Annotated in this window: 808 protein-coding genes, 17 tRNA genes, 3 rRNA genes, 1 other RNA gene, 2 pseudogenes and 1 riboswitch (1 of these 832 only partly in view); of the genes and pseudogenes, 374 read left to right on the forward strand and 457 right to left on the reverse strand. The window is 33.4% G+C overall.

All coding sequences use genetic code 11. The features are described from left to right. Positions 1 to 88: 88 nt before the first annotated feature. The 13 genes from ACNFIH_RS15995 to ACNFIH_RS16055 all read left to right on the forward strand — a co-directional run bounded on the left by ACNFIH_RS15995 (position 89) and on the right by ACNFIH_RS16055 (position 15,072). Positions 89 to 1,486, forward strand: a complete 1,398-nt coding sequence (locus ACNFIH_RS15995; protein ID WP_426483881.1) for a CDP-glycerol glycerophosphotransferase family protein — start codon at positions 89 to 91, stop codon at positions 1,484 to 1,486. Then, the gene (locus ACNFIH_RS16000; protein ID WP_426483882.1) at positions 1,479 to 2,552 is read left to right on the forward strand and encodes a glycosyltransferase family 4 protein; all 1,074 of its coding nucleotides are present in this window, start codon (positions 1,479 to 1,481) and stop codon (positions 2,550 to 2,552) included. The genes ACNFIH_RS15995 and ACNFIH_RS16000 overlap by 8 nt, the downstream gene beginning before the upstream one ends. A gap of 25 nt (positions 2,553 to 2,577) precedes the next feature. After that, positions 2,578 to 4,011 (forward strand): MBOAT family O-acyltransferase, encoded by a 1,434-nt coding sequence (locus tag ACNFIH_RS16005; RefSeq protein WP_426483883.1) that lies wholly within the window; start codon positions 2,578 to 2,580, stop codon positions 4,009 to 4,011. Then, entirely contained in the window at positions 4,011 to 4,889 is an 879-nt protein-coding gene (locus ACNFIH_RS16010) for a hypothetical protein (RefSeq protein ID WP_426483884.1), read from the forward strand. Before ACNFIH_RS16005 ends, ACNFIH_RS16010 begins: the two co-directional genes overlap by 1 nt. A gap of 165 nt (positions 4,890 to 5,054) precedes the next feature. Then, positions 5,055 to 5,789 carry a hypothetical protein gene (locus tag ACNFIH_RS16015; protein WP_426483885.1) on the forward strand — a complete coding sequence of 245 codons (735 nt, stop codon included), beginning with the start codon at positions 5,055 to 5,057 and terminating at the stop codon, positions 5,787 to 5,789. Between the two features lie 3 nt (positions 5,790 to 5,792). Continuing rightward, positions 5,793 to 6,944 carry a glycosyltransferase family 4 protein gene (locus ACNFIH_RS16020; RefSeq protein ID WP_426483886.1) on the forward strand — a complete coding sequence of 384 codons (1,152 nt, stop codon included), beginning with the start codon at positions 5,793 to 5,795 and terminating at the stop codon, positions 6,942 to 6,944. Then, positions 6,941 to 8,479, forward strand: coding sequence for a glycosyltransferase family 2 protein (locus ACNFIH_RS16025; RefSeq protein WP_426483887.1), 1,539 nt, complete (start codon positions 6,941 to 6,943; stop codon positions 8,477 to 8,479). Before ACNFIH_RS16020 ends, ACNFIH_RS16025 begins: the two co-directional genes overlap by 4 nt. After that, positions 8,479 to 9,480, forward strand: coding sequence for a glycosyltransferase family 2 protein (locus tag ACNFIH_RS16030; protein ID WP_426486730.1), 1,002 nt, complete (start codon positions 8,479 to 8,481; stop codon positions 9,478 to 9,480). The genes ACNFIH_RS16025 and ACNFIH_RS16030 overlap by 1 nt, the downstream gene beginning before the upstream one ends. 18 nt (positions 9,481 to 9,498) lie before the next feature. Next, the gene (locus tag ACNFIH_RS16035; RefSeq protein WP_426483888.1) at positions 9,499 to 10,053 is read left to right on the forward strand and encodes a serine O-acetyltransferase; all 555 of its coding nucleotides are present in this window, start codon (positions 9,499 to 9,501) and stop codon (positions 10,051 to 10,053) included. Then, the gene (locus tag ACNFIH_RS16040; RefSeq protein ID WP_426483889.1) at positions 10,053 to 11,162 is read left to right on the forward strand and encodes a glycosyltransferase; all 1,110 of its coding nucleotides are present in this window, start codon (positions 10,053 to 10,055) and stop codon (positions 11,160 to 11,162) included. The genes ACNFIH_RS16035 and ACNFIH_RS16040 overlap by 1 nt, the downstream gene beginning before the upstream one ends. Beyond that, on the forward strand, positions 11,162 to 12,262 hold the full coding sequence (locus tag ACNFIH_RS16045) for a glycosyltransferase (protein ID WP_426483890.1): 1,101 nt from the start codon (positions 11,162 to 11,164) through the stop codon (positions 12,260 to 12,262). The genes ACNFIH_RS16040 and ACNFIH_RS16045 overlap by 1 nt, the downstream gene beginning before the upstream one ends. Before the next feature lie 8 nt (positions 12,263 to 12,270). Further along, complete coding sequence (locus ACNFIH_RS16050; protein WP_426483891.1) at positions 12,271 to 13,617, forward strand: O-antigen ligase family protein; 1,347 nt, start codon at positions 12,271 to 12,273, stop codon at positions 13,615 to 13,617. Positions 13,618 to 13,683: 66 nt separating this feature from the next. After that, complete coding sequence (locus ACNFIH_RS16055) at positions 13,684 to 15,072, forward strand: exopolysaccharide biosynthesis polyprenyl glycosylphosphotransferase (RefSeq protein WP_426483892.1); 1,389 nt, start codon at positions 13,684 to 13,686, stop codon at positions 15,070 to 15,072. 3 nt (positions 15,073 to 15,075) lie between these two features. On the opposite strand, the gene ACNFIH_RS16060 is transcribed toward ACNFIH_RS16055, so the two are convergent. Then, complete coding sequence (locus tag ACNFIH_RS16060; RefSeq protein WP_426483893.1) at positions 15,076 to 16,212, reverse strand: DUF4105 domain-containing protein; 1,137 nt, start codon at positions 16,210 to 16,212, stop codon at positions 15,076 to 15,078. A gap of 39 nt (positions 16,213 to 16,251) precedes the next feature. After that, on the reverse strand, positions 16,252 to 17,319 hold the full coding sequence (locus tag ACNFIH_RS16065; RefSeq protein ID WP_426483894.1) for a PorV/PorQ family protein: 1,068 nt from the start codon (positions 17,317 to 17,319) through the stop codon (positions 16,252 to 16,254). Positions 17,320 to 17,567: 248 nt separating this feature from the next. Between ACNFIH_RS16065 and ACNFIH_RS16070 the strand changes: the two genes are divergently transcribed. Both ACNFIH_RS16070 and ACNFIH_RS16075 read left to right on the forward strand, forming a co-directional pair. Further along, positions 17,568 to 18,284, forward strand: coding sequence for a CDP-alcohol phosphatidyltransferase family protein (locus tag ACNFIH_RS16070; RefSeq protein WP_142451932.1), 717 nt, complete (start codon positions 17,568 to 17,570; stop codon positions 18,282 to 18,284). A gap of 10 nt (positions 18,285 to 18,294) precedes the next feature. Further along, a complete protein-coding gene (locus ACNFIH_RS16075; RefSeq protein WP_426483895.1) occupies positions 18,295 to 19,149 on the forward strand; it encodes a glycoside hydrolase family 25 protein in 855 nt (284 codons plus the stop codon). A gap of 18 nt (positions 19,150 to 19,167) precedes the next feature. On the opposite strand, the gene ACNFIH_RS16080 is transcribed toward ACNFIH_RS16075, so the two are convergent. From ACNFIH_RS16080 to ACNFIH_RS16100, 5 genes are all read right to left on the reverse strand, one after another. Continuing rightward, positions 19,168 to 19,386 carry a DUF5808 domain-containing protein gene (locus tag ACNFIH_RS16080; protein WP_426483896.1) on the reverse strand — a complete coding sequence of 73 codons (219 nt, stop codon included), beginning with the start codon at positions 19,384 to 19,386 and terminating at the stop codon, positions 19,168 to 19,170. Positions 19,387 to 19,458: 72 nt separating this feature from the next. Beyond that, a complete protein-coding gene (lptB, locus tag ACNFIH_RS16085; protein ID WP_426483897.1) occupies positions 19,459 to 20,199 on the reverse strand; it encodes an LPS export ABC transporter ATP-binding protein in 741 nt (246 codons plus the stop codon). A gap of 90 nt (positions 20,200 to 20,289) precedes the next feature. After that, positions 20,290 to 20,640 carry a carboxymuconolactone decarboxylase family protein gene (locus tag ACNFIH_RS16090; protein WP_035650271.1) on the reverse strand — a complete coding sequence of 117 codons (351 nt, stop codon included), beginning with the start codon at positions 20,638 to 20,640 and terminating at the stop codon, positions 20,290 to 20,292. Beyond that, positions 20,633 to 21,448: a twin-arginine translocase subunit TatC gene (gene tatC, locus ACNFIH_RS16095; protein ID WP_035650268.1), complete on the reverse strand. Its 816-nt coding sequence runs from the start codon at positions 21,446 to 21,448 to the stop codon at positions 20,633 to 20,635. Before tatC ends, ACNFIH_RS16090 begins: the two co-directional genes overlap by 8 nt. Then, positions 21,448 to 22,413: a KpsF/GutQ family sugar-phosphate isomerase gene (locus ACNFIH_RS16100; protein WP_035650266.1), complete on the reverse strand. Its 966-nt coding sequence runs from the start codon at positions 22,411 to 22,413 to the stop codon at positions 21,448 to 21,450. Before ACNFIH_RS16100 ends, tatC begins: the two co-directional genes overlap by 1 nt. 88 nt (positions 22,414 to 22,501) lie before the next feature. Between ACNFIH_RS16100 and recQ the strand changes: the two genes are divergently transcribed. Then, positions 22,502 to 24,697 (forward strand): DNA helicase RecQ, encoded by a 2,196-nt coding sequence (gene recQ / locus ACNFIH_RS16105; RefSeq protein ID WP_426483898.1) that lies wholly within the window; start codon positions 22,502 to 22,504, stop codon positions 24,695 to 24,697. Between the two features lie 62 nt (positions 24,698 to 24,759). Here recQ and ACNFIH_RS16110 read toward each other — a convergent pair whose 3' ends face one another. Then, the gene (locus ACNFIH_RS16110; protein ID WP_426483899.1) at positions 24,760 to 25,002 is read right to left on the reverse strand and encodes a hypothetical protein; all 243 of its coding nucleotides are present in this window, start codon (positions 25,000 to 25,002) and stop codon (positions 24,760 to 24,762) included. A 325-nt stretch (positions 25,003 to 25,327) separates the two neighbouring features. On the opposite strand from ACNFIH_RS16110, the gene ACNFIH_RS16115 reads away from it, so the two are divergent. After that, complete coding sequence (locus ACNFIH_RS16115; RefSeq protein WP_426483900.1) at positions 25,328 to 26,887, forward strand: NAD(P)/FAD-dependent oxidoreductase; 1,560 nt, start codon at positions 25,328 to 25,330, stop codon at positions 26,885 to 26,887. Positions 26,888 to 26,968: 81 nt separating this feature from the next. Here the strand turns inward: ACNFIH_RS16115 and ACNFIH_RS16120 are convergent, their stop codons facing one another. From ACNFIH_RS16120 to ACNFIH_RS16135, 4 genes are all read right to left on the reverse strand, one after another. Then, a complete protein-coding gene (locus ACNFIH_RS16120; protein ID WP_426483901.1) occupies positions 26,969 to 27,928 on the reverse strand; it encodes a quinone oxidoreductase family protein in 960 nt (319 codons plus the stop codon). Between the two features lie 96 nt (positions 27,929 to 28,024). After that, positions 28,025 to 28,705, reverse strand: coding sequence for a hypothetical protein (locus ACNFIH_RS16125; protein WP_426483902.1), 681 nt, complete (start codon positions 28,703 to 28,705; stop codon positions 28,025 to 28,027). Positions 28,706 to 28,835: 130 nt separating this feature from the next. Beyond that, positions 28,836 to 29,390 carry a hypothetical protein gene (locus tag ACNFIH_RS16130; RefSeq protein WP_426483903.1) on the reverse strand — a complete coding sequence of 185 codons (555 nt, stop codon included), beginning with the start codon at positions 29,388 to 29,390 and terminating at the stop codon, positions 28,836 to 28,838. 59 nt (positions 29,391 to 29,449) lie between these two features. Continuing rightward, positions 29,450 to 30,853: an aminopeptidase P N-terminal domain-containing protein gene (locus tag ACNFIH_RS16135; protein WP_426483904.1), complete on the reverse strand. Its 1,404-nt coding sequence runs from the start codon at positions 30,851 to 30,853 to the stop codon at positions 29,450 to 29,452. 262 nt (positions 30,854 to 31,115) lie between these two features. On the opposite strand from ACNFIH_RS16135, the gene ACNFIH_RS16140 reads away from it, so the two are divergent. Further along, a complete protein-coding gene (locus ACNFIH_RS16140) occupies positions 31,116 to 31,550 on the forward strand; it encodes an META domain-containing protein (protein WP_426483905.1) in 435 nt (144 codons plus the stop codon). 56 nt (positions 31,551 to 31,606) lie between these two features. Here the strand turns inward: ACNFIH_RS16140 and msrA are convergent, their stop codons facing one another. Beyond that, positions 31,607 to 32,218 carry a peptide-methionine (S)-S-oxide reductase MsrA gene (gene msrA, locus ACNFIH_RS16145; protein WP_426483906.1) on the reverse strand — a complete coding sequence of 204 codons (612 nt, stop codon included), beginning with the start codon at positions 32,216 to 32,218 and terminating at the stop codon, positions 31,607 to 31,609. A 7-nt stretch (positions 32,219 to 32,225) separates the two neighbouring features. After that, on the reverse strand, positions 32,226 to 32,780 hold the full coding sequence (gene msrB, locus ACNFIH_RS16150) for a peptide-methionine (R)-S-oxide reductase MsrB (RefSeq protein WP_426483907.1): 555 nt from the start codon (positions 32,778 to 32,780) through the stop codon (positions 32,226 to 32,228). Positions 32,781 to 33,075: 295 nt separating this feature from the next. Between msrB and idi the strand changes: the two genes are divergently transcribed. The 8 genes from idi to ACNFIH_RS16190 all read left to right on the forward strand — a co-directional run bounded on the left by idi (position 33,076) and on the right by ACNFIH_RS16190 (position 36,756). Continuing rightward, complete coding sequence (gene idi / locus ACNFIH_RS16155; RefSeq protein WP_426483908.1) at positions 33,076 to 33,603, forward strand: isopentenyl-diphosphate Delta-isomerase; 528 nt, start codon at positions 33,076 to 33,078, stop codon at positions 33,601 to 33,603. Positions 33,604 to 33,625: 22 nt separating this feature from the next. Next, on the forward strand, positions 33,626 to 34,036 hold the full coding sequence (locus tag ACNFIH_RS16160; RefSeq protein WP_035650236.1) for a 6-carboxytetrahydropterin synthase: 411 nt from the start codon (positions 33,626 to 33,628) through the stop codon (positions 34,034 to 34,036). A 3-nt stretch (positions 34,037 to 34,039) separates the two neighbouring features. After that, a complete protein-coding gene (locus tag ACNFIH_RS16165; protein WP_426483909.1) occupies positions 34,040 to 34,498 on the forward strand; it encodes a peroxiredoxin in 459 nt (152 codons plus the stop codon). A 48-nt stretch (positions 34,499 to 34,546) separates the two neighbouring features. Beyond that, a complete protein-coding gene (locus ACNFIH_RS16170; protein WP_426483910.1) occupies positions 34,547 to 35,515 on the forward strand; it encodes a type I phosphomannose isomerase catalytic subunit in 969 nt (322 codons plus the stop codon). Between the two features lie 57 nt (positions 35,516 to 35,572). Next, positions 35,573 to 35,839 (forward strand): hypothetical protein, encoded by a 267-nt coding sequence (locus tag ACNFIH_RS16175; protein ID WP_035650232.1) that lies wholly within the window; start codon positions 35,573 to 35,575, stop codon positions 35,837 to 35,839. A gap of 76 nt (positions 35,840 to 35,915) precedes the next feature. Continuing rightward, positions 35,916 to 35,989, forward strand: a tRNA-Thr gene (locus ACNFIH_RS16180). 109 nt (positions 35,990 to 36,098) lie between these two features. Continuing rightward, positions 36,099 to 36,172 (forward strand) — tRNA-Thr (locus ACNFIH_RS16185). A 125-nt stretch (positions 36,173 to 36,297) separates the two neighbouring features. Beyond that, the gene (locus ACNFIH_RS16190) at positions 36,298 to 36,756 is read left to right on the forward strand and encodes a hypothetical protein (RefSeq protein WP_426483911.1); all 459 of its coding nucleotides are present in this window, start codon (positions 36,298 to 36,300) and stop codon (positions 36,754 to 36,756) included. A gap of 82 nt (positions 36,757 to 36,838) precedes the next feature. Here the strand turns inward: ACNFIH_RS16190 and ACNFIH_RS16195 are convergent, their stop codons facing one another. The 3 genes from ACNFIH_RS16195 to htpG form a co-directional block, all read right to left on the reverse strand. Next, entirely contained in the window at positions 36,839 to 37,576 is a 738-nt protein-coding gene (locus ACNFIH_RS16195) for a DUF4369 domain-containing protein (RefSeq protein WP_426483912.1), read from the reverse strand. A 132-nt stretch (positions 37,577 to 37,708) separates the two neighbouring features. Then, complete coding sequence (locus ACNFIH_RS16200; protein WP_426483913.1) at positions 37,709 to 38,515, reverse strand: hypothetical protein; 807 nt, start codon at positions 38,513 to 38,515, stop codon at positions 37,709 to 37,711. Between the two features lie 125 nt (positions 38,516 to 38,640). Then, complete coding sequence (gene htpG, locus ACNFIH_RS16205) at positions 38,641 to 40,524, reverse strand: molecular chaperone HtpG (RefSeq protein ID WP_426483914.1); 1,884 nt, start codon at positions 40,522 to 40,524, stop codon at positions 38,641 to 38,643. Positions 40,525 to 40,726: 202 nt separating this feature from the next. Between htpG and ACNFIH_RS16210 the strand changes: the two genes are divergently transcribed. The 3 genes from ACNFIH_RS16210 to ACNFIH_RS16220 all read left to right on the forward strand — a co-directional run bounded on the left by ACNFIH_RS16210 (position 40,727) and on the right by ACNFIH_RS16220 (position 43,013). Continuing rightward, positions 40,727 to 41,230 (forward strand): lipocalin family protein, encoded by a 504-nt coding sequence (locus tag ACNFIH_RS16210; protein ID WP_426483915.1) that lies wholly within the window; start codon positions 40,727 to 40,729, stop codon positions 41,228 to 41,230. A gap of 30 nt (positions 41,231 to 41,260) precedes the next feature. Then, positions 41,261 to 41,956, forward strand: a complete 696-nt coding sequence (locus tag ACNFIH_RS16215; RefSeq protein ID WP_142451908.1) for an OmpA family protein — start codon at positions 41,261 to 41,263, stop codon at positions 41,954 to 41,956. A gap of 106 nt (positions 41,957 to 42,062) precedes the next feature. Next, on the forward strand, positions 42,063 to 43,013 hold the full coding sequence (locus ACNFIH_RS16220; RefSeq protein ID WP_426483916.1) for an ABC transporter ATP-binding protein: 951 nt from the start codon (positions 42,063 to 42,065) through the stop codon (positions 43,011 to 43,013). Positions 43,014 to 43,121: 108 nt separating this feature from the next. Here the strand turns inward: ACNFIH_RS16220 and ACNFIH_RS16225 are convergent, their stop codons facing one another. Further along, positions 43,122 to 45,533: a prolyl oligopeptidase family serine peptidase gene (locus ACNFIH_RS16225; protein ID WP_426483917.1), complete on the reverse strand. Its 2,412-nt coding sequence runs from the start codon at positions 45,531 to 45,533 to the stop codon at positions 43,122 to 43,124. 264 nt (positions 45,534 to 45,797) lie between these two features. Here ACNFIH_RS16225 and ACNFIH_RS16230 point away from each other — a divergent pair, with 264 nt between their 5' ends. After that, entirely contained in the window at positions 45,798 to 46,805 is a 1,008-nt protein-coding gene (locus ACNFIH_RS16230) for a 3-oxoacyl-ACP synthase III family protein (protein ID WP_426483918.1), read from the forward strand. Between the two features lie 114 nt (positions 46,806 to 46,919). Then, positions 46,920 to 47,591: a copper homeostasis protein CutC gene (locus ACNFIH_RS16235; protein ID WP_035650214.1), complete on the forward strand. Its 672-nt coding sequence runs from the start codon at positions 46,920 to 46,922 to the stop codon at positions 47,589 to 47,591. A gap of 84 nt (positions 47,592 to 47,675) precedes the next feature. Here ACNFIH_RS16235 and ACNFIH_RS16240 read toward each other — a convergent pair whose 3' ends face one another. Next, positions 47,676 to 50,093 (reverse strand): TonB-dependent receptor domain-containing protein, encoded by a 2,418-nt coding sequence (locus ACNFIH_RS16240; protein WP_426483919.1) that lies wholly within the window; start codon positions 50,091 to 50,093, stop codon positions 47,676 to 47,678. 321 nt (positions 50,094 to 50,414) lie between these two features. Here ACNFIH_RS16240 and argS point away from each other — a divergent pair, with 321 nt between their 5' ends. Further along, complete coding sequence (argS, locus tag ACNFIH_RS16245) at positions 50,415 to 52,193, forward strand: arginine--tRNA ligase (protein ID WP_426483920.1); 1,779 nt, start codon at positions 50,415 to 50,417, stop codon at positions 52,191 to 52,193. Between the two features lie 119 nt (positions 52,194 to 52,312). Here the strand turns inward: argS and ACNFIH_RS16250 are convergent, their stop codons facing one another. Then, entirely contained in the window at positions 52,313 to 53,218 is a 906-nt protein-coding gene (locus ACNFIH_RS16250) for a DUF6607 family protein (RefSeq protein ID WP_426483921.1), read from the reverse strand. 103 nt (positions 53,219 to 53,321) lie between these two features. On the opposite strand from ACNFIH_RS16250, the gene ACNFIH_RS16255 reads away from it, so the two are divergent. From ACNFIH_RS16255 to ACNFIH_RS16305, 11 genes are all read left to right on the forward strand, one after another. Continuing rightward, on the forward strand, positions 53,322 to 55,436 hold the full coding sequence (locus ACNFIH_RS16255; protein WP_426483922.1) for a TonB-dependent receptor plug domain-containing protein: 2,115 nt from the start codon (positions 53,322 to 53,324) through the stop codon (positions 55,434 to 55,436). Between the two features lie 17 nt (positions 55,437 to 55,453). After that, entirely contained in the window at positions 55,454 to 56,548 is a 1,095-nt protein-coding gene (locus ACNFIH_RS16260; protein ID WP_426483923.1) for an HmuY family protein, read from the forward strand. A gap of 277 nt (positions 56,549 to 56,825) precedes the next feature. Beyond that, entirely contained in the window at positions 56,826 to 58,307 is a 1,482-nt protein-coding gene (locus tag ACNFIH_RS16265; protein ID WP_035650196.1) for an SGNH/GDSL hydrolase family protein, read from the forward strand. 82 nt (positions 58,308 to 58,389) lie between these two features. Then, on the forward strand, positions 58,390 to 59,718 hold the full coding sequence (locus tag ACNFIH_RS16270; RefSeq protein ID WP_238567999.1) for a GDSL-type esterase/lipase family protein: 1,329 nt from the start codon (positions 58,390 to 58,392) through the stop codon (positions 59,716 to 59,718). Position 59,719: 1 nt separating this feature from the next. Then, positions 59,720 to 61,402 carry an MBOAT family O-acyltransferase gene (locus tag ACNFIH_RS16275; protein WP_426483924.1) on the forward strand — a complete coding sequence of 561 codons (1,683 nt, stop codon included), beginning with the start codon at positions 59,720 to 59,722 and terminating at the stop codon, positions 61,400 to 61,402. Between the two features lie 255 nt (positions 61,403 to 61,657). Then, positions 61,658 to 63,010 (forward strand): signal recognition particle protein, encoded by a 1,353-nt coding sequence (gene ffh, locus ACNFIH_RS16280; protein WP_035650191.1) that lies wholly within the window; start codon positions 61,658 to 61,660, stop codon positions 63,008 to 63,010. A 130-nt stretch (positions 63,011 to 63,140) separates the two neighbouring features. After that, a complete protein-coding gene (locus ACNFIH_RS16285; protein ID WP_426483925.1) occupies positions 63,141 to 64,028 on the forward strand; it encodes a bifunctional 5,10-methylenetetrahydrofolate dehydrogenase/5,10-methenyltetrahydrofolate cyclohydrolase in 888 nt (295 codons plus the stop codon). A 218-nt stretch (positions 64,029 to 64,246) separates the two neighbouring features. Continuing rightward, a complete protein-coding gene (locus tag ACNFIH_RS16290; RefSeq protein WP_035650188.1) occupies positions 64,247 to 65,173 on the forward strand; it encodes a magnesium transporter CorA family protein in 927 nt (308 codons plus the stop codon). A gap of 324 nt (positions 65,174 to 65,497) precedes the next feature. Continuing rightward, on the forward strand, positions 65,498 to 66,112 hold the full coding sequence (locus ACNFIH_RS16295) for a hypothetical protein (RefSeq protein ID WP_426483926.1): 615 nt from the start codon (positions 65,498 to 65,500) through the stop codon (positions 66,110 to 66,112). 4 nt (positions 66,113 to 66,116) lie between these two features. After that, positions 66,117 to 66,407: a winged helix-turn-helix domain-containing protein gene (locus ACNFIH_RS16300; RefSeq protein WP_026727744.1), complete on the forward strand. Its 291-nt coding sequence runs from the start codon at positions 66,117 to 66,119 to the stop codon at positions 66,405 to 66,407. 58 nt (positions 66,408 to 66,465) lie between these two features. Beyond that, the gene (locus ACNFIH_RS16305) at positions 66,466 to 67,860 is read left to right on the forward strand and encodes a DUF4173 domain-containing protein (RefSeq protein ID WP_426483927.1); all 1,395 of its coding nucleotides are present in this window, start codon (positions 66,466 to 66,468) and stop codon (positions 67,858 to 67,860) included. Between the two features lie 51 nt (positions 67,861 to 67,911). Here the strand turns inward: ACNFIH_RS16305 and rluF are convergent, their stop codons facing one another. The 3 genes from rluF to ACNFIH_RS16320 form a co-directional block, all read right to left on the reverse strand. Further along, on the reverse strand, positions 67,912 to 68,736 hold the full coding sequence (gene rluF, locus ACNFIH_RS16310; protein ID WP_142451891.1) for a 23S rRNA pseudouridine(2604) synthase RluF: 825 nt from the start codon (positions 68,734 to 68,736) through the stop codon (positions 67,912 to 67,914). Positions 68,737 to 68,824: 88 nt separating this feature from the next. Beyond that, positions 68,825 to 69,172, reverse strand: coding sequence for an antibiotic biosynthesis monooxygenase family protein (locus ACNFIH_RS16315; RefSeq protein WP_426483928.1), 348 nt, complete (start codon positions 69,170 to 69,172; stop codon positions 68,825 to 68,827). An 8-nt stretch (positions 69,173 to 69,180) separates the two neighbouring features. Further along, entirely contained in the window at positions 69,181 to 70,332 is a 1,152-nt protein-coding gene (locus ACNFIH_RS16320) for a cytochrome P450 (protein ID WP_426483929.1), read from the reverse strand. A 74-nt stretch (positions 70,333 to 70,406) separates the two neighbouring features. Between ACNFIH_RS16320 and ACNFIH_RS16325 the strand changes: the two genes are divergently transcribed. After that, positions 70,407 to 71,087 (forward strand): ArsR/SmtB family transcription factor, encoded by a 681-nt coding sequence (locus tag ACNFIH_RS16325; protein WP_426483930.1) that lies wholly within the window; start codon positions 70,407 to 70,409, stop codon positions 71,085 to 71,087. A 204-nt stretch (positions 71,088 to 71,291) separates the two neighbouring features. Here the strand turns inward: ACNFIH_RS16325 and ACNFIH_RS16330 are convergent, their stop codons facing one another. The 3 genes from ACNFIH_RS16330 to ACNFIH_RS16340 all read right to left on the reverse strand — a co-directional run bounded on the left by ACNFIH_RS16330 (position 71,292) and on the right by ACNFIH_RS16340 (position 74,225). Continuing rightward, positions 71,292 to 72,149: an alpha/beta fold hydrolase gene (locus ACNFIH_RS16330; RefSeq protein WP_426483931.1), complete on the reverse strand. Its 858-nt coding sequence runs from the start codon at positions 72,147 to 72,149 to the stop codon at positions 71,292 to 71,294. A 188-nt stretch (positions 72,150 to 72,337) separates the two neighbouring features. Beyond that, positions 72,338 to 73,117: a zinc ribbon domain-containing protein gene (locus tag ACNFIH_RS16335; RefSeq protein ID WP_035650170.1), complete on the reverse strand. Its 780-nt coding sequence runs from the start codon at positions 73,115 to 73,117 to the stop codon at positions 72,338 to 72,340. 13 nt (positions 73,118 to 73,130) lie between these two features. Further along, the gene (locus ACNFIH_RS16340) at positions 73,131 to 74,225 is read right to left on the reverse strand and encodes a Nif3-like dinuclear metal center hexameric protein (protein ID WP_426483932.1); all 1,095 of its coding nucleotides are present in this window, start codon (positions 74,223 to 74,225) and stop codon (positions 73,131 to 73,133) included. Between the two features lie 106 nt (positions 74,226 to 74,331). On the opposite strand from ACNFIH_RS16340, the gene ACNFIH_RS16345 reads away from it, so the two are divergent. From ACNFIH_RS16345 to lpxK, 3 genes are read left to right on the forward strand one after another with little or no spacing between them, the layout of a single operon-like run. Next, a complete protein-coding gene (locus ACNFIH_RS16345) occupies positions 74,332 to 74,583 on the forward strand; it encodes a DUF2683 family protein (protein ID WP_426483933.1) in 252 nt (83 codons plus the stop codon). After that, positions 74,559 to 74,840 (forward strand): Txe/YoeB family addiction module toxin, encoded by a 282-nt coding sequence (locus ACNFIH_RS16350; protein ID WP_426483934.1) that lies wholly within the window; start codon positions 74,559 to 74,561, stop codon positions 74,838 to 74,840. Before ACNFIH_RS16345 ends, ACNFIH_RS16350 begins: the two co-directional genes overlap by 25 nt. A 4-nt stretch (positions 74,841 to 74,844) precedes the next feature. Further along, on the forward strand, positions 74,845 to 75,867 hold the full coding sequence (gene lpxK, locus ACNFIH_RS16355; protein ID WP_426483935.1) for a tetraacyldisaccharide 4'-kinase: 1,023 nt from the start codon (positions 74,845 to 74,847) through the stop codon (positions 75,865 to 75,867). On the opposite strand, the gene ACNFIH_RS16360 is transcribed toward lpxK, so the two are convergent. The 3 genes from ACNFIH_RS16360 to lipA form a co-directional block, all read right to left on the reverse strand. After that, the gene (locus ACNFIH_RS16360) at positions 75,868 to 78,042 is read right to left on the reverse strand and encodes an ATP-binding protein (RefSeq protein ID WP_426483936.1); all 2,175 of its coding nucleotides are present in this window, start codon (positions 78,040 to 78,042) and stop codon (positions 75,868 to 75,870) included. Between the two features lie 25 nt (positions 78,043 to 78,067). After that, positions 78,068 to 79,066 carry a type I glyceraldehyde-3-phosphate dehydrogenase gene (gap, locus tag ACNFIH_RS16365; RefSeq protein WP_035650142.1) on the reverse strand — a complete coding sequence of 333 codons (999 nt, stop codon included), beginning with the start codon at positions 79,064 to 79,066 and terminating at the stop codon, positions 78,068 to 78,070. Between the two features lie 73 nt (positions 79,067 to 79,139). Beyond that, complete coding sequence (gene lipA, locus ACNFIH_RS16370) at positions 79,140 to 80,006, reverse strand: lipoyl synthase (protein WP_035650139.1); 867 nt, start codon at positions 80,004 to 80,006, stop codon at positions 79,140 to 79,142. 328 nt (positions 80,007 to 80,334) lie between these two features. Here lipA and ACNFIH_RS16375 point away from each other — a divergent pair, with 328 nt between their 5' ends. From ACNFIH_RS16375 to ACNFIH_RS16390, 4 genes are all read left to right on the forward strand, one after another. Continuing rightward, the gene (locus ACNFIH_RS16375) at positions 80,335 to 81,216 is read left to right on the forward strand and encodes a M48 family metalloprotease (RefSeq protein WP_426483937.1); all 882 of its coding nucleotides are present in this window, start codon (positions 80,335 to 80,337) and stop codon (positions 81,214 to 81,216) included. 236 nt (positions 81,217 to 81,452) lie between these two features. Beyond that, the gene (locus tag ACNFIH_RS16380) at positions 81,453 to 82,439 is read left to right on the forward strand and encodes a hypothetical protein (RefSeq protein WP_426483938.1); all 987 of its coding nucleotides are present in this window, start codon (positions 81,453 to 81,455) and stop codon (positions 82,437 to 82,439) included. Positions 82,440 to 82,698: 259 nt separating this feature from the next. Then, positions 82,699 to 83,634, forward strand: a complete 936-nt coding sequence (locus ACNFIH_RS16385) for a hypothetical protein (RefSeq protein ID WP_426483939.1) — start codon at positions 82,699 to 82,701, stop codon at positions 83,632 to 83,634. A gap of 265 nt (positions 83,635 to 83,899) precedes the next feature. Continuing rightward, a complete protein-coding gene (locus tag ACNFIH_RS16390; protein WP_426483940.1) occupies positions 83,900 to 84,835 on the forward strand; it encodes a hypothetical protein in 936 nt (311 codons plus the stop codon). A 71-nt stretch (positions 84,836 to 84,906) separates the two neighbouring features. On the opposite strand, the gene ACNFIH_RS16395 is transcribed toward ACNFIH_RS16390, so the two are convergent. From ACNFIH_RS16395 to murB, 7 genes are all read right to left on the reverse strand, one after another. Then, positions 84,907 to 85,287, reverse strand: a complete 381-nt coding sequence (locus tag ACNFIH_RS16395; protein WP_035650134.1) for a PH domain-containing protein — start codon at positions 85,285 to 85,287, stop codon at positions 84,907 to 84,909. 64 nt (positions 85,288 to 85,351) lie between these two features. After that, complete coding sequence (locus tag ACNFIH_RS16400; RefSeq protein ID WP_426483941.1) at positions 85,352 to 86,089, reverse strand: DUF4184 family protein; 738 nt, start codon at positions 86,087 to 86,089, stop codon at positions 85,352 to 85,354. A gap of 110 nt (positions 86,090 to 86,199) precedes the next feature. After that, on the reverse strand, positions 86,200 to 87,024 hold the full coding sequence (locus ACNFIH_RS16405; protein ID WP_426483942.1) for an energy transducer TonB: 825 nt from the start codon (positions 87,022 to 87,024) through the stop codon (positions 86,200 to 86,202). A 156-nt stretch (positions 87,025 to 87,180) separates the two neighbouring features. Further along, a complete protein-coding gene (locus tag ACNFIH_RS16410) occupies positions 87,181 to 87,732 on the reverse strand; it encodes an RNA polymerase sigma factor (RefSeq protein ID WP_426483943.1) in 552 nt (183 codons plus the stop codon). Further along, complete coding sequence (locus ACNFIH_RS16415) at positions 87,723 to 88,829, reverse strand: glycosyltransferase (protein ID WP_426483944.1); 1,107 nt, start codon at positions 88,827 to 88,829, stop codon at positions 87,723 to 87,725. Before ACNFIH_RS16415 ends, ACNFIH_RS16410 begins: the two co-directional genes overlap by 10 nt. Positions 88,830 to 88,912: 83 nt before the next feature. Next, positions 88,913 to 89,527, reverse strand: coding sequence for an FMN-binding negative transcriptional regulator (locus ACNFIH_RS16420; RefSeq protein ID WP_035650127.1), 615 nt, complete (start codon positions 89,525 to 89,527; stop codon positions 88,913 to 88,915). A 65-nt stretch (positions 89,528 to 89,592) separates the two neighbouring features. Beyond that, entirely contained in the window at positions 89,593 to 90,606 is a 1,014-nt protein-coding gene (murB, locus tag ACNFIH_RS16425) for a UDP-N-acetylmuramate dehydrogenase (protein WP_426483945.1), read from the reverse strand. Positions 90,607 to 90,739: 133 nt separating this feature from the next. Between murB and ACNFIH_RS16430 the strand changes: the two genes are divergently transcribed. Next, positions 90,740 to 91,477, forward strand: a complete 738-nt coding sequence (locus ACNFIH_RS16430) for a hypothetical protein (RefSeq protein ID WP_426483946.1) — start codon at positions 90,740 to 90,742, stop codon at positions 91,475 to 91,477. 2 nt (positions 91,478 to 91,479) lie between these two features. Here ACNFIH_RS16430 and ACNFIH_RS16435 read toward each other — a convergent pair whose 3' ends face one another. The 3 genes from ACNFIH_RS16435 to recF form a co-directional block, all read right to left on the reverse strand. Next, positions 91,480 to 92,532 carry a glycosyltransferase gene (locus ACNFIH_RS16435; protein ID WP_426483947.1) on the reverse strand — a complete coding sequence of 351 codons (1,053 nt, stop codon included), beginning with the start codon at positions 92,530 to 92,532 and terminating at the stop codon, positions 91,480 to 91,482. Between the two features lie 102 nt (positions 92,533 to 92,634). After that, the gene (locus tag ACNFIH_RS16440) at positions 92,635 to 93,312 is read right to left on the reverse strand and encodes a DUF2461 domain-containing protein (protein ID WP_426483948.1); all 678 of its coding nucleotides are present in this window, start codon (positions 93,310 to 93,312) and stop codon (positions 92,635 to 92,637) included. Between the two features lie 122 nt (positions 93,313 to 93,434). After that, complete coding sequence (gene recF / locus ACNFIH_RS16445; protein WP_426483949.1) at positions 93,435 to 94,514, reverse strand: DNA replication/repair protein RecF; 1,080 nt, start codon at positions 94,512 to 94,514, stop codon at positions 93,435 to 93,437. Positions 94,515 to 94,755: 241 nt separating this feature from the next. On the opposite strand from recF, the gene ACNFIH_RS16450 reads away from it, so the two are divergent. The 8 genes from ACNFIH_RS16450 to ACNFIH_RS16485 all read left to right on the forward strand — a co-directional run bounded on the left by ACNFIH_RS16450 (position 94,756) and on the right by ACNFIH_RS16485 (position 102,159). Beyond that, positions 94,756 to 95,535 carry a tetratricopeptide repeat protein gene (locus ACNFIH_RS16450; RefSeq protein WP_035650114.1) on the forward strand — a complete coding sequence of 260 codons (780 nt, stop codon included), beginning with the start codon at positions 94,756 to 94,758 and terminating at the stop codon, positions 95,533 to 95,535. A gap of 96 nt (positions 95,536 to 95,631) precedes the next feature. After that, positions 95,632 to 96,204, forward strand: a complete 573-nt coding sequence (gene ribH, locus ACNFIH_RS16455; RefSeq protein WP_426483950.1) for a 6,7-dimethyl-8-ribityllumazine synthase — start codon at positions 95,632 to 95,634, stop codon at positions 96,202 to 96,204. Beyond that, entirely contained in the window at positions 96,205 to 96,582 is a 378-nt protein-coding gene (locus ACNFIH_RS16460) for a hypothetical protein (RefSeq protein ID WP_426483951.1), read from the forward strand. A gap of 210 nt (positions 96,583 to 96,792) precedes the next feature. Beyond that, entirely contained in the window at positions 96,793 to 98,724 is a 1,932-nt protein-coding gene (gene mutL / locus ACNFIH_RS16465; RefSeq protein ID WP_426483952.1) for a DNA mismatch repair endonuclease MutL, read from the forward strand. After that, entirely contained in the window at positions 98,721 to 99,470 is a 750-nt protein-coding gene (locus ACNFIH_RS16470) for a rhomboid family intramembrane serine protease (protein ID WP_426483953.1), read from the forward strand. The genes mutL and ACNFIH_RS16470 overlap by 4 nt, the downstream gene beginning before the upstream one ends. A 46-nt stretch (positions 99,471 to 99,516) precedes the next feature. Next, the gene (locus tag ACNFIH_RS16475; protein WP_426483954.1) at positions 99,517 to 100,380 is read left to right on the forward strand and encodes a rhomboid family intramembrane serine protease; all 864 of its coding nucleotides are present in this window, start codon (positions 99,517 to 99,519) and stop codon (positions 100,378 to 100,380) included. Between the two features lie 17 nt (positions 100,381 to 100,397). Beyond that, entirely contained in the window at positions 100,398 to 101,450 is a 1,053-nt protein-coding gene (locus tag ACNFIH_RS16480; RefSeq protein ID WP_035650103.1) for an endonuclease/exonuclease/phosphatase family protein, read from the forward strand. A gap of 94 nt (positions 101,451 to 101,544) precedes the next feature. After that, a complete protein-coding gene (locus ACNFIH_RS16485) occupies positions 101,545 to 102,159 on the forward strand; it encodes a tetratricopeptide repeat protein (RefSeq protein WP_152561040.1) in 615 nt (204 codons plus the stop codon). Between the two features lie 178 nt (positions 102,160 to 102,337). On the opposite strand, the gene ACNFIH_RS16490 is transcribed toward ACNFIH_RS16485, so the two are convergent. The 6 genes from ACNFIH_RS16490 to ACNFIH_RS16515 all read right to left on the reverse strand — a co-directional run bounded on the left by ACNFIH_RS16490 (position 102,338) and on the right by ACNFIH_RS16515 (position 107,652). Further along, entirely contained in the window at positions 102,338 to 102,952 is a 615-nt protein-coding gene (locus ACNFIH_RS16490; protein ID WP_426483955.1) for a WbqC family protein, read from the reverse strand. A 91-nt stretch (positions 102,953 to 103,043) separates the two neighbouring features. Beyond that, positions 103,044 to 104,600, reverse strand: a complete 1,557-nt coding sequence (gene lepB, locus ACNFIH_RS16495) for a signal peptidase I (protein ID WP_426483956.1) — start codon at positions 104,598 to 104,600, stop codon at positions 103,044 to 103,046. 66 nt (positions 104,601 to 104,666) lie between these two features. Next, positions 104,667 to 105,368, reverse strand: a complete 702-nt coding sequence (dapB, locus tag ACNFIH_RS16500) for a 4-hydroxy-tetrahydrodipicolinate reductase (RefSeq protein WP_426483957.1) — start codon at positions 105,366 to 105,368, stop codon at positions 104,667 to 104,669. Between the two features lie 36 nt (positions 105,369 to 105,404). Next, positions 105,405 to 105,977: a DUF5683 domain-containing protein gene (locus ACNFIH_RS16505; RefSeq protein WP_051951575.1), complete on the reverse strand. Its 573-nt coding sequence runs from the start codon at positions 105,975 to 105,977 to the stop codon at positions 105,405 to 105,407. Further along, complete coding sequence (locus ACNFIH_RS16510; protein ID WP_426483958.1) at positions 105,977 to 106,879, reverse strand: ParB/RepB/Spo0J family partition protein; 903 nt, start codon at positions 106,877 to 106,879, stop codon at positions 105,977 to 105,979. The genes ACNFIH_RS16505 and ACNFIH_RS16510 overlap by 1 nt, the downstream gene beginning before the upstream one ends. 5 nt (positions 106,880 to 106,884) lie before the next feature. Then, a complete protein-coding gene (locus tag ACNFIH_RS16515; protein ID WP_142451862.1) occupies positions 106,885 to 107,652 on the reverse strand; it encodes a ParA family protein in 768 nt (255 codons plus the stop codon). A gap of 456 nt (positions 107,653 to 108,108) precedes the next feature. Here ACNFIH_RS16515 and ACNFIH_RS16520 point away from each other — a divergent pair, with 456 nt between their 5' ends. After that, positions 108,109 to 110,274 (forward strand): hypothetical protein, encoded by a 2,166-nt coding sequence (locus ACNFIH_RS16520; protein WP_426483959.1) that lies wholly within the window; start codon positions 108,109 to 108,111, stop codon positions 110,272 to 110,274. A gap of 491 nt (positions 110,275 to 110,765) precedes the next feature. Here ACNFIH_RS16520 and ACNFIH_RS16525 read toward each other — a convergent pair whose 3' ends face one another. From ACNFIH_RS16525 to ACNFIH_RS16555, 7 genes and pseudogenes are all read right to left on the reverse strand, one after another. Further along, on the reverse strand, positions 110,766 to 111,059 hold the full coding sequence (locus ACNFIH_RS16525) for a hypothetical protein (protein ID WP_426483960.1): 294 nt from the start codon (positions 111,057 to 111,059) through the stop codon (positions 110,766 to 110,768). Between the two features lie 418 nt (positions 111,060 to 111,477). Further along, positions 111,478 to 114,585, reverse strand: a complete 3,108-nt coding sequence (locus ACNFIH_RS16530) for a type I restriction endonuclease subunit R (protein WP_426483961.1) — start codon at positions 114,583 to 114,585, stop codon at positions 111,478 to 111,480. Then, on the reverse strand, positions 114,572 to 115,750 hold the full coding sequence (locus ACNFIH_RS16535) for an AAA family ATPase (protein ID WP_426483962.1): 1,179 nt from the start codon (positions 115,748 to 115,750) through the stop codon (positions 114,572 to 114,574). The genes ACNFIH_RS16530 and ACNFIH_RS16535 overlap by 14 nt, the downstream gene beginning before the upstream one ends. 1 nt (position 115,751) lies before the next feature. Next, entirely contained in the window at positions 115,752 to 116,924 is a 1,173-nt protein-coding gene (locus tag ACNFIH_RS16540; protein WP_426483963.1) for a restriction endonuclease subunit S, read from the reverse strand. Beyond that, a pseudogene (locus tag ACNFIH_RS16545) lies at positions 116,921 to 118,468 on the reverse strand (type I restriction-modification system subunit M). The gene ACNFIH_RS16540 and the pseudogene ACNFIH_RS16545 overlap by 4 nt, the downstream one beginning before the upstream one ends. A 126-nt stretch (positions 118,469 to 118,594) precedes the next feature. Continuing rightward, positions 118,595 to 119,398: a nucleotidyl transferase AbiEii/AbiGii toxin family protein gene (locus ACNFIH_RS16550; protein ID WP_426483964.1), complete on the reverse strand. Its 804-nt coding sequence runs from the start codon at positions 119,396 to 119,398 to the stop codon at positions 118,595 to 118,597. After that, entirely contained in the window at positions 119,395 to 120,216 is an 822-nt protein-coding gene (locus tag ACNFIH_RS16555) for a type IV toxin-antitoxin system AbiEi family antitoxin domain-containing protein (protein WP_426483965.1), read from the reverse strand. Before ACNFIH_RS16555 ends, ACNFIH_RS16550 begins: the two co-directional genes overlap by 4 nt. 227 nt (positions 120,217 to 120,443) lie before the next feature. Between ACNFIH_RS16555 and ACNFIH_RS16560 the strand changes: the two are divergent. Then, positions 120,444 to 120,701 (forward strand): annotated as a pseudogene (locus ACNFIH_RS16560) (helix-turn-helix domain-containing protein). Positions 120,702 to 121,170: 469 nt separating this feature from the next. Here ACNFIH_RS16560 and ACNFIH_RS16565 read toward each other — a convergent pair. Beyond that, complete coding sequence (locus tag ACNFIH_RS16565) at positions 121,171 to 122,406, reverse strand: site-specific integrase (RefSeq protein ID WP_426483966.1); 1,236 nt, start codon at positions 122,404 to 122,406, stop codon at positions 121,171 to 121,173. A gap of 299 nt (positions 122,407 to 122,705) precedes the next feature. Then, positions 122,706 to 122,780 (reverse strand) — tRNA-Pro (locus tag ACNFIH_RS16570). Positions 122,781 to 122,957: 177 nt separating this feature from the next. On the opposite strand from ACNFIH_RS16570, the gene trxB reads away from it, so the two are divergent. Then, positions 122,958 to 123,905 carry a thioredoxin-disulfide reductase gene (gene trxB, locus ACNFIH_RS16575; RefSeq protein ID WP_035649832.1) on the forward strand — a complete coding sequence of 316 codons (948 nt, stop codon included), beginning with the start codon at positions 122,958 to 122,960 and terminating at the stop codon, positions 123,903 to 123,905. A gap of 157 nt (positions 123,906 to 124,062) precedes the next feature. On the opposite strand, the gene ACNFIH_RS16580 is transcribed toward trxB, so the two are convergent. The 5 genes from ACNFIH_RS16580 to ACNFIH_RS16600 form a co-directional block, all read right to left on the reverse strand. Next, positions 124,063 to 124,896, reverse strand: coding sequence for a GIN domain-containing protein (locus tag ACNFIH_RS16580; protein WP_426483967.1), 834 nt, complete (start codon positions 124,894 to 124,896; stop codon positions 124,063 to 124,065). A gap of 87 nt (positions 124,897 to 124,983) precedes the next feature. Continuing rightward, positions 124,984 to 125,718, reverse strand: a complete 735-nt coding sequence (locus ACNFIH_RS16585) for a head GIN domain-containing protein (protein WP_035649827.1) — start codon at positions 125,716 to 125,718, stop codon at positions 124,984 to 124,986. An 11-nt stretch (positions 125,719 to 125,729) separates the two neighbouring features. Further along, positions 125,730 to 127,460: a PspC domain-containing protein gene (locus ACNFIH_RS16590; RefSeq protein WP_426483968.1), complete on the reverse strand. Its 1,731-nt coding sequence runs from the start codon at positions 127,458 to 127,460 to the stop codon at positions 125,730 to 125,732. Positions 127,461 to 127,463: 3 nt separating this feature from the next. Beyond that, the gene (locus tag ACNFIH_RS16595) at positions 127,464 to 127,796 is read right to left on the reverse strand and encodes a PadR family transcriptional regulator (RefSeq protein ID WP_017498072.1); all 333 of its coding nucleotides are present in this window, start codon (positions 127,794 to 127,796) and stop codon (positions 127,464 to 127,466) included. Between the two features lie 98 nt (positions 127,797 to 127,894). Then, the gene (locus tag ACNFIH_RS16600) at positions 127,895 to 128,374 is read right to left on the reverse strand and encodes a DUF4870 domain-containing protein (protein ID WP_081909359.1); all 480 of its coding nucleotides are present in this window, start codon (positions 128,372 to 128,374) and stop codon (positions 127,895 to 127,897) included. A gap of 230 nt (positions 128,375 to 128,604) precedes the next feature. Between ACNFIH_RS16600 and ACNFIH_RS16605 the strand changes: the two genes are divergently transcribed. Beyond that, complete coding sequence (locus tag ACNFIH_RS16605) at positions 128,605 to 129,057, forward strand: DUF4442 domain-containing protein (protein WP_026727702.1); 453 nt, start codon at positions 128,605 to 128,607, stop codon at positions 129,055 to 129,057. Positions 129,058 to 129,183: 126 nt separating this feature from the next. Here the strand turns inward: ACNFIH_RS16605 and ACNFIH_RS16610 are convergent, their stop codons facing one another. From ACNFIH_RS16610 to ACNFIH_RS16655, 10 genes are all read right to left on the reverse strand, one after another. Further along, a complete protein-coding gene (locus ACNFIH_RS16610) occupies positions 129,184 to 129,345 on the reverse strand; it encodes a hypothetical protein (RefSeq protein WP_154275325.1) in 162 nt (53 codons plus the stop codon). A gap of 128 nt (positions 129,346 to 129,473) precedes the next feature. Further along, a complete protein-coding gene (locus tag ACNFIH_RS16615; RefSeq protein ID WP_426483969.1) occupies positions 129,474 to 130,157 on the reverse strand; it encodes a hypothetical protein in 684 nt (227 codons plus the stop codon). 365 nt (positions 130,158 to 130,522) lie between these two features. After that, complete coding sequence (locus ACNFIH_RS16620; protein ID WP_426483970.1) at positions 130,523 to 131,203, reverse strand: hypothetical protein; 681 nt, start codon at positions 131,201 to 131,203, stop codon at positions 130,523 to 130,525. After that, positions 131,200 to 131,532 (reverse strand): hypothetical protein, encoded by a 333-nt coding sequence (locus ACNFIH_RS16625; protein ID WP_426483971.1) that lies wholly within the window; start codon positions 131,530 to 131,532, stop codon positions 131,200 to 131,202. The genes ACNFIH_RS16620 and ACNFIH_RS16625 overlap by 4 nt, the downstream gene beginning before the upstream one ends. A 34-nt stretch (positions 131,533 to 131,566) precedes the next feature. Next, entirely contained in the window at positions 131,567 to 133,807 is a 2,241-nt protein-coding gene (locus ACNFIH_RS16630; RefSeq protein WP_426483972.1) for a multicopper oxidase family protein, read from the reverse strand. Positions 133,808 to 133,813: 6 nt separating this feature from the next. Continuing rightward, positions 133,814 to 136,348 carry a heavy metal translocating P-type ATPase gene (locus ACNFIH_RS16635; RefSeq protein WP_426483973.1) on the reverse strand — a complete coding sequence of 845 codons (2,535 nt, stop codon included), beginning with the start codon at positions 136,346 to 136,348 and terminating at the stop codon, positions 133,814 to 133,816. Between the two features lie 293 nt (positions 136,349 to 136,641). Further along, a complete protein-coding gene (locus ACNFIH_RS16640; RefSeq protein ID WP_035649818.1) occupies positions 136,642 to 137,202 on the reverse strand; it encodes an AraC family transcriptional regulator in 561 nt (186 codons plus the stop codon). Positions 137,203 to 137,204: 2 nt separating this feature from the next. Continuing rightward, entirely contained in the window at positions 137,205 to 137,735 is a 531-nt protein-coding gene (locus ACNFIH_RS16645) for a DUF3347 domain-containing protein (protein WP_035649816.1), read from the reverse strand. 109 nt (positions 137,736 to 137,844) lie between these two features. Further along, on the reverse strand, positions 137,845 to 138,222 hold the full coding sequence (locus tag ACNFIH_RS16650; protein ID WP_426483974.1) for a hypothetical protein: 378 nt from the start codon (positions 138,220 to 138,222) through the stop codon (positions 137,845 to 137,847). Positions 138,223 to 138,291: 69 nt separating this feature from the next. Continuing rightward, positions 138,292 to 139,125, reverse strand: a complete 834-nt coding sequence (locus ACNFIH_RS16655; RefSeq protein WP_035649811.1) for an AraC family transcriptional regulator — start codon at positions 139,123 to 139,125, stop codon at positions 138,292 to 138,294. A gap of 103 nt (positions 139,126 to 139,228) precedes the next feature. On the opposite strand from ACNFIH_RS16655, the gene ACNFIH_RS16660 reads away from it, so the two are divergent. From ACNFIH_RS16660 to ACNFIH_RS16675, 4 genes are all read left to right on the forward strand, one after another. Next, positions 139,229 to 140,395, forward strand: a complete 1,167-nt coding sequence (locus ACNFIH_RS16660; protein ID WP_426483975.1) for an MFS transporter — start codon at positions 139,229 to 139,231, stop codon at positions 140,393 to 140,395. Between the two features lie 562 nt (positions 140,396 to 140,957). Then, positions 140,958 to 144,185 carry a SusC/RagA family TonB-linked outer membrane protein gene (locus ACNFIH_RS16665; protein WP_426483976.1) on the forward strand — a complete coding sequence of 1,076 codons (3,228 nt, stop codon included), beginning with the start codon at positions 140,958 to 140,960 and terminating at the stop codon, positions 144,183 to 144,185. Between the two features lie 20 nt (positions 144,186 to 144,205). Continuing rightward, complete coding sequence (locus tag ACNFIH_RS16670) at positions 144,206 to 145,996, forward strand: RagB/SusD family nutrient uptake outer membrane protein (protein ID WP_426483977.1); 1,791 nt, start codon at positions 144,206 to 144,208, stop codon at positions 145,994 to 145,996. Positions 145,997 to 146,026: 30 nt separating this feature from the next. After that, positions 146,027 to 147,604, forward strand: a complete 1,578-nt coding sequence (locus ACNFIH_RS16675; protein WP_426483978.1) for a DUF5123 domain-containing protein — start codon at positions 146,027 to 146,029, stop codon at positions 147,602 to 147,604. Positions 147,605 to 147,694: 90 nt separating this feature from the next. Here ACNFIH_RS16675 and ACNFIH_RS16680 read toward each other — a convergent pair whose 3' ends face one another. The 4 genes from ACNFIH_RS16680 to ACNFIH_RS16695 form a co-directional block, all read right to left on the reverse strand. Further along, the gene (locus ACNFIH_RS16680; protein ID WP_426483979.1) at positions 147,695 to 147,895 is read right to left on the reverse strand and encodes a hypothetical protein; all 201 of its coding nucleotides are present in this window, start codon (positions 147,893 to 147,895) and stop codon (positions 147,695 to 147,697) included. 71 nt (positions 147,896 to 147,966) lie between these two features. Beyond that, positions 147,967 to 148,887: a helix-turn-helix domain-containing protein gene (locus tag ACNFIH_RS16685; RefSeq protein WP_426483980.1), complete on the reverse strand. Its 921-nt coding sequence runs from the start codon at positions 148,885 to 148,887 to the stop codon at positions 147,967 to 147,969. A gap of 2 nt (positions 148,888 to 148,889) precedes the next feature. Beyond that, complete coding sequence (locus tag ACNFIH_RS16690) at positions 148,890 to 149,453, reverse strand: DUF6642 family protein (RefSeq protein WP_426483981.1); 564 nt, start codon at positions 149,451 to 149,453, stop codon at positions 148,890 to 148,892. A 144-nt stretch (positions 149,454 to 149,597) separates the two neighbouring features. Further along, the gene (locus tag ACNFIH_RS16695; protein ID WP_426483982.1) at positions 149,598 to 151,064 is read right to left on the reverse strand and encodes a glycoside hydrolase family 130 protein; all 1,467 of its coding nucleotides are present in this window, start codon (positions 151,062 to 151,064) and stop codon (positions 149,598 to 149,600) included. A 472-nt stretch (positions 151,065 to 151,536) separates the two neighbouring features. Between ACNFIH_RS16695 and ACNFIH_RS16700 the strand changes: the two genes are divergently transcribed. The 3 genes from ACNFIH_RS16700 (at position 151,537) to ACNFIH_RS16710 (ending at position 154,746) form a co-directional block, all read left to right on the forward strand. After that, positions 151,537 to 153,345, forward strand: a complete 1,809-nt coding sequence (locus tag ACNFIH_RS16700) for a glycoside hydrolase family 2 protein (protein WP_426483983.1) — start codon at positions 151,537 to 151,539, stop codon at positions 153,343 to 153,345. 95 nt (positions 153,346 to 153,440) lie between these two features. Continuing rightward, positions 153,441 to 154,070 carry an MgtC/SapB family protein gene (locus ACNFIH_RS16705; RefSeq protein WP_426483984.1) on the forward strand — a complete coding sequence of 210 codons (630 nt, stop codon included), beginning with the start codon at positions 153,441 to 153,443 and terminating at the stop codon, positions 154,068 to 154,070. Between the two features lie 91 nt (positions 154,071 to 154,161). Continuing rightward, complete coding sequence (locus ACNFIH_RS16710; protein ID WP_426483985.1) at positions 154,162 to 154,746, forward strand: nucleosidase; 585 nt, start codon at positions 154,162 to 154,164, stop codon at positions 154,744 to 154,746. A 53-nt stretch (positions 154,747 to 154,799) separates the two neighbouring features. Here the strand turns inward: ACNFIH_RS16710 and ACNFIH_RS16715 are convergent, their stop codons facing one another. The 8 genes from ACNFIH_RS16715 to ACNFIH_RS16750 all read right to left on the reverse strand — a co-directional run bounded on the left by ACNFIH_RS16715 (position 154,800) and on the right by ACNFIH_RS16750 (position 162,021). After that, the gene (locus tag ACNFIH_RS16715) at positions 154,800 to 155,639 is read right to left on the reverse strand and encodes a DUF4249 family protein (RefSeq protein ID WP_426483986.1); all 840 of its coding nucleotides are present in this window, start codon (positions 155,637 to 155,639) and stop codon (positions 154,800 to 154,802) included. Positions 155,640 to 155,643: 4 nt separating this feature from the next. After that, positions 155,644 to 158,262: a TonB-dependent receptor gene (locus ACNFIH_RS16720; protein ID WP_426483987.1), complete on the reverse strand. Its 2,619-nt coding sequence runs from the start codon at positions 158,260 to 158,262 to the stop codon at positions 155,644 to 155,646. A gap of 101 nt (positions 158,263 to 158,363) precedes the next feature. Continuing rightward, the gene (locus tag ACNFIH_RS16725; RefSeq protein ID WP_426483988.1) at positions 158,364 to 159,206 is read right to left on the reverse strand and encodes a FecR family protein; all 843 of its coding nucleotides are present in this window, start codon (positions 159,204 to 159,206) and stop codon (positions 158,364 to 158,366) included. Positions 159,207 to 159,218: 12 nt separating this feature from the next. Continuing rightward, a complete protein-coding gene (locus ACNFIH_RS16730) occupies positions 159,219 to 159,428 on the reverse strand; it encodes a hypothetical protein (protein ID WP_142451834.1) in 210 nt (69 codons plus the stop codon). 47 nt (positions 159,429 to 159,475) lie between these two features. Next, positions 159,476 to 159,994 carry an RNA polymerase sigma factor gene (locus tag ACNFIH_RS16735; RefSeq protein ID WP_142451833.1) on the reverse strand — a complete coding sequence of 173 codons (519 nt, stop codon included), beginning with the start codon at positions 159,992 to 159,994 and terminating at the stop codon, positions 159,476 to 159,478. Between the two features lie 260 nt (positions 159,995 to 160,254). Beyond that, positions 160,255 to 161,352: a DUF1214 domain-containing protein gene (locus tag ACNFIH_RS16740; RefSeq protein ID WP_426483989.1), complete on the reverse strand. Its 1,098-nt coding sequence runs from the start codon at positions 161,350 to 161,352 to the stop codon at positions 160,255 to 160,257. Between the two features lie 223 nt (positions 161,353 to 161,575). Further along, positions 161,576 to 161,833 carry a hypothetical protein gene (locus ACNFIH_RS16745; RefSeq protein ID WP_035649773.1) on the reverse strand — a complete coding sequence of 86 codons (258 nt, stop codon included), beginning with the start codon at positions 161,831 to 161,833 and terminating at the stop codon, positions 161,576 to 161,578. A gap of 114 nt (positions 161,834 to 161,947) precedes the next feature. Then, positions 161,948 to 162,021: transfer RNA gene (locus ACNFIH_RS16750), tRNA-Met, on the reverse strand. Between the two features lie 153 nt (positions 162,022 to 162,174). On the opposite strand from ACNFIH_RS16750, the gene ACNFIH_RS16755 reads away from it, so the two are divergent. Continuing rightward, a complete protein-coding gene (locus ACNFIH_RS16755; RefSeq protein ID WP_026727620.1) occupies positions 162,175 to 162,567 on the forward strand; it encodes an START-like domain-containing protein in 393 nt (130 codons plus the stop codon). 54 nt (positions 162,568 to 162,621) lie between these two features. Next, positions 162,622 to 163,458 (forward strand): aminotransferase class IV, encoded by an 837-nt coding sequence (locus ACNFIH_RS16760; protein WP_426483990.1) that lies wholly within the window; start codon positions 162,622 to 162,624, stop codon positions 163,456 to 163,458. On the opposite strand, the gene ACNFIH_RS16765 is transcribed toward ACNFIH_RS16760, so the two are convergent. The 6 genes from ACNFIH_RS16765 to ACNFIH_RS16790 all read right to left on the reverse strand — a co-directional run bounded on the left by ACNFIH_RS16765 (position 163,455) and on the right by ACNFIH_RS16790 (position 169,190). Then, positions 163,455 to 164,015, reverse strand: a complete 561-nt coding sequence (locus ACNFIH_RS16765; RefSeq protein ID WP_026727618.1) for a YqgE/AlgH family protein — start codon at positions 164,013 to 164,015, stop codon at positions 163,455 to 163,457. The genes ACNFIH_RS16760 and ACNFIH_RS16765 overlap by 4 nt on opposite strands. 128 nt (positions 164,016 to 164,143) lie before the next feature. Next, positions 164,144 to 164,416 carry an HU family DNA-binding protein gene (locus ACNFIH_RS16770; RefSeq protein ID WP_012022249.1) on the reverse strand — a complete coding sequence of 91 codons (273 nt, stop codon included), beginning with the start codon at positions 164,414 to 164,416 and terminating at the stop codon, positions 164,144 to 164,146. A gap of 180 nt (positions 164,417 to 164,596) precedes the next feature. Beyond that, entirely contained in the window at positions 164,597 to 165,544 is a 948-nt protein-coding gene (gene fmt, locus ACNFIH_RS16775) for a methionyl-tRNA formyltransferase (protein WP_426483991.1), read from the reverse strand. Continuing rightward, positions 165,544 to 167,439: a RecQ family ATP-dependent DNA helicase gene (locus ACNFIH_RS16780; protein WP_426483992.1), complete on the reverse strand. Its 1,896-nt coding sequence runs from the start codon at positions 167,437 to 167,439 to the stop codon at positions 165,544 to 165,546. The genes fmt and ACNFIH_RS16780 overlap by 1 nt, the downstream gene beginning before the upstream one ends. 65 nt (positions 167,440 to 167,504) lie before the next feature. Then, positions 167,505 to 168,038 (reverse strand): AAA family ATPase, encoded by a 534-nt coding sequence (locus tag ACNFIH_RS16785; RefSeq protein ID WP_035649762.1) that lies wholly within the window; start codon positions 168,036 to 168,038, stop codon positions 167,505 to 167,507. A 237-nt stretch (positions 168,039 to 168,275) separates the two neighbouring features. Further along, positions 168,276 to 169,190 carry an alpha/beta hydrolase family protein gene (locus ACNFIH_RS16790; protein ID WP_426483993.1) on the reverse strand — a complete coding sequence of 305 codons (915 nt, stop codon included), beginning with the start codon at positions 169,188 to 169,190 and terminating at the stop codon, positions 168,276 to 168,278. 375 nt (positions 169,191 to 169,565) lie between these two features. Here ACNFIH_RS16790 and ACNFIH_RS16795 point away from each other — a divergent pair, with 375 nt between their 5' ends. The 4 genes from ACNFIH_RS16795 to ACNFIH_RS16810 all read left to right on the forward strand — a co-directional run bounded on the left by ACNFIH_RS16795 (position 169,566) and on the right by ACNFIH_RS16810 (position 172,994). Continuing rightward, positions 169,566 to 169,862, forward strand: coding sequence for a DUF493 family protein (locus tag ACNFIH_RS16795; RefSeq protein ID WP_035649758.1), 297 nt, complete (start codon positions 169,566 to 169,568; stop codon positions 169,860 to 169,862). A 3-nt stretch (positions 169,863 to 169,865) separates the two neighbouring features. Beyond that, the gene (locus ACNFIH_RS16800; protein WP_142451827.1) at positions 169,866 to 170,585 is read left to right on the forward strand and encodes a DUF4290 domain-containing protein; all 720 of its coding nucleotides are present in this window, start codon (positions 169,866 to 169,868) and stop codon (positions 170,583 to 170,585) included. Between the two features lie 102 nt (positions 170,586 to 170,687). Then, positions 170,688 to 172,001 (forward strand): UDP-N-acetylglucosamine 1-carboxyvinyltransferase, encoded by a 1,314-nt coding sequence (gene murA / locus ACNFIH_RS16805; RefSeq protein WP_035649754.1) that lies wholly within the window; start codon positions 170,688 to 170,690, stop codon positions 171,999 to 172,001. Positions 172,002 to 172,115: 114 nt separating this feature from the next. Continuing rightward, entirely contained in the window at positions 172,116 to 172,994 is an 879-nt protein-coding gene (locus ACNFIH_RS16810; RefSeq protein ID WP_426483994.1) for a cation diffusion facilitator family transporter, read from the forward strand. Between the two features lie 180 nt (positions 172,995 to 173,174). On the opposite strand, the gene ACNFIH_RS16815 is transcribed toward ACNFIH_RS16810, so the two are convergent. The 3 genes from ACNFIH_RS16815 to ACNFIH_RS16825 form a co-directional block, all read right to left on the reverse strand. After that, positions 173,175 to 175,664, reverse strand: a complete 2,490-nt coding sequence (locus ACNFIH_RS16815) for a DUF5686 and carboxypeptidase regulatory-like domain-containing protein (RefSeq protein WP_426483995.1) — start codon at positions 175,662 to 175,664, stop codon at positions 173,175 to 173,177. Between the two features lie 69 nt (positions 175,665 to 175,733). Further along, entirely contained in the window at positions 175,734 to 176,147 is a 414-nt protein-coding gene (aroQ, locus tag ACNFIH_RS16820) for a type II 3-dehydroquinate dehydratase (RefSeq protein WP_426483996.1), read from the reverse strand. Positions 176,148 to 176,260: 113 nt separating this feature from the next. Beyond that, a complete protein-coding gene (locus ACNFIH_RS16825) occupies positions 176,261 to 176,821 on the reverse strand; it encodes a porin family protein (RefSeq protein ID WP_426483997.1) in 561 nt (186 codons plus the stop codon). Between the two features lie 241 nt (positions 176,822 to 177,062). On the opposite strand from ACNFIH_RS16825, the gene ACNFIH_RS16830 reads away from it, so the two are divergent. From ACNFIH_RS16830 to ACNFIH_RS16850, 5 genes are all read left to right on the forward strand, one after another. Further along, positions 177,063 to 177,641, forward strand: coding sequence for a porin family protein (locus ACNFIH_RS16830; RefSeq protein ID WP_426483998.1), 579 nt, complete (start codon positions 177,063 to 177,065; stop codon positions 177,639 to 177,641). Between the two features lie 314 nt (positions 177,642 to 177,955). Further along, positions 177,956 to 178,513 carry a porin family protein gene (locus ACNFIH_RS16835; protein ID WP_035649739.1) on the forward strand — a complete coding sequence of 186 codons (558 nt, stop codon included), beginning with the start codon at positions 177,956 to 177,958 and terminating at the stop codon, positions 178,511 to 178,513. Between the two features lie 90 nt (positions 178,514 to 178,603). Next, a complete protein-coding gene (locus ACNFIH_RS16840) occupies positions 178,604 to 179,227 on the forward strand; it encodes a porin family protein (protein WP_426483999.1) in 624 nt (207 codons plus the stop codon). Positions 179,228 to 179,311: 84 nt separating this feature from the next. Next, positions 179,312 to 180,208 carry a site-specific tyrosine recombinase XerD gene (xerD, locus tag ACNFIH_RS16845; protein WP_142451820.1) on the forward strand — a complete coding sequence of 299 codons (897 nt, stop codon included), beginning with the start codon at positions 179,312 to 179,314 and terminating at the stop codon, positions 180,206 to 180,208. Positions 180,209 to 180,351: 143 nt separating this feature from the next. Further along, positions 180,352 to 181,872: a PAS domain-containing sensor histidine kinase gene (locus ACNFIH_RS16850; protein ID WP_426484000.1), complete on the forward strand. Its 1,521-nt coding sequence runs from the start codon at positions 180,352 to 180,354 to the stop codon at positions 181,870 to 181,872. A 78-nt stretch (positions 181,873 to 181,950) separates the two neighbouring features. On the opposite strand, the gene rny is transcribed toward ACNFIH_RS16850, so the two are convergent. The 3 genes from rny to ACNFIH_RS16865 form a co-directional block, all read right to left on the reverse strand. Next, entirely contained in the window at positions 181,951 to 183,510 is a 1,560-nt protein-coding gene (gene rny / locus ACNFIH_RS16855; RefSeq protein WP_426484001.1) for a ribonuclease Y, read from the reverse strand. A gap of 209 nt (positions 183,511 to 183,719) precedes the next feature. Then, a complete protein-coding gene (locus ACNFIH_RS16860) occupies positions 183,720 to 184,013 on the reverse strand; it encodes a cell division protein ZapA (RefSeq protein WP_142451817.1) in 294 nt (97 codons plus the stop codon). 6 nt (positions 184,014 to 184,019) lie between these two features. After that, entirely contained in the window at positions 184,020 to 184,310 is a 291-nt protein-coding gene (locus ACNFIH_RS16865) for a hypothetical protein (RefSeq protein ID WP_035649727.1), read from the reverse strand. Positions 184,311 to 184,489: 179 nt separating this feature from the next. Here ACNFIH_RS16865 and ACNFIH_RS16870 point away from each other — a divergent pair, with 179 nt between their 5' ends. The 5 genes from ACNFIH_RS16870 to ACNFIH_RS16890 are packed head-to-tail and all read left to right on the forward strand — an operon-like array spanning position 184,490 to position 190,066. Continuing rightward, positions 184,490 to 186,172 carry a M23 family metallopeptidase gene (locus ACNFIH_RS16870; RefSeq protein WP_426484002.1) on the forward strand — a complete coding sequence of 561 codons (1,683 nt, stop codon included), beginning with the start codon at positions 184,490 to 184,492 and terminating at the stop codon, positions 186,170 to 186,172. Positions 186,173 to 186,183: 11 nt separating this feature from the next. Further along, positions 186,184 to 188,646 (forward strand): TonB-dependent receptor, encoded by a 2,463-nt coding sequence (locus tag ACNFIH_RS16875; RefSeq protein WP_426484003.1) that lies wholly within the window; start codon positions 186,184 to 186,186, stop codon positions 188,644 to 188,646. Then, the gene (locus ACNFIH_RS16880) at positions 188,643 to 188,975 is read left to right on the forward strand and encodes a hypothetical protein (protein WP_426484004.1); all 333 of its coding nucleotides are present in this window, start codon (positions 188,643 to 188,645) and stop codon (positions 188,973 to 188,975) included. The genes ACNFIH_RS16875 and ACNFIH_RS16880 overlap by 4 nt, the downstream gene beginning before the upstream one ends. Further along, the gene (locus tag ACNFIH_RS16885) at positions 188,941 to 189,312 is read left to right on the forward strand and encodes a hypothetical protein (protein ID WP_426484005.1); all 372 of its coding nucleotides are present in this window, start codon (positions 188,941 to 188,943) and stop codon (positions 189,310 to 189,312) included. The genes ACNFIH_RS16880 and ACNFIH_RS16885 overlap by 35 nt, the downstream gene beginning before the upstream one ends. 31 nt (positions 189,313 to 189,343) lie before the next feature. Further along, positions 189,344 to 190,066, forward strand: a complete 723-nt coding sequence (locus tag ACNFIH_RS16890; protein WP_142451812.1) for a hypothetical protein — start codon at positions 189,344 to 189,346, stop codon at positions 190,064 to 190,066. Positions 190,067 to 190,231: 165 nt separating this feature from the next. On the opposite strand, the gene ACNFIH_RS16895 is transcribed toward ACNFIH_RS16890, so the two are convergent. From ACNFIH_RS16895 to ACNFIH_RS16915, 5 genes are all read right to left on the reverse strand, one after another. After that, positions 190,232 to 190,933, reverse strand: coding sequence for a DUF2971 domain-containing protein (locus ACNFIH_RS16895; protein ID WP_426484006.1), 702 nt, complete (start codon positions 190,931 to 190,933; stop codon positions 190,232 to 190,234). Positions 190,934 to 191,053: 120 nt separating this feature from the next. Next, positions 191,054 to 192,883 (reverse strand): ABC transporter ATP-binding protein, encoded by a 1,830-nt coding sequence (locus ACNFIH_RS16900; protein WP_426484007.1) that lies wholly within the window; start codon positions 192,881 to 192,883, stop codon positions 191,054 to 191,056. 74 nt (positions 192,884 to 192,957) lie between these two features. Continuing rightward, complete coding sequence (locus ACNFIH_RS16905) at positions 192,958 to 194,685, reverse strand: phospho-sugar mutase (protein ID WP_426484008.1); 1,728 nt, start codon at positions 194,683 to 194,685, stop codon at positions 192,958 to 192,960. 144 nt (positions 194,686 to 194,829) lie between these two features. Continuing rightward, the gene (locus ACNFIH_RS16910; RefSeq protein ID WP_035649713.1) at positions 194,830 to 195,786 is read right to left on the reverse strand and encodes a glycosyltransferase family 2 protein; all 957 of its coding nucleotides are present in this window, start codon (positions 195,784 to 195,786) and stop codon (positions 194,830 to 194,832) included. Between the two features lie 9 nt (positions 195,787 to 195,795). Next, complete coding sequence (locus ACNFIH_RS16915; protein WP_035649711.1) at positions 195,796 to 196,326, reverse strand: DUF4199 domain-containing protein; 531 nt, start codon at positions 196,324 to 196,326, stop codon at positions 195,796 to 195,798. Between the two features lie 250 nt (positions 196,327 to 196,576). Between ACNFIH_RS16915 and ACNFIH_RS16920 the strand changes: the two genes are divergently transcribed. Further along, on the forward strand, positions 196,577 to 196,831 hold the full coding sequence (locus ACNFIH_RS16920; RefSeq protein ID WP_011921626.1) for a type B 50S ribosomal protein L31: 255 nt from the start codon (positions 196,577 to 196,579) through the stop codon (positions 196,829 to 196,831). Between the two features lie 163 nt (positions 196,832 to 196,994). Beyond that, entirely contained in the window at positions 196,995 to 198,170 is a 1,176-nt protein-coding gene (locus tag ACNFIH_RS16925) for a GlmU family protein (protein ID WP_426484009.1), read from the forward strand. Positions 198,171 to 198,466: 296 nt separating this feature from the next. Here the strand turns inward: ACNFIH_RS16925 and ACNFIH_RS16930 are convergent, their stop codons facing one another. Continuing rightward, positions 198,467 to 198,910 carry a PepSY-like domain-containing protein gene (locus ACNFIH_RS16930; RefSeq protein ID WP_426484010.1) on the reverse strand — a complete coding sequence of 148 codons (444 nt, stop codon included), beginning with the start codon at positions 198,908 to 198,910 and terminating at the stop codon, positions 198,467 to 198,469. Positions 198,911 to 199,153: 243 nt separating this feature from the next. On the opposite strand from ACNFIH_RS16930, the gene ACNFIH_RS16935 reads away from it, so the two are divergent. The 3 genes from ACNFIH_RS16935 to ACNFIH_RS16945 all read left to right on the forward strand — a co-directional run bounded on the left by ACNFIH_RS16935 (position 199,154) and on the right by ACNFIH_RS16945 (position 203,615). Continuing rightward, positions 199,154 to 200,788 (forward strand): ABC-F family ATP-binding cassette domain-containing protein, encoded by a 1,635-nt coding sequence (locus ACNFIH_RS16935; RefSeq protein WP_426484011.1) that lies wholly within the window; start codon positions 199,154 to 199,156, stop codon positions 200,786 to 200,788. 224 nt (positions 200,789 to 201,012) lie between these two features. After that, positions 201,013 to 202,164 carry a porin gene (locus ACNFIH_RS16940; protein ID WP_426484012.1) on the forward strand — a complete coding sequence of 384 codons (1,152 nt, stop codon included), beginning with the start codon at positions 201,013 to 201,015 and terminating at the stop codon, positions 202,162 to 202,164. Positions 202,165 to 202,184: 20 nt separating this feature from the next. Then, positions 202,185 to 203,615, forward strand: a complete 1,431-nt coding sequence (locus ACNFIH_RS16945) for an anion permease (RefSeq protein WP_426484013.1) — start codon at positions 202,185 to 202,187, stop codon at positions 203,613 to 203,615. Here the strand turns inward: ACNFIH_RS16945 and ACNFIH_RS16950 are convergent. Further along, on the reverse strand, positions 203,612 to 203,917 hold the full coding sequence (locus ACNFIH_RS16950) for an N-acetyltransferase (RefSeq protein WP_193745228.1): 306 nt from the start codon (positions 203,915 to 203,917) through the stop codon (positions 203,612 to 203,614). The two genes, ACNFIH_RS16945 and ACNFIH_RS16950, sit on opposite strands and share 4 nt — an antisense overlap. 282 nt (positions 203,918 to 204,199) lie before the next feature. On the opposite strand from ACNFIH_RS16950, the gene ACNFIH_RS16955 reads away from it, so the two are divergent. After that, complete coding sequence (locus tag ACNFIH_RS16955) at positions 204,200 to 204,859, forward strand: YqiA/YcfP family alpha/beta fold hydrolase (protein WP_035649700.1); 660 nt, start codon at positions 204,200 to 204,202, stop codon at positions 204,857 to 204,859. A 255-nt stretch (positions 204,860 to 205,114) separates the two neighbouring features. Here ACNFIH_RS16955 and ACNFIH_RS16960 read toward each other — a convergent pair whose 3' ends face one another. After that, positions 205,115 to 205,630 carry a hypothetical protein gene (locus tag ACNFIH_RS16960; RefSeq protein ID WP_035649699.1) on the reverse strand — a complete coding sequence of 172 codons (516 nt, stop codon included), beginning with the start codon at positions 205,628 to 205,630 and terminating at the stop codon, positions 205,115 to 205,117. A gap of 168 nt (positions 205,631 to 205,798) precedes the next feature. Between ACNFIH_RS16960 and rpmH the strand changes: the two genes are divergently transcribed. Both rpmH and carB read left to right on the forward strand, forming a co-directional pair. Next, on the forward strand, positions 205,799 to 205,960 hold the full coding sequence (gene rpmH, locus ACNFIH_RS16965) for a 50S ribosomal protein L34 (protein ID WP_008464848.1): 162 nt from the start codon (positions 205,799 to 205,801) through the stop codon (positions 205,958 to 205,960). Positions 205,961 to 206,106: 146 nt separating this feature from the next. Further along, positions 206,107 to 208,962 carry a carbamoyl-phosphate synthase large subunit gene (gene carB / locus ACNFIH_RS16970; RefSeq protein ID WP_426484014.1) on the forward strand — a complete coding sequence of 952 codons (2,856 nt, stop codon included), beginning with the start codon at positions 206,107 to 206,109 and terminating at the stop codon, positions 208,960 to 208,962. A 338-nt stretch (positions 208,963 to 209,300) separates the two neighbouring features. On the opposite strand, the gene ACNFIH_RS16975 is transcribed toward carB, so the two are convergent. From ACNFIH_RS16975 to ACNFIH_RS16995, 5 genes are all read right to left on the reverse strand, one after another. Continuing rightward, positions 209,301 to 209,834 (reverse strand): DUF6252 family protein, encoded by a 534-nt coding sequence (locus ACNFIH_RS16975; protein WP_426484015.1) that lies wholly within the window; start codon positions 209,832 to 209,834, stop codon positions 209,301 to 209,303. Between the two features lie 149 nt (positions 209,835 to 209,983). Then, the gene (locus ACNFIH_RS16980; RefSeq protein WP_035649693.1) at positions 209,984 to 210,520 is read right to left on the reverse strand and encodes a DUF4252 domain-containing protein; all 537 of its coding nucleotides are present in this window, start codon (positions 210,518 to 210,520) and stop codon (positions 209,984 to 209,986) included. Positions 210,521 to 210,522: 2 nt separating this feature from the next. Further along, positions 210,523 to 211,050, reverse strand: coding sequence for a DUF4252 domain-containing protein (locus ACNFIH_RS16985; protein WP_035649692.1), 528 nt, complete (start codon positions 211,048 to 211,050; stop codon positions 210,523 to 210,525). Between the two features lie 16 nt (positions 211,051 to 211,066). After that, positions 211,067 to 211,525 (reverse strand): hypothetical protein, encoded by a 459-nt coding sequence (locus ACNFIH_RS16990; protein ID WP_426484016.1) that lies wholly within the window; start codon positions 211,523 to 211,525, stop codon positions 211,067 to 211,069. Further along, positions 211,512 to 212,021, reverse strand: coding sequence for an RNA polymerase sigma factor (locus tag ACNFIH_RS16995; RefSeq protein ID WP_426484017.1), 510 nt, complete (start codon positions 212,019 to 212,021; stop codon positions 211,512 to 211,514). The genes ACNFIH_RS16990 and ACNFIH_RS16995 overlap by 14 nt, the downstream gene beginning before the upstream one ends. A gap of 164 nt (positions 212,022 to 212,185) precedes the next feature. Here ACNFIH_RS16995 and ACNFIH_RS17000 point away from each other — a divergent pair, with 164 nt between their 5' ends. Further along, positions 212,186 to 213,658, forward strand: coding sequence for a S41 family peptidase (locus ACNFIH_RS17000; RefSeq protein ID WP_426484018.1), 1,473 nt, complete (start codon positions 212,186 to 212,188; stop codon positions 213,656 to 213,658). A gap of 73 nt (positions 213,659 to 213,731) precedes the next feature. Here the strand turns inward: ACNFIH_RS17000 and ACNFIH_RS17005 are convergent, their stop codons facing one another. From ACNFIH_RS17005 to ACNFIH_RS17035, 7 genes are all read right to left on the reverse strand, one after another. After that, positions 213,732 to 214,763, reverse strand: coding sequence for a YncE family protein (locus ACNFIH_RS17005; RefSeq protein WP_426484019.1), 1,032 nt, complete (start codon positions 214,761 to 214,763; stop codon positions 213,732 to 213,734). A gap of 4 nt (positions 214,764 to 214,767) precedes the next feature. Continuing rightward, positions 214,768 to 216,621 (reverse strand): TonB-dependent receptor plug domain-containing protein, encoded by a 1,854-nt coding sequence (locus tag ACNFIH_RS17010; RefSeq protein WP_426484020.1) that lies wholly within the window; start codon positions 216,619 to 216,621, stop codon positions 214,768 to 214,770. A 27-nt stretch (positions 216,622 to 216,648) separates the two neighbouring features. Continuing rightward, positions 216,649 to 216,852, reverse strand: a riboswitch (cobalamin riboswitch). 67 nt (positions 216,853 to 216,919) lie between these two features. Next, entirely contained in the window at positions 216,920 to 217,456 is a 537-nt protein-coding gene (gene cobC, locus ACNFIH_RS17015; RefSeq protein WP_426484021.1) for an alpha-ribazole phosphatase, read from the reverse strand. After that, the gene (locus ACNFIH_RS17020; protein WP_426484022.1) at positions 217,441 to 218,238 is read right to left on the reverse strand and encodes an adenosylcobinamide-GDP ribazoletransferase; all 798 of its coding nucleotides are present in this window, start codon (positions 218,236 to 218,238) and stop codon (positions 217,441 to 217,443) included. The genes cobC and ACNFIH_RS17020 overlap by 16 nt, the downstream gene beginning before the upstream one ends. 181 nt (positions 218,239 to 218,419) lie before the next feature. Further along, entirely contained in the window at positions 218,420 to 220,099 is a 1,680-nt protein-coding gene (cobT, locus tag ACNFIH_RS17025; RefSeq protein ID WP_426484023.1) for a nicotinate-nucleotide--dimethylbenzimidazole phosphoribosyltransferase, read from the reverse strand. Between the two features lie 95 nt (positions 220,100 to 220,194). Then, positions 220,195 to 220,719, reverse strand: coding sequence for a bifunctional adenosylcobinamide kinase/adenosylcobinamide-phosphate guanylyltransferase (gene cobU / locus ACNFIH_RS17030; RefSeq protein WP_426484024.1), 525 nt, complete (start codon positions 220,717 to 220,719; stop codon positions 220,195 to 220,197). A gap of 101 nt (positions 220,720 to 220,820) precedes the next feature. Then, complete coding sequence (locus ACNFIH_RS17035; protein ID WP_426484025.1) at positions 220,821 to 221,183, reverse strand: DUF5522 domain-containing protein; 363 nt, start codon at positions 221,181 to 221,183, stop codon at positions 220,821 to 220,823. 95 nt (positions 221,184 to 221,278) lie between these two features. Between ACNFIH_RS17035 and ACNFIH_RS17040 the strand changes: the two genes are divergently transcribed. The 3 genes from ACNFIH_RS17040 (at position 221,279) to ACNFIH_RS17050 (ending at position 224,312) form a co-directional block, all read left to right on the forward strand. After that, a complete protein-coding gene (locus ACNFIH_RS17040) occupies positions 221,279 to 222,421 on the forward strand; it encodes an ABC transporter substrate-binding protein (protein ID WP_426484026.1) in 1,143 nt (380 codons plus the stop codon). A 1-nt stretch (position 222,422) separates the two neighbouring features. Then, complete coding sequence (locus tag ACNFIH_RS17045) at positions 222,423 to 223,451, forward strand: FecCD family ABC transporter permease (RefSeq protein WP_426484027.1); 1,029 nt, start codon at positions 222,423 to 222,425, stop codon at positions 223,449 to 223,451. Positions 223,452 to 223,535: 84 nt separating this feature from the next. Beyond that, positions 223,536 to 224,312: an ABC transporter ATP-binding protein gene (locus tag ACNFIH_RS17050; protein WP_426484028.1), complete on the forward strand. Its 777-nt coding sequence runs from the start codon at positions 223,536 to 223,538 to the stop codon at positions 224,310 to 224,312. Here the strand turns inward: ACNFIH_RS17050 and ACNFIH_RS17055 are convergent. From ACNFIH_RS17055 to ACNFIH_RS17070, 4 genes are all read right to left on the reverse strand, one after another. Next, positions 224,309 to 225,115 carry a hypothetical protein gene (locus ACNFIH_RS17055; RefSeq protein WP_426484029.1) on the reverse strand — a complete coding sequence of 269 codons (807 nt, stop codon included), beginning with the start codon at positions 225,113 to 225,115 and terminating at the stop codon, positions 224,309 to 224,311. The two genes, ACNFIH_RS17050 and ACNFIH_RS17055, sit on opposite strands and share 4 nt — an antisense overlap. A 34-nt stretch (positions 225,116 to 225,149) precedes the next feature. Continuing rightward, positions 225,150 to 225,632 (reverse strand): hypothetical protein, encoded by a 483-nt coding sequence (locus ACNFIH_RS17060; RefSeq protein ID WP_426484030.1) that lies wholly within the window; start codon positions 225,630 to 225,632, stop codon positions 225,150 to 225,152. A 1-nt stretch (position 225,633) separates the two neighbouring features. Further along, positions 225,634 to 226,089, reverse strand: coding sequence for a tRNA (cytidine(34)-2'-O)-methyltransferase (locus ACNFIH_RS17065; protein ID WP_035649659.1), 456 nt, complete (start codon positions 226,087 to 226,089; stop codon positions 225,634 to 225,636). An 80-nt stretch (positions 226,090 to 226,169) separates the two neighbouring features. Beyond that, the gene (locus ACNFIH_RS17070; RefSeq protein ID WP_426484031.1) at positions 226,170 to 226,742 is read right to left on the reverse strand and encodes a pseudouridine synthase; all 573 of its coding nucleotides are present in this window, start codon (positions 226,740 to 226,742) and stop codon (positions 226,170 to 226,172) included. Positions 226,743 to 227,136: 394 nt separating this feature from the next. On the opposite strand from ACNFIH_RS17070, the gene ACNFIH_RS17075 reads away from it, so the two are divergent. Next, positions 227,137 to 227,511, forward strand: coding sequence for a hypothetical protein (locus ACNFIH_RS17075; protein ID WP_426484032.1), 375 nt, complete (start codon positions 227,137 to 227,139; stop codon positions 227,509 to 227,511). Positions 227,512 to 227,664: 153 nt separating this feature from the next. Next, positions 227,665 to 228,417: an SDR family NAD(P)-dependent oxidoreductase gene (locus ACNFIH_RS17080; RefSeq protein WP_426484033.1), complete on the forward strand. Its 753-nt coding sequence runs from the start codon at positions 227,665 to 227,667 to the stop codon at positions 228,415 to 228,417. A gap of 57 nt (positions 228,418 to 228,474) precedes the next feature. On the opposite strand, the gene ACNFIH_RS17085 is transcribed toward ACNFIH_RS17080, so the two are convergent. Genes ACNFIH_RS17085 through ACNFIH_RS17105 form a run of 5 tightly spaced genes read right to left on the reverse strand, consistent with a single transcriptional unit; the run spans position 228,475 to position 232,984 of the window. After that, entirely contained in the window at positions 228,475 to 229,035 is a 561-nt protein-coding gene (locus ACNFIH_RS17085; protein WP_426484034.1) for a MepB family protein, read from the reverse strand. 58 nt (positions 229,036 to 229,093) lie between these two features. After that, on the reverse strand, positions 229,094 to 231,103 hold the full coding sequence (locus ACNFIH_RS17090; RefSeq protein WP_426484035.1) for a hypothetical protein: 2,010 nt from the start codon (positions 231,101 to 231,103) through the stop codon (positions 229,094 to 229,096). Continuing rightward, positions 231,100 to 231,651, reverse strand: a complete 552-nt coding sequence (locus tag ACNFIH_RS17095; protein ID WP_426484036.1) for an RNA polymerase sigma factor — start codon at positions 231,649 to 231,651, stop codon at positions 231,100 to 231,102. Before ACNFIH_RS17095 ends, ACNFIH_RS17090 begins: the two co-directional genes overlap by 4 nt. A 51-nt stretch (positions 231,652 to 231,702) precedes the next feature. Next, positions 231,703 to 232,101 (reverse strand): hypothetical protein, encoded by a 399-nt coding sequence (locus tag ACNFIH_RS17100; protein ID WP_035649640.1) that lies wholly within the window; start codon positions 232,099 to 232,101, stop codon positions 231,703 to 231,705. Between the two features lie 7 nt (positions 232,102 to 232,108). Then, a complete protein-coding gene (locus tag ACNFIH_RS17105) occupies positions 232,109 to 232,984 on the reverse strand; it encodes a protease complex subunit PrcB family protein (RefSeq protein ID WP_426484037.1) in 876 nt (291 codons plus the stop codon). Between the two features lie 190 nt (positions 232,985 to 233,174). Between ACNFIH_RS17105 and ACNFIH_RS17110 the strand changes: the two genes are divergently transcribed. From ACNFIH_RS17110 to ACNFIH_RS17125, 4 genes are all read left to right on the forward strand, one after another. Further along, on the forward strand, positions 233,175 to 234,548 hold the full coding sequence (locus ACNFIH_RS17110; RefSeq protein ID WP_426484038.1) for a DNA recombination protein RmuC: 1,374 nt from the start codon (positions 233,175 to 233,177) through the stop codon (positions 234,546 to 234,548). 52 nt (positions 234,549 to 234,600) lie between these two features. After that, a complete protein-coding gene (locus tag ACNFIH_RS17115) occupies positions 234,601 to 235,149 on the forward strand; it encodes an acyl-CoA thioesterase (protein WP_426484039.1) in 549 nt (182 codons plus the stop codon). Positions 235,150 to 235,189: 40 nt separating this feature from the next. Beyond that, on the forward strand, positions 235,190 to 235,582 hold the full coding sequence (locus ACNFIH_RS17120; RefSeq protein WP_426484040.1) for a VOC family protein: 393 nt from the start codon (positions 235,190 to 235,192) through the stop codon (positions 235,580 to 235,582). A 377-nt stretch (positions 235,583 to 235,959) separates the two neighbouring features. Then, complete coding sequence (locus ACNFIH_RS17125; RefSeq protein WP_426484041.1) at positions 235,960 to 236,499, forward strand: YceI family protein; 540 nt, start codon at positions 235,960 to 235,962, stop codon at positions 236,497 to 236,499. Between the two features lie 94 nt (positions 236,500 to 236,593). Here the strand turns inward: ACNFIH_RS17125 and ACNFIH_RS17130 are convergent, their stop codons facing one another. After that, positions 236,594 to 237,505, reverse strand: a complete 912-nt coding sequence (locus tag ACNFIH_RS17130) for a TIGR01777 family oxidoreductase (RefSeq protein WP_035649627.1) — start codon at positions 237,503 to 237,505, stop codon at positions 236,594 to 236,596. Between the two features lie 98 nt (positions 237,506 to 237,603). On the opposite strand from ACNFIH_RS17130, the gene ACNFIH_RS17135 reads away from it, so the two are divergent. Further along, positions 237,604 to 238,266 carry a TetR family transcriptional regulator C-terminal domain-containing protein gene (locus ACNFIH_RS17135; protein WP_426484042.1) on the forward strand — a complete coding sequence of 221 codons (663 nt, stop codon included), beginning with the start codon at positions 237,604 to 237,606 and terminating at the stop codon, positions 238,264 to 238,266. Continuing rightward, positions 238,263 to 239,567, forward strand: a complete 1,305-nt coding sequence (locus tag ACNFIH_RS17140; RefSeq protein ID WP_426484043.1) for an ABC1 kinase family protein — start codon at positions 238,263 to 238,265, stop codon at positions 239,565 to 239,567. The genes ACNFIH_RS17135 and ACNFIH_RS17140 overlap by 4 nt, the downstream gene beginning before the upstream one ends. 277 nt (positions 239,568 to 239,844) lie before the next feature. On the opposite strand, the gene ACNFIH_RS17145 is transcribed toward ACNFIH_RS17140, so the two are convergent. The 14 genes from ACNFIH_RS17145 to ACNFIH_RS17210 form a co-directional block, all read right to left on the reverse strand. Continuing rightward, positions 239,845 to 241,140: a cryptochrome/photolyase family protein gene (locus tag ACNFIH_RS17145; RefSeq protein ID WP_426484044.1), complete on the reverse strand. Its 1,296-nt coding sequence runs from the start codon at positions 241,138 to 241,140 to the stop codon at positions 239,845 to 239,847. A gap of 160 nt (positions 241,141 to 241,300) precedes the next feature. Next, positions 241,301 to 241,810 (reverse strand): SRPBCC family protein, encoded by a 510-nt coding sequence (locus tag ACNFIH_RS17150; RefSeq protein ID WP_426484045.1) that lies wholly within the window; start codon positions 241,808 to 241,810, stop codon positions 241,301 to 241,303. A gap of 138 nt (positions 241,811 to 241,948) precedes the next feature. After that, entirely contained in the window at positions 241,949 to 242,389 is a 441-nt protein-coding gene (locus ACNFIH_RS17155; RefSeq protein WP_426484046.1) for a sterol desaturase family protein, read from the reverse strand. A gap of 221 nt (positions 242,390 to 242,610) precedes the next feature. Beyond that, a complete protein-coding gene (locus tag ACNFIH_RS17160; protein WP_426484047.1) occupies positions 242,611 to 243,450 on the reverse strand; it encodes a phytoene/squalene synthase family protein in 840 nt (279 codons plus the stop codon). A 3-nt stretch (positions 243,451 to 243,453) separates the two neighbouring features. Then, on the reverse strand, positions 243,454 to 244,920 hold the full coding sequence (locus ACNFIH_RS17165; protein ID WP_426484048.1) for a phytoene desaturase family protein: 1,467 nt from the start codon (positions 244,918 to 244,920) through the stop codon (positions 243,454 to 243,456). A gap of 34 nt (positions 244,921 to 244,954) precedes the next feature. Further along, on the reverse strand, positions 244,955 to 245,857 hold the full coding sequence (locus tag ACNFIH_RS17170; protein ID WP_035649612.1) for a MerR family transcriptional regulator: 903 nt from the start codon (positions 245,855 to 245,857) through the stop codon (positions 244,955 to 244,957). Between the two features lie 71 nt (positions 245,858 to 245,928). After that, positions 245,929 to 246,891: an ion channel gene (locus ACNFIH_RS17175; RefSeq protein WP_426484049.1), complete on the reverse strand. Its 963-nt coding sequence runs from the start codon at positions 246,889 to 246,891 to the stop codon at positions 245,929 to 245,931. Positions 246,892 to 247,015: 124 nt separating this feature from the next. Continuing rightward, on the reverse strand, positions 247,016 to 247,516 hold the full coding sequence (locus tag ACNFIH_RS17180) for a tetratricopeptide repeat protein (RefSeq protein ID WP_426484050.1): 501 nt from the start codon (positions 247,514 to 247,516) through the stop codon (positions 247,016 to 247,018). 97 nt (positions 247,517 to 247,613) lie between these two features. Continuing rightward, entirely contained in the window at positions 247,614 to 248,171 is a 558-nt protein-coding gene (locus tag ACNFIH_RS17185) for a DUF4256 domain-containing protein (RefSeq protein WP_426484051.1), read from the reverse strand. Positions 248,172 to 248,189: 18 nt separating this feature from the next. Beyond that, positions 248,190 to 248,855 carry a DNA alkylation repair protein gene (locus tag ACNFIH_RS17190; protein WP_426484052.1) on the reverse strand — a complete coding sequence of 222 codons (666 nt, stop codon included), beginning with the start codon at positions 248,853 to 248,855 and terminating at the stop codon, positions 248,190 to 248,192. 29 nt (positions 248,856 to 248,884) lie between these two features. After that, complete coding sequence (locus ACNFIH_RS17195) at positions 248,885 to 249,463, reverse strand: YdeI/OmpD-associated family protein (protein ID WP_426484053.1); 579 nt, start codon at positions 249,461 to 249,463, stop codon at positions 248,885 to 248,887. 10 nt (positions 249,464 to 249,473) lie between these two features. Further along, entirely contained in the window at positions 249,474 to 249,851 is a 378-nt protein-coding gene (locus ACNFIH_RS17200; RefSeq protein WP_426484054.1) for a DoxX family protein, read from the reverse strand. 7 nt (positions 249,852 to 249,858) lie between these two features. After that, the gene (locus ACNFIH_RS17205; RefSeq protein WP_426484055.1) at positions 249,859 to 250,326 is read right to left on the reverse strand and encodes an SRPBCC family protein; all 468 of its coding nucleotides are present in this window, start codon (positions 250,324 to 250,326) and stop codon (positions 249,859 to 249,861) included. A 5-nt stretch (positions 250,327 to 250,331) separates the two neighbouring features. Further along, positions 250,332 to 250,655, reverse strand: a complete 324-nt coding sequence (locus tag ACNFIH_RS17210) for an ArsR/SmtB family transcription factor (RefSeq protein ID WP_035649603.1) — start codon at positions 250,653 to 250,655, stop codon at positions 250,332 to 250,334. A 250-nt stretch (positions 250,656 to 250,905) separates the two neighbouring features. Between ACNFIH_RS17210 and ACNFIH_RS17215 the strand changes: the two genes are divergently transcribed. After that, the gene (locus tag ACNFIH_RS17215; RefSeq protein ID WP_426484056.1) at positions 250,906 to 251,388 is read left to right on the forward strand and encodes a nuclear transport factor 2 family protein; all 483 of its coding nucleotides are present in this window, start codon (positions 250,906 to 250,908) and stop codon (positions 251,386 to 251,388) included. Positions 251,389 to 251,526: 138 nt separating this feature from the next. On the opposite strand, the gene ACNFIH_RS17220 is transcribed toward ACNFIH_RS17215, so the two are convergent. The 4 genes from ACNFIH_RS17220 to ACNFIH_RS17235 all read right to left on the reverse strand — a co-directional run bounded on the left by ACNFIH_RS17220 (position 251,527) and on the right by ACNFIH_RS17235 (position 252,037). After that, positions 251,527 to 251,599, reverse strand: a tRNA-Lys gene (locus ACNFIH_RS17220). A 126-nt stretch (positions 251,600 to 251,725) separates the two neighbouring features. Beyond that, positions 251,726 to 251,808, reverse strand: a tRNA-Leu gene (locus ACNFIH_RS17225). 43 nt (positions 251,809 to 251,851) lie between these two features. Then, positions 251,852 to 251,924, reverse strand: a tRNA-Lys gene (locus ACNFIH_RS17230). Positions 251,925 to 251,964: 40 nt separating this feature from the next. Further along, positions 251,965 to 252,037: transfer RNA gene (locus tag ACNFIH_RS17235), tRNA-Lys, on the reverse strand. A 127-nt stretch (positions 252,038 to 252,164) separates the two neighbouring features. On the opposite strand from ACNFIH_RS17235, the gene ACNFIH_RS17240 reads away from it, so the two are divergent. Further along, positions 252,165 to 252,683 (forward strand): shikimate kinase, encoded by a 519-nt coding sequence (locus ACNFIH_RS17240; protein ID WP_426484057.1) that lies wholly within the window; start codon positions 252,165 to 252,167, stop codon positions 252,681 to 252,683. On the opposite strand, the gene ACNFIH_RS17245 is transcribed toward ACNFIH_RS17240, so the two are convergent. Beyond that, positions 252,675 to 253,175, reverse strand: a complete 501-nt coding sequence (locus ACNFIH_RS17245) for a phosphoribosyltransferase family protein (RefSeq protein WP_426484058.1) — start codon at positions 253,173 to 253,175, stop codon at positions 252,675 to 252,677. The two genes, ACNFIH_RS17240 and ACNFIH_RS17245, sit on opposite strands and share 9 nt — an antisense overlap. Positions 253,176 to 253,291: 116 nt before the next feature. Continuing rightward, positions 253,292 to 253,687: an RNA-binding S4 domain-containing protein gene (locus ACNFIH_RS17250; RefSeq protein WP_426484059.1), complete on the reverse strand. Its 396-nt coding sequence runs from the start codon at positions 253,685 to 253,687 to the stop codon at positions 253,292 to 253,294. A 79-nt stretch (positions 253,688 to 253,766) separates the two neighbouring features. Here ACNFIH_RS17250 and ACNFIH_RS17255 point away from each other — a divergent pair, with 79 nt between their 5' ends. Further along, entirely contained in the window at positions 253,767 to 254,870 is a 1,104-nt protein-coding gene (locus ACNFIH_RS17255; RefSeq protein WP_426484060.1) for an FKBP-type peptidyl-prolyl cis-trans isomerase, read from the forward strand. 333 nt (positions 254,871 to 255,203) lie between these two features. Here the strand turns inward: ACNFIH_RS17255 and ACNFIH_RS17260 are convergent, their stop codons facing one another. The 4 genes from ACNFIH_RS17260 to ACNFIH_RS17275 form a co-directional block, all read right to left on the reverse strand. Continuing rightward, positions 255,204 to 256,157 (reverse strand): transketolase family protein, encoded by a 954-nt coding sequence (locus ACNFIH_RS17260; RefSeq protein ID WP_426484061.1) that lies wholly within the window; start codon positions 256,155 to 256,157, stop codon positions 255,204 to 255,206. 78 nt (positions 256,158 to 256,235) lie between these two features. After that, complete coding sequence (locus ACNFIH_RS17265; protein WP_426484062.1) at positions 256,236 to 257,084, reverse strand: transketolase; 849 nt, start codon at positions 257,082 to 257,084, stop codon at positions 256,236 to 256,238. A 252-nt stretch (positions 257,085 to 257,336) separates the two neighbouring features. Then, positions 257,337 to 257,636, reverse strand: a complete 300-nt coding sequence (locus ACNFIH_RS17270; RefSeq protein ID WP_035649588.1) for a hypothetical protein — start codon at positions 257,634 to 257,636, stop codon at positions 257,337 to 257,339. Between the two features lie 128 nt (positions 257,637 to 257,764). After that, on the reverse strand, positions 257,765 to 258,625 hold the full coding sequence (locus ACNFIH_RS17275; protein ID WP_426484063.1) for a polysaccharide deacetylase family protein: 861 nt from the start codon (positions 258,623 to 258,625) through the stop codon (positions 257,765 to 257,767). Positions 258,626 to 258,774: 149 nt separating this feature from the next. Between ACNFIH_RS17275 and tgt the strand changes: the two genes are divergently transcribed. From tgt to ACNFIH_RS17340, 13 genes are all read left to right on the forward strand, one after another. Further along, positions 258,775 to 259,905, forward strand: a complete 1,131-nt coding sequence (gene tgt / locus ACNFIH_RS17280; protein WP_035649585.1) for a tRNA guanosine(34) transglycosylase Tgt — start codon at positions 258,775 to 258,777, stop codon at positions 259,903 to 259,905. Positions 259,906 to 259,970: 65 nt separating this feature from the next. Beyond that, positions 259,971 to 261,059, forward strand: coding sequence for an LptF/LptG family permease (locus ACNFIH_RS17285; protein ID WP_142451748.1), 1,089 nt, complete (start codon positions 259,971 to 259,973; stop codon positions 261,057 to 261,059). Next, positions 261,046 to 261,933, forward strand: a complete 888-nt coding sequence (locus ACNFIH_RS17290; RefSeq protein ID WP_426484064.1) for a DMT family transporter — start codon at positions 261,046 to 261,048, stop codon at positions 261,931 to 261,933. The genes ACNFIH_RS17285 and ACNFIH_RS17290 overlap by 14 nt, the downstream gene beginning before the upstream one ends. Positions 261,934 to 262,045: 112 nt before the next feature. Next, positions 262,046 to 262,999 carry an acetyl-CoA carboxylase carboxyltransferase subunit alpha gene (locus ACNFIH_RS17295; RefSeq protein WP_426484065.1) on the forward strand — a complete coding sequence of 318 codons (954 nt, stop codon included), beginning with the start codon at positions 262,046 to 262,048 and terminating at the stop codon, positions 262,997 to 262,999. Positions 263,000 to 263,139: 140 nt separating this feature from the next. Continuing rightward, positions 263,140 to 264,684: a replicative DNA helicase gene (gene dnaB, locus ACNFIH_RS17300; protein WP_035649575.1), complete on the forward strand. Its 1,545-nt coding sequence runs from the start codon at positions 263,140 to 263,142 to the stop codon at positions 264,682 to 264,684. 135 nt (positions 264,685 to 264,819) lie between these two features. Continuing rightward, positions 264,820 to 265,197: a hypothetical protein gene (locus tag ACNFIH_RS17305; RefSeq protein WP_426484066.1), complete on the forward strand. Its 378-nt coding sequence runs from the start codon at positions 264,820 to 264,822 to the stop codon at positions 265,195 to 265,197. Positions 265,198 to 265,354: 157 nt separating this feature from the next. Further along, positions 265,355 to 265,840 (forward strand): hypothetical protein, encoded by a 486-nt coding sequence (locus ACNFIH_RS17310; RefSeq protein ID WP_426484067.1) that lies wholly within the window; start codon positions 265,355 to 265,357, stop codon positions 265,838 to 265,840. Between the two features lie 12 nt (positions 265,841 to 265,852). Further along, the gene (locus ACNFIH_RS17315) at positions 265,853 to 266,605 is read left to right on the forward strand and encodes a hypothetical protein (protein WP_426484068.1); all 753 of its coding nucleotides are present in this window, start codon (positions 265,853 to 265,855) and stop codon (positions 266,603 to 266,605) included. 131 nt (positions 266,606 to 266,736) lie between these two features. Beyond that, positions 266,737 to 267,486, forward strand: coding sequence for a hypothetical protein (locus tag ACNFIH_RS17320; protein ID WP_426484069.1), 750 nt, complete (start codon positions 266,737 to 266,739; stop codon positions 267,484 to 267,486). Positions 267,487 to 267,573: 87 nt separating this feature from the next. Next, on the forward strand, positions 267,574 to 268,323 hold the full coding sequence (locus ACNFIH_RS17325) for a hypothetical protein (protein ID WP_426484070.1): 750 nt from the start codon (positions 267,574 to 267,576) through the stop codon (positions 268,321 to 268,323). Between the two features lie 122 nt (positions 268,324 to 268,445). Next, complete coding sequence (locus ACNFIH_RS17330; protein WP_426484071.1) at positions 268,446 to 269,237, forward strand: sensor histidine kinase; 792 nt, start codon at positions 268,446 to 268,448, stop codon at positions 269,235 to 269,237. Between the two features lie 114 nt (positions 269,238 to 269,351). Then, the gene (locus ACNFIH_RS17335) at positions 269,352 to 270,017 is read left to right on the forward strand and encodes a response regulator (protein ID WP_426484072.1); all 666 of its coding nucleotides are present in this window, start codon (positions 269,352 to 269,354) and stop codon (positions 270,015 to 270,017) included. A gap of 334 nt (positions 270,018 to 270,351) precedes the next feature. Beyond that, on the forward strand, positions 270,352 to 271,611 hold the full coding sequence (locus ACNFIH_RS17340; RefSeq protein WP_035649564.1) for a hypothetical protein: 1,260 nt from the start codon (positions 270,352 to 270,354) through the stop codon (positions 271,609 to 271,611). Between the two features lies 1 nt (position 271,612). Here ACNFIH_RS17340 and ACNFIH_RS17345 read toward each other — a convergent pair whose 3' ends face one another. The 13 genes from ACNFIH_RS17345 to ACNFIH_RS17405 form a co-directional block, all read right to left on the reverse strand. Beyond that, positions 271,613 to 272,416 (reverse strand): endonuclease/exonuclease/phosphatase family protein, encoded by an 804-nt coding sequence (locus ACNFIH_RS17345; protein WP_426484073.1) that lies wholly within the window; start codon positions 272,414 to 272,416, stop codon positions 271,613 to 271,615. Between the two features lie 51 nt (positions 272,417 to 272,467). Further along, a complete protein-coding gene (locus ACNFIH_RS17350) occupies positions 272,468 to 272,635 on the reverse strand; it encodes a hypothetical protein (RefSeq protein ID WP_154275323.1) in 168 nt (55 codons plus the stop codon). A 143-nt stretch (positions 272,636 to 272,778) separates the two neighbouring features. After that, on the reverse strand, positions 272,779 to 273,447 hold the full coding sequence (locus tag ACNFIH_RS17355) for a response regulator (protein WP_426484074.1): 669 nt from the start codon (positions 273,445 to 273,447) through the stop codon (positions 272,779 to 272,781). An 11-nt stretch (positions 273,448 to 273,458) separates the two neighbouring features. Next, the gene (locus tag ACNFIH_RS17360; RefSeq protein ID WP_426484075.1) at positions 273,459 to 275,249 is read right to left on the reverse strand and encodes a tetratricopeptide repeat-containing sensor histidine kinase; all 1,791 of its coding nucleotides are present in this window, start codon (positions 275,247 to 275,249) and stop codon (positions 273,459 to 273,461) included. Next, on the reverse strand, positions 275,246 to 276,967 hold the full coding sequence (locus ACNFIH_RS17365) for a tetratricopeptide repeat-containing sensor histidine kinase (protein ID WP_426484076.1): 1,722 nt from the start codon (positions 276,965 to 276,967) through the stop codon (positions 275,246 to 275,248). Before ACNFIH_RS17365 ends, ACNFIH_RS17360 begins: the two co-directional genes overlap by 4 nt. Before the next feature lie 168 nt (positions 276,968 to 277,135). Further along, positions 277,136 to 277,570, reverse strand: a complete 435-nt coding sequence (locus tag ACNFIH_RS17370) for a carboxymuconolactone decarboxylase family protein (RefSeq protein ID WP_142451738.1) — start codon at positions 277,568 to 277,570, stop codon at positions 277,136 to 277,138. 79 nt (positions 277,571 to 277,649) lie between these two features. Then, positions 277,650 to 278,222 (reverse strand): Crp/Fnr family transcriptional regulator, encoded by a 573-nt coding sequence (locus ACNFIH_RS17375; protein ID WP_426484077.1) that lies wholly within the window; start codon positions 278,220 to 278,222, stop codon positions 277,650 to 277,652. Positions 278,223 to 278,297: 75 nt separating this feature from the next. Beyond that, positions 278,298 to 279,113, reverse strand: coding sequence for a hypothetical protein (locus ACNFIH_RS17380; protein WP_426484078.1), 816 nt, complete (start codon positions 279,111 to 279,113; stop codon positions 278,298 to 278,300). Positions 279,114 to 279,220: 107 nt separating this feature from the next. Next, entirely contained in the window at positions 279,221 to 279,565 is a 345-nt protein-coding gene (gene rplT, locus ACNFIH_RS17385; RefSeq protein WP_035649542.1) for a 50S ribosomal protein L20, read from the reverse strand. A gap of 101 nt (positions 279,566 to 279,666) precedes the next feature. Further along, positions 279,667 to 279,864: a 50S ribosomal protein L35 gene (rpmI, locus tag ACNFIH_RS17390; RefSeq protein WP_007810722.1), complete on the reverse strand. Its 198-nt coding sequence runs from the start codon at positions 279,862 to 279,864 to the stop codon at positions 279,667 to 279,669. Between the two features lie 116 nt (positions 279,865 to 279,980). Then, positions 279,981 to 280,532, reverse strand: coding sequence for a translation initiation factor IF-3 (gene infC / locus ACNFIH_RS17395; protein ID WP_081909355.1), 552 nt, complete (start codon positions 280,530 to 280,532; stop codon positions 279,981 to 279,983). Positions 280,533 to 280,554: 22 nt separating this feature from the next. Beyond that, positions 280,555 to 282,501, reverse strand: coding sequence for a threonine--tRNA ligase (gene thrS / locus ACNFIH_RS17400; protein ID WP_035649539.1), 1,947 nt, complete (start codon positions 282,499 to 282,501; stop codon positions 280,555 to 280,557). 200 nt (positions 282,502 to 282,701) lie between these two features. Then, a complete protein-coding gene (locus ACNFIH_RS17405; RefSeq protein ID WP_426484079.1) occupies positions 282,702 to 282,962 on the reverse strand; it encodes a hypothetical protein in 261 nt (86 codons plus the stop codon). Between the two features lie 624 nt (positions 282,963 to 283,586). On the opposite strand from ACNFIH_RS17405, the gene ACNFIH_RS17410 reads away from it, so the two are divergent. The 6 genes from ACNFIH_RS17410 to pafA all read left to right on the forward strand — a co-directional run bounded on the left by ACNFIH_RS17410 (position 283,587) and on the right by pafA (position 290,770). Continuing rightward, a 16S ribosomal RNA gene (locus ACNFIH_RS17410) occupies positions 283,587 to 285,100 on the forward strand. Positions 285,101 to 285,227: 127 nt separating this feature from the next. Next, positions 285,228 to 285,301 (forward strand) — tRNA-Ile (locus ACNFIH_RS17415). A gap of 89 nt (positions 285,302 to 285,390) precedes the next feature. Further along, positions 285,391 to 285,464: transfer RNA gene (locus ACNFIH_RS17420), tRNA-Ala, on the forward strand. 136 nt (positions 285,465 to 285,600) lie between these two features. Continuing rightward, positions 285,601 to 288,482 (forward strand): 23S ribosomal RNA (locus ACNFIH_RS17425). Between the two features lie 164 nt (positions 288,483 to 288,646). Beyond that, positions 288,647 to 288,756: ribosomal RNA gene (rrf, locus tag ACNFIH_RS17430) — 5S ribosomal RNA — on the forward strand. Together the 16S, 23S and 5S rRNA genes with 2 tRNA genes alongside form the textbook arrangement of a ribosomal RNA operon. Positions 288,757 to 289,129: 373 nt before the next feature. Continuing rightward, the gene (gene pafA, locus ACNFIH_RS17435; RefSeq protein ID WP_426484080.1) at positions 289,130 to 290,770 is read left to right on the forward strand and encodes an alkaline phosphatase PafA; all 1,641 of its coding nucleotides are present in this window, start codon (positions 289,130 to 289,132) and stop codon (positions 290,768 to 290,770) included. Between the two features lie 125 nt (positions 290,771 to 290,895). On the opposite strand, the gene ald is transcribed toward pafA, so the two are convergent. Then, the gene (ald, locus tag ACNFIH_RS17440) at positions 290,896 to 292,014 is read right to left on the reverse strand and encodes an alanine dehydrogenase (protein ID WP_035648040.1); all 1,119 of its coding nucleotides are present in this window, start codon (positions 292,012 to 292,014) and stop codon (positions 290,896 to 290,898) included. Between the two features lie 201 nt (positions 292,015 to 292,215). Between ald and ACNFIH_RS17445 the strand changes: the two genes are divergently transcribed. After that, complete coding sequence (locus tag ACNFIH_RS17445; protein WP_035648038.1) at positions 292,216 to 292,674, forward strand: Lrp/AsnC family transcriptional regulator; 459 nt, start codon at positions 292,216 to 292,218, stop codon at positions 292,672 to 292,674. A 62-nt stretch (positions 292,675 to 292,736) separates the two neighbouring features. Here ACNFIH_RS17445 and ACNFIH_RS17450 read toward each other — a convergent pair whose 3' ends face one another. Next, a complete protein-coding gene (locus tag ACNFIH_RS17450) occupies positions 292,737 to 294,185 on the reverse strand; it encodes a glyceraldehyde-3-phosphate dehydrogenase (RefSeq protein WP_426484081.1) in 1,449 nt (482 codons plus the stop codon). A gap of 202 nt (positions 294,186 to 294,387) precedes the next feature. Further along, positions 294,388 to 295,788, reverse strand: a complete 1,401-nt coding sequence (locus ACNFIH_RS17455; protein ID WP_426484082.1) for a trypsin-like peptidase domain-containing protein — start codon at positions 295,786 to 295,788, stop codon at positions 294,388 to 294,390. Between the two features lie 174 nt (positions 295,789 to 295,962). Here ACNFIH_RS17455 and dapF point away from each other — a divergent pair, with 174 nt between their 5' ends. The 4 genes from dapF to ACNFIH_RS17475 all read left to right on the forward strand — a co-directional run bounded on the left by dapF (position 295,963) and on the right by ACNFIH_RS17475 (position 299,522). After that, entirely contained in the window at positions 295,963 to 296,745 is a 783-nt protein-coding gene (dapF, locus tag ACNFIH_RS17460; RefSeq protein WP_426484083.1) for a diaminopimelate epimerase, read from the forward strand. A 15-nt stretch (positions 296,746 to 296,760) separates the two neighbouring features. Then, positions 296,761 to 297,294: a GNAT family N-acetyltransferase gene (locus tag ACNFIH_RS17465; RefSeq protein ID WP_426484084.1), complete on the forward strand. Its 534-nt coding sequence runs from the start codon at positions 296,761 to 296,763 to the stop codon at positions 297,292 to 297,294. 10 nt (positions 297,295 to 297,304) lie between these two features. Beyond that, complete coding sequence (mltG, locus tag ACNFIH_RS17470) at positions 297,305 to 298,345, forward strand: endolytic transglycosylase MltG (RefSeq protein ID WP_426484085.1); 1,041 nt, start codon at positions 297,305 to 297,307, stop codon at positions 298,343 to 298,345. A gap of 535 nt (positions 298,346 to 298,880) precedes the next feature. Next, positions 298,881 to 299,522, forward strand: coding sequence for a peptidoglycan-binding protein LysM (locus tag ACNFIH_RS17475; protein ID WP_426484086.1), 642 nt, complete (start codon positions 298,881 to 298,883; stop codon positions 299,520 to 299,522). A 51-nt stretch (positions 299,523 to 299,573) separates the two neighbouring features. On the opposite strand, the gene scpA is transcribed toward ACNFIH_RS17475, so the two are convergent. From scpA to dnaA, 10 genes are all read right to left on the reverse strand, one after another. After that, positions 299,574 to 301,709 (reverse strand): methylmalonyl-CoA mutase, encoded by a 2,136-nt coding sequence (gene scpA / locus ACNFIH_RS17480; RefSeq protein ID WP_426484087.1) that lies wholly within the window; start codon positions 301,707 to 301,709, stop codon positions 299,574 to 299,576. 45 nt (positions 301,710 to 301,754) lie between these two features. Further along, positions 301,755 to 303,116: a methylmalonyl-CoA mutase subunit beta gene (locus tag ACNFIH_RS17485; protein ID WP_426484088.1), complete on the reverse strand. Its 1,362-nt coding sequence runs from the start codon at positions 303,114 to 303,116 to the stop codon at positions 301,755 to 301,757. 12 nt (positions 303,117 to 303,128) lie between these two features. Then, positions 303,129 to 303,461 (reverse strand): FtsB family cell division protein, encoded by a 333-nt coding sequence (locus tag ACNFIH_RS17490; protein ID WP_035648023.1) that lies wholly within the window; start codon positions 303,459 to 303,461, stop codon positions 303,129 to 303,131. Between the two features lie 157 nt (positions 303,462 to 303,618). Further along, on the reverse strand, positions 303,619 to 304,227 hold the full coding sequence (udk, locus tag ACNFIH_RS17495; RefSeq protein WP_008467967.1) for a uridine kinase: 609 nt from the start codon (positions 304,225 to 304,227) through the stop codon (positions 303,619 to 303,621). A 274-nt stretch (positions 304,228 to 304,501) separates the two neighbouring features. Beyond that, the gene (locus ACNFIH_RS17500; protein ID WP_426484089.1) at positions 304,502 to 305,383 is read right to left on the reverse strand and encodes an SDR family oxidoreductase; all 882 of its coding nucleotides are present in this window, start codon (positions 305,381 to 305,383) and stop codon (positions 304,502 to 304,504) included. A gap of 74 nt (positions 305,384 to 305,457) precedes the next feature. After that, on the reverse strand, positions 305,458 to 306,585 hold the full coding sequence (locus tag ACNFIH_RS17505; RefSeq protein ID WP_426484090.1) for a methionine aminotransferase: 1,128 nt from the start codon (positions 306,583 to 306,585) through the stop codon (positions 305,458 to 305,460). Between the two features lie 58 nt (positions 306,586 to 306,643). Continuing rightward, positions 306,644 to 307,165 (reverse strand): energy transducer TonB, encoded by a 522-nt coding sequence (locus ACNFIH_RS17510; RefSeq protein ID WP_426484091.1) that lies wholly within the window; start codon positions 307,163 to 307,165, stop codon positions 306,644 to 306,646. 21 nt (positions 307,166 to 307,186) lie between these two features. Next, entirely contained in the window at positions 307,187 to 307,900 is a 714-nt protein-coding gene (locus ACNFIH_RS17515; protein ID WP_426484092.1) for an SAM-dependent methyltransferase, read from the reverse strand. Between the two features lie 65 nt (positions 307,901 to 307,965). Continuing rightward, positions 307,966 to 308,433: a low molecular weight protein-tyrosine-phosphatase gene (locus tag ACNFIH_RS17520; protein WP_426484093.1), complete on the reverse strand. Its 468-nt coding sequence runs from the start codon at positions 308,431 to 308,433 to the stop codon at positions 307,966 to 307,968. A gap of 9 nt (positions 308,434 to 308,442) precedes the next feature. Further along, positions 308,443 to 309,870: a chromosomal replication initiator protein DnaA gene (gene dnaA / locus ACNFIH_RS17525; protein ID WP_026727948.1), complete on the reverse strand. Its 1,428-nt coding sequence runs from the start codon at positions 309,868 to 309,870 to the stop codon at positions 308,443 to 308,445. A 187-nt stretch (positions 309,871 to 310,057) separates the two neighbouring features. Between dnaA and ACNFIH_RS17530 the strand changes: the two genes are divergently transcribed. Next, positions 310,058 to 310,462 carry an acyl-CoA thioesterase gene (locus ACNFIH_RS17530; protein WP_142451280.1) on the forward strand — a complete coding sequence of 135 codons (405 nt, stop codon included), beginning with the start codon at positions 310,058 to 310,060 and terminating at the stop codon, positions 310,460 to 310,462. Between the two features lie 31 nt (positions 310,463 to 310,493). Here the strand turns inward: ACNFIH_RS17530 and ACNFIH_RS17535 are convergent, their stop codons facing one another. From ACNFIH_RS17535 to ribD, 3 genes are read right to left on the reverse strand one after another with little or no spacing between them, the layout of a single operon-like run. Beyond that, positions 310,494 to 311,126 (reverse strand): IMPACT family protein, encoded by a 633-nt coding sequence (locus tag ACNFIH_RS17535; protein ID WP_426484094.1) that lies wholly within the window; start codon positions 311,124 to 311,126, stop codon positions 310,494 to 310,496. Between the two features lie 11 nt (positions 311,127 to 311,137). After that, complete coding sequence (locus ACNFIH_RS17540) at positions 311,138 to 311,740, reverse strand: HAD-IA family hydrolase (RefSeq protein ID WP_426484095.1); 603 nt, start codon at positions 311,738 to 311,740, stop codon at positions 311,138 to 311,140. Continuing rightward, on the reverse strand, positions 311,733 to 312,782 hold the full coding sequence (gene ribD / locus ACNFIH_RS17545; protein ID WP_426484096.1) for a bifunctional diaminohydroxyphosphoribosylaminopyrimidine deaminase/5-amino-6-(5-phosphoribosylamino)uracil reductase RibD: 1,050 nt from the start codon (positions 312,780 to 312,782) through the stop codon (positions 311,733 to 311,735). The genes ACNFIH_RS17540 and ribD overlap by 8 nt, the downstream gene beginning before the upstream one ends. Positions 312,783 to 312,891: 109 nt before the next feature. On the opposite strand from ribD, the gene ACNFIH_RS17550 reads away from it, so the two are divergent. Together ACNFIH_RS17550 and prmC are read left to right on the forward strand one after the other, a co-directional pair. Beyond that, complete coding sequence (locus ACNFIH_RS17550; RefSeq protein ID WP_426484097.1) at positions 312,892 to 313,377, forward strand: GNAT family N-acetyltransferase; 486 nt, start codon at positions 312,892 to 312,894, stop codon at positions 313,375 to 313,377. Between the two features lie 84 nt (positions 313,378 to 313,461). Then, the gene (gene prmC / locus ACNFIH_RS17555) at positions 313,462 to 314,310 is read left to right on the forward strand and encodes a peptide chain release factor N(5)-glutamine methyltransferase (RefSeq protein WP_035648002.1); all 849 of its coding nucleotides are present in this window, start codon (positions 313,462 to 313,464) and stop codon (positions 314,308 to 314,310) included. A gap of 46 nt (positions 314,311 to 314,356) precedes the next feature. On the opposite strand, the gene ACNFIH_RS17560 is transcribed toward prmC, so the two are convergent. Next, positions 314,357 to 315,601 (reverse strand): ABC transporter permease, encoded by a 1,245-nt coding sequence (locus ACNFIH_RS17560; protein ID WP_426484098.1) that lies wholly within the window; start codon positions 315,599 to 315,601, stop codon positions 314,357 to 314,359. Positions 315,602 to 315,844: 243 nt separating this feature from the next. On the opposite strand from ACNFIH_RS17560, the gene hisS reads away from it, so the two are divergent. The 12 genes from hisS to ACNFIH_RS17620 all read left to right on the forward strand — a co-directional run bounded on the left by hisS (position 315,845) and on the right by ACNFIH_RS17620 (position 326,441). Then, positions 315,845 to 317,272, forward strand: coding sequence for a histidine--tRNA ligase (hisS, locus tag ACNFIH_RS17565; protein WP_426484099.1), 1,428 nt, complete (start codon positions 315,845 to 315,847; stop codon positions 317,270 to 317,272). A 120-nt stretch (positions 317,273 to 317,392) separates the two neighbouring features. Then, a tRNA-Trp gene (locus tag ACNFIH_RS17570) sits at positions 317,393 to 317,463 on the forward strand. A 309-nt stretch (positions 317,464 to 317,772) separates the two neighbouring features. Next, complete coding sequence (locus ACNFIH_RS17575; protein ID WP_035647996.1) at positions 317,773 to 318,351, forward strand: nucleotide exchange factor GrpE; 579 nt, start codon at positions 317,773 to 317,775, stop codon at positions 318,349 to 318,351. Positions 318,352 to 318,425: 74 nt separating this feature from the next. Next, positions 318,426 to 319,535 carry a molecular chaperone DnaJ gene (dnaJ, locus tag ACNFIH_RS17580; RefSeq protein ID WP_426484100.1) on the forward strand — a complete coding sequence of 370 codons (1,110 nt, stop codon included), beginning with the start codon at positions 318,426 to 318,428 and terminating at the stop codon, positions 319,533 to 319,535. A 162-nt stretch (positions 319,536 to 319,697) separates the two neighbouring features. After that, positions 319,698 to 320,627 (forward strand): ABC transporter ATP-binding protein, encoded by a 930-nt coding sequence (locus tag ACNFIH_RS17585; protein ID WP_142451272.1) that lies wholly within the window; start codon positions 319,698 to 319,700, stop codon positions 320,625 to 320,627. A gap of 79 nt (positions 320,628 to 320,706) precedes the next feature. Further along, entirely contained in the window at positions 320,707 to 322,023 is a 1,317-nt protein-coding gene (locus ACNFIH_RS17590) for an ABC transporter permease (RefSeq protein ID WP_426484101.1), read from the forward strand. 110 nt (positions 322,024 to 322,133) lie between these two features. Beyond that, positions 322,134 to 323,297: a sigma-54-dependent transcriptional regulator gene (locus ACNFIH_RS17595; RefSeq protein ID WP_426484102.1), complete on the forward strand. Its 1,164-nt coding sequence runs from the start codon at positions 322,134 to 322,136 to the stop codon at positions 323,295 to 323,297. Positions 323,298 to 323,347: 50 nt separating this feature from the next. Beyond that, positions 323,348 to 324,013 (forward strand): DEAD/DEAH box helicase, encoded by a 666-nt coding sequence (locus tag ACNFIH_RS17600; protein WP_426484103.1) that lies wholly within the window; start codon positions 323,348 to 323,350, stop codon positions 324,011 to 324,013. A 22-nt stretch (positions 324,014 to 324,035) separates the two neighbouring features. Continuing rightward, positions 324,036 to 324,845 carry an alpha/beta hydrolase gene (locus ACNFIH_RS17605; RefSeq protein WP_426484104.1) on the forward strand — a complete coding sequence of 270 codons (810 nt, stop codon included), beginning with the start codon at positions 324,036 to 324,038 and terminating at the stop codon, positions 324,843 to 324,845. Positions 324,846 to 324,858: 13 nt separating this feature from the next. Continuing rightward, complete coding sequence (locus ACNFIH_RS17610; protein WP_026727963.1) at positions 324,859 to 325,077, forward strand: putative signal transducing protein; 219 nt, start codon at positions 324,859 to 324,861, stop codon at positions 325,075 to 325,077. 26 nt (positions 325,078 to 325,103) lie between these two features. Next, positions 325,104 to 325,907 (forward strand): Cof-type HAD-IIB family hydrolase, encoded by an 804-nt coding sequence (locus ACNFIH_RS17615; RefSeq protein WP_426484105.1) that lies wholly within the window; start codon positions 325,104 to 325,106, stop codon positions 325,905 to 325,907. Between the two features lie 6 nt (positions 325,908 to 325,913). After that, positions 325,914 to 326,441: a GNAT family N-acetyltransferase gene (locus ACNFIH_RS17620; protein WP_426484106.1), complete on the forward strand. Its 528-nt coding sequence runs from the start codon at positions 325,914 to 325,916 to the stop codon at positions 326,439 to 326,441. A 76-nt stretch (positions 326,442 to 326,517) separates the two neighbouring features. Here the strand turns inward: ACNFIH_RS17620 and ACNFIH_RS17625 are convergent, their stop codons facing one another. After that, entirely contained in the window at positions 326,518 to 327,042 is a 525-nt protein-coding gene (locus ACNFIH_RS17625) for a hypothetical protein (protein WP_035648200.1), read from the reverse strand. 485 nt (positions 327,043 to 327,527) lie between these two features. Between ACNFIH_RS17625 and mtaB the strand changes: the two genes are divergently transcribed. After that, positions 327,528 to 328,862 (forward strand): tRNA (N(6)-L-threonylcarbamoyladenosine(37)-C(2))-methylthiotransferase MtaB, encoded by a 1,335-nt coding sequence (gene mtaB, locus ACNFIH_RS17630; protein WP_426484107.1) that lies wholly within the window; start codon positions 327,528 to 327,530, stop codon positions 328,860 to 328,862. Between the two features lie 94 nt (positions 328,863 to 328,956). Here mtaB and ACNFIH_RS17635 read toward each other — a convergent pair whose 3' ends face one another. From ACNFIH_RS17635 to ACNFIH_RS17670, 8 genes are all read right to left on the reverse strand, one after another. Next, positions 328,957 to 329,466: a hypothetical protein gene (locus ACNFIH_RS17635; RefSeq protein ID WP_426486731.1), complete on the reverse strand. Its 510-nt coding sequence runs from the start codon at positions 329,464 to 329,466 to the stop codon at positions 328,957 to 328,959. A gap of 107 nt (positions 329,467 to 329,573) precedes the next feature. Then, positions 329,574 to 330,290 (reverse strand): 3-ketoacyl-ACP reductase, encoded by a 717-nt coding sequence (locus ACNFIH_RS17640; RefSeq protein ID WP_426484108.1) that lies wholly within the window; start codon positions 330,288 to 330,290, stop codon positions 329,574 to 329,576. A 111-nt stretch (positions 330,291 to 330,401) separates the two neighbouring features. Beyond that, positions 330,402 to 330,989, reverse strand: coding sequence for an LURP-one-related/scramblase family protein (locus ACNFIH_RS17645; protein ID WP_142451260.1), 588 nt, complete (start codon positions 330,987 to 330,989; stop codon positions 330,402 to 330,404). Positions 330,990 to 331,040: 51 nt separating this feature from the next. After that, positions 331,041 to 333,212 carry a YfbK domain-containing protein gene (locus tag ACNFIH_RS17650; RefSeq protein WP_426484109.1) on the reverse strand — a complete coding sequence of 724 codons (2,172 nt, stop codon included), beginning with the start codon at positions 333,210 to 333,212 and terminating at the stop codon, positions 331,041 to 331,043. 71 nt (positions 333,213 to 333,283) lie between these two features. Then, entirely contained in the window at positions 333,284 to 334,246 is a 963-nt protein-coding gene (locus tag ACNFIH_RS17655; RefSeq protein WP_426484110.1) for a hypothetical protein, read from the reverse strand. A gap of 2 nt (positions 334,247 to 334,248) precedes the next feature. Then, on the reverse strand, positions 334,249 to 334,749 hold the full coding sequence (locus tag ACNFIH_RS17660) for an RNA polymerase sigma factor (RefSeq protein WP_426484111.1): 501 nt from the start codon (positions 334,747 to 334,749) through the stop codon (positions 334,249 to 334,251). Positions 334,750 to 334,916: 167 nt separating this feature from the next. After that, on the reverse strand, positions 334,917 to 335,594 hold the full coding sequence (locus ACNFIH_RS17665; protein WP_426484112.1) for a CPBP family intramembrane glutamic endopeptidase: 678 nt from the start codon (positions 335,592 to 335,594) through the stop codon (positions 334,917 to 334,919). Positions 335,595 to 335,776: 182 nt separating this feature from the next. Continuing rightward, complete coding sequence (locus tag ACNFIH_RS17670) at positions 335,777 to 336,613, reverse strand: DUF6929 family protein (RefSeq protein WP_426484113.1); 837 nt, start codon at positions 336,611 to 336,613, stop codon at positions 335,777 to 335,779. 216 nt (positions 336,614 to 336,829) lie between these two features. Between ACNFIH_RS17670 and ACNFIH_RS17675 the strand changes: the two genes are divergently transcribed. From ACNFIH_RS17675 to ACNFIH_RS17685, 3 genes are all read left to right on the forward strand, one after another. Further along, the gene (locus tag ACNFIH_RS17675; protein ID WP_142451253.1) at positions 336,830 to 337,711 is read left to right on the forward strand and encodes a PPK2 family polyphosphate kinase; all 882 of its coding nucleotides are present in this window, start codon (positions 336,830 to 336,832) and stop codon (positions 337,709 to 337,711) included. A 191-nt stretch (positions 337,712 to 337,902) separates the two neighbouring features. Continuing rightward, the gene (locus ACNFIH_RS17680) at positions 337,903 to 339,354 is read left to right on the forward strand and encodes a hypothetical protein (protein WP_426484114.1); all 1,452 of its coding nucleotides are present in this window, start codon (positions 337,903 to 337,905) and stop codon (positions 339,352 to 339,354) included. Positions 339,355 to 339,450: 96 nt separating this feature from the next. Then, positions 339,451 to 341,229 carry a cytochrome-c peroxidase gene (locus ACNFIH_RS17685; RefSeq protein ID WP_426484115.1) on the forward strand — a complete coding sequence of 593 codons (1,779 nt, stop codon included), beginning with the start codon at positions 339,451 to 339,453 and terminating at the stop codon, positions 341,227 to 341,229. Positions 341,230 to 341,374: 145 nt separating this feature from the next. Here the strand turns inward: ACNFIH_RS17685 and ACNFIH_RS17690 are convergent, their stop codons facing one another. Next, positions 341,375 to 341,893: a hypothetical protein gene (locus ACNFIH_RS17690; RefSeq protein WP_142451250.1), complete on the reverse strand. Its 519-nt coding sequence runs from the start codon at positions 341,891 to 341,893 to the stop codon at positions 341,375 to 341,377. 189 nt (positions 341,894 to 342,082) lie between these two features. Here ACNFIH_RS17690 and ACNFIH_RS17695 point away from each other — a divergent pair, with 189 nt between their 5' ends. The 3 genes from ACNFIH_RS17695 (at position 342,083) to ACNFIH_RS17705 (ending at position 345,772) form a co-directional block, all read left to right on the forward strand. Then, positions 342,083 to 343,468 (forward strand): MATE family efflux transporter, encoded by a 1,386-nt coding sequence (locus ACNFIH_RS17695; protein ID WP_426486732.1) that lies wholly within the window; start codon positions 342,083 to 342,085, stop codon positions 343,466 to 343,468. Positions 343,469 to 343,549: 81 nt separating this feature from the next. Next, complete coding sequence (locus ACNFIH_RS17700) at positions 343,550 to 343,777, forward strand: hypothetical protein (protein WP_026984926.1); 228 nt, start codon at positions 343,550 to 343,552, stop codon at positions 343,775 to 343,777. Between the two features lie 63 nt (positions 343,778 to 343,840). Then, on the forward strand, positions 343,841 to 345,772 hold the full coding sequence (locus ACNFIH_RS17705) for an LTA synthase family protein (protein WP_426484116.1): 1,932 nt from the start codon (positions 343,841 to 343,843) through the stop codon (positions 345,770 to 345,772). A gap of 140 nt (positions 345,773 to 345,912) precedes the next feature. Here the strand turns inward: ACNFIH_RS17705 and meaB are convergent, their stop codons facing one another. The 3 genes from meaB to ACNFIH_RS17720 all read right to left on the reverse strand — a co-directional run bounded on the left by meaB (position 345,913) and on the right by ACNFIH_RS17720 (position 348,359). Beyond that, positions 345,913 to 347,007 (reverse strand): methylmalonyl Co-A mutase-associated GTPase MeaB, encoded by a 1,095-nt coding sequence (gene meaB, locus ACNFIH_RS17710; RefSeq protein ID WP_426484117.1) that lies wholly within the window; start codon positions 347,005 to 347,007, stop codon positions 345,913 to 345,915. Positions 347,008 to 347,252: 245 nt separating this feature from the next. Then, entirely contained in the window at positions 347,253 to 347,894 is a 642-nt protein-coding gene (locus ACNFIH_RS17715) for an NAD(P)-dependent oxidoreductase (RefSeq protein ID WP_426484118.1), read from the reverse strand. Between the two features lie 57 nt (positions 347,895 to 347,951). Further along, the gene (locus ACNFIH_RS17720) at positions 347,952 to 348,359 is read right to left on the reverse strand and encodes an RrF2 family transcriptional regulator (protein ID WP_035647943.1); all 408 of its coding nucleotides are present in this window, start codon (positions 348,357 to 348,359) and stop codon (positions 347,952 to 347,954) included. A gap of 241 nt (positions 348,360 to 348,600) precedes the next feature. On the opposite strand from ACNFIH_RS17720, the gene ACNFIH_RS17725 reads away from it, so the two are divergent. Both ACNFIH_RS17725 and ACNFIH_RS17730 read left to right on the forward strand, forming a co-directional pair. Further along, positions 348,601 to 349,512: an AEC family transporter gene (locus ACNFIH_RS17725; RefSeq protein WP_426484119.1), complete on the forward strand. Its 912-nt coding sequence runs from the start codon at positions 348,601 to 348,603 to the stop codon at positions 349,510 to 349,512. 112 nt (positions 349,513 to 349,624) lie between these two features. Then, positions 349,625 to 350,263: a peroxiredoxin gene (locus ACNFIH_RS17730; protein WP_426484120.1), complete on the forward strand. Its 639-nt coding sequence runs from the start codon at positions 349,625 to 349,627 to the stop codon at positions 350,261 to 350,263. A gap of 96 nt (positions 350,264 to 350,359) precedes the next feature. On the opposite strand, the gene ACNFIH_RS17735 is transcribed toward ACNFIH_RS17730, so the two are convergent. From ACNFIH_RS17735 to ACNFIH_RS17750, 4 genes are all read right to left on the reverse strand, one after another. Then, entirely contained in the window at positions 350,360 to 352,612 is a 2,253-nt protein-coding gene (locus tag ACNFIH_RS17735; protein ID WP_426484121.1) for a cation:proton antiporter, read from the reverse strand. A gap of 185 nt (positions 352,613 to 352,797) precedes the next feature. Next, positions 352,798 to 354,144, reverse strand: a complete 1,347-nt coding sequence (gene purB / locus ACNFIH_RS17740) for an adenylosuccinate lyase (protein WP_426484122.1) — start codon at positions 354,142 to 354,144, stop codon at positions 352,798 to 352,800. 79 nt (positions 354,145 to 354,223) lie between these two features. Further along, positions 354,224 to 354,913, reverse strand: a complete 690-nt coding sequence (locus ACNFIH_RS17745) for an SIR2 family NAD-dependent protein deacylase (RefSeq protein WP_426484123.1) — start codon at positions 354,911 to 354,913, stop codon at positions 354,224 to 354,226. 14 nt (positions 354,914 to 354,927) lie between these two features. Further along, positions 354,928 to 356,235 (reverse strand): BNR repeat-containing protein, encoded by a 1,308-nt coding sequence (locus ACNFIH_RS17750; protein ID WP_426484124.1) that lies wholly within the window; start codon positions 356,233 to 356,235, stop codon positions 354,928 to 354,930. 196 nt (positions 356,236 to 356,431) lie between these two features. On the opposite strand from ACNFIH_RS17750, the gene ACNFIH_RS17755 reads away from it, so the two are divergent. Further along, positions 356,432 to 357,094 (forward strand): TrmH family RNA methyltransferase, encoded by a 663-nt coding sequence (locus tag ACNFIH_RS17755; RefSeq protein WP_426484125.1) that lies wholly within the window; start codon positions 356,432 to 356,434, stop codon positions 357,092 to 357,094. Positions 357,095 to 357,276: 182 nt separating this feature from the next. Here the strand turns inward: ACNFIH_RS17755 and ACNFIH_RS17760 are convergent, their stop codons facing one another. From ACNFIH_RS17760 to ACNFIH_RS17810, 11 genes are all read right to left on the reverse strand, one after another. Next, the gene (locus ACNFIH_RS17760; protein ID WP_426484126.1) at positions 357,277 to 357,795 is read right to left on the reverse strand and encodes a YARHG domain-containing protein; all 519 of its coding nucleotides are present in this window, start codon (positions 357,793 to 357,795) and stop codon (positions 357,277 to 357,279) included. Next, complete coding sequence (locus ACNFIH_RS17765; protein WP_426484127.1) at positions 357,792 to 358,178, reverse strand: hypothetical protein; 387 nt, start codon at positions 358,176 to 358,178, stop codon at positions 357,792 to 357,794. Before ACNFIH_RS17765 ends, ACNFIH_RS17760 begins: the two co-directional genes overlap by 4 nt. Further along, entirely contained in the window at positions 358,175 to 358,810 is a 636-nt protein-coding gene (locus ACNFIH_RS17770; protein ID WP_426484128.1) for a DUF2306 domain-containing protein, read from the reverse strand. The genes ACNFIH_RS17765 and ACNFIH_RS17770 overlap by 4 nt, the downstream gene beginning before the upstream one ends. A 99-nt stretch (positions 358,811 to 358,909) precedes the next feature. Then, complete coding sequence (locus ACNFIH_RS17775) at positions 358,910 to 360,523, reverse strand: PepSY domain-containing protein (RefSeq protein WP_426484129.1); 1,614 nt, start codon at positions 360,521 to 360,523, stop codon at positions 358,910 to 358,912. Positions 360,524 to 360,628: 105 nt separating this feature from the next. Beyond that, on the reverse strand, positions 360,629 to 362,788 hold the full coding sequence (locus ACNFIH_RS17780) for a TonB-dependent receptor (RefSeq protein WP_426484130.1): 2,160 nt from the start codon (positions 362,786 to 362,788) through the stop codon (positions 360,629 to 360,631). A gap of 93 nt (positions 362,789 to 362,881) precedes the next feature. Further along, the gene (locus ACNFIH_RS17785) at positions 362,882 to 363,328 is read right to left on the reverse strand and encodes a hypothetical protein (protein WP_426484131.1); all 447 of its coding nucleotides are present in this window, start codon (positions 363,326 to 363,328) and stop codon (positions 362,882 to 362,884) included. A 92-nt stretch (positions 363,329 to 363,420) separates the two neighbouring features. Beyond that, positions 363,421 to 366,765 carry a preprotein translocase subunit SecA gene (secA, locus tag ACNFIH_RS17790; protein WP_426484132.1) on the reverse strand — a complete coding sequence of 1,115 codons (3,345 nt, stop codon included), beginning with the start codon at positions 366,763 to 366,765 and terminating at the stop codon, positions 363,421 to 363,423. 86 nt (positions 366,766 to 366,851) lie between these two features. Continuing rightward, positions 366,852 to 367,073, reverse strand: coding sequence for a DUF2795 domain-containing protein (locus tag ACNFIH_RS17795; protein ID WP_007138072.1), 222 nt, complete (start codon positions 367,071 to 367,073; stop codon positions 366,852 to 366,854). Positions 367,074 to 367,223: 150 nt separating this feature from the next. Further along, the gene (locus ACNFIH_RS17800) at positions 367,224 to 367,793 is read right to left on the reverse strand and encodes a cob(I)yrinic acid a,c-diamide adenosyltransferase (protein ID WP_035647914.1); all 570 of its coding nucleotides are present in this window, start codon (positions 367,791 to 367,793) and stop codon (positions 367,224 to 367,226) included. A 52-nt stretch (positions 367,794 to 367,845) separates the two neighbouring features. Next, complete coding sequence (locus ACNFIH_RS17805) at positions 367,846 to 368,370, reverse strand: hypothetical protein (RefSeq protein WP_426484133.1); 525 nt, start codon at positions 368,368 to 368,370, stop codon at positions 367,846 to 367,848. Between the two features lie 128 nt (positions 368,371 to 368,498). Then, on the reverse strand, positions 368,499 to 369,185 hold the full coding sequence (locus ACNFIH_RS17810) for an ABC transporter ATP-binding protein (RefSeq protein WP_426484134.1): 687 nt from the start codon (positions 369,183 to 369,185) through the stop codon (positions 368,499 to 368,501). Positions 369,186 to 369,491: 306 nt separating this feature from the next. On the opposite strand from ACNFIH_RS17810, the gene ACNFIH_RS17815 reads away from it, so the two are divergent. After that, positions 369,492 to 370,154: a DUF6565 domain-containing protein gene (locus ACNFIH_RS17815; RefSeq protein ID WP_426484135.1), complete on the forward strand. Its 663-nt coding sequence runs from the start codon at positions 369,492 to 369,494 to the stop codon at positions 370,152 to 370,154. Between the two features lie 67 nt (positions 370,155 to 370,221). Here the strand turns inward: ACNFIH_RS17815 and ACNFIH_RS17820 are convergent, their stop codons facing one another. The 5 genes from ACNFIH_RS17820 to ACNFIH_RS17840 all read right to left on the reverse strand — a co-directional run bounded on the left by ACNFIH_RS17820 (position 370,222) and on the right by ACNFIH_RS17840 (position 375,544). Next, on the reverse strand, positions 370,222 to 371,073 hold the full coding sequence (locus tag ACNFIH_RS17820; protein WP_426484136.1) for an alpha/beta fold hydrolase: 852 nt from the start codon (positions 371,071 to 371,073) through the stop codon (positions 370,222 to 370,224). A 48-nt stretch (positions 371,074 to 371,121) separates the two neighbouring features. After that, on the reverse strand, positions 371,122 to 371,904 hold the full coding sequence (locus tag ACNFIH_RS17825; protein ID WP_426484137.1) for an O-methyltransferase: 783 nt from the start codon (positions 371,902 to 371,904) through the stop codon (positions 371,122 to 371,124). A gap of 163 nt (positions 371,905 to 372,067) precedes the next feature. After that, positions 372,068 to 372,535: an FKBP-type peptidyl-prolyl cis-trans isomerase gene (locus ACNFIH_RS17830; protein WP_426484138.1), complete on the reverse strand. Its 468-nt coding sequence runs from the start codon at positions 372,533 to 372,535 to the stop codon at positions 372,068 to 372,070. Between the two features lie 89 nt (positions 372,536 to 372,624). Then, positions 372,625 to 374,487: an ABC-F family ATP-binding cassette domain-containing protein gene (locus ACNFIH_RS17835; protein ID WP_426484139.1), complete on the reverse strand. Its 1,863-nt coding sequence runs from the start codon at positions 374,485 to 374,487 to the stop codon at positions 372,625 to 372,627. Between the two features lie 91 nt (positions 374,488 to 374,578). Beyond that, a complete protein-coding gene (locus tag ACNFIH_RS17840; protein ID WP_426484140.1) occupies positions 374,579 to 375,544 on the reverse strand; it encodes a T9SS C-terminal target domain-containing protein in 966 nt (321 codons plus the stop codon). A 446-nt stretch (positions 375,545 to 375,990) separates the two neighbouring features. Between ACNFIH_RS17840 and ACNFIH_RS17845 the strand changes: the two genes are divergently transcribed. The 14 genes from ACNFIH_RS17845 to ACNFIH_RS17910 all read left to right on the forward strand — a co-directional run bounded on the left by ACNFIH_RS17845 (position 375,991) and on the right by ACNFIH_RS17910 (position 393,842). Next, positions 375,991 to 376,416, forward strand: coding sequence for an adenylyltransferase/cytidyltransferase family protein (locus tag ACNFIH_RS17845; protein ID WP_426484141.1), 426 nt, complete (start codon positions 375,991 to 375,993; stop codon positions 376,414 to 376,416). Positions 376,417 to 376,484: 68 nt separating this feature from the next. Then, a complete protein-coding gene (locus tag ACNFIH_RS17850) occupies positions 376,485 to 378,038 on the forward strand; it encodes an oligosaccharide flippase family protein (protein ID WP_426484142.1) in 1,554 nt (517 codons plus the stop codon). 89 nt (positions 378,039 to 378,127) lie between these two features. Then, positions 378,128 to 379,024 carry a polysaccharide pyruvyl transferase family protein gene (locus tag ACNFIH_RS17855; RefSeq protein WP_426484143.1) on the forward strand — a complete coding sequence of 299 codons (897 nt, stop codon included), beginning with the start codon at positions 378,128 to 378,130 and terminating at the stop codon, positions 379,022 to 379,024. 27 nt (positions 379,025 to 379,051) lie between these two features. Further along, positions 379,052 to 380,398, forward strand: coding sequence for an O-antigen ligase family protein (locus ACNFIH_RS17860; protein WP_426484144.1), 1,347 nt, complete (start codon positions 379,052 to 379,054; stop codon positions 380,396 to 380,398). Between the two features lie 57 nt (positions 380,399 to 380,455). Next, positions 380,456 to 381,694: a glycosyltransferase gene (locus tag ACNFIH_RS17865; RefSeq protein WP_426484145.1), complete on the forward strand. Its 1,239-nt coding sequence runs from the start codon at positions 380,456 to 380,458 to the stop codon at positions 381,692 to 381,694. Between the two features lie 48 nt (positions 381,695 to 381,742). Next, on the forward strand, positions 381,743 to 382,690 hold the full coding sequence (locus tag ACNFIH_RS17870) for a glycosyltransferase family 2 protein (protein ID WP_426484146.1): 948 nt from the start codon (positions 381,743 to 381,745) through the stop codon (positions 382,688 to 382,690). A gap of 136 nt (positions 382,691 to 382,826) precedes the next feature. After that, on the forward strand, positions 382,827 to 384,044 hold the full coding sequence (locus ACNFIH_RS17875) for a glycosyltransferase (protein ID WP_426484147.1): 1,218 nt from the start codon (positions 382,827 to 382,829) through the stop codon (positions 384,042 to 384,044). Continuing rightward, entirely contained in the window at positions 384,041 to 384,964 is a 924-nt protein-coding gene (locus ACNFIH_RS17880) for an NAD-dependent epimerase/dehydratase family protein (protein ID WP_426484148.1), read from the forward strand. Before ACNFIH_RS17875 ends, ACNFIH_RS17880 begins: the two co-directional genes overlap by 4 nt. Before the next feature lie 42 nt (positions 384,965 to 385,006). Beyond that, complete coding sequence (locus ACNFIH_RS17885) at positions 385,007 to 386,230, forward strand: hypothetical protein (protein ID WP_426484149.1); 1,224 nt, start codon at positions 385,007 to 385,009, stop codon at positions 386,228 to 386,230. A gap of 24 nt (positions 386,231 to 386,254) precedes the next feature. After that, entirely contained in the window at positions 386,255 to 387,358 is a 1,104-nt protein-coding gene (locus tag ACNFIH_RS17890; protein ID WP_426484150.1) for a DUF1972 domain-containing protein, read from the forward strand. A 53-nt stretch (positions 387,359 to 387,411) separates the two neighbouring features. Beyond that, a complete protein-coding gene (locus ACNFIH_RS17895) occupies positions 387,412 to 388,995 on the forward strand; it encodes an FAD-dependent oxidoreductase (protein ID WP_426484151.1) in 1,584 nt (527 codons plus the stop codon). A gap of 127 nt (positions 388,996 to 389,122) precedes the next feature. Further along, the gene (locus tag ACNFIH_RS17900; RefSeq protein WP_426484152.1) at positions 389,123 to 390,541 is read left to right on the forward strand and encodes an undecaprenyl-phosphate glucose phosphotransferase; all 1,419 of its coding nucleotides are present in this window, start codon (positions 389,123 to 389,125) and stop codon (positions 390,539 to 390,541) included. A gap of 110 nt (positions 390,542 to 390,651) precedes the next feature. Then, positions 390,652 to 391,443, forward strand: coding sequence for a polysaccharide biosynthesis/export family protein (locus ACNFIH_RS17905; protein WP_426484153.1), 792 nt, complete (start codon positions 390,652 to 390,654; stop codon positions 391,441 to 391,443). 14 nt (positions 391,444 to 391,457) lie between these two features. Continuing rightward, positions 391,458 to 393,842 (forward strand): GumC family protein, encoded by a 2,385-nt coding sequence (locus ACNFIH_RS17910; protein ID WP_426484154.1) that lies wholly within the window; start codon positions 391,458 to 391,460, stop codon positions 393,840 to 393,842. A gap of 80 nt (positions 393,843 to 393,922) precedes the next feature. Here the strand turns inward: ACNFIH_RS17910 and ACNFIH_RS17915 are convergent, their stop codons facing one another. Continuing rightward, a complete protein-coding gene (locus ACNFIH_RS17915) occupies positions 393,923 to 394,666 on the reverse strand; it encodes a tyrosine-protein phosphatase (protein ID WP_426484155.1) in 744 nt (247 codons plus the stop codon). A gap of 140 nt (positions 394,667 to 394,806) precedes the next feature. Between ACNFIH_RS17915 and ACNFIH_RS17920 the strand changes: the two genes are divergently transcribed. Then, complete coding sequence (locus ACNFIH_RS17920; RefSeq protein WP_426484156.1) at positions 394,807 to 395,997, forward strand: DUF5009 domain-containing protein; 1,191 nt, start codon at positions 394,807 to 394,809, stop codon at positions 395,995 to 395,997. Between the two features lie 69 nt (positions 395,998 to 396,066). Here ACNFIH_RS17920 and ACNFIH_RS17925 read toward each other — a convergent pair whose 3' ends face one another. Together ACNFIH_RS17925 and ACNFIH_RS17930 are read right to left on the reverse strand one after the other, a co-directional pair. Continuing rightward, entirely contained in the window at positions 396,067 to 396,462 is a 396-nt protein-coding gene (locus ACNFIH_RS17925) for a hypothetical protein (protein ID WP_426484157.1), read from the reverse strand. 5 nt (positions 396,463 to 396,467) lie between these two features. Beyond that, positions 396,468 to 397,037: a hypothetical protein gene (locus tag ACNFIH_RS17930; RefSeq protein ID WP_426484158.1), complete on the reverse strand. Its 570-nt coding sequence runs from the start codon at positions 397,035 to 397,037 to the stop codon at positions 396,468 to 396,470. A gap of 149 nt (positions 397,038 to 397,186) precedes the next feature. Between ACNFIH_RS17930 and ACNFIH_RS17935 the strand changes: the two genes are divergently transcribed. From ACNFIH_RS17935 to ftsY, 11 genes are all read left to right on the forward strand, one after another. Beyond that, the gene (locus ACNFIH_RS17935; RefSeq protein WP_426484159.1) at positions 397,187 to 398,371 is read left to right on the forward strand and encodes a hypothetical protein; all 1,185 of its coding nucleotides are present in this window, start codon (positions 397,187 to 397,189) and stop codon (positions 398,369 to 398,371) included. A gap of 31 nt (positions 398,372 to 398,402) precedes the next feature. Then, a complete protein-coding gene (locus tag ACNFIH_RS17940; protein ID WP_426484160.1) occupies positions 398,403 to 399,566 on the forward strand; it encodes a glycosyltransferase family 2 protein in 1,164 nt (387 codons plus the stop codon). Positions 399,567 to 399,650: 84 nt separating this feature from the next. Next, complete coding sequence (locus ACNFIH_RS17945) at positions 399,651 to 400,994, forward strand: dihydrolipoamide acetyltransferase family protein (protein ID WP_426484161.1); 1,344 nt, start codon at positions 399,651 to 399,653, stop codon at positions 400,992 to 400,994. 214 nt (positions 400,995 to 401,208) lie between these two features. Continuing rightward, positions 401,209 to 401,979 (forward strand): exonuclease domain-containing protein, encoded by a 771-nt coding sequence (locus ACNFIH_RS17950; RefSeq protein WP_426484162.1) that lies wholly within the window; start codon positions 401,209 to 401,211, stop codon positions 401,977 to 401,979. Between the two features lie 78 nt (positions 401,980 to 402,057). Continuing rightward, positions 402,058 to 402,669, forward strand: coding sequence for a fumarylacetoacetate hydrolase family protein (locus ACNFIH_RS17955; protein ID WP_035647849.1), 612 nt, complete (start codon positions 402,058 to 402,060; stop codon positions 402,667 to 402,669). Next, a complete protein-coding gene (locus ACNFIH_RS17960; protein ID WP_426484163.1) occupies positions 402,669 to 403,013 on the forward strand; it encodes an Hpt domain-containing protein in 345 nt (114 codons plus the stop codon). The genes ACNFIH_RS17955 and ACNFIH_RS17960 overlap by 1 nt, the downstream gene beginning before the upstream one ends. Positions 403,014 to 403,204: 191 nt before the next feature. Further along, a complete protein-coding gene (locus ACNFIH_RS17965) occupies positions 403,205 to 404,458 on the forward strand; it encodes a competence/damage-inducible protein A (RefSeq protein WP_426484164.1) in 1,254 nt (417 codons plus the stop codon). A gap of 71 nt (positions 404,459 to 404,529) precedes the next feature. After that, entirely contained in the window at positions 404,530 to 404,766 is a 237-nt protein-coding gene (gene rpmB, locus ACNFIH_RS17970) for a 50S ribosomal protein L28 (RefSeq protein WP_008468080.1), read from the forward strand. A 27-nt stretch (positions 404,767 to 404,793) separates the two neighbouring features. Beyond that, a complete protein-coding gene (gene rpmG, locus ACNFIH_RS17975) occupies positions 404,794 to 404,976 on the forward strand; it encodes a 50S ribosomal protein L33 (RefSeq protein WP_008253902.1) in 183 nt (60 codons plus the stop codon). Between the two features lie 71 nt (positions 404,977 to 405,047). Then, positions 405,048 to 405,200 (forward strand): DUF4295 domain-containing protein, encoded by a 153-nt coding sequence (locus ACNFIH_RS17980; protein WP_008468081.1) that lies wholly within the window; start codon positions 405,048 to 405,050, stop codon positions 405,198 to 405,200. 188 nt (positions 405,201 to 405,388) lie between these two features. Then, positions 405,389 to 406,342 carry a signal recognition particle-docking protein FtsY gene (gene ftsY, locus ACNFIH_RS17985; protein WP_035647842.1) on the forward strand — a complete coding sequence of 318 codons (954 nt, stop codon included), beginning with the start codon at positions 405,389 to 405,391 and terminating at the stop codon, positions 406,340 to 406,342. A gap of 272 nt (positions 406,343 to 406,614) precedes the next feature. Here ftsY and ACNFIH_RS17990 read toward each other — a convergent pair whose 3' ends face one another. After that, positions 406,615 to 407,679 carry a serine hydrolase domain-containing protein gene (locus ACNFIH_RS17990; protein ID WP_426484165.1) on the reverse strand — a complete coding sequence of 355 codons (1,065 nt, stop codon included), beginning with the start codon at positions 407,677 to 407,679 and terminating at the stop codon, positions 406,615 to 406,617. A 234-nt stretch (positions 407,680 to 407,913) separates the two neighbouring features. Here ACNFIH_RS17990 and ACNFIH_RS17995 point away from each other — a divergent pair, with 234 nt between their 5' ends. Further along, entirely contained in the window at positions 407,914 to 408,354 is a 441-nt protein-coding gene (locus tag ACNFIH_RS17995) for a hypothetical protein (protein WP_426484166.1), read from the forward strand. Next, entirely contained in the window at positions 408,335 to 408,631 is a 297-nt protein-coding gene (locus tag ACNFIH_RS18000; protein ID WP_142451307.1) for a DUF721 domain-containing protein, read from the forward strand. Before ACNFIH_RS17995 ends, ACNFIH_RS18000 begins: the two co-directional genes overlap by 20 nt. A gap of 163 nt (positions 408,632 to 408,794) precedes the next feature. Here ACNFIH_RS18000 and ACNFIH_RS18005 read toward each other — a convergent pair whose 3' ends face one another. From ACNFIH_RS18005 to bshC, 3 genes are all read right to left on the reverse strand, one after another. Beyond that, on the reverse strand, positions 408,795 to 409,214 hold the full coding sequence (locus ACNFIH_RS18005) for a nucleoside-diphosphate kinase (protein WP_031456090.1): 420 nt from the start codon (positions 409,212 to 409,214) through the stop codon (positions 408,795 to 408,797). A gap of 178 nt (positions 409,215 to 409,392) precedes the next feature. Further along, a complete protein-coding gene (locus ACNFIH_RS18010) occupies positions 409,393 to 410,664 on the reverse strand; it encodes an acyltransferase family protein (RefSeq protein WP_426484167.1) in 1,272 nt (423 codons plus the stop codon). Between the two features lie 117 nt (positions 410,665 to 410,781). Next, on the reverse strand, positions 410,782 to 412,371 hold the full coding sequence (gene bshC / locus ACNFIH_RS18015; protein ID WP_426484168.1) for a bacillithiol biosynthesis cysteine-adding enzyme BshC: 1,590 nt from the start codon (positions 412,369 to 412,371) through the stop codon (positions 410,782 to 410,784). Between the two features lie 274 nt (positions 412,372 to 412,645). Between bshC and ACNFIH_RS18020 the strand changes: the two genes are divergently transcribed. The 4 genes from ACNFIH_RS18020 to ACNFIH_RS18035 all read left to right on the forward strand — a co-directional run bounded on the left by ACNFIH_RS18020 (position 412,646) and on the right by ACNFIH_RS18035 (position 416,347). After that, entirely contained in the window at positions 412,646 to 413,923 is a 1,278-nt protein-coding gene (locus ACNFIH_RS18020; protein ID WP_426484169.1) for an MFS transporter, read from the forward strand. Positions 413,924 to 414,023: 100 nt separating this feature from the next. Beyond that, complete coding sequence (locus ACNFIH_RS18025) at positions 414,024 to 414,278, forward strand: autorepressor SdpR family transcription factor (protein WP_035648174.1); 255 nt, start codon at positions 414,024 to 414,026, stop codon at positions 414,276 to 414,278. A 3-nt stretch (positions 414,279 to 414,281) separates the two neighbouring features. Further along, complete coding sequence (locus ACNFIH_RS18030; RefSeq protein WP_426484170.1) at positions 414,282 to 414,950, forward strand: SdpI family protein; 669 nt, start codon at positions 414,282 to 414,284, stop codon at positions 414,948 to 414,950. A gap of 32 nt (positions 414,951 to 414,982) precedes the next feature. Continuing rightward, positions 414,983 to 416,347: an alpha/beta hydrolase family protein gene (locus ACNFIH_RS18035; protein WP_426484171.1), complete on the forward strand. Its 1,365-nt coding sequence runs from the start codon at positions 414,983 to 414,985 to the stop codon at positions 416,345 to 416,347. A 79-nt stretch (positions 416,348 to 416,426) separates the two neighbouring features. Here the strand turns inward: ACNFIH_RS18035 and ACNFIH_RS18040 are convergent, their stop codons facing one another. Continuing rightward, complete coding sequence (locus tag ACNFIH_RS18040) at positions 416,427 to 420,515, reverse strand: T9SS type B sorting domain-containing protein (RefSeq protein WP_426484172.1); 4,089 nt, start codon at positions 420,513 to 420,515, stop codon at positions 416,427 to 416,429. An 8-nt stretch (positions 420,516 to 420,523) separates the two neighbouring features. Continuing rightward, the gene (locus tag ACNFIH_RS18045) at positions 420,524 to 423,895 is read right to left on the reverse strand and encodes a T9SS type B sorting domain-containing protein (protein WP_426484173.1); all 3,372 of its coding nucleotides are present in this window, start codon (positions 423,893 to 423,895) and stop codon (positions 420,524 to 420,526) included. A gap of 135 nt (positions 423,896 to 424,030) precedes the next feature. Here ACNFIH_RS18045 and ACNFIH_RS18050 point away from each other — a divergent pair, with 135 nt between their 5' ends. Then, a complete protein-coding gene (locus ACNFIH_RS18050; RefSeq protein WP_426484174.1) occupies positions 424,031 to 426,232 on the forward strand; it encodes a B12-binding domain-containing radical SAM protein in 2,202 nt (733 codons plus the stop codon). 9 nt (positions 426,233 to 426,241) lie between these two features. Here the strand turns inward: ACNFIH_RS18050 and ACNFIH_RS18055 are convergent, their stop codons facing one another. The 4 genes from ACNFIH_RS18055 to ACNFIH_RS18070 form a co-directional block, all read right to left on the reverse strand. Then, complete coding sequence (locus tag ACNFIH_RS18055; RefSeq protein ID WP_426484175.1) at positions 426,242 to 426,778, reverse strand: hypothetical protein; 537 nt, start codon at positions 426,776 to 426,778, stop codon at positions 426,242 to 426,244. An 89-nt stretch (positions 426,779 to 426,867) separates the two neighbouring features. Continuing rightward, positions 426,868 to 427,632 (reverse strand): MBL fold metallo-hydrolase, encoded by a 765-nt coding sequence (locus tag ACNFIH_RS18060; protein ID WP_426484176.1) that lies wholly within the window; start codon positions 427,630 to 427,632, stop codon positions 426,868 to 426,870. A 105-nt stretch (positions 427,633 to 427,737) separates the two neighbouring features. Next, complete coding sequence (locus ACNFIH_RS18065) at positions 427,738 to 428,424, reverse strand: response regulator transcription factor (RefSeq protein WP_426484177.1); 687 nt, start codon at positions 428,422 to 428,424, stop codon at positions 427,738 to 427,740. Then, on the reverse strand, positions 428,421 to 429,683 hold the full coding sequence (locus tag ACNFIH_RS18070; RefSeq protein WP_426484178.1) for a sensor histidine kinase: 1,263 nt from the start codon (positions 429,681 to 429,683) through the stop codon (positions 428,421 to 428,423). Before ACNFIH_RS18070 ends, ACNFIH_RS18065 begins: the two co-directional genes overlap by 4 nt. A 164-nt stretch (positions 429,684 to 429,847) precedes the next feature. Between ACNFIH_RS18070 and ACNFIH_RS18075 the strand changes: the two genes are divergently transcribed. Both ACNFIH_RS18075 and ACNFIH_RS18080 read left to right on the forward strand, forming a co-directional pair. Beyond that, positions 429,848 to 430,261, forward strand: coding sequence for a DUF1573 domain-containing protein (locus tag ACNFIH_RS18075; RefSeq protein WP_035647800.1), 414 nt, complete (start codon positions 429,848 to 429,850; stop codon positions 430,259 to 430,261). A gap of 156 nt (positions 430,262 to 430,417) precedes the next feature. Continuing rightward, the gene (locus ACNFIH_RS18080; protein ID WP_426484179.1) at positions 430,418 to 431,995 is read left to right on the forward strand and encodes a L,D-transpeptidase family protein; all 1,578 of its coding nucleotides are present in this window, start codon (positions 430,418 to 430,420) and stop codon (positions 431,993 to 431,995) included. A 37-nt stretch (positions 431,996 to 432,032) separates the two neighbouring features. On the opposite strand, the gene ACNFIH_RS18085 is transcribed toward ACNFIH_RS18080, so the two are convergent. Continuing rightward, a complete protein-coding gene (locus ACNFIH_RS18085) occupies positions 432,033 to 432,542 on the reverse strand; it encodes a C40 family peptidase (RefSeq protein ID WP_426484180.1) in 510 nt (169 codons plus the stop codon). A gap of 186 nt (positions 432,543 to 432,728) precedes the next feature. Between ACNFIH_RS18085 and ACNFIH_RS18090 the strand changes: the two genes are divergently transcribed. The 4 genes from ACNFIH_RS18090 to ACNFIH_RS18105 all read left to right on the forward strand — a co-directional run bounded on the left by ACNFIH_RS18090 (position 432,729) and on the right by ACNFIH_RS18105 (position 439,032). Beyond that, a complete protein-coding gene (locus ACNFIH_RS18090) occupies positions 432,729 to 433,823 on the forward strand; it encodes a GDSL-type esterase/lipase family protein (protein ID WP_426484181.1) in 1,095 nt (364 codons plus the stop codon). After that, positions 433,813 to 435,195 carry a sialate O-acetylesterase gene (locus tag ACNFIH_RS18095; RefSeq protein ID WP_426484182.1) on the forward strand — a complete coding sequence of 461 codons (1,383 nt, stop codon included), beginning with the start codon at positions 433,813 to 433,815 and terminating at the stop codon, positions 435,193 to 435,195. Before ACNFIH_RS18090 ends, ACNFIH_RS18095 begins: the two co-directional genes overlap by 11 nt. A gap of 257 nt (positions 435,196 to 435,452) precedes the next feature. Next, a complete protein-coding gene (bglX, locus tag ACNFIH_RS18100) occupies positions 435,453 to 437,768 on the forward strand; it encodes a beta-glucosidase BglX (RefSeq protein WP_426484183.1) in 2,316 nt (771 codons plus the stop codon). 307 nt (positions 437,769 to 438,075) lie between these two features. Then, positions 438,076 to 439,032: an aldo/keto reductase gene (locus ACNFIH_RS18105; protein WP_426484184.1), complete on the forward strand. Its 957-nt coding sequence runs from the start codon at positions 438,076 to 438,078 to the stop codon at positions 439,030 to 439,032. Positions 439,033 to 439,120: 88 nt separating this feature from the next. On the opposite strand, the gene ACNFIH_RS18110 is transcribed toward ACNFIH_RS18105, so the two are convergent. The 7 genes from ACNFIH_RS18110 to ACNFIH_RS18140 form a co-directional block, all read right to left on the reverse strand. Beyond that, positions 439,121 to 440,446 (reverse strand): glycoside hydrolase 5 family protein, encoded by a 1,326-nt coding sequence (locus tag ACNFIH_RS18110; RefSeq protein ID WP_426484185.1) that lies wholly within the window; start codon positions 440,444 to 440,446, stop codon positions 439,121 to 439,123. Positions 440,447 to 440,680: 234 nt separating this feature from the next. Continuing rightward, on the reverse strand, positions 440,681 to 441,916 hold the full coding sequence (locus tag ACNFIH_RS18115) for a glycoside hydrolase family 26 protein (protein ID WP_426484186.1): 1,236 nt from the start codon (positions 441,914 to 441,916) through the stop codon (positions 440,681 to 440,683). 2 nt (positions 441,917 to 441,918) lie between these two features. Further along, positions 441,919 to 442,476: a carbohydrate binding domain-containing protein gene (locus ACNFIH_RS18120; protein ID WP_426484187.1), complete on the reverse strand. Its 558-nt coding sequence runs from the start codon at positions 442,474 to 442,476 to the stop codon at positions 441,919 to 441,921. Between the two features lie 41 nt (positions 442,477 to 442,517). Continuing rightward, positions 442,518 to 443,708 carry an AGE family epimerase/isomerase gene (locus ACNFIH_RS18125; protein ID WP_426484188.1) on the reverse strand — a complete coding sequence of 397 codons (1,191 nt, stop codon included), beginning with the start codon at positions 443,706 to 443,708 and terminating at the stop codon, positions 442,518 to 442,520. Positions 443,709 to 443,714: 6 nt separating this feature from the next. Beyond that, positions 443,715 to 444,905, reverse strand: coding sequence for a glycoside hydrolase family 130 protein (locus ACNFIH_RS18130; protein WP_426484189.1), 1,191 nt, complete (start codon positions 444,903 to 444,905; stop codon positions 443,715 to 443,717). Between the two features lie 29 nt (positions 444,906 to 444,934). Beyond that, the gene (locus ACNFIH_RS18135) at positions 444,935 to 446,326 is read right to left on the reverse strand and encodes an MFS transporter (RefSeq protein WP_426484190.1); all 1,392 of its coding nucleotides are present in this window, start codon (positions 446,324 to 446,326) and stop codon (positions 444,935 to 444,937) included. 37 nt (positions 446,327 to 446,363) lie between these two features. Continuing rightward, the gene (locus tag ACNFIH_RS18140; RefSeq protein WP_426484191.1) at positions 446,364 to 447,500 is read right to left on the reverse strand and encodes a glycoside hydrolase family 26 protein; all 1,137 of its coding nucleotides are present in this window, start codon (positions 447,498 to 447,500) and stop codon (positions 446,364 to 446,366) included. A gap of 307 nt (positions 447,501 to 447,807) precedes the next feature. Between ACNFIH_RS18140 and ACNFIH_RS18145 the strand changes: the two genes are divergently transcribed. The 6 genes from ACNFIH_RS18145 to ACNFIH_RS18170 all read left to right on the forward strand — a co-directional run bounded on the left by ACNFIH_RS18145 (position 447,808) and on the right by ACNFIH_RS18170 (position 457,163). Continuing rightward, positions 447,808 to 448,686 carry an AraC family transcriptional regulator gene (locus ACNFIH_RS18145; RefSeq protein WP_035647779.1) on the forward strand — a complete coding sequence of 293 codons (879 nt, stop codon included), beginning with the start codon at positions 447,808 to 447,810 and terminating at the stop codon, positions 448,684 to 448,686. A 312-nt stretch (positions 448,687 to 448,998) separates the two neighbouring features. Continuing rightward, the gene (locus ACNFIH_RS18150; RefSeq protein WP_426484192.1) at positions 448,999 to 452,187 is read left to right on the forward strand and encodes a SusC/RagA family TonB-linked outer membrane protein; all 3,189 of its coding nucleotides are present in this window, start codon (positions 448,999 to 449,001) and stop codon (positions 452,185 to 452,187) included. Positions 452,188 to 452,200: 13 nt separating this feature from the next. Continuing rightward, the gene (locus tag ACNFIH_RS18155) at positions 452,201 to 453,799 is read left to right on the forward strand and encodes a RagB/SusD family nutrient uptake outer membrane protein (protein WP_426484193.1); all 1,599 of its coding nucleotides are present in this window, start codon (positions 452,201 to 452,203) and stop codon (positions 453,797 to 453,799) included. A gap of 19 nt (positions 453,800 to 453,818) precedes the next feature. Continuing rightward, positions 453,819 to 454,859 carry an IPT/TIG domain-containing protein gene (locus ACNFIH_RS18160; protein ID WP_426484194.1) on the forward strand — a complete coding sequence of 347 codons (1,041 nt, stop codon included), beginning with the start codon at positions 453,819 to 453,821 and terminating at the stop codon, positions 454,857 to 454,859. Between the two features lie 95 nt (positions 454,860 to 454,954). Beyond that, positions 454,955 to 456,187, forward strand: coding sequence for a glycoside hydrolase family 27 protein (locus ACNFIH_RS18165; RefSeq protein ID WP_426484195.1), 1,233 nt, complete (start codon positions 454,955 to 454,957; stop codon positions 456,185 to 456,187). Positions 456,188 to 456,197: 10 nt separating this feature from the next. Continuing rightward, complete coding sequence (locus ACNFIH_RS18170; RefSeq protein WP_426484196.1) at positions 456,198 to 457,163, forward strand: glycoside hydrolase family 5 protein; 966 nt, start codon at positions 456,198 to 456,200, stop codon at positions 457,161 to 457,163. Positions 457,164 to 457,181: 18 nt separating this feature from the next. Here the strand turns inward: ACNFIH_RS18170 and ACNFIH_RS18175 are convergent, their stop codons facing one another. Then, a complete protein-coding gene (locus ACNFIH_RS18175; RefSeq protein ID WP_426484197.1) occupies positions 457,182 to 457,505 on the reverse strand; it encodes a hypothetical protein in 324 nt (107 codons plus the stop codon). Positions 457,506 to 457,759: 254 nt separating this feature from the next. Here ACNFIH_RS18175 and ACNFIH_RS18180 point away from each other — a divergent pair, with 254 nt between their 5' ends. Further along, on the forward strand, positions 457,760 to 458,833 hold the full coding sequence (locus ACNFIH_RS18180) for an outer membrane beta-barrel protein (RefSeq protein WP_035647767.1): 1,074 nt from the start codon (positions 457,760 to 457,762) through the stop codon (positions 458,831 to 458,833). A gap of 379 nt (positions 458,834 to 459,212) precedes the next feature. On the opposite strand, the gene ACNFIH_RS18185 is transcribed toward ACNFIH_RS18180, so the two are convergent. The 3 genes from ACNFIH_RS18185 to rimO are packed head-to-tail and all read right to left on the reverse strand — an operon-like array spanning position 459,213 to position 462,049. Next, positions 459,213 to 460,118 carry an N-acetylmuramoyl-L-alanine amidase gene (locus ACNFIH_RS18185; protein WP_035648160.1) on the reverse strand — a complete coding sequence of 302 codons (906 nt, stop codon included), beginning with the start codon at positions 460,116 to 460,118 and terminating at the stop codon, positions 459,213 to 459,215. Positions 460,119 to 460,152: 34 nt separating this feature from the next. After that, entirely contained in the window at positions 460,153 to 460,698 is a 546-nt protein-coding gene (locus ACNFIH_RS18190) for a hypothetical protein (protein ID WP_426484198.1), read from the reverse strand. A 37-nt stretch (positions 460,699 to 460,735) separates the two neighbouring features. After that, positions 460,736 to 462,049 carry a 30S ribosomal protein S12 methylthiotransferase RimO gene (gene rimO / locus ACNFIH_RS18195; RefSeq protein ID WP_426484199.1) on the reverse strand — a complete coding sequence of 438 codons (1,314 nt, stop codon included), beginning with the start codon at positions 462,047 to 462,049 and terminating at the stop codon, positions 460,736 to 460,738. Positions 462,050 to 462,065: 16 nt separating this feature from the next. Between rimO and ACNFIH_RS18200 the strand changes: the two genes are divergently transcribed. Then, on the forward strand, positions 462,066 to 462,200 hold the full coding sequence (locus tag ACNFIH_RS18200) for a hypothetical protein (protein WP_426484200.1): 135 nt from the start codon (positions 462,066 to 462,068) through the stop codon (positions 462,198 to 462,200). Positions 462,201 to 462,217: 17 nt separating this feature from the next. Here ACNFIH_RS18200 and ACNFIH_RS18205 read toward each other — a convergent pair whose 3' ends face one another. Together ACNFIH_RS18205 and ACNFIH_RS18210 are read right to left on the reverse strand one after the other, a co-directional pair. After that, positions 462,218 to 463,723 (reverse strand): OmpP1/FadL family transporter, encoded by a 1,506-nt coding sequence (locus ACNFIH_RS18205; protein WP_426484201.1) that lies wholly within the window; start codon positions 463,721 to 463,723, stop codon positions 462,218 to 462,220. A gap of 45 nt (positions 463,724 to 463,768) precedes the next feature. After that, positions 463,769 to 464,794, reverse strand: coding sequence for a hypothetical protein (locus tag ACNFIH_RS18210; RefSeq protein WP_426484202.1), 1,026 nt, complete (start codon positions 464,792 to 464,794; stop codon positions 463,769 to 463,771). Positions 464,795 to 464,895: 101 nt separating this feature from the next. Between ACNFIH_RS18210 and proS the strand changes: the two genes are divergently transcribed. The 4 genes from proS to rpsT all read left to right on the forward strand — a co-directional run bounded on the left by proS (position 464,896) and on the right by rpsT (position 467,046). Then, positions 464,896 to 466,374, forward strand: a complete 1,479-nt coding sequence (proS, locus tag ACNFIH_RS18215; RefSeq protein ID WP_426484203.1) for a proline--tRNA ligase — start codon at positions 464,896 to 464,898, stop codon at positions 466,372 to 466,374. Positions 466,375 to 466,452: 78 nt separating this feature from the next. Next, positions 466,453 to 466,524 (forward strand) — tRNA-Glu (locus ACNFIH_RS18220). Positions 466,525 to 466,570: 46 nt separating this feature from the next. Beyond that, positions 466,571 to 466,642 (forward strand) — tRNA-Glu (locus ACNFIH_RS18225). Between the two features lie 152 nt (positions 466,643 to 466,794). Continuing rightward, positions 466,795 to 467,046: a 30S ribosomal protein S20 gene (gene rpsT, locus ACNFIH_RS18230; RefSeq protein ID WP_012026903.1), complete on the forward strand. Its 252-nt coding sequence runs from the start codon at positions 466,795 to 466,797 to the stop codon at positions 467,044 to 467,046. 98 nt (positions 467,047 to 467,144) lie between these two features. On the opposite strand, the gene ACNFIH_RS18235 is transcribed toward rpsT, so the two are convergent. After that, positions 467,145 to 467,558: a response regulator gene (locus ACNFIH_RS18235; RefSeq protein WP_035647749.1), complete on the reverse strand. Its 414-nt coding sequence runs from the start codon at positions 467,556 to 467,558 to the stop codon at positions 467,145 to 467,147. A gap of 4 nt (positions 467,559 to 467,562) precedes the next feature. Continuing rightward, on the reverse strand, positions 467,563 to 469,116 hold the full coding sequence (locus ACNFIH_RS18240; protein WP_426484204.1) for a PAS domain-containing sensor histidine kinase: 1,554 nt from the start codon (positions 469,114 to 469,116) through the stop codon (positions 467,563 to 467,565). A 325-nt stretch (positions 469,117 to 469,441) separates the two neighbouring features. On the opposite strand from ACNFIH_RS18240, the gene typA reads away from it, so the two are divergent. Next, positions 469,442 to 471,238: a translational GTPase TypA gene (gene typA / locus ACNFIH_RS18245; RefSeq protein ID WP_035647745.1), complete on the forward strand. Its 1,797-nt coding sequence runs from the start codon at positions 469,442 to 469,444 to the stop codon at positions 471,236 to 471,238. A gap of 103 nt (positions 471,239 to 471,341) precedes the next feature. Here typA and ACNFIH_RS18250 read toward each other — a convergent pair whose 3' ends face one another. The 4 genes from ACNFIH_RS18250 to ACNFIH_RS18265 all read right to left on the reverse strand — a co-directional run bounded on the left by ACNFIH_RS18250 (position 471,342) and on the right by ACNFIH_RS18265 (position 480,127). Continuing rightward, the gene (locus tag ACNFIH_RS18250) at positions 471,342 to 475,838 is read right to left on the reverse strand and encodes a T9SS type B sorting domain-containing protein (RefSeq protein WP_426484205.1); all 4,497 of its coding nucleotides are present in this window, start codon (positions 475,836 to 475,838) and stop codon (positions 471,342 to 471,344) included. A gap of 185 nt (positions 475,839 to 476,023) precedes the next feature. Next, on the reverse strand, positions 476,024 to 478,303 hold the full coding sequence (locus ACNFIH_RS18255) for a choice-of-anchor L domain-containing protein (RefSeq protein ID WP_426484206.1): 2,280 nt from the start codon (positions 478,301 to 478,303) through the stop codon (positions 476,024 to 476,026). Positions 478,304 to 478,375: 72 nt separating this feature from the next. Next, complete coding sequence (locus ACNFIH_RS18260; protein WP_426484207.1) at positions 478,376 to 479,212, reverse strand: ABC transporter permease; 837 nt, start codon at positions 479,210 to 479,212, stop codon at positions 478,376 to 478,378. Between the two features lie 3 nt (positions 479,213 to 479,215). Further along, positions 479,216 to 480,127, reverse strand: coding sequence for an ABC transporter ATP-binding protein (locus ACNFIH_RS18265; protein WP_426484208.1), 912 nt, complete (start codon positions 480,125 to 480,127; stop codon positions 479,216 to 479,218). A gap of 94 nt (positions 480,128 to 480,221) precedes the next feature. Between ACNFIH_RS18265 and ACNFIH_RS18270 the strand changes: the two genes are divergently transcribed. Both ACNFIH_RS18270 and ACNFIH_RS18275 read left to right on the forward strand, forming a co-directional pair. Beyond that, on the forward strand, positions 480,222 to 481,274 hold the full coding sequence (locus tag ACNFIH_RS18270) for a hypothetical protein (RefSeq protein ID WP_426484209.1): 1,053 nt from the start codon (positions 480,222 to 480,224) through the stop codon (positions 481,272 to 481,274). 100 nt (positions 481,275 to 481,374) lie between these two features. After that, positions 481,375 to 482,232, forward strand: a complete 858-nt coding sequence (locus ACNFIH_RS18275) for a hypothetical protein (RefSeq protein WP_426484210.1) — start codon at positions 481,375 to 481,377, stop codon at positions 482,230 to 482,232. Between the two features lie 175 nt (positions 482,233 to 482,407). Here ACNFIH_RS18275 and ACNFIH_RS18280 read toward each other — a convergent pair whose 3' ends face one another. Beyond that, positions 482,408 to 486,142: a metallophosphoesterase gene (locus ACNFIH_RS18280; RefSeq protein ID WP_426484211.1), complete on the reverse strand. Its 3,735-nt coding sequence runs from the start codon at positions 486,140 to 486,142 to the stop codon at positions 482,408 to 482,410. Between the two features lie 27 nt (positions 486,143 to 486,169). Here ACNFIH_RS18280 and ACNFIH_RS18285 point away from each other — a divergent pair, with 27 nt between their 5' ends. Then, positions 486,170 to 487,363, forward strand: coding sequence for a Pycsar system effector family protein (locus ACNFIH_RS18285; protein WP_426484212.1), 1,194 nt, complete (start codon positions 486,170 to 486,172; stop codon positions 487,361 to 487,363). A 17-nt stretch (positions 487,364 to 487,380) separates the two neighbouring features. Here the strand turns inward: ACNFIH_RS18285 and ACNFIH_RS18290 are convergent, their stop codons facing one another. Further along, positions 487,381 to 489,750, reverse strand: a complete 2,370-nt coding sequence (locus tag ACNFIH_RS18290; RefSeq protein WP_426484213.1) for a GAF domain-containing protein — start codon at positions 489,748 to 489,750, stop codon at positions 487,381 to 487,383. A gap of 230 nt (positions 489,751 to 489,980) precedes the next feature. On the opposite strand from ACNFIH_RS18290, the gene ACNFIH_RS18295 reads away from it, so the two are divergent. After that, a complete protein-coding gene (locus ACNFIH_RS18295; RefSeq protein ID WP_426484214.1) occupies positions 489,981 to 490,733 on the forward strand; it encodes an SDR family oxidoreductase in 753 nt (250 codons plus the stop codon). Positions 490,734 to 490,805: 72 nt separating this feature from the next. Continuing rightward, a complete protein-coding gene (locus tag ACNFIH_RS18300) occupies positions 490,806 to 491,387 on the forward strand; it encodes a TetR/AcrR family transcriptional regulator (RefSeq protein WP_426484215.1) in 582 nt (193 codons plus the stop codon). 86 nt (positions 491,388 to 491,473) lie between these two features. Here ACNFIH_RS18300 and ACNFIH_RS18305 read toward each other — a convergent pair whose 3' ends face one another. The 9 genes from ACNFIH_RS18305 to ACNFIH_RS18345 all read right to left on the reverse strand — a co-directional run bounded on the left by ACNFIH_RS18305 (position 491,474) and on the right by ACNFIH_RS18345 (position 497,941). Beyond that, positions 491,474 to 492,532: a nucleoid-associated protein gene (locus tag ACNFIH_RS18305; protein ID WP_035647713.1), complete on the reverse strand. Its 1,059-nt coding sequence runs from the start codon at positions 492,530 to 492,532 to the stop codon at positions 491,474 to 491,476. Between the two features lie 45 nt (positions 492,533 to 492,577). Then, entirely contained in the window at positions 492,578 to 492,937 is a 360-nt protein-coding gene (locus ACNFIH_RS18310) for a four helix bundle protein (RefSeq protein WP_426484216.1), read from the reverse strand. Positions 492,938 to 493,032: 95 nt separating this feature from the next. Continuing rightward, positions 493,033 to 493,575: an IS1096 element passenger TnpR family protein gene (locus tag ACNFIH_RS18315; RefSeq protein WP_035647709.1), complete on the reverse strand. Its 543-nt coding sequence runs from the start codon at positions 493,573 to 493,575 to the stop codon at positions 493,033 to 493,035. 227 nt (positions 493,576 to 493,802) lie between these two features. Further along, positions 493,803 to 494,402: an HPP family protein gene (locus ACNFIH_RS18320; protein WP_142451142.1), complete on the reverse strand. Its 600-nt coding sequence runs from the start codon at positions 494,400 to 494,402 to the stop codon at positions 493,803 to 493,805. 78 nt (positions 494,403 to 494,480) lie between these two features. Beyond that, on the reverse strand, positions 494,481 to 495,761 hold the full coding sequence (locus ACNFIH_RS18325) for a chloride channel protein (RefSeq protein ID WP_426484217.1): 1,281 nt from the start codon (positions 495,759 to 495,761) through the stop codon (positions 494,481 to 494,483). 283 nt (positions 495,762 to 496,044) lie between these two features. Next, positions 496,045 to 496,434, reverse strand: coding sequence for an SMU1112c/YaeR family gloxylase I-like metalloprotein (gene gloA2 / locus ACNFIH_RS18330; protein WP_035647704.1), 390 nt, complete (start codon positions 496,432 to 496,434; stop codon positions 496,045 to 496,047). Then, on the reverse strand, positions 496,434 to 497,009 hold the full coding sequence (locus ACNFIH_RS18335) for a sugar O-acetyltransferase (protein WP_426484218.1): 576 nt from the start codon (positions 497,007 to 497,009) through the stop codon (positions 496,434 to 496,436). Before ACNFIH_RS18335 ends, gloA2 begins: the two co-directional genes overlap by 1 nt. Before the next feature lie 3 nt (positions 497,010 to 497,012). After that, on the reverse strand, positions 497,013 to 497,471 hold the full coding sequence (locus ACNFIH_RS18340; RefSeq protein ID WP_142451139.1) for a YciI family protein: 459 nt from the start codon (positions 497,469 to 497,471) through the stop codon (positions 497,013 to 497,015). Positions 497,472 to 497,482: 11 nt separating this feature from the next. Continuing rightward, positions 497,483 to 497,941 (reverse strand): DinB family protein, encoded by a 459-nt coding sequence (locus tag ACNFIH_RS18345; RefSeq protein ID WP_035647698.1) that lies wholly within the window; start codon positions 497,939 to 497,941, stop codon positions 497,483 to 497,485. Between the two features lie 139 nt (positions 497,942 to 498,080). Here ACNFIH_RS18345 and ACNFIH_RS18350 point away from each other — a divergent pair, with 139 nt between their 5' ends. The 11 genes from ACNFIH_RS18350 (at position 498,081) to ACNFIH_RS18400 (ending at position 505,823) form a co-directional block, all read left to right on the forward strand. Next, positions 498,081 to 500,240: a TonB-dependent receptor gene (locus tag ACNFIH_RS18350; protein WP_426484219.1), complete on the forward strand. Its 2,160-nt coding sequence runs from the start codon at positions 498,081 to 498,083 to the stop codon at positions 500,238 to 500,240. Positions 500,241 to 500,490: 250 nt separating this feature from the next. Continuing rightward, positions 500,491 to 500,898 carry a DUF2141 domain-containing protein gene (locus ACNFIH_RS18355; RefSeq protein ID WP_208743580.1) on the forward strand — a complete coding sequence of 136 codons (408 nt, stop codon included), beginning with the start codon at positions 500,491 to 500,493 and terminating at the stop codon, positions 500,896 to 500,898. A 46-nt stretch (positions 500,899 to 500,944) separates the two neighbouring features. After that, a complete protein-coding gene (locus tag ACNFIH_RS18360) occupies positions 500,945 to 501,568 on the forward strand; it encodes a hypothetical protein (protein ID WP_426484220.1) in 624 nt (207 codons plus the stop codon). A 23-nt stretch (positions 501,569 to 501,591) separates the two neighbouring features. Further along, the gene (locus ACNFIH_RS18365) at positions 501,592 to 502,950 is read left to right on the forward strand and encodes a 2TM domain-containing protein (protein WP_426484221.1); all 1,359 of its coding nucleotides are present in this window, start codon (positions 501,592 to 501,594) and stop codon (positions 502,948 to 502,950) included. Next, on the forward strand, positions 502,950 to 503,279 hold the full coding sequence (locus tag ACNFIH_RS18370) for a 2TM domain-containing protein (protein ID WP_426484222.1): 330 nt from the start codon (positions 502,950 to 502,952) through the stop codon (positions 503,277 to 503,279). Before ACNFIH_RS18365 ends, ACNFIH_RS18370 begins: the two co-directional genes overlap by 1 nt. Positions 503,280 to 503,281: 2 nt before the next feature. Then, positions 503,282 to 503,584 carry a 2TM domain-containing protein gene (locus tag ACNFIH_RS18375; RefSeq protein ID WP_426484223.1) on the forward strand — a complete coding sequence of 101 codons (303 nt, stop codon included), beginning with the start codon at positions 503,282 to 503,284 and terminating at the stop codon, positions 503,582 to 503,584. Between the two features lie 2 nt (positions 503,585 to 503,586). Continuing rightward, positions 503,587 to 503,919: a 2TM domain-containing protein gene (locus ACNFIH_RS18380; RefSeq protein ID WP_426484224.1), complete on the forward strand. Its 333-nt coding sequence runs from the start codon at positions 503,587 to 503,589 to the stop codon at positions 503,917 to 503,919. A 2-nt stretch (positions 503,920 to 503,921) separates the two neighbouring features. After that, entirely contained in the window at positions 503,922 to 504,227 is a 306-nt protein-coding gene (locus tag ACNFIH_RS18385) for a 2TM domain-containing protein (RefSeq protein ID WP_238567963.1), read from the forward strand. An 18-nt stretch (positions 504,228 to 504,245) separates the two neighbouring features. Further along, positions 504,246 to 504,614 (forward strand): 2TM domain-containing protein, encoded by a 369-nt coding sequence (locus ACNFIH_RS18390; protein WP_426484225.1) that lies wholly within the window; start codon positions 504,246 to 504,248, stop codon positions 504,612 to 504,614. Beyond that, a complete protein-coding gene (locus ACNFIH_RS18395; RefSeq protein WP_426484226.1) occupies positions 504,605 to 505,003 on the forward strand; it encodes a 2TM domain-containing protein in 399 nt (132 codons plus the stop codon). Before ACNFIH_RS18390 ends, ACNFIH_RS18395 begins: the two co-directional genes overlap by 10 nt. A 52-nt stretch (positions 505,004 to 505,055) precedes the next feature. Further along, complete coding sequence (locus ACNFIH_RS18400; protein ID WP_035647681.1) at positions 505,056 to 505,823, forward strand: LytR/AlgR family response regulator transcription factor; 768 nt, start codon at positions 505,056 to 505,058, stop codon at positions 505,821 to 505,823. Positions 505,824 to 506,008: 185 nt separating this feature from the next. On the opposite strand, the gene ACNFIH_RS18405 is transcribed toward ACNFIH_RS18400, so the two are convergent. The 3 genes from ACNFIH_RS18405 to ACNFIH_RS18415 are packed head-to-tail and all read right to left on the reverse strand — an operon-like array spanning position 506,009 to position 508,817. Continuing rightward, positions 506,009 to 507,034 carry a COX15/CtaA family protein gene (locus ACNFIH_RS18405; protein WP_426484227.1) on the reverse strand — a complete coding sequence of 342 codons (1,026 nt, stop codon included), beginning with the start codon at positions 507,032 to 507,034 and terminating at the stop codon, positions 506,009 to 506,011. Further along, positions 507,031 to 507,387, reverse strand: coding sequence for a hypothetical protein (locus tag ACNFIH_RS18410; RefSeq protein ID WP_426484228.1), 357 nt, complete (start codon positions 507,385 to 507,387; stop codon positions 507,031 to 507,033). Before ACNFIH_RS18410 ends, ACNFIH_RS18405 begins: the two co-directional genes overlap by 4 nt. Then, positions 507,387 to 508,817, reverse strand: a complete 1,431-nt coding sequence (locus ACNFIH_RS18415) for a CCA tRNA nucleotidyltransferase (protein WP_426484229.1) — start codon at positions 508,815 to 508,817, stop codon at positions 507,387 to 507,389. The genes ACNFIH_RS18410 and ACNFIH_RS18415 overlap by 1 nt, the downstream gene beginning before the upstream one ends. A gap of 422 nt (positions 508,818 to 509,239) precedes the next feature. Between ACNFIH_RS18415 and yaaA the strand changes: the two genes are divergently transcribed. Beyond that, positions 509,240 to 509,998 carry a peroxide stress protein YaaA gene (yaaA, locus tag ACNFIH_RS18420; protein ID WP_035647669.1) on the forward strand — a complete coding sequence of 253 codons (759 nt, stop codon included), beginning with the start codon at positions 509,240 to 509,242 and terminating at the stop codon, positions 509,996 to 509,998. Positions 509,999 to 510,179: 181 nt separating this feature from the next. Here yaaA and ACNFIH_RS18425 read toward each other — a convergent pair whose 3' ends face one another. The 22 genes from ACNFIH_RS18425 to ACNFIH_RS18530 form a co-directional block, all read right to left on the reverse strand. Beyond that, the gene (locus tag ACNFIH_RS18425) at positions 510,180 to 511,769 is read right to left on the reverse strand and encodes a DHA2 family efflux MFS transporter permease subunit (protein ID WP_035647667.1); all 1,590 of its coding nucleotides are present in this window, start codon (positions 511,767 to 511,769) and stop codon (positions 510,180 to 510,182) included. 5 nt (positions 511,770 to 511,774) lie between these two features. Next, positions 511,775 to 512,854 carry an HlyD family secretion protein gene (locus ACNFIH_RS18430; protein ID WP_426484230.1) on the reverse strand — a complete coding sequence of 360 codons (1,080 nt, stop codon included), beginning with the start codon at positions 512,852 to 512,854 and terminating at the stop codon, positions 511,775 to 511,777. Between the two features lie 12 nt (positions 512,855 to 512,866). Continuing rightward, positions 512,867 to 514,186, reverse strand: coding sequence for a TolC family protein (locus tag ACNFIH_RS18435; protein ID WP_426484231.1), 1,320 nt, complete (start codon positions 514,184 to 514,186; stop codon positions 512,867 to 512,869). Further along, positions 514,176 to 514,805, reverse strand: coding sequence for a TetR family transcriptional regulator (locus tag ACNFIH_RS18440; protein WP_426484232.1), 630 nt, complete (start codon positions 514,803 to 514,805; stop codon positions 514,176 to 514,178). Before ACNFIH_RS18440 ends, ACNFIH_RS18435 begins: the two co-directional genes overlap by 11 nt. A gap of 280 nt (positions 514,806 to 515,085) precedes the next feature. Further along, the gene (trpA, locus tag ACNFIH_RS18445) at positions 515,086 to 515,847 is read right to left on the reverse strand and encodes a tryptophan synthase subunit alpha (RefSeq protein WP_426484233.1); all 762 of its coding nucleotides are present in this window, start codon (positions 515,845 to 515,847) and stop codon (positions 515,086 to 515,088) included. Positions 515,848 to 515,904: 57 nt separating this feature from the next. Further along, complete coding sequence (locus ACNFIH_RS18450) at positions 515,905 to 516,642, reverse strand: carbon-nitrogen hydrolase family protein (RefSeq protein WP_426484234.1); 738 nt, start codon at positions 516,640 to 516,642, stop codon at positions 515,905 to 515,907. A 10-nt stretch (positions 516,643 to 516,652) separates the two neighbouring features. Beyond that, entirely contained in the window at positions 516,653 to 516,970 is a 318-nt protein-coding gene (locus ACNFIH_RS18455; RefSeq protein ID WP_426484235.1) for a gamma-glutamylcyclotransferase family protein, read from the reverse strand. Between the two features lie 127 nt (positions 516,971 to 517,097). Continuing rightward, a complete protein-coding gene (trpB, locus tag ACNFIH_RS18460) occupies positions 517,098 to 518,279 on the reverse strand; it encodes a tryptophan synthase subunit beta (RefSeq protein ID WP_132989783.1) in 1,182 nt (393 codons plus the stop codon). 12 nt (positions 518,280 to 518,291) lie between these two features. Beyond that, positions 518,292 to 518,924 carry a phosphoribosylanthranilate isomerase gene (locus ACNFIH_RS18465; RefSeq protein ID WP_426484236.1) on the reverse strand — a complete coding sequence of 211 codons (633 nt, stop codon included), beginning with the start codon at positions 518,922 to 518,924 and terminating at the stop codon, positions 518,292 to 518,294. 50 nt (positions 518,925 to 518,974) lie between these two features. Then, positions 518,975 to 519,754 carry an indole-3-glycerol phosphate synthase TrpC gene (trpC, locus tag ACNFIH_RS18470; RefSeq protein ID WP_426484237.1) on the reverse strand — a complete coding sequence of 260 codons (780 nt, stop codon included), beginning with the start codon at positions 519,752 to 519,754 and terminating at the stop codon, positions 518,975 to 518,977. An 84-nt stretch (positions 519,755 to 519,838) separates the two neighbouring features. Then, positions 519,839 to 520,831, reverse strand: coding sequence for an anthranilate phosphoribosyltransferase (gene trpD, locus ACNFIH_RS18475; protein ID WP_426484238.1), 993 nt, complete (start codon positions 520,829 to 520,831; stop codon positions 519,839 to 519,841). Positions 520,832 to 520,946: 115 nt separating this feature from the next. After that, entirely contained in the window at positions 520,947 to 521,351 is a 405-nt protein-coding gene (locus tag ACNFIH_RS18480) for a GNAT family N-acetyltransferase (RefSeq protein ID WP_426484239.1), read from the reverse strand. Between the two features lie 105 nt (positions 521,352 to 521,456). Continuing rightward, positions 521,457 to 522,023 (reverse strand): anthranilate synthase component II, encoded by a 567-nt coding sequence (locus tag ACNFIH_RS18485; protein ID WP_426484240.1) that lies wholly within the window; start codon positions 522,021 to 522,023, stop codon positions 521,457 to 521,459. Between the two features lie 89 nt (positions 522,024 to 522,112). Further along, complete coding sequence (locus tag ACNFIH_RS18490; protein ID WP_426484241.1) at positions 522,113 to 522,556, reverse strand: hypothetical protein; 444 nt, start codon at positions 522,554 to 522,556, stop codon at positions 522,113 to 522,115. A 90-nt stretch (positions 522,557 to 522,646) separates the two neighbouring features. Next, positions 522,647 to 524,047, reverse strand: coding sequence for an anthranilate synthase component I family protein (locus tag ACNFIH_RS18495; protein WP_426484242.1), 1,401 nt, complete (start codon positions 524,045 to 524,047; stop codon positions 522,647 to 522,649). Between the two features lie 300 nt (positions 524,048 to 524,347). After that, complete coding sequence (locus ACNFIH_RS18500; protein ID WP_426484243.1) at positions 524,348 to 525,631, reverse strand: hypothetical protein; 1,284 nt, start codon at positions 525,629 to 525,631, stop codon at positions 524,348 to 524,350. Positions 525,632 to 525,835: 204 nt separating this feature from the next. Further along, positions 525,836 to 526,402: a YceI family protein gene (locus tag ACNFIH_RS18505; protein WP_035647640.1), complete on the reverse strand. Its 567-nt coding sequence runs from the start codon at positions 526,400 to 526,402 to the stop codon at positions 525,836 to 525,838. 30 nt (positions 526,403 to 526,432) lie between these two features. Next, positions 526,433 to 527,065, reverse strand: coding sequence for an NAD(P)H-dependent oxidoreductase (locus ACNFIH_RS18510; protein ID WP_426484244.1), 633 nt, complete (start codon positions 527,063 to 527,065; stop codon positions 526,433 to 526,435). A 4-nt stretch (positions 527,066 to 527,069) separates the two neighbouring features. Continuing rightward, positions 527,070 to 527,531 carry a MarR family winged helix-turn-helix transcriptional regulator gene (locus ACNFIH_RS18515; protein WP_035647635.1) on the reverse strand — a complete coding sequence of 154 codons (462 nt, stop codon included), beginning with the start codon at positions 527,529 to 527,531 and terminating at the stop codon, positions 527,070 to 527,072. Between the two features lie 454 nt (positions 527,532 to 527,985). Continuing rightward, a complete protein-coding gene (locus ACNFIH_RS18520) occupies positions 527,986 to 528,465 on the reverse strand; it encodes a DUF6691 family protein (RefSeq protein ID WP_426484245.1) in 480 nt (159 codons plus the stop codon). A gap of 10 nt (positions 528,466 to 528,475) precedes the next feature. After that, complete coding sequence (locus tag ACNFIH_RS18525) at positions 528,476 to 529,039, reverse strand: YeeE/YedE family protein (RefSeq protein WP_426486733.1); 564 nt, start codon at positions 529,037 to 529,039, stop codon at positions 528,476 to 528,478. Positions 529,040 to 529,186: 147 nt separating this feature from the next. Then, entirely contained in the window at positions 529,187 to 530,605 is a 1,419-nt protein-coding gene (locus ACNFIH_RS18530) for an MBL fold metallo-hydrolase (protein WP_426484246.1), read from the reverse strand. Between the two features lie 201 nt (positions 530,606 to 530,806). Between ACNFIH_RS18530 and ACNFIH_RS18535 the strand changes: the two genes are divergently transcribed. The 5 genes from ACNFIH_RS18535 to ACNFIH_RS18555 all read left to right on the forward strand — a co-directional run bounded on the left by ACNFIH_RS18535 (position 530,807) and on the right by ACNFIH_RS18555 (position 535,743). Next, positions 530,807 to 531,400 carry an HD domain-containing protein gene (locus ACNFIH_RS18535; protein WP_426484247.1) on the forward strand — a complete coding sequence of 198 codons (594 nt, stop codon included), beginning with the start codon at positions 530,807 to 530,809 and terminating at the stop codon, positions 531,398 to 531,400. 255 nt (positions 531,401 to 531,655) lie between these two features. Then, positions 531,656 to 533,002: a cytochrome ubiquinol oxidase subunit I gene (locus ACNFIH_RS18540; protein WP_426484248.1), complete on the forward strand. Its 1,347-nt coding sequence runs from the start codon at positions 531,656 to 531,658 to the stop codon at positions 533,000 to 533,002. 2 nt (positions 533,003 to 533,004) lie between these two features. After that, the gene (gene cydB / locus ACNFIH_RS18545) at positions 533,005 to 534,081 is read left to right on the forward strand and encodes a cytochrome d ubiquinol oxidase subunit II (protein WP_426484249.1); all 1,077 of its coding nucleotides are present in this window, start codon (positions 533,005 to 533,007) and stop codon (positions 534,079 to 534,081) included. Positions 534,082 to 534,258: 177 nt separating this feature from the next. Then, positions 534,259 to 534,741, forward strand: coding sequence for a hypothetical protein (locus ACNFIH_RS18550; RefSeq protein ID WP_426484250.1), 483 nt, complete (start codon positions 534,259 to 534,261; stop codon positions 534,739 to 534,741). Positions 534,742 to 534,891: 150 nt separating this feature from the next. Continuing rightward, positions 534,892 to 535,743: a hypothetical protein gene (locus ACNFIH_RS18555; RefSeq protein WP_426484251.1), complete on the forward strand. Its 852-nt coding sequence runs from the start codon at positions 534,892 to 534,894 to the stop codon at positions 535,741 to 535,743. Between the two features lie 150 nt (positions 535,744 to 535,893). On the opposite strand, the gene ACNFIH_RS18560 is transcribed toward ACNFIH_RS18555, so the two are convergent. Then, on the reverse strand, positions 535,894 to 536,679 hold the full coding sequence (locus ACNFIH_RS18560; protein ID WP_426484252.1) for a sulfite exporter TauE/SafE family protein: 786 nt from the start codon (positions 536,677 to 536,679) through the stop codon (positions 535,894 to 535,896). A gap of 199 nt (positions 536,680 to 536,878) precedes the next feature. Beyond that, positions 536,879 to 537,511: a Crp/Fnr family transcriptional regulator gene (locus tag ACNFIH_RS18565; RefSeq protein ID WP_426484253.1), complete on the reverse strand. Its 633-nt coding sequence runs from the start codon at positions 537,509 to 537,511 to the stop codon at positions 536,879 to 536,881. 360 nt (positions 537,512 to 537,871) lie between these two features. Here ACNFIH_RS18565 and ACNFIH_RS18570 point away from each other — a divergent pair, with 360 nt between their 5' ends. The 5 genes from ACNFIH_RS18570 to ACNFIH_RS18590 all read left to right on the forward strand — a co-directional run bounded on the left by ACNFIH_RS18570 (position 537,872) and on the right by ACNFIH_RS18590 (position 543,126). Then, positions 537,872 to 538,183, forward strand: a complete 312-nt coding sequence (locus tag ACNFIH_RS18570) for a rhodanese-like domain-containing protein (RefSeq protein WP_142451101.1) — start codon at positions 537,872 to 537,874, stop codon at positions 538,181 to 538,183. Between the two features lie 76 nt (positions 538,184 to 538,259). Further along, positions 538,260 to 539,840 carry an NADP-dependent glyceraldehyde-3-phosphate dehydrogenase gene (locus ACNFIH_RS18575; protein WP_426484254.1) on the forward strand — a complete coding sequence of 527 codons (1,581 nt, stop codon included), beginning with the start codon at positions 538,260 to 538,262 and terminating at the stop codon, positions 539,838 to 539,840. Positions 539,841 to 540,082: 242 nt separating this feature from the next. Further along, on the forward strand, positions 540,083 to 541,957 hold the full coding sequence (locus ACNFIH_RS18580; protein WP_426484255.1) for a M1 family metallopeptidase: 1,875 nt from the start codon (positions 540,083 to 540,085) through the stop codon (positions 541,955 to 541,957). 11 nt (positions 541,958 to 541,968) lie between these two features. After that, positions 541,969 to 542,367 carry an ACT domain-containing protein gene (locus ACNFIH_RS18585; protein ID WP_426484256.1) on the forward strand — a complete coding sequence of 133 codons (399 nt, stop codon included), beginning with the start codon at positions 541,969 to 541,971 and terminating at the stop codon, positions 542,365 to 542,367. Between the two features lie 147 nt (positions 542,368 to 542,514). After that, complete coding sequence (locus ACNFIH_RS18590; RefSeq protein WP_426484257.1) at positions 542,515 to 543,126, forward strand: hypothetical protein; 612 nt, start codon at positions 542,515 to 542,517, stop codon at positions 543,124 to 543,126. A 51-nt stretch (positions 543,127 to 543,177) separates the two neighbouring features. Here the strand turns inward: ACNFIH_RS18590 and ACNFIH_RS18595 are convergent, their stop codons facing one another. Next, positions 543,178 to 543,741 (reverse strand): hypothetical protein, encoded by a 564-nt coding sequence (locus tag ACNFIH_RS18595; protein ID WP_426484258.1) that lies wholly within the window; start codon positions 543,739 to 543,741, stop codon positions 543,178 to 543,180. 179 nt (positions 543,742 to 543,920) lie between these two features. On the opposite strand from ACNFIH_RS18595, the gene ACNFIH_RS18600 reads away from it, so the two are divergent. The 8 genes from ACNFIH_RS18600 to ACNFIH_RS18635 all read left to right on the forward strand — a co-directional run bounded on the left by ACNFIH_RS18600 (position 543,921) and on the right by ACNFIH_RS18635 (position 552,898). Further along, the gene (locus ACNFIH_RS18600) at positions 543,921 to 544,325 is read left to right on the forward strand and encodes a GNAT family N-acetyltransferase (protein ID WP_426484259.1); all 405 of its coding nucleotides are present in this window, start codon (positions 543,921 to 543,923) and stop codon (positions 544,323 to 544,325) included. Positions 544,326 to 544,584: 259 nt separating this feature from the next. Further along, complete coding sequence (locus ACNFIH_RS18605; protein WP_426484260.1) at positions 544,585 to 544,971, forward strand: hypothetical protein; 387 nt, start codon at positions 544,585 to 544,587, stop codon at positions 544,969 to 544,971. Between the two features lie 177 nt (positions 544,972 to 545,148). Beyond that, the gene (locus ACNFIH_RS18610) at positions 545,149 to 546,231 is read left to right on the forward strand and encodes an efflux RND transporter periplasmic adaptor subunit (protein WP_426484261.1); all 1,083 of its coding nucleotides are present in this window, start codon (positions 545,149 to 545,151) and stop codon (positions 546,229 to 546,231) included. Positions 546,232 to 546,263: 32 nt separating this feature from the next. After that, the gene (locus ACNFIH_RS18615) at positions 546,264 to 549,431 is read left to right on the forward strand and encodes an efflux RND transporter permease subunit (RefSeq protein WP_426484262.1); all 3,168 of its coding nucleotides are present in this window, start codon (positions 546,264 to 546,266) and stop codon (positions 549,429 to 549,431) included. Next, positions 549,424 to 550,866: a TolC family protein gene (locus ACNFIH_RS18620; protein ID WP_426484263.1), complete on the forward strand. Its 1,443-nt coding sequence runs from the start codon at positions 549,424 to 549,426 to the stop codon at positions 550,864 to 550,866. Before ACNFIH_RS18615 ends, ACNFIH_RS18620 begins: the two co-directional genes overlap by 8 nt. Positions 550,867 to 551,079: 213 nt before the next feature. Next, a complete protein-coding gene (locus ACNFIH_RS18625) occupies positions 551,080 to 551,487 on the forward strand; it encodes a hypothetical protein (RefSeq protein ID WP_426484264.1) in 408 nt (135 codons plus the stop codon). 508 nt (positions 551,488 to 551,995) lie between these two features. Further along, positions 551,996 to 552,445 carry a hypothetical protein gene (locus tag ACNFIH_RS18630; protein WP_426484265.1) on the forward strand — a complete coding sequence of 150 codons (450 nt, stop codon included), beginning with the start codon at positions 551,996 to 551,998 and terminating at the stop codon, positions 552,443 to 552,445. Further along, complete coding sequence (locus ACNFIH_RS18635; RefSeq protein WP_426484266.1) at positions 552,446 to 552,898, forward strand: hypothetical protein; 453 nt, start codon at positions 552,446 to 552,448, stop codon at positions 552,896 to 552,898. 329 nt (positions 552,899 to 553,227) lie between these two features. Here the strand turns inward: ACNFIH_RS18635 and ACNFIH_RS18640 are convergent, their stop codons facing one another. Next, positions 553,228 to 554,937: a tetratricopeptide repeat-containing sensor histidine kinase gene (locus ACNFIH_RS18640; RefSeq protein WP_426484267.1), complete on the reverse strand. Its 1,710-nt coding sequence runs from the start codon at positions 554,935 to 554,937 to the stop codon at positions 553,228 to 553,230. A gap of 50 nt (positions 554,938 to 554,987) precedes the next feature. Next, positions 554,988 to 555,203, reverse strand: a complete 216-nt coding sequence (locus tag ACNFIH_RS18645; protein ID WP_426484268.1) for a hypothetical protein — start codon at positions 555,201 to 555,203, stop codon at positions 554,988 to 554,990. A 562-nt stretch (positions 555,204 to 555,765) separates the two neighbouring features. On the opposite strand from ACNFIH_RS18645, the gene ACNFIH_RS18650 reads away from it, so the two are divergent. Next, on the forward strand, positions 555,766 to 556,398 hold the full coding sequence (locus tag ACNFIH_RS18650) for a hypothetical protein (protein WP_426484269.1): 633 nt from the start codon (positions 555,766 to 555,768) through the stop codon (positions 556,396 to 556,398). 347 nt (positions 556,399 to 556,745) lie between these two features. Continuing rightward, positions 556,746 to 557,108 (forward strand): hypothetical protein, encoded by a 363-nt coding sequence (locus ACNFIH_RS18655; RefSeq protein ID WP_426484270.1) that lies wholly within the window; start codon positions 556,746 to 556,748, stop codon positions 557,106 to 557,108. 82 nt (positions 557,109 to 557,190) lie between these two features. On the opposite strand, the gene ACNFIH_RS18660 is transcribed toward ACNFIH_RS18655, so the two are convergent. Both ACNFIH_RS18660 and ACNFIH_RS18665 read right to left on the reverse strand, forming a co-directional pair. Continuing rightward, the gene (locus tag ACNFIH_RS18660) at positions 557,191 to 558,543 is read right to left on the reverse strand and encodes a GH1 family beta-glucosidase (protein WP_426484271.1); all 1,353 of its coding nucleotides are present in this window, start codon (positions 558,541 to 558,543) and stop codon (positions 557,191 to 557,193) included. Positions 558,544 to 558,807: 264 nt separating this feature from the next. Continuing rightward, a complete protein-coding gene (locus ACNFIH_RS18665; RefSeq protein WP_426484272.1) occupies positions 558,808 to 559,476 on the reverse strand; it encodes a response regulator in 669 nt (222 codons plus the stop codon). 744 nt (positions 559,477 to 560,220) lie between these two features. Between ACNFIH_RS18665 and ACNFIH_RS18670 the strand changes: the two genes are divergently transcribed. Then, positions 560,221 to 561,138 (forward strand): hypothetical protein, encoded by a 918-nt coding sequence (locus tag ACNFIH_RS18670; protein ID WP_426484273.1) that lies wholly within the window; start codon positions 560,221 to 560,223, stop codon positions 561,136 to 561,138. Between the two features lie 110 nt (positions 561,139 to 561,248). On the opposite strand, the gene ACNFIH_RS18675 is transcribed toward ACNFIH_RS18670, so the two are convergent. The 10 genes from ACNFIH_RS18675 to ACNFIH_RS18720 all read right to left on the reverse strand — a co-directional run bounded on the left by ACNFIH_RS18675 (position 561,249) and on the right by ACNFIH_RS18720 (position 568,709). After that, positions 561,249 to 561,458, reverse strand: a complete 210-nt coding sequence (locus tag ACNFIH_RS18675) for a hypothetical protein (protein WP_426484274.1) — start codon at positions 561,456 to 561,458, stop codon at positions 561,249 to 561,251. 11 nt (positions 561,459 to 561,469) lie between these two features. Further along, positions 561,470 to 561,880 (reverse strand): hypothetical protein, encoded by a 411-nt coding sequence (locus tag ACNFIH_RS18680; protein ID WP_426484275.1) that lies wholly within the window; start codon positions 561,878 to 561,880, stop codon positions 561,470 to 561,472. Between the two features lie 96 nt (positions 561,881 to 561,976). After that, the gene (locus ACNFIH_RS18685; protein WP_426484276.1) at positions 561,977 to 563,032 is read right to left on the reverse strand and encodes a type I restriction endonuclease; all 1,056 of its coding nucleotides are present in this window, start codon (positions 563,030 to 563,032) and stop codon (positions 561,977 to 561,979) included. A 183-nt stretch (positions 563,033 to 563,215) separates the two neighbouring features. Further along, a complete protein-coding gene (locus ACNFIH_RS18690) occupies positions 563,216 to 563,554 on the reverse strand; it encodes a hypothetical protein (RefSeq protein ID WP_426484277.1) in 339 nt (112 codons plus the stop codon). Between the two features lie 36 nt (positions 563,555 to 563,590). Beyond that, positions 563,591 to 564,148 carry a hypothetical protein gene (locus ACNFIH_RS18695; protein WP_426484278.1) on the reverse strand — a complete coding sequence of 186 codons (558 nt, stop codon included), beginning with the start codon at positions 564,146 to 564,148 and terminating at the stop codon, positions 563,591 to 563,593. A 145-nt stretch (positions 564,149 to 564,293) separates the two neighbouring features. After that, a complete protein-coding gene (locus ACNFIH_RS18700; protein ID WP_426484279.1) occupies positions 564,294 to 565,259 on the reverse strand; it encodes a PIN domain-containing protein in 966 nt (321 codons plus the stop codon). Between the two features lie 76 nt (positions 565,260 to 565,335). Then, positions 565,336 to 565,962: a hypothetical protein gene (locus ACNFIH_RS18705; protein ID WP_426484280.1), complete on the reverse strand. Its 627-nt coding sequence runs from the start codon at positions 565,960 to 565,962 to the stop codon at positions 565,336 to 565,338. A gap of 144 nt (positions 565,963 to 566,106) precedes the next feature. Further along, complete coding sequence (locus ACNFIH_RS18710; RefSeq protein WP_426484281.1) at positions 566,107 to 566,775, reverse strand: response regulator; 669 nt, start codon at positions 566,773 to 566,775, stop codon at positions 566,107 to 566,109. 6 nt (positions 566,776 to 566,781) lie between these two features. Next, complete coding sequence (locus ACNFIH_RS18715; RefSeq protein WP_371199628.1) at positions 566,782 to 568,299, reverse strand: ATP-binding protein; 1,518 nt, start codon at positions 568,297 to 568,299, stop codon at positions 566,782 to 566,784. Positions 568,300 to 568,538: 239 nt separating this feature from the next. Continuing rightward, entirely contained in the window at positions 568,539 to 568,709 is a 171-nt protein-coding gene (locus tag ACNFIH_RS18720) for a hypothetical protein (RefSeq protein ID WP_193745221.1), read from the reverse strand. A 366-nt stretch (positions 568,710 to 569,075) separates the two neighbouring features. Here ACNFIH_RS18720 and ACNFIH_RS18725 point away from each other — a divergent pair, with 366 nt between their 5' ends. Further along, complete coding sequence (locus ACNFIH_RS18725) at positions 569,076 to 570,032, forward strand: hypothetical protein (RefSeq protein ID WP_426484282.1); 957 nt, start codon at positions 569,076 to 569,078, stop codon at positions 570,030 to 570,032. A gap of 58 nt (positions 570,033 to 570,090) precedes the next feature. On the opposite strand, the gene ACNFIH_RS18730 is transcribed toward ACNFIH_RS18725, so the two are convergent. After that, entirely contained in the window at positions 570,091 to 571,707 is a 1,617-nt protein-coding gene (locus ACNFIH_RS18730) for a L,D-transpeptidase family protein (protein WP_426484283.1), read from the reverse strand. Between the two features lie 447 nt (positions 571,708 to 572,154). Here ACNFIH_RS18730 and ACNFIH_RS18735 point away from each other — a divergent pair, with 447 nt between their 5' ends. From ACNFIH_RS18735 to ACNFIH_RS18805, 15 genes are all read left to right on the forward strand, one after another. Continuing rightward, on the forward strand, positions 572,155 to 574,308 hold the full coding sequence (locus tag ACNFIH_RS18735) for an alpha-glucuronidase family glycosyl hydrolase (RefSeq protein WP_426484284.1): 2,154 nt from the start codon (positions 572,155 to 572,157) through the stop codon (positions 574,306 to 574,308). A gap of 152 nt (positions 574,309 to 574,460) precedes the next feature. Next, the gene (locus tag ACNFIH_RS18740; RefSeq protein WP_426484285.1) at positions 574,461 to 575,198 is read left to right on the forward strand and encodes an SDR family NAD(P)-dependent oxidoreductase; all 738 of its coding nucleotides are present in this window, start codon (positions 574,461 to 574,463) and stop codon (positions 575,196 to 575,198) included. A 135-nt stretch (positions 575,199 to 575,333) separates the two neighbouring features. After that, positions 575,334 to 576,497 carry a mannonate dehydratase gene (uxuA, locus tag ACNFIH_RS18745; protein WP_426486734.1) on the forward strand — a complete coding sequence of 388 codons (1,164 nt, stop codon included), beginning with the start codon at positions 575,334 to 575,336 and terminating at the stop codon, positions 576,495 to 576,497. A 160-nt stretch (positions 576,498 to 576,657) separates the two neighbouring features. Then, positions 576,658 to 579,249, forward strand: a complete 2,592-nt coding sequence (locus ACNFIH_RS18750; RefSeq protein WP_426484286.1) for a glycosyl hydrolase 115 family protein — start codon at positions 576,658 to 576,660, stop codon at positions 579,247 to 579,249. Positions 579,250 to 579,419: 170 nt separating this feature from the next. Then, complete coding sequence (locus ACNFIH_RS18755) at positions 579,420 to 580,529, forward strand: endo-1,4-beta-xylanase (RefSeq protein WP_426484287.1); 1,110 nt, start codon at positions 579,420 to 579,422, stop codon at positions 580,527 to 580,529. Positions 580,530 to 580,751: 222 nt separating this feature from the next. Continuing rightward, a complete protein-coding gene (locus ACNFIH_RS18760) occupies positions 580,752 to 582,185 on the forward strand; it encodes an MFS transporter (protein WP_426484288.1) in 1,434 nt (477 codons plus the stop codon). Between the two features lie 30 nt (positions 582,186 to 582,215). Next, positions 582,216 to 583,241 carry a glycoside hydrolase family 43 protein gene (locus ACNFIH_RS18765; RefSeq protein ID WP_426484289.1) on the forward strand — a complete coding sequence of 342 codons (1,026 nt, stop codon included), beginning with the start codon at positions 582,216 to 582,218 and terminating at the stop codon, positions 583,239 to 583,241. Between the two features lie 521 nt (positions 583,242 to 583,762). After that, a complete protein-coding gene (locus ACNFIH_RS18770) occupies positions 583,763 to 584,770 on the forward strand; it encodes a GntR family transcriptional regulator (protein WP_426484290.1) in 1,008 nt (335 codons plus the stop codon). Positions 584,771 to 584,772: 2 nt separating this feature from the next. Then, the gene (locus ACNFIH_RS18775; protein WP_426484291.1) at positions 584,773 to 586,254 is read left to right on the forward strand and encodes a xylulokinase; all 1,482 of its coding nucleotides are present in this window, start codon (positions 584,773 to 584,775) and stop codon (positions 586,252 to 586,254) included. 8 nt (positions 586,255 to 586,262) lie between these two features. Then, positions 586,263 to 587,588, forward strand: a complete 1,326-nt coding sequence (xylA, locus tag ACNFIH_RS18780) for a xylose isomerase (RefSeq protein ID WP_426484292.1) — start codon at positions 586,263 to 586,265, stop codon at positions 587,586 to 587,588. A 370-nt stretch (positions 587,589 to 587,958) separates the two neighbouring features. Continuing rightward, positions 587,959 to 588,615: a fructose-6-phosphate aldolase gene (gene fsa, locus ACNFIH_RS18785; RefSeq protein WP_426484293.1), complete on the forward strand. Its 657-nt coding sequence runs from the start codon at positions 587,959 to 587,961 to the stop codon at positions 588,613 to 588,615. A gap of 26 nt (positions 588,616 to 588,641) precedes the next feature. Next, the gene (locus ACNFIH_RS18790) at positions 588,642 to 589,616 is read left to right on the forward strand and encodes an aldose epimerase family protein (RefSeq protein ID WP_426484294.1); all 975 of its coding nucleotides are present in this window, start codon (positions 588,642 to 588,644) and stop codon (positions 589,614 to 589,616) included. A 625-nt stretch (positions 589,617 to 590,241) separates the two neighbouring features. After that, positions 590,242 to 593,253: a SusC/RagA family TonB-linked outer membrane protein gene (locus ACNFIH_RS18795; protein ID WP_426484295.1), complete on the forward strand. Its 3,012-nt coding sequence runs from the start codon at positions 590,242 to 590,244 to the stop codon at positions 593,251 to 593,253. An 11-nt stretch (positions 593,254 to 593,264) separates the two neighbouring features. Beyond that, positions 593,265 to 595,196 carry a RagB/SusD family nutrient uptake outer membrane protein gene (locus ACNFIH_RS18800; RefSeq protein ID WP_426484296.1) on the forward strand — a complete coding sequence of 644 codons (1,932 nt, stop codon included), beginning with the start codon at positions 593,265 to 593,267 and terminating at the stop codon, positions 595,194 to 595,196. Positions 595,197 to 595,434: 238 nt separating this feature from the next. Next, on the forward strand, positions 595,435 to 597,354 hold the full coding sequence (locus ACNFIH_RS18805) for a sialate O-acetylesterase (protein WP_426484297.1): 1,920 nt from the start codon (positions 595,435 to 595,437) through the stop codon (positions 597,352 to 597,354). Positions 597,355 to 597,465: 111 nt separating this feature from the next. Here ACNFIH_RS18805 and ACNFIH_RS18810 read toward each other — a convergent pair whose 3' ends face one another. Genes ACNFIH_RS18810 through ACNFIH_RS18820 form a run of 3 tightly spaced genes read right to left on the reverse strand, consistent with a single transcriptional unit; the run spans position 597,466 to position 601,603 of the window. Next, a complete protein-coding gene (locus ACNFIH_RS18810) occupies positions 597,466 to 597,858 on the reverse strand; it encodes a hypothetical protein (RefSeq protein WP_426484298.1) in 393 nt (130 codons plus the stop codon). A 43-nt stretch (positions 597,859 to 597,901) separates the two neighbouring features. Beyond that, a complete protein-coding gene (locus tag ACNFIH_RS18815) occupies positions 597,902 to 601,141 on the reverse strand; it encodes a PAS domain S-box protein (protein ID WP_426484299.1) in 3,240 nt (1,079 codons plus the stop codon). 12 nt (positions 601,142 to 601,153) lie between these two features. Further along, positions 601,154 to 601,603, reverse strand: a complete 450-nt coding sequence (locus ACNFIH_RS18820; protein ID WP_035647519.1) for a response regulator — start codon at positions 601,601 to 601,603, stop codon at positions 601,154 to 601,156. Positions 601,604 to 602,007: 404 nt separating this feature from the next. On the opposite strand from ACNFIH_RS18820, the gene ACNFIH_RS18825 reads away from it, so the two are divergent. Beyond that, positions 602,008 to 602,487, forward strand: coding sequence for a YybH family protein (locus ACNFIH_RS18825; protein WP_426484300.1), 480 nt, complete (start codon positions 602,008 to 602,010; stop codon positions 602,485 to 602,487). A 75-nt stretch (positions 602,488 to 602,562) separates the two neighbouring features. Here the strand turns inward: ACNFIH_RS18825 and ACNFIH_RS18830 are convergent, their stop codons facing one another. Then, positions 602,563 to 603,660 carry a hypothetical protein gene (locus ACNFIH_RS18830; RefSeq protein WP_426484301.1) on the reverse strand — a complete coding sequence of 366 codons (1,098 nt, stop codon included), beginning with the start codon at positions 603,658 to 603,660 and terminating at the stop codon, positions 602,563 to 602,565. A 347-nt stretch (positions 603,661 to 604,007) separates the two neighbouring features. Here ACNFIH_RS18830 and ACNFIH_RS18835 point away from each other — a divergent pair, with 347 nt between their 5' ends. The 5 genes from ACNFIH_RS18835 (at position 604,008) to ACNFIH_RS18855 (ending at position 608,616) form a co-directional block, all read left to right on the forward strand. Further along, on the forward strand, positions 604,008 to 604,607 hold the full coding sequence (locus ACNFIH_RS18835; RefSeq protein WP_426484302.1) for a murein L,D-transpeptidase catalytic domain-containing protein: 600 nt from the start codon (positions 604,008 to 604,010) through the stop codon (positions 604,605 to 604,607). 72 nt (positions 604,608 to 604,679) lie between these two features. Continuing rightward, positions 604,680 to 606,281 carry a family 43 glycosylhydrolase gene (locus tag ACNFIH_RS18840; RefSeq protein ID WP_426484303.1) on the forward strand — a complete coding sequence of 534 codons (1,602 nt, stop codon included), beginning with the start codon at positions 604,680 to 604,682 and terminating at the stop codon, positions 606,279 to 606,281. A gap of 239 nt (positions 606,282 to 606,520) precedes the next feature. Next, positions 606,521 to 607,117, forward strand: coding sequence for a TetR/AcrR family transcriptional regulator (locus ACNFIH_RS18845; protein ID WP_426484304.1), 597 nt, complete (start codon positions 606,521 to 606,523; stop codon positions 607,115 to 607,117). Positions 607,118 to 607,123: 6 nt separating this feature from the next. Beyond that, complete coding sequence (locus ACNFIH_RS18850; protein WP_426484305.1) at positions 607,124 to 607,351, forward strand: hypothetical protein; 228 nt, start codon at positions 607,124 to 607,126, stop codon at positions 607,349 to 607,351. A gap of 17 nt (positions 607,352 to 607,368) precedes the next feature. Further along, entirely contained in the window at positions 607,369 to 608,616 is a 1,248-nt protein-coding gene (locus ACNFIH_RS18855) for an MFS transporter (protein ID WP_426484306.1), read from the forward strand. A gap of 61 nt (positions 608,617 to 608,677) precedes the next feature. Here the strand turns inward: ACNFIH_RS18855 and ACNFIH_RS18860 are convergent, their stop codons facing one another. The 3 genes from ACNFIH_RS18860 to ACNFIH_RS18870 form a co-directional block, all read right to left on the reverse strand. Next, positions 608,678 to 609,058: a DUF5367 family protein gene (locus ACNFIH_RS18860; protein ID WP_426484307.1), complete on the reverse strand. Its 381-nt coding sequence runs from the start codon at positions 609,056 to 609,058 to the stop codon at positions 608,678 to 608,680. Positions 609,059 to 609,068: 10 nt separating this feature from the next. Further along, on the reverse strand, positions 609,069 to 609,896 hold the full coding sequence (locus tag ACNFIH_RS18865; protein ID WP_426484308.1) for an NmrA family transcriptional regulator: 828 nt from the start codon (positions 609,894 to 609,896) through the stop codon (positions 609,069 to 609,071). Between the two features lie 71 nt (positions 609,897 to 609,967). Then, a complete protein-coding gene (locus ACNFIH_RS18870) occupies positions 609,968 to 610,846 on the reverse strand; it encodes a helix-turn-helix domain-containing protein (protein WP_426484309.1) in 879 nt (292 codons plus the stop codon). Between the two features lie 549 nt (positions 610,847 to 611,395). Between ACNFIH_RS18870 and ACNFIH_RS18875 the strand changes: the two genes are divergently transcribed. The 14 genes from ACNFIH_RS18875 (at position 611,396) to nagA (ending at position 633,870) form a co-directional block, all read left to right on the forward strand. Further along, entirely contained in the window at positions 611,396 to 612,370 is a 975-nt protein-coding gene (locus tag ACNFIH_RS18875) for a ribonucleotide-diphosphate reductase subunit beta (protein WP_426484310.1), read from the forward strand. A gap of 12 nt (positions 612,371 to 612,382) precedes the next feature. Further along, positions 612,383 to 614,077, forward strand: a complete 1,695-nt coding sequence (locus tag ACNFIH_RS18880) for a ribonucleoside-diphosphate reductase subunit alpha (RefSeq protein ID WP_426484311.1) — start codon at positions 612,383 to 612,385, stop codon at positions 614,075 to 614,077. 406 nt (positions 614,078 to 614,483) lie between these two features. Then, positions 614,484 to 615,074 carry an RNA polymerase sigma factor gene (locus ACNFIH_RS18885; protein ID WP_426484312.1) on the forward strand — a complete coding sequence of 197 codons (591 nt, stop codon included), beginning with the start codon at positions 614,484 to 614,486 and terminating at the stop codon, positions 615,072 to 615,074. Between the two features lie 172 nt (positions 615,075 to 615,246). Further along, positions 615,247 to 616,392: a FecR family protein gene (locus ACNFIH_RS18890; RefSeq protein WP_426484313.1), complete on the forward strand. Its 1,146-nt coding sequence runs from the start codon at positions 615,247 to 615,249 to the stop codon at positions 616,390 to 616,392. A 171-nt stretch (positions 616,393 to 616,563) separates the two neighbouring features. Further along, on the forward strand, positions 616,564 to 619,887 hold the full coding sequence (locus tag ACNFIH_RS18895; RefSeq protein ID WP_426484314.1) for a SusC/RagA family TonB-linked outer membrane protein: 3,324 nt from the start codon (positions 616,564 to 616,566) through the stop codon (positions 619,885 to 619,887). 10 nt (positions 619,888 to 619,897) lie between these two features. Further along, positions 619,898 to 621,346 carry a RagB/SusD family nutrient uptake outer membrane protein gene (locus ACNFIH_RS18900; RefSeq protein ID WP_426484315.1) on the forward strand — a complete coding sequence of 483 codons (1,449 nt, stop codon included), beginning with the start codon at positions 619,898 to 619,900 and terminating at the stop codon, positions 621,344 to 621,346. Positions 621,347 to 621,358: 12 nt separating this feature from the next. Next, entirely contained in the window at positions 621,359 to 622,135 is a 777-nt protein-coding gene (locus tag ACNFIH_RS18905) for a DUF4843 domain-containing protein (RefSeq protein WP_426484316.1), read from the forward strand. Between the two features lie 34 nt (positions 622,136 to 622,169). After that, on the forward strand, positions 622,170 to 623,672 hold the full coding sequence (locus ACNFIH_RS18910) for a PKD-like family lipoprotein (protein ID WP_426484317.1): 1,503 nt from the start codon (positions 622,170 to 622,172) through the stop codon (positions 623,670 to 623,672). A gap of 85 nt (positions 623,673 to 623,757) precedes the next feature. Then, positions 623,758 to 624,627: a thioredoxin family protein gene (locus ACNFIH_RS18915; protein WP_426484318.1), complete on the forward strand. Its 870-nt coding sequence runs from the start codon at positions 623,758 to 623,760 to the stop codon at positions 624,625 to 624,627. A 6-nt stretch (positions 624,628 to 624,633) separates the two neighbouring features. Further along, complete coding sequence (locus tag ACNFIH_RS18920) at positions 624,634 to 626,106, forward strand: aspartyl protease family protein (protein ID WP_426484319.1); 1,473 nt, start codon at positions 624,634 to 624,636, stop codon at positions 626,104 to 626,106. Between the two features lie 28 nt (positions 626,107 to 626,134). Continuing rightward, a complete protein-coding gene (locus ACNFIH_RS18925; protein ID WP_426484320.1) occupies positions 626,135 to 627,517 on the forward strand; it encodes a TlpA family protein disulfide reductase in 1,383 nt (460 codons plus the stop codon). An 11-nt stretch (positions 627,518 to 627,528) separates the two neighbouring features. Continuing rightward, entirely contained in the window at positions 627,529 to 630,345 is a 2,817-nt protein-coding gene (locus ACNFIH_RS18930; RefSeq protein ID WP_426484321.1) for a M16 family metallopeptidase, read from the forward strand. 142 nt (positions 630,346 to 630,487) lie between these two features. Further along, positions 630,488 to 632,533 carry a cytochrome c biogenesis protein CcdA gene (locus ACNFIH_RS18935; RefSeq protein ID WP_426484322.1) on the forward strand — a complete coding sequence of 682 codons (2,046 nt, stop codon included), beginning with the start codon at positions 630,488 to 630,490 and terminating at the stop codon, positions 632,531 to 632,533. Between the two features lie 215 nt (positions 632,534 to 632,748). Further along, complete coding sequence (gene nagA, locus ACNFIH_RS18940) at positions 632,749 to 633,870, forward strand: N-acetylglucosamine-6-phosphate deacetylase (RefSeq protein WP_426484323.1); 1,122 nt, start codon at positions 632,749 to 632,751, stop codon at positions 633,868 to 633,870. A gap of 85 nt (positions 633,871 to 633,955) precedes the next feature. On the opposite strand, the gene ACNFIH_RS18945 is transcribed toward nagA, so the two are convergent. From ACNFIH_RS18945 to ACNFIH_RS18975, 7 genes are all read right to left on the reverse strand, one after another. Continuing rightward, a complete protein-coding gene (locus ACNFIH_RS18945) occupies positions 633,956 to 635,227 on the reverse strand; it encodes an acyltransferase family protein (RefSeq protein WP_426484324.1) in 1,272 nt (423 codons plus the stop codon). Between the two features lie 73 nt (positions 635,228 to 635,300). After that, positions 635,301 to 638,297, reverse strand: coding sequence for a glycoside hydrolase family 3 N-terminal domain-containing protein (locus tag ACNFIH_RS18950; RefSeq protein WP_426484325.1), 2,997 nt, complete (start codon positions 638,295 to 638,297; stop codon positions 635,301 to 635,303). 71 nt (positions 638,298 to 638,368) lie between these two features. Then, positions 638,369 to 639,877: a sodium:solute symporter gene (locus tag ACNFIH_RS18955; RefSeq protein WP_426484326.1), complete on the reverse strand. Its 1,509-nt coding sequence runs from the start codon at positions 639,875 to 639,877 to the stop codon at positions 638,369 to 638,371. 68 nt (positions 639,878 to 639,945) lie between these two features. Beyond that, positions 639,946 to 640,758 carry an N-acetylmuramic acid 6-phosphate etherase gene (murQ, locus tag ACNFIH_RS18960; protein ID WP_035647460.1) on the reverse strand — a complete coding sequence of 271 codons (813 nt, stop codon included), beginning with the start codon at positions 640,756 to 640,758 and terminating at the stop codon, positions 639,946 to 639,948. Positions 640,759 to 641,057: 299 nt separating this feature from the next. Continuing rightward, complete coding sequence (locus ACNFIH_RS18965; RefSeq protein WP_426484327.1) at positions 641,058 to 642,251, reverse strand: exo-beta-N-acetylmuramidase NamZ family protein; 1,194 nt, start codon at positions 642,249 to 642,251, stop codon at positions 641,058 to 641,060. Positions 642,252 to 642,523: 272 nt separating this feature from the next. Next, the gene (locus ACNFIH_RS18970) at positions 642,524 to 644,257 is read right to left on the reverse strand and encodes a RagB/SusD family nutrient uptake outer membrane protein (protein WP_426484328.1); all 1,734 of its coding nucleotides are present in this window, start codon (positions 644,255 to 644,257) and stop codon (positions 642,524 to 642,526) included. Positions 644,258 to 644,281: 24 nt separating this feature from the next. Beyond that, complete coding sequence (locus ACNFIH_RS18975; protein ID WP_426484329.1) at positions 644,282 to 647,548, reverse strand: SusC/RagA family TonB-linked outer membrane protein; 3,267 nt, start codon at positions 647,546 to 647,548, stop codon at positions 644,282 to 644,284. A gap of 247 nt (positions 647,549 to 647,795) precedes the next feature. Here ACNFIH_RS18975 and ACNFIH_RS18980 point away from each other — a divergent pair, with 247 nt between their 5' ends. The 10 genes from ACNFIH_RS18980 to ACNFIH_RS19025 all read left to right on the forward strand — a co-directional run bounded on the left by ACNFIH_RS18980 (position 647,796) and on the right by ACNFIH_RS19025 (position 664,245). Beyond that, on the forward strand, positions 647,796 to 648,545 hold the full coding sequence (locus tag ACNFIH_RS18980; protein WP_426484330.1) for a DeoR/GlpR family DNA-binding transcription regulator: 750 nt from the start codon (positions 647,796 to 647,798) through the stop codon (positions 648,543 to 648,545). Positions 648,546 to 648,684: 139 nt separating this feature from the next. Then, positions 648,685 to 650,613: a glucosamine-6-phosphate deaminase gene (gene nagB / locus ACNFIH_RS18985; protein ID WP_426484331.1), complete on the forward strand. Its 1,929-nt coding sequence runs from the start codon at positions 648,685 to 648,687 to the stop codon at positions 650,611 to 650,613. A 111-nt stretch (positions 650,614 to 650,724) separates the two neighbouring features. Further along, on the forward strand, positions 650,725 to 653,640 hold the full coding sequence (locus tag ACNFIH_RS18990) for an FAD-binding and (Fe-S)-binding domain-containing protein (protein WP_426484332.1): 2,916 nt from the start codon (positions 650,725 to 650,727) through the stop codon (positions 653,638 to 653,640). Between the two features lie 56 nt (positions 653,641 to 653,696). Then, positions 653,697 to 654,524 (forward strand): alpha/beta hydrolase, encoded by an 828-nt coding sequence (locus ACNFIH_RS18995; protein WP_426484333.1) that lies wholly within the window; start codon positions 653,697 to 653,699, stop codon positions 654,522 to 654,524. A gap of 301 nt (positions 654,525 to 654,825) precedes the next feature. Next, the gene (locus ACNFIH_RS19000; protein ID WP_426484334.1) at positions 654,826 to 656,307 is read left to right on the forward strand and encodes a glycoside hydrolase family 10 protein; all 1,482 of its coding nucleotides are present in this window, start codon (positions 654,826 to 654,828) and stop codon (positions 656,305 to 656,307) included. A gap of 13 nt (positions 656,308 to 656,320) precedes the next feature. After that, entirely contained in the window at positions 656,321 to 658,822 is a 2,502-nt protein-coding gene (locus ACNFIH_RS19005; RefSeq protein ID WP_426484335.1) for a beta-N-acetylhexosaminidase, read from the forward strand. Between the two features lie 4 nt (positions 658,823 to 658,826). Next, the gene (locus tag ACNFIH_RS19010; protein WP_426484336.1) at positions 658,827 to 660,134 is read left to right on the forward strand and encodes a serine hydrolase domain-containing protein; all 1,308 of its coding nucleotides are present in this window, start codon (positions 658,827 to 658,829) and stop codon (positions 660,132 to 660,134) included. 195 nt (positions 660,135 to 660,329) lie between these two features. Continuing rightward, entirely contained in the window at positions 660,330 to 661,472 is a 1,143-nt protein-coding gene (locus tag ACNFIH_RS19015; protein ID WP_426484337.1) for an exo-beta-N-acetylmuramidase NamZ family protein, read from the forward strand. 138 nt (positions 661,473 to 661,610) lie between these two features. Then, complete coding sequence (locus tag ACNFIH_RS19020; RefSeq protein WP_426484338.1) at positions 661,611 to 663,473, forward strand: TonB-dependent receptor plug domain-containing protein; 1,863 nt, start codon at positions 661,611 to 661,613, stop codon at positions 663,471 to 663,473. A gap of 145 nt (positions 663,474 to 663,618) precedes the next feature. Further along, complete coding sequence (locus tag ACNFIH_RS19025) at positions 663,619 to 664,245, forward strand: response regulator (RefSeq protein ID WP_426484339.1); 627 nt, start codon at positions 663,619 to 663,621, stop codon at positions 664,243 to 664,245. Here the strand turns inward: ACNFIH_RS19025 and ACNFIH_RS19030 are convergent. Next, positions 664,242 to 667,292, reverse strand: coding sequence for an ATP-binding protein (locus tag ACNFIH_RS19030; protein WP_426484340.1), 3,051 nt, complete (start codon positions 667,290 to 667,292; stop codon positions 664,242 to 664,244). The genes ACNFIH_RS19025 and ACNFIH_RS19030 overlap by 4 nt on opposite strands. Positions 667,293 to 667,462: 170 nt before the next feature. On the opposite strand from ACNFIH_RS19030, the gene ACNFIH_RS19035 reads away from it, so the two are divergent. Both ACNFIH_RS19035 and ACNFIH_RS19040 read left to right on the forward strand, forming a co-directional pair. Further along, complete coding sequence (locus tag ACNFIH_RS19035; RefSeq protein ID WP_035647432.1) at positions 667,463 to 668,023, forward strand: NAD(P)-binding domain-containing protein; 561 nt, start codon at positions 667,463 to 667,465, stop codon at positions 668,021 to 668,023. A 200-nt stretch (positions 668,024 to 668,223) separates the two neighbouring features. After that, positions 668,224 to 668,865 carry an NAD(P)H-binding protein gene (locus tag ACNFIH_RS19040; RefSeq protein WP_426484341.1) on the forward strand — a complete coding sequence of 214 codons (642 nt, stop codon included), beginning with the start codon at positions 668,224 to 668,226 and terminating at the stop codon, positions 668,863 to 668,865. Between the two features lie 93 nt (positions 668,866 to 668,958). Here the strand turns inward: ACNFIH_RS19040 and ACNFIH_RS19045 are convergent, their stop codons facing one another. Next, positions 668,959 to 669,201, reverse strand: coding sequence for a 2TM domain-containing protein (locus tag ACNFIH_RS19045; protein ID WP_426484342.1), 243 nt, complete (start codon positions 669,199 to 669,201; stop codon positions 668,959 to 668,961). Between the two features lie 220 nt (positions 669,202 to 669,421). Here ACNFIH_RS19045 and ACNFIH_RS19050 point away from each other — a divergent pair, with 220 nt between their 5' ends. Then, positions 669,422 to 669,997: a Crp/Fnr family transcriptional regulator gene (locus tag ACNFIH_RS19050; protein WP_426484343.1), complete on the forward strand. Its 576-nt coding sequence runs from the start codon at positions 669,422 to 669,424 to the stop codon at positions 669,995 to 669,997. A 1-nt stretch (position 669,998) separates the two neighbouring features. Here ACNFIH_RS19050 and ACNFIH_RS19055 read toward each other — a convergent pair whose 3' ends face one another. The 8 genes from ACNFIH_RS19055 to gndA all read right to left on the reverse strand — a co-directional run bounded on the left by ACNFIH_RS19055 (position 669,999) and on the right by gndA (position 678,744). After that, positions 669,999 to 671,108, reverse strand: a complete 1,110-nt coding sequence (locus ACNFIH_RS19055) for an alkene reductase (RefSeq protein ID WP_426484344.1) — start codon at positions 671,106 to 671,108, stop codon at positions 669,999 to 670,001. 25 nt (positions 671,109 to 671,133) lie between these two features. After that, positions 671,134 to 671,919 carry a DJ-1/PfpI/YhbO family deglycase/protease gene (locus tag ACNFIH_RS19060; protein WP_426484345.1) on the reverse strand — a complete coding sequence of 262 codons (786 nt, stop codon included), beginning with the start codon at positions 671,917 to 671,919 and terminating at the stop codon, positions 671,134 to 671,136. Positions 671,920 to 672,259: 340 nt separating this feature from the next. Beyond that, positions 672,260 to 672,829: a Crp/Fnr family transcriptional regulator gene (locus ACNFIH_RS19065; protein ID WP_426484346.1), complete on the reverse strand. Its 570-nt coding sequence runs from the start codon at positions 672,827 to 672,829 to the stop codon at positions 672,260 to 672,262. 251 nt (positions 672,830 to 673,080) lie between these two features. Next, entirely contained in the window at positions 673,081 to 673,992 is a 912-nt protein-coding gene (locus ACNFIH_RS19070) for a helix-turn-helix domain-containing protein (RefSeq protein WP_426484347.1), read from the reverse strand. Positions 673,993 to 674,082: 90 nt separating this feature from the next. Next, positions 674,083 to 674,898: an SDR family oxidoreductase gene (locus tag ACNFIH_RS19075; protein WP_426484348.1), complete on the reverse strand. Its 816-nt coding sequence runs from the start codon at positions 674,896 to 674,898 to the stop codon at positions 674,083 to 674,085. Between the two features lie 178 nt (positions 674,899 to 675,076). Beyond that, entirely contained in the window at positions 675,077 to 675,793 is a 717-nt protein-coding gene (pgl, locus tag ACNFIH_RS19080) for a 6-phosphogluconolactonase (protein WP_426484349.1), read from the reverse strand. Continuing rightward, the gene (zwf, locus tag ACNFIH_RS19085) at positions 675,777 to 677,306 is read right to left on the reverse strand and encodes a glucose-6-phosphate dehydrogenase (protein ID WP_035647414.1); all 1,530 of its coding nucleotides are present in this window, start codon (positions 677,304 to 677,306) and stop codon (positions 675,777 to 675,779) included. Before zwf ends, pgl begins: the two co-directional genes overlap by 17 nt. Before the next feature lie 28 nt (positions 677,307 to 677,334). Then, complete coding sequence (gene gndA, locus ACNFIH_RS19090) at positions 677,335 to 678,744, reverse strand: NADP-dependent phosphogluconate dehydrogenase (RefSeq protein WP_426484350.1); 1,410 nt, start codon at positions 678,742 to 678,744, stop codon at positions 677,335 to 677,337. Positions 678,745 to 679,541: 797 nt separating this feature from the next. On the opposite strand from gndA, the gene ACNFIH_RS19095 reads away from it, so the two are divergent. Together ACNFIH_RS19095 and ACNFIH_RS19100 are read left to right on the forward strand one after the other, a co-directional pair. Continuing rightward, positions 679,542 to 682,730, forward strand: a complete 3,189-nt coding sequence (locus tag ACNFIH_RS19095) for a SusC/RagA family TonB-linked outer membrane protein (protein ID WP_426484351.1) — start codon at positions 679,542 to 679,544, stop codon at positions 682,728 to 682,730. Between the two features lie 12 nt (positions 682,731 to 682,742). Further along, positions 682,743 to 684,167: a SusD/RagB family nutrient-binding outer membrane lipoprotein gene (locus tag ACNFIH_RS19100; RefSeq protein ID WP_426484352.1), complete on the forward strand. Its 1,425-nt coding sequence runs from the start codon at positions 682,743 to 682,745 to the stop codon at positions 684,165 to 684,167. Positions 684,168 to 684,249: 82 nt separating this feature from the next. Here the strand turns inward: ACNFIH_RS19100 and ACNFIH_RS19105 are convergent, their stop codons facing one another. Together ACNFIH_RS19105 and ACNFIH_RS19110 are read right to left on the reverse strand one after the other, a co-directional pair. Then, positions 684,250 to 684,558, reverse strand: coding sequence for an EamA family transporter (locus tag ACNFIH_RS19105; RefSeq protein WP_426486735.1), 309 nt, complete (start codon positions 684,556 to 684,558; stop codon positions 684,250 to 684,252). Beyond that, a complete protein-coding gene (locus ACNFIH_RS19110) occupies positions 684,515 to 685,123 on the reverse strand; it encodes a DMT family transporter (RefSeq protein WP_426484353.1) in 609 nt (202 codons plus the stop codon). Before ACNFIH_RS19110 ends, ACNFIH_RS19105 begins: the two co-directional genes overlap by 44 nt. 306 nt (positions 685,124 to 685,429) lie before the next feature. Between ACNFIH_RS19110 and ACNFIH_RS19115 the strand changes: the two genes are divergently transcribed. Further along, positions 685,430 to 687,529, forward strand: coding sequence for a beta-galactosidase (locus ACNFIH_RS19115; RefSeq protein ID WP_426484354.1), 2,100 nt, complete (start codon positions 685,430 to 685,432; stop codon positions 687,527 to 687,529). Positions 687,530 to 687,720: 191 nt separating this feature from the next. Here the strand turns inward: ACNFIH_RS19115 and ACNFIH_RS19120 are convergent, their stop codons facing one another. The 3 genes from ACNFIH_RS19120 to ACNFIH_RS19130 all read right to left on the reverse strand — a co-directional run bounded on the left by ACNFIH_RS19120 (position 687,721) and on the right by ACNFIH_RS19130 (position 691,400). Further along, positions 687,721 to 689,361, reverse strand: coding sequence for a hypothetical protein (locus tag ACNFIH_RS19120; protein WP_426484355.1), 1,641 nt, complete (start codon positions 689,359 to 689,361; stop codon positions 687,721 to 687,723). Positions 689,362 to 689,586: 225 nt separating this feature from the next. Further along, positions 689,587 to 689,984: a transfer-messenger RNA gene (gene ssrA / locus ACNFIH_RS19125) on the reverse strand. A 213-nt stretch (positions 689,985 to 690,197) separates the two neighbouring features. Beyond that, positions 690,198 to 691,400, reverse strand: a complete 1,203-nt coding sequence (locus tag ACNFIH_RS19130; RefSeq protein WP_426486736.1) for a serine hydrolase domain-containing protein — start codon at positions 691,398 to 691,400, stop codon at positions 690,198 to 690,200. Between the two features lie 240 nt (positions 691,401 to 691,640). On the opposite strand from ACNFIH_RS19130, the gene ACNFIH_RS19135 reads away from it, so the two are divergent. After that, positions 691,641 to 692,843: an NAD(P)-dependent oxidoreductase gene (locus tag ACNFIH_RS19135; RefSeq protein WP_426484356.1), complete on the forward strand. Its 1,203-nt coding sequence runs from the start codon at positions 691,641 to 691,643 to the stop codon at positions 692,841 to 692,843. Between the two features lie 149 nt (positions 692,844 to 692,992). On the opposite strand, the gene fumC is transcribed toward ACNFIH_RS19135, so the two are convergent. From fumC to arsC, 3 genes are all read right to left on the reverse strand, one after another. Beyond that, a complete protein-coding gene (fumC, locus tag ACNFIH_RS19140; RefSeq protein WP_035647292.1) occupies positions 692,993 to 694,378 on the reverse strand; it encodes a class II fumarate hydratase in 1,386 nt (461 codons plus the stop codon). Positions 694,379 to 695,023: 645 nt separating this feature from the next. After that, positions 695,024 to 697,483: a TonB-dependent receptor domain-containing protein gene (locus ACNFIH_RS19145; RefSeq protein WP_426484357.1), complete on the reverse strand. Its 2,460-nt coding sequence runs from the start codon at positions 697,481 to 697,483 to the stop codon at positions 695,024 to 695,026. A 92-nt stretch (positions 697,484 to 697,575) separates the two neighbouring features. Next, positions 697,576 to 697,920 carry an arsenate reductase (glutaredoxin) gene (gene arsC / locus ACNFIH_RS19150; protein WP_426484358.1) on the reverse strand — a complete coding sequence of 115 codons (345 nt, stop codon included), beginning with the start codon at positions 697,918 to 697,920 and terminating at the stop codon, positions 697,576 to 697,578. Between the two features lie 112 nt (positions 697,921 to 698,032). On the opposite strand from arsC, the gene ACNFIH_RS19155 reads away from it, so the two are divergent. After that, the gene (locus ACNFIH_RS19155) at positions 698,033 to 698,959 is read left to right on the forward strand and encodes a CPBP family intramembrane glutamic endopeptidase (RefSeq protein ID WP_426484359.1); all 927 of its coding nucleotides are present in this window, start codon (positions 698,033 to 698,035) and stop codon (positions 698,957 to 698,959) included. A 10-nt stretch (positions 698,960 to 698,969) separates the two neighbouring features. Then, positions 698,970 to 700,013: an AMP-binding protein gene (locus ACNFIH_RS19160; protein WP_426484360.1), complete on the forward strand. Its 1,044-nt coding sequence runs from the start codon at positions 698,970 to 698,972 to the stop codon at positions 700,011 to 700,013. A 73-nt stretch (positions 700,014 to 700,086) separates the two neighbouring features. Here the strand turns inward: ACNFIH_RS19160 and ACNFIH_RS19165 are convergent, their stop codons facing one another. The 3 genes from ACNFIH_RS19165 to ACNFIH_RS19175 form a co-directional block, all read right to left on the reverse strand. Continuing rightward, entirely contained in the window at positions 700,087 to 701,301 is a 1,215-nt protein-coding gene (locus tag ACNFIH_RS19165) for an RsmB/NOP family class I SAM-dependent RNA methyltransferase (protein ID WP_426484361.1), read from the reverse strand. A 144-nt stretch (positions 701,302 to 701,445) separates the two neighbouring features. After that, positions 701,446 to 703,422: a KUP/HAK/KT family potassium transporter gene (locus ACNFIH_RS19170; protein ID WP_035647284.1), complete on the reverse strand. Its 1,977-nt coding sequence runs from the start codon at positions 703,420 to 703,422 to the stop codon at positions 701,446 to 701,448. A gap of 134 nt (positions 703,423 to 703,556) precedes the next feature. After that, entirely contained in the window at positions 703,557 to 704,840 is a 1,284-nt protein-coding gene (locus tag ACNFIH_RS19175; protein WP_426484362.1) for a hypothetical protein, read from the reverse strand. A gap of 236 nt (positions 704,841 to 705,076) precedes the next feature. On the opposite strand from ACNFIH_RS19175, the gene ACNFIH_RS19180 reads away from it, so the two are divergent. Next, a complete protein-coding gene (locus tag ACNFIH_RS19180) occupies positions 705,077 to 706,138 on the forward strand; it encodes a WD40/YVTN/BNR-like repeat-containing protein (RefSeq protein ID WP_426484363.1) in 1,062 nt (353 codons plus the stop codon). A gap of 86 nt (positions 706,139 to 706,224) precedes the next feature. Here ACNFIH_RS19180 and ACNFIH_RS19185 read toward each other — a convergent pair whose 3' ends face one another. From ACNFIH_RS19185 to ACNFIH_RS19200, 4 genes are read right to left on the reverse strand one after another with little or no spacing between them, the layout of a single operon-like run. Further along, the gene (locus ACNFIH_RS19185; RefSeq protein ID WP_035647275.1) at positions 706,225 to 706,683 is read right to left on the reverse strand and encodes a sensor of ECF-type sigma factor; all 459 of its coding nucleotides are present in this window, start codon (positions 706,681 to 706,683) and stop codon (positions 706,225 to 706,227) included. Between the two features lie 18 nt (positions 706,684 to 706,701). After that, positions 706,702 to 707,115, reverse strand: a complete 414-nt coding sequence (locus tag ACNFIH_RS19190) for a hypothetical protein (RefSeq protein WP_142450995.1) — start codon at positions 707,113 to 707,115, stop codon at positions 706,702 to 706,704. Between the two features lie 33 nt (positions 707,116 to 707,148). Next, positions 707,149 to 707,691, reverse strand: a complete 543-nt coding sequence (locus tag ACNFIH_RS19195) for an RNA polymerase sigma factor (protein ID WP_142450994.1) — start codon at positions 707,689 to 707,691, stop codon at positions 707,149 to 707,151. Positions 707,692 to 707,749: 58 nt separating this feature from the next. Further along, complete coding sequence (locus ACNFIH_RS19200; RefSeq protein ID WP_426484364.1) at positions 707,750 to 708,973, reverse strand: SRPBCC family protein; 1,224 nt, start codon at positions 708,971 to 708,973, stop codon at positions 707,750 to 707,752. Between the two features lie 458 nt (positions 708,974 to 709,431). Here ACNFIH_RS19200 and ACNFIH_RS19205 point away from each other — a divergent pair, with 458 nt between their 5' ends. Further along, positions 709,432 to 709,812: a nucleoside triphosphate pyrophosphohydrolase family protein gene (locus ACNFIH_RS19205; RefSeq protein ID WP_035647261.1), complete on the forward strand. Its 381-nt coding sequence runs from the start codon at positions 709,432 to 709,434 to the stop codon at positions 709,810 to 709,812. A gap of 60 nt (positions 709,813 to 709,872) precedes the next feature. On the opposite strand, the gene ACNFIH_RS19210 is transcribed toward ACNFIH_RS19205, so the two are convergent. Continuing rightward, on the reverse strand, positions 709,873 to 710,943 hold the full coding sequence (locus ACNFIH_RS19210) for a branched-chain amino acid aminotransferase (protein WP_035647259.1): 1,071 nt from the start codon (positions 710,941 to 710,943) through the stop codon (positions 709,873 to 709,875). Positions 710,944 to 711,253: 310 nt separating this feature from the next. Between ACNFIH_RS19210 and mnmD the strand changes: the two genes are divergently transcribed. Then, positions 711,254 to 711,919, forward strand: coding sequence for a tRNA (5-methylaminomethyl-2-thiouridine)(34)-methyltransferase MnmD (gene mnmD / locus ACNFIH_RS19215; RefSeq protein WP_426484365.1), 666 nt, complete (start codon positions 711,254 to 711,256; stop codon positions 711,917 to 711,919). Between the two features lie 166 nt (positions 711,920 to 712,085). Continuing rightward, a complete protein-coding gene (locus ACNFIH_RS19220; protein WP_026730370.1) occupies positions 712,086 to 712,283 on the forward strand; it encodes a hypothetical protein in 198 nt (65 codons plus the stop codon). Positions 712,284 to 712,312: 29 nt separating this feature from the next. On the opposite strand, the gene ACNFIH_RS19225 is transcribed toward ACNFIH_RS19220, so the two are convergent. After that, positions 712,313 to 713,257, reverse strand: coding sequence for a LysR substrate-binding domain-containing protein (locus tag ACNFIH_RS19225; RefSeq protein WP_035647253.1), 945 nt, complete (start codon positions 713,255 to 713,257; stop codon positions 712,313 to 712,315). A 107-nt stretch (positions 713,258 to 713,364) separates the two neighbouring features. Between ACNFIH_RS19225 and ACNFIH_RS19230 the strand changes: the two genes are divergently transcribed. The 4 genes from ACNFIH_RS19230 (at position 713,365) to can (ending at position 716,734) form a co-directional block, all read left to right on the forward strand. Then, positions 713,365 to 713,844 (forward strand): Dps family protein, encoded by a 480-nt coding sequence (locus ACNFIH_RS19230; RefSeq protein ID WP_035647250.1) that lies wholly within the window; start codon positions 713,365 to 713,367, stop codon positions 713,842 to 713,844. 122 nt (positions 713,845 to 713,966) lie between these two features. Next, on the forward strand, positions 713,967 to 714,251 hold the full coding sequence (locus ACNFIH_RS19235) for a hypothetical protein (protein ID WP_035647247.1): 285 nt from the start codon (positions 713,967 to 713,969) through the stop codon (positions 714,249 to 714,251). An 80-nt stretch (positions 714,252 to 714,331) separates the two neighbouring features. After that, positions 714,332 to 715,981: a SulP family inorganic anion transporter gene (locus ACNFIH_RS19240; RefSeq protein ID WP_426484366.1), complete on the forward strand. Its 1,650-nt coding sequence runs from the start codon at positions 714,332 to 714,334 to the stop codon at positions 715,979 to 715,981. A 117-nt stretch (positions 715,982 to 716,098) separates the two neighbouring features. After that, positions 716,099 to 716,734, forward strand: a complete 636-nt coding sequence (gene can / locus ACNFIH_RS19245) for a carbonate dehydratase (RefSeq protein ID WP_035647242.1) — start codon at positions 716,099 to 716,101, stop codon at positions 716,732 to 716,734. Between the two features lie 38 nt (positions 716,735 to 716,772). Here the strand turns inward: can and ACNFIH_RS19250 are convergent, their stop codons facing one another. Then, positions 716,773 to 717,975, reverse strand: a complete 1,203-nt coding sequence (locus ACNFIH_RS19250; protein WP_426484367.1) for an LETM1-related biofilm-associated protein — start codon at positions 717,973 to 717,975, stop codon at positions 716,773 to 716,775. 111 nt (positions 717,976 to 718,086) lie between these two features. Further along, a complete protein-coding gene (locus ACNFIH_RS19255; RefSeq protein ID WP_133524462.1) occupies positions 718,087 to 718,614 on the reverse strand; it encodes a superoxide dismutase family protein in 528 nt (175 codons plus the stop codon). Positions 718,615 to 718,827: 213 nt separating this feature from the next. Here ACNFIH_RS19255 and ACNFIH_RS19260 point away from each other — a divergent pair, with 213 nt between their 5' ends. The 4 genes from ACNFIH_RS19260 to ACNFIH_RS19275 all read left to right on the forward strand — a co-directional run bounded on the left by ACNFIH_RS19260 (position 718,828) and on the right by ACNFIH_RS19275 (position 721,293). Then, positions 718,828 to 719,253 (forward strand): META domain-containing protein, encoded by a 426-nt coding sequence (locus ACNFIH_RS19260; RefSeq protein ID WP_426484368.1) that lies wholly within the window; start codon positions 718,828 to 718,830, stop codon positions 719,251 to 719,253. Positions 719,254 to 719,285: 32 nt separating this feature from the next. Next, positions 719,286 to 719,807: a DUF4251 domain-containing protein gene (locus tag ACNFIH_RS19265; protein WP_426484369.1), complete on the forward strand. Its 522-nt coding sequence runs from the start codon at positions 719,286 to 719,288 to the stop codon at positions 719,805 to 719,807. A 27-nt stretch (positions 719,808 to 719,834) separates the two neighbouring features. Then, positions 719,835 to 720,725 carry a transporter gene (locus ACNFIH_RS19270; RefSeq protein ID WP_426484370.1) on the forward strand — a complete coding sequence of 297 codons (891 nt, stop codon included), beginning with the start codon at positions 719,835 to 719,837 and terminating at the stop codon, positions 720,723 to 720,725. Positions 720,726 to 720,807: 82 nt separating this feature from the next. Continuing rightward, positions 720,808 to 721,293: a hypothetical protein gene (locus tag ACNFIH_RS19275; RefSeq protein WP_426484371.1), complete on the forward strand. Its 486-nt coding sequence runs from the start codon at positions 720,808 to 720,810 to the stop codon at positions 721,291 to 721,293. 65 nt (positions 721,294 to 721,358) lie between these two features. Here the strand turns inward: ACNFIH_RS19275 and ACNFIH_RS19280 are convergent, their stop codons facing one another. The 7 genes from ACNFIH_RS19280 to ACNFIH_RS19310 form a co-directional block, all read right to left on the reverse strand. Then, positions 721,359 to 722,450, reverse strand: a complete 1,092-nt coding sequence (locus ACNFIH_RS19280; protein ID WP_426484372.1) for a glycoside hydrolase family 18 protein — start codon at positions 722,448 to 722,450, stop codon at positions 721,359 to 721,361. 222 nt (positions 722,451 to 722,672) lie between these two features. Beyond that, complete coding sequence (locus ACNFIH_RS19285; RefSeq protein WP_426484373.1) at positions 722,673 to 724,478, reverse strand: acyl-CoA dehydrogenase family protein; 1,806 nt, start codon at positions 724,476 to 724,478, stop codon at positions 722,673 to 722,675. A 182-nt stretch (positions 724,479 to 724,660) separates the two neighbouring features. Next, a complete protein-coding gene (locus tag ACNFIH_RS19290) occupies positions 724,661 to 725,842 on the reverse strand; it encodes a thiolase family protein (RefSeq protein ID WP_426484374.1) in 1,182 nt (393 codons plus the stop codon). Between the two features lie 92 nt (positions 725,843 to 725,934). Then, positions 725,935 to 728,325 (reverse strand): 3-hydroxyacyl-CoA dehydrogenase/enoyl-CoA hydratase family protein, encoded by a 2,391-nt coding sequence (locus ACNFIH_RS19295; protein WP_426484375.1) that lies wholly within the window; start codon positions 728,323 to 728,325, stop codon positions 725,935 to 725,937. Between the two features lie 54 nt (positions 728,326 to 728,379). Beyond that, a complete protein-coding gene (locus tag ACNFIH_RS19300; RefSeq protein ID WP_115888678.1) occupies positions 728,380 to 728,838 on the reverse strand; it encodes a MarR family winged helix-turn-helix transcriptional regulator in 459 nt (152 codons plus the stop codon). 221 nt (positions 728,839 to 729,059) lie between these two features. Beyond that, positions 729,060 to 730,097, reverse strand: coding sequence for a helix-turn-helix transcriptional regulator (locus ACNFIH_RS19305; RefSeq protein ID WP_426484376.1), 1,038 nt, complete (start codon positions 730,095 to 730,097; stop codon positions 729,060 to 729,062). A gap of 247 nt (positions 730,098 to 730,344) precedes the next feature. After that, positions 730,345 to 730,959 carry an HD domain-containing protein gene (locus tag ACNFIH_RS19310; protein WP_426484377.1) on the reverse strand — a complete coding sequence of 205 codons (615 nt, stop codon included), beginning with the start codon at positions 730,957 to 730,959 and terminating at the stop codon, positions 730,345 to 730,347. A 122-nt stretch (positions 730,960 to 731,081) separates the two neighbouring features. Between ACNFIH_RS19310 and ACNFIH_RS19315 the strand changes: the two genes are divergently transcribed. The 8 genes from ACNFIH_RS19315 (at position 731,082) to ACNFIH_RS19350 (ending at position 741,715) form a co-directional block, all read left to right on the forward strand. Beyond that, positions 731,082 to 732,599: a TROVE domain-containing protein gene (locus ACNFIH_RS19315; protein ID WP_426484378.1), complete on the forward strand. Its 1,518-nt coding sequence runs from the start codon at positions 731,082 to 731,084 to the stop codon at positions 732,597 to 732,599. A 587-nt stretch (positions 732,600 to 733,186) separates the two neighbouring features. Next, on the forward strand, positions 733,187 to 734,608 hold the full coding sequence (locus ACNFIH_RS19320) for an RtcB family protein (protein ID WP_426484379.1): 1,422 nt from the start codon (positions 733,187 to 733,189) through the stop codon (positions 734,606 to 734,608). A 343-nt stretch (positions 734,609 to 734,951) separates the two neighbouring features. Continuing rightward, the gene (locus tag ACNFIH_RS19325) at positions 734,952 to 735,749 is read left to right on the forward strand and encodes a TatD family hydrolase (RefSeq protein WP_426484380.1); all 798 of its coding nucleotides are present in this window, start codon (positions 734,952 to 734,954) and stop codon (positions 735,747 to 735,749) included. Between the two features lie 146 nt (positions 735,750 to 735,895). After that, positions 735,896 to 736,651, forward strand: a complete 756-nt coding sequence (locus ACNFIH_RS19330; protein WP_426484381.1) for a nucleotidyltransferase domain-containing protein — start codon at positions 735,896 to 735,898, stop codon at positions 736,649 to 736,651. A 16-nt stretch (positions 736,652 to 736,667) separates the two neighbouring features. Then, positions 736,668 to 738,266, forward strand: coding sequence for a GmrSD restriction endonuclease domain-containing protein (locus ACNFIH_RS19335; protein WP_426484382.1), 1,599 nt, complete (start codon positions 736,668 to 736,670; stop codon positions 738,264 to 738,266). A 9-nt stretch (positions 738,267 to 738,275) separates the two neighbouring features. Further along, a complete protein-coding gene (locus ACNFIH_RS19340; protein ID WP_426484383.1) occupies positions 738,276 to 739,334 on the forward strand; it encodes a nucleotidyltransferase domain-containing protein in 1,059 nt (352 codons plus the stop codon). A 1,205-nt stretch (positions 739,335 to 740,539) separates the two neighbouring features. Beyond that, positions 740,540 to 741,025, forward strand: coding sequence for a hypothetical protein (locus ACNFIH_RS19345; RefSeq protein WP_426484384.1), 486 nt, complete (start codon positions 740,540 to 740,542; stop codon positions 741,023 to 741,025). A gap of 144 nt (positions 741,026 to 741,169) precedes the next feature. After that, positions 741,170 to 741,715, forward strand: coding sequence for an exonuclease domain-containing protein (locus tag ACNFIH_RS19350; protein ID WP_426484385.1), 546 nt, complete (start codon positions 741,170 to 741,172; stop codon positions 741,713 to 741,715). Positions 741,716 to 741,769: 54 nt separating this feature from the next. Here ACNFIH_RS19350 and ACNFIH_RS19355 read toward each other — a convergent pair whose 3' ends face one another. The 6 genes from ACNFIH_RS19355 to ACNFIH_RS19380 form a co-directional block, all read right to left on the reverse strand. Then, a complete protein-coding gene (locus tag ACNFIH_RS19355) occupies positions 741,770 to 743,548 on the reverse strand; it encodes an AMP-dependent synthetase/ligase (protein ID WP_426484386.1) in 1,779 nt (592 codons plus the stop codon). 183 nt (positions 743,549 to 743,731) lie between these two features. Then, positions 743,732 to 744,163, reverse strand: coding sequence for a hypothetical protein (locus ACNFIH_RS19360; RefSeq protein ID WP_426484387.1), 432 nt, complete (start codon positions 744,161 to 744,163; stop codon positions 743,732 to 743,734). A gap of 141 nt (positions 744,164 to 744,304) precedes the next feature. Next, complete coding sequence (locus ACNFIH_RS19365; protein WP_426484388.1) at positions 744,305 to 746,710, reverse strand: TonB-dependent receptor domain-containing protein; 2,406 nt, start codon at positions 746,708 to 746,710, stop codon at positions 744,305 to 744,307. Between the two features lie 388 nt (positions 746,711 to 747,098). Beyond that, positions 747,099 to 750,752 (reverse strand): phosphoribosylformylglycinamidine synthase, encoded by a 3,654-nt coding sequence (purL, locus tag ACNFIH_RS19370; protein ID WP_426484389.1) that lies wholly within the window; start codon positions 750,750 to 750,752, stop codon positions 747,099 to 747,101. A 308-nt stretch (positions 750,753 to 751,060) separates the two neighbouring features. After that, positions 751,061 to 752,914, reverse strand: coding sequence for an endonuclease (locus ACNFIH_RS19375; RefSeq protein ID WP_426484390.1), 1,854 nt, complete (start codon positions 752,912 to 752,914; stop codon positions 751,061 to 751,063). A gap of 348 nt (positions 752,915 to 753,262) precedes the next feature. Further along, positions 753,263 to 754,777: a hypothetical protein gene (locus ACNFIH_RS19380; protein ID WP_426484391.1), complete on the reverse strand. Its 1,515-nt coding sequence runs from the start codon at positions 754,775 to 754,777 to the stop codon at positions 753,263 to 753,265. Between the two features lie 124 nt (positions 754,778 to 754,901). On the opposite strand from ACNFIH_RS19380, the gene ACNFIH_RS19385 reads away from it, so the two are divergent. From ACNFIH_RS19385 to ACNFIH_RS19400, 4 genes are all read left to right on the forward strand, one after another. Next, on the forward strand, positions 754,902 to 755,333 hold the full coding sequence (locus ACNFIH_RS19385; protein WP_035647170.1) for a PaaI family thioesterase: 432 nt from the start codon (positions 754,902 to 754,904) through the stop codon (positions 755,331 to 755,333). Between the two features lie 3 nt (positions 755,334 to 755,336). After that, the gene (locus ACNFIH_RS19390; protein WP_426484392.1) at positions 755,337 to 756,401 is read left to right on the forward strand and encodes a chorismate-binding protein; all 1,065 of its coding nucleotides are present in this window, start codon (positions 755,337 to 755,339) and stop codon (positions 756,399 to 756,401) included. 83 nt (positions 756,402 to 756,484) lie between these two features. After that, complete coding sequence (gene bshB1 / locus ACNFIH_RS19395) at positions 756,485 to 757,201, forward strand: bacillithiol biosynthesis deacetylase BshB1 (RefSeq protein WP_426484393.1); 717 nt, start codon at positions 756,485 to 756,487, stop codon at positions 757,199 to 757,201. Between the two features lie 77 nt (positions 757,202 to 757,278). After that, a tRNA-His gene (locus tag ACNFIH_RS19400) sits at positions 757,279 to 757,352 on the forward strand. A 196-nt stretch (positions 757,353 to 757,548) separates the two neighbouring features. Here ACNFIH_RS19400 and ypfJ read toward each other — a convergent pair. The 8 genes from ypfJ to ACNFIH_RS19440 form a co-directional block, all read right to left on the reverse strand. Further along, on the reverse strand, positions 757,549 to 758,397 hold the full coding sequence (gene ypfJ / locus ACNFIH_RS19405) for a KPN_02809 family neutral zinc metallopeptidase (RefSeq protein ID WP_426484394.1): 849 nt from the start codon (positions 758,395 to 758,397) through the stop codon (positions 757,549 to 757,551). 93 nt (positions 758,398 to 758,490) lie between these two features. Then, entirely contained in the window at positions 758,491 to 762,174 is a 3,684-nt protein-coding gene (locus ACNFIH_RS19410) for a response regulator (protein ID WP_426484395.1), read from the reverse strand. 90 nt (positions 762,175 to 762,264) lie between these two features. Beyond that, positions 762,265 to 763,056: a hypothetical protein gene (locus ACNFIH_RS19415; RefSeq protein ID WP_426484396.1), complete on the reverse strand. Its 792-nt coding sequence runs from the start codon at positions 763,054 to 763,056 to the stop codon at positions 762,265 to 762,267. A gap of 120 nt (positions 763,057 to 763,176) precedes the next feature. Then, positions 763,177 to 764,505 (reverse strand): aldehyde dehydrogenase, encoded by a 1,329-nt coding sequence (locus tag ACNFIH_RS19420; RefSeq protein WP_426484397.1) that lies wholly within the window; start codon positions 764,503 to 764,505, stop codon positions 763,177 to 763,179. Between the two features lie 78 nt (positions 764,506 to 764,583). Then, complete coding sequence (locus ACNFIH_RS19425; protein WP_426484398.1) at positions 764,584 to 765,273, reverse strand: RluA family pseudouridine synthase; 690 nt, start codon at positions 765,271 to 765,273, stop codon at positions 764,584 to 764,586. A 52-nt stretch (positions 765,274 to 765,325) separates the two neighbouring features. Continuing rightward, on the reverse strand, positions 765,326 to 765,676 hold the full coding sequence (locus tag ACNFIH_RS19430; protein WP_426484399.1) for a four helix bundle protein: 351 nt from the start codon (positions 765,674 to 765,676) through the stop codon (positions 765,326 to 765,328). A 156-nt stretch (positions 765,677 to 765,832) separates the two neighbouring features. Then, positions 765,833 to 766,651, reverse strand: coding sequence for a 3-methyl-2-oxobutanoate hydroxymethyltransferase (gene panB, locus ACNFIH_RS19435; protein WP_426484400.1), 819 nt, complete (start codon positions 766,649 to 766,651; stop codon positions 765,833 to 765,835). 90 nt (positions 766,652 to 766,741) lie between these two features. After that, positions 766,742 to 768,169, reverse strand: coding sequence for an L-serine ammonia-lyase (locus tag ACNFIH_RS19440; protein WP_426484401.1), 1,428 nt, complete (start codon positions 768,167 to 768,169; stop codon positions 766,742 to 766,744). Positions 768,170 to 768,471: 302 nt separating this feature from the next. Between ACNFIH_RS19440 and ACNFIH_RS19445 the strand changes: the two genes are divergently transcribed. Next, positions 768,472 to 770,619: a cation:proton antiporter gene (locus tag ACNFIH_RS19445; RefSeq protein ID WP_426484402.1), complete on the forward strand. Its 2,148-nt coding sequence runs from the start codon at positions 768,472 to 768,474 to the stop codon at positions 770,617 to 770,619. Between the two features lie 14 nt (positions 770,620 to 770,633). Beyond that, positions 770,634 to 770,996, forward strand: a complete 363-nt coding sequence (locus tag ACNFIH_RS19450) for a glyoxalase (protein WP_426484403.1) — start codon at positions 770,634 to 770,636, stop codon at positions 770,994 to 770,996. Here the strand turns inward: ACNFIH_RS19450 and ACNFIH_RS19455 are convergent, their stop codons facing one another. The 6 genes from ACNFIH_RS19455 to ACNFIH_RS19480 form a co-directional block, all read right to left on the reverse strand. Beyond that, the gene (locus ACNFIH_RS19455; protein ID WP_426484404.1) at positions 770,997 to 771,680 is read right to left on the reverse strand and encodes a 2'-5' RNA ligase family protein; all 684 of its coding nucleotides are present in this window, start codon (positions 771,678 to 771,680) and stop codon (positions 770,997 to 770,999) included. A gap of 7 nt (positions 771,681 to 771,687) precedes the next feature. Continuing rightward, the gene (locus ACNFIH_RS19460; RefSeq protein WP_426484405.1) at positions 771,688 to 772,587 is read right to left on the reverse strand and encodes a TlpA family protein disulfide reductase; all 900 of its coding nucleotides are present in this window, start codon (positions 772,585 to 772,587) and stop codon (positions 771,688 to 771,690) included. A gap of 64 nt (positions 772,588 to 772,651) precedes the next feature. Beyond that, positions 772,652 to 773,020 carry an iron chaperone gene (locus tag ACNFIH_RS19465; RefSeq protein ID WP_426484406.1) on the reverse strand — a complete coding sequence of 123 codons (369 nt, stop codon included), beginning with the start codon at positions 773,018 to 773,020 and terminating at the stop codon, positions 772,652 to 772,654. Between the two features lie 86 nt (positions 773,021 to 773,106). After that, positions 773,107 to 773,574 carry an SRPBCC family protein gene (locus ACNFIH_RS19470; protein ID WP_035647147.1) on the reverse strand — a complete coding sequence of 156 codons (468 nt, stop codon included), beginning with the start codon at positions 773,572 to 773,574 and terminating at the stop codon, positions 773,107 to 773,109. 168 nt (positions 773,575 to 773,742) lie between these two features. Further along, entirely contained in the window at positions 773,743 to 774,693 is a 951-nt protein-coding gene (locus tag ACNFIH_RS19475) for a polysaccharide deacetylase family protein (protein ID WP_426484407.1), read from the reverse strand. Between the two features lie 5 nt (positions 774,694 to 774,698). Further along, entirely contained in the window at positions 774,699 to 775,091 is a 393-nt protein-coding gene (locus ACNFIH_RS19480; RefSeq protein ID WP_035647146.1) for a DoxX family protein, read from the reverse strand. A gap of 85 nt (positions 775,092 to 775,176) precedes the next feature. Here ACNFIH_RS19480 and ACNFIH_RS19485 point away from each other — a divergent pair, with 85 nt between their 5' ends. Continuing rightward, positions 775,177 to 776,013 carry a helix-turn-helix domain-containing protein gene (locus ACNFIH_RS19485; protein WP_426484408.1) on the forward strand — a complete coding sequence of 279 codons (837 nt, stop codon included), beginning with the start codon at positions 775,177 to 775,179 and terminating at the stop codon, positions 776,011 to 776,013. Between the two features lie 11 nt (positions 776,014 to 776,024). On the opposite strand, the gene ACNFIH_RS19490 is transcribed toward ACNFIH_RS19485, so the two are convergent. From ACNFIH_RS19490 to ACNFIH_RS19555, 14 genes are all read right to left on the reverse strand, one after another. Next, positions 776,025 to 776,606 carry a TIGR00730 family Rossman fold protein gene (locus tag ACNFIH_RS19490; protein WP_426484409.1) on the reverse strand — a complete coding sequence of 194 codons (582 nt, stop codon included), beginning with the start codon at positions 776,604 to 776,606 and terminating at the stop codon, positions 776,025 to 776,027. A gap of 2 nt (positions 776,607 to 776,608) precedes the next feature. Then, entirely contained in the window at positions 776,609 to 777,136 is a 528-nt protein-coding gene (locus ACNFIH_RS19495; protein ID WP_426484410.1) for a GNAT family N-acetyltransferase, read from the reverse strand. 169 nt (positions 777,137 to 777,305) lie between these two features. Further along, positions 777,306 to 778,430, reverse strand: a complete 1,125-nt coding sequence (locus ACNFIH_RS19500; RefSeq protein ID WP_426484411.1) for a lactonase family protein — start codon at positions 778,428 to 778,430, stop codon at positions 777,306 to 777,308. A 24-nt stretch (positions 778,431 to 778,454) separates the two neighbouring features. Next, entirely contained in the window at positions 778,455 to 778,985 is a 531-nt protein-coding gene (locus tag ACNFIH_RS19505; protein ID WP_426484412.1) for a GNAT family N-acetyltransferase, read from the reverse strand. 42 nt (positions 778,986 to 779,027) lie between these two features. Next, positions 779,028 to 780,125, reverse strand: coding sequence for an MBL fold metallo-hydrolase (locus tag ACNFIH_RS19510; RefSeq protein WP_426484413.1), 1,098 nt, complete (start codon positions 780,123 to 780,125; stop codon positions 779,028 to 779,030). 6 nt (positions 780,126 to 780,131) lie between these two features. Continuing rightward, the gene (locus tag ACNFIH_RS19515; protein ID WP_426484414.1) at positions 780,132 to 780,554 is read right to left on the reverse strand and encodes a DUF1801 domain-containing protein; all 423 of its coding nucleotides are present in this window, start codon (positions 780,552 to 780,554) and stop codon (positions 780,132 to 780,134) included. A gap of 7 nt (positions 780,555 to 780,561) precedes the next feature. Further along, a complete protein-coding gene (locus tag ACNFIH_RS19520; protein ID WP_426484415.1) occupies positions 780,562 to 781,608 on the reverse strand; it encodes a serine hydrolase domain-containing protein in 1,047 nt (348 codons plus the stop codon). A 188-nt stretch (positions 781,609 to 781,796) separates the two neighbouring features. Further along, complete coding sequence (locus ACNFIH_RS19525; protein ID WP_426484416.1) at positions 781,797 to 782,165, reverse strand: nuclear transport factor 2 family protein; 369 nt, start codon at positions 782,163 to 782,165, stop codon at positions 781,797 to 781,799. Between the two features lie 83 nt (positions 782,166 to 782,248). Next, positions 782,249 to 782,464, reverse strand: a complete 216-nt coding sequence (locus tag ACNFIH_RS19530; protein WP_426484417.1) for an ArsR family transcriptional regulator — start codon at positions 782,462 to 782,464, stop codon at positions 782,249 to 782,251. Position 782,465: 1 nt separating this feature from the next. Beyond that, entirely contained in the window at positions 782,466 to 782,891 is a 426-nt protein-coding gene (locus ACNFIH_RS19535; RefSeq protein ID WP_142450934.1) for a hypothetical protein, read from the reverse strand. A gap of 62 nt (positions 782,892 to 782,953) precedes the next feature. Beyond that, positions 782,954 to 783,868 carry a helix-turn-helix domain-containing protein gene (locus ACNFIH_RS19540; RefSeq protein ID WP_035647130.1) on the reverse strand — a complete coding sequence of 305 codons (915 nt, stop codon included), beginning with the start codon at positions 783,866 to 783,868 and terminating at the stop codon, positions 782,954 to 782,956. A gap of 12 nt (positions 783,869 to 783,880) precedes the next feature. Next, entirely contained in the window at positions 783,881 to 784,777 is an 897-nt protein-coding gene (locus ACNFIH_RS19545) for an NmrA family NAD(P)-binding protein (RefSeq protein WP_426484418.1), read from the reverse strand. A gap of 135 nt (positions 784,778 to 784,912) precedes the next feature. Continuing rightward, complete coding sequence (locus ACNFIH_RS19550) at positions 784,913 to 785,398, reverse strand: SRPBCC family protein (protein WP_426484419.1); 486 nt, start codon at positions 785,396 to 785,398, stop codon at positions 784,913 to 784,915. A gap of 241 nt (positions 785,399 to 785,639) precedes the next feature. Then, positions 785,640 to 786,239, reverse strand: coding sequence for an NAD(P)H-dependent oxidoreductase (locus ACNFIH_RS19555; RefSeq protein ID WP_426484420.1), 600 nt, complete (start codon positions 786,237 to 786,239; stop codon positions 785,640 to 785,642). Positions 786,240 to 786,344: 105 nt separating this feature from the next. On the opposite strand from ACNFIH_RS19555, the gene ACNFIH_RS19560 reads away from it, so the two are divergent. Further along, positions 786,345 to 788,852 (forward strand): M14 family zinc carboxypeptidase, encoded by a 2,508-nt coding sequence (locus ACNFIH_RS19560; RefSeq protein ID WP_426484421.1) that lies wholly within the window; start codon positions 786,345 to 786,347, stop codon positions 788,850 to 788,852. Positions 788,853 to 788,945: 93 nt separating this feature from the next. Here the strand turns inward: ACNFIH_RS19560 and ACNFIH_RS19565 are convergent, their stop codons facing one another. The 15 genes from ACNFIH_RS19565 to truA all read right to left on the reverse strand — a co-directional run bounded on the left by ACNFIH_RS19565 (position 788,946) and on the right by truA (position 806,332). After that, positions 788,946 to 789,353 carry a hypothetical protein gene (locus ACNFIH_RS19565; RefSeq protein ID WP_426484422.1) on the reverse strand — a complete coding sequence of 136 codons (408 nt, stop codon included), beginning with the start codon at positions 789,351 to 789,353 and terminating at the stop codon, positions 788,946 to 788,948. A gap of 11 nt (positions 789,354 to 789,364) precedes the next feature. Beyond that, positions 789,365 to 789,811 carry a hypothetical protein gene (locus ACNFIH_RS19570; RefSeq protein WP_426484423.1) on the reverse strand — a complete coding sequence of 149 codons (447 nt, stop codon included), beginning with the start codon at positions 789,809 to 789,811 and terminating at the stop codon, positions 789,365 to 789,367. A gap of 17 nt (positions 789,812 to 789,828) precedes the next feature. Continuing rightward, positions 789,829 to 790,275, reverse strand: coding sequence for a hypothetical protein (locus tag ACNFIH_RS19575; protein WP_035647116.1), 447 nt, complete (start codon positions 790,273 to 790,275; stop codon positions 789,829 to 789,831). 97 nt (positions 790,276 to 790,372) lie between these two features. Continuing rightward, entirely contained in the window at positions 790,373 to 790,960 is a 588-nt protein-coding gene (locus tag ACNFIH_RS19580) for a hypothetical protein (RefSeq protein WP_426484424.1), read from the reverse strand. Between the two features lie 31 nt (positions 790,961 to 790,991). After that, positions 790,992 to 791,381: a DUF1801 domain-containing protein gene (locus ACNFIH_RS19585; protein ID WP_426484425.1), complete on the reverse strand. Its 390-nt coding sequence runs from the start codon at positions 791,379 to 791,381 to the stop codon at positions 790,992 to 790,994. A 21-nt stretch (positions 791,382 to 791,402) separates the two neighbouring features. Beyond that, positions 791,403 to 792,353, reverse strand: coding sequence for a hypothetical protein (locus tag ACNFIH_RS19590; protein WP_426484426.1), 951 nt, complete (start codon positions 792,351 to 792,353; stop codon positions 791,403 to 791,405). Between the two features lie 32 nt (positions 792,354 to 792,385). Continuing rightward, positions 792,386 to 792,817 carry a GNAT family N-acetyltransferase gene (locus ACNFIH_RS19595; protein WP_426484427.1) on the reverse strand — a complete coding sequence of 144 codons (432 nt, stop codon included), beginning with the start codon at positions 792,815 to 792,817 and terminating at the stop codon, positions 792,386 to 792,388. 13 nt (positions 792,818 to 792,830) lie between these two features. After that, positions 792,831 to 793,511, reverse strand: coding sequence for a DUF4919 domain-containing protein (locus ACNFIH_RS19600; RefSeq protein ID WP_426484428.1), 681 nt, complete (start codon positions 793,509 to 793,511; stop codon positions 792,831 to 792,833). A gap of 42 nt (positions 793,512 to 793,553) precedes the next feature. After that, positions 793,554 to 793,940 (reverse strand): YdeI/OmpD-associated family protein, encoded by a 387-nt coding sequence (locus tag ACNFIH_RS19605; protein ID WP_426484429.1) that lies wholly within the window; start codon positions 793,938 to 793,940, stop codon positions 793,554 to 793,556. 138 nt (positions 793,941 to 794,078) lie between these two features. Continuing rightward, positions 794,079 to 794,984 carry an arginase family protein gene (locus ACNFIH_RS19610; protein ID WP_426484430.1) on the reverse strand — a complete coding sequence of 302 codons (906 nt, stop codon included), beginning with the start codon at positions 794,982 to 794,984 and terminating at the stop codon, positions 794,079 to 794,081. A gap of 107 nt (positions 794,985 to 795,091) precedes the next feature. Continuing rightward, a complete protein-coding gene (gene lpdA / locus ACNFIH_RS19615; RefSeq protein WP_426484431.1) occupies positions 795,092 to 796,480 on the reverse strand; it encodes a dihydrolipoyl dehydrogenase in 1,389 nt (462 codons plus the stop codon). Positions 796,481 to 796,767: 287 nt separating this feature from the next. Further along, on the reverse strand, positions 796,768 to 802,656 hold the full coding sequence (locus ACNFIH_RS19620; RefSeq protein ID WP_426484432.1) for a T9SS type A sorting domain-containing protein: 5,889 nt from the start codon (positions 802,654 to 802,656) through the stop codon (positions 796,768 to 796,770). A 157-nt stretch (positions 802,657 to 802,813) separates the two neighbouring features. After that, positions 802,814 to 803,398 (reverse strand): NUMOD4 domain-containing protein, encoded by a 585-nt coding sequence (locus ACNFIH_RS19625; protein ID WP_035648095.1) that lies wholly within the window; start codon positions 803,396 to 803,398, stop codon positions 802,814 to 802,816. Positions 803,399 to 803,689: 291 nt separating this feature from the next. Next, the gene (locus ACNFIH_RS19630) at positions 803,690 to 805,444 is read right to left on the reverse strand and encodes an ABC transporter ATP-binding protein (RefSeq protein WP_142450916.1); all 1,755 of its coding nucleotides are present in this window, start codon (positions 805,442 to 805,444) and stop codon (positions 803,690 to 803,692) included. 147 nt (positions 805,445 to 805,591) lie between these two features. Next, the gene (gene truA / locus ACNFIH_RS19635) at positions 805,592 to 806,332 is read right to left on the reverse strand and encodes a tRNA pseudouridine(38-40) synthase TruA (RefSeq protein WP_426484433.1); all 741 of its coding nucleotides are present in this window, start codon (positions 806,330 to 806,332) and stop codon (positions 805,592 to 805,594) included. A gap of 475 nt (positions 806,333 to 806,807) precedes the next feature. Here truA and ACNFIH_RS19640 point away from each other — a divergent pair, with 475 nt between their 5' ends. Then, positions 806,808 to 808,724, forward strand: coding sequence for an SPFH domain-containing protein (locus ACNFIH_RS19640; protein WP_035647098.1), 1,917 nt, complete (start codon positions 806,808 to 806,810; stop codon positions 808,722 to 808,724). A gap of 164 nt (positions 808,725 to 808,888) precedes the next feature. Continuing rightward, a complete protein-coding gene (locus tag ACNFIH_RS19645; RefSeq protein ID WP_426484434.1) occupies positions 808,889 to 809,383 on the forward strand; it encodes a metallophosphoesterase family protein in 495 nt (164 codons plus the stop codon). 6 nt (positions 809,384 to 809,389) lie between these two features. Here ACNFIH_RS19645 and ACNFIH_RS19650 read toward each other — a convergent pair whose 3' ends face one another. From ACNFIH_RS19650 to ACNFIH_RS19660, 3 genes are all read right to left on the reverse strand, one after another. After that, positions 809,390 to 810,307 carry a sensor histidine kinase gene (locus ACNFIH_RS19650; RefSeq protein ID WP_426484435.1) on the reverse strand — a complete coding sequence of 306 codons (918 nt, stop codon included), beginning with the start codon at positions 810,305 to 810,307 and terminating at the stop codon, positions 809,390 to 809,392. A 32-nt stretch (positions 810,308 to 810,339) separates the two neighbouring features. Next, entirely contained in the window at positions 810,340 to 811,002 is a 663-nt protein-coding gene (locus ACNFIH_RS19655) for a response regulator (protein ID WP_426484436.1), read from the reverse strand. A 145-nt stretch (positions 811,003 to 811,147) separates the two neighbouring features. Further along, on the reverse strand, positions 811,148 to 811,564 hold the full coding sequence (locus tag ACNFIH_RS19660) for a DUF4293 domain-containing protein (protein WP_426484437.1): 417 nt from the start codon (positions 811,562 to 811,564) through the stop codon (positions 811,148 to 811,150). Between the two features lie 181 nt (positions 811,565 to 811,745). Between ACNFIH_RS19660 and rho the strand changes: the two genes are divergently transcribed. Then, complete coding sequence (gene rho / locus ACNFIH_RS19665) at positions 811,746 to 813,578, forward strand: transcription termination factor Rho (protein WP_426484438.1); 1,833 nt, start codon at positions 811,746 to 811,748, stop codon at positions 813,576 to 813,578. Between the two features lie 175 nt (positions 813,579 to 813,753). Here the strand turns inward: rho and ACNFIH_RS19670 are convergent, their stop codons facing one another. From ACNFIH_RS19670 to ACNFIH_RS19700, 7 genes are all read right to left on the reverse strand, one after another. Beyond that, a complete protein-coding gene (locus tag ACNFIH_RS19670; RefSeq protein ID WP_426484439.1) occupies positions 813,754 to 814,770 on the reverse strand; it encodes a M28 family peptidase in 1,017 nt (338 codons plus the stop codon). Between the two features lie 6 nt (positions 814,771 to 814,776). Next, complete coding sequence (locus tag ACNFIH_RS19675; RefSeq protein ID WP_035647089.1) at positions 814,777 to 815,754, reverse strand: DUF3667 domain-containing protein; 978 nt, start codon at positions 815,752 to 815,754, stop codon at positions 814,777 to 814,779. A 44-nt stretch (positions 815,755 to 815,798) separates the two neighbouring features. Then, on the reverse strand, positions 815,799 to 816,572 hold the full coding sequence (locus ACNFIH_RS19680; RefSeq protein WP_426484440.1) for a dienelactone hydrolase family protein: 774 nt from the start codon (positions 816,570 to 816,572) through the stop codon (positions 815,799 to 815,801). 101 nt (positions 816,573 to 816,673) lie between these two features. After that, complete coding sequence (locus ACNFIH_RS19685) at positions 816,674 to 818,872, reverse strand: penicillin acylase family protein (RefSeq protein WP_426484441.1); 2,199 nt, start codon at positions 818,870 to 818,872, stop codon at positions 816,674 to 816,676. A gap of 2 nt (positions 818,873 to 818,874) precedes the next feature. Then, a complete protein-coding gene (locus ACNFIH_RS19690) occupies positions 818,875 to 819,738 on the reverse strand; it encodes a cyanophycinase (RefSeq protein ID WP_426484442.1) in 864 nt (287 codons plus the stop codon). Between the two features lie 11 nt (positions 819,739 to 819,749). After that, complete coding sequence (locus tag ACNFIH_RS19695) at positions 819,750 to 821,246, reverse strand: M20/M25/M40 family metallo-hydrolase (RefSeq protein WP_426484443.1); 1,497 nt, start codon at positions 821,244 to 821,246, stop codon at positions 819,750 to 819,752. 20 nt (positions 821,247 to 821,266) lie between these two features. Then, positions 821,267 to 821,719, reverse strand: coding sequence for an Lrp/AsnC family transcriptional regulator (locus ACNFIH_RS19700; protein WP_035648092.1), 453 nt, complete (start codon positions 821,717 to 821,719; stop codon positions 821,267 to 821,269). 398 nt (positions 821,720 to 822,117) lie between these two features. Between ACNFIH_RS19700 and rocD the strand changes: the two genes are divergently transcribed. Next, positions 822,118 to 823,368: an ornithine--oxo-acid transaminase gene (rocD, locus tag ACNFIH_RS19705; RefSeq protein ID WP_426484444.1), complete on the forward strand. Its 1,251-nt coding sequence runs from the start codon at positions 822,118 to 822,120 to the stop codon at positions 823,366 to 823,368. A gap of 140 nt (positions 823,369 to 823,508) precedes the next feature. Here rocD and ACNFIH_RS19710 read toward each other — a convergent pair whose 3' ends face one another. From ACNFIH_RS19710 to ACNFIH_RS19785, 16 genes are all read right to left on the reverse strand, one after another. Beyond that, the gene (locus tag ACNFIH_RS19710) at positions 823,509 to 824,903 is read right to left on the reverse strand and encodes a RagB/SusD family nutrient uptake outer membrane protein (RefSeq protein WP_426484445.1); all 1,395 of its coding nucleotides are present in this window, start codon (positions 824,901 to 824,903) and stop codon (positions 823,509 to 823,511) included. 10 nt (positions 824,904 to 824,913) lie between these two features. Then, the gene (locus tag ACNFIH_RS19715; RefSeq protein ID WP_426484446.1) at positions 824,914 to 827,916 is read right to left on the reverse strand and encodes a SusC/RagA family TonB-linked outer membrane protein; all 3,003 of its coding nucleotides are present in this window, start codon (positions 827,914 to 827,916) and stop codon (positions 824,914 to 824,916) included. 376 nt (positions 827,917 to 828,292) lie between these two features. Beyond that, positions 828,293 to 830,224 (reverse strand): family 2A encapsulin nanocompartment cargo protein cysteine desulfurase, encoded by a 1,932-nt coding sequence (locus tag ACNFIH_RS19720; protein ID WP_426484447.1) that lies wholly within the window; start codon positions 830,222 to 830,224, stop codon positions 828,293 to 828,295. Then, positions 830,208 to 831,128, reverse strand: coding sequence for a family 2A encapsulin nanocompartment shell protein (locus ACNFIH_RS19725; protein ID WP_035647078.1), 921 nt, complete (start codon positions 831,126 to 831,128; stop codon positions 830,208 to 830,210). Before ACNFIH_RS19725 ends, ACNFIH_RS19720 begins: the two co-directional genes overlap by 17 nt. 61 nt (positions 831,129 to 831,189) lie before the next feature. Continuing rightward, positions 831,190 to 832,101 carry a cysteine synthase A gene (gene cysK / locus ACNFIH_RS19730; RefSeq protein WP_426484448.1) on the reverse strand — a complete coding sequence of 304 codons (912 nt, stop codon included), beginning with the start codon at positions 832,099 to 832,101 and terminating at the stop codon, positions 831,190 to 831,192. Positions 832,102 to 832,115: 14 nt separating this feature from the next. After that, a complete protein-coding gene (gene epsC, locus ACNFIH_RS19735) occupies positions 832,116 to 832,937 on the reverse strand; it encodes a serine O-acetyltransferase EpsC (protein WP_142450897.1) in 822 nt (273 codons plus the stop codon). Positions 832,938 to 832,967: 30 nt separating this feature from the next. Then, complete coding sequence (locus ACNFIH_RS19740) at positions 832,968 to 834,623, reverse strand: arylsulfatase (protein WP_426484449.1); 1,656 nt, start codon at positions 834,621 to 834,623, stop codon at positions 832,968 to 832,970. A 687-nt stretch (positions 834,624 to 835,310) separates the two neighbouring features. Further along, positions 835,311 to 836,573, reverse strand: a complete 1,263-nt coding sequence (locus ACNFIH_RS19745; RefSeq protein WP_426484450.1) for a YeiH family protein — start codon at positions 836,571 to 836,573, stop codon at positions 835,311 to 835,313. 74 nt (positions 836,574 to 836,647) lie between these two features. Further along, positions 836,648 to 838,264, reverse strand: a complete 1,617-nt coding sequence (locus ACNFIH_RS19750) for a sulfatase-like hydrolase/transferase (protein ID WP_426484451.1) — start codon at positions 838,262 to 838,264, stop codon at positions 836,648 to 836,650. 211 nt (positions 838,265 to 838,475) lie between these two features. After that, on the reverse strand, positions 838,476 to 839,192 hold the full coding sequence (locus tag ACNFIH_RS19755; protein WP_426484452.1) for a thioredoxin domain-containing protein: 717 nt from the start codon (positions 839,190 to 839,192) through the stop codon (positions 838,476 to 838,478). Between the two features lie 10 nt (positions 839,193 to 839,202). Beyond that, positions 839,203 to 841,155 carry an alkyl/aryl-sulfatase gene (locus tag ACNFIH_RS19760; protein WP_426484453.1) on the reverse strand — a complete coding sequence of 651 codons (1,953 nt, stop codon included), beginning with the start codon at positions 841,153 to 841,155 and terminating at the stop codon, positions 839,203 to 839,205. Positions 841,156 to 841,170: 15 nt separating this feature from the next. Beyond that, complete coding sequence (locus ACNFIH_RS19765; RefSeq protein WP_426484454.1) at positions 841,171 to 842,229, reverse strand: sterol desaturase family protein; 1,059 nt, start codon at positions 842,227 to 842,229, stop codon at positions 841,171 to 841,173. A 345-nt stretch (positions 842,230 to 842,574) separates the two neighbouring features. Further along, entirely contained in the window at positions 842,575 to 844,506 is a 1,932-nt protein-coding gene (locus tag ACNFIH_RS19770; protein ID WP_426484455.1) for an arylsulfatase, read from the reverse strand. Between the two features lie 12 nt (positions 844,507 to 844,518). After that, positions 844,519 to 846,420 carry an arylsulfatase gene (locus tag ACNFIH_RS19775; protein ID WP_426484456.1) on the reverse strand — a complete coding sequence of 634 codons (1,902 nt, stop codon included), beginning with the start codon at positions 846,418 to 846,420 and terminating at the stop codon, positions 844,519 to 844,521. Between the two features lie 28 nt (positions 846,421 to 846,448). Then, positions 846,449 to 847,921, reverse strand: coding sequence for a RagB/SusD family nutrient uptake outer membrane protein (locus ACNFIH_RS19780; RefSeq protein ID WP_426484457.1), 1,473 nt, complete (start codon positions 847,919 to 847,921; stop codon positions 846,449 to 846,451). A gap of 15 nt (positions 847,922 to 847,936) precedes the next feature. After that, on the reverse strand, positions 847,937 to 851,068 hold the full coding sequence (locus tag ACNFIH_RS19785) for a SusC/RagA family TonB-linked outer membrane protein (protein ID WP_426484458.1): 3,132 nt from the start codon (positions 851,066 to 851,068) through the stop codon (positions 847,937 to 847,939). 963 nt (positions 851,069 to 852,031) lie between these two features. Between ACNFIH_RS19785 and ACNFIH_RS19790 the strand changes: the two genes are divergently transcribed. The 18 genes from ACNFIH_RS19790 to moaA all read left to right on the forward strand — a co-directional run bounded on the left by ACNFIH_RS19790 (position 852,032) and on the right by moaA (position 869,563). Beyond that, positions 852,032 to 853,504 (forward strand): MFS transporter, encoded by a 1,473-nt coding sequence (locus ACNFIH_RS19790; protein WP_426484459.1) that lies wholly within the window; start codon positions 852,032 to 852,034, stop codon positions 853,502 to 853,504. Positions 853,505 to 853,718: 214 nt separating this feature from the next. Then, on the forward strand, positions 853,719 to 855,197 hold the full coding sequence (locus ACNFIH_RS19795; RefSeq protein ID WP_426484460.1) for an MFS transporter: 1,479 nt from the start codon (positions 853,719 to 853,721) through the stop codon (positions 855,195 to 855,197). Between the two features lie 19 nt (positions 855,198 to 855,216). Then, positions 855,217 to 856,809 (forward strand): magnesium transporter MgtE N-terminal domain-containing protein, encoded by a 1,593-nt coding sequence (locus tag ACNFIH_RS19800; RefSeq protein WP_426484461.1) that lies wholly within the window; start codon positions 855,217 to 855,219, stop codon positions 856,807 to 856,809. 29 nt (positions 856,810 to 856,838) lie between these two features. Then, positions 856,839 to 857,888: an MFS transporter gene (locus ACNFIH_RS19805; protein WP_426484462.1), complete on the forward strand. Its 1,050-nt coding sequence runs from the start codon at positions 856,839 to 856,841 to the stop codon at positions 857,886 to 857,888. An 89-nt stretch (positions 857,889 to 857,977) separates the two neighbouring features. Next, positions 857,978 to 860,194: a molybdopterin oxidoreductase family protein gene (locus ACNFIH_RS19810; protein ID WP_426484463.1), complete on the forward strand. Its 2,217-nt coding sequence runs from the start codon at positions 857,978 to 857,980 to the stop codon at positions 860,192 to 860,194. Between the two features lie 19 nt (positions 860,195 to 860,213). Beyond that, entirely contained in the window at positions 860,214 to 860,783 is a 570-nt protein-coding gene (locus ACNFIH_RS19815; protein WP_133524364.1) for a 4Fe-4S dicluster domain-containing protein, read from the forward strand. Positions 860,784 to 860,793: 10 nt separating this feature from the next. Next, complete coding sequence (locus tag ACNFIH_RS19820) at positions 860,794 to 861,306, forward strand: ubiquinol-cytochrome c reductase iron-sulfur subunit (RefSeq protein WP_426484464.1); 513 nt, start codon at positions 860,794 to 860,796, stop codon at positions 861,304 to 861,306. A gap of 15 nt (positions 861,307 to 861,321) precedes the next feature. Then, positions 861,322 to 861,570 carry a DUF6755 family protein gene (locus ACNFIH_RS19825; RefSeq protein ID WP_133524362.1) on the forward strand — a complete coding sequence of 83 codons (249 nt, stop codon included), beginning with the start codon at positions 861,322 to 861,324 and terminating at the stop codon, positions 861,568 to 861,570. Positions 861,571 to 861,737: 167 nt separating this feature from the next. Continuing rightward, positions 861,738 to 862,910, forward strand: coding sequence for a gephyrin-like molybdotransferase Glp (glp, locus tag ACNFIH_RS19830; RefSeq protein WP_426484465.1), 1,173 nt, complete (start codon positions 861,738 to 861,740; stop codon positions 862,908 to 862,910). Between the two features lie 136 nt (positions 862,911 to 863,046). After that, positions 863,047 to 863,793 carry a sulfite exporter TauE/SafE family protein gene (locus tag ACNFIH_RS19835; RefSeq protein ID WP_426484466.1) on the forward strand — a complete coding sequence of 249 codons (747 nt, stop codon included), beginning with the start codon at positions 863,047 to 863,049 and terminating at the stop codon, positions 863,791 to 863,793. Between the two features lie 217 nt (positions 863,794 to 864,010). Continuing rightward, positions 864,011 to 864,583: a molybdenum cofactor guanylyltransferase gene (locus ACNFIH_RS19840; protein WP_426484467.1), complete on the forward strand. Its 573-nt coding sequence runs from the start codon at positions 864,011 to 864,013 to the stop codon at positions 864,581 to 864,583. A 6-nt stretch (positions 864,584 to 864,589) separates the two neighbouring features. Then, the gene (gene cobA / locus ACNFIH_RS19845) at positions 864,590 to 865,378 is read left to right on the forward strand and encodes a uroporphyrinogen-III C-methyltransferase (protein ID WP_426484468.1); all 789 of its coding nucleotides are present in this window, start codon (positions 864,590 to 864,592) and stop codon (positions 865,376 to 865,378) included. A gap of 2 nt (positions 865,379 to 865,380) precedes the next feature. Beyond that, on the forward strand, positions 865,381 to 865,620 hold the full coding sequence (locus ACNFIH_RS19850; protein WP_426484469.1) for a MoaD/ThiS family protein: 240 nt from the start codon (positions 865,381 to 865,383) through the stop codon (positions 865,618 to 865,620). A gap of 9 nt (positions 865,621 to 865,629) precedes the next feature. Continuing rightward, a complete protein-coding gene (gene moeB / locus ACNFIH_RS19855; RefSeq protein ID WP_426484470.1) occupies positions 865,630 to 866,697 on the forward strand; it encodes a molybdopterin-synthase adenylyltransferase MoeB in 1,068 nt (355 codons plus the stop codon). Positions 866,698 to 866,853: 156 nt separating this feature from the next. After that, the gene (locus ACNFIH_RS19860; RefSeq protein ID WP_426484471.1) at positions 866,854 to 867,159 is read left to right on the forward strand and encodes a hypothetical protein; all 306 of its coding nucleotides are present in this window, start codon (positions 866,854 to 866,856) and stop codon (positions 867,157 to 867,159) included. Between the two features lie 54 nt (positions 867,160 to 867,213). After that, a complete protein-coding gene (locus ACNFIH_RS19865; protein ID WP_035648088.1) occupies positions 867,214 to 867,645 on the forward strand; it encodes a molybdenum cofactor biosynthesis protein MoaE in 432 nt (143 codons plus the stop codon). 9 nt (positions 867,646 to 867,654) lie between these two features. Continuing rightward, positions 867,655 to 868,569: a bifunctional molybdenum cofactor biosynthesis protein MoaC/MoaB gene (moaCB, locus tag ACNFIH_RS19870; RefSeq protein ID WP_426484472.1), complete on the forward strand. Its 915-nt coding sequence runs from the start codon at positions 867,655 to 867,657 to the stop codon at positions 868,567 to 868,569. After that, entirely contained in the window at positions 868,556 to 869,563 is a 1,008-nt protein-coding gene (gene moaA / locus ACNFIH_RS19875; protein ID WP_426484473.1) for a GTP 3',8-cyclase MoaA, read from the forward strand. The genes moaCB and moaA overlap by 14 nt, the downstream gene beginning before the upstream one ends. 236 nt (positions 869,564 to 869,799) lie before the next feature. On the opposite strand, the gene ACNFIH_RS19880 is transcribed toward moaA, so the two are convergent. Then, positions 869,800 to 870,021: a hypothetical protein gene (locus ACNFIH_RS19880; RefSeq protein WP_426484474.1), complete on the reverse strand. Its 222-nt coding sequence runs from the start codon at positions 870,019 to 870,021 to the stop codon at positions 869,800 to 869,802. A gap of 4 nt (positions 870,022 to 870,025) precedes the next feature. Here ACNFIH_RS19880 and ACNFIH_RS19885 point away from each other — a divergent pair, with 4 nt between their 5' ends. Further along, positions 870,026 to 870,463, forward strand: coding sequence for a hypothetical protein (locus ACNFIH_RS19885; RefSeq protein ID WP_426484475.1), 438 nt, complete (start codon positions 870,026 to 870,028; stop codon positions 870,461 to 870,463). A gap of 359 nt (positions 870,464 to 870,822) precedes the next feature. On the opposite strand, the gene ACNFIH_RS19890 is transcribed toward ACNFIH_RS19885, so the two are convergent. After that, positions 870,823 to 872,253, reverse strand: coding sequence for a rubredoxin (locus ACNFIH_RS19890; protein WP_426484476.1), 1,431 nt, complete (start codon positions 872,251 to 872,253; stop codon positions 870,823 to 870,825). Between the two features lie 206 nt (positions 872,254 to 872,459). Beyond that, complete coding sequence (locus ACNFIH_RS19895; protein ID WP_426484477.1) at positions 872,460 to 875,978, reverse strand: molybdopterin-dependent oxidoreductase; 3,519 nt, start codon at positions 875,976 to 875,978, stop codon at positions 872,460 to 872,462. A gap of 154 nt (positions 875,979 to 876,132) precedes the next feature. Between ACNFIH_RS19895 and ACNFIH_RS19900 the strand changes: the two genes are divergently transcribed. Beyond that, a complete protein-coding gene (locus ACNFIH_RS19900; RefSeq protein WP_426484478.1) occupies positions 876,133 to 876,837 on the forward strand; it encodes a Crp/Fnr family transcriptional regulator in 705 nt (234 codons plus the stop codon). Between the two features lie 47 nt (positions 876,838 to 876,884). Here the strand turns inward: ACNFIH_RS19900 and ACNFIH_RS19905 are convergent, their stop codons facing one another. The 12 genes from ACNFIH_RS19905 to nirB all read right to left on the reverse strand — a co-directional run bounded on the left by ACNFIH_RS19905 (position 876,885) and on the right by nirB (position 890,336). After that, on the reverse strand, positions 876,885 to 877,451 hold the full coding sequence (locus tag ACNFIH_RS19905; protein WP_320568098.1) for a transglycosylase domain-containing protein: 567 nt from the start codon (positions 877,449 to 877,451) through the stop codon (positions 876,885 to 876,887). A gap of 53 nt (positions 877,452 to 877,504) precedes the next feature. Then, positions 877,505 to 878,125, reverse strand: coding sequence for a class I SAM-dependent methyltransferase (locus tag ACNFIH_RS19910; RefSeq protein ID WP_426484479.1), 621 nt, complete (start codon positions 878,123 to 878,125; stop codon positions 877,505 to 877,507). A 5-nt stretch (positions 878,126 to 878,130) separates the two neighbouring features. Continuing rightward, positions 878,131 to 878,844 (reverse strand): endonuclease/exonuclease/phosphatase family protein, encoded by a 714-nt coding sequence (locus ACNFIH_RS19915; protein ID WP_426484480.1) that lies wholly within the window; start codon positions 878,842 to 878,844, stop codon positions 878,131 to 878,133. Between the two features lie 37 nt (positions 878,845 to 878,881). Continuing rightward, positions 878,882 to 879,586, reverse strand: coding sequence for a hypothetical protein (locus ACNFIH_RS19920; RefSeq protein ID WP_152561007.1), 705 nt, complete (start codon positions 879,584 to 879,586; stop codon positions 878,882 to 878,884). 123 nt (positions 879,587 to 879,709) lie between these two features. Beyond that, complete coding sequence (locus ACNFIH_RS19925) at positions 879,710 to 880,075, reverse strand: hypothetical protein (RefSeq protein ID WP_035647028.1); 366 nt, start codon at positions 880,073 to 880,075, stop codon at positions 879,710 to 879,712. Positions 880,076 to 880,213: 138 nt separating this feature from the next. Beyond that, positions 880,214 to 881,482 carry an alginate export family protein gene (locus ACNFIH_RS19930; protein ID WP_426484481.1) on the reverse strand — a complete coding sequence of 423 codons (1,269 nt, stop codon included), beginning with the start codon at positions 881,480 to 881,482 and terminating at the stop codon, positions 880,214 to 880,216. A gap of 78 nt (positions 881,483 to 881,560) precedes the next feature. After that, positions 881,561 to 883,039, reverse strand: a complete 1,479-nt coding sequence (locus tag ACNFIH_RS19935) for an MFS transporter (RefSeq protein WP_426484482.1) — start codon at positions 883,037 to 883,039, stop codon at positions 881,561 to 881,563. A 97-nt stretch (positions 883,040 to 883,136) separates the two neighbouring features. Then, positions 883,137 to 883,796 carry a response regulator transcription factor gene (locus tag ACNFIH_RS19940; RefSeq protein WP_035647022.1) on the reverse strand — a complete coding sequence of 220 codons (660 nt, stop codon included), beginning with the start codon at positions 883,794 to 883,796 and terminating at the stop codon, positions 883,137 to 883,139. A 572-nt stretch (positions 883,797 to 884,368) separates the two neighbouring features. Continuing rightward, on the reverse strand, positions 884,369 to 886,180 hold the full coding sequence (locus tag ACNFIH_RS19945) for an ATP-binding protein (RefSeq protein ID WP_426484483.1): 1,812 nt from the start codon (positions 886,178 to 886,180) through the stop codon (positions 884,369 to 884,371). 7 nt (positions 886,181 to 886,187) lie between these two features. Continuing rightward, the gene (locus tag ACNFIH_RS19950) at positions 886,188 to 886,772 is read right to left on the reverse strand and encodes a DUF4202 domain-containing protein (RefSeq protein WP_035647019.1); all 585 of its coding nucleotides are present in this window, start codon (positions 886,770 to 886,772) and stop codon (positions 886,188 to 886,190) included. A gap of 450 nt (positions 886,773 to 887,222) precedes the next feature. Beyond that, the gene (gene nirD / locus ACNFIH_RS19955) at positions 887,223 to 887,600 is read right to left on the reverse strand and encodes a nitrite reductase small subunit NirD (protein ID WP_426484484.1); all 378 of its coding nucleotides are present in this window, start codon (positions 887,598 to 887,600) and stop codon (positions 887,223 to 887,225) included. 222 nt (positions 887,601 to 887,822) lie between these two features. Beyond that, positions 887,823 to 890,336, reverse strand: a complete 2,514-nt coding sequence (gene nirB, locus ACNFIH_RS19960) for a nitrite reductase large subunit NirB (RefSeq protein ID WP_426484485.1) — start codon at positions 890,334 to 890,336, stop codon at positions 887,823 to 887,825. A gap of 270 nt (positions 890,337 to 890,606) precedes the next feature. Here nirB and ACNFIH_RS19965 point away from each other — a divergent pair, with 270 nt between their 5' ends. Beyond that, positions 890,607 to 891,380, forward strand: a complete 774-nt coding sequence (locus ACNFIH_RS19965; RefSeq protein WP_426484486.1) for an META domain-containing protein — start codon at positions 890,607 to 890,609, stop codon at positions 891,378 to 891,380. Between the two features lie 103 nt (positions 891,381 to 891,483). Next, the gene (locus ACNFIH_RS19970) at positions 891,484 to 891,915 is read left to right on the forward strand and encodes an META domain-containing protein (RefSeq protein WP_426484487.1); all 432 of its coding nucleotides are present in this window, start codon (positions 891,484 to 891,486) and stop codon (positions 891,913 to 891,915) included. 168 nt (positions 891,916 to 892,083) lie between these two features. Here the strand turns inward: ACNFIH_RS19970 and ACNFIH_RS19975 are convergent, their stop codons facing one another. Together ACNFIH_RS19975 and ACNFIH_RS19980 are read right to left on the reverse strand one after the other, a co-directional pair. Next, on the reverse strand, positions 892,084 to 893,370 hold the full coding sequence (locus tag ACNFIH_RS19975) for a DUF2130 domain-containing protein (RefSeq protein WP_426484488.1): 1,287 nt from the start codon (positions 893,368 to 893,370) through the stop codon (positions 892,084 to 892,086). 317 nt (positions 893,371 to 893,687) lie between these two features. Further along, positions 893,688 to 894,569, reverse strand: a complete 882-nt coding sequence (locus tag ACNFIH_RS19980; RefSeq protein ID WP_426484489.1) for a LysR family transcriptional regulator — start codon at positions 894,567 to 894,569, stop codon at positions 893,688 to 893,690. Between the two features lie 252 nt (positions 894,570 to 894,821). On the opposite strand from ACNFIH_RS19980, the gene ACNFIH_RS19985 reads away from it, so the two are divergent. Then, entirely contained in the window at positions 894,822 to 895,529 is a 708-nt protein-coding gene (locus ACNFIH_RS19985; protein WP_426484490.1) for a class I SAM-dependent methyltransferase, read from the forward strand. Between the two features lie 116 nt (positions 895,530 to 895,645). On the opposite strand, the gene ACNFIH_RS19990 is transcribed toward ACNFIH_RS19985, so the two are convergent. The 5 genes from ACNFIH_RS19990 to ACNFIH_RS20010 all read right to left on the reverse strand — a co-directional run bounded on the left by ACNFIH_RS19990 (position 895,646) and on the right by ACNFIH_RS20010 (position 899,320). Then, positions 895,646 to 896,104 (reverse strand): DUF3291 domain-containing protein, encoded by a 459-nt coding sequence (locus tag ACNFIH_RS19990; protein ID WP_426484491.1) that lies wholly within the window; start codon positions 896,102 to 896,104, stop codon positions 895,646 to 895,648. Between the two features lie 60 nt (positions 896,105 to 896,164). Continuing rightward, positions 896,165 to 897,142 carry a zinc-dependent alcohol dehydrogenase family protein gene (locus ACNFIH_RS19995; RefSeq protein WP_426484492.1) on the reverse strand — a complete coding sequence of 326 codons (978 nt, stop codon included), beginning with the start codon at positions 897,140 to 897,142 and terminating at the stop codon, positions 896,165 to 896,167. A gap of 9 nt (positions 897,143 to 897,151) precedes the next feature. Beyond that, positions 897,152 to 897,430, reverse strand: coding sequence for a putative quinol monooxygenase (locus ACNFIH_RS20000; RefSeq protein WP_426484493.1), 279 nt, complete (start codon positions 897,428 to 897,430; stop codon positions 897,152 to 897,154). Positions 897,431 to 897,432: 2 nt separating this feature from the next. Next, positions 897,433 to 898,038, reverse strand: coding sequence for an NAD(P)H-dependent oxidoreductase (locus ACNFIH_RS20005; protein WP_426484494.1), 606 nt, complete (start codon positions 898,036 to 898,038; stop codon positions 897,433 to 897,435). Positions 898,039 to 898,333: 295 nt separating this feature from the next. After that, positions 898,334 to 899,320 carry an aldo/keto reductase gene (locus ACNFIH_RS20010; RefSeq protein WP_426484495.1) on the reverse strand — a complete coding sequence of 329 codons (987 nt, stop codon included), beginning with the start codon at positions 899,318 to 899,320 and terminating at the stop codon, positions 898,334 to 898,336. 119 nt (positions 899,321 to 899,439) lie between these two features. On the opposite strand from ACNFIH_RS20010, the gene ACNFIH_RS20015 reads away from it, so the two are divergent. Next, positions 899,440 to 900,285: an AraC family transcriptional regulator gene (locus ACNFIH_RS20015; RefSeq protein ID WP_035647005.1), complete on the forward strand. Its 846-nt coding sequence runs from the start codon at positions 899,440 to 899,442 to the stop codon at positions 900,283 to 900,285. A gap of 82 nt (positions 900,286 to 900,367) precedes the next feature. Here ACNFIH_RS20015 and ACNFIH_RS20020 read toward each other — a convergent pair whose 3' ends face one another. Further along, complete coding sequence (locus ACNFIH_RS20020; RefSeq protein ID WP_426484496.1) at positions 900,368 to 901,129, reverse strand: NlpC/P60 family protein; 762 nt, start codon at positions 901,127 to 901,129, stop codon at positions 900,368 to 900,370. A 69-nt stretch (positions 901,130 to 901,198) separates the two neighbouring features. Continuing rightward, on the reverse strand, positions 901,199 to 902,377 hold the full coding sequence (locus ACNFIH_RS20025; protein WP_426484497.1) for an acetyl-CoA C-acyltransferase: 1,179 nt from the start codon (positions 902,375 to 902,377) through the stop codon (positions 901,199 to 901,201). A 237-nt stretch (positions 902,378 to 902,614) separates the two neighbouring features. On the opposite strand from ACNFIH_RS20025, the gene ACNFIH_RS20030 reads away from it, so the two are divergent. From ACNFIH_RS20030 to ACNFIH_RS20075, 10 genes are all read left to right on the forward strand, one after another. Continuing rightward, positions 902,615 to 902,698 (forward strand) — tRNA-Ser (locus ACNFIH_RS20030). Between the two features lie 15 nt (positions 902,699 to 902,713). After that, a tRNA-Pro gene (locus ACNFIH_RS20035) sits at positions 902,714 to 902,788 on the forward strand. A gap of 34 nt (positions 902,789 to 902,822) precedes the next feature. After that, positions 902,823 to 902,896: transfer RNA gene (locus ACNFIH_RS20040), tRNA-Arg, on the forward strand. 278 nt (positions 902,897 to 903,174) lie between these two features. Next, positions 903,175 to 903,945: an alpha/beta fold hydrolase gene (locus ACNFIH_RS20045; protein ID WP_426484498.1), complete on the forward strand. Its 771-nt coding sequence runs from the start codon at positions 903,175 to 903,177 to the stop codon at positions 903,943 to 903,945. A gap of 36 nt (positions 903,946 to 903,981) precedes the next feature. Then, complete coding sequence (locus tag ACNFIH_RS20050; protein ID WP_426484499.1) at positions 903,982 to 904,800, forward strand: alpha/beta fold hydrolase; 819 nt, start codon at positions 903,982 to 903,984, stop codon at positions 904,798 to 904,800. 26 nt (positions 904,801 to 904,826) lie between these two features. Next, entirely contained in the window at positions 904,827 to 905,624 is a 798-nt protein-coding gene (locus ACNFIH_RS20055; protein ID WP_426484500.1) for an alpha/beta fold hydrolase, read from the forward strand. 121 nt (positions 905,625 to 905,745) lie between these two features. Further along, positions 905,746 to 906,609, forward strand: a complete 864-nt coding sequence (locus tag ACNFIH_RS20060) for an alpha/beta fold hydrolase (RefSeq protein WP_426484501.1) — start codon at positions 905,746 to 905,748, stop codon at positions 906,607 to 906,609. 261 nt (positions 906,610 to 906,870) lie between these two features. Then, positions 906,871 to 907,326 carry a helix-turn-helix transcriptional regulator gene (locus tag ACNFIH_RS20065; RefSeq protein ID WP_426484502.1) on the forward strand — a complete coding sequence of 152 codons (456 nt, stop codon included), beginning with the start codon at positions 906,871 to 906,873 and terminating at the stop codon, positions 907,324 to 907,326. 149 nt (positions 907,327 to 907,475) lie between these two features. Beyond that, positions 907,476 to 908,057, forward strand: a complete 582-nt coding sequence (locus ACNFIH_RS20070) for a Crp/Fnr family transcriptional regulator (RefSeq protein ID WP_426484503.1) — start codon at positions 907,476 to 907,478, stop codon at positions 908,055 to 908,057. A 35-nt stretch (positions 908,058 to 908,092) separates the two neighbouring features. After that, positions 908,093 to 909,607, forward strand: a complete 1,515-nt coding sequence (locus ACNFIH_RS20075) for a S10 family peptidase (RefSeq protein ID WP_426484504.1) — start codon at positions 908,093 to 908,095, stop codon at positions 909,605 to 909,607. 19 nt (positions 909,608 to 909,626) lie between these two features. On the opposite strand, the gene ACNFIH_RS20080 is transcribed toward ACNFIH_RS20075, so the two are convergent. Together ACNFIH_RS20080 and ACNFIH_RS20085 are read right to left on the reverse strand one after the other, a co-directional pair. After that, positions 909,627 to 910,400, reverse strand: a complete 774-nt coding sequence (locus tag ACNFIH_RS20080; RefSeq protein ID WP_426484505.1) for a ThuA domain-containing protein — start codon at positions 910,398 to 910,400, stop codon at positions 909,627 to 909,629. A gap of 30 nt (positions 910,401 to 910,430) precedes the next feature. Beyond that, complete coding sequence (locus ACNFIH_RS20085) at positions 910,431 to 912,191, reverse strand: glycoside hydrolase family 9 protein (protein WP_426484506.1); 1,761 nt, start codon at positions 912,189 to 912,191, stop codon at positions 910,431 to 910,433. Between the two features lie 306 nt (positions 912,192 to 912,497). On the opposite strand from ACNFIH_RS20085, the gene ACNFIH_RS20090 reads away from it, so the two are divergent. Then, complete coding sequence (locus tag ACNFIH_RS20090; protein ID WP_426484507.1) at positions 912,498 to 913,601, forward strand: fatty acid desaturase family protein; 1,104 nt, start codon at positions 912,498 to 912,500, stop codon at positions 913,599 to 913,601. A gap of 84 nt (positions 913,602 to 913,685) precedes the next feature. Here the strand turns inward: ACNFIH_RS20090 and ACNFIH_RS20095 are convergent, their stop codons facing one another. Then, positions 913,686 to 914,204 (reverse strand): hypothetical protein, encoded by a 519-nt coding sequence (locus tag ACNFIH_RS20095; protein WP_426484508.1) that lies wholly within the window; start codon positions 914,202 to 914,204, stop codon positions 913,686 to 913,688. Between the two features lie 174 nt (positions 914,205 to 914,378). Between ACNFIH_RS20095 and ACNFIH_RS20100 the strand changes: the two genes are divergently transcribed. Then, positions 914,379 to 915,032 carry a M15 family metallopeptidase gene (locus ACNFIH_RS20100; protein WP_426484509.1) on the forward strand — a complete coding sequence of 218 codons (654 nt, stop codon included), beginning with the start codon at positions 914,379 to 914,381 and terminating at the stop codon, positions 915,030 to 915,032. Here the strand turns inward: ACNFIH_RS20100 and ACNFIH_RS20105 are convergent, their stop codons facing one another. The 8 genes from ACNFIH_RS20105 to tsaD form a co-directional block, all read right to left on the reverse strand. Beyond that, positions 915,033 to 915,596 (reverse strand): hypothetical protein, encoded by a 564-nt coding sequence (locus ACNFIH_RS20105; RefSeq protein ID WP_035646991.1) that lies wholly within the window; start codon positions 915,594 to 915,596, stop codon positions 915,033 to 915,035. Positions 915,597 to 915,599: 3 nt separating this feature from the next. Next, positions 915,600 to 916,781 (reverse strand): class I SAM-dependent methyltransferase, encoded by a 1,182-nt coding sequence (locus tag ACNFIH_RS20110; RefSeq protein ID WP_426484510.1) that lies wholly within the window; start codon positions 916,779 to 916,781, stop codon positions 915,600 to 915,602. 2 nt (positions 916,782 to 916,783) lie between these two features. Next, the gene (locus ACNFIH_RS20115; protein WP_035646989.1) at positions 916,784 to 917,875 is read right to left on the reverse strand and encodes an AI-2E family transporter; all 1,092 of its coding nucleotides are present in this window, start codon (positions 917,873 to 917,875) and stop codon (positions 916,784 to 916,786) included. Between the two features lie 112 nt (positions 917,876 to 917,987). Then, positions 917,988 to 918,947, reverse strand: coding sequence for a zinc metalloprotease (locus ACNFIH_RS20120; protein ID WP_426484511.1), 960 nt, complete (start codon positions 918,945 to 918,947; stop codon positions 917,988 to 917,990). Between the two features lie 284 nt (positions 918,948 to 919,231). Next, the gene (locus ACNFIH_RS20125; RefSeq protein WP_426484512.1) at positions 919,232 to 919,729 is read right to left on the reverse strand and encodes a TrmH family RNA methyltransferase; all 498 of its coding nucleotides are present in this window, start codon (positions 919,727 to 919,729) and stop codon (positions 919,232 to 919,234) included. A gap of 11 nt (positions 919,730 to 919,740) precedes the next feature. Then, positions 919,741 to 920,379, reverse strand: a complete 639-nt coding sequence (locus tag ACNFIH_RS20130) for a DUF4159 domain-containing protein (protein WP_426484513.1) — start codon at positions 920,377 to 920,379, stop codon at positions 919,741 to 919,743. 17 nt (positions 920,380 to 920,396) lie between these two features. Then, entirely contained in the window at positions 920,397 to 921,110 is a 714-nt protein-coding gene (locus ACNFIH_RS20135) for a 16S rRNA (uracil(1498)-N(3))-methyltransferase (RefSeq protein WP_426484514.1), read from the reverse strand. A 3-nt stretch (positions 921,111 to 921,113) separates the two neighbouring features. Continuing rightward, complete coding sequence (tsaD, locus tag ACNFIH_RS20140; RefSeq protein WP_035646982.1) at positions 921,114 to 922,136, reverse strand: tRNA (adenosine(37)-N6)-threonylcarbamoyltransferase complex transferase subunit TsaD; 1,023 nt, start codon at positions 922,134 to 922,136, stop codon at positions 921,114 to 921,116. A gap of 194 nt (positions 922,137 to 922,330) precedes the next feature. On the opposite strand from tsaD, the gene ACNFIH_RS20145 reads away from it, so the two are divergent. Then, positions 922,331 to 922,746 carry the beginning of a translocation/assembly module TamB domain-containing protein gene (locus tag ACNFIH_RS20145; protein WP_426484515.1) on the forward strand. 4,084 nt of this gene lie beyond the right edge of the window, so only the first 416 of its 4,500 coding nucleotides appear in the window; it begins with the start codon at positions 922,331 to 922,333; its stop codon lies off the right edge, out of view.

Here is a 922,746-nt window from a genome sequence, read left to right on the forward strand (position 1 = left end):
TTTGGTAAACTTATCAATTCAGGATGTTCTTGAAGTGAATGTTTTGTAGGAAAGCTACCAAGATTATAGAATAAATGATTAGAAAAAAATGAAAAAATTAGGCATTGTAATCACAGATGGTGTAGGATTCAGAAATTTTATAATGAGTGATTTTATTAAAGAAGCTTCCTCACAATTTGACAAGATTATTATTTATTCAGGATTACCCAAAAATTGTTATAATAATTTTAATGGCGTGGATCTTGAAATTAAGGAATTGCCTGTTTTTGTTGAAGGCAAAGCCACATGGGTTTTTAGAAAATGGAAAGAATTAGCTCATTTGCAACTGCATAAAGAGTTTTACGGAATGAAGGATAACCTTGTTACTGGTTACCCAAAAAGTAATTCTATCCGTTCTATATTGATAAAAGCATTGCACTTTTTCACGCGATATATAAACTCAGATAAAAGTATTTTGTTTGCTGAAAAAATGCAGTTTTTATCCTTTTCAAAAAATAAAATAACAAAAGAATATATTGATTTACTTCAAAAAGACAAACCGTCTTACGTTTTTTTTACGCATCAGCGACCTCCTTATTTAGCTCCTTTTTTATACGCAGCAATTAAATCAAAAATTCCTGTAAGCACTTTTATTTTCAGTTGGGATAACTTGGCTTCCAAAGGTCGAATGTTAGGAACATTTGATTATTTTCTGGTTTGGAGTCAATTAATGAAAGATGAGTTGCTTTACTTTTATCCAAATGTAAAAAGTGAAAATGTAAATATTGTAGGTACTCCTCAATTTGAACCATATGTTTTAGATAAATATGAATCTTCAAAAGAGAATTTCTTAAATAAATTTGGTTTAGATAAAAGTAAAAAAATAATTTGCTACAGTTGTGCTGATGTTTCTATTGGGCCAAATGATCCCTTAGTTATTAAAACGATAGCAGAAGCTATTCGAAATAATGAAATTAAATCTGATGTTCAACTTTTAATTAGAACCTCACCAGCAGAAGATGACAGAAGGTTTAAAGCTATTCGTGATGAATTTCCAGAAATTTTTTGGAATGTTCCTAAATGGGTTTTAACAAGAGAAAATCATCAAGAAAGCTGGTCTCAAAGAATTCCAAGTCAAGAAGATATTATGGATTTAAGAGCGTTGCTAGAAAACTCTGATTTAAATATTAATATGTGTTCTACTATGAGCTTAGATTTTATGTTTTTTGATAAACCGGTTATAAATACTGTTTTTGGAAATTTAGAAAATGGGCTTTATAATGATCAAAGATTCTTAAATTATGTTCATTATAAAAAAGTCATAGATGGAAATGCAGTTACTATTGCTAAAAATAAAAAAGAACTTATTGATCAAATCAATCAGGCATTAGAGATGCCGAAAGAGAGAGAAAAAGAACGAAAAGCAATGATTAATCTGCAAATAGGACAAAGTCTGGAAGGAACCAGTAAAAGAATTGCTTCAACTTTAGCATCTTTCAATGACTAAAAAAATAGCTGTTATCTGCAATTACAAATTGCTTCCTGAAAGAATAGGAGGCATGGATTATTTTTTTTGGCAATTTGATAAAAAGTGCAAAGAAAATAATATTCACGTTGATTGGTTTTTTCCAAATATTTCCAACCATGGAAAATATTCAGAATTGACGATTTGCAGTTCAGGTGAATCAAATGTAGAAAATAGTTTTTTAAAATTTATTGAAAAGAATAAACCGGACTATTCCTACGTCGTTACACATTTTGTAGAATTATGTACGCCATTTTTTCAAAAAGTAAAGAAGACAACAAAAGCCAAAATTATTGCTGTCGATCATAACCCGAGGCCTTTGGGTGGTTATTCTTTGAAAAAGAGAATTAACAAAAAGATTAAAGGATTACTTTTTTCAAAATATATAAATCTGTTCGTTGGTGTTTCTGATTATACAGTAAATGAGATTTTGAAAGATTTTGGCATTCGTTTGAAATCTAAAACAAAAACAATTTATAATGGAGTTGTTATTGATAAAATTCTGATTAAAGAAAATAGAAATCTTTCGAAGCCTTTTTTTTTAATTGCATCTCATTTGCGAGAATCAAAAGGGATCCAGGATTTAATTGATGCAGTTTCGTTTCTTCCAAAGGAAATAAAGAATGAATTAAAAATTGATATTTATGGCGACGGACCTTATAAAAATCAATTAATAGAAAAAATCGAACAATATTCACTTCAAAATTGTTTTTCATTTAAGGGAAATAAACCAAATCTAAACGAGATTTTTTTTCAGTATGATTACATGTTGCAGCCAACACATATGGAATGTTTTAGTTTGTCTATTTTAGAAAGTCTGGCGGCAAATGTTCCTGTTGTTACAACAAATGTTGGCGGTAATTCTGAAGTAATAACGAATCAAGAAAATGGTTTTATTATTGAAGCTAAAGATATTAAGGCTTTAACCCACATCTTGCAAGATATTTATTTGGGCAACAAAAAGATATCTGTTAATACAAGGGAATTAATAGCTAATTCCTTTTCTTTGCCGAAAATGGTGGAAGATCATTTCGACCTTATAAAATAAATTTAAAATTTCATAAATACCATACATGTTTTTTAACTCATTAGCGTTTGCTATTTTTTTGCCAATCGTTTTTTTCTTGTATTGGTTTGTTTTCAATAAAACCAAGAGCACACAAAATGCTTTGCTAATCGTTGCTAGTTATTATTTTTACTCTTGCTGGGATTGGAGATTTTTGTTTTTGTTGGTGTTTTCAACATTTCTGGACTATTATACAGGAATTCAAATTGAAAAAGGAAAATCTGAAAAGAGTCGTAAATTTTGGTTTTGGCTTAGTATTATTGTCAATCTTGGATTTTTAGGAATTTTTAAATACTATAACTTTTTCGCTGCCTCTTTTTCAGATTTATTAAATGCAGCAGGATTTAAAGCAAGCCCTATTTTATTGAAAGTTATTCTTCCGGTTGGAATTTCTTTTTATACTTTTCATGGACTTTCGTATGTTATCGATATTTATTATAAGCGAATTAAGGCCGAATATAATTTTGTAGATTACTCTCTTTTCGTTAGTTATTTTCCCTTATTGGTTGCCGGTCCAATTGAAAGAGCGACACATTTATTGCCTCAGGTAAAAGTAAAACGAGAATTTGATTTTCAAATTGCAAAAGAGGGTGTATGTCAAATAGTTTGGGGACTCGTAAAAAAAGTTGTTATAGCAGATACTTGCGCTACTTATGCAAATGCAATTTTCGATAATTATACTTCGATGAATTCTTTTTCGCTAATTCTGGGTGCCGTTTATTTTGCATTTCAAATTTATGGCGATTTTTCAGGATATTCAGATATAGCATTAGGGGTTTCAAAATTATTTGGTTTAGATTTATTGCGAAACTTTAATTATCCTTATTTTTCAAGAGACATAGCCGAGTTTTGGCGTCGTTGGCATATTTCACTTTCATCCTGGTTTCGTGATTACCTGTATATTCCGTTAGGTGGAAGCAAAGGAGGGACGTGGATGAAAATTAGAAATACTTTTATCATTTTTGTAGTCAGCGGATTTTGGCATGGAGCCAATTGGACTTATGTCATTTGGGGATTCATAAATGCTGTTTACTTTTTGCCGTTACTTTTGTCAAATAGTAACCGAAACAATATGAATGCAATTCAGCTCCAGTTTAATTTTAATTCGGTTAAAGTACTACTCAGTATTTTATACACGTTTGCATTAACTTGTATTGCCTGGGTGTTTTTTAGAGCAAAAACAATTACAGATGCTGTTTTGTATTTGAAACGAATTTTTGTCAATAAAGAATTCAAAATTCAGTTTTTAGTGAATGACCGAAACAATTACGAATTGCTAATAATGATTCTGTTATTTGTTTTAATTGAATGGAATTGTCGTGAAAAGACAGAACCGCTTTCTGGAAAAAGAAGTTTGTTAAAATTAAGTTTTGCAATTGCTGCGATAATGGCTTTTGGGACTTTTTCAGATTATAAAGAATTTATCTATTTTCAATTCTAATGAAAAAGTTTTTAATACATACAGTCAAAATCCTTTTAATTACTGCTTTAGTCGCTATTGCTTTAGACGGACTTTATACATATATTTTTTTTCAATCTAAAAATAGAGGCAAAATAGAAACGGTTTTTAATTCTCATGCACAAAAATATGATGTTGTAATTTTAGGTTCATCTCGGGCAAATAATCATTTTGTGTCGCAAATGTTTGAAGATAAAGGATTGAAAACGTTTAATTACGGAATGAGCGGCGGGCATTTATTTGAGGCATCTTTAATGTTGAAATTAATGATCGAAAGAAAATATGAAATTAAAAACATAATTCTGGAAGCCGATTTAAATCTTTCTAACGACAAAGAATCGGAAGGAGTTTCAGCTAAATTTTTGCCATACATTCACAATTCAGATGTTATAAGAAAACAATTTGAATCGCAGGAAAATTTCAATGAGTTATATTATATTCCGTTTTACAGATATATAAAGTATGATTCAAAAATTGGATTTCGCGAAACTTATAAGATTGTAAGAAAGGAAACCACTAATACTTTGGACAATTTAGGATATTACCCTTTGCAAAAGCATAAAAATGGTAATATGAAAAATAATATTGTCAATTTGAATCCGCTTCAGCATAACAAATATTACGAAGAAATTAAAAATATCTGCAAGGCCAATAATATTAATTTTATTGCTGTAATGACACCAATGTGTGAAAATGTAGTTGGAATGGATTATTTTGAAAAAGTAAAAAAAGCATATCCGGAAATTCATAATTATGAAAATGTTGTAGTTGAAAATAAATATTTTTCATCTTGTGGACATATGACAGATCAAGGAGCTAAAATTTTCACTGCCAGAATTATAAATGATTTTTTTAACTAGGCATATTAGAATTATCGTATGAAGGATTTCCTGTTTTTTATATTCAAGATTTGTCTGATATTTTTATTAGTGGCAGTTTCATTGGACTTCTTATATACAGCAGTTTATTTGCAACCAAATAATAGACGAAAAGTTAGTTACTTATATACATCACCTCCAAAAAAAATGGATGTTGTGATATTAGGATCTTCAAGAGCCGAAAATCATTTAATCTCAAAAATGTTTGAAGAAAAAGGCTTAACTACATTTAATTTTGGAATGCAGGGATCAAGATTTTTTGAGTCAGACTTGATTCTAAAATTACTTCTTGAAAAAAAAAATAGTATAAAAAATGTTATAGTTGAGGTAGACTTAAACTTAAGATCTGAATTAAACAAATATTCAGAATCTAATTCTTTAAAGTTTATGCCTTATTTGTATGATTCAGAAAGTATTCAAAACCAATTTAAAAACTTGTCTGAATACAAATTCGAATACTATGTGCCTTTTTACAGATACATGAAATACGAAACAAAAATCGGCTTTAGAGAAGTTTTTTTGACAGTGCTTGGGAAAAGAGGAAATGAAATTGATAATGAAGGATTTCGCGCTTTGTCTGGAAATGCAAAAAAAATGAAAGCTAATCTTTCTAAATCGGTTCCGTGCAGAAATATTTATTATGAGGATATAAAAGAATTGTGCAAAAAAAATAATATAAATCTTATTGCAATAATGACTCCTATGTGTGAAAACACAAAAGGAATAGATTATTTTGAAAAGGTAAAAAAAATATATCCGGAAATTCATAATTATGAAAATGTTGTCAAAGAAGATAAATATTTTTACTCTTGCGGACATATGAACGGTGAAGGTGCAAAGAAATTTACTGCAACAATTTTAAAGGATTTCTTCGAAAAATAAAATATGAAAATAGCTTTTTTAACCCCAGAATATCCCCACGCTGAAACTGGCACTTCAGGAGGTCTTGGCACTAGTATTAAAAATCTGGCTATTGGTCTTTTAGAGCAAAATGTTCACGTTAGAGTATTAGTTTACGGGCAAAAAAAAGATGCTATTTTTTATGATAACGGAATCTTGGTTCAGCAAATTGGAAATGTCAAATTCAAAGGACTGTCTTGGTGGTTAACCAGAAAAAAACTCGAACGCTTAATAAATGAATTGCATTCTAAAAATGAAATTGACTTAATAGAAGCAGCAGATTGGACTGGAATTACTTCCTTCATAAAGCCTGATAAATGTCCTATTATAATACGTCTGCATGGATCAGATACTTATTTTTGTCACTTAGATAATCGTCCTGTAAAGTGGATTAATAAATTTCATGAAAAAAGAGCTTTGCAAAACGCAGACAAATTTTTATCTGTAAGTCAGTATACGGCTGATACAACCAATCATATTTTTGGTTTAAACAAAAAATTTGAAATTATTCCAAATCTCATTGATTCGCAATTGTTTAAAAAAGAGCAATTACATAAAATTACGAATCAGGATATTTTATACTTTGGAAGTCTTATTCGAAAAAAAGGACTTTTAGAATTGCCACTGATTTTTAATATCGTTGTAGAGCAAAATCCTGACGCAAAATTAATCTTAATTGGCAAGGATGTTTCCGATATTATAACAGGAAATCCTTCAACATGGAAAATCATGCAAGAACTTTTTACAGAGAAAGCGTTAAAAAATGTTGAATATCTTGGAGGCGTACCTTATGAGGAAATAAAGCAAAAAATTGAGCAATCAAAAATATGTGTTTTTCCCTCTTTTGCTGAAGCTTTTCCTGTTTCCTGGTTAGAAGCTATGGCAATGGAAAAACCAATAGTAGCATCAAATATTGGCTGGGCAAATGAAATGATTGACGATGGGAAAAATGGCTTTTTAGTTAATCCAAAAGATCATACGTTATATGCATCTAGAATAACGGAGTTTTTGAAGGATGAGAATTTATGTTTAATAACAGGAAAAGAGGCAAGAAAAAAAGTTGAAACTTTTTTTGAAAAAGGAGTTTTGGCTAAAAGAAATATTGAATTTTATAAAACGATACTATCCTCACTATGATAATAATATATCATAATTATAATAAGGCCGTAAAAGTTGTTACGGAGACTAATGACGTTTTGCCTTTTAATGATAAAGGTACTATCGCATCGGTTTTAATTGATGTTGCCCTAAAAAATCCAGAGTCAAAAATAGTTTGGTGTGATCAAAATTTTGAAAAACTGTTGAATCTTGAAGGCTTAAATGAATCTCTTCATCATAAGAAAATAATGCTGAGCTACAATCCTGATGTTTCTGATTTTATCGGTAAGGGAATTGGTTATGTTGATGGAGCTGTATTTATTAAGGTGAATAAAAAAGAAACTTACCCAACATGGCAAATGAGTGGCACAGTTGGTGTTATTCAAGCTGAAATTTTATGTAAGATATCGGATAACATTAAACCGGATTCAAATTTTGATTATTTTTTAAATTCGATTGCCAAATTATATCAGCCATTAGGGCTTTTATGTTACTCTGAGCCTTCGCTGATAAAAAACAATTTGCAAACTGGAAAAACAAGCGCAAATAAGTTTTTGTTGTTCAGATTTGTGAAACAACATTATAGAGCGCGCTGGACTGTTTTACTATTTTTTAATTTGATGTTTTATGAAAAACAAGTGGCTTTATTGCCATTTATTTTTAGCTTTTTTTATCGTAAAAGAAAAATAAAAACCAATTTGATTGAAAATATTGATGTTCAGTCAAGTAGAAAAGTACTTGATACTGGAACAATCGACGTAATTATTCCAACTATTGGCAGAAAAGAGTATTTATTGAATGTTTTGAAAGACTTGTCAATTCAGACTCATTTGCCTAAAAAGGTGATTATAGTCGAACAAAATCCACATCCAGATAGCTCTTCTGAGCTGGATTATTTAGCTGATAGAGAATGGCCTTTCTTTATCAAACACATTTTTACTCATCAGGCTGGCGCATGCAATGCGAGAAATTTGGCCTTGGCCGAAGTTGAAAGTGAATGGGTTTTTTTAAATGATGACGATAATGAGTTTAGCAAAGATCTGATAGAACATACACTTGCAAATTGTGTTAAATACGGAACTGTAGTTGCAAGTAACTCTTATTTAACATCAAATGATGTAAAAACAATGAATCATGTATATCAGGCTCCTTTCTTTGGTTCAGGAAATAGTTTCATAAAAAGTAAGTTACTTGAAAAAGTTTCTTTCAGAATGGGATTTGAGTTTGGTTATGGAGAAGATAATGATTTCGGAATGCAATTGCGTAATGCCGGATTTGATGTTCTATATTTTCCAAACCCCGAAATTTTGCATCTAAAAGCACCAATAGGAGGCTTCAGAACAAAACCAGATTTAATTTGGAACAAAGATGCTGTAAAACCAAAACCGTCACCAACAATATCGCTTTTTAAATTATTGCATGAAACAAAAGAGCAGCATAAAGGTTACAAGACTATTTTGTTCTTTAAAGCTTATCGAAAACAACCCGTTAAAAATCCGGTGAAATACTTTTTTAAGTTTCAAAGGGAATGGGAAAAAAGTATTTACTGGGCAGATAAATTAAAAAACAAATGATGACGTTTTCCTTAATTATTTGCACCTATATGCGTCCTGAACCATTGTTGAAATTATTGCAATCGGTACAAATTCAGCGTTTTTATCCAGATGAAATTTTAATTATTGACGGATCTTCAAATAATGAAACTAAAATTATTTTAGAAGAAAATCAATTCGAAAACTTAAAATATTTTTTAGTTGATGATGCCACTCGTGGCCTTACAAAACAAAGAAATTTTGGTATTAAAAATGTAAATGAAAACAGCGATATTATTTGTTTTTTAGATGATGATACTGTTTTAGAACCAAATTATTTTGAGAAAATAATAGAAACTTATAGCATGTTTCCGGAAGCTCTTGGAGTTGGAGGTTATATTTTCAATGAAGTGAAATGGGAAAAAACATCTGAAAATTATACTCCTAAAATTAATGAATTTTATTTTGATGGATGGAAACGCATCGATGGAAGCCGTTTTGTTCTTCGAAAAAAACTAAATTTAGACAGTGATTGCCCGCCCGGTTTTTCTCCAAATTTTTCACACGGAAGAAGTGTCGGTTTTTTACCTCCAAGCAATAAAATATACAAGGTTGAGCAATTAATGGGAGGAGTTTCTTCTTTTAGAAAATCAGTTTTTGATAAATTGGTCTTTTCAACTTATTTTGAAGGATATGGTTTATATGAAGATGCAGATTTTACGATAAGAGTTTCTAAAATTGGAGATTTATATTTAAATACAGAAGCAAAATTAGGTCATTATCATGCCTCTTCCGGGCGTCCGAATCAGTATAAATATGGAAAAATGGTCGTAAGAAATGGTTGGTATGTATGGAGAGTAAAAAATGCAGATCCAAATTTTAATGATCGTTTAAAATGGAATGCTATAACTATTTTGTTAACCGTAATCAGATTTACTAATTCATTGACAAGTAGCAGTAAAAAAGAAGCTTTTACAGAAGCGCTTGGGAGAACAGTAGGCTGGTGGAGTTTGTTATTTAATAAACCAAAAATTGAAAATTGAAAAAAAAACAATAATGCTATGAATGTATTTCAGTTAATAGTTTCAGATTATAAAAAGTATCGAAAATATGGCGGTCATTTTTTTAGCATCGTTTTTTTAACACAAGGTTTTTGGGCTATTTTCCAGTTTAGAATTGCAAATCTGATTCACAATAAAGTAAAATGGAAACTGTTTAGGTTTCCTTTATTGGTTTTAATTTTGCTATGGCAAAAAAGCATCGAAATTTGTACAGGTATTTCAATTCCTTACGCTGTAAAAATTGGACATTCTTTTTATATTGGACATTTTGGAGGAATTATTATAAATTCAAATGTGATAATTGGAGACAATTGCAATATTTCACAAGGAGTTACGATTGGAGTTTCTGGAATTAATGAAAATAGGGGGACCCCTGTTTTAGGAGATGAAGTATATATTGGCGCAAATTCGGTTATTGCAGGTAAAATTACTTTAGGAAATAATGTTGTTGTAGGAGCATGTTCAATGGTGAAAGATTCATTTCCTGATAATTCAATCGTCTTAGGAGTTCCGGCAGTATTAATTTCCCAAAAAGGTTCAAAAGGTTATATTTAATGAAATTATTAGTTGTTACAAACGCTCCCATTATTTACAAAAATGGAAAAGCATTCGCATATGGCCCTTATGTGAATGAATTAATAGTTTGGGCAAAATATGCTGAAGTCGTTTTTTGCTGTCCTGTTTGGGAGTCAGATAATGGACTTCTTATTTCAGAAATTCCTTTTAAGATTTCGGGTCATTATAAGTTGCGTGATAATAATCTTAAATCATTCGAAGAGATTGTAAAAACATTCTTTTTTAGTTTTGTGAATATGTTCATCCTTTTAAAGGCAATGTATAATGCAGATCATATTCATTTGCGTTGCCCTGGAAATATAGGTTTGCTAGGATGTATTATGCAGGTTTTTTTTCCAAATAAAAAGAAAACTGCAAAATATGCTGGCAATTGGGATCCGGATAGTAAACAGCCATTGTCTTATCGTTTACAAAAATGGATTCTTAATAATTCTTTTCTAACTCGTAATATTCAAGTTTTGGTTTATGGAAGTTGGAGAAATCAATCCAAAAACATAAAATCATTTTTTACAGCAACTTATTCTGAAATCGAAAAACAAACCGTTATTAAGGATAATATAGATGAAGTAGCGAAATTTATTTTTGTAGGTAGTTTAGTTGTTGGGAAAAATCCGCTTTATGCTATTCAATTAGTACAAATGTTAAATCAAAGTGGGATAAAAGCAAATTTGGATTTGTATGGAAATGGCACTGAAAAAAATAATCTGGAAATTTATATCAAAGAAAATAAATTAGAAGAGTTTGTTTTTTTGCGTGGAAACCAAGAAAAAGATGTGGTTTTAAAAGCGTATCAAAAAAGTCATTTTGCACTATTGGCATCAAAAAGTGAAGGCTGGCCAAAAGCAATCGCTGAAGGAATGTTCTGGGGTTGTGTTCCAGTTGCTACTAAAGTATCTTGCGTTCCGTTTATGCTTGATGAGGGAAATCGCGGTGTTTTTCTTGAAATGAGTTTAGAAAAAGATTCGACTCAGCTAAAGGCAATTATTGCAAACAAAGATATTTTTACACAGAAGAGCAAACTGGCAGAGGATTGGTCCAGAACTTATACAACTGACTTTTTTGAAAAAGAAATTAAAAATTTACTTTAATGAGAATTGTACAACTAATTGATTCTTTAGAAGCCGGCGGAGCAGAGCGCATGGCAGTAAATTATGCTAATGCATTGTCAAAAGAAATTGAATTTTCAGGTTTAATTACAACCCGAAAAGAAGGTTTGCTTATAAACCAAATTGATGAAAAAGTTACGTACTTATTTTTAAACAAGAAGAAAAAAATAGATTTAAAAGCAGTTTTTGCAGTGAGATCATATATTAAAAAAAATGCAGTCGACGTTATTCACGCACATAGCTCTTCATTTTTTTTAGCCGTTCTGGTTAAATGTATTTTTCCTAAAATCAAAATCGTTTGGCATGATCATTATGGCATTTCGCAGAATCTGGTAGAGCGAAAAAACATAGGATTGAAAATAGGCTCATTCTTTTTTGAAGGGAGCATTGCGGTTAATTCGGCTTTGAAAAATTGGGCAGAATCCTATTTAAAGATCAAAAATGTTGTCTATTTTCCTAATTTCATCGATGATATTATTAATTCACAAAAAGAGTTTGTACTAAAAGGAAAAGACAATAAAAGGATTATCTGTGTAGCTAATCTACGTCCGCAAAAAAATCATGAATTATTAATTAAAACGGCGCATTTAATTAAAGAAAAATATCCAGATTGGACTTTTCATTTTTTTGGAAAAGATTTTCAAGACAGCCATTCTGAAAAAATTAAGAATTTGATCAACGAATTAAAATTAGAAAACTCAGTTTTTCTCTATGGAACAGTTGATAATGTAGCTTCTGTTTTAAAACAGTGTGAAATTGCAGTTTTGCCCTCTTTATCAGAGGGACTTCCACTAGCAATTTTGGAATACGGATTGCATAAAAAAGCAGTTGTAGCTACAAATGTTGGTCAGATTTCTGAAATTATTAATTCAGCGAAAGAAGGTTTTTTGGTCGATTCAAATAATCTAAGCCAATTTGAAGAGTCACTGCTGAGATTAATTGAGAATGAAGATGAGCGCTTTCAGATGGGGCAAGCTTTGCATGATGTTGTTGAATCTAGATATTCTCAAAAATCAATTATCAAAGTTTATTTACAATGGTTAAATTCTTTAACTAATTTTACTCCTGAAATTCCAGTATAAATATTTTAATGAAAAACAAAACCATCACATATAATTATCTTATTTTATTTCATTTGCTTATTGCTCTGGCAGTTTTTGTTTTGCCGGCTCTTTCGAAACTTTATGCACTTGTAATACCAATAGTTGGAATTTATTTGGTGAATAAAACAAAAAACCGAAATAATGAAGTATTGCTGGTGTGTGCATATTTGGTAGGCGTAGAGGTTTTTTTGCGTATGACAGGAGGGAATTTTAATAATGAATATGTAAAATTTAATCTTGTTTTTTTCATGTTATTAGGCATGATTTATAGCAGTTTTTCACCATCCTCTTTTATTTATTGGTTTTTCTTGATTTTACTTATTCCTTGTATTTTGATTACAGCTTCAGTAGATCAAGTTAATATTGATGTTAAAAAGCTATTATTTTTTAATCTTTCTGGGCCAGTTTGTTTAGGAATTTGTTCTATATATATGTACTGTAGGCGGATTCAATTTTCTCAATTGCAGAATATTCTTTCTGTAATGGGATTGCCGATTTTGACTACGACAGCTTATTTGTTTTTATACACACCGAGCGTGAGAGATGTAGTAACAAGCACAGGTTCTAATTTTGAAACATCGGGAGGATTTGGGCCAAATCAGGTATCGACAATTTTAGGTTTGGGAATTTTCATTTTTTTTACGCAGCTTGTGTTGTCCTCCAAATCAATAAAAGATATTATTTTGAATGGATGTATACTTGCCTTTATTAGTTATCGAGGAGTTGTAACTTTTTCTAGAGGAGGGATTATAACTGGAGTTGTCATGATTGTTTGTCTTCTATTTTTTTTGTATCAATTTTCAAATGCAAAAGGGAAGACAAAATTTGGTTTTGTACTTATTTTAACAAGTTTAATGGGTGTTGGCGTTTGGACTTATAGTTCTATTCAAACAAGAGGGCTAATTGATAAACGTTATGCAAATAAAGATGCTTTAGGCAGAGTGAAGAAAAGTGCATTGAGCGGACGAGAAGGAATTATGGATTCTGAAATAAACCTCTTTTTAGATAATCCTATATTGGGAGTTGGGGCCGGAATGGGGAAAGAACTTCGAAAAGAATCAGGTGATGAAGTTGCCTCACATAATGAAATTACCCGAATGTTGGCAGAACATGGTATGTTTGGTATTTTTGGACTTTTGATACTATTTATAACACCATTAATTCTATTTATAAATAACAGACAACATCTTTATTGTTTGTCGTTTTACCTCTTTTGGTTATTAACTATAAATCACGCCGCAATGAGAATCGCCGCACCAGCATTTGTTTATGCTTTGTCATTGCTTTCAGTACATATAATAATGCCTCAAAAAGCTGAAAAATCAGAGGGTTAAATTATAATTTTTATAATACATTTGCGTTGAAGAAAAAGTCCCCAACTTTAAAACTTACAACTTACTATGGCACGAAAAAAAATGCATTTCGAGATTTCGGAACGGAAAATATTATTGCGCTTTTTTGATGCTGCTTTTTTGATGATCGGTTTGTACCTACTACACTTTCTTTTTGACAACCGGTATTACATTTTGGATTTGGCTTATTTTTATAGACCAATTTTGCTGATTGCTTATATCTTTATTTTTGGAGTAATCTTTGAAATGTATAATCTTCAGGTCTCAAGCAATCAGGTTCAAATTGTTCGCAGTGTTGTTTTAACAGCAACAGCTTCGGTAATTTTATACTTATTTACGCCTATTTTATCGCCGGAACTTCCAAAAAAACGTTTGGTAATTTTGGTTTTTTATTTTACGATTTTAATCATATTATTAGTTTGGAGGTTTTTTTATGCTGTTTTTTTGGCTTCGCACCGTTTTTCTCAAAATGTTGTTTTAATATGCGGAAAAGATCAGGTTGAAGGATTGGTTTTAGGTCTCGAAAAAGCTGATCCGCATTATAATATAATAGGTTTTGTGAATTCTGATTCGGTTACAGAGCAAAGTAGTGAGTTTAATTATGTAAAAGAAATCAAAAAGCAGGATTTAGAGGATTTTGTAATGCATCACAATGTTTCTGAGATTGTAATCGCAGCTCAAAAAACAGATGGAATTACGCCTGATTTGTATCAGCGACTTCTTCATTTGCTAGAATCTGGAAATATCATCAAAGAATATACCCATGTGTACGAAAGTAAGACACAGCGTATTCCTGTACATTACATAGAACGTGATTTCTATCGTTTTTTTCCATTTAGCCGCAGCAATAGTAACAAATTGTATTTGATTTTAGTTCGTTTAATAGAGTGTACTCTTTCGGTTATTGGTTTAGTATTTTGCGCTCTGTTTATTCCTGTAATTTTTATTGGGAATTTAATAGCCAATAAAGGGAGCTTGTTTTACACACAGGAACGTGTCGGTAAAAATGGTGTTGTATTTAAGATTTACAAGTTCAGGACAATGATTGAAAATACAGATGTCAATGGGCCATTTGCACAGTCAAATGATAAGCGGGTTACTCCTTTTGGAAAATTCATGCGTAAATCAAGATTAGATGAATTGCCTCAGTTTTTTAATATTCTTATTGGCGATATGGGTATTATAGGGCCTAGACCTGAACGCCCTTATTTTGTTGGGGAGATTGCTAAAATAATGCCTTTTTATGAAACACGTCACGTTATCAAACCTGGTTTGACAGGTTGGGCTCAGGTAAATTATTCATACGGTGAATCTATTGACGAGAGTTTGATAAAACTTCAATATGATTTATATTATATAAAACATCGAAGTGTTTTTCTGGATTTAAGCATTACTTTCAAAACCATTACAACCGTTTTATTCTATCGAGGACAATAGTTTTTAGATAATAATTGGAATGCGTTTTTTGTTTCTTAGAGCAACTCTAACCAAGACAAATCCGCTTGTAATAATCATTGGCAAAACAATAAAAAAGTGCGCTTTGTTGATTAAAAACAAGGTGTAAATCAGTAAAAACATCAGATGTAAAACGGCAAAACGATACGTCCATCTTTTGTTTTTTAGAATTGAGAAAACAATCAAAATCAACAATAGCGGACTAAATAAAAGCACATTGTAATTCATCGCCAATTCGTGGTGAAAAGAATAAAATCCAACGGCAACAAAAAAGACGCCCATTAAAGATAAAATCAAAAGGAAAATTTTGTCAATTATTTTATTTTTTGCCAAAATGACAAAGGCCAATATAATAAGATAAGTATAAACATTATTCCACCATGATGTTGGTGTTTCTTTTTCAAAACTTAAAAGTGTTAGGCTTTCTTTTGCCAGAGGATGATTTTGAAAAGTAGTTTTCGCTAAACTGTTTTTTAACTCAAAAGGTAAAAATATTTTAGTTCCGAGTTGATCTACTTTGGTTCCAAAAATAATGCTGGTTCCTAATTTATCATAAAAATGCCCGTCAAAATAAGGGAATAAGATTGAGCGATACGTAATATCAGTATCGCCTTTTTTAGTGATTACATTTTGGTTTAATGATTTATTGATTACATCAACGACCATAGATGTACAGTTTTTATCAATAAATTTATAAGTATAGTAACGATCTTCAGATGACAAAGTAGCATTTAATTTGTCAAAAAGCTTTTGTTTTAAATCTTGTGGAATAATCAATTCTTGTTCAAAAACACTTCTTTTCTCATAATTGTATTCATTCATGAAATCAACAAAAGAATGAACAATAACAAAATACTGTAAATCTCCTTTTGCAAATTTAGCAACAAAATTTGGCGTCCTAAAATCAAAAGCGCCATAATTATAAACTACATCAATATTGTTTATGGGATCTGCAACACGAATGGCGGTATGGCCAAAATAAGAATACGTTTCATTTCCCAAACCGCAGGTAATCACGCTTATTCTGGCATCTTTTGATAAAGGCAAATTTTGACTGAAACCAATAAAACTCAATAATAATAGTAAACAAAAAAGTGTTTTTTTGAAAATGACATTTTTCATAATTTAAAATTTTTAAGAAGTTTAATGGTTTTGTAAATATTATCTAAAGATACCTAAATCTACTTTTAGAGAAAAAATATTCGAATAAAGTGCAGCACTTTGGTTTCCTAGATCAGTCAAGGCATAATCAACCTGAATTCCTTTGTATTTGAAACCAAGCCCAATATTTGGTTGAAAATTTACTTTTTCGGTATTGTCCAATTGCATTACATTTTGAAAGTTTCCAGCTCCGGCTCTTAAGAAAACAAGATCAGTATAACCAAATTCAAAACCAATTGCTGGATCAATACTTACGGCTTTTGAAGAAATAATATCGTTTGTCTGCTCAAATCGCATATTCAAATTTACAGCAGTTAAAAGGCTGTAATCATTATGAAAATCAAATCTTCGTGAAACGCCTAATTGTGCTTTTGGCAAAGTAATTTCGGTACTTTCAGGCAACTCGTTGTTTTCTCCGGGAATTGCATTGGCAATTTTGGCATATTCTTCTTCGTCGATATTCCAAATATTGTAAGTGGTCGTAATGTCGCGAAGCATCAATCCGAATTTCCAATCGTTGCGTTCAAATTGTAAACCGACATCAAAACCAAAACCCCACGAATTGGCAAATTTTCCAATAATTCGTCGAATCACTTTTGCATTTACGCCATATTGAAAACCTTCTACAGGCAGTTTTCGGGCATATGAAAATGTGAAGCCATAATCAGCAGTCGAAAACAAGTTAATTCGGTTATAATCTATATTCCCTTCGCTGTCTATCAATTGGGTAGTGTCCATGATATCATCAACACCAAAACGAATCATCGAAATTCCCCAGGCACTTCGGTCATCAATCGGACTTGCGTATCCAATAAAATCGTATTGTGCAATATTGGCGAAATAATTCGCATGCATTAATGAAATTTGATGATCTTCGAGATTGGTCAAACCTGCTGGATTCCAGTAAACGGCGTTGACATCATTTGTTGAAGCAACAACGGCGCTCGACATTCCTAATGCCGCGGCGTCAACACCAATATTCATAAACTCGTTCGAATATTTCCGAACGGTTTGTGCATACTGTGCAGCAAAATTCCAAAATAATAAAAACGCAAAAAGTTTTTTCAACGGTTATTTATTTGCAGACTGAGACCTGTTTTTAATTTTCACCAAAAATAGAATATTTTACTCAGCTAATTTCTGTCCTTCTGATAAATATCGAAAAGTTGTAATTTCAAACTTTATTTTTAACGGACTTGTTTTCTTTTTGGCATAAGTAATTTGTAACAAATTGTGAAAATTATTTATGCAAATCATGTCGATGTCATTTTATTTTATCCGAAATTTGTTCCTTACCATTATCAAAATTTATAAAGATGAATATTAAAAAACACATTCCTAATTTAATCACCTTAATAAACCTTTTCTGTGGCTGCGTAGCCGTTGTTTTTATTTCTGAAGCCAAGTATGAAATGGCCTTTTATATGGTTTGTTTGGGAATCTTTTTTGATTTTTTTGATGGTTTTTTTGCCAGATTATTTAAAGTTTCAAGTCCGCTTGGTCTACAGTTGGATTCTTTGGCTGATATGGTTACTAGTGGTGTTGCGCCTGGTTATGTAATGTACACGATGTTTGCTAATAGCGGCCATCAATTAGGAACAAACGAATTTATTCCTCTTTTGGGATTCATCATTACTTTGGGTTCTTGTTATCGTTTGGCTAATTTTAATATTGATACACGTCAAACGGATTCATTTATTGGATTGCCAACGCCTGCAAATGCACTTTTTATAATTAGTTTGAAAGTAGTTCTGGATATTTATGCAGGTTCATCACTTTTATTGCTGGAAATTTTAACCAATGAGTGGATTTTATTAGCAATTACTTTGTGTAGCGCTTATATTTTAAATGCTGAAATTCCGCTTTTTGCTTTAAAAATTAAAAAATTTACTTTTAAGGATAATGTATTGCAGATTGTATTTTTAGCAATTTCTCTGGTTTTGCTTTTACTGCTTCAATTTGGTGCTATTCCTGTTATCATTGCTTTTTACGTATTGCTGTCAATCATAAACAATGTGTTTCTGAAAAAGTAGTTGTATCCGAATGGCAAGAAAAACAACTTATCGTAAAACCTATGCAAGAAAACCGGCTGGAAGATCTTTTTTCAGTAAGTTAATCCGTTTTATTGTGTTTGCTTTTTTAGCAGTGCTTTTCATTGGCACAATTTACCATTATCGAGCTGGATTAGCTTATTATCTCGGATTCAGATCAGGTAAGGTTTTAGATGAAAATGAGGTCGACAAACACCTTTCTGATGTTCGAAATATTAGAGTTCTCGAAAATCACAAAGGAAAAGTTGTCGGATTTGATGTGTCTGAATTTCAAGGAAAAGTCGATTGGGAAGAAGTTGAAATTTTAGACGAAAAATACCCTGTCAAGTTTGTTTTTATACGTGCAACTGCCGGAAATGATTATGTAGACAGACAATTTAAAAGAAATTGGGAAGGCGCAAAAGAAAATAAAATTATGCGCGGCGCTTATCATTATTACCGTCCAAATGAAAATTCAATTGAGCAGGCTAATCTTTTTATTAAAACTGTAAAATTGAAAAAAGGTGATCTTCCACCAGTTTTAGATATTGAAAAATTGCCAAAAAATCAATCTTTGGACAGTTTGAAAAAAGGTTTAAAACGTTGGCTGGCTAAAGTGGAGAAACATTATCAGGTTCGTCCAATTATTTATTCAGGGGAAAGATATTATACTGATTTTCTAAAAGAAGAGTTTGGCGAATATTTATTCTGGATTGCCAATTACAATTTCTACAGAGAAAAAATTGAAGATGATTGGCTGTTTTGGCAGTTTACAGAGAAAGCTTCTTTGCCAGGAATCAAAAACAGAGTTGATGTTAATATTTACAATGGCGATTTAGAGCAATTGCAGTTTATTACAGTAGAATAGTTTTTTCAAAACTTATATCTATTTCGATAGAACTAAAATTAAAATTATTACAAAAGGCAATAGAAGCATTACAGAATATGGATTGGCAAAATTTATAGTATAACCCATCCATGCAATTCTCTTTGGAGGCATTAATCGTTTGTCTTTTGGATTATAATAAAAACAGCCTAAAAACCAATTATTTGGATCTTTGTGCCAATTATTGTAATCTTCCTGAGTTGGTTTTTCTGATTTCATTTGAGATTTTTATTTAAAAAAAAATGGTAAAAAGTAATTAACATTTTACTTTTTACCATTCACATATAACTTTTAAAACTCAAGTTTCTTTTTACGAAGTTCGAAGTTTTGTCCAAGATAAACACGGCGAACCATTTCATCTTCTACCAATTCTTCTGGAACTCCGGCTTTTAGAATTCCTCCTTCAAACATTAAGTATGTCTTGTCAGTAATTGCTAAGGTTTCCTGAACGTTGTGATCGGTGATCAAAATTCCGATGTTTTTGTTTTTTAATTGCGCTACAATTCGCTGAATATCTTCAACCGCAACCGGGTCAACTCCGGCGAAAGGCTCATCTAACAAAATAAACTTCGGGTCAGTTGCCAATGCGCGGGCAATCTCAGTACGACGACGCTCACCTCCAGAAAGTAAATCGCCTCGGTTGGTACGAATATGTTCTAAACTGAATTCTTCAATCAAACTTTCCATTTTAGCAATCTGAGCTTCTTTTGAAAGTTTAGTTAATTGTAAAACACTCAGGATATTATCTTCAATGCTCAATTTTCTAAAAACTGAAGCTTCTTGTGCCAAATAACCAATTCCTTGCTGAGCACGTTTGTACATCGGATAATCGGTAATATTCAAATCATCAAGATAAATACTTCCCTGATTTGGTTTTACCAATCCAACAATCATATAGAAAGAAGTTGTTTTTCCAGCACCATTCGGACCCAAAAGTCCCACAATTTCTCCTTGATTTACCTCAACAGAAATTCCTTTTACAACACTTCGTCCTTTGTATGTTTTGATTAAATTATCGGCTCTTAATTTCATTTTTAAAGTTTAATCGTTTAATCGATAAATCGTTTATTCGTTGCAAATTAACAAATAAACGATTCAACAGTTAAACGTATTAACAATTATTTATTTTCCAGCTTCTTCCAGGGCTTCCCAGAATTCGTAAGCTCTTCTTAAATGCGGAATTACAATTGTTCCGCCAACAAGAGTAGCGATTCCCATTGCTTCCATCATTTCTTCTTTAGAAATGCCTTCTTTGTAGCTGGTTTCTAAATGGTATTTTACACAGTCGTCACAACGTAAAACAGCTGATGCAACTAAGCCTAAAAGTTCTTTTGTTTTTACATCAAGAGCTCCTGGCGCATATGCGTTTGTGTCAAGGTTGAAAATTCGCTTTACAATTTTGTTGTTGTCAGCTAGTAATTTTTCGTTCATTTTAGAACGATAGTCGTTAAATTCTTGTACGATATCAGACATTTTCTTTCATTTTATTTCTATAAACAATCTTTGAAATAAGAATACTCACTTCATAGATAATCAACATCGGAATTGCCACAATAGTTTGGCTTACTACATCAGGTGGTGTTACGATTGCGGCAATAATCAAAATGATTACTACTGCATATTTCCAGTATTTTCTTAAGAAAGTTGGGGTTACTAATCCTAACTTGGTTAAGAAATAAATTGCAATTGGAAGTTCAAAAAAGATTGCACTTCCGAGAATACTCGTTTTAACCATTCCCATATAAGATTCTAGTGTAAATTGATTTTTTACAACATCACTCACCGAGAAAGTGGCAACGAAATTTACCGACATCGGAATTACCACAAAATATCCGAACAATACTCCTAAAAAGAAAAGCAACGACGAAACAAAAATGAAAACTTTTGCATTTTTACGTTCTTTCTCATATAAAGCCGGACTGATAAATTTCCAGATTTCCCATAAAATATAAGGAAAACTCAATATGAAACCTGCCAGAAGACACATCCATACAAAGATATTTACTTGCCCTTCCATTTCGGTATTTTGAATAATGAAATTCAGTTCAGTAATACAAATGCTGTCTGCAAATCCCAATGAATGTGATAAGTCACAAAACCAAACATACGTAAAGAATGTTGGTCTAATTGGACCTAAAATAATTTGATCAAATAAATAATCACTAATAAAATAAGTAACAAATGCCATAATACATATTGCAATTGTACTTCTAACCAATAACCATCTAAGTTCTTCAAGATGATCTAAAAATGACATCTCGCCAAGGTTTTTCTTTGCCATTATACGATTCCTTCTTTTAAAATGTCATGTAAATGTAATACTCCTTTATATTCGCCATTGTCGGCAACGATTAGCTGTGTGATAGAAAAATCTTCTAGAATATTCAAAGCATCAACAGCCATTGTTTCTGATGAAACTAATTTTGGGTTTTTGGACATAATATCCCTTGCTGTTAAGTTCGCAATAGTATCTACGTCATTTAGCATTCTTCGGATGTCTCCATCTGTAATAATTCCGATAATTTTATTGTCTTCAATAACGGCAGTAACGCCTAATCTTTTCTCTGAAATTTCAAAAATAGCTTTTTTGATTGAGGTCTCAGGTGTAACCATTGGTTTTAATGAATGCTCAATCATGTCTTTTACCTTAAGCAATAATTTTTTGCCTAAAGCGCCTCCCGGATGGTAAACTGCAAAATCTTCAGGTTTAAAATCGCGCATTTCCATTAAACATACTGCTAATGCATCTCCCATAACAAGTTGAGCTGTAGTGCTGTTTGTTGGTGCAAGATTTATTGGGCAAGCTTCCATTTCAACGGTTGTGTTGAGAACAAAATCTGAACCTTTTGCCAGAAACGAAGTTATGTTTCCTGTTATTGCAATTAAAGTATTTCCGAAGCGTTTTAATAAAGGAACCAAGACCTTAATTTCAGGACTGTTCCCGCTTTTTGAAATACAGATTATAATGTCGTCATTCTGAATCATTCCTAAGTCGCCATGAATGGCTTCTGAGGCATGCAAAAACATCGATGGAGTTCCGGTAGAGTTAAAAGTAGCAACCATTTTTTGCGCGATAATGGCGCTTTTTCCAATTCCTGTAACGATCAAACGGCCTTTGCATTCATAAATACGTTGTGCCGCTTCGTAGAAATTTTCATCAAGAAAATCAATTAATTTTGTAATTGCCTCACTTTCAGATAGTATGGTTTTTTTGGCGATTGCCAATATATTTTCTTTTGAGATCAAAACAGAATATTTAAAATTTGTATGTATAAAAGAAAGTTGTATCTTTATGTGTTGCAAATTTATACAAAAATATCCATTAAAATAAAGAATGAATTCAAACGAAATTGAAATACACAAGGAATTAAAGAAGTATTTCGGCTTTAGCCAATTTAAGGGCTTGCAGGAGCAAGTCGTTACGAGTATTTTAGGTAAAGAGAATACTTTTGTAATTATGCCTACGGGCGGTGGAAAGTCTCTTTGTTATCAATTACCCGCTTTAATTCAGGACGGAACAGCAATTGTTGTTTCTCCTTTAATTGCTTTGATGAAAAACCAGGTTGATGCGATTCGAAGCCTTTCTTCAGAAAATGGAATTGCGCATGTGCTCAATTCTTCTCTCACAAAAACAGAAATTGCCCAAGTTAAAAAGGATATTAGTTCAGGCCTGACAAAGCTTTTGTATGTTGCGCCCGAATCTTTGACCAAAGAAGAATATGTTGCTTTTTTACAAAGCGTGCCAATTTCTTTTGTAGCAATCGATGAAGCGCATTGTATTTCAGAATGGGGACATGATTTTAGGCCGGAATACAGGAATCTTAGAAATATAATCAAACAATTAGGCAAAGTGCCGATTATTGGACTTACCGCAACTGCAACCCCAAAAGTTCAGGAAGATATTCTGAAAAACCTAGATATGGCTGATGCAAATACTTTTAAAGCATCATTCAACAGACCGAACTTATTTTATGAAGTTCGTACGAAAACGAAAAATATTGAGTCGGATATTATTCGATTTATCAAACAACATAAAGGCAAATCTGGAATTATTTACTGCTTAAGCCGTAAAAAAGTAGAATCGATTGCCGAAGTTTTACAAGTTAACGGAATCAGTGCAGTTCCCTATCACGCAGGTTTAGATGCAAAAACACGCGCCAAACATCAGGATATGTTTTTGATGGAAGATGTGGATGTCGTTGTGGCAACAATCGCCTTCGGAATGGGAATTGATAAGCCAGATGTTCGATTTGTAATTCACCACGACATTCCAAAATCGCTTGAAAGTTACTACCAAGAAACCGGACGCGCCGGTCGTGATGGAGGCGAAGGACATTGTCTTGCTTATTATTCGTATAAAGATGTAGAAAAGCTGGAGAAATTCATGTCTGGAAAACCAGTTGCTGAACAGGAAATTGGTTTTGCGCTTTTGCAGGAAGTTGTGGCTTACGCCGAAACCTCAATGTCGCGCAGAAAGTTTCTTCTACATTATTTCGGAGAAGAATTTGATAGCGAAACGGGTGAAGGTGCCGATATGGACGACAACGTTCGAAATCCTAAACATAAAGTCGAAGCCAAAGAACAAGTCGTTAAATTACTTGAAATTGTTCGCGATACCAAACATATTTACAAATCAAAAGAGATTGTATTTACTTTAATTGGGCGTGTAAATGCTGTAATTAAAGCCCATAAAACAGATGCACAGACTTTCTTCGGGACAGGTTCAGATCATGACGAAAAATATTGGATGGCGCTGTTGAGACAAGTTTTGGTTTCAGGTTATTTATCAAAAGATATTGAAACTTATGGTGTTATAAAAATCACGAAAGCTGGTTTGGATTTTATCAAAAAACCGGTTTCGTTTATGATGTCTGAAGATCATGAATATAGTGAGGCTGATGATGAAGCAATTGTAACAGCAGGGAAATCATCAGGAACAGCTGATGAAGTTTTGATGGGAATGCTTCGTGAACTTCGTAAAAAAGTAGCCAAAAAATTAGGTGTTCCTCCTTTTGTTGTTTTCCAGGATCCTTCACTTGAAGATATGGCATTAAAATATCCAATTTCCTTAACTGAATTGTATAATATTCATGGAGTTGGAGAAGGAAAAGCTAAGAAATATGGAGGTGAATTTGTAGCATTAATCAGCCGATATGTTGAGGATAATGATATTATTCGCCCAGATGATTTGGTTGTAAAATCAACAGGAGTTAACTCTGCAAACAAATTATACATTATTCAGAATATTGACAGAAAGCTTCCTTTAAGCGATATTGCTTCTGCAAAAGGACTGACAATGGATGCTTTAATTAAAGAAATGGAGCAGATTGTTTATTCTGGTACAAAACTGAATATTAAATATTGGGTTGATGATATGCTTGATGACGATCAGCAGGAAGAAATACATGATTACTTCATGGAATCAGAATCGGATAAAATTGAAGATGCTCTAAAAGAATTTGACGGCGATTATGATATTGATGAATTGCGTTTAATGCGTATAAAGTTTATCAGCGAGGTCGCTAATTAGTCTTAAAGTTATAAAGTCGAAAGTCTTAAAGTCGTGTGTTTACACTTTCGACTTTAAGACTTTTAACTTTCGACATAAATCTCTCCACGATGCGGTTTCAAAGCATCTCTTACCTGAATCATATTTTCATCGGTTACGACCATAAAAGCGATGGCGTACATATCATCGATGATTTTAAATCCTGTAATATTTAAAGGAAGCTTTTCAATAATAATATATTCTTTTAAATGAATTTCGTGATGTTCGGCTGTTTTTGCAGAAGCCGGGCCTCGGAAATCCCAAATCAATTTTATTTTTCTAGACATTTTTTTAAGGTGCAAAGGTTCAGAGTTGCAAAGGTACAAAGTCTTTTTTAAAGGTTCGAAGGTTCTGATACTATCCCGATAGCTATCGGGACTGAGTTTTTTTTCTGTAGAGACGCACTGTAGTGCGTGTAACGTATTGTGTATACTCGTTGCGTAGACGCAGTGCGGTGCGTCTCTACCATATGCTTTGTGATGAAAATCTACAAAATCAGTTTAGATCTGTGTCAATCTGCTTGCATATTTTGTGGTAAATATAAAATCTCATTTTAAAATGTTATTTTTGCAACTTCTTTTCATAGAAAGAAAAGCTAATAAATAAGATACAATGCCAAGAGAACTTTTACTTCAGGTAACTCCAGAAACTGCTGCAAACGAAGTGTTGCTTAAAGATTATTTGTCGAAACAAATTAAAGTTTCTCCAAACGAAATTCAGCATATTACAATTTTAAAACGTTCGATTGATGCGCGCCAAAAAGCGATTAAAATCAATTTGAAAGTTATTATATATTTAAAAGGAGAATCTTTTCAGGAAACTAAAATTGAACTTCCTTCATATAAAGATGTTTCTTCTGCTCAAGAAGTTATTGTCGTGGGCGCAGGTCCAGCCGGACTTTTTGCAGCTTTGCAATTAATAGAATTAGGCTTAAAGCCAATAGTAATCGAACGAGGAAAAGACGTTCGAGGACGCCGACGCGATTTGAAAGCAATCAACCGTGAACATATCGTTAACGAAGATTCTAATTATTGTTTTGGAGAAGGCGGAGCCGGAACTTATTCTGACGGAAAATTATATACGCGTTCTAAAAAACGTGGTGATGTAACCCGAATTTTAGAACTTTTAGTTGCTTTTGGAGCTTCAGAAGATATTTTGGTTGAAGCGCATCCACATATTGGAACAAATAAACTTCCAAAAATTATTGAAGACATTCGAAATAAAATTATCGAGTTTGGCGGACAGGTTTTATTTGATACCAGGGTTACAGATATTTTGGTGAAAAATAATGAAGTTGAAGGAATCGTAACTCAAAACGGAGATAAGATTCTGGCTAGCAAATTGATTTTAGCAACCGGACATTCAGCGCGAGATATTTTTGAATTGTTAGATAAGAAGAAGATTTTTATTGAAGCGAAACCTTTTGCTTTAGGAGTTCGTGCTGAACATTCACAGGAATTAATTGATAGTATTCAATATAGCTGTGATTATCGTGGTGATTATTTACCGCCAGCGCCATATTCGATTGTAAAGCAGGTTAATGGTCGTGGAATGTATTCGTTTTGTATGTGTCCCGGCGGTGTAATTGCACCTTGTGCTACAAGTCCGGGTGAGGTTGTTACCAATGGCTGGTCGCCATCAAAACGTGATCAGGCAACCGCAAATTCCGGAATTGTAATAGAGTTGAAATTGGAAGATTTTAAACCTTTTGCCAAATTTGGTGCTTTGGCTGGAATGGAGTTTCAAAAAAGTATTGAACAAAAAGCATGGCATTTGGCTGGAGAAACTCAAAAAGTTCCGGCACAAAGAATGATCGATTTTACACAAAATAAAGTTTCAGCAGATATTCCAAAAACTTCTTATGTTCCCGGAACAACTTCGGTTGAAATGGGACAGGTTTTTCCTGGGTTTTTATCTCAGATTTTACGCGAAGGGTTTAAGGAATTTGGAAAATCAATGCGTGGTTATTTAACAAACGAAGCTATTTTACACGCACCAGAAAGCCGAACTTCATCGCCAGTAAGAATTCCGAGAGATCCGATGACTTTAGAACATTTGCAGATAAAAGGATTATATCCGTGTGGAGAAGGTGCGGGTTATGCAGGTGGGATTATCTCTGCAGCAATTGATGGAGAAAAATGTGCTTTGATGATTGCTGAAGCTCTGAAATAAAAAGGTTAGTGTTATAAAAAATAATCGCCACGAATTCACGAATTTCATTTTAAATAATTCGTGAATTCGTGGCGGAAAAAATTACGGAATCAAAATTATTTTTCCGGTACTTTTTCTGCTTTCCAGATAATCGTGTGCTAGTTTTCCTTCTGATAATTTAAAAGAAGTTGGTTCGGAAAGTTTGATTTTTCCTTCGGTTATCCAATTGAATAATTGAGTAGCGCGTTTGATTCGTTCTTCTTTAGAATTTAAATAGCTCCATAAATCGCCTCCGGTTAAAGTTTTTGAGCCATCCATTAACATTCTTGGGTCTACAAATTCGGGATCGCCACCTGCCATTCCGAAGAAAACGACTTGTCCGCATTCTTTTGTGACTTCGAAACTTTCTTTTAAAGTGCTTCCGATACTGTCATAAACGACATCAACACCTTTTGAAATAATTTCGAAAACCTTTGATTTCCAATCCTCATTATAAAGAAAAACATGATCTGCACCTTGCTCAAAACCAACTTTTGTTTTTTCTGCAGATGAAGTCAAGCCAATTACATTTGCTCCTAAAAGTTTGTTGATTTGGGTTAGAATTTGTCCAACTCCGCCGGCAACGGCATGAATTAATACCGTTTCCCCTTTTTGAGTTTTATGACTATCAGTTGCTAAATAATGCGCTGTTAAACCTTGTAATAAAACAGAAGCTGCGGTTTCAAAAGAAATCGCTTCAGGCAAAGGTAAAACGTGGTTTGTGTTTACGGCAACCAATTCTGCGTTTGCGAAAGGAACATCGGCGAAAGCCACACGGTCGCCAACTTTATATTCAGGATGATTATTTGCATCAACAACAATTCCGGCGCCTTCGTAACCGGCAATAAAAGGCGGATTTCCTTTTAAGTGATAATTTCCTTTTCGTCTGTAAACATCGGCAAAATTTAATCCGATGGCTTTCATTTCGACTAAAATTTCATCGCTTTTTAGTTGTGGTGCAGGAATTTCGATATATTCTAAAACATCTGAATCTCCGAATTTAGAGAAGGTAAGTGCTTTCATTTTTAAAATAAATTTAGAAATACAAAGTAAGTGAAAATTGAAGCTTGTTTACGACGTTTATTATTTTGATTTTAAGTGAAATTTAAAAGAATTTTTTTAACACAAAAGCCACCATAAAGTAAGGTAGTTGAGTTTTCCGTCTTTAAAATAAAATAGAAAGCAATCGTCACTCTTATTATCTAAATAAAACCTAAATCGCACTTCGTTGGCATAATCTGTTTTTTCCATTTCTGTATTCGGAAACTTAGTCCTAAATTCTTTCACTGTTGTGTCTTTGTTTAATGTAATATTGTGCGAAATAATTTTAAATGAATTATTACCGACAAATCCAGTATCAAATAATACAATGTGATTATTGGTCGCAAACTGAATATTTTGGCTGAATATTGTTGTTATTTCTCCATTGAATGTATTAAATGTTCCCGATTTGTTATTCTTTTTACCATATGTTTTAATCATCCATTTTTCGTCTAACCATTCAAACGGACTGCTACATTCCCAAAGCTGTGTTGATGTAGAATCAACTTGAGTATAAATTGATTCAAATTCATCTTTTGTTAATATTACTTTATGATCATTAATTAGGACGTTTTCTTTTCCAAGAAATTTCGAATCATAAATTGATTTATCTTTTAGTTTTTCTTTTGGTTCTATTGATGTATTGACTTTTTGTTTGGTTTCTATAATTTTTTTGGATTCGTTTGCTTTTTCATTACGACTGTTACAGGCTATTAATATTGTAAAAAAGAATAAAAGTAAAAGGCTTTTAGTTTTCATTTATGGTGTCTTTTTGGATTTTTGAAATTTTGTTTCGGGTTGATAAATATCTGAAATACAATACAAGTAGTTCAAATTGTCTATAATGGTTTTCTAAGCTAGTTTTTCCTCTTTTTGCAAGTAATTCTTTTTATCCCTGAAAATCGCCACAGTCGTGTTCCTCAAATTTATCCAGTATTTTTTTTATAGTATAGAATTTTGAAATTCTCAGATTTTTAATTTTTATACTGTCGCCAGTGATTTTTAATTCGTAAACTGGGGCTTTGTCTATTTTCGTTAATATAAAATTATTTTGTTTTGTTTTAAATTCTATTAAATCATCAGACCCCGAAAATTCAGTAATTTCAAACTCCTGTGTTGTTTTGTCATCACAAACATTGGTTATTTTGAAGCGTTTTTCAGATATCGATACAATTGCCAAGTCGCACGCATAACAATTACCTGTAAATTCGATTCCATATTTTTTAAATACATCTTTACTTTTGGAATTCAGAATATCTATTGGAAAAAGTTGATCCAAATCTCCAGTATTCTTTTCTCTACTATCGACAACTGGTTCTGTAATAGTTTTTTTGGTTTTTGTGATGGTATCTTTTTCAGCAGCATTTTCAATTTTTTGATTAACGTTTTGATTGCATCCTGAAAAAATAAAGGCAAGTAAAATCAATTTTAAAAAGGTCTTCATGTTTTATTTTCTATTTTGAAAGTGTAGGTTTTAAAGTTTTGAATGTATTATCTGCCAGATTATATTTTAGGAAACTTCATCTCATTGAAAGTACTTTTTTGTTTGGCTAAAGCTTCAACATCTTGCCATTTTCTTGGAGATTCTGCAGAGAGATTTTCATATGAATCTTTTTTGATCAAAATATCATCTTCGATACGAACACCAATATTCCACCATTTTTTATCGCATTTGCTGTTTGCGGAAATGTAGATTCCCGGCTCAACAGTAAGAATCATATTTTCTTTTAAATTGCCCATATAATCTCCTTTGTCGTGAACATCTAAGCCAAGAAAATGTGAACAGCCATGCGGATAATATATTCTGGCATCTTTTGGATCAGTAATAATTCCTAGTTTGATTAATCCAGCAGCAACTATTTCTCTCGATTTTTTGTTTAAATCCTGAATTGGAGTTCCTTCTTTACAAAGTTTAAAAACTTCTTCTTGTGCTTCATAAACAATTTGATAAATGGCTTTTTGTTCTTCAGTAAATTTTCCGTTTGCTGGGATTGTTCTGGTAACATCTGCTGAATAACCGTGATATTCTGATCCAACATCCATTAATAATAATTGGTTGTCAATTTTTGTAGAATTGTTTTCGCCATAATGCAAAATACATCCGTTTGCTCCAGCGCCCACAATTGGCGGGTAGCCTTCGTCTTCTGCGCCGTATTTTCTGTGAACGTAAGCGTGAATTCCGTCTGCTTCATTTTCGCTCATGTCTGGGCCAACTGCTTTCATTACTTCATTGTGTGCAATGCAGGAAAGTTTTACTGTTTTGCGCATTAAATCAAGTTCTTCGGGCGTTTTTATTTGACGTAATGAATTCGTAATAGTGGTAAATAAATCGGTTGAAGCTTTGTTTTCTTGTGTAATTGAAGCTTTGGATTTAAATATCTGAATTAAGCCAAAAAGATCAAATCCGCTGTTGTCATTGTTTAAATCTGTTGGGATTTTATCGTAAATTATGTTGTTGAATTTTTCAAAATCAACTTTAAAAGCATTAAAATCTTTTCCGTTGTAAACGGTTGAAAGCCCTAATTTTGATTTTGCTCCTTCAACTCCTAAACGTCTTCCTGTCCACATTTCGCGATTGGCGTTTCTTTCTCTCACAAAAAGAACTTCGTTGTATTTTTCAGTTCCTTGTGGTTCTTTAAAAATCAATAAAACACCATCAGCTTCTTTATAACCTGATAAGTAATACATGTCAGGATTTGCGTGATAATTGTAATTGACATCTTTTGAGAAAATTCTTTCTGGATACGAAAAAATTACGGCTACAGAATTAGCGGGCATTAAAGCTCTAAAAGCTTCGCGACGTCCTTTGTGAAACTCTTTTGAAAGGTAATCCGTTGGAAGGTTTTCCTGCGAATGAATTTGGCAGATTGTAAGTAAGAATGCGAAGAATACGAATAATTGCTTCATTTTGTGGTTTTTTTTGATGATTTTTAGTTTTTTGATAACTGCAAATTACAAAAAAAATGTAATCACAAATTGTAATTTAAATGTTTGATTAATATTGTTTTAAACAAAATGATGTAACTTAGAGATTAGAAAATTACAGTTTGCCGAGAAATTTAAACTTTAATAAATCGTGTAACTGGGCACGAATATTGAGAAAGGAATGTTTATAGAATAATTTTAATCTTCAAAAAACAATTATATTAATCTTTAAAACACATTTTTTATGAAAAAATACACACTCGCAGCCGTTTCAGTTTTAATGGTATTATTAGCTTCTTGCAAAACATCGAAAGACGCGTCAAGCGGAGGGAATTTATTTGGTACAACTTGGGAATTAGAATATATCTCCGGTCCAAGAATCGCTTTTGAAGGTTTGTATCCGAATAAAAAACCGCAGATTACTTTTGATGAAAAAGAAACAAAAGTTTTTGGAAATAATGGTTGTAACGGATATAGTGCTCCTTACACTTTAAGCGGAAAATCGTTGACTTTTGGAGAACCAGGACCAAGCACATTAATGTTTTGTGATGGAGGAGGAGAACAACAGTTTTTACAGCAAATGAAAAAAATCACGAGCTATTCTATTGATAAAGATGGCAAATTAAATTTAATTCAGGGTGATGTGCCAATGATGCGATTTAAAAAAGTGGCTAAATAATTTTAGTATTCTAGCTAAAATAAAAAAGGGAAATGATTAATTCATTTCCCTTTTTTTTATGATTTCTTTTTTAGTTTGTCTTTGAAGACTTTTTCGAACTTTTCTATTTTTGGCTGAATCACCATTTTACAGTACGGCTGGCTTTTATTGTTTGCGTAATAGTTTTGATGGTAATCTTCGGCTTTATAAAATACTTTAAAAGGTTCTACTTTTGTTACAATCGGATTGCTGTAGACTTTTGCTTTGTTTAATTCGGCAATAATGCTTTGTGCGGCTTTTTTTTGCTCTTCGTTTTTGTAGAAGATAACAGAACGATATTGAGTTCCAACATCTGCACCTTGGCGATTTAAAGTTGTTGGATCATGAACGGTAAAAAAGACTTTGAAGATTTCATTAATATCAGTTACGTTTTTATCGTACGTAATTTGAACAACTTCAGCGTGACCAGTTTCGCCAGTGCAAACTTCTTCATAAGTAGGATTTGGAACATTTCCTCCCGAAAATCCAGAAACAACAGATTTTACTCCGTCCAAATTTTCATAAACAGCTTCAACGCACCAGTAACAGCCTCCGCCCAATGTAATTGTTTCTAAATTGGAGGATTTTTTATTTTGTGAAAATCCGTTTAGCGATAAAGCAAATAAACAGATTAAAAGTAAATTTTTCATAATTGAATTATTTGTTATCAGGAATAAAATCAAGAGCAATCGAATTCATGCAATAGCGTTTTCCGGTTGGTTCAGGACCATCGTCAAATAAATGTCCAAGATGTCCGCCACAACGTCCACAAAGTGCTTCGATTCTTTCCATTCCTAATGAATTGTCATTTTTATAAACCACGCTTGTTTTGTTGTCTTGTTCAAAAAAGCTTGGCCATCCACAACTACTCGAAAATTTAGCAGTCGATCTAAAAAGTTTGTTACCACAGGAAGCACAGTAATAAGTGCCTTTTTCATCTGTATTCCAATATTTTCCTGTAAAAGGTCTTTCGGTGTCAGCTTCGCGCATTACGGCATAAACATCTTCAGGTAAAACCTTTTTCCATTCGGCATTGCTAACATTTAATTTTGTGGTATCTGTGTTTGAATAATAAGGATTTCCTGGTTTGTCAATTTTGTTTTCCATTGAAGTTATTTTTGCAGGTTGTTTTTTTGTGTTTTGTCCACATGCTTGAAGAATAAAAAGCGGCAGTACAAAGCAAAGGCTGAAAATTAAGTTTTTAGATTTCATAGTTTTTTGGTGCATTAATCTGATGTTCAAAGATACGGTGGGATTCTGTTTCGAAATGTCAGCTAGATTACAATTCAGTTTTTTTTAAGTATGTTTTAACTTTTCGTTATTTACGTAAAAACGACTGGAGCAGTTTTTGTATCTTATTTTTAAAGGATTTTTGTTTCGATAATGAATGTAGTGTTTTGGTAGTCAGAATTTTATGAAAACATCAAAGTAGTTAAACTTTTCACAATGTCTGCTAGGATTTTATAGCCATTTCTTTTTTCGTATTTTTGTTAATTCAATACGCCATATGACAGAAGAAAACGTAATATTAGTTAACCAAAACGACGAGCAGATTGGCTTAATGCCAAAATTAGAAGCACATGAAAAAGCGCTTTTGCACCGAGCATTTTCAGTTTTTATATTAAATAATAAAAATGAAATTATGCTGCAGCAAAGAGCACATCATAAATACCATTCCCCTTTACTTTGGACAAATACGTGTTGCAGCCATCAGCGTGAAGGCGAGAATAACATTGAAGCGGGAAGCAGAAGGCTGTATGAAGAAATGGGATTTAAAGCCGAATTAAAAGAGCTTTTTCATTTTATCTACAAAGCGCCTTTTGATAATGGCTTGACAGAACATGAGTTAGATCATGTAATGATTGGCTATTATGATGATGAACCGAACATTAATCCAGAAGAAGTTGAAGCCTGGAAATGGATGAGTATTGAAGATGTTAAAGCTGATATTGAAAAACAGCCCGAAATTTATACTGTTTGGTTTAAGATAATTTTTGATGAATTTGATCATTATCTTGAAGACCATAAATTATAACCAAAACTAACCAAAAGCCTAAATGAGAGTAACCATATCAAGAAAAGCACATTTTAATGCTGCACATCGATTATACAGGAAAGATTGGACATCGGAAAAAAACAATGCTGTTTTTGGAAAATGCAATAATCCCAATTTTCATGGTCACAATTATGGTTTGACGGTTAGTGTTACAGGAAAAATTGACCCGGAAACTGGTTTTGTTTTAGATGTGAAAGTATTAGCGGATATTATACTTGAAGAAGTTGAAATTCCGTTTGATCACAAAAACCTGAATCTGGATGTCCCGGAATTTCAGGATTTGAATCCAACTGCTGAAAATATTGCAGTTGTGATATGGAATAAAATTAGAAAAAGAATTCAGCCTGATTTCGACCTGGAAATCGTTCTGAATGAAACGGACCGCAATTTTGTAACTTATAAAGGAGAATAATACATGTCATTAAAAATAGGAGATATAGTTCCGAATTTTACTGCAAAAGATAGTCATGGAGAACTTTTTGACAGCCAAAGCGTTTTAGGAAGAAAGCCACTCGTGATTTATTTTTACCCAAAAGATAATACGCCGGGCTGCACTACCGAAGCTTGCAGTTTCCGCGATCAATACGAAGATTTTAAGGATTTAGGCGCCGAAGTTATTGGTATAAGTAGTGATAGTGTAAAATCGCATCACAAATTTGCAAATAAGCATAAGTTGCCTTTTATTTTACTTTCAGATCAGGATAAAAGATTAAGACAACTGTTTGGTGTTCGCAATAATTTATTTGGCCTTCTTCCAGGAAGAGTCACTTATATTGTGGACAAAAATGGTGTGGTTATTTTGATTTTTGACAGTATAAATGCTGCGAAACATATTCCGAAAGCATTGGAAACAATTAAAGAATTAGTATTATAGATTTAAAAAATAGTATTTAAACAATAAAGATATTAGCCCAAAAAAAAGATGAGTACACAATTATATCCATTGCAGTTTGAACCAATTTTGAAAGAAAGAATTTGGGGAGGCGAAAAGTTAAAAACAGTTTTGAATAAACCAATCACGTCAAAAATTACTGGTGAAAGCTGGGAATTGTCAACTGTTCCGGGAGATGTTAGTGTGGTTTCAAATGGTGCGTTGAAAGGAAAATCATTAATGGAGCTTATTGATGAAACTCCAAATGAAATTTTAGGGAGTAAAGTTTATAATCGGTTTGGAAAGCAGTTTCCATTGCTTTTTAAATATTTAGATGCGCGCGAAGATCTTTCAATTCAGGTTCATCCGAATGATAAATTAGCAAAAGAACGTCATAATTCTTTTGGGAAGACAGAAATGTGGTACGTAATGCAGGCTGATTCTGATTCAAGAATTATCGTTGGTTTTAAAGAAGATTCCAGTAAAGAAGAATATTTGAAACATTTGCATGATAATACACTAGTTTCGATTTTAGATGATGTAAAAGCAAAACCTGGTGATGTTTTCTTTTTAGAAACAGGAACAGTTCATGCAATTGGAGCCGGATTGGTTGTTGCTGAAATTCAGCAGACATCTGATATCACGTATCGTTTGTATGATTTTGACAGAGTTGATGCACAAGGAAATAAAAGAGAGCTTCATGTAGATTTGGCTCTCGATGCTATCAATTACAATAAAGTTGATACACAAAAGAAATATGAAACAAAGTCAAATGCTTCAAACACAGTTGTTGATTGTCCTTATTTTACAACTAATTTTATTCCGTTAGAAAATAAAATCGAGGTTTCTAAATCTGGTGAAACTTTTACAGTTTATATGTGTATTGAAGGAAGTTTTGAAATTGAATATAATGGTTTTAAGCATGCTTATAAAAAAGGAGATACTGTTTTAGTTCCCGCTGCGATAAATGCATTTATTTTGAGTGGAAAAGCTTCAATTTTAGAAATTTACATTTCATAGCACTTAATCTAAAGATTATGTGTACTTTTGCAAACGCAAATTAAAATTATAATAAAAATGGCAAACGTTAAAAATTTAAAGAAAGACATCAATTTCGTATTAGGAGATATTATTGAGGCAGTTTACTTGTTTGAGATGTCAACAACAGGAAATCCTACTCCAGAAACGAATGCTTTAGTTGATGAAGCTATCGCTGCATTTGATACTTTGATCACAAAAGTGAACGCAAAGAACGTTGAAAATAAAAAAGCGCACTTCAAACAAATAAATGTAGAATTGGAACAAGTTGCTAATCAATTGATTGCTAAAATCAACGAATTGTAAGCAAAAAAAAGTATAAAAAAGGGCAAATTTATTTTGGAAAAACGAAAAACCGCTTTATATTTGCACCCGTAATGAGGCCGATGTAGCTCAGCTGGCTAGAGCAGCTGATTTGTAATCAGCAGGTCGTGGGTTCGAGTCCCTCTATCGGCTCAACGAAAAACCATCACAGAAATGTGATGGTTTTTTAAATTATAGAGAGAGGTGTGAAATTATTTTTGGAAATTAAAAAAACAATTTTATCTTTGCACCCGTTAAAAAGGCCGATGTAGCTCAGCTGGCTAGAGCAGCTGATTTGTAATCAGCAGGTCGTGGGTTCGAGTCCCTCTATCGGCTCAAAAACCATCACAGAAATGTGGTGGTTTTTTTTATGCCCAAATTCTAAGTTTTCAAGTTTTAGGTTGGATTTTTTTAAACAATATTTTTCTTATGTTTGTTTCTTAACCAAAAACCTAATCATAATGGAAGAAACCTCAGTATTTGAAAAATTCGAGCTGCATCTCGATCAATCTGCAAAAGATTTTTTAAAAGAAATAGCAAAGTGGGCTTACTTTTTGTCAATTCTTGGATTTATAGGAGTTGGACTTTTTGTTGTAATAGCAATTTTTGCCGGAGCAATTTTTGCTTCAATGGGAAATACAATGGCAGGAGTGGGAATATTTGCAGGTTCTTTTGGGGCTATTATGAGCTTCTTTTATTTATTAATAGCGGGAGTTTATTTCTTTCCTGTTTATTATTTGTTCAGATTTGGTTCGAATGCTAAAAGAGCTTTTAGAGAAAATGATTCTGAAGCATTGACATCTTCTTTGGGATATTTAAAATCGCATTATAAATTTATTGGTATTTTGATGGTTTCTATGCTGGTCTTGTATGCGTTGATTTTTATGTTTGCTATTTTAGGGTCTTTGTTAGGGAGATAATTTTAAATAGCATTATTTTTAAAACACCGAGTTATTAGTATAAAAAAAACGTCCTGAATTTCAGGACGTTTTTTTTATTTTTTTATTCTGCTGCGGCTGGAGCTTTTTGTTCTTGCTTTTTTATATCAGCAACATATTTAGTTAACTTCTTTCCGTAAAGCGACTGTGCTACTTTTGGAGTCATCGATTTCTGAATCGTATCTAAGAATTTTACATTGATATCATAAATCTCTGCTAAAGCGATATAAGGCGCAATTTCGTGATCTTTGTTGTTAAGAGCGAAGTTTGTAGCGAAAAGATATTTTCTTTTAGTATTTGAGTCTTCTTTTGTGTTAATGCTGTCTAAAGCTTTTTGGTCGTTTCTTTTCATCGCTTTAAATCTTGGTTCTACCAAAGCCAGACTTTCATCATTGAAACGATCGTTTATTTTTTTATACTCTTCGTATAATTCTTGATTTTTAGATCCTGTGATTTTAGCATTATAAATGAAATTATCCAAGTTGGTATCAATGTTTATGTTTCCAGGTTCTGCAAAAAACAAAATATTATTGTCCATTGAATTCGTTACACCTCTATCTAAAAATAAATAAAGCATTTCTGGAGATTCTAATTTGATATCGCGCTCAAAAGCCGAATTCCCATCAATTTTAATGCTATCGATTGCAACTAGCGAAGTGTCAACAATTCTTTGAATATATAAAGTTCCTTTTTTTAATCCTTTAATGTTTCCTGTGATGTGCAGGTTGTCAGGAGATTCATTTTTTTTGCTACATGATGCTAATAGGGCAATTGCAGCAAAGGCAATAATAGATTTTTTCATTGGTTTTTTAGATTTTGGTGCAAAATAAAGAAAATAGTTTGAATGTGGTTATGGTGATTTAAATTTTAATAAAAAATAAATCCCAACTTATTTCTAAATTGGGATTTGTGTATTTTTATAAAAATGAGATTCTTACATTGATAATGTATAGATTGCTCCACTCTCGTGAGTATAAGTAAATTTGCTGTCGCAGTCGTTGTTTCCGTAGTCAATAACTCCTTTAAGTAATCCGCCTTCAATTTTTAATTTTCCTTTTGAAATATATTGGCAAGAATATTTTTTAATCAAAGTTTCCTGAACAGTAAAAGTTAAAGTTGTACCTTTTTCAGTTGTAACAGTGTGCGTTCCTTCAGTCATTTCATATACGTTGTCTTCAAGAACAAATGGAGTATCAACACCTGCAGTTTGTTTTACGGTATATAATCCAGAATTAGTGTAAACTCTTCCTAATAAATCAGTAAATTTTCCATTTGTTACTTTTCTAGTAAATTGTGGTACAGTAGCAACTGTTGTGGTATTTGTATATTCGATTGTTCCTTCAAGCTTAATTCCATTGATTGAATAGTCGATTCTTTCAATTGTCAATTTGCTTCCTGTAGTAGTTACTGGCCCAGTAAGAGTAAGTTTTAGTTTTCCTTTTCTTGTAAGTCCGTTATCTGTGCATCCTGCAGTTCCATAATCTACTGTATATACTTTAGGATAAGATCCTGTGGAAACTGTAATTGTTGCACACACTGCAGCTGCAGGTTTTGATGTTGTTGAACTATTTGTTACAGATAATCCTGTATTGACATCCATTTCGTTTGCGGCATCAATTGAGATCGAAGCGCCAACAGCTGTCGTATCGGTTTGAGTTGCAATATCATCATTGCTGGAACATGAAATGTAGGTTAATGCTGTTACACAAACTGTTGTGACTAAAAGAGCGATTTTTTTCATAGTAGTTTTTTGTTAAGTTAGATTTTAAAGGTCTTCAAATGTAACAAAAAAAATGAATCGCAATAAAAAAATCCCGTAAGCTGAACTTACGGGATTTTTGGAAATTATTTTATGAGATAAAAATCTTATTTAATCATCTCAAAACTTCTTTTTACAAAAGCAGTTAAAGCTTCACCTTTTAAAAGGTTTTGCGATAATTTAGCTAAGTCTAAAGCTTGTTTTACCAAATGTTCTTGGTGTGTTTTATCTTCAGTATTTAAAATGCTTGAAGCTAAATCAGAATTTGTATTTACCACCAAATTGTACATTTCTGGCATATTTCCCATTCCGAACATTCCGCCTCCGCCAGTTTGGCTCATTTCTTTCATTCTTCGCATAAATTCTGGCTGCGTAATAATGAACGGTGCTGCCTGAGAATCCATAGCTTCTAATTGTACGCTGTATGCTTTCGGGATATAAGCTTCTAAAGAAGTTTTTAAAGCTGCTTTTTCATCATCAGATAATTTAGAAATCGTGTTTTCATCTTTTTTGATTAAATTATCAATATGATCAGAGTCAACACGTACAAAAGTTAATCCGCTGTTGTCACCTTCAATTTTTTGAATTAAATGAGAAATAATCGGAGAATCTAAAAGTAATACTTCATATCCTTTCTCTTTTGCTGCTTCAATATAGGAGTGTTGCGCATCTTTATTTCCTGCATAAAGAACTACAAGCTTACCATCTTTATCAGTTTGGTTTTCTTTTAGTTTTTCTTTTAATTCTTCTAAAGTGAAATAAGTATCATCAACAGTTGGATATAATACAAATGCACCTGCTTTTTCGTAGAATTTATCTTCAGAAAGCATTCCGTACTCTAAAACAATTTTAATATCGTTCCATTTTGCTTCAAAATCAGCGCGGTTTTCGTTGAATAAAGATTTCAATTTATCAGCAACTTTGCGTGTGATGTAGTTTGAAATTTTCTTAACCGCTCCATCAGCCTGTAAACCAGAACGAGAAACATTCAATGGAATATCTGGAGAATCAATTACACCTTTTAACATTGTCAAAAATTCAGGAACAATTCCTTCTACGTTATCAGTAACGTAAACCTGGTTTTGGTACAACTGAATTTTATCTTTCTGGATTTGCATGTCGTTTCCTAATTTCGGGAAATACAAAATACCAGTTAAGTTAAATGGATAATCTACATTTAAATGAATATTGAATAACGGCTCTTCAAATTGCATTGGATACAATTCTCTGTAGAAGTTTTTGTAATCTTCATCAGATAATTCAGAAGGCTGTTTTGTCCAGGCTGGATTTGGGTTGTTGATGATGTTGTCAACTTCAATTGTTTCGTTTATGAAATCTTCCGGAGCGTCTTCTGGTTTAGGAAGTGTTTCTGTTCTTGTTCCAAATTTAATTGGAATAGGCATAAACTTGTTGTATTTGCTCAATAAACCACTGATCTTAGAATCCTCTAAGAATTCTAAAGAATCTTCAGCGATATGAAGAATGATTTCAGTTCCGCGTGAAGTTTTGTCAGCAGGTTCTAAAGTGAATTCAGGGCTTCCATCGCAAGTCCAATGCGCTGCTGGCTCATCTTTGTATGATTTTGTGATGATTTCTACTTTTTCAGCTACCATAAAAGCAGAATAAAAACCAAGACCAAAATGTCCAATAATCCCAGAATCTTTAGCAGAATCTTTGTATTTATCTAGGAATTCTTCGGCACCAGAAAATGCAACTTGGTTGATGTATTTTTCAACTTCATCAGCCGTCATACCTAAACCTTGGTCGATAATATGGATTTTTTTACCTTCTTTATCTACTTTAATTTCGATAACCGGATTTCCGTATTCAACTTTAGCTTCGCCAATACTGATAAGGTGTTTTAATTTTAAAGTGGCATCAGTCCCGTTTGAAACTAGCTCACGTAAAAAGATTTCGTGATCGCTGTATAAGAACTTTTTGATTAAGGGAAAGATGTTTTCTACCGAAACATTAATTTTACCTGTTGTCATATTTTTTTAATTTTTGAGTTTAACTTGATGGTTTTCATTTGTTCAAATAGAATACCAATTGTTTTTAGGGTGACAAAATGTCGGAAGTGTTAATTTTGAAAGAAAATAAATAGATTTTGGAAGAGAAAATATCTCAACGAATCGTATATTTGTGGTATAATAATTGTTAAACGCGTAAGTATTAACTTAAATAATGTACAAAATGAAGAAAATTATTTTCATTTGCATGATCGCCACGATGTTTTTCGCGTGTAAATCATCTTCGTCTACAACGGCTGCAACAGAAGCGCCAACACTTTCTACTAAACTTGACAAATCAACTCAAGTAGCAATTAAGGGAAATTGGGTATTAACCAATGTGTCTTATCCGGGTTCAGATTATATTAAGGTGAATTCATTTGATCTAGCAGATTCAAAATGTTTTATTGGCAGTACTTGGAATTTTATTTCTAATAACAACAAAGGTACCATGACCCTGAACGCGCCAAGTTGTACAGCATTTACTTCGCCAATTGTTTGGAGTATCAATAATCAGGGACTTTTTGTTCTTAAAATTGTTAATCCTGGAACAAAATCTAAAAATGTAAAAGAAGGTTATTTGTTGAAAGTTGCAGGACTTAGTGATAATTCTTTTCAGTTAATTGACAATATAAACGTAGGCGGACAAGTTAAAGACGTAACGTACCAATTTCAAAGAGCTAACTAAGAAGCTAATTAATATTAAAAATATATACACATGAGAAAGATAAAAGTTTTAGGGTTGAGTAGTTTACTTGTATTAAGTAGTTTTTTTGCAAGCTGTGATTCAGTAAAAAATGCGAATAATACGCAAAAAGGAGCCGGAATTGGAGTTGTTGCCGGAGGACTTATTGGTGGTATTCTAGGAAACAATTTAGGACATGGTGGAAATGCTGCCTTAGGAGCTGCTATTGGAGCTGCTGTAGGTGGAGGAACCGGAGCCCTTATTGGAAATAAAATGGATAAACAGGCTCGTGAAATTGATCAGGCGCTTCCAGGTGCAGATGTTGAAAGAGTAGGTGAGGGTATTCACTTGACTTTGAATGAAAATGCTGTTCGTTTTGATACTAACAAATCAACTTTGACTTCAACTGCAAAAGCAAATTTAGATAAATTAGTTCCTGTGTTTAACGATTACGGAGATACTAATATTGAAATTTTTGGTTATACGGATAACACAGGTAAACCGGAATATAATTTGACACTTTCTGGACAAAGAGCTGCTTCTGTTCAAGCTTATTTAGTTTCAAAAGGTTTAAAATCTAGTCGTTTCAAAACTTCAGGTTTAGGAATTGCTGATCCTATTGCTACTAATGATACTCCAGAAGGAAGAAGCCAAAACCGTCGTGTAGAGTTTGCAATTACTGCAAATGACAAAATGGTAAACGATGCTAAAGCCGAAGCTGGAAAATAGTTTTAGAAGGCAATAAAATTTATTAAAAGCTGTTTCTTAATTGAAGCAGCTTTTTTTTTGACTTTAGAAATTAAACATTGTAAATTTGAACTTTCAAATTCAACTCATGCTCGATATTCAAAATATTTCTTTTTCGTACATTGATACGTCCGTTATAAAAAACGTTTCGTTTACTATAAATAAAGGTGAAAATATCGCCATTATTGGTGAAAGCGGCTGCGGAAAAAGTACACTGCTAAAACTAATTTATGGTTTATACGATTTAGATGAAGGCAAGATTTTTTATAACGAAAAACCAGTTTTAGGTCCAAAATACAATTTGATTCCAGGAATGCCGTATATGAAATATCTGGCTCAGGATTTTGATTTGTCTCCTTATGAAACAGTGGCTGAGAATGTTGGTAAATTCCTCTCGAACGGCTTTGCCAACATGAAAAAACTGCGTGTTCAGGAATTATTGGAAATGGTTGAAATGGAAAACTTTTCCAATGTAAAAACTAAATTTTTAAGTGGAGGCCAACAACAGAGAGTAGCTTTGGTTAGAGTTTTGGCTTTAGAACCCGAAGTAATTTTACTTGACGAACCTTTCAGTCAGATTGATGCTTTTAGAAAAAATGCTTTACGCCGAAATTTATTTAGATACCTAAAGCAAAAAGGAATTACCTGTATTATTGCTACGCACGACAGTACAGATGCATTATCGTTTGCAGATGAAGCCATTGTGATGCGCAATGGAGAAGTGATTGTAAAAGATAATCCAACAAAAATATACGAAGATCCTCAAACTAAATATGTTGCTTCGCTTTTTGGTGAGGTAAATGAAGTTGCAACTCATTTATTGCTGGATTATGAGGATGAGACTCATAAAACATTGGTGTATCCGCATCAATTTAAAATGGTTGCCGATTCAAAATTGCAAGTGAAAATCAGAAGAACTTATTTTAGAGGAAATCATTATTTAATTGAAACTGTTTTTAAAAGACAATTGATCTTCTTTGAAAGTGAAATTGATTTACCTCTTGAACAGGAAATATTTCTTGGCTTAAATTATCTTTAATTAGAAAATGTGCCAATTTGATAATTAGATAATTTTTAATACTTAAAAAAGAAAACCCGACAGTTTCAAATCTGTCGGGTTTTCTTTTTGTAATTTTTAAAGAGAAAATTAGTTTTTCAAGTATTTCTCTAAAAACTGATCTTGTTCCCAAAGCAAATGTAGAATGTTTTCTTTGGCAACATAACTATGCGCTTCTTTTGGTAGAATTACCATTCTTGCATTGGCGCCCAAACCTTTTAAAGCTTGGAAATAACGCTCAGTCTGTAAAGTAAAAGTTCCTGGATTATTGTCGGCTTCACCGTGAACTAATAAAATTGGAGTTTTCATTTTATCAGCATTCATAAAAGGCGACATTGTATTGTAAACTTGAGGAACTTCCCAATAATTACGTTGTTCAGTTTGGAATCCAAAAGGAGTTAAAGTTCTGTTGTATGCACCGCTTCGTGCAATTCCGCAAGCAAAACGATTAGAATGTGTCAATAAGTTAGCCGTCATAAAAGCTCCGTATGAATGTCCTCCAACAGCTACTTTTTTACGGTTAATGTATCCTAAAGCATCAACTGCATTAATTGCAGCTTCAGCATTGTCAACTAATTGCGAAATGAAATTGTCGTTTGGTTCTGTTGTGCCTTCTCCAATAATTGGGAAAGCAGCGTCATCTAAAACAGCATATCCTTTTGTTACCCAATATACAAACGAGCCGTAATAAGGAACCGTAAACTCATTTGAATTTTGAGTCACTTGTCCAGCACTATTTTTGTCTTTGTATTCTGCAGGATATGCCCAGATTAATAAAGGTAATTTCTCTTTTTTAGCTTTGTCGTAACCAGCAGGCAAATATAAAGTTCCAGAAAGTTCAACGCCGTCTTTACGTTTGTATTTGATTACTTCTTTGCTTACATCTTTAATGCTTTCAAATGGATTTTTAAAAGCTGTAATTGGAGTTAAGCTGTTTTGTTTTTTAATATTTCTGAAATAATAATTCGGGTATTCACTTTTAGACTGAATCTGAACTAAAACTTTACCTGATTTAAAATCTTCAATTTCTAATAAATCTTCTTTTTTATCTTTATATGAAGAAGTATAAATACGTTTTGATTTTAATGTTTTCAAATTGAATTCGTCGATAAAAGGAAACTGGCCTGTTTTAGTAAATCCTTGTCCAATACGAAACGCATTGTCGTTTTCAATAGCTAAAACATATTTGTTGTATTCATTTTTCTTTGTTTCAAAAGCACCTGGATCAGAATAAACATCTTGAGCGTTACGATCTGTAATCAGTTTTGGTTGCTCACTTGGATTTGACGGATTGATTAAATACGTTTTTGTATTACGCGTATCGTACCATTCGTCAGAAACAACAGCAACATTGTCATTCCCCCAAATAACATCGCTAAAACGTTGTGGAGTTTTTACTAATGAAGTTGGGTTGTTTGTAAATGGCGCATCCCAAAGAAAAACTTCATCTCTAAATTCTACTTTGTTTGCTGGATCTCCTTCATCCAAAGCTGTTACGAATGCTAGTGTAGCTGGTTTGTCATTTCTCCAGGCCATTTCACGTTTTCCTTTTCTAACAGCCATAAAACCTTTTGGCATTATTTCGCTTAATGGAACTTCGTTTACTGTTTTGATTTCTTTTCCTCTTGCATCATAAACAATCGTTCTTGAAGGGAATCTGTATAATGGAACTACATATGAAAATGGTTTTTGAATTGTAGTCAGCATAATGTAATTTCCGTCTGGTGAAATTTTTTCTCCAAAATACATTGCGGCATCTTTAAATAAAACAGCATCTCCTTTTAGGTTTACTTTGTACAATTCAGAAGTAACAATGTTTTCGAAATTTATTTCATCATTTTTGTTTTTCAACATATCAGGATACGTTCTGTTTTGAGATTTTTCTCCTGAAGTATTTGAGATAATTGGTCCGGTTGGCAAATCTTTTTTAGCATCTAATATTGCCGGTCTGTTTTTAGGAAGCATTTTTACTAAAATCGTTTCATTGTCTGAAAACCAGCTAAACGGATTACCAAGATTTGCGTTTACAGTAGCATCGGTAAGTTTTGTCGCGCTTGCAGTCGCAACATCGATAACCCAAAGTTCAACTCCTGTTGCAGCAGTATGCGAAAACAATATTTTTTTGTTATTTGGTGACCAAAGAATATTGCTGATTTTTGGATTGTTAGGCAAACCTGTGACTTGTATTTCGTCCTTACCGCTGATTTTACGTACTTTTAAATTGTTTAAATACGTTACTGTACTTGAAATGTTAGTGATTGGGTTGATTCTTAATCCACCCAAACGAAGTTCTTCTTGGTTTAAGTCGTCTAATGTTTTATAAGTTGGTCTGTACATTAGTAACATGTATTCTTTTTTAGTATCCATTGATACTGTCGGCGCACGTTCGTAATCGGCTAAATCTAAAATAGATTTTGATGGTTTTTGGTACGTTAAGTTTTCTTGGGCAAAAGCAATAAAACCAATGTTTAGAAATAAGAGTAATGTAACCTTTAATTTCATAATTTGAATTTTAGGGGTTTAAAAAATGGTATTCGTAATGTTTGACTAAAGTACTTCAATCTTGTTACATTTTAAAGCATAATTTAAATACTTTTCATTGTTTTTAACAAAAGACTGATTTTTTTTAAAAGAAATGGTTTTAATGAACTTTAGAATTAAAGTATATTAAATTGCTAATAACGAAAAAAATAGTAATTTGGGTGCTTATGTTTTAAACTATACGTAAATTTGCAATCCAATTTTTTAACAAACAATAAAAAGAATATGTATCATTCAAAAATAGCGGGCTTAGGATATTATGTTCCTTCAAATGTTGTGACCAACGATGATTTGTCTAAGATTATGGATACCAATGACGAATGGATTCAGGAAAGAACCGGAATTCAGGAGCGCAGACATATTATTCGTGGGGAAGATACCACAACTTCAATGGGCGTAAAAGCAGCTAAAATTGCAATAGAACGTTCTGGCGTTGCCAAAGAAGATATTGATTTTGTAGTTTTTGCTACATTAAGTCCGGATTACTATTTTCCAGGACCTGGAGTTTTGGTTCAGAGAGATTTAGGATTAAGAACTGTTGGAGCTTTAGATGTAAGAAATCAATGTTCTGGTTTTGTTTATGCTATTTCTGTTGCCGACCAATATATTAAAACCGGAATGTATAAAAACATTTTAGTAATTGGTTCTGAGGTTCACTCTACAGGATTAGATATGACAACTCGCGGGCGTGGTGTTTCGGTAATTTTTGGAGATGGAGCAGGAGCAGCTGTTTTGAGCCGTGAAGAAGATTTGACAAAAGGAATTTTGTCAACGCACTTACATTCAGAAGGGCAGCATGCTGAAGAATTGGCATTGCAGGCACCGGGAATGGGCGCGCGCTGGGTAACCGATATTCTTGCAGATAATGATTCAAATGACGAAAGTTATTATCCATACATGAACGGACAATTTGTGTTTAAAAATGCAGTAGTTCGTTTTGCAGAAGTTATCAATGAAGGTTTAGAGGCAAATGGTTTGCAAGTTTCAGATATTGATATGCTGATTCCGCATCAGGCGAATTTGAGAATTTCGCAGTTCATTCAGAATAAATTCAAATTGTCTGATGACCAAGTGCACAATAATATCCAGAAATACGGTAATACAACTGCAGCATCTATTCCAATTGCTTTGACAGAAGCTTGGGAACAAGGAAAAATAAAATCTGGAGATACAGTAGTTTTAGCAGCTTTTGGAAGTGGATTCACTTGGGCGAGCGCAATTATTAAATGGTAAAATAATCATCTTACATTATATTTTTTTAAAACCTGCTTCATTTTTGGAGCAGGTTTTTTACTTTTGATATCCCAAATCTTGTGATTTCATTCGAAATGACAAAAAAATAATCAAATGAAAAAAAATCAGTTGGAAATAGCGTGTTTCAATTATGAGTCGGCAATAATTGCTCAGGAAAGTGGTGCGGACAGAATTGAACTGTGTGAAAATATGGAATTAGGAGGAACAACTCCAAATTCTATTTTAGTAGTGAAAGTCCGCGAAAGCGTAAAAATAAAAATGCATGTCATTATAAGGCCTCGTGGTGGCGATTTTGTCTATTCTGATGAAGAACTTACAGAAATGAAACAAGATATCAAACACTATAAAAAGTTAGGCGTTGACGGTTTTGTTTTCGGTATTTTAAAACCAAACGGAAAAGTCAATAAAAGACAAAACAAAGAATTGGTACATTTAGCGCATCCGCTATCATGCACTTTCCATCGTGCTTTTGACGTTGTAGATTCTATTGAAAAAGGACTTGAAGATGTAATTGAATGTGGTTTTCAAACTATTTTGACTTCTGGAACAGGAAAAAATGTTGAAGAAGGAATTTTTGATTTAGAACAAATTCAAAAATTAGCCAAAGACCGAATCGAAATCATGCCAGGAGGAGGCTTAAGATCGTCAAATATAAAATTACTGCAAGATAAGTTGACTCCAACTTTTTATCATTCATCGGCAATTACAGATAAGTCCGAAATTGCAAATCCCGAAGAAATTAAAGAATTAAGGAATTTTTTATAATCTAAAATAAAAAAGCCTGGAGTTGGCATACTCCAGGCTTTTCTTTTCTACAAGAACTATTAAAATCTACTAATCAAAGTGGGATTAAAACATTCCGCCACCACCTTTATTAGTGTTATCTTCTCTTTGTTTACGTTGTAAGTTTTTGATTTTTCCACCACCAAAGTTATAAGTCAAACCTAAATAAACTGTTCTGCTTTCCCAAGAAAACTGACCTGTTTGAGGATAAGGATAAATTCCATCAAAAGCATATTTCATTGTTTTGAAAACATCATTAAAACGTACGCTAATGTTCATTTTGTTGTCTAACAATGTATAACGTGAACCAATATCCATTTTGTACATTTCGTGTCTGTTTTGCTGAACATCTTCAACTGGTCCTCTGTAAAAACCAAATAATAAGAAACTTAAACGTTTTGTAGGTTTGAAGTTTGAGTTCATACGTGCGTTAAATGCCGTAGTTGTTACGCTACGCTCAAGAGGCGCACTTGTGCTTGTTGCAGGATCAAATTCGAATACAACACCTTGTTGCTTGATACTTGAGAAATCAATAGATGGTTGAATGTCCCACCATTTTGTAAGCTTGTAATTCAACGAAACATCAAAACCATAAGCGCTGTTGTGATCATAGTTTGTATAGCTCAAAATTTGTTTGTACCCAGATGGATCATTTGGATCCGGACTCAAAGTTCTGCTAATTTGATCATTGATGCTTCTTACGAAAACACCAGCTGTAATGCTTCCTTTATCAAGAGTTTTAGTATAGTTTACTTCAACAGAATTTGTAAACTGAGGTCTTAATTCAGGGTTTCCGTATGAAGTTACCAACGGAGTTGAGAACTCGCGAATAGGTTTTGTCTGCTCAATACTTGGACGGTCAACACGACGGCTGTAGCTAAATTGCAAAACATTTTTCTCGTTTAAATTATACGTTAAATATGCCGATGGATATAATGTAATATAATCATCATTAAATTTATCCTGACCGTGATTTAAATTCGCTTCTACTTTGTAACTTTCAAAACGAGTTCCTAATTGGTAGCTGAATTTTTTGAATTTTTGACCAAAAGTTACATAAGCTGAATAAATATCAGTATCGTATGTATAGTTTGAAACTCTTTCGTCAATAGGAACTAACGGATTACCTGTGTTGTAATCATTATTTGTTCTTGTGATTCTTGCTTCAGCACCAGCTTCAAGCGTAGTTTTGTCGTTTAACGGATTTACATAATCAACGTTTAACGTGCTTAATTTTCTTTGGTCACCAATTTTATCACCATAAACTACATTGTTTACTGAATTATCAGGTCTTGTTGTTTGTGTGTCAAAATTTGCGTTTTGGCTTACTTTAGTATCACTATAGTTTCCTTCAAAATCTAAAGTATGTCCTTCTTTTTTGAAAATATGTTTGTACGCTAAATTATAAGTTCCAGTTTTGCTCGGACCTTTATAAGTTGAATTTTGGTAAATATTGAAAATATTTGGATCAGCATTATTGTAATCAATGTCTGTAATTACATTTCCGTTTCCAGTAGATTTGTTTTGATTCGTATAGAATGACAAAGTGTTTTTGTCATTGATTAAATAATCCATTCCTAACTTGTACAAGTAATTGTCATTTTCGTTAGAAATTTTCAAATTTTGCTCAACATCCTGATCTAATCTTTGGATTCTTCCTTTGTTGTAATATGTACCGAAGTTTTGTCCTCCATTTCCAAAGAAATTTACTTTTCCGGTTTTGTAGTTCAAATCAAGAGATTGATTGTATTTTGCAGTTTCTCCAAAAGTAATACCACCACTGTAGCTTCCGTTGAAACCAGTGTTTGCATTTTTGTGTAAAACAATGTTGATGATTCCAGACATTCCTTCTGGATTGTATTTAGCACTTGGATTTGTAATCAACTCAATTTTTTTGATAGAAGTTGAAGGAATTTGTTTCAATAATTGAGCAGGGTCAATATTAGATGGGCGCCCGTCAATTAATACACGTACATTGTCATTTCCACGAAGCGAAAGTTTTCCATCCTGGTCTACGTTTACTGATGGGATATTGCTCATAATATCAGATGCAGAAGCACCAGCTGTAGTCAAATCTTTACCGACATTAATTACCTTACGGTCAATTTTTTGTTCAATAGTTGAGCGTTCAGCTACAACATTTACACCTTTCAATTGTGTTGCTTCTTCTTCAAGAGAAACATTTACTGTAGCGGTTTTTCTGTTTTCGCTTAAAATCAAAGAACCAACATATTTTTTGAAACCAATATATTGAACTTCGATAGTGTAGCTTTTTAATGCTAAATTTTTGATTGTAAAATCACCATTGTCATCAGTGTTAACACCTGATACCACTTTTCCGTTTTCTTTGACAGAAACAGTTGCGTACGAAATTGGTGCGTTATTCGATTTCTCGATAATTTTTCCCGAGACTGTCCCGGAATTCTGGGCCTGAGCTGTTGCAATTAAACTGAATAATGCGAACAGAAAAAATTTTAATTTCATAATTAATACTTGATTATTTTGATTTGATTGATGATGATTGTTTTTTTGTTTTTGTTAGATTTTTTTTGCTTTAAATGATTTCAAAGTCTCTATTAAGACTCTTTTATGATTGATATGTTACAATAAAAACTTAATTTTTTTTCAATTTAATTTGAGATGTTCTGTTTTGTAGGAGATTAGCGTTTTAATTTTTTGATAATTTTAACATTCTTCTGAAAGGCTTTTTTAAGAAATTCTAAACGTTTTGTTCGATTTTATATGTTTTTCATTTTCTGTAATTGATGAATAAGCTGTATCTTTGCTCACTTTAAAATAAGTTACATGTCATTATCACAAATTCTTACACCTTCTATACAAAAAGCAATTCAGGCATTATTTGATGTTTCAGTTGATAAAATCGAATTTCAGACTACCAGAAAAGAGTTTGAAGGCGATATTACAATGGTAATTTTCCCGTTGTTGAAAGTCATTAAAAGTAATCCTGTTGAATTAGGAAATAAAATTGGAAACTACCTGGTTGAAAATGTTTCTGAAGTAGCACGCTTTAATGTAGTGTCTGGGTTTTTGAATATTGTTATTTCAGATAGTTATTATCTGAATTTCTTCAATGAAATTAAAGACAATACTAAATTTGGTTACGTAACTCCAAATCCAGAAGACAAAGCAGTTATGGTCGAATATTCTTCACCAAATACAAATAAACCTTTGCACTTGGGTCACGTTCGTAACAATTTGTTGGGATATTCAGTTGCTGAAATTTTAAAAGCTTCTGGAAAAAAAGTATATAAAACGCAAATTATCAACGACCGTGGAATTCATATCTGCAAGTCGATGTTAGCTTGGGAAAAATTTGGAAACGGAGAAACTCCGGAAAGTTCAGGTTTAAAAGGTGATAAATTAGTTGGTAAATATTATGTGGAGTTTGATAAAGCCTACAAAACAGAAATCAACCAATTAATTGAATCTGGAAAAACAGAAGAAGAAGCAAAAAAACAAGCGCCAATTATTGTTGAAGCGCAAGATATGCTGAAGAAGTGGGAAGCCGGCGATGAAAAAGTAATTGAGCTTTGGAAAATGATGAACGAATGGGTTTATGAAGGTTTCGCAACAACTTATACAAATCTTGGAGTTAACTTCGATAAATATTACTACGAAAGCAATACTTATTTATTAGGAAAAGATGTTGTTCAGGTTGGTCTGGATAAAGGCGTTTTCGAAAAAGATCCAGACGGTTCAGTTTGGATTGATCTAACCGATGAAGGTTTGGATCGCAAAATTGTTTTGCGTTCTGACGGAACTGCGGTTTACATGACGCAGGATATTGGAACAGCAATTCAGCGTGTTAAAGATATGCCAGATGTTGGAGGAATGGTTTATACGGTTGGAAACGAGCAAGATTATCACTTTAAAGTTTTATTCTTGATCTTGAAAAAACTTGGTTTTGACTGGGCTTCAAGTTTATATCATTTATCATACGGAATGGTTGATTTGCCTTCAGGAAAAATGAAAAGCCGTGAAGGAACTGTTGTAGATGCTGATGATTTAATGCAAGACATGACTGCTACAGCAAAACAAATTTCAGAAGATTTAGGAAAATTAGACAGTTATTCTACAGAGGAAAAAGCGAAATTGTACAAAACAATTGGTTTAGGCGCCTTGAAATATTACATTTTAAAAGTAGATCCTAAGAAACGTATTTTGTTTAATCCGGAAGAATCTGTTGATTTTGCTGGTAATACAGGTCCGTTTATTCAATATACTTATGCGAGAAGTCAATCGATAATCCGTAAAGCTGATTTTGATTTTTCTGCCAAAACAAATATTGAAGAGCTTCACGAAAAAGAAAAAGAACTGATAAAACAAATCGAGCTTTTCCCAGAAGTAATTCAAAACGCTGCTCAAAATCACAGTCCGGCGTTAATTGCAAATTATACATATGATTTGGTAAAAGAATATAATTCATTCTATCAATCTGTTCATATTTTAGGCGAAGTTGATTTGACTAAAAAGATTTTCAGAGTACAGCTTTCTCAAAAAGTAGCAGAAGTTATTAAATCTGCATTTAATTTATTGGGAATAGAAGTTCCTGAGAGAATGTAATAACAAAAATAAAGATATTTTAAAGCCGATAGTTATGACTGTCGGCTTTTTCATTTTCCAAAAAAAAAAAAGCTGGCAATCTAGAAATTACCGGCTTTTTTTATTTAACTAACAATTTTTTATTTCTTAACGAACTTTTCGATGATAGCATCAGATTCTGCTTTTGTTGCTTCTGGTTTTAAATCAAATAAAAGAGAATATAAAGCTTTACGATCTACTTTTGCTTCTAAGTTTAAATCTTGATGTCTGTCAAAAAGAGTTTGCCATTTATCACGAACGTTTTTCCAAAGCACTTTGTTTGTTCCCCACCATTTTTGCGCAGCAGCACATTTAGAATCTGGAACTTTAGTGTAAACATCAAAACCTTTTTCTTGTGCTAACAAAACATCTTTTCCAGCGTCATCACGAACCAATTTGTCATTGTCTTGCTCATGATTCCATCCTGTAGAAGTGATTTCGTGGATGTTTCTTCTTTTTAAAACATTGTAGTCATTACGTTTTGTTTGCTCTCTTCTAGGAAGCGGCGCATCGGCTACGTTTGCCCAATAATCTTGTCCGTCAACGTGTACCCAAGTTGATGATCCTTCATAACGCGGACTATCATCTACTTGATATACTTTTTGAGTCCATTGCCCTTTAACAGCCTTTTTATCTAATTTTTTATATTTCCAAGAAGTTCCTTTGTCAAAAGAATATAAGTTTGTGTTTTCATAAAGCCAGTCTTGTCTCCAGTGTTTGATAATCATATCATCGCTTACAATCAATAAATGCTGCATTACGATTTTGTTTGGAGTATCTTCTAATAATTCAACCCATTCTAAAGCTGATTCGTGCTTAGTTTCAGATGGCTTATAAGTAAGAGAATCTTTAGGATATGAAAATGTTTCTGTGAAATTGAATTTTACTTCATAACAACCACACATTGATTTTATTGATTTAATGTCTTGTTGTTTTTTGTCCTGAGCGAAACCAAGACCACAAGTCAAAGCCATTACGGCCGATAAATAGAGGCTTTTTGTAATCATAACTTATTATTTTGTTTTTAATTTTTGCAAATATATATAATTTATTTAGAACAAATAAAAATAGTTTATATATTTGCGCCATTATTAAGACTGAATAAAAATAATGAAAATTAAAATTACCCTTTTTGCTGGATTTCTATTTTGTACATATTCTTTTGCTCAGCAAAAAGATAGTATTGTTTCTCAGGAAAAACTTTCTGAGGTTGTTGTTACAGGACAGTTCGAACCGCAATCCATAAAAAAATCTGTTTTTAATGTTCGTGTGATTTCAAATCAGGATATTCAAAATTTGGCAGCTAATAATTTAGCCGATATTTTAAATCAATATTTGAATATTACAGTTAGTCCAAGCGGAACAAGTGGCCGTTCCACAGTTTCATTATTCGGTTTAGATGCACAATATTTTAAAATATTGGTTGATAATGTTCCTTTAGTAAATGAAGCAGGATTAGGTAACAACATCGATTTGTCGCAAATTAATCTTAATGATGTTGATCATGTTGAAATTGTCGAAGGTTCGATGGGAGTTACTTATGGGGCTAATGCTGTGAGTGGTGTTTTGAACATCATCACTAAAAAATCTTCTAAATATAAATGGGGAATTAACGCATCAGTTCAAGAGGAAACGGTTAATAATGAATATTCTCTTTTTGATGAAGGACGTCACATTCAATCTCTTAGAGTTTCTCATACTTTTGATAAAAATTGGTTTGTTTCAGCAGGAATCAATCGTAATGATTTTCAAGGATATTTAAATGATAAAAATGGAGAAAATTATGCTGAGAATGATGGAACACGTGGTTACAGTTGGCTTCCAAAAGATCAATTAAACGGTACTGCAACCATAGCGTATCAGAAAGGTAATTTTCGTTTTTACTATAAATTCGAGTTTTTAGATGAAAATGTAGATTACTATAATAGTACGGTTCAATCTGGATATAACAGCACTTTAGGTTCATATCGTTATGCGGATGATAAAATATATTTTACGGATCGATATTTTCATAATTTGAATGCGACAGGAAGATTATTATCGCAATTAAATTATAATGTTTCGCTTTCGCATCAAAAACAGGAGCGTGATGTTGAAACTTTTAGGTATAATATAGGAAGTAAAACAGAAAGCAATAATACGACTGTAAAAGATCAGGCGATGGAAGTGCTTTATTCGACAGGAACCTTAAATAACTTTTTTTCAGATAAAACGGTTGATCTTCAGTTAGGCTACGAATTTGTCAACAATAAAGGTTTTGCATTAGTTCAGGAGGCAAATAACATTTTTACTCCAGTTCAAAAAACACTTGAGAATTATGATTTTTTTGCTTCGTCAGAAATTATGGCATCGCATAAATTTTCAATCCGACCAGGAATTCGATTTTCTGCTCAATCTCAATTTAAAAATCAATATGCTTCCTCTTTAGGTTTAAGATATTTATTTGAAAAAGGAATTGAACTTCGCGGTTCATATGGTAACTCTTTTAGAACGCCAACTTTTGATGAATTATATTCAAAACAAATTTTTGATGGACACTTTTTTACAGGAAACGAAAACCTGATTCCTGAAACAAGTACTTCTTATGAAACCAGTCTTAAGAAAATGACTTTATTTTCATCAGGATTGCAACTTTCTAACACTTTTGCAGGAAGTTATCTGAATGTTAATGACCGAATTGACATGGCATTAATAAGATTTAATCCAGATACTGGAAATCCAGAATATCAGTATATCAATATCAGCAAATACAGAATGTGGAATTTCTCAACTATGAATCAATTAAAAAAAGACAACTTCACATTCAATTTTGGTGCTGCATTAATTGGTATTTCTCAGAAAATAGACAATCAGGTATTTACTTCTGATGATCAATTTCTTTATTCTTTTAATTTAAATACAAGTTTTTCATATACCGTTCCAAAATGGAAAACAATTGTTTCAGGATATTATAAATACAACGGTAAAACACGACAATATATTCAAGGTTCTTCTTCTTATATTTTATCTGAAGTTGATCCAAGTAATTGGCTTGATCTTACTGTTCGACAAAATTTCTTCAAAGATCATTTTGAAGTTACAGTGGGAGCAAGAAATGTTCTTGATGTGACTAATGTAAGACAAACAGGAACCGCAAGTGCTGCTGGACATGCAGGACCAGGCGAGGTAATGCTTGCATACGGACGTTCTTACTTTTTAAAATTAGCATATAACCTTAATCTTTAATATAAATATAGAATACAATGAAAAAGTTATTATTTTTATCAATCGCGTTACTATCACTAGCATCATGCTCAAATGATGACGACAATAAAGTAGAAATCCCAACAGTGGGAGAAACTTTGAAGACTTCTGTTGGTGGGCCAAACCAACCAAATCAACTTTATCTTGACTTAAGTGCTGCAGAAATTAAATCAGTAAACAGAGCATCTTGGGATTTAGGGTTTTCTTCTGGTTCAGATTTTAGAGTAATCATCAATGGTTCTCTTAAAATGGCAGTAAAAAAATTAGCGACTTCAGATATTACTTTAACTCAAGTAATCGATGCAAATGTTGCAGTGGGAGGCGGTACTACACTTTCTAACAATGGATTTGTTGATAATCCAACTGGTGTTTTAACAGGAGCGGGTGCAGGAATCGGGACTGCAATTGCTGAAATCTCGGCTACAGATGCTGATAACAAAGTTTACTTAGTAAATTTAGGATTAGCTGTTTCTACTACTCAGCCAGCAGTAGGGTCTGTTAGTGTTGATGGCGATGCAAGAGGATGGAAAAAAGTTAGAATTTTAAGAAGCGGAAATGGATACAAAATTCAGTATGCTGATCTAGCTTCTGCAACTTTTACTGAAAAAACGATTTCTAAAGATGCTGCTTATAATTTCTCTTTTTTTAGTTTAACTACAGGAAATACGGTTTCTGTTGAGCCAGAAAAAGCAAAATGGGATTTAAACTTTACTACGTTTACAAATTATATCCCATCTGTGGATGCTGATAATAAGCCAATTGAAGTAACTTATGGTTATTCAGATTTTATTACTACAAACTCAAAAGGAGGAACACAAGTTTACCAAGTATTAACTTCTGTTAAAACTTATGAGGCTTTTGCAAAAGCAGATGTAGTTGAAGCAAACTTTACTGTTTCTGCAACAGATCAAAGAGTAATTGGAGCTAGCTGGAGAAATGGTGGTGGACCAACTTCATTGCCAAGTATTAGAACAGATCGTTTTTATGTTGTAAAAGATGCAGCTGGAAACTACTATAAAGTTAAATTCCTAGCTATGACAAATGATGCAGGTTTAAGAGGGAATACTACTTTGGAGTATGCTATCTTAAAATAATTCTTAAAATGAAAATCTAAAAATCATAAAGATTATTTCATTTTAACTTATGATGCTTCGGCATCGATGTTTAGTTAATCATTAGCTTTGTTTTTTTTATTTTTTTTGATAAAGAGGCCAGATTCGTCTGGTCTCTTTTTTGTTTTTTACTTTATTGATAAAAACAATTAATAATTAAGCTTTAATCTTATCTTTGCACATATTTTTTCATAAAGAATTAGCAGAAATTTCGCATAATTAATTTTTGCAATTCATCCTTCAAAACTTAAAATTACAAGTGAATACAAAGTCATATTTTTTTCAGTCTTTTGCCATTGTTGCATTAGCATTGGTCGCTTTTATTGGATTCAAGCAAATTTTGCCAGATAAGATTTTTTCTGAAAGCAAAATGAATTCAAAAAACGTGCTTATTGACAGCTTGCTTCTGGAAGCTGTTGCAAAAGATTCATTGGGTACAAACGACAGCCTCGATGCAATTGAAGATCAGGAAGGAAAAGAAGAAATTGTTTATGAAAATATCGAAGGAATTGAATTTCCATCTGAAACTTTTGATAATTATAAAGGATATCAATATCTGATTTCGTTTTATGAAAAATTATATCAATTAGAGAAGCATCCTGAATCGAATGTCAGAATTGCGTATTACGGCGATTCAATGACCGATGGGGATTTGATTGTGCAAGATGTAAGAACTAATTATCAGGAACGTTTTGGAGGAAACGGAGTTGGTTTTGTTTCCATAACTTCTGAATCGGCGGCTTCGCGTGGTTCGGTGAAATCTACTTATTCTAAAAACTGGAAAACACAGTCTTATTTGAATGTGAAAAAGCCATCAAGCCCTTTTGGTGTAAACGGACACGTATTTTTTGCTAATGATAAAGCAAATCTAACTTGGGTACAATATGAAGCAGGAACCAATAAATATTCAACAACTTTAGATAATCCGACTTTATTTTACGGAAGAGCTTCGAGAAATGGAAAAGTGAATTTCATTATCGGAAAAGATACTTTGAAGAAAAATTTGGCCCCAAATAATTTGATTAATACTTTAAAAGTAAGTTCAGGACATTTGAAAGCTTTCAAAGCTAATTTCATAAATGCAGATTCTATTCCAATTTACGGCTTCAATTTTGACAACGGAAGCGGCGTTCACGTAGATAACTTTTCACAAAGAGGAAACTCGGGATTGCCAATTTCGATGTTTAATGCTAGTGTAATGCAAGGTTTTAATAAAAGTCTGAAATACGATTTGATTATTTTGCATTATGGAACAAACGTATTGAATTACGGAACCAAAAATTATAATTGGTACGAAAGAGGAATGACAAAAACCGTTAATAAAATAAAAGAATCGTTCCCGGGAGTTTCGATTTTAATTGTTTCAACAGCAGATAAATCGACCAAATATGATTTAGAAATGAAAACCGATTCGGCTGTTGTACCTTTGATGAAAGCACAAAAAAGATATGCGCTTGATACTGAATCTGGTTTCGTAAATTTATATACTTTGATGGGTGGCGACGGATCGATGGTAAAATGGGTTGATGAAACTCCGGCCAAAGCCAATAAAGATTACACGCACTTTAATCAGCGTGGAGCAAAAGCGATTGGAAATTTATTATACACTCAATTAAATAAAGGTTACGAAGAATATAAAATATTGCGTGAAAAACGTGAAGCTGTTGCGAATCAGCAAAGAGCAGCTCGAAAAACCAAAACAGATTCTACTTCTGTGAAAAATGATAGTGTAAATGAATAAACTGATTATTTTTTTCTGTTGTCTTTTTTTCTCTTCGAATGACAAGGCCCCAAAAACAGATTCACTTCCAACAACAAAAAATATGATTCACAAAGTCGATTCAATAGTGGCTGATCCTGTTTCTGATGATCAAATTTATAATGCGAAAGTACTAAAAGATTTTTTCGAAAAATTAAAGGAAAATGAAAGTCAGAACAATCAGAAAATAAATATTGTTCATATTGGAGATTCTCATATTCAGGGAGATTTGATGACCAATGAAGTGAGAAAAAAACTGCAGCATCAATTTGGAAATGGAGGTCGCGGTTTGGTTTTTCCATATCAGCTGGCAAAAACAAATGGTTCTTATAACGAACGTTTTTATTCGAACAGAAGCTGGGAAAGTTATAGAAATATTCTTCCTGCAAAAAATGCACCTATTGGTTTAAGTGGAATTGGACTTTGGCGTGATAATGGAGGTTTTGCTGTTGAATTGCGAGTGAAAGACATGGCATATAAATTCAATACCATTAAAATCATTACGCCTCAAAATCAAAATATGTTTGATTTGGCGACTTCTTCTCAAGTGAATTTGATTCAGTCAACAGAGAAAAAAGTAATTACGCATAAAATCAAAAAAGGAGAAGCAATTTCAACAATTGCCGACAAATACAATATTTCGGTTACGGATATTAAAAAAGCGAATGGTTTAAAATCGAATAATATTAGAGCGGGAAGAACCTTGAAAATTCCGACTAATGAAACCAAACAGAAAACGATTAAAAGCTCTGAATTTGTTCCGTTGAATGTAGAATCAGATTCTTTTTGTCATTATTACAACTCCGATAAAGCATTAGAAAAAATTTATTTGATTCCGAATAAAGAAGCTTCTAAATATGAATTAAACGGAATTGTTTTAGAAAAAGATGCGCCAGGAATATTGTATAGCGGTATTGGCGTAAACGGAGCCAAATATTCAGATTACAATAAATATCCTTTGTTTTTTGAACAGCTAAAAGCAGTGCATCCGGATTTGCTTGTTTTTTCGCTCGGAACAAATGAAAGTTATGACAAACTTGAAGTTGAAGGTTACATTAGACATTTGAGAGAGTTTATAAGCAATATCAAAGCTCAAAATATCAACGTTCCTATAATCGTGATGACGCCGCCGCCATCTTTATTAAGAAGAAAGCCTAATACTTATATTAGAGATTATACCAAAGAAATCTTGGAAATCGCGCAAAAAGACGGTTTTGCCGTTTGGGATTTATACGATGAATTTGGAGGTATGGACGGAATCCGAAAATTAAAAACTCAGGGATTAATTGGTCCGGATTGGGTTCATTATTCTAAAAAAGGATACGAGAAACAAGGAAACTTGTTTGCACAGGCAGTTTTAAAAGCATACGATAATTTTAAATCAAAGAATTAAATTGATAACAATAGATAGCATTAATGATTGGTTCATCCAAAATTTTGGTGCAATTACAATAGAGCAAGTCAAAAGCTGGTTTATTTACAATCCAGATGAAAAATTATTATTCAATACCGGTTTATTCTTAGGATTATTTCTGGTTTTTTATTTTGTGTATGCTTTTTTGCGCAAAACATTTTATTTGAGATTAACGTATGTTATTCTCTTCTCGCTTTTCTTTTATTATAAGTCAAGTGGTGTTTACTTTTTACTCTTACTACTTTCCTCTGTTGTAGATTATGGACTGAGTCAGATTATTTATCGAGCAACAAAAGAAAGTTCTAAGAAAATATATCTTGTAATAAGTGTAATCCTGAATTTGGGATTATTAGGGTATTTCAAATACATGAACTTCATGATTGTGACATTCAATGATATGTTTCATGGCAATTATCAGCTTCATGATATTTTTCTTCCTGTCGGAATTTCGTTTTATACTTTCCAGTCGATGAGTTATATTATTGAAATTTACCGCGAAGAAATTAAACCGACTAAAAATTACATCGAATATTTATTTTTCGTTTCGTTTTTCCCGCAGTTAGTTGCTGGTCCAATTGTACGCGCAAAAGATTTCCTTCCGCAGATTTATCAAAAATTAAATCTTTCGAGACAAGACGTAAACAATGCTTTGTTTTTGATTATTGGTGGATTGATTAAGAAAACAGTAATCTCGAATTATATTTCCGTAAACTTTGTTGATCGTGTTTTTGATACACCACTTAGTTATACTTCTTTCGAAAATTTAATGGCTTCTTACGGCTATGCAATCCAAATTTATTGTGATTTCTCTGGATATTCAGATATGGCAATCGGAATTGCTTTATTGCTCGGATTCAAATTACCAGTCAACTTTAGAACGCCATATAAATCAACTTCGATTACCGATTTTTGGAGAAGATGGCATATTTCACTTTCAACTTGGTTAAAAGACTTTTTATATATTTCGATGGGAGGAAACCGAGAAGGTTCTTTCGCAGGATATTTATTCCCGAGTTTATTCTTCTTCGGATTATTGCTTTGGGGAATTACAAGTTATAATACCAGTATAATTCCCCTAATTGTTGCATCAGTTTCAATATTGCTTTTTTGTTTGTCTTTTCTGCTTTCAAGCAAAAAGAAACAAACTTTGGTGACCAATTTAAATTTATTCACCACAATGCTTTTGGGTGGATTGTGGCATGGAGCAGGAGCACAGTTTATTGTTTGGGGAGCTTTACACGGATTAGCTTTGGCAATTCATAAAATTTTCGTGGAGATTTTTCCATCCAAAAAAGATAAAAGCCCAAATTTCTTATGGAGATTTTTCTCAATTTTAGTCACATTCCATTTTGTGGTTTTCTGCTGGATCTTTTTCCGCGCCAGAGATTTTGAAACGGCCTTGCAGGTAATTAATAATATTGGCCAATTAACATTTGAACCAGAACTTTGGAAAACTATTGTAATTGGTTACAAAAATGTATTCGGATTAATGTTGTTTGGATATGTTTGGCATTTCTTACCAGAAACTTTCACAAACGGAATGAAATCTGTTTTTGATAAAACTCCAATATTGGTAAAAGCAATAATTCTGGGATTTGTTTACTGGATTGTTTACGCAACAGCTGTAGCAGGTTCACAACCATTTATTTATTTCCAATTTTAATTTAAAAGGTTCAGAGGAACAAAGTTACAAAGGCGCAAAGGTTTTATTCCTTGCGCCTTTTTTTCTCTCGCAGATTTTGCAGATTTAGGTGATTTTTTTCATACCCAATTTAAAAAATAATCTGTTGAATCTGCAAAATCTGCGGGCGAGAAAAAACTTTGTCACTTAGTGCCTTCGTGGTAAAATTGCATCTAAATAAAAATTGCCTGAAATATCTAATTAGATTATCTTTGCACTTCAAATAAAGAAAATAATATGTTTGATAATTTAAGCGATAAGTTAGATAAAGCGTTCCATATATTAAAAGGACACGGTAAAATTACAGAAGTAAACGTTGCCGATACTTTAAAAGAAGTGCGTCGTGCATTACTTGATGCCGATGTTAACTTTAAAATTGCTAAAGATTTTACGGCTAGAGTAAAAGACAAAGCAATTGGTCAGGACGTACTTACAACCTTACAACCAGGACAATTATTAGTTAAACTGGTAAAAGATGAGTTGACGGAATTAATGGGTGGAGATGTTGCTGGTGTAAACTTATCAGGAAATCCAACTGTTATTTTGATGTCAGGACTTCAAGGTTCTGGTAAAACTACTTTCTCAGGAAAATTAGCCAACTTTTTAAAGACTAAGAAAAATAAAAAACCACTTCTTGTAGCATGTGATATTTACCGTCCAGCGGCGATTAATCAGTTGCATGTTGTTGGAGATCAAATAGGTGTTGAGGTTTACTCAGAACCAGAAAATAAAAACCCTGTTGAGATTGCACAAAACGCAATCAAACATGCAAAAGCAAACGGTTTCAATGTCGTAATTGTCGATACAGCCGGACGTCTTGCAGTAGATCAGGAAATGATGGACGAAATTGCACGTGTTCACAAAGCAATTCAGCCACAAGAAACATTGTTCGTTGTCGACTCTATGACAGGACAAGATGCTGTAAACACTGCAAAAGCTTTCAACGATATCTTGAATTTTGATGGAGTTATTTTAACGAAATTGGATGGTGATACTCGTGGTGGAGCTGCACTTTCAATCAAATCGATTGTAAACAAACCAATCAAATTTGTTGGTACTGGAGAAAAAATGGAAGCAATTGATGTTTTCTATCCAGAACGTATGGCTGAGCGTATCTTAGGAATGGGAGACGTTGTGTCGCTTGTTGAAAGAGCTCAAGAACAATTTGACGAAGAAGAAGCAAGAAAACTTCAAAAGAAAATCGCTAAAAACGAATTTGGTTTTGATGATTTCTTAACGCAGATTCAACAAGTGAAAAAAATGGGTAACATGAAAGACTTGGTTGGAATGATACCAGGTGCTTCAAAAGCCATGAAAGATGTAGAAATCGAAGATGATGCTTTCAAACATATCGAAGCAATCATTCACTCGATGACTCCGGGTGAAAGAAGCAAGCCAGCCATTATCGACGTAAAAAGAAAAGCCAGAATCGCTAAAGGTTCCGGAACTAAAGTCGAGCAAGTAAATCAGTTAATGAAGCAGTTTGACCAAATGAGCAAAATGATGAAGATGATGCAAGGTCCAGGCGGAAAAAACCTGATGAAAATGATGGGCGGAATGAAAGGAATGCCAGGCGGAATGCCGAGATAATAAAATTAAAAGTTTCAAGTTTCAGGTTTCAAGTTAGAGACTGAAATTTGAAACTTTTTTAATTACATAAATATTTAAGTTTCACAAGTAACGTGAAACAAAAAAAACTTTAAACCTGAAACAAAAAGAAATGCAACTACTAGACGGTAAAAAAACATCTAACGACATTAAAAACGAAATTGCAATCGAAGTTCAAGCTATAAAAGCAGCTGGAGGGAAAGTGCCTCATTTAGCAGCGGTTTTGGTTGGAAACAATGGTGCAAGTTTAACTTACGTAGGAAGTAAAGTAAAATCTTGTCAGGAAATTGGATTTGATTCAACTCTAGTAAGTTTGCCAGAGACAATTACGGAAGAGGAATTGCTTGCTAAAATAAAGGAATTAAACGAAGATGATAATCTAGATGGATATATCGTTCAGTTGCCTTTGCCGAAACATATCGACGAGCAAAAAATCTTATTAGCAATTGATCCTGATAAAGACGTAGACGGATTTCATCCAACGAACTTTGGTAGAATGGCACTTGAAATGGAAAGTTTCATTCCAGCAACACCATTTGGGATTATGGAATTGTTAGAGCGTTACAAAGTTGAAACTTCAGGAAAACATACCGTTGTAATTGGAAGAAGTCATATTGTAGGACGTCCAATGAGTATCTTAATGAGCCGCAAAGGAAATCCTGGAGATTCTACAGTTACACTGACTCACAGTCGTACTAAAAACTTAGAAGAATACACTAAAAATGCTGATATTATTATTACAGCTTTAGGAGTTCCAGAATTCTTGAAAGCAGATATGGTAAAAGAAGGAGTAACAATCATTGACGTTGGAATTACTCGCGTAGATGATGCTTCAAATCCAAAAGGATACGTAATCAAAGGAGACGTTGATTTTGATGGCGTAAGCAAAAAAGCTTCATTTATTACACCAGTTCCGGGTGGAGTAGGACCAATGACAATTGCGATGTTGCTTAAAAATACACTTTTAGCACGCAAAATGAGAAGCGCAAGAAATAAATAATTTCTCTTCAAAATACTTAACAAAGCCTGTTCATTTGAACAGGCTTTGTTGTTTTTAATATTTAATTAATAGTTTAAAGTTTTGGTTCTTAAAAATAAAGGATATTTTTGCACCACTTAAAAAACACTTCTCCAAATGGACGATTATTATTCGTTAGTATTTAATTAAAAGCAGCTTTTGAAATTTCAAAATGCTGCGATAAAAACCTGTATTTTGAAATGAAAGCCTTTTACACAAACGACAACGGATTACTAGAAATACCAAAATGGATTCCAAATTGCTGGATAAGTATCGAGGATCCTACAGAAACAGAAAAAAAATACTTATTAGAAGAACTTCAAATTCCTGAAGCATTCTACAATGATATTGAGGATATTGATGAAAGACCTCGTATAGAAGTCGAAGATGGGTGGACGCTTATTATCATGCGTGTTCCTATAAAAAGTAACGATATTAAACTTCCTTTTCAAACCATTCCGATGGGGGTGATTTTCAAAGATGATATCTGCGTAACAATTACTTTTTACAAAACAGAGGTTATATATGATTTTATGTTGTATTCACGACGCAAATGCATTCAGGTAAAAAACAATTTTGACTGGGTTTTGAGATTGCTTTTGTCATCGAGTGTTTGGTATCTAAAATATTTGAAACAAGTAAATCAAAAAATAAAACTGGCAGAGGATAATTTAGAGAAATCGATTAAAAATGAAGAGCTGCAAGCATTGCTTCAAATTGAAAAATGTTTGGTTTTCTTTATTACATCTTTAAAAGCAAATGATGTTTTATTTCAACGCATTAAAAATCTAAAAGCGCACAAAGCAGAGTACGATTTGGATTTGTTAGAAGATGTTGAAATCGAATTAAGTCAGGCACAAGACACGGCAAATATTTATAGCAATATCTTGACCGGAATGATGGATGCTTATGCCTCGGTGATTTCAAATAATATGAATAACATCATGAAGCAGATGACTTCAATTTCGATCATCTTAATGATTCCAACTCTAATTGCCAGTTTGTACGGAATGAACGTACCAAACGGTTTAGAAGAAAGCAAATACGGAATCTGGATTCTGCTTTTAGTTTCCATCATCTTATCAACTTTCGGAGTCTTTTTATTCAAAAGAAGAAGATGGTTTTAAATTAAAAATTCACAACAACAAAAGCCTGTTCATTATGCGAATAGGCTTTTTTCGTTTTATATGCTTTGGGCGTGACCGTCTCGTTGCAAAAGGGCAAATATGCTTTATGGTTATGCGCCCTTTTGCACGAGACGGTCGGGCTATTCGCTCCGCCGCGGCGGATTGCTACTATCCCTCACGCAATCTCATAATATGATAAAGTCTTGTTCTTGCAAGGTTTTTAAGGCCTTCTAGAAATTTATATTGTTTTTGAAAAATAATTTTCACGTTTTTTATTGTCAATCCAAAATAAATAATAACTTTGTAACGCAAAGTACTTTTATTATGAATCAGAAACACCAAGAAGATTTAGCGCATATTCGTTCCATGATGGAGCGTTCTTCACGATTTATATCACTAAGCGGACTTTCGGGAGTCTTTGCTGGGCTTTCGGCCTTAATTGGCGGTTTGTATGTATATCAGTTGTTTAAGGTAAATGGTATTGAGTATTTTACAGATGATCATATTTTGTTATCTGGAGATTTGGTCTCTCATTTATTCCTGACTGGAGTTGTAATTTTAGTTTGTGCATTTGTATTTGGAGCTTTTTTTACAATCAGAAAATCGCGAAAATATAATTTGCCAATTTGGACATCGGCAACAAAAAAGATGCTGTTTAATTTAGCTGTTCCATTAGTGGCGGGAGGTATTTTTTGTTTGGCTTTAATCTATCACGGATATTTCGGTTTAGTTGCTCCATCAACTTTGATATTTTACGGTCTTGCAGTGATAAATGCCGAAAAATATACTTTTTCAGATATAAAATATTTGGGCTTTTTGGAGCTTATTTTGGGAGGTATTTCGCTTTTTTATATAGGTTATGGTTTGATATTTTGGATCATTGGATTCGGAATCCTGCATATTATATACGGATTAGTGATGTTCAAAAAATACAAATAACCCAATGGGAATTATTGATAAACTAAATAAAGATTTTGAAAGCCGTGTCAGACTGGGTATTATGTCCGTTTTGATGGTTAACGACTGGGTAGATTTTACCGAGATGAAAACCCTTTTGAATATAACCGATGGTAATTTAGCAAGTCATGCCTCAGCGCTTGAAAAATCAGAATATATTGAAGTTAAAAAAGAATTTGTTGGAAAGAAACCTCGAACTTCCTATCAGGTAACTGCTTTAGGACGTGCGGCTTTTAAAGAACATCTTTCTTACCTTGAAAAATTAATGAAATCTTAATAACTATATTTTTTTGTCTAATAACTTTGAAATACAAAGTACTTTTAATTAAATAACCATGAAAAAACACCACATTATTTTAGTTTGCAGTTTTATCTTTTTACTGCTTTTTTATAGAGAAGATCCAGGACTTAACTGGTCTATTTTTGGACTTGTCTTAACCGGATTTATTTGCTATTTCTTTCAGGATAAATTTACTGAAAGAACACATTTAATATTGGTCATAACATCGGTTTTGTCTTGTTTGGCTTTCGGATGGTACGGTGATGCGGCTTCTTTCTTTGCAATGGCAATTTCGATTTTGTTTTTGCAGTTCAAAACGCAGGACAATAAATTAAAAATAGTTCAGGTTTTTCCATTGATAATCTTAAACGGAATAACTTCTTTAGGGCGCATCTGGATTTTTAAACAATGGCTTCCAGAAAAGCAAATTCATAATAATTTTGCTAAAAAGTTGGTTGCTTTTGTTTTAATTCCAGCTATTTTTCTAGGATTGTTTTTCGTTGTCTATTCTTTTGGAAGCGCACATTTTTCTTCTCTTTTTACAGATTATCAATTAGATATTGATATGCCACAGTTTTTGCTGTTGAGTATTGCTGGGTTTTATATTTCATTTAGTTTTTGGAATTATTGGGTTCCTGAAGTTTGTTATGAAAAAAATGAGCTTCTTGACAATGAATTTAAAAATATTGCCGAAGTCAAAAACCAGAATACATTTTCATTTCTAGATTTAGATTTCGAAAGAAAAAGCGGTGTAATTACTTTAGGATTACTGAATTTGATGCTTTTGGTTTTTATTGCAACTTATAATTACGAACAGTTTTTTGAAGTAGTTACGGCGCAGGCTTCTAAATTGAGTGCTGATACACATGAAAGAGTAAATTCTGTTATCCTCTCAATTCTAATGGCGGTTGGTGTAATTATGTTTTATTTCAAAGGCGGATTCAATTTTGACACAAAAGCAACTCTTCTTAAAACACTTTCTAAGATCTGGATTTTTCTAAATGGAGTTTTGATTGTAAGTACCTTTGTCAAAAATGCTGAATATGTTTCATTTTTTGGATTAACCTATAAACGTTTGGGAGTTTATGCTTTTCTAATTTTGGCGATTATTGGTTTAGTTTATACTTTTTTGAAAATCGCAAAACAGAAAACAAATGCTTATTTAGTAAATCAAATGGTTTGGTATTTTTATGGAACGGTTCTTTTGTGCAGTTATGTAAATTGGGGAAATCTAATTACAAATTATAATATCTCTGTAAATAAAGGAGTAACGCCACAATTTTTAAGCAGTTTGAATTTTAATGACGATACTCGTAGAGAATATTTTCAAAAAAATAATTTAGATGGAGGCAAAACTGAAATTCAAAGAGAAGAATTGATTGATTTTTACCAAAACTCTACTTTTCTGTCTAAAGCATTTTATTATGATTTTCTGACGGAGAAAAAATAAAAATTAAAAGCCCGAACTGTTTTATGGTTCGGGCTTTTTTATGAGTTCACTTTAATTATCACCCCTTTTTTTAAATCGGGGATCGTGTTTTGAGATAAATGTTGTTCTTCTATTTGAAGCTGGTTTCGGACTTTCAACTTTTGGAAAACTTGCTTCTTCCGTTTTGCTCGAAGGCTCAATCAACTGATTTAATTCTTTAATTTCAGCATCCGTCAAATCGCGGTAACGGCCAACTGGAACATCTAAAGAAATATTGATAATTCTGATACGTTTCAGCGCCGTAACTTCATAACCTAAATATTCAGACATTCTTCGAATCTGGCGGTTTAAACCTTGAGTCAGAATAATTTTGAAAGTATACTTGCTGATTTGCTCAACTTTACATTTTTTAGTTACAGTATCCAAAATCGGAACACCATTTCCCATTCTCTGAATAAAACGATCTGTAATTGGCTTATTTACCGTTACAGTATATTCTTTTTCGTGATTGTTTCGAGCGCGCAAAATCTTGTTTACGATATCACCGTCATTCGTCATAAAAATTAATCCCTCACTGGCTTTATCCAATCTTCCAATCGGAAAAATACGTTTTGGGTAATTAATATAATCAACAATATTATTTCGGACTTCTAAATTGGTTGTACATTCAATTCCGACAGGCTTATTGAACGCCAAATAAATCATTTTTTCGTGCTTCTCCACGATTAATTTTCCGTCTACGCGTATTTCATCATTTGGCGAAACTTTGGTTCCCATTTCCGGCACAACGCCATTTATTGTCACACGTCCTTCTTCGATAAGTTTATCGGCTTCACGACGGGAACAGAATCCCGTTTCGGCAATAAATTTATTAAGACGTTTTAAATTTTCTTCCATACTGCAAAAATAGGCAAAATTTAAATTTTAAGCTTTCATTTCAGATTTAAAAAGCTTAGTAGCTTAGAATCTTAGCATCTCAGAATCTTTATCGATGATGAAATTCTTTGCTATCTTCTGGAGTTTCATTTCTTTCAAACATTCCATAATCGCGAACAACTGTTGCAATTCGTAAATGATAATCTTTAAAAACTTCATTTCTGCCTTTTTCCTGCGCCTGACGGTGCATTTCAAGATTTCGCCATTGTTGAATGCTTTTTTCATCTCTCCAAAATGACAAAGACAAAATTTTTCCGGGATCAGCTAAGCTTTGAAATCTTTCTATAGAAATAAATCCATCAATATGGTTTAATTCAGGTTTTAGATTTGCGGCTATATCTAAATATTCTTCTTTTCTTCCTTCATTCGGAATAACTTCAAAAATTACAGCTATCATATTTTTATTTATTGTAATGAAATCCAAATTGCTTTTGGTAGTCTGGCGTTGATCATTGGTTCGTATTGTATGTTATTTTCTAAAAGTTGTATCGTTTTATAATTATCAAATAAAAAACATAAAGCTTCAGTTGCTAAATGAATTGAAAAATGTTTAGCGAGGCACATATGTCCGCCAATTCCAAAAGTTAGATTTTCGTTATTGTTGCTTCTTTCAATGTTAAAATTAATTGGATTTTCAAATTTTTCAGAATCAAGATTTGCCGATGCAAGTACAACTAAAATCAAATCATCTTTTTTAATAAGGCTTTCGCCGATGGAAATATCTTCAACAGCAATTCTTCTGGTATTATGAATTGGCGAATCAAATCGCAACGTTTCAATAACCGATTTTTCAATTTCCATTTTACTGGAAAAAGTTTTATTATTCAGAATCTGCAATAATGAATTACTCAAAATTCCTCTTCCGGCATCAAAACTCTGAATAAATAATCCAATTAAATTGCTAACGCTTATTGTTTTAATTTCGTCAAGCGAAAGAGAATTGGAGTTAGGAATTTTGGACGATAAAGATTCGAAAAAATGTAATGAAGAAAGCTGTTTTTCTGCAATTGAAAATATCGCTTCTGAAATTTCATTGATAGAATTTACTTGTATTTCTATTTTCTGCGGAAGCATTATTTTAACCAAAGATTCAATTTTATTAGAAAAAAAATCACAATCTTTTTCTTCAAAACCAAAACTTTTCAGAATAACCAAAACAGGCAATTTTTTGCAAACCGAATTTACCCAATCGATTTTGTTTTCAGTCAGATAACTTTTTATTAATTGAGAAATAATCAAATTAATATCGACTGATTTCATTTTTGAAAACAGCAACATTGCAATTTCTTTTGAAATTTCATGCTGAATTCCGTTTGATAGTCGTGTCAAATTATTTAAAATTTCTAAAGCCTTTTTATTCAGTTTTTGTTCGTTGTTCGCATTTACAACCGGAATTTCGGCTTTAGGGTTTTTCAAAATAGAAACACAATCTTCATAAGAATATATTGCCCATATTTTATTCGTTTCATCCCAATAAACCGGATTGTTTTGCAACATGGTTTTGTAGATCAAATAAGGATTGCTGACATCAGATTGAAGGAATAAAGTCGGATTCATGTGGAATGTTTTTGACAAAGTTATTTAACTTTACAAGGCAATAGTTCATTCTGTACTTAACTATGAAAATTTAGATGGAAGATCAATTTATAAAAACGGCATCTTTAATTGGCGACCCAACGCGCGCCTCAATTCTATGGGCTTTAATGGATGGACGAGCTTTTACAGCCACAGAATTAGCGGTTTCTGTAAATACTTCACCACAAAATATAAGCATGCATTTAGGAAAACTTCTCGATGCCGATTTGCTTCGTGTAGAAAAACAAGGCCGTCATAAATATTATAGATTTTCGAATAAAGAAGTCGCTTACGCACTTGAAGCAATGGCAAGTTTAGTTCCGAAACCAGAAATTCCTTCAAAAAACAAACCAGAAAAATATCCTCCAATAAAATTCTGCCGAACTTGTTATGATCATTTAGCCGGAAAAATTGGCGTTGCGTTGACGGATAGTTTATTGGAACAAAATATTATTAAAGAAAATAATAATGCGTTTGAAATTAGTACCGAAGGCAAAAAATGGTTTTCTGATTTTGGAATTAATTTAGAAGATGCTCAAAAGCAAAAACGAATATTTCTAAAACCCTGTTTAGATTGGAGCGAACGAAGAAATCACATTGCCGGTTCAGTTGGAACTTTGCTTTTCAATAAAATGAAAAACGAAGATTGGTTGAGAAAAACTGAAAATTCCAGAGCAATAATTGTGACTGCAAAAGGAGAGAAGGAGTTGTTGAAGTATTTTAAGATTGTTGTTTAGACCACTTAGACTTCTTAGATTGTTAGAATTTTACGTAAAATTTGTCATTCCGAGGAACGAGGAATCTCCACAAGAAACTCCGTTCCTAAAATGATAATCTTTGTCGAGCTGCTTGTGGAGATTCCTCGTTCCTCGGAATGACAAAAATAAGGTTCAATAAGAGAAACCTCTGTTACTTTGTCCCTTTGTAACTTTGTTCCTTTGTTACTTTGAACCTTCAAAAAGAAACTCAATCACTTTATCATACAATTCATCATCATGCATTCCGTGACCTAAACCAGTTGTTTCAATAAATTGACTGTTTTTCCAATTGCTAGCTATTTTTTTTCCTTCTTCAAAAGCAACAATTTTATCCGAAACATCATGAGCAATCAAGCCAGGAATACTAAATTCTGAAGCAAATTTTTGTCCTGAAAAATCTTCTAATTTAAAATTAAACCGATCAAGGAATTTGCTTTCCAAAAGCGAAAACATTTTGGTATTCAGACTCAACATTGATATATAATTGTCAATCAAAGTTTTCAATTCTGACGGAGCTCCCAAAATTACCATTTTATTAATACTGGTGTTTGGAAATAAATATTGATGATATATAGATGCCGCACCGCCAATCGAATGCCCGATGATTATTTCCGGCTGATATTTTTCGACTGCCTTATTAATAAATTCTGCGTAAAGAGGAACATTGAATTCTTTTCCACTGCTTTGTCCGTGTGCTGGCGCATCAATTGCAATAATAGTGCTTCCTGATTTTTGAAGATGAGGTAGCGTTTTTTTCCAGCGTGAAGCATTGCTTTCCCAGCCGTGAACTAACAAAATTTTGGTTTCATTTCCTTTCCAGATATAGGTTTGAAAATGATGTTCGTTATGATGAAAAATTTCTGTTTCTGTATTCTTTAAAACTTTTGGTAGTTCTTCTTTTTGCAACCTTCCAATTCTCGGCTGGCTGAAAAGTGCATAAGAAAGTTCAACGGCTTTTTGCGGACGCACATAACTCAAAAGGTTAATATAAGATCCAACTGATTTTAATGTAATGAAGCGAATGCCTTTTTTAATTCCCAAAACTTAAATTTTTTCTAAAGGTAAAAAATATGATTATAAACTTGCTAAAAAATGTTTTGCCACAAATAAAAAGATTAAAAAGATTTTATCCAGCATAAGAATAATTTAATCAGTGTTAATCCTTTTAATCTGTGGCAAAAAAAAAGTTAATGCAAAAAAAAAGTCCCGATTTAATCGGGACTTGATATTTAGAATTTTGCGAACAATTGTTCCATTTTTTCTTTTTCTTCTTCAGCTAATTGCGTATCAACTAAAATTCTTCCTGAGTGTTCATCAGTGATGATTTTCTTTCTTGAAGCAATTTCAACCTGAGTTTGTGGTGGAATTGTAAAGAAAGATCCTGCAGAAGCTCCTCTTTCAATAGAAACTACAGCTAATCCGTTACGAACACTGCTTCTGATTCTGTTGTAAGCAGCTAATAATCTGTCCTCGATTTGAGAAGCATATTCAGCAGATTTTTCGCTCAAGAAAGCTTCTTCTTTCTGAGTTTCAGCCATGATAGCATCTAATTCAGATTTTTTATGTTTTAAATGAGAGCTTTTAGCATCAAGTTTTTCTTTTAAATTAGAAATAACTTCTTTTTTGTGCTCGATAGAAGCTTTCATTTCTTTGATTTGCTTTTCAGCTAATTGAATTTCCAATTCTTGAAATTCAACCTCTTTAGTCAAAGAATTAAATTCTCTGTTATTACGAACTGATTCTTGTTGTTTTGTGTATTTTTTGATAACCTCTTTGTGCTCCTCAATAGCATTTTTCTTTGCTTTGATTTGCTCCTCAATCACTTCAAGTTCACTTTTCAGTTTCTCTGAACGCGTGCTTAAACCTGCAACTTCATCTTCTAAATCTTCCACTTCTAAAGGAAGTTCTCCTCTCACGTTTCTGATTTCGTCAATTCTAGAGTCAATAAGCTGTAAATCGTATATTGCTCTTAACTTGTCCTCAACACTTAATTCTTTCGTATTCGCCATATTCTATAAGTTTCTATAAGTACTTAACTGGATTTGTATTTTCTTCTGATAAAATGATGGCAAAATTAAGGATTTTTTTTCGAAGATAATCAACAATATAGTTTTTTGTATAGCGTTCACTCTCAAAATGACCAATATCTGCTAAAAGTAGTCGGTTTTCAGCCTCATAAAATTGATGGTATTTTAAGTCGGCGGTCAAAAATACATCAGCTCCAGCCTGAATTGCATTTTTTATGGCAAAACTTCCTGAACCTCCCAAAACAGCCACTTTCTTTATTTTTTTTCCTAAAAATGCCGAATGGCGGATTCCGTCAGCAATCATTTTGTTTTTTACGAAGTGAAGAAATTCCTTTTCATCCATTTCATTTTCAAATTCGCCAATCATTCCCAAGCCGATATTTTGATGCGAATTCTGCAAATCATAAATTTCATAAGCGACTTCTTCATATATATGATTGGCAAAAAGCGCTTTTAAAATTTTGGATTGTAAATGTTTTTCAAACGTAACTTCGATTTTTATTTCCTTAGTTTCGGTTAATTCTTGACGTTCTCCAATAACAGGATTACTTTCAGAATTTCCTTTATAAGTTCCAATTCCTTCCGAATTAAAACTACAATTGTCATAATTTCCAATTGTTCCAGCGCCAGCATCAAACAAAGCTTGACGAACTTTTTGCGCATTTTCAGGAACGGTATAAGTAACTAATTTTTGAATGAAATTCTGTTTCGGAATTAAAATTTTGGTATTTGTCAAGCCCAAAGCATCACAAAATATTTTGTTTACTCCAGCCGAATGATTGTCTAAAGCGGTGTGAACGGCATAAATCGCAATGTCGTTTTTAATGGCTTTGAGGATGGCACGTTCAACATAATTTTTGCCGGTAATTTTTTTGATTCCCGAAAATAGAATTGGGTGAAAACAAACCACCAGATTGCAATTTTTGGCAATCGCCTCGTCAATTACATTTTCCAGAGCGTCGTGGCAAACCAAAACACCTGTGCTTTCGGTTTCAGAATCTCCGACTAAAAGCCCAACATTGTCAAAATCTTCGGCGTAAGCCAAAGGGGACATTTCTTCGAGAACTGAGATAATATTTTTGATTTTCATTTTGGTGATTTCAAATTTTTGTTAGTACAATTACCTTGTACTAAATGTGTGAAAAGTTTATACTAAATACAAATTTAGTACATTTGTAATATAAAATTTATAAGTTATGACAACTATAAAAATTAACGAACATACGAAGACAGGAAAAGCATTTATGGAAATGTTCGAAGCTTTTTTTAAAGGTCTTGATGGTATTGAAATTGTCGAAACAGATACTTATGGACAGGTTAATGAGGAAGAAAGTATTTATAGCCCAGAATTTGTTGAGAAAGTAAAAAGAGCAGAAGAAAATATAAAAAATGGCGAAACTACAACGCTAAATCCAGATGATATATGGGGAAGTTTAGGGTTGAAATAACAAAAGTTGCGAGTCAAGATATTGAGAAACATAAAAAATCAGGGAATAAAATTTCTATTAAAAATATAGCTAAGATTTTAATCGATCTTACGGAAAATCCGTTTGAAGGGTTCGGAAATCCTGAACCCCTTAAATATGAATATTCAGGTTTTTGGTCAAGACGAATTAATCAAAAGGATCGATTAATTGATCGTGTAGATGACGAAATTGTTACTGTATTTGTAATCTCTGCAATGGGTCATTATTCAGATAAATAACTTTATGAACGTACTTCGAAAAATACTTTTCCCATTTGCCATTTTATACGGATTCATTACTTCAATCCGAAATTTTCTATTTGATAAAGGAATTCTGAAATCGACTTCATTTGATATTCCGGTAATTGCTGTTGGAAATTTAAGTGTTGGCGGAACCGGGAAAACGCCACAGATCGAATATTTGATTCGGTTATTGTCAGATAAATATCAAATCGCAACTTTAAGCCGAGGTTATAAAAGAAAGTCGGAAGGTTTTGTTTTAGCTGACGAAAATTCCAATGCCGAAATTTTAGGAGATGAACCTTTTCAGTTTTATCAAAAATTTCCATTTGTAATGGTTGCGGTTGATGCCAATAGGACAAACGGGATAAAACAATTGCTTTCACAACAAATTACACCTGAAATTATTTTGCTTGATGATGCCTATCAACATCGAAAAGTAAAAGCCGGGTTTTATATTTTATTGACTTCATATGATGATTTATATGCAGATGATTTTATGTTGCCAACTGGAAATCTGCGCGAAAGCAGAAGCGGAGCAAACAGAGCAAAAATTGTGATCGTAACAAAATGCCCAAGAGATTTATCAGATGAAAAACAGGCCGAAATTCGATTGAAATTAAATTTAAGTTGTTCGCAACAAAGCTTTTTTACTTTTATAGATTATGATGATGAAATTCATAGTAAAGAAGAAAAAATAGAAATAAATCAAATTAAATCAGAATCAAAATTGCTTTTGGCCGGAATTGCAAAACCAAAACCATTTTTCGATTATCTTAAAAATGAAAATGACGAATGCTTGACTTTTCCTGATCATCATCATTTCTCTGATGCCGATTTAGATTCGATTCAGGAAAAAGCAAAAGGCAGAAAAATAATTACAACCGAAAAAGATTACGTAAGATTAAAAGATTCAAAATTGGTTTCGCAATTGTATTATCTTCCAATAAAAAGCACTTTTATTAATCATCAACAAAATTTTGATGCAACGATTTTAGAGTACGTGAAAAATAACTTAGGAGCTTAGTTAATCAAAAAACTTAGCAATTGTACTGTAGAATTCGTCAGGCACAAATGGTTTTGTAATTACATCGTTCATTCCAAAAGATAAAAGCATATCACGATTTTCGTCAAGCGAAATGGCTGTCAAGGCAATAATTGGAGTTGTTTTGTCAAACTCCCGAATCAATTTTGTAGCCGTTGTTCCGTTGATACCAGGCAAATGAACATCCATTAAAACCATATCAAAACGTTTTACTTTTAAAAGTTCGACAGCTTCTTCACCATTGTCAATTATATCACAGCAAATGGCTTTGTTTTCCAGCATTTTTCGAGTAATCATCTGATTGATTTTGTTGTCTTCAATCAATAAAATCGATTTATGCTCCAATTGTTTGTCACTATAAAGTTTTGTGTTTTCTTCAACAACTTCTAATGGCTCAGTATTAATGTGGAAATTTAATTTGAAAGTAAAAGTTGAACCTTTACCCACTTCACTTTTTAATTTTATTTCGCCACCAAGTAGCTCAATTAATTTTTTTACAATAGTAAGACCTAAACCTGTTCCGCCATATTTACGGTTTACTTCAATAGAACCTTGCGAAAAACTCTCAAAAACAGATTGCAGCTTGTCTTCCGGAATTCCAATTCCAGTATCTACGATTTCAAAATAAACCGTGGCATTTTCTTCTTCAATCGCATATAATTTTGCGATTACATTGACATGCCCATTTTGTGTGAATTTTAAAGCGTTGTTGATTAAGTTGAGTATAATTTGAGACAATTTTGTTGGGTCACCAATTAAATTATCGGGAATTGCTTCGTCAATTTCAAGATTGAAGTAGTTTTTATTGGCTGTAGCCAATTCTTTTAAAGAGCTTTGGATGTTAAACAGCAGCTCTTTTAAATTGAAACTAATATATTCGACTTCAACTTTAGTGGAGTCAATTTTGTTGATTTCCAGAATTTCATTGATAAAAGTAGTCAGGTAGTTTCCTGAAAATTTCAATGATTCTAGATATTTTAGCTGATTTTTTTTAGGATTGTCTTCTAAAAGTAAATGTGTAATTCCGTTGATTGCATTAAGCGGAGTCCGGAGTTCATGGCTTACTGTTGATAAAAATTCAGATCTGGCTTTTGACGCTTTTTCAGCTTTGTTTTTTGCCAAAATCAGTTCTTTGTTTTTTTCTCTTAAAAGTAAATTATTCTGATTTCGAATAATATTGTTTTTGTAAAGCGCCAGACTTAAAAGTGATAAAATCGAAATCAATGCAATTGCCAGAATACTAACCAATTTTGAATAACGATAGGTTTTAAGCTGGATTTTTTGATCACTTTCTCGCTGAATCGTATTGTTTATGGATTGCGTTTTTTTGAATTTCTCAAATTCATTGAGATCCAATTTTGCGTTTTTAAGTTTTAAAATATAGTTTTCGATTTGATAATGCTCATCTAAATAAGAATAAGCAAGATCAAAGTTTCTGTTTTTTTTGTAATACTGACTGATAGCGAGTATAATCTTAGATTTTTGAACCAGATTGTTGTTTTTTGCGCTATAATCGAGAGCATTGTCAAAATAAACTAAAGCCGAATCATTTCGCTTAAGTGCAGTTTCAAGAAGTCCAAGCTGATAATAAGAATCTGCTTTTGTTTTAAGGATTTTTGGATTGTCAGGTTTCTTTACTATTTTTTGGAAAGTTTTTGCAGAAAGCGGCAAATTTTTTCCAATTTTTAAAGCCATCGCTTTTTGATAACCTAAAATTTCGCCATGATCGACAATTTTTAATTCTTTTAATAAACTGTCTGCTTTTTTATAATAAATATTACCAATTTCAAAATTTCCCTGCGCAGTATTGGTGGCTCCAATATAGTGCAAAGCCAATATTTTTGTACATGTCGGTTTTACTTTATCAAACAGCGAAACGCTTTTATGAAAGTTTTTTAAAGCTGCATCAAATTTCTGCTGGTTGTAATAAATTTTTCCCAGTTTGAAAGTTTGATTGGCTAAATTTTCAGTTTTATTATTGGTTTGGCAAAAATCAATAGATTTTTTAGTGTAAAAAAGTGCCTTATTGTACTTTTTCTTTTCAAGATTTGAGTTGGCTAATTTATTGTAATAGGAAATACTATCCGTATTCTTTTTGGTTTGAGAATACAAAATTGAACTAAAAAAACAAACAAGAATAAGAATGCGGTATTTCATGTATGGCAATGCTTTTACAATGAATTTATGTTTTTCTTATCAGTAAAATCAAATCTATTAATCTTGATGAATAACCAATTTCGTTATCGTACCAGCCCACTACTTTTACCATTTTATCAATGACAGAAGTAAGTTGAGCATCAAATAAGCACGAATGTCTATTTCCAATTATATCAACAGAAACGATCGGATCTTCTGTGTAATCTAATATTCCTTTTAAATTTGTTTTTGAGGCTATTTCAAATGCTTTATTAATTTCTTCAATAGTAACAGCGCGTTTTACATTGAATGTAATATCTGTTAATGAACCATCGGGAACTGGAACACGAATACCACATCCTCCGATTTTTTGATGCAATTTAGGAAAAATTTTTGTTAATGCCTTAGCTGCACCTGTAGTTGTTGGAACAATCGACTGACTTGCGCCTCGCGCCCTGCGTAAATCCTTATGTGGCTGGTCGTGAAGACTTTGGTCAGTTGTGTATGAATGTATCGTTGTAATATAAGCTTGTTCAATTCCGCAAAGATCGTCAATGATTTTAATCATAGGCGCAGCATTGTTTGTTGTGCAGCTTGCATTTGAAACAATTGTCTCATTTCCTTCTAAAATATCTTCATTTACACCTAAAACTACTGTTTTTATTGTGTCAACTTCTGACGGAGCTGAAAGAATTACCTTTTTTGCTCCAGCTTCCAGATGCGCATTTAATTCTTCATGCGTTTTATATTTTCCTGTTGATTCAATTACAAAATCAATATTGTGGCTTTTCCAATCTAAGTTAGAAATATTTTTTTCATGAAAAAACTTAAAATGTTTATTATCAACAATAATTGATTCTTCATCATGACTCACAGTAAAAGGCAAAACACCATGAATACTGTCGTATTTTATTAAATGTGCCATCGTTTTATTGTCGGCAATATCGTTGATGGCAACAACTTCAATTTCTGGATGATTTAAAAGTAGGCGAAATAAATTTCTGCCGATTCTTCCAAAACCATTTATAGCAATTCTAGTTTTCAATTTTTCGTTTATTTGTTTAATCATTCAACCGTTTAATCGGTTATACAATTAAACGATTAAACGGTTAAACTTTTTATAAAATATGTTTTTGTGCTTTGTATGAAGAACGAACCAATGGCCCGCTTTCAACATGACGGAAACCTAATTCAAGTCCAAATTTTTCGTATCTCGCAAATTGTTCAGGAGTAATAAATTCCTTTACAGGCAAATGTTTTTTACTTGGTTGTAGGTATTGTCCAATAGTAACGACATCAACATTTGCATTGCGTAAATCAGTCATAGTCTGAAAAACTTCCTCTTCAGTTTCACCAAGACCTAACATAATACCAGATTTAGTTCTGTTGATTCCTTTTTCTTTTAAGTAACGCAAAACTTCAAGACTACGGTCATATTTTGCCTGAATTCGAACTTCTCGGGTTAATCGGCGAACCGTTTCAACGTTATGAGAAACTACTTCAGGATTTGCTTCGACAATTCGGTCTATGTTTCTTTCGATTCCCTGAAAATCTGGAATTAAAGTTTCAAGTGTAGTATTTGGGTTCATTCTTCGGATTGCTTTTACAGTTTCAATCCAGATTATAGATCCTCCATCTTTTAAATCATCTCTATCAACGCTAGTAATTACAGCGTGTTTGATGTTCATGATTTTAATAGAGCGGGCAACTTTTTCTGGCTCATCCCAATCTACTGTTTCTGGACGTCCGGTTTTTACACCGCAAAAACCGCAAGAACGTGTACAGATGTTTCCAAGAATCATAAAAGTTGCTGTTCCTTCGCCCCAGCATTCCCCCATATTTGGGCAGCTTCCAGAAGTACAAATTGTGTTTAAGCTGTATTTATCAACTAAACCACGAAGTTCAGTATATTTTTGTCCAATTGGAAGTTTAACCTTTAACCATTTAGGTTTTCCAGTTGGTATATTTTCAATGACTGTTTCCATATATCAAAATTCAAAATACAAAGATAAGGAATGTAGTTTATTTTGGGATTTGTTTACAGGTTTATTTGATGATTGATGTTTATGAAGTAGGAAGTTCTGTTTGAATATAATTCAGTTTAAATGTTAAAAATACGATTTTTAAGAACCACATTTGTCAAAATATTCCTCTTTTTGTTTGTCTAGCTCCTTAAGCCCAATAATTATGATATCTAGTTGACTTTTAATCCTTTAATTTTTATACCTTTATTTGTTATAAAATACCTTTTTTTGAAATAAAAATAGAAATATAATGTAGTACATTTGTTGTTAAATTGTAATAAATAAAAACATGAAAAAGAAATTAATAGTTTTAGGAATTTTATTTGCCACATTGGGATTTACTAAAATGAATGCGCAAATTAATTTAGGAGATAAAGCAATGGGAGCGCTGCAAAAAGGCGTCACTAGTTTTACCTTGACTAATGCTGATGCAGCAACTTTATCGAAAGAAGCTGTTCGTAAATTAGATTCGACAAATGAAGTTGCAGGACCAAACGACGGTTATACTTTAAGATTAAACAGAGTTTTTGGAAAATATACTTCTGGGGAAGGATATACGCTGAATTATAAAGTTTATAAATTGAAAGAAGTTAATGCATTTGCAACTGCTGACGGAAGTGTTCGTGTATATTCTGGTTTAATGGATATTATGGATGACAACGAATTATTGGCGGTTATTGGTCATGAAATTGGTCACGTAGCCAATAATGATACGAGAGATGCTATGCGAGCGGCTTACCAAAAAGAAGCTTTAATTGATGGAGCATCTTCACAATCTGCAAAAATTAGTGCAGTAACAGATAGTCAGTTAGGGAAAATTGGAAGTGCAATGATTGATAGTAAACATAGCCGTAAACAAGAAGCCGAAGCCGATTTGTTTTCGTATAATTTTTTAAAGAAAAACGGTTACAATGTAAATGCTGAAGAATCTGCTTTTAGAATTTTGGCTAAAATGAGTCAGGGAGCTGAAGCTTCTTTTCTTGACAGAATGATGAGTTCACACCCAGATTCTGCTAAAAGAGCCGATGATGCTAAAGCAAGAGCAGAGAAAGATGGTTTGTATAAGCCATATGTCCAGCAGAAAATTGTAAATACAGCTCCTGTTGTCAAAACTACTACTACAAAAAAAGCAACTACAACGAAGAAAACTACAACAACAAAGAAAAAGTAGTTCTAGATAAAAAAAACGGCAATTTAATATTGCCGTTTTTTTTTTTTTTTTTAGATTGAAACGAAGAGTTTTTGGTTTTACTATTTTTTTTTAAAGCTCGATAAGTTGATAGGTATTTTATAATAGATATTAGTTAAGATCTTTCTGGTGGTATTATGGATTTCTTTCAAAGTTGTAACTATGTCTTATTGTTGTGTAAGATTGTCTTTTAGAGGGTTATGGTACTGTGAGTTGAGTTGTACTTTTGCAACGAAAATTACAAAGTCGAAAAGAGTTTAATTGTTATTAAAATGAAAAAAATAATTTATCTTATATTATTGGTTCAAAGTGGAATTACTTTGGCTCAAACAAAAACGGTTGTTACTCAATATGGTGAGAAAGTAACGATTCATCCCAATGCCAATAATGGTTTGACGGCTGAAAATGGGGATGTGCAGTTAAGGGGAGAGTTGATTAAGCCTACAGCCATAAAGGTGAGTCCGGTTAATACGTTGTCGGTGATAGGGTTGCAGGCTGGTGTGAATTCAGATAAAATTATGGTGTCTGATGTTTCTGGTGTTTTAAAAACGATTAATCAAAGTGGAATAGTAATTGAGCCATGGCAGATTGAAAAGTCGACAAATAAAGCAACTTCAAATAGCGATAATATTTATCAAATGGGTAATGTGGGTATTGGAACTAATTCGCCTTCAGAAAAGCTGCAGGTGAATGGTAATGCCAAAATCGATAATAAGCTTTATTTGGGACAAGCAGCTACAGCTCCAACTACAGGTATATCTCAAGTAGTAAGGAATAATGTTACAGGTGAATTATGTGTTGTACAAACAAGTCCTGGCGGCAAACCAGTTAATGCTGTTGAATATGTTATAAAAAATGTCAATTTAGCATGGTTAGCAAATTATGATACAAAAATCCCAGTTTCAGATTATACTCTGTTTATTACAGCTTCATCATTCAAGCCACAAAAGACTCTGAGTTTGAAATTGTATAGTACTGTGACAGGCGATTTTTCTCCGTCAAGTGTAATTGCTTATGTGCAAAACGGGACATGGCGCTTAAGTGCAGATTACATACAAGCCACACCTACTGATGGATTGAATGGAACGTGGACTATTGATTGTATAGTGATGAATAATGCTTTAATAGCAGCACTTGCAACTCAAAATGTTAGTTTAAATGGAAGTGAGATAGGTGAGGCGACGGCTATGCCTGCCGGATTATAATTGTTTTGTTGTGTATCGTGCATCCTATTAAAATCTAAAACCCGATTGATTAGTGAAGAGAAGAAGATTCTTAAAAAATTTGTAAATATCTAATAGTGTGATTTTTTTTCTCGACAAGCTTTTTAATGTTTATTCTTTATTAGATAAGGGATGAGTTAATCTATCCTTCGGGTTTTAATCAGGCATTTTGCAGTATATAATTACATGTGAAAATTTCGCTTTGCGATAAAAAAAGTTGGTAGACTTAATTGAAATTAAAATGAAAAAAATAATTTATCTTATATTATTGGTTCAAAGTGGAATTGCTTTGGCGCAAACAAAAACTGTTGTTTCTCCAAATGGTGAAAAAGTAACGATTAATGCCAATGTCAACAATGGTTTGACAGCTGAAAATGGGAATGTGCAGTTAGGAGGAGAGTTAGTTAAACCTACAGCAATACAGGCAAGTTCAGTTAATACATTGTCGGTAACAGGATTGCAGTCTGGCACAACTTCAGATAAAGTTATAGTGTCTGATGCTTCAGGTGTTTTGAAAACAATTGATCAAAGTGCAATAGCAATTGAACCATGGCAAATAGAAAAAACAACAAATAAAGCGACTTTAAATACTGACAATATTTATCAAATGGGTAATGTGGGTATTGGAACAAATTCGCCTTCAGAAAAACTTCAGGTGAATGGTAATGCCAAGATTGATAATAAGCTTTACTTGGGGCAGGCAGGCACAGCTCCGGCTACGGGTACATCTCAAGTAGTAAGGAATAATACTACCGGTGAATTATACGTGGTGCAAGCAGCGAATCCTACTGCGAAATCTTTTAATTATGTTCAGTATGTTTTGTCAAATGTTAATTTAGACTGGGTTGACAATTTTGACACAAAAATTCCGGCAGCAGGTTATACTTTGATAATAACAGGATCATCATTTAAGCCAAAAAACACCCTTACTTTAAAGCTAGCTCCTAATTTGCCAGGTGATTTTTCTCCGGGAAATGTGATTAGTTTTGTTCAAAATGGTACATGGAGAATAAATGCTGATTACATAGGATCTGCAACTACAGATGGATTGAATGGTACATGGACCATTAATTGCTTAGTGATAAATAATGTGTTGGTAGCTACACTTCCAACTCAGAATGATGATTTAAAAGGAAAAGAGGTAGGTGCAGCGACTGCCATTCCTGCAGGATTGTAATTGTTTGATGTTGATTCAAATAAAATCTAAAACCTTAGTTGTTAGTTAAAATAATGAGGGTATTGCTTAAAAGTTTGAAAATCTAATAGTGTGATTTTTTTTTCTCGACAAGCCTTCTAATTGTTTGTTCGTTTTAGATAAGGCATTGAATAAATCTATTTTTCGGGTTGGAACGAGATATTTGGCAGTATATAATGAAAAGTGAAAAATTTTCACTTTGCAATGAAAAATTAGAAAAAAGAAGATGAACTTAATTGAAATTAAAATGAAAAAAATAATTTATCTTATATTATTGGTTCAAAGTGGAATTGCTTTGGCGCAAACAAAAACTGTTGTTACTTCAAATGGTGAAAAAGTAGCGATTCATCCCAATGCCAATAATGGTTTGACAGCTGAAAATGGGAATGTGCAATTAGGAGGAGATTTGGTTAAGCCTACAACAATACAGGCGAGTTCAGTTAATACATTGTCGGTAACAGGATTGCAGTCTGGCACAACTTCAGATAAAGTTATGGTGTCTGATGCTTCGGGTGTTTTGAAAACAATTGATCAAAGTACATTAACGATTGAACCATGGCAAATAGAAAAAACAACAAATAAAGCAACTTTAAATACCGACAATATTTATCAAACGGGCAATGTGGGTATTGGAACAAATTCGCCTTCAGAAAAGCTTCAGGTGAATGGTAATGCCAAGATTGATAATAAGCTTTATTTGGGGCAGGCAGGCACAGCTCCGAATACCGGTACATCTCAAATAGTAAGGAATAATACTACCGGTGAATTACACGTAGTACAAGCGGAGAATCCTACGGCGAAATCTTTTAATTATGTTCAGTATGTGTTAACAAATGGGAATTTAGACTGGGTTGACAATTTTGACACAAAAATTCCGGCAGCAGGTTACACTTTGATAATAACAGGATCATCATTTAAGCCAAAAAACATTATGACTTTAAAAGTGTCTTCATACTTGGAAGGTGATTTTTCTCCGGTAAATGTAATTGGTTTTGTACAAAATGGAACATGGAGAATAAATGCTGATTACATAGGATCTGCAACGACAGATGGGTTGAATGGCACGTGGACTATTAATTGTTTAGTAATAAATAATGTGTTGGTAGCTACAATTCCAATTCAAAATAATGATTTAAAAGGGAAAGAGATAGGCGCGGCGACTGCTATTCCTGCGGGATTGTAATCGTTTTGTTATCTGTGAAAAAAATAAAACCCGACAAGTTATTAAGCTGTCGGGTTTTTGTTATTATCGGTTTATCCTAAAACATGATGAGCTAAAACTTTTTGTACATCATATACGTTTACAGATTTATTAAATTGTTTCACTATACTTGGGTTTAATTCACTTGAAACCCAAATTTTTAATTCAGCATCAAGATCAAAAGTTCCTGCAGTTTCTACACTAAAACGTGTAATGCTTTTGTAAGCGATTGATTTATATTCTGTTTTACTTCCTGTAATTCCTTGAACATCAACCAGAATTAATCTTTTGTTTGTGAAAATAAAAGTGTCACGAATCAATTTAAAACCCATTTCGATTTCTTCGTTATCAGTTAAAAGCTGTCCGTATTTTTTTAGTAAATCTTCTTGACTGACAGTACCTGCATTGCCCATAAGAGCAGAAAATATTCCCATTTTTTAGTTTTAGTTTAAATAAAATTGTTTTGCATTTAAGAAAACGTAAAGGTAATTGAATTTGTTAAATTTTATAATTGCCGTTAGATTTAATTAATAGAGGAGTTATAATTAACGAAAGTAAAAACGATGAGATTAGAGAAACAATTATGTTCCCATAGGCTTTTATATTTAAAGAAATAAAAAATCTAAAACTAAAGATAGCTGTTGAAACAACAAGGATTAAAATCCAGTATTTTAAATTTATTTTAGATTGCTGATAATGCTTTTTTGGAAGTTTTAGAAATGCTATTGCAATAAAAAACGCCCCAATTAAAGTGCTTAAATGTTGTGCAGCTTTCCAAAAAGTGACTTTGTTTCCAAACAAAATAAAAGTGTTTCTTAACTCTGGAATATGAATTACAAAACAACCATTCTTGTGAGTGAACGCATCCCAAAAAAGATGAGAAGCGATGCCAATAATTGCTGATAATAAAACTATAAATAGATTTTTGTTGAAATAATTCGTCCAATTAAATTCCGTAAAAACAATTATTCTTGATTTAAAAGAATTTGGAAGATTTAAAAATAAATCGTTTCGAATCACATTATGAAAAAGAAAAGTCAATAGAATTGCTAACGGCAAATCAAACCAAAATATTCCTGAGACTGTGTGGCTATATTTACTCTGAACTTGCATTCTGATAAAATACTCAAAATCTGGAGTTAAGCTTCCAATGATTAAAGCTGTCCAAGAAAACCATTTTTTAGGGAAATATTTTAAAGGAAAAATTATTGCAGGGTGAGCAAATGTAAATGGCATTTGGTTTTTAGTTTGGTAAAATAGATTTAAAGATAAAGATATTTTGATAACAAAAAATCAAAAAAAAGCAGAACCTAAGAGTTCTGCTTTTCTGTTTTTCGATTATTATTTTATTCAGGTTGTGTTTTAATTGTAATAGGAAGATTATATGCTGTTCTAACAGCTTTTCCATTTAAAACACCTGGAACCCATTTTGTTTTTAATGATTTTAATACTCTAATAGCTTCTTTGCCCATTCCGTAACCCGGATCTTTTTGTACCATGATGTCAGTTATTGAGCCATCTCTTTCAATTACAAAAGAAACATATACTTTAAGAGTCATTTCGGCGTCCAATTCTGGTCTATTAAAGTTATTTCCAACATAGCTGTAAAACTTGTCCATTCCTCCAGGAAAACTTGGCATTTTGTCTAATGCTGCTGCAATTACAGGACTATTGTCAACTGGAGCTGGATCGGAAATATTTCCTTCTCCACCACCGCTTCCTGGCAATACATTTGTCACAGTTCCATCGCCACCAGTAGCATTGTCTACAATCGTATGATTTTCAACATTTGTTGCAATATCGGGTGTAGCTTGAGATGCATCTGTAATAACAGGGTTTATCAATTGTGTATTAATTGACGGAGCAGCTGGAACAGTCTGTGTTGGAGGTGCCACAGGTGCAGGTGGTACAGGTTTTACCAAATCAGGCGTAATATTAACCGGTGTTAATGGTTCGTCGAATGGAGCTGGTTCGATAATTTCATTCGGTCTTAACTTATTAATCAGCATCGATGCGCTTCCCAAGGCGGCTATCAACAGTAACGCCATAAATAAGGCAGTAACTGTTGTTTTAGAATTTTCTTGACGTAATTGATACGCTCCATACTCTTTGTTTTTGTTTTCGAAAACAAGATCGGTCCACTTGCTTTCATAGATGCTTGATTTTGACATGATTTTTGGATTTTAAGGTTAAGTAACTTTAAATCATACGCGAATAGGGTTTGGGCTTTAGCAAACAACGTAGGAGTTGTTGTTTTAGTATGTTAGATAATAATTTTTTTAAGAAAAAGTATGACAATACTTTAATCTTTTCTTAAAGATAATAAATTATCTGTTACGTTCAATGATTTCTGCTAATAATTTTTTGGCACGAAGAAGTTTGACTTTTACGTTGCTTAAAGGCTCATCAATTTTAGAAGCGATCTCCTGATAGGACATTTCCTGAAAATAACGAAGTTGAATAACTTCCTGATAGTGGGGTTTTAATTCTTTGATGCATAAAAGCAAACGAGAGAGATTTTGCTCTTTAATTAATGCATCTTCTGCAGAAGGAGTAGGATCGGCAATGTTGTATGCCTGCTGGTCTTCGCTATCTGTGATTTCGATAAAAAGATTGGTTTTCTTTTTACGCAATAAATCGATATAAACATTTTTTGCGATACTGATCAGCCAGGTATTGAATTTAAATTCGGAGTTATATGTGGCGATCTTGTCGAAAGCTTTTGAGAAAGTTTCAATAGTAATATCTTCGGCAATTGTTTCGTTTTCGGTGCGTTTTAGCATGAAGCTGTAAACTTCATTCCAATAAAAATCTAATAAAAAAGTAAAGGCGATCTGATCGCCTTTTTTTGCTTTTTCTATTTTAGAATTTATTTCCAATGTACCGGTTTTGAAAAGATATTAGTTATAAAGATATTAATTTGTGTCAATATAAGCATCATCTCTACAACAGGAAACCAAATTTTCAAGTCTTTTTCTTTTAGTTTTCCAGCTGAAAATCCCATTACGGTCCACGCAACAGTATAACGAGTCGCTAAAATTGCCAACACTGCAATCCATTGAAATTGGAAAGACAATAAAAGGATAACCAAAATAAAGAAAAATAATTGTGAGGTATAAAAAATACCCAATTGCATTTTGTCAAAAAACTTGTAATGTTCTGCAGTCGAAACGTGTCTTCTTTTTTGATTGAACCACTCTTTATAAGACTCTTTCGGTTTTGAGTATGTAAAACTTTCCGGACTATAAGAAATTGTTGTGTTTGATTTGTTTGCAGCCTGATTTATGAATAAATCATCATCACCAGAACGCACCTGAATGTGATCAATAAAACCGTTTACATTAAAAAATTCCTCTTTTTTGTAGGCAAGATTTCGCCCAACTCCCATATAAGGAACGCCTATTTTTGCCCATGAAAAATATTGTACGGCAGTTAAAATGGTTTCAAAACGAATTACTTTGTTTAATATTGAACGATTTGTTTTTTCATAACCTCCATAGCCAAGAACAATAGTTTTGTTCATTGTAAAATGTGAAGTCATTGAGGTGATCCAGTTTTTAGAAGTTGGATAACAATCGGCATCAGTAAATAAAAGGTATTCTTTTTTTGAGGCTTTGATTCCTAAAGTCAGCGCATATTTTTTATTTCCCCAGAAAGCTTCGTTGTTTTCAACTTTCACTAAACGAATATTTGAATACTGTTTTTCAAATTCTTCAAAAACCTCTAAAGTTTCATCTCTTGAAGCGTCATCAATTAACACAATTTCAAAATCAGGATAATCTTGTTCGGCTAAAAGCGGTATAAATTTCTTGACATTTTCTTCTTCATTTTTGGCACAGACAATTACGGAAACTGGAAGTTTTTTGGGTGTAATTTCTTGTTGTTTAGCGAAAGCAAACTTTCCAAATACTCCTAAGTAATAAAAAAGTTGTACGACAACGATACCAATAAAAAAGTAAAATAAAATTGTAAGCATCTGATTTTAATATCTTTTAATTTCTGAATCTTGCGAGTGCAAATGTACTTATGAATTCCTAATTTTCAATGTCCAAAACCAATTTACTTTCGGCATTTTGACATTTCTTTTGCAACAGCAATAGCCTGAGGGTTTTCGGTTTTTTCTAATTCCGAAATTATGTTTTTATAATTAAAATCATCACGGTTTTGAGACAATTTTTTAGTTGCTTGAATTTCACTGATTTCGATTTCAAAACCGAAGATTCCTCTTGCTTCACGCATTGTTTTTTCTGATAAATTTTCAACACGAACAGGATTTTCTGAATTTGCTTCGTACTTATCAACCAATTTTTTTAATTGTTCAACCGAAGTTTCATAATCTACAATCTTGATTTTTCCATAAACATGTACGGCTATATAGTTCCATGTTGGTACATTTTCATGGTCGTACCAAGAAGAAGAAATATAACTATGCGGACCTGTAAAAACGGCTAAAACCTGATCGTTTTCCTTAAAACCTTCAGCTTGCGGATTCAATTTTGAAATATGTCCTTGCAAAATTTCTTTTCCGTCGGCATTAATTTCAAGTTCTATTGGAATATGAGTTGCGCATAATTTTCCATTAGTTTGATTGATTAGGATTCCAAAACTGTTTTCTTTTAAAAAAGTTCTGATTTCTTCAGGATTTTCGTTTTTGTATAAATCTGGAGTGTACATTTTTTTCTTTTTTAGGTTCAAAGGCTCAAAGAAACAAAGGTTCAAAGGTTTGAAAACCTTAATTTTTAGATCACATTGACTTCGGCTTCAATATGAATTCCGAATTTTTCAAAAACTGTTTTTTGAACTTCTTTTGAAACGGCTAAAATTTCCTGCCCCGTTGCATTTCCATAATTCACTAAAACCAAAGCTTGATTTTTATGAACTCCGGCATCACCAAAACGTTTTCCTTTAAAACCAGCCTGTTCAATCAGCCATCCTGCCGGAACTTTTAATTCAGTATCTGAAACTTCATAATATTTCATTTCAGGGAATTTTTGATGGATTTTCTCGAAATCAGATTTCAATAAAATCGGATTTTTGAAGAAGCTTCCGCTATTTCCTAATTCTTTCGGATCAGGCAATTTGCTTTGTCTAATAGCGATTACAGCATTGCTGACATCTTTTAATGTTGGCTCTGAAATATTGTTTTTCGCTAATTCGGCCAAAATATCTCCATAAGAAGTATTGATTTTATGATTGCGTTTAGTCAGTTTAAAAATAACCGAAGTAATAATATATTGGTCTTTTACTTCATGTTTGAAAATACTTTCGCGGTAACCAAAATTACATTCGGCATTTGTGAATGTTTTCATTTGTTGTGTTACAATATTCATCGCTTCGCAAGAAATAAAAGTATCTTTAATTTCGGTTCCGTATGCGCCAATATTCTGCACCGGAGTTGTACCAACATTTCCAGGAATCAGCGACATGTTTTCTAATCCGCCAAAATTATTGTCGATTGTCCAAAGAACGAAATCGTGCCAAACTTCGCCAGCCTGACTTTCAACCCAAACAAAATCGTCATCTTCTTTTGTGATTTTTTTTCCTTTTAAATCAATGTGAATAACCAATGCATCAATGTCTTTGGTTAAAAGCATATTGCTTCCGCCACCGAGAATAAATTTTTTCTCGTTTTTGTTTTCTTCTAAAATTGTTTTTAATTCATCAATAGAATGAACGGCAACGAATTGTTTTGCGCTGGCTTCAATACCAAAAGTGTTGTGTTTTTTTAAAGAAAAATTGGATTGGATTTCCATATATAAAAGGCTTTTTAATCTGAGTCAAAAGTAAGGATTATAATTTATTTGAAACGGGTTTTAAATAAATATCAAGCCTCGAAAAACAAATTGATTTCTTTTGTAAGTTTGAAAGAATTATAATGTTATAATTATGAAAGAATTTTTTCTTAAGAATAAAGTTTTACTCTTTTTGAGTTTCTTTTTATCAATTTCTTCTTTCGCGCAAATTAATATTGTCGGTGAATGGAATACGAAAGATGTAATTGGATATACAGATGTTGCAGGATATTCTTTGATTAAATCTAAATCGGAACAGAATAATTATGGTCGCCGTTTAATGTTCAAATTAGATGGCACATTTTTATGTGATGAGCCAATTGAATGTCCTAATGGTTGCTCTGTTTTTACTTCAGGTACTTATGCAATTGTTGATCAGGATCACGTGCATATAATTGTAGAAGATGTGCATTTTTCTGGATTAATGTGCGGAATGAAAAAAATAAATAAAAAAGACATAATTAGAGATTTAGGTGTTTTTTATGTTTATAAAGAAGGAGAAGATGTTATTCGATTAATTCCGAGTAACGGAGTTTTACAGGAAGATAAAGATAAAATTCTTTACAATCAACTGACCTATAATTTTTACAAAGAATGGAAAAAGTATGATTACTCATGGCAAAATACTAATGGAAGCAATCAGCAAGAAATTATAAAAGATTGCGTCGATTCTAAAAAACAGATTGATTTATCGAATTGCAAAGTTGTTTTTTCTGCAAAAAAGGATTTAGAGGAGTTTTTAATTTTGAAAGATGAAAAAGAATTTCATTATGTAGTTTATGATTCTTATCGTAAAAAAGTTTCTTTAGCTTATCCTAGGAATAAAGGTTAAGGTTATTTCATCGTTTGTGAATTCAATAACTGATGATATTTCTCCGAAATAACTTTCATATTAATATCATAATTCGCATTTTCCTCAACAAATTTTCTATTTCGAATAATACTCTCATTTCGTAATTCAGCATTTTCAAACGACCAAATCAATTCTTCTGCCAGCATTTCGATATTATCAATTTCAATTAATTGTCCATTATCACGATGCGTAATCCAACTTTGATTTCCAGGAATATCAGAAACTACCGGATAACAATTACAAGCCATTGCTTCAAATAAAGATGCCGAAACGCCTTCTGTAATTGGCATGCTAATGTAAATATTGGATTGCTGTAATAATTTAGGAAGTTCTGTATTTGGAATTCTTCCTGTAAAAATTACTTTGTTTTCGATTTGAAGTTCTTTGGCTAAATCTTTTAAAAATTGTAATCTGGTTCCGTCGCCAACAATCGTTAATGAAAAATCAATTCCTTTTTGATTTAAAATTCCAAAGGCTTTTAAAATAGAATCGTGTCGATATTCAGGTTGAAGCGAACGCGTTACAATCGCTTCAATCTTATTTGAATTATTGGTTAAAGGAGTAAAAAGTGCTAAGTCAATTCCTTTTGGAAGAACTAAAACTTTGTTCATGTCAACGCCAGTTGCTTTCATGTGAATTGCCATAACAGGTCCCCACGCATGAATTAAATGTGCTTTTTTGAAAGCATATTTCTGAATGAATTTTTTAAAAGGATATAATTTAGATTCTTCCGGCCATAAATCAGTCCGGCCTTGTTGTGCGATTGCGATAGTTTTAGATCCGGATAAAGCAGCAAGAAAACCGTAACTAGTAGTTCTTTCTGCGATAACCATATCTGGTTTTTCTTTTTTGATGATTTTCCGAATAGAATTCGGAGCGAAGAAATACTCTAGAATACGTTTGAATCTCTGATTGTTTGAAGTTTGAAGCTCCCAAGTGATAATTTCAAAATCACCAAATTCTTTCAGGCCTTTCATCCAAGTTATGGCGTCGGCGCGGTAAGATTCTCCAAGAAAAAGTATTTTTCTTTTCATTCATTTATTGTTTTTTGCCACAGATTAAAAAGATTAAATGGATTTTGTTGCTGCAAAGAAAAAATAATCTGTGAGAATCTGTAAAATCTGTGGCAAATAAAATTAAAATTCTTCAGTGTCTAAAGCGCGGTTGATGAATTCGTTCAAAGGTTTTAAAGCAATTAGTTTTTTGCTGATTTTTGAAACAAAATCTTTCTGAGTCACTTCAGAAATATCATATTTTTGAGTTGCAGTGAAACTTTTTAATTTTAAAAACTCAATTGCCGGATGGTCTTTTTCGTAACCACGCGGCATGCTTTTAAGCGAATTATTTTCGTTGAAATCTAAATTTCCGAATTCTTTTTTGAAGTCTTTTTCGTTTAAAATTTCCTGTAAATCATCATAGAAAAAGGCAATTTCTTTGCGGACCTTCTTTAAATCTTCTGATTCAGGAGAATAAAATCCGCCGGCGATAAAACTGGCACCTTTTTCGATATGAACATAATATCCTGCTCGGTTTAAACCTCGAATTCCGCTCGACATCCAAACGCCTAAATGTGCTTTATATGGAGATTTATCTTTAGAAAAACGAATATCGCGATTGATTCTGAAAGTACAGTTTTTGACTTCCAATAATTCTAATGACGGATCAAGTGGTTTCATCGCATCAAGAAAATCACTTACTAATTGATGATAATCTTTTTTGAAAACTTCGTATCGCTTTTTGTTTTCCTGAAACCATTCTCGATTGTTGTTCTTTTTTAAATCGTCTAAAAATTGCAATGATTCTTTCGCTAGCATATTCCTTAATATTATTGCAGTTGTTTTTAAGTTTTTTATTCAGGCTAATTTAATAATTTCTATTTTGGGATTGATTATGAAAACTGATACAAATTATATCAATTTTTAATCATCAGATAAAATCACAAATTGAATATTTTATAACTCTGGTGTGTCGATTTTACAATCGTTTCAGTTCGTTCAGGATGAGTGTCAGAAATGAAAAGTTGACCAAAAGTTTCGCTGTTTACCATTTCGACAATTTTGGCAACGCGAGTTTCATCCAATTTGTCAAAAATATCATCAAATAAAAGGATTGGTTTTACGCCACTTTGTTTTTTCAAAAATTCAAATTGAGCCAGTTTTAAGGCAATCAGAAATGATTTTTGTTGACCTTGCGATCCGAATTTTTTTATTGGATGCGAATCAATTTCAAAAGACAAATCATCTTTATGAATTCCGACTGTTGTGTAATGAAGCGCCCGGTCTTTGTTGATGTTTTCCTGTAAAAGCGTCAATAAGTCTTTTTCGAATAAATGACTTTCATAAACCAATTGAACACTTTCTTCAGATCCTGTTATAGCTTGATGATGTGTATTAAATATAGGTATAAACTGCTCGAGAAATTCTTTTCGTTTTTCAAAAATCGATTTTCCATATTCTTGCAGTTGTTCATTATATATAGATAAGGTGTCATTGTCGAAAGTATGATTGAGTGCAAAATATTTCAAAAGCGCATTTCGCTGCGTAATTACTTTTTGGTAATTTATTAATTCATGCAAATAAGTAGAGTCGAGTTGCGAAATTACGCTGTCCATAAATTTACGGCGTGTTTCGCTTCCTTCAACAATCAAATCGCGATCAGCAGGCGAAATAATCACAAGCGGAATAAATCCAATGTGATCGGAGAATTTGTCGTACGCTTTTCCGTTTCTTTTTAAAACCTTTTTTTGTCCTTTTTTTAAACTACAGACAATTTGCTCCGTTCTGTCATTTTTGTCTATTTCGGCATCAATTACAAAAAACTCTTCACCATGTTTGATATTTTGAACCGCAAGCGGATTAAAATAGCTTTTTCCGTATGCTAAATGATAAATCGCATCGAGTACATTGGTTTTTCCAATGCCATTTTTTCCCACGAAACAGTTGATTTTGATGTCGAAATCAAAACTTGCTTCAGAAAAGTTTTTATAATTGAATAATGAGATCTTGTTTAAATGCATTTTTCAGGGACTCCATTTGTAAATTTACCGTTTTTGGACGGTGAAAATTTGAGGGTGCAAATTACCGAAAATTATCGATATAATTGGCTTTACGGCAGTCTTGAACCGATTTATTTTACCGCTTCTGCGAAAGTGCAAGTGAATAAGAAAATTATTTTTTTTAAAATAGTGATAAAATTGATTTTTTTTGCCTCAGTTTCAAGAAAAATTTTATTTTTGCCGTTCACTAAATTATTTTTAAATGGCAACTTACAATAAAAGAGGATATAAGACACCAAAAGAGAAGGAAGTTAAAGAAGTTACTGAAGAACAACAGGTAGTTATTGACGAAAAAGACAGCGCAACTGCTGGTGTTTTTTCTAAATTAGATGAGACTGCTTCAAGAACTGAGGATTGGGTGGCTAAAAATCAAAAAATCATTATTGGTTTAGTTGCTGGTATTGCGGTGGCTACTATTGGTTATTTGGCTTACCAAAAATTTGTTGAAACTCCTAAGCAAGACGAGGCTGCTAACGAAATGTTCGTTGCACAACAAAACTTTGATAAAGCTGTAAACGGTGTTGCAAGTGATTCATTGTACAAATTGGCATTAAACGGTTCAGAAGGTAAATTTGGATTTGTTAAAATTGCTGACGAATATTCTGGAACAGATGCTGGAAACTTAGCAAACTACTATGCTGGTATGGCTTATTTGAATACTGGTAAATTTGATGATGCTATCAAATATTTAGGAGAATTTAAATCTGAAGATGCTATTTTAGGTGCTTTGGCAACTGGAGCTATCGGTGATGCTTACTCTCAAAAAAACAATCAAAAAGAAGCTTTAAGCTATTATGTTAAAGCGGCTGGTGTTAATAAAAATGATTTTACTACACCTCGTTTCTTGCTAAAAGCGGCTAAAACGGCTATCGCTTTAGGTCAGAAAGAAGATGCTTTAAAATATTTAAACGATATCAAAGATAATTTTGATGCAACTCCAGAAGCTGCTTCTGTTGATGTATTAATTGGATTAGCACAATAATTTAATTTTTAGAGTTCAGATTTAGTTTTTAGATTTGTATTTTTACAATCTAAAATCAAATTCCGAAGTATCGGAATTAAATCTTAAATATTAAAAATGGCTACCGAAAATAAAAATTTATCAGAATACGATAAAAACACAATCCCAAATGCGAAAGACTTTCGATTTGGGATTGTTGTTTCTGAGTGGAACGACACTATAACCGAAGGACTTTACAATGGTGCATTTGATGCGCTTGTTGATTGTGATGTTCCGTTAAATCAAATTATTCGCTGGAATGTTCCAGGAAGTTTTGAGCTTATTTATGGCGCTAAAAAAATGCTTCAGACTCAAAATGTTGATGCAGTAATTGTAATTGGATGTGTAATCCAGGGAGAAACAAAACATTTTGATTTTGTATGTGAAGGCGTAACACAAGGAATTAAAGATTTGAATGTTCAAACGGATATTCCGGTTATTTTCTGTGTTTTGACAGATAATACAATGCAGCAGTCAATTGACAGAAGTGGAGGAATTCACGGAAACAAAGGAACTGAAGCAGCAATAGCGGCAATCAAAATGGCATATATTCGTCAGCAGGCTTCAATGTCACATCCTTTTAATCAGCCATTATTGTCTTCGGGTGCACTTCAAATTGAAGATAAACCTAGAAAAATCGAGAACGAATAAATGGATGAGTTTTTCTGTAAAACAAGAGTGTTTTGGGCAATTTCTAGAATCCTATTAACTATTTTTATTTTTTGGAGTTCTTTTAATATGTTGGAACGTTATCCTGATTCTTCAGATTCTCCAATAAGTATGTTTATTTGGGTTTATGCAGTTTGTATAGCAATTGTTGCTATTAATGAATTTAGAGAAGAAGATTCTAATAGATTTTTTCTTTTTTTAGTTGGTTTAAGCTCATTTGCATTTGCTCTTTTTCTTGTTTATATGACTCTTGGTCGCTTAAAACCCGGATATGGAATATTGCTGTTTACAACTTTTGTCTGGCTGGTTTTAGTAGGATTGAAAGATATACTGGGAAATCACTTTTATATTACAGAATAAAACACAATTGTTTTAAAAATACTAAAACCTATACTGTGTAAAAATAGTATAGGTTTTTTGTTTTTTTTATGACTGCGACTATTCCAAATCACAATCAAAATTCATTAAATTTGTACACCTTGGTTTTTTGAAACCAAAGAGAACTAACATTATCAATCTAAGATTTTTAGTAAATAAAGTCGAAGAGAAACCTTTAACCCAAATTTTTTAATGTCGAGTATTATTCAATTGCTTCCAGATCACGTTGCTAACCAAATTGCTGCTGGAGAAGTGGTTCAAAGACCAGCTTCAGTTGTAAAAGAACTGTTAGAAAATGCCGTTGATGCGAAGGCAACTGATATTAAATTGATTATAAAAGATGCCGGCAAATCGTTAGTTCAGGTTATTGATAACGGAGTTGGAATGACGGTTACAGATGCGCGTTTGTGTTTTGCTCGCCATGCGACTTCAAAAATTCGTCAGGCTGAAGATTTATTTTCACTTGGTACAAAAGGTTTTCGTGGAGAAGCATTGGCTTCTATTGCAGCGATTGCGCACATGGAAATGAAAACCAAACAAGATCAGGATGAACTTGGAACGCATATTGTAATTGAAGGGAGTAAATTTGTTTCGCAGGAAGTAGCAGTTTTGCCAAAAGGAACGTCATTTGCGGTTAAAAACCTTTTCTTTAATATTCCCGCCCGACGTAATTTCTTAAAGTCTGATACGGTTGAGTTTCGTCATGTTATGGATGAATTTCAGCGTGTAGCTTTGGCGCACCCAAATATTCATTTTAGTTTTTATCATAATGGAAGCGAATTGTATAATCTTCCGTCATCAGGATATCGTCAGAGAATTGTTGGAATTATGTCTGGTAAAACCAATGAAAAATTAGTTCCTGTAAATGAAGACACCGAAATCATAAATATCCAGGGATTTGTCTGTAAACCAGAATTTGCTAAAAAAAGCAGGGGAGAACAGTTCTTTTTTGTAAATGATCGTTTTATAAAAAGTGGTTATTTGCATCATGCTGTTATGGCAGCTTATGACGGTTTGTTGAAAGATGGTTCACAGCCAAGTTATTTTTTATATCTGCAGGTTCCGCCAAATACAATCGATATTAATATTCATCCAACTAAAACAGAAATTAAGTTTGATGATGAACAAGCTTTATATGCTATTTTAAGAGCGTCTATTAAACATAGTTTGGGGCAGTTCAATGTAGCGCCGGTTTTGGATTTTGAAAGAGATTCAAATTTAGATACACCATATCATTACAAAGATTTAGAAGCTGAAACGCCAACTATTCAAGTAGATGGAACTTTTAATCCGTTTACTGATGATAAAACCAATCAGCATTATGCAAAAGGGAGTTCAGGATCTGGCTATAGTTCGGGTTCATCTTCTTCATCAGGCTCTTCTTATTCCGGATCATCGTATTCTGGTTATTCAAAAAGAGTTGAACCAACAGCGAGCTGGGAAAGTTTATATGTTGGTTTAGACTTAGAAAATCCGGAAACGATTGAAAGTTCTCCGTTTACATTTGAAAATGAAGAAGTGACTTCTTCTTTATTTAATGATGATGAAGTAGAGCAGGCAAGTCAGAAAACCTATCAAATTCATAAAAAATATATTGTTTCGCCAATAAAATCAGGAATGATTATTGTGGATCAGCAGCGTGCACATCAGCGTATTTTATACGAGCAATTTTTGTTGAATATGACTGTCAATCAGGCTTCAAGTCAGCAATTGCTTTTTCCGTTAGATTTGTTTTATTCTACTGTAGAAATGAAATTGATTGAGGAATTAAAGCCTTCGCTGGAAACCACAGGATTTATTTTTGAAGATGCCAAAACGGATCATATTGTTATTTCAGGAATTCCTGTAAATATTACTGAAAGTGAAGTTTCAATAGTTATCGATCAGTTGTTAAGTGATTTGCAGGACGGAATTCCGGCAAATAGTTACAGTCAGAATGATACAATTGCCAAATCGATGGCGAAAAGTTTAGCGGTTAAAACCGGATCATATTTAACCGAAAAAGAACAGGATAATTTAGTAAATGGGTTATTTGCCTGTAAAGATCCAAATATTTCACCTTTTCAAAAACCTACCTTCATCACCATGCGTGTAGAAGATATAGATAAAAAGTTTGCCTTATGATGAATATCACTCCAGTTGTCAAACAACTGCTTATAATTAATATTATCTTTTTTATTGGTTCTCAGTTGGTGCCAGTATCATATGATTATCTGATTATGTATTTTCCTGAAAATCCAGATTTTAAAATCTGGCAGATAATTACGCATATGTTTATGCATGCAAATCTGTTGCATATCGCATTCAATATGTTTGCATTATATTCATTTGGATCTATGCTGGAGCATTTTTGGGGCGGTAAAAAATTCTTGTTTTTTTACATTTCATGTGGTTTAGGTGCTGCTTTGTTGAATTTTGCAGTAAATTATTATTCTTTTCAGGAAAGTTTAAATATTTTGATTGCGAACGGATATTCAAAATCTTATGTTTTACAGCTTTTGAGTGAAAATCAAATAGCAGTTAAATGGAAAGAAATATTGACAGTTACTCAATTTGAAAATTTTACAACAGCATATGGAAGTGCAGTTCTAGGTGCTTCAGGGGCTATTTATGGTTTACTGACAGCTTTTGCATTTATGTTTCCAAATGCAGAATTGGCTTTAATGTTCATCCCAATTCCAATTAAGGCTAAATATTTTGTGCCAGGACTTTTATTAGTTGATTTATTTTTAGGTTTAAAAGGAAGTTCTCTTTTTGGAAGCGGCGGAACTGGAATTGCACATTTTGCACATCTTGGAGGTGCTGTTGCCGGTTTCTTAATGATGTTGTACTGGAAAAAAAATCAGTTTAATAACAATCGTTGGAATTAATTTTTAACTTTAATTTATTAACTTTAAAAAACGAAACGGAGACTTTATGAATATTCTTGACGATTTAAAACTGCAATACAGATTGGGAGGCATCGCAATGCGTGTCATTTATTGGAATATTGCTTGTTTTCTTGTTTCCTTGATTTTTTTCTATCAGTTTTCAATTGGTCAGTTTGATTTTCCGAATTGGCTGGCATTATCTTCAGACCCTCAGGTTTTCATGTTTAAGCCATGGACATTTTTAACCTATGCATTTTTTCATTTTGGATTCATGCATTTGTTGTTTAATATGTTGGTTTTGAACTTTGCAAGTAATTTGTTTTTGACCTTTTTTTCTCAAAAGCAATATTTAGGGCTGTATATTTTAGGAGCTATATTTTCAGGAATTGTATTTGCTTTAAGTTATTATTTTTTAGGAAATTCAGCTTCAATTGTTGGAGCCTCGGCGGCAATTATGGCAATTTTGGTTGCAGCAACAACATATCGCCCTTTAATGGGTGTTCGACTGCTTATATTTGGTAATGTTAAGCTTTGGCATATTACTGGCGTTATTTTGCTTTTAGATTTAATGCAGTTTCGTTTAGAGAATATGGGTGGCCATATTTCGCATTTAGCTGGAGCTTTTTTTGGATTTATATTTATAAAATTGCTTCAAAATGGTACTGATTTGAGTATCATTGTTTCTAAAGTTTTAGACTTTTTTGCTAATCTTTTTAGAAAATCCCCAACGACCCCATTTACAAAAGTTCATAAAAATTACAAAAAACCTACGGAAAAAACTTCGTCAAGAATTGTTACGAAAGACAAAACGCAGCAACAAATTGATGAAATTTTAGATAAGATTAGCCAATCTGGTTATGACTGTCTAACAAAAGAAGAAAAAGAGTTTCTATTTAGAGCTGGAAAATAATCCTTTTAGCAAATAATATGAAAAACCTTTCGTGGTTTAACAAAATAATGTTCTTTCTGAATATAGTGCTGACTGTTCTTACATTTAGCGTCTATGTTTTACCATTTCTAGCACCTAAGAGCTTTCCGCTTTTATCGGTGCTAACGCTGTTTATGCCCGCTTTTTTTGTTGCCAATGGACTTTTCTTTGTTTATTGGGCAATTCAGTTTAAAAAACGCCTTATTTTGTCTGGTTTGGTTTTGCTAATGGGAATTACATTCATTAGTAAATTTTATAAATTTTCAGCGAAAGAATATGTAAAAGATGAAAGGGATTTTTCGGTTATGAGTTATAATGTCCGTTTGTTTAATGTTTTTAAATGGCTGGATCGTGACGATATTCCTGAGAATATTAAAACTTTTATTGATGATAAAGACCCTGATATTTTGTGTATTCAGGAATATTCTAATTCAGCGCATTTGGATTTAAAAGTATATCCGCACCGTTATATTTTTATCGATGGAAATCAGATCAAAACGGGTCAGGCCATTTTTTCAAAATTTCCAATTATTGACGAAGGAAATATTGTTTTTCCTAAATCTGATAATAATGTGGTTTATGCTGATATTAAACGAGGAAAAGATATTATTAGGGTTTATAATATGCACTTGCAGTCTATTAAGATTTCTCCAGACGTAAGTGACATTTCGGATAATATTGACAATGTGAATCAGAAGAAATCACAGCGCATTTATGCCAGAATCAGTAAAGGATTTACGCAGCAACAAGAACAAGCTGAAATCTTTAAAGAGCACATAAAAAAGTGTAAATACCCAATTATTATTTGTGGAGACATGAATAATAGTCCGTTTTCATACGTTTACCGAAATATTAAAGGAAAACTTAAAGATGCTTTTGAAGAAGCCGGAGAAGGCTTTGGAGCAACTTATAAATTTAAATACTATCCTGCTCGAATTGACTATATTTTTACTGACACCAAAATGAAAGTAAAACAGTTCGAAAGTTTTTCTGATTTTGAAAATTCAGATCATTATCCAATAATGACAAGACTTTCGATAGATCAGTTTTAGTGGAAAGTTGGCAAGTAATTCGCCAAATTGCCGTGAACTAAAGCTAATGGAGAAAGTAAAAAATGGACAATACTAAAAACAAAACGACTACATAATGAAGTTAATACGGATTCTAATTGTTTTTGTTTTTATTGCCACTGTTTCTTGTATGGATGAGTCTAATTATTATAATAGGGGAATAGAAAAAAGTGAATTGGAAAACCATGAAGGAGCTCTTTTAGATTTTTCTAAAGCAATAGAATTAGACAAGACTTTTGTAGAGGCTTATCGTCGAAGAGGAATTGAAAAGCATATTTTAGGAGATTATAATGGAGCAATGATAGATTTTTCTAAAGCAATAGAAATAGATTCTCATAGTTGCTACTCTTATTACCATCGAGGGCTTGTAAAAAATGATTTAGCTAATTATCAAGGAGCAATAGATGATTTTACAAAAACTATAGAGTTTCAGCCAACTTCATGGGCGGCTTATTCTGATAGAGGCTTGGCTAAATATTATTTAAAAGATTACAAAGGTGCAATCAGCGATTGCACGAAAGCAATAGAAATACATAGTGATATGGCTTCAGAAGCTTATTATAATAGAGGAATCGCTAAATTAAGAATAGGAGATAGAGATGGGGCTTGTTTTGACTTAAATAAAGCTGACGAGCTATGGGTTATAAATGGACAAAGGTGTCGGGATACTATAGAAAAATATTGTAAATAAAACTATTGCCAACAACCGCTATAACGGATTTGGCAATTGGCTTATTGGAAAGTTGGTTTTGTATTTGAGATGATTTGTCAAATCCGAATAATGGGCTTAATTTGACCCTTAACCCGCGGTAGCACAAGAATTTTAGAAGTTAAAAGCGAAACAAAAACTTGTAACCCCTAAGTATAACTTATATTAATTTCTGGGTTTTTAGATAATCCATTGCAAACTTACCTTCGTTAAAAAGCAAATCCAAAACGCTTAGATTATTGATGAATCCATGTTTGTCATCAAAAACCTGAGTGTATTTTTCGAATGAATTAGCATCTTTTTTTCCGTTTGCCAAATATCTGAAATCCGAAATATTTTCCACTTCATGAAAGTATTCAGAAGTTTTTCCAAACTCTAGTTTCATTCTAAGGCATTTTGTAACGATATCAAAAACTTCCAAGTTAAGATCCATTAAAAAAATGTGTTTTTTTTCGAAAATAGGAGTGATGTCATCTTCAAAAAACTCAAAAAACGGAGAACTTCTGTAAGCAGCTTCTAAAGATTTGAAGTGCTGTTTTTGCCAGTCAAATTCATTTTCTATCAAAACATCTTTTGTTTTTTGATGAGCCGATTTTGAATGTTTTACAGGGATATTTAATAACTGAATTCCGTTTGGACTATAAATATAAGTTCTGTTTCTATTAGTCTGCTTCTGAAAATTATCTTCCATTTCAAAAGTAATTGTCTCAGATTGAGCCATTACTGCAAAGTGACTGATGGAAGGGAAATAAGTAGGAAGTAATAAGGAATTCATTTTGTATTTTCTTTAAAAGTTTCAGGTTTCAGGTTTCAAGTTTGTTTGAACCTGAAACTTGAAACCTGAAACAAAAATAACTTATTTTAATTTATGCTTTGTTTTCTTTTTTCTTTCTCCAAAAGAATTCTCCAACGAAGTAAAGAGCAAGAAGAATCAAGAAATATTTGAAATAGGATTGAGGCTGTCCTTCACCATCAACTGTTGTGAAAACGCGACTCCAACGAATTTTGTTGATGCCTTTTCCGTTTGTGTCCCAGCTTAGCCAGATGAAAACAGGTTTTCCAACAATATGGTTTTCCGGAACGTAACCCCAATAACGACTATCTTCAGAATTGTGACGGTTGTCTCCCATCATCCAATAGTAGTTTTGTTTGAAAGTATAAGTAGTTGTTGGTTTTCCATTGATGAAAAACTTTGAATCTCTTAATTCTAATGTATTCCCTTCATAATTGGTGATAATATCTTTGTAATATGGTAAAGATTCATTTGTCAAGGCTACTGTTTTTCCAGCTTCAGGAATATAAATTGGCCCCATATTATCTTGGCTTCCTTTATTAATATGCGGATAAATAGCATTATCGTTTCCTTTGTCAATTTTTCTGATTACTGCAGTAACACCCGGAGTATTTCTAAATCTTTCAGCTCCAGCTTCTGTTAATGCGCCTAAAACAAGAGTGTCTCTTTTTTCTTCATTTTTAAAATAACCGCCATCAGTGATATCCAATTCTTTAACTAAAGATTGTAAATCAACAGGAGTTTTTCCGTCAAAAGCTATTGTATAAGAATATTGAGGTTTTGCACGCTCCGGAAGAACTAATTTCGTCCCATTGATAAATACATAACCATCTTTAATTGATAAACTGTCTCCAGGAATACCAACACATCTTTTTACGTAATTTGATCTTTTATCAATAGGTTTTATAACACCTGGTTGGCCTTTTCGCTCATAAAAATAATGTACAGTATCGGCAGGCCAGTTGAAAACAACAATATCGGTTCGTTTTATTTTTTCAAATGCAGGTAATCTGAAATATGGCAATTGTGGCCATTTTAGATATGATTTGCTTTTTGTCAACGGAATCGAATCGTGAACCATAGGCAAAGCAACTGTTGTCATAGGAACTCTAGGTCCGTAATTTAATTTGCTTACAAACAAGAAGTCACCAATTAATAATGATTTTTCAAGAGATGATGTTGGAATCGTATAAGGTTGTACCACATAAGTGTGTACTAATGTTGCTACGATTATGGCAAAAAGCAATGAGCTTACAGTGTCTGCAGTTTTGGTTTTTGGAGTTAAATCTCGGTCTGCACGGTATTCTAGTTTTTGAGTGTAGTTTACATAATAGATATAAAATCCTAATGTAAAAATTCCCAAAATAGTATCTAAAGTTGATCTTTTTCCAAAAGTTCTTAAGGTTTCAACCCAAACAACCGGAAACATAATTAGGTTGATGATTGGAATAAAAAGCAACAAGGTCCACCAAGTCGGGCGGCTTATTATTTTCATTAAAACAATTGAGTTGTAAACCGGAATTGCAGCTTCCCAGCTTTTTCTTCCAGCTGCCTGATACAATTTCCATGTTCCGATAAAATGAATCACCTGAACGGCAAGGAAAAATACAAACCAAAGATATAGTGTCATAATATTTTTGTTTAAAGTTTGAAGTTTAAGATTGTCAGATTTGAAATCTTAAACTTTAAATCAATTTTAGTTTAGATTTAATACGTCTTTCATGGTATAGATACCTGTTTTTCCTGCTAACCATTCAGCAGCAATAACGGCTCCAAGAGCAAAACCTTCACGATTGTGAGCGGTATGTTTAATTTCAATGCTGTCAATAGCTGAATCGTAATTTACGGTATGAGTTCCAGGAACTTCACCAATTCTTTTTGCTTCAATATGAATTTGATTGTTTTTTGCTTCGTCCAAAGTCCATTCAGAATAATTGCTATTTTCAATAACACCTTTTGCTAGAGAAATTGCAGTTCCGCTTGGAGCATCAAGTTTATGGATGTGGTGAATTTCTTCCATTGAAACTTTATAAGAATCAAATTGGTTCATGATTTTTGCTAAATATTCATTCAATCCGAAGAAAATATTTACTCCAAGACTAAAATTTGAGCTAGATATAAAACCTCCTTTTTTTTCATTGCAAAGTGCAATCATTTCGTCATAATGTTCTAGCCATCCCGTTGTTCCAGAAACTACAGGAACATTAGCATGAAAGCAATTTGAGATATTATCAACAGCAGCAGTTGGAACACTAAAGTCAATAGCGACATCAGCAGTTGAAAGTCCTTCGTATGTGTTAAATTCGTCTTTCTTTAAAACAATTTCGTGGCCTCTTTCTAAAGCAATTCTTTCGATTACTTTACCCATTTTGCCATATCCTAAAAGCGCAATTTTCATTTTGTGTATTTTTTTGAATTCTAAACAGTGTTTGTACTATTTAAAAGTGTAATTAAAAGTTAGTCCAACGTTTGGTCTGAATGTTACATCGTTGGGGTATATTTCTGGACGCATTGATAATCTTTCGTTTACATTAAACTGAATCAAAGCAGCATCAACATTGGCATCAATAATATTTAAGACATAAAAGCCAACTACAAAAAGGGCAGATAAATCTCTGTTTCGCTGATAGAATTTTTGACCAGCAATAAGTCGGCTGTCGTCTAGAAAATCGTATTTTCCGCCAGTTCCAGGACCATAGCCTTCGAGTCTTCGTTTGTATTCGTCTCGATAATCATGGTATTTTTTGTTGTTGTCGATGTAGAAGTAAAGGCTGGTTCCAATTGCTCCGTAAACGAGGGGGATTTTCCAGTATTTTTTGTTGTATGCTTGACCTAATCCGGGTAAAATTGCAGAGTAAAATGCAGCTTTTGCTGGTGTAAGCGGGTCTATTTCTTGAAGTTTAGTAGTGTCTTTAGCGACTAAAACCGCATCTGATTTTGCCTGGGCAAAAATAGAAGCGGTTCCTATGAGAAAGAACAATAAACTTATGGGGACAATCTTATTCACTATCCATTAATTAATTTTATAATTCTGTTAAAGTCGGCTTCAGAATTAAATGGAATTGTAATTTTTCCTTTTCCATTGCCAGCCACTTTAATATCAACTTTTGAGCCAAAATAATCGTTGAAGGTGTTTTTTTGAGTTTCTCTAACCACAAAAGAAGATTCTGCTTTTGGCTTTCCTTCTACTTTTGGCTGTTGGCCTTCGTGATAATTTTTAACTAAAGCTTCAGTTTCGCGAACAGATAAATTTTGACTTACAATTTTTTGATAAATATCAGTCTGAACATCTAAATCTTCAATATTGATGATTGCGCGACCATGTCCCATACTAATAAAACCATCACGAATTCCAGTTTGGATAATCGGATCTAATTTTAAAAGACGTAAATAGTTGGCAATTGTAGAACGTTTTTTTCCAACGCGCTCACTCATTTGTTCCTGTGTCAATTGTATTTCGTCAATCAAACGCTGATACGAAAGCGCAATCTCAATTGGATCTAAATCATGACGCTGAATATTTTCTACTAACGCCATTACTAATGATTCATTGTCATTAGCAATACGAATATATGCCGGAACATGAGTTAACCCCACTAATGTTGAAGCACGCAAACGGCGTTCTCCGGAAATTAGTTGGTATTTATTGAATTCTAATTTTCGAACAGTAATAGGTTGAATTACTCCAAGTTCTTTGATCGAAGTGGCTAATTCGCGTAATGATTCTTCGTTAAAATTGCTTCTAGGCTGAAACGGATTTATTTCGATAGCACTTATTTCAAGCTCAATGATGTTTCCAACAACTTTATCAGCATTTTTATCGTCTACTGATTTAATGTCGTTTTCCGGATCCTTTAATAATGCTGATAATCCTCTACCTAAGGCTTGTTTTTTAATTGCTTTTGTCATAAAAACTATTTGCTGTTTTTCTTTATAATTTCTTGAGCTAAGTGAATATAATTCACCGCACCTTTGCTTGTTGCGTCATAATTAATGATGCTTTCTCCAAAACTTGGCGCTTCGCTTAATTTTACATTTCGTTGAATAACAGTTTCAAAAACCATATCGTTAAAGTGTTTTTGAACCTCTTCAACAACCTGATTTGATAAACGTAATCTAGAATCATACATGGTTAGCAATAATCCTTCAATATCAAGATCTGGGTTGTGTATTTTTTGAATACTTTTAATAGTATTCAATAATTTCCCTAATCCTTCAAGTGCAAAATACTCACATTGAATAGGAATAACCACAGAATCTGCAGCTGTTAAAGCATTTAAGGTTAACAAACCTAGAGAAGGTGCACAATCAATAATGATATAATCATATTCTTGTTTTGCCTCTTCTAATGCTTTTTTAAGCATATACTCACGGTTTTCTTTGTCAACCAATTCAATTTCGATAGCAACAAGGTCGATGTGAGCAGGTATCACGTCAACATTTGGAGCCGTACATTTTAAAATGGCTTCTTTTGGTGTTACAGTATGTTCCAGAATTTGATACGTTCCAACTTCAACTGTTTCTACGTCAATTCCAAGACCAGATGTTGCATTGGCTTGAGGATCAGCGTCGATCAATAATACTTTTTTCTCTAAAACACCTAATGAGGCAGCAAGATTTACTGATGTAGTAGTCTTTCCAACGCCTCCTTTTTGATTAGCAATAGCAATGATTTTGCCCATTTATTTTCTGAATTTTGAACCGTAAAAATACAATTATTTATGGTTTTTGAAAATCTATTTTGTTAACATTTAAGAAAGTTTGTGTAATCGTTGTACGGTGGGTGTTCGGCAGAAAATAATTTTAGATATAAATGAAATTATCAAAAGAATTTTGACGGGCTAGAGTAATAATTAGGCTCAAAAAATATACAGATTTAGCTTTTCATGAAAAAAAAGTTCTTTTTCAGAAATTAAAAATAGAAACATTGAGTAGGTTGCTTTGTTGATTAGAATTAACTTTTAGGATTATGCAATTTCTCGTTCAGTATGAAAAAACCTTTATATGTCTTGTAAATTGGGGTTTTGTATAGTTTTTGATAAGAAAATTGAAACCAAAAACGGACTTTTAGGTTAAAGATTATCGCTATTTTTCGAATCTCAAAAAACTATTACTATTAAAACCAAAAAAGAATTTTTATGATTAAGAAGGTAATCTCTTTATGTTTCGTATTTGTATTTATACTGATTTTATGCAGCTTCGTAACACCTTATTCGTCTGATGTAAAACCAGAAAATAAGATAGAGGGCAAGATTGTTTACAACAAGAAAAAACACAGTATCACATTATCGTGGCCGGCGTTTGGCTCCTCTGGGAATTATGTAATAACAAGAGGGGGAAGTTATTTGGCATCCGATTTTGTTGCAGTTGGTACTACTTCTAAATTGACGTTTACTGACAAGAAGCCAAACACTAATAAATACGAGAACTATTATAAAGTTACTCGCAACGAGATAACTATTGTAATTTCCCTTGAAAACCAGATTTTTGGTGACAATATGTATTTCTATGACAGAAAATATGAAAAAGCTGAAACAGCACGAAACGAAATTAATTCGCAATTTGCTACTATTGGTTTAGGTGGTGCAAATGGTGAGTGGACAACAAAACGCCAGGCTTATTATTTCAAGCCAAATGTTAACGGACAAACTTATGATGTTGGCGGATCAGGTTCTGCGTCATCGGCGGAAGCTAATGCAATCGAATTAGGTTTTTATTCTCATATTGGAGGTTTAGGAAGGGTTCCGTCAGATGTGAAATTGGGGGCTATATTTACTAGACCTCATCTTTCAGGTGGTGCAAACGCTACTTGTACTTTTTGGCGTTCTGTTGAAAATGTTGAAGTAATGCGCGATTTTTCCTGGACAGTTTCTCAATCAACGAGCGCGCGAAGAATGCTGATTGAAAGTACTTCAAAATATATTTCAGATATTGGAAATACTAATTTTTGGGGAAGTGGCGGTTTCATTGCCGATACGCATTACACAACTGACCGACCAGACTGGAAAGGACAGCAACAATGGTATACGAGAAATACTGTTTTTCCTGCAGGTTCTGAAGCAATGGGTGGATCTTATAATATGGTTTGGCAAGGGTGTGTAAATCCTCCGCAGACGGATGAGAAGAACTCGCCAGTTCCTACGACACCTATTATTAGAGAAAAACCTTTTCTTTTTATAGATAAAGATGGCGAGTACAAAGTGTTTGTTCCGGCTTGGCAAAAAGATAGAGTAGGGGTTTCATGGTCATCAACAGATATGGGTAAAGGCAAAATTCAAGATTTGGTAACGGAATGGTATGTTACTAAAGAAGGTGATACCGAAGCAGAAATCAACAATGCTTTGAAAGCTGGTAAAAATATATTTTTTACTCCAGGACATTATTCGCTGAATGCTCCAATTCAGGTAAATAGAAAAGATGCAATACTTTTAGGCGCCGGGATAGCTTCAGTAACATTGGAGCCTACTGAAAAAAATACTTGGGGATGCATTTATGCTGATGACAAAGATGGAATTATTATTGCTGGTCTTCTTATGGATTCGTTCAATAGCACAACTTATCAAATTCGAATTGGCAATGAAGGAGCAAAGGTTGATCATTCTGTAGATCCAATTCTGCTGACAGATATCACATGTAGAGTAGGTGGGGTTCAATCGAAAAATATTCAGATACAAGCTTCAATGCAGATAAATAGTAACAATGTTGTTGGAGATCACTTTTGGCTTTGGCGTGCTGATCATGGTTCGCAAAAAGGCGGCGCTGCAAGATGGACAAGAGACAGATGTAAAAACGGACTTATTGTTACCGGTAATGATGTTACGCTTTATGGGTTATTTGTTGAGCACTTTCAAGAATACGAGGTTTTGTGGCTTGGTGAACGTGGCAGAACTTATTTCTTTCAAAATGAACCACCATACGATGCGCCAAATCAAGCAAGCTGGAGTAGTCAAAACGGAAAAGTTGATGGTTATGCAGCATTCAAAGTCGCTAATACTGTTAAAGAACATCATAGTATAGGAATGGGATCGTATGCAGTTTTGACGGGAACTGATGGAAATGTAAACAAGAAAAATGGTTTTGAAATTCCGAACAGCCCAAATGTGAAACTCGAAAAAATGTGCACCACGCGTTTTGCAGGTTCAGGAAATATTCAAAATGTTATTAATAGCGAAGGCGGAAGCACAGCAACTGGTGTAAAACGTGTGGCATTATACAATAATGGATCAGGAACGCAGCCTTTTGATGAAGAATTTGTTTTACCAAGTAATGAATCATATCCTGCTTACATTAAAATGGAGAAATAAATAAAATATACTATTTTTTAGTATAGCCTGCGGTTTTAACCGTGGGCTTTTTTTTTACAATTTTACAATGAGATTTGGTTTTCAGTTTATTGCAAAAAAAAAGTCTTTCCAAGTAAATGAAAAGACTTTTGTCGGGGTGGCAGTCCCGAAAGCTTTCGGGAGAACCTGCGGCCTTCCCGATCTCAATCGGGACGAGATAACCGTTCTATGCTATAATTTTATATTTCAGTTTACTGCAAAAAAAAAGCCTTTTCAAATAAATGAAAAGCCTTTTGTCGGGGTGGCAGGGTTTGGCTTTGGAAGGTGGGATTTGGCGTGAAACAAATTCTAATAGCGAAGGATTGTGGTGCTTGCGAATACCGAACGTATCTTCCGTATTGCTTGCTTTTACATAACTTTAGCGTCTGCTGCTGTTAATCTCTCAATTATTGCAAAAACATTTTTACCCAAACAGGAATAAGGATCTTGCGCTCCTGCATCATAAGGTTGAATTACATTTCGTCAATAACCATGCTTCCTAAATAATTGGCTGTGCAATAAATGGAAATACGATCAACCCCAGAATGTTTATTACAATTTGCAAGGTTCCTATCTCCAAACTGCCCTTGGTTAAGCTGGCGCAAAAAAACGCAATTGTTGACCATTTCTGCAATTGGTAGCTTTCCGATCAATGGAGAAAGATTGTTTCTTATTTCGGTAAGAATAAATATCGGAAGATCGGGTACTTTGGAGTTTTTGAAAGTTTGTGGGCTTTCAGGGGATAGCAATTGAACACTTAATACCAATTTTGACGTTTTTAGAAAATTTAAAATGAATAATTGGTAAATTAAGAAGGATATTAAACCGCCCTTGTAAGCAGTGGTTCTCCAAACAATTTCAAAGCTGCCTGGATTGTTAATATAAAGTAATGTTTGTAATTAGCCTTGTTTGTCTTTTCACAGACTTCATGGATTATACTAAAATTGGTTCGAATCATGTCCCCGGCTTCAGAGAAATCTGGAGCTTTTTCGTTATTACAATAGTTTACTTCGTAAAAGTTGGAGACTTTTTCCGTTTTGTCTCTTATTTTCATAAATGGTTTTTCTATTGTCAAATCAAGAATATACGTATAACAGCAAACATTCCATCAATATTAAATTCAGGAGGAATTCAAATATTTGAATGTTTGGTTTAGCCTGTTTTCGAATATTATAATAAAGTCATTTATAATTGGCCGCCAACCCCCTTAAACTTCTCTACAAAAGCACTAATTTTTTGAAAAACACTTTGCTTTTTGGTTAAATATTGAAGATTTAAAGGACTCATTTTAGGTAAAATGGTATTTAGTTCCGTTCCATTTTCATTTGCAAATTCACGCTTTAAAGATGTTACAATGTATCGTTTTGCTTCTTCTTCATTTAAGTTTTCATCAATAATTAAATCTGAAGCCTCTTTTTTTTGTTTTTCCTGAGCATATTTAAAAAATGAATCTATAACATTTGCTTTATCTTGAATAATTTCAAGGTCTGTTTCATTTATAAAATCTACAACTAAACCTTCTTTTGCTCTATTGCCTATACTTGCACGAATTACCCTGCGGATTTCTTCTATCAAAGTGGCTTTATCTTTGTTCTTTTTGTTATGCTCAAAAATCAATTCAAGAATATAATCAAGGTTTATTTCTTGAGATTTAAGCAGGTCTATTTCAAAAACAACATCATCCCAATCAATATTTGAGTCTTCTGATTCTTTGCCACTTTTTTCTCGTCTTAACCAATCACGTATGTCATTATAGGTTGAGCGATAATCTTGAATTCTTCGATCTGGAAGCAAGCTTACCTCTTGCATCGTAATCATTTCCTCGTCAGTTACATAATAAGCCTCTTTAAATGCTTCAACAGCTTCAGGATTGTTTATATCTATTTTTTGAAATGCTTTGAGATTGGAGAACTCATCGTAATTCTGTAAAATGTTTTCCACTCGCAAGTATTCTCCAAATAGTTTTGAGAACTCTTTTTTATCTTTTTCTGTTACTATTTCATCTGGGTTTGGGAACTTTTGATTTAGGTCATTTACAACATCCATGAAACCTCTACGTGCTTCTCCTGTAGTAATATCTGTAAAACCATCTAAATACTCTCTGTAACTCTTTTCGAGGACTACATTTTTTGTGTTTTTATCTCCAAATAAGGTTATTGCTTCAACAGTTGCATTTTCTAAATCACGGAATGTAATAATGTTACCAAAAGTTTTTGTAGCATCATAAATACGGTTGGTACGAGAAAACGCTTGCATTAAACCATGGTAATGCAGGTTTTTGTCCACAAATAAAGTATTCAAAGTTGGGGCATCAAAACCTGTAAGAAACATACCCACTACTATAATTAGGTCAACTTCTTTACTCTTTACACGTTTAGCAAGATCGCGGTAGTAGTCTTGAAAACCTTTCCCATCAATACCAAAATTCATTTTGAACATAGTATTATAATCATCGATAGCTTTTGTTAAAAACTCTTTAGCACTGCTATCCATTGCTGATGGTTCAAAGTTTTCATCTGGTATTTCTCCAATAGCACCTTGCTCTTCATTAGGAGCAAAAGAAAATATCGTTGCAATTTTTAATGGTTTATCACTATCTTTCTGCAAGTGATTTAATTCTTCGTAGTAACACTTTGCCGCATCAACGCTACTCACAGCAAACATTGCATTAAAACCTACATTTCCTCCTTGATTTCTATGAGTTTTTATTCTATAATTCTTTAGAATGTATTGAGAAATTTCTTTGATTCGAGCAGGATGTAAAAATGCTTTTTTGTTTTCTGCAGCAGTTAGTTTTTTTTCATCTATCTCTGTTTCAAAACTTTTAAATTGAGGACGAACATCATTATAATCTACTTTGAATTTTAATACTTTTTCATCTCTGATAGCATCTGTAATTACATAAGAATGTAACTCACGACCAAATACACTGGCAGTTGTTTCTGCACCTGAAGCATTTTTTGGGAATATTGGAGTTCCTGTAAAACCAAATTGATAGAATTTTTTAAACTTCTTATTCAGGTTTTTTTGAGCTTCACCAAACTGCGAACGATGTGCTTCATCAAAAATAAAAACAATTTGTTTTTGATAAACTGCTAAATCATTTTCTGTTTTCATCAAATTGTTTAGCTTTTGAATGGTAGTGACAATAATCTTATTATCATCCTTTTCAATATTTCGTTTTAAACCTGCAGTACTGTCTGAACCATTAACACTATCAGGAGAAAAGCGTTGGTATTCTTTCATTGTTTGAAAATCTAGATCTTTACGGTCTACTACAAAAAATACTTTATCTATAAAATCTAGTTGCGTAGCTAAACGAGCTGCTTTAAAACTGGTGATTGTTTTGCCCGAACCTGTAGTATGCCAAATGTAACCGCCACTTTCTTGTTTTGACGTTTTTTTTGATTCAAAAGAACTCTTTATTTTCCATAACATTCTTTCAGTTGCTGCTATTTGGTATGGTCTCATAATTAGCAGTGTATCACTTGTATCAAAAACAGAATAGGTTAGCAATACATTTAACAAAGTTTGCTTTTGAAAAAATGTTGTTGTAAAATCTTTAAGGTCTTTAATTAAAGTATTATCGGCTTTAGCCCAATTCATGGTAAAGTCAAAGGTATTCTTGTTTCGTTCAACAGTGTTTGCAAAATAGCGACTGTCAGTTCCGTTGGAGATCACAAAAACCTGCACGTATTTGAAAAGAGAATTAGTACTGTTAAGACTCTCCTTGGTATATGGATGTACTTGATTAAACGCTTCACGAATAGCAACACCACGTTTTTTTAGTTCTACTTGTACCAAAGGCAAGCCGTTAACTAAAATAGTAACATCATAACGATTAACATGAGTTCCTTTTTGTTCAAATTGTGAAACTACCTGGACTTTATTGCGAACTATATTTTTTTTATCTACTAAGTAAATATTTTGGATATGTCCATCATCAAAAACAAAATCGTAGATGTAATTATCATGAATTTTTCTTGTTTTTTCAACAAGATTATCACTTGGTTTATCTAAATATTCCTCCACAAATCGAACCCATTCCTTATTTGTAAATTCCATGTTGTTAAGCGTTTGTAATTGTACTTTTACATTTGCTAACATAGTTTCGATAGAGGTTAGGTTAGAAGCATATTCATACCCTTGATTAATTAAATCTTGGATAAATTCTTTCTCAAGAGCTGCCTCTGTTTGATAAACTGCTGGTGGCTCATTTACCTCTGAATGTTTATTGTAATTATCTAAAACAATAAAATTGTTTGATTCTGCTATGGTTTTATACTGTGCCATTTTCTGTAACTATTGTTGTATTAGTTAATTTAAAACTGTACATTCTTTTTATCTCATCGATTAAGAAGCCTAAAACTCTCTTATCATTATCTTCTATTATTGAGGTTTCTTCTCCATGATGTTTTGAATGGCTAGAAAGATTAATTATACGATTATAATATCCCTCACGAGAACCTTCAGCTTCATTAGGTAAAAGGTCTTTCCAATGGACATATCCGAGAAAAGTAGACGTTTTTTCTAGTATGTTTCGCAGAAAGCTAAAATGATACTTTCTAATATCATTTGAATTTATTGCCTTTTCAATTTCAGATAAAAGGAAAAGATGGTATGAAAAAGGTGCATCATTGGTTTGTTCAGTTAATGTGAAAGTTCCATCATTCAATTTTTCAAAACGCCATTTTTTAGATTGTCTAGGTTTGTAACCTGAAATTGAATTAGCATTGTTAAATTCATTGAAAAGGACATTATAGAATAAAGGATTATGCGTTGTAATAATAAATTTTAATTTTGATGATGTACTAGACTTTATCAATTCAGCAATATTTACAGCCAACTCAATCAAGTGATTATCATCTAATGAGCTTACTGGATCATCAATAAATACATATTCTAAGTCATCAAACTGGTCACTTTCGCGGTCACTTTCTTCTACTACATTTAATACGCTTATTGTCTGTTCTAATAAACTGTAAAAAACACTCCATATAAAACAGCTTTCTTCCCCTTTAGAAATTTTTACAAAATCTGAACCTGAATCATCTCCACGTTCAAATGAGAAACGAACTTCAGAAAAATTTTCATTGAAACTAGGTGTTAATTTATCGTTTGTGTATCGTTGGAAATGAGCCGTTATATTGGGTTCTTGACCTTGCTGTACAAATGCCCAATTGGTATATCCATTGGGTTGAATTTTCAATTTCCGATCTATATCGTTATCCAAATCATTGTCCCAATAAAATAAATCTTCTGTAAATGCATTGTAGTACAGTATTTTTATTTTTGCTTCTACTTCTCTTTCTTCCTCTTCTTGATTCTTTGGTGCAATAAATTCTTTGAACTCACGTGACAAACGTGTTTTTCCTGTACCATTAAACGCATAAATTAATTGTGCTTTTTTATCGGCACTTATAAGCGATTGTGTTATTTGGGTTAATGACTGTGCCATATTAATCTACTAAATTATCTTGCGGAAATGTTAGTAACAAATCTCTGTAATACTCATATTGTTTTTTTCTCAATTCTATTTCTTTTGGTAAGCCTTCGCTAATTGAGTTAGTAAGTGTGTCGAATTTTTCTAGAATAGAAACTATTCGTTCTTGTTCCTCAGGTGAAGGATATGGTATAGAAAAATTATTTAATTGTTGTAAGTTTAAATTTGGCTGTGCAGAACCTTTGATATTTAATTCTATATACTTTGTCATATGATTTGATTTCATTAAATGAAATACATATTTTAAATTTACATCATCATTTAGCCTAATTATTGCTAAAGCTTGATTTGTATTTGCAGGCAAAATTTCTTTTGGCACGATTGCACATTTACCTATTGTTGCTCCTGCAATCGTAATTAAAATATCATTATGTTTTAAAATTGATCTTTTCAACTCTTTATTATGTGTATCTTCATCAATAAATGATAATTTTTTAGAGTTAATATTTGAACCGTCGAAAGCTTCTGTTTTGATAAAAGCAATTCCTGTATCAATATATTTTTTTGGTGTTGTCCCTTTTGTTATCAAAGATGTTAAATCCTTTAATGTCTTCCACTCAACTTTATTTTCATCAAACGTGTACAATTTCTCTCTATAATAACTATATTGCGTTTTTCGTGCTGTAAGCTCTGAAAAGGTATCGAGAATTGCAACTATTTTTTGTTGAATTTCAAGTGATTTTTTTGGATTATCTGGGCATGGAATTGGGATGAGCTTGTTAGCATAATTACTAATCCATTGTCTTTTATGATCACCATCAACTAAGTCACTTGGCAAAGTATTCATCCAATAATAAATATATTTTAATGATGCTTTTGATTCATTTTTTGAAGTAATCATCTTCATTGCAGATGACTTCGCTTTAAAATCAAAATCAACCCATTTGTTTGCAGTTGTAAAATCATCAAAAATTATAACCGGATTTTCTGAAGCTTTATAAATACCTTCAGTCTCATCAGTATAACCAAGCACAAAAGTTTTACCCGCAGTTAAAACAGGTGTTGTGAAATCATTATTATAATTATTTGATTCTACTAAATATTTAGTAGGCTGCTCATAATCAGCAAATTCTCCCAAAGGCTTCCATTCTATATTAACGCCGTCTAATAATTTTTCTAGATAACTCATGCTTCAATTTCTTTTATTATGGCATCAATATCTGAGCGAAGTTTGTCAATCTTTTTAACTGTATTTTTAACTTCTTTGTTTAACTCTTCGATATTAATTTTTTCCTTGTTGTCTTTTGGTTCTACATAGGAACTTACCGAAAGGATATAATCGTTTTCAGCAATTTTAGTATTATCAATACAAGTTGCTACGTGTGGTACTTCTGCTTTGCTATCGAATAGTTCAATAATTTTATCAATATGTTTGTCGGTGAGCATATTGTTGTTGGTTACCTTCTTAAAGAATTTTTCGCCACTTGCATCAATAAATTGTGTTTTAGTATCGGTTTTCTTTTTAGAAAGTACTAGTAACGTTACGGCTATAGAAGTACCATAAAACAAATTAGGTGCAACCGAAATGATGGTTTCTACAAAGTTGTTATCGACTAAATATTTTCTAATTTTTTGTTCAGCACCGCCACGGTAAAAAATCCCTGGGAAACAAACAATTGCGGCTCTACCTCTAGGAGATAAATAATGAAGTGCATGCAGAACAAAGGCAAAATCAGCTTTTGATTTGGGAGCTAAAACTCCTGCAGGTGCAAAACGGTCATCGTTGATCATTGTGGGATCATCATCGCCAATCCATTTTACAGAATAGGGAGGATTTGAGACAATGGCGTCAAACGGTTTTTCATTGATTAATTGTGGGTCTTTTAGTGTATCACCTAAAACAATATGAAATTTGTCGTAATTAACGTTGTGCAAAAACATGTTCATACGAGCCAAGTTGTAGGTAGTGTGGTTTATTTCTTGACCATAAAAACCCTCTTCGATGATATGGTTATCAAAATGCTTTTTGGCTTGTAACAACAGTGAACCCGAACCTGCTGCCGGATCATAAATTTTATTCACAGTCGTTTGTCAGTGCAAAGCTAATTGAGCAATTAGTTTAGATACGTGTTCCGGGGTAAAAAATTCTCCCCCTGATTTTCCTGCATTGGCTGCATAGTTTGAAATTAGAAATTCATAAGCAACACCAAACATGTCAATATCACTATCTTCAAAAACGCCAAAATTAATATCTTCAATACCTTTCAATACAGATGCTAAACGACTGTTTTTGTTTTCAACAGTATTTCCCAATCTTGAACTTGTAGTATCGAAATCGGCAAATAATCCTTTTATGTCTTGTTCTGAAGGATACCCATTTGCAGAACTTTCTATAGCATCAAAAATGGCTTTTAAATCTGTATTAAGGTTTGGATTTGTATTAGCAGTTGCTACAACATTTATAAAAAGCTGACTTGGATAAATAAAATAACCTTTGGTTTTTACAGCATCCTCTATGATATCAGGTGTAATTTCACTATCTGGGTAATTAGCATAGTTGACACTTTCATCATCTCCCTCAATGTATTTTGTGAAATTTTCACTTATGAATCTATAGAAAAGTGCTCCTAAAACAAAGTGCTTGAAATCCCACCCATCTACCGAACCTCGTACCTCGTTGGCGATTTTCCAAATTTTATTTTGTAACTCTTGTTTTTGAATTAAGTTTGTCATTATTTTTCTTAATTATAAATCTTCTTTAGGACTAACTTTAAATATTATGATTATTTAAAGTATCTATCTGTTGCTAGTTTTTTATCTTGTTAGAAGCAATTTGTGTTTTATTTTGTTTAAATTTTCTTAATTCATAAAACTCTTAATCTTTCTATTTACTTCTCTTTCTACTTGCTCAAAGTCTGGTAAATCTTTGATTTGATCATTCATGGAGTTCTTCCAACGTGCTTTGTATTGCGGTAATTTCTGTTCCAGTTTGGCATGAAAATCTTCGGGTTTTAACTCTTTACTGGTGCATTTGTTCCTGAATTCATTTGTAAAATATTCTACCTCCATCTTTTCGACTTCTACTAAATACCAAATATCGTAGTAGTCTCTTGGCTGTGTACGTTGCATGGTGCAGCGTAATTTTTCGACTAATAGTTCTTCTAAAGGATAGCATAATAGTTTGTAATTCTCTAAATCTGAATAATCTATAATAGCATTTTTCTCTACTGGTTCAAACTCTAATTTTTCGCTTCTAGATATATCTACTTTCACTTTTTTATTGTTTCCAGAGCCACCCAATGGGCCAACATAACCTATGTAAAAATTAATTCCTCCATCTTCATGCTCATTATTATCAATTATTTCTAAGGGAATATTGGCTTCTTCTTTTATTTCCTCAAAACTTTCTTTGAACCATTCGAAAATTTGTTCGTTTGAAATTTCGTTATCCAATAAGGTAAAGTCTAAGTCTTCAGAGAAACGATAGTCTTCAAAATATACTTTCTTTAATACCGTTCCTCCTTTGAATACTAGTATTTTTGAAAGCTGTTCGTGATTTGCCACACCCCAAAGAATCCATGATAAGATGTAATCTTTTTCGATTTGCTGGTCACGAACCCCAACTTGGTTTGCTTTCTTTTGTATTTCGCCCGGTTTGATCATGTGAACATGGCTGATTTAATGGTTTCTATATCTAAATTTTGTTGAATACTCCAACGGCTGTTTCTTTTTCCGATCTTTGGTAATTCAGTATCTAAGACTACATAAGATGCGGTCTTTATTTTTTGTAATTCTTGAATAATTTCTGTCTTTATTTCAAAAAGTTCTAAAATATATCCTAGTCTTTTTACAACCGCCTGAGATTCGAACTTTATGGTGTATTCCAAAAGTTTCTTATAATTTAATTTCTCTTTTGTGCTGTATATTGCTCTTGCCACCTCTACAATGCCTCCGGCATAATCCGGTTTGAAAAGACAGTCAATTATTGTCTTTTCAATATCAGAACAGCTTACCTTATTAAAATTATCAATCCATGTTTTCTTTTCACCAAAAAAATGACTTTCATTATGGTAGATAAATTGAAATGTTATGTCTTTAACTTTAATCTCTGAAGGTCTGATTTGTTTGGCCACCACGATTTGTTCTTTTAATGATGGTTGCGTTATTAGGTTGTGGATTTGTAAAGCAGAATAATACCCTATATAGTGTTTGGCCTCTTTTACTAAATATTTTACTATTAGGTGCCAATCAGGCATAAAGGTTTCAGGATTTTCTTCATAAGGAATAATATAGTAAACGCCATCTTTTATTCGCATGAGCAAACCTCTTGAAGTCATGTCGCTTAGTAATCGCCTAACCGTATTTTCCTTAGAGCTAGGCAACACTTTTATAGCATCTTTATATTCAAAACAAACTTCATTCCTGCTATTAAAATAGGAAAGAATTTCATTAGATTGTGTTGAAGTGTTTTTATGTTTCATAGTCAATATGAGAGAATTAAACTCACTACAATGATACAAAATATAATAATATGTTTTATGTTTTTTGTGAAAATTACTTTATATATGCAATATGTGAGATCAAAACTCACATAGACGATATAAAACATAACTGTTTGTTTTTATGTTTTCGGCATAGTTTCCCATTATGGATATAATGCTCCAAACTATATAATTTTGCACTATAACAATGTGAAAATTATATTATTATGGTAATAGATCTTATCACTCGTGAAGATTTAAACGAATTCAGAAATCTTCTTTTAAATGATTTAAAACAACTCATTCAACCTCAATCCCGACAGGAAAAAAAGTAGCTAAAATCTTATGAGGTTAGAAAATTGTTGAATATTTCTGCTGGCACTTTGCAAAATTTACGGATCAATGGCACGCTCGCTTTTACTAAAATTGGTGGTCTTATGTATTACAAATATTCGGACATTGAAAAAATCCTGAATGGTAAATAGTAACTAATTAAAAACCGACTTTGGAGTTTTTTACTACCCCTGCAAGGACAAGAGGTTTTGAGCTGCGGAAAGTATTTCAAGTAGCTCAAAACACAACTTACTATTGTCCCTCGACAATTTTTTTAGGAATGGTTTTAAATTGAAAGGGCTGATGCTTTTTTTTGTATTTGTATTGTTACAAGTGGTTTTATTTTAAACTAATTCCAAGTTCAGAAATCATCGGAATCCTTTTCGATAATTAAGAACAGAAATAATTTTGGCAGCCTCAGGGCCGCTCGCCAGCGCACTTTACGGTTGTTCGGATATTGTAGTTGTGATGCATCCTTCATCGAACACCTACAATGCCGGATCTTTTTTCTCATAATGTTAGTAAAATGGAGAAAAAGAGATACCCTATAGATCAAAAAAGAGGGATAATCTTTCGATTATCCTTCACAGTGGGTAATTTGGGTAATTGAACACATTTTAATTACAAATCATTACCCAATCGAGCGCAAAGCCTACCCATATCTTCACTCAGTTTACTCTCAACAACCTTAGCATAGATTTGTGTAGTACGAATGCTGGTATGCCCCAGCATCTTTGAAACACTCTCAATTGGTACGCCATTACTTAGAGTAACGGTCGTTGCAAAGGTATGCCGTGCGATATGAAAGGTCAGTGTTTTTGTAATACCGCAAAGGTCAGCAATCTCCTTTAAGTATCCATTCATTCGCTGGTTTGAAATTACGGGAAAAACTGTACTGTTATTCAGAGCCCTCGGATCATCTCTATATATATCTATCAATTCGATTGCTTGAGGCAGAAGCGGTACACGTACACCCGTATCGGTTTTTGCCCTGCTTGTGGATATCCACAGCCCGCCGTCTATTCCTGTAACAATCTTGTTTGGGGTTAGTTCAGCGAGTTCAATATAAGCAAGACCAGTATAGCAACTAAAGAGGAACATATCCCTAACATTCCTCAGGCGTTCAATAGAAAACTCTTTGTTTGTCAGTGCTACAAGCTCTTGATTATTCAATGATTCCCGTTCTACTTTATCAAAATGCTTTTTAAAGCTGGCGAAAGGATCTTTGGTTAGCCAATCTAACTTGACAGCCATATTTATCATTTTGCGCAGTCTTTCAATATGCTTCATAATGCCGTTATTATTCAGCGGCTTTTGATGGTCTTTAGGGACATAATTAAAAAGGTAACGTTCAAAGTCCAAAATAAACTTGTAAGTAAGCTGTGAAAGGACAACATCATCTCTGTAGAGTTTCTCCATGAGAATTTTTTTTACATATCGCTGGGTGGTATGGTAGTTCTTCATGGTTCCGGGAGCAAGTTTATGTAGTTGCTGCTCATTATGATATTCCATCAGTGATACTAATGTTGGAGCCAAGTGGTTCGTGCCCAAAATCTTATCACGGATTGCAGGCCCATCTATTGGTACATCAGTCAGAACCATCTGCTGATACGTATTTATGATCTTTGCCTTGAACTGGTTAAGAAACATGTTGAGTTCAATAGTTTCTTTACGACTACCTTTAGCCATACCTTTTCTTTCATCCCATTCATTTGCGTTCACAGAACGCTTAATTGAAATCTCAGTACGCTTACCATTTACAGTTACCCTGGCACAGATAGGTGCTTTGCCCTGTGTCGAGGTTTTTTGTTTCTTTAAGTAAAAGAGTACTCCGAATGTTATAGTAGCTGTTTTCATATCTCAAAAATTTAATGTTTCAGATCATTTGCACATTAAATGGGTCTCAGTAGTGCTCGCTTTTAAGATGAAAACGCACACTTTTCAGTAAGCATCAAATGTTAAAATTTGAGTACTATTGACTGATAATTAAGTGATTAAATTGATTTATGGAACCTAAAGGTAAAAAAAGAAAAAGGGTAGCCGAATAGGTCCCATTTTCTTTGATACAACTTGAACATTTTGAGGTGGAATAAATAGAAAAACCCCTTAAATCATACGATTTAAGGGGTTTTGACTGCCTTTGAAAGGCGTTAGTGTCGGGGTGGCAGGATTCGAACCTGCGGCCTCCTGCTCCCAAAGCAGGCGCGATAACCGGGCTACGCTACACCCCGAAGATGTATTTGTTGTACTGCCCGTAAGCGGATGCAAAGATATAAATAAATTTCGTTTACAAAAGGAAAAAATGAAAATAAATAAAACTTATTTGAACATAGTTATTTCGGATTTATTTTCGCCTTTATTTTTTATAATAAAGTTTACATTTGCATCACAAAAAAACTATTCACATTATGTCAGATACAATCGAAAAAATTAAATGCCTTATTATAGGTTCTGGCCCTGCAGGTTATACTGCAGCTATTTATGCAGCCAGAGCTAACATGAATCCAGTATTATATCAAGGAATGCAGCCAGGTGGACAATTAACTACAACTAATGAGGTAGAAAATTTTCCAGGTTATGTTGATGGTGTTACCGGACCAGAAATGATGATTCAGTTACAAGAACAAGCAAAACGTTTTGGTGCTGATATTCGTGATGGCTGGGCTACAAAAGTTGATTTCTCTGGAGATATTCATAAAGTTTGGATCAATGATTCAATCGAGTTACACTGTGAAACTGTTATTATTTCTACAGGTGCTTCAGCGAAATATTTAGGATTACCATCAGAGCAGCATTATTTGAATATGGGTGGAGGAGTTTCTGCTTGTGCTGTTTGTGACGGATTCTTCTATAGAAATCAGGAAGTTGTAATTGTTGGAGCTGGAGATTCTGCTTGTGAAGAAGCACACTATCTATCTAAACTTTGTAAAAAAGTGACAATGTTAGTAAGAAGCGAAAAATTCAGAGCTTCAAAAATCATGGAAGAACGTGTTCGCAAAACAGAGAATATTGAAATCTTAATGAATCATGATACTGTTGAAGTTGTTGGTGATAATCAAGTAGTTCATGCTATTAAAGCATTAAACAAAACTACTGGAGAAGTTATCGAAATACCTGCGACTGGTTTCTTCGTAGCAATTGGACACAAACCAAATACAGACATTTTTAAAGATTACATTACTCTTGATGAAACAGGATATATCATAAATACTCCGGGAACATCGAATACAAATGTTGCAGGTGTTTTTGTAGCTGGTGATGCTGCAGATCATGTATACCGCCAAGCTATTACTGCTGCAGGTACAGGATGTATGGCTGCTTTGGATGCTGAAAGATATTTAGCTTCTAAAGAATAAGTTGAAAAGTTTCAGGTTTCAGGTTTCAAGTTGTTGGAACGTATAAACCTTGACAATAAAAAAATCCCGGTCTAAATTTTAGACCGGGATTTTCTTTTTATAATAAATGTTCTTAATTTGAACTTGAAACCTGAAACAAGAAAAACCTGAAACAAAATTATTTAAGCTTTTTAATCAATTTAGCTTCTTCAGAAAAGCGTGTCAATTGTATAGTTGGGTTTCCAAATAAAGAAAGTTCAGCTTTGTCTCCAACTGCGATTGAAATAGTAGTTTCGGCTAAAATACTTCCGGTAGAGTAGCTTTCTGCGGTAATATTAGCATCTTTCATAGTAAACTTTGTTCCGGTGAAAACCGAATTATTATCCAAACGAATAGTTGCTTTTTCAGCAATTCCTTCAATTGCAGCATTTGATTTTTGGTACAAATCACATTTAAATTTGATTGCAGAAACCAAAGATTTCAGTCCCGCATTTTTGCTTAATTGAATAGTAGCTTCTTCTGCTTTCAGATTTATTTCAGATCTGGATTTGTCATCTGCAACTAAACTGAATTTTTTTGCATTTACATTCAAATACAGTTTTGAATAATCAACGCTGTTAAAAGTGATGTCATCTAATTTAAGTTCCTGAATTGCATAAATAATTGCTTCGTTTTTTGCAATTACTTTATTTAATGTCCCCGTGTAAGTAACACGTACAGAAAGTTTTTTGAAAATTGTACTTTCTTTTGAAGTATATAAACGAAGGGTTTTATCTCTTAAATCCATTGCAACAATATCATGAAGATTATCGTCGGCTTCAATTTTGATTTCATTTTTTTCTCCGCGTTCCAAATAAACTTCCAGATTGTCATCTACTTCAAGGCCGTCAAAACTTCCAACTTCTTTTATTGATGTTGTAACGATTTTAGTTCCTTTTATTTTTTCTCTTCTTTGTGCAAAAGTTAATGTTGTAACTAATAGTAACAGAACCAGGGCAGTATTTTTTTTCATTAATTCTTTGATTTGATTTTGACAAATATAAAAAAATCATCCACTTTTGATGAATGATTTCTTTTATATTTAACACATAAATATTGACTATCCCTGACTAATGCTTCCGCCAGAATGTGAACTTTTTTCAACAGTCTTTGGAGTTGAGTCGTAATTGATGCTTCCTCCGCTTGATGCTTCAGCTTTAAGACTTACAATCGGATGCACATTTACGCTTCCTCCGCTTGAAGCTTCTGCATGAACTTCGTTTGCTAATAATTTTTCTGCATTAATATTAGAACCGCTAGATGCTGAAGTTTTGATTTTTAATGCTTTTCCTTCAACTGAAATAGAACTTCCGCTTCCAGATTCTGCCGAAATATTGTCAGATTCTACATTAACAGTCATAGTTGCTGCACTTGAAGTTTCCAAATCGATATCCTGTGACTGAATTACATTTTTGCTTTGTACCGTTGCGGCGCTCGAAGCTTCAAGCTTATCAATAACTGGCATTTTTACCGTTACTTTTTTAGTCGTAACATTTCTGAAAGAACTGAATTTACAGCTAATTACTAATGTTCCGTTTTCAACTTTTGTAATGATTTCTTTTTGCAAATTATCATCAGCTTCAACAACAATTTCAGTTGAATCAGATTGTACGATTACTAGATCGATCGCATTGCTTACAGATACTTTTTTGAAATCTCCCTGAACAATTCTTTTTTCAGTTGTTACATGTCCGCTTCCTTCAACTGTATTCAAATTAAAGTTGCAAGAAGCAAATAATAATGCGGTAACAGTTGCAATAATAAATTTTGTAATATGAATGATTATTTTGATCATGGCCTTAGTTATTAGTTGATTTTAATTATAACTCCGTTTTTATCAGTGGTTAACTTTCCTTTGGTTTTTTTTCCGTTTAAAACTTCTTTTCCGTTAATTTTAATCGAAACTTCCTTTACAGTGTCATTTTCAATAGTGTTTTCGTCACTATCATAATCTCCATCATTATATTCGTTCTCTTCTGCAGGGCAGTTTAAACATTTTATTTTTGAACCTTCAACTTTGTAATTGTAATCTCCGCTAAAGTGCAGGTTGAAGAAATCATTTTCAGAATCGTCGTAATCTTGTACTGAAGAATCTGGCTTAAATAATTGCCCTTCCGGCAAGTACAAATATACATCAACTTCTTGTCCTCTGAACTTATTTTTTACATCTGTCAGAAAATAATTATCCAAAATTAAGTGATTTCCGTTAATCTGAATACCATAATTGATTTTTTCAGCTCTTTTCTTTGCACTTGAAAATGAATTCCCTCTTGCACTTTTTTCAATTTGTAAGTAAGGAGAAGCATTGTCAGTGTATAAAACATGTAAACGAACATCATTAGAATAAATCAAGTTGTTGTTTGCTGAATCTTGTACAAAAGTGAATTCATGATGATGATTCAAATCTTTAGCATAATAATCATTGTATCTGAATTTTACATAAAGAGTATCTTTTGACGTAATGTTCAATGATTTCTTCTCAACTGTTTTGTTATCATAAGATATTTCAGTCGCTTGTTTGATTCCGATGCTGATTGCAATTGCAACAGCAATAATCCAGATGGCAAGCAAAGTATATTTTGTAATATTCCCGATTGATTTCAAATTTGGAGATAACAATTTAAATCCTAATAAAGTCAGGAAGAAAAATGGAATTCCAACTGCAAAAAGCATCAATAAACCGAAAGACCAAATAGGATATTCTGTAAAGTTTCCTGCTTCAACAAAGTTTTGCCAAGGGAAATCAATAAAAACGTTTGTTCCTAAAGTAAATACTCCAATTAATAAAAGAATTAGAGTAGTGATTCCCGCCATGATTAGAATTACACCTAAAAATTTAGCAAAGATTTTAAAAACCGTCATGACAAAGTCTCCAAATGAACTACTTATTCTCTCAGCTCCCGACTTTACCTGGTTTCCCATTTTGTCATAATCTGCATTTTTGAATTTTTCAGACAATGAGTCAATTTCTTCACGTACTTTTTTTTCGATGTTTGAAATCGTAACTGGTTCTCCAGTCATTTCTAGTTTCTCTGAAGTTGTTACCGCTTCAGGAGTTACGATCCAAAGTACGAAGTAAGCTAAGATTCCAGTTCCAAAACCTGCAAAAACAAATATTAAGAATATGATTTTGATCCAAACGGCATCAATTCCAAAATAATGTCCTAAACCAGTTGCAACACCACCAATCATACCTTTTTCTTTGTCACGGTATAATTTTTTATGCTGTCTTGCACCGTAATTATTGAAAGATTGATTTTGGCTTTCTTCATCCTCAATTCGGTAATCTTCAGGTTGGCCCATCACCGCAATCACTTCGTCAACGTCTTTTAAGCCAACAACATGTTTTTCGCTTTTTTGTTTTTCTGTTAATAATTCAGAAACGCGCATTTCGATGTCTTTAATAATTTCATCTTGTCCAGACGAATTGTTCAATGATCGTTTTATAGCGTCAAAATAGCGTGTCAATTTTAAATATGCATCTTCATCGATGTGAAAAAACATACCGCCTAAGTTAATATTTACTGTTTTGTTCATGACTTATTGATTTTGATTGGTGATTAGTTTTACGGCGTCAGATAATTCTGTCCAAGTGCCGCTAAGTTCGTTTAAAAAAGTTTGTCCTATCTCGGTTAATCCATAATATTTTCGTGGCGGCCCTGAGGTCGATTCTTCCCAGCGATAATTTAGTAAACCGTCATTTTTCAATCTAGTTAACAACGGATAAACGGTTCCTTCTACAACTAGTAATTTTGCGTTTTTTAAAGTGTCTAATATTTCAGATGTATATGCGTCTTTCTCTTTTAATACTGATAAGATGCAAAACTCAAGAACACCTTTGCGCATCTGTGCTTTTGTGTTTTCAATGTTCATAATTTCATTTTGTTTTTTTTAGATTGAACAATTCGTTTTTTGATTGATGATAATTGATTGATGATTGATTGTGTCTATAATCTTTTAACCCTTTTAGATTACTTTATAAAAGGAATCGTAAGCGGATAATTGTATAATTCTCCGTTTGAAGCTTTTATCGAAGCATAAATCACTAAAAAGAATTCAACAAATTTTAGCAATCCAAAAAGTAAAACAGCTGTCGCGCCGATACTTAATAAGGCAATGTTTCCTTGAAAATTGAAATTTCTGATTACGAAATCTTCGTCGTTAAAAACAGCTTCCATCGGAATGTTTTGCAAAACTACTGATACGAAAATCGGAATTGCGATTAAGGCCAAAACCAAAGTGTAAAGCAATAAACTCAATTGAAAATTCAATGTCTGTTTTCCGTGGTGATTTACAAATTCTGATTTGTCTTTGTAGCTCGACCAAATAATGATTGGGAAAATATAATTCCCAAAAGGAATAATGTACTGGCTTAATGTACTTAAATGTGTAAACGCTGATGTGTTTCTTTCTGATGTTGTTTCCATGATGAGTGGTGTTGTTGTTTCCATGATTAAAAGTATATAGTATTTTCTTATGCAAATATATGTCTAAAAAACAGTATCTTGTTTTGCATAGTACCAAATATTAACAAAATTTTAACAAGTTTAATATTTGTAGTACAAGGATAATTTGCTGAAAATCATTCGGAATGCCTGATTTTATTGATGTCTTTCAAAAGTGTATCGAATTTATTGTGCGTGCATAGTTTTTTTGTATTTTTACTAAAAAAATATATCACATGGCAGTTTCAGTTTCCAAACTCAACAAATTTGTATTGTTCAAATTACCATCAGCATACTTTTGCGGGGTACGTGTAAAAGCTATCGATAAAGACAGCTGTATTGTAAGCGTCAAACATAGATGGATCAATCAGAATCCGTTTAATTCGATGTATTTTGCCGTGCAGGCTATGGCGGCAGAGTTGACAACAGGGGCTTTGGTTATTTCTCAAATTCAGGAAAGCGGTCGAAAAATCTCTATGTTGGTTGCCAATAATAAAGGAAACTTCACTAAAAAAGCAACGGGAAGAATCACATTTGTCTGCAACGACGGACATTTAATTGCTGAAGCGATTCAAAGAACTATTGAAACTGGAGAAGGACAGACATTCTGGATGAAATCTATCGGAACAAATGAAGAAGGTGTTCAAGTTTCAGAAATGGATTTTGAATGGAGTGTTCGATTGAAATAATATTTAGCCACAGATTAAAAGGATTATACTGATTATCAAAAAATCTTTATAATCCTTTTAATCTGTGGCTTTAAAAAAAAGGCCTCAAATATTTTTGAGGCCTTTTTCTTGAAATCAGCATTTCGTTTATTTTTTAACACAACAAGATTTTTTGTCTTTTTTATCTGTTGACGTTTTTTTACAGCATGATTCTTTTTTTGCTTTTTCTTTTTTAGCAGGCGCAGTATCTTGAGCATTCACGCCAATTGTAAATAAAGCAACAGTAACGATTGTAATAACTTTTGTCATTTTGATTTAATTTATTTTTGTTAGAGAATTGTAATTGGTGAATCAAATATAGCGACATTTCTTAAGGTTGATTCTTACAATTTAGTTAATGTTTTTGTAAAAAAACAAGCTGAAAAAGGTTAGATAATTTAGAAACCAAAGGCAATTTTTCGCTCTTTATATTTTCCTTTTTCTATAACCCAAACAATTTCATAACCTCCAGCTCCATCGCTATTGCTAGAAGAGATATATAGCATGTCGTTCTTTTTGTCGTAATTAATTTTAGTGTTATAAAGACTAGGTTCGAACAAATCATCAAAAGAATTTTTAGGAAGTTCAATAGTCTTTTTGTCAATCACTACAGTTATGCTTTTATAAGCCTTTTTTGGAATTCCTCCATCGGTTCCCCAAAAATCTTTTCCGTTAATCTTTTTAAGTATAGATTTGTCCTTCTCAAGAAAGGTTAATTTTGCTGAATTTGATTCAAAATTTTTGCTTTCAATACTAATATCAAAACCATCTTTCTTAAAAATAACCTGATTTTTAGTTTCTTTGACTAATGGAATAACTGCAAATTCAGATAAATATTGAACCCGATCTTTGTATAAATATCCATTTCTGTCTTTATTGTTTTTCGAATAATCGATATTGATCCAATTATTTTTTGGTTCGAAACAATACACAACAAAACCATTGTTCAATTTGTCTGAAATGTTATTTTCTTTTGATGCTTCAGATCGAATATTTACATATCCATCGTTATCTTTTATGACTGCAAATTGAGCAAAGGCATTATTAAAATAGAAAACTAGGAGAATAGAAATTACTTTCATTTTTTATTCATTAGTACGATTATACGATCTCTTTATTAAATATTGAACAAAAATGATGAACAATATAATTATGGCTATAATGATTTCTAAACCTATTAATCCAACGAACGGCATTCCACAGTGAATTTGTCCGTTTGATTCCGATCGCAGTTTGTTTGAAAGTAGTTTAAACGCAATGATGAAGGATATAAATTGAGAAAGAAAGGTAATTAAACAGACTTTAAAAAAAGTTAGTTTTATGCTTTCGGCAATTGCTTTTCTACCGAATATAATTTGAAAAATGATTGGTAAAGCAAGTAATAAAAGGAAAAGAGTTTGGTTCATAAAGTTAAGAGTATAATATGCTTAGTTCAAAAGTAATGCCATTATGCAATCCATGCTTTTTCTATTTTATCAATTACCCATTTCTCTTTTACCTTTTTGATGAAAATTCGATATCCGTAACTGCACATGTCACCGCAATTGATTTCCGCAGTAAGTAGACCGTACTTTTTTTCATTATCAAATTGAATTCTGCTAAAAATGAACACCCCTCGTACAGAATAACAACATTCGTTATAAAATCTTCTGTCATTTCCACGTGGTATTCTTGGAACGTAATGAAGCTTAAAAGCTTGATAAGAATCAAGTTTTTTTCTGTCAAATTTATAATCGAGTGTGTCTAGAATATTGTTTTCTGATATTTCAGCTTCCTTGAAGTGAGCTTGTAGTTCTCTTCCTTTTTGTTTTGAAATTGCTTTGTCTAAAATGACTAGATCAATACGAAACTTCCTTTTTTTAAAATCTGCTAAATCTTGATTAAATTGTTTTTTGTATTGCTTCTTTATATGAATCCTATACTCTGGAGTATCCTTTATCGGCGGAGGTGGAGGTGGTATATAATATTCTAAAGCATTAACCCAAACAGAATCCATTAATGGAGGATTAATTTCATACATTACATTTTTTTCAAATTGTAAATCAGCTTCTTTATTATTACAGTTTGTTAAGATTATTCCAGAAATAAAAGCAGTGAGAAATAACAATAAGAAATTTAATTTTTTCATTCTTGAAAATTATGTTTTAGTTTCGGATTTATGATTTCAGTTATTTTTCCTGTTCCAATTGTGCGAGAACCTTCGCAAAAGACAAATTCTAAACCTTCATATAGTTTGCCTTCAAAATATTCAGTAGATAAAATGCGGATTATTGCAGAAACAGATTCTCCTGGAAGTACAAATTCTGTATCAATGAAAAGTTGGATTCCAGAAGTCATATATTCATCGAAGGGAAATTTTATATGTGGTCTGTATCCAGAGCTTGCTGCAGTTTTTCGGCCGCCTTCTTCGGTACTTTTGTATTCTAATAGTGCAATAAAATGAGATTCGCCAAACATATTAATTTGATAAAATTTCTATGCTAATATAAGATTAATAATTCAAATTTACTCCAAAACCAATTCCCATATCGCTGTCATAATGTGTCGTAATTCCAAAGTTTCGCCCAGCAACATATTTCAATCCTGCCATATATTCTTTATCCGTATTCCACATTAAATTCATTCGTAAACGTTTGGAAAGCGGAATATCTTTTCGTTCAAATTGCAAACGAACATTTCCATCGGTATAAACCTCAACCTGTGCTTTTATAAGCATTGGCAAAGTATATTCAGCTCCTAAACTGAAAACCGAACGGTTGTCTTTGGTGTTTTTTTGACCAAACAGATTTTGCTCTTGTTCGTCCATTCCCATTTTTCGGTAACGCCAATCAAAACCAATAAAAGGCATTAACCATTGATTTTTTCCGATATATCTTCCAATGTGTGTTTCGGTTTCATAACCATGTTTGTCATTGTAACCCAATCTCCATTCCGTTCCGATGCTCCAACGCGTGTTGCTGAACATCGCTTCACCATCATTTCCATTCGTAGCAAAATCATTTTCTGCCATAAAATGAAACATTCGATCGTCCATTTTCAACATTTTAAAAGCCATTTCCGGATGATGAATCAACGGATTTGGTGCTGAATTTTCATAACTAAAAATTCTTCCCATTCCAGCCATCATGTGATATAAAATATGGCAATGGAAAAACCAGTCGCCATCAGCATTTGCCTGAAACTCGATCGTATCGGTTTCCATTGGCATAATATCAATTACATTTTTGAGTGGAGAATAATCGCCGTGTTCATTCAGAATTCTAAAATCATGTCCGTGTAAATGCATTGGGTGGCGCATCATGGATCCGTTGTATAAAACGATACGAACGTTTTCTCCTTTTTTAATTAAAATTTTATCGGTTTCAGAAACTACTTTATTATCCAGACTCCAGACATAGCGATTCATATTTCCAGATAAAGTAAATCGTAATTCTTTTACAGGCGCATCTTTCGGAAGATTGGTTTTAAAAGGAGATTTCAGCATTCCGTAATTTAAAGTCACAATTTCGGAGGTTTCAGTGCTGTCGCTTTCCATTTTCATGTTCTCCATATTATGATTGGAATGGTCCATTTTTGGTTCAGAATTTTCATCTTCACCCGAAATTTCCGGATACATTACGGCGTTCATGTCCATTTTGTTCAAAGACATATTCATGCCCATATCGTTCATTTCGCCGTTCATTTTCATCATATCGTTCATCATTTTCATTCCTTCAAAATATTTTAATTTTGAAAGATGATGAACAGGCTGTTTTTCTCCATTTCCTAAAAACAAAGATGCAGATCCAGTTCTATCTTCGGCTGTAGCCAAAAAGGCAAAAGATTTATGGTCTTCTGGAACAGTAACGACAACATCATAAGTTTCAGAAACGGCAATAATCAAACGATCGACTTCTACAGGATCAACGTCATTTCCATCGCTTGCTACAACGGTAATTTTTCCTCCGCCATAAGTCAGCCAGAAATAACTCGAAGCGCCTCCGTTTGCAATTCGCAAACGGACTTTCGAGCCTGGCTTCAGATCTGAAAACTGTTGTTCATTTTTACCGTTAATCAGAAACTTTTCATAATAAACATCACTTACATCCATCGCGTTCATTCGTTTCCATTCGTTGGTCACTTTAGTTGAAAAATGTCCTTGCTTTATGGCTTCGGAATAACTTTGCGTTGTTCCTTTTTTGATGGCAAACCAATCATTGGCATTGTGCAACATTCGCTGAATATTCTCTGGTTTCAGATCAGACCATTCGCTTAAAATAACAGGAATTGTCGGCAAATCGTCAATTCCTTTTCGAATAGTAGGATCGTCTTTTTTCTTATTGATGATAAAAAGTCCGTATAAACCAATTTGTTCTTGTAAGCCCGAATGACTGTGATACCAATACGTTCCATTCTGAATAATCGGGAAAGAATATTTATGAGTTGTTCCAGGCTCAATCGGCATTTGAGTTAAATACGGAACGCCGTCTTCCTTATTTGGCAGAAACAATCCGTGCCAGTGCATTGAAGTCGTTTCTTTTTTTAATTCGTTATGTACATAAATTTCTGCAATATCGCCTTCGGTAAAAGTCAAAGTTGGCATCGGAATCTGTCCGTTTACTGCAATCGCGCGTTTTTCCTTACCCGAAAAATTAACAATGGTATCACGAACATGCAAATCGTAACGAACTACTTTTTGGGCCTTTAACTGAAAAGCAATTAAGAAAAGTATAAAGAGATATTTGATTTTCATGATCGATTATAATTTTAGATTTCTTAATCGCAAAGCATTTACGATTACGGATACAGAACTCAAACTCATTGCCACAGCAGCCAACATCGGCGAAAGCAAAATTCCTAAAAACGGATATAATATCCCCGCTGCAATTGGCACACCCAAAGTATTATAGATAAAAGCGAAGAATAAATTCTGTTTGATATTTGACATTACAGCATGGCTGAGGTTTTTGGCTTTTACAATTCCGTTTAAATCACCTTTTACCAAAGTGATTTTAGCGCTTTCGATGGCGACATCAGTTCCTGTTCCCATCGCGATTCCGATATTGGATTGTGCTAAAGCTGGCGCATCATTGATTCCGTCTCCCGCCATCGCAACGATTTTTCCTTGTGCTTGAAGGCGTTCAATTTCTTTTAATTTATCTTCGGGAAGACAATCTGCCTTGAAAGAGCTCAAATGCAAATGTTCGGCAACGGCTTTTGCTGTATTATGATTGTCGCCCGTCATCATGATAACCTCAACGCCTTGATCGATTAATTCTTTAATGGCTTTTTCGCTATTTTCTTTGATGGCATCGGTAATGGCAACATAGCCTAAAACAATATTTTCAATTGCGATGTACGAAATAGTTTTTCCTAAATTTTGTTCGGCTGTAACTTTTTGTTCTAAATCACTAGAAATAGAAGCGCCAATTTCTTCCATTAATTTTTTGTTTCCTAAAGCTACTTTTTTGCCTTCGATAGTTCCTAAAACTCCTTTCCCAGCAATGGTTTCAAAACCTTGAACTTCTTTTAAAGAACTGTTTTTAGCTTTCGCGAAATTGACTACAGCCTGCGCCAAAGGATGTTCGCTATGCTGATTTAACGAAGCAATATTTTGAAGCAGAAAATCCTCCTCATTAGTAATCGAATATATTTTTTCTACAGATGGTTTTCCTTCTGTAATGGTTCCAGTTTTATCGGTAATTAAAACATCGATTTTATTCATGTTTTCCAGAGCTTCGGCATTTTTAATTAAAATTCCGTTTTGGGCTCCTTTTCCAACACCAACCATAACCGACATTGGAGTTGCCAAACCAAGCGCACAAGGACAAGCGATAATTAAAACGGCAATCGCATTGATTAATCCATAAACGTAAGCAGGTTCTGGACCAAATTTTGCCCAAACAAAAAAGGTTAAAACAGAAATGATAACTACAGTTGGTACAAAGTATTTAGAAACGCGATCGGCTAATTTCTGAATTGGAGCACGAGATCTGCTGGCATCATTTACCATTTGGATAATCTGCGAGAGCATGGTTTCTGAACCGACTTTTTCAGCAATCATTACAAATGATTTTGTACCATTTATAGTTCCGGAAATTACGGCATCGCCAGTTTTTTTATCTACCGGAATTGGTTCTCCCGTAATCATAGATTCGTCAATACTGCTTTCGCCAGAAGTTATTTTTCCGTCAACTGGAATTTTTTCTCCTGGTTTTACACGAAGTAAGTCGCCTTTTTTGATATTGTGGATGGAGATTACTTTATCAATTCCATTTTCTACCAAAGTAGCTTCAGTTGGAGCTAATTTTAATAATTCTTTTATCGCTCCATTAGTTTGTCCGTGAGCTTTGGCTTCCAATAATTGTCCTAATAAAACTAAAGTGATAATTACTGTCGCAGCTTCAAAATACAAATGAATCGTTCCGTGATGCGATTTGAATTCGGTTGGGAAAATATCAGGAAAAAACATTCCGACAATACTAAATAGGAAAGCAACGCTGGTTCCAATTCCGATTAAAGTGAACATGTTTAAATTCCAAGTCACAATTGATTTATAAGCACGAACAAAAAACATCCATCCTGCATAAAACAAAACTGGAATTGAAAATAAAAACTGAACCCAATTCCATTTTTCTATTGACATTATATTGTAAAGTGGATTATTCGGAATCATTTCTGACATTGAAATGATGAAAATAGGAAACGTAAACAAAATCGCAATTTTCATTTTCTTCAATAAATCAGAATAGGTTTTGTTCTCTTCAGTTTCTGAAGCCTGCATCGGAACCAAATCCATTCCACAGATCGGACAATCGCCAGGTTCGTTTGATACGATTTCTGGATGCATCGGACAAGTAAATTGCGTCGCTGTTATGGCAACTTGTGGAACTAAATCCATTCCACAAACTGGACAGTCTCCGGGTTTGTTGTATGTTTTGTCGCCTTCGCAATGCATTGGACAATAATAAACGCCATTTGCACTGTGCTGATGTACTTTTTTTGTTCCCAATTTATGATGATTGTGGTTCTCTTTTTTATGACCTGAACAGCAAGATTTTTCAGCTGTCTCAGAATGGTTTTTAGGAGAATCCATTTCGATAGTATAATTTCCTGCCGCAGATAAAACTTCCTGAAATTTTTCAGTAGCAACATGTTTGTTCATTATTATCACAGCAGTTGGCGGATTCAATGTTACTTCTGCCTGAATTCCTTCAATTTCATTCAAAGTTTTTTCAACTTTGGTTCGGCATCCGTTGCAAGACATTCCTGAAATTATATATTGATGAGTCATTGTATTGGTTTTTAAGTATTACAATGCAAATTTCCGAAGTATCTGTGAGTTTGGTTTGTAGAATTTTGAGAATGATTTGTAAGATTTACTATTTTTTTTTAACGCAAAGGACGCAAAGAATTTACGCAAAGCGCACGAAGGTTTTTTTTAAGATTATAAAGTTCTCAAAGCTTACGCATAAAAAGTTAGCCACAGATTAAAAAGATTAACACAGATTTTAAAAATCTTATTAATCCTTATAATCTGTGGCTAAAAAATCTTAGCGCTTTTGCGACTTTGCGAGAAATTGACTTTTACAAATTCTCAATCTGAATACGTTTTTTATCTTTCAATTGTTTGAACGAAGTAGGAGTAAAGCCCGTAATTTTTTTGAATTGATTACTCAAATGTGCCACATTACTGTAATTTAAAATATCAGCAATTTCGCTTAACGAAAGCTCATTGTAAATCAATAATTCTTTTACTTTTTCAATTTTTTGACTAATGAAATATTTTTCGATTGTTGTGTTTTCAATTTCAGAAAAGAGATTGCTCAGCGAATTATAATCCTGATTTAGATTTTCGGCTAAATAATCGGACAAGTTGATTTTTAAATCATTGTTTTTATGATGAACCAAATCGACAATTAAGTTCTTTATTCTTTCGACTGTTTTCGTTTTTTTATCATCAATTAAATCAAAACCCAACGATTGCAGGTTTTCTAATAAAACTTCTTTTTGGTTATCGGTGATTTCTTCTTTAAGTTCTACTTCACCCAACTCAACAGAAATAGTTTGGAGTCCGAGTTTTTCAAACTCAGACTCCACAACCATTTTACATCGGGCACACACCATATTTTTGATGTAGAGCTTCATATTTATTTGATCGTTTCTACAACATTTCCACAAGTCAGCATAGAAGAACCGTAATACGGATTCTTAACTGCTTTTTCCTTGCTTAACCAGTCAGCATCTGCCATTGGGCAATATTGTTTGTAGATTGGCTGGTCTGGACTTGAAACTTTTATTAAATCGTAAGTGCTTTTAGATAAAGATTTAAAAGTCTCACGTTGTTTTTTAAGGTCTGTTGTTGCAGAAATGTTTTTCGCGTCAGCAGTTAATTTCTTTACCACTTTCATCCAAACGGTATGTTCGTTGCTTTTTAGTTTGTCCATTTTTACAGCTGTAATTGCTGTCAATAAAGCTGTGGCTTTTGCCGAAGTTAATTTGCTGTCACTTTTAATAAGCGCATCTTTTACATTGAAATAAGCATCATAAACAGATTGTAACTGACTAGCTTCAATAATTTCTGTTGTTCCTGATTCTGATTTTATTGTATTCGCCTGAATAGTATTTGAAGTGAAAACAAATGCGATTATTGCTGTTATAATTGATATTGACTTTTTCATTTTATATAGATTTAGAAGGAATTCGATTTCCTTAATTAGTTTTTATTTTTGAAATGATTAATGTAAATTGTGTTTGATTTAGAGCCAATTATGGCTGTTACAAATACAATTATTTTATTTTTGGCGGGGCCCAAATTGAAGTAAAACCATCCGAAATACTACTGTTTTTATAGTACATGATTGGTTTTTTAAAAGAAAAATGAAATAATTCGTTGTTAATGCCGAATTGATTTTCAGTTATTAAACTAAACTGTAAGCCTGAAGTAGTGCATCCGGAATGATTGCATTTTCCACTGCATCCGTGGTCGTCTTTTTTTGAATTATGAGTTTCTTTGCAACACTCTTTTTGACAAGAATCTTTAGCTGGATTCATTTTCTTTTCGCATAAATTTTTCTCCGCCGATTTTCCACAAGCATAACTCGCATTCGACATCATAAAGAAGCCAAAAGTTAAAATGAGAAATAATATGTGTACTTTTTTTGTCAAAGGAAATATATTGGTGATACAAATTTAGATAAAAATCTTTAGCTCAAATGTGTTTTAAGATTTCAATAACTAAAGCTTTTTGAAATCTGTTGGCTTCATGTTTTTTCTTTTCTTAAAATAATTAGACAGATGACTTTCATCGGTAAAACCAAATTCATACGCAATTTGTTTGATAGGCAACTGATTGTTGTGAATTCGTTTTTCAATCAAAGTAGTTCGCAGATTATTGATATAATCGCGATAACTTATTGAGAAAGTCCGCTTAAAATAGGCGCTGAAATAAGTTGGCGCAATATTAAAATGCTCTGCAATTACTTTAATCTGAACCAGTTTTGGCTGATAAATATTTTGATGAATGTAATTTGCAATTTGTTCATTGTCAATATGTGTCGATTTCAACTGAAGATTCATTCCACGTATTGTTTCTTTAATTAGTCCAAAAATGGAGAGAATCTGATAAAATACGATTGGCGAAGAAGTGACATCAACATATTGATCGTACGCTATAATATTGGCGACTGTATTTTCTAAGATAGTTTTGCAGGGTTCATCAAATTTCAGGACAGTTTCTTTCAGAATTTTATCTCGCATGAAACTTTCGGGCGTATTTACCAGGAATTCGTCGCAAGTTAAATTTTGTTTCGAATTGAAATAATTATCGGTGAATTTAATGTAAACAAAACGAGTCTTTTTTCTGATGTCGAAATAATGTTCGTCTTCAGGAGAAATCACAAACAAATCACCGGCTTTATAAGGGAGAAGATTTTTATTCAAATGATGAATACCGCTTCCTTTTTTAATATAGATAATTTCGTAATAGGTATGTGTATGCGGTGGAAGATGGAATTTCTCGTCTTCAAATTCATGAATCACTAAAGTTTCAAACTGATTTAATTTAGGCATGACTTAAATTTACAATTTTATGTCGTAAATATACAACTTATTTTGCGCTTAACGGTGTTAAATTTGCATCATAGAAAGTCTAATACTTTCTTGTGTAAAACAAATGAAAAAAAGTCTTATTGCGCTCTCGCTTGGGGGCTTAACTATTGGAATAACTGAATTTGTAATGATGGGTTTATTGCCTGATATTGCTTCAGATATGAAAGTTTCAATTCCGGTTGCCGGATATTTAATTTCATCGTATGCTTTGGGTGTTGTTATTGGCGCACCTTTATTAGTAATCTTAGGACGCAACTTTCCGCCAAAAAAAATGCTTATTATATTAGCGTTGATGCTAACAGTTTTTAATGCACTTTCGATAATTGCGCCAAATTATAATTTTCTATTTGCTTCGAGATTTCTTTCGGGATTACCACATGGAGCCTTTTTTGGTGTTGGAGCAGTAGTGGCAAGCCGTTTGGCTGATAAAGGAAAAGAAGCTCAGGCTATTTCTATTATGTTTGCCGGACTTACTTTGGCAAATTTAATTGGTGTACCAATTGGTACTTATATAGGGCACCATTTTATTTGGCGTTATACCTTTATATTAATCGCCTTTGTTGGTCTATTGACTCTTCTGTTTATTTCTTTATGGATGCCAAATCTGGAAAAAACCGGTGATGTAAATATGAGAACACAATTGCAGTTTTTTAAGAAAACAGAAGCTTGGTTGATTATCGGAATTACTGCTATTGGTTTTGGCGGACTGTTTGCATGGATCAGTTACATTGCACCTTTATTAATAAACATTTCTAAATTTTCACCTGAAGATGTCTCTTATATATTGATATTAGCTGGTCTTGGAATGGTTGTAGGGAATTTTGCAGGTGGTAAATTAGCCGATAAATATTTACCGGCACCAACCGTTTTGGCTTTACTATTTATAATGGTACTTGATTTACTAATGGTTTACTTTTTCTCTTTTAATCAATATGTATCATTATTCCTGACATTTTTAACTGGAGCGATTTCTTTTTCAGTAATTGCACCTATACAAATGCTTATGATTAAAACGGCCAAAGATGCTGAGATGATTGCATCGGCAGCGCTTCAGGGAAGTTTTAATATTGGAAATGCTTTAGGAGCATTTTTAGGTGGACTTCCGTTGGCGGCAGGTTATGATTTTGCTTCTCCAAATCTTATAGGAGTAGTGATGGCTGTAACAGGAATGATTATAACATTTACTTTAATGCAAAAACATAAAGCAAATTTGCAGCTTCAAAGAGCGTAAAAATTAACTAACATACTTTTCAAAAGTCCTTAAGCTTAATTGTTTAAGGACTTTTTTTATGCTTTATTTTAAGATTTATGAAAGTATTCTATTTCTATGGTTGTAGGAATTGGTTGGTTTTTTATTGATGTCTTAGGTTTTGTATAGTTTGTGTGCCCAGATTTTTTTATGTCTTGCGCAAACGATATTTTTTTCATGTAATCGATTGTTTTTTTGATAAAAACGAAAGAATTTAATATATCACAATAATATAATTACTATTTATTCATAATATAAATTACATATGTGGTATAAAAAAGTGCTTTTATTTTTGATATGTAATTTTTTTTAGCAAATTTTTATGAAAATTAATTTTTTATATAAAAAAAATATCTATGTTTGTGTAATCGATTACATGATTTGATTTCTGTTTATTTCAAATTGTTTTTTTAAAACGAAATCGATTGAAAAACCTTGCAGTTGCTTAGGTCTTTTAAAAATCAAAACCACATAACAATAAAAAATTAGAATTTCAAAACCACATAAATTACCATTAACCAATTAATAACTTAAACAATAAACCATGAACTTTAAAGAATTTTTAAACAAAGGAGCAAATTATTGCTCTGCACTTGTTTTCTTATTGTGCTTGCTTATGAGTAGTCAGGTAAATGCACAGACTACAACTATAGAGGGAACCGTTAAGGATGCTGCCGGACTTACTTTGCCGGGAGTTAATGTACTTGAAAAAGGAACAAAAAATGGGGTTTCTTCTGATTTTGACGGACGTTATAAAATCAAATTAACGAACCCTAAAGCTGTTTTAACTTTTTCTTTTATCGGATTCGGAACTAAAGAAATTCCTGTTGCGGGAAAGACTAAAGTAGATGTAGTTTTAGCAGAAGATTCTAATAACTTGAATGAGGTTGTTGTAATTGGATATGGAACATCTAAGAAATCTGATTTAACTGGAGCAGTTGCTACATTTTCAGGAAATGAAGTGCGCAAGATTCCGGTTCCTAACGTTGCAGAAGCTTTAACAGGACGTATTGCCGGAGTATCAGTAACTTCTTCTGAAGGTTCACCAGACTCAAATGTTCAGATCAGAATTCGTGGAAACGGATCTTTAAGTCAGGATGCATCTCCATTATATATTGTAGACGGATTTCCTGTAAACAATATCAATGATATTTCTTCTTCTGATATTGAAACAATGACCGTATTGAAAGATGCGTCATCAACTGCAATTTATGGTTCTAGAGGAGCTTATGGAGTTATTATTGTTACGACGAAAAAAGGTAAAGATGGTAAAATAGCAGTAAACTTTAATATGTTCTACGGAATGAAACAGATGGCTAATACTATTCCTGTTACATCTCCTGAGGATTATGTGAAATGGCAATATGAATATGCATTGCTTGATCAAACAGATAAAACTATTTTGAGTAACCCAAGTTCTTACACAAAATATTTTGGTAACTGGCAAGATTATGACCAGTACAAAGGTATGAAAGGAAACGACTGGCAAAAACAAGTTTTTGGCCGTACAGGTGAAGTTCAAAGCCGTGACTTGTCTATCCGCGGAGGTTCTGATAAAATAAACTATAATTTCAACTATGCTCATTATGATGAAAAAGCAATTATGATGGGATCAGATTTCAACAGAAACAACTTGTCTCTTGCTTTAAACAGCAAAGCTTCTGACAAAATAGATTTGTCTTTTACAGTGCGTTATTCAGATACTGAAATTAATGGTGCAGGTATGAATGAGCAAAATGAGGTTTCATCAGCAGATTCTCGTTTAAAAAATATTGTTGGATATGCTCCAATCCCGGTTCCGGGTTTGACTACAGATGATACAGACGAAGCTGTAGCAAACAATTTGACACACCCTTTTGTGGCAATTGTAGATAATAACCGTCAGCAGTTTAGAAAAAACTTCAATACTTTAGGAAGTTTTTCATGGAAATTGACTCAGGATTTGGTTTTTAAAACAGAATTAGGTTTAGATAATTATAACTTTCAAGATTATCGTTTCTACGGACGTACAACATATTATGTGAAAAATAACCCTGCGGCAGAAAGACAAGGAATGCCAGCTATGATAATGGCAGACAGAAAAGATACTCGTTTTAGAAATGCGAACACACTTAATTATGATTTGAAAAAATTAGTTGGAGAAAATCATAATTTGAAATTACTTTTTGGAGAAGAATCTATAGAATATAAGAGAAATGACCTTACAAGTACAATTCAGGGATATCCATTATCTTTTGAATTAGATCAGGCTAAAAAATTGACTACTCAGGGAACTCCAGTTTCAGTTGATAATTTCTATTCTCCAGATGACAAATTGCTTTCTTTCTTCGGGCGTGCTAATTATGATTATAAAGACAAATATCTTTTTACAGCGACTTATCGTGCCGATGGTTCTAGTAAATTCTTAGGAGATAATAAATGGGGATTTTTCCCAGCGGCAGCGGCAGCTTGGAAAATATCAGGAGAAGAATTCTTGAAAGATGCTTCATGGATCAATTTGCTTAAATTAAGAGTGAGTTATGGTGAGGCTGGAAACAATAATATTCCAACTGGACAAATGGTTCAAAGTTTTATCTCTTCTACATCTACTTGGATCAATGGAGTTGATAATTTCTGGGCAGCTTCTAAAACAATGGCTAATCCAGATTTAAAATGGGAAACAACTGTTACTCAAAATATCGGTTTAGATTTTGACTTGTTCAAAAATAAAGTGACAGGATCTGTCGAAGTATATAAAAATAAGACAAAAGATTTATTAATGCTTTTCCCAATTTCTGGAGGTTATGATAATCAATACAGAAACATGGGGGAGATTCAAAACAGCGGGGTTGAAGCAACTTTAAACCTTAATCTTATTGAAAGAGAAAAGTACGGAGTAAGTTTATCTTTCAACGCTGCATTTAATACGAACAAAATTAACTCGCTTGGTGTAATGAATAACTTTACTGCATCATCAGGATGGGCTTCTTCGTCAATTACTGGAGATTATTTAGTAAACGTTGGTCAGCCATTAGGTATCATGTATGGATATAAGAGTGATGGACGTTATGAAGTTAGCGACTTTGATTATGCAGCCGGAGCTTATACTTTAAAAGGTGGAGTACCAGATGGTAGTACAGTAGTGGGCAAAATGCAACCAGGAGCTATGAAATTAAAAGATATTGATGGTGATGGAAAAGTAAATGCAAATGATTTAACTGTTATTGGAAATGCAAATCCAAAAAGCACTGGTGGTATGGTGTTGAATGCAAATGCTTACGGATTTGATCTTTCTGCAGCTTTTAACTGGAGTATTGGAAACGATGTTTATAATGCAAACAAAGTTGAATTTGCAACTTCAATTCCAAATGGACAATATAGAAATTTAGGTGCTGAGATGGCAGACGGACAAAGATGGACAAATCTTGATCCTTCAACTGGACAATTAGTAACAGATCCTGCTGCATTGACTACTTTAAATGCTAATACTACAATGTGGTCGCCTTACATGCCTCGTTATGTTTTTAGCGACTGGGCTGTTGAGGATGGTTCTTTCTTGAGGCTTAATACTTTAAGTTTAGGTTATACTGCGCCAAACAATTTAATTTCTGCTTTAGGAGTTTCTAAACTAAGATTTTATTTTACAGCTAGTAATGTTTTTGTTTGGACTAATTATTCAGGTCCAGATCCTGAATCTTCAACTAGAAGAAATACGCCTTACACACCGGGAGTTGATTATTCAGCTTATCCGCGAAGCAAACAGTTAATTTTTGGTCTAAACCTTAATTTTTAATTCAGTAAAACTTTCACAAGATGAAACATAAAATATTAATAGCAGGAATGTTTGTTGCAAGCCTTTTTGCTTCTTGCTCAGACGATTATTTAGATGCTCCGGCACAATCGACATTAGATGAATCTGTTATTTTTTCTAGTCCAGGATTAGCCGAAGCCGCAATTGACGGTATTAAGATTCCGTTTGCAGAAACCAACTCATATAGAGGACGTTTTCTTCCTTTTTACGGATTGAACACAGATACAGAATGGTACAATTCTTCGCAAACTGTAAGTGATGCTTCGGATTTATGTACTTATGATGCAAAACCGAATAACTCACAGATGAACACTACTAATAATGCTTGGGCAATGATGTATTCAGGTATTGAACGTGCTAACATTTGTATTCGTGGTTTGCGTGCTTATGGTAATCCAACTCCGGGATCTCAATTAGGATATTTATTAGGAGAGGCGCTGACTTTAAGAGCAATTTATTATGCTGATTTGGTAAAAGCCTGGGGAGATGTGCCTGGAAGATTTGAGCCATTAAATAATGCAACTATTTATGTTGGAAAAACAAGCAGAGATGAAATTTATAAACAGCTTCTAGCTGATTTAGGTGAAGCAGCAACATTGGTTCCTTGGCCAGGTGAAATTAAAGAAACTACTAGTGTAGAGAGAATTAATAAAGCTTTTGTAAAAGGATTACGTGCTCGTTTAGCAATGGTTGCAAGTGGTTATCAACAATATCCTGACGGTATCAGAAGAAGTACTGATCCTGCTTTGTCAGTTGCTAATATGTATGCATTGGCTTTAGCTGAATCTCGTTCGGTTATTGCAAGTGGATCTGCGCATTTAGAATCTTCATTTGAAACATTTTGGAAAAAATACAATCAGGAATATATTGTTGCAGGAGGAGAATCGTTATGGGAACTTCCTTTCTCAGATGGTAGAGGCCGTATGTTGTTTACTTTTGCTGTTCGCCATACTACAAATGATCAATTCCATGCCAATGGAGCAAACCGCGGAGGAACTGCGGGACCGCTTCCAACTGTATTCTATGATTACGACGTGAAAGATACACGAAGAGATGTAACTTGTGTTCCTTACAAATACGGAACAGCTGTCAATAATATCGCAAAACAAGAATTAGGAACATTAAATACATGGTATTTCGGGAAATACCGTTATGAGTGGATGACACGTTTTGTTACTTCAACAAACGATGATGGAGTGAATAAAATTTATATGCGTTATGCCGAAGTTCTATTAATTGCGGCTGAAGCTGCAAATGAATTAGAAGGCCCAGCTGCAGCAGCACCATATTTAAAAGAAGTTAGAAGAAGAGCATTTGCAACAGCTGATCAGGCAACAAAAGTTGAAGATTATGTAAATAGTAAGTCAACAAAAGATGCAATGTTTAAAGCGCTTGTTGATGAAAACAAATATGAGTTTACAGGTGAAATGGAGCGTAAACAAAATCTTATTCGTTGGAATTTACTTAAAGCAAAATTAGACGAAGCTAAAGTGAACATGAAAAGTTTAGCAGATCATACAGGAAATTATGCAACTGTTCCAACAACATTATACTATAAGTTCAAAGCAGATAACGTAAGTCTTGATATTTATGGTTTGAACAAAGGAGAAACTACTAATCCGGGAGCTGGTTACACAAGCATTGCATGGACATGGACTGGTGCGGCAGCCGATACTAAGATCAATACTTTGTACAAACCAGGAGTTAATCCTGACAATAGACAATTCTGGCCAATATGGCAAGTGTTCCTTGAGGGAAGCAACGGAAAATTGACTAATGATTACGGGTATTAATAAGTTTCTGAAAATTAATAAAGTATAATTATGAAAACAAAATATATAATAAAAGGAGTATTTGCTGCATTAGCTCTGATGTTGACTCTTTCTTCTTGTGACACTTTTCAAGAAGAAGTAATTGACAGTTTGGATGTAAACAGAGCGTTTTCTCCAATTGAACTAAAAGCGACAGTTAGAAATGAGACTTCAGTTGAATTGAATTGGACTGTAAAACCAGATGCAGATCATTATGTAGTGCAATTTAGTGCAGATGATATTGATTTTAAAACCATTTATAAAACAGTAAATGTTGCTCCAGATGAATTGCCTGTAAAAGTGCAACTTGAAGGAGAAACAGTTTATTCAATTAGAGTAAAAGCAGTAAGTTCAACAGGTCTTGAAGATTCTAAATGGTCGGTTACTACTGCTACAACTTTGTCTGAGCAATTGCTATATGCGGTTCTGCCAGCAGACATTGAAGCTAAGCAAGTAACTTTAAGATGGCCTGCAAATACAAACGCTACACAAATTACATTGCAACCAGGCAACGTTACTCACACAATTACTGCGGCTGAAAAAACTGCAGGAGTAGCTGTAGTGACAGGTCTTACAAGTGAAACAGCTTATACAGCTACTTTGTTAAACGGAACTAAGAAACGTGGTACAGCAACTTTCACAACTGGTATCGATATTGGAACAGGAATTTTGGTTAAAGCGGATGATAATTTATTGCAAAAAATTATTGACGCACCTGCTGGATCTGTTTTGGTATTAATGCCGGGTGATTATATAGCAGATAATCAAGTTGGAACAATTAACATAAATAAAGAAATCACATTACGAGGATTGCGCGTAGATAACAAACCGAAACTGCATGTGAATTTTGTAATGGTTACGGGATCGGCTAATCTTAGTTTGATAGATTTAGATTTAAAAGGTGATAAAGGCGCTGGTGCCGCAGCTGTTTCTGTAATAAAATACAATGACAATAGTGTTTCTTATGGCGATCTTTTAATAAGCGGTTGCAATATTCATGATTACGGAATATCATTAATTAGTGCCAATTTAAATGCTGCAAAAGTGTCTTCGATAACAGTAGATAATTCAATTGTTACAAATATATTAACAGCTAATGGAGAGTTTATAGATTTTAGAGGTTCACAGTTAGCGAAACTTACTCTTAAAAACAGTACATTTAATAATGTTGCAACAGCTAGATATTTTATTCGTGCAGATGCGGGGCTTACAGGATTAACTTCTACTATTGTAATTGATGCTTGTACAATCAATAATCCGAATATGATTGCTGCGAACACTAACGGAATTTTGTATACTCGTTTTGTTACTACTAGTTCAATTACGGTACGCAATACATTGTTTTCGAATACGGCAGCACCATATACAAGAGAGACTGCAACACCAAATCCAACATTTGTAAGTAATAATTATTTTAATTGTCCAAATTTAAATAGTACTGCTGGAGCGCTTGCTAATAACAGACCTGACTTATCAGCAACTGCAACTGCATTAGACCCACAGTTTGTAAGTGCTGCTACAGGAAACTTTAAAGTACAGAATCAAACGTTGATTGATAATAAAATTGGAGACCCGCGTTGGCTTAAATAAATATTTTATAGTTAGTTTGAAAAGGGATGCAGTACTAAACTGCATCCCTTTTTTGTTTTATAGAAAATGAAATTTATTGAACTTGCCGAATTATTCTAATTCAATACAATCGAAAATGCCATTGTTTAATATTAAATTGACTATTTCGTGTTCACTATCAATTCGCAAAATATTATCACAGTCTTCAAGGTCAAAATTCCATAAAGTTTCTGGCAATATTTCGTGAAGCAAGGCCGAAGCCGATTCTAATTTTGACGGACTGTCAACGGAAGTTTTAAATACATAAATCATAATTTGCATTTTTTGAACGGGCAAATTTCTGAAAAATGTCTTAGTAATTGCTAGGATTGTATAATCAATAATTAGGACTTATCAATCATTTTTCGATATTGAATTGGAGAAATCCCTTCGTGTTTTTTGAAAAACCGGCTAAAATAAGACTGATCTTCATGACCAACCTGTGCTGCAATTTCGTTAATAGAAAGTGTAGTTTGAAAGAGTAAATATTTGGCTTCCAATAATATGTTCTCATCAATCCATTTTACTGCAGATTTTCCAGTTACTGTTTTTACACATTTGTTCAAATGATTGGGAGTAACGTTAAGCAATGAAGCATAATGATTGACCTGATGCTGGTTTTTTATATGAAGATGAATTAATTCTTTGAATTTATTAGTGATGATTTCTGCAGCCGAAATAGGTTTAGAAAATTTAACCGAGTTTTTATTCATTTCATAAAACAAGGCAATCAAATAAGTTTGAACTATATTCAAGTCTGCAAGATTTGTATCGTTGTATTCTTTTTGTAAGCGATTAAAAATAGTTGTAATTAAAGGCACATCTTCAATAGATAATTTTGTTTTTGGATTTCCAGAAATTTTTAAAAAGTCAAAATCGTTAAGCATTTCCCGATTTCCGAATTTTCCAATTAGAATGTCGGGATGAAATTGGCAAATATAGCCGCTGTGTATATTATTAACATTATCAAGCGAGAAGATTTGGCCTGCAGGCACCACAATTATTTCATTATTGATGGTTGTATATTCCTGATATCCTAATTTCATAACATGCTGACCTGATGAAATAAAAATCAAAGTATGGCAAGAATGTTTAGAAGGGGGAACTGGATGTTGCATATGCATCATTTCCTCAATTTCAAGACAGAAAAAATGATCCGAATTCGATTTAAAAAGTAAATGAATAGGATTGTTTTCTCCTAAAAACTTCTCTCGAAATCCTTTTGGAGTATACGTTTTTATTTTCTCAATTGACCTTGATTTCATTTTTAATAATACAATCTAAAATCAAGCAATTTGCAAAGTGCATAATGTTTTTGGTACAATTCTTCAACCACTTCAGTAAGATCATCATTTTCCTGATACAGACTAAAAAAAGCCTTATCGATTGTACTGTAACTGGCTATTTTATTATAAGAAGATCCATAACCTGAAATAGCACGTGCGCCGGTAATATCTAGAAAATATTGTGCTTCGTCGTCGTTGAGGTCGAGTCGTTTTTTATTGGCAAAATGAATAATTTTTCCTTTCATTTTTCCTTCAAAAAGCTCGGCTATTTCTTCGATGCTGTAATAATAATCGTGAAGACAAATGTTGTTCTCCTGTCCGGGCATAACCAAATAAATGATTTCATAATCCTTAAAATTATGGTCGTCATACAAAAGAGTATTCAAACTTTCCTCTAAACCTTCAATCGTATCACAGGTTTTATGAATACTGGAAATACCTTGGTCGATAGCAATTTCTTCCAGATTTTTAACCACATCGGTAGTTGTAACCTCATCAACATCAGGAACTCCTTCGAGGCAAAAAATAAATTTTTCGTTTTCCATACGAATGTCTTTTTCGTTTCTTTTAAAAATAGAAATGTGGTTTTAGACAAAAGTATTTTTTTAGACGGAAAAACTGTTATGACATTGAGATTTTAACGTGGATTTTTGATTTGATTAAAGTTTAGGAAACCTAATACTAACTATTTATTGACCATATTTAAGAGCTCCCAGCAGTTCCGTTAAATCAACTACGGCATATGTCGAAGAATAATCAGAAACGGCATATGGCAAAATAAGGCTGTTATTATGAATAATAGCACCGCAGGAATAAACTACGTTAGGCACATAGCCTTCTCGTTCATCTTCTAAGGGTGCAAGCAATGGTTCGCGGAGTCTTCCAATTTCTTTTGAAGGATCGTCCAAATCAAAAAGTGAAGCCCCGATACAATAACGTCTCATTGCTCCAACGCCGTGCGTAATTACAAGCCAGCCTTCTGATGTCCAGAGCGGTGATCCGCAGTTTCCAATTTGTGTAAATTCCCAAGTGTATTTTGGTTTCTGCAATAAAATCGGATTGTTCCATTGAGTTGCTCTTTCGGAGTACATAAGGTAATTGTTGACGCCATCAATTCGGGCAAGCATCGCATATTTGCCTTTTATTTTTTTAGGAAATAGCGCCAGATTTTTATTTTGTGCACCATCACCATGTAAAGGCAATACTCGAAACGAGTAAAAATCTTCGGTCAAAATCAGTTTTGGTAAAATCGCATGTCCGTTGTATGCAGTATATGTTGCCATCACACGAGAAGAACCATCATCATCTGTGAAACGTACAAAACGGGCATCTTCTATACCACGGCTTTCAGAATCAGAAATTGGAAAAATGACACGTTCTGTAATATCTGAATCGTGACTGAACTGAACATCATAGAAAGAATTGGCAAGCCATATTATTTCCTCTAATGCAGTTCTTCTTTCCTGACGAATTGAAGGATCACTTAAAGCGGTATTAACCATGTTTTTCAAAACAACAAACTCAAATGCATCTGGCAAATCCTGCATAATTTGGTCGATGTATTTGTTCGAGGTATGCATTTCAGACAATTTTGTCAGAAATCGTTCTTTATTCAATAATGTTTTATGTTCAATTTCGGCTTTATCAATTTGATTGCCAATTTTCATTATCTGTAAATTATTGTCTTTGTCAAGAATTCCTCTTCTAAAAACGATAGAAGAAATATGTCCTTCTCCGGTTGCTCTAAACGAAATAATAATTCGTTTTTCGCCAATTTCAAGTCCCGATTGATCAAAATCTTCTATAATTGAAGGATTAAAAATGGCAGCAGATTCGATTGCATATTCCATAGTGCAATAAGATCCTATCAGCATTTTTCTGTTGAGTGACAATGCTTCGTAGTCAATTTGCATGGCTTCAATCTGCGGTTTTATTAGTTCGCAGTGTCGAAAAAATATGGCAGAAATATTTCGGTGTCTTCTCGCAAATTCACGAAGTGTCTGCTCGAGTGTTTCATAAACCTGTTTTTCATCAAGTGCCATTATCCGTATTACCATCTGCTGGGTTCGCTCATCGCCGTTCATAAAATATCGGGCAACAACTCTTCTCGAATCTGGGGTAAATTTTATGTTTTTTCGGACAACGGATACTCGCATAGTTTTACTTTTTTAAGTACAATAAATAAGTGTTTTTAGTAAAATTATTTCGGGGTAATTTTAATTTGCTTTGGGAAATATAGAATACTAGCGTGTGAACAAGAAAATTATTGTATCATGTTCTTAAGCATAAACAAGTTAGTGATTTTGAGAACGAAAAAAAACTTTATTATTAAAAATTTTGCATTTGCGTTTAAACATTTAGGGTAAATAATATAGAGAAGGTGGTTTAAAAAATAGATAAAAAGTAAAATTTCAATTTTATAAGGAAAAGCAAACTTTTAGAATCATTAGTTTTTTATAAAAATTAATAATATCTAGCTCAAAACGCATTAAAAGGCAGTTTTTAGCCTATAATTGATAAGTATTTGATGGGGTGTTTTGAAAAAAATCTGAACTTTTGTAACCTTAATTTTTGTGATAAAAATTTAACTTTAGAGTCTTAAGAAATCAAAAAAATAAGTTTTTAGTTATGAGAAAAATCACATTGCTCTGTTATGCTTTTTTGTTTATTGGAAAAACAATGGCTCAGGAAGTTCCATTGTTATCTAATATTTCGGCAAGAAATAATATTAATTTAAACGGAAAATGGCATTATATTGTAGATCCACTTGAAAATGGATATTATGATTATCGTTTGATGCCTTTAAAAGACAATGGATTTTTTGAAAACAAAAAATTCAATACTTCAGAATTGTCGGAGTATAATTTCGCAACTTCAGCAGTTATGGATATTCCGTCAGACTGGAATTCAAAGGATGAAAGATTGTTTTTTTATGAAGGAACAGTTTGGTTTCAAAAAGACTTTAATTATAAAAAAGATGCAAACAGCAAAGGGATTCTTCACTTTGGGGCGGTTAACTATGATGCGAAAGTTTATGTAAACGGAAAATTAGCCGGAACTCACATTGGCGGTTATACGCCTTTTAATTTTGATGTAACCAATTTATTGGTTGACGGAAATAATTTTGTAGTGGTTAAAGTAGACAATAAACGCCATAAAGATAATGTTCCAACGGTAAATATGGATTGGTGGAATTATGGTGGAATTACTAGAGATGTTACTCTGGCTCAGGTTCCAAATACATATATCGAAGATTATTTGGTTCAATTGGATAAAAAAGAAAAAGGAAAAATTTCGGGTTGGGTTAAGTTGAATAGTGAAACGGCAAATCAGTCGGTTTCGATTTCTGTTCCCGAATTAAAAATCAAAAAAGAGGTGAAAACTGATGCCAAAGGAATGGCTTATTTTGAATTAAAAGCAAATCCAGTTTTATGGACTCCTGAAAATCCAAAATTATATGATGTAACAATCAGCAAAGCGGATGAAAATATTGCGGATAAAATTGGCTTTAGAACTATTGAAACAAAAGGAAAAGAAATTTTGTTAAACGGTAAAAAAGTCTTTTTGCGAGGAATAAGTATTCATGAAGAAGCGCCGTTCAGGTCCGGAAGAGCCTGGTCTACAGAAGATGCTCATACTTTGTTGACATGGGCAAAAGAATTAGGTTGCAATTATGTTCGTTTAGCACATTATCCTCATAATGAAAATATGGTAAAAGAAGCCGAAAAAATGGGATTGATGATTTGGTCAGAAGTTCCGGTTTACTGGACAATTTCATGGACAAATCCAGCTACTTATGCAAATGCAGAACATCAATTGCATGATATGATTTACAGAGATAAAAATCGTTGCGGAATTGTAATTTGGTCGATTGCAAACGAAACTCCTCATGGTGATGATAGAGATGTTTTCTTAAGTAAATTAGCAAAATATGCGCGTACAAAAGATAATTCCCGATTAATCAGTATGGCGATGGAAGTAACCAAAAGCCCAAACAACATCAATACACTTCAGGATAATATGAATGAATATGTTGACATTGTAAGTTTTAACCAATATTTAGGCTGGTACAGAGGAACAAACGAATCTTGCAAGGACATGCAATGGGTAATTCCATATAACAAACCCGTTATTGTGAGTGAATTTGGAGGTGAAGCTTTGCAAGGTTTGCATGGGGACAAGAAAGAGCGTTGGAACGAAGAATATCAGGAAGAATTGTATATTCAGAATACTCAAATGTTCAATCGTATTGAAGGTTTGGCGGGAGTTTCACCTTGGATTTTAGTTGACTTTAGATCACCAAGAAGACAATTGCCAAACATTCAGGATTTCTTTAATCGAAAAGGTTTAATTTCAAGTAACGGAATAAAAAAGAAAGCTTTTTATGTCATGAAAGATTGGTATGCCCAAAAGGAAAAAGAATACAAGAATAATTAAGAACATTTTCTAAAAAGTTAAAAACCTTCAGAGTCATTTTGATTTTGAAGGTTTTGTGTTTTTTGCGTAATTTTAACTTGAAAAATACAATTTAAATGGAAGTAGAAATTGTCATCAGATTGCTTTTAGCTGCATTTTGGGGAGCTTTAATTGGTGCTGAAAGAGAATATAGAGGAAAAGCGGCAGGTCTTCGAACCACAATAATGATTTCTGTGGGCGCTTGTTTCTTTACATTTATGTCTCAATGGATTGGCGGACCTGGAAACGCAGACAGAATTGCTTCAAACATTGTAACTGGTCTAGGATTTTTATGTGCTGGAGTTATTTTCAGGTCAGATAATCACGTTACAGGTATTACAACAGCGGCTACAATATGGTCTGTCGCGGCTGTGAGTATGGGAGTAGGAGCGGGTTATTATTTTGCTTCGGCTTGCGCTGCATTGATGATTCTTTTGATTTTAACTTTTCTTACCGTTCTTCAAGATAAGATAGATATTAGTAATGAACATAAAATCCTTCGTGTTACATTTAACCGCAACAATGACGGTTATAAAAGATGTAAAGAATTGTTCTCTGACTACTCAATAAAATCAAAATTGGTTATCCAACGTCGTAATCTGGATCATATAACTTTAGAATGGCAGGTTCATGCTTCTAAACATGAAATGGAATCGCTCTCTGCAGCACTTTTGCAAGATCCAATTTTTGAAGAATTGATTTTGTGACATAAATAATTCTTCTTGTAAAAAGAACTTTTCATTAATGTAGCATAAACAATTTTAAGCGTATTTTTGCGACCTGAAATTAAAATCTCTCATGATAAAAATTAATCAAACGGAATCTTTTGCCGTTGAAGATATATTATTCTGTTTTGCTCTTGAATCTGAAGCAGAAGAAGTTTTTAAAGAAAATAATGTTGTATTTACTGGAATCGGAAAAGTTAATGCAGCTTATGAATTGTCAAAAGCAATTCAAAATAAAAGACCTTCAATAATTATAAATTTAGGATCGGCAGGAAGTAGCAGTTTTCAAAAAGGAGATGTAATTTGTTGTACCAAATTTGTGCAACGAGATATGGACGTTCGGGGCTTGGGTTTTGCATTATATGAAACGCCATTATCAGGTTTGCCTCTGGTTTTAGAATATGGTTTGCTAATGGATAATCTTCAGGAAGGTATTTGCGGAACTGGCGATAATTTCGAAATGGAGCATTCTTCTCACGTATATAATGTTGTAGATATGGAAGCTTATGCTTTGGCGATGATTGCAATGAAAGAAAATATTCCGTTTTTATGCCTTAAATATATTTCTGATGGAGCCGATGATAATGCAGCAGAAGATTGGACGATTCAGGTTCATAAAGCCGCAATAGCTTACGGAAAAATTTTAGGATTGATTTAAATATAAAAACCCTTAACATGAAAGTTAAGGGTTTTGTGTTTTTGTAAAACAATCTATTTCACAACATAAGAAACAGCATCTGCTTCGCAAAGTCTGAAATAGCCCAATGCGTAGTTATTGGCATTGTTTGTATTGACAATATTTCCTCTAATATTTCCCGGCGGAACCTGAAACGGATTTGAGTTTGAAGCGTCTAAAATTAATTTCATATAATTAAAAAAGTTTTTAGAAATACCTCGATGTAAAATGTTTAAAGTATTTCCGGGCTTCATATCTTCATGCGAATATCTTGTACTGATTTCATTTCCATTATAAAAATCGTCATTTGTTATTTCGTATTCCGGAAATATTAAAAACTCGCTTTGATAATCGGTTAAGTAAAAATTGACTTGATCTGCTGGGTCTTTGTAATAAAAAGTGACTTCAATTACATCTTCTCCACCAAAATCAGGAACAATTTTCTGCTCCACTTTATCGATTGGTGTTGCTGAAGTTAGTTTTTCTACAGCAGTAAAACTTTGTCCCTCAGCCTGAACAAATAATTTATAATCCATGTTGATGACTGGAACAAAATTAGTGCACTTATAAACTCCAGTCGCCGTTTCTGTAAAAGTGAAAACATCACCATTGCTATTTTCCACTCGAACTTGTGCTCCAGAAACTTTTGGTGTTGAACCATTGTAATAAGGAGCTGTTTTACTAATTTTTATCGTTTGCTCATTTCCAGCAGTTCCTTTTTTCCAGACAATTTCGGCATCGATTACAATTTGGGTCTCGCCGGTTTCTAAATCCAGATTTACAACATCTTCGCAGGAACTAAAAAACAGAACCAAAATCAGACTTATAAATGCCAATGCTCTATTCATGACTTTATATTTTTTTAATTTATTCATCGCATTAAAATTTAAAATTATAAGAAACTCCAGGAACAATCCCGAAGATGGATAGTCTTCGAGTTTCATTAAGTCCAGTATCTTCGTTTGTTGTAAAATTCATTGAAGCTGCATTTTTTCGGTTGTAGATATTGTAAATACTAAATACCCAATAGCTTTGCCATCCTTTCTTTTTTTCTGGTTTTGGCGTATAAGTTGCAGCGACATCAAGGTGATGGAAAAGAGGAAGCCTGTTTTCGTTTCTCAAAGAATAATTAGGAACATGAATACCTCCAAATTCATAATAACCATTTGCATACGTTACCGGTTGACCTGATTGTAAAGTGAAATTACCATTAAATGACCATTTTGGACTGAATTCATAACTACCAACAACGCTTAAATTATGCAGTTTGTCATATCCAGATAAATACCAGTCACCGTTTGCGATTCCCGGTTCTTCAGGAGTTCTTCCAGGTGTTTTTTGTTCTGCGCGTGACAAAGTGTAAGAAATCCATCCGGTAAAATTTCCTGTGTTTTTTCTAAGCAATAATTCCATTCCGTATGATCTGGCTTTTCCGTTTAGAATAACTTGTTCAATATTGTTGTTGGCCAAAACATCAGCTCCATCAATATAATCGATTCGATTTTTAACATTTTTATAAAAAAGCTCTCCTTCAAAAGAATAATCGCCATCCTTGAAATTTTTAAAATAACCCATTGCATATTGATCCAGCATTTGCGGTTTTGGAAAAGGTCCGCTCGGTGTCCAAATGCTCATTGGCAGCGGAGATTGCGTATTTGATAAAATATGAATGTATTGCGCCATTCTGTTGTAGCTTGCCTTAATCGAAGTGTTATCATTAAAAGCATAAGACAAAGCGGCTCTAGGTTCAAAATTGTTGAAACTGCTTATCTTCTTTCCTTTTCCATAAGAAATTGTTCCCGTTGGAGTTCCTTCCTGATAAATATTATAGAGCGGATTAAAAACAACAGCCTGACCATTTTCATAAGTACTGATTTCTTCTGAACCTAAACGATAAAACATGCTATAGCGTAGTCCGTATCTGAAATTTAGTTTTTCTGTAATTTGATTTTCAAAATCAATAAATGCAGAAGTTTCTAAAGCATATTTTTTGTCCAATTGCTGATAATTAAACTGCGAATCAATACTTGTTGGCTGCACAACTCCCGGATTAAAATTGTAATACAAACCATCAATTCCGTAGTTGATTTTGAATTTTTCTGATTGCTGATAAAACCAATTGTATTTCAAACCGTAGCTTTTGATATTGCTATCCCATTCAAAATTTTCTGAAGAAAGTCCTAAATTGAATTTATAATCACTGTAAAATGCAGAAAGATTGGTGTTTAAGCGATCTGAAAACTTATGTTTCCAACTTAAAATTCCCATTGTACTTCCGTATTTGCTAGAGAAACGATCGTTGATGTCAAAAACATCATTTCCGAAATATCCAGAAAAAGTCAAAGTATTATTAGCATTAAAGCGATAATTGAATTTGGCATTCAAATCATAAAACATAGCCGAATTTTTATTGTCGGCCAATTTTAAAAATAAATGCGCATAGGAAGCTCGGCCAGAAAGAATAAACGAGCCTTTGTCTTTTTGAATTGGACCTTGAACCAAAAGTCGGCTAGAAATTATTCCAATTCCGCCATTTACTTTATAATTTTGAAAATCTCCGGTTTGCTGCGTAACATCCAAAACAGAAGAAACACGTCCTCCATATTTTGAAGGAATTCCGCCTTTGTATAATTCTAAACCGCTAATAGCATCGGCATTGAAAATCGAGAAAAATCCAAACATATGCGAATCTGCATAAACAGGTGCTCCGTCTAAAAGAATTAAATTTTGGTCAGCAGCGCCTCCGCGCACATTAAACCCTGATGAAGCTTCTCCTGCATTGGTAACTCCCGGCAAAGTCAAAATCGATTTTAGAGGATCTGGTTCGCCCATTGCAACAGGAATTCTTTTTATTTCCTGCATCGAAAGCTTATTAACGCTCATTTGCGTGTTTTTGATATCAGTAGCTTTGTTTGTAGTTACAATAACTTCGCCTAATTGTTGACTATCAGATTCAATATTGAAGTTAATATTAGCATCATCAGAAATTGTAATTTGTTTTTCCTGATTTTTAAATCCAACGTAGCTAATTACAAAAGTATAAGTGCCATTTGGGACTTCAATGCTGAATTTTCCATTATAATCCGTTACGGTGCCGGTTTCCAATTCTTTAATAAAAACATTGGCACCAATAACGGGTTGTTTTTCATCATCAATAATCTGGCCTTTCAGCTTGCTTTTTTTTTTAGCTTGTTTTTGAGATTGAGATTTCTGCTTCACAAAAATATTATTGCCAACAATAGAAAATTGTACCGTTGCCGTTTTGTTTAATTCTGAAATCAGTTTCTCAACTTCGATTTGCTTGTATGTGTTTTTCTTGGTGAAATATTTTTTATCGGTGTCGATTTGATCTGTAAAAGCAAATTTAAAATCGGTTTGATTTTCAATCTGCTTAAAGAATTCTTTTAAGGTTACGTTTTTATCTACAGTTACAGTCACCTTTTGAGCAGACGCCAATAAACTGATTAAAAAAAAGCATGCTGAAATTATATGCTTCATGAAATTTTGTATTTTTGGATTATTATTAAATGGAATAACCTCGTGTTATCCTGATTATAAGGAGGATGTGTAGTTTCGCGGCTTGCATCCTTTTTTCTTTTCTACTGAAAAGTAATCTGTTTTAAATCTTCATTTATTTCAAAATTTAGGTTATACATTTCTGATATTAATTGTACAATTATTTTTAAATCCTCTTTTTTATTGATTCGGATTGTGATTTTCTGATCTAAATTTTCCTTCGGAAGAATTACTTTATAACCATAATTTTCTTCAATATATTGGCTTACTTCAGAAAGTTTTTGATTGTCAAAGTCAATGAATCGGCTAAATTCAGTTACCGAAGCAGTTTGATTTCCGTAAGTGAATTTTTCTCCCGGCTTCAAAATCCATTTTTGATTTTGGCCTTTTACATTCATCTGAACACTTCCTTCATAAAGTTCAACCGTTACTTTTTCATCTTCAGTTTCATTTACTGTAAAAGAAGTTCCTAATACGGTAGTTGTCGTTTCATTACAAAAAACCTGAAACGGATGTTGTTTGTCTTTTTTTACTTTGAAATAGACAAGACCATCAATTTCAATTTTTCGATTCAAAGCAAAATTATGTCCATAAGTGATTTTAGAATTCGGACTCAATTCGACTTTTGAATCATCTGGCAAGACAACAGATTTTATTTTTGAAGAGGTATTTTCAATTACGTTTTCGGCAAGAATTACATTTTTTGGTTGAGGTTTATTGTTAAAGAAAATTCCACTTCCAATCAAAACAAAAAGCAAAACTGTTGCAGCCGCATAATAGCGCCAAGGTTTTGTTTTCTTTTTCTTCGTAGCAAAAGTTTTTGAATGGAATTGTTTCCAGCAAGCTTCTTTATCGTTGTCAGAATTTGAAACAGGAGTTTCGTCCCATAATTTTTTAAATTCTTCGTCAAAGTTTTCCTTATCCATGATTTTGGGGTATTAAATGATTTGACAATGAAAACCTTGTTTGCTGAAAACTCGATAAACCATTTCTTTAATATCACGATTGGTTTCGATTTTCAGAATGGTTTCCTGACCTTTTTTATCGAAATTTATGATACAATCTGAAATGACGAATTGTAAAAGAGCGACAAGTAAACTTGCGTCTTTTTTTGTTTTGACATTGGTTTTATATGCTTCAATATGCATTTTCTGTTCTTGTTTTTTATATATAACAAACGAGAACAAAAAAGTTCCTAATGGTTTTCGATTTTTTTCCGAATAAATTTACTGGCAAGATAAATATGATTGGCAATGGTCTTTTCAGAAAGATCCGTAATTTCTGCAATCTCCTTATAGCTAAGGTTTTCCAGTTTGTGTAAAGTAAATATTTTTTGTTGCTGCTCCGGAAGCTGATTGATGAAACTGTGTAATTTTTCACTTCTCTCATCAAAAACTGTTGAATCAGTTTCTTCCTGTAAGATATCAACTTGAGGATCAAGCTGAATTATTTTGTTTTCTCTATTAATGTGATTGAGAATGATATTCTTGCAGATGACAAATAATTGTTTGTCCAGCAAAACATCTTCGTTAAGTAATTCTCTTTTGTTGTATAATCGTATGAAAGTCTCCTGAACAAAATCTTCAGGTGTAAGTACAGAAGAGTTAAATCGTCTGGCAATGCTTATCAATTTATCATAGTAATTGAAATACACCTCTTTGAAGGCGGCTTCATTACCCTTTTTTAAACTTGAGATAAACTTTTTATTGTCCATAACGAAAATATAGCAACTAGTTTTTAACTAGTCTAAACTCATTGGTTTCAATATTATTGTATTCAAAAATTGATCAATTTCAATTGCGAATGTAACAAGTTGCAAAGAACCACAATTAAATTCTATATTTTGACGCTGATATTGGAAAATGTTACAAAAAATAGATTGTTTTTTATTTCGAAATAATCTACAGAACAAAAAAAGCCGTTAAAAAATTAACGGCTTTTGTATACAATGCAATGAAATATGTTGTAATGGTATTATTTGACAATTTGAGCTTCAGGAAATTTCCAAGTGCCATTTAAAACTTCTTTATGCGGACGATAAAGTCTTACCCAATAATTCCAGCCAGCAACTGTTGGAATGCAATTTGGTGTTTTTCCGTCACAACCGCCAAATTGTATGGTTACAGATCCGTCAGCATCTTTTTTTGCAGTAATATTATTCAATGTATAAGCGTCAAGATCATTTTTTTCAAAATAGCCGTCTTTATTATAAACACTTACAGACCAAAATCCATCAACTGGTACATTTTTTACTTTTAATTTATAGACCGTTTTTCCATCATTTTTGGCAGGATTGACTGAAAGATAAAGAGCATCTTTTTCAGGATTTCCTCCCCATCCGGTAGCACTTCCAATTAAATGAAGTGTTTCGTCTACTTTTCCTCTTGGACCAAACATTCCTTTTGTGTCAGATAGTTTTTTGGATACTTCAATTAATGAATCCCTAACTTTCTTTTGGCTTGCTTTATCCCAATTTGGAATTTCAAAAGTACCTTTCTCTTTTTGGTCAATTTTAATTGCATTTTGTAAAGCGGTTACAATTGGCAAATCTTTCGGATCATTTGGGTTGATAAAGGTTCGAATTCCTAACATTAAGTAACGTGTGCCGACTTTTTCTTTAGTAAAAGTAAAAGTTCCGGGCGCATAATAAGTTTCGGAATATTGATCTTGGTCGAATGTCTGCATCGACATGAATCGTTTGCCTGGATTTGGCAGTGTAACTGTTACGGGGCCGGCGTCGAGATCAAAAACACCAGACGAATATAAAACATCGCGATTGGCACGAATAACAGTTTGATTATCTATGGGCATTAAGGTTCTGAAATGAAAAATAGCACCAGTACCATTTGATTGTTTAACAGAAGTGCTAAAATACAAATCGGTTTCTGCTCGATTAAAATTAGCGGCAGTTACAAGATCGCCACTTTTTGAAGATAAAGAATCTGTTGTTGTAACGACTGAATCTTTTTTTGTTGATTCAGAATTCGTTGCTGGATTTTTTTTGCAGGCAAAAGCCAGAAATGATAAAACTAATAAAACCATTCCTGATGATAATTTCTGTTTGATTTTCATAAGATTTAAGTTTTAATGAGAAATAAAAAAAGTATTTTTTGTAAAATTCTGCTTACTAAGTTATGAAATTATTTTAAGTCTTATGTTTTAATTGTTTGGTTAAGTGGTTTTTATGTTGTTGTGGAATTTGTTTTTTGTGAAGTTATTATTGAAGGAAAGCCAAGTTTAAATAAAAAGCCCTTAAACATATTGCTTAAGGGCTTTTTTTATTTGTATAGAATATTTATTCCTCATTCTGTAAACTGTCAGCTGCAGAAATCTGATCCAGAATATTCGTTTGATTTGGCGAAATGTAGTTTTTGTTTTCGATGGTAGCTTCTTTCTTAAAAAGAAGATCTAATGCATTATATAGTTTTAATAAAACATCTCTATCTGCTTTTTCTATTTCTAAAGCAGTATTAAAGTTAAAAACATAATTATTCGAATTTCGTACTTCGACTTTTATTGTTTTAGATGTGATTTTAAATTTAACTATATCCATACGTGTGTAAATTACTTTGTGCAAGGTACTAATTTAATAAAATTCCTTGCAAAATAATGAGTTAATTCAAATAAAAAACCCCTAAACATTGCTGTTTAAGGGTTTTACCTGTTGTAGCGAGGACGGGAGTTGAACCCGTGACCTCAGGGTTATGAATCCTGCGCTCTAACCAACTGAGCTACCTCGCCTGGACTACAAGTGGAATGATTTCCTCATTGCGGGTGCAAAGATAAAAATAATATTAAAGCATACAAGCATAAAATGAAGAAAAAAAAATATTTTTAAAAACGCATTGTTTTTGGACATATATTCTTATATTTCGAAAAAATTAAACGCAGCACATGGATTCAAAAATACGTTACGAAATCGAGTTCCCGATCAATTCTTCGCCGCAATTATTGTATCAATATATATCAACGCCTTCAGGTTTGTCTGAATGGTTTGCAGACAATGTAAATTCAAGAGGTGAATTTTTTACCTTTATTTGGAATGACTCGCAGGAAAAAGCGCGTTTGGCATCTAAAAAAACGGGTGAGAAAGTAAAGTTTAAATGGGTTGATGAAAGCAGTAAGGATACGGAGTATTTTTTTGAACTTCATATTTTAGTTGACGAATTAACTAAAGATGTATCTTTAATGGTAGTTGATTTTGCTGAAAAAGAAGAAGTAGGAGAGGCTAAACAATTGTGGGAGAATCAAATCTCAGACCTAAAACATCTTATAGGTTCTGTTTAGTATAAAACTATTTTATACCTTATATTTGCCCTGAACAAAATTCAGGGTTTTTTTATGATCAATTTTAACGGAAACGTAACGCAGGAAGAAAATATATTAACTCAAAATCGTGCCTTTTTATATGGAGACGGCGTTTTTGAAACAGTGAAGATTTTAAACAATAAAATTTTATTTCTGGAAGATCATTATTTCCGCTTAATGGCTTCAATGCGTGTGGTTCGAATGGAGATTCCAATGAATTTTACTATGGAGTATTTTGAAGAACAAATTTTAAAACTTGTTCAGGAAAAAAATATTTCTAATTCAGCAAGAGCCAGAATTACTGTTTATAGAAATGATGGCGGATTGTATTTGCCAAAAACAAATGAAGTTTCTTTTTTAATTCACGCAACGCCGCTTGAAGGTACTCTGTATGTTGTTAATACGGTTGAATATGAAGTAGATTTGTATAAAGACTTCTATGTGACGAAACAATTATTATCGTCGATTAAAACGACTAATAAGATGATTAATGTAACGGGAAGTATTTTTGCTCATGAAAATGGTCTGGCTAACTGCATTTTAGTAAATGATACAAAAAATGTAGTCGAAGCTCTTCAGGGAAATTTATTCATGCTTACAGGGAAGAAATTGATCACTCCTCCAATTTCTGAAGGATGTTTGAACGGAATTATGCGTAAACAAATTTTGGCCATAGCTAAAAAAGTAGAAGGCATAGAAATTTCCGAAGAAATAATTTCACCGTTCGATCTTCAAAAAGCCGACGAATTATTTCTGACAAATGTAATCACGGGAATACAACCGATAACTAAATATCGAAAAAAAGATTTTACAAGCAATCTGGCTCATTTATTAGTGCAGAAGCTAAATGAATCCATATCTGAAAATTAATTCAGATATGGGTTTTCAGGTGCGTTGGACCAAATAAGATAATCACCACCAAGCTCAATGATTTGTTCTTTCCAAAAGTGAGTGGTCGATTTTCCGATAATTTTGTTTTTGTAATTATTATCGGCAATGATCCAGGAGTTTCCCTGCATTTCATTTTCAAGCTGATTCTCATCCCAGCCGGTATATCCTAAGAAAAAACGAATGTTATTTTTACTAATAGATCCGTCGTTTATTAAGTCTTTCGTGGATTCAAAATCACCGCCCCAATAAATTCCATTAGAAATCTCGACACTATTCGGGATCAGTTCAGGAATATTGTGAATGAAATATAGATTGTCCTGTTCAACAGGGCCTCCGTTGTATATTTTGAAGTTCGCATCAATCTCTGGTATTAAATCATTAATAGTGTATTTTAAAGGCTTATTAATGATAAAACCAATTGATCCTTCCTTGTTATGGTCTGCTAATAAAATTACCGATCTGTTAAAAGATAAATCTCCAATTATTGAAGGCTCGGCAATAAGCAGGTGTCCTTTTTTTAATTTTTCTGAAATCATACGGCTACAATTTTTATTAAATTTAGTCATAAAATTTCGAACTGCCCAAAAAAAATCGTTAAACCGCACAAAAAAACCCTCCATAAGGAGGGTTTTAATTATATTATAAGTTTAGAGAACTTTCTTACTTAGTTCACTGCACCTTCTAATTCAGCTCCTGCTTTGAATTTTACTACATTTTTAGCTGCAATTTTGATAGTTTTTCCAGTTTGTGGATTTCTACCGTCTCTAGCAGCTCTAGCAGATACTGACCAAGATCCGAAACCTACTAATGAAATTCTTCCTCCTTTTTTCAAAGTAGTTCCTACATTTCCTAAAAATGACTCTAAAGCTAATTTTGCCGCAGCTTTTGTAATTCCTGCATCAGCAGCGATAGCATCGATTAATTCTGATTTGTTCATAATAATTAGTTATTAATTGTTGGTTAAAAAAAATTGTTAATACACAAATTTAGTAGGAAATCCGTTGCGTGCAAGTGTTTTCTTTAATTTTAGCAATAATTGTTAATAACTTGCTTTTTTTGTTCATAAAGCAGGTTATTCATCGATTAAAATCAGGTAGAAACCCCTGTTTTACTGAGCTTAATACATCTTGGCGTCATCAGAAAAAGTGATGCCGTTTAAGATTTCTGCTGCCTGCATTCTCTTTTTTCCTGGAAATTGCAAGCTCAAAAGCTGTATGAAGCCATCTTTTACTGCAATTTTAATTTCTTTTTTGCTGCTAATCAGTTTTCCTGATTCGTATAAATGAGCTTCAGAAATTAGTTTGGCATCATATATTTTGATATTCAATTCCTCGTTTTTGTCTTTCAAAAAACACCAAGACGCAGGATATGGACTTAGGCCACGGATTAAATTATTGATTTCGTTGCCAGATTTCGTCCAGTCGATTTTACAGTTTTCTTTGTTTAGTTTATAAGCGGTTTTGATTTCGTCATTGTCTTCCTGAATTGTTGTAGTGACATTTCCATTTTCGATAACTTTCAAAGTTTCAATTACAGTTGTGCTTCCTAAATTCATTAAACGGTCGTGCAATTGTCCGGCATTTTCTGTTGGTTCAATCGCAATTTCCGAATTTAGAATCATTGCTCCGGTATCAATTTTATCATCAATAAAGAATGTCGTAACTCCAGTTTTAGTTTCTCCGTTAATAATAGCCCAGTTAATTGGCGCCGCGCCACGGTAATTTGGTAATAAAGAAGCATGAAGGTTAAAAGTTCCTAAACTTGGCATTTCCCAAACCACTTTTGGCAACATTCTAAAAGCAACCACAATTTGCAAATTCGCATTCAAGGCTTTTAATTCGGCTAAAAAATTCTCGTCTTTTAAATTGGTCGGTTGTAATAAAGTAAGATTGTTTGCTAAAGCATATTCTTTAACAGCCGAATATTTTATTTTTTGTCCGCGTCCTGCTGGTTTATCAGCAGCTGTAATAACACCAACAACTTCGTAATTGTTTTTTATGATGGTATCCAAAATGCCAACAGCAAATTCCGGAGTTCCCATAAATATAATTCGTAATTTTTCCATTATGTTTTTAAAGTGTATTTATTGTTTGCTAAAATAACGATATGATTATTTTCTAGTAATTCCTGAAGAACTAAAATCACATCTTTAGCATCTAATTTTATTTGATTTTGAATTTCGCGCGAAGTTAAGGCAGTTGCTTTTAATAAGTGCAGAATTTTATCAGCAATAGAATCGGCTTCGGTAATTTTTCCTTTTTGTGTAATGCAATACGAGCAAACGCCGCAATTCGATTTTGTTTCTTCTCCAAAATAATCCAAAACCAATCTATTCTTGCACGTTTTGTCTTCTTTTATATAATAGAGTACAGATGAAAGTTGATCTCGTTTCAGTTTGTTTTGTTTTTCCAGATATTTTGAAACTCGGTTTATTGTCAAATCATCTTCGCGTACTTCATTAAATAAAATAGTCGCGTCGTTATTTTTAGATTTATATTCAATAATATCTTTTTCTTTTAATTTTTCTAAAAGTGTCGTTACTTGTTCTTCTGTATGATTTGATTTTTTAGCAATCAGCGAAAGATTAAGTGGTGTTTTCATTTCATGAACTCCTGGATAAGTTCTTAAAATTGCCAAAAGGATTTCTTCATCATTAGGATTCAGGCTCATGTATCGAATCACTTCTTTGGATTCAATTAAAAACTGCATCGTAACTTTTTCCGAAAATTCCTGAGACATTGTAATAATTCCCTGTTGATTTAAAAACTGTAAAGCATTATAGGTTTTTAAAGTCGGAAAATCATATTTATGACAAAAATGATTCATTTTAAAAGAAAAAGAATCGTCTAAACCTTCACCATAAGCAATCTGAAAATAACTGCAAAGTTTGACATACATCGTTTTTAGAAATTTTTTATCTGGCAGAACATTTATAAATTGTTGTTCCGTTTGATTTGCATCAGAATTATTGAATAATAACACCGAAAATGCTTTTTCACCATTTCGCCCCGCGCGTCCAGATTCCTGATAATAATTTTCTAAGTTTTCAGGAAGTTGTGTATGAATAACCGTTTTTACGTTGTCTTTGTCAATTCCCATTCCGAACGCATTTGTGGCAACAATAACCTGCGCTTGTTCCGACATCCACAATTGCATATTTTTATCTTTTTCCTGAGATGAAAGTCCACCATGATAATAGGTTGCTCTAAATCCTAATGACTGCAATTGCGTTGACATATTCAGGCACGATTTCCTATTTCGTACATATATAATAGACGGCTGTGGATTTTTCTTTAAAATTTGTTCAACACGATACAATTTGTCTTCGACTTCAAAAACCATATAGGCAATATTTTTTCTTTCGAAAGACTGTTGGAAGAGTTTGGTGTCTTTTAATCCCAATTCAGTTTTAATATCTTCTACAACTCTTGGTGTTGCCGTTGCAGTCAAAGCCAAAAACGGAATTTTAGGAAAGAATTTTTTTAATTCGGAGATTTTTAAATAAGCCGGTCTAAAATCGTGGCCCCATTGCGAAACACAATGCGCTTCATCAATAGCTATTAAATTGATAGGAAGATTTTTTATGCGTTCTAAAATCCAATCTGATTGTAAACGCTCTGGAGAAAGGTAAAGGAATTTATAATTTCCGAATTGGCAATTGTCCAGAAGATCAATAATTTCTTCAGTATGAATACCGCCGGTAAGGGCAATGGCTTTTATATCTCTTTTTTGAAGATTCGCCACCTGATCTTTCATCAAAGCAATTAAAGGCGAAATAACGAGACAAATTCCTTCGCGCATCATAGCAGGAACCTGAAAACAAATTGATTTTCCGCCTCCGGTTGGCAGCAGCGCAAAAGTGTCTTGCCCTTCTAAAACCGATTCAATAATTTCTTTTTGAAGCGGTCTGAAACTTTCGTGTTTCCAGTATTTTAAAAGAATTTCTTGTGCTTCCTGCATGGCCAAAGTGTTAAAGTTAAAAATTTAGAAATCAGTTTCTAGTTTTGCAACTTTAAACTTACTGCCTAAATTTTATCTAAGATATAAAGAATTCTGTTTTCAACCGTATCTTTTGGAACTTCAATTAAATCGTACCCATATTTTTTATAAGTTTCAATAAGATGTTTTTGAATTTCAAGTGCCTGTTCAAAATTCTCGTAACGTTCAGTGTCGCTTTGATAAATCTCTTCCCAAGGTGGTAAAATAAAAGTTTTAGAATATTTGTAATCCTCGCAAGCTTTAGTGAAATTCTCTGGATATTCGTCGCCAATATAATCCATATAAGCTACAACATCAGGAATTCCTCGGTCAATAAAAACTACATTATCAGGTTCTTGCGCAGCGTTTTTAAATTGCTGGATGCGTCCTTCTAATAACATTTCGCTAAATAATAATGGCTGTTCTAAGAACAATTGCTCGATGCCTCTTTTTTGAGCTTCGAGTGTAACTTCTCTAGAAATTTCAGGGTAACAACAGTAGCCACGAGCTACTAATTCGTTTATCAGCGTAGATTTTCCTGTACCAGGACCGCCAAGGAGAACTATGATTTCTTTTTGCACTATTCTAAAAATAAAGGGCAAATTTACCTAAACTTATTCATAATTAAAAAGAATATTTATCAGAAGCGAAAAATTTGGCATTTTTGCCAGCCATGGATTGTGACAACTGGACTGAAGTCCAGCTCTACAATATGTGTCATTCCTGCGGAATTAAATTGTCAAAAGAGCCAAAGGTTCGGTGTATATTGTAGGGCTGGACTTCAGTCCAGTCTGTTTTACGTTTGAGACGATTGAAGTTTATTCACAAAACAAATACTTCCCAGAATCCTTCCCTTTTTTATTAGAAGGAACAATCAAATGCGATTCAAATCTCTTTCCGTTCAAAACATCATTCACAAAATCTAAAACATATTGTTGTCCTTGGTGAAAAAGATAACCGGAGAATTCGTGTCCACCACCGCAGAAAGTAATCAATTCAACATCTTTATGTAAATCATTCATTTGATTGTAAACCGCATAAGAGCCAAAAAGAATCAGCCATCCTGAAGCATTTGTTGGGCAAGAACGATGTGAACCCGCACTATATGGAACCGTGTCGTCATTATTTCCGTGCGCTAGTAACATCGGAATTGCTTTTTCTTTTGTAATCAAATTAATATCCTGAATCGCTCCAGAACCACCAATAAAGCCTTTGTATTTGAAATTTTCGGGCAAATTGCTTTTGTATAAATTCATTAATTTATAATCCCAAAACGAAGCGTGGAAACCAATTTCTGCGCCAGCACTAATTCCGGAAATAAAGATTTTTGAAGTATCAAGATTGTATTTGTCGGCGTTTTCGATTAAAAAACCAGTTGCTTGCCACATATCGCTTACGCCAATTTGAATTGCTTTTATTTTTTCGGTTAAAGTTCCTTTGCATCCAAAATCTTTTCCTTTCATATACAAACTATACGAAATGCTGGCAACCGCATAGCCATTTTGCGCCATAAACATTCCGAATTCTTTTTCGCTGGTACGTTCTCCGCCAGAAAACCCTCCGCCAAAAGCAAACATAATCAACGGAATTTTTTCGTTAGATTTTTTCTTTGGCAGATATAAATCTAAATCCAGTTTTAGAGTGTCATTTTGGAAATAAGTTAAGGTTTTGACTTCTTGTGCTTGAATTGAATTTAGCGTAAGAGCGATAAAAAGTAAAAGGAGTTTTTTCATTATAAGTATGTTTTAATCTCGCAAAGTCGCTAAGACGCAAAGTTTTTGCACAATATTGTCATTTCGACGAAGAAGAAATCTTCGCAAGTAACTCCTCACAGAATTTCACCAATCTTTGTAGAGCTTCTCATGAAGATTTCTCCTTCGTCGAAATGACAAACAGTATGCTGTATTTTTTTTCCTAGATAAACTTTTTGAGAAATATTTTAAGTATTGTTTTTCTCAAATATAAGAGTAAAATTTACAAAGAAATAATCTTCTAAAGCTTTTTTCTTTGCACCTTTGAGCCTTTGTAACTTTGCACCTTTTTTCAAAAGAAAAAATCTAAAAAATCTGAAATCAAAAACGTATATTTGCGTTTATTTTTAATTACGAATGGAGAACGATAAAGAAAAAAATACAGCCGAATTTTACGAAAGATTAAAATTAGAGCTTGACAACGCAAACACTTGGCCTGCAGAATATTTATATAAATTCATTGTGCCATCTGTAGCAGATAATGTAGAGCGTGTTGAAAAAGCTTTTGACAGAATGGGGGCAGTTATTAAAACAACAAAATCTAAAACAGGTAAATTTACCAGCGTTTCTGTTGATGTTACGATGCACAGCTCAGATGATGTGATTAGTAAATACAAAGAAGTTTCTACAATAGAAGGTATAGTTTCATTATAACTTATGATCGAAAAATATAAAAAAGAAGCCGCAAGTGACGTTGTTTATAATTTGGAATACAATTCTGAAAGACAGCGTTTGATTATTCCGGAGTATGGTCGTCATTTACAAAAATTGATTGACCAGGCTACTGCAATTGAAGATGATGAAACGCGAAACAAAGCGGCGAAATACATCATTCAGGTTATGGGAAGCTTGAATCCGCATTTGCGTGATGTGCCGGATTTTCAACATAAATTATGGGATCAGCTTTTTATTATGTCTGATTTCAAATTAAACGTTGAATCTCCATACCCAATTCCATCAAGAGATGTTTTGCAATTGAAACCAGATGCATTACAGTATCCTCAAAATTTCCCGAAATACAGATTTTACGGAAACAACATCAAATACATGATTGATGTGGCTAATAAATGGGAAGAAGGCGAAATGAAAAATGCCTTAGTTTTAGTTATTGCAAACCACATGAAAAAATCGTTTTTGAGCTGGAATAAAGACACCGTAAAAGACGATGTGATTTTTGAGCATTTGTATGAATTGTCAGGAGGAAAAATCAATTTATTACAAAGCACAGAAGAGCTTTTGAATACAACTGATTTAATGCGTACCAACAAACGTGTGTCAAATAAAACGACTCCGGGCGGACAACCAAAAATTCAAAGCAACAAAAACAATAATAAAGGCGGAAAAAAACCTTTTCAAAAAAACAATAATCAAAAATAGAAAAGCTACTAAGATGCTAAGCTACTAAGACACTAAGTTTTTTTTACTTAGAATCTTAGAATCTCAGAAACTTAGAAACTTTGAAGAACCTAAAAAGAATCTATGGGAATTTTTAAAATCGAAGGAGGAACTCCTTTAAAAGGAGAAATCACTCCGCAAGGAGCAAAAAATGAGGCATTACAAATTTTATGTGCCGTGCTTCTAACAGGAGATAAAGTAAAAATTAATAACATTCCTGATATTATAGACATCAATAAATTAATCACTTTGTTGGGTAATTTAGGGGTGAAAATTCAACGCAATGAGCCGGGATCAATTACATTTCAGGCAGATGAGGTTAATGTTGGATATTTAGAAACTGAAGCTTTCAAAAAAGAAGGTGGAGCGCTTCGTGGTTCTATTATGATTGTTGGGCCGCTTTTGGCTCGTTTCGGAAAAGGATATATTCCAAAACCAGGTGGAGATAAAATTGGTCGTCGTAGATTAGATACACACTTTGAAGGTTTTATCAATCTTGGAGCAAAATTCAGATACAACAGAGAAGATCACTTTTACGGAGTAGAATCTCCTGAAGAAGGATTAACTGGAACAGATATGCTTTTAGACGAAGCTTCTGTAACCGGAACTGCAAATATTGTAATGGCTGCAGTTTTAGCAAAAGGTAAAACTACAGTTTACAACGCTGCATGTGAGCCATATTTGCAGCAATTGTGTAAAATGTTGAACTCTATGGGAGCAAAAATCACTGGAGTTGGTTCTAACTTATTGACTATAGAAGGTGTTGAAAGCCTTGGAGGATGCGAACACAGAATTCTTCCTGATATGATCGAAATCGGTTCTTGGATTGGTCTTGCGGCTATGACAAAAAGCGAAATCACAATCAAAAATGTAAGTTGGGAAAACTTAGGTTTGATTCCGAATACTTTCAGAAAATTAGGTATTACAATCGAGAAACGTAACGACGATATTTACATTCCGGCTCACAAAGACGGATATGAAGTAAAAACAGATATTGACGGTTCTATTTTAACTATTGCCGATGCACCTTGGCCAGGATTTACACCTGACTTATTAAGCATTGTTTTGGTTGTAGCAACGCAAGCAAAAGGTGATGTTTTAATTCACCAAAAAATGTTTGAAAGCCGTTTGTTCTTTGTGGATAAACTGATTGATATGGGAGCAAAAATTATGTTATGTGATCCGCATAGAGCTGTGGTTATGGGACATAATTTTGAATCTCAATTAAAAGCAACTACAATGTCATCTCCTGATATTCGTGCGGGGATTTCATTATTGATTGCTGCTCTTTCTGCAAAAGGAACAAGTACAATTCAAAACATCGAGCAAATCGATCGCGGATATGAGCGTATCGATGAGCGTTTAAGAGCAATCGGCGCAAAAATTGTGAGAGCGTAAAAAAAAGTTAGCCACGACACGAGCGAAAGCGAACTGGCAAAGCAATTCACGAATTTGATTTAATTAATTCGTGATCCCGATAGCTATCGGGAGTGGCGAAAAAAAATAGTCTAAATGACAAACGAACAAAAAGCTATAAAAGCTACTATCTTTAGTATAGCTGGAAATACCTGCCTGGCCCTTATAAAAGGTCTCGCAGGTTTTTTTGGCAATTCATATGCCTTGATTGCAGACGCGATCGAATCGACGACGGATATATTTTCGTCCTGTTTGGTTTTATTTGGAATCAGGTATTCTAACAAGCCGGCCGATGAAAATCATCCTTATGGACACGGCCGTGCAGAACCTCTGATAACATTTTTAGTTGTCGGGTTTTTAATTACTTCAGCAACTATTATTGGGTACGAAAGTATTGCTAATATTGGCACTTCTCACGATTTGCCAAAATCTTGGACTTTATATGTTTTGGGAGCAATAATTATTTGGAAAGAATATTCGTTTCGTCTCGTAATGAAACGAAGCAAACAAACCAATAGTTCCTCTTTAGCAGCGGATGCCTGGCACCATCGAAGTGATGCTATAACTTCTGTTGCAGCATTTATCGGGATTTCATTTGCCCTGATTATGGGGAAAGGTTATGAATCGGCAGATGATTGGGCAGCGCTTTTTGCAGCATTTTTCATCTTATACAACAGTTATAAAATTTTCAGACCTGCACTTGGTGAGATTATGGACGAAAATCTAAACGATGATTTGGTAGAAGAAATTCGTGTGGTTGCTTTAAAGGTTCCTGGAATTTTAGGGACAGAAAAATGTTTTATTAGAAAAGCTGGAATGCGTTATCACGTTGATCTTCACGCAATAGTTTCGGCAAGTATTTCTGTAAAAGAAGGGCATGATTTGTCGCATAAACTACAAGACACTTTAAAAGAACAGATTCCGCAGTTAGGAAATGTTTTGATACATATTGAACCGGATGATTATCATTCTTAGAGGTTCTAAGATTCTAAGATTCTAAGATACTAAGGTTCTAAGTTTTTTTCTTTGTCAAAGTTTTAAACTTTGACAAAGATTAATTAAGTAATTAAAAAGAAAAATTTAAATCTGCTAAAATCTGTTTAAATCTTCGCGAAACAGAAACTTAGAACCTTAGTATCTTAGCAACTTAGCACCTTAGTCTAATACATTTAAAATTTTCAATCCAAACACGACTCCGTTTTGCTGAGTGCTGCCTTGGAAAGAATGGACATAATCAACTCGGAATAATTTAAATTTTCCGAACCCTAAATTGTCTAAACCAACTGTAAATTCAGAATATGGTTTTCGATCTGGAATTGCTAAAGTGTGAAATCCAATATTCATTGTCGATTTTAAAAGATTAATCAACGGAATTTTATTGGTAACAAATCCCATATCATTATGTTCCAAATGCATTTCAAAATAAGCATCGTTTGTTGAGTTTGAATAATATGGCATCAAGTTGAAAACATTCAAATAGCGCTCGCTTGTACCAATGTGAGTTTGATTTCCGTTAAAATGTCTGTAATCCATAAAAGCGATATTTTCGGCATTGTAGAATTTTCCGGCTCTGAAATTTGTTCCAAGAATTCCCTTGTTTCCAAGTGATAAATCGTATTGAACAGAAGCCCCAATTCTTTCAAATTCATATTTTTTGTCACTTGCCGCAAAGGCTTTTTCAAAAATTAAATAAACGGTTGGATATTTTTCGTTTCTAACATTGAATCTTCCGTCAGGTCTTGAAATGTATTTGTTTCCAAAATTGATTCTGGCACTCAAAGCAGTTTTGAATAAATGATGTGGGTCAAAAGCTGACGTTGTAAAATCATTTGGCGCCAAGGGATTATTAGATGAATAAATATCGTCTTGTTTAAAGAAAGAATAATCAGTGGTATTGAAGAGCGGTTTTCGCTGCTCATAGGCAATTTTCGCATTCAGATTGATTCCGTTTGCGACATCCTGGCCGTAATTAATTTGGGCAAATTCCAAATTGTACAACTTCATGTAATTATCTTTAAAAAATAAAGAAGCTATCGAATTGACAAATTTTGTGATAGGTTCAGCTCCATTAAACTGAGCGGTTTTTGTTCCTCCTGAAGCCGAAATGTAGGCATAATTGATATTGTTGAATCTGTGATTGAAGTCTCCCGTTACGCGAAAACGATCATCAGAAAAACCATAATTGAAAGTAGTGCTTATTGATGTGCTCTTTCCTTTTTCTTCGTTCCATTTTCTGAAAGAAAAACCAGAATCTAAATTGAAACCCTGAACGGTATTAAAACTTAGTGAACTTATATTTAATAAGCCTTTATAATCAAAAGAATAACTTTTGAAAGTGTTTTTATAATCGTAGCCCATTAAAATATCCCAAACTTTGAATTTGTTGTTTTTTGCATCAATCGAATCGGTGTATTTTTTGGATTTTCTGATAGTTTGTAAACTGTCTTTTTTAGTGTAATCTGTACTTTCTTCAATGGTTAAAGGAATGGGACGAATTTGATTCCAGAAGGCATCATCTTTTTTATTCGCATTTGGTTCAAAAGCTACAATTTCATTTCCAAAAGTTTTCTTTTCGAATGAAGCTGGAAATTCATAATTAGAATACACATAATTAAATGTTCCCGAAAATTTTATCCCAAAAACACCAGCATTAAAAGAAAGTGACTGCGCATTTTTTGACCAAATTTTGTTAGCTGAATTATAACTGAAACTCTGTTTTAAATTCATAATTTCAGTAAATTCATTTTTCATTCGGTAGCCTTTAATGTCCAAATCGATGGCGTAAATGGCAAAACTGTCATCTACAATATAAATGTAACCTTCAAAAACGGGTTCTTTATCGCGTTTTGGAATTACTTTGATTTTAAAGATTTGATGTTTGTTGTCATCATAAAAGCTTCCTTCAAGTTTGTATTTATAATAACTGAAAGCATTATCAGCAATGGGTGAAATGAGTTTAATGTCGAAATCTAAAGTGTTATCATAAAAATCATAAGTTGATAACGCTGCAGTATTATAACTGTATCCTCGGTTATTTCCGGAGATTTTAGAAGCAATTATTTTCTCTTTTAATTTATCTGGCTTTTCAAAAGTAATTTTCGAAACCGTTTCAGATAAATATAAAATTCCGGTTCCGGTAGAGTCTAAATTAGATGCCATATCAGCACCAAGGTCAACTTTTTTACCTAAAATCTTTTTCGGCAGATCTTTGACTTTAAACATTCCTTTTGAGTAAAAATCAGCTGTGTAGCGTCCTGTTTTGCTGGAATTGTCTTGTTTGTTTGCAATTGCACTTTTTATGATTGCATCCGCAGGATTGTTTTTTGGATCAATAATGACTTCATTTAAAGCAAAGCTTTCCTCGAGCATTTTTACATCAAGAGTGATTGTTTTTGAATCTGAAGCGACAGAGAGCTTTTGAGTTTTAAAACCCAGATACTGAAAAATGATTTTATTTTTACCAGGCTCTTTTACATTTAGCTGATACTTTCCCTGTTCGTTTGAAGTGGTTCCTGCGTATGTGTTTTCTTCAAAAACGGATACAAAGGGTAATGGATTCCCTTTTTCATCGGTAATAGTTCCTTTGATTTGGGCAAAATTTGAAACTGAAAAAAATAAGAAGGCAGATAAAATAAAGTTTTTCATGTAAGTGGTTTATCTTACAAAAATAGAATAACTTGAATCTGAGCTTATTAATAATTTGTTAAAAATGCTTTACAGAAAATATTGAATAGCTAATTCATAACTTTTAAGTCCGAATCCTAAAATAACGCCTTTTGCATTACCAGATAAATACGACTGATGTCTGAAACTTTCGCGTGCATAAGTATTCGAAATATGAACTTCGATTACAGGAGTTGTAACCGCTTTCATCGCATCGCCCAAGCCTATAGAAGTGTGCGTGTATGCGCCAGCGTTCAGAATAATTCCATCAAATGAAAATCCAACTTCCTGAATTTTACCAATCAATTCGCCTTCAATATTGCTTTGATAATAAGAAAGTTCAACGTTTGGAAATTTCTCTTTCAACGTTTCAAAATAATCTTCAAAAGTTTGGCTTCCGTAAACTTCTGGTTCTCTTTTTCCTAAAAGATTTAAATTGGGTCCGTTGATAATGCAGATTTTCATATTTAAAATTATTTCCAATGAATATTAATATTGCAATTGAGATTGAATTTTGTAAAAATAAAAAAACCGCACTAATTAATAGAGCGGTTTTTGTAAAAGTATGTGAAATATTTTTAGAACATGAATCCTGCAGAAAGCTGGAATACTGAGTTTTTAAGATCTGCATGCGTAGAAACTTCTGTAAGTCCTAAACCATAACGCGCCTGAACAAAAAGTCCTTCAGTGATTTTTAATCCAAGTCCGGCATTAACGGCGAAGTCAAAAGTTTTAGGATCCTGAACATCAAATTCTTTTTTATTGCTCAATAAAAATGATGCTTGCGGACCAACTTCTAAACTTAAAGATTTAGTCATGTAGAATTTAGCCATTACTGGAATAGATAAATACCCAAGTTCATTTTTAAATTCATCAACAGCATTTTTATAAGTTGCTCCTTGAGTTGAATACAAAAGCTCTGGCTGAATTGAAAATTTCTCTAACAATTTTAATTCTGCTACTAAACCTGCATGATAGCTTGTCAAGCCTTCTTTGTCAACAGAAATTCCATCAAAACTAGCATCACCATGCTGATTAGCAAAGTTAACCCCAGCTTTTACCCCGATTTTTAATAATTGTGCGTGTATTGCAGTTGATGCTGTTAAGAACATTACAGCTGCTAAAAATAGTTTTTTCATAAAAATGTCTTTTAAAAATTGGTATTTATTATGTTATCTACAATTCAAAACTACATTATTTGACTTTTATTGTTTTTACATCCTGTTTTTAAAAGTTATCAAAATTCTCACGTATATGATGTCTTTTAATTTTTTATGATTCTAATTAACAGTACTAATTTATTTGTTAAAAACCTATTTTATTTTTAATAGGTAAATTTTTATATTTGATTCATTAAATTTTAACCCAAAATAAATCAGAATGAAAAAACTTATTTTATCTGCCATTGCACTAATGGCTTTTGCATTTAGTAATGCTCAGGAAACTAAATTTGGAGTAAAAGGAGGTCTTAATATCACGACTTTTGCAGGTGGAGATTATTGGGATGCCAAATCTTTAGTAGGCTTTCAGGTTGGAGGTTTTGCAGAAATTAAAATTATTGATAGATTATCTATTCAGCCAGAGGTTTTGTACTCAGCACAAGGAGCAAAAATTGAATTTGCTGGTAGCGATTCTGATATCAAATTAGGCTATATCAATGTTCCAGTTTTGGCTAAATTTTATATTACAAAACAGTTTACAGCTGAAGCAGGTCCACAACTTGGTTTCTTGGTTTCTGCCAAAAATGAAGGAGAGGATGTAAAAGATAATTTTAAATCTGTAGATACAGGATTTAACTTTGGACTTGGTTATAACTTTACTGATAATTTTTCAGCAGGAATTCGTTACACAGTTGGTTTATCAAACATTGCTGATTATGATGTTGATGATATTGATGAGTACTATGACAGTCCAAAAAACAGTGTTTTGGCATTGACTTTAGCATATAAATTCAAATAATTTTTCTAATTATATTTAAAAAGCCTCCTAATCAGGAGGCTTATTTTATTCGTATTATATTTTTATTGTTAATTAATTTAATCAAAGAAAAAAAAACATAAGAATAAAAAAAGATGTCTTTCATATGCTTATGTAGCTCTAGCATTTGTATTTGTGAATGCTTAGGAAGTTAATTTTGGAGTAAAAGGAGGTTTCAATTGTAATCAAATTTTTAAAAAATCATAAAGAAATTTTGGTTTTACGTTTTTCCGTAAGGTTATTGATTTTGGTGCTTCTATATTTGGCACATTAATTTTAACCAAAAATAAATTGTAATGAAAAAAATTATTTTATCTGCAGTTGCAGTTATGGCATTCGGTTTTGCAAATGCTCAAGATGTTAAATTTGGAGTAAAAGGAGGTTTGAACTTTGCTAGTCTTGGTGGTGATTTAGATGGTGACGGTGTAACAAGCTTTCACGTTGGCGCTTTAGCTGAAATTAAACTAAGTGACAAATTTGCAGTGCAGCCAGAGGTTTTGTTTTCTGGGCAAGGAGCAGATTTTAGTGAGGATGGTTTTGACTCTACGTTGAAACTTTCTTATTTGAATGTTCCAGTTATGGCAAAATATTATGTAATCGAAAAATTAAGTATTGAAGCTGGACCTCAAGTAGGATTTTTATTATCTGCAAAAAGTGAAGATGAAGATGTTAAAGATTCTTTTAAAAGCGTAGATTTTGGGGTTAATTTCGGAGCAGGTTACGACTTTACAGAACACTTTTTTGCTGGAGTACGTTACAATGTAGGTTTGTCAAATATTGCTGATGTTCCAGACGAAGCAGATTTCAAAACTAACAACGGTGTTTTCTCTGTATCTGTAGGATATAAATTCTAATAAAATAAAAAGAAAACAAACTAGCCTTTCGTTTATAACGGAAGGCTTTTGTGTGAAAAAAAATAATCAAAAAACAAGGAAATCAAAAAAATGAAAAAACTTATTTTATCTGCAGTTGCAGTTATGGCATTTGGTTTTGCGAATGCACAAGATGTTAAATTTGGATTAAAAGGAGGTTTCAATCTTTCGAATATTTCAGGTGATACAGAAGGTCTTAATTTTAAATCTAAAGCAGGGTTTAATGTTGGAGGATTTGCAGAAATAAAGCTTTCTGATGAGTTTGCTATCCAGCCAGAGATTCTCTATTCAACGCAAGGAGCAAAAGTAAAAAATCAAGAAGTTGAGCTTCCTAGTGGAACTTATACTACAGATGTGAATTTTAATCTTTCATACATCAACATTCCTGTGATGTTTAAATATTATGTTGCAGAACAATTTAATATTCAGGCTGGTCCTCAAATCGGATTTTTAACTTCGGCTAAAATGAAAGCAAAAGTTGATGGTTTTAATGGTTCAAGCGAGACGGATGCTAAAGAATTTTTTGAGTCACTTGACTTTGGTTTAAACCTTGGTGCGGGTTATGATTTTACAGATCATTTTTCGGCAGATATTAGATACAATCTTGGGTTAGCAAATATTGCAAAAACACAAGATGGTGATGATTCAAAACTTCATAACGGTGTTTTCTCATTATCTGTAGGGTACAAATTCTAATTTTAAAAAGAATTATATTTTTAAAACCTTCCTCTTAATTTCAGGAAGGTTTTTTTATATCCAAAAATTATTTACTTTGTAATTATGAATTGGGACCGATATATAAAAGATTATCAATCGTATTTGCGAATCGAAAGAGGCTTGTCTAAAAACACAATCGAAAACTATGGGTTTGATATTGAGCGATTATGCCTTTTTTTAGAACAAAATAAAATTGAGGTTTCGCCAGTAAAAATTTCAGATGAAACTTTACAGCAGTTTATTTATTCGGTTGCGAAAGAAGTAAATCCGCGTTCACAGGCCAGAATAATTTCTGGATTGAAGAGCTTTTTTAATTATTTGATTTTTGAAGATTATAGAAATGATAATCCGCTGGAATTAATCGAGAGTCCAAAAACTGGGAGAAAATTACCTGATACTTTATCTGTTGAAGAAATAGACGCTTTAATTGCAGCAATTGATCTAAGTTCAAACGAAGGAGAACGAAACCGGGCAATACTTGAAACGTTATATGGTTGTGGTCTTCGGGTTTCAGAATTAACGACATTAAAAATATCTGATTTATATTTTGATGAAGGATTTATAAAAATAACAGGAAAAGGGAATAAAGAACGTTTTGTGCCGATTGGGAAGTTAACCAAGAAATATATTGAGATTTATAAAGATGAAGTTCGTCCTAATCTGATTATCAAAAAAGGATTTGAAGATACATTGTTTTTGAACCGACGAGGAAATCAGCTTACTCGTGCAATGATCTTTACCATTATAAAAGATTTGGCTGTGAGAGTTGGTTTGCATAAAAATATTAGTCCGCATACATTGCGTCATTCCTTTGCCACACATCTTTTAGAAAATGGCGCCGACTTACGATCAATTCAATTAATGCTCGGGCATGAATCGATTACAACAACCGAAATTTATGTGCATTTGGACCGAAGTTTTTTAAAGGAAGTGATGCATACTTTTCATCCCAGAAAGTGATTTTTTTTGCTTTTAAGCTAATTTTTATTTCAAAAATTAATATATTGTATGATAATTTCTACTAAAAGCAAATAAAATCGACGAACTGCGCGTTTGATGATTTAAGAGGTAAAAATGACTCAATTTTGCATAAATGTTATTATATGGTTTTTGATTTGTATGGAAATGAAGATTGTCTGGAAGTAAATAATTTTTACAAAAAATTGTTGGCTGAAATGCCTGATTTGCTTTTTCAATTTGTAATCGATAACAATAACAACTATTCTTTTCCCCTTGTCAGCAAATCGGCTGATGATATATTTGAGATTTCTGCCAAAGAATTTACAAACGATATTAAGTTTATTGTCTACGATAGAATTTTTCCGCAGGATCGTGATTTGTTTTTTCAGTCTTTAGTTAGAGCACGAAAAGAAATTAAACCTTGGGAAGTTGAGTTTAGAGCAGTTTTGCCCAAAAAAGGACTTCGCTGGTTTAAAGTAGCTTCAAAAACGGAATTATCTCCAGATGGAAACGTGAGTTTTTTTGGTCATGTTTCTGATATTACAGATTTAAAAGATAAAGAAGAAAGGCTTCGAATATCCGAAGAACGTTTCCAATTTGCTTTAGACGCTTCTACAGTTGGAATTTGGGATTGGGATATGGTAACCAACCAAGTTTTTTATTCTTCGCTTTCACTTAAAATTTTAGAAGTCGAATCAACAGATGTTTTTGATGATCCGGAACGCTGGGACAAAATTGTTCATCCTGACGATCTTCCGAAATATTATTCAGACATTCATGAGCATTTTGATAACAAGATTCCATATTACGAAAATTACCATCGTGTAATGACTTCAAGCGGGAATTACAAATGGATTCTCGATCGCGGAAAAGTGATAAAACGTGATGAAAATGGCAAGCCTTTGCGAGTAATCGGAACACATACCGATGTTTCTCAGCAAAAAGAAAAAGAGCTGGAGCTTTTAAAAACAATGAAGTTATACAGTGATCAAAATAGCCGATTGCTAAATTTCTCGCATATCGTTTCACACAATCTAAATACTCAGGCAGGGAATATAAAATCAATTTTAGACTTTATAGATGCTGATGTTGATAAACAAACGATAAGCGAAATGTTGGTTCATTTAAGAACCGTTTCGAATGATTTGAATGATACAATTTCAAATTTAACCCAAATTGTAAAAACACAAAGCAACATCAATATTGCAGTTGTTCCCTTGAAACTTTGTGAATATATTGAAAAAACAATTGCTACCATCAAAGGTTATGATAAACGGAAAAATGTTACGATAGTAAACAATGTGCCCAATTATTTGACCATTAATTTTAATCCGGCGTATCTTGAAAGTGTTTTGCTGAATTTTACAACAAATGCAATTAAATATGCACATCCGGATCGTGATCCTTTAATTGTTTTTGATTTTGCAATTGAACCAGACGGTTTTAAATCATTAAAGATTACAGATAATGGTTTAGGAATCGATTTGGCTATTCATGGCGATCTTTTATTCGGAATGTATAAAACATTCCATAAACACGAAGATGCACGTGGAATTGGCCTTTATATCACTCGAAATCAAATAGAAGCCATGAAAGGAAGTATTTGTGTTGAAAGTGAAGTAGGAGTTGGGACAAGTTTTAAAATTATATTTGGCGATTTGTAATTTCCTTTTTTCGAATAATTATAAAATAAAAAAGGCTATCTGTTGAGATAGCCTTTTTTATTTATGTTTAAAAGAGAATTATTTCGCAATGTTAACTGCTCTTGTTTCTCTAATTACAGTTACTTTCACCTGACCTGGATAAGTCATTTCAGTTTGTATTTTTTGTGAAATTTCAAATGATAAATTTGCTGCATTGTCATCTGAAACTTTTTCGCTTTCTACAATTACACGAAGTTCTCTACCCGCCTGAATTGCGTAAGCATTTTTAACTCCGCTAAATCCGTAAGCAACTTCTTCAAGGTCTTTCAAACGTTGAATGTATGAATCAAGAACTTGACGTCTTGCTCCTGGGCGCGCTCCTGAAATAGCATCACAAACCTGAATAATTGGAGATAATAATGATTTCATTTCAATCTCGTCGTGGTGAGCTCCAATTGCGTTGCAAACCTCTTCTTTTTCACCATATTTTTCAGCCCATTGCATTCCTAAAAGTGCGTGAGGTAAATCACTTTCTGTATCTGGAACTTTACCAATATCATGAAGCAAACCAGCTCTTTTTGCCAGTTTTACGTTTAAGCCTAATTCGGCAGCCATGATACCGCAAAGTTTAGAAACTTCTCTAGAGTGCTGTAATAAGTTTTGTCCATAAGAAGAACGGTATTTCATTCTTCCCACAACTTTAATCAATTCAGGGTGTAATCCGTGAATTCCTAAGTCGATTACAGTACGTTTTCCAACTTCAATAATTTCGTCGTCGATTTGCTTTGCGGTCTTAGCAACAACTTCTTCGATTCTTGCTGGGTGAATACGTCCGTCAGTTACTAATTTGTGTAATGACAAACGAGCAATTTCTCTACGAACTGGATCAAAACAAGAAAGGATAATAGCTTCCGGAGTATCATCAACAATAATTTCTACACCTGTTGCAGACTCTAAAGCTCTAATGTTACGTCCTTCACGACCAATAATTCTACCTTTTACATCATCAGATTCAATGTTGAAAACAGAAACACAGTTTTCAACCGCCTCTTCAGTTCCAACTCTTTGAATAGTATTGATAATGATTTTTTTAGCTTCCTGTTGTGCAGTAAGTTTAGCTTCTTCAATAGTATCCTGAATATGCGACATAGCTTTGCTCTTAGCTTCAGCTTTTAAGCCTTCAACTAATTGTTCTTTTGCTTCTTCAGCAGATAATCCTGAAATTACTTCAAGCTGCTGTAATTGACTTTTGTGTAATTTGTCAACTTCAGCTTGTTTTTTGTCTAGAATCTCGATTTTATTAGTGTATTCCTGAGTTTTAGCTTCAAAATCGTCGTTTACTTTTTTAGCTTTCGAAAGTTCATTTGAAACCTGAGATTCTTTATCGCGCACGCGTTTTTCTACTTCAGCAACTTTTTTGTCTCTTGCTAAAATAACTTGTTCGTGCTCTGATTTTAATTCGATAAAACGTTCTTTTGCCTGAAGGATTTTATCTTTTTTAATATTTTCAGCTTCTAAATTAGCATCTTTTAAAATGGAAGCTGCCTCTTTTTTAGCGTTTTTGATTAGATTAGAAATATTACTTTTTTCGATGATTTTAGCAATTGCAAAACCTGCTGCAATTCCTACAATACCAATAATGATCGTTATGATGTCCATGTTTGTTAGGGTTTATATATAAAAAAAGCCTACATTAATTGCTTGTATAAACTCGTAAAGACAAGTTTTGAGCTAACTCACTGTTCAAGTTTCCCAGCCAAAAGGAGGGCATACTATAGTAGCGACGATTTGCTCATTCTAAATTGTTAGTGTTGAGTTTACCAATTGTGAACTAATGTAGGCAGTATCTTAGTTTCTGTAAAGAACGTTTATTTTTCGAGATATTGATCTAATAGCGAATTTAATTTCTTAATTCTATCAATGGTTTCTTCTCCATCGATTGCGTTATCAATTTGTTTTTGTTCAACCTGTGATGCAAATTGCAATGCACACATAGCTAATACATCTTGTTTGTCGCGAACTGCGTAATTCTCTTCGAACTGCTTTATCATCGCATCAATTTTTTTAGAAGCACTTCTAAGTCCTTCCTCCTGAGATGGTTCAACCGTTAATGGGTAAACACGATCTGCAATTGATATTTTGATTCTAAGCTTTCCGTCCATGTTTTACTAATCTGATAGTTGTGCTATACAGTAATCAATTTCGCGAATTAATGAATTTATTTTAAGCTTTGTCTCTCTCTTGTTATTGTCGCTGCCGAGCAACGAATTGGCTATTTTAAGTGTCTCATATTGCTTCTTCAAAGCTTCAATTTCTTCAGATTGTTTCTGGATGATTTGCTCAGCTTTGGCTAATTCTAATTGTAAATCCTGATTGTTTTTCTCCAAACCTTTTGATTTCTCAAAAAGCTTCTCGACTTTATATTCAAGAGTATCAATTATTTCGGCAATTACACTCATTATAAATCCTATTCATTACTTAATCATACAAAGTTAGTATTCCTTTTTATTAATGCAATTTTTTATCGATTTTTTTGTAGTTAAAATAGACAAATCAATGAAATTCAGTTAATTGTATTTTTGTAGCCAAATCCTCGGATTTCGCCTCTTATTTTTTTACCTTAGCAAAAATGTTGCTTATGAAATTTTCAATATTCACCTTATTATTCTGCCAATTTATTTCTGCTCAGACTCAATACCCTACAGATTATTTTCGCGCCCCGCTTGATATTCCGATGCAGCTTTCCGGAAATTTTGGAGAGTTGAGACCGAACCATTTTCATGCTGGTTTTGACCTGAAAACAAATCAAAGAGAGGGGTTGAATGTTTATGCTGTGGCTGATGGTTATATTTCAAGAATCAAAATTTCTACTTTTGGTAACGGAAAATGTATTTACATCACGCATCCCAATGGTTATACTTCTGTTTATGGGCATTTGCAGACTGCAATTGGGCCTGTTCAGGACTATATTCAAAAAACACATTATAAAGAAAAAGCTTTTGAGATTGAAATGTTCCCAAAGCCTGATGAATTGCCTGTAACTAAAGGTCAGTTAATTGCGCTTTCTGGTAACACTGGATCTTCTGAAGGACCGCATCTGCATTTTGAAATTCGGGATACCAAAACGGAATTCGTAATTAATCCGATATTTTTTGGGTTTGATAAAAATTTAAAGGATACCAAAAAGCCATCGGTTTCGAATCTTTATGTTTATCCAATGGAAAACACAGCGGCTAATCAGTCGAAACAGCCATTGATGCTGAATTTGTCGCTTCAAAAAGATGGTACCTATTTGGCTGGAAAAGTAAAAGCGAATGGAAAAATTGGCTTCGGAATAACAGCTGTTGATTTTGATGATGTTTCAGGAAATAAAAATGGGGTTTTTAATGTTTCAACTTTTTTAAACGGAAACCAAAATTACAATTATCAATTCAATACCTATTCGTTTGATGAAATGCGTTATATAAATGCATTTATAGATTATCCGAAATATAAAAAATCGGGTCAGCGGGTGCAGAAGCTTTTTATGAAAACGCCTTTTGCTTTAAGTATTATCAAAACCGATTCGTTACGTGGAATTGTTCCGGTCGAGCCGAATTTAGCTTCAATGTATCGAATTGAGGTTTCGGATTTTTTTGGAAATATGACTACAATTAATGTTCCTGTTGAATATGATACTGTAACTCCTGTCGTTGCTGAAGCGCCTGCAACTTCACCCTATTTTATTAAAGCAAACAGAGATGCTAATTTTGAAAAAGATAATATGTCGGTATTTTTTCCGGCTGGAACTTTTTATGATGATTTCAATCTGAATTTTGATGTAAAAAACAATAAAATTTATGTTCACGAAGATGTAATTCCGGTGCATTCCAATTTTACAATTACTATTAAAGATGATTCGTATGAAGAAGCTTTAAGAGATAAACTTTTTATTGGAAGAAGTGGCAGTTATAATGCAACTTCCAGAAAAGGAGATGTTTTTACGGCAAAATCAAAAACACTAGGGCAATTCGGGTTAGTTCTCGATTCAATTGCTCCGAAAATTGTGATCACTAAATCAATTCAGGACAAATGGATAAGTGATGTAAAGAAAATTCAATTAACAATTAGTGATGCTGCATCTGGGATTAAATCGTATAATGGTTATTTAAACGGAAATTGGATTTTGTTTGAATATGATAATAAAACCAGAAAAATTACACATACTTTTGATGATACATTAGTGGCTGAAGGAGCAAATGATTTAAAAGTCGAAGTGACTGATAATGTTGGAAATGTCGCCGTTTTTGAAACTCATTTTTTTAGAAGTCAACAAAAATAAAATCAAAACGTTTGAATACTTATAAGCTAATACTTGTTTTCTTTTTAGCATGCCTTGGCCACGCGACATTTGCTCAAAACGCTCATGTTAAAGGTGTTATTTTAGATACTGAAAATCGTCCGGTTGCCGACGTGAATGTTTCATGTTTGGGAAATGTCGTTCAGTCTGATTCTAATGGTGTTTTTGATATTGAACTGCCTTCAAACAAAAAAGTTTCTTTGATTTTTACTCATATTTCTTTAAAAATGCTGAGTCTATCAGTAAGTTTAAAGCCTGGAGAAGTTTTTCTTTTTAATCCAGTGATGAACAATTCTGCGGAACAAATGGGGGAAGTTTTTGTTTCTTCTAAAAATAAAAAACGCGTTCAGGGAATTGTAACTGTAGAGCCGGAAACGATTAAAAAGATTCCAGGTGCAAATGCCGGAATCGAAAATATTCTAAAAACATTGCCCGGCGTAAATTCGAATAATGAATTGAGTACGCAATATGCAGTTCGTGGCGGAAACTATGACGAAAATTTAGTGTACGTAAACGAAGTCGAAGTCTATCGTCCGTTTTTGATTCGTTCGGGTCAACAGGAAGGTTTGAGTTTTACGAATACTGATCTAGTTCAGAATGTTGATTTTTCGGCTGGAGGATTTCAGGCAAAATTTGGAGATAAATTATCCTCTGTTTTAGATATTACCTATCGGAAACCAACTCAGTTTGGCGCTGCTTTTGAAGCTAGTTTTTTAGGAGGAAGCGCAGCTGTTGATCTCGTTTCTAAAAATAAGAAATGGTCAGCGGTCACAGGAATTCGTTATCGAAACAATAGTCTTTTGGTAAATAGCCAAGATACAGAAACGAATTACACTCCGGTTTTTGCAGATATTCAGACGAATATTAATTATGATATTTCAGAAAAATGGCAAATGAGTTTTCTTGGAAATATTTCGCAGAATAAATATTCCTACCAGCCATTAACACGTCAGACAAACTTTGGAACTATCGATCAGCCAATGGCTTTGACGGTTTATTATGAAGGCCAGGAAAAAGATAAATATGAAACATATTTTGGGGCTTTAAAAACAACTTATAAAGCATCGCCAAGTTTAACTTTTAAATTGATTGGTTCACTTTTTCATACAACGGAACAGGAACATTTTGATATTTTGGCACAATATCGTTTAGGAAATGTTGATGAAGAAGGGAATGTTGAAAATATAGATTTTACACGTGGGATAGGTTCTCAGTTAAATCACGCTCGAAACGACCTTGATGCTTTAATTGCAAATGCTGAAATTAAAGGATTTAAAGAATGGCTGAATGACAGCCAGCTTGAATTTGGTTTAAAATACACCAGAGAATCGATTCGTGATCGTGTTGTGGAGTGGGAAGTGATTGATTCTGCAGGATTTTCAATTAATCCACCTTTGGTAATTTTGCCAAAAAACAACCAGCCGTATCAGCCTTATACTGGTCCATTATTACCATATCAAGATATTCGCGCAACAAATTTTAATACTATAAATAGACTTGCGGGTTATGCTCAGTTTAATAAAAAAACAGCAATTGGCTCAAGTCAGGTTTGGTACCATCTTGGAGCACGTTTTCAAAGTTGGAATGTTGAAGGAGCATCGGTTGAGGGGAAAAATCAAATTGTTGTAAGTCCACGTGCGCAGTTTGCAATTCAGCCCGATTGGAATATGGATATGGTTTTCAGAATTTCTGGAGGATTGTATCATCAACCACCTTTTTACAGGGAACTTCGTGATTTAGACGGAGTTGTAAATCCGAATGTAAAAGCTCAGGAATCGGTACATATCGTTTTAGGAAATGATTATAATTTTAAAATGTGGAATCGACCTTTTAAATGGGTAACGGAGGTGTATTACAAATCACTTTCAGATGTAAATGTGTATTCGATTGATAATGTTAGAATTCGATATATTGCTAACAATAATGCGAAAGCTTACGCTCAAGGTTTTGATTTCAGATTAAACGGAGAATTTGTTCCAGGAACGGAATCGTGGGTGAGTTTTGGGTATATGAAAACCGAGGAAAATTATGAAGATAAAGGATATATTGCCAGACCAACAGATCAGCGCTTAAAATTTGCCATGTTGTTTCAGGATTATATGCCAAACATTCCAAGTGTAAAATTATATTTGAATTTAGTTTATAATACTGGTTTGCCTGGCGGTGCTCCGGCATATTCAGATCCTTATTTATATCAAAACCGATTGAATGATTATAGAAGGGCAGATGTAGGTTTTGCAAAAGTTTTTGTGGACAGCAGTACAAAAGTTGCCAAAGCGAAATGGTTGAAAGATTTTAAAGAATTATCAGTTGGGTTGGAAATTTTCAATCTCTTTAATAATCAAAATGCAATTACCAATACTTGGGTTCGCGATGTATATTCCAAAAACGAATATGCGATTCCAAATTATATGACTTCGAGAGTTTTTAATATAAAATTGAATGCAAGATTATGATAGAGAAACGTGAAAAAAGAAAAAGAATTTTTTACGTTCCGGGAATGATTTCCTTGGTTTTTATTCCGTTATTCTGTTTTTATCATTTTTATAAAATTGATGCTTTTAGGGTTTATAATGCTATAGGATTAGGAATGCCTAATAAAAATGATTTTGAAAAATATAAGGTTGCTACTTTACGGAATTATAAGGTGTTTAGCTTTGATGGAAGTAACCTAGATGGCAATAAAGAATTGAATGAAGTGAAGCTTTATCTTAGAAAGTTGGCAGTTGATAAAGATACTGTAAAATGGAGTGAAAATACATTTTGGACCAAAAACATATTATGAAACTTTTATTAGAATTATAGATATTATTTATGAGGAGAAGGCTCCAACTTGGACTATAAATAATAATGATATTTATATTTTAGCAAGCAGTAATAGTTATAAAAAAGTTAAAGATACTACTAAGTACCATAGAATGAATTGTGATACCGGAGCTATTATGGCACAACAAAGACTCTGGATGCGAAAAAATGAAAGAGAAGAACAAGAGCATAATTTTCAAGTTTCTTTTTTTAAACAAAAATGGCGATCACTTTCATTAGGTTATTTAGGACTTGTACTTTTAAATATCATCGTTTTAGTTAAATTGAATAAAACCAAAATTTACAATCAAAAATAGTATATTTGATATTCTAATATAATTGCCATAAATGAAAAACTATCTAAAATATATCGCCTTAGTAATTATCGGAACTACAGTGAGTTGTAAGGACGAAGTGCAGAAGCCGAAAGTAATTTATGATGCTTCAAACAAAACAAGTGTAGTAGCCAAAACAGATTCTACGCAAATTGAGATTGCCGATCTTCCTATTCAGATGGAAGGGACGAATTATTTAATTCACCCAGTTGGCGATTTGCGAGTATATGAAAGAGGTTCAAAAGCGCGTTATGGTTCTTCAAGTGTAAATGATGTTAGTTTTACGATTTCTAATTTGGGCGAATATGAAATCACGGGTTATTTACAAAATTTAAAATTCCAGAAAGTTGATTCAGATTCTATCCGACCTTTATCGGATAAACCAGTTTTGATTCTAACAGCTACTTATTTAAAAACGGTTGCAGATAAAACACAAAATAAAGTAATGGTTTATACTTTGACTGATTCGGATACCAATAAAGACGGAAAAATTGATACTGGAGATATTAAAACATTGTATTTAAGTAATATCAGCGGAGAAAATTTCACAAAAGTTTCACCAGATCTTCAGGAATTAGTAGACTGGAGTTTAATAGAATCAAAAAATCGTATTTACTTCAGAACAATTGAAGATACCAATCAAAATGGTCAGTTCGATAAAAATGATGTTTTGCATTATAATTATATTGATTTAGCTTCTAAAAAATGGGAAGTTAAAGCTTATAAACCTATCTAAGTTGCTAAGCTTCTAAGCTTTTTAATTTTCGACATAAAGAAAGCCTGTTAAAAATATTTTAACAGGCTTTTTTTATAATGACATTGTAATAAATCTTTTTAATCTGTGCAATCTGTGGCAAAAACTTAGAAGCTTAGCATCTCAGAATCTTAGCAACCTAGAACCTTAGATCAAAATATCACTTTCAAGATCTGACTTTTCAATTTCAAAACCAAAATCCAAGCGCTCTACCAATTCAATTACTAGTTTTTTATACCAGTTTTCAGATTTTGGATGAATGTAAATTTTCTCAATCAGTTGGTTGATGTCGACATTGATTTTTAATCCGTCATTTAATTTTATTGTACTTTTTGAAGTATCAGTAATAATGCGGACTTCGCGCTCATATTGAAAACTTTTTCTTTTAAATAAAAACGGAAAGAACAAATCATCAAACGGAATATATTCTTTTTTGTAGTCGATATAATTTACTTCGCCTATATATTGATTAAAATTATTTTCGGGATTCAAAGCTTTTTGCAATCTTCCAATTGTAGATTGAATAGCAAGACCTTCACTGTTTTGTGTAAAAATCTGCCACATAGCAAACGATTCATATTCATTGATATGCCAACTGCTTATGGCAACCTGCTCCCGATGTGTTTTGTAATAATTCAAAAAGTCAGGATTGTCAATCGCGAGCTTTTTTATCTCTTCATAAGTAGGTTCGCTAAAAGTACCTTCGTATTGATCTTCGAATTTGTCTGAACGCGACATAAATAATTTCTTCGAAAGTAATAAATCCAGGAATTTAGATAAGTCCAGATATTTCCAAACTATAGTTTCGGGATCTTCGGGCAGTTTTATATTCGGGTTATTAAGGTACATTTTTAGGGGATTAGTCAAAAGCTACCTAAAGTTATAAAAATAAAAACAGATTAAAGAAATTAAATATAGATTTAATATTTCTTTAATCTGTAATAAATTAATCTGGTTTTCAGCTCGATCTTAAGACTCGAAAGATTGCATGGTTACCAGTTTGTTGTAAGTTCCGTCAAGAGCAATTAATTCTTCGTGCGTTCCTTGTTCTACAATTCTTCCTTTTTGCATCACAATAATAACATCTGCTTTTTGAATAGTTGAAAGTCTGTGCGCAATTACAATTGAAGTTCTGTTCTGCATCATATTTTCAAGAGCAACCTGAACAAATTTTTCACTTTCAGTATCCAATGCTGATGTTGCTTCGTCCAAAATCATAATCGGAGGGTTTTTCAATACCGCTCTTGCAATAGATAAACGTTGTTTTTGTCCACCTGAAATTTTGTTTCCGCTGTCGCCAATATTAGTATAAATTCCTTGCGGAAGATCTTTTACAAACTCATATGCATTGGCAATTTTTAATGCTTCAATAATTTCGTCATCAGTTGCGTCAAGTTTTCCCAGTGCAACGTTTGCTTTAATAGTATCATTGAATAAAATAATATCTTGTGTAACTAACGCCATTAAACCTCTAAGCGAGTGCAAGGTCATGTCTTTGATGTCAATTCCATCAATAGAAATCGTTCCCTCATTTACATCGTAAAAACGAGTTAATAAATTTGCAATTGTACTTTTTCCGCTTCCAGATTGTCCAACTAAAGCAACAGTTTGTCCTTTTTTGATTTGAAGAGAAAAATCTTTTAGAATAGCTGTTTCTTCATATTTAAAATTGATGTTTTGAATGTTGATGTTGCTGTCAAAAGTTGTTTTTTCAATGGCATTTTCTTTAGAAACAATAGTGTTTTCTTGCTCTAAAATTTCAAGAACACGTTCAGCTGCGGCATTTCCTCTTTTTACTCCGTATGAAGCTTTAGAGATCGCTTTTGCTGGCGTAAGAATGTTATAGGCTAATCCCATGTAGGCAATAAATGTAGCGCCTTCTAATGTTTTATCGATTAAAACCATTTGACCTCCATACCAAAGTAAAATGGCAATTACAGTAATTCCCATAAACTCACTTGCAGGTGAAGCTAAGTTTTGACGGTTCCCAATGCTGTTTGATAAATTAAAGAAACGTTGAGTAGAGTTCTGAAAAACAGTATTGAAATAGTTTTCAGAATTATATCCTTTTACCACTTTCAAACCACCGATAGTTTCTTCAATTGTAGATAAAAAAGCACCTTGTTCCTGTTGTGCTTTTGAAGATTGTTTTTTAAGCTGTTTTCCAATTAATGAAATGATATATCCTGAAATCGGAATAAAAATAAAAACAAATATGGTTAGTTTCGCGCTTAAAATCAGCATCATAATTATAGTGAAAATTATCGTAAGTGGTTCTTTTACGATAAGTTCCAGTATGGCTAAAAATGAGTTTTGTACCTCGTTCACATCAGCAGATATTCTTGAGATAACATCTCCTTTTCTTTTTTCAGAATAAAAGGCCAAAGGCAATTCTAGTGTTTTTTTATACAATGCATTTCGCATATCTCTCAAAACACCATTTCTTAAAAAGTTGATAAAAAACATTGCCAGATAATCGGATAGGTTTTTTAATAAAAAGATTGAAATAATTATGGCAACCATTACAAATAGAATATAACCAGGGTCATGGTTTCCTTTTGATGTAGTGATATAATAGCTTAAATATTCTTCTCCATATTTCTGGAGTTTTAAAATGCCATGATAGGTTGGTTTTGTATAAATCTCTTTCGTTTTGTCGAATAAAACCTGAAGCATCGGAATTAGAGCAACAAATGAAAGCGTGCTAAAAAGCGCATACAAAATATTGAAAAAGATATTTAAGAATGCGTATTTTTTGTACGGATATATAAAAGGAATTATTTTTTTGAAATTACTCATTTAGGTGTTTTTTACCATTAAAACCCGATAGCTTAAAAGTTATCGGGTTTTTAAAAAATGTGTTTGTATTTTAATTATTTCAATTGCATGTCAGCAATAATATTCTGTATTTTTTCGTCTAAGAATTTTTCAGCTTCCTCAAATTCTGAAACCGACTCGATTTCTGCATTTACGCTGATATAGAATTTGATTTTTGGCTCAGTTCCACTAGGTCTTGCGCAAATTTTAGATCCGTCTTCTGTGTAATAAATCAATACATTTGATTTTGGAATATCCATTGTAGATTCTTCGCCGCTTAATAAATTTAAAGCAATTGAAGAATCGTAATCTTCGACCATAATTACTCTTTGTCCATTGATTTCTTTCAAAGGATTCTGACGTAAATTGATCATCATTTGATTGATTTCTTCTAAACCTTCCATTCCTTTTTTAGTTAAAGAAACCAAATATTCTTTGTAAAAACCATTTTCAACATAAAGTTGTAAAAGTTCTTTGTAAACAGAAGATCCGGCAGCTTTTGCCTGCGCGGCAACTTCGCATATTAATAAGGTTGCAGCAACGGCATCTTTATCTCTAACAGCGTCACCAACCATGAAACCAAAGCTTTCTTCACCACCTCCAATAAATTGAAGTTCAGGGAAATCTTTGATCATTTTTGCAATCCATTTAAAACCAGTCAATCCAACTTTGCATTCAACACCATAACTTGTTGCTAATTCCATCATCATTGGAGTTGAAACAATTGTTGAGCCTACGAATTGTTTTCCGTTGATTTTCCCAGCTTTTTTCCATTGTTTCAATAAGAAAGAAGTCATCAAAATCATCGTTTGATTTCCGTTCAACAAAATCATTTTACCATCGTTATTACGAACAGCAACACCTAAACGGTCACAATCAGGATCTGTACCAACAACAATATCAGAATTTGTTTTGTCTGCTAAAGCTAAAGCCATTGTTAAAGCTTCAGGTTCTTCAGGATTTGGAGATTTTACAGTTGGGAAATCTCCATCAGGAATTGCCTGTTCCGGAACAATGTGAACATTTTTGTAACCCGCCTGTGATAAAGTATCAGGAACCGATTTTATAGAAGTTCCGTGCAATGAAGTGAACACAATTTGTAAGTTGTCTTTGGCTTCAGCCGGAGTATTAAAACTTGCATTTTCGATAGACGATTTTACAAAAGCTTTATCAATATCAGTGTCGATATATTTAATCAAGCTTTCGTTTGCGTCAAATTTAATTTTGTCGTAGCCTAAATTTTCAATTACATTGATAATAGCTTTGTCTTGTGGAGGAACGATTTGCCCGCCATCTTGCCAGTATACTTTGTAACCGTTATATTCTGGTGGATTGTGAGAAGCTGTCAAAACAATTCCGCATTGGCATCCTAGATATTTAAGTGCAAAAGATAATTCTGGAGTTGGTCTTAGGTCTGAAAATAAATAAACCTGAATTCCGTTTGCAGAGAAAACATCTGCAACCAATTTTGCCAAAGTATTGCTATTATGACGGCAGTCGTAAGCAATAACTACTTTTAAAGGCTCATTTGGAAAAACTTCATGCAAATAATCAGATAATCCCTGAGTGTTTTTTCCAAGTGTATATTTATTGATTCTGTTGTCTCCAACTCCCATTACACCGCGCATTCCGCCAGTTCCAAATTCAAGGTTTTTGTAAAAACTTTCCTCAAGTTCTTTTGGAGAAGTTGTCATTAATTCCTTAACTGCTGCTTGCGTTTCTTTGTCAAATGTTGGTGTTAACCATTCATTAACGGCGCTTAATATATTAGGTGCTATATTCATGTCAATATTTTTTATGTAAATTTTAATTTAAAGATAAGTTTTTTCAGGAGCTGATTCCTGCTGTCCACTATATCTTTTGTGGTCTCGTAAAAAAAAACGAGACCACAAAAGGATGCCGTTCCCATCAGGGCTAGGGCTTTTACGTTAAAAATTAACTTCTCTGGCTACTTTATAACGTGCTTCGTTACTTTTGGTTCTTAAGATAATTTCGCCTAAGAATCCTGCCAGGAATAACTGAGTTCCCAAAATCATCGTGGTCAAGGCAATATAAAACCAAGGATTGTTTGTAACTAAGCTATATTTCATTCCGGTATACATATGGTACAGTTTCGAAACTCCAATGTATCCTGCAGATAAAAAACCGATAATAAACATCAAAGAACCAATCGCTCCAAATAAGTGCATTGGTCTTTTTCCGAATCTTGACAAAAACCAAATGGTAATCAAATCCAGAAAACCGTTTATAAAACGTTCCATTCCAAATTTAGTTTCACCATATTTTCTAGCTTGGTGAATTACTACTTTTTCGCCAATTTTATTGAAACCTGCATTTTTTGCCAAAACCGGAATGTATCGGTGCATTTCGCCAGATACTTCGATATTTTTAACAACTGTATTTTTGTATGCTTTTAATCCGCAGTTAAAATCATTTAATTCAACGCCCGAAGTTTTTCTGGCCGCCCAGTTAAATAATTTTGAAGGCAGATTTTTTGCTACAACTGAGTCGTAGCGTTTCTTTTTCCAGCCAGAAACCAAATCGTATTTCTGAGCTGTGATCATTTCGTATAAACCTGGAATTTCATCGGGACTGTCTTGCAAATCAGCATCCATTGTAATGATGACATCACCTTGAGCTTTTGCAAAACCAGCATGCAACGCCTGAGATTTTCCAAAGTTTTTCATGAAACGAATTCCTTTTACATTAGGATTTTCGTTCGAAAAGCTTTCAATAATATTCCAAGAATCATCCGTACTTCCATCATCTACAAAAATGATTTCATAAGAGTAATTGTTAGATTGCATCACTTTAATAATCCACGAATAGAGTTCTTTAAGCGATTCCTCCTCGTTTAGAAGCGGTATAAGTATAGATAAATTCATTTATATTTTTTATTCTTGAGTAGTTTTGCTTTTGAAAAATGCTGCGAAAATTAATCCGAAAATGGCACTGATTACTATTGCAAAAGCAGATCCTTTTAATAATTCGAAAGTCGAGTATGGGCTGCTTGCTTTCATTTTTTCAATTGCTTCATTGATAGACGAAGCCGGAGCTCCAAATTTCTGCATCATGTTTGCAGTATATTTGATCATTATTTCGTTTAAAGTGTCTTTTGCACCTGGATCAATAACGTTAAATAAAAGAATGTTAAAAGTTGTAGAAATCACAACGCCAATTACGGCAGCTATAAAATAAGTGGTAAAAGCATCTTTAAACGGAAAAACACCTTTTAATTCTTTCTTAGTTTTAGAAAGCAAAATAATGCTTATCGTAATACTTATTGCTATACCTATTATACCCATCCACCATGCAGTGAATAAATTTAAATCAACCGCATAGATAGTTGCAGTGAATAATGCAGATGCAATTCCAATCATTACACCATAAGTAATACCATTCTTTTTTATAACTTCATTAATCATATTTCTATATGTTTTAAAATTAATCCACAAATATAGTAATTCCCACTATAATCGTAGATAAAAAAAGCTTTTCGAAATAAACTAAAAAAAAGTGAGTTAAGTATTTGTTTATTAAAAAAGAATTGTAAATTTGCACACTCAAAAATAATTAAATTTTTAAACAAAAAAGAGTATCGCTTGTTTATACCTTTTTCTAACCATGAAAAAGCTTCAAAATAAAGAATGCTCCAAACAATAAATAAAAAGAAAGATGAAAAAAGGAATTCACCCAGAAAATTACAGATTAGTTGCATTTAAAGACATGTCAAATGATGACGTTTTTATCACTAAATCTACTGCAGATACAAAAGAAACAATTGAAGTTGACGGAGTTGAGTATCCAGTTGTAAAAATGGAGATTTCTAGAACATCTCACCCTTTTTATACTGGTAAATCTAAACTTATCGATACTGCAGGACGTATTGATAAATTCAAAACTAAATATGCTAAACACGCTAAAAAATAATAGCTGTTTTAAATTATATAAAAGCCTTCCAATCGGAAGGCTTTTTTTATGCGTTAAATTATGCTTATCATTAAAATGGCTTTTTATGAAACCAGATAAATATTTGTAACTTTGAACCTGATAACCAAATCAAAATTTTAACAAGTACCAAATTTTTTTATTTATGAATTACATTCTTTTTGACGGTCCCGTTCGGAATGCTTTATTACCTTTTACTTTTACAAGGCCTGTGGCTGATATTCTTATCGGAATTACGACAATTCGTCAAAAATGGGAAATGCGCCTTGGTTCAACTATAACAACAATTACTGAAGAATATTTGTCTGAAAAATTTCCAATGGTGGAAATGGAAGAAAATGTAATGATCAACGCCGCTTATTTGCCAAATGATAAGCTTGCTGAAATGATTTCTGATTTAAGAGCAAATCAGGCCATTTTTAAAGGTGATGATGTAATTGCTTTTTTTGCTTCAGAAAATCAGGAAGAAGTTGATTTTGATTCGTATGAAATTATTCAGTATAACGAAGATTGTTTGACAGTTGAACATACCTGGGATATTTTTTCAAAAAATGACGCAGCAATTCGCGCCGATTTTGCTTTTTTGACTGAAGACAGAAAATCACAGCCAATTCCTAAAAGTGTAAATGTTATTGCGCCCGAAAATATTTTTATCGAAGAAGGTGCAAAATTAGAGTTTGTAACTTTAAACGCTTCGACTGGGCCAATATATATAGGTAAGAATGCTGAAATTATGGAAGGAACTGTAATTCGCGGACCTTTTGCTTTATGTGAAAATGCTATGGTGAAACTAAACGCCAAAATTTACGGTGCAACAACAGTTGGTCCGGGATCAAGAATAGGAGGAGAGGTTAAAAATTCGGTTTTATTCCAAAATTCAAATAAAGGTCATGACGGATTTTTAGGTGACTCTGTTTTAGGTGAATGGTGTAATATTGGCGCCGATTCAAATAATTCAAACCTAAAAAACAATTACGAAGAAGTGAAATTATGGAGCTACGAAACAGAAGGTTTTGCAAAAACAGGACTTCAGTTTTGCGGCTTAATGATGGGAGATCACAGTAAATGCGGAATCAATACCATGTTTAATACCGGAACTGTAGTTGGTGTAAGTGCCAATATTTTTGGATCTGGCTTTCCTCGTAATTTTGTGCCAAGTTTTTCTTGGGGTGGCGCTGCTGGATTTACAACTTACGTAACTAAAAAAGCATTTGAAACAGCTAAATTAGTTATGGGAAGAAGAAATATTGAATTCGACGAAGTTGAGGCTTCAATCTTAGAACATATTTTTGAAGAAACTAAAAAATGGAGAAAAGATTAATTAGATAATTAGTCAATTTGAAAATTAGATAATTTTTACAAACCCGATGGTTTTTCAAACCTGTCGGGTTTTGTTTTGTTGCATGTTTGCATGTTAAACTGGACTGAAGTCCAGCTCTACAACATAATAGGTTCCTGCGGAACAACAAGAGAGCCTATGGGCTCGGGCTATATTGTAGAGCTGGACTTCAGTCCAGTTTAGGGACAGAATTTAATTTTTTTTAGGATTTAGGGATTATCTAATTGACATATTTTCTAATTATCTCATTATCAAATTGACACATTTTCAAATTTAACTTATTTGTCAATCTTAATAAAATCTTCTTTCAAATTGAATTTTAATTCTAAGCCGTTGGTTAGTTTTGTTTCATAACCAGAAGATCCGATTTCTATTTTGGTCACTTTTTCCTTAGGAAAATTTGTTTTTATGTAAGAAGCAATTTTTTTCGGAATAATAGATTTTGGAATTTTATCATTTTTACCATCCACTTCTTTCCAGTTTCCTTTTTTGTCAAATTCAATTTCGAGTTGTTTGTCAAACTGAACTTTATATTCTGTAGAGAGTATTTCTTTGTCTTGTAATATATAGCTTGGCTTTTTAGATCCAAAATGAGTTTTTAAAAATGTTTGTGCATTTGCCGGTAACGCTTCTTTTTTAATTACCGTTTTTTGCGCATTTGCAGAAAATCCAAATAATAATCCTGCAAACAGATAAGCCGTCAGTTTTAATTTCGTTCTCATATTTTGCTGATTTTTAAATTTTTATACAAGGTAAGATTAAAATTTTGAAATATGAAAAGACTATTAAGCTTTCGTTTGTTATAGTTTAAGCATTATTCAATTAGAATATTGTCTAATTGGCACATTTTCAAAATTATCTAATTATCAAATTGGCACATTATCTAATTAAATCTATCTTTGCACCACGAAAAAAATGGGTAGTCAAATAAACGATTAACCGATTAAACAAATTAACAAAGACAAATGATTACAGTTAACGATATTTCGGTTCAGTTTGGCGGAACTACACTTTTTAGCGATGTTTCTTTTGCTATAAATGAAAATGATAAAATTGCCCTTATGGGTAAAAATGGTGCGGGAAAATCGACACTTTTAAAAATTATTGCAGGAGAAAACAAACCTTCAACTGGAAGTATTTCGACTCCAAAAGATGCTGTTGTGGCTTATTTGCCTCAGCATTTATTGACGAAAGATGGTTCAACTGTAATGGAAGAAGCTTCAAAAGCTTTTGGCGAAATTTTCAAAATGAAAGCCGAAATTGATGAAATCAATGAACAATTGACCGTTCGTACTGATTATGAAAGTGACGAATACATGAAATTGATTGAAAGAGTTTCGGACTTAAGCGAGAAATTTTATGCAATTGAAGAAATAAATTACGAAGCTGAAGTTGAGAAAATTTTAGTTGGTTTAGGTTTTGATCGTGAAGATTTTGGACGTCAGACTTCTGAATTTTCTGGAGGATGGAGAATGCGTATCGAGCTTGCAAAGATTTTATTGCAAAAACCTGATTTGATTTTGCTGGATGAGCCAACAAACCATATGGATATCGAAAGTATTCAGTGGTTAGAAGAGTTTTTATTGACTTCTGCGAAAGCAGTTGTGGTAATTTCGCACGATAGAGCGTTTGTAGATAATATTACAAACAGAACTATTGAAGTGACAATGGGAAGAATTTATGACTACAAAGCTAAATATTCTCATTACTTAGAATTAAGAAAAGACCGTCGTATTCATCAGCAAAAAGCATACGATGAACAACAAAAAATGATTGCTGATAACAGAGCGTTTATTGATCGTTTTAAAGGAACTTTCTCTAAAACAGATGCTGTTCAGTCTCGTGTGAAGATGTTGGAGAAACTTGAAATTGTTCAGGTTGATGAAGTGGATACTTCGGCACTTCGATTAAAATTTCCGCCAGCGCCACGTTCTGGGCAATACCCGGTTGTTGTAAAAGAAATGTCTAAATCATATGGTGATCATGTGGTTTTCAAAGATGCAAATATTGTAATCGAAAGAGGTCAGAAAGTTGCTTTTGTTGGAAAAAATGGAGAAGGAAAATCAACAATGATTAAAGCGATTATGAAAGAAATCGGCGTTGATGAAGGAAGTGTTGAAATTGGTCATAATTCTCAAATTGGATATTTTGCTCAAAATCAGGCTTCTTTATTGGATGAAAATGCTACGATTTTTGAAACTATCGATAATATTGCAGTTGGAGATATCAGAACTCAGATCAAAAACATTCTTGGAGCTTTCATGTTTCAAGGTGATGATATTACTAAAAAAGTAAAAGTGCTTTCTGGAGGAGAAAAAACACGTTTGGCAATGATTAAATTATTGCTTGAACCAGTTAATTTGCTGATTCTGGATGAGCCTTCAAACCACTTGGATATGAAAACAAAAGATATCATCAAAGATGCATTACGTGATTTTGATGGAACTTTGATTTTGGTTTCTCACGATCGTGATTTCCTTGACGGATTAGCAACGAAGGTGTTTGAATTCGGAAATAAAAGAGTTAAAGAGCATTTTGAAGATGTTGCTGGTTTCTTGGCACATAAAAAAATGGATTCGATGAGAGAAATCGAAAAGTAAAAATCTTATAAAATAGTAAAAAGGCGCAAGTTAATTCTTGCGCCTTTTTTATTTTGTTAAAATTGATAATCAAATTTTAATGCAACTATTTTTACAAGTTATTGATTTTTTATTATATTTATAACTGTTTTTACGTTGATTCATAAGTGTTTGCGTTTTTTTATATGCCCCAAATATGAAAAAATAATACTGAACCTTTTTATAAAAGTTTAATTTATATGCCTATGAAAAAGACTTTACTTCTTCGAATAATTCTTGTTTTATTTCTAATGCCGTTGTTTTCGATTGCGCAAACTGCACAAACTCAACCTGCGACTGATTCTGAAAGTGATATTAAATATCCAACATTTCAGTTTAAAGGACTTATACAAGCCAGATATTTAGAAAGTTTTGAAGATAATGTCGATGTTTTAGGAGCGCATCATTCAACAGGAAATGTCACTCAGAGTTCATTTGATATTAAAAGAATGCGTGTTGGACTTAATACAAAGCTTAGTAAAGAAACTGAAGTTGTAATTTTAGTAAACTTAGCCGATTTTAAATCAGATACTAAAGGCAAAGTTCTTGAAAATGCCTACGGAAAATATACTTTTAATAAATATATAGCCTTAACCGGTGGGCAGTTCAGACCAGCTTTTGGTATTGAGGAATTGGTTCCAGTAGATATCATTAAGTCGTTCGATTTTTCTAATCAATATTATGAATTTGGAAAAAATGGCTGGACAAGTTTTCAAATTGGAGCCTCGGCAACGGGTGCTTTTGATGTTGGGAAAATACCTGTGGACTATGCTTTTTCTATTTTGAATGGAAACGGAAAAAATGCTGAGATGGATAAAGATAACGGCAAACAATTTTCAACAAGATGGGTTTTAGGCTTGTCGAAAAAACACGAGATCAATTTAGGGTTAAACGGAGGTTTTGGAAAAGTTTTCAAAGAAGATGTTTTTGCAATTGGGGCCGATATTACAAGTGATTTTAAATTGACCGATAAATTGAGTTTTGATTTGCAAATTGAATACAAACAGGGAACAAATCATAATTTGTATTTTTCTTTGCCAGTTGCTTCAAGAACTCCAGATGTTGCAGATTATCAAATGCGTGGGATTTATTTTTTGCCTAATTTTAGATATGTTGTCGATTATAATAAATTAACCTCGTTAGAGATTTCGTGCCGTTATGAAAGATTTGATCCGAGTTATAAAATTGATTCAAACTTAAGACAAACATACACGCCAATGGTGAGTCTTGAATTCGGGAAAGCATATAGAGGCCGAATTGAAGCAGGATTTCAAATTGATAGATTTGATCAAAATGTTCCAGATACAACCACCTACGATAATAACTTGTTTTTAATACAACTTCAACTTAGACTTTAATAAACTTAAATCTTGTTTTTATGAAAGAAGTACAAATTCCCCAAACTATAATCACACTTGCTGTGGGTGTTGCAATTTGGTTAATTCCTGCTCCAAATGGTGTTGTTGCCGAAGCATGGCATTTGTTCGCCATTTTTGTTGCGACCATTTTAGGAATTATCTTGAAAGCAGCTCCAATGGGAACTATGTGTATGATTGCTATTGCATTAACAGCTTTTTCGCAGGTTTTGGCGCCTGGCGATGCTGGAAAGTCTATAACATTGGCACTGAAAGGTTTTGGCGATAAAGTAATCTGGCTTATCGGAATTTCATTTTTTATTGCGAGAGGATTTATAAAAACAGGTTTAGGAAACCGAATTGCTTTTTTATTTATTAGAATATTTGGCAAAAGTTCGCTCGGACTTGCTTATGGTCTAGGACTTGCTGATTTGGTTTTAGCTCCTGCAGTTCCAAGTAATACAGCTCGTGGAGGTGGAATTATTTATCCGATTATGAAGTCTATGTCAATGAGTTTTGGTTCGATGCCAGATAAGCCAGAAACGCATCGAAAATTAGGAGCATATCTCACCTTGAATAGTTATAATGCAAATTTGATAGCGTCATCAATGTTTTTAACCGGTACAGCGAGTAATCCAATGTGCCAAAAATTTGCACTTAATCTCGGAATAAAAATCACTTGGATTTCTTGGGCGACTGCCGCTATAGTTCCTGGTTTGGTTTCATTTTTTGTAATTCCGTTTGTACTTTATAAAATTTATCCGCCAGAATTGAAGAAAACTGGAGATGCGCCTCAAATTGCAGCTCAAAAGCTTAAAGAAATGGGGTCTATTACTCGCAACGAATGGATGATGCTGTTGACTTTCTTTATTTTATTGTTTTTATGGATGACAGGCGATCTGTTTTCAATAGATGCAACAACTACAGCATTTATTGGTCTGGTAATTTTACTTTTAACTTCAGTTTTAACTTGGGATGATGTAAAAGCTGAAAAAGGAGCTTGGGATACTATTGTTTGGTTCTCTGTTTTGGTAATGATGGCAAGTTCGCTAAATGAATTAGGTTTTATTGCGTGGTTTAGTGATTTGGTAAAAGCTGAAATTGGAGGATTAAGCTGGCAAATGGCTTTTCCTATCATTATATTAGTATACTTTTTTAGCCACTATCTTTTTGCAAGTGCAACGGCACACGTTGCAGCAATGTATGCAGCCTTGTTAGGAGTTGGAGTTTCACTTGGAATTCCGGGCTTGCTTCTTGCTTTTATGCTTGGTTTTGTGGGATCGATATACGGAACTTTAACGCATTACGGACATGGACCGGCACCAGTCTTTTTCGGAAGTGGTTATGTCGACCTAAAAAGCTGGTGGGTCAAAGGCCTGATAACTGGATTAGTTATGCTTTTTATTTATATGGTAATAGGAGGTTTGTGGCTCCGATTAATTGGTGATTTTTAAATCCTGATTCCTGGAGGAAGCAATTCTTTGTATTTCGGATTTTTTTTGAAAAAAGTAACAATCTTTGGGTGAATAGGAACGACTCTGAATTTTTTCTCTGTATTTAATTCCATGATGTTTTTCAGCATGTTGTCAAGTACGGCTTGATTGTCATAGCCTTCAGGTGTGTTGATTTTGGTTAGGAAAATTTTCTTTTCTTGAAATGAATATTCAACAGTAAGCATTCCTTCTGGAGCTAATGTTTCAAATTGTCTCGCAAAAGTGTTGTCTTTAATTGCCAATGTAGTTTCAATAGATTCCATAATTTGTCATTTTTTTAGCAGGTTTAAAATATAAAATAGATTTAGGGCGTTATTCTGTTTAAATACTTATGCAAGAATGTTAAACATGAATGATTTGGAATACAAAGTTAATCATTTGATTTTCAATATGAAATTATTTTTTTAGAACGCCTTTTTTTTGAATATTTTGTAATTTTATTTGTTTTAATATGGATTATGGTGTAAGATTTGCTGTGCATATTGTTAAAAAAAGTAAATTTATCTTGAAATTGAGATTTGTAATTAAAATACCTTTTTTGACAAATGAGTAAAATTCCTGTTTATTTTATGCCTGGCTTGGCGGCTAGTCCTGCTATTTTTGAAAGAATTAAGTTAGACGAATCTGTTTTTGAAACTCATTTACTTGAATGGGAGATTCCGAAGCCTAAAGAATCTTTATCTGATTATGCAGTTCGAATTGCAAAGAATATCAAACATGAAAATCCGGTTTTGATTGGCGTATCTTTTGGGGGTATTTTGGTTCAGGAAATTTCAAAACATATTAAGGCTCAAAAGGTAATTATTATTTCAAGTGTCAGAAGCAATGTTGAATTTCCGAGAAGAATGAAAATTGGGAAAACAACAAAAGCCTACAAATTAATTCCGATGAAGCTGATTTTAAATATCGAAAATCTGGCTAAATATTCTTTCGGAGAAAAAGTAAATAAACGCATTAAATTATACGAGAAATTTTTAGCTGTACGAGATCTTAATTATCTGCAGTGGGCTGTAGAATCAGTTATTTTATGGGATCGAAATGAAGTTGATGATAACGTAATTCATATTCACGGCGATCAGGATGATGTTTTTCCTATAAAATATATTAATAAATGTATTGTCGTAAAAGGCGGAACACATATTATGATTCTCAATAAATATAAATGGCTGAATGAGAATTTGCCTTCGATTATATTGGAGGATTAAATATTTTAAATTCCAATTTTTTGAGCGTGTAGTTTGTCATCCTGAGGAACGAAGGATCACACTTGTAACTCGACAAAGATTGGCGAAATACTGTATGGAATTTCTAGTGTGATCCTTCGTTCCTCAGGATGACAAAACTATCCGGAAAATCTGCGGACAGAAAAAATCTAAAATCTAAACTCAACAATCTAAAATAAAAAAAATCCCAAACTCTTTTTTAGAATTTGGGATTTTAAATATTATGATTTGAAAAAATTAGATTTTTTTCATTTGTTCTTTCATCATAGAAATCTGTTCTTTCAGCATTCCTTGTTTGTCTAGTTTTTTAGCTTCAGCTAATAAATTAGTCGCTTCAAGTTTTCTTCTTCTTGACATTGCAACTCCTGCAAGGTTTAATTTTGCAACTGCTAAATCCATATCCATAGATAAACCAAGTTCAATTGCTTTTTTGAAATGTTTCTCAGCCTGAATAAGATTAGTTTGAGATAACATGATTCCGTGAAGGTAATTGAAATAACCTTGTTGTTTTCTTACTAATGCCGCTTCAGGATTTTTAATATATGCCAACCAGCTTTTAGCTCCTTCGAAGTCTTGTTTTCTTAATTTAAGGAAGGCTAAAAGAATAAATTCATTTTTAAAGTAAAGAAAAATTGGAATTGCAGTCAATAATATAAGAAAGATTCCATTTCCGATATTACTTTCTGTAAATTGCCAAATGCCAGCTACAACAAGAAGTCCGGCTAAAATTAGTTTAATATTTTTGTGAAACATAATTAATGTAAATTTGTGATTGCAAATATAGTAAAATGAATTAAAAATATTTTTATTAAAGTGCTTGCCAGAAAAAAAAGTCTTTGTATATTTGCACTCGGTTTTTGAGCAACGATATTCAAAACCAAGAACGAGTTAATTAGATACCATTTTTAAAGATACAAAGCAATGAGCAAAAGAACATTTCAACCATCGAAAAGAAAAAGAAGAAATAAGCACGGATTTATGGACAGAATGGCTTCTGCGAATGGAAGAAAAGTTCTAGCGCGTAGAAGAGCAAAAGGAAGACATAAATTAACTGTTTCTAGCGAGCCTAGACACAAAAAATAATGTTTGTATAAACATACATAAGGCGATTACTTTTTTAGTATCGCCTTTTTTTATACCTTGTCGGTAAAAATTTTCTCAACTTTCTAGTTTTTAGTATACTAGAAAAGTTTTTTAAAGTACTTATATAACTACACAATACATACAAAATGCCTAAAGACACATCAATAAAATCAGTTTTAATAATAGGTTCAGGACCTATTGTTATTGGTCAAGCTTGCGAATTCGATTATGCAGGATCACAATCTGCACGTTCGATTCGTGAAGAAGGAATTGAAGTTATCTTGATTAACTCGAACCCAGCAACGATTATGACCGACCCATCGATGGCCGATCATATTTATTTGAAACCTTTAACTACAAAATCGATTATTGAAATTCTGAAGGAACATCCACAAATTGATGCTGTTTTGCCAACTATGGGAGGACAAACAGCCTTAAACTTGTGTTTGGAAGCTGAAGAAAAAGGAATCTGGCAGGATTTCGGAGTAAAATTAATCGGTGTTGATGTAAACGCGATCAATATTACAGAAGACAGAGAGCAGTTTAAACAGCTTTTAGAAAGAATAAATGTACCAACTGCACCTGCAAAAACGGCTACTTCTTACCTAGAAGGAAAAGAAATTGCTCAGGAATTTGGTTTCCCACTTGTAATTCGTCCTTCGTTTACGCTTGGAGGAACTGGAGCAGCTGTGGTTTACAAAAAAGAAGATTTTGATGAGCTTTTAACTCGTGGTTTAGAAGCTTCTCCAATTCACGAAGTTTTGATCGACAAAGCTTTAATGGGATGGAAAGAATACGAACTAGAGCTTTTAAGAGATAAAAACGACAATGTTGTAATTATCTGTTCGATCGAAAATATGGATCCAATGGGAATCCACACTGGAGATTCGATTACAGTTGCACCTGCAATGACATTATCTGATACAACTTTCCAAAAATTACGTGACTACGCAATTTTGATGATGAGAAGTATCGGAAATTTTGCCGGAGGATGTAACGTACAATTCGCAGTTTCTCCAGATGAAAAAGAAGATATCGTTGCGATCGAAATTAACCCTCGTGTATCTCGTTCTTCTGCTTTAGCATCAAAAGCAACTGGTTATCCAATTGCAAAAATCGCTTCTAAACTAGCTTTAGGATACAATTTAGATGAGTTACAAAACCAAATTACAAAGTCTACTTCGGCTCTTTTTGAACCAACTTTAGATTATGTAATCGTAAAAATACCACGTTGGAACTTCGACAAATTTGAAGGTTCAGACAGAACTCTAGGTCTTCAGATGAAATCTGTAGGTGAGGTTATGGGAATTGGGCGTTCTTTCCAGGAAGCACTTCATAAAGCAACTCAATCTTTAGAGATTAAGAGAAATGGTTTAGGTGCTGACGGAAAAGGATATAAAAATTACGAACAAATTATCGAGAAATTAACTTATGCAAGTTGGGATCGTGTTTTTGTAATTTATGATGCTATTGCAATGGGAATTCCATTGAGTACGATTCATGAAATTACAAGAATCGATATGTGGTTCTTGAAACAATACGAAGAGCTTTATATTTTAGAAAAAGAAATATCAAACTACAAAGTTTCAAATCTTCCAAAAGAATTATTGCTTGAAGCGAAACAAAAAGGTTTTGCTGACAGACAATTAGCGCACATGATGAGTTGTTTAGAAAGTGAAGTTCACACTTTGCGTATGGACAAGAACATTAACCGTGTGTTTAAATTGGTTGATACTTGTGCGGCTGAGTTTAAAGCAAAAACACCTTATTACTACTCAACTTTTGAGGCTGAAATCGAGAAAGCAAACGGAGAACGTTACGTAGATAACGAAAGTATCCTAACAGATAAAAAGAAAGTGATCGTTTTAGGTTCTGGACCAAACAGAATTGGTCAGGGAATCGAGTTTGATTACTCTTGTGTACACGGAGTTTTAGCCGCAAAAGAATGTGGTTACGAAACGATCATGATTAACTGTAATCCTGAAACGGTTTCTACAGATTTTGATACTGCTGATAAATTATACTTCGAACCAGTTTTCTGGGAACATATTTATGATATTATTCAGCATGAAAAACCAGAAGGTGTAATTGTTCAGCTTGGAGGTCAAACGGCTCTTAAATTAGCTGATAAATTATCTAAATACGGTGTGAAAATCATCGGAACTAGTTTTGACGCACTTGACTTGGCAGAAGACAGGGGACGTTTCTCTGATTTATTGACAGATTTACATATTCCTTTCCCAAGATTCGGAATCGCTGAAACGGCTGATGAAGCTTCAAAATTAGCAGACAGTTTAGATTTTCCACTTTTAATTCGTCCTTCTTATGTATTAGGAGGTCAGGGAATGAAAATTGTAATCAACAAAAAAGAGCTTGAAGAGCACGTTATCGATTTGTTGAAAACAATTCCAGGAAACAAATTATTACTAGATCACTATTTAGCCGGAGCAATCGAAGCTGAAGCTGATGCAATCTGTGATGCTGATGGAAATGTTTACATCATCGGAATTATGGAGCACATTGAGCCTTGTGGAGTTCACTCTGGAGATAGTAACGCAACATTGCCTCCTTTCAACTTAGGAGAATTTGTAATGCAGCAAATTAAAGATCATACGTATAAAATTGCAAGAGCTTTAAAAACGGTTGGTTTAATCAACATTCAGTTTGCAATTAAAGACGATACAGTTTACATCATCGAGGCAAACCCAAGAGCTTCAAGAACGGTTCCGTTTATTGCAAAAGCTTACGGAGAACCTTACGTAAACTACGCTACAAAAGTAATGTTAGGCCACAATAAAGTAACTGACTTTGATTTCAATCCGCAATTAAAAGGATATGCAATCAAACAACCAGTTTTCTCTTTCAGCAAGTTCCCGAATGTAAACAAAGCATTAGGACCAGAAATGAAATCAACAGGAGAAAGCATCTTGTTTATTGATGACTTGAAAGATGATCAATTCTACGAATTGTATTCTAGAAGAAAAATGTATTTGAGTAAATAATCTCAGATTGCTAATATAAAAAAGACTCTAATTATTTAGGGTCTTTTTTTGTTTTTAGGGCGTAACAAAAAAAATAAACCAACTAAAAATGTTGGAAGCCATATTATAAATGAAATTTGTCCGAGGAAGCTTAAAACTGAATTAATGTGACTGTTGCTTGTAAATAGGCTTATGCCTAAAAACCACATTAGAATACTTAAGAAAATCAATAAAAGACCAATTTTTGTATATCTATGCATTTGACTTCGTTTTAAAACATTGCAATAAATTTATAAATTTTATTTAATAAAAAAGCTCCAGAATTATTTGGAGCTTTTTTACTTTAATTGATTTTGCTGTTAGTTTGCAACATCATATTTATAATTAAATGTTCCCTCGGTTACTTTTGTTGTAACAGGATTGGTTGCACTTATTGGTTTTAAGTAATTTTCAACGCAGTTAAAAGAAAATGTTCCTGCCACTGTCTTAGCTTTTAAATCAATTGCTGTTATTGATAAAGAGCCTTCAACTGGATATTGGCTTTTTGCTTTACTGTTGAATGATGTTTCAATTTGTGTTTTAGAAGCATCAAATGTTGCTGCTGTAATAGGGTAAGTTCCAATTTTTAGATTGGTTCTTTTAATGTAAAGTCTAATTTCATCTATTACATTTTTTCTTCCTACTAATTGAATGTATTCTTTAGTTGGGTAATAATCAAATAATGGTTTTGTAGCGGTATTTGTGTTTAACGGATTATTCATTTCCCACAATGCATCATCAATTTTTGCAGTCATTGCATATTGTGTAGTAATAACGCCTGGACTTTCGATGTCACTTGAGCAGCTGTTTAATACAAAAAGGAAAAGAATTAGTAGGATTTTTGGTGTTTTCATTGATTGATTTTAAAGGTTTGTTAGGCAGTAAATGTAAAATATATTTTGTTAATATAAATACTGTTTATAAGAAGAAATTATGTTTTCTTAAACAAAAAAAGCTCCAAAATTATTTGGAGCTTTTTCTGATTATAAAGTAAGATTGATGATTATTTTATCAATTGCTGTAAAGGCTTCAATTGTTCCATATCGATTTTTGATTTTTGCAGAACCGACATAATTGTCATAATGTTATTCGGATTCATGTTTTTTCCGAGAACACGGACCACGGCAAAACCATTTTCTTTTCTGTTGGCAAAAACTACAAACTCTTCGATGTTTTCATCTGTGCCAACATAGCTTATTGAAGCGCCGTCTTTGCCAGAACCCACTTTCATCAATTGCTGATATTTCGGGTTTTTTAAAATGGCATTTACTTTTGTGCGTTCTGTTTCAAATTCGGCTTGATTTTTATCTGTTGCTTTAAAAGCTAAAATGTTCATTTTGTCAAATGACTTTAAAGCTTCGGCTTGCTCTGCTGATAATTTGGCTTTGTCTATATTTAAAATATTAGACGAAACATCAATTGCAATAAAGTCCTTTTTCTCATTATTTTCGACAAAATACTTTTGCAATGAAGGTTCAGAATTGCAGCTTATCAAAGTTAGCAATGCTATAAGGGCTGAGGTAAAAACACGACTTTTCATGATTATTTTTTGCCTTTAGAGGCTTTTTTTAAGTCAGTTCCACCAGGAAGCTGCATTTTATCTGTTAATACTGAAATTTCGTTTAAGTCAAAATTACCTGTTAGCGATAATAAAACAGTTTCGTCATTTTTTGCACCGTCAACAAACATCAGCAATTCTTTGATTTGTGTGTCGCTTGCTCCGGATTTTACCATTATTTTGACATTTTTACCGCTATCGTTTACACGCATTAATTCTTCAAGACCTGCAGTTTTGATGTATTTATCAGCAGAAGCTTTCATATCAGCTTCAATTTTAGGATTTTTTGTTGTAAACACTTTTAGGTAATCTAATTTTTTAATCAGATTAATGTATTGCTGTGTTTCTTTATCAGAAGCATCAACTTTTACCTTGCTCATTAAATCGAACATTTTTTTGTTTACAATTACTGATGTTACATCGTCTTGACCATCAAATTTGTCAAAAGCACCTTGTGCGTAGAATGAATGTGTGAAAAAGGCGAAAACTAGTGTTATAATAAGATTTTTCATTTTTGATTGAATTTAATTACTGTTTAAAGATTTTGTTTTTTGATTGTTCATATTCGTTAATGTATTGCACACTTTCAATACCTACATTAACATTGTTTGATAATAGTGCCAAAGCTTTTTGCGTTGCTGCGAGAGCTTCTTCGGGATTATCATAGGTTCCTAATTCTGACTGCGCTACAGCTGGAGCTGTATCTTTTTCGCTTGCAAAGAAATAAGTCCCAATTCCGAGTAAAACAACAGCAGATGCTGCAATCGATAACCACGCCACATTTCGTTTCTTAGTTTGTAGTGGAATTTCCTGCGTTGATTTTTGTTGTTTTACCTGAGAGAAATATCCAAACATTGGCTGATATTGCTCTAAATGCTGCGCAACATTTGGAGACGAAAAGTATTCTTTTAATTCTTTTTCTTCAGCAATAGTGGTTTCTCCCTGAAAGTATTTTTCTAATATATTTTCTATTCTATCTAATTCCATAACTGTGTGTGTTAACCATTGATTCTCTAATTTTTTTTCTCGCTCTCGAAAGTGCTACTCTAATAGCCGTTTCATTCATGTTGACAATTTTCGCAATTTCATCAAATTCATATTGTTCAACATCGCGAAGCTGAATTAATATTTGGAGCTGCTCTGGCAGCTGATTTATAATTTTTTCGACCCATTCCAAACTGTCAGAATCTTCTAATTTTTTGTCCAATTGAGGTTCCCGGTCTGTAAAATTGTTGTGTACAATTTTGAGATTTCCGGCTCTTTTAGATTTTAATTGATCCAGACAATAATTTTTTGTCATTGTCATGGCTACTGCTTCGATATTATTATAGGAATCCAAATTGTCTTTTTTGTTCCATAATTTTGCCATCACTTCCTGAGTGGCATCTTCAGCCTCTTCAGTACTTGTTAGCAATCTTTTTGCCAGACGAAAAATTTTGTCTTTAAAAGGATTAATTAATTCTATAAACACATTCTGATTCATAAAATTTGGTTGGTTATTCGTTAGCTTATATAGTCAAGACGAGGCACTATTATTTTTGTTACAGCCACTTTTAAAAAAAAAATGATGAAAAAATGAAATAAACTTGATAGAGTTAAAACTAAAGGTAGTATTTTTACGTTAATAGATTACCAAGAACATTTTTTATGAAAACAATATTAAAGAGTTTACTACTAATTTTTTTGCTTGCCTTTACTTTACAGTCCTGTGAAGATCAGGATGATGTAGAAGCTCCGGCAACTTTACAAGTAAATGATTTTATCTGGAAAGGATTAAATGAAGTTTATTTGTGGCAGGCCGATGTGCCAAATTTAGCTGATGATAGATTTAGCAGTCAAGCAGAATTAAACTCGTATTTATCTGGATATTCAGACCCAAAAGAATTGTTTCAAGATTTATTAAATAAGCCAATCAGTAAATATCCTGCTACAGCAATTGACCGTTTTAGCTGGATTGTTGATGATTATACTGTTTTAGAACAAGAACTTAACGGAATCACAAAAAATAATGGAGTAGATTTTGGACTAATGAGAGTTGCCAGTGGCTCAAATGATGTTGTAGGCTATGTACGTTATATTGTTCCAAATTCCGATGCTTCAACAAAAGCTATAAAAAGAGGTGATTTATTTACGGCTGTAAATGGTACAAAACTTACGGTATCTAATTACCAATCATTATTGTTAGCTCCAGATAGTTATACTTTAAATCTTTCTGATTACAATGGTTCAGCTTTTGTTTTGAATGGCAAATCCGTTGCTTTGACGAAAACGGTTTTAGAAGAAAATCCAATTTTAATTAATAAGGTAATTACTTCTGGCGGTCATAAAATTGGCTATTTAATGTATAATGGTTTTTATTCGGATTATGATGTTAAACTGAATCAGGCTTTTGGCGAATTAAAAGCACAGGGTGTTACAGATTTAGTTTTGGATTTAAGATATAACGGAGGCGGTTCTGTACGTACATCAACTCGTTTGGCAAGTATGATTACAGGTCAATTTAACGGAAAAATATTTTCGAAACAGCAATATAACTTAAAATTAATGGCTACAATGACTACAGATGATCTGGAGTCTTTGAACCAAAGATTTGTAAACAATATTGACGGTACGGCTTTAAATAGTTTGAATTTATCAAAGGTTTATATTTTAACAACTTCGAGCACGGCATCGGCAAGTGAATTAGTTGTTAATGGTTTAAAACCGTACATTGATGTTGTTCAGATTGGTGAAACAACGATTGGAAAAAATGTTGGTTCATTTACCGTTTATGATTCTCCGACTTTCACAAAATCTAATGTAAATCCAAATCATAAATATGCAATGCAGCCTTTGGTTTTTAAAATTACCAATGCTCAGGATTTTGGAGATTATACTTCTGGCTTAGTGCCTACATATGTACAGTTAGAATATGTAAGCAGTTACGGAGTACTTGGAGATCCAGCAGAACCATTATTAAATTTGGCAATTTCTAAAATTACCGGAGCTACTGCTAAAAAGATTCAAACCGATAAAAGTTTTGTTTTACCTTACATAGACGATTCGAAAAAAATAAACGGATTACGAAATGATATGTATTTAGAAACTGTTCCAAAAGGGTTTTCAAAATCATTAAAATAAAAAAAAAGGCTTTCAGAAATGAAAGCCTTTTTTTCAAAAAAAATCCAAAAACTAATTTAAAAATAAAGGTATATTAATTGTTGAAGTAAAAACCATTTGGTCCAACTCCCACAGTTAATTCTTTTTGTGATATACCACTTAAGTTGTAGATGTAAGCTTTGCTGTTTGATCCGAAATCGCCACCATCAGCAATATAAATTTTATCATTGTTTACGGCAAATCCATAAATATAACCGTCTTTTGACAATGTTGTTGTTACAATTGGAGTGGTTGCAGCTGTTGTCGCATTAGTATTGATTGCATATGTTGAAGCGTTTACAGTGTAGTAGATTTTATCATTGTACACATCTAAGTAACCTGCACTCCCTTGAGATTGTGGAATTGTAATTTTTGAAGTTGATTTATCAGCAAGTTTCACTTTTATAATTTCGCTGCTTGTTGCTGAAGGATTTCTTAAGATATATAATATACCATCTTTTGCTTCCATACTATCAGCACTATATCCAATAGTTAAAGGTGCTTCCAAAGTTTTTGTAGCAGGATTTACGACTAATAATTTATCGTTTGAATATGGCTCAGTAACGTATAATTTACCATTTTCCAACAAAATTCTGTTTGCCGTTGCATTCAATTCAATTTTAGATTCAAATTTGTTTGTTGCTAAATCAATTACTGCAATATAATCGTCAGTAATGCTAGAAAAACTATTTGCATTAGTTACATATGCTTTTCCGTCTTTTACAACACCATATCTTGGGTTTGCAAGGCCACTATCAATTTTTGCAACTAATTTAAAAGTGTAACGGTTTACCACGTTAATTACTTTTGATCCACCAGCAATTATATAAGCGTTGTCTCCGTCAAAAAAGATATTTTGAAGATATACTCCAGCGAAATCTCCAGCATTTGCAGTTTTGTAAACATCAGCTGTAAAATTGGCTAAATCATCACTTGCAAAAGAAACTGATCCACCACCAGAATTTCCTTCGTTTAAGATGAAAAATCCTTTATCATAAACTCCCTTTGGGTCATTATCATCATCGTTAGAACAAGAAACAAAAAGCGATGCGCTTATTGCTAATAAAAATAATCTAGTTAATTTCATTATATTAAAATTTAAGGTTTAAGTACAAATTAAAATTTCTTCCTGGCATTGGTCTATTTTCAAGGCTTTCATAATTTTCGTTCCAAAGATTTAATACTTGAAATCCAAGTTTGAAAGAACTTAAAAATTTAAAATCATAATCGATTCCGATATTTGAGATCGTATAAGCATCAACTATTTCATTCGGATCATTATCTGCTTGCGTGTATACAAATCCATTGTAAAGGAATTGGTAGTAAGCTGAAATTCGGTTTCTTGAATACGAAACTGCTGCGGTTGCTTTATTAAACGGAACAAAAAACAACTGTTTGTCAGTTTCTGTGTTTTCTGATACCGTGTATGCGTAAGTGGCATTGGCTCCAAAATAATTTTTGCCATATTGTTTTTTCCAACTTAGCAAAGTTTCAGCGCCATAACTATTTACTTTGTCCGTGTTTTCGGGTCTCCAGATGCCCCCGCTTCCTGGAACCCATCGTAATAAATCGGTAATTTTGATATAGTAAACTGTTTGCGTAAGCGAAATGTTTTTAAAAGTAAAAACATTTCCAATTTCCGCCTGATATGAACTTTCTGGTTTCAAATCTGGATTTCCACCTTCTTCCCAATATAAATCGTTGAAAGTTGGGATTCTGAAATTTCGGGATAAATTCAACTTTAAATTATACAGTTTTCCAAATTGATAAGAAGAACCTAAATTGAATAAAACAGGTGATTTGTAATTGTCTGTGAATTCTTTTCGAATGCCAAATTCATTCTTCCAATCTTTAGAAAAATCTTGTTTTACTAATAATGCCGCAGAACTGATTTCGCGCGTATTATCACCAAAACCGCTTCCGAAGCCTTTAGTTCGGTTATAATCTAAAATTCCATTTACTTGAGTTGATTTGAAAATTGTATATCCCAAATCAGCTTTAGTAATTAAGCTTTCTGTTTTTCCGTAAGTGTACTGATTAAGAGAATTGTCAGGGTAGTATTGGTAATTTTCGAAAATATAAGCCGTTTTGAAATTGGCTTTAAACTTGCCAAAATCACCATCATATTCCAGTAAATTTCTGTTGAAACCGTTTACGTATTTACTTGGAGTTTCAGTTTCTGTTATTAAAGAAGTATTTCGGTCGGTGTTAGAAGTCTGAGTATATAATTTTAAACTGTTTTTTGCATCAAATTTATATCCCAAATTGGCGCTAAGGGTGATAACATCGTATTGTCCGTTTTGGTTCCAGCGTTGTTCACCTTTCCAGGTATATCTATTCAGATATTTATAATCGTTTGTCGAACTGTTTTTTGAGAAACCAATTTGTGCGCTCCATTTTTCGTTCGAAATATTGGTTTTATAATTGATTCCAATTGTATTGAAACTTCCGTAATCAAGTTTTAAATTATTCTCAAAACGATTATAAAATGCCAAATCGTTGTTTAAATGGACAGTTCCACCCACGGCACCGCTTCCATAAATAACACTTCCGCCACCCGCTTTTACACTAATAGAATTATAATCGGCACTGGAAATTGTATTAAAATCGGTGCTTCCATTCATTTGTGAATTGATGTTGATTCCATTCCAAATCACTGCTGTTTGTGATGAAGTCGTTCCTCTAAAAGCAACCGTCGAAAGCATTCCACGACCGTATTCTTTAAAATAAATAGTGGAATTGAAATTCAATAAATCAGTTAATAAAGCCTCATTTTTATTGATAACAGAATCATTGAGTTTTAAAACAGATTGCGAAGCAGAGTATTTCTTAAGATTGGAATCTGAAACCAAAACTTCTTTCAGACTGGTAATAGAATCTTTCTGCGCCCAAATAAACTGGCACAACAATAATAAACTAAAAGCGAAATGTTTTTTTAAAGTCATAATTTCTACACTCTTTTTCCCGAGAGTTCGATCTTTGTTTCAAAGGCAGGTCTCCTGGCTTGCGTCTTGTTGTTTACCTTCCCATCACGCAAGGCGTGACAGTGGTTTGCAGTTACAACAAGCATTCTTTTCAGAACTAAGCTTACAGTTGCGGGTACAGCTCAAGATTTTACTTGATTCCCTTTTAATGTGTTTTTTTATTAAAACACAACCTTAATTTTGCGCAAAGATAAAGTTAAAATTATTGAATTTTCAAATTTGTTTTACTTTTTCAGATAAATTCTGAACAAAAGCGTTGTCAAAGCTCAATTTTAATGACTTGGCCAAAATCAACTTTATTTTGAAAAGCTTCTTTCAAAGGCAATGAAGTTTGATGACATAAGATACTTCTGATGATTCCGGCATGTGCAACAATAATAATGGGATGTTTTATGTTTTTCGAAATTTCGTTCAACAAAAAGTCGCCAATCCGATCATGCAATTCTACAAAAGATTCTCCATTTGAAACCTTGATATTCACGAAATCTTCCATCCAGGGATTGAGTTGTTCGGGCGGAATTTCGTTCCAGTTTTTGAGTTCCCAATCGCCAAAATTCATTTCTTTTAATCGGTCATCTTCGTGATAGGATATTGTTTTAATGTTATTTTGGATGTGTTTAGCCAAAGTCACACAACGCTTCAAAGGACTAGAATAAATAATTGCTTCAGAAGGTAGCTGCGAAACAATTTTATCAAAAATGATATTAAAAGGAGTTGCAATTTCGACATCTGATTGTCCGTAGCAAATTCCTTTTTCGCAAACTGTTTCGGTGTGGCGAACTAGATAAATTTCCATATGAAAAGAAAACTTAAATAAAAAATAACTTCACAAACTTGCTGTGTTGCACCAAGGCAATCGCCCGTATATCCGCCAATCCATTTTTGAAAATATCTTGCTAAAAAATATCTCGTCAAAAAAACAGGAATTAAAATCAAAATCGTTTTTATCTCAAAAGAGAAATAGGAGAGTGCCAGCAACGGAATTAATCCGAAGAAAAAAGATCCAAAAATTTCTTTCCAAGTATGTTGTTTTGCAATCGGTTTGCTTTTACTTGTTGCATCATCTCGTGAATATTCATGAGTAAAAATAATACTGATTGCAGCCAAACGGCTTAAAGAATGAACTGAAATAAATAACAAGAATAGTAGAAAATAGTTGTTGTCATTTTTGAAAATTAGAAGTGATTCTGAAAGCAATTTGAATTTGGCCAAAAACAATAAAACAAGTCCAATTGCTCCATAAGCGCCAATTGCACTGTCTTTCATAATCATCAGGATTTTTTCCTTTGTCCAGCCGCCGCCAAAACCATCGCAAACATCTGCAAAACCATCTTCATGAAATGCTCCGGTTGTTAGAATAGACGCGATAATTGCAAAAATTACAGCGGTTTCTATAGAAAGAAATAACGAAAAAAGATAAAAAGCCAGAAATGAGATGCTCCCGACAATCCAGCCGATAAAAGGAAAATATCGTGTGGCTTTGTTTAAATAATCAGGATGATGCGTAATGTTTTTTGGACAAGGAATTCGGGTGTAAAACATTAAACAGGTAAAGAAGATGTGGAGTTCTTTTTTCATTAATTATTGTTTTTCTATTTAGTATGTCATTTCGACGAAGGAGAAATCTCCGCGAGTAGCTCGACAAAGATTGGCGATATGCATTGCGGAGTTGCTTGTGGAGATTTCTCCTTCGTCGAAATGACAAAATTGAGAATAAATCATCATTAAAACAGTATAATTATTTTATAAAAACAGAATATTATTTGCGACTAACTCCAGCGCTTTCAAAACTAGCCATTTCATTCAAAAAAGCCTCGGCCGATTTTAAAATTGGAAAAGCAATTGCACAGCCGGTTCCTTCTCCCAAACGCAAATCCAGATTTAAAATAGGTTTTGCATTCAAGTATTGAAGCAATTTTTGATGGGCATTCTCAGCAGAGCAATGGCAAAAAACAGCATTTTGTATAATTTCAGGATTCATTTTGGTTGCAATTAAAAATGCAGTACTGCAAATAAACCCGTCAACCAGAATCAGCATTTTATTTTCGAATGCAGTCAGCATTCCGCTTGCCATTTGCAGAATTTCGAAACCTCCAAAGAAAGCCAATTGTTCTTTCAATTCGGCTTGACCGGAATAATTTTCAATTGCTTTTTTGAGAAGATTTTGTTTCTGAATTAATTTTTCATCGACAACTCCTGTGCCTTTTCCAACACATTGCTCGATAGGAAAACCGGTCAAAAGACTCATTAAAACCGAAGCTGTTGAAGTATTTCCAATTCCCATTTCACCAAAACCAATGCAGTTTGAACCTGTTTTTGCAATTTTTTCAACAATTGATTTTCCTTTTTCAAAACACAATTGAAGTTCCGTTTGGCTCATGGCGGGCACATGCAGGAAAGATTGTGTTCCTTTAGCAATTTTAGCGTCAATCAGTTTTGTATTTGTAGGGAAATCATAATTGACACCAGCATCTACAATTGATAATTGAATATTGTTTTGTTTGCAAAAAACATTAATTGCCGCGCCTCCTTCTAGAAAATTATTCACCATTTGGCGTGTCACATCTTGCGGATAAGCGCTTACGCCATGATTTGCAATTCCATGGTCGGCGGCAAAAACAACCATATTTGGATTTGTGATTTTTGGAGTTAAAGTTTCAAAAACTGTTGCTATTTGAAAAGCGAGCGTTTCTAAAGTTCCTAAAGCGCCAATTGGTTTTGTTTTTGAATCTATTTTTTCTTGAAGAAGTTTATCAAAATCGGTTGGAATTTTATTTTTTGATGTGAAATTAGTTGTAATTTCTGAAACAGAACTTTCGTTTACATTTTGAATTTCTGTACAAATTGACGTTTCCGATTTTTGTTTCCAATGCAATTGCTGCAACATTGGTTGATTGTTATAATTTGTTGCCGGTTTTCCAATGCAGAAATAACCAAGCGGTTCAATATTTTCAGGTAAATCCAGAATTTTTTTAAACTGATAATAATTTAAAATTGAAACCCAGCCCATTCCGTAGCCTTGTTCTGTAAGTGAAAGCCAAATATTCTGTGCCGCACAAACCGAACTAAATTTCACCGCTTCATTGCTGCCAACGGTTCCAATTGTGAATTGATTTAAAACCGAACGATCATAAGCAATTATAAGTCCGATTGGAGCTTCTTCAATAGCTTCCAGTTTTAGGGATCTGTAAAGTTCTTTTTGTTCAGGATTATCGGTAAGTTCTTCGGCTTTTTTATTATAATCTAAAAACAGATTTTTAATAGCTGTTTTGACTTCAGAAGATTTTATGAGATAATATCTGGTAGCATCCGTTAACCCGACAGAAGGCGCCCAATGTCCTGCCTGCAAAGCTTTTTGAATTACTTCATCAGGAACTTCATCGGCTGTAAAATGTCGAGTGTCGCGGCGTGATTTTAAGATATCATCTAAACTAGTCATAAATTCCAATTTTTTTAAATCCTCAATTCCAAATTCATTGTGAATGTGATTATCCTTTTTTTGTAAAGGTACTTTAGTATATTGGAATTTGGAATTTAAAATTTGGAATTTTCCCCTTTGATTTTAACCGGAATTCCAGAAACCATCAAGAAAACTTCATCAGCATTTGATGCTAAAAACTGATTCATCCAGCCTTGCAGTTCTGTAAATTTTCTGCCAATGTGAGTATCGGCGTGAACACCCATTCCAATTTCGTTGGTCACAATTATTAATGTGGCATTTTGTTGATTGGCAATCGAAAGAAATTCTTTTTTTGCTTCTTCTAAAGACAAAGAAACATCATTTTTAGTATCAACAAAAAAGTTAGTCAGCCAAAGTGTGACACAATCAATAAGTGCAACTTTTCCTGAAAAATCAATTTCGCTAAGATATTTTTCTTTCTCAATATTAGTCCATCGTTCATCACGTTCTTGCTGATGACGATTAATACGATTTTGAAAATCGGAATCCCATTTTCTCGCTGTTGCAACATAAAGAGGCGAATCAGAAAGTTGTAAAGCTAAGTTTTGAGCATAATGGCTTTTTCCTGATCTTTCACCACCAGTTATCAAGTATATCATTTTTTTGTTGAGTTATAAATTATGAGTTATGAGTTTCGTTTGGCAAGTTATGAATTAAATGAAGCAACAACTCATAACTCATAATTCAAAACTCATAATTATTAATAAGGGCAATGACGACAACCGTTTCCACAACATTTGCCTCTTTTTAGATGATACCAGGTTTTAAAAACCATATTGCCATTTTCCATGTAATAATCAATGCCTTCGATAAGTTTTTCTGTTTTGGGCAACGATGCGGCTTTATTTTTTAAAGCTTTTTCAGGAGTTATTGTTTCTATATAAGCGTCAATTTTATCTTCGCAGGCTTCTTTGAAACAGGCTGGGCACAAACAGTCACCTCCTTCTGAAAGATTAAAAATAGGTGGGTAATCATTGCACCAGCATTTGTTTTCAACTGAAATATCTCCACAGCTGAAAGAAGTTTCACAGCTTGAGCAAATTTTTGTTTTTGTGGTATTCATAATGTAAAGATACAATTTGTTGAATTTTGTAAGAATAAAAGTAAACAAAAAAATCAGAAAATGATTTACCTTTGTCCCTATCCAAAACGTTAAATATGAAATTTTATTTACCTAAGTTAGTATTTTTTCTTTCTTTTTTTATTCTTACAAGTTGTAAAAAAAGTGAGAATATTGAAACCGTAAAATCAGAAACTGCAAAAAATAGCATCGAATTCGCTTCAGGGCTTTCTATCGTAAAACAAGAAGGATATTCTGTAGTTACAATCTCAAATCCTTGGCCTAATGCAAATAAGGATTTTAAATATGTTTTAAAAGAGAAAGATGCTAAAGTTCCGGACAGTCTCCAAACCTATACAACAATAAAAGTGCCATTAGAGTCAGTAGTGGTTACTTCGACAACAAATATTCCGTTTTTGGAAATGCTGGAAGTTGAAGATAAATTGGTTGGTTTTCCACACACCGATTATATTTCGTCTGAAAAAACAAGAACACTTATTGATAAAGGTTCAGTAAAAAATGTTGGACAAAATGAAAAATTAAATATTGAGCAGCTGATTGAATTATCACCAGATTTGATTGTGACTTTTGGAGTCGATAACAATAATCCGATGTTGGATAATTTGAAAAAAAGCGGCTTAAATGTTTTGATTCAGGGCGATTGGATGGAACAATCTCCACTTGGAAAAGCCGAATGGATTAAGCTTTACGGGGCATTATTTGGCAAAGAAGACAAAGCAAAAGAATTGTTTGATAAAATTGTTGAAAGTTATAATCAAGCTAAAAAATTAGTAGCAGATAAACCGGCAACAACAAAAGTTTTATACGGTTCTATGTATGAAGATGTTTGGTATGTAGCCAAAGGAAATAGCTGGGTTGCACAATTTATGAAAGATGCAAAAGCCGATTATTTATGGAGCAATTTAAAAGGAACAGGAAGTGAAGGTTTATCTTTCGAAAAAGTGCTGGATAAAGCAAAAGGCGCAAATATTTGGGTGGTTTCAGGTTCTTTTAAAACTTTAGAAGAATTGCAGAAAGCGAATCCTCATTATGGTGAATTTGATGCTTTTAAAAATAAAACGGTTTATTCTTTAGAAAGTAAATTTGGAGCAACTGGCGGAACTATTTTTTATGAATTATCACCAAGTCGCCCAGATTTGGTTTTAAAAGATTATATCAAGATTTTCCATCCGGATTTATTGACGGGTTATGAATTTACTTTTGCATCAAAACTAAATTAAATTGGCAAACAAAAAACGAAATACCATTTTATTTGTCGTTTTGTCTTTGGGATTTTTACTTATGTTTTTTGCGAGCATTAGTTTAGGATCTGTTACAATTCCGCTAAAAGATGTTTTTGCGAGCTTAACAGGTGGACAAGCGACAAAATCAACTTGGGAATATATTATTATAAATTATCGTTTGCCAAAAGCAATTACGGCGGTTTTAGTTGGAGCAGGTCTTTCGATCAGCGGACTTTTGATGCAGACTTTATTTAGAAATCCGTTAGCAGGCCCGTATGTTTTAGGACTGAGTTCAGGCGCAAGTTTAGGTGTTGCTTTTGTGATTTTGGGAGCTGGATTTTTGCCTTCTTTTTTACAGGTAATAGCATTGTCATCATACGGAATTGTGATTGCTTCTACTTTTGGAAGTACATTAGTTTTGCTTTTGGTTTTAGTAGTTTCACAAAGATTACGCGACACAATGGCAATCTTGATTGTGGGCTTGATGTTTGGAAGTTTTACATCGGCAATTGTGAGTGTCCTGACGTATTTTAGTACAGCAGAACAACTTCAAAAATTCACTTTTTGGTCAATGGGAAGTCTTGGAAATCTTTCTTGGGGAACTATTGTAATTTTGACAGTTTGCGTCGGAATTGGTTTGATTTTAAGTGCAAGTAGTATAAAACCTTTAAACGCATTGCTTTTGGGTGAAAATTACGCAAAAAGCATGGGATTGAACTTTAAAAAAGCAAGGTTGATCATCATATTTGCTACGAGTATTTTATCAGGAAGTATTACGGCTTTTGCAGGACCAATTGCTTTTATCGGACTTGCAGTGCCGCATATTGCAAAACTGGTTTTTCAAACAAGCAATCATACAATATTGTTTTGGAGTACATTATTTTTTGGATCTATAATAATGCTGTTTTGTGATATCGTTTCACAAATGCCGGGATTTGATGTGACGCTTCCAATAAATGCGATAACCTCTATAATTGGTGCTCCGGTTGTAATTTGGCTTTTAGTCCGAAAAAGAAATTTTCAGTAATTTGTTTAGCCACAGATTGCACAGATTAAACGGATTATTTTTAAACTTAGAACTTAGGATCTTAGTAACTCAGAATCTTTAAAAATGAAAAACATTTTAACTACTTCAAATTTAAATATTGGATACAAATCCAAGAAAGGAGTTACGACCATTGCTGAGCATCTAAATCTAAATTTAGCATCAGGAAAACTCATTACTTTGATTGGAGCAAACGGAATTGGAAAATCAACTTTACTTCGTACAATTACCGGAATCCAAAAACCATTGTCTGGAAATGTTTATTTGAATGAGAAAAATATCTCGGCATACAAACCTTTAGAATTAGCGCAGAATTTAAGTTTGGTTTTAACCGAAAAACTACCGCCAAGCAATCTTTCTGTTTTTGAATTGGTTGCGTTGGGACGTCAGCCTTATACGAATTGGATAGGAACTTTAAATCCTGAAGATGTTGTAAAAGTAAATGAAGCTTTAGACTTAACTCAAATTACGCATTTAGCAAAAAAGAAACATTTTGAAATAAGCGACGGACAATTACAGAAAGTTTTAATTGCGCGCGCGCTTGCGCAGGATACGCCTTTGATTATTTTGGATGAACCAACAACGCATCTTGATTTGCTTCATAAAGTTTCATTATTCAAACTATTGAAAAAACTGACGCAGGAAACAGAAAAATGTATTTTGTTTTCTACGCACGATATTGATCTTGCAATTCAGTTAAGTGATGAAATGATTGTCATGATGCCAGAAAATATAGTACAAGATCAGCCGTGTAATTTAATTTCGAATGGAAGTTTTGCTTCTTTATTCAAAGATGAACATATTATTTTTGATGCTGAAAAAGGAAAGTTTATTGTGACCTAAAGAGTGTTTTCATAACGCACACGATACACATGAAGCATTTTTTCTAATTCCTTAGTTTTTATGTCCAATTCTCCAATATCAATCTTTTCATGATTAAATGCCAAATAGGTTGTGGAATTTTTCCCTCTTATTTCTGTATAAACTCTGTCATTTCGGATGTTATTCCATTTAACAAGTTTTTCATCTTTAAGTTTTATTCCTTCGGCATTAATTATAATTTGAGGGCTTTTGTCTCTTAACTTTTTAACATTGTCATAAGTTAAATAAACACCTACTCCTAAGAGAAATAATCCTAAATATTCTTTCTCATATAGAAAGTAGATCCCCGATGCATTCATTATTAGAGAAATTACTAATAAAAAAAGAATAGTAATTCTTGAGTAAAAAATTACCGTTTCTTTTGGAACTGAAATGTCATCTTTGAAAACATCTTTTTCGAGAAACTTTTTTTCTAATTGTTTTAATTTCTGTTTTTGCTGGTAATCTTTAAACTCTGTTTTTTCAAACCAGCTTCCGCTTTGCCAAATTAATTTTTCTTCAACTGCTTTTCGTTGTAATTCGTGGACATTCCTAACATTTTCATATGCCCAAATTTTCCATTGATTGACAAAATAACTCCACACTAGCCAGCCCGATAGAAAGCCCAATAGAAATCCGATTGGAATGATCCAGCCTTCAAATATTTTTGCATAGAAAAGGTAAATTCCTCCTCCAATAATGCCAAAAGTTACAATCATTGGCAAATGTTTTAATTGCCATCTGCCTTTGCTTAAAGCTTGTTCTACGGTTACAGTTTCGGTCATTTTAGTTTTTGGGGTTAAAAAGGGAAGTTAATGCTTAATGAATATTATTTTCTCTGAGATATCGGTTTCGATGTATTTTAAGAGTATGTTGCAGTTCTAATACATCAGTGTTTAAATTGCCTATATCATGTTTCATTCGCTTATCTTGATCGATAATGTAATATACAAAAAAATGGTTGGTGTATTTGCCAGATCGTTCTGCTTCGATTCCTTCATTTTGAATATTGCTCCAGGAAACAAGCGCTTCATTTCTGTATTGAATTCCTTGAGAGTTGATTCGAAACTGAACGTCATTACTTTTCTTAAGTAACTTAGATGCATTGTAAATTAAAACTGTAATAAATGGTAATAAAAATAAGGAAAATATATAACCATCTTTGCCATCTGTAAGTGAATAGATGGCATAAATCAAAAGTGCAATTGCAATTAGAAAATATGTGAAAATTATAGTTTGAGAATAATAAATTAATTTTTCTTTCGAATAACTTAAATTGTTTAGATCAATGAAAGGTCTCATGTTATTTTTGCAACGAAATTTGTCTCTTAGCTTCTCCAACTACAAAAGCCACAGAATTGGCAATATTAAAACTACGAATCAATTTTGACATCGGGATCGTTAAATGATTTTCAAATAAAGCCAAAACTTCTTTGCTTAAACCAACACTTTCTTTTCCGAAAACCAGCCAGTCGCCATCTTGAAAATCAGTTTCTAAATATGATTTTTCGGCATGTGAACTCATTAAAAAAACACGAGATTTATCTGGAATCTGTTGCATCCATTCTTCGACATTTTGATATTCCGTTACATCAAGATGCACCCAATAATCCAAACCAGAACGTTTCAGGTTCTTGTCATTGATTACGAATCCGAAAGGATGAATTAAATGAAGTCGGCTTTCTGTGCCAACGCACAATCTTCCAATGTTTCCAGTATTATTAGGTATTTCAGGTTCTACAAGAACAACGTTTAGCATTTTTTTTGAGTTATGAATTATGAGTTATGAATTATGAGTTATGAATTATGAGTTTAGCAATTATCTGATTGCCATATTTTCTAATTATCTAATTGAAAATCTGAAACTTCAAGAACTTCTCCCGCTTTTAGGTTTTGCAAATATACATTACCAATCCGAACACGAACTAAGCGTAATGTTGGAAAACCAACTGCAGCAGTCATTTTTCGAACCTGGCGAAATTTTCCTTCTCTGACTGTAATTGATGCCCAGGAAGTTGGACCATGACGTTCGTCCCGAATTTTTTTAGCTCGTGGTCCAAAATCCGGAATTTCGGTAACAATAAATGCTTTACAACGTTTTGTCTTGTATTTGCCTCCATCAAGTCCAATTTCGACACCATTTTGCAATTGTTCTATCGCTTCAGGAGTAATTAATCCATCAACTTGAACATAATACTCTTTGTCAACTTTTTTGCTTCTAACGAGTTCGCTCATGTTACCGTCGGTTGTCAGTAAAAGCAATCCTTCAGAATCTTCATCTAATCTTCCAATTGCCATTGTTCCTTCGGGAAAATCGTGCAATTCGCCCAACAGCTTTTTCTTTCTTTTTAATTCATAAATGAATTGGCTCAAATAGCCGTACGGTTTAAAAAGAATGAAGTGTCTGTGCATTTTTATTTTTTTGCAAAGATAGTTTCTTTGGCAAAATTAATGGGTAAAGTTTTTAAGCTTTCATTTTTTTGAGCCATTGATACACAAACCAAATTACAGTTATCCCGAAAACGACAAGCAAAACCTTATAATAGTTTTGGAAAAATTCATGAAAATAGCTTCCGACTAAAATATAAATTGAAGCCATACATAATTTTATAAGAATAAATTCGGCATTTGACCAACAGGTTTTGATTTTGAAGAAATTCATAATAATTTGAATGTTAAGTTGCTATCATTAAAGGTAATAAATTTCGAAAAGATGGCAATTATAAAACAAAAGCAAGATCAAGTCGTAAATTTTTCAAGTGAGGAATTCGTAATATTATAGAAAGAACTCTAAATGAATAAAGTTATGGAAACGAATAATTTAGGTACAAAAAAAATAAATGGAGTACAGAAAAATGTGGATGATACAAAAGGCAAAAATGTTTCGCACGATGGAAAGTCAGAAGATGCTAATTTGAAAAAAGAAGTTGTTGCAGATAAAGAGGGAAATAAAGAAGTTGTGGAAAGAGCAAGAAACGAAAATGAGAAAATTAAAAAAGTTGCCGATGAAATAAGTCCAAATAATCCAAACGCAAATCGTGGTGTAGAAACAGATGAAGAAGCTAAGAAAACAATCGAAAATAAAGACCGAAATTCAGATATTACACCAAACCGTTATCCAAATTCAAATCCGGAAAGTCATGAAGATCGAGGTAATATGAAATTAGATGAAGATCAATAAAGCATTACACATTTTTTGTCAAAAAGAAGGCGTTTTAGCGTTAAATAACATTTGATTAGCATATCAAGTTAATATTATTGTAAACTCTGTTTTTACTGCTCTCGTTGCGTGATATCTTCGTAAATTGTAAAGACAATTTTAAATTACAAGAATATGGCACTTTTAGAAAACAAAGTGGCTTTTGTATCTGGTGGCGGTTCAGGAATTGGGCGCGCGGTTGCAGAAGCTTATGCTCGAGAAGGAGCAAAAGTGGTCCTTTCGGATATTAATGTTGAACATGGTGAAGAAACCGTAAAAATTATAAAAGACAGTGGAGGCGAAGCATTTTTTGTAAAAGGTGATTCGTCGACCGCAAGTGATAATAAGCGCATGGTTGAGGTGACGGTTTCAAAATACGGCCGACTTGATATTGCCTGTAACAACGCTGGAATGGGCGGACCCGCAAAACCAACCGGAGAATACGAACCCGATGCTTGGGATCGTGTAATTGCGCTTAATTTGAGCGGTGTTTTTTATGCGTGCCGTTATCAATTAGAGCAAATGGAAAAAAATGGCGGAGGAAACATCGTTAACATTGCCTCAATTCATGGTCAGGTTGCAGCGCCAAACAGTCCTGCTTATACAGCATCAAAACACGGAGTTGTCGGATTGACTAAAAATATTGCGGCAGAATATGCATTGAAAAATATTCGCTGTAATGCCGTTGGTCCCGGTTATATTGAAACAGCTTTGCTGAAAGATAATCTTACTCAAAATTTGATGGATGCCGTTGCAGCAAAAGCACCAATGAATAGACTTGGAACTGCTCAGGAAGTTGCAGATCTGGTTGTGTTTTTGAGCTCTGAAAAATCGTCTTTTACAACAGGAAGTTATATTATTGCAGATGGAGGTTATACTGCGATTTAACTTTAAAATATAAAAGTAAAAAAGGCTGTCTGTTTTTCCAGGCAGCCTTTTTTTGTATTAATAGGAAATTAATTTTTTAAAAGCGTCAAAATCAGGTTCAGGAACTATCGGATAAAAATAATCCAATTGCCATTGCTGCGTTTTTTTGGCTTGTTTGCTTTCAGTTTCATCCCAAGGCGGATAAACTCTGATAGCTCTTTTTCCTTCTTCTGTTTTTGAAGAAAAAATGGCTTTTTCCAACATAACATTTTTTGGAAAAATGAATTGTCCCAAGAGATTATCTTTTCGGACACTTACGATGACAAAATCGATGGCATCAGAATGATCAAAAGGCTCGATCAAGCCAAGTCTGCTTCGTTTCCACAAAGTGACAAACTGCCCGGTTTTGGCTGGAGTGATTTTAGCCTCACGATAACAAATGTTTTTTTCATTCATCTGGAAGCGGTAGGCACTGTAATCAATGCTTTCACTTTCCTGCTGCGGCTGAGTGCAATCAAAATCAAAACAATCATAAACCAGTTCCTTGGCTAAAATCAAATCCTTGGGGAAAGATTTGTGGTTCGACCAATGGTTTTTTACGATCATTTTGAGAAGACTTGCTTTTAGGCTTGTTTTCAAAATTATGTAGGTTTAGGGGGTTACGTTGGTTTTGGGGTTTAAATAGTTAATAATTTTTTTAAAATGAAACATTCAATCCAAAGTTCAATCCCCATTGGAATTGATTGAAAGACTGACTGCTCAAAGGATTCATATAATAATTCATAGCTGGTTCTACAAAAATATTTGTTTTTTTATAAACTCGATATTGTACTGTACTGCTTAAAGTTGGTCCGTAAACAAAACTATTTGCGTTTGCGTTTTCACCAATCGAATTTCCATCAATAGCAATACTATTTCCAATTAATTTTCCAACAAATCCGCCCGTATTTAAACTTATACTTGCTTTGTTTTTTGAAAAAACAGCATACGAAACTTCTAATGGCATTTCGATATATTTCAAGCTCTGATCTAAGTTCCCACTCTGAACATTATTACTATTCAGTGCATTTCTTGTGGTATTAGAAACCAGTACATAACTTTCGTTTGTTGCAATCTGAGGAACGGTCGCATTTTGTATTAAATAATCACTGGTTCCTAAAAATGCATTATTTTTCGTGCTAATATATGAAACATTTGCAACACTTTGTCCTAATTCATTTATTTTAAATCCAGAACCTACAGCCCATTTTTTGTTGAGCTTGTATTTCGTTTTCACTCCATAACTGTTACTTTGTTTGGAATCGTTGAGGTTGCCTAGCGTTTTGTCATTTTTATAGTTTTCAGAACTTGCTACGCCTGCAAAAACTTCAACTGCCCATTTTTCTTTATTTATACTGGCTTTTGGATCTTTTTCTTTTTCTTTTTTCACTTCAGGAGTAATGATTCCTTTTTCTAGATTTTGAAGTTCAGCTAATTGCACAGAATCCTTCTTACTTAAAACATCATTAAATTTTGAATTGTTTTTTTGAGTGTTTTCAGCAATTGCATTTTCTGATTTCTGAGTCTTGTCTAAAGATTCCTTTTTGTTTTCACTCAGCATATTTGGCTTTCTTTCCGATGAATTTGTTTTCGAAGGATTTAAAGCGACATTATTTGCATTTGAATTTAAATTGCTTTCAAAAACAGAATTTGGAAGTTGATTTTTTGAAGTCGCATTAAATGAATTCGTTGTTTTGCCTGTAAATGTTTTTTCAGCCAAAACTTTGTCAAGATTTCTTTTTTCATTTTCAGAAAATTGATTTTTTCCCGCAGAATTAAACCCGTTTTGTTTTCCTGAAGTATAATTTTTAAACGCGACAGCCTGATTCGAATTTCCTTTTTCGTTGTTTGATTTTTTATTTTCAGAAGTGCTAAACTGATTTTTCTCAGCTGAATTAAACCTGTTTTGTTTTTCTGAATCATAATTTTTAACCGCTACAGCTTGATTTGAATTATTTTTTTCAGTGTTTAATTTCTGAGTTTCTGAAGCATTTAATTGATTTTTATCAGCTGAATTAAATCTATTTTCTTTCGCTGAATTATAATTTTTAACTGCAACCGCCTGATTCGAAATTTGTTTTTCTGAGTTTATTGTTTGATTTCCACTAACAGAAAATTGATCGTTTTTCTCTTTAGCAGTTTTTCCTTCGGCGACAGCCTGATTTGTATTGTTGTTTACAATATTTGATTTTGAAACATTTGATTTTGAAATATTTGATTTTGAACGTGCAGTTTTAGAAGCATTTTCTGTTTCTGAATTATTTTCAGCAACTGCTGTTTCTTTCGTTTGATTTACAATCGAATTATTTGTAGCCTTTGTAGCGTTTTCCGAATTTGCTTTTAAAATTTCTTCTTTATTGTTTTCCGAATTTTGATCTTCTGTTGAAGTCGGTTTTTCATGGTTTTCACCATTTTTATTTTCATCAAGAACTACATTGTTTTTTTCTAAAGAAGTACCATTACCAATTTTGTTGCCCGAATCAGACAGAACTGCAGGAAGTGATAAGCATAATAATAAGCATGCCGCAGCCGACCACCAAAGAATCACTCTTTTTTTCTTTTTAGGTTTGTCTAGTTTTTCCTCAATACCAGCCCAAAGTTCTGGTGGCGGAACACTCGAAAAGTCTTCCAATGATGAAAAAATATCTTCTATTTTATGCTTCTTCATGCTATTTTAAAATTTTTTATGCTCAAAATCCTTTTCTGCAAAATTCCCTTTGCCCTGTTTAAATTTGATTTTGATGTTCCTTCTGAAATCTTCAATAATTCGGCTATTTCTTTATGTTTCATATGTTCAAAAACATATAAGTTGAAAACCGTCCTGTATTGATCGGGTAAATCCCGTATATATTCTAATAGTTTTTCTTTTTCTATCGGAATTGTATCTAATTCTTCTTCTTCAATAAAATCAGTATCAGGATCAAAAACATCTAAAAAGAAACTTTCTTTTTTCTTTTTATTTAAAGTTTCAATGAGTTTGTTGATGAAAATCCGTTTTAGCCAGCCTTCAAAACTTCCTTCAAATTTATATTGGCTTATTTTCTGAAAAACAATTACAAATGCTTCTTGAAAAACATCCTTGGCATCATCTTCATTTTTCATATACTTTAAGCATATACCATATAAAACCGGAGAAAACAGCTGATAGATTTTCAGCTGTCCTTCTCGGTTATTCTGCATGCAGAGCCTAATGTATTTTTCTAAATCGTCTTTCAAAAAAGTGGTATTGTTTGGTTTTGCAAAAATAGTTTATATAAACTTAAAAAACTATCTTTTAAAGATACTGCGCGCAGCATCCTGATTGTTGCTTACAATGGTTAGGTTTTGATTATCAAGATTTTCTATTACGTATGTCTTGCCTTCAAAGGTAATTAGGTCGTGTTCTGCTTGATCAGAAAACCCAATTCCTTTTCCTATTTCATAAGAGCTGTTTCTAATTTCGACATCATTTTTATAAGTGATAACTCTTCCGTTTGAAGTAAAAATTACTTTTTTGTTAAAACCAGCAGTTTTTGGTGTTGCGGTGTAAGGATTACTTGCGCCGCCAACTGATTTTTCCCAAATCCAGGTATTTACAATTGAACCCGAATTTAAATTGGAAGAATCAATTGAATAGGCGGTGGTAAAAAGTCCAAAAACTATAAGAAATAAAAAATGTTTCTTCATAATCAGATTATTTTAGATTTGTGATTTTATCTTTAATCGCTCTTTTGAAAGTGATGACATCTGTACTTTGATCTGCTGTATCGTTGTTGTCAAGAAAAATTTTAGTTGTCGTTGCTCCTTGTTTCCATTGGAAAAAGACACCGCCTTGGTTTGCTGAATCTGGTGTTCCAAATGTTTTATTTTGCCCTTTTAAACTTAAAATTTCTGAAGGAATAATTTTTCCAAATGCAGTATATTCACCTCTTTTAGTTTTTGCAAAATAAGCAGACTGATTAAAATTGAAGTTTCCAGGAGCTGTACTAGTTAATTTTAGAATGTTGAAATCATTTAGTTGAAAGAAGTTTTGACAATCAGAACCTGAACAATTTCCAAAATAGCTTCCGATAATAATATTATCTGGACTTTCGGTAGTTTTACTGAAAATGATTGTTTTAGAAGATCTTGGAAGTATAATAAAATCCGAAGGATATGTTGGAGCTACATTAGTTGCTTCTCCAGATTGAGGACCACTTTCGAAATAACTAATTAAAATTTCGCAGTTATTTTCGACTATTGAAGTCATTTTTATAGAATATCCGCTTGTAGATTTCATACCTGCAAAAATTCCAACTATCATGTTTTTATTAAAATCTATATTTGGGTCAGTTGCAATCGGACATGTATTTTCATGTTTAGTGAAAAGGAAATCCAATTTTTCTTGAGATGTCACTATTACAGCAGCCGGATTATCTGGGTAAGTTTTAACTGCGTAATTGCACAAAAGTGGATAACCTGCAAAAGGAAGTTCTTTACTAGCTCCACAATCTACATTTAAATCATCATTTCCTAAAGAGCATGCACTCAATCCAAAAGCTATAAATAAGCTCAACATTAATTTTTTCATTATATTATTTTAATAGGTTATATTTTGTAGATGGCTGAGTTTTAAAAAGGTTGCGTAGAAATTTATTTTTTCTTTTAATTTTTTTCAAAATGATGATTTAATTTAGAATAAATGCGAATTCGTGAAATTTTAATTTTAAAGATTTACTACTACGTATTATTGCGTACTTTTACTTAAAAAAAACTTAGATATGTTGAACTTTCTTCCCGTTTTATTGGCTTTCATTGTCGCGCTATTTTTAGGTATTTATTTGGGAAAACTTTTAATGTCGGCTAAATCTCAAACTGAAAAAGTGAGTTTGGAAGAAAAATTAAATGCCAATTTAAATCAGCAGCAACTGCAAAAAGAGCAGCTTGAAATGGAAAGAAATAATTTTCAGAAACAGATTCAATTAATCAATGCTGAAAAAGAAAATATAAGAACAGAAAAAGACAGTCTCGCAATTCAGCTTTCAAAAAAAGAAGTCGATTTTGAAAATTTATGGGAACGCCATAAAGAGCAGAAAGTTGAAATAACAGAGCTTCAGGAAAAATTCACCAAAGAATTTGAAAACCTGGCGAATAAAATTCTCGAAGAAAAGTCGGCTAAATTTACGGAACAGAACAGCGAGAACATGAAAAGCATTCTGTTGCCACTTCAGGATAAAATTCAAGGATTTGAAAAAAAAGTCGAACAAACGCATAAAGAAAGTATCGATTATCATGCAGCTTTACGTCAGCAGATTATTGGCTTAAGCGAAATGAACGCGCAAATGAGCAAGGAAACCCTGAATTTGACCAAAGCTCTGAAAGGCGATACTAAAATGCAGGGAAATTGGGGAGAACTAGTTCTGGAGCGTGTTTTAGAAAAATCTGGTTTAGAAAAAGGACGCGAATATGAAGTGCAGCAAAGTTTTACCAATACAGAAGGAAGCCGTGTTCTGCCAGACGTTGTAATCAATTTGCCTGATGGAAAGAAAATGATTGTCGATTCTAAAGTTTCGTTGGTTGCTTACGAAAAATGGGTTAACGAAGAATCAGAATTATTGAAAATCGATTTTCTGAAAGAACATGTGAGTTCTATAAAAAGGCATGTTGAACAACTCGGAAACAAAAACTATCACGATTTGTATCAAATGGAAAGTCCGGATTTTGTCTTGCTTTTTATTCCGATAGAACCCGCTTTTGCAATCGCTTTAAACGAAGATGCTACCTTATATAATAGAGCTTTCGATAAAAATATTGTAATTGTGACTCCGACTACTTTATTGGCAACTTTGCGTACAATTGACAGCATGTGGACGAATCAGAAACAACAGGAAAATGCTTTTGAAATTGCGAGACAAGCCGGAGCACTTTATGATAAATTTGAAGGTTTTGTGAGCGATTTGGTCCGAATTGGAAACAAAATCAAAGATACCAAAACCGAATACGAAAGCGCTATGAATAAATTAGTTGACGGAAAAGGAAATTTGATTTCAAGCGTTGAAAGACTTAAAAAAATGGGAGCAAAGGCAAAGAAGTCGCTTCCTGAAAATATTATTGCAAGAGCCTCAAATGAAGACGAAAATCAATTTTTAAATTAGATTACGATTTAACTACATCCAGAATAATATAAAATACAAAAAAAACAAAGACATGACTTCAGATTTCAAACTCGTTTCATCATCAAAAATTAGTATTTCAGAATTAATGCTGCCATCGCATACCAACTTTAGCGGTAAAATTCATGGAGGATATATTTTACAATTACTGGATCAGATTGCTTTTGCATCGGCATCAAAATTTAGTGGAAATTATTGTGTAACTGCGTCTGTTGATACAGTAAACTTTTTAAAACCTATTGAAGTGGGCGAATTGGTAACTATGAAAGCTTCTGTAAATTATGTAGGAAGAAGTTCAATGGTTGTTGGAATTCGTGTTGAAGCCGAAAACATTCAGACCGGGGTAATAAAACATTGTAATTCGTCTTACTTTACAATGGTTGCCAAAGATAAAGAAGGCAAAAGTGTTCAGGTTCCGGGACTTATTTTATCAAGTCTGGAAGAAGTACGCCGTTTTAGAAAAGCCATCAAGCATATTGAAATCAAAAAAGAAGTTGAAGAGCATGAAAAAGTTGCCAATGTGAATTCTATTGAAGATTTAGCGAGCTTGGATAAATATAATGTTCTTTTGGAAATCAGTTAGATTACCTATCTTTAGGTTATAACATTAAAATTATAACAAGATGGTAAAGTTTGGATATACAATATTATATGTTGAAGAAGTAGAAAAAGCAATTGAATTTTATGAAAATGCCTTTGGATTTTCAAGAAGATTTATTAGTCCGGACAATGATTATGGCGAATTAATTACAGGAGAAACCACGCTTTCATTTGCATCAAAAAATTTAGCAAACCAAAATCTGAAAGATGGCTTTATTCAAAGCAATTTAAAAAATAAACCTTTTGCAATTGAAATCGGTTTTATAACGGAAGATGTTGGAGAATTGGTACAAAAAGCAACTTCTTTTGGAGCCGTTTTAGTTACTGAACCCACGAAAAAACCGTGGGGGCAGGTTGTGGCTTATGTACGTGATCCCGAAGGATTTTTGATCGAAATTTGCACGCCTGTTCAGTAATAAAATTGAGGTAAAGTCCCTACGGGACAAACAGCGATGTTAATATGTTTTTTTTTTTATCAATATTTAATTCCTAACGGAATATCTCGTAGAGATTATATATTGGTAGAAATATAATAGAACATAATCTTTTTTGTCCCGTAGGGACTTCATAATTCACAATACTCATTTTTCACCCAAAATATTCACAAATTTTTAGCAGTAGTTCAAGAGCTTTGTAAAGAGAAATTTCGTAACTTTAAGTATACAATAATTAGGTTATAGAATATCTCACGGAGTACTGCCATTCTATTTTTTTAAGCTATTATCTTAAGTTCTGATTTTCTCTTCTTAAAATAAAAAAAATCGAATGACATAATTGTTTAATGATGACGATTATGAAAAGAACTACTTTATTAATTTTACTTTTTACCGCATTTTCTTTGCTTGCTCAGGATAAATTTAGAACCAATTCAGCGGTTGTAAATTTTGAAGCTTCAGTTCCTTTTTTTGAAGAAGTGAAAGCGGTAAATAAGCTCGGAACTCTTGTTCTTGAACCTGAAACAAGTACGCTTATCTGTACTGTTATTATCAAAGATTTTCGTTTTAAAATGGATTTAATGCAGGAACATTTTAACGATAATTATATTGAAAGTCATCGTTATCCAAAAGCTGTTTTTAAAGGTAAAATTGAAAAATTTGACCTAAAAAATATCGATGAAACTGAAAAAGAATACGATATTAAAGGAAAATTATATCTGCATGGAAAATCGAAAATGATTGCGGTAAAAGCGCTGATGAAAAGAGTTCCTGAAGGAATTCAGATTGTATCGACTTTCCCTATTTCAGTAGAAGATTTTAATATCGAAATTCCGTACGTTGTAGCCAACAAAATTTCAAAAACTGTCCAGACCGATTTAGCGGGAATCATGAAATAAAAATTGACGAAGATTTTTACAAATTCTTTTGGTTTTTAAAATAAATGGGTAGCAGCATATTGACCTCAAGAATTTGTAGAATCTGAGTCGTATGTTATTGCAAACAACTTCGAAGCGTTCGCTCTAAATCCGTAAACTGGAATTCAAATCCTGTTTTCTGGATTTTTTGTGATGCAACACGTTGTCCTTTTAAAACCGCTTCACTCATTTCTCCAAGTGCAATTTTTAAGAAGAAAGCAGGTATTTTAGGAAGCCAGATGGCATAACCTAAAACAGTCGCTAATGTTTTTGAAAATCCTGAATTTGTTGTGTTGTCAGTAACACAGGCGTTGTATGCGCCATCTATATTTTCATCGGTAATTGCTTTTAGGTAGATTTGAACTAAATCATCAATATGAATCCAGGGCAGATACTGTTTTCCTGTGCCTAAAACTGCACCAAAACCTGATTTAAAGCTCGGAACAACTTTTTTTAGGAAACCTTCATCTTTTCCAAAAACAATTCCAGTTCTGATTTTTACCGTTCTAATTCCGAGTGTATTTATTTTGTCGGCAGTATTTTCCCAAATCTGGCACGTTTTCCCGAGAAAATCATTTGCGGGCCGTGTTTCTTCATTACAAATTTTGTGACTTGTAATTGCCCCATAAATTCCAACTGCAGATGCAGAAACAAATGCGTTTACTTTTTTATTGTTTTCTTCTAAAATTGAAAAAATAAGTTCGATGGGTTTTGTTCGGCTTTCTAAAATTGCTTTTTTGCGTCTTTTAGTCCATCTTTTTTCAACAATTCCTTCGCCGGCAAGATGTATAATATAATCAGCATTCAGAACGGCTTCTTTCTCAATAAAATTTCTTTTGAGATCCCATTTATAATACGTAATAGATGGCGTGTTTTTTTGTTCAGATCGGGTCAAAACAGACACGGAAAAGCCATTGTCGATAAGAACATCGGTCAGATGTTTACCAACAAATCCAGTTCCGCCGGTTAGTAAAACATTTTGAGCCATAATAGTTTATAATATATTTAACAGTGGTTCTTGTTTAAGGATAAGTAAAGGTACTTAAACAATGTTTACCTTTATGGCAAATTCTAAATTTTAATAAAATGGCGACTAAAAAAAAGGTAATTACCAAAGATGATATCGTTTCAATATACATGAATGAAGTTTTAGAAAAAGGCCAAAAACCAAAATCCGTTTTTCATTTTGCGAAAGAAAATGATTTTACCGAAGCGGAGTTTTATACTTTTTTTGGAACATTAGAAGGTTTAGAAAAAGAAATATTCCGACTATTTTTTGAAAACACAGTCAACTTACTTCACAAAAACGAAGAATATCAGCAATATGATATGAAAAATAAAATGCTGAGTTTTTATTACACTTTCTTCGAAATTTTGACTGCCAACAGAAGTTATGTGCTTCAATCGCTTAAAATCGACAGAAATCCGCTTAAAAATTTAGTTCAGCTGACATCGCTCCGAAACAGTTTCAAAGAATATGTTTCAGAAATTCTAACAGATGATTACAGATTAGAACAGGAAAAACTTCAGAAATTTCAGGAAAGCGCCATTCAGGAATCGGCTTGGTTGCAGTTAATGTTGACGATTAAATTCTGGATGGATGATGAATCTGCTGCTTTTGAAAAAACCGATATTTTCATCGAAAAATCAGTGAATGCTTCCTTCGAATTAATGAATGTAGCGCCAATGAATCATTTGATTGAACTTGGAAAATTTCTGTTTAAAGAAAAAATATACAGCAAAAAATGAAAACAATCGATTATATACCAACTTCAAAAATAGAAAGAGCTGGAAAACTGGTTCAGACCGGCGCCAAAATTGGAGTAAACTACGTAAAACATTACGCTGAAAAAATAGTTAATCCCGATTTGACCCGAGATAAATTAAATGAAAATAATGCCGAAGATATTTATGACGGATTAAAAAGCTTAAAGGGAAGTGCGTTGAAAGTCGCTCAAATGTTAAGTATGGATAAAAACTTTTTACCTCAGGCTTATGTGGAAAAATTCTCGCTTTCGCAGTTTTCTGTTCCGCCGCTTTCTGCTCCTTTGGTTTTAAAAACCTTCAAAAGCAATTTCGGAAAAACGCCGTATGAAATTTTTGACGAATTCAACCCAAATTCTGTAAATGCAGCAAGTATTGGTCAAGTACATTTGGCTAAGAAAAATGATAAAAAACTGGCGGTTAAAATTCAATATCCTGGAGTTGCAAACAGTATTTCTTCTGATTTGGCTTTAGTTAAACCAATTGCCATCAGAATGTTTAATCTTCAGGGAAAGGATTCGGATAAATATTTCAAGGAAGTCGAAGACAAACTGATTGAAGAAACTAACTATTTGTTAGAGTTAAAACAAAGTCAGGAAGTAGTTGATGCTTGCAATAAAATTGAAAATATTTCTTTCCCGAATTATTATCCTGAATTTTCATCAGAGAAAATCATTACAATGGATTGGATGACGGGAATTCATCTTTCTGAATTTACGGCAAAAAATACAGATCAGGAAGTTGGCGATAAAATAGGGCAGGCGCTTTGGGATTTTTATATGTACCAAATTCACGTTTTGCGAAAAGTGCATGCCGATCCGCATCCGGGAAATTTTTTGGTTGATGATCAAAATCAATTAATTGCATTGGATTTTGGCTGCATGAAACAAATTCCGGAAGAGTTTTATACGCCATACTTTGAGTTAATCAATAAAAATGTAATTACAGACGAGAAGCTTTTTAATGATAAGTTATACGAATTAGAAATTCTTCGTGAAGATGATACGCCTGCAGAAGTAGAATATTTCACGGAGATGTTTCATGATTTATTATCGCTTTTCACGAGACCTTTTCAAAACGAAACTTTCGATTTTGCCGATGAAACTTTCTTTAATGCAATCGCACAATTAGGAAAACGTTTTTCAGAAGATACAAACTTGAAAAAAATGAATGGAAATCGTGGTTCTAAACACTTTATTTACATGAACCGTACTTTCTTCGGACTTTATAATTTAATGTTCGATTTGAAGGCGAAAATTGTCGTTGAGAATTATTTGAAATATTAGGTTTTTGTTTCAAGTTTCAAGTTTCAAGTTTGCTGAACTTTACGGATAGAACTTTGTCAAAGTTTAAAACTTTGACAAAGTTTTTTTTTTCATCCAGTTTGTCATTCCGAGGAACGAGGAATCTTCGCAAGAAGCTCTACAAAGATTGTCGATTCTGATTGCGGAGCTACTTGCGAAGATTCCTCGTTCCTCGGAATGACAAGATTGGGTATAAATCTGCGAAATCTGCGAGAAACAAAATTAAACGCACAGCAAAAACCTTAAACTCGAAACAAACTTATTTCAAAATTCCAGCTTTGTAAGTCGCAATCGCACGATCTCTCGCAAATGCATGATCAACCATTGGTTCATTATAACCCAAATCAAATTCAGGAATCCATTTTCTTATATATTCGCCTTTTTCGTCAAATTTATTTTGTTGGATTTCGGGATTAAAAACTCTGAAATAGGGCGCGGCGTCGCAACCTGTTCCCGCTGCCCATTGCCAGTTTCCTACGTTTGAAGCCAATTCAAAATCCAATAGTTTTTCAGCAAAATAGGCTTCGCCCCATTGCCAGTTAATCAATAAATGTTTGCATAAAAAACTCGCCACAACCATCCGAACACGATTGTGCATATAACCGGTTTCATTTAATTGACGCATTCCTGCATCGACCATTGGATAACCTGTGGTTCCAGAACACCAACGTTTAAAATCTTCTTCGTTATTGCGCCATTGGATTCCGTCGTAAGCCGATTTGAAATTATGATTGACGCAATTTGGGAAACTAAATAGTATTTGAATAAAGAACTCTCTCCAAATCAATTCACTTAAAAAAGTCTGATTTTTTCTGTTTGCCCAATTTACTAATTTTCGAATGCTTACAGTTCCAAAACGTAAATGTGGAGAAAGATAAGAGGTACTGTCTAAAGCCGGGAAATCCCGTGTTTCTTTATAATTTGAAATCTGAGATAAATTATGAGGTTGTATTTTTATAGCACTTCTTTCAAAACCAATTTCTGATAATTCTGGAAATGAAAATTGATTTTTGAAAAAATTAGATTGAAATGGAGTAGAATCATATTCTGGAGCTGATCCTAAAAAATGATATTTTTCGAGCCATTTATTTTTATAAGGCGTGTAAACCGTATACGGATTTCCGTCTGCTTTTGTGATTTCTTTTTCTTCGAAAATTACATGATCTTTAAAAGAGAAACACTCGATTTTATTTTCTTTTAAAAGAGAACAAATTGTATTGTCACGTTTAATTGCAAACGGTTCGTAATCTTTATTGAAAAAAACGTTTTGGATGTCAAATTCTGTAATAAGTGATTTCCAGACTTCTGTTGTTTTTCCTTTTTTGATTAGAATTGAAGAATTGAATTCGCTTAGCTGTAAATTTATTTTTTGAAGTGAATCGTAAATAAAAGTTACTCTGGCGTCATTTTTTGGAAGATTATCCAAAATATCTTCGTCAAAAATAAATAGCGGAATTACAGGAAAATCCGATTGTAAAGCATGAAATAATCCGGTATTGTCTTCTAATCGCAAATCGCGTCTGAACCAGAAAAAAGAAACTTTTTGTTTTGTCATTATAATTGTTTTTGCTAATCGAATTTTCAAGTTTTTTCTTCTAATGCCGAAAATTGCTCGCAAAGAGGCGAAGGCGCAAAGTTTTGTTGAAAAACTTGAAAAAGAAATGCTTTGCGACTTCGCGTCTTTGCGAGATTAAAAAAACATTTTGCTTTATATCTTAAAAGCTTTTTTGTTTACCATTAATTTGTACGACTTGTGGCTCTTTTTGGGTATTAAATAATTCTTCGATTTTGTTGTGACGGAAATCGAAGATCGTTTTTAATTTGTTTCTGACAATCAAAGTATTCATGAACCGGCCTAAAATTCCGAGTGGAAGAGCGTAATGAACAATATCTGTCATTTTTGTTTGGCCGTCTTTTGTGCGTTCAAAAAAATGTTTGTGATGCCATAATTTATACGGACCAAAACGCTGAATGTCTATGAAATATTCATTTTCCTTGCAGGCCGTAATTTCAGTAACCCAAGAAATTTTAATTCCGAAAAGCGGTTTTAAGGTGTAAGTAATGAGTTGTCCGTGATACATTCTTTTATTATCAAAATCCTGAATTTCAAAACTCATATTGTCAAGCGTTATGGTTTTAAGATTTTTGGGACTGGAGAAAAAATCCCAGCAATCTTCAACACTTGAGTTTACATACTGAACGGTTTCTATTTTGTATAATTTCATTTTCTCGTTGAATCAATTGTTCTTAAAAAACGTGAGCGTTAGGGGTTGCAGTGGAGCTCTTTTTGTGGCTGGCTTCTTTAGCCAGACATAAAAAAGCGGGAACGGAAAACCCGGCCGTTAGGTAACGCCCAAAATATTTTACATTCTATAATATTTAAACGGTACAAACAACATTCCGAAACATTCTCCTTTTTCTTTATTAAGGTGTTTATGGTGTATTTTATGCGCTTTTCGGAGTCCGATGAGGTATTTGTTTTTAGTGTTTTTAAACCATTTGAAACGCTGATGTATCAATACATCGTGAATTAAAAAATAGCAAACGCCGTAAAGCGTGATTCCGCAGGCTATGAAAAACAAATAATTAAAACCGCCCTGAACACCAAAATAAAACAGAATGATACTTGGAGTCGCAAAAATGACAAAGAAAATATCGTTGCGCTCGAAAGTATGCTCATATTTTGGCTGATGATGATCTTCGTGAAAATACCACATAAAACCGTGCATTACGTATTTGTGCGTAAGCCAGGTAATACATTCCATGAACAGAAAAACGCCTATAAAGATTAAAAAAGAAATCATTTTATAAATGTTGTTATTAAAATTATGATTTTATTTTGTTTGAGTTTAGCTTTAGATTATAAAAGATTAACTCTAAAGATTTTTTGTTGCCGTTTCGCTCATTTTTGTCATTCCGAGGAACGAGGAATCTCCGTAAGTAACTCCGCAACGAGAATCCAATCTTTGTCGAGCTTCTCGTGGAGATTCCTCGTTCCTCGGAATGACAAACTGTTGGGTTAATCTTAAACCAACTTCAGTTTATAAGTCACAAAAGACTGCGCTAAAAGCCCCGCTTTTGTATAATTTGAAACCCGAATTCGAGAATTTCCAATTTCATGCGACGGTGTGTTTTTTAATTTTTTGAGTAACTTTTTATAATAAACATAAGCCGTATAAACGCCAAATTTGGCCTCAATTGGTAATTTTACAATTCCTTGATAGGCGATACGAAAATCTTCTTCAATTTCTTTAATAATTTGTGCTTTTGAAGCTTCGTTGAAATTGTTGAGGTTGATTCCCGGAAAATAAGTTCGGTTTAAAACCAAGTTGTCATCTCTTAAATCTCTCAGGAAATTCACTTTCTGAAAAGCTGAACCCAAACGCATGGCTTCATCTTTTAATTGTTCGTATTTGTGCTCTTTTCCAGCAACAAAAACTTTCAGGCACATTAAACCAACAACATCGGCAGAGCCGTAAATGTAATCTGTATATTCGGTTTGTGTGTTGTAAGTTGATTTTATAAGATCGAGTTTCATGCTTCGCAAAAAAGCCTGAACTAAATCATCTGTAATATTATATTCTTTTACGGTATGCTGAAATGAATTCAAAATAGGATTTAAGCTGATGCCTAATTGCATTGCTTTATAATACTCTTTTTCGAAATCATCAATAAGATATTCTTTTTCATAATCATGAAATGAATCTACAATTTCATCAGCAAAGCGAACAAAACCATAAATGCTGTAAATGGCATCGCGAATACTTGGTGAAAGCATTTTTACAGCCAATGAAAAAGAGGAACTGTAATTTTGCGTAATCAGTTTACTGCATTTGAAAGAAACGGCGTCGAATAATGATTTCATTTTTTAAGATCTAAAAGATTTTTGAATTAACTCAGCAACCAATTTTCCCGAAATTAAAGCAGGCGGAACCCCTGGACCAGGAACAGTTAATTGTCCTGTAAAATATAAGTTACGTACTTTTTTGCTTTTTAGTTTTGGTCTTAAAAAGGCGGTTTGCAATAAAGTATTTGCCATTCCGTAAGCGTTTCCTTTGTAAGCGTTGTAATCTGTTACAAAATCATTTTTACAGAATGACTTCTTAAATATAATGTTATTTTTTATTTTTTGATTCGTAAGCTTCTCGAAACGAGTGATTATCTTTTCGAAATATTCTTCCCGAAGTGCTTCATTATCTTCGATTCCCGGTGCAAGCGGAATTAGGAAAAATCCTGATTCCATTCCGTTTGGCGCAGCTGTTAAATCGGTTTTAGAAGGGAAATTGGCATAAAATAAAGGCGCTTCCGGCCATTTTGGATTATCATAAATGTCTTTTGCATGTTGATTGAAATTGACATCGAAGAACAAAGCATGATGCGAAACGTTTTCTATTTTTTTATTAAAGCCAATGAAAAATAGGAGAGAAGATGGTGCGAAAACACGACTTTCCCAATATTTATCAGAATATGCACGATGCTCTTTTTGTAATAAAGTTTCGGTATGTTGATAATCGGCGCCACTTAAAATTAAATCTGCTTTTATGATTTCTCCGTTGATTTTAACTCCGGTTGCGGTTTTATTTTCAACAAGAATTTTTTCAATTGATGAGTTGGTTTTGATTGTTACGCCAAGTTCAAGAGCTAGTTTTTCGATGGCACAAATCACATCAAACATTCCCGTTTTTGGATGCCATGTTCCTAGTCCAAAATCGGCGTAATTCATGAAATTATAAAAAGAAGGTGTTTTGTTTGGTTTTGCTCCGAGAAATAAAACCGGAAATTCTAAAATCTGAATTAATTTTTCATTTTTGAATTTCTTACGGATATCCTGACTGACATTGCTTAAAAACTGATTTAGTTTTAATGCGGTTTTTGGAGTAATTAATTCTAAAGGCGAAACTCCAGGACGATAAACCAAATCTTTGATGGCAATATCGTAATTGCTTTTTGCCTGATCAATAAAGTTTTGAAGTTTAGATGCGCTTCCTTTTTCGATAGTTTCAAAAGTAGATTTGATTTCTTCCAAATTATCACAAATGCTGATAAAATCATTTGTTCCAAAATAAACCCGATAAGCTGGATTTAGTTTTATTAACTCATAATAATCAGAAGTTTGTTTATCGAAATCCTGAAAAAAACGTTCAAAAACATCCGGCATCCAGTACCAGCTTGGTCCCATATCAAAAGTAAAACCGTCTTTTTTGAATTGTCGGGCACGACCACCAATTGTTGGATTTTTTTCATAAATAATGACCTTGTTTCCTTGCTGTGCCAAGTAACATGAAGCGGCTAATGAAGAAAAGCCAGATCCTATTATGATGATAGTTTTTGTCATTTGTTTAACAAATATACAAAAACTTTAAACAAAACTATTGAATTTCTTCTATAGTTTCTTCCATCGAATCAAAAATACGAATGCGTTCGTGCAAAGCTGATTGATCAATATGTTCAACCATATTACCCATAAGCCAGATTTCGTTGTTTTTCAACAGCAGTTTTTGACCCATTGATTTCACATATTGATTGATAACAGCGCGATCAGGCTGTACAGTCATAAACGAAACGAAAGTAATATTTTCAAAATGACGCGTTAAATCCTGAAGATTTTCAATTGGCATACTTTCACCCAAATAAATGGTTTTGTATCCTTTTGATAAAATCTCGTATTGTAAATACAAAAGACCAATTTGATGAATTTCATTTAAAGGCAATGAAAGAACAAAGATTCGATCTGTTTTGGTAGGTTTTAATATTTGAAGACTTTCGGTATAAATTAAAATCTTTTGCTTGATCAAATGACTCATGAAATGCTCATTTGCAGGCGTAATAGTTTCAGATTGCCATAACAATCCTAATTCTTTCAACAATGGAAGAAAATGCTCTTTGAAAACTTCTTTAAAGCTTTTTTCTGAAATAAGCCAGTCAAAAGTATTAAAGAACAATTCCTGGTCAAAATTCATCATTGCCATTTTAAATGAGGTAATGGCATAGTTTTGTGAATTTTTCTTTGAGATAATTTCGCGAACTAATTGTGGAATTTTCTCTTCAGGATAAGTCGCAATTTTAGATATTTTATAACCGTACTCGTGCAGTAAAGTAATATTTAAAAGCTTTTGTAAGTTTTGTAAATTATATAGTCTGATATTAGTATCAGTTCGCATTGGTTCAAGAATATTATATCTTTTTTCCCAAATACGAATTGTATGCGCTTTAATTCCAGATAAGTTTTCAAGGTCTTTTATGCTGAAAACTGTTTTTATATTGTTTACCATTTTTAATTGTTGAATAAACAAAAATAAAATAAAATCTGAAAAAACCTCTAAAACTTTATCAAAATGCTAGATTATTGAAAGTTTGTAGTCTCATACTGATTTAATTTGTCCAGATGAAGAATTGTTTTGGATGCGTTTTTACTTCTGTTGTACATAGTTACAAATTTTGCGCCGTATATAATTTCGTCAAAAGTATACGAAGTTCGGGCAGCAACCGTGTTGCTAAACATGTCATCAAAAGTGGTAATAAAGACTAAAATTTCACCGTGTGTTTTTTTGAAATCTTCTTCGGTGAAATTATATAAAGGACTATTTTCTGTAATTGGATGCACCAATGTCCAGCTTAATGTAAGCGCATTGATTCGGTCCAACTCCAGTTCCAGATTGTAGAATTTATTTACATGTTCACCATTTTCTTCAACACTCAATCCTAAAGTTATTTTTGCGGTGGCATCAGTAAAATTAGTATTTTTAAAAGGTACAAGTCGAATCATTAAACCTTTGTTTTCTCCATAAGGCGAAATTAAGGCATTGTGGGAAAATTTTAAAAAGGCGGTAGGTTTGCTGAATCTTCCAAAAAACAATCCTGTTGCAATTGCAAAGCTCAATAATCCAATTAATGCTTCGGCGGCAGACAAGGCGCTGGTTAAAAATCCAGTCGGACTAATATGTCCATAACCAACCGTGGTGAAAGTTTGCGCACTAAAAAAATAAGCTTGGCCAAATTGCGTCAAAATGCTTTGAGATTGTTCAATTCCGTCAAGATGTTCAATTCCGATGGCATAATAGATGACGGCAAAAATAAAATTGATGACAATGTAAAAACTAAATAAGATGAGCATAAATTTCCAATTTGGCATATCAATCATGGTATGGTACCAGCTGATGCGTCGCAATAAATGCATACCTCTTTTTTCAACATTTGCAGTTCCGTTTTTATTCACAAATCTTCCGCCGTAGCTTTCTGCATTGGTTCCAAATCCGGAATTTTTATCGGTTTGAGCGTAGTTGTTTATTTTTTTAAGAAGCGCCATAGAAATTTAATTGAAGAGCAAATTTATAAATATCTTTTGTGGAATATTAAAGTGTTTGTGAAATAAAAAGCCATTTGTATTTTGGTGTTTACAAATGGCTTTTTATTATTTGAGTTTTATTTATTTATTTACAAAACGTCGTTCTGTTTTTGATGGCACTCTGACTACCTAATTCAACAGCTTTTGAAAAATCTTTGCAGGCATTCTTTTTATCACCAAGTTTATTATAAGCAAGACCTCTTAAATTGTAAGCAATATAATCTTTTGGATTTAAGCCAAGTGATGAAGTACAATCGTTAATAGCGTCCTGATAATTCAATAATTTATAATTTACGTTTGCTCTTCCTGTAAAAGCATCGGCATTCATGCTGTCTAAGTCGATTGTTTTGCTAAAATCGGCTAAAGCGCCTTTTAAATCATTAAGTTTTAGTTTGGCTACGCCTCGGTTTTGGTAAGCTTCAACAAATTTAGAATTCATGCTGATGGCTTTTGTGTAATCGGCAATAGCGTCTTTTGTGTTTCCGGTTTCGGCTTTTTTCATAGCTTTGTCAAAATAAGCCGTTGCAGATTGCGCCCATGAAGCGCAGGTAATCATAATAAAAGATACTAGTAGTAGGTTTTTCATAAACTAATTTGGGATTAGTGATTAATTATTTCCAAACGAATTTAAGAAAGATTTGTTTTGTAAGGGAACTACTTTTGTAAAATAATTGTGATATAAATTATATTTTTAAGTAACCCCGAAATCCTCGTGCCGCATAATAAGATTCGGCACCATTATGATAAAGAAATATTCTTCCGTAACGGAAATCACAAAATACAGCACCGCCTAATTTTCTAACATCTTCTGGCGTTGCAATCCAGCTTGAAGTTTTGGTGTCAAAATTTCCAAGTCCCTGTAACTGGCGATATTGTTCTTCGTTCAAAAGCTCAATTCCCATTTCAGCCGCCATGTCAACAGCGCTGTTTTTTGGTTTGTGTTCTTTTCTTGAATCGAGTGCTTTTCTGTCGTAGCAAAGACTTCTTCTTGCTTTTGGACTTTCGGCTACGCAATCAAAAAATAGATATTCATCGCTATTTTTATCATAAGCTACAACGTCTGGTTCACCTTCCGTTTTTTCCATTTGAAGAAGCGACCAAAGTTTTTCTGAATTGGTTTTAAGTTTCGCTTCTACTTTTGTCCAATCAATATCGGCATGACGATTTAAGTTTTTTTCAAAACGAGCTTTCAAAATACTGATAATTTGTTCTTGTTCTTCTTGCGAAATTTTATTTTTCATTTCAATGTTTTTTGATTTTTATTCTTGTCGGCGCACCATTTCGTTGATCCAAATTGGCGCAAAAGGCGAAGTACAGCCTTTTGAAGTTGGATAATCTCTGTAAATACCTAGTTTTTCTCCAATGGCTAAAGCACGAGCTCTGTATTCAGGAAATTTAATTCCAATTTGTGCCAATGTGCTATTCATTGTCCATTGAACTTCCGGTGCTGCTGTTGGCATTTCATTTTCAATTCGGTCTAGCAAAGCTGGTAAATCCAAAACATCAGGATTGCGGGCAACGCATCCGCTGGTAAGACTCCATGCAGCGCGGCCGTGCATCACATCAGTTGAATGCATCCAGGCTTGACGCAACGTTTCTCTATCTGAATAATCTTTAATTATATAAGAATAAAACCAATCGGCAATATGAACGAATTTTTCCGAAGAAACCATTTTGGCAATTTGTTCATTTGAAAGCTTTTTGGGATCGATGATTAAAATAGCTAAAAATCGAGCATCGGCATTTTCAGTGTCCCAAAGTTCAAGTGCTAATTCGTGATTGATTTTGATTTTTTTTGCCAATGTTCGAATGTCGCCCATTTTAACGCCAAACTGATTTTCGCTGGCGCCGCGTTTTTTATTTTGAGCAAATACTTTTTCGTCTCCAAGAGCTTTTAGTTGTGTTAAAATATCTTTTGCTGTCATTTTGATCTGGTTTTTATTGCAAAGGCAAATTAATCATTTAAACCTTTTCCGTCAAGAATGTTCTGAGTGTGTTTTTCGACTCTGGCTTCACGGGTTTTGGCTTGTTTTGGTTGAGAAAAATGAAGCAAATAAGCTCTTTGTCTCCCTGGAGTCAAAGCTTCAAAAGCTTTTTTTAATTCGGGATTTTCATCTTGTTTCTTTTGAAATTCTTCAGAAACAGGAAAGTCTGAAGTTTTTTTCAGAGTTACTTTCAAACCTGCTTTTTCAATTTCAATAGCTTGATAAATATATGTTTTTAGAATAGGTTTCAAATCAACAATTTCTTTCAAACTTGTAAATCGGATATGACGTGCTGCCTGAACATTTTCAGATTGTTGAATCAAAATTCCGTCAGTATCTTTTAGCAAAGCGCCTTTGAAAAATAAAAAAGCGCAATAATCTTTAAAAGCATGAATCAAAACCACATTACTATCTTGATACATATAACAAGGATTTCCCCATTTTAACTCTTCAGTAAGCTGACATTCAAGAGCAATGGTTCGCATTTGTTCCAATTCTTCCTGCCATTTTGTGGCTTTGTCAAAGAAAAAATCAACTTTCGGATTCATTTTTATAAGTTTAAGCGTTAATGAGTTTTCGTTCCGTTGGTCTGAAATACCAAGATATTACTGTTAGGACGATTAAAAGCGCCGGTCCAAAAAAATCTTTTGCGCTGTCATTTGCTGCAAAATGCGAAAATAACGCGCCTGACATTGCAAAGAAAAAACCAGCATAGGCCCATTCTTTCAATAATGGAAATTTAGGAATCAGAACTGTTATTACACCCAATAATTTCCAAATGCCTAATAAAGTTAGCAAATAAATTGGATAACCCAAATGCGACATTCGATCTGTTTCGTCTTTTGACTGCATTAATTGCACGATTCCAGTTGCTGTCATTCCTAGTGCTAGCCAAAGCGTAGCAACCCAATAGATAATTTTGTTTCTTTTTGTCATGATAGGTTTATTTTAGTTTGTTACAGATTTCTTCTAATCGATTATGCGCCATGTTCAGCCCTTGTTTAAATGGTAATTGAAGCATTTGATCTCTTAAAGCTGTCGATTTATAAACGATTTGCATGGTGAGTTTGCTTGTAGATTCGCTAACTTTTTTAAATTCTAAAAATTCTAATTGAACGGTAAAAGGCGAATTTTCCATTTCAAATGTTCGGGTTATTTTTTCATTTGGAATAAATTCATGAATAACACCATTCATCTGAACAACGACGTTTCCTTTTGTATCGCTGGTTTCAAATTGATAACTGCCATGTTTTTTGCTTTCAAGTTTTAAGACTTTTGTTCCCATCCATTGTGCTACAATTTCAGGCTCGATGTAGGCTTTAAAAAGCAATTCGACGGGCAAATCAAAGTCACGTGTAATAACAAGTTCTTGTTTGTCCTCTTGCGCATTTATTTTTGTTTTTAATTCCATATCAGTTAGTTTTTCGGTTTGTAGTTTTTCATGATTTCTTCAAGTTTGTTGAATCTCTCGTCCCACATTTGTCTGAACGGCTCTATGAAATCGGCTATTTCTTTCATTTTTTTAGCATTAATTGTATAATGAACTTCACGGCCATTTTGGGTTTGTTGCAATAAATCGCATTCTGTCAAAATTTTTAAATGTTTGGAAACAGTTGGGCGTGCGGTATCAAAATTGGAAGCTATCGCACCTGCGGTCATTGAATGCGAAGTCACCAAAAGTAATATAGCTCTTCTTGTAGGATCGGCTATGGCCTGAAATACATCTCGTCTTAAATTCATATTATGAAGTTATTTGGCTACAAATATATATGAAGTTATTTGGCTACGCAAATATTTATTAAAGTATTTTTTGTAATTAACTGAAAATGTGTTGTTAGTGATAAGGGGTGATGTGTTAGTAATCCTTGAAATTGTTGGAGAATTGAAAAATTTAACTTCTAAAAAATTGTTTTTAATTGGTTTGTTTTACTTTTAAAGAAATTATTGAAGTGAAAGTTTTTATAAATAATAACAACTAAGAAATTTAGATATGAAAAAGATTCTCGCATTATTTTTATTCCATATTTCGGTTGCTGTTTTTGCTCAGGTGGCAAAAGATTCCGAATTGTTTTTGACTTTGAAAAAACATGACAGTATTTTCTTTGAAAAGAGTTTTAATCAATGTGATATAGCTTTTTTGGAAAAAGCGATTCATCCCGATTTGGTTTTTTATCATGATCAGGGCGGTATTCAGAATAAAAAGACTTTTTTAGAAAATGTAAAAAAGAATATTTGTGGAAAAGGCTCGCAAAAACCAATCAGAAAAGTAAAGCCGGAAAGTTTAGAAGTGTATCCGCTTTATAGCGAAGGAAAGCTTTACGGAGTAGTTCAGACCGGAATTCATGATTTTTATTTAAGAGAAGCTAATAAGTCTGATGTTTTTACCAGTGAAGCAAAATTTACTCATGTGTATCTTTTGATTAATAAGGAGTGGGTTTTAAAAGAGGTTTTGAGCTTTGATCATAAAAGTTAAAAAAAGAATGGTAGAAAATATTGCTATTCCGGATTCATTGCAAGAAGCAGTTGGAAATGAAAAATAGATTTTTTGTAAAAGCAAAAAAAGGACATAAAAAAAGCCTATTTCGAAATGAAATAGGCTTTTTTGTTTTTGTGACCCGACTGGGGCTCGAACCCAGGACCCCATCATTAAAAGTGATGTGCTCTACCGACTGAGCTATCGAGTCATTGTTTTCTCTAATGAGGGTGCAAATATAAGCACTTTATTTAGGTTTTAAAGACTTTTTTTAATGCTTTTTTGTAATAATTTATAAAAGCCTATTTTACAATAAAATAAGCTTAATATTTTTTAGTGACCACGGTGGGATTTGAACCCACACGCCCTTACGAGCACCACCCCCTCAAGATGGCAAGTCTACCGTTTCTCCACGTGGCCTAAAAAGAAAAAAGGTCGAGTAAAATAATTTACCCGACCTTTGTGACCCGACTGGGGCTCGAACCCAGGACCCCATCATTAAAAGTGATGTGCTCTACCGACTGAGCTATCGAGTCATTGCTTTCAAGAAACTTATTTTGTTAATCACAAATTTTGTGACCCGACTGGGGCTCGAACCCAGGACCCCATCATTAAAAGTGATGTGCTCTACCGACTGAGCTATCGAGTCATATTCGTTTCTTGAATGCGGGTGCAAATATAAGGAGTTATTTTCGAAGTTTCCAAGCATTTTTATTATAAATTTGTCTTTTTTTACGAAAAGTTCCCAATGTCTTAGTTTATAAGGTTTTATTAATATGAAAAAAATAGTGTTATTAGGTTATATGGGTTGCGGAAAGTCAACAATTGCCCAAAACTTGTCAAAAATTACAAATATTCCGTTTCTGGATTTAGATACTTGCATCGAAAAAAGAGCAAATTTGTCGATAAATGAAATTTTTTCTAAACAGGGGGAAGTATATTTTCGAAAATTAGAACACGAAATGTTTGTAGAATTGCTTAATTCTTCAGAAAATAACATTATTGGTCTTGGTGGAGGAACTCCATGTTATGCGAATAATCATTTACTGCTTCAAAATGATGATATCGTTTCTATATACTTAAAAGCATCAATTGATACTTTATATAATAGATTAGCCCAAAACAAAAGCAAACGCCCGCTGATTGCGAATATGGAAGAGGACGAAATGAAAGAGTTTATTGCAAAACATTTGTTCGACAGAAGTTTTTATTACAACCATGCACAGCATAAAGTGTCGGTTGATGCTAAATCAGTCGAAGAAACGGTTGAGGATATTTTGGAAATTTTAGCTTAAAAACGCGTAATTATCGCCATTTTCATCAAAAACAACCTGAACATGCTCTAATAAAGAAGTTGATAAAGAGATTCCTTTAAAATCGGCTTTTACAGGATATTTTTTGTGATTTCTGTCAACAAGTACTGCTGTTTTGAATTTCTTAAGCGGAACGTCTAAGAAATGACGAACAGCATATATTAATGTTGTACCCGAGTTTAATACGTCATCAACTAATACTAATCCTTTATTTTGGTATTCTTCCTTAGTTAAAGAAGTATGGATTGGTAGCTGCGGATTTTGTTTGTCGACTTTAACTTCGCAGGTCGAAACTTTCAGTGTTGAAATATTACTTAAGGCAGTAGCAATTTTTTGGGCAAAAACAGATCCGTTAGAAGCGATTCCGGCAATAACTACTTCTTCTTCGTCAACAAATGTCTCGTAAATTTGATAGGCAATACGTTTGATTTTGTGTTCGATTTCCTGATTCGTTAAGATGATGTTTTTGCTCATGATTTTATTTTTTGCTAATGTACAAATTTATGAATTGCAGTTTTTAAATTCCAAATTCCAATTTTAGAAAATTAATTCTTTATGTTTTTTGGAAATTGAGATTTCAGAATTAAAATTTAAATATCGTTTTCTTCGTCTTCATCAAAAATTTCATTTCCATATTCGTCAATATCTCGTCTGTCTTTTTTGGTTGGTCTTCCTGTTCCGCTTTTTCTGTAATGTTCTTTTGAGAGTTTTAATAACTCTAAATGTGCATAAGCTTCAGGCGGAGTTTCGTTTTTGCGGTATATATCAACAAGTTTTGCACCCACGCGGCTTTCCGGAATATCAAGAACCGTGATAATTTGTGTAATCTGATCTTTTCTAAAGGTGATTTTGTCTGTTGGGAAAACTTCTTTAGAAGGCTTAGCAACCTGCCCATTTACAGTAATATGGTTCTTTTTACAGGCTTCTGTAACCATGTTTCTGGTCTTGTAATAACGCACGCACCATAAGTATTTATCTATTCTCATAATTTTTCTAAAATCCAAGTTAAATTCTTTACAAAAATAAATCAATATTGTATCTTGCGCACCTAAAAAATTAACAATAATGAATAAATTTAAATATTATTTTATTTTATTGCTCGCTGGTATTGCCATGGTTTCTTGTAATAAGAGTGATGATGATGAAACTGTAGTTGAGGTAAGAGATTATAATGTGCAATATAAAGCAGATAATGACTCTATAATAAAATATTTAAAGACTAATTATATTGACAACGTTACTGCAAATTATGATATTGTAATAAAGAAAATTCCTGCTGGCGGTACGCAAACTTCAATTTGGGATCAAAAAACATACCCCTTAAAAGTTAGAAAAGTTTACAATCGTGATGTTAATTATGATGTTTATTATTTAGAATTAAGAAAAGGAACTGGTGAAGCTCCATGTAATACGGATAAAATTTACGCTTCCTATTCAGGTAATTTGCTTGACGGAACTCTTTTTGATACTTCATATGGTTATGGAGTAGCTTTTGATTTATTTGTATACACCCAAGGCGCTGTAATTGATGGCTGGGGAGAAATTTTCCCTCAGTTTAGGACTGGAACATCAACTACTGCTTCAAATGGTGTAATTACTTATGATAATTTTGGAGCTGGTGTAATGTTTCTGCCTTCAGGATTAGCGTATTATGCATCGGCACAAGATAAGATTCCTGCATATTCTCCTTTGGTATTTAGTTTTAAATTATATGGTTTGTTAAGAATGGATCATGATATTCAAATAAATGGTACAACTGTAACTGCAAATCCAGATGGTATTCCTGATTATTTTGAAGATGTCAATAAAACTGTTACTGCAGATGGTTTTGATGGCAATGGATATGTTTATGACTTAAGAGATTTGGTAAGGTATCCAAATCCGCCAGCGTGGATGAAAGACGATACAGATGGAGACGGAATTGCAGACTTTTTAGATGTTGATGATGATGGAGATGGTTATACTACTCGTTTTGAAACTACAAAACCTGCTGATGCTCCAGTGACTGGTATAAGTAAATATTATCCTTTTGATCCAATTCCGGATAATCCTAGCACGCCAAATGTAGATGAGACTGAAACATATGGTATTCCTGCATTTGGAGGTGATTATACTTCTCCAGGACGATTAAGAATTCATGTTGATAAAAATCACCATAGTGTAAAATAATTATAATAAAATAGATATAGAAAAAACCTCGAAATTGGATTTCGAGGTTTTTTTTATAAAGTAAGAAAAGTGAAAATTATTTTCTTTTGATAACTCTTTCTACAGCTTCAACAATTGCTTGATTGTTTAATTTGTGTTTTTCCATTAATTGCTCTGGAGTTTCAGATTCACCAATAACCATCTTGTCTTTGTGCTTCCCTATTAAGATTAAGACTTCATGTTGCTAAAAATCATAAATCATCATAATTTGGAAAAATTAGATGTGAAATAGAAATAAAAAACCTCGAAATGTGAATTTCGAGGTTTTTTTTTATAAAGTAAGAAAAGTAAAAATTATTTTCTTTTAATAACTCTTTCTACAGCTTCAACAATCGCTTGATTGTTTAATTTGTATTTTTCCATTAATTGCTCTGGTGTTCCAGATTCTCCAAAACTATCTTGTACTGCTACGAATTCTTGTGGAGTTGGATTGTGTAAAGCTAATACTCCTGAAACACTTTCTCCAAGACCTCCTAGGTAGTTGTGCTCTTCTGCAGTAACTACACATCTTGTTTTTGCAACTGATTTAAGAATAGCTTCTTCATCAAGAGGTTTAATAGTATGAATGTTGATTACTTCAGCAGAAATTCCTTTTGCTTCTAAAGCTTCGGCAGCAATAAGAGCTTCCCAAACTAAGTGGCCAGTTGCAATAATAGTAACATCTGTTCCTTCGTTTAACATAATTGCTTTTCCAATTACGAATGGTTCGTCAGCAGGTGTGAAGTTTGCTACAACTGGACGTCCAAAACGCAAATAAGCCGGACCATGATGATCTGCTAATGCAATTGTAGCAGCTTTGGTTTGGTTGTAATCGCATGTATTGATTACAGTCATACCTGGCAACATTTTCATTAAACCAATATCTTCTAAGATTTGGTGAGTTGCTCCGTCTTCTCCTAAAGTCAAACCAGCGTGAGAAGCACAGATTTTCACATTTTTATCTGAATAAGCAACAGATTGACGAATTTGATCGTAAACTCTACCTGTAGAGAAGTTAGCGAAAGTTCCTGTAAAAGGAATTTTTCCCCCAATTGTTAAACCTGCAGCAATTCCGATCATGTTAGCTTCTGCAATTCCGATTTGGAAAAAACGCTCTGGGTGATTTTTTTTGAATTCATCAAATTTCAATGAACCAATTAAATCTGCGCATAACGCTACTACGTTTTCATTTTTTTGACCTAATTCAGTCATTCCCGCTCCAAAACCAGAACGAGTATCTTTACTTCCTGTATTTTCGTATTTTTTCATTTTATTTCTTTTGAGATGCTGAGCTTCTAAGTGACTAAGTTTCTAAACTGAAAACTGTCTACTAAGACTGAGCACTTTTTAATAATCCGCTAAAGTTGAAATGTTTTGAGCCAAAGCGTTTGCTAATTGGTCATTGTTTGGTGCTTTACCATGCCATGCGTGAGTATGCATCATAAAATCAACTCCATTACCCATTTCTGTATGTAATAAAATACAAACTGGTTTTCCTTTTTCTGTTCTTGATTTAGCATCAGTTAAACCAGCAAGGATAGCATCAATACTGTTTCCTTCTTTAATTTCTAAAACATCCCAGTCAAAAGCTTCGAATTTAGCGCGAATGCTTCCCATTGGCAAAACTTCGTCAGTTGTTCCGTCAATTTGTTTTCCGTTTAAGTCGATAGTTGCAATAATGTTGTCTACTTTTTTAGCAGAAGCATACATGATTGCTTCCCAGTTTTGACCTTCTTGCAATTCTCCGTCTCCGTGTAAAGTATAAACAATATGATTATCACCGTTTAATTTTTTAGCTTGCGCCGCTCCAAGAGCTACAGATAAACCTTGTCCTAATGAACCAGATGCAATACGCACTCCAGGTAAACCTTCGTGAGTTGTTGGGTGTCCTTGTAAACGAGAATCTAATAATCTAAAAGTAGCAAGTTCTGAAACTGGAAAATAACCGCTGCGTGCTAAAACGCTATAAAATACAGGAGAGATATGTCCGTTTGAAAGGAAAAATAAATCTTCTCCAATTCCATTCATATCAAAACCTTCTTTGCGGTCCATAATATTTTGATATAGTGTTACCAAAAATTCAGTACAACCTAATGAACCACCTGGGTGTCCAGAGTTTACAGCATGTACCATTCTAAGAATGTCTCTTCTTACTTGGATCGTTAAATCGCTTAATTGTTGTGTGTTAGGCTTCATTTTATATGTAAAATTTTAAACTGAAGCAAAAGTAAAGGTTATTTTGCGGGGAGACAAATCATTTTTTGCTTTAGTTTGCTCCAATTGTTAAATTTTTTTGCGCTTTTTTTATCAGATTCAGGGAAAATTCGAGATATTGATAATTGGATATAAAAATTATGCCGCGAATTAAATACATAACAACGATTTTAAATGTTGTAAATACACTTAATTCGCAGCATAAAAAATGTTGCAGAAAATTTGATGTGAAAATTAATTTGAATCGCTTTCGCTATAAAAATTATTTTCTTCATCTTCTGAACCAATTTCTTCCTGATCATCATCAAGTTCAGCTCCTGGGACATCAAGATCATCGCCGAGTTTGTCACTGTTTTGTTTCCATTCGTGATTGTTCTGATTAATGATTCTTTCGCCGGAAATATCTTCTGGATCAATGTCCTCAAGTTTATCTTCTTGATTATAAATATCTTCGTTTGCAGGATAATCTAAATTTTCCAGATTTCTTTCAATTTGATCTTCGTTTGCGGTGTTTTTATCTTCTGAATTTATCATGATTTCTAAATTTTAAGTGTTTTATAAAGTTATGAAATCAATGAATTTGATTTGTTATATTTTAGAAATCAGAAAATTGCAATATTTACATTAAGTAAAAAAAAATATCTCATTTTCTAATTGATAAATTATCTAATTGCAGCAATCTCTTTCCAGGTAATAAGATGAATATTGTTTTCTTTGAGCTTTGCAGCGCATTCTTCACTTGTGAAAAAATCAAAGTCAATTTGACGCCATTCTGAACCAAAATTTGGATGGTTAATTGTAATTCCTTGCATTTCAAAATCATCAAAAGCAGGATGTAGTAAGAAAACATTGAATCCGGGAATTACGTTGTCTAAAGCTTTTTTATAAGATTTTCTAAGTTCACCTTTTTCGAAATCAGTGTAATATCCAATTAAAAGATTATCAGCTAAAAGTGTATTTTCAAAATCATATTTTTCATCAGACAAGCTAATGGATTCTACAAAATCTTTATTGATGAAAACTGGTAAATTGTATGTTTTTCCGAGTTCTTTATAAATTTCTAAAACTTCTGGAGTTACGCCAACACTGCACATGTGTGAGTCGAGATGTGTAGGTTGGATTCCAAATTGTAAAGCTCTTTCGATTTGGGCTATAAGTTCTTTTTTTATTTCAGAAAGTTTTGCATTGTTTTTGAAATCTTGTCGAGTTTTATAGAAATAACCGTTTTGATCGACTAAACTTGGAACTTCAGAAATAGAAAGAATTGGCCCAAATTTATAATTTTCCCATTCGCAAGTCAGCGTTAAATGAATGCCACAATCGTAATTTGGATTGTCTTTGGCAAATGATGCCATTTCGAAAAACCACGGACACGGTACCATTATACTATAGGAGTTGACAGATCCATTCTGTAGTGCTTTTATCGTTGCTTGATTTTCTGAATGAGATAATCCGGCATCATCGGCGTGAATCATTAATAGTTTGGTGCTTTCTGGATATCCAAGTTTTTGAGCTAGATTCATTTTTAATTGATTTTATTCAAATTTAAAAATTTCTAGAGTTTAGGTTTTATATTGTTTTGGAATTAACTCAATTTTATAATTGACAAATTGCCTAATTAATTAAATTTCCATGAAATTAACTTATCTTTGCCGACTGAAAAAAGAAACAAATGAAGTTCGATTTATTACAAAAAGATCCGCAGTCAAAAGCAAGAGCGGGAAGTATAACTACTGATCACGGCGTAATTGAAACGCCTATTTTTATGCCTGTAGGAACGGTGGCTTCTGTAAAAGGGGTGCATCAGCGTGAGTTGAAAGATGATATTAATCCGGATATTATTCTTGGAAATACCTATCATTTATATTTGCGTCCGCAGACAGAAATTCTTGAAAAAGCAGGAGGATTGCATAAATTCATGAATTGGGATCGTAATATTTTGACTGATTCTGGAGGATATCAAGTATATTCTCTTTCTTCAAACAGAAAAATTAAGGAAGAAGGAGTAAAGTTCAAATCGCATATTGACGGTTCATATCACTTTTTTACACCGGAAAATGTAATGGAAATTCAGCGTACCATTGGTGCTGATATTATTATGGCATTTGATGAATGTACGCCTTATCCTTGTGATTACAGATATGCGCAGCGTTCAATGCACATGACACACCGTTGGTTGGATCGTTGTATTAATCATTTGGAAAAAGTTCCATATAAATACGGTTACGAACAAACATTTTTCCCGATTGTTCAGGGAAGTACTTATAAAGATTTACGCCGCCAATCGGCTGAATATATTGCTAACTCTGGTCAGCAAGGAAATGCAATTGGTGGACTTTCGGTTGGTGAACCAGCTGAGGAAATGTACGCAATGACAGAAGTAGTTTGCGAAATTCTTCCAGAAGATAAACCTCGTTATTTAATGGGTGTTGGAACTCCAATTAATATTTTAGAAAATATTGCGTTAGGAATTGATATGTTCGATTGTGTTATGCCAACGCGTAATGCGAGAAACGGAATGTTGTTTACGGCAAACGGAACAATCAACATCAAAAACAAAAAATGGGAAGCTGATTTTTCTCCAATCGACGAAATGGGACATACTTTTGTAGATACTGAATATACTAAAGCTTATTTGCGTCACTTATTTGCTGCCAACGAATATTTAGGAAAACAAATTGCAACGATTCACAATCTTGGTTTTTATATGTGGTTGGTTCGAGAGGCGAGAAAACATATCTTAGCCGGAGATTTTAGACCATGGAAAGAAATGATGGTTAAAAATATGAGCCAAAGACTTTAAAATATGTTAGTTTGTTTAATCGTATTCGGTTAAACGATTAAACAGATAAACGATTAAACCTTACTATGTTAACAATAATAGATAAGTATATTTTAAAAAGATATTTAGCCACTTTCTCGGTGATGATCTTATTATTTATTCCGATTGGAATTGTAATTGACGTTTCTGAAAAGGTGAATAAAATGCTGGAGAACAAGATTCCGTTTATGGATATTGCACTCTATTATTACAACTTTACTATTTATTTTGCAAATTCACTTTTTCCGATATTTTTGTTTTTATCGGTGATTTGGTTTACTTCAAAATTGGCAAATAATACAGAGATTATTGCGGTTTTAAGTTCTGGAATTTCATTTAGCCGTTTTTTAAGACCTTATATTATTGGTGCTTCAATCGTTTCGGTTTTTGTGCTTTTAATGGGATTTTTTATTGTTCCTGCGGCGAGTGAAGGATTTAATAATTTTAGATATACCTATTTAAAAGGAAATGGAAAAGCAGAGATGCTTGGTAATAACACCAATGTATACAGACAATTAAATGATCACGACTTTATTTATGTAAACAGTTTTAATGAAGAATCTAAAACGGCTTTTAATTTTACACTAGAGCATTTTGAAAAGGAAAAAATGACGTATAAAATTTCAGCAAGCCGAATTAAATGGGATCCAAAAAAGAAAACATATATTTTATACGATTACACTAAAAGAACTGTTGGTGAACTAAATGATATAATCGAAAAAGTTCCTGAAAAAGAACAGAAATTCAAATTTGAATTAGCCGATTTGACTCCGGTTGTTTATATTGCCGAAACACTTTCTTTAGGGAAATTGATCGATTTTATTGATAAAGAAAGAAAAAGAGGTTCAGGAAATATCAATACTTATTTAGTTGTACTTTATAAAAAGTATAGTGTACCGGTTTCTGCCTTTATTTTAACTATTATCGCCGTTGCGGTTTCTTCTATGAAACGTCGTGGCGGAATGGGAACGAATCTGGCTATCGGAATTGCAATTGCTTTCTCATTTGTATTCTTTGATAAAATATTTGGAACCCTTGCCGAAAAATCTACATTCTCACCTTTATTAGCTGTTTGGTTCCCGAATATTGTTTTCGGAATTTTAGCAGTTTACCTACTACGTAATGCGAAACGATAATTTAAAAAGTTATTTAAATCTTCATTTAATTGTTTTTATCTGGGGTTTTACAGCCATTTTAGGCGCCTTGATTACTATTGATGCTGAAAATTTGGTTTGGTTCAGAATGCTTCTTGCCATGATTTTTTTGGGAGCATTTATTATTTACAAAAAACAATCTTTTCAGGTTCCGATAAAAGAACTTTTTAAGCTGATATTTGTTGGTTTATTGATTGCATTACACTGGATTTTCTTTTTTAAAGCCATTCATGTTTCTAATGTTTCCATAACACTTTCGATATTTTCTTTAGGCGCTTTTTTTGCCTCATTACTCGAACCGCTTTTTTACGGAAGAAAAATATTGTTTTACGAAGTTTTCTTCGGATTGATAATTATTGCTGGTCTCGCTTTGATTTTACAGGTTGAAATTAAATATCTTACAGGTGTTTATTATGCCTTGGCAGCAATTATTCTTGGTGTATTGTTTACGCTGATGAATGGAAAGTTAATCTCAGATCATGAGCCTTCAGTAATTACATTTTATGAATTTGGTGCAGGAGTTTTCTTTATCACTTTGTATTTTTTAGTGCAGGGAAAATTTTCTGCTGAATTTTTTTCACTGTCATTAAATAACTGGATGTGGTTGTTTATTTTGGCATCGGTTTGTACTGCTTATGCTTTTACTGCATCTGTAAAAGTTATGCAGCGATTAACGCCTTATACAGTAATGTTAACGACTAATTTAGAGCCAGTTTACGGAATTATGCTGGCTTATTTTATTCTTGGCGGAAAAGAAAAAATGAGTGCTGAATTTTATATAGGAGCCGTAATAATCATCATTACAGTTATTTTAAATGGTGTTTTTAAACATTATAAAAACAAGAAAGAAGTGTAATAGTTTACTTATCTTTTAATTCACAATTTGATACTTTACTAACAATTAACTATGCCAATGATATAATATTTTTATATTTGCGGTTCGATTTAAAAACAAAATTCAAAAATCCATGGAATATTTAGATTTTGAGCTTCCAATCAAAGAACTTGAAGAACAGTTGCAAAAGTGTGTTGTAATTGGAAAAGAATCTGAGGTTGATGTAACAGCAACTTGCAAGGAAATCAACAAAAAATTAGTAGAAACTAAGAAAGAAATATATAAAAACCTTACGGCTTGGCAGCGTGTACAATTGTCAAGACACCCAAACAGACCTTACACTTTAGATTATATCAGAGCAATTTGCGGTGATACATTTCTAGAACTTCATGGAGACAGAGGCTTTAAAGATGATAAAGCAATGGTTGGTGGTCTTGGAAAAATAAACGGTCAGTCGTTTATGATTGTTGGACAGCAAAAAGGTTTTAATACAAAAACACGCCAATACCGTAATTTTGGTATGGCAAATCCAGAAGGATACCGTAAAGCTTTGCGTTTAATGAAAATGGCAGAGAAATTCGGAATTCCGGTTCTTACTTTGGTTGACACTCCGGGTGCATATCCAGGACTTGAAGCAGAGGAAAGAGGACAAGGTGAAGCAATTGCAAGAAATATTTTTGAAATGGTTCGTTTACAAGTGCCAATCATCACAATTATTGTTGGTGAAGGTGCTTCTGGAGGAGCTTTAGGAATTGGTGTTGGAGATAAAGTTTACATGTTAGAAAATACTTGGTATTCTGTAATCTCACCAGAATCTTGTTCTTCAATTTTATGGAAAAGCTGGGAGTACAAAGAACGTGCTGCTGATGCTTTGAAATTGACTTCATCAGACATGAAAAAACAAAAATTAGTTGATGATGTAATTCCTGAACCACTAGGCGGAGCGCACTACGACCGCGAAACTACTTTTAAAACAGTAGCAGAATACATTACCAAAGGATATAATGAATTGAAAGACTTATCAACAGCCGATCTAATTGCCCAGAGAATGGACAAATATAGTAATATGGGCGAGTATAAAGAGTAAATTCTTACAGATTGATTAAAAATCCGAAGCCTTACAGTTTCGGATTTTTTTTTGGTTATGAACATAAAAAGGATATTTATAAACAATTAATAGTTATAACTCGATAACAATTTTTTTTTAAATTTTGTTACTTTCGCTATATGGAAAATTTCAAAAATGTAAACCCTGTAAAGGTAGATAAAACCACTATTATTAATCTTGAAAAAGGAAAACTTCCTCCGCAAGTAATTGATCTTGAAGAGGCTGTTCTTGGTGCGATGATGATTGATAAAAAGGGTGTAGATGATGTAATTGATATTTTGCAGCCTGATGCTTTTTACAAAGACGCACACAAACATATTTTTGAGGCAATTTTACAGCTTTTTACCGAAACACAGCCAATCGATTTATTGACTGTTTCAACGCAGTTAAAGAAAAATGGAAAGTTAGATGTAGCGGGTGGTGATTTTTATTTGATTCAGCTTACGCAGAAAATTGCTTCGTCTGCGCATATTGAGTTTCACTCACGTATTATTCTGCAGAAATTCATTCAAAGAAGTTTGATCAGAATTTCTTCTGAAATTATCGAAGAATCGTATGATGAAACTACAGACGTTTTTGATTTATTAGATAAAGCCGAATCTAAATTATACGAAGTAACTCAGGGAAATATCAAGCGTAGTTCTGAAACTGCGCAGAGTTTGGTTCTTCAGGCGAAAAAACGTATTGAAGAAATTGCTGGAAAAGAAGGTTTGAGTGGTATTGCAACTGGTTTTGAAAAATTAGATGAGGTAACATCTGGATGGCAGCCTTCGGATTTGATTATTATTGCGGCTCGTCCGGGTATGGGTAAAACGGCTTTCGTACTTTCGATGGCACGAAATGTCGCTATTCAGTTTGGACATGCAGTGGCAGTTTTCTCTCTGGAGATGGCATCGGTTCAGTTGATTACAAGGCTTATTTCTTCTGAAACAGGATTGTCTTCAGAAAAATTAAGAACTGGAAAATTAGAAAAACACGAATGGGAGCAATTAAGTACTAAAGTTAAAAACTTAGAAAAAGCCCCATTATTTATTGATGATACACCTTCGCTTTCGATATTCGATTTACGTGCAAAATGCCGTCGTTTGGCTTCGCAACATGGAATTAAATTAATCATTATTGACTACTTGCAGTTAATGACTGCTGGAGGAAACGGAAAAGGAGGAGGAAACCGTGAGCAGGAGATCTCGACAATTTCCCGAAACTTAAAAGCTTTAGCAAAAGAGTTAAACGTGCCGGTTATTGCACTTTCTCAGTTATCGCGTGCCGTTGAGACTCGTGGATCTAGTAAACGTCCTTTGCTTTCGGATCTTCGTGAATCTGGAGCGATTGAGCAGGATGCCGATATTGTATCGTTTATTTATCGTCCTGAATATTATAAAATTGAAGAATGGGATGATGATGAGGCATCTCCAACTGCAGGTCAGGCTGAGTTTATTATAGCCAAACACCGTAATGGTGGACTTGAGAATATTCGTTTGAAATTCTTAGGACATTTAGGTAAGTTCGACAATCTTGAAGAATTTACCGGTGGATTTGATGATTTGCCTTCAAAAATGAATCACGACGATAATCCATTTATTACTAAAAATCTTCCTTCAGCGAATGAAGCTTTTGGAAGCAATCTAAATGACGATGACGATGACAGTGATGTACCATTCTAAATACAATTTAAAAACCTTTTTATAAGGTTTTTTTTATGTCTTAATGTTAAATTTATTAATAAAATTCAGTAGATTAGCGAATCGATTGTTAAAGAATCGCATAATTAACTGTAACCAATAAACAAATTATATATTATGGCAAATGAAAGATTACCTGAAAAAGACACTGACATTACTTTAGAAGTAGCTCAAGGATGGGTTGCAAAATGGAAAAAACAAACTGACGAAGAAACTGCAAAAAAACGTGTTAACTCGTTTTTAATTCCAAAAGTCAATTTAGAAAAAGTTTTAGCACAAGGAATCGATGCTGCAAGAGCTTACATTGGAATAAATGATCAAGGGTTACAAACATTGATGATAGTTGGAACAACTTATAATGAGAAAACTGGAATTTATGAAGATCAAATTCCTAATTACAAAGATGGAGTAGCTGAAGACGGTGCAGGTATTTATGATTTTACAGAACCAAGCCCTCCTGCTACCGCAGATCCAAATAGTCCTATGAACGAATAAAAGTATGCATTCATTTCTTGTAAACTGTGGATACGTTTTCTTGTTCCTTAATTTTATTTTGTATACCATAAAATTCCCTGGAAAAAACAAGGCATATAAAGTGTTTGTAATTTACTTGCTAATTATTGTATGTGTACAGATTGCAGGAAGAATATGTATGATAAAAAAAGTTAGTAATTTATTTTTATCGCATATTTATTTTATTGGACAGTTTATTGCACTGAGTATTTTTTATTTAAAATTAGTAAAAGATCAATTCCAGAAGAAAGTTATTAAAATTGGATTTGTGCTAGTTTTGTTGACCTTAGGTATTCAATATGGTGTAAAACCAGAAATGTTTTTGAAATTTAATTTATATGAAATTTTTATTACTTCGTTTTTGTTAATTATTTACGCAGTTTTTCATTTTTACAATATGCTGGATGAGAAGAAAGAATTTTACTACATAAATATGGGACTTTTATTGTACCTCTTTGCGAGTACAATTCTATTTCTGATAGGTAATTTGACAACAAAATTCAGTAAAGATTTTAGCATGATAACTTGGACTATAAATGCAATTTTGGTTATAGTATATCATTTATTTTTCTTGTACGAATGGAAAGTAAGTTATTTCAGAACGAAGACAATTAATTCTAACTGATTATTTAAAACAATGGTAAAAAAAACAACTTTATTTGGGTTTGCAGGAGCCGCAATTATAATGTTTTCCTGTCAAAAAGATAATTCACTAGATAATGGTTCTGCAGTTTTGGCTAAAGAACAAGAGAATTGGCTAACAGCAAGTTTAGATGCTAATTTTGCAAATTCCCAAAAACAAGTTACCGCTTATTTGTTTTCAACTGATGAACTTTCTAAACTAGTAAAAACTCCAAATGTAGAAAATGTGCAATTTATTTTGGGCTATAGTGAAAATACACTGCAGTTCAAAGCAATTGGAGTTGACAAATCTGGTAAAGAGCTTGTAAGTGTTGATTCGAATATTTTAAAAGATCCTTCATTTGATGATAAATTAGCTAAACTGGAAAATGGCGAAACCAGTAAAACTGATAAAGGATCGGCTCTTTTAAATGAACATTTAATGTTGTCTAAAGAAGCTTACGACGGTATTGTTGCCTGGCAGAATAAATTGAAAACGGTAACTGATTTAAACGAAGTAACTTCATATGAAGGAGCACGTTTTCAGCATTACAGTTTAGAGGCTGCTGTTATAGCTGAAATGCTTAAAGGACATAATACTGCAAACATTGGGTTGTTTCTTGGACTTAATGAAAAAGGAAAAGTGACAACTATTTTAATAGAGTTGGATAAAAACAATGCTATCAAATCAAAATCATCTTTTACAGGGAAGACAATGGATAATCCTGAAGATGTTTATGATGGTACACGTCCTTCACCTCCATTTTAAGAATAATTATTTAAGTATCAGGCAAAACCTTAATCAGAATATAGTTCTGGTTAAGGTTTTCGATATTTAGAAAAAAGTAAAGTTTATTAAAAATAATAATTTAAAGAGTTCATCCCCCTAAATTAATAATTATGAAAAAAACAACTTTATTCGGGCTCGCAGGAGCCGCATTAATTATGTTTTCTTGTCAAAAAGACAATTCACAAGAAAGCAGTTCTGCAGTTTCGACAACAGAGCAAGAGAATTGGCTCACAGCCAAATTAGATGCTGATTTCGCAAGCTCACAAAAACAAGTTACTGCTTATTTGTTTTCAACAGATGAACTTTCTAAACTGGTAGAAACTCCAAATATCGAAAATGTGCAATTTGTTTTGGGTTATAGCGATAACACAGTGCAAATTAAAGTTATTGGAGTTGATAAATCAGGTAAAGAACTTGCTAGTCTTGATTCAAAAATATTGAAAGATCCTTCGTATGATGATAAATTGGCAAAGCTAAAAAATGGCGAAACCAGTAAAACGGATAAAGGATCAGCTCTTTTAAATGAGCATTTAATGTTGTCTAAAGAGGCTTATGACGCTATCGTTGCATGGCAGAATAAATTAAAAACGGTAACTGATTTAAACGAAGTAACTTCATATGAAGGAGCACGTTTTCAACATTATAGCTTAGAGGCTGCTGTTGTAGCTGAAATGCTTAAAGGTCAAAATACCACAAATATTGGATTGTTTTTAGGTCTTAACGGACTTGGAAAAGTAACTACAATTTTGGTTGAGCTGGATAAAAATAATGCCATTAAGTCAAAAACATCTTTTACAGGAAAGACAATGGATAATCCAGAGGATGTTTATGATGGTGTACGCCCTTCGCCTCCATATTAATTTTTGGTATTATTGCCTTTATCAGAATACTGTTTTGAAAGGTTTTTTATCAAACAAGTTGTAAAATAGTTACCCTAAATCCTAAATATGAAAAAAACAATTTTATTCGGGCTCGCTGGAGCCGCATTAATTATGTTTTCTTGTCAAAAAGACAACTCTCAGGAGAATAGTTCTGCAGTTTCGGCAACAGAGCAAGAGAATTGGCTGACAGCCAAATTAGATGCTGATTTCGCAAATTCTCAAAAACAAGTTACAGCTTATTTATTTTCAACAGATGAACTTTCTAAATTGGTAGAAACTCCAAATGTAGAAAATGTGCAATTTATTTTGGGCTATAGCAATAACACAGTACAAATTAAAGTTATTGGAGTTGACAAATCAGGCAAAGAACTTGCAAGTGTTGATTCTAAAATATTGAAAGATCCATCTTATGATGATAAATTAGCAAAGCTTGGAAATGGCGAAACCAGTAAAACGGATAAAGGATCTGCTCTTTTAAATGAACATTTAATGTTGTCTAAAGAAGCTTACGACGGCATCGTTGCATGGCAGAATAAATTGAAAACGGTAACTGATTTAAACGAAGTTACATCTTATGAAGGAGCACGTTTTCAGCATTATAGTTTAGAAGCTGCTATTGTAGCTGAAATGTTAAAAGGAAAAGATACACCAAATATTGGATTATTTTTAGGACTTAACGGAATTGGAAAAGTTACTACAATCTTGGTAGAACTTGATAAAAACAATGCTATTAAGTCAAAATCATCTTTAACAGGAAAAACAATGGATAATCCTGAAGATGTTTATGATGGTTCACGTCCTTCACCTCCTTTTTAAGAATTAATTTCTTAAGAAAGTATTGAAACTCTCTCTCAATAAAAATGATGAGAGAGTTTTATTTGAAAAATGTAGCAAGAATTTCAGTTTGAAAGTATAAAAACAAAACTTATTAAATAATTATGAGAGCTCAAGCAATCCCAGAATCCGAAATTGTTGCAACCGCAATATTCAGCTGTGTTTCTTTTTTATTAATGGGGCTTGTTTTAATCTTGTTTTTTTATTTTTCGCGAAAAAAAATAACGCAGAAAGAACTAGAAAAAAGAGACCTTGAAATCTTCCATCAAAGAGAGCAATTGCACGCCATTATTGTTACTCAGGAAGAGGAAAGAAAACGAATTGCACAAGATCTTCATGATGATATTAGTTCTAAACTGAATATTGTTTCTTTAAACACACATTTGTTATCTGCGCCAAATTTAACCGAATCTGAAGTTAAAGAAATCACAGAAAATATTATTGACCTTACCGCTAAAGCTTTAGAAAATTCCCGAAAAATCGCACACAATTTATTGCCTCCTGTTTTTGAAAAATTTGGACTCAACGCAGGTGTGGAGGAATTATGTGCAGAGTTTGAAACCAGTAAATCGGTAAAAGTGTATTATAAAAATGAAATTGATTTTGATGATAAAGATATTGATCGTCATTTGCACATTTTTAGAATTCTTCAGGAATTTATGAATAATTCACTTAGACATGGAAAAGCAACTGAAATCAAAATTTCTTTCTCTGATGAAAATGGAATTTCGACTTGTAATTATCATGATAACGGAATTGGCTTTGACAGTAAAAGCGATGAAAATCAAAAAGGCCTCGGAATGAAAAATATTGAGAGCCGTATTTCTTTCTTAAAAGGAACAATTCAAATTTCTTCAGAAAAAAATAAAGGTTTCACTGCAAATTTTACATTTTAAGTTAAAATGATGTATTATTTGTAGTTTTAAATCGACATATTAGCTTTCTTCGGTTATTGTTTGCTACATATTTTGTAAATTCGGCAAACCAAATGACCAAAAACAGAATAAAAAATGAAAGCTGCTGTTAAAATTGCTTTAGTAGATGATGAAGTTTTATTTCGAAAAGGAATTGCCTTTTTGTTGCAGAGAGAAGAAAATATCGAAATTATTTTTGAAGCATCAAATGGCGAAGAACTTCTGGCCAGCTTAGAAGAAAGCGAAATAAAACCAGATATTATTGTAATGGATTTGAAGATGCCGGTTCTTAACGGCGTCGAAGCCACAAAGATTATTCGTAAATCTTATCCGGATATTAAAATAATTGCCCTTACCAGCTACGATACAAAATCATTTATTGCCAATATGATTCAGGTTGGTGCTGTTGCCTATCTGATAAAAAATACAACTCCAAAAGATTTGATACATACTATTAATGAAGTTGCAAAAAAAGGATTTTATTATAACGAGAATGTATTAAAAATAATTCAGGAAACGATTGTTTCGTCAAAAACATCAAAAGTTAACCTGGAAACTAGTTTTCTTTCTCCTCGTGAAATTGAAATTCTCCAACTTATATGTCAGCAAAAAACAACTACTGAAATTGCAGAACATCTTTTTTTAAGTCCGAGAACAGTTGAGGGGCATCGCAATAATTTGCTTCTTAAAACAGAATCAAGAAATATTGCTGGATTAGTTGTGTATGCGATACAAAATGAAATTGCTGTTTTGACGCTTTAATTTTTTTAGGCTGTTAGAAATTGTATTGACAGAACGTAATACAAGATGATGGTAAGAACTAGTACGCAAATCCCAATTTTTTGAATGACATTTAATCCTTTAGGCTGGTTATTACTTTCGTTAAATTTCATATTTTTCGTTTTCATTGATTTATATCTCAATGATTTGGGATACCAAATGTAATCAGAATTTGCTTTTGTGAAATAGGTGTTTATACCTGTTTTTATATTCTTATATAAAAAGTTAATTTTTTAACTTTTCTTTCAATCATAAAACAAGAGCAACTATAGTATTTTACAAGCTTCCTTTATATCTTTACTAAAATAATTTTTTAATGAAGAAGAGTTTAGTTTTTATCTTTATAGTATTGCTTTCGTTTTCTGCAAAAGCGTCCTTTATTTTACTTCCAATGGACGAAACGACACAGCAAAATCACCTTAAAGCTTACGGAATTACCTATTGGTGTTTGAGTAAAGATTATAAGGCAAGCTGGCTTCTAAATTATAGAGGAGGTTCATTTTTATTGCCTGATGCCGAAGAAATTAGAAAAGAATGTAAAATTCGAGGTGTAAGCTTTGAAGTTTTATCTGATAGTGAAGAAGCGGCAATTTTAAATGATATTTCTAGTCCGTCTCAAAATATGGAATCGGTTATTTTGGAAAAAGCTCCAAAAATTGCGGTGTATACTCCAAAAGGGAAACAACCTTGGGATGATGCGGTAACTTTAGTTCTTACTTATGCCGAAATTCCCTTTACGCCAATATATGATGAAGAAGTTTTGAGCGATCAATTATTATTATATGATTGGCTTCACTTGCATCATGAGGATTTTACAGGTCAATATGGTAAATTTTATGCGGCATATAAAAATACGCCATGGTATATTGATCAGAAAAAAGATGCTGAGGCTTTAGCTGCAAAATTAGGTTATGCCAAAGTTTCTCAGGAAAAAGGAGCTGTTGCCAAAAAAATTCGGGATTTTGTAATTGGTGGTGGTTTTATGTTTGCTATGTGCTCTGCAACAGATAGTTTTGATATTGCACTTGCCGCTGATGGTGTTGATATTTGTGAAGCTATGTTTGATGGTGACCCAAGTGATTCTAATTATCAGTCAAAATTAGATTATGGAAATTCTTTTGCTTTTAAAAATTTCACTTTGGAAAGAAGACCAGAAGTTTATGAGTTTTCAGATATTGATATGACGCTAAAACGTAAAGTTCCAATGGAAAAAGATTATTTTACTTTGATGGAATTTTCAGCAAAATGGGATCCAATTCCGAGTATGTTATGTCAAAACCACACTCAGTTGGTTAAAGGATTTATGGGGCAAACGACTTCGTTTGATACTGCATTAATTAAATCAAATGTTTTAATAATGGGTACCTGTGAATTAAATGGTGAATCAAGATACATTCATGGAGAAAAAGGAAAAGGAATGTTTACTTTTTTTGGAGGACATGATCCGGAAGATTTTCAACATCAAGTTGGAGATCCGCCAACTGTTTTAGATTTGCACCCTAATTCTCCTGGTTATCGATTAATTTTGAACAATGTTTTGTTTCCTGCGGCAAAAAAGAAGAAGCTTAAGACCTAAATTAATTTAAAGAAAATTCCAGCCAAATTGGTAAATGATCGGATATTTTTCGGGCTTCCGTCATTGAATTGAACTTTTTGTAAAACGGAATTATGCCTGAATTTATATAGTTTAGATTTGACGTTTTGTAAAATATATTGTCAAATTCTGAAGCTAGACATTCGGTATTTTTGCATTTTTGTTTTAATGTCGTTTTTTGATTTATTAAAGCAGAAGTATACCCCATTTTCTTTAATGGAAAAAATACCGTATGTGATTGCGGACAATTAAAATCCCCCATAAAAATCAAATTCAAATCAGGGTAGGAGTTAGGTATAAATTTAAAATACTTTATTTCGGTTTCTGGGTTTTTATTTTTGGTGATGGCATGAAAGTTACTTAAAGTGATGGTCTTTTTGCCAATTTCAAATGTGGCGTAATAAGGTTCGCGATCAATTTCTAAAGTATATTTTTTTTCAAGCCACGGTTTCCCTTTTAATTTTGCTTTACTTGTTTTCCAAATAAAGGCATAACGTTCGGCCTTATAACTACTGCTGGTTGTTGGGTCACTGATTGCATAAGCCCATTTTGAGCCTTTTTCGTTTAAAACTGAAGTAAGTTTTGCAATTGCCTGCGCGCCACCATAACCGGCAACAACTTCCTGAATGGCAATGATATCGTAGTCGAGAACTACATTTGCGATAAAGTTTATTTCGGATTCAGATTTTGATTTCCCATAATTTTCTAAATTCCAAGACAGAATTTTTGTTTGTGAAAAAGAAAGGAACGTAAAAAAAGAAAGAACAATGCTTAAAATGGTTTTCATTCGAAATTTAAAAATTCAAATATAAGCATTACAAGTTTTGACTAAAAGGGATTAATTCTTTTTATATCTGTTTTTTAATGCAGTCGAAATAATAATGATTTGTAATACTAGCAGCGCCGGAATAAAAATCATTTTCCATTCAATCTCATAACCACCTGATTTTTCAGATACAAATGCAAAACTTACAGATAGAAAGATACAAAGAAGCATTGTTTTCATAATAATTCTGTTTTTGGTTGTATTAATTTTTGCTAAAAAATTAATGCGATATTTAGGTTTCATTGGTCAGTTAATAGAATTGTACACAAATTTATGAGTATAAAAGGGCATTTCCTTACGGAAAACCGTAATGAAAATGTTAATTAAACCAAACCAAAATCTTTTGCAATAGCAATTAAATGAACATTATTATTTGCTTTAAAATATATTTTTAATTTGTTGATTCGTTTTTCAATACTACTGGTTCCATTTGGCGTTATCGATAATGCTTTGAATTCATTTGAAATATGCTCTAAAATATAGCCTTTTGCTAAAAGCGATAAAATTGAAATATCATATGATTCAATTTCAATTAGAGATTTGTCATTAAAACTAAAAGATAAATCAGATGATAATATTTTTTCTTCATTCTGATAAACTTTCTCAATAGCTTTTCTTAATTCTTCGATACTATTTCTGCCTTTAGATACGTATGCATTAATGCCCAAATCATTGAATAATGATTTTATGCGGTACGATTTGTCTTCTATAGAAAAAATAATTTTTTTTAACTCAGGTTGTACTTTATTAGCGGCTTCAACAAGATCTTCACCACTAGTCAGCTGGTTTTTTCTATGATCAATCTTGAATGATAAATCACTAATTAATAAATCGTAAGGAGCATTATCAGCAATTGCTTTTTTTATTTTTAATAAACCATCATCACAATATTTTACATGGTCGATCATAGGAACTTTTAAGTCTTCAAGTACTTGAATTACAGCTATGCTTATGCTGTCTAAATCTTCGGCAACTAAAACCTTTTTGAACATATAATTTTCTTTTAAATTGGGAATGTAAAACTTACTTTAAAACCTTTGTCAGAATTTTTATCAAAAGTAATAGTTCCTTTTATAGTTTTTATACGGTTTTCCACATTTTGAAGACCATTTTTAAGAATTAGAGGATTATTTGTTGTTCCAACACCATTATCAGCATATAAAACAGTTAAGAGGCTATTCGATATTTTTAATGTAACACTAACTAAGCTTGCTTCGCTGTGTTTTTTCATGTTACGAAACATTTCCTGAAGTACTCTATAGAGCATTATTTTTTTGTTTTTTTCAATTTGGTTCCAACGAACGACATCAAAACCTTGAAGTAGAATGTTCACTTTTTCGGTTTTAAAACCTGAAATCATTTCTTTTAATTCAAAAACATAATTTTCATCAGTGGTAATAAAGCTGTTTTCTTTAGAAATGTTTCTAGTTTTTGAATATATATTTTCAAGGTTATTTAAAAGCTGATCTTTATTTTCATTTTGTTCCAGATTTCCTTTTTTGATGAGGATTAAAGTTTGATACAAATCGTTAGCAAGTTCAGTATCTAATTTTTTAGAAATTCTGGCTTCACTTATATAGATAGCTTCATTTTTTTCTTTTTTACTTTTTTTGAAAAGATGGAAAAATAAAAATAAGAATGCTGAAAGAACAAACGATATAGAAATATATAAAATGATATTACGGTTTTTTTGTCTTTCTAGTTGCAATTCTTTTTCCGCTTTTTGATTTTTTAGTTCTAGATTTTCTTCTTTATCTTTTTTTGAATTATATATAATATCAGCAAATTGATTTTTTGCTTTTTTTCTGCTTACAATAAGGCTGTCAATCTTTCTAATATAAATTTTCCAGTATTTTTTTGAATTTTTGGGATTATCGGCCTCAATAAGTTGTGCCAACATATTAATTTCATTTGTTGAAGATTTTGCTCTTTTTGCACAATAGTAGGCTTTCTCTGCGTTAATTTTTTTTAGCCTTGGATTATTGTATTTTAAATAATATCTGTAAAAAGAGTGATAGCTGCCAATTAGTTCATAATCATCGTTTAGTGTAAGAGTTAATTTTAAGCTTTCGTCAAAGCACTTGAATGCTTGTTCTTTGTGATTTCCAAGATATAAATAGGAAAGGCCTAGATTATACAATAAAGCGGCATGTTGATAATCTGTATTCGAAGGGGTGATTTTATCGACAATTTTGTATTTAGATATTGGTTCTAATAAATCTATCGCCTCTTGATATTTTTTTTGGTGCATATAGACAAATGCAATTTCAGATAATATTCGCGATTTTCGAAATGTAGAAAACGCTGTTTTTAATGCTTTTTTATGATAATATAATGCCTTTTCGTAATCATATGTATACAAATAGTTATAAGCCATGAATGTATAAGCATTGACGGCATACTTTACATTGGTTGTTTTTTCTAAATAGGGGAATCCTTTTATAAGTGTGGCTTCTGCTTCGTAATAATCACCATATCGTTGCAGGATTTCAACCATATGATTTAATGAGCCAACATAGTAATCTGCATAATCTTCTTTTGGATTACATAATAATTGTGTTTTGTTGAAATAAAAAAGTGCGCTGTCATGTTTTCCGGAATCAAAAAAAGCAAATGCTTTTTCTTGCATTTGTTTTATTTCGGCTGTACGGTCTTTTTTGATGTATTTTATCTGCAGGTTTTTTGCCTGAGAAAATTGTATAGAAAAAATTGTTGCCAATACGATAGAAAAGAATAGCAAGTAAAAAACAACGAGTTTTTTGTAAAAAAAACGAATTAAGTTCTTAATTATCATAATGGGAATTTAATTAGAACTTTAAAACCTTTTCCAAACTCTGAATGAATATCGATTTCGCCTTGAATACTATGAATTCGATTTTCCATATTGTGCAAGCCGTTTTTCAAAATCATTTTGCTTGTATCTATTCCTTTCCCATTATCAGTATAATTGATTATAATAGTATTGTCTTTTTCTTTAAAAGTTATTGCAACTAAGCTGGCCTCGCTATGTTTTTTCATGTTTACAAGTAATTCTTGTATAGCTCTGTAAACTGATATTTTTTTTATTTTATCGACTTTATTCCACGAAATTGTGTCCAAATCATTTAGTAGAAGATTTACATTAGTGGTGTTGAATCTCGAAATCATTTCTTTAAGCTGAACAGTAAAATTCTGATCGCTCAAAACGGGATTATTTTCCTTTGAAATATTTCGCGTTCGGGAATAAATATCATCTATCTTTTTTAATAAATGAGTACTGTTTTCTTCAGCAGAAAGATTTTTGTTTTCTATAAATGCCATAGCATGATAGACATCATTAGCTAATTCATCATGTAATTTTTTTGACATTCTAGTTTCACTCTGATAAGTTGCTTCAATTTTTTCACGATTTGCTCGTGCGGTTAAATAAAAATAAAGAAAGATAATAAGGCATAATGCTACTATGATTATGACATATGAAATGATATTTCTTCTTTCCTGTTTTTCTATTTGAAGCTCATTTTTAATTTTTTGAGCTTTTAGTTTTAAGTTTTCTATTTTTTCTTTTTTAGAATCATATTTAATTTTTGCAAATTTATTTTTTGCTTTTTGTCTGACTTCATAAATACTATCCACTAATTTTATATATATAAGTGTATTTTTCTTTGTCTCTATATCTGAGCTATTATTTATAATCAATTTCAGAGCAAGTAAACAATCATCAATATTGCCGGCCGAAGTGAAATTTTCATAACTTAATTTTGCATATTTCATTGATAAAGCTGCATTGTCTTTTTCATAATAGTCAGCAAGATTATAATAAGTTCGGCCCAGGCCATCTTGATCTTTTGCTTCAGATTTTATTTCAATACTTTTTTGAAAATAAGACAATGCTCTAGGATCCTTAAGTCTATAATAGCAATGCCCAATATAATCGAGTATTTTTGAATAATATGCGGGGTTTTGTTGTATAATTTTTTCTTTACTTATTGAAAGAAAAATTCGCAGGGCTTCATTGAATTTTCGCTGTTTTATATAAATAACGGCGATATTATTTTCTGCTTCAAGTTTATTAATTCGATTGCTTTTTAAAATAAATGCTTTAGAATAATAATAAATAGCATTCGGGTAGTCATAAGTATAATAATAATTTCTGCCTAAAACGCTATAGATATTCCATACATATTCTGAATCAGTAATTTTATTTAAAAAAGGAAATGTTTCTGTTGCGGTTATAGTGCTTCCAATAAAGTCTTCATGGTCCTGTTGAATTTCGGCCATGTAATACATGCAGTATACATAGCTTTTAGCATCTTCGTTTTGGTTACAGTTTGCTCTTGCTTTATTGTAAAGATAAAATGCGCTATCGAGCTGTTTATTCTTATAAAATAAATCAGCAGCATTAATTATCTTTTCTATTTCGACCTTATTGTTTGTGATTTTCTCTGTACTATTTTTTTTCTTCTGACAGGCAAAAAACAACAGAAGAAGAAACAAAATAGGCCAAGAAAATCGTATTCTTTTTGTAACCATGCGCCAAAAATAGAAAATTATATTTCTTACAACCACGTATAAATACGGTATTTTGTTTTAGTTTGAAAAAAATAAATTTCGGAATCTCATTTACAGGCATATACAAACACACCCTTCAATAGAAGGGTGTGTACGCGTGAATTTGTTGTAAAATTTATCTTTATAAAATTATTCTGCTCTCATTCCGGTAGCAATTCCAATTCTGTTCCAGGCATTAATTGTAATAATGGCTAAAATGATTTCAGCTAGATATTTTTCGTCAAATAGTTTTGCAGCATTTTGATATACTTCTTCTGAAACGTGATTACTAATTAAAGTTATTTCTTCAGTAAGTGCCAATATTGCTTTTTCTTCTTCACTGTAAAAATCAGCTTCACGCCAAGCACTTAGCAAATAAATGCGTTGTTCCGTTACGCCTAATTTTCTTGCATCCGCTGTATGCATGTTTATACAATAAGCACAGCCGTTGATTTGCGATGCTCTAATTTTGATTAACTCCTTGTGTACTGGAGATAGGGAAGTAGAAGCAATATATTTTTCTAGGCCTAACATGGCTTGGTAAGCTTCAGGGGCAACTTGCGGGATAACGATTCTTGATTTCATTTTTATATGTTTTAAAAGTTCATTACAAAGGTCAGTAATGTATGCTTGTAAAAACTTGAACTACTTCAAGAAAGTCGAATCAGACTTTTCCTGCCCTAATTTTACTCATAAACTCTGCTGAAAAATCTAAATAAGATGCTATCATATATTGAGGAACACGTTGAACAAATTCTGGGAAATGATCGTTAAAATGATGATATCTTTCTTCAGCCGACATAGTGAATAAGAATTTAATTCGCATTTGCATTGCGCCAAATGTTTTTTGAGATACAATTCTAAAATATCGCTCCAGACTCGGAATTTCAATTAAAAGTGCTTCCAATACAGTTTTCTCAATTGCAATTACTTCTGTGTTTTCTACTGCCTGTAAATAAAAGCTGGATGGAATATGATTGTGGTAGCTCAGATAATCTGTAATCCACCAGTTTTCGATGCCAAATTGTAATGTTTGTTCTACACCTTTCGAGTTGATAATATATTGCCTCATGCAGCCTTTAATTATAAAATAGATAGTGCTGCAAATTTGACCTTCTTCTAATACATGCTCTTTCTTTTTAATTTTAGAAAGAGTAAGAGCCGATTCTAATTTATCAATTTCTGAAGGTTCTAAAACAATGAATTTTCCAATATGATCAAAAAGTGGTTTGTACATAAAAAAGGTTAGGTTTTATGCAAAGTTACTTTTTAAATTTTGTTTGTGATAGAAAATATTAGAGGACAAAATAATTTAATTATAGAAATTGATGGCAAATTTGCTGTTTACTAAGACACCACTAGAAACAGCTGCTTTCCAATTAGCGTTTTCAATAAAGTTTCTAAGCTGGCTAACAATTGAATCGCTGTATTTTTTATTCTCGGGATTTGTAAAGTTAATTTCAATATTAATATCTGATATTTTAGAATCTCTTTTAATAATGAAGTTTGTCTTCGCGAAAAAATCCCTTTGATTTATGCTTTTGATAAAGTCATTTGGAAACTTAAAGACTGTAAAGAAATCTTTTTGAATTTGCCTTTTTTGTTCTAAGAACTCGGATGCACTTGGATATATCAAACAATAGTCGTCTACTCCATTTGGATATTCAAAAGGGATTTCTATTCTACTCATTACATACAAGCTATCTGCGCTTCTTTCAATCTGTTTTGTAAAGTTATGCCCATATTTGAGATTTAATAGCTCATTTGAGGCTTTGTAGTAGCAATTTGTAACTGCAGGGTAGCTTTCTGCTTCGTTTCCAATTCGGTATAATGAAAATTCAGGTTCACTAGAATAACGAAATTCAATTTTCTTTTCTTTAAGTAATTCTTTTAAATAGGAGTGATGTCTTTTGTAATCGCTATCAAGATAACCTTCTGGTTCAATATAGTAAAGAATTTCTTGAAATTTGAAATCCATTTTGGCTCTTTTTATTTCAGAAAGACAATTAGAATCTCGTTTGTCAATTACACCAATTATAGTAGTGATGGAATTCTTGTCTAAAGTATTCTCCTGTGATTTGACTGAGGCAATCTGCAGCATGAACAAAATTAAAATGAGTCTTTTCATTTAAAGTCAATTGAAATTAAAAAAGGATTGAAAACAAAAAACCATTCGCGTTAACGAATGGTTTTCTATAATAAGTAAGTAATCTTAAATTGAGTTTATAAAACGTTTTATTTTACTTTATTAAGAATAGCTTTGAAAGCTTCTGGGTGGTTCATAGCTAAATCTGCAAGAACTTTACGGTTCAATTCGATTCCGTTAGCTTTAACTTTCCCCATGAATTGAGAATAAGACATTCCTTCTAATCTAGCTCCAGCGTTGATACGTTGAATCCATAATGAACGGAAATTTCTTTTGTTTTGTTTTCTATCGCGGTAAGCGTAGCACATTGCTTTCTCTACTGCATTCTTAGCAACTGTCCAAACGTTTTTACGTCTTCCAAAGAAACCTTTGGCTTGCTTCATTATTTTTTTTCTTCTTGCTCTTTTAGCAACTGAATTTACCGATCTTGGCATAATTTTAATGTGTTTTTGTAGCAGGCGTCCTGAATTGAATCAAAGGAACTTAATGGCCATACTCCAAGGTTATATAAATAATTTTTTAACCTAAAGAATTATTAGATAATTCTTAATTGTTGTTTGATGCTTTTCATATCTGTTGAGTGAACTAGCGCTGAGTGAGTCAAAGCTAATTTACGTTTTTTAGATTTTTTAGTCAAGATGTGACTTTTAAAAGCATGCTTTCTTTTAATCTTTCCAGAACCAGTAACTTTAAAACGTTTCTTAGCGCTAGATTTAGTTTTCATTTTAGGCATTTTTCCTAGTGTTTTAATTTATTCTTACTTACTTATATCTTGAGTCAAAAAATTTGAAAGTCAAAAGGCAAAAGTCAGTTTGTGACTTTTGACTTTAAGACTTTGTACTTTAAGACTTATTTCTTTTTCTTAGGAGCAATGAACATAATCATTCTCTTTCCTTCCAAAACTGGCATCGCTTCAACTTTACCATGTTCTTCCAAATCCGTAGCCAAACGCAATAATAAAATTTGCCCTTGATCTTTATAGATGATAGAACGTCCTTTAAAGAATACGAAAGCTTTTAATTTTGCACCTTCTTTAAGGAACTTTTCAGCATTCTTTCTTTTAAATTCATAATCATGCTCATCTGTTTGAGGACCAAAACGAATTTCTTTTACTACAACCTGAGTTGACTTAGCTTTTAGAGCTTTATCACGTTTCTTTTGTTCGTAAACAAATTTCTTGTAATCCATGATTTTACAAACCGGTGGCTCAGCATTTGGTGAAATTTCAACCAAATCTAATTCGAACTGATCTGCTAATCGCAAAGCATCTGCAAGTTTAAAAACACCTGGTTCGATGTTTTCACCCACTAGTCTTACTTCTTGTACACCACGGATATTGTTATTTATCCTGTGTGCGTCCTTTTTTTCTACTCGAGGTTGAAAACCTCTGTTGCTTCTTATTGCTATGACTTTATAATTTAAGTTAAACTGTAAAAACTTTTAATGTTTTTTTTATTTCTTCGTTTACAATCGAAGCAAATTCTTCGATAGAAACTGTAATGTTACCTTTTCCTTCTTGTCCGTGGCGACGAATAGAAATAGTGCCGTTTTTCTCTTCTTCTTCGCCTACAATCAGCATAAATGGGATTTTTTGCATTTCTGCATCCCTAATTTTCTTGCCAATTGTCTCGTTTCGATTGTCAATTAGGGCGCGAATTTCGTGATTTTCTAGCAAATCTAAAACTTTTTTAGCATAATTTTCGTATTTCTCGCTCAAAGACAAGATTATAGCCTGTTCAGGCATTAGCCAAAGTGGGAAATTTCCTGCAGTGTGTTCTAGTAAAATTGCTATAAATCGTTCCATAGATCCAAAAGGAGCTCTGTGAATCATAACTGGTCGATGTAATTCATTATCAGCACCTTTATAAGTCAAATCAAAACGCTCTGGCAAGTTGTAATCTACTTGTATTGTTCCTAATTGCCATTGTCTTCCTAAAGCATCTTTTACCATGAAATCCAGTTTAGGACCATAGAATGCTGCTTCACCATATTCTACAACAGTATTAAGACCTTTATCCCTTGCTGCGTTGATAATAGCATTTTCAGCTTTCTCCCAATTTTCGTCAGTACCAATATATTTCTCTCTGTTTTCTTGATCTCTCAATGAAATTTGAGCTGTAAAGTTTTCAAAACCTAATGAACCAAATACATATAATACAAGGTCAATTACTTTTTTAAACTCTTCGTCTAATTGTTCTGGAGTACAGAAAATATGCGCATCATCCTGAGTAAATCCTCTAACACGAGTTAAACCGTGTAATTCGCCAGATTGCTCATATCTATATACAGTACCAAATTCAGCATAACGTTTTGGCAAGTCTTTATAAGACCAAGGACGAACATTGTAAATCTCACAGTGGTGAGGACAGTTCATTGGTTTCAATAAAAACTCTTCACCTTCTGCTGGAGTGTGAATTGGCTGAAAACTATCAGCGCCATATTTTGCATAGTGACCAGAAGTTACATAAAGTTCTTTTTGACCAATATGTGGACTCACAACTTGCTCGTAACCTGCTTTCTTTTGAGCTCTCTTTAAGAATTGCTCTAAACGTTCTCTAAGTGCAGCGCCTTTTGGTAACCATAGCGGTAAACCTTGACCAACTTTTTGTGAGAAAGCAAATAATTCTAATTCCTTTCCTAATTTACGGTGATCACGGCGTTTTGCTTCTTCAAGAAGTTCAAGGTACTCAGTTAAATCTTTTTGTTTAGGGAAAGAAGTTCCGTAAACACGAGTTAGCTGTTTGTTTTTTTCATCACCTCTCCAGTAAGCACCAGCAACACTCATGATTTTTACAGCTTTGATAATTCCAGTATTTGGAATGTGTCCTCCACGGCATAAATCAGTAAAAGTAGCATGATCACAAAATGTAATAGTTCCGTCTTCTAAATTCGAAATCAATTCAGTTTTGTAAACGTTATCTTTATACATTTCTAAAGCTTCGGCTTTAGTTACAGGACGCATTTTGAAATCGTATTTTCCTCTCGAAATTTCAAGAATACGGTCTTCAATCTTTTTAAAGTCTGCTTCAGAAATTTTCTGATCTTCAAAATCAACATCATAATAGAATCCATTAGCAATCGCAGGTCCAAGAGTTAATTTGATCCCAGGGTATAATTCCTCAAGAGCTTGCGCCATTACGTGCGAAGTCGAATGCCAGAAAGCTTTTTTACCTTCAGCATCATTCCAAGTATATAATATAAGATTACCATCGGTCGTCAATGGAGTCTCGGTTTCAATAGTTGTACCATTAAAAGATGCAGAAATAACATTTCGTGCAAAACCTTCGCTAATGTTTTTAGCGACCTCCATTGGAGTTACGCCTTGAGCGAACTCTCTAATTGACCCATCGGGTAAAGTAATCTTGATCATTGTTTATAATTTTGTGAATGCAAATATACATGATTACAAAAATACATACAATATATATTGAGAAGATTGCTCTATTATATATATATGTATAAAATGATTACCACATATAATAGTAGATTTTGTTTGTACAAGTCGATAGAAATTCAAAACCTGTCGGGTTTGTTTTTTTCTATACATATATATGTATATAGAAAGCTATACTATATAGTAAGAGTAGAAAGCCCGAATTTTGGATTGTATATAAGGAGCTGTTTCCCGCTATCCGCTTCAATCTTTTGCTTTTTAAAGAAAAAAGCAAAAGGATTTCCGCTGCTATCGGGGCTAGGGCAGTTGTTTTCAGCAGAAATCCCCCGAAATAAAAGACCAAAGAGGGCCTTGAATAGAGAAAATCTAATGCTTTGCTGTCTTTCCGGGATCAAAAGCGCCGGAGAATCCACTTCAAAAGGTTGTTTCCTTATCATAAAAGAAGCCGAAAGATTAAAAATCCGCTAAAAGCTGGATATGAAAACCCGCTAAAATCATGAAAACCTCACTGTAATTCAGAAAAACGCTACAAAGAATCAAAAAAAAATGATTTGTAAAGAATCCGTTATCAGTGAGTTAAGAAATAATCCGAAAAAAGATGAAAAAAAGAGGCTAAAAAAGCTTGTATAACTGAATAAAGGTTCTACTTTTGCACCCGCAACAACGAAAGGCGTTCACTGAAATACTGGCAAGCGAGACGATTTAAACTGAAAAATATTTTCAAAAAAAGATTTCGAAAAGCTTGTGAGATTTGAAAATGCTTTTTACATTTGCACCCCGCAAAACACGGAAAGTTCATTGAGAGATTGGGAGGAAAGTTTGGAATATGAGACGAAAAAAAAGTTTCAAATTTTTTTAAATTTTTCTTGCGAGAAACAAAAAGAATTTTTAGTTTTGCACCCGCTTTGAGAGACAAGCGAAGGAAACAAAATTACGTTCGTAGACATATTGAATTGACAGCCGTTCCGATGAGAATCGGAACAAATAGAATAAGAGTAATGGAATCGATAGATTCGAAAAGAACCACTAGAGGAAGCATCGACTATATAATATTAAAATATACGATGAAGAGTTTGATCCTGGCTCAGGATGAACGCTAGCGGCAGGCTTAACACATGCAAGTCGAGGGGTATAGTTCTTCGGAGCTAGAGACCGGCGCACGGGTGCGTAACGCGTATGCAATCTACCTTTCACAGAGGGATAGCCCAGAGAAATTTGGATTAATACCTCATAGTATAGTGAGTTGGCATCAACACACTATTAAAGTCACAACGGTGAAAGATGAGCATGCGTCCCATTAGCTAGTTGGTAAGGTAACGGCTTACCAAGGCAACGATGGGTAGGGGTCCTGAGAGGGAGATCCCCCACACTGGTACTGAGACACGGACCAGACTCCTACGGGAGGCAGCAGTGAGGAATATTGGTCAATGGGCGCAAGCCTGAACCAGCCATGCCGCGTGCAGGATGACGGTCCTATGGATTGTAAACTGCTTTTGTACGAGAAGAAACAACATTACGTGTAATGTCTTGACGGTATCGTAAGAATAAGGATCGGCTAACTCCGTGCCAGCAGCCGCGGTAATACGGAGGATCCAAGCGTTATCCGGAATCATTGGGTTTAAAGGGTCCGTAGGCGGTTTAGTAAGTCAGTGGTGAAAGCCCATCGCTCAACGGTGGAACGGCCATTGATACTGCTGAACTTGAATTATTAGGAAGTAACTAGAATATGTAGTGTAGCGGTGAAATGCTTAGAGATTACATGGAATACCAATTGCGAAGGCAGGTTACTACTAATGGATTGACGCTGATGGACGAAAGCGTGGGTAGCGAACAGGATTAGATACCCTGGTAGTCCACGCCGTAAACGATGGATACTAGCTGTTGGGGGCAACTTCAGTGGCTAAGCGAAAGTGATAAGTATCCCACCTGGGGAGTACGTTCGCAAGAATGAAACTCAAAGGAATTGACGGGGGCCCGCACAAGCGGTGGAGCATGTGGTTTAATTCGATGATACGCGAGGAACCTTACCAAGGCTTAAATGTAGATTGACCGTTTTGGAAACAGAACTTTCGCAAGACAATTTACAAGGTGCTGCATGGTTGTCGTCAGCTCGTGCCGTGAGGTGTCAGGTTAAGTCCTATAACGAGCGCAACCCCTGTTGTTAGTTGCCAGCGAGTCATGTCGGGAACTCTAACAAGACTGCCAGTGCAAACTGTGAGGAAGGTGGGGATGACGTCAAATCATCACGGCCCTTACGCCTTGGGCTACACACGTGCTACAATGGCCGGTACAGAGAGCAGCCACTGGGTGACCAGGAGCGAATCTACAAAGCCGGTCACAGTTCGGATCGGAGTCTGCAACTCGACTCCGTGAAGCTGGAATCGCTAGTAATCGGATATCAGCCATGATCCGGTGAATACGTTCCCGGGCCTTGTACACACCGCCCGTCAAGCCATGGAAGCTGGGGGTGCCTGAAGTCGGTGACCGCAAGGAGCTGCCTAGGGTAAAACTGGTAACTAGGGCTAAGTCGTAACAAGGTAGCCGTACCGGAAGGTGCGGCTGGAACACCTCCTTTCTAGAGCCTCGAATGTTAGTGCTTGCACACGTTGGGGAAAAAAGATGCGGATCGAAATGGGTCTGAATTGAGGATTTTATTACTCTTGCTGTTAATTTAAAAAAATGATAAAACTTAAGTAAAACAGAGTCTCGTAGCTCAGCTGGTTAGAGTACTACACTGATAATGTAGGGGTCGGCAGTTCGAGTCTGCCCGGGACTACTATTTGGCTTAAAAAAAAAGGAAATTCTAGAGTTGAGTTCTTATGAATATAAATTCATAATTCATAATTCACAATTCATAATTAGATTGGGGGATTAGCTCAGCTGGCTAGAGCGCCTGCCTTGCACGCAGGAGGTCAACGGTTCGACTCCGTTATTCTCCACGAATTTACTTGAAGAAGTAAATAAAAGTTCATTGACATATTGAGATAAGAAAATAATAAAAAGTAGAAAGCGTTTTTTACAATTTATTGTAGAAAACAAAAAAAAACGGTCTTGTTTTTAGGAACAAGATTGGTACAATAAGCAAAATAAGGGCGTATGGGGGATGCCTAGGCTCTCAGAGGCGAAGAAGGACGTGATAAGCTGCGAAAAGCTGCGGGGACGAGCACACATCGATTGATCCGCAGATATCCGAATGGGGCAACCCACTATGTTGAAGACATAGTACACCGATAGGTGGGCAAACCCGCTGAACTGAAACATCTAAGTAGGCGGAGGAGAAGAAAACAAAAGTGATTCCGTAAGTAGTGGCGAGCGAACGCGGATTAGCCCAAACCAATAATGTTACGGCATTGTTGGGGTTGTAGGACCACGACATTTCATGCATGCAGAACCGGAAGTTATTGGAAAGTGACGCCATAGAGGGTGATAGCCCCGTATGGGTAATAAATGTAATGAATAGTGGTATCCTGAGTAGGGCGGGGCACGTGAAACCCTGTCTGAATTTGGCGGGACCATCCGCTAAGGCTAAATACTCCTGAGAGACCGATAGTGAACCAGTACCGTGAGGGAAAGGTGAAAAGAACCGTGAATAACGGAGTGAAATAGATCCTGAAACCATACGCTTACAAGCGGTCGGAGCCCTTTAGTGGGGTGACGGCGTGCCTTTTGCATAATGAGCCTACGAGTTAACGTTGCTGGCAAGGATAAGTGGTTAAGCCATGGATCCGTAGCGAAAGCGAGTCTGAATAGGGCGCTTTAGTCAGTAGTGTTAGACGCGAAACCGTGTGATCTACCCATGGGCAGGTTGAAGCTGTGGTAACACACAGTGGAGGACCGAACCGGTTGACGTTGAAAAGTCTTCGGATGACCTGTGGGTAGGGGTGAAAGGCCAATCAAACTCGGAAATAGCTCGTACTCCCCGAAATGCATTTAGGTGCAGCGCTGATGATAGTTATATAGAGGTAGAGCTACTGATTGGATGCGGGGGCTTCACCGCCTACCAATTCCTGACAAACTCCGAATGCTATATAATGTTTCACAGCAGTGAGGGCTTGGGTGCTAAGGTCCAAGTCCGAGAGGGAAAGAACCCAGACCATCAGCTAAGGTCCCCAAATATATGTTAAGTTGAAAGAACGAGGTTTGTCTGCCCAGACAGCTAGGATGTTGGCTTGGAAGCAGCCATTCATTTAAAGAGTGCGTAACAGCTCACTAGTCGAGCGGACGAGCATGGATAATAATCGGGCATAAACATATTACCGAAGCTATGGATTTGCAAGCAATTGCAAGTGGTAGGGGAGCATTCTGACAGGGTTGAAGGTGTATCGTAAGGTATGCTGGACTGGTCAGAAAAGAAAATGTAGGCATAAGTAACGATAATGCGGGCGAGAAACCCGCACACCGAAAAACTAAGGTTTCCACAGCTATGCTAATCAGCTGTGGGTTAGTCTGGTCCTAAGGCGAACCCGAAAGGGACAGTCGATGGCCAACGGGTTAATATTCCCGTACTACTAATTACTGTGATGGGGTGACGGAGTGATGAAAGCGCCGCGAACTGACGGAATAGTTCGTTGAAGTACCTAGCTATAAGACCTGTAGGCAAATCCGCAGGTTTTGGTGAAATACGATAGTACTCGGAGTCTTCGGACAAAGAGATAGTGCGCCTAAGGGCTTCCAAGAAAAACCTCTAAACTTCAGGTAATTAGTACCAGTACCGTAAACCGACACAGGTAGTTGAGGAGAGAATCCTAAGGTGCTCGAGAGATTCATGGCTAAGGAATTAGGCAAAATAGACCTGTAACTTCGGGAGAAAGGTCGCCCCCAGCAATGGGGGCCGCAGTGAAGAGGTCCAGGCGACTGTTTATCAAAAACACAGGGCTCTGCAAAATCGTAAGATGAAGTATAGGGCCTGACACCTGCCCGGTGCTGGAAGGTTAAGAGGAGATGTTATCTTCGGAGAAGCATTGAATTGAAGCCCCAGTAAACGGCGGCCGTAACTATAACGGTCCTAAGGTAGCGAAATTCCTTGTCGGGTAAGTTCCGACCTGCACGAATGGTGTAACGATCTGGACACTGTCTCAGCCATGAGCTCGGTGAAATTGTAGTAACGGTGAAGATGCCGTTTACCCGCAGTGGGACGAAAAGACCCTGTGCACCTTTACTATAGCTTAGTATTGACCTTGGATAAATGATGTGTAGGATAGGTTGGAGACTGTGAAGCGGCGTCGCCAGGCGTTGTGGAGTCATTGTTGAAATACAACCCTTTGTTTATCTGAGGCCTAACCCCGTGTTGCGGGGGACAGTGCTTGGTGGGTAGTTTGACTGGGGTGGTCGCCTCCAAAAGAGTAACGGAGGCTTCTAAAGGTTCCCTCAGTACGCTTGGTAACCGTGCGTAGAGTGCAATGGCATAAGGGAGCTTGACTGAGAGACATACAGGTCGATCAGGTACGAAAGTAGAGCATAGTGATCCGGTGGTTCCGCATGGAAGGGCCATCGCTCAAAGGATAAAAGGTACGCCGGGGATAACAGGCTGATCTCCCCCAAGAGCTCATATCGACGGGGGGGTTTGGCACCTCGATGTCGGCTCGTCACATCCTGGGGCTGGAGAAGGTCCCAAGGGTTGGGCTGTTCGCCCATTAAAGTGGCACGCGAGCTGGGTTCAGAACGTCGTGAGACAGTTCGGTCTCTATCTACTGTGGGCGTTAGAAATTTGAGTGGATCTGATTCTAGTACGAGAGGACCGAATTGGACTAACCTCTAGTGTATCTGTTGTCCCGCCAGGGGCACCGCAGAGTAGCTACGTTGGGAAGGGATAAGCGCTGAAAGCATATAAGCGCGAAACCCACCACAAGATGAGATTTCTTTTAAGGATCGTGGAAGATGACCACGTTGATAGGCTATAGATGTAAAGGCAGTAATGTCATAGTCGAGTAGTACTAATAATCCGTAAGCTTATGTACACCCTTTTCCCTCCGAGCAATCGGAGGGAGGAAACTTTCTAAACAAATACTTCTTTTCTTTATCTCAGTATGTTAAAATATTAGCTCGACGCAGAGCAGTTGATGGTCAAGAGTTGATAGTTGATGGAGAAATCCGACAACCAAAAACCAACAACTAAAAACCTTAAGGTGGTTATTGCGGCGGGGCTCACCTCTTCCCATCCCGAACAGAGAAGTTAAGCCCGCCTGCGCAGATGGTACTGCAATTTTGTGGGAGAGTATGTCGTCGCCTTTCTTTTGAGAATCCTTCCCGATTTATCGGGAGGGATTTTTTGTTTTATAACCACTTTGGAGAAATCTTCTGGAACTGAAACTTATCATTTACCCCGAAGCGCGTTAGTGATGGGAGCGGCATCCTTTTGCGGGAAACCGGCAGCTGCTCTATTTCCCCTGAAACTGCTCCCGCAAAAGATACAGCGGACAGCACGGCCCAGAGGGAAACGCTCAAAATATTTTTTACGTTGTATTTTAAATTCAATTAATAATATAGTATTTTATCAAGTGACGTAATTCTGTTAAATTAAAGTCAATTTTAGGTTTTAAATTAGCCTGAGCTAGCCTTTTTAAATGTGAATACTTATTTTTGTTATAAATATTATAATTTAAGTATGAAAAAAACTATTGTATTGTTGACATTGTTTGTTATTGCAAATTTAAATGCTCAACAGCGCCCTAAGTTGGTTGTTGGTATTGTTGTAGATCAGATGAAAATGGAATATTTATATCGTTTTTCAGATGATTTTACACAAAATGGGTTCAAGAAATTAATGAATGAAGGATTCACTTTTCAGAATATGCATTATAATTATATGCCAACTTATACTGCACCAGGCCACGCTTCAATTTACACAGGTACAACGCCAGCAACTCATGGTATAGTTGGTAATGAGTGGTTTAGTAGAACTTTAGGCAAAGAAACATATTGTACTGATGATGCAGGAGTAAAAACGGTTGGCGATGGAACTGTCGAAGAAGGTGCAATGTCTCCGAAAAATCTTCAGAGTACTACCATTACAGACGAAGTTAGAATGGCAACTAATTTCCAAGGAAAAGTTATTGGAATGAGCCTTAAAGATCGTGGTGCAATTTTGCCTGCTGGTCATTTTGCTAATTGGGCTTTTTGGTACAGTAAGACTGGTTCTTTTATCTCGAGTACTTTTTATGGAGAAAAATTGCCAGACTGGGTAACGGAATTCAATAATGAAAAAAATTATTTGAAATATATCAATAAAGGTTGGGATTTGTATAAACCAGCTTCGGTTTATAATGAAAGTCTTCCTGATAATAATCCGTATGAAGGTAAATTGTACGGAAGTGCTGCACCGGTTTTTCCATATGATTTAAAAACAATGTATGAGAAGAATGATGCGGGAGTTATTAGATCAACCCCATTTGGAAATGATTTATTAGCTGAATTTGCAAAAAGAGCTATTGAAAAAGAAAATCTTGGTAAGGACGATATTGCAGATTTCTTAACTGTAAGTTTTTCTTCTACGGATTATGTTGGGCATTTACTTGGACCACGCTCAATGGAACTTCAAGATACTTATTTAAGATTAGATCAAACTATTGCTGACTTTTTAGCTTATTTAGATAAAACTGTTGGTAAAGGAAATTATCTTTTATTTTTAACTGCAGATCATGCCGGAGCTGAGAATGTGATTTATTTGAAAGATCGTAAATATAATGTTGATAATTATCCCTCAAAAGATGTGCGCAAAAGTCTTCAGGATTTTTCAGTTAAAACTTATGGAGTCGACTTATTACTGAATTATTCCAACTTTAATATTTACTTCAATAAACAAATCATCAAGGATAAAGGCTTAGAATTGACAAAAGTGAAACAAGCTTTTAAAGAATTTTTGATTGCGCAGCCACAAGTTAAAAAAGTATATACGGAGGAAGAAATTTTAGCTAACGCAGGAAATGATTATTACTTAAATTTTGTTGCAAAAGGTTACGATGTAACACAAGATGGTGATATGGTTGTAATTGATAAACCGGGTAATATAGAATATTCACCAACAGGTACATCACATGGAACGCCTTATAGTTATGATACTCATGTGCCTGCTATATTTTTCGGGTGGCATATTAAAAAAGGTGAATCATATGATAAAAAAGCGATTACGGAAATTGCTCCAACTGTTGCACAAAAAATCAAAGTTGCTTTCCCTAATGGAACTGAAGCAAAAGTAATGCAAGAAGTTTTAGATGAGAAAAAAGAAGTTTTGAATACTAAAAAATAATTCACAATAAATAAAAAACAAAAGCCAGTCAATTGACTGGCTTTTGTTTTTGCATAAAAAAAGGCTTTTCAATTAAGAAAAGCCTTTTAAGTAGTGTTTAGTAAGCACTTATTTTAATGTTAGCACTATGCGTTTGCTAACACTAATTCTTCATTATAAGGAAGATTCCAAGCTTCAGCAACTCCTTTGTAAAGGATTTTTCCATTCGCTACGTTTAATCCTTTTCTTAATTCTTCATTTTCTGCACATGCTTTTTCCCATCCTTTATTTGCTAATTGTACAGCATATGGTAAAGTTGCATTAGTTAAAGCTAAAGTAGAAGTGTAAGGAACAGCTCCTGGCATGTTAGCCACACAATAGTGAACAATATCATCAATAATAAAAGTTGGGTTTTCGTGTGTTGTTGGAGTACAAGTCTCGATACATCCACCTTGATCAACCGCAACGTCAACTACAACAGCTCCTGGACGCATTAATTTAAGCATGTCACGAGTAATTAAGTGAGGCGCTTTTGCTCCTGGAATTAAAACAGCACCAACAACTAAATCAGCATCTTTAATTGCTCTTGTGATATTATAATGATTAGACATCTCTGTGTTTACATTTGCTGGCATAATATCGTCTAATTGACGTAAACGTGGCAAACTTAAATCCATGATAGTAACTTGAGCTCCTAAACCTGCCGCCATTTTAGCTGCTTGAGTTCCAACAATACCTCCACCTAAAACTAATACTTTTGCTGGTGGAACACCTGGAACACCACCTAAAAGAATTCCTCTTCCTTTTAATGGTTTTTCAAGATATTTTGCTCCTTGCTGAATAGCCATACGACCTGCAACTTCAGACATTGGAACTAATAAAGGTAGACTGCGGTCTGTTTTTTCTACAGTTTCATAAGCTAAACAAACTGCACCTTTTTCAAGCATTGCATGAGTTAATTCCTCTGATGAAGCAAAGTGAAAATAAGTAAAAAGTAATTGATCTTTTTTGATTAATGGATATTCAGATGCAATTGGTTCTTTTACTTTGATGATCATTTCTGCAATCGCGTAAACTTCTTCAATAGTTCCTAAAACTACTGCACCAGCATTTGTATATTCTTCATCAGCAAATCCACTTCCTAAACCTGCAGTTGATTGTACATAAACAACATGTCCGTGTTTTTTCATTTCAGAAACACCAGCTGGAGTTAATGCTACACGATTTTCATTGTTTTTAATTTCTTTTGGAACACCTATTATCATATTGTTATATTTTTTTGTTTTTCTTGAATTTGTTTTTACAAAGTTACTTGTAGAGAATATATTATTGATTATTGACCTTTAAATAAGAAAATATTATTTTATTTCATATTTTTACAGAAATATTTTCTGTTTAAAGGCTTTCAAGCTTCCAAAAAGAGAAAAAATGACTAAATTATATTAATTGAAGAAAACGTTTTCGTTATGGTTTTAGATGATATTGACAAAAAAATCTTACGTCTTTTACAGGAAAATGCACATTATACATTAAAAGACATAGCAAATAAAATAAATTTGTCTCTCACACCTGTTCATGATCGCGTTAAACGTCTTGAAAAAGAGGGTGTTATAGAGAAGTATGTCTCTATTTTAAACAAGAAAAAATTAGGTAATAATCTAACAGTTTATTGTCAAGTTACGTTAACCAAACAGACTTATGATACTTCTGAAGGATTTAATCAAGCTATTTTAGAAATGCCTGAAGTTGTCGAATGTAATTATGTTTCGGGAAATTTTGATTATATGCTTAAAATCATAATACCTGATATGGAAAGCTATCATCATTTTCATCAAAAAAAATTATCGACTCTGCCTGAGGTTTCTTTAATAAATACTGTTTTTGTTATTTCAGAAGTTAAAAGCACGACAGTTCTTCCGATTTAAGAAAAGAAAAATCCACCAAGAAAACTTGATGGATTTTAGCAATAGTTGGTTTTGGTTTTATATTAATAGTAAGTAAAGCGTCTCACTTTTGCAATATATTTTGCAAGACGAATTACCTGATGGCTATAGCCATATTCATTATCGTACCAAATATAAAGTACTATGTTTTTTCCATCTTTTGAAACAATTGTAGCATTGCTGTCATAAATTGAAGGTGCAGAAGTGCCCACAATATCAGATGATACTAATTCATTATTCAAAGAATATTTTATTTGTTCAACAAGCTCGCCTTCAAGAGCGTATTTTTTCATGATTTTATTAATCGCTGCAATTGAAGTTGCTTTTTTGACTTCTAGATTTAAAACTACCAACGAACCATTTGGAACAGGAACCCGAATAGCATTGGAAGTCAGTTTTCCTTCTAATGATGGTAAAGCTTTTGCAACAGCACTTCCGGCACCTGTTTCAGTTATTACCATATTTAATGCAGCAGCTCTTCCACGACGGTATTTTCTATGCATATTATCAACCAGATTTTGGTCATTTGTGTAAGCATGAATGGTTTCCAAATGCCCTTTTACAACTCCAAGAGTATCTTCAATTACCTTTAAAACTGGAGTTATGGCATTTGTAGTACAAGATGCAGCAGAAAAAATCTTGATTTCATCAGGATTAAAATCATTATGATTTACACCATGTACAATATTCGGAACGCCTTTTCCTGGAGCAGTAAGTAAAACTTTACTTGCTCCGTTTGAGGTTAAATGTCTTTTTAAGGTTTCTTCTGTACTAAATGCTCCAGTATTATCAATTACTAGGGCATCATTGATTCCATATGTGGTATAATCAATTTCTTCTGGTGTATTTGCTGATATAATATGAACAGTTGTTCCGTTGATAATTAAAGCGTTATTTTTTGGATCTGCAGTTACTGATCCTTGGAAATCTCCGTGAATTGAATCATAACGCAAAAGAGAAGCTCGTTTCTCTAAACTTGACGCATCATTTTTATCACGAGTTACAATTGCTCTCAAACGCAATTGATTTCCTTTTCCGGTTTTAGACATTAATTCTCTTGCTAATAAACGTCCAATTCTTCCGAAGCCGTATAAAACAACGTCTTTTGGCTGAACCTCTTTAGAAGATTTTGCGTGTTTTAATTTATCCATAACAAAGTATCTTGCATCAGGATATTTTTCATCTTCTAAGCGATATTCATAAGTTAATTTGCCTAAATCTATTTTTGCAGGAGGTAAGTCTAAAGACAAAACTACTTTTGCGATTTCAACCGAATCAAAAATGGTAATGGGTTTGCCAACAAATTCACCTGCATATTGATGCAGATTGATTATATCGCTGACGTTTTGATCCAATAATTGGTTTTTAAATAAAACCATTTCGATGGATTTGTCATACCATAAATCACTTATAACTTTGATTAATTCGACACCAGCTCTTCTTCGGTCGACTTGTAATGATACCTCTTTTTGGTACAAGGATTTTTTGCTCATAATTGACTAAATTGAAAAAATAAAATGCTCACTATTTTAAAATTTGGCGCAAAAGTATCTATTTCAATCGATTTCGTAAACTATTTTAGCATTTATTTTTGAAAATAAAAAAGCCACCTTAAATTTCTTAAGATGGCATTTTTTGAGTTTTCAGTCGCAGTCGCAGTTAGCGGTTTCAAAACTGTAAACTGTAACTTTTTTTTTAAATAATAATTCTAAATATTTCTCCGTTTCTGTTTATCATTTCGATTCGGACACTTTGGCCTTCATCTTTTTTGCTTAACAGTTTAGATACGGTCTCTATATTTACAGCTTTGACATTGTCAATGCTCAGAATGATATTGCCTTGTAATTCATTTTGATATCGCTTTAAATTTTCATCTGTAATATCCTTAATTTTCACACCATAGTCAATTCTGAATCTCTTTTTATCAGCAGCATCTATATTTTCTAATTCCAGTCCTTTAAATTCAGCGCTAAAAAATTCATTTTTGCTCAAAGTGACTGGAACTGTTTTCGTTTTTCCGTCTTTGATATACGTTACTTTCACTACATCATTTGGTCTTTTGGTATTAATGTAGCCAGACAAATCAGCATATGTTGAAATGTTTTGTTCGTCTAATTTTACAATTATATCACCTTTGGCAAGTCCAGCTTTTTCAGCACCAGAGTTTTTAGAAACTTTATTAATATAAAAACCTTGCGTTTCTGTTACGCCTAGTTCTTTAGAAACACTGCTATTCAGTTCTCCGCCTTCGACGCCAAGAATTCCTCTTTGAACATTTCCATATTCCATTATATCTTCAATAATTTTTCTGGCAATATTAGATGGAACAGCAAATGAATATCCAACATAAGATCCTGTCATCGAAGAAATCATAGTATTGATTCCAATTAATTCTCCGCGAGTATTTACTAAGGCTCCACCGCTATTTCCAGGATTTACTGCAGCATCAGTCTGGATGAAAGACTGAATTCCGCTTTGATCTAAATTTCTGGCTTTCGCCGAAACAATGCCGGCCGTTACAGTCGAAGTCAAATTATAAGGATTTCCAACTGCCAAAACCCATTCTCCGACTTTTACAGAATCAGAATTCGCAAAAGCAGTATAAGGTAGTTTTTCATCGGCATTAATTTTTAAAAGGGCAATATCCATTTTAGAATCGGTGCCAATTAGTTTTGCCTTGTATGATTTTTTATTGTTTAAAGTAATTTCAATTTCTGTAGCATCTTTAATTACGTGATTATTCGTCACGATATATCCATCTTCAGAAATAATAACGCCAGATCCGGTACCAACTTGTTCTTGTTGTTGCTGACCTCCGTAACCATAGAAAAATTCCATCATAGGATTACTGACTGTTCGTCGCGAAACATTTTTTACGTGAACGACAGTATGTATCGTCTTATCGGCTGCAGCAGTAAAATCAACAGTTTCTGCTGATAATGCAACATTTCTGCCAAATGAATTAGGGGCAACGGTAACAACAGAATTTCCTTTTCCAAAAAAAGAATTGTTGCCATCAAATAATAACTTGTAAGCACCAAGGGTAGTAGCACCGCTTAGTAATGAAACTAAAAATAAGGTTGAAAACTTTTTCATATTACAATTTATGTTTTTAAGTTATTTTAGGTGTTTGTTTTTAACATTTATAACGTAAAATTATACCAAAAAATTATTTGGTAAAACGCTTTAACGCTCTTTAACAATGATTAACATTTCATTAATTAATCTTCGCAGTTTCTTCGTACTTTTGCATTTCTTAACTACTAAAAAATGCAAATAGAATTTTATAAATATCAAGGTACTGGGAACGATTTTGTGATGATCGATAATCGTTCTAATTTTTTTCCGAAAGAAGATATTCAATTAATTGAACGTTTATGTGACAGGCGATTTGGAATTGGAGCTGACGGACTTATTTTACTTGAAAATGATTCTGAAACTGATTTCAGAATGGTTTATTATAACTCTGACGGAAATGAAAGTTCAATGTGCGGTAACGGCGGACGTTGTCTTGTTGCTTTTGCTAATCAATTAGGTGTTATTAATGATAAAGCCAGTTTTATTGCGACAGATGGTTTACATCATGCTTCAGTAGGAAATGACGCTATTGTTTCATTGCAAATGATTGATGTTGATGAAGTTCAAAAACACGATTCGCATACTTTTTTAAATACAGGTTCTCCTCATCATGTTCAAATAGTTGAAAATTTAAAAGAATATAATGTGAAAGAAAATGGAGCTGCGATTCGTTACGGAGCATTATATGGAGAAAAAGGAAGCAATATCAATTTCGTTAAAAAGATTGATGACGATACTTTTTCACTACGTACATATGAAAGAGGTGTTGAAGATGAAACTCTAGCTTGCGGTACAGGAGCAACTGCTGTTGCTATCGCAATGAACGCAATTGGTCAAACAGACAAAACTTCAATTAATTTAAATGTTGAAGGAGGAAAACTAGTTGTTTCATTTGATAAATTAGGAGAACACTTTTCTAACGTTTTCTTGACTGGGCCTGCAAAATTTGTTTTTAAAGGAACGATAGAAATTTAAAATCTAAAATCGTACATGATCACACTCAAAGGCGAAAATATTTACTTGCGTGCATTAGAACCTAATGATTTAGAGTTCGTGTATGAAATGGAAAATGATCAAAACATTTGGGAGGTCAGCAATACAAATACACCATATAGCCGATATTTGATTCGGCAATATCTCGAAAATGCTCAACAAGATATTTATGAAGCAAAACAATTGCGTTTGGCAATTTGCCAAGACCAACATTTTCCAGCTATTGGATTAATCGATTTATTTGAGTTTGATCCAAAAAATAATAGAGCGGGAATAGGAATTGTGATTAAGAGTATAGAGAATAGAAATAAAAATATTGGTTCTGAGGCATTAGAGTTGCTGATTAAATATTCTTTTCATAATTTAAATTTGCATCAGCTTTATGCAAATATTAATGTGGGAAATGTAGCTAGTATAGCACTTTTTACTAAATTTGGTTTTGAGAAAATAGGAATTAAAAAAGATTGGATTTTGCTCGATAACCACTATCAAGACGAAGCAATTTTTCAATTAATTAACAAACAAATCTAAAATTTAAACTTTGAGCTTAAAAAAAATTATCACGATAGTAGCTGTAGCCGTAATTTCAGTTTTAATGATTTACGGATTTATTTTAATTAATAAAATTTTCAGCTCGAACACCAAATTTGAAAAAGAAGAACTTTACGTTTATGTGCCAACTGGTGCAAATTATACAGACGTAAAAAAAATATTAGAGCCATATGTCAAAAACTTTGAGAATTTTGAAATGGTTGCCAATAAAAGAAGTTATCCTGAAAATGTAAAATCAGGACGTTTTCTACTTAAAAAAGGAATGAATAACATTGATTTAGTTCGTGCAATGCGTTCTAATGTTCCGGTTAAATTGGCATTTAATAATCAAGAACGTCTTGAGAATTTTGCAGGAAGAGTAGGTTCTGAAATTGAAGCCGACAGTTTGTCTTTATTAAAAGCGATTAAAGATTCTACTTTCATGGCGCAGAATGGTTTCAATGAAGACAATGTTTTTGCAATGTTTATTCCAAATACATATGAGATCTACTGGAATACTTCAGCAGAAAAATTCCGTGATAAAATGATCAAGGAATATCATAATTTTTGGACCGATGAAAGAATAGCTAAAGCAAAAAAACAAGGACTTACACCAGTTCAAGCGACCATTTTGGCTTCAATTGTACATAAAGAGTCGGTAAAGAAAGATGAGAGACCTCGTATTGCAGGAGTTTATTTAAACCGTTTGCGTTTAGATATGCCACTTCAGGCTGATCCAACAGTTATCTATGCTTTGAAATTAAGAGATAATAATTTTGATCAGGTTATTAAAAGAGTTTTTTATAACGATTTGGTTATGAGATCTCCATACAATACTTATGTAAATACCGGATTACCTCCAGGACCAATTGCAATGCCTGATATTACAGCGCTTGATGCAGTTTTAAATCCTGAGAAAAACGATTATATTTATTTCTGTGCAAGTGTTGATCGCTTTGGTTATCATGAATTTGCTTCTACTTTAGCAGAACATAATGTAAATGCAAAAAAATATTCAGACTGGATTGCCAGCCAAGGTGTTACGAGATAAAAGCTATTTTTGAAACATATAGAATGAACCGAAGTAAAAATTTACTTCGGTTTTTTTTTATTATTAAAATTTACTAAGTTATTTGAGAAATACACTTTTTTTATTTTAAAAGGAGCTTTAAAAAAGTTAACTCAAATTTGATGTTATAGAGATTTTGGAAACTATTTTTTAAAGTAAAAAACAAAAAAAGCGCATATTTTAAGTTTTTTACTACAAATTTATTCCAAATATTTTCCCTTTGAAATTATACTTAGCCCAAAAAAGCAATATTTTTTGTAAGCTTTATCTTTGTTTTTTAACATATTTGATAAAAAAATGATAAAAATAGCATTTTTTGAGATTTAATTTTTCCTGTTTTTGAGCACAATTCAACTTCCGTGAAAATGCTCTTAAACTGCATGATCAAAGGGCTTAAACAGGATTTTTAATTTTTTAAAATAACGTAAATTGCTGATTTACAGCATTGTTTTGTATTTCTTATCTTTGCACTGTAGAAATTTCAAGAGGGTGACAGCGTCTTGAAGAAAAACAATTTATGATAAAGAAATGGTATTTTTATGCGAGTTTAGTCGTTATTATTACATTTTTAAGTTTGGGTTTTAAACCCTTCAATCTGGAAACCAAACGTTGGTTTCTCACCGAAAAATCAGATGGAGCAGAATACATTTTTCCATCACAAGAAAAGGATGATTATCCTAATTTAAACTTCCCATACACCGGAAATCATTTTATAGGTTTTAAAGAAGCAGTTGCTTTCAAAGAATCTCAAGGAAAATACCGCTTGGTTAATTCACTTGGTTACATGGGAAAATACCAGTTTGGTTCTGAAGCACTAAGAGCTATTGGTATTAAAAACAACAAAGCCTTTTTAAAGGATCCTGCATTACAAGAAAAAGCATTCATTGCTTTATTGTCCAAAAACAAATGGATTTTACGTTATGAAATCCAAAAGTATGAGGGAAAAGTAATTAATGGTATTGAAATTACCGAATCTGGAATTTTAGCAGCAGCACACCTTGGTGGAGCTGGCTCAGTGAAAAACTTCTTTAAAAATAAAGGAGCAAGGCATTTTCGAGATGCTTACGGAACTTCATTAAAAAGCTATATGAAAGATTTTGGAGGTTATGATCTCTCTTATATTGAAGCGGACAGCAATGCAACAATAAGTAAGATCTAAAAAGTATAAAAAATCCCGAATCAATCAATTCGGGATTTTTTTATATTTAAATTAGTCAATTAAGATTTCTAGAATTTGAATTGCTGCTTCACTTATTTTGGTTCCTGGACCAAAAATGGCAGCTGCACCAGCATCAAACAAATATTGATAGTCCTGCGCCGGAATTACACCGCCAACAATTACCATAATATCTTCACGGCCATGTTTTTTTAATTCTTCAATTACTTGCGGAACTAATGTTTTATGACCAGCAGCCAATGATGAAACTCCTAAAATATGTACATCATTTTCGACAGCTTGTTTTGCGGCTTCTGCAGGGGTTTGAAACAACGGACCTATATCTACATCAAAGCCAACATCAGCATAACCGGTTGCTACCACTTTTGCGCCTCGATCGTGACCATCTTGCCCCATTTTGGCAATCATAATTCTTGGGCGTCTTCCTTCTTGTTTTGCAAAAGCATCAGCTAATTGTTTTGCTTTTTCAAAATTTTCGTCATTTTTTATTGCTGCACTATACACACCGCTAAAGGATTTAATTTGTGCTTTGAATCGTCCAAAAACACTTTCCAGAGCATCGCTTATTTCGCCTAAAGTTGCTCTTTCTCGTGCAGCTTCAACAGCAATTTCTAATAAGTTTCCTTGTCCAGTTTTAGCACAATGAATTAATTTTTCCAGTGATTGATTTACTTTTTCAGTATTTCTCTTTGCTTTAATATCTTCAAGTCGCTCTATTTGCTGTTTACGAACCATTTGGTTATCAACATCCAAAATATGAAGTGGATCTTCTTTTTCTAATCTAAATTTATTGACACCAACTATAATATCCTGCCCGCTGTCAATTCTCGCTTGTTTTCTCGCTGCAGCTTCTTCAATTCGAAGTTTCGGAATTCCGGCTTCGATTGCTTTTGTCATTCCGCCTAACTCTTCAACTTCTTCAATTAATTTCCAGGTACTTTCTAAAATCTCATTTGTCAATGATTCAACATAATAACTGCCTCCCCAAGGATCAACAGTTTTAGTGATTTTAGTTTCTTCTTGTAAATAAATTTGTGTGTTTCTCGCAATTCTCGCTGAAAAATCAGTTGGAAGTGCAATGGCTTCATCTAAAGCATTAGTATGAAGAGATTGTGTTCCTCCAAAAGCTGCAGCAGTAGCTTCAATGCAAGTTCTTGCCACATTATTAAACGGATCTTGTTCAGTCAAGCTCCATCCGCTAGTTTGGCAATGTGTTCTAAGTGCCAGCGATTTGTCACTTTTTGGATTAAATTGCTGCAATAGTTTTGCCCAAATCATTCGGCCGGCTCTCATTTTAGCAATCTCCATAAAATGATTCATTCCAATTGCCCAAAAGAAAGATAGGCGAGGAGCAAATTCATCAATTGTCATACCGGTTGATAATCCTGTTCGAATATATTCTAAACCATCGGCTAAAGTATAAGCCAATTCAATATCAGCCGTTGCTCCAGCTTCTTGCATATGATAGCCTGAAATAGAAATCGAATTGAATTTTGGCATTTTTTTGCTCGTAAATTCAAAGATATCTGCAATGATTTTCATCGAAGGCGTTGGTGGATAGATATAGGTATTACGAACCATGAATTCTTTCAAAATATCATTTTGGATAGTTCCCGAAAGTTTTTTGAGTTCAACTCCTTGTTCTTCAGCGGCCACAATGTAAAAAGCCATAATAGGTAAAACGGCGCCGTTCATGGTCATTGAAACTGACATTTCGTCTAGCGGAATTTGGTCAAACAATACTTTCATGTCTTCTACAGAATCGATGGCAACACCAGCTTTTCCAACATCACCAACAACACGTTCATGATCAGAATCGTAACCGCGATGCGTAGGCAAATCAAAAGCAATTGAAAGTCCTTTTTGACCTGCAGCAAGATTTCTTCTGTAAAAAGCATTACTTTCTTCAGCTGTCGAAAATCCGGCATATTGACGAATTGTCCACGGACGTCTTACATACATTGTTGCATACGGCCCACGTAAATTAGGCGTAAAACCAGCTCCGAAATCAAGAAATTCAAAATTCTCTATATCTTTTTCAGTATAGTTTTTTTTGATCTCGATTCCTTCGGCTGTAATAAAGTTATTAGTCAAATCTTCAGACTTTTGACTTTCGACTTTTGACTTTTGACTTTCAAGATTAATATGTTTAAGGTCTTTTCTTATCATAGAGACGCTTTCTTTGGTGTGAATATTAATTACGATTAAAAAATATTATTCAAGCTCTAGCCTTTCTTGCTCTAGTTTCTCGGCTAATCTTTTTTCTATAATAGGTGTAATTAATGTTTTTCTGGGTTTGATTTTTACAAAAGGAAACAATTCTAAATCTTGTTTCATTCTGTCTTCTTTATTCGGATATTTATTTGTTCCAAGCAAAACTTCTTTTTTTGAATCAAATAATTCCTGCTCTTTAGTAGCGCTTTCTTGAATTTTCTTTTTGATTGTTCCGTCATTCAAGAGTTTTAAGAAGCCTCCGTTAGCTTCGATATCTTTAAATAAATTCAGAGATTTTTCTGCTAATTGGATAGTTAGACTTTCAATGTAATAACTTCCATCGGCTGGATTATCGACTTTATCAAAATAACTTTCGTGTTTTAAAACTAAAAGCTGATTTCGTGCAATTCGATCACCAAATTCATTGTCTTTATGATATAAAGCATCGTATGGTAAATTAGCCACAGCATCAGCTCCGCCTAAAATCGCCGACATGCATTCGGTTGTAGTTCGAAGCATATTGACATTATAATCGTAAATAGTTTTATTTCGTTTGGTTGGTGTAACTAGAAAATGACAATCTAAATCAGGATTGTATTCAGTTGCAATTAATTTGAAAAGCATTCGTAAAGCACGAAGTTTTGCAATTTCAAAAAAGTAATTTGTTCCAACTGATATTTGAAAAACAATTGTTTTAGTTGAAGTTGGTAAACGGTTTAAATATTCATTTGCATGTGCTAAACTATATGCAATTTGTTGTGTGATATTTGCTCCAGCATTTTGATACAAACCTAAATCTACACTTAAAAAGGAGAGATTGGTTTGATTTGAAATCTTTTCAAGCGTTTCAAAATTACTTTTATCTGATGTTGTAAACCAGTTTCCGTCTCGCGCTAATTGTCCAATCGGATCTAAATTGCAGTAAAAAATTGCCTTTTTTTGAACTGAAATCTCATTCAGTTTTTTTACGAAATCGATTGAGAGAAAAGTCAAATTAAAGTAAACGATTCTGTTCTCTAAAGGAAGATTTTCCAATAAAGAAACAATATCAGTATTTTCGTTTTGAATAGTAAAACGCAAACTTTCTGCACCTCTTTCAAGCGTATTGTTTGCTCTTTTGATTGATTTTTCTACATCGTGAACAAAAATATTCTGGCAGATTTTAAAATCAGAAACATGGGTTTCAACCGCAGCCGATTTGGTAAATTCATCGTTGTGATAAAAAGGTTTCACCTGAATATCTTCAGGAGAATTCCAAATTACAGTTTCGTTATAATCTGCTCCATCTAATTCAAACTGGATTTTTTGTTTCCATTGTTTGGATGAAATCGGATTAAAATCGTCGAATAGGTTAGTAGCCATTAGTTTTTGTGATTATTCTTGTTCTTGAATTGTGTCTCCTTCAAAGTGAATGATGTAAATATCTTCGCTGTCTTTTTTCATAAAGTACTTTTCGCGAGCATATTTTTCTATTTGTTCAGGATTTTTAAGTTGTTTAATCTGTTCCTGATCTTTTTTTATTTCGTCCTGATAGTATTTTTTATTGTCCTGAAGTTCATTAATTTGTCCGTCCAGAAAACGATGGTCAAAATAGGAGTAATTGTCTAAAAATAACATCCAGACAATAAAAAACAGCAATACCCAAACATATTTGTTACCCAAATATTTGAACCATTTTTTGTCTTTGTATGGATTTTTAAATTTCATATAATCGAGTGTTTCTTTTGAATACGAGTGGTCTTTTTAGCCCCGATAGTAGTGAAAATCCTTTTGTGCCGGTCCCGATAATTATCGGGAGGCAAAAAGATTGTAACGGATAGCGGGAATAGCTCCTAATTATTATGGTTTAAAATTACAATAAAAATTATGAAATTCTCTGATTAATTACGGCACGAACTACATCAATTGCTACAGTGTTGTATTTGTCATTAGGGATAATAATATCTGCAAAAGCCTTTGACGGTTCTATAAATTGCTCATGCATAGGCTTTAAAGTAGTTTGATAACGATTTAAAACCTCGTCAATATCGCGTCCGCGTTCTGAAATATCTCTTTTTAAACGACGGATTAATCTTTCGTCAGAATCAGCGTGAACGAAGATTTTGATGTCAAACATATCACGAAGTTCAGGATTTGTTAAAATTAAAATTCCTTCAACAATCATTACTTTTCTTGGATGTGTGGAAACTGTATCGTCTGTTCTGTTGTGCTGAATAAAAGAATATACCGGCTGATCGATTGTTTCGCCAGCTTTTAATGCTTTTAAATGTTTAACCAATAATTCAAAATCGATGGCGCGCGGGTGATCAAAGTTGATTAATGCTCTTTCGTCAAAAGATAAATTATCGGTTTGTTTGTAATACGAATCCTGAGAAATTACGCCAACTTCAGTGTCTGGTAATTCGTTCATGATTTGGTGTACTACCGTTGTTTTTCCACTTCCTGTTCCTCCTGCAAGTCCAATAATGAGCATAAAATTTTTGTTTGATATTTGTTTGGCAAAATTAATAATTTACCTGAATTGTTAAACATTTAAAATCATTTAACCATTTAAGTAATATAAGTAAATTTAAGATGCAATATATTTAAGCAGAATGTTACTTAACTGAACTTATATTGCTTAAATGGTTAAATGATTATCATTTATATGGTGAAAAGCATAAAAAAAATCCCGAAAGTAAACCTTCGGGATTTCGTGCAATCAGTATAGTTTTTAAAAATATTCTGAATTTAGTAAGCACTTGTAATTATTTATTCTTTTTTGCTTTTATCATCATTTCAAGCTGATCCCAAAGTTCTTCCGGAATTGCTTCTAATAAGTTGAATTGTCCAGCACCTTTTAGCCATTCACCTCCGTCGATTGTAATTACATCTCCGTTCACGTAAGCTGAAAAGTCAGATACTAAATAAGCAGCTAAATTGGCTAATTCCTGATGATCTCCAACACGTTTCAAAGGTACTTTTTTAGCCATATCGAATTTTTCGGCAAGATCTCCCGGTAATAATCTGTCCCAAGCACCTTTCGTTGGAAATGGTCCCGGAGCAATTGCGTTAGAGCGAATTCCGTATTTTGCCCATTCTACAGCAAGACTTCTTGTCATGGCTAAAACTCCTGCTTTTGCAGTTGCACTTGGAACTACATAAGCCGAACCCGTCCATGCATAAGTTGTAACAATATTTAAAATTGTAGCCGATGTTTGTTTCGTGTCAATCCAATGTTTTCCAAAAGCCAGCGTACAGTTTTTAGATCCTTTAAGTACAATATCTATAACAGTATCAAATGCATTTGCTGATAAACGTTCAGTTGGTGAAATGAAATTTCCTGCCGCATTGTTTAAAAGAACATCCACTTTTCCGAAAACTTTTAAAGTTTCCTGAAGCATGTTTTCTACTTCTTCATAATGGCGAACGTCGCACTGAAGCGGTAAACATTTTCCGCCAGTTTCGCTTTCCAATTCTGAAGCTGATGTTTTTAGTTTTTCTAAATCTCTTGAAGTAATCGCTACCTGAGCGCCTAATTCTAAGAAATATTTTGTCATTGCTTTTCCTAAACCGCTTCCGCCCCCAGTAACTACAATGACTTTGCCTTTTAAGGCATCATCGCGCAACATTTTATCTGTATAGCTCATACTTTTCTTTTTTTACAATATTAATTAAAAAAATAGGATGCACGCATAATATTGTTATAAAATTTTGATAAACTTTATATTTGACAAAGTTTTTTTGCGGCAGATTCAAGCGTAAAATTATCTTTTGCGAAACAGAAACGAATCAATTTTTGATCTTTATGATCGGAATAAAAAGTTGAAATCGGAATTGCTGCAACGCCATGATTGATGATTAAATTTTTGCAGAAAGTAACATCGTCTTCATCTGAAATATTGGCGTAAGAGGCAATTTGAAAATAGGTTCCTTCACAAGGTTTTAATTCAAAACGGCTGTTTTGAAGCAGTTTTTGAAAATAATCTCTTTTTTCCTGATAGAATTTTCCAAGCAAATTAACATCAACAACATCTAAATATTCGTTGATCGCAAATTGCGAAATACTGTTCACGCTGAAAACCAAAAATTGATGCACTTTTTTGATTTCTTTCATTAAATATTCAGGTGCAATCGTGTAGCCAATTTTCCAGCCTGTAATATGAAATGATTTTCCAAAAGAGGAAACCATTACGCATCGATCAATAAGAAAGTTTTTTGTGTGTGCCGAAATATGTTTTTCTTCAAAAGTGATGTATTCATAAACTTCGTCAGATAAAACAATAATGTCAGGATATTTCTCAAGAAGATTTTTTAATTGGATAAAATCATTTTCATTTAAAATTTTTCCTGTCGGATTATGTGGATTGTTTATGATAATCATCTTGCTTTTTGAGGAACAGGCTTTTTCAATTGTTTGCCAATTTGGTGTATAATCATCGTTTAAAGCCACTCGAACAGGTTTTGCTTTGCAAAGTAAAACAGGAGATTCATAAGAATCATAACTCGGATCGAGAATAATTACTTCATCATTTTCTTTTACCAAAGCCAAAATTGTAGTAAAAATTCCTTGAGTTGCTCCAGCTGTAACCAAAAGTTCTGTATCTGGATTAATTGTTCTGTTATAAGAACGCTGAGTTAATCCCGCAATTTTATTCATCAACGGCGAATAACCTGCCATTGGTGTGTATTGATGCACATTTTCCTTTGATAATCGTGCAACAATATCCGTTAACCTTTCGTCAACAGGAAAATTTGGAAATCCCTGTGAAAGATTTATTGCATTGTATTCGGTAGCCATTTTGGACATTACCGTAAAAATGCTTGTGGTTATGTTTGGAAGTTTACTCATTATAAAGTTTGATTTAGGGAAAACTTGTGAGTGTTATGTGGAAGGTATCTAGATTAGATTATTTCATGATTATTGGTAAGGAATATAAAACTCTTACATTTTTGCCATTTTGTTTTCCGGGAATCCATTTCGGGCATTTTTTTAGAACACGAATTGCTTCTTTTCCTGTTTCATAGCCTGCGTCTCTAAGAATTTTTATGTCAGTTAATGCCCCGTCTTTTTCAACTATAAATGTTACGTAAACTTTACTTCCTTTGAAATGATCATCATCTACTTCAGGATACTTGAAATTATTGTCAACAAACATAAAAAATTTCTCCATACCTCCAGGAAACTCAGGTTTTACTTCTATACCTGCAGTATTGTAAACAGCATTGTCATTATCATTTATAACTGCTTGTGAAGGTCCTGGTTCATCAACTACTAAATCTCCGTCAGAGTAACTACGAGTATAAGTTTTAATAATCGGAGTATCTGTAGTTTTTGTTGTTGAAGTTTTTGTTTTAGATTGCTGTTTTGTGTTTTGTGAAAATGTATTTTGTACAAAACAAATCAAAACAAGGAAAATAAATTTTTTCATTAGGTTGGTTTTAGAGTTAGCTTACATTTTATGAATAATAAAAATCGTAGGACGTTTATCAATATCAATTTTTAATTTTTTCCAATCAGAAACTTTCAAAGTTTTGATGAATTCTGTTGGCAAAGTAATGTCAGTTGCAATACAAAGATGTGTTGACGGATTTAAAATTTGCAAAAGATCTTCAATCAATTTATTGTTTCTGTACGGCGTTTCGATAAATAGCTGTGATTGGTTTTTGTCCTGAGATAATCTCTCAAAATGACGTATTGCCGATTTTTTTTCGTCTTTATCAATTGGTAAATAACCATTAAAAGTAAAACTCTGACCGTTCATTCCAGAAGCCATCATCGCTAATAAAATAGAAGAAGGACCAACCAACGGAACAACCTGAATTCCTTTTTCGTGCGCCAGTTTTACAATTACAGCACCTGGATCAGCAACGCCTGGACAACCAGCTTCACTCATTAACCCCATATTTTTTCCTTCCAATAAAGGCTTTATGAAATCTAAATGTTCGCTTGATTCGGTACGTTTGTTCAAAGTAAAAAGAACTAATTCGGATTGTTTTTTCTCTGGATAAACTGCTTTTATTGATTTTCTGGCAGTTTTGTCATTTTCAACAATATAATGATCTATAAGTTCGATACTTCTTTTTACTGTCTGAGGTAAAACATCCATTGGATCGCTTTCGCCCATTGTAGTTGGAATTAAATATAATTTTCCTAGAAGTTTCATTTTGTGATATTTTAAATTAAAAAAGAAAATGTATTTCAATTATTTATAAATAACTGAAATACAAATTATGAATGCTTTTCGATAAGTTTTTTAGCGATTATGTCTGCGGCTTCATTCAACATTTGATAAACATTGTCAAAACCATTTACTGCTCCGTAATATGGGTCTGGAACATCGACATTTTCATCTGGGAATAATTCGTTCAGAATTAGATGGACTTTGTTTTTGTGTTCAGGGGTTTTGGCAAGATGAATGACATCTCGGTAATTCGAATTATCCATTACGTAGATATAATCGAATTCGTCAAAATCTGAAGATTTGAATTGTCTTCCTTTTTGATTGTCAATACTAAGTCCGTTTTTTTGAGCAACAGCAATCGAGCGTTTGTCGGGCGCGTGACCTACATGCCAGGATCCAGTTCCAGCTGAATCAACTATAAAATTGTCTTTGGGTAATTTTGATGCCAGAATACCTTCGGCTAAAGGTGATCTGCAAATATTTCCCAAACAAACCATTAAGATTTTTACTGGCATGATTCGCGTTTATAGCGTTAATTTTTTGTTGATGTCTTCGACAAATTTTTTGAATTGTTTGTCTGTAGAAACTAAATTGTCAACAGTTTTACAAGCGTGTAAAACGGTAGCGTGGTCGCGATCTCCAATTTGTGAACCAATATTTGCCAAAGAAGCTTTAGTGAATTTCTTTGCAAAAAACATAGCTAATTGTCTCGCTTGCACAACATGCCTTTTTCTGGTTTTCGACTGAAGCGTTTCAATGTCTAACTGGAAATAATCGGAAACAATTTTTTGAATATAATCGATAGATATTTCTCTCTTTACGTTTTTAACAAATTTCTCTACAACGCTTTTTGCAAGTTCGATTGTAACTTCTTTTTTGTTGAAAGAAGATTGAGCAATTAAAGAAATAATTGCACCTTCAAGCTCACGAACATTGGTTTTGATATTTCGGGCAACATATTCTAAAATGTCTTCCGGCATATCAACACCGTCGCGGTATAAAATGTTTTTTAAGATTGAAATACGAGTTTCGTAGTCTGGTTGATGCAATTCTGCAGATAATCCCCATTTAAAACGAGATAACAAACGTTGTTCGATATCCTGCATGTCAACAGGCGCTTTGTCCGAAGTTAAAATTACCTGTTTTCCGTTTTGGTGCAAGTAATTAAAAATGTGGAAGAAAACGTCCTGAGTTCCAGATTTTCCAGATAAAAACTGAACGTCATCAATAATCAAAACGTCGATTAATTGATAAAAATGAATGAAATCATTACGATTATTCTTTTTAACAGAATCAATATATTGTTGTGTGAAAATTTCGGCAGAAATATATAAAACCGTTTTTTCAGGATATTTGTCTTTTACTTCAACACCAATAGCGTGTGCTAAGTGTGTTTTTCCTAAACCAACTCCACCAAAAATTAATAATGGGTTAAATGAAGTTCCTCCAGGTTTATTGGCAACAGCCATACCTGCAGAACGCGCCAAACGGTTTGAGTCTCCTTCAAGGAAATTATCAAAACTATAATTTGGGTTTAGCTGTGATTCAATTTTTAAGTTTCTGATTCCCGGAATTACAAAAGGATTTTTAAGTTCTGGATTCAAGTTTTTAAACGGAGCATCAACCTCTTGCGGTTTCATAGGCACTCTGTTGGAACTTGGCAGCTGCTCGGTAAAAGGCTGTTTGTTTCCATAAGTGTTTTCCATTTTAATTTTATAGAGTAACTTTGCGTTTTTTCCTAGTTCTTTGGTAAGCGCAACTTTCAATAATTTAACGTAGTGTTCCTCTAGCCATTCGTAGAAGAATTTACTTGGTACCTGAATATATAATGCGTTGTCGGTTAGCTCAACTGATTTGATTGGTTCAAACCAAGTTTTGTAAGCTTGATCTTGAATATTGTCTTTTATAAAGGACAAACAGTTTTCCCATACCGATTGAGCAGTTTTAGTCATAGATTCAGATAAGTTTTTTTATTATTGATAAAGATTCTCCTAATAAAAATGGAGCAAAATTTTTCCGTATTTCGGGATAACAAATATGTGAACAAATTTCTGTAAAAAAAAATATTTTAGGTCTAATTTTATAAAAAAAAAGTTGTAAGTGAACTTTAGGAATTTAATTTTTTTTAATCTATAAATAATGAAAAATCATCAAACGCAAGTGCGTGTTCGTTACTCAGAAACTGACCAAATGGGAGTTGTTTATCACGGAAATTATGTGCCTTATTTTGAGATTGGACGCGTGGAATGGCTTAGAAATAAAGGGATTTCGTATGCTAGCATGGAAGAAAGCGGAATTGGACTCCCGATTGTTTCGATGCAAATCAATTATAAAAAATCGGCGCGTTACGATGAACTTCTTACAATTCATACAACCTTCAAAAGTCAGTCTTCTGTTAAGATTGAATTCGACTGTGAGATCTTTAACGAAGCGGGTGAGTTATTAACAACAGCTGTGTTTATTTTAGTATTTATTTCGTTAAAAACGGGTCGTCCAACAGCACCTCCGGATTACATTTTAGAATTGTTTAAAACATTAGAATAATTGTTAAAATAGGGTGTGTTTTAATATTAATTTACACAATTTTAATATCGATTTCAAACATTAAATCAAAAATGTCGAATACTGATTCGGCATTTTTTTTACGTGTTTTTGTGATTATTTTTCCAATTGGCAGTCCGGAATCTTCATCAATTTCCATTTCCTGAGAGGTAATTTCAAGTTTCTTTTCTTTAATAACCCGCATTACTTTATTCATATTTTTATAATCAAAAGAGATTAAAAAATGGACGTCAATTGTTTTTTCGACAATTTCACAAACTTCAAGCGTCATTTGTGCTGTAGTTCGATAAGCCGAAATCAAACCTCCAACACCTAATTTTACTCCGCCAAAAATACGAACTACAACTACAAGGATATTCGTTAGTCCAAAAGACTGAATTTGTCCATAAATTGGTGCTCCCGCGGTATTGCTGGGCTCACCGTCGTCATTTGTCCGGTAAGATATTTTTGGAGCAGTTCCTAATTGATATGCATAACAAAAATGAACAGCATGCGGATGAAGTTTTTTTAAGTCTTCAATAATAGGTTTTACTTCGTCTTCGCTTTCAATAGGAAATGCGTAGCCAAAGAATTTGCTTCCTTTTTCCTTAAAAAGCACTTCTTCAGATTGAAATGCAATGGTTTGATAAGTATCGCTGTATTCCAAAAGTAATTTTTCTAAAGTAAATTTTTATCAAATAACTGTATCACATCTTCCTGTCCAACTTGTAAATTCCAAACTTTAAGTCCTAAAGCAGCGGCAGCGTCTGTGTTTTCTTTTTTGTCGTCAACAAATAACGTTTGCTCCGGAATTAAATTATGTTCGTCAATTAAATGCTGATAAGAATTTGCATTGGGCTTACGTTTTCTAATTTCAAACGAAAAATGAACTTTTTCAAAACAATTGTAGAAATCAGTATAAAAAGGTTCGCCTACAGTTTTTTCAAAAGTGGCAATGTGAATGGCATCAGTATTGCTTAAAAGAAACAAACGGTATTTTTTTGAAAGCTCTTTTAAAAACTCTAATCGATAAACTGGAAAATCGGCTAAAACGGCATTCCAGACTTCCAGAATTTCTTCAATAGAAGCATTTGGAAGTTCTTTCTGAAATCCACCTAAAAAATCTTCGTACGAAACATCGCCAGTTTCGTATAATAAATTCAAACGATCCATTTCTGAACTCCATTCGGTCATTCCTAATTTTTTCAATCCTGAAATAGTTCCTTGTTTGTCTAAATTGATAAAAATATCGCCAAAGTCAAAAATTATGGTATCAATCATGGTTTTTAATATATAGTAATTCGTCGTTTTGAATAGTTGTTTTTAAAACATTGCTTTTCTGAATTATTGGTGCTTTTACTCCTTTTTCAAAAATAGTTGTTCCAATAAAAATGCGAGCTTCATCCCATAAATCTGAATCTATAAATGATTGTAAAGTTTGTCTTCCGCCTTCAATAATTACAGATTGAATTTGATGCTGATATAAAACATCCAAAATTTGAGAAACCGCATTTTCACCAAAATCAATCTTCTCAAAAATGGTGTTTTCGGTAGAAATATTGTTTTCTGATTTAGAAAATACAATCGTTTTTACACTGTTATCAAAAACAAAACTGTCGTTTGAAGTTCTATTATTTTGATCCAAAACCACTCGCACCGGATTATTTCCTGACCAGTCGCGTGTATTTAATTTTGGATTATCGTCAATAACCGTTTGTGTTCCGACTAAAATTGCCTGTTCTTCACTTCGCCATTTATGAACTAATTGTCTCGAATATTGATTCGTGATCCAAACTGGTTTGCGTTCTTGGCCGATTTCTTTTTCTGGTGCTAAAAATCCGTCCTGACTTTCGGCCCATTTCAGTATAATATATGGTCTCTTTTTTTGATGGAAAGTAAAAAAGCGTTTATTGAGTTCGTTGCATTCTTCTTCTAAAACTCCAACCGTAACATTTATGCCGTTTTCAATTAGTTTTTTAATTCCTCTTCCTGCTACTTTTTCATTTGGATCGACGGTTCCAACAACGACATTTGGAATTTTATTTGCAATAATTAAATCACAACAAGGAGGTGTTTTTCCAAAGTGGCTGCAAGGCTCCAGGCTTACATAAATAGTAGCTTTTTTTAACAGCGATTTGTCTTTTACAGATTGTACGGCATTAACTTCGGCATGCGGTTCGCCCGCTTTTTTGTGCCAGCCTTCGCCAATTATTTTGCCTTCATGAACAATTACACTTCCCACCATCGGATTTGGGTAAGTGGTTCCAAAACCGTTTTGAGCAAGTTCAATGCAGCGTTTTATGTATTTTTCATGTGTATTCACGGTGCAAAAATAATCATTTTTGACTTTAATCCCGATAGTTAACAGTATAGTTGAGAAACTATCGGAAAAGTATTTTTACTTTTGTAGATATATTACCGAATAACGAAACATGAAAGATTACATAATCCGAGCAATTAAAAAAGAAGATAACAAGGCCGTAGCACAATTAATACGTTCTGTTTTTGATGAAATGGAAATCCCAAAAGTAGGGACAGCTTACGCAGATCCATATCTTGATTTGATGTTTGAAGAATATAATAAACCAAGATCTGTTTATTTTGTGGTTGAAAGTGAAGGAGAAATAGTAGGTTGTTGTGGTATTGCGCCTTTAGAAAATGGTGCTTCAGAAATTTGCGAACTGCAAAAAATGTATTTTTCGCCTAAAACACGAGGTTTAGGAATTGGTAGTGAAATGATGGAAAAATGTCTAGAAGAAGCGAGAAATTTTGGATTTGAAAAATGTTATATTGAAACAATGCCTTTTATGCATGCAGCTCAAAAATTATATAAAAAATCAGGTTTTGAATATTTAGATGCTCCGTTAGGGTGTACTGGGCATAGTTCTTGCCCGGTTTGGATGTTGAAAGTTTTGTGAAATCTTGTAACAAATTAGATTTTCCAATACTTATTTGAAAGAAAAATCAGCTTTTGCTGAATAAAAATTACTTAGAGATCAGAAATGAAAATTAAACAATACCGCACTCAGTTTATAAAAGAATTATCGCCTTTATATGATGCATACGAAGCGGAGAGTTTTTTCTATTTAATTCTAGAAGACAAACATAAATTGCGCCAGATTGATTTGGCTTTAAATCATGAACTGAATTTTTCTGAAAAGGATTTTGTGGTTTGGGATTCATTATTGGATGACTTAAAAAACGAAGTTCCGATTCAGTATTTGCTGGGAAAAACCAGTTTTTATGGTTTGGATTTTGAGGTGAACGAAAATGTCTTGATTCCGAGACCAGAAACCGAAGAATTGGTAGAGTGGATTATTAATGAAAATAAAGGAAATTCTAAAGAAATTAAAATTTTAGACATTGGAACAGGAAGCGGTTGCATTGCAATTTCGCTGGCTAAAAATATTCCAAATGCAAAAGTTTACGCAATTGATGTTTCTAAAAAGGCATTAGAAACTGCAAAAAGAAATGCCATAAACAACAATGTCGAAGTAACTTTCATGCTAAAGAATGTTTTAGAATTAGAGATATTGAAATCAGATTATGATATCATTGTGTCAAATCCGCCTTATGTTCGGAATTTGGAAAAGGTTGAAATCAAAAAGAATGTTTTGGATTTTGAACCACATCTGGCTCTATTTGTTGATGATAACGATGCATTGATTTTTTACAGAAAGATTGCTGAATTAGCTAAAAAAAATCTTTTAGAAAAAGGACAATTGTATTTTGAAATCAATCAGTATCTAGGAAAAGAAATGAATGATTTATTGGAAAAAATGAATTTCAAAAATATCGAACTCCGAAAAGATATTTACGATAATGACCGAATGATTAAAGGAAATATTTGAGTTACAGTCTCAGTTTTCACAAAGTAACAACTGAGACTGTAATTAATTATTCGTAACGAAGAGCTTCAATTGGATCTAATTTAGAAGCTTTAATTGCAGGATATAAACCAGAAACTATTGCAACAGTAAAACTAGTTGCAAAGGCTGCAAAAATAGCGCCCCACGGAATAACAAAAGCAAAATTCATTGCCGTTGCAATGGCAAAGCCAAGTAAAATCCCAATTATAATTCCGACCAATCCGCCAATTTGCCCAATCAATAATGTTTCGATAAAAAACTGAGTAGAAATAGTTGTTTTTGTAGCACCTAGAGCTTTACGAACACCAATTTCGCGAGTACGTTCTGTAACGGAAACAATCATAATATTCATTAAAGCAATTGATGAACCTAGAATTGTTATAATCGAAATAATCCAAGATGCCCATCCTAAATATTGTGTAATTCCAAGAATTCTATTTATCAAATCATCGCTTCGGCCCATTCCAAAATTGTTGTCGCGTACAGGATTTAATTTGCGAACTCGTCGCATAACACTCGTTGCATTGTCAATGGCCGGATCTAAAAGTTCTTTTTTAGAAACCATGACACTAATCGTGTAATTAATATTTGGTGCTGTAAATAAAGAACGTGCTACCTGAATAGGGATTAAAACACGTAAATCCTGACTGTGTCCAAACGTAGATCCTTTCTCTTTTAAAACTCCAATCACTTTAAAACGCGCACCACGAATAGAGATTATTTTATCAATTGGATTAACATCTTTTAATAAACCTTTCTCAAAATCTGATCCAACAACGCAGGAATAAGTATTGTTGTCTATATCAAATTGATTGAAAGATCGCCCTAAAGTAGTTTCTAAACCTGAATTAGTAATAAAATGCTCGTCAACACCCACTATAGTAATTTCCGGATCTGTTTTTTGATCTAAATATTTTACTTCTGCTTTTGATGTTGCTGTAAACGAAAGTGAAGTTTCTGTAAAAGGATATTTGTATTTGTTTTTGAAAGCAACAGCTTCCGGGTAAGAAATTATCGGATTGATAACTTCACGTTCGTTTCCGCCACGATTTCGAACCGTGTTTTCATATTGGTTGATGTTAAAGGTATTCGCACCCATCGAGGCAAAATTAGTCGAAACGGTGTTTTCAAGTGCGGTTACAACGGTTAGAATTCCTACCAGCGCCGTAATCCCGATGGCAATAATTAAAACAGTAAGAATGGTTCGCAGTAATTGAGTTTTGATAGAACCAAAAGCAATTCGGATATTTTCTTTAAATAATTTTAGCATCATGACCAATTTGTCACGAAAATACGTTTTTTGTTACAAGTTTGTTTTCGAAGTGTTATTATTTATTTTAAAAAGTAAGATATTTGCAGGCGATTTAACTTAAGTCGAAAGTTGGAAAGTCATAAAGTCGAAAGTCTAAAAAGCCAACTGTCTAAAAGAATCAGAAATAAATTAATTTTAAAGGTTTTAGATTTTAGATTTCAAAGAAATCTAGAATCTAAAATTAGAAATCTAAAATAAAAAGAGATGGCTTCAAAACCAAGCGTGCCAAAAGGGACAAGAGATTTTTCACCTGCCGAGGTGTCAAAACGCCAGTACATTATGCAGACCATAAAAAGTAATTTTGAGAAATTTGGTTTTCAGCCAATAGAAACACCTTCGTTTGAAAACTCAGATACTTTAATGGGGAAATATGGAGAGGAAGGTGATCGTTTGATTTTTAAAATACTGAACTCAGGTAATTTTTTCTATGATAAAACTAAAATTGATCTGCCTGAATTCATTGAAGAATTACAACTTAATTCTGCTGAAAAAATAAGTTTAGAGCAAAGAATAGAATTAAATAAATTCACAGGCAAAATTTCTGAAAAAGCTTTGCGTTACGATTTGACTGTTCCGTTTGCTAGATACGTGGTACAGCATCAAAGTGAAATCACATTTCCTTTTAAAAGATATCAGATTCAGCCGGTTTGGCGAGCAGATAACCCGCAAAATGGACGCTATAGAGAATTTTATCAATGTGATGCTGATGTTGTTGGTTCAAAATCATTGTGGCAGGAAGTGGAATTGGTTCAGCTTTATGATACTGTTTTTACTTCTTTAGGTTTAGAAGGGGTGACTATTAAAATAAATAATAGAAAGATTTTATCCGGAATTGCTGAGGTAATTGGTGCTTCAGATAAATTAATCGATTTTACGGTTGCTCTTGATAAATTAGATAAGATTGGAGAAGACGGCGTTAAAAAAGAAATGATTGAAAAAGGTATTTCTGAAAATGCTTTGGTAAAAGTGCAACCGCTTTTTAGTTTTACAGGAACATTTTCAGATAAAATTAATCAGCTTTCAGATTTATTATCGACTTCAGAAGAAGGAATGAAAGGAGTTGAAGAACTTAAATTTATTTGTGACAATGTGGCGTCTTTAGGATTGTCTACGGCAACTTTAGATCTTGATGTAACTTTGGCACGTGGTTTAAATTACTATACAGGAGCTATTTTTGAAGTTGCAGCACCAAAAACTGTTGCAATGGGTTCTATTGGAGGTGGTGGAAGATACGACGATTTGACTGGTATTTTTGGTTTGAAAAATATGAGTGGTGTCGGAATCTCTTTTGGACTGGATCGAATTTATTTAGTCTTAGAAAAATTACAATTGTTTCCGGAAACTGTCGCATCGACTTCAAAAGCAATATTTATTAATTACGGAGATAAAGAAGCTTTGTATGCTTCAAAAGCAATTCAGAAATTAAGACAAGAAAACATAAAAGTAGAATTATATCCTGATAATGTTAAAGTTGGAAAACAATTTCAATATGCAGATAAACGTTTGATTCCGTTTGCAGTAATTGCGGGAGATCAGGAAATTGCGTCAAATACTTATGCACTTAAAAATTTAGTGTCAGGCGAGCAGGTTTCTGTAGATTTCGAAGGATTGAAAAATGCTTTGTTGGGTTAACTGTCTGTAGTAAAGGTTTTTGCTTCGAAATGCGCAGATTTAAAGGGATTTCTTTTGAAATCTCTGCCTGAAATAGTTGCCAGAGAAGAAAAAAAACTTTTAATTTGCCGACCTTAAGTTACGGGCGTAGTTCAAGGGTAGAATAGCGGTCTCCAAAACCGTTGATGGGGGTTCGAATCCCTCCGCCCGTGCAAAAAAATCAAATTAAAGCATAAAAAAAAGCTTCGTCTCTATAAGGCGAAGCTTTTTTTAATATAAGGTAAATTTGAATTAATAATTTATTTTTGAGGCCTAAGCCAACCCTTAAATTCAATTTTGGTGTAATAATTTACGTTTTAACGACCTCAAAGATAAAACAAACTATAACGTAATAGTCTTAAAATTATAATAAAATTTTTATGTACTGCTTTCCTATTTTAAGCAGCTCATTTTTAATAAAGTGACAATTTGACATTTTAAAATATTTGGCAGTACTTTTGCAATCACAAAAAAGAATAAAAATGAAGTTTAAGAATATTTTTAAAAATAAAAGTAATATGACTACGGAAAATACAGAATTCGATCAGGAATTAGATGATGTAACGTTAGAGAACAATGCCAACGGTGAACAGTTAATTGTTGAAGAATTAAGTGTTGAGGAGCAATTAGCTAAAGACTTGGCTCACGAAAAAGATAAGTTTTTGAGATTATTTGCTGAATTTGAAAATTACAAAAAAAGAACTTCAAAAGAGCGCCTTGAATTGTTTAAAACAGCAAACCAAGAAGTTTTATTGGCTATGCTTCCAGTTTTAGATGATTTTGACAGAGCTGCTGTAGAAATCAACAAATCTGAAGATGAAAACCTTAAAAAAGGTGTTGAGTTGATTCATGAAAAATTTAAAAACACTTTAGTTTCTAAAGGTTTAGAGCAAGTTGAAATTCAGGCAGGAGATGCTTTCAATGCTGATGTTGCAGAAGCAATTACTCAAATTCCTGCTCCATCTGACAAATTGAAAGGAAAAATTGTTGATGTTATTGAAAAAGGATACAAATTAGGAGACAAAATTATTCGTTTTCCTAAAGTTGTAGTTGGAAACTAAAAAAAATGCTATAAGAATTTCAAATGCATTTTTTTGGATTTTGGAATTTTTAAGATTTGGAACCTAATCTAATTATGAAAAAAGATTTTTACGAAATATTAGGCATTTCAAAAAATGCTGATGCTGCCGAAATTAAAAAAGCGTACAGAAAAAGCGCTTTAAAATATCATCCTGATAAAAATCCAGGCGACAAAGAGGCAGAAGAAAACTTCAAATTGGCAGCTGAAGCTTATGAAGTTTTGAGTGATCCACAGAAAAAAGCGAAATACGATCAATATGGTCATCAGGCATTTGATGGTTCTGGCGGATTTGGCGGCGGCCATGGTGGTATGAATATGGATGACATTTTCAGCCAGTTTGGTGATATTTTTGGTGGCGGATTTGGCGGTTTCGGAGGCGGAGGCGGAGGTCCTCGCCGTGCTAAAGGAAGCAATCTTCGAATTAAAGTTAAATTGACTTTGGAAGAAATTGCAAATGGAGTTGAGAAAAAAGTAAAAGTAAAACGTAAAGTTCAGGCTAAAGGTGTAACGTATAAAACGTGTACGACTTGTAACGGTCAGGGACAAGTAATGCGTGTAACCAATACCATTTTAGGAAGAATGCAATCTGCGTCAACTTGTCCTACTTGTGGTGGTTCTGGTCAGATTTTAGATAAAAAACCTGCCGAGGCTGATGCTCAAGGTATGGTTCAGGAAGATGAAACAGTATCAATCAAAATTCCAGCGGGAGTTGTTGATGGAATGCAGTTGAAAGTTTCTAACAAAGGTAACGATGCGCCAGGAAATAGTATTCCGGGTGATTTGATTGTTGCAATTGAAGAAGTTGAACACGAATTTCTGAAACGTGAAGGCGAAAATGTTCACTTTGATTTATATATCAGTTTCCCTGAAGCGGTTTTGGGAGCTTCAAAAGATATTGAAGCAATCAACGGAAAAGTGCGTATTAAGTTAGAAGAAGGAATCCAATCTGGAAAAATCTTAAGATTAAAAGGAAAAGGAATTCCAAGCTTAAATGGTTACGGAAGCGGGGATTTATTAGTTCACGTAAACGTTTGGACTCCAAAAACTTTAAATAAAGAACAAAAACAATTCTTTGAAAATGCTTTAAACGACGAGCACTTTGCTCCAAGTCCAGAAAAATCAGAGAAATCATTCTTTGAAAAAGTAAAAGATATGTTCTCATAATCAGGACTTTTTCAAATTGTTTAAATAAATAGAAAAACCCATTCTAACATAATTTTAGGATGGGTTTTTTATGTAATAGTAGTAAGATTCACTTCTAATTATTTACTTTTACAGTCGCTTAGCCATAATGGCATAAGCAACGCAGAAAATCTCAAAAACAGCATGAGCAACTTACTCGAAGTACATAAGGTCGTAAAACAATATGGCGATTATGTAGCGCTTAACGAAGTTTCATTAAATGTGCCAAAAGGCAGTATATACGGACTTTTAGGTCCGAATGGAGCTGGAAAAACTTCCCTTATCAGAATCATAAATCAAATCACATTGCCTGATAGCGGTGAGGTAATTTTGGATGGAGAAAAACTCCAGCCGAAACACGTTCAGACAATTGGATATCTTCCGGAAGAAAGAGGATTGTACAGTTCTATGAAAGTAGGCGAGCAATGTTTGTATTTGGCACAAATGAAAGGACTTTCTAAAGCTGAAGCTAAAAAACAATTGGATTATTGGTTTGATCGTTTGGGAATTCAGGGTTGGTGGAACAAGAAAATCCAAGAGCTTTCTAAAGGAATGGCACAGAAAATTCAATTTGTTGTTTGTGTTTTGCATAAACCGAAATTGTTGATTCTTGATGAACCTTTTTCAGGATTTGATCCTGTAAATGCTAATGTTATTAAAGATGAAATTTTGGCATTAAAAGAACAAGGTTCAACTATTATTTTCTCGACACACAGAATGGAAAGCGTTGAAGAACTTTGCGAAAATATTGCTTTGATTCATAAATCAAATAAATTGATAGAAGGAAAAGTGGTTGATGTGAAGCGTCAGTTTAGAACAAACAGTTTTGAAGTTGGAATTCTGACTAGCAATGTTGAAGGCTTGATGTATGATATTACGCAAAAATTTACCGTTTCGCCTGCTAATTTCAAATCGTTAAATGATGATTTAAAGCTAAATATCCAAATAGGAAATGCTTCACCAAACGAGCTTTTGAATATTCTCACGCAACGCGGACAAGTAACGCATTTTGTAGAAAAAATTCCAAGTATAAACGATATTTTTATTCAGACTGTAACGGAAAACAAAGTTTAGATTTCAGATTTTAGATTTTAGAGTGAAGACCTAAAATCTAAAAATCTAAAGTCAACAATCTAAAATCTAAAATAAAGAAATGAGCATTATTTCATTAATTATAAAAAGAGAATTTATTGCCAAAGTCCGCAATAAATCTTTTGTTGTCATGACTTTTTTGAGTCCGCTTTTATTTGTTGCGATAGCCATTTTTATTGGTTATTTGAGCTCAATGAAAGCCGAAACAAAAAGAATTGCTATTCATGACGAAACCGGACTTTTTGCTTCTGATTTCTTAAAAGAAAATAAAAAAGGAGCAGAATTTAAATATCTGAATTTGTCTGAAATTGATGTAAAGGCTTTAAAAGATAGCATTACAAAAGAAAATTTCAGCGGATTAATTGTTATTCCAAAAACAAATAATTCGAAAGATTTAGAAAGCAAAATAGAATTTATTTCGAATAATAGTCCGAGTATTTCTTTTATCGAAAATACACAAGATGTTATTGCATCAAAGATTACAAAGTTAAATCTTGAGGAAGCTAAACTGGATACTTTGGCGATTCAGAAAGCGCAGTCAGATGTAAATATTCATTTAGTAAAAGCTTCAGGAGAAGAGAGTTTAAAAGGTTTAAATGAAATCAAAATTGCAATTGGAGGTGCATTTGGTTATTTGATTATGATGTTCATTATCATCTACGGAAATATGGTAATGCGAAGCGTAATCGAAGAAAAAACAAACCGAATTATCGAAATCATTATTTCATCAGTAAAACCATTTCAGTTAATGATTGGTAAAATTGTCGGAACTTCATTGGCAGGAATTCTGCAATTTATGATTTGGGCGATAATTGGTTTAGGATTGATGTTTGCTGCATCGGCATTTTTTGGTGTAAATGTTGGCCCAACAGCCAGAATTTCTCCAGAAATGATGCAATCTGCACAACATCAATTATCAGGTTCAGCACAAATGTATATTGCTGAATTATGGAATCTGCCAATTGCGAGTATCATTATTGGATTCGTAATTTATTTTATTGGAGGATATTTTCTTTATAGCTCATTTTACGCGGCAATAGGAGCTGCAGTTGACAATCAAACTGATTCTCAGCAATTTCTGCTACCAATTTTAATGCCTTTGATTTTGAGCGTTTATATCGGATTCTTTACAGTTGTAAACGATCCGCACGGAACCGTGGCAGTTGTATTTTCAATGATTCCACTTACGTCACCAATTGTCATGTTAATGCGTATTCCGTTTGGCGTGCCATGGTGGCAAATCGCAATTTCGGTATCATTATTGTTTGCTACCTTTTTCCTTGTTGTTTGGTTCGCTGCAAAAATTTACCGAGTTGGTATTTTAATGTACGGCAAAAAACCAACTTGGAAGGAGTTGTATAAGTGGCTTAAATATTAATTTTTAAAGTTGCTAAGGTACTAAGGTTCTGAGATGCTAAGATTTTTTAGCTTCTTGCGGAAAAACCTCAGTACCTTAGCGACTTAGAACCTCAGAACCTTAGAAAAAAAATGAGTAAAATACTAATTATCGAAGACGAAGCAGCGATCAGAAGAGTTTTGGTAAAAATATTATCAGAAGAAAATGATTCCTATCAGGTTGATGAAGCTGAAGATGGCGTTGCGGGACTTGAAAAAATAAAAAACAACGATTACGATTTGGTTTTGTGCGATATCAAAATGCCAAAAATGGACGGTGTTGAGGTTTTAGAAGAAGTAAAAAAGATAAAACCGGAAATTCCGATGGTGATGATTTCGGGTCACGGGGATATGGAAACAGCAATTCACACGATGCGTTTGGGAGCTTTTGATTATATTTCAAAACCGCCAGATTTGAATCGTTTATTGAATACTGTTCGTAATGCTTTGGACAAAAAACAATTAGTTGTTGAGAATAAAATCCTAAAGAAAAAAGTCAGCAAAAATTACGAGATGATTGGCGACAGCGAATCTATTAATCATATTAAAGTGATGATTGATAAAGTGGCGCCAACTGAAGCGAGAGTTCTAATTACAGGACCAAACGGAACTGGAAAAGAATTAGTAGCGCATCAATTACATGAAAAAAGCGAACGTGCTAATTTTCCTTTAATTGAGGTGAACTGCGCCGCGATTCCGAGCGAATTGATTGAAAGTGAATTATTCGGGCACGTAAAAGGTGCTTTTACATCGGCAGTGAAAGATCGTGCTGGAAAATTTGAAGCAGCAGACAAAGGAACTATTTTCTTAGATGAAATTGGAGACATGAGTCTTTCGGCGCAAGCCAAAGTTTTAAGAGCGCTTCAGGAAAGTATGATTACTAGAGTTGGTGCTGATAAAGATATTAAAGTAGATGTTCGCGTAGTTGCGGCAACAAATAAAGATTTAAAAACAGAAATTGCCGAAGGTCGTTTCCGTGAGGATTTATACCATCGTCTTGCGGTTATTTTAATTAAAGTTCCGCCATTGAATGAAAGACGTGATGATATTCCGGCTTTGATTTCGCATTTTGCTGAAAAAATTGCTTCGGAACAAGGAAATGCTGTTAAAGGGTTTTCGGCGCAAGCCATAAAATTATTGCAGGAATATGATTGGACAGGAAATATCCGTGAACTTCGAAATGTAATTGAAAGATTAATCATTTTGGGAGGAAGTGAAATTTCTGAAGGTGATGTTAAAATGTTCGCAAGCAAATAATGATTTAGTTTTCAATCTGAAATCTAATATCATAAATCTAAAATTTAGAAATGAAACTAAAAAAAATAAACGAGAAATTACAGGACGGACTTATTGAAAACGGTTTAACAGAAGCAAATGTTTTGCAGATGGAAACTTTTTCGACAATCAAAAGTGGGGCTGATGCCATTATTGTTTCTCCAAACGGAAGTGGAAAAACAACAACAATTGTTTTAAATGTAATTCAGCAATTGGCAGGAAAAACAGAAGAATCTCCACGTGCTTTGATTATTGTTGAAGACAAAGCAAAGGTTTTGGAAATGGTTGAGCTTTTTGAGAAATATGGAAAATACACCAATTTAGAAGTTTACGGTGTAAATGAAAAAGGCGATATGGATTATGATAAAAACTATATTTCTACCGGAATCGATGTTTTGATCGGAACTCCTACTAAATTAAATGATATGTTTAGTACGGCAGGTTATAATGTGAATCGCTTAAAAATGTTTGTTTTGGATGATGCAGACCCAATTTTGAAATTACGCCACGAACCTAAAATTATGCGTATTTCGAATAGTATTACTAAAACACAGCGTTTAATTTTTACTGAAAACCTAACAGAACGTGTTGAAATTCTAGCTGATAAAATGCTTGTTGAGCCTTATTTGTTCGATATGGATGAAGAAGGCGAAGAAGAATTGGATGAAGAGGAAGACGACGTAGAAGAAGAGGAGTAAAAATCTTAGAATATTTCTGGAAATGATACATACACTTAAATTTTTGACAATTGCGCTATTGGCGTTTTTTGTTGTTATTTATGTAATTGTCGTTTCATACATATATTTTAATCAAGTTGGAATGGTTTTTCAAAATGCTGCTCTTCCAAAAGATTATAAATTTGATTATCAAAGCAATTTTGAAGAACTGAATATTAAATCATTTGATGGTGTAAACTTAAATGGTTTATTGTTTAAGGCTGAAAATTCAAAAGGACTTGTGTTTTATCTTCATGGAAATGCAGGAACATTAGAAACCTGGGGGAAAATTGCGAAAACGTATACTAATTTAGGATATGATATTTTTATTCTGGATTACCGCAGTTTTGGAAAAAGTGAAGGTGAGATTGAGAATGAAGAGCAATTAAATAAAGATGTTGCTGTTGTGTATAAAAAATTACGTCAAAAATATTCTGAAAATAAAATTATTATTGCAGGTTATTCAATTGGTTCTGGTTTAGCGACAATTTTAGCTTCAGAAAATAATCCAAAAGCGTTAATACTGCAATCGCCTTATTTTAGTTTCACAGAATTGTCAGGAACCAAAGTTCGTTTTTTTCCTGATTTTATGAAGAAGTTTCATTTAGAAACGTATCAATTTTTACCAAAAGTTAAAGCACCGATTTATATTTTTCATGGTTTGGATGATCAGCTAATTCCGGTTGAAAATTCAATTCGTTTAAATAAAATTTTAGGAAACAAAGGGCATTTTTATCCCTTAAAAGAACAAGGACATATCGGAATGAATGAAAATGAAAGTTTTCAGGAAGAATTAAAAATAATTTTACAATAAAAAATAGAATGTTATGGGATTAATGAAGGTGTTTTCAGGAAGTGAAGTATTAGCAATTGCTTTGCAGGAAAGATTAGAAGAAGCGGGAGTAGAAACAGTAAAAAAAGATAATATCCAGTCAGCTCGTTTGGGAGGTTTTGGCGGAACAGATTTGGCAGTTGAGGTTTTTATTCAGGAAACCGATTTTGCAAAAGCAAATCCTGTTATTGAAGATTTCAGAATGAGTATTTAATCTTAGTTTAAATTAAGAAAATTAGAATGCAATACAAAATGTTAGTGCTCGACATGGATGATACCTTGTTGACAGACGATCATAGAATTTCAGATTTAAATAAAAAAGTATTATTAGAAGCTCAGGCAAAAGGAGTGTATGTGGTTTTAGCCTCTGGTCGCCCAACTTCTGCAATGACAGCTTATGCGAAAGAACTGGAATTAGATATAAACGATTCTTATATGATTTCGTTTAATGGAGCAATTATCAGTCGTGTAAAAGATGATCTTGTTTTATTTGAACAGAAATTAACTGTTGAACAAATTCACGATTTGTATGATTACAGTGTGAAAATGAATACACATATCATTACGTATTTAGATGGTGAAATTATAAGCGAAACGGATTCTGAATTTATAGAAATCGAAAAAGAAATTACAGGAATGCCTCATCTTTTGGTTTCTAGTTTTAAGGATTATGTAGACAGACCTGCTGTAAAATGTATTCTGTTAAAAGAACCGTCTGAATTGAAGGAATTAGAATCAGATTTGAAAGCTAAAATGCCACATTTAAGTGTTTCGATGTCAAAACCTTTCTTCTTGGAAGCAGCGCAGCAAGGAATTGATAAAGCCGCAAGTTTGCGATTTTTGGCAGAGAAACTTGGAATTCTTCAAGAGGAAATTATTGCTGTGGGCAATGCAGGAAATGATTTGACAATGATAGAATATGCCGGTCTTGGTGTTTGGGTTGATAACGTAACGCCTGAACTTCGAGATAAAGCCGATTTAATTGTAGCTTCAAATAATGATGATGGAGTTGCAGAAGTAGTGCAAAAATATATTTTAAATTAAATTTTGATGAAAAATCCAATCGAAACAGAACGTTTGCTATTAAGAGAATTACTTCTTTCTGACGCTAATGGAATGTTTGAATTGGATTCAAACCCAAATGTCCATCTTTTTTTGGGTAATAATCCAGTAAAAAAGCTCGAAGAGAGTATTGAATATATTCATTTTGCTCAAAAACAATACAAAGATTTTGGGATTGGGCGCTGGGCGGTAATTCTTAAGGAAACCAATGAGTTTTTGGGTTGGTCTGGAATAAAATTCATCACTGATGAAATTAACGGGCATAAAAACTTTTATGAAATTGGTTATCGTTTCATAGAAAAATATTGGGGAAAAGGTTACGCGACCGAAGCAGGAAAAGCTTTTGTAGATTATGCTTTTAATGAAATGAAAGTAAATGCGCTGTATGCATATGCAGACGCAGGGAATGAAAACTCAAGAAAAATTCTCGAAAAATTAGGCTTACAGTATATAAACTCTTTTGAATATGAAGGAGAAACTGAAGTCTGGTATGAAATGAAAAATCCAAACCTATAATTAAGAAATGCGTTCCAAATCTTTGTAAATTTTTAGAGGTTTGCAAAGATTTGGAAAACGTCGTTTCTTGATTTATTTATTTTTTAGCTACAGAAACAAAATATTTATTTCCGTCACCCATTGTTAATTTTACACGTTCGTCGCAAAGATCGATTGCATAAGCAGCACTTTCGTAACAGCTGCAAGTAGTGTTTTTGTCTTTAGACATTTCAGTTTTGCAATTGTTGTTTTTGAAAGTTGCTAATTGTGGTGTATACAAACTTACTAAGTCTGTAGAAGCCGTAACAAGGGAAATAATGCTTGCAGAATTATTATTTGTGATTCTGTAAACAATTCTGTCTGTGTAATTTACTTCATTTACGGTTACCTTACGAATATAAGTATAGGCAGTAGATTCTGCGCCAGGTTCTTTTACTTCAAATTTAAAACCAACGGCACGAATGGCAACATCAAATTGTTGCTGAGAGTTTAAACTTGCCCAAGTCGTTAAAGTACTAATAGATGGAAATGGATTTGTTGCTGGAGCAGCAGCATTAGTTTGCGCTTGGGAACTAAAAATGGCTAAGAACATCAAGCAGATTGTGGGTAAAAATGCTTTCATAAAGTGTGGTATTTGTAAATTTATTTTGCCTACTCTCTTTGGTTTTCGGCTTTCCCATTTCATTTTGTAACACAAAACAACAACATAACGATTGAAATTCAAAATTGTTATGTCCGATTTATTATTAAATTAATCAATACTTTTTATCATTTCCAAATCTTGCTAAATTTCGATTGAAGATTTAGCTCTAGTAAATGTAAGATTTTTTCAATTTAAATCGAAAAAAAATGTATTTAATCGATGAAATTTGCATTTAATCGATGTTTTTGTCATTTAATTCTTATTGAATTGTATAACGTAAAGTTCGAAAAAAATATTGTTTTACAAAATTTTTGCAATCATTAAGTGTATTTTATTTTTAATAAAACTCTAATTTATGCAAAATGTTGAAACGAAGTCGATTATTGAATTTTCTTTTACAAATATTGTTTGTAAATTTGCACCCTTAAATTTTTTGACAACGATTTCATTAATTTAAGAAAATTATGGAAAATAGAAAGAAAGTTGCCTTTTATACGCTGGGTTGTAAACTGAATTTTTCAGAGACTTCTACAATCGCCAGAAATTTTAATGACGAAGGTTTTGACCGCGTCGATTTTGAAGAAGTTGCCGATATTTATGTCATCAATACTTGTTCGGTAACTGAAAATGCTGATAAACAGTTTAAGCAGGTTGTCAAAAAAGCCATGAAGCTGAATGAAAAAGCATTTGTTGCCGCTGTTGGTTGTTATGCACAATTAAAACCTGAAGAATTAGCCGCTGTTGATGGAGTTGATTTGGTTTTGGGTGCGACCGAGAAATTTAAAATCACCGATTATATTCATGATTTAAGCAAAAACGATATGGGTGAAGTTCACTCGTGCGAAATTGCTGAAGCCGATTTTTATGTTGGAAGTTATTCCATTGGAGATCGTACACGTGCTTTCTTAAAAGTTCAGGATGGTTGCGATTATAAATGTACGTATTGTACAATTCCGTTAGCACGAGGAATTTCTAGAAGTGATGCTTTAGAAAATGTATTAAAAAATGCCAAAGAAATCTCGGCTCAAAATATTCGCGAAATTGTTTTAACTGGAGTGAATATTGGAGATTATGGAAAAGGAGAATTCGGAAACAAAAAACACGAACATACTTTTCTGGATTTAGTTCAGGCTTTAGATAAAGTGGAAGGAATCGAGCGTTTAAGAATTTCGTCAATTGAACCGAATTTATTAAAAAACGAAACAATTGAATTCGTTTCTAAAAGCCGCACTTTTGTACCGCATTTTCATATTCCGTTGCAATCAGGAAGCAATGATATTTTGAAATTAATGAAACGCCGTTATTTGCGCGAAGTTTATATTGATCGTGTGAACAAAATTCGTGAGGTAATGCCTCATGCCTGCATTGGTGTTGACGTTATTGTTGGTTTTCCTGGAGAAACGGATGAACATTTTTTAGAAACGTATCATTTCTTAAATGAATTGGATATTTCATATTTACACGTATTTACGTATTCAGAAAGAGATAATACTGAAGCTGCCGAAATGGATGGCGTTGTCCCAGCAAATGTTCGTGCAAAACGTAGTAAAATGCTTCGTGGATTATCGGTTAAAAAACGTCGTGCTTTTTATGAAAGTCAATTAGGAACGCAAAGAACAGTTCTTTTTGAAGGAGAAAATAAAGAAGGATATATTCACGGTTTCACAGAAAATTACGTAAAAGTAAAAACACCTTGGAATCCAGAATTGGTAAATACTTTGCAAGAAATCAATTTAACTAAAATTGACGAAGACGGAAGTGTTCGTATGGAGTTTGTGAATAAATTGGCGGAAGCTTAAAAAGACATACATAAAGTTTTATCATTTTGATTAAGTGAGAAATGACTATAAAAAAAAGCCCTTTATTTAAAGGGCTTTTTTATTGTATTATAATCTATTTTAAATCTTCAGAAACCACCAATTTCAAAGAATTAATATAATCCGTATCAAATTCTATAACTCTGATTTTTTCAGGATTAAAACTTAATTCGCCGCCAAACTGACCTCTGATATCTAAAAAATCAATAAGAAGTTCTTCTTCTGAAAGAGAAAGCAATTTCCCTAAGTATGCCGATTTAGCCGATTTTTTAGCAATTTGAAAAATACCATATTTGTTGCTGATAAAGTTTAAAATCGATTCCAAATCTCTAATTGGGATTATATCTTCAGAATTGATTTTTAAGCCTTTTAAACGAATCACCTTTTCAGTAAAAGCCAAATCATGATCGCGATTAACTGCTAAGATGTTTTTGTTTTTCAAAATCACAAAACCATCTAAAATAAAATCAACTGGATTATTTCGAAGTAAAATCCAGTCATCAGAATAATCAATAAGAAATCCGGTAAAAATTTGCTTTTTATCTTCAAATTCTATTTCGACTAATTGTCTTAAATATTGTTCCATCATTTTTAATTTTATCAAATATCAATACTTAAATTCCAAATTCCAAGTTTGATTTAGATTGGAATTTGGAATTTGTCCCGATAGCTACCGGGATGGATTTTAATTTTTTAAGGATTAGTTGACCAGATAGCGCTGTTTTTGATAAATACTCTGCGGTTTAATTTAAGCTGAGCAATTAATAATTCGGCAATATCTTCAGATTGCATTACTTTTTCAGGATTTCCATCGGTTAAATTTAAGTCTATTGCCAAATCTGTTGCAACGGTACTTGGTGTAAGAGCCGAAACTCTAATATTATGTTTTCTCATTTCCTGCATCAAAGAATCTGTTAATCCTAAAACAGCAAATTTAGAGGCACTGTAAGCACTTGTCAATGGGTTTCCGTTCAAACCTGCAGTTGATGAAATATTGATAATATCTCCAGTTTGTCTTTCAATCATGTTTGGAATAACGGCACGAGTCGTGTAGTATGTTCCCATTAAATTAACCTGAATGATTTTTTCCCAATCGCTTGGTTCCAATTCTAAGAATTTTCCAAAAGAAGCAATTCCGGCATTATTAATTAAAATATCAATGTTTTTGAATTCCGCCAAAGCTTTTTCAACCGCAGCATTTATCGAATTCATATCTGAAACATCGGCTGCCAAAGCTAGAGATTTTACGCCCAAATTATTAGTTTGATCTGCAAGCTGATCCACGTCTGCCTGAGTTCTGGCAATTAAAATTACATTTACACCTTCTTTCGCTAATGCAATTGCGATTGCTTTGCCAATTCCTTTACCAGCTCCGGTAATTAGGGCAGTTTTATTTTTTAAGTCTGTCATGATAGTATTTTTAGAAATGCAGAAAGCATCATTTGAGTTACACAAAAATACAGTTTTTGCTTCCTAAAATGATGCTTTCAATGCTTTCTTAATCTAAGTTTAACACCTTTTTTATTCTTTCAGAACCATGTCAATGCACATCACGGCTCCTAAGATTAATTGTCTCAGCGAACTATCGGCTGCAACAGTATTTTCAATTTGTAAAACATAATTATCGGCGCTGGTAAAAAACTCTTTTCCTAATCCGGCCCACTTTTTACTTACTTGAGCTAGTTGTTTATTTTCATGAGAGAATTTAAAATCCCAGCCCGTCCATTTTCCCTGAAGTGTTGCGACAGGTTTTTCATTTTTGTCTAAAATTTCAAATCTTCCACCAAACGAGAAGAATTTTTGTTTGAAAGTTCCAATCAGTCTGTCTTTTTCGTCTAAGACTTCAACAGTCGATCTGAAAATAGCAATTCCTCTTTTTACAGTAATTAATTTTTCACCAGAAGCCGTTGTGATTTCAACATTAAATGGCGTTGCTCTTTTATAATCGGTGAAACGTAATATTTTGGTAAAAAAGCCCAAATTATTTTCACGGCAATTCATAATAATCTGATTTGTTTCGGGATTATAAATATCGTAATTGTTTGAGGCTTTGAACATTCCGATATGTTCTTTTACTAAAAATAGATTTTGGCTTAAAATTGGGTTCATATGCTTGTAAAATTGATTTTAAAATGAAGCCCAAATGTAATATAATTTTTATTAATTAAATTGTTTTGCACCTTCTACAAGACGAATAAATTCAGCTTTATAACCTTCGCCATCGTTTGAATTTCCTTGTTTCGCTAACTTTACAATTTCTTCAGAAGATTTGTCAGCAATCAATTTTGAATCTCTCAATTTCAATCCGAACCAAGCTACGGCAGAACTGAATTTCATATCATCGCTGGATTTTTCCAAAGCAACCGATTTATTCTCAATTGTCTGAACCATTTCGATACTTTTATCGCCGTCAGGTTTTTTGTAGCGGAATTTTATAGTTGCCAATTCATTGCTATAATTGTTTGAACTTGGTTCTGTTTTTGTGTATTTCAAATCATCAGGTTGTTCAGCTAAATAATCACTTTTTACACCTGCCGGAATAATTTCATATAAAGCGGTAACAGTATGATTGCTTCCTAATTCGCCCGCATCAATAGCATCATTTTTAAAATCTTCCGGACGAAGTTTTCTATTTTCATAACCAATCAAACGATATGCCTGAACTTGTTTTGGGTTGAATTCAATCTGGATTTTTACATCTTTAGCGATAGCAAACATCGAACCTTTAAATTCTTTTCCTAAAAAGCGATTTGCTTCCTGAATGTTATCGATATAGGCATAATTTCCGTTTCCTTTATCAGCTAAAATTTCCATTTTACTGTCTTTGTAATTCCCCATTCCGTAGCCTAAACAAGTTAAGAAAACGCCTGTTTTTCTTTTGTCTTCGATTAATTTTTCCATATCCGAATTCGAAGCGCTTCCAACATTAAAATCACCATCTGTTGCCAAAATCACACGATTATTTCCACCTTTAATGAAATTTTCTGTTGCTGTTTTATAAGCCAATTCGATTCCCGCGCCACCAGCAGTACTTCCGCCAGATTGTAAGTTTTCTAATGCGTCGATAATTGTTTTTTTCTCGTCTCCAGAAGTTGGAGGTAAAACCATTCCTGCAGCTCCTGCATAAACGACAATAGATACTTTGTCTTTTGCTCGCAATTCGTTTACCAAAATTTTCATCGATTGTTTTAATAAAGGCAATTTGTTCATATCGCCCATTGAACCTGAAACATCAATCAGGAAAACAAGATTTGAGGCTGGTAAATCATTGGTTGGAATATTTTTTCCTTGTAAACCAATTTTTAAGATTTTATTATTTGAATTCCAAGGTGAATCACTTACTTCTGTATTGATAGAAAACGGATGTTCATTTTTTGGCTGTGGATAAGTATATTTAAAGAAATTAACCATTTCTTCTACGCGAACAGCATCTTTTGGAACTTGTTGTCCGTTGTTTAAAAAGCGTCTGATATTAGTGTAAGAAGCATTATCAACATCTATTGAAAAAGTAGAAAGCGGAGCAGTTTTTGGACTTTCAAAAGCATTTTCTACAAAAGAATCATAATCTTCCTGAGTTGGTTCAGTTGGAATTGGGATAATATTTAATTTTTTATCTAATTCTTTTTCTGACAGGTTTTTATACATTTCATTTTTTGTTGAAATCACGACAACGCCATTTGAGGCCTTGCTTCCATAGATAGAAGTTGCTGCTTCATCTTTCAGCACTTTTAAATCTTTAATGTCGTTCGGATTAATTTTTGCCATTTGATTGGCTTTTGCAGGAACTCCGTCGATAATATACATTGGTTCATTTTTTGGAGAAATAGTTGCATTTCCACGAATCACAGTTGTTGAACTTGGGCTTGCAACATATCCAACACTGTTTTGAACCTGAATTCCAGCTACTTTTCCTTTAAGTGTCTTTGAAGCTTCTCTTTTTTCTTTTCTTCTTTCCGCTCTCTCATAGCTTCTTGCACTGTAATCTGAAGTGTTTTCACTTGTGCCATAGCCCACAACTACAACTTCGTTCAATGTTTGGCTGTATTCATTAAGTCGTATATTAATTGTATTTGAGTTTTGAACTTTTTGTTTTTGAGTTTCGTATCCAATAAAACTGAAAACTAACATGTCTCCTGTTTTAGCTTGGATACTGTATTTTCCATCAAAATCAGTTGTGGCAGATATTTTTGTATTTTGAATGTAAATTGATACTCCGGGAAGAGGCTGTTGGTATTTATCTGAAACAATTCCAGAAATAGTTCTTTCTTGTGCCATGGTTACGAAACATATAAGCATAGTAATGGCTGATGAAATAAGTTTTAGACTTTTCATGATAATAAGTTTTAAGAATTAATGTTTTGATTTTGCTTTGTCAAAGCTGCAGACTTTGACAAAGCTTAAGATTATTTTTTCAGAGTTGGTTTTCCTGTTTTTGTTGTAATGATTACAACTCCTTTTTTTCCTTTTTCGCCATATTTTTCAGTAGCTTCAAGGTCTTGTAAAATGGTTATTGTTTTGATGTCCTGCTGATTTAACGGCGCATAAGGGCTTGTTGGATTTTTTCCGAATAAATCATTTTCCGAATAATATATTCCGTCAATAATGTAAAGCGGTTCGTCCAGAATTACTAATGATTCTACATTTTCAGGTTGTACATTAGGAAGTTCTGCCTGCATCATTTTATCTCTTTTTGCGTCATCGCTGTGCGCCATTGCGTTTCCGTTCATAATAATTAAAGGAGCATTTTTTTTAGCTTTTGCCGCTTGTTTGTCAGCAAAAGCAACTTTTGCAGATTCTCTTTCAGGATAACTTGAATAACCCATTTGTGGCGTAACTTCTTTTTTAGAAACAATGTTGTCACTTTCTTCGTCTGCGCTTTCTTCACTTGCTGCTACAATTACTTCTTGGGTTCCGGTGCTTATTGTTAATGCTAATTCTTCTGTAGTGCCTGAACCCGTTGTTTCCTGAATTGCAACGCTTTGTTTATGTTTTATCTGATTTTGTAAAATTGCTGCACCTTCTTCTTTTGTAACTAATTGTGGATTTGATGAAACTGGCGCACTACTTTTTTCTGCCGAATTGTTTTTAGTCGTTTTATTTTGTGTGTCATTGGTTACAACTTGATTTGTGTTTTCTAAAGTTGTTTTTTTATCTGTTTTCAGAAATTGATAACCTAATGAGATTACTAACAAAAGTGAAGCTGCAACTGCAATTTTTTTCCAAAGAGAAATTGTTTTTTTATCTTCTTTTTTGTCGAGTTTTTGTTCAACGCGCGACCAGACTTTTTCCATTCCCGGAAAATCTTTTGCGGGAGCATTTTCTGCCGCTTCTTTAAATCTATCGAATATTTTATCTTGATTGTCCATGACTATTTTGCTTTTTGATAATACAATTTATTAACCAGATCTTTTAATTTGGTTTTGGCCGCATTCAATTGTGATTTTGAGGTGCCTTCAGAAATATTTAGCATTGCTGCTATTTCTTTGTGACCGAAACCTTCAATAACGAAAAGGTTGAAAACCGTTTTGCATCCATCCGGAATATGGTTTAATAAATTGAGTAAATCTTCCTCTTCTAACTCGCTCATTTCTTCTGTAAAAGGTTGTGAAAGCACTTTTACATCATCAAGATACATATTGAAATTAGTGTTCTTCCTGATGGTTGCCAAACAGTGATTAACGGTAATTTTTCTGGCCCAGGCTTCAAAAGCTTTGTCTTCTTTGAGCTGGTCTAATTTGGTAAATAAGGTATAGAAAGCATCGGCCAGAGCTTCTTCAATTTCTTCTTCTTTCTTGAGGTATCGTTTGCAAACACGATACAATTTTGGAGCCATATGCTCATAAATCTGACGCTGGGCATCGCGGTTCATTTTTTTGCAGTTAGAAATTAGCGTTTCGTTTATCACAATGTTGGTCTTTATTTATAAAGAGAGCGAAATAGATAAAAAGGTTGGGACGAAGATGAAATAAATATAAAAATAATTTAAATTGTGATGTAAACGGCTGTTTTTGTGGGTTTTATTTTTAGCTCGCTTTTTTATGTTTTTGCCATCAAAAGAAAAAGATCCCATAAAAAATGACAGATTATCAGAATTTTAATGTTTCTGTATTTCTCATACTGAATTGCAAATACGAGTCCGATAACAATTGGACCAATGACATTCAACAAAGTTCCATAACCAATATGTAGTAATCCAAACAAAACGCTGGAAATAATAATAGCCAGAATTTTGTTTTTAAAAAGAAGTTCTAATCTTGGCATTAAATAACCTCTGAAAATTAATTCCTCGGTAATTCCGGCAGTGACACAAGTAAAAAAAAGTAAAATGTAACTCTTTTTAAAAAGTGCCAAAGCTTTTTGCAATACAGCACTTTCGCCTGTAATTTTAAATAACATAATTAAAAGCCCGGTAAAATATACCGCAATGAACAATTTTACAAAGGTTTTGAATAATGCGATTGCAAAATCAGGAAAAGAATATTCGGTTTCCGGCCAAAGTAAAAAAGGCTGTTTTTCTATTTTTAAAGAATATAAGAATAGCAACAATAATGAAATCCAAATTGCAAATCTCGAGATGTAAAATTGAACTTCATGACTGATTCCGATATTTTTGAATAATAAAGAAAAATAAATAGCCAGAACCGGAAGAAGTACAGAAAGTAAAACGCTGATAATTAGAGCTGGTTTCTTGAAAGAATTTGAAATGTTTAGCATTTATTTTGGTTGTAGGTTTTGGGGATTTAGTTTTTAGCTTGGATTTCAACTTTTCACAATCTTGTCATTTCGACGAAGGAGAAATCACACTAGTTAATCGTCATAGATTGGTGATTTTGATTATGGAATTTCTAGTGTGATTTCTCCTTCGTCGAAATGACATAAAATGAGATTAAAAAAAACTACTTAACCGGCAAAGTCAATTTATAAATCTTAGTTTCTAAAACATCCGTATCATTATCTTCACAAAGCAAAAACTCTATTTTGTTGTTTTCTTTTTTATAGAAAGTCAAACCTTCAAATTTATTGGTTGAAGTTATTTTTTGTGTGAAATCAATTTTCATGGTTTTGACATCGATTCTTCCGATGAAACTTCCGAGAATTTCGCCGTCGTCGTAAGTTGATTTGGTGTCTTCGGCAGTTGAAAGGAAATAGATTTTGTCTTCGACTAAAATCGCATCGGTAAAACTAGAACGAACACCTTTTATTTTTGGAAGTTTATAATTGACAGCAATCAAAGCAAATTCTTGATCTAGTTTTTTTGCGTGAATGGTAAAAATCGTGTTTTTGTTTGAAACGCCATTGCCTCGGTTGAATAAATACCAGTTTTCACCATCGAAAATTGCGCCTTCCAAATTGAAATCTTCTGGTTTTATTTCCCCAAAACTTTGCATTAAACCATATATGTCAACCAAATTATTTTTCTGTAAAACCTTTTTGTTTTTAAGATCAAATTCAATCATTTTATTTCGATTTTCGGTGGAGCCGGAACCAAAAACATATAGTGTATCGTTATGATTTGTTAAGGATTCGAAATCTGGTTTTAAGTTTTTCGGGATATTTTGCGTCGGATTGTCAATTAAAGGATGTTGGTTTAATTGCTGATTCTGCATATTGTATTCGTAAAGAAATCCGCTGTTGTCGCCAATAACATAAAGTGCATCATTGTTATAAAATAATCCTGATGCCGAACCGATTCCGATGATTTGAAATAATATTTCTAATGTGAATTTTTCCATGAAATTAAAATGTTGTTTTGAAAACCAATGCTTAGCCCTGATAGCAATGGAGATACTTTGAAAAGAAATTGCATTTTTTCCTGACAGAACAAAGCGACCAACGGAAGCTCTTGTTATGGCTTTGGAAAAAAGCAATTTATTGAAAAGTATTGCAATGAATAGCAGGAATGTGCTACGTAAAAATAGTATATTTATGATATAAAAAAATCAAAATATATGAAATCAATAGATCCGAAAGATTTTAAAGTTACAGATAAAATAAAACTAAGCAAGATTCCGACTTTATTAAATATTGATGCCGATGATGATGAAAAAGAAGAAAAACTGGATAAGGTTCAGGCAAAGTTGAGCAATTTGCAAGATGTCATGTATGCGCACAATAAATACGGAGTTTTAATTTGTTTGCAGGGAATGGATACTTCGGGAAAAGACAGTTTGATCAGGGAAGTTTTTAAAGAATTTAATCCGCGTGGAGTTGTGGTGCATAGTTTTAAAACGCCAAATTCAACCGAATTGGAACACGATTATTTATGGCGCCATTATATTGCTCTGCCGGAAAAAGGAAAATTTGCGATTTTTAACAGAACGCATTACGAAAATGTGTTAGTAACGCGCGTGCATCCAGAATATATTTTGGGTGAAAATTTGCCGGGAATTAATTCGGTTGAAGATATTACGCCCGCTTTTTGGGAAAACAGAATTGAACAGATTAATAATTTTGAGAAGCATATTTCGCAAAACGGAACTATTGTAATGAAGTTTTACATGCATTTGAGTAAAGAGGAGCAAAGAGAACGATTGTTGCGCCGCTTGGAGGAAGAAAAACACCATTGGAAATTTTCGCCAGGCGATTTAAAGGAACGCGAACATTGGGATGAATATCAAAAGTATTATGAAGAAGCAATCAATAAAACTTCAACAGACTATGCGCCATGGTATATTGTTCCTGCCGATGATAAAGAAATGGCGCGATATATTGTTGCCAAAATTATTTGGGAAGAAATGCAAAAACATACTGATATTAAGGAACCAGAACTGGATGAAAAAATAAAAGCCAATTTTGAGGCTTATAAAGCACAGTTAAAAAAAGAGTCTTAAAGTAAGGCTCTTTTTTTTATTTGAATGTTAATGAAAGTTTATGAGTATTTTGTATTACTAATTTATTGTTAAATTTTCTTTTAGTAAATGCGTTTTGTGGTAAAAGTCTTGTTTTTTTGATAATATCAAGGTCATTTTAAGTTAAAATGATGGGATTTACTTTGTAAAAAAATAAAACCAACTTTTAGCTTATGAAACGAATTATTCTACCTCTAATGATTTTAGGGTCGGTATTTACATCTTGTAATAACGATTCTAAAGACGACAGTGAAACAACAAGTGTTGTTTTGAAAGATCAGTCTGTAACGCCAAGTTTATTAAAAGCACAGGCAGGATTTGAAAACTTAAAAATTTATTCTCTTTTTAGTTCAGATGATGTTTTTCCAAATAGTCCAAACTTTGTTTTTGGTGGTTCTGCGGATGGTTCTGGTTTATTGAAAAACACAGATGGAACATTTACTTTTTTAGTAAACAACGAAGATAACTTTGCCGTTTCAAGAATTACACTTGATAAAACATTTAAACCTACAAAAGGTGAATATTTATTAAATTCTAGCGGAGGAACTTGGAGATTATGCGGTGCTACAATGGCAACTCAGGCAGAACATGGTTTTGGACCAGTTTATTTGACTTGTGGAGAATCTGGAGAAGAATCTCGTACACATGCATTAAATCCTTATGGAGATGTAGGTTCTGCATCTGTATCTAAAGAATTAGCTGGTTTTGGACGTTTAAGTGCTGAGAATGCTTTGCCTTTACGTTCTAGTGCATACAGCGGTAAAACAGTTGTAGTAATTGGCGATGACGATTCTGGAACTTATGGAGGTCAGGTTTTTATGTATGTATCAAATACTGTTGGTGATTTAACAAATGGTTCTTTATACATGCTTAAAAGAAATGATGATAACCAAAGAGAGAAAGACATGGAAGTTAGCAAAACTTATCCAGTTTCTTTTGTGAAAATCGACAACCATACAACACTTACTGGCGCACAAATTAATGCTGCAGTAAACACTTTAAAAGGAATCAAATTTGGACGTGTTGAGGATTTGGATTACCGTAAAGGCGGAAGCAATGCAGATCGTGAATTGTACTTCAACGTAACCGGACAAGCAACAACCGGAACAAATGCTGATGGTTCAAGAACGAAATACGGTAGAGTTTACAGACTTAATCTTGATGCTGCTGATCCATTAAAAGGAACTTTGGAAGTAATCCTTGATGGTGACAATAGAAGCGGAATTGCTGGTAAATTCCAAAATCCAGATAATATCTGCGTGACTAAAAACTACGTTTATGTGCAGGAAGATGCAAACGGATATGGTGACGAAACTCACGATGCTTACATCTATCAATACAACATTGCTACAAAAGATTTAAAAGTTGTAGTTGAATTAGATCACCGTCGTACTGCAACAGATGCTGCAAAATACAACGTAGGCGGAACTTCAAAATTTGGAGATTGGGAATATGGTGCTTTGATCGATGTTTCGGAGCAAGTTGGTATTGCTGATACTTTTATGCTAAGCGTACAGCCACATACTTGGACAGGTGCAAAATACAAAGGAGTTGATGGCGGAACTAACCGTCCTAACGAACAACAAGCAAGTCAAATTGTAGTTATTAAAGGTTTGGCGAGATAAACTTTTAATTCATTATAAACAGATATCCACTATCTCAATTTTGAGGTAGTGGTTTCTGTTTTTCTAAATATTTCTCTTTTTAATTCTCATAAAATCATGAAAAAAATATATTGTTTGTTGTTTTTGATGGCCTTTGTTTCCTGTCAAAAAAAGAGCAAACATCAAGAAGTAAATGAATTATTTCAGAAAGATATTACTTCATTAATTGAAAAAGTTGCAAAGCTGAAATATTCTGTGCAGGAAGATTCGACTGGAGTACAAATTCAGAGGCAGTTCCTGGAAGCACACGAAAGTTATAAAAAGGTCGAATTGATAAGTGAGTATTATTCGCCGGCAGTTTCAAAATCGATTAATGGTCCAGCAATACCTGAATTTGAAGAAAATGATAAAGTGACTGTTCAACCCGAAGGATTTCAGGTTATTGAAGAATTGGTTTTTCCGAAATACAGCAAAGCCAATAAAAAAGAATTAATTCAGGAATTGGGTGTTTTATCTGCCAATTTAATTCGGTTAGAAAAAGTTTCGAGTTCCAATGAATTGACCGATGCTCATGTTTTTGATGCCATGCGGTTAGAAGTGTACCGAATCATTACATTGGGAATAACAGGTTTTGATTCGCCAGTTGTTTTGAATTCACTTCCCGAGGCTCAGGTTTCGTTAGAAACTATCGAAAGATATTATCGTGTTTATACAGAAAATCAAAATACAGAAAATTCGAAACAAGTACTTCAGATTTTTGAAAAAGGAAAAAAATATTTAAAATCGAATACCAATTTTAATGCTTTTGATCGCGCTTATTTTATCAATGAAATTCTAAATCCGTTAAGTAAAGGACTTTTTAAAACACAGTCTGAATTAGGAATCTCATTAATGAAAGAACAGCGCGGATTAAGAGTTACGGCTCAGACTTTATTTGATAAAGATGCCTTTGATCCAGAAGCTTTCTCAGGTTTTCCCGATTACAAAACAACACCAGAAAAAATTGCATTAGGGAAAAAGTTATTCAATGATCCCATTTTATCTGGAAACAACACACGTTCCTGCGCTTCATGCCATCACACCGATAAAGCATTTACTGACGGATTGGAAAGAGCAGTTTCATTAGACGGAAAATCAATGATTCAGCGCAATACGCCAACACTTGCCAATATTGCTTTTCAGCGCGTATTTTTTGCAGATTCAAGAGTGAGTTATCTCGAAGATCAAGCAGTTGCAGTTATTAAAAATGAAAACGAAATGCACGGCTCTTTGGAAAAATCGGCTTTGGCAATTCAAAAAAATGCTCAATATGTGCAGTCTTTTAAAAAGGCTTTTCCAAAAGGAGAAATAAATGAATTTGCTATCAAAAATGCTCTGGGATCTTATATACGATCATTAAGCAAATACGATTCTAAATTTGATCGTTTTATGCAAAAGAAAACAAATTTTACAGTTGATGAAAAAGCAGGTTTCAATTTATTTGCCGGAAAAGCAAAATGCGCTACCTGTCATTTTATTCCGCTTACAAATGGTACCGTACCGCCAAACTTTGACCGGTCTGAAAGTGAAATTTTAGGTGTACCAGATAGAAATAAAAAACTCGATGGTGATTTAGGCAAGTTTGTTATTACGCAAGCGGCGATTCATAAACATTCTTTTAAAACGCCAACAATCAGAAATATTGAGCTCACAGCACCGTATATGCACAATGGCGTTTATAAAACCTTAGAGGAAGTTATCGATTTTTATAATGAAGGAGGAGGTTTAGGAAAAGGCTTTGATGTTCCAAATCAGACGTTACCAGAAGATAAATTGAATTTGTCTGATCAAGAGAAAAAACAATTGATTGCTTTTATGAAAACGCTGACAGATAAAAAATATTCTAAAGAGTTATGAATTAGAAATTATGAGTTATGAATTTAAACCCGACAGGTTTTCAAAACCTGCCGGGTTTACTATTCTATATAAAACACCAAACCCGGCAGACTGTACTATCTGCCGGGTTCATACCAAAAACAAAAAATAAATTAAACCTTAACTTTTATAAGTCAAAACCATAAGCAACACGCAATGCTACCTGATTGGTTCTGAAATCGTGATAATCTTCGTAACGTACGCTCAAATCAATATATTTGTTTGCGTATCCTATTCCCGGTGCCCATAAAAAAGTGGTTTGATCATAACCGTTTGTTACTGCAAAACCGGCACCGATTTCACCTAAAACATAAAATTGGTCTTCCCAAACAAAGGCTTTAAAACCTGCTTTTGCAGGAATGAATCCAAGATCTTTTACGTTATTTCCAAGCTCATCTTTTCCCATAAATAAGTTTGTAAATCCCGTTGTTAGTGTCAGCGATGTTCTTTTTGACAAATCATATTGTAAACGAACATCTCCGCCAAGTGACCAGTCGTAATCGTTATCTGTTGGAATTCCTCCGTTGATCCCGAATCCTAATCTAAATCCCTGATCGTAATTTGTTGCTGCGCTGTCTTGAGCGACAGCAGTGTTGGCGAATAAAAATGCAAAAGCAGCTAGGCATAACATTTGTACTTTTCTCATGGCTTATATATTTGAATTATTAATAATGTAAAAGTATAATCAAGGGCTTTGGAGCTTGTTATATAATTTTTAAAAATCGTTACATAATATTAGGGTGTACTTAATTTTGCCTTAAAAATGGGATATCTTTTTATTGATAGGATAGAATTCCAAGCTTCTGACTATCTTTGCCGACAAAATAAAATAGAAGTGAATTTAAAGCAGTACACCAAGGAGTTTTCGTATAATTTAAAACTGGCATACCCTGTAATTTTAGGAATGGTCGGACATACTTTAATAGGTATGGTCGATAATATTATGGTAGGTAAAATTGGAGCTACTGAATTAGCAGCAGTTTCATTGGGAAATACGATGATTTTTGTGGCAATGTCAATAGGAATTGGTTTTTCGACAGCCATTACGCCAATTGTTGCCGAAGGTGATGCCGAGAAAAATGATGTCAAAATTCGTTCTGCATTTCATCATGGTTTATTTTTATGCGCGATCTTAGGATTGTTTCTTTTTGGGATAATTGTTTTGGCAAAGCCAATAATGGAAATGCTGGATCAACCTGCCGATGTAATTAAATTGGCAAAACCTTATTTAGATTGGGTTGCTTTTTCATTAATTCCGTTAATAGTTTACCAAGGTTATAAACAATTTGCCGACGGATTGTCGCTTACAAAATATTCGATGTACGCAATGGTTATGGCTAATGTGCTTCACGTCGGAATCAATTATATGTTGATTTACGGAATTTGGATTTTTCCAAAAATGGGAATTATTGGTGCCGCACTTGGAACTGTAATTTCAAGAATATTTCTCGTAATGTTCATGCATATTATGCTTTCCAGACGAAATGACTTAAAACGATTTTTTAAGGATTTCAGTTTTAGCGAAATAAAAAAAGCAACCATAAAAAAAATAATCAGCATTGGTTTTCCATCTGCAATGCAAATGCTTTTTGAAGTAGTTTTATTTTCTGCTTCAGTTTGGCTTTGTGGTAATATTGGAAAAACAAGCCAGGCAGCCAATCAAATTGCTTTGAGTCTGGCGTCGATGACTTTTATGTTTGCCATGGGATTAAGTGTGACTTCGATGATCAGAGTCAGTAATCAAAGAGGTTTAATGGATTATAAAAAACTGGTTGTTGTGGCAAGATCTATTTTCCTTTTGGCAATTATACTCGAAACTGTTTTTGCAATTTTGTTTATCGCTTTTCACGAATATCTGCCATACATCTTTTTAAATATGGAAAATAGCGGACAGGTTCTGGATAATAGCGAAGTAATCAGTATCGCGTCAAAACTACTTTTAATCGCCGCAGTTTTTCAAATTTCTGACGGAATTCAGGTTGTGGTTTTAGGTGCTTTGCGTGGTTTGCAGGATGTGAAAATTCCTATGTACATCACTTTTGTGGCTTATTGGGTGATTGGTTTTCCAATTTCGTATTATCTTGGAGAACATACAGAACTGAAAGCGCAGGGAGTTTGGATTGGACTTTTGGCTGGTTTAACAACAGCAGCAATTTTTCTGTACATTCGCTTCCACTACTTAACAAAGAGATTAATTATTAATTCAGATTCAAATAATTAAATTTGATAAAAGATAAATCACAGATTGTAATTTTTTTATAAATCTGTGGGAAATAATAACAAATACTAAAAAATAAATATAATGGAATTACCTAAATTTTTACTTGGAGACAATACTGATTTTCCAGATGATATTTTCATCATTCATCTAGATTATCCTCGATTTATTATCAATTTAAAAGATGATGAGGTTGAATTTTTAGAAGAAGCTGAGGATCTTGATGAGGCTGAATTAAATGCCGAAATGGAAGGTTTGATCGAAAAAGCAAATGATTTTTACGACAGAGAAATTAATCGTTACGAAGAATAGTAGAGACGCACAGCAGTGCGTCTTAAATTGTACAACTGTCTAAAAAATAATGTAAATCGTTCAATGAAAAAATTAAGTTACTTAAAACCCATTTTTAATTTTATAGTAATCGGATTGCTGATTACTACTTTAAGCCGTCTTGTTTTATTTTTTATTTTTAAAGATAGAGTAGTCGAAACGCCAAATTTCTGGTATATTTTCCCAATCGGTCTGCGAATGGATATGATATTACTTTGTTATTTATCATTTCTTCCGGCTGCCCTGATTACTTTTATTCCGAATAAAGGAATAAAGTTCACCAACAAATTTTTGGTATTTTATAGTTTCTTGTTTCTGTTTCTGATTCTTTTTGTTGAATTGGCTTCGCCTGATTTTGTAAAACAATATGATACACGCCCGAATAAAATTTTCTTAGATTATCTAATTTACCCAAAAGAGGTTGTTGGAATGCTTTTAAAAAGTTATCTAACTTCAATTATCGTTTCCTTTTTGATTTTGGGAGTTGTACTTTATTTTGCTATCAAAAAAGGGAAAAAATATTTTCACACTTCAAGTACAGATTATAAATTCAAATTGATGGTTTTTCCATTATTGGCTTTTTTATTGTTTTTTGGTGCGCGTTCAAGCCTAACTTCAAAACGACCAATTAATGCCAGTAATGCTGTTTTTTCTACCGATCAGTTAACAAATACTTTAGGTTTAAATTCTTTTTACACTGTTGCTTTTGCTGCTTATTCGATTAAAAATGAAGCAAACACGAAAATGTACGGTAAAATGGATGAAGCCGAGGCAATTGCTCGTGTGAAAAAATACATGATTGCAGGTTCAAACGATTTTACCGATGCTGAAATTCCGTTTCTTCACGTACAACAACCGGATTCGGCGAGACAAAAACCGTATAATTTGGTGATTTTTCTTCAGGAAAGTTTAGGCGCTGAATATGTTGGAATTTTAGGAGGAAAGCCTTTAACTCCAGAATTTGATAAGTTGTCAAAAGAAGGAACGTTATTCACCAATTTGTACTGCACAGGAACCAGAAGCGTACGTGGAATCGAAGCAGTTGTAACAGGGTTTTTACCTTCGCCTTCTGAAAGTGTTGTCAGACTTGGAAATTCTCAACAAGGATTTTTTACACTTGCCGATGCTTTAAAACAAAAAGGATATGACACGAGTTTCATTTACGGTGGAATGGCCAATTTTGATAATATGGCTTCATTTTTCAACGGAAATGGTTTCAGTGATATTGTAGATCAAACGGATTTTGAATCAGACGGAAATAAATATGCTTTCAAAGGAACTTGGGGTTATTCTGATGAAGATTTGGTTACTAAGGCGAATCAGTATTTTAAGTCAAAAGGAAACAAGCCATTTTTCTCTTTGATGTTCTCGACTTCAAATCACGAACCTTTTGAATATCCTGCAGGAAGAATAAAACCTTACGATAAGAAACCGGCAACAGTTAATAATGCCATGAAATATGCTGATTTTTCAATTGGAAAATTCTTCGAAATGGCTAAAAAAGAAGCGTACTTTAAAAACACGATTTTCATTGTAATTGCAGATCATAATACAAGAACGTACGGAAAAAATTTAGTGCCAATTAATAAATTCCATATTCCGGCATTTATTATGGGACCTGGAGTTGCAAAAGGCGCAGTTTATGACAGATTAGCAAGTCAAATTGATATTCCACCAACATTATTAGGGTATTTAGGAATTCCGTTTGAAACGCCAATGGTTGGAAGAAACCTGACTAAGTTAGATCAAAAAGTACAAGGAAGATCAATTATGCAGTTTAATGATATCAATGCATTTAGAGTAGAAAACCAGGTTGTCATTATGCAGCCAAATTTGAAACCGCTACAATTTGAAATCAAAAACGACACTACTTTGATTCCTGTAAAATTAAATGAAGATTTAGCAAAAGATGCTTTAGCACACGTGATAACAGCAGGAAATTTGTATAAAGAAAGTAAATATAAACTAAGGCGCTAAGATGCTAAGGTTCTAAGTTTTTAATTTAGTGACTTATTTTGCTTGTCACTTTGAGCGAAGTCGAAATGCTTTGTATATTTTCGATTTAGCTCTATGACGATATCGAGAAAAAAAACTTAGAACCTTAGCATCTTAATCACTTAGCGGCTTTTAGAAAAATAAAATTTTAACAACTCAGAAGCAGCTGCAAAAGGTGAAATTTCATCATTTTGCACTGCTTTTTTATTTTGTTCTAAAAGCGAAATAATTTCTGGTTGATTATAGAAATGTGATTTTAATTGTTCGTTGATGGTTTCCATCATCCAAAACTGATTTTGTTCATGTCGTTTTTCCTGAAAAAATCCCGTTTCTTTAGTCATTTCAAAATAGTCAGAAATAGTATTCCAGATTTCCGAAATACCCTCTTTTGTAATTGCACTGCAAGTGGTAACTTTTGGTTGCCAGTTTGATTTTTTTGGTGGAAATAAATGCAAAGCACGATTGAATTCTAGTTTTGCCTGATTGGCTTTTTTGATATTATCTCCGTCGGCTTTATTGATTACGATGGCATCTGCCATTTCCATAATACCGCGTTTGATGCCTTGAAGTTCATCACCAGCACCAGAAATTTTTAATAAAAGAAAAAAGTCAACCATACTGTGAACTGCGGTTTCGCTTTGTCCAACACCGACAGTTTCAATAATTATGGTGTCAAAACCTGCTGCTTCGCATAAAATGATTGCTTCACGGGTTTTGCGCGCCACACCGCCTAGATTTTCTCCAGAAGCACTCGGTCTGATAAAAGCATTTTCATCTTTTACCAATTCTTCCATTCTGGTTTTATCGCCCAAAATACTTCCGTGCGAAATGGAACTGCTTGGATCAACTGCCAAAACAGCCACTTTTTTTCCTAATTGCGTAAGATAGGTCCCAAAAGCTTCGATAAAAGTACTTTTCCCAACTCCGGGAACACCCGTAATTCCAATACGAACCGATTTATTGGCATGAGCCAAACAGCCCTTTATAATTTGGTTTGCTTTTTCTGCATGTTCAGGATTGGTACTTTCGATAAGTGTAATGGCACGGCTTAGAGAAGTCCTGTTTTCTGAGAGAATTCCAGAAATTAATTCATCAGCTGAAGGCTGTTGTCTTCGTTTGTTTTTAATTTGATTTATAGCTGAAACATTGGTGATTTCAGGAGATGAAATTCCAGCTTTTTCAGTTAAACTGCTCGACTGTTTCTTTAAACTTGACAAAATGCTTTTTTAGTATTGTAAAAGTACTGAAAACAAAAACAGTTTCAAAAAGTTAGTTTGCCACGAATTCGCGAATTTCTTTCAACATTTTTTTGTCATCCTGAGCGAAGTCGGAGGATACGCTAGATACTCCACAATCAAAATTGAAAATTTTTGTCGAGCGAAATTCGTGTCCTTCGACTTCGCTCAGGAAGACATAGAGAATTTATAAAAAAGAATTCGTGAATTCGTGGCGAAAAAAAAAATTAGTAACCTGCAGTAAATCGAACTTGATGATGTTTTGGAGTTTCTGTTTCATCAGCAATAGCAACTGCTAAATCTTCTACAGATAAAATACTTCTTTGTTCGTCGTTGAAAACTGGATTTTCTAAACCTAAACGATATTTTCCAGTTCTTCCTGTTGTAATTCCCTGATGCATTTCAAGAGCAGGACTAAAAAATGCCCAATCTAATTCTTTTTCTTCCTTAATAACATTCAGATAATCTCTTGCTGCAGAAGCGGCGGTGTAATATTCTTTTGGAAATTCTGGAGTGTCAACTGCCTGCACGCCTGGCGCTACATATAAACTTCCAGCACCTCCAATTGTGATAAAACGTTTTACACCTGATTTTTTTGCAGCTTCCTGAATCGATTTTGATCCGTTTTCGAAATCAGAGCTATAGTTTGGATTTGTCCAACCCGGATTATAAGCGTTAATGATAATATCATGTCCTTTTAAAATTTCTGCTAAAGCATCTGCATTAAAAATATCTGCGGCAACCCAAGTTGCGTTGGTAGTATCTTTTGGAGTTCTTGCTATAGCCGTAATTTCATGTTTTCTGTCTGCCAATTCGTTTAAAATTGCTGAGCCAACAAATCCTGTTGCTCCAATAAGTGCGATTTTCATAATATATAAATTTATTTAGTAATAAAAAATGTTACAGTTTTGAATAAAAAAATACCTTTAAAACTGGTTTGAAAAATCTTCCAAAGAAATTTTTTCCAGTTGTGCACTGACTTTTTGATTCATTTCTTTATATAAAGCATCCAAATTCTGATTGATTTTTTTTCCGACTGGACAATCAGGATTAGGCTGATTTTTTGCATAACCTAAACCAATGGTTTCAAAAGTCATTTCGAAAATTTCTTTTAAAGTCAGTTTAGCAGCATCTACTGACAGTTTTGTACCGCCATTTTTACCTTCTTTGCTTTCTACAATATGATGTGCTTTTAGGTTTGCAATTTCTTTTCGAACCAAAACAGGGTTGAGGTTCATGCTTCCTGCAATATATTCCGATGATAAATAATCATTTGGGAATTTATTGAGCAAAGTAAGAATGTGAATCGTTATGGCAAATTTACCTGAAAGCATACTGTAATAAAATATGTTACAAATGTAATGAGTTTTTCAATACGAAAATAAATTTTAACTAACTTTTTGGTATTTAGTAGTTAGTGAATAGTAATTAGTGAAAAGTGATTAGCGAATTACTCTTGTCAAAGTGTTATAAGTGTAACAAAAGAAAATAAGTAGTTGCTATTCGTTCGAAAAGCTAATTACTTTTCACTAATCACTAAAATATAATTAACTATTTTTGTCTCGATCTTATGATATGAACAACTTTCTTCTAATATTTTTATTTCTTTCGTTGGGCTTGATTTTACAACACGTAAAACAATTTCCTACTCATATTTATAAGACACTTAATAAGATTGTCATCTATTTTTGTCTTCCTGCAATTACTTTATATCATATTCCAAAAATAAAATGGAGTAGTGAATTACTTTTTCCAATAGGAGCGGGGTGGATTACTTATATCTTGGCTTTTATCTTTTTTCATTTTTTAGGAAGAAAAAATGGTTGGTCCAACAAACTAATTGGCTGTTTGATTTTAACCGCTGGATTAAGCAACAGTTCTTTTCTTGGATATCCAATTATTGAAGCTTTATTTGGGAAAAAAGGCTTGGAAACTGCCGTTTTGGTAGATCAGCCAGGAACTTTTGTAGTAGTTTCAACACTTGGTGTTTTTACAGCGGCATTTTATTCTAAAGGAAGTCCGAATGCTTTAGGGATTTTTAAAAAGATTATTTTGTTTCCACCTTTTTTAATGTTTGTTTTGGCGTGCCTGATGAATATTTTTGATTATAATTTAAATGAAAATTTTCAAACGGTATTGTTGAAAATTGGAAGTTTGGTAACGCCTTTAGCTTTGCTTTCTGTTGGTTTGCAATTGACTTTTGATCGAAAAAGCCAGCATTGGAAATTTTTACGACTCGGACTTTTCTTTAAATTACTTTTAGTTCCTTTTATCATTTTTGTGCTGTATGTGTTTATTTTCAATCAGCATTCTGAGGTTATAAAAATTACTTTGATGGAAACTGCAATGGCGCCAATGATTACGGGCGCAATCTTAGCTTCAACTTACGGATTAAAACCAAAATTAAGCAGTATGATGATTGGTTTTGGAATCCCAATTTCCTTTATAACTCTTGCTTTTTGGTACTTCATTCTTAGTTTTATTTAAGAGTAAAATACTAATTATATAGAGAAAATAGAATTTTAACTTTTTTTAAGATTTTAGATGTTTTCTCTACGAATTTTTTAGTTAATTTTAGAGGAACTAAAAACTATAAATTATGTCAACATTAAGATTAGGCGATATAGCTCCAGATTTTCATGCAGAAACCACACAAGGACCAATCAATTTTCACGAGTACTTGGGAGATTCATGGGGTGTTTTATTTTCGCATCCTGCCGATTTTACTCCGGTTTGTACAACTGAATTGGGAACAGTAGCAAACTATCTTCCGGAATTTTCTAAAAGAAATACGAAAGTTATTGCTTTGAGTGTAGACGGCCTAGAATCGCATAAAGAGTGGATTAAGGACATCAACGAAACTCAAAATACAGAAGTCAATTTTCCAATTATTGCTGATGAAGATAAAAAAATTGCGACTTTATATGATATGCTTCATCCAAATGCCAGCGATAAATTCACAGTGCGTTCTGTTTTCGTAATTGGTGCCGATAAAAAAATCAAACTAACATTGACTTATCCAGCTTCAACAGGAAGAAATTTTGACGAATTGCTTCGTGTTATTGACAGTTTGCAATTAACTGCAAATTATAGTGTTGCAACTCCTGCAAACTGGAAAGATGGTGAAGATGTTGTAATTGCTCCGGCAATTCCGGACAGTGATATCCCTGCAAAATTCCCAAAAGGACACACGCCAATTAAACCTTATTTAAGATTGACACCACAGCCAAATAAATAATTAAGGTTCTAAGATACTAAGGCGCTAAGATGCTAAGATTTCTCTTGAAAACTTAACAGCTTAGCGCCTTAATTATTTTAAAAAAAGCTTAGAACCTTAGCTCCTCAGAACCTTAGTCCCTTTAGTCAACTCATTCATTTTTTTCTTGTCGCCTACAACCCAAATGATATCATTCTGACTCAAAATAATATTCGATTCAGGATTTAGGATTCGGTTTCCATTTCGCTCAATTCCTACGACTAGGCCGCCGGTTTTTCCTCTAAATTGTCCAATGCTTTTTTGAATAAATTCTTCTTGTGAAACTTCCAACTGACGCAACACAATTTCAGATTCTTGGACTGCAGGCGGAGCTTCAATTTCATTTTGATCTAAATATTTGGCAAATTCTGTAACTTGAGCATCCGTACCAATTACGCAAATTTCGTCACCCGGAAACAAACGCTCATTTTTAGTTGGAATAGGAATTGTAATATCGCCTCGTTTTATTTCGGCAATATTAATTCCGAGTTGTTCTCGAATTTTTAATTCTTCTAAAGTTTTTCCTGCCAGGTTTGATTCTTTTCCAATATCAAAAAACGACATGTGACCGTCCCACGGCATTAAATTGGCATAACGTCTGTCGATTTTTTTGTTTTCACGATCGTTCAGGTTTTTCAGAAAGTGATTTTCAATTTTATGATATTGTTCATTTAATTTTTTTGGGAATATTTGATATGCTCCAATAGCAATTATCAGCGCAACAAAAGCAACCAAAGGCGAGAAGAAAATATTCAACAAAAAGCCCACGAAAAACAAACCAAGACTCATTCTGATTAAAATCAGCATTAAAAGTGCTCCGCGATATTTTCGTTCTTCCCATAAAATTTCAACTTCATCCACTTTTACTCTTCGTAACGAAAGTGCCCATAAAAAAGGAGCAATAATCACTAATGTAATCAATGCGGCAAGCGTATTTCCAAATCGGGTATCAGCTACTAAAGGCGCAACAAATTTGGCAGACAATAAAATAATTGCGGTAATAATTATCGTATGAAGTATAATTTGTGTTACTGAAGCTCGTAATACAATTTGCCAGGTACTAACCGATTTAATTGCCTGTGCGTTTACACTATAACGATTAATGTTTTTAACCCATTTTTTGGGCATTTTTGATTCTAAAAACAAAGCAAAAGTTTCAGAATATTTAATTAAAAATGGAGTTGTAAACGTGGTAACTGCTGAAACTGCCACAATTATAGGATATAAAAAGTCGCTTGTCACTTTCAATGTCATTCCGAGTGTTGCAATAATAAAAGAGAATTCTCCAATTTGTGCCAAACTCATTCCGGTTTGTACTGATTGTTTCAAAGGTTGTCCCGAGAGTAAAGCTCCAAATGCAGAACTGAATGCTTTTCCAAAAACAGTAACCAATGTGATGATTAAAACTGGAAGTGCATAATCAACCAAAGTTACCGGATTGATTAACATTCCGACTGACACGAAGAAAACAGCACCAAACAAGTCTTTTACTGGCTGAATTAAATGTTCGATTTTTTCCGCTTGAGTGGTTTCGGCAATAATAGAGCCCATTATAAAAGCGCCTAACGCTGGAGAAAAACCAACATTGGCAGCAAACATTACCATCATCAAACATAATGCAAGCGAAATAATAAGTAACATTTCGTCACTCAATAAATGCTTTGCTTTTTTTAAAATCGTCGGAATAATGAAGATTCCGCCTAAAAACCAAATGATTAAAAAGAATACTAATTTTAAAACAGATTGCAATAAAGCAGTTCCAGAAACCTGATCGCTCACCGCAATTGTCGATAATAAAACAAGCATTAAAATCGCGACAATATCTTCTACAATTAAGGCGCCAAATACAATTCCTACGAATTTTTTTCCTTTAACTCCCAATTCATCAAATGCTCGAATAATAATAGTTGTAGAAGAAATAGAAAGCGTTGCGCCAAGAAAAATACTGTCCATTTTTCCCCAGCCCATCCATTGGCCAACCAGATAACCAATCAAGGTCATAAACATAATCTGGGTTATGGCGGTGATGGACGAAGTGCCACCAACTTTCATCAGTTTTTTAAAACTAAATTCGAGTCCTAAACTAAAAAGTAAAAAGATAACACCAATTTCTGCCCACACTTCAACACTTTTCATATCTGTAATCGATGGGAAAAAGTCGAAATGGTTTCCAGCCAAAAATCCCGCAATCAAATATCCTAAAACCAGCGGCTGTTTCATTTTTTTGAAAATCAGCACGGCAATTCCGGCGGTCATTAGGATTAATCCCAAGTCGCTGATTAAGGGTTGTAAGTGGTGTGTAGTTTCGGCAGCGGCGTTTAAGGCAATCATATAGAAGTGGTATTTTAGTTTCAGGAGCTATTTCCAGCCTTACATTTTAAGCTTTTGCTCAAAAAAATATGTTTTTCAAGCAAAAGGCTTTTCATTTCAGTCTGGGCTAGTTTCCAATCAGATTTAAATAAAAAAAGCTATCTCGATAAAGATAGCTTTTTTTGGGAAAATATTTTAGGTTTTCTTTAAATACCTGTGTAATTGCTAGGAGTTATCTGCATTAATTCTGCTCTAACAGCATCTGAAACTTCTAAAGTCGCAATAAAATTATGAATCGCATTTTTGTCAATCGCTTCATTAGTTCTTGTCAAACCTTTCAATGCTTCATAAGGATTTGGATATGCCTCGCGACGCAAAATAGTCTGAATAGCCTCAGCAACAACCGCCCAGTTTTTCTCTAAATCTTCAGCAAATTTGCTTTCGTTTAACAGTAATTTGTTCAAACCTTTTAAAGTCGCTTCAAAAGCAATAATTGTGTGTCCAACAGGAACACCAACATTTCTTAAAACAGTACTGTCAGTTAAATCACGCTGTAATCTTGAAATAGGTAATTTAGCAGCCAAATGTTCGAAAATAGCATTTGCAATTCCTAAGTTTCCTTCAGAATTTTCGAAATCAATTGGGTTTACTTTATGTGGCATTGCTGAAGATCCAATTTCTCCAGCTTTGATTTTTTGTTTAAAATAATCCATTGAAACATACGTCCAGATATCACGATCTAAATCGATAATGATATTGTTGATTCTTTTTAAACCATCAAAAAACGCTGCAAAATGGTCATAATGCTCAATTTGAGTTGTTGGGAATGAATGTTGTAAGCCTAAGCTAGTTTCAACAAATTTAGTTCCGAATTGTTTCCAGTCAATTTGTGGATAGGCAACATGATGTGCGTTAAAGTTTCCAGTTGCGCCACCAAATTTAGCTGCAAACGGAACATTGAACAACAAACGCATTTGCTCTTCTAAGCGCTCAACAAAAACCAAAATTTCTTTTCCTAAACGAGTAGGAGAAGCTGGTTGTCCGTGTGTACGTGCTAACATTGGAATGTCTTTCCATTCAACACTTAATTCTTTCAATTTAGAAATCAAGGCAATTAAAGAAGGCATATAAACCTGCTCAAAAGCTTCTTTTGTAGAAAGCGGAATAGCAGTGTTATTAATATCTTGAGATGTTAATCCGAAGTGAATGAACTCTTTGTATTGAGATAAACCTAATTTTTCAAAAGCATCTTTGATAAAGTATTCAACCGCTTTTACGTCGTGGTTGGTTACTTTCTCCGTTTCTTTAATCCAAAGCGCATCTTCAGTTGAGAAATTTTTGTAGATGTTTCTTAAGCTTTCAAATAAACTTGAATCAATACCTTTTAGTTGAGGCAATGGAATTTCGCATAAAGCAATAAAATATTCCACTTCAACCAAAACGCGGTATTTAATTAAGGCTTCTTCAGAGAAAAAAGGTGCTAAATTTTGAGTTTTATTTCTATATCTTCCATCAATTGGTGATATAGCATTCAATTCGTTTAGAGTAGTCATTGTTATGTTGTTTTTTCGAAAGGTGCAAATATAAGCAGAATTTAGCGATTAGAGGTAATTAAAACGCGCATTTATGCATTCAAAATGAATTTAATCGCGCTCTTAAATCTGCAACTCCTTCTGATGCAAATTTGGCAATGGTTTCTACTTTATTTCGAATATTTGGAATCGCAATTGGTTTTGGATCAATATAAAAAACAGGAGTTGTACTTGGCGCATAAGCAATTAGTCCTGCTGCAGGATAAACCTGAAGCGAAGTTCCAATTACAGCAAAATAATCAGCAGTTTCTGTAATGTCGATTGCTTCTTCTAATGCCGGAACTTCTTCGCCAAACCAAACAATATGCGGTCTCAATTGATGTCCGTTTGTGTCAAAATCGCCAGTGTTTAAATCTTCAGTCCAATCTAAAATCAAGTTTTTATTTTGGACACTTCGAACTTTAAGTAATTCGCCATGCAAATGCAAAACGTTTCTACTTCCGGCGCGTTCATGCAAATCGTCAACATTCTGGGTGATAATATGAACGTCGAAATCTTTTTCTAATTCGGCTAAAATAATGTGGCCTAAATTTGGTTTTACTTCTTTCAGCTGCTGACGTCTTTTATTATAAAAATCCAAAACCAATTCCTGATTTTTATGCCAGCCTTCAGGAGTTGCGACTTCCATAACATCGTGACCTTCCCATAAACCATCGCTGTCGCGAAACGTTTTGATGCCGCTTTCAGCGCTAATTCCGGCGCCGGTTAAGACTACAAGTTTCTTTTTCATTTTCTTAAATTCTATTATTTAGGCAGCTGATTCACTTCCAAAACCCTGACCATTGTCGGTTCTGATTTGGCTAAACCTTCGCCATCAACCTGATTTACATTTTGAAGAAAGATATGAAGTTTTTTTTGTTTTTCCCAAAGCGAAATATCATAATTAGGTTCCCATTCGCCTATGGACGCTGTGGTTAAATCAGTTACTTTCCATGAATTGTTTTGGCTTAAATTGGTATAAGCTATAGACACTTTGTTTTCTCTTTCAGCATCCCTAAAAAGCAAATATAAATTGCGGTTTTTTCCTTCTTCTTTAATTAATAAATCAGGTCTGGAAATTGGAATTTTTTTTGTGCCTCCTCCTCCAAGAGAAAAAGGGGTTTTTCTGAAACCTGTGTTTGATTTTTTCCAAACACCATTTTCTAAGTAAACAATCTGAAACTGCGGAATAGTATTTTCAGTCCAATAGTTAGCGATATAAGGATTTCCATTTGCATCTGCAATCATTGAAGTCTGATTGATCAAACTTGATTTTTCTGGGATTTTCCAGGCAATTTCTGCCGATGCGACAGTAATAGGTAAATTGTATTTTTCTCCATTTGATTTTTCCCAGGTTAAACCACCGTCAAAAGAACGTGCATAACAAATGTCGTGATTCGTCGAAACATCCCAACTTTCTCTCCAAACCCATGAAAGGTGAATTGTGCCTTTTTTATCTACTCTTGCCTGCCAGTACGCACTTCTTTGCTCTTCGCCGTTTAATAAATTGCTTTGCAGTTGCGACCATTTTTTTTCTTTTACCGAATATAAATTAAGAATCATATTTCCTCGTCCCGAAGCACCTGAGCGATAAAAGAATACTAAATTCCCGTTTGGCAGATTGTGAAATTCTGGATACGTTACTTTTTGTTCAGCAATTCCGGTCATTGATTCTTCTTTATCCAAATCTAAGCTTAATGGAGATTTGCTTTTTGCATATCGAAGTTTTGTGTCGTGATGATCCCAGCTGATATGCAAATATCCATCACCATCAATTGCAATGCTGATCGTATTATGCGCATCTTTTACATTTCCGCTGTAAGGTGTTTTTACAATTTCCCAATTAGTTGAATTTAGTTTTCTTTTGCCTAAAATTACCGAGCCGTCATTATCATAATAGGCTATAAATTGAAAATCTTTAAAAGTCGTTAAAGCGTTTTTTCTAAATTTTACTGTATTGACAGAGTTGCTGCTCCAGCCGTTTCCCACCGGAATTTCTACGTTTTGTTGTGCGACGCAGGAAAATGAACTCAGGAAAAGAAAAAAAAGTATTTTGTAAAAATGCGGTTTCATTAAAAAGTTGTTGTTTGGTTGTAGTTAGTGAGAAATGAAGATTGGTTAAATTCTTCGAATCAGTAAAAATAACCGATTTGAGTATAATGAGGACTTAAACCATACCAGTTTAGATCTATAAATGAATTTGAGTCCATAAGAAGTCACTTTGTCCAATATAACAATTATTGTTATTTTTGCCGCAAACAGAAATAAAATGATTGATTTAGATTACCTCGAATTTCTTGAAAATATATTAACTGATAACCGTAAAGAAAGGTTTTTGCATGTTTTGGAAAATCGTACCAAACATTTTACAGTTGCTGTAGAAGATGTTTTTCAGATGCACAACACAAGCGCTGTAATGCGAAGCTGTGAGGTTTTTGGAATTCAGGAATTGAATGTAATCGAACAGCGTTTCGGAAAAAGAATCGATAAAGAAATTGCACTTGGAGCTCAAAAATGGGTAGATATCAACCGATTTGATTCGGTTTCCGGATGTCTTTCTGATTTAAAAAATAAAGGTTACCAAATTATCGCTACAACGCCGCACGAAAAAGATTCGATGTTGGAAGATTTCGATATTTCAAAACCAAGCGCTTTATTTTTTGGAACAGAAAAAGAAGGTTTGTCACAAGAAATTATGGATAATGCCGATAGTTTTTTAAAAATACCAATGGTCGGTTTTACCGAAAGTCTGAATATTTCGGTTTCAGCCGCAATTATTATTCAAAGTTTGACAAACAGACTTAGAAGATCTGACATCAAATGGCAATTATCTGAAGAAGAAATTTTAGTGAAGCGCTTAGATTGGGCCAAAAATTCAATTCGGGATATTAAAAGAATCGAAGCACGTTATTATCAAGATAATCCAAGATAATTTTTTTTAAGTTTCTAAGGTACTAAGATTCTAAGATGCTAAGTTTTTTTTGAGGCTTAGTATCTTGAAAAAAAAACTCAGCTAAACACATTGAAGTGTGTCTTGCTGAGTTTTTTTTATGAAACAGTGTTTGGGAAAACTTAGTGCCTCAGTACCTTAGTAACTTAGTACCTTTTTTTAAACTATCTTCCAAAAGATTCGTAACTATCTGTTGCGTATTTTTCAAAACGTTTTAATAATGCAATATTTTCTTTTTCAACGGCAGTTAATTGATCGTTTACATTTGTTGAAACTGGAATATACCATTCTTCATCATTAAAAAATTGACGTACAGTTTTAGTTTTAAAAGAAAGTCCATGTCTGGCAAAAATTGTATTTCTAAGAATTTCTAAATCTAGTTTTTTCAAATTCTTTAATTGGCTTTCTTTTAATTTTGTTGTTGAAGAATTAATCGTGTAAACAACATCTGAGGCTCCTCTATAAAGTGGCGAATCAGAATCGTCATACTCTTCGTCTTCATTAATTGTATCTTTTTTAATTTTTTCTTCTTTCTGCTCAGGTTCTTTAGGATTTTGAAAATCCATATATATGTCTTCAGAAAGCATTGCATTTGGATCGTATTTAAACTCTTTTTTTAATAGCTCAAATTTTCTCTTTGTAACTTCTTTTTTAGAATTGTAAGCAGTCCATGTTCCAGTCAAGAGTGTATCTTTTTGAATTTCAAAGGTAAAAACACCATCATTTTTATCATCTCCAGGTTCTTTAAGAGTAAAATAAAATGTATTACCTGTTTTTTCATAAATCCTTTAAGGGGCCTGATATTTCCAGCAACAATACTTTGTCCGGTAACTTCTGTAGAAGTAATTTTTTTTATAAGGATATTGATTTTATTACTATACATTTCTGTTACAGGTCGGGTTGTGTCACGTTCTGCAACAACAAAGCCACCAACCCACGAACCATATAAATCTGTTCGGATTTCATCGGTTACTAAATTGTCTGCAGTATTTTTAGTGTCTTTTTTCTCTTTAGAATTACATGAAAATAATAAAACGGCAACAAATAAATAAAGAAGGTTTTTCATTTTTTGGATTGGTTATAAAGATAATATTCAATGATCAATAAATTAGGCACCCAACCGAGCCAGGCTATTATTTGATAAACATCCATTGGTGAAGGCTGAAACAAATATACAAGAAAAACCTTCCAAAAACGTAAAGTTATCGCTGAAAATGTTAAAGCAAAACTTCGAAGCATAAAAGCCTTGTGAAGTTTGATGTTTTTGTTTTTAATGGTTAAAAAACCTTTCAGCGTAAAGTAAAACCATAAGATTGATAAGGTGACAAAAGAAATTTTTGAATAAAAACCGCCATTCGCAAAAATGCCAATAAATAAGCCCGAGGGAGCACTTAAAAATAGCACAATAAATACATATAACTTCCCGATATTCCTATGAATAGCAGGCTTTCTCTTTAATAAACCGGAATTAAACTGAGTAAATCCGGCAAGCAAAACAAAGATAGCCGAATATACATGTATATAAAAGAAAGTGGTGTAAAAAGGGATTTCGGTAACTTCCGTCTGTTTTATTTGAAGAAAAGCGACATCATTCCTGAATGGAATGTATTGAAGGGTAATTTTAATCATTAAAATGAAAAAATAGCTAAAGCACAATGTCATTAAAAAGGGCAACGAAGGCTTTAAATATTTTTTCAATTTTATTTGTAAGATTATTTGATGATCAAATTTAGAAAAAGATTCTGAATTCCTAGTTTCTATTTTTAGAATCTTAGGAACTCAGAACCTTAAAATCTTTTATTTCTTTTTAAGAAAAAGAATAAAACCTAAAACACTCACAATTAAAATTGAAAGCGCGGCCAAAACAGTTGCTAAATCTCGAATGTTTTTTCCAGCCCAATCCATAAATAAAAATTTGTGTAAAATAGCAAAAGAATAACCTTCAACTTTATCTGAATTATTGATTACTGCAGCCAATCTTGAGGTTGAAGTTTCAATAAAATAAGTTGTTTTTTCAGGTGTGTCATAAGCTAATTTTACGACCGGAAGCCTTTTGTTTACAAAGCCATATTCTCTGCTTTCAAAATCGGTTAGTACTTTTGACTCTAGTAATTTTATGTTTTCGAATGAAGGCTGAGAATCATCTTCTGATGTGTCAATCATTTCACAACACGAAGCTTTTGGTGCTCCATCGGTAAAATAATAAGCTAAAAATTCGGCGTATTCTAAATCCAAATTTGGTGTAATTTTATTTGTTGTTGCGTTAATGTAAACCACTTCAGATTTTGAATCTTCTTTTTTATTCCATTTCGAATCTGATTTTGGCTTTTTGAATCTTTTATTTTCGTTTTCAAGTAATTGGCAACGATAATAGGTGGTGTCGTTTAATGTAATTATGCTAATATTTTGGAAACGACTCCAGTCTAAATCAAGATTATTATTTGCTCCAGGAATTTCTTTGGTTACAAAGGTTGGTTCATAAACCATTTGTGACAACGTATATGGCGCCCATTTTGTCGTCGCATGATAAGCACCGCTGAAAGCAAAAGTCAAAGTAAAAAGAGAAATCCAGATTCCAATTTGGCGGTGATATTTTCTCAAACCTTTTTTTGGCGCTACACTATCTGTTTTTTTGAATTGTTTCCAAAGCAAACCATAAATTAAAATACCGCTCAAGGCTGAAAATCCAATAATTGACAATAAGAAAATCATCGTAATAATTCGGACACTGTTATTGCTGATAGCATCGATAAAAGACCAATTATGAAAAGTATCGAAGAACCAGATAAAAAATTGTCTAGATGTTGGATTGTAAGTAGCCAATTTGCTCGATGAAGTTTCTACATAAACCTGCATGGCGTCAGGACGGTCAAAGCTTAATTTGTAAACAGGTAAATAGCGGTTTACATATTTGTATTGCGAAGTAAATTCGGTTACAATTTCACTGTTTTTCACCGGACTTTTTTGATCGTCTAAAAAATAACGAGAAAGCCATTCGGCATATTTTCGATCTCCATTTTCTAGCCTTTTGGCAGTTGAAGCATCATAATACCAAAGTTCGCCCAGAATTGTTTTTACCTGATAATAAGTCGCATTATTGAAAGTAACAATTCTAAAATTTTTGAATTGCGATATTTCGTTTTTTAGCAAAACTTCCTGAATTGAATAATGCAGTTGGCTTTTATCAATAATTGATTGTTCAATTTTATCATGAGCAATTTCTGGCTTGAAAAAATGCGCCATAAACGGATGCATCAAACCTGAAAATGTCCAGAAGATCACAGGAATAATCGTAATTAAACCAATAACACGATGCCATTTGTACATGTCTTGTTTGATTTTTTTGATGAATTTAGTCCCGAAAGTTTTCGGGATCTTCTTCGAAGATTTTTTGTTTGTTTCTTTACTCATTGGTTGCTTTTTTTTGGCCACTCCCGATAGCTATCGGGATTCACAGATTAAACGGATTTTTATCATTAAGAAATCTTTTTAATCCTTAAAATCTGTGGCTAAATATTATTTTTTTAATGAAAAATTATATTGAATTCCGAATACAAAAGTTCGTGGTGCTGCCGCTGTATAAGTTGGCTGAGCATTGGCAACATTTGTTCTGGAAACATTGTATGCATATAGTTTGTCAGTAAGATTTAGCACATTTCCGTAAACCTCGATTTTTTTCCATTGATAACCAATTCGGGCATTGAAAATATTGTACCCATCATATTTTACGGTGTTGATCTGATCTTGATAATAACTGCCAACAAGTTGCCATTCTAAAGATGTTCTTAGATTAGGAAGCCAGTTTGGGTAATAACTTACTTCTGAATTTCCTGACCATTTTGGAGCTGACGGCATTTCTTTTCCGTTCAAATCCTGAATTGGATCCGATGGTTTGTCTGAAAGTTTAAAATCAATATAAGTATGTTGTGCATAAGTTCCGCCAAGACGAATATTGAATTGTTTTGATGGTTTGTATGAAGCACCAAACTCAATTCCTTTATGACGCGTTTCCCCAGCCGAACGATAATCTGTTGAGTTATCTGGAAGTCTTATGTTTAGTAATTCATTTTTGCCTTCCATATAATAAAAAGCATAATCAAAGTTCAGTTTGTTTTCTAAGAATGACAGCCATCCTCCAATTTCATAATTATCAAAATCTGCTGGTTTTAGATTGTAATAAAACTCAGCTGGGACGCCTGTTGTTCCTCCAGTTCCCGGTTTCGCTCTAAAAATTGAAGTAATTCCAGGAGGCGCAAAACCTTGCGAATAATTGCCATAAAAACCAGCAAACTCAAGCGGATTGTAATTTGCTCCTGCTTTAAAAGTGGCTTTATCATAAACTTTGCTTCCTGTAGATAGATCAATTGCATTATCATAATTAACTTTCATATTATCATAACGTCCTCCAACAGTAATAACTAATTTTTTAATTGGATTAAAGCTGATTTGTGCGTAACCGGCTGTGTTGAAAATATCAGCAGTATAATCCGAAAGTTTAGAATCTGGATGCTCAGCAATAATTTGATAAGAATCTACCGTTTGTTTTCCTGGCTCTCCCGGATTTAAATTGGCTTTTAAATCAATTACATACGACCAATATGTTACTGGAGAATAATCGTATAATGCTCCGGCAACAATTTTGGTGTTTAAGAAATCAAACTTTTGAGTATGCTGTCCAATTGCACCATAACTTTTGAAGTTGTTTGAATTTACTTCACCTGTCGCTTTGGTCGGATTTACTGTTGGGCTCCATTTGATTCCGTATGATGGATTTTGGCCTAATTTATTGTCACGTAAATAAGCCGTAATGTAACTGCTCGAATTTTCGTTCCAGTCATGTTCTAACGTTAAACGAGTTCGCAAAGCATCTGATTTTCGATAGGTGAAATCAGAAGTGCTTTTATAAGTTCTATTATTGAAAGCTTCTTCATTGACTGTGCCGCTCATATCCGAATAATATTTTCCGTACATGGTATTGCTAATCAATCGGGTAGAAGGAGAAATGTTGTAATCAATTCTTGCATTCAGATTGTCTTTGTTATAATCAGAATAGGTCATCCAGCCATTTTCTTGTAAACTTGAAATTCCGGCAATATGAAAACCAACTTTTCCAATTGTTGCTCCGCCGGCTGCCTGAAATCTTCTGTAGCCATAATTATCCGCCTGAATCCCAAATTTAAATTCTGGATCAACTGGTGGTTTTATCGAAATCAAATTAATTGTTCCGCCAACAGCTTCAGGTCCGTATAAAGAAGAAACTGGACCTTTTACAACCTCAATACTTTGTAAATTATATTGATTTATTTCTAATAAAGCGTTGTGATTGAAAATTCCCATCGGGCGAATTGGCAATCCGTCTTCCAAATATAAATAGTAAGCATTCGTAGTCATGGGTTGACGAATAGACATCATATGTTGTTCGTTTCCTAGATTTACCATCAAGACACCAGGAGTTTTATTTATGATTTCGTAAACCGCTGTAGCTTTGGCTTCATTGATGGTTTTTGCAGTTAATTTACTGATTGCAACAGGAGTTTCTTTTCTTAAAGTTGCTGTACGATTGGCAGTTACAAAAACATTTTCAAGTTCATGCGATTTTGTTGTGTCTTGCTCCGTTTTGTTTTGAGCAAAAACACATTGCCCTATAATTAATAGGGAAAAGTATATCTTTTTCATTTTAGATTATATAAATTTTAAAGAGTAACCATCTTTCTTTGAAATACATCAAAAAAATAGGTTTTCAGTTTTGGCGAAAAGCCAGATAAAAATTTATATAAAATAGGATGGAGGGCGAAAAGTCGTATTGGAAACGGCAATAGGTTTTTTATCGAAAGAAGCGAAAATTTTTGTTCTTGATTCGATAGGTGCCGTTAATTTGAAATTATTCAAAATGGAAGTCTGAATGTAAACAACATCTGTTTTTTCTTTCAGATTGTTTTGCATTCTTTTTTCGTTATCAGCGTATTTTTTTAAGCTTTTTTGAAGTTCACAACGACCGTTACAGGTATTGAAAACCATTTTACGCTGTACACAGATTGTTTTTGAAATTTCTTCCTGATTTAATTTGAATGAGGCATAAACAAAAAAACTGCCAAAAGAAGGAACTAATAGCATGCAGGAAAGAAATATGACGAAAAGTCGTTTCAAAGTGTGTTTCGTTGTTTTCGAGAGCAAAAATACATTATAAATATTATTTACAAGAATGATTTTTGTCATTTTGTATAAAAAAAACAGCTGTAATAAAAATTACAGCTGTTTTTAAATTTAATTGAAAGCAATCTTTATACAAAGAAGGTTTTCAATATTTATTATTTAACCAAAACCCAAGCTCCTGAAGCTAAAAGCGTTTCTGCTTTTTTGAATTTCATCTCTTCAGTTTTGCCCGTTGCAACTTCCTGAACGGTAACCGTATCATTACGGTTGATTTTTGGCATATCTCTAACGATAGTTTCAGTAACCTGACGTTGTTGCGTTTCTCCAGCTTCACGGTTCATGCTTTCGCTGTTTGGAATTTCGTCTTTACTTAATTGTAAGTTTTCTTTTTGACGAACTTCTCTTGCTTCGTGAATTTCAGAAGTAACGTTTTGAGCAGGTAAATCACCTTTAAACAAGAATGAAATAACTTCTTTATTAACGTTGTCCAACATTCCTCTAAACAAGTTGAAAGCTTCTAATTTGTAAATAAGCAATGGATCTTTTTGTTCGTGAACAGCCAATTGAACAGATTGTTTCAATTCGTCCATTTTACGTAAGTGTTTTTTCCAAGCTTCATCAACAATTGAAAGTGTGATGTTTTTCTCGAAATCAGCAATTAACTGAGCACCTTGGCTGTCATAAGCTTTTTTCAAATCAGTAACTACATTCAAAGTTTTGATTCCGTCTGTAAATGGAACTACAATTCTTTCGAAATGGTTGTTTGGTTCTTCAAAAACTCCTTTGATGATTGGGAAAGCTTCTCTTGCGCTTCTTTCTGTTTTTTCAGTGTAGAAAGCTAAAGCGTCTTTATATACTTTACCTGTAACTTCAATATCTGATAATTTTGTGAAATCTGCTTCAGGAATTGGAGATGTGATTCCGAAATAACGAATTAAATCAAATTCAAATCCTTTAAAATCATTAGCTACTTTGCTGTTGCTTACGATTAATTCGCAAGTATCATAAAGCATATTCGCGATATCCAGTTTCAAACGTTCTCCGAACAATGCATGACGACGACGTTTGTAAACTACTTCACGTTGAGAGTTCATTACGTCATCATATTCTAATAAACGTTTACGAACACCAAAGTTGTTTTCTTCTACTTTTTTCTGAGCACGTTCGATGGATTTAGTCATCATAGAATGCTGAATAACTTCACCTTCTTTCAATCCCATTCTGTCCATTACTTTCGCTACTCTTTCAGAACCGAATAAACGCATTAAGTTATCTTCAAGAGAAACATAAAATTGAGAACTTCCCGGATCTCCCTGACGACCAGAACGACCACGTAACTGTCTGTCAACACGACGTGAATCATGACGCTCTGTACCCACGATTGCTAAACCTCCCGCAGCTTTTACTTCTGGAGACAATTTAATATCGGTACCACGACCAGCCATGTTTGTTGCAATCGTTACAACTCCCGCTTTACCTGCTTCTTCAACGATTTGTGCTTCTTGCTTGTGCATTTTAGCATTCAATACGTTGTGCGTGATTCCTCTCATTTTAAGCATACGGCTTAATAATTCTGAAATCTCTACAGAAGTTGTTCCAATCAATACAGGTCTTCCTGCGTTTGATAATTCAGTAACGTCTTCGATTACAGCGTTGAATTTCTCACGTGTAGTTTTATAGATATAATCTTCTTTATCAATTCTTGCAATTCCACGGTTAGTTGGAATTTCAACAACATCTAATTTATAGATTTGCCATAACTCTCCAGCTTCTGTAACAGCAGTACCCGTCATACCAGCTAATTTGCTGTACATTCTGAAATAATTCTGTAATGTAACAGTTGCAAAAGTTTGAGTTGCAGCTTCGATTTTTACGTTTTCTTTTGCTTCAATCGCTTGGTGTAAACCGTCAGAATAACGACGGCCATCCATGATACGACCTGTTTGCTCATCGACAATCATAATTTTGTTGTCCATGATCACATACTCTACATCTTTTTCGAATAAAGCGTATGCTTTTAAAAGCTGTGTTAAAGTATGGATACGCTCGCTTTTTACTCCAAAATCCTGGAACAATCTTTCTCTTGCTTCAGCTTCAGCGTCTTTGTCTAATTTTTGTTTTTCAATCGCAGCGATTTCAGTTCCGATGTCTGGTAAAACGAAGAAATCGGCATCAGTATCTCCTGAAAGGTATTGGATACCGTTATCAGTCAATTCTACCTGATTGTTTTTTTCTTCAATCACAAAATACAAAGCTTCGTCCACTTTGTGCATTTCGCGATTGTTATCTTGCATGTATTGATTTTCAGTTTTTTGAAGCAATTGTTTGATTCCTTCTTCACTCAAAAATTTAATTAATGCTTTATTTTTAGGTAAACTTCTGTAAGCTCTTAATAATTGGAAACCACCATCTTTAGTATTACCTTCTTTGATTAATTTTTTAGCTTCTGCCAAGAAACCATTTGCTAACTGACGTTGTTGTGCAACTAAGTTTTCGATTTTTGGTTTCAATTCGTTGAATTCGTGACGATCTCCTTGCGGAACTGGCCCTGAAATAATAAGCGGTGTTCTTGCATCATCAATTAATACAGAATCGACCTCGTCGACAATAGCATAATTGTGTTTTCTTTGAACTAAATCGCTAGGCGAGTGCGCCATGTTATCTCTTAAGTAATCAAAACCAAACTCATTGTTGGTTCCGTAAGTGATATCAGCGTCGTATGCTTTTTTTCTTTGTTCTGTACTTGGTTGGTGGTTGTCGATACAGTCAACAGATAAACCGTGAAATTCGAATAGAGGAGCTTTCCAAGTACTATCACGTTTTGCCAAGTAGTCATTCACCGTTACTAAGTGAACTCCGTTTCCTGTCAAAGCGTTTAAGTAAAGTGGAAGAGTAGCAACCAAAGTTTTACCTTCTCCCGTTTGCATTTCGGCAACTTTACCTTCGTGCAATACCATACCACCAATTAACTGAACATCGTAGTGAATCATGTCCCAAGTGATATCTTTTCCAGCAGCATTCCATTTGTTTGCCCAGATCGCTTTTTCGCCGTCAATTGTGATGTAAGGTTTTGTTGCAGAAAACTCGCGGTCTTTTGCAGTTGCAGTAACTTCAATATGTGAGTTTTCTTTGAAACGACGAGCTGTTTCTTTTACTACAGAAAAAGCTTCCGGAAGAATTTCCAATAAAGTTTTTTCAGAGATTTCATAAGCTTCTTTTTCAAGAGCATCAATAGCATCATAAAGATCTTCTCTTTTATCAATGTCTTCGATGTTTTCTACTTCTGCTTTTAGCGAAGCGATTTTAGCATCTTTGTCAGCTCTGGCTTCTTTTATTTTATCTTTAAAATAAACGGTTCTTCCTCTTAATTCGTCGTTTGAAAGACTCATTAAAGGAGTTTCGAATGTTTTAATTTTGTTTAAGTAAGGTTGTAAAGCTTTGACATCTTTCTGTGATTTATCACCCACAAAGACTTTAATAATACTGTTTATGAAACTCATGATTTATTGTATTTCTTTATTATTTTATATGTATTTGAACCAAAAAAAAAGTCTCTGTGATGAGACTTTTTCCTTTGGTTTATTTTTTAATATTCATCCTCATTCCAAAGATAATCTTCGTCTGTTGGATAATCAGGCCAAATTTCTTCCATTGATTCATATATCTCGCCTTCGTCTTCTATTGACTGAAGGTTTTCTACTACTTCTAATGGAGCACCAGCTCTAATAGCGTAGTCAATAAGTTCGTCTTTGTTAGCAGGCCATGGCGCATCACTTAAATAAGATGCTAATTCTAATGTCCAATACATCTGTTATCTGTTTAGTTTGTGCAAAAATAAATTTTTTACTGAAAAAGACAAGTAAATTTTGATTTATTTTAATAAAATTTAAGAACGTCCCTATTCGTAATCAGTTTTCAGTTTCAGTTAGCAATTTGAAAAATGAAAAACTGTGACCGTTTACTTGCGAGGAATCCATTTTACTTCCTCCGCTTTTAAGTCAAACGACAACTTCCGTGCCAAGACAAAAAGGTAGTCAGAAAGTCGGTTTAAGTACTTGATTGCTATTTCAGGAACGTGTTCATTATGGCTTAAATGTACTGCCAAACGCTCTGCGCGACGACAAATACAGCGTGCAATATGACAATGTGACACAGTTGAATGTCCGCCTGGTAAAACAAAATGAGTCATTGGTGGAAGGCTTTCTTCCATTTTATCTATTTCGTTTTCGAGCAATTCAATATCTGAATCAATTATTCCAAGATTTTCTAATCGAAGTTTGCCATTTTTTAAAACTTCTTTTTCCTGAGGAGTTGCCAAAATGGCACCAACCGTAAAAAGACGATCCTGAATTTCTATTAAAATGGTTTTATAATGAGCATTCATTTCCTGATCACGAATCAATCCGATATAGGAATTCAATTCATCAACAGTTCCGTAACTGTCAATTCTGATGTGGTCTTTAGGAACACGTGTGCCTCCAAAAAGTGCTGTTGTTCCTTTATCGCCTGTTTTGGTATATACTTTCATTTTTTTTTAAGATGCTAAGGTTCTAAGGTGCTGAGATGCTAAGTTTTTTAAATTAGTTTTTTGTTAAACCAAGCTCATTTTGAAGTTCAGTTAATTTTTTAACAGCTTCTTCATTGAGATTGCCATCAACTTCATCAGCAATATGTGCGGAAGAATTCAGCTGGTTACAGCTTAGGCAAATTTGGGTTTGACAAATTACAGTATTATTTTTAAAATATATAAATGCAAGTCTTGGTTCATAGCAACCTGCTATGTTTGGATTTTCGTAGGTTTTTTTATTCCCAATGATTGAGTTTAACCTTGAAACCTGATTCTGATTTAGTTTTTGTGTTTGCTTAATTGTACTTATATATTGACCTTTTTCATTAATAGGATTAAAAAAATGTTCACCTGAAAACCCAATGTAATTTACTCCAATGACAGAATCACATTTAATGCCTTTAGAATAGGACAAAGTGGGGTCTGTTTTTATACTTTCTATTTTATCGTTTAGCCACAATATTTTTGTTGTAGGTGCTTTGGGTGGTATTTCTTGATAATCATTTTCTTTTTTTGAAACATTTTTACATGATGTCAAAATCAAAAAAGCTAGTAAAAAATATTTTATGATTCGTATTCAATGTTTTTTAGATCAATTTTTAAGATGCTAAAACGTTAAGATTTTTTTTCGTTGCGATTAAACAATTAACCGAATAAACGGTTAAACTATTTCGTCGTATCACTTTCTATTACTCCATCTCTTAAACGGATAACTCTGTGCGCATACGCCGCAATGTCTTCTTCGTGGGTTACAAGAATAACAGTATTTCCTTGTGCATGAATATCACCAAAAAGCTTCATGATTTCTACAGAAGTTTTACTGTCTAAGTTTCCTGTTGGTTCATCGGCTAGAATAATCGAAGGTTTGTTTACTAAAGCACGTGCAACTGCAACACGCTGACGTTGTCCTCCAGAAAGTTGATTCGGCTGGTGATCCATTCGGTCTGCAAGATTAACTTGTGTCAATACTTCTGTAGCGCGTGCAATTCTTTCTGATTTTCCATGACCGGCATAAATCATAGGAAGTGCAACATTATCAAGTGCAGTTGTTCTTGGCAAAAGATTAAAGGTCTGAAAAACGAAGCCAATTTCTTTATTTCTGATTTCAGCTAATTCATCATCCCGCATTTGGCTTACATCTTTTTCATTCAAAATATATCGTCCGGAAGTTGGCGTATCTAAACAACCTAATAAATTCATTAATGTTGATTTTCCAGATCCCGAAGGCCCCATCAAAGCGACATATTCTCCTTTATTTATTTCCAGATTAATTCCTTTTAAGACATAAACGATTTCATTACCAAGTACAAAATTTCGTTTGATGTCAGTTATTTTAATTAATGGATTTGCCATTTTGGTTTACAATTTTGGTTTTAAAAGTACAAAACACTTTTCAATAAAATTCATAAGTAGTAGATTATTGGTTTTTGTTACAAAAATCTCTTTCGCTTTCAAAATGTATTTAGTTAATCATAACTATACATTGTTTTAATGAATAAGTTGTTATATTATTTTTAATAGTTTTTACATTATTGTCATTATTTTTTGTGTTTTATAGTTTTATTATGTTTTTAATTTTTCAAAGATGATAATAATGTAATTTTTTAGATAATGGTTTAGGTACATTTGTTAATGTATTAATTAAAAATAATCAGAATTATGAAAAGCATACAATTATTATCAGGAATAGCATTGTTAGTTTTGGGTTTTACATCGTGTAAAGATGAAAAACAAGAAAAAGCTCAAAAAACTGTAGACTCCTATGTAGCCTACGTCGATTCAGTAAAAAATGTCGCAGCTGAAGATTTGAAAGCGGACTGGAAAAGTGTTGATGCTGAATATGACAAAAGAGCACAAGAAGCTGAATTAGCTTTGGCAGATTTAAAAGATAAAACAGCAGCAACTGAAAAAGTAAATGCGAGTAAAATTAAATACGAAGAATTTAAAAATGAAATGACCGCCGTTTTTGCCCCGCCACCAGCTCCAAGTCCAAAACAGCAATTGCGTAACGCTTTGTTTGGTGAAGGAAAAATTGGAGATGATATGAGTTTTTCATGGGTAAATGCCCAAAATATTCATAGCGTGTACCAGCAATTTGTTCATACAGTTGAAAATAATAAAGATAGTTATTCAAGAGAAGACTGGGATGAAATCAAATTATTGTATGAAGCATTGGACAGCCGAAAAAATACTGTAGAAAAAGAAGGCTTAACTGCTGAGGACAATAGAAAAATTGCCGGTTTAAAAATAAAATTTGCTCCAATGTATACTGTTAACAGAATGGGAGCGAAGTCTGAAGAAAATAGAGACGCTAAAAAATAAGTTTTTAATATTTTGAATTAGTAAAAAAAAATGACGATTGTTTTTGATCGTCATTTTTTTTGTAATCTTAATTTTCGAATTTTCTTAAATCCTGGAGGAAAATCTGCCAGATGTTTTCTTTAAACTGACTTCTGAAAAAACCAAAATGTCCTATATCTTTTACGCCAAATTCTTCTGCTTTCAAATGAACTCTGGTTACTTCGGATTTTTTAAATTGTGAAGCAATCCAATCAATTGCTGATACTGTTGCATAAAAATCATTATCGATACTATAAGATTTGATTTTGCATTTTATTTGATCGTAGTTTTCTTTTACATTTTTGATACAGTCAAAATGATAGTTTGGTTTTTTACACCATTTTGCCCATTCGAGTGCCATCCCTTTTGGTAAATCTTCCATTCGGGTTATATGACTGGAAGGTAGATAATTAAATATTCTGGAAAAAGAAGGTATAAGAGCATACCACAAAAATTGCATTTTTAATCTGTCGAATCCTTTCCAGTGTATCCAGCTTCCTGATTGAGATGCTACCATTATGACGCCATCAAATAAATTATTGGAAGGAACTAAACCAATAAGCTGTCCTCCAATACTATGAGTTATAATAAATAATTTACTATTTGGGTTTTTAGCCTTGACATGTTTTATAACAGATTCAAAATCATTTTCTGCCCAATTTGTTGCTGTTGTCGAAAATTTAGAAAGCGGTCCGGATTTTGAATCGCCAATTCCGCCATAATCAAAAGTATAAACGGAGTAATTATTATCAGAAAGAAAGGTTGCGAAATTGTAATAATAATTTTGTTTAACGCCTGTTGCAGAAGCTATAATTACGCAATTACCATTTGGTTTATCAGAGATAAATTCTGTTACAGCTATTGGATATTCTAATGGCGTATTAATTTTTATTGCATTCATAATTTTATAATATCGAATGTAATAAAAGTATTATTTTAAAGTCATTTATCAAACGCGAATTACAAAATGTTCTTTTTCCTGCTCGTATCTGAAAAATACAAATCCCCATTGAAAGGTATCGATTGTAACTTTTACTTTCGAATGATTTCGGATAATTTCCCAGGCTTCTTCCATTTCTTCTGACCAATGAATGTCATCAAAAATCCAGACCGAATCATTATTAATCGTTGGTAATAAAAGTTCGAAATATTCTAAAGTGGCTTTTTTAGAATGATTCCCGTCAAAATATATTAAGTCCCAATCACAGATATTTGCAGATCCTTGGGTCAGGAATTTGCTGAATTCTGAATTTACAAAATCAAAGTTGAAATTTGGAAATTGCTCGTTAAATAAATTTTCTGCAATTGAAAGTGTACTTTGACAGCCCTCAAGACTAAGTAAAAAAGAATCTTTATTTCCTAATGCAATAGCAGAAGATGCTAATCCTAAAGATGTTCCAATTTCTAAAACATTTTTTGGTTTGAAATAACGGGTAACACGAAATAATAATTCGGCACGTTTAGAAGAAATTCCAGCTGTTTTTGCAATTTTAGAAATTTGTCTTCTATTCGATTTGAAAACTTTAGAGCCTGCGCCAAAATCGGTTACTTCAATAAAATTTTGATTTTCTAAAAGTGTTTTTCTGTAATTCTTAAGTATAGAATATTCCGGTTTTCTTTTTTTATCATAAAAACACTTTGTCAAAAGATTAAAAACAAATGGCGAATGCACTGCATGTTCATTTTTGGATTTCCAAAGGAATTTAAAATAAGATTGTATTTGAAAAAGCATACTAGAATTTGAAAGAAAGTGCGAAGATACGAATCAGAAATTGAAATAAATTAATGAAAAAGCCCAATCTAAAAATAGATTAGGCTTTTGTATGATAAAAAACACACAACATTTTATGCTGTAGTCTTCTTGCTATAGAATTATGAATGATTTTTTAAAGATGCTAATTCACAGAAATTAATTTAACATCAAAAATTAAAACTGATCCAGCTGGTATCGTGCTAACGCTATCGCTACCGTATGCCAGATGTGCTGGAATCAAAAGCACGCCATTTCCACCTTCTTTGAATAACGGAATTCCTTCTGTCCATCCAGCAATAACTCTGTTTAAAGGAAAAGTAGCTCCGTTAACACTTTCGTCAAATGTCTTTTTGTTAGTTAAATATCCTTTATACGCAACTGTTACCGAAGATGTTGCAGTTGGCTGTTTTCCAGTTCCAGGCTCAGTAATTATATAATACAAACCTGATGCTGTTTTTTGAGCTGTTAAATTATTTTTGGCTAAATAATCAATAATTTCTTTGTCATTTTCTGCTGAATAATCCTTTGGAGGTGTATTCAAATTTTTATCAGAACTTGTGCAAGAAATAAAAAGTGTAAGAGCAAATAATGCAGATAAAAAATGTTTCATTGTGGTATTTGAATTTTGTCGTAAATATAAGGGAAATAGTTTCAAATATAAGGTTTCGGTTTTCTGAAACCTTATACTTGAGACAAAAACTATCCTTCTATCTTAGCAGAAAGCTCAAACCAGCGTTCTTCTTTTGCGTCGATTTTATTTATGATGTTTTGTAGTTCATTTGCTTTTTTCTCAATATCGGCATCTGCAACTTTTCCGTCAGAGAATAATTGTTCGATTTTAGTTTTTTCGATTTCTAAATCTTTAATCTCTCTTTCGATTTTTTGATATTCTTTTTGTTCGTTAAAGCTTAAATTTCCAGTTGGATTATTTTGTTTCCAATCTTTCTTTTCGGCTTTGTTTTCTTCTTTTTGAGCAACATCGGCGCTGTCTTCATAAGCTCTGAAATCAGAATAGTTTCCTGGGAAATTTTCGATTTCACCTTGTCCTCTAAATACAAATAAATGATCGACAATTTTATCCATAAAGTAGCGATCGTGCGAAACAACCAATAAACATCCTGGATAATCTAAAAGAAAACTTTCTAAAACGTTAAGCGTTACAATATCCAAATCGTTTGTAGGTTCATCCAGAATCAAGAAGTTTGGATTCTGAATTAAAACCGTACATAAATACAAACGTTTTAATTCTCCACCGCTTAATTTTTCGACATAATCGTATTGTTTTTTTGCATCGAAAAGGAAACGCTCCAATAATTGCGAAGCCGAAATAATTTTTCCTTTTGCAAGCGGAATATATTCTCCATATTCCTTAATAATATCAATAACACGCTGTCCAGGTTTTGGATTGATTCCAGACTGTGTATAATAACCAATTTTGATTGTATCTCCTTTTACAACTCGACCACTGTCTGGCGGAATTGTTCCTGTAAGCAGATTCAAGAAAGTAGATTTACCAGTTCCGTTTTTACCAATAATTCCGATTCTTTCGCCACGCTGAAAATCAAAACTAAAATGATCCAGAATAACTTTATCCTTGAATTTTTTAGAAAGTTTGTGAAGCTCAATAATTTTGCTTCCCATTCTTCCCATATTAATTTCAAGCTCAACTTTGTTTTCTTTACGTCGGCTTTGTGCTTTTTCCTTAATTACATAAAAGTCGTCCTGACGTGATTTAGATTTAGTTGTTCTCGCTTTTGGCTGACGGCGCATCCATTCTAATTCCTTTACAAATAAGTTTTTAGCTTTGTCAATACTTGAGTTTTCAGAAGTGATTCGTTCTTCTTTTTTCTCTAAGTAATAAGAATAATTTCCTTTGTATTGGTATAATTTTCCGTTGTCTAATTCGATAATTTCATTACAAACGCGTTCTAAAAAGAAACGGTCGTGCGTTACCATAAACAAAGTGATATTTTCTTTGGCAAAATAACTTTCAAGCCATTCGATCATTTCAAGATCTAAATGGTTCGTTGGCTCATCCAAAATCAATAAATCTGGACGATTGATTAATATTATGGCCAATGAAAGACGCTTTTTTTGTCCTCCAGAAAGATTTTTTACTTTAAGTTTAAAATCTTCCAGTTTTAATTTGAACAGAATTTGTTTGTATTGTGTCTCAAAATCCCACGCATTGTGCTGATCCATTCCGTCAAAAGCTTTTTGATACGCTTCTTCGTCATTTGGATTTTCAAGCGCTTTTTCATAAGCTTCAATAATTTTAAGCGTCTCATTATCTGAAGCAAAAATACTTTCCTCAATTGTAAGCTCATCTTGTAGATTATTATCTTGAGAAAGAAATGCCATTCTGATTCCTTTTCTTAAAACAACTTGTCCGGTATCCGGTTCATCCAAACCATTAATGATGCTCATAATTGTTGTTTTTCCTGAACCGTTTTTGGCAATAAAAGCGATTTTTTGGTCTTTGTTGATTCCAAAAGAAATGTTGTCAAAAAGGACTCTTTCGCCAAATGACTTCGATATATTTTCTACAGATAAGTAATTCACTTTGTATATTGTAAGTTATAAATTATGAGTTATGAGTGTTTTGAAAAACATAACTTTTTGCAAAAGTAAACTTTTATTCCCCATTTGCGAATTATTTGTGAACATAGGAATTTAGAGCAGGAGTAAGATCTAAACAATGAATTTGTGCGGGAACATTTATGATTGGTTTCCGAATCAGCGTTTCATTTGTTAAATAGTAATGAAGTCCGTCTGTAGTTGTAATTCCTTCGATTTGATGAAAAGAAAGCTGAAGGTCAATTCGACGTTTGTTTCCTGAAAGAAAATCATTGTTTTTAAAATCATATAGTAAATATAAAAATGGTTTCCCGAGCTTCGAATAGCCGCAAAGCGTAATCAATTTTTTGGAATCTAAGTAGGTTGCTCCAGTTACCAAACCTTTAGTGTCAAGTGTTTGTTTTAATTGAGCAATGTAATTTCCAGGTTGATTGGGTAAAACATAAATACTGGTTTTAGACGATTTCCATTGTTTGGTAAACAAATAAATACTGTCTTTAGAAACTATAAATGCTTCACAGTCAAAATCGGTCGTGTTTTGTTTCTTTGGAGAAAAATCAGTTTGATCAGCATATTTGAAAGAAATTGTTTCTATAGTTGGATTTTCTTCGAAAAAATCTTTTTTATTTATTTTTAGAATACGCAAATCGTTTCTGTTTCCTGAATAATTATTTCCAAAATCACCAATATAGACAGAAGAACTGTCTTGCGAAATTTCTTCCCAGTCATTGTTGATGGCTTTATTCAGAATAACTTTTTTTTTGATTTTCCCTAAAGTATCTAATCCATAAATAGTTTTATCGTGATCATCATTGTGAGTCCATAATAGATTGTCAAAAGATATTAGTCCAGATGTTTCCTTTATTGAGTCATTTAGCCGGATTGAATATTTTGGCCTTATTTTAAAATTTTCATATTGACAGCTCCCATTGTTTTCAATAGCAGTTTTGTCATAATTTTTTGCGTATGAATCGTTGCAGCCGACAACCTGAGAATTTACCGAGCAATAAATTAAGAAAAAATAGAAACTTAGTTTTTTCATGTAAATATTTTTCAATCAAATAAATAGACAAAAGTAATTTTTAATCAGTTAAAAAATCAGGAAAAATTTATGTAATAATTTCATATTTGATGCAATTTTTTAAAAATTAAACGGTTATCAGTAACCATACCCTAAAGGTTGGTGGATATTAAATTAAGACAATTCTTTCTTTCCTGCTTTCAGTATTCATTTTAGAAGTGTACTTTTGCAAAAATATTAGAGGGTTATTCTTACGTGTTTGTTGTTTATGTTGTTGGTATTTAACGCTTTGTGTTTAAGGTCAGCTACTTTGGCATGTTTGTTAAAGTATTATTTGATAAAAAAAACTTAAAATTTGTCAATATATTTGCCGTCAATGTGAATTTTCTGCTTTCAAATTTTGGGAGTTGGAAAGGCGAAGCCATGCGTTGAAAGTAAATCTAAATTTCGAAAGAAATATTTAAAATATGAAAATAGGAATCACATTTAGTGCATTTGATTTGTTGCACGCAGGACACATTAAAATGTTAGAAGAAGCAAAACGTCAATGTGATTATTTGATAGTTGGTTTGCAGACAGACCCAACTTTGGATCGTCCAGAAAAGAATAGTCCGACACAAACAGTTGTCGAAAGATATATACAATTAAAAGGATGCAAATTTGTAGATGAAATTGTACCTTACGCAACGGAACAAGATTTAGATGATATTTTGCGTGCTTTTAAAATTGATGTTCGTATACTTGGAGATGAGTATAAAGACAAAAACTTTTCAGGAAGAGCTTATTGTGAAGAAAAAGGAATCGAATTGTATTTTAACACAAGAGATCATCGTTTTTCTAGTAGTGGGTTAAGGAAAGAAGTTGCGGTTAAGGAGCTTTCGAAAGTTGTTTAAGCTTATTTTTTTGTAGTTAGTAAAGTTTTTGTGAAATTTCTTGCCAAATAAAGTTTTTAAAAAGTTTAGTGTCAGTAGATAAAGTAAATAAAAGAATAGCTAAGAATACATTGTTGCTATATTTCAGGATGTTGCTTACAATGTTTGTAACGCTATATACTGTTAGAATTGTTTTAGAAGTATTAAAAGTTGAAGATTACGGATTATACAATGTAGTCGGAGGAATTGTAGTTATGTTTTCTTTTTTAAGTAACACAATGGCAACCGCTTCAGAACGCTTTTTCGCTTTTGAAATTGGAAGAAAAGATTTTGACCAATTGAAGAAAACATTTAGCATTACAATTTTGATTTATGCTATTATTGCCGCGGTTATTTTTATATTGGCAGAAACAGTTGGATTGTGGTTTTTAAATTACAAGATGGTTATTCCTCCTGGACGCGAATATGCTGCAAATTGGGTATATCAATTTTCGCTTTTCTCTTTTATTCTAACAATTTTAACAATCCCTTATAATGCTGCCATTATTGCTAATGAAAATATGAAAGCATATGCATATATAAGCATTGTTGAGGTTTCTTTAAAATTAATTATTGTTTTTCTACTATCTATTCTGTCCTTCGATAAATTAATATTATATTCAATACTTGTTTTTGGAGTAACTGCAATTGTGACTCTAATTTATAGAACAATATGTGTTAAGAAATATTACGAATGCTCCTATGAATTTTACTGGGATAAGAAATTGTTCAATACATTAATTAGTTACTCAGGATGGAATCTTTTTGGTGCTTCAGCTTCGGTGCTTAATAATCAAGGGATCAATATAATGTTGAATTTGTTTTTTGGTCCAGTTGTTAATGCTGCAAGAGCAATTTCGTATCAAATTGGATCTACTTTAAATCAATTTGTCCTTAATTTTATGACTGCAACAAATCCTCAAATAACTAAATATTATGCGAGTGATGAGAAAGATAAAATGATGGATTTAGTGTTTCAAAGTTGTAAATTATCATTTTTTCTCCTCTTTTTGATTTCTATGCCTGTTCTATTAGAAACGCATTTTATTCTTTCGATTTGGTTAAAAACAGTCCCGGATTATGTAGTTAATTTTACAATATTACTGATAATTTCTTCTTTGGTTGATTCGCTGTCTTATCCTCTTAGAACAGCCGCGCAATCCACTGGAAGAATAAAAAAATATCAAGTAATTGTTGGCGTATTTTTGATGTTTAATTTGCCAATTTCTTATTTGCTTTTTGTGTTGGGTTTTCCACCTCAAGTAACTTTATATGTTTATATTGTTATAGCATTTATTTGCCTATTCTTAAGAATATATATATTAGAAAATTTGATTAATTTACCTATAAAAGCTCTTTTTTTTAATGTACTAGGGAGGGTATTAATTGCTTCTATTGTATCTTTTGCAATTCCAATTCTAATATTATATTATCTCGACGAATCTTTTTTAAGATTGATTATTGTTACTAGTAGCGGTATAGTGTGTACCTTATTGTCAGTTTTTTTTATTGGATTATCTTTAAAAGAAAGAAATTTTATATTTAATTCATTACTTAAAGTTATTAAGAAAAAAAATATTTTTAAGAATACATATGTTGAGTAGCTATATGCTTGCTGAACTTATTTTGTTATGAATTAAAAATTAAGTTATAATCCTTGACTATCACAATTAAGGATTGAAAAATATTTTATATGGAATATATTTACTTTAAAGATCCGAACGGAAATTTTGGGGATGATTTAAACGGTTGGTTATGGCCACAAATTTTTGGAGAGGAAAATCTAAATAATAATGATGCTTTTTTAGGGATTGGATCAATATTGTTTAATAATCATAAGATTATAACTGATTTAGGAGAAAGAAAAAAAATTGTTTTCGGTACAGGTATAAGACCAATTTATGAAGCTTTTAAGTATGATAATACATGGGATGTTAAGTTTTTACGGGGCCCCTTGTCAGCGTATTCATTTAATAATCAATTTGAATATATAACAGATGCCGCATATGCTTTGCGTTTTGTCGAAAGTTATGATTCGTTAAAAAATACTGAGAAAAAGTATGAAGTGAGTTTAATGCCATACTTTAGATCGGTTAAGTATTTTGATTGGAAATCTATATGTGATAAGCTAGGTTATCATTATATTTCTCCATTAAGTGAAAATGGTGTTGAACATACTCTAAAGGAGATAGCTGCTTCAAAATATTTGATAACTGAAGCTATGCATGGCGCTATCCTTGCAGATGTTTTAAGAGTTCCATGGAATAGATATGTCTTGACAACACCTGTCACTGAAGGAGCTATGGTTTCAGAATTTAAATGGATGGATTGGCTATATTCAGTAGGACTTAATGATGTGACAACTACTTTCATTAAATTTAATAGAAAAACATTCCTCAATAATTGGTTAAAGAAAATGAGTAATAATGTATTAGATGTTGAGTTTGTTATAAAACATAAAATTGTTGAAGAAATTTTATTGAAACTTGACACAATTAATCAGTTTTACTTGTCAACTGATGAAAATTTATCGGTTATAAATTCTAGATTATTTGAAAAAATAGAAGATTTAAAAAAACAACTTCTTTAGATTCCAACTTTTTGAGTTATTTTAATTATGTATAAGTATCAAATATTATTTTTGATTATTGCTTTTCAGTCAGTTAGAGCTTTATTGTCAAAGAACAAAACAGGCTCTAAATATTTACTGTTAAGTTTCTTTATAATAACAATTCCTCTAGAATTTACTTGGTCCGTTTTACAAGGAAATCTTAAAACTTTTGCTGGTACTTTGGGAACGAATTTAAATATAACAATCCCATTATTAATTGTTTTGTTTTTTTTTCTGTTTTCTAAGTTTAAAATTAAACAAAAAGTTAAGTACTCAATTTGGATAAAAGGGATCTTTGCTATCTATGTGATTTCACTTCTTAATCCTTATAATACAGCTAAATTTGCCACATTTGTTTCTGCTCTTTTTTTAGTTTCTCATCTTATTTTTTTTATATACATATTTAAAAATTTAACACATCGGGAAATAATTTTAGCTTTGTATGATGGTTTCATGATAATCTGTATTTTACAGTTTTTCTTGGCTATTTGTTTCCCTCTCTTGGGAATTTCGCAAGTAACAACAATATTTCATGATTCTGCCGGAGAATCTGCCACTAGAATGGGTACACGTGAAGGGGCGGTTGGATTATTTGTTCATCCTGGAAATGTTGCTTTGTATACAACAGTAGTCTCAACATTCTTTTTAGGTTGCTATTTACGTAATTATAAAAAGAAAAAAAGCTTAATTATCTTAGTACTGAATGTAATAACGCTTATTTTAACTTATTCTCGTACAGCTTACTTGGTTTTTGTGATTGATATGGCAATTGTTTATTATATCTGTACGAATGCTGAAAAAGCGATTTTTACAATAAGAAATGTCATAAAGTTTATTCTGCCTCTAAGTTTAGCTTTAATATATTTGGTTTTTTTCTCTCCCTTAAGCGCCACTTTTTTAGAAAGTGATGCAAACGAAATGTTAGATGCCAGAATGATGCACTGGTTTATGGGGTTTCAAATTTTTAATACATCACCATTAATTGGTGTTGGTATAAACGGACATTTAGAATATATGTTCACTAATTTTAATTTGTTTGGAGGAAAAATTATTGATGATTTCTTTTGGGAAAATCCAATCCATAATATTCATTTAATCGTGCTGGTTGAAACCGGTCTAATTGGATTTGTTTTTTGGATTTTTTTTATATTTAGTAATATATCAAAAGCTAAAAAAGATATTGCAAGAAAAAGAAATTTGATTTTATCAGCTACTCAAATAGGAACTTTAATAGGAGTATTGTTATACGGTATCACTGGATGGGCTCCATTTTCAAATAGTATTTTACCCTTTTTGTTAATGGTATCTTTTTTTACCATACAGTACAGAAATGCAATAAATAGTAGTAATTAGTTGATTTAGTAGTTTTAAAAACTTAAAATTAATAATACATTTTTAAAATAAAATAGTTTGAAGAAATTAAACATCTTAATTATTTCTAGTGTATTACCTTATCCTTTAAATAACGGTGGGGCACAAGCTCAATTTCATATAATTGATAATCTTCGAGATAGAGCTAATATCTCGATGTTAGTAATTATCCATAAAAATATGAATACTCAAGAAAATCTTGAAGCTTTAAAATTAGTATGGCCAGATGTTACATTTATTCCATTTTATTCTGATTGGAAAGATTATGATTTTATTACAATTCTTAACAAAATTAAACTTAAAATTACATCCATTTTTGGTTTAAAAACAGACCAGAGTAAGCGTTTAGGGGAAATGTCTGGCGATTTTTATACAGATAAATTTTTAACTTTTGTGCAGAATAATGTAAATGAAAATCATTACGATATAATTCAGACTGAGTTTTATCCTTTTATGGGATTAATTTATTCGATCAATAGTAAAGCAAAAAAAATATTTATCCAGCATGAAATAAATTTCGTAAAAAATGAAATACTCATGGATATTTATCCTGCAAGCAAGTATGAGCAATATTTGTATAATAAAAACAGGTTATTTGAAATTGCTACAATGAATGAATATGATGCAATAGTTGCATTAACAGAAGTTGATAGATTAAAATTAATAGAATCTGGTGTATCTACTCAGATCTATTCTTCTCCGGGTGGAATAAAAGTTAATGCCATAGAAAACCTTGATTTTGAATTTAATAATAAAATTGTTTTTTTAGGAGGATATCAACATTATCCAAATGCAGATGCAGTCGATTGGTATCTTTCTGACATTTGGGAAAAGACATTATTAAAAAATCCACTATTAGAACTTCATATTGTGGGTATTTGGCCAAAAAATATTATAAAAAATTATGAGAAAAAATATCGTAAAGTTTTTTTCCATGGTTTTGTTCCTGATTTGTCAGAAATCTTAAGTAATTCAATTGTCATTGTTCCTTTAAGAATAGGAAGTGGTATGCGTATGAAAATTATTGAAGCTGTCAATTATGCATGTCCAGTTGTGACTACTTCTGTAGGTGTTGAAGGTTTGGATTTTATGGATGGCGTAGATTGCATTATAAGAGATGAGCCGGATAGTTTAGCTATTGAAATTGCAGAATTATCTTTAAATCCAATAAAACAAAAAGAGTTAATTCAGAATGCAAAAAACACTTTTGATGAAAATTATTCGATTGATAAATTATCTCAAAAAAGATTTTCTATATACAACTCATTAATCAACTAATAAATAAATTAAAAAATAGATTCAAATAAATTTGGAGGTTTGTAGACAATGACGGGATTATCAATTATTATAACATATTATAAGGGCGAAAAACATATTTTTAAATGTTTGAATTCTATAATCGATTCTGCTGAAAATGCAAAAAAGAAATTGCCTTTTGAAATAATATTGGTGATAGATTCAATTGAAGATTCTTTAGAAATAAGTTCAAAAATTAAAAAAGAATACGCAAACTCAAAAGTAGATTTAAATATTCATATTAATGAAAAGAATATTGGTGTTTCAGAATCTAGAAATATTGGTTTGCAGAAATCAAAATTTAATTACTTTACGATTATAGACCAAGATGATTATGTGCTACAAAATTATTTTACCGAAATAGAGGCAAATCTCGATGGTTTATATTCGGCTTATGTCATCAACGGATATATAAAATATGAAAGCGAAAATAGAGAAATACCAATTTATTTTTTTAAACCAAAATTTACTTTCAAAAGTATATTAAATAAAAATACGCTTATTTATACTCCAGGATTAATTATTTTTGATTCAAAATTTGTTTCAAAATCAAATTTCTTTATCGAAACGTCAAAGCAATATAAAGGATGTGATGATTGGGCAGCATACCTGAATTTGCTATATAAAGGGAATTGTAATTATAAGTATATAAAAAGTAAAATCTTTATCTATTTAATGCATTCGGATAATTATAGTAATAAAATTGATGAGATGATAAATTCATCCATTTCAGTATTAGATTATTTAAGTAAACTGGAAGCTTTAAATTTTAAGAGTAAAAGAAAGATTAACTACTCTTATCTTATGCAGCAATTTTATTTAGCAAAAGATTTTAAAAAAGAAAAAAAGGTTTCTCTTTTAAAGAAATTTCCAAAACAATTTATGGATCATTATTTTTTTTCATTCTTTTCAATCGATCGTCAAAATCGTTTGATATTTAACATGAGAAAAATTTTAAAGAAGAAAGAATATAATTAAGCTTTATTGAACTCAATATTGGTTTATCAAATTTTTTAAATTAAAGATATCAATTTCTGATATATAACTTTTCAATAATGAGTTATATAGAAAAGTCGAAATTAAGATAAACTACAATCAAATTAAAAAAAATCGAATGAAAGTACTTTTAGCTCATAAATTTCATAAATATACAGGTGGCGCAGATGTGTTTTATTTGGAAGTTGGCAGAGTGTTGGAGAAAAATGGGCATGAGGTTGCTTATTTTTCTACTGTAGATGATGAAACAATTGACAATGATTATAAAAAGTATTTTATTGAAGCTCCAGATTTCAAATCAAAAAGTATTCTAAAAAAAATAAATGCGTTTTCAAAGATTCCTTACAATTTTGAAGCAAAAAGAAATTTTACAAAATTAATTGAAGATTTCAAACCTGATATTGTTCATGCTTTTGGAGTTATCACACAAATATCACCGTCCATATTTGATGTTGCAAAAAAGAAGAATGTTCCTTTAGTTGTATCAATGAATGACTATAAGCATATATGTTCTAATTATAAGCTTTTTCACCATAATAAAATTTGTGAAGATTGTAAAATGAATCGTTTTTACAATGCCGTTGTAAATAAGTGTAGTCATGATTCTTTTAGTTTTAGCCTGGCTAGTTCAATCGAATCGTATGTGCATTCAATCTTAAATATTTATAGAAAAAATATAAATCTTTTTCTTTTTGCCTCTGATTTTATGGCTCATAAAACGGAAGAGTTTTGGGGAGCTGAAACTTTCCGATGGGGCAAATTGATGAATCCATTTAATATTCCAAGTCGTGAACCTAATACAAAAAAAGAAAATTATGGTTTGTATTTTGGACGATTAATCGAAGAAAAAGGAGTTCATCTAATAATTGAAGCATTAAAGTTTCATAAAGATTTGCCTTTTAAGATTGTAGGTAATGGACCACAATTGGAAGAGTTGCAAGATATGGTTAAATTATATAACTTAAATAATGTAACATTTCTTGGTCCAAAATGGGGTGCAGAGCTAGATGATATTTTATATAATGCGAAATTTGTCATAGTGCCATCAATATGGCATGAAAATTTTCCTTACGTAATATTGCAAAGTTTTGCAGCAGGCGTTCCTGTGATTGGTTCATCTTTAGGCGGTATTCCTGAATTGTTGGGTGAGGAAAGAGGAATTTTATTTGATCCTCAAAAAATCGAATCTCTTTCACAAGCAATAAGTCTTGTCTGTGATGATGAAAATCTTTCTGAAAAAATGGGTATAAATGGAAGAAATTATGTCTTAGAAAACTTCAGTGATGAGAAATTTTATCAATCAATCATTATTAATTATAATTCTGTTATTAAATGAATGTACTTGTTATAGGTGGAAATGGTTTTATAGGTTCACATCTAATAGACGCTCTTATTCAAAATAACCATTCTGTTCGTGTTTTTGATCATGGTCATGAAAAATTTAGATCTCCAAATCCAAAGATAGATTATAGAATTGGGGATATAAAAGATGGGAATTATTTATACGAAGCAATGCTAAACATTGATGTTGTTTTTCATTTGGCTTCTGGTTCAGTACCAAGTTCTTCTAATTTGAATATTGAGATGGATATCACTAAGAATGTATTTCCAACAATATTAATTTTGGATAACATGGTCAAATTAGGGATAAAAAAAATTGTTTATTTTTCTTCTGGTGGGGCAGTTTATGGAGAAGTTGATGATTTACCGATAAAAGAGACAAATGTTCTAGAACCTATCTCTTCTTATGGTATAACAAAAGTTACTATAGAAAATTATATTAAACTATATAACAGAAATCATTCAATAGAATATTTAATAATACGTCCATCGAATCCATATGGTCCGCGCCAAGGTCATTTTTTAGCTCAAGGAGTAATTTCTACTTTCCTGAGAAAGATAAAGGCAAATGAAAGCTTATCCATTTTTGGAAATGGGGAAAACAAGAAGGATTATATTTTTGTAGATGATTTGGTACATTATGTATACGATCTTTTTGTGAAATCTAAAGAGGGAATTTACAATGTTGGAAGTGGAAATGGAACATCAATTAATGAAATTGTAAACGTTATCGAAGAAGTTACAAGTAAAACCTGTAAAATCGAATATGCCGAGTCAAAAAAGTATGATGTTAAAGATTTTACTTTAGATATTTCAAAGGTTAAGGATGCTATTGAAAAAGATTTTAATACAGATATAAAAAATGGAATTGAGAAGACTTGGAATTGGTTAAAAAATGAATCAAATTTTAATTAGCGAGGGTTGAAATAAAAAATAAAGAATTATTAACGGTTAGTTATGAGGAGCTTCTTTCTTTTGTTGATGTTTGTAATAAATGGATACTCACAAAAGATTTATTTTATTTCTCAATCTGGGGATGATTTAAATCTAGGGACATCGGTTAAAAGCCCATGGAAAACCCTTAAAGACTTTCAGCAAGGGAACACTTATTTATTCCATGCCAATGATACATTTTATCTAAATATTCCTAAAATAAAAATTGAAGACAGTTTGCCAACAACCATATCGTCTTATGGAAAAGGTACTAAACCTTTAATTTGTGGATACCGCATAATATCTCCAAATATGATTTTTCCAACTAATTTTCAAAATGTCTGGCAAGTAGCTATAAATAGCAATTTGTTAGAAGGGTTGAAATCCGTCCAAAATGAAAATGTAGGATTTCTAATGATTAAGGGGAAAATTTATGGTAATAAGTGTAAAGAGTTAAATTTGTTAAAAAAAGAAGGTGATTTTTATGACGAGAAAGGGATGTTATATATTTATGCATTAGTGAAACCCAGCAACAAAATATATTTTGCCTGCAGGGGAAATATTATAACTTTAAGTAATAACTTGACAGTATCAGATTTAAGAGTTGAAGGAGGTGGTAGCCATGGTGTTCAAGGAGAAAATGTAAGAAATGTAAGGCTGAAAAACCTCGATCTTAAGAATATTGGTGGTGCTTATCTTAAAGGGTTTGGTGATGGTTTTATTAGGTATGGTAATGGAATTGAATTTTGGGAAAGCGCTACTAACTGCTATGTTGAATATTGTTCTATTAAAGATGTTTATGATGCAGCATTTACTGCGCAGGGAAGAAGTCCTTCAAAAGTGTTTTATAATATTGTTTTTAGAAACAACAATATTTCTTACTGTGAACAAGCAATAGAGTTCTGGCAAGAGCATTGTCTTGATGGATTTAAAAAATGTTCTTTTTCCAATAATAAATCCATGTATGCTGGTTACGGATGGTCGCATGAAGTAAGACCAGATACTAGTGCAGGTGTCCATGTATTAGTTTATTTTCCACTACTTGGTAAATCAGATGTTAAAATAAATAATAATAGTTTTACAAATGGTCGAACAGCCTCTTTAAGATTACCGGTTGATTTTAATAAAAATAATTGTTTGTCTTTAAAGAATAACTCTTATTATGGTAATAATAATAAGTTTATTTATTATAATAATGGAGAGATTAAGAGTATAATTGACTTCAAGTCGACCATTTCAAAACAGTAATTATCAAACTTTAATAATATATTAATGAAAATAGTAATTTTAGGAACAAGAGGTATTCCTAATCATTATGGAGGCTTTGAACAATGTGCTGAATATCTTGCATTAGGTTTGGTAAAAAGAGGTTTTGAAATTGTCGTTTATAATTCACACAATCATCCGTATCAGGAAAAGGAATGGAATGGAGTTCAAATCGTACACTGTTATGATCCAGAATATAAATTAGGAACTGCTGGTCAATTCATTTATGACTTAAATTGTATTTTGGATATTAGAAAACGTAAATGCGATATCGTGTTGCAATTAGGATATACTAGTAGTTCAATATGGGGATGGTTAATGCCTAAAAAAGCTATTATAACCACTAATATGGATGGCTTAGAATGGAAGAGGACAAAATATTCTAATACTGTAAAAAAGTTTCTTAGGTATGCAGAATCATTAGGTGTCAAATATAGCGACTTTCTTATTTCGGATTCTATTGGTATTCAGGATTATTTACAAAAGACTTATAATGCATCGTCGACTTATATAGCATATGGAGCAACTATTTTCAAAAATAATGATATTAAAATACTTACAGAGTATAATTTACTGCCATTTGAATATGATATGCTTATTGCAAGACTTGAGCCTGAAAATAGTATTGAAATAATCTTAGACGGTGTTGCTGAAGCCAAACTTTTGCGCCCCTTTTTAGTTATAGGAAATCATGAAACTCCTTATGGTCAATATTTAAAGCAAAAATTTTCATCTCATTCTCAAATTAAATTTATTGGAGGTATATATAATATTGATGTTTTAAATAATTTACGTTTTTATTCTAATATTTATTTTCATGGGCATACTGTTGGCGGAACAAATCCTTCGTTACTAGAAGCGATGGCTTCTAATAGTTTGATATGTGCCAATGATAATGATTTTAATAGATATATTTTAGGTGATGATGCTGTTTATTTTAAAGATGCAATTGATGTAAAAAACCATCTATTAGATATTCAATATCAGGAACAAAAGTTTCAATTGTGTTTAATGGAAAACACAAATAAAATTGATAAAATCTATGATTGGGAATTAATCGTAGATCAATACGCCAAACATTTTACAGAAATTTCAAAACAAATTAAATAATCATTGGTTATTGCAGTAAGTCTATTTTTTTGCCACTATAAATTATGTAATTTATGAAGAACATTTTAGTTGTTATATTTAGCATTGTTATTTTTTGCTCATGTAGTACAGAGCAAAATGTTAATGAACCAGTTGTAGTAAGTAAACCACCTTTGAATTTGAAGTATGATGTGGTAGTTTATGGAGGAACATCAGCAGGTATAATTGCCGCGGAACAAGCGGTGAATATGGGAAAATCAGTAATTCTTATATGTAATTCTAAAAGAGTCGGAGGTATGACAACAAATGGCTTAGGCAATACAGATGTAGGGAAATCATCAGTTGTTGGAGGGTTGGCATTAGACTTTTATAAAAGGGTTGGAGCAAATTATAATATTAAGGGGGCGAAGTGGACATTTGAACCGAATGTTGCATTAAAGGTTTTTAATGATATAATTAGGGAGAAAAAAATAACCGTTGTGTATGATGAACGACTTTTATTAGGTTCGGGAGTAGCTAAAAATGCTGATGGATTCATTGAAAAAATCACAATGGAATCCGGGAAGGTTTATCAAGGAAGTTTTTTTATTGATGCTACTTATGAAGGGGATCTAATGGCAAATTCTGGAGTCTCTTATATTGTTGGTAGAGAAAGTAATAGTACGTATGGTGAAACTAAAAATGGGGTTACCGGGATTTCCGACGTCAATATTGTGGATCCTTATATTACAATGGGAAAGCCACACAGCGGTATACTGCCAAGGTTGACGCATATTAAAAATATTCCAGCTATGGGGTCAGGAGATGATAATGTTATGCCTTATAATTTTCGTTTATGTCTGACAAATGTTCCTGAAAATAGAGTGCTTATCGAAAAACCTGTAGAATATGATCCTATGGAATATGAGTTGCTGATTAGATCAATTGCTAACGATCCTTCACTTCCTAATTGGACAATGATTCCGATTCCTGGAAATAAATATGATATGAATAATTGGGGGGCATTTTCTTCTGATTATTCAGGAATGAACAAATTGTACCCAGATGGTAATTATTCTGTAAGAGAAGGTATAAAAAAACAACATGAAATATATCTTAAGGGGCTACTATGGACGTTGCAAAATGAGGAACGAATTCCTGCGTCTTATAGAAGTAAATACATTGGATATGGATTGGCAAAAGATGAATTTATTGATAATAATAATTGGCCATTGGAAATGTATGTCCGCGAAGCCCGCAGAATGATAGGTGAATATGTTATGACTGAGTTGTCAATAACGAATAAAGATGTTGAAGATGCGGTATGCTTAGGGTCTTACCCAATGGATTCACATATTGTTCAATTGGTATTTATCCCGAACAAGAGAGTAAACTTCGAAGGTTCTTTGTTTATTGCAGTTAATGAACCTTATGGAATTAGTTACAAATCAATTTTACCAAAAGCAACAGAATGTAATAATTTATTAGTTCCGGTTTGCTTATCATCGTCCCATGTTGCTTTTTCTTCTATTAGAATGGAGCCTCAATTTATGATGTTAGCACAAGCAGCAGCAACAGCAGCATGTATTGCTATAAATAATGGGACTGCTGATATACATGATGTTAAATTTTCTGACCTTCAAACAAAACTATTGTTTGATGGACAAGTTTTGAAATAATTTCTAGATTAGCAAAATAGTTTTTTGACGTAACATTAATGATGTTTTGTTTTTAACTTGTTGAATTTAAAAAAATAAGGTGGTGTGGTTAAAGATTACGTTAAATATAAATTAATATAAATTGGAGATGAAAGTCTTGCAAAAATTATCCGGGTTTCATTTCTCCCGTTATTTCAAAGCTATATTTGTGATATGGGATGTAGTTTTACTAAATGTCGCAATTGTTTTGTCCGCATTATTGAGATTTGGTACGATTGAGAAACTCTCATTAAAAGAAGTTCGAACAATTTCACTGCTAGCTAATTTAATATGGATAGGACTTTTACTCTATAAAGATTCTTTTCGTATTGTTAGGGTTGAGCCTATTGAATCAATATTGAAAAGAACAATAAAGAAAGTAATTATTCATATTGCGATTACGGCTTTCTTTGTGTTTTTCTTAAAGTATGGTGATATTTCAAGGCTTCGGTTAGTTTATTTTTATTGGATTTTCTTTGGATTGTTGATGATTTCCAGATTTTTATCAATGAAGCTTCTCCGATATATCAGATCTAAGGGATATAATTTTAGAAGTTTTATAATAATAGGAGCGAATGATACAGGAGAGCGAATGCGAAAAATTTTAGCAAAAGATTTAACTTATGGTTTTCGATTTTTAGGTTTTTTTGATGAAAAAGTAGATCCTTTTGCATTTATTTCTGATCCAGTTTTGGGTGGGTTTGATCAAATTGAAGAGTTTATTATCAATGAAGAAGTTGATGAAATGTACGTTGCTTTACATATTGATAATATTAATGTCATAAACAGATTGGTGAAAATTTGTGAGCAACATATGGTTCGAATTAAATTTATTCCGGACTTTCAATTATATACGAAATCAAACAAGGTCCAAATGACTTTTTATGAAAATACTCCTGTTCTAATGTTCCGACGTGAGCCACTAGAAGCAGCTGTAAATCGATTTTTGAAAAAGGTATTTGATATTTGTTTTTCAGCATTTGTTTTGGTGTTTATATTCCCATGGTTGTTTCCTATCATAATGCTCATCATTAAAATCGAATCACCGGGACCAGTTTTTTTTAAACAGGAACGTTCTGGTAGAGATAATAGATCTTTTACTTGTCTAAAGTTTAGAAGCATGCGTTTAAATGGTACTGCTGATAGTAAACAAGCAGTAAAAGGCGATAGTCGAGTAACCAAATTTGGAGCCTTTATGCGAAAAACAAGCATCGATGAACTGCCTCAGTTTTTTAATGTTTTTTTTGGCGATATGTCTGTGGTTGGACCTAGACCTCATATGGTAAATCATACAAAACAGTATAGTGAATTGATTAGTAATTATTTAGTTCGCCAATATGCTAAGCCAGGCATCACAGGATGGGCTCAGGTTAATGGTTTCCGTGGTGAAACAAAAGAGCTGGTTGATATGGAAAATAGAGTAGAATACGATATTTGGTACATTGAAAACTGGAGTTTGTTATTAGATATTAAAATCATAATAAAAACAGTTATTAATGTGTTCAAAGGAGAAGAGAATGCTTTTTAACGTATTTTAAATCCAAATTCAACACAATGTTCAGCTCTTAGACACGTTATTGTTTTTTGTACGAATAAAATTTTTAAATCCTTATATTTGCCCCGTAAATTGTAGACCTAATGAAATTGATTCCTTCTTTTTTTATTAAAGCACTTAGTTTTTTATTGCTTTTATTTTTATGTTTTTCTTGTGGATCCAGAAAAGATGTAGTGTATTATCAGAATATTGATCAAATGACCGCTAAGGAAAGCTTAAGTTCTTTTGAGATTAAAATCCAGCCAGACGATTTATTGATGATTTTAGTATCGGCTGATGATCCTGAAGTTGCAATTCCGTTTAATTTAAGAACATATAGTACCTCAAACAACAGTAGGTTAGATATTACAAGAGGGCAAGAAACCGTTCAGTTGTATCTGGTAGACCAAAATGGTAATATTGAATTTCCAGTACTTGGAAAATTAAAAGTTTCTGGATTAACCCGTACAGAAGTGCTTAAATTATTACAAGATAAAATTAGTACTTACATTAAGAATCCAATTATTAATCTTCGTATTATGAATTTTAAAATTTCCCTACAGGGAGAAGTTAATATTCCGGGAACTTACCCTATTGCTTCAGAACGAGTTACTTTGATTGAAGCTCTGAGTATGGCAAAAGATTTAACTATTTATGGCCGACGAGATAACATATTAGTTATAAGGGAAACAAATGGGGTAAAATCATATAATAGAGTTGATATAACAAAATCTGATTTTATTAATTCTCCTTTTTATTATTTAAGTCAAAATGATGTCGTTTATGTTGAGCCTAATAAAACTAAAATAAATGCATCAGTTGTAGGTCCTAATACCTCAGTGATTATATCTGCGATTTCTATTTTAGTATCGCTTTCTGTCCTAATCTTTAAATAAAATTGAAATATAAAATGCAAAAGCAAGATTTTTACAATGACGTGATAGATGATGAAATCGAAGACGTTAATTTAAGAGAGCAGTTAAACAAATACTTGGTACATTGGCGTTGGTTTTTAGTTAGTATCGTAATTGCCTTAATTATTGCTTTTTTGTATTTACGTTATACTATGCCAAGTTATGAGGCAACTACTACAATATTAGTTAAGGATGAGAAAAAAGGAGGTATGCTTTCAGAATTATCAGCCTTTGCAGATTTAGGTATTGGTGGAGCTATGAAAAGTAATGTTGACAACGAGGTTGAGATCTTAAAGTCAAGAACGTTAGTAGAAAGTACTATTAAAAAATTGAATCTGAATGTAGGTTTGTTTGTTGAAGGAAAGGTAGTGGATCGTGATATATTTGAAGATACGCCTATTAAAGCTTATTTTATAAATAAAGTAATTTTATTTGATGAAATGAAATTGACATTAAATTGTCAGCTTTTAAATGCAACTACTTTTTCATTAGAAAGTGAAGTAGAGGAAAAGGAGGATTTTCTTTTGTCGACAAAAAAAGAATTCAAATTTGGAGAAAAAATCCCTACTAAGATAGGTACTTTAGTTATTCAGAAAACTGCTTTCTACGGTAAAAATCACACTGGTAGATTCAAATCAATACGCATAGTAATTACTCCTCTTGATGAATTGACTGAAAACTTTAGGAAGAAATTAAAAGTTGAACCTATTAGCAAAACCAGTAGTGTTGTAAATGTTTCAATTTCTGATCCTGTGGCTAAAAAAGCTGAAGATTTTTTAGATAACATGATTGAGATCTATAATGAAGATGCTGCAGAAGATAAAAACTTTATTTCAGAAAATACTTCTAAATTTATCGCTGGAAGATTAGCTTTAATCGCACAAGAATTGGATGGAGTTGAACAGGATGTTGAAAGTTTTAAAAAAACAAACAAACTTACAGATATCGAGTCTGAGGCAAAACTTTTTATCGAAGGTTCAACAGAATATGATAAAAAAGGAGTGGAGACAGAAATCCAATTGAATGTGGTTTCGTCACTTTTGGATTTTATTAAAAAGAGTAATAATTCTGATTTGCTGCCTTCAAATTTGATTATGGATAATAAAGATGCAAGTGAATTAATTTCATCTTATAATCAATTAGTGTTAGATCGTAATAGGATTCTAAAATCTGCTACTGAGGAAAATCCATCTGTAGTAAAACTAGATCAACAAATTACTTCTTTAAAATCTAACGTTGTGGCTAGTTTGCGTCGTTTGCAGGCTAATTTGCAAATACAGAATCGTGACATCAAAAGCCAGGAAAGTCTTTTAAATAGCAAAATTGGAAAAATTCCAGTTCAGGAACGTCAGTTTAGAGTAATTGCAAGACAGCAAAAAGTTAAGGAAGAACTATATTTGTATTTGCTTCAAAAACGTGAAGAAACGGCTATTTCTTTATCAGCCACTGAACCAAATGCGCGAGTGATTGATGTTGCGAAAGCTGATAAGGATCCAATTAGTCCAAAGAAAAAAATCATTTATTTGGCTAGTATGCTTTTAGGACTATTAGTTCCATTTGGTGTGATTTACGGTAATGATCTTTTAGATACAAAGATTAAAAGTAAATTGGATCTGGAAGGAAAAACACAAATTCCATTTATTGGAGATGTACCAACGTCAGATGATATTGCAGAATTGATTAAATCGGAAAGCAGAACGAGTTCGGCAGAGGCAATTCGTATCGTAAGAACCAATTTAGAGTTCATGCTTACTAAAGTTCCAGAAGGAATCGCAAAAACTATTTTTGTTACTTCTACTTTTCCTTCAGAAGGTAAAACTTTTATATCTGTAAATCTTGCGGCAACTTTCGCTTTGTCTGGACGACGAGTTTTGTTGGTTGGTTCCGATATCAGAAATCCTAAATTTGGTGAATATATTAATGTCCCAAGTGTTGGTTTGACAAATTATTTGTCATCAACTGATAAAGACGTTAGAGATTATATCATTAAACATGAAGGATACAAGAATTTCTTTATTCTGCCATCAGGTGTGATTCCGCCAAATCCTGCTGAATTGTTAATGAGTAATAAAGTGGATCAGCTTTTTACAGAACTTAAAAAAGAATACGATTACATAATTGTGGATACTGCGCCAGTAAGTTTGGTTACCGACACATTATTAATTGCTAAAAATGCTGATACTTTTGTATATGTTATGCGTGCAAATGTTCTTGAAAAACGTATGCTGAGTATTGCTAATACTTTCTACAAAGAGAAAAAATTACCAAACATGTGTATCGTACTAAATGATACCGATTCTACAAAAGGCTATGGTTATGGTTATGGCTATGGTGTTAGAGTAGATAAGAAACCTTGGTACAAAAGAATAATCTCAAAATAATAAAGGGATTGTATAAAAAAACGGCTCAAGTAATTGAGCCGTTTTTTTATACAATATTATTTTCAACAGAGAAGATAATATTAGAATTTAAAGAATTGATTATTCGCAATAATTTCTTTTAAGTTTTTAATATTATTGTTTTCAATTTTTACTTTTTGATTGAATGATGCAATGTGATTATTGTGGTGTACATCTGTGCCAACAAAATCATACATTCCTTTTTTAAGAAGCTCATCAGCAACTTTCGTAATTTCACTACCATAGTAACCTACTGTTGCAAGCAGGTTAAGTTGAAATAAACATCCCGATTTTTTTAATTTATCATATTCACTAAAATTTTTATGATAAAATAAATAGCGCTCTGGGTGTGCTAAAACAGGAATATATCCTGCAACCTGAAGATCAAAAAGAATCTTGTATAATTGTATCGGTGCATTCATATATGACATTTCAACCAATACATAATTATCTTTTAGTGTCAACAATTTTTCATTTTGAAAATGGGTTTCAAACCAATCATCCATGAAGTATTCTGCAGCAGCCTGAAAAGGGATTTTAATATTTTCAGCTTCTAACAAAATTTGGGTTTCCTGATGTTTTGTAATAATAGTTTCAGGTGAGTTATTCCAAATATAATGACTAATATGCGGTGTTGTAATAAATTGAACGACACCCATTTCTTGAAAGGACTTCGCAAGTTTGCTTGTATCTGCAATGGTTTTGGCACCATCATCGATTCCCGGTAATAAATGTGAATGAATATCAACATAATTTCCAGCTAATAGGTCCTTTAAATACGGTTTTGACTTTAAGAATGATAACATGCTGCAAAAGTAAGTAAAGTACATTGTATTTTATATCAAAAAGAGTAAACTTTTTATTACAGATACGTTTATATTCGTCATCAAATTTTTCTATTTCAAGTATTATTTTATATTTGTTTCTGATAATAATTTAATGATTTATGAAAATAAAAGAAAATTTATCTAGTAAAAGGGTTTTTTCTATAGACGCTTTGCGCGGAATTACCATTTTTGTAATGATTTTTGTAAATGAACTTGCAAGTATAAAGAACGTGCCGCAATGGATGAGACATATGCCGGCCGATGCTGATGCAATGACATTTGTTGATGTAGTTTTTCCTGCTTTTTTGTTTATTGTAGGAATGTCGATTCCATTTGCATTTAATGCAAGATTAATAAAAGGAGATAATCCTAAGACAATATGGATTCATACACTTAAAAGAGCTTTGGCTTTAATTATTATCGGTGTTTTTATGGTCAATGCAGAATATGGTTATGACGCCTCAAAAATGTTGATTACTCCAGTTATTTGGGCGCTTTTAGCATATGCTATGCCAATTCCAATCTGGAATAAATACACAAAAGATTTCCCGATTTGGTTAAAATACATACTTCAATATGGCGGTATGCTTGTTTTGGTAATTCTGTATTTTCTGTATATTCAGGACAATGGCGAAAGAGGAATGACGCCAAAATGGTGGGGAATTCTGGGGCTTATAGGCTGGGCTTATTTGTTTACCGTAGTTTATTATTGGCTGGTTTGTGGACGATTATGGGCCATGACCGCATTTTTAGTTTTATGTGTTGTTTGTAATTCAATCAATTTTATTGAAGATACGGCTTTACATCAGTTGACTTGGTTTAGTTTTATTGCCGGGCATCTTACTCATGCTACTTTAGTAACTAGCGGAGTTATAATTTCGTTATTATTTTTTGATCGCAAAACCGAAGTAAAAATTAATTGGCCAGTAATTGGCCTTACGCTCTTGTTTTTAATAACAGGATATTTGCTTCGTCCTTATTTTGGAATTTCAAAAATTAAAGGAACGCCTTCCTGGACTATGTTTTCAGCAGCAATTTGTACAGTATTGTTTTATCTTCTGTATTGGATTATGGAAATTAAAAAACAAACAAAATGGAGCGATTTTTTTATGCCAGCCGCAGCAAATCCGTTGCTGATTTATATCTTGCCTGGCGTTATTTATTACTTCTGTAAAGCACTTAATTTTCATATTATTCCGGGATATTTTAGGGTAGGAGTTCCGGGAATTATCTGGTCGCTACTATTTTCAACGATTATGCTTTTTGTAATGAAAATTTGTAACAGATATAAAATTCAATTGCATTTATAAAAAGTTTCAAGTTTTACGTTTCAAGTTTTACGTTTAGCACAAACCTGAAACCTGAAATTTGAAACAAAATCATCTAACTCGTTTAAATGCTATTGGTCCTTTTCGGTCTTTATTGTCTTTAAAAGTTCCTTCAAGCGTGTTTCCGTCTTCAGATAAAACCAAAGTATGCGTTCCGGCAGTTGCCCAACCTTCAATTGGTAAAGTCACATTTACTGTATACGTAATTGTATTTCCTGTTCTTTTTCCTGTACCGCTTTCTACAAATTTTTGACCTTTCCATTCTAAATAATGAGAAAATATAATTTTTCCGTTTTGGTCTGAGATAATCGCAACAGCATTTTGAACGCCAGAATTGATGTCTTCCCAAACACCATTAATGTCGATTTTTGGAGTTGCAGCTTTTTTTTGGCTGTAGCCGAAATTTAAAAATGAAATAAAAAGTAATAGAAAAAGTCTTGTTTTCATGTTCTTTAATTTTGAATTATAACAGATTTTATTTCTAATGACGCTCGCGAAATTGGTTTGTAATTCACAAAATTGAATTTACACAGATTATGAATATTCAAAAGTCGTCCATCAACTAATCCATCTTGCTTGAAGTTTTTCCAGGAAATTTTTAAAGTAGTAAACTTGTTAGGAGATGCAGGCAAATCTGCCATAGGATGTGAACCTCCATGTATACAACCTGTTCCTTCTGGATTTCCCTCTCGGGCTTGTAATTTTATCAGCTGAGTCGATTTGTAAATAACAGTCACAAAACCAGAGGCGTTGGCTAAATTTTTCGGAATCGCATCATTTGTTTCTGATGGAATAATAGTAACATTTAATTCAATTTCTCCTCTCGGAAAATCTTTGGCAGTAACTCTTATAACGCCTTCCTTTTGGCGAACAGCGTTTATCATTTCCTGATTTTCTTTGGCTGGACCAGCAATAAACCAAGTATTTGATTTTACAAGATTTATTGATCCCAAAGTGGGTTTATTGCTAAAACTAGAGGCGAAAAAGATAAATGCGACCGGAATATAAAATAATCGAAGCATAATTAAATTCGTTTTTTGAAATCAATATTCGTTCTTTCAAAGATACTTTTTCTCCTGACTTAATTTTCTTTCTGTAATTCTTTTTGAAAAGATGTTATTGTCTTAATAAAGTTTTAAATTTGTTAGGATATATTCTTAACTTCTTTTTAATGAGTAGTTTAAAAATAAAATTTATCTTGTTTTTAATTTTCATTTCGCCATTTTGTTATTCGCAAAATGACAGTATTTCTGTGGAAAATCAAGATATTTTAGACGTCATTCAAAAAATCTTTAAAAAAAACGATACAATCAACGAACGCAGAGACAGGAAATTGGCTTTTTCTCTATTACCTGTTCCAATTGGTGCAAATAATTCAAACGGACTCGTAATCTCTTTTTTGACTACTTTTTATTTGGGTGAGGATCATGAAACAACAAATATGTCACAGGTTTCGTTTTCGCCTTATTTTAGTTTTAGCAATCAATATGTGTTTCCAATTCAATCTTATATTTATACAAAAGACAATAAGTGGAATTTCATTGGCGATTATCGTTACCTAATTTATCCGCAGCTTACTTACGGCTTGGGGGATAATAATTCAAAAGAAGAAATGTCGACTTTAGATTATAAGCAATGGCGTTTCTATCAATTTATTACGCGAAAAGTTGTTGGTAATTATCGGTTAGGAATGGGGTTTCTTTATGATAATTATACTAATATTTCTGAGGAATCTTATATAGATGAAGAAACAGACTATGTAAAATATATGAATGGCGATTTTTCAGATGAAACTTCTTTTGGATTTGCGATTCAAGGTTTGTATGATTCCCGAAAAAACATCGTTAATCCCGAAGGAGGAATGTATATAGAAGCTGATTTGAGAATAAATACAAGTGGGGTAAACGGCGACAAATGGCAGTCATTGTATTTTGATGCAAGAAAATACCATTCTTTCAGTAAAACAAAACATCGTGTTTGGGCGTCAAGAGCATTTTATTGGTCGACTTTTGGCGGAAAACCTCATTATCTTGATTTACCAAGTATTGGTTGGGATCGTGATGGAAAAACGGGACGCGGTTTTACAAAAAATAGATACCGAAGCAACGCATTGATTTATTTTGAAACAGAATATCGAACTGATATAACCAGAAATGGTTTTTTTGGAGCTGTATTTTTTGCCAATATTTCATCGGTTTCAAAACTGGATACCTATCAATTTGACAAATGGCATCCAGCGGTTGGAACCGGAGTCCGAATTAAATGGAATAAAAAAAACAACAGCAATTTAGCTTTGGATTACGGAATAAGTAAAAACGATTGGTCTTTGCGATTGGGATTAACAGAAAATTTTTAACTTCCCCAAAAATCATCAGCCCAAAATTTTCATGCAATTATCGGTAATAATTCTTAATTATAATGTAAGATACTTTCTGGAACAATGCGTTTTAAGCGTTCAGGAAGCAATTATTGCACTCGATGCTGAGATTATTGTTGTTGATAATAATTCGACAGATAATTCCTGTTTGATGATTCAGGAAAAGTTTCCTTCAGTAAAACTTATTCAAAACAAAGAAAATTTCGGTTTTCCAAAAGGAAATAATATTGGAGTTGCGGCAGCAAAAGGGAAATATATTTGTATTTTGAATCCCGATACAGTAGTTGCTGAAGATACTTTTACTAAAATTTTGGCTTTCGCCGAAGAAAAAAAAGATTTAGGGATAATTGGGTGCAAACTTATTGACGGAACAGGAAGTTTTTTGCCTGAAAGTAAACGTGGTATTCCAACGCCTTGGGTTGCTTTTACGAAAGTTTTAGGTTTGTATAAAATCTTTCCAAAATGGAAAATTTTCAATCAATATTATGCACAGCATATTGACGAAAATGAGAGCGGAAAAGTTGAAATTCTTGTTGGTGCATTTATGTTTATGAAACGGGAACTTTATCTGGATTTAAAAGGTTTTGACGAAAATTGTTTTATGTATGCCGATGATATCGATTTGTCGTATCGTGCGTTGCTCAAACAAAAGTCAAATTACTATTTTCATGAAACAACAGTTTTGCATTATAAAGGTGAAAGTACTATAAAAGATGAAAAATACATGAAACGTTTTCAGGAGGCAATGAATTTCTTTTATAAAAAGCATTTCAAGAAGTCATTGTTTTTTAGTGCTTTTATTCAAATCGGAATTTGGTTTTTTGCTTTTGCTAAAATGTTTCAAGGAAAACCAAAACGAAAACTTTTGCCAGAAAAGTATATTTTTTATTCTTCAAATAGTATTTTGTCTGAAAAATTGCCTGCAATTCTGAAAAATAAAGTGGAGTTTTTAGATTTCAAAAAAGAAAAAATGGTAAATTCGTGCCACGTTTTTAAGGGTAAAAAGGTTGAGATTATTTTAGATAATCAGTACGTTTCATTCAAAAAATGTATCAAAATCATAGAAACTCTTAAAGATAAGAACGTTACTTTTAAGATTTTCCCCAAAAAAGCAAATTTTATTATTGGAAGCAATTCTCGAAATGACAGAGGGCAAATTGTAAAAATTGAGTAAAAAATTATATTAAATGTAATTTATATTTAAAAAATTCGGTAATTTCGCAATCTGAAAATCAAAATCACCCTTGAGGTTAACAATATGGCAAGATTTGAATTAAAACTTCCTAAAATGGGAGAAAGTGTCGCTGAAGCAACTATTACAAACTGGTTGAAAGAAGTTGGAGACAGAATTGAAGCTGATGAAGCTGTACTGGAAATTGCGACTGATAAAGTTGACAGCGAAGTGCCAAGCGAGGTATCAGGAGTTTTAGTTGAACAGTTATTTGGTAAAGATGATCTAGTTCAGGTAGGGCAAACTATTGCAATTATTGAAACAGAAGGTGATGCTCCAACTGAAACAAAAGTTGAAGAAGCAGCAGTTCCGGTAGCAGCGGCAGAAATTGAAAAAACAATTGAAGCAGTAAAAGAAACAGTAAGTGCTCCTCATGATTTTGCTTCATCGGACAAATTCTTTTCTCCATTAGTAAAAAATATTGCTAAAGAAGAAGGGGTTTCTGTTGCTGAACTTAATGGTATTCAGGGCTCAGGAAAAGATGGACGAGTTACTAAAGAAGATATTTTAAAATATGTTGAAGACCGTAAATCAGGAGTTGTTCAAGCACCAAAAGCGGTTGAAGAAGCGCCAAAAGTTGTTGTTGAAACTCCAAAAGTAGTCCAAGCAGCAGAGCCAGTGGTTCAAAAAAGCCAGCAGGCAGTTCCGGTTTCAGTAAATGGAGGTGACGAAATTATTGAAATGGACAGAATGCGTAAACTGATTTCAGGTTACATGGTAGCTTCGGTTCAGACTTCAGCACACGTACAATCGTTTATTGAGGTTGACGTAACAAACATTGTAAAATGGAGAGATAAAGTTAAAACAGCTTTCGAAAAAAGAGAAGGTGAGAAATTGACTTTTACGCCAATCATGATGGAAGCGGTTGCAAAAGCGCTTAAAGATTTCCCTGGAATGAACATTTCTGTTGATGGTGATTATATTATTAAAAAGAAAAATATAAACTTAGGAATGGCGGCAGCTTTACCAAACGGAAATTTAATTGTTCCTGTAATTAAAAATGCAGATCAGTTAAATCTTGTTGGAATGGCAAAAGCGGTTAATGATTTAGGAAACCGTGCAAAAGCTGGAAAACTAAAACCAGACGATACACAAGGTGGAACTTATACCGTTACAAATGTGGGAACTTTTGGAAGTGTTTTTGGAACGCCAATTATCAATCAACCACAAGTTGGAATTTTAGCACTTGGAGCAATTCGTAAAGTTCCTGCTGTTATTGAAACTCCAGAAGGTGATTTTATCGGAATTCGTCAAAAAATGTTCTTGTCGCACTCTTATGACCATAGAGTTGTTGATGGTGCATTAGGAGGAAGTTTTGTGAAAAGAGTAGCAGAATATTTAGAAGCTTTTGATGTAGATAGAGATTTCTAATCTATTCATGAATAAATTTTAGACCCGGAAAATGATTTCGTTTTCCGGGTTTTTTATTAGTAAAAAAATAGAAAAATAAATTTTAGACAACGCTATTTTAGATTCTTTTTTGAAGTTAAAATTTAAAAAATAGTCTAATTGTGGGCAAAAAAATAAAAATAGGGTCGGAAAAGTCGGCTTTAAAATTTACATTTGTAATCTTATAAAAATTAAAATGGAATTAAAACTTAACAAACCAATTTGCTTTTTTGATCTTGAAACAACTGGAATTGATATCGGTAAAGATCGTATCGTAGAAATTTCAATATTTAAAGTTTTTCCAAACGGAAATAAGGAAAGCAAAACATGGTTGGTGAATCCTACTATTCCAATTCCGCCACAAACTACAGCTGTTCATGGTATCACCGATGAAAAAGTGGCAAACGAGCCGACTTTTTTAGAACTGGCTCCACATATTCATAATATGATAAAAGATAGTGATTTGGGAGGTTTTAACTCAGATCGTTTTGATATTCCGCTTTTGGCCGAAGAATTGCTTCGTGCGGGAGTTGATTTTGATATGAAAAATAAGGTTTCGGTAGATGTCCAGACTATTTTTCATAAAATGGAAGAGCGTACCTTAAGTGCGGCCCTAAAATTCTATTGTGGAAAAAGTCTTGAAAATGCACATTCTGCAGAAGCAGATACAATGGCAACTTACGAAATTTTAAAAGCACAATTAGATCGTTATCCGGAATTGGAAAATGATATGAAAGTGTTGTCTGAATTTACAACACGTAAAAAAATTGCTGATTTTGCCGGAATGATTGCTTTTGATCAAGATGATGATGAAATTTTTACTTTCGGAAAACACAAAGGCGCCAAAGTTGAAAAAGTTTTAGAAACAGAACCGGGGTATTTCAGCTGGATTCAAAATGCAGATTTCCCTTTGTATACCAAAAAAGTTTTGACAGGAATTAAATTAAGAAAATTAAATACGAAATAAGGTTCTGAGGTGCTAAGATTCTAAGGCGCTAAGTTCTTAGTGTCTTAGTGTCTTAGAATCTTAGCAACTTAAAAAGAAATGAAGATTATTTGCATCGGTAGAAATTATACCAATCATATTGCGGAATTAAAAAATGAACGTCCAGATGAACCTGTGGTTTTTATGAAACCGGATTCTGCAGTTTTGTTAAAACAACATCCGTTTGTAATTCCAGAATTTTCTGAGGAGATTCATCACGAAATAGAGATAATTGTTAAAATTAACAAAGTAGGAAAGTATATCGAACCAAAGTTTGCTCATAAGTATTATGATGAGATTAGTGTTGGTATCGATTTTACTGCCAGAGATTTACAAGATAAATTGAAAGCAAAAGGATTGCCTTGGGAAAAAGCAAAAGCATTTGACGGTTCTGCGGTCATTGGAGATTTTTTACCAAAAAGTGATTTCGTTTCTATGGAAAATCTTACTTTTGAGTTAACAAACAATTCTAAAACAGTTCAAAAAGGAAATACAAGTTTGATGTTGTGGAAAATTGATGAACTTGTGTCGTATGTTTCGCAGTTTTTCACATTAAAAATTGGAGATATTATTTTTACAGGAACTCCCGAAGGTGTTGCTGCTGTAAAACCAAATGATGTTTTAGAAGGATTTTTAGAAGATAAAAAATTATTCAGAATACAAGTAAAATAATGGCTTTAAAGTATAACCTTTCGAAAGTATATGCGCTTTCAGATAATGATCCGGAATTTGTAAATGAAATTCTTAAATTATTTGTTACTGAAGTTCCTGAAGATTTAAAGCAAATCAAAGAAGGAATTAAGAAAAAGGATCATAAATATGCCTATTCATACGCGCACAAAATAAAGCCTACATTGGATTTGATGGGCTTGAATGTAGCTTTTGAAGAAATTCTTCAAGTAGAAGCATGGACAAAAGCTGAAGGCAAGAAAAAAGATATTGTTGAAACTTTTAAGAGTATTAGAATACAAGTAAAAGAAGCAATAAAAGAAATAAAAAAAGACTTTGATCTTTAAAATTTAAAATCTGATTTATTCCTGTTGCAAAAAAAAACAGGAATAAGTTAAGATTATTATTCATGAATTTTGTGAAAGCGGCTTTTGACTTGTAAAGGCGTTTTAATACCTCCCCAAAAACAAAGTTTAAAAATATTCCATTGTAAATTTTTGGCTTACTTAAGTAAGAAATAATAAAGCATTTTAATGTTATGAAAGCAACTATTATAACTATAGGGGACGAAATATTAATAGGTCAGATTATTGATACGAATTCAGGTTTTATTGCGAAATCATTAGACCGAATTGGAGTTGAAGTAACGGAAATGATCTCAATAAGTGACGATAAAAAACATATTTTAGATGCTTTTTCCCAACTTCAAAACAAAGTTGATATTGTTATTGTAACCGGTGGTTTAGGCCCGACAAAAGATGATGTTACTAAAAAAACATTCTGCGAATATTTTGATGATGAGTTAGTTGTTAATCCAGAAGTTTTGGCGCACGTAACACAATTGATTGAAGGTTTTTATAAAAGACCAATTTCACAATTGAATAAAGATCAGGCTTTGGTGCCTTCAACTTGCACAGTTCTTCATAATCAGGTTGGAACCGCACCTGGAATGTGGATGAAAAAGGAAAATACTGTATTTGTTTCGCTTCCGGGAGTTCCGTATGAAATGAAATATTTGGTTGAAGAGGAGATAATTCCAAAAATAGTTAGAGAATACAAACGTCCCTATATCATTCATAAAACCATTTTGACCTATGGTCAGGGTGAAAGTTTAGTTGCGGAACGTATTGAGGAATGGGAAAATAACTTGCCGGATTTTATCAAATTGGCTTATTTGCCAAATCCGGGAAGAGTGCGTTTGCGTTTAACTGCAAGAGGAACTGATAAAGAAGAATTAGAAAAAGCAATTGAAGACAATGTTCGGTCGTTGGATGCGATAATTCATGATATAATAGTCGGTTATGAAGAAAATGAAACAATTGAAACTGTAATTGGCAAACTGCTTTCGAAACAAAATAAAACAATTTCAACTGCGGAAAGCTGTACCGGAGGAAGAATTGCTTCGCTTTTGTCTTCTGTGCAAGGTTCGTCAAAATATTTCAAAGGAAGCGTTGTTTCGTACGCAACAGAAGCTAAGGTCAATGTTTTGGGTATTTCGCAAGATTTAATTGATGAATATTCGGTTGTAAGTGCAGAGGTTGCAAAGGCTATGGCTTTGAGCGTGAAAGAGATGCTTAAAACGGACTATGCAATTGCGACAACCGGCAACGCCGGACCGTCAAAAGGTGACTCAGATGCTGAAATTGGTACTGTTTTTATAGCTTTGGCAACACCAGATGATATAATTGTAGAAGAATTTAACTTTGGTCAACCACGTGAAAAAGTGATAGATAGAGCGACTATTAAGAGTTTAGAAATATTACAGAAAGAAATTTTAAAAATTGTGCAATAATTTTTTGCTACAATGGTTTATTTTTCTTTTCTTTGCACCCTGATTTTGAATAACGATAAAAGATAAGTATAATGTCAAGAGTTTGTGACCTTACAGGTAAAAGAGCGATGGTAGGAAATAACGTTTCTCACGCTATGAACAAAACTAAGAGAAAGTTTTCTGTAAACTTAGTTAAAAAGCGTTTTTATCTTCCAGAAGAAGATAGATGGATTACTCTTAGAGTAGCAGCATCTACGATAAAAACAATTAATAAAAATGGAATCACTGCTGTTTTGAAAAAAGCACAGTCAGAAGGATTTATCAAATAATCTTTTCCTAAATAAATATATAGCAAGATGGCAAAGAAAGGTAATAGAATCCAAGTAATTTTAGAATGTACTGAGCACAAGACTTCTGGTGTTCCAGGAACTTCTAGATATATTACAACTAAGAACAAAAAAAATACTCCAGACAGATTAGAGATTAAAAAATTTAATCCAATCTTGAAAAGAGTAACTGTTCATAAAGAAATTAAGTAATAATTAGAGATTTATAAGTCTCAGTGGTTTGGCCATTTGAGTTTTATAAAACTTCAAATAACATTTGAATCATGGCAAAGAAAACCGTAGCATCGTTACAAACATCTTCTAAGAGATTATCAAAAGCCATCAAAATGGTAAAATCTCCTAAAACTGGTGCATATACATTCGTAGAATCTATTATGGCTCCTGAAGAAGTTGATGAATTCTTGAAAAAGAAATAATTACAATTACATTATATAGAAAAGCTACTTTCATTCGGAAGTAGCTTTTTTATTACCTATATTTGTCTAAAAATTTAGAGAATCGTAACAATTGGCTTTTTTTTGAGAAACAATTGCACTTTCTTTAAAGATTTAGATTTCTGATTTGAAAATCAAGAAATCTAATAATCAAAAAATCTACAAAAAAAATGAGTTTTTTTAAAAAATTATTCTCTACCGAAAAAAAAGAGACTTTAGACAAAGGTCTTGAAAAAACAAAAACTACTTTTTTCTCAAAGTTAAGTAAAGCCGTTGCCGGAAAATCTAAAGTTGATGATGATGTTTTAGATAATTTGGAAGAAGTTCTTGTGGCTTCGGATGTTGGAGTAAATACAACTTTGAAAATTATCGAGAGAATCGAAAAACGTGTTGCTGAAGATAAATATTTAGGGACTGACGAATTGAATCAGATTCTTAGAGATGAAATTGGAGCGTTATTGTCTGAAACCAATACTGGCGAAGCAACAGAATTTGAAGTTCCGAAAGATAAAAAGCCTTACGTTTTAATGGTTGTGGGAGTAAACGGAGTAGGGAAGACAACAACAATTGGAAAATTAGCTTATCAGTTTAAGAAAGCAGGCCACAAAGTTGTTTTAGGTGCTGCTGATACTTTTCGCGCTGCTGCAATTGATCAATTGCAAGTTTGGGCAGATCGAGTTGATGTGCCAATCGTAAGACAAAATATGGGAAGTGATCCTGCGTCTGTAGCGTTTGATACTTTACAATCTGCTGTAGCTCAAAATGCCGATGTTGTTATTATTGATACCGCTGGACGTTTGCATAATAAAATCAACTTAATGAACGAGTTGACAAAAGTAAAACGTGTAATGCAGAAAGTAGTTGCTGATGCTCCGCACGACGTACTTTTAGTTTTGGATGGTTCAACAGGTCAAAATGCTTTTGAACAAGCAAAACAATTTACTGCAGCGACAGAAGTTACTTCGTTAGCAGTTACTAAATTAGATGGAACAGCAAAAGGCGGAGTTGTAATTGGTATTTCGGACCAATTTAAAATTCCTGTAAAATATATTGGTGTTGGTGAAGGAATTGAAGACTTGCAGGTTTTCAATAAATATGAATTCGTTGACAGTTTCTTTAAATAATTAAAAATGAGTTTAGAATCTTTAAAAAATCTATCGCCTGTAGCATTTTATTTCGCAAGCGTTATATGTTTCGTTTTAGCAAATGTGTTAAGAGATAACAGTCTTTCTTTTTACTATATTTTATTGGTTCTTGGAATAGGATTCTTTTTTATGGGAGTTCTAAAAAGAATGAAAACCAAACGATAATTTTTTCAGTTTTTATTTTCTGAAAATAGAATGAGTTTTTAAATGGGAAAAGTTTTAAATCGCCTTTCCCATTTAAAAACTCTTTTTTATTGATATAAAGCATTAATTTTTTCCCAAAGTGTTTTGTCAAAATCGGATAGTGCAAGATTTTGGTTATCTGCTGCATCGCCCATTCTGATTACAACCATTTTTTTGCTCGGAATTACGTAAATCTTTTGATCATTTTTCCCTAAAGCCATAAACATATCGCTTGGACCAGTCGGAATTACACTTCCCTGAAAAGTAAGTTGCGATTGTGGTAAATGGTAGGAAGTTTTTCCGTTTAGCCACCATAAATAGCCATAGCCTAAATTGATGTTTTGTGAGGTTGTTGTGGTTTCATTGAAATAAGCTTCGTTCAAGATGGTGTTGTTCTCCCATTTTCCTTTATTTAGCATTAAAAGCCCAAAACGCGCCATGCTTCTTGTGTTGCTGGTATAGACGCTGTTGACATCGATTTGAACCCAATTACCGTTCATTCCGATTTTGTCTCTTAATTTACTGTTGAAATAGGTTTCCCATTTTTGTCCGCTTGCTTTTTCGACAACATCTTGTAACTTTACGTATACATTGTGATATGCCCATCGAGAACCGGCATCGGCTTTGTATTTTAAATTGGCAGGTTCAACATCATCTGTGCTGTCGTCTAATCCTGATGTCATCGTTAATAAATGTTTGCAGGTAATTAGGTTTTCCTGTGCTAATGTTTCGCTTGTCCAGCCAGTGCCCAGATATTTTGAAACTTTATCATTTATATTTAATAAATTTTCTTGTTGTGCAATTCCGGTAACGGTTGAAGTCAATGTTTTTCCGGCACTGGCCCAATACCATGGTGTTGTTGCTGAATGTCCGTTGAAGTAATTTTCTAATACGATTCGGCCGTTAACTAAGATTATGAACGATTTGGAGTTTTTGAGCTGTAAATAATCCAAAAGAGGCTGAACGGCATTTTGATTCCATTTTAAATCGGCTATTGATTTTGTTTCCCAAGTATTTCCTGTTAAGGGCGGGAAATACATACTTTCTGAAGGAGATGTTTCTGGTTCAGTAGAATCTTTGCTGCAACTTACAAACAATAAGATTGTCAGGATGGTACAAATAGTTTTGGTCATGTTTTTTTGGTTTAGGTTTGGGGTTTGACCAAAAATATGTAAAATAGTTTAATGGGTTTTGTAAATTTTTATTTCTTTTATATGATATAAAGTTACCTTTGTAATTCACTAAATTTTCTTTTGAAAACGGGAGCCCTAGCCCTGATGGGAGCGGCATCCTTTTATGGTGGGGTTCACCATAAAAGATACAGCGGACAGCAGGAAACAGCTCCTTATTAATATTATAAATTATTTATGAAAAACACTTTTATGATTTTGGTTTTATCGCTTTTGTTTGTGAGTTGCAAACAGGAAATAAAGCCCGCAGACATTGCAAAACTGAATGGATATTGGGAAATTGAAAAAGTAGTTTTTGATAAAGGTGAAGAGAAGGCGTACGGAATGAATGAAAACTTTGATTTTTTTAATATTAAAGGTACTAAAGGAACAAGGACAAAAGTGATGGCGCAACTGGATGGAACTTTTTTGACAACAAATACTTTTGAAAATGTATCAGTTAGATTTACGGATAAAGGGACTTTTTTGGATTATAAAACGAGTTATGCCAAATGGAGTGAGGAATTAATTTCAATTTCTGATAAGGAATTTGTGGTGAAAAATGATCAGAACAAAGAATATCATTATAAAAAAGCGGAACCAATTAATATTTTGAATGATGGCGAAAAGACTAAATAACGAAAGTACGATTGGAGCTGTTTTGCAGCAGATTATTCAGGTGAATAAATTGCAACCTGGAATGGATCAAATTGATGTAAAAGAGGCGTGGACAAATTTAATGGGAAATGGAGTTAAAACATACACGAGAAATGTTGTTTTGAAAGGAAGTACGCTTTATGTTGAATTGGGTTCGGCTGTTTTAAGGGAAGAATTAAGCCACGGAAAATCAAAAATCGTAAAGATGATTAATGAAGAATTGGGCCGTGAGGTGGTGAAGGATGTGGTTTTGCGTTAGACTCGCTTAGACTTCTTAGAATTTTAGACTTACAGATTTACTTAGATTTTAGATTGTTTTAAAATAAATTGTCAAAAAAATAAAACCCACTTCATTGAAGTGGGTTTATTTTTTATTTTAAGATCTAAGACAGTCTAAAATTCTAACTGTCTAAGAAGTCTAATTAGAATTGCTCTCTTCCAGCAAAGTGGAATGCACCTTCGATTGCAGCGTTTTCATCGCTGTCAGAACCGTGAACTGCATTTTCTCCGATAGAAGTAGCATATGCTTTACGAATAGTTCCTTCAGCAGCTTCAGCTGGGTTTGTCGCTCCAATTAAAGTTCTGAAATCTTCTACTGCGTTGTCTTTTTCTAAAATTGCAGCAACAATTGGTCCGCGTGACATAAATTCAACTAATTCTCCGTAAAAAGGTCTTTCTGCGTGAACTGCGTAAAATGCTTTAGCATCAGCTACAGTTAATTGAGTTAATTTTAATGAAACGATTTTGAAACCTCCATTAGTAATCATTGCTAAGATATTCCCGATGTGTCCGTTTGCAACAGCATCTGGTTTAATCATTGTAAAAGTTCTATTTGTTGCCATTTTATTGCTTATTTTTAATTTTGTGCAAAAGTAGACTTTTTTTGTGAATTGATTTTAATAAATTCATAATTTAAATAGGTTAGAATGGTGTTTTGATTAAGAAAAGTCTCAATTATGAATATTGCCATAAAAAAAGAGGCAGACAACCGTCCGCCTCTTGATAATTTGATAAGGAAAATTATACTTTAAATATTAATTTATTTCTGTAGAATATCCATAAGATAAATGTCCAAATGCCTACATAAACTAATGCGCCAGCTAATGAAGCTGTCATTGGATTATTAAAAAATGGTGCAATCCAGAAGCTGTACAGATAATTTAATAAGTTGATTTTTTCTGAAGGAGCATGCGGATTTTGGAATTCAATCATTACTAAAGCCTGCGGAATAATCTGTGATGTAAAAAATACAATCATTGGATTTACTCCCCAGATTAAAAACAGTTTAAATCCTTTTTTATAATCTTTGATATCGATTATTAAATACAAAACGGTTAAAAATACTGTCGCCAGTCCTGTTGTATACAAAACGTAACTGCTGGTCCAGATTGATTTATTTATTGGGAAAACAACATCCCAAAGCAAACCAAAAAATATAAGTACGGTTCCTGCAATACCCATTTTTTGGGCTTTTTGAATTTTGGTTGTATCTAATTGCAGAATTTTCCCAATCAATAGACCAATAATTCCGTTTACAATTGATGGAAGGGTACTTAAAATTCCTTCAGGATCCCAAGTCACTGTGCCTCGGTACATGTGTCCTTTTAATAAAACGCCATCAAGCCACGCAGAGAGATTTGTTCCTTTATCAAGATTAGCTTCTCCGATTCCGGGAACTGGAATTAGTGTCATTAATGCCCAATATCCGAGTAACAAAACTATTCCGGTAATAATTTGAGTTTTTTGAGAAGTTTTCAAATATAAAAGTGAAACTACAAAATAGACAATTGCGATTCGTTGTAAAACTCCTGGAAGTCTGACATCTTGATAAGCTTCAATGCCACTGTAAGCCAGAAATAAGTAAATAATCAGAATTGAAAATGCTAAAATGTTTTTGATTTTTGAACTAAAATTTCCCATTAAAGCATAGCCAACAGCAATAGTGATGGCTAAACGCCCAATTAAAAGAGGAATTCCTTCAAGCCCAAATAACTGAATTTTTCCAAAAAAATTAAAGAAGATTCCAAGACAGAACATTCTTAAAGAACGAATCAGAATTTTGTTGAAAGTGGTGTTGTCGTAGAATTTATCAGGCATTGCAAGAGGTACGGCAACTCCCATAATAAATACAAAAAATGGAAAAACTAAGTCGGTTGGCGTGCAACCATTCCATTCGGCGTGTAGTAACGGCGGATAAACATTGCCCCAGTCTCCGGGATTGTTGACAATTGTCATTAATAAAATAGTGAGTCCGCGAAAGACATCTAGCGAAATTAAGCGTTCTTTTACCATTGGTTTAGGGTAAATAGGTTAGTTAATAATTTTAAAAATCGCTATTTGGTTTATTGGATAATAATTTTGAGAAGATAGGTGGTTATTTGGTTCTCAGAATTATTATTTTATTGTTTTTTAAATTGTTATAATATTAAAATTCATTTCTAATGGTTTTAGTTTTTGGATTAAAAGCGGAATTAATTGTTCGCCTTTTTCCAGATAAAATTCAGAAAAATTGCTTTGACGTTCTTGTAAACTATTATTTGGGAACAATTCACATTGCAAGTCGATTACTCGTTCTAATTGATCGCTTAATTTTCTTTTTTGTGCTTTTAATAAGCGTTTTTCTAAATTCTCAAGGCCTTTTGTCTGTTTTACTTCCTGAGCTTTTACAGCGCCAGAAAAAGATTTGTCAGTTTGATTGGCCAGATTGTAAAGATATTCAAATTGTGTTTTCAGCAATTCTTTTTGAGGTGTTAAATCAATTGGAAAAGCTGAAATTTTGTGTGTAATCGCATTTACTAGATTTTCCTGTTTGGTGAATAAATCTTTCCAGGTTAAATCTAAATTATCGGCTTTTTTAGCTTGTTTTTCTGTCGAAAGAAGAACCGAATTACGCACTAAAATTATTGGAAAAGTAATATTTACAGCATCAAAAAAAGATTTTAATTCCAACCAATAAGCAATCTCTCCGCCTCCGCCAATGTAGCATAAATTAGGAAGAATAATTTCCTGATATAACGGACGCATAATTACATTTGGGCTGAATTTCTCTGGATTGTTTTCTAAAACTTGAAAGATTTCATCTTTAGAAAATGATATTTTGGTATTGTTAACGTGATATTTATCGTTTTCAAAAATGATTCTTTCACGTAAATCATCTTCGATATAAAACAAATTAATTTCTCGCGGATTTACCTGAACTGTATAATCTTTTAGAGTTTCAATTGTTTTTTGAACAGCTTTATAAGAAGTGTTTTTCTCTAATTCTTCTTTTACAAATGGAATAAAAGCACGTTTTAAATTAGCATCATCAGCATCCAAAATTACTAATCCGTAATTTGCGAATAAACTGTTAGCTAAAAAACGAGTTGCATCTGCGAGATTATCATGATTTAAATAAGCATCTTCAAAAAGCTTTTTTAAAGTATTTGCGTTTGTATTTGACCCTAATTCTAATGAATAAATTTCGAAAAACTCAGCTAAACCTTCAGTTGAAAGTCGGCCAACCGGACCAGTGCTTTCTTTGTTCCATCTGAATTTTTTTCCTTTAAAATTAAAGTAATTAATTTCTTCAAAATCATGATCTTCGGTCGCCATCCAATAAATTGGGACAAAATTATTTGATGGGTATTTTGACTTTAATTCTTTGGTCAAATTAATTGTCGAAATGATTTTATAAAGAAAATACAAAGGACCGCTAAACAAATTTAATTGATGCCCCGTTGTAATTGTAAAAGTATTTTCTAATGCTAAAAGCTCAATATTTTGCTTAGTTAAATCCGAAATCTCAATATTTTGATATTGTTTTTTTAGCGTTTCAACCAAAGGAATTCGATTGTTGTTGTCAAAATTGGATTGTTTTTCCTGGATTTGTTTTTCGAAATTCTCCAATGTTGGAAAATTATTATATAAAGATTGCAGTGCTGGTTTTTGATCTAAATAATCTTGTATCAAGGTAGAGAAATATCCTGAATTTTGATAGCTGATACAGTCGGTAGGCATAATTTTAGATTTATTTTTGATAGCTGTAAATTTAATGAAAATATACAGTTAAAAACGTTTTTAACGATTGCTTATGATTTGATTTTTTGTTAATGATTTTTAAACTTCATAAAATCAGGTTTTTAAATTTGGATAAAATAGTAGTTTGTAAAACGTAAAAACACATTGAATTTGTTAAAAAGCAATTGATGTTTTGAAACTATTTTGGTTAAATGTGAATTATTAATAATGAAACTATATTTTTGTAATCAAAAAAAAGTTATATCTATTTTACATGAAAACTAGCCCTGATCAGAAAAACTCTTTAAAACATGTTCTTTTTGGAAGCCTTATAGGTACCACAATTGAATTTTTTGATTTTTATATTTATGCCAATGCAGCAGTATTGGTTTTTCCACAATTATTTTTTCCTAGTGCTGATTCAACAATGGCGACTCTGCAATCTTTAGCAACTTTTTCAATCGCTTTTTTATCGCGCCCTTTAGGTTCCGCTTTTTTTGGACATTATGGAGATAAAATTGGTCGTAAATTTACCTTGGTTGCAGCGTTATTAACTATGGGAATTTCTACGGTTGCAATTGGATTTTTGCCAAGTCATGCGAGTATTGGTATTGCAGCTCCTTTATTATTGATGTTATGTCGTTTCGGACAAGGTGTTGGTTTAGGAGGAGAGTGGGGCGGAGCTGTTTTATTGGCAATTGAAAATGCACCACCAAATAAACGAGCGTGGTATGGAATGTTTCCTCAATTAGGCGCTCCAATAGGTTTGCTGCTTTCGGGCGGTACTTTTTTATTGTTGACAGATGTTATGAGTAATGAAGATTTTATGAATTATGGATGGAGAATTCCATTTATTGCGAGTTCGCTTTTAGTTGTTGTTGGGTTTTATATCAGAACAAAAATTAGTGAAACGCCTTCGTTTGAAAATTCTAAAAAAGAGCATGAGGAAGTAAAAGTTCCATTTTTAGCTCTGGTTAAATCGTATAAAAATCAACTTATTTTTGGAACATTTTGTGCTATTACAACTTTTCTAGTTTTTTATCTAATGACTGTTTTTACATTGAGTTGGGCAACCTCAGATTTAGGAATTGTAAAAAGAGATGGATTGTTAATTCAATTATTTTCGGTATTGTTTTTTGCTATTTTCATTCCAGTTTCGGCTGTGGTTGCTGATAAAATTGGTCGTCGTAAAATGCTTATTATTGCTACGATTGCTATTGCAATTTTCGGATTTTTCTTTTCTTATTTTTTAAGTACTGGAAATATCGCTTTAGTTGCTACTTTTGCTTGTATCGGAATGGCTTTAATGGGTTTTACTTATGGTCCGTTGGGAACTTTTCTTTCAGAGTTGTTTCCAACGAATGTTCGTTATTCTGGAGCTTCTCTAACCTTTAATTTGGCGGGAATTCTTGGAGCGGCTTTTGCACCTATGATTGCAATTTGGCTGGCATCAACTTATAGTGTGAGTTATGTAGGTTTGTATTTAACTGCGGCCGCTTGTATTTCTTTATTTTCATTTTTGGTAATAAGTAAAGATGAACATAAGTTTTAAAAGAATATCTATAGATATCAAAAGCAGTAATGTAAAAAATTACTGCTTTTTTTTTTGTCAATTAAAAAAGTATTTAGATATTTGTCTAAATATATAAATGATGAATGAGATTTTTAAAGCATTAAATGATGCAACCCGTAGAGAGATTCTTGAACTGTTGAAGCAGAAAGATTTGACAGCGGGAGAAATTGCTGATGCTTTTAATATTTCGAAACCTAGTATTTCTCATCATTTAGATATTTTAAAACGAGCCGATTTAATTACATCCGAAAAAAAAGGGCAATTCATTATTTACTCCATTAATACCACAATAATGGAAGATGTTTTGCAATGGGTACTAACTTTTAAGAAATAAAAAATGAATTTAGAATTTAAAAAAGAGCTTCCAATTATTGGAATTGTTCTGATTCCGTTTGCGTATTTGGCTTTTATTTGGAACAGTCTTCCAGAAAGAGTTCCAGTTCACTGGAATATGAACGGAGAAATTGATAGTTGGGGAAATAAGTCTTTTCTGGTTGTAATAGTTTTTATCCTTCCTGTATTAATGTATGCTGTAATGTTCGCTGCAGCAAAATTAGATCCTAAAAAAAGGATTTCTTTAATGGGAAAAAAGTTTTATAAACTGAAGTTTTTTATGGTTTCGTTTATGTCTTTACTGGCTGTATTTCTTCTATATGTTTCAAAAAATCAGTCGGCTTCAAATCCAAATTTAATGTATATTCTAGTAGGGATTCTGTTGATGGTAATGGGAAATTATTTTAAAGTGATTCAACCCAATTATTTTATCGGAATCAGAACACCTTGGACACTCGAAAGTCAGGAAGTTTGGAAAGCTACACATACATTTGCCGGGAAGCTTTGGTTTTTTGGTGGTTTGATTATCATCGTTGGCGGTATCATTTTTTCAGGCTTTATTTTTGCAAAAGCTTTTGTTGGCATTGGATTTACTTTAGCTTTTGTACCAGTTGCATACTCTTTCATCAAATTTAAACAATTGGAGAAAAAACAAAAAAATCACAACTCTTAATTATCAATAATACCTTATTTATTTCAATAAAAATGATAAAAACAATACTTATTATAATTACGGCTTTACTTTCTTTTATAATGAACGGGCAAGAAATTGCAGGACAATGGAACGGACTTTTAAAGGTGCCGGGAACTCAATTAAGAGTTGTGTTTCATGTCAATAAAACTGAATCAGGATATAGTGCGACAATGGATAGTCCGGATCAGAAAGTTACAGGAATTCCTATGGGAAAAGCTTCTTTTGATAATTCTATTTTAAAATTAGAAATGCCAAAGGCGCAAATTTCTTACGAAGGAATTTTGAATAAAGACAATATCATTGTTGGAAAATTTACGCAACGAGGACAATCTACCGAACTTAATTTATCTAAAGAAATTATTCAGAAACAAGTTTTTGCCAGACCTCAGGAACCTCAAAAACCGTATCCTTATTATACTGAAGATGTGAAATTCGAAAATAAAACAGATAAAGTGGTTTTAGCTGGAACATTATCCCTTCCTAAAAAAGAAGGCAATTTTCCTGCAGTGATTTTGATTTCTGGAAGTGGAGGACAAAATAGGGATTCAGAAATTTTAGGACACAAACCATTTTTGGTTTTAGCCGATTTTTTGACCAAAAAAGGATTTGCTGTATTGCGTTTTGATGATCGCGGTGTTGAGCAATCTTCAGGAGATATTTCAAAATCCACAACTGCTGATTTTGCAAGAGATGTCCAGGCTGGAGTTGATTATTTACAAACCAGAAAGGAAATTAATAAAAATAAAATTGGATTAATTGGTCATAGTGAAGGTGGAGTAATTGCTCCAATTGTTGCTGGAAATTCAAAGGCAATTGATTTTATCGTTTTGTTGGCAGGACCAGGACTTCGTGGAGATAAATTACTGCTTCTGCAAAAAGAAGCGGTTGAAAGAGTAAGTGGAGTTCCAGAAAGTGATATTCAAAAAACACAGGAAATTTTTAGAGGTGCTTATGATATCATTCTTGTATCTAAAACAAATGATGAAAATTTGAAAAAAGATGTTACGACTTATTTTGCATCAAAATATAATGAAGAAATTGCAAAATCATTAACGCCACAATTTACAAATAACTGGATGTATTATTTTTTAAAAATGGATCCGGCAGTAAATTTAGCAAAAGTAAAATGCCCAGTTTTGGCCCTTAACGGCAGCAAAGATATACAAGTTCCTGCAACTGTTGATTTAGAAGCTATTAAAAAAACGTTGCTGAAAGCAGGAAATAAAAATGTAACAACAAAAGAACTTCCTAATTTAAATCATCTTTTTCAAGAGTCAAAAACGGGTTCTCCGGAAGAATATGAAAAAATTGAACAGACTTTTTCGCCTTTGGCTTTGGAAGAAATATCAAACTGGATGATGGTACAAACGAAATAGATAAATTTTCGGTTTATGAATTGAAGTTCGCATTGATCTAAATTTTCTATTTAAATCAATGCGAACTTTGTTATTTAATTTATCTTTTCAAACTAAAATGACCTTTAAATTCTGTTCCATTTAATCTTGTAACAATAAACCAGTAATCTGATGCTGGCTGTTCTTGTCCAAGATAATTTCCATCCCATGAAGTATTTTTATTTAGTTCTTTAATGAATTTTCCATAGCGATTAAGAATTTTGATTCCAGTATTTGGAGCCAAATACGCAAAATCTATTGTCCAATAATCATTATATCCGTCACCATTTGGGGTAAAGAATTTCGGAAAAGGGAGTTCGTCAACAAAATTAATGCAATTACTTGTTGTTGCTTCTAAAACTAATATTGTAACAGGAATTCGGTCACTTTCACAATTATTTATTGTTTCTAAAGCATAATAAGTCATCCCGTTTTCAAGCAAAGTTGATTCGGAAAGGCTTATTGTCGAGGTCAGACTTTCAAACCATTTTATGTTTTCTCCAGAGATATTGATGTCACTGATTTTTGCTTTCTGCTGAATGCAAAATGTTTGCGGCGAATCGGCAATTGGATTTTGAGTGTCCTGAATTTTTACGGTAACGGCAAATCTTTCGCTTTCGCAATTGTTTAATGTTTGAGTTGCGTAGTAAATTTTATTTTGCAATAAAGTAGTTGTTGGCAAAAGTGCTCCGTTTGTTGCTGAATCATACCATTTTATATTTGTTCCAGTAATATTTAGATTCGTAATTGTAGCATTTTCATCAATACAAAAAAGCTGACTATTATTTCCCGTAGGTATTGCAGTATCGTAAACATGAACTAAAACGGGAATTCTGTCACTTTCACACCCAATAGTCTGCGATGCGTAATAAGTTCTATTGTTTTCTAATAAAGTTGTGTTTTGCAAAGTTGAGGTAGACATATTAGTATCAAACCATTTTATATTTTGCCCAGAGATTTGAAGATTACTCAAAGTTGCATTTTCATTTTTGCAGAATGATTGAGTAGCATTTGCCGTTGGCGCAGATGGCGTATTTACAATAGAAACAGTTACACCAGATCTCGGTCCCTCGCAATTATTAATAGTTTGAGAAGCATAATAGGTTTTGCCGTTTACAAGATTTGTAGTTTCTGCTAAGAGAGAACCATTTGTTAAAGCATCATACCATTTTATTGAAGTTCCAGAAACTTGAATATTAGCGATTGTTGGATTCTGACTTGTGCAAAAAGACTGGTTTGCATTTCCTGTTGGCACAGAAGTGACTTGGATATTAATGGTAACTGGAATTCTACTGCTTTCGCAACCGTTTATAGTTTGTGAAGCATAATAGGTTGCCTTATCTTGAGCTACAGTTGTAGGTGAAACAAGTGTTCCATTTGTTAAGTTACTATACCATTTTATGTTTTGACCCGTTATTTGAATTTCATTTAAAGTTGCATTTTGCTGCACACAAAAAATTTGTGGAGAATTTGCTGTTGGTAATGGCTGACTTGTAATGGTTACAGTTTGGTTTTGCGTAGATGAATTTCCATTTCCATCACTGTAATTCCATACAATTGTGTAAGTTCCTGGTAAAGCATAAGACAACGGACTTGTGGTTGTTGCATTGATTACTCCTGCACAAGCGTCATTGGCTGTTGGAATTGTTGTTACTGTTGTGCTACAATCACCAGTTATAGTTGGAAGCGTTGCTAAAACAGGAATTGGAGCTTCTATGTCGCCAATTAAGACATTGATTTTTCCTGTACCGTCACAACCACCTGTTCCTGTAACTAAACAGCTATATTCTCCACTATTAGATGTAGTTGCATTTGGTATTGTGGGATTTTGTTCTGTTGATGTAAATCCATTTGGACCAGTCCATAAATAGTTAGTTCCACCTGATGCTTTTAATTCTAATGTTTTACCAATGCAAATAGGAGAATTACTTCTAAGCGATATAGAATGCTGATTGTAGTCTTCTGAAAATTTCAATAGAAAATAATTTTCTTGTCCTAAAATATTTGATTGATATGAGCTATTATCTGCGATACCATCATTTTTTGCTGCAATTCCACTTACATACAATCCAGCGTTGTTATCAAATGCAATTTTAACATCAGAATATCCACCATAACCATTTCCAAGAAATGTCCCCCAAGTAAAATCTCCATCTTTAGAAAATTTACCTAAATATCCCTGAGATTCATTTTTTTCAATGTAAGAACAAGGTGTTGTTAATTTGGTCTTATAGGCTGCACCATGTTGAGAAGCACCAATGTATATAGAATTATTTTTTATGATAATTGAATGTACAAAAGCAGTTCCTAAATAAGAACCCCAAATTCTTTTTCCATTACTATTTAATTTGGCAAAAAAACCTTTTTCATATATGTATTGACTTGAACTTTCAAAGCTGCCTGGTGTGGTCATTTGACTATCACTTTCGGTTTCTCCGCCAATATAAATGTTATCATCGTTATCAACATCAACTGAAAGTATTTCTTCATTGTGTTCTCCTCCATAGTAAGTTCCCCAGATTCTTTGTCCATCTAAAGAAAATTTATATAAACTACTGTCTGGTTGTCCACCTGGACCGTGTATTTCTTGATGAGTACCTGGCGTTGAGATACCATTATAACTCCAAGTAGTACCTCCTGTTATTAAATAATTATCTTTTACTCTGATAGCTTTTAATTCATCATAATTTTCTCCACCAACATACGTACTCCAGATTAAATTACCGTTAGTATTAAATTTAGCTAAGAAACCATCATGATCATTCCCACTGCCAAGGCTTAATTGTGTTTGAAAATTACTATTGATAGCAATATTTGTTTTACTGTAGGTGAATCCTACAATATAAATGTTGTTGTTGTCATCTACATCTAATGCAGCTGCCGAATCATCTTGATCTCCTCCAATATAAGTTCCCCAAAGTCTAACTCCAGAATCGTTAAATTTTACCAAGAAAGCATCATAATAATCGCCAATACCATTCAAATTAGGTTTGTACGAACCTGGAGTACTTATATTAGTTAATGCCTGAGTTTCTCCAATAATTAGTATATTGTTTTGATTATCAATTTTGATATCTCTTATTGAATTATCTTTCATACCTCCGTAATACGTTGCCCACAAACGATTACCATTAGTGTCAAATTTAACAATTATTCCATTTTTGCTGCCAAAAATAAAAGGAGGAATTGATGTCTGATGCGCTCCTGACGTAGCATAAGATAAATTAGAGGCCCTTGTTTTACCTGCAATGCAAACATTTCCTAAGTTGTCACTAGCAGTGATACTAACTTGACCAATATTGGTAAAATCGTTCGTTTGATCCCCATAAAAAGTTCCCCAAAGTCTCGTTGGTACCGGATCAATCACAATAGTTTTCCCATTTACAACATTAGAAGAACTAAACCCATAAACATTTTTTTTAACCTTGGTATATCCAATTTCAATTTCCTTTTTGCTTCCGTCATCCTCAATCCAGCTTGCCGGAAGTGTTTCTTCCATTTTTCCAAAACGAATATTCATTTGGATTTTGTTGTCAACCAAATCTGTTTCAGCGCCATTAAATTTTAATTGAATGTTTGAAATTTTTCCTTTTGGATGAATAACAAAATTATATTCAACGGTTTTTTGAGGATCAGCTGGAATTGTAAAAACAGCATCAATATTTGGATAAATGTTTTTATAAGTAATTTGTTTGAATTGATAAACACCGAGAACTCCTTCAGGTTTGTTTGGAACATTATAATAATTATCAAAATCAGCCGATTTTTGTTCAGCTATCAATTCAACTTTAGAATTTGAATTTAAAAAGTCAATATCAATTCGATGAAAAGTATATTCTAAATTAAAATCTTCTTTTTCTTCTTTTTTATTGTCATGAAAGTGGGACGAATTTTCTCGTTCATTTCTTGGATCATTTGGTTGTGTTACAGGAGTTTTTTTTATTTCATAAACATCATAGGAAAATCCATTTTTCTTTAATTGAACATTTAATCCGTTAGAATTTAATAAATATAAAACGGAAGAATTTGATTTTCCTTTTTGATCAATAATCTGACCTTTATTCTCTTTGAAACCAATTGATTGATTTTTATTTTGAGAAAATACAGGAATGAAAAATAAAAAGAATAGAAAAAATAAAATGTGTTTCATAAATAATCTTACCTCTTTAGGCTAAAATGTCCTTTGAATTCTTTGCCATTTAATTTCGTAACAATAAACCAATAATCCGATGCCGGTTGTTGCTGTCCGAGATAATTTCCATCCCAAAAGCCGTTGTTGTTTAGCTCTTTAATGAATTTTCCGTATCGATTAAATATTTTGATTCCTGTGTTTGGCGCTAAGTATTCGAAATCTATTGTCCAATAATCATTATATCCATCACCATTTGGAGTAAAGAATTTAGGAAAAGGAAGTTCCTCAACTAAATTAATACAATTGCCAGCAGTTGCTTCTAAAAGTGATATGGCAACTGAAATTCTTTCACTTTCACAATCGTTTATAGTTTCTGAGGCAAAATATGTAATTCCATTTTCAAGCAAAGTTGATTCGGACAAACTTATTGTCGAAGTAGGGCTTTCAAACCATTTTATGTTTTCTCCGGAAATATTGATGTCACTTATTTTTGCTTTCTGCTGAATACAGAATGTTTGCGGCGAATCGGCAATTGGATTTTGAGTATCCTGAATTTTTACGGTAACAGCAAATCGTTCACTTTCGCAATTGTTTAATGTTTGGGTTGCGTAGTAGGTTTTACTTTGGAGTAAAGTTGTTTTTGGTAAAACAGTTCCATTTGTAGCCAAATCGTACCATTTTATGTTTGTTCCAGTAACAACCAGATTTGCAATTGTTGCGTTTTCATCAATGCAAAAAAGTTGGCTATTATTTCCAGTAGGCAATGTCGTATCATAGACATGAACTAAAACTGGAGTTCTGTCACTTTCACATCCAACAGTCTGCGATGCGTAATAAGTTCTATTGTTTTCTAACAAAGTTGTGTTTGGCAAAGTTGAGGCAGACATTGCTGTATCAAACCATTTTATATTTTGTCCTGAAATTTGAATAGTATTCAGCGTTGCATTTTCATTTTTGCAGAATGATTGAGTAGCATTTGCTGTTGGTGCAGAAGGTGTATTTACAACCGAAACAGTTATTCCAAATCTTGGTCCTTCGCAATTATTTATAGTTTGTGAAGCATAATACGTTTTGCCGTTTACAAGATTTGTAGTTCCGGCTAATAGAGAACCATTTGTTAAAGCGTCATACCATTTTACTGAAGTTCCGGTGATTTGAATATTAGCAATTGTTGGATTTTGACTTGTGCAAAAAGACTGATTTGCGTTTGCTGTTGGTGCCAAAGTATTTTGAATTGTAACAATAACAGGAGTTCTGTCGCTTTCACAGCCATTGATGGTTTGTGATGCATAATAAGTTAAGCCATTTTGAAGTAAAGCTGTATTAGATAAAAGTGTTCCAGCAGTTTGGGCATCATACCATTTTATATTTTGCCCAGTAACTTGGATATTAGCTAATGTGGCATTTTGCTGAATACAAAACGTTTGTGGAGTAAGTATGTTTAATTTTTGAGGTTTGGTTTTTGTGTATAGTTTCAAATCCTGTTCAACGAAACATAATGGATTATTAGAGAAATAACTTTTGACTTTTATAGTCTCTTCATTCTTGATTTTGTTCGTATAGGGATTTGGAAGCGGACTTGGTAGTAAAACTCCATTTTGATCTCTATATTCAATGATTAAGTTTGTTTGATTTCCTGCAACAAGTGCATTTAAGTTTGATGTGTCAAAAGAATTTGAAATACCAGATCCAGAATTTGCCTCACAAGCATAGATAGGGTTTAATGTGAAGTTGTTAGGAATGTTTGTTATTACGATTTCCTTTTTTAAAGTTTGAGTTTCAGTGCCGCATTTTATCACTGCAGAAACATTATATGTACCACTGGCAGTAAATTGATGCTGCGGATTATTGATTGTTGCACTATTGTTTGTTGTTGAATTTGGATCATCAAAGTTCCAAGTTACAGAATCAAAAGTTCCTTTTACTTCAAAAATTGTCGGCGTATTAAAACAAGTATTTTCTGCTAATATTACTCCTGAGGTAGTTGATAATGGATCAAGTTTATACTTGTATAACATGACATCAGAAGCATTATTACCACTATTGTTATTGATGACTGTATTGTTAATTGTAAGAGGTGAACTTTGAAAGTTAGCAGTCAAATAAAGATCATTTCCATTAAATAAAATTGGACCGGCTGCATCAGTAGACATTGTATTCGCGTAATAATTTGTGCCAGAAGATTTTAATATGAATTCAGAATCAAAATTTTCTAAGTTTACTTTAAAAAGTATTAATTCTTCCTTGCTATAGCTGCTATTTTGCATACTTGTCACATTATTATTAGCAAAATTCATTGTTCCTGTAAAACTTGAAAAAACAAATAATTCGTTGCCTTTTTCAGTTAAATAGGCAGTATTTCCTGCATAATCTCCATCAATACCAGGTATGTCAAGAGTCGAAGAATTATTAAATTGCTTGATTCTTTCTAAGTTTCCATTATTTACATTGAATTCGCATAAAGCGCTTTGTGTTATATAATATCTATTTGTAGGATCTGTATAGATAGTTCCAAGGATATCTGCGAATTTGTAAAAAGCGCTCCACAAATATAATTTGTTGTTATTAGGATTGTAATGTAAAAGAGTTGGCCTAAAAGCTGATTCATATTTAGTTTTATTGTTGGATATTTCTTTTGTCCAAACAATATTTAAATTTGAATCTATTTTACCAATATCAGAGTGCGTATAGCTGCTATTATAATTTGAATAACTTGAAAAGTATATATTTCCATTAGAATCCATTTCAGTACTAGTATAATCATCATATCCTGATCCAAATTTTTTAGCATCTAATAAATCGCCATTTAAAGAGAATTTAGAGACAAATAATAATGGAGGATGAGAAAAAGAACCATAATTTATAGGATTAGTTAAAGTTATTTCATCATTTATTTTGATGGAATTATAAAATGTTCCTGTTACATAAACAGTATCGTTATTAACAAATACATTTCGCATTCCGTAGTAGCCGTCATTGCCCATCGATTTATTCCAAATCAAATTTCCATTTTTATCAAATTTGAATAAATTTAATCCAGGATACATTGGAAAACCGCTAAACATTATAGGAAACGGACCAATAACGTTGTGGGAATCAGTCCAAGTCAATAGAAGATAAATATTTCCTTGACTATCACTTGCTAATTTGCTTGCATAAATTGTAAAACTATCAATTTCTTTTTTCCATAATAAATTACAATTTAAGTCAAATTTGTATATAGCAGCAAAGATTCCAAAATTCCCTGAATTTTTAACGAGATATAATCCATCATCTGTTTTCTTCAAATCTGATACACTATCGTCATTCCAGCCTCCCAAATTTTTAGCACAATCAAAACATTGTGCTTGTATTAAAAAAGAGAAAAAGAAAAATATTAAAAGTAATTTTTGTTTCATTTGATAAATTTGGATCGAAGCAAATGTAATTAATTATCTACAAAACCAAGTCAAAAAATCAAAACGGCACCCAACAAAATCTTTTCCTGAAAAAGTCCTTAATAACCCGTATTTTTGCAAAAAAAATAATCCCTTTTGAAAACAAAGCTTTTTGTAATTACGCCTCCATTTACGCAACTGAATACTCCGTATCCGGCAACGGCGTATATAAAAGGTTTTTTGAACACTAAAAATATTGAATCTGCTCAGGCAGATTTAGGTATTGATGTGATTTTGGAATTGTTTTCGAAAAAAGGGCTTTTAGATTTGTTTCAAGTTTCAAGTTTCAGGTTTCAAGTTGACTCTGAAATCTCAGATAATTCTAAAAGAATTTTTGCTCTTCAAGATGAATATGTAAAAACAATTGATTCTGTAATTCAATTTCTGCAAGGGAAAAACCCAACATTGGCTTTACAAATTTGTCAGGAGGATTTTCTTCCTGAAGCCTCTCGTTTTGCACAATTAGAAGAACTCGATTGGGCTTTTGGAACAATGGGAACGCAGGACAAAGCAAAACATTTGGCGACTTTATATCTCGAAGATATCTCCGATTTTATTGTTGAATGTGTCGACGATAATTTTGGCTTCAGCCGATATGCGGAACGTTTGGGCCGAAGCGCCAATTCTTTTGATGAATTATACGAAGCGCTTCAGCAAGAACCAACTTATATTGATTCGATTTTAATTTCACTTTTAAAAACTAAAATCGAAATCATAAAACCAACATTGTTTTTAATTTCAGTTCCTTTTCCTGGAAATTTATATAGTGCTTTTCGATGTGCACAATGGGTCAAACAAAATCATCCGGAAATTAAGATTTCAATGGGTGGCGGTTTTCCAAATACTGAATTACGTTCGCTTTCAGATAAACGTGTTTTTGAGTTTTTTGATTTCATCACTTTAGACGATGGTGAAGTTCCGATTGAAGAGTTAATTTTCAATTTAGAAAATCCAGATTCCAATTCTTTTAAAAGAACATTTTTGTTAGAAAATGGAGAAGTAGTTTACAAAAACAATTCTTTAAAACACGATTATAAACAGTCACAAGTTGGAACGCCTGATTATTCAGATCTGCCTTTGGATAAATACATTTCAGTTATTGAAATTGTAAATCCGATGCATCGAATGTGGAGCGACGGACGCTGGAATAAACTCACAATGGCGCATGGTTGTTATTGGGGAAAATGTACTTTCTGTGATATTTCTTTAGATTACATAAAAGTGTACGAACCAGTTGCCGCAAGTTTGCTTTGTGACCGAATGGAGGAATTAATAGAGCAAACAGGACAAAACGGATTCCATTTTGTTGATGAAGCTGCTCCGCCTGCATTAATGCGTGCTGTGGCGCTTGAAATCTTAAAACGAAAATTAGCTGTAACTTGGTGGACGAATATTCGTTTTGAAAAAAGCTTTTCAAAAGACTTGTGCTTATTACTGAAAGCTTCCGGTTGTATAGCCGTTTCTGGAGGTTTAGAAGTTGCATCAGACCGATTATTGAAATTAATCGATAAAGGCGTAACAGTTGAACAAGTTGCAAAAGTTACCCGAAATTTTACTGAAGCCGGAATTATGGTGCATGCCTATTTGATGTACGGTTATCCTACACAAACGATTCAGGAAACAGTTGACAGTCTTGAAATGGTGCGTCAATTGTTTGAAGCGGGCGTTTTACAATCAGGATTTTGGCATCAGTTTGCACTTACGGCGCATAGTCCGGTTGGATTATATCCGGAGAAATTCGGCGTGACTAAAAAAACAGAAGCAATTGGAACTTTTGCTAATAATGATATTGATTACACAGACTCAACAGGAATCAATCACGATAAATTTAGTTTCGGATTAAAGAAATCACTTTTTAATTTCATGCACGGAATCTGTTTTGATTACGAACTGCAGGATTGGTTCGATTTTAAAATTCCAAAAACAAAAATCCATCCCGATTTTATTTTTAATGCTTTAGAAGAGCAAAATGATTTCAGTACAAAACCAAATGCAAAAGTAGTTTGGCTTGGAGGGAAACCATCAGCAGAAATTTTCACAAAGTCCAAAAAAGGCAAAAGTTGGGAAATGATGTCGCTGACTTTTCATGATAAAAAAGAAAGCTTTGCCATTCAAACCAGCAAAGATGAAGGCGAATGGCTACTTTCTATTTTGAGAAATATTTCAGTTTCAGCGACTAAAAATTATACTTTTCAGGAAGTGAAAAATGATTTCGAAACGCAATTGGAAGATTTTGAATTGTTTTGGTATTCAAAACCTGTAAATACGTTGCGGGAATTTGGATTGCTTGTTCTTTAAAAACAGAAATTAATTTTTGGTTACCCAATAATGTAAATCTCTTTCTACATCATAAATCATTTTTTTTACACTTCTTCGAATAATAAAATAAGGAACTCCTAACATCAAAGACATGTGAAATAAAATAAAAGGAATAAAAACAAAAGCTACTGGGCCGGACTTTTCGTCAGGGATAAAAAGTGATCCGATAATAAAAATAGAATAAAACATAATTAATACTCCTGCAAACAAAAGCATTCTTTTCCTAAAACCATTAATCTCAGCGTTTATATTTAACTGATTGTTATTTTCAGAAAAATGACCTGTTACTTTTGCAAAAGAATAATTAGTATCAAATAATTTTCTTCTTTTTTTAAGCTCAAAGCTGTTGTTGGAAATATTGCCTTTGTATTCATTTCGGCTTGATTGAAAAGCTTCAAAAGGCACAAAGCCCAAATCAGATTCATCAACATGATTTCTGAATTTTTGAATGAAATCTAATTTTGAAACAGGTAATTGGATAGTTATATCTTTAACTAATTGTAATTTTCTTAAAAAATTGTCCATTTATATTGATTTGGTTAGCGAACCAAATATAATATTAAAATGATAACGTTAAAATAAAGAATTTTGAAATGATGTTTTTCTTTTTCAAATTAGTATTCAACCAAAGTTCCATCAGCAGGAATAGCCGTTTTAGATAAAAGATCATTCTCTAAAAGCGCTTTTTTTAATTCTTCCCGTGTTGTCGGACAATGATTTAAAGCTTCAAGATGATTGGCAAAAACTTTACCGGGTGCAAGTGCTGTAAATTTTAAAATGTCGTTCATTCGCATTAATAAAGGCTGTCCAATATCCAATCGTGCAGTTCCGCAGGCAACGGTTGCAATATCAGGTTTAAGTTCGATTAAAGCTTTTTGAACATCGTCGGTAAAAATGGTATCAGAACTTATGTAAATAGATTTTTCATCGGCAAGTTCAATATAAAATCCCATTACATTACCCATAAGTTTAGCAATGAATCCATAGCCGTGAAGCGCCGGAATCCCAATAATTTTTCCATCAAGAAAAGGCTGAGGTTCCCAGTAATTAAGCGTCTGAACAATATTCAAACCTCTTTTTGAGAGTTCTTTTTCATCTTTTGCACTGCAAATAACAGCAATACTTTTTCGTCTTAAAAATACTTCTCCGGCTTTGTCAATATGATCAGGATGTAAATGCGTAATTAAGCAATGCGTCACTTTACTCAAAATTTCCCGGCTGTTTTTTGGCAAAGCAACAAGCGGATTTCTTTTTGGTTTGTAACGAAAAATAGTAAAGGGAGCAATTGTTTTTCTTTTCCCCAACATCGGGTCAACCAGAATTACATGCTTTTCGGTTTCAATTACTAAGGTCGCATTTCGCAAATGATGTATTTTCATATCTGACAAAATTAGAACTTAAAAATACAAAGATTTTTTAAAATCCATTTACAGATTTTTCTTTATTTTTAGTAGAATTGTTACGATTTATTCTAAGAAAAAAAATTATTCAACTGAAAATCGAAAACCAATTCCGTGCAGGTTTTCAATTGAGATTCCTTTTTCACCAGTTAAAATCTTGCGAAGTCTGGAAATAAAAACATCAAGGCTTCTTCCCATAAAATAATCGTCGGTTCCCCAGAGTGCGGTCAAAATTTGTTCTCTTTTTAAAACTAGATTTTTGTTGTCCAGAAAAAGTTTTAGCAATTCGGCTTCGCGCTGTGTCAGGCTGATTTTTTCGCTTTCATTAAAAAGAATAAAATTATTGATGTCAAATTGATATTTTCCAATTTCATAAACTGATTTTTCTAACGGAACATTTTTCTGTGAACGCTTTAAAAAAATCTCAATTTTCAAAATCAATTCTTCAATACTGAAAGGCTTTACCAAATAATCATCGGCACCTAAACGAAGTCCTTTAATTCGATCTTCTTTTAAAGTTTTGGCCGAAAGAAAAATGATTGGAATATCAGTATTTAATTTTCTGATTTCGGTAGCCAAATCAAAACCGTCAATTTTTGGCATCATAATATCAAAAATGCAAATATCAAACTTTTCCTTTTTAAAAGTCTGAAGCCCCGATTCTCCATCGCAGCAATGCACAACTTCGTAATTGCTTTGTTCCAAATTATCTTTGGTTAAAAAAGCTAGAGTTTCATCATCTTCGGTATAAAGTATTTTGAACTGTTTCATTTTTTATAAGGAATGGACAAAGTTATTGTAACGCCTTTTTCTGAATTGTTTTCGGCTTTTATTTTCCAGTTTTGAAGGTTGCATATTTCTTTTACATAATACAAGCCAAGACCAAAACCGTTTACTTCATTGCTTTTTTCGTTTTTTACGCGATAAAATTTATCAAATATAAAAGAAATGTTTTTAACCGGAATTCCAATTCCATTATCAATAAAAGCCAATTTCAAAGTTTGATTCTGCGAACTAATCTGAACCAGAATGTCCGGTTTGTCAGTGCAGTATTTTATGGCATTGTCTAATAAATTGTAAACCAAATTATGGAAATGAAAAACATCAGTTTCAATTTTATATTCTGCCGATGCCGATTCAATTCTAACATTGGCTTCGGGATATTTTAATCGAATGTTTTCAATCGTTTCTTCAATAATTGGAACAATTAAAACGGTTTCTTTTTTTATTTCCAAAGGCACATAATCCGACTTTGCAATGTTCAGAATCTTTTCGATATGATTGTTCAGTTTATGACTCTGTTTGATGATAATATCAGTATAAGTATGTAGTTTTTTGTCTTCCTTAATCGGATTTTGTTCGATTAGATATTTCGAAGCAATCAAAATCGAAGATAAAGGCGTTTTAAACTCATGCGTCATATTATTGATAAAATCACGCTGTAATTCTGAGTATTTTTTTTGCTGTAAAAGCTTAAAAATAGAATACACATAAATGAGCAAAATCAGAATAAGCGCGGTCGAAAGCACAAACCAAAAACGCATAGAACTAAACAAATACGTAGTTTCATTAGGGAAACGAACGGCAAAATAATAAACCAGATTTTTATGTTTAGGGAAATAGACCGTTTTGTTTTGTTTTCCTTTTTTAGACAAAGAAACATAATCGCCGTAAACCATTTCGTCACTTTGGCAATTGTACATGGCGTACTCAAAATCGGTCGTAATATTCATTTTTTTGAATTCCGATTTCAAATAGAATTCCAAAATATCGGGTTCAAAATCATTCTCGATGTTGACAATATAATAATCGTTCGAAATTTTTTGAACAGGATTTTGGCAAGAATGTTCGTGATCAGTTCCTTCATATAATTTTCGGGAAACTTCAAGTAAGGCAATATGAGCTTTTTGGCTCAGTTTTTTTTGTTCTAATGTAAATGCCTCTTTTGTCCAAAGTAATTGTGCTACCAATATGCTAATAATGGCAATTAATCCGAGGAGGATAATACTATTAAGTCTGTTTATTTTCAAGAAAAATGGCTTTTAAAAGTGTAATATTAATCAAATTTATGCTTAAAAACACCCCTTAACAAGTCGTTAACAAAGATTTGAGACCGGTTAACAGCGATTTGAATTTATCTGAAATACTTTTGAAATAGAAATTTAGAACAATAAACCATTAAATATATTTAACTATGAAAATGATTAAAATCTCCATGTTAGTTTTGGCATTAGGCTTAATGTCTTTCTCTGCAGTTGCACCGGTAAAATCGTTAGCAACTAAAACAGAAAAAATTGAAACAGCTTCAACAATTGTTTGGAAAGCTGAAACAATAGATGTTGGACAAATTCCGCAGGGAACTCCAAAAGCTATTGTTTATGAATTCAAAAACACTGGGAAAACAGCTGTAGTAATTACAAATGTTCAGGGTTCTTGCGGTTGTACAGCAACAGATTATACAAAAGAGCCAATTCAGCCAGGAAAAACAGCTAAAGTTACTGCGACTTATAATGCAGCGAACAAAGGCGGTTTTACAAAAACGGTAACCGTTACAACTAGTGCCGAAACGACTCCTAAAGTTCTTACTTTAAAAGGAACCGTTATCTAATAGAATTTTAATAGGTTGGTTATATCGAAAGCCCCAAATATGTTACGTATTTGGGGCTTTTTTTTATTTATTTGGATGCTAAGGATTTATCGAAAATTTCATTTTGGAAAAGTTTGTATTTATTAAAACTTTCCTATTTTTATTAAAAATTGTATTATGAAAATTTGGTATCAGTTTATTGCCGTTATAAGCCTTTTTATTGTTGTTTCATGTAATTCAAAAGGAGATAAAAAAGAAGAAAATCAAATAAAAGTCAAAGCCGAGCTACCGGAACTCCGACTGTCAATAGATAGCACAAAAATTGCTACATTTTATACTACATACCCAAAACTTGATAAATTTCAAGATGAGGTTCAGGCTTTGTATAAAAAGAATAAATCGACTCAATTGTGGCAAGACAATAAAGGAATTGATGAATTTGCACATACTTTATTTAATAAATATAAAGGTCTTGACGAAGAAGGATTAAAAGCCAATTTTCCTTATAAAGAAATCAATGCTGTTTTTGAAAGCAATAACGATAATAAACTTTCAAAAGAAACCACAGACTTAATGATTTCAAATCTGTATTTCTATTATGCCGAAAAAGTATATTCTGGCGTTGACGAAAAAACCAGTATTTCGCTTGAATGGCTTTTGCCAAGAAAAAAACTGAATTACCGAGCCCTGACCGATTCTATTTTTCAAAAATCAACGATCAATGATGATCATAAGAGTAAAATGTTCAGCCAATATTATAAACTGCGTGATGTTTTAAAACAATATCGTGATATTGAAAAAAAAGGAGGCTGGAGAACAATTGAAACTGACGAAGAGTTTAAAAACCTGAAATTAGGTGATTCGTCTGCAATTGTAACTCAAATTAGAGAAAGGCTTTTTGTTACAAAAGATATTAAAGAAGATAGTAAAAGTGCGGTTTGCGATACGGTTTTGATTAATGCAATGAAAACATATGAGCTGCGTCATGGCTATACACCAAAAAATAATATTCTGAAAGAACATATTGACGATTTGAATATTCCGGTTTCAGACCGAATCAAAACGATTATTGTTAATATGGAGCGTTGCAGATGGATTGATCCTGAATTGGAAAAAGGAAAAAAATACATCGAAGTCAATATTCCTGAATTTAGATTGTATATAATTGAGGACGGAAAAATCGCTTTTATTTCGCCAGTTGTGGTAGGAAAAGCGATGACAAAAACGGTTATTTTCAGCGGAATGATGAATAATATTGTTTTTAGCCCGTATTGGAATGTTCCAACGAGTATTATCAATTCGGAGATTAAACCCGGAATGGCAAAGGATAAAAATTATTTGCAAAAGAAAAATCTAGAATGGAATAACGGCGCCGTTCGTCAACTTCCAGGGAAAAATAATTCACTTGGTTTAGTGAAGTTTTTATTTCCAAATTCAAGTAATATCTACTTGCATGATACACCTGCAAAAAGCTTGTTTGAAAGAGAAAGCAGAGCCTTTAGCCATGGTTGTGTTCGTGTCGCAAAACCTCGTGAATTAGCAATTGAATTGTTGAAAAATGATCCGCAATGGACACCAGCCAGAATTGACAAAGCAATGCATGCCGGAAAAGAAAGTTGGTATACATTAAAAAAGAAAGTTCCAGTTTATATTGGTTATTTTACTGCTTGGGTGGATCGCAAAGGGAATTTAAATTTTTATAAAGACATTTATCAAAGAGATGAAAGCCTGATTAAGCTTTTGACAGAAGAATAAGAAAGTTTGCCACGAATTCGTGTAATTTGTGGCAAAACTATTTCGTCAAAACGTCAATGCATTTGTAAAAACGATTGGTATAATGTTCAGTATCTAATGAGGTGATGGTTACGCATTGAGCCTTTCCTGACGATGCGTGAATAAATTTTGACTTCATTCCATTGGCTTCGCAAATAATGCCCAGATGCCCTATAATTGATTTGTCTTTATACCCGTAAAAGACCAAAATATCACCAATTTTAAATTCTTCAGGATTTAATTTGATGCCAATGTTTTTGTATTCGCCAGAACTTCTAGGTAAAGTCACGCCATAGTTTTTGAAAACATAACTAACAAAACCAGAACAATCAAAACCTTTTTTTGGATCATTCCCCGCATATACATAAGGAGTTCCTAAATATTTTTTTGCGTAGGCAATAATTGAATCTCGGTCAACTTGATTTTCAGTTGTTTTAAAATGAATACTGATTGGTTGTTCTTTTTTGTTATTTATAAAAGAAGAACATAGAACAACTAACAGTAAAAAAATATATAAAGGTGGTTTCATTTTTAGAAGACAATTAATTCATAAAAATAGACCGTACTTTCCATAATTCAAAGGAAAATACCGAATTTAAGATTTTATATGTCTTATATGGTGTTTTTATATTGCTTTTTGATGATTTAGTATCTTTTTGAATAATTCATTTTAAATATATTTGTGAATACTATTTATATTTTAACAAATAAGTTTATGTTTTTCAAGAAAATACCTTTTTTGATTTTGTTTTTATTGGTTGTAACTGATTGCGTTTCACAAATCCAAAATCAAAATAAAACTTTTTTATACGAAGGCCGAATCGAAAAACTTCAGAATGATAATGTTATTTTGATTGGAACGGCTTCTTCGGTTTCTTTTAATTTTGTTGGGAATGAATGCTCGATTAAACTTCAAAGCGTTGATTCTTATGAGCATCATAATTATGTTGCTTTAGTTTTAGATGGAAAATATCTTGGTAAAATTAAAATTGAAAAAGGGGCGATACAGTCTTTTCCAGTCAAAATTACTTCGAATAAAAAAGAACACAGATTAGAGATTTATAAAAATACCGAAGCACATACCGGAGGTGTTTTATTTGCCGGAACTACAGCAAAACTGACTTCAATTTCATCTAAAAAGAAAAAGAAAATCGAATTTATTGGCGATTCTATTACTTGTGCCGCAGCGAGTGATTCTGTTGATTGCGACAAAGGCGAATATATGGATCATCATAACGGATATTATGCTTATGGACCAACACTTTCAAGAGCAATTGATGTTGATTATTTGACTAGTTCTGTATCAGGAATTGGGATGTACAGAAACTGGAATGATGAAAACAAAGATGAAGCTATTATGCCAGATGTGTATCAGAATTTATATTTGACAAAAGACAATTCAAAACCTAAATATGATTTTGCCTTTCAGCCTGATATTATCAGTATAGCTTTAGGAACTAATGATTTTTCTGGTGGCGATGGCAAAAAAGAAAGACTTCCTTTTAATGTTGAAAAGTATGTTTCGAATTACATTAGTTTTATAAAAATGCTTTATGAGCATAATCCAAAAGCGCAGATTGTAATTACAAACAGTCCAATGGTTAATGGCGAAAAAGCAATAGTTTTTGAAGATTGTCTAAACAAAGTGAAAAACGCTTTCGCGAATGATAAAGCGCACAAGTCAATTTTGATTTTCAAATTCAAACCAATGAAACCTAATGGCTGTTTAGGTCATCCGGACGTTGCAGATCAAAAGGTGATGGCAGATGAATATGGTCCTTTTTTAAAAAAGCTGCTAAATGAAAAATAATATATTTAAGTTTGTTTTCTTTTTGTTGATTTCCAGTACAATGATGGCAAACGTTTCCCTTCCGAATATTTTTGGCGATAATATGGTTTTACAGCGTAACTCTGAAGTTAAGATTTGGGGTTGGGCAAATCCAAAAGAGGAAATCAAATTGGTTTCAAGCTGGAATAATCAGGAATACAAAACCGTTGCCAACAATCAGGCGCAATGGGAACTTCATATAAAAACTCCAGAAGCAGGCGGACCTTTTACGATTTCCATAAAAGGATATAATGAAGTGGTTTTAAAAAACATTTTAATTGGTGAAGTCTGGGTTTGTTCCGGGCAATCGAATATGGAAATGTCTGTAAGTTGGGGAATTGATAATGGAGAAGAGGAAATGAAAAACGCAACGAATTCTAATATTCGGTTTTTTACTGTTCCAAAGCTAACAGCAACTTCACCACAAAATAATTTACTTGGAAACTGGGTCGAGTCGACACCAGAAACGATGAAATACTTTAGCGCAATTGGCTACTTCTTTGCCAAACGCTTACGCGAAGATTTAAAAAATGTTCCAATCGGATTAATCTCGTCCAATTGGGGCGGAACTCCTGCAGAAATCTGGATGCCGGAAGAAGTTGTTAATAACGATGCTGTTTTATTAGAAAATGCTAAAAAACTAAACGAACAAGAATACGGACCAAGACAACCTGGGCGTGCTTATAATGCGATGATTTATCCTTTTGTTGGATTTAAAATTGCGGGAACGCTTTGGTATCAGGGCGAATCGAATGTGGGTTCTTTGGTTTATGATAAAACGTTGTCGGCTTTAATTACTTCTTGGAGAAAAGCCTGGAATGACGAATTTCCTTTTTACTATGTTCAAATTGCGCCTTTTAAAACTGGAAGCAATAATTTTTCGAATGTAACGGTTCGAAATTCACAACGAAAACTTTTAAGTGAAGTTTCAAAAACCGGAATGGTTTTAACTTCTGATATTTCAGATACGATTGATATTCATCCGAAGAATAAAAAGTCGGTCGGAATTCGTTTGGCTAATTTGGCGCTTGCCGAAACTTATAAAGTCAATTCAAATTTGGTAAACGGACCACTTTTTAAAGACCTTAAAATCGAGAAAAATAAAGTCACCGTTTTGTTTGATTATGCTGAAGGTTTGTATTTCAAAAACAAAGTTTCAAATCAGTTTGAAGTGGCCGGAGCCGATGGAAATTTCTTTCCTGCGGAGGCTTCTATAAAAAATAATCAGGTGATTTTGTCAAGTAAAAAAGTATCTCAACCTGTAAAAGTGAGATTTGCTTGGGGAAATACTATTCAGTCAGATTTGTTTAATAAGGCCAATTTGCCGGCTTCTTGTTTTACGACAGAATTTTAGATTTTAGTCTTTGTCATTTCGACTGAAAGGAGAAATCACACTAGAAACTCCACTTAGTATTTCGCCAATCTTTGTCGAATCCCGAGTGTGATTTCTCCTTTCAGTCGAAATGACAAGATTATGTCTCTTGAAACCGTTCGCGTGAGGGATAGCAGTGGAAAGCCCACAGCCTGACGAAGGAAGTGCGAGGACTTGAAACGGATAGCCCGATTCGCCGCGGCGAACACGCCCATATTATGAAACTAACCGAACCACTTATGAAAAATAAAAAAATAATAATTATTGGGGTTTTGTCCCTGTTTACTGTTGGAAATATGAATGCACAAAAAAAGCCGTATCTGGATAAAAACAAAACTATTGAGCAAAGAATTGATTTGCTTTTGCCATTGATGACTTTGGAGGAAAAAGTGGGGCAAATGAATCAATACAACGGTTTTTGGGATGTGACGGGACCGGCACCAAAAGGTGGAACTGCGGAATTAAAATACGAACATTTGCGAAAAGGATTAGTGGGTTCGATGCTGACTGTGCGCGGTGTGAAAGAAGTTCGTACGGTGCAGAAAATTGCTGTGGAAGAAACGCGTTTGGGAATTCCGTTAATTATTGGTTTTGATGTAATACATGGCTATAAAACGTTAAGTCCGATTCCGCTGGCAGAAGCGGCGAGTTGGGATTTGGAAGCGATTAAGAAATCGGCGGGCATTGCGGCAGATGAAGCTTCGGCATCTGGAATTAACTGGACTTTTGGACCAAATGTTGACGTTGCAAATGATGCGCGATGGGGACGTGTGATGGAAGGTGCAGGAGAAGATCCGTATTTAGGAAGTAAAGTGGGGTATGCCAGAGTAAAAGGTTTTCAGGGAGAAACGGTTGCTGATTTGGCCAAAGTAAATACCATTGCAGCTTGTGCGAAACACTTTGCTGCGTATGGTTATGTTGAAGCTGGATTGGAATATAATATCGTGGATATTAGTAATTCTAAATTGTATAATTCGGTTTTGCCTCCTTTTAAAGCAACGGTTGAAGCTGGAGTTCGTACGTTTATGAATTCGTTTAATACTTTGAACGGTGTTCCTGCAACTGGAAATGCCTTTTTACAAAGGGATATTTTAAAAGGAAAATGGAAGTTTGACGGATTTGTGATTTCTGATTATGCGTCAATCCGCGAAATGATTGCGCATGGCTACGCAAAAGACGAAGCCGATGCAACTGCAAAAGCGGTAATTGCAGGTTCTGATATGGATATGGAATCGTATTTGTATGTTGCAAAACTGGTTGATTTGGTTAAGTCAGGAAAAGTAAAAGAAGCTTTGGTTGATGATGCTGTTAGAAGAATTTTACGTGTGAAATTTGAGTTAGGATTGTTTGACGATCCGTACAGATATTGCGATGAAAAACGCGAAAAAGAAGTTGTTGGAAGCAAAGCCAATAATGACGGCGTTTTGGACATGGCGAAAAAGTCGATCGTTTTATTGAAAAATGCTTGTCCGCCGGGGCGGAAAGAGAATTTGCTTCCGCTGAAGAAATCCGGACAAAAAATTGCTTTGATTGGTGCTTTGGCAAATGATAAAAACAGTCCACTTGGAAGTTGGAGAATTGCGGCTGATGATAATACAGCGGTTTCGGTTTTAGAAGGAATGCAGCAATACAAAGACAATCAATTGGTTTTTGAAAAAGGTGCTGATTTATTGACGCAGAAAGCAACTTTCTTAACTGAAACAGTTTTCAATACAACAGATAAAAGCGGTTTTGAAGCAGCGAAAAAAGCGGCAAAAGAAGCTGATGTTGTAGTAATGGTTTTAGGAGAATATGGTTTCCAAAGTGGCGAGGGAAGAAGTAGAACTGATTTGAATCTACCTGGTTTGCAACAAGAATTATTAGAAGAAATTTTTAAAGTGAATCCAAATGTGGTTTTGGTTTTAAATAACGGTCGTCCGTTGAGTATTCCTTGGGCTGCTGAAAATGTTCCAGCAATTGTTGAGGCTTGGCAATTAGGAACGCAGACAGGAAATGCAGTCGCGCAGGTTTTATACGGAGATTATAACCCAAGTGGAAAACTGCCAATGTCTTTCCCAAGAAATGTAGGTCAGGTGCCGATTTATTATAATAAATACAGCACAGGAAGACCAATTGATAGTGATAAAAACGTTTTCTGGTCGCATTATATGGATGTGGAAAAAGCGCCTCAATTTCCGTTTGGTTTTGGTTTGAGTTATACAACTTTCGAATATAAAAACCTGAAAATAAATAAAACTGCTTTCGCTAAAGGAGAAAGTGTACAAGTTAGCGTTGAGGTTACGAACTCTGGTAATTATGATGGAAAAGAAGTAGTTCAGTTATATATCCATGATGAATTTGCAAGTATCGTTCGTCCAATTAAAGAATTGAAAGGTTTTGAATTGGTTAATCTTAAAAAAGGTGAAACAAAAATGGTAAACTTTACTTTATCGGATAAAGAACTTGGTTTTTATGATAACGAAGGAAAGTATTTAGTTGAACCGGGAACTTTTAAAATAATGGTTGGAGGAAGTTCTGATAAAGGTTTACAAGACGGTTTTGAAATTAAAGACTAAAAGGTTTAATCTCGCAAAGTCGCAGAGTCGCAAAGTTTAATTTTAAAAATAAGTTTAATAGCGTCCAGCTTTAGCTGGATGTTTTATAAATGCAAACGAAAGGGCTTTAGCCAAACTTAATTAGTTTGGCTAAAGCTCTTTTCTATTCAAATCGTATTCCCCTAGCTGAAGCTAGGGGCAATGCAAAAAAAAACTTTGCGACTCTGCGACTTTGCGAGATTTAAAAAAACACAACTTCATATTTTATTAGCTTTCGATATTTTTCTACCTTTAAAACCTATTAAACTTCCAACCTTAAATTAAAATAATGAAATATAACAGATGCGGAAAAAGCGGGTTATTATTACCTGAAATTTCCTTAGGATTATGGCATAACTTCGGGTCAGTAGATAATTTTGATAATGCCGAAAGTATTGCTGTAGAAGCTTTTGATAAAGGAATTACTCACTATGATTTAGCCAATAATTATGGACCTGTTCCAGGTTCTGCGGAAACTAATTTTGGTAAAATTCTGTGGCATAATTTTCAGGGAAATCTGCGTGATGAAATCATAATTTCTACTAAAGCGGGTTACACAATGTGGGATGGACCTTATGGAGATTGGGGTTCTCGCAAATATTTATTGTCAAGTTTAGATCAGAGTTTGAAGAGAATGAAAGTCGATTATGTCGATATTTTTTATTCGCATCGCCCGGATCCTGAAACGCCAATTGAAGAAACGATGATGGCTTTGGATTACGCCGTTAGAAGCGGAAAAGCCTTGTATGTTGGAATAAGCAATTATTCGGCGGAACAGACTCGTGTTGCGGTTGATGTTTTAAAACAATTAGGAACGCCTTGTTTGATTCACCAAGCTAAATATTCAATGTTACAACGTTGGGTTGAAGATGGTTTATTGGATGTTTTAGAAGAAAAAGGAGTAGGCTGTATCGCGTTTTCGCCTTTGGCACAAGGACTTTTGACAGATAAATATTTAAACGGAATTCCTGAAAATTCAAGAGCGCATAATCCAAACGGGCATTTGAAAGAAGATGAGGTTACGCAGGAACGCATTCAGAAATTAATTCAGCTGAATGAAATTGCCCAAAATAGGAATCAATCTTTGGCACAAATGGCTTTGGCCTGGTTGCAAAAAGACAAACGAATTACATCTGTTCTAATTGGCGCAAGTTCGGTTAAACAATTGTGTAATAATATTGATTGTTTGCAGAATACAGAGTTTTCACATGATGAATTGAACGCGATTGAGAAGATATTAGCGTAAAATGTTTTTTGTAAAATGTAAAACACCAATTATTCCGTAGAGACGCACAGCTGTGCGTCTCTACGGAAATTAGGGATGAATAATATTCTTATTTTTTTAATTCTAAATTGTGTTTTTTCACAATTTCCAAAGTCGATTTATCTGAAGAAAAAACCGAATTCAAACCTTGTGGTTCTTGTGGAGGATCTGTTGTCAAAGGATCTCCGGGATTCCATTTTCCAGATTCGTTTACGGCTTTTCCTTCACCGCCAAATCCCCAGAAATTTGCTCCTTGTAAAGCGCCATTGTTTTTAACACTTTCAGCAACTCGGCCAAAAATATAATTATAAAAAATATCTCTATTTGCTACTGATGAAGTTGGTAATAAACTTTCGTTTTCTCTTCCTAAACCAAATTCCTCAATGATAATAGGGCGTTTTAAATGATTGGCTACAGCCACATGTTTGTCAATATATTTTCCAGCATTTTCTAAAGTTGGCGATAAAGTTTTTTCAGCATTATCAGCTTTAAACCAACCCCAGTTTTTCGGCCAAATGTGCATGGTCAAATAATCAATATTCGGATTTTGATGTGTTCGCTCAAAAATTCCGATATCATCATTTGAGCTGTTCAATCCTTCAGAACCTGTCGAAATCAAATGGTTTTTATCTAAACTGTTCATTAAATTGACAATGTTGTTTAACCAAACCGTAAATTTTGTCTCGTTTTCTGGCGTAAAAGTTCTCGGTTCATTCCCAACTTGCCACGCCATAATCGTATTATCTTCAGTATATTTTTTATGAGAATACGTATTTGTTCTTCCCATAATAAATTTTACATGATTTTCTAAAGCTTTCATACAAGGTTCACAACTATGAAATTGTTCTGTATACGACATAAACTGAGGCCAGGTATTAGGCGGAATTGCTGGAACCGGAACCGGACCTTTGCCGTTCCACTCCAAATATTGTGACATTCCGCCAGACCATTCCCAGTTGTTTGTTAAATATAAAACGGCGTACATTTTACGTTTACGCATTTCATTTATAAGAAAATCTAGTCCATCAAGTAAATCTTCGTCATATTTTCCTTGCTCGTATTGCAAAGCGGGGCGAACGGTAAAATCGTATTTTCCTCCGTCTCCACCAACTAAAATTCGAAGATTGTCAATGCCATTTTTTTGCATTAAATCCAATTCACGAAGCAATCTTTTTCGGTCACCAACTTTTTTTGATGCCAATAAACTTCCATACCAATAATTAGTTCCAATGTATGAATACGGCTTGTCACCTTTATAAAATTGCGTTCCTTTTACGGTAATTCTTTCCTGCGCCTGACAAACGATTGCAGAGAATATTATTGCAAAAGAAAGTGTTTTTAGAAATCTGTTTTTCATATGATATTTTTTAGGAGCTAATCCTGCTATCCGTTTCAATCTTTTATTTTTTAAAGAAAAAAATAAAAGGATTTCCACTTCTATCAGGGCTAGGGTCTACGGTTTTTAAGATGGTTATTTGGTTTTTAATTTTCTTTTTATAGATTCCAATTCCATAAAGTTTGTCATTCCGAGGAACGAGGAATCTCCACAAGAAGCTCGACAAAGATTGGTGATCTTCAGGTCAGAGTTACTCGCGGAGATTCCTCGTTCCTCGGAATGACAAACTTTGTGTTATTTCGACAATTCATACATTTTCGGCAAAGAATTCACCAACGCCGATTTTGTTTTTGCACTATAATTTTTAAAATCAGTAGTATTCGAAACAGAACCATTCGGAACATAATATCCGTCTTTATTGTTGTTCCAAAACATTACATAGCTTATTTGGATGTCATTTTTAGTTAGAGAACTATAAAGTAAAGTCGAAAACCAATCGGTAATTGCAGGCGTTGAGCTTGTTACGCGAAAACCAGTTTCGGTTAAAGCAGCAATTTTTACTTTAGTTTTAGCATAATCTGAAAGGATTTTTAGTTTACTGTTTGCTCTGTCAGCTCCAGTTTGTCCTTGATTATTAAAATCACCATAATTATCCATTCCAAGGATATCTACATAATTATCACCTGGATAGCGGCTTAAATAATCGGCTTGCGTAGTGTATGAATTATCAGGAGAAAAAGCATATAAAATGTTGTGAACGCCTTTAGTATTCTTTAAATAATCAACTGTGAATTGATACGCTTTTTTGTATTCGTCAGAAGTAGAAAAACTCGCGCCCCACCAAAACCAGCTTCCATCAAATTCATGAAAAGGTCTGAAGATTATCGGAATCAATTCACCATTTGTACCTTTTAAATTCGAAACTACACTAGCAACTTTATCTAGTTTTTTCTTGTACCATTCATTATTTGCTCCGCCCGGTAAAATGCTTCTGAAAGCCGTAGTTTTTTGTTCCGATGTCATATCGGCAGCATAAAAAGATTCCTCTTTATTTGGTTCTCTCAAATGCCAGCAAAAAGTATTTATTGCACCTTTCGCGTAAGCGGCTTTTGCATCAGAAACAATTTTTTGTTCTTGCTGATAAAACCAATTACTTGCTGTGCCGTCATTACTTTTGTCGGTAATAAACATAAAATCTGAACCTAAAATTGCAGGATCAAATCCCGTATTTTTTTTGATATCAGAATCTCCTCCCGCATCTAGATAAAAACTATTAAAAGGATCTTGCTGACCAATTGCTGTTTTCGTTTTGGCTAATTTTTTCAAATTATAAAACAAAGCAACCGTTTCTTTTGTCGCATTGGGATCAACTAAATAAGTCGCAGCATTTGCGGTCGTTAACGGATCAGTATCAACCACAACTGGCGGATCAATTATAACCGGCGAATCTGAATCATCATTGCTGGAACAACCTGCAATTGATAAAAAGAGCGCAGTTATAAAAGTTATTTTTAGGATATTGTTTTTCATTTTTATTTTTCAGGATTAGCAATCGGATTTAATTTAAGATATTCTTCTTCTGAAAGTGAAATGGCTTTTACATCATCAAAAAAGACTGTGCCATTTGTTTGAGCTAACGCCAGCATGATTCTTATTTTCCTGGCTTCTGCGGGAATTTTTACTGTCTTTTTAAAATATGTCCAATTTGTTGAACCTACAGCCTGACCAATTCTTTCGGTGCTAATTTGTTTGTCTCCAGAGTTTGTAAATTCGACAATTATTGCACCACATTTATAATCTTCTTTTTGAGTCTCAATAGCATCAGATTTTATCCAGGCGCTGACTTCTAAAGCATAACTGTTTTTAGGCAACGTAATAATTTGATCCAAAGCTTTCCACTCGGCACCAACAAACTGATTGATTGCAGCACTGTTTTTTCCAGATTTTTTTTCAAGCGGAGAAAGCGCAGCATTTTCTTCTCCTCTCCAATTAAGAAGATCGGTTTCGAATCCGCCGTTTTTTACTAAGTTGGTTTGTGCATTTGTCATTGTAATTAGAAATAACGAACAAAAAAAGAAGAGTGTTTTCATAATCAGGATTTTAATTCAATTAAATGCTTTAGATATGTTTTCTAATCCGGTATTCTCTGAATAAGTTCTAAACAGGCTCGGCTGTTGTGATACGGACATTTCCAGAAACCGGCTTTGTCTTTTTCGATCAAAGTATAATCGCGGTAAACGCCCCAGAACCATTCGCCGTTTTGTTTGTCAAGAATGTATTTTTTAATGAAATCCCAGTTCTTTAAAGCAATTTCTAAATAGTTTTCGTCATCTGTTAATTGGTATGCGTTATAAAAACCAATTAAAGCTTCGGCTTGAACCCACCAATGTTTTTCGGCAATCAATTCATTGTTTTTTGGATCTAATTCATACCATAAACCACCATCAGTATCAAGACCTTCTTTTGTAACTTCGGCCATTAAAACAGCATGTTTTTGATAACGCGAAATCAAACTTCTATCTTCAGAAATTTCAGCACATTGTAATAAAAGCCAAGCCGCTTCGATATCATGGCCGTATGAAATCACATCTGGTTTTTCGATCCAGTTTTCGTCAAAAAACAAGCGTAAATGCCCAGTTTCGGTATTTATAAAATGCCTGTGAATGGTTTCAAGCAATCCAATAATAGCTTCTTGAAGTGCTTTGTCTTTCCAGACCTTAAATAAATTTGCATAAGCTTCGACAATATGCAAATGTGTGTTCATGGTCTTTTTTTCGTTGGCATCTTTGTCGCTCAAACGCAAATCGTCAATAGGTTGCCAATCGCGTGTTAATGCCTCAAAATAGCCTTTGTTTTCAGGATCAAAACTGTGTTCCTGAATTTTTAAATATAAATTGATGGCTATTTCTAAAGCTTTTTCCTCTTTAGAAATAGCATAATATTCAGATAATCCATAAATCGCAAAAGCCAGAGCGTAAATCTGATTTTTAGTGTCTTTTGGAGTTTTGTCCACATTTATACTCCAAAATAATCCGCCAAACTCTGAATCATAAAAATATTTTGAAAGAAACTCAAATGCTCTTTTGGCCAATTGTTTATGCTCTTCTTTTTGGGTAACTTGATAACTTGCTGAAAACGACCATAATATTCGGGCGTTTAAAACGGCACCTTTTTCAGTATTGGCGATAATGTGTTCTTCAAAATCAATCTGACCAATAAAACCGTCATTTTGATTGTCAATAGTATGTTTTGACCAATATTTTAAAATGGAATCCAGTTCTGCGGTTAATTCAGATTTAAACTGTTTTAGTTTTGCTGACACGATGAATTATATTGCGTTATTTTTTTCAATTTGGCTGATAATTGTTTCTACAGAACCTGCAGAAATGAACGTATCAGCTGGCGTATTAGTTACATAATCAACAAGTTTTGCTACAGATGAAACTGCAACGTGCATTCTAGTATCAGATGATGCGTAATACACATAAACCGTTCCGTCAGCATCTTCAATCCATCCGTTTGAAAATAATACATTTGATACGTCGCCAACTCTTTCAATTCCTTCTGGTCCCATGAAATGTCCGGCAGGAACGTGCGTAACTTTTGAAATATCATTCAAATCCGTCATGAACATATATAAGGTGTAACGCAAACCTGCAGCGGTATTACGAACGCCGTGTGCCAAGTGTAACCAGCCTTTTTCGGTTTTAATTGGAGCAGGGCCAAGACCATTTTTTAGTTCATAAATAGTATGATATTGTTTTCCGAAAATGATTTTTTCCTCTTTTACAATTGGGTTTTTCATGTCTTCAACATAGCCTAAACCAATTCCGCCTCCAGCACCAACATCAATAAAACCATCTTGTGGACGTGTATATAAAGCATATTTTCCGTTAACAAATTCTGGATGCAAAACAACATTTCGCTGTTGTCCAGTATTCGAAATTAAATCCGGAAGTCTTTCCCAGTTTATTAAATCCTTAGAACGCACAATTCCTGCATTGGCTACAGCCGAACTTGTATCGCCTTTTGGTGCTTTTGGATCTTTTCTTTCGGTACAAAAAATACCGTAAACCCAGCCGTCTTCGTGGTTTATCAAACGCATATCATAAACGTTTGTGTCCGGTTCTTCGGTTTGTGGAATCACGCATGGTTTTTCCCAAAACTCAAAATTATCAATACCATTTGGACTTTCAGCAATAGCAAAAAAAGATTTTCTGTCAATTCCTTCAACACGAACGGCAAGTAAATATTTTCCATTCCATTTCATTGCGCCGGCGTTAAAAGCGGCGTTCATTCCGATTCTTTCCTGCAAAAACGGATTTGTTTTTTCGTTTAAGTCAAAACGCCAGTTTAAAGGCACATGAGCTGCGGTAACAACAGGATTTTTATAACGCTGATAAATTCCGTTTCCAGCATTTTCTTCGGGAGCATTTTTTTGCTCCACAAGTGCTTTATGTTCTTTTTCTAATGCTGTTTTTCGGTCTTGAAAAACAGCTGAAGATTTTATTGTTGTCATATATTTTTATTTCGGTATCTGATTTATTTTTATAGTTTTTGGTCTCTTTTTTCGTTTAAATCTTGTTCTATCGTTTGCAGTTTTTCTTCAGATAAAGGATAGAATAAAATAAAAGCGACTGATATTGCGGCTGCGATTGCAGGAAGTATGCTTAACATTAATTGAATTCCGTGTTGTGCTGTGGCTGTTTGTTCAACATTGGCTTTAAAACCATAATAACCTAAAAGCCATCCAGCGCCCGCGCCACCAATTGTCCAACCAAATTTTTGTGACATTGATGAAGCTGAGAAAACCAAACCAGTTGCACGGCGTCCTTGTTTCCATTCTGAATAATCAGCGCTGTCAGCGTACATTGACCAGATTAATGGGAAAATACAGCCCGCACAAATGCTGATTAAAATTTGAAAAGTCATAATCAGGAAAACATCTTCTTTTCCTAAGAAATAGAAAATGATGCTTAAAATTGAAGCTAAAGCCATTGCGCCAAAAAAGGTGTTTTTCTTCCCAATTTTATTTGCAATTGGCGTTGCCAAAATAACGCCAATGATATTTGCGGCTTGGCCTAAAACGAAATAAATAGAAGTTGGTGTCATATGAAAATCATGTCCGAAGATGGAAAAATCGAAGTTCACATTCTTGCTGACATAATATTTAAAGTAAAAAACAGCAGCACCGTCTCTAATAGAATTGAATATCAAAGTTCCGATTCCGGCACCAAGTAAAATCCACCAAGGTTTATTTTTTAATAAATCTTTTAAATCTTCTTTTAAGTTAGATTCTTCATTTTCAATAGGTTTTACTCTTTCTTTAGTGAAGAAAAAACAAGCCCAGAAAAATAGTGTTGTAATTATGCCAAAAACGATCATGGTTTTCAGCCAGCCAGTTTTAGAATCAAGGCTTCCGCCGAAATAATTCACTAAAGGTTCAATTAACCAAAGTGCCAAAAAACTTCCAGCAAATGCGAAAACCATTCGGTATGAAGACAATGTATTCCTTTCTTTTCGGTCCGATGACATAACGCCTAAAAGTGAAGCATACGGAACGTTGATTAACGAATAAATCATCATCATTAGTGAATACGTTACATAAGCATATATTATTTTTCCTTTTTCATCAAAATCTGGTGTGTAAAAAGTTAGAACTCCAATTACGGCAAAAGGTACTGCAACCCATAATAAATAAGGCCTGAATTTTCCCCATTTAGTTTTTGTTCTGTCGGCAATGATTCCTACGATAGGATCAAAACAAGAATCCCAGATTCTGGTAATTAGAAACATGGTTCCTACGACAGCTGGTGCTATTCCGAAAACATCAGTATAGAAAAAGAGAAGATACATGCTGAAAATTTTCCAGAACATAGATGATGCAGCGTCTCCGAGACCGTAACCGATTTTTTCTTTTAAATTAATTTTGTCGTGCATTGAATTCTTTTTAAAGGTTGTAAGTTAGATTTGGTTGTTATTTTAAGGCTTTCTGAATATCTTTTTCAAAAAGTGTTTTGTCTAGGTTATAAAAATCTACAAAATCTTTTTCGCTGACTTGTCCAGGAAATGGCACGTAATAATGCATTTTTTGCTCTTTTTCCTGCCAGCCGTGGTTTCTCCACAATAAAACATATGATATTTTGTAATCGCCAATTGCTTTGTTTAGAGTTTCTGTCCACCATTTTGAATCCGGAATTGCTTCGTAACCAGCTTCGGCAACGGCGATTAATTTGTGTTTTTCGAGTCCAATTTCATTTACAATTTTAAGCTGTTTCTGAACTTCGTCAATGAATTTTTTGCCGTCTTTATCGTCATTATTTTGATAACTGTCAAAGCTTAAAATATCAGCATAATTATCTCCAGGATAATTGGCTAAAAAATCTTCTTTAGTACCAAAACTGCTTGTATTGTAGATATAAATTAAATTGTGAACACCTTTTTTCTGAAGGTATTCTAAAGTGAATTTCCATAAAGTTTTAAATTCTTCGGGTGTACAATTTCCTTTCCCCCACCAAAACCAGCCTCCGGTAAGTTCATGATAAGGTCTGAAAAGAATCGGAATGTTTTTTCCTTTTTTATCTTTTAAAGACAAAAAGAAACCAGCAGCTTTATCAAGCCAAGAAGTAAATTTTTTATGGTTTTCGCCGCCAGGCAAAACTGTTTTTAGAGAGTTTGGAGTATTGTCCCAAGCATTTTTCCCAGTTGCGGGATTGTCAAAATGCCAGCTGATAGTTGAAATACCGCCTCTTTCATTGGCTTCTTTGATGTATTGTTTCATTTTATCAAAAGGAACTCCGTCAATATTTTTGGAATCGTCTTTTTCTAAACCAGCAATATCCCAGCCGTAAACTGCGGGATAATCTCCTGCGGTTTCTTTTACATCGCTTCGGCCGTTTTCATACTTCCATTTTACGCCATAGGCAAGGTCATCTTGATGTCCAAACAGATATCCTTTTTGAGTTAATTGATTTAATTTTTTATACAGCGAAACGGTTTCAGGTGTCGCTTTTTTATCTGAAAGTGACAAATTAGTATTACTGACAATAGCTTTTGAAGAACATGAAGTTCCAATAAATACTGCAATAATTAAGGTAAGTATGTTTTTTTTCATTCTGGTTTAATAGTGTTTCTGGATGTAATATCCACAAATTCAGAGATTGAGAATGTGATTTTTGTGTTTCAATTTTCAATCGACGATTCAGTATTGTTTTTTAGATAAAATTATTAAAACTTTAAAAAGATATTCTATTAAAAACGATTAATGTTTATTATTGATAACCTTTTTAGAAAATCGATAATTCTATTTTTCAAAGATAATTGGATGTTTATCGTGTAATTAATATTATTTTATCAATTATATATCATATTATTGCAATCGAAAAAGATCTAATTACTTCATAAAATACCTTTATATAGATATGAGCAGTACTAAAAATTTTTATAGAGAAATAGCGCCGCTGTCTGCTGGAGACAGTTTTTTGGTTTTTGACCGAGTTAAAGATAGTTTTGATTTTCCGGTTCATTATCATCCGGAATTTGAGATTAATTTTATTCTAAACGGAAAAGGAGTGAAGCGCGTTGTTGGTGATAATATTGAAGAAATCGACAATGTTGAATTGGTTTTGATTGGGCCGAATTTATATCACGGTTGGGAATTGAATAAATGTACAAGCAAAAAAATACATGAAATTACAATTCAATTTCATAATGATTTATTTCATGAATCTTTATTGTCAAGACGAATTATGAATCCGATTCGGGATATGTTTAATCGTTCGATTCATGGAATTTTGTTTTCTAAAAAAGTAGCTGAAGAATTGACGCCAAGGCTTGTAAGGCTTTCTAAATTAGATGGTATGGACTATTTTTTAGAAATCACTTCATTATTATATGATCTTGCCAATTCCAGAAATCAGCGTTTGCTTTCTACTTATACTGTAGATTATGATACGTTTGATGATTATGATAAAATGAAGTTGGTTTATGAATATGTTCAGAAAAATTTTGCCGATAAAATTACTTTAGAAGATGCTGCAAATGTGGCAAGCATGTCTATAATTTCCTTCAACCGATTTATTAAAAAACGCACCGGAAAAACTTTTGTCAATTATATTAATGACATCCGAATTGGATATGCAGCGCGCTGGCTTGTTGAAAAAGATATGAGTGTTTCAGAAGTGGCTTTTAAATCGGGTTTTAATAATATTGCCAATTTCAATCGTAGTTTTAAAGCTACTAAAAACTGCACGCCTAGTCAATATAGAGAGGATTTTTCTGGATTAAAGCGCATTTTATAGTGATACTTTTTTTTCACAAACAAATATTATTTTTAACGAAATCGTTTGCTTTTTGCAGATTCGTTCATTTTTATTTATAAGAAGTGGTGATTTAAGAGGTGCTATTGCGAAAAATGCAATTAATGTCTGGTTTTATTTTCATATGTGTTTTTTTAAACTGATATAGTAAAAATATTATCATTAAATGATATAATACTATCGATTTAATGTTTTGTTCTGTTATAGATTTGTTAAATAATTTAGAAAATAAATCACACCCTTTTTATTACTTAATTATGAATAAAACAAATTTAAACTAACCAAACACTTATTATGAAAAAACTAATGACTAACTTTATTCATTGGAATGCTAACCACAGAGCAGTTCCTTTGATTTTATTCTTGTTGCTGAGTAATTTTATTACTGCTCAGGTTAAAATATCAGGAGTAGTTTCTGATGATAAAGGAATGACAATTCCTGGAGCCAACATTTCTGTTGTTGGTACAAAAACTACAGCTTCGACTGATTTTGACGGTAAATACACGATTGATGCTCCTTCAAACGGGACTTTATTAGTTTCATTTATTGGATTTGATTCTCAAAAAATAGCCATTGGAGGCAGAACAAAGATTAATGTTTCACTGCAATCAAGTTCTGAAGACTTAAAAGAGGTAGTTGTAATTGGTTACGGAACTCAGAAAAAGAAAGACGTAAACGGCGCAATATCTTCAGTAAAATCAACAGATATTGAGAATTTAAAGCAGGTTTCTATTGATCAAATGCTTCAGGGTAAAGCAGCAGGGGTTTCGGTAACAAATAACTCAGGACAACCTGGAGGTGCGGCTTCTGTTAGAGTTCGTGGTACGACTTCGATCACAGGAACTAACGAGCCTTTGTATGTAATTGACGGTGTGCCAATCTCTGGAGATGCTACGGGTAAATCAACTAGTGGTCAGACTTTGGCTGGAAAAGATGGTTTTTCTTCTTCAGGAGGAAGTGGAAATAACGCTATGAGTCCACTTTCTATGATCAATCCAAATGATATTGAATCTATGGATATCTTAAAAGATGCTTCTGCAACAGCAATTTACGGTTCTAGAGGAGCTAATGGTGTAATCATTATTACAACGAAACAAGGTAAAAAAGGAACAGGAAAAGTATCTTATGAAAACTATACTTCGTTTGCTTCTGTAACTAATAAATTAGATGTTTTGACTTTGCCTGAATATGCAACTTTAAAAACTAATTTGGCAAAATTATGGGGTTTTCAAACACGTCAGGAATTTTCACATCCAGAATTATTAGGACCTGGAACGAATTGGCAAGATGAGGTTTACAGAACAGCAATTTCTAACAGCCATCAATTGTCATTTTCTGGTGCAAAAGACGGAACAAGCTACTATTTGTCTGGAAGTTATTTAGATAATGAAGGAACAATCATCAATTCTGGATTAAAAAGATATACAGTTAGATTGAACTTAGATTCTAAAATTAAATCTTGGTTGAGAGTGGGAGGTAATCTTACTGGAGGTATTACAAATGAAAGAATCACAGTAAATCAAAGTTTCTCTGGATTGATTTCTAATACTTTATTGCAGTCGCCAGATATTCCTGTTAGAAATTCAGACGGAACTTTTGCTGGACCACCATCATCTGAACAAAGTGTAACCTATTACAATCCAGTTGCTGAGGCTTTAACCAGAGATAATAAATTGGTTAGAAAGAATTTCTTAGGAAATGTTTATGCTGAGGCTGAAATTGTAAAAGGTTTAAAATACCGTTTAGAAATTGCAGCAAACACTGAATTTTCTGAAAATGATGATTTTAGACCATCTTATAAATGGGGAAGCCAAACGAACTTGCTTGCTGATCTTGATGTAAGAAGACAAAACTGGTATTCTACAAACATCAAAAATTTATTGACTTACGATAAAACTATCGGAAAACATAAATTTACAGTTTTAGCAGGTCAGGAAGCTAATGATTCTCACTGGGAAGGTTTAATTGCTTCTGCACAAGGTTTTAAAACAAATTCAATTCACACTATTAATTTAGCTGATGTTGATAATAATACAGTAACACAATATAAAGGAAGCGCTTCATTATCGTCTCTTTTTGCTCGTATTATTTATGATTTCAATGACAAATACAGTATTACAGCTTCGATCAGACAAGACGTTTCTTCTAAATTTGATCCAACTACAAACAATCAAAAAGGTGTTTTCAACGCGATTTCTGGTTCTTGGAGATTATCTAATGAATCTTTTATGGAAGGAACTCGTAAATATGTTGATAATATTAAAATAAGAGTTGGTTACGGAGAAACTGGAAATCAGCAAATTCCAAACAACAGCTATTCTGCAATGTTAGGAACGCAAAATTCTGGTTTAGGAAGCGGATTCCTTCCGTCAAATTATCCAAATCCAGATTTAGTTTGGGAATCATTAAATCAGACGAATCTTGGTATTGATTTTACAATGTTTGACAGCAAACTTTCTGCAAGTTTTGATGTTTACGACAAAAAATCAGAAGGTTTCTTATTCCAGGTTCCATTGCCTCTTTACTTGACTGGTGGTGGAGGTCAATATGGAGGAGTTTCTGCACCTTACTCTAATTTAGGTACAATGAGTAATAAAGGTTTCGATTTGACTCTTGGTTATGACATGAGATCTACAGGAAATTTCAATTGGAATGCTTCAGCAGTTGTTTCTCATTACAAAAATAATTTGGATGAAATTGCAAACGGAATAGTTTTGACTCAGGAAGTAAATACTAATGGATATCAACCGGTTGTGGTTACGAATACTACTATTGGAAATCCAATTGGTTTGTTCTACGGGTATAAAACAGACGGACTTTTTAAAGATCAGGCAGTTTTGAATAGCGCGCCGATTCAATTTGGTCAACCTGTTGGAACTGGAGCTGGAGAAACAGCACTTGGTGATGTTAAATATGTTGACGTAAATGGTGATGGAAAAATTGATGCTGCTGATAAAACATTCATCGGAAATCCGCATCCAAAATTCACTTACGGTTTTACAAATAATTTCAGATACAAAAACGTAGATCTTTCAATTTTTCTTCAGGGATCTTACGGAAATGATGTTATGAACTTGACGAAAAGAGCAGGTACAACGAATGCTTCGTTATATGATAATCAATTAGTAGATGCTATGGATTATTATTCGTCTACAAATACAGCGAGTAATAACCCAAGGCCAATTGCAGATGCATCAAACAACAACTTGCTTATTTCGGATCGTTATGTCGAGGATGGTTCTTATTTGAGAATTCAAAACGTTACGTTAGGATATTCATTGCCACAGGATGTTCTTTCAAAATATAAAATTTCAAGATTAAGATTGTACGGATCTGCTCAAAATTTATACACGTTTACTAATTATTCAGGTTACGATCCAGAGATTGGCTCATTTAATCAAAATGTGCTTTTATCAGGAATTGACAACGGAAGATATCCGGTAGCAAGAACATTTTTAGTTGGTCTTAACTTAGAATTTTAAAAATTAAAAAAAAATGAAAAAGAAATCTTTTTTAAATAGATATAGTTTGCTTTTTATAGCAGCAGCGTTTCTGACTTTTGCATCATGTTCAGATGATTTTACGGACAGACCTTCTGAAGATGGAATAAGTTTGGATTCTTATTACAGCACAAATGATCAGGTTTCATCGGCTACAAATGGTATGTATAGCAGAACTTGGTTTCAGATGTATAATAAATTTTGGTGGGCGCTTGAAGTAGGTTCAGGAAATATGTACTCAGGTTCTCCAGATGTAAGCGGATTGCGAACATTTGCATTAAACGGAAGTGATCCGGAATTAGTAAACGGTTGGTCATCATTATGGGCAAATGTGCAGCAGTCTAATATGATTATTAACTTTTTGGCTGCGCGAGTAGGTCCAGACGTTGATAAAGCTGTTTTAGACAATGCAATAGGCGAGGCTTATTTTATGAGAGCTACAGCTTATTTTGATTTAGTAAGACTTTGGGGGCCGGTGCCAATTATCGAAAACCCGCTTGATTACACAAGTAATCCTTATGTAAACACCAATACAGTTGCAGATATTTATAAATTAATCACAATGGATTATTTAAAAGCAATTGATTTATTGGCTGCTAAAACAAGAGGAACAAATTATGCAAGTAATGGACACGTTTCTAAAGGTTCGGCAAGAGCATTATTGGCAAAAGTGTATTTGTACCAAAAAGATTATGCAAATGCAAAAGCAATGGCAGAAGCTGTTATCAGCAGTGGTGAATTTAAACTTTTAGGAGGTGATCAATTGCCAGGAAAAAGTTTTGCAGATTTGTTTACTTATCCAAACAACAATAATGAAGAATCTATTTTTGCGATTCAATGGAAAGGTGACGGAGCTTATGGTTCTGCAAATAACTGTAACACGCAATTTGGATTCCAAGATGGTACATTGTCAACTTCAAATGCATCTTACGCAGGAGTTTTTGGACCAAGTCAAGAGGTGATTCTTTCTTTATATGGAGCTGGTGATTTAAGAAAACATGAAACTGTAATGGTTGCAGGAGATAGTTATCCAACTATTAAAACAACACAAGGAATTGGTTTTACTGTTCCAACTGGTAAAGATTTGGCTCAGGCTTCAGGAGGTGCAATTAAAAAATATTGTATTGGTGTTGTAAACGGAAGTGCTACTGGTCAAGCCGATGCATGGGCAATGATGGATAATAATACTTATGTTATGCGTTATGCAGAGTTGTTGTTGATTCATGCTGAAGCGGTTTTAGGAGCGAATGCAAGTACAACTGATGCGAGTGCCTTAAATTCAATCAATCAGGTTAGAAGAAGAGCTGGCTTAGCTAATTTAACTTCAATTACTTTTGATGATATCTTTTTAGAAAGAAGAAAAGAATTGTGTTTTGAAGGAGATTATTGGTTTGATTTAGGACGTATTGATAAAAATAAAGCAATCGCAATTATGTCGGCTCAAAACAGAGGTGATAGATATGCTGAACGTCATTACACGCCTGTGTACAGTCAAGATCATGCAACAAATGATTTCTATATGGATTATCCGGATAATGAGGTAGCTAAAAATCCTAAGTTGTTACAAGCACCAGTTCCGTATACTTTTAAATAATTACTAAAATTTGACCATTATGAAAAATATAAAAATAAAATACCTTTTGCCGTTTTTTACGATGGCATTTATGGTGCTAGGATTGTTGTCTTCATGCGATAATGATGAAGCTGCAGGCGGTTCTGGAGGAACACCTGTAATCACAAGTGTTGCAAAATCTGTTGAAGGAGATTTGGTGCCGGTTAAGGTTGGAGATCCTAAAAATTATTATATCATTCAGGGATCAGGCCTTGCTAATGTAACAAAAATCTATTTTAATGATTTTGATACTTATTTCAACCCGACATTAGTTACGGATTCTGCAATTTTTGTTTTAATTGACGAAAAAACACCATATGCAAATTCAAGTAATAAATTAAAATTGGTTACAAAAACGGGAACCGTTTTGTATGACTTTGTGATTGCGCCGCCAACACCAAAATTAGAGAGCTATAATTCTATTAATGCTGCTGAAGGTGAAATTGTAACAGTTTATGGTGATTATTTCTTGAATCCAACGGTAAAAGTAGGAACAGCAGATGTGCCTGTAATTTCTTCAACATTGACTGAAATTAAATTTAAAATGCCAGCTAATGCAACAGATAAGTATGTTACTGTGACAAATATTTCTGGTTCTACTGTTTCTGAAGAAGCGATTGGTTCGGCATTATATGATGATGCTTTGCAAGGTGACGCAGGACATTGGATGTGGAGCGGTGGCGATACTTTTGACACAGATTTTAAAGACGATAAAGTTCAAGGTAAATCTTCAATTAAATTTGTATTTGGAGGATGGAATGGCGCTGATATGAAATTTAATTCTAGAAATATTTCAAAATATAAAGCATTTAGAGTAAAAGTGAAATCGACATCGACAAATACTGGTGCAAGTGTCATATTTGTTTTTGGCGGATGGGCTTATCAAATTAAAAAAACAATAACTCCAAATTGGACTACAATTGAAATTCCATTTTCAGATATTGGAAATCCAACGACTTTCGATCAGCTGACACTTCAGGAATCGGGTAATTTTGGAGGAAATACAATCCTTATGGATGACATGGGATTCGTATTAAAATAAAAGCAGTTATTTGTTTTGAGTTTTGTTTAAGTATTCCCTAATCTACTCAATTAGGGAATACTTTTTTTAATTATAATTAATTTGAAATTTTAATAATGAAAAAGATAATTTCAGCATTCGTTCTTTTTATTTCCTGTCTGAGTTTCGGGCAAGGAAATACGCATAATCAGCCAGGAGGAAAATTCGAAGGCTTAGCCATGACACCGCCAATGGGATGGAATTCCTGGAATACTTTTGGAACCGATATTAATGAAAAATTAGTAAAAGAAACCGCCGATATTATGGTTTCGTCAGGTTTGGCGTCGGCTGGTTATGATTATATTGTTTTAGATGACGGCTGGATGACAAGAGAACGTGATGCAAATGGCGATCTTGTTCCTGATCCGGTTAAATTTCCAAACGGAATGAAAGCGCTGATTGACTATGTGCACAGCAAAGGCTTGAAATTTGGTTTGTACAATTGTGCAGGAACGCAAACTTGTGCAGGCTATCCGGGAACGCGTGGTTACGAATATCAAGATGCGCGTTTTTATGCTAAATTAGGAATTGATTTTTTAAAGTACGATTGGTGCAATACAAAAGGAATTACAGCGCCTGAAGCTTATACAACGATGAGTAATGCCTTAAAAGTTGCTGGAAGATCAATTGTTTTTAGTCTTTGTGAATGGGGGGATAATCAGCCTTGGGAATGGGGAAAACCAATTGGGAATCTTTGGAGAATTTCAGGAGATATTTATCCTTGCTTTGACTGCGAATTCAAACACCCGGAAAATTGGTCGTCTTGGGGATTTATGAAAATCGCCGAAATGCGAAAAGACATCCGTAAATATTCTGGCCCCGATCATTGGAATGATTTTGATATGATGGAAGTTGGAAATGAAATGAATGATACCGAAGATAAATCGCATTTTGCCATGTGGTGTATGCTTTCTTCGCCGTTATTTACAGGAAATGATTACCGAAAAATGTCGAAAGAAACATTAGCAATTTTAACTAACAAAGATTTGATTGCGGTAAATCAGGATAAATTAGGAATTCAGGGATTTAAATATGCAGCAGAAGATGGTTTGGAAGTTTGGGTTAAGCCTTTGTCAGATGGAAATTGGGTAATTACTTTTTTAAATAGAAGTGATGTAGCTAAAAAAGTCAATTTCGATTTTAAAAAGAATATCATCAAAGATGCTGATTTTGGTTATGAAGCCGATTTTAATAAAGTAAATTATAAAATAAAGGATCTTTGGAAAAACAAAGAAATCGGAACTACTAAAAAGAATTTTGTTTCTGACCTTGCGTCACATGATGTTATTACGCTTAGATTAACGCCTTAAATCTTAAATTATGAAATCAAAAAGTCATTTTTATGCTATTGCTTTGTTGTTTTTTTCTTTTGCTTTACAGGCTCAGTTTGTCAAAAAGCATGGACAGTTGAGTGTTAACGGAACTCAATTAGTAGATAAAAATAACAATCCCATTGTTTTACGTGGATTGAGTTTTGGCTGGCATAGCATGTGGCCGAGATTTTATAATGAAAAAGCAGTAAGCTGGCTAAAGAAGGATTTTAATTGCAATGTTGTCAGAGCCGCCAATGGAATCGAGTTAGGGGAGATGTCTTATATGAAAGAGCCTCAACAATCAAAAGAAAAGATTGAAGCGGTTGTAAATGGCGCTATCAAATCAGATATTTATGTGATAATTGATTGGCACAGTCATAATATTAATTTGAAAGAAGCATCGGCTTTTTTTGCCGAGATGTCAAAAAAGTATGCCAAATATCCTAATATAATATATGAGGTGTTTAATGAACCCGATTATGAAAGTTGGTGGGAAGTTAAAACGTATGCCGAAGAGATTATTCGTGTAATTAGAGAAAATGATCCTAATAATATTATTTTGGTTGGATGCCCACATTGGGATCAGGATATTAGCCTTCCTGCCGAAGATCCTATTATAGGATACAATAATATAATGTATACAATGCATTTTTATGCAGCAACTCATGGCAAAGAATTAAGAGATAGAACTGATGCAGCCATAAAAAGCGGATTACCAGTTTTTATTTCTGAATCTGCCGGAATGGAAGCGTCTGGTGACGGACCTTTAAATATAAAAGCCTGGCAGGAATATATTGATTGGATGGAATCCCGAAAATTGAGTTGGATTACTTGGTCGGTTTCTGATAAAGATGAAACTTGTTCTATTCTTAAGAAATCGGCTAAGTCGGAAGGAAAGTGGAAGGATGAAGATTTAAAAGAATCTGGTATTAAGGTTAGAGAGTTTTTAAGAAAATATAATACGCAGGAATAGAAAGATTCTTGTTGTTTTTTATGAAGCCTGTTCAGTTTTGAACAGGCTTTTTTTGTTGTCAAAATGAGAAATTGAATCTTTTGTTGAAGATTGTTCTTTGCTATTTTGTAGGTTTATTTTTGTAGGAATTTTGTTTTTATGAAATTGCTTTTTTGGGTTAGTTGATTTTGTTTTGTGTTTTGGTTTAATTTTTAATATTTTACTTATACCCCCTAATTTTTTAGGGTAATGTTTTGTTTTTGTTGTTTTTTGTGTTGATTTTGCTTGATTTTTTATTTGTTTTTTGTTTAAAACCCTTTTAAAAATTGAAAAATAACTGAAATAGCGTTGTTGAATTTTCAAAAATGAATCCGTATAAATATCAAATAACGATTATTGCTTCTTTAATTTTTGTAATCCGTAATTCTGCTTGTAAAACATCAAAAAAGTACTTTTCGATTGTTCTACTCATACAAAAGTTAATAAATTCGCTAATGAAAATGAAGGGGTTTTTTGAGGATGATGAGGGATATTTAGAATTGACATATACTATTAATTACAGCTATATAAAAGATTAACTAACCAGAATCAATTAATAACCAAAAACCAATTAAAACATGAAAAAAGTATTACACATTTTAGCCGCGATGTTAACGAGTTCTTTTGCTTTTGCTCAAGATGATACTGAGACTTCAACTCCACCAGCAACAACATGGGGCGGATCAGCAGATGCGTACTATAAATACGATTTTTCTAAACAAATGAACGGATTAACGAGCTTTACCAACTCTCAGGATTCATTTGAATTAGGAATGGCCTCTATCGAAGCTGGACACACTTTCGGAAAAGCTTCTGTATTTGTAGACTTAGGATTCGGAAAAAGAGCGGGCGAATTTTCATATAATGAAACAACAGATAAAGATATAAATGCAAAATTTTTAATTAAACAATTGTTCTTTACTTATAATGTTACTGATAAATTTAAATTTGTAGCGGGTAGCTTTGGTACTCATATTGGATATGAGGTATTAGACGCTGTCGATAATAAAAACTACAGTATGTCATATGCATTTTCTTACGGACCGTTCTTTAATACGGGGGTAAAAGCGCAATATACTTCAGGAAAGTTTACAGCTATGTTTGGTATCACTAATCCAACAGATTTTAAATCAGCTATGGATGCTGGTTCAACACAAAAAACATATATAGGACAAGTTGGATATATTGGTGAAACAGGAAGTGCTTATTTGAACTTTACTTCAGGAAGCAGTAATCCTGCATCTGACGAAAATAAAACACAAATCGATTTTGTGGCATCAAAAACAATAAGCGATAGTTTTGGTCTTGGATTCAATGCGACTTATGCTAAAACTAAAAATGATTTTGACAGCGATTTAGATGGAGAATGGTTCTCATTAGTAGGATATGCAAATTACTCATTCTCTCCATCATTATTATTAGCTTACAGAATGGAATATTTCGATGCTAAAGATGCTGCGCCAAGTTTAGGAACTTTAACAGGTTCAAGTGTTTTTGCAAACACAGTTTCTTTAAATTACAAAGTTGGAAAACTGACTATAATTCCTGAGTTAAGATACGATGCTGCATCTGAAGACATCTTTTTAGATAGTGATGCATTGCCAACAGGTGGATCTTTCTATGGTCTTATAGCTACAACATACTCTTTCTAGAGATAAAGATTGATATTTTTTTTTTTTTTTTTGGAGCTGTCGAAACATATTAATGTTTTGGCAGCTTTTTTATTTGGGATGTAGTGTGAATTGCAAAATGTGAATCATTAAATTTAAATGTGAGCAGTGAAAAGTAAGCTGTTAAATATAAATGCGGGAAGTATACTAACTAGATGATTTCTGTATAAGAGCCTTTAGTCGACACAATGATATTGGAAATACTGTGTCTAGTTTTAATTTCACAAATGGTAATATTAAAAGAAGAATTATTGCTCAGTCAACCTATAGCATTTTTAGTCGTAATCCGCTTATTAGGTTATAAAAAAACGCATTTCTAAGTATTTAAGAAATGCGCTTTTGTATTTTTTTTTGAAACTTATTACTGAACTTGTTTTTTATAAATAGAGTAAATAGTGTCTATTGTTTTTCGGTCTAAAGTAGGCGTTACATCAGTTTGAATATAATGTAGTTTGAATGCCATAATTGCTGCCGAAAGATTTTTTGTGTTGTATCCAATTATTCGCAATGCAGGCTCAATTTTAAAATCAAAAGGAGCTTCTTCTAGAATTTCATCTGGCCAAATTCCAAAGCCTTTTTCTGCTAATGTTTTCCAAGGAAATAAAGCACTCGGATCTTGTTTTCTTCCTGGGGCAATATCAGAATGACCTAAAATGTTTTGCGTCGGAATATTATAATCTTTTTTCAATTTTGTCAAAAGAGCAACAAGACTGCTGATTTGGCTTTCTGTAAAAGGCTTGAAGCCGTTGTTGTCTAATTCAATTCCAATCGAGCTTGAGTTGATATCGGTGTTTTTCCCCCAAGTAGATGCGCCTGCATGCCAGGCTCTTAAATAGTCATTCAGCATTTGCACTACTTTTCCATTTTCAGAAATAATATAATGTGCACTAACCTGTGTTTTTGTTTTTGTAAACGTATTTATGGTCTGTTTAAGAGAATCCTGAGCTGTATGATGGATGATGATAAAACTTGGTTTTCTTAAATTGAAATTTACCGTTCCAATCCATTCTGTGGTAATTCCGTTTACTAAATGAGTAGATCCTGTTTTTGACAAAGTGTCCTTTACAATACCTAATTGTGCTGCGTAAGTAGTGTCAATTACAACTGGACTAACTGCTGGAATTGGTTGTGGATCTTTGCTTGTAATTTGGTTTTCCAAATTTTTAAGCTGCTGATCGTATACTTTTTCAGTATTTTTATATGGATTTGTAGAGCAAGAAGTTATGATAATTGCTAAAATCAAATAACAAAAATGTTTTTTTACCATGATCGTTCACATTTGAAGTTGAAGTTAAAAAAAATTATTCTTCAGCTTTTATTGTTTTTTCTTCTGTTGCCTCTTCTTTATGCTCTTTAGAATCTTTTTTCTTTTTGGATTTTGTTTTTTGGGTCCCTTTGTAATTAGCCATAAAATCCTTGTACTTTTCTACTTGGTCAGGATTCAAAAAAGCATTTATTTTTTTATTAGTGCTTTCTCTCAATGCACTAATTTGCTCTACTTTTTGATCCTGGCTGCTGCTTTCATTTTTCAAAAGAACTCCTTGTTCTTTCATGCTGTCGGCTAAAACATTAGTAATTGCAATTGCTTGAAGATCGTCAAGTTTTAGCTCAGGTTTCATTTGTTCTACAATTTTTGCAGCAGTTTCTTCAGCAGGAATTTCTTTTGGTTTGCTTGGAGAACTTTGAGGGCCAGCCATCATACTTCTGTCCATTCCCATTCCGCCTCCACGTCCATATCCTCCGCCGTAACCATTATTATAACTATTATAGCCGCCATATTGAGCTGATGCTACATTAAAACAGCATAAAGTGAAAATGAAAAGAAAAAATAAGTTGGTTGGTTTCATAATAAGTTATCTAAATTGATAATAGTTTAGCGTAAATTTAAGCAGGTTCTCCGTATAAATCAAATTCTGTTGCTTCAATTATCTTGATATTAACAAATTCACCTGTTTTTACGTAATATTTAGAGGCGTCAATCAAAACTTCGTTATCAACATCAGGGCTGTCGAACTCTGTTCTTCCCACGAAATGAGCACCTTCTTTTCTGTCAATAATACATCTGAAAATTTGTCCTACTTTCTCTTGGTTCAAATCCCATGAAATTTGCGACTGAAGTTCCATGATTTCATTTGCTCTTGCTTGCTTAACATCATCTGGAACATCATCTTCCAATAGATAAGCATGCGTGTTTTCTTCATGTGAATAAGCAAAACATCCCATTCTGTCAAACTTCATTTCCTGAACAAAGTCTTTCAAAATTTCAAAATCTTCTTGAGTTTCACCTGGATATCCAACAATTAAAGTAGTTCTGATTGCCATTCCCGGAACTGCCGCACGGAAATCTTTTAATAACTGTGTTGTTTTAGCTTGTGTTGTCCCACGACGCATTGATTTCAAAATGGAATCTGAAATGTGTTGCAACGGAATATCAATATAATTACAAATTTTAGGTTCGCGTTTCATTAATTCTAAAACATCCATCGGAAAACCAGTTGGATAAGCATAATGAAGACGAATCCATTCAATTCCTTCTACTTTTGCTAATTCTTCCAAAAGTTCTGCAAGATTTCGTTTTTTATAAAGATCAAGTCCGTAATAAGTTAAGTCTTGAGCAATTAATATTAATTCTTTAACGCCATTTTTAGCTAAACCTTGAGCTTCTTTAACTAGTTTTTCAATTGGTTGAGAAACGTGTGAGCCTCTCATTAAAGGAATCGCGCAAAAACTGCAAGGTCTGTCGCAACCTTCGGCTATTTTTAAATAAGCGTAATTCTTTGGAGTTGTAGTCAAACGTTCTCCAAGTAATTCGTGTTTATAATCAGCACCTAATGCTTTTAATAATTGTGGCAATTCAGTTGTACCAAAATATTGATCCACATTCGGAATTTCTTTTTCTAAATCTGGTCTGTAACGTTCAGACAAGCATCCAGTTACAAAAACTTTGTCTACTAAGCCTTTGTCTTTTTTGTCTGCATATTCCAAAATCATATTTACTGATTCCGCTTTAGCGTTATCAATAAAACCACAAGTGTTTATTACAATAATGTTTCCTTCTTTTTCTGCAGGAGCCTCATGTTCAACTTCTTTTCCATTAGCACGCAGCTGTCCCATAAGGACTTCACTGTCATAAACATTTTTTGAACACCCAAGAGTGATTACGTTAATTTTGTTCTTTTTTAAAGACTTGGTTCTCATACTTTTATAAATTGGAGTGCAAAATTACACTTTTTTATTCAAACACCGCTTGTTTCCGTTTCTTTTAGGTGTTTTTTATGAAGCTGATGCCGCTTCCGTTGAGCTAAAAAAAAATCCGCCGAGAAAAGAACTCGACGGAAATCCTGATTAATCTATTTTAATTTCTAATTACAATTCAAATAATAAACTCAAAGTAACATTGTTAAGTTTTGATGTAATGTTAGCCCCGTCAGTGAATCCAGTTGCAAAAAATCCTTGATTTGATTTTCTTTCCGAATAAGAATAAGCTAAATCTAATTTAGTTGCTCCAAAACTATAGCCTAAACCTCCTGAATAGCTGTTTAGGTCGCCAATTGTTGTTCCATCTTTATAAGGGCTTCCTTCAAAACGATATCCGCCACGAAGACTTAATCTTTGGATTTTGAATTCTCCACCAATTCTTAATTCTCCATTTGATGTCAATTGATTACTCATATCAGTATTTAATCCTCTAAAACCTGGATCACTTGTTGGTTTGTATTTTGTATTGGCGTAATCCTTAATAGAATAGTCTACACTTATTAATCCTGATTTTCCAAATACATAAGCACCACTAAAAGTGAATTTTCCTGGCGTTTGTAAGGTATATCTATCATATACATTAATCAAATTCGGATTAACATTTTCGTGTATCTCTGGACCACCTGCTGCTTGTCTTGTTGTTGATAAACTTTGTGCAACTTCGTCATATAGGTCGTACCATGTGTTAGATTCGTATGCGGCACCAAACCTTAATCCATCAGTAACTTTAACAATTGCTCCTAATTGAAAAGAAAAACCGTTTCCGTAAGTATATAAGTCGTTATTAAAACGCAGATTCGATATTGTTTCGCCTGCTTCAAGTGGGTTACTGTTGTCTTCGTAAAAACTGCTTGATCTTCTGTAATCTGTAATGTGTACATTTAAATTAGCTCCCAAATAAAGTATATCTTGGAATGAAGTGGCAATATTAAAACTTAATTTACTGTTATATCCGCTTGTGTAAATTTCGTTTTCCTGATAATAATTACCGCCGCCAGGAACTGCAGAAACATATTGTGTATTATTGCCATCATTTGGGTTGACAGGATTGATAACGTATCCTTTATATCCAAAATAGGCTTGTTGTTCATCATAATACATATCGCGATATGGTACTCCTGTTATTACATTTAAAGGTATTCCATTAGCATAAGTCAAAAAGTACTGATCAATAGAATTTCTTGGATTTGTACCGGCAGAAAATATGTTATTGTTAAAATTGTTGGTGTTTTCATAAGTCGCCCCAATCACAATTTTTTTCCAATTATTTTTTGGATTATGATCATGAAAAACAAAAACGCCACCTGCTTGGTTTAAGATAAAAGAATTGTCTTTGTCGCTGGTTTCAGTTCCGAAATAATTGGAGTTGTTTTTCTTGGTTTGATTGCTAAAAGTAACTCCGATTTGATTATTGTTGAATACAGCAGAACCTGCAGGATTCACAGCTAAAGCTGATAAATCCCCACCAACAGCTCCAAAAGCACCGCTCATGGCTCTGTAACGTGCAGTTCCGGTTAAATTATCTTGAGCATATCGCACAGCATCAGATACTTCTTGTGAATGTAGAGCGCTAAAAGATAGCCCTATAGTAAAAAGGAAGAATATTTTTTTCATCTGGTTTGGTATTTAAAGTGATAGAATGATTTGGTGAAAGAGTTGTTATCTTCTTCCGCCGCCACCGCCACCGCCGTAGGATCTTCCTCCTCCGCCACCGCCACCACTGTAGCCGCCACCGCCGCCACTGCTTCTCATGCTGCTTCCGCTACTGTTCATAGAACGAGATGGGCTAGGAGAGTAAGTTCTAGATGGGCTACTGTTTGAAGGGCTGTAACTTCTGTTTGTTGTCCCTGCGCTTGATCTTCTGTTTGAATAATCGTAACCACTACTTTGGCTTTGAGCTGTACCTCTTCTGTCTGTAAAAGTTGGACTTGAATATGTTCTGCCATTTACAGAAGAACTTCTTCTGAAGTCTGAGTAACTTCTGCCATTCGTGCTATAATTGCTGCTTCTTCCTGCGTAGTTTCTTGATGAGAAATTATTTCCGGCATAACTTCTGCCAGCATAATTTCTTCCTGCATATGAGCCTCTTCCTGCATATGAATCTCTAGATGTGTATCCTCTAGATCCATAATAAGCGGCAGAGCCTCTTCTTCCATAGCTATAAGAGTAATTATTGTAGTATCCGTAACCTGGGTAGCCCCATCCTGGATATCCCCAGCCTGGGTAACCCCAGCCTGGATAATATCCCCATCCATAGTAAGGATATCCCCATCCATATCCGTATCCGTAATAAGGGTATCCCCATCCAAATCCAATTCCCCAAGACCATGAAGGATCAGAATAATAGGTTACAGAAGTTTCTGTAGTTCCGCTTCCCCAAGCAGGATAAGCAACAGATGCTGTTTGAGTACTGTCGTTTACTGCATAATTACTGTAATTGTCTACATCAGTAAAAATTTCGGTAGGCTGGTTGTCGTCTTGAAGTGATTTGAAGTAATCTTTATATTGATTGTTGACGTTTGCAGAGCTTGTCTGCGTGTATGTATTTGTAGATTTGCCATAAACTCCATCATTATCATAATAAGAGGAATTTTGGTAAGAGCCACACGATGCAAGTAGAAAACTCAGTAATCCAATTAAGTAAAAGTAACTTGAGTTTTGGCGGAGAGAAGTAGAAGTTTTCATATCTGTGGTGTTTTTTATTGTTGCACATTACAAAAATAGTTAGTTTTGTCAAACTATTTAGTTAAAATTATTAAAACAAAATTTGTGCCAAACTATATAATATGAGTAAGAACCTTACTACGAGATCAGAAGATTATTCAAAGTGGTATAATGAACTGGTTGTTAAAGCAGATCTAGCCGAAAATTCAGGAGTTAGAGGATGTATGGTTATTAAACCATACGGATACGCTATTTGGGAAAAAATGCAGGCGGAGTTGGATAGAATGTTTAAAGAAACTGGACATCAGAATGCTTACTTCCCTTTATTCGTGCCTAAGAGCATGTTTGAGGCAGAGGAAAAAAATGCAGAAGGATTTGCAAAAGAATGTGCTGTTGTAACCCATTATAGATTAAAAAATGATGAGGAAAGGCCAGGGAAATTAATGGTTGATCCAAATGCAAAGTTAGAGGAGGAGCTTATTGTTCGTCCAACGAGTGAGGCGATTATTTGGTCTACATATAAAGGATGGGTGCAGTCATATAGAGATTTGCCTTTATTGATTAATCAATGGGCAAATGTTGTAAGATGGGAAATGCGTACGCGTTTGTTTTTAAGAACTGCTGAGTTTTTATGGCAAGAAGGGCATACAGCACATGCTACAAAAGCTGAAGCTATTGAAGAGTCTGAAAAAATGATGAATGTATATGCTGAATTTGCAGAGAACTTTATGGCAATTCCTGTTGTAAAAGGTTTCAAAACTGAAACAGAACGTTTCGCAGGTGCAGATGAGACCTATTGTATTGAAGCGTTGATGCAGGATGGAAAAGCGTTACAAGCTGGCACGTCACACTTTTTAGGTCAGAACTTTGCAAAAGCTTTTGATGTTAAGTTTGCTAATGCAGAAGGAAAGCAAGAACATGTTTGGGGAACTTCATGGGGAGTTTCTACTCGTTTAATGGGGGCTTTAATTATGACACACTCTGATGATCAGGGATTGGTGTTGCCTCCAAATTTAGCACCAATTCAGGTTGTGATTGTTCCAATTCATAAAACAGATGAGCAATTAGCGCAAATTACTGCTGCGGTTAATGAATTGACTTCGAAACTAAGAAAGCTGAAGATATCAGTGAAATATGATGACAGAACAACTCAAAAACCAGGATTCAAATTTGCTGAATGGGAATTGAAAGGTGTTCCTGTTCGAATTGCTGTTGGTCCAAAAGATTTAGAAAACGGAACTTTTGAGGTTGCAAGACGTGATAATTTATCAAAAGAAGTTGTTGCTAGCGAAAAAATCGTTGATTATGTAAACGATCTACTAGAGCAAATTCAAAACGATTTATTTACAAGAGCTTTAGATTATCGCAATACTCATATTACAGAAGTAAATAGTTTTGAGGAATTTAAAGAAGTTTTAGAAGGTAAAGGCGGTTTTATATCTGCTCACTGGGACGGAACTGCTGCAACAGAAGAGAAGATAAAAGACTTAACAAAAGCGACAATTCGTTGTATCCCTTTGGATGCTGTTGAAGAGGCGGGAGCCTGTGTGTTTACTGGGAATCCTTCTTCTAAAAGAGTGCTTTTTGCGAAGGCATATTAAAAAAAAAATATTTTTTTTGCTTCAACTATTGTGCAACTAAAAAATAGATGTATCTTTGCATCCGCAATACAGAAGCACGGTCCGTTCGTCTATCGGTTAGGACGCCAGGTTTTCATCCTGGTAAGGGGGGTTCGATTCCCCCACGGACTACAAGTTATATTACATATTGAAAAGTTTCCAAACTTAGGAGAATTTAGGTCCGTTCGTCTAGGGGTTAGGACGCCAGGTTTTCATCCTGGTAACAGGGGTTCGATTCCCCTACGGACTACAAATTAGTTGTAAATAAGTTTTGTAAAATAAAAATTGGTGTCTCGGTTTTTGTTTTATTAGTTAAAACCAAAGTGATTGCCTGGCAATTGTGGGAGGTTTTTCTTTTTTAACTAGTATTTATAATTATTATTACATCTAAAATTAAAGAAAATGGCAAATCATAAGTCAGCATTAAAAAGAATCAGAAGTAACGAAAAAAGAAGAGTTCTTAACAGATACCAACACAAAACTACTCGTAATGCTATCAAAGCGTTAAGATTAGCTACAGATAAATCTGATGCTGCTGCAAAATTATCAACTGTAATCTCTATGATTGATAAATTAGCTAAAAAGAACATCATTCACGATAATAAAGCTTCTAACTTGAAGTCTAAATTAACGAAACACGTTGCTAAATTGTAATTAATACAATTTGTAAGATATATAAAAAGTCCTCTTTGTGAGGACTTTTTTTGTTTATAGCAATTCTGAAAATTTAGTATTGAAAATTGAAACGTCACTTATAGGTCTATTTTCTTTTTAAGATATTCCAGCATGGGTAGTGTAATTGGTTTTGAAAGGAAATCTATTATTATGGGATATTTTTTTGCTTTGGCTAAATCCTCCGGGTCAATTGTTGAAGAGAGTACAATGACACTTGCGGTGTTGAATTCTGCATAATCAGAAGAGGTAAAATGGTCCAAAAATTCCCAGCCTCCCATAACAGGCATGTTTAAATCTAAAAAGATTAGTTCGGGTTTTTTGCTGTCTTTGTTTTTGTTGTTGGTGTATTTTAAGGTGTTGAAGTGATGAAGGGCTTCTTCGCCATTTTGAGCTGTAATAATTTCATGGCAAATTTGTGACTTCGAAATTACTTTTTTGCAAAGCATCAACGTGATTGGGTCATCGTCAATGCATAAAATTTGCTCGAGCATGATGTTAATTTTTAAATGTTATTGTAAAGGTTGTCCCTTTGTTGACTTCGCTTTCTATAGTGATTATTCCTCCCATGGTCTCAACCTGGGATTTTACAAGATATAGGCCAAGTCCTTTGCTGTCCGGATAATTATGAAATCTTTGATAGAGTCCAAAAACCTTGTCTCGGTTTCTTTCTAAATCAATTCCAATTCCATTGTCTTTAAATGTTAATATCGCTTTATTGTCTATTTGTTCTGCAATAATGGATATTTTTAATTTCCTGTTTTCCGATTTGTATTTAATAGAATTGGTGAGCAAATTAAGCAAAATACTTTCAATGTATGCTTTGTTAGTGTTAAGTAATGGTACGCGTTCGAATTTTAGTTTTATAATAGGTTTGTGTAATTCTATTTGAAAAGATAATTGACTAAAAACGTTTTCAAAAACTTCTTTCAAAGATACTTCTTCTTTTTGCATTGAAGGATTGTCTTTGATGATTATAACTTTTACTAAGTCATTAATTGTTTCATTTAATAAATGAGTCGATTTGGTAAATCCACCTAAAATTTCTTCGAGTTCAGGATTTTCGATTGGAATATCTTCGATAAGATTCAGAAGTCCAATTAAATTAGATAATGGAGCTCTTAAGTTGTGGGAAGTGATGTATGAAAATTGTTTTAAGTCCTTATTGTTTTGAGTTAATTCTCGAATAAGATGCTCTTTCTCGGTTTCGAGCTTTTTTTCTTCTGTAATATCTCTTTGAATTGAGATCCAGTGTGAGATTGATCCTTCATTATTGAAAATTGGAATCATAGAGAATCGGACCCAATATTCTTCTTTTTGCTTGGTGTAACTAATAGTTTCTATCAGGCATTCTTCTTCATTTTTAATAGCCCTTAATAACTTTTTTAATTCTTCTGAATCTGATTTAGGTCCTTTGAAAATATTCGGAGATTTACCAACAATTTCGTTTGATAAATATCCCGACATTTGAGAAAAAGCGGGATTTACGTAAACAATTTTTGGGATTTTTCGTGCCTGTGAATTGGCTTCGGTAATTAAAATGGAATCTTTAGATTGAGTGATTACTGTTTCTAATAATTTTAATCGCTGTTCTTCTTCTTTTTGCTTGGTGATATCCTGGATGGCTCCAATCATTCTAATGGCTCTTCCGTTTTCATCTTTTAATAAAAAACCACGATCTAAGACATATTTGTAACTTCCGTCAGCGCATCTAAAGCGGTATTGATCTTGCCATTTTTCGGTTTTTTGCTCAATAAAAGAGTATAGCTTTATAGACATTCTGATGCTGTCTTCGGGATGAATTTTGTCAAACCACCATTTTGATGTTTTTCCAACTTCGTTAGGATTGTATCCAAAAACTCCTTCGATTCCTTTGTTCCAATTTATGCTGTCTTCCTGAATTTTCCAGTCCCAAATGGTATCGCTCGTTGCTTTTGCTACGATGTCGTACTTTTCATTTGATTCTTTAATTTCTTCGTTTGTCTCTTTTAATTTTTTAAAAACAGTTACATTTTTTTTCTCATTTTTTGAAACTATGTATTTGAAAAACAATGCGGTGGTTAAGATGAAAAAAATATCTTTAAGAAAAAAAAGGTTAAAATATTTTATGTCCGAAAAATAAGTGGTAAGTATTTTATGACAGACTACTGCCATAAATAATGATACTAGAATATAAACTAGAGTAATTTGGAGAGTTTTACTTTTCATTACTTCAAATATAGTTAAATTAACTATAACTAAACAATAAGTAAAGTTCATTTTGGGATCTCTATTTTGCTGTTTTGTATTAACTAATTGATTGTATATACGCAAACTATGTTAGAAACGTTTTTTATTAAAAAATAAAGTGTACCTTTGCGCCCATTAAAAATCACAGATGGAATCTATTAGAAACATTGCAATTATTGCCCACGTCGATCACGGTAAAACAACTTTGGTTGATAAAATTATGTATCACTGTCAGTTATTTCGTGAAAACGAAAACACAGGTGATTTAATTCTAGATAATAATGATTTAGAGCGTGAGAGAGGTATTACTATTACTTCTAAAAACGTATCAGTTCAATATAAAGGAACAAAAATCAATATTATTGACACTCCAGGCCACGCGGATTTTGGAGGTGAAGTTGAACGTGTATTGAACATGGCCGATGGTGTATGTTTGCTAGTGGATGCTTTTGAAGGTCCAATGCCACAAACGCGTTTCGTATTACAAAAAGCGATTGACTTAGGTCTTAAACCTTGCGTAGTTATTAACAAAGTTGATAAAGAAAACTGTACTCCTGAAGAGGTTCACGAGAAAGTTTTTGACTTAATGTTTGAATTAGGTGCTGAAGAATGGCAGTTGGATTTTCCAACAGTTTATGGTTCTGCTAAAAACAACTGGATGTCTGATCATTGGGAAAACGTAACTGATAATGTTGAAGCATTATTGGATATGGTTGTTGAAAATGTACCAGCTCCTAAAGTTTCTGAAGGAAATCCACAAATGTTGATTACTTCTTTAGATTTTTCTGCATTTACAGGTCGTATCGCTATCGGACGTCTTGAAAGAGGTGTTTTAAAAGAAGGTATGCCAATATCTTTGGTAAAAAGAGACGGTACTGTAACAAAATCAAGAATTAAAGAATTACATACTTTTGAAGGTCTAGGACGTAAAAAAGTTACAGAAGTAATTGCTGGAGATATTTGTGCTGTTGTAGGTGTTGAAGGGTTTGAAATTGGAGATACTATCTCTGACCACGAAAATCCTGAAGGATTAGCATCTATTGCTATCGATGAGCCTACAATGAGTATGTTATTCACAATTAATGACTCTCCTTTCTTTGGTAAAGAGGGTAAATTTGTAACTTCTCGTCATATTAGAGAGCGTTTGACAAAAGAATTAGAGAAAAACTTAGCAATGAAGTTAGGTGAAACTGATTCTGCAGATAAATTCATGGTTTTTGGCCGTGGAGTACTTCACTTATCTGTTCTTATTGAAACAATGAGAAGAGAAGGTTATGAGTTGCAAATTGGTCAGCCACAAGTTATCATCAAAGAAATTGATGGTAAAAAATGTGAGCCAATTGAGGAATTAACAATCGACTTGCCAGAAAATCTTTCAGGTAGAGCAGTTGAATTTGTTACACTTCGTAAAGGTGAAATGTTGAGCATGGAGACTAAAGGTGAGCGTATGATTATTAAATTTAATATTCCATCTCGTGGAATTATTGGTTTAAGAAATCAATTACTTACAGCTACTGCTGGTGAAGCTATCATGTCACACCGTTTTATTGGATATGAGCCTTACAAAGGAGAAATCGCAGGACGTAACAAAGGTTCTTTAATTTCTATGGAAAAAGGAAAAGCTATTCCTTATTCTATCGATAAATTACAAGATCGTGGTAAGTTTTTCGTTGAGCCAAATGCTGAAATCTATGAAGGTCAGGTAATTGGTGAAAACTCTCGTGGTGATGATATGTGTGTAAACGTAACGAAAGAGAAAAAACAATCTAACGTACGTTCTTCTGGAGCTGATGAAAAAGCGAGAATTATCCCTCCGATTATTTTCTCTTTAGAAGAAGCTTTAGAGTACATTCAAAAAGATGAATATGTAGAGGTTACTCCAAAATCTATTCGTTTGAGAAAAATCTATTTGACAGAAACTGATAGAAAAAGATTTAAAATCTAATTAGATTTAAATTCAATATAAAAATCCCAAATTCCAATTATGGAGTTTGGGATTCTTTTTTGCCTTGTTTTTCGGAATTTTAAATTTTTATAATTTGGAGAGGTTATCTTTTTAAACTAAAATGTCCTTTTGCTTCTCGTCCATCTTCTAGTTTTAACGTGTACCAATAATCATCTGCAGGCATTGGATTACCTATGAAAGTTCCATCCCAACCATCACCAGAAGTGGTAAGTTGCTTGATTAGTTTACCATATCGATCAAAAATAAGGATTTTGGCATCTGAATTAAAAGTGTCATCTGCTCCCTGAAGGTTCCAGTAATCATTATATCCATCATTATTTGGCGTGAAAAATTTTGGAATTCCAAGTACTGCTACAGTTTTTGAAATTTTTCCGCATCCATTTTTGTCATTTATATAAAGATCATGTATTCCTGGTCGGACATTTTCAAATAACCTGGAGTCTTGATAAGAACCGTCAGGATCGTCTAAACTGTATTCATAATTTCCAGCTCCCGAAACATTTGCTTCAACAGTATTATAATCTGATAAATCGGAGATGGAAACGGAATCAAGATGTGCAATATCTGAAGCTGTTACGTTGATAGTTCGGATTCTGCTACAGCTGCTTGCATCTTTAGTGAAAACTTCTACGGTATAGTTTCCTTCTTCGTTGACATCTAAAGTTTCATTAGTTTCTTCAGGTATTATGCTTCCGTCTTTTGACCAAATATAGGTATATGTATTGGCAGGTATATTTCCAATAATTCCCGCATCAAGCTTGACAAAAAACGTTGGCAAATTAGAACATACTAATTGATCAGCATTTCTGTTACTATTGATGTCAATATTCGGTTTCGGATTTACTTTTAGTGTGATATAAGCTCCTAATCCAAAACAGGCATTGTCCAGATTACTGTCGACACGAACCCAAATTTCTTGTTGTTTTGGCATTGTATTTCGGTAATTTGAAGGATTTGCAATTGCATTAGTTTCTGCCAAAGCATCGGCCTCATTTGCGAAATATTTTATAGAATAATTTGTGCTAGCCGAAGGAAGCATTGCCTGAATGTCAGCTGTCACACTGCTGAAATCAAAGGCAGAAATTCCGTCTTTGTCATCATTAACAGCGTCGAGAAAATCATCACAAATGGTAAAAGATCTTTTAAAGTTAGGATCTATTTGTGTGGTTGAAACTACTAAATTTAATTGAGCAACTGAAAAACATCCGTTTGAATTCTCAACTCTTGCCCATATATTTTTATTGCTACTTGTAAACGCAAGTGGATTTGAAATCAATGCAGCAGAATCTTTTGTATTTGCTCCAGCCAAAGTAGTATAATAAGAGAATGTTTCATTGACAGAATTGGCTGAAATAAAACTGTTTTTCTCGGTTAGATTAAAATTAGAAATTCCATCAGTATCATCATCACACTGAATTAATGTAATTGGGGAATTTAAAACTGGTAAAGTATACAGCGTGAGTTTTACAGAATTAGCCGAAGTTAATCCGCAGGCATTGTTGCTTCTGTTCAAAAGTACGCGATATTGATAACCATTCATTGTTTTATTTGTTTTTTGAATGGTTAAAGAAGTAGTTTTAGTTCCCGTGTAAGTTGCGTTTTCAGTTAAAGCATTCCAAGTATTTCCGCCATCACTAGAAAATTGCCATTGAAAAGTATCAGCATTCGATTCGATATTGAAAACAGCTTTTTCTAATTCACAAACGGTTTGATTTTCTGGTTGCTTAGTAATTATAATTGGAGTTGCAATAATATAATTACCATTTGGAGTGGTATAACCATCAGTTCTGCTAGTTACAATTCCGAAAGAATTTACAATTACCGGAGCATTTCCTAATTGCCCATCAAAATTTGGATCAGAAAATCCAGCTTCTATAACATCATTACAGCCATCATTGTCACTGTCAATTTCGGTGTGGTTTTTTATTCCATCATTATCTGAATCTAAAACGGTATATTTTAAAATTCCATTGTCTGGATTGGTTTCTAAAGCATTAGATAATCCATTAATCCCAAAATCTATTGTGTCAATAATTCCATCTTTGTTAGTATCCGGAGCATTGCTTCCTGATTCGGTTAAATCATAAATACCATCATTATCACTGTCTAGATCAAGATAATTCGGAATTCCGTCATTATCTGTGTCTATTGCTGCTGCAGAAGAATCGAAAATATCATCCAATCCGTCTAAATTAACATCTTTATTAGGCAAAGCAATAGGTTTTATTTGGGATTCAATTACATCAGGAATACCGTCATTGTCTGAATCTAAATCTAATTGGTCTGGAATTCCGTCACCATCAGTGTCTTTTGAAACGCAAGTAGCGGTAAGTTTAAATGTTGCTTTATTTCCGGCAGTGTCTAATAGATTTTTATGTGTGATTTTAAATGATTGCGTTTGATAAGACTGAAATTTGAATGTTCCTGTTCCTGCTGGTAATGGAACGCTTCCATTTAAACGGAATCGAATTTCGAAAGAAGAAAATTGAGTAACGCCGCTTTCATAAATTCCATCATAATTGGTGTCAATTAATAATTGATTTGTTGGATTCAAAACAGTTACTGTTTTGTCAATGTCTGAATTAATGACGTATTCAGAATCTGAGTTTAATAAATCAGTTACATTGGCATTGTTGCTATATTCTAAACGAATATTTATTGGTTTTGAGAAATTCAGTTTATAGTCTACAGAAAAACCTTTTCCAGGCATGACCTCGGTAACAAAACTTCCATCTGCATTTCCTGTAAAAGGAACAAGAGCGGCCGTTGAGCTGCTTGTAACCGTGCCCGTAAAAGAATTAGAATAAGTTCCAGTTTTTACCAAACCAGAACTTGGATTTGAAATATTAATCGGCAAATCTCCGTATGATTCCGTACAATTTGTTATTCCGTCATTATCATAATCAACATCAATATTGTCATTGGCTAAGTCATTATCGATATTTATTGGACATTCGCTTACTGGAATTTTATCTGAGAAAACATCACTTACACAGCCAGAGATACTTCCTCGTACCTGATAAAAACCAGGTTCTGACGGAGTGAAATTATTTTTAGTTTCGCCAGGAATTAAAACGTCGTTTTTATACCATTGAAAAGTATCATAAGAAGAAAGCGTATTTATCTTTAAAGATACGTTTGGAATGCAAGAGGAATTGTTTAGTGTTATTTTACCGCTGACAATTTCGGGTTTTAAATCAAAACCTGAATAATAACCTCCATAAGTTGCGGCTCCATTGGTTCCAAAATAAGAAACATATACTTGTTTTGTTGATTTTACGGCTATATTTCCAGATAAATCAGATACACTGTAACGAACAAAATCTGCTGTTCCCTGAATTGGTATAGGAGCAGATGTTATTGGACTATTATTTAATGACACGATAGCTCCCGTTTCGGTTACAATATTTAGGAATCCGTTGAAAGTATTGTTGCCGATAGATTGGATTTGGGGGATGTTGTCTACCGTATTTGGCGTGGCACAATTTATTGGCGGAACAAAAAATAAATTTTGATTGGCAGGATTTATTGTTCCACCAATACTTTGATAAGCAAAAACGTTTGCAGAAGTTTTTACGTATAAACTTCCATTGATAAACTGACTTCCATCAATTGCAATATATTCTCCGCTATTAAGTGTTTTATAAGAAACAGAAGAGCCATTCAAAAATATTTCGGTATTGTTGGAATGTGCTACTATTAAAACACGCTCCAATTCATCAGTACCAAGGCCTTTTATGAAGATGTATTCTTTCCCTGTCTTTTCTAAAGAAACAATTTGATCAAAACCAACATCTCTTCCTACTGGAGCTAATCCTCCATTTTGTGTTGCTCCTAGAAGTGTACTGTTACTTCCACCAAATGATCCAGAATTGACTACGACAGGCTTATCAGAATTAACTAAAGCGCCAATCATTTTAGAACTATTTGATGTAAGTTGGCCATCGTTATAATTTTTTAAAGCCAAAACATAACTTTCGTTTTTATTTAAAGTAACAGTTATTGGCCCGGAAATAGTAGACCCGTCTATAAGTTGAGTTCCGTTTTGAATGTTTGAAATAGTGATCTTGGTTCCGTTTTCTGTAGCCATTATGGAGGCAAAATTCAATAATGTTTCATCAAAAAGTGGATTTAACATTGCTCCTAATCTAAAAGTGGTACCCAAGGCACTATTTCCTTTAGAAACTAACCCGCCTGCATGATTATAACCTCCATTTTGAGTGATTCCGGCATTGACTCTGGCACTTACATAAACGAGGTCCTCAGCCTCAATTACATACCCTCGGTTGGAAACAATTCCTGTTTTGGATAGAGGAGTAAATAATTGTGTGTCTAGCCCGTTTCCAATGTAATATCGGTAGGGATTATTACTATTAACGGTTCCGCTGACTACATTTCCTCCATTGGCAATAATTTTAAAATTTACATTAACAAGGCTTGGAGTTGAGATGTATAAATATTGATCATTGGCAAATCCAGCAACAGAAATCAATGGGGGTATATAATGTGTTTTGCTAAATTGTGAGAAACAATTTACAGTACAAAAAAGAAACAATAGGAAATGTAAAGTTTTTTTCATTGGCTCGGTTAATGGCTGTATACAGAATTGAATCGCCCAAATCAAAAATAAGTTTTATTTTAATTTCTTCGAGAAATCGAGTGGTTTTTCTCCCTAATTATTTGAAATTTAGGATTTGTTGAAGATTGTTTGTTTCTAAATTCTATTTTTTTGAAGAAAAAAAAACAGGAACTGATAAAGCGTTTTTATCTTTTTAAACTAAAATGCCCTTTAACGCTTTTTCCATCCACAAAAAGAAGTGTAAACCAATAATCATCGGCAGGTAATTGCTCGCCATTAAATAATCCGTTCCAACCAGTACTGCTTTGGTTCATTTGTTTTAGAAATTTTCCATAACGATCAAAAATTCGAATTGTATAAGCTGGCATCTGATTAATGTCTTTAATGGCCCATAAGTCGTTATAGCCGTCATTATTTGGAGTGAAGAATCTTGGATAGTCCAAAACATAAACTAAAAAACGGTTAGAAAGACCGCAACCATTTTTATCTCGGGCGACAGCATAATAAATGCCAGGTTCTATTCCATTAAATTGTGGATCATTCTGAAAAACATTTCCGTCTAATGAAAATTCATAATCCCCAGAGCCAGTATATTTTATCAAAACCGAATTGTCAACACCAGAAAAATCTTTTACAACAGCTTCTGTAATAATAGCAGGTTCAGATAAAATCACTTTGAATTTTTTTGTTTTTTGACAGCCGTTTGCATCGGTTACTGTAACACTATAATCGCCTGGAGCAGTTATTGTTTTTGAATTTGAAGTTTCGCCTCCAGGGCTCCATAAATAACTACTGAAACCTGTAGCAACACTTAATGTAATGTCACTGCCTTTACAGATGTATTTTGATTCCTCTTCAAAATTTGGCGGATCAAAGGTATTTACAACAAGCGTAACCGGTGAAATGCTGTAACAATCAGCTCCATTTATAATTCGTGCATATATGGTTTGCGTAAAAGCAATCGTATTTTTAAAAATATTAGGTAAAACATTTGTTTCTGTCAAAGCATCATTTGAACTTGAAAAATAATGCACTTCTAAACCTGCTGGCAGACCAGTCGTTAATTGAGGAGTTACTTGTGCTTGAAGATCAAATTGGTAAAGACCATCTTGCTTGTCATCACCGTCACAAGTTTTAACTGGATTTTGAGCTGAAATTGCATTATTTGAAGTTTGAAGTTTTACTTCGACAGTTTTGAAACAACCAAATTTATTTTCAATTCTTCCAAAAACAATTTGATTTACACTCTTATTCGTATACTTTTCCGGATTAACAATCGGGTTTGATTTAGACTCTGCATTGGTTAGGGTTTCATAATAACCACTGTTTGTAATATCTGACGCATTATTTTTAATCAGATTATCAGCTTTCTTTAAATCAAATATGCTGATGCCGTCATTATTATCATCGCATTGAACCAATGTTGTATTTGTTGAAAGAATTTCAGGAGCAACTTCAATTTTAACTTCTCCCGTCAATGTACATGTGGAAGGTGTTAATGTAACATCTGCTTTATATACTCCTGATGTTGTTGCATGTAAAACCGGACCTCTTTCACTTGGTAAAAGCACGCCGTCTTTATACCATTTAAAATCGTATGAAGCGGATAATTTTGTGTCTAATATTGCTTCTTCTCCAAAACATAAAGGATTACCAGATAATGCTGTTTGATCAGCGCCAAAATCAATTTTTGATGAAAAACTGCCAGCCTGTAAAAAAACTGCCGAATCATAATATTGGTTTTTATCATCGGCAATAACAAGTTTTATATGGTATTTTTTTCCGGCAACTACATTAGTTCGGGCATTCATTACAATAGTTTGTCCTGCATAATTTATAGGACTTGTTGTATTGTTGTTTAAACCGTTAAAATAATTTTGATTAACAGCAGGACATCCCGGATAAGGGTCTCCGTTTGATGCAACTCCGGGTTCGATTTTTGGTCGAACGTTTGTTGAAGAAACCGGAATTGTACTATTCGGTAATACTGCTAAATTTTTATATGGATCAGAAGTTCCTACTTCTTTAATTAAAAATGCAAATCCATCGGAATATTCACATGGAAAAAAAGACTGATATTCATTGGATGCAAAAATGTAATTAAAACTTAAAATATCAGTTAAAGGAACAAAATCAAACTCTAAAACAGTTGCGTTTATTGAGTTGATTCCGAGAATGTTGTTTAAATCAACATCGCCTGTCCAGTTGACATTTCCTCCGCCATTATTACTAACGTAAGGCCCTACCGCTTGTCTACTTGGTGAAGTTGTTAAAATAATACCTTCAGCAAAAGGAAAACTGCTTGATCCAGCATTAAAGTAAGCATAACTCTGCTGTCCCGCTGTAAAAGTGTCTCCTTTTCCTGAAGAATTTGATGTCGTAGCACAAGAGCTGTTGACTAATACATTTTCAATAAGTTGCTGAGGCGTTCTTTGGTCATCTATGCTAATATATTGAGCGTTCATCTTAAGAGATAAACAACACAAAATAAAAACAGATAAAAAAACTTTTAGATGAGTCATAGCCCAACAAATATACTATAAATCTCGCTTTTTTAATAATTTGTATGAGAAGTAAATGAACAAAAATATCCAGACTAAAACGATCAGAATTGCAGAATAACTTACGCTATAATCAATATCTGTTTCAATTCCCATTTGGGTGCCAATACTTTTAACTACAGATAATCTTGGGGCAGGATTAACAATTAAATTAGACATTGATTCTAAAGGTAGAAATTGTGTGATTTTCTCATCGGTATCGCTGTCTGGGAAAATTTTAAATGCCAATGTACCTCGTATTATTCCTTCGATTATATTCCAAACCAAAAGAAATCCTAAAGCAAAAGCGGAACGTTTTACTAAAATTCCCAAGAACAAACAGAATGAAAAGAATCCTGTAAGTTTTACAAAAAAGGCTAAAAGATAATCTAAATCAGAAAAAATGATTCCAAATTCATTGTAAGAGGAAAAACTTAATCCCAGAATTAAACTCATTACAAAAACAAAAACGGTAGAAACAAAAGCAAAAAGAACAACGGTTAGGAATTTTGACAATATAAATTCCTTTTTACTTAAACCATCAATTAGATTTTGTTTTAAAGTTCCATAACTATATTCGTTCGCCATCATTGACACGATTACAATGGCAAGGAAAAACTTTAACCAGGCAGCAACATAGGTATTAAAATGCCAGATGAAAGGAAAATTGAAAATTCCCATTTCGGCTAAATGAAATTTAAACGGACCAATATCAAATTTTATTGATGCAATCAAGGCTATAAAAGAGAGTAAAATAAAATAAGCCAAAGTCAGGATTTTGCTGGCTTTGTTTTTCCAGATTTTTTGAAGTTCTATAGAGATAAGTCTGTTCATGGTTTAGTTTTTTTGGATTGTGGCGTTTTTGGTTAATTCTAAAAATTGTGCTTCCAGACTGTTTTTGCGTTTTACCAAATGATTTAAAACGATATTTTTTGAGAATAAAAATTGATTTAAATCGGAAGCGGATAAATCTGATTTTAAGTAAACCAAAACTTTCCCGTCTTCGTCCTTAATTTGCCCAACTGCCGGATGATCATTCAAAATTGATTTTAGAACTAGATTATCATTCGAAGAAATTTCAAAAAATCCTTCGTTTGCTGACATTGCATCAACTGAACCCGAATATAAAATTTCGCCTTTTCTTAAAACAACCACATGTGAACATACTTTTTCGACTTCGTCTAATAAATGCGAAGCCAATAAAATGGTTGTTCCCTGCGATGCAATTTCTTTAATAATATCACGAATCTGATGAATTCCTTGCGGATCCAAACCATTCGTTGGTTCGTCTAAAATCAGGATTTCAGGATCATTCAACAATGCCGAAGCAATTGCAAGACGCTGTTTCATTCCTAATGAAAATGTGCTGAATTTGCTGTCTTTTCTTTCGGTTAAACCTACCAGATTCAGTTTTTCTTCAATTTTAGAGTAATTGATGCTTTTAATTTTGCAGACTAATTTCAGGTTTTCTTCAGCTGTCATATAAGGGTAAAAGTTCGGACGCTCAATAATGGCTCCTACTTTTTTTAAGGCTTCATGCGTTTGCATTTTTCCGTCAAACCATTTATAACTGCCTGCTGTTTCGTTTACAACATTGAGTACAATTCCTAAAGTAGTTGATTTTCCGCTTCCGTTAGGGCCAAGAATTCCGTAAACGTGACCTTTTTGAATGCTGAAAGAAACATTTTTGAGTGCCTGAATGCGCCCATATTGTTTGCTGAGATTTTCGATGGTAAGGATGGTTTCCAAATTTTTTCGGTTTTAGTTTTTAGTATGACGAATCAACTTTAATATTGTTACGCTAAATTTTATTTAATGTAAATTTGTACTAAAGATATTCAAAATGAGCGAGCCTTTAATGGTTTTAAAAAAACCGTCATATCCTTTAACGCAACCGCTTTTAAGCTATTTGGACAGATACGAGCGTATTTCGAAAGTTTCTGTTTTTTACGATGACTTACTGCGATTTTCTGGCTCAATCAATGTTTATGATAAAAATGAAACGGATACGTTGTGGATTCGCGTGTATTACAACGAATTTGAAAGAAATGAAATTGATCTGAATCTGAAGAAAATTTATTCGCTTTTACATTCGGATGGAAATATTGAAATTATTCAGTTTTTAAATATTGACGCTATTGATTACTGTACTTTCGGAAATTCGAAGCCTTTTAGAATTAAGGTTCGAAATATTCTGAATGACAATTACGTTCATTTTTATATCAAAAAAGCCGATGCTTCCAGAATTTATGGTTTGGAGCTGGAAGATATTCTTTCGCCTGATAAAATCAATTTTTTGGTTTATAACGACACTTTGATTGAAGAACATATTATCGGAATTCCTGGCGATGTTTTTATGGATACTTTGTTGGACAAATGTACCGAAATGGAAAAAGCGCAAATTGCAAAGGAATTTGTAAAGTTTAATGAGCGTTGTATGATTCGCTTGTTGGGCGATATGCGAGCTTATAATTATGTAATTGTCCCAATTCACGATTTTGATCAGGTGGTTTACAAAATTCGCCCAATAGATTTTGATCAGCAATGTTATGAAGGCAATTTTAAAGTATATCGTCCACAGTTTTTCAAGGAAAATTATCCAATGATTCAACTTATTAAGGAAAAATTAGAAGAACGTTCGATCATTCAATACAAAGACGAAGAAAGAGCAATTTTGGCAAAACGTATCCATTCTGCCGAAACCAGAATTAAAAAATTATTGAATATAATGTGTCACGATACGATTTCAACGCAAGAACATTTGAATCAGCTTAAAATGGAATTGTACCGATACACTAATGATATGAAATTCAAAAATGCCAAATCAATGGGACATATCATGCAAGCTGCGTTTGAGTTTATTACGCGTAATTTTAAAAATACTAACTTAGTTTAAAAGTTTTTGCCACAGATTACACAGATTAAGCGGATTTTTTTCAATTCTTTAAATCCTGCTAATCTGTGTAATTTGTGGCAAAAAATAAAAATGCAATCTTATGAAAAAATCTTTTTTAGTAGCCCTTTCCATTGTTTTATTGGCTTGTCAACAACAGACGAGCAGTGATTTTAAAAAGCTTTATTCGCTTCCAAAGAAATTAAAAGAAGTTTCAGGAATAACCTATTTTCCAGAAACAAATATGATTTATACTTTAGAAGATAGTGGAAATAAAAATGCCATTTATGCTATCGATTCCAAAGGGAAATTAGCGAAAACCATTACGATTTCAAATGCTACAAATGTGGATTGGGAAGATATTACAAAAGATAAATCTGGAAATGTTTACATTGGAGATTTTGGAAATAATGATAACAAACGAAGAGATTTGTGTATCTATAAAATCGCAAAAAATCAGCTGAATAAAGATCAGGCTTCCGCCGAATATAAAGTTTCTTTTTCATATCCAGAGCAAACAGAATTTCCTCCAAAGAAAAAAGAAATGTTTTATGATGTTGAAGGTTTTTTTGAATTAAACGGATATTTCTATCTTTTTACAAAAAACCGAAGCAAAGGTTTTGACGGAACTGCTTTTATCTACAAAATCAAAAATGCAAAAGGAACTCAAAAAGCAGTTAAAATAGGCGAATTCAAAACCTGCAGCAATTATAATCATTGCGTGCTCACAAGCGCAACAATTAGCCCCGACGGAAAAAAAGTAGCCTTATTAAGCCATGACAAAATTGTTTTATTTAAAGATTTCAAAGGCGATTTATTCCACAAAGGAAAACAGACAGAAGTAAGCCTAAATCACTTTTCACAAAAAGAAGCCGCAGTTTTTAAAGACAACAACACGCTTCTAATCGCCGACGAAAAAGCCGATAAAATAGGAGGAAACATGTATGAGTTTAAGCTCTAAGGTACTAAGTTGCTAAGATTCTAAGATACTAAGGTTGATGTTTGAATGGAAAAAGTAAGCCACGAATTCACGAAATAATTTAATTAAAATTCGTGAATTCGTGGCCGTTTTTTTTTAATCGGTATCTAAGAAAAAAACTTACAACCTTAGTATCTTAGAACCTTAGCACCTTTTTTTAAAAGCTGTATGCCGCTCCAAAAATAATTCTTCCCGGTTCATCAGGAGATTGGAAATATGATATTCTTGCAGTTACAAGATTAATAGCATTCAACCATAATCCTCCGCCGTAATCCTGATGCCATTTTCTTGAATTTTCACCGTCAAGCCAAATTCTTCCATAGTCGAATCCACCTAGAATTCCGTATGTTAATGGAGCAACAGTTTTGTGGATTTTTCCAAGAGTGAAACGCAAATCACTACTTTGAGAGAAGTAAGAACTTCCTAAAAAGCGTTCGTTTCTATAACCACGCAAATCAGTATCGCCTCCTAAAGCTGCACCATGATAAAAGTCAAAATTGTTGTTTAAGATTGCTTTTCCTTTAAGGAATGTTGCTAAAACTAATTTTCCGTTATGATCAATTTTATGTGTAAAGCCTAAAATACTTTCAAGAGTTGGGAAATTCTGTTTAGTATCGCTTAAGTTTGTTGTCCACATTCCTGAAAACATAAAATACATTCCCAAAGTTGGTTTTGCCACAAAATCAGAATTTTTAAAAACATATTTTACCCTCAAAGCACCATACGTTTGACTGTCAAATACATTCGGATTTACAATTCCAGGAATATCAATAAAACGATTGTCAGTTTCTTCAACAGTCAATTTTTGAAGAATTGGCTGAATGCTGAATTCGCTTCCAAAACGGCCAACATGACGCGCCGCACCTGCAACAGTAAATTTTCGAATTCGGACTCTGTTATAATCCATTCCAAATTCCTCGTCATTATTTACAGTTTCGTTTCCGTAACCAAAATAGTTCATCGCAAAGTTTGGTGTAGTCAATTGTGAATCAACATCAATAACCCATTTTCCTAATAATCCTGGAAAATGCGCTGCGTATGTTAATTCGAAACCTCCAGTTGCAAAATAATAGAAACCGTTTAAGATATGTTTTTGTGTGTACGGATTCTGTTTGAAATTATTTACCGTGTAATTTAAATTAAAACCAACTTTTACGCCGTCATCAGGATTATAACCAATGTTTGGCAGACCAGCAATTACGTTATATTTAGGTTTTTCATAATTGTATAAGTTCACATCATAATCGTCTGTAAGCTGTGTTTGAGCTTTAGAATCCAGGTTGTATGTGTTTTCTTTCGATTTGAAATCATAAACAATCACTTTTCTTCCGTTTTCAACGTTATAAGTATCATTGTTTTGGCCACCAATCAAACGAATTTTAATATTCGATTTATGATTTCCTTTTACTTCAAAAATATCATTATCATCTAAACCATAAACCCATAAGTTCACTGTTTTATCATCAGTTACTGTTTTGGTGTAAACTAAATCGTCACCTTCTTTTTTAACTCTGAAGACCTGGATTTCGATGCTTTTTTTAGCATTGTGATTGATAACAAATTTGTCTTTTTTATCTGTTCCTGCAATCATTACTGTACGGTTCAAAACATCAAAATATTCTGAAGCATATTTTTGAAGGTCTTTCTTTCTGCTTTTTAATTTCTGCTTGATTTCATCAACAGTTTCATCCTGAACTTCTTTTGGCATATTTTTAAATGCAGTGTCAATATCAGCATCCGATAAATTTTCCTGAATATATTTTGCTTGTTCGATCCAGTCTTTTTCTTCGGCAGTTCTTAAAAATGCTAAATCCATCGGATAAGGTTCTCTTCCAAGCCATTTTACATTGATTCTGTCGCCTTTAAAAGATCGCATATGGCGAAGTGGTGGCATATTCATAATAAGCGAAAGTAAAGCTCCATCGTATTTTACAAACGCTTGATCTCGGTCGCGTGGAATCGGTTTGTAAATCACTTTATCGCCTTCTTTATATTCGCCCCAACGCCATTGATCGCTGTGTCTGTCCCAATCGCCAATAAGAATATCAAATAAACGAGCTTTTATATATTCTTTTTGATCGACTGAGTATTTTTCATCTTTATGAAGATTCTTCATCATATCATCTGTACTGATAATATTGGATGGATTTCCAAAATTCTTCGCATCCAAATGATTATCTGCCGGACGTTCTTCAACCATATAAAGCTGATCGCCATAACCGGCATTAAATTCTTTTAATCCTTTTTGTTTCGGAATATAATATAAAACTGGATTCGTGTGTGCAAGTCCAATCTGATCCGACATACTTCCTGTTACATATGGAGCATAAGGATGTGACGTCGTATAGAAATCATATAAAAAGTTTTCGGTATAGGTTTTTTCAAAATCGTTTACAATATATTGATCTTTAAATGCAACAGATTGTAAAAATACTGTTGCACTTTTTTTCATGGCACGCATTACATATTCACGCCCTTTTGGATCTGACATTCTCAACGAAATAGATTGATGTCCGCCGCCTTCGCGAATAGGTTTCAAACCGCCCATTAATGTATCTACAGTAGCAACTCTGGCTTCTATAGGCGTACTGTAATATTTTCTATAATGTTGCCCGAATAAAAATCTGTGAAACATACTTTTATCCGTCATGTCTTTTGTATAAATCGAAGTCGTAATTTTTGGAGGGAAAGTATTCGGAATATCGGCTGCCCAGTTAATTTCTTTTGCTTTTATGATTTCGCGTTCAAAAAGAAGCTTTTCCTTATTGTTTTCATTTCCGAAATAAGAAACCTTGGCGTCGCCACTTTTAAATAAAGTCAATGTTGCATAACCATTTCCGCCATATGAAAAATCATTTTCGTTGATAGCACGTGCTGCTTCCGATTTTGATCCAGCACCACTAATAATCTGCTGAATGTTTTCTTTGCTGATATACTGCAGATTATGATCGTGTCCCGAAACTACAATTACATTTTTTTGCCTTTGTAAAAGTGTTTTTATTCTTTTGGCATAAATCGTATACTGTTTATTTTGAAGATCCTGCGGACTTGCGCCAGAGGTTTTTCTCAATAAATTGATAAAAGAACCAATTACCGGAAGCGGAATTTTTTTCTCTAACGGAAATAATTGTTTTTCCATTGAAAACTGTCCTCCATGTGTTCCGTTGCTCAATAACGGATGGTGGATTGCTAGAATTACAGTTTTCTCCTGATTTTTATTTAAGATGCTTTCCAGTTCATCAAAAAAATCTTCTCTGGTTTTAATGTCGCAATTGTCATTTATCGTCGGATGATTGTTCCAATCTTCTAAAAACCATTCGCTGTCAATTGTAACTAACGTTGCAGTACTGTCAATTTTCACATCTTCAATCGGACAGGTCTTTCTTGGCAGAAATGCTTTTTTGTCATTTAGATATTTAGTTACAAAATCAGCTTGACGTTCCAGGCCTTTGATACCGCTGTACCAGTCATGATTTCCTGGAATAAAAATGGTTTTTCCTTTAAAACCTTCAGTTAATTTTAGCTGATTGGTCAATTTTGTTTCGGCTAAAGCTTTGTCGTCAGCATTTTTATCTGCAGGAAAACCTTTCGGATAAATATTGTCTCCCAAAAATAAAAGCGTTGATTTTTTACCCGATTTTTTTAGTTTTTGATGTAAAAGCTCTAGCGTTTGCTGGGCTTGCTCTTCATCAGCGTTTCCTGCATCTCCAACTAAATAAAAAGTATGAGCAATTTTTATAGTATCAGTTGCGTTTTCTGTTTCGTTGGCGCTTACATTTTTTCCGTATTGTGCCTTGCGCGTTGCACAAGAATATAGGAGGGCTATGGCGATTATTGCCAAAGAAAAGTTTTTAATCTTGGCAATAAAATGATTATCCAAAAACAATTTCATAATTTAGTGGTATTAAAAATATTCTTTATGAATCTAATAGAACAATGCGAAGACTTCGTCAGTAATTTACTCAAAGATAAACTTTCTAATTTATATTCTTACCATAATTTTAACCATACTTTAACTGTAGTTACTGCGGTAAAAGAACTGTGTAAAAAAGAAGATGTTAATGATGATGATAAAAAAGCACTTTTAGCGGCTGCATGGTTTCATGATACGGGATATATTGAAGGCTATGAGCATCATGAAAAAGAAAGTGTAAAAATTGCTGAAGCTTTTTTAAAAGAAAAAGGACAATCTGAGGAATTTATAGTAAAAGTTTCCAGTTTAATTTTGGCGACGACCAAAGAATATGTGCCTGCAACGCATTTAGAAAAAATCATTAAAGATGCTGATTATGCCCATTTAATGGGAACTGAATATGTAACAACTTGCGAATTGCTTCGTTTGGAACTAAAAAATACAGGTATTGCAAGTTTTTCAAATTCGGAATGGACAAAAGAGAATTTGAATTTCCTTTTGAATAAACATCGTTTCTATACAGATTATGCCTTGAGAAAATGGCAACCTTTAAAAGAAAAAAACCTGATTTTAATTCAGAAAAAAATTAACAAACAGGAATTGAAAGCTGCATCGGCAATTGATGAAGAAAATAAAAAGAGAGAAAAAGCAGAAAAAGCCGAAAAGCCAGAACGTGGAATTGATACTTTGTTTCGTGTTACACTTGGAAATCATACGCGTTTAAGCGGCATTGCCGACAGTAAAGCAAATATTTTGTTATCTGTAAATGCCATTATTATTTCGATTGCACTTTCGTCCATTATTCCAAAATTAGATAGTCCGAAAAACGCGCATTTGGTAATTCCGACATTTATTATGCTGATGTCAAGCGTAATCACAATTATTTTCGCCATTCTTTCTACAAGACCAAAAGTAACTTCAGGTTTTTTTACGCGCGACGATGTCGAAGCTAAAAAAGTGAATTTGATGTTTTTTGGAAATTTCTACAAAATGCCTTTTGAAGAATACAATTGGGCAATGAATGAAATGATGAAAGATCGCGATTATTTATATTCAACAATGATCAAGGATTTGTATTATCTCGGATTGGTTTTGCAGAGAAAATATAATTTACTGCGAATTGCCTACAATCTTTTTATGATTGGAATAATTATTACTGTAATCGCTTTTGTAATTGCTTTTAAAGAAGTTAGCGTATAAAAAAAAGCTCAACTAATTTAGTTGAGCTCATCTAATAAATCTTGATAAGTGATTTTTTTTGCTGTTGGATTTACAGTATTATTGATCACTTTTACACGAATGGCTCTCAAGCCTGAAACACCTTGCAAATCTTCTACTTCAAACTGTTCGATTGCAGGTTCAAGTATTTTTTTGTGCTGTAAATACTTGATATACTTCAAATATTCAGTTTCTTCATTGTTTTGAGAATAGACAATCGTAATTTTTTCTTTCTCGGTAATTCGTTCTTTAGTTCCTTTAATGTTTGATTTGTCGATTCGTTTTTTCACGACTTCATATCTTGCATTATAAGTTCCATCAACATCAAAGCGTTTTTCATCCATTCTGAAACGAATAGAAAGCGGCGCACTGAAAACTAAAATTAAAGACGTAACATCTAATTCATACGGAAGCGATTCCTTAAGCTGATGATGTTCCAATTCCATTTCGCATAACGTTTGTAATTGCCATAATCTTAGATTGTGCAAATACATGATATCGAAAGGTTTTGTTGGCGAAATTGAAGCTCCAATGTATAAATTATGCTCAACACCATCCGTTTTAAAACGTTCGTAGTAATGCGGATAAATTTGTTGTGCGTCTAATTGTTTTTTATCTAAAACCGAAGCTAATTTTTTGTTGATGATCGACATTGCGTTATCAAACTTTTTTCTTTCCTGATAAAACAAACCTGTTTTTTCGTCAAGACTTTCAAAATACAAAGCTTCTAATTTTTCGTTTTTAGCACTGCCTTTTGTATTTTTTAATATCGGATGAATTTCTTCTTCAATATAACGTTGAATATGTTGTTCGGTATCTGCTTTTAAAGGAAATTCCAATTCGCTTCTAAGTGATTCCAATTCAAATTTTCTTTGTTCCAAAAGTACCAGATTTGTATTTGGCTTTTGATTGTCAAAAATTTCCAAAAGAGCCGTAAGTTGATTTTTTAAGTCAATTTTTACGGTTTCATTTCGATGCTCAGATGAACCTTTGATATCGATTTGTCCGTATAACGGATATACATTTTTAAAAACAATTTCTTTAAAAATATAATCTTTTGTGTGATTGATATTTTGAAAATAATTCTGTGATTCTTTTCGGAATTTCCAATAAACGCTTGGGTGAATCGTAGTGTATTCACGCTGGATAATCGCCTCAATCTGATGCTGCATATCGGTATTATAGCGATCAATTGTATCGGTTAAATACGGAAGAATTAATTCCAGTTTTGTCGCATTGACACTATTTAAATCTCTTGGATGCTCAGAAACTAATTCTACAACACCCAATAATTGTTCTTCTTTCATGACTGGTGCAAAAACACAGCTTTTGATGCCTTGTTTTAGTAAATGCTCGCCAAGTCTTTTATTTGGAGATTCTTCAATGAATTTTTCAACATTCGAAATCACAAAAGGCTCTTTATTGTGCAAAAGATTTTCAAATGAACAGCCAAAAAAAGCATTTTTACAATCGACTTCTTCATCTGTATTCAAAAGAAAACTTTGCATCTGATTATCAAACTTTACAGGCTTAATGAATTTTTCTTCTTCAGGATTATAAATAATGAAACCTACTTTTAGACTTGGAATTTTAAAAATAGATTTAAAAATAGCAAGTATGATTTCATTTGAAGAAGCGGCTTCAGAATCAGGTTTTAATAAATTACTTTTCAGATTTGAAATAGCACTTTCGGTTGTTGCATCAAATAAAGAAACCATTCCAAAACCTTTTAAAATCCAGCTTCGTGTAGGAAATTTAGATTTCCATAATTCAATATCATTATAATTGTCAATTAATTGATCAATATCGTCCTGCGTTAATTCTACGGCTCTTTCTGTTGGGGTAATTTCCATGAAATCGGCATTGTAGAGAATTCTATAATGTTTTTCAATCCCTTGTTCATCCGGAATATCATAAAAGAAAGGCTTATTGAAATCAATATTCTGGTTGTAATAATAGGCCAATATTAAGCAACAGTTATTGATATAGAATTGATGATCATCAAAATCACGAATTTCCATATCGAATTCGTCTCCTGCATTGCGCAGAATTTTCTTGAAACGCTCTGTATAATTAAAGGATAAATTTTGGAAAGGAATTGTTATCGCTTTTATTTCGTTATGCGTTAATGCAGTCGGAAATAAATCGGCAACTATATTTTTTATTAAACCTTCGTTGTTTTTAATGATATTATAATCATGAATTCCAGTTCTGAATTCCGGAAAAGGCTCAACTTCTTTTAAAATCGCTTTGGCGTAGTTAGATCGATAATCGACATCTGATAAAGCAATCTCCTCAAAGGACTCAATTAATTTATGGAATGAGATTATGGTTTCGAAAGGGCTTTCATGTGGTAAAAGACGTTCCATGTGTTTTTATTTTTAGGAATTACAAAATTAAGCAAATATTAAGAATTGCCGACATTTTACAATTTCTTTCGCTTATGGCTTGATAGTTATTTCCTTTATAAATAAAGGGTTAAAAATGAAGGATTAAAACTTTAACTAAATATTAACAAAAATAATAACGGAACGATTGTTCCGTTATTATATCTTTGTACCATAATAATTGAATAATCAATAACTTAAAAATAAATAAAATGAAAAATTTAGAAAACAAAGTAGCAATCGTGACAGGTGGAAACAGTGGAATTGGATATGCAGCAGCAGCTGATTTAGTAGCAAAAGGTGCAAAAGTAATTGTAACAGGAAGAAACAAAGAAGCTTTAGCAAAAGCGGAAACAGAATTGAACGTTACTGGAATCGTTGCAGATCAGTCTGATTTAAAATCAATTGATAATTTAGTTGAAGAAGTAAAAGCAAAATTCGGAAAAGTAGATATTCTGTTTTTAAATGCCGGAATTGCAGCTTTTGCTCCAGTTGATTCTGCTTCAGAAGATCATTATGACAGTATTATGAATGTGAATGTAAAAGGAGTTTATTTTACAGTTCAAAAAGTGTTGCCAATTTTAAATGATGGTGGTTCTATTATTTTCAATACTTCAGTAAATGCGCAATTAGGAATGCCAGATTCAAGTGTTTATGGAGCAAGTAAAGCAGCAGTTTTATCACTAAACAGAATATTTGCAGCAGAATTAGCACCAAGAAAAATCAGAGTTAATGCAGTTTCTCCTGGTCCAATCGAAACTCCTTTATACGGTAAAGTTGGTTTAGAAAAAGAAGAAGTAGAAGGTTTAGGCGCAGCTTTAGGGCAAAAGATTTTATTGAAACGTTTTGGACAAGCTACTGAAGTTGCAAAAACAATCAGTTTCCTTGCTTCTGATGATGCTTCATTCATAACAGGAACTGAAATTGTTGTTGACGGTGGACTTACTGTAAATACAGTATTATAATTTTTTTGACTAATTCAGGAACGATTGTTCCGTATTTTTTGTATCTTTGGAAAAGAATTTAATTTTGAAGCGATGGCAAGAACGAAAGAATTTAACGAAGATCAGGCTTTAGATAAAGCAATTGAGATTTTTTGGCACAAAGGTTACAACGGAACTTCTGCACAGGATTTGGTAACACATTTAGGTTTAAGTCGTTCTAGTTTGTATGATACTTTTGGTGATAAGCAAAAGCTTTTTGTAAAGTCATTGCAACGATATCAGCAGCAAAATGAAGAGAGTCTTAAATTGCTTTTTGAAAATGCTGAAAACATTAAAACTGCTTTAACTGAAATTTTTAAACAAGCTGTTGTAGAAAGTCTTCAGGATCGAATAACAAAAGGTTGTTTTATGGTAAACTCAGCGGTTGAATTGGCGATGCATGATCCTGAAATTGGAAAAATCGTTCATGATAATCAAAAATCGGTTGAAGAAGTTTTTTATCAGGCCATAAAAAAAGGACAGGAGTCTGGACAGATTTCTGATAAACAGGAAGCTCGATCTTTAGCTCGTTTTATTTTTAACAATTATTCCGGAATCCGGGTTTTGGCAAGAGCAGGCGAGAGAGACAAACAAGTTTACGATGATATTTTAAAATCGATTTTCGCTTTATTTTAGAAAATCAATTTCAATAAAAAACGGCAGTTATATTCATAACTGCCGTTTTCTGTTTTAGTAAGTAAGTAATAGAAAATGAAAACTTCTTAGCTTTTTTCTTCTTTATTGAAGTAAACTAAGTAGTAATACATTTGTTTTTCTTCATCCCAGCCTTTTTCAACAAATTTTTCTGCACTTTCAGGATTGATGAAATCCATTTTAATCTGAATGTGAGTATCTAAATTAATCACATTTTTAATCGATTTTCTAGCGTCAGAAACTGCTGCGTTGGCAATTGGGAATGAGGTTACATCTTCGATGCTGTATTTTTCTCCTTTATCAACTTTATAGTTTTTAAATTCCGGAATCAAATCAGGATTGTCTAATACTTCATTCAAGAAATTCTGCTCTTCAAACTGATCATTTTTAGCGAAATAATTCACAGATCGGTTCATAAACATTACTTCCTCTTTCTTATCTTCTGCTGGCAAAACAACATCTTTTGCGAAGTTTTGACAGAATTTTAAATATTTTTTAGTGATGAAATTTTCATCTTCAAAAGCATCAACAGACAAAAAGTGCTCTAACCAGTAACGTGCGTCGTAACGGTTGCTGTCTACAGTTAGGATTTTGTAGCCTTCTTCTTTTTTGTAGTTAAAAATCAAACATCCTTTATCTAATTTACTCAAGTTGATTCCTTGTTGTAAAATCATTTCAAGGTTGCTTCCGTTTTCTTCAAACTGTAAAAAGTCGGCTTGTAATTCGCTTTTGAAAATTCCGATTGCGTCAACAACATTATTATCGATACTTAGGTTTGTCAAATAAGTCACATAAACCTCTCCGTTTTTAATATGCGGATGATTCGACTGCTCAAATAAATGCTTTGTGATGTTTTTAGAAACCTCATGAACATTTGACGGATTAGCAAAAATCTCAGTTGCATATTTAAACATGTCGTTGTAGTCCAAGTCCACTTCGTGTGCAAACTGATAATAGTTTTCTTCTTTCTCTCTAAAAGGCTTAAAAAAGAATTCTTTTATCAAAGGAACAATCTCATCATTTAAATTAAATGGTTGCTCTGATAAAAAAATAGCTTCATTGCGGCTTTTGTTTCCTACGCGGTGTATCGAAAGCGTGTCGATGTGGGTATTGAATAAATTGATCATTTTTTTGAGTTGCTGAGATTCTAAGTTTCTAAGATACTAAGTTTTTTAATTATTGTCTTTTAATTTTCTGATTAATGACGCTAACATTCTTTCGATCTCTCGACTATCCTCATATAAAAGGTTAAATTCTTCTTCGTTTATGTAAATTATATTTTTTGCAATTTCGAGTTGAGTTTGCATCTCAAATATAGAACCAAGAGAAATATATAAAAATCGTAAAAAATCTTTACTGCTTTCTCTACCTGATCCTTCCGCAATATTGCTCGGAATGGAAACTGAACTTCGACGTATTTGTGAAGTTAATCCAAACATTTCTTCCTTTGGAAATGTACGTGTTGCTTTGTAAATTTTGGTAACTAAGGACATTGACTTTTGCCAAACTAAGATTTTTCTAAAATGACTCATTTCTTATTTTAAAATTTAATTTAAAAATAAGAAAAAACTTTCAAAAAATAAGAAAAACTTAGAATCTTAGCATCTCAGTATCTTAGCAACTTACGTCAGTTCCAATTCTCCTCAAATCCATAATCTTCGAAGCTGTCATCGCCTTCGAACATATCAAGATCGTCTTCGTCTAAATCGTCTTCAAATTCTCCGTAGATATCGTTGTGCATGTCATCGGCTTCAAAGCTTTTTTCAAGAGCTTCGTCTGGCATTTCTCCGTGAGAGAATAAAGTTTCAGGATAAGTTGCGCCAACCGTTTCATCTTCAACTGCAGCCAATTCTACTAAGAAAGTCCACATACTGATGAAATCGTAAACGTAGATAATTTTTGTGTTTTCTTTATCTAAAATACTAGACAATGGATAATCGTTCATGGTTCTCATTTCGCCAGGAACATCTCCTGTATCAAAAAGAGGAATTTCATCTTCTTGATTCCAAGTATCATCACAAGTATAAAATGAAGCCACTTCTGATCCGTCAAAACCAAAAGCATTGAAGATTGCATTATGTAAATCCTCAAGTGTATCTTCCTCAAGGATAGCAATGTCTCTGAAAATATCTTCTTCGGCGTCTAGAATAACTCTAAATTTATAAACCATAATCTTTGTTTTTATTGAGAGGTCAAAGGTAAAATATAAAAAACGAAATACGAATTATGAATTACGATTTGTTGAAAAGATTTTATTAAACTAGATTTCAGTTAGTTTGTCATTTCGACGAAGGAGAAATCGCACTAGAAATTCCGCAAAGCAAATTATCCAATCTGTGTGGATTCCCGCTTGTGATTTCTCCTTCGTCGAAATGACAAATTAGCTGTGAAAATAACTTATTTTCTTGCCAACCTTTTTCGAATTTTATGATAATGTTTGTGGTAAGTACTATGACTCGGATAACTTCTGCTGGAAGTCATATTATTAAAAACCAAAGCCGTTAAAAACAAAATCAAAACACCGACTAAAACCGGAGAAATGACATACATATAACCCAATGATTTTACTTTTTCGGTTCCAATAACAGCAATCAAAGCTGTTGCTCCTCCTGGCGGATGAAGTGTTTTGGTAATTTGCATTAAAATAATGGCAATTGAAACGGCAAGTGGAGCGGCGATATACATAATATCGGGAACCAATTTATGCACCGTGACACCTACTATTGCAGAGATTACATGACCGCCAATCAAATTTCGGGGTTGAGAAAACGGACTCTGAATAATTCCGTAAACGAGAACGCTCGAAGCTCCAAAAGAACCAATCAAATAAACGGCATCACTTCCTGAAAAATGCATCGATTGAACGTATGCTAAAATTCCAATTCCAACAAATGATCCTAAAAAGGACCAGAAATGCTCTTTATAATCGATTAATGTTTCTTTGTATAGAATGTAACGTGTTTTGCGGTAGCTTCTTTTTATTTTTTCAGTTGGCATAATGTGGTATTATTTTGCTCGTTATGCTTTTAAATATATTTTGCTAGATGTTTTTAATCTCAAGATTTAGTTTGAAAATTATTTAACTAAACTTGGCGAATAACTATATACGGTATAAGGATAAATCATTTTTGCAGTGTATTTTGAAATCAGACAAACTACAAGAATTGGGAAAAACAACGTATAATCATTTGTTAATCCGCAAACTAAGAAAATTGCAGTAAAAGGCGCATGAATGCTCGCACTCAAAACTGCTGCCATTCCAATAATCATAAAGTTAACCGGAATTACATTTACATGGAAAAAGCTGTTTAAGATGGATGCTAATAACAATCCTAAAAATGCGCCTATAAATAAACTTGGTGCAAAAACGCCGCCATCTCCACCAGAAGCTAATGTAATTGAAGTAACAATTGGTTTTAGAATCAATATTCCGATAAATGTAAAGGCTAAAGTTATCGTTAACGGAATGTGAGAGGAAGCCCCAAAAATTCCTTTTATCGCATGATAACCTTCACCATATAATTGAGGAAAAATAAATAGCGAAACGCTCAAAACAACAGAACCAATTAAAATTTTATAGTAATGTGTATCAATTTTTCCAAATTGTGATTTAAAGAATAATACGCAACGTGTTAAATAAACAGAGTTAATTCCGGCTAAGATTCCTAAAAGAATAAAGTACGGAATCGCTTTTAAATTCCATGTTTCGATTGAAACGGCAAATAATGGTTCTTCTTTTAAAATAGTTAGTAAGCCAAAAGCAATTGAAACTGCAATTACATTCGAAATTATAAAAGCTCGTGTCACTTTTCTGGAAATTACTTCGAGTGCAAATAAAACTCCTGCAATTGGACTGCTGAAAAGTGCTGTAACACCCGCTGCAACACCCGCACAGATTAATTCGGTTTTGTATTGACGAAAAACATTTTCTTTTTCGTGAGCAACTGAGCCAATCGTCGCTGTAGCAACAACAGTCGAAACTTCGATTCCTGTTGAGCCTCCAAAAATAACCGTTAATAATCCGTTGATAAAGTGTGATGGAATTTTATACGAAGGAAGGTTTTTAGATTTTGAATTTGTACTTTCAAAAACCTCTTTGATTCCTTTGTTTTCTTTTTTCTTGAAAAGATATTGTCTTAAAAAATAAATTACTGATAAACCAAAAACAGGAAATACGATGTAAAATATCGGATGAACAGTTACTTCGTGAAAGAAAATTTCTTCGTAATACTCTGTTATTTTTTTTAATGAAATTCCGAGAAAAGCAGAAAGAAAGCCAATTAAGATAGAAACAATAACTAATTTTCGGAGTTTGATTAATTGATGATTTTTTTTGATTTGCGCCGTTTTGTTCATCAGAAGTGATTTTGTAGTCGCAGGATTTTATTTGCGATTTCACAAAATTAGACAATCAAATCTGTTTTTTAATAATAATTGGTCTTTAATATATGTTAAAATTATTAAAGTAAGATAATACATCGATTTTTTCATTTCGACCGAAGGGAGAAATCACACTAGGAATTCCACATGCTATATCGCCAATCTTTGTCGAGTTTCTAGTGTGATTTCTCGTTCCTCGAAATGACAAATGAGAAAACCTTAGTATCTTAGAGTCTTAGAACCTCAGAACCTTTAAAACCTATCGCTCATAAAACTCAATTGGTAACAAATCAGGATCTGCAATAAAAGTAAAACGCTTTTCAGTTGTTTCGTCGATTCTAATAGGTTCCGATTCTATTTTCTTTGAATTTAAAAAAGCAATAGTTTCTTCTAAATTAATAACCTCGAAAGCCAAATGACGCAAACCAACAGCTTCAGGTCTTGAAGGTCTTTGTGGCGGATTTGGGAAGGAGAATAATTCAACAACATAAGAACCATTTAAAGCCAAATCTAGTTTATAAGATTGGCGTTCTTCACGATAAATTTCTCGAATAATAGTTAAACCCAAAATCTGAGTGTAGAAATATTTCGATTTTTCATAATCGGAGCATAAAATGGCAATATGATGAACTTTGTTAAGAGTAAGCATTATTTAGTAGATTCAGGTTCTAGATTTAATTTTCGAATAACTTTTGCCGGATTTCCAACGGCGAGTGAATTGTCTGGAATATCTTTTGTAACAACAGATCCAGCGCCAATAACACAACCTTTCCCGATTGTTACGCCAGGACAAATAACCGAATTTCCGCCAATCCAGCAATCGTCTCCAATAGTAACAGGATAAGCATTTTCAAGCGTTTTTCTTAATTCAGCGTCAAGCGGATGTGAGGCAGTATAAATTTGAACATTTGGCGCAATAAACACGTTTGAGCCAATATTTACCGGCGCGCAGTCCAGAACAACACAATTCACGTTGAAATAAACGTTTTCTCCGCAGAAAATATTATAACCGTAATCGCAATGAAAAGGCGGTTCAATATAGAGACCAGCTCCCGCATTCGGAATCAGTTCTTTTAAAATCTCTTTTGCTTTTTTAGTAACCCGATATTCTTTTACGTTTAGGCTATGCAAAAGGTTTTTTGCAGCTCTTCGGCCTTTAAGTAATTCTGGATCAAAGGCATTGTAATATTCGCCAGAGATCATTTTTTCTTTTTCTGTTTTCATTATTTACATTTTCGTCTTGGCGATTTTCTCGTGTATTTTCACAGTTTCCTGCAAAGCTGCGGTGCAATACCAAGGCGTTAATTCGGCTTCAAGTAAGTTTGCTTTTATTGCCGGATCAGTGGCAACAAGTGCTTTTGCTTCCTCAATAGTTTCTACGTTAAAAACATAAATACCGCGATAATTTCGGTCGTTTTTCATGAAAGGCCCGGCAACAACTAGTTTTCCTTCTTTGGCAAGTTTGCCAATGTTTGCCATATGACCTTCAAATAATTTTTTGGTTTCCTCTTTTGAAGCTGTTGTATTCGTTCCAGATTTTAATAAACAGAAAACATATTTTTTCATTCCGTATTCGTCGGCATGAAGAGATTTAGCTAAAGCTTCATCATATTTTACCTCAGTTTCTTGAGAAAATCCAATGAAGCTGGAAAGAAATAATGCTAGAATAAAAAGTGAATTTTTCATAAAAATGATTTTTAAAGCAGTTTCTTCAAAATAACAATTTGCCCTAAATGATAAACATCGTGCTGAATAATTCCGTGAATATCTTCATAAAAATTATGATTATTATTTTGATCTATTTTATCAAAATCCGCATCATTAAAATTACTCAAACAATCATTCCATAATTCCTGAGATTTTGCCAGACTTTGTAGTGATTGTTCCCAAGCTGGCTCAGATGAATCTAAAATTGGTACAAAATAATTATGATCGGGAGTTGTAATTATTTCCCCTTGAACACGTTTTAATATGTTTCTTCTCCATTGTATTAGGTGATTGACAATTTCCCAAATTGTGTTTAAATTAGGATTGATTTTTTTATAAGCCTGAGCTGCAGTTACATCTTTTAAAGTATCTGCTAATGTAACTTCAAGCCACGGATTTCCATTATAAATGGATTGATATAAATTCGAAACTCTTTTACTTTCTGACATAGTTAATAGTTTTAGAAACACTACAGCTAAGATACAAATAAGTATTTTACAACTCATCCCCGAAATTCTACAATTGGGTTATTTAATATTTTTTAACAAGAAATGTTAAAATACATTTGCTTCATCAAAAACCAAGATCATGAAAACTAGAATTACTTTTATTTTATTATTAATAAGCATTTTTACTTTTGCCCAAAGTACTATTTCAGGAAAAGTAGTAGACCAAAAAGGAAAACCGGTTGCTGGCGCAAATATTTATATTGACGGAACTTATGACGGAGCAACAAGTTCTGAAACGGGAGATTTTTCTTTTCAAACCAGTGAAACAGGAAACAAGTTTATAGTGGTAAGTTTTTTACTTTTTGAAACTTTCAAACAAGAAATTGATGTTGCAAATTACAAAGACCAAACAATCAAATTAAGAGAAAATGTTAACACGCTCGATGCCGTTGTTATTACTGCCGGAACATTAGAATCTGGTGACAAAGCGAGAGTTTCGGTTTTAAAACCTTTAGATATTGTAACTACAGCAGGTTCTGCCGGAAATATTATCGCGGCTTTACAGACTTTGCCGGGAACGCAGAATGTTGGCGAGGACGGACGTTTGTTTGTGCGTGGTGGAGAAGCCAGCGAAACGCAGACTTTTGTTGACGGAATTCGCGTTGCGCAACCCTACGGAGCAACAACAAATAATTTGCCTACAAGAAGTAGATTTTCTCCTTTCTTGTTTAGTGGAATTGCTTTTTCTACCGGAGGTTACTCTGCAGAATATGGTGAAGCTTTATCAAGTGTTTTGCTTTTGAATACGAATGATGAAGAAGATCATGAAAAAACAGATATTTCATTTATGACTGTTGGTTTGGGTCTCGGAAATACACAAAAATTCAAGAAAAGTTCTTTGAGCGTAAACATGATGTATGTGAACTTAGCACCTTATCAGGCGGTAATTCCTCAGAATGTTGACTGGAATAATCCGTATCAGTCGCTAGGTGGAGAAACGGTTTACAGATATAATTTCACAAACGGAATCTTTAAATTATATGCTTCTTTCGATTCAGAAAAATTCGATTTAAATCAGAAGAATATCAATTTTGAAAATCCAATCAGAACGGATATGAACAACAATAACTTTTATTTGAATTCTTCTTATAAAGGAACTTTTGGAACGGGCTGGCAGTTGACTTCTGGAATTAGTTACGGATACAGCAAAAATAAAATCACATACAATATCACTGATGTCGACAACAACGAAAATGCTGCTCAGCTGAAATTAAAATTGCAGAAAAAAGTTTCAAACTATTTTAAATTGTCTTTTGGTACAGATTATTTCATCACAAAATTCAATGAAAATGTAAATGATAACGTTTCTATTGATGTTTCAAACGGTTACGATTCAAATATTTTTGCAGCTTACACCGAAGCAGATATTTTATTCTCTAAAAAACTGGCAATGAAAATGGGATTGAGATATTCAAATAATAGTTTGTTAAACGAAAATAATATTGCGCCGAGAGCTTCATTGGCATATAAAGTTTCAAAAAGCAGCCAATTTTCATTTGCTTACGGAGATTTTTCACAAACGCCTGTTGTTGATTATATTAAATATTCAAAATATCATCAATTTGAAAGTGAAAAAGCAAGACATTATATCCTGAATTATCAATTCACAAAACCAGGACAGACTTTTAGAGCAGAGGCTTATTATAAAGAGTATGACAATTTAGTGCAATATGATACGAGAGATATTCAATACAATTCAGTATTCAATAATAACGGTTCAGGATATGCAAAAGGTATCGATTTGTTTTGGAGAGACAGCAATTTGTATAAAAACTTAGAATACTGGATTTCTTATTCTTATATCGATTCAGAAAGACAATATAAAAACTTTCCAAATATGGCGACGCCAAGTTTTGTTGCCAATCACAGTTTGTCTGTAGTAACTAAATATTTTATTACCGACTGGAAATCGCAAATTGGTTTTACAAACAGTTTCAGTACAGGTCGTCCGTACAATGATCCAAACCAAACGCAATTTATGAACGGAAAAACAAAATCATACAATAGTTTGAGTTTCAACTGGGCGTATTTATTGACAACACAAAAAATCCTTTATTTCTCTGTTTCAAACATTTTAGGAACACAAAACATATTTGGATATGATTATGCAAAACTTCCAGATCCAAACGGAGTATATCAAAGACAAGCCGTTACACCAACAGCTGATAGATTTTTCTTCGTAGGTTTCTTCTGGACTATTAGTCAGAATAAAAATGAGAATCAGTTGAAAAACTTGTAGTTCGCGTTAAAGCTACTAAGTTGTTAAGATTCTGAGTTACTAAGGTTTTGTCTCGCTGAAAAACTTAGAATCTTAGCCACTCAGAATCTTAGTAGCTTAAAAAAACAATTCAGTAACCAAATTCGACAACTCGGTATCATTTAATTTTAAAAGAGTAAAAACAGACATACTTTTGAAGTATAAATTAACAACAGAGTTTTAATCATCAACAAAAAAACTTAGAACCTTAGTAACTTAAAAAAAAGAAATCATGACCAAAATTATTACCATAACTATTTTATTTATCTGCAGCTTAATGTCTGCACAAAATGTAAAATTAACTGTTGCTGTTTCAGGCTTAAAAAATGATACAGGAGTTGTTAAAGTAGGATTATATAATTCAGACGGAACTTTTCTTAAAACAACTTACAAAAGTCTTGCTTCCGAAATTAAAAACAATGAAGCGGTTGTAACTTTTGAAAATCTTCCTGCGGGAGAATATGCGATCTCAACCTATCATGATGAAAACATTAACGGAAAGCTTGATAGAAATGCAATGGGAATTCCATCAGAAGAATATGCAGCGTCAAACAATGCAAAAGGATTTATGGGACCTCCAGCGTATGCCGACGCTAAATTTAATGTCAGTAAAGATTCAAAAGTCGAAATTAAATTCTAATAAGCAAATAACTAATCCATATAACAACCATTAAATAATTTATAAAATGAAAAAAATCATCACTTTAATCGCATTATTTGTAGTAGTAATAAGTTCAGCACAAACACAATTTGAACAAGGAATGGGAAAAGCTTTCGGGCTTTGGAAAGAAGGAAAAAATGCAGAAGCTTCTGCAATGTTTGAAAGAATCGCTGCAGCAGAAAAAACAAGTTATCTGCCTAATTATTATGTAGCCTTGATTAACACTACATCAGCTTTTTCAGAAAAAGACAAAACAAAAATCGATTTGTTGTTAACTAAAGCTCAAGATGCATTAGATGTTGAATTTATAAAAGATCAAAATAATGCTGAGCTTTATGCAATGCAGGCTTTAATTTATACGGCTTGGGTAGTTGCAGATCCAATGACAAACGGAATGAAATATTCGGCTAAAGTGATGGAAGCTTACGCAAAAGGAAAAGCGATCGACCCAAATAATCCGAGAATTGTTTTTGGTGAAGCTGATTATCAAATTGGAGGAGCAAAATGGTCAGGTGTAGATACAAAACCATTATGTGCACAAGTTGACAGAGCTATTGAACTTTTTGCTACATTTAAACCTGCAACTCCTTTTTCTCCAAAATGGGGATTAGAAAGAGCTTTGGAAACTCAAAAAAATTGTAAAAAATAAAAACTAATTTAAGCTGATTTAGAATGAAAGACTATAGAAGTAGCTTTGCAGATGTAAGAAATGGAACAATCACATGTTTCAAGATTTCTATGGTCTTTGCCATATTATTTTCAGCATTTTTAGGAGACGATTTCAGTGTTAAAAACGTTGCAGTAACTTTTTTTGTAAGCTGTCTTTATTCTTTCGGACTCGGTTTTGGAAACGGATTTATTAGCGTTTATCTGGATAAAAAATGGGATTGGCTGGAACAAACAAATTTGAGAGTTTATTACGGAATCCTGACTACTGTGTTGTATACAGTTCCGGTAGTTTTAGGAATAAATTATTTCATTTTTGTTATCCTGCAACACGTGACTTTAGAGGTGTTTTTTAGTGCACGAATGCTTTGGGTACATCTTTTTTATATCGTTGTTTCTTTGGGAGTTTCAACTTTTTTGCAGGCCAGAAGTTTTATGGTAAAATGGAAACAGGCATCAAAATTTGAAATCACGCAACAAAAGATTATCGCCGGAACAGCAAATGCCAAATTCGAAAGTTTAAAAAACCAAATCGACCCGCATTTCCTTTTTAACAGTCTGAATGTATTAAGTTCTTTGATTGAAGAAAATCCAGATAATGCACAACGATTTACCACTTCTTTGTCTAAAATCTATCGTTATGTTTTGGAGCAAAAAGATAAAGAATTGGTTTCAGTTGAAGATGAATTATCATTTGCGAAAACGTACATGAATTTGCTGAAAATGCGTTTCGAAAATAGTTTGTTCTACGAATTGCCTTCAACAGCCATTAATCCTGATGCAAAAGTGGTTCCGTTATCGTTGCAGCTTTTATTAGAAAATACGGTAAAACACAATGTTGTAAGTGAACAAAAACCTTTGCATATCAGAATTTTTATTGACGGAGATTATCTCGCGATTCAAAATGATTTTCAAAAGAAAGAAGTTTTGCAGGACAGACAAGGAGTTGGATTACAAAACATCGTAAACCGATACGGAATTGTAACCAACAGAAAAGTTTTAGTAGAACAAAATGAAAAAACATTCACAGTTAAGATTCCAATTTTAACTAAACAAATAACAGTTATGGAAACAAGTGCAGACTATAGCGATGAAAATAAAGCTTATTTCAGAGCTAAAAAAAGAGTAGAGGAATTAAAAGGTTTTTACGGAAATGTTATTTCGTATTGTTGTGTGATTCCGTTTTTAATTTTTATAAATTTGAGGTATTCTCCTGGATTTCAGTGGTTTTGGTTTTCGGCTTTGGGCTGGGGATTTGGAGTTGTAATGCATGCTTTTAAAGTTTTTGGTTACAGCTCAGATTGGGAAGAACGTAAAATTAGAGAGATTTTAGAAAAAGAAAACAACAAACAAACCTGGAAATAATGGAAACAAATTTCAATAATAATCAGGAGGAATACGATTTACAGCAGTTTGCTAAAAGAAAAATAGAGAAGCTTAAATCATTTTATTCACACGCATTTGTCTTTTTTATTGGATGGGTAATTTATGTATTGAAAGAATATTTTGGAGTACCATTTAATTTTTTGCCCATAAAATATATTAACGGATTTGTAATGGCCATCTGGACAACAGCATTTTTAATTAACGCAATAGATTTATTTGCTTCGTTTAAAATTTTTGGAACCGAATGGGAAGAGCGTAAAGTAAAAAGTATCTTGGAAAAAGAAAACCAAAAACAAAAATGGGAATAATCATGGAACCTGATCATACTCAAGCAAAACGTTATCAGAAAGCTCAAAAAAGAGTAAAAGAGATTAGAGGATTTTACGAGCATTTAACCGTTTTTATTCTGGTAACTATAATTCTTATTTTTATAAACCTGACGACTTCGCCAGAATATTTATGGTTTATATGGTGTGTGTTTGGCTGGGGAATAGGAGTAGTGATTCACGGTCTAAAAACATTTGAAATTTCACCTGCCTTTAGTAAGGATTGGGAGGAGCGAAAAATAAAAGAAATTTTAGAAAAAGAAAAAAATAAACAAACTTGGAAATAATTATGGAAACAAATTGTAATAATGACCGAGGGAAATTTGAGTTTCAAAAAATTTTCAGCAAAAAATCTGTTCAATTCAGATCTTTATATATACACGCATTTGTTTATGCAATTGGATTGACGATCTATATTTTAAAAGAATTTTACGGAGTTTCACTGAATTTCTTTCCTGTACGATATTTAAATAGTGTTGTAATGGTAATTTGGACAAGTGTATTTTTAGTATCTGTAATCGATTTGTTTGCTTCATATAAGATTTTTGATGAAGAATGGGAAGAGCGAAAATTGAAAAGCCTTTTAGATAATAAAAAAGTAAAAAAACAAAAATGGGAATAATCATGGAAGTAAATTTTAATGACGAGGATAAATATTACCTGGCTAAAAAGAAAGTCGAGAATATTAAAGGTTTTTATGGAAACTTAACGGCCTATATTTCTGTAAACATAGTTTTGATTGTTATAAATTTAATGACTTCACCAAATCATCTTTGGTTTTATTGGCCATTAATGTGGTGGGGCGTTGGAGTTCTTTTTCACGGATTAAAAGTTTTTGAAGTATTTCCGGTTCTTGGAAAAGACTGGGAGGAAAAAAAGATAAAAGAGCTGATGGAAAAGGAAAAAGAGAACAAAAAGAAATGGCAATAATCATTAAAGGATAAAAAAATGGGACGTTTAAGAAGACGCATGTACGAAGAATACAGAAACGAATTTTCGAGCGATGAACGCTTTAATATTGCATACAGAAAAGTGAGAAGAATAAAAGGTTTTTATTCGCACTTAAAAGTATATCTAATTGTGAACGCAATTATTATCATTTCGAGTTTGAACAGAGAGTTTATCGGAAATCATTTTAATGATAGTGGCTTATTTGAATGGCATACCTATTCAACAGCTTTTTACTGGGGAATTGCATTAGTAATGCATGCTGTATCAGTTTTTGGGCGAGATATATTCTTTAGTGATGATTGGGAGGAAAGAAAGATTCAGGAATATATGAATCAGGAATCTACGAAAGCAAATAAATGGCAATAATTAAAAAAACATATAAAATGAGACGTTTTGGAAGAAACATTTTTGAAGATTATGGCGAAGAAGAATATAGTAAAGACGAAAATTTTAATATCGCTTACAGAAAAGTCAAAAGAATAAAAGGCTTTTACTCGCATTTACGAGTTTATATTATTGTAAATGCTATAATTATAATAACAAATTTAAACCGTGACGTCTTTGGAAAAGATATAATTTATAACGGTTTATCAGACTGGCATACTTATTCTACTGCTTTTTATTGGGGAATCGCATTAGTAATCCATGCTTTTTCTGTTTTTGGACCAGATGTTTTTTTTGGCAGTGAATGGGAAAAGAAAAAAATTCAGAAGTATATGGATAAAGAAGCTCAAAATACCAATAAATGGGAGTAATTTTACCAAAACTATAACCAAAACCAAATTGTTAATTTTTTCAATTTAATAAATGACCACTTTAATTATAGAAGACGAAAAACCGGCTGCGAGATTATTACAAAGAAAATTAGAAAAATTAAATATTGCTGTAGAAACCATGCTGCATTCTGTTGAAGAATCTGTTGATTGGTTTGCCAATAATCAGCATCCTGATTTAATATTTTTGGATATTCAGCTTTCCGATGGTTTATCGTTTGAAATTTTTGAAAAAATAGATATCAAAAGCGCTATAATTTTTACAACGGCTTATGATGAATATGCATTAAAAGCCTTTAAATTGAATAGCATCGATTATCTTTTAAAACCAATTGATGAAGATGATCTGGAAGTTGCAGTGACGAAATTCAAAACCCGACTTCCTAAACCGGAATCAGAAAGCAGTAATTTGCAGCTTGATTTTGAACAAATACGAAAAATGCTCTCAAATCCTTTTGAGAAAACATTCAAAAAACGTTTTACAGTTAAAATCGGACAGCATTTAAAAGTAATTACTACAGATGAAATCGAATGTTTTTTCAGTGAAAACAAAGGAACTTACATTCATACTTTCGACAATCGAAATTATTTAATCGATTCAACTCTGGAAATTCTGGAACAGGAATTAGATATGAAGGATTTCTTTCGCGTAAGCAGAAAATTCATTGTTCCGCTTCAGGCAATAAAAGAAATTCAGGTATATACTAATTCCCGACTTAAAGTTATTTTACCATCTTATAAAGAAGATGAGGTAATTGTAAGCCGAGAAAAAGTACAGGACTTTAAAGCATGGTTGGGGTAAAATTTATTTAATCTTTTTCAAAACCATTCAAATAAAGAGCCAGCGGCTCGATCCGTTTTGTAGGGCCGTCCCGATAGCTATCGGGATCAATCCGGTTGGACAAAGATTGAAAACATTATAACCTTATATACAAAACAAAAAAAATCCTTCATTTTGAAAGATTTTTTTATGTCTTGAATTTTAAATTATTTACTTAATCGATGCAAAGTATATGTCATTGCACTCAAAAGGAAAAACGCCATAATTTGGTGAATCAATCCTAAAGCCAACGGAACGCTGTATAATAAAGTGAAAACACCAAGCAAAAACTGAATAAAAACAAAAGCTACAAGAGTTTTGATTCCGTTTGCCTGAGTAGATGTAAGTGTATATTTTTTACTTTTGAAGAAAAGAAAAAGAATAATCGCCACAACTACATAAGCAAAAGTTCTGTGTACAAACTGAACGCCGCTTTTTCCTTCAATTAAATTCTTAATCAAAGAAGATTGCTCAATAAAAACCGATTCATGAATAAATTCGCCATCACTCATTAAAGGCCAGTGATTGTGAATTAATCCGGCATTTAGCCCCGCTACAAACCCGCCATAAATAATTTGGATTAATAAAGCAGCTAAAGCATAACGTGCAATATTTCGAAGCGGTAAAATTTTGTTGATATTTCTTTCAGGGTAAATTAAATCCAGCGCTACCCAAAGCGTGTATGCAAAAGTGATAAAGGCAAAAGTAAGGTGTAACGAAAGTCTGAAATGACTCACATCCGGGTTGTCAATTAATCCGCTTCGAACCATGAACCATCCTAAGAATCCTTGAAAAGCGCCCATTCCTAAAAGCACAACGCATTTTTTGATTGTATCTGTATCTAATTTCTTTTTAGCTAAAAAGTAAACAAAAGGCACAAAGAAAACCAAACCAATAATACGACCAATGAAACGGTGAAACCATTCCCAGAAATAAATGAATTTATAATCGGCTAATTGAAAATCGTTGTGAATATTAATTTTTTGATATTCTGGAAACTTCTTGTATTCATCAAAAGCGGCTTGCCATTTTGCCTCTGTTAAAGGCGGGAAAGTGTCGGTTACCAAATGCCAGTCGGTCATTGATAAACCTGAATTAGTTAAACGTGTGATGCCACCCACGACAACCATTAAAAATAATAAAACACAACCTGATAGTAACCAAATGATTACTGATTTATTCTCTTTTTTCATTCTGTTCCGATTAATTCGATTTCGTTTTTTTTGCTAATTTTTATTAAATAGAAATTTAATAAATAGAAGTTTATAAGGCTATTTGCAGTAAATACTATAGTTGTTCTTGTGATTCGTGTTAGGTAATTGTTTTTTATTTTAAAATTTAAAAGATCTTCAATAAAATAAAATTCAAAACAAAAATAAATTATTGTGATTATAATAGGAGCAAGAATGCAAATTAGAGCAACTATAAATTTGATTTTTAATTTTTTATTTTCTCCCTTAGCTTTTAGTTTTTTAAAAAAGAAAAAATAAGAAAATCCCATTAACCCAAAAAGTATAGAAAAAAATAGCACCCCTAAAGCATCCATTATTTTTTAAGTTTTAAGTTTAACTTCTCAGCTCTTTTAATTACAAAATCATAAGCCGCCTGATATTCATTCGGAATATCACCTTCTAAAATTGCTTCTTTTACAGCTTCTTTTAAAATTCCGATTTCGCGTGAAGGTTTCAAATCAAACATTTCCATAATTTCTTCGCCGGAAATTGGTGGCTGGAAATTACGAACATGATCGCGTTCTTCAACTTCAACAATTTTCTTGCGGACAAGCTCGAAGTTTTTATGGTATTTTTTGAATTTCGCAGGATTTTTGGTCGTGATATCAGCTTCGCATAAAATCATTAAATTTTCTACATCTTCGCCAGCGTCAAAAACTAAACGACGAACCGCACTGTCAGTCACAATATCTTGTGCCAAAACAATTGGACGCGAGCTCATGATGACCATTTTTTGCACAAATTTCATTTTGTGGTTCAAAGGCATATGCAAACGCTCGAAGATTTTCTTGGCCATTTTTCCACCAAGAAACTCATGTCCGTGAAAAGTCCAACCTTGTTTTTTATTGAAACGTTTTGTTGGTGCTTTTCCAATATCATGCAATAAAGCTGACCAGCGCAACCAGACGTCATCAGTATTTGGACAAATGTTATCTACAACTTCTAAAGTGTGATAAAAATTGTTTTTATGCGTATGACCTTCAATTTCTTCGACCTGATTCAACGCAGTTAATTCAGGCAAGATTAAATCTAAAAGTCCGGTTTTGTATAAAAGTAAAAATCCTGTTGAAGGTTTATCTGTAGAAAGAATTTTATTCAATTCGTCTACAATTCTTTCGCCGGTTATAATTTTGATGCGTTCTGCATTTTTTGTGATTGCATTTAAGGAATTCTCTTCAATTTCAAAATTCAATTGATTTGCAAAACGAATCGCGCGAAGCATTCGCAAAGGATCATCAGAATAGGTAATATCCGGATCCAAAGGCGTTTTGATTGTTTTAGTTTCTAAATCGGCTAAACCATCAAATGGATCTAAAAGATCTCCGAAATTATTTTCATTTAAAGATAAAGCCAACGCATTTATAGTGAAATCACGACGGTTTTGATCGTCCTGAAGGGTTCCGTTTTCTACAATTGGATTTCGGCTGTCGCGGTTATAGGATTCTTTTCGGGCGCCTACGAATTCAATATCAGTATCTTCAAATCGAAGCATTGCGGTTCCGTAAGTTTTAAAAACCTGAACTTTTGGTTTGTTTGGAAGTAAATCAGAAACTTTTAAAGCTAATTCGATTCCGCTTCCAACTGCAACAACGTCAATGTCTTTTTTAGAACCTCGGTTTAAAAGCAAATCCCGAACAAATCCTCCTATCACATAAGAGTCAACGTTTAATTCCTGAGAAGCTTTCGAAATGATATCGAAGATTTTGTTTTGTAAAGCAGATTTATAATTTGTTTGTATAGCCACGAATTCACTAATTTTTGAGTAAAAATGCAATTTGAATTTCAGATGAAATAAAATGCATGCAAATTTACAACATAGAAAATGCCTATTATAATCTGAAGCACACTTTTTTGAAGAAATTAATAGTTTTTGATGTTGATTTTTGTGAAAAGACAAAAGGTTTGCCACGAATTATACTAATTACCCGAATTTATTTTTTTTCTGCCACAGATTACAAGATTAAAAGGATTAAAAAATCTGCGTTAATCTTGTAATCTGTGGCAAAAAAATCTTCGCAATCTGAGTCAAACAATAATTATTGAAAATTCGTGATCCCGATAGCTATCGGGAGTGGCGAAAAAAAATACAACAATAGAACAAATCAATTACAAACGATAATTTTTAAAAATTCAATTTGTATTTTTGAAAGATAGAAAAACGTACACATGAAAATTGTTATATCGCCAGCGAAATCATTGAATTTCGAAAAAGAATTACCAACATCTCAATATACAGAACCTTCTTTTTTAAAAGAAGCGAGAATAGTTCACAAAGTGGTTAAACAAAAAAAGCCAGCTGAATTATCAGAATTAATGTCAATTTCAGACAAACTAGCCGATTTAAACTGGAAAAGAAATCAGGATTGGAAAACGCCTTTCACACCTGAAAATGCACGTCCGGCGGTTTATACTTTTGACGGTGATGTTTATACAGGTTTAGATGCTTATACAATTCCGTTAGAAAAATTAGATGTTTTGCAGGATAAATTGAGAATCTTGTCAGGACTTTACGGACTTTTAAAACCGCTTGATTTGATGCAGGCATACCGTTTAGAAATGGGAACTAAAATGCCAGTTGCCGAATCTAAAAACCTTCACGACTTCTGGAAACCAACAGTTACTAAAGCGTTGAATAAAGAATTGAAAAAAGGCGAATTATTCGTGAATTTAGCAAGTAATGAATATTTTTCTGCTGTTGATGTAAAAGCGTTGAAAGTTCCTGTAATTACCCCAGATTTTAAAGATTATAAAGACGGAAAATTAAAAATGATCAGTTTTTTTGCGAAAAAGGCGAGAGGTATGATGGTTCGTTACATAATCGATACAAATGCTGAAACAATTGATGATTTAAAAGGTTTTAATTACGAAGGATATCAGTTTGATGCTAATCTTTCTAAAGGGAATCATTTGGTTTTTACAAGATGATTTTTTGAAGGTACAAAGGCTCAAAGTAACAAAGTTACAAAGGTTTAAAAAGAGTCGGAGACTCGGAACATGTTGTAGGCAGGGATTTCAATCCCTGAAGATTTTAGGAATAACAACAAAAAATAAACGCCGAATTCTAAAGATGAATTCGGCGTTTCTGCGTATTATAAAATTATTATTATTAATGCATTGCGTCGGCTGCACTAATTTTGTTCTTTCCTTTTTTAATAAAAAGGATGATTGGGATACAGCATAAGAACATAATTCCTAAATACATGAAAATATCCATGTAAGACATTACGGTACTTTGCTTCATGATAGAATAATCTATTGCCTGATAAGCTTTTTTAAGAGCCACATCGGCGCTATAGCCTTTCGCCATAAAAGCATGCTGCATTCCTGAAATGCGTTGTTGAACATCGAATTTTGCAGGATCCAAATTATTAATCAGATTTACTCTGTGTTCCTGACTAAAACGTGTTATAAAAGTGGTAATAATTGCAATACCAAAAGAACCTCCTAATTGTCTCATCATTCCGGTGAAAGCTGCTCCTTCACCAATATGTTTTCCTTTTAAAGTAGAAAGTGAAAGTGTGGTAATAGGTACAAAAAGCAATCCTAAACCAATTCCTCTTAAAATCAACGGCCAGTACATATGTTCTACACCTGTGTCTGGCGTCATTCGTGTTTGCATCATAAAAGTGAAGAAGAAGAAAATTAAAAATCCTACTCCAACCATATAACCTTGAGGAACACCTTTCTGAATCATATTACCCACAAATGGCATCATAATCGCGGTAGTAATCGATCCTGGGATTAATAATAAACCTGCATCAGTTGCGGTCCATCCTAAAATGGATTGCGTGTAAATTGGGATAATCAATGTTGATCCATATAAACCGAAACCTAGAATGAAACACAAAACGGTACCAATTCTTAAATTTCCATCTTTTAAAACACTTAAATTTACAATTGGATGTTTGTAGGTAAGCTCTCTCCAAATAAACAATACCAATCCAAGAACGGTTACAACACTTAATGTTACAATTAGTCCATCATTAAACCAATCGTCTTGCTGTCCGTGTTCTAATACGAATTGCAATGAACCAATAAAAGCACTCAATAATATAATTCCCCACCAGTCAACCTGATTGGCTTTTAGTTTTTCACCATATTTAGGACTTCTTACAAAAGTAAGTGCTAAAATTGTAGCAATAATTCCTAGTGGAATATTGATGTAAAAAATATAAGGCCAAGAATAATTATCTACTAAATATCCTCCTAATGGCGGACCTAAAGTTGGACCTACAATTACACCCATTCCATAAATTGCCTGCGCCATACCACGTTTTGCAACCGGATAACTTTCGGTAATAATTGTTTGTGCGGTTACAAGTAACGCACCTCCACCCATTCCCTGAAAGAATCTAAAGGCTACAAGTTCCCATATATTACTGGCGTTTCCGCATAAAAAGGAACAAACCGTAAATAATATGATAGAAGCCACAAAATAATTACGTCTTCCAAATTGCTGTGATAGCCAGCTCGTCATCGGAATTACAATAACATTCGCAATTGCGTATGCTGTAATTACCCACGCGACATCAGTAAGGGTTGCACCAAGGCTTCCTCGCATATCTGTCAGCGCTACGTTTACAATCGTTGTATCTACAATTTCCAACAGTGCACAAAGTACTGCCGTAATCGTAATGATCACACGTCTGTAGCCGTATTCTACTAAATCGTCTTCTGCTTGTACTGCTGTTGCCATTTATTTTATTTCAAATGTACGTCTACATCAACATTCATTCCTGGGCGTAATAATTTTACTTTTTCAGGATCGTTTGAAGGATCTAAACTAATTTTTACTGGTAATCTCTGGATTGTTTTCACGAAGTTTCCTGTCGCATTATCAGGAGGCAATAAAGAGAAACGAGATCCTGTAGCAGGAGAAAAAGAAGTTACAATTCCTTTAAACTCATAATTAGGATAAGCATCAACTTTTAAGCTTACTTTTTGTCCCACAACCATTTTGTTTAATTGCGTTTCTTTAAAGTTAGCTACAACCCAAGCTTCGTTATTATTGATGATATAAAATAAAGATTGTCCTGGCTGAACCAATTGTCCTGGCTGAATGTCAACTTTAGAAACCTGACCATCAATTGCTGCAGTTACAACAGTATAAGTAAGATTCAATTTAGCAACATCAAGCATTGTTTGTGCTTTTTTAATGTTTGCAGCTGCAACTTCTGTTTGTTTGTCAGAAACTTTAGATTTTGACTGAATAACAGATTTTTGGTAAGAAGTTGCTTTTTGTTGTTGTTCTAAAACACGTACTTGGTTTTCAGCTTCTTCTTTTGCAGTTAAAGCCTGCTCATATTGCTGTTTTGTAATGGTATGCGTTTTGTATAAATTGTTATAACGGTTATAATCGTTTGTAAGCTGTCTCAATCTGATTTTTGCACTTTCGATAGAACCGCTTGCAGATTTCATTTGTGCATCTGAAACATTGATGCTTGCGTAAGCGCTTCCAATATCAGCTTTAGCAGCCTCAAATTGACCTTCAGCGCCTAATAATGCAGCATTTGCCTCATCAATCTTTAATTGATAATCTCTCTTGTCGATAGTAAATAAAGTATCTCCTTTTTTTACATAATCATTATCTTTCACATAAACTTTACTGATATATCCTGATACTCTAGGAATAATCGGATTCATTTTTTTCTCGATTTGAGCATCATCCGTTTCTTCGTGTGCCTGAGAGTGTAAGTATTTTGATATTCCGTAACTGCCGCCTCCTAAAATCAGAACTGCAAGTATGATGATGAATTTTGTATTTGTCTTTTTCTTTTCCATGAGAGCTATCGATTATATTTTAGAAAGATTGAATGATTGTGATAATTGTCCTGAGACTGAAAGTAATTCGTAATATTTTTGAATAATAGTTGCTTTAGATAAAGCAGTTTGGATTTTAGCATTTAAATGTTCTACGTCAGCTTCAACCAAGTCGTTAGTGTCTGAAAGTCCGTTGTCAAACTTATCTTTTACCAATCTGTAGTTTTCTGCTGCCTGCTGAAGCGCTTCTTCATAAACTACACTTTGGTTGATTGCCAAATCATAATCTTCAATAGATTTTTGAACTTCAACTTTAATGCGGTCCGTCATAATAGCTTCCGTATTTTTAACTTCCAAAGCTCTGCTTTCTGCCTCTTTTACATGAACATTATTTTTCAAAATTCCAGATAAATCATAAGATAAACCAATTCCGAAGTTCATCGCATATTTTACCGTGATAATGTCTTTAAGATCAAATGCTGTATAACCTCCAAGCAATGAAAGTGAAGGATAATATCCAGCTTTTGCTATTTTAACATTAGCTTCTGAAGCTTTTCCTTGTAATCTTATTGCCTCTAAATCTTTTCTACTTTCCAATGCAACAGCGTCAGATGTTATTGAGTTGGTTGTTTTTAGATTAAAGAAATCCTGCTCATTTACCTCAATTTTTACAGAAGGATCTAATTTTAATAAAGTAGTAAGATAAAAGTTGATATTATTGATGTTGTTATTTGCTTCATCAATAGATAATTGAGTTTTCGAAACCAATAATTGAGCTTTCAATAAATCGTTTCTCGGAATAATTCCGTTTTTCTCTAATTCTATAAAATCAGTAACACGTTGTTTAGCACTTTTCTGATTCTCATTTAAAACATCTAAAGTTTTTTGAGCTTTGTATAATGCAGTATAATAAGTGATTACTTTTAAAGCAACATCTTCTTTTGTTTTTGCAGCATTTGCACTTTCAGCTTCATATAAGTTGTCGTATGCATCAATGCTGTTTTGAATTTTAAAACCTGCAAAAATTGGAAGACTTAAATTTGCCATTCCCAGCATAGCTCTGTCAGGAGATGCTAAAGAAGCACTTTCGCCCTGATTTGGCATATCAATCGAAGCTTTTGTAAGTCGCTGATATTGACCAGAAACCTTAATGTCCGGATATTGATTGTTTTTTACGGTTTTTAGCTCGTATTTTTTTGTGTTTACCTTAGTGTTGGCAAGCGTAACTTCGTTACTTTTTTCCCAAGCCATTTTAACGGCTTCGTCCAAGGTTAAACTTGTTTTTTCTTGTGCTTCAATTGAAGATATTCCGATGAAGAAAACTCCAAAGAGCATTAATTGACTAATTTTCATAAACAAGTAGCGCTTTTATAGTTTGTTGAATGTGCTTTGTAAGATTGTTTTTAATGTAATTGTTAAACATTTCCTCGGTTTTTAAATCCAATAATTCTTCGAAGAAAGAACGATTCATATGAAAGTGGAAAAAGGTTCCAATAATCGTTGGCGTAATGAGCGGAATATTTACATCTTTTCTAAAAACGCCCTGATCTTGTCCCTGTTTAATAATGCTTTCAACAGATTTTAAATTTCCTTTTTTAAGTTCTGTAAAAGCATTCAGGCTTTTTTCTCTTTTTTTATTGTTTAATTCAAAATGTAAAACCCTGTAAATGCCTTTGTTAAGGCAGATTCTGTTAATGTAAATTTCGATTAATTTATTGACTTTGTCAAGCGGTTGAATGTTTTCCTGCAATAAATTTTCGAGTTGTAATTTTAAATCGGTGGTTTTATGAAGAATTAAAGCTTCCAGAAGCCGTTCTTTTGACCCAAAATAATAGGACACCATGGCAATGTTGATTTTTGCCTCTTTTGAGATGTCCCGAATGGACGTCCCTTCAAAACCCTTCTCAGAAAAAAGACTTTCTGCTACTTCAAGAATCTGAATTTTTTTATCGTTTAATTCGATGTTTGACATGGTATTGTTTCTAATCGAGTACAAAATTAAACAGTTGTTTAATTTAAACGCTTGTTTAATTTTATTTTAACACAATATTAACATAAAACGGTTTCGATAATTTTGAGCAAAAAAAAGCTGAAATACTAATGTATTTCAGCTCTGCTAGTTTATTTTGTCATTTCGACGAAGGAGAAATCACACTAGTAACTCCGCAAACAAAGTCGCCAATCTTTGTTGAATTACGAGTGTGATTTCTCCTTCGTCGAAATGACAAATTAGACTTTATTATTGGAGATATTTATCTAATCCCTCCAACAAACTCAGCAATTTTCCCGCTTCCGCTTTCACTCAAATGCTTAATAAAAGCACTTCCAATAATAGCACCTTTTGCATATTTTGTTGCCTGATTGAAAGTTTCTTTATTCGAAATTCCAAAACCTACGATTTGTGGATTTTTCAAATTCATGCTTCCAATTCTTTCGAAATAAGTTTCCTGTGTATCTCCAAAACCAGATTGAGACCCCGTAACACTTGCAGAACTTACCATATAAATAAATCCGTTTGAAACGCTGTCAATAAAACGAATTCTTTCGTCAGAAGTTTGTGGCGTAATCAAAAACACGTTTATTAAACCGTATTTTTCGAAAATCGCTTTATATTCATCAGCATAAACATCAACCGGAAGATCTGGAATAATTAAACCGTCAATCCCAATTTCAGCACATTTCTCGCAGAAAGCTTCAACTCCGTATTGCAACATCGGATTAAAGTAACCCATAATAATCAACGGAATTTTTACGCTTTCGCGGATGTTTTTCAGCTGGTCAAATAGAATTTGAGTCGTCATTCCGTTATGAAGTGCCTGCGTCGAGCTCGCCTGAATTGTTGGCCCATCTGCCAAAGGATCACTAAAAGGAAGTCCGATTTCAATTAAATCCACTCCGTTTTTTTCTAAATCCTGTATAATTTGAACGGTATCATTCAAACTTGGATATCCTGCAGAAAAATAAATAGAAAGTATCTTTTTATCTTCTTGTAATTTTTGAGTTATTCTGTTCATCGTTTTATTGTTTATCCTAACAAGTTTTTAAAACTTGCCGGGTATTTGTTTTTTATTTTAACTAATGATAATCTTGCTTGTCCAAGTATCATTTTTATTCTCAACCAATAATAATCCGGAATCTGAATCATTCATCTGGCCAATTAATTCTCCTTTATTGTTCCAGAATGCGCTTTGTCCTGCTGATGGCGATCCCCAGGATTCTCCGCTGAAATTCGACATCAAAACATTCATTTTATGTTTTTGAGCATAATTTTGCAAGTCTCTATACGCATTCGGAATTCCGTTTGGTGAAAAGAAAATGCTGGCAATATAAAAATCTGTTTCTTTGTTTTTAGCATTTTCCGGATGTTTCGGATTATCAATATCTGCGCAAATCGCAAATGATATTTTCTGATTTTCAATCGTAATCATTGGATTATAATTGAAAGACGATTGGAAAAATTCATCTTCGCCTTCATGTAAAAACTGCTTCGTATAAATAGAAACCGAATTATCCGGAGAAATTACAAATTCCCCAATAAACATTTCATTTTCAACTTGAATTGGTGCTCCGGCAATAATGATAATATTGTGCTTGGCAGCCAATTCTTTTAAATGGTCAATTCTGTAATCATCTTTTGTAAAAGCCAGCGGTGCCGCATTTTCTCTTTCATAACCCGTAATTGACAATTCCGGAAAAACGATCAAATTGGCACCATTTTGAACAGCCAATTCAATAAGCTGATAATGATTCAATAAATTGGCAGATATATCTCCGCGTTTTGGTTTGGTTTGTGCCGCAGCTAAAATCATTTCTCTAATATTAATTTTCCATGTAAATCCAAGCCACAGTTCCAGATTTTAGCGTTACCTGAACTCTTTTGTAGGCGTTAGATTCAAATAAATCAACTTTGGCTAAATCTGCTAGAGTAACATTGAAAACGATACCGTGTATAATTTCAGAAGGATTTTCGCTTGCTACTGCCACAACATAATCGGCCATTCCAAATTCTTCTTCAATTTGAAGGCTTTTTAATTTGTAACCCAGTAATTGATCTGCAGTGCCCGTTAATACTTTATTGAAAACCTGCATTTGAATCTGTTTTGAACGTAAGGTTCCGTATGAGAATAACTGTTCCATAATTATTATTTTTCTCGTTATTTTTATGCGTTAGGGATGGGAGCGGCATCCTTTTTATTTTTTCTTTAAAAATGAAAAGATATAGCGGACAGCCCGACCGTAGGGAACGCCCAAATTACGATTTTTATTACAATTTAAAATAGTCAATATAATTATCTAAATCTTTATCACCGCGTCCTGAAAGGCTGATTACCACAACATCTGTTGGTTTAAATTTCTTTTGATCCAAAACTGCAAAAGCGTGTGCACTTTCAATAGCAGGAATAATTCCTTCTAACTTTGTAAGTTGCAAACCAGCATTCATTGCATCATCATCGGTAACAGAGAAAAATTCGCCTCTTCCTGTTTGTGCCAAATGTGCGTGCAAAGGTCCAACTCCCGGATAATCTAATCCTGCTGAAATTGAATACGGTTCTGTGATTTGTCCGTCTGGAGTTTGCATTAAAAGCGTTTTACAACCGTGAATAACACCTACTTTTCCTAGTTTGCTTGTTGCGGCACTATGTCCGCTGTCAACGCCTTTCCCGGCTGCTTCAACGGCAATAATTCCAACTTCCGGCTCGTGCAAAAAGTGATAATATGTTCCGGCAGCGTTACTTCCTCCGCCAATGCAGGCTACCACATAATCCGGATTTTCACGTCCTTCTTTTTCTTTTAACTGCCATTTAATTTCTTCAGAAATAATACTCTGAAAACGCGTTACCATATCTGGATAAGGATGAGGTCCAATTGCCGATCCGATAATATAATGTGTATCAACCGGATTATTGATCCAGTCACGAATAGCTTCGTTTGTAGCATCTTTTAAAGTTCTTGAACCCGAAAGCGCCGGACGAACTTCTGCGCCCAACATTTTCATACGTGCCACATTTGGTGCCTGACGCGCAATGTCGATTTCGCCCATGTAAACGATACACTCAATTCCCATTAAAGCGCAAACTGTTGCTGTTGCAACACCATGCTGACCAGCGCCAGTTTCGGCAATGATTCTTTTTTTGCCAAGACGTTTCGCTAGTAAAATCTGCCCGATTGTATTGTTTACTTTGTGCGCTCCAGTATGGTTTAAGTCTTCTCTTTTCAGATAAACTTTGGTATTGTATTTTTCAGACAAACGTTTTGCAAAATACAGCGGACTAGGGCGTCCTACATAATCTTTTAATAATTGGTTGAACTCAGCCTTAAAATCAGGTTCATCCATTATGCTTAAATACTTCTGACGTAATTCTTCTACATTTGGATATAGCATTTCAGGAATGTAAGCTCCTCCAAATTCTCCGTAATATCCTTTTTCGTTGACGTTAAAACTCATTTTATTTAAATTTTAAAAGTTGGCAACATCAAATTTTCGTTTGAAATTGCTTAATAGATTTTTATTTTTTAGCCCTGGTTCGATTTCAAATTTGCTATTTATATCGACAGCATAAATAGGTAGTTTGGTTTTTGAAATTTCTTCAATGGCTTTTAATTCGTTCATCCCGATTCCGCCGCTTAAAAAAAACGGTTTTTTCGAATTGTATTTTTTTAATATGCTCCAGTCGAAAGTTGTTCCGTTTCCGCCCGGAAGTTTTCCTTTTGTGTCAAATAGAAAATAGTCGCAGACATTTTCAAAAGGTTTAATGATTTCAAAATCAAAATTTTCGTCAGCCGAAAATACTTTAATAATTTCAATTTTCTTTGGAAGTTTTTCTTTTAATGCTGAACAAAATTCAACTGATTCTTCTCCGTGTAGCTGAACGGCTTGTAAATTGAATTTTTCGATTTTTTCCAGAATTTCTTCCTGACTTTGGTTGACAAAAACGCCTACTTTTTTGATTGTTTTTATCAATTCGGGAACATTCCCGTTGCAATATCTAGCGGATTTTTCCCAGAAAATAAATCCCATATAATCGGGTAGGAGCGCGCCTACTTCGAGGATATTTTCTGGATATTTCATACCGCATATTTTGAGTTTCATTTTTTTAGTGCTTTAAGCTAAATTAGTATTGGTATAAGGTTTATAGATACTTATAGCTGTTTAATAAATTCTGTTGCGGCTTCACCAGCGTTATCGGTTTTCATGAAGTTTTCTCCAATTAAGAAGCCTTTGTATCCATAAGGTTTCAATTCCTGAATGGCTTCGATGGATGAAATCCCGCTTTCTGAAACTTTTACAAAATCATTTGGGATTTGCGATGCCAGTTCTTTACTGAAATCCAGACTTACTTCAAACGTTTTTAAATTTCTGTTGTTAACGCCAATCATATCTAAAGTCGGCATAATTGATTTTTCTAATTCTTCCTGATTGTGAACTTCCAAAAGAACTTCTAAACCTAAACTTTTTGCAAATTCCGATAATGATCTGATTTCGTCACGTGTTAAAACTGCGGCAATCAATAAAATCAAATCGGCTCCATGGGCTTTTGCTTCTAAAATCTGATATTCATCTACAATAAATTCTTTTCGCAAAAGCGGAATATTTACACTTGCTCTTGCTAAGAGTAAATCGTCTAAAGATCCGCCAAAGTATTTTCCGTCGGTTAAAACAGAAATTCCGCAAGCACCAGCATTTTCATATCCTTTTACAACTTCTTCAACTGTAAAATTATTGTTGATAATTGATTTTGAAGGAGATCGGCGTTTGTGTTCTGCAATAATTCCGGAATTGCTTTCTTTTAATTTCTGACTAAGAGAAATAGTCTGTTTTCCAAAAAATACAGAAGCTTCTAATTGTGAAACCGGAATGATTGATTTCTTTAGAATTACTTCTCGTTTTTTGTCTAATATTATTTTATCTAAGATATTCATGTTGTTTTGTTTCACGTTTCACGTTTCAGGTTTCAAGTTGAGAACGTTCAAAATAACTTGAAACCTGAAACTTGAAACAAAATTTTATTTACTTAATTCCTGTAATTTTTTTAAAGCTTGAAGTCCCTTTCCAGAGGATAAACTTTCTTTTGCCAATTCAAATCCTTCTTGCGGAGAGCACTTATTAACCGTTGCGATTGCCATTGCAGCATTCGCACAAACTACATTATTCTGTGCTTCGTTTCCTTTTCCGGAAATGATATTCATGAAAATTTCAGCCGATTCTTCGATCGTTGTGCCTCCTTCAATTTCAGTTTGAGATAAAAGACGAACGCCAAAATCTTCAGGTTTTATCATGCCTTCCATATGGCTGGTGATGATTTTTGTTGGCCCGGTTAGAGAAATCTCGTCATAACCGTCAAGCGAATGAAGGATTGTGAAATTCACATCAGTATTTTGATATAAATAAGCATACATTCTCGCTAATTCTAAATTGAAAACTCCAACTAATTGATTTTGTGGAAATGATGGATTTACCATTGGCCCTAACATATTGAAGAATGTTTTTACAGCCAGTTCTTTTCTGATTGGCCCAACGTTTTTCATTGCTGGGTGAAATAGGGGAGCGTGCAAAACGCAAATTCCAGCCTGATCGATACATTTTTCTAAGAAATCAGGTTCGTTGCTGAATTTAATTCCCATTTTTTCCATCACGTTGCTTGATCCTGAAATCGATGAAACGCCGTAATTTCCATGTTTTGCCACTTTTATTCCAGCTCCGGCAGAAACGAATGATGCTAAAGTCGAAATGTTGAAAGTATCTTTTCCGTCACCACCCGTTCCGCATAAATCGATTGTGTTATAAGCTGATAAATCGACACGAATGCACAATTCTAACAAAGCTTCGCGAAAGCCCGATAGTTCTTCAATTGTAATGCTTCGCATCATAAATACAGTCAAAAATGCCGAAATCTGGCTTGGATTGTATTGACCGCTCGAAATATTAATCAATACATTTTTTGCTTCTTCTTTTGAAAGCACTTCGTGGTTGATTAATTTATTTAATATAGTTTTCATTTTTTTTAAGATTCTAAGTTGCTAAGGTTCTAAGATGGTAAGGTTTTGTTTCAGGCTTCAAGTTTCACGTTCCAACAACTTGAAACTTGAAACAAATAAAACTTGAAACTAAATTTTAATGTTCATTTCCTTGATAAATCCACATTGGTTCTGTTTTTCCTGCTCGTTCAAAACCATTTTTTTTGTAAAAGTCAACCGATCTTCCGTCTGCAGTCAGCATTTGCATGTGAAAGTGTTTGTATTTCTCCTGCATTTTATCCAAAATCAATTTTCCAATTCCTTTTCCCTGATAATCCGGAAGTACCAATAAATGGGGATAATAAACGGTTAAAAATCCATCAGAAATCGCATTCCCAAGTCCGACTAACTTTTTTCCTTCCCAAGCCGTCACAAGAGTCTCCGAATTTAATAATCCGTTGTAAAGTTCATTCGGTTTACTGGCTGAACTCCATTCATTTGCTTTATATAAAACTAAAATGTCGTCGATGCTGATTTCTCTGGTTTCTGAAATTGTAATCATTTTTTAAGGTTCTAAGTTGCTAAGATTCTAAGATTCTAAGGTTTTGTTTCAGGTTTCAGGTTTTACGTTCCAACAACTTGAAACATGAAACCTGAAACAAAAAAACTAGCTCTTAATCCAATTTTCTAAAATCCTTTTTCCGTTTGGTGTCAAAACACTTTCCGGGTGAAACTGAACGCCTCTTACATCAAAAGTTTTGTGTCTTAGTGACATAATTTGCCCGTTTTCATCTACAGAAGTTGCTTCTAAAGTATCAGGTAAATTGGCATCTACAACCCATGAATGGTATCTTCCAACTTCAAATTCGTTTCCTAAACCTTCAAATAAAATTTCGTCTGAAACAACCGTTTTTACATTCGTTGCAACTCCGTGATACACTTTGTCAAGGTTAGAAAGTGTTCCGCCAAAAACTTCCCCAATGGCTTGTTGTCCTAAACAAACTCCAAGAATACTTTTTGTTGGACTGTATTTTTCGATTACTGCTTTTAGTAAACCAGCTTCATCTGGAATTCCAGGTCCTGGCGAAAGCAATATTTTTTCGAAAGAAGCGATTTCATCAATTTCGAATTCATCGTTTCGGTAAACGGTTACTTCGCAATCCAAATCTTCTAAATAGTGCACTAAATTATAAGTGAAACTATCGTAATTGTCTATAACTAATATTTTTTTCATTGTGTTGTTTTTGTTTAAGGTTTCAAGTTTCAAGTTTCACGTTCCAACAACTTGAAACTTGAAACAATGAAAACTTGAAACTAAATTTTCTATTTTTCTCGAACGTATTTTTCTGTTATGATACGGTCGATTCCTAATTTTTCTACTTTTTCTACTCCTTTTTGAGTTAAGGTGTCGTTTTTAACTTTTACCACAAACTCAAATTTTCCATTTTCCCATTGACGGTTGTTGAAATACTCCAAGTTTTCTGTGTAAACACTATCCTTTAAAGTATATTTTCCACCTCCGCCAAAAAACACCGCATTTGTTGAATCTTTTCCGTTTACTAAATCATGATTGAAAAAAGCGAAATGCGTTTCATTTATAATTTTAATCATTTTTGTTTTTGGATTGAAAGTCGAAAAAGTTGAATCTTTCTCTGTTGTTTCAGCTGATATTAAACGCCAGGTTCCTTCAATTGGATTGTGTTTTTTTTCAGAATTGCAAGAGGTTAGCGTAATGATTAAAATTAAAATTGATGCTGCTTTTTTCATAGTTTGTGGTTTTTAGTTTTTTGTTTCAGGTTTCAAGTTTCAGGTTTCACGTTCCAACAACTTGAAACCTGAAACCTGAAACAAAGAAAACTATATTTGTTCTGCCATTTCAAGTGCAGTATTCAAAGCTCTTAATTTGTTATAAACTTCCTGCATTTCGCTTTCTTCATCAGAACTTGCTACGATTCCGGCACCGGCCTGACAATGCAATTGATGGTTTTTAGAAAGGAAAGTTCGGATCATAATCGCGTGGTTGAAATTTCCGTCAAAATCCATTACACCAATTGCTCCTCCGTAGAAATTACGATTTGTTTTTTCGTAATCTTCAATCAACTGCATCGCTCTGTGTTTTGGCGCACCGCTCAAAGTTCCAGCTGGAAAAGTATCGGCAACTACCTGCATTGTGGTTGCTTTATCGTGTAAATAACCCGTCACTTTTGAAACTAAATGAATTACGTGAGAGAAAAACTGAACTTCTCTGTATTTTTCAACATTCACATCGTGTCCGTTTCGGCTTAAATCATTTCGCGCTAAATCAACTAACATTACGTGTTCGCTATTTTCTTTTTTATCTTCAGAAAGTTCTTTGGCCAAAAGCGCATCGCGTTCGTCGTTTCCAGTTCTTTTGAAAGTTCCTGCAATTGGGTGAATTTCGGCTTTTCTGTTTTTTACAATAATTTGTGCTTCAGGCGAAGAACCGAATATTTTGAAATCTCCATAATCAAAAAAGAATAAATATGGAGATGGATTAATGCTTCTTAAAGCTCTGTAAACATTGAACTCGTCACCTTTGAAACCTTGCGTAAAACGACGAGAAAGAACTAATTGGAAAACGTCTCCTCTAAAACAATGTTTTTTTGCTAAAGCTACATTGTGCTTGAATTCTTCATCGGTTAGGTTAGAGAAACCTTCGCCTTCTTTTGTGAATTTGTATAAAGCAATATTTCTGGATTGTAAAAGTTGTTCAATTTCAGAGATATTATTTCTTCCATCAACGCTGTGGCAGAAAATATACGCTTCATTTTTAAAGTGATTTATGGCAATGATATTTTGATAAACGGCATAAAATACATCCGGAATTGAAGTTGCGTCATCTTTTTTTGCAATCGAAACTTTTTCAAAATAACGAACAGCATCGTATGAAATGTATCCAAATAATCCATTGTTGATGAATTTAAAATCGTTTTTCTCCGATTTAAACTGATTTGAAAAATCCTGAATCACTTCTGGAATATTTGTCTTGGAATCAATTTTGATTTGTTCCGAAGATCCATCAGGAAAAGTTTTTGAAATTACTTCGTTTTCGATTTTAATCGTTGCAATCGGGTTGCAGCAGATGTATGAGAAACTGTTGTCATTTCCGTGATAATCACTACTTTCCAATAATAAACTATTTGGAAATTTATCTCTTATTTTAAAATAGATACTTACCGGCGTAATCGTGTCTGCCAGAATTTGCTTGTAATGTGTATTAAGTATAAAAGGCTTCAAAGTATGTTGTTTTTTAGTTTTTAATATTTTTTATGCTAAAGTTGTGACCAAAAAAAAAGGCTTGTCGTGATGACAAGCCTTTTAGATTTATAGTTTTGAAAATACCATAGGAAGCTTCGTTCACGACGTTTGACGTAAATTCTTCCACCACCAAGTATTGTTCATTAATGTTTTCATTTCCTTATTTTGATATCACAAAGATATAAAGGTAATTTGAATTAAAAGACATAAAATTTCAAAAAAATCTTTTCTAATTTTGGAATTTTGTTAAATTTTAAAATTCATTATTGCTTTAAAGCCTTAGTTTCCAATAGCCAGCGTGTTATTTACGTTTGCTCTAAAATCTGGACTTCCTCCTTTAATGCTCGGTGTTGTGAATAGTTCTATGTTTTTAATTTGGGTGTATTGTATACCTGAATTTTGGCTATTATAAAAATTTTCAATTGCAGAATTGCTTGATGAAGACTCACTTGCAATACCGCCGTTGCAATTGTTTACGATTAAGTTTTTAAAAGTTAGTTTTGATAAATTTGCATCGCCATTTCCAATATTTCCTTCCAATAAAGCAAATGGAGTAAAACCAGAAATAATACTATTTGATAAATTAAAGAAAGTATCTTCTCTAACATAAATAGATTCACGAACTAATCCTTGATTGTTTTCTTCAAGATTGACCAAAGTGATGTTTGAAGCATTTATTTTAGTCATTTTTTTGCTCATATCAGTATTTCCAATTTTATCGTATGAATCTACTTCGAAGCATCTCGACCCTGAAACATCTGATGAAAATGGATGACGAATAGCAATACTATTGCTGATATTGATTTGTGCTCCTTGGGTAAAATCAAAATCATCATCTGTAGTTCGGTATGAGATTAAATTGTTCAAATTCAAGTCTCCGCCATAACATTCAAAAGAATCATCATTTGAAAAACTAATTTGGATATTGTTTAAAACCGTTTTTCTTCCAACACCAGCCAATGAAAGTCCGTTTAGCTCTTTCAATGAACTTAATTTTCTTCCCGCATATTCAATTCGTACATATTTTAAAATTCCCGAATTATCTTCAGCATCTTGTCCTCCGTAATGATTTAATAGTGGTTCAAGATCAAAAGGTAAAGTATGAAGTCCTCCTAAAGTATTAATTGGTGCTTTTCCTAAAATTATAATACCGCCCCAGTCTCCTGGTTTTCTTTCGGTTTTTTCTTTGTTTGATGTAAAAACAATCGGATCAGTTTCTAAACCATCTGCAATAATTTTTGCTCCGTTTGTAATAACCAATGTTCCGCAAGTTTTATCATCTCCACGAATTACGGTTCCGGGTTCGATGCTTAGCGTTGCATTGTTAGTAACATAAACAACGCCAACTAATTGATAAGTGTTGCGTTTCAGTAACTTTAAATCTTTATCTATCGTTCCGGCAATTATATTTGTAGCTTCGTTATATTCGTTGGCAGCAGGTTTAAAATTGGTCCAGTTGTTCATCCAGTTTGTTGTACCAATAATTCCTTTTGTTTGTTGTTGTGCTTGAAGAAAAAAAGTGCTCAAAAGGGCAAGAGCAGCAATTTGTAGTTTTGTTTTCATAACTATAATTTTAATTTCTAGTTTTTGATTTTTTAATTTCTTCAAAATTAGAGCCCGAATATTAATCAATTCGGCTATAGTTATTATGAAAGTGTTATTTTAATATTAAGAACGTTATGTTTTTGAAAACTGATTATAAAAGAAAACCCCAATAGAATCAACTATTGGGGTTACTTTTTATGTATGAATTAGTAAGTCTTAAAATTAGAATTTTAAAGCTACAGTTAATTCAAATTCGTCATTGATAGTTTTGTCTCCTAAACCTTCGAAGAAACTTCCTGATCCGTATTTGATGTCATATTTAGTTCTGTCAACTTTGAAAGCAGTTGTAGCAGTGTTTCCTTTTACTGTGATATCAAAAGTTACTGGTTTAGTGATTCCTTTGATAGTTAAATCAGCAGTTACAGTATAAACGTCAGTTGCTTTAGCACCGATAGTTTTGAAAACTAATTTTGAAGTTGGGAATTTGTCAGTTCCGAAGAAATCGTCAGCTTTTAAGTGACCGTTTAATTTCCCTTGGTATTCTCCAGTTAAATCAGTAGAAGTTAAAGAAGTCATGTCAACAGTGAAGCTTCCACCAACTAATTTTTTTCCTTTGAAAACTACAGCTCCTTCTTTGAAGTTTACAGTTCCAGAGTGCTCTCCAGTTACTTTTTTACCTACCCATTTGATAGAAGACGCTTTTACGTCGATTTTTTTAGTTTGAGCATTTACTGAAATACTAGCCGCTGCTACGAATAATGCTATTGCAATTGTTTTTAAATTTTTCATGTTGTTAAAATTGAATTTGATTAATAATAATTATAGAGTGATAAATAATTCTTCGTGAGATTTTCTAACTTTTTTGTAATGCTGAGCGTCGTCCTCATCATGTCTGTAACCTACAGCAGCGATAACAGAAGCATTTAAGCCTAATTTATCGAAACCTAAGATTTCATTGAATTGTACTGCATTGAAACCTTCCATTGGAGTTGCATCGATTTTTAATTCGGCTGCAGCAGCAAGTAAAGTTCCTAAAGCGATATAAGTTTGTTTTGCTGTCCAGATATTTTTAGCATCTTGTGAAAGGTTCGAAATTACACCATTCATCATATCTGCAAATCCGCCTAAAGCTTCAGTAGGTACGCCTCTTGTTTCGCTAATGTTTTTAATGTAAGCTGCCACAGATTCTGGTCCAGCGTTTAAGTCATTTGCAAATACAAATATTTGAGAAGCATCTGTAAGTTGAGTTTGACCCCAAGCTGCAGCTTTTAATTTTTCTCTAATTTCTGGATTTTCAACAATAATTACTTTGTAAGGTTGTAATCCGTATGAAGAAGCTGCTAATCTAACTGCTTCTTTTAATGTATTCAAATCTTCTGCAGATACTTTTTTAGTCGCATCATATTTCTTAGTTGCGTATCTCCAGTTTAAATTGTTTACTAATGTGCTCATAATATTAATTTTGTTGGGTTCGGTATTTTTCTAATAACTGATTTAATAATTCTAATTCTTCTGGGCTTATATTCTGGGCAAATACGCGCTCGTGCTCATCTACCTTCGGGTCTAATTCTTTTAAAACATCTAATCCTTTCTGAGTAATTAAAACCTCAATTTTGCGTCGATTATCCGGACAAACATTTCTTGTTACGAATTCTTTCAGCAATAATTTATCAACTAATCGGGTTGTATTACTCGTTTTAGCTAACATACGTTCTTGTATCACGCACATATTAGCAGGATTTCCTTTTTGTCCTCTTAATATACGCAGTACATTATATTGTTCTCCAGACAAGTCATACGGTTTTATCAACTCGTTGAAATGATCCTGAATCACATTCTGTGTGTACATGATATTCAGAATAACTTTTTTCGCATTATCCATCTTAACTGTACTCTTAATAACCTCTTCAATTGTCATAGTCGTAAGTGTATAATTTGTATATACAAATGTATGACTTTTAATAGTTGTATATACAAATGTGGTGTTAAATTTTTGTTAATTGAAATAACGCTAAAAATTATAACTTGACAAAGCCTATATAATTAGTATAAAAGTACTATTTATTTTTTGAAGCTTCCAAATAAATCTTCTTCAAATGTTTTAAAGCTTTGATAAAGATACGTTTAAGTTTTAGTTCTTTAAAATAATTGGCTTTAACAGAATGTAAATTTTGATCATCAGGGCGTGCCAGTATTTAAAAAAAGGCCTACTATACTTTGCGTTCATGAGGCCTTTTCTTAAATACTGTCGGGCTTTCGCTGCTACTTCGGTAGCTTAGCTCTATCCCTCACGCGAGCACACAAAAGAGAAAACCCGACAATTTTTCTAAAACTGTCGGGTTTGATATATTATATATAATAAGGTAGGAATATTAATGAGGAAGTTTGTCTTTAATCAAACCATAAACCCAAGTTCCTGCAATTGCACTTACTAAAGTAACAACTATTACAGTCGCTCCAGTTCCAATTTGAGCAAAAAGCGGACCCGGACAAGCTCCGGTAATCGCCCATCCAAAACCGAATAATAATCCGCCATAGATTTGACCTTTGTTGAAAGTCTTTGGCTGAATTTCGATTTTTTCGCCTTGAAGCGTTTTGATGTTGAACTTTTTAATCAGAAATACTGAGATTATTCCAACGGCAACCGCACTTCCGATTACGCCATACATAAAGAAAGATTGCAAATGAAACATTTCCTGAATACGAAACCAGCTAATGATTTCAGCTTTTACGAATACAATTCCGAAAAAGATCCCGACGATTAAATATTTAATATTCCCAAATGCGTTTTCTTTTTTCTGGCTTGCGTTAATTCCTTCGCCATCTGTATTTTTATTTTCTAAATTATTCATTTTTGAAATTTTAAAGTGAAAGAATATAAGGTAAAATCAAAAGTGCCATTACAAAACCGCCAATCATAAAACAGATTGTAGCTACTAATGATGGCCATTGTAAATTTGATAATCCCATAATTGCATGCCCGCTTGTACAACCGCCGGCGTAACGCGTTCCGAAGCCAACTAAAAATCCTCCCACAACAATCATGATAAATCCGCGAAGTGTTAATAAGCTTTCCCACGAAAATAATTGTGAAGGGACAAGACCTGTATGATCTGTGATTCCGTAACCTGATAATTGTTCTGAAAGTTCCGGAGTAATTACAACCGCATTTGGATTAGATAGAAAATAAGCTGCAATAGCTCCGCCAAGAAATATTCCGAGAACGAAAAATAAATTCCAGCTTTCTTTTTTCCAGTCGTATTTAAAAAACGGAATATTAGAAGGAATACACATCGCACAAATATGACGCAATGATGAACTAATCCCGAAAGATTTATTTCCGATAATTAATAAAATTGGAACAGTTAATCCAATTAGCGGACCTGCAACGTACCAAGGCCAAGGTTCTTTTATAATTTCTAATATACTCATAATTCAAATTAGATGTTTTGGTTTTAACCATTAAGATATTAAGGAAATTAAGCCAATCTGACTTAATGAAACTTTTCAAAGAAGGTTAAGGAAAATTAAGCATTGCAACTTAATTTTCTTAATATCTTAATGGTGAAAAAATTATGCTTTTAATGTTTTACTTTGACAAACAAAATCTGATTTTGGGACATTTGTTTTTGAAATCGCTCCAAAACCGCCTTCCACTTCAGAGAAATTTCTAAAACCTCTCGCTTGTAAAATCGAAGCGGCAATCATGCTTCTGTAGCCACCTGCACAATGCAAATAAAAATGTTCATTTGGGTTAATGTCTTTTACCCAGTCATTAATATAGGCTAACGGTTTGCTGTACGCATCTTCAATATGTTCTGCTTCGTATTCTGTTTCTTTACGGATATCGATTATTTTGTCTTTTTGAATGTCTACTTCGTTTGCAAATTGTTCGGCTGTAATTCGGTTTACAGAATCTGTTTCGAAACCTGCTTTTTGCCACGCTTCAAAACCGCCTTCTAAATGTCCGATAATGGTATCAAAACCTACACGGCTTAAACGCGTTACGGTTTCTTCTTCCATTCCAACTGTAGTAACCAAAACAATAGGTTGTTTAACATTGGCAATTAAAGTACCAACCCACGGAGCAAAATCGCCATTGATTCCGATATTGATAGACTGTGGAATAAAACCTTTACTAAAATCGGCTGCGCTTCTTGTATCTAAAATCAGTGCTCCGGTTTCTTCTGCAATCACTTCAAAATCTGCTGCTTTTATGGCTTTCATTCCGTTGTGTAAAACCGTTTCAAAGCTTTCGTAACCTTGCTTGTTCATGGCCACATTCATACTGAAATACGCCGGAGGAGGTAATAATCCGTCCGTAACTTCTTTTATGAATTCTTCTTGGGTCATATCGGCGCGCAAAGCATAATTTGTAGCTTTCTGATTCCCGATTGTCGAAACCGTTTCTTTACTCATGTTTTTTCCGCAGGCGCTTCCCGCACCGTGCGCAGGATAAACAATTACATCATCAGCCAAAGTCATAATTTTATCTCTCAACGAATGAAATAAAATCCCAGCCAACTCATCTTGCGTCATTCCCGCAGCTTTCTGAGCTAAATCCGGACGACCAACATCGCCGATAAATAAAGTATCACCAGAGAAAATCGCGTGATCTTTTCCGTTTTCGTCAATTAACAAAAAAGTTGTGCTTTCCATAGTGTGTCCAGGTGTGTGCAAAACTTTGATAGTAACTTTTCCAAGTTTAAATTCTTGCTGGTCTTTTGCAGAAATGCAGTCAAACTCACAAGCAGCGTTTGGTCCGTAAACAATCAGTGCTCCTGTTTCTTTGCTTAAATCAACATGTCCCGAAACGAAATCGGCGTGAAAATGCGTTTCAAAAATATATTTCAGCTTTACTTCGTCACGTTCTAAACGATCTAAGTAAGGCTGTGTTTCTCTAAGCGGATCAATAATGGCCGCTTCGCCATTTGAAGTAATATAGTACGCACCTTGCGCAAGGCATCCGGTGTAAATTTGTTCAATTTTCATGATTTGGAAATCTAAAATTTGGTTCACAAAGGTAAGTTTGTTTTTCGGTAAAATAAGTGACTAATGTTACAGAAATTTGATTTCTGCTCAAAAAGAAGTGAATTTTCATCATATGAGTTATTTAAGTAATTTAAACTTGAGCAATTACGCTTTAAGCTTTAATTTTGCATATGACGAATGTCATTTCAAAACAAAAATAAAATGAACACAAAAGACTTATTAGATCAAATCGCTTTTATAAAAGAAATTGATAAAGTAAAATACATTCAGCGAAAAACAAAGCTTTTCAATAGCGACCGTTGCGAAAATGATGCTGAACACAGCTGGCATTTAGCTTTAATGGCAATTGTTTTAGCCGAACATTCAAATGAGCCAATTGATGTTTTGAAAGTCGTAAAGATGGTTTTGATGCACGATATTGTGGAAATTGATTCTGGAGATATTTTTTTATATGATACAGCAAAAAGCCACGATAATACAGATGAAGAACGTTTAGCAGCAAATCGAATTTTTGGTTTGCTTCCGAAAAAACAAGCCGAGGATTTTATTGCCATTTGGGAAGAATTTGAAGCCGGAGAAACTAACGAAGCCAAGTTTGCAAGATCGATGGACAGATTAGAACCTTTATTACAAAATACCTCTAATAATGGTGGAACCTGGAAAGAGTTTGACGTGAAGTATGATAAAGTTTACGAAAAGAAAAGCATCATTAAAGAAGGTTCAGAATCGATTTGGAATTACGCCGAAGGTTTGATTAATGAAAGCGTTGAAAAAGGGATTTTGAAGAAAGAGTAGTATCCTCAATCTTGTCATTTCGACGAAGGGAGAAATCACACAAGGGACTCCGCAACGAGAATCCAATCTTTGTCGAGCTTCTAGTGTGATTTTTCCCTTCGGTCGAAATGACAAACGTTGCAAAAACAAGTGTAAAAAACACTTTTAAAATTGTTGAAAAGTTTAACAAATCTCAGGCGATAAACTTTTTTTTAAGAGTGACATTTCGGGTTCTAATGGTTAAATTTGTTGAACTTCATAAAACAAATACCACTTATGGAAGAAATGCTCTTTTACGACCGAATGCAATTCGCTTTCACGATTACTTTTCATTATCTTTTTCCACAACTTACAATGGGGCTTTCGCTCATCATCGTTTACTTCAAGTGGAAATATCTCAAAACTAAAGACGAACAATACAATCACGCCACCCATTTCTGGATGAAGATTTTTGCTCTCAATTTTGCAATGGGCGTCGTAACCGGAATCCCGATGGAGTTTCAGTTCGGAACCAATTGGGCTAAATTCTCAGAGTTAACTGGCGGAATTATTGGCCAAACTTTAGCGATGGAAGGAATGTTTTCTTTCTTTCTAGAATCTTCTTTCTTGGGAATATTTTTATTTGGAGAAAAACTCCTCGGACATAAATGGCATTTTGTAACCGGATTATTAATTATGATCGGTTCTTGGGCCAGCGGATTTTTAATCATCGCAACACATTCCTGGATGCAAAATCCTGTAGGTTATGAAATTCTCGAAAACGGAAAATTTGTCCTCAATAATTTTCAGGCATTATTTTTAAACCCTTGGCTTTGGCCTTCTTATCTGCACAATCAGGCCGCTTCTTTGGTAACCAGTTCTTTTGTGGTTGCCGGAATTGGCGCTTTTTATATTTTGAGCAAAAAGAATGTTTCTTTTGGGAAATTGTTCCTAAAAACTGGAGTTGTCTTCGGATTGATTTCTAGTATCATAGTTGCAGTTCCAACAGGAGATTTATTGGCAAAAAATGTAGTGAAATACCAACCCGTAACTTTTGCCGGAATGGAAGGAATTTTTCATACCGAGAAAAAAGGTTCTGAAATTGTCTTAATCGGTCAGCCCGATGTAAAAGACAAAAAGTTGGACAATAAAATTGCGGTTCCAAATATTCTAAGTTTCCTGACTTACGGGAATTGGAATCAAGAAATTAAAGGTTTGGATCAGTTTGAAGAAAATCTGCATCCAACAAATATTTCTGGTTTGTATTATGCTTATCATATTATGGTAGGATTAGGGACGGTTTTTATCGGTTTAATGATATTATCTCTTTTCCAATTAATAAGAGGAAAATTATTTGAAACAAAATGGATTTTATGGTCATTAATGTTCATGATGCCGTTTCCGTACATCGCTAACACAACAGGTTGGTACACGGCCGAATTAGGAAGACAGCCGTGGCTGGTTTATAATTTATTACGAACAGCATCGGGCGCTTCGCCAACGGTTTCTTCTGGAAATACTTTATTTACATTGCTCGGTTTTATTGGTTTATACCTTTTACTCGGAATGTTGTTTTTGCTTTTGATTGGAAAAATTATCAATAAAGGACCTCATCATGTGGAACTTTCAACAGAAAAAATATAAGTATGGAATTTTTTTGGTACGTAGTTTTAATGGGAATTCTGGCGGTTTATTTGGTTTTAGACGGCTATGATTTTGGCGCAGGAATTATTCATTTATTTTTTGCCGATACGGAAAGAGATAAAAAAGTAATCACTAATTCGATTGGTCCATTTTGGGATGCTAATGAAGTTTGGCTGATTGCCGCCGGAGGAGTTTTATTCTTTGCTTTTCCGACATTATATGCATCTTCTTTCAGCGGATTTTATCTGCCTTTGATTATGATTTTATGGCTTTTGATTTTCCGTGCGATTGGATTGGAAATGCGCGGACAAGTACATAATCATATGTGGGAAGCGATTTGGGATAAAGCATTCGGAATTGCGAGTTTGCTTTTGGCACTTTTCTTCGGAATTGCTTTAGGAAATATCGTTCGTGGTGTCAATCTCGGGATGGTGCAAAATGGCGTTTCGACCCAAGAACCGCATTTTTTCTTTTTGCCTTTATGGAATCCAACTTTTAGTCCACAAGCAAATGAATTGGGAATTATCGATTGGTTTACGCTTTTCCTCGGAATTGTAAGTGTTGTCGCCTTAACGATTCATGGTGCAAACTGGATTATTTATAAAACGAATTCTTCTCTAAACCCGAAACTTAAAAATGTAGTTTTTAAACTGAACTTTGTTTTGCTTGTTTTGGTTTTTATTTCACTAGGAATTTGGCATTTTATCGAACCAAAACCATTTCATAATTTTATTGAAAATCCGATTTTATGGTTTTTTCCTCTAATGACTTTTACTGGAATTGCAGGATTATTTAAAGTGCGTTCATTTAAAAAAGACGGTCACGGATTTATTTTCTCAACTTTATTTCTACTTGGCGGATTTGCGTCAACAGCCGTTTCAATTTTCCCGAATGTTTTGCCTTCGACTAATAATGTAAATCCGTCGTTAACGATCTATAATACTGCGGCTCATGAATATGGATTGAATGCTGGATTGAGTTGGTTTTTTATTGCTTTGTTTTTGGTGATTATTTATTTTATTATTCAATATCGCGTTTTCAGTGGAAAAATGGATGATGTTGGGTATGGGGAACATTGAGATTTTTATTTGCTAGGAATTGCACAAATTTTCACGAATTAATTATATGAATAGCCTCCAGTTTTAACTGGAGGTTTTTTTATTGAATTTGAATTGGGCTTTATCCAAAATTGTAAAGTTTGGCTAAAGCCTTTTATTTATATAGATTTGTTTATCTCCAGCTAAAGCTGGAGGCAATTGATAAATGATATGGAAATAGTAAAGTTTAAAAATTGGAAGTTTGGAGTTGATAGGGATTTGACGATTGAAACTTATTCTAATGTAATTGCAAGCGGCGCTGAATCTTGTCTGTGTAGTGATTGTGAAAATTATATTCAGAATCGAGAAAATATTTTTCCTGAAGAAATTAAAACGATGTTTTTAAATTTAGGCATTGATTATAAAAAAGAAGTTGAAATTTTATCGTATCAAATTTTACCAAATGGATTGCATCATGTAGCAGGATGGTTTCATTTTAAAGGCAAAATTATTGATGGTAAGAATTGTAAAAGAGATGTTGAAAATGAAAGTTTTCAAATAGAATTAACAGCTATCGATGATAATTTTTCAATAGGTTTTTGTGAACAAAACAGTTTGACATTTTTTAAAAATAAAGACGGATTAATTCAGGTAGAATTTGAATCTTATATTCCTTGGGTGATTGAAAAAAAATATAATTGAAAATTTCTCGTTTTCCGGTTGTGCGTTAGGGATAGAAGCGGTATCCTTTTTCTTGCTTCTTTAGCAAGGAAAAGATATAGCGGATAGCCCGTTCGCCGCGGCGAAAACGACCATAAAACAAATTAGATTATTTCTGAAAATTATAAATTCATGAAAACCAAAATACTTTCTTTCTTCTTTTTCCTATTTGGTTGTATTAAAGTTTCTGCCTGTGATTGTGATACGCCAAAAACAATTTTAGAATTTTATTCTTCAAAATATGTATTTAAAGGAATAATTGCTTCTAAAATCTTTAGCAAGGATTCTGCAACTTATACCATCAAGTTTAAAGTACTTGAGAGTTATAAAAAAGGTAAAATTCCGAAAGAATTGTCTTTTACATCTTATTATAATAAAGAAAATGCAAGATGGGGTTCTTGTTATACAGAGGAATATCAATATCAGGAATGGTTGGTTTTTGCTCAAGAAAATAATGGGAAGTTAGGTTTTAGTAGTATGTGTTCTAACTCTGAATTTATTGGAGGAAGAGGGATTGATGCATATACGCAAAAAATCCTAGACAACGGAAATCGTTTTAATTTAAAGGATTACATATATAATGATAACGTTGATTTGCGAAGTGAATTTAATTACACTAAGCCCATAACTGATATAGATTCGGTTTTTAGAAATGGAAAGGTTAAAGATTATGAAAAAACATATGCAGTACTGGCATTGTATATAGATGAAAAAGGAAAATTGATTTCGATTTTTACAGGATTGGATATGGATTATTCGGAACCGGATTTTGTAAATGATCCTGTTTTTGGATTATTGAAGAGTTTTAGTGTGAAAAGTAAGCGACCATTAAACGAATTTGAAATAGAGGCTATACATTTATTTAGTCAGGTTAAAGAATGGGAACAAAAAAAACATATAAAAACTAAAGTTCCTGTAAAATACATTCGCTATGTGCGTGTGGAGTTTGATAAGGAAAATAAAAAATGGAAATATGATCTTTAAATAGTAAAAGAAATCTTTTTAGTTTCACCTTTGTCAAAGTTTTATACTTTGACAAAGATTACTTTTACAAGTGAACTAAATTGAAAATATTTAAAAATCTACACAAATTTGCCTCCCGATAGCTATCGGGACTGTGTGATGCTGTAAATTCTAAAATAAAACCTCTTTTGTAATAATATAAAATCCCATTACGAGAACAAACCAGCCAAAAAGCGGTTTTAGTTTTGCTCCGTCGATTTTTTTAGAAAGCTGGCTTCCAATCAGCATTCCGATTAAGGCCATAGCAGAAACGCTTAATAAGAAAGTATAATTAATTGGTGTTCCAATGTATAAATCACCTGCAAAACCTATTGAGGAATTTATTGTGATAATTAAAAGAGAAGTTCCAACGGCCTGTTTCATTGGTAATTTGGCGAAAAACAATAATGCCGGAATAATTAAGAATCCACCGCCGGCTCCAAGAAATCCCGTAACAATTCCGACAATAAAACCAATTATGCTTAATTGAAAATAATTAGTTTCGGCATTTTTGATTTCTGGTTGAGGTTTTCGAATCATCGAAATGGCTGCCGTTATCATCAAAACCGAAAAGACAATCATAATTAGAAAATCTTTCGAAACAGAATATGAAGCGATTGAAAACAGGGTAGAAGCAATCTGCGGAAAAATAACTTCGCGAATAATTAAAATGGAAATTACAGAAGGAATCGCAAAATACAAAGCCGATTTTAGTTTCAAATTCCCCATTTTATAATGGCTGTAACTTCCGGAAAGTGCCGTCATTCCAACAATAAATAAAGAATATGAAGTGGCTTCTTCCGGATTTACTTTAAATAAATACACTAATATTGGAATAGTCAGAATTGAACCGCCGCCGCCAATTAGTCCCAGCGAAATCCCGATTATGATTGAAGCAAAATAGCCTAAATATTCCATTGCATTTATTTTGATGCAAAGTTGCTTCGGAAATTAGAAACCTACAGTAACATTTATCACAGAAGTCTTAAATAATTTCACCATTAAGATATTAAGGTAATTAAGTAGTAGCGCTTAATCTTCTTTAGAAACATTAAGAGATAGAAAATAAAGATTAAATTTCTTAATATCTTAATGGTTCAATTAAAAAAACTTAGTGTTATTTTGTGTTTAATAACTCAATCTGGTTTCGGTTGAGTTTGACCAAACCGCGTTGTTCCATTTTTTTTAATAATCTCGAAACGACTTCTCGGGAAGTATTCAATTCGGTTGCGATTTCCTGATGCGAAAGTTTCACTTCAGCACAGCCACAAGCATCAGAATGTCTTTTTAAATAAAATTCCAAACGCTCATCCATAGATCGAAAAGCAATATTGTCAACTACTTCTAAGACTTCTTCAAAACGACTTCTGTAGGTTTCAATTACAAATTCGTACCAAGAGCGGTGTTCCATCATCCATTTGTCCATCAATTGAAGCGGAATCATCATGACAGTCACATCTTCAACAACTTTGGCCATAATTTGGCTTTTTTCACTTTTGGCAGTACAGATCATCGAAATGGCACAGGCTTGTCCAGGCTGTAAATAATACATTAAAAATTCGCCTCCATCTTCACCTTCGCGATAAATTTTGATTTTTCCTTTCAGAATCAAAACGGTATTTTTAATGTATTGGCCGGTGCGCATTAAAATGGTTCCGGCTTCAAAACTTTGCTCAGTTCCGTTTTCTTCAATAGTAGAGACAAGTTCGCTGGAAAAATTTGGAAAGTTGTTTTTTATGGAGTGCTGCATTGTAATGTTTTTTTACCACCAATTTTACAGATTTATACCAATTACTTCGTGAGAATTTGTGAAATGCGTGGCGAGTAATTTTGTCAAAATCGGATTAAAAATTGTAATTCTTTACAAAGATAATAGATTCGGCTGGCATTGTTTGTCGGAAAATTATAAATAAGATGCATTTTGTGTAAATGAATAAATCCTATTTTCTATCGATTTTGTAGAGTGAATTTTTAAAAATAGTAAGTAAATTTGTAAATCACTGATTATAATCCTTTCTCTAAAACGTTTTCTGAGAATAATAATCGAAATCGCATTTGGTACGTTTTTAATTAATAGAAACGTCGTAATTTTACAAAAACACATATTACTATGAATTTATCACAAGAAGATTGGGTTGCTCAGTTAAACGCTGACGAAAATGCAGTTATACTTGATGTAAGAACTGAGGACGAATTTAATGATGGCTATATTGAAAATGCTTTAAACATTGATATCAATAAAGGTCAGGCTTTTATTTATGAAATTGAAGAATTAGATAAAAACAAAAATTATTATGTGTATTGCCGTTCTGGCGCCAGAAGTGCAAAAGCATGCCAAATCATGAATGAATTAGGTATCAATAATGCCTATAATTTACTTGGTGGTATACTGGACTGGGAAGGCGACACTATACAACCATAAAAGGAAGAAGAGGCGCATAAAAGCCTCTTTTTTTGTTTAAAATGCTATTAATAACCAAACTATAAATTACCAGATTATGAGTTTAATACCCGAAGAATATCAGATTAAAAACCTGATAAATCAAGATACCTATCTTGTAAATGGAGAATTGAAAAAATGGACAGGGCAAACTACACCAGTATTTTCAACGATTTCATCAACTGAAAAATACACTCCAACATTATTAGGATCAATTCCTTTCATGGCTGAAAAAGAAGCTGCCGAAGTAGTAGAAGCTGCAAATGCTGCTTACGATAAAGGACAAGGTCTATGGCCAACTATGAAAGTAGCTGACCGCATTAAATGCATGGAGAATTTTGTCAAGCAGATGAAAGAAACACGTGAAGAAGTGGTAAAACTTTTAATGTGGGAAATTGGAAAAAACCTTGGCGATTCGCAAAAAGAGTTTGACAGAACGGTTGAATATATTTATGATACGATTGCCAGTTATAAAGAATTAAACGGACGTAGTTCTCATTTTGAAAAAGTACAAGGTGTAAACGCAATGATTCGTCGTGGACCTCTTGGAGTTGTTTTGTGTCTTGGACCTTACAACTATCCGCTAAACGAAACTTTTTCATTATTGATTCCGGCGTTGATTATGGGTAATGCTGTAATCTTCAAACCGGCAAAACATGGAGTTTTATGTATTTCGCCTTTATTAGAAGCTTTTAAAACCAGTTTTCCAAAAGGTGTTATAAATATCGTTTACGGACGCGGAAGAGAAGTAGCTTCGCCAATTATGAAATCGGGTAAAATTGATGTTTTGGCATTAATTGGAAACAGTAAATCGGCGATTGCTTTACAGGATCAGCATCCAAATAAAAACAGACTTCGTTTGATTTTAGGTTTGGAAGCCAAAAATCCAGCAATCATTCTTCCGGATGCCGATTTAGATTTGGCTATTCAGGAATGTATCGCGGGAACTTTATCTTTTAATGGTCAGCGTTGTACAGCTTTAAAAGTATTGTATGTTCACGAATCAATTAGAGAAGAATTCAACAAACGTTTCGCTGAAAAAGTAGACAGTTTAGGATTTGGAAATCCTTGGGAAAAAGGCGCTTCATTAACGCCGCTTCCGGAAACAGACAAACCAGCTTACATTCAGGGATTAATTGATGATGCAAAACATAAAGGCGCAAGCATTATCAATGAAAAAGGAGGAAAACATACAGAAAACTTTATTTTTCCAGCCGTTTTATATCCGGTAAATAAAGAAATGAGAGTATATCATGAAGAACAATTTGGTCCAGTGGTTCCAATTATTTCTTTTAAAGATATCAGCGAACCTCTAGAAGATATGGCCGAATCAAATTATGGTCAACAAGTGAGTTTGTTCGGAAAAGATATTAAAACTTTGGCACCACTTATTGATGCTTTGGTGAATTTAGTTTGCAGAGTTAACTTAAATAGTTCATGTCAAAGAGGACCAGATGCGTTCCCATTTACAGGGCGAAAAGATTCTGCTGTAGGAACATTAAGTATTCCAGATGCTTTGCGTTCTTTTTCAATACGTACGTTTGTAGCTTCAAAAGATATCGATTACAACAATGAAATTTTGCAAGAATTGCTGAACAGCAAAGAATCGAATTTCATTAATACCGATTATATTTTGTAGTCATCAGAGTTATATATTAATTGTAGGTTCCGTCTTTTTCTTTTTGAGAAAGACGGTTTTTTTTTTGAAAGGGACAAAGAGACAAAGGTGCAAAGGAACAAAGGTTTTAATTCTTCGCCTTCGCTCAGCATGGCAAACCTGAAACCTGAAACTTTAAAATTTTATAACGCTATTGTAACAATAAGTTAAAAATATCCACTAATATTATAGCGAATTAAAATCATCAAAATCTTAAAACATTTATGAGAAAAAAATCATTGCAATTATTATTAATTGCTTTGGCATTTTTTGTGCAAAACAGCTTTGCGCAGGAACTTTACATGCCTAGAAATATAAAAGAAGCTTACGCAAAAGGTACACGTTCAATGGACGGAAAACCTGGAAAAAATTATTGGCAGAATCATGGAAAATATACCATGGAAATTACTGTTGACGCCAAAACAAAAATTGTTAGCGGAACAGAAACGATTGAATACACAAACAACAGCAACGATACCTTGAAAAACTTGCCAATTCGATTTGTGAATAATCTTCATAAACCATCTTCGCCAAGAAGCGGTGTCGTTAGCCAGGATTTTTTAAGCGACGGATTAACAATTACTTCGTTGAAAATTGCCGGTGAAGTTTATAAAGAAGACGGCAGAAAATGGGGAACAGTTGGAATGATTCGAATGAAAAAACCTATTCCGCCTCATTCTACAGCAACTATTAATATTGACTGGAATTATCCTTTGTCAAAAGAAAGCGGTAGAGAAGGACAAATTGATGAAACTACATTTTTTGTAGCTTACAGTTATCCGCGTGTTTCTGTTTTTGATGATTACAACAAATGGGATAGATTGCCTCATACAGATCGTCAAGAATTTTATAATGATTTTAATGATTATACTTATTCAGTAAAAGCACCAAAAAATTATGTGGTTTACGCAACAGGAGATTTGTTGAATCCTGATGAGGTTTTGCAACCCGAATTTGCTGCTCGTTTGAAAAAATCATATGTTTCAGATGAAATTTTTCACATTGCAAATGAGCAAGAAATGAAATCTGGATTAGTAACAAAACAAAACGACTGGAATGTATGGAAATTTGAGGCTAAACATATTTCAGATGTTTGTTTTGGATTAAGCGATCATTATTTATGGGATGCGAGCAGTGTTGTAGTTGACAAAAAAACAAACAGACGCGCAAGTGTTCAGGCTGCATATGATGTAAAAGGAACTGATTTTGTGGCTTCTGTAAAAAATAATCAATATGCTTTAGATTTCTTTTCGAACAATTGGCCGGGAGTTCCATATCCGTTTTCTAAAATGACAGCTTTTCAGGGATTTGCTGATATGGAATATCCAATGATGTGTAACGACTCACAAATGGGTGATCCTAAATTTGCACAATTGGTTCAAGATCATGAAGTAGCACATACTTATTTTCCTTTTTATATGGGAATCAATGAAACGCGTTATGCTTTTATGGATGAAGGCTGGGCAACAACTTTTGAATATTTGATTGGAATTGCTGAACACGGTAAAGAAGCTGCCGATAAATTCTACAAAGAATTTAGAGTAAAAAACTATATTAATGATGCATCAACAGAAGAAGATCAGCCAATTATTTCAATGTCATCTCAGGTATCTGATGCTGGTTATGGAAACAATTCTTACGGAAAGGCTTCTCTTTCTTATATCGCATTAAAAGATTTGCTTGGAGATGATTTATTTAAAAAAGCATTGCATCATTATATGGAAACATGGAACGGGAAGCATCCAATTCCGTGGGATTATTTTAATTCGATGAATACGGGATCAGGTAAAAACTTAAATTGGTTCTTTAATAACTGGTTTTTTACTAATAATTATATTGATCTTTCGGTTAAGAATGTGGACAAAAATAAAGTTTCAATTGAAAATGTAGGAGGTTTTGCTGTTCCGTTTGATTTAGTAGTGGTTTACACTGATAATTCTGCCGAAACGGTACATCAAACACCTGCAGTTTGGGAGAAAAATCAAAAATTAGCAGTAATTAATCTTAAAAGCAAGAAAGAAATTAAACAGATTACTATTGATGGTGGTATTTTTATGGATGCATCGCCAACAAATAACTTTTGGTTGAATAAACAATAATAAAAGAAGAAATGTCTGGAGAAAAAGACCTTCAAAAGTTGCTTAAAACAATGAAACCCAAACATAAATTGGGTGACTATGTTTTTTGTAAAGTAGAAAAACTAGAAGGATTGGATTTAAATGAAATTGATATGATTTTTAGAGAAGAAGAAGCCATAACGCTGATTTTGAAAAAAGAAATTGCATCAAAATTAAATCTGGATTATTCGGTTATAATGTCTTGGATTACACTCACTGTGCATTCTTCACTAGAAGCTGTCGGTTTGACTGCCGCTTTTTCCAGAGCGCTAACAGATCACAATATAAGCTGTAATGTAGTTGCCGCATTTTATCACGATCATATTTTTGTTAGTAAAAATGATACGGAAAAAGCGATGGAAATTCTAAATTCATTTTCAAATCAGGAATAAATTTTTATTTCATTTTTAAATTATTCATATAAAACTGCTTCAGAGATGAAGCAGTTTTTTTTATGTTGATTATTGTGGAAAACCGTAATTGTTTGAATGATTAATTAACTAAGTTTGCGAAAACTTTAAAAAACAAACCCAAAACCAATGAGAAATTATTTTATTTTTGTTTTTATACTCTTTTCAATAAAAAATATAGCGCAAACAGATGCTAAAATCAAGTTTCAGAAAAATAAATACGATCTGGCTGTTTCCTATTATAAAAAAGCAGATTTCAAAAATGCATTAGATTTATTTTCTATTGCATCTAAACTTAAACCAGAAAATGAATTAGGGAAAGAGTCTATAAAAAAGGTAGATGCTTTAAAGACTATTTTGCGAGATGAAGCTTTAAGTTACATTGTTGGTACTTGGAAAATGACAGGGGACAAGCCTACTTGGGTACAAACTGGCAATATCGAAAAAAATGAAATCGAGGAAATGGTTGAAATAAGCAAAGAAAAGATTTTGTTTTATGAAATAGATAAAAAAACGCAAATCAAAAAAATGATTAAAACGGAAGATTTAAAATATTATAACAAAGACGCATCTGACGCTGCATTTTCAGATATTATTCTTTCTGACGGAACAATCTGGAGCTGTTTGTTAAATAAAGAAGCAAATGTGTTGCGTGTTATTAATGTTGGAAAAAAGACAGAAACTGGCGTTGAAAAAATAACCAGCGATAATGAAGAAGCTTTTTTTGTCAAGATAAAATAATAAAAGGGAATCTAATTTGATTCCCTTTTTTATGCTTACTAATTAAAGTTTTTATAAGAATTTAAATCCGACCGAAAAATTCGAAATTCCCGTTTTAATGCTTCTTCCCGAAGGATCAAGATCGGTTAATCCGGCAAGATATCTGTAATCTACGGTGAATCGCCATAAATCAACTCCAACGCCGCCTAAGAAACTGCTATTATTTCGTTCAAAAGCAATATAATTTAGATTGTTGTTGGCCTTAATATCAGAGAAGTTTTTCCAATTGTAGCCAATAAAAAGTCTAACGTTTCCTAGTTTTCCTAACGGAACAATTTTTAAACCAGCAATTAAGGTGGCATCCGTTCCGCCCAATTCATACTCCGTTTCCCCAATTCCTGTTTGTGAAACAGTAAATTTCGATTGCGAATAACCAAATTCGCCCTGAGCATAAAAAAGAGCCAGATTTACTCGGGCAAAACCGGCGAAACCATAATCAGTTCCTGCGCTTTTTGAGCTGAAATCATCAGTAATGACAGAGGTAATATTGGTTGAAAATTGGGGGCCAAATTGTATAAACTGTGCAAATCCATTCGCACAAATACATAATAATGTCGCAAGAAAGAATTTTTTCATAACCGGTTTTATTTATTTTGATCCCATAAATTTACTTATATTTAATTTAAATGGAATGATTTTTCTGATTTATTTTAAGTTATCTTTTTGATAATGAGGCTTGTGTTGTTTTGTGCTGTTTGGAAGAATAAAAAATAATAAATGCTGTAAATTTGACAAAAGACTAAATATTTTTTAAAATGAAAATTGCAGCAATTGAGCCTTCACAAACTTGGCAAATTCGTCATCAAGTAATGTGGCCAGATCAGCCTTTTGAATTTGTTCAATTAAAAGAAGATGAACTTGGATTTCATTTTGGAGCTTTTGAAGATGAAAAATTGGTTTCTATTGTTTCTTGTTTTTTTTCTGAAGATGAAATGCAGTTCAGAAAACTTGCAACCTTGGAAGAATTTCAAGGAAAAGGAATCGCTTCAGAATTGCTAAAACACATATTTAAGCTGGCTAAAGAGAAAAATATGGCTAAAATTTGGTGTAATGCTCGTACAAATAAAAAGTCATTTTATGAAAAATTTGGAATGACCGATTCACATAAAATTTTTACTAAAGAAGGTCAGGAATTTACCATAATGGAAATTTTGCTGTAAAAAATTCGACTCAAATTGAGGAATAAAATATAGAATGTCAAATATTTATGGTTTTACTATTTTTTGATGGTTCCTTTTTTAGTTGATAAGAAATCATCAGTTTCAAATTCTGGCTGACTGAAATTTTAATATAAAACCATCAGTTTAATTATGGAATAAATAGCGAAAAAAAATGAAAACGTTTTCGTTTATTACCGACATGTTAAGACTTTCTTATTTTATTTTTTTTATTGCAATCTTTTATTACTTTCGCACCCAAATGAGAAAGTTAATAGTATTTTTAGTATTCATGAATTTGCTTCTGCTAGGCGGAGGCCAAAATCTTAATGCAAGTACTTTTGGATTTTCTCATCATCATACCTTTGAAAAAAAGCACCGTGTAAAATTCACTAATCAGGAAAGAGGCACTTCAGTTATTGAAGACGCAGCAGATATTGATTTGGAAGAAGATTTGCTTGGAAGTGATGATGTTAATGATGGACTTACAACGAAATTTTTTGCAGTTAATTACAGTTTACTTGATAACTGGTATTTATCTTTTTCAGATCAATCTGCAACAAATGAATCAAATCGTTTTAAAATTTATGCGCCCTTTCTTGCGCATTCAAATCCTATTTATATTACTCAGAGAGTATTAAGAATTTGATTTACCAATATACATCGGTTACCTCAGCTGTAATCCTACAATCTTGTTGATGTATATTTTTTTTCTACTTCTTCTTGTTGAAAGTGAGATTATGAGTTACTGGTGTCTGATGCATTTTTTCATCTAAAGGAATCACTGTATTCCAAGCATTCAATCGCTTAATTTCCAAACTAAATCATGAAAAGAATTATTTTGTTCACAGGCTTAATTGCCTTTGTGTGCCTAACTAGTTGTACAACTAAAAAAGAAGAAAAAGAAGAAGTGGAAACTTTTACGGTAACAAATCCGGTAAAAATCGACACTACATTTACTAAACAATATGTTTCGCAGATCAAATCTGTCCGAAATATCGAAATCCGTGCCCAGGAAAAAGGATTTTTACAAAACATTTATGTTGATGAAGGACAGTTTGTTAAAGCTGGCCAATTGTTGTTCAGAATTATGCCGAATATGTATCAGGCAGAATTATTAAAAGCGCAAGCGGAACAAAAATCAACTGAAATTGAATTGCAAAATGCTAAGCTTTTAGCAGATAAAAACATCGTTTCTAAAAACGAATTAAGTGTTGCTCAGGCTAAATTGCAATCAGCAAAAGCTGAGGTTTCATTAGCAAAACTTCATTTATCATTCACAGAAATCAGAGCTCCATTTGACGGAACAATTGACCGTATTCCATTAAAATTAGGAAGTCTTATTGACGAAGGCGAATTATTAACAAGCCTTTCAGACAACAGTCAAATGTTTGCTTACTTCAATGTTACTGAGCCAGAATATCTTCAGTATCAAACTGATGTTCAGGATCGTGCAGAAACTAAAGTAAACTTGGTTTTGGCTAACGGCGAAACGTTCAAACATAAAGGAAACGTTGAAGTTATTGAAAGTGAGTTTAATAATGAAACAGGAAATATCGCTTTTAGAGCAAGATTCCCTAACACTGAAAAATTACTTAGAAATGGCGAAACTGGACAAGTTCAAATGTATTTGCCTCTTAAAAATGCTATTGTAATTCCGCAAAAAGCGACTTACGAAATTCAGGACAAAAAATATGTTTTTATTGTTGATAAGAACAATAAAGTTACTTCAAGAGAAATTACAATTACTGGAGAAATTCCTGATTTGTATGTTATAAAAAGTGGACTTTCTGAAAATGATAAAATTTTGCTTGAAGGCGTTCAGAAAGTAAAAGAAAACGACAAAATTAAATATGAATACCAAGCACCTCAAGAGGTAATGAAACATTTACGCGTAAAAGCAGAATAGGTTTATTGGTCTAATCATTAAAAAAATATAAAATGTTTAATAAATTTATACAAAGACCTGTTCTGTCGATAGTAATATCGCTGATTATTGTCTTTTTGGGAGTACTGTCGGTATTGAATTTGCCAATTACACAGTTCCCAACGATTTCACCTCCGATGGTAAATATTACCGCTGATTATCCAGGATCTAACGGTGAATTGATGATTAAGGCAGTTGTTATTCCGTTGGAAAGAGCCTTAAATGGTGTACCGGGAATGAAATACATGGCTTCTGATGCTGGTAACGATGGTGAAGCGACAATTAAAGTTGTTTTTAACTTAGGTACAGATCCTAATCAGGCTGCAATTAACGTGCAGAACCGTGTGGCTTCGGTAACGAATAAACTTCCGCCTTTAGTAATTAGAGAAGGTATCAAAATTACAAGAGAGGTACCAAGTATGTTGATGTACGTGAACCTTTACAGTACAGACAAAAATACCGACATGAAATTCTTGTACAACTACGCTGATATCAACGTACTTTCAGAATTAAAAAGGGTAAACGGTATTGGTTCTGGAGATATCTTAGGAACACGTGAATATGCAATGCGTATTTGGTTGAAACCAGATCGTATGTTAGCTTATAAAATTTCTGCTGATGAGATCATGGAAGCATTATCAAGTCAGAGTTTAGAGGCTTCTCCGGGTAAAACAGGAGAAAGTTCTGGTAAACGTTCTCAGGCATTTGAATACGTATTGAAGTATTCAGGACGTTTTACAACAAAAGAACAATATGAGAATATTGTAGTAAAAGCAAATTCAAACGGAGAGCTTTTAAGATTGAAAGATGTTGCAAAAGTTGAATTTGGAAGCTCAATGTATGATATTTATTCGAATTTGAATGGAAGACCTTCAGCGGCAATTGTATTGAAACAATCTTTCGGAAGTAACGCGAATCAGGTTATTGAAGAGGTAAAAGCGAAATTGGAAAAAATCAAACAAAAATTCCCTAAAGGAATGGATTATGAGATTTCTTATGACGTTTCTAAATTCCTTGATGCTTCGATCGAAAAAGTAATTCACACGCTTGTTGAAGCTTTTATTCTGGTAGGTTTAGTAGTATTTCTTTTCTTGGGTGACTGGCGATCTACGGTTATTCCGGCAATTGCGGTTCCGGTATCATTGGTTGGAACTTTTGTGTTCATGACGTTCTTCGATATTTCGTTGAACTTAATTACATTATTTGCTTTAGTATTGGCAATTGGGGTCGTGGTCGATGATGCAATTGTAGTTATCGAGGCCGTTCACGCCAAGATGGAAGAAGAACATTTGTCGCCATTTAAGGCAACGAAAAAAGCAATGCATGAAATTGCTGGAGCAATTGTAGCGATTACATTCCTTATGGCGGCGGTATTTATTCCGGTTGCTTTTATGTCTGGTCCCGTTGGAGTATTTTACCGACAGTTCTCAGTAACAATGGCAACTGCGATTATACTTTCAGGTGTTGTGGCATTAACATTGACACCAGCACTTTGTGCGATGATGTTGAAAAACAATCACGGACAAGCTAAAAAGAAAACTCCTGTAAACAGATTTATTGATGCTTTCAACGAAAAATTCAATTTAGCGCAAGGCAGATACCAAAATGTATTAGCAAAAATTGTTGACAGACGAGTAATAACGTTTGTTGCTTTAATTGGTTTCTGTATCGGAACATGGGGAATTAGTAGCACTGTTCCTTCAGGATTTATTCCGAATGAGGATCAGGGAATGTTTTATGCTGTTATTCAGACGCCTCCGGGTTCATCATTAGAAAGAACCAATAATATTGCAGAAAGAGTTCAAAAAATTGCTGAGGAAATAGATGGAGTAAAATCGGTTTCTTCATTAGCGGGATATGAAATTTTATCTGAAGGTACTGGAGCAAACTCAGGAACTTGTTTGGTCAACCTTAAAGATTGGAGCGATCGTAAAGAATCTGTTGTTGAGATTATGCATCAAATGGAAGAAAAATGTAAAGATATTGCAGGTGCAAATATCGAATTCTTCCAACCGCCAGCTGTACCTGGATATGGTGCTGCAGGTGGATTTGAGCTTCGTTTGTTGGATAAAACAGGTTCTGGAGATTATAAAAGAATGGAGACGGTAAACAATGATTTTGTTGCCGAATTGAACAAACATCCAGAATTATCAAATGTCTTCAGTTTTTATAGCTCGAGTTTCCCTCAATATATGATGAGAGTCGACAATGATTTGGCACAACAAAAAGGTGTTTCTATCGAAAATGCTATGAATACTTTGTCAACTCTTGTGGGTAGTAACTACGAAATCAGTTTTATTAAATTCGGAATCAACTATAAAGTAATTGTTCAGGCTTCGCCAGAATATCGTGCGCAGCCAGATGATATCTTGAAATTGTATGTGAAAAACGATCGTGATGAAATGGTGCCTTATTCTGCTTTTATGAGATTAGAAAAAGTGTACGGACTTTCAGAAATTACACGTCATAACATGTACACCTCAACACAAATTAGTGGTTCTCCGGCTGCGGGTTATAGCTCTGGTACAGCGATTAAAGTGATTCAGGAAGTTGCAGAGAAAAAATTGCCAAGAGGATATGACATTGACTGGGCAGGTATTTCTGCCGATGAGGTGGCTCAAGGAAATCAGGCAATTTGGGTATTCTTAATCTGTTTAGGATTTGTTTACTTGGTATTAGCAGCGCAATACGAAAGTTTTATTTTACCATTATCAGTAATTCTTTCATTGCCAGCGGGTATTTTTGGAGCTTTCCTTTTATTGAAATTTACAGGATTAGAAAACAATATCTATGCGCAGGTTGCCATGGTAATGCTTATTGGTTTATTAGGTAAAAATGCCGTACTGATTGTAGAGTTTGCGATTCAGCGACACGCTGCAGGAAAATCAGTTCTTGATGCGGCTATGGAAGGAGCAAAAGCGAGGTTCCGTCCTATTTTGATGACTTCGTTTGCATTTATTGCTGGTTTGCTTCCGCTTGCATTTGCAACTGGTCCAGGTAAAATTGGTAACAGAACTATTGGTACTGCGGCTGCTGGAGGTATGCTTATAGGAACCATTTGTGGGGTATTTTTAATTCCGGGATTGTACTACATCTTTGGAAGAATTGCCGAGAAATACAAATTGGTTAAACATGAAGAAGAAAACCCATTAACTGAAGAAATTGACAACAATCATGTATAATAAAGTAAAAATATATAAATATAGCGCCGCATTGGGTTTGTGTCTAGCTGTAGTGGGCTGTAAAGCTCCTGCGCCAGACACTGCAACAGCTAGTGCGCCGGTTCCGCAATCATTTGGTGCTACTGCCACTCAGGATACAATCAATACCTCAACTGTAAAGTGGAAAGAGTTCTTTAAGGATCAAAACCTTGTTGATTTGATTGATGTGGCCCTGAAAAACAATCAGGAGTTAAACATGACGCTGCAGGAAATCGAAATTGCTAAGAATGACATTAGAGTTCGCAAAGGACTTTTATTGCCGCAAGTTGGTGTTCGTGCCGGAGCTGGAGTAGAAAAAGTAGGAAGGTATACCAGCCAAGGTGCTGGTGATGCCACTACTGAAATCAAACCTGGTGTTGAAACTCCAGATCCGCTTGGAGATTTTACAATTGCAGCTTATGCAAACTGGGAAGTTGATATCTGGAAAAAACTTCGTAATTCTAAAAAAGCGGCAGTAAACAGATATTTAGCTACAGTTGAAGGTAAAAACTTTGTAGTAACAAATCTTATTGCTGAAATAGCTGATTCTTATTATGAGTTATTAGCTTTAGACAGCCAGCTGGATATTGTAAAACAAACAATTACTTTGCAAAGTAATGCTTTGGAAATTGTAAAAATCCAAAAACAAGCTGCAAGAGCGACAGAACTTGGAGTTAAAAAATTCGAGGCTGAAGTATTGACTTCAAAAAGCATGGAGTTTGATATTTTACAGCAAATCAAAGAAACAGAGAATAAAATTAATTTCTTGTTAGGACGTTATCCGCAAGAGATTAAAAGGACTGATACAAAATTCCTGACTTTATTGCCAGCTTCAGTAAGTGCCGGAATCCCGTCTCAATTGTTGATGAATCGTCCTGATGTTAAACAGGCAGAATTAGAATTGGTTGCGGCTAAATTAGATGTAAAAGTAGCTCGTGCTGAGTTTTATCCTTCACTTGATATTTCAGCAGCTTTTGGAGTTCAGGCATTTAAGCCATCTTATTTGTTTACGTTTCCGGAATCACTATTATATTCATTAGCAGGAGATCTTGCTGCACCGTTGATTAACAGAAATGCAATTAAAGCGGAATTTTCAAGCGCAAATGCAAGACAACTTCAGGCATTATACAATTATGATAAAACGATTTTAAACGCTTATTTAGAAGTATCTAATCAGCTTTCTAAAATTGATAATCTGCAAAAGGGTTATGATTTGAAATCGCAACAGGTTGACGCATTGAACAAATCAATTGACGTTTCGAATGATTTATTTAAATCGGCAAGAGTAGATTATTTTGAAGTTTTAATGACGCAACGTGACGCATTAGAAGCAAATTTAGAATTGATTGATACTAAAAAAGAACAACTTAACGCTGCGGTTCATGTTTACAGAGACCTAGGCGGAGGTTGGAAGTAGAATGCCCATTTTAATTAGTTATTAGTAGAGGCCTCTCAGAAGTAAAATTCTGGGAGGTTTTTTTTTACTCTTTGTATAAAAAAAACGAATTAATCTCAATACATCTAAAATATTAAAAAATGTCTGATTTTGATATCTTTTAAATTTTTAGTATCAAGTATTTGATTTTTAGAGTCATAATTTGGTTTTTATTAATTATCAAAACATAAAATTATGAGCCAAAAAATTAAAATTTTAAAGAGAATTGCGTTTTTCTTGTGTATTACAATGCTTTCTGCTAGTTGTACAAATGATGAAAACGTAGAAAAGCAAGACGGAAATTCAAGCGCTAAATTAAAAGAAGCACAAAAGTGGTTTAGCAAATATGAATCCGAAGGAGAGAATTATTTTTTGTTAGATAGTCTGCATTATAAATGGGACGAAGCAAGAATCACAAATTCAGAAGATGGAACGGAAACAACGATTGTACCTATAGTCGAAAAGAAAAAGGATAATAGGGAATTTTGGGAGCAAAGATTGTACATTTACAAGACAGGCGAGAAAGTTTACAAGGCGTTAATTTATGAAATTGTTACTAATAAATATGTTCCTCTAAAAAAAACATTCTATAGATGGTGGTGATTTTACAGGTTTTATTAGTGTTTGGGATTTAAAGACTGGTTTTGTCAGAGCAGCAAGATTTGAGGACAATCAAATTATAGAAACTGGTGTTGTTGAAATTATAGATTACGCTAAGAGAAACTCAACAAAGAAAGCTCCAATTGAAGCTCCTTGTATTTATGCTGATTTTGGTGATGGTGGATGCGGTGGCAAAAGCAACGGAGGAACCGAAACAACATTCAATGGTGGGGCATTAAGAGAAGTTCCTGTAAGTGCTCCAAGTAAAGGAAGTCCAGTTGAATATTATGGACCACGTTCCCCAGTAATTGGTGGCGGTGATGCAGGAGGTTATACTTCGCCAGGCGGAGGAGGTGCTAATAGTGGAGGAAGTGGACAAGTAACTTCAGTTGTTATTAACATAGAAGGTCAGAAAATAGACCCGAAAGAAGAAACTAAATGTTTTGATAAGACTAAATCGGCTATATTAACTGTTTATGTTCAACAACCAAACGAAAACACAAGAGATAAAATGGGAGAAAACAGTGTAGGTCATACTTTTATTGGTATTCAGCAAGGAACAATACAAAGGGTTGTTGGATTTTATCCAGACAGTCCCAATGCATCCCTAATATCTTCTCAAAATAGTGAATTACATGACAATAGTAATACTTTGTATCATGTAAGTATTTCGGTTGAAATTGATGCAGCTAAATTGGTAAATGTGATTAATTACATTGATAATTATTCTAAAACCTATGATTTGAATAATTATAATTGTAGCGATTTTGGGATTGGAGCAGCTGAAAAAGGGGGCTTAAATTTGCCAAAAACTACAGGTTCTTATAATGCAGTTATTGTAAATTTTAAAGGCAGAAATCCAGGTGATTTAGGTCAAGATATTAGAAACATGAATACTCCAAATGGAGCTATTAAAAGTACAACTAAAGGGAATGCCCCAAAAAAGAAAGGAGGATGTTAAATGAAAAAATATAAATTTATTTTACTAGTCGTAATGTTTTCGTTAAAAACAATTGTTGCAGAAAGTCAGAACAAAACCAATGAAATGGTTATAAATCATTTTGTAAAAGCTGTTTTTTTTGAAAAGAAAACTCCAAAATTTATTGCGGATAACTATATGTATTTTGAGCCTATTAATAACACAAAATATAGTATTGAAGATAGAATAAAAATTCTAGGTAAACATTTGAAGAAAATCAGGAAGGAAAAAACTTCTTTAATAAATCCGGTAGATTTTTCTATTGTGTCATACGATGCATACAAAGGTGTTAAAGTGGTTTTTAAAACACCAGACAATGTTTTTCTTTTATTAAGTAAAAACAATCCGATAATGTATTTTTCTTTAATAAATGATAAGATATTTTCCTTTGATTATATTACCAAGGGAGACGAAAGTTTCTTTATAACTTATTAACTCTACATATTGGAAAATATTGGATGTTTTCCAATTATTTAGCTTACTATAATGGTTCCTTTCAATTTATTAAGTATTACTATTTTGTCTTACTTTTTTTAATAATTGGAAATATTTATTATGGGATTAAGTTTTTTAAATTAAGAGCTAAAAATAACAATTAACGATATATGGATAAACTAATTGATGATTTTCAGATTGGATTACTTTTATGGCAAATCTTTATTGTCGTCCTAGTTGTAGCAGGAATTTGCTTTATGTATAAGCTTTATAAAAAAATAAGCAAGTAATTTTAAAGGCTAACCGTAAAAAGTTAGCCTTTTTTATATTTATTTAGGAATAACTATTTTAGCTCTAAAACCTTTGCTTGGTTCTGTTTCAAAATCTACAGTTCCTTTAACAGCCTGAATACGGCTTTCCATGTTTTGAAGACCATTTTTTGCAATCTTATTTTTTTCGCAACCAATACCATTATCGGTGTAGTTTATTAGTATTGAGTTTTGATCGCTTTCAAATTTTACGACAACAAGATTTGCCTGGCTATGTTTTTTCATATTTACCAATAACTCTTGTAAAATTCGGCTTATGGTGACTTTTTTTATATCGTCAACAATTTCCCAATTTATATTTTCTAAATTAGTAAATATGATATTTCTTTCAGTGGTATTATAAGTCGAAAGCAATTCTTTAATGCTGCTGGTAAAATTTGCACCCGTATCAATTTTATTATTTTCTTTAGAAATTCCTCTTACACGGCTATAAATATCATCTAATTTTTGAAGAAGATTCTCTTTTGTGTTTTCTTTAGACAAAGGTTGAGATTCGGTAAAAGCAATCACATTATAAACATCGTTTGCCAGCTCATCATGGATTTTTTTAGCAATTCTCGTTTCGGTTTCATACGAAGCTCTAAATTCGGTTGCCTTGTTTTTATTTTTATAATAACGGATTAAAATTGCTATTAAAATGACTAAAAAAACAAATATGATTACTAATACAATTCGAAAATATTTTTCTTTTTGAAGCGCTAACTGGTTTTCTGCTTTTTCTAAACGAAGTTTTTCATTTTCGTCTTTTTCTTTTTTAGCATCGTATTTAATTTTGGCGAATTTATTTTTAAAGTTATTTCTAACTTTAATTATACTGTCGTTTAGTGTAAAATATTTTTGAACATATTTTTGCTTTTGAGTACTGTTATCATTTGAAATTAAAATTTGCAAAGCCTCTAATCTTTCATCAACACTGTTCAGTTTTGTGGAAATATTATATGCTTTCAGCGCGCTTTCATCTGATTTTTGAATTTCTTTTTTGGAATAATAATCTGCTAGATGAAGATAACTTTCAATAGTTCTGTAAGTGTCATTAATTTCATTTCTTTTCTGGAGTGCTTTATTCATTAAATAAAATCCTTTTCCATCCAATCCTTTTTTAAAATAGGCATAACCTAAGTTATCTTGAATTCTCGCTTTACTGGATGCGTTAGATTTCTCATTAAAAAGTTTAGTACTTAGTATAGATTCCATAAGAGTAATCGCTTTGTCATATTTTTGTTGGAAGATATAGACAGTAGCAATATTGCCCATAAGGTCATGTTTAAGTACAGGGTCTGTTTCCTCTTTTATGGATTCCTTGTAGTAAAAAATCGCGTCGTCGTAAAGAGATAATTCTTTATCAGCAATACCTAGGATAAGATTTATTGAAGAGGTGTATGTATTCTGTTCTGTATAATACGCTAAGGCTTCTGTAGCAGTCTCCTTACTCCCATAGTAATCACCATTGACTTGTTGGATTGTTGCTAATTGAATAAGTGCATACCCAATATTGGCACTGTCATTTAAAGTTTCAAAAAGTATTTTGGATTTATTAAACTCGTGAAAAGCAGTGTTGAAATTCTGTTTTTGGATATTTTCGTATCCTTTATTTCGTAAGCTAAGCGCTTCTTTTCGAATAGATTCTGTATTAGGATTTGCCGTCTTTTTTTCTTTGCATGAAAAAAGAAAAAGAAGAATTATAAAATAAAAAAACGGGGACCGTAACATATAAATTTACTTTCCCCGAAAATAGTAATTAATTAGATACCAAAATATATTTATTCATCAGTTGGTGGTGGTTTAATCGGACCACCATCACCAGGACCATCATCACCAGGAGTTCCGGTACCCGGTCCATCCTCAGCATAAGTATCTTTTACTGGATTAACAGTTTTTTTTGTTTCTTGTTTTGGCTGAGTTTCAAATTCATCTGGAGTACAAGAAAATATAGTGAACAATAACACAAAAGTGCTAAAAAATAATAGTTTTTTCATTTTGATTTAATTTAGAAATTAGACATAGGTATTGCTGTCCGGAGTTATCCAGAGTTCATTTTTGACAATACCAAATTGATTTTGGGAAGTTGATCGTGTAGAACTGTAAGACGTAATTTAAACTTCCCGAATAAACTCGGCCTTACGGTTTTCCACAATGTTAATTAGAACTAGTTTTATATTTTTGTTTTAGTCTGCAGACAAAACTTGAACTAATTTCTTATGCAAAGGAAAGGCACTTCTAGGCTACTGTAGATAAGGAATTCCCGGAATTCCTGCGTTTTCCTGAGATTCCTATGATTTCCCAATAAAATAAAAATGCAATGCCTGTTTTTTGATTAAATTTTATTTGATTTTAGACATAGCTCTATTTTAATAGAGACAAAAAGCCACACAAAAGTTGGTTGAAGTGTAAAAAAAAGTAGTAAAAAAGTGGAATTAAAATAAAATTTGAAAGTGCTGATAATGATTTGAATTTTAGAAGTCAAAAATAAAGGCATATAAAAATGTTTTGATTAAAAATGAAAATAAAAAGTCCGAAGAGATTCTTAAAAAAGACAAGATGAATAATACATTAGAAGAATATAAAAAGGCGATTAAAATTAAATATGAACTCGAAAAAGAAGGAGAACACTTTGACTATTTGTATAATCCTTCACGAGGAAAACTTCGCGATTTGTGCTGGCTTATTTTCGAAAATAACCCAAGCCAAGATGATTTGAATGTGTTTAGGAATTTATTGTGTTTAGATTTTGATCATACAAAAAAGAATAAGTTTAAAGAACAAAAAGATAAGTTTAGACCCATTGAAACCTTTTTTAAAGGAGAAACAGATCCGTCAAATATTGATGCAATAAATCTCGCGGCAATTATGGTTGATTTTCAACCGCGACCTTTTAAAAGGTTTAATGAAAAGTGTAGAATTGAAGAAGCTAAAACGACTGGAAATGTAGAGAAAATTAAAGCAACTGCTGAAATCGATAATGAAGTCATAGAATTAAAGAGTTTTGTGAAAAATGAAAATGAAGGCTCTAAAGAAGTTCCTAAAAAAGGAAATCTTTTTTTGAATTTAAAAGACATATTTTCTAAAAAAATAGTTCAGAAGATATATCCCAGAAAAGTAATTACGATTGCAATTGGAGCGGTCGCATTAGTGTCTTCTGCATGTTTATATTTTGTGCAGAAAAAAGATTAGGTAGGGTAATTTCCAAAAGAAAATCAAAAGCATTTTGAGAAATAAAATGCAAAAAGCTGGAAAAAGAATAATTTTTTGAAGAGTAATTTAGGCATTTAAAAAGTTTGTTTTTCGGCATATATTTACTGTTATTTATACTATAAAGATAAGAAAAAAATACCGTTAAACCTAATAAAATCAACGAAATAATGATTTTTTTGCTTTTTTTGGAAGTTTTTTTTCGTATTTGTTTGTTTAATAAATGAGGCAGTAAAATTTGCTTTTTAGCTTGATTTAAATAAAATTATTTATATTTATAAAGCAGTAAAAAAAATGATTCTGCCAACAATCTATTTAAAAATTCATTCATGAAAAAGGTATTAATATTATTAATTGTTTTATGCATTTTCGGTTGTAAAAAGTATGTCGTATCGTTTGAACAGCCAACCGAAATGAAACTGGACAATCTAAAACTAGAAGTATTTCTGGATAAAAAGAAAGTTCAGGATATTAACTTGAAAGCAACAAATGAAATGCCGACATACCAAACAGCAGAACTTTCAATATCGGATGATGGAAAGCATCTGCTTCAGGTTAAAACAAAAGATACGACCTTTAGTTATGATGTAAATTATCCCGAAGAAAAATATATTGTGGTAACGGCCCACTTAATAAATAATGGGAAACTATATATTGGAATTCGAAAGCAGAATTATAAATTTAGATTTTAATTGATTAAACGGGATTTATTAAAAATATAAAAGCCTTTCACATTTAATGAGAAAGGCTTTTGCTATTTTTAGGAATAAAGTCTTAAGATAAAAAATCTTTGAGCCAGAATCCGGAATTTTTGATTGTTCTTTTTTGAGTTTCAAAATCTACATGAATTAGCCCAAATCTGGCGTTGTAACCTTCGGCCCATTCAAAGTTGTCGGTAAGAGTCCATACAAAATATCCATCGACATTTAGTCCTTCTTCTTTAGCTTTCAAAATTTGTTCCAAATGATCCTGAATATAATGTGTACGTTTAATGTCGTGCACTTTTCCGTTTGTAACAGTATCTGGGAAAGCGGCGCCATTTTCAGTAATTATAATTTTTTTGATGCCGTCGTATTCATTAAATCTTTTTAAAACATGGTAGAGAGCAGGAGGGTAAACTTCCCATCCCATATCAGTTGCGATGACATTTCTTTTTTCGGCACTAATTAATTCGGCACCGATATACGGAATTATCAACGACGATTTTACAACTTCTCTGGTATAACATTGTAGGCCGATAAAATCGAAATCAAAAGCGATGTTTTCCAAATCATCGGACGCAATATAATTGTTTAGTTTTTTTAGAACTGGTAAATCGCCTTGTGGATATCCGAGTCCTAAAAGTGGCTCGATAAAAGTTCTGTTAAGTAGAGTGTCGACACGTTTTGCAGCTTCAGCATCTTTTTGACTTGTTGTCGCAGGTTCAATATGAGTTGAAGAAAAAGTAGTTCCAATATTGGCATCAGGAATTCTGTTTCTAAGTATTTTTCCTCCGGCTGCAGTCGCCATTGTAACGTGATGCATGGCTTTTAGGTAGTTTGTAATTCCTTTTTTTCCCGGTGCATGAATGCCCAAAAAATAGCCAGCTCCGGTAAAAACAGAAGGTTCATTAATAACCATCCAGTTTTTAACACGATCGCCAAAATGCTTGGCGCAGATTTCGACATATTCTGAAAACCAGGAAATAGATTCGCGATTCGTCCATCCGCCTTTTTCTTCAAGCGCATGTGGCAAATCCCAATGATAAAGTGTAACCCACGGTTCAATTCCCTGAGCAAGCAATGAATCGATGATTTTATTGTAGTAATCAATTCCGGCCTGATTTACAGGATGAGTACCTGTAGGCATAATTCGTGGCCAGCTGATCGAAAATCTAAAATTCGGGATATTTAATTCTTTGATTAAATTAATATCATTTTCATACGAATTATAGAAATCACAAGCGGTTACAGCATGATGTCCGTTTTTAATTTTCCCTTTTTGAGAGGTAAAAACATCCCAGATCGAAGAACCTTTTCCGTCTGCATCATGAGCCCCTTCAATTTGGAATGCAGCGGTAGAAACACCCCACAAGAAATCCTCTCCAAATTGGTTTTTGTTTAGAAATGAGTTTTCAACTTTATTCATTCAACTATGTATTCCTTGATTTTTAATTGATTTTTTAATGAAGGAAAGAAGATTGCATAGCTCTTAAAAAAAGCCACTCTTTGAATGATACCAGAAAATTTAGATTAAAGAATTTCATAACTTTTACTTTTATTCAAATTAAGAAAACTAATGTGAATAAATTGTAAAGCCATTATTATCAAATAATTAAATAAGATGAAAGTGACCAAAAAAACGATAAAAAGCCCCCAGAGGAGCTTTAGTAAATAAAGTGTTTGCCAAGAGTTAAATAATACCCATATCCTTTGCAATAAAAACTAACTGAACCGTATTATTAGCTTTAAAGAAATCTTTTAGTTTTGATAATCTTTTTTCGATAGCACTTTTGCTGTTTGGTTTGATATCGGCATTTTTGAAAATTTCGATGATATCATCCTGCGATTCTCCTTCAGATAAATATCTTAGGATTTTAATATCAATATTATCAATTTCAAAATTATTTTTTTCCTGCAATAACAAAGCAATTTCCGGCGAAATAAATTTTTCATCAGAAGATGAAATAATCGCAATAGCTTTTTTAAGCTCTTCAATGCTGTTTCTCCCTTTCAAAACAAAAGCATTTATTGATGCATTTTCAAAAAGAGATTTGATACGATAACTTTTGTCTTCGACCGAATAGGTTAGTATTTTAATATCAGGCTGGATTTCTCGTGTTTTCTGTACTAATTCGTCGCCACTGGCAAGTTTTACCTCGCGATGATCTGTTTTGAACGAAAGGTCGCTTATCAATAAATCATAAGGATCATTGTCCTGAATGGCTTTACGTATTTTTAAAAAGGCATCGTCACAATATTTGGAATAATCGAAATTCTCAATTCCTAAATCTTTTAGGACTTGTTCGATTCCAAAATTGATGCTATCTAAATCTTCGGCTATCATTACTTTTTTAAACATAAAAAATTATTTAGGCATGGATATCTTTACTTTAAAAACCTCTATTAGGTTCAGTGTCAAAATTAATAGTTCCTTTTGTAAACAAAGTACGGTTTTCCATATTTTGGATACCATTTTTTAGAAAAACAGCAGTTTTGCCTTTGTATGAAACAAGAAAAACAAAAATAAGAAGACATAAAAAGAAAATCCTAGCATAAGATTTACTTTCGCCGAAAGTACTAATTAATTATTAAGTGCAATTTATTTATTCATCTTTTGGCGGCGGGGGTAGAAACTCTTCTGGAAAATCGTCGATATAATTTGATTTTGCACGTTCTATTTTTTTTTTATACGATCATATTTATCATCATAACAAGAAAATAATATTGTGTTCAAATAGAACGAAAAAATATTTTTTCTTTTTTATTATGGCTTAAAAATTTGGCATAAGCATTGCTATTCAGAATTGTTCTGAATCGTTTTTTGGGCAATGAAACTTTCTGTTTGTGAAGAAAAGAGCGTAAAATAGTAAGTCTTGATTTAGGTTTTCCTCCTAAACTAAAATTTACGGTTTCCCGCAATTTCTAGGTGAACTAGTTTTGTAAATTTGTTATGATCGCGAGTCAGAACGAGCACTAATTCTAAGGTAAAGTAATCATTTATTTTCCTTTGAATTGAGAAGGAAATCCGGAGATTCCAAATGTTCCAGATTTTCTTGAAAAATCCGAGAATTAATCCTAAAAATCCTGAAAATCCTGAATGTATATGGACCACATTACACGATGCAATTATGAAAAAGCTTATAAAGAAGCTATAAGAACAAAATATAATATTGAAAAAGAATTAGGAGAAAATTCCAATTATCTGGAGACACCTTCTCAAGCCCATTTGAGAGATTTATGTTGGAAAATATTACGTGAAAATCCTGCTCCAGACGATTTAAAAGTGTATTGGGATTTTAAAGGTGTTCCTTTCGATAAAAATAGGGAGGATACTTGCACAACCTATACGGATAAGTATAAAAAAGTAGGCGCATTTTTGAAAGGAGAGAAAGAACCTCTAAAAATAGATACCGTTGATATGGCTGCAATTTTGATTGATTTTCAGCCAAGGCCTTTCAGAAAATTTAAGGCTAAAGCAATGTCTCAGGAAGAACAAATTACTGTTTTTGGTCCCGACGTTTTATACAAAAATGAAATTGAGAAGGCTCCCGAAAATTTGAAACATCCTGAAAATGCAGTTTTAGCGAAAACACCAAATAAGAAAAGAAAATTTAGAATTTATAAGTCAAAATTTAAAATGTTTCGAATTGCATCAATAACGGCTGTTCTTTGTTTGATTGGCGTTATTATTTATTTGGCGCTTCCGCAGAAAGAGTGTATGCAGTGGTCAGGCGATCATTATGAGCTTGTTAGGTGCGATTTGAAATCACAAAGTTCGCTTACACGAAATCCAGTTGAATTGTTAGATGAAAGTTTGGTTCATTTGCAGAAAGTAGATATTGATGATCATACTATTTGTTTTGATAAATACGGGCGCGCTATAATTTGGTATGCCCAAACTGCTGATGGAATTGACTTTTTTAACGGTCACGGAAGGCATCCTGAAAATAATATTGCGCTGAAACCAGTCACAAAAGATATTTTTAGAAAGTACGCACATAAACCTAGTGCAGCAAAATAAAAAATCTCCCAAAATAAACTTTATTTTGGGAGATTTTTTAATTCGTTTTTATTGACTCGATTATTCTTTCTTTGTACAATTGCCATTCGTTGAATAATACAAAGAAGAAATTAATCTTCCCAACCACAAAGCGTCAAACCGTATCCTTGAGCTTTTTTAAGGCTAACTTTTGTAATTTCATGATTACACGAACTTAGTCCGCGACAGTTTGCATTATAATGATATTTTTTGGCACCTGTTGGACCACATAAATATACTGTCGTTTCGGGCGGGCAAAATGAAGTTAAAAAAACGAAGAGAAGTAATAAAGCATATTTCATTTTGACTTAATTTATTTTACTACTAAGTGATATTCATTTCCTTTATTATCAAATGCTTTTAATTTTCCGTATGAAATCCATTCTGTACAAATTTCTAGCTCAGGAATGCTATCTATCATTAAAATTCCTGCACCATATTTTCCTTGAACATTTATATTTCCAAAAACCGAATCACCTTTGTAATTTATTCCTTTTACATCATAATTGTATTCGTAATGACCTGGATTTCCAGTTCTATATTCGTACTGATAGGTTTTATTTACATAATAAGTTTTGGCTTCTTCTGGCGTAATGGTTTTGCGGTCATCTGCCGTAATTACCGATTTATAAAATGAATTTATTTGTGGCGGAGGCGGAGCAGAAGTTTTTTGGCAGGAATAAAGCGTAAATAATAAAAGTAAGATGAGGTAGTTTTTTTGCATAGGCTTTGTGGTATTTGGTTTAGAGCTAAAAGCTTTAATTTAGTTTCTAAATCTAAATAGAATTAAATTCTTTTAAGTGAGTACTTATACGTGATTTTATTCTGTTTCGTAAAGCGCCACAGTATCTAATAATTCTTTCTCAAACTGATAAATATCGTCGATTGATGAAATCGAAATTTTTGACTCTGTTTTATTATCATTAAACAGGCTTATGTATTTTTTACCGCCATTAAGATGCAGTCGGCATAAAGGCTTACGGTTGTTATCATCTAGTAAAATTCCAAAATAGGATTGCGTATCGCGATAAACAATTCTGTTAGTTGGTAATTTTCGACGTAAAATAGCAACTACTATTCGATAACCGTCTAGTTCTTCTTCAGATGTAATAATTTTATTGTCATCTTCAGCTATTGAAATTTCTTCAACTTGCTGTTTGATTGTTTCTTTCGTTAAAGCAGCATTTAATCGGTCATTGATTTTATCATTAATAAATTGGGTGACCGATTTTTGAACTAAATCTTTAAATTCGTCGACAACTTTTTCAGTCAATCTTCCAGTGTATACTTTATTGGCAAAAAGCTTTGTAAAATCATTTGAAGGATTTTCTAATTCTGCACTTATTTGCTTTTTTATTTCTTTTATGTATTTTAGAGAACTGGCATTGCTTACAATATTATTTACATCAAAGTTAGCTTTATGAAATTTCGCAATTTCGTTTATAGTGTTCTCTTTTAGATTGCAGATGTCAAATTCCAAAAATGGTTTTTCATCCATTTTGTTTTGATTATCTAAATCAGTAAAAAATTGGTAAGTAATACCATTTGTCAATAGTGCAAATCGGGTTTTTGTAACATGAAAATAACGGAATAACTGCGAATTATGAACCGTAAGATTTTCTTTCCAGCTTTTGCATTCTACAATTATAATGGGTTCTCCATTCTGGAAAATAGCATAATCTACTTTTTCTCCTTTTTTCAGCCCAAGATCTGCTGTAAATTCAGGAACTACTTCTAACGGATTAAAAGCATCATAACCCAAAATATGTATAAAAGGCAATACAAAAGCATGTTTTGTAGATTCTTCAGTTTCAATTTTACTTTTCAGCTGATTTATTTTATCGGCTAATGATTTTAGTTGAATGTTGATTTCCATTGGTTTTAGTTTTGATTATTATTCAAAGGTAAAGCCTGTAAAACCAGTATTTTATGGAAATCCGTAATCTGGTAAAATTTTTAAAGAAGCTTTTTTAGAAAAGGATTTAAATAGAAAAAAGAGGACAATGAAATTCCTCTTTAAAATAATGTAGGCTAAAAGTTTTTGTAGAATATTTAAAATTTAGTTTCTACAATCAATCATAATAGTGCCGGCCTGGCATATATAAACACTATTAACTCTTGAATCACCATGATAATGACTTTCAAGATCTTTTTTTAGATCTTCATATTCTTCTGAGCTTACAACCTTTTGTATTTTTACATTTATTAAACGACCAATTGGAGAAATGGTATACAAACCATCACTAGTAGTTTTAGAATATTTATTACCAAGAATCCCATAACTTTCATACTCTGTTTGAAGAGATTCCACAAATGAATCAGTTTCTTTGAATAATTCATTTTTATTTGAACAGCTAAACATTATAATTGCTATAAAAAGAAGGATAGTTTTTTTCATTGTTTAATGATTTTAGTTTTTTAATTTAGAGAAAGATTACCATTTTAAATCTATAGTATTAAACTCCAGTATTTGATTGCCTTCACGATATAAGGGCAATGAAATAAGTATTTTTTTTGATTTTTTTAATTTTGATAAAAATTTTATTTCGTTATCAATAAAAATTAAGTCACTACTGTTGTCTTGCGGTTCGCTATAGCTAAATTTTATTGGTTTCTCGTCATCAAAACGAACTTTGATAAAATTATTATCATATCCTCCACTAATTTGTCCTTTATCAATACTTAAATATATATCCGTGTGATCATTTTTTCTTAATGTTAAATGACCGTAATTATTTCCATCATAAGGGAATTCTAGATTTAAGCTTTCATTAGATATTATCTGCGCAAACTTGATCGATTTTGATGTCATTTTATCAATTGATTGATGATATTCCCACACATTATTTTTAGTTGTTGCAACTGAATCTACAACGACTGCCGCTGAATCTACTGCTACTGCTATTTCATCATATGATGAGACTGTTTTTTGGCAAGAAAATAATAATAAAGCACTAAATGATGCGATGATTTGTAAGACTTGGTTTTTCATTTTTTTTGAATTAGTTGATTAATAATTCAAAAGTAAAATCAATCAAAAACAGTATTTTACGGAAATCCATAATTAATTAGATTTTAAACTACAGGAAATAAAAAAAGCTCCCGAAGAAGCTTTAAAATATAATCAGAAATAAAGTTTAGATCAACCCCATATCTTTTGAAATTGAAATCAAATGAATGGTATTATTAGCTTTAAAAAGTTCTTTCAGCTTGCTTATTCTTTTTTCAATTTGAGAAAAAGAGAGATCTTTAAGAGAGAGAATTTCTTTCATTTCTAATGTTCCATATCCTTGAGATAAATAACTTAGAATTTGTAAATCAATATTGTCAATATCATCCATATATGATTCAGATAATGAAATGAGGTCTAAATCATCTTTATTAGGAATTGATGTAATCAATTCTTGATTGTTGAAGTCTCTTAAAGCTTCAGATAATTTATTAAAAACTTTAATATTAATGTCAGGATTTAATCTAATAAGATCATTTTTTAAAACAGGATTTAAATATAATAAATCTTTACTTTCAGTATAGTAGTCTTGATCTTTAGTAATAATCCATATTCTATTAATCTTAGGCACAATATTTAAAAGCATTTCCCAAGATAATTGGTCACCAAGAGGGTCATTTTTTTTGCCAGGTGGGTTGCCAATTTCTTTTCGATATCTGGCTCTAATTAGATCATCAGTTGATGGCTGAATACTTCTCAGATATAATGAAGATAATGCTCTAGAAACATTATCCTCGGATGAAGAAACATTGGACAATGTTTCATTTAAAATTTTCATGAGCTCGTTATTAGAATCTTTAATTTGATGTTCTAATTTTTTTCTTGAAGTATTCCAATATTTTAATTTAGATGAAGTCTCTTGATCCAGATGTTCTGGTAAAGCTATATCTGTTATTGCTATTTGTTTTATATAATTATCTATTGATTGCTTGAAGACATTCAATTTATTTCTATCAATTTCATTTTTGAATTGCTCAGTAAAAAATATTTTGGTTTTAACTTCTATTACAGAGTTCAATAGTTTTTTAAACTCAGGTTTATTTGAATTGTAGAATCCGAGAAAAATATTTGCATCAATATATAAAATGTTCACTTAGTAATTATTTTAAATTTCTATAATTAATATTAAAAGTAACAAAAACATGACTATAATACTTATTGATCTAAAATTAAATAGCTTTCCAGATAGATTCAAAACTTTTTGCTTCTCCTTCTAGTAAAGGTAAATATGTATAATCACCTTTTGTATTTTCGTATAATTTTGAATTTTTCACATCTAAAACTGCAAAAATAACTTCATCTCCAGTTTCTTTGCGCAATTGACTTTCCATCAAAGATAAGATTTGTGATAATTTATCTTTAGAAATTTTATCAGCTTTTAAAAATAATTTAATTACATAAAATTTGTTGTCAAATGAAAGACCTAGTTCTGGATTTATTTTAATATCGAGATCTCCTGTCAACCAATGATAAAATGGAGGATCAAACCATTCAATTTTTTTCTTTCCCCAGAATTTCTTGTACCCGTCGATTGATATTGGGTAGTTGACTTTCTTTTTTAAATCAGTCAATTTATGGAGTAAATTATCTAATAATTTTTTATCGTTATTGTTTTTGTGTATTTCGATAATTTCTTCTCGAAAAGCTTTATAAAAATCGGAAGCGGGATGATAAGTGTTTCTGTATTTTACTTGTTTAACTTTTGTCATTTTAGAGTTCCCAGATTTATTTACAAAATCGATAAAATCAGTTAAAGACACGCTAATTGCATTTTTCTTTTTTTTATACTTTTCCATATGTGAATTATTTAAAGTTATTTAATAACCCAAAAGTAAAATCAATTAAACCAGCATTTTACGGAAATCCATAATCCATAAAATTTTAAATTTCGGCAATAAAAAAAGCCCCCGAAGGAGCTTTAAAATAGGAATAGCAGGAATTTAAATTATTCCCATATCTTTTACAATTGAAATCAAATGAAGCGTATTATTGGCTTTAAAAAAGTCTTTTAATCTCGAAAGTCTTTTTTCCATAGCACTTTTGCTATTCGGTTTAGTTCCTAAAGTTTTTAGAATTTCTATTATTTCATCTTGAGAAACGCCATCGGCTAAATGTTTTAAAATCTTAATATCCAATTCTTCTATTTCGAAATTGTTTTTTTCCTGTAAAGTAGATGATATTTCTGGAGAAATAAATTTTTTATCCGAACTTGAAATCAGATTTATTGCTTTTTTTAATTCTTCAATACTGTTCAAACTTTTTAAAACAAAACCATCTATTTCAGCATTTTCAAAAAGCGATTTAATGCGAAAGCTTTTGTCTTCAACAGAATAGACAATTATTTTAATATCAGGTTGTAATTCGCGTACTTTTTGAACCAATTCATCTCCATTTTTAATGTTTGGTTCACGATGATCTTTTTTAAAAGAAAGATCGCTAATTAATAAATCAAACGACTCATTTTTGTGATTTGCGGCGCGTATTTTTAGAAAAGCATCATCACAAAATTTAGAATGTTGGTAATCGGCAATATTTAAATCCTTCAAAACCTGTTGAATTCCTAAATTCATTGCATCGATATCTTCAGCTATTATTACTTTTTTAAACATAGGCTTTTATTTAGGCATAGTTATTTTTACTTTAAAACCTTTTTGAGGTTCGGTTTCAAAAGTAATTGCTCCTTTTACAGATAAAATACGGTTTTCCATATTTTGCAAACCATTTTTTATAATTTTTGATTTTTCACCACCTTTTCCGTTGTCTGAATAATTTATAGAGATTTTAGTGCTGTCGGTCTCAAATTTTAAAACAACTACCGAAGCTTCGCTATGCTTTTTCATGTTGACCATTAGTTCTTGCAAGACTCGATGAATTGTTATCTTTTTAAGCTCCTCAATTAAATCCCAATTTATTTTTTCGATACCATTAATTGAGACATTTATATTTTTGTCCCCATAAGTAGAAAGCATTTCTTTCAAATTTCTAGAATAATTTGTTCCAGTATCAATATCATTATTTTCTCTTGAAATACCTCGAACACGAGTATAAATATGATTTAGTTTTTGCAATAAGATTCCTGTATTATTTTCGGCTGTTAAAGATTGAGTTTGTGTAAAGGTTATGGTATCGAAGACATCATTTGCCAATTCATCATGAATATCTTTTGCAATTCTTGTCTCAGTATCGTAGGCCGTTTTTATTTTTTCGATTCGATTTATTTTTCGATAATATTTTCTGAGATAAAAGATCAATATGGACAAAAAGCAAAAAATGACAATGAATAAATATTGTTTAAATTGTGCTCTTTCTAAGAATAATTGATTTTCAGCTTTTTCTAAACGAAGTTTCTGATTTTCATCTTTTTCCTTTTGAGAGTCATATTTGATTTTGGCAAATTTGTTTTTAAAATTATTGCGAACTTTTATGATACTGTCGTTCAAAAAAGAAAATTGCTTAGCATATTCGGTATTATTTGTCAATGACTTATTAATCATTAAATAAGAAAGCGCTTCTAAACGTTCATCAATACTATGAAGTTTTGTTGCAGTTTTGTAAGCCTTTAAAGCGTAATCTTTTGATTGTAAAGGATCATTTTCAGTATAAAGTTCAGCGAGATGCAAATTGCTTTCAATGCTTCCATAATCATAAGGAACATTTTTTCTTAACTCTAAACTATATTTTATAAGCTTAAGTCCTTTATCAGTCTGTCCATTTTTATATAAAGCGTAACCCCAATTATCTATATATCTCGCTTTGAAATTTTCTGATTGATCTGCTGATGCTTTTATATTCGAAATAGAATCAAGAATTTTTATGGCCTGATTGTATTTTTTTTGATGAGTATAAACTACTGCAATGTTGTTTAAAGTGTTTTCTTTACATGAGGGATCTGGGCAATCTTTCAAACCTTGATTATAATAATAGATTGCATCATCAAAATTAGATAATTCTTTTTCGGCTATTCCGTATAAAGTATTGATTGTGGCGGTGTAAATATCTTTTTTCTTGATATAAGGCAGGGCTTCAGTAAGAGTTTCTCTGCTTCCGTAATAATCACCATTGACTTGTTGAATTTGGGCGACTTGAGCAAGGATAAAAACAATATTTGTACTGTCTTTGACTTTTTCATACATTGTTTTAGACTTATTATAGTAGTAAAAGGAACTATCATAATTTGCTTGTTCAAATTTTTCAATGCCTTTATTTCTAATCTCTAAAGCTTCTTTTTTTATGATCTCATTTTTTACAGGAATAGTAGCTTTGTTTTTGCATGAAAAGCAAAACAGTAAAAAAAGAAAATAAAAAAACGGGGATCGTAACATAAAATTTACTTTCCCCGAAAATACAAATTTATTGTTTTTAATGGACTTTTTTATTCATCTTCTGGAGGTGGAGGAGGAGGAACTGTATCTCCAGGGCCATCAGCATAAGTTGGTTTTATAGGTTTAATTTCTTTTTTAACATCATCATATTCGTCGGCTGTGCAAGAGAATAATGTAGCTGACAATAGCGCAAACGCTCCCAATAAAAATATCTTTTTCATGTTTTTTACGATTAAATTTTAGACATGGGTATTGCTGTCCGGAACTATTCCAGATCTAGTCGATACCATTTTTTGTTTGGGAAGTGAAATGCGTAGAACAGTAAGATTTTCATCTATACTTCCCGGATAAATTCCGTCTTACGGTTTTCCGCATTTTTAATAAAACTAGTTTTGTATTTTTGTTTTTAACCTGCAGGTCATAACGTTAACTAATTTTGTTGAGGCAAAGTTATGTGGGGTTTAGAGCTGTATTGATCAGAAAGTCAGGAAAGTCTAATTAGTTTTTTTAAAGTCGGGAGAAGTTCTAAAAAGTCACAAAAAGTAGAATAAAGTACTTTAGAAAAGTTGTAAAAAGTTCAAATGCCTATGTCAAACATTACTTTTGAAGATTATAAAAATGCTATTAAAGCGAAATATGAAAAGGAAAAAGAAGAAGGGGATTATTCAAATAATTTAAGTTCGCCAACACCCGCAAATCTTAGAAAATTATGTGTCAAAAGATTCGCTTCAAACACTGATAAAGATGACTTGATTGCTTTTGAATCTTTTTTTGATTTTCCATTTGATAAGGATAAAAGAAATTTGTTTGGAGGTGATGAGCTAAATAAATTAGTAAAAGTTAGGAGGTTTTTTCAAGGTATAACAGAGAATCCAGCCGATGATACCATTCAATTGGCTGCAATACTTGTAGATCTTCGCCCAAGACCTTTTAATAAGTATAGGAAACAAATTGATGAAGAAGATTTAGAATTAATAAATGAGTTGAGGATTCCTAATAATTCAGCTAAAGAAGTTTCTTCAGATAATTTGAATGATCAAGTAGAAATTGAAAACTCAAATGATTCAAAAACAGATGATGTTATAGAAGAACCTCTACCAGTTCAAAGTAAGGAAGTTAAAGCTGATGAAACACCAATATCGACTTTTGTTAGTATAGATAAGAAACCAGAATCTAAAAAAAATAGATACTTAGCAATTGTAGCTGTACTTGCTGGATTAGGTTTAATCATTTATTTAGCCCTACCGAAAAAAGAATGTATGCAATGGTCAGGCGATCATTATGATATTGTAGATTGTAATTTAAAATCGGAAGAATTGAGTAATCCTGTTGAATTATTAGATGAGAATTTAGTTGGTCTTAAGAAAATAAAGGTTTGTGATACAACAGTTTATTTTGATAAGAATCATAATGCAATTATCTGGTATGCAAAAAGAGGAGATAGTATTGATTTTTTTAACAATCACGGAAGGCATCCAGAAAATAATAGCCCGTTAAGACCAGTTACAAAATATATTTTAGACAAGTACGTCAATAAGAAATAGAAAAAACCTCCCAAAATAAAAATTACTTTGGGAGGTTTATTGATGAGGTTTATTACGTCTATTCCTGATCAGATTTATAAGCAGTATCATTTGGAAACAACATTCCGTTTAGGCGAGTATCTCTTTGATAAACATCAGGATAAAAATTCATATTTCCATCTCTTGTTACCCAAGCGGTAAAATAACCTATATAAATCGGGATTTTTTTCTTTAGGAAGAAAGGCGTTTCTTTTTCGCCGCTCATAGCTTCATTTATTTTATCAATTGTCCACTCCGGATAATCTTTCATCATTGAAACGGCAAGTTCTTTCGCTTTTTCTACATTGATACAACCGTGGCTGAAAATACGCTTTTCAAATCCGAATAAACTTTTAGATGGCGAATCATGCATGTAAATGTCATTCGGATTCGGAAACATGAATTTTACAAGTCCTAAAGCATTTTCCGGACCCGGTTTTTGCCTTACTTTCCCGCCATTCCATTCCATTCCATGATCGGCCAGATAATTTTTGTCTTCGGCCATTTTTAGTTTTAATTCGTTTTGGATAATACTTGTTGGAACATACCAATACGGACTAAAAACAATTCTGTCAATCTGTCCACTAAAAATTACCGTTTTAGTTAATGGCGTACCAATAAAAACTTTCGATACAATATCAAAATTTTTATCTCTAACAAAATACAGCATAAACGACGGAATATTAACCATCACATATTCGCTTTGATCTTCCAGGGATGGCGGAATCCATCTGCAGCGCTCCATATTCAGCATTATGGTTTTAATACGATCGCTGATAGGTTCATTCATTTGGTCAATATGTTCCTTTGAAAGTATATAATTTGGTGACAATGCATGTCGTAGTTTATATTTCATTACACCATCCATCAATTCCTGATCATAAAAATTGCTTTTAGAATCATTGGCTAAATCGCCAATTATGAATAAACGATGTCTAACATCGGCAATGGTTTGAGAAGTAGCATCAGGACGCAAATCTTGATAAGGCTTGTCCATATAGATGGGAGTCCATTGATTGCTTTTTTCGATTTCGCGGTATTTTTTTAAAACTTCCTGAAGTTTGTAATATTGGCTGAAAAGAACATGTTTATTTTCCTTTAATAAGTCGGGATTACTTACAATTGAATCTAATAAGGTTTCATAAGATAATTTTTTCTTAGGCAAATACCATTGAATTTTATTTTGTTCATCGGCATCAATTCCCTGATAAACATGTTTGGCGTATAAAATGTACATGGAACTTAGTAAAAGTTCTGTATCAGATTCTGAAATTTTTGATTTTGATGCTGATTCTTCGTTAAAAACTTCGTCAAGTTTCTTTTTATACGGAATATCAATTTGAACACCTTCTTCGTAAGTTGAATTTAATTTGTGATATAAAAGATACCCAAATTCGTTTATATCATTTCCTTCATACCAAATCGGTTTATAGGCTTTATCCTTATACAAAGCCGCAACATCGGTTTGATAAGATTTTAAATCAGAATATTTTTTGAAAAATGCAGCGATTGAGGCAGTAGTAATTTCTGGAGAGCTGGTAGAAAAAGCAATTATTTTATGTGCTTCAGAAATATGCAGATCATTTTTTGAAAAAACAGTTGAGGAATTGAAAAAAATCCCCAGTAAAAGAATTACGGCAAAAGTAAAGTTTTTCATTTTTTTCGATTTTACGTTATAGATCCTTTTTGAAAACAGTGGAAACAAGCAGTAAGTTGTAAAAAAATGATTTGGGGAAATCGCTATTCTTACTCAAATTTATAAAAAATATCTTAATATTTTGAGGTTTATATTTTAAGAAATTGCTTAAAAAAAAATAGTACTTATTAAAGATGAAAATGATATCGGAACAAGTAAAGAAAGTGCAGGATAGTTTTTCAAATTATCCTGCTTTTATTTGTTAAAGAAATTATTTTTTGAAAAAAAATGAAGCAAAAGTTTTTTTCTTCAAATGCAATCTTATATTTTTACGCAACCGATTGCAATTATTGTTTTATTTCGAATAATGTATTTTTTGAATTAAAATTTTATCAAATATTTTTATACAGACGAAAAACACTGATTCATTCAAATTTGAAATTTTAAAGAATAAATTAAAAAACCAAAATGACTTCATTAAGATTTATTTTCTTTTTTCTTCTGATTTCCTTTTCCACTTCGGCACAAAAGGATTATAAATTGTGGCTTCAGTATAATGCCATGAGCAATTCTGCAATGACTTCAGAATATAAAAACAATCTTAAAGGAATTGTTGTTTTAGGAAACTCCGAAACGATTAAAATTGCCGAGAAAGAACTTAAAACTGGATTTTTGGGCATGTTAGGAAATGTTCCCGAAATTAAATCGGAAATAAAAGAAGAAAATAATCTTATTGTAGGTGCTGAATCTTCATTAAATCCTGAAATAAAAAAGGCAATTCAACCTGATTTTGATAAAATAAACAATGAAGGTTTTATCATCAAATCCATTGTTTTAAATAATAAAAAACAAATCATTATTGCCGGAAAAAACGACGTTGCTGTTTTATACGGAGTTTTTAATTTCCTGAGAATATTGCAGACGAATAAATCGGTTAAAAATTTAAACATTGCCGATTCTCCAAAAACAAATATCAGAATTCTGAATCATTGGGATAATTTAGACAGAACGGTCGAAAGAGGTTACGCCGGATTTTCACTTTGGAACTGGCAAAAACTGTCTGATTTTATTGATCAGCGTTATATTGATTACGCCAGAGCAAATGCCTCAGTTGGAATCAACGGAACGGTTTTGACCAATGTCAATGCAAACGCTTTAATTTTAACTCCACAATATTTAGAAAAAGTTGAGGCTTTAGCCAATGTTTTCAGGCCTTACGGAATAAAAGTGTATTTGACAGCAAGATTTTCGGCACCAATTGAAATTGGAAATCTAAAAACTGCTGATCCAAAAGATCCTGAAGTGATTAATTGGTGGAAAAACAAGTCGGCTGAAATCTATAAACGAATTCCGGATTTTGGTGGATTTTTGGTAAAAGCCAATTCAGAAGGTCAACCGGGCCCACAAAATTACGGAAGAGATCATGTTGACGGAGCGAACATGCTCGCCGATGCCGTTGCGCCTTTTGGTGGCGTAATTATGTGGAGAGCATTTGTGTATTCGGAACATGATGCAAATGATCGCGCGAAACAAGCTTACGCCGAATTTCAGCCGTATGATGGAAAATTCAAAGAAAATGTAATTGTTCAGGTCAAAAACGGAGCGATTGATTTTCAGCCAAGAGAACCTTTTCATCCGTTATTTGGAGCGATGCCGAAAACGCCATTAATGATGGAATTTCAAATTACTCAGGAATATTTGGGTTTTAGCACGCATTTGGTTTTTCTGCCTAAATTATTTCAGGAAGTTTTAGAATCTGACACTTATCAAAAAGGAAAAGGTTCAACTGTTGCAAAGGCTGTTGACGGATCTTTATACAATAATAAAATTACCGGAATTGCTGGCGTCGCCAATATTGGAAACGATTTAAACTGGACCGGACATCCTTTTGCGCAAGCGAATTGGTATGGTTTCGGAAGATTGGCATGGAATCCGTATTTAGATTCTGAAATTATTGCTGATGAATGGTTGAGGTGTACTTTCTCAAATGATGAAAATTTCATTAAACCGGTTAAAAATATAATGATGGAATCACGTGAAGCGGTTGTAAATTATATGACACCTCTTGGTTTGCATCATATTATGGACACAGGACATCATTATGGGCCGGGACCTTGGGTTTCGAATTTGTCAAGACCAGAATGGAATCCGACGTATTATCATAAAGCAGACAAAAACGGAATTGGTTTTGACCGATCAAAATCGGGTACAAATGCGACTTCACAATACGCGTCTGAAGTTGAAAAACTTTTTGATAATTTAAAAACCTGTCCAGAAAAAGATCTTTTATGGTTTCATCATGTTTCATGGGATTATAAACTGAAAAACGGTCAGACGCTTTGGAATGGTTTGGCGCTCAAATATCAGGAAGGCGTAAATCAAGTTGCATCTATGCAGAATGTCTGGAAGAAAATGGAAAAATATATAGACAGCGAACGCTTTAATGAAGTCGGGATGTTGTTAGAAATTCAGTACAAAGAAGCAAAATGGTGGCGCGATGCCTGTCTGTTGTATTTTCAGCAGTTTTCAGGAAAAGAACTTCCGGCGGGAGTAGAAAAACCAGCACAAACATTAGATTATTTTAAATCATTGAAATTCCCATTTGCACCGGGAAATGGATAATAAATTGAGTAATTGTAACGCGGATTAGACGGATTCGCTATCGCGAAGACACGGAAAAAAAAGATTTTTAAATGAAAAACCCGTGTAAATCAGCGTTTTCGCGATAGCGAATCCGTTTCATCCGCGTACTAAAAAAATAGACATTAAAAATTATGAGCAAAAAATCGGCAATTGTAACCGGAGGAAATTCGGGTTTAGGATTTGCAACAGCAAAAAAACTTTGTGATAATGGAATCACAACTTACATAATAGGAAGATCAAAAGAAAAAACAGAAGAAGCTTGCAAGGAAATTGGCGAAAATGCTATTCCGATAATCTTCGATTTGAATGATTTGGCTGGAATTCCTGCCATGATTGAAAGCATAGCAAAAGATAATCCGATTGATATTTTGGTAAACAATGCAGGAATCAATCTGAAAAAGGAATTTTTAGACGTAACCGATGAAGATTTTTTATCGATAATTCACACTAATCTTTTGAGTGTTTTTGCAGTAAGTAAAGCGGTTGTAAAAAACATGAAAGAAAACGGCGCAGGAAGTATTGTAAACATTAGCTCGATGGCATCTCAATACGGAATTCCAAAAGTGATTGCATATTCAGCCAGCAAAGGCGCAATCGAATCGATGACACGTGCGATGGCAGTAGAATTGGCTCCATTCGGGATTCGTGTCAATTGTGTTGCTCCCGGTTTTATCAAAACGAAGATGTCGGCTAAAGCTTTGGATAGTGATCCAGAAAGAAAAAATAAAGTATTAGGAAGAACACCAATGGGCTTTTTGGGAGAACCTTCGGACATTGCTGATGCGGTTTATTATTTCGCTTTAAGCGAATCAAAATATACAACTGGAACTATTTTGCCAGTTGATGGTGGAAATAGTATTGGGTTTTAATAAGTGTTGAAAATTTCTCGCAATCCCGATAGCTATCGGGAGCGAAGTCGCAAAGTATTTTTCTTTTAAGCTTTTTTAAATAAAAACTTTGCGCCTCTGCGCCTTTGCGAGATTAAAAAAATAAGTATGACAAAAATGCAACAAACAATGCGTTGGTTCGGACCTCAGGACAACGTTACTTTATTAGATATCAAACAAGCTGGAGCAACCGGAATTGTTACAGCTTTACATCATATTCCCGTTGGAGAAATTTGGACAATTGACGAGATTAAAGAAAGACAGCAAATCATTAAAAATGCAGGTTTGGAATGGGCGGTTGTTGAAAGTCTACCTGTTCACGAAGAAATCAAAAGAGCTTCGGGAAATTATCTTCGATACATTGAAAATTATAAAATCAGTTTAAAGAATCTGGCAGATTGTGGAATCAAAATCATTAATTATAATTTCATGCCGATACTGGATTGGGTGAGAACCAATCACAATTTTATAAACGCTGATGATAGTAAAGCTTTACTCTACAATCAGGATGCATTTACCTATTTTGATGTTTTTCTTTTGAAAAGGCCAAATTCAGAAAATGATTATTCAGATGCCGAAAAAGAAAAAGCGTTGCAATTTGGAAATCAATTGTCTGAAGATGAAAAAGCATTATTGTTTAAAAATGTTTTATTAGGATTGCCAGGAAGTAAAATCAATTTTACCGCTGAACAGATTTTGGCACTTTTAGAAAATTATGCTGAAATCGACAATCAAAAACTAAGAGAAAACCTGATTTATTTTTTATCAGAAGTTACTCCGATTGCTGAGGTAAATGGCCAAAAATTAGCGATTCATCCAGATGATCCGCCATTTTCGGTTTTAGGTCTTCCAAGAATTGTTTCTACAGAAGAAGATTTAAAAGCGATTTTTGATGAGGTTCCTTCAACAGCAAACGGATTGTGTTATTGTACGGGTTCATTAAGCGCCGATCCAAAAAATAATCTGGAAAAAATAATTGATGATTATGGTGACCGAATTCACTTTTTGCATCTTCGAAATACCATTCGCGAAAGCGAAACTATTTTCAGAGAATCAGAACATTTAACTGGCGATGTGAAAATGGAAGTGATTTTGGAAAAAATTCTGTTATTGATGAATGAGACAAAGATAAGTTTGCCAATGCGCCCTGATCACGGATTTCTGCACGCAGTTGACGAAAAAACAGAAACTTATCCAGGATATTCATTGACAGGAAGATTGAAAGGTTTGGCAGAATTAAGAGGTTTGGAAATGGGAATTGCTTATAAATTGAATTTGTAATAGTATTGAAATCACACGCCCTGTTTGTCATTCCGAGGAACGAGGAATCTCCGCGAGAAGCTCTACAAAGCTTGACGACATTCTGTGAGGAGTTACTTGTGGAGATTCCTCGTTCCTCGGAATGACAAAACTGAGCGTAAAAGCTAAAAACTATATTTCTATGTATTTAAAAAATAAAATAGCATCCATAATTTCTCTGCTTTTCCTAATCGGATTAAGCACAAAATCATATGCCATAAATCCAGAGAAATATATAGTAAATCAGGCTTCTGCTAAAAATTTCCCTTTGGTTTCAAAAGGAAAAATAGCTTCAATTTTGGTTGACGATAAAGATTATGCAGGAGTTTTAAAAGTAACAGGACATTTAGAAAACGATCTTTTTAAAGTTTCCGATTTGCATTCGAAGAGAATAAAAAAGATTTCAGAAGCAGATAATTTTGTTGTCATAATTGGAACTTTAGGAAAAAGCGAAATCATTGATCAATTAGCCAAAGAAGGAAAAATTGATGCCAATCAGCTTCAGGGAAAATGGGAAAAATTTATCACGCAAATTGTTGAAAATCCGTTTAAAGGAATAAAAAAAGCCTTGGTAATTGCAGGTTCAGATAAAAGAGGAACAATTTACGGAATCTACGATTTGTCAAGCCAAATTGGCGTTTCACCTTGGTATTTCTGGGCAGATGTTCCGGTTAAAAAACAATCAGAATTACATGTTTTGCCTGGAATTCATTCGCAAGGCGAACCAAAAGTAAAGTATCGCGGTATTTTTATTAATGATGAAGCGCCTGCATTAACAGGCTGGGCTTTTGAAAAATTTGGCGGATTCAATTCGAAATTTTATGACAATGTTTTTGAATTGATTTTAAGAATGAAAGGCAATTATTTATGGCCAGCGATGTGGGGAAGAATGTTTTATGTGGATGATCCTCAGAATGCAGTTTTGGCTGATGAATACGGAATTGTAATGGGAACTTCGCATCATGAACCGTTAACGAGAGCGCACGCTGAATGGGGAAAAGAAAAAGGAAAATGGGATTTTAATACCAATTCAGAAACCTTGATTAATTTCTGGAAAGACGGAATTAAACGAATGGGAAATAAAGAAACCATCGTTACAATTGGAATGCGAGGTGACGGTGATGAACCTATGACTCAAGGAACTGCAATTGGGCTTTTAGAAAATATAGTAAAAACACAGCGAAATATTATTCAGGAAGTTACTAAAAAGCCAATTGAAGAAACACCACAAATGTGGGCGCTTTATAAAGAAGTTCAGGATTATTACGACAAAGGAATGACGGTGCCCGATGACGTAACACTTTTATTGTGTGATGATAACTGGGGAAATATCCGCAAACTACCGGAACTGAATGCAAAACCAAGAAAAGGCGGTTACGGAATTTATTATCATTATGATTATGTTGGCGGTCCGCGAAATTATAAATGGATCAACACCAACCAAATCGAGCGCACCTGGGAACAAATGGACTTGGCGTATCAACACGGAGTTGATAAAATCTGGATTGTAAATGTGGGTGATATAAAACCAATGGAATTTCCAATTGAGTTTTTCCTTGATATGGCTTGGAACCCAGAAAAATTCAATGCCGGAAATTTACAAGATTATTATGTGAATTGGGCAAAAGAGAATTTCGGAAATCAGTTTACTGGAGAAATTGCGGAGATTTTAAAATTATATACCAAATATAATTCTCGTAGAAAACCTGAATTATTAGATGAGAAAACGTATAGCATCACAAATTATAACGAAGCAGATCGAGTTGTAGCTAATTATCAAAAATTGGTCAAAAAAGCCAATGCAATAAACGAGAAATTGAAGCCTGAATATAAAGATGCTTATTATCAGTTGGTTTTATTTCCGGTTTTGGCAAGTGCCAATTTGAATGAATTGTATGTCGCGACGGCTAAAAATCATTTATATGCAGAGCAGGGAAGAGCTTCGGCAAATGATTATGCTGAAAAAGTAAAATCATTATTTGAAAAAGATAGTCTATTGACGAACTATTATCATACCAAAGTAGCGAACGGTAAATGGAATCACATGATGTCACAGACGCATATTGGTTATACAAATTGGCAACAACCGGATAAAAATGTGATTCCAAAAACAAAAACAGTTGAGGTTTCAAATAAAGCCGAAGCGAAAACTTCTGCGAAGGCGGAAACATCAATTAAAAAAAATAGAGATTTAAGTAATGCTCGTGGTTTTGTGGAGGACAACGGTTATATTTCGATAGAAAGTAAAAACTATTCTAAAGCAATAAATTCAGATTCAGTAAAATGGACTGTAATCCCAAATCTTGGAAAAACAGATTCTGGAATAACAATAAAACCTTCGAATGTTCAGTCGATTGAAATTTCAGAGCAATCACCAAGATTAGAATATGATGTTCATTTTTTCAGCAAGGGAAAGATAAAAGTAAACGCCTATTTTTCGCCAACAATCAATTTTAAAAACGGTGATGGTTTAAAATATGGAATTGCTTTCGATTCGGAAAAACCGCAAATTATGAACCTCAATGCAGATTCTTCAGAAAAAGCTTGGGCGTCATCGGTTGCAAATAATATTAAAATAATTACATCGGAACATCAAATTGAAAAATCAGGAAATCACGTTTTGAAAATTTATGCGATCGATCCGGCTTTGGTGCTTCAGAAAATTGTAATTGAAACAGAAGAAGGAAAAGTTCTGGAGTCGTATTTAGGACCGCCGGAGAGTTTTAGGAAGTAATAATATGCAAAGTTTGTCATTCCGAGGAACGAGGAATCTCCGCAAGAAACTCTACAAAGATTGGATTTTCGTGACGGAGCTACTTACGGAGATTCCTCGTTCCTCGGAATGACAAGATTGCGATAATCTTCTAAGAGATAAAAAAACTATTAACTATTAAACCAAAAAATATGAAATTTATTAACCCTTATGTATTTGCCGCCGCAACGTTGCTGATGGTAAGCTGTTCTTCAAAAAAAGAAACGCTGTCGTTAAAAGATGCTTATAAAAACGATTTCTATATCGGAACGGCTTTAAGTGCAGACCAAATTCAAGAAAAGAACACAAAAGAAGATTCATTGATTAAAAAAGAGTTTAATGCGATTACGGCAGAAAATATCATGAAATCAATGTTTGTGCATCCGCAAAAGGATAAGTATGATTTTACATTGGCAGATAAATTTGTAGCGTACGGAGAAAAAAATAAAATGTTTATTCACGGTCATACTTTGATTTGGCATAGCCAATTAGCGCCTTGGATGGAAAAAATAAAAGACAGTACAGAAATGAAGGCTTTTATGAAAGATCATATCACGACAATAGTTTCTAAATACAAAGGAAGAATTGGTTCGTGGGATGTTGTAAATGAAGCTTTAAACGAAGATGGAACTTTAAGAAAGTCAGTATTTTTGAATACGCTTGGAGAGCAATATTTAATTGATGCTTTCAAATTAGCGGCAAAAGCAGATCCAAAAGTAGATTTATATTACAACGACTATAATATTGAAGATCCTGCAAAAAGAGCTGGAGCTATCGCTTTAATCAAAAAAATAAAAGCTGCAGGTGGAAAAGTTGATGGAGTTGGAATTCAAGGACATTGGCGATTAGCAAGTCCGTCAATAGAAGAAATCGAAAAAAGTATTTTGGAATATTCGGCATTAGGAATTAAAGTAGCTTTTACAGAATTGGATATTACGGTCTTGCCAAATCCATGGGATTTAAAAGGTGCTGATGTAAATCAGAACTTTGAAGGAAGTGAAAAAATGAATCCATATCCAAAAGCATTGCCTGATTCGATTCAGAATAAATTGGCAGAGAGATATGCTTCTATTTTTAAATTATTTTTAAAACATAAAGACAAAATCAGCAGAGTTACTTTTTGGGGAGTTCATGACGGACAATCATGGCTAAATGACTGGCCTATAAAAGGAAGAACAAATTATCCGCTTCCATTTGATACTCAGTTGAAACATAAAAAAGCATACGATAGCATTCTTCAGCTTAAAGCAAAAAAAGAATAAAAAAGACTGCGAATTCTATTTATTGAGAATGCTAACTGATTGTTTTTCTGAAAATAATGCAATTAAACAAAGTAAATTTGGATGGTATATTTTTTTTACTAAATTTACACAACCGATTGCTTAAGTGAAAAGCTTTTGAAATCAGTATAAGAGCTAACTGAAATGATCGATTTTTTATAAGAATTGATTGTAAAAATTAACCACAATAACCACGAACCAATAATGAATTTTAATTCCCAAAAATTATCCATAAAAGAAAAAATTGGATATAGCTTAGGTGATCTTGCTGCAAATTTAGTTTTTCAGACCTTGATGACTTATCTGGCGTATTTTTATACCGATATTTACGGATTATCGCCTGCACATTCTTCTATAATAATGTTGGTTGTCGGTTTGATTGCCGCTTTTATTTTTAATCCAATTATTGGTGTGCTCGCAGATAGAACGAGTACCAAATGGGGAAAATTCAGACCTTGGATTTTATGGACAGCTGTACCATTGGGAGTAATTGCATTGTTGGCATTTACAACTCCAAATTTCTCCTACCAGGGAAAAGTGATTTATGCAGTCGTAACTTATAGTTTATTATTGCTTTTCTATGCAGGAAATAATTTGCCTTATTCAGCCTTAAGTGGTGTAATTACAGGCGATATGGGTGAAAGAAACAGTATGTCATCCTACCGTTTTGTGGCAGTTATGTTTGCGCAGTTTTTTGTTCAGGTTTTTATGCTTGGAATTATAAAAAGTGCCGGAAATGGCGATAAAGCTGTTGGTATTGAAAAAGTAATGACAGTTTTAGCGATTATCGGAACCATCATGCTTTTAATCACCTTTTTGACAACAAAAGAAAGAATTATTCCTAAGCCGGAACAAAAATCAAGTGTAAAAGAAGATTTAAGTGATTTGGTCAAAAACAGACCATGGGTAATCATGCTTTCGCTTACAACTTTGGTTTTTATAACACTTGCAATGAAAGGTGGATCATATGTCTATTATTTTGAAAACTATGTTGATAAAGAGCAATTAGCGGTTTTTATTCAGCCTATTTTAGATACTTTGTCGAATATTGGGTTGAATTATTTTGGGAGTGATCCTGTATCAGCTGGATTTGGATTGTTTAATGCCGGCGGAATTATCTTTATGATAGTCGGAATTACCTTGTCTAAAAGTCTTGCGGATAAATACGGAAAGCGAAATGTGTTCGGTTTATTTTTATTCATTTCAACGCTTTTTGTTATTGCTTTTTATTTCTTTCCGTCAACATCAATCAGCTTCATGTTTTTCTCTCAAATTTTGCATGGATTTTTCTACGGAATAACGATCCCAATTCTTTGGGCAATGATCGCCGATGTTGCCGATTATTCTGAATGGCTTAATAACCGCCGTGCAACTGCCATTATTTTTTCAGCCATGATGGTTGGTTTAAAAGCAGGTTTAAGCATTGGAGGCGCTTTGACAACTTCATTATTAGGATATTTTAATTACGTGCCAAATGCTGCACAACAGACAGATATAGCGATAAACGGAATAAAACTACTGGTTAGCATTTTTCCAGCTATCCCTTTCCTTATTGGCGTAGGATTATTGTTTTTCTACAAAATCGACAAGAAAATGGAAGTGCAAATTGAATCAGATTTAAAAGAAAGAAGAGTTTAATGTATTAAAGAAAATTTAAAAAAAGAGAATATGCCTGAAGATAGCATTGAAAACATTGACTTTGCCGCGCTAGATAAGCGTGCAATTTCAAATCCCTTAGTTAATCATATTTATACCGCTGATCCATCGGCACACGTTTTTAACGGCAAAATATATATTTATCCATCGCATGATATTGATGCGGGAATTCCATTTAACGACAATGGAGATCATTTCGGAATGGAAGATTATCATGTTATTTCGATGGAAAATGTTGATGCAGAAGCTATAGATCACGGCGTAGCCTTACATGTTGATGATGTTCCCTGGGCTGTTCGACAAATGTGGGCGCCAGATGCGGCTTGTAAAAATGGCAAGTATTATTTGTATTTTCCGGCAAAACGCGCAGACGGAATTTTTCAGATTGGTGTTGCAATAAGTGATTCTCCAACAGGGCCATTTAAGTCAGAACTAAATGCTATAAAAGGAAGCTACAGTATTGATCCAGCAGTTTTTGAGGATAATGACGGAAAGTTTTATATTTATTTTGGAGGAATTTGGGGCGGTCAACTTCAAAAATATCGAAACAATATATATGATAAATCGAATGAAGAGCCAAAGGCAAGTGAAGAAGCTTTAGGGCCAATCGTAGCTTTGCTTTCGGATGATATGAAAGAGTTTGCCGAAGAACCGAAAGAAATCAAAATTTTAGATGAAAATGGAAATGCTTTATTAGCCGGTGATAACGATCGTCGTTTTTTTGAAGCTTCATGGGTTCATAAATACAACGGAAAATATTATTTCTCTTATTCAACGGGCGATACGCATTTTATTTGTTATGCAATTGGAGACAATCCGTACGGGCCTTTTGTTTACAAAGGACGTATTTTGAATCCAGTTGTGGGTTGGACTTCGCATCATTCTATTTGCGAAATTGAAAATGAATGGTATTTGTTTTATCATGATTCGAGTTTGTCAAAAGGAGTTACACATTTGAGGTCTATAAAAGTGACTAAAATTGAATATAATGAAGATGGTTCGATTGTAACAATTGATCCTTATAATAAAGAAGATTAAACAAGACGATTTTCAAAATTAATTTTAAGATGATTGACTTAAGAACAGCTGGTTTAAAAATTAAAGTATTAACCTTTTCTATGGTTAGTGTATTAGCATGTAAAAAAATTTTCCTGAAACCACAACCGGTTGTTCAAAAAGATGTTATTGTTTTTAATAGGTTTAATTATCAAAGAAGAGATCATTCGTCTGCGAATATTTTTAAATCAAAAGAAGGATTATTTGTAGACAACGTTTTTCCGTTCAATTTGTCATTTCGAATTTCTAAAACGAAATGACAAAGGTGCGGTAAATAATACTGTAATTTCTTTTGAAAACAGTTTGCGTGAGGGATAGAAGTGGAAAGCCCATCTCGTCTTTTGACGAGACGAGGACTTGCAACGGATAGCCCGGTTCGCCGCGGCGAAACATGCCCAAATTAGTAAACATAACATACTAAAAATTAACAATTTTAATATAAAAAATAATTTTTTATAAAATATTTTTAGCTACTTTAGCATAACAGAACGGAACAGAACGGTATGCTAAAAGAAGAAGAAAAATTTGAGTTTATAATTAATCACGAAAGTGATATTCCGAAGTATCAACAGTTGGTTGACGGAATTACAAATGCTATTGCCGAGAATATTTTACAAAAGGGAGATTTGCTTCCGTCAGTGAATGTAATCTGCAAAACGTATCAGCTTTCTAGAGACACGGTTTTTAAGGCTTATACGATTTTAAAAGATCAAAATACGATTGAGTCTGTGCCAAATAAAGGATATTATGTTTCTGGCGAAACGAGAAAAGTGCTTTTGGTTTTAGACACTTTTAAGGCGTATAAAGAGGTTTTGTACCATTCGTTTGTCAATAATCTGCCGGATAATGTGATTACTGATGTGCAGTTTCATCATTATAATATTGATGTTTTTAAAACGATCATCAATAACGGAATTGGGAAGTATTACAAATATGTGGTGATGAATTTTGATCACAAGGAAATTGCTCCGGCTTTGTCGGCGATTTCAAAAGATAAATTGCTTTTGATTGACTGGAATATTCAGGCAGATAAAACGAATAATTATGTTTTTCAGGATTTTGGAAAAGCGTTTTATGAGTCTTTGACAGAAGCGGCTGATTTGTTTAAAAAGTATAAAAAGATACAATTTGTGTATCCGGATTTTACCAATCACCCGAAGGAAACGGTTGATTTTTTCAAGAAATTCTGTGCTGATTTCGGTTTTGAATATGAGATTGTAACAGATCCTAAAAAGTTCAATATTGAAAAAGGAATCGCATATATAAGTGTAAGTGACAGGATTTTAGGATACTTTTTAGAGCAATGCAAAGAAAAGGATTTTGAACCCGGAAAAGATGTTGGTTTTTTGTCGTATAACGAAACGCCAATGAAGAAATTTATATACAAAGGAATTTCAGTTGTATCAACTGATTTTAAGGAATTAGGAACCAAAGCAGCGGCATTTATTACGCATGACGAAGAAACGAAGTGTTATGTGCCGACAAAATTAATAATAAGAGAATCATTGTAAGTATGTATTATATCGGATATGATATTGGAAGTTCTTCGGTCAAGGCAGCCTTGGTTGAAGCTGAAACGGGTAAAAAAGTAATCGTTTTGAATGAACCGCAGAACGAAATGGAAATCTTGTCGATTCACCCGGACTGGGCAGAACAGGATCCTGAAATCTGGTGGCAGCACATTTGTACGGCAACCAAAAGAGCGATTCGCGAAGCTAATATTGATGCATCGAAAATTCAGGGAATTGGAATTTCGTATCAAATGCACGGATTGGTGATTGTGGATAAAGGCGGAAATGCGCTTCGAAATTCAATTATTTGGTGTGACAGCCGTGCGGTTGAAATTGGTAATACCGCTTTCGCCGAAATTGGAGAACAAAAATGTATGGAGCATTTAATGAATTCTCCGGGAAATTTTACAGCTTCAAAGCTAAAATGGGTGAAAGAAAATGAGCCTGAAGTTTACAATAAAATTGATAAATACATGCTTCCGGGAGATTATATCACTTTGAAATTGACAGGCGAAGTAACGACAACTAAAAATGGTTTGTCTGAAGGAATGCTTTGGGATTATAAAGAAAATAAAGTAGCCGATTGGCTTTTGGATTACTACGGAATCGATCAGTCATTAACGCCAAAAATTGTAGAGAATTTTACGAATCAAGGTGTTGTTACAGATAAAGCTTCTGCGGAATCCGGTCTTCCGGCAGGAATTCCGATTGTTTACAGAGCGGGAGATCAGCCGAATAATGCTTTGGCTTTGAATGTTTTGAATCCGGGAGAAGTGGCGGCAACGGGCGGAACTTCGGGAGTATTTTATGCGGTAAGCGAAATGTCGTCTGGAAAAAGTACGAGAGTAAACAATTTCGTTCACGTAAACTACGAACTGAAAACGCCGAGAGTTGGTAAACTTTTAAATATTAACGGAGCAGGAATTCAGTACAGATGGCTTCGTAATAATATGGGAAATGAAAGTTATGAAGCAATGAATGAAAAAGCTTCTAATATTGAAGTAGGTTCAGAAGGAGTTGTTGTGATTCCGTTTGGAAATGGCGCTGAGCGTATGTTCAATAATAAAAACATCGGAACTCATTTTTTAAACCTCAACTTGAATATTCATAATAGTGCGCATTTGTTTAGAGCTTCTTTAGAAGGAATTGCGTTTTCGTTTGTATACGGAATGGAATGTTTAAAGGATGATAATGCGACAATTAATGTGATTAGAGCCGGAAATGATAATCTTTTCCGTTCGGAGATTTTCTCCAATACTGTGGCGACTTTAATTGGTCACGAAATTGAAATTTATAATACAACCGGAGCAGTTGGAGCAGCAAGAGCTGTTGGTTTAAAAGATGGTGATTATAGCAAATTTGGAGCTAATGTTAGCGACAACGATCATGTAATGACTTTTTTGCCGCTCCACAATGCAGCACCTTATGAAGCTGCTTACCAGAAATGGAAACAAGAATTAGAATTAATATTAACAACTAAATAAAAGAACAAATGATAGTTTTAGGAGATAAAGAATACTACAAAGGTATTGGCCAAATAAAATTTGAAGGAAAAGAATCTGATAATCCGTTGGCATTTAAATATTACAATCCAGAGCAGGTTGTAGCTGGAAAAACAATGCGTGAGCACTTTAAATTTGCGATCGCATATTGGCACACGTTCTGCGGACAAGGAAGCGATCCATTCGGACCAGGAACACAGCAATTTGCTTGGGATCAATCATCAGATCCGTATCAGGCTGCAAAAGATAAGGCAGATGCTGCTTTTGAATTTATCAGCAAAATGGGATTCGATTATTTCTGTTTCCACGATTACGATTTGATTGCTGAAGGATCAACTTTCGCAGAATCAGAAAAACGTTTAGCATTCATTACAGATTACTTAAAACAGAAAAAAGCAGATTCTGGAATAAAATTGCTTTGGGGAACTTCAAACTGTTTCTCAAACCCAAGATTCATGAACGGAGCCGCTACAAATCCTGATTTTAATGTAGTAGCAAGAGCTGGAGGGCAAGTAAAATTAGCGCTTGATGCAACAATTGCTTTAGGCGGCGAAAACTATGTGTTTTGGGGTGGTAGAGAAGGTTATATGTCTTTACTAAATACAGATATGGGAAGAGAATTAGACCACATGGCGCAATTCCTTACAATGTCTAGAGATTACGCAAGATCTCAAGGTTTTAAAGGAACTTTCTTTATTGAGCCAAAACCAATGGAGCCATCAAAACACCAATACGATTTTGACTCGGCAACAGCAATTGGATTCTTGAAAGAATACGGTTTAGATAAAGATTTCAAAATTAATATCGAGGTAAACCATGCTACATTGGCACAACATACTTTCCAACACGAATTAGAAGTTGCTGCAAAAGCGGGAATGTTAGGAAGTATCGATGCGAACAGAGGTGATTATCAAAACGGTTGGGATACAGACCAGTTCCCAAACAATATCCAAGAAACTACTGAAGCAATGTTGGTTTTCTTAAAAGCTGGCGGATTGCAAGGTGGTGGAGTTAACTTTGATGCTAAAATCAGAAGAAATTCAACTGACTTAGAAGATGTTTTCTTAGCGCACATTGGTGGAGCTGATACTTTCGCAAGAGCTTTACTGACTGCAGATAAAATCATCACTTCTTCTCCTTACGAGAAATTAAGAACGGAAAGATACAGCTCTTTCGATTCTGGAAAAGGAAAAGATTTCGCTGAAGGAAAATTAAATCTTAAAGATCTTTATACTATCGCTCACGAAAATGGAGAATTAAATCTTCAAAGCGGTAAACAAGAATTGTTTGAAAACATCATCAATCAATATATTTAATTGATTAACAAGCTGTAGATACAGCTTTGCATAAAATAATTTTCGGTTTTGTGTGAGGTTACAAAATCGAAATGAAGATTGTTTTTTGTAGTTTTTCTTCTCTGGTGCATATTTGAAGGTTAGTTGATGCGCCAGAGAAAAATTTATTAATTAGTAAGTATGGCCGTTGGATGTTGAAGCGCTGACGGCCGTATATTAATTTTGTACTCAAAAAGATAGTTTTCTGCTGTCTTTTCAAAGCAATTTCTTTTGCTTTTTTATTTCAAATTAAAATATAATACCATTTTTTCTGTATTGAAGATTCATTTTGCTATGAATTGAAAATATAGAATTTCTTAATGAACTCTATTAACATAAAAACTAAAAAACCATGAAATTTTTTATTGACACAGCAAATTTAAATGATATTAAAGAAGCTCAAGCTTTGGGCGTTTTAGACGGCGTAACAACAAATCCGTCGTTAATGGCAAAAGAAGGAATTACCGGAAAAGCCAATATTTTGAAACATTATCTGGATATCTGCAATATTGTAGATGGCGACGTTTCGGCAGAAGTAATTTCGACAGATTTTGACGGAATGATCAGAGAAGGCGAGGAACTTGCGGCTTTGCATCCACAGATTGTGGTAAAATTGCCAATGATTGCTGACGGAATTAAAGCATGTAAATATTTTTCGGATAAAGGAATCAGAACAAATGTGACTTTGGTATTCTCTGCTGGACAAGCGCTTTTAGCAGCAAAAGCGGGTGCGACTTATGTTTCGCCGTTTTTAGGAAGATTAGATGATATTTCTACTGACGGAATGCATCTTATTGCTGAAATCAGAGAAATTTATGATAATTATGCTTTTAATACACAAATCCTTTCGGCATCTGTGCGACATACAATGCACGTAATTAATTGTGCCAAAGTAGGTTCAGATGTTATGACCGGACCATTATCAGCAATTAAAGGTTTATTGAAACATCCTCTTACTGATATTGGTTTGAACCAATTTATAGAAGATGCTAAAAAAATGAATTTATAAGATTTTAAAATCTGTTGAGCATCAAAATGGAAAAATTAGAAGTAATTACAATCAAAAATAACAGCGCTCTGGAAATGACAATTTCAAATTTTGGAGCAACAGTAATTGGGCTGAAAGTTAAAAATTCAAAAGGCGAAATCTATGACGTTGCAGCAGGTTTGAAAAATGCTTCTGATTATCTTGAAGCGCCTTATTCAAATGTAAAACTATTTTTAGGATCAAGTATCGGTAGATATGCTGGCAGAATTTCTGGTGGTGAATTTATGATTGATGATGTTGTTTATAAGATCGAAAATGAAAACGGTGTTCATCTTCACGGAGGAGAAAATGGCTTTTTCAAAAAGTTTTGGTCGGTAAAAGAAGTGGCTGATGATTTTGTGGTGTTATCCTATCTGAGCAAAAATAATGAAGAAGGTTATCCTGGGGATTTAAATGTCGAAGCACGATTTGAGTTGACTCCAGAAAACGAAGTCAAAATAACTTATACTGCAAATACTGATTTGTCAACTCCTGTGAATTTGACAAGCCATGTTTATCTTAACTTAAACGGAAAAGGTTCTGTTTTAGATCACGAACTTCAAATCAACAGTGATTTTCATTTGGATGTTGATTCGCAATTACTTCCAACAGGAAAATTAAATAAATCGGAAGGAACTACTTTTGATAGAAATCAAAAAACTAAAATCAAAAGAGAAGATTTTAAAGGTTTTGATGATACTTTTGTATTTAATGAAAAGCAGCTAAAAGCATCTTTATCTTCTGCAGAAAGCGAGATTAATATGGATATTTTTTCGAATCAGCCGGCAATGGTTGTTTATACTCCCGAAAAATTTCCTGACTTACCATTTTCAAATAATAATCAATTTGGAACTTTCCCTGCTATTTGTTTTGAACCACAAAATTTTCCAGATGCTCCAAATAAAAACCATTTTCCAAATTCAATTTTGAGAGTAGGTGAAAACTATTTAAACGAAATGATTTTCGCATTTACTTTTAAATAAATTAGACTCAAATAAAAATTTAAAGCTTCTTTTTTCAAAAGAAGCTTTTTTTATTGTTTTATGCAAGCGATTGTGTGAAAAACGATTCCTTTTTCTGGCAAAATAAAAACTTGATTTTGATTCTTATTTTAATCATAAATAGTCGTTTAGGATTATTTTTTAAATTGTATAAAGTACACTTATTTTTATATGTTTTTTATTAATGTTAAAATGCTGTAAGTCTTAGTTTTATTGAGTTTTGTGAAATTATTAGTTATTATTGAAAATTAATTAATATAGACTTAAATGTTTTGTTAAAAAAGAAGTTTTGTTGCTAATCATTTAATTATTTGGCTTTAAAATTATTCAGTATTTAATTTAAGTGGTAATTTTTTTTGGTATAAATAAAAAAATAATACACAACCGGTTGTGTGATTTGAAATTTTATATATATTTGTTAAAGAAATGCAAAAACATATGCTTTTAATCTTGTACAAAGCACATGATTTTGCTTCATGATTCTAAACTAACTTAATCTATATATTAACTATCTAACTTAATTTTTATGACTGACTTTTTTACAATTAAAAGCAAATCAAAGCTCCTAAAGTGTTTGGGGTTTTTATCCTTAATGTTTCTGTTTTCTGTGAGTGCCACAGCTCAGAGTACAGTTACGGGAGTTGTATCTGACGCAAATGGACCAATTCCAGGAGCTAATGTGACTGTTAAAGGCACTAAAAACAGTGTCGCTACAGGTTTTGACGGAAATTATTCTATTGCTAACGTGCCTTCAAATGGTGTTTTAGTATTTACTTTTTTAGGTTTAAAGGATAAAGAAATTCCTGTTGGAGGAAAGAATAAAATAAATGCAGTTTTAGAAGAAAACCAGAATAACCTACAGGAAGTTGTAGTTATCGGTTACGGTACACAACGAAAAGAAGCCGTAACAGGTTCTGTTTCTTCTATAAAAGGAGATGTAATTCGTGAAGTGCCGTCAGCGAATATCACACAGGCCTTGCAAGGGCGTTTAGCGGGTGTGCAAATGAATCAAACATCATCTAAGCCAGGATCAGAAATGCAAATTCGTATTAGAGGTACACGTTCTTTAACAGCAGATAATAATCCACTTGTTGTATTAGATGGAGTGCCATTTGCAGGATCAATTGGTGATATCAGTCCAGATAATATTAAAAGTATTGATATCTTAAAAGATGCTTCGGCAACAGCAATTTACGGATCTCGTGGTGCTAATGGTGTTATTTTGATTTCAACTAATAAAGGACTAAAAGGACAAAGAGCGAAGTTTTCATACAATACATACAGTGGTCTGAAAACCATTTTTGCTAAATTCCCAATGATGAACGGACCTGAATTTGTTGCTTTACGTAAAGCTGCTACACTTCCGGGAACAACTACTCCGCTTTATACAAATGGAGCAGATGAAGCTGACAATGTAAATACAGATTGGCAGGATTTAATGTATGGTGCAGGTTTAGTGACTAATCATGATGTTGGTGTTTCGGGTGGTACTGAAACGGGCAACTATAATTTTGGAACTAGTTATTACAAAGAAGAAGCAGTAGTGCCAGGGCAGGACTACAGCCGTATAACATTGAGAGCAGCTGTAGATCAGGCAATAGGACAGTACTTTAAAGTTGGTTTCACGACTAATAATAACTATTCTATTTCAAACGGCGGTAATTTAAGTCTTTATAATACTTTAAGTACAACTTCTATATCTAATCCATATAATGCAGATGGCTCTTTGAAAAGAACGGTTAAGATGCCATTAGATGAAAACTGGGTATATACGAGAGGAACTATAGAAAATTTGGGAGATAAATGGATCGATCAGACAAAAGCTTACAGTTCTTACAATACATTATACGGTGAAGTAAAAATTCCAGGTGTTGAAGGTTTAAAATTTCATTTAGATTTAGGAGGTAATTTCCGTACTACTAATGGAGGTCAATATACAGGAGAAGGAGTATTTAGTATTAATCCAACAACAGTTTCTACGGCTTCTGTAACAAATACTCTTAATACGAACTGGACGATTCAAAACTTACTAACATACGATCGTACTTTTGGAAAACATCAAGTGAATGCAGTTGCTATGTATTCATCTGAACAAACAACATACAACAAATCACAAATTTCCGCTAAAGATATTCCTTCAGACGATTTCCAATTTTACAATTTAGGAAGAGCGGCAGGTGAAATTTCGGTTAACCCAGATAATCAGGACTATCAACAAAGCGGATTGGTTTCTTACATGGCGCGTGCTATGTATTCTTATGACAATCGCTATATGCTAACAGCGACTGTTCGTTCTGACGCTTCTTCAAGACTTGCTAAAGGACATCAATGGCATACTTATCCTGCGGTTTCTGCTGGCTGGAATGTTAAAAATGAATCATTTATGCAAAATGTGAATTGGCTGGAGCAGTTAAAATTACGCGCAGGTTATGGTGAAACTTCTAACCAGGCAGTTGCTCCTTATTCTACATTAGGAAGTTTAGCTTCAAGACCATACAATTTTGGAGAGACAAATACAACAGGATATTATGTATCGACATTGCCTAATCCTGATTTAGGTTGGGAATATTCGACTACAGTGAATTATGGTGTTGATTTTGGCTTATTTAAAAACAGATTAACTGGTACATTTGAATATTATGTTACAGATACAAAAGATATTCTTTTAAGTGTTGGTTTGCCTCCAACAGCAGGTGTGGGAAGTTACACAGCAAATATTGGACAAACTCAAAATAAAGGTTATGAATTTACGCTTAACGGAACAATAATCGATAATGCAAATGGTTGGTCGTGGGATGCTGGTGTTAACTTCTATTCAAACAAAAATAAGCTTGTAGCGCTATCTTCAGGACAGACTCGTGACGAAAACAACTGGTGGTTTGTTGGTCATCCAATTGATGTAATCTTTGATTATGAAAAAACAGGACTTTGGCAACAAGGAGATGCAAATCTTACTAAATATGAGCCAGGAGGAAATGTTGGTATGATTAAAGTAAAATATACAGGAGATTTTAACGCAGATGGTTCACCAACAAGACAAATTGGACCTGCAGATAGACAAATCATAGATGTAAATCCTGATTTCCTTGGAGGTTTCAATACTCGCGTAGCTTATAAAAACTTAGATCTTAGTGTAGTGGGAGCTTTCCAAAGCGGAGGAGTTTTGATCAGTACACTTTACTCTTCAACAGGTTACTTAAATATGTTAAGTGGTCGTAGAGGAAATGTGGAAGTAGACTATTGGACACCAGAAAATACAGATGCAAAATATCCAAGACCAGGCGGAATTTCAAGTAATGATAATCCAAAATACGGATCTACTTTAGGATACTTTGATGCTTCTTATGTTAAAATCCGTACAATCACCCTTGGTTATAATATTACTGAAAAATTCATTAAGGATTTAGGAGTTGATAGATTTCGTTTGTACTGCACAGTGCAGAATCCATTCGTAATTTATTCACCTTACCACAAAGAAACGGGTATGGATCCTGAAACCAACTCATACGGTAACGAAAATGCTGCAGTAACTGATTTCTACAAAAGACGTTTACTGACATTAGGAACAAACACTCCTTCAACTCGTACCTTTTTGCTTGGCCTTAATTTAACATTTTAAAAAAGATAACAATGAAACCTATACAAATAAAAACTTTTATGGCAACAGCGATGATAGCGCTGTTCCTGGGAGCATGTTCTAATGTTTTAGAAGAAGAGCCTCGCAGTATTTATACTCCTGAATATTTTAAAACCGAAAAAGGAGTTACGGCAGGATTGACTTCTATGTATGCACATTTACGTTATATTTACGGACAAGGTTATTACTACAATACAACTGAAACCGGAACTGATGAGGCAACTTATGCACAAAGTGCTGATGCCAATTTCAAAGATATGGATCTTTCTGGTGTTGGATCAATTACACCTTCTTCAAGCCGTGCAGATGCTTTATGGCAGCCGGCATTTATCAACATTAATACGGCAAGCGGAGTTATAGAAAATGCTACAGCAATTGGAACTGTTTCAAACGCAATGATTGCTGAAGCTAGATTCTTCCGTGCATTTGATTATTTCTTGTTAGTTCAGACTTTTGGCGGAGTGCCATTAGATTTGGGAGCGGGCGAACTTAAATTCAATACAAGTCCGTCAAGATTTTCGGTTAGAAATACAGTGCCACAAGTTTATACTAAAGCAATTTTTCCTGATTTAGTAACAGCAGTAAATGATTTACCAGATGTTGGAAGAGTAAAAGGTGGCGTAACTAAAACAGCTGCGAGACTTTATTTGGCTAAAGCTTATTTGACGTATGCATGGTGGTTGAAAAATCCAAACAATATTCCAACTTATCCTGAAACTACTCGTGTAGATCCAGACGGACACGATGCAGCTTGGTATTTTCAGAAAGCTTATGATGTAGCAGCAGCAGGAATTGATAGCCACGGTGCATTTGCATTGCAACCAACTTACTACGATGTAAACTTAGGAAGCAACGACCGCAATAGCGAAATTTTATTGTACGCTGATCACACAGAAAAAAGTGAATTTTTTAATGCCAGCAGTCTTACATTTTCGAATGGTAATGCTCCAGAAAATTTCGCAGTTTGGATGATGACGCCAAATTATACTGTTATCAGAAGTTCAGGTGTAAGTTCAGTACAGCGTGAAGCAGAGCAGCATTTAGGACGTCCATTTATTCGTATGTGTCCAACTATTGGCGCAATTGCGAATACATTTGCTGATAAAACAAACGATTCGCGTTATGATGGAACATTTACAACCGTATATCGTGGAAACTGGAATAAAGCAGGTATCACGACTCCAACTTTGAATAATGCAAACGGTTTACCAGTTGCTCCAGGAGGTGCAATTCTTTCTTTCTTAAATGCTGAAAATCCGGCTATTGTTTACGCTGCAGGAAATGGCCCAGAAGGTGGAGCTGTTGGTGCAGGAGTTTTGCCAGGAAGATCTGATTTTGTTATTGCTCCAAGCGGAATAAGCAGAATTATATATCCAGGTTTATGGAAATTAGGAACTTACAGAACAGATAACGGAACTGGACTTGGTTCTCCAAATGGAGCTAGTACTCGTCCTTATAATATTGCAAAATTATCAGAGCTTTATTTAATTGCTGCAGAAGCTGCTGTTATGGGAGCTGCTCCTCAAGGTGGAAAAAGTGCTAGAGAATTAGTAAATGTTTTACGTGCTCGTGCCGGAAAATGGAGATTTGATAACAATGGAAATGTAGCAAAATCAGCTGATAACAGTGCAGCAATGACTGCAGCAACACCGGCAGTTATTGATATTAATTATATTTTAGCAGAACGTTCTCGTGAATATTATGGTGAAGGATACCGCTGGTACGATTTGCTTCGTACTCAAAAATGGACAGAACTTTCAAGTTCGTACCAAATTTGTGGTCCGGCATACGGAAACCATACGCCACTTACAGTAGCTAGAGATATTAAACCGTATCATTATTTACGCCCAATTCCTCAAGTTCAATTTGATGCAATGATTATGACAGCCTCTGAAAAAGCGGCTTATCAAAATCCAGGCTACTAGGAGATGAAATCCTGATTTGCCCGAAATCAAATGATAAAACAGATCAAAGCAGCAATTAAGTTAGATAAAGTTGTAAGTAAGTGTTTATTTTACAGAATTGGTTAGAACTGCAAACAAATTTGTTTTATAAAAAAAGCCGAGAGTTGAGCCCTCTCGGCTTTTTGCCGTAAGATCTTGAGAGAGAATAATTATATTTAAAAAAGATTTCAGAATTAAAGCAGTAATATAAATCGTAAAAATGAGAAAAATACTAATTCTTATAACGGTGCTTTTTTACAGCACCATTTATTCTCAAATAAAACTTCCGAGGTTGATAAGTGACGGTATGGTTTTACAGCGCGATATGCCCGTAAAAATTTGGGGATGGGCATCGCCAAATGAAAAAATCGAAATAGACTTCAACAAAAAAAAGTTTCAGACTACAACTTCTCAAGATGGAAATTGGGTTATTACTTTGCCTTCTCAAAAAGCGGGGGGACCATATGAAATGACTTTGTCAGCCAGCAATACAATCGTTATCAAGAACATTTTATTTGGTGATGTTTGGCTTTGCTCCGGACAGTCGAACATGGAACTTCCTATGGAACGTGTAAAAGACAAATACAGAGATGTAATTGCAAAAGCAAATAACTCAGAAATCAGACAGTTTTTAGTGCCGGATCAATATGAGTTTGCAAAAGAAAATACTGATTTGTCAAGTGGTGAATGGAAAGAAGCAAACGCATCAAATATTTTGAGTTTTTCGGCTGTAGCTTATTTTTTTGCAAGCGAAATTTATGCAAAATATAAAGTTCCGATTGGATTAATCAACAGTGCTTTAGGAGGTTCTTCAGCTGAATCCTGGCTTAGCGCCGATGCCATTAAAAAATTTCCAGATTATGATGCCGAATACCAGAAATTCAAAGACGGAACTTTAGGTGCACAAATTGAAGCAAATGATAAAAAAGTCAGCACCGATTGGTATGCTGAAGTAAATCGTCAGGACGAGGGTTTGAAAAAACAATGGTCAAAAACAGATTTAGATGATATCGACTGGCCGGTTATGAATATTCCAGGATATTGGGGCGACTATACTTTAGAAAAAACGAATGGTGCAGTTTGGTTTAGAAAAGAAGTTAATTTATCAAATTTAAAAGCTTCTTCAGCTAAATTGATTTTGGGAAGAATTGTAGATGCCGATTCGGTTTATGTTAACGGAAATTTCGTTGGAACAACTTCGTATTTATATCCGCCTAGAAAATATTCTTTTGATCCAAAGTTTTTAAAAGAAGGAAAAAATGAAATTGCGATCAGAGTTATTAATAATTCGGGAAAAGGTGGTTTTGTTGAAGACAAACCTTACCAATTGATTTTAGATAAAGATTCCCTTGATTTAAAAGGGGAATGGAAATACAAATTAGGAGTAAAAATGGCTCCTTTGCCACCATCGACTTTCATTAGATGGAAACCTGTCGGACTTTATAATGCTATGATTGCACCTTTGAAAAATTACGCAATAAAAGGCGTTCTTTGGTATCAAGGAGAAGCAAGTACTAAAAAGCCTCAGGAATATGCAGCACTTATGGAAACCTTAATCACAAGCTGGAGAACAGAGTGGAAGCAGGGTGATTTTCCGTTTTTATATGTTCAGCTGGCAAATTTTATGGAACCAAAAACAGAACCAGCTGAAAGCAATTGGGCGGCTTTAAGACAACAGCAAAAAAATATTTTAGCTGTTCCAAATACAGGAATGGCAGTAATTATTGATTTAGGGGAATGGAATGACATTCATCCACTAAATAAATATGATGTCGGAAAAAGATTGGCTTTACAGGCAAGAAAAGTTGCTTATGGAGAAAAAAATATAGTTTCTTCAGGACCGCTTTTTAAATCAATGGAACAAAAAGGAAATCAACTTATGTTGTCTTTTACAGATACAGGAAGCGGATTAATAGCTAAGAATAACACAAGTTTGAAAGGTTTTGAAATCGCAGGAAGCGACGGAAAATTTATTTGGGCAAATGCTACGATCGAAGGAAATAAAATCAAAATTTGGAATGAGAATATTTCAAAACCGGTAAAAGTTCGATACGCTTGGGCAGATAACCCAATTGAGGCAAATTTATATAATAAAGAAAATTTACCAGCTTCGCCTTTTGAGGGAAGTTTAGACAAATAAAGATCAAAAAGAAAGCAGGATTTCAAACAACGAAATCCTGCTTTTTTATTTTAAAATTATCCGATTAAGAAAAATGAATTAACGAAAACTTCTTTCATCTTTGTTCTTCATCTACTGCGTAATCTTCAAATTTACATCGTTTACAAAAATCAATGTTTGCATATTGCTCATATTGACAAGTGATAAAACGCCATTTTTGTTTTCATTTACTGCATTTATTTTAAAGCAATATTCATCGCCGTCTCTGTCTCTTAACGTTATAAAATCAGAAGTATCACTTGAATTGTTCTGACAGCTGTTTGATATAGAATACTTATACATCACTTTCATTATGTCTTTGTCATAATTGTAAAGTTTTCCATCCTGTGTAAATACCCATTTTGTCGTTCGGATAGTGTTCGAATACCAATTTCCTAAAATGCGTTTTGATGAAGGATCTTGAGTTTGTGAAAAAAGTGCTGAAACAAAAAACAGCAAAGGCAGGGTAAAAAATAGCTTTCTCATAGATTTTAAATTATAAATAAGATTTGCTTTTGATAAATTTTAACTAGTTCGCCGGAATATAAATGTCAAAGGCAGCTCCTTTATTCAATTCGCCTTTGGCTGTGATAATTCCGTTATGATTGTCTACGATTTTCTTTACGATAGCAAGCCCAATTCCGGTTCCGGTATATTCAAGTTTTCCGTGTAAACGCTGAAAAACTTCGAAAATTTTGGAGCTGTATTGCTGTTCAAAACCAATTCCGTTATCTTCAATTCTGATGTGACAGTACTTAATTTCTGCGTCTAAATTTTCATTATTTAAAGCCGAACCTTTAGCAATTTCACTATTAATTTTAATGACAATCGGATTTTCAGGATTTGAAAATTTAAGAGAATTGCTTACTAAATTGTACAAAAGTTGTCTAAATTGAAACGGAATAATCTTCGCTTCACAATTTTTCAGACTTTCAATTCTGGCATTTTTTTGTTCAATTTCTTCTTTTAAATCCTCTTTTACTTCGTTTATAATTTTGCCAATATTCGTTTTTTCAAAAATTCTTTCCTGAACATTTGTTCTGGAATAAGAAAGTAAATCGTTGATAAGCGTTTGCATGCGTTGTGCTGCATTTTGCATTCGTTTAAATTTATCTTTTCCATAATCAGATAAATTTTCTGATTCTTTTTCCATAATCTGAGTCGCAAAAGTCTGGATTTTGCGTAACGGTTCCTGCAAATCATGACTTGAAATATAAGCAAAAGACTGAAGTTCCTGATTCATTTTTTCAAGTTCTTTGTTTTTCTGTTCAAGTTCTAAAGCATTTAATTTCAGCTTGTCATCGGCAGTTTTTTTCTCTGTCAAGTCATGTGTCATTTTTGAAAAACCAATAACCTGATTTTTTTTATTATGAACAGCTGTAATGGTCACATTTGCCCAAAAAAGGGTTCTGTCTTTGCGAACGCGCCATCCTTCGTGGCTTGCTTTTCCTTTTTGAATCGCAAGGTTTAATAAAGTCTGAGGAAGATTGTTTTTTCGGTCCGATTCGGTGTAAAATTCAGAGAAGCTTTTTCCGATAATTTCTTCTGCTGTGTAGCCTTTTATTTTTTGCGCACCCTGATTCCAATTTTCTACAATTCCTTCGTGATTGAGGTATAAAATGGCATAATCCTGAACTTCTTCAACCATTAAATGATAGCGTTCTTCACTTTTTTGAAGTGATTCGTTCATGAGGCTCAATTCTTTTGTTCTTGCGGTTACTTGTTGTTCAAGTTCATTTGTAAATGCTTTTTCAGTATGAATATCAGTAAAAGCACCAACCCATTTTATAATTTTATTTTCTTCGTTTAAAATCGGCTCACCAATTACAGCATGCCATCTGTAAATACCATCATTTCTCTTGATTCGAACATCGCATCGGTAAATTTCTCCTGTTGCAAGGCTATGGCTCCAAATTCGGGCATTTTCATCATAATCATCAGGATGAATCATGCTTCTCCATTCTTCTTCTCCTTTTGGATAAATTCCGGTGTATTCAAACCATTTTCCAGAGGCAAATAAGGAATTTCCTTTTTCGTCTGTTTCCCAAATTAATTGCGGAATACTCTCTGCTAAAGAACGAAAACGTTTCTCGCTTTTTTCTAGTTCCTGCTGATGATTTTTCTCGTCTGTAATATCTCTCACAGTGCCCAGAAGTTTTTCCGGATTTTTATTGGCATCAAAAAAGACTTTTCCTTTGGCTTCAACCCAATGAATCGAATTGTCCTTCCAGATTACTCTTAATTCATAATTTATAACTCCAGTAAGAAGTGCTTCATTATACGCCAGATTTCGTATTTCTAAATCATCCGGATGAATGTAGGTAAGAATTTGTTCGTGAGTTAAATTGATATTTGCTTTATTTCCGGTTACAATTTCCAAATAGCGTTGCGAATAATGAACCTGTTTTTCTTTTACATTTAATTCCCAAGTACCAAGTTCGCTGGCTTCTACAATTATCTTCAGCCTTTCTTCATTGAGTTCGATTTTTTTTCTGGCCTCAACTTTTTCGCTTACTTCGGTTACTGTAACAATAATTCCTGATATTTCGCCATTTTCCTCTTTCAGCGGATTATAAAGAAAGTCAAAATAAGAAATATCCAGTTTTCCGTAACGGTTTAAAGGAATTGGAACTTCATTTCCATGAAATGGAATTCCGGTCGTCAATACATCATTCAAAAGCTTGTTGACGCTTTCTTTAACCTCTGGCAAGGATTCAAATAATGGTTTGCCAACAAAAGTATTTTCCTCCCGATCAATAATCTTTAAATAAGCATCATTGGCCATTTCAACCATAAAATCGGGTCCGCGTAAAATAGTAATTCCTACCGGAGCCTGTTTTACAGTGTTGCGAAAACGCTTGTCAGCTTCTTCTATTTTTTTTGTTGCAAGATGCAGATCTGTAATATCTGCAGCCGTATTCATTACGCCATAAATTTTGCCATTTATATCGTAAAGAGGTGTAAAACTGTAGTTAAAATAAAAGCTTTCCAAAACGCCGTTCATTGTAAGATCAATGCGGGCATTTTTTGTATGAAATGATTGTCCAGTTTCAAAAACAGAATTTATTTGTTCAAAAACGGATTGATTGTCAAGTTCAGGTAAAATTTCGGTATATAATTTTCCAACAACATCATTGCCTTTTCCCCAAACATCCATAATCGATTGATTGGCAAGTTCAATGCGTTTTTCTTTACCTGTATAAACACCAATTGGGAATGGTGCATTTTCGACTAATTGTCTTATTTTCTGCTCACTTTCCCTTACTTTCGACTGTGCTAAAAGTTTTTCATTTTTTTCAGTCGTTTCAATTACAGTTACCAGAATACCGCCAACTTCGCCATCTTCTCTTTTTATGGGACTGTATGAAAAATCAAAATAACATTCTTCGTCATAGCCATTTCGGTTTAAAATAACCATGAAATCGGGAGAACTAACTGCGTTTCCGTTCATTACATCGTTAAACATGGGGCCAATTGTGTCCCAAATTTCTGAAAATGTTTCTTTTGAACTAATTCCTAAAGCTTCAGGATGTTTTGTTGCGCCTAAAATAGGGCGAAAGGCATCATTATAAATTTGGGTAAAATCATCTCCCCAGGCAATGTACATTCCGAATGGATTACTGAGTATTACCGAAGTCATCGTTCGCAGACTTTGCGGCCATAAATCAGGATCGCCTAATGAGGTTTTACTCCAGTCTTTGGATCGCATTAATTCGCCCATTTCACCGCCATCGGCTATAAAATAATGTTCCCTGTTTTTATGGCTCATTCCTGAAAAAAATTACGGCTGAAGAACAAATTGTTCCCGCGCAGGCTGTTTTTGATTGTTCTCGACAGTTGTAGTCAAAGCATTGTTGATCACCGTTTTTAGTTTAGCAAATTCGCCGGGTTTTCGTATATAATGTGTTGCTCCTTTTTGGTACATCAAATCAACAATTTCAATATCTAAAGAAGTTGAAAAAATAATGACAGGAAGTGTGTCAAACTCGCTAAGTTCCTTAATTTCTTTAAGACATTCATGACCATTTTTACGTGGCATATTAAGATCCAAAAAAAGAATATCGGGTAAAGCGTTCGGAGAATTAGCTTTTAAATAATCCATTAATTGTACACCATCATGTACTGTTACAAGAGTTACAGGAAGCTTCAATTCGTCGATTGCTTCTCTAAAAAAAGAGCAGTCATCATCATCATCATCTGCTAGTAAAATATTGTAATGTTTTTTATTCATTTTTATTGATGGAAGTAAAATTAAATTGAAAGCATATTTGCCGCGAAAAAGAATCTACGATTAAATGTAAGCCAATGTGCTTCAGTTGTTTTTGATAATGTATTGCCAATTTCTTATCATTTAAACAAGCCTTTGGTTAATTTATTGTCAATAATATGCTTTTTATACTGCTAATATAGGGCTATTTTTTCGACAACGAATAAATATTGCGCTAATAACTTCTCCGTATTGTGCAAAAATATTGACAAAGTAATATGATTTTATCTAAGTTGTTGTTATTCATTTAAATATAATAAAATGTTTTTAAAATTTCAGATTTCCCTAAATGATATTTTTATGCGAAATAACTTGATATTTTAATTTTTATAAGTACTTTTAATGTATAGTTTTAAATCCTTAAATATATGAAAAACAATCTCTTAAAAGAAATTTTATTGTTGGGTATTTTAACTTCTGTCTTTGCCTGCAATACAAAAAAAGAAGAACCTGTCGTAGTTGATAAAGAAGCGATAAAAAAGGAAATTCAGGCTAAAGAAAATGAATTTGCTGAGGTTTATAATTCTGGCGAAATAAAAAGCATCGGTTACTATGATGACAATGCTACAACTTTTTTTCAGAATCGTCCACCATTAGTTGGAAAAGCAGCGATTGTTGAATTCTTAAAAGCTGATGCAGTAGCAAATTCGAATAAAATTTCATTTAAAACAAATGAAGTTTTTGTATCGACTGACGGAAATCAAGTTGTTGAAACCGGTGCTTATACCGTAGTTGATTCGACAAATGCAACTATTGCAACTGGAAATTATATGAGTTTGTTTGAAAAGAAAGATGGCAAATATGTATGTGTTAGAGATATGAGTGCTTCTGATACAGCGCCTAACTAAAACAAGATACTATATAAATAAAAAGGTGATTGAATAAATTTTATTCAATCACCTTTTTTATTTTAAAATGTTTTTTTATCGTCTGCGTCCGCCGCCTCCAAAGCCGCCTCCACCGCCATGAAAGCCACCACCTCCACCGCTAAAACTGCTTCCACCTGATCTTGTACGTCCACCAGAATTAAAGTTTGAAGAACTGCGATTTGATGTTGATGGACGATCAAAAGATCTATCCGATGTTCCTGCTGAAGGGCGATTTACAGAAGATCTGTCTGATACTCCTGATCCACGATTTCCGGCTCCGTTTGAAGCTCTGTCAGATACTCCGGCTCGGTTTCCAGATCCATTTGACATTCGGTTAGAAACGCCTGTATTGCCGGCACGATTGCCATAGTTTCCATTTCTATTATTATTAGCGACCGTATTGGATCTGTTTCTATTGTTATTGTAATGATTGATACTATTTCTATTATTGTTGTTGATAATTACTGTATTACGGCTGTAATGCCCTCCATAATAACCGCCATGATACCAGTTATTATGACGATAAATACCAACAGCAAGAACTGTAAATGCTGCAAAATAAGGAGGATAGTAACCGTAGTAATAAGGAGGATAATAAGGTACGTAAGCTGGTGAATAAACATATTGAACTATGGGAGCCGATTCGACCACTACTGTTGTTGCAGGGGCACTTACAGTAACAGGATTGGAACCCTGATAAGCTGGATTTGCAGTAACTGCAGGCGTACTTTTTGGCTCAATAACATAATTTTTACCATAAAGATCTTCATCTCCAACACATTGAATAGAAACTTTTCCGTTTTTATCTTTATTTACTAAAATGACAGCGACATCCTGTGTTTCAGTTTTGCTGACTGCATCCTGAAGTACAAATGTGAAAGCATTATCTTTTTTTGTCGTAGTGACTTTTATAAAATCTACTTTTTTATCCAGATTAAGATCCAGATTATTAATTCCGGTTTCTTTTTTATTTAATGCTGTTTCAAATTCTTCAATAGTTTTTGATTTTTGAAATAACGTCAATACGGCATAAAGATCAAGATTGTCTCCTGGAAGATTCAAAGCTGGTGCATCGTCACCAGATTGCGAAAAAATAGATTGGCTTGATAAACTAATCACAACTGCTAAAAAAAAGAATAGAAATTTTTTCATAATGTGTTGGTTTTTAATTTGCTACATGCAAGTTAGATAATATTACGCATATAAAAAAGCATTCGTCTTAAAATTCTTATTGTAAGATTCTTTTAATCAGTGTGTTAGTTTTGTGTTGAAAGGGAAATTGGAATGTAGATGAACTGAAATTGAAAAATGAGCTGGAACCTCTTGTTTTAAAGGATTTTTTTAGAAAACTTCGAAGTAATTCATTAAAATAAAATCTTATTGTGTTGTTTTTAAGTCTTTTAAGGTGTGGTCTTTCATGTGGAGACAAGATAAATTTGCATCAAAATAAAACAGTTTTTTGAGAAGCTGTTTAACGTAAATTTTTAAATACCACTCTTATGAAAATTTTCAATTTAATCTTATTTCTTTCATTATCTATTTTTGGAAATGCAAAAACAATTTCAGGCAAAGAAAATTGGACTGAAACGGAAGCCGAAAGATTCAATAATCAGCTGGCTGAAGTAAAAGAGAAAATAAAAACCTGCAATTTATATAATACAAAAATTGCTTTTTTTGTTGATATGAAAATCAAATCAGGCAAAAACCGATTCTTTGTATATGATTTGGAAAACAACAAAATTATAGACGAAGGACTTGTTGCACATGGTTGCGGTTCTGAAACCGGAATTGCAGGTAGCTTAAAATTTAGTAACGAACCAAATTCAAATGCTACATCTTTAGGTTTGTATGAAATTAGAAAATCCTATACAGGAATGTTCGGAAAATCATACAAATTACATGGTTTATCTCAAACGAATAACAATGCCCTGAAAAGAGCCGTTGTTTTACATTCGTATTCTGCAGTTCCTGAAGGAGAGCAGGATTATTATATTCCCCGAAGCCACGGATGTCCAATGATAAGCGAAGTTTTTTTTAGAAGACTTGAAAAAATTATTGATCATTCAAAATCTACAATTCTTTTAAATATCTATTACTAAACAGGATAGTACATGACGCAAACTTTATAGCTATTCAATAATTTTATTACGAACTAACTAACCGTAATAAATATGAAAATTCAAAAATGGTATTCCTTAAGCGTTGTTTTTACAATGTTTTTCTTCGGAATATCAAATAAAACAATAGCTCAAAATCGTACGATTAAAAATGATGTTTTTTGGAATACAAAAGACGGAAAACCTTTAAACAGTCAAGGCGGCGGTATCTTCAAGTTTCCGGATCCTAAAACGGGAAAGCAAAAATATTATTGGTACGGAGTGCATTATGCCGAAGCTGATCAATATCGAGCAGATCCTTCAGTGACGCATGAAAAAAATAATTTTGAAGCTGTAACCTGCTATAGTTCCACTGATTTAGTGAATTGGACTTTTGAAAAAAATGTTTTATCAAAAGAAGAAGCGAACAAAACTGGAAAAACCTGGGTTGGGCGTTTAGGCGTTTGTTACATTAAAGAAATAAATAAATATGCCATGTTTGTGCAGCATGGAAGCGAGGTTCTAATTACGCTTTCAGATTCTCCGATAGGTGAATTTTTGTGGGATAAAAAGATAAATATGGAAAAAATGATCGGAACCAGCAATACTGGCGATCAAACCGTTTTTACTGATGAAGATACTGGAAAATCGTATTTAATTTATTCGTACGGAAGAGGACGAAACAAAATCTATGTTTCTGAAATTGGAATCAAAGATGGAAAAGTGAATTTGCTGGATTGCACAGAAATTTTTAAAGGAGAAAGCAGAGAAGGAAATTGTATGTTCAAATACAAAAACCGCTATTATATGTACGCTTCAAATATTTACGGCTGGGACGGTTCGTTTGCCTATTATTTAGTTGCCGATGATATTCGCGGACCTTATCTTCCAACGAATGAAATGTTGATTACAAAAGGCGCAGAAGACGATTTTGCGCACGTTTCGCAAACCGGATTTTTCTTTTCTGTAAAAGGAAGCAAGCAAGAAACGATTGTGTATTGTGGAGACCGTTGGGCCGATTTTGCCGGAAATGGTTTAGGATACAATCAATGGTGTCCAATGTCATTTGATGGAAGTGTACCGTATTTCAATTCGCTGAGCGCTTGGGATTTGGATGCAAAAACAGGAAATTGGAAAGTAAACAAAGAAAATAATTACGTAAAAAACGGCAGTTTTGAAGCTGACCGCCGACATATTCCGAGTCCTGTAAAACCAGTACAAATTCAGTTGACAGGCTGGGCAAGCGAAGTTATTGAAGGTAATAAAATAAGTTTAGACACACTTACTTCGCCAGTTTTAAATCATTTTAATACACAAGCTGAAAGAAAAATCGTAATTGGAGAAAAGAGTTTGAATATCAGTGATAAAGTTGATTTTAAGAGAAGAGTATTTCAAATAATAACATCTTCGCCTTATGTTAAACTAGAAGATGGCTTATATACTTTAACTGCCAAAATCAGAAACACCAGCGGATTTGATAATCTTGAAGTCTATGTTTTAAGTGATGACAAGAGATTTCAGTTTGTTGTAAAAGAAGAAAATCCAGAGTGGAAAACAATTGTTATAAATAATATAGTTATAAAAGGAGGGAAGGCTGAAGTAGGATTTCTTGCGAATGGAAAAGCAAAATCTTTTTGTTTAGTAGATGACGTTTCGTTGGTGAGAAGTGGGAAGTGATATTTAGAAAAAAGAAGCAAGAAGCAAGATTTATATAGAAAGTAATTTAATTTAATTTGTTTAGTGTTTTTTAAAGTCTGTAAGCGTTTTGTTTACAGACTTTTTTTGTGAGTTTTACTTCATTCCCTAAAATCTTGTTTCTTGCTTCTTATCTCTTTTTTCTAAAAAACATCAAAAAAATAATTAATAAAAAAGCGTTCATTCATTTATTGTTTTATCTTTGTCAAAAAAATACAGCTATGAGAGTTAGAGATATTGACAAAGAAAAACTGGTTATTGAAATGGCGATTGACCAGATTGTGCAGGAAGGATTTCAAGGTTTCAGTATGAATAAATTGGCGAAAGCCTGTTCAATCTCTGTTGGTACGCTCTATATTTATTATGCTGACAAAGATGATTTAATTCAAAAAATAGGAGCCAGCATGGCGCTGAAGTTTTTTAAAAGCACCATAGAAGACTTTTCGCCCGACATGCCATTTGAAGAAGGTTTGTGGAGACAATGGGAAAACCGCGCCAACTTTGCAATGAAATATCCTAAAGAAGTTGCATTTTTTGAAATCATCAAACATTCGCCTCACGGAGAAATCATTTTGGATTCTATTAAAGAGTTTGCTGATTTCAGAGCCATTATGACTCAATTTACAGACAACGCACTTCGGAACAAAGAACTTCTCCCAATGAGTTTTGAAGCGTTTTGGTGTGTGGCGTACGGACCTCTTTATACGTTATTGAACATGCATGCTGAACGCAAAAGTATGGGAGGAAAACCATTTGTGCTTACAAAAGAGATTATGAAAGAAGCCTTTCAAGCAGCTGTTAAAGGCTTAAAACCTTGAAAAATTATGGAAACAGATTTAAATGCAATACATATTTTTAAAACGAATATCAGTGCAATTAACGCAGAATGCCCAGCGCATTACGTACTGAATAATCATAAAAACATTGAACAGTGGAGTATTGACTGTGAAGATGTTGACTGCGTTCTACGAGTGGTTTCAGAAACTTTGAAACCTCATGAAATTATTACAATAATCACCAATTTAGGCTTTGAATGCCAGGAATTGTCTTAAAACATATTTATAAATTAATGGAAAAAACTACCATTGAAAACCCTGCTTTCACTTCAAATCAAAAAATTATTATTGCCATACTGGCGCTTTTGCAATTTACTGTAATAGTAGATTTTGTTGTAATTTCTCCGCTTGGAGATATATTAATGAAAAAGCTGAGCATGACGACTTCAGATTTTGGTTTTGCCGTTTCTGCATATGCTTTCAGCGCAGGAATTTCTGGACTTTTGGCGGCAGGTTTTGCAGATAAATTCGACCGAAAAAAAATGCTTGTTTTCTTCTACATCGGATTTATTATCGGAACTCTTTTTTGCGCATTTTCTTCAAATTATCATATGTTGCTTATGGCACGCATTTTTACAGGACTATTTGGAGGAGTAATTGGCTCGATTTCATTGGCCATTGTAACCGATTTATTTGTGATTCACCAACGCGGACGTGTGATGGGATTTATTCAAATGGCTTACGCATCAAGTCAAATTTTGGGAATACCAGCCGGATTATTTTTCGCTAATCACTGGGGTTGGCATTCTACTTTTATCATGATAGCAGTTTTGGCTTTGTTAATTCTTGTAGCAGTTTTTACGCAATTGCCGGCAATTACAAAACATTTAGAAATCCAATCAGACAAAAGTCCATTTTTGCACTTGTGGCATACGTTAAGCAATAGACAGTACCAGATTGGGTTTATGGCGATCGCTTTTCTTTCAATAGGTGGTTTTATGCTACAACCTTTTGGAAGTGCTTATTTAGTAAATAATATTCATATCAGTCAGGAAGAATTGCCAATGGTGTTTTTCTTCACAGGTCTTTCAGTATTAGTTATTATGCCACTTATTGGAAAATTAAGTGATAAAATAAGCAAATTCAAATTATTTGCAGCTGGATCGGTTTTGTCCATAATTATGATTTTGATTTATACTAATTTAAGTCCAATTCCGCTTTGGCAGATTGTTGCCCTAAATATGATTTTATTTATGGGAATTATGAGCCGAATGATTCCAGCGACAACGTTAAACACAGCAATTCCTGATATGCAGGATCGTGGCGCTTATATGTCGATCACTTCATCATTACAGCAAATTGCTGGTGGAATAGGAGCTGTTTCTGCCGGATTTATCGTGCATCAGCAAACAAAAACTTCGCCTTTGGAGCATTATGATATTTTAGGATTTGTAGTTGCAGGCGTTACTTTAATGAGCATATTGTTAATTTATAGAGTAAGCCAATTGGCGAAAGCAAAAGTTAAAGACGCTAATCTTTAATTTCAATTTTAGAATAAAATAAAAGCTTGTTCCCAAACGGACAAGCTTTTTTGTTTTAAGATCATGTGTAATGTTTTTTCTTCCAATAAAAATAAACGGAAAGCGCATTTATAATGGCCAAAAACCATAAAACCGGACTGCTGAAAAAACTGTAGTAACTTCGTCCGTTTGGAATTTCTACAAAAGGAACGGTTATCAAAACATCCAGAATCAAAGCCGTTGCCGACATTGCAATTCCAAGGAATAAGCCATGAGTTACCAGAACTTTTTTATAATATAATTTTGCTCCGAGAATCCCAAAAAAGACAATTCCAAACATTACGATTATGGATTGAATCCAAAAGAAATTCTGTACAAACGGAATTTGATCCAAAATATAAAATGAAATACTGACCAAAATCCAAACTATAAAGCCGGAAAAGATTGCTCTGAAATAATTCATCTTTTTAGGTTTAAGAATTCCAAATTCCGGTCTTGGCTGTTTCTTTCGCGTAAGCGGTAAAATCTTTTGCTTTTCGACCTAAAACTTTTTCAATATCCGAGGTTATATGCGAATTTCTTCCATCCAAAACCTGTTCAAAAAGATAATTCGCAAGCCAAATATGATCTTCAGGAACCTGATATTCTTTCAACATTTGCGAATATTCATCTAATGATAAACTCTGAAAAGTAATATTTCTGTCGCTTGCTTCAGCAATAGTATTTACGGCTTCTTTAAAAGTCAATAATCTTGGGCCGGTTAATTCGTATGTTTCTGCATTGTGTTTATCGCTCAAAAGTGATTCGACAACAACATCGGCAATATCATCGGCATCTGTGAAAGGTTCAAGGGCTTCGGCTCTTGGCAAAGCGACAATTCCGGCTAAAATAGGTTCTAGAAAAATGCTTTCGCTAAAGTTTTGGTTGAACCAGCTTGCACGCACAATTGTCCAGTTTTTAGCATTTTCTTTTACGATTTCTTCGCAAAGTTGTGCTTCTTTTTCGCCTCTTCCAGATAATAAAACCATTTTTTGAACGCCCAATTCTGTTGCCAAAACGGTAAAATTCTGAATTGCCTCAACAGCCGAAGGAATGGCTAAATCGGGCTGAAATGTGATGTAAACGACTTCAATATCTTTCAGCACATTTTTCCAGGTTTCTGAATTTTCCCAATCAAAAGGAATTTTTTCAGATCGGGAACCTAAACGAATTTCGGCATCTGAATTATTTTTCAATCTTTCAATTACTCTGCGTCCTGTTTTCCCATTGGAACCCAAAACTAAAATTTTCTTTTTGCTCATATCAATATTCTTTAAATGATTACTGATACAAAGTTGATTAGATTAAAAACGAAACATTTGTCGCAAAAGAATTATGATTTGTCTGAAAGGAATTGAAGCCGAACTTCATTCGGACGCATTCCGAATTTTTTATGGAAAGCATTCGAGAAAGAGCTTAAACTTTCGTAGCCAACTTCCCAAGCCGCTTCCTGAACCGTTTTTTCGCTTTCGCGGAGCAATTCATACGCTTTATGAAGTCGTTCTTCCTGAACATATTTGAAAACAGGAATGCCAAAAAGTTCTTTAAAATTCTTTTTTAGTTTATTGCTGTTCAATCCAACCATTTGCGATAATTGAGTAATTGAAGGCGGTTTGGAATAATGTGTGGTTACAATTTCTTTTGCTTTAAACAACTTATTTTTATCAATTTCGGAGAAATCAATTTTAGCATCAGTACTCAAAAGAGCAAAAAAATGTGCCAAAAGTTCGTTGACCTGACTTTGTAAAAACAATAATCGAGTATTTCCTGTATAAGTTGTATTGAAGATTTTTTGAACCGCCAATTGCATATCGAGCGTCATATAATAGGAAGGACCTTTTACAAAATGTTCCTTCGGATTTAATAATTCTGGAAGGTGTTTTTCAAAAATCTCTTTTTCGGCCTCAGGAAGCGAATTTAAATGTTTTGGTTTTGTAAAAATACTGATGGATTGCAAAGGTTTGTCGGGTTCAATTTTATGTGAGAATTCCACTTTTTGATTTCCGAAAAAACAAATCGCCAAACCCGTCGTATTCGTCAAATATTTTGTCTGATTATTGTGTTTGATTTCCAGTTCGACATTGCCAGATCCATAAAAAGCAAAACCAACTGCGTCGCCGTCGATTTCGCATTTCTGAACTATAGTTTTTGTCGTATTCGATTGTTCGATTAAAACAATAAAGTCATTCAATTCTATAATATCTGTTGTCATTTTGTTTGTCGTGTATTTTAAAACTGTTTAAGAAAAAAAGCTCATTTCTATTTCTTTCCTCAGATTTAGAAATTAGAGTTTAAACAATTCTTAAATTATGTAAAATGTTTAAAATTAAATAATTAGTTTAATTTGGGCAATTCGATTTTTTTCAACTTCAAACTTTTTTAGTGTACAAATGAGACTTTAAATTCCTTTTTTTGTAACAGTTTTTTGGGCTAAATTTTGCTCTTTTTTGAGTTTGCTGTTGATAACTGTTTTTTTAAATGGAAGAATAAAAGCGTTTTTCCCTGTTGACAACTTTATTTAGATTCTTTTTAAATAACTGATTTTTCGAGTATTATGAGTTTAAAAAGTGATGTTGATAAAAACTTTTTTAACGAATAAAAAACCACAATTTTTCCTGTTGATAATTGCTTCTATTTTTAACATCAAAACGAAAGTAAAACAAAAATTCGTGGCTTAAATTTGTAAGTAACGAGATGTAAAAATACCTCCCAAATCTGCATTTCGTTTACTTACATATTCACCATTAAATACAATTTTATTATGTCTATTTTCGATAAAAGAATTAATTATAAGCCTTTTGAATACCCGGAGGTACTACAATTTACTGAAGCCATAAACAAAGCGTACTGGGTTCATACAGAGGTTGATTTTACAGCTGATACACAGGATTTTCATTCGCATTTGTCGCCAGCTGAAAAAACGGCAATCAAAAACAGTCTATTAGCAATTGCTCAGATTGAAGTTGCTGTAAAAAGTTTTTGGGGAAATATTTACGAGCATTTCCCAAAGCCTGAATTTAATGGGCTCGGAACTACTTTTGCCGAGTGTGAATTCAGACATTCTGAAGCCTATTCACGTTTGCTGGAAGTTTTAGGATATAATGATGAATTCGAAAAATTACTTGACGTTCCTGTAATCCGCAAGCGTGTCGATTATCTTTCCAATGTTTTAAAAGATACACGTTCGCAGGACAACAAAAAATATATGGTTTCGCTGATTTTGTTCAGCATTTTAATTGAAAATGTTTCGCTTTTTAGCCAGTTTGCGATTTTGCTTTCGTTTACCAGATTTAAAGGTTACATGAAAAATGTGAGCAACATTATTGCATGGACTTCAATCGATGAGCAAATTCATGCCAATGGAGGAATTTTCATCATCAATAAAATACGTGAAGAATTTCCGGATTATTTTGATGATGCAACTTTGCTGACCATCAGAGATACCGTTAAATATTCGATTGATGTTGAATCGGATATTTTGGATTGGATTTTTGAGGATGGCGAAATCGAATCGATCAACAAAACTGATCTGGTTAATTTTATGAAATTCAGATTGGACGAAAGTCTGAAGCAAATCGGAATTCCAACCGTATTTGATGTTTCTGCGGAAGAATATAAAGCGATGCTATGGTTTGAGGAAGAAGTTTTTGCCAACAGTCTTGACGATTTCTTCGCAAAAAGACCAGTAGAATATACCAAACACGATAAAAGTATAACAGCAAACGATCTTTTTTAAAAGTATAAAATAATGAATACGATAGATATAAATCCAGAAAGTCTTCCGATGAGCGAAGCTGGAAATAAAATGTGGTGGAAAAATTCAGAAAGCGAACAAATTTTGAATCGCGGTTATCTTTTAAAAGGCGAAACTGTTGAAGGTGCAATTGACCGAATTTGCACAGCGGCAGCCCGCCGACTTTATAAACCAGAATTAAAAGAATCTTTTGTCGAAATGATTGAACGCGGCTGGATGAGTATTAGTTCGCCGATTTGGGCAAATATGGGTACAGAACGTGGTTTACCAATTTCGTGTTTCAATGTTCACGTTCCAGACGAAATAGAAGGAATTACGCATAAACTAGGCGAAGTAATCATGCAGACCAAAATTGGTGGAGGTACATCTGGATATTTTGGAGAATTACGCGAAAGAGGAAGCGCCGTAACTGATAATGGAAAAAGCAGCGGTGCGGTAAGTTTTATGAAACTTTTCGATACTGCAATGGATACAATTTCGCAAGGCGGCGTGCGTCGAGGTGCATTTGCAGCCTATTTAGATGTTGATCATCCGGATATTGAAGAATTTTTGAAGATTAAAAGTATTGGTAATCCAATTCAGAACTTGTTTACCGGAATTTCTGTACCCGATTATTGGATGCAGGAAATGATTGATGGTGATATCGAAAAACGTCAAATTTGGGCGAAAGTTCTGGAAAGTCGTCAGCAAAAAGGATTGCCTTATATTTTTTTCAGTGACAACGTAAATAAAAATAAACCACAGGTTTATAAAGATAAAAACTTGCGTATCAATGCGAGTAATTTGTGCAGTGAAATTATGCTTCCATCTGATTTTGATGAATCGTTTATTTGCTGTCTTTCGTCAATGAATTTGGAACTTTATGAAGAATGGAAAGATACTGAAGCAGTAAAATTGGCGATATTTTTTCTGGACGCTGTATTGCAGGAATTCATCGAAAAAACGGAAGGGAATTATTATCTTTCGGCAGCGAATAAATTTGCAAAAAGACATCGCGCATTAGGCTTAGGAGTTTTAGGTTGGCATTCGTATTTGCAAAAAAATATGATTCCGTTTGAAGGTTTGGAAGCCAAAATGAAAACGACGGAAATTTTCAAACATATTAGTGATAAAGCCGATAAAGCGACTCAGGATTTAGCTAGAATTTACGGCGAACCAGAATTGCTGAAAGGTTATGGAAGAAGAAATACGACAACAATGGCAATCGCTCCAACTACTTCTTCATCGGCAATTTTAGGGCAAACTTCTCCTGGAATTGAACCTTTCAGTAGTAATTATTATAAAGCCGGTTTGAGCAAAGGAAATTTTATGCGTAAGAATAAATATCTAAAAAAATTGCTTGAAGATAAAGGTCTTGACAATGAGGAAGTATGGCGAGGAATCATGCTGAATGGCGGAAGTGTACAACATATGGAACAACTTACTCAAACAGAGAAAGATGTGTTTAAAACTTTCAAAGAAATCAGTCAGTTGGAGATTGTGCAGCAAGCGGCAATTCGCCAAAAATTTGTTGATCAGGGACAAAGTTTAAATCTGAATATTCCTGCTGAATTGCCTATTAAAGAGGTAAATCGATTAATGATCGAATCCTGGCAACTCGGAATCAAAAGTTTGTATTATCAGCGAAGCCAAAGCGTTTCAAAAGAATTGGTTACAAGTTTGGTTACCTGCAGCAGTTGTGAATCATAAATTTAAAATCGGAAGTTTTCTTCCGATTTTTTTTTGCTCTTTAGTTTCATAAAGTGCACCTAAAATTATAGTAAAGTTTTTTTTACTAATTCCTATAAGCTGTTTTCCGTTGCATTTCTGAACTAAGAAATTGGCTACGGTATTTTTACAATAATTAATAAAAACATGATTTTATCTTAACATGAACCGGTTTGTAAAATCCGTTTTTAAAAGGTCAAAAATTATGCAAATTATAATTTTTTAGATTGTTCAAGGTTTTAGATTGCCGAATTTACAACGATTTTGGTTTTTTGTAAAATAAAATCAGCAACAAAGAATAGATGATCGACGGAAGAACAAATTAGGATTATTGGATAATATTATTAAGTTTGTTGCGAATTATTCAATTTACCAAAAGCCAAAAAACTTGCCGTCACTGTTATCAAATCAAGATAAAATTTTAATCGATCGTCTTCGTGCTGGAGACGAATCGGCTTTGACGGAATTGTACAATGCCTTTTGGCAGGCGCTCTTTGTGTCGGCTTACAATGTCATTAAAGACAAAGAATTGTGCGAAGATATTATTCAGGATATCTTCCTGAATATTTGGACAAACCGTGAAAAGTTAGAAATTCATATTTCATTAAAAGGTTATATGTATGCTTGCGCACGCTATCAGGTTTTTAATCATTTGAGAAAAAACAAAGACAAAATTCATGTCGAACTTTTTGATGATTTAGAAAAACGATTTCAATATACTACACCTGAAACCCAATTGATGCACGAAGAACTAGTGCAGCAACTTCATTTAATTGTTGAAACGCTTCCTGAAAAATGTCAGGCAGTTTATAAATTAAGCAGAGAAGAACAATTGAGTCACAAAGAAATCGCTGAACGTCTTAATATTTCAACCAAAACTGTTGAAAATCATATTACCAAAGCGCTTCAGACAATTCGTCTGTCTATGGGCAGTACGTTGGGCATGGCAATGGTTTTATGGCTATCTAAAAATCTTTAAAGGAAAATAAAAATGATTGCCGATTTTGAGTCTAAAACGTTGATTTCTCTAGTTTCCGGCGAGGCTTTTCTTAAAAGATTAAAAAAAAATCAAAAAAAATACAATTTGGACTAGGGGGTAAATGTCTTTTTAGATACTTACCTAATATACTCCTGCATTAATAATAAAAAAAATGAAAAAAGAAGAATTCTTAACGTTATTAAACAGATATCTTTCTGGCGATACGAATCGGGAGGAGAATAAGCAAATGTTGCATTTTTATGAAAGTTTCCAAACTTCTGAAGAATGGGATGAAAGTTTAGGATCAAAAGAAGAAATTCAAAATAAAATGCTGCATCGGATTCAGACGGCTATAAAATCAGAAGAAACGAAAGTAATTCCGTTAAGGCCATTCTATTCCAGAACAAGCTTTAAAGTTGCAGTTGCAGCCTCAGTTGCAATGTTGATTTCAATTTCTTTATTATTCAATACAGCGAAAAATTCAAAACAAAATATTCCAGTTGTTGCTAATAAAAATATTCTGATTGGAAGCGACAAAGCAACGCTGACCTTAGAAGACGGATCTGTAATTGAATTGAAAAAAGGAGAATCTTACAATCAAGGAAATGCGACTAGCAATGGCGAAAAATTAATTTATAATTCTAAAAATAATGCTGCAACGATAGCAAATAACTTTTTAACGATTCCGAGAGGAGGACAGTTTTTTGTTCAATTGGCAGACAGTACAAAAGTTTGGCTGAATTCAGAATCGCAATTAAAATATCCTGTTGCTTTTGTTGATGGCGAAATCAGACAAGTAGAGTTGGTTTATGGCGAGGCTTATTTTGAAGTTTCTCCAAGCACAAAACATAAAGGCTCTAAGTTTAAGGTAAAAACAGCAATGCAAAATGTAGAGGTTATTGGTACCGAATTCAATATCAAAGCCTACAAAGACGAAACGGCAATTTATACCACATTAGTAGAAGGAAAAGTTGCTGTGAGCAATGCAAGTAATAAAGAAATTTTAGCGCCAAACGAGCAATCCAGAATCAGTAAAAGTGATGATCGCATTGCAATTTCAGAAGTTGATGTCTACAACGAAATTTCATGGAGAAAAGGATTGTTTGTTTTTAAAGGAATGCCTCTGAAAGATATCGCAAGAGTATTGTCAAGATGGTATGATGTTGATATTGAGTTTGCAGATCCGGCACTCGGCAATGTTAGATTTAATGGCGTTTTGAACAAAAATCAAAAATTAGAAGACATATTAACCACGATCAAGAATATTAATTTTATTAATGCCTATGAGAAAAAAGACAATAAGATTATAATCAAATAAAAAAGAAAAGGGATTAAAGTTCAGACCTCTCACCGTACCGCACTTCATCCCTTTCTGTGTATTAATCAATTAATCATTTAACAACCGACCAACCAATTAACATGTAAATTTATGAAATTTAAATTAACCGACGTCTTTTTCTATTTTAGAAAAAGACTAATTATTAACATTATGAGAACTTTTATATTCTTGTTTTGTACTGCAATTTTTGGTTTTTCACCCGCAAATTTATTTTCACAAAACACAAAAATTGTAATTGCAACCGATAAAACGGTAACTGTTGACGAAGTTTTTGACCTTATAAAACAACAAACAGACTACACTTTTATTTATCAGGAAGATTTATTTAAGAAACTACCGAAAGTACATTTGAAAAAAGGTAAAATCAGAGTAAATGATTTATTAGAAGCCAGTTTTCCTAATAAAGATTTCGATTTTAGTTTATCAAACGGAAATACAATTTTAGTTAGAAAATTACCAAAGGAAAATGTAGTAGTCTTTCAGTCAAAATTGATTGAAATTAAAGGTATTGTTACCAATGATAAAGGAGATCCTATTCCGGGTGTAAATATAAAAGTAAAAGGTACAGGCGCTGCCTCTCAAACCGATTTTGACGGAAAATATACCATCATAGCTCCAGAAGATGGACAAATTTTGTTTACTTATATTGGACATCGCGCGCAAATTGTCGAGGTTAATAATAGAAAACTCATTAATGTAAAACTTCTGGAAGAGCGAAAAGAACTTGAAGGAGTTATAGTAAATACCGGAGTTACAGTTCGTAAAAAAGAATTAATAACGGGTGCAGTAACTACTTTTAGAGGAGAAGAATTAAGACAAATTTCTACTCAAAATGCAGTTCAGGCATTAAAATCATTAGATCCTTCTTTTATTGTTGTGAATAACAATATTGCAGGTTCAAATCCAAATATTCTGCCAACGATTGAGGTGAGAGGGCAGACCAGTTTAACGGCAAATCAGGTGGACAGCCAATTTAGAGATGACCCAAACCAACCGTTGTTTATCTTGGACGGATTTCCAACGACTTTACAGCAAGTTGTCGATTTAGATATTAACAGAATTGCAACTATTACATTATTAAAAGATGCTGCTTCGACTGCATTATATGGTTCTCGATCTGCAAACGGAGTCGTGGTTATTGAAACGAATAAGCCAATTCCTGGAAAATTGCAATTCAATTATGTATATAATTCATCTTATGAGTTGGCTGATTTGAGTGTGTACAATTTAATGAGCGCCGAACAAAAATTAGAGTTTGAAAGGTTATCTAATGCTTATTATGCTGGCGATGGCGCTGCTGCAGCAACACAGTACAAATGGGATCAGGAGTATAACAAACGTTTGGCTGCAGTACGACGTGGAGTAAACACGTATTGGTTGAATGAACCAATCCAGATGGGAATTACTTCGGGACATAGTTTGAATTTTGGCGGAGGCTCAGATGAATTCAGATTTAACATTGCAGGAAATTATAAAACACTGACAGGAACAATGAAAGGTTCTGAGCACGATACTTGGGGTTATAATGCAACTTTGACTTACAGAAAAAATAAATTAAGTTTTAATAATCAATTTTTTGTTTCTGGAGGGAATAACCAAGAATCTCCATATGGAACATTTGATATTTGGGCAAAAGCAAGTCCGTATTATCCAAAATATAATGAAAACGGCGTAGTAACGCGCTATCTAGACGGAACTTCATTGCCAATTCCAGCAAACCAATCTGTTATAGTAAATCACGCTGCAAATCCGCTTTACAATGTGTTTTTGCCAAGTTATGACAAGGGAAGCGACTTTAATTTTACGAATAACTTTGCGATTAATTATGATATTAACCCGCATATTAAGGCAACGGGAGCTTTATCGGTTTCAAGATTGAATAATTACAATACCGTTTTTGTCTCTCCAGATGATACTCGTTTTATAAGTAATATTGCAACAGAAAAAGGAACTTATAGCAGATATGAAGCCATTACAGATAAATGGAATACTAATCTTGGTGCTACTTATTCAAATGTATTTAAAAGCGTTCATTCTTTTAATTACACGATTAGAGCTTCGGCTTCAGAGACAAAAAACAATTCTTATAAAACATTTTTAAGAGGTTTCCCTCTTGGTGTTCCTGGAAATCCTTCATTTGCTTTCGGATATGAACCAAATGGTAAACCAGAAATTTTTACTGAATTAATTCGAAATGTCGACTTGACAAACCAAATTAACTACGCTTACGACCGCCGATTTTTATTTGATTTTACGCACACAATTTCGGGAGCAACTAATTTCGGAACAAATAAAAAATATTCGCCTTATTGGGGAATTGGATTTGGATGGAATTTGAATAATGAGTTTAAAATGAACGAAGATATTGTCAATATTTTTAAAATACGTGCCAATATTGGTCAGACAGGAAACCAGAATTTAGCGGGTTATGCTTCTTATGATGTGTATTCTTATAGCGCAAATACTAACATTTTTGGCCCAGCATTATCAATTTCTCAAGTTGCAAATGCAGATTTAGAACCACAAAGAACCAAAGATTTGTCTTTAGGATTAGATCTGGCAATGTTTAGAAATAGATTAACAATGACTTTGGGTGCTTACAAACGTAAAACGTCTCCACAGATCGTAGCGATTGATCTTGCAGCTTCGTCAGGTATTAACGGTTATCCTTTGAATGTTGGTTACCTAACGACACAAGGATTAGAGCTAAAAATGAACTATAATTTCATCTACGATTTGAGCCGAAATTTTGTATGGGGAATCGGCTTAATGGGAACTACGGGAGATAATAAACTAGGTGGTTTTGGCAATACGTTAGCTTCTTTAAATGATGCAGCTCAAAAAACAACCAGTTTGATCAGATATTATGATGGAGCCAGCAGCAATGATCTTTGGGCTGTGCCTTCATTAGGAATTGATCCGGCAACTGGAAAAGAAGTTTTCTTAAAGAAAAATGGCCAGACTACTTTTATTCTTGATAAAAAAGATGAAGTAGTAATGGGGAATTCTAGAGAAACGGCTACAGGAGTCGTGTCGACAAATTTAAATTACAAAGGTTTTAGTTTTGGCTTATTTGTGAGATACAGTTTTGGCGCAGAGCGATTTAATAGTGCATTGTATGACAAAGTTGAAAACATTTCAAAAGATAATATTTTTGATAACCAAGATGCCAGAGCTTTTACAGATCGTTGGACTACACCTGGGCAGATTGCGCAGTTTAAAGGAATTAGCATGACAAATTCAACGCCAATTTCTTCAAGATTTATTCAGAAGGATGATTATATCTCAGGAGAATCTATTCGATTAGGTTACCGTATAACTGACAGAGCCTGGTTAAAAAGAAATGGACTTACAGCTTTAGGATTTAATGCTTTGGCAAATGAATTCTTCCGTGTTTCAACTATTAAAGCCGAAAGAGGTATCGATTATCCTTTTTCAAGAATATATTCTTTGAGTCTTAATTTATCATTTTAATAAAGAAATTATGAATAAGTATTTATATAAAATTACATTCCTTTTGCTTGCATCGCTAACTCTAGCAAGTTGTAGTGATTTTTTGGATGTAGTACCACAAGACAAAATTTTAGAAGAGCAGACCTATAGCTCTGAAGCCGGAATTCAAAATGCACATAATGGAATCTATTTGCAGTTGACCGGAAGCAATTTGTATGGGAGACAGCTTACTATGGATGCTGTAGAGATTTTAGGACAGCAGTACAATATTTCAGGATCTCATATTAGAATTAGAACTGCGGCTTATGCTTATGCTGAAACGGCTCCAAAATCGATATTTAATGGTATTTGGAAAAGTGCTTTTACGACAATTTTAACCGCTAATAAATTTTTGGAAAGCATTAATGAGCATCCAGAAGTAATATCTGCTGAAAAAGCAGATATGTTAAAAGGAGAAGCTATTGCAATTCGCGCGATGATTCATTTTGATATGCTTCGCTTATACGGGCCAATTTATAAAGTTGCTCCAGCAGATCCATCTATTCCTTATTACGATGCATATACGCCAAGTACCAAACCAATTATGCCAGCTAAAGATGTTATTGCTAAAATTATTACAGATCTTGATGCCGCTTTGGTTTTATTGGCAAATGACCCAATACTCACTACTGGAAAATATAACGCTTCGACAGCATTTGATGCTAATCCGTATTATTCTCAAAATCGCGGACAACGAATGAATTATTTGGCTGTAAAATGTTTAAAAGCGCGTGTTCTGTTATATTCAGGAGATAAAGCCAATGCTTCTATTGTTGCAAATGAAGTAATCACATTTACTAAAAATACGACCTTTTTTCCATGGACTTCATTTTTAGATGCTACAAATGCATCTAATCCTGATCGTACTTTTTCTTCAGAAAATTTCTTTTCGTTAAGCGATTATACTTTATATAACAAACAGCGAGATTTATACGATTCGAATTTAGAAGACACTAAAATCTATGCGCCTTTGTTGAATAGAATAAATGCGGTTTTTGAATCTAATGATAATGATTATAGAAGTTTGCCAAGTTGGAAGGTTCCAATTATTGGAGGAAAAACCCAAAAAACATTTTTCAAATATGAAGATGTAACAGATAAAACAAAAATATTTCGTTTGCAAATTCCGATGCTTAAACTTTCAGAAATGTATTTGATTGCGGCAGAAACGGCTGCAGTTCCTGCTGATGGAATAGCTTATTTGAATACACTGCGATTTAATCGAGGCTTAACTAATCTGGCGGCAACGGCTGTATTAGCTACAGAAATTACAAAAGAATATCGAAAAGAATTTATTGGAGAAGGACAGCTTTTTTTCTATTACAAAAGAAATAATACAACAGCAATTCCTAATGGTGCAGCGACATCAGGAAATGTTTCAATGGGTGCTTTGCAATACGTTGTTCCATTGCCAGAGTCGGAAACTAATTTTCAAAACTAAAAAAGTTATAGCATGAAAAAAATATTGATTTTAAGTATTACGCTTCTTTTTATTGCAGGATTTTCATCTTGTACTAAAGAAGAAATCGAAACCTACAGTGGTAAAGATAATATCTATTTTTCGCCTGCAGTAGTTTCCTATATTTCTCTTAATGGTGCCAAAGTACTGACGGATAGTATTGGTCTAAGTTTTAGTTTAGATAATCCTACTATTACAGGACGTTTGTTTAAAATTCCTATTGCAGTACAAGGAAAAGCAAGTAATGTTGACAGAGAAGTAAAAGTTAGCATCGATCCTTCGACTACGGCAATAAAAGGGACCCATTTTACAATACCTGATAAAATAATTATCCCTGCCGGAAAAGTAGTTGATACTATTAGAGTACAAGTTATTAGAACTCCTGATATGAAAAAAAGTACATTTTCTCTAGTTTTTAATTTAGAAGAAAATGAATTTTTCAAAACCGAAATGAAAACCAGAGTGACCAATGCTTTGACAAAGAAAACAATGAGTTTTATAAGTTTTGAATTAACGATTGATGATTTATTATCGCAGCCAAAAGGATGGATAGTAGGTTTTTTTGGAACTTTTTCTGCCAAGAAATTCTTTATGATGTGCGATTTAATGCATTTGGATCCTGTGATTTTTAATTCGTCACCTGGAGCCGTTGGTTTATCAATTCCGGAGGTGCAGTATTACCAAAGTTTTATGAAACGTTATTTGGTTGAGCAAAAAGCGGCCGGAAATACGATTTATGAAGAAAATGGTACAGAAATGCTTTTTCCTTAATTAGTGACATTTATTTAATTTAAAATATACGACAATGTTTAAAAATATAAAGATACAATTGGTCTTGCTCGTGCTTGTGCTTTTGAACTGGAGCTGTGCAAACGACGAAGGAAATTACGATTATAATGCCATAAACGAATTAAATGTTACGGGAATACAAGAAGAATATACCGTTTATAATGGCGATCCGTTTGTGATTAAACCAAATTTAAATCCAACATTGGATGATGGTAGTGCTAAAGATCGCTATGAGTATGAATGGGTAGCTGTTAATCCTTCTAAATTAGCATCAGAATCCAGAACAACGATCGCTACTACAAAAGATTATAATGATGTTTTAAAATTGCCGCCTGCAAAATACACGGTTTATTATTTTATAAAAGATAAAATAACAGGCGTAAGATGGCAGCAAAAACCTTTTACATTAAATGTTGTTTCTTCTATTTACGAAGGCTGGCTAGTTGTAGGTAATGTCGATGGAAAAGCACGTCTGGATATGGTTTCTATAATTCCAGGAAGTACAAATATTCGTATTATCAATGATGTTTTAAATTACTCTGGATCAGCATTGAAATTAGAAGGAAAGGCAGTAGATGTAGATTGTTTTACATCGGCATTGCCAACAACTTCTCCTACTTATGGTGTTTATGTTACGGCTTCAGAATCTGGAACGGCAAGGCTTGATCCTGATTCCTTCGGCTGGGTTCCAACGCAAAATATCGCTTATGAAACAATTGGTGGCGCGCTTCCAAATAATTTTGGTGTCGATTTTATGAAAGCCGTTGGTTTAGGAGGTGAAAACTTTCTTTACAGCAATGGAAACATTTACTATTATAATAAAGCACAGCAAATTAGATATGGCTTGCCACAAAATAAAGTAGAAACAGAAGCCAAAAACTTTTACGCGGCGCCTTTTATTGCAGAAAGTGTCGTATCGTCACCGTATAATCCAGTATTTTTTGATAGGGATTTACGTCGTTTTCTACGTTTTAATACTTTAAAAGGTTCTTGTTCTGCAATGCCGCCGCTTGTAGGTTCTCCAACTGTTTTAGATTGGAATAATACTAATTCTGATTTGGTTTACATGACGAGTTCCGATTATAATCAAGGAGAAAGTTTTGCAGTGCTAAAAAATCTTACAACAGGAAAATATCAGTTGCTTCGTTTTTCGCCAGCATTATTACAAACCTATTTTAAAGAAATTTTAAATGCACCAGATTTTGATAAAGCAACAAAATTTGCCGTAAGTCCAGATACAGGCTATTTATTTTATACTGTTGGAAACAAAGTGTATGAATATGATAGCGGAACACAATCTGCAAAATTAATGTTAGACAAAGGAAATGAAGAAATTACCTATTTAGGTTTCAGCAAGAGAGGTAAAAAAGAGATTGTCAACAAATTACTTGTAGGTTCTTACGGTACAACTGGAAAATTAGAATTGTATACTGTGCCACCTGTAAATGGAAATTTAATTTTAGAAAACAGTTATTCGAACTTGTGTAAAATTGTCGATGTTACTTACCGTGTGCGATAATTACAGATAATTTAAAACTTAAAAACTAAAATACCGAATGAAGAATAAATCTCATTCTTCATTCGGTTTCTAAAAACCACATCTTATGAAACGTTTTTTTAAAATCGCAAGTGCAGTTTTGCTGCTTGCCAGCTCTTCTATTGCCTTAAATGCACAGACAAATCCAGCTGATGAAAGTTGGGAATTGGCTAAAAAACAAGCTCAAAAGGAGAAAAAATTAATTTTTGTCGATTTGTATTTCACAGGTTGCATGCCGTGCGCACAAATGGACAAAGAGGTATTTCCAGATCCAAAAGTAGCAGATGTTTTAAGCAAAGATTTTGTCACTTTCAAATCGGATATTTTGAAAGAAGAAATTGGTAAAAAGTTATGCATGAAATATGGCGTTACCGGTTTTCCAACATTTTTATTTATGAATGCTGATGGAAAAGTGATTGATATTGCGGGCGGTTTTCAAAACGTTGAGCAATTTACGGCCTTGCTTCAAAATGCAAAAGACGCAGCTAAAAAAGGAATCTTTAAAAAATACAGTCCGCAGATTAACGAAAAAGAGTATCCAGATTTTTATGTGCAGGCGTATATGGCAAACAAGAGAAATGTGCCTTTTGACGTTATCGACACTTATTTAAAATCTAAAGATGCCACTGATGAGGTTTCTTTTGTGATCGTGACGGGCTTAAGAGTAGGAAAGCAATATGATGATGCTTTTCTTTTTTCAAGTAAAAAGTTTGCTCAAGATTATGGAAGATGGAACGTTACAACTCACGTATTCGGCATTTTGCAACGCAAGAAAAAAGAATTCGAAAAAAAGAATGATTTGAAAGGTTTTCAGGAATTGGTAAATGACTCTAAAGAATTATATACACCAGAAGAATTCACTAAATATTCGGGCATTTTATTAAAAGATTTTGGAGTAGAAAAAGTGGTAACTAATCCGTACACTTTACAAAAGTAAACCGAAATGAAAAAGTTATTCTTGTTTTCAATATTGATTTTTGGATGCACCATTTATGCTCAAAACAGCATTCAAAAATCTATTGAATCTTTCGAAAAAGCATTTCAAAATAAAAGTTATAGTGAGATTAAAAGTCTTTTAGCTCCAGAGTTTACGGTTGGTGTTGGAGATGCTTCTTCAAATGAATTTTATTTAAACGGAATTTTCAATGCATTTCCAGTTCTGGATTCTATTCAGATTGGAAAATCGGTAGCAATGAAAAATGAAACTTTTGTTTTGGCCGATTTTTGTTTCAAAGGAAAAGAAAAAAAGCCATCTCAAATTGTTTTCAATTCAAATAATAAAATTTTGTATGTGACTTTTTTCGATGGTTTGTATAAAGTTGACCGACATGCCGCTGTCAAAGAAGTAGCGAGCATTCCGTTTCAAATTGTCGAAAACGGAATCGCCATTAAAATAAAACTAAACAAAGCCGATCGCGAGTTTTTAATGCTTTTTGATACCGGCGCGGACGGAATGGCTTTGAATCCTGATAGTGCTTACAAAGCCGGAGTTGTGGTAACCAAAAATAAATCAGCTTCTGTTGTTGGCGGAAGCCAGCAAGTGCAGTATTCGGCAGACAATACCATTTATATTGGCGATCAGGTTTTGAAGAATCAAGGTTTGGTTATTTTTCCAAAACACGGCGTTTACGACGGATTATTTGGTGCAAATCTGCTTCGCAATTTTATTACTTCTGTCAATTTTGATACGATGACGATTGATTTGTACAATTTCGGAAATTTCAATTATTGGGGAAAAGCAAAACCATTTGTTTTTGACTATAAATCGGGACTTCCGGTAGTAAAAATGAATCTGACTTTTGAAGATAAAAAAACAGTCGAAGGCAGTTTCACTTTTGATACCGGAGCAGGTTACGATTTAATTGCGTACGGACCTTTTAATCATAAAAATAATCTGGAAACAAGTCTAAAAACAGAATACACTTCGGTGAATTACAGTTTAGGAAAACAAACGAAAATTGTCGGCGGTACAATTCCAAATGTGGCAATCAACGGAAATAATTTTCCAAACGTAACCATCGCGTTGCAGGAATATGACGAAGCCAATAAAAGCTGGGCTTTCGCCGATGGATCACTCGGAATTGATTTAATAAAGCGTTTCAATTTCACAATCGATCTTTTGCATAAAACGGTTTATTTGGAGCCTAATAAAAATTTCAAAAAAGCGCCTTCTTTTTATTTGGGCGGAATGAATTTAGATTTTGATGAAAACCAAAACCTGATAGTAAAAAGAATCATAGATCAGCAAAATGAAGATTTGAAAAAAGTAAAAGAAGGAGCCAAAGTCACTCAAATAAATGATTTTGAAGCCAAAGATTTACTGAATCCGGAGAACCTTAAAAAGCTGAAAGAAACTAAAGAAAGCAAAGATTTCATCATAGAACAAGGCGATCAATCGATGCGAGTTTCAATTTAAAATTATCAACAAAAAACAATAGAATATCATGAAAAAACACATTTTAAATTTTATTTTGATCTGCTTTGCGGTTCAGGTGAGTTTTGCTGCAAATTTTTCGGAATATGCAGTTATTAAAGGAACAGTTTCAATTCCAGATTTTAAAGCAAAAGAAGTTACGCTTTATAATGTCGAAGAAGGAAAACCAGCGGTTGCTGCAACTGCAAAAGTCAACACACTTGGGGAATTTGGCTTTATGATACCGGTTTCAGCAGCTGGTTTTTATTACGTTGATTACGGTCAGATGAAAAGTAGAAATCAATTGATTCGCTTGTATTTGGAACCAAAATTAGACATTAGCCTTTTAATCAATAAAGAGAATTATGTCTTGAGCGGCAAAAATGTTGGACAGAATGTTTTGGTTCAAAAAGCAAATGAAATCTACAACGAATTTGCACCGTTTTCAAGACTCGGAACTAATATTACGTATGTAGATTTTTATCCGTGGATTGATAAAGGCATTGCAAAAGCAAATGAATTTTCAAAAAGTATTAAAACCAAAGATGCAGCTTTTGATAAATTATTAAAATTAGCCGTAGCGACTGATGTTGAAGAATTGACGTACACTTTTTTCAGAATGCCAAGAAGCGCTTTTCCTGATAAAGACGATCGCCCGGCGGTTATTAAAACCTGGCAGACAGATAAAAAATTTACAGATGCTGATTTGCTAAAATTGCAAAACGGTCTTTCATTGATGTCAAATTATTTCTTTTATGTAACAATGAATAGTGGTGATGCGCCAAAACGTTTGGATTTGGCTGAAGCAATTACACATATTACAGAACCAGCTCTAAAAGATGTTTATCTTCGTGATGCGGTAGCCACTTCAAGAATGAAAATTGAAGAATATGAAAAAATCGCTCCAAGCATCAAACCGTATATGATTTCTGATGCAAGTAAAACGTTTTTAATCGAATACGAAAAAGTGCTTCATAAAAATGTGGGGCAAAAAGGACTTGAATTTACGTATAACGACATTAACGATAAACCAGTTTCGTTTTCAGATTTTAAAGGTAAATTTGTTTACATTGATTTATGGGCAACGTGGTGCGGACCTTGTAAAGCGGAGATTCCACACATGAAAAAAATCGAAGAAGATTATCACGGAAAAAATATCGTTTTTGTAAGTCTTTCGTTAGACAAACCAAAAGACGCCCAAAAATGGAAAGATTTCGTTACAAAAGAACAATTGAAAGGAATTCAGTTGATGGCAGATAAAGATTTTGGTTCAGATGTGGCTAAAAATTATGACGTAAATGCAATTCCGAGATTCTTATTGTTTGATACAAAAGGAAATATCATCAATGCCGATGCACTTCGTCCGTCAAATCCGGAATTGAGAGTGCAGTTGGATAAATTATTGAAAGGTTAATTATTAGCTTTATGAAGTACAGCAAAAAAATATCAATTTTATTATTCATCGTTGGGTGTTTTTCATCCGCGAAAGCGCAGAATTTTAAAGCAACAGACCCAATTGCGGTCAATCACAAAATAAAAAAAGGTGTTCTTCCAAACGGAATGACGTATTACATTTATCCAACTGACGTAAATAAAAATACGGCGAGTTATTACATCATTCAAAATGTAGGTTCGATATTAGAAAACGACCAGCAGAAAGGTTTGGCGCATTTTCTGGAACATATGGCTTTTAACGGAACCAAACATTTTGAAGGAAAAGGAATTCTGAATACGCTTCAAAAACAAGGAGCCGTTTTCGGGAAAAATATCAATGCGTACACAAGTACAGACGAAACAGTTTACAATTTAGATAATATTCCGTCAAAAGATGGAAGCGTTGTCGATACATGTTTGCTGGTTTTGCACGATTGGTCAAATTTTTTGTCGCTGACAAATGAAGAAATCGATGCTGAACGTGGCGTAATTACCGAAGAATGGCGTACGAGACAAAATGCCCGCGCGCGAATTTACAATCAGTTGGCGCCTTATTATTACAACAATTCGCTTTATGCAGACCGCATGCCGATTGGCGATATGGAAATCATTAAAAACTTCAAATATCAGGTTTTAAAAGATTTTTATAAAGATTGGTATCGTCCGGATTTGCAGGCAATCGCTATTGTTGGAGATATTAATTCTGATGAAGTTGAAGCAAAAATCAAAAAACTTTTTGCCGATATTCCGACGCCTCAAAATCCTAAACAACGTTTTGAAATTGCAATTCCTGAGAAAGAAGAACCAACTTTTAAATTGGCTTTGGATAAAGAAATTTCGGCTTCCAATATCAGTTTTATGATTCGTCACACAGCTGAAAAACCAACGGGAACGTATGCCGATTTAGAAAAATCAACACAAAAAAGTATTGCTTTCTCGATTTTGAATAATCGTTTGGCTGAATTGGCTCAGAAACAAGAATGTCCGTTTAAAAGTGCACAAATTGGCTATCAAAATTATTCACGTTTGAACGATATATGGATTTTAAATGTTTCGCCAAAGCCTGAAAAACAGGCAGAAGCTTTCGCAGCTGTAATGAACGAATGGGTTCGAGCGTATAAATTTGGTTTTTCAAAAGGAGAAATTGAAAGAGCCGTTACGGAAACTATTTCGGGTTACGAAAATTATTTAGAAAAATTAAATGAGATTTCGCATAAACAAGTAATCGGAATGGTAAAAGACGATTATTTGGATCATGAAATAATTGCCGATCCGAAAGTAGAATTTGAAATGACGAAAAGCATTTTGAAAAGTCTGGACAGCAAAATTCTGCAAGAACAAATTGCCAAATTATACACAAAACAAAATCGTGTTATCACCGTAACTGGGGTAGAAGGCGAAGAAAACCTTAATCAGGAAAAAGCTTTTGATATTATTCAAAAAGCTGAAAATGATGCGTCATTGCAGCCATACGTTGATACTTTTGAAGGAAAAACACTTTTAGGAAATCTGAAAATCAATTCGGGAAAAATTGTTTCGGAGAAAAAAGAAACTGCAATTGATGCGACAACTTTTGTATTGAGCAATGGCGTAAAAGTGCATTATAAATTTGCCGATAAAAACAAAAAAGAGGTAGAACTTAAAGCAGAAAGCTTTGGTGGAACTTCATTATATGAACCACAAGATCTTCCATCAATTGGTCGTGCTACGGTATTGGCGATGATGTCTGGAGTTGGAGAACTTTCAAATGTTGATTTGGAAAAAGTTTTAAAAGGAAAAATTGCCAATTCTTCAGTAAGCATCAGTTCGCTTAAAGAAACAGTTTCGGGTTCTGCAAATGTAAAAGATATTGAAACGATGATGCAATTGGTTCATTTGCGTTTTGTTCAGCCAAGATTTGATAATCAGATGTATGCGCTTTTAAAACAACGATTAGAAAATTCGTTGAAAAACAGAGCAAACGACATCAATGCAAAAATGGAAGACAGTTTATCGGCTGTGGTTTATGGAAAAAATAATCCTAGAGTGCTGCCATTCAACCAAAAATATATTGATGATTTATCTTTTGATAAAATGAAATCGTTCTACCAAGATCGTTTTGCAGATGTTTCAAACTTTGAATTTTACATTGTTGGAGATATTTCGCCAGAAGTTCTGAAACCTTTATTAGAAAAATATATTGCGAGTATAAACGGAATTAAACGCAAGGAAAAGTTTAAAACAAACGTTCCAAAATGGGTTTCGAATAAAATTGATCGCGATATTTTCATTAAAATGGAAACGCCAAAAAGTTCCGTTCGTATTGCATTTTTAAAAGATTGTGCTTTTACTCAAAAAAACAGAATCTTAGCGTCATATTTAGGTGATATTCTTACGTTGCGTTATACGGAGAGTCTTCGTGAAAAAGAGGGCGGAACTTATGGTGCTGGCGTAAAAGCAGGCATTGATAAACTTCCGATTTCAAAAGTAAATCTTCAAATTAATTTTGATTGTGATGCTGATAAAGTAGAGCATTTATTGCCAATTGTTTATCAGGAAATTGATAAAATTAAAAAAGGAGAAATCGCTGCTGAAGATATCGAGAAAACGAGAACAAATTATTTGAAATCAAGAGAAGACAGCAAAAACTTCAATAGCTACAGCATGAACTTGATTTACAATTATTTTGAGAACGATTACAATATGAATAATCCTGCAACTTATGAGAATATTGTAAAAAGTGTTACTGCAAAAGATATTCAGGAATTTGCAGTTTCAGTTTTAGATAAAGCAGATGCTATGGAAGTTGTTTTCAAGCCATTAAAATAATCTGACACATTTTAGCCAGAATTTAATTTGTACTTCCGTAATCAATTGATATTTTGAATTAGTAAGCATTATTAGTTGTAATATCGGATTTTACAAGAGGGTTGTTTTTTGCTATTCAGCCCTCTTTTCTAAAATTTTACCCATGAACAAGAACATATTTTTAGTGAGTTTGCTGTCGTTGTTTACAATAATGGTAAAGGCTCAAATTTATACTCCCATTAAGTGGAAAACCAGTGTCGAAAAGATTTCAGATACTGAATATGAATTGCAGGCAAAAGCAACTTTAGATACAGGTTGGCATTTATACAGCCAGGAAGTTTCTGATGGAGGCCCAATTCCGACTCATTTTGTTTTTACTAAAAGCCCAGATTTTCAATTAATTGGAAATGTAAGAGAAGAGAAAGGAAAAACCATAAATGATCCTGTTTTTAAAATGTCAATTAAGTTTTTTGAAAAAGAAACTATATTTAGACAACGTATAAAAAACATTGGAAAAAAGTCTTTTAAAATCAAAACAGAGGTGGAATATATGGTTTGCAATGATGAAAATTGCCTTCCGCCGAGTTATGATGAACTTGAATTTGACGTAAACGCAACGATTAGTGCCAATGCCACAATTGCAAAAGAAATTGCTCCTGTTGAAGTTGTTGAAGAAATAAAAACAGACTCATCATCGACAGAAGTTAAAGCCGAAATTCCGGTTCAGAAAAAGACAGTTTTACCAACAAAATCAGTTGTTCACAAAAAGCTGAATAAAGCCGAATTAGATAGTTTATGGACGATTTTTATATTGTCATTTTTCTCTGGTTTTGCCGCTTTGCTCACGCCTTGCGTTTTCCCGATGATTCCTATGACGGTAAGTTTTTTTACCAAACAAAGTAAAAGTAAATCGCAGGGAATTAGAAAAGCTATTTTTTACGGTATTTTTATTATTACGATTTATATTTTTCTCGGAGCCGTTGTAACTTGGGCTTTTGGTGCCGATTCGCTGAATGCGCTTTCGACAAATGTTTGGTTTAACCTGATTTTCTTCGTGCTTTTGATTGTTTTTGCCATGTCATTTTTGGGCGCTTTTGAAATTATGCTGCCCAATTCATTAGCCAATAAAGTAGATAGTCAGGCAGACAGAGGCGGAATTATCGGAATATTGTTTATGGCTTTGGCTTTAGCAATTGTTTCGTTTTCATGCACCGGCCCAATTGTTGGAACATTATTGGTCGAAGCGGCTTCAAGAGGCGGAATTGCACCTTTCATGGGAATGTTTGGTTTTTCTCTGGCTTTGGCTTTGCCGTTTACCTTATTTGCGGCTTTTCCGGGTTGGTTGAATTCATTGCCAAAATCGGGTGGATGGCTAAATTCGGTAAAAGTATTTTTAGGGTTTTTAGAATTGGCTTTAGCCTTTAAATTTTTATCTAATGCCGATTTAGTGCTACAATTGCATTGGCTGGAAAGGGAAACTTTTTTAGCGATTTGGATCGCAATTTTTGCAGTGCTGAGTTTGTATTTATTAGGGAAAATACAATTGCCACATGACAGTCCGTTATCGCATATCAGCGTTGGGAGATTAAGTCTCGGAATTGTCGTTTTATCGTTTACAATTTATTTGATTCCAGGTATTTGGGGTGCGCCTTTGAAATTAATCAGCGGTTTTCCGCCGCCTTTGAATTACAGCGAAATTCCAAATGGCTTAGGAACTAATTCCGATGAATTGCCATCAAAATTGCCAGCCGGAGCTGAATTTGGTCCACACAATATTATTGCTTTTACCGATTATGATTTAGGAATGGCATACGCCAAAAAAATGCAAAAACCAGTTATGATTGATTTTACTGGACATGCCTGTGTAAATTGCCGAAAAATGGAAGACAATGTTTGGTCTGACAAAAAAGTCCTTAAGGTTTTGAAAGATGATCTTGTCTTAATTTCTTTATATGTTGATGATAAAAGAGAATTACCTCAAAACGAGCAAGTTGTTTCAAAATTGACAGGTAGAAAAATAAAATATATTGGACAAAAATGGAGTGAATTCCAAACCATTAAATACAAAACAAATGCTCAGCCTTTTTACGTATTGGTAAATAATGAAGGCGAAGCGCTAAATGAAACTTCGGCATATAATCCAGATATAGATGATTATCTGAATTGGCTCCAAAGTGGCATTTGTAATTTTAAAAATAGTTTTAATTAATTTTTATTTATTGTTACCCAAGGTTAAATTGTAAAAACGGAATAGCGAAACTGCTATTCCGTTTTTTTTGTGCAAATTCCAGATTTTATATTGTCTTTTTAGCGGGCAAAAAAATGCTTTATATTTCTAAAAAATCGACTAAAATATAGCGTGAATGTGGATAATTTATCCGATCTTACTCTTTAAATTTGAAAGAAAAAGAGCGAACAAAAATCATGAAACAAGCGATTGTAAATGCTGTAGTACATACAGGTGAAGAAATAATTGAAAATGGTGTTATTGTTATTGAAAATGGAAAAATCATTTCAGTACAAAAGGAAATTCCAAACGATATAAAACAAATTGATCTTAAAGGAAATCATATTGCAGCAGGTTTTATTGACATTCAGATTAACGGCGGAGAGCAATATTATTTTAGCCAAACGCCTAATGAAGAAACCATTCAGGATATTTATGATTCCAGTTTGAAATTTGGAACAACACATGTTTTGCCATGTTTAATTTCGTCTTCAAAAGAAACAATTCTAAAAGGAATTGATGCGGTACGTGATTATAAAGCAAAATACAATAACGGAGTTTTGGGAATGCATTTGGAAGGTCCGTTTTTAAATCCGTTAAAACGTGGTGCGCACAGTATTGATCAGGTTCGAAAACCAACAAACGAAGAACTTGAAGAAATTATCAAACATGGAAAAGATATTATAAAAGTAATTACAATTGCGCCCGAATGTTTTACAGAAGAACAACTGAAAATGTTGTTAGATAGCGGTATTATCATTTCGGTTGGTCATTCTACAATAACCCATAAAGAAGCGCAATTTTATTTTTCGAAAGGAATAAATCTGGTAACACATTTATTTAATGCAATGACACAATTCGGGCATCGTGAACCGGGTTTGGTTGGAGCAGTTTTTGAAAACGAAAAAGTGTATGCGCCTATTATTTTGGATGGAGCACATTGCGATTATGCAGCGGCAAAAGTGGCGTATAAATTAAAACAGGAAAAATTCTTTTTAATAAGTGACGCAACATTTTTAGGACGAAAAGTAGCCAATTTTAAATGGGATAATTTTGATGCGCATTTAGAAAATGGTTTTTACAGAAATGAAGATGGAAATTTAGCAGGCGCTACAATTTCTATGAAAGAAGCAGTGCAAAATGCGTATAATCATTTGAATGTTTCAGCAGATGAAGCAATAAAAATGGCAAATACGAGAGTGGCTTCAGCAATTGGAATGGAAGATAAAATCGGAAAAATAAAGGCTGGATTTCCTGCAAGCTTTGTGCAGTTTTCTGAAGATCTAAGCGAAATTGAAGTTCTTAATCTTGAAGCTTAGATTATTACTATAAAAAAAAATATTTGCATCATTGACTTAAAAATAGCAATGATGCGAATAAAATTTTATTCTAATTAAAATAGAATTACACTTTAAAAATCAATTTCTTTTTATAGAAAATCCATAAAATAAAACACCAGAAAGTCGCGTATAATAAAGCATATGCTAAAGAAGCGTTTAATGGGTTTTCAAACCAAGTAGCAATTCCGTGTTTGTATATTGAAGTTTGAAAGCTGATTTCTTCTCCAGCTATTTCTGGATCAGCAACTTTTATAGCGCTTAAAACCCTCGGAATTATTCCAGAAAAGAAAAATACAATCATTGGATTTACACCCCAAATTAAAAATAGTTTGGTCCATTTATTATAGCCTTTTACATCAATTATAAAATATAAAAGCGTCAACAAAATAATAGCTATTCCGGCAGTATATAAAACGTAAGAACATGTCCAAAGTGATTTGTTGATTGGGAAAATGATATTCCAAAGTAAACCTCCAATTAATAAAACAATTCCTGTGATGGCTGTTTTTTTGACAATTTCAATTTTTTCGATTGATAAGTTTAAAAGCTGACCAATATACATTCCTAAAATTCCAGTTCCAATTGCTGGTAATGTGCTTAAGATTCCTTCTGGATCCCAAGTTTTAGAAGAGGCCCATAAATGTCCGTTTAAAAGTGTATCGTCAATCCAAGCCGCTAGATTAGTCCCTTTTTCAAAATTGGCAGGGCCAAATCCTGGAACGGGTACAAAAGCCATCAATAGCCAATAGCCAATTAAAAGTGTGGCTAAAACTAAAAGCTGTGTTTTTAAATTGGTCTTTAAATATAAAATCGAAGTAAAGAAATACACAATTGCAATTCGCTGTAAAACGCCTGGAATTCTGGTATCTTCAAAATGTTCAAGACCGCTAAATGATAATGCAATCAAGATCAAAAAGATTCCAACTGCAAGATACGTTTTGACTTTCATTGAAAAATTTCCTAAAAGAGCATAAGCAACTGCAAAAGCGATTACCAATCGTACTCCTAATAACGGAATTCCTTCTAAACCAAATAAATGGATTCTGCTGAAGACGCTTAAAAATAATCCCAAACAAAAAATTCGAAGCGAACGGACTAAGATTTTATTAAAAACACTTCCGTCAAAATGTTTTACGGGCATTGCAAACGGAATTGCAGTTCCCATTATGAAAACAAAAAATGGAAAAACTAAATCGGTAGGAGTACAGCCATTCCATTCGGCGTGTTCTAAAGGCGGGTAAATTGAAGACCAGCTTCCGGGATTATTGACAATTGTCATTAAGAAGATGGTAAATCCTCTAAATACATCTAATGAGGTTAAACGTTTTTTGGTCATTGGTTTTTTGTTTTTTTGTGGTTAGTTTTTTTTATAGAAGAAAGATGCAATAAGCAAGATGCAAGATCTTTGGTTACTTTATTATTGCTTCTTGGATTATTTTTTGAATGTCTTCTCGGATATTTCCTTTGGCTAATTTATTTTCATCGTTTATTACTTCTGGGTATGTTCTGTTTGAAAGGAAAACATACACAATTTCGGTTTCAGGATCTGCCCAAGCCATATTTCCTGTAAAACCAGTATGTCCAAAACTTGATTCAGAAACGCAGTTGCAAGTTGGTCCGCCTTTGTGTACTCTTTTGTCAAATCCTAAACCTCTCAGAACGCCTTGATTTTTATAATAACAAGTATTGAAAGCATCAAAAGTTTGTGGAGAAAAATATTGAATACCTCCATAATTTCCTTTTTGTAGAAACAGCTGCATCATTTTGGCAACGTCCATACTGTTTGAAAAAATTCCGGCGTGACCTGCTATTCCGCCTTCCATCGCAGCCGCCATATCGTGCACATAACCTTGAATTGCCTGATGTCTGAAATAATTATCAATTTCGGTTGGAGCAATATTGCTTTTATCAAATTTATCTAAGGGATTGTAAAGCGTATTTGTCATTCCTAATGTGCTGTAGAAGTTTTCTTTGCTTAAATCTTCCAGTTTTTTATGCGTTTTTCTTTCTAAATATTCTTTCAAAATGATAAAAGTAAAGTCGCTGTATTTGTATTCTTTTTTTAACGATACCGGACTTTGAGCAATGATTTTCATAATCGTATCGTGATAATCATTTCGGATATAAAGATTGTCGGCAACTTTTGTTGTAAAACCAGTTTCGGCTATTTTTCGATAGTATTTATCAGAAGGTTGATTGTTATTGTCTAAAGTTGCTTTGTAAAACGGAATCCAAGCCTGAAGTCCTGCGTAATGATTTAGCAAATCTTTGAAAATGATATTTTCTTTGTTTGTTTTGGCAAACAATGGCAGCATATCTTTTAGTTTGGTGTCTAGCGTTACTTTGCTTTTATCATACAATTGCATCACATTTGGCAGTGTCGAAATCATTTTTGAAATCGAAGCGACATCATATAAATCAGAATTGGTTACTTTTTTTCCGTTATCATAAGTCTGCGCTCCGTATGATTTCTGAAAAATTACATTTCCTTTTCTTGCGACCAAAACCTGCATTCCTGGCGCCATTTTACCATCAATTGCTTTTTGTGCCACAGCATCTATTTTAGATAAAATCGCAGGATTCATATCTACATTTTCCGGAGCTGTAAAAGCAAGACGATTTAGTTTTTCGGTAGTTAAACCATCGTTGACATGGAAAGCATTATTAATCGAAACAGGAAGTTTTCCTTTGGCATCAATCGCTCCAAAAAGCAATTCTGCCGAAACTACCTGACTGATATCTGAGTTTTGGTACGAAACCACTAATCCTTCAATATCTTCAAAATTATCAATTGAAAGAAGCGAATATGGTTTTGCAAAAACATCCAGAATTACTTTATTGTGTTTTGCGACTTCTTTCAGCCAAAGCAATTCCGTTAAGGTAAATTCTTGTTTTTCCCAAGGTTTGTTTACTTTGTGAAAACTAATAATAACCTTGTCAAATTTTTTCAATTCCTTATTCAGACTGTCAAGATTGGTGTCTTTAACTTCTGTGATTTCCGTATATTTTTTTAATGTAGAAACAAAAGTGCTGTTCGTGTCTTCACCAAGTTTTATGTAAGCAATTTTTTCGCTTAAATCTTTAATCGGAAGGATTTCTTTATCATTCTTTAAAACTGTAATTGCATTTTCATACAATTTATAATGTAAAGCATCATTACCAGAAGGATTTAGATCTTTATAAATATTAGCCATATCGATTGGCTTGTATTTATTTAATCCTGCTTTGTATTTGTAATGCAAAATCTTTTTTACAGAATGCGCCAATCGCTCTTCTGTAATTACTTTTTCATTGTAAGCGGTTTCCAGTTTTTGAAAAGCAACTGGAACATTATCAGGACAAAGCAAAATATCATTTCCAGCTAAAATCACTGCTATTTCCAGATCTCCTGGACCTTTAAAATTGGCAGCACCTTTCATACCTAAACCATCTGTAAAAATTAATCCATCGAAACCTAATTCTTTTTGAAGCAGATTTGTAACGACGTTATAAGAAGCCGAAGAAGGACAATTTGGCTGTGATTCTAAACTCGGAATATTAAGATGTGCGACCATAACAGAAACCAAACCTTCGTTGAACATTTTTTTGTATGGATACAACTCCACTAAATCAAGACGTTCTTTAGAAAAATTAACGGTAGGCAAGGCATGATGCGAATCGGTAGAAGTGTCGCCGTGTCCTGGGAAATGTTTTCCGGTACAGAAAACGCCGTTGCCTTGAATTCCTTTCATTAAAGCAATTGCTTTTTCACTTACATTCACTTTATCTTCTCCAAAAGAACGATTTCCGATAATTGGATTTTTAGGATTTGTATTAATATCTAAAACTGGGGCAAAATTAAAATGAACGCCAATTCGTTTATTTTCGGCCGCCATATTTCTTCCCACTTTTTCAATTAAACTCAAATCCTGAATCGCGCCCAAAGTCATGTTCCAAGGATAACGATAGGTAGAGTCTAAACGCATTGCTAATCCCCATTCGGCATCGATTCCAACAAACAAAGGAACTTTTGCTTTTGACTGATATAAATTGGTCAATTTTGCCTGACGAACTGGTCCGCCCTGAAAAAAGATAACACCTCCAACTTTATAATCGGTAACTAATTTATTGATTTGATTAACGTGAACCGAATCTTTGTTAGAATAAGCCGAAACCATAAACAATTGCCCGATTTTTTCCTGAACCGACATTTTAGTATAAATGCTATCAACCCAAGCCGTTTCTTTGTCAGAATCTTTGAAAAAAGTCTTTTTCTCGCTTTCTTTTTTTTGATCATACACAACAGTATCTTTTAAAGAAATGTCTTTTTTTACATCAACTGTATTTGTGTTTTTTTTGGAAGCACAATTGGTAATTAAAAAAATAAAAGCGGCGTATAGACTTATTTTTAAGATTGAATTTTTCATGTAATTTTTTTTGAAACAATTGAATCTAAAATTTAGTTTTCAATTGATTATTCTGGTAATTCTTATGCTGTTTAGAAACTTATTCTGGTAGTACTTCGTGAACTTGTAAAGTATAATCCTAAATAGGTAATTAGTCCGTTTAGAACGATTAATTCATTGTCAAAAACATATCCTCCAAATAATGCTTTCGAATTTTCATTGATTAAATACGTGAAAAATGGAGAAAGCAAACAAATAATCGGAACCAGTTTGTCGTTGACATTTCTTGTTTTTTGGAACAAACCAAAAGCGTATAATCCTAATAATGGACCATAAGTATAAGACGCTACTTTAAAAATCATTCCAACAACAGAACTGTCATTTATCGAATTAAAAATCAAAATGATAAAAAAGATTAAAATCGAAAAACTAATATGAACCAAATGTCTCACTCGTACTGTGTTTTTCTTATGATTGTTTTCTGCTTTGTTCATTCCTAAAAAGTCCACACAGAAAGAAGTTGTTAAAGCTGTTAAAGCCGAATCTGTAGTAGCAAAAGTGGCAGCAATAATTCCCAATAAGAATACGATGGCAGGAATTAGCGCTAAATGATTTAAGGCAATTTCAGGAAATAATAAATCGGTTCTTGGTTTTCCTGTGACTAAATCAGTTGGAATTGCGATTCCGTTTTTATTCGCATAAATGTATAACAGTGCGCCAACGCTCAAAAAGAAAATATTGATTACAACAAATATTCCTGTAAAAGTGAACATGTTTTTTTGTGCTTCGCCGATGTTTTTACAACTCAGGTTTTTTTGCATTAAATCCTGATCCAGACCTGTCATCGCAATTGTAACAAACATTCCGCCTAAAATTTGTTTGATGAAATGGAATTTACTTCCCATAAAATCATCAAAGAAAAAGATCTTCGAATAATTACTGTTTTTTACTTCTTCAAAAGCGCTGATGGCACTCAAATCCATTCGGTCGCAGATAAAGTAAATAGTAAGGAAAACTGAAGTTACTAAAAAGAAAGTCTGTAAAGTATCTGTAATGATAATGGTTTTTAAACCGCCTCTGTAAGTATAAGAGAAAATAAGCAATAACGAAATTAAAACCGTGAATGCAAAGGGAATATGATAGAAATCAAAAACAAAACGCTGCAAAACAATCACCACCAAATAAAGTCGGAACGCCGAGCTAATGGTTCTACTGATTAAGAAAATAGAAGCTGCTGTTTTATAACTGAAAACGCCCATTCTGTGCTCAATATAGCCATAAATCGAGGTCAGATTCATTCTGTAATACAATGGCAATAATAATTTTGTAATAACAATAAAACCTAGTGCATTACCTAAAACAAACTGAAAATATTTGAATTGTTCACCACTTACAGCACCAACTTCGCCCGGAACCGATATAAAAGTAACTCCAGAAAGCGCAGTTCCAATCATTCCGAAGGCTACTAAATACCATTTCGAATTTTTATTGGCTGTAAAAAAAGCATCGTTTCCGCTGTCTTTTTTACTCACTCGGTGTGAGATATAAAATAATGTTCCGAAATAAACTATAATAAGGATAAGAATGGTACTTGGTGTCATTTTATTTTTGGTTTTTGATTCTTTTATAAAACTATAAAAGATTTTAAATAGTTTTGGTTTAGCTGATTTTATTTTTGAGCCTGTAAAACCGCTCTTACGCTTTTGTGCTTATGAAGTAATTCTTCGGCTAAATCATATTCAATTCCAAGTTCTTCTATAATCATTTTAATAGCGCGTTTTACCAGTTTTTCGTTAGAAAGCTGCATATCAACCATTTTGTTGCCTTTTACTTTTCCTAATTTAATCATCACCGAAGTTGAGATCATATTTAGCGTCAGTTTTTGCGCTGTTCCTGATTTCATTCGGGTACTTCCGGTTAAAAATTCTGGTCCAACAATCAATTCAATTGGATAATCTGCTTCCTGAGCAATAAGTCCGTTGCTAATGCAGGAAATACTTCCTGTTTTGACATTGTGTTCTTTTGCTTTTTTCAAAGCTCCTAAAACATAAGGCGTATTTCCAGAAGCCGCAATTCCGATAATAAAATCTAAACTTGAGATTTCATATTTGGCCAAATCTTTCCAGGCTTGTTCCGTGTCATCTTCAGCATTTTCAACCGCTTTTCTGATAGCAGTATCTCCACCGGCAATAATTCCGATAATCATATCATGCGGAACGCCAAAAGTAGGTGGACATTCTGATGCATCTAAAATTCCGATTCGTCCTGAAGTTCCTGCTCCAATATAAAATAGTCTTCCGCCCAATTGCATTTTTTTTACAATGGCTTTAACTAGTTTTTCTATTTTAGGAATTTGCTCTTCAATAATATGCGGAACTTTTTTGTCTTCTGTATTAATGTTTGTAAGAAGTTCTTTCACGCTCATTTGATCCAAGTCTTTGTACAAAGATTCTTGTTCAGTTTCAGGATTTTTATTTTTCATTTTTCTTTTTTTTTGATTTTTGAAACCACAACTATTCGAATTTCAGGTTTCACTACTTTACATTAATAGTTTGATATTTTTATCTAGAATGGAATTTAATTTTAAAACATAGAAACACAGATTTTGATTTTTGTATAAAAAGGTAACCAATCTTTAAAAAGAAAACCAAAGAGAAATACATTTATGCATAGCAATATATGTGTGTGTGTTTATGCTTATGAAACGCTTTTTTGTAAGTCTATAAAGTCTATGTTTCTAGTGTTTAAAAAATTAAGGTTAAAGGAACTGAATTAGAAATATTATTTATAAATGAGATATTTTATTCGCATTTTTTTGAAAGTTTCCAAGTCTTTTTTCCAGCTTTGTCTTATTTGAGCTTCAGAAACGCCACTTTCAATTTGTTGCTGTAATTTTTTTGTTCCAGCCAGTTTGGTGAAAAAAGCATTGAAGAATTTCGTTTTGTCACTTGTATTTTGATACGCTTTAATGAGCCATTTTAGCTCAAGCTGTTTTAATTTTGGGTAAGAAGTCAGGTCTTCACCAAAACATTCTTTCCCATTGTATAAAGGATCTTTTGCACCAAAATTAGGTTTAGGTGTAAAAGTGAAATTCGTTTTGCTTAAATAGGGAGAACCGTAAATTTGAAATTGTGTCTCCGTGCCGCGTCCCACGCTTACATTTGTTCCTTCAAAAAGACATAAACTAGCATAAAGATTGATGGATTGATCATTAGGTAAATTTGGCGAAGGTTTAACTAATAAACTGTACGGCATTGTTCTTTTATAATCCAAACAAGGAATAACGGTCAATTTGCATTGAGCACCATCTTTCAGCCATTTTTCGCCGTTTACCATTTGTGCATATTCACCAATTGTCATTCCGTGTAATAATGGAATAGGGTGCATGCCCACAAAACTTGTAAATTCTTTTTCTAAAAGCGGTCCGTCAACAATAGAACCATTTGGATTTGGTCGGTCAAAAACAATAAGCGGAATGTTGTTTTCTGCGCAAGCTTCCATTACATAATGCAACGAAGAAATATAAGTATAGAAACGCGCGCCTACATCCTGCAAATCAAAAATCATGACATCGATTCCGGCTAATTGCGCTGGTTTTGGCTTTTTGTTATCACCGTAAAGTGAAATGATTGACAAGCCGGTTTTAGGATCTTTTCCGTCAACAATGTGTTCGCCAGCATCAGCAGTTCCTCTAAATCCGTGTTCAGGAGCAAAAATGGTTTGTACAGCAATTTTTTTCTCCAAAAGAAAATCAACTACATGAGTTTTGTTGGATAAAATTCCGGTTTGATTAGTCACAATTCCAACTTTTTTATCTTTTAAAAGAGGAAGATATTTTTCGTAATTATCAGCTCCGGTCTTGATAACAGCAACATTGATTTCTTCTGAATTATTAGTTTGAATTGCTGAGGAATAAGTCGGAATAGAAAATAGAAATGCCGCAACAAAAGCGCTTTTTGCTATAAATTTTATCATTTTAAATAGAGTTAATAGTTAAGACAAAAATATTGACTAAATAAAATTAAGATATTATTTGGTTGTATGTGAATGTTTTAGGTAGATTGGGGGAAATCTAAAAACTAATATTGTATAGCCTGAATATTCAGGTTAAAATTTTATTTGGTCTCTTTTTTATCTATCACCATGTGTTTTAAAAAAGAGTATTTTTAAAATACTGCCTCTGAAATAACTCAATTCAGAGGCAGTTTTATTATAAAGGGGCAAATAGTTTATTTATGAATTCTGAATTACCAGCCTGGGTTTTGTTTCAATGTAACTCCCTGAGCTTTGTATAAATCAATGTCATTCGTTGGAATGTTCATTAAGTAATGCTTAGCCTCAAAATTTCTTGTACTTGCCGGATATATTTTCACATAACCATTAGCATCTACAACAGTTTGTGATCCAACAGGAGTTCCAATTCTTGCACCAAGATTTACATCTGGATTTTTTGAAGTATCTAAATAATCACCTTTTTTCCAACGGTAAATATCAGCTTGTCTTAATGTTGTCCAGCTCATAAATTCGATTTGACGCTCACGACGTACTTCCCAAATCAACGGATTAACAACACCTGAAATTTGCTCTAAAGCAGAAGTTCTTCTTGGATCATTGATCGCTACACCTCCAGCTGAAGCATTAGTTCCATTAGTAGTTAAAGGAGCAATTCCTGCACGAGTACGTACTTTGTTTATAGAGATATCAAGATCGTTATTTGTTGCAGTTCCTAATTCAGCACAAGCTTCAGCATAATTTAAATATACTTCACTTAATGTAAATAACGGAGCATCAGTGTAATTACGTCCTCCAGTTGTAACATCTGGACCTGTTGTTGCAGGATTGTTGTACAATTCAAACACATATCCAGACATTGAAACTAAAGCTGTTGTTCCAAAAGGTTTTCCTTTATAACCATAGTTAGCAGGATTTACAGTTTTTCCAAAACGAGGATCTCTGTTAGTAAAAGTATTTGTAACTGTATTATCACCAAGATATTGGCTGTTTCCAGCTTGCTGAATTGGTAATCCGTTTGTAGTTACATAACTGTCTGCAGCCCATTTTGTTAAACCGTACTGAATTGTTGAAGTATTCGTATAGTTTTGTAATGAGTGCATCAATACGTTTGTTAAATAACGTTTTGCAAGAATAACTTCAGTATTTCCAAGTAATTCAACTGAGTTGTAAAGACCTTTCCAATCCGCATTTAATTTGTAAGCTGGATTATTCATAATAACCAAAGAAGCCGCTTTTGCTTTGTTTAGATAAGAGCTTCCGTCCTGACCTAAATGGTATTTTCTGTAAGTTCCTTCATAAAGACAAGCGTTGCTTAAAGCAGCATAAGCTGTGTATTTATTAGCTGTAACATTTTTATCATCAGCAGGAAGCATTAAATCAGCAGCTTCTTGTAATTCTGCAATTACTTTGTCCATGATTTCTGCTCTTGGTTTTGCCGGAGCATAAACCTCTGCATCACCTTGTGCTAAATATTTATCAGTATACGGAACGTCACCAAATTTTTGAACTAAACGATAGTAAGTATAAGCTCTGAAAAATTTAGCCACACCAGTGTAATGGTTCTTTTTATCTGGAGACATATTTACAGTAGGCAGTTTTTCAAGCATCAAATTGCAACGGCGAATCAATGTATAATATTCGTTCCAAGAATAAGTATTAGTTGTAGCTGCAGTAATTGGCATTTGATAAAAAGTAAAAGCCGATAAGTTGTCATCTACTCTGTAATCACTTCCGTGGTAGTAGAAAAAAGAAAGTCCAATTGTGGTTCCGTTTCCATAACCGTAAAAAGTATCATAGTTTAGCCATGAAAATGTTCTTACGTTATCTTCTGATTGCCAGAAGTTATCATTGGTAAATTTATCTGCAGGATCATCTTGAAGATAATCTGTACAGCTCACTGCAGTCATTGATGTTGCAGCAACAGCAAACAAAAGCAGAAATCTTGATTTTATATTTGATTTTTTCATTTTAAAAGTTTTGTAAGATTAGGATTAGAAAGAAAGCTCAACACCAAAAGACCATGTTTTAGTATATGGATAAGCTCTTCCCCAGAAAACTTCAGTTTCATCAATTTCAGGGTCAACAGGAAGACGTTTATCTTTCCATGTTACGATGTTTTCACCTGAAGTATAAAGTCTTACTTTATCTAACCCGGCTTTTTTCACAATATTTGCTGGTAAAGAATATCCAAGGCTAAAGTTTTTAAGACGGAAGTATGACATATCTAATAAATATCTTGTTTGTGTTACAAAGTTATTCATACCATTTGTGCTTCCTCCAAATGCAGTTGATTCACTACCGTAATAAGGATTAGGAAAATAAGCATCTGTGTTTTCTGGTGTCCAGTAATCAGCTTGGTTTGCATACATCTGTTGTGGTGCACGATAAAAAGGTAAAACAGCATCAGAAGCAGCCCAGTAATCACGTTTACCAACTCCTTGGAAGAAAGCTGAAACATCAAATCCACGATATGTACCACCTAATGTAATTCCGTATTTGTAACGAGGAGTTGAATTACCAATTTTGCTTAAATCTCCATGATCATCTGCAGTTCCTGCTCCACGTGATATAGAACCATCTCCATTTGCATCGATATAATGAACATCACCAGCGCCGTATTTAAAATTACCAAGCATTGTTTTAGAATAATCAACACCATTAACCGTTTTACCGTTATTAGTGATTACGTCATCAGCCTGAAGAAGTCTGTCACTTGTAAGTCCCCAAATTTGTCCAATTTCATAACCATCATAATAAGTAGATAATAATTTAGAACTGTTGTTCCATTTTGTTACAACTGATTGATAATCTGATAAAGCAACATCAACAAATACTGAAGCATTTTCGCCTAATTGTTTGTTAAAGTTCAAAGAAAGTTCCCACCCTCTTGTTCTCATGTTTCCTGAGTTTGTCTGTGCAGCCGACTGACCAAAAGATCCTGGAAGTGTTATACCTGGAGCTAACATTCCTTTTGTGTCACGCTGATACCAGTCAAACGAAGCACCAAGCATGTCAAATATTTTAATATCAATACCTACATCTTTTGTATATACTTTTTCCCATGTTAAAGCTGGGTCAACGTTAGTTGGCAAACTCATAGAAGGAGGAAGTGTAGAACCACTATTTACCCAAGAAGGATTTGTAGAGTTTAATAAAGATAAGAAAGCATTGTTTCCTACGTTTTGATTTCCGATTGATCCAATAGAAGCACGTAATTTAAGGTCATTTAACCAAGAACGAGTACCTTCCATAAATTTCTCATTCACAATTTTGTATCCTACAGAAGCAGAAGGGAAGAAGCCCCATTGTTGGTCTGTTGGGAATTTTGAAGAACCATCATAACGAGCATTTAATTCTACTAAATAAATTCCGTTATAATCGTAATTGATACGTCCAAAGAAACCTGCAATTGAATACGTTGTTTCTGCTGGATTTAAAGAGCTATTTGCAGATCCTGAAACAAATTGTTCACCTACTGCAAGGTTAAATTCTGGTTTTGATTTATCTAAAAGAGTATTTCTTCTTGCATAATTACGAGAATATTCTTGCCACTCAGAGTTGAAACCTCCTAAGAATTTGAAGTTATGCTTGTCCAATTGCTTTTTGTAATTCGCATAAACATTTATAACATTTGTAGCAGATTCTGATTTTGATTGTCCAACGAAATCATTTCCAGTTTCAAGTGTTGCAGGTACTGCTGTTTGAATTGTTGTCGCATCATATGGCATAGCAGACCAGCTATCCCAAGCCTGGAATTTTCCACCATTTTGTTTTCTGTTCGAATAGTTCGTTACGTTGCTTACTTCAGCAATTACATTGAATGCTTTAGTAATGTCAGCCGTAAATTTTGCGCTTAATCTAGTATTGCGGTTAGTGTTTTCATTTCTTGATGCATTTGATAAATATCCTCCTGCAGTACGGAAATTATATCCTCTGTATGTTCCAAAATTTGGGAAATACTGACCCCAACGAAGTGCATATCCAAAATAACCTCCATAACCAGTATCATCAGTACCAGAACCACCATAGTAGTTAAAAGGCTGCTCATAAGAACTGTTGATTGACATTACTTTGAAGTCACCAGTAAGCCATTCAGCTAATTTTGTGGTAAATCCTAAGTTAATATTGATACGTTGTTTTTGTTCCTGGTTTACTCTTAACATACCTTCTTGGTTGCTAATTGCAAATGAAGCAAAGAAAGAACTCTTATCACCTAAATTACCTTGTGCAGATAAATTGTGTGTTGTTTGAAGTGCATCTTTTGCATATAATTCTTTGTTTGCGTCCCAAACTCTGTAGAAGTATGGTGTACCATTTTTAATTTCCCAGTCTTCTCCATAAACCATCTCATGACTAGTACGATTATTTGCGTATTTTTCTTTCCAGTTTTTAATTCCTGCAAGTAAAGTGCTATAGTTTTGACCAAAAATTTCTGGAGTAGAACCATCTGTACGTGTTCCCGCTGCAATTAATCCCGGAATCTCATCAGTTGGATCTAAGAATTTTAATGTAGAAATTGGGTTAACAAAAGCGGTGTTTCCACTATATGAGAATCTTACTTTTCCTTCTCCAGTTTTTCCTCCTTTAGTTGTAATAAGTACCACACCAAAAGCTGCACGAGCTCCGTAGATAGAAGCAGAAGCGGCGTCTTTAAGAACAGACATCGTTGCAATATCATTTGGATTGATAAGAGACAAATCTGTCGGAACTCCATCAACTAATATTAAAGGAGCGTCTGAACCATTAATAGTACCAGCACCACGAATATTGATATTGGCAGCACGATTAATATTTCCTGAGTTAAAACTAACATTTACACCAGGTGTAGTTCCCTGTAATGCTTTGCTGACATCAGTTAAAGGTCTGCTTCCGATTGTTTTTGCAACATCGATATTTGCTACAGCACCTGTTAGATTTGTTTTTTTCTGAGAAGCAAAACCAACGACAACTACTTCATCTAATTTTGAAGTCGTTTCTGAAAGAGTGACATTTAATTTTTGCTGATTCTCAATTTTAATTAATTGGGTTTCAAACCCCATGTAGCTAAAGCTCAAAGTTCTTCCTGGCGCGATTGAGATGGTGTAGTTTCCATCAAAATCGGTGGTGGTGCCATTAGATGTTCCTTGAATAACGACAGTGACTCCAGGAATTGGAACTCCGTCCGTTTTGCTTTTTACAGTTCCAGTGATTGTTTTTGCTTGTCCAAATGCTGTTTGAATAAACAAAACCAATAATGAAATAAGAAGTAATTTTTTCATGATTATCTGGTTTTTTTTAATGGTTGTTGAGCAAATATATTTATTTATTGCATACAAATGCATTATTTAATCTTTTTTTTCAAAAATTAACTAAAATAACGCAAAAACATGCAAAAATTCATATTTAAATTATTCGTAATTAAGACTTGGAATTTAAAATTTGCGTACTGTTGCAGATTGTAAGGAGTTTTCGGATATAAATTGAAATATTTGATATATTTGTCCTGAATTTTAACTTTTCAAAAATATGCTGAAAGCCGAAAGACATAAATACATAATGACAAAGCTAATTGAGGACCAAAAAGTTGTCACAACAGATTTGGCTTTGGCTTTAGATTTGTCTGAAGATACTATTCGTCGCGATTTGAACGAACTTGACAGTAAAAAGCTGTTAGTGAAAGTATATGGTGGAGCAGTTCAGGTATCAGAAAAATCTGCTAATGTATTTGATATATATATTGCAGAAGAGGAAGAAAAAACTAAAATTGTGACAAAAGCATTGTCTTTACTTCGTGATGACCAGGTTATTATAATGAGTGGAGGAAGCACAAATTTGGTTTTTGCAAAGTTAATTCCAGCCAATTTAAAAGCTACTATTTATACTTATAGTCTTCCAATTGCCATGCAATTATCACAGCATCCAAATATAGATTTAATATTTATTGGTGGAAAAATGCAAAAAAACGCAATGGTAACTATTGGTATGGATGTGATTCAGGTTGTATCCAAAATTAAAGCCGATATTTGTTTCATCGGCGCAAGTAGTATTAATATAAAACAAGGCTTGACGGAAATTGGTTATGAGATTTCAATTGTCAAAAAAGCAATGATAGAAGCTTCTGATAAGGTAGTTTCAATGTTTTCTTCGGATAAATTAAATACTAAAATGGCACACGGTGTTTGTGATCTTACTCAATTGGATACTATAGTTACTGATCTTGATCCGAATGATAGCAGATTGGAAGAATATAGGAAATCCGGAGTACTTATACTGTAATTTTCATTTTCATATCTCAATTTTTGCATGTTTTTGCATGTTTTTAATTTTATTTTGTTAAATAACGCAAAATAATGTAATTGTTCTGTTTTTGTTCTATATATTTGTTAAAACTAAATTTTAACTATATAGATATATTATGAAAACCACTACTTCTTTGGCTTACGACATACCAGGAAAATTTGAAGAAACCCGATTTGAGAAAAATCATAATGTAATCTTTGAAAGTTCTGCTACAGCTTCAAAAAATGTCGCTCAAGAAATAGCTGAATTAATACGTTTAAAACAAGCTACAAATGAATCCTGTGTATTAGGTCTTGCAACAGGTTCTTCTCCTATAAAGGTTTATGAGGAATTAGTGAGAATGCACAGAGAAGAAGGATTAAGCTTTAGCAATGTAATTACTTTCAACTTGGATGAATATTATCCAATGAATAAAGAAAATCGCCAAAGTTACCATTACTTCATGCATCAGCATCTTTTTAATCACATTGATATTAAGCCTGAAAATGTTAATATTCCTGACGGTACAGTTGCAATTGATGAATTGAATCAATATTGCATCGATTACGAATTGAAAATCAAAAATGCCGGCGGACTTGATTTTCAATTATTAGGAATTGGTCGTACGGGGCACGTTGGTTTCAACGAGCCAGGTTCGCATATCAATTCAGGAACACGAATCATTACTTTAGATCATATTACCAGAGTTGATGCTTCTTCTGATTTCAACGGAATTGACAATGTTCCAAAACGTGCGATCACAATGGGAGTTTCAACCATTATGAAATCAAAACGAATCGTATTAATGGCTTGGGGTCAAAATAAAGCTTCTATCATTAAGAGAACAATTCAGGGAGATATCAGTTCTGAAGTTCCTGCTACATTTCTACAAAATCATCCAAATGCAACTTTTGTATTGGATCAATCTGCAGCTTCAGAATTAACGCGTTTTAAAACGCCTTGGCTTGTTGGAGAATGCATCTGGACAGAAGAATTAAAAAGTAAAGCTATCGTTTGGCTTTGTAAAAAAACGAAACAATCCATTTTAAAACTTACCGATAGAGATTACAATAATAACGGAATGTCTGATCTTTTGGCACAGGAAGGTTCTGCTTATGATTTGAACATCAATATGTTCAACGTTCTGCAACACACCATTACAGGATGGCCTGGCGGAAAGCCTAATACAGATGATTCACATCGTCCGGAAAGAGCCAATCCAGCCAAGAAAAGAGTGATTCTTTTCAGTCCACATCCAGATGATGACGTAATTTCTATGGGAGGAACTTTTTCAAAATTGATCAAACAAGGACATGATGTGCATGTTGTTTATCAGACTTCTGGGAATATAGCAGTTACCGACGATGAAGCATTGAAGTTTGCTGAAGTTTGCAACGATTTTGCCGGAGAAAATCTTCCAGAAGACATCAACTTCAAATCGGTTATCGAGTTTTTGAACAACAAATCAGAAAATCAGATTGATTCTCTAGAAGTTAGAAAATTAAAAGGATTAATCAGAAGAAGAGAATCTTACGCAGCAACAAGATACATTGGACTAAAAGATGAAAACACACACTTTTTAGATCTTCCGTTTTATGAAACAGGACAGGTAAAAAAGAATCCGTTAGGACCAGAAGATATTGCTATTGTAAAAGAAATCATCGCAAGAATAAAACCGCATCAGGTTTTTGCAGCTGGAGATTTGGCAGATCCACACGGAACACATGAAGTGTGTCTGAATGCGATTTTTGCAGCGATGAAAGAATTGAAGCCAGAAAAGTACATGGATGATTGTTGGTTATGGTTATACAGAGGAGCTTGGCACGAATGGGATATCCACGAAATTGACATGGCAGTTCCGCTTTCTCCATCAGAAGTATTATTGAAACGTCATGCGATTTTATACCATCAATCTCAAAAAGACAGAGTTATGTTCCAAGGAAATGATTCAAGAGAATTCTGGGTTAGAGCCGAAGACCGAAATAAAAACACTGCGATTCTTTACGATAAATTAGGATTAGCAGAATACGAAGCTATCGAGGCTTTCAAACGTTTTGATTATTAATTAGTATGCTTGTATGAAAGAACCTGGCGGGATTTTAAATTCCGTCAGGTTTAAAATTATACAGCCAATATCGACTTTCAAATTAACTTCCAAAAGCAATACAACCCAATAATGCCTGATTTAATTCAATTACAACAACTATCAGATTCTTTAGAAGGAACTCTTTTTTATGATGATCTTCATAAAAAACTGTATGCCACAGATGCTTCTGCTTATAGAATTATGCCGGAAGCCGTTGCTATTCCTAAAACTGAAGAAGATATTGTAAAAATTATTCGCTTTGCGTCAGAAAATAATATTTCAATAACACCAAGAACGGCAGGTACTTCTCTGGCGGGACAAACTGTTGGTAACGGAATTATTGTAGATGTTTCTAAACATTTTACCAAAATTGTTTCTTTTGATGCCGAAAAGAAAACCATTACAGTACAACCCGGAGTAATTCGCGATGAATTGAATTTATATTTAAAACCGCACGGATTGTTTTTTGCACCAACTACATCAACTACCAACAGATGTATGATTGGCGGAATGGTCGGGAATAATTCATCGGGAACAACTTCAATTCGCTATGGCGTTACTAGAGATAAAATAGTCGAAATAAAAGCAGTTTTAAGTGACGGAAGTATTGCGGTTTTTAAAGATTTAACTTCTGCAGCATTTATTGAGAAAACAAAAGGAGATTCTTTAGAAAGTAAAATCTACAAAACAATTTACGAAGAACTTTCAAACGAAGAAAATCAGGAAGAAATCCTAAAAGAATTTCCAAAACCAGAAATTCACAGAAGAAACACGGGTTATGCGATTGATGTTTTACTGAAATCAAAACTTTTTTCGGGTACAGAAAATACCATCAATTTAGGAAAATTGCTTTGTGGAAGTGAAGGAACGTTGGCATTTACGACAGAGATAACTTTAAAAGTAGACGATTTGCCGCCAACCAATAATATTATGGTTGTGGCGCATTTTCATACTATTCATGAAAGTTTAGAAGCAGTCGTTACCGCAATGAAACATCATTTGTACACTTGCGAAATGATGGATGATACAATTTTAGATTGTACCAAAACCAACAGAGAACAAGCCAAAAACAGATTTTTTATTGTGGGCGAACCAAAAGCAGTTATTATGCTTGAAGTAGGATCACATATTAGTATGGAAGATGCAGAACTACAGGCCGATGCATTAATTAAAGAACTTCAGGATAATAACTTTGGATATGCATTGCCAAAAATTTACGGAGAAGATATTGATAAAGTAAATGAGGTAAGAAAAGCAGGACTCGGACTTTTAGGAAGTATTGTTGGAGACGACAAAGCAGCTGATTCTATTGAAGATACAGCAGTTGAATTAAGTGATCTTCCTAATTATATTGCTGATTTTGCGGCAATGATGGAAAGACATGGACAAAGCGCGATTTACTACGCCCATGCCGGAGCGGGAGAGCTGCATTTGCGTCCGAAGATAAATTTAAAAACAAAAGAAGGCTTGCATCAGTTTAGAAATTTATCTACTGAAGTAGCGCATTTGGTGAAAAGATACAGAGGTTCGTTAAGTGGTGAACATGGCGATGGAATTTTACGTGGTGAGTTTCTGCCGTTTATGATTGGCGATAAAAACTACGAACTGCTAAAACGAATTAAAAAAGCATTTGATCCTAACACGATTTTGAATGTTGGGAAAATCGTAAATGCTTCTAAAATGGATGAAAACCTTCGTTTTGAAGCGGGAAGGGTAGAACCTGAAATAAAAACGATTCAGGATTTCTCTGATAGTTTAGGAGTTTTGCGTGCTGCTGAAAAATGCAATGGTTCTGGCGATTGCCGTAAATTGCCTTCGGCAGGCGGAACTTTATGTCCAAGTTACCGTGCCACAAGAAATGAAAAAGATACTACGCGTGCACGTGCTAACGCTTTAAGAGAATATCTGACGAATTCAGAAAAAGAAAATAAATTCGATCACGAAGAATTATACAAGGTTTTTGAGTTGTGTGTAAGCTGTAAAGCCTGTGCAAGCGAATGTCCGAGCAATGTAGATGTGGCAACTTTAAAAGCAGAATTTTTATACCAATATCAAAAAGCAAACGGATTTTCTTTCCGAAATAAAATATTTGCTTTCAATTCTAAACTAAATGAATTTGGAAGTATTGCGCCATCTGTTACCAATTGGGTTTCAAATCTTTCATTCGTTAAAAAACGTATGGGAATTGCGCCTGAAAGACAAGTGCCTTTACTGGCTCCAAAGACTTTTAGAAAATGGTATGAAAAGAACAAAAAACGTTACGCTACGAACTCTTTTGAAAACGGCAGCATTTATCTTTTTTGCGATGAATTTACCAATTATTATGATGTTTCAGTCGGAATTGATGCTTACGAATTATTAACCAAATTAGATTACAACGTAATTGTAATTGATCACGAAGAAAGCGGAAGAGCTTTTATTTCAAAAGGTTTTCTGGAAGAAGCGCAGGAAATCGCGAATAAAAATGTCAATATTTTTAAAAATATAATTTCTGAAAACACACCTTTAATCGGAATTGAACCTTCTGCAATATTAACTTTTAGAGATGAATATTTGCGATTAGCCGGTGATAAAGAAAGTGCTGAAAAATTAGCCAAAAATACCTTCACGGTTGAAGAATTTTTCAAAAGAGAAATTACAAACGGAAAAATTCATGCGGGACAATTTTCTGAAAAAGAGAAAAATATCAAAATTCATGGGCATTGTCATCAAAAGTCGTTAAGTACAGTTGAAGCGTCTTTTGCAATGCTGAATGTTCCAAAAAATAATACGGTTACGATTTACAATTCGGGCTGTTGCGGAATGGCGGGTTCATTTGGATATGAAAAAGAACATTACGAAATAAGCATGCAGATGGGAGAAGATACGTTGTTCCCGAAAATCAGGACAACAGAGCCATCAACAGAAATTGCCGCAGCAGGAACCAGTTGTCGTCATCAGATTTTTGACGGAACTAACAGAAAAGCGATGCATCCCGTGACTATTTTAAAGGATTGTCTGAAATAATTTTTTTGTACTTTACTAGTGCTTTTCAAAAATAGTATTTTATAAAAACAGCAGTTATGAAAAAAACAATTTACACCTTTTTGTTCGCATTTCTAATTTTTACAGCAAGAGCGGCAAAGGTTGATACTTTACAAGTTTTTAGCGCTTCGATGCAAAAGAATATAAAAACTTGTGTCGTAGTTCCGGATAATTATAAAAAAAGCAAGAAAGCATTTCCGGTTGTTTATCTGCTTCACGGCTACAGCGGAAATTATCGTTCTTGGGCAAAAGATTTTAAAGAACTCGGAAAACAAGTCGATCAATATGGTTTTATAGTAGTTTGCGCCGACGGAAATTATGGAAGTTGGTATTTTGACAGTCCGATAGATCCGAGTTTTAAATATGAAACTTATGTTGTAAAAGAATTGGTTCCTTTTATTGACAAACAATACAAAACCATTGCAGACCGTAAAGCAAGAGCCATTTCAGGTTTGAGCATGGGCGGACATGGCGCATTGTATTTATCTTTCAAACATCAGGATGTATTTGGAGCTGCGGGAAGTATGAGCGGAGGAGTGGATATTCGTCCGTTTCCTGAAAATTGGGATATCAAAAAACGATTAGGAACAATTGCTGATTTTCCTGAAAACTGGAATCAAAATACGGTTACAAATATGCTGGATTTAGTAAAAGACAATAAATTAAAACTGATTATTGATTGTGGCGTTGATGATTTTTTCATGACTGTAAACAGAGAACTTCATGCAAAAATGTTGGCCCTAAAAATAAATCACGATTATATCGAACGCCCAGGCGAACATAATTTAAAATATTGGGAGAATTCCCTAAAATTTCAACTGTTGTTTTTTTACAATTATTTCAATGATGCTGAAAAAACAAAGTAAACGATAAGTGTATTGCGGTTTTTTTTGTCAATTTACCGTGAGACTTAAACTTTGGTTGGTTATCCTAACAGGTTTTTAAAGCCTGTTAGGTTTTTTTTAGCCACTCCCGATAGCTATCGGGATAAAAGATTAAAAAAGATTTTTTTCATTACAAATTAAATCTGCTTAATCTGCGAGAGAAAAATGGCCGCTAAAGATTAAAAATAAAAGAAAACTTTGCGAACATTGCGTAAACTATTGCTCCCGATAGCTATCGGGATTGCGGTTAAATAAACTATACTAACTACCTAAAATAATAATTATGAAAAGCATAAAAATTATGATTTTGGTGTTGCTGATTCAAACCAAAATTTTCAGTCAGCAGTCTCCAAAAAGAGAAATGCGAGCAGCTTGGATTTCTACCGTAGAAAATATCGACTGGCCATCTAAACCAGGATTATCAGATAAAGAAATGAAGAACGAAATGATTGCTATTTTGGATAATCTTCGTTCGTATAATCTTAATACCGTAATTTTTCAGATTCGTCCAACAGCCGATGCGTATTACAAATCGACAAAAGAACCAGCATCGCATTGGATAACAGGAATTCAAGGCGTTGCTCCGGGTTTTGATCCGTTACAGATGATGATTGATGAAGCGGGAAAACGCGGAATGAACGTTCATGTTTGGCTAAATCCGTATCGTGTTCAAAAAGATACTGTTAGAGATGTGCTTTCAAAAGATCATTTGTATTTTAAAAGACCAGACCTTTTCCTGACGTACGGAAAAACGAGATATTTCAATCCAGGTTTAAAAGAAACCAGAGATTTTGTGGCTTCTGTTGTTGGCGAAATTGTTCGTAAATATGATATTCAGGCAGTTCATATGGATGATTATTTTTATCCATATAAAATCGCTGGACAAGAATTTCCAGATGAAAAAGCATTTGCCAAAGAACCGCGTCAGTTTAAAGACAAAGACGATTGGAGAAGAGACAATGTCGATTTAATTATCAAACAAATTAGAGATACTATTATTGCCAATAAACCAGAAGTTGAATTCGGAATTTCGCCTTTTGGAGTTTGGAGAAATATTGCCAAAGATTCTGAAGGTTCTAAAACTGTTGCCGGAGCTACAAATTATGATGATTTGTATGCGAATATATTAAAATGGCAAAAAGAAAACTGGATCGATTACGTAACACCTCAAATATATTGGCACATTGGTTTTGACCGCGCCAATTTTGAAGTTTTGGCAAAATGGTGGGCAGAACACAAATATGGAGCAAATGTTTATGTTGGTCATGGCGATTATAAAATTTCGAATACAGCAAAAGAACCGGAGTGGAGAAGCCCTGACCAAATCGTAAAACAGATTGAAATGATTCGGAAAATGCCTCAAATTGATGGTTCAATGCATTTTACTGCTTCGACTTTTCTAAAAAAAGGAGATACGCTTAGACAGCCTCTTCTTCAAAAAGAATACAAATACATTGCTTTAACGCCAGAAGCAAACAGAATTACCAGATTAAAACCTGAAGTGCCAACAAATGCAGTAATTGCTAAAAAAGGTGACAAAGCAGTTTTAACTTGGAAAGCGACATTAAACGACAAAAAATATGTGATCTACAGATTTCCAAAAGGGAAAATTACTGATTTCTCAAATCCTCAGAATATTTATTATGTGACAACGGCTCTAAAACTAGAAGTGCCAAACCCAGATTTGGAAAACTACGTTTATGCGCTCACCGCTTTGAGTCAGACCCAGACAGAAAGCAGTCCGATTGAATTTTCAGCAAAATAAAATATAAAAAGAGATGAGAAAAAATATTCTTCTATTAGCCCTATTTCTAAGTTCGCTTAGTTTTGTACAAGCCCAAAAAATAGACATAATTCCGAAACCTGTATCCGTTCAACAAAGCGCGGGACAATTTGTTTTTCCTTCACCATTAAAAGTTGTTGTAGACAAAAAACTAAAAAACAGTGCCGATTATATCACTGCAGATTTTTCAAAAAATACAGGAATTAATCCAATTGTTTCGACAGGAAAAAAACACGGAAAAAATAATATTTCATTTTTAGTAGATAAGAAATTGGATCTTCCAAATGAAGGTTATCAATTGGAAATAAATGAAAAAGGAATTTTCGTAAAAGGAAAAACGGATAAAGGTGTTTTAAACGGATTCCAGACTTTACTGCAAATTTGTTCTGCGAAAGAAGTTAAAAAAGGAGCTCTTCCGTTTGTGAAAATTGAAGATTATCCTCGTTTTGACTGGCGCGGAATGATGCTCGATTGTTCACGACAATTCTTCGATAAACAAACCGTAAAAAATTATATCGATTGGTTGGCCGCTCATAAAATGAATGTTTTTCACTGGCATTTAACTGATGATAACGGCTGGAGAATCGAAATCAAATCGATGCCCGATTTAACTCTAAAAGGAGCTTGGAGAGGTCCAGGCGAAGTTTTGCTTCCATCTTATGGTTCTGGAGACAAACGTTACGGAGGTTTTTATACACAAGAAGATATTAAAGAAGTCGTGGCTTATGCAGCAAATCGCGGTATTTCTGTAATGCCAGAAATCGAAATTCCGGGACATTCACGTGCTGTAACAGCTTCATATCCAGAAGTGGGTTGTGCGATAACGCAGGAACTTAAAAGTGTTCAGGGCGAAGTAAAAAATGTTTGGTGTGTAGGACGCGAAGAAAATTATGATCTTTTAGATTCAATCATTAGAGAAGTTTCAGGATTATTTCCTTTTGAATATATTCATGTTGCCGGAGATGAAGTGAATCGCGCGAATTGGGAACATTGTCCAAAATGCCAGGCTTTGATGGCAAAAGAAGGATTTACAGATAGTTTTCAGCTTCAGAATTATTTCTTTCGAAGAGTTCAAAAGATTGTAGATAAATACCATAAAAAAACAGATGGATGGAATGAAATTCTGAAAGGTGGAGAAATCAATCCAAATACCCTTATTTCTGCTTGGCAGGGAATTAGTTACGGAATTGAATCGGCTAAAAAAGGATACAAAACCATCATGATGCCAGGACAATTTCTGTATTTTGATATGGCGCAATCTGAAACGGAACGCGGTCACCGCTGGGCAGCAATTACTGATACAAAAAGAGCCTATTCATTCGAACCAATTCCAGATGCAGATTTAACTCTAGAAGAACAAAAAAATATAATTGGAGTTCAAGGTGCTTTATGGAGCGAATATTTGGATCGTCCTGCAAGAATTATGGAATACCAAAGTTATCCGAGAATCAGTGCGTTGTCTGAAATTGGATGGTCTAAAAAAGAAGATAAAAACTGGGATGATTTTTATGGAAGATTAACCAATAGCCATTTAAAAAGATTGGCAGATATGGGAATTGCATTTAGAGATTTTCCTCCAACGGCAATTTATAAAAACGGAACGATTACCGTAACGTCGCCTTATGAAGGTGCTATTGTACGATTTGATAAAGACGGAAATGAGCCAACGAGACAATCGCCTTTGTACACAGGATCAATTCAAACCAAAGATTATGAGCATTATATGTTTAGAGTTTTCTTCAATGAAACTTCGGCAAGTCCAGTTGTAAAAGTGGAGAAACTGCCTGTTGCAACTTGGAATACTTCAAAAGCAGAAGTTTTGACTATTTCAGAAAATATCTCAGAACATGTGGACAAAAAAGGGATTTGGTATTTGACATTTAATCCAACAGATGACGGAGCAAACGGAACAATCAAAAATGTTTCGCTTTTTGAAAATGATAAATTAGTGCAGACGTATGCAGACGAAAAAGGGTTAAAATCAAAACCTCGTTTGAGATTTCTGATTGAAAATTACAACGAAAAAAATACCTATAGATTAGATTTTACGGTAGAAAATAAAGAGGAGAAAAAGTCTGCTGCAAATGTAAAATTCAATTGTTCGCCTTATCAGGAACCAGAAGTGAAAGTAACTTCGTCGATGGCAGAAAATCCTAAGTTTCCAATTTCAAATCTGCAAGATTATAATGAAGAATCGTATTTGCGTACCGATGTTGCCTGTAAAGAGGGCGACTGGATTTTATATACTTTTACCAATCCTGTAACATCTTCTAAAATTGATGTTTTAACTGGAATTCCACATCATCCGAGATTTATTATTAATAATGGTTTTGTGGAGTTTTCATACAATGGAACTGATTTTATAAAAGGCGATAATTTTGATTACGGAAACGCATCCATTTATCCAAAACAGCCTGTAAAAGCGGTTAGAATACAAATTACAGGAACCAATAACGAGCCTTTGATGGCGGGACAGGACTTAAAAATTAATCCATAGTACTATGAAAAATATTGGTATCAAAATTATAATTGTTTCCTTGATTTTCTTAGGAGTAAATGTTTATTCTCAGGAAAACTCAAAACAATCATTTGGTTTAGAACGAAATGAAGCTTACATCGATTCAATGATGACAAATGCTTTGGGAAAAGGTTTTTTTCCAGGAGCACAAATTATCGTAGGGACAGGAGATTTTAATCTGATTTCCAAAAATTACGGTTATCACGATTATACCAAAAAGCAATTAGTAAAATCAGATGATGTTTTTGATCTGGCTTCGATGTCTAAAGTTTTAGGAGCAACGCTTGTAACAATGCGTTTGGTTGGAGATGGAAAAATTAAACTGACAGATCAAGTAGGTGAAATTGTTCCAATGTACAAAAACACAGCTATTTCCGATTTAACGCTTTTTGAGTTGTTGACACATACTTCTGGATTAACACCGAGTATTACTTTTTATCAGGCATTGCTTTCTACACCAGATCATTCGCCATTTTTGAGCAATCAAAAATCGGAACAATATGTTGAGCCTTTTGATAATATGTATGTAAATAAAAACATTGTTTACGATCCAAAATATCTTGTTTTTGCTCCAAAGGAAAATTGGGTTCAGATTTATAAAAACATGTGGCTGAATCCAGAATTTTATCCATCGGTTTATGAAAGGATTGCGAAAGCAAATACAAATCCGAGAGGGAAATATTTGTACAGCGATTTGAATTTGCTTTTAGTGAAACAAATGATTGAAACCAAAACAGGAAAAAAACTCGATCAGTTCACAAATGAAATTTATAAAGAATTGGGAATTTCAAAAATTGGATATAATCCGTTAAAATGGACTTCGATCGAAAATGTAATGCCAACTGAAGTAGATAATTTTTTCAGAAAAGATACCGTTAAAGGTTATGTACACGATGAGGCAGCGGCCATTTTTGGAGGCGTTTCTGGAAATGCAGGTTTGTTTGCCAATGCAGAATCGATTGCCGTTATCTGCAAAATGCTAATGAACAACGGAAATTATAAAGGAAAACAAATTCTAAAAGCCAAAGTAGTAAAAGAGTTTACAGATTCTCCGCTTGCTAAAGAAGGAATTTACAGAGGTTTAGGTTTCGATAAAAGAAAACCTGACGAGTTTTTTACAAAAGATGATTTTGGACATACAGGTTTTACGGGAACTTTTTTCTTTATGAATAGAAATACAAACCGATTTTTAATCATTTTGACAAATCGAGTTAATCCAACCCGAACAAACAGATTAATGTATAAAGACGATTTTAGTGCCAAAATCTGGAGACAGATTAATAAATATTAAAAAGGTTTTTAGCCACAGATTAAAAGGATTAAAATGATTTTTGCCTCTCGCAGATTCCGCAGATTTAGCAGATAATTTTTAATAATAAAATCTCCTAAATCTGCGGAATCTGCGAGAAAAAATTTTTGATTTTGTGTCAAAACAAAAAAATCATTTTAATCCTTTTAATCTGTGGCAAAATAAAAAATAATTACCATGAAAAATATAATAATCTGCATACTAATTTCAGCAGTTTCTTTTGCGCAGCAAATAAAAACAGGAGCTGAGAATTCTGAAAAATACCTGCCTTTACTAAAAGGCAAAACCGTTGGAATCGTAACCAATCAAACGGGAATTATCACTAAAGAAAAACATCTAGTCGATTTTTTAGTGGAACAAAAGATAAAAATCAAAACCATTTTTGCTCCCGAACATGGCTTCAGAGGAACTGCAGATGCAGGCGAAAAAGTATCTGACGAAATTGATTCAAAAACAGGTTTGTCAATTGCTTCGCTTTACGGGAAAAACAATAAACCAACTCCAGAGCAATTAAAAGGAATTGATATCATGATTTTTGATTTGCAAGATGTTGGAACCCGACTATATACTTACGTTTCTACAATGCACAGAATTATGGAAGCTTGTGCAGAAAATAATGTTCCGCTAATTGTGTTAGATCGCCCAAATCCGAATATTGCGATTGTTGACGGACCAGTTTTGGATATTGCCTTTAAAAGCGGTATCGGAATGCATCCAACGCCTTTGCTGCACGGAATGACTTTGGGGGAAGAAGCAAAAATGATCAACGGAGAAAAATGGCTGAAAGATGGCATTCAATGTAATTTGACTGTAATTCCATGTTTGAATTATAGCAGAAAAAGTTCTTACAGTTTGCCAGTAAGACCTTCGCCAAATTTACCAAACGATCAGGCAATTAATTTATATGTGAGTTTATGTCTTTTTGAAGGAACAAATGTGAGTATGGGACGCGGAACCGAAAAACAGTTTCAAATTTACGGTTCGCCAGATCTTCCAAAAAGTAATTTTGCTTTTACTCCAAAACCAAATTTTGGCGATAAAGATCCTTTGTATAATGGAGTGGAATGCAACGGAGAAGATTTATCTGCAATTCCGAGAATAAACAGATTAGAAATAAAATGGCTTATTAAAGCATACCAAACCACAGCAGATAAATCGAAGTTTTTTGATAAAAGGAAGTTTTCAATTCGCGCAGGAAATGAAAAACTGCAGCAGCAAATTGAAGCCGGAATCTCAGAAGAAGAAATTAGAAACAGTTGGAAAGAAGGTTTGACTGAGTTTAAAAAAATGAGAGCTAAATATTTGATTTATAAAGAATAATAAATTCGTTTGCTTTGTTTTCATTTTGAGATTCAAATCGGGATTATAAAAAAACGTTCACGACTTGAATAATTATAAAAATGATTTGCTTGGTTGGAACAATAAGGTGTTACTTTTGCAGAAAAAAAGTAAGCCAAAATGAAAAAACTCTATATTGCTGTTTTAACAGTAATTTGTAGCAATTTTTACGCACAAACCAAGAAAGATTCCATTAATGAAATGGATGAAGTCCTTATAAATGAAAACCGTTTTAGTACGCCTATTTCTAAGCAAAACAGAAATGTGTACATCATTTCAAGTGAAACCATTAAAAAACTTCCGGGAAGAACACTTCAGGAGGTATTACAATATGCCAACGGAGTCGATATCAGACAAAGAGGTCCGTTTGGAACACAGGCTGATATCAGTGTTGATGGCGGAAGTTTTGAGCAAACCGTAGTTCTTTTAAATGGAGCAAAAGTAATCGATTCGCAGACTGCTCATAATATGCTGAATCTACCTCTTCCGGTAGAAGTTATTGAAAGAATTGAAGTCGTTCGCGGGCCAGCTGCCAGAATTTATGGAATTAATAGTTTAACCGGAGCGATCAATATTATTACCAAAAAGCCTAAAGATTCTGGATTTTTAGTAAGCACTTATGCTGGTTCTAATTTCGAAAAAGATACACAGGATACCGGAGACACATTTTACGGAACCGGAATTCAGGCAGGCGCTGTTTTAGGGAAAGAAAAACAACAACATTTAATTTTCGCTTCGCACGATAAAAGCAACGGATATCGCTACAATACTGCATTTGAGAACAATAAAATTTTCTATCAGGGAAATGTTCAAATCAATGATAATAACGAAATTTTAGGTTCTGCAGGTTATATCAACAACGGATTTGGCGCAAATGGATTTTACGCGGCACCCGGCGATATAAATTCGACAGAAATTGTTCAAACGACTTTTGCTAATATTCAGTCAAAACATTCGATTACAGAGAGCTGGAAAATTATGCCAAGAGTTACTTACAGATACAATTATGATGATTATCGTTATTTAGGAAACTCAAATTTGGCGGTTGGAAGAAGCCAGCATTATACCAATTCAATTGCAGCAGAATTGAATTCTACTGTAAAATTGTCTAAAGGAGAAATTGGTTTTGGAGCAGAGTTCAGAAATGAAGATATTCATTCGTCAAACATTGGAGATCATGACCGCGAAAATGTCGGATTGTATGCAGAATACAGAACTAGTTTCTTCGAAAAATTAGACATTAATTTAGGAACTTATCTCAATTACAATTCAGATTATAAATGGCAGATTTATCCGGGAATCGACGCAAGTTATGCCATTACAAATGAATTTAAAATTATTGGAAATGTTGGCACAAGTCAAAGAATTCCGTCGTTTACAGATTTATATTTGAAACAAACCGGAAATATCGGAAATTCGGATTTAGATTCAGAAAATGCTTTTCAGAGCGAAATCGGATTCAAATACAATAAAAAAGCGTTGAGTTTTAATGCGAATTATTTCTACAGAAAAATCGATAATTACATCGATTGGATGCGTAATGCCACAACAGTGCCTTGGCAGAGTCAGAATACGGGAGATTTAAATACAAACGGAATAAATTTGCGTGGCACTTACAGATTTGATTTCTCTAAAGATGCCAGATTAAATATTCTTTTAGCCTACACGTATTTGGATTCAGAATTTAAAAGTTCACGTACAGAAATCTATTCGAAATATCTTATATCGTCTCTAAAACATCAGATTACGAATACAATAGATTATCAATACAAAGATTTTTCGATCTTATTTGCAACACGTTTTAACGAAAGAATTACAGGTCCTTCTTATTGGATAAATGATTTTAGAGTAAGTCAGTCGATTCATAAATTTACGATCTTTTTAGACGCTCAAAATATTTTTAATGCCACTTATTATGAAGTTGGCGCGGTGCCGTTGCCTTCAAGATGGTTTACTTTAGGAGTGAAACTGGTGACTTTTTAAAGTTTGATTTTTTAAAAATAGAAAAAAGGAATAGTGAATTTGCTATTCCTTTTTTTGTGCTTTGATTCTGCGAAAAAGTTTTTCGTTAAAAATTTAATTGTTTAAAAAATTGTGTGTTAATTTGACACTAATTCTTTTTCTTTTTATGAAGCAAATTTTAATAGTTGATGATCATTTGGTGGTACGAAATGGAGTTTCGATGGTTTTGGAAAAACAAATCGAAAATGTAGAAATTTCGCATGCTGAAAATTTCTTTGAAGCCCTTGCAATTTTAAGAGAAAAACCAATTTGTTTAGTGATTTTGGACATCAATATTCCAGGTGGAAAAAATACCGGAATGATTAGTGATATTAAAGCAATTCAGTCGGGTGTAAAAATTCTGGTTTTTTCGGCTCATGAAGAAGATCAATATGCTTTGCAATATATTTCTGCCGGTGCAAATGGATATCTGAATAAACTTTGCAGCGAAGAAAAAATGATATTTGCCATAAACTCAATTTTTGAAACTTCGACTTATGTGTCTTCAGAACTTGTGAGTAAATTATTGGAAACAAGAGTTACCAAAAAAACTAAAAATCCACTGGAAAGCCTTTCGAAAAGAGAACTTCAAATTGCCGAAATGCTAATCAACGGCAACGGAAATCTCGAGATTTCAAATATGCTTAATATACATATGTCAACCGTAAGTACTTATAAAGCCAGACTTTTTGAAAAACTTAAAATTACAAATTTGGTTGAACTGATCAATCTTTTTAAAACTTACGAATATTAATCGTATTCAACAATTATTTCAATTGCAGTTCCTTCATCAAGAGTACTTGTGATATTGATATTTCCTTCAATAATTAAAAGAAGCTCAATAATCATATGAAGACCTAAATGATAATTTTTGACAATCGGGTTTTTGTAAAAATCCATGTAATAATCAATTAGCTCTTTACTCATTCCTCTTCCGTTATCAATAATGGTGATCATGAGTTTATTTTCTTTTGTTCCGGAAAACAACTCTACATGGCCATTTTGTGAATTCTTTAAAGCGTTATCTACCAAATTATGAACAATGATAGACAATGCTTTTTTATTTGTTCTAATACGAAGATTTTTATCAACACTATTTATGATTTCTATATTTTCAGCTTCGGCAATTTTTTCAAAAATGTCAATTTTTTCTTCAATCAGTTCATATAATGAATAGGATGCATCTTCCAATTTTTTCCCTTCAATAAAAATGGAGGAATATTTGATTAAATTTTCAACATATTCATAAAGTTGTGTAGTCGACATTTTTATTGTCCCTACATGTTTTTTTAGTTTTGCATCGTCTTGAATGGTTTCATTTTCAAATAAATGACTAATAGAATTGGTCAGGAATTTTAAAGGACTTTTAATATCATGACTTATGCTTTTTACTAAAGTTTCCTGTTGTTTGATTTCTTGTTTTAAATTGCTTTTTGTCTTTTGCAATTTTTTTACTGTCGCTGCCAGCTTCTTCGTTTTTTCTTCAATAACCTGTTCTAATTTTATGTTTTTTCGTTTGATATAGTACAATCGTACATACCAAATGAAAATTACAAATGCAATAAATAAAAGATAAGTCAAGAATGTAAACCAAGGGGTTTGATAAAAGTTGGCAGGAACTTTAAGTAATATTTTTTTGTAAACATATTGAGAATCAAATCCTGATAAACTTCTTATCATTAATTTATATTCGCCTGGAGGCAAAGTAGTAAACGATATTGATCTCTCGTTTTTGATTCGTTCCCAACGACTATTTGGGGTTTTGTCTAGTTTTGCTTCAATATGCAAATTTTCAGGATTTCCATAATACGGATAAGCAATTAAAATGCTGACCCTTTGAAAATTGTTAGGAAGTATAATTTTTTCTTGAAGCGGAATCACTTTTTGGTCTACAATTACCCGATCTATAAAAAGTTCTTTACCTGGAAGCAAGGGCACAACTTTATACGGATTAAAAAAAACGAAACCATTTATTGATGGCAAAGCAATAGTATTATTTTTAAGAAAATTACTATTTGGCTCGCATCCTCCATTGAATTCATTGGTTAAAAAGCCATCCGATTTGTTGTATTGATGATAGTAGATTGCCTTTATTTTATTTTTACTGTATTCAAGCAACGTTTTTCTTGAAACCTGAAAAAGTCCTTTATTGGTAGGAATCCAAAAAAAACCTTTTTTGTCTTCTACGATGCAATGTGATGCATTTAAATAATTGTCCTCATCAGTAGGAAAAGAATGAACCTTGTTGTCAGCATATAAAAAAAAGCCTTTTTCATAAGTAGTAAGCCAGATTTTTTTCTCGCTATCGATAAAAATACTTCTGATATTTATATTTTCGGAGTTTTTTACAAATGCGAGTTTTCTGGAGTTTCTATTAAATTTAAAAAGCCCTTTTTCTGTTCCTAGAAGCAGCGTTTCACTGTCATATTGGGCAATGTAATTGATATTGCTTTTAAAAATGGCAACAAGTGAAATTTTTCCGTTTTTGATGGAATGTAATTTTGCTTTTTTAAATTCAGTATTTCCTAAACTAACCCAGATAGTATTTTGATCATCTTTGAAAATGACTTTTGGATTTTGATTAAAACCGTAAGTGATATGTTCTTTATAATTAGCGTTTTTTAAATAACACAAAACATCATAAAGTCTTGAAATCCATATATTTTTAGCATCATCTAATACAATGTTTACCTTTTCATCTAAAAAAACGGTTTTTGGAAAAGAAATACTGTCTATGAATTTTTTGTTGCTGAATATGCGTCCGTTGGGCGTTATAATTGTGCTGTCGCTAAACGTCTGAGCTGCATAATAAACTTCTGATTTGTAGTGGTTTTTTTTTACTGAAGTAAAAGCAGGAAAGCTGATTATACATAAGCCGTTTGTATTACTTCCTAAATACAATTTTTGATTGATGCGATCATAATATATGGAGACAATATTACTATTCTCAAATTCTTTAAACTCGATAATAAACTCGGCTGAAAGCTTATTATTCTGATCTTTTAAAAGAAAAATTTTATTCTTGAAAGAAAGAAAAACCTGCCCTGTTGTAATGTTCCAGTAAATCTTGTGGGGTGTTTTAAAAATTTCTGAATCCAATTTTCCTGAACTCTTTCCGTTTTTAGAAAAACACTCATAAGTCCCATTATCTTTAAGGTAAAAAAGATCATTTCCGATAGCAAAAAAGTTGAAGACGCTAGAATTTGGATAGGGAATTTTATATACGCTTTTCATTTTTGGATCGCAGAGTTCTACTTCCTCGGAATCCATGAAAAATATATTTCCATTTGGAAGTTTGAAGCAAAATTGCTGAGAAGGATCAATTGAAAGATAGGAAGGAAGTCCGTCGTGAAAGTAAGAGTGCTGCCCTTTTCTGATAATGTTGGAAGCAGGTGGTTTCTGTTTGAAGATCTTTATTTTTCGGCCAGTAATTAAGGCTAATTCTTTTTTGCCTTGATTATAACAAAGCAAACTATCTTTTTCAATACTTCCAAAAATATCTGTAAAACGGCTTCCCTCTAAGTTTGTATTTGAGGAATTGAAAGCAGCAAAACTATTCCCATCATACCTTACCAAACCATTTTCGGTGGTCATCCAAATAAAATTATACTTATCTGGAACGATTGCTTTTATACTGCTCTGTGGTAGCTCATTATTATCTGCAGTATACCATCTGAAGGCGTAGTTTTCCTGACAAAAACCTTTCACTGCAGTTAGAAGCAGTAAAAACCAGCAATAACGAAAAGTAGGGAATAACGTCATTTGTGCGATCAGATTTGTATGCACAAACATAGCAAACATAATTCAGAATTTTCAGTTTGTAGTTTTAAATCTACAAAATGTAGATTTATTGGTACGGCATTACTAATCAATCGATTACATTATAGGTTTATATTTGTTATGTAACCTTTTTACTTTAACGATTTAATAATTTTTATCAAAAATCAAAGTAGATTAAAAAATAAAAAAATATGAAAATTGGATTTATAGGAGTTTGCAGAACAACAATGGAATTAGCAGCAAGAGCAGCTAAATCAGGACATCAGGTTTTAATAAGCCACACTAAAAATAATTGCCACGCAAGAGATCTGGTAGGGATGATGGAAGGAAAGGTGAAATTAGTGAGCAAAAAAGAAGCAGCAAAAGCAAAAATGCTGGTATTATTTATTCCTCGCGAAGATATTCAGGTATTTTTATCTGATTTGCCTGATATGACTGAGAAAATTTTAGTGCATGCAAACAATCCAATTTATAGTTTAGAATGTTTGTCGCCAAGTCTGAATTTGAAATCTTCGGGTGAAATAATTGCGTCATTACTGCCTGAAGCTCATATAGTTAAAATACATAATATTGTGGATTCTGAAATTGCTCCGCCAACAATTAAAAAACAAACGACAAACGAATTGTTTTATACGGGAGCTAATTCTCAAGCAAAAAATAAAGTCAAAAACTTTTTAAAAACTTTAAATTTTTCAGGAATTGATTTTGAAGAAATGTATCTTGAGACTAAGTTTGCCTATTCGCCAAATTGAGCAGATAATTTAATGAAAAAAGGGGGAATTTTTTTTATTATCCTGGTCAACAGTTACTTTTTCAAATTACTTTATTAAAATTTAGGTTTTAAAGCTGCTTTTTAAGCAGTTTTTTTTTTTTCTTATTTTTAAACTATATTTCTTTTCATTTAAATTGAGACTTAAAAAACAGAATTCTAATTTTTTAAAATTATTATAGGATGAAAGCATTGGTAATTGGAGCAACAGGCGCAACAGGAAAGGAACTAGTTGAAAAGCTTCTAGATAATAATGATTACACTTCGGTTTCTATTTTTGTGCGTCGGTCGATAGGAAAATCTCATCCTAAACTCACAGAACATGTTGTGAATTTTTCAGAAGTAAATCAGTTTGCAGATTTGATTAAAGGAGATGTGTTTTTTTCTTGTCTTGGGACTACATTAAAAGTAGCAGGTTCAAAAGAAAATCAATGGAAAATAGATTTTGACATTCCAGCTGCATTTGCGACAGCGGCTAGAAAAAATGAGGTAAAATCTTTTGTATTGGTATCTTCTTATGGAGCTTCGGCCAAAAGCAATGTTTTTTATTCTAAAATGAAAGGAAAACTAGAGGATTTCATAACCGATTTAAATTTTGAGCAGTATTTGGTTTTTCGACCTGGGCCACTAATAAGAGAAAATACAGATCGCTGGGGAGAAAAAATTTCAGTTAAATTATTTAAAGTGCTAAATGCAATCGGTCTGTTTAAAAATTTAAAACCGATTTCAACTGCATTTTTAGCTGAGAAATTAATAATTGCGCCCAAAAAACTTCCGACAGGAACTACTATTCTTGAACTTAATGCGATTTTAAATTTGAATTAATAAAATTCCCTGATGATAAATTTTAAAAAGCCTTGAAGACCTATTTCTTTAAGGCTTTTTAATATAATTAAAAGACGATTTTTGTCTGTTTATTTAAGACAGCGGAGCATTAAGACTACAAATGCTTTTATTGAATACAAATACGCCTAAATAGTGAAAAACAATTCCCACTGCCCATGCTGGTGTAGACCAAAGTGGCCAAGGATATGTTGTGTCGGTCAAATACCAAGTGATAAATACAATTGGTGTAACTAATAAAAATACAAGAAGGTGGATTCTAAATCCTAATTTTGGATTCTTGTTTGCTTTTGCTTCGATGTTGAATTTAGTTTTCATGATTCAGTTTTTTAAAATTATTAGTAATAGAATATTTTTTAATTTATTGTTTGTAAATGATTGATTTTTAACTTATTTACATGACAAAGATAGAGCCGTATTTTTGTTCGTGCCATTGACTTTGGTTAAGAACGTTTCTTAGATATTTAATGAATGTAATTTTGTATTTAGAAGAATTAAATTTACTTTTAAGCAACTTATTTCTCTTAAAATCAATAGTATGGATGCCCTTAAGAATGTTATTACATCAGTTGTTCCAATGTCTGATGAAGAGTATAATTTTATGTTGCCAATTATTAGTAGATTAGAAGTAAAGAAAGACACCGATCTTTTACAGCAAGGAGAAATCTGCCGTCACATTTATTTTATTGAAAGTGGTTTTTTTAGGATGTTTTATGTGGATTACAAAGGAAACGAAATCAACAGCAGATTTGTAAAATCAAATGATTTTCTAGTTGATTTTGCTAGTTTTATTACCCAAGGGACGGCCCATTATAGCTGTAGAGCAATGGAAGATTCGACCGTAATTGCTTTAGAGTATGAGAAAGTCGAGAAGTTATACAACAGTTGCCCGAACTGGTCAAAATTTGGAAGACTGATTGCTGAATCTGCGTATCTTATTATTATTGAAAGACAGGAAATGCTTCATTTTCAAACTCCCGAAGAGCGATATAAAACAATCTTAAAAAAAGAACCTTATCTTTTTCAAATGGTATCACAGAATCAGCTTTCGTCTTACATTGGCATTAAGCCAGAATCTTTAAGCAGACTTCGCAAAAGAATGATTGGCAAATAAATTAAGCGAATTGTAGTTCTTCATACGTTTTCCAATCGGTATAACCGTGGTTTCCTAAACCGTAATGAAGATTTCTGTCTGGAGGAGTTAGTTCCCAATTGTTTTCTAAGCGTTCAACTAAATCAGGATTTGAAATAAAGGGTTCGCCAAAACCTGCAATATCAATTGTTCCTGCATGAATCAGTTGTTCCGATTTTTCTCTGTTCATACTTCCAGCCAAAATGATAACACCATCATACCAAGTTCTAAAGCGTTCTAAAAATCCATCAGGCAATGCATGACTTCCTTTAGATTGCTGATCCATTAAATGCAAATAAGCCAAATTTCTTTTGTTTAATTCTTTAGCCAAATATTGATAAGTCGCTTCAATTTCATCATAATGAGGCAAATCTCCCAAACCTCCATAAGGCGTCAATCTGATTGCCGTTTTTTCATGGCCAACTGCTTCAATAAGGGCGTCAATGGTTTCTAATAAAAAACGAGATCTGTTTTCAATAGAACCACCATATTCATCTGTACGATTATTAACATACGGATTTAAAAATTGTTCAATCAAATAACCGTTGGCTCCGTGAAGTTCAACGCCATCAAAACCTGCATCAATTGCATTTTTTGCTGCAGTTGCAAAGTCTTTTGTAATTTGTTTCACTTCATCATTTGAAAGCGCTCTTGGTTTAGAAGAAATTACAGGACCTTCTTTTCCGTTTTCGTCATAACCCCAAGCAAAAGAAGTTGTAGCCTGAATATCTGACGGACCAACAGGCGCAATTCCGTTAGGTTGATTTGAAGTGTGAGAAACGCGTCCAACGTGCCATAATTGAGTAAATATCGTACTCTCTTTTTTGTGTACTGCTTTTGTTACTTTTTTCCAGCCTTCGACTTGTTCTTTCGTATATAATCCTGGAATATAAAGAACACCTTTAGCCGTGTCTGAAATGGCGGTTCCTTCGGTAATGATTAATCCGGCTCCGGCACGTTGTGCATAATATAAGGCGTTATCATCATTCGGAATTCCGTCTGCATTTCTTGCTCTTGTCATTGGAGCCATTGAAATGCGGTTTTTTAATTGTAAAGAACCAATTTTAACAGGTTCAAAAATATTTGTTTTCATTGTTTTATGATTTTATTTTTTTGAATTATTTTTTAGCCAACCAGCTTTCTACAGCTTTAGAAAAATCGGCTACGTCGATTGGGTGTCTGCTTGTAATAATGTTTGAATCAACCACAACAGGTTGGTCAGAAACAATTCCGCCTGCGTTTTTAAGGTCAATTTGAATGTTCCAATATCCAGTAAGTTTTCTTCCTTTAAGAATATCAGCCGAAGCCAAAACAACTGGCGCGTGACATATAGCCGCAATCAGTTTTCCTGATTTATTAAAATCCTGAATGAATTTGATCACGTCTTTGTCATAACGAAGGTTATCTGGATTCCATGCGCCACCAGGAATAAATACAGCATCATAATCACTCACTTTAATCTGATCTGCTGTTTTATCAAATTTGATCCAGCCAACAGGTTGTAAATATTGAATCGCCATGATATGAGTTTTTGCCATTTCAGGAGTGCTCAATCCATATCTTGCCGGAGCTGGATTGAATTTTGGAGCGATGATGTCAACCTGAGCGCCTAGTTCTCTGAAATACCAAACTGGCCCTGTAAGTTCAATTTCTTCAAAACCATCTGCAGCTAATACAGCGATTTTTTTGCCTTTTAATACGGTTTTGTCTTTTACAGGAGTAAAAAAGAATGCTCTCAAAGCTTCATTTCCCGGTGCATTCAATAATTGAGAAACGGGCATCACAGATACGTGTGAAGGAGTTGCTAATTGATTCATTACATTTAATTCATGATTTACTTGAGCTTCTGCACTTAATGCTGTGCCTACTAGACCTGCTGCGACAACTTGTTTTAAATTTTTCATGATTTCTAATTTTTTTAAATGTTGATAATTGTTTTTTTATGAATTTATTTTTTGAATTATTTGAATGTTTTCAGTTAATAATTTTTTATGCGAAATAATTAGCTTTTCATCTGAGACAAAGTTCCGTCAAGTTTAAAACCTGGCGGTTGACCGAACTCACTTTAAAAGTGTGATTCAAATCACACTTTTAAAAAAGCTTGAATAATTAACTATCGATTACGGGGCAAAAGTAGATTTGCAGCGTCTTTAAAATCATTGACTTTGGTTAAGAATGATTTTTGCTGTTGAAGTGGGGATATAAAAAAAGCGTGATAAAAATCACGCCAGTATTTTGGTATTATCAGCCATTATTAGAATACAGACGGCTTAAAGTTTCCCGACTGACGCCTAAATATTCGGCTATATATTTTTTTGGAATTTTTTGCATTATGTTTGGATAAAGACTAGCAAATTCTTCATAACGTTTCTTTGGATTATTAGAAAGAAGCGAAATAATTCTTCTTTGTTGTGCCGAATAACCGCTGGTCAATTTCATTCTAAAAAAGTGTTCCATTTTATGAAACTCCGATGCTAATTGTTCCCGGCCAGAAAGTGTCAGGCATAAAACTTCGGCATCATCCATACAAACAATATTGATATTGGATTCTTTTTGGTTGAAGAAAGCATTATAATCAGATAGCCACCAATTTTCGAGTGCAAATTGCAAAATGTGTTCTTTTCCATCTTTATCAATATGGAAAGCGCGAAAAATGCCTTTGACAATCCAATATTCAGAAGTCACTTTATCACCATCCTGAAGCAGATATTGGTGTTTTTTTACTTTTTTTTCCTTGAAGAATGTTTTGATATAGTCAAATTCTTCATTGGTTATCGGAGTAATTTCCTCTATATGTTTTTTCAGTTCATCCATCGAAGTAAATTTAATTAAACTTTTCGTTAGGATAAATAGTTTAGCATATGAAAATCAATAAAATAAAAAAATCGCAATTATCTAAAAATTAATGATTGCGATTTATAAGCTATTTTGTTAAACCCAATAATTTTAATGATTTAAAAGAAGTTTTGCGAATAATTACTTCCAATTTAGGGCCAGATTTAAAAGAGGCTATTCTTAATTTACTCAACAAATCTAAATATATTTTTACTTGTAGTGAGTAAAGATTAATTTAGGTTTCTAAATTCTAAAGGCGTTTTTCCGGTTCTTTGTTTAAAGAGTTTATTGAAATATTGTGGATATTCGAACCCTAATGAATAAGCAATTTCACTAACTGATTTATTAGTATTTAATAAAATATTTTTTGCCTCATCGATCAAATAAAAATGAATATGATCCTGAGCATTTTTTCCTGTTTCTTTTTTGAGAAGATCGCTTAAATATCCGGGTGAAAGATAAACCTGTTCAGCCAGATATTTTACAGTCGGCAGACCTTTTTCCTGAATATTTTTTTCGCTAAAATAATCACTTAGTATTTTCTCAACCTGAGTTACTATAGAGTTATTCGAATTTTTTCGGGTAATAAACTGTCTTCCATAAAAACGGGAACAATAATTTAATAACAATTCAATTGTGGAAATGATAATATCCTGACTGTGTATGTCGATGTTTTCTTTTAATTCGCTTTCAATTTTAAGAACACAATCGTATAAAATTTGTTTTTCTTTTTCAGATAAATGAAGCGCTTCCTGTATATCATACGAAAAGAAGCTATAATCTTTTAATTTATTGTTTAAAGAAGTCGCCCTGATGAAGTCAGGATGAAAAAACAAACCCCAGCCCATCATATTTGAAGAAACTTCAATTTCATTGTCCATTTCAAGAATCTGATTTGGAGCTACACAAATTAAACTTCCATCTTGAAAATCAATAATTTTTCGACCGTATTTAATATTATTTCGGTTGTAATTCTTAAAAATCAAACCATAAAAATCCGGAGAAATCATTGTGTCTTCAGTAATCGACTCATTTACTTGACTAAAATCAACTACAGCAACTAATGGATGTTGAATAGCCTGTTCCAGATGAAAAAAACGGAACAAATCTGAAATGGTCTGTAAATGTATAAATGTGCTCATAAAACTATTGTTACTGTAAATATACCTTTTTTAATAAACCTATGGAAACCAGAGTGTCTCCATAGATTTATAATTAATTTATTGAGTCAATTAAAGCCCAAATTGTGCTTTCATTCCTCCAATAAATGTTTCATCATCAAATTGCTTACGATTCTCAATAATTACATTTGCGTCTTCGCCTGCGTGGTATCTCAGTTTGTTTGTGCCGTCTGTAGCCGCTTCGTAAATTACTTCGGCAACTAAACTTGCCGGAGATGCAGTGTCAAATAAGGCAGGAAGCGCTTCCATAACTTTTCCAACCATATTTTGATATTCGCTAAAGTTTTCATCATTACTAAAATCAAAAGAACGTCCAGCAAAATCAGTAGCAATTGCGCCAGGTTCAATAATTTTTACTTTTCCACCAAATTGTTCCACTTCATAGCTTAAAGATTCAGAAATACCTTCGACAGCGAATTTCGTTCCATGATACAGAGCTCCAAGAGGAAAAGTCATTTTACCTCCAATAGAAGATATATTAATGATTGTACCATTTTTATTTTCACGAAAGTGTCCCAATAAAGCTTTTGTAACATCTAGAAGGCCAATAACATTCGTATTAAACTGACGCACTATTTTTTCTCTTGAAAAAGATTCTAAAGTTCCATAGGCACCATATCCGGCATTGTTTAGCAAAACATCAATTTTACCAAATTTTGTAATTCCTTCTTTTATTGCATTTTCTATGGAAAATAAATCCAGTACATCTAGTTTGGTAACCAGAATATTATTTAATTGAGTTAATTCTGTTTCATTTTCAGGATTACGCATTGTTGCGATAACATTCCATCCTTTTGCTTGAAATAATTTTGCAGTTTCTTTTCCAATACCGCTGCTTGCACCTGTAATTAAGATTGTTTTGTCCATTTTTTTAGCTATTAAATTAATGGTGTAAAGGTCTTATTAGAATGCGTTCTACGGATAATACTAATTCGGGTAAATTGTATTCTTTTTGCGGATTTTTAATAATGAACTTTTAGCGCTGCTACAAAAAAAGCCTGTAAACTCAATGTTTACAGGCTTTTTATATTTTATAAAATAATTTTTAATTCGTTCCTGCAGCAGCTTTATCTACCAAAAACAATAATTCACCAGAAACCGGTTTAATCAATTGCATTGGATATAAAGTCGGGTTGTAAGCTCCAGTTGTGACTTCTTTTAAAGCGTGCGTTTTTTTCTCTCCAAAAGCTACAACGACAATTTTTTCTGCTTTGTTGATTAACGGTGCAGTAAGTGTAATACGGTACATTTTCTGTGGAGCTAAATAATAAGCGTCAACCCATTTGGTTTGTTCTTCTAAAACAGCTTCGCCCGGGAAAAGAGAAGCCGTGTGTCCATCATCTCCCATTCCTAATAAGATTAAGTCAAATTTTCCTTCTTCGCCTAAAATCTTTCTAAGAATTTGTTCGTATGTAACCGCATACTCTTCAGGAGTAACGCCGTCTTTGTACATTTCGAAAATATTTTCCTGCGGAATAGCAACGTGGCTTAATAATGTTGCGTACGACATTTTAGCATTGCTCAAATCATCGTTTAGCGGAACCCAACGTTCATCTCCCCAAAAAATATAAACTTTGCTCCAGTCTATTTTGTTTTTGTAAGCATCAGAAGCCAATAATTTGTAAATCCCTGCAGGAGAAGAACCTCCTGTAAGTACAGCTGTAAATTTACCTTTTGCAGCAATCGCTTTTTGAGCAGATTCGATAAAAAGGTCTGCAGCTGTAACATTGATTTCTTCTGTGTTATTATAAATCTGTATCATTTAAAACTTCTTCTTTTGTTTGTGTATTCGGAATCCATTTGTGTCCTTGGCGCGCTAACAATTCGTCAGCTTCTTCAGGTCCCCAGCTTCCTGCTTTGTAATTTGGGAAATTTGTTGGAGCTACTGTTTTCCAAACTTGTTGAATTGTATCAATTGCGTCCCAAGCTTCTTCCACCTGATCCCAACGCATAAATAGAGTAGGGTCTCCTAGTAGTGCATCTGCAATCAAGGTTTCATAAGCTTCTGGCGACATTGTTGAGCAGGCAAAATAATCAAAAACCATTTCTGCTGGTCTTAATGCAAGCGAAAGTCCTGGTTTTTTGGTCATAAATTGCAGTTTAATGTCCATTGCAGGCTGAATGTTGATAATCAATCGGTTTGGTGTCATTCCTTCTTTTCCATAAGAAAATGAAGAATGTGGCACTGGTTTAAACTGAATAATGATTGAAGACTGTTTTTCTTCCATTCTTTTTCCTGAACGCAAATAGAACGGAATTCCCTGCCATCTCCAGTTGTCCAGATAAATTTTCATTGCAACATAAGTTTCTGTATTAGAATCTGGTGCAATTCCTTTGTCCTGACGGTAACCTGGAACAGGAACTCCTTTTATTTCACCAGCATCGTATTGACCTCTCACGATATAATGATCCACTTCTTCTGGTTTGATTCGGCGAATCGATTTCAAAACATCGGCTTTTCGGTTACGAATATCATCTGCATTTAATGATGCAGGCGCTTCCATAGCTGTCATGCATAAAATCTGAAGCAAGTGGTTCTGAATCATATCTTTTAATGCTCCAACACCTTCATAGAATCCGCCTCGTTCTTCAACGCCGACTTCCTCTGCTACGGTAATTTGGACAAAATCAATAAAATTTCGGCTCCATAATGGTTCAAACATCGAATTCCCGAAACGGAAAGCCAAGATATTCTGAACTGTTTCTTTACCTAAATAGTGATCAATTCTGTAAATCTGCTCTTCTTTGAAAGTCTGCGAAAGCATTTCGTTAAGTGCAATTGCAGAAGTTTTATCGTAACCAAAAGGTTTTTCAATAATAATACGATCTTGTTTTGGATTCGCCGCAAGTCCGATTTTTTTGATATTGCTTGAAATCGTTGAAATGAAAGAAGGCGTTATTGAAAGATAAAAAAGACGGTTGGCGCGTTCTCCAAAAGACTGGTCAAAGCCTTCAATTTTCTCGTTTAATCCGATATAGGATTCTTCTTTGTCAATATCTAAACTATGATAAGTTATATGAGAAAGAAATTTTTCTGTTTCTGGATCATCAATTCCTTTTCTTCTTGAAAAAAGAGCCAGATTTTCTGCTACATAAGCGCGAAAATCTTCATTTGTTTTTTCTGCTCTTCCAAGAGCAATAATCTGAAACTTTTCAGACATACGTCCGTCAAGGTACAGATTTTGAAATGCGGGAAAGAGCTTTCTCTTTGCCAAATCTCCGGTTCCTCCAAAAATGACAATGATTGTTGGATTCTTTAGTTTATTTTTAGTCATTGTGTGTAGTTGTGTTGCTTTAAGTTGCTTATTCAGCCCATTGTGTGTGGAAAACTCCTTCTTTGTCTATACGCTCGTAAGTGTGTGCTCCAAAATAATCACGCTGTGCCTGAATTAAATTTGTTGGAAGATTTGCTGATCGGTAAGCATCAAAATAAGATAACGAGTTCATTAATCCTGAAACTGGTAATCCTTTTTGAACTGCAAACTGAATAACAGCTCTCATTCCTGCTTGGTTTTCTGTTAATTTAGAAGCAATTCCACCATCTAAAAGTAAGTTTGGTAAATCTGCTTTTGTAACATATGCTTTTCTGAAATCTTCTAAAATTGTCGCACGAATGATACAGCCTCCACGCCAGATTTTAGCGACAGTTTCTAAATTCAATCCGTAGTTATATTCTTTTGAAGCGGTGTGAAGTTGTGCTAAACCTTGAGCATACGTGACAACAATAGAAAAATACATAGCCGATTTTAAAGCTGCGATTGCTTCGCTTTGAGCAACATTTGTTTCGCCAGCGTTCCAAACTAATTTTTTAGCAGCTTCAATTCTCTCTGGTTTGGTTTTAGACATATCGCGCATGTTAACTGCTGCGTCAATTGTTGGAACAGGAACTTGTAAATCCATTGCATTTTGCGAAGTCCATTTTCCTGTACCTTTAGATCTTGCCCAATCAGAGATTTTATTGATTAATTGTGTTCCGTCTTCATCTTTTTGTTTTAGGATGTTTCCGGTAATTTCAATTAAATAAGACCTTAAATCATCAGTTTGATTCCATTCGGCAAAAGTTTTCTGAATGGTTTCATCATCCAAATTATAACCTCTTTTCATAAGGTCATAAACTTCAGAAATCAACTGCATGATTCCGTATTCAATTCCGTTATGAACCATTTTTACATAGTTTCCGGCAGAACCATTTCCTAAATATTCTACACAAGGTTCTCCGTCCACTTTTGCTGCAATTGCTTCAAAAATAGGGCGAAGTCTTTCATAAGCTTTCTGATCACCGCCCGGCATCATAGCAGGACCGAAACGTGCCCCTTTTTCACCGCCAGAAATTCCCATTCCGAAGAAATGAATTCCTTTTTCAGATAATTCTAAAAATCGTCTGTCAGTATCAGTGAAATAAGTATTTCCTCCATCAATAATAATGTCACCTTTATCTAAATGAGGAAGTAAGCTTGCAATTGCGCTGTCAACTGGTTTTCCCGCAGGAACCAATAACATAATCGCTCTAGGTTGCTGAATAAGCGCTACAAAATGCTTGACATCTGTAGTGGCTTCAATTGTATGGTTTGCATCGGCTTCTTGCTGAAGAGAATTGACTTTTTCTGTGTCTAAATCTAAACCTGCAGCCGCAAAATTATGACTGGCAATATTTAAAAGTAAGTTTCGGCCCATTACACCTAATCCTACAATTCCAAAATCAAATTTGTTCATAGTTTTCAATTAACTAAATTATTAGAAGAATGTTTACTGCAAAAAAGTAAGAGAAAAAACGGTATTGCTTTTTTATTCAGTGTTTTGCAGAAAAACAAAGTTTATTTTAAATCGCATATTTCAAATATACAGACCGCTAAGTTAGAGAAAAATGATGAAAAAGAAGGGGTAAAATAGTTCACTTTTGGTCTTTATTGTGATACTTTTTTGTGTTCGAAACACATTTATTTTTAACGAAAACGATACCGTAAATACGGCCTTTGTAGGTTGTTCTCAGAAATTTCTCATATCGTACCAAAATTCATTTTCATTTTAACTGTTTAATTTTTAATGATTTAAAATTACTAAAATTTTTTAGTTAACATTTTTTTTGCAAAAAAAGCGCAGAAAGTTTTTGAGTTAATATTTTTAATTTACCTTTGTTCTATCAAATTAGTAGAATTTAAAATAAAGATTAAAAATTGTCAAATGTATTTCTGAGCGAGTAAGAACTTTTTGATAGTTAATGTTTTAGGAGATGTCTCTGCTAAAATTCTTCAATCCTTGATCTATTAAATTTTATAGCAACGACCCTCAATTGCAGGGGGAATAATATTGTATAGACCAATAAAATAATAATAACCCAAAATAAAAAAAAAGAAAAATGAAAAAACGAATGTGTTGCAGATAAAAAAGAAAAAACCATTTCTGTTGCAGCAGAAATGGTGAAGCTTAAAGAAATTGTCATCTCTAGAAGGAAAGCGAAAATGGACTAAATCTGTTTTCGGCTCACCTTTTTATTAAACTAAAACAAAGTAATGAAAAAAAAATTAAATAGATATATACTGACGTGTATTTTCTTGATTTCCATAGGGGTTAACGCGCAAGAAACGAAACCGTTAATCCAGTCAAAACTTGAAGGAACAGTTGTAGATGCTGTTACAAAAGAGCCTGTAATTGGGGCTTCAATCAACATTAAAGGGACAACACACGGAGTTGTAACCGATTTTGATGGTAAATTTTATTTCCAAACCGGACAAAAATTTCCTTATACTTTAATTGTAAGTTATTTAGGTTATAAAAAAGCAGAAGTTGTAGTTAATAAAAATGCGGTTGTCATTGATCTTACTCAAGAACAGAATGCACTATCAGAAGTAGTAGTTACGGCTCTTGGAATTACAAAAGAAAAGAAATCATTAGGATATACGACTCAGGCACTTAAAGGTAAAGAACTTGCTAGTACAAAAGAAACGAACTTCTTAAACAGTCTTACTGGTAAATTAGCAGGTGTTCGTATTACCAATTCACAAGGAGATATGGGATCTTCACGTATTATTATTCGTGGTGAAACTTCTATTGCAGGAAATAATCAGCCGTTATTTGTTGTGGATGGAGTTCCTGTAGATAATTCGCAATTGAATGCAGGTGGAGCAACTCGTGATTTCAGAAATGCAATTGCTGATTTGAACCCACAGGATATTGAGACATTAACAGTATTAAAAGGACCAAACGCAGCAGCGCTTTATGGTTCACGTGCGGCGCATGGTGTTGTTTTGATTACTACAAAATCTGGAAAAGGTCAAAACGGACTTGGTATTACTTTTAATTCTGGTATTACGGTTTCTCAGGTTACTACTTTGCCAGATTTTCAAAATTCATACGGACAAGGATCAAATGGAAAATTCAGTTTTGTAGATGGAAAAGGAGGAGGAGTTAACGATGGTGTCGATGAAAGTTGGGGACCACGTTTAGACGGACGTTTGATTCCTCAATTTTATTCAAATGGCCAGGCAGTTCCGTTTGTAGCGCATCCTAATAATGTGAAAGACTTTTTTAATACTGGACTTACTTATGATAATAGTATTTCGGTGGCAAAATCAGATGATAAATCAGATTTTCGTGTTGGAGTAAATAATCAGAAACAATTAGGAACAGTGCCTAATAGTGAAATAAACAAAACAAATTTCACAATTAATACAAACTACCAAATATCAAAAAGTATTAAAGTTGGTGTAACAGGTAATTATATTGTAACAGATGCTCCACAACTTCCAGGTGGTCCATCAGGCGGACGTGCTGCGGGTGTAATGTTGCAATTTCTTTGGTTTGGACGCCAAGTCGATATCAATGAACTAGATAAGGATTGGACTAGAAACTGGAACAACAGCTATTACAGCAATCCGTATTGGAATGCTTATTATAATACTACTAGCCAACAACGTAACCGTTTAATTGGTGATATTCATTTGGAAGCAAAAATTTTCGACGGACTTGATTTTAAATTCCGCACAGGAGTTGATTATTATAATGACCGAAGAAAATACACTATTAAATATGGTACAAACGGAACGCCATTCGGATCTTATGCTGAAGATGCTTATACTGTAAACGAACAAAATACAGAAGGGCTTTTTCATTATAACAAAAACCTTAGTGAAGATTTTACTTTAGATGCGCTTGCTGGTTTTAATATACGTAACCACAGCGATGCAAACAATTATCAAAAAGCACCGCGTTTGGCTGTACCAGACTTATATACATTGACAAATTCACGTGATCCGTTGACTTCTTCAAATACATTATCACGATTGAGAGTTTATAGTGCGTATGCTTCTGCTCAATTGGGTTTCAGAAATTATGCGTTTTTGAATCTTACAGCTCGTAATGACTGGTCATCTACATTGCCAAGCAGTAATCGTTCATATTTCTATCCTTCGATTAATGGAAGTTTAGTTTTAACTGATGCATTGAATATTAAAAGCAATACGCTTGATTTCTTAAAACTGCGTGGTGGTTGGTCTGAAGTTGGTAACGATGCAGATCCGTATCAATTATCGACAGTTTATAATTTCCAAACAGCATTTGATGGAAATCCAATTCAGACCTCTTCACAAAAGAAACTGAATCAGGACTTGAAACCAGAAACAACTCGTTCTACAGAAGTTGGTATCGAATCTTCTTTCTGGAAAAACAGACTACATTTTGATGTTGCTTATTATAATACAAACAGTTTTGATCAAATTTTGGAGATTAAAACAACAGCTTCAAGTGGTTATAATTCGCAATTAATCAATGCAGGGAAAATTAACAACCAAGGTATCGAAGTTCAGTTGGACGGAAATCCTATTCAGCTTGAAAATTTCAAATGGAATGTTGGTGTAAATTATTCTAAGAATACCAGTAAAGTTGAGATTTTGGATTATGATAAAAAGATTCAAAACTATACTATTGGTACTTCGGGAGGTGTTGATGTGTTAGCTTCAGTAGGACAAGCTTACGGAGCACTTTATGGAACAGCTTATGAGCGCGATGCAAACGGAAATATTGTAGTAGGTGCGAATGGATTACCAAAAGCAGATCCGACAAAGAAAGTTTTAGGGCATTACACGCCAGATTATTTAGCAGGTGTTACAAACACATTTACTTATAAAAATCTTGAGCTTTCGGTTCTTGTTGATGCAAGTGTAGGAGGTGAGCTTTTTTCAGGAACAAACAGAACGGGTAATTATACAGGAGTTTTAGCGCAGACGCTTCCGGGCCGAGGTGCTGAGAATGGTGGATTAAGCTATTATTATCCAGGAAACAATACTTCTAACCCAAAAACATTGGTAACGGGCGGAGTTGCTCCAGCTGGCGCAACGGTTTATGATGACGGAATGGTTTTCGGAGGTGTATTTGCTGACGGAACTCCAAATAATAAAGTGATTAGTGCACAGGAATACTACAAAGCATCTTACAATATCAGCGAAGCTTACATTTACAGTTCAACTTATGTAAAACTAAGAGAAGTTAGGCTTACTTATAATGTAGATAAAAAGTTAGCTAAAAAACTAGGACTTCAGGGCGCAAGTATTACTGCTGCGGGTCGTAACCTTTTATTTATTTACAAAGATGTGCCAAATATAGATCCTGAAACTGCTTTCAATACTGGAAATGCACAAGGTTTGGAGAGTTTAGCTTTACCAACTACGAGAAATTTCAGTCTGAATGTTAATCTTAAATTTTAAAAACTCGGAATCATGCTTAAAAAACTATTATATACAACCTTGATTGCATTGACACTGAGTTCTTGCAACGATACTTTGGATGATATTAATGCAAATCCAAATGCAACTGAAACACCTTTAGCGCCTTACTTGTTGACAGGAACACTAAAACAAGGAGCAGATTTATATTGGGGTGATGGAAATAACTTTAACTCGTCTTTGTTGTTTGTTCAACATTGGGCTAAAATTCAGTATACAGAGCCAGATCGATATGATGTTTCAAATACTTCGTTCACTTCTTTGTGGAATACAGGTTATGCAACATTGATTACAGATTTGAACACTATTATTAAATTCCCAGATGCACAGGCAAATTCAAATTATAAAGGAATTGCGTTGACGCTGCGTTCTTGGACATTTTTATTACTGACTGACGCTTATGGAAGCATTCCGTATAAAGAAGCCGGTCTAAAAGTAACGCCAGCTTACAATACTCAAAAAGAAGTTTACACTGGATTGCTTGACGATTTAAAACAAGCGCAATCTTTATTGAATACAGCAAATGGTGCTGTAACTGGAGATTTGGTTTATAAAGGCGAAATTTCAAAATGGAAAAAATTGGTGAATTCGCTTCGCTTAAGAATCGCATTGAGAATTTCTGACAGAGAACCAGCTTTGGCAAAACAAGCTGCAATTGATGCAACAAGCGATGCCGGCGGATTAATCAGCAGTAATGCAGATACTTTCAAATTTACTTACATCAGTTCACCGCAACAAAATCCGGCTTCGGCTTGGTTTGAAACTCGTGATGATTTCCGTATTTCGAAAACATTGGTTGACAAGTTGTATGAATTATCAGATCCGCGTTTGCCAGTTTATGCGCAATTGCCATCTGATGCAAGTGTTGGAAAATATGTTGGTGGAGCTAATGGATTATCAAACAGTGATGCCAATAGCCAGGGTTTTGCCAAAACATCAAAACCGGGAACATACTTCTTGACTTCGACATCGCCGGCAGTAATTGCTTCTTATTCAGAAACGTTGTTTAATCTTGCAGAGGCTGTAGCTCGTGGTTATATTTCTGGAGATGCTGAACAGTATTATAAAAACGCAATTACAGCATCATTCAATCAATTTGGAATTACAGATGCAACTGCGATTTCAAATTATCTGAATCAGGCAACGGTAAAATACGATGCTACAAATTATGCTAAATCAATTGGGACACAAAAATGGATTGCTTTTTACGGACAAGGTTTAGACGCTTTTACAGAATGGAGAAGATTAGATTATCCGGTTTTAAAAGCAGGTCCAGCTACAGTTTTAGATGGAAAAATTCCTTCACGTTTCTTTTATCCGGGAACAGAACAATCACTAAACGGAGACAGTTATCAAGCTGCAGTTGCAGGTCAAGGAAAAGATTTGTTGACTACGAAACTTTGGTTTGATGTAAAATAAATTTTATACGCCGATATTTAAATATTTTGGAAAGTAAAAAAGCCTGAAAAACTAAATTTTCAGGCTTTTTTTTTAATCGTATTTATTTAAGTTTTGTTTTTGATGATGCATAAGATTGCAACACAACTGAACTTATAATAAAAAGTATTCCGGCATAAAAGGAAGTATTTACAGATTTGCTTTCATTGAAAAAAAGAAAAGCAATCACAATGGCATAAATGGGCTCTAGATTAAAAGTCAGATTTACGGTAAAAGCTGGAATCTTTTTTAATACTTCGGCAAACAAAACATAAAGGCCAACTGTACAGAATAATGCTAATAAAAGAAGATAAATCGTGTCGCTTAAATTAGGGGCAATAGTTTTTACTGGAAAAAAAATATAAATAAGCAGGCAACAAAACGATTAGAAAAATCGAACCCGAAACCATTTGGTAATAATTGATAAGCCTGCTGTCATAAAACTGAACCAAACGTTCATTATAAATGGTGTAAAGCGCAGCAAAAGCTGAAGAAATCACTCCAAGAATAATTCCCAATTGATATGATGCATCAAAATGAAATATTAGGCTAATTCCTGCTAAAGTCAAAGTACTCAGCACTAATTCGGTAAATTTGAAATTCGTTTTATCAATCAAAGGTTTGAAGATTGCAGTAAAAAAGCTAGTCAAACAATAACAAATCACACCAATGGAAATGTTTGAATATTTAATGCTGGCATAGAAAAACACCCAGTGAACGGTAATCAATATCCCAACTTTGCCAATTGATTTTTTTTCGGAGTTTGTGGTATCGCTTCCAATTTTCAAAAATCGGGTTAGGATAAATAATATTATTGCTGAAAACAGAACTCGGTAGAATGTCAGTAAACCTTCATTAAGTGTTATCAGTTTACCAAATACGCCAGTGAATCCAGCCAAAAACACGGCTAGATGTAATAGGAAATAAGAATTTTTCATGAATTTTTTGCACCAAAAATGGCAGATTTTAATATTATCAAATAAGCATACAAGATCATTCGGCAAGCGCGCCGAAAGTATGCTCTGTTAAATCAGAGATGCTATTAAAATCGTGGTGGTGAAAGAAGTCCTTGTGTATACATATCCGTAAAGATAATTTTAAAATTGCAAACCGCCTAAACTTATTTGTGTCTTTTGAGTTTTGAAACAAAGATTTTGAAAAGATAGAGATTTGTAACTGTTTTATATTTTAAATAAGTGTATATTTAACACTTTAGTTTGTTCAATAAATACGTAGAATAAGAGATGAAGATTATTAAAAGAAAAATATTCGAAAAGTTGGTGCTAACTTTTTTAGTGACAATGGCTTGTATGGTGACAAATGCTCAAAAATTTGAAAAGTATTTTCCAAAAAAAGATCTGACTACCGTAGGAGTTTATTATTATCCCGAACATTGGGATGAAAGCCAATGGGATAGAGATTTGAAAAAAATTGCAGAAATGGGTTTTGAGTTTACTCATTTTGGAGAATTTGCTTGGGCACAATTAGAACCACAAGAAGGAATTTATGATTTTAAATGGCTTGATAAAGCAGTAGCAATTGCAGCAAAATACAAACTAAAAATTGTCATGTGCACTTCTACAGCAACGCCTCCCGTATGGCTGGTGCGCAAGCATCCTGATGTACTTGTTACGTATGAGGATGGGACCAAAAGTGATCACGGTTCTAGACAGCATGCTTCATTTTCGAGCAATTACTATAGAAGTTATTCTTTAAAAATGGTCGAACAATTAGCAAAAAAATATGGGAATAATAAAAATATCATAGGTTGGCAGATCGACAATGAACCAGCACGTTTTCTGGATTATGGAGCAGATGCACAACAACGTTACCGCAATTGGCTAAAGGAAAAATATCAGAATATCGACACTCTTAATAAAGCTTGGGGCAATAGTTTTTGGAGTGGTATTTATTCTGATTTCAGTGAAATAAATATTCCTTTGCATAAAGAATGGGGAATGAATTTGCATTCGCAATTGGATCATTACAGATTTGCCGATAAGGAAACTGCTACTTTTCTGGATTCTCAAGCGGCAGTCATTCGCAAATATGTAAGCAAGGATCAATGGATTACTTCTAATTATAGACCCGCTTATGATGAGAGTTTTATTGGTATGAGCAAAGAATTTGATTTTGATTGCTACACTCGTTATATGGTTTATGGTGGAAGTTTTGGGATAGGAAAAAATGGATATCGTTTGGGAGATTATGCTGCTATCGGAATGGCTAATGATTTTTTCAGACCGCTTAAAGGAATGTATGGTTGTATGGAATTACAGCCGGGACAGGTGAACTGGGGAAGCATTAATCCGCAACCTTTGCCGGGCAGTGTTCGAATGTGGCTTTGGCATGTTTTTGCTGGAGGTAGTAAATTCGAATGTACGTATCGTTTCCGTGCTCCTTTGTATGGTTATGAGCAGTATCACTATGGTATCGTTGGTACAGATGGCGTGACGCCAACACCGGGCGGACTGGAATTCAGCCAATTTATAAAAGAAATAGAAACACTTCGAAAAAACTATAACGCAAAGGCAGAATTACCAGACTACTATCTAAAACGCAAAACCGGAATTTTGTTCGATCCGGATAATGTGATGGGGATTGACTTAAATAAGCAAACCAAAGAATGGAATACGATTAATCACTTTTTAAAATATTATAAAGCTTCAAAGTCAATTGGTGCGCCGGTTGATTTCGTCAGAGACACAACAGATTTTTCAAGATATCCTTTCTTGATCGTGCCGGCTTATCAAATGATCGATCAAAAAATGATTGATAAATTAACCTTGTACGCAAAAAATGGTGGAAATTTAATCATGAGTTGCCGATCTGGAATCCAAAACCGCCAAGGACATCTTTGGGAGGCAAAATTTTATGAGCCCATTTGGAGTTTGATAGGATCTCAAATAGAATCGTATGATTTATTAATGCCTCATTCTCCTGGTGTTATTAAATTTGAAAATCAAGAATTTGCCTGGACAAGTTGGGGAGATTTACTAAAACCGAATAAAGGAACAGAAATCTGGGCAACTTATCAAGGTGATTTTTATGCAGGTACAGCATCTGTCGTTTCGCATAAATTAGGAAAAGGAACCGTGACATACGTTGGTACAGATTCGAAAAATGGCGACTTAGAAAAACAAGTAATCAGAAAATTATACAAACAGCAAAACGCACCTATAGAAGATTATCCAGAAGGAGTAATGGTCGATTATCGCGACGGTTTCGGAATAGCAGTTAACTATTCTGATAAGCCTTATAACTTCAATTTGCCAAAAGATGCAAAAATTATCTTTGGAACTCAGTCTATAAAAACGGCCGATGTTTTGGTGTGGAAATATTGATGAGAAAATTTTTAAAAATAAGTAAAAAGCCTGATGAAAATTTTGATTTTTTGTCAGGCTTTTTTTGTTTTATGATATTTCAGGACGAGACAGTTTATTAGGCTTTTTGGTAGTGTCTTAGATTTTAATGCAATGCTTAAATATAAAAAAACATGTTTAATAAATTTATTTCCTATTAAATAGATTATTGTTTAAAGTCTGATATTTAATTCATTGCTCAAAGAGTTAATGCTTGTCCCAAGATTTGTTACAGATTTGTCAAAACCAAATTGTGCTCCTTTATTGAAGACATCGATTATACTATCCAAATCTTTTTCATTTGCATTTTCATCAGAAATACTTCTATCATCTCTTAAAGCGATAAATCCAGCTCCGATTGCAGTATGTAATATAAAATCTAAGTTTACCCAAGGTTGATAATATTTATCTTCTTTTTCTCTAATTTCTTCCTGATTATCAGGTTTCCAAATGTTTAATTTATAAGCCAAATTTGGATTTATTGGTTCAAGAGCTTCAATTAAAAAATCTCTGGCAAATGACGGACTATATTTTTCAGATAGAATTTCTTCTGCCAAAGCTCCAATACTGTTTAAATCTGCAATTGAAATATTTTCTCTTTTTTCAAGTGGGTAATTCAAACTTGCTTCTATAAGTTGCGAATCTTTTAAAAGGTAGTACCATATATATCTTCTCAAACATATAAATGCTTTGTTTTTGGTAATCCAAAGCGCAATATTCATATAATATTGTCTAATAACCTTAAAATCAGCTGTGGTTAAACCAGATTGTAAACCCGGTCTGTCATCTCCGTTGAAATAAGATTCGGACCCATTTAGATTAACATTTACAAAATGATGCCATGTTGAATCGACTACAATACGACCCACTTTTGCCAAACGGCCATCCCATACAGCAATAGAAGAAAAAGAATGTGGAATAGTTAGCGATTTTCCGCCACCTCCAGTAGTACTGCCTCCTAAAACATGAGATGTTGCAATATTTTGAGTAGCCACAGTGATCCCATTAACAGTAAATGATGTTTCAGGCTTGCATTCACCTTCATGCGGGTGATCAGGCATAATATCAATCAATCCAGATGGTCTGATACTTTTTTTAATGGATAACAGAGGATGCGGCAGGCCTGTACCAAATATTCTTACGGAAATATTTTGAGGAATGTTGTCGGATTGGTTATCAAAATACAAAGAAGTTGCATCACCTGCTTTTGGTCGGTTTGTATCGTTTCTTCGTGGTTGCGTCATGCCCACTTCATTTGCGCCGAAATCAGCCCAATGTCTCATGTCTTTTACTCTTGGTATATTACTGCACAAAGCTGAACCTAAAGTCCCATGATCACCTGTAGCAAATAATCCACCACCATTATTCATATAAGTTTCAACGGCGGCTAATTCATTGGTTGGTAAACCTGATCCAGAATTGATACCAAACAACCACACCTGGTCAAAATTGGCGAGCGTTACACTTGAAGCAAAATTAAAACTTGGAATGGTGGCTACAACCAATGGATTAGGATTTGAAAAAGCGGTAGGACTTCTGTGACCAAGTGTTATTTGGTAATTGTACCAGGTAGTTCTTTGCAGTTCATTAAAAGTGGTTAAAAATTCGGATAAGCCAAATGCTCCCGTTCCAAAATCCAAGCCACCATCTGTTACAACTAAAACTTTTAGATTGCAGCGTTTCCAAAGCCATCTTCCTGGAAAAAAAGGTCTCAGGATTTCCGGGCGAATTATATCTATTTTACTGAGTAATCTTAAGCGCTCATCTCGGTCAAGAAGATGCATGTTTTTGAATTGTTCTTCTAAAGTTTCCATTTTATTATTAATAAAATTATGTCTACTCTTTCTTGGATTTTCGACTTACTCCGAATTAAATTCTGGCCATGAATTGTGCAGCTAAATTAAAAGTATAGAACAATTGGAACAAGGGTATATTTCCCCTATTTGTAGGAGGTTTTTTACTGAATTTGTTTATTACGAGGATGGAATTGAAACTTTTTAAATGAAAAAAGGGAAGATATATTAAATATCTTCCCTTTTTAGTGGAGTCGCCGGGAATCGAACCCGGGTCCAAACAAGCAACTAAAGAGCTTTCTACACGTTTATTTCCTGATTGAATTTTCGATGTTAAGCTAGGCCAGAAACAGCCACCGAACACTTATCTTCTTAATTTTCGAAATCTACCCGAAGCTCATAGAAATCTAGGTTTATTTTTACGGTTCCCCTGAACGGAACGCCACAAACCAAGGCTTTCCAGGAGAATCCAGCTTCCCTACCTTGTAGAGACGTGGCGCAATCTTACTATGATTCGGATTATGCAGCTAAAGCGTAATTATTTTCGCCGTGTAAAAGTTCGAGATCTTATATTTACGAGCAAGGTCTCAATGCTCGACGTGCTTACTGTTCAATTCGACTTGCTGTCAAAACCAGTCGACCCCAAAAAATAAGTCTGCAAATTTATACTATTTGAAATTACTTTCTGCTAAAATTTTAAAAAAAAGTCAAAAGTCAAAAGTCGAAAGTCAAAAGCCGAAACATGAAAGTTGTTAAGTTTATAAAGTCACATGCTTACTTTAAAAAGTACAAAGTCAATATTGACAATTCTTTTAAGACTTTACGACTTTTGACTTTCGACTTTATGACTATTAGTTTTACTCTTCGTCCTTGAAATTAAAAGGATAATCGCCAAAAATTGGAGCCAGTTTACGAACCGCATAAGTGTTTCTGGTCATTTTATTTGATAGCGCAATTATGGTCACATGCTCCTTCATTAAAGTAATATAAGATGAGGTATTGCCATGCCACCAACCGTTGTGGAAATAAAAATTCTGTCCCGTTTCCCAATTAATCATTCTGATTCCAAGACCGTAGTTTTTAGTTCCTTTGCGCTCGTTACTGTAACCCGTATAAACTTGTTTTAATAAAGCCGGTTTTAAAAAGTCAGGAGATTGTCTTGCTCTGTCAAATTTTAAAAGATCGCGAACAGTTGAAAAAACATTTTTGTCTCCGTAAACATTGTCTAAATAATCGAAACCAATTTCGGCTCCGTTTCCTTTATATGACGGAACAATTGTTTTTCTGTCTTTATCATCATCAAAAATATAAGTATGCGTCATGCCCAATGGCTTGAAAATCATTTCAGCCATTGCTTCTTTATATTTTAAACCGGTGATTTTTTCGATAATCAGCGCCAGCATTGCATAATTGGTATTGCAGTAGCCGAAACGTGTTCCGGTTTTTGCTTCTAAACCAATGTCTTTTGTTGCCAAAATATCAAGAATAGCTGCATTCGTCAACTGATTGTGTCGATCCCAAACCGATTTGTCGTGATCTGTGAAATAAGCATAATTGCGCATTCCGGTACGATGGCTTAAAAGCATTCGAACTGTACAGTCTTCGTATGGAAAGGTTTTTAGAATCGTATTGACTTTTTGGTCCAAATCAAGTTTTCCTGCATTTACCAATTTTAAAACAGCAGTCGCCGTCAAAACTTTACTTACAGATGCAATTTGAACAGGAGTTTCGGCAGTGATTTTTGTTCCTTCATTTTTGTTAGCGTAACCATTGTATCTTTCAAAAATAATTTGTCCGTTTCTTGCCACTAAAAAACTTCCATTCATGCTATTGTTTGGCCAGTTTTTATTGTAAAAGTGATTAATTCTGCCTTTTACGGAATTTATGTAGGCTTGTGATATTCTTTTTTCCGGGCCTAATGGCTTCATCTTTGGCATTGTATCTTCTACTACTGAAGCTGGATCAACGCTAGTCTTTTTATCATTGCCACATGAACTTAAAACTAAAATTAGGAAAAGTATTTGTGGTATCTTTGTCATTTTAAGGAAACTCATTTTCATCATTCTTTAAAAACAAATATATAGAATTCAATATTTATGTTTTTGAAATTTTAGCAACTTCAAAAGGCTGTGTTAACATAATTTTAACTAAAATTTTAGTTAGTCGATTGTTATTCAGCGTTCAACGGTTTTTAAATATTCTAAATTGTAATTTTTGAACAAAACTTTAACGAAATTTGTTATATTTGAAACAAATACAATGTAAAAAGTTATATTATTAAAAGCTTTAAACTTATTTAAATGAAATTTGGAATTATAAAAGAAAGAAAAAACCCACCAGATAGACGTGTAGTATTTGCTCCAGATGCATTAGCAAAATTGAAACAGCAATATCATGATGCTGTAATAGAAGTTGAGAGTTCTGATATTAGGATTTTTTCAGATCTTCAATATAAAAGTATGGGAATAACCGTAACTGATGATGTTTCTGACTGTGATGTCTTATTTGGAGTAAAAGAGGTTCCGGTTGAAAATTTAATTCCAAATAAAGCGTATTTCTTTTTTTCACATACTATAAAAAAACAGCCTCACAATAGAAAACTACTTCAGGCTATTTTAGAAAAGAAAATTGATTTATACGATCATGAAACGATAGTTAATGAGTTAGATCACCGTTTAATAGGTTTTGGAAAATATGCCGGAATGGTTGGTGTTTATAACGGAATCAGGGCTTTCGGAATTAAATTCGAATTGTTCAAGCTTCCAAAAGCAGAAACACTTTCAGGAAAAGAGGATTTGATAAAGCATTTAAAGCGCATAACAATGCCAGCCTTAAAATTTGTTGTGACCGGTACCGGAAAGGTTGGGAGCGGAGCCAAGGAAATTTTGGATGCTATTAAAGTTAAAGAAATTACAATTGATAATTATTTGACTAAAAAATATGCGCAGGCAGTTTATGTTCAATTGGATGTTTTAGAATATAATAAAAGAAAAGACGGTCAGGTTTTGGATTTTAAAGATTTTGTAAATCATCCTGAAGAATATACTTCTGACTTTGAGAAATTTACAAAAGTTTCGGATATTTATTTTGCAGGACATTTTCATGCCAGTGCAGCGCCAATGATTTTGACTCGGGAAATGTTGAATGCAAGCGATTGCAAACTTAAAGTTGTGGCTGATATTTCATGTGACGTTGGCGGGCCAATTGCCTGTACCGTTCGTTCGTCAACCATTGCAGAACCTTTATATGGTTATTTTCCTTTAGAAGATAAAGAAGTCGATTTTTTTCATCCGGCTGCGGTTGCAGTAATGGCGGTTGATAATTTACCATGTGAAATCCCGAAAGATGCCAGCGAAGGTTTTGGAGAACAATTTATGGAACATGTAATTCCGGCTTTCTTCAATGGAGATAAAGACGGAATCCTAAAACGTGCCAAAATCACCGAAAACGGAAAATTGACAGAGAGATTTAGTTATTTGCAAGACTACGTTGACGGGAAATAAGTTATGAATTATGAGTTATGAATTATGAGTTTTGCTATATGATAAATATAAAAAAGGTAAAAACATTATGTTTTTACCTTTTTGCTTTTAAAGAATTATGATTTAGAAAGTTAACTCATAACTCATAATTCCTAACTCATAATTTCAATTTACACCATATCCTCCGGTTTTACCCAAGCATCAAAATCTTCTGGAGAAACATAGCCTAAACGAACAGCTTCTTCTTTTAAAGTAGTTCCATTTTTGTGCGCGGTTTGGGCAATTTCAGCTGCTTTGTAATAACCAATTTTAGTGTTTAAAGCGGTTACAAGCATAAGTGAATTATCTACTAATTCTTTGATACGTTTGTAATTTGGCTCGATTCCTTGAGCGCAATGTTCGTCAAATGAAACGCAGGCGTCACCTAACAATCTAGCCGATTGTAAAAAGTTTGCAGCCATAACGGGTTTGAAAACATTTAATTCATAATGTCCTTGCATACCGCCAACAGCAATTGCCATATCATTTCCAATTACCTGTGCGCAAACCATCGTTAAAGCTTCACATTGCGTCGGATTTACTTTTCCTGGCATAATAGAAGATCCTGGTTCGTTTTCAGGAATATGAATTTCTCCAATTCCGGATCTTGGTCCAGAAGCCAGCATTCTAACATCATTTGCAATTTTGTTTAATGAAACTGCCAATTGTTTCAAGGCTCCATGAGTTTCTACGATTGCATCATGCGCAGCTAAAGCTTCAAATTTATTTTCTGCAGTTATAAACGGATGGTTGGTAAATTTTGCAATGTATTCGGCAACTTTTACGTCGTAACCTTTTGGAGTATTTAATCCTGTTCCGACAGCGGTTCCGCCTAACGCAATTTCTGATAAATGTGCTAAAGTATTTTTTAAAGCTTTTAAACCAAATGCCAATTGCGCAGCGTAACCAGAAATTTCCTGTCCGAGTGTTAAAGGCGTTGCGTCCATCAAGTGTGTACGGCCAATTTTAACAACATCTTTAAATTCGGTTGCTTTTTTGACTAATGTTGCGTGTAGTTTTTCGACGCCCGGAATTGTGGTTTCAACGACCATTTTATAAGCCGCAATGTGCATTCCGGTTGGGAAAGTGTCATTTGATGATTGCGATTTGTTTACGTCGTCATTTGCTTTTATGAATTGTTCGCCTTCACCAATTTCAAAACCTTTTAAAACCTGAGCGCGGTTGGCAATTACTTCGTTGACATTCATGTTGCTTTGCGTTCCTGAACCGGTTTGCCAAATTACTAGCGGAAACTGATCGTCTAATTGTCCTGCCAATATTTCGTCGCAAACTGTTGCTATGGCGTCTCTTTTTTCGATTGGTAAAACTCCTAAATCATAATTGGCGTAAGCGGCTGCTTTTTTTAGATAGGCAAAACCTTCAATGATTTCTTTTGGCATTGAACCTGAGTTTCCTATTTTAAAATTGTTTCGGGAACGTTCTGTTTGCGCACCCCAATATTTATCGGCTGGGACCTGAACTTCACCCATGGTGTCTTTTTCTATTCTGTATTTCATTACGTTGTTTGTAAAATGTTATTTGTAAAATGTGAAATGTTGTCTGTAAAAATGAACTTCTCTTGAAAACGGGTTTCCTAGCCCTGATGGGAGCGGCATCCTTTTGTGCTGGGGTTCAGCACAAAAGATATAGCGGACAGCAGGAATCAGCTCCTGAAAAATATTATGAATTTCGATGAAGTCTTTATTTAAAAGGTTTCGCATTCAAAAAAAAGCTTATTTAAAATGAGTATAAATATACGGATAAATGTTATTTCCCGAAAATTGATTTAGATTTTATTGCAGTGGAAGAATATATAACCTACATTTGTCGTAACATTCAAAAATTCCGGAAAACATGTTTGAATTTTCACAGTACTTAGGCTTTTTACTTTTCTTAACCATACTAACTATAGGGTTTTGGTTAATGTTTTTCTTGGTTGGTTTCGTATCTTATTGGGTTACGGGAGCTAGCTGGGAAATGTTCAAAGAAAAGAGAGCTAAAAAAAGACAAGAAGAACAGTCAATTTAATTATAAATTGATTTCATAAAAAAGGACCACGATTGTGAGTCCTTTTTTTTTATTTAAATTCGGAGTAAAAAAAATCCAAATTCCAGTTTTTAAACTTGGAATTTGGATTTTTAAATATTGGGACTTTTATAGTATTATCCTGGGAAGTCTCCTCCACCGTCACCTTCTTTTGGTGCAGCATTTTTGTCTCTTTCACCTTTAGGTTTGTTGAAACGGTAAGTGAACGATAAATTGAATTGACGTTTACGGAATTGCATTTCGCTATAAGCGGTTTGGCTTTCAAGTGTTGTAGAATTTTGCAGATAAGTATATGATCTCATAATTCTGGAATTGAAAATATCGCTGATATTGAATGCAATAGTTGCTTTGTCTTTCATTACATCTTTACTCAATGCAGTATTCATACCAAACATATCTAAGTTTTTCCCTTGAGCTGTTTTTTGTGAACCATTGTAGTTTGCACTTAACTGCCAGTCAATTTTGTATGGCAAAGTTAACTTTGAATTGATTCTCGCAAACCAAGTGTTAGCTTGATTGTCAAGATTTTGTACTACAGTATTTCCGTTAAAATCAACATAAGTGTTTTCTCCAGTTGTTTTTACGTTGTAAAAATTGAAGTTACTGTTGATTCTCCAGATTTTGAATGGCGTGTAATTCAATGTAAATTCAAATCCGAATTTTTGCTCTTTTCCAAGATTGATTGGTCGGTTTAAAATAACCGGAATACCATTTACTAGATTACCATTTGGAGTACGTACAAAACTGAAAACATCTTTTGTATCTTCAAAATAAGCTGATGTATTGAAAGTTAATTTGCTCCAACGTTTAATGTATCCAATATCATATTTATCAGTTAATGACGGATCTAGATCCGGATTTCCTTGAAAAATATTGATGTTACTTGAATAGTTTACAGCTGGGTTCATGAAACGCCCTCTTGGTCTGGTTAAACGCTTGCTGTAGCTAGCAGAAAAACTACTCTGATCTGAGATTTCATAACTAATAAAAGCACTTGGAAACAAGTTGTTGTATTTTTTAGTATTGAAATCGCTTGTCTCCAATAAATTCACATGAATGTTTGTGTCTTCCCAACGAAGTCCAAATAAGTAAGAGAATTTATTTACTTTGAAACCATATTGTGTATAAAGTGCATTGATGTTTTCTTTGTATTCTAATGTATTGGAAAGATTTGGATCTTTTAGTCCGTTTTCATCCGTTACAAAATATTCATTGTTCAAATCGCCAAAACTACCTTTATATCCAGCTTCAAACTGACTTCCTTTTCCTAATGGCAAAACATAATCGGCTTGGAATAATACTTGCTTTTGAACCTGATTATTTAATGTAGTATTGTAATTTGGAGAAGCAGTAATAGTACTGTTGCTATCGTCATCGTTTTTAGAAATCGATAAGTCAGCTGTCAGTTTATGCCCTTTGTCGTTGAAGTTTTTGATTAGATTAGAAGTATATTCCACGTTTTGGCTTCCAGTTTCCCCATCATTTAAACGGAAAGAAGTTCCTGTAAAAGCATGTGATGCATCAAAATTGTTGTAATTGATTAAATCACGTGTATCACCTGAATTTTTTTGATAGTTAATGGCATTTGTCCAATAGGTATTTGGCGCTACAGTCCATTCGATTCCAGCTCTTCCGTTAAAACCATCTGAAGTTCTTTTAGTATCACGATCTTCATCTAAAAAACCTTTAGGAGTTCCGTCAGCATTCAAATATTCAGTGTTGGTTAAACCAGCTCCTTCGTTTGTTCTGTGATTATATCCTAAAGTTGTGAAATAATTTAATTTTTCAGTTTTGTAGTTCAAATTTCCGCTTAAACCGTAAGTTTCAGGAATTCCCGTTGAAGCTATAAAAGTTCCGTTGAAACCTTGATTTTTACCTTTTTTAAGAATAATATTGATTAATCCAGATCCACCTTCAGCATCGTAACGAGCAGATGGATTGGTAATAACTTCTACTTTGTCAATCGCATCAGCTGGAAGCTGACGTAAAGCTTCAGCAATATTAATAGCGTTTGAAGGTCGTCCGTCAATCAAAATTCTAATATTATCGCTTCCTCTTAAACTTACATTTCCTTCAGTATCAACAGAAACAGACGGAACATTGTCAAGAACATCACTTACAGTTCCTCCTTTTACCATCATGTCCTGACCAACGCTGTATACTTTTTTGTCTAATTTTATTTCTACAGTCGATTTTTCAGCACGAACGACAACTTCGTTCAATTGTGCTGCATCTTCTGATAAATTCACAACGCCCAAACTCATATCGCCAGAAATAGTTTTTCCTTTGATTTCAGTTGATTTAAACGAAATGAATTCTACTTTAATATCATAAGTTCCAGGTACTACGGCTACTTCAAATTCCCCTTTTGGATTTGTGATTCCGCCGGCAACAACTTTTGTGTCGTTTGGTGCCATAAACGAAATAGTAGCATATTCAAGTGGCTGTTTGCTAACCTTTTCGAAAACTTTTCCAGTAACTTTTACCTTGTTTTTACCAGGAGGCGCCTGTTGTGCATAGTTGTAAAAACTTGTAAAAAAAAGAACAAGCAGTACAGCAAATTTGATTTTCTTCATTTTATTTTTGGTTTCATTTCCTGTTTAGACCGAAAATTTAGCGTTTGGTTTAAAGGGGAAATCACAAAAAAATGTTAATTCGACTTTTGAAATTAATCAAGGAAATCGGCTACCAGATTAAGATCTCTTCCAATAATAGCTTTTCCATCTTTAACAACAATTGGCCTTTCAATTAAAATTGGATTTTCAACCATTGCCTGAATAATTTCGTCGTTGGTAAGATTCTTTCCTTTGTAATTTTCTGTCCAGATATTTTCTTTAATTCGGACTAACTGAATTGGTTCCAGGTTTAATTTTGCTAGTAAATCTTTTAATTCTGAAAAACTTGGAGTATCTGTTAAATAAGGAATAATTTCATATTCTTCTTTTGACTGATCAATAAAAGCCAAACAGCTTCTTGATTTTCCACAGCGTGGATTATGATAAATTTGTATCATTTTGTTATATTTAGGAATTGTAAGATAGTTAACGCAAAAATTAGGTATTTTCGCAGGACCAAAAATACTATTTACTTATTAAATCGAATTCTCATTTTAAAATTATATATAAATGTTTTTAGAACAAGGAATTAAACCTCACAATAAATTTTTTCTGTATCTGATTGGTTCAATAATTATTATCGTAGCATCATTTATTGGCCAGATTCCGCTTTCTGTAGCGGTTCTTTACTCCAGTTTTAAAAATAAAACAGAAATACCGACTGGCAATGATGCGGTTTTAAAAGTATTTGAACCTAATCTAACTTTGTTTTTGGTTATGATTTCTTTTGTTTTTGCGTTTGCAGGCATTTATTTGGTTGTAAAATATCTTCATCGTCAAACTCTTTTATCAGTAACGACATCACGAAAGAAAGTCGATTGGAACCGAATTTTATTTTCATTTGTACTTTGGGCAGTTTTCTCCGTTTTGAGTTTTGGAGCTCTTTATTTAAATGATCCTCAGAATTTTATTTGGAATTTTAAATTAGTTCCTTTTTTGATTTTAGTTGTCATAGGAACTTTGCTTATTCCGATACAAACCAGTACCGAAGAATATATTTTTAGAGGATATTTAATGCAGGGTTTTGCAAATTTGGCTAAAAACAGATGGTTTCCATTAATGATGACTTCACTTATTTTTGGTTCGATGCATGTTTTTAATCCAGAAGTAGCAAAAATGGGTTATATTATTATGGTATATTATATAGGAACCGGCTTGTTTTTAGCAATCATTACACTTATGGATGAAGGAATAGAACTGGCACTTGGTTTTCATGCTGCAAATAATTTGACTGGCGCTTTGTTGGTAACGTCAGATTGGACCGTTTTTCAAACACATTCTATTTTCAAAGATATGTCTGAACCTTCGGCGGGTCTTGACGTAATATTGCCGGTTGTAATTGTGTATCCTGTTTTGCTTTTTATTTTCAGCAAAAAATATAAATGGACAAATTGGAAAGAAAAATTGACTGGTGAGATAACTCTTAAAAATCTTTAATTTAATAATCATGACACAGTTAACACATAAAAATGTACATAATTATTTTAAAATCAACGGATATCATTTAAATGCGAAAGATTTATGCCGCGTTGGGTACAGTTTCATAAAAGAAGGTGATGTTTATGAGCGTGCAATTGGTGAGTTTCTTCTGGATTGGTTTGATAATAAGGATTATATCGAAATGACGACTTCGGGTACAACCGGACTTCCAAAATTAGTCAGATTAGAAAAACAAGCTATGATTCAGTCAGCTTTGGCTACCGGAGATTTTTTTGGTTTGGAGCCAGGAGACAGAGCGTTGTTGTGTTTGCCAACTCAATTTATTGCCGGAAAAATGATGTTGGTGAGAAGTTTGATTTTAGGACTTGATATTGATGTTAAAGCACCAAGTACTGAACCTTTAGCTTTTAATTCGGAGAAATATGATTTCGTAGCAATGGTTCCTTTACAAGTTCAGAATTCAATTGAAAAGCTGAAAAACGTTAAGAAATTAATTATTGGCGGAGCAAAAATGGATTCTGCGCTTGAAGCGGAATTACTAAAATTGAATGGCGAAATATACGAAACGTATGGAATGACCGAAACCATAACGCATATTGCTGCCAAAAAAGTTGGAGAAAGTGCTTTTTCGATCTTACCAAATGTAAAAATTGAAAAAGATGATCGCGGTTGTCTTGTAATTTATGTTTCGTCTATTTCTGAGGAACCAATTATTACGAATGATTTGGTCGAATTGATAAATGATAAACAATTTGTTTTTTTAGGAAGAATCGACAATGTGATTAATAGTGGAGGAGTGAAGCTAATTCCCGAACAGATTGAAGCTAAATTAGTCGGCAAAATTCCAAATCGATTTTTTGTTACAGGAGTTCCGGATTCAATTTTGGGTGAAAAATTAATTTTGGTTATAGAAGGCGAAAAACAGGAATTTGCACCTGATTTTTTTGATATTTTAGGAAAGTTTGAAAAGCCAAAAGAAATTGTTTTTGTACCAAAATTTAAAGAAAACGAAAACGGAAAGTTATTGCGAAAGCCAACTTTAGAAGCATAAACGTTAAAATAAAAAATCCCAAATTTCAATAACTACGATTGAAATTTGGGATTTTAAATATTCGAATTAAAACTTATGCTTTACGCTCTAAAAGTGCCATATAGAATCCGTCGAAACCAGATTCAGAAGCCAGTATTTTGCGATCTTCAATAAATTTAAATTGTTTTCCTATTTCTGTTTTTAGAAACTTTTCTACTTGCTCCTGATTTTCAGAAGGCAAAACAGAACAAGTTGCATAAACTAATTTTCCACCTGGTTTTACAATTTTAGAATAGCTTTCTAGAACCTCACTCTGAACTTTACGAATGTTGTCAATAAATTCAGGCTGTAATTTCCATTTCGAATCTGGATTTCTTTTTAAAACTCCCAATCCGCTGCATGGTGCGTCAATTAAAACACGGTCTGCTTTTTCGTGTAATTTTTTGATAACTTTTGTGCTGTCGATAATGCGGTATTCAATATTAAAAGCGCCATTTCTTTTAGCTCTTAATTTTAATTGCTTCAATTTGCTTTCGTACAAATCCATTGCAATCAATTGACCTTTATTGTTCATTAAAGAAGCCATGTGCAACGTTTTTCCGCCCGCTCCGGCGCATGTGTCAACAACGCGCATTCCAGGCTGAACATCAAGGAAACCTGCCACTAATTGTGAGTTCGCATCCTGAACTTCAAACAAACCTTGTTTAAAAGCGTCTGTAAGGAAAACGTTTGCTCTTTCTTTTAAAACCAAAGCCTCTGGCTGATCTTTCAAATATTCTGTTTCAATATTCAAATCCATCAACGTGTTTCTTAAGTTTTCTTTAGTTCCTTTAAGTGTATTTGTTCTTAAAATAACTTTTGCCGGTTGGTTTTGAGCTGCAATTTCTTTAGACCAAACTTTTTCGCCTAATTCTTTTACACCCAATTCATCCATCCAATCTGGAATAGACTCTTTTAAAGCTCTCACTTTCGAAAGCTCATCAAAACGACCTTTTATTTTTCTTTCAGGAGTTCCTTCCAATTGTCTCCAGTCCGGGATTGGGTATCCTCTTAAAACAGCCCAAACCGCAAACATTCTCCATAAATTATCTCTGTCGTATGGTTCTTTTACTTCCGCAATTTCTGCGTAAAGACGTTTCCAACGAACAATTTCGTATATTGTTTCAGCAACAAACTTCCTGTCAGAACTTCCCCAACGTTTGTCTTTTTTTAATGCTCTTGCTACCACTTTATCTGCATATTCTCCTTCATTGAAAATTGCATTTAAAGAATCGATGGTAGTATAAACTAAATTTCTGTGTAATCTCATTTCTATAATTTGAGTTGCAAAGGTACTATTAATTGATTGAAAGTTAAATTTTTAATGCTGATTGTTCATTTGACTTTCATTTGAAAAGAAAAAAACACTCTGATAAAGTTTTAAAAGAGTGTTTTTTAGAATATTTTAAAAAGGTTAATTTTTGATAATTCGGGTCAATCCGATGTTTTCCGGAGCGTGAAGCACCATTGGGAATTTCTCTATTTTAACCGAACTACTATCTAAACCAAATGCTCTTTCTTCAGACAAACTTAGTTTTTTAATAAAGAAATAAGAGTTCATGATGATATTTTCGTGCCATCTTAAATCATTATCATTTGATAAGAATTTCTCAGACAATACAAATTTAAAGTCTCCAATAATATTGTTTTTGTTCAATGATTCGTAACGGCTGGTAATATCAACTTCACCACGTTTTACCATATCACGGATTACTTCTCTGAACATTAAATTGATTTTTGTAGGTTCTCTAAATCCTAAATTAAAATCGATTCTGTAAATGTCATCTCTGGCAATCTCAGTAACTTTATATTCTGTTTTATAAGGCTCAGTAAGAATATTTACGTGTACAAACCAGTAGATATCAGCTCTTTTTGGGCGCTTTTGCAGGATCGAGTAAATTACTTTTTCCTCTAATTCATCAACACGATTGGCATTCGTCATATATACCAAATGCGTCGCGTATTTTGGAATTGATAAATCTTTGCTTAATTCTACTAATACTTTTTTATAGTCGTCAATTTTGATGATTTTAGTATAGCTTTTGTTGATTTTCTTAGCAAGATACCAAATCGTCATAATTGAAATTAATAAAATTGCAATGATCAAAGTAACATAACCTCCTTCGGCAAATTTTGTAATATTAGCAAAAAGGAAACTGAATTCAATCAATAAATAAATCGTGATCAACGGCACCATGAAATACAGTTTTACACGCTTCATGATCAAATAATAATTCAATAGAATAGTTGTCATGATCATACATAAAATAATGGCAAGACCATAAGCATGCTCCATATTTCCTGATTTTTCGAAGTGAAGTACGATTCCAACACATCCAAAAAACAATAACCAGTTAATTGACGGAATGTATAATTGACCTTTAACTTCTGTCGGATATTTGATTTTTACTTTTGGCCAGAAATTCAGACGCATTGCTTCATTAATCAAAGTAAACGAACCACTAATTAATGCTTGTGATGCAATTACAGCTGCTAAAGTTGCTACTACAATTCCGAATGGAAGAAACCAGTGTGGCATGATTAAGTAAAACGGGTTTCCATTTTCTCCGCCTAATTGCTGTAAAGTGCTTCCTTCGTGATGTGTTAAATAAGCCGCTTGACCAAAGTAGTTTAATACTAAAGTAGCTTTTACAAAAATCCAGCTGATACGAATGTTTTTTCTTCCGCAGTGCCCCATGTCAGAGTACAAAGCTTCAGCTCCTGTTGTGCAAAGAAATACAAAACCAAGAACAAAAAATCCGTCAGGATGAATAGATAATAAATGGTAAGCATAATATGGATTTACCGCTTTGATAACTTCAGGGTAGTGAAAAATCTGAATTGCTCCTAAAGTTCCAAGCATTGCAAACCATATCAGCATCATTGGTGCGAAAAATTTCCCAACCAATTTTGTTCCAAATTGCTGTATCGTAAATAAAATAAATAGAATGGCAATTACAATAGAAATAATAGTTTCCGTTTCCATTGTAGGATAGAATGCTCGGATTCCTTCAACTGCAGATGAAATCGAAATTGGAGGTGTGATAATTCCATCGGCCAAAAGTGCGCTTCCCCCAATAATGGCGGGCACAATGAGCCATTGAATTTTTGTTTTTTTAACTAAAGCATAAAGAGCAAAAATTCCACCTTCACCATGATTGTCAGCACTTAAAGTAATAAGTACATATTTTATTGTAGTTTGAAGAGTAAGAGTCCAAAAAACACAGGAAATCCCCCCTAAAACAATATCCGAATTTATTGCATATTCACCAAGAATGGCTTTCATTACATACAATGGAGAGGTACCAATATCTCCATAAATAATTCCTAATGTGATCAATAGACCCCCTATAGACAACTTACTATGTAAGTTTTTATGCGCTGCGCTCATGTTTGATTTTATAAAAGACGGTTGCAAATTTACTGTTTTAAAACAAATTAGAGACAATTATAATTAAAAAGATAAAAAAAAGCACAATCCCCAAATTGTGCTTTTAATTTTAAATAAAAATTGTGATATTTTGATTATCCTCTTCTGCCACCACCTCTAGATCCGTTTTCTCTTTGTGGTTCACTGCTTCTAGATTCTTGTCTCATTTGCGGAGCTTCAGAACGTGGTGCACTTTGAGGTCTTGAGCTGTAAGCTCTGTTTTCTGAGTTTCCTCTGTTTTCAGAGTAACTTCTTGATGGCTGCGCTTGTGGTGCAGGAGCAGTTCTTTCAACGCTTGGTCTGTTCATTGAGTTTCCTCTGTTTTCAGAATAACCTCTTGAAGGATTATTGTTTTGAGATGCTGGTCTGTCTGCATAATTTCTGTTTTCTGAATTCCCTCTAGGAACAGAAACAGCTGGATTATTTCTGCTGTAATCTGGTCTTGAAGGAGTAGCAACAGGCGTATTGTTTTCTCTGTTGGTTACAGTTGGACGGCTTGTATTGTTATAACTTCTGTCTGGATTTCTGTCTGAAGTATAGTTTCTGTCTGAAACTCTGTTTTCTCCATATTGAGGTCTTCCAGAATTTGATCTGATTGGATTATTATTGTTTTGAGAAGTATTATAGTTTCTGCTTGTTACTCTTCTTTGGTCTAAATCATATCTGTTGCTTACATTAGCGTGTCTGTCTGCAAAGCTATAATTAGGTCTCATTCTTTCGTAGCCATAAGTACGTCTTGATGCGTAAATAGCAGGAGCGGCGTAACTTCTTCTATAATTTACATAGTTGTAACTGTAGTTAGCATTGATGCAAATATTTACGTTGTTTCTATATCTGTAAACAGGATAAGGTCTCCATGCTGTGTAATATGTTGGATAGTAGCCCCAATACCAAGTTGAACAATAAGGTCTGTAGTTTGTAACCCAAAATGAACTATAAATTACTGGGACAACATTGTAAACAGGCTCATAAATATAGTTTGCGCCATACAAATAAGTGTTTCCAACGACCTGAACGCTAACTTTGTTGTAATTGTCTCTTTCTACGTCAATTGTTGCCACGTCTTGATAAACATCACGATCTAATACAGCTTGAATAATTACAACGTGAGTTCTGTTTTCTACAGATTCGATTACACGTAAATAATCAACTTGATCATCTCCATTTAAATCAAGATTAGATATTTGATATTTTGGATCATTCAATCTTCTTTCAAAATCCTGAAGATTTGATGATTCTCCAAACATTGAAGCAATAGCTCTTAAATCTAAGTTATCGCTAATGTCTGAATTTTTTGCATAAACAGTGGCTTGATTTTGTGCTGAACAAGAACTAAGTCCGATAGTTAAAAATGCTAGTATAAGTAGGTTCGCTTTCATGGCAAATAATATTAAAAAATTAATTATTGTAGAATATCCAATTACTGTGCCAAAAAAATAATTTGTATGTCTGATTCTATTAAAAAGCTTAGTGTTAAATAGTTGTGTTTTGTTGGATTGTTTTTATTTTTGCTTCGACAAAAAATAGTGTTCAAAAATTTTATTATCAAAAAAAACAAAAGCTATTTTATATGTTATAAATAATTGTATTTTAGCAAATACTAAATCTAACCTACATGAGAAAAATTATATTATTTTTTAGTTTATTTGTTTTGTTGGTGTCTTTTAAAGCATTGAAAAATAGTGATAAAGCGCCAGTAACAGGCGGTTTTGTTTCGATGCAGACAGAAATTTTGTTTCAGGATAAAATCAGCATCAGAGCTATTTCAATTGATAATAATAAAGTTTGGTACGGAGCCGATAATTCCCGTTTTGGCTGTTTTGATTTAGATAAAAGAGAAAAATTTGAAGATCATATTTATCGTGATACACTTAATTTAGAGTTTAGAAGTATTGCGCAAAACACAAAAAGCGTGTTTTTGTTAAGTGTAGGAAATCCTGCTTTATTGTATCAGGTTGATAAAAAAACTAGAAAAGTAAAATTAGTTTACAAAGAAGTTAATTCGAAAGTGTTTTACGACAGTATGCAGTTTTGGAATGACAAAGAAGGAATTGCAATTGGTGATCCTACAGAAGATACTTTTTCTATGATTGTTACTCGTGATGGAGGTGAAACATGGACAAAGCTATTATCTGATAAATTGCCTACAAACACTCAAGGTGAAGCAGCTTTTGCAGCAAGTAATACCAATATTGTAATTAAAGGAAATGATACCTGGCTGGTTTCAGGTGGTAAAAAAGCTCGTGTTTTTTATTCTCCTGATAAAGCAAAAACATGGAAAGTCGTTGATACTCCAATTATGCAGGGCAAAGAAATGACTGGTATTTTTACAGCCGATTTTTATGACGCCAAACATGGTTTTGCAGCAGGCGGAGATTATGAATTTCCAGAGAAAAATGCTGAAAACAAAATTTGTACTAAAGACGGAGGAAAAACATGGGAATTAGTAGGGCAGAATCAAGGTTTTGGATATGCTTCATGTGTTCAGTATGTTCCGGGAAGTAATGCCAGAGAATTGGTTTGTGTGGGTTCTTCAGGAATCCAATATTCTCAGGATGGAGGTTCGACATGGAAACAATTGTCAGATGATTCTAAGCTTTTTACTATCAGATTCATTAATAAAAATACTGCAATTGCTGCGGGTTATAATAAGTTAATCCGAATCACTTTTATATAGTCAGACAATATTCTTAAAAATAACAAACCCCCTAAATAATAAAGTAAGTATTATTATATAGGGGGTTTGTCGCTGTTGTACTTTTCTTAATCTTTTGCGGCTTTATCGCGATATTGTTTTAATAATTTTCGGTTAAAGTCGTCTTCAGATTTTTTAAGCTTTAATATCTTTTTGGCTGAAAGTATTTTCTTTAAGTTCGAATTGTATTTTTCGCGCAAAAGATATAATTCCTTATCAGTACTTTCCATTTGTGCAAGCAGGACTGCAGCTTCTTTTTCTGAAATTGAATTAATATTATCATCATCCAGACGCTCTAGATACGCTTTCATTTTTTGATGCCTTAATTCAAATTGTCTATCATCATAGGCATTGTAAATAGGCCAGAATTTTTCAGCTTCTGTAGGAGTCAGTTCTAATTCGGTTGTTAAAAAAGAAACTTTATAAGCTTTAATCTTTTCACGTTTTTCATCTGTTTTACCGCTTTGGGCATAAAATGAAAAACTTACCAGGAATAAAATTATCGGCAATATGTTTTTGATTTTCATCTTTTAAGTTTTGTTTTTTTATTCAGAAATTAAGTGTTCGATGTTTGGATTTGATGCCAGGATGTCTTCAAGAGTTTCATCTTCAATAGCAACATTTTTATTTAGTTTTTGAATATCTTTTGTATCCAGATTCTGAATCAGATCATATTGATTCAAATTTGACTGATAAGATAAATAAGTTTCTAAAGTGGCTTCGTCAAGTTCTTTAGAAGTGGCATTGTAATTATTGACTATAGGAATCATCAGTGCAAAAACAACTACTGCGGCTGCAGCAATTGAAATTACATTCTTACGTTTGTAAAACGGTATTACTTTTACTTCTTTTTCGTTAATCTGCTGTAAAACTTTTGCCGATAAATCATCAAAATAATGCTCTGGAGTTTTAAATCCAGACTTGATTTTCGGTTCGTTTTCTAATTTAAATGCTTTCATAATGTCTATAAGATAGTTTTTTTTACAAAAGGTTTAATTTGATGTAACATATAATTCAATTTTTTTTACCGCATGATGGTAAGATGCTTTTAAAGCGCCGACTGAAGTTCCTAAAATTTCAGCAATTTCTTCATATTTTAATTCTTCAAAATATTTCATTTTAAAGACTAATTGTTGTTTTTCGGGCAAAGTGATTATGGCTTTTTGGAGCTTTATTTGAATTTCATCTCCATCAAAATAGATATCAGATTTTAAATTCTCTATAGTTTTTGTCTGTAAAGCTTCTGATGTTAATCCGCTTAGTTTTGCTTTTTGATTTAAAAAAGTCAAAGCTTCGTTTGTTGCAATGCGGTACATCCAGGAAAAAAGCTTGCTTTCGCCTTTAAAATTTTTTAAATATTGAAAAACCTTTACAAAAGTATTTTGCAAAACATCATCTGCGTCATCATGATTCAAAACAATGTTCCGAATATGAGAATACAGCGGTTTTTGATAATCAGACAAGAGTTTTTGAAACGCCGCGTTTTGCGTTTTAGGATTTAATAATTCTTGTATAAATTCCTTCTCGTCTGTCAAACTTTTTCATTTATCGTATTAGAATGAATTTTAAGCTAAAGGTTTAAAAGTCTTTATTTTAGAATTCGTCTTCTTCAGGTTTTGCTGGTGGAGTAGTGACAGGTTTTGGTGCTGCCGGTTTTGGTTTTACTGGTTTTTTTACAACAGGTGTCGTTGCTGCCGGATTAGTTGCAGCAGGATCTGCGGTTGTTGTATTTGTTTCCGTTGGATCAGGCTGAGAACCGTAAACATCAGTAGTTGGCGCTGTTGTTACCGGAACAACTTTAGGTTTTGTTGGGAAATAAATCTCTGTAAGTAATTTAGACGAACTTTTTGTGTCTAATTTGCTTATAGTTAATATTTCAAGATGCGACCAGCTTAAATCGGGCATAATTTTTTGATTGTTTATGTAAGCTGTAGTTTTAGCAATTGCTTCACTTGTATGTGAATAGTCACCTGTTAAAGTTGTTTTTACAGCTTCAAAACCATTTAATTTCCCTGATAAGATATCGCTTCCAGAACTAATCGAAATTTCTTTATTTATTGGTAAACAAATTGAAATTTTAGCTAATCCTGTTGTTGTATCGTAAGTATGATAAATAATAAATGGTTTTCCTGTTGTTTGTAGCGCATTGGTCTCGCTAAAATGAATAAGTTTCGGAATGACAATTCTTGCGTTTTTATTTATTTTAGCAATTTCACTTGTAAAAGTTTGTTTAATATAAGGTGTTTCAGTTTTTTGTACAACACCGTCTACCTTTATATTGTAGGTTTTAGTTTCGTAATCCAGATTTTTGTCAATGTTGGCAAGGCTTTTTTCATAAATTGTTCCAATAACCTTGTTTGAACCTCCATTAAGCGCTGTGTAAATTTTGAACAAAAAGCTCATTGTTCCTTTTGCTTTCCAGGTAACTTTCGTTTTTCCCGCTAAAGTATCTTTGAAAGTCCAGTTTACGTCGGCCTCTGTACCATCATATTTCATTTTTTGCTGAATGCTTTCTCCATCTTTTGTTTTGAGAGTAATTGCATTTCCAGAACCTTCAGTTCCTGTCCAGTAAAATGATGCGCCGTTTCCAGCTGTTTTATTAGGAAAAGTAAAGTTTAATGACGAATCTTCAAGAGCCCAAGATTCAAAATCTTCATAATTTCTAAAATCATTTATATAATTATAGACAGTAGCTTTTGGTGAATTGATTACTTTGCTTCTTTCTACATCAAAAATTCCTTTTTGAGTAGCAACAAAAACGGTAAGAGCAACTAAGCTTAATAATGCTAAAAGAAATAAATATTTTAGAATCTTCATTTGGGTAGATTGTTTGGTGTCGTAAAGTTATAAATTTTTATTACTAGTAGTACTAAAAATAGCGCCACGATAAAAATACACTTTATAAATTATTTTGATCAAAAAATATTCAAATTAAACGATTTTGAAAGCGTTTAATTATAATTTTTGAAATTTATTTTATGAAAGTAAAAATCGGGATTCGGTATCTATCTTTTGAAAAAGATTTTGATCACAAATAAAAGAGCAATGAAGAGTGAAAATACAAGCAAAACTTTATAATTTCCTTTGTAGAATATTTTATGAAGCGCGAGATCTTTTCGATAAGCAAATATCATTACGATTACAAAAGCAATAAAAAAACAGACTCCGAATATTAATTGTCCCTGACTAAACATAGTTAAAATTATTTTTGGCAAATTTAGAGAATTGTACACGAATTGTTGCTAATTTGCCAATTCATTTAATCAATTAAAAACATGAAGAAACAACTGGATGCCGTAACGGAATTTCATACGGCTTTTAAAATAGGTCATAGTCAGACTCCAATCGCTGATTTGGGAGCAACTAAAAAACTACTTCGTTATAATTTGATGAAAGAAGAAAACGAGGAATATCTTGAAGCTGTTCAAAATAATGATTTAGTCGAAATTGCTGACGCTCTTGGAGATATGATGTATATTTTATGTGGAACTATTATTGAACATGGTTTACAAGATAAAATCGAAGCTGTTTTTGATGAAATTCAACGTAGTAATATGAGTAAACTTGGTGAAGACGGACAACCAATTTATCGCGAAGACGGAAAAGTAATGAAAGGACCAAATTATTTTAAACCTGATTTTTCGAAACTTTTATAAAACAGAAAACCCGATAAATTTTTAAATCTATCGGGTTTTTTTATTTATTGCGGTTTTGGATTATTGTACTTTAACTGTCCATCCGTAAGTGTCTTCAGAAAGTTTGTTTTGAAGACTTGTTAATTTTTCTTTTAAGAATGAAGCGTATGAATTCTCGATCGGAGTCATTTCATAATATTCACCTTTATAAGAGAAACCTTTGATTACGCTGATAACCGCTGCAGTTCCAGCTCCAAATATTTCTTTTAAAGATCCGTTTTTAGCAGCTTCAACTAATTCAGAAACAATTACCGGGCGAACTTCAACATTTAATCCTTCTTTTTCTGCCATTGCAATCAAACTTTTTCTGGTAATACCATCTAAAATTCTTTCGCTTGTTGGAGCAGTTAACAAAGTATCGTTGATTCTGAAGAAAACGTTCATTGTTCCCGCCTCTTCAAGTTTAGTGTGCGTTGCATCATCAGTCCAGATAACTTGTTGGAAACCATCTTTGTTTGCCAAGTTAGTTGGGTAAAACTGCGCTGCATAGTTTCCTGCAGCTTTTGCAGCTCCAATACCACCGTTTGCAGCTCTACTATAATGTTCTGCAATAATTACTTTTACTTCGCCTCCATAGTATGATTTTGCAGGAGAAAGTAAAATCATAAATTTATATTCATCAGATGGATTTGCGATAACTCCAGGTCCGGTAGCAATCATAAAAGGACGAATGTACATACTTGCTCCGTTTCCTCTCTGAATCCATTCCTGGTCGATTTTTAATAATTCATTTAAACCTTCCATAAAAATATCTTCTGGAACTTCAGGCATTGCCATACGAACAGCAGAACTGTTGAAACGTTTGTAGTTTTCATCAGGTCTAAACAACCAAACATCATTGCTCTCATCTTTATAAGCTTTCATTCCTTCGAAAATTGCTTGTCCATAATGAAAGACTTTAGAAGAAGGATCCATCAAAATTGGAGCATAAGGCTTAATGACCGGAGTCTGCCATTGTCCATTTTTGTAATCACATTCAAATAAATGGTCTGTAAATACAGCACCAAAGCTTAAGTTTTCAAAGTCTACAGAACTTATCTTAGAAGAAGTAGCTTTTCTGATTTCAATTTTGCTTGTTTGAGTTGTACTCATAATTATGTAAAGTTTTATCGAATTGAATTCTTAACAGATGAAAATATAACGTAATGATCTGATGAAGAATAGGTTTTTGTTGAATGCAAAATTACGGAAAAATATGTAATTTGCTTAGTAAAACTGCATTAATTCCTGCATTTGACTGAGATTTATTTATCTTATAATAAACCTAAAATTTTGGCTAAGTTTTATAAATTATTTATGAAAAAACTACAGTTTTTTAAGGCTTTACGCATTTGTTTTGATTAATTTTGATCAATAAAACGGACTGAAAATCAGTTAAAGTCCATTATAAAATTCGAAAATTGTGAAAAGAGAAATAATTAAAACGCTAGATGGCTCAACGACAATTCATTTGGAAGAATGGAATGAAAGTTATCACTCGAAACATGGTGCTATACAGGAAGCAAAGCATGTTTTTATAAAAAATGGACTTTCATTATTTGAAGATAAACCAGTAACAATTTTAGAAATTGGCTTTGGAACTGGTCTTAATGCTTTTATTACTTTTTTAGAATCAGAAAATAAACAACAAGCTATTGATTATGTTGGAGTAGAAGCTTATCCGGTAAATGCGGAAGAAGTTCTGGCGATGAATTATGTGGCTGAATTAGAAGCATTGGAATTTGACAACATTTTTGAGAAAATGCATAAAAGTGAATGGAATCAGAAAACCGAACTTAGCGACAAATTCTCGTTAACCAAAAGGAAACAATTTTTTGATGAAATTGACGATTTTGAAATTTTTGATTTGATTTACTTTGATGCCTTCGGATATCGCGTTCAGCCGGAGCTTTGGAGTACCGAAATTTTTCAGAAAATGTACAATAGCTTAAAACCGAATGGCGTTTTAGTAACATATGCCGCTCGTGGAGTTGTTAAAAGAAGTATGATTTCTGTTGGATTTAGAGTCGAAAAATTAGCTGGTCCTCCGGGAAAACGAGAGATGTTTCGCGCCTTTAAAGACGCTTAAAACGAGTTGTTTAGAATGATTCTATATTGAAGTATATGTTTTAAGAAAACGTATTCGTTGCTAAAGTTTTTAAAAAAAATAGTTAAAAAGAGTTGTTATAAAGGTTATTTGTTTAAATTTGGTGCGAGTTTAAAAAATTAGATAACCCCAAAAATCTTATTTTATTATGTCAAAAATGATGTTTGATTACACGAAATCAATACTTGAAAGAGTAAGTTTCGATCCGGTACTTTTCTGCAAAGAGTTAGAAAAAGCTATCAAAACACTGTTACCTTATGAAATGGAACAATTGCAAGAATGGTTGTTAAGTTTTGTAATAGAAAAACCAGAATTAAAACAAAGTCTACTACTGATCAAAGTATAAAAAAAGGAGCCAAATTGGCTCCTTTTTTATTACGCTTTCTTTTGTAGCGGACTTATGATTTGAACATTCTGAAAAACAATTGCTCCTTTTACAACGCCGGCAATTGTAGATCTGATTGCGTCAATGATTTGCATTTTTAATTCGCTCTTTGGGTAAATCAAACTTACCTCGCGAGCAGGTTTTGGTTCCTTAAAGTTACGGAGTTTCAGTTTATCGGATTCTTTTAAGTCTAAGGTGTGCAAGTACGGAAGTAATGTTGTGCCCAAACCTTCGTCGGCCAATTTAATTAGCGTTTCAAAACTACCGCTTTGAATCTGGAAATTATTTTGATCGGCATCAGAAACACTTTTGCAAAGATTTAAAATTCCATCTCTGAAGCAATGCCCGTCTTGTAAAAGCAGAATTTCATTTAGATTTAAATCGGCAACTTCAATTTCTTGTTTTTCAAAAATTGCATGATGCTCCGGGATATAAGCAACAAACGGCTCAAAATACAAAACTATTTCTTTGATTTTTTCATCTTCAAGCGGAGTTGCCGCAATTGCCGCATCTAAATGTCCGTTTTTTAATTTTAGGATAATTTCTTCCGTATTTAATTCCTCAATTAAGAGTTTAACTTTTGGATATTTTTTAATAAAATTATTCAAAAACATCGGCAAAAGCGTAGGCATGATCGTTGGAATGATTCCTAAACGAAATTCACCGCCAATAAAACCTTTCTGCTGTTCAACAATATCTTTGATTCGGTCTGCTTCGTTTACAATATTTTTAGCCTGATTTACAATCTTCTGTCCAATATCAGTAAGCTGTATAGGTTTCTTGCTTCTGTCAAAAATTAAAATATTGAGTTCTTCTTCAATTTTCTGAATCTGCATGCTTAAAGTGGGCTGTGTTACAAAACACTTTTCAGCAGCCAGAGTGAAATTTTTATGTTCTGCAACAGCTAATACATATTGCAATTGAGTTATAGTCATATTGATAGTAATTTTTGATGCAAAAATAAGAAAATATAATTTTTATTTATATAATTTTCATGAAACTTACTTTAAATTTGTAGTAAATTAGTGTAAAAAATTAGATTATGAAAACAAATATTTTAGGATTACCAGTTAAAGAATCAGAATTGTTAGTAAAAGAACTGAATATTTTACTATCCAATTTTCAAGTATATTATCAAAATCTAAGAGGAATTCACTGGAATATTCGCGGAAAGCGTTTTTTTGATCTTCATGTAAAATTTGAAGAGTTATATACCGATTCACAACTAAAAATAGATATGATAGCTGAAAGAGTTTTGACTATTGGCGGAACTCCTTTACATACCTTCGAAGATTATATCAAAAACAATAAATTGACAGTTGGAAAAAATATTTCAAATGATGAAAAAGCAGTTCAATTGATTGTTCATTCATTGTCTGATTTATTAAAAATAGAAAGAGAAATCTTAAATAAGTCTGGTGAAATTAATGATGAAGGAACAAATTCTATGATGAGTGACTTTATTGCAGAGCAAGAAAAAACAATCTGGATGATGAATGCATGGCTTGAAGAAACGATTTAAGTAATTGTATTTTAATTTATTAAAAGCAGAACGACATGAAAATTGTGTTCTGCTTTTTTGTTAATGTTAAATTTCTATAAAAAAAACTTTGATTTTATTTCTTTAACGCTATTTTTGCCTCAATGAAATTAGTCGCTCGCATATTATTATTCATATTTATTGCTTTCTTAGCAACGCCAACTGTGGTGACGCTATTAAAGAAAAGCAATGATACGTCTATGTTTTTCAGTTTTTCTGAAGAGGAGCACTCGCACAAAGAACTTAAGGCTGCTGTTTATCCGGCAATACTTCAACATGAAGTTGTAATGCCAGTTTATATTGAAAAAAAGACAATAGCGTCTGAAAATATTGTAAAATTAGAGAATATCTCTCCGAGCATATTTGCTCCACCACCCAACTTGGCATAATACTTCCGATTATTTTGAACTGAACTGCATTTGCATAAATGCGGTCAATCTTTAATGAATAATTTTTTTAGTATTGTGTTATGACAAAAAAAATCAATCTTTTTGCTAACCTAAAATCTGACTTTGCCTCAGGTTTGGTGGTTTTTTTGGTGGCTCTTCCATTGTGTCTAGGTATAGCAATGGCTTCTGGAGCGCCTTTATTTTCTGGAATTATAGCGGGTGTTATTGGTGGAATAGTAGTAGGTTACTTAAGCCAGTCACATATTAGCGTTTCAGGTCCGGCTGCTGGATTAACAGCAATTATTTTAACCGCTATTACTGATTTTGGTGCTTTTGATGTGTTTTTACTGTCTGTTTTTATCGCAGGAATAATTCAATTAGCGTTAGGGTTTTTAAAAGCCGGAAGTATATCAAATTATTTTCCTACCAATGTAATTGAAGGAATGCTGGCAGGTATTGGTATTATTATCATTTTAAAACAGTTACCGCACGCATTTGGTTATGATGCTGATTTTGAAGGTGATCAGGCTTTTATTCAAAATGATGGAAGCAATTCGTTTTCGTTTTTGTTTAATGTCATTAATCATATTCAATTAGGAGCGGTAGTAATATCAGCGATTTCATTGGTAATACTTCTTGCTTGGGATAAAGTTCCATTTTTAAAGAGCTTAAAATTAGTTCCAGGTGCATTGGTTGCAGTTGTTGCCGGAGTAGTGCTTAATGAAGTTTTTGTTTCTTCAGGAAGTTCATTGGCAATTGCAAAAGAGCATTTGGTTTCTTTACCTGTTCCAAAATCTTTTGATGATTTCAAATCTATTTTGATTCTTCCAAAATTCAGCGCAGTTACAAATCCTCAGGTTTGGGTTGTTGCTATCACAATTGCCATTGTAGCTTCTATAGAAACATTATTATGTATCGAGGCTTCTGACAGAATGGATGTTCAAAAACGTTATACTGATACCAATGTTGAGCTTAGAGCACAAGGAATTGGTAATATGATAAGTTCGCTTTTGGGCGGTTTGCCAATGACGTCTGTAGTGGTTAGATCATCTGCAAATAATAATGCAGGTGCAAAATCAAAAATGTCATCAATTATTCATGGCGTGCTTTTACTGATAAGTGTTTTGTCGATTCCAGCAATTTTAAATAAGATTCCATTAGCAACTTTGGCTACAGTTTTAATTTTAGTAGGTTATAAATTAGCTAAACCAGCAACTTTCATGCATTTCTGGGAAAAGGGGAAATATCAATTTGTGCCTTTTATAGCAACTTTAGTCTTTGTTGTTGCTACAGATTTGCTGAAAGGGGTTGCGTTGGGAATTATCATCAGTATTATTTTTGTACTGAGAGGGAACTTAAAAAGAGCTTATATTTTCAAAAAAGAAGAATATGAAGATGGTGACATCATTCATATTGACTTAGCTCAGGAAGTTTCATTTTTGAATAAAGCTGCGATTAAGCAAACTTTAAGTGAGATTCCGGAAAACTCAAAAGTAATAATCAATGCTCATGATACAGAGTATATTGCCCATGACGTTTTAGATTTGATTCGTGAGTTTAAAGAAACCCGAGCTATCGACGAAAATATCAAGGTGAAGCTGAAAGGTTTTAAAGAAGCTTACGAATTGGAGAATACACCAGAGAATAATAATCATGTTACAATTGAACATTATTATGACGTTGCTAAAAGAGCTTTGGTAAAAAAGGAAACTTCAAAAGAACAATTTTAACAAATAAACAATTAAAGTATTTTTAATGTTGTGGGAACCGTCAAAAATTAGGTAACTTTACATAAGTTCTTTTTTGGTGACTTAAACAATAGAAATACCATTCAAAAAATAAAAAAAATGAAAGAGTTTTATAAGCAGTTATTAGAAAACAATAAAAAATGGGTTGAGACTTCATTAGCAAAAGATCCTAACTATTTTGCTGATCTGGCAAAAGGACAACAACCACCATTATTATGGATTGGATGTTCTGATAGCCGTGTTCCTGCAAACGAAATTGTTGGTGCAAAACCAGGAGAAGTTTTTGTACACAGAAACATTGCAAACATGGTTGTTCATTCTGATATGAACATGCTGAGCGTTTTGGATTACGCAGTAAATGTTTTAAAAATAAAGCATATTATTGTTTGTGGACATTATGGATGTGGTGGTGTAAAAGCTGCAATGGGAAATCAATCAGTCGGAATTATTGATAACTGGATTCGCCATATTAAAGATGAATACCGTTTGCATGATAAATACTTGAACTCAATCGAAGATGAAACAGAACGTTTTAATGCTTTTGTTGAAATCAATGCTAAAGAACAAGTTTATAATTTAGCTAAAACTTCAATCGTCCAGGGAGCTTGGAAAAGCGGTCAGGATTTGATGCTTCACGGATGGGTTTACGGATTAAATTCTGGTTTTGTAACTGATTTGAATGTTACAATCAGTTCAAATGACGAGCTTGATTCAGTTTATCAGCTGGATTTATAATAGAAAATAAAAAATCGCCTCAAAAGGGCGATTTTTTTTTATTCGTTTTCGTCAAGATTTTCATTAAAAGCTGACGGAAGCATTGTTGGAATAAATTTGATTAAGATTGGCAATAACAAACTTCCTCCCGGAAGCAAAAAGATTGTCAATGATGGAATCGTTTTACAGATATCCAAAAGCTGTTTTTTTACTTTTTTCTTTTCTTTGGCATCTAGATCTCTAGTTGTAGAATAAGCCAAAAGCACCATTAATTCTTTACTCTGAACGATTTCTTTTACCAATCGGTTTTTGTTTCTTATAATCAGTTTTACAACGGTGTGTGTCATTTGATCATAAAAATGTTTTACCGGATTTGAATAATTGAAATACGGAATTTTCTTTTTATGAGTGGTAATAAATGTATTTGTTGTTGCAATACTATTGGTCACAAATTCATCAGAAGTATTCATCATTGAACCTAATGAATACAAGAAATAAGCTTCTTCATTTTCAACAACGCCATCGCTCCATAATGCCATTCCGGCCATATCGATTAAATAGTAATGTTCTAATGTATTGCTGAAATAATCCAGAGACAATGTTTCTAATGTCTCAACAGTAACTTTCGAAAATTTAGAATAACGAATTGACGCTTCAAAAAGTTTTATCAATAAATCGTCGTGTTGTGATTTGACCGTTTTTGTTTTTAACGCAAGTCCTACGATTCCTAAAACAGTTTCTTCAATACGTTTTAAATATTTGTCAGGAATAGCTCCGTGTTCCAAGTATTGCCTAAAGGCCAAAACATCAATAAATAACAAAGCATTTGTAACTAAATGCGAAAAGTTTTTACTGATAATACTGTCATTCGTCTGAACTCTCTGGTCTATTATATTTTCTAATGAAAGAGAAGGAGTATCTTTTGGAAGTAAAATTTTAAACAAGTTGAAGCCTTCCGGATTCATCTGATTGTAAAATTTTAATGCTTCTGAAATAAAGTTATTGGGTTCAGAGCTTCTTTTTTCCAAACAAAAAACATGATACAAGGTATTTAATAACGCAACTTTAGAAATTTCGGTCTTAAACCAGCCTTTTATCGGAATTGGAATTTGCGAATCTATAGAAATGATGTGTCCATAGATAAAGCCAGTTTCTCTTACTTTATAGTAAAACGAATCTGTAGTTTCAAAAGGAATTGCTTCTGAAAACTTTTGTTCACTAAAAAACTTATCTATCCAGCCTGGTGCCGATGCGTTAATCATTAACTTTAATTTGAGGCTACAAAGCTAATTGTTTTTTCTTGTTTTAGAATTCATTTTAAATGAAATAACCACTAGATTTTGTGAAAAAATAGTGGTTATTATGATTTTTTATTATTTAATGATTCCTGCACAGGCAACTCTACCACCTGCATTTCCAGTAGGTTGTGTTGTAAAGTCATCTGTTCCCTGATGCACGATCAAACCTTTTCCTAAAACATCTTTGTTTGCATCGCCACAGCCAACGCACCATTCGTCAGTAGTTAATGTAATAGTTCCGTTTCCTTTTGCATCGGCAGTAAAGTTCCCGATATCACCTTTATGATATTCGCCAACTCCCCATTTTCCGTGTTTTTTGAAAGTTGGATTCCAGTGTCCACCTGCAGAACTTCCGTCTGCTGCAGAACAATCTGATTTTTCATGAATGTGGATGGCATGAACTCCAGGTTGTAATCCGGCTACTTTTGCAACAAAAGTTACTTTTCCGTTTTTCTCCGTAAAAGTTGCAGTTCCGCTAACAGTACTGTTACTTTTTGGTTCCAAATTTACAGTCAAAGTTTTGGCATCATTTGATTTTGTATTAGTCTTACAGCCAATAATTAAGGCTGTAATTATAGCGAAAGAAACAAGTGCTTTTTTCATATGTGAGGCATTTAAATTAAAGATTAAGTAAATTTAACATAAAAAAGCCGATATAATTAACTCTAAAAGTTAAATAAATCTAAAACTATTAAGCGTAAATTAATGACACTTTGAGCTCAGAACAAAAAAATATTGCTTAAATTCGTATAGCTTTTTAACGAAAAATTTCCCAAATCTCGTTTTATAATTCATTAATTTTTAATGCTTAACGTTATGATGAAGAATTTTTTTACCCTTGTTTTATTTTCTGCAGTGCTAATTTCATGTAAATGCCAAAAAACGGATTCAGTTTCTAAATTAGATGGAAATTGGGAGTTAAATTATATTACCGGCCCAAGAATAGCTTTTGATGGTTTGTACCCAAATAAAAAACCAACAATCAATTTTAATACAAAGGAAAATCAGGTTTCAGGAAACAATAGCTGTAATTCATTTACCGGAAAACTTAGCATTACAGGAAATAAAATTGATTTTACCCAGCCAATGGCAGTTACGAAAATGATGTGTATGGACGGGCAAGGCGAACAGGTTTTTATGAGCACGCTTCAGAAAATAACTTCTTATGATGTTACCGATGACGGAAAAACTTTAAATTTTATTTCTGGAGATATTGCTATGATGCGATTTACCAAAAAATAAAGTATTCTATTTTAACTCTTAAATTTTATTTTATGTCAGTTAAATTATCCATTTTATTAGTGTTCGTCAGCCTTTTGAGTTTTCCGGCATTTGCTCAGGAAAAAACTAAAAAAGAACTTAAAGCTGAACAAGAATTAAAAAAGCAAAAAGAAATCGAAGCTTTAATCGATTCTAAAAATTTTGTTTTTGAAGCGCAAAAAGCTACGCCACAAGGCGGAAGACTTTTGAATCTTGATTACAATACCTATTTTCTAAAATTTAATGAAACTAATACGACTTGCGATCTTCCTTTTTTTGGGAGAGCTTATAATGTAGCGTACGGAGGCGATGGCGGAATCAAATTTGAAGGTGTTCCTGAAAATATTAGAATTGAAAAAGCAAAGAAAAAATATACTGTAAGAGCGACAGTAAAAGGCAAAAATGATGTGTATGATCTTTTGTTGAATGTTTTTTTTAATGGAGGTGCTTCTTTATCGGTAACCAGTAATAACAGAGCGCCAATATCTTATGATGGTGAAGTAGAAGCACCTAAGACAAAAGAAGTTAAAAATTAATATGTTTAATTGCCAATTCTTTTATTTATGCCAAAAAAATACTGCTGTGTGACTTTACTTTTGTTTTCGATTTTATGTTATGGACAGGACTTAGAGCCAAGAGCTTATGCCAATGTTCCCAAAAAACTAAATGTAGCAGCGTTCGGATATGTATTTATGGACGGAAATGTGGTAACTGAGCCGTCTCTGCCTATTTCTGATTTTAAAATTCAGAGTCATAATATTGCGGCGAGTTATATCAGGACTTTTGGTTTGGCAAATAAACTGGCACGAATACAGGTTTCCCTTCCCTTTACTTTTATGGATGGTTCTGCATTAGTAGCGGGTGATTTAGTGACAGGTTCAAGAACTGGTTTTGCCGACACAAAAGTGCGCTTTGGTGTTAACTTGCTAGGTTCTCCTGCTCTTGATAAAAGTGAGTTTAGGGCTTTTCAGCAAAAAACAATTTTAGGGATGAGTCTGGTAACTTCAATTCCGACAGGAAGATATTATGACGATAAGAGAGTTAATATCGGTACAAACCGATGGGGAATAAAACCTGAAATTGGTATTTCAAAACGGTTCGCTCATGTATATGCAGAGGCTTATGGAGGCGTTTGGTTTTATACCGACAATAATGATTTTTTAGGAAAAAAAATGGAGCAAAAACCAACTTATAGTTTACAGGCGCATGCTAGTTATTATTTTAAAAATCAGATGTGGGTTGGTTTTAATACGACTTGGTTCTTTGGCGGAAAAACAATAATCGATGGAGTTCCTGAAGCCAGCCAAATTGATAACTGGAGAGTAGGAGGTACATTTTCGACACCTATAGCAAAAGGACAATCTATTAGGTTTCAATATCATGTTGGGGCTTTTACCAATAATGGTTTGGATTATTATGCTTTATCAGCCGTCTATCAGTATTCTTTTTTCTAAAATAGAAATTAAATGTAAAATATTTAAAATCAGTATATTTAATAGTGCATAATTATTTAAGAACAAATTAAAAATCAAAACTATGAAAAAGTTAAGTCTTATTTTTATTATGGCAATTGCCACGTTTTCAGTTAATGCGCAATCTTCCTTCAAAGAAGATGTGGAAGTTTTACAGAGTGTGTACGGAAAATCGAAAAGTGATTTGGTGAAACAATACATGAATTTATCTGATGAACAGTCAGTTGCTTTTGCGAAAGTTTACGACAATTACGAAACACAACGCAAAGCTTTAGGACAGAATAAATTTCAGCTTATCAATGATTATGCAGCTAATTATGCAACTTTAACTGATGCCAAAGCAGATGAATTGGCAAAAGGGACATTGAAAAATCATATTGCATACGAAAAACTATATGAGAAAACCTATGGTCAGGCTAAGAAAGCAATTGGTGCTATAAATGCAGCGAAATTTATTCAGCTTGAGGTTTATCTCCAAACGAATATAAGAAGTGAGATTTTAGAAGCAATTCCGTTTATTGGAGAATTAGACAAGACAAAAGTAAAATAAAGACGAACTTTATCATAAAAAAACGGCAGTTATCTTTTTGAGAAAACTGCCGTTTTTTAATTTAATTATTTGTTTTTAACTTCATAAATGGCATTTACCATTCCGTCACGGGTTTTGTCCAGAGGAAGTTCCCAAAACATGATTCCGCCTAATTTTTTAGCTTTTACATATTCCGTTTTAGCTTTTATTGAAGCTAAATCATCTCCGGTTGCAAAAACTTTTTCTTTTTCATTATACCAATATGGAGCCTTTGCCTTATCATCCCAAAAATATTTCCAACCATTTGCTTCAGTATAGAAAGCTGAGGAATTTTTAAATTGAACTCCTTCAGTATGCTCTCCAGACTGATACAAACCATTATTTACGTTTTCTACATTTTTCCAAGTTCTGGTATAAAATGCGCCTCCAATAATTAATTTTTCAGCAGGAATTCCTTGATTTAATAAATAAGTCACTGCTCTGTCTGTTGATTCTTCTTTTGGATTTGTGCTGTATAATGGTGTATGATGTCCCGTAACTTTAGAATAGCCGTTTACTAAATCATAACTCATAATATTGATACGATTCACTAAAGTCGTTACCGCTTTCCAATCGATCGATTCATCTAAATATTTTTGAAAACCGCCTGCAGCAAAACTCAATTCGTATTTTTTCCCTAAAGTAGAACGAAGAATTTTAAGCAATTCGGTAAAATTTGGTTTGTCAACCGCTTGATACAAATGCCCCGGAAGTCCTTCAATTGCTGGATATTCCCAGTCTAAATCTAATCCGTCAACTTTAAAATAATCGCTTACTTCTTTTACTGATTTTGCAAATTTTAATCTTCCTTCTGAAGTTGAAAAAGCAGCAGAACAAGGCTCACAACCTCCCCAGCCGCCAAGTGAAAGAATAATTTTTAGTTGCGGATTTTTTGCTTTTAGCGAAACCAAATGTTTAATCGTTATAGAATCTTTAGGAGAATCGACGCTCAATTTTCCATCTTTTAAATGACAGAAACTAAAGATAATCTGATTTAGTTTATTGACTTCGTATTCGTCAATTAATTTGGAATCGCCTGTATAATAAGCGATAATGTCCAATTTTTTATTTTTCTGAGCAAAAGTCGCTGTGGAAAAAATGCAGAAAAATAAAAATGCAAATAGGTTAATTTGTTTCATTTTTTATTTTTTGAAGTTTTAGAATGTTAAATATAAAGCAATACATTCAATATTTAATCATTTTATAGGTCTGCAAAAGTTGATTTTAACGAATATTTTGCAAATAGTTGCAAAAATATTGCGATGTAATTTGTCTTTTGCAATTGTTATAAAAAATTAAACCCGCACAGTTTCGGACTTGTGCGGGTTTAAACAAATTAAAAGCTAAAAACTATTTTTACATTAGAAGCAGTAAGTATCTTCTGCTACTAATTTTGCTGCGATTTTTTCTCTTAACGCTACAACATTTGGTAAGTTAGTGTATTTTGTAAAACGTTTTAATCCCATTAACATCATACGTTGTTCGTCACCTTCAGCGAAAGAAGCAATTCCTTCTTTTCCTCTTAGGTTTACGATATCTACCGCTTTGTATAAGTATAATTTTGCCATAGCGATTTGCTCCTGAACTTTATCTTCGCCTTGAGCTTTTGCTAATTTTTCAGTTCTCAAAATAGTACTTTCAGCCATGTAGATTTCGATTAAGATATCAGAAGCTGCCATCAATAATTGTTGGTGAGCATCTAATTCAGGACCATATTTTTGAACAGCGCTACCAGCAACCATTAAGAAAACTTTTTTCAAGTTTGCGATGATTCCTTTTTCTTCAGCAAATAATTCAGAGAAATCTGGAGTATCAAAAGATGGAATTCCCATTAATTCTTCTTGAACTTTCATTGCTGGTCCAAGTAAATCAACGTGACCTTTCATTGCTTTTTTGATCAACATACCTACAGAAAGCATTCTGTTGATTTCGTTCGTTCCTTCGTAGATACGAGCGATACGAGCATCTCTCCAAGCACTTTCCATTGGAGTATCTTCAGAGAATCCCATTCCACCAAAAATCTGAATTCCTTCGTCAGAACAAGATTGAACGTCTTCAGAAACCGCTACTTTCAAGATTGAACACTCGATAGCATATTCTTCAACACCTTTTAATTCTGCTTCTTGGTGACTTGTTCCTTCAGCTTCACGAGCAGCGATTCTGTCCTCGATGTCTTTTGCAGCACGATAAGAAGCACTTTCCCCAGCGTAAGCATTAGTTGCCATTTCAGCTAATTTAGAACGGATAGCTCCAAAAGATGAAATAGAAGTATTGAACTGAATTCTTTCGTTAGCATATTTTACAGCTCCAGAAGTAACTCTTCTTTGAGCATCTAAACAAGCAGCAGCCAATTTAATACGACCAACGTTCAAAGCATTCATTGCAATTTTGAAACCGTTTCCTCTTTCAGACAACATGTTTTCAACAGGAACTTTTGTTTCGTTGAAGAAAACCTGACGCGTAGAAGAAGCACGAATTCCTAATTTATGTTCTTCTTCATTCATAGAAATTCCGTTTGACGGATCGTTTTCTACGATGAAACCTGTAATATTTTTATCATCTCCAATACGAGCAAAAACGATGAAAACGCTGCAGAAACCTGCATTTGAAATCCACATTTTTTGACCTGTAATTAAATAATGAGTTCCGTCTTCAGATAAAACTGCTTTAGTTTTCCCTGAGTTAGCATCAGATCCTGCGCCTGGCTCAGTTAAGCAATAAGCTCCAAACCATTCTCCAGAAGCCAATTTCGGTACGTATTTTTTCTTTTGTTCTTCAGATCCATAAAGGGTGATTGGCATAGTTCCAATTCCAGTATGAGCTCCAAAAGCAGTTGAAAAAGACCCAGTTGCTCCAGAAATGTAGTCACAAACCAACATTGTAGAAACAAATCCCATTCCTAATCCACCGTATTCTTCAGGAACTGCAACTCCAAGAAGTCCTAGTTCACCAGCTTTACGCATAGATGATTCTGTATAAGCGTAATCTTTCTTTTCGAAACGATCTTTGTGCGCCCATAATTCTTTGTCAACGAACTCTTTTACAGAGTCACGCATCATTAACTGTTCTTCAGAGAAATCTTCTGGTGTGAAGATATCTTCGCATTTTGTTTCTTTAACTAAAAACTGACCACCACGAGTCACGTTTTTTTCGATTGTATCTGCCATTGCTAATGTTTTTTTGTATGTTTTTTATTTATGTTTTTTGTACACAATCTTGTCATTTCGACGAAGGAGAAATCTTCGCAAGTAGCTCTACAACGAAATTCCAATCTTTGTCGAGTTTCTCGTGAAGATTTCTCCTTCGTCGAAATGACAAACTGAACGTATACTTTACTTAATAATAGTTTTTATAATACCTCGTAGATACCAGCGCTTCCTTGCCCAGTTCCCACACACATCGAAACGATTCCGTATTTGTTACCTCTTCGTTTCATCTCGTCGAATAACTGTACAGAAAGTTTAGCTCCTGTACATCCTAGAGGGTGTCCTAAAGAAATTGCTCCACCGTTTACGTTTACGATTTCTGGATTGATGTTTAGTTCACGAGTAACTGCTAAAGCTTGTGAAGCAAAAGCCTCGTTTAACTCGATTAACTCGATATCATTCAATGTTAGTCCTGCTTGTTTCAAAGCTTTCGGAATAGCTTTTACCGGACCGATACCCATAATTCTTGGTTCAACACCAGAAGAAGCAAAGTTTACTAATCTGGCGATTGGCTCAAGATTCAATTCTTTAACCATGTCCTCACTCATGATTAAAACAAAAGCTGCACCATCACTCATTTGAGATGAGTTCCCCGCAGTTACACTTCCATCAGCAGCAAAAACTGGTCTTAAACCTGCTAAAGCTTCTTTAGTAGTTCCAGCTCTTGGACCTTCGTCTTTGTTTACAACGTATGATTTTGTTTCTTTTTTACCATTTTCATTGATGAAAGTCTGCTCAACAGTAATCGGAACGATTTGTTTGTCAAATTTTCCTTCAGCCTGTGCTTTCAAAGCTTTCATGTGAGAGTTGTAAGCAAACTCATCCTGATCTTCTCTTGAAATTTTATATTGGTTAGCCACCGCTTCAGCAGTTAAACCCATTCCCCAGTAGTAATCTTCATGACCTGCAGCAGCAACTTTATAATCCGGAGTTGGTTTGTAACCTCCCATCGGAATAAAACTCATACTTTCTGCACCACCAGCAATGATACAATCTGCCATTCCTGATTGGATTTTAGCAGTTGCCATTCCGATAGTTTCTAATCCAGAAGCACAGTAACGATTTACGGTAACTCCAGGAACGTCTTCTACTTTTAATCCCATTAATGAGATCAAACGTCCAACGTTAAGTCCTTGTTCAGCTTCCGGCATGGCATTTCCTACCATAACGTCATCGATACGTTTTTTGTCAAAATCAGGCAGCTCATCCATCATAAACTGAATGGTTTCTGCAGCTAATTCATCAGGTCTTTTAAATCTAAAAACACCTTTTGGAGCTTTTCCAACTGCTGTTCTATATGCTTTTACTATATATGCTGTTTTCATTTTTTTTGTTTTTTAAGAGTATAGAAGATAGAGTATAGAAAATAGACTTTACAAAGTCTTAAATCTATATTCTATTCTCTTTGTTCTATTTTCTAATTACGAAGTGGTTTTCCTTTAGTTAACATATATTGAATTCTCTCTAAAGTTTTTCTTTCAGTACATAAACTCAGGAAAGCTTCACGTTCGATATCTAATAAGTATTGTTCAGATACTAAAGTTGCTTCAGATAAATCACCTCCAGCCATTACGTAGGCAAGTTTGTTAGCGATTTTCTTATCGTGCTCAGAAATGTATTTTCCAGCCTGCATTTGATCTGTTCCAACTAAGAACATACCCAAAGCTTGTTTTCCTAAAACTTTAATATCATTTCTTCTAATAGGCTGTGTATATCCAGCTTCAGCTAATAATAAAGCATGTTTTTTAGCTTCAGCAATCTGACGATCTTTGTTTACTACAATAACATCTTTTCCATGTTGAAGAAGTCCAGTATCAAAAGCTTCATAACCAGAAGTTGAAACTTTAGCCATTGCGATTGTTAAGAAATACTCTTGAAGAACGTTCAATTCCACATCGTTTTTGCGGAATAAATCTGAAGCTCTTAAAGTCATTTCTTTAGAACCACCACCACCAGGGATAACTCCAACACCAAATTCAACTAATCCCATGTATGTTTCAGCAGCAGCAACCACTTTATCAGCATGTAAGCTCATTTCGCATCCACCACCAAAAGTCATTCCGTGAGGCGCTACAACAACTGGAATAGAAGAATAACGAACACGCATCATGGTGTCTTGGAACAATTTAATTGCCATGTTCAATTCGTCGTATTCCTGTTCAACTGCCATCATGAAAATCATTCCGATATTAGCTCCAACAGAGAAATTCGCTGCTTGGTTTCCAATAACTAAACCTTGAAATTCTTTTTCAGATAAGTCGATTGCTTTATTGATGGCCTGAAGTACATCGCCACCAATGGTATTCATTTTAGATTGGAATTCTAAGTTCAAGATTCCGTCTCCTAAATCCTGAATGATTGCACCACTGTTGCTCCAAACTTTTTTGCTTTCGCGAATGTTGTTCAGAATAATAAATGAATCTTGTCCAGGAACTTTTACTTGTGATTTTGTTGGAATATTATAGAAATAAGTCGCTCCTTCTTTTACAGTATAGAAACTTTCGCTTCCAGAAGCCAACATTTCAGTAACCCATGCAGCAGGCTCTAAACCTTCAGCTTTCATGATTTCAATTCCTTTGGCAACACCAATAGCATCCCAGATTTCGAATGGACCATTTTCCCATCCAAAACCAGCTTTCATGGCATCGTCAATTTTGTATAATTCGTCTGAGATTTCAGGAATTCTGTTTGACACATAAGCAAACATTCCAGCGAAACTCTTACGGTAGAATTCTCCCGCTTTGTCTGTTCCTTTCACTAAAACTTTAAAACGATTGATTGGTTTGTCAATAGTTTTAGTTAATTCTAAAGTTGCAAAATTTGCTTTTTTTGCAGCACGGTATTCTAATGTATTTAAGTCTAAAGAAAGAATATCTTTATCTACTTTTTTATAAAAACCTTGCCCAGTTTTGCTTCCTAACCAATTGTTTTCCATCATTTTTGTGATGAAATCTGGAAGTTTGAATAATTCGTGTTGTTCGTCTGTTGGACAGTTTTCGTAAATACCGTTGGCAACGTGTACCAAAGTATCCAAACCAACAACGTCAACTGTACGGAAAGTAGCCGATTTTGGGCGACCAATTACTGGTCCTGTCAATTTATCAACTTCTTCAATCGTTAATCCCATTTCTTTTACTAAATGGAATAAACTCTGGATTCCGTAAATACCAATTCTGTTTCCAATAAATGCCGGAGTATCTTTAGCAACAACCGAAGTTTTTCCTAAGAATTTAGATCCGTATTCGTTTAAGAAATCCAATACTTCAGTTGAAGTTTTTGGACCAGGAATAATTTCAAATAATTTTAAGTAACGCGCAGGGTTAAAAAAGTGAGTTCCGCAGAAGTGCTGTTGGAAATCTTCGCTTCTTCCTTCACTCATAAAATGAATTGGAATACCAGAAGTGTTTGAAGTAACTAAAGTTCCCGGTTTACGGAATTTCTCGATTTGTTCAAAAACTAATTTTTTGATATCCAAACGCTCTACAACAACTTCAATAATCCAGTCAACATTGGCAATTTTCGCCATATCATCAGTCGTATTTCCAGTCGTAATTCGGTTTGCGAATTTTTGACTGTAAATAGGAGATGGTTTCGATTTTAATGAATTCGCCAAGTGCTCGTTTACCACTCGGTTGCGAACAGCTTTACTTTCAAGAGTTAATCCTTTTTTAGCTTCAGCCTCGGTCAATTCGCGCGGTACGATGTCAAGAAGTAAAACTTCAACACCAATATTGGCAAAATGGCAAGCTATTCCTGAACCCATAATTCCGGATCCAATTACAGCAACTTTTTTAATTGTGCGTTTCATAGGTACTTAATATTTGTTTTTTGCCAGAATCTGAATTATCTCTTGATAGAAATACTATTCGTTTTCTGTATTTTCTGTTTGATTAAATATGTTTTTATCGTGAATCAGTTCGTTAATAATTTCAGAAACTTCGATAAAATGTTTCAGCTTTTCTTCCGAAACATGTTTCTTAACGGTTTCATTAAATTTCAGAACTGTATTTTTAGATAAATCTCTTTTTTCTTTTCCAAATTCGGTCAGGTAAATCAAAACGCCTCGGCCGTCACTTGGGTTTTTCTTGCGAACAATTAAACCTTTTTCCTCCATAGATTTGAGCGTTCTGGTTAAGCTTGTAGCTTCCATACCCATTCTTGGGCCTAAAGCGGTCGATGGTGTTCCTTCTTCCTTGTCCATACTTAAAAGTGCAAATCCGGTTGCCATTGTTGCATCGTACTTTGCAGCTTCTTCGTTATACATTCTTGAAACAGCTTGCCATGTCGCTCTCAAAATATAATCTATTGTTTTGTCTTTCATAGGTAACTATATCGATTTCAAATATAATCAAAAAATACTATGCATGCATATTAATTTCGAATAAATTTTTGGTTAATTAAAAAAGGTCTTTGATTTATAGGGGTTTATGATTAAATTTTAACTGAAATATACTATTCTTTTTTGAAATTTTAACAATTTTCATGCTTTAAAAATTGTTTTATCGTTTTAAAAATAGTTTTAATTCTTCTTTTTGTAAAAAATTATGGATTTAATGCAGTATTATTCTCAGGTTCATATTTGCTTAAAGCACTTTTAATGATTTTCTGCATGCGGTTTCTAAGATATTCAGGTTTCAAAACTTCAAGCCCGGCACCAAAGCCCAATAAAAGCCTTTCCGTTTCATAATTAGAGATTAAAAACAAATTGATTATAATACTTCCGTCTTCGTTTTCTTTAATAAGTCGCTGAGACGAGTGCAGAGGTTTTGTAATGACATAAGGTGCATTTGCAGCATCAACCCAAAGTTCTATACGTCTGGGCTGCAAACCTGAGTTTACCGTTACTCCAATTATGTTCTTATAATAAGAATCTGCATCAAAATCTTCTTCTATATAAGGAAGACTAAAATCGTAATCAATTGCCATAATTCTGTCCAACGCCAAATTGGTTATAGGCTGTGAGGCTTTTTTCTTTCCGATTACAAACCAACGGTTATTGAATTCCTTTAATATAAAAGGATGAAAATGGAATTTTGTTTCTTCAGTAGATTTAAAAGATTTATACGTAATAATCAGAACCATTTTTTTGATAATCGCCTGATAAATTTCGTCCAGATAATGCAGTCCTTTTAGTTTCTCATTTTTATCCAGATAAATTACGGGTTTGGTATGCGACTTCTCGGCATAGATTTTATCTTCCAAGCGCTGTAGAATATCTGATACATCATTAAATAAGGAGAAATCCTTAAATTGTTTCAACATCGAAACGGTTTCGGTCAAAACATTCATATCGGTTTCTGTGAGCGGAATATCGGTTATCGAAAAATCTTCGTCATCATATTTATAATACTTTTTATCGTAAACCACGATTGGAGCGTTATAACCCAGTTTTTCACTTCGCATCAACTGAATATCCATTTGAATAGTTCGCTTACTGATTGGATTTTGTCGTCCTTCATATTCAAATAAAGCTTCAGAACAACATTCAATTAAATCTTCGAGAGTCCATTGCCGGTATTTATTCTGTAGACATTTATCGATTGTCTTGTACCGAATTAAAGCATTTTTATTTTGTGACATAAGAATGTTTTTTTGGGCGTGCCCCTCCGGGTCGGGCTTTACGTTCCCGCTTTTTTTAAGGCGAAGAAAAATCGCCTTAAAAAAGAGCTCCACTTCAATCCCTCACGCATTTACGTTAATAATGAAATCTTGTTTTCAATGATTTTATTTTCGTTCCAATTTTCCGTAGAGACGCACTGCAGTGCGTCTAACGTATTGTGGATATTCGTTGCGTAGACGCACTGCTGTGCGTCTCTACAGATATACTTTATATTAAAAATGAAATTTCTTTTTCAATATTCGCTCTCGCTTTCTCCTCATACAAATTCCGAAATTCCTCAGTTTGAAAAATAAACTCATTCTCCAGAAAATGTTTCAACGCTTTTGCACGCCCAGGTTTATATAGAAAATCAGGATAAATGCGATATTCTTTTCTAATCTGTTCGAAATAGATTTTATAATCTTCCCAGTCTTTAGCAAGGATTTTCAAATCAAAATCGATTAACCAATTAATATCTTCAGTTTCATTTTGCTGATGCTGTTGTGTGGCGCAAATTGCATCAAAAACTAATTGTTTGTTTAGATTGCTATTTTCAGGTAAAACTGCCAAAGCATATTCGGCACTTTTGAGTTCGTTATCTTTTTTAGAAGCCGAATAAACAAAATCATGATAAAAAATAGAAAATAATATTTCGTTTGGATTTTGAAGTTTATCACGATACGTTTCAAAACTGGCAATCATTTCTTTTAAATGCGTCAGATTATGATAATGCCTTGATTTTTTGGAATATGCCTTTTCTAAATCCAACCAGTTTTGCTGAATTTCATCTGCTGAAAAGCCAATATTAGAGAGTAAATCAGAATAAATTTCTTTTAAATTCATCTTGTTTTTTACTCAAATTTAAAATTCTTTTTTTACTGCGCAAAATAATTGCGTAGTAGTTTTAAAATCTTTGCTCAAGAAATAAAACAATAACCATTGTCTAATTTTAAAAACCAGAAATTATGAAATTCAATTTTTTAGCAAAAGAGAAAAACAATATAGTTAATCACGAAAATGCATCAGCTTTTTCTTTAACATCAGAATACGAATTATACACAGCAATTGTAACAACAAGTTTGAGTGCTTCATTTTATGAAAAAGATACAACTCGTTTAGAGCGAATCAAAAACTTGATTAAAAAATGTAATCCAGTGTTTGTTGCAAAGTTGGCAGTTTATGCACGTAACGAAATGCATATGCGTTCTGTGCCATTGGTTTTGGTTGTCGAATTGGCTAAAATTTATTCTGGCGATTCATTAATCAGTAAAATGATAACTCACGTAATTCAGCGTGCAGACGAGATAACAGAATTATTAGCGTATTACCAAATGGCAAACGAACGAAATGGCGTTAAAAAATTAAACCGTTTGTCAAAACAAATCCAAAAAGGTCTGGCGGTTTCATTCAATAAATTTGATGAATATCAATTGGCAAAATACAATCGCGATGGTGTGGTTAAATTAAAAGATGCTTTGTTTTTGGTTCACCCGAAAGCAAAAGACGAAGCACAGCAAGCGATCTTTAATAAAGTTGCGAGTAACACTTTGCAAACGCCATATACTTGGGAAACTGAGTTGTCGCAATTAGGTCAGGTGAAATTCTATAATGAGAATGAAAAGCAAAAAGCATTCACTCAAAAATGGGAAGAATTGATTGATAGCGGTAAAATAGGTTATATGGCTTTGTTACGTAACTTACGAAATATCTTAGAAGCGAATGTTTCTGGTTTTCATATGTTGAAAGTATGCGATTATCTTTCTAACGAAAAAGCAGTCGTAAACTCAAAACAATTGCCATTCCGATTCTTAGCAGCGTATCGTGAAGTGAAAGATTTGAATTTCAAATTCACTTCAATGGTTTTAGATGCTTTGGAAGATGCCGTTACGATCAGTTCACAAAACATAAAAGGTTTTGATGTAAACACATCAGTTGTAATCGCTTGTGACGTTTCAGGTTCAATGCAACAACCAATTTCGCCAAAAAGTAAAGTATTACTTTATGATATCGGTTTGATGTTGGGTATGTTAATGCAAAGTCGTTGTAAAAATGTGGTAAGCGGTATGTTTGGTGATCGTTGGAAAATAATCAATATGCCAAAACGAAGCATATTGGCCAATGTTAACGAATATTACAAACGTGAAGGTGAAGTGGGTTACGCTACAAATGGTCATTTGGTTTTGGAAGATTTAATCGGCCGAAAAGAAATTGTAGACAAAGTAATGTTGTTTACAGACGTTCAAATGTGGAACAATGCTTACACAAAAGACTCATTTGCAAACTCCTGGAATCGATACAAAACTATCGCGCCAAATGCAAAATTGTATTTGTTTGATTTGGCTGGTTACGGTCAGTCGCCAATAAACATCGAAAAAAACGATGTATATTTAATAGCCGGTTGGTCAGATAAAGTGTTTGATGTTTTGAATGCTTTAGAGGATAAAAACAGCGCTTTGAATTATATTAACCGAATAGAATTGTAAAAAAAGAATCTACTGCGCAAAATAATTGCGCAGTATGATTTGAATATTTGTAAAAGAAATAAGTTCATTGAAAATAAAAAAAGAATGTCGTAAATAAGAGTTACTTCGTCACCATTTAGGGGAGGAATAGCGAAGTTGTAAAATCAGCAAGGTTATCCAGTTCGACTCTGGCAAGACAAGCCCCGTTTCTCTTATTGCTTTTTACTTCTTTTTAAAACTGAAAAATGTCGTGTATAAGAGCTACTTCGTTTAGGTTGAATACTAACTCTTATAAATTATTACTTTTTCAAAAAATAAGATGCCGTGTATAAGTGTTACTTCGTTGGTTGATTTCATTAGGTTCGAGTCCTAAATTATCACTTATAAATTATTGCTCTTAAAAAAAGAGTGTCGTCAGGAAATGGTTCCTTCGTTCCAAAGAAAATTAAACCATTCCTAAATGTTGCCTCTTTTAAAATTATTAATTAAAAAAGAAATTAGAGTATAGAATAAAGAGAATAGAAAAAAGAGAATAGAATATAGATTTTGAGGCTTTGGATAAGTCTATTTTCTATTCTCTTTTTTCTATAATCTTAAAAAAAGAAAAAATGAAAACACAAATAAACGGAACAGATATATTAGAATTAGGATTTCCAGAAGGAAAAATAATCGGAATCGCATTAAAAATAAACAGTAAAAGAAACGGATTCACAAGAGACGAAATGATTACCAATTTCAAAAACGTCTTAGAAACTCCGGAGAATTATATAGACGATAAAATCTTCAGCAAACTAGCTATGGCTTTAATCGAAAAATCGAATGAAAAACCAGAAGATTTCATCGCTTTAAATGAAACTCCGAATGCGTATTCGGCTTACGGATTAGATCATATTGAAGACGGAGCCAGAAAACAAATGGAGGTTGCCATGAAATTGCCTGTTACAGTTGCCGGAGCTTTAATGCCAGACGCGCACCAAGGTTACGGATTACCGATTGGTGGAGTTCTGGCTACAAAAAATGCCATTATTCCGTATGGTGTTGGAGTTGATATTGGGTGTAGAATGGCGTTATCGGTTTATGATATTCCCGAAGATTTTTACTTTGAAAACGAAGCTAAATTCAAAAAAGAATTAATTGCCAATTCTATTTTTGGAGCAGGTCACGGATTTCACGGTCAGTATAAATCAGATCATGCGGTTTTGGAGAATGAAACTTTCAATATGAATCCGTTTGTGAAGAATCTGAAAGATAAAGCCTGGTCGCAATTAGGATCTTCAGGTGGTGGAAATCACTTTGTGGAGTTCGGAATCATGGAATTTGCGCAAGACGATGCGGTTTTGAATATCCCAAAAGGAAAATACGTCGCTTTGTTAACGCATTCTGGTTCACGCGGAATGGGAGCCACAATTGCCGGACATTATACTAAAATTGCCAAAGACGAATGTAAACTTCCAGAAGTAGCAAAAAACTTAGCGTATTTGGATATGAATTCACAATTAGGTCAGGAATATTGGCTGGCGATGAATTTGGCGGGAGATTACGCTTCGGCTTGTCACGAGATTATCCATAACAAAATGGAACGCGCTTTAGGTGCGACGATTTTAGCCAAAGTCGAAAACCATCATAATTTCGCCTGGAAAGAAATCTGGAACGGCGAAGAAGTGATCGTACATAGAAAAGGAGCAACCCCAGCCGGAAAAGGCGTTATGGGAATCATTCCGGGAAGTATGACCGCACCGGGATTTTTGGTGAGAGGAAAAGGCGAGGAGAACGCCATTAATTCCGCTTCGCATGGAGCAGGAAGACAAATGAGTAGAACCCAAGCTATAAAAAACATCACACAAACGGAAATGAAATCCATCCTAAAAGATCATGGCGTTACGCTTATCGGAGCAGGTCTAGACGAAGCTCCAATGGCGTATAAAGATATCAATCAGGTTATGGAAGCGCAGAAAGAATTGGTTGATGTTGTTGCCAAATTTACACCGAAACTGGTTAGAATGGCTGATGATGGAAGCCGTGAGGATTGATTTTTAGTGTTCAGTCGTGGTCGCAGTTTTCAGTGTAGAGGCGCACGGCAGTGCGTCTAACGCTTTGTGATAATTTTAACCGCAATGTTCGCTAAGATTTACGCAAGGTTCGCAAAGAATTTTTTCACGCAGATTTTGCAGATTCAACAGATTTTAAAATAATCCTTTTAATCTTAATAATCTGTGGCTAAAAAAAACTTAGCGACTCTGCGACTTTGCGAGATTAAAAAACAAAAAACTTTGTGTCCTAGTGCCTTAGTGGCAAAAAAATAAATAATTTAAGGCAACAGAGAGAAAAAACCTTAGCGCCTTAGCCTCTCAGAACCTTAGCAACTTTAAAAAAATGAATTATATAGACATAGGTATCAACCTAACCAACAAACAATTCCAAAACGACATAGACGATGTCGTACAAGACGCGCTCGACGCCGATGTAGCGCAAATGATACTCACGGGCACCAGCGTACGAAATAGCGAAGAATCTGCGAAGATTGCGAGGCAGTATCCGGGCGTTTTGTACGCTACGGCAGGAATACATCCGCATGATGCGAAGAGTTTCGATACGCAGAGTATTTCGAAACTCAGGAAATTGTTAGAACTAAAACACGTCGTTTCCGTTGGCGAATGCGGACTCGATTTTGATCGTGATTTTTCGCCCCGAAATAAACAGGAAGAATGTTATAAAGCCCAATTAGAATTGGCTATTGAAGTACAGAAACCTTTGTTTTTGCACGAAAGAAGCGCTTTTAATTCTTTTATGAATATTACCAAAGACTATTTACCGCAATTGCCAAAAGCCGTTGTGCATTGTTTTACGGGAACGTTGCCCGAAGCCAAAACCTATCTCGATAACGGATTTTACTTGGGTTTTACGGGAGCGATTTCAGATGCCAAGCGTTTCAGTCATTTAAAAGAAGTCATTCAGTACGTACCGCTCGACCGAATGATGATTGAAACTGATGCGCCGTTTATGCTTCCTAAAAATGTCCCGAACAGCCTCTTGAAGAAATACCACGAACGCCGTAGCGAACCTGCTTTTCTGCCGTATGTTGCCGGAACAATTGCACAGTTTAAAGGAATTACTTTAGCTAAAGTAGCGGAGGAAACGACTAGGAATTCTAAAAGTTTTTTTGGAATTTAAGAATAAAGAATAAAAACTTAAAAGCATCAAGCAAAAAGAAAACTTTGCTGCTTCGCGACTTTGCGAGATTAAAAAAATACCAGCTTTAAAATCACGTGTTATTACTTGGTTTTAAGCTTTTTTGTTTAATTACATTTGAAAATATCATGAAAGAAAAAATATTAGAAAAATTAAAAGAAATAGAACTAGAAAAAGATGTAGAAATACTTTTTGCTGTAGAATCAGGAAGTCGCGCCTGGGGATTTGCATCTCCAGACAGCGATTATGATATCCGTTTTATATACAAACACAAACAAGAGTATTATTTATCACTTTGGGAAAAACCAGATGTAATAGAATTCATGACCGAAGATGATCTTGATGGTTCTGGCTGGGACTTACGGAAATCCGTAAAGTTATTAGCAAAATCTAATGCACCTTTGATCGAATGGTTGTTTTCGCCAATCGTATATTTTCAAAATGATGATTTTGTAAAACAAATGCAGGACTTAGCCGTAGAATGTTTCTCGCCAATAGCGGTTTTACACCACTATTTAGGAACAACAAAAAACTTTATGGGAGTCTGCGAAATGGAAGAAGTAAAACTAAAAAGTTATTTCTACGCGTTGCGCACTGCTTTAGCAGGAAAATGGATTATAGAAAAGAATTCTTTTCCGCCAGTTGCTTTTGCTGATTTATTGCCAATTGCACCACAAAATATTCAAGATAAAATAATAGAATTACAAAATATAAAAGCAAACCAAAACGAAAAGTATTTGCATCCAAAAGAGGTTTTAATAACTGATTTTTTATTGGAAACTGTAAGGTTTAATCAGGAGAATGCGAGTAAGTTGGGAAGTGGGAAGAAGTTGAGTGAGGAGTTGGATTTGTTTTTTAAGGAAGAAATAATTAAAATAGATTAACATAAAAAAAATAAAAATGATACAGAGTAGACCACCAGAATTAGGATCAAATCCAGAAAAAATTGATAAGTTAATAAGTAGAATTAAATCAGGTGATATTAGGATTCCTGCATTTCAAAGGTCATTTGTTTGGAAACAGAATCAAGTTATCGAACTTCTAGATAGTATTATTTCTAATTTTCCAATAGGAAGTGTTTTACTGTGGAGCTCTAAAGATAAACTAAATCATACGAGAAATATAGCGGGATTTATGATTCCTGAAACTTCAGAGGAATACCCTGTAAATTATGTTTTAGATGGGCAACAAAGAATATCTTCAATTTATGCTGTATTTAGTAAAGATGTTGAGCAAGATAAAAATTATTTAAAATATAACCCTAACCTAGATATTTTTGAAATTTATTATGATTTTGAATTAAAAAAATTCTTGAATAAAAATGAGATTAGAGATGAAGTTGATTCTATAATTCATTTAAGAAATTTTTTAGATGTATCTAGTTTATTCGATAAATTAAAGTTATTAAATTCTATCTACCACGAAGAAGCACAAAATTTATGTTCAAAATTTTTGAATTATGAATTACCAGTAGTAACGATAAAATATCGAACGAAAGAGGAAGTAGGTTTGATTTTTGAAAGAATAAATAATACTGGAACAAAGTTAGGAACTTTAGATCTTATGACAGCTTGGACATGGACTGATGATTTTCATTTACATGAAAAAACAACGGAATTATTTGAAGATTTAGATGAGAAAGGTTTTGGGGCATTGAGCCAAAATATACTTTTACAAGCAATTTCAGGCTTTTTACAAAATGATACAACAACTAAGTCTGTATTAAATCTGAAAGCTGAGGAAATTAGAGATAATTGGGCAAATTTTTGTGAAGCTTTAAAAAAAGCTATAGATTTTGTTAGTACTGAATTACTTTGTAGAAATATTGATTTTTTACCATATCAACAACAATTAGTTGGCTTAACAAAATTTTTTAGTTATAAAAACATTCCAAGTGTAGAAGAGTTTGCAGCAATTAAGAGATGGTTTTGGAGGACGTCATTTTCTAATAGATATTCATCAGGAACAACTACTGAAAAAATGAATTATGATATTGAAATTATTAATTTAATAAGAAAAAAAGAATTTGACGGTATTGAAACTTTCAAGATGAATGTAACTGAATTAGAATTAATTGGTACTAATTTCTCAAAAGCAAATTCACTCTCAAGATCATTCTTACTCCTAATGGCACAATCTCATCCAAAAGATTTAATTAAAAATATTAAAGTAGATTTGAATACAGCACTTTCGAAATATAATAGAAAAGAATTTCACCATGCATTTCCAAATGCTTTTTTGAGAGATAAAAAATTTCAAAAGTTTGAAATATTTTCTTTGATGAATTTTTGTTTTTTATCTTCAGATTCAAATAAAAAAATAACTAACAACAAACCATCGAGTTATTTTTTCAATTTAATAAACCAACAAGAGATAAATAGTATATTAGAATCTAACCTTCTTCCATTAGATAAAACTGTTTACAAAGATGATGATTTTCAATCCTTTTTACAAAGAAGAGCAGAACTGGTGTTGACAGAAATTAAGACAAGAATTTAAATTTTATAAATGACCATCCAAAAGCTAAAATCCCAAAACCTAATCCTTTTCGAAGTCATTTCGGGAAGTAAATCTTTTGGATTAAATACACCAACATCAGATACGGATATAAAAGGTGTTTATTATCTGCCAAAAGAAAAATTCTTTGGGTTAGATTATATCCCGCAGATTAGTAATGAGACAAATGATGAGGTGTATTATGAAATTGGTCGTTTTGTAGAATTATTGCTTAAAAATAATCCTAATATTTTAGAGATTTTGGCTTCGCCAGAAGATTGTGTTTTACGTAAACATCCGGTAATGGAGTATTTAAAAATAAAAGACTTTCTATCGAAACTTTGTAAAGATTCTTTTGCAGGTTATGCTGTAACACAAATAAAAAAGGCGAGAGGTTTAAATAAGAAAATTGTAAATCCAATGTCAAAGGAAAAGAAAAGTCTTTTGGATTTTTGTTATGTTTTAAAAGGTTATGAATCGGTTTCATTGTTAGAATTTTTGAAAGAAAATAACTGGAATCAGGAACAAATTGGTTTGGTAAATCTTTCTAACTCAAAAGGAATGTTTGCGATGTTTTATGATAAAAACCAAATTTTAGGTTATAAAGGTATTATTCAGAAAGAAAGTTCTAATGAAGTCTCTCTTTCGTCCATTCCAAAAAATGAAAAGCTGATTGGTTATTTGTCCTGTAATCTAGATGGATATTCGAAATATTGCAAAGAATATTCAGAATACTGGAGCTGGATTGAAAAACGAAACGAAGATCGTTACAATACAAACCAACAGCACGGAAAAAATTACGACAGCAAAAACATGATGCACACGATTCGGCTTTTGCAAACCGCTGAACAAATTCTTTCGACAGGAAAATTAAATATTCGAGTTTCCAATCGCGAAGAATTATTAGATATAAAAGCAGGAAACAAAGAATATGATGATTTACTTGAAATGGCAGATAATTTAATTGCTTCAATTGAAAATCATTATCTAACTTCAAATCTTCCTGAAAAACCAGATGAACAAAGGGCAATTCAAACTTTAATCAAAATTAGAGAGCAATTATACCAATAAAAATGCAAATCTTATAAAGACAGCCTTGTTATATATTGTTATAAAAATTTTATTTTAGCCAATATTTGTTAAATTATCACAAAATATACTACATTTGTATCTGTAATTAAAAACAGAAAAAAACACAATGATACTTTCAGCAAACCAAAATTTTGAAACTTTAGCCGGAGATTCTCCAGCTGTAAGCTCAGGATGCGTATGTATTTTTGTGAAATTGAAATGTAAGATTTAGATTCAAACTCATCATAAAATAGAAAAGCGTCCACATTGTAGGACGCTTTTTTTGTTTTGGAACAATTCAAATTTGTTCAATGTGATAAGAAAGAGGCTTAAAATGATAGAAAAACAAACCATAACTAAAAAAAAACTAAAAAAATAATTGACCAAAATGTTTAATGATTAATAAAAATAGGAAGATATAGTCTTGGAAAGTAATCTGATGAGTAACAGTCATTTGATACAAAATAGAGATCTGCACCAGTTTGCGGACAGGAATTTATTTGTCTAAATTTTGAGTATAACTAATTGATAGTCAGAAAATTAATCTTAAAAAATATTTGGAAATATGATTTTTTCTATCATATCTTTGCCAAACAAAATTGAAACATAGCGTTTCATAAAACAACAACAACAATTATAAAAAATAAATAAAATGAGTTTTAAATTATACATACACAACCCAGGATTAGCAGCCTCGATTTCAGATCGTGAAAGCTTTTACATGTTGGTGCATCAATATAGGCAATAGGATAGTTATATCGTATTTGTTATGAAGCACCTTTAATTGGGTGCTTTTTTTATGCCTTAGGGCAAAGGAACAAAGTGACAAAGCAACAAAGTGACAAAGGTTTAAAAAAGCTTAGAAGCTTAGCCTCTTAGTAACTCAGAAGCTTAAAAAAGAAAATTTAACAATAAAAATTTAAGGATGAATCAAAAAATAGGACTTAGGTCAGACTATAGTGGTCAAACAGATAAAGTGGAATTTAATGAGCCTCCATTTGCCTCGAGTGGAAAAATGGATTTAGAGCTTATTAACCTATGGAAGGAAAAGGTGAATTTTAGGAAAATTATATATATCATTTAGAGATATTTCTCTGGTAAAGCAATGGTGCTTTTGATGTATGTCCCGATAGCTATCGGGATTGGATTTCTTAGAAAAGCCTGAGATTTCCTGAGATTCCCAAGAATTACAAAATCAAAAAACCATGCAAAACAATACATTACAACAATATAAAAACGCAATTAGAAAAAAATACGAAATCGAAAAAGAAGGGAAATACTTTGATTATTTGTACAAACCTTCTCGTGGAAAACTTCGTGATTTGTGCTGGTTGATTTTCGAAAATAATCCAACAAAAGAGGATTTGAATGTTTTCAGTAATCTTTTGGGCTTAGATTTCGATCATACGAAAAAGAATAAGTTTAAGGAGAAGAAAGATAAGTTCAGACCGATTGAAACGTTCTTTAAAGGTGAAACAGATCCGTCAAACATTGATGCTATCAATATGGCTGCAATTTTGGTTGATTTTGAATTGCGTCCTTTCAAAAAGTTTTACGAAAATTCTAAAATTGAGAAAGCAAAACCAATCGAAAGAATGGAGAAAGTGAAAGCTGTTTTCGAAAAGAAGAGCGTTGAAAAAAAGTCTAAGAAAAGAAGTTTCTTCCGAGATTTTAAAAGTTTCTTTTTCTAGGGCTTTTGCCACTATCCCGATAGCTATCGGGATTAGGAAACAAAGTTTTTTAGCCACAGATTTCACAGATTAGAAGGATTATTAAAAAAATCTGCTGAATCTGCGAGAGAAAAAATTAAACACAATTATTAAAAATTAAAAAAAATGAAAACAACAGATAAAATTATTATTATCGATTTAGAAGCCACATGTTGGCAAGGCGCAGTCCCGAGCGGACAGGAAAATGAAATTATTGAAATCGGATTAGCGGTCTTAGATACTGCGACGGGCGAAATTTCCAAGAATAAAGGGATTTTGATAAAACCTCAACGTTCAAGTGTTAGTCCGTTTTGTACAGAATTGACGACTATAACGCAAGATTTGCTGGACAAAAACGGAGTTTCTTTTGAGGAAGCCGTTGAGGTGTTAATTGATGAATATAATCCTGATTTATACACTTGGGCAAGTTACGGTCAATACGATTTGAATATGCTTAAAAAGCAGTGTAAATCGTTCGGTATTTCATATCCAATGGGAGACGAGCATATTAATGTTAAAGAGCATTTTGCTGAAAAATTTGGCTTGGTAAAACCAACCGGAATGAATGGTGCTTTGGCATTGCTTAATATTCCGTTGGAAGGAACGCATCACCGCGGAATTGACGATGCTAAAAACATCGCTAAGATTTTGCATTGGTGTCTGCAAAATTAAAAAAGGCTGTCTCAATAAAGACAGCCTTTTCCTTTGGTTAACTATTTTGGAATTTTAATTATGACCATAGATTTTAGCGTAAAGATCTTTGTAAATTTCTTTAATGATTTTACGTTTTAATTTTAGAGTAGGAGTAAGTTGTCCGCCGTCGATAGACCAAACATCCGGAGTTAACTCAAAACGTTTGATTTTTTCCCAGTTTCCAAATTTCTCATTGATGCTTTCCACTTCTTCGTCGATGCGTTTGATCACATCTGGATTCTCGCTGATTTCCTTATCTGTTTTTCCTAAAGTAATTTTGTGGATTTTTGCCCATTCTTTTACGAATTCAAAATTTGGCTGAATAAAAGCACCTGGCATTTTTTCGCCATCACCAATTACCATAATCTGCTCAATAAAACGAGATTGTTTCATGGCATTTTCAATGATTTGTGGTGCAATATATTTTCCTCCCGAAGTTTTGAACATTTCTTTCTTACGATCGGTGATTTTCAAGAAACCTTCGCTGTCGATTTCTCCAATATCTCCCGTGTGGAAATAGCCATCCTGTAAAGCTTCAGCCGTTTTTTCAGGATCTTTAAAATAACCTAACATTACGTTTGGTCCTTTGCAAAGAATTTCTCCGTCTTCAGCAATTTTAACTTCTACATTGCGAATTACTTTTCCAACAGTTCCAATTTTGAAACCTCTGTTTCTTTGATCGTTAACCGCAATTACCGGAGAAGTTTCAGATAATCCGTAACCTTCCATAACCGGAATTTCTGCAGCAGCAAAAACTCTAGTCAAACGTGGCTGTAAAGCGGCACTTCCAGAAACCATCAAGTCTAAATTTCCTCCCAAACCTTCTTTCCATTTGCTGAAAATCAATTTGCGGGCAATTTTTAACTGAAATTCATACCAAGCGCCATTTGCTCCGTATGGTTCGTATTTTAAACCTAAATCAATAGCCCAGAAAAATAGTTTTTTCTTGATGCCAGTTAATTCAGTTCCTTTCGCATAAATTTTATCGTAAACTTTTTCTAAAAGCCTTGGTACAGCTGTAATTACAGTTGGACGAACTTCTTTTAAGTTATCACTGATTTTGTCAATTGATTCTCCAAAATAAACCGAAACTCCATAATATTGATAAATGTACAAGATCATTCTTTCAAAAATATGGCAGATAGGCAAGAAGCTCAATGCAGTGCTTTTTCCCGGATCAAACGGAATTCTAGGAGCGCTGTCTAAAACATTTGAAACAATATTTTTATGTGAAAGCATAACGCCTTTTGGTCTTCCTGTTGTTCCGGAAGTATAAATAATAGTCGCTAAATCATCTGTTTGAATACTGTCTTTTCTGGTTTCAACTTCACTTTGATTGCTTTCATCTTCTCCTGACAACAATAAATCGCTCCAGTGTTTGCAACCTGGAATTTCGTTAAAAGAATAAACCTCTTTTAAAGTCGGTACATTTGCCTTGATAAGATTTACTTTGTGAAGTACTTCCTCATCAGACACAAAGCAGTACATACTGCCACTGTGATTTAATATATATTCGTAATCTTCTTCAGATATTGTTGGATAAATTGGAACCGTCTGCGCACCTGTTTGCAGAATACCAATATCCATGATATTCCATTCGGTACGGTTATTTGATGTAATCAGGGCAATTTTGTCATCTTTTTGAATGCCCATTCGTAATAATGCTCTCGAAATTGCATTTGCTTTTGCAATATATTCCTGGCTAGATGTTTTTTCCCAGACTCCGTTTTTTTTTGTTGCTAAAGCAACCGGAAGGTTGTAAGTTTCTTGTTGATAATAGGGAAAATCAAAAAGGCGTGTGATTGAAACCATGTTTAATATATTGAATTTTATCGCAAATTAAATAAAAAATAGGTATAATTTTTAATTTTGTGGAATTTTATGGGAAAATTTATAGGGACTCTTAAAAATCAACGAAAACGTTTTCTTTTTTGTAGTAAATTTTCGAAAAAACAAGAAATTATCAAATTAAAAAAAATATTATTTTTTTAGAGATTATTGCACATTAAAATCTTCATATTCTTTGACTCTTTCTCCCATTAGGAACATTTTTTTCTTAGCAAAATGGATAGAAAATTGAGAATACGACCATTCGTCGCTGTCATTGGGTCTGTACCAAAAAGTGTACGATTTACTATTGAATCCTTCCTTGAAAACAGGAATTCCTTCTTCTGTACATTCGATTCCCCAGTTAATTTTCTTTTTGCTCATATCAACAGATTGAATAAATCCTGTTCCATCTGGATTTAATTGGCTAATTGGCTCTTTTTGGCCAATTGGCGCATAAGTTCCGGAAACTGGAAAACCAATAGTGGTTGTAATATAGCGTTCTTTAGAATTATGAGTGATTGTGTTTACTTCAACTTGCGAATAAGATTTCGCAACAACAAAAAATAGCGCAATAAGCAATACGTGTACAGATTTCATTCTATAGTAGGTTTAAGTGTTTTTAGTCTTTTACGAAAATCAGTGGCTGATTTTCAAGGCGAATATACTTTAAATTTCCATAGAAAAATAAATCCCAATTACAAGAATGAAAAAATTATCAGATTTTTATTTTGCGAATTATTATTCTGTCGAAAACTGATTTTCTAGTAGTTTTTCTTTAAAATCAGATTTAAATGTATAAGCAAATGTTACCATCAAAGCGCGAGTGTCTGATTTGTTGGTTCTGTTATTACTGAACAATGCGGTATTGTTTTTATAACCGCTTTCAAGCGTATTAAACATATCGGTTACAACCAAACCTAAACGAGCATTTCCTTTTCCGAGTTTTTGCTGAAATCCCATATCAACATTATAAATCGGAATTCTTTTTCCCTGTGCAGTCGCCAAAGCCGAATTGTAATTTCCAATAATCTGAAGTTTTCCACCTTTCCACGGAACAAAATTATTAATGATTTTTCCGTACCAACTAAAAGCATTGTTTACGACATCTTCTCCTAAATTCGATGCGTTTATATTTTGTTGAAAAGCAGTCAAGCTGATGTTCGCATCATAAAAACCAATAGGTTTCAGACTGAAAATAGTTTCTAAACCATAAGTAACAGTGCTTCCAATGTTTCTTGGCTGAAGAAAAATCACACCATTATCGAGTAATTCAGCATATTGTCTGATGGCATCAGTTGTATTTCTGTAAAATGCGTTTGTTGATAACGAATAATTTTGCCAGTCTTTATTGTAACTCATTTCGGCAATATGAATAATCTCAGGTTTCAAATAAGGATTTCCACCATGCGGATTAAGTGCATCTGTAATATCAATAAAAGGATTCAAATCGTCTAAATCTGGGCGATTGATACGTTTGCTGTAACCCAGTTTTACAAATTCATCTTGCTTTAAATTTAATTGCAGCGAAGCCGATGGAAAGAGTTTTAAATAATTATTACTAAAACGATCGCTATTATTTTGTGTTGCTCCAGTATTAGAAACATTTTCGGCACGCAAACCTAAATTGTATTTCCATTTTGGATTTTCGCTTTCGCCAATATAGGAATTCAGCATTCCATAAACGGCATTTATTTGTTCGTTAAATTCAAAAGTATTGCTAGCAATAGGATTTACAACATAATCACCATTAACTAAATCGGCACTTTCAAAATCAGAATTAAAAAAACGAAATGTTCCTTTGTAACCTGTTTCTACAATTGTTTTTTCTGAAACAGGAAATGCATAATTTACAATTGCATTAGAAATGTTTTGGTTCTCATAATTGTGCGTGCGCTGCAATTTAGCTTCACCAATCTGTTGCTGATATTCATCATAATTATAAGTATCAATATCCGTATTTTCTTTATGTTTCCCGAATGATGAGGTGATTGAAGTATTTAAACTTTTTCGTTCGTCAGAAAATTTTCGCTCATAATTAAAAGATAATTCTCCAACTTTTGAACGTTCCAGTTCTAAAGAATGTCTTTTGTTATTTGAGAAAAATGCATTCGTACTTGTATTTACCTGCGTGTACAAAGTTTCGTCGTTATCCTGAGTTTCAATGTTTCCTAAAGCTTCAAAAGAAAAAGTATTTTTATCGTTTGGAGTAAAATCAATATTGAATTTTAGATTTTGTAAACCTTCCGTGCGAGCGTCATCTCTGTGTTGATGAATGTAATGTTCATCATCGATAAAATAGTTTGTTCGATCAGCGTTAATTTTTTTAGTTCTTCCGGCAAAACGATTGTCGTATCCTAAACCAATGTTCCATTTTTCGGTTTTATTATTTAAAAGAACCGAGCTATTCACTCTTCCTTTTGCGCCAAAACCGCCTCCTAAAACAACAGCTCCATTAAGACCGCTTTGATTGTTTTTCTTCAATTTAATATTGATGATTCCGCTTTCCGCATTAGCATCATATTTCGCGGTTGGATTACTTATTATTTCGATGCTTTCAATACTACTTGCCGCAATTTGATCCATATTGGTAATGGCCGAATTTTTTCCGTTAATCAAAATCATGGGCGATTTTCCTCTTAAGGTAATTCCGCCTTCCGCATCTACAGCAACTGTCGGAATACTTTTCAGCATATCTGTTGCAGTTCCACCTGATTGTGAAATATTTGAAACAGCATTAAAAATAAAACCTTCGTTAGTTTTCTGAATTTGTTTTTTCTGAGATTGTACAACAACGTCATTCAGTAAATTAGCATCGTTTTGTAATTTGATTGTTCCAATGGAAATTGGACTTTCAGCAACTTTTATCTTTTGAGAAATAGTTTTAAAACCAATTAATTTAAATTGAAGCTGATAATCTCCAGACTGAACATTCTCTAAAGCAAAATTTCCCATAACATCCGTTACAGCATAATTGGCTATTTTGGTAGAATCGCTGGCTTTTTTTAAAACAACATCAACAAATTCGACAGGAAGTTTTCCGTCAGTGATATTTCCTTTTATTGCAGTCGTTTTTTGAGCAAAGGAAAATTGGCTTATAGTGAATAAGAGAATTGGAAGGTATATTTTGCGGATCATATTTTTCATGAGACAAAGATATTTACCAGAATGTTTACGCTTGCTTAAGCTGTCTTAAGATACCATTAAATTAATCTTAGAATAGTTTTAAATAGTTTTGTTTTATCTTCCAAAAAATAATTAAGGTAAAGTTTGTCATTCCGAGGAACGAGGAATCTCCGCAAGTAGCTCCGTCCAGAAAAGTTGTCAATCTTTGTAGAGTTTCTCGCGGAGATTCCTCGTTCCTCGGAATGACAAGATTGTAGAGAAGTTTTTGCCACTCCCGATAGCTATCGGGATAAAAGGATTAGAATGATTTTTTAATTGATGGAAAAATAATCTGTGTTAATCTGTGTAATCTGTGGCAAAAAAAAAACGCCCGAATTTTATCAGGCGCTTTTTAGTAAAAATATATTTCTTAGTTTTTCTCAATCCATTTTCTGGCATTAACAAAAGCTTCGTGCCAAGGCGAAACCTCGTCATTTCTGTCTTTTGGATAATGTGCCCAGTTCCATTGGAAAGTCGAACGCTCAATGTGAGGCATCATAACCAAATGTCTTCCAGTTTTATCACACATCATAGCAGTGTTATAATCAGAACCATTTGGGTTTGCAGGATAACCTTCGTAAGCATATTTAGAAACAATGTTGTATTGATCTTCTGCGTAAGGCAATTTAAATTTACCTTCTCCGTGAGAAACCCAAACTCCTAAAGTACTTCCAGCCAATGTTGATAACATCACTGAGTTGTTTTCCTGAACTTTTACAGAAGTAAAGATACTTTCGTGTTTGTTACTTTCATTATGGTGCATTTTTCCGTGAACTTCATGTTCTGGATTAATAACTTCCAATTCCATAAACAACTGACATCCGTTACAAATTCCAACAGATAAAGTATCTTCTCTTTTGAAGAATTTGTCTAAAGCTGTTTTTGCTTTTTCGTTGTATAAGAAAGCTCCAGCCCAACCTTTAGCAGAACCTAAAACGTCTGAATTAGAGAATCCTCCAACTGCACCAATAAACTGAATATCTTCAAGCGTTTCACGACCAGAAATTAAATCCGTCATGTGAACGTCTTTTACATCAAAACCTGCCAAGTACATTGCATTTGCCATTTCACGCTCAGAATTACTTCCTTTTTCACGAATAATAGCTGCTTTTGGTCTTGGTTTAGAATTGTCGATTTCTGGTTTTTTTCCTGTAAAGTGTGCAGGGAAAGTATAGTTTAAAACCTGATTTTTATAGTTTTCAAAACGTGCCTGAGCTCTTCCGTTTTTAGATTGTTTTTGATCTAATAAGTAAGAAGTTTCAAACCAAACATCTCTGTAAGTTGGAATGTCTAAAGTCCAATTTCCAACTTCTAAAGTTGCCGTAGAAGTTACAGAACCAATTTTGAAGAATTCAATATTGTTAGCATTTAATTTAGCTTCAACAGCTGCATCAGATTTAGCTTGAAAAACAATTCCGATGTTTTCAGCGAAAAGGATTTTCAATAAGTCTTTTTCCGCGAAAGCGCTGAAATCAATTTTTGCTCCAAGATTCACATCAGCAAAACACAATTCTAATAAAGTAGTAATTAAACCACCGCTTCCGATATCGTGACCCGCTAAAATTTGGCTTTCGCCGATTAATTCCTGGATGGTGTTAAATGCGTTTTTGAAGAAAGAAGCGTCTTTAATTGTAGACGTTTCGTTTCCGATTGTATTTCTGATTTGTGCAAAAGAAGAACCTCCTAATTTGAAATCATCCTGAGACAAATTGATATAATAAATAGAATCTCCGTTTTTCTGTAAAATAGGTTCAACTACTTTTCTAATATCTGTACAGTTTCCTCCAGCCGAAATAATAACCGTTCCCGGCGCAATTACTTCGTCGTTTGGATATTTTTGTTTCATCGAAAGTGAATCTTTTCCTGTTGGAATATTGATTCCCAATTCGATTGCAAATTCTGAACAACCTTCAACAGCAGCATATAAACGAGCGTCTTCACCTTCGTTTTTACAAGCCCACATCCAGTTTGCAGATAGTGAAATTCCTTTTAAACCATCTTTAATTGGCGCCCAAACAATGTTTGATAACGATTCTGCAATAGCATTTCTACTTCCTGCAACCGGATCAATCAAAGCAGCGATAGGAGCATGCCCAATAGAAGTTGCGATTCCTTCTTTTCCTAAATAATCCAGAGCCATAACTCCAACATTATTTAAAGGCAACTGTAACGGACCTGCATTTTGTTGTTTAGCCACTTTTCCTCCAACACAACGGTCTACTTTATTTGTTAACCAGTCTTTTGAAGCAACAGCCTCTAAACGTAAAACGTCTTTTAAGTACGATTCGAAATCTCCTGCGTTGTAAGCAACATCAGCATATTTTCTATCAATAGTTTTGTCTGTCATAACCGTTTTTGGAGAACTTCCGAAGAAATCTTCTAAAGCATAATCCATCGGTTTTGAACCATTTGATTTAGATTCGAAAGTAAAACGGTGATCTCCCGTTACATCTCCAACCTGATACATTGGTGAACGCTCTCTGTCAGCAATTCTTTGTAAAGTATCAATATCTTTTTGACCAATAACCAATCCCATTCTTTCCTGAGATTCGTTACCGATAATTTCTTTTGCAGAAAGCGTTGGGTCTCCAACAGGCAATTTGTCTAAATCGATTAAACCTCCAGTTTCTTCAACTAACTCCGAAAGACAGTTTAAGTGTCCACCCGCACCGTGATCGTGAATAGAAACAATTGGGTTATTGTCGCTTTCTACTAAACCACGAATCGCGTTAGCAGCACGTTTTTGCATTTCAGGGTTTGAACGCTGAATCGCATTTAATTCGATTCCTGAACCAAAAGCTCCGGTATCTGCAGACGAAACCGCAGCACCACCCATTCCGATTCTATAATTTTCTCCTCCAAGAATTACGATTTTATCACCTTCTTGTGGTTTCTTTTTAATTGATTGATCCAGTTTTCCGTAACCAATTCCTCCCGCTTGCATGATTACTTTATCGTAACCAATTTTACGGTCGTTTTCTGAATGTTCGAAAGTTAAAACAGAACCAGTAATAAGCGGTTGACCAAATTTATTTCCAAAATCAGAAGCTCCGTTTGAAGCTTTGATCAAAATATCCATTGGTGTTTGGTACAACCATTTTCTTTCTTCAAGAGCGTTTTCCCATTTTCTGTCTTCTTTTAAACGAGAATAAGAAGTCATGTAAACCGCTGTTCCAGCCAATGGCAATGAACCTTGTCCACCCGCTAAACGGTCACGAATTTCTCCTCCAGAACCTGTTGCAGCTCCGTTAAAAGGCTCAACTGTTGTTGGGAAATTGTGTGTTTCGGCTTTTAATGAGATAACCGAATCAAATTCTTTTATTTCGTAAAAATCAGGTTTGTCTGCCGATTTTGGTGCAAATTGCTGCACTTTTGGTCCTTTTACAAAAGCAACGTTGTCTTTGTAAGCAGACACAATATCGTTAGGATTTTCCTGAGATGTTTTTTTGATTAATTTAAAAAGAGATGTTTCTTTTTCTTCACCGTCAATTACAAATGTTCCGTTGAAGATTTTGTGACGGCAGTGCTCTGAGTTTGCTTGAGAAAAAGCAAAAATCTCAGAATCTGTTAACTTTCTTCCTAGTTTTGTTGAAAGATTATTTAAGTATTCTACTTCTTCTTCGCTTAAAGCTAAACCTTCCACTTTATTGTAAGTTGCAATATCATCAATCTCCAAAATTGGCTCTGGCTGAATGTTGATAGTGAAAATCTCCTGATCTAATTCATTGAATTTTTGGAAAAGCATCGGATCAAAATCAGTAAAATCTTCCGTTGCAGGATGAAATTCTTCAATTCTGATAATGCCCGGAACACCCATGTTTTGAGTGATTTCTACAGCATTTGTACTCCAAGGTGTGATCATAGTGGCACGAGGACCAACAAAAAAACCCGTCAGTGCGGATTTTTCGATCTTATTCGAGTCGGCAAAAAGCCAGTTTAATTTTGAAATGTCTTGAGCTGAAATTTCGTTTTGCGTCTGTACGGCAAAAACAGTTTTGCTTTGGTTTTCAAAGAAATGGATCATTGTGATGTGTAGTTTGTTGTATTGAGCTGCAAATTTAGTTTAAATAAATAGTAAGCGCAAATTTGATAACAAACTCTTTAGAAAAAAATGTAATGATCTTTTTTACCATCTGTAGAGGCGCACAGCAGTGCGTCTTCTCATATTGAAGGTTTTCTCGCAAAAAAGGTATTTAATCTCGCAAAGTCGCAAAGTTTTTTTTTTTCTCGCAGATTTAGCAGATTTAATTTATTTGAATATCAATAAATCTGTGTCGATAATTATTTAAGATTTCTTAATCTGCTTAATCTGCTAAATCTGCGAGAAAAAAATTACTTGATTACTATTTTTTTAATTGTAGTTTTTGAATCTTTCACGATTTTAACAACATAAATTCCGCTTGAAAGATGACTTACAGCTATTACAGGATCTGTTGTGTTTTGTTTTTCGAAAACTTTTTGTCCGGTAAAAGAAAGAATTTCTATCGAATAAGGAGAATCTGAATTGCCTAAAACAATATTGAAAATTCCGTTTGAAGGATTTGGGAAAACAACAATTTCATCTGAAAGTTCTACAATTTCTTCTTTTTCTTCTTCAATTGGTTTAACCATTTTGCTTGCTAAATTGTTGCAGGTATCTTGCGTAAATGAATCCCATTGCGAACTTAAATTGAAAGTTGTACTTGGAGAAGTTACAGTTGATTTTCTTCTTAAAGTAACATCAATAGCAAAATTTGCAGTTCCGCCATTAAAAGTTCCGATAATGTCAATTAAAACGCCATTTTTGAATAAACCTACAGCGTCATTTCCGTTGAAAGTTAATTCAGTTGCTGTTGTTGAAATATTAGCTGAACTTGGAGAAAAACAGGTTGAAGAAATAGAACTGTTTACAATTACAAATTTACTTCCAGTTGTTAATGTGCCCGTTAAAGCTAAACCTGTGCTCCATGCGCCAGCACCATTAGTTTGTTTTTTAATTGTATAAGCAGCTAAGCTTACTGAACTTCCAGTATTGTTGGCAATTTCCAATGCTTTGTTATTTCCTGAACCTTCAATATATTCAGAGAAAAGCAAATCTGTTGCAGTTCCCGTTCCGCTGCTGTTGGTTGTAACAGAAATAGTATTGCTTGAAGCAGAAGCATTTCCAGCTGCATCTTTAGCTTTTACATATATAGAATAAGCTGTAGAAGCTGTTAAACCAGTAATTGTAGCTGTAACTCCAGAAACGGTAGTTTTTAAAACACTATTTGCATAAACATCATAACCCGTTACGGCTACATTATCTGTAGATGCTGTCCATGAAAGTGAAATTGAAGTTGCTGTTTTTGAAGTCGAAGTTAAACTTGTTGGAGTAGTTGGCGCCTGAGTATCTCCAGAAGGAGTTCCGCCCCAAATTTGATTTACATATTCCGGATGATCAATAAATGGATTACGATTATTTTGACGCGCATAAATGGCATTGTTTCTTGCAATTTCTCTTGCGCTTACAGGATCTTGTGCGTGCCAAGCCAAAAGCATATTTAAGAAAGCTGTTGCGAAAACTTGATTGCTTGAACCATTAAACATGGCATAAGAATATCCGGCAACTGTATTTTCATATCGTGTTGCGAAGTAAAAATACATTCTGGCAATATCACCTTTAAAGTCGTTGATAGGTTCGAAAACAGTTCCTGAATATCCAGAAACAGAACTTGATCCCAATTTACCTCCATTTTGAGAAGTATAGGTTGCAGAACTCACCGTTCCGTGAGGATAATTCGAACGCATTCCGTTTACTTTTCCGTCTGTAGGCGTTATGAAATGTGCATCGGCAACCATTGGAGACTGCTCATTAAAAACCGATTGTGGAATAATATGTTCTCTGTTGTAGCAATCACCTTCAGCAGAATAATTTCCACAACGCTGCGTACTTCCTGTGCTATAATTGTACGGATCTGTTCCTGATGGATTTTCAGAATACATGTCTAAAACTGTTCCGTCATTTTCATAAAAATTATCAACGTCTGAGGTTTGATAGGTTGTGTACAAACCTGCATAACCATTGTCAGTATGACCTTTAATGATGTTGTACAATTGTGTTTTTAAAGTGTAACCAGTTCCGGTTGCAGTGTTGTAATATCCAGATGGAATTTGGGCAAAACCAATTGTAGCAAGAAACAATAACAGTAAAAAGTAGTTTTTTTTCATAAGTAAAAGTTTAAGATTTGGTTTGAAAATATTTTTTTAAAAACTTGATTTTTAAGTTTTTAAAAATTTATTGTAACAAATCTACTACTTTTTAAGAAGCAAAACGTTATGAAAAGTTTAATTTTAGATATATTTTCTTACGGATAAAAAATGTTTTCATTTTATGTCATTTCGAAGGAGAAATCTCCACAAGTAGCTCCACACAGAAACTTCAATCTTTGTCGAGCTACTTGTGGAGATTTGCTTCGCCTGTTCGCTGTCGCTCGAGTCTCGTTCCTCGAAATGACAAACTGCCCCTATAATATTGTAAAATAAAAATTTTGTGCCTTAGAGCCTTCGCGGCAAAATCTATTTCTTTGGGAAATCCTGACTCTGATAAGCCCCTAAATCCGGAGGAGAAGTTCTAGTAATTCCTAAAATATCTGTCAAAATTATATAGGCCTGATTCCCTTTCGCGAAAGCGGATGAACTTTTATCAATATTGAATTTGTTCTGATTAACATTATAAAACTTCGGATTTTCATTCAAGATGATGTTGTTATAATGTTGCGTATCCGTTTTAAATTGATAATCAGGATTTGTAGATGAACTACTGAATTTTAGAAGGCAGTTATTTAATTGATAAATAAATGCTGTATTGGTATTTTTATTTAAATTAAACTCGTTTGTTCCTGAACCATAAATAATACAGTTATTGAAAGTCGCTTGTGTAAGCGGATTTGTTTCGGGAGTTGCGCCAGCCAAACTATTGCTCAAGTTAACTGCAAAATGAGAACTGTTTTGCCAATTGTTATTGAATGTACAATGCACAAAACTGTAATTACCGCCATAAAGACAAGATAAACTTGCAATTCCGGCATAATTTATAACTAAATTTTCTGCATTTATTCGGGCATTTTTAGTTAGAATTCCATATTCCACAAAATTATAAAACTGACTATTTTTAATGGGAATAGTATTCGTTGAATTTCTTATTTCTAAACCAGTTACGGCATTTTTTAAGGTAAGATGATTGATGGAATGATTGGCGTTTCCGTTTTCAAGAATTACCGAATTCCATTGTCCAGGAATATCAGAATAAAGTGATTCTAGGCGATCGCCTTCAAAAATAACTTCGTTTTCTAGTTTTTCGGTTGTAGAAACAGTTCCGTTAATTTGAAGAGAAGCATTTTTTGCAACATATAATCCGGAATTGGCATGAAAATGAACTCTTGCACCGGCTTCAAAAGTTATGGTTTTATTTTCTGGAACACCAGCGTATCCATAAATAACATAAGGTTTTTGCTTGGTAAAAAGAAGTTCGTTTCCGTTTACGGCATCATTTTCATTCAGATAAAATCCATCAACTTCTTTGCTGTCAATTTTGATTTTCTCTTTTGTGCCGTCAGGATTTTGGTTTGGATATAAAAAAACGGCATCTTGAATTAAGGTAACTAGTGCCACTTTTTGAAGATTCGCTCCGCTGTCAAATTGAATTTCATCGGTATATAAAAAATCAGTCGGATTAGCGTCTGTAATGTCTGCAGTAGTTTCAATAAAAATGTAAAGACTATCTTTTGCTAAAAGCATAACATCTTTAAAAATCTTTCCGTTTGTTCCGCTCATTCCATCAACGGTCATTCTGTATTTTGAATTCAATCCGTTTTTCAACTGAATAATTGGAATTGAAATATCATTTTTACTGCGGTTATATACTTTTAATTGATAAGTGCTTGAGCCAATGTTTTTAAAAACAGTATCCAAATAAACAGTGTCTTTTGAGAACTTTAAATCTCCAGTGCTGGCAACAGTGTCAAAATCAGTTCGGCAGGAACTGAAAGCTAAAATTAAACCAATGATGAAAAGTGTAAAGTATTGACGCATTTGAATTCTTTTTGTAAAAATAGCAAAAAACCTACAGGTTTGAAGTTGAATTTTAAATTTTAGAATCGGTTTTTAGATTTATGTCTTATCTTTCTTTAATTTTACGTTTTTAAAGTTTATTTTAATGAATTATACAAAAGAACAGATTTTGGCGCGCTGTAATGAGTTTTCTAAAAACACATTAATGGAAACGCTAAAAATTGAATATATCGACGCCGGAGAAGATTTTTTAACTGCAAAAATGCCAGTAAATCCAAGTGTTCATCAGCCAATGGGATTGTTGCATGGCGGCGCTTCAGTTGCTTTGGCGGAAAGTGTCGGAAGTGCAGCTTCTTTCTTTTTTATTAACCCGAAAGAGCAGGAGGTAAGAGGCATTGAAATTTCGGCAAATCATTTAAAAAGTATCCGTGAAGGTTATGTTTTTGGTACTGCAAGAATTATTCACAAAGGAAGAACTGTTCATTTGTGGGAAATCAAAATTACAGATGAAGCTGGAAATTTAGTTTCGCTCTGCAAATTGACGAATATGGTTTTGGATAGAAAGAAAAGTGAATAAACTATGAATCCATTTTTCCTAAAAATTAAAAACCATAAAGAACAGAATTTACCTTTTGTACTTTATTCAAAACCCAACACAACAAACCTAGTTGGGATTTTACAGCAAAATAATACATTATTTACCGTTTCAGATTACAGCGAAAAAGGATTTGTTTTTGCTTCTTTTGATGAGAAACAATTGATTTTGATTCCTGAAAATGAATCGGAAATTATTATTGCAGAAAAAGAAACAACTTCATTTGAACCAATAGAAATTGACGATTTGCGTTTTGATTCTGAAGCTAAATTTCAATACGAATATTTGGTAGAGCAGGGAATTCAGGCGATAAAAAACGAAGAATTCAAAAAAGTAGTTTTGTCAAGAAGCGAAGAAGTGTCTTTGTCTGAATTTGATTTTATCGAAACTTTTCAGCATTTGGTTCAATTGTATCCTGCGACTTTTTGTTATTGTTTTTTTCATCCAAAAATTGGACTTTGGATGGGAGCAACACCTGAAAAACTTTTGAAAGCAAACGGAAATGCTTTTGAAACTATGGCTTTGGCGGGAACGCAAAAAGATAATCTGCAAACAGAAATCGTTTGGCAGCAAAAAGAGAAAGACGAGCAGCAATTTGTAACTGATTTTATTGTAAAAAGGTTGAGAGAATTTACGGCTTCGGTTGTGGTTTCTGAACCTTACAGTTTAAAAGCGGGTTCAATCTGGCATATTAAAACGGATATTTCTGGAGTTTTAAAGGAAAATTCAACTTTAGAAGAAGTTATCGATACATTACACCCAACGCCTGCTGTTTGCGGACTTCCAAAAAAGAAATCCAAAACTTTTATTTTAGAAAAAGAAAATTACGATAGAACTTTCTACACGGGTTTCTTGGGTGAATTGAACAGTACTTTTGAAGGAATTAATGCAAGTTCTGATTTATTTGTAAATTTACGATGCATGCAGATTCAGGAAAACAAAGCCATTTTGTATATGGGTTGCGGTATTACAAAAGAAAGTATTCCCGAAAAAGAATGGGAGGAAAGCGTCAACAAATCGATGACGATGAAAAGAGTTTTAAGGAAATAGTTTCAAGTTTGAAGTTTCAGGTTTCACGTTCTGTGTGCAACCTGAAACCTGAAACCTGAAACAAAACAAACAAAAACAAAAAAATGAAACTAGACATATTAGCATTCGGTGCGCATCCTGATGATGTAGAATTGGGTTGTGCCGGAACCATTTTAAAAGAAGTTTCCCTTGGGAAAAAAGTTGGTATTGTTGATTTAACGCGCGGTGAATTAGGAACGCGCGGTACGGCAGAAATTAGAGATCAGGAAGCAAAAGATGCTGCGGCTATTTTAGGCGTTCTTGTTCGTGAAAATTTAGCCATGCGTGACGGGTTTTTCGTTAATGATGAAAAACATCAATTAGAAGTCATAAAAATGATTCGTAAATACAAACCTGAGATTGTATTATGCAACGCCATTGATGACCGTCATATCGATCACGGAAAAGGAAGTAAATTGGTTTCTGATGCTTGTTTTTTATCAGGTTTGATGAAAATTGAAACTTCAATTGATGGAGTGCCTCAAGAAGCCTGGAGACCTAAAGTTGTATATCATTATATTCAATGGAAAAATATTACTCCAGATTTTGTAGTTGACATTACAGGATTCGAAAAAAAGAAAGTAGAAGCGATTTCTGCTTATAAAACGCAATTTTATGACCCAAATTCAAGCGAACCTGCAACGCCAATTACGAGTAAAAACTTCTTTGAAAGTTTAAATTACCGTGCGCAGGACTTAGGAAGATTGGTTGGGAAAGATTTTGCTGAAGGTTTTACTGTTGAAAGGTGTTTGGCAGTCAATAGCTTAGAAAATTTGATTTAATTTTTATGAAAATTTTTCATTTTTTTCTTTGTAGAACTGAACCTTTGTTCTATATTTGCACTCGCTAAGCAAAAATGGTGGTTGTAGCTCAGCTGGTTAGAGTAGCGGTTTGTGGTGCCGCGGGTCGCCGGTTCGAACCCGGTCAGCCACCCAGATTTAAAGCCTTGAAGAAATTCAAGGCTTTTTTTGTGCTTGTATTTTTTTGAACCATATAAGTTATCTAAGTAATTTTAAGTTTGGTTTTGCAAACAATTATTACTTTGAAATGCATCTAAAATGATTTGAATAAAAAAAGCATGACGTTTAGAGTCATGCTTTTCTAGTGGTTATTATATTTGGTTTCTGTATTATTCAATTTCTTCAAAGGTTGTACCTTGCTTAATATCTCCGGTTTTAAAACCTTTTTTAAACCAGTACATCCTTTGTTCTGATGTTCCATGTGTAAAGGAATCTGGAATTACTTGTCCCTGCATTTTGCTTTGTATGGCATCATCACCAACAGCATTTGCCGCACTCAATGCCTCGTCAATGTCTCCAGTTTCAAGCTCTTGCTGGTGATCATGAGCCCAAACTCCTGCATAAAAGTCGGCTTGAAGTTCTAAAGCAACAGAAAGTTTATTGGCTTCAGCCTCACTTTTTCCTTCCTGCGCCTCACGCATTTTTGCTGAAGTGCCAAGCAAGGTTTGTACGTGATGACCGATTTCATGCGCAATAACGTATGCAATGGCAAAATCACCTCCTTTAGCGCCAAACTTATTTTTAAGTTCTTCAAAGAATCCTAAATCCATATAAACTTTTTGATCTCCGGGACAATAAAAAGGGCCTGATGCAGACGATGCTCCACCACATGCTGTTTGAACAGAACCTCTAAAAAGAACTAATTTTGGATTTTTATATGTCATTCCATGTTCCTCAAAAATTTTGTTCCAAGTATCTTCATTGTATGCAAGCATTGTTCTCACAAAATTCCCCATTTCTTCATCTTCTTTGCTTAATGGAGCTGCTGCTTCGGTTTGTTGCTGTCCGCCTTGCATTTGTTCTAAAACTGGTGCTATTTGTTTACCAGTTTCTCCTCCAAAGACATTCAACAGCAAAACAATGATTCCAATAACACCTCCACCAATAGCGACTTTCCCGCCTGAGATGCCTCTTCGGTCTTCAACATTATCGCTTTGTCTTCTGCCTTGCCATTTCATAGTGTACTAGATTTAAACTTATTATGTTTTTATTAATACGAATTTATATATTTTTCAGGAATATTGTGACAATCTGAATCAATTAGTTTTGAACTATTTTAACCATTTTCGCAATGCTTCTTCTACAGTACCCCTAATAATAGGTTTTGAAATATAATCGTTCATTCCGGCCGCGATGCATTTGTTCTTTTCTTCTTTTTCTGCTCCGGCCGTTACCGCGATAATAGGAATGTTTTTACCAATTTCTGTAACCCTTATTGCTTTTGTAGCTTCGTAGCCGTTCATGATTGGCATTTGGATGTCCATAAAAACGAGATCAGGGTTTATATTTTCGATTTGTTTTACAGCTTCATAACCATTTTCACATTCAAAAATAATCGAATTCATGTTGATATTTTTGACAATCGTTTTCAAAAGAAGCATATTTACTTTATTGTCTTCTACAATCAGAATATTTATTTTTTCCATATTCGAATTATAGCTCAATGCATATTCAGGCTCAACTCCGTTTGAAAGCGCTTTTAGTTTTTCGCTTACTGTGTTTTGGCTGGTTTTAAGACTCAGATCAAAATAAAAAGTACTTCCTACGTCAATTTTGCTTTTAAGCTGAAGACGACTTTCCATTAAAGCCAATAACTGATTTGAGATGGTTAAACCTAAACCGGTTCCTCCAAATTTTCGGGTTGTTGAACTATCTTCTTGTGAAAAAGCTTTGAAAATTTTCTTCTGATTTTTTTCTAATATTCCAATTCCGGTATCAATAACTGAAAAACGAATAACATGAAAGTCATCACATTTTTTATCTAGTACAGAAACATTCAATTTTATGGAGCCTTCATTGGTAAATTTGATGGCATTTGATAAAAGATTGATCAAAATTTGTTTTAAACGTACAATATCCGTCCAAATGTATTTAGGCACATTTGGGTCGACATTCAGTTCAAGCAAAAGATTTTTTTGATTTGATTCATATATAATCAAGTCAAATATTTGTCCGAGTATTTTTTGAAGATCATATAAATCAATATAAAGCTCGAGTTTTCCTGCTTCAATTTTGGAGAAATCAAGGATGTCATTAATAATTTCAAGCAGCGAATGCGCCGACTGATTAATGGTTGTCATGTATTTTTCCTGAATTTCTTCAAGATTTGTTTTCATTAATAAGTGCGTAAATCCGATGATTCCGTTTAATGGAGTTCTGATTTCATGTGACATATTGGCTAAGAAATCAGATTTTGATTTATTTGCCGCTTCCGCAAGTTCTTTTGCTTTAATAGCATCTTCACTTTCTTTAATTTTTGCCTGATTTCTATGTCGGTCTAAAGCCGATGATATATTATTGGCTAATGTCTGATAGATGTAAATTTCATCATCTGTCCATTTTCTTTCTTTTGTACAATCGTCAAAACCGATAAAGCCAGAGAAAACATTATTTGAAAATAAAGGAAGAATCAAAATTGATTTTATATCATTTGTAACAAGCAAATTCTTGAAAAAGGTATCTTCAAGATTTTTTGTCAGTGTGCTTAAAACCCTTTTGCTTTGCGAATGAAAAATAATTTCCTTCAAATCTTCATCAGTAAATTTTTGAAGTTCTGTTATTTGATGAACAACTCCTTCTCTTGACCATTTATATTGTTGGCTAATGGTATTGGTTTCAAAATCTTTTTCATAGTAAAAAATATGATCCGCTTTTGAAGCTTTTCCAATAATATCATACGTTTCCTGAAACATTTTTTGAGGTCCTTTGCTTGAAAGAAACTTTTCTGTACAAAGCGCCATTGCCGAAAGTAAATCGGTTTTTAGTTCCAGTTTTTTCTCGGCTTTAAGCCTCATTTGTGAAGAAATTGCGAGCGAAATAACATCGGCTATCGTTCTGGCGTAGTTTATATCTTCATTGTCCCATTCTCTTTTTTCGCCTGTACTTTCAAAACAGGCAACTCCGGCCAATTGTCCATTTAAGAAAATCGGAACATCAAGCATTGACTTGATTTTGTTTTTGGTAAAATAAATTTTTTGAAACTCCGATGTTTCTAATTTATCAAAAACATCAGGCGCGTTTATTATGGCTTTGTTTTTTAGCGTTTCAAAATAAATAGGATACGATTCTTTATCAAGGACATTTTTATCGCTTAAGGATTGATTGTCCCGGCTAAATAAATTCTTGCAGGTGATGACATCATTTGAAAATTTCCAGAAACTTACCCGATTCGCTTTTGATACAATTGCTCCTTCTTTGATAATATAATCAATCACGGTTTGCATATTGTCGTAATCGCTAAAATTTGTTGTCGAAAGCTTTTTGGTTGAGTTGTTATAAGATTCGATTTTTTCTAAACGTCTCTTTTTCTCATTCTCAACATTTTTTAATTCGGTTATATCTCTTGCAATTCCTGCAAAACCGGTAGTAATTCCCAAGTCATTTTTGCGAACAATTACTTTTTGTGAAATCCATAATTCCTCACCGTTTTTCTTTAAAATCGGAATTTCGATTGTTGGATAATTCAGTTCATTTTTTTCCAGATTTTCATAAAAATCAACTGCATTCCCGATATAATCTTCATGAATAAAATTTGAATAATGCTGTAAAAGCACTTCATTTTCAGTATATCCTAAAATAGAATATCCAAACTCATTTATAAAAGTAAAATGACCTTCAATGCTTATTTCAAAAATAATATCGGTGGCGGTCTGTATAAGGTTTTTATATTGATCTTGAACTATAATTTGCTCTGTAACATCCTGGCCAATACTAATAATCAGGTCTTCTGAAAACTTTTTATCTTTCCATTGAATGTATTTGTATTCTCCGTTTTTGCTTTTTAGTTTTCGGATATACAGTTTGTTGTCAATATAATTTTTATAATAATTGTCTCTGTTGAATTCGGAATCTTCGGTAAGTTTCCAAAATTCAAGCGCCATAACTTCGTCTGGATGATAACCTAAAATTGAAGTAATGGTTTCACTACAGAATAATAATTCTCCATTATCATTTGTTGCAATGGTAAGCGAATTTCCTTTGTGTACAATTTCATTCGTAAACCTGTAATTGTCTTTATTGTTTTGCAAAACAGCAAATTTTACCTGATTTATGATAAAAATGACGATCGTAAAATCGATTAAAAGGACTGAGGATTTTATGGGAATTAATTGAAAAGCAACAGTGGTAAGCAGGAAAATAAAGGTAATTGCAACAAAAGACCAATATATTTTTATAGGTCTTAGAACGCTGTAAGAAAAGAAAAAAGAAATCAGAAAAGTAATTATTGGCAAAACATCACCTTCAAGATAAATAATATTTCGCGCTACATATGAAATGTAAAAAAAGAAAGAAACAATAAATATAGTCTGAATTCTATCGCGCAGGTATTTTATTTTGTCCGTAAGAAAATAGATTACTAAAACGCTAGAGCCTATAATCAGGTTGATGACCAGAAGACTTACCGGCCTTATTTTAAAAATTTCATTAATAATCTCGATTACAATAACAGCGATACCAAAAAACAGAATATAAAGCTGGTATTCTTTGGTAATTGTTTCATTTTCTTTCTTCTTCTGAATAAAGTAACCGATTTTCTTTTTAATTCTGAAAAACTGATACACCAAAATACCCAAAAAGCCAAAGAGGGAAAGCCCTAGAATAATGAGTTTAGGATTGTTGTAGAAAATGACATCGGAGCTAAAAACAAACCAATTTGTTATAGTTGATTTCAAAGAATTGCCAATGCAGGCAATTCCTGAAAACAATGTACTATAAAAACTGTAGTTTTCTACCATATGATTTGGGAATGTACGGTTTAATCAATAGCATTTTATGAATTTCTAAAAGAGTTGGCCAGACTCTGTTTTAATTAGAAAGACGTTTTATTATAAATCCGATTGACCAATTGTGTCAATTGAATCCTCTTCTTGTTCTTTGCTGAAAATTCCAAAATAAGCTGCATAAATTAAAGATGTGTTGAAAACCATTGTAAAAAGAAGCCCAACAACACAAGCAAAAACACCAATAATAGAACCCAAAATCCCAATAATAAATAATCCAAAAATGATTAACGGATTTTTAGTAACAAGTGTAATGCTTCCTTTAATTGCATCTAATGCTTTTAAATTTCCAAATATGATTAACGGAACCGTGAAATACATGAAAAAGTTGATGAAAATCGATATTGTAACTCCAATTAAAACAAAACCAGCACTTTCAAGTGTGTTTGCAATTGCATTATTAACCATGGTGATAATTAAAGTTGCAGTAAATAATTGGGCAAAATAAGGAGCTTTATAATAACTAAACATATTTGATACTTTAAATTCCTCGTCTTTATCAGCAGAATCAGCCATTTTGAAGAAGCCTGCGCCAAAAGGAGCGAAAAGTGCAGTTAAAAAAGAAACGCCAATTGTAGAAATCAACGCATCTGCTAAAGTTAATTTTGAAGGTTTTAGACTTTCTTCGATCACTTTAGCTGCATTTTCAAGACCATAAATATAGCCCAGAACTCCCAATGCCGCAATTCCGATTATAAATGAAAAAACCAGAATAATCAAAGCGGAATAAAGGGTTATTTTTTTAAAATTTTCTAAGGCATGGTCAAAAACCCTCGAAAAATCTATAGTGTAGCCATTATTTTTTATGTTTTCGATTTGAGCAAGAGTAGATTTCATTTTTATTATGGAATTGTTTGTACTTTTAGAATTTACGTTGATTATTGAAACGTAAATATAGTATTTTTAATCAATTACATATTATAATCTACAAAATTAACCAAGACATTTTTTATTTGCTTAAAGCCAGTCTAATAGTCGTTTAAGGGAAGTTAATTTATCTTTATATGGAGCATATCGCATTGGTAGATCGAGCCAGTTTGCTTTTTTTACGATAGCTTTATGATGTGAGAAAATATCAAAGCTTAGTTGGCCGTGATAAGCACCTATACCGCTGTGCCCAACACCGCCAAAAGGAAGTCTTTTATTCGAAAAATGAACAACTGTATCGTTGATGCATCCACCGCCGAAAGAATATGTTGTAATTAGTTTTTTAGCAAAACTTTTGTTTTCGCTAAAAACATAAAATGCTAAAGGTTTTTCATATTGATTGATTACATTTTCAATATCAGCTTCGTTTTCATAAACAAGAATAGGTAAAATAGGCCCAAAGATTTCTTCTCTCATTATAGGGCTATCTAATGCTGGTTCTTCAATTAAGGTAGGTGAGATGTATAATTTTTCAGCATCGGTTTCTCCTCCAAAAATTACTTTTTCGCGTTCAATCATACTGTCGAGACGTAACCAGTTTTTTGTATTTATAATGCGTGCAAAATCTGGAGACTTGTCTATTTTTTTTCCATATGCTTTTAATATTTCATCAATTAAAAAAGTGATGAAATTGACTTTCATATTTTTCTGAATTAAGATATAATCAGGAGCAATACAAGTTTGCCCGGCATTCATGAATTTTCCCCAGACGATTCGTTTTGCGGCCAGTTTTAAATTAGCAGTTTCGTCAATAATACACGGATTTTTGCCTCCTAATTCTAAAGTAACCGGTGTTAGATTCTCGGCCGCTGCTTTAGCAACAATTTTTCCGACCGAAACACTTCCTGTGAAAAATATATAATCCCAGCGTTTTGCCAGTAATTTATTTGAAATTTCGATACCTCCTTCAACAACTTCTACATGTTTGACATGAAAAGTTTTAGCAATGATTTTGGCAATTATAGCTGAAGTGTGAGGCGTAAGTTCCGAAGGCTTTAAAACAACTCTGTTTCCGGCAGCAACAGCGGAAATTAAGGGACAAAGTGCTAATTGAAAAGGATAATTCCACGGTGCAATAATTAAAACTTTTCCGTAAGGTTCTTTATAAATATAATCCGTGGAAGGGAAATTAAGAAGTGACGGAAAAATGTTTTTAGGTTTAGCCCAGGAATTAATGTTTTTGATGGTATCTTTTAATTCCGAAATAACATAATTTGTTTCGGTCAAAACAGCTTCAAATTCTGGCTTTTTAAAATCATCGTACAAAGCTTTTACAATTAAATCTTCGCTTTTTTGAATGTTATACAACAATTTTTTCAGCGTTTCTTTTCTGTATCCGATGTCGTTTTTGTAGTCCATTTTATGATTAGCTTGTTTTCTTTGACTATGCAAGTTAATCGATAATAATTAAAAAATTAACAATTATATCATAAAAAATCAAACGGCATTCCATATTGTCTCGTCTGGAACTGGCGCTATAATTGTGATGTTTTCTTTAGAAACGGGATGAACAAAAAACAGCTTTCTCGCGTGAAGATGAATTCCGCCGTCAGGATTGCTGCGGTCAGCGCCGTATTTTAAATCTCCTTTTATTGGAGAACCAATTGCCGACAACTGCGCTCTAATTTGATGATGACGTCCGGTATGAAGGTTAATTTCTAAAGCAGTATAATTTTGAAGCTCTTTGATGATTTTGTAGTCCAGACTTGCGAGTTTGCTGTCTGGAACTTCTTTTAAATGCGCTTTTGAAGTATTGTTTTTTTCGTTTCTTTTTAAATAGTGAACTAATTTGGCGCTAGCTTCCAATGGTTTGTTTTTTACAACCGCCCAATATGTTTTTTTAGTTTCACGATTGCTAAAAAGTTCGTTCATTCGAGATAAAGCCTTACTAGTTCTCGCAAAAACCACAATTCCGGTTGTAGGTCGATCCAAACGATGAATTACTCCCAAAAAAACATCGCCGGGTTTATTATATTTTGCTTTAATGTATTCTTTTACAACATCAGATAAAGGTTTGTCTCCCGTTTTGTCTCCCTGCACAATATCGCCCACACGCTTATTGACCACAATAATGTGATTGTCTTCATGCAAGATTTGGAGATTGTTTTTATCTGAAATAATTTTCATTTTAGACTTGCTTAGATTTTAGACTGACTTAGACTTCTTAGAATTTTTAGATTTATAATAGAGTTGCTCTAAATCTTGATGTCATTTTAGTTATTTCTTCCAACATGTTGATTAATTCAGATGTGTTTTCTTCATTCATAAAACCTAGATCCGATGAAATTAGAAGTTGTGTTTCAACTTCATAAGCTGATCCAATTGCAATTTCTAAAAATCTTGCAAAATCTTTATTTGAGTTTCTTGAAGAGCCTTCAGCTATATTTGAAGGAATTGAAACAGCCGCTCTCCTTAACTGATTGGTTATTCCAAATTTTTCTTCATTAGGAAAACTAGCTGTTATAGAATAAATTTTAGAACAAAATAATCTGCTTTTTTTCCAAATTAAAAGCTCTTTAAATTGATGCATTTTTTAAGATTATTTAGGTTTTTTGACTGACTTAGAGTTCTTAGATTTTTAATTTAGATTTGACATCGACTTAAGGTTTTTAGATTTAAAAAATAAAGCACAAGTCTAAGAAGTCTAATATCTAAGAAGTCTAAGAAGTCTAAGAAAGTCTAGAAATTAATATTGTTCACTAGCGTTAGGAAAATCTTTCGACTTCACATCAGCAGCATATTGACCGATTGCTTTTGTCATTAATTCGTATAAATTTAAGTAACGACGCAAGAAACGCGGACTAAATTCATTGTTCATACCTAACATATCGTGAATTACTAAAACCTGTCCATCAACACCTCCTCCGGCACCAATTCCGATAACAGGAATCGAAATACTGTCAGCCACTTTTTTAGCAAGATCAGCAGGTATTTTTTCTAAAACTACAGCAAAACAACCAATTTTTTCAAGCAGTTTAGCATCTTCAATTAGTTTTTCTGCTTCTTCCTCTTCTTTTGCTCTTACGCTGTAAGTTCCAAATTTATAGATAGACTGAGGCGTTAAACCCAAATGTCCCATAACTGGAATTCCAGCGTTTAATATTTTTTTGATAGATTCTTTAATTTCTTTTCCGCCTTCTAATTTCACTGCATGTCCGCCACTTTCTTTCATGATTCTGATAGAAGAACGCAAAGCTTCTTTTGGATCAGATTGATAACTTCCAAAAGGCAAATCCACTACAACTAAAGCTCTTTCGACAGCGCGAACTACAGATGAAGCATGATAAATCATCTGATCTAAAGTAATTGGCAAAGTTGTTTCGTGACCCGCCATTACATTTGAAGCAGAATCACCCACTAAAATCACATCAACACCAGCGGTATCAACAATTTTAGCCATTGTATAATCGTACGCGGTAAGCATAGAGATTTTTTCTCCATTGCTTTTCATTTCAATTAATGATTTGGTAGTGATTCTTTTATAATCTTTTTTAGCAACTGACATTATGAGTAAGTTTTAGTTTTTTTAATGATTTTAAAAGCAATTTATACTTTTAAAAAGTGATTTTTAGTTTGCAAAATTAAGTAATATATTCTAACAATCGGCCATATTTACCGCAATTGCCAATCCACCTTCAGAGGTTTCTTTGTATTTAGAATTCATATCTTTAGCAGTCTGCCACATGGTATCGATAACTTTATCTAATGGCACTTTTGCATTTTTTGAATCGGTTTCAAGAGCTAATTCGGCAGCATTTATGGCTTTTATTGCGCCCATTGTATTTCTTTCGATACACGGAATCTGAACCAAACCACCAATTGGATCGCAGGTTAAGCCTAAATGATGTTCCATTGCGATTTCAGCTGCCATTAAAACCTGAGCAGGAGTTCCGCCCATTAATTCACAAAGTGCCGCAGCCGCCATTGAAGACGAAACGCCAATTTCGGCCTGACAACCTCCCATTGCAGCTGAAATTGTAGAACCTTTTTTGAAGATACTTCCAATTTCTCCGGCAACCATCAAAAATTGTTTGATTTCTTTTTCGCCTGCATTATGGTTTTCGATTACCATATAATACATTAAAACAGCAGGAATTACACCAGCACTTCCGTTTGTTGGTGCAGTAACGACGCGTCCTAAAGAAGCATTTACTTCGTTAACAGCAAGTGCAAAACAGCTTACCCATTTTAATATTTGACGAAATTTAACTTCGGTTTTTCTGATTTCTTCCAACCAAGATTGTGGATCAGTATAATTTGAAAGACCAATTAAATTTTGATGCATATCAAAAGCTCTTCTGCGAACATGAAGTCCGCCCGGAAGAATTCCTTCAGAATGACAACCAATGTACATGCATTCCAGCATCGTATTCCAAATACGCATTAATTCGGAATGAATTTCATCTTCAGAACGCATTGACTTTTCATTTTCATATACAATTTCAGAAATTGATTTATTTTCTGAAACGGTATAATTCAAAAGCTCGACAGCGTTTTGAATCGGGAAAGGAAAAGCACACTTTATAACTTCTTTTATTTTGGCATTTTCTCGTTCTTCTTTAACAACAAAACCACCACCAATTGAATAAAAAGTCGATTCATATTCCGAATCATCATTTTTATAAGCAGTAAATTTCAAGCCATTAGCATGGAAAGGAAGAAAGTCTTTATTGAAAACAATATCCTGAAGAAAGTAAAATGGGATCGTATATTGATTTGCCAAAACGATTTCATTTTTGTTTTCGATCGTTTTAATAATTCCGGCAATATTATCAACCGGAATATATTCAGGATCTTGCCCGCTCAAGCCCAACATTACGGCCAAATCAGTAGCATGCCCTTTTCCAGTTAACGAAAGTGAGCCATATAAATCGACTTTTACGCGCTTGATCTGATCTAAAATAGATTCGTTTTTTAGCTCTTCTAAAAAACGTTCTGCGGCTCTCCAAGGACCCAAAGTATGTGAGGATGAAGGTCCAACACCAATTTTAAGCATATCAAAAACTGAGATACATTCTTCCATTGTTTCAATTTTGTTATTACAAAGATAATTGAATAATGCAATGATGATTCGCTTTTGATTGTTAATGTTGCATTTTTGTTAAAAAAGGTATTAAATATTAATAATTTGACAACAAAATAAATTTAATTGTTTAATATGCAGTTTGCGTAGAAAGTTAGCGTTTTTTCGGTATTTTTGTAAAGAGCCTTACACTAAAAACAGCTTAAATTGTTTGGTATAATTAAAAATTACTTCAAAGAATTTTTTTGAATTCTGAAAATGTCTTTTTGCGATTACAATACCACAAAGCATAAAATTAGATTATGATAGAATTTTTCCAGCATTTAATTCATGAATTAGAATTTCCTCTTGTTAAGCCAGTTCCTATTTTTTCGCTGATACTTTTAATAATTTTATTATGTCCAATTTTACTTAAAAAAATCAATATTCCCGGGATTATTGGTCTTATTATTTCTGGTGTTATTATTGGTCCTCATGGATTAAATATGCTTGCTAAAAGCTCTGCAGTCGATTTATTTTCAACAATAGGACTGTTATACATTATGTTTATTGCCGGACTTGAACTCGATATGAACGAATTCAAAGCCAATAGAAATAAAAGTTTATTATTTGGTTTCTTCACTTTTATTATACCGCTTGCAATTGGTTTTCCTGTCTGTTTTTACTTGCTGAAATATGATTTTAATGCCAGTTTTTTAACTGCAAGTATGTTTGCAACGCATACTTTGGTGGCATATCCAATCGTGAGCAAATTAGGAATTGCTAAAAATCAAGCAGTTGCAATTACCGTTGGAGGAACCATTTTGACGGATACTGCTGTTTTGATTATTCTGGCTGTTATTATGGGAAGCACCCAGGGAAGTTTAAACCAGGCCTTTTGGATAAAATTGACTGTTTCATTAGCGATTTTCTCGGCGATTATGTTTTTAGTAATTCCGAGAATAGCCAAATGGTTTTTCAAGAAATTGGAAAGTGAAAAACACGCACATTATATTTTTGTACTTTCAGTTGTTTTCTTTGCAGCTTTCTTAGCCGAAGTAGCAGGAGTAGAACCTATTATTGGCGCTTTCGTTGCTGGTTTAGCATTAAATCCTTTAATTCCGCATTCTTCTGCTTTGATGAATCGAATTGAATTTATTGGAAATTCATTATTTATTCCGTTTTTCCTGATTTCTGTTGGAATGCTGGTTGATGTAAGTGTAATTTTAAGCGGACCAACAGCATTAATTGTAGCAGCAACATTGAGTGTTGTGGCTATTTTTGGAAAGTGGACGGCAGCTTTTTTTACGCAGATTGTTTTTAGATATACTAAAACCGAAAGACAATTAATTTTCGGATTGAGCAGTGCACACGCCGCAGCAACTTTAGCCGTAATTTTAGTTGGTTTTAAGGCTAAAATTCTGGATGAAAATATCTTAAACGGAACTATTATTCTGATTTTGATTACTTGTATTGTGGCTTCGTTTGCTACGGAAAAAGCCGCTAAAAAAATTGCTATTTGCGAAGAAGAGATTTCGCATGAAGATGCCAGCCATGATCAAATTTTAGATGAACATATTTTAATTCCGCTGGCAAAAACTTCGGCGACGGCAAGTTTATTGGATTTTGCACTTTTGATTAAAGATAAAAAATCACCAAATCCGGTTACTTTATTAACGATTGTTCCGAATAATGATCAGGCCGAAAAGAATATTTTAAAGTACCGAAAAGCCGTAGATAAATTCGTTATTCAAGGTTCAGCTTCTGAAGTAAAAATAAATACAATTGCCAGAATTGATCATAATCCGGCGAGTGGAATTGCCAGAACTTCTAAAGAAATCATGTCGGATATCGTGATTATTGGCTGGCCTAAAAAGACGGGATTTTTAGATAAAATTTTTGGAGAAAATGTTGATTCTATTATTAATAACGTAGATAAAAGTTTATTCATCTGCCGATTTCCAACTAATTTTATAGAAGAAAAGAGACTCGTTTTTGTTTGTCCGCCATTTTCTGAAAGAGGAATTGGTTTTCATCTTTTATTGCAAAAAATCTGTAGATTATCTCAGGAATTGAGCATTTCAATCGTAATTTATGCCGATTACAAAACGCATCAAGCCATTCAGGGAATTGCAAATAACTTAAGATTAAATGCAAAATTCGGATTTAAAAGCGTGATCGAATGGGATAATTTCGAATCGATTTCAGATGAAATGAAACCAACTGATTTAATTGTCTTCAATTTATCGAGAAAAGGCTCCGTTTCCTATCAATCCATTTTTGAAAGACTTCCGCAGAAATTTGAGAAGTCCTTTGGAGACAATAATATCATTTTGGTTTATCCGCAAGATGACCGAAAAGAAAGTGCTATGGATGCTTATGAAGATTTTACCGCAACACCTTTAACAAAAGGGCTTGAAGCGATTGAACAGATTGGTAGAGGTTTGGGAAGTATTTTGAAGAAAGGATAAAAAACATCAATAAAATGGATCATAACATAAAATCAATTCGTCCCTTTATTGGTGCCAAAAATTTCGAAATATCAAGAAGTTTTTATCGTGATTTAGGATTTGAGGAAATTGTTTTAGAATCCAATTTTTCTGTTTTTAAAAGTGGAGAAATTGCTTTTTATCTGCAAGATTATTATGCAAAAGAATGGATCGAAAATACCATGATTTTTCTTGAAGTTGATGATACTGAAAGATATTACAACGAGCTTTTAGCATTAAATCTTCCCGAAAAATACGAAGGTGTAAAACTAACTCCGGTAAGATATTTAGATTGGGGAAGTGAATGTTTTCTTCACGATCCATCTGGAGTTTTATGGCATTTTGGGAAATTTAAATAATTATCTCAAACCAAAATTCCCCAAAACTCGCGTAGTATTTTTGCGCTGATACCAGTCATTATAAACCAGTTCCAGGTTTTTCACATCAAATTCTCCAAAATCATAATCACGAAATTTATCGGCGATTTCGATTAATTTCTTAGGATCATGAAGCGGTTCCTGAAAGCGCATAACCGTTGCATGTGCTGTCGAAATCGTATATCGGCTGTCAATTGTTTGGAGTAAATCAGATTTTTTAAAGTTTTCACGAAGTTTATTTCTGAAATTATTCAAAGTTTCATCAGTTGGAAAACCTTGAATCATTAGGGCAGAAGATGAAGCTGTAATACCTTTAAAATGAATTTTAATTTTATCTGCATCAACCATGCTTTTGCAGATTAACTGAATGTAATCATTTGGCGCAATCTGATTTAGTTGAAATTCCTCTGAACAGGAAATAATCGACATAACCGTAATATGAATATCTGAATCAGGATAATAATATTGCTCAGGTTCGGCTTTTTTTAATTCATTGATGAAAAGCTGTATATTCTCTTTTATTTCTTCACTTGGACGAATTAATAGCGTTATTCCAAAACGGGAATCAGCTTCGTTTTTAATTTCGGTATCAATCGAATATTTTCCTGCTGAAATCGCTTCAGAAGATGTTTTATAAAGTTGGTTGTAATGTTCGGTTAAATTCATTTTAAAATTATTCCGCTTCAAAAATTGATTTTAAAAGCTGTTGTAAATCTTGTTTGTTGTTTTCTCCGCTGCCTTTCCATTTACCAATAATCATTCCGTTTCTATCAATCAAAACTTTATGCGGAATGCCATTGACGAAATAATCTTTGTCAATTGTACTTTGGTTTTCTAAAATAGAAATATGTTTCCAGGATTCAATTTTTTCTTTTGCAATGGCATTTTTCCAAAGATCTGATTTTTCATCTTTGGTAATACTAATAATTTCTAAACCTTGCTGTTTGTATTTTTTATATAATTCTTTCACATATGGCAATTCTTCTCGGCAAGGAGCACACCAACTAGCCCAAAAATCAATTAAGATGTATTTTTTTCCTTTATAATCACTGAGAGAAATAGTTTTGTTGTCAATATCTTTTAAGCTAAAACTTGGAGCATTGCTTCCCACTTTGCTTTGTTTAAAATACTTTAATTTCTCGGTCATTTCTTTTCCTTCTTCTGAATTTTTAATTTCAGGAGTAAAATTTTGGAAAACATCTACGAAAGTGTCATAAAAATTCATTCCGACAAATCGACCTACCGAAATTCTAATTAAATGTAATGCTTTTGGTGAATTAGGATGTTTTCGGGCAAAATCAAAATCAAGTTTTAATTCATTAATACCATTTTGATCCAATGTATTCCATAATGTATCTAGGCGCAATGTAAGCTGGTTTCGTTTGAGTGAATCTTTTTCAGTTTCGATTTTTAAACCTACTTCTTTCATTAATTTTGAAATAGAATCGTGAACTACTTTTGTTGGTTTATGCAATTCCAGAATTTCTTTTTCTATTGCAACTTCATTTTGAGCGATAATAAAATGGCTTGAAAATAATGAAAAGGCAAAAAAGAAAAAGTGTAGTTTTTTCATAGATAAAAATTTGATTCGGCTTTAAATATTTAACCGAATATTAGAAACATAGCTGAAGATAAAATTATTTCTTTTTCGTTTTCTCAAGATTTTCTTTCACTCTAAATTTTACAATTTTAGTGATTAAATCATATGGCATTTTATCTTTTAAGGGAAACTGAACAGAACCTTTTCCCGATTTGTATTTTGAAAGTGCATCTTTAAATTCTTCATGTCCGCTTGGCAAAGCATAAAGTCCGATATGATTTTTAAAGGCCGCAAAGTAAACTACAATTCCGTTTTGTTCAAAAGCGGGCATCGAATAACTGATTTTTTCCTTCGCATCAGGCGCCGCTTTCTGAATTGTCATTCTTACTTTTTCCAAAATCTCCTGAACATCATTTGGGAATCCACCGATGTATTCGTCAATGTTTTTGGGCTTTTTAACTTCCATGTTGCTTTGTTTAAGGTTTCACGTTTCATGTTTCAAGTTACTGCTGAAAACTTGAAACATGAAACAAAAATAACTTGAAACTGAAATTAAGCCAATCCTTTCGGAAATCGGTCTAAAACTAAATTGAGCTGTAATTTATGTTCCAAATACGCTTTTGCACCGGCTAAAACTAAAGTAAAGCCTTCAGTTGAATTACGAACCTGATCAATTATTTTATCTGAATCTCCTTTTAAGCCTGAATTTGTAATGCTTACAAAAGTTTCATTTTCGTTTAAAGGGGTGAAAATCCATTCCACTAAAGTCGTTTCGTCGGGATTTCCCCATTCGATAACAATCTTTTTATTTTGCTGCAAAACGTGCGTTGTAACCGAAAGCGAAAAACCATACATTTCCCAAGTCCATTCCGTTTTCTCGCCTTCTTCTAATTTTCCGGAACCCTTTGTAAACCAAAATTTATTTGTAATCTCCGGGTCAATAAAAGCCTGAAAAACTTCTGAAACAGGTTTTCTAATCAGCATTTCGGCTTTTGCAAATTTGTTGTTTTCTGTTTTCATGGTTTATGTCTAAAATGTGCGTTGTAAAATAGAGGCAAATACTTCAAAAAAAAACGAAAAATCAAAACATTTTTTTTTGAAGCCCTAATTTAAGAAAGAAATTCCAATTACCAGAAATAAAAAATCCACACAAGTTTTAACTTGTATGGATTTCAAATTCTAAATTGATTATTCTCTTATTGTAGTCTTGTCGTGAAGTGCAATTTCGGCGATTTCATCTTTGCGTTTGAAACTCACACCCTGATGTTGTTGCATGTATTTTATTAAATCATTTGTGGCTTTTACCATTTGTGGAGTTCCTCCAATGCGGTCGTGAAAACTAATTGACATTTGGCGTCGTTGTGTTTCACTTTCGGCGTATAATTGGTCAAATTCCATTTTCGCTTGTTGGAAAAATTGATCTGATGAAAAGTTTTTCCCTTCAATCAGAACTATGTCGTTGCATCTGATTGTGTATGGAACTACTGCAAAATCTTTATTTTTTACCTGAATGATAAAAGGTTCATCATGGCTAAGATCATCGATATGATATTTGAAACCAAGTTCTTGTAAAATATTGAGTGTGTTTTGTCCTCGGCGCAGCCAGTTGGCATTATAACCAACAGGAGAAAAACCAGTGACTTTTTTTATAGCATCAATACCATCTTTTATGAACTTTTTTTCTTCTTCATACAGCATTGTATATTGCGTGCTCCAGCTCATTCCGTGCGCGGCGGCTTCGTGGCCTCTTTGTACAATCTCTTTTGCCAGTTCCGGATTTTTTAAAACAGCGGTTCCAACCATGTGTGAAGTTACTTTTACGCCAAGTTTATCCCAATTGTCCAGCATACGTGGAATTCCTTCTTTATATCCGTATTCATACCAGGTAGAAGCTGGTAGATCAATAAACCCTTTTTGCATGTTTTGAGGAAAAGGACTTTCGGCATTTTGCGGTTGTCCTCCGGCTTCAAACTGCATAGAGATTGAAACCACTAATCTTGAACCGTCTGCCCATTTCGCTTTTTTAGAAGAAAAAGCAGGAGCGTTTTTTGAAACTTCAGAAAATGTTTCAATAGGATTCATCATGCCAACCATTCCTATTATTCCGGTTTGTTTAATAAAATTTCTTCTTGAACTCATAACGCTTATTTTTTAATTAATGTATCAATGGCCCAACTGTTATCATTTATAAAATGTAATAGTAAAGCAAAAAAAGCAATGTGAATTAGTTGTGACGGTATGGCTTCCCAGTTTTCAATCATTGAGGTGCCAAATAATAAAATTAGCATAATAACAGCTCCGGCAATTAAAGATGGTTTTGTAAATAAACCTAGTAATAATAAAACGCCAATTGAAAATTCTGCTACGGGTAAGATGTAACTAAAAGGAGTCACAAGAATTTTTGGCAGCATAGAATTTTCAAAACTGTTGGTCATCCAGTTACTAAAAGTTTCCAGTTTTGGTAGTCGTACTAATCCATGTCCAAACATGCTGATTGCTATTGCAATGCGTAATAATAAAAAAGAAGTTGTTTCCATATTGTTGTAATTTTATACTACAAAGTTGAGAAGATCTACTTTTTTAAATTTGTACAATCATTGGAATATTTTGTACTTTTGAAAGATGGAAATTAGAAATTTATATCATCCATTTGAACTTCAGTTTTTAGAAGTTTTAGAATATGAAGCGAAAGAGCGCAAAAACACTTTCTTTGAAATGGTTTTTGTATTGGAAGGAAAAGGAATTCAGATCATAAATGATCATCGATTACCTTACAGTAGTGATAAGTTATTTTTGATTTTTCCTGAAGATACTCACAGTTTTGAAGTTACTGAGAAAACGAAATTTTTCTTTATTAGATTTCATAACAGTTATCTTAAAACTCAAAGCAGCGAATGGATTCAAAAACTTGAATTTATTTTTCACAATCATAATCATTTGCCGGGATGTATATTAAAGACAGTGACAGACAAGCCATTAATAAGAGCAATGATCGAAGCTCTTATTAGAGAAGAAAAAAGTCGTGATCCGCAGCAACAAGAAGTAATAAAACAAATTCTAAATACTATAATAACCATTGCTGCCAGAAATATTTCGCTTGTGGCGAATATAAATTTTGAGCAGACCAGCACGATGCAAAATTTAGATTTATTACATTATGTTCATCAGAATATCTATCGGCCAGATCAATTGAAATCTTCGAAAATGGCAACAGCTTTTAATGTTTCACCAACGTATATAAGCGAGTATTTTAAAACGAAAATAGGACAGAATATACAAGAATATAGTATCGCATATAAAATTAAACTGATTGAAACCCGATTAAAATTTACCAATATGCGTATTAATGAAATCGTGTACGAATTTGGTTTTAGTGATGCAAGCCATCTGAATCGATTATTTAAGAAATATACAGGACTAAACCCGAGTGCGTATAAAAAGCAGTTTAAAAACTTATAATCTGAAACACATTAAACTTCTTCTTTATTTATCCATTTCCCAACAGTTGGAGGGCTATAATTTTTCATTTTTTCCAATAAATCCGGAATATTATCGCTTACCAAAAGCATTTGCTGATTAACATCTTTAAGAAGGCCTTTTTCGACCATATTTTTTGTTAACTCAATTAATGAATCGTAGAATCCGTTTATGTTTAGAATTGCGATTGGTTTTTTATGAAGTCCTAGCTGTGCCCAAGTCAGCATTTCAAAAAGCTCTTCCAGTGTTCCAAAACCGCCGGGAAGCGCAATTACACCATCGCATAAATCATTCATTTTGGTTTTTCGTTCGTGCATGCTTTCCACTACAATTAGTTCGGTTAAGCCTAAATGTTCGATTTCTTTTGATCGTAGAAAATTTGGAAGAACGCCAATTACAGTTCCGTTTTCGCTCAATGCACCATCTGCGACAGCGCCCATTAAGCCGACATTTGCACCACCATAAATCAATCCAATATTTTCCTTTGCTAAAGTTTTTCCGAGCAATTCTGCCTGTTCTCTAAATATTTCATCGGTTCCAAAACTGGATCCGCAAAAAACGGTTATATTTTTCATTTTTATTTTTTTATTCTGTAAACAAAATTATGACGCGAAGGTTCGTTATAATAAGCAACATTGATTTCGTCTATTTTTTTGGCACCTAATTTTTCTATTGCTTTTTGCGAACGGTAATTTTCTGCCCCAATATGGAACTGAACGTTATCAACAAACTGAAAAGCATAATCGAGCATTATTTTTTTTACTTGTGCATTAAAACCAGTTCCCCAGAAATTTCTGCCGTAAAAAGTATAACCTATAAAAACGCTTTTATTTTCAGGTTCGTAATCGTAAAATCGTGTACTTCCGGCAATTTCATTTGAGGTTTTGTCCAAAATGACAAAAGCGCCTTTGCTTTCCATCGCTCCTTCAAAAAAGTTTTGGAACACTTCTCTTTCATAGCGATTTTTATTCGGATGTTGTTCCCAAACTAAAGGATCTGAAGCGACTTTATAAAGCGCTTCAAAATGATTTTCTTGCAACGGAATCAATTTTAAGATTTCGTTTTCGAGAAAATCAGGCTGTAAATTGAAATTATTTGTTGACATAATTTTTGGTTTTTAGTTTTTTGGAAAGATTAGTCGCAAAGTTTGTCATTTCGACGAAGGAGAAATCTTCGCGAGTATTTCAGCAAAGGGAGTCAATCTTTGTCGAGTTTCTTGTGAAGATTTCTCCTTCGTCGAAATGACAATATTATCAATAATACTTATAAGAAAATCAAATTCGTTTAATCTGAACACACGAAACACTTTCCATCTTAATCTCTTTTCCGGCCTTTTTTAGAAGACCCGTTTTTGGATTTCTTTTAAAAACAACCACATTTCCGGTATTAACATTCGAAGCAATTAAAAACTTTCCGCTTTCATCAATAGCAAAAACTCTTGGATGTTTTCCTAAAGTTGATTGATAACCAATATTTTTCAGAAATCCATTTTCATCAATTGTAAAAATGGCAATATTGTTTTCTTTTCCTCTGTTGGTCGCATACAGAAATTTTCCGTCTGGAGAAATATGAATGTCTGAACTTTCAAATCCTTCTTTTATTTTGTCCGGATGCGTGGCGATACGCTGAATTTTGTTTAAAACACCATTTTCATAATGATAAACGCTTATTTGGCCCGCCATTTCTTCAATGCAATAACCAAATTTCTGATTCGGATGAAAAGTAAAATGTCTTGGTCCGGCTTCTAAATCGGTTTTAGTGAAAGGATTTTTGGTTTCAATCAATGGTTTTTTCTGATTTTCATCAAAGGCATAACAACGGATTTTATCGGCACCTAAATCGGGTAAAAACAAATAATCAAACTGAGGTGAAAATACAGCCGAATGTACATGCGAACGAGTTTGTCTTTCTTTATGCGTGCTTCCGTCCATATATTGAAAATTTTGTGCAATCGAGTCGATTTTTCCGTTTTCTAAAATCGGAAAAACAGAAACACTTCCTTCAGTATAATTGGCATTGGCAATCCATTTCCCGCTTTTATGAACCGTAACATAAACCGGATTTTCGCCACCACTTCTTTGGCTGTTTAGGAAAGTCAGACTTTTATTTTCGGGATTAAATTCAAAACTGCTGACGCTTCCTGCATTTGGCGTTTTCGTATCTGTGCAGGCGTAAACATATTTCCCATTTGGGGAAACAGTCAAATAGGAAGGATTTATAATGTTTTTTGCTGATGCTACTTTTGATAATTTTCCGTTTATGGTATCCAGTTGATAAATCTGTATTGCTTCAGCTGATTTATCACGATTATAAGAACCCAGAAAAACATAGGTATTTTGTGCAAATAGGTTAAAAGTTGCCAGAAAAATAATGGCAAAAAGGTTAGTTTTTAGTTTCAATTTTTATTTTTTTTGATATTAGTTTTATGAATCAATAGGAAATCTGAATCCAAATACAGGAAGTTCTCCCTGCATAAAATCCAAAATTTCATCTCTTTTAAATCCGATATTTTCATACATTCCCCAAGCCGTTTTCATTGCTAAAGTGGAATGAATAATGATTTGTTTTCGTTTATTTTCAGTTGCTTTTTTAATGCATTCTAATGTTAAAAGTTTTCCAATTCCTTTTCCTCTCGCTTGAGAATCAACTCCAAGAAGACGAAATCCAGCCGAATCTTTTTCCTGAGTGGCAATTCCGCCCGAACCATAATATTGCATGTCATTAAAATAGACAACCGCTCCGGCAATGACATTATTTTCATCGAGAGCAACTAAGAGTTCTGTTTCAGGATATTCAGTAAAAGCACCAATATTGGCTAGTATTTTGTAATAATTGGGCTGTTCATCTTCTTTCGGAAAACCTTCTAAAGCCGAATAAACACGAATTAAAAGTTTTCCAATTTCCTCAAATTCTGAAGGACTTGCGTTTCGAATGGTATAATTTGATATGGTCATTTTTTTTGTTTCAGGTTTCAAGTTTGAGTTAACAATTTATAATTAATTAACCCCTTTCCACCATTGCTGAAATTCCTGATTTTTATTTTTTAATTCTACTAATTCGCCAATTTTAGGAGTAATTAACGGAATAGGATTTTCAGATAATTTATTCAATTCGGTTATTTTGATCAAAGGCTCGTCCCACGGATGAAGTGCCAATGCAAATTTAGACGAATGAACAGGAAAGACTCTTTTTGCTTTTAAATCTTTAATTGCTTTTATAACATCTTGCGGCAAATTATGAATGTACTTCCAGGCTGGATTATATTGGCCATTATCAATAAGCACAATATCAAAAGGACCAAATTTTTCGCCAATTGCAGCATAATGCGAATCGTAACCACTGTCGCCTCCCAGATACATTTTAAAATCTTTGGTTTCTAAGACAAAAGAAGTCCAGAGTGTGTTACAGCGTTTAATACTTCTGCCAGAAAAATGTCTTGACGGAGTTGTATAAAGCGTTAAATTTTGATCCAATTCTATCTTTTCATGCCAATCTTTTTCGATAATAATTTCAGCAGGGAATTTCCAAAACTCAAAATGCGAACCAACACCAAGCGCTGTAATTATCTTTTTGATTTTAGGTTTCAACGCCATAATCGTCGCATAATCCAAATGATCATAATGATCGTGCGTCATCAATAAATAATCAATTTCCGGGATATCATCGGCGGTATAAACTTCGGTTCCTTTAAAAGCTTTTGTAGTTCCGTAAATAGGAGAGGCGTTGCCGCTGAAAACAGGATCAATTAAAAAACGTTTTCCTTCAAGCTGAATGTAATAAGACGAATGCCCAAACCAAACCAGAATATCTTGGTCTAACGGAATTTCATGTAAATTGGTTTTTACTGACGGAATCACATCAGTTGGAATTTTGCGATCTACTTTTTTGAAGAAAAATTCTTTTAAAACATCAAAATAGCCGTAACCTTCTGCAAGTTCAGGCGTGAAACTTTGGTTTTCGAATTTTCCGTTTTTGTATTGAGGCGATTTTTGTATTAAAGCAAGTCTTTCACCAGCGGGTCTTTTTCCGAATCTTGGATGAAAGGCAAAATAGATGGCAACGGCTATTAAAAGAAGAAATAAAGTAAGGATCATATTTTTTTAATTTGAAGGGTATAAATTTTGGGTATATTCCATAGAAAGTAAAATGATATTTTTTAATATTTCTATATCAATATCAGTCAGTTTTTTGACATAAATACATGCTTTTGAAGAGGTGTGTTTGCCAAGTTTTGATAAAAGTTCTTCTCTCTTGCCTTCGGGCAGATAAAAATATACGGTCATTGCTGCTTTTCTTGGTGAGAAACCTGCTAATGGTGCATCGCCTTCGTGACCGCTGTCATATTTATAATGATAGCTTCCAAAACCAATAATACTTGGACCCCACATTTTTGGTTCAAAACCTGTTAATTCCTGTACTATTGAAAGAAGTTGAAAAGCATCTTTTCTTTTCTGTTCATTTTCGACAGTATTTATAAAATCAGTTACACTGCTTTCGGTTTCATTTGTTTTATTTTTCGCCATTGGAAAATTATTTTTTAATGAATAAATCGCTTTTCAAAAGAATATTTTTGATTTTGAATTCTGATGCATAAAACAATTCAGAATCCTCGTTCATCTGATTTTCTAAAACAATCAAACTGATATCGCTTTCTGGGAAATACAAATTTACAGAAGAAAATCCGTCGCCTAAACCAGTGTGACCTACATATTTTACAGCTTCTTTTTCAGTAATTCTGATTCCGTAACCATAACCTTCATTTTCTTTCCCGAAGAAATTATGTTGTGCCGTTATCGTGTAGCGAAGCATTGATTGATAAGTCTCTGGTTTCAGAATTTTTCCTTTATGCAGATTATTGTTCCAAATTGCGAGATCCGTTACTGTTGAAACAACTCCATCGGCACCTAAGTTTTGTGGTGTAATTTGAGTTTTTTGTACTTTTTCAAAAGTGCCTTTGGAATTAAAATAGCCGGTAACTAAATTTTGAATTTTATCTTTCGAATAACAAAATGTATTTGTCATTTTCAGTTTTTTGAATAACGTTTCGGCTATTTCTGTATAACTTTTTTTCGTAGTGTTTTCTATAATTTTGGTAAGAAGCGTATAACTTAAATCACCGTATTTAAACTGAGTTCGCGATTTAAATACCAATGGTTTCTGTAAATCAATAATTCCATGTGTGTGATTTAAAAGCTGATGAACCGTAACAGAATCGGCCCAAGTTTGAGTCAATTCTGGCAAATATTTTTTTATTGGAGCATTCAGTTCCACTTTTCCTTTTTCAACTTCGAGTAAAATCAAAACAGCAGTTATCAGTTTACTGTTTGACATGATTTCGAATTGACTGTCGAATTTTAAAGGTTTTTTGGTTTCAAAATTAGAAACGCCTTTTGCTTTAGAATATAATTTTTTTCCGTTTTTTGAAATCAGAATTACACCATTAAAAACAGGCGAAGTATTTTGGATAAGACTGTCGATTTTAGTTGAATAATTGTTTTCTTTTTGAGCAAATGAATTACAGCTCGAAAAGATTAAGATGATAGATAATAAAGAAGAAATTTTAAAAATGGAATTCATTGTTTTTGTTTCAGGTTTCAGGTTGAAATGAGAAAAAAAATTAACCGCAAAGAGCGCTAAGATTTTTCTTCTGTTTAAAAGTTTGAACGTATTAAGTTCGCAAAGCTGATTCAATACAAAGCTTTGCGAACTTTGCGGTTTTATAAAAGAACGTAAATAAAATATAGCGTGCTTTGCGGTTAAAAAAATCAAAACATTCCGTTTTCGTTAATTGTTTCTTTTGGAACGGGCTGGCCTAAATCCCAAAGCTCTACAATTTTATCTGCTTTAAATTTTAGAATATGAACAACCGCAAAACCTATATCTGTTGAGTTTTGCTTTAAATGAGAATGCACAGCGACCAAATTGTCATCTTCTAAAATATGATGGATTTTAAAAATCTTATTCGGATTTGTTCGTGCTGATTCTTCCATTGCGAGCATCAATGTTTCCGCATCGCCTTTAAAATAAGCGTTATGATGTTTGAATTTTTTGCTGACATGAAGTCGAAATGCCTCATGCGAATGTCCGTTTGCAGCAAGTTTCAGGAAGTCTCTGGCAATTTCTTTCTTAGTCATGATGTTCAAATATAAAAGACAACTAAGTTAAGAAATTTGAAGCTACACTTGGGGTAAATAAAGTCCGGATTTTATTTATTTTTTTATAAATCTTCCGGTTTGATTTGAGAAATATCAACACCTAATTTTTTTAATTCGGTTTGGCCAATTTCTGTTATGTAAAAATGTTTATCTGTTGGAGTTTTTTTGGCAATCCATCCTTTTTCGGCAAAAGTTTCAACTAGCAACTGGCCGAGTTTTCCTCCAATATGTGAGTAACACATTTTTGCAGGTTTTACTTTCACAGATTCGCTGTTCATTTTAGTGGAGTTGAGGTTTTCTTCTACAAGTTAATTTCAAAGCCAAATAGGCCATCGGAATGTAGGCAAAAACTAAATCTACAACTGTAAACCACATTGGCGACGGCAGTGAACACACACTTACAATACCGCCAAATAAAAAGAAAGCACCTATAAGCAAAGCCAGTTTCTTTTTATGGTTAAAAGCAATCAGAGCCGTTGTAATAGCTCCGGCAAAAGTTCCTATTGCATGTGCTAAAAACGGAAAAAGAAAATGTTTGGCTTCAAATAGATGCATTGTTGCTTTTAAGCCTTCCATAGTGGTGTTATCTGCACCTTTTGGAGGAGGAATAATTGAACCGCTTATTAAAATTATACTCATATTGACAATACTTCCAATAATAATTCCGGCAATAACCGCCAGAGTATTTCTTAAAATAGGGTTCATAAATTAAAGTTTTAGTTTTACGAATTTATGAAAATTATGAATTATATGTATCGAAATAATTTTTAATTAAATGATTGTCTGAATTCTAAAGGTGAAACATTTGTTTTGGTTTTGAATAATTTGCTGAAGGATTGCTGATGCTCAAAACCTAATTCGAATGCAATTTCACTTATTGATAAACTGGTTGTTGAAAGTTTTTCTTTTGCCTTTTCGATTAATTTATTGTGGATGTGTTGCTGCGTGCTCTGACCCGTAAGCAATTTCAATAAGCCACTCAAATAATTAGGCGAAACATTGAGGTTTTCTGCAATAAACTGAACTGTTGGCAAACCTTTTTTTGACAAAGAATGATCGTTGAAATAATCTTCAAGCAATTTTTCTAAACGAGCTAATATTTGATGGTTGCTTATTTTTCTGGTAATAAATTGTCGGTTGTAGAAACGTTCAGAATACGTTAGAAATAATTCAATTTGCGCAATAATGACATCCTGACTAAATTTATCAATATTCGATTGGTATTCCTGCTGAATATTTTTGATAATTCCCACAAGCATATTTTCTTCTTTATCAGAAAGATGTAATGCTTCGTGAACGGCATAACCAAAATATTCATATTGCTTGATTTTTTGTGCCAATGGCGTATTCCACAAAAAATCAGGATGGATCAATAATGACCATCCTGTATGTTGTAGTTCTGAATTTCCTTCGATTGAAAAAACTTGCCCTGGCGAAATAAACATTAAAACCCCTTCTTTAAAATCGTACTCCTGCTGTCCGTATCTCATTTTAGCATTCGAATTCCTTTTAAGTGCAATCGAATAAAAATCCAACATTAAGCTTTTCGGTTCGGCTTCATTGAGATATTTAAGATCTTCAAAATTGTAAACACTGATTAACGGATGTTGGGGTTTTGGCAAATCTCTAAATTCATGAAATTCGCTTATAGTTTTTATTCGATGTGGTTGAAAATTTGCCATAGTCTAAGGTACTTATTTCTGATTGTAAATCGATGCAAATTCTTTTGCGTATGTTGCAAGTTTCATTTTTCCCAGTTCTGCAGGTCGGTTTTGGTAATAATCTTCGCCTAATGAACCATTATGTAGTGCGGCGTACATTTCGACTAAACCTTCTGCAATTTTAGGTTGCATTCCCACAGTAATCAATCCATTTAAAGTTTCCTGATCTGTGGTTAAAATCCATTTTAAATCAGGTTTTCCAATCGCTTCTCCTAAAATACTTGCCGTTTCATGTCCAGTAAGTTCTTCACTTGCAACATAACGAATTTTTTTTCCGTCAAGCGGAGTTGTAAGTTCGGCTGAAATTGCATCTGCAATATCATTTGGAGAAACCCATGGAATAATGGAATCAGCACCATAATTGGCAGCGATAAAACCTTGATTTTTAATTACAGGAATATAAGCCAGCAAATTATAATAGAAAGAAGTTGGACGCATAAAGGTTATCGAAACTTCTGAAAGTTTATTCAACACACTTTCAATCTCATTATAACGCTGAATAATTCCTGAATCTTTTTCTAAATGTGCTCCAATACTGCTTAGGAAAACCACACGTTTTACGCCTGATTTTGCAATTGCTTCGGCATAATTATTTCCGATTTTTCGCGTAAAAGCATCTAAATCAAGATTTGGATCAAAATAATTTGCACGCGGAATCATGCAATAAACGGCATCTGCACTTGTAAAACTTTGTGTCAAAAAGTCTAAATCTTCAACCGATCCTATTAATGCTTTTGCGCCTAATTTTTCAATTTCAGACTGATTTTCAGCTTTACTGCTGATAATTGAAATGTCATGTCCTTTTTGTACTAATTTAATAGCTAAAGGTTTGCTGATGTTCCCTAAAGAACCTGTAAGTATAATTTTCATTTGTTCTAATTTTAGATATTGCAAAGTTGCGCAACATCTAAAAAAGTGCTGTAGCCAAATCTACTATTGTTGTAGCTTAAAAAAAGATGCTAAGATTCTAAGTTACTTAGATTCTAAGTTTTTTGTCACAGATTTTTATTTTTCAGATAGTCTTTTTTCGTTTTCTGTTTGTGGTTTTCCGGTTGCATTTGGTTCTCCTTTTCTGGTTTCAATTAGTTTTTTAAGACTGTTTTGAATGTAATTTGTCCAGGCGCCTCTACAGATTTCAAAGCATTCGTATTCTGAAGTTAAACCAAAATGTGTAAAACGAAGTTCGGTTTTTCCTTCTTTTTCTGAAATCTCAAAAGTTGGTTTTGTATTTGTCCATTCCGTTTTGTCTTCGGTGAATTTAAAATAGTTTTCTTCAACCAGCCAAACAATTTTTTTATTCGGAACAACTTCAATTAATTTTATTTTGCAGCGGTGAACATCTTCATAATGATAATCGAATTTATCGTCTTGTTTTGCAGTATTTCCTTTTATTTCTTCTGACCACCATCCTCGGACATTTGTAAGAGCATTAAAAACTTCTTGAGGAGATTGGTCTACTTTTATTGTGGTTGTAAAATCTGAAGTACTCATTTTTAAATAATTTAAAGGTTTGTATTACAAATTTACTGTCTTATAACCAATATGTTAGGGTGTTTAAAAGACAAAAGAAAGGGGAATTTCAGACAAGTTGTGTTATTTGATATGTTTTTATTTAAACTGGACTGAAGTCCAGCTCTACAAAATAATTCGTTCCTTCGGAACTTTAGAAGAGCCTTAGGCTCGGTACATATTGTAGAGCCGGACTTTAGTCCGGTTTGTTTGTAAGATTATTTTATTTAATTGAGATTGTTTTAATTTTTTTAGCAAGTTCCTCAATCTCCAAAAAATGTCCTTCCATCACTTTTTCCAGTTCCAAAGTTCCTCCTAAAATCAGCATTTCTTTATTTTCAAAACGTTTTCCGAGTCGGTCTTCCAGCATGATTTTTTCCATGCTTTGTGCCATTCCGATTTCATTCAAAAAATCATTCGGATGACCGGCAGTACAAATTACAAGCCCAAACGGAATTGTTTTCATTTTCGGAAAAGATTCGGTTTGTCCATAAGCATAACCAACAGAGTAAACACGGTCAAACCAGCCTTTCAGTTTTGCAGGACAATCGCTCCACCAAACCGGATAAAGGAAAATGATACAATCAGCATTTTCGATCTTTTTTTGTTCTTCCAAAACATCTTTAGGAATCGGCAAATCAAGTTTTGCGAAACCTTCTCTCTCATATTCTTCTTCAGACATATCGCTTTTAAAATCGGAAGCATATAAATCTGATATTTCAAGATTCCAGTTTTGTTTCGTGACAATAGATTTAAGCCTTTCTAACACCTGAAAAGTATATGATTTTTTGCTGGGATGCGCGTAAACAATTAAAATATTCATGGAATTTGATTTTTTTAAAAGTTAATAATTCAATTAAAATTTGGAGAGCTTTTAATTATATAAAGTTAATTCTTATTTTTAAGCATCTGCAAACCATACCTAATTATGAGAAAAAACCTTTACGCAGCATTATTTTTTATAACTGCTTCAATTTCTGCTTTGGCTCAGCTAAAGTCGCCTTCAGAATTTATTCCGAATTATGGAAAACAAATCAGCTATTACCATCAGGTCGAAGATTATTTTAAATATCTGACCGAGAATTCAGCTTTAATTAAAAAACAGCAGTATGGTTTGACAAACGAACAGCGCGATTTGAATTTGTATTTTATTTCGGATGCTGAAAATCTGAAAAATCTGGAGCAAATTCGTTTAAATAATTTGGCTTCGATCGGGCTTTCTGATTCAAAATCGGCTACTTCACAAGACAAAATTATTGTGTGGCTGAGTTTTAATGTTCATGGAAATGAATTTGCTGGAACCGAAAGCGCTTTGACTGTTGCGTATGAACTTTTGAATCCGTCAAATGAAGAAACAAAAAAATGGCTGAAAAACACTATCGTAATTTTGGATCCATGTATTAATCCTGATGGTTATTCCCGTTATGGAAATTGGTTAAGAGAAATTTCAGGTAAAAAGAATCATCCAGGTTTGTACGACAGAGAACATATGGAAGAATGGCCAGGCGGAAGATACAATCATTATTTGTTTGATTTGAATCGCGATTGGGCATGGCAAACTCAAGTTGAATCGCAGCAACGTATAAAAGTCTACAATCAATGGATGCCTCAGGTTCATACAGATGTGCATGAAATGAGTTATAATTCACCTTACTTTTTTCCTCCTGCAGCCGAACCTTTGCATGAGTTTATTGAACAATATCAAAAGGATTTTCATAATGTTTTAGGAAAAAATATTTCGCAAAAATTCGACAAACAAAATTGGATGTACAATACCAGAGAACGTTTTGATTTGTTCTATCCAAGTTATGGTGATACATACCCAACCTACAACGGCGCAGTTGGTTTGACATTAGAGCAGGGTGGAATTGGAGCAGGACGCGAAGTTACTATGGAAAATGGAACAAACGTTACCATAAAAGACCGTTTGACACATCACGCAACGGCAGTATTGACAGTTGTAGAAAGTGCAGCTTCACAAAAAGATGTTCTCTTAAAAGGTTTTAGAGACTTCCATGAAAATGCCCGCAAAAAAGCAAAAGGTGTCTACAATACCTATGTTTTAAAAAGCAATGCAAAACTGGAACAACTGACTGAAGTGCTGAAAAAGAATGATATAGAATTCAGTTATGCCGATGCATCTGCAAGCGCATCTGGTTTTCATTATCAAAACAAGAAAACTGAAAGTTTCAAGATTGAACCAAATGATTTAATCATAAAAGCAGATCAACCGAGATCTGTTTTAACGCAGGTTTTATTTGAACCCAATCAAAAATTGAATGATAGTTTATCCTATGATATTACGGCTTGGGCATTGCCATTGGCGTATGGAGTTGAAGGTTATGCAGTAAAAAATGCACTTTCTGTAAAAACGAAAACTGCAATTGAAATTGCTCCAAAAAATATTCCAGCAAGTGTTTACGCCTTTTATGTACCTTGGAACAGCAGAACTTCGGCACAAATTCTTTCAATATTGCATCAAGGCGGAATCAAAGTGCGTTCGGCAATGAAAAAGGCAGTTTTCGGAACGATTACAATTGAACCGGGCGGATTAATCATAAGTCGCGCAGATAATCCAAAAATTGCCGATTTTGAGAAAACTATCAGCGAAATCATTAAAATCAAATCGGATTATAGTTTTATTACGACCGGATTTTCCACCAATTCAAAAGATATTGGCGGAGAAAATTTTGTTCTTTTAAAAGCGCCAAAAATATTGATGCTTTCAGGGAAAGGAATTGTTTCGACAGAGTTTGGAGCCAATTGGCATTATCTGGATGAAGTCATAAAATACCCGGTAAGTATTGTTGAAACTTCAAATTTCAACCGAGTTAAATTATACAATTACAATACATTGATTCTTTCGGATGGCTCTTATGATTTTTCAGATGATCAAAAAAAGCACATTGACGAATGGATTAAAAATGGCGGAAAAGTAATTGCTATGAGCAGTGCAATTTCGCTATTTCAGGATCGCGAAGGTTATGCGTTAAGCATGTTTGCAAGTAAAGAAGACAAAGAGAAATCAGAAAAAGAAGAAAAAGAAATCGAGCTTAAAAAACGCTTTCTTGACTTTGAAGGTTCAGAAAGAAGAGAAATTTCAGGTACAATTCCAGGCGCGATTATCGAAAATAAATTAGATAAAACATATCCAATGGCGTTTGGTTTAGGAAATACGTATTATAGTTTAAAAACAAACGAAAGATCGTTTTCACTTTTGAAAAATGCGATTAACGTGGCATACATTCCAAAAAACTTTTTGAGTTATGGTTTCGTTGGAAACGACATCAAGAAAAAACTTCCGGAAACAGTGACTTTTGCCGTCGATAAAAGAGGCGACGGAAGTGTGATTTATATGATGGATAATCCGCTTTTTAGAGGTTTTTGGGAAAACGGAATTCTCTTATTCAGCAATTCACTGTTTTTAGTCAACTAATAAAAAATGCTCTTCAGAAACAATTTTTGAAGAGCATTTTTTTTATTTTGAAGTAGAAGTTTTTATAAGACTTCTAAAAAGAACGAGATCAATTTACTTTACTTTTTCATATTTCGATATAAAACAATCATTGCATTCTTCACTTAAAGTAAGGTTATTGCCAATAACAATAAAAGATCGATCAGCATAATATACTTGAGTTATGTCCTCTTTATCAATTACAATCATTTTTTTATTTCCTCCAAAAATTGATTTTTTTGTGGCAATATGAAACTTTAGTTTTTTCATTAATTGGCCATCTATGTACGTGCTTACATAATTATCAGAGAATTCAAGTTCTTCTTTTCGATTCAAAGCAGCAGGAGTAACACCTTGAAAACCTCCAGTCGATGAAACCCAAAGCCATCGGCCTTGCAACGAGGCTGCGCTATTAGAATTTTTATCGTCATTGCTGCACGAACTCAAAATGACTAAAACAAAAAGTAAAAGATATTTTTTCATTTGCAATAATTTTAGTTTAAACGAACATATTCAGAAGCATTACATTTATTGCATATCATATTCAGATTTAACTTAGAACCACTTATTTTAATGCCTTCAAAGCTATGAGTAGGGACTATCGTGGCTTTTTTGTTTGTAATGCGATAAAAACCAGCTATAACAAGGGTTTGAGTAGGGGTTTCTCCAATCACTTGTTGGGTCACGATTTCAAATGTGGTATTTATTGTTAAGTTTCCATCGATATATTTTTTAAAATTCTTACCTGAAAATTCTAGTAGAATTGTTTTCTTTTCAGTTTCGGGTGTAGTAATAGTGCCGTCGACTCCGTTAGTAGTACTGGTCCAGCTCCATTTTCCTTGTAGTTTCTTTTCGACTTCGGCATCGTCATTTTTGGGAGTATCGTCACTATTGCATGAACTCAAAATGATCAAAGCAAAAAATAAAAAATATTTTTTCATAAGAATTGATTTAGCTTTTAATATTCTTTTATACGATCATATTCTGATATTATACCATTCGTGAATTCTTCCCTGATATACAGTTTATTTTCAATGATTTCAAAGGAAAGATCACCGGTAGGTCGAGTTTGCGAAGATTTGCCTGTAAGAGAATAAGCATTGACAAATACAAACATATTTTTTTCACCACCATAAATTGATGGCTTTTTTACAACAAAAAAGGTTCTGTTAGAATCCAAAGCTCCATTTTGATATTGTTTGAAAGAAGTGCCAGAAAATTCTAAAACAATTGTAGTATTGTGTGAGGCAGGCGTAATTGGTGTATTATTAGATTGCGTGGTAGATTGTACCCAGTTCCAGCGTCCGCTTAAAGATTCTTGAGCTGTAGTGTCGTTTGGTTCACTATCATTGCTGCTACAGGAGCCAAGAACTGCTATAAGTAATAGTAAGTAATATTTTTTCATCGGTTTAAATTAATTGGTTTTATTTAAAGATGAAGTTTTAGTTAAAAGGTTGCGTTAATTGTAGGTAATTTATTAAAATATTGTTTAATTTTCTAAATTAGCTTTTGATTAAGAGCAATTTTTGGCCTTCAAGAATCATTCTGAACCCATAAGAAATAGTTGCAAATGCACAGCCTAAACTAACAATTACATTAGCAATATTTACTGGTGTAATTTTTTGTGTTATCAAATAAATACCAAGAATTGCAAATAAAGAAGTCCAGGTTCCTATGTATAAATCAAAAGTACGTTTGAATATTTTAGCCAGGGGAAAAAAATGCAGACCAACAATTAGAACAAAAAAGCAAATAAATAGTTCGTCGTGATTAATATTCATCAAAATATTTTTGGCAAGTAATATTCCGAGACCTTCCAGACCAAAAATGATCAAAAACCATTTTTCGTTTTTCTTTTCTTCTTCTGTTTTTTCAATTGTGCTTTCCGGAAGATTTTTTTGAGCTTTTGTAAATTTCAGATAAAAGAATAAAAAACTCATAATGATAAGTCCTAAAAAAATGCCTGCAAGACGGGAGTCTTTATTTTCGAGATAATATTCGGCTATAAAAGCCCAAATCGAAGTGTTAATAATCATGAAAAATAAACCTCCAATTGGTTTTTCAATGTCTTTTTTAGTTAATGTTTTCATTTGTAGTTTTAATGCTTTTTTTAAATTAAAATTATTTCAGGCGAATCAAAACACCTTTTCGTTTGACAATATTTTTATAATCCCACTGAATGTTTCTTGCCTTTTCAAGCCATCTTTTCAAATCGTCAATATTGATTTGTTCAGCATTTGTGTAACGTTTTTCGGCAGCTTTAAAACTTCCTTCATTCTGAAGTTCCGATTCCTCAAAAGTCTGACCGCTCCAAAAAAGAAGTCTTACAGAATCTTTTAATTTACTATAGCCCGCAACAGGATTTCCGTCTAAAAACCAAACCGGATGTCTGTGCCAGATTTTGCTTTCGGCCTCATGCAAAAATGAATTTATCTCAGAACTTAACAAAACACATATTTTTTTGTCTTCGGTAGTTTGAGAATCGTTATAATCTTTAATTTCCTGATTCATGATACTATGTTTTTTGCTGTATTATTTAGAATTTCTCCATTCGTCAATAGTAAGCAGTTTGTTGTTTTTCTCGTCATAATATTTCAGAGAAAAGTCTTTTGGATAAACTAAAAAACTAAACTCGCATTTAAAATCTTCGGGTTGAAATCCCGTGCTTTTGCCAACCTTTATTAAATAATAATCTTTGTCATTTGTTTGTGGAGATTCGGCGATCAAAACACTTTTGTTTTTAGCTTCAGGCAAAGCAAAAATTATATCAAAAATTTTGTGTCGATTGTCATCATCTGAATCTGCAATTTCAAAACTTGGGTTTTCGGTTGGAAAATAAATTTCATCCAATAACTTTGGATTGTCTTTGTTTAATTCTTCATAACGCGCCACAGCCCAAGGATAATAAGCGTAACGTTTGATTTCCTTATTTGATTTTATTTCGCTGTAAATTTTTAGTGCTTCATCTTTATTTCCAACAGTTTCATAATAAGTAGCAAGCGCATAGTCATAAATATAAAATCCTTGCCCAATTTTATCTACATACGATTTTGCTTTGTCGAATTGTTTTAATTTAGCATAATTGGCAGCAAAAAGAGCGGCATTATTTGATGAAACATAATCTTCTTTTTCGACCTCTTTTATAGATTGGCTGTAATTTCCTAATTTATAGTATAATTCGGCTTTTAAATAATTTAGGCTCGAAGCGACATTTTTTTTAATTCGAGATTTATATAAATCTTTTTCTGCATCATTAACTCGTAGCAAACTATCAGCTTTCAAAATTGTTTGTTGCGGATTTTTTTCTCCTTCATTATACAGAAGCCTTAATTGCTTGTCAAATTTGTCATATTCAGCAGAAATTTTATCCATTTCTGCATGTATTTCTGCATGGCTTTGTGCCTCATCGATGATTACAGGTTTGTTTTTGCATGAAAAGAAACAGAATAAAATAAAGAATAGATAATTTACGATTTTGTTCATTTTAATGAAGTAATTAGATGTTGTTTTTTAAGTCAGAGAATATCTTTTTTTAAGGAAAACAAAATATAAGTACCATGTTCAGAATTTCCTTTTTGCTTTTCAATAAATCCCTTGCTTTTATAAAAATCGACGGCTTTCATGTTTTTTTCTAAACATTTCAATGTAATAGGAAATGCAACTTTTTTTGTGGCAGCTTTTAGCAATTCAGTTCCAATGTTTTGTCCCTGATATTTTCTGCTGATGTATAAGTGGTGAATGAAATTATTGGGCATCCAAATCGATATAAATCCAACCGGAAAATCATCAATAAGTGCCGTTAGAATAAACTCGCCTTGAGTCAGTTTCTCAAAATCATCTAATTGAAATTCCGATTGGTCGAGCCACGAAAAAGTACTTTTTCTTTCCTCTAAAAATAATTTTTTCAAAGGCTCATAATCCTTTTCTCTTATTGTTGTTATAGTCATTCAATTTATAAGCTTATTTAATTCCCTTGGCTTCATTTTCAAGCATTTTTTCAATATTGAAATACACGCCATCAACATTATATTTCCCTTTTTCAAAGCTAAGATAATCACAATTTCCAACCAATGATTGTCCTTTTGATTCGAGTTCAAAAAGATTGAGCATGACATATTCATGTTCGACTAATAAGACATGAAATCCTGTTTCACATTTTTTGCCGTCACCAGAAGACAAAATGGCGTTCATAATGTTGTGAAATTTGTATGAAGTTATTTTTGCCGCTTCATCATCTCCTTTCAAATGATAAATGTATGCCAGATAATTGAGTTGTTTTAAATCAAAAGGAAAATCAGTCAGCGTATGATTGGCAAGTTTGATGATTTCATTATAATCAGCGGTTTCCAGTTTTTCTTTGTTGTAATATTCGCGAAGCTTTATTTCATCAGGAGATCTCCAGAAAGCGTTGTATTTAGGCTGAAAAACATATCCAAAATACAAATAGCGAAAATCATCCTGCGTCATGAGTGTATCATTTTTGGCTAACCGATCCATCAGCTTCGGATAATAAAATACCGATTTTTTATCCTGAATTTCTTTTTCAATTTGTTTATAATCCGGTGCTTTGAAATCAAGTTCCTGAGCAAAAGCATTCATTCCGAAACTGAAAAGCAAGATGAAAAGAAAATGTTTTAGCATGATATAGATAGTTTAGGTTATAACTGTGATTGTGAATGATATTTATTTTTCTGAAGTATCAATAATCCATTTTCCTTGTTCTTTGGCAATATCAATTAATCTTTGGCCCTGTTCTGTCATTAAATTCTTTGCAATAAGTCTTTCAGCTCTTTCAATATTGGGTTTGCTCCATTTGCTGGTTTTCGGATTTCGATGTGAAAAAGTCAAATAATAGCTTTCAGCATCACGTTTTTTGCAAAGACTATCAATCCATCCAAAGCAAAGCGCTTCTTCAGTAGCTTCAATTAAATTGACGCTTTTTGTCTGGCTTTTTTTGTGATATAAAATTAGCCAAACTGATTTTTCATTTGCACCATTTTCTGAAAGCCATTTTCTCCAGTCTGCCCGAGTTTCGGCATAAACAGCTAGTTTTCCGTCTTTTGTTTCCATAAAACTTATTTTTAATTGTTTCAGTAAAAGTAAAATGGCATTGTGACAACGGATTGTCAGTAGTAAAAATAGTATAAAATATTGAATTTGAGTATTGTAATTTTTTAAAACAGTAATTTGTTTGGTGCTTTGTTTTTATTAAAATTTATTTCTGAACTCATTAAAAGTACTTGTAATATTGGTAACAAAATCTTTTGTGCATTGCCCAGTCGGATCCAGATCTGGATCCAGAATTGTTATTTCTAGCCCGGTCAATTTTTCGCTTTGAAATAAATAGGAGGTAAGTTCATTAAACTCAGCATATGAAAGTCCGTCTGGTGTTCTGCTGTCAACACACGGCATAATTTCGTCGTTTAGAACATCAACATCAATATGAAGAAAAAAACCGTCAAGATTTTTGTTTTTGACTTCAGAAAGAAAGGTTTGAGCGCAATTCGAAATTCCTTGCTTTCGAATTTCATTTAAGCTAAGATATGTTGCTTTCGAATTTCGGATTTCATTTTCATATTCTTCATCATATTCACGATTACCCACGCACCAAAGATTTTCTTCTTTGATATACGGAGAAAGATTAAGAATGTCGGTCAGTTTTGGATGTCCGTTTCCCGTTACAATTGAAGCTGCCATTCCGCCGACGCCGCCAGTTTCAGATAAGGAAACGTCCATGAAATCGGTATGTCCATCTAGGTAAAATAAACCATAATTTCCCTTTTGTTTTAAAGCAATTGCAGTTCCTAGAAGAATACTGCAGTCACCACCAATTATAAATGGAAATTTATTTTGCGAAAGTAAATTATTGATTAAATATGCTTGTTCTCTGGAGTATTCTACAAGCGAATTTGCATTGAGAATTTGAGTTTCAGGATCTTTACTATTCGTGTATTTCGGAGCATCAAGCGTCAAGACATCTTTAGGGTTAATTTCTTTATGCAGATTATGTCGCCATAGCCATTCGGGCAATTTTTTTACTCCGGGTTCTTTTCCTGGCTGAGGTTCTTTTAAACCTAAATTCGATGGAAATTCAACAATACAAATCTCTTTCATAACTTACTATGTTTAGGGTAAAGTTATGAAAATAAAAAAATCCGACTTGCTTTCACAAATCGGATTTTTAAATTGAAAATTATATGTAACCGTAAAACGGTTTATTTTTACAAGTGAATTACTTCGCCGTAAGCATCAGCCACAGCTTCCATAACAGCCTCGCTCATTGTTGGGTGAGGGTGGATAGATTTAAGGATTTCATGACCTGTAGTTTCTAGTTTACGAGCTACAACTGCCTCAGCAATCATATCTGTAACACCAGCACCAATCATATGGCATCCTAACCATTCTCCGTATTTAGCGTCGAAAATTACTTTTACGAATCCGTCTGGAGTTCCGGCAGCTTTAGCTTTTCCTGAAGCTGAGAATGGGAATTTACCAATTTTTAATTCGTATCCTTTTTCTTTAGCTTGTTTTTCAGTTAAACCTACAGAAGCGATTTCCGGAGTTGCATAAGTACAACCAGGAACGTTTCCGTAATCGATTGGATCTACGTGTAAACCAGCGATTTTTTCAACACAGTTAATTCCTTCAGCAGAAGCTACGTGAGCTAAAGCCTGACCTGGAGTAACGTCTCCAATTGCATAATATCCAGGAATGTTAGTTGCGTTGTAAGCGTTAACTAAGATTTTATCTCTGTCAACAGCAATACCAACTTCTTCTAAACCAATGTTTTCGATGTTAGTTTTGATTCCAACTGCAGAAAGCACGATATCAGCTTCAAGAACTTCTTCTCCTTTTGCTGTTTTAACGAATGCTTTAACTCCTGCACCTGTTGTGTCAATTTTTTCAACAGAAGAGTTAGTCATTACTTTAATTCCAGCTTTTTTCAAAGAACGCTCAAATTGTTTTGAGATATCTTCGTCCTCTACAGGAACTACGTTTGGCATAAATTCTACGATAGTTACATCAGTTCCCATTGAGTTGTAGAAGTGAGCGAACTCAACTCCAATTGCTCCAGAACCAACAATAATCATAGATTTTGGTTGTGTAGGCAAAGTCATTGCCTGACGGTATCCAATTACTTTTACACCATCTTGAGGTAAGTTTGGTAACTCACGAGAACGAGCACCAGTTGCGATGATAATGTGATCAGCACTATATTCAGTAACTTTATTATCTTTATCAGTAACGTCAAGTTTTTTTCCTGGTTTTAGTTTTCCAAAACCTTCAATAACGTCAATTTTGTTTTTTTTCATCAGGAACTGAACACCTTTACTCATTCCTTCAGCAACACCACGGCTGCGTTGTACAACAGCAGGGAAATCTTTATCAAATTCAGAAACTTTTAATCCGTAGTCAGAAGCGTGTTTTAAATAATCAAAAACCTGTGCTGATTTTAATAATGCTTTTGTTGGGATACATCCCCAGTTTAAACATACACCACCAAGGTTTTCTTTTTCAACTACAGCTGTTTTAAAGCCTAATTGTGAAGCTCTAATAGCTGTTACATATCCGCCAGGACCACTTCCTAAAACAATAACGTCGTATTTCATTTTTTTGGTTTTTAGTATTTACTACCGAAAATGAGGTTTATAGTTCCGAAACTCATTTTCAGATTATTCTTTTGTTATTTGTGATGGCGAATTTAAGGATTTATTTAATGAATGGAAAATTTAGTGCAGACAAAGTTTAAAAAGCAATTGATCGTTAAATGTTTAATTACTATAATTTTAAGAAAAATGTCTCTGAGAATTTTTTAATTTCGAAATTGGACATAAAAAAATGCGTTTTTAAAGTAATAAAAACGCATTTTTTTTAATGTATTGTTCTTGTCAGTAAATTATTGCAAGACAATTTTTTTGACAATATGAGTGCCATTGGTTTCTAAGAAGATGTAATAAACACCGCGTGGCAATTCATTTAAATCAATTGAATGATTGGTAATTCCTGTTTTAAATGTAGCGGTTTTTACCAATTTACCTAAGGTGTCGTATACTGTAATTTTTTCAAGATCTATATTATCAATGTTTACGGTTCCGCTTGACGGATTTGGATAAATAGTGATGCTGCTAAAAATAGATTCTTCGACAGTTAATGTACCACAAGTAGCTGAATATTTAGCCGAGATATCTTTTGCTGCAGACCAGTTTAAAGTCGAATAACTTTCATTGTCTACTTTGATACAAGTTAGTGACGCATTAGATTTGAAGTTAAGATTTATTAATTTGCTGTTATTTCTATTATTTAAATTAAGGTTTGTCAAATTATTACTAGAACAATTTACCTCAGTAAGATTAATGTTTTTTGATAAATCAAGACTTTTCAGTTGATTGTTGGCACAACTAAGTTTTGTCAATAAAGTATTGCTCGATACGTCCAGAGATGTTAGTTTGCTTGGGCCTTCATTTGATTTCTTGGTAACAGTTACACTTCCGTCGCAATATAATTCTTTCAATAAACTATTATTAGAAACGTTAAGCGTCGTAAGCGGATTATTTGAACAATTTAAATAACTCAACATCAGATTTGAAGATAAGTTGATGTTAGAAATTGAATTCCCGTTGCAAGATAATTTTTGAAGTGCTTTAAATCCTTCTATTCCTTTCAAATCTGTAATTCCAAGATTTGAAATATCTAAAGTAGTGATGTTCGCTAAATTTACATTCAGAACTTGACCGTTTTTTCCATCCTTGTCAATTCCGGCGTTAATTAGATACTCTTCAAATTTAGGATCAGCGATTGTTGTAATTGAAATACAATCGGTAGAATATTGGGCAGTTGTATCTTTTTTTAGAGGCCAATTTGGAGCATAAGTCATGTTGTTAACTTTAATACAAGTTAATGACGGATTATTTGTTATATCACCAGTTGTTGCACCATCATCAAATTGATACGCTAAGCTAAGACTTTGCAGCTTGTTGTTATAAGCATAAAGTGCATTCATACCTAATAGCGGGCTAAAATCAAGATTGGTTAAATTGTTGTTCTGGCAATAAACCCAATAAAGTGCAGCGTCCTGATAAAAATCAATAGTTGTTAGTTTATTGTTGGCACAATGTAATGTTTTTAAGCTTTTGTTTTTAGTTATGTCAAGGCTTACTAGCTCATTATCATTACAATTTAACTCCGTTAATGATGCATTATTGGATGCTTTTAAAGTAATTAATTTATTACCATAACATTCAAGGTCTTCTAATAAACTATAATTCGAAATATCCAGATTGGTTAATAGATTGTAGTTTAAATCAACTACTTTAAGTGGTGCTGTTTTAGGAATAATTAAGGCATCAGATGTAATTTTATTATTTGAGACTCTTATTTGATTCACTTTTGGACATTGTGATAAATCTAAGCTTTTCAGCTCATTGCCTGAGGCTGATATACCTACAAATAATGGGTTTTTTGTCAGATCTATTGAAGTTAGATGATTTCCATCACACGCTATTCCGCCAAGAATAGCATTTTTAGTAACATCCAATTGCGTTAATTCATTATAACTGCAACTTAAACGATCCAAAACAGTATTAGATTCCAAATTTAATGCTGTCAGTTTGTTGTTGCTGCAATCTAAATTACTTAGCTTTTTTTGTGAGCTTAGATTTAAACTCGTTAAGTTGTTTTTGCTACATGATAAAATCGTCAGCTCCGTATTTTTAGAAAGATCAATATTTGTTACCACGTTTTCGTCGAAATATAGCGTTTTTAAAGCTTTGAAATCCTGAATACCTGTCAGGTCTGAGATTTGTGAACTTTTAACATCTAACAAAGTAAGATTTGAAATGTTCGAAGTTAAAACTCTGTTGTTTTTACCATCTGTGTCAATTTTTAAAGCAATAAGCTTGTATTCAAAATTATCATCAGGAATGGCAGTGTAAATTCCACAAGAAACTGAAAAATTTGCAGACGGATCTTTATAAGCTGACCAATTGCTATTGGCATAATTCAAATCATCAACTTCAATACAAGTAAGTCCTGTGTTGTTTTTTAAATTTAAAGATTGAATTTTGTTGTTATTTCCGTTTTTTAAAGAGACATAAGTTAACTTGGTATTACCAGTATTTAGAGAAGTTAATGCTTTGTTTTTAGAAATATCCAAACTCGTAATTTTTGTGTTTGAACAATCTAAAGAAGTCAGCAATACATTTTTATTCAGATTAAGATTTGTGATATCGTTACTGCTCAGATTTAATGTTTTTAAAGCGGTAAAATATTCTAATGTGCTTACATTAGTGATGGCACTTCCAGAGATATCCAGACTGGTAACCGCTTCTGCATCAGATTTTAGGATTTTGCCATTTAAGCCGTCTTTGTCAATGCCTAATAAAATTAATTTTGCTTCAAGATTTGCGTCCGGAATATCAGCATACAAACCACAAGATCTGCTGTAACTAGCTGTAGGATCTTTAAGTCCAAACCAATTAGAATTAGAGTAATCTACATTATCTACATAAATACAAGTCAGATTTGGGTTTTTACGGAAATCACTTTCATTATACAATTTGGCCATATTTTTATTATTGCCATTTGCCACATTCAAATTGGTTAATTGGTTATCTGAACAGTTTATTCGTGTTAGTGCTTTAGAATTTGAAATGTCTATCGCAGTAATTTTATTTTTTTGACAATCTACTTCTGTTAAAAGTGTGTTTTTTGACAAATCTAAATTGGCTATAGCATTAGAATTACATTTAAGACTTGTTAGTAATAAATTTTGCGAAAGATTTAAAGCGGTCAATTCGTTATAAGAACAGTCCAACGACTGTAGTCCTTTGAAGTCTTGAATTCCTGTCAGGTCTTTAACTTTATAAGCGCTCACATAAAGCGATGGCCTTTGTTTGATTCTAAAAGTCTGCACTTTTCCATTTTTTCCATCTATGTCAATATAATTGGCAATTAAAACATCTTCAAATGCAGGATCCGGAATCAAGGTAACTTGATCACAATTTTCAGAATAAACAGCTTGTTGATCTTTATAATTTTTAAATCGGGTATTAAAATCGTCTTCATTATCTACTTGTATGCAATACATTTCGTAGTTAACTGATACTCTTACCTGATTAAATAGCGCATTATTCCCGTTTTTTAGGTTTAAACTACGTAGTGAATTGACCTCGCAATTTATATTTTTAAGACTAGTGTTTTTCGATAAGTCCAGGTTTGTTATTTTATTTCCACTGCAGTCAAAATCTGTAATTGAAAGGTTTTTTGATACGTCTAAAGAGGTAAGTGCATTACTACTGCAGTTTATGTTTGTTAAGCCCTTTTGCAATGTCAGATCCAGATTGGTAATTTTATTTCCATAGCAATTTAGAACACTTATTGAAGTGTTTTTTGATATATCTAAGGCAGTTAGTTTGTTGGTATTACATTTTAAGCTTGTTAATGCCGTATTTTGTGAGATATCTAAAACCGCAATTAAATTTGAGGAACAATCTAAACTTTGCAGCAAAATATTTTGAGACAAATCAATATTGGCTAAAGAATTTGTATTAAAATTTAATGACAGCAATTTTTTATTATTCGTAACATTTAAAGTTGTCAGCAAATTTCCAGAACAATTTAAAGTCTCTAATTGAGTATTTTGAGATAAATCTAAAGCTGTAATTTTGCTGTTATAACAACTTAAATTAATCAAACTTTTGAAGTCTTGAATTCCTTTTAGATTTGAAATTGAAGTATTAGATACATCAAGCTTTGTTAATCCGGATATACTTGAGGTAAGCACTTTTCCGTTTCTGCCGTCAATATCGATTCCTTTGTTTATCAGAGAAGTTTCAAAAGCATAATCCGGAATCAGAGTATAATCTCCGCAAAAAATTTCAAAAGTTGTTGCCGGATCTTTTTTTGCAGACCAATTTGTTGTAGCGTACGAAACAACATCGACTTCAATACAAGTTAAATTTGGATTATTTCTGAAATCAAAATTTACAAGTTTTGTGTTTTTGCCATTCTTTATATTTAAAGTTTTTAAAAGATTATTGTTACAATAAAAGTCCGTAAGCAAAGTGTTTTTAGATACATCTAAAGAAGCCAGCTGATTGTTGGAACAATTTAAAACTTTAAGGTTTTTATTATTTGAAAGATCAAGATTCACTAATTGATTGCCCGAAACAGTAAGAGTGGTCAAAGCAGTAAAATCCTTAATTCCGGTAAGATCAGTAATCGAACTGTTAGAAAGATCCAGAGAGGTAAGATTCGAAATAAAAGCTGTTACTATTTTTCCGTTTTTTCCGTCTTTATCAATTCCCAAGACAATTAATTTGTCTTCAAAAGCAGAATCGGGAATAGTGGTAAACGGTCCGCAATATACATTGTATGTCGTTGCGGCATCTTTTTTGGATGACCAATTTGAGGTAGAATAGGCAGCATTATCAACTTCTATACAAGCTAACGCTGGATTATTTCTAAAATCGTATGTTTTGAAATTAGTATTATTTCCGTTTTTAAGATTTAAAGAAGCAAGTAAATTATTCTCGCAAGATATTTCGGTTAAAAGCGGATTTAGAGAAATATCAAAAGTGGTTAATTTATTAGAACCGAAATAGATCGAATTCAGATTTATATTTTTAGAGGTATTTAGAGCCGTGATCTTGTTATTGCTGCACTTCAATTGTGTCAATAACACATTTTGGCTAAGGTTTAAAGAAGTCAATTGATTGTCGCTGACATCAATTGTCTGCAATACTTTCAATCCGTCAATATCCAGTGTTGTAAATAAATTGCCGTTCGCTTTTACAGTAATCAGTAATCCATTATTCCATAAATTGGTTGTGGTGATTTTATTGTTTGAAAAATTCAGCGTTTCTAAATTGATGTTTTTAGAAAGATCTAAAGCGGTTAACTGACAGTTGCTGCAATCCAGTATTTTTAATTTTTTCTGCCAGGTCAAATCCAGTTTTGAAAGAGAATTGCCTGAAACATTTAAAGTGGTCAAACCTAAAAAATCTTCAAGTCCTGTAAGGTCTTTAATTGCAGTATTTGAGATGTCAAGAGTAGTTACAGAAACAATGTCTGAAGTCAAAACTTTACCGTTAAGACCATCTTTATCTATTCCTAGATTGATTAATTTGTTTTCAAAATTGGAATCTGTAATAGTGGTGTATTTTGGCCCGCACGAATTGGAGAAAACGGCTGCAGCATCTTTATAAGTGCTCCATTTTGAATTTGAATAGGTAATATTATCAACCTGAATACAATCTAAATGGGGATTGTTTTTAAAGTCTATGAAATAATCATTAAATTTAGAATTGTAGCCATTTTTCAAGTTTAGGCTAATCAGATTGTTGTTTCCGCATCGAATACCATTTAAGATTGGATTTGAAGAGATATCTAGGCTAGTTAATTCATTATCAGAACAAGTAAGTCCGTTTAATAAAAGAAGGTTTGAAATGTTTAAATATGTCAGCTTATTGAAACTACAATCTACAACAGTTAACTTGGTATTTTTAGTTACATCCAATGTTGTCAGATAGTTTGACGAACAACGTAAAACCTGCAGTTCCGTAAAATCTTCAATACCATTGAGGTTTGAAATTTTGCTAAAACCAACGTCCAGGGTCTGAACTGTTTTGATATTGGCGGTTAATACTTTTCCGTCTGGCAAACCAGAATCAATCTTAAGCTGTATTAACCTATTTTCAAAATTTACATCGGGAATTGTAGTATACTGTGCGTAGGTAAAAGAACTGATAAACAATACAGATAACAGGACAAGTAGTTTTCTCTTCATGTAGGAAGTTTTTTGGTTTTGGATACTGCAAGTTTACAATTAATAATTGTAATTAATCCTATTATTCTTCCTTTTTTATTTGTCAAAACAGCCTGTTTTTAAACAAAAAAAAGAAGCTCAATTGCCTCTTTCTTTTTGAATTCTAAGATGTTAAAATTTAAATTTTAACATGCCCCCAGTTTTCACCGCTAGCAATGCGTCTAATCTGCATTTCGCTTACACCAAATTGTTTAGCAATCATTTTTAAACGTGTTTTTTGTTCTGGTCTAGCCAAAATTTTCTTGATCAACATCACTTTTGTAGTAGTCAATTTTCTACCATCAGCTTTTAAGTTGTGCTCGATGAGATTCTTTTTTGCCTGAATAACACGCGGACTTTTACGGCTGTGTGCCATCATTTCCTGTTTTGTAGCCCAACGTAGATTACTTGCGTCATCATTGCTTCGGTTATAATCTAGATGAAGTACGTATGTTTGGTCTTCAGATTGTTTCGGAATAAAATATTGGGCAACTAATTTGTAAAGAAAAAGATATTTGTTGACAATTTTGTCGTCTTTTTTAACCTTGAATCTAAAGGTTGGATAACCATCGCTCAATCCGCCTTTAAGGATTCGGCCGTTTTCAATTTCGTCAGTAAAACTTATTAATCGGCCTCTGTTTGAAATGGCATATCTAAGTTGTAATGAAGCATTTATTTCTATTTCTTTGAATTGTTCTTCTGGGTAAAATCTATTTTGTGGCATTTTCATTTACATTTGATTTCTATAATCTCAAAGATAAATAATAAACCAAAAATGAAATGTTAAAGCACTAGCAGTCAAGAGCAGTTTTATGATTTCTATAACGCTGATTTAACGTTTAGAAATGGTTTTTTAGCATTTTAAACCTAATTTTAGTACATAAAATTATGAATTCTCTTTTATTTTTAATTTTTGATAAGAAAGAGGTTGATTCTTTGTTTTGTTTTAATGGAATAAGTTAAGGTATTAGTCAAATCTTTTATAAATGCTTAAATTATTTGTGTTATTCTAAGTTTAATTAGCTACAGAAAACTGCGAATCATATAAGTTTTTGTAATAGCCATCCGTTTTATTGAGTAGTTCTTGATGCGTTCCTTGCTCCACAATAAGTCCTTTATCCATTACGACAATCTTATCTGCATTTACGATCGTTGCCAATCGGTGGGCAATAATTATCGAAGTTCTGCCTTTAGTAATAGTTTCAGTAGCACGTTGAATTAATTCTTCAGAATAAGTATCAATTGATGAGGTTGCTTCATCCAAAATCAAAATACTCGGATTACTTACATACGAACGTAAAAACGCGATCAATTGTCTTTGTCCAGACGAAAGCATCACACCACGTTCTTTTACATCAAAATCATAATTATCAGGAAGGCTCATAATGAAATCATGCACGCCAATTTTTTTAGCAGCTTCCAGTACTTTCTCACGAGTAATCTCTGGATTATGTAAAGTTATATTATTGTAAATCGTATCAGCAAACAAAAATACATCCTGTAAAACCACAGCAATTTGTTTTCTTAAAGAAGCTAATGTATAATTTTCGATATTATGTCCGTCAATATAAATGCTTCCGCTGTTGATTTCATAAAAGCGATTCAGCAAATTAATAATAGTAGATTTTCCGGCACCTGTAGAACCTACAATTGCAATAGTTTGTCCAGAATTGACAGACAAATCAATTCCTTTTATTACTTCTTCTTCCGGAATATAACTAAAACGAACATCTTTAAATTCAATACTTCCTTCAAATACAGGAGCTTCAATAGTTCCAGTGTCCTGAATATGATCTTGTGTATCAATAATATCAAAAACTCGATTCGCTGCAATCATTCCTAATTGCATTTCGTTGAATTTATCTGCAATCTGTCGCAACGGATTAAAAAGCATTCCGATAAACATCGTATAAGAGAATAAATCCCCAAAAGTCGTAAAATGATCTCCGTTTAAAATTTTGAATCCACCAAAAACAACCACTAATCCTAAAGTAATTGACGAAATAATATCAGCAATCGGGAAGAAAATCGAGTTATACAAAATGGTCTTTATCCATGCAACTCTATGTTTGTCATTTATAACTTTAAAATTTTCAGCTTCAATTTTTTCTCTGTTAAAAAGCTGTACGATTTTCATTCCTGTAACACGTTCCTGAACGAATGAATTCATATTAGCAATTTGAGTTCTCACTTCTTCAAAAGCAACCTGCATTTTGCGTTGAAAAATTCGGGTAATGTAAACCAGAATTGGCATGGCTACAACAACAATCCAAGTTAGTTTCCAGTTCATATAAAACATAAAAAGCAAAACCACTAGCATTTTCATCAAATCACTGATAATCATAAAAAGTCCTTGGCTGAAAATACGGGCAATTGATTCAATATCCGAAACTGATCTGGTTACCAATTGTCCAACCGGAACCAAATCAAAATACTTCATTCTAAAACTTAAAATATGTTTGAAAAGTTTGGTGCGAATGTCTTTTACAATGTCTTGCCCGAGCCAATTTGCCCAATAAACAAAGTAGAATTGTGAAAAAACCTCCATTAAAAGTACGCCGCCCATTAAGACAATATATAGGAGTAAACCATATTTATCATGCGTCTTGATATAACCGTCAACCGTTTGTTTTAGTAAATAAGGACGAAGCGCAGCAAAAATCGATAGTGAAATTGCAAAAACAATAACGCCATAATAGCGCCATTTATAAGGTTTTGTATATTTTAAAATTCGTTTAAATAATCCGGTATCGAATGCTTTTGCTTTCATGTATTTTAAGGAGCTATTCCTGCTTTTCGTTACAAGTTTTTCTCAAAAATATGTTTTTGTATTATTTTTATAAAGCTTCCGTTGGTCGCTCCATAAAAATTACAAAAACAATATTTTTTTCAAAAAAGCTTTTCACTGCAATCAGGGCTATTTTATGATGTAATCGTATTTTATTTCGGTTAAATATAAACCATGTGCAGGAACCGAAAATCCTGCTTTTTCTCTGCTTTTACTTGCAATAATATTTTCAAAATCATACAAAGAGATTTTATGCAGCCCTATATTAACTAAAGTTCCCACAATAGAACGAACCATATTTCGTAAAAATCGGTTTGCCGAGATCGTAAAAATCAATTTGTTGTTTTCTTGTTTCCAATATGCCTCAAAAACCGTGCAATCAAATGTATTTACATCTGTATTTACTTTAGAAAAACATTGAAAGTCGGTATGATTCAATAAAATTTTTGCGGCTTCATTCATCAAAGCTACATCTAATTTTTGATTAAAATACCAGCTGAGTTCCTGTGAAAACGGATTTTTAACAGTGTTGATATGATATTCGTATGTTCGTTTTGTGGCATCAAATCGGCAATGCGCTTCATCATGAACCAAAATAATGTCATAAATGGCAATATCTTTCGGTAAATACGAATTCAGTTTATGCACTAAATTCGGAACGTCTAATTGAGTCTCAAAATCAAAATGCCCATACATTTCTTCGGCATGAACTCCAGTGTCTGTACGCCCGGCGCCCATAACATTTATAGGTGAATTTAGTAAAACTGAAAGTGCTTTGTTTAAAGTTTCCTGAACAGAAGATGCATTGGGCTGAAATTGCCAGCCATGATAATGTGTTCCGTTATAAGCAAATTGAATAAAATATCTCACAGTAGAGGTTCAAAGGTTCAGAGTGGCAAAGGTACAAAGGTTTTTTTAAAGTTGCTATCCCGATAGCTATCGGGACTAAGTTGCTAAGATGCTAAGTTTTTTTATACGTATGGATTGTAGAGACGCACAGCAGTGCGTCTAACTTCGGATTGGAAAATTTTTACTTATATATAGTGTATGACATTTCGATATAAATGTAAAATCGATTAAGATGATTCTAATAAAATTCAGAAATGAAAATTTGCTCTAATAATATCTCAGAATGTCAGAACCTTTGTTAAAATCGCTCAAAAGCCAAAATGCGAATCATAGTTTGTTCAGCTAAAAATCGTGTCAAGAATTGACAATTCCAACGATATAATTAAAGTTAAATTTTAACATTTTTAGGAAGAAATTTCCAAATGTTAATTTTTAAAAAATTTCATTTTAACATATCATATTTCTCCTATGTTTGTACAACTAAATATCAAAAACTATGAATGAAATTACTTCTTATTGGTGGATACTTTTAATTTTATTTGCCTTTCTTTTTTACAAATTTATTTTACGTGTTTTCTTCGGAATGGTGATCGTTCCTGAGGATAAAATTGGTTTAGTGACCAAGAAATTCGTTTTGTTTGGAGCCGACAAATCTTTGCCAGATGGCCGTATTATTGCGACCAAAGGCGAAGCGGGTTATCAGGCGCAAACACTTGCTCCAGGTTTATATTGGGGGATGTGGATCTGGCAGTATTCAATCGATATGACTGGATTTACGATTATTCCGGAAGGAAAAATTGGATTGGTTTTAAGTAAAGACGGAAAGGAAATCCCAACCGGACGAATCTTAGCCAGAAGAGTAGACAGTGACAATTTTCAGGACGCTACTGCATTCTTGAATAATGGAGGTCAAAAAGGTCGTCAGACTGCTTTTATTACTACAGGATCTTATCGTATTAATACGTTTTTATTTGAAATTGTAGTTGCCGAGCAGATTAAGATTTATGAAAATATGATTGGTATCGTGACGGCTCTTGATGGTGAACCAATTCCGCAAGGTCAGATCGCTGGTAAGTTTGTTGAAGCGCATAATAACTTTCAAGATTTTGACAAGTTTTTGGAAAGTGGCGGAAATCGTGGTTTACAGCCTCAGGTAATGTTGGCAGGTTCTTATTATATCAATACATGGGGAATTCAAATTGAACAAAACCCAATGACAGATGTGCCAATTGGTTACGTAGGAGTTGTGATTTCTTATATTGGAGAAGATGGTCAGGATGTTACCGGAGATACTTTCAAACACGGAAATATTGTTTCTAAAGGACAGCGCGGTGTTTGGATGGAACCACTTGGACCTGGAAAATATGCATTGAATAAATATACAACTAAGCTGGAAGCGGTTCCAACAACCAATCTGGTTTTAAACTGGGCAAATGCCAGAAGTGAATCGCATGATTTAGATAAAAACCTGTCTACGATTACAGTTCGTTCAAAAGACGGTTTCCCTTTTAATCTTGACGTTGCGCAAATCATTCACGTTCCGGCTGCTGAAGCGCCAAAAGTAATTGCGCGTTTTGGAAGCATGAATAACCTGGTTTCTCAGGTTTTAGAACCAACGATTGGTAACTATTTCAGAAACTCGGCTCAGGATAGCGATGTAATTTCGTTCTTGACAACAAGAAAAGAGCGTCAGGAATCGGCTAAAAATCACATTAAATTGGTGCTTGACGAATATAACGTAAATGCTGTTGATACTTTAATTGGAGATATCGTTCCACCAGATTCGTTGATGAAAACTTTGACTGATAGAAAATTAGCAGAAGAAGAGCAAAAAACATATCAAACGCAAAGAATGGCTCAGGAACAGCGTCAGGGAATGGAAAAAGAAACTGCTATTGCTGATATGCAAAAAGAAATTGTTCGCGCTTCGCAAAGTGTTGAAATCGCACAAAGAACTGCAGATGCAACGGTAAAAAAAGCAGAAGGAGACGCTACAAGTTTGAAACTGAACGTAAATGCCGAAGCTGAAGCCACAAAAATGCGTGCAAGCGCTGAAGCCGAAGCGACTAAAGCAAGAGCAGGAGCACAGGCAGAAGCAACAAGATTAAATGCTAGTGCCGAAGCTGAAAAAATCTCAAAAACAGGTTTGGCTGAAGCGGAGAAAATTATGGCGATTGGTAAATCAACTGCTGAAGCTTATCAACTTCAGGTGAGTGCAATGGGAGGTGATAACTTTACCCGTTATAAAGTAACAGAAGAAATTGGTAAAGGAAATATCAAAGTAATTCCAGATGTATTGATTTCCGGAAATGGTGGTTCTGATGGTTCAATTAGTGGATTATTAGGATTGAAATTAATGGAAATGATGGATACTAAAGATTTAAAAGAAGGAAAAAATCCTAAAAAACAATAATTGTTTATCAATTTGATATCATAAATCCGATTTGCGAAAGCAAATCGGATTTTTTAATTAAAAAAGCCTTAGGACCTTAGCATCTTAGTCCCGATAGCTATCGGGATAGCACCTTTAAAAAAACCTTAGTATCTTAGCAACTTAGAATCTTAGCCTCTTAAAAAATGACAAAAATCCTTCTTCTTTCAGATACTCACAGCCACATTGACGATACTATTTTAAAATATGTAGCACAAGCTGACGAAGTTTGGCATGCCGGAGATATTGGGGATTTGAATGTTACCGATACAATTAAAAAATTAAAACCTTTGAGAGCAGTTTACGGAAATATCGACGATGCTAAAGCACGATTGGAATTTCCGTTAAATAATCGTTTTATGTGTGAAAATGTTTCCGTTTGGATCACACATATTGGAGGTTATCCGGGAAAATACAATCCGAATATTAGAGAAGAAATGGCAGCAAATCCTCCTAAATTATTTATTTGTGGACATTCGCATATTTTGAAAGTGATGTTTGATAAAAAGAATAACTTATTACATATGAACCCAGGCGCGGCAGGAAAAAGTGGTTTCCATCAAATGCGAACTATGCTTCGATTTGTAATTGATGATGATAAAATCAAAGATTTGGAAATTATCGAAATCGGGAAAAAGTAATGATTTTTAATGCGGAATCGGGATTTTTATTTTTATAGAAGTACCCTGATTCACTTTTGAAACAATATCAAAACTTCCTTTGAATTTTTTGATTCGGGCTCTTATTCTATTTAAGCCAAAACCTTCATATTCATTCGTTTTTCTGGCATTAAATCCTAACCCGTTATCTTGTACTTTAATAATAAAATTGTTTTCTGTTTCGTTTAGAATTAATTGGGCATTTGTTGCTTTACTGTGTTTTATAATGTTGTTAAATAATTCAGATATAATAAAATAGATTTTCATTTCAAATTTTTCGGGATATCGTTTATTGGATGAAATTGAACTGGTAAAATCAAAATTTAGAGTACGATTTGAGGTTTTTTCGCATAAATCTTCCAATGCATAAACTAACCCAAAACGGACCAAAAGACTAGGAACAAGGTCATGTGATACATCGCGAAGAAGATCATGTGCTTCGGCTAAAATGGCTTTTGCTTTTCTGATTTCTTCTGATTCTATATTGTTTTGTGCGGTAAAAGTATTGAGATGAAGCCCAACAGACGATAGTAACGAATTGATATTGTCGTGCAAAAAAGAAGCTATTTTTTTGCGTTCTATTTCTTGTGCATCAATTCCTGAATTAATGACATTGAGAAGGATTTTTTGCTTGAGATCTTTTCGCTTTATTTTTTGTTTTAATTTATTGTTTTGATAAAAGAAATAAAATAAAAAAAAGAGGATTATAACAAGAACAATCCCTAAACTGACTACTTTTTTATTTCGAAGTTTTTCAAGCTTATTTAATTCGGCAATGCTTATCTTTTTTGATATAGATGTGTTTTGAACGTTTTCTTTTGGAATTTCTTTTTGCTGACTAAAAGCCGGATTTTCATTAAAAAAAATAATGACAAAGAATAAGATTGCAATTTTAAAAATGCGCATAATTAAAGCTGTTTTTAAATCATCTTTTCAGATTAAGGATTTATCAGATTGTGTTTTAAAGCATATTTGACTAAGCCAATTGTATTTTTTGTCTGCAGTTTTTTCATGATATTTTTCCGATGCGTTTCAACAGTATTAAGACTGATAAAGAGCTGCTCACTTATTTCTTTTCCACTATATTCGAGTGATATTAAAGTGACGATTTCAATTTCGCGCGGACTTAAAATGGGATTTTCAATATAGACGTTGTTGTTTAATTGTGGGTTATTTTGCGTAAAACTGTTGAATATTTTTTCTCTTATTAAATCTGAAAAATATTCTTGTCCTTTATAAACCATTTTAATTGCCTCAATAATATTTTCACCTGCACATTTTTTTGTGAGATACCCTTTTGCGCCTAATTTCATGACTTCTTTAATGATTTTTAAATCATCATAACTGGAAAGAATAATAACTTTCAATGGATTTTTCTGAGCATAAAATTCCTGTAAAACTTTAATTCCATCTTTTTCAGGCATGCTGATATCCAGAACTAAGATATCGGCATTATTTTGCATAACATCATTATATACTGTAGTTCCATCTAGGGAGCTGCCAATAACTTCAAAGTTTTCAACTGTTTGTAATAAATTGGTTAGACCATCAATAAGTACTTGATGATCATCTGCAAGATGAATCCTTATTTTTGATGTCATGATAAATTTGATTATGAAAAGGCAAATTTACCATGGAAATGATCTTTAGAAGTGCTCTTTAAGTTTGATTTGTAATAATTTAGGGCACAAAAAAAACCCGAATAAATTCGGGTTTTTCTTCGCACAAAAAATTAAGTTTATAGGTTTATCTCAAACGATCTACAGATTTTACAAGATCTTCGTCCTTTTTGATGGCCTTATTAGCTAAAACTAATAATACGATAGCAACAATCGGAAGAAACATCCCAATACCTTTCTCAGAAACAGCTGTAGCCGTTTCTCCAGATAAATTTAGTGATCGATATACAAATAATCCTAATAAAATTAAATTTAATATTATGTTCAGTCTGTTCATCACAAACTGATTTTGTCTTTTTTTGTATGATATAATGCTAATAATAGTCAGCATTGTACTTAGTCCTAATAATACAGTGTAAACCTGATCCTGCATAAAGTAAAAAGGTTTACCGCCATTTACTGACCAAAGTGGTATAAAAAATAATAAAACCCCTGTAATTACAAAGGTAAGAATTAAATATACGGTTTGAATTCTTTGTAACATAACTTGAAATTGTTTTACAAAAATATATTTTCTTTTTTATAAATACTATTGTATGATTAAAATTTATTCGTATTATTGCATCATAATACCGTAAGCACTTCATACTGCGGTCAATTGAAATCATTTATCTACCTACTTTTTACAGTATTTCCTTTAAAATAATTAAATTCATAGAACATTCATGTTTGATATTTCTGCATTAAAAGAAATGAAGCTTTCTGAGCTTCAAGAAATAGCTAAGTTGGCTAAAACTATAAAGTTTAATGGTGTTAAAAAAGAGACTCTGATTACTCAGATTTTAGCGCATCAAGAAGCGACTATTGCGCCGCCGGCACCTGCTGTGGCTGATAAGGAAATAGCAGACGAAAAACCAAAAAGAGCAAGAATAGCTCCTGTAAAAAAAACAGCAGCACCAAAAAATGCTCCAGTTTTAGAATTTGATAAAGTCGAAGAAGCTGCTCCTGAAAAAAAGGAAGCTGCACCAACGACTAAGCCAAAAATTCAGTCGGCACCAAAAATTCAGGCTGAACCAAAAGTTCAGGAAAGTACGGAAAGTCCTGTAGAAGCGAAAAAAGAGCCAAAAATTGTTAAGTTCAACAAATCGGCTTATGAAAAAAAGGTAGCGCTGCAAAAAGAAAAAGAGGCAACAAAAGATATTGTAAAAGAAGTGATTGCCGAAGAAAGTACTGAAAATACTGCTCCAATCGCAGAGAAAACGGAAAATACCCCTCAGGTAAAAAAGATAAATCCGAATCAAAATAAAAATCAAAACCCTAATCCGAATCAGAATCCAAACCAAAATGGAAACGGTAATGGTAATGGAAATGGGAATAACGGAAATCAAAACCCAAATCATAAAAATAAAAAGAATAATAATTTCAGAGATTCAGATTTTGAATTTGACGGAATTATCGAAAGTGAAGGTGTTCTTGAAATGATGCCAGACGGTTACGGATTTTTACGTTCATCAGATTATAATTATTTAGCTTCTCCAGATGATATTTATTTATCAACTTCACAAATTAGATTGTTTGGTTTAAAAACTGGAGATACAGTAAAAGGAGTGGTTCGTCCTCCAAAAGAAGGTGAGAAGTTTTTCCCTTTAGTTCGTGTACTTAAAATCAATGGTCACGACCCGCAAGTAGTTCGCGATAGAGTTTCTTTTGAGCACTTGACACCTGTTTTTCCTTCTGAAAAATTCAAATTAGCCGAAAAAGGCAGTTCTATATCAACTCGTATTATCGATTTATTTTCTCCGATAGGAAAAGGACAGCGTGGAATGATCGTTGCACAGCCTAAAACGGGTAAAACAATGCTTTTAAAGGATATTGCAAACGCGATTGCAGCAAATCATCCTGAAGTTTATTTAATCGTTCTTTTGATTGATGAGCGCCCTGAAGAGGTTACCGATATGCAAAGAAGTGTTCGTGGAGAAGTTATCGCTTCAACTTTTGACAGAGAACCACAAGAACACGTTAAAATTGCCAATATCGTTCTTGAAAAAGCAAAACGTTTAGTTGAATGCGGACATGATGTTGTAATCTTATTAGATTCGATTACACGTTTAGCGAGAGCTTACAATACGGTTCAGCCGGCTTCTGGAAAAGTATTAAGTGGAGGTGTTGATGCGAATGCATTGCAAAAACCAAAACGTTTCTTTGGAGCAGCAAGAAATGTAGAAAACGGCGGTTCATTAAGTATTATCGCAACGGCGTTGACTGAAACTGGTTCTAAAATGGATGAGGTTATCTTTGAAGAATTTAAAGGAACCGGTAACATGGAACTTCAGTTGGATCGTAAAATTGCAAACAAACGTATTTTCCCTGCAATTGATCTTACTTCGTCAAGTACACGTCGTGACGACTTATTATTAGACGAAAAAACGTTACAAAGAATGTGGATTATGCGTAAATATCTATCAGATATGAACCCAGTAGAATCAATGGATTTTGTAAACGACCGCTTCAAGAAAACAAGAAATAACGAAGAGTTTTTGATTTCGATGAATGACTAGAGGAAGTCGCTAAGATGCTAAGGTTCTAAGATACTAAGTTTTTTCTTTGACTTTAGTTCACAATATAAAAAAGGGATGAGTTTTTAAAACTCATCCCTTTTTGTTTTATCTTAGAATCTTTACATCTTTAAAGAAAACTTAGAATCTTAGCAACTTAGAACCTTAGTATCTTAAATTATTTCTTATCAACTAAAGGTCTATTTTCTCTGTTTGCTAAATCCCAAGCAAGTACAAAAGCAAGTTGTGCTCTTTTTGCTAAGGCGTCGTATTCTATTTTTTCAGGTGTATCATCTTTTCCGTGGTAGTCTTCGTGAACTCCATTGAAGAAAAAGATTGACGGAATACCATGTTTTGCAAAGTTATAATGATCAGAACGCTCGTAGAAATGATTTGGATCTTTTGGATCATTAAATTTGAAATCCAAGTTCATTTTGATGTATTTATCATTTTGAGCTACAACTGCATTGTGTAATTCACTAGATAATCTGTCAGCTCCAATTACATATACGTAATTATTTGTATTTGCGTGTTCAACATCGCGGCGTCCAATCATGTCAATGTTGATATCTGTAATTGTATTAGCAATTGGGAATAATGGATTTTCAGAATAAAAACGAGAACCGTGTAAACCGTGTTCTTCGCCAGTTACGTGAAGAAACAAAATAGAACGTTTTGGTCCGTGTCCTTCTTTTTTAGCTTTAGCAAATGCTTTAGCAATTTCCATTACAGCTACAGTTCCAGAACCATCATCATCGGCTCCGTTGTAAACTTCACCATCTTTAATTCCAACGTGATCGTAATGCGCAGAAATTACCAAAACTTCATTTGGTTTTTCAGAACCTTCGATATACGCCCAGATATTTTCAGAATCCGGTAAATTTTCATTGCGTCTTGCATTTAAAAATGATGCTGGAATATGCTGATAGTAATCTGCAGCTCCTTTAGGGAATGAAATTTTATTTTTTTTGTATTGTTCGATCATGTAAAGTCCCGCTTTCTTTTGTCCTTTTGAACCAGTTTCACGGCCTTCCATTTCATCAGAAGCAACAACATAAAGCATTTTTTTCAAGTCTTTTGCCGTGATCGAGTTCATGTATTTCGTTGGGGCTGAATTGCCTTTTGAAGCAACAGACTGCGCATTTTTACATGAAAACGCCGAAGCAATTAATAAAAGAAGTACAATTTTTTTCATTTTGGGTTAGTGTAAATTAATGAATATGTATAACATATAGAATGTCAGTAAAAATAGGATAAAAAAGAAGTTTATGAAAAATAATGTTACACTTTTAACAAATGATACGAATCTAGTTTCTCCATAAAAACGATGATGCGCAGGATAAAAGTAGTAGCACATCCAGATGATACCTACAAAATTTGTAATACCTGCTATTGCTTCTGCAATACCATTTCCTCCAAATAACGCGGCTACTTTATTGACAATAAATAAGATCAGAAAGATTAAGAGCAAAAACGAAAAATAATGCAGTGTGAAAATTCCGTGATCAAAATAATACCATCTTTTTTTATTATGAAAAATCCATAAGAAAAAGGCGAAGAACGGCATTATAATAAAGAGAATTTTCGGAATGTTGTGAATAAACGATTCGATGAATTTTTCTATGATTTCCTTTTTAGTGTTAGTTTCAGTCACGTGAACAACTTTCTCATAAATCCAATATTGAAAATCAGAAAGTTTATCATCTTCTTTTCCGTATTTCTGAATTGAATCGATTTCTTTCATCGTCTTTAATTCAAAATGGCTTTTGTCGTTAAAAGTTTTAACTACTTTTTTACCTTTTTCATCCTTTGTAGTTTGCGAAAAAAGCTGATTTTCCCCTTTATTGAGTTCTTCCGTTACCTTATTAGGAAACAGAGCAATCAATAAAAAAGTAATAAAACTTATGAAAATATAAAGACGAACCGGAGCCAGATAAGACAGCCTTTTTCCAGAAAGATACTCTTTCGTTAATGTTGAAGGCTTTAGAAGCAAGTTTCTGATTGTTTTCCAAAATGCATTTTCATAATGCGTTAAATCTTCAAAAAAATGAACAAATAAATGATGGAAAGTTTTTCGTGTATCGCTGTTTTCTTGTCCGCAGTTTGGACAAAATTTTTGCTCGACTACATGCCTGCAGTTCAGGCAGGTTTTGTCTTCTCTGATTTTATTATGTGACATTGGTTTATTTAGTTGATTTGGTGTTTTGGGTTAGTTTTTGGGTTTTACTTTTTAAGGACTTCGTTTAAGAAAAGTAATAAATGATCAAAAGATCGTTTTGCAGCTACAGGATTATAAGCAGCGCCTTTAGAGTTGTCGCTTCCAGCTTCCGGATTTGTGAAAGAATGAACTGAATCTGCATAATAAATCATTTGCCAGTCGGCTTTAGAGTCGCGCATTTCTTGCTGAAAAGCGGCAACTTCATCTTTTGAAACAAATGGATCATCAGCACCATGACAAATCAAAACTTTAGCTGTAATTGGTTCTGTTTTTCTGGATGCGTCTTTGCCTAAACCGCCATGAAATGAAACTACTCCTTTTACATTCAAATGTCCACGTGCTGCTTCAAGAACGCCTGTTCCTCCAAAACAATATCCAATTACCACAATATTATCAGCATTTGCACCTGATTTAATTAATTCCTGTAATGCTGCATTGATTCTTTTTTGGTAAGCTTCGTAATTAGTTTTATAAAAACCTGCCTGTTTTCCTGCTTCTGAAGTGTTTTTTGGATAATTTCCTTCGCCATAAATATCAGCTATAAAAACATGGTAGCCCAATTTTGACAAATCTTCGGCATATTTTTTAGAGGCATTGTCAATTCCGAGCCAAGCCGGCAAAAGCAAGATTCCAGGATTCTGACTGCTTTTTTTAGCAGATTTTATAGATAAACCGTTTAATGCCTGATTTCCGTCGGCATATTTTACAGGTTTTAATTGTGCGTTTATAGTGTTAGAAAACAGTATGGTAGCAAAAATAAGAAGGGCTGAATTTTTCATGATTTTACAATTTTAAACAAATATCAGAAATATTCTCTTATAAAAAAACCTCGAAAGAAAGTTCTTCCAAGGTTTGTTTGTAATGTTTTTTCTGATCAAAATTATTCGCCGGGATGATACGTTTTTTCGGCATTTTTAATGACGTCTTCTTTATAAAAAAGAACATCTTTAAATTGTCCTTTTCGATACATTTCGGCCTGATCAGTGAAATGTTTTGAGTTTTCGTCTCCACTGTTTCCACCAGCCAACAATGATTTTGCTTTTATTTTTGGCCCAAATTCAACCGCACAGATAAAACTGTTTCCATTGTAACCATAACGTTTTTTAGAATTATTCTGATAACTGCTTTTAAAAGAAGGCAAACTTCCCCATGAACCTGGTCCGTAACCAACTGGTATACTTGGTTTTGAATCGTCATATTTTAAATCAATTGCACCGCTTGAACGCTGAAAACGGTTGATTTCGCCCCAAGCTACTTGCCATCTTCCAAATTTTGTTTCCAATTCTTTCAAAACGGCCTGCAATTGTGGTATCATTTGTGTCACTGTTGCATTTTTTGCAAATTTCTTGGTGTTTTCAACTTGATCCAATTCTCCTTCGTCAATATAAGCTTTCAAAATAATCGGGTCTAATTTATATGCCCATTCAACAGCCAGAGTAGTTGCAACTGAATTTTCTTTCGCATAATAATCCCAGTATTTCAGTATCGAAATTGGCTCTTTTAAAGCAGCATATTCTGGTGATTGTACGTTTATGTTTTTTTCGAAAACATTTATTAGACTTGGAATTAATATTTCGAAAATTGATAATTTCGAATCATAACCATCAGCAATTACTTTGTCTAAAGTATATTTGTTGCCTTTGCTGAAAATTCGGACTGCATTAATTCCTCTAAAATTTTCTCCATCTGGCGCCATATAAGGAATATAATCAGCTTTTTTTGGACTGTTTATCCCAGCAACAGAAAAAGGAGTAGAGTTGCAGTTTTGTAACCAGCCATTTACAGGATTATATAAATGAACGGTTTCGTTTACTTCATGCAAACCTTTCCATTGTGTTGCAGAAATTGAACCATCAATTACTTTTGACCAATTTAAATTTTTGTCCCGAATTGGAATAAAATTACCATGCCAATACGCTATATTTCCTTTATTATCAGCATAAACAGTATTGTTAGATGTATTAGCTTTCAAATCCATAGCTTTTTTGTAATCGTCAAAACTGGTCGATTTTGTTCGTACCCAACTTTGAATCAAACTTGTCATTGATCTGTTATTTGATTTTAAGCTAATCCATTTTCCGTCACGTTTAGCCATAATTGGGCCGTTGTTGGTAAAGTAGGTTTTGAATTTTTTTGGAATTAATTTTCCATTTTCGGTATAATTGATCGTGATTTCTTTTTCGATTACAGGTAACAGTTTGTTGTCAAATTCGTAAAATAATTTACCTTTTTTATCAACGATTTTTTCAGCATACATATCTGCCACATCAACGTTTGATGATGTATGCATCCAGCCGCAGTTTTCGTTGAAACCTTGATAAATAAAGAACTGTCCCCAAGTTACAGCGCCGTAAACATTCAAACCTTCTTCGCTGGTAATTTGAACCTCGGGTCTGAAGTAAAAAGTTGTATGTGGATTTATATATAAAATGGCATTTCCGTCAGCGGTTTTAGATGGCGCAAATGCAAATCCGTTTGATCCAGTTTGAACGTATTTTTCTCTTTCTACGTAAGCCACTTTATCATTATTTCCAGAGTAAAAAGCTTTCAACTCGGCTGTTGAAAGGTCGGCGGTACTAATCGCGCCAATACTTCCGTCAGTCCAAAGTAGCGGAAACCACGGTTCAAAATGTGTTAAAAGTGCCGGTTTTACTTCTGGATGTTTGTACAAATAAAAATTGATGGCATCGGCATAACTATTCAAAAGCTTTTTTAGCCATACAGGCGCTTTTGTATAATCAGCTTTTGCTTCGTCTACATCAATCAGGAGTTTGATTTCTAAATCATTGTACAAAACCGATTGCCCTTTTATTTCTGAAAGACGTCCCAGTTTTTCAATATAATTCATTTCAATTCTTTTGAAATCGTCTTCACACTGCGCGTACAATAATCCAAAAACAGCATCGGCATCTGTTTTTCCATAAACATGTGGAATTCCCCAATTGTCTCTAATGATAGTAACTTGTTTGGCAATATTTTCTAATCGGGCGACTTCTTTTGTGTTGGTTTTTTGTGCCGAAATTTGAAAACTCACACAAATGAAAAAGAAGGATTTTATTATTTTAGAATAGAAATGCATGATTATTTGATATTAAATTTTTGACCAGGAGTGTAAATGCTCATTTGTAAATTCTCGATCGATATAAGATTGTTTTTGTTTGATTTTTTGATTCCTTTTGGCTTGCGAACTACAATAACTTCGCTTTCTCCAGCAACTTCAACCTGATTATTTCTAACAATTATTGCAGTTGCCTCATCGATACCAATTCCGGTTAATTCCGGAAATTCAACTAAAGCAGAAAGTAATCTGTTGTAACGGTTTCTTTTTAAGAAATGCTGATCAATAACGGCAGTTTTCAATAATCCCAAACCTTCAGAAGTTTCTAAATTATCGTATCGAATATTGTCAAAAGTGCCCGAATATTCTTTTTCTAATTTCTGATTTCCAGTAATCATTTTTTCAGACATTACAGCCGCTCCGGCACTCGTTCCAGAAATTGTGCTTCCGTTTTCATAAGCTTTTTGAATTGCTGTTTTGATTGGCGTATTATGAACAACAGCCATGAAACGGCTTTGGTCGCCTCCGCTTATAAAAATCAGTTTTGCTTTTTGAACAGAATCTGTAAGTTTTTTGTTTTGTGCAGTTGCTGCAGTGAAATTCAGCATCACAATTGGGTTTTGCGTCAATTTCACCATTTGTGTTTTAAAGAAAATAAAAGAGCTGTCCGGTTCTTCACTCGACATAGGCAAAACCACGATATAATCTTTTTTTCCTAATTCGGCGACAGCCAAAACCTGTTTCATTAAAGCATCTGAACGATCGCCTCCGCCAATGATGAATAATTTCCCTTTTGGATTTTGTGCCTGCATTAAAAAGCTTGTCAATAACAATAACACCGAAATTGATTTTTGGAAAGAAAATTTAAAAAGAAACTGATTTTTCATAGTTATTCGGTTTAGTTATTTGGATTTTCTAAAAATTTTGAAAGAGAAGAATTGACAATAAAAAGCACATCTTTTATTTTGTCAAAATCTACTTTCGAAGCTTTGTCGTTCGGTGTATGATAATCATCGTGAAAACCGCTGAAAAAAGTCATAATAGGAATTCCTTTTGCAGTAAACGACGCATAATCGCTTCCTGAATGCCCGTTCGTTTCCCATAAATCTAAACTAAACGGATTTTGAAGTTTCGCATTGATTTCGGTGGACATTTTTCTCAAATTTCCATCTTCTTTTTGAGTTCCAATACTTAAAATTCGCTGTAATTTATCCTCTGGCGCACTTCTGGAAATCATATCCATATTGATTGCCAACAGTATTTTTTGTTTGCTGAAATCAAAATTCTGAACAAAATACTCGCTTCCTAAAAGTCCCATTTCTTCTGCAGTCCATGAAGCAAAAAGAATATTGTAGGGAGGTTTTATTTTAGATTCCGACCAATTTTTTGCTAAAGCCAGCATTCCTGAAGTTCCCGATGCATTATCATCGGCGCCGTTGTAAATTGAATCTTTTATAATGCCCAAATGATCGTAATGTGCTCCAACGATAATGGTTTTGGTAGAATCTTTTCCCTGAATCATTCCTAAAACATTTCGGACAGGAAAAGTTTCAGTCTGTAATTCAATGGAGAAATTAACTTCTGTGTTTTTTAATAGGGAAGAAGAAGTTTGAAGTTTCAGAGCTTTCTTTTCAAATATTTCCAATGAAATTTTAGTTTCAGATAAAAGTTTTTCGGCCGCTGATTTGTTCAGCCTAAAAATTGGAATCGAAATATTTGATGTAGTTTCTAAAGAATGAAAAACATCATTTTCTTTTGATTCTTTTGATTTGAAACTTGCTTTAGAATCGACAATAATTAAAGTAATTGCGCCTTTGTTTATAGTATTCTGCAATTTTATTTCTTCTAAATTATTTTCTTCAGGAAATAACTTTTTGAATTTCTGATAAACTTTAGATGTTGTGTCCTGATGGCTTGGAAATCCTTTTACTATCACAACGATTTTATTTTTTACATCTAGATTTTTATAATCGTTATAACTTCCGTCAGGAACACTTAATCCATAACCTGCAAAAACAACTTGTGCATTTTTTTGTAAAGATGTTGAAATTGGTGTAACTCTAAAATCTGTTTCTGGTGAAAGTGTAATGGTTTCTTTTCCTTTTTTGATTTCGAAAGCTGTTTTGGTAATTGTATGTTCTAAAACTTTAAAATCCTGAAAATAGTCTTCAGATTTGTAAGGCTTCAGCTGATACAAACTCATCATTGAGGCAACATATTCTGAAGCCATAAAACCGCCTTTTTGCGTGGCTCCGCGTCCTTCCATCCAATCTGACGCTAAAAAAGAAAGTGTTCCTGTAAAATCACTTTTAGAAGGATTTGGAACTGAAATCTGCGAAAACAGCATTGATTTACAGCAAAAAAGAGTAAATAAAAGCAGGATTCGTAAACGCATTTTTTTAGTTTAAAAGTTGATTATAATGAAATGTTTCTTTTAAAAGCACAACCTAATTCAATAATCGAATCAGTTTTGGCAATTCCGGGAATGTTATCGATTTTCTCGTAAAGAATTTTTCGCATGTGTTCGTGATTCTTCGCTACAATTTTTATGTAAAGCGTAAAAGAACCTGTAACATAATAACATTCTGTAATTTCGGGAATTTTTTTCATTTCTTCTATAATTCGATCAGAATCAGAATCTTTATTTAATGTGATTCCGGTGAAAGAAGCCCAATCATAACCAATATTTTTTTCTTGTATAATAGGTTTAATTCCGCCAATTACACCTTGCTCAATCATTCTGTTGATTCGCTGATGTACCATGGTGTTGGAGATTTTTAAATTGGTTGCAATTGCAGAAAAAGCCATTCTTCCGTCTTTTTCTAATTCCTTCAGTATATTAATATCGAATTCGTCTAGTATATCCATTCTTTTAAAATCTTCTTTTTATTTTATATAGTCCCTAAGGGACATAATTATTTCATATATATATTTTTCTACCAATATTTAACTCCTAACGGAGTATTAAATTTTTTATGCCTAATCATTTAAATATCTCGGAGAGATTAAATATTGGTAGCTAAAAAAATAGCACAACTCAATTTGTCTCGTAGAGACTGCATAAATATTATCTTTTTGATTTATAAAAGTAACTATTTTTTTCAATAATCAGGAATAAAATCAAAACATTGAATAGGTGAATTTTATTTTAATTTCCTTTTAAAAATTAAATTTGACTTATTTTAATGGAATATAAGTTTAATTTTTGCTTTTTTATGGCTTGTTTGAGAATTTTTGATACTTTTGTGTTTGAAAAATAACATATTATGACACATACAGAAAACATACTTTCGTCAAAATCTGAAGTTTTGATTGAAAAAGAGAATAAATACGGAGCTCATAATTATCATCCGCTTCCTGTGGTTTTAGAAAAAGGAGAAGGAGTTTATGTATGGGATGTTGACGGAAAAAAATATTTTGACTTCCTATCAGCTTATTCGGCAGTAAATCAAGGACATTGCCATCCTAAAATTGTACAGGCAATGGTTGATCAGGCTCAAAAATTGACACTGACGTCTCGTGCTTTTTACAATGACAAATTGGGAAATTACGAAGAATATATTACCAATTATTTTGGTTTTGATAAAGTTTTGCCAATGAATACTGGTGCTGAGGCCGTAGAAACAGCGCTTAAAATATGCAGAAAATGGGCTTATGAAGTAAAAGGAATTTCTGAGAATCAAGCGCAAGTAATTGTATGCGAAAACAATTTTCATGGAAGAACAACTACGATTATCTCATTTTCTAATGATGAATCGGCTCGTAAAAACTTCGGACCATTCACAGATGGATTTATAAAAATTGAATATGATAATCTTGAAGCTCTTGAAAAAGCTTTAGAATCATCAAAAAATATTGCTGGATTTTTAGTTGAACCAATTCAGGGTGAAGCGGGAGTTTACGTTCCGTCAGAAGGATATTTGGCGAAAGCAAAAGCGTTATGTGAAAAACATAATGTTTTATTTATTGCCGATGAAGTTCAGACAGGAATTGCACGTACTGGAAAATTATTGGCAGTTCACCACGAAAATGTACAGCCTGATATTCTGATTTTAGGAAAAGCAATTTCTGGAGGTGTTTATCCAGTTTCGGCTGTTTTAGCAAATAACGAAATCATGAATGTGATTAAACCAGGTCAGCACGGATCTACTTTTGGTGGAAATCCTGTTGCGGCAGCGGTTGCGATTGCAGCATTGGAAGTTATAAAAGATGAAAAACTAGCTGAAAATGCAGAACGTCTTGGTATTATTTTGAGAAAAGGATTAAACGAAATCGCAGAAAGAAATCATTTGATTACGCTGGTTCGCGGAAAAGGGCTTTTGAATGCAATTGTAATTAATAGCGGCGAAGATTCTGATTTGGCTTGGGAAATTTGTCTGAAATTCAGAGACAATGGTTTATTGGCAAAACCTACGCACGGAAACAAAATTAGATTTGCTCCGCCATTAGTAATGACAGAAGATCAAATTAGAGAATGTCTTGAAATTATTGAGAAATCTTTGAATGAGTTTAGATAAGGTTCTAAGTTGCTAAGACTCTAAGATTTTTATTAAGAAAGGTTCAAAGTTTTATAGAATAACTATAAAACTTTGAACCTTTTTTATGTTCAAAAAACTCAGAACCTTAGCGCCTTAGTATCTTAGAATCTTAAAAAAAATTAGCTTCCGTAACCAGGATTTTGCGTGATTTTTTTGTTGGCATCTGTTTCTTTTAATGGAATAGGGAAGACCAATCTGTTTGCATCATACGGAATCAAATCTGAACCGTCGCCATCTGAACTGATATCAATAGATTGTTTTGTTCTGCGGATATCATGAATTAAAAATCCTTCCATTCCTAATTCTAATTGACGTTCTAATAAAATATCATCAATGGTTACACTTGCCAATTCATCGGCATTTGCTCTTGAACGAATAATGTTGATGTCATCCAATGGCGTGTTACCAACGGCAGTTCCAGCACGTAAATTACTTTCAGCTCTAATTAAATACATTTCGGCTAAACGAATAACAGGTACATCACCAAATTGATCCGTAAATTTAGAAGTTAAAAGTCGTCCGTTATCTTCGTTTATATAATTAAAAGCAGCTCTGTCATCAGGATCGCTAAATTTCTCTAAATAAGCATCTCTAATTGTGAAATCACCACCACGGCCTCCATTTCCTTCAGATGCATAAAAAGTCACCATATCGTTCACACCGGTTTGTTTTGTAATTTGAATAGCAAAAACGTCTTCCGATTTATCTGTATCGTGATTGAAAGCGTCAGCATATTTTGCAGACAATGCGTGACCACTGTTTTCTATAACGTCATTTGCTGCATCTCTTGCTGCCGCATAATTTCCTTGTTGCAAGTAAACTCTCGCTAATAAAGCTTTTGCGGAATATTTATCAGCATAAAAACTGTTTTCAGCAGGAAGATTGGCGTAAGCTAAATTTAATCCGTCAATAATTACTTTGTAAACTTCATCAACAGTGCTTCTTTCTTTTGAAAGATCAACACTAAAATCATAAATAGCATTTGGTCTGATTACAACTCCTAATTGTGAGTTTGCCTGTCCGGCAACATAAGGTTTTGCAAAAAATCGCACCAAATCAAAATAGGCTAATGATCTTAAAAAATTAGCTTCTCCAATCATGACAGCTTGTCTGTTGGGATCTTTTACTTTATCAATGTTTTCAATAACCGTATTTGATGCATTAATAATTGAATAAAGTCTTGAATATGTCCCTTCAATAATCACGTTGTCAGACAGCATAAGCTTGTTGTACATTTGTCTAAGTTCACCAAAGGTTCCACGCCATCTTAAGTCGGTTGTGCTTAGTGAGCCTGTTACACCAAGTAGATCGGCATAAAGTAAAACTCGGCCTCCGTAGGCATTTCCATTTGCGGCAAGTGCATAAGTTCCTGTCAGGACATTTGTAACACCGCCTTCGGTACTTAAAGTGACAGTTCCGTCTTCTCTTTGCTTAGGATCTAAATCTAATTCATTTTCACAACTTGTAAAAAAGACTGCGAAAATTATAAGTATGATTAATTTATTTGCTTTCATTTTGATCATTTTAAAAATTAATATTTACTCCCATCGCAATTGTTTTAGCTGGTGGTGCTGAGTAAAAATCTTCTCCAATTATTGCAGCTCCACTGGCTCTTGAATCATCTCTCCTTGCTTCTGGGTCATATCCTTTGTAATTTGTAAAAGTAAGCAAGTTAACAGCAGTAAAATATACTCTCAGACTGCTCAGTTGCATTTTAGCTACTGCTTCTTTTGGTAATGAATATCCAAAAGTCAGGTTTCTTAAACGAACAAAATCTGATTTATCTAAATAACGAGTTGATGCCTGAGTTCCGTTTGAACCTCCAAATCTTGCTTGCGGCACATTCGTAATATCACCAGGTTTTTGCCAGCGGTCTAACTGATCCAGTGTTTGGTTGTCAAAATAATCAGCAGCGGTTGATTGATATTGTCCTGCTGAATTAAAAATACTTGCACCCCATTCGCCCTGAAAAGTAAAACTAAAATCAAATCCTTTGTAAGTCATTGTATTTGTAAGTCCAGACATCAAGGTTGGGAATGGATTACCGGCAATGATTCTTTTTGCTTGGCTGTAATCGTTTGTAGTGCTTTTGTCAATACTTCCATCAGCATTTGTTGTATTTTTCACAAAAAGAGCATCTCCGTTTGCAGGATCAACTCCGGCATATTCAACTAAGTAAAAAGATGAAATGTTTTCGCCAACTCTGTTAATTCCGTAATCAAGAATAATGTCGGTATTGTTGTTTGGTAATGATTTTACTTTTGATTCATTTGTGGTAAGGTTGAAACTTGTATTCCATCTAAAGTTTTCTGTTTCAATGTTTTTTGTATTCAAAGTAAATTCAAAACCGTTGCTTCTTATTTTACCAATATTTTTATTAATGTATGATGCTCCTGAACTTAACGGAAGAGGAACCTGGAACAATAGACCATCAGTATCTTTTTGATAGTAATCTGCTTCAAATGTGATTTTATTTATGAAGCCTATTTCGAAACCTACATCAGTCTGAGTTGATTTTTCCCAAGTAAGATTGTCATTTCCGGCCTGATCAAAAGTAAGACCTGATTTTAGGTTATATGGATTTGGTCTATACAATTGGCGTGAAGCGAAGTTCCCGATTTCGGCATTTCCTAATTTACCCCAGCTTCCTTTTACTTTTAAATAACTTAAAATGTTGTTGTCTTTTAAGAATTCTTCTTGTGAAATAACCCATCCTGCAGAAAACGCAGGGAATACTCCAAATCTTTCATTTTTTCCAAAACGAGAAGAACCGTCACGACGAATACTTGCTTTGAAAAGATATTTTCCGGCATAAGCATAATTTAATCTTCCAAACTGAGAAACAAACGCATAATCAGTTTCACTTCCATGACCCTCATTTACTTCGGCACCACCGTCGATAGTATGGAAATCATCATTTGGGAAATAAATACTGTTTACATCCTGATAACGTCTGTTGTATTTGTTGAATTCCATACCGGCAACAACATTTAGCACATGTTTTTCTGCGAAAGTATGATCGTATGTGAAATAATTACTGAAAACATAATTTTCTGTATTTACTGAAGTTGCAAATACTGCTCCGTCAGTTGCCATAAATGGAGCATTTTTTCCTTGCCAATAATCTTCAGTTTGCATTAAAAGGTCATAAGAGAAATCGGAATTGAATTTCAAATCTTTAGTCAGTTTTAATTCGCCGAAAATTTTTCCGGTAAGTCTTCTCATGATTGTTTTCCAGGAAGTATTGTCTTTCGCTAATAAATAGTTGACATACTCTGTATTGGGGTTTGGTGTTCCGTCTTCTAATCTTGCTTGTGAAATTGGAGCCTGAGCCACAGACTGCAAAGGTGTAGAGAAGGAGTTATCATCCTGAACCCTGTGCATTAAAGCTCTTGAAAAACCAAAATTCATTCCCACTGTAAAGCGATCTGTAACTTTGTGTGAAACGTTTGATCTCGCTGTTATTTTTTCAAGATCATTGCTGTCGATAATTCCGATTGTGTTGTTGTATGCTCCAGAAAAGAAATATTTTGTTTTTTCATCCCCTCCCGAAACACTAAAATCAGCATCAGTAGTATAACCTGTTCTAAAAGCAATATCTTGCCAGTCGGTATTAATTTCTCCGTTTCTCCAGTCGGTTCCCTGAGATAGATATTCTAATTCATCTTCTACAGATTCTAAATCATCAACATTTCGTCCAGCTTCCTGCAACAATTCAACATATTGTTTTGCATTCAACCATTTTCTTTTGTGTGTTGCCTCGCTGACACCTTGAGAGAAATTAAGAGAAAAATTCCCTTTTCCTTCTTTTCCTTTTTTTGTCGTAATTAATACAACTCCATTTGCTCCACGAGCTCCATAAATTGCAGCAGATGAAGCATCTTTTAAAACATCGATCGATTCAATTTCGTTTGTACTTAATGTAAGTAATGGATTTGTTGGTGCTCCGTTGCTTGATTCGTTATCATTAATAAGCGGAATTCCATCTAAAACATACAATGGCTGAGTTCCCGCACTGATACTTGCCGCACCACGAACTCGGATATTGATTCCACCTTCAACTTTACCGTTTGTTTGTGTAATTTGAACTCCGGCTAGTTTACCAACCAAAGCATTTTGTACGTTTGAAACTGGAATTTGCTGAATATCTTTTGCTGTTACACGAGCAATATTATCGGTTAAATTCTTTTTTGATTGTGTACCGTATCCCACAACAAGAACAGCTTCAAGCTCATTTTGAGTTTCAACCATTTTAATTGTCATTGAGTTAGAAGCTTTTACTTCAACGGTTGCAAAACTAACATAACTAGCTACTAAAATATCGCCAGTTTTGGCCTGAATTTTGAAATTTCCATCAAAATCAGTTTGTGTACTGACACTTGTTCCTTTAAGAACAATGTTTACCCCTGGAATGGGAACACCTTTGTTATCAGTAACTGTACCAGAAATTGCCCCTCCTTGAGCCACAGCTATTTGCACACTCAAAACGAGCAATAGCCAAAAAAAATGTTTTAAATTAATTTTCATTTTTTATTGTGTTTAAATTAGTTCTTTCAAATATCTTAAATTTATGTTAAGTTGAAACCTCTTTTTAACATTAAAAATAACACATAACTTCATTTTTGTAATATTTGTAACAATTAGTACTCAAATACTTTTATTTTGTAAAAATTTAAGGGGTAATGTGATTAATATTTAATTGATTGGTTCTGTTTGAGTTGTATGTATTAAGAATTAACATAAAAACAGAGAAAGTATTGGTTGTTGTAGATATTTATAAAAGAATTTGATTAACTTGTTAATAAAAAAAAGCGACTGTTCAGGAAAACAATCGCTTTTGGGTATAATTACTTAAAATATCAAAAAAAGTAATTATTTTTTAGAGAATTTAATCTCAATATTTTTAAAATTTGACTTTTTTCAGTTCCCACAAAGTCTTGATAAAAGTATCAACATCTTGAGTGGTATTGTAAAATGCTAATGAAGGACGAACTGTAGTTTCAACTCCCATTCGTCGCAAAATTGGCTGAGCACAATGATGTCCGGTTCTTACTGCAACACCTTCTTTGTTTAGTGCCTGACCAACTTGATCATTTGTATATCCTTGTAAATTGAAAGACAATACACTCGCTTTGTCTTTTGCAGTACCGATTAAACGTACTCCTGGAATTTCTTTAAGAAGCCTTGTTGCATATTCTAATAAATAGTGCTCATATTGGCCAATTTGTTCAATTCCGAGTTTGGTTACATAATCTATTGCTGCTCCAAGACCAATTGCATCGGCGATATTTCCGGTTCCGGCTTCAAAACGATTGGGTGCTTTGTGGTATTTTATTTCCTCAAATGTCACATCCTGAATCATGTTTCCGCCAGATTGATACGGCTGCATTTCGTTCAATAAATCTTCTTTTCCGTATAAAGCGCCAATTCCTGTTGGGCCAAAAAGTTTATGTCCGGAAAAAACCAACCAATCCGGATTTAAATCCTGGACATCCACTTTCATGTGCGAAACAGACTGAGCGCCGTCAATCAAGACTTTTGCTCCGGCTGCATGCGCCATTTCTGTTATTTTTTTGGCTGGAGTTACGGTTCCCAATGCATTTGAAACTTGTGTAAAAGCTACTAAACGTGTTTTTGAATTCAGCAGTTTTGCATATTCGTCGAGTAAAATCTGACCATCATCATCAACTGGAATTACACGAAGTTTTAAACCTTTTTTATCGGCCAATCTTTTCCACGGAACGATATTAGCATGATGCTCCAGATTACTTACAATAATCTCATCTCCGGAATTTAAATTTTGATCGCCCCAAGTTGAAGCTACTAAATTTATTCCTTCGGTAGCACCTCGAACAAATACAATTTCGTTTACCGAAGATGCATTTAAAAACGTTTTTACTTTTTCGCGAGCAGCTTCATAAGCGTCAGATGCACGCGCTGCTAATTCATGTGCTGCGCGGTGAATGTTCGAATTTTCATGCTCGTAGAAATATGCAATTCGATCAATAACTGATTTTGGTTTTTGAGTTGTTGCTGCATTATCAAACCATATTAAAGGTTTTCCGTTTACAGTTTCACTCAAAATTGGAAAATCCTTTTTGATCAATTCGGCATTAAAAGCTGAACTTGTACTTCCGCGTAGTGGATTTGTTCCGAAAGAACTTCCAACAATAGCATTTGTACTTTTCTGATCAAAAGCAAACGGATTCTGATCTAAAAAATAATACGAGTTTTGAAGATCACTTCCGCTTGACGGAAAATCATTTCGCTTTCTAAAAAAAGTATCAACAGTTTCTAAAGCTATTTTCAGCTCATTTTCAAAAGATGAATTTTCGCTTTGAAAAGGCAAATATTGATCATTTAAAAACAGCGATGAAAAAATTGATTCCTCATTAAGTTGTGGCGTATTATTAGTTTTTAAATTGATATCATTAAAACCAGTCTGCGGATTATTAATATTTAGTCCGTTATCTTCAGGAATTCCAGAAGAAGGGATGCCATATTTAGGATCGAAACCTGCACCAGCGTTTGGGTACAAAGCCGAAGCGCTCGAACTTTGAGAAGCACTTGCTGGTGAACCTCCAAAACCGCTGAACGAAGGCGGAACCAGATTAACATTTAACGGACTTTGCACAGGAAACGGCGTTAAAATATTGGCGCCACCAGCATGCAAAAGTGTTTCTGCAATTTTTGTTGCTCGAGGATGTTCCGCTTTATCTGGACTAAGCGAAATTTCTTTTGGAAATTCATTTGGCAGCGCACTGAACAGCTCGTTGGCTAAATTTTGCAGTTCGTCAATGTTTGGCAAACCATTTATGTTAGTATTTGTACTCATGATACTTTCCTATTTCGACATCTTCTAAAACAGCAATGGCATCATCAACCAAAATAGCTAAAGAACAATAAAGCGAAACTAAGTAAGAAGCAATCGCTTTTTCATTAATTCCCATAAAACGAACTGATAATCCAGGAGATTGTTCGCCTTGTAATCCCGGCTGAATCAATCCGATAACTCCTTGACGGCTTTCACCAGTACGTAATAAAATGATTTTTGATTTTCCTTTTACAATCGGCAATTTATCAGATGGAATAAGCGGAATTCCTCTCCAAGTTAAAAATTGAGACCCAAATAAAGATATTGTTGGTGGCGGAACACCTCTGCGTGTACATTCACGTCCAAAAGCGGCAATTGCCAGCGGATGAAGTAAAAAGAAACCTGGCTCTTTCCAAACTTTAGTAAGCAATTCATCTAAATCATCAGGCGTCGGCGCTCCGGTGCGTGTTTTTATAATTTGCGAAGGCGCTACATTGCTTAATAATCCGTAATCTTTATTGTTGATTAACTCGCTTTCCTGACGCTCTTTAATGGTTTCTATTGCCAGTCGAAGTTGCTCTGTGATTTGATTATACGGTTTGCTGTATAAGTCAGAAACACGCGTATGAACTTCTACAATAGTCTGAACGGCAGCAAGATTATATTCTCTTGGATTTTCAACATAATCAACAAAAGTGTTTGGTAAAACTCTTTCGTCGCGTGCAGAACAATCGACTTCAATGTGGTTTGCATTTTTAACTTTGTTCAAACGAAATACTCCTGATTCTACTGGTGTCCAATGTAAAAGATGTGTCAGCCAGCGTGGAGAAGTTGTTCCAATTTGGGGTACGGTACGTGTTGCAATTGCGAGCTGTCTTGCTGCAACATCGCCTAATGCGGTCTGTTGTTGTTTTGATTCTGCCATTTTTCTGGTATTTTAATAGGTTTGTAAATTATTTTTTGCTTGCTTAAAGTTATTCATAATTTTAATCAAATAACTCATCTACAGATAAATATCTTTCTCCAGTGTCATAATTAAAAGTCAGGATTACAGCATCTTCGGGAATATCTTTGAGTTTTCTCGATAGTGCTGCAAGTGCAGCTCCGGTCGATATTCCGGCAAAAATTCCTTCTTCTTTTGCTATTCTTTTGGTAAAATTGTACGATTCGTTTTTATCAACAGTTAAAATATGATCTACATATTCGCGATTAAAAACTTCCGGAATAAAACCCGCTCCAATTCCCTGAAATGGATGTGGAGACGGCAATCCACCACTCAAAACGGGCGACAAGGCCGGCTCGACAGCATAAGTTTGAAGATTCGGGAAATGCTGTTTTAATATTTTTGAAACTCCTGTAATGTGACCTCCGGTTCCAACTCCGGTTATTAAATAATCGATTCCATCTGGAAAATCGGCTACAATTTCTAGAGCAGTTGTTTTTTCGTGAATTTCAACATTTGCTTTGTTGGTAAATTGCGAAGGAAGAAAAGAGTTTTTAATCGTCGAAGCCAGTTCTTTTGCTCTTTCAACTGCTCCTGATGTTCCTTTTTCTCTTGGTGTCAAAACATATTCGGCGCCATAGGCATTTAAAATTCTCCTGCGTTCAATACTCATCGATTCGGGCATTACCACAATAACTTTATACCCTTTTACCGCAGCAACCAATGAAAGTCCAATTCCAGTATTTCCTGAAGTTGGTTCAATAATTACGGTATCCTGATTTATAAGACCTTTTCGTTCAGCATCTTCAATCATTGCGAGAGCGATTCGGTCTTTAATACTGGAACCTGGATTTGATTTTTCCAATTTAATCCACACCTCATGTGATTTAAAAAGTTTGTTTAATCGAATGTGAGGAGTGTTTCCTATGGTTTCTAAAATGTTTTGATATTTCATTGGTTTTGATATTTTTAAATAGAATAAAAAATGGGTGCTGGAAAAGGATTATTGTCTCTGATTTTAATTTCGTTTTTATGATACACAACAGAATTGGAAGGGATTGTATAAGTCAGCCAGACGTTTCCGCCAATTATGGAATCTTTCCCAACTGTAGTTTGACCGCCAAGGATTGTGCTATTGGCATATATAATGACATTATCCTCAATTGTTGGATGTCTTTTTATAAAGGCTTCGTCTTTTTTTACACTCAAAGCTCCAAGTGTAACGCCTTGATAAATTTGTACATTATCACCAATAATTGTTGTTTCTCCAATCACGATTCCTGTTCCGTGATCGATAGCGAAATCTTTTCCAATTTGTGCGCCGGGATGAATTTCAATACTCGTTTTGATATGCGCATATTCTGAAATTGTTCGGGCTAATAATTTTAAATCCTGCTCCCAAAGCTGATGAGAAAATCGATAAACGGCAATAGCGAAAAAACCAGGATACGAGTATAACACTTCTTCCAGAGATTTGGCCGCAGGATCTTTTGTAAATATGGTTACAGCGTCGTTTAATGCTTTTTTGTGCAATTTCGGAATCGCTTCAAAAAAGTTTTTGGTCTGCTGTTTTTGGTCGCTTTTTGGTGAAAAATCCAAAACCAATTCATCAAACTGTTTTTCCAGCTGATTGAATTTGTATTTGATTGTTGCCTCAGATTCTAATGATTTTGAGGTATTCGAAAATAATATCACAAACAAATCATCTATAAACTGATGGATTAATTTTTTCTCAGGCAGAATAACTAAGTCATGATGCTGTTTTGCTATTTCTTGATAAAATGAACTCATAACGATTATTTTATGGTTAGAAAAAGATTTTTATTTCTTCAGCAATGCACCGCCCGGCATTACCTCTGGTTTTAGTTTGAATTTACTGTATTCTACAACGCCAGTGCGATCTGCCCATTCAAAATAAGATGCCGAAAGTTTATTGACAATTCCCGGATTTTGCTGTGCTACATTGGTAGTTTCGCCACGGTCTGTTTCCAAATTATAAAGTTCCCATTCGTAAGAAGGATAAATCGAAACCAATTTCCATTTTCCTTCACGAACTGCTCGGTTTCCAGCTCTTTCCCAGAAAAGAGGTTCGCCTCGGTTAACTTCTGAAACATTGTCAAATAAAACAGGAAGCAAACTTTTTCCCGGAAGCGGATTCGTATTTACGTTATTATAATTTTTAGGATATTCAATTCCAGCCAATTCGTAGAAAGTAGGAGCGAGGTCAATAATATGCCCGGTTCCTTTATCAATTCTTCCGGCTTTTATTTTTGATGGAAACCAAGCAATAAACGGGGAACTGAAACCGCCTTCGTGCATATTATTTTTATATTGCTGAAGTGGCGTATTTGATAAATAAGCCCAGTTTTGTTCTTGATAATCAAATGATCCTGAAGTTCCAACTGGTCCGTCATTTCGAACTAAACCTCTTCCTAACGGATTGTAAGTATTAAATCCGCCTTGAGCGCCATTGTCTGAAATGAAAATAATCAGTGTGTTTTTATCCTTTTTTAAAGCTTTTAGTTTATCCAAAACTTTCCCCACATTCTGATCCATATTGTCGACCATTGCCGCATAAACTTCCATTTTGGCTTTCCAGAATTGTTTTTCGTCATAAGTCAGTTTACTCCACTCTGGAACTTCAGGATCTCTTGGCGAAATAGTCTGGTTGGCTGGCAAAATACCGCTAGCTTTTAATTTCTCAATTCTTTTTTCTCTCAAAACATCCCAGCCTTCGTCAAACTTTCCTCTGTATTTGGCAATGTCAACAGGTTTTGCCTGCAACGGCCAATGAGGTGCGGTAAAAGCTAAATACAAGAAAAAAGGTTTGTTTTCTTTATTTTGTTCCTCTAAAAATGTCACGGCATTATTTCCAATTTCATCTGTGAAATAATATGAATCATCTTTTGGATGCAGTTCTTCGTTATTACGAATCAGTTTTACCGGATATGGTGTTTTTCCGAAAGGCAAAGGCTTTGTATCAAAATAGTTTGAAGCGCCTTTTAAAATGCCATAAAATTTATCAAAACCTCTTTGGTTGGGCCATTGCGCTTGATCTTCAGAACCAACATGCCATTTTCCAGATAAAATGGTACTATATCCGCCAGAACGGAAAACTTCTCCTAAAGTCAAAGATTCCTTGTTTAAATATCCTTGATAAGCTGGCAATCCCAAATTAACATCAAAAAAGCCAACGCCCGCTTTGTGCTGATATTGGCCAGTTAGGAGGGAAGCTCTTGTTGGCGCGCAAATAGAGTTATTGTAGAATTCACGTAAACGCAAACCTTCATTTGCCAATTTATCCAGATTTGGGGTTTTAATTTCTGAACCATAATTTCCTAAATCAGAATATCCCATATCATCTACCATAATCAGAATGATATTTGGTTTTCCTGTATTCTGAGCGTTTATTGTAGTAAAACTGGTAGCTCCGGTTATTAGGGCAGAAAATAATATCGAGGTAATTTTAGTATTCATTTTAAAATGCTTTTTGTTTGTTGTTTTTTGTTTTGAAATGATAAATGTTCTTTAATTGGTTTGTTTCTGTTGCCGCAGAAATGACTCTTTATAAAGGTATAACATTATGGCACAGCTTCGTTTGAGACGAACTGCATGATATATTGTGAATTAAATTTGAGTAAAAGTGGGGTTTGTTTCGATTTTAAATTAAGCAAATCATGACAAACAAATGTGAGAATTAACAACAGCTACACATATAACAAAAAGTGTTATAGGTGAAATTTTTAGGAAGAATGAAAGACGTTCTGTGTGCTATTGTTTTCAAAATGTAAGTTTTAAATATTAAACTCTACTAATTCTATAGACAAAGTTATGTTTAATATTGTAAAAACCAAATTAATCTTGATTTTTTTTTGAAAAAAGAAGTGATGGAGAAGGGGTTAAGGAATGTTTTGAAATATAATTTATTGATTTTTAAGCAATTGTAATGATGTCTGGGAAGGTATTAAAGATGTAGTTTGTCATTTCGAGGAACGAGAAATCGCACAAGTTTATCCACAAAGATTGTCGAATTTCTTTGTAGAATTCCTAGTGCGATTTCTCGTTCCTCGAAATGACAAACAGAATGGATAATTGATGATTTAAAAAACTTTGCGTTTTTGCGATTTTGCGAGAGAATTTCGCAGTGTTATAGAATTATAAAACTTATTTTCCAAACAACAAAAAAGCAATAATCAGCGTAACAATCACATTGAAAAATTGTGCAATTAAAAAAGCATACAATGGTTTGCGACTATTATTAGCAAGTAAATCTTTAAAATTAGTTTCTAAACCAATACTTGTAAAAGCTAAGGCAAACCAAATGCCCTGCAAATTTTTCAAACTGTCTTTTACCGAATCTCGAACTTCTGAAGTAATAAAAAAAGAAAATAGGAGAGAAGCCAGAATAAAACCAATTACGAATTTTGGAAAACGTTCCCAAATAACTTTCAAAGTAGGTTTTGATTCCACAACTTCAGCCGATTTATTATGTGTGTAAGTCCAATAAACGGATATTGCAAAAGCGGCTAATCCTAATAATACATTCTGCGAAAATTTTACAATTGTGCTGATTTTTAAAGCTGTTTCGCCAACCAAAGTTCCAGAAGCCACAACAGCTCCAGAAGTATCAATACTTCCGCCAAGCCATGCGCCGGTAACTTCTTCAGGGAAATTAAAATATTTTGCAATTATGGGCATGAAAATCATCATTGGAATGGCAGTTACCAAAACAATTGAAATTACATAAGACAATTTTTTAGAATCGCCTTTAATAGCGCCAGAAGTTGCTATCGCTGCAGAAACGCCACAGATTGAAACCGCACTCGAAATCATCATCGTTAATTCATCGTCAACTTTTAATTTTCGGCAAAGCCAAAAGGCGAAATACCAGACAGACAAAACAACAACCAAAGCCTGAATTAAGCCTAATGAACCTGCCTTTAAAATATCAGAAAAAATCACACTGGTTCCCAATAAAACCAATCCGATTTTGACGAAAACTTCTGTAGAAAGTGCTGAACGAAACCATTCTGGAAGTTTGATGAAATTTCCAATCAATAAACCAATTATCAAACTGAAAATCACGGCTTCTAAATTGAGTGCTTTTATTTCCGTATTTCCTGCAATAATTAATGCTAAAACCGTTAAAAAATAAACGATTGGAAAAACAATTAAAGAATATTTAATCGATTTCCCGATTAAAAAAGCGCCCAGAGTTCCAATTACAATTAGATATAAAAATTGCAATCCGAGGATTTTTAAATTTTCAAAATTAAAAACATCTGCGAGTAAATCTGTACCGTTTGACCACTTGAAAACCGGAACTTCAGGAAGAAATATAAAAAGGGAAATTCCGATAATTATGAAGCCTAGAATTACTACGGTCCAGTCTTCGTGAATGTTGAATTGTTTAGTTTGAGATGACATTAATTGAGTTTTAGATTAAACCCGACAGTCCCGAAGCCTCGGGATAAAACCTGTCGGGTTTGTATATTGTTTAATTACAAATCCACAAAGTATTTTTGTTTTCCAAAATCGAATTCATAATAAGTCAAATTAGGCCAAAGTGGCTTAATTAATCCTTTTTCCCAATTTTGCAAAGCAGTTTGCAGTTCTTTTACTTTTTCAGGATTTTTTGCAGCCAAATCTGTGGTTTCAGATTTGTCTTTTGCTAAATCATAAAGCCAGGTTTCATGTGTCTTGCCGCTTACGATTAATTTCCAGTTACCGCTTCTAATTGCTTTTGCATCGCCAGAACGCCAGTACAAATCTTTATGCGCTTCTTTATTGTTATTAACAACATCGATCAAATCAACGCCATCATAAACGCGGTCTTTTGGTAAGCCGGAACCAGTAATAGAAGAAATCGTGCTGAAAATATCCAAAGTACTAACAGGTGTTTTATAAATAGTATGCGGTTTGATTTTCCCCTTCCACGAAAGTGCAAACGGAACATTTATCCCGCCTTCAAAATGCGAAAATTTACCGCCTTTTAATGGTGCATTTGTTGTTGCAAAAGTATAATCGGCGCCACCGTTGTCGCTGGCAAAAATGATTAACGTATTATCTTCTAAACCTTCTTTTTTCACTTTGGCTCTGATTCTTCCAATTGCATCGTCTAAAGCGCTGATCATCGCATAATACACGCGTTTGTTTTTGTCTTTTACATTCGGGAAGCGATCGTAATATTTTTTACGAACCTGGAATGGCGTGTGCGGTGCATTGAACGGAACATAAAGTAAAAAAGGTTTGTTTTTATTTTTATCGATAAAAGCTTCCGCTTCATCAGCAAATGTTTCGGTTAAATACGCTTTGTTATGAATAATGGTTGTATCGCGGCGAATTTGTCCAATTCCGACACGGCCATTTCCCCAAATCATTTTATCGGTAAAATCTTTATGATGATGATTGATAATATCTGGGTTATCATCTTCGGGAGTGTAAAGTGAAAATGCCTGATAAAAACCATAATGATAATCGAAACCTCTGTCTAAAGGAAAAAAACCTTTGTTGTGCCCCAAATGCCATTTCCCGATAATTGCTGTGCTGTAACCTTCTTTTTTAGCCAAATCGGCAAAAGTAATTTCAGATTGTGGTAAACCTTGTGTGGCTATAGACGCTTCATTTGGGTAATTAATTTTTGCATTTAATCGCCAATTATTGGTATTGATTAAATATTTGAAAGCATAATATTCCAAGTTATTTTTTGGATAACGATCACCCGGTTGATATTCATGTCCAAAACGTTCTTGATAACGTCCTGTAAGTAATCCCGCGCGTGATGGCGAACAAATAGAAGCCGATACATAACCATCTGTAAAAGTAACTCCCGACGCTGCCAAAGAATCAATCTGTGGGGTTGGAGCTGCTTTTCCTCCGTATAACGAAATATCATATTTGCCTAAATCATCAGCAAGGAGAATGATGATATTTGGCTTTTTTTGAGAAGTTGAGGTATCTTTTTGTGCTAAAAATGCAGCTTTTCCTTTGGCTAATTTTTCATCGGGTTTTATTAAAGTTCCGTCTGTGTTTATTGGCCAGAATAAAAATGCTGCTATAAGAAACAGAATAATTAAAATGGGTATAACAATCTTTTTTATTTTTTTATAGTTTGGCATATTTTGTTTTTTGGTTAGTTTTTTTGAATGGAATAAAAGTGTCTACAAGAGCTTTGTGTTTTATGCGCATTTTTGTCATTTCGACGAAGGAGAAATCTTCGCAAGAAGCTCTACAAAGATTGGATATTCGTTGCGGAGTTACTCGTGAAGATTTCTCCTTCGTCGAAATGACAATATTGTGGTTATCCAAGTCTAAATAAAGGTCAAAAAGTTATTTCGATGCCAAAGCCACATCAACCTCATTTTTCAAATTTTCGAAACCTTCTTTTTTAAGAATGATTTTTCCGTTTTGATAAAGAATTAAGGTCGGGAAAACTTTTATGGTTTTCAAATCGGCGATGACTTGTGTGTTGTCTTCCAGATCAATTTCAACAACTTTCAGATTACTTCCGTATTGTGCTTTTATAGTTTCTAAAACAGGTTTTACTTTTTTGCAGGCACCGCAGTAAACGGAACCAATATCAACTAAAACCGTTTTATTATCAGCAATAATTTTGTTGTATTCTGTCAAGGTCAATTTGCTTTTTGAATTAGCAAAAAATGGTTTTCCGCTTCCAATCCAGTTGGCAATACCACCTTCCAGACTGTAGGCTTCTTTAAAGCCTTTTTTTAGTAAATCGTCTGCCAGCCAAACGCTTCTTCCTGCGCCGATAGAATAAGTGAAAACGGGTCTTGATTTATCTAATTTAGCAATTTTTTCGGCATAATCTTTTGATTCTAAATTGAAATTTACAGCACCTAGAATATGATTTAAAGCAAATTCTTCAGCTCCTCTCGCATCAATTATCTGCGGATTTTTTTCTGCTTGAATTTTGTTGTAAAAAACATCTAATGAAACTGTGTTTGAGCTTTTAGTTTGTGAAAAACCAACGATTGTAAAAAGCAGTATAAATGTTGAAATGCTGTTTTTGAATATTTTATTTTTCATGATTTTTAGTTTAAGGAGTTACAATATTCCAATACGGATTTGCCGGTTCAAAAACACTTGCCAATTCTCTGAATTTAAACGGATCACCTTCAAAAATTACACCTTCAGAAGTTAAAATTGTTCTGGCACTTTCCGGATTGGTCAACAATTCTACAAATTTGGCTTTTGAAATCGCTAAAGTAAATTCGGCTTTATCATCAACGCGTGTTTGGCTTTGATGCAAAACGCCATTTTTGAGATAAACCAGAATGTTTTTATTCAGTTCAGGGAAAACAAAACGCAACGAAATTTCTTTTCCGGCTGCTTTATTTCCGTCAACCGTAACCGATAAATAATCGAAAATAGCTTCAGGAGTTAAATTGGCTAAAAATTCGGCAGCGCGATTCACAGGATTTTTGGGAACAATTACGCCTTCGCGGAGTTCTTTTGCGCCAGACAAATACAAATCTCTCCAAATTCCCGATTCACTTTGATAAGCAATTTGCTCAAAAGTATCGGCTTGTAAATTTTTTGCAGCAGCATTATCAGGATTAGCAAAAATAACGTGTTTTAAAACTTCGGCAACCCAGCGGTATTCGCCTTTTTGAAAGCTTTCATTGGCTTTTTTCAATGCCGTTTCTTCACCGCCAAACCACTCTACATATTTTTTAGCTGCTTCAACTTGAGGAAGTTTATCGTATTCAGCAGGATTTCCGTCCCACCAGCCCAGATAAAATTGATAAGTTGCTTTTGCATTGTGTTTTACTGTTCCGTAAAAATCTCGGTTGTACCATTCTTTTGCTAGTTCAGCTGGAAGTTTTATTTCTTCGGCAATCTCATCTTTGTTTAAACCTTTATTGGCCAAATGAACCGTTTGATCGTGAACGTATTTGTATAAATCTCTTTGTTTTTCCAGGAAAGTAATTCCTTTATCATGTCCGTAAACCGGCCAGGTGTGCGACGGAACAATAATCTCAGTTTTTGCTCCAAATAAATCGATAGCTTCGTCAAGATATCCCGCCCAAGCTTTTGCATCACGTGTTTTTGCACCGCGAGGCGTCAACACATTATGATAGGTATGACTTGCGATTTCGGCAGAGAAAAATACTTTTTTAGAAGGAGCAAAGAGAGTTAATTCGGCTGGAGCTTCAGAATTCGGCGTAAGCTGAAAAATCAAATCCAAACCATCAATAGTAACGGTTTGCCCGGTTTTTTCAATTTCGAAATTGGGCTGTAAAAGTGAAGAACTTCCTCCGCCAAGAAAAGGTTTTCCTAGACCAACATCAACTTGTCCGGTCGCATTTCTTTCCAAACTTAATCCGAATTGATATCCGGCTCTTCGTCGCATTACATTTCCGAGAAGGACATTTTCACTTACGGCTTCTTCATAGAAACCTTTCGGCGTAATGAATTTTACTTTTCCGGATTTTATATCTTCGGCCGAAACCAAACCTTGCAGTCCGCCATAATGATCGCCGTGACTGTGTGTAACAATTACGGCCAAAATAGGTTTGTCTGCAACGTGTTTTTTGACAAATTCATACGCTTTCGCGGAAGCTTCTTCAATCGTTAAAGCATCAATGACAACATAACCATTTTTAGTTTCTATGAAAGAAATATTGGCAGCGTCGAAAGAACGTACCTGATAAACGCCATCGGTAATTTTGAATAATCCGTTGATGTTGTTCAATTGCGCCTGACGCCATAAAGCCGGATTTACCGTTGCGGGAGCTTTTCCTTTTATGAAATCAAAATCGGTTAGATTTACGGCTACATTTCCGCTTTTCGACAGAATTTTCCCGTCTGGTAAAGTGGCGATGAAACCTTTTTTTGCATCAGTAAAATCGGCAGTATCATCAAAATTTAATTTTGAATATACTGCCTCATTTGCCTTTTGGGTAAAAGTTGATGGCTGCTTTGGCGCCTGAGCAGTTGCTGTAATGGCGAAACCAAAAAGCAGAGCACTTATTTTATTTTTCTTCATAATTAATTTAAAAGATTACGCCTGCTCTAAAACTGGAGTTTGTTCAGCAGTTTCTACTACCGATTTTGCTTTTAATGGAAGTGATAATACTCCATCAGCAAGCGGACTTCCTTCTTTTTTAGATTTGAAAATTGGCCATAAAAATTGTGCGTACCATTCTTCTTGTTTGTATGATTTTGTTCCGTATGATTCTGGGAATTTACGAGTGATTAATCCCGTTCCGAAGATGACATCCCAAATGAAAAACATGTTTCCGAAATTTCCTTTAAAGTGTCCAACGCCATCTCCGCTAGTATCTGCGTGGTGCGCGTGATGCGTTGCTGGAGTCGAAATCAATCTTTCTAAAACCCAAGCAATTGGATGTAAAACTCTGTATTTGTAAAATGGTTTATCCCAAGCGATACTTGAATGTGCGCCCAAAGTGATGAAACTTTTGATCACCAAAACAAATAAAGCTGGTAATCCTAAACCTAAATAGGTTAGTGTTGCAGTCAAATAAATTTGAGAAAAGAAAATCGTGTAAATAAAGTTTTGTCTAGAAGCCATTGCCATTCCCATGTACGGAGCAGAGTGATGTGTTCTATGAAAACGCCATAAAAACGGAACTTGATGATGCAATCTATGGTACCAATATTGCGTCAAATCGTCGGCAATTGCGATCAGGAAAAAGCCTCCCCAGAAAGGAACCCAAGAAAGTGTGTTAGCTAAATCCGGAATTAGATATGGTAAAGCTGTCAAACTAAAAAATGCAATCACTGGAGGCAAAAGCAATTTTGGCGCTAAGAAACAAATAATATCAACTTTACGTTCTTGGCCTGTCCATTCGTCATCGTATAAACCTGCAGTAAATTCGATTACGCCTAAAACCAGCATAAAAACGGTTAATCCCCAAGTACGAATATGCTCAAAAGCGGGTTTCGAAAATTCTAAAAAAGCAGGTAATGAAATGTGCGATTCGCTTACCAAATTGTTACTTAATTTAAAGTAAAGGAAAATTGCCACTACAGGCAAAGAATATATAAAAAGACTTATTAGTAAATCTCGTGTCAGTTTTTCTCTTTGTACTATTGCCATGATTTCTTATTTTAAAAATTGATTAATTAATGCTAAACCTCCCGCCAATATGACTAGCGGAACTAAAAAAACAATCGCGCCCACGATGATTTTTTTTCCTATAATTTCATAGTCTACTCGTTTCATGATTTCTTATTTTTTATTGTGTGTTGTTGAAAATCAAAAAGTTATAAAGTGTAAATTTAAATTAAAAACTTTTAATTCTATAGAATTAGTAGTGTTTAAATTGTTCTTTTTTTGTAATTTATTGTGATTTTAGTGAATTCTAAATTAAAATGTATTTCTATTTCTTATAATGAAACCTACAAGGTTTTAGAAACCTTGCAGGTTTTGAAAATCACGATCTTAATGGCTACCCCCAGCAGTTGTTGTGCCTTCTCCTGGTTTTGTAACTTGTTTAAGTAAATCTTGAAGACTTTTGCCTTTATCGGGTCCAGTATTATGTATTTTTCTTGTGATTACATCCTGCCAATCAATCAACGGATAAACGTTGTTTTCTTTAGCTTGCTCGTCGAACAGTTTTTTAAGCTCAGCTAATTTTTCTGGATATTTTGTGGCTAGATTGTTTCGCTCGTTAAAGTCTTCGTTTAGGTTGTATAATTCCCAAACATCAGCATCAAAATTGCTTGGTGCAGGTGCCTGAGTACCGGCAGTTTTTGCAGCAGTAAACGGATTTGCATGCGCCGCGCCGGCTTTCCAACCATCTTTATAAATAGCTCTGTTTCCAAAAATGTAATAGTATTGTACTTTGTGTAAAGACTCCGCTTTAGCGTTATCCAAAGATGCATATAAAGAGGAACCCTGAATAATATCCTGTTTAATACCTTTGATAGATTCCGGTGCTTTAACTCCTACAATGTCTAAAGTTGTTGGAAGTAAATCGGTTACGTGGCTGTACTGATTTCTGATGCCGCCTTTGTCTTTAATTCCGTTTGGATAAAAAACAATCAGTGGATTATGAGTTCCTCCTTCAGACTGTGCATCTTGTTTCCAGTTTTTGAACGGAACATTTGTTGCCTGAGCCCATCCTAAAGGATAATTTGTGTTTAAACCTTTTGCTGTACCAATTTCGTCGATATTCGCTAAGTTTGTTTTTAAATTTTGTTCGTCAGTTACGCCTTGAGCAAATAAACTTTGGTTGATTGTACCTTCAGTTGTTCCTTCTTTACTGGCTCCGTTATCGCCAATTGCTACGAAAATTAGAGTGTTGTCAAGCTGATTTGTTTCTTTCAAATAATTCACAACTCTTCCCACTTCATAATCTGTATACGTTAGGAATCCAGCGTAAACTTCCATAAATCTAGCGTAAACTTTTTTCTGATCTGGAGATAATTTTTTCCAATCTGTGATTAAAGGATTGCGTTCTGGCAATACTGCATTAGCCGGAATTACGCCCAATTTCTTTTGGTTTGCAATCACTTCTTCGCGGTAAGCATCCCAGCCTTTATCAAATTTTCCTCTGTAAGGATCGCTCCATTTTGTAGCAACTTGATGAGGTGCGTGTGCTGCGCCCGGTGCATAATACAAGAAGAAAGGTTTTCCTGGCGCTGCTTTTTGTTGTTTCTGAATATAGCTGATTGCTTTATCCGTAATTAATTCATTTAAGTGACGTCCGTCTGGAGTAACGTGAACTTGATCTTCAACAAGATCAGGATTATACTGATCGGTTTGAGAACCTAAGAATCCGTAGAAATGATCGAAACCTTTTCCGGTTGGCCACCTGTCAAACGGTCCTGCATCTGTAGCATCTTCATCTGGCGTTACACCATATTTTCCGACAGCAAAAGTGTTGTAACCGTTTTCACGTAAAATCTCTGCAATTGTTCCTTTATCAGAAGGAATTCTTCCGTCCCAGCCTGGGAAACCTGCTGATAAAATCGTGTGCGAAAAGCCACTAACATGCACTCTTCCAGAATTTCTTCCTGTCAATAAAGCTGCACGAGTTGGCGCACAAATTGCTGTTGTATGAAAGTTAGTATAACGTAAACCATTATTCGCTAACTGATCAAAAGTTGGCGTACTAATCAAACCTCCAAAAGCACTTGAAGCTCCAAATCCTACGTCATCTAATAAAATCCAAATAACGTTTGGTGCGCCTTTAGGAGCTTTTACTGGCTCTGGCCAATATTCTTTAGAATCGGCTAAAGTTTTTCCGATAACACCTTTAAATTCTTCTGGTTTATCTTGCGCAGTTCCTAATTGTGCAACTAGGAGCGCTGTAATCAAAAGTCCTTTTTTAGGACTTTTGATTAAACTGTTGTATTTAAAATTTTTCATAGTTTTTATTTTTTACTTGTTTGTTTTGGTCAATAGTTCTTGGGCCGATTTTCCTTCTGTTCCTGGCGTTTTGTGGATTTTTCTCTGATAAACATCCGACCAGTCTATTAAAGGATATAAGTTGTTTTTCTTGGCTTGCTCGTCAAATAGTTTTTTTAATTCGGCCAGTTTCTCTGGATACTTTTTAGCCAAATCTTTTTGCTCATTAAAATCTTCGTTGATGTTGTACAATTCCCAAACATCTTTGTCAAAATCAGCTTTTAATAAACCTGCTTTTTTTGGATCGCTTAAAGCTTCTTTAGCTTCAATTGAATTTGGATGATGCGCGGCCGCCGCTTTCCAACCATCGCTGTAAATCGCTCTGGCTCCAAAAATGTAATAATGCTGTACTTTATGATTTGAAATTGCTTTTGCGTCATTCAAAGAATTGTAGAAAGAATATCCCTGAATAGTATCTTGCTTAATTTCTCTGATAGATTCTGGTGCTTTAACACCTAAAATATCCAGTGTTGTTGGCAAAATATCAATTACGTGGCTGTATTGTGTTCTGATTCCTGGCGTTTTAATTCCCTTTGGATAATAAACAATTAGGGGATTATGAGTACCGCCTTCAGAGTTAGCATCTTGTTTCCAGTCTTTAAAAGGAACATTTGTTGCCTGTGCCCAGCCTAAAGGATAATTAGTATAGGTTTCTGGTGTTCCAATTTCGCCAATTCGCTTTAAATTATTTTGAAAAACCGTTTCGTCTGTTTCGCCAACAACATACGTTTGTCTGTTGACAGCACCTTGTAAAGTCCCTTCTTTACTTGCTCCATTATCGCCAATCATAACAAAAACAACTGTATTTTCCAATTGATTGATTTCTTTTAAATAATTAACCAATCTTCCAATTTCATAATCCGTGTAGGTAAGATATCCAGCATAGACTTCCATGAATTTTGAATATACTTTCTTTTGATCCGGAGTTAATTTTTTCCAATCTGCGATAAGCGGATTACGTTCCGGCAAAACAGCATTCGAAGGAATAACTCCTAATTTTTTCTGATTAGCGATGGTTTTTTCGCGGTATGCATCCCAGCCATCGTCAAATTTTCCTTTGTATGGATCGCTCCATTTTTGAGCAACCTGATGAGGTGCATGAACTGCGGCTGGAGAATAATATAAAAAGAACGGTTTTCCTGGAGCGGCTTTTTGCTGTCTGGCAATATAGCTGATTGCTTTATCAGTAATTTGTTCGCTCAGGTGACGTCCGTCAGGAGTAACGTGCGCTTGATCTTCGATTAAATCGGGTTTATATTGATCGGTTGCTGAGCCTAAGAATCCGAAGAAATGTTCAAATCCTTTTCCGGTTGGCCAGCGATCAAAAGGTCCGGCATCTGTAGCGTCTTCGTCTGGAGTAATTCCATATTTACCAACGCCAAAAGTGTTGTATCCTTTATCACGTAAAATCTCGGCAACAGTTCCATTTTTTGAAGGCAATCTTCCGTCCCAGCCAGGAAATCCTGCAGACATAATCGTGTGCGAAAATCCGCCAACATGAACTTTATGAGAATTGCTTCCCGTTAATAAAGCCGAACGGGTAGGAGCACAAATCGCGGTTGTATGAAAATTGGTATATCGTAATCCGTTATTGGCAAGACTCTCTAAAACAGGAGTTTCTATCAAACCTCCAAAAGCACTTGAAGCTCCATATCCTACGTCATCCAAAATAATCCAAACGACATTTGGAGCGCCTTTTGGAGCCGTAAAAGGTTCTGGCCAATATTCTTTAGAATCGGCTAAGGTTTTTCCGATTACACCTTTAAATTCTTCTGGTTTAGTTTGTGCAAAACCAAATTGTGCAAGTAAAACTGCAGTAATCAAAAGCCCTTTTTTAGGACTTTTGATTGAAATGCTATTTTTATAATCTTTCATAATTTATGGTTTAATAGTGGTTGATTGGTTAATATCCAGGATTCTGAGGTAAACCTACAGGGTCGATATTTCTTTCACTTTGTGGAATCGGATACAAATTATTTCTTTCAGAAACTGAGTTTTTAGCTGTTACTTTTTTAATTTCAGTAACCAAAGTTCCCCAACGCACTAAGTCAAACCATCTTTGTCCTTCCTGAACAAATTCTTTTTTGCGCTCTTCCTGAATGGCAGCTCTAAAAGTGGTTTGTGTTAGGCCAACTAAATCTACCGTTGCATCTGGCGTTGTGATTGGTTTTGCAAAAGCTCTTCTGCGTACTTGGTTGATCAATTCATAAGCTTCAGCAGTTGGTCCGCCTTGTTCATTTATGGCTTCCGCCAAAGACAATAAAATGTCAGCATAGCGAATAACTGGAAAGTTGATTGCTACGTTCGCCGGCGTTGCCAGATTTGTTAGGTCTAAATATTTTTTGAAAATTGGTTTTGGAAAAGTATAAAGCGTTCCAGTTGCTGGATTTGGTAATTGTTTCGCATAACTTACATCTCTTCTTACATCTCCTGGCGCATAAATATCATAAAACAATGCTACATCTGAAATGATATCTGCTGGCTCTGTAGCAGTAAATCCTGTAAATGATGTTGCTTGAAAAGTACTTCCGCTTGAACCATTTCCAGCTTGATTTGGCTCAAATTGTACAGAGAAAATATGCTCTTTTCCGTTCTTTTTTGTTTTAGTAAAAATGTCCTGAAAAGTTTCGAACAAAGCATAACCGTAACCGCCGTTAATAACTTCTTTTGCTTTAGTAATTGCGTTAGGCCAGTCTTTTCTTGTCAGGTATACTTTTGTCAAAATGGCTTTTGCAGCACCAGATGTTGCACGTCCGGCATCAGTTGCAGGATATGTTGAAGGAAGGCTTTCAGCCGCTTTTAAATCTGAAATAATCTGTGCGTAAACTTCGTCAACCGTTGCTCTTTTTGATTTTAAGCTTTCTAACTGAATAGAAGTTGGCTCGTGCAAAACAATTGGAACGCCTCCCCAAAGACGAACTGCCTGAAAGTACAGCAATCCGCGGATAAATTTTGCTTCCAAAATCAATCTGCTTTTTACAGCTTCGGTTCCGGCAACTTTCGGAATATTATCAATAGAAACATTCGCTCTGTTGATTCCAGCATAAATTTGTCTCCAAGCCACTTGAACACGATCTGAAGTCGCATCATGCGTTAAACTGCTTAATGCTCTAACTTGTGGATTTGTTGCTGAAACCCCAGCTGCAGCATAATCTGAAGCCATATCAGTTAAGAAATAAAGATTTCTTCCAAATAAACTCTGCTCTCCGGGATCTAAGCTTAACGAAGCATAAACAGCCGTTACGCTTGCTACAGCATCATCCTGGGTTTTAAAGTAATTATCTTCGGTTACAAAAGAGGTTGGTGTTACCTCTAACTCTGTGCACGATACAAATAAACCGGCACTTAATAGGAATGTTATAATAATCTTTTTCATTTTATATTTTTTTACTTAGAAAGTTACGTTCAAGCCCGAGATGAATGTTTTTGAGTTTGGATAAGATCCAAAATCGATTCCCGGATATAAGTTGTTTTGTTCGTATGAACTTACCTCTGGATCATAACCAGTGTATTTTGTCCATGTAATTAAGTTTTCTGCAGAAACATAGAATTTCACGCTTTTTGCTCCTATTTTTTTAGAAGTACTTTTTGGTAATGTGTAACCTAATGTGATTAATTTTAATCTCAAGAAAGAAGCATCTTCAACATATCGTTCTGAAACTATTCCTAAAGGTGAACTTGTAGCTCTTGGAATTTCATTGCTTGGGTTTGTTGGCGTCCAACGATCGTCTAACGTCACGTTAGCATTTGTTCCAAGTGTAGAAATCTCTAATTGCTGATTCAAAGCATTGAATATTTTTCCGCCATATGCACCTTGGAAAGAGAAATTCAAATCAAAATCATGATACGAAATGGTGTTGCCGAAACTTCCAACAAATTTTGGCTGAGAAGTGCCTAAGTTTCCTTTGTCAAGAGCAGTAATTACACCATCTCCGTTTGTGTCAACATATCTTCTGTCTCCCACTTTTGTGTTGGCCAAACTGTTGATTTTTGGCTGTGTATTTACTTCTTCCTGAGTTTGGAAAATTCCGTTTGTTCTGTATCCCCAGAAAGTTCCTAGTGGTAATCCAACTTTTACAGTTACAGGCTGTTGTTGTAATAATGATCCGTTTGGAACAACAGGAAAGAATTGATCTACACCATTTCCTATCGCTGTTACTTTATTTTTGTTAGTTGAGAAAACAATGTTAGAATTCCATGAGAAATTTTCTGTTTTAATGTTTTCAGTAGTCAAACCAATTTCAAGACCTTTGTTTTCAACACCTCCGATATTTTGCAGAACAGTTGCATATCCTGAAGTCAACGGCACTGGAACATTGATTAACAAATCTTTTGTTTTTTTGTAATAAACATCAAAAACAAAATTTATTTTTCTGTCCAATAATGATAAGTCTAAACCAACGTTATATTGATTTGTTTTTTCCCATTTCAAATCAGGATTTGCCAATCGGGTAGGAGCAAGTCCGGTATAAGTTGTACCTCCAAAAGAATAATTTACAGAACCCATTGAAGCAAGTGAAAGGTAATTCCCGATTTCCTGGTTTCCTGTTGTACCAGCGGTAAGTCTAAGTTTAGCTTCGGTTACACCTTTAATGTTGTTGGCAAATTCTTCATCAGTAATATTCCATGAAAAACCTGCAGATGGGAAATATCCCCAAAGCGATTCTGATCCAAATCTTGAAGAACCATCCGCACGGCCAGAAACCGTAAAGTTGTATTTTCCTTTATAAGAATAATTTACTCTCGCCAACCAAGATTTTAAAACACTTTCGAAAGCATCGCTATAAGGTTTTACCGGCACACCATCTTGTAGCGCATTATAAGTATTCGCGTCATTTACAAATGTCTGCGCTCCTGCATTTACAACCTCACCTTTTGTATATTGAAGTGTATAACCTCCTAAAGCTGAGAATTTATGGCTTTCGCCAAAAGTAGTATTGTAATTAATTGTATTTTCATTTAAAACGGAACTTACTCGACGTGTACCTACAGAAGCTAAACCTTTAACTCCTGCTCCGGTTGTAGTAGTTGCAGGTGCATAATAATTTTGTTTCGTATCAATTACGTCACCGCTTACTGCAACTTTTGCAACAACTTCTTTGGTAATTTTATATTCACCAAATAAGCTGGTTAAGATTCTGTTGATTTTAGTTTCATTTGTAGTGTTTTCCAAATCATTGATAGGGTTTGGAATGATACCGTTAGTTGCCGTAGCGTAAGGATTATTAGTTAAATTAAAACTTCCGTCTGGATTTCTGATAGGTACTACAGGCGGCTGATACAAAGCAACCACTAATGGATTTGGCTGTCTTCCGGCAGAAGAACCTCCATTAGTACCAACTCCATTTGAATCTGAATTTGTATAATTGGCATTTACGCCAAATTTGAAATTTTGAGAATAATTTCTTTCGTAATTAGCACGAAGCGAAATACGTTTGAAATCAGTTGCAATTACAATTCCATCTTGGTCAAAGTAACCTGCTGAAATTGTATATCTCGAACGATCATCGCCTCCCGAAAAAGTCAATTGATGATTTTGTATTGGAGCCGCAGTTCTAAAAACAGCATCTTGCCAATCATAACTTCCAGAAGTTTTAAAAGCTTCAATTTGGGCAGGAGTAAAAGATGGTGCCTGACCAATACTTGCCTGAACGTCGTTACGTAAACTTGCCCATTGGCTGGCATCCATCAAATGCAGTTTTTTAGATACATTCTGAAACCCGAAATATCCTTGGTAGGAAATATTATCCTGTCCTTTTGTTCCTTTTTTTGTTGTAATAATAACAACTCCATTTGCTCCTCTAGATCCATAAATGGCAGTTGCTGAAGCATCTTTCAAAACTTCAATAGACTCGATATCCGCTGGGTTAATTGTCGAAAGCACGTTTACCGAAGCTCCTGCATATGCTACACCAGCTGTACCATTATTATTGTCATTGTAAATTAAAACGCCATCTAATACATAAAGCGGTTCATTACCTGCTGTAATAGAGTTTCCCCCACGAATACGCACGCTTGATGAAGCTCCCGGACGTCCTGAACTTTGTGTAACTACAACACCAGGAACTGCACCACGAAGGAGATTATCTGCAGATGAAGTTACTTGAGATAAATTTGCTTTTGGAACTGAAGCAACTGAACCTGTAATGTCTTTTCTCTTTTGAGATCCGTATCCAACAACCACCAATTCGTCTAATTCCTGACGCTCTTCTTTTAAATGAATGGTTACTGGATTTTTATCAACTACGATTTCAAGTTTTTTGTATCCTATATAACTTACGATTAATGTATAAGGTAATTTTTGACCAGTTTGAAAATAAAATTTTCCTTCAACATCTGTTACAACACCGTGTGTAGTTCCTTTAATAGTTACCGAAGCGCCAATAATGGGCTGATTTGTAATGTCATCCACAACAGTTCCATCAAGTTTTGACTGGATAAGCGGGGTCGTATTTTGGGCATTAAGTCCTACCGTCAGAAGCAAGAGAAATAATATTGAGTATATCTTTAAATATTTTTTCATTTCTTTGTAATGGTTTAAGTAATTAACAAGGCGCCCTGAGCGTTGAATTTTCAACCCTCTAATTGTTTCCTTGATTTAGTGATAAATGTTCTTTAAGCCTCGCCATTTCTGTTGCCGCAGAAATGGCTTTTTTTATTTACAGCAACAACAGCTTTGCATATTTTTCATTTTAGTTTTGTTTTAGTTGTTAATTATTTTCTTTTTAAAATAGGGGTATATTCAAAAAATCATCATAATGCAAAATATGCATCAGCCAGATATTTGTATTTTCAATAAAGGTAATTTGTGGGTGAATTTGAATTTCGTTTTTGACTTACAGAAATGGATCAAATGCCGAATGTATTGCATGATGAATTAGCAACAGAAGCACATATAACAACAATTGTTATAAGTATATTTTTTTTGAAGATTTAAATACGATATGCTCTCGGTTGTTTTCAAAATATAGTTTTTTTGGTTTTCAATAAAAATCTAAACTCTACTAATCCTATAGACAAAGTTAATTTTAATATAATAAAAACCAAAAATTTACAGGATTTTTTTTGAAAAAGTCTTTATATATATTGTTTTATGATCTAAAAACAGGTGTTAATTCATTGATAATCAATCTTTTAATATTTTATTTTATTTTAAAAAAATGTTAAAAGTTTTTTTATTTCCAATCTAAAATTGTAGTATTTTACATTTAAATTGCTTACTTTTAATGCTTTGTAAAATAAGTTAAAGTATCAAAAACAGCTTAGAAACGTCACAGAACATGTTTTTGTAAAATTTAATCGATAAAACGACAGATTAAGTAATAATTACTTTTAATCGGTTATCTTGTTTATTATTAGTGTTTTAGATGATTTTTTTCTAATTTTAATCTATTCTTATTTTTTGCAGGAAAAACCATTCTTATACTTTCTGTAATATTGATTTATAGGTTAAATATTAAAGTAATAATTCTAACACTATTTTTCTATGGCTGATCTTTCTCAATCTCATCGCATTCTGTTTTTTAATACGTTAGCTTTTATAATTTGTTTTGCCTGTTGGACGCTAAACGGAGTTTTGGTAACTTTTCTAAATGATCGTGGTATTTTTGAATGGAGTGTCGTCGAGATTGGATGGCTGCTTGGAATTCCAATTTTAACAGGTTCTGTTATGCGTTTGCCAATGGGAATTCTCACAGATAAATTTGGTGGTAAACCTGTTTATTCTTGTTTATTGATTTTAAGTTCGATTCCGTTGTTTCTTTTGCCTTTTGCCTATAATTTTTGGACGTTTGCTATTTTGAGTTTTTTGTTTGGAATGGTAGGGACCAGTTTTGCAATTGGAGTAGGATATACTTCAGTTTATTATCCAAAAGAATGGCAGGGAAGGGCTTTAGGAATCTTCGGAATGGGAAATTCCGGTGCGGCCTTAACCACTTTTTTAGCGCCGACTTTATTGACAAAATTTTCAGAAAGTGATCCTGAAAATGGTTGGAAATGGCTTCCTGTTATCTACGCAAGTGTTCTCCTTACAATGGGAATTGTTTTTCTGATTTTTACAAAAAACAAAAAAATTGAAGCCGCTCCAAAAACAGTAAGTCAGGTTTTTCAGCCACTTAAGAGTGTGAGAGTTTGGCGTTTTGGATTGTATTATTTTCTTGTTTTTGGTTCGTTTGTAACTTTTTCACAATGGCTGCTTCCTAATTTCTTAAACGTATATCACACAACTTTAGTTATGGGCGGAATTTTCGCTGCCATATTTAGTTTGCCATCTGGAGTAATCAGAGCTTATGGAGGGTTTTTGTCTGATCGTTTTGGCGCCAGAAAAGTAATGTATTGGGTTTTGAGTTCGTCAGTTGTTTTAAGTTTTCTATTGATGTTTCCAAAAATGAATATTACAACTTCAGGTTCAGGTATTACCGCCGCAAAAGCAGGAACCGTTACTGAAGTTGCGAAAGATAAAATTGTTATTGGAGATAAAACATATCCTATTACACAAGAAGATAAAAATGCCAAACACAGCAAATTTTTACCTTCAAAAACATCGTGGCAGGAAGTTGTAGTAAAACAAAATCAGGAAGTTCAAAAGAAAGATTTATTGGCAGAAGGAATTACTCAAATTCATTTTGAAGCCAATATGTGGATTTATTTGGTTTTAGTTATTCTGATTGGTTCTGCTTGGGGAATTGGTTCTGCAGCAGTTTACAAACATATTCCGGATTATTTTCCAAATGAAGTTGGAGTTGTTGGCGGAATGGTTGGAATGCTCGGCGGTTTAGGCGGATTTGTTGGCCCAATTATCTTCGGTTATCTTTTAAGTACAACTGGTTTCTGGACAAGTTCATGGATGTTCATTTTGGCAGTTTCACTTATTTGCTTAATCTGGATGCATCGCGTTGTAGTGAAATTGATGAAAGAGAAATCACCAGAGTACGCTAAAGATATGGACAGAAAACATTAAAGTTCGTTTAAAATTAAACATAAAAAAAAGCCTTTTTCTTAAAATCGAAAAGGCTTTTTTTGTACTATTATTTTTGTTATTTAGGATGTTTTAAAATAAGATAGAATTATCTTTTATATGATATATGTCATATTAAATGCGCATCTCAGGCTATAATTTTGCTTGTATAATTGAGGAGAATTACTCAATTATATTCAAGTAATCTAGATAGTTTATGAGTAATTTATCCCAATCTCACCGAATTTTATTTCTTAATACACTTGCTTTTACAGTGTGTTTTGCCTGCTGGACTTTAAATGGCGTTTTGATCACTTTTTTGGCCGATAAAGGAATATTCAATTTTACAGTTGTTGAAATCGGATGGCTTTTAGGAATTCCTATTCTTTCAGGCTCAATTTTCAGACTTCCAATCGGGATTTTAACAGATAAATACGGTGGTAAAATTATTTTTTCTGTTTTGCTTCTGCTTTGCTCTATTCCACTTTTCTTAATGCCTTTTGCAGATTCGTTTTGGAGCTTTGCAATTCTGAGTTTTTTCTTCGGATTAGTTGGAACCAGTTTTGCTGTCGGAATCGGATACACTTCAATTTGGTATCCAAAAGAATGGCAGGGAAGAGCCTTAGGAATCTTCGGAATGGGAAATGCCGGTGCTGCCATCACCACTTTTATTGCACCTACATTATTAAATAATTTATCTGAAAATAATCCACTTAACGGCTGGAAAATGCTTCCAGTTATATATGCATCTATACTTGTAATTATCGGAATTCTTTTTATTGTTTTCGCTAAAAATAAAACGAATCCGGGTGTTTCAAAAACAATGGGAGAGCTTATGTCTCCACTCAAAAAAGCCAGAGTATGGCGCTTTGGAACCTATTACTTTTTAGTTTTCGGATTTTTTGTAGCCTATTCGCAGTGGCTTCTTCCAAACTTTATGAATGTCTACAATACTACTTTAGTAATGGGCGGAATGTTTGCTACAATGTTCAGTCTTCCGTCAGGAGTTATTAGAGCTTTTGGAGGTTATCTCTCAGATAAATTTGGAGCCAGAAAAGTGATGTATTGGGTTTTAGGTTCTTCAATCGTAATCAGCTTTTTATTGATGTTTCCAAAAATGGAAATCTTTACCGCAGGACCCGGAGTTATGTCTTTAAGTAACGGAACGGTAACAGAAATTTCGGCAGATAAAATAATTGTCAACGGAAAAACACATCAAATCAACAATAAAAAAGATCTCGAAATAAATAGCGAATCTGCTGTTTTTCCTGTAAAAAAATCTTGGCAGGAAATCATTGTACAACAAAATCAGGAAGTAAAAAAGAAAGAATTATTAGCAAAAGGAATTACCCAAATCAACTTCAGCGCCAATCTTTGGGTGTATGTGGTTTTGGTAACGCTGATAGGAATTTCATGGGGAATTGGTAAAGCGGCTGTTTACAAACATATTCCGGAATATTTTCCAAATGAAGTTGGAGTTGTGGGTGGAATGGTTGGTTTGATTGGCGGTTTAGGAGGTTTTTTAGGTCCAATAATCTTTGGCTATCTCCTCAATTATACTGGACTCTGGACAAGCTCATGGATATTCATATTTCTGGTTTCTGTTCTTTGTTTGGTATGGATGCACAGAACAATCATAAATGCGATGCGAAGTAAATCGCCCGATTTTACAAGAGAAATAGAAGACAATCATTAAAAATTAAATTAAAATAGAAATGAAAATTTGGTTAGACAAATGGAACCCCGAAGATGAAGCGTATTGGAATGCTGGCGGAAGTAAAATTGCATGGAGAACTTTAACAATTACAACAATTACATTAGTGTTATCATTTGCCTCTTGGTTTATGATGAGCGTTATAGCGGTAAAATTACCCGGATTAGGGTTTAATTTTTCTAAAGATCAGCTTTTTTGGTTAACTGCAATTCCTGGATTAGCTGCCGGATTATTGCGAATTATTCACACATTTCTGCTCCCAATTTTCGGAACGCGACATATTATTTCTTTGGCGACAGCAATTAAATTAATTCCCGTAATCGGAATTGGTTTTGCAATTATGAATGTAAATACGCCTTTCTGGGTTTTTGCAGTTTTGGCTTTTACAACTGGTTTTGGCGGTGGAGATTTTTCTTCTTATATGCCAAGTACAAGTTTATTTTTTCCTCAGAGATTAAAAGGAACTGCATTAGGAATTCAGGCAGGAATTGGAAATTTTGGTGTTTCAATAGCACAATTTGTTACGCCATTGATAATTAGTGTTGGAATTTTTGGAGTTTCAACTGTTTTTACAAGTATCGATCCGAAGGAAACATTAACTGTTTTTAAAAATTCATCAATAGAAAAACAGAAAGAAGTTTTTGCTGCACTTGATTCAGAAGTACAAACAAAAATTCTTTCTAACGTAAAGAAAAATATTGTTGATTCTGTGAGTATGGCAGTGAATTCTCATGATAATGTAGTTGTTTTTGCTTCGCTTCCTGTTAAGGCAAAAGCAAAAGCGATCGCAAATGCAAATCCAAAATTGGCTGAGAAAATAATAAACAACATTAACGCCGAAAATACAGCGGTAAAAAACAAACCAATTTATTTGCAATCTGCAGCATTTTGGTATGCACCTTTTCTAATAATTATGGCATTTGTAAGTTGGTTTTATTTAAGAAGTATTCCAATGAAAGCTTCAGTAAAAGAGCAATTGGATATTTTCTCAAACAAACATACATGGTATTGCACAATTACTTACGTAATGACTTTCGGAACTTTTGCAGGATTGTCAGCTGCTTTTCCATTAATGATTAAATTTTTATATGGAGATTTTCCAAATGCGCCAGATCCTTTAGTATATGCTTTTTATGGACCGTTAATAGGTTCTGCCAGCCGAATTGCTTTTGGATTTGTTGCCGATAAAGTTGGAGGTGCCGTATTAACAACTATAACAGGTTTAGGAATTTTGGCTGGAGCAGTAATTTTAGTAACTCAGGGATTAGTTGCACCAACAAGTATGGATCAGTTTCCGCTTTTTGTGACTGTAATATTAGCAATGTTCTTTTTTACCGGAATTGGAAATGCCGGTACTTTTAGACAATATCCAATCATTTTTAAAGAAAATCCGCGTCAGGCAGCCGGAGTTATTGGTTGGACTGCTGCAATAGCTGCATTTGGACCTTTTATCTTTTCTAAATTAATTGGCAATAATATTTCTGCTAATGGTACTGTAAATCAATTCTTTATTAGTGTTTCTTTTTTCACTATATTAGCTACAGGTATCAATTGGTGGTTTTACAATCGTAAGAATTGCGAGAAACCAAGTTAAAGAAGTAATCATTAAAATAAAAATTAAGGATGAAAAATAAAACGTTTAATACCAAAGCTTTACTTGTTGCTTCACTGGTTTCAATACTTACTATTGTATTGGTGTTCTACGGCTCAAGACAATTACAAAATTTTGATGCTGCATTAGTTACTTATTTATTCGGAACTGTATTTGCATTCTTCGGAATCGTTTATCGATACACAGTTTGGCTACAAAGACCTCCAACTTGGATGTACTTTAAAAGAAGTCTTAAATTTCTTTTTACTGGAAAAGTGTTTTCGCATTTATGGTTTTTAGGAAAAGAATCGGTACAGAATATTTTAGTTCAAAGATTTATTTATCCGAGAAGCAAATGGCGCTGGTTTGCGCATTTTTGCATTGCTATAGGATGTTTATCTGCTTTTGCAATTACAATTCCGCTTACATTTGGATGGATTCACTTTACATTGGCGCCAAATTCCATTTCAATTTACGAAGCACATTTCTTCGGATTCAAAATGATGGATTTTCAAATAAATTCATTTTTGGCTTTCTTAATATTTCATGCGTTAAATTGGTCTTCATGGCTTGTAATTATTGGATCTGTTTATTATTTAAGAAGAAGATTAACCAATCCGGGATTAATTGCAACCCAAACTTTTGAAGGCGATTTGTTGCCACTTATTTTATTAATAGCGATTTCAGTTACAGGATTGTGTTTGACTTATTCGTATCAATTCATGAAAGGTTTTGCTTATGATTTCCTTGCTGTAATTCATTGTGTAACAGTAATTATGTTTTTGCTTTGGATTCCCTTTGGAAAATTCTTTCACATCATTCAGCGTCCGGCACAAATTGGAGCACATATTTACAAACAAGAAGGAATCAAAAAAGGAATGGCGGTTTGTCCGCATACAGGTGAAGAATTTGCAACACAGCTTCATATTGACGATTTAAAAATTGTAACCAAACAATTAGGTTTTGATTTTGCTCACGAAGATGGAACTTCTCATCTTGATTTAAGCCCAGAAGGAAAAAGATCACGCTTAGCACAAGCACATTTAAAAGCCAGATTAGAAGGCGGAAATTTATTTGGATAAAAATAAGTTTCAGGTTCAAAGTTTCAGGTTTCAAGTTCCATACAGAACGTGAAACTTGAAACATTAAACAAAACAAACAAAAATTAGACATGGCAAAACTACCAGTATCAATAGAGAAAATAATAGATGACTTTGGACCACATTTAAACTACGCTCCAGTAGATGGTTATAATGGAAGAGACGAACCGGATGACACTGTAAAAACACACTGTTGTTTCTGCGGAATGCAATGCGGAATTCAGTTATTAGTGAAAGAAAATAAAGTAGTAGGTTTTGAGCCTTGGATGGAATTCCCTTTTAATGAAGGTCGTTTGTGTCCAAAAGGCGTTCAGCGTTATTTACAAAATAATCACCCCGATCGACTTTTGCATCCAATACAAAGAGTAGAAGGAAAAGGTTTTGAGAAAGTTTCCTGGGATGATGCGATGGATAAAACGGTTTCTGAAATAAAAAGAATTCAGGAAAAATACGGAAAACATGCATTCTCAATGTTATCCGGAGTTTCATTGACAAATGAAAAAAGTTATTTAGTTGGAAAATTTGCCCGAGTAGCTTTAAAAACAAGAAATCTGGATTATAACGGCAGACTTTGCATGGTAAGCGCCGGAGCTGGAAATAAAAAGGCATTTGGTTTAGATCGTGCTTCAAACAATTATTCTGATTTAGAATATGCTGAAGTTATTATTGTGACTGGAGCAAACATCAGTGAGACTTTTCCAACCTTGACGCATTGGATTTGGAAAGCCAGAGATCGCGGAGCAAAATTAATTGTAATTGACCCAAGGATGATTCCGCTGGCAAGAACTGCCGATATTCACTTAGATGTAAAGCCCGGAACAGATTCGGCTTTATATGGCGCAATGTTGAAATATTTGGTTGATCATGATATGCTCGATCATGATTTTATTGATAATTATACTTCAGGATTTCAGGAAACGATCGACGCTGTAAAAGAGTATACTTTAGAATGGGCAGAGGAAGTTACCGGAATTGACAAAGAAAAAATAAAAGCAGCCGCCGAATTATGGGGAAAAGCAAAAACAAGCTTTTTATTACACGCACGCGGTATTGAACATCATTCAAAAGGCGTTGATAATGTTTTAGGTTGTATTAATCTCGTTTTAGCAACCGGAAGAATTGGAAGACCTTATTGCGGTTACGGAACCATTACCGGACAAGGAAATGGTCAAGGCGGAAGAGAACACGGACATAAATGTGATCAATTGCCAGGAAACAGAGATATTGAAAATCCCGAACACAGAAAATACATTTCAGAAGTTTGGGGCATCGACGAAAAAGATTTACCCGGAAAAGGACTTACGGCTTATGAAATCATTGAAGCCATTCACAGAGACGAAATCAAAGGATTAATTTCGATCTGTTTTAATCCGTTAGTTTCGCTTCCAAACAATAATTATGTACGTTCTGCTCTTGAAAAATTAGAGTTTTACGTTTGTATCGATTTCTTTTTAAATGAAACAGCCCGTCATGCCGATATTGTTTTGGCAGGATCTTTACAGGAAGAAGAAGAAGGAACGACAACTTCTGCAGAAGGAAGAGTAATTAGAATCAGACAAGCCGTTACGCCTCCGGGAGAAGCCAGAACCGATACTTCAATTTTACTTGAAATTGCGAAAAGATTAGGCGAAGAAGATAAATTCACTTATGAAAATAGTGAAGAAATTTTCAACGAATTGCGTGTCGCTTCAAAAGGCGGAACGGCAGATTATTTTGGAATTACATATAAAAAAGTCGAAGATAATATGGGTGTTTTCTGGCCATGTCCAACAGAAGATCATCCGGGAACACCAAGACTTTGGGAAGATAGAAAATTTAAAACTCCAGACGGAAAAGCGCATTTTAATCCTGCACCATATAAACTTCCGGGAGAAGTTACAGATGAAGAATATCCAATAACATTGACAACAGGACGCGTTGTTTCGCAATATTTAAGCGGAACACAAACCCGCAGAATAGGAAAATTAGTAGATCAGTTTCCGGAACCAATGGTAGAAATCCATCCGGAAATGGCCGCACATTATAATATCAAACAGCGTGAACTAGTCAGAGTAGTTACAAGGAGAGGCGAAGGAATTTTTCCCGCCAATATTGTTGAAACAATTAGAAAAGATACTGTTTTTATTCCGTATCACTGGCCGGGACATAAATCAGCAAATCAATTAACACCGGGAACTTTAGATCCAATTTCTAAAATTCCGGAGTTTAAAGTGTGTGCCTGTCAATTATTTCCGCAAGGAACAATTGCCCCGCCAGCGAAAGAATCTCAAGCGTATGCAAGTGTTTAATCTATAAAAATGAAATTGTATGAATTTAACGAATTTTAATACCAGCGAAGAATTTTTTGTAGACATGCAGCGCTGCATTGGCTGCAAAGCCTGCGAAATGGCTTGCGCCGAATGTGAGACAAACGGCCAGCAGACATTAATAAGTGTGAATTACGTAGATCGTGCTTCAACAATCCAGACAACAGTTCAGGTTTGTATGCATTGCGAAGATCCGGTTTGTGCTAATGTTTGTCCGGCAGATGCAATTTCACAGGATGAATTTGGCGTTGTGCATACAGCAAGTACAGAAAGATGTATTGGGTGTTCGAACTGCGTTATGGCGTGTCCTTTTGGAGTGCCCAAAAAAGTCGAAGAATATGATTTGATGATGAAATGCACGATGTGTTATGACAGAACAAGCGTGGGTAAAAAACCAATGTGTGCAACAGTTTGTCCGAGCGGCGCATTGTTTTATGGTACAAGAGAACAAATAGAAGAAATGAGACCAAATAGTTCGCCAGTCAATAATTTTATTTTCGGAAACGAAAAAGTGACAACAAAGGTCAATATTATGATGCCGAAAGGCAGTACAGAATTACGAATTTATTAAATGACAAGTCATGTCTAAAGAAGATAATTTAAATGAAAACTGGAAAAAAGATTTTCCAATAAAAAAACAAGAATCAACTCAAGTTAGCCGACGCGATTTTGCTAAATTCCTAACTTTTGTTTCCGGCGGATTAATGGTAGGAACAGGGTTTGTTACTGCAAAAGCACTTTTTTTACCAAAAGAAGAAGTACAAGGCGAACATTTTATCTGCAATAAAGAAGATGTTCCCGTTGGAGGAACAAGAGGCTTTGTATTAGAAGGCAGTACAATTCCGTATATTTTGATTCATCTTGAAAGCGGAGAATTTAGAGCTTATGAGCAAAAATGTACGCATCTTTCTTGCTCTGTTTTTTATAAACCCGGAACCGGAATTATACATTGTCCGTGTCACGAAGGATCTTTTGATGCGATGACCGGAGATGTAATTGCTGGTCCACCACCGAGAGCTTTACCGCAATTAGAAGTGTTTTTTAAAGAAAATGCTGTTTTTGTAAAAGCATTGATCGAGAAAAAAGAAAGCTAATTTAAATTTTGAATCATGAGTACTTTTAGAAGAAGCCAAAACCGTGCAAACCCTAATAAACTGAATAATATACTTTCGACACTTATTTTTATTTTGATTTTAAATGTCAGCATTCAAATTTGGCTTTTGTATGCTTCTTTGAATAATGCATTAGATAATAACAAAGAAATTTTACTTCCTGCTTTTATCGCTTCAGCCATCTTGTTTTTAATTGGTTTTGCTTGGCTTTATTATCTTCCTAAAGGAAATTTTAGGAATAAATAAAATGAAATTCTTAATTTCAAAAAGCTATTTTGGTTTTTTATGAATCTATTTGCTTTAAATGCGCTAAATTTATATTTTTTAAGATATTAAGATATTTAATGATTTTAACTAAGTAAAAGTACTTATATTTGTAATAAGTATTTTTTGCTTTTAAATATACACCAAGAATGATTAAAGTTGAAGAAGCCATAGCGATTATTGAAGCAAATAGTACTAAAATGCCAACCAAACATATTTCAGTAAGTAAAGCTTTAGGATATGTTTTAGCAGAAAAAGTGATTTCGCCAATCAATATGCCTCCATTTCGCCAATCAGCGATGGATGGATATGCTTTTACACACAGTATTCGACATCAATATGACGTTGTTGGGGTTTCGCAAGCTGGAGATCATTCGAACATAAAATTAAAATCAACCGAAGCGATTAGAATATTTACCGGCGCTTTTGTTCCAGACAGTGCAGACACAGTTGTAATGCAGGAGCATGTAATGGCAAACAGCGATTCAATTTTGATTGCTGAAATGCCTCAAAAATTATCAAATGTGCGCCCAAAAGGAGAACAGATTGCTAAGGATGAGGTTGTTTTTGAAGCCAATACTTTGATTACACCTGCAGCAATTGGTTTTTTAGCATGCTTAGGAATCACAGAAGTTGAGGTTTATAAGAAACCGAAAGTTGCGATTTTAGTGACTGGAAACGAATTAGTACAGCCAGGAAAGAAATTAAAAAAAGGTAAAATTTACGAAAGTAATTCGGTTATGCTTGAAGCGGGACTTCAAACAATCGGAATTGAAAAAACGAAAGTTTACAGAGTAAAAGACAATCTGAAAGCGACAAAAAAAGCGCTAAAAAGCATTTTAAATAAATACGATATTGTTCTTATTTCAGGCGGTATTTCAGTTGGGGATTATGATTTTGTAAAAGAAGCATTATTGCAAAACGACGTAAAAGAGCTTTTCTATAAAATCAATCAGAAACCCGGAAAGCCAATGTTCTTTGGCTCTAAAAATGAAGCTTTAGTTTTTGCCCTTCCGGGAAATCCGGCTTCGTCACTGACTAATTTTTACATTTATGTCGCACCGGCAGTAAAAAACAGAATAGGGTTTTCGGAAATTCATAAGCCGAAAGTAGTTCGAAAATTAAATTCAGAAATTAAGAACAACACAGGAAAAACGTTGTTTTTAAAAGCAAAATACGACGAAACAAGCGTAACAGTTTTAGACGGACAAAGCTCAGCAATGCTAAATACATTTGCAGTAGCAAACAGTTTATTGATCGTTCCGGAAGATATTGAAAATTACAAAAAAGGTCAGTTAGTAACATTATTGCCAATTGACTAAATTTTAGATTTTAAGAAAATAGAATAAAGAGTAAAGAAAATAGATTTTTAAGAAAGATGCTGAAAACCGCTGTATAAATAAAAACATATAGCAGAAACCGATTAAACAGTTAACCAAATAAACGATTAAACAAAAAATGAACCTATTAAGTTCCGAAAACATATTATTCTTCAGTTTTGCCTTAATTATAATTGCATTTTTATATTCAAGTGTTGGGCACGGTGGAGCATCGGGGTATTTAGCATTGATGAGCATTTTTGCTTTTCCGATTTCGGTGATGAAACCATCGGCTTTGCTGTTGAATTTATTTGTTTCGAGTATTTCGTTCTTATTTTATTATCGAAATAATTATTTCAAGCCAAAGCTTTTTTACCCGTTTGCGATTGCCTCAATTCCGGCGGCTTTTATTGGCGGTTTTATAACTTTAGACAATGCGATTTATAAAATTGTTTTGGGAATCGTACTAGTTTTCGCAGCATTAAGATTGTTCGGAATCTTTAATTTTAAAGAGAAAGAAGAAGTAAAAATCAATCTTCCGTTTGCATTATTAATAGGTTTTGCAATTGGTTTATTATCAGGAATGCTTGGAATTGGTGGAGGAATAATTTTGAGTCCGATTTTATTGTTTTTAGGATGGGCTTCAGTAAAAGAATCGGCAGCGGTTTCGAGTCTATTCATTTTTGTGAATTCATTTGCGGGAATGTTGGGATTCTTTTTAGCAGGAAAAGCGATTCCGATGGAAAGTTTTTATTTGGTGCCAATTGCAGTAGTGGGAGGAATGTTAGGCGGATTTTACGGAAGCGGAAAATTCTCGAATAGAACTTTAAAAATGGTTTTAGGAACAGTTATTTTAATGGCAAGTGTTAAGTTGATTTTTCCTTAAAAAAGAGAAAATTGAGGTAATTAGACATTTAGATAATTAGATAATGAATCTAAAACCACGAAAAACATAATGATATTATTATAACAAAAGTGCGAAAACACAAAGTACACAAAGCTTTGTATTGATTTAACTTTGAGAACTTTGTGTTTTTAAGCGAACAAATGAATAAAAAACTAATTCCAACCTGAAACTTAAAACCTGAAACAAAAAAATAAAGATGGAAACACTAACAGTATTTATTCTTTGCGGAGGAAAAAGTTCCAGAATGCAGTCTGAAAAAGGATTAGTACTGTTTCAGGAAAAACCATTTATTGAGCATATCATTCAGGCGATTTTGCCTATTACAAATAATATAAAACTGATTACGGCTTCAAAAGAATATGATTATTTGCAGTATGAAAAGATACCCGATTTAATTGCAGATAAAGGCCCGTTGGGCGGAATTTACACGGCATTATCTCATTCTGAAACTGAATTTAATTTGATTTTAAGCTGCGATATTCCATTGATTTCAACCAAATTATTACAGGAACTAATTTCAAAGCATAATACTGAAGCCGAAATTACGGTTTTTGCTTCAGAAAGCAGATTACATCCGTTAATCGGAATTTATTCTAAAAAAATATTGCCTGTTATCAAAGGCGCAATTGATAACGACGATTTGAAAATGATGAATTTGTTTGCTAATATTCCGCATCAAATCATCAATATTGAAGAAAGTGAAAACTTTCCTCTGACTAATATTAATTCGGCTGACGAATTAAATGATCTGAATATCAATTTAAGCTAAAAGATTATGCAAAGTTTTAAAACCCCAAAATTGACGATCGCAGGCGCAGGTCCGGGTGACGTTGAATTGATTACATTAAAAGCAATTAAAGCTTTAGAAAGCGCCGATGTAGTTTTGTATGATGCCTTAGTAAATGAAGAATTACTAGAATACGCATCAAATGCAGAAATTGTTTTTGTTGGAAAACGTTTAGGCTGCCATGCTTACACGCAAGATCAGATTAATGATTTAATTGTCTCAATGGCTAATGTTCATGGACACGTGGTACGTTTAAAAGGCGGTGATTCTTTTGTTTTTGGAAGAGGAAGCGAAGAGATTGATTATGCCGTAAAATTTGGTTTGGAAACAGCTGTTGTTCCAGGAATTTCGTCTGCTTTGGGCGTTCCGGCTTCGGCGGGAATTAGTCTGACTCAGCGTAAAATTGCGGAAAGTTTTTGGGTAATTACAGGAACAACCTCTAATCATGAATTATCAAAAGATGTTCATTTGGCTGCAAAATCGGCGGCGACGGTGGTTATTTTGATGGGAATGCATAAGTTAGACGAAATCATTTCGATTTATCAGGAAAACAGAAATGACGATCTTCCAATTGCAATTATTCAAAACGGAACGAAAAATTCTGAGCAAAAAGTAATCGGAACTATAAGTACAATTACTAAATTGGTATCCGAAAAAAATATTTCATCACCAGCCATTATTGTAATTGGCGAAGTAGTGAAAAATACATCAAAACTGACTGAATATTTTCAGGAACATTTTGATGATGAATTCATTTTTCAAAATTTAAATTTATAAAAATGATCGAGGTTAAATATTTTGGAGCTGTTGCTGAAAAAACAAAATGTGAATTCGAAAAATTATCTTTTTCAGAAGAATTGTCATTGCAAAAATTGTTGCAGGATTTAAACGGAAAATATGATTTCGAATCGCTGACTTTCAGCGTTGCAGTAAATCAAAAAATAGTTTCAAAAGCTTCAGATTACACTTTGCAAACAAGTGATATTGTAGCTTTGTTACCTCCATTTGCAGGAGGATAATTAAAAACCATGAAAGAATCAGCGAGATACAACCGACAAACAATTCTTCCCGAAATAGGAGATGAAGGCCAGCAAAAATTATCAAAATCGAAAGTTTTGGTGATTGGTGCAGGTGGTTTGGGTGCCGCAATTTTGCCTTATTTGGCAGGCGCAGGCGTTGGTGAAATCGGAATTGTTGATGATGATGTAATTGACGTTTCGAATCTTCATCGTCAGGTTATTTACAAAACTTCGGCTGTTGGAAAATCTAAAGCTGAAGAAGCTAAATTGATGATTTCAGAATTAAATCCGGAAATAAAAGTTAATGCTTTTTCTGAGAAATTATCTGGAAAAAATGCCATTTCGTTATTTGAAAAATATGATATTATAGTCGATGCAACAGATAATATTTCGATTAAATATTTAATAAACGATGCTTGTTTGGTAACCAATAAACCAATGGTTTACGGATCTATTTTTAGATTTCAAGGACAAGTTTCGGTATTCAATTATCAAAACGGACCAACGTACAGATGTTTGTATCCAAATGAAAATTCGAATGCTTTAAATTGTGAAGATGCTGGCGTAATTGGAATTTCAGTTGGAATTATTGGAATGTTGCAAGCAAATGAAGTTTTAAAAATGATTCTTGGAATTGGAAATGTTTTAAGCGGAAAAATATTGGTTTACAATATTTTGAACAACGAACAGCAAAAATATGATTTTGAGAAAAGTAATGTTCAAAACATAAGTAGAGAATCATTCGAAGAAAAATATAATAAAGCTGAAGTTGTAGAAATAAGTTTTGAATCTGTTTTAGAGGAAATAGATAATGATGACGTTTTATTTTTAGACGTTAGAAACGAAGACGAATTGCCAAAAATCAGTTTAAAAAATCAAATCCAGATTCCGTTGATAAATTTGGAAAAGGAAATTGAAAAACTGGATAAAAACAAAATAATTCACATTTTCTGCCAATCTGGAAGCAGAAGTAAAATCGCTGTTGAATTGCTTAAGAAATATCAATTTGAAAATGTAAAAAGCATTGCAGGCGGAGCTTTGGCAATGAAGAATATATTGAAAGAAGAAAAGATATAGCCACGACCCGAGCGATAGCGAACGGGCGAAGCAATTCACGAATTATCACGTAATAATTTGTGTAATTTAAATTTCGCGAATTTGTTTTTTAAAATCTATTCGTAAAGTATTGGATTAAACATATTCGGAAAGAAATAAGTTGTTTTAAAAGTAAAAATGAAAATACTAGAAGGGAAATTTGAAGTCATTGATAGTTTTGTAATTAGAAACAGAAATGAATTTTATCTAATAGGTCAAATAAAAGAAGGAATAATTAAGGAAAATTGGTTTGTTAATATTCCATTTAATAAATCATTATCCATGACGATAAGGATCTCTGCCATCGAAGATGTTGAATTTTCTAGTGAAGATGCGAATTATAAATTAATTATTGTAAAAGGGGATAGTGAAACTTTAGACTTTCTTCTTGGATTAAAGATAGAAAGTGAATTGCTTGAAATTACTGTTGAAGGACAAGATTAATTTTTTTTTTTAACTTTTTAAGTTGAATAGTCTGTAGCAAAAAAAACATAAAAAATGAGTAAAAATGTATTTGTAGAAGGACCAATTGCTCCTGAATTTATTGCTGAGTCGATTGCGAAACATCAATCGAAACACACGATTGGAGCGCATAATATCTTTCTAGGACAAGTTCGTGCCGATGTCATTCATGATAATACAGTCGTTGCGATTGATTATTCGGCTTATACTGATATGGCGAACGAAGCATTGTATGCGATTCGCGAAAAAGCTTTTGCAAAATTCGATTTGACCTGCATGCACATTTATCATAGTTTGGGCGTTGTAAAAGCGGGCGAAATCTGTTTGTTTGTTTTTGTTTCGGCAACGCGACGTAAACAAGTTTATGAAGCGACAGAAGCCATCGTAAACTGGATTAAAACCGATGTGCCTATTTTTGGCAAAGAAATGTTTGAAAACGATACATTCACTTGGAAACAAAATACCTAAGAAATAAAAATGGTAGATATTACGCATAAAATAAGCACTTTAAGAGTTGCAACCGCAACCGCAATTGTAAAAGTCAGCAAACAAGAAACAATTGATGCTGTTGTTAATAATTTAGTGCCAAAAGGAAACGTGTTTGAAATGGCAAAAACTGCTGGATTATTTGCTGTGAAAAACACGCATTTATCTATTCCGGATTGTCATCCGCTTCCTATTGAATTTACTGCTGTTGAGTATATTGTAGAAGGTTTAGAAATTCATATTATCTTTAAAGTAAAAACAGTTTACAAAACCGGAGTTGAGGTTGAAGCGATGCACGGCGCGTCAATTGTTGCATTGACAATGTATGATATGCTGAAACCAATTGATAAGGAAATTGAAATTTCAACAATCAAATTAATCAATAAAGAAGGCGGAAAATCGTCTTTCAAAAATAAATTCCCGAATGTAATCAAAGCAGCCGTTTTTGTTTGTTCCGATTCAATTTTTGCCGGCGATAAAGAAGATCGTTCCGGTAAAACAATTGTCGAAAAACTGGATTCATACGGAGTTGAAACTTCTCATTACGAAATCATTCCAGATGAATTGGATATTATTCAGGAAAAAACAAAAGCTTTCGCTAAAGAAAATCAGCTGGTAATTTTTACAGGCGGAACAGGATTATCGCCAAGAGATGTTACACCAGAAGCTTTAGAACCATTATTAGAAAGTAGAATTCCAGGAATTGAAGAAGCCATTCGCAGTTATGGGCAACAAAGAATGCCTTATGCGATGCTTTCTAGAAGTGTTGCAGGAACTTTAGGCAAAACTTTGGTTTTGGCTTTGCCGGGTTCAACAAACGGAGTAAGAGAATCTATGGATGCTGTTTTTCCGCATGTAATGCACGTTTTTCATATTTTAAAAGGTAAAAACCATGACAGCCTCTAACACAATTTTGACGGACGGTTTTGGGCGCAAGCACAATTATCTGCGCATTTCGCTGCTGGAAAAATGCAACCTGCGTTGTACGTACTGCATGCCGGCGGATGGAATCGCATTATCTCCAAAAGCCAGTTTAATGACGGCCGATGAGATTTTTTCCATTGCCCAGACTTTCGTAAAAAATGGTGTTGACAAAATAAGATTAACAGGCGGAGAACCTTTATTAAGAAAGGATTTTCCAGAAATAGTTTCTAAATTATCAGATCTTAATATTTCACTTTCGATAACTACAAACGGAATTTTAATTGATCGTCATATCGACGTTTTGAAACAATTTAAAGTCAAAAAGATCAATTTGAGTTTAGATACTTTGGTTTCGTCTAAATTTCATTCTGTAACACTCAGAAATCAGTTTGAGAAGGTTGTTGATAATCTGCATTTACTTTTGAATAACGATTTTCACGTCAAAGTAAATGTCGTTTTAATGAAAGGTTTTAATGATAATGAAATTGTTGATTTCGTTAAACTAACACAGTTTCTGCCTATTTCGGTTCGATTTATTGAATTTATGCCGTTTGCCGGAAATGAGTGGGACAGAAGCAAAATGGTTTCTCAAAATGAGATTTTATCTTTGGTAGGGAATAATTTTGCAGAAGATGAAATTGAAAAACTGGAAGATGAAAAAAATTTCACAGCCAGAACCTATAAAATAAAAGGCTTTCAAGGTGATTTCGGAATCATAAGTTCAATTACAAACCCGTTTTGTGATAGCTGCAACCGCATCCGCTTGACGGCCGATGGAAAAATAAAAAACTGTCTTTTCTCAAATTCTGAAACCGATTTACTAACGGCTTTTAGAAATGGAGAATCGATTACTGAATTGATTTCAGCATCTATTCAAAATAAAAAGAAAGTTCGTGCCGGAATGGTTACAATTGATGAAATGGATGACCCTGCCAAACATTTTGATAATCGTAGTATGATTGCGATTGGGGGGTAAAAATTAATTGTTAATTGTGAATTATTAATTGTGAATTGTGAGGCTGAGTGAAGTCGAAGTCTTAACCGCATAGTTTGTCATTCCGAGGAACGAGGAATCTCCGCAAGTAACTCCGTTGCTAAAGGCGCCAATCTTTGTCGAGCTACTTGCGGAGATTCCTCGTTCCTCGGAATGACAAAACAACTCGGATAAATAAAAAAAGGTTCAACTTTTAAAGTCAAACCTTTCTTAAATTATTATTTTTTCTTTTTAGCTTTTGCCTTTTTTTGAGCTTTAGCTTTCTTTTTAGCGATTTTTTTAGCTTTTGCTTTGTCTTTCGCTTTTTTAGCTTTTTCTTTTTTCTTAGCGGCTGCTTTTTGTTTTGCTTTCTTCGCTTTTTCTTTCTTTTTATCTTTTTTTGTTTTTTCTTTTAGCTTTGCTGCTTTCTTTTTCGCTTTTTCCTTTTCTTTATCTTTCACTTTTTTGGCTTTTTTAGCAGCTTTGTCTTTTTCAGTTTTAACTGCAGGGTTAGTATTTTCTTCTTTTGATTCAGTAACTGCTGCTTTTTCCTCTGGCTTTGCAGCTGGAGTTAATACTTTTTTTGCTGGAGCTCTTCTTACCGCAGGTTTTGGAGAAGTTGCTGCAGCGGTTTTTATAACGGCTTTTGCAGGTGTTTTTACAGTCGAAGTTGTTGCGGTTTTTGTTACAGTTGCTGCCGGAGCTTTGGCTGCAGCTGGTTTCGCAGCTGTTGTTTTTGGAGCTGCAGGTTTTGCGGCAGCGGTTCTGGCTGGCGCAGTTTTGCGTACTGGTGCTTTTGCTGGCGGAGTACTTGCAGTATTTTCTGTAGCTGGTTTTGTGGTTTCTGCTGCTGGAGAATCGATTTTCTCAGGAGTCGTTTCTTCGGTTTTGTTTTCCATATAAATGTACTTTTAGATGAGTATGTTAATAACAATGTAACTAAATTGTTAAGTTTCAGTTAAGTAAAGATAATTATAAAACAAGCATCTCAATGTTAAGCTTTTCTATAAATTTTGCATTTAAATAATTGAAAATTAAATAATTAGTTTTTTGTCCGAAATTTTAAAACGAAATCTCTTAACAATTCTACATGAAAAAATAGAAGAAAATGCCTTATAAATAAAGCTTTTTTGGCAATTACTTCTTTTGAAAACGAGTGCCCTAGCCCCGATGGAAGCGGCATCCTTTTATTTTTTTCTTTAAAAAATAAAAGATATAGCGGACAGCGGGATTAGCTCCTAATAAATACTCTGTTTCCCTGATTAGTTTTTTACCAATTCCAAAATTCTGAAATTACTTTTCGGTGCTTCGCATAAGGAACAGCAATAAGTCTCGGATAAATCGGTAAATAAAATACCTTTCGGAATTCCCTGGCTTTCATCTCCGTATTCCGGATTATAGAGGGTTAAACATTCCTGGCATTGGTAGATATCCAGTTGTGGTTTTTCTTTTTTCTGAGGATTTTCGGTTGTTTCTGATGTTGAATTTCCAAGTTCGTCGAAATATTTTCGGCTTAACTCAATTAAAATTGTTGGCAATTCGAGTTTGTCAATATCTTGCGAGTGCACAATATATTCGCGTGTATTTGGGTCGAAATTGCGGGCAAACAAAACATTGTAAGTATCTCTGATTTTAATGGATTCTAAAGCTTGCGGAAGTTCATTTTTTTCGATAACAATCGAAGTGAAATAATGTCCGTCGCGGTTGTATTCAGAAATTCCGAAATTTAATCCGTACGTGCTAATGTCGAATTGATCTAAAGTTCGAACCAGAAAAGTTTTGAGATTCAAAGCCCATTCCATTGCAACTGGCAAATGCCAATTCAATTCTAATAAAGAATGGCGAACGTTGATACCGCGTTTTCCTAAGAATTTTTCCCATTCCAGTTTTCTGTCTTTTGGAATTCCTTTGACAATAAATGATTTCCAAGGCGTGATGCAAATTTTTCCGATTTTGCATTCAAAACACAAATCGCACATTTCTTTTAGAAAATCTAAATCGTATAAATTATTTCTCCAATACAATCCCAACCAATATTGATCAATTCCCATTCTGTTCATTCCTTCGTAATACGGAAATGGGTAAAAAGGAATATTCAGCGGTTTGTCAATTGTTCTGTTATTGGTGTCCAAAGCTTCGCTCACTAACGTGAAAAGCATTTCGATATCAATAGAATCTTCTTCGGATATTTTTTCGATTTCATAATAAATTTTAGCTAAATCCCAGCTGTAAATCAGAACGGGATAAACTTCCATTTTTTCCCATTTTGGAAGACGAATATATAAGTACCAATAATCTTCATGTTCTGAAGCGATAAAGTTTAAATGCCCAGTAAACAAAGGAACTAATTGTTGTTTTGGATCGGTTAAGTTGACTTTGAGCTTTGGTTGTTCTTTAAATTCTTCCAAAACATATAAAAAACGGTTTCCGGTAAGCCAGTTTGTATTTCTGAAAATATCAGTTGAAACGTATGAAGAAACGATATTGTTGCCACTTTTTTGATCGGGATAAACAAAATGATGTTTTCCTAAAGTGGTTTTGTCTAAAGATTTAAAACCTTGCGGAAAAATAATATCCTGTCTTGAACCAAACGAAATGGAATCCAGACCTTCTTCCAAAGCGATGTTTACAACTTCTCTAAGTTCTCCTGGCGAAATAACGCCTCCTTTTACTATTAATCTTGTTAGTTCCATTTTTCTTTTTGTTTCAGGTTTCAGGTTTTTTTAGTTTCAGGTTATTCTCAATCTTGTCATTTCGAGGAACGAGAAATCTCCACAAGTAGCTCCGTTCCTAAAATCACCAATCTTTGTAGAGTTTCTCGTGGAGATTTCTCGTTCCTCGAAATGACAAACGGTACGCAACTTGAAACATGAAACAAAGAAAACCTGAAACATTTTTTTTAAACCTTACATTTAGCCAATATCTCTTTAACCTCTGTTTTACAGCTTCCGCAGCCTAAACCTGCGCCTGTATTTTTACATAAATCGGTGAAATCGTTGATACCGCTTTTAATCGTTTCTTCGATATTTCCGGCTCCGACTTGACTGCACGAACAAACCAATTTTCCTAAAACCGGTTTTGCAGTTGAGCTGCCTCGGAGTAATAAATTTCGTTTATCTGATAATTCGATTTTGGTTTCGATCATGGTTTTGAATTCGGCAAATTCGTTTTTATCGCCCATCAAAATTGCTCCAACCAAAAGATCATCTTTTACAATGCATTTTTTGTAATAACGTTTTTTCAAATCTGAGAAAACAATTTCTTCGTACGAATCGTCATTTTCCGGAATTTCAATATCACCGATACTGCAAAGGTTAATGTCTTCTAATTTTAGAATATTCATCAAAATAGAACCTTTATAATAACTACTGATATCTCCTGCTAAAAAGTTTGCCAGAATATCGGCTTGTTCTTCTGCGGCAGAAGTGATTCCGAATAATTTATTGTTGAATTCGGCTATTTCTCCAATCGCAAAAATATTCGGATTTGAAGTTTGTAAATACTGATTTACTCTTACACCTCGACCGCATGAAAGTCCGCTTTCGCGAGCAATTTCAATATTTGGGATTGTTCCAATCGTGTAAACAATTGCGTTTGCAGTTATAATTTTTCCGCTCTTTAAAGCAATTTCAATTTCATTTGGATTATCGGTTTCGAAAACCGTGCTGACTTCATTATCAAAATAAATCTGAATATCACGAAGCTGTACTTCTTCGGCTAATAACTTACTTGAAATTCGGTCTAATTGACGCTCCATTAAACGGGAAGCTCTTTGAACAATTGTAGTTTTTACTTTTTTATGTTTTAGGGCTGCCGCCAATTCTAATCCTAATAATCCACCGCCAATTATCACAACATGTTGTTCTTCTGGCGGAAGATTCGTGCTGTCCAGATGTTTTTTCAAACGATCAGCATCTTCTTTTTTTCTGACTGTAAATCGGCCAGGAAGATGAAGTTGTGCATTTTCCGGCACAAAAGGACGGCTTCCTGTTGCTATTATCAAGGAATCAAAAGTGTGAATTTCGCCCTGACTGTCCAGAATAGTTTTTTTGTTTGGATCTAGTTTTTCAATCGCAACTCCGGCTTTCATTGTAATTTTTAATTTACTGAAAGCTTCGCCATCTTTAACCTTTAAAAGTTGTTCCCAACTAAATTCTCCCGTCATATATTCGGGAAGTAAAACGCGATTGTAAAACGGATTTACTTCATTCGAAAAAACAATAATTTCATCAGTAGTATTGAATTCGCGATAGTTTTGAATGAATCGGAAAGAAGCTGCTCCAGCGCCAACAATGGCAATTTTCTGAAATGGTTTTACATATTTCGTTATTGAAACTGTGGTGTATTTAAAATCAGGTTCTTTTGAAATTGGGTCGACAACGTTGTTGGTTAAATTGTTTGTTCTGTTTAAATCATTTTCAAGTTGTTTTCCCCAATGCATTGGCAGGAAAACCACTTTTTCTTTGATAGAATCGGTAACTTTTGCTTTTACGCGAACTTCTCCGTTTTTGCTCGTAACGGTAACAATATCTCCGTTTTTAATATCATTTTTAAAAGCATCAATCGGATTTATTTCCAGAACTGGACTCGGAATATGGGTTAATAATCTTGAAACTTTTCCAGTTTTTGTCATCGTATGCCATTGGTCGCGAATTCTTCCCGTTGTTAAAATAAAAGGAAATTCGGCATTTGGCTGAACAGATGTATTTTCAATGGAAACAGGCAAATTAAAAATTGCTTTTCCTGAAGGCGTATAGAATTTTTTATCGGTAAATAATCTCGGAGTTCCCGGATGATTATAATCAGGAACCGGCCATTGAAAAGTGCCTTCGTTTTTTAAACGATTATAATTTAAGAAGGAAATATCAATATTGGTATTTTTGGTAAGTGCGCAATGTTCTTTATAAATTTCTTCGGCACTGTTGAAATTGAATCCGTTGAAATTCATTTTTTTAGCAAAACGAATTAAGATTTCAATGTCTGGAAGTGCTTCGCCCGGCGCATTGATTCCTTTTGGTAAATAAGAAATACGACGCTCCGAATTGGTCATTGTTCCTTCTTTTTCCAACCAACCCGCTGCAGGTAATAATAAATCGGCAAATTTGGCTGTATCGGCATTATGAGAAATATCCTGAACGACTACGAATTTTGCATTTTGAAGTGCTTTTTCTGCTCTTCGGGAATCCGGTAAACTCACTAATGGATTCGTGCAAATAATCCAAACGGCTTTCATTTTTCCAGATTCTAAAGCTTCAAACATTTCTGTCGCCGTTAAACCCGGTTTATCTGAAATTTCGTCAACACCCCAAAAGTCAGCAACTTCTTTACGATGTGTTGGGTTTGCGATGTCTTTATGTGCGGCTAAAAGTGTCGCCATTCCGCCCACTTCGCGTCCGCCCATTGCATTCGGCTGACCTGTTAATGAAAATGGGCCGGAACCCGGTTTTCCGACTTGTCCCGTTAATAAAGACAAATTCAGCAATGCTGTATTTTTATCCACGCCAACAGCACTTTGATTTAATCCCATCGCCCAAAGCGAAATAAATCCTTTGGCTTTCCCGATAATATCGGCAGCCAGTTTAATATCGTTTACAGAAATTCCGCAAAGTTTAGAAGCTTTTTCAAGAGAAGTGCCTAAAACTAAGTCTTTATATTGTTTGAAATTCTCGGCGTGGTTTTTTACAAAATCATGATCTACGTAACTTTTTTCGATAATTCGTCTCGCAATCGCGTGATATAAAATAATATCCGAACCAGGAATAATCTGCAAATGTAAATCGGCAAAAGCGGCAGTGTCTGTTCGCCTTGGATCAATACAAATTACTTTTGTTTTCGGATTTTTCTCTTTGTGTTTTTCTAATCGTCTGAATAGAATAGGGTGGCACCAAGCCGGATTTGCGCCGGTAATTAAGAAAGTGTCCGCCAATTCAATATCATCATAAGCAATTGGCACAGAATCTTCGCCAAATGTCTTTTTATAGCCCACAACCGCCGAACTCATACAAAGTCTGGAATTGGTATCGATGTTATTTGTTTTCAAAAAACCTTTTACCAATTTATTTACTAAGTAATATTCCTCAGTTAAACATTGTCCCGAAATATAAAATCCAACGCTGTCTGGTCCATGTTTTTTTATGATAGAAGAAAAAACAGCAGCGGCGCGATCAAGAGCGGTATCCCAGCTAACGCGTTCTAACGGATAGTTTTTGCTTCCGCGCATTTCCGGATATAAAATTCGGTCTGAAGTATCATTAACTACGTAGTGCAGGTTCATTCCTTTAGAACATAACATTCCTTTATTTACAGGATGATCTTTGTCACCTTCGACCATTACACCATTTTTAGCATCGTTGGTCACGATTATTCCGCAGCCAACGCCACAGTAGGAACAGGTAGTTTTGATCTTGGTACTTTGCATTACAGTTCGGTTTTAAATAAATCACTTACTTAACTTGAAACAAAAATAAGTATTTTTTAAGTATTAATACGTATTTTTTAATTTTATTTTTATTATTTTTGAGGAAAAGAAATGAGGAACAACAAATATGTTTAATGCCGAAAAAATGGAACTCATGAAAGAAGAACAATCTATTTGTTATAATTGTGCCAATGAAAATTGTTTCATTAAAAAACATTTGCATTTAGAGCAAATGAAGCAATATGTCTCGAAGAAGCATAGTTTTGTTTGCAAAAAATCACAACAATTTATTACCGAAGGCGCGCCGTTGCAAGGCCTTTATTTTGTTTGTTCTGGAAAAGTAAAAACGGTAAAAACCGGAATTAACGGACGTGAGCAAATTGTACGTTTGACTACAAATGGCGACACTATTGGTTTCCGCGGATTCGGAACGAGCAAACGTTATTTGATTGGCGCTTATGCCTTGGAAGATACTGTTTTGTGCAATTTTAGTAACGAGACTATGATGGAGATTTTACAGCATGTTCCTGAATTTACTTATGCTTTAATGTTGTTTTATGCAGAAGAATTAAACAAAAGCGAAAATAATATCAGAAAGATTGCTCACATGAATGTCCGCGAACGTGTGATTGATTTACTGCTTTATATTCATCGTAAATTCGGACAGGTAAATGGTTTAATTGATATTGAGCTTTCGCGAAAGGAAATTGCAGATTTTGCCGGAACTACTGAAGAACAGGCGATTCGTATTTTGTCTAGCCTTAAAAAAGAAGCTCTGATTAAAACCGAAGGAAAGCGTGTTGGGATTTTGGAAGTTTCAACCTTGCGAGCTGAAATTATGGAGCATAAATATTTTTAAAAGAGGGACAAAGTTACAAAGGGACAAAGTTGCAAAGGTTTTGATGTTTATTTATGCAAAATTCTCTCTAATACTCGAACTCTGTTTTTTAAACCTTCTTTATTTCTAATCGGATCATAGAGACTTGGATTTTTTAACATTGCAATTATAGTTAGTACTTCTTTTTCGTTTAATTCCTTAATATCTTTATTAAAATAGAATTTTGAAGCTTCTTTGACACCAAAAGTTTTTCGTGTAGAATCTGCATATACATGTTTGAAATCAGTATTTAGAAGAAGAAATTTAAAACAATCCATCTTGGAATATTTTCTTTTAATTTTTAATTGATAAAGTGATTTTGTTGGTGAATATCCATGTCTGTAAACACTAAAAGAACCAATATAATTTGTTGCAATTTCACAAGGACATTTTGGATCTTCCATTTTCTTGTAAATTTCAGTTTGAATTTTAACAAAGGAACTTAAATCCTCACTTTGTGCTTCTTTCAATTTGTTTGAGAGGTGTACAAATCCATTATTCTGATAAATAGGATTAAAATCGCTTAGTAAATAGGAGATTAAGAATCCCATAAAAACTATTATTGCAAGAAAAATTTTTAATGGTTTTTTGAACATGCAGAAATATTTTTTTGTAGAGACACACTGCAGTGCGTCTCTACGTCGTGTTTTTATTTTTTTCTTCCCACAAATCGGATTACAGAACCCGTTCCGTTATGGAATAAACCTTCGTTGAGTTCGATTTCTTTTTCTTCTAATTCGATAATTTCATAATTTGGAAAATCAGCTTTTATTTCTTCGATTGAAAACAAAGATTCAATGTCTTTTGGTCCGCCAACTTTTTCATTTTTTGTTACGTATTCCAAATGCTTTTTGCTGAAAGCTTCAAAAATAATAATACCGTCTTTTTTTAAAAGTTCGTCAAGTTGTCTATGAATTTCAGATTTGATTGTTGCCGGAAAATGGGCATAAATTAAAGCAATTGCATCAAATTGTTCGGTATGAAAATCTAAAGTTTCTAATTCTCCAACTTGATAATCGATTGCAACATCATTGTTTTTTGCTAAACGAAGCGCTTTGTTTCTTCCTTCTTCACTAATATCAAAAGCTGAAACTTCCCAGCCTAATTGGGCAGCGAAAACAGCATTTCGTCCTTCGCCTTCGGCAGGAAAAAGAATCGCGCCGGGATTTAATTTTTCGATTTGTTCTTGTAAATAATTGTTTGGTGCTGTACCGTATGCAAAATCTTCGGTTTTGTAACGGTCATCCCATCTTTGAGTCCAGTTGTTCATTTGGTTTATATATTGAAATTAATTATTAAAGGTTTGTGATCGCTGTACATTGTCCAATCTTTATAATTTCCGATTTCGACACTTTCTAAAACTTCCATAAAATCATTTGAGACAAAACAATAATCCATATGATAAGGTTTGTTTTCGTGTCTATAAAGATATAAAGTTGGATGTTCTTCTTTGCCTTGAATTTGATTGAAGTAGTTGTGATATGTGCTGAAGATGTTCTTTTCGGCTAATTTATTTACTACGGTTGTGTGATTGCCTTCGCGACGTGGTTTGTCCCAAATCGTATTGCTGTTGAAATCGCCAATTAAAATGGTTTTAGTTTCTTTGATTAAATCTTCGTAATAATTAATCGCTTTCCAAATCTGCGTTACGTAAGCGCCATCTTTATCACTAGGATTATTTGCCCAGATGGCAAACAAAATAAAATCGACTTTTCCGCCAGTAACGGCAATTGGTAAAATATTTTTGAAATCAGGATTATGACAATCAAGCAGTTGAAAACGATAATCACTATAAGAAAAAACACCAAGACCTTTATGCGGATTTGTTCCATACCAGAGAATGTCGTTTGGTGTTTTTATTTCGTCTGGGAATTTTAGTTTTTCAGGATTTTCACATTCTGAAATTACCGCAATATCAGGATGGTAAGCGAGAATGAATTCTGCTTTTTTTCTGAATGCCATGTTGCAATTCCAGGCTATGAGTTTCATTTGTAGAAGATTTTGAATAAACTATTTCATTTTTAATTTATGAAACCCAAGTATTTTCAATTTTATCAATTATCCATTTATTATTGACTTTCTTGATGTAAATTCGATAACCTTGTCCGCAAAGTCTACCACAAGCAAAGCCACCATCTAGAATCCCAAATTTTTTATCCTTATCAAATTGTATTCTAGAAAAGAAAACTGCTCCAGAAAAAACAAAATCGTATTTGGTTAACCAAATTAGACCTCTTTCTTTTGGGAACTGAGAAATATTTCTGAGTTCAAATTTATTGTTGAGTTTTATGTTTTTAAAATCAAAAGTATATTCTGTTTCTTTTTTTTCTTTTGATATATAGATTTTAGCATTTTTAAAATGTTTTTCGAAATCTTTATTTAAATCTTGTTGGTTATCTTTCAATATTGAATCAAAAGCAACAATAATCTTAGAAGTGTCTTTTTTGATTTTTTCCGTATTGATTTTCCATTCTAATAGCTTTTGTTTTTGCTCTGGTGTAGCTTTAGTACTATCAACACCAATGTAATGTCCTGTTTTATCGAATATCGATTCTCCATATTCTGGAGGGAAATTTGTAAACAATCTTATATCAATACAAGTTGAATCTATTAGACTAGGGAAAATTTCGGTCATTACATTTTTCTCAAACTCTAAATCGGTGATTTTCTTCTCACAACTAGAAAAGAGAATAATTACTGATATAATTGCTAAACTTTTAAGTTTCTTCATGATATCAAATATATTAATTAAAAAATTAGAATAATTTACCTTTAAAACAAAAAAAATACCCTTTTCCAAATAAGAAAAGGGTAGATTATATATTTTAGATTATTAAAAATCTTTTTTGCAATCTTAACCAACAAGTGTCGTTACACCACTATTTACATCAATTTCTGCAAAATTATGTTTTCCCATAACGATAAGCAGTTTATCTGAATTATAACCTACATATCTAATTTCAGGTTGTCCTTTTTTTGGTTTTCCGCACACCGAAATCACATTGGTTTGCCATTTCAATTTGCTTCTTTTGTAGGCAGAGATTGTTTGCAAGTCATTCTCGACATAATAAACAATACTGTTTTTTTTGATTCCTCTTTTTTGCGTTTTGGCAAAATTTATTTCGGAATTATTAGAAATTAAGGCATCATTGTACTTTTGAGCGATGCCTGTTTGCGTGACAATAAATGTCAGCATTGACAGTTTTAGGAAAGGTTTCATTTTGATAGAATTTGGGGTTCGTAATCACTTCAAATATAAATAATTAAATCATATAACAAAATTTCTGGAAGACAAAAAAAAATCCCTTTTTCCGAAATAGGAAAAGGGGATTTTTTAGGAGTTAATTTTGAAGAAAAACTATTTTTTCCAGCTAAAAATTCTCGGATCTACAGAAATCATCAACCAAGCCCAATTGTTGGTATGATTTGCATCTCCGTTTTTGATGAATTCTAAAGTGCTAGATCCAAACATTTGGGAATAACCTCCCGTAACGGTAATATTTTTTTTGAAATTATAGCCAAAAGTTGCATCAACCTCCGTTCCTAAATACGAATCTAATTTTTCATTTACTGGCGTAACCACATCAGCGGCAGATAAAAATACATGCGGAATCAAAGCAAATTGCCATTTATTGACATTATAATTCAATTTGATGAAAGCATCTTGTAAACCAACATTATTCAGGTGATTTCCAACATAGAAATAATCCATATAACCATTAAAACCATGGTTAGTTCCAAAAATCGGATTGAACGATTTGATTACGGTACTTCCATCGTTTGAAGCTTTTCCTGATAAAAATTCGTAACCTAAACCAGCTTTGAAAGCATCTGTAATATTGTATCCAAAATTAGCTGCAGCATTCCATGCACTTACTTGCAAATTGGTACTTTTTCCAGTTTGTCCGTAAAACCAAAAGTTCGTATCGATTTTACCTTTTTTATAAGTCAAATAAGGTCCAAAAGTTTGTTTGTAATCTACTAATAATTTATTTGCAGGATTAGGATTAGGCGCATATTCATAACCTGTGTTTAGCAATAAAAAGCTTAAACCAAAAGCTTCGTTAAATTGGTTATGATACCATGCATATTGTAACGCTTTGTAACTAGCAACGGTATAAGGTGTTTGAAATGTATTTTCGGCAGTTGAATTGTAAGCGCCTCCAAAGTCTAACTTTTGAGTTTCGTTATGAAAGGAAACTGTTAACGCATCATGACTTTGTGCTTGTTGTCCCCAATCTTGTTCTCCTAAAATACGCTGATTGTCATAAGATAAGACTTGACGACCTAATCTTGCGCTCCATTTTTCTGTAAAATTATATTGTGCCCAAGCCTCAAAAACCGCAACTCCATTTTTATCAGCGACAGCAGTTGGCGCTACATCACCCCAGGTTCTGGTGTTTTGTAAAGTCAGTTTTACAATTAAATCTTCTTGTTTATAATTGAAATTTAATCGGGAACGCTGTGAAATTTGAGATGTGCCTTCCTGTCCGTAAGGTAATAAAGTTTTGTAACCGTTTCTGTATTCAAAGCGAGGCCTGATTTGCAGATTCACATCTAATTCCTGTGACTGCATTTTAAAGCTGATTCCCACAAGCAAAAGAATGGCCAATTTTAGTTTATTCATGATTCATGGTTTTAATTGTGAGGCAAATTTATAAGATTATTTCCTTAGAAAATGTGATTAAAATCATATTGTTGTGATTTATTGCGCATCTAATGCTAAAACTAATTCTGGTTGTTTCTTAGGTGCCATTTTAAGAATCGTGTAATGCATCCAAACAAGACAAACGGTTGAGAATATCAGAATAAAAATCCATGAGCTAGACCAGATTCCGGTTGCAGTTAATAAATATCCGAAGATAATCGGGCCAAAGAATCCGCCTAAACCACCAATCATTCCAACCATTCCGCCGACAACGCCAACTTCTGTTGGGAAATATTCAGGAATATGTTTGTAAACCGCCGCTTTTCCAATTCCCCAAGAAATCCCGATTAGAATAACCAAAACCAAGAACACCCACATATTAGCATCAAATTTAATAACAGTTACGCCTTTTGCGATTAGTTCTTTTTTGGCAACACTTTGATTGTGCGCTACAACTACATCTTGCCAGCTTGAAGTAGTTGGGAAAATGGCATTTTCAGCTGTATTGGCTGTTTTTTGTGCAATTGGATATTCTTTATCTCCAACTTTTACGGTTTTATCGCTGATTTCATTTACAACACCTTTTTTAGCAGCTAATATTCCTGGACCTGAAGTCATGATTTCCATTTTAGGAATCGATAATAATGCACTTAAAATTACTGAAGAACTCAAAACCCAGTACATCACTTTTCGGGCACCAAATTTATCAGATAAATAACCTCCAAAAGCTCTAATAACGCCAGAAGGAAGACTAAACATTGTAGCAAACAAACCGCCCATAACTAAACTCGTTTGGTATACGTTCATGAAATTTGGCAAAAGCCATTGTGAATAAGCTACAAAACATCCAAAAACTAAGAAGTAATACGCTCCAAAACGCCAAACTCTTTCTGATTTTAAAGGTGTCAACATTTGTGATATAGTTTTGCCGTTGCTTTCTAATTTTTTATTTTGAGCGAAAATTAAAAAGGCAACACCAATTACTACTAATGAAATAGCGTAAATAACAGGAAGTATTTTCCAGCCATTTTGCGGATCATCAATTGAAAAATGATTTAATAATGAAGGAGCAAGAAAAGTCGTTATTGCAGCGCCAGCATTTCCCATTCCGAAGATTCCTAAAGCGCGGCCTTGCCATTCTTTTGGGTACCAGATTGAAGTGTAACCAATTCCTACTGCAAAACTGGTTCCGACCATTCCGAAGAAGAAACTAAGTACGGCAAACATGAAAAAACTGTCGGCGTAGGGAAGGAGAAACAATGGAATTGAACTTAATAATAATAAAAGTGAAAAAACATATTTTCCGCCAAATTTGTCTGTTAAGATCCCGATTGGCAGACGCATGATTGATCCGGTTAAAATTGGAATTCCAAGAAGCCATCCAACTTGAATAACATCCCAATGGAAAATTCCGTTATCGACCAAAAAGGTTACCAGAACGCCGTTTAATGTCCAGCAGGCAAAACACACTGTAAAAGCCAATGTGTTCAAAAATAAAATTTTGTGTGATTGCGATAGTGAGTTTGTATTTTTCATAGTACTTATATTTTTATGTAAAAGTAAGTACTATAACTTAGTTAAAACCTGCTAAAACGCAGTTTTTGAAAAATAATTACGTATTTATACGTATTTTTTAAATTAAAGAATACTCAGCCGCTTTATTAGAAAGTTCCATTAAGTTTTTTACTTTCAATTTTTTCATCAAATTAAAACGGTGTACTTCTGCTGTACGTTTGCTGATATCCAAAGCTTCAGCGATTTCTTTGTTTCCTTTTCCGGATAACAAAAGTGTAAGGATTTCTTTTTCTCTTTTGGTAATCATCATTTCTTCACCCAAAGTTTGTTTAGGTTCTAATGATGCAGAAGAATTTGTCAATTGACCAATTAAAATAGAAGAAATATCACCGCTGAAATACTTTCCTCCAGCAGAAACGCTATGCAATGCTTTTAAGAATTCTTCTTTACTTGAACCTTTTAATAAATATCCGTCGGCTCCGGCTTTTATGGATTTTAAAACATATTCTTCAGATTCGTGCATCGAAAGCATGATGATTTTTACGTTGTTATTCTCGCTTCTAAGTTTTTCTACTACCTCGATACCAGTTAAGTTTGGCATACGGATATCTACTATAAGTAAATCTGGTTTTGTTTCTGTAACTACTTCCAGGGCATCTGCACCATCAATAGCTTCGCCCACAACCTCAATGTTTGCTTCGTTTTCCAGTAAAGATTTGATTCCGTCTCTAACAAAAACATGGTCATCTGCTAATACTACACGAATGATATTACTCATAGTTTACTTAATTTTGATTCTCGATTTTTACGTATATTCATCTATAAAGAAGACGCTAATATACGTAATTTTTTAGATTTTAAAATCCAATATTAAAATTTCTAATGTTGGAAATTTTAAATTTCAAGGATAAAACTCTAAATTCTGAGAAAGTTTTACATCAAGTTTGTCATTTCGAGGAACGAGAAATCTCCACAAGTAGCTCTACAAAAATTGGCGATTTAGATTGCAGAGTTTCTTGTGGAGATTTCTCGTTCCTCGAAATGACAATATTGAAAATATGTTGTGTCATACTTTATTGCGTTAAGATGACAAAAAATGCTGGAAAGATCTAATAATAAAATCAAATCATCTTTTGAAACTGTATGTCCGCGAGAGGGATAGGAGCAATCCGCCGCAGCGGAGCGGATAGCCCGACAGCATCCCGATAAAAGGGCGAATAAGTACAAAGTAAAATAGCCCTTTTATCGGGATGGTGGCTCGCCCTAATGAATTTGAAAATTAGAAAATGTGTCAATTAGAAAATTGTTTTGTAGTTGAAAATTATCTAATTATCAAATTGGTACATTATCTCATTTAAGAATCGGAATATTAAAAGTAATTCTGGTTCCTTCGCCTGGAATGGAGTTCATGAAAACGCGTCCGTTGATGTATTGGATTCTTTCTTTCATGAATAAAAGTCCCATTCCGGATTCGCTGTTGCGTTTTTTGTCGACTGAATTGACGTCAAAACCTTTTCCGTTATCGTCAACTATAATACTTAGTAAAGTTTCACTGTGCGAAAGCTGTACAATAATATGTGAAGATTCGGCATATTTAATGGCGTTGTTGATGGCTTCTTGAGTTAATCGATAAATGTTAATTTCGATTAAGGAATCAAGTCGCTGATCAAAATCGGTTTTGTTGTAGAAAAGGATTTCTTTTCCAGTTAGTTTTGAAAGTTCCTGTGTGAGTTTTGCCAATGAGGAAACGATGCCGTGATCGCTTAATTCCGGCGGCATCAAGTTGAAAGTTGCTGTGCGAACACCTTTTATAATATCAAGGGAAAGTTTCTTTAAATACTCGATTTTTTGCTCTGATTTTTCGCGGTCATCAAGATTGATGCTTTCTAAACTGAACTTTAAACCCGTAAGCATTTGACCAATTCCGTCGTGAATTTCTTTGGCGATTCGGTTTTGTTCGTTTTCCTGATTTTCAACGATTTTGCTTGAAATAATCTTTTGCTGATTGATTTTTTCGGTTGTGTTTTCGAGATTCAAACGTTCGACTTCGCGTTGTGCTTTTTTGCGTTCGGTGATGTTGAAACAAACAATTAAAAGTTCGAGTTCGTCTTTTTTGATCATTACAGGAACCATCGACAAATCGAGCCAGATTTCTTTTTCGTCTTTATTTATAATTTTGATTTCGCCCTGCCAGCCACTGCGTTGTTTTTCGAAAATCAGACGATCAAAATTAACTTGTTCTTTTTCGTCTTCAGTAAGTACTTCGGAGAATTTTTTGTTAGATGAAAATTTGGTGTAATTTAAAAGCTTGGCAAATTTTTCTCCAATATGAATGATGGATCCATCAGGTGAAATTCGGCAATACAGCAAAGTGTTTTCCATCGCATAATTGAGCGATTTTAATTCTTTTACCGAGTTTTCTTTGATTTCGCTGATAATCTCCGTGTCGTATGCCAGTTTCAGTGCTTTCTTTTCAGAAGATAAAAGCTGGGCAATTAACTTTTCGATTTTCTTGTTGGTTGGTTTGAAAATGAAGAAGAATTCCAGAAGAAGAACCAAAAGTGTAAAACCGAAAATCCAATATTCGATTTTGCGTTGTTCAGTAACTTTTTCGTGTGCTTCAAGATCGTATTGCGTTACAATCTGATTCATTTTCGAAAGGAAAGTTCCTTCGTTTTCCAGAATAATCTGAACCAATTTTTGGTTTTCAGAAGCAGATTTTTTTTGTTGTAAATTCAACAAAAAAGAATCTGTAGTTTGTGCAATTTTATTGAAAATCGGATTGATTTCAAGATATAATTTAGAAAGTGTTTCTGATTTTTCTTTAGGAAAAGCTAAACTGTCATTTCCGTTTTCCAACGCATTTTGATTCTTTTTCCAAAGTTCTAAAACCTCTTTTAAATGCGAAGTTTTTTTGGCTGTAGCCGAATCAGAAACGTAATGTAAAATCAGAACTTCTTTGACAATTTTCTGGCTCAACATTCTTTGTTTACCAGAGAAATTAATGATTTTTGAATCGCTTAACTGCTGATTCAGATTGTATTGTACTAAAAACTGACTGACAATTATAGTTAAGGCAATAGTAAGAAGTGCAAAAAAATACAGACGGCGTAAATTTTTGAAAGTGATTTTTTCTGCTGCTTCCTGATTGCTTTTCTTCATATCTTTTTTACAATCCCAAAGAAGCTTTTATTAGGTTTAAATTTTCTTCAGAATAATTGATTTTTAAAGCTTCCTGATGCCCTTTGTCTGACATTTTATCCCAGGTTTTTTTGATGATGTTTTTTAGTTTTTCTTCGTCGTGTTTATGAACGAATGGTTCTAAGTAATATTCTAAAAATACTAAACAAATAACATCTTCCAGTAATTGGGTTTCAGCATCTTTTTTAAGTAATTTCTTTTCAATTAAAAAAGAAACGCGATCGATAAAAGTCTGATCATAACCTGCTTTTACCAGAATTTCGGATGTAGTTTTAGCGTGGAATTTTTTCAATTCTTCTCTCCATTTCAAATAACCAACACGATCCATTGGGTATGATTCGCGAGCGACTTTCCATCGGCAAATATGTTGTGCTTTTGAAGCGATCTGAATTTCTTCTGATGCATTTGGTTCAAACTGCATTAGTTTTTCGTACATCCTGTTTGAATACAATAATTCTTTTGGATATTCTGTGTTTTGGTCTAATTCGATGTTTGGATCCTGAGCATTTTCAGCATCAATCCATTCGCTTGCTTTTTGAAAAGGTGTAGTCATTTTTTGGTTTGATAATAGAATTTCAAAGATACGGAATTATGTTTTTTTTCGCCACGAATTTCACGAATTAGCACGAATTATTGTTTTTGTTTTTTTGCCACAGATTAAAGGATTTTTTGGATTTAATTTGGGGTTTATTTTTTTTCGCCACGAATTTCACGAATTAGCACGAATTATTGTTTTGGTTTTTTGCCACAGATTAAAGGATTTTTTGGATTTAATTTGGGGTTTATTTTTTTTCGCCACGAATTCGCGAGTTTGCTTAAATTATTATTTAATTTTTTTGCCACAGATTAAAAGATTTATTTAAAAAAATCCTTTAATCTTTGTGGATAATTTGAATTGTTTTCGCCACGAATTTCACGGATCTCCACGAATTAAATTAGTGTAATTTGTGAAATTCGTGGCGAAGAAAAAATCCTTTTAATCTGTGTAATCTGTGGCTATAAATTAATCTACAAAGCCAACAAAAACTTCATCTTCGACAATCTTAATCGGATAAGTGGCAATGCTATATTCTTCGCCGTTTAAGTTAGAACCGTCAACTAAAGAAAAAGTCTTTTTATGCATCGGGCAGGCGATTTTTGGAATATCGTCGGCAGAACCAGTCATTCCTCTTGAAAGCACCATTTCCATTTTATGTGGACAGGCATTTTGGCAAGCGTACCATTGGTTACGGCGTGTAAAATTAAAAATCGCGATTTGTTTGTTTTTATATTTAATGCATCCGCCTCGGTTGGTCGGGAAATCTTCAACTTTACCCGCTTTGAACCAAATTGTAGCATCGCTTGCGTGAACCGTTTCGTATTGATTTAAGATTTCTTCCATTTTGATTAAGTTTTGATTTCCTGTTTCTTAGCCCTCTTTTTACAATCAAGAGAGTTTTGATGGCGCAGTAAAAAAGAGGGTAAGAAGGACAGCAAACGTTTAATGATTTTTTTTTCTTTTTTTGGAGCTTTATGATTGAAATTGCTCGCAAAGTCGCGAAGGCGCAAAGTTTTTTTTAAGTTTTAGAATTTGATTTTGCGACTTTGCGAGATTAAAACATTTTTACGACCAAGCTTTAGGCATTTTTTGATCTCTTAATGGCACAAAAGCAATGTTGTCATCTTTCTCGTCTGAGTTCACAAAATGATTGAAACGTTTCAATAATCTTGGTTTTTCTAGAACTTGTTTCCATTCGCATTCGAAAGTGTTTACTAAAGTCTGCATTTCAGCTTCAAGTGTTTCGCAGATTCCTAAGCTATCCTCGATAATTACTTGTTTTAAGTATTCTAAACCACCGTCTAATTTTTCTAGCCAAGTTGAAGTTCTAATTAGCGGGCCGGCAGTGCGGATGTAATACATTAAAAATCTGTCCATGTATTTTATAACCGTTTCTTTATCTATTTTTTCGGCTAATAAAACCGCATGTTTTGGATTGGCACCACCATTTCCTGCGATGTATAAATTCCATCCGCCTTCAACGGCAATTAATCCGAAATCTTTTCCGCGGGCTTCGGCGCATTCGCGAATGCAGGCTGAAACGCCACCTTTTAGTTTATGCGGAGAACGGATTCCTTTATATCTGTTTTCTAATTCTATTGCAAATCCAGCGCTGTCGTCCATTCCGTAACGGCACCAAGCGTTTCCAACACAGCTTTTTACAGCACGAAGCGATTTTCCATAAGCGTGACCACTTTCAAAACCATTTTCGATTAAGATTTTCCAGATTTTTGGCAAGTCACTTAAATGCGCTCCGAATAAATCAACTCTTTGTGCTCCGGTAATTTTAGTGTACAAATCAAATTGTTTTGCCACTTCGCCAATCACGATTAATTTCTCGGCAGTAATTTCGCCTCCGGCAACTCTTGGAACAACAGAATAAGTTCCGTTTCGCTGAATATTGGCTAAAAATCTATCGTTTGTATCTTGCGTTGTAACGTGTTTGTTTGCCGTATCGTTGTAAATACTAGAGAAAATAGAAGCTACAACAGGTTTACAAATTTCGCAGCCATCGCCTTTTCCGTGATGATCGAGAACATCATAGAAATTCTCGTATTTATTGATTTTTACCAAATCAAATAATTCCTGACGCGTGTAGCTGAAATGCTCGCAAATAACTTCTTTTACTTCTTTTCCTAAGGATTTTTGAGTCGCTTTTACCAAATCAGAAACCATTGGTTTACAGCCTCCACAGCCCGAAGTTGCTTTTGTTGCTTTGACAACATCTGAAAGTGAAGAACAACTTTCGTCTAAAATTTTACAGCAAATAGCGCCTTTAGTTACATTTTCGCAAGAACAGATTACAGCAGTATCAGGCAAATCCATTACGCTTCCTAAAGAAGAACCTTCGGAACCGTCACGAGAACCTAAAATCAAATCTTCTGGATTTTTAGGCAATGCCATTTCATTGATGTAAATCTGGAAAAGCGAATTATAATCGCTTGAATCTCCGACTAAAATTCCGCCTAAAAGCGTTTTAGAATCTTTGGTAACGTTGATTCTTTTATAAACACCACTTAATTTATTCTCATAAATAATAGCAGTAACGTCATTATTTTCAATAAAAGGATCACCAAAACTCGCAACTTCAACACCAATTAATTTCAATTGTGTTGACATATCGATGGTTTCTCTCATGGTTTTATCACCATTTAAGATTTGCTCCGCGGCTACATCGGCCATTTCGTAACCTGGCGCAACAAGTCCGTAAATGTTATGATTGTAAAGAGCTGCTTCGCCAATCGCAAAAATAGAAGGATCTGATGTTCGCATTTGATTGTTTACCACAATTCCGCCTCGTACACCAACTTCAAGCCCTGAAACTCTTGCCAGTTCGTCGCGAGGTTTAATTCCGGCAGAAATAACCAACATGTCTACTTTTAACAATTCGTCGTTTGCAAACATCATTCCTGTTATACTTTCCTTTCCGTCAATATATTGCGTTGCTTTGTTAAGGTGAATTCCGATGTTTAATTCTTCAATTTTTGACTGAAGCATATCACTCGCGCCTTGATCCAATTGTCTCGGCATCAATCGTGGAGCAAATTCCACCACATGCGGATTCAATCCTAAATCTCTAACCGCTTTTGCAGCTTCAAGTCCTAATAAACCGCCACCTAAAACTGCCGCTTCGGTTGCGCCTTTTTGTTTTATCTTTTTAGCGTAAGCCATAATGGCGTCAAGATCTTCGATAGTTCTGTACACAAAAACACCTTCTTTTTCGACACCTTCAATTGGCGGAACAAAAGCCGAAGAACCTGTTGCTAAAACTAAGTAGTCGTACGTATGTGTTTTGCTTAAGTGTGTATGTATAGTTTTTGCATCACGATTAATATCTGTAATTAGCTCAGATGTATTTAGAATAATATTGTTTTCGGCGTACCATTGGCTTGTTGAAAGTGATAGATCGTCTGCCGTTTTTCCTCCAAAGTATTCACTCAAGTGAACGCGATCATAAGCACGTCTCGGTTCTTCTCCAAATACAGTGATTTGATACTTTTCTTGTCCTGATTTTGCAACAAACTTTTCGCAAAATTTATAACCAACCATGCCGTTTCCAACTACTATTACTCTAATCATGATTTCTTTAATTAAGTATTACTACGCAAATATAAGTATTTATACTTATAAAAATACGTAATAAATTTATTTTTTTAAGTAGATAGGAGTTTTTGTTACTACGTATTTTGTCGTAATCATTTACGTAGTGCGGGTTTTAGATGATTTTTGAGTGATTTAGTTTTTTAAAATTTGAAAGGATTCTAAATAAGCGTTTCAAAAAAATATCGTAAATTCATAAGAATTTTATAGGTGTTTTGAAAAAAAAGAACATTTTTAAACTAAGATCTCATGAAAAAAATACTTTCAATATTGTTATTATCAGTTTTAATAATTGGCTGTAAAACGACTGCAAACAAAGAATCTGGCACAACATCTTCTGTAAGTTCCACAGAAGAAGATTTAAAATATTACTTTAAAGGAACAGGAAATGAACCGTTTTGGGGAATCAAAATAGGAAATGAGGAAATTGTTTTTACTTCGCTCATTCCAGGAAAAGAAAAGCTAGTTTTTCCTGCTGTGGAAGCTATAAAAGCGATGGATGCTAATGTAAAGATGTATAAAGTTAGTAATGAATCTGCTTCGGCGATAATTACGATTCAACAGTTGGATTGTCAGGATTCGATGTCTGGTGCGATTTCGCCTTATAGCGTAAAAGTTGAAATTAAAAATAATTCGGAATTAGAAACGAAAAAGCTGAGCGGATGCGGAAAATACTTAACCGATTATCGACTTCATGATATTTGGGTTTTGGAAGAATTGAATGGATACAAAGTTTTTGCGACTGATTTTCAGAGGGAGTTTCCAAGACTTGAGATTAATTCAACAGAAAACAGATTCTCTGGTTTTGGTGGCTGTAATTCGATAACAGGACAAATCTTTTTTGAAAAAGATGTTTTGCGTTTCACAAAGGTAATTTCAACTTTAATGGCTTGCGCTCCTGGAAATAAAGAAGGAGATTTTTTGAAAGCGTTGCAAAGTACTACAACTTATTCGATTGGAAATAATCAGCTGATTTTGTCTAATCCTTCAGGGAAATTAGCTGTTTTTAAGAAGGTAGATTAAAATTTAATATGTCGTATTGTAGTTAAAAAAAAGCTTATTCGGATCTAGTTTGTTTTAGCACTAAAATATTTTTGTAAAATAAAACTTATAATATTTATTTTACATGAAAAGGATTTTAATGCTATTAATTGCAGTATCGCTAGTTTGCAGTTGTAAATCAACTAAAGAAACAAAAGCAACGGCTTCTGCTAATGAAAACTCGGTTGAAAAGAAACTACAGCAAACTTGGATTTTAGAGAATTTAAACGGAAAAATTATTACTGAGAAGGATTTTTCAAGTTTTCCGAAAATTGTAATTACGCCCTCTGCATTTTCTGGTTCGACTGGATGTAATGCGATTAAAGGCAATTTGATTTCAAAAGAGGATGGTAAAATCCAAGTTTTAAATCTTACATCAGAAACTAAAAAGTGTGATGCAAAAAAAGAAGGCGAGTTTACGCAGTTGTTAAAAACAACATCAGGTTATTCTATTAAGGATAATAAACTCTTCCTTTCAAACCAATTTGGACTTACAATGTCTTTCAAAAAAGGTTAATTAAAAAATGAAAGGCTTCGATTGATTTCGAAGCCTTTTTTTTATGTTATGTTTGTCATTCCGAGGAACGAGGAATCTCCGTAAGAAACTCGACAAAGATTTGGATTCTCGTTGCGTGTTCAGCATACGGAGATTCCTCGTTCCTCGGAATGACAAGATTGTGTTTAATTATTCCAATAATTCTTTAGAATCTTCATTTTCTGATTCTTCTTCAATAAAATCCAATTCTAATGCTCTCACAGTTTGTACCGCATTTCCAGCAATGCCGCGAATTGAGCCATACATTCCTAAAGTATTGTGAACCACTTTTTCAATTTGTTTTTCACGTTGTTTCCAGATTCTTTGCATCGCTCTTTTTTCAGAATCTAAGTCGCTTTGCATTTGCGTAAAACCTTCTACAATTCCTTCTACTTGCAAACGGAATTCATTACTTGTAAGGAAATCATATAACATCGACATTTTATCGCCTTTGTTTTCCTGCGCCTGAACTGCCTGACTAACTTGAATCAATGATTGACGCAGAACAGCACTTAAGCCTTTAAATTCTTCATACGTACAAATCCAGATTCCGTCTCGCATTCCCATTCGTTCCATTCCGTTTGGCATAACTTCGGTTACCAAAACTCCAATATTTGCTCTTTTGGTTCTGATATCGTTTTTGAATTTTTCAATCCATGAAGGCTGAAACGCTTTTGTTCTCTTGCTTTCGTAATAAATAGAACCACAGTTTTGATGTTCTCTTGTGTTGACAACTTGCAAACAGTCGGCGCCGTTTGCACCTTTTTTTATTTCATCAATACTGTCAAGCGGAAAGTTGTTGGCAAGCCATTCTTCAATCGCTAATTCCATTACTTCACCTTGCAATTGCATAGAGCCTTGTTCTTGCTTGCGTTTCATTTCTTCAGTCAGCTTTTTTTGTTCTTCCAGCTGTTTCTGAAGTTCTTTGAATTTCAGTTCGTTTTTATCGTCTTCTTGTTTTCTGATTTTTTCACGTTCCAAACCTAATTGTACATTCAATTGCTTTTCTGCTTCAGCCTGAATCGCGTCTTTCATTTCCAGTTTTTCGCGTTGCAATTTTGCGATTTCACCTTCCATTTTATTTAATTCCCTGATTTTTTCAGATTTTTCAGAGAGTTCTTTTTCCATCAATAACAAACGATCTTTGTTTTCTTCCTCAAGTTTCGCTTTTAGTTTTTCCGAAATTTCTTTTTCAGCTATTTTTCTTTCACGTTCCAAACGTTCGGCAAAAAGCTCATTTTCCTGTTTCTTTTTAGCTTCAAATTCGGCTTTAGCTTTTTCGAATTGCTCGTTTTTAAGTTCTATTTCTTTATTTTGGATCGTTGCTTTTTGTTGAAATTCTTTACGGATACTATCTTCCAATTGATGTTTTAAAACATCATTTACGTCGATAGGGGTTCCGCAGTTTGGACACTGAATTGAAGATTGTTCAGCCATTTTTATTGATTTTTATTGAGTGGGATTATAATTTGCTAAGGTATTTAAAACTTCTGTTTTTCTTATGCGGATTTCTGTACTAAATTGTAACGAATTTTTGTTATAGCCACGAAGGCGCTAAGGCGGAAAGTTTTTTTCTTTTTCCACATTATCCATATAGTATGTCATTTCGACGAAGGAGAAATCTCCACGAGAAGCTCCACAAAGATTGGCTTATAGGAACGGAGCCACTTGCGAAGATTTCTCCTTCGTCGAAATGACAAAAATGGAGAAAATCCTTTTAATTATTATAATCTGTGGCAAAAAAACTTGGCGTCTTAGCGTCTTTGTGGCAACAAAAACGCAACAGCAGATCTCGTAATTTCAGAATCATCTTCTTTTGAAATTATAATCGAAACATTTGTAAAAAGATTCACTTTTTTCAATTCAATAAAACCAATTTCAGAATCCTGATTGTTTTTTGCAATGTTTGAAGGAACAATCGAAATTCCTAGTCCATTTTTGACTAATTGTACGATTGAATTGATATTATTCGCTTCGTGAATGATTTTCGGCGTAAAGCCATAAAAAGCACAAAGTTCTAATAAAACTTCATGGTAATGCGGTGCGTAGTCTTTATTGAAGAAAACAAATGTTTCGTCTTTCAATTTTAAAATATCGTTTTCCGATTTTATTTGGAAAGATTTTTTATTGTAAACCAATGAAAATCCGTCTTTAAACCACAGATGTGATTTTATTTTAGGAGATTGAATTGGTGATCGTATAATTCCCATTTCAATTTTTCCTTGTTCTAAAGCATCGATTTGTTTCGTAGTTGAAACCTCGAAAAGTTTGAAATTTACGTATGGAAATTGCGCTTTCAGATGTTTTATTAATTCTGAAATCACAGAAGAATAAATCGAACTGATGTAAGCGATTCTAAATTCTCCCGAAACGGTTTCTGCAATCTTTTTTGTCTTTACCGAAATGCGTTCCAGATTCTGAAAAAGTTCTTTTACTTCTTTTTCAAAATATTTTCCAGCTTCGGTCAATTCTACTTTTTTATTGTTTCTGATAAAAAGCTTTGCCTGAAGTTCTTCTTCCAATTCAGCTATTTGTCGGCTCAACGGAGGCTGCGAAATAAAGAGTTTTTCTGAAGCTTTTGTAAAGTTCAGTTCTTCGGCTACAGCTAGAAAATATTTTAAGTGACGTAATTCCATGATACTTTTAAAGTATTGTTAATTGATAAAAATAGTATTTTTAAAGTATTTATAAAAAGAATAGTTTTGAAAAATCAAAAAAAAGTCTCTCGCAGTCCCGATAGCTATCGGGAGCAGATAAAGTAGATTATTAATTTTAGATAAATCATCTTAATCATAATAATATCCCAATCATATAATAGCAAAAAGATTAGCTTAATCTGCTCCCGATAGCTATCGGGACTGCGAGAGATTTTAAAAAAAAGTAAGACTATGAAAAAATCAACTATTGCAGAAATCAAAGAACGATTTGATAATGATGTCGAACGATTTTCAAATTTAGAAACAGGACAAGTCGCTACAATCGACGCAACTATTTCTTTGGAATTAATAACTGAAGCTTCTAAAAAAATTGTTCAGAATGCTCAAAATGTTTTAGATGTTGGCTGTGGAGCCGGAAATTATACTTTAAAAATGTTGTCTAAAGTGCCGAACTTAAATTGCACTTTGGTCGATTTGAGTTTGCCAATGTTAAATCGTGCTTTTGAAAGAGTTTCAGCAGAAACAAATGGAAAAGTCGAAATAAAACAAGGCGATATTCGTGAAGTTGATTTAGAAGAAAATAGTTTTGATATTATCTTGGCAGGTGCAGTTTTACATCATTTGAGAGATGATAACGATTGGGAAACGACTTTTACGAAATTATTCAAATTATTAAAACCCGGAGGTTGTTTGATGATTTCGGATTTGATTACACAAGACACAGAATTATTGAATGAATATACCTGGCAACGTTATGGCGAATATTTGGAAGGAATAGGAGGGTCAGAATACCGTGAGAAAGTTTTAGATTATATTGAAAAAGAAGATTCCCCAAGATCTATGAATTATCAATTGGATTTGATGAAAAAAGTAGGTTTTTCAAAAGTTGAAATTTTGCACAAGAATATGTGTTTCGGAGCTTTTGGCGGAATTAAATAAGTTTTGTTCGCCACGAATTGCTTCGCCTGTTCGCTATCGCTCGGGTTACGAATTTATTTAAAATCTTTGCGTATAGATTTTCAAAAAAATAAATTCGTGAATTCGTGGCTATAAAACTATGCCTCAACGGGCATTGGATATTTGTTTCGAAGATCGAAAACTAATTCTGATGGGCCGTTTTGCTGAAGGTAATCTAATTTTTCAACAGCTTCTTCCATAGTTGGAATATGTCCTTTTGGAATCCACCACATGGCTGTGTGCGCTTTTCCGAATTTCTGAAACCATTCTTTTCTTCGCTTTAAAAATTCACTGTGAAAAGTTTTGTACATATAATGTTCCAGTGTATCAATGCTTTCCCAAACCGATACATTGATGATAACTTGCTCATCATTATATGGATTCAGGCTTGTAGCATTATAACTATCGTCTTTTAATCTCCAGACAAACCCTTCGCTGTTTTCGGTTAAAGTATTTACTAAATCTAAATTGTCTACAAATTCTTTCATGATGGGGTCGTTGATATCGACTCCTTTCATTTTCGCAATATTAATTTCGGCAAGATGGTAATTGCTCATTTTTTTATATTTCTGAATATGAAGCAATTTAGTTTTTTTCTGAATAATTATTTCGAACAATTAAGTTATATCTATAACAATTTTTCCAATAGCAGAATTGTCACTAACAGCTTTGTGCGCTTCCATCGCATTGTTTAAAGTGAATGTTCTGGGATCAATTAGTGGTTTTAGTTTTCCTTCTTCAATAAATTTTGTTGTTTCTTTTAAAATATCACCATGATGCTTTCTTCCTTCGTTACCAATCATTGGACGCAAAACAAAAACACCGTGAATACTTGCATTACGAAGTGAACTTATTGCTAAAGTATGAGTTCCAAAAGCATAACAACTGCTAATTTGTCCGTAATGACGAATTGCTTTTAATGAATCATCGAATGCTTGACCGCCAATAGTATCGTAAATAATATCAAATCCTTTTCCGTTTGTGTATTGATTTACATAATCATCAACTGTTGTGTTTTTATCAATTGGAGTTGCTCCGTATGATTTTACGATTTCTGCTTTTTGAGAGGAAACTGTTGCGTATACATCGGCACCAAAAATTTTGGCAAGTTGCACTACCATGTGTCCAACGCCGCCTGCGCCCGCGTGAACCAAAACTTTGTCGCCTTTTTGAATTTTTGCTCTGTCAATTAAACCTTCCCAAGCTGTAAGCAATACCAACGGAATTCCCGCAGCTTCTTTCATGCTTAGGTTTTTTGGTTTTATGGCCAATAAGTCGGCATCGACAGCGGTATATTCGGCTAGAGTTCCTTGAAGACCTAAAACACCTCCGGCAAGTCCGTAAACTTCGTCACCGACTTTAAATTCAGTTACGTCTTCGCCAATTTCTTCAATAACGCCAGCAAGGTCAGTCCCTAAAATTGCGGGCAAAACAGGTGAAGCATAAGGAGAAAGTCCTAATCTTATTTTATTGTCAATTGGGTTTACGCCACTTGCGTGGATTTTAACTAAAACTTCTCCTTTTTTAGGAGTAGGTTTTGCTATTTCGGTTTTTACGAACTCAGATTCGTATGTATTTGTGAATAATGCTTTCATGTGGTTTAATTATAAAATTTGTGCTGTTTTGTAAACCTGAATAGGAGCAGAAACAAAATTTTCGCTTTTGCTGATAAAATCCTGTAAATGCGATTGATTGTTGTGAAGATCTAAGCCAGTTTGATCTTTCCATTCTTCCCAGATTATAAAAACGTTTTCAGAATGGTGAAGATCATAACGCACACAGGCTGCTTCTTTTCTAGTTTCGACAACCAAGTCGTTCAATAAACTTTGAAGTTGTTGAATATTCTCTTTTTTACTTTTAATGATTGCGGTAATTGATATCATAATTATAAAGTTTTAAAGGTTTCTTCTAAGTGTTTGGTATACTGTTCTTTAAAGGTAATAATATTTTCTGGTGTAGCACCTTTTTCAACATCGTGAAAATGAAATCCATTTACTTTTTCCATTCCGGTAAATTTGTTCATTTTATGAAAACCGAACATTACGCCATCGTCAACCGAAGTTTCCTCGAAGAATTCTCCCTGAAGCGTAAAAGCGGTTGCAGGTGCGTTCCAGCTTGTTGTAAGCATATATTTTCTTCCATGTAAAAGTCCGCCAGTTCCGTAGTTAATATCTGGATTTACTCGGCTTCTTCCATCGCTTTTGTAGATTCCGTTGTTGTGTCCTTGCGTAAAAACATCATCAATGTATTTTTTGAAAAGATTCGGGATTTGAAACCACCAAACCGGTGTATGATAAATGATTAAATCTGCCCAAACGAATTTTTCAACTTCTTCCTGAAGATCGATTTTGCTTTCTATATGCGTTGTTTTGATTTCGTAATTTGTGTTTTTTGAAAGAAATTCAACTGTCCAATCCTGAACTGTTTGATTGAATTTTCCACCTGAATGAGCAAATTTTTGTCCGCCGTTAATTATAAATATCTTTTTCATTTTAATTATTGTTTCTTTTGAAAACGGATGCGTGAGGGATAGCAGTGGAAATCCTTTTATGCCGGGGTTCGGCATAAAAGATTGCAACGGATAGCCCGATTCGCCGCGGCGAACACGCCCAAATTCTAATTATTTAATTTTTGAGATTTTTTTGAAACACATAGAAACATAGTTCTCATAGTTTGTCATTCCTCCTTCCTCGGAATGACAAGATTGTGCTGACCATGTTTGGTAATGCAGGTAAAACGCTTTTATGCGTAATGAAAACTATGTTTCGATGTGTTTAAAAAGAGAATTATTTCAGCTTTGAAATAGCCTGATTGATAAATTCCAATTCTGAAGTAGATAAATCGAAATCCATTGTTTTAGCGTTTGAAATGGCTTGTTCTGCGTTTCTTGCTCCGGCTAAAACTATTGAAATTCCTTTTTGCAATGTTGTCCAACGAAGCACTAATTGCGAAATTGAAATGTGTTTTGCGTTTGCCAAAGAACTTAATTCTTCGATTAAAGTTTTTACTTTTTGAAGATCGAATTGTCCGAAATAACCATTTCTGTGATCGTTTTCTTTTAGTTTGCTGTCTGTGAAGTATTTTCCTGTCAATAAACCTCTTTCCATCGGGCTGTAAGCAATAATTCCGATGTTTTCTGCAACTGTAAATGGAATTAAATCGGTTTCAATTTTACGATTTAACATGCTGTATGCAACTTGATTTGATGAAATTTGAACTGTTTTTTGTGCCTCTTGAATTTGTGGAATGCTATAATTACTTACACCAAAAGCTCTGATTTTTCCTTGTTGGATTAAAGTTTCAACAGCTTCCATAGTTTCAGAAATTGGAGTAGTGGAATCTGGCCAGTGAATTTGCAGTAAATCAATATAATCGGTTTGAAGGCGTTTTAAGCTTTCTTCAATTTCTTTAATTACGTTTGCTTTTGAAGAATATTTGTAAATAGGAAGTTTTTTTCCGTTATCATCGGCATCGAAAAAGAAATCGCCTTTTCCGTTGTTGCTGCCATCCCAAACTAAACCAAATTTAGTAAGTAATTGAATTTTTGAACGATCCTGACCTTTAATTGCTTCACCAATCATTTCTTCGCTTAAACCAAAACCATAAAAAGGAGCCGTATCGATTGTGGTAACTCCGTGGTCGATTGATGCGTGAACTGAAGCGATTGAATCTGCTTTTTTATTTCCGCCCCACATATTTCCTCCAATGGCAAAAGCACCGTAAGTTATGGTTGATAATTGAAGTTCTGAATTGCCTAATTTTCTATATTCCATAATGTTGTATTTTTAAATCTTAAATTTCACTTGGCAAAATTATACCATTTTTAAGAGTGTAAACTTGTATATATTTGTCTTTTTTATGTAAATTTGCAACTTCAAATAATTTGCGACTCATGAAAAAAGAAAATTTATACGAACCGTTTACCGTTTCCTTTGAAACTTTAGATGAATATCCAGATGTTGGAGATCGTCATAATTTCTTTGAATTGGTTTATATTTTAAATGGGACAGGAACGCAATGCATAAACAAAAATATTTTTGAATATGATGCCGGACATATGTTTTTATTAACTCCGGAGGATTGTCACAATTTTACGATTGAGACTAAAACAAAGTTTTTCTTTTTAAGGTTTAATGATATTTATTTGAAAAATTCCAGTTTGCAGAATGAAAATATTCAGCGATTGGAATACATCCTGCAGAATGCGAATCATCAGCCGGGCTGTATTTTAAAAAACGATGCCGATAAATGTTTGGTGAAAGTGATGGTGGAGGCGATTTGTCGTGAACATCAGGATAAAGATGTTTACAATCAGGAATTGATTCAGCAATTGGTAAATACGCTCATCATTATTGTTGCCAGAAATATTGCTAAATATTTACCAGAACAGGTAAATGTTGGAACTGAAGCTAAAGCGATGGATATTTTACAATATATTCAAACGAATATTTATTATCCGGAAAAAATAAAAGCAGAATCTATAAGTGATTATTTCGGAATTTCGAATACGTATTTAGGACGCTATTTTAAAAAACATGCTGATGAAACAATGCAGCAATATATCAGCAATTATAAAACAAAACTGATTGAACATCGTTTGCAATTCAGTGATAAACGTATAAATGAAATTGCATATGAATTTGGTTTTACTGATGAAAGCCATTTTAATAAGTTCTTCAAGAAACAAAAAGGAAATAGTCCTTCTGAGTTTAGAAAAACGATTCGTGTTAGTGCGTAATAATTAGACTTTTTTTTGCCACAGATTATTGGATTAGAAATGATTCTAATCTGTGTTAATCTGTGAAATCAGTGGCTAAAAACTATATAATCTTCTTAATCACACGAAGTTTGTGCGTGTGTTTGTTTGTTTCAGGATTATAAATTCCGGTATGGTCTAAACGGTCAATACGAACTTTTCCACTTGCGTGGATGATGTAATTATTTTCCATTATGATGCCGACATGTGTGATGTTTCCTTCGTCATTATCAAAAAAGGCTAAATCTCCTGCTTCACTTTCTTCAATAAAACTTAATGGATCGCCTTCAAGTGCTTGTTGGGAAGCATCACGGTGAATTTTATATCCGTTTAATTTATAAACCATTTGCGTAAAGCCTGAACAGTCAATGCCAAAAGGTGTTTTTCCTCCCCATAAATATGGCGCATTCAGGTACATAAAGGCAGTGTTTATAATAGCGCTTTTTGGTTTGATACCGCTGGTTTTGGTTCCTTCAAAATCGAAATTTGAAGTATTGATTTCGCTATTATTTAAAAATGATAAAGAAGCTCCAAGCGGAATTGGAAGTAACAAATTATCTGGTGCCGTGATATAATCAATTAAGTCAGCATTTAAAATTATAGCTTCTTTGCTTAATTGGTTAAAATTGGCTTCAGAAATTACCTGATATTGCTTGGAATCGACCCAGCCAATATAGTCGTCAAATTGAATTTTAATTTTAGCCCATTGATTGTGGCGTTCTAAAATTTCGATATGTTCGCCAAATAAAAGTTGTGTAACGATTTCACTTCTGTCACTTGGTTCAGATCGAACGGGTACTATAGCTAAATTGCAAATTCCGAACATTTAGGGTAATTTATAAGTTTAAAATTAGGAGCCATAAAGCTATAGCTCCTAATTTTGTATGATATTATTTTAAGCTCTTTCGATAACAATTGCAGATGCACCACCACCACCATTACAAATTGCAGCAGCTCCGGTTTTTGCATTGTTTTGTTCTAAAACATTGATTAAAGTTACGATAATTCTGGCGCCTGAAGCTCCAAGAGGATGTCCTAATGAAACAGCTCCACCGTTTACGTTTACTTTATCATTGTCAAGATTTAAGATTTTTGAATTGGCTAAACCAACTACAGAGAAAGCTTCGTTAAATTCGAAATAATCAACATCTGAAATTGAAATTCCTGCTTTGTCTAACGCTTTTGGTAATGCTTTTGCCGGACTTGTTGTAAACCATTTTGGTTCTTGTGCAGCATCAGCGTAACCTTTTATGTAGGCCAAAGGTTTTAATCCTAATGCATTTGCTTTTTCTTCAGACATTAAAACTAGAGCCGCAGCACCGTCATTAATTGTTGAGGCATTTGCAGCCGTAACGGTTCCGTCTTTTGTGAAAACTGGAGCTAAAGATGGAATTTTGTCTAATTTAACGTTAGTATATTCTTCGTCTTTTGAAAATATAATGGGTTCTCCACGTCTTTGTGGAACTTCAACAGGAACAACTTCATTGTCGAATTTTCCAGCATCCCAGGCTTTAGCACTTCTTTCATAAGATTGAATTGCGAAAGCATCTTGTTCTTCACGGCTGATTTTGTATTCAGTTGCACATAAATCAGCGCAAACTCCCATTGCGTTGTTATCATAAGCATCTGTCAAACCATCTTTTTGCATTCCGTCAAGCATAGTTGCCGGGCCAAATTTATTTCCGGTACGCATTTGTACGTAGTGAGGAATCAAACTCATGCTTTCCATTCCGCCAGCTACTACAATTTCAGCGTCTCCGCAGGCAATTGATTGTGCAGCGAACATTACAGCTTTCATTCCCGAAGCGCAAACTTTGTTTACTGTTGTTGCAGCAACTTCTTCAGACAAACCGGCAAAAAGTGCTGCCTGGCGTGCCGGAGCTTGTCCAACACCTGCCTGAATTACATTACCCATAAAAACTTCATCAACTAATTTTGGGTCTAGGTTAATTTTTTGAAGGGCTCCCTTTATAGCGGCAGCGCCTAATTTTGGTGCGGGTACGGTAGATAACCCTCCCATGAAACTTCCGATAGGTGTTCTAACGGCAGAAACGATAACAACTCTTTTGTTCATTTTCTGTTAATATTAGTTATCTAGCAAATTTACTCTTTATTTGAATAAATTCAAATTTTGTATGAAATAGGGTGATTTTAAATTTAAGATGAAATTTTTGTTAATTCTATTCGTTTGATTGTGAAGTGTTTTAGAAAAAAGATAAAAAAAACTTTAAAAAAAGCGCAAAAATAGTTGTGAGATATGGAATGTTGTCTTACATTTGCAACCGCAAAACAGAACACGTTTCTTGAGCTTGGAGAGGTGCCAGAGCGGTAATGGAGCAGATTGCTAATCTGTCGACGGGTAACCGTCGCCAGGGTTCGAGTCCCTGTCTCTCCGCTTAAATTTTGCCTTCGGGGTGTAGCGTAGCCCGGTTATCGCGCCTGCTTTGGGAGCAGGAGGCCGCAGGTTCGAATCCTGCCACCCCGACTAAAACTTTAAGCGATAAAGTTTTAAAACAAATGGTTCCATAGCTCAGCTGGATAGAGCAACGCACTTCTAATGCGTAGGTCGAAGGTTCGAATCCTTCTGGGATCACAACAAAAGCCACTCAATCGAGTGGCTTTTTTGTTTTGTGCTATATTGGGTTTCCTGGTTTTCAATCCTGAGGTCAAAGGTTCGAACCCCTCCGGGGTCACAATAATAAATATAAAAAGCCTGTAATGCATAGTTTTACAGGCTTTTTTTATGGTGACAATAATTATTGTTTTTATACTAAAATAAAAAAAACAGACATAATTTCATTACTTGTCACAAGACAAGTGCCACAGGTTTTATTCGCTCTTTCTTTGCATAGTATTAAACAAACAAATATTATGGAAATCGAAAAAACAAACACACAGAACGAATTAAATTCATTATCAAACAGTAAAAACACAATTGTAATTGTTCATGGAGCATGGTCATCTGCTAATGACTGGCATCATGTTGCGGGTTATCTTAACTCTCCAGAAAACAATCTAATTATTGTAAATCTTCCAGGTCACGGAACTGATGAAACACCTATTTCGAAGATTAGTTTGCAACTTTATGTTTATGAAGTTTTAAAAGCTATTGGTAGCGCAACAGACGTTACTCTTGTAGGCCACAGTTTTGGCGGAATAGTGGTAAGTGAAGTAGCAGAACTTATTGCTCCGCAGATCAAAAAACTAATTTACATTGCTGCTTTTGTTCCTAAAAATGGAGAAAGTTTATTGTCACTTGCACAAACTGATTCTGAAAGCCATGTAGGTCATAATCTTATTGTAGACGAACAAGCAGGAGTTGCTACAATAACTAAAGACGCAATTACAGATGTCTTTTTAGCTGATGCTCCAAAACCAGTAGCAGAATATGTAACTAATAATCTTAGACCTGAGCCCCTGGCTCCACTATCTACTCCTGTTACATTAACGGATGTTAATTTCGGAAAAGTTGCTAAAGTATATGTTCACTCTCAAAATGACCATACTATTGGATATTCACTTCAGCAAAAAATGGTAGAAAATGCAGGAATTTTAAGAACCTACTCACTTCCTTCAAGCCACACTCCATTTATAGTATTTCCTCAAATACTTTCTTCAATTATAGCCTTAGAAGCTAAATAAAACACATTTCACAAATAACATTTAAAAATTACAATCATGAAAAAATTCAAATTGATTCAATTTGTCATAGCAGCTTGCGCCCTGATTTTATCATCTTGTTCAAATGATGATGCACAGCCTGAAACTAAAAATTATGTACTCGTTCATGGTGCATGGCAAGCTCCATATGTATGGCAGTCAGTTAAAACTAATCTTGAAAAAGAAGGCAATAAAGTAATTGTTGTAGAACTACCGGGACATGGTTCAGATCATACTTCTCCAAGTCAAATAACACTAGACGTTTATAAAGAGAAAGTAATAAACGCACTTTCAACAATAATAGATGGGAAAGTTATTTTAGTGGGACATAGTCTTGGCGGTATGATAATTTCTTCGGTTGCAGAAGCTGTGCCTGAAAAAATTGAAAAACTGGTTTACGTTGCTGCCTATCTACCGGTTTCAGGTCAAACATTAGATGAGTTGGCACACATGGATCCTGATTCTCAGCTTGGTGTCACAGGTAACCTAATTTTTAATTATGATGGTGGTACTGTAGATGTAAAGCAGGATCAAATCGTGAATTTGTTTATTCCTGATGGGACTTCAGAAATTCAGAGTCTTGTATTAAAAAACTATAGAACAGAACCTTTAACTCCATTTATCAATTCTGTAAAACTGACCGACAAAAATTTCGGATCAGTTAAAAAAGCCTACATCAAAACTTTACAGGATCGTGTTGTGTCGCCGTATTTACAAAATAAAATGATTTCAGCCGGAAAAGTCGAATCGGTGTACGAAATAAATACAGGACATAGCCCATTCCTTTCAAAGCCAGATGATTTATCATCAATATTAACAAAAATAGCAACAAACTAATTATCAACAAAAAACAAATATATATCATGAAAAATTCAATTTTATTAATAGCAATGCTATTGCTTACAACTATTACAGCTTCATCACAAACGAACAAAGCTAAAAACGAGAACACAATTGTAATCATCCACGGTGCATGGTCATCATCAAATGATTGGCAGCATGTTTCAGAAGATTTAACTGCTGGTGGGAACTCGGTTATTTCTATTAATCTTCCTGGACATGGAAGCGATAATACAGCAATTTCAACTATCAGCTTAAAGCTTTATGTTGAATACGTTAAAAAAGCCATTGGCAATAAACAAAATGTAGTGCTTGTTGCGCATAGCTTTGGTGGAATTGTAGCAAGTCAGGTTGCAGAAGACATTGCACCTCAAATAAAAAAGGTAGTTTACATTGCGGCTTATGTACCAAAAAATGGAGAAAGCTTATTGTCTCTTGCACAAACTGATGGAGAAAGTCATGTTGGGAAAAATCTTATTGTAGAAGAGAAAGCAGGAATTGCAAGCATTAAAAAAGAAGGTATTGCTGATGTTTTCCTTGCCGATGCTCCTAAACAAGTTGCAGATTATGTGAGTAATAATTTAAAACCAGAACCTTTAGCACCTTTAACGACTCCGGTAACGCTAACTGAAGGCAGATTCGGAAAAGTAAATAAAACGTTTGTTTATACCCTAAATGACCATACAATCGGGTATTCACTTCAGCAAAAAATGACAAAAGATGCTGGTATAGAAAGATTATATGCTCTTCCTTCAAGCCACACACCGTTTATCATGTTCCCGCACGTTTTGGCCCAAATCATTGCTGTAGAAGCTAAGTAATTACAATTTAAATTAAATATCACAGGTAAGAATCATTGTTAGTCAGTAACAATCTTGAATAGAGCTTTCAGGGACAAATAGTGATTCTTATTTTAAATCATTAAATAATATCTAAGAACAAATGGAAATACAAGAAAATATTTTAGAGGGTGAATTTACCCATAAAACAGCACCAACAAAATCTATAAACGTAAATGGAGCTGATTTTACTTACCGTTCTTTCGGACAGAAAGAAGGTATACCAGTTATCTTTTTACAACACTTTACAGGAAACATGGACAATTGGGATCCTGAAGTTACAAATGCAATTGCCAGTAATTACCCGGTAATATTATTTAATAACAGAGGCGTTGGAAGTTCAAACGGGACTACTCCTGAGAACGTAACCGAGATGGCACAAGATGCTGTTGCTTTTATTCGTGCTTTAGGTTACAATAAGGTTAATATTTTAGGCTTTTCTCTTGGCGGTTTTATAGGACAAGAAATTGCTGCAAATTATCCGGAACTTGTAAATAAACTTATATTGGCAGGTACAGGATCAATAGGAGGAAAAGCGATTGCACAACTGGAGTCGCATTTAGAAAAAGCTTTTGTGGATGGACCTGAGAGGGTATTGATTAATCTTTTTTTCAGCAAAACGCCAAGTAGTATTAAGGCTGGTGAAGCTTTCTTAGAAAGATTATCTGAAAGAAAAGTTGACAGAGATTCCCCAACAAGTCAGGATACAATTGCAAGTCAGGCGAAAGCTATTATAAATTACGGTTTAGCGACAGATGAAAACAACACACAGCTTAAAGCTATTAAACAGCCTGTGCTTATTGTTAACGGAAGTCAGGATAATATGGTCGATTCAATCAATTCTTATATCATGCTTCAGAATATTCAAAATGCGAAACTAGTACTTTGGAGTGATTCTGGTCACGGCGGAATTTTTCAATATTCGAAAGATTTTTCTCAGGAAGTAAATTCATTCTTATTGAATTAAGATCAAATTGAAGTATATAATTTATAAAAGAAAACCGATTGCTGGTCTATTGTTTGAGATGATGGTAGAAGAAATAGCAGCAGTAATCGGTTTTAAAAAACAATAAACGATTAGTTTATGCAATTGCAAAAAGAACATAAATTTTGTTATTCAATAAATATAATATTCCTGCTCATTTTTACGCTTCTGATCTTGATACAAAGGCAAAAAAAGCGAATAGCCCAAAAGAGAAATCTGGAACTGGAAAAGCAAATTCATGAAATGAAAAGTGAACGGGAATTACTTCAAAAAGAAATTGAATTGAGAAACAGGAAACTTTCTGCGAGAGCATTATATCTTTCTGGTAGAAATCAGCTGATTAATAATTTGATTATGTCTATCGAAAATATACCAAAGCTTTCGAAAATCTCTTCTTTGGATATACATGTTAAACATTTAAAAGATTATTTAAAAAGTGATAATGAATGGGAAACATTTGTTTTTCATTTTGAAGAAGTAAATCCAGGTTTTCTGGCAAGACTTCGAAAATTACATCCTGCATTAACATCAAATGATATGCGATATATTGCTTATATCTACATGAATTTAACGACGAAAGAGATTTCAAACCTTTTGAATATAACAATATATGCAAGTAAAAAAAGAAAAGAGCGAATCATTTCGAAGATAAAACTTCCTAATGATATAACTTTATACTCTTATCTATCAAATATTTAGAAAAAATGTCTCTCATTTGTCTCTTAATAGTCTCCTTTTTTTCAAGTGATTTGAGATTGCGTTTTATCTAACTATTAGGTAATTGATTATTTTTGACCTGCAACGGTCTTGTAAAGAAGCTGTTGCGTATAATATTAACAAAGAAACCAATGGACAAACAAGGACTAAAAAATTACATCATAAAAAATTTACCATTTCCAGACCGTATTTTAGATGAGGTGGTAGAGTTTTTTGAAGAGATTACTATTGAAAAAAATGAATTTTTTCTTAGAGAAGGAAAAATAAATGAACATTATTTCTTTTTGCAAACCGGTTTTATGAGAGCGTTTACACATGATATTGATGGAAATGAAATCACTACAAATTTTTATCAAAAAGATAGTGTGGTATTTGAAGTTTCATCCTTTTATTTAAAAACCAAATCATCTGAGAATATACAAGCGGTTACAGATTGCAGAGGTTTTGCCATCAGTTATGATCAATTAAACTCGTTGTTGCATACTGTTCCGGAGTTTAGGGCTTATGGGGTGAAAATGCTGGCTAAAGAATATATGATGTTTAAAAAACGTGCGCTGGAATTAATTAATCTTAGTGGTGAAGCCCGATATGAAAATCTTATTACGACCAATAAAGAAGTATTTCAATTTGCCCAGCTCAAACAAATCGCATCTTACCTAAATGTTACCGATACGTCATTAAGCAGAATTAGACGGGAATTTTCAAAAAAATAAATCGAATTTTGCTATTCATTTAAATCAATTATTTCATGCCAAATATTGCGAGATTTTTTCTAATTACTGTTTTTTCTTTAGTGTCATTGACCCTTTTTAGTCAGGAAAATGTAAAGGAAGAAATGAAAAAACCGCTTTTCTTCAGCAAAAAACATACTATTGATATCAACGGAAAGGCTTTAAATTTTGTGGCAATAGCAGATGAAATATTTCTTAAAAATGATGATAATAAAGTTATAGCAAGCGTATTTAGTTTTTCCTATATAAAGCAAAATAAAAAGAATGAAGTCAGACCTGTTGTTTTTGTATTTAATGGAGGTCCGGGATCATCATCAATTTGGCTGCATTTGAGTAGTATTGCACCGTGGAAAGTAAAATTAACTCCCGAAATTAATTCTTCAAACGTACCTCCATTTGGATTAGAAGCCAATACAGATTGTTTGCTGGACGTATCCGATCTGGTTTTTGTTGATCCTGTTGGTACTGGTTTTAGTCGTATCATTTCCCCAGGTAAACCACAAGATTTTTACGGAGTAGATCAGGATGCTGAATCATTGGCGCAATTTATAGAAAAATGGCTGATAAAGAATAATAGATGGAATTCGCCAAAGTTTCTTATTGGAGAAAGTTATGGAAGCCAACGCGTTTCAGTTCTTCCAAGAGCGCTTATGGGTGGAGTAACCTATTCTGGTGTAATGAGAGGGATAACATTAAATGGCATTATTATGCTGGGAACTACGCTGGAATCGCCTTTAAAAAAGTTAACATCGGATGCAAAATTAGAAAGAGCTGCATCATTACTCCCTACTTTAGCAAAAACAGCATGGTATTATAATAAAATAGACAAAACGTTATCTTATGAAGAGTTTCAAAAAGAAGTTTCAGTATTTGCAGAAAAAGACTATTTGAATGCGCTTTTACTTGATAATCAACAAAAACTTTCAGTGACGGATAGGAATGTTATAATTGAAAAACTTTGCAAATACACAGGATTGTCAAGAGATTTTTTTTCGTCAACTCTTGAAATAGCTCCAAAAATTTTCGCAGACAGTCTTTTATCTAAAGAAAATCTACAAATTGGATTATACGATACAAGATACAATCTTCCGCTTGAACATTCTGGTAATGATCCTGTTGCTGATGATCCAGCAATGGGAAGATACGTTCCAGGATTTACGGCTGCGTTTAGAGAGTTATTAGCTTCAAAATTAGACGTTGACATTCAGGATCCGTATAAAACTATTGACTGGAAAAATATTTCGTTTCAATGGCAATGGTCCCGAAAAGAAACCAAAGAAGGTCCTGATTTTACAGACGATTTAAATGTTGTTTTGCGCAGAACACCAAAATTAAAAGTATTTATAGCGGGAGGAAGTTTTGATTTATCTACTCCGGTTGGTTATGCCAAAAAGAGCACAGAAAAAGCAAATTTCCCTGTAAATAGAGTCATTTTTAAAGAATACGAATCAGGACATATGTTATATTTGGGAGATACTGGAAAATTATTTAGTGATGATTTACGATCGTTTATTTTGAGTTGTTCAGAATAAATTAAGATCTATAAAAGACTCAGTTTTTATTCGCTGCCCAAAAAATAGAATTTTTAAGAAGAGTAGTGTAAGCTTCATTTTTAAATAATTCTGGTGAATGTCCCATGAAAATATAGATATTTCGGGAAGCAAAATGATCGTTTGTCCAAATTACTGGGTGATCGCCCATTTTTATTTTTGAATCAGGTTCATAAGTCGATTCGTCAACTGAGGCTAAAACATGAACATTTTCGCGCGGACTTTTATCATAAGTGTACCATTCTTCTTTTTTTACAAAAAAATCAGATGGAATTCCTTTCATGACAGGATGAGATTTATCTTCAACATTCACTTTCGCATTAGCAAAATCCGGAATATAATTGACAAATTTTAGACCTCCCATAAAATCAGAAAACCATTTCCACATTGGATATCCGTCAAATTCTCCAAGTAAAGTAGCGTGATGTAAACCAATCCATCCGCCTTTTCCGCTCGCCATATAATTTTGAAATGCTTTCATCGATTCTTCGCTCCAGGTATAAGGCGGATAATCAAGTTGAATAAAAACCTGATATTTGCTTAAAAGTGCCTCATTTATTGTTTTGGTATTTTCTATATAATCAATTGTAAAACTGCTATCAATTGCGAGTTTATTTAACCATGGTTTTGCTGCCTTGGTAAATTCCAGATGATGCCCACCGTTTTCATACAAAACCAGAGCTTTGAATTTTGATTTTTTTGATTTTTGCGCGAAACAATCAGTTTGAAAGAAACATATTGTTAGCAAAGTAATTATGATAAGTGACTTTTTCATTTGATTTTTAAAGTTGTTTTCAGCATTATTTTATTTGTTGACAGTGGCGGTTATCGCTTGTAGAAACCATGCTGAATGTGGAATCCATTGTTCGGTCCAGCGCCATTCATCATTTCCGTCAACATCCATTTTAAAATCAATTCCTGATCCATCACCATTTCCTTCTTTTCCGGTAATACCATTTGAGATTCCGCCTTTTTCTGAACCATGTCCATAATTGGAATGCATATAAGGGACATTCTTTTCTCCAAATTGGTATAAAAAACATACAGAATAAGGATTACAACCTAAAATCCATGATAATTGCTGAGATGCATACAAATCAAGCGATTTTTTTGTGACATCATTTTTTTGAAGTGATATAGCTTTTCCACCTTCGGTAGCAGCTGTTGCAAGTGATGCTAATCGGGCATTTTCGCCCTGCCACCACCAGCCAGTTTCGTTTTCATGCGGAATGAAAAAACCGTCTTTTATTTTGTCATTAAATAGAAAACTCTGTCTGGCATAACCAAATGGATTACTTACATTATTGGTTACCGCTAAATTATAGTTTAAAGCTTTTTTTATAACCTCTTTTGCTTTGATTTTTTCATTCTCATCGTTTTCCTTTTTTAAATAGCGAGTTAAAGCTACAATTGGCAAACCTGCATCTGCAGCATGCCAAAATGGGCGATTACCATCATTGCTTCTAAACCAGCCTTGATTCGTCATTCGGTTTTCTAATTTATGAGCCCATTTTCTGGCTTCTTCTTTATAGAAATTCTCATTCGTGGCAATCCATAACTCTGTTGCACCCATTAAAGCACAATAATCATCGATAATGTTTTCTTTTCCGTCATCATCATATTTTGTATTGTTGATTAAAAGATGCGCATAAGCACGTTTTGCACCCTCCAAATATTGTTTTGAAGTAAAATCACCACTTTTTTTCCACTGCGAAATTCGGGCGAGTGATGCAATTGCCATTCCGGCGCCTTCGCGAAAAGCGGACTGATATTCATCTGTAGTTACGCTATTGGCTTTAAGCCCAACAATTCTTCTGGCTGCGGGATTTTTATCAAAATAGCTGAAAACAATCATGTAGAAATAATCTTCGTCAGATAAGCAGCGCATCATGTAATCAGCGCCCCAAATAGCTTCATTGTCTAATGAATCTTTTATTTTCCATTGAATGAGTTCTTTTGAAATTTCTTCGGATGTATTGATAAGCGACCATGTTACCAATGGCGTTTGTTGTGGCGAAACAAAATTAGCGTAAGCTAAATGCGAAAAATATTTGCTTACATCACCAGATGCATCGCACCATCCGCCATGAACATCGACTTTTTTATCGCTTCCAAATAAGAGCATTTTTTTGTCGGCTTCTAGTTCTTCGGGAGTATTGGCTCTTTGTTTGTTGTAATAATGTACAATTGATGAAATTGTTCTTTTTGCCAATATATTTTCTTCAATTGCAAAGCTGGCCGAATTGTAGATTTGACCCGCAATTTTGATCGTGATTTTATAATTTCCGGGCTTTTTGAAAGACGAAAAATCAGCTTTGTAGTAAGATTTATCAAGCATCCATTCTTCAACATTTTCTGCTTTTCCAATTGTAGATGTGAAAACTGTTTTTTGAGTTTTCGTATCAATAATATTGAAAGTTGTATTTGAAAAAACTCCTTTGAAACCAATAATGGCCACTTTTGGACTTTCTGGATCAAATCCAACCTGATTTACATAGATAATTGGGCCACTATATGCCATAACAGAAAAAAGCAAAGTGATTACGATGTATCTTAATTTCAGCATAATTGAAAGTTTTAAAACGTATTGAAGAAGCAAAATACGAAAAACTGAAATTTAATATCGTTTTTATAAATTGAGTAATTAATAGGCAATAACAGAAAGACATAAGTATTTGCTGTATTTAGAAGGAAATGGAAATAAAAAATGATGTGTTTTTGTTGTGCTATTTATGAGCACTTCTGTATTTTTCTATACCTTTTTTCAATGTTAAGTTTTTCTTACTTTTTTTAATCTGTAAAGCATTGTTTTACCGTATTTTAACTTTTTTTTATTAAATTTGGTATGACAATTTCAGCAAAATCAAATCTTATGGAAAAATTAAAACGCCCAGTTTATGTCAAAGCGGGTAATGATGATTTTTTTAAAAAGCTGCGCTCGGAAGTGAACGAAACTGTTTTACAAAATTCATCATTGTATCGTTTAAACATTGTTAAGTCTGTCGGACTTGTATTTCTTTTCTTTTTATTTTACGCTTGTATTTTGTTGTTCGGAAATAGAACACCGTTATTATTTCTCTTTTATATTTTGTGCGGTTTCACTATGATCGTACTTTTTATAAATGCCTTTCATGATGCTGCGCACGGAGCACTTTTCAAGAAACAAATACAGAATGAGCGTTTCATGTACATTTTGGAACTTTTTGGAAGTAATCACTGGCTGTGGACACGTCGCCATATTAATCTTCATCATGCTTATCCAAATGTTCCAGATTGGGATATTGATATCAAACAAAGCGATATCATTAGGATTTTTCCAAACAGTCCATTGTTTAATTATCACAAATACCAGCATATTTATATGTGGTTTATTTATCCGCTTTACAGTTTGAATTGGATTTATATTCGTGATTTTAAAGATTTCTTTGGAACAAAAAATAATTATGTGAAGAAAGTAGTTGAGAAGATTCCAACACGTGAAATCTATCGATTATTTGCTGCAAAAATCATAAATCTGATTTACATGCTTTTCATTCCGATGTTTCTCTTAAATCAGCCTTGGTATATAGTTTTAGGCGGTTGGTTTGCCATGCATTTATGCGGAAGCGCTTTAGGAGTTGTGGCACTTGTATCAACGCATGTTGACGAAGATGCGCATTTTCCGGGAACTGACGAAGAAGGAAATCTTTCGGCGACTTGGGCCATGCACCAAATGATTGTGACCAAAGACTTTAGTACAAATAGCAAATTGGCTAATTTTCTATACGGAGGTTTTACGCATCATATAGCACATCATCTTTTTCCGGGTGTTGCTCATACCTATTATCCTTATATCACGCCAATTATAATGCGTTATGCAGAAGAATATGATCTGCCTTATACTTCATATCCTTTTTACCACGCCGTTCGGTCGCATTTTAGAATGCTGAGAGATAAAGGTATTCAGGAAAATATTCTGATGACTGGGGAGATTTAGTAGTCGAAAGTTAAAAGTTAAAAGTTCAAATAAAAATAGCGGCCTAAAAACCGCTATTTTTATTTGAAAAAATCTTATTCCTTTTTACTGAATTTTAGAATTACTTTTTTTGATATTTAGATCATGTAATAAAGAATCTTTTAAAACAATTCTGAAATTATCTTCAGCAAAAATGTTCAGTTTTGACTCGCTGAATTTGTACACATTTAATTTGTTGTTTTTTATATCGATATATAAATCATACGAGTAAGTATTGCAATCGTGTTGTTTACATCCGCTGGCATGTAAAATTTCGCCTTCTTTTGTAAATGGAGTTTCTGTATTCCAGTATTTCACCATTTGATCATAATCGGTGCCTAAAAGCGTTTTTAATCTTGGTGCTAAACTACTTTGTGCTAGTAAATGAGTGCCAATAACGCTTTTTCCAACCAAATTATTCAGTGTATCAATCGGATTAATTACTGACGAATCTGCTTTCAAAGCTTCAGTTCTTATTGAAGTCGAGTCTGTTGTTGGAACATTTTTGATGCTTTCTTTTTTACATGATACTATTGTAAAACAAGTCAATGCAGTTATAAATAAATATTTCGTTCTTTTTTTCATAGTATAACTTTTTAAAATAACTAATTGATTTATAATGGCTTGTTTCGCTAATTTAATAAAAAAATCTCAAATTATTATTTTAAAACAAGTACCAAATGGATTTTTAAAATTGTAAAATATTAAACCAGAGATTCCGTTTTTTTGTTTAATTTCAATTTTTAAATCCTATAAATTATGTCACAGTTTCTAAAATCCTTCTTTTTTACCGGTTTTCTTTTTTGGAATATTTCTTCAAATGCTCAAAATGAAATGTATTCAAGTCCTGTAAAACACGAAATTTCAGATACTACTTTCGTTAATTTAAAAGATTTTAGCAAAGATTTCGTCTACGACATGAAATATGCAACAGAGGATAATTTTTTGAAAGCAAAAGTATATGATTGTGCTGAATGTGTTTTGCGAATGAAAACGGTTCAGGCATTAATTGCGGCTAATAATGATTTTAAGAAGAAAGGTTTCAAAATCAAACTTTACGATTGCTACAGACCTTTATCAATTCAAAAAAGAATGTGGGAAATTGTTTCGAATCCAAAGTATGTGGCTGATCCAAAAAAAGGCTCCATCCACAATAGAGGAGGAGCCGTTGATATTTCAATAGTTGATTCTAATGGGAAAGAAGTTGATATGGGAACTCCTTTTGATTTTTTTGGAATCGAAGCCAGTCATAATTATGAGAATCTTTCAAAAGAAGTAAAATCAAACCGAAAGTTTCTGAAAAAAATTATGACCAAAAATGGATTCAATTCTTTTGATTCAGAATGGTGGCATTATAATTTAAAAGCGGGTTTAAAAGACAAAGTTTCTGATCAAAATTGGAAATGCGAATAATTATTCAACACATCGAATGTTCTGAATGAAATAAGTATCAGGATTATACACTTTTTTATTCATTTCAGATGTTATTTCGCTTTTTACGATATAATCTTCTGTATCGGTCAAATATTTAATTCGCATCATGGTTACAGGCGATTTTTTTAGCTCTTCATAGTTATCTTTCATGAACATAAAAATTCCTGTATTTACTCGGTTATCAAATCCGTTGTCGTGAATAAGAGTACCACAATTTTCTTGATTGATATGCATTAAGCTAACAACTTTCCCGTTTTGAAGTTGCAAAAATACACGTGAGTTTTTGTCAAAACAGTTTGCCTTAATGAAATCCTTGCTTTTTTGAATAAGCTGTAAATTAAGTGTTGGCAATCCATCGGTTTGTGCCAATGAAAAGAAAACATAACTAGAGCTTCCTCCAAAGTTTTTCTCACTTATAAGATATTCATTTGTTACTTTATATGACCCGATTGAGTCGTTTACATTTACACTGTATTCACATGGTTTTTGTGCAAATGCAGTAAAGGTTAATAAAAAAAGAGTTAGTGTAATTAGTTGTTTCATTGCTTAGATTATTTTGGTGCAAATTAAAACTATTTTGTTATCTTTTACATCAGTTGTAAAAAAACAATACAAATTACCACCATTTTTTATTTTCCATTTTTTTCGGATGTTTTCGACTGTTTCAGGAAAATTACGAGTTGTAATGTTTGCCTGCTGATTTGCCAGCTCGGTTTTCATTTCGGTTTTGCTATACGGAATCACTTTTTGGATTTCAAAAGTTCTTCCTGGAAAATCAATTAATTCTTCCGAAGTGTATAAATGCGAATGTTTGTGAAGTTTATTTATTTTAAAAAACGAACTAACTTCATCAAAACCACCCGATTTCATTATTGATGAATTCGGTTCGAATAAATATTTTTGAGGCAAATGATAAGATGGAAATTCAGTTTCATTGCCTAAAATGAATTCAAATGTTTCTGTTTTATCTTTCAGAATGTTGGCGGTTTTGATTGTAATGTCGCCTGTATAATTTTTATGAATTTCAAAAAGCAATTCTTTTACTTCGTTTTCGAGCGCGATTATATGAATGTTTTTGACAAACTTCAATTCAGATAAACCTGCTGAAATGTCCAGTAAAGGTGCTGTTTTTATTAAAATAGAATCTGTTTTTTCAAAGTAAAAATCTAGTGATTCTGGAACATTCGGCAAACAATCTTTCAGCATAAAAACTTTGCCTTTAGCATCATTTCTTCGGGAAGGATCAATATAAATCCAATCCCATTTTTGGTCGGATTCTTTTAAAATATCGGCCGAATCACCTGCATAACAAGTCAAATTTTTTATTTCTAACTTCTCTACATTATGTTTTACAATTGCAGATAAATCTGAATTAATTTCACAATGTGTTACCGATTTAAATTTTTGTGAAAAATAATAATCATCAACGCCAAGACCTCCCGTAAGATCAATTAAAGTTTTTCCTGAAATTAAAGATGCTTTATATTTGGCTGTTTTTTCAGAAGAAGTCTGTTCAACCGAAATTTTGCTCGGATAAATTATATTTTCTGTTTTAAACCACGTTGGTAGTTTTTCTTTAGCTTTGGTTTTGGCTTCAATTTGGTTTAAAATCAAAATCCAGTCGGCTTCAGGAAAAGGATTTTTTTGAAGTGCCAGTTTTGAAATTGAAGCACCAATATTTTGAGATATAAAATCTTGAATGTCTTGGTGCAAAATAATTGTGTTCAAAGCTAAATTCTTTCAGTTAATACGGAGACGATTTTATTGTCGGGGAAAAATTCTTTTAAAATAACTTTCAGCATAGTGTAAACCGGAATTGCGATAATCATTCCGACAATTCCAAACGTAATACCACTGATTAAAGTAATCAAGAATATTTCAAGCGGGTGCGAATTTACACTTTTTGATGAAATTATCGGCTGGCTGATGTTATTATCAATTGCCTGAACTAATAAGAATCCAATTACGACATAAATGGTTGTAGGCAGAATTTCTGACTGAAAATCTTTTCCAATTAAGCTTATCATGGTTAATAACGCTGCCAAAATAGTTCCAATGATTGGTCCTATGTATGGAATAATATTTAAAATGGCACATAAAAAAGCAATGACAAAAGCATTTTTGTTTCCAAAAATAACCAAGACAATGATATATAAAATGAAAACTACAGTAAGCTGCAATAACAAACCAACAAAATAGCGCGTCAGCAAATGGTTTATTTTAGTTATTGAATTTAAGATTTTGTCTTCATTTGTGTCTGGAAGAATTCTGCGGGCTTGGCTTTTAAAAGTTTCCTGATCTTTAATGAAGAAAAAAGTAATGAAAAATACCGAAACTAATCCCATTCCCATATCGGCCATAAAATTCATAATTGAGTTGATAAAGCTTGTAAAATAGTTAAAGTCCAATGCCGAAGTTATTTTTGAATCATTCAGCATTTTACTTAAGTCAACATGCTGAATATTGAAATACGTTTCTACACTTTTTTCTGTTTCTATAAATTGTGCTTGAAGATGATTAGTATCTAAAAGCGCTAAATTATTTGCTTGCGAAATTATTAGTGGAACGAATAAAAGAATAAAACCAACCATCAATAATATAAAAAGAATTATGGTTGTCGTAGCCGCCAATGAATTGCCAAACTTTAATTTATTTTTTAAAAACTGCACTAACGGATTTGCTATCAAACATAGAATTAGGGAAATACAGAGATAAACAATTACAGTTTGTATTTCATATAAAAAATACAAAACGGCACAAATGACAAGTATAGTTGCTAATGCTCTTAGAATTCCGTTAGAAATGATTTTTGATGTTATCATATTTAGGTTTTAGACTATAAATATAGGAAAAAGCTTTTAAAATTTTAGGACAAAAAAAAGCGAGATGGTTAAATCTCGCTTTTAAAACATTGACTTGGTTTTATAATGTTTTTTATTGTGCAAATGCAGCTCTTGGTCCGCCAGCAGCGAATATTGCAGTCATTCTGCTTTTTTGACCTGTAGAGAACATATACATTGCATTATCATCAACATAATCCATGTAGTTCATAGTCATTTCAACTGGAGTTCCAGAGCATGTGCTATAATGTGGATAAGCTGGTACACCATAATTTGCAGTGTTGTGTGTTGGAGTATCAGACACTAAATCGCTTCCGCAAGTTGCATCTCCCCAAATGTGACGTAAATTCATCCAGTGACCTACTTCGTGAGTAGCTGTTCTTCCTAAATTAAAAGGAGCGTTTGCAGCGCCTGATAATCCAAAGTAACGAGAATCAATTACAACTCCGTCTGTTGAAGATGCTCCACCAGGAAATTGTGCATAACCTAGAATTCCGCCGCCAATAGCGCAAGACCATAAGTTAAGTTTTGTAGTTGGAGATGTTGGTGCAATACCACCCTGAGCCGTTTTTTTCATGGCATCATTTGTTCCCCAAGATGTTTTGGTAGTCGATTTGCGGATAACCTGATCCAATACAAATGTGATTCCGATGTTTGCTTTTACTCCAGCAAACAAAGCAGGAACGCTGTTGTAATCTGAGTTTAAAGCATTAAAATCTTTGTTTAAAACATCAATTTGCGTTTGGATTTGTGCATTCGAAATGTTTTGTGCAGTTGTTTTGTATAAAACGTTAACTACTACAGGAATTTCAATTTTGCCATTAACTAAACGGCCAGAAAAACCTTTAAGTAATTGTTCGTTTGTAAAAGCTTCAATTTGGTTCATTCTGATGGCCTGCATCGGATCTGCTTTCAATTGTGCTTCTAATACATCTTGAGATGCACAAGAACGACGTGCTGCAGCACTAGTTTCTGAATTAGCTGAATCAGTTTGGTCATTTTGACAAGCAAACAGCACTAACGCTGCAACTGCGGTAATAAAAACTTTTTTCATAATAGTTTGGATTTTTGTTATAAAAAATTACTTTTGGTTAATTATAACGCAATTTTATAACAAAAAAATATTGTAGAAAAATATTACAAAGATTATTTTGTGAGAAATTTTACAACCCCTTACAAATACTGATTCCTACAAAAGTTTAGTAAAAAACTTTAGTAATCTTTTTCTTTCTTTTGATTTTTTTAAGTGCATTTTATCGTGATTATCTGTTGTTTATCGAAATAAATGAACAATTAAATAGGTGAAAAAAAGATAGAATGTTTCAAAAAAAGAATTTTTTATAAAGAAGTAATCTCGTAAAGTGCAATACTTGCAGCTTGCACAACATTCATACTAGAATTTTTTCCAAACATATTTATATGTACAATTTGGTGCGAAATTTTTAAAAGCTCGTCTGAAATTCCGTTTATTTCACTTCCAATTATAAGCGCAATTTTTTGATTTTCAGGAATAATTACTTCTTTAAGAGGTTTGCTGTTAGATGCAATTTCTAATGAAATAATTTCAAAATTATTATCCGAAAGGAAAGAATGAAGTTCAGAAAACTCTTCAATGACAATATGCGGTACATGAAGATGTGTACTTCGTGAAGTTTTATTGATTTTGCGAGGTGTCAGCGGAATATCTTTTCCAAAAAAGACAATATTTTCAACTCCAAAAGCTTCGCTTATTCTGAAAAGAGAACCAATATTCTGCTGAAAATAAATATGATCGCAGATTAATGTTATTGGAAACGTCCTTCTTTCAAATTGATTTTCTTCGTGAGTAAGCTGCACTTTAGTTGTAATTAATTGGTAAAAATATAATTGATAATGTTGGCACCCATTTTCAAAGCTTTATCGCGAACATTTGCTGGATCATTGTGAACTTCGGGATCTTCCCAGCCGTCACCTAAATCACATTCGTAGGTGTATAAAAGCACTAATTTGTTTTCGACAAAAATTCCAAATGCTTGTGCGCGTGTACCATCGTGCTCATGGATTTTTGGTAATCCATTCGGGAAAGGAAATGGTTTTTGAAAAATAGGATGATTGGCCGGAATTTCCAATAAATCATTATTTGGAAATATTTTTTTGATTTCTTTTCGAATATATTGATCCATTCCATAATTGTCATCAATATGAAGAAAACCACCAGAAGTCAAATAATTTCTCAGATTGGTTACATCAGCATCACTGAAAACTACATTTCCGTGTCCGGTCATATGCACAAAAGGGTAGGACAGAAGATCAGGATTACTTGGTTCAACAGTTGAAGGTTTTGCTTTAATACGTGTATTGATGTTCGAATTACAAAAACGAATCAAATTAGGCAATGAAGTTGGATTTGCATACCAATCACCTCCGCCACTATATTTCAACAAAGCGATTTCTTGCGAAAATGAGGAAACAGAAACCAATAAAATCAAGTAAAATATTTTCTTCATATTAAATAAAGCTTCTGTTAATTTGAAATTTCATTAAAAAAAACAACACTGTGACAAGCCACAACTGCTGCTGTTTCAGTTCGTAAACGTGTATTTCCTAAAGCAACCGGCTGAAAGTTATTTTCTAAAGCTAAAGCTATTTCTTTTTCAGAGAAATCACCTTCCGGGCCAATTAATAATGTTACATTCTCATTTGGTTTAAGCGCTTCTTTCAGTGATCTTTTGTCGGTTTCTTCGCAATGAGCTATGAATTGCAAACCTGTATTTTTTTGTTTGACAAATTCTTTAAACGAAATCGCTGGATTTAATTTAGGCAAAAATGTTTCATTTGACTGTTTCATTGCCGACAGAATGATTTTTTCAAAACGCTCTGCATTTATTGCTTTTCTTTCGGAACGGTCACAAAATATAGGCGTAATTTCCTGAATACCAATTTCTGTGGCTTTTTCTAAAAACCATTCAAAACGATCGTTCATTTTGGTTGGAGCAACGGCCAAATGCAAATTAAATTTTGGTTCTGGAAATTTCTGGATCGAACGCACATCTACAATACATTTATTGTCTGAAGCCAAAGTAATCTCGGTTTCAAATAATATTCCCTGACCATTGGTAACATGCAGAATGTCTGAATCTTTTTTGCGTAAAACCTTTATTATATGGCGACTTTCTTCTTTGTCAAATGAAAAAGATTCGGTAGTTTCATCTATATCAGGATTATAAAATAACTGCATAATTTAAAATTGAATTCGGGCTTTCGAAACTACAGATGCATCTTCAAAACGTTGTGATAAATATTTTTGATAACCCACAATTCCAATCATTGCGGCATTATCTGTGGTATATTCAAATTTCGGAATAAAAGTTTTCCAGCCATATTTGCCTTCTGCTTCTTTCAAAGTAGTTCTGATTCCTGAATTTGCCGAAACTCCTCCACCAATTGCAATTTGCTTAATTCCGGTTTCTTTTACAGCCAATTTCAGTTTGTCCATCAGAATTTCGATAATAGTATGTTGAATTGAAGCACAAATATCATTCAGATTTTCTTCAATGAAATTTGGATTTTCCTGTTTGTTTTTCTGAATAAAATACAAAATTGCTGTTTTTAATCCAGAGAAACTAAAATCCAATCCAGGAACTTTTGGTTTTGTAAAAGGAAAAGCTTTCGGGTTTCCTTCTTTTGCATATTTGTCGATCAAAGGACCGCCAGGATAAGGAAGTCCGAGGATTTTGGCGCTTTTATCAAAAGCTTCTCCAACAGCATCATCAGTAGTTTCACCGATGATTTCCATATCAAAAAAGCTGTTTACTTTTACGATTTGTGTATGTCCGCCACTAATTGTTAGTGCTAAAAATGGGAATTCTGGCTTATCAAAGCCATCTTCATCAATAAAATGCGCTAAAATATGAGCATGCATATGATTCACGGCAATAAGCGGAACTTTTAATGCCAATGATAATGATTTACTGAAAGAACCTCCAACTAATAGAGATCCCATTAAGCCAGGTCCTTGCGTAAAAGCAATGGCGCTTAGCTGTTCTTTTTGTATATTTGCTTTACGAAGTGCTGCATCAATTACCGGAACTATGTTCTGTTGATGAGCTCTTGAAGCCAATTCAGGAACAACACCACCATATTGGTTGTGAATTAGCTGGTTGGCTACAACATTTGAGAGTACTTTATCGTTATGTAAAACTGCAGCGGCAGTATCATCGCAGGAACTTTCAATGGCAAGAATAAAAACCTCTGAATTTTGCATATAAAGGCACAAATTTTGAATTATATTTGACAAATCAAATTTTTAATTTTCTTTGACTGTAAGGAGAAGCCAAAATTAAAGAATTTTTATCAAAAACAGCCGTTCTTTGTCTGTTCAAAATAAATTTAAAGTAAACTAAAATTAATACAGCTATCAAAAAAGTAAAGAAAATAGTATCCAGAACCCTAATTGGGTTGATTCTACTTTTGTTGGCAGTTGCTATCACATTGTCTTTGCCTGTCGTGCAAACAAAAATTGCAAGATACGCAACAGATTCTCTCCGAGAAGATTTTAAGGCTAATATCACCGTAGGAAAGGTGGCTATCAATATTTTTGGTGGTGTGAAATTAAAAGATGTTTTGATTTTAGACCATCATAAAAAAGTAATGATTGCTTCGGATATTATTACGACCGATATTTTGAGCTTCAAAAGATTGATGGACGGTGATTTGATTTTTGGTGATCTTCGTTTAACTGGTTTGATTTTTAATTTAAAAACGTATAAAAACGAAGACGAAAACAATATCAACAAGTTTGTAAAATTGTTTGAAACCGGAAAACCTTCAAAATCAAAAAAACATTTTTTACTTACTGCACGAAATGCATACAT

Origin of the sequence: Flavobacterium sp. 2 (assembly GCF_049949195.1) — a bacterium.
GTDB lineage: Bacteria > Bacteroidota > Bacteroidia > Flavobacteriales > Flavobacteriaceae > Flavobacterium.

What these genes read in the sequence shown, in the direction of transcription:
- ACNFIH_RS16830 (WP_426483998.1), top strand. Translation starts at nt 177,063, where the DNA reads ATGAAAAAACTTATTTTATCTGCCATTGCACTAATGGCTTTTGCATTT.
- ACNFIH_RS16755 (WP_026727620.1), top strand. Translation starts at nt 162,175, where the DNA reads ATGGATTCAAAAATACGTTACGAAATCGAGTTCCCGATCAATTCTTCG.
- ACNFIH_RS17295 (WP_426484065.1), top strand. Translation starts at nt 262,046, where the DNA reads ATGGAATATTTAGATTTTGAGCTTCCAATCAAAGAACTTGAAGAACAG.
- ACNFIH_RS17310 (WP_426484067.1), top strand. Translation starts at nt 265,355, where the DNA reads ATGATAAAAAAAGTTAGTAATTTATTTTTATCGCATATTTATTTTATT.
- proS (WP_426484203.1), top strand. Translation starts at nt 464,896, where the DNA reads ATGAGTAAGAACCTTACTACGAGATCAGAAGATTATTCAAAGTGGTAT.
- ACNFIH_RS19695 (WP_426484443.1), bottom strand. Translation starts at nt 821,246, where the DNA reads ATGCGTTTACGAATCCTGCTTTTATTTACTCTTTTTTGCTGTAAATCA.
- murQ (WP_035647460.1), bottom strand. Translation starts at nt 640,758, where the DNA reads ATGAAAAATAAAAATCCTGAAACTGAACAAGAATCTTTGTACAAAGAC.
- ACNFIH_RS17900 (WP_426484152.1), top strand. Translation starts at nt 389,123, where the DNA reads ATGAAAGTCTTGCAAAAATTATCCGGGTTTCATTTCTCCCGTTATTTC.
- ACNFIH_RS18275 (WP_426484210.1), top strand. Translation starts at nt 481,375, where the DNA reads ATGAAAAAATCTTTTTTAGTAGCCCTTTCCATTGTTTTATTGGCTTGT.
- carB (WP_426484014.1), top strand. Translation starts at nt 206,107, where the DNA reads ATGCCTAAAGACACATCAATAAAATCAGTTTTAATAATAGGTTCAGGA.
- ACNFIH_RS16325 (WP_426483930.1), top strand. Translation starts at nt 70,407, where the DNA reads ATGGAAGATCAATTTATAAAAACGGCATCTTTAATTGGCGACCCAACG.
- nagB (WP_426484331.1), top strand. Translation starts at nt 648,685, where the DNA reads ATGAAAACCACTACTTCTTTGGCTTACGACATACCAGGAAAATTTGAA.
- ACNFIH_RS16040 (WP_426483889.1), top strand. Translation starts at nt 10,053, where the DNA reads ATGAAATTATTAGTTGTTACAAACGCTCCCATTATTTACAAAAATGGA.
- ACNFIH_RS18955 (WP_426484326.1), bottom strand. Translation starts at nt 639,877, where the DNA reads ATGACACCAAGTACCATTCTTATCCTTATTATAGTTTATTTCGGAACA.
- ACNFIH_RS17105 (WP_426484037.1), bottom strand. Translation starts at nt 232,984, where the DNA reads ATGAAAAAATTAATGTTGAGCTTATTTATAGCTTTTGGATTGAGTGCA.
- ACNFIH_RS19005 (WP_426484335.1), top strand. Translation starts at nt 656,321, where the DNA reads ATGAGAAAAAATATTCTTCTATTAGCCCTATTTCTAAGTTCGCTTAGT.
- nirD (WP_426484484.1), bottom strand. Translation starts at nt 887,600, where the DNA reads ATGGAAGAAATCTTAAATCAATACGAAACGGTTCACGCAAGCGATGCT.
- ACNFIH_RS17785 (WP_426484131.1), bottom strand. Translation starts at nt 363,328, where the DNA reads ATGACAAAAATCATTCTTGTAAATAATATTTATAATGTATTTTTGCTC.
- ACNFIH_RS16225 (WP_426483917.1), bottom strand. Translation starts at nt 45,533, where the DNA reads ATGAAATTAAAGGTTACATTACTCTTATTTCTAAACATTGGTTTTATT.
- murA (WP_035649754.1), top strand. Translation starts at nt 170,688, where the DNA reads ATGGGAATTTTTAAAATCGAAGGAGGAACTCCTTTAAAAGGAGAAATC.
- ACNFIH_RS18865 (WP_426484308.1), bottom strand. Translation starts at nt 609,896, where the DNA reads ATGAGCAAAAAGAAAATTTTAGTTTTGGGTTCCAATGGGAAAACAGGA.
- ACNFIH_RS19725 (WP_035647078.1), bottom strand. Translation starts at nt 831,128, where the DNA reads ATGGCAGAATCAAAACAACAACAGACCGCATTAGGCGATGTTGCAGCA.
- ACNFIH_RS18060 (WP_426484176.1), bottom strand. Translation starts at nt 427,632, where the DNA reads ATGAAAATACATCATTTGCGAAATGCGACCTTAGTAATTGAAACCGAA.
- ACNFIH_RS18750 (WP_426484286.1), top strand. Translation starts at nt 576,658, where the DNA reads ATGTATTTAAAAAATAAAATAGCATCCATAATTTCTCTGCTTTTCCTA.
- ACNFIH_RS19415 (WP_426484396.1), bottom strand. Translation starts at nt 763,056, where the DNA reads ATGAAATCTACTCTTGCTCAAATCGAAAACATAAAAAATAATGGCTAC.
- ACNFIH_RS19820 (WP_426484464.1), top strand. Translation starts at nt 860,794, where the DNA reads ATGTCTAAAGAAGATAATTTAAATGAAAACTGGAAAAAAGATTTTCCA.
- ACNFIH_RS16915 (WP_035649711.1), bottom strand. Translation starts at nt 196,326, where the DNA reads ATGATTAATGAAGTTATAAAAAAGAATGGTATTACTTATGGTGTAATG.
- aroQ (WP_426483996.1), bottom strand. Translation starts at nt 176,147, where the DNA reads ATGAAAATCTGCATTATCAACGGACCCAATTTAAATCTTTTAGGAAAA.
- ACNFIH_RS17930 (WP_426484158.1), bottom strand. Translation starts at nt 397,037, where the DNA reads ATGCTTCGATTATTTTATATTCCGGTCGCATTTATCTTTTTCGCCTCT.
- ACNFIH_RS16345 (WP_426483933.1), top strand. Translation starts at nt 74,332, where the DNA reads ATGACAACTATAAAAATTAACGAACATACGAAGACAGGAAAAGCATTT.
- ACNFIH_RS18755 (WP_426484287.1), top strand. Translation starts at nt 579,420, where the DNA reads ATGAAATTTATTAACCCTTATGTATTTGCCGCCGCAACGTTGCTGATG.
- ACNFIH_RS18435 (WP_426484231.1), bottom strand. Translation starts at nt 514,186, where the DNA reads ATGAAAATTAGTCAATTAATGCTCTTTGGAGTTTTCTTCATCGGAATA.
- ACNFIH_RS16475 (WP_426483954.1), top strand. Translation starts at nt 99,517, where the DNA reads ATGAATATTCTTGACGATTTAAAACTGCAATACAGATTGGGAGGCATC.
- ACNFIH_RS16790 (WP_426483993.1), bottom strand. Translation starts at nt 169,190, where the DNA reads ATGAAAAAACTCCTTTTACTTTTTATCGCTCTTACGCTAAATTCAATT.
- ACNFIH_RS17035 (WP_426484025.1), bottom strand. Translation starts at nt 221,183, where the DNA reads ATGAATACCACAAAAACAAAAATTTGCTCAAGCTGTGAAACTTCTTTC.
- ACNFIH_RS17870 (WP_426484146.1), top strand. Translation starts at nt 381,743, where the DNA reads ATGACGGGATTATCAATTATTATAACATATTATAAGGGCGAAAAACAT.
- ACNFIH_RS17070 (WP_426484031.1), bottom strand. Translation starts at nt 226,742, where the DNA reads ATGCACAGACACTTCATTCTTTTTAAACCGTACGGCTATTTGAGCCAA.
- ACNFIH_RS18830 (WP_426484301.1), bottom strand. Translation starts at nt 603,660, where the DNA reads ATGAAAAAATTTCTATTCTTTTTTTTAGCAGTTGTGATTAGTTTATCA.
- ACNFIH_RS19055 (WP_426484344.1), bottom strand. Translation starts at nt 671,108, where the DNA reads ATGAAAACAAATATTTTTGAACCTGTTAAAATTGGTTCTTTACAATTA.
- ACNFIH_RS17910 (WP_426484154.1), top strand. Translation starts at nt 391,458, where the DNA reads ATGCAAAAGCAAGATTTTTACAATGACGTGATAGATGATGAAATCGAA.
- ACNFIH_RS20025 (WP_426484497.1), bottom strand. Translation starts at nt 902,377, where the DNA reads ATGAACAAAAGAGTTGTTATCGTTTCTGCCGTTAGAACACCTATCGGA.
- ACNFIH_RS19945 (WP_426484483.1), bottom strand. Translation starts at nt 886,180, where the DNA reads ATGAAGAAAAGCAATCAGGAAGCAGCAGAAAAAATCACTTTCAAAAAT.
- thrS (WP_035649539.1), bottom strand. Translation starts at nt 282,501, where the DNA reads ATGATCAAGATTACTTTACCCGATGGGTCAATTAGAGAGTTCGCTCAA.
- ACNFIH_RS16680 (WP_426483979.1), bottom strand. Translation starts at nt 147,895, where the DNA reads ATGATTTATGTATTTAAAACTTCCGTTGACAGTCCGTCAAAATTAGAA.
- ACNFIH_RS18280 (WP_426484211.1), bottom strand. Translation starts at nt 486,142, where the DNA reads ATGAAATTGTTTTTGGATAATCATTTTATTGCCAAGATTAAAAACTTT.
- ACNFIH_RS19620 (WP_426484432.1), bottom strand. Translation starts at nt 802,656, where the DNA reads ATGAAGAGAAAACTACTTGTCCTGTTATCTGTATTGTTTATCAGTTCT.
- ACNFIH_RS16125 (WP_426483902.1), bottom strand. Translation starts at nt 28,705, where the DNA reads ATGAAAACTAAAAGCCTTTTACTTTTATTCTTTTTTACAATATTAATA.
- ACNFIH_RS19155 (WP_426484359.1), top strand. Translation starts at nt 698,033, where the DNA reads ATGTTTTTAGAACAAGGAATTAAACCTCACAATAAATTTTTTCTGTAT.
- ACNFIH_RS18860 (WP_426484307.1), bottom strand. Translation starts at nt 609,058, where the DNA reads ATGAATTATTTCAGAGCAATCTTTTCCGGCTTTATAGTTTGGATTTTG.
- ACNFIH_RS17265 (WP_426484062.1), bottom strand. Translation starts at nt 257,084, where the DNA reads ATGAAGCCTAACACACAACAATTAAGCGATTTAACGATCCAAGTAAGA.
- ACNFIH_RS16655 (WP_035649811.1), bottom strand. Translation starts at nt 139,125, where the DNA reads ATGCCTAAATTAAATCAGTTTGAAACTTTAGTGATTCATGAATTTGAA.
- ACNFIH_RS17090 (WP_426484035.1), bottom strand. Translation starts at nt 231,103, where the DNA reads ATGAAGAAGCATAAAATAGAAGATATTTTTTCATCATTGGAAGACTTT.
- ACNFIH_RS17650 (WP_426484109.1), bottom strand. Translation starts at nt 333,212, where the DNA reads ATGAAAAGTCTAAAACTTATTTCATCAGCCATTACTATGCTTATATGT.
- ACNFIH_RS16480 (WP_035650103.1), top strand. Translation starts at nt 100,398, where the DNA reads ATGAAAAACCTTTCGTGGTTTAACAAAATAATGTTCTTTCTGAATATA.
- ACNFIH_RS19740 (WP_426484449.1), bottom strand. Translation starts at nt 834,623, where the DNA reads ATGAATACTAAAATTACCTCGATATTATTTTCTGCCCTAATAACCGGA.
- ACNFIH_RS16255 (WP_426483922.1), top strand. Translation starts at nt 53,322, where the DNA reads ATGAAAATTAAAATTACCCTTTTTGCTGGATTTCTATTTTGTACATAT.
- ACNFIH_RS19115 (WP_426484354.1), top strand. Translation starts at nt 685,430, where the DNA reads ATGAAGATTATTAAAAGAAAAATATTCGAAAAGTTGGTGCTAACTTTT.
- ACNFIH_RS18500 (WP_426484243.1), bottom strand. Translation starts at nt 525,631, where the DNA reads ATGAAAACAAAACTACAAATTGCTGCTCTTGCCCTTTTGAGCACTTTT.
- ACNFIH_RS18090 (WP_426484181.1), top strand. Translation starts at nt 432,729, where the DNA reads ATGTTTTTCAAGAAAATACCTTTTTTGATTTTGTTTTTATTGGTTGTA.
- ACNFIH_RS20075 (WP_426484504.1), top strand. Translation starts at nt 908,093, where the DNA reads ATGCCAAATATTGCGAGATTTTTTCTAATTACTGTTTTTTCTTTAGTG.
- dnaB (WP_035649575.1), top strand. Translation starts at nt 263,140, where the DNA reads ATGGAAAATTTCAAAAATGTAAACCCTGTAAAGGTAGATAAAACCACT.
- ACNFIH_RS16710 (WP_426483985.1), top strand. Translation starts at nt 154,162, where the DNA reads ATGATAAAAATTAATCAAACGGAATCTTTTGCCGTTGAAGATATATTA.
- ald (WP_035648040.1), bottom strand. Translation starts at nt 292,014, where the DNA reads ATGATAATAGGTGTTCCAAAAGAAATTAAAAACAATGAAAATCGTGTA.
- ACNFIH_RS17595 (WP_426484102.1), top strand. Translation starts at nt 322,134, where the DNA reads ATGAGTAAAATACTAATTATCGAAGACGAAGCAGCGATCAGAAGAGTT.
- ACNFIH_RS17180 (WP_426484050.1), bottom strand. Translation starts at nt 247,516, where the DNA reads ATGAAAAACCTACTACTAGTATCTTTTATTATGATTACCTGCGCTTCA.
- ACNFIH_RS19685 (WP_426484441.1), bottom strand. Translation starts at nt 818,872, where the DNA reads ATGCATTTCTATTCTAAAATAATAAAATCCTTCTTTTTCATTTGTGTG.
- ACNFIH_RS19860 (WP_426484471.1), top strand. Translation starts at nt 866,854, where the DNA reads ATGAAAATACTAGAAGGGAAATTTGAAGTCATTGATAGTTTTGTAATT.
- ffh (WP_035650191.1), top strand. Translation starts at nt 61,658, where the DNA reads ATGTTTGATAATTTAAGCGATAAGTTAGATAAAGCGTTCCATATATTA.
- ACNFIH_RS17780 (WP_426484130.1), bottom strand. Translation starts at nt 362,788, where the DNA reads ATGAAAAAGATATACTTTTCCCTATTAATTATAGGGCAATGTGTTTTT.
- ACNFIH_RS19790 (WP_426484459.1), top strand. Translation starts at nt 852,032, where the DNA reads ATGGCTGATCTTTCTCAATCTCATCGCATTCTGTTTTTTAATACGTTA.
- ACNFIH_RS17680 (WP_426484114.1), top strand. Translation starts at nt 337,903, where the DNA reads ATGAAACGAATTATTCTACCTCTAATGATTTTAGGGTCGGTATTTACA.
- ACNFIH_RS16450 (WP_035650114.1), top strand. Translation starts at nt 94,756, where the DNA reads ATGGCAACTTACAATAAAAGAGGATATAAGACACCAAAAGAGAAGGAA.
- ACNFIH_RS18075 (WP_035647800.1), top strand. Translation starts at nt 429,848, where the DNA reads ATGAAAATGATTAAAATCTCCATGTTAGTTTTGGCATTAGGCTTAATG.
- ACNFIH_RS17515 (WP_426484092.1), bottom strand. Translation starts at nt 307,900, where the DNA reads ATGAAACTTCTAGGAAAATTATATTTAATTCCAACTACAATGGGCGAA.
- ACNFIH_RS17270 (WP_035649588.1), bottom strand. Translation starts at nt 257,636, where the DNA reads ATGATAAATTCAGAAGATAAAAACACCGCAAACGAAGATCAAATTGAA.
- ACNFIH_RS19030 (WP_426484340.1), bottom strand. Translation starts at nt 667,292, where the DNA reads ATGTTTGCTATGTTTGTGCATACAAATCTGATCGCACAAATGACGTTA.
- can (WP_035647242.1), top strand. Translation starts at nt 716,099, where the DNA reads ATGAAAGAGTTTTATAAGCAGTTATTAGAAAACAATAAAAAATGGGTT.
- ACNFIH_RS17735 (WP_426484121.1), bottom strand. Translation starts at nt 352,612, where the DNA reads ATGATTGCCTTAAACGCCGCTGCCGAAACTACACACCACTTACAACCC.
- ACNFIH_RS17940 (WP_426484160.1), top strand. Translation starts at nt 398,403, where the DNA reads ATGCAATTATCGGTAATAATTCTTAATTATAATGTAAGATACTTTCTG.
- ACNFIH_RS16060 (WP_426483893.1), bottom strand. Translation starts at nt 16,212, where the DNA reads ATGAAAAATGTCATTTTCAAAAAAACACTTTTTTGTTTACTATTATTA.
- rluF (WP_142451891.1), bottom strand. Translation starts at nt 68,736, where the DNA reads ATGGAAGAAAATTTAAAACGTCTTAATAAATTTATTGCCGAAACGGGA.
- ACNFIH_RS17345 (WP_426484073.1), bottom strand. Translation starts at nt 272,416, where the DNA reads ATGAAAACCATTTTAAGCATTGTTCTTTCTTTTTTTACGTTCCTTTCT.
- ACNFIH_RS18095 (WP_426484182.1), top strand. Translation starts at nt 433,813, where the DNA reads ATGAAAAATAATATATTTAAGTTTGTTTTCTTTTTGTTGATTTCCAGT.
- ACNFIH_RS16360 (WP_426483936.1), bottom strand. Translation starts at nt 78,042, where the DNA reads ATGAAATACCGCATTCTTATTCTTGTTTGTTTTTTTAGTTCAATTTTG.
- ACNFIH_RS18120 (WP_426484187.1), bottom strand. Translation starts at nt 442,476, where the DNA reads ATGAAAACACTCTTCTTTTTTTGTTCGTTATTTCTAATTACAATGACA.
- ACNFIH_RS17935 (WP_426484159.1), top strand. Translation starts at nt 397,187, where the DNA reads ATGAGTAGTTTAAAAATAAAATTTATCTTGTTTTTAATTTTCATTTCG.
- ACNFIH_RS16035 (WP_426483888.1), top strand. Translation starts at nt 9,499, where the DNA reads ATGAATGTATTTCAGTTAATAGTTTCAGATTATAAAAAGTATCGAAAA.
- ACNFIH_RS16935 (WP_426484011.1), top strand. Translation starts at nt 199,154, where the DNA reads ATGATTACAGTTAACGATATTTCGGTTCAGTTTGGCGGAACTACACTT.
- argS (WP_426483920.1), top strand. Translation starts at nt 50,415, where the DNA reads ATGTCATTATCACAAATTCTTACACCTTCTATACAAAAAGCAATTCAG.
- ACNFIH_RS17020 (WP_426484022.1), bottom strand. Translation starts at nt 218,238, where the DNA reads ATGAAAAAAGAACTCCACATCTTCTTTACCTGTTTAATGTTTTACACC.
- ACNFIH_RS19120 (WP_426484355.1), bottom strand. Translation starts at nt 689,361, where the DNA reads ATGGAAACTTTAGAAGAACAATTCAAAAACATGCATCTTCTTGACCGA.
- ACNFIH_RS19560 (WP_426484421.1), top strand. Translation starts at nt 786,345, where the DNA reads ATGAGAAAAAACCTTTACGCAGCATTATTTTTTATAACTGCTTCAATT.
- ACNFIH_RS16075 (WP_426483895.1), top strand. Translation starts at nt 18,295, where the DNA reads ATGGCAAGAAAAACAACTTATCGTAAAACCTATGCAAGAAAACCGGCT.
- ACNFIH_RS19895 (WP_426484477.1), bottom strand. Translation starts at nt 875,978, where the DNA reads ATGCAAAGTACCAAGATCAAAACTACCTGTTCCTACTGTGGCGTTGGC.
- ACNFIH_RS18705 (WP_426484280.1), bottom strand. Translation starts at nt 565,962, where the DNA reads ATGGAAAAGTATAAAAAAAAGAAAAATGCAATTAGCGTGTCTTTAACT.
- ACNFIH_RS17200 (WP_426484054.1), bottom strand. Translation starts at nt 249,851, where the DNA reads ATGACAAAAAGAAACAAAATTATCTATTGGGTTGCTACGCTTTGGCTA.
- ACNFIH_RS18480 (WP_426484239.1), bottom strand. Translation starts at nt 521,351, where the DNA reads ATGATTACAATTTCAGAAACCAGAGAAATCAGCATCGACGACATTTTA.
- ACNFIH_RS16880 (WP_426484004.1), top strand. Translation starts at nt 188,643, where the DNA reads ATGATAGAGAAACGTGAAAAAAGAAAAAGAATTTTTTACGTTCCGGGA.
- ACNFIH_RS20050 (WP_426484499.1), top strand. Translation starts at nt 903,982, where the DNA reads ATGAAAAAATTCAAATTGATTCAATTTGTCATAGCAGCTTGCGCCCTG.
- ACNFIH_RS16290 (WP_035650188.1), top strand. Translation starts at nt 64,247, where the DNA reads ATGAAAGCCTTTTACACAAACGACAACGGATTACTAGAAATACCAAAA.
- ACNFIH_RS18085 (WP_426484180.1), bottom strand. Translation starts at nt 432,542, where the DNA reads ATGAAACCACCTTTATATATTTTTTTACTGTTAGTTGTTCTATGTTCT.
- ACNFIH_RS19380 (WP_426484391.1), bottom strand. Translation starts at nt 754,777, where the DNA reads ATGCGTCAATACTTTACACTTTTCATCATTGGTTTAATTTTAGCTTTC.
- ACNFIH_RS17215 (WP_426484056.1), top strand. Translation starts at nt 250,906, where the DNA reads ATGAAAAAGATTCTCGCATTATTTTTATTCCATATTTCGGTTGCTGTT.
- ACNFIH_RS19070 (WP_426484347.1), bottom strand. Translation starts at nt 673,992, where the DNA reads ATGAGCACATTTATACATTTACAGACCATTTCAGATTTGTTCCGTTTT.
- ACNFIH_RS18300 (WP_426484215.1), top strand. Translation starts at nt 490,806, where the DNA reads ATGGCAAGAACGAAAGAATTTAACGAAGATCAGGCTTTAGATAAAGCA.
- ACNFIH_RS19260 (WP_426484368.1), top strand. Translation starts at nt 718,828, where the DNA reads ATGATGAAGAATTTTTTTACCCTTGTTTTATTTTCTGCAGTGCTAATT.
- ACNFIH_RS17895 (WP_426484151.1), top strand. Translation starts at nt 387,412, where the DNA reads ATGAAGAACATTTTAGTTGTTATATTTAGCATTGTTATTTTTTGCTCA.
- ACNFIH_RS18715 (WP_371199628.1), bottom strand. Translation starts at nt 568,299, where the DNA reads ATGTATGAAAAAGTCAAAGACAGTACAAATATTGTTTTTATCCTTGCT.
- trpA (WP_426484233.1), bottom strand. Translation starts at nt 515,847, where the DNA reads ATGAACAGAATAACTCAAAAATTACAAGAAGATAAAAAGATACTTTCT.
- tsaD (WP_035646982.1), bottom strand. Translation starts at nt 922,136, where the DNA reads ATGCAAAATTCAGAGGTTTTTATTCTTGCCATTGAAAGTTCCTGCGAT.
- ACNFIH_RS16110 (WP_426483899.1), bottom strand. Translation starts at nt 25,002, where the DNA reads ATGTCTAGAAAAATAAAATTGATTTGGGATTTCCGAGGCCCGGCTTCT.
- ACNFIH_RS17675 (WP_142451253.1), top strand. Translation starts at nt 336,830, where the DNA reads ATGAAATCAATAGATCCGAAAGATTTTAAAGTTACAGATAAAATAAAA.
- ACNFIH_RS16520 (WP_426483959.1), top strand. Translation starts at nt 108,109, where the DNA reads ATGATTAAGAAGGTAATCTCTTTATGTTTCGTATTTGTATTTATACTG.
- ACNFIH_RS17240 (WP_426484057.1), top strand. Translation starts at nt 252,165, where the DNA reads ATGAAAAAAATAGTGTTATTAGGTTATATGGGTTGCGGAAAGTCAACA.
- ACNFIH_RS18490 (WP_426484241.1), bottom strand. Translation starts at nt 522,556, where the DNA reads ATGAAAAAAGCAGCATCAATTTTAATTTTAATCATTACGCTAACCTCT.
- ACNFIH_RS17640 (WP_426484108.1), bottom strand. Translation starts at nt 330,290, where the DNA reads ATGACAGACTTAAAAAATAAAACTGCCCTAATTACCGGAGCTGGTAAA.
- ACNFIH_RS17475 (WP_426484086.1), top strand. Translation starts at nt 298,881, where the DNA reads ATGATAAAGAAATGGTATTTTTATGCGAGTTTAGTCGTTATTATTACA.
- ACNFIH_RS17815 (WP_426484135.1), top strand. Translation starts at nt 369,492, where the DNA reads ATGAAAAGCATACAATTATTATCAGGAATAGCATTGTTAGTTTTGGGT.
- ACNFIH_RS17655 (WP_426484110.1), bottom strand. Translation starts at nt 334,246, where the DNA reads ATGGACAATCAAGATAAAATATTCGATAGATTTAAAGAAGCGGCAGAA.
- ACNFIH_RS19530 (WP_426484417.1), bottom strand. Translation starts at nt 782,464, where the DNA reads ATGAACAGCGAATCTGTGAAAGTAAAACCTGCAAAAATGTGTTACTCA.
- ACNFIH_RS17950 (WP_426484162.1), top strand. Translation starts at nt 401,209, where the DNA reads ATGGAATTAAAACTTAACAAACCAATTTGCTTTTTTGATCTTGAAACA.
- ACNFIH_RS16540 (WP_426483963.1), bottom strand. Translation starts at nt 116,924, where the DNA reads ATGAGTTATCTAGAAAAATTATTAGACGGCGTTAATATAGAATGGAAG.
- ACNFIH_RS18520 (WP_426484245.1), bottom strand. Translation starts at nt 528,465, where the DNA reads ATGAATAATTTAGAAAATAAAAATACAGATGGCGAAGGAATTAACGCA.
- ACNFIH_RS16585 (WP_035649827.1), bottom strand. Translation starts at nt 125,718, where the DNA reads ATGATCAAAATAATCATTCATATTACAAAATTTATTATTGCAACTGTT.
- ACNFIH_RS19130 (WP_426486736.1), bottom strand. Translation starts at nt 691,400, where the DNA reads ATGAAAATGAGTTTCCTTAAAATGACAAAGATACCACAAATACTTTTC.
- ACNFIH_RS16840 (WP_426483999.1), top strand. Translation starts at nt 178,604, where the DNA reads ATGAAAAAACTTATTTTATCTGCAGTTGCAGTTATGGCATTTGGTTTT.
- ACNFIH_RS19670 (WP_426484439.1), bottom strand. Translation starts at nt 814,770, where the DNA reads ATGAAAAAAATTGTACTTCTTTTATTAATTGCTTCGGCGTTTTCATGT.
- ACNFIH_RS17380 (WP_426484078.1), bottom strand. Translation starts at nt 279,113, where the DNA reads ATGAAAAGACTCATTTTAATTTTGTTCATGCTGCAGATTGCCTCAGTC.
- bglX (WP_426484183.1), top strand. Translation starts at nt 435,453, where the DNA reads ATGAAAAATAAAAAAATAATAATTATTGGGGTTTTGTCCCTGTTTACT.
- ACNFIH_RS18160 (WP_426484194.1), top strand. Translation starts at nt 453,819, where the DNA reads ATGAAAAATATAAAAATAAAATACCTTTTGCCGTTTTTTACGATGGCA.
- ACNFIH_RS17505 (WP_426484090.1), bottom strand. Translation starts at nt 306,585, where the DNA reads ATGAGTAAACTTCCAAACATAACCACAAGCATTTTTACGGTAATGTCC.
- fmt (WP_426483991.1), bottom strand. Translation starts at nt 165,544, where the DNA reads ATGGAAAAATTACGAATTATATTTATGGGAACTCCGGAATTTGCTGTT.
- ACNFIH_RS19785 (WP_426484458.1), bottom strand. Translation starts at nt 851,068, where the DNA reads ATGAAAAAATATTTAAAGATATACTCAATATTATTTCTCTTGCTTCTG.
- ACNFIH_RS17905 (WP_426484153.1), top strand. Translation starts at nt 390,652, where the DNA reads ATGAAATTGATTCCTTCTTTTTTTATTAAAGCACTTAGTTTTTTATTG.
- ACNFIH_RS17260 (WP_426484061.1), bottom strand. Translation starts at nt 256,157, where the DNA reads ATGAAAAAATACGAAAATACAGGAAGTAAAGATACTCGTTCTGGTTTT.
- ACNFIH_RS16350 (WP_426483934.1), top strand. Translation starts at nt 74,559, where the DNA reads ATGGGGAAGTTTAGGGTTGAAATAACAAAAGTTGCGAGTCAAGATATT.
- rpmH (WP_008464848.1), top strand. Translation starts at nt 205,799, where the DNA reads ATGAGCAAAAGAACATTTCAACCATCGAAAAGAAAAAGAAGAAATAAG.
- ACNFIH_RS16955 (WP_035649700.1), top strand. Translation starts at nt 204,200, where the DNA reads ATGAGTAAAATTCCTGTTTATTTTATGCCTGGCTTGGCGGCTAGTCCT.
- ACNFIH_RS18900 (WP_426484315.1), top strand. Translation starts at nt 619,898, where the DNA reads ATGAATAAGTATTTATATAAAATTACATTCCTTTTGCTTGCATCGCTA.
- ACNFIH_RS19900 (WP_426484478.1), top strand. Translation starts at nt 876,133, where the DNA reads ATGAAAGAAGAACAATCTATTTGTTATAATTGTGCCAATGAAAATTGT.
- bshC (WP_426484168.1), bottom strand. Translation starts at nt 412,371, where the DNA reads ATGCCTACCGACTGTATCAGCTATCAAAATTCAGGATATTTCTCTACC.
- ACNFIH_RS16900 (WP_426484007.1), bottom strand. Translation starts at nt 192,883, where the DNA reads ATGAGTAATTTCAAAAAAATAATTCCTTTTATATATCCGTACAAAAAA.
- ACNFIH_RS17285 (WP_142451748.1), top strand. Translation starts at nt 259,971, where the DNA reads ATGTTAACAATAATAGATAAGTATATTTTAAAAAGATATTTAGCCACT.
- ACNFIH_RS16675 (WP_426483978.1), top strand. Translation starts at nt 146,027, where the DNA reads ATGAAAACAAAATATATAATAAAAGGAGTATTTGCTGCATTAGCTCTG.
- ACNFIH_RS19525 (WP_426484416.1), bottom strand. Translation starts at nt 782,165, where the DNA reads ATGACTAAGAAAGAAATTGCCAGAGACTTCCTGAAACTTGCTGCAAAC.
- ACNFIH_RS17445 (WP_035648038.1), top strand. Translation starts at nt 292,216, where the DNA reads ATGGTTTTAGATGATATTGACAAAAAAATCTTACGTCTTTTACAGGAA.
- ACNFIH_RS18335 (WP_426484218.1), bottom strand. Translation starts at nt 497,009, where the DNA reads ATGAAAACAGAAAAAGAAAAAATGATCTCTGGCGAATATTACAATGCC.
- ACNFIH_RS19255 (WP_133524462.1), bottom strand. Translation starts at nt 718,614, where the DNA reads ATGAAAAAAGCACTTGTTTCTTTCGCTATAATTACAGCCTTAATTATT.
- ACNFIH_RS18920 (WP_426484319.1), top strand. Translation starts at nt 624,634, where the DNA reads ATGAAAAAGTTATTCTTGTTTTCAATATTGATTTTTGGATGCACCATT.
- ACNFIH_RS18310 (WP_426484216.1), bottom strand. Translation starts at nt 492,937, where the DNA reads ATGAGTCATTTTAGAAAAATCTTAGTTTGGCAAAAGTCAATGTCCTTA.
- trpC (WP_426484237.1), bottom strand. Translation starts at nt 519,754, where the DNA reads ATGAATATCTTAGATAAAATAATATTAGACAAAAAACGAGAAGTAATT.
- ACNFIH_RS16670 (WP_426483977.1), top strand. Translation starts at nt 144,206, where the DNA reads ATGAAACATAAAATATTAATAGCAGGAATGTTTGTTGCAAGCCTTTTT.
- ACNFIH_RS16160 (WP_035650236.1), top strand. Translation starts at nt 33,626, where the DNA reads ATGAGAGTAACCATATCAAGAAAAGCACATTTTAATGCTGCACATCGA.
- ACNFIH_RS16605 (WP_026727702.1), top strand. Translation starts at nt 128,605, where the DNA reads ATGGCAGTTTCAGTTTCCAAACTCAACAAATTTGTATTGTTCAAATTA.
- ACNFIH_RS19390 (WP_426484392.1), top strand. Translation starts at nt 755,337, where the DNA reads ATGAATCCATTTTTCCTAAAAATTAAAAACCATAAAGAACAGAATTTA.
- ACNFIH_RS16535 (WP_426483962.1), bottom strand. Translation starts at nt 115,750, where the DNA reads ATGGCACAGTCATTAACCCAAATAACACAATCGCTTATAAGTGCCGAT.
- ACNFIH_RS18465 (WP_426484236.1), bottom strand. Translation starts at nt 518,924, where the DNA reads ATGAAACTCAAAATATGCGGTATGAAATATCCAGAAAATATCCTCGAA.
- ACNFIH_RS16705 (WP_426483984.1), top strand. Translation starts at nt 153,441, where the DNA reads ATGGAAGTAGAAATTGTCATCAGATTGCTTTTAGCTGCATTTTGGGGA.
- ACNFIH_RS19545 (WP_426484418.1), bottom strand. Translation starts at nt 784,777, where the DNA reads ATGAAAATTATACTTACAGGTTCTTTAGGGAACATCAGCAAACCTTTA.
- ACNFIH_RS17335 (WP_426484072.1), top strand. Translation starts at nt 269,352, where the DNA reads ATGAAAGCTGCTGTTAAAATTGCTTTAGTAGATGATGAAGTTTTATTT.
- ACNFIH_RS19015 (WP_426484337.1), top strand. Translation starts at nt 660,330, where the DNA reads ATGAAAAATATAATAATCTGCATACTAATTTCAGCAGTTTCTTTTGCG.
- ACNFIH_RS16725 (WP_426483988.1), bottom strand. Translation starts at nt 159,206, where the DNA reads ATGGATAAGGAAAACTTTGACGAAGAATTTAAAAAATTATGGGACGAA.
- ACNFIH_RS18255 (WP_426484206.1), bottom strand. Translation starts at nt 478,303, where the DNA reads ATGAACGCTCAATATATTAGCATAGATGACCAAAGAACGCCTCAGCAA.
- ACNFIH_RS18320 (WP_142451142.1), bottom strand. Translation starts at nt 494,402, where the DNA reads ATGCCAACTGAAAAAATAAAAAGAAGCTACCGCAAAACACGTTACATT.
- ACNFIH_RS16235 (WP_035650214.1), top strand. Translation starts at nt 46,920, where the DNA reads ATGAAAAAAAATCAGTTGGAAATAGCGTGTTTCAATTATGAGTCGGCA.
- ACNFIH_RS19175 (WP_426484362.1), bottom strand. Translation starts at nt 704,840, where the DNA reads ATGAAAGCGAACCTACTTATACTAGCATTTTTAACTATCGGACTTAGT.
- ACNFIH_RS19330 (WP_426484381.1), top strand. Translation starts at nt 735,896, where the DNA reads ATGAAAGAAAAAATATTAGAAAAATTAAAAGAAATAGAACTAGAAAAA.
- ACNFIH_RS19660 (WP_426484437.1), bottom strand. Translation starts at nt 811,564, where the DNA reads ATGTTACAAAGAATTCAAACCGTATATTTAATTCTTACCTTTGTAATT.
- ACNFIH_RS20085 (WP_426484506.1), bottom strand. Translation starts at nt 912,191, where the DNA reads ATGCTGAAATTAAGATACATCGTAATCACTTTGCTTTTTTCTGTTATG.
- ACNFIH_RS17075 (WP_426484032.1), top strand. Translation starts at nt 227,137, where the DNA reads ATGGAAACGAATAATTTAGGTACAAAAAAAATAAATGGAGTACAGAAA.
- ACNFIH_RS17330 (WP_426484071.1), top strand. Translation starts at nt 268,446, where the DNA reads ATGAGAGCTCAAGCAATCCCAGAATCCGAAATTGTTGCAACCGCAATA.
- ACNFIH_RS17700 (WP_026984926.1), top strand. Translation starts at nt 343,550, where the DNA reads ATGGAATTACCTAAATTTTTACTTGGAGACAATACTGATTTTCCAGAT.
- ACNFIH_RS19075 (WP_426484348.1), bottom strand. Translation starts at nt 674,898, where the DNA reads ATGGACAAAACAATCTTAATTACAGGTGCAAGCAGCGGTATTGGAAAA.
- rpmG (WP_008253902.1), top strand. Translation starts at nt 404,794, where the DNA reads ATGGCAAAGAAAGGTAATAGAATCCAAGTAATTTTAGAATGTACTGAG.
- ACNFIH_RS18645 (WP_426484268.1), bottom strand. Translation starts at nt 555,203, where the DNA reads ATGAAAAAACTATTATTTTTTAGCACTTTTGTGTTATTGTTCACTATA.
- ACNFIH_RS16640 (WP_035649818.1), bottom strand. Translation starts at nt 137,202, where the DNA reads ATGAAGCTCTACATCAAAAATATGGTGTGTGCCCGATGTAAAATGGTT.
- cobC (WP_426484021.1), bottom strand. Translation starts at nt 217,456, where the DNA reads ATGGAAATTTATCTAGTTCGCCACACCGAAACAGTTTGCGAAAAAGGA.
- ACNFIH_RS18790 (WP_426484294.1), top strand. Translation starts at nt 588,642, where the DNA reads ATGGAAAAATTAGAAGTAATTACAATCAAAAATAACAGCGCTCTGGAA.
- ACNFIH_RS16240 (WP_426483919.1), bottom strand. Translation starts at nt 50,093, where the DNA reads ATGAAATTAAAATTTTTTCTGTTCGCATTATTCAGTTTAATTGCAACA.
- ACNFIH_RS17795 (WP_007138072.1), bottom strand. Translation starts at nt 367,073, where the DNA reads ATGTATTGGACATTAGAATTAGCATCTTATTTAAGTGATGCGCCATGG.
- ACNFIH_RS19940 (WP_035647022.1), bottom strand. Translation starts at nt 883,796, where the DNA reads ATGAGTAATATCATTCGTGTAGTATTAGCAGATGACCATGTTTTTGTT.
- pgl (WP_426484349.1), bottom strand. Translation starts at nt 675,793, where the DNA reads ATGATACAGATTTATAATAACACAGAAGAAATCAATGTTACAGCTGCA.
- ACNFIH_RS16550 (WP_426483964.1), bottom strand. Translation starts at nt 119,398, where the DNA reads ATGATCAAACCGGGCGAAATACAAAAGAAAGCAAACCAAGTTGGGGTT.
- ACNFIH_RS19455 (WP_426484404.1), bottom strand. Translation starts at nt 771,680, where the DNA reads ATGAATTTAACCGAACATTACAACCAACTTTATAAAACATCTTCTGAA.
- ACNFIH_RS18315 (WP_035647709.1), bottom strand. Translation starts at nt 493,575, where the DNA reads ATGGTTTATAAATTTAGAGTTATTCTAGACGCCGAAGAAGATATTTTC.
- ACNFIH_RS19310 (WP_426484377.1), bottom strand. Translation starts at nt 730,959, where the DNA reads ATGAATTTAAAAGAAATTTATTCTGATTTACTCTCTAATATTGGCTTT.
- ACNFIH_RS18910 (WP_426484317.1), top strand. Translation starts at nt 622,170, where the DNA reads ATGTTTAAAAATATAAAGATACAATTGGTCTTGCTCGTGCTTGTGCTT.
- ACNFIH_RS20005 (WP_426484494.1), bottom strand. Translation starts at nt 898,038, where the DNA reads ATGAAAAAGATATTTATAATTAACGGCGGACAAAAATTTGCTCATTCA.
- ACNFIH_RS18055 (WP_426484175.1), bottom strand. Translation starts at nt 426,778, where the DNA reads ATGGACAATTTTTTAAGAAAATTACAATTAGTTAAAGATATAACTATC.
- ACNFIH_RS20080 (WP_426484505.1), bottom strand. Translation starts at nt 910,400, where the DNA reads ATGAAAAAGTCACTTATCATAATTACTTTGCTAACAATATGTTTCTTT.
- ACNFIH_RS19775 (WP_426484456.1), bottom strand. Translation starts at nt 846,420, where the DNA reads ATGAAAGATTATAAAAATAGCATTTCAATCAAAAGTCCTAAAAAAGGG.
- ACNFIH_RS16810 (WP_426483994.1), top strand. Translation starts at nt 172,116, where the DNA reads ATGACAAACGAACAAAAAGCTATAAAAGCTACTATCTTTAGTATAGCT.
- ACNFIH_RS19420 (WP_426484397.1), bottom strand. Translation starts at nt 764,505, where the DNA reads ATGGACTACAAAAACGACATCGGATACAGAAAAGAAACGCTGAAAAAA.
- ACNFIH_RS16050 (WP_426483891.1), top strand. Translation starts at nt 12,271, where the DNA reads ATGAAAAACAAAACCATCACATATAATTATCTTATTTTATTTCATTTG.
- ACNFIH_RS19100 (WP_426484352.1), top strand. Translation starts at nt 682,743, where the DNA reads ATGCTTAAAAAACTATTATATACAACCTTGATTGCATTGACACTGAGT.
- ACNFIH_RS16300 (WP_026727744.1), top strand. Translation starts at nt 66,117, where the DNA reads ATGGGAATTATTGATAAACTAAATAAAGATTTTGAAAGCCGTGTCAGA.
- ACNFIH_RS18260 (WP_426484207.1), bottom strand. Translation starts at nt 479,212, where the DNA reads ATGAACAGACTTATCTCTATAGAACTTCAAAAAATCTGGAAAAACAAA.
- ACNFIH_RS18630 (WP_426484265.1), top strand. Translation starts at nt 551,996, where the DNA reads ATGGGAGAAAACAGTGTAGGTCATACTTTTATTGGTATTCAGCAAGGA.
- ACNFIH_RS19565 (WP_426484422.1), bottom strand. Translation starts at nt 789,353, where the DNA reads ATGAAAAAATATCTTTTACTTTTTGTTTTAGTCATTTTGAGTTCGTGC.
- ACNFIH_RS18915 (WP_426484318.1), top strand. Translation starts at nt 623,758, where the DNA reads ATGAAACGTTTTTTTAAAATCGCAAGTGCAGTTTTGCTGCTTGCCAGC.
- ACNFIH_RS17500 (WP_426484089.1), bottom strand. Translation starts at nt 305,383, where the DNA reads ATGAGCTATACAGATAAAATGTTGCGCGATGATGCCTTAAAAGGCAAA.
- ACNFIH_RS17000 (WP_426484018.1), top strand. Translation starts at nt 212,186, where the DNA reads ATGAAAACAATATTAAAGAGTTTACTACTAATTTTTTTGCTTGCCTTT.
- ACNFIH_RS19385 (WP_035647170.1), top strand. Translation starts at nt 754,902, where the DNA reads ATGAATTATACAAAAGAACAGATTTTGGCGCGCTGTAATGAGTTTTCT.
- recF (WP_426483949.1), bottom strand. Translation starts at nt 94,514, where the DNA reads ATGCATTTAAACAAGATCTCATTATTCAATTATAAAAACTTTTCTGAA.
- ACNFIH_RS18570 (WP_142451101.1), top strand. Translation starts at nt 537,872, where the DNA reads ATGAATTTATCACAAGAAGATTGGGTTGCTCAGTTAAACGCTGACGAA.
- ACNFIH_RS18685 (WP_426484276.1), bottom strand. Translation starts at nt 563,032, where the DNA reads ATGGAAATCAACATTCAACTAAAATCATTAGCCGATAAAATAAATCAG.
- ACNFIH_RS19185 (WP_035647275.1), bottom strand. Translation starts at nt 706,683, where the DNA reads ATGAAAATCAAAAACATATTGCCGATAATTTTATTCCTGGTAAGTTTT.
- pafA (WP_426484080.1), top strand. Translation starts at nt 289,130, where the DNA reads ATGAAAAAAACTATTGTATTGTTGACATTGTTTGTTATTGCAAATTTA.
- ACNFIH_RS18505 (WP_035647640.1), bottom strand. Translation starts at nt 526,402, where the DNA reads ATGAAAAATTTAAAAACAATTGCAATAGCATTATTCGTAGCAGCGGCT.
- ACNFIH_RS17590 (WP_426484101.1), top strand. Translation starts at nt 320,707, where the DNA reads ATGAGCATTATTTCATTAATTATAAAAAGAGAATTTATTGCCAAAGTC.
- ACNFIH_RS17150 (WP_426484045.1), bottom strand. Translation starts at nt 241,810, where the DNA reads ATGAAATTATACAAAATAGAAACCGTTCAGTATGTAAACTCAAGTGTT.
- msrA (WP_426483906.1), bottom strand. Translation starts at nt 32,218, where the DNA reads ATGAAAAATTTACTTTTAATCTGTTTATTTGCTTTATCGCTAAACGGA.
- ACNFIH_RS18145 (WP_035647779.1), top strand. Translation starts at nt 447,808, where the DNA reads ATGAGCAGTACTAAAAATTTTTATAGAGAAATAGCGCCGCTGTCTGCT.
- ACNFIH_RS17170 (WP_035649612.1), bottom strand. Translation starts at nt 245,857, where the DNA reads ATGGTAAACAATATAAAAACAGTTTTCAGCATAAAAGACCTTGAAAAC.
- nirB (WP_426484485.1), bottom strand. Translation starts at nt 890,336, where the DNA reads ATGATTAGAGTAATAGTAGTTGGAAACGGCATGGTTGGTTATAAATTT.
- ACNFIH_RS18850 (WP_426484305.1), top strand. Translation starts at nt 607,124, where the DNA reads ATGGAAACAGATTTAAATGCAATACATATTTTTAAAACGAATATCAGT.
- ACNFIH_RS19680 (WP_426484440.1), bottom strand. Translation starts at nt 816,572, where the DNA reads ATGAAAAATTCAGCCCTTCTTATTTTTGCTACCATACTGTTTTCTAAC.
- ACNFIH_RS18155 (WP_426484193.1), top strand. Translation starts at nt 452,201, where the DNA reads ATGAAAAAGAAATCTTTTTTAAATAGATATAGTTTGCTTTTTATAGCA.
- ACNFIH_RS17725 (WP_426484119.1), top strand. Translation starts at nt 348,601, where the DNA reads ATGAACAACTTTCTTCTAATATTTTTATTTCTTTCGTTGGGCTTGATT.
- ACNFIH_RS17645 (WP_142451260.1), bottom strand. Translation starts at nt 330,989, where the DNA reads ATGAACCCAATTTTAAGCCAAAATCTATTTTTAGTAAAAGAACATATC.
- ACNFIH_RS18905 (WP_426484316.1), top strand. Translation starts at nt 621,359, where the DNA reads ATGAAAAAAATATTGATTTTAAGTATTACGCTTCTTTTTATTGCAGGA.
- ACNFIH_RS17845 (WP_426484141.1), top strand. Translation starts at nt 375,991, where the DNA reads ATGAAAATAGGAATCACATTTAGTGCATTTGATTTGTTGCACGCAGGA.
- ACNFIH_RS17560 (WP_426484098.1), bottom strand. Translation starts at nt 315,601, where the DNA reads ATGATGCTAAAATTATTTAAAGAAAATATCCGAATTGCTTTTGGTTCT.
- ACNFIH_RS18690 (WP_426484277.1), bottom strand. Translation starts at nt 563,554, where the DNA reads ATGAAAAAAACTATCCTTCTTTTTATAGCAATTATAATGTTTAGCTGT.
- ACNFIH_RS19225 (WP_035647253.1), bottom strand. Translation starts at nt 713,257, where the DNA reads ATGACTATAACTCAATTGCAATATGTATTAGCTGTTGCAGAACATAAA.
- zwf (WP_035647414.1), bottom strand. Translation starts at nt 677,306, where the DNA reads ATGACTAAAAATAAACTAAAGAATCCAACAATCATTGTCATTTTTGGA.
- ACNFIH_RS17275 (WP_426484063.1), bottom strand. Translation starts at nt 258,625, where the DNA reads ATGAATCTAGCTCAAAAACTTGGATATCCAGAAAGCACCAAACTATTA.
- ACNFIH_RS19060 (WP_426484345.1), bottom strand. Translation starts at nt 671,919, where the DNA reads ATGAAAAATTTAAAACAAGTTGTCGCAGCAGGTCTAGTAGGCACAGCA.
- ACNFIH_RS19715 (WP_426484446.1), bottom strand. Translation starts at nt 827,916, where the DNA reads ATGAAAATTAATTTAAAACATTTTTTTTGGCTATTGCTCGTTTTGAGT.
- ACNFIH_RS16690 (WP_426483981.1), bottom strand. Translation starts at nt 149,453, where the DNA reads ATGGAAAACGAAAAATTTATTTTTTGCCTCGAAGGAGTTCCTGATGTT.
- ACNFIH_RS18305 (WP_035647713.1), bottom strand. Translation starts at nt 492,532, where the DNA reads ATGATCAATTTATTCAATACCCACATCGACACGCTTTCGATACACCGC.
- ACNFIH_RS18820 (WP_035647519.1), bottom strand. Translation starts at nt 601,603, where the DNA reads ATGAATAAAAAACATTACAATATTTTACTAGCAGATGATGATGATGAT.
- ACNFIH_RS19490 (WP_426484409.1), bottom strand. Translation starts at nt 776,606, where the DNA reads ATGAAAAATATAACCGTTTTTTGCGGATCCAGTTTTGGAACCGATGAA.
- ACNFIH_RS19210 (WP_035647259.1), bottom strand. Translation starts at nt 710,943, where the DNA reads ATGAGTACAACTCAAACAAGCAAAATTGAAATCAGAAAAGCTACTTCT.
- trxB (WP_035649832.1), top strand. Translation starts at nt 122,958, where the DNA reads ATGTCAGATACAATCGAAAAAATTAAATGCCTTATTATAGGTTCTGGC.
- xylA (WP_426484292.1), top strand. Translation starts at nt 586,263, where the DNA reads ATGATAGTTTTAGGAGATAAAGAATACTACAAAGGTATTGGCCAAATA.
- ACNFIH_RS17255 (WP_426484060.1), top strand. Translation starts at nt 253,767, where the DNA reads ATGAATAAATTTAAATATTATTTTATTTTATTGCTCGCTGGTATTGCC.
- ACNFIH_RS17990 (WP_426484165.1), bottom strand. Translation starts at nt 407,679, where the DNA reads ATGACCAAAACTATTTGTACCATCCTGACAATCTTATTGTTTGTAAGT.
- ACNFIH_RS16190 (WP_426483911.1), top strand. Translation starts at nt 36,298, where the DNA reads ATGGAAGAAACCTCAGTATTTGAAAAATTCGAGCTGCATCTCGATCAA.
- ACNFIH_RS20090 (WP_426484507.1), top strand. Translation starts at nt 912,498, where the DNA reads ATGGAAAAATTAAAACGCCCAGTTTATGTCAAAGCGGGTAATGATGAT.
- ACNFIH_RS18765 (WP_426484289.1), top strand. Translation starts at nt 582,216, where the DNA reads ATGCCTGAAGATAGCATTGAAAACATTGACTTTGCCGCGCTAGATAAG.
- ACNFIH_RS16665 (WP_426483976.1), top strand. Translation starts at nt 140,958, where the DNA reads ATGAACTTTAAAGAATTTTTAAACAAAGGAGCAAATTATTGCTCTGCA.
- ACNFIH_RS16430 (WP_426483946.1), top strand. Translation starts at nt 90,740, where the DNA reads ATGAAAGAATTTTTTCTTAAGAATAAAGTTTTACTCTTTTTGAGTTTC.
- cobT (WP_426484023.1), bottom strand. Translation starts at nt 220,099, where the DNA reads ATGACTAGTTTAGATGATATCTTAAAATCACGCCGCGACACTCGACAT.
- ACNFIH_RS16925 (WP_426484009.1), top strand. Translation starts at nt 196,995, where the DNA reads ATGAATTACATTCTTTTTGACGGTCCCGTTCGGAATGCTTTATTACCT.
- ACNFIH_RS18425 (WP_035647667.1), bottom strand. Translation starts at nt 511,769, where the DNA reads ATGGCAACAGCAGTACAAGCAGAAGACGATTTAGTAGAATACGGCTAC.
- ACNFIH_RS18250 (WP_426484205.1), bottom strand. Translation starts at nt 475,838, where the DNA reads ATGAAAAAAACTTTACATTTCCTATTGTTTCTTTTTTGTACTGTAAAT.
- cysK (WP_426484448.1), bottom strand. Translation starts at nt 832,101, where the DNA reads ATGAAATATCAAAACATTTTAGAAACCATAGGAAACACTCCTCACATT.
- ACNFIH_RS18540 (WP_426484248.1), top strand. Translation starts at nt 531,656, where the DNA reads ATGGAAGAAATGCTCTTTTACGACCGAATGCAATTCGCTTTCACGATT.
- ACNFIH_RS16625 (WP_426483971.1), bottom strand. Translation starts at nt 131,532, where the DNA reads ATGTTTGGCGAATCTCATTTTATTGCACTATTAGAATACAAAAGTACC.
- ACNFIH_RS18805 (WP_426484297.1), top strand. Translation starts at nt 595,435, where the DNA reads ATGAGAAAAATACTAATTCTTATAACGGTGCTTTTTTACAGCACCATT.
- ACNFIH_RS19375 (WP_426484390.1), bottom strand. Translation starts at nt 752,914, where the DNA reads ATGAAAAAAAACTACTTTTTACTGTTATTGTTTCTTGCTACAATTGGT.
- ACNFIH_RS17540 (WP_426484095.1), bottom strand. Translation starts at nt 311,740, where the DNA reads ATGATTGATACCATAATTTTTGACTTTGGCGATATTTTTATCAATTTA.
- ACNFIH_RS18020 (WP_426484169.1), top strand. Translation starts at nt 412,646, where the DNA reads ATGAAAACTAGCCCTGATCAGAAAAACTCTTTAAAACATGTTCTTTTT.
- ACNFIH_RS16615 (WP_426483969.1), bottom strand. Translation starts at nt 130,157, where the DNA reads ATGAAAGTAATTTCTATTCTCCTAGTTTTCTATTTTAATAATGCCTTT.
- ACNFIH_RS16745 (WP_035649773.1), bottom strand. Translation starts at nt 161,833, where the DNA reads ATGGATATAGTTAAATTTAAAATCACATCTAAAACAATAAAAGTCGAA.
- ACNFIH_RS19690 (WP_426484442.1), bottom strand. Translation starts at nt 819,738, where the DNA reads ATGAAAAATCAGTTTCTTTTTAAATTTTCTTTCCAAAAATCAATTTCG.
- ACNFIH_RS17830 (WP_426484138.1), bottom strand. Translation starts at nt 372,535, where the DNA reads ATGAAACATTTTTTATCTGCATTATTTGCTCTTACACTTTTTATTTCT.
- idi (WP_426483908.1), top strand. Translation starts at nt 33,076, where the DNA reads ATGACAGAAGAAAACGTAATATTAGTTAACCAAAACGACGAGCAGATT.
- ACNFIH_RS16995 (WP_426484017.1), bottom strand. Translation starts at nt 212,021, where the DNA reads ATGAATCAGAATGTGTTTATAGAATTAATTAATCCTTTTAAAGACAAA.
- ACNFIH_RS17250 (WP_426484059.1), bottom strand. Translation starts at nt 253,687, where the DNA reads ATGAGAATAGATAAATACTTATGGTGCGTGCGTTATTACAAGACCAGA.
- ACNFIH_RS20000 (WP_426484493.1), bottom strand. Translation starts at nt 897,430, where the DNA reads ATGATATCAATTACCGCAATCATTAAAAGTAAAAAAGAGAATATTCAA.
- ACNFIH_RS16250 (WP_426483921.1), bottom strand. Translation starts at nt 53,218, where the DNA reads ATGATTACAAAAAGCCTCTATTTATCGGCCGTAATGGCTTTGACTTGT.
- ACNFIH_RS16630 (WP_426483972.1), bottom strand. Translation starts at nt 133,807, where the DNA reads ATGAAAATCAAATATCTCTTTATACTTTTCTTAATTGCTTTTCAGTTA.
- ACNFIH_RS17820 (WP_426484136.1), bottom strand. Translation starts at nt 371,073, where the DNA reads ATGAATGCAATAAAAATTAATACGCCATTAGAATATCCAATAGCTGTA.
- ACNFIH_RS17920 (WP_426484156.1), top strand. Translation starts at nt 394,807, where the DNA reads ATGAAAATAAAAGAAAATTTATCTAGTAAAAGGGTTTTTTCTATAGAC.
- ACNFIH_RS16620 (WP_426483970.1), bottom strand. Translation starts at nt 131,203, where the DNA reads ATGAAAAAATTAAATTTCTTATTGTTATTTCTCACTGCTTTTATTTCT.
- ACNFIH_RS17730 (WP_426484120.1), top strand. Translation starts at nt 349,625, where the DNA reads ATGTCAACATTAAGATTAGGCGATATAGCTCCAGATTTTCATGCAGAA.
- ACNFIH_RS16765 (WP_026727618.1), bottom strand. Translation starts at nt 164,015, where the DNA reads ATGATTTCAGAAAAATTAAAAAAAGGACACCTGCTTATTGCCGAGCCT.
- ACNFIH_RS17875 (WP_426484147.1), top strand. Translation starts at nt 382,827, where the DNA reads ATGAAAGTACTTTTAGCTCATAAATTTCATAAATATACAGGTGGCGCA.
- ACNFIH_RS17190 (WP_426484052.1), bottom strand. Translation starts at nt 248,855, where the DNA reads ATGACAGCAAAAGATATTTTAACACAACTAAAAGCTCTTGGAGACGAA.
- ACNFIH_RS18190 (WP_426484198.1), bottom strand. Translation starts at nt 460,698, where the DNA reads ATGAAACCAACCAACTTATTTTTTCTTTTCATTTTCACTTTATGCTGT.
- lepB (WP_426483956.1), bottom strand. Translation starts at nt 104,600, where the DNA reads ATGACACTATATCTTTGGTTTGTATTTTTCCTTGCCGTTCAGGTGATT.
- ACNFIH_RS18610 (WP_426484261.1), top strand. Translation starts at nt 545,149, where the DNA reads ATGAAAAGAATTATTTTGTTCACAGGCTTAATTGCCTTTGTGTGCCTA.
- ACNFIH_RS18385 (WP_238567963.1), top strand. Translation starts at nt 503,922, where the DNA reads ATGGAAGTAAATTTTAATGACGAGGATAAATATTACCTGGCTAAAAAG.
- ACNFIH_RS19915 (WP_426484480.1), bottom strand. Translation starts at nt 878,844, where the DNA reads ATGAAACTCATAGCCTGGAATTGCAACATGGCATTCAGAAAAAAAGCA.
- ACNFIH_RS16460 (WP_426483951.1), top strand. Translation starts at nt 96,205, where the DNA reads ATGGATGAGTTTTTCTGTAAAACAAGAGTGTTTTGGGCAATTTCTAGA.
- ACNFIH_RS18800 (WP_426484296.1), top strand. Translation starts at nt 593,265, where the DNA reads ATGAAACCTATACAAATAAAAACTTTTATGGCAACAGCGATGATAGCG.
- ACNFIH_RS16835 (WP_035649739.1), top strand. Translation starts at nt 177,956, where the DNA reads ATGAAAAAAATTATTTTATCTGCAGTTGCAGTTATGGCATTCGGTTTT.
- ACNFIH_RS17485 (WP_426484088.1), bottom strand. Translation starts at nt 303,116, where the DNA reads ATGGCTACTAACCTATTCGACGATTTTAATCCGATTTCATCCAAACAA.
- ACNFIH_RS17585 (WP_142451272.1), top strand. Translation starts at nt 319,698, where the DNA reads ATGAGCAACTTACTCGAAGTACATAAGGTCGTAAAACAATATGGCGAT.
- ACNFIH_RS19720 (WP_426484447.1), bottom strand. Translation starts at nt 830,224, where the DNA reads ATGAGTACAAATACTAACATAAATGGTTTGCCAAACATTGACGAACTG.
- scpA (WP_426484087.1), bottom strand. Translation starts at nt 301,709, where the DNA reads ATGATAAGAAAAGACCTTAAACATATTAATCTTGAAAGTCAAAAGTCA.
- ACNFIH_RS17450 (WP_426484081.1), bottom strand. Translation starts at nt 294,185, where the DNA reads ATGAGCAAAAAATCCTTGTACCAAAAAGAGGTATCATTACAAGTCGAC.
- ACNFIH_RS19205 (WP_035647261.1), top strand. Translation starts at nt 709,432, where the DNA reads ATGAAGAAACAACTGGATGCCGTAACGGAATTTCATACGGCTTTTAAA.
- ACNFIH_RS17610 (WP_026727963.1), top strand. Translation starts at nt 324,859, where the DNA reads ATGGGATTAATGAAGGTGTTTTCAGGAAGTGAAGTATTAGCAATTGCT.
- ACNFIH_RS18030 (WP_426484170.1), top strand. Translation starts at nt 414,282, where the DNA reads ATGAATTTAGAATTTAAAAAAGAGCTTCCAATTATTGGAATTGTTCTG.
- ACNFIH_RS17855 (WP_426484143.1), top strand. Translation starts at nt 378,128, where the DNA reads ATGGAATATATTTACTTTAAAGATCCGAACGGAAATTTTGGGGATGAT.
- ACNFIH_RS17305 (WP_426484066.1), top strand. Translation starts at nt 264,820, where the DNA reads ATGGCAAATGAAAGATTACCTGAAAAAGACACTGACATTACTTTAGAA.
- gndA (WP_426484350.1), bottom strand. Translation starts at nt 678,744, where the DNA reads ATGAACAAATTTGATTTTGGAATTGTAGGATTAGGTGTAATGGGCCGA.
- ACNFIH_RS18925 (WP_426484320.1), top strand. Translation starts at nt 626,135, where the DNA reads ATGAAAAAACACATTTTAAATTTTATTTTGATCTGCTTTGCGGTTCAG.
- ACNFIH_RS18600 (WP_426484259.1), top strand. Translation starts at nt 543,921, where the DNA reads ATGAAAATTGCAGCAATTGAGCCTTCACAAACTTGGCAAATTCGTCAT.
- ACNFIH_RS18135 (WP_426484190.1), bottom strand. Translation starts at nt 446,326, where the DNA reads ATGCACGACAAAATTAATTTAAAAGAAAAAATCGGTTACGGTCTCGGA.
- ACNFIH_RS18950 (WP_426484325.1), bottom strand. Translation starts at nt 638,297, where the DNA reads ATGAAAAATTCAATCTTAAAAATAAGTCTATACGCCGCTTTTATTTTT.
- ACNFIH_RS19905 (WP_320568098.1), bottom strand. Translation starts at nt 877,451, where the DNA reads ATGTTCAAAAAACCATTAAAAATTTTTCTTGCAATAATAGTTTTTATG.
- ACNFIH_RS16295 (WP_426483926.1), top strand. Translation starts at nt 65,498, where the DNA reads ATGAATCAGAAACACCAAGAAGATTTAGCGCATATTCGTTCCATGATG.
- ACNFIH_RS16000 (WP_426483882.1), top strand. Translation starts at nt 1,479, where the DNA reads ATGACTAAAAAAATAGCTGTTATCTGCAATTACAAATTGCTTCCTGAA.
- ACNFIH_RS16635 (WP_426483973.1), bottom strand. Translation starts at nt 136,348, where the DNA reads ATGACTCATCAATATATAATTTCAGGAATGTCTTGCAACGGATGCCGA.
- ACNFIH_RS17880 (WP_426484148.1), top strand. Translation starts at nt 384,041, where the DNA reads ATGAATGTACTTGTTATAGGTGGAAATGGTTTTATAGGTTCACATCTA.
- ACNFIH_RS19300 (WP_115888678.1), bottom strand. Translation starts at nt 728,838, where the DNA reads ATGAAAGACAAAACAATAGATTATATTTTGAGAGCGACATGGCAAGCT.
- ACNFIH_RS18560 (WP_426484252.1), bottom strand. Translation starts at nt 536,679, where the DNA reads ATGGAATATTTAGGCTATTTTGCTTCAATCATAATCGGGATTTCGCTG.
- ACNFIH_RS18775 (WP_426484291.1), top strand. Translation starts at nt 584,773, where the DNA reads ATGTATTATATCGGATATGATATTGGAAGTTCTTCGGTCAAGGCAGCC.
- ACNFIH_RS16565 (WP_426483966.1), bottom strand. Translation starts at nt 122,406, where the DNA reads ATGAAAACAGCTACTATAACATTCGGAGTACTCTTTTACTTAAAGAAA.
- lpdA (WP_426484431.1), bottom strand. Translation starts at nt 796,480, where the DNA reads ATGAAATACGACGTTATTGTTTTAGGAAGTGGTCCTGGCGGATATGTA.
- ACNFIH_RS18150 (WP_426484192.1), top strand. Translation starts at nt 448,999, where the DNA reads ATGAAAAAACTAATGACTAACTTTATTCATTGGAATGCTAACCACAGA.
- ACNFIH_RS16865 (WP_035649727.1), bottom strand. Translation starts at nt 184,310, where the DNA reads ATGAGTGTAATTGCCGAAATAATTGATACTCTTGAATATAAAGTCGAG.
- ACNFIH_RS18710 (WP_426484281.1), bottom strand. Translation starts at nt 566,775, where the DNA reads ATGTTTAAAAAAGTAATAATAGCTGAAGATATCGATGCAATGAATTTA.
- dapB (WP_426483957.1), bottom strand. Translation starts at nt 105,368, where the DNA reads ATGAAAATTGCGCTTTTAGGATATGGCAAAATGGGTAAAGTAATCGAA.
- ACNFIH_RS17605 (WP_426484104.1), top strand. Translation starts at nt 324,036, where the DNA reads ATGATACATACACTTAAATTTTTGACAATTGCGCTATTGGCGTTTTTT.
- rho (WP_426484438.1), top strand. Translation starts at nt 811,746, where the DNA reads ATGTTTGATATTTCTGCATTAAAAGAAATGAAGCTTTCTGAGCTTCAA.
- ACNFIH_RS18005 (WP_031456090.1), bottom strand. Translation starts at nt 409,214, where the DNA reads ATGGCAACAAATAGAACTTTTACAATGATTAAACCAGATGCTGTTGCA.
- ACNFIH_RS19275 (WP_426484371.1), top strand. Translation starts at nt 720,808, where the DNA reads ATGAAAAAGTTAAGTCTTATTTTTATTATGGCAATTGCCACGTTTTCA.
- ACNFIH_RS16715 (WP_426483986.1), bottom strand. Translation starts at nt 155,639, where the DNA reads ATGAATAAATTAAAAAAATATAAAGTCATGAATAGAGCATTGGCATTT.
- ACNFIH_RS20015 (WP_035647005.1), top strand. Translation starts at nt 899,440, where the DNA reads ATGAAAAAAGAAAATTTATACGAACCGTTTACCGTTTCCTTTGAAACT.
- ACNFIH_RS19795 (WP_426484460.1), top strand. Translation starts at nt 853,719, where the DNA reads ATGAGTAATTTATCCCAATCTCACCGAATTTTATTTCTTAATACACTT.
- ACNFIH_RS17050 (WP_426484028.1), top strand. Translation starts at nt 223,536, where the DNA reads ATGAAAAACATTTTAACTACTTCAAATTTAAATATTGGATACAAATCC.
- ACNFIH_RS16695 (WP_426483982.1), bottom strand. Translation starts at nt 151,064, where the DNA reads ATGCGAGTATCCGTTGTCCGAAAAAACATAAAATTTACCCCAGATTCG.
- ACNFIH_RS18530 (WP_426484246.1), bottom strand. Translation starts at nt 530,605, where the DNA reads ATGAAAATTGAACAAATTTACACCGGATGCCTTGCGCAAGGTGCGTAC.
- ACNFIH_RS19165 (WP_426484361.1), bottom strand. Translation starts at nt 701,301, where the DNA reads ATGAGATTACACAGAAATTTAGTTTATACTACCATCGATTCTTTAAAT.
- ACNFIH_RS19345 (WP_426484384.1), top strand. Translation starts at nt 740,540, where the DNA reads ATGCAAAACAATACATTACAACAATATAAAAACGCAATTAGAAAAAAA.
- ACNFIH_RS19890 (WP_426484476.1), bottom strand. Translation starts at nt 872,253, where the DNA reads ATGGAACTAACAAGATTAATAGTAAAAGGAGGCGTTATTTCGCCAGGA.
- ACNFIH_RS18205 (WP_426484201.1), bottom strand. Translation starts at nt 463,723, where the DNA reads ATGAAAAAAATATTCTTCCTTTTTACTATAGGGCTATCTTTTAGCGCT.
- ACNFIH_RS19110 (WP_426484353.1), bottom strand. Translation starts at nt 685,123, where the DNA reads ATGAAAAATTCTTATTTCCTATTACATCTAGCCGTGTTTTTGGCTGGA.
- ACNFIH_RS17165 (WP_426484048.1), bottom strand. Translation starts at nt 244,920, where the DNA reads ATGACAAAAACTATCATCATAATAGGATCTGGCTTTTCTTCATTAGCC.
- ACNFIH_RS17530 (WP_142451280.1), top strand. Translation starts at nt 310,058, where the DNA reads ATGAAAAATCATCAAACGCAAGTGCGTGTTCGTTACTCAGAAACTGAC.
- cobU (WP_426484024.1), bottom strand. Translation starts at nt 220,719, where the DNA reads ATGATATACTTGATAACTGGTGGTGAAAGATCAGGAAAAAGCCATTAT.
- ftsY (WP_035647842.1), top strand. Translation starts at nt 405,389, where the DNA reads ATGAGTTTTTTTAAAAAATTATTCTCTACCGAAAAAAAAGAGACTTTA.
- ACNFIH_RS19745 (WP_426484450.1), bottom strand. Translation starts at nt 836,573, where the DNA reads ATGTCATCTCAAACTAAACAATTCAACATTCACGAAGACTGGACCGTA.
- ACNFIH_RS17945 (WP_426484161.1), top strand. Translation starts at nt 399,651, where the DNA reads ATGGCAAGATTTGAATTAAAACTTCCTAAAATGGGAGAAAGTGTCGCT.
- ACNFIH_RS18650 (WP_426484269.1), top strand. Translation starts at nt 555,766, where the DNA reads ATGAATAATACATTAGAAGAATATAAAAAGGCGATTAAAATTAAATAT.
- ACNFIH_RS16175 (WP_035650232.1), top strand. Translation starts at nt 35,573, where the DNA reads ATGGCAAACGTTAAAAATTTAAAGAAAGACATCAATTTCGTATTAGGA.
- ACNFIH_RS19645 (WP_426484434.1), top strand. Translation starts at nt 808,889, where the DNA reads ATGACAAAAATCCTTCTTCTTTCAGATACTCACAGCCACATTGACGAT.
- ACNFIH_RS20135 (WP_426484514.1), bottom strand. Translation starts at nt 921,110, where the DNA reads ATGCAGTTATTTTATAATCCTGATATAGATGAAACTACCGAATCTTTT.
- ACNFIH_RS19270 (WP_426484370.1), top strand. Translation starts at nt 719,835, where the DNA reads ATGCCAAAAAAATACTGCTGTGTGACTTTACTTTTGTTTTCGATTTTA.
- ACNFIH_RS16590 (WP_426483968.1), bottom strand. Translation starts at nt 127,460, where the DNA reads ATGAACAAAACAGTAAATATTAACTTAGGCGGTATGTTTTTTCACATC.
- ACNFIH_RS19540 (WP_035647130.1), bottom strand. Translation starts at nt 783,868, where the DNA reads ATGGCAAATTTTCAACCACATCGAATAAAAACTATAAGCGAATTTCAT.
- ACNFIH_RS18870 (WP_426484309.1), bottom strand. Translation starts at nt 610,846, where the DNA reads ATGACAACAGATATTATAGAATTGAATGACTTTATTGTTTTAATCGAA.
- ACNFIH_RS17925 (WP_426484157.1), bottom strand. Translation starts at nt 396,462, where the DNA reads ATGAAAACAAGACTTTTTCTATTACTTTTTATTTCATTTTTAAATTTC.
- ACNFIH_RS16730 (WP_142451834.1), bottom strand. Translation starts at nt 159,428, where the DNA reads ATGCATATTGAAGCATATAAAACCAATGTCAAAACAAAAAAAGACGCA.
- ACNFIH_RS18760 (WP_426484288.1), top strand. Translation starts at nt 580,752, where the DNA reads ATGAATTTTAATTCCCAAAAATTATCCATAAAAGAAAAAATTGGATAT.
- ACNFIH_RS17205 (WP_426484055.1), bottom strand. Translation starts at nt 250,326, where the DNA reads ATGGAATTAAAAACAAAAATAAATGCGCAAGAGGACAAACAAGAACTT.
- ACNFIH_RS18825 (WP_426484300.1), top strand. Translation starts at nt 602,008, where the DNA reads ATGAAAAACAATCTCTTAAAAGAAATTTTATTGTTGGGTATTTTAACT.
- ACNFIH_RS18880 (WP_426484311.1), top strand. Translation starts at nt 612,383, where the DNA reads ATGAATACGATAGATATAAATCCAGAAAGTCTTCCGATGAGCGAAGCT.
- dnaA (WP_026727948.1), bottom strand. Translation starts at nt 309,870, where the DNA reads ATGACTAAAACTGCTCAATCGGTATGGGAAAACTGTTTGTCCTTTATA.
- purB (WP_426484122.1), bottom strand. Translation starts at nt 354,144, where the DNA reads ATGACTACTCTAAACGAATTGAATGCTATATCACCAATTGATGGAAGA.
- ACNFIH_RS18035 (WP_426484171.1), top strand. Translation starts at nt 414,983, where the DNA reads ATGATAAAAACAATACTTATTATAATTACGGCTTTACTTTCTTTTATA.
- ACNFIH_RS16090 (WP_035650271.1), bottom strand. Translation starts at nt 20,640, where the DNA reads ATGTCTGATATCGTACAAGAATTTAACGACTATCGTTCTAAAATGAAC.
- moeB (WP_426484470.1), top strand. Translation starts at nt 865,630, where the DNA reads ATGAAAGAATCAGCGAGATACAACCGACAAACAATTCTTCCCGAAATA.
- ACNFIH_RS19995 (WP_426484492.1), bottom strand. Translation starts at nt 897,142, where the DNA reads ATGAAAGCATTATTCACAAATACATACGAATCTGAGTTCGTAAAAACC.
- ACNFIH_RS19935 (WP_426484482.1), bottom strand. Translation starts at nt 883,039, where the DNA reads ATGAAAAATACAAACTCACTATCGCAATCACACAAAATTTTATTTTTG.
- ACNFIH_RS18625 (WP_426484264.1), top strand. Translation starts at nt 551,080, where the DNA reads ATGAGCCAAAAAATTAAAATTTTAAAGAGAATTGCGTTTTTCTTGTGT.
- ACNFIH_RS20020 (WP_426484496.1), bottom strand. Translation starts at nt 901,129, where the DNA reads ATGTTCGGAATTTGCAATTTAGCTATAGTACCCGTTCGATCTGAACCA.
- ACNFIH_RS16555 (WP_426483965.1), bottom strand. Translation starts at nt 120,216, where the DNA reads ATGAAACATAAAAACACTTCAACACAATCTAATGAAATTCTTTCCTAT.
- ACNFIH_RS19510 (WP_426484413.1), bottom strand. Translation starts at nt 780,125, where the DNA reads ATGATCCTTACTTTATTTCTTCTTTTAATAGCCGTTGCCATCTATTTT.
- ACNFIH_RS18730 (WP_426484283.1), bottom strand. Translation starts at nt 571,707, where the DNA reads ATGAAAAACTTTACTTTTGCCGTAATTCTTTTACTGGGGATTTTTTTC.
- fumC (WP_035647292.1), bottom strand. Translation starts at nt 694,378, where the DNA reads ATGAAATACAGAATAGAAAAAGACACCATGGGTGAAGTTCAGGTCCCA.
- ACNFIH_RS19025 (WP_426484339.1), top strand. Translation starts at nt 663,619, where the DNA reads ATGAAGCAAATTTTAATAGTTGATGATCATTTGGTGGTACGAAATGGA.
- ACNFIH_RS19925 (WP_035647028.1), bottom strand. Translation starts at nt 880,075, where the DNA reads ATGAAACCTTTCCTAAAACTGTCAATGCTGACATTTATTGTCACGCAA.
- ACNFIH_RS18340 (WP_142451139.1), bottom strand. Translation starts at nt 497,471, where the DNA reads ATGAAAAATTCACTTTTTATTCTAGCATTATTTCTTTCCAGCTTCATT.
- ACNFIH_RS16850 (WP_426484000.1), top strand. Translation starts at nt 180,352, where the DNA reads ATGGTTTTTGATTTGTATGGAAATGAAGATTGTCTGGAAGTAAATAAT.
- ACNFIH_RS17340 (WP_035649564.1), top strand. Translation starts at nt 270,352, where the DNA reads ATGAAGAAGAGTTTAGTTTTTATCTTTATAGTATTGCTTTCGTTTTCT.
- ACNFIH_RS17080 (WP_426484033.1), top strand. Translation starts at nt 227,665, where the DNA reads ATGGCACTTTTAGAAAACAAAGTGGCTTTTGTATCTGGTGGCGGTTCA.
- ACNFIH_RS16760 (WP_426483990.1), top strand. Translation starts at nt 162,622, where the DNA reads ATGATCAATTTTAACGGAAACGTAACGCAGGAAGAAAATATATTAACT.
- ACNFIH_RS19840 (WP_426484467.1), top strand. Translation starts at nt 864,011, where the DNA reads ATGGAAACACTAACAGTATTTATTCTTTGCGGAGGAAAAAGTTCCAGA.
- ACNFIH_RS17155 (WP_426484046.1), bottom strand. Translation starts at nt 242,389, where the DNA reads ATGATTTCTTTTTTAATCTTTATAGGCGTTTTTCTGTTCATGGAATGT.
- ACNFIH_RS19770 (WP_426484455.1), bottom strand. Translation starts at nt 844,506, where the DNA reads ATGAAAAATTTTAAATACAACAGTTTAATCAAAAGTCCTAAAAAAGGA.
- ACNFIH_RS19350 (WP_426484385.1), top strand. Translation starts at nt 741,170, where the DNA reads ATGAAAACAACAGATAAAATTATTATTATCGATTTAGAAGCCACATGT.
- ACNFIH_RS18695 (WP_426484278.1), bottom strand. Translation starts at nt 564,148, where the DNA reads ATGAAAAACCAAGTCTTACAAATCATCGCATCATTTAGTGCTTTATTA.
- ACNFIH_RS18770 (WP_426484290.1), top strand. Translation starts at nt 583,763, where the DNA reads ATGCTAAAAGAAGAAGAAAAATTTGAGTTTATAATTAATCACGAAAGT.
- ACNFIH_RS16305 (WP_426483927.1), top strand. Translation starts at nt 66,466, where the DNA reads ATGAAAAAACACCACATTATTTTAGTTTGCAGTTTTATCTTTTTACTG.
- ACNFIH_RS19865 (WP_035648088.1), top strand. Translation starts at nt 867,214, where the DNA reads ATGAGTAAAAATGTATTTGTAGAAGGACCAATTGCTCCTGAATTTATT.
- ACNFIH_RS17995 (WP_426484166.1), top strand. Translation starts at nt 407,914, where the DNA reads ATGAAAAACACTTTTATGATTTTGGTTTTATCGCTTTTGTTTGTGAGT.
- ACNFIH_RS20060 (WP_426484501.1), top strand. Translation starts at nt 905,746, where the DNA reads ATGGAAATACAAGAAAATATTTTAGAGGGTGAATTTACCCATAAAACA.
- ACNFIH_RS18590 (WP_426484257.1), top strand. Translation starts at nt 542,515, where the DNA reads ATGAGAAATTATTTTATTTTTGTTTTTATACTCTTTTCAATAAAAAAT.
- ACNFIH_RS18555 (WP_426484251.1), top strand. Translation starts at nt 534,892, where the DNA reads ATGAAAACCAAAATACTTTCTTTCTTCTTTTTCCTATTTGGTTGTATT.
- ACNFIH_RS19460 (WP_426484405.1), bottom strand. Translation starts at nt 772,587, where the DNA reads ATGAAAAAACTACACTTTTTCTTTTTTGCCTTTTCATTATTTTCAAGC.
- ACNFIH_RS16920 (WP_011921626.1), top strand. Translation starts at nt 196,577, where the DNA reads ATGAAAAAAGGAATTCACCCAGAAAATTACAGATTAGTTGCATTTAAA.
- ACNFIH_RS17195 (WP_426484053.1), bottom strand. Translation starts at nt 249,463, where the DNA reads ATGAATCCGAAAGTTGATTTTTTCTTTGACAAAGCCACAAAATGGCAG.
- ACNFIH_RS20010 (WP_426484495.1), bottom strand. Translation starts at nt 899,320, where the DNA reads ATGGAATATAGAAAATTAGGCAATTCAGAACTTCAATTATCAACCATA.
- ACNFIH_RS17370 (WP_142451738.1), bottom strand. Translation starts at nt 277,570, where the DNA reads ATGAAATCAAGAATCGTTATCCCGCAAGTTGCCCCTGAAGCTTACCAA.
- ACNFIH_RS19675 (WP_035647089.1), bottom strand. Translation starts at nt 815,754, where the DNA reads ATGTCACATAATAAAATCAGAGAAGACAAAACCTGCCTGAACTGCAGG.
- ACNFIH_RS16080 (WP_426483896.1), bottom strand. Translation starts at nt 19,386, where the DNA reads ATGAAATCAGAAAAACCAACTCAGGAAGATTACAATAATTGGCACAAA.
- ACNFIH_RS19240 (WP_426484366.1), top strand. Translation starts at nt 714,332, where the DNA reads ATGACAAAAAAAATCAATCTTTTTGCTAACCTAAAATCTGACTTTGCC.
- ACNFIH_RS17320 (WP_426484069.1), top strand. Translation starts at nt 266,737, where the DNA reads ATGAAAAAAACAACTTTATTCGGGCTCGCAGGAGCCGCATTAATTATG.
- ACNFIH_RS17955 (WP_035647849.1), top strand. Translation starts at nt 402,058, where the DNA reads ATGAAGATTATTTGCATCGGTAGAAATTATACCAATCATATTGCGGAA.
- ACNFIH_RS16890 (WP_142451812.1), top strand. Translation starts at nt 189,344, where the DNA reads ATGAAAAACTATCTAAAATATATCGCCTTAGTAATTATCGGAACTACA.
- ACNFIH_RS17745 (WP_426484123.1), bottom strand. Translation starts at nt 354,913, where the DNA reads ATGAAAAAGAAACTTGTAGTCTTAACCGGCGCCGGAATTAGCGCTGAA.
- rpmB (WP_008468080.1), top strand. Translation starts at nt 404,530, where the DNA reads ATGTCAAGAGTTTGTGACCTTACAGGTAAAAGAGCGATGGTAGGAAAT.
- ACNFIH_RS16435 (WP_426483947.1), bottom strand. Translation starts at nt 92,532, where the DNA reads ATGAAAAGAAAAATACTTTTTCTTGGAGAATCTTACCGCGCCGACGCC.
- murB (WP_426483945.1), bottom strand. Translation starts at nt 90,606, where the DNA reads ATGGAAATCCAATCCAATTTTTCTTTAAAAAAACACAACACTTTTGGT.
- ACNFIH_RS16720 (WP_426483987.1), bottom strand. Translation starts at nt 158,262, where the DNA reads ATGAAGCATATAATTTCAGCATGCTTTTTTTTAATCAGTTTATTGGCG.
- ACNFIH_RS19815 (WP_133524364.1), top strand. Translation starts at nt 860,214, where the DNA reads ATGAATTTAACGAATTTTAATACCAGCGAAGAATTTTTTGTAGACATG.
- ACNFIH_RS16115 (WP_426483900.1), top strand. Translation starts at nt 25,328, where the DNA reads ATGCCAAGAGAACTTTTACTTCAGGTAACTCCAGAAACTGCTGCAAAC.
- ACNFIH_RS19280 (WP_426484372.1), bottom strand. Translation starts at nt 722,450, where the DNA reads ATGAAACAAATTAACCTATTTGCATTTTTATTTTTCTGCATTTTTTCC.
- ACNFIH_RS19605 (WP_426484429.1), bottom strand. Translation starts at nt 793,940, where the DNA reads ATGGAAACAAAAGACGGAAAACTAGCTGTTTATGCCGAAACTCGGGCA.
- ACNFIH_RS17175 (WP_426484049.1), bottom strand. Translation starts at nt 246,891, where the DNA reads ATGGCGCTTCTTAAAAAAATAAACAACTACGCTCAAACCGATAAAAAT.
- ACNFIH_RS16815 (WP_426483995.1), bottom strand. Translation starts at nt 175,664, where the DNA reads ATGAAAAACTTTATTTTATCTGCCTTCTTATTTTTTTCAGTTTCAAAT.
- cobA (WP_426484468.1), top strand. Translation starts at nt 864,590, where the DNA reads ATGCAAAGTTTTAAAACCCCAAAATTGACGATCGCAGGCGCAGGTCCG.
- ACNFIH_RS17615 (WP_426484105.1), top strand. Translation starts at nt 325,104, where the DNA reads ATGCAATACAAAATGTTAGTGCTCGACATGGATGATACCTTGTTGACA.
- ACNFIH_RS19650 (WP_426484435.1), bottom strand. Translation starts at nt 810,307, where the DNA reads ATGCGCATTTTTAAAATTGCAATCTTATTCTTTGTCATTATTTTTTTT.
- ACNFIH_RS19485 (WP_426484408.1), top strand. Translation starts at nt 775,177, where the DNA reads ATGGAAATTAGAAATTTATATCATCCATTTGAACTTCAGTTTTTAGAA.
- ACNFIH_RS16420 (WP_035650127.1), bottom strand. Translation starts at nt 89,527, where the DNA reads ATGTACACTCCAGATTTATACAAAAACGAAAATCCTGAAGAAATCAGA.
- ACNFIH_RS19410 (WP_426484395.1), bottom strand. Translation starts at nt 762,174, where the DNA reads ATGGTAGAAAACTACAGTTTTTATAGTACATTGTTTTCAGGAATTGCC.
- ACNFIH_RS18040 (WP_426484172.1), bottom strand. Translation starts at nt 420,515, where the DNA reads ATGAAACACATTTTATTTTTTCTATTCTTTTTATTTTTCATTCCTGTA.
- ACNFIH_RS16200 (WP_426483913.1), bottom strand. Translation starts at nt 38,515, where the DNA reads ATGAAAAAAATCGCTCTTTTAGTCACAACAGTTTGTGTAACAGCATTA.
- ACNFIH_RS17810 (WP_426484134.1), bottom strand. Translation starts at nt 369,185, where the DNA reads ATGGCAAATCCATTAATTAAAATAACTGACATCAAACGAAATTTTGTA.
- ACNFIH_RS17765 (WP_426484127.1), bottom strand. Translation starts at nt 358,178, where the DNA reads ATGAAAAACCTTCTTTATTTATTTGTTGCCGTTTTATTATTTTCATGT.
- ACNFIH_RS16025 (WP_426483887.1), top strand. Translation starts at nt 6,941, where the DNA reads ATGATAATAATATATCATAATTATAATAAGGCCGTAAAAGTTGTTACG.
- ACNFIH_RS17685 (WP_426484115.1), top strand. Translation starts at nt 339,451, where the DNA reads ATGAAAAAAATATATTGTTTGTTGTTTTTGATGGCCTTTGTTTCCTGT.
- ACNFIH_RS19320 (WP_426484379.1), top strand. Translation starts at nt 733,187, where the DNA reads ATGAAAACACAAATAAACGGAACAGATATATTAGAATTAGGATTTCCA.
- ACNFIH_RS18170 (WP_426484196.1), top strand. Translation starts at nt 456,198, where the DNA reads ATGAAATCAAAAAGTCATTTTTATGCTATTGCTTTGTTGTTTTTTTCT.
- ACNFIH_RS18390 (WP_426484225.1), top strand. Translation starts at nt 504,246, where the DNA reads ATGGGACGTTTAAGAAGACGCATGTACGAAGAATACAGAAACGAATTT.
- ACNFIH_RS18655 (WP_426484270.1), top strand. Translation starts at nt 556,746, where the DNA reads ATGAAAAAGGTATTAATATTATTAATTGTTTTATGCATTTTCGGTTGT.
- ACNFIH_RS15995 (WP_426483881.1), top strand. Translation starts at nt 89, where the DNA reads ATGAAAAAATTAGGCATTGTAATCACAGATGGTGTAGGATTCAGAAAT.
- ACNFIH_RS17065 (WP_035649659.1), bottom strand. Translation starts at nt 226,089, where the DNA reads ATGCTAAACGTTGTTCTTGTAGAACCTGAAATACCTAATAATACTGGA.
- ACNFIH_RS19975 (WP_426484488.1), bottom strand. Translation starts at nt 893,370, where the DNA reads ATGGCTGAACAATCTTCAATTCAGTGTCCAAACTGCGGAACCCCTATC.
- moaCB (WP_426484472.1), top strand. Translation starts at nt 867,655, where the DNA reads ATGGTAGATATTACGCATAAAATAAGCACTTTAAGAGTTGCAACCGCA.
- ACNFIH_RS18355 (WP_208743580.1), top strand. Translation starts at nt 500,491, where the DNA reads ATGACCAAAATTATTACCATAACTATTTTATTTATCTGCAGCTTAATG.
- ACNFIH_RS20120 (WP_426484511.1), bottom strand. Translation starts at nt 918,947, where the DNA reads ATGAAAAAAGTTTTTATTACCGCAGTTGCAGCGTTAGTGCTGTTTGCT.
- ACNFIH_RS18815 (WP_426484299.1), bottom strand. Translation starts at nt 601,141, where the DNA reads ATGAGCCATAAAAACAGGGAACATTATTTTATAGCCGATGGCGGTGAA.
- ACNFIH_RS17550 (WP_426484097.1), top strand. Translation starts at nt 312,892, where the DNA reads ATGAAAGATTACATAATCCGAGCAATTAAAAAAGAAGATAACAAGGCC.
- ACNFIH_RS17055 (WP_426484029.1), bottom strand. Translation starts at nt 225,115, where the DNA reads ATGACCGAAACTGTAACCGTAGAACAAGCTTTAAGCAAAGGCAGATGG.
- ACNFIH_RS19910 (WP_426484479.1), bottom strand. Translation starts at nt 878,125, where the DNA reads ATGAACAACTGGACTCAAAGATGGGATGACCGTTACAAAACCGAAGAT.
- ACNFIH_RS19950 (WP_035647019.1), bottom strand. Translation starts at nt 886,772, where the DNA reads ATGACTACACCTTTTCAAAAAGCAAGCGAATGGATTGATGCTGAAAAT.
- ACNFIH_RS19710 (WP_426484445.1), bottom strand. Translation starts at nt 824,903, where the DNA reads ATGAAAGCAAATAAATTAATCATACTTATAATTTTCGCAGTCTTTTTT.
- ACNFIH_RS19990 (WP_426484491.1), bottom strand. Translation starts at nt 896,104, where the DNA reads ATGAGCAATTACCATCTTGCCGAAATTAATATTGCGAAAATGAAAGGA.
- dapF (WP_426484083.1), top strand. Translation starts at nt 295,963, where the DNA reads ATGCAAATAGAATTTTATAAATATCAAGGTACTGGGAACGATTTTGTG.
- ACNFIH_RS19780 (WP_426484457.1), bottom strand. Translation starts at nt 847,921, where the DNA reads ATGAAAAAGATTATTATAACATTCCTATTAAGTGCCGGTTTATTTGTA.
- yaaA (WP_035647669.1), top strand. Translation starts at nt 509,240, where the DNA reads ATGAAAATTGTTATATCGCCAGCGAAATCATTGAATTTCGAAAAAGAA.
- ACNFIH_RS19365 (WP_426484388.1), bottom strand. Translation starts at nt 746,710, where the DNA reads ATGAAAAATATGATCCGCAAAATATACCTTCCAATTCTCTTATTCACT.
- ACNFIH_RS18375 (WP_426484223.1), top strand. Translation starts at nt 503,282, where the DNA reads ATGGAACCTGATCATACTCAAGCAAAACGTTATCAGAAAGCTCAAAAA.
- ACNFIH_RS16195 (WP_426483912.1), bottom strand. Translation starts at nt 37,576, where the DNA reads ATGAAAAAATCTATTATTGCCTTTGCTGCAATTGCCCTATTAGCATCA.
- ACNFIH_RS18735 (WP_426484284.1), top strand. Translation starts at nt 572,155, where the DNA reads ATGACTTCATTAAGATTTATTTTCTTTTTTCTTCTGATTTCCTTTTCC.
- ACNFIH_RS18845 (WP_426484304.1), top strand. Translation starts at nt 606,521, where the DNA reads ATGAGAGTTAGAGATATTGACAAAGAAAAACTGGTTATTGAAATGGCG.
- ACNFIH_RS17600 (WP_426484103.1), top strand. Translation starts at nt 323,348, where the DNA reads ATGAAACTAAAAAAAATAAACGAGAAATTACAGGACGGACTTATTGAA.
- ACNFIH_RS19340 (WP_426484383.1), top strand. Translation starts at nt 738,276, where the DNA reads ATGACCATCCAAAAGCTAAAATCCCAAAACCTAATCCTTTTCGAAGTC.
- ACNFIH_RS19630 (WP_142450916.1), bottom strand. Translation starts at nt 805,444, where the DNA reads ATGAAAGCAAAAGCATTCGATACCGGATTATTTAAACGAATTTTAAAA.
- ACNFIH_RS16130 (WP_426483903.1), bottom strand. Translation starts at nt 29,390, where the DNA reads ATGAAGACCTTTTTAAAATTGATTTTACTTGCCTTTATTTTTTCAGGA.
- ACNFIH_RS19325 (WP_426484380.1), top strand. Translation starts at nt 734,952, where the DNA reads ATGAATTATATAGACATAGGTATCAACCTAACCAACAAACAATTCCAA.
- ACNFIH_RS16685 (WP_426483980.1), bottom strand. Translation starts at nt 148,887, where the DNA reads ATGAAATCAAGGTCAATTGAGAAAATAAAAACGTATACTCCAAAAGGA.
- ACNFIH_RS19305 (WP_426484376.1), bottom strand. Translation starts at nt 730,097, where the DNA reads ATGTCACAAAATAAAAATGCTTTAATTCGGTACAAGACAATCGATAAA.
- ACNFIH_RS19825 (WP_133524362.1), top strand. Translation starts at nt 861,322, where the DNA reads ATGAGTACTTTTAGAAGAAGCCAAAACCGTGCAAACCCTAATAAACTG.
- ACNFIH_RS17465 (WP_426484084.1), top strand. Translation starts at nt 296,761, where the DNA reads ATGATCACACTCAAAGGCGAAAATATTTACTTGCGTGCATTAGAACCT.
- ACNFIH_RS16930 (WP_426484010.1), bottom strand. Translation starts at nt 198,910, where the DNA reads ATGAGAACGAAATTAAAACTGACGGCTTATCTGTTTGCAGGATTATTA.
- ACNFIH_RS19850 (WP_426484469.1), top strand. Translation starts at nt 865,381, where the DNA reads ATGATCGAGGTTAAATATTTTGGAGCTGTTGCTGAAAAAACAAAATGT.
- ACNFIH_RS18485 (WP_426484240.1), bottom strand. Translation starts at nt 522,023, where the DNA reads ATGAAAAAAATATTAGTTATAGACAATTACGATAGTTTCACTTATAAT.
- ACNFIH_RS19480 (WP_035647146.1), bottom strand. Translation starts at nt 775,091, where the DNA reads ATGGAAACAACTTCTTTTTTATTATTACGCATTGCAATAGCAATCAGC.
- ACNFIH_RS18105 (WP_426484184.1), top strand. Translation starts at nt 438,076, where the DNA reads ATGAAATATAACAGATGCGGAAAAAGCGGGTTATTATTACCTGAAATT.
- ACNFIH_RS20055 (WP_426484500.1), top strand. Translation starts at nt 904,827, where the DNA reads ATGAAAAATTCAATTTTATTAATAGCAATGCTATTGCTTACAACTATT.
- ACNFIH_RS19970 (WP_426484487.1), top strand. Translation starts at nt 891,484, where the DNA reads ATGAAAAGGATTTTAATGCTATTAATTGCAGTATCGCTAGTTTGCAGT.
- ACNFIH_RS17040 (WP_426484026.1), top strand. Translation starts at nt 221,279, where the DNA reads ATGAAATTTTATTTACCTAAGTTAGTATTTTTTCTTTCTTTTTTTATT.
- ACNFIH_RS17145 (WP_426484044.1), bottom strand. Translation starts at nt 241,140, where the DNA reads ATGACAAAACAAAAAGTTTCTTTTTTCTGGTTCAGACGCGATTTGCGA.
- ACNFIH_RS16335 (WP_035650170.1), bottom strand. Translation starts at nt 73,117, where the DNA reads ATGGCGAATACGAAAGAATTAAGTGTTGAGGACAAGTTAAGAGCAATA.
- udk (WP_008467967.1), bottom strand. Translation starts at nt 304,227, where the DNA reads ATGCTCATTATTGGACTTGCAGGAGGAACAGGAAGTGGAAAAACAACG.
- ACNFIH_RS18990 (WP_426484332.1), top strand. Translation starts at nt 650,725, where the DNA reads ATGCCTGATTTAATTCAATTACAACAACTATCAGATTCTTTAGAAGGA.
- ACNFIH_RS17355 (WP_426484074.1), bottom strand. Translation starts at nt 273,447, where the DNA reads ATGTTCAAAAAGGTTTTAGTTGCCGAAGATTTAGACAGCATAAGCATA.
- ACNFIH_RS20095 (WP_426484508.1), bottom strand. Translation starts at nt 914,204, where the DNA reads ATGAAAAAAAGAACGAAATATTTATTTATAACTGCATTGACTTGTTTT.
- ACNFIH_RS19445 (WP_426484402.1), top strand. Translation starts at nt 768,472, where the DNA reads ATGATAGAATTTTTCCAGCATTTAATTCATGAATTAGAATTTCCTCTT.
- ACNFIH_RS17890 (WP_426484150.1), top strand. Translation starts at nt 386,255, where the DNA reads ATGAAAATAGTAATTTTAGGAACAAGAGGTATTCCTAATCATTATGGA.
- ACNFIH_RS17100 (WP_035649640.1), bottom strand. Translation starts at nt 232,101, where the DNA reads ATGAAGAAACATTTTTTATTTCTTATAGTTTTTGGACTTTTTACCACC.
- ACNFIH_RS18130 (WP_426484189.1), bottom strand. Translation starts at nt 444,905, where the DNA reads ATGACAACAATAAAATCTTCAGCTGTTTTTCAAGACCGAAAAACAGCA.
- ACNFIH_RS19050 (WP_426484343.1), top strand. Translation starts at nt 669,422, where the DNA reads ATGGATGCCCTTAAGAATGTTATTACATCAGTTGTTCCAATGTCTGAT.
- ACNFIH_RS19575 (WP_035647116.1), bottom strand. Translation starts at nt 790,275, where the DNA reads ATGAAAAAATATTACTTACTATTACTTATAGCAGTTCTTGGCTCCTGT.
- ACNFIH_RS17840 (WP_426484140.1), bottom strand. Translation starts at nt 375,544, where the DNA reads ATGAAAAAACTAAGTTTCTATTTTTTCTTAATTTATTGCTCGGTAAAT.
- ACNFIH_RS16740 (WP_426483989.1), bottom strand. Translation starts at nt 161,352, where the DNA reads ATGAAAATCAAACAGAAATTATCATCAGGAATGGTTTTATTAGTTTTA.
- ACNFIH_RS18115 (WP_426484186.1), bottom strand. Translation starts at nt 441,916, where the DNA reads ATGAAAAACAATATCCTAAAAATAACTTTTATAACTGCGCTCTTTTTA.
- ACNFIH_RS18620 (WP_426484263.1), top strand. Translation starts at nt 549,424, where the DNA reads ATGTATAATAAAGTAAAAATATATAAATATAGCGCCGCATTGGGTTTG.
- ACNFIH_RS18370 (WP_426484222.1), top strand. Translation starts at nt 502,950, where the DNA reads ATGGAAACAAATTTCAATAATAATCAGGAGGAATACGATTTACAGCAG.
- ACNFIH_RS19135 (WP_426484356.1), top strand. Translation starts at nt 691,641, where the DNA reads ATGAAATTTGGAATTATAAAAGAAAGAAAAAACCCACCAGATAGACGT.
- ACNFIH_RS17705 (WP_426484116.1), top strand. Translation starts at nt 343,841, where the DNA reads ATGAAAAAATTAAGTTACTTAAAACCCATTTTTAATTTTATAGTAATC.
- ACNFIH_RS16120 (WP_426483901.1), bottom strand. Translation starts at nt 27,928, where the DNA reads ATGAAAGCACTTACCTTCTCTAAATTCGGAGATTCAGATGTTTTAGAA.
- ACNFIH_RS19040 (WP_426484341.1), top strand. Translation starts at nt 668,224, where the DNA reads ATGAAAGCATTGGTAATTGGAGCAACAGGCGCAACAGGAAAGGAACTA.
- ACNFIH_RS19760 (WP_426484453.1), bottom strand. Translation starts at nt 841,155, where the DNA reads ATGAAGAAAAATAAAATAAGTGCTCTGCTTTTTGGTTTCGCCATTACA.
- ACNFIH_RS19170 (WP_035647284.1), bottom strand. Translation starts at nt 703,422, where the DNA reads ATGAGCGCAGCGCATAAAAACTTACATAGTAAGTTGTCTATAGGGGGT.
- ACNFIH_RS17750 (WP_426484124.1), bottom strand. Translation starts at nt 356,235, where the DNA reads ATGAAACCGCATTTTTACAAAATACTTTTTTTTCTTTTCCTGAGTTCA.
- ACNFIH_RS16400 (WP_426483941.1), bottom strand. Translation starts at nt 86,089, where the DNA reads ATGCCATTTACATTTGCTCACCCTGCAATAATTTTTCCTTTAAAATAT.
- ACNFIH_RS17660 (WP_426484111.1), bottom strand. Translation starts at nt 334,749, where the DNA reads ATGAACCGCGATGCCCAGCGTCAGATTTATGAGCATATGGCTCCAAAA.
- ACNFIH_RS16170 (WP_426483910.1), top strand. Translation starts at nt 34,547, where the DNA reads ATGAGTACACAATTATATCCATTGCAGTTTGAACCAATTTTGAAAGAA.
- ACNFIH_RS19625 (WP_035648095.1), bottom strand. Translation starts at nt 803,398, where the DNA reads ATGCCACAAAATAGATTTTACCCAGAAGAACAATTCAAAGAAATAGAA.
- ACNFIH_RS19450 (WP_426484403.1), top strand. Translation starts at nt 770,634, where the DNA reads ATGGATCATAACATAAAATCAATTCGTCCCTTTATTGGTGCCAAAAAT.
- ACNFIH_RS16700 (WP_426483983.1), top strand. Translation starts at nt 151,537, where the DNA reads ATGAGAAAAATCACATTGCTCTGTTATGCTTTTTTGTTTATTGGAAAA.
- ACNFIH_RS19505 (WP_426484412.1), bottom strand. Translation starts at nt 778,985, where the DNA reads ATGACCATATCAAATTATACCATTCGAAACGCAAGTCCTTCAGAATTT.
- ACNFIH_RS16950 (WP_193745228.1), bottom strand. Translation starts at nt 203,917, where the DNA reads ATGGAATCTATTGAAACTACATTGGCAATTAAAGACAACACTTTTGCG.
- ACNFIH_RS17635 (WP_426486731.1), bottom strand. Translation starts at nt 329,466, where the DNA reads ATGGAACAATATTTAAGACAATTAGTCGAAATAGAATTTGAAGATAAA.
- ACNFIH_RS19930 (WP_426484481.1), bottom strand. Translation starts at nt 881,482, where the DNA reads ATGAATAAACTAAAATTGGCCATTCTTTTGCTTGTGGGAATCAGCTTT.
- ACNFIH_RS17135 (WP_426484042.1), top strand. Translation starts at nt 237,604, where the DNA reads ATGGCGACTAAAAAAAAGGTAATTACCAAAGATGATATCGTTTCAATA.
- ACNFIH_RS19700 (WP_035648092.1), bottom strand. Translation starts at nt 821,719, where the DNA reads ATGGATATACTAGACGAATTCGATATTAATATACTGAAGGAATTAGAA.
- ACNFIH_RS18615 (WP_426484262.1), top strand. Translation starts at nt 546,264, where the DNA reads ATGTTTAATAAATTTATACAAAGACCTGTTCTGTCGATAGTAATATCG.
- uxuA (WP_426486734.1), top strand. Translation starts at nt 575,334, where the DNA reads ATGCAACAAACAATGCGTTGGTTCGGACCTCAGGACAACGTTACTTTA.
- ACNFIH_RS16490 (WP_426483955.1), bottom strand. Translation starts at nt 102,952, where the DNA reads ATGAATTCCTTATTACTTCCTACTTATTTCCCTTCCATCAGTCACTTT.
- ACNFIH_RS16135 (WP_426483904.1), bottom strand. Translation starts at nt 30,853, where the DNA reads ATGAAGCAATTATTCGTATTCTTCGCATTCTTACTTACAATCTGCCAA.
- ACNFIH_RS16230 (WP_426483918.1), top strand. Translation starts at nt 45,798, where the DNA reads ATGTATCATTCAAAAATAGCGGGCTTAGGATATTATGTTCCTTCAAAT.
- ACNFIH_RS16770 (WP_012022249.1), bottom strand. Translation starts at nt 164,416, where the DNA reads ATGAACAAATCAGAATTAATCGATGCTATCGCTGCTGATGCAGGAATT.
- ACNFIH_RS19610 (WP_426484430.1), bottom strand. Translation starts at nt 794,984, where the DNA reads ATGAAAGAGATTTGTATTGTTGAATTTCCATCGAATTTAGGTTTAAAA.
- ACNFIH_RS16485 (WP_152561040.1), top strand. Translation starts at nt 101,545, where the DNA reads ATGAAGTTAATACGGATTCTAATTGTTTTTGTTTTTATTGCCACTGTT.
- ACNFIH_RS17365 (WP_426484076.1), bottom strand. Translation starts at nt 276,967, where the DNA reads ATGGTTACAAAAAGAATACGATTTTCTTGGCCTATTTTGTTTCTTCTT.
- ACNFIH_RS19360 (WP_426484387.1), bottom strand. Translation starts at nt 744,163, where the DNA reads ATGAAATCTGTACACGTATTGCTTATTGCGCTATTTTTTGTTGTTGCG.
- mutL (WP_426483952.1), top strand. Translation starts at nt 96,793, where the DNA reads ATGTCGAGTATTATTCAATTGCTTCCAGATCACGTTGCTAACCAAATT.
- ACNFIH_RS16390 (WP_426483940.1), top strand. Translation starts at nt 83,900, where the DNA reads ATGAAAAAAATAATTTATCTTATATTATTGGTTCAAAGTGGAATTGCT.
- ACNFIH_RS19095 (WP_426484351.1), top strand. Translation starts at nt 679,542, where the DNA reads ATGAAAAAAAAATTAAATAGATATATACTGACGTGTATTTTCTTGATT.
- ACNFIH_RS17115 (WP_426484039.1), top strand. Translation starts at nt 234,601, where the DNA reads ATGACTTCAGATTTCAAACTCGTTTCATCATCAAAAATTAGTATTTCA.
- ACNFIH_RS18595 (WP_426484258.1), bottom strand. Translation starts at nt 543,741, where the DNA reads ATGAAAAAATTCTTTCTTGCGACATTATTATGTATTTGTGCGAATGGA.
- ACNFIH_RS16470 (WP_426483953.1), top strand. Translation starts at nt 98,721, where the DNA reads ATGATGAATATCACTCCAGTTGTCAAACAACTGCTTATAATTAATATT.
- ACNFIH_RS17160 (WP_426484047.1), bottom strand. Translation starts at nt 243,450, where the DNA reads ATGAAATCATTATTCGACGCCGTTTCTTTCAAATGCAGTAAACTGATT.
- ACNFIH_RS17315 (WP_426484068.1), top strand. Translation starts at nt 265,853, where the DNA reads ATGGTAAAAAAAACAACTTTATTTGGGTTTGCAGGAGCCGCAATTATA.
- ACNFIH_RS17980 (WP_008468081.1), top strand. Translation starts at nt 405,048, where the DNA reads ATGGCAAAGAAAACCGTAGCATCGTTACAAACATCTTCTAAGAGATTA.
- ACNFIH_RS19335 (WP_426484382.1), top strand. Translation starts at nt 736,668, where the DNA reads ATGATACAGAGTAGACCACCAGAATTAGGATCAAATCCAGAAAAAATT.
- ACNFIH_RS17715 (WP_426484118.1), bottom strand. Translation starts at nt 347,894, where the DNA reads ATGAAAATCGCACTTATTGGAGCAACAGGATTTGTTGGCTCAGCAATT.
- ACNFIH_RS17130 (WP_035649627.1), bottom strand. Translation starts at nt 237,505, where the DNA reads ATGGCTCAAAATGTTTTACTAACCGGCGGAACTGGATTTGTTGGTAAA.
- ACNFIH_RS18455 (WP_426484235.1), bottom strand. Translation starts at nt 516,970, where the DNA reads ATGGAACAGTTATTCTCATACGGAACCTTACGTTCAAAACAGATTCAA.
- ACNFIH_RS17775 (WP_426484129.1), bottom strand. Translation starts at nt 360,523, where the DNA reads ATGAGTAAAGAAACAAACAAAAAATCTTCGAAGAAGATCCCGAAAACT.
- ACNFIH_RS16220 (WP_426483916.1), top strand. Translation starts at nt 42,063, where the DNA reads ATGCTCGATATTCAAAATATTTCTTTTTCGTACATTGATACGTCCGTT.
- ACNFIH_RS18665 (WP_426484272.1), bottom strand. Translation starts at nt 559,476, where the DNA reads ATGTTTAAAAAAGTAATGATAGCCGAAGATTTAGATAGCATCAATTTT.
- ACNFIH_RS18080 (WP_426484179.1), top strand. Translation starts at nt 430,418, where the DNA reads ATGAAAATTTGGTATCAGTTTATTGCCGTTATAAGCCTTTTTATTGTT.
- ypfJ (WP_426484394.1), bottom strand. Translation starts at nt 758,397, where the DNA reads ATGAAATGGCAAGGCAGAAGACAAAGCGATAATGTTGAAGACCGAAGA.
- ACNFIH_RS18635 (WP_426484266.1), top strand. Translation starts at nt 552,446, where the DNA reads ATGAAAAAATATAAATTTATTTTACTAGTCGTAATGTTTTCGTTAAAA.
- ACNFIH_RS16905 (WP_426484008.1), bottom strand. Translation starts at nt 194,685, where the DNA reads ATGAATATAGCACCTAATATATTAAGCGCCGTTAATGAATGGTTAACA.
- ACNFIH_RS17520 (WP_426484093.1), bottom strand. Translation starts at nt 308,433, where the DNA reads ATGCCAGTAAAAATCTTAATGGTTTGTTTGGGAAATATTTGCAGATCA.
- ACNFIH_RS18285 (WP_426484212.1), top strand. Translation starts at nt 486,170, where the DNA reads ATGAATCTAATAGAACAATGCGAAGACTTCGTCAGTAATTTACTCAAA.
- ACNFIH_RS19250 (WP_426484367.1), bottom strand. Translation starts at nt 717,975, where the DNA reads ATGATTAACGCATCGGCACCAGGCTGGATAGATAAGTTTTTTAGTGAA.
- ACNFIH_RS18360 (WP_426484220.1), top strand. Translation starts at nt 500,945, where the DNA reads ATGAAAAAAATCATCACTTTAATCGCATTATTTGTAGTAGTAATAAGT.
- ACNFIH_RS18565 (WP_426484253.1), bottom strand. Translation starts at nt 537,511, where the DNA reads ATGCAGCACTCCATAAAAAACAACTTTCCAAATTTTTCCAGCGAACTT.
- ACNFIH_RS18380 (WP_426484224.1), top strand. Translation starts at nt 503,587, where the DNA reads ATGGAAACAAATTGTAATAATGACCGAGGGAAATTTGAGTTTCAAAAA.
- ACNFIH_RS17005 (WP_426484019.1), bottom strand. Translation starts at nt 214,763, where the DNA reads ATGAAATTAACTAGATTATTTTTATTAGCAATAAGCGCATCGCTTTTT.
- ACNFIH_RS16660 (WP_426483975.1), top strand. Translation starts at nt 139,229, where the DNA reads ATGAAAAAAAGTCTTATTGCGCTCTCGCTTGGGGGCTTAACTATTGGA.
- ACNFIH_RS16595 (WP_017498072.1), bottom strand. Translation starts at nt 127,796, where the DNA reads ATGAACATTGAAAACACAAAAGCACAGATGCGCAAAGGTGTTCTTGAG.
- ACNFIH_RS17350 (WP_154275323.1), bottom strand. Translation starts at nt 272,635, where the DNA reads ATGAAAACAATGCTTCTTTGTATCTTTCTATCTGTAAGTTTTGCATTT.
- ACNFIH_RS17960 (WP_426484163.1), top strand. Translation starts at nt 402,669, where the DNA reads ATGGCTTTAAAGTATAACCTTTCGAAAGTATATGCGCTTTCAGATAAT.
- ACNFIH_RS18675 (WP_426484274.1), bottom strand. Translation starts at nt 561,458, where the DNA reads ATGAAATATGCTTTATTACTTCTCTTCGTTTTTTTAACTTCATTTTGC.
- ACNFIH_RS19600 (WP_426484428.1), bottom strand. Translation starts at nt 793,511, where the DNA reads ATGCTAAAACATTTTCTTTTCATCTTGCTTTTCAGTTTCGGAATGAAT.
- ACNFIH_RS18680 (WP_426484275.1), bottom strand. Translation starts at nt 561,880, where the DNA reads ATGCAAAAAAACTACCTCATCTTACTTTTATTATTTACGCTTTATTCC.
- ACNFIH_RS18840 (WP_426484303.1), top strand. Translation starts at nt 604,680, where the DNA reads ATGAAAATTCAAAAATGGTATTCCTTAAGCGTTGTTTTTACAATGTTT.
- ACNFIH_RS16270 (WP_238567999.1), top strand. Translation starts at nt 58,390, where the DNA reads ATGATTCACAAAGTCGATTCAATAGTGGCTGATCCTGTTTCTGATGAT.
- ACNFIH_RS18585 (WP_426484256.1), top strand. Translation starts at nt 541,969, where the DNA reads ATGTCTGGAGAAAAAGACCTTCAAAAGTTGCTTAAAACAATGAAACCC.
- cydB (WP_426484249.1), top strand. Translation starts at nt 533,005, where the DNA reads ATGGAATTTTTTTGGTACGTAGTTTTAATGGGAATTCTGGCGGTTTAT.
- ACNFIH_RS17325 (WP_426484070.1), top strand. Translation starts at nt 267,574, where the DNA reads ATGAAAAAAACAATTTTATTCGGGCTCGCTGGAGCCGCATTAATTATG.
- ACNFIH_RS16315 (WP_426483928.1), bottom strand. Translation starts at nt 69,172, where the DNA reads ATGATAGCTGTAATTTTTGAAGTTATTCCGAATGAAGGAAGAAAAGAA.
- ACNFIH_RS16895 (WP_426484006.1), bottom strand. Translation starts at nt 190,933, where the DNA reads ATGTACCTTAATAACCCGAATATAAAACTGCCCGAAGATCCCGAAACT.
- ACNFIH_RS16985 (WP_035649692.1), bottom strand. Translation starts at nt 211,050, where the DNA reads ATGAAAAATCTTATTATAACACTAGTTTTCGCCTTTTTCACACATTCA.
- ACNFIH_RS17245 (WP_426484058.1), bottom strand. Translation starts at nt 253,175, where the DNA reads ATGAGCAAAAACATCATCTTAACGAATCAGGAAATCGAACACAAAATC.
- ACNFIH_RS16825 (WP_426483997.1), bottom strand. Translation starts at nt 176,821, where the DNA reads ATGAAAAAACTATTTTTAGCAGCTGTAATGTTCTTAACAGCATCAACT.
- ACNFIH_RS19580 (WP_426484424.1), bottom strand. Translation starts at nt 790,960, where the DNA reads ATGAAAACATTAACTAAAAAAGACATTGAAAAACCAATTGGAGGTTTA.
- ACNFIH_RS17965 (WP_426484164.1), top strand. Translation starts at nt 403,205, where the DNA reads ATGAAAGCAACTATTATAACTATAGGGGACGAAATATTAATAGGTCAG.
- ACNFIH_RS18720 (WP_193745221.1), bottom strand. Translation starts at nt 568,709, where the DNA reads ATGAAAAAGATATTTTTATTGGGAGCGTTTGCGCTATTGTCAGCTACA.
- ACNFIH_RS19190 (WP_142450995.1), bottom strand. Translation starts at nt 707,115, where the DNA reads ATGAAAGCATTTAAATTAGAAAACGAACCGAAAATCAAGTCTGGATTT.
- ACNFIH_RS19765 (WP_426484454.1), bottom strand. Translation starts at nt 842,229, where the DNA reads ATGGCAATAGTACAAAGAGAAAAACTGACACGAGATTTACTAATAAGT.
- mtaB (WP_426484107.1), top strand. Translation starts at nt 327,528, where the DNA reads ATGGAAAATAGAAAGAAAGTTGCCTTTTATACGCTGGGTTGTAAACTG.
- ACNFIH_RS16530 (WP_426483961.1), bottom strand. Translation starts at nt 114,585, where the DNA reads ATGGCACAGTATAAAACCATAGCAGAATCAAACAATTTTATTGTTTTA.
- ACNFIH_RS19550 (WP_426484419.1), bottom strand. Translation starts at nt 785,398, where the DNA reads ATGAGTACTTCAGATTTTACAACCACAATAAAAGTAGACCAATCTCCT.
- ACNFIH_RS17665 (WP_426484112.1), bottom strand. Translation starts at nt 335,594, where the DNA reads ATGCTAAACATTTCAAATTCTTTCAAGAAACCAGCTCTAATTATCAGC.
- ACNFIH_RS16340 (WP_426483932.1), bottom strand. Translation starts at nt 74,225, where the DNA reads ATGAAAATCAAAAATATTATCTCAGTTCTCGAAGAAATGTCCCCTTTG.
- secA (WP_426484132.1), bottom strand. Translation starts at nt 366,765, where the DNA reads ATGAGTTTCATAAACAGTATTATTAAAGTCTTTGTGGGTGATAAATCA.
- lipA (WP_035650139.1), bottom strand. Translation starts at nt 80,006, where the DNA reads ATGGAAACAGTCATTGAAAATATACCAACTGGAAAACCTAAATGGTTA.
- ACNFIH_RS19495 (WP_426484410.1), bottom strand. Translation starts at nt 777,136, where the DNA reads ATGTCAACAAATAATTTCAATTTACAGCCTGATTTTCTCGAAAACGAA.
- ACNFIH_RS19145 (WP_426484357.1), bottom strand. Translation starts at nt 697,483, where the DNA reads ATGAAGAAAATCAAATTTGCTGTACTGCTTGTTCTTTTTTTTACAAGT.
- fsa (WP_426484293.1), top strand. Translation starts at nt 587,959, where the DNA reads ATGAAATTTTTTATTGACACAGCAAATTTAAATGATATTAAAGAAGCT.
- ACNFIH_RS16440 (WP_426483948.1), bottom strand. Translation starts at nt 93,312, where the DNA reads ATGCTAGCGAAAGAATCATTGCAATTTTTAGACGATTTAAAAAAGAAC.
- ACNFIH_RS16070 (WP_142451932.1), top strand. Translation starts at nt 17,568, where the DNA reads ATGAATATTAAAAAACACATTCCTAATTTAATCACCTTAATAAACCTT.
- ACNFIH_RS19180 (WP_426484363.1), top strand. Translation starts at nt 705,077, where the DNA reads ATGAGAAAAATTATATTATTTTTTAGTTTATTTGTTTTGTTGGTGTCT.
- ACNFIH_RS17010 (WP_426484020.1), bottom strand. Translation starts at nt 216,621, where the DNA reads ATGACTTTAAAAAAACATTTCGCTTTTAGTTTATTATTGTTGTGCCAG.
- ACNFIH_RS17185 (WP_426484051.1), bottom strand. Translation starts at nt 248,171, where the DNA reads ATGAAAAATAAAATTTCGCAAGAAGAACAAGAACAAATTATCAGTATT.
- ACNFIH_RS16015 (WP_426483885.1), top strand. Translation starts at nt 5,055, where the DNA reads ATGGATGTTGTGATATTAGGATCTTCAAGAGCCGAAAATCATTTAATC.
- ACNFIH_RS18975 (WP_426484329.1), bottom strand. Translation starts at nt 647,548, where the DNA reads ATGAAAAAATTACTTCTTATTTCATTATTGGTTTTGTTTATTCAAACA.
- ACNFIH_RS18290 (WP_426484213.1), bottom strand. Translation starts at nt 489,750, where the DNA reads ATGGAACGTCTTTTACCACATGAAAGCCCTTTCGAAACCATAATCTCA.
- ACNFIH_RS17060 (WP_426484030.1), bottom strand. Translation starts at nt 225,632, where the DNA reads ATGAGACCTTTCATTGATCTAAACAATTTAAGTTATTCGAAAGAAAAA.
- prmC (WP_035648002.1), top strand. Translation starts at nt 313,462, where the DNA reads ATGAAAATTAAACAATACCGCACTCAGTTTATAAAAGAATTATCGCCT.
- trpB (WP_132989783.1), bottom strand. Translation starts at nt 518,279, where the DNA reads ATGAGTTTTAACGTCAACGAAAAAGGATATTACGGAGAATTTGGAGGA.
- ACNFIH_RS19570 (WP_426484423.1), bottom strand. Translation starts at nt 789,811, where the DNA reads ATGAAAAAATATTTTTTATTTTTTGCTTTGATCATTTTGAGTTCATGC.
- moaA (WP_426484473.1), top strand. Translation starts at nt 868,556, where the DNA reads ATGACAGCCTCTAACACAATTTTGACGGACGGTTTTGGGCGCAAGCAC.
- ACNFIH_RS19920 (WP_152561007.1), bottom strand. Translation starts at nt 879,586, where the DNA reads ATGAAGAAACTTAAAAGTTTAGCAATTATATCAGTAATTATTCTCTTT.
- ACNFIH_RS19755 (WP_426484452.1), bottom strand. Translation starts at nt 839,192, where the DNA reads ATGAAAAATAAAATATTCAAAAACAGCATTTCAACATTTATACTGCTT.
- ACNFIH_RS18970 (WP_426484328.1), bottom strand. Translation starts at nt 644,257, where the DNA reads ATGAAAAAATCAAATATAAAATCAAGATTTCTGCTTTTGTTTGCTGTT.
- ACNFIH_RS18025 (WP_035648174.1), top strand. Translation starts at nt 414,024, where the DNA reads ATGAATGAGATTTTTAAAGCATTAAATGATGCAACCCGTAGAGAGATT.
- ACNFIH_RS19220 (WP_026730370.1), top strand. Translation starts at nt 712,086, where the DNA reads ATGTCAAAAATGATGTTTGATTACACGAAATCAATACTTGAAAGAGTA.
- lptB (WP_426483897.1), bottom strand. Translation starts at nt 20,199, where the DNA reads ATGAAATTAAGAGCCGATAATTTAATCAAAACATACAAAGGACGAAGT.
- ACNFIH_RS16735 (WP_142451833.1), bottom strand. Translation starts at nt 159,994, where the DNA reads ATGGACAATAAAAAGTTTATCTCAAGTTTAAAAAAGGGTAATGAAGCC.
- ACNFIH_RS19810 (WP_426484463.1), top strand. Translation starts at nt 857,978, where the DNA reads ATGGCAAAACTACCAGTATCAATAGAGAAAATAATAGATGACTTTGGA.
- ACNFIH_RS20130 (WP_426484513.1), bottom strand. Translation starts at nt 920,379, where the DNA reads ATGAAGAAAATATTTTACTTGATTTTATTGGTTTCTGTTTCCTCATTT.
- ACNFIH_RS18580 (WP_426484255.1), top strand. Translation starts at nt 540,083, where the DNA reads ATGAGAAAAAAATCATTGCAATTATTATTAATTGCTTTGGCATTTTTT.
- ACNFIH_RS18410 (WP_426484228.1), bottom strand. Translation starts at nt 507,387, where the DNA reads ATGGATGCTTTAGGGGTGCTATTTTTTTCTATACTTTTTGGGTTAATG.
- ACNFIH_RS19590 (WP_426484426.1), bottom strand. Translation starts at nt 792,353, where the DNA reads ATGAACAAAATCGTAAATTATCTATTCTTTATTTTATTCTGTTTCTTT.
- ACNFIH_RS19230 (WP_035647250.1), top strand. Translation starts at nt 713,365, where the DNA reads ATGAAAACAAATATTTTAGGATTACCAGTTAAAGAATCAGAATTGTTA.
- ACNFIH_RS18875 (WP_426484310.1), top strand. Translation starts at nt 611,396, where the DNA reads ATGTCTATTTTCGATAAAAGAATTAATTATAAGCCTTTTGAATACCCG.
- ACNFIH_RS19585 (WP_426484425.1), bottom strand. Translation starts at nt 791,381, where the DNA reads ATGAATCAGGAAATTAAAGATTATAACGATTCTCAAACTACCGAAGAC.
- ACNFIH_RS17625 (WP_035648200.1), bottom strand. Translation starts at nt 327,042, where the DNA reads ATGAAAGCATTTTTACCCACAATCTGCTTGATGTTCTTAGCCATTTTT.
- ACNFIH_RS19285 (WP_426484373.1), bottom strand. Translation starts at nt 724,478, where the DNA reads ATGGCAGATACAATCGAAAAAAACGTGACTCGTGGTGGTCAGTTTTTA.
- ACNFIH_RS19315 (WP_426484378.1), top strand. Translation starts at nt 731,082, where the DNA reads ATGAAATTCAATTTTTTAGCAAAAGAGAAAAACAATATAGTTAATCAC.
- ACNFIH_RS19595 (WP_426484427.1), bottom strand. Translation starts at nt 792,817, where the DNA reads ATGACTATAACAACAATAAGAGAAAAGGATTATGAGCCTTTGAAAAAA.
- ACNFIH_RS16515 (WP_142451862.1), bottom strand. Translation starts at nt 107,652, where the DNA reads ATGGGCAAAATCATTGCTATTGCTAATCAAAAAGGAGGCGTTGGAAAG.
- ACNFIH_RS18010 (WP_426484167.1), bottom strand. Translation starts at nt 410,664, where the DNA reads ATGGTAAAAGAACGCTTAATTTCGCTAGATGTCTTTCGCGGACTCACT.
- ACNFIH_RS20105 (WP_035646991.1), bottom strand. Translation starts at nt 915,596, where the DNA reads ATGAAACAACTAATTACACTAACTCTTTTTTTATTAACCTTTACTGCA.
- ACNFIH_RS16580 (WP_426483967.1), bottom strand. Translation starts at nt 124,896, where the DNA reads ATGAAAAAAAATACTGCCCTGGTTCTGTTACTATTAGTTACAACATTA.
- ACNFIH_RS17455 (WP_426484082.1), bottom strand. Translation starts at nt 295,788, where the DNA reads ATGAAAAAGTTTTCAACCTTATTTTTAGTTTCATTACTAAGCGGTGCT.
- dnaJ (WP_426484100.1), top strand. Translation starts at nt 318,426, where the DNA reads ATGAAAAAAGATTTTTACGAAATATTAGGCATTTCAAAAAATGCTGAT.
- ACNFIH_RS17860 (WP_426484144.1), top strand. Translation starts at nt 379,052, where the DNA reads ATGTATAAGTATCAAATATTATTTTTGATTATTGCTTTTCAGTCAGTT.
- ACNFIH_RS17755 (WP_426484125.1), top strand. Translation starts at nt 356,432, where the DNA reads ATGATTGATTTAGATTACCTCGAATTTCTTGAAAATATATTAACTGAT.
- ACNFIH_RS17670 (WP_426484113.1), bottom strand. Translation starts at nt 336,613, where the DNA reads ATGGAAAAATTCACATTAGAAATATTATTTCAAATCATCGGAATCGGT.
- ACNFIH_RS18270 (WP_426484209.1), top strand. Translation starts at nt 480,222, where the DNA reads ATGAGCGAGCCTTTAATGGTTTTAAAAAAACCGTCATATCCTTTAACG.
- ACNFIH_RS18810 (WP_426484298.1), bottom strand. Translation starts at nt 597,858, where the DNA reads ATGAGAAAGCTATTTTTTACCCTGCCTTTGCTGTTTTTTGTTTCAGCA.
- tgt (WP_035649585.1), top strand. Translation starts at nt 258,775, where the DNA reads ATGAAGTTCGATTTATTACAAAAAGATCCGCAGTCAAAAGCAAGAGCG.
- ACNFIH_RS18980 (WP_426484330.1), top strand. Translation starts at nt 647,796, where the DNA reads ATGCTGAAAGCCGAAAGACATAAATACATAATGACAAAGCTAATTGAG.
- ACNFIH_RS16055 (WP_426483892.1), top strand. Translation starts at nt 13,684, where the DNA reads ATGGCACGAAAAAAAATGCATTTCGAGATTTCGGAACGGAAAATATTA.
- ACNFIH_RS17510 (WP_426484091.1), bottom strand. Translation starts at nt 307,165, where the DNA reads ATGAAAAAATTTATTTTCCTTGTTTTGATTTGTTTTGTACAAAATACA.
- ACNFIH_RS18325 (WP_426484217.1), bottom strand. Translation starts at nt 495,761, where the DNA reads ATGAACAAAACGGCGCAAATCAAAAAAAATCATCAATTAATCAAACTC.
- ACNFIH_RS19425 (WP_426484398.1), bottom strand. Translation starts at nt 765,273, where the DNA reads ATGAAAATTATTTCAGATAAAAACAATCTCCAAATCTTGCATGAAGAC.
- ACNFIH_RS16990 (WP_426484016.1), bottom strand. Translation starts at nt 211,525, where the DNA reads ATGGAATTAGATAGAATAGAAAATATATTAGAAAAATACTTTCAGGGA.
- nagA (WP_426484323.1), top strand. Translation starts at nt 632,749, where the DNA reads ATGAAACAAGCGATTGTAAATGCTGTAGTACATACAGGTGAAGAAATA.
- ACNFIH_RS18515 (WP_035647635.1), bottom strand. Translation starts at nt 527,531, where the DNA reads ATGACAATTGAAGAGGTTATTAAGAGTACAGTTAAGATGGATAATGCG.
- ACNFIH_RS19555 (WP_426484420.1), bottom strand. Translation starts at nt 786,239, where the DNA reads ATGAATATTTTAATTGTTTACGCGCATCCCAGCAAAAAATCATATACT.
- ACNFIH_RS18395 (WP_426484226.1), top strand. Translation starts at nt 504,605, where the DNA reads ATGGCAATAATTAAAAAAACATATAAAATGAGACGTTTTGGAAGAAAC.
- ACNFIH_RS16395 (WP_035650134.1), bottom strand. Translation starts at nt 85,287, where the DNA reads ATGGGAATATTTTCTGCTCTTATGGGCAATGCAGGTACTGTCAGTCAA.
- ACNFIH_RS17125 (WP_426484041.1), top strand. Translation starts at nt 235,960, where the DNA reads ATGAAAAGAACTACTTTATTAATTTTACTTTTTACCGCATTTTCTTTG.
- ACNFIH_RS16860 (WP_142451817.1), bottom strand. Translation starts at nt 184,013, where the DNA reads ATGGACGGAAAGCTTAGAATCAAAATATCAATTGCAGATCGTGTTTAC.
- ACNFIH_RS16165 (WP_426483909.1), top strand. Translation starts at nt 34,040, where the DNA reads ATGTCATTAAAAATAGGAGATATAGTTCCGAATTTTACTGCAAAAGAT.
- ACNFIH_RS17360 (WP_426484075.1), bottom strand. Translation starts at nt 275,249, where the DNA reads ATGATAATTAAGAACTTAATTCGTTTTTTTTACAAAAAACTCGTTGTT.
- ACNFIH_RS19020 (WP_426484338.1), top strand. Translation starts at nt 661,611, where the DNA reads ATGAAAAAACTCTATATTGCTGTTTTAACAGTAATTTGTAGCAATTTT.
- ribH (WP_426483950.1), top strand. Translation starts at nt 95,632, where the DNA reads ATGGCTACCGAAAATAAAAATTTATCAGAATACGATAAAAACACAATC.
- ACNFIH_RS20070 (WP_426484503.1), top strand. Translation starts at nt 907,476, where the DNA reads ATGGACAAACAAGGACTAAAAAATTACATCATAAAAAATTTACCATTT.
- ACNFIH_RS19200 (WP_426484364.1), bottom strand. Translation starts at nt 708,973, where the DNA reads ATGAAGATTCTAAAATATTTATTTCTTTTAGCATTATTAAGCTTAGTT.
- ACNFIH_RS18295 (WP_426484214.1), top strand. Translation starts at nt 489,981, where the DNA reads ATGAAAAATTTAGAAAACAAAGTAGCAATCGTGACAGGTGGAAACAGT.
- rocD (WP_426484444.1), top strand. Translation starts at nt 822,118, where the DNA reads ATGACACATACAGAAAACATACTTTCGTCAAAATCTGAAGTTTTGATT.
- ACNFIH_RS18930 (WP_426484321.1), top strand. Translation starts at nt 627,529, where the DNA reads ATGAAGTACAGCAAAAAAATATCAATTTTATTATTCATCGTTGGGTGT.
- ACNFIH_RS19475 (WP_426484407.1), bottom strand. Translation starts at nt 774,693, where the DNA reads ATGAGTTCAAGAAGAAATTTTATTAAACAAACCGGAATAATAGGAATG.
- ACNFIH_RS19440 (WP_426484401.1), bottom strand. Translation starts at nt 768,169, where the DNA reads ATGGAAGAATGTATCTCAGTTTTTGATATGCTTAAAATTGGTGTTGGA.
- ACNFIH_RS19355 (WP_426484386.1), bottom strand. Translation starts at nt 743,548, where the DNA reads ATGGTTTCAATCACACGCCTTTTTGATTTTCCCTATTATCAACAAGAA.
- tatC (WP_035650268.1), bottom strand. Translation starts at nt 21,448, where the DNA reads ATGGCAAAGAAAAACCTTGGCGAGATGTCATTTTTAGATCATCTTGAA.
- ACNFIH_RS19045 (WP_426484342.1), bottom strand. Translation starts at nt 669,201, where the DNA reads ATGAAAACTAAATTCAACATCGAAGCAAAAGCAAACAAGAATCCAAAA.
- ACNFIH_RS16260 (WP_426483923.1), top strand. Translation starts at nt 55,454, where the DNA reads ATGAAAAAGTTATTATTTTTATCAATCGCGTTACTATCACTAGCATCA.
- ACNFIH_RS19655 (WP_426484436.1), bottom strand. Translation starts at nt 811,002, where the DNA reads ATGACATCAAAAATAAGGATTCATCTTGCAGATGATCATCAAGTACTT.
- ACNFIH_RS18400 (WP_035647681.1), top strand. Translation starts at nt 505,056, where the DNA reads ATGACCACTTTAATTATAGAAGACGAAAAACCGGCTGCGAGATTATTA.
- ACNFIH_RS16945 (WP_426484013.1), top strand. Translation starts at nt 202,185, where the DNA reads ATGAAAGAAGTACAAATTCCCCAAACTATAATCACACTTGCTGTGGGT.
- typA (WP_035647745.1), top strand. Translation starts at nt 469,442, where the DNA reads ATGGAATCTATTAGAAACATTGCAATTATTGCCCACGTCGATCACGGT.
- ACNFIH_RS18440 (WP_426484232.1), bottom strand. Translation starts at nt 514,805, where the DNA reads ATGTCAAACATCGAATTAAACGATAAAAAAATTCAGATTCTTGAAGTA.
- xerD (WP_142451820.1), top strand. Translation starts at nt 179,312, where the DNA reads ATGAATTGGGACCGATATATAAAAGATTATCAATCGTATTTGCGAATC.
- ACNFIH_RS19265 (WP_426484369.1), top strand. Translation starts at nt 719,286, where the DNA reads ATGTCAGTTAAATTATCCATTTTATTAGTGTTCGTCAGCCTTTTGAGT.
- epsC (WP_142450897.1), bottom strand. Translation starts at nt 832,937, where the DNA reads ATGAGTTCATTTTATCAAGAAATAGCAAAACAGCATCATGACTTAGTT.
- ACNFIH_RS20065 (WP_426484502.1), top strand. Translation starts at nt 906,871, where the DNA reads ATGAAAAGTGAACGGGAATTACTTCAAAAAGAAATTGAATTGAGAAAC.
- ACNFIH_RS18140 (WP_426484191.1), bottom strand. Translation starts at nt 447,500, where the DNA reads ATGAAAAAAAACATACTTACCTTAATTATTGCAGTATTTATTGGAACT.
- ACNFIH_RS19010 (WP_426484336.1), top strand. Translation starts at nt 658,827, where the DNA reads ATGAAAAATATTGGTATCAAAATTATAATTGTTTCCTTGATTTTCTTA.
- ACNFIH_RS18000 (WP_142451307.1), top strand. Translation starts at nt 408,335, where the DNA reads ATGGCGAAAAGACTAAATAACGAAAGTACGATTGGAGCTGTTTTGCAG.
- ACNFIH_RS17110 (WP_426484038.1), top strand. Translation starts at nt 233,175, where the DNA reads ATGTTGAACTTTCTTCCCGTTTTATTGGCTTTCATTGTCGCGCTATTT.
- ACNFIH_RS20100 (WP_426484509.1), top strand. Translation starts at nt 914,379, where the DNA reads ATGTCACAGTTTCTAAAATCCTTCTTTTTTACCGGTTTTCTTTTTTGG.
- ACNFIH_RS19985 (WP_426484490.1), top strand. Translation starts at nt 894,822, where the DNA reads ATGAAAAAATCAACTATTGCAGAAATCAAAGAACGATTTGATAATGAT.
- ACNFIH_RS17720 (WP_035647943.1), bottom strand. Translation starts at nt 348,359, where the DNA reads ATGCTTTCAGGTAAATTTGCCATAACGATTCACATTCTTACTTTGCTC.
- ACNFIH_RS16020 (WP_426483886.1), top strand. Translation starts at nt 5,793, where the DNA reads ATGAAAATAGCTTTTTTAACCCCAGAATATCCCCACGCTGAAACTGGC.
- ACNFIH_RS18995 (WP_426484333.1), top strand. Translation starts at nt 653,697, where the DNA reads ATGAAAAAAACAATTTACACCTTTTTGTTCGCATTTCTAATTTTTACA.
- bshB1 (WP_426484393.1), top strand. Translation starts at nt 756,485, where the DNA reads ATGAAACTAGACATATTAGCATTCGGTGCGCATCCTGATGATGTAGAA.
- ACNFIH_RS19965 (WP_426484486.1), top strand. Translation starts at nt 890,607, where the DNA reads ATGAAAAAAATACTTTCAATATTGTTATTATCAGTTTTAATAATTGGC.
- rplT (WP_035649542.1), bottom strand. Translation starts at nt 279,565, where the DNA reads ATGCCAAGATCGGTAAATTCAGTTGCTAAAAGAGCAAGAAGAAAAAAA.
- ACNFIH_RS16005 (WP_426483883.1), top strand. Translation starts at nt 2,578, where the DNA reads ATGTTTTTTAACTCATTAGCGTTTGCTATTTTTTTGCCAATCGTTTTT.
- purL (WP_426484389.1), bottom strand. Translation starts at nt 750,752, where the DNA reads ATGATCCATTTCTTTGAAAACCAAAGCAAAACTGTTTTTGCCGTACAG.
- ACNFIH_RS16405 (WP_426483942.1), bottom strand. Translation starts at nt 87,024, where the DNA reads ATGTCAAAATCAAGCATCTATGAAAGCAAGTGGACCGATCTTGTTTTC.
- ACNFIH_RS19800 (WP_426484461.1), top strand. Translation starts at nt 855,217, where the DNA reads ATGAAAATTTGGTTAGACAAATGGAACCCCGAAGATGAAGCGTATTGG.
- ACNFIH_RS18740 (WP_426484285.1), top strand. Translation starts at nt 574,461, where the DNA reads ATGAGCAAAAAATCGGCAATTGTAACCGGAGGAAATTCGGGTTTAGGA.
- lpxK (WP_426483935.1), top strand. Translation starts at nt 74,845, where the DNA reads ATGAACGTACTTCGAAAAATACTTTTCCCATTTGCCATTTTATACGGA.
- ACNFIH_RS18430 (WP_426484230.1), bottom strand. Translation starts at nt 512,854, where the DNA reads ATGGAAAAGAAAAAGACAAATACAAAATTCATCATCATACTTGCAGTT.
- ACNFIH_RS19470 (WP_035647147.1), bottom strand. Translation starts at nt 773,574, where the DNA reads ATGAAAACAGAAAACAACAAATTTGCAAAAGCCGAAATGCTGATTAGA.
- ACNFIH_RS18065 (WP_426484177.1), bottom strand. Translation starts at nt 428,424, where the DNA reads ATGAAACAGTTCAAAATACTTTATACCGAAGATGATGAAACTCTAGCT.
- ACNFIH_RS18935 (WP_426484322.1), top strand. Translation starts at nt 630,488, where the DNA reads ATGAACAAGAACATATTTTTAGTGAGTTTGCTGTCGTTGTTTACAATA.
- ACNFIH_RS18365 (WP_426484221.1), top strand. Translation starts at nt 501,592, where the DNA reads ATGAAAGACTATAGAAGTAGCTTTGCAGATGTAAGAAATGGAACAATC.
- rimO (WP_426484199.1), bottom strand. Translation starts at nt 462,049, where the DNA reads ATGAGAACCAAGTCTTTAAAAAAGAACAAAATTAACGTAATCACTCTT.
- ACNFIH_RS17915 (WP_426484155.1), bottom strand. Translation starts at nt 394,666, where the DNA reads ATGTTATCATTCTTAAAGTCAAAACCGTATTTAAAGGACCTATTAGCT.
- ACNFIH_RS18345 (WP_035647698.1), bottom strand. Translation starts at nt 497,941, where the DNA reads ATGTCAGAAAGTAAAAGAGTTTCGAATTTATATCAATCCATTTATAAT.
- ACNFIH_RS20115 (WP_035646989.1), bottom strand. Translation starts at nt 917,875, where the DNA reads ATGATAACATCAAAAATCATTTCTAACGGAATTCTAAGAGCATTAGCA.
- ACNFIH_RS17120 (WP_426484040.1), top strand. Translation starts at nt 235,190, where the DNA reads ATGGTAAAGTTTGGATATACAATATTATATGTTGAAGAAGTAGAAAAA.
- panB (WP_426484400.1), bottom strand. Translation starts at nt 766,651, where the DNA reads ATGTCAGTTGCTAAAAAAGATTATAAAAGAATCACTACCAAATCATTA.
- ACNFIH_RS16600 (WP_081909359.1), bottom strand. Translation starts at nt 128,374, where the DNA reads ATGGAAACAACAACACCACTCATCATGGAAACAACATCAGAAAGAAAC.
- ACNFIH_RS18510 (WP_426484244.1), bottom strand. Translation starts at nt 527,065, where the DNA reads ATGAGCACATTAGTAAACAATTTAAACTGGAGATACGCAACTAAGAAA.
- trpD (WP_426484238.1), bottom strand. Translation starts at nt 520,831, where the DNA reads ATGAAAACTATATTAAATAAATTAATCAACCACGAAGTGCTTTCAAAA.
- ACNFIH_RS17405 (WP_426484079.1), bottom strand. Translation starts at nt 282,962, where the DNA reads ATGATAAGGAAACAACCTTTTGAAGTGGATTCTCCGGCGCTTTTGATC.
- ACNFIH_RS19750 (WP_426484451.1), bottom strand. Translation starts at nt 838,264, where the DNA reads ATGCCAAACTATAAAAAAATAAAAAAGATTGTTATACCCATTTTAATT.
- ACNFIH_RS18640 (WP_426484267.1), bottom strand. Translation starts at nt 554,937, where the DNA reads ATGTTACGGTCCCCGTTTTTTTATTTTATAATTCTTCTTTTTCTTTTT.
- glp (WP_426484465.1), top strand. Translation starts at nt 861,738, where the DNA reads ATGATTAAAGTTGAAGAAGCCATAGCGATTATTGAAGCAAATAGTACT.
- ACNFIH_RS19000 (WP_426484334.1), top strand. Translation starts at nt 654,826, where the DNA reads ATGAAAAGCATAAAAATTATGATTTTGGTGTTGCTGATTCAAACCAAA.
- ACNFIH_RS19520 (WP_426484415.1), bottom strand. Translation starts at nt 781,608, where the DNA reads ATGAATTCCATTTTTAAAATTTCTTCTTTATTATCTATCATCTTAATC.
- recQ (WP_426483898.1), top strand. Translation starts at nt 22,502, where the DNA reads ATGAATTCAAACGAAATTGAAATACACAAGGAATTAAAGAAGTATTTC.
- ACNFIH_RS19805 (WP_426484462.1), top strand. Translation starts at nt 856,839, where the DNA reads ATGAAAAATAAAACGTTTAATACCAAAGCTTTACTTGTTGCTTCACTG.
- hisS (WP_426484099.1), top strand. Translation starts at nt 315,845, where the DNA reads ATGGCTTCAAAACCAAGCGTGCCAAAAGGGACAAGAGATTTTTCACCT.
- ACNFIH_RS19035 (WP_035647432.1), top strand. Translation starts at nt 667,463, where the DNA reads ATGAAAATTGGATTTATAGGAGTTTGCAGAACAACAATGGAATTAGCA.
- ACNFIH_RS17620 (WP_426484106.1), top strand. Translation starts at nt 325,914, where the DNA reads ATGAAAAATCCAATCGAAACAGAACGTTTGCTATTAAGAGAATTACTT.
- ACNFIH_RS16415 (WP_426483944.1), bottom strand. Translation starts at nt 88,829, where the DNA reads ATGCTTACAATTTTATTTTACTTTTTTATTGGTATCGTTGTCGTACAA.
- ACNFIH_RS18165 (WP_426484195.1), top strand. Translation starts at nt 454,955, where the DNA reads ATGAAAAAGATAATTTCAGCATTCGTTCTTTTTATTTCCTGTCTGAGT.
- ACNFIH_RS16045 (WP_426483890.1), top strand. Translation starts at nt 11,162, where the DNA reads ATGAGAATTGTACAACTAATTGATTCTTTAGAAGCCGGCGGAGCAGAG.
- ACNFIH_RS16800 (WP_142451827.1), top strand. Translation starts at nt 169,866, where the DNA reads ATGATCGAAAAATATAAAAAAGAAGCCGCAAGTGACGTTGTTTATAAT.
- ACNFIH_RS17825 (WP_426484137.1), bottom strand. Translation starts at nt 371,904, where the DNA reads ATGCTTTTTCAAATACAATCTTATTTTAAATTCCTTTGGAAATCCAAA.
- ACNFIH_RS17575 (WP_035647996.1), top strand. Translation starts at nt 317,773, where the DNA reads ATGAAGTTTAAGAATATTTTTAAAAATAAAAGTAATATGACTACGGAA.
- ACNFIH_RS18575 (WP_426484254.1), top strand. Translation starts at nt 538,260, where the DNA reads ATGAGTTTAATACCCGAAGAATATCAGATTAAAAACCTGATAAATCAA.
- ACNFIH_RS16385 (WP_426483939.1), top strand. Translation starts at nt 82,699, where the DNA reads ATGAAAAAAATAATTTATCTTATATTATTGGTTCAAAGTGGAATTGCT.
- ACNFIH_RS19295 (WP_426484375.1), bottom strand. Translation starts at nt 728,325, where the DNA reads ATGAAACGCACAATTAAAAAAGTTGCTGTAATTGGATCCGGAATTATG.
- ACNFIH_RS16795 (WP_035649758.1), top strand. Translation starts at nt 169,566, where the DNA reads ATGGAGAACGATAAAGAAAAAAATACAGCCGAATTTTACGAAAGATTA.
- ACNFIH_RS18350 (WP_426484219.1), top strand. Translation starts at nt 498,081, where the DNA reads ATGAAAACTAGAATTACTTTTATTTTATTATTAATAAGCATTTTTACT.
- ACNFIH_RS16140 (WP_426483905.1), top strand. Translation starts at nt 31,116, where the DNA reads ATGAAAAAATACACACTCGCAGCCGTTTCAGTTTTAATGGTATTATTA.
- ACNFIH_RS18660 (WP_426484271.1), bottom strand. Translation starts at nt 558,543, where the DNA reads ATGAATAAAGTTGAAAACTCATTTCTAAACAAAAACCAATTTGGAGAG.
- ACNFIH_RS18890 (WP_426484313.1), top strand. Translation starts at nt 615,247, where the DNA reads ATGAAAAAAGAAGAATTCTTAACGTTATTAAACAGATATCTTTCTGGC.
- rny (WP_426484001.1), bottom strand. Translation starts at nt 183,510, where the DNA reads ATGGACATCATAACGATCATTATTGGTATTGTAGGAATTGCAGCAGGT.
- ACNFIH_RS16780 (WP_426483992.1), bottom strand. Translation starts at nt 167,439, where the DNA reads ATGCAGGAAGCACAAGAAATTCTTTTAAAATACTGGAAACACGAAAGT.
- ACNFIH_RS18210 (WP_426484202.1), bottom strand. Translation starts at nt 464,794, where the DNA reads ATGAAAACTTCTACTTCTCTCCGCCAAAACTCAAGTTACTTTTACTTA.
- ACNFIH_RS16030 (WP_426486730.1), top strand. Translation starts at nt 8,479, where the DNA reads ATGACGTTTTCCTTAATTATTTGCACCTATATGCGTCCTGAACCATTG.
- ACNFIH_RS19535 (WP_142450934.1), bottom strand. Translation starts at nt 782,891, where the DNA reads ATGAACCCTATTTTAAGAAATACTCTGGCGGTTATTGCCGGAATTATT.
- ACNFIH_RS18965 (WP_426484327.1), bottom strand. Translation starts at nt 642,251, where the DNA reads ATGATAAAATTTATAGCAAAAAGCGCTTTTGTTGCGGCATTTCTATTT.
- ACNFIH_RS18605 (WP_426484260.1), top strand. Translation starts at nt 544,585, where the DNA reads ATGAGAAAGTTAATAGTATTTTTAGTATTCATGAATTTGCTTCTGCTA.
- ACNFIH_RS18945 (WP_426484324.1), bottom strand. Translation starts at nt 635,227, where the DNA reads ATGACCAAAAAACGTTTAACCTCATTAGATGTATTTAGAGGATTTACC.
- ACNFIH_RS19235 (WP_035647247.1), top strand. Translation starts at nt 713,967, where the DNA reads ATGAAATTAGTCGCTCGCATATTATTATTCATATTTATTGCTTTCTTA.
- ACNFIH_RS18670 (WP_426484273.1), top strand. Translation starts at nt 560,221, where the DNA reads ATGGACCACATTACACGATGCAATTATGAAAAAGCTTATAAAGAAGCT.
- ACNFIH_RS16975 (WP_426484015.1), bottom strand. Translation starts at nt 209,834, where the DNA reads ATGAAAACACCAAAAATCCTACTAATTCTTTTCCTTTTTGTATTAAAC.
- ACNFIH_RS19430 (WP_426484399.1), bottom strand. Translation starts at nt 765,676, where the DNA reads ATGCATCAATTTAAAGAGCTTTTAATTTGGAAAAAAAGCAGATTATTT.
- ACNFIH_RS18835 (WP_426484302.1), top strand. Translation starts at nt 604,008, where the DNA reads ATGAAAATTTTCAATTTAATCTTATTTCTTTCATTATCTATTTTTGGA.
- ACNFIH_RS18405 (WP_426484227.1), bottom strand. Translation starts at nt 507,034, where the DNA reads ATGAAAAAAGAGAATAAATCAGTAATCATTTGGTTACTATCAGGTTGT.
- ACNFIH_RS16980 (WP_035649693.1), bottom strand. Translation starts at nt 210,520, where the DNA reads ATGAAAAGTCGTGTTTTTACCTCAGCCCTTATAGCATTGCTAACTTTG.
- ACNFIH_RS19835 (WP_426484466.1), top strand. Translation starts at nt 863,047, where the DNA reads ATGAACCTATTAAGTTCCGAAAACATATTATTCTTCAGTTTTGCCTTA.
- ACNFIH_RS18535 (WP_426484247.1), top strand. Translation starts at nt 530,807, where the DNA reads ATGAACACAAAAGACTTATTAGATCAAATCGCTTTTATAAAAGAAATT.
- ACNFIH_RS19465 (WP_426484406.1), bottom strand. Translation starts at nt 773,020, where the DNA reads ATGGAAGTTAAAAAGCCCAAAAACATTGACGAATACATCGGTGGATTC.
- ACNFIH_RS17490 (WP_035648023.1), bottom strand. Translation starts at nt 303,461, where the DNA reads ATGAAATTTAAAAATCCATACAAAGACAAAAAATGGTTCAAATATTTG.
- ACNFIH_RS17290 (WP_426484064.1), top strand. Translation starts at nt 261,046, where the DNA reads ATGCGAAACGATAATTTAAAAAGTTATTTAAATCTTCATTTAATTGTT.
- ACNFIH_RS20045 (WP_426484498.1), top strand. Translation starts at nt 903,175, where the DNA reads ATGGAAATCGAAAAAACAAACACACAGAACGAATTAAATTCATTATCA.
- ACNFIH_RS19515 (WP_426484414.1), bottom strand. Translation starts at nt 780,554, where the DNA reads ATGGCGAAAAATAAAACAAATGAAACCGAAAGCAGTGTAACTGATTTT.
- ACNFIH_RS16320 (WP_426483929.1), bottom strand. Translation starts at nt 70,332, where the DNA reads ATGAATCCGACTTTATTCCTTCAATCTGATGTCAGCAATCCTTATTTG.
- ACNFIH_RS18855 (WP_426484306.1), top strand. Translation starts at nt 607,369, where the DNA reads ATGGAAAAAACTACCATTGAAAACCCTGCTTTCACTTCAAATCAAAAA.
- ACNFIH_RS19980 (WP_426484489.1), bottom strand. Translation starts at nt 894,569, where the DNA reads ATGGAATTACGTCACTTAAAATATTTTCTAGCTGTAGCCGAAGAACTG.
- htpG (WP_426483914.1), bottom strand. Translation starts at nt 40,524, where the DNA reads ATGACAACAGGTAAAATTAATGTTTCGGTAGAAAACATCTTTCCCTTA.
- ACNFIH_RS16375 (WP_426483937.1), top strand. Translation starts at nt 80,335, where the DNA reads ATGAAAAAGAAATTAATAGTTTTAGGAATTTTATTTGCCACATTGGGA.
- ACNFIH_RS17140 (WP_426484043.1), top strand. Translation starts at nt 238,263, where the DNA reads ATGAAAACAATCGATTATATACCAACTTCAAAAATAGAAAGAGCTGGA.
- ACNFIH_RS19290 (WP_426484374.1), bottom strand. Translation starts at nt 725,842, where the DNA reads ATGAAAACAGCATATATAGTAAAAGCATATAGAACAGCAGTTGGAAAA.
- rpmI (WP_007810722.1), bottom strand. Translation starts at nt 279,864, where the DNA reads ATGCCTAAAATGAAAACTAAATCTAGCGCTAAGAAACGTTTTAAAGTT.
- msrB (WP_426483907.1), bottom strand. Translation starts at nt 32,780, where the DNA reads ATGAAATCTAAAAACTTAATTTTCAGCCTTTGCTTTGTACTGCCGCTT.
- ACNFIH_RS18045 (WP_426484173.1), bottom strand. Translation starts at nt 423,895, where the DNA reads ATGAAACAAAAATTACTTTTAATATTTTTCTTTTTCTCTTTTTTAATA.
- ACNFIH_RS16960 (WP_035649699.1), bottom strand. Translation starts at nt 205,630, where the DNA reads ATGTTTCACAAAAATATTAAACTAATTTTAGCCGGACTTCTTGTTGTA.
- ACNFIH_RS18450 (WP_426484234.1), bottom strand. Translation starts at nt 516,642, where the DNA reads ATGATTTTAGCTGCGGCACAAACCAAACCAAAACGCGGAGATATATCT.
- ACNFIH_RS19640 (WP_035647098.1), top strand. Translation starts at nt 806,808, where the DNA reads ATGAATGAAATTACTTCTTATTGGTGGATACTTTTAATTTTATTTGCC.
- ACNFIH_RS16010 (WP_426483884.1), top strand. Translation starts at nt 4,011, where the DNA reads ATGAAAAAGTTTTTAATACATACAGTCAAAATCCTTTTAATTACTGCT.
- ACNFIH_RS16870 (WP_426484002.1), top strand. Translation starts at nt 184,490, where the DNA reads ATGAAATTTTCAATATTCACCTTATTATTCTGCCAATTTATTTCTGCT.
- rpsT (WP_012026903.1), top strand. Translation starts at nt 466,795, where the DNA reads ATGGCAAATCATAAGTCAGCATTAAAAAGAATCAGAAGTAACGAAAAA.
- ACNFIH_RS18185 (WP_035648160.1), bottom strand. Translation starts at nt 460,118, where the DNA reads ATGGTAAAAAAACATTTTTGTTATTTGATTTTAGCAATTATCATAACT.
- ACNFIH_RS18725 (WP_426484282.1), top strand. Translation starts at nt 569,076, where the DNA reads ATGTCAAACATTACTTTTGAAGATTATAAAAATGCTATTAAAGCGAAA.
- ACNFIH_RS18180 (WP_035647767.1), top strand. Translation starts at nt 457,760, where the DNA reads ATGAAAAAAGTATTACACATTTTAGCCGCGATGTTAACGAGTTCTTTT.
- gloA2 (WP_035647704.1), bottom strand. Translation starts at nt 496,434, where the DNA reads ATGCTTACTCTTAACAAAGTTCATCATATTGCCATTTTATGCTCCGAT.
- ACNFIH_RS17800 (WP_035647914.1), bottom strand. Translation starts at nt 367,793, where the DNA reads ATGAAAGTATATACCAAAACAGGCGATAAAGGAACAACAGCACTTTTT.
- ACNFIH_RS16910 (WP_035649713.1), bottom strand. Translation starts at nt 195,786, where the DNA reads ATGAATTTATCTATACTTATACCGCTTCTAAACGAGGAGGAATCGCTT.
- ACNFIH_RS18895 (WP_426484314.1), top strand. Translation starts at nt 616,564, where the DNA reads ATGAGAACTTTTATATTCTTGTTTTGTACTGCAATTTTTGGTTTTTCA.
- ACNFIH_RS16610 (WP_154275325.1), bottom strand. Translation starts at nt 129,345, where the DNA reads ATGACAAAAGTTATTACAATCGTTACTGTTGCTTTATTTACAATTGGC.
- ACNFIH_RS16510 (WP_426483958.1), bottom strand. Translation starts at nt 106,879, where the DNA reads ATGACAAAAGCAATTAAAAAACAAGCCTTAGGTAGAGGATTATCAGCA.
- arsC (WP_426484358.1), bottom strand. Translation starts at nt 697,920, where the DNA reads ATGATACAAATTTATCATAATCCACGCTGTGGAAAATCAAGAAGCTGT.
- ACNFIH_RS16285 (WP_426483925.1), top strand. Translation starts at nt 63,141, where the DNA reads ATGCAACTACTAGACGGTAAAAAAACATCTAACGACATTAAAAACGAA.
- ACNFIH_RS16215 (WP_142451908.1), top strand. Translation starts at nt 41,261, where the DNA reads ATGAGAAAGATAAAAGTTTTAGGGTTGAGTAGTTTACTTGTATTAAGT.
- ACNFIH_RS16645 (WP_035649816.1), bottom strand. Translation starts at nt 137,735, where the DNA reads ATGAAAAAGTCAATATCAATTATAACAGCAATAATCGCATTTGTTTTC.
- ACNFIH_RS19065 (WP_426484346.1), bottom strand. Translation starts at nt 672,829, where the DNA reads ATGGATGAACTGAAAAAACATATAGAGGAAATTACTCCGATAACCAAT.
- ACNFIH_RS17375 (WP_426484077.1), bottom strand. Translation starts at nt 278,222, where the DNA reads ATGTACAAACCACTTTTTGATCATATTGGAAAATTCATTGTTTTAGAA.
- ACNFIH_RS19160 (WP_426484360.1), top strand. Translation starts at nt 698,970, where the DNA reads ATGACACAGTTAACACATAAAAATGTACATAATTATTTTAAAATCAAC.
- ACNFIH_RS18235 (WP_035647749.1), bottom strand. Translation starts at nt 467,558, where the DNA reads ATGCTCGAGCAAATTTTATGCATTGACGATGACCCAATCACGTTGATG.
- ACNFIH_RS17885 (WP_426484149.1), top strand. Translation starts at nt 385,007, where the DNA reads ATGAGGAGCTTCTTTCTTTTGTTGATGTTTGTAATAAATGGATACTCA.
- ACNFIH_RS16210 (WP_426483915.1), top strand. Translation starts at nt 40,727, where the DNA reads ATGAAGAAAATTATTTTCATTTGCATGATCGCCACGATGTTTTTCGCG.
- ACNFIH_RS17690 (WP_142451250.1), bottom strand. Translation starts at nt 341,893, where the DNA reads ATGAGAAAAGTACAAATGTTATGCCTAGCTGCTTTTGCATTTTTATTC.
- ACNFIH_RS16940 (WP_426484012.1), top strand. Translation starts at nt 201,013, where the DNA reads ATGAAAAAGACTTTACTTCTTCGAATAATTCTTGTTTTATTTCTAATG.
- ACNFIH_RS17210 (WP_035649603.1), bottom strand. Translation starts at nt 250,655, where the DNA reads ATGAATTTAAGACGAGATGTATTTCAGGCCATAGCCGATCCTACAAGA.